The sequence below is a fragment of the Mycobacterium shottsii genome (assembly GCF_010728525.1).
GTDB classification, from domain to species: Bacteria; Actinomycetota; Actinomycetes; order Mycobacteriales; family Mycobacteriaceae; genus Mycobacterium; species Mycobacterium marinum.
This window is the reverse complement of record NZ_AP022572.1, coordinates 1,902,541-2,825,286: the sequence shown is the minus strand read 5'-3', so window position 1 is coordinate 2,825,286 and position 922,746 is coordinate 1,902,541. Positions and strand designations below refer to the sequence as shown.

General features: G+C 65.6%; 760 protein-coding genes, 5 tRNA genes, 1 other RNA gene, 122 pseudogenes and 1 riboswitch (2 of these 889 cut by a window edge). Of the genes and pseudogenes, 410 read left to right on the top strand and 478 right to left on the bottom strand.

Translation table 11 applies throughout. The annotated features are described in order from the left end of the window. The 10 genes from rimI to glmS all read right to left on the bottom strand — a co-directional run. Positions 1-120: the start of a ribosomal protein S18-alanine N-acetyltransferase gene (gene rimI, locus G6N41_RS13280; protein ID WP_011739138.1), read on the bottom strand. The gene continues 357 nt to the left of window position 1, outside the view; 120 of the gene's 477 nt are visible here — the first part of the coding sequence; it begins with the start codon at positions 118-120; its stop codon lies beyond the left edge, outside the window. Beyond that, positions 117-743, bottom strand: coding sequence for a tRNA (adenosine(37)-N6)-threonylcarbamoyltransferase complex dimerization subunit type 1 TsaB (gene tsaB, locus G6N41_RS13275; protein ID WP_198967585.1), 627 nt, complete (start codon positions 741-743; stop codon positions 117-119). The genes rimI and tsaB overlap by 4 nt, the downstream gene beginning before the upstream one ends. Next, positions 740-1,210: a tRNA (adenosine(37)-N6)-threonylcarbamoyltransferase complex ATPase subunit type 1 TsaE gene (gene tsaE / locus G6N41_RS13270; RefSeq protein WP_020732002.1), complete on the bottom strand. Its 471-nt coding sequence runs from the start codon at positions 1,208-1,210 to the stop codon at positions 740-742. The genes tsaB and tsaE overlap by 4 nt, the downstream gene beginning before the upstream one ends. Further along, positions 1,203-2,324 carry an alpha/beta fold hydrolase gene (locus tag G6N41_RS13265; RefSeq protein ID WP_198967584.1) on the bottom strand — a complete coding sequence of 374 codons (1,122 nt, stop codon included), beginning with the start codon at positions 2,322-2,324 and terminating at the stop codon, positions 1,203-1,205. The genes tsaE and G6N41_RS13265 overlap by 8 nt, the downstream gene beginning before the upstream one ends. Continuing rightward, positions 2,314-3,480: an alanine racemase gene (alr, locus tag G6N41_RS13260; protein ID WP_198967583.1), complete on the bottom strand. Its 1,167-nt coding sequence runs from the start codon at positions 3,478-3,480 to the stop codon at positions 2,314-2,316. The genes G6N41_RS13265 and alr overlap by 11 nt, the downstream gene beginning before the upstream one ends. Before the next feature lie 85 nt (positions 3,481-3,565). Then, entirely contained in the window at positions 3,566-4,951 is a 1,386-nt protein-coding gene (locus G6N41_RS13255) for a glutamate decarboxylase (protein WP_198967582.1), read from the bottom strand. 36 nt (positions 4,952-4,987) lie between these two features. Continuing rightward, positions 4,988-6,409, bottom strand: a complete 1,422-nt coding sequence (locus G6N41_RS13250; RefSeq protein WP_198967581.1) for an NAD(P)H-hydrate dehydratase — start codon at positions 6,407-6,409, stop codon at positions 4,988-4,990. A gap of 30 nt (positions 6,410-6,439) precedes the next feature. After that, positions 6,440-7,153: a rhomboid-like protein gene (locus tag G6N41_RS13245; protein ID WP_198967859.1), complete on the bottom strand. Its 714-nt coding sequence runs from the start codon at positions 7,151-7,153 to the stop codon at positions 6,440-6,442. Positions 7,154-7,204: 51 nt separating this feature from the next. Continuing rightward, the gene (locus tag G6N41_RS13240) at positions 7,205-8,047 is read right to left on the bottom strand and encodes a DUF4436 domain-containing protein (protein ID WP_020731997.1); all 843 of its coding nucleotides are present in this window, start codon (positions 8,045-8,047) and stop codon (positions 7,205-7,207) included. Between the two features lie 64 nt (positions 8,048-8,111). Further along, complete coding sequence (glmS, locus tag G6N41_RS13235; protein ID WP_094358756.1) at positions 8,112-9,989, bottom strand: glutamine--fructose-6-phosphate transaminase (isomerizing); 1,878 nt, start codon at positions 9,987-9,989, stop codon at positions 8,112-8,114. A gap of 112 nt (positions 9,990-10,101) precedes the next feature. On the opposite strand from glmS, the gene G6N41_RS13230 reads away from it, so the two are divergent. The 3 genes from G6N41_RS13230 to G6N41_RS13220 are packed head-to-tail and all read left to right on the top strand — an operon-like array spanning position 10,102 to position 12,480. Next, positions 10,102-10,572 carry a DUF2510 domain-containing protein gene (locus tag G6N41_RS13230; RefSeq protein WP_198967580.1) on the top strand — a complete coding sequence of 157 codons (471 nt, stop codon included), beginning with the start codon at positions 10,102-10,104 and terminating at the stop codon, positions 10,570-10,572. A 9-nt stretch (positions 10,573-10,581) separates the two neighbouring features. Then, complete coding sequence (locus G6N41_RS13225) at positions 10,582-11,421, top strand: dienelactone hydrolase family protein (RefSeq protein ID WP_198967579.1); 840 nt, start codon at positions 10,582-10,584, stop codon at positions 11,419-11,421. A gap of 15 nt (positions 11,422-11,436) precedes the next feature. After that, positions 11,437-12,480: an LLM class F420-dependent oxidoreductase gene (locus G6N41_RS13220; RefSeq protein ID WP_198967858.1), complete on the top strand. Its 1,044-nt coding sequence runs from the start codon at positions 11,437-11,439 to the stop codon at positions 12,478-12,480. A 26-nt stretch (positions 12,481-12,506) separates the two neighbouring features. Here G6N41_RS13220 and G6N41_RS13215 read toward each other — a convergent pair whose 3' ends face one another. From G6N41_RS13215 to eccCa, 9 genes and pseudogenes are all read right to left on the bottom strand, one after another. After that, complete coding sequence (locus G6N41_RS13215) at positions 12,507-13,904, bottom strand: hypothetical protein (protein ID WP_198967578.1); 1,398 nt, start codon at positions 13,902-13,904, stop codon at positions 12,507-12,509. A gap of 2 nt (positions 13,905-13,906) precedes the next feature. Beyond that, positions 13,907-14,218, bottom strand: coding sequence for a type VII secretion target (locus G6N41_RS13210; protein WP_011739126.1), 312 nt, complete (start codon positions 14,216-14,218; stop codon positions 13,907-13,909). Between the two features lie 105 nt (positions 14,219-14,323). Then, positions 14,324-15,661: a phosphoglucosamine mutase gene (gene glmM, locus G6N41_RS13205; RefSeq protein ID WP_198967577.1), complete on the bottom strand. Its 1,338-nt coding sequence runs from the start codon at positions 15,659-15,661 to the stop codon at positions 14,324-14,326. A gap of 150 nt (positions 15,662-15,811) precedes the next feature. Next, positions 15,812-16,270, bottom strand: a complete 459-nt coding sequence (rpsI, locus tag G6N41_RS13200) for a 30S ribosomal protein S9 (protein ID WP_020731991.1) — start codon at positions 16,268-16,270, stop codon at positions 15,812-15,814. Beyond that, positions 16,267-16,710 carry a 50S ribosomal protein L13 gene (gene rplM / locus G6N41_RS13195; protein ID WP_020731990.1) on the bottom strand — a complete coding sequence of 148 codons (444 nt, stop codon included), beginning with the start codon at positions 16,708-16,710 and terminating at the stop codon, positions 16,267-16,269. The genes rpsI and rplM overlap by 4 nt, the downstream gene beginning before the upstream one ends. A gap of 238 nt (positions 16,711-16,948) precedes the next feature. Further along, entirely contained in the window at positions 16,949-17,245 is a 297-nt protein-coding gene (locus G6N41_RS13190; protein ID WP_198967576.1) for a WXG100 family type VII secretion target, read from the bottom strand. Between the two features lie 15 nt (positions 17,246-17,260). After that, positions 17,261-17,614: a WXG100 family type VII secretion target gene (locus G6N41_RS13185; protein WP_198967575.1), complete on the bottom strand. Its 354-nt coding sequence runs from the start codon at positions 17,612-17,614 to the stop codon at positions 17,261-17,263. Positions 17,615-17,676: 62 nt separating this feature from the next. After that, entirely contained in the window at positions 17,677-18,921 is a 1,245-nt protein-coding gene (locus tag G6N41_RS13180) for a type VII secretion-associated protein (RefSeq protein ID WP_198967574.1), read from the bottom strand. After that, positions 18,918-22,595 (bottom strand): annotated as a pseudogene (gene eccCa, locus G6N41_RS13175) (type VII secretion protein EccCa). The gene G6N41_RS13180 and the pseudogene eccCa overlap by 4 nt, the downstream one beginning before the upstream one ends. Positions 22,596-22,709: 114 nt before the next feature. On the opposite strand from eccCa, the gene eccD reads away from it, so the two are divergent. Further along, on the top strand, positions 22,710-24,092 hold the full coding sequence (eccD, locus tag G6N41_RS13170; RefSeq protein ID WP_198967857.1) for a type VII secretion integral membrane protein EccD: 1,383 nt from the start codon (positions 22,710-22,712) through the stop codon (positions 24,090-24,092). After that, positions 24,089-25,462 carry a type VII secretion system ESX-4 serine protease mycosin MycP4 gene (gene mycP4 / locus G6N41_RS13165; protein ID WP_198967856.1) on the top strand — a complete coding sequence of 458 codons (1,374 nt, stop codon included), beginning with the start codon at positions 24,089-24,091 and terminating at the stop codon, positions 25,460-25,462. Before eccD ends, mycP4 begins: the two co-directional genes overlap by 4 nt. Here the strand turns inward: mycP4 and G6N41_RS13160 are convergent. From G6N41_RS13160 to G6N41_RS29570, 5 genes and pseudogenes are all read right to left on the bottom strand, one after another. Continuing rightward, a pseudogene (locus G6N41_RS13160) lies at positions 25,352-25,723 on the bottom strand (type VII secretion protein EccB); the annotation flags it as partial. The gene mycP4 and the pseudogene G6N41_RS13160 sit on opposite strands and share 111 nt — an antisense overlap. A 10-nt stretch (positions 25,724-25,733) precedes the next feature. Then, a complete protein-coding gene (locus G6N41_RS13155) occupies positions 25,734-26,603 on the bottom strand; it encodes an IS5 family transposase (protein WP_407663815.1) in 870 nt (289 codons plus the stop codon). Positions 26,604-26,752: 149 nt separating this feature from the next. Then, positions 26,753-27,361 carry a sensor domain-containing protein gene (locus G6N41_RS13150; RefSeq protein WP_198967573.1) on the bottom strand — a complete coding sequence of 203 codons (609 nt, stop codon included), beginning with the start codon at positions 27,359-27,361 and terminating at the stop codon, positions 26,753-26,755. Between the two features lie 324 nt (positions 27,362-27,685). Continuing rightward, positions 27,686-28,411 (bottom strand): hypothetical protein, encoded by a 726-nt coding sequence (locus G6N41_RS13145; RefSeq protein ID WP_231608955.1) that lies wholly within the window; start codon positions 28,409-28,411, stop codon positions 27,686-27,688. A gap of 417 nt (positions 28,412-28,828) precedes the next feature. Further along, the gene (locus G6N41_RS29570; protein WP_259594286.1) at positions 28,829-29,014 is read right to left on the bottom strand and encodes a glycine betaine ABC transporter substrate-binding protein; all 186 of its coding nucleotides are present in this window, start codon (positions 29,012-29,014) and stop codon (positions 28,829-28,831) included. Here G6N41_RS29570 and G6N41_RS13135 point away from each other — a divergent pair. Further along, positions 29,010-29,883 (top strand): annotated as a pseudogene (locus G6N41_RS13135) (IS5 family transposase). The gene G6N41_RS29570 and the pseudogene G6N41_RS13135 overlap by 5 nt on opposite strands. Here G6N41_RS13135 and G6N41_RS13130 read toward each other — a convergent pair. Together G6N41_RS13130 and G6N41_RS13125 are read right to left on the bottom strand one after the other, a co-directional pair. After that, positions 29,880-30,581, bottom strand: a complete 702-nt coding sequence (locus G6N41_RS13130; RefSeq protein WP_231608954.1) for a glycine betaine ABC transporter substrate-binding protein — start codon at positions 30,579-30,581, stop codon at positions 29,880-29,882. The pseudogene G6N41_RS13135 and the gene G6N41_RS13130 overlap by 4 nt on opposite strands. A gap of 74 nt (positions 30,582-30,655) precedes the next feature. Beyond that, positions 30,656-31,441, bottom strand: coding sequence for a VOC family protein (locus tag G6N41_RS13125; protein ID WP_020730398.1), 786 nt, complete (start codon positions 31,439-31,441; stop codon positions 30,656-30,658). A gap of 761 nt (positions 31,442-32,202) precedes the next feature. On the opposite strand from G6N41_RS13125, the gene G6N41_RS13120 reads away from it, so the two are divergent. After that, on the top strand, positions 32,203-32,634 hold the full coding sequence (locus G6N41_RS13120) for a hypothetical protein (RefSeq protein ID WP_198967571.1): 432 nt from the start codon (positions 32,203-32,205) through the stop codon (positions 32,632-32,634). Between the two features lie 239 nt (positions 32,635-32,873). Here the strand turns inward: G6N41_RS13120 and G6N41_RS13115 are convergent, their stop codons facing one another. Then, positions 32,874-33,185 carry a YcaO-like family protein gene (locus G6N41_RS13115; protein ID WP_020730397.1) on the bottom strand — a complete coding sequence of 104 codons (312 nt, stop codon included), beginning with the start codon at positions 33,183-33,185 and terminating at the stop codon, positions 32,874-32,876. A 471-nt stretch (positions 33,186-33,656) separates the two neighbouring features. Between G6N41_RS13115 and G6N41_RS13110 the strand changes: the two genes are divergently transcribed. From G6N41_RS13110 to G6N41_RS29565, 4 genes and pseudogenes are all read left to right on the top strand, one after another. Beyond that, a complete protein-coding gene (locus G6N41_RS13110; RefSeq protein WP_321573810.1) occupies positions 33,657-34,709 on the top strand; it encodes a PPE family protein in 1,053 nt (350 codons plus the stop codon). 107 nt (positions 34,710-34,816) lie between these two features. Continuing rightward, positions 34,817-35,122 (top strand): WXG100 family type VII secretion target, encoded by a 306-nt coding sequence (locus G6N41_RS13105; RefSeq protein ID WP_198967569.1) that lies wholly within the window; start codon positions 34,817-34,819, stop codon positions 35,120-35,122. A 117-nt stretch (positions 35,123-35,239) separates the two neighbouring features. Further along, positions 35,240-35,524, top strand: a pseudogene (locus G6N41_RS13100) (WXG100 family type VII secretion target). A 236-nt stretch (positions 35,525-35,760) separates the two neighbouring features. Beyond that, positions 35,761-36,210 carry a PE family protein gene (locus G6N41_RS29565; RefSeq protein WP_259594168.1) on the top strand — a complete coding sequence of 150 codons (450 nt, stop codon included), beginning with the start codon at positions 35,761-35,763 and terminating at the stop codon, positions 36,208-36,210. On the opposite strand, the pseudogene G6N41_RS13090 reads toward G6N41_RS29565, so the two are convergent. Continuing rightward, positions 36,207-37,080 (bottom strand): annotated as a pseudogene (locus G6N41_RS13090) (IS5 family transposase). The gene G6N41_RS29565 and the pseudogene G6N41_RS13090 sit on opposite strands and share 4 nt — an antisense overlap. Positions 37,081-37,126: 46 nt before the next feature. On the opposite strand from G6N41_RS13090, the pseudogene G6N41_RS30325 reads away from it, so the two are divergent. The 3 genes and pseudogenes from G6N41_RS30325 to G6N41_RS13070 all read left to right on the top strand — a co-directional run. Further along, positions 37,127-38,227: pseudogene (locus G6N41_RS30325) on the top strand (PE family protein); the annotation flags it as partial. Further along, entirely contained in the window at positions 38,224-38,901 is a 678-nt protein-coding gene (locus G6N41_RS13075) for a relaxase domain-containing protein (RefSeq protein WP_198967566.1), read from the top strand. The pseudogene G6N41_RS30325 and the gene G6N41_RS13075, both read left to right, overlap by 4 nt. A gap of 482 nt (positions 38,902-39,383) precedes the next feature. Further along, positions 39,384-40,259, top strand: coding sequence for an IS5 family transposase (locus G6N41_RS13070; RefSeq protein WP_407663813.1), 876 nt, complete (start codon positions 39,384-39,386; stop codon positions 40,257-40,259). Here G6N41_RS13070 and eccB read toward each other — a convergent pair. After that, positions 40,256-41,410, bottom strand: coding sequence for a type VII secretion protein EccB (gene eccB / locus G6N41_RS13065; protein WP_269469286.1), 1,155 nt, complete (start codon positions 41,408-41,410; stop codon positions 40,256-40,258). The two genes, G6N41_RS13070 and eccB, sit on opposite strands and share 4 nt — an antisense overlap. 113 nt (positions 41,411-41,523) lie before the next feature. On the opposite strand from eccB, the gene G6N41_RS13060 reads away from it, so the two are divergent. Further along, the gene (locus G6N41_RS13060) at positions 41,524-42,327 is read left to right on the top strand and encodes a cutinase family protein (protein ID WP_198967565.1); all 804 of its coding nucleotides are present in this window, start codon (positions 41,524-41,526) and stop codon (positions 42,325-42,327) included. 31 nt (positions 42,328-42,358) lie between these two features. Then, the gene (locus G6N41_RS13055) at positions 42,359-43,054 is read left to right on the top strand and encodes a cutinase family protein (protein WP_012392984.1); all 696 of its coding nucleotides are present in this window, start codon (positions 42,359-42,361) and stop codon (positions 43,052-43,054) included. A 36-nt stretch (positions 43,055-43,090) separates the two neighbouring features. On the opposite strand, the pseudogene G6N41_RS30005 reads toward G6N41_RS13055, so the two are convergent. Continuing rightward, a pseudogene (locus G6N41_RS30005) lies at positions 43,091-43,231 on the bottom strand (3-deoxy-7-phosphoheptulonate synthase); the annotation flags it as partial. A gap of 421 nt (positions 43,232-43,652) precedes the next feature. On the opposite strand from G6N41_RS30005, the gene G6N41_RS13045 reads away from it, so the two are divergent. The 5 genes and pseudogenes from G6N41_RS13045 to G6N41_RS13025 all read left to right on the top strand — a co-directional run bounded on the left by G6N41_RS13045 (position 43,653) and on the right by G6N41_RS13025 (position 49,975). After that, a complete protein-coding gene (locus tag G6N41_RS13045; RefSeq protein ID WP_020731982.1) occupies positions 43,653-43,820 on the top strand; it encodes a hypothetical protein in 168 nt (55 codons plus the stop codon). A gap of 212 nt (positions 43,821-44,032) precedes the next feature. Next, positions 44,033-45,691, top strand: coding sequence for a purine-cytosine permease family protein (locus G6N41_RS13040; protein ID WP_020731981.1), 1,659 nt, complete (start codon positions 44,033-44,035; stop codon positions 45,689-45,691). Between the two features lie 170 nt (positions 45,692-45,861). Next, complete coding sequence (locus G6N41_RS13035) at positions 45,862-47,010, top strand: PPE family protein (RefSeq protein ID WP_269469284.1); 1,149 nt, start codon at positions 45,862-45,864, stop codon at positions 47,008-47,010. 65 nt (positions 47,011-47,075) lie between these two features. Then, positions 47,076-48,218 carry a PPE family protein gene (locus G6N41_RS13030; RefSeq protein WP_020731979.1) on the top strand — a complete coding sequence of 381 codons (1,143 nt, stop codon included), beginning with the start codon at positions 47,076-47,078 and terminating at the stop codon, positions 48,216-48,218. A gap of 270 nt (positions 48,219-48,488) precedes the next feature. Beyond that, a pseudogene (locus tag G6N41_RS13025) lies at positions 48,489-49,975 on the top strand (amino acid permease). A 15-nt stretch (positions 49,976-49,990) separates the two neighbouring features. Here the strand turns inward: G6N41_RS13025 and truA are convergent. From truA to infA, 8 genes are all read right to left on the bottom strand, one after another. Next, positions 49,991-50,908, bottom strand: a complete 918-nt coding sequence (truA, locus tag G6N41_RS13020; RefSeq protein WP_407663812.1) for a tRNA pseudouridine(38-40) synthase TruA — start codon at positions 50,906-50,908, stop codon at positions 49,991-49,993. Beyond that, on the bottom strand, positions 50,832-51,404 hold the full coding sequence (gene rplQ, locus G6N41_RS13015) for a 50S ribosomal protein L17 (RefSeq protein WP_198967564.1): 573 nt from the start codon (positions 51,402-51,404) through the stop codon (positions 50,832-50,834). Before rplQ ends, truA begins: the two co-directional genes overlap by 77 nt. Positions 51,405-51,464: 60 nt before the next feature. Continuing rightward, entirely contained in the window at positions 51,465-52,508 is a 1,044-nt protein-coding gene (locus G6N41_RS13010; protein ID WP_198967563.1) for a DNA-directed RNA polymerase subunit alpha, read from the bottom strand. An 85-nt stretch (positions 52,509-52,593) separates the two neighbouring features. Then, entirely contained in the window at positions 52,594-53,199 is a 606-nt protein-coding gene (rpsD, locus tag G6N41_RS13005; RefSeq protein ID WP_012392977.1) for a 30S ribosomal protein S4, read from the bottom strand. A 24-nt stretch (positions 53,200-53,223) separates the two neighbouring features. Then, complete coding sequence (gene rpsK, locus G6N41_RS13000; RefSeq protein WP_011739107.1) at positions 53,224-53,640, bottom strand: 30S ribosomal protein S11; 417 nt, start codon at positions 53,638-53,640, stop codon at positions 53,224-53,226. A gap of 3 nt (positions 53,641-53,643) precedes the next feature. Then, complete coding sequence (gene rpsM / locus G6N41_RS12995; protein WP_198967562.1) at positions 53,644-54,018, bottom strand: 30S ribosomal protein S13; 375 nt, start codon at positions 54,016-54,018, stop codon at positions 53,644-53,646. Positions 54,019-54,208: 190 nt separating this feature from the next. Further along, positions 54,209-54,322 (bottom strand): 50S ribosomal protein L36, encoded by a 114-nt coding sequence (gene rpmJ / locus G6N41_RS12990; protein ID WP_003879483.1) that lies wholly within the window; start codon positions 54,320-54,322, stop codon positions 54,209-54,211. 33 nt (positions 54,323-54,355) lie between these two features. Continuing rightward, positions 54,356-54,577: a translation initiation factor IF-1 gene (gene infA, locus G6N41_RS12985; protein ID WP_003418601.1), complete on the bottom strand. Its 222-nt coding sequence runs from the start codon at positions 54,575-54,577 to the stop codon at positions 54,356-54,358. Between the two features lie 298 nt (positions 54,578-54,875). Between infA and G6N41_RS28555 the strand changes: the two genes are divergently transcribed. The 7 genes and pseudogenes from G6N41_RS28555 (at position 54,876) to rfbC (ending at position 59,679) form a co-directional block, all read left to right on the top strand. Continuing rightward, positions 54,876-55,091: a hypothetical protein gene (locus tag G6N41_RS28555; RefSeq protein WP_198968069.1), complete on the top strand. Its 216-nt coding sequence runs from the start codon at positions 54,876-54,878 to the stop codon at positions 55,089-55,091. A 72-nt stretch (positions 55,092-55,163) separates the two neighbouring features. Beyond that, complete coding sequence (locus tag G6N41_RS28550; protein WP_198965176.1) at positions 55,164-55,445, top strand: hypothetical protein; 282 nt, start codon at positions 55,164-55,166, stop codon at positions 55,443-55,445. Continuing rightward, complete coding sequence (locus G6N41_RS28545; protein ID WP_231608953.1) at positions 55,421-56,137, top strand: hypothetical protein; 717 nt, start codon at positions 55,421-55,423, stop codon at positions 56,135-56,137. The genes G6N41_RS28550 and G6N41_RS28545 overlap by 25 nt, the downstream gene beginning before the upstream one ends. Before the next feature lie 128 nt (positions 56,138-56,265). Next, on the top strand, positions 56,266-57,162 hold the full coding sequence (locus G6N41_RS12975) for an LLM class F420-dependent oxidoreductase (RefSeq protein WP_198967561.1): 897 nt from the start codon (positions 56,266-56,268) through the stop codon (positions 57,160-57,162). A gap of 26 nt (positions 57,163-57,188) precedes the next feature. Further along, positions 57,189-58,067: pseudogene (locus G6N41_RS12970) on the top strand (LLM class F420-dependent oxidoreductase). A 9-nt stretch (positions 58,068-58,076) separates the two neighbouring features. Beyond that, positions 58,077-59,072, top strand: a complete 996-nt coding sequence (gene rfbB / locus G6N41_RS12965; protein ID WP_198967560.1) for a dTDP-glucose 4,6-dehydratase — start codon at positions 58,077-58,079, stop codon at positions 59,070-59,072. A 1-nt stretch (position 59,073) separates the two neighbouring features. After that, positions 59,074-59,679: a dTDP-4-dehydrorhamnose 3,5-epimerase gene (gene rfbC, locus G6N41_RS12960; protein WP_198967559.1), complete on the top strand. Its 606-nt coding sequence runs from the start codon at positions 59,074-59,076 to the stop codon at positions 59,677-59,679. 10 nt (positions 59,680-59,689) lie between these two features. Here the strand turns inward: rfbC and G6N41_RS12955 are convergent. Then, positions 59,690-60,563 (bottom strand): annotated as a pseudogene (locus G6N41_RS12955) (IS5 family transposase). A gap of 224 nt (positions 60,564-60,787) precedes the next feature. Between G6N41_RS12955 and G6N41_RS12950 the strand changes: the two are divergent. The 4 genes from G6N41_RS12950 (at position 60,788) to mmsB (ending at position 66,125) form a co-directional block, all read left to right on the top strand. Beyond that, on the top strand, positions 60,788-62,350 hold the full coding sequence (locus G6N41_RS12950; protein WP_198967558.1) for an MFS transporter: 1,563 nt from the start codon (positions 60,788-60,790) through the stop codon (positions 62,348-62,350). Positions 62,351-62,529: 179 nt separating this feature from the next. Further along, positions 62,530-64,050: a CoA-acylating methylmalonate-semialdehyde dehydrogenase gene (locus G6N41_RS12945; protein ID WP_198967557.1), complete on the top strand. Its 1,521-nt coding sequence runs from the start codon at positions 62,530-62,532 to the stop codon at positions 64,048-64,050. Between the two features lie 5 nt (positions 64,051-64,055). Beyond that, on the top strand, positions 64,056-65,228 hold the full coding sequence (locus G6N41_RS12940) for an acyl-CoA dehydrogenase family protein (protein ID WP_198967556.1): 1,173 nt from the start codon (positions 64,056-64,058) through the stop codon (positions 65,226-65,228). Between the two features lie 12 nt (positions 65,229-65,240). After that, positions 65,241-66,125, top strand: coding sequence for a 3-hydroxyisobutyrate dehydrogenase (gene mmsB / locus G6N41_RS12935; protein ID WP_198967555.1), 885 nt, complete (start codon positions 65,241-65,243; stop codon positions 66,123-66,125). A gap of 12 nt (positions 66,126-66,137) precedes the next feature. Here mmsB and G6N41_RS12930 read toward each other — a convergent pair whose 3' ends face one another. The 7 genes from G6N41_RS12930 to secY all read right to left on the bottom strand — a co-directional run bounded on the left by G6N41_RS12930 (position 66,138) and on the right by secY (position 71,375). Further along, positions 66,138-66,683: a TIGR03086 family metal-binding protein gene (locus tag G6N41_RS12930; RefSeq protein WP_198967554.1), complete on the bottom strand. Its 546-nt coding sequence runs from the start codon at positions 66,681-66,683 to the stop codon at positions 66,138-66,140. 23 nt (positions 66,684-66,706) lie between these two features. After that, entirely contained in the window at positions 66,707-67,207 is a 501-nt protein-coding gene (locus tag G6N41_RS12925) for a MarR family transcriptional regulator (RefSeq protein ID WP_020731968.1), read from the bottom strand. 86 nt (positions 67,208-67,293) lie between these two features. Beyond that, on the bottom strand, positions 67,294-68,040 hold the full coding sequence (locus tag G6N41_RS12920; protein WP_012392968.1) for an anti-sigma factor family protein: 747 nt from the start codon (positions 68,038-68,040) through the stop codon (positions 67,294-67,296). Between the two features lie 78 nt (positions 68,041-68,118). Beyond that, entirely contained in the window at positions 68,119-68,652 is a 534-nt protein-coding gene (locus G6N41_RS12915) for a sigma-70 family RNA polymerase sigma factor (protein ID WP_198967553.1), read from the bottom strand. Positions 68,653-68,704: 52 nt separating this feature from the next. Beyond that, complete coding sequence (gene map / locus G6N41_RS12910) at positions 68,705-69,505, bottom strand: type I methionyl aminopeptidase (RefSeq protein WP_198967552.1); 801 nt, start codon at positions 69,503-69,505, stop codon at positions 68,705-68,707. A gap of 2 nt (positions 69,506-69,507) precedes the next feature. After that, on the bottom strand, positions 69,508-70,053 hold the full coding sequence (locus tag G6N41_RS12905; RefSeq protein ID WP_011739092.1) for an adenylate kinase: 546 nt from the start codon (positions 70,051-70,053) through the stop codon (positions 69,508-69,510). Further along, positions 70,050-71,375, bottom strand: coding sequence for a preprotein translocase subunit SecY (secY, locus tag G6N41_RS12900; RefSeq protein WP_198967551.1), 1,326 nt, complete (start codon positions 71,373-71,375; stop codon positions 70,050-70,052). Before secY ends, G6N41_RS12905 begins: the two co-directional genes overlap by 4 nt. A 266-nt stretch (positions 71,376-71,641) precedes the next feature. On the opposite strand from secY, the gene G6N41_RS12895 reads away from it, so the two are divergent. After that, positions 71,642-72,592 carry an SAM-dependent methyltransferase gene (locus G6N41_RS12895; RefSeq protein WP_020731965.1) on the top strand — a complete coding sequence of 317 codons (951 nt, stop codon included), beginning with the start codon at positions 71,642-71,644 and terminating at the stop codon, positions 72,590-72,592. A 16-nt stretch (positions 72,593-72,608) separates the two neighbouring features. After that, a pseudogene (locus G6N41_RS12890) lies at positions 72,609-73,515 on the top strand (class I SAM-dependent methyltransferase). 55 nt (positions 73,516-73,570) lie between these two features. Here the strand turns inward: G6N41_RS12890 and G6N41_RS12885 are convergent. Beyond that, complete coding sequence (locus tag G6N41_RS12885) at positions 73,571-74,236, bottom strand: GNAT family N-acetyltransferase (protein WP_198967550.1); 666 nt, start codon at positions 74,234-74,236, stop codon at positions 73,571-73,573. A gap of 147 nt (positions 74,237-74,383) precedes the next feature. Beyond that, on the bottom strand, positions 74,384-75,751 hold the full coding sequence (locus G6N41_RS12880; RefSeq protein WP_198967549.1) for a xylulokinase: 1,368 nt from the start codon (positions 75,749-75,751) through the stop codon (positions 74,384-74,386). 21 nt (positions 75,752-75,772) lie between these two features. Between G6N41_RS12880 and G6N41_RS12875 the strand changes: the two genes are divergently transcribed. Then, a complete protein-coding gene (locus G6N41_RS12875) occupies positions 75,773-76,762 on the top strand; it encodes an NAD(P)-dependent oxidoreductase (RefSeq protein WP_198967548.1) in 990 nt (329 codons plus the stop codon). Then, on the top strand, positions 76,759-77,415 hold the full coding sequence (locus G6N41_RS12870) for an L-fuculose-phosphate aldolase (RefSeq protein ID WP_011739087.1): 657 nt from the start codon (positions 76,759-76,761) through the stop codon (positions 77,413-77,415). The genes G6N41_RS12875 and G6N41_RS12870 overlap by 4 nt, the downstream gene beginning before the upstream one ends. A 23-nt stretch (positions 77,416-77,438) precedes the next feature. Here the strand turns inward: G6N41_RS12870 and G6N41_RS12865 are convergent, their stop codons facing one another. Further along, positions 77,439-78,299, bottom strand: a complete 861-nt coding sequence (locus tag G6N41_RS12865) for a helix-turn-helix transcriptional regulator (RefSeq protein WP_198967547.1) — start codon at positions 78,297-78,299, stop codon at positions 77,439-77,441. A 73-nt stretch (positions 78,300-78,372) separates the two neighbouring features. Between G6N41_RS12865 and G6N41_RS12860 the strand changes: the two genes are divergently transcribed. Next, positions 78,373-79,053 (top strand): class I SAM-dependent methyltransferase, encoded by a 681-nt coding sequence (locus G6N41_RS12860; protein ID WP_198967546.1) that lies wholly within the window; start codon positions 78,373-78,375, stop codon positions 79,051-79,053. Between the two features lie 8 nt (positions 79,054-79,061). Here the strand turns inward: G6N41_RS12860 and G6N41_RS12855 are convergent. Further along, positions 79,062-80,294, bottom strand: a pseudogene (locus tag G6N41_RS12855) (zinc-dependent alcohol dehydrogenase). Further along, on the bottom strand, positions 80,291-81,064 hold the full coding sequence (locus tag G6N41_RS12850) for an SDR family NAD(P)-dependent oxidoreductase (RefSeq protein WP_198967851.1): 774 nt from the start codon (positions 81,062-81,064) through the stop codon (positions 80,291-80,293). Before G6N41_RS12850 ends, G6N41_RS12855 begins: the two are co-directional and overlap by 4 nt. A gap of 228 nt (positions 81,065-81,292) precedes the next feature. Between G6N41_RS12850 and G6N41_RS12845 the strand changes: the two genes are divergently transcribed. Genes G6N41_RS12845 through G6N41_RS12835 form a run of 3 tightly spaced genes read left to right on the top strand, consistent with a single transcriptional unit; the run spans position 81,293 to position 84,100 of the window. After that, the gene (locus tag G6N41_RS12845; protein WP_198967545.1) at positions 81,293-82,267 is read left to right on the top strand and encodes a class I SAM-dependent methyltransferase; all 975 of its coding nucleotides are present in this window, start codon (positions 81,293-81,295) and stop codon (positions 82,265-82,267) included. After that, a complete protein-coding gene (locus tag G6N41_RS12840; protein ID WP_198967544.1) occupies positions 82,264-83,166 on the top strand; it encodes a class I SAM-dependent methyltransferase in 903 nt (300 codons plus the stop codon). The genes G6N41_RS12845 and G6N41_RS12840 overlap by 4 nt, the downstream gene beginning before the upstream one ends. A 19-nt stretch (positions 83,167-83,185) precedes the next feature. After that, a complete protein-coding gene (locus G6N41_RS12835) occupies positions 83,186-84,100 on the top strand; it encodes a class I SAM-dependent methyltransferase (RefSeq protein WP_020731955.1) in 915 nt (304 codons plus the stop codon). Here the strand turns inward: G6N41_RS12835 and sppA are convergent. Then, positions 84,097-85,899, bottom strand: a complete 1,803-nt coding sequence (gene sppA, locus G6N41_RS12830; RefSeq protein WP_020731954.1) for a signal peptide peptidase SppA — start codon at positions 85,897-85,899, stop codon at positions 84,097-84,099. The two genes, G6N41_RS12835 and sppA, sit on opposite strands and share 4 nt — an antisense overlap. Positions 85,900-85,986: 87 nt before the next feature. Here sppA and G6N41_RS12825 point away from each other — a divergent pair. After that, positions 85,987-86,913, top strand: a pseudogene (locus G6N41_RS12825) (LLM class flavin-dependent oxidoreductase). Positions 86,914-86,980: 67 nt separating this feature from the next. On the opposite strand, the gene rplO reads toward G6N41_RS12825, so the two are convergent. The 15 genes and pseudogenes from rplO to G6N41_RS12750 all read right to left on the bottom strand — a co-directional run bounded on the left by rplO (position 86,981) and on the right by G6N41_RS12750 (position 97,886). Beyond that, complete coding sequence (rplO, locus tag G6N41_RS12820; RefSeq protein WP_020727412.1) at positions 86,981-87,421, bottom strand: 50S ribosomal protein L15; 441 nt, start codon at positions 87,419-87,421, stop codon at positions 86,981-86,983. Further along, positions 87,418-87,636: a 50S ribosomal protein L30 gene (gene rpmD / locus G6N41_RS12815; RefSeq protein ID WP_011739077.1), complete on the bottom strand. Its 219-nt coding sequence runs from the start codon at positions 87,634-87,636 to the stop codon at positions 87,418-87,420. Before rpmD ends, rplO begins: the two co-directional genes overlap by 4 nt. Continuing rightward, the gene (rpsE, locus tag G6N41_RS12810; protein WP_012392951.1) at positions 87,633-88,307 is read right to left on the bottom strand and encodes a 30S ribosomal protein S5; all 675 of its coding nucleotides are present in this window, start codon (positions 88,305-88,307) and stop codon (positions 87,633-87,635) included. The genes rpmD and rpsE overlap by 4 nt, the downstream gene beginning before the upstream one ends. Positions 88,308-88,344: 37 nt before the next feature. Beyond that, positions 88,345-88,713 (bottom strand): 50S ribosomal protein L18, encoded by a 369-nt coding sequence (gene rplR / locus G6N41_RS12805; protein ID WP_198967850.1) that lies wholly within the window; start codon positions 88,711-88,713, stop codon positions 88,345-88,347. Positions 88,714-88,754: 41 nt separating this feature from the next. Next, complete coding sequence (gene rplF / locus G6N41_RS12800) at positions 88,755-89,294, bottom strand: 50S ribosomal protein L6 (protein WP_011739074.1); 540 nt, start codon at positions 89,292-89,294, stop codon at positions 88,755-88,757. A gap of 10 nt (positions 89,295-89,304) precedes the next feature. After that, positions 89,305-89,703, bottom strand: coding sequence for a 30S ribosomal protein S8 (gene rpsH / locus G6N41_RS12795; protein WP_011739073.1), 399 nt, complete (start codon positions 89,701-89,703; stop codon positions 89,305-89,307). Positions 89,704-89,779: 76 nt separating this feature from the next. Beyond that, entirely contained in the window at positions 89,780-89,965 is a 186-nt protein-coding gene (locus tag G6N41_RS12790) for a type Z 30S ribosomal protein S14 (RefSeq protein ID WP_011739072.1), read from the bottom strand. A 4-nt stretch (positions 89,966-89,969) separates the two neighbouring features. Next, positions 89,970-90,542: a 50S ribosomal protein L5 gene (gene rplE / locus G6N41_RS12785; protein WP_012392949.1), complete on the bottom strand. Its 573-nt coding sequence runs from the start codon at positions 90,540-90,542 to the stop codon at positions 89,970-89,972. Continuing rightward, the gene (gene rplX / locus G6N41_RS12780) at positions 90,539-90,862 is read right to left on the bottom strand and encodes a 50S ribosomal protein L24 (RefSeq protein WP_011739070.1); all 324 of its coding nucleotides are present in this window, start codon (positions 90,860-90,862) and stop codon (positions 90,539-90,541) included. The genes rplE and rplX overlap by 4 nt, the downstream gene beginning before the upstream one ends. Beyond that, positions 90,863-91,231, bottom strand: a complete 369-nt coding sequence (gene rplN / locus G6N41_RS12775; protein WP_012392948.1) for a 50S ribosomal protein L14 — start codon at positions 91,229-91,231, stop codon at positions 90,863-90,865. 250 nt (positions 91,232-91,481) lie between these two features. Further along, a pseudogene (locus G6N41_RS12770) lies at positions 91,482-92,419 on the bottom strand (DUF4436 domain-containing protein). A 129-nt stretch (positions 92,420-92,548) separates the two neighbouring features. Then, complete coding sequence (locus tag G6N41_RS12765; protein WP_198967543.1) at positions 92,549-93,430, bottom strand: formylglycine-generating enzyme family protein; 882 nt, start codon at positions 93,428-93,430, stop codon at positions 92,549-92,551. Positions 93,431-93,434: 4 nt separating this feature from the next. Continuing rightward, the gene (locus tag G6N41_RS28540; protein WP_231608951.1) at positions 93,435-94,139 is read right to left on the bottom strand and encodes a hypothetical protein; all 705 of its coding nucleotides are present in this window, start codon (positions 94,137-94,139) and stop codon (positions 93,435-93,437) included. Continuing rightward, positions 94,093-96,451 (bottom strand): annotated as a pseudogene (locus G6N41_RS12755) (arylsulfatase). Before G6N41_RS12755 ends, G6N41_RS28540 begins: the two are co-directional and overlap by 47 nt. Before the next feature lie 103 nt (positions 96,452-96,554). Beyond that, entirely contained in the window at positions 96,555-97,886 is a 1,332-nt protein-coding gene (locus tag G6N41_RS12750) for an oxygenase MpaB family protein (protein WP_198967542.1), read from the bottom strand. A 102-nt stretch (positions 97,887-97,988) separates the two neighbouring features. Here G6N41_RS12750 and G6N41_RS12745 point away from each other — a divergent pair, with 102 nt between their 5' ends. Beyond that, on the top strand, positions 97,989-98,567 hold the full coding sequence (locus G6N41_RS12745; protein WP_198967848.1) for a TetR/AcrR family transcriptional regulator: 579 nt from the start codon (positions 97,989-97,991) through the stop codon (positions 98,565-98,567). Positions 98,568-98,637: 70 nt separating this feature from the next. Here G6N41_RS12745 and rpsQ read toward each other — a convergent pair whose 3' ends face one another. From rpsQ to G6N41_RS12675, 14 genes are all read right to left on the bottom strand, one after another. Continuing rightward, complete coding sequence (rpsQ, locus tag G6N41_RS12740; RefSeq protein WP_407663753.1) at positions 98,638-99,000, bottom strand: 30S ribosomal protein S17; 363 nt, start codon at positions 98,998-99,000, stop codon at positions 98,638-98,640. Next, positions 98,997-99,239: a 50S ribosomal protein L29 gene (rpmC, locus tag G6N41_RS12735; RefSeq protein ID WP_011739065.1), complete on the bottom strand. Its 243-nt coding sequence runs from the start codon at positions 99,237-99,239 to the stop codon at positions 98,997-98,999. The genes rpsQ and rpmC overlap by 4 nt, the downstream gene beginning before the upstream one ends. Continuing rightward, on the bottom strand, positions 99,239-99,655 hold the full coding sequence (rplP, locus tag G6N41_RS12730; RefSeq protein ID WP_011739064.1) for a 50S ribosomal protein L16: 417 nt from the start codon (positions 99,653-99,655) through the stop codon (positions 99,239-99,241). The genes rpmC and rplP overlap by 1 nt, the downstream gene beginning before the upstream one ends. Before the next feature lie 3 nt (positions 99,656-99,658). After that, the gene (rpsC, locus tag G6N41_RS12725) at positions 99,659-100,486 is read right to left on the bottom strand and encodes a 30S ribosomal protein S3 (protein ID WP_011739063.1); all 828 of its coding nucleotides are present in this window, start codon (positions 100,484-100,486) and stop codon (positions 99,659-99,661) included. Then, positions 100,486-101,043: a 50S ribosomal protein L22 gene (gene rplV, locus G6N41_RS12720; protein ID WP_198967540.1), complete on the bottom strand. Its 558-nt coding sequence runs from the start codon at positions 101,041-101,043 to the stop codon at positions 100,486-100,488. Before rplV ends, rpsC begins: the two co-directional genes overlap by 1 nt. Further along, positions 101,040-101,321 carry a 30S ribosomal protein S19 gene (gene rpsS / locus G6N41_RS12715; protein ID WP_011739061.1) on the bottom strand — a complete coding sequence of 94 codons (282 nt, stop codon included), beginning with the start codon at positions 101,319-101,321 and terminating at the stop codon, positions 101,040-101,042. Before rpsS ends, rplV begins: the two co-directional genes overlap by 4 nt. Positions 101,322-101,342: 21 nt before the next feature. Continuing rightward, the gene (rplB, locus tag G6N41_RS12710; RefSeq protein ID WP_198967539.1) at positions 101,343-102,185 is read right to left on the bottom strand and encodes a 50S ribosomal protein L2; all 843 of its coding nucleotides are present in this window, start codon (positions 102,183-102,185) and stop codon (positions 101,343-101,345) included. Between the two features lie 29 nt (positions 102,186-102,214). Continuing rightward, a complete protein-coding gene (gene rplW / locus G6N41_RS12705) occupies positions 102,215-102,517 on the bottom strand; it encodes a 50S ribosomal protein L23 (RefSeq protein ID WP_012392940.1) in 303 nt (100 codons plus the stop codon). Then, positions 102,517-103,191: a 50S ribosomal protein L4 gene (rplD, locus tag G6N41_RS12700; protein WP_012392939.1), complete on the bottom strand. Its 675-nt coding sequence runs from the start codon at positions 103,189-103,191 to the stop codon at positions 102,517-102,519. Before rplD ends, rplW begins: the two co-directional genes overlap by 1 nt. Next, positions 103,191-103,844 (bottom strand): 50S ribosomal protein L3, encoded by a 654-nt coding sequence (gene rplC, locus G6N41_RS12695; RefSeq protein WP_198967538.1) that lies wholly within the window; start codon positions 103,842-103,844, stop codon positions 103,191-103,193. The genes rplD and rplC overlap by 1 nt, the downstream gene beginning before the upstream one ends. A gap of 14 nt (positions 103,845-103,858) precedes the next feature. Further along, positions 103,859-104,164, bottom strand: a complete 306-nt coding sequence (gene rpsJ / locus G6N41_RS12690; protein ID WP_003403578.1) for a 30S ribosomal protein S10 — start codon at positions 104,162-104,164, stop codon at positions 103,859-103,861. Positions 104,165-104,454: 290 nt separating this feature from the next. Next, a complete protein-coding gene (locus G6N41_RS28535) occupies positions 104,455-104,607 on the bottom strand; it encodes a hypothetical protein (protein WP_231608950.1) in 153 nt (50 codons plus the stop codon). A gap of 100 nt (positions 104,608-104,707) precedes the next feature. Continuing rightward, the gene (locus G6N41_RS12680; RefSeq protein WP_407663810.1) at positions 104,708-105,985 is read right to left on the bottom strand and encodes a lipase family protein; all 1,278 of its coding nucleotides are present in this window, start codon (positions 105,983-105,985) and stop codon (positions 104,708-104,710) included. Positions 105,986-106,593: 608 nt separating this feature from the next. After that, the gene (locus G6N41_RS12675) at positions 106,594-109,914 is read right to left on the bottom strand and encodes a PPE family protein (RefSeq protein WP_198967535.1); all 3,321 of its coding nucleotides are present in this window, start codon (positions 109,912-109,914) and stop codon (positions 106,594-106,596) included. Between the two features lie 743 nt (positions 109,915-110,657). Here G6N41_RS12675 and G6N41_RS12670 point away from each other — a divergent pair. The 3 genes from G6N41_RS12670 to G6N41_RS12665 all read left to right on the top strand — a co-directional run bounded on the left by G6N41_RS12670 (position 110,658) and on the right by G6N41_RS12665 (position 113,414). After that, entirely contained in the window at positions 110,658-112,145 is a 1,488-nt protein-coding gene (locus tag G6N41_RS12670; RefSeq protein WP_456320222.1) for a PPE family protein, read from the top strand. Between the two features lie 115 nt (positions 112,146-112,260). Beyond that, on the top strand, positions 112,261-112,644 hold the full coding sequence (locus tag G6N41_RS30320) for a hypothetical protein (RefSeq protein WP_456320221.1): 384 nt from the start codon (positions 112,261-112,263) through the stop codon (positions 112,642-112,644). Positions 112,645-112,778: 134 nt separating this feature from the next. Beyond that, positions 112,779-113,414, top strand: coding sequence for a TetR/AcrR family transcriptional regulator (locus tag G6N41_RS12665; RefSeq protein ID WP_198967534.1), 636 nt, complete (start codon positions 112,779-112,781; stop codon positions 113,412-113,414). Here G6N41_RS12665 and mftG read toward each other — a convergent pair. From mftG to mftA, 7 genes are all read right to left on the bottom strand, one after another. After that, positions 113,404-114,840 carry a mycofactocin dehydrogenase MftG gene (gene mftG / locus G6N41_RS12660; RefSeq protein WP_198967533.1) on the bottom strand — a complete coding sequence of 479 codons (1,437 nt, stop codon included), beginning with the start codon at positions 114,838-114,840 and terminating at the stop codon, positions 113,404-113,406. The two genes, G6N41_RS12665 and mftG, sit on opposite strands and share 11 nt — an antisense overlap. A gap of 8 nt (positions 114,841-114,848) precedes the next feature. After that, the gene (gene mftF, locus G6N41_RS12655; protein WP_198967532.1) at positions 114,849-116,261 is read right to left on the bottom strand and encodes a mycofactocin biosynthesis glycosyltransferase MftF; all 1,413 of its coding nucleotides are present in this window, start codon (positions 116,259-116,261) and stop codon (positions 114,849-114,851) included. Next, positions 116,258-117,010 (bottom strand): mycofactocin biosynthesis peptidyl-dipeptidase MftE, encoded by a 753-nt coding sequence (gene mftE / locus G6N41_RS12650; protein WP_198967531.1) that lies wholly within the window; start codon positions 117,008-117,010, stop codon positions 116,258-116,260. The genes mftF and mftE overlap by 4 nt, the downstream gene beginning before the upstream one ends. A 155-nt stretch (positions 117,011-117,165) precedes the next feature. Further along, a complete protein-coding gene (mftD, locus tag G6N41_RS12645; protein WP_198967530.1) occupies positions 117,166-118,338 on the bottom strand; it encodes a pre-mycofactocin synthase MftD in 1,173 nt (390 codons plus the stop codon). Positions 118,339-118,340: 2 nt separating this feature from the next. Beyond that, positions 118,341-119,516 carry a mycofactocin radical SAM maturase gene (gene mftC, locus G6N41_RS12640; RefSeq protein WP_198967529.1) on the bottom strand — a complete coding sequence of 392 codons (1,176 nt, stop codon included), beginning with the start codon at positions 119,514-119,516 and terminating at the stop codon, positions 118,341-118,343. Further along, on the bottom strand, positions 119,513-119,842 hold the full coding sequence (gene mftB, locus G6N41_RS12635) for a mycofactocin biosynthesis chaperone MftB (protein ID WP_198967528.1): 330 nt from the start codon (positions 119,840-119,842) through the stop codon (positions 119,513-119,515). The genes mftC and mftB overlap by 4 nt, the downstream gene beginning before the upstream one ends. Further along, positions 119,827-119,919 (bottom strand): mycofactocin precursor MftA, encoded by a 93-nt coding sequence (mftA, locus tag G6N41_RS12630; RefSeq protein WP_068873850.1) that lies wholly within the window; start codon positions 119,917-119,919, stop codon positions 119,827-119,829. Before mftA ends, mftB begins: the two co-directional genes overlap by 16 nt. 121 nt (positions 119,920-120,040) lie before the next feature. Here mftA and mftR point away from each other — a divergent pair, with 121 nt between their 5' ends. Both mftR and G6N41_RS12620 read left to right on the top strand, forming a co-directional pair. After that, positions 120,041-120,634: a mycofactocin system transcriptional regulator gene (mftR, locus tag G6N41_RS12625; protein WP_198967527.1), complete on the top strand. Its 594-nt coding sequence runs from the start codon at positions 120,041-120,043 to the stop codon at positions 120,632-120,634. Then, positions 120,634-121,695 (top strand): annotated as a pseudogene (locus tag G6N41_RS12620) (DUF2332 domain-containing protein). Before mftR ends, G6N41_RS12620 begins: the two are co-directional and overlap by 1 nt. Positions 121,696-121,793: 98 nt before the next feature. On the opposite strand, the gene G6N41_RS12615 reads toward G6N41_RS12620, so the two are convergent. From G6N41_RS12615 to G6N41_RS12565, 11 genes are all read right to left on the bottom strand, one after another. After that, positions 121,794-123,032, bottom strand: a complete 1,239-nt coding sequence (locus G6N41_RS12615) for an NAD(P)/FAD-dependent oxidoreductase (RefSeq protein ID WP_198967526.1) — start codon at positions 123,030-123,032, stop codon at positions 121,794-121,796. Positions 123,033-123,041: 9 nt separating this feature from the next. Beyond that, positions 123,042-123,869, bottom strand: coding sequence for a mycofactocin-coupled SDR family oxidoreductase (locus G6N41_RS12610; RefSeq protein ID WP_198967525.1), 828 nt, complete (start codon positions 123,867-123,869; stop codon positions 123,042-123,044). 133 nt (positions 123,870-124,002) lie between these two features. Further along, entirely contained in the window at positions 124,003-124,812 is an 810-nt protein-coding gene (locus tag G6N41_RS12605) for an SHOCT domain-containing protein (protein ID WP_198967524.1), read from the bottom strand. 170 nt (positions 124,813-124,982) lie between these two features. Further along, a complete protein-coding gene (gene tuf, locus G6N41_RS12600) occupies positions 124,983-126,173 on the bottom strand; it encodes an elongation factor Tu (RefSeq protein WP_011739036.1) in 1,191 nt (396 codons plus the stop codon). Positions 126,174-126,359: 186 nt separating this feature from the next. Further along, a complete protein-coding gene (gene fusA, locus G6N41_RS12595) occupies positions 126,360-128,465 on the bottom strand; it encodes an elongation factor G (protein WP_198967523.1) in 2,106 nt (701 codons plus the stop codon). Between the two features lie 80 nt (positions 128,466-128,545). After that, complete coding sequence (gene rpsG, locus G6N41_RS12590) at positions 128,546-129,016, bottom strand: 30S ribosomal protein S7 (RefSeq protein ID WP_198967522.1); 471 nt, start codon at positions 129,014-129,016, stop codon at positions 128,546-128,548. Further along, entirely contained in the window at positions 129,016-129,390 is a 375-nt protein-coding gene (rpsL, locus tag G6N41_RS12585; RefSeq protein ID WP_007167812.1) for a 30S ribosomal protein S12, read from the bottom strand. Before rpsL ends, rpsG begins: the two co-directional genes overlap by 1 nt. 375 nt (positions 129,391-129,765) lie before the next feature. Next, the gene (locus G6N41_RS12580) at positions 129,766-130,413 is read right to left on the bottom strand and encodes a TetR/AcrR family transcriptional regulator (protein WP_011739032.1); all 648 of its coding nucleotides are present in this window, start codon (positions 130,411-130,413) and stop codon (positions 129,766-129,768) included. A gap of 253 nt (positions 130,414-130,666) precedes the next feature. Beyond that, positions 130,667-131,011: a transposase gene (locus G6N41_RS12575; RefSeq protein WP_231608542.1), complete on the bottom strand. Its 345-nt coding sequence runs from the start codon at positions 131,009-131,011 to the stop codon at positions 130,667-130,669. Between the two features lie 208 nt (positions 131,012-131,219). Further along, complete coding sequence (locus tag G6N41_RS12570; RefSeq protein WP_198913147.1) at positions 131,220-131,639, bottom strand: hypothetical protein; 420 nt, start codon at positions 131,637-131,639, stop codon at positions 131,220-131,222. A gap of 72 nt (positions 131,640-131,711) precedes the next feature. After that, positions 131,712-131,927: a hypothetical protein gene (locus tag G6N41_RS12565; protein ID WP_198968103.1), complete on the bottom strand. Its 216-nt coding sequence runs from the start codon at positions 131,925-131,927 to the stop codon at positions 131,712-131,714. A 189-nt stretch (positions 131,928-132,116) separates the two neighbouring features. On the opposite strand from G6N41_RS12565, the gene G6N41_RS12560 reads away from it, so the two are divergent. Both G6N41_RS12560 and G6N41_RS12555 read left to right on the top strand, forming a co-directional pair. Next, on the top strand, positions 132,117-132,494 hold the full coding sequence (locus tag G6N41_RS12560) for a DUF3060 domain-containing protein (protein WP_020731929.1): 378 nt from the start codon (positions 132,117-132,119) through the stop codon (positions 132,492-132,494). A 49-nt stretch (positions 132,495-132,543) separates the two neighbouring features. Beyond that, positions 132,544-133,020, top strand: a complete 477-nt coding sequence (locus G6N41_RS12555; RefSeq protein WP_198967521.1) for a DUF3060 domain-containing protein — start codon at positions 132,544-132,546, stop codon at positions 133,018-133,020. Positions 133,021-133,069: 49 nt separating this feature from the next. On the opposite strand, the gene G6N41_RS12550 is transcribed toward G6N41_RS12555, so the two are convergent. Further along, the gene (locus tag G6N41_RS12550) at positions 133,070-133,570 is read right to left on the bottom strand and encodes a GbsR/MarR family transcriptional regulator (RefSeq protein WP_020731928.1); all 501 of its coding nucleotides are present in this window, start codon (positions 133,568-133,570) and stop codon (positions 133,070-133,072) included. 183 nt (positions 133,571-133,753) lie between these two features. Between G6N41_RS12550 and G6N41_RS12545 the strand changes: the two genes are divergently transcribed. Together G6N41_RS12545 and G6N41_RS12540 are read left to right on the top strand one after the other, a co-directional pair. Beyond that, entirely contained in the window at positions 133,754-134,182 is a 429-nt protein-coding gene (locus tag G6N41_RS12545; RefSeq protein WP_198967520.1) for an MmpS family protein, read from the top strand. Continuing rightward, positions 134,179-137,049: pseudogene (locus G6N41_RS12540) on the top strand (MMPL/RND family transporter); the annotation flags it as partial. The gene G6N41_RS12545 and the pseudogene G6N41_RS12540, both read left to right, overlap by 4 nt. A gap of 80 nt (positions 137,050-137,129) precedes the next feature. On the opposite strand, the gene G6N41_RS12535 reads toward G6N41_RS12540, so the two are convergent. The 8 genes from G6N41_RS12535 to G6N41_RS28525 form a co-directional block, all read right to left on the bottom strand. After that, entirely contained in the window at positions 137,130-137,903 is a 774-nt protein-coding gene (locus G6N41_RS12535; protein WP_198967519.1) for a crotonase/enoyl-CoA hydratase family protein, read from the bottom strand. Beyond that, positions 137,900-138,631, bottom strand: coding sequence for a PaaX family transcriptional regulator C-terminal domain-containing protein (locus tag G6N41_RS12530; protein ID WP_198967518.1), 732 nt, complete (start codon positions 138,629-138,631; stop codon positions 137,900-137,902). The genes G6N41_RS12535 and G6N41_RS12530 overlap by 4 nt, the downstream gene beginning before the upstream one ends. A gap of 13 nt (positions 138,632-138,644) precedes the next feature. Continuing rightward, positions 138,645-139,583 (bottom strand): crotonase/enoyl-CoA hydratase family protein, encoded by a 939-nt coding sequence (locus tag G6N41_RS12525; protein WP_198967517.1) that lies wholly within the window; start codon positions 139,581-139,583, stop codon positions 138,645-138,647. An 8-nt stretch (positions 139,584-139,591) separates the two neighbouring features. Beyond that, positions 139,592-141,220, bottom strand: a complete 1,629-nt coding sequence (locus G6N41_RS12520) for an acyl-CoA dehydrogenase family protein (RefSeq protein ID WP_198967516.1) — start codon at positions 141,218-141,220, stop codon at positions 139,592-139,594. A gap of 61 nt (positions 141,221-141,281) precedes the next feature. Next, on the bottom strand, positions 141,282-142,130 hold the full coding sequence (locus tag G6N41_RS12515; protein ID WP_198967515.1) for an extracellular catalytic domain type 1 short-chain-length polyhydroxyalkanoate depolymerase: 849 nt from the start codon (positions 142,128-142,130) through the stop codon (positions 141,282-141,284). Positions 142,131-142,194: 64 nt separating this feature from the next. Further along, on the bottom strand, positions 142,195-142,953 hold the full coding sequence (locus tag G6N41_RS12510) for a deoxyribonuclease IV (protein ID WP_198967514.1): 759 nt from the start codon (positions 142,951-142,953) through the stop codon (positions 142,195-142,197). Between the two features lie 80 nt (positions 142,954-143,033). Beyond that, positions 143,034-143,321 (bottom strand): alpha/beta fold hydrolase, encoded by a 288-nt coding sequence (locus G6N41_RS28530; RefSeq protein WP_231608949.1) that lies wholly within the window; start codon positions 143,319-143,321, stop codon positions 143,034-143,036. A gap of 49 nt (positions 143,322-143,370) precedes the next feature. Then, positions 143,371-143,901, bottom strand: a complete 531-nt coding sequence (locus G6N41_RS28525; RefSeq protein ID WP_231608948.1) for an alpha/beta fold hydrolase — start codon at positions 143,899-143,901, stop codon at positions 143,371-143,373. Positions 143,902-144,099: 198 nt separating this feature from the next. Between G6N41_RS28525 and G6N41_RS12500 the strand changes: the two are divergent. After that, positions 144,100-146,012, top strand: a pseudogene (locus G6N41_RS12500) (neutral ceramidase). 50 nt (positions 146,013-146,062) lie between these two features. Here G6N41_RS12500 and G6N41_RS30000 read toward each other — a convergent pair. The 5 genes and pseudogenes from G6N41_RS30000 to G6N41_RS12475 all read right to left on the bottom strand — a co-directional run. Next, positions 146,063-146,147 (bottom strand): annotated as a pseudogene (locus G6N41_RS30000) (PE family protein); the annotation flags it as partial. Between the two features lie 747 nt (positions 146,148-146,894). Continuing rightward, complete coding sequence (locus G6N41_RS12490; protein WP_198967513.1) at positions 146,895-150,845, bottom strand: DNA-directed RNA polymerase subunit beta'; 3,951 nt, start codon at positions 150,843-150,845, stop codon at positions 146,895-146,897. Positions 150,846-150,897: 52 nt separating this feature from the next. Beyond that, positions 150,898-154,410 (bottom strand): DNA-directed RNA polymerase subunit beta, encoded by a 3,513-nt coding sequence (rpoB, locus tag G6N41_RS12485; protein ID WP_407663751.1) that lies wholly within the window; start codon positions 154,408-154,410, stop codon positions 150,898-150,900. Positions 154,411-155,020: 610 nt separating this feature from the next. Further along, on the bottom strand, positions 155,021-156,007 hold the full coding sequence (locus tag G6N41_RS12480; RefSeq protein WP_012392905.1) for an ABC transporter ATP-binding protein: 987 nt from the start codon (positions 156,005-156,007) through the stop codon (positions 155,021-155,023). Between the two features lie 178 nt (positions 156,008-156,185). Further along, a pseudogene (locus tag G6N41_RS12475) lies at positions 156,186-157,682 on the bottom strand (carotenoid oxygenase family protein). Positions 157,683-157,759: 77 nt separating this feature from the next. On the opposite strand from G6N41_RS12475, the gene G6N41_RS12470 reads away from it, so the two are divergent. Then, the gene (locus G6N41_RS12470; RefSeq protein ID WP_038581361.1) at positions 157,760-158,500 is read left to right on the top strand and encodes a TetR/AcrR family transcriptional regulator; all 741 of its coding nucleotides are present in this window, start codon (positions 157,760-157,762) and stop codon (positions 158,498-158,500) included. A 63-nt stretch (positions 158,501-158,563) separates the two neighbouring features. Here the strand turns inward: G6N41_RS12470 and rplL are convergent, their stop codons facing one another. From rplL to G6N41_RS30310, 4 genes are all read right to left on the bottom strand, one after another. Further along, positions 158,564-158,956 carry a 50S ribosomal protein L7/L12 gene (gene rplL, locus G6N41_RS12465; protein WP_020731915.1) on the bottom strand — a complete coding sequence of 131 codons (393 nt, stop codon included), beginning with the start codon at positions 158,954-158,956 and terminating at the stop codon, positions 158,564-158,566. 77 nt (positions 158,957-159,033) lie between these two features. Continuing rightward, complete coding sequence (gene rplJ, locus G6N41_RS12460) at positions 159,034-159,654, bottom strand: 50S ribosomal protein L10 (RefSeq protein ID WP_198967511.1); 621 nt, start codon at positions 159,652-159,654, stop codon at positions 159,034-159,036. Between the two features lie 374 nt (positions 159,655-160,028). Continuing rightward, complete coding sequence (locus G6N41_RS30315) at positions 160,029-161,651, bottom strand: hypothetical protein (RefSeq protein WP_456320220.1); 1,623 nt, start codon at positions 161,649-161,651, stop codon at positions 160,029-160,031. Continuing rightward, positions 161,648-162,985, bottom strand: a complete 1,338-nt coding sequence (locus G6N41_RS30310; protein WP_456320219.1) for a PE family protein — start codon at positions 162,983-162,985, stop codon at positions 161,648-161,650. The genes G6N41_RS30315 and G6N41_RS30310 overlap by 4 nt, the downstream gene beginning before the upstream one ends. 523 nt (positions 162,986-163,508) lie before the next feature. Between G6N41_RS30310 and G6N41_RS12450 the strand changes: the two genes are divergently transcribed. Next, positions 163,509-164,480: an IS481 family transposase gene (locus G6N41_RS12450; RefSeq protein ID WP_198966221.1), complete on the top strand. Its 972-nt coding sequence runs from the start codon at positions 163,509-163,511 to the stop codon at positions 164,478-164,480. A 24-nt stretch (positions 164,481-164,504) separates the two neighbouring features. On the opposite strand, the gene G6N41_RS12445 is transcribed toward G6N41_RS12450, so the two are convergent. Genes G6N41_RS12445 through G6N41_RS12435 form a run of 3 tightly spaced genes read right to left on the bottom strand, consistent with a single transcriptional unit; the run spans position 164,505 to position 170,227 of the window. After that, positions 164,505-165,413, bottom strand: coding sequence for an ROK family protein (locus tag G6N41_RS12445; protein WP_198967510.1), 909 nt, complete (start codon positions 165,411-165,413; stop codon positions 164,505-164,507). 6 nt (positions 165,414-165,419) lie between these two features. Further along, positions 165,420-166,037 carry a DUF7158 domain-containing protein gene (locus G6N41_RS12440; protein ID WP_020731908.1) on the bottom strand — a complete coding sequence of 206 codons (618 nt, stop codon included), beginning with the start codon at positions 166,035-166,037 and terminating at the stop codon, positions 165,420-165,422. Then, on the bottom strand, positions 166,034-170,227 hold the full coding sequence (locus G6N41_RS12435) for a glycoside hydrolase family 38 N-terminal domain-containing protein (RefSeq protein WP_198967509.1): 4,194 nt from the start codon (positions 170,225-170,227) through the stop codon (positions 166,034-166,036). Before G6N41_RS12435 ends, G6N41_RS12440 begins: the two co-directional genes overlap by 4 nt. Before the next feature lie 137 nt (positions 170,228-170,364). On the opposite strand from G6N41_RS12435, the gene G6N41_RS12430 reads away from it, so the two are divergent. The 10 genes and pseudogenes from G6N41_RS12430 (at position 170,365) to G6N41_RS12385 (ending at position 181,281) form a co-directional block, all read left to right on the top strand. Continuing rightward, positions 170,365-171,765 carry an amidase gene (locus tag G6N41_RS12430; protein WP_231608947.1) on the top strand — a complete coding sequence of 467 codons (1,401 nt, stop codon included), beginning with the start codon at positions 170,365-170,367 and terminating at the stop codon, positions 171,763-171,765. Between the two features lie 50 nt (positions 171,766-171,815). Next, on the top strand, positions 171,816-172,745 hold the full coding sequence (locus G6N41_RS12425) for an alpha/beta fold hydrolase (protein ID WP_198967507.1): 930 nt from the start codon (positions 171,816-171,818) through the stop codon (positions 172,743-172,745). 119 nt (positions 172,746-172,864) lie between these two features. Then, positions 172,865-174,250 (top strand): ABC1 kinase family protein, encoded by a 1,386-nt coding sequence (locus G6N41_RS12420; protein WP_198967506.1) that lies wholly within the window; start codon positions 172,865-172,867, stop codon positions 174,248-174,250. Positions 174,251-174,355: 105 nt separating this feature from the next. Then, positions 174,356-175,208 (top strand): annotated as a pseudogene (locus G6N41_RS12415) (alpha/beta fold hydrolase). Positions 175,209-175,304: 96 nt separating this feature from the next. Then, the gene (gene mmaA1 / locus G6N41_RS12410) at positions 175,305-176,165 is read left to right on the top strand and encodes a mycolic acid methyltransferase MmaA1 (protein ID WP_198967505.1); all 861 of its coding nucleotides are present in this window, start codon (positions 175,305-175,307) and stop codon (positions 176,163-176,165) included. Positions 176,166-176,313: 148 nt separating this feature from the next. After that, the gene (mmaA2, locus tag G6N41_RS12405) at positions 176,314-177,180 is read left to right on the top strand and encodes a cyclopropane mycolic acid synthase MmaA2 (RefSeq protein ID WP_198967504.1); all 867 of its coding nucleotides are present in this window, start codon (positions 176,314-176,316) and stop codon (positions 177,178-177,180) included. A gap of 132 nt (positions 177,181-177,312) precedes the next feature. Then, complete coding sequence (gene mmaA3, locus G6N41_RS12400; protein ID WP_038578887.1) at positions 177,313-178,194, top strand: methoxy mycolic acid synthase MmaA3; 882 nt, start codon at positions 177,313-177,315, stop codon at positions 178,192-178,194. A gap of 143 nt (positions 178,195-178,337) precedes the next feature. After that, positions 178,338-179,237 carry a hydroxymycolate synthase MmaA4 gene (mmaA4, locus tag G6N41_RS12395; RefSeq protein WP_198967503.1) on the top strand — a complete coding sequence of 300 codons (900 nt, stop codon included), beginning with the start codon at positions 178,338-178,340 and terminating at the stop codon, positions 179,235-179,237. A gap of 104 nt (positions 179,238-179,341) precedes the next feature. Further along, positions 179,342-180,039, top strand: a pseudogene (locus tag G6N41_RS12390) (YciI family protein). Between the two features lie 15 nt (positions 180,040-180,054). After that, the gene (locus G6N41_RS12385) at positions 180,055-181,281 is read left to right on the top strand and encodes an RNA polymerase sigma factor (protein ID WP_198967502.1); all 1,227 of its coding nucleotides are present in this window, start codon (positions 180,055-180,057) and stop codon (positions 181,279-181,281) included. Between the two features lie 85 nt (positions 181,282-181,366). Here G6N41_RS12385 and rplA read toward each other — a convergent pair whose 3' ends face one another. The 12 genes from rplA to G6N41_RS12325 form a co-directional block, all read right to left on the bottom strand. Further along, a complete protein-coding gene (gene rplA, locus G6N41_RS12380) occupies positions 181,367-182,074 on the bottom strand; it encodes a 50S ribosomal protein L1 (protein WP_198967501.1) in 708 nt (235 codons plus the stop codon). An 87-nt stretch (positions 182,075-182,161) separates the two neighbouring features. Beyond that, on the bottom strand, positions 182,162-182,590 hold the full coding sequence (gene rplK / locus G6N41_RS12375; protein WP_020731895.1) for a 50S ribosomal protein L11: 429 nt from the start codon (positions 182,588-182,590) through the stop codon (positions 182,162-182,164). A gap of 46 nt (positions 182,591-182,636) precedes the next feature. Beyond that, a complete protein-coding gene (gene nusG / locus G6N41_RS12370) occupies positions 182,637-183,350 on the bottom strand; it encodes a transcription termination/antitermination protein NusG (RefSeq protein WP_012392887.1) in 714 nt (237 codons plus the stop codon). Positions 183,351-183,381: 31 nt separating this feature from the next. Next, the gene (secE, locus tag G6N41_RS12365) at positions 183,382-183,870 is read right to left on the bottom strand and encodes a preprotein translocase subunit SecE (protein WP_198967500.1); all 489 of its coding nucleotides are present in this window, start codon (positions 183,868-183,870) and stop codon (positions 183,382-183,384) included. Positions 183,871-184,019: 149 nt separating this feature from the next. After that, positions 184,020-184,092 (bottom strand) — tRNA-Trp (locus G6N41_RS12360). A gap of 147 nt (positions 184,093-184,239) precedes the next feature. Beyond that, complete coding sequence (gene hadC, locus G6N41_RS12355; protein WP_198967499.1) at positions 184,240-184,740, bottom strand: (3R)-hydroxyacyl-ACP dehydratase subunit HadC; 501 nt, start codon at positions 184,738-184,740, stop codon at positions 184,240-184,242. Between the two features lie 11 nt (positions 184,741-184,751). Beyond that, on the bottom strand, positions 184,752-185,180 hold the full coding sequence (gene hadB / locus G6N41_RS12350; RefSeq protein WP_020731892.1) for a (3R)-hydroxyacyl-ACP dehydratase subunit HadB: 429 nt from the start codon (positions 185,178-185,180) through the stop codon (positions 184,752-184,754). Continuing rightward, on the bottom strand, positions 185,167-185,646 hold the full coding sequence (gene hadA / locus G6N41_RS12345; protein WP_198967498.1) for a (3R)-hydroxyacyl-ACP dehydratase subunit HadA: 480 nt from the start codon (positions 185,644-185,646) through the stop codon (positions 185,167-185,169). Before hadA ends, hadB begins: the two co-directional genes overlap by 14 nt. Before the next feature lie 50 nt (positions 185,647-185,696). Continuing rightward, positions 185,697-185,864, bottom strand: coding sequence for a 50S ribosomal protein L33 (gene rpmG / locus G6N41_RS12340; RefSeq protein WP_011738995.1), 168 nt, complete (start codon positions 185,862-185,864; stop codon positions 185,697-185,699). A 47-nt stretch (positions 185,865-185,911) separates the two neighbouring features. Then, positions 185,912-185,985: transfer RNA gene (locus G6N41_RS12335), tRNA-Met, on the bottom strand. 52 nt (positions 185,986-186,037) lie between these two features. Then, positions 186,038-186,110, bottom strand: a tRNA-Thr gene (locus tag G6N41_RS12330). A gap of 141 nt (positions 186,111-186,251) precedes the next feature. Next, positions 186,252-186,461, bottom strand: coding sequence for a type II toxin-antitoxin system VapB family antitoxin (locus G6N41_RS12325; protein ID WP_198967497.1), 210 nt, complete (start codon positions 186,459-186,461; stop codon positions 186,252-186,254). A gap of 110 nt (positions 186,462-186,571) precedes the next feature. On the opposite strand from G6N41_RS12325, the gene G6N41_RS12320 reads away from it, so the two are divergent. The 3 genes and pseudogenes from G6N41_RS12320 (at position 186,572) to G6N41_RS12310 (ending at position 189,082) form a co-directional block, all read left to right on the top strand. Next, on the top strand, positions 186,572-187,288 hold the full coding sequence (locus G6N41_RS12320; RefSeq protein WP_231608946.1) for an MBL fold metallo-hydrolase: 717 nt from the start codon (positions 186,572-186,574) through the stop codon (positions 187,286-187,288). 160 nt (positions 187,289-187,448) lie between these two features. Next, positions 187,449-188,305, top strand: a pseudogene (locus tag G6N41_RS12315) (hypothetical protein). A gap of 81 nt (positions 188,306-188,386) precedes the next feature. Beyond that, positions 188,387-189,082, top strand: coding sequence for a crotonase/enoyl-CoA hydratase family protein (locus tag G6N41_RS12310; protein ID WP_198967496.1), 696 nt, complete (start codon positions 188,387-188,389; stop codon positions 189,080-189,082). A 28-nt stretch (positions 189,083-189,110) separates the two neighbouring features. On the opposite strand, the gene G6N41_RS12305 is transcribed toward G6N41_RS12310, so the two are convergent. The 3 genes from G6N41_RS12305 to G6N41_RS12295 all read right to left on the bottom strand — a co-directional run bounded on the left by G6N41_RS12305 (position 189,111) and on the right by G6N41_RS12295 (position 191,202). Then, entirely contained in the window at positions 189,111-190,115 is a 1,005-nt protein-coding gene (locus G6N41_RS12305) for a patatin-like phospholipase family protein (protein WP_198967495.1), read from the bottom strand. Between the two features lie 22 nt (positions 190,116-190,137). Then, a complete protein-coding gene (gene cynS / locus G6N41_RS12300) occupies positions 190,138-190,602 on the bottom strand; it encodes a cyanase (protein WP_456320218.1) in 465 nt (154 codons plus the stop codon). 84 nt (positions 190,603-190,686) lie between these two features. Next, a complete protein-coding gene (locus G6N41_RS12295) occupies positions 190,687-191,202 on the bottom strand; it encodes a nitroreductase family protein (protein ID WP_198967493.1) in 516 nt (171 codons plus the stop codon). Positions 191,203-191,252: 50 nt separating this feature from the next. Between G6N41_RS12295 and recC the strand changes: the two genes are divergently transcribed. The 9 genes and pseudogenes from recC (at position 191,253) to G6N41_RS28515 (ending at position 204,574) form a co-directional block, all read left to right on the top strand. Beyond that, positions 191,253-194,552, top strand: coding sequence for an exodeoxyribonuclease V subunit gamma (gene recC, locus G6N41_RS12290; RefSeq protein ID WP_198967492.1), 3,300 nt, complete (start codon positions 191,253-191,255; stop codon positions 194,550-194,552). Further along, complete coding sequence (gene recB, locus G6N41_RS12285) at positions 194,552-197,884, top strand: exodeoxyribonuclease V subunit beta (protein ID WP_198967491.1); 3,333 nt, start codon at positions 194,552-194,554, stop codon at positions 197,882-197,884. The genes recC and recB overlap by 1 nt, the downstream gene beginning before the upstream one ends. Further along, positions 197,881-199,644 carry an exodeoxyribonuclease V subunit alpha gene (recD, locus tag G6N41_RS12280; RefSeq protein WP_198967490.1) on the top strand — a complete coding sequence of 588 codons (1,764 nt, stop codon included), beginning with the start codon at positions 197,881-197,883 and terminating at the stop codon, positions 199,642-199,644. The genes recB and recD overlap by 4 nt, the downstream gene beginning before the upstream one ends. Positions 199,645-199,704: 60 nt before the next feature. Beyond that, positions 199,705-200,576: pseudogene (locus G6N41_RS12275) on the top strand (IS5 family transposase). A gap of 95 nt (positions 200,577-200,671) precedes the next feature. Then, a complete protein-coding gene (locus G6N41_RS12270) occupies positions 200,672-203,047 on the top strand; it encodes a lysylphosphatidylglycerol synthase transmembrane domain-containing protein (protein WP_198967489.1) in 2,376 nt (791 codons plus the stop codon). Positions 203,048-203,287: 240 nt separating this feature from the next. Beyond that, positions 203,288-203,503: a hypothetical protein gene (locus tag G6N41_RS12265; protein ID WP_198968102.1), complete on the top strand. Its 216-nt coding sequence runs from the start codon at positions 203,288-203,290 to the stop codon at positions 203,501-203,503. A 72-nt stretch (positions 203,504-203,575) separates the two neighbouring features. Further along, complete coding sequence (locus G6N41_RS12260; RefSeq protein ID WP_198965176.1) at positions 203,576-203,857, top strand: hypothetical protein; 282 nt, start codon at positions 203,576-203,578, stop codon at positions 203,855-203,857. Then, positions 203,833-203,988 carry a hypothetical protein gene (locus tag G6N41_RS12255; protein ID WP_198965232.1) on the top strand — a complete coding sequence of 52 codons (156 nt, stop codon included), beginning with the start codon at positions 203,833-203,835 and terminating at the stop codon, positions 203,986-203,988. The genes G6N41_RS12260 and G6N41_RS12255 overlap by 25 nt, the downstream gene beginning before the upstream one ends. A 10-nt stretch (positions 203,989-203,998) precedes the next feature. Continuing rightward, the gene (locus tag G6N41_RS28515) at positions 203,999-204,574 is read left to right on the top strand and encodes a hypothetical protein (protein ID WP_231608534.1); all 576 of its coding nucleotides are present in this window, start codon (positions 203,999-204,001) and stop codon (positions 204,572-204,574) included. Positions 204,575-204,619: 45 nt separating this feature from the next. Here the strand turns inward: G6N41_RS28515 and G6N41_RS12245 are convergent. Continuing rightward, positions 204,620-206,633: pseudogene (locus tag G6N41_RS12245) on the bottom strand (GH92 family glycosyl hydrolase); the annotation flags it as partial. A gap of 50 nt (positions 206,634-206,683) precedes the next feature. On the opposite strand from G6N41_RS12245, the pseudogene G6N41_RS12240 reads away from it, so the two are divergent. Then, positions 206,684-207,555 (top strand): annotated as a pseudogene (locus tag G6N41_RS12240) (IS5 family transposase). 16 nt (positions 207,556-207,571) lie between these two features. On the opposite strand, the pseudogene G6N41_RS12235 reads toward G6N41_RS12240, so the two are convergent. Beyond that, a pseudogene (locus G6N41_RS12235) lies at positions 207,572-208,081 on the bottom strand (GH92 family glycosyl hydrolase); the annotation flags it as partial. A gap of 250 nt (positions 208,082-208,331) precedes the next feature. On the opposite strand from G6N41_RS12235, the gene lpqN reads away from it, so the two are divergent. The 4 genes from lpqN to G6N41_RS12215 all read left to right on the top strand — a co-directional run bounded on the left by lpqN (position 208,332) and on the right by G6N41_RS12215 (position 212,692). After that, on the top strand, positions 208,332-209,012 hold the full coding sequence (gene lpqN, locus G6N41_RS12230) for an envelope biogenesis lipoprotein LpqN (protein ID WP_198967846.1): 681 nt from the start codon (positions 208,332-208,334) through the stop codon (positions 209,010-209,012). A gap of 203 nt (positions 209,013-209,215) precedes the next feature. After that, positions 209,216-210,511 (top strand): haloacid dehalogenase-like hydrolase, encoded by a 1,296-nt coding sequence (locus G6N41_RS12225; protein ID WP_117422971.1) that lies wholly within the window; start codon positions 209,216-209,218, stop codon positions 210,509-210,511. A gap of 113 nt (positions 210,512-210,624) precedes the next feature. After that, positions 210,625-211,110 (top strand): hypothetical protein, encoded by a 486-nt coding sequence (locus G6N41_RS12220; protein ID WP_198967488.1) that lies wholly within the window; start codon positions 210,625-210,627, stop codon positions 211,108-211,110. Positions 211,111-211,171: 61 nt separating this feature from the next. Beyond that, the gene (locus G6N41_RS12215) at positions 211,172-212,692 is read left to right on the top strand and encodes an alpha/beta fold hydrolase (protein WP_198967487.1); all 1,521 of its coding nucleotides are present in this window, start codon (positions 211,172-211,174) and stop codon (positions 212,690-212,692) included. Here the strand turns inward: G6N41_RS12215 and G6N41_RS12210 are convergent. After that, complete coding sequence (locus G6N41_RS12210) at positions 212,667-213,437, bottom strand: Mut7-C RNAse domain-containing protein (protein WP_198967486.1); 771 nt, start codon at positions 213,435-213,437, stop codon at positions 212,667-212,669. The genes G6N41_RS12215 and G6N41_RS12210 overlap by 26 nt on opposite strands. Positions 213,438-213,605: 168 nt before the next feature. Between G6N41_RS12210 and G6N41_RS12205 the strand changes: the two genes are divergently transcribed. Next, positions 213,606-215,822 (top strand): FUSC family protein, encoded by a 2,217-nt coding sequence (locus G6N41_RS12205; protein ID WP_198967845.1) that lies wholly within the window; start codon positions 213,606-213,608, stop codon positions 215,820-215,822. A gap of 93 nt (positions 215,823-215,915) precedes the next feature. Then, positions 215,916-216,789, top strand: a pseudogene (locus G6N41_RS12200) (IS5 family transposase). Between the two features lie 10 nt (positions 216,790-216,799). Here the strand turns inward: G6N41_RS12200 and G6N41_RS12195 are convergent. Then, positions 216,800-217,603, bottom strand: a complete 804-nt coding sequence (locus G6N41_RS12195) for a sigma 54 modulation/S30EA ribosomal C-terminal domain-containing protein (protein ID WP_012392864.1) — start codon at positions 217,601-217,603, stop codon at positions 216,800-216,802. Positions 217,604-217,902: 299 nt separating this feature from the next. Between G6N41_RS12195 and G6N41_RS12190 the strand changes: the two genes are divergently transcribed. After that, positions 217,903-221,478 (top strand): PE family protein, encoded by a 3,576-nt coding sequence (locus G6N41_RS12190; RefSeq protein WP_198967485.1) that lies wholly within the window; start codon positions 217,903-217,905, stop codon positions 221,476-221,478. Here the strand turns inward: G6N41_RS12190 and G6N41_RS12185 are convergent. From G6N41_RS12185 to galT, 3 genes and pseudogenes are all read right to left on the bottom strand, one after another. Further along, a pseudogene (locus tag G6N41_RS12185) lies at positions 221,475-222,509 on the bottom strand (TIGR03086 family metal-binding protein); the annotation flags it as partial. The gene G6N41_RS12190 and the pseudogene G6N41_RS12185 sit on opposite strands and share 4 nt — an antisense overlap. A gap of 68 nt (positions 222,510-222,577) precedes the next feature. Further along, positions 222,578-223,678 carry a galactokinase gene (locus G6N41_RS12180; RefSeq protein WP_198967484.1) on the bottom strand — a complete coding sequence of 367 codons (1,101 nt, stop codon included), beginning with the start codon at positions 223,676-223,678 and terminating at the stop codon, positions 222,578-222,580. Continuing rightward, positions 223,675-224,793, bottom strand: a complete 1,119-nt coding sequence (galT, locus tag G6N41_RS12175) for a galactose-1-phosphate uridylyltransferase (RefSeq protein WP_036457274.1) — start codon at positions 224,791-224,793, stop codon at positions 223,675-223,677. Before galT ends, G6N41_RS12180 begins: the two co-directional genes overlap by 4 nt. 70 nt (positions 224,794-224,863) lie before the next feature. On the opposite strand from galT, the gene G6N41_RS12170 reads away from it, so the two are divergent. Continuing rightward, positions 224,864-226,033, top strand: coding sequence for an FAD-binding domain (locus G6N41_RS12170; RefSeq protein WP_198967483.1), 1,170 nt, complete (start codon positions 224,864-224,866; stop codon positions 226,031-226,033). On the opposite strand, the gene G6N41_RS12165 is transcribed toward G6N41_RS12170, so the two are convergent. The 8 genes and pseudogenes from G6N41_RS12165 to G6N41_RS30300 all read right to left on the bottom strand — a co-directional run bounded on the left by G6N41_RS12165 (position 226,018) and on the right by G6N41_RS30300 (position 236,941). After that, positions 226,018-227,409 carry a cytochrome P450 gene (locus G6N41_RS12165; protein WP_198967482.1) on the bottom strand — a complete coding sequence of 464 codons (1,392 nt, stop codon included), beginning with the start codon at positions 227,407-227,409 and terminating at the stop codon, positions 226,018-226,020. The genes G6N41_RS12170 and G6N41_RS12165 overlap by 16 nt on opposite strands. Before the next feature lie 200 nt (positions 227,410-227,609). After that, positions 227,610-229,217 (bottom strand): amidase, encoded by a 1,608-nt coding sequence (locus G6N41_RS12160; protein WP_259593952.1) that lies wholly within the window; start codon positions 229,215-229,217, stop codon positions 227,610-227,612. Further along, positions 229,180-231,523: pseudogene (locus tag G6N41_RS12155) on the bottom strand (sulfatase-like hydrolase/transferase). Before G6N41_RS12155 ends, G6N41_RS12160 begins: the two are co-directional and overlap by 38 nt. A gap of 124 nt (positions 231,524-231,647) precedes the next feature. After that, entirely contained in the window at positions 231,648-232,472 is an 825-nt protein-coding gene (locus G6N41_RS12150; RefSeq protein WP_198967480.1) for an adenylate/guanylate cyclase domain-containing protein, read from the bottom strand. A 47-nt stretch (positions 232,473-232,519) separates the two neighbouring features. Then, a complete protein-coding gene (locus tag G6N41_RS12145) occupies positions 232,520-233,542 on the bottom strand; it encodes a methyltransferase (RefSeq protein WP_198967844.1) in 1,023 nt (340 codons plus the stop codon). Positions 233,543-233,645: 103 nt separating this feature from the next. Then, on the bottom strand, positions 233,646-233,825 hold the full coding sequence (locus G6N41_RS12140) for a hypothetical protein (protein WP_198967479.1): 180 nt from the start codon (positions 233,823-233,825) through the stop codon (positions 233,646-233,648). 213 nt (positions 233,826-234,038) lie between these two features. Beyond that, complete coding sequence (locus tag G6N41_RS30305) at positions 234,039-235,406, bottom strand: hypothetical protein (RefSeq protein ID WP_456320217.1); 1,368 nt, start codon at positions 235,404-235,406, stop codon at positions 234,039-234,041. Beyond that, the gene (locus tag G6N41_RS30300; RefSeq protein WP_456320216.1) at positions 235,388-236,941 is read right to left on the bottom strand and encodes a PPE domain-containing protein; all 1,554 of its coding nucleotides are present in this window, start codon (positions 236,939-236,941) and stop codon (positions 235,388-235,390) included. Before G6N41_RS30300 ends, G6N41_RS30305 begins: the two co-directional genes overlap by 19 nt. Before the next feature lie 1,172 nt (positions 236,942-238,113). Here G6N41_RS30300 and G6N41_RS12130 point away from each other — a divergent pair. Next, on the top strand, positions 238,114-239,094 hold the full coding sequence (locus tag G6N41_RS12130; RefSeq protein ID WP_231608945.1) for an AfsR/SARP family transcriptional regulator: 981 nt from the start codon (positions 238,114-238,116) through the stop codon (positions 239,092-239,094). A 70-nt stretch (positions 239,095-239,164) separates the two neighbouring features. Here the strand turns inward: G6N41_RS12130 and G6N41_RS12125 are convergent. Then, a pseudogene (locus G6N41_RS12125) lies at positions 239,165-239,679 on the bottom strand (TetR family transcriptional regulator); the annotation flags it as partial. Here G6N41_RS12125 and G6N41_RS12120 point away from each other — a divergent pair. Next, positions 239,674-240,135, top strand: a pseudogene (locus tag G6N41_RS12120) (cytochrome P450); the annotation flags it as partial. The pseudogenes G6N41_RS12125 and G6N41_RS12120 overlap by 6 nt on opposite strands. A gap of 16 nt (positions 240,136-240,151) precedes the next feature. Here the strand turns inward: G6N41_RS12120 and G6N41_RS12115 are convergent. Continuing rightward, positions 240,152-240,349 (bottom strand): hypothetical protein, encoded by a 198-nt coding sequence (locus tag G6N41_RS12115; protein WP_198967478.1) that lies wholly within the window; start codon positions 240,347-240,349, stop codon positions 240,152-240,154. Positions 240,350-240,717: 368 nt separating this feature from the next. On the opposite strand from G6N41_RS12115, the pseudogene G6N41_RS12110 reads away from it, so the two are divergent. The 8 genes and pseudogenes from G6N41_RS12110 to G6N41_RS12075 all read left to right on the top strand — a co-directional run. Beyond that, positions 240,718-240,948 (top strand): annotated as a pseudogene (locus G6N41_RS12110) (PPE domain-containing protein); the annotation flags it as partial. A gap of 50 nt (positions 240,949-240,998) precedes the next feature. Then, positions 240,999-241,871 carry an IS5 family transposase gene (locus G6N41_RS12105; RefSeq protein WP_407663809.1) on the top strand — a complete coding sequence of 291 codons (873 nt, stop codon included), beginning with the start codon at positions 240,999-241,001 and terminating at the stop codon, positions 241,869-241,871. Then, on the top strand, positions 241,867-243,837 hold the full coding sequence (locus tag G6N41_RS12100; protein WP_456320224.1) for a PPE domain-containing protein: 1,971 nt from the start codon (positions 241,867-241,869) through the stop codon (positions 243,835-243,837). Before G6N41_RS12105 ends, G6N41_RS12100 begins: the two co-directional genes overlap by 5 nt. Positions 243,838-243,994: 157 nt before the next feature. Beyond that, positions 243,995-245,215 (top strand): cation:proton antiporter, encoded by a 1,221-nt coding sequence (locus G6N41_RS12095; RefSeq protein WP_020731851.1) that lies wholly within the window; start codon positions 243,995-243,997, stop codon positions 245,213-245,215. Between the two features lie 121 nt (positions 245,216-245,336). Next, positions 245,337-246,149 carry a mycofactocin-coupled SDR family oxidoreductase gene (locus tag G6N41_RS12090; protein ID WP_198967477.1) on the top strand — a complete coding sequence of 271 codons (813 nt, stop codon included), beginning with the start codon at positions 245,337-245,339 and terminating at the stop codon, positions 246,147-246,149. Positions 246,150-246,271: 122 nt separating this feature from the next. After that, positions 246,272-246,877, top strand: coding sequence for a TetR/AcrR family transcriptional regulator (locus tag G6N41_RS12085; protein WP_198967476.1), 606 nt, complete (start codon positions 246,272-246,274; stop codon positions 246,875-246,877). Next, complete coding sequence (locus tag G6N41_RS12080) at positions 246,874-247,608, top strand: ABC transporter ATP-binding protein (RefSeq protein WP_198967475.1); 735 nt, start codon at positions 246,874-246,876, stop codon at positions 247,606-247,608. Before G6N41_RS12085 ends, G6N41_RS12080 begins: the two co-directional genes overlap by 4 nt. Next, complete coding sequence (locus G6N41_RS12075) at positions 247,602-249,989, top strand: ABC transporter permease (protein WP_198967474.1); 2,388 nt, start codon at positions 247,602-247,604, stop codon at positions 249,987-249,989. The genes G6N41_RS12080 and G6N41_RS12075 overlap by 7 nt, the downstream gene beginning before the upstream one ends. A gap of 40 nt (positions 249,990-250,029) precedes the next feature. Here the strand turns inward: G6N41_RS12075 and G6N41_RS12070 are convergent. Then, positions 250,030-250,115: transfer RNA gene (locus tag G6N41_RS12070), tRNA-Tyr, on the bottom strand. 66 nt (positions 250,116-250,181) lie between these two features. On the opposite strand from G6N41_RS12070, the gene G6N41_RS12065 reads away from it, so the two are divergent. From G6N41_RS12065 to G6N41_RS12055, 3 genes and pseudogenes are all read left to right on the top strand, one after another. After that, positions 250,182-250,673: a YajQ family cyclic di-GMP-binding protein gene (locus G6N41_RS12065; RefSeq protein ID WP_020731845.1), complete on the top strand. Its 492-nt coding sequence runs from the start codon at positions 250,182-250,184 to the stop codon at positions 250,671-250,673. A 100-nt stretch (positions 250,674-250,773) separates the two neighbouring features. Beyond that, entirely contained in the window at positions 250,774-251,310 is a 537-nt protein-coding gene (locus tag G6N41_RS12060; RefSeq protein WP_198967473.1) for a GNAT family N-acetyltransferase, read from the top strand. Between the two features lie 148 nt (positions 251,311-251,458). Then, positions 251,459-254,743: pseudogene (locus G6N41_RS12055) on the top strand (type 2 lanthipeptide synthetase LanM family protein). Between the two features lie 83 nt (positions 254,744-254,826). Here G6N41_RS12055 and G6N41_RS12050 read toward each other — a convergent pair. Next, complete coding sequence (locus tag G6N41_RS12050; protein ID WP_198968101.1) at positions 254,827-254,970, bottom strand: hypothetical protein; 144 nt, start codon at positions 254,968-254,970, stop codon at positions 254,827-254,829. Between the two features lie 223 nt (positions 254,971-255,193). Here G6N41_RS12050 and G6N41_RS12045 point away from each other — a divergent pair, with 223 nt between their 5' ends. Next, the gene (locus G6N41_RS12045; RefSeq protein WP_198967472.1) at positions 255,194-256,702 is read left to right on the top strand and encodes a flavin-containing monooxygenase; all 1,509 of its coding nucleotides are present in this window, start codon (positions 255,194-255,196) and stop codon (positions 256,700-256,702) included. 28 nt (positions 256,703-256,730) lie between these two features. On the opposite strand, the gene G6N41_RS12040 is transcribed toward G6N41_RS12045, so the two are convergent. After that, the gene (locus tag G6N41_RS12040) at positions 256,731-257,921 is read right to left on the bottom strand and encodes a trypsin-like peptidase domain-containing protein (protein ID WP_231608942.1); all 1,191 of its coding nucleotides are present in this window, start codon (positions 257,919-257,921) and stop codon (positions 256,731-256,733) included. Positions 257,922-258,379: 458 nt separating this feature from the next. Between G6N41_RS12040 and G6N41_RS12035 the strand changes: the two genes are divergently transcribed. The 4 genes and pseudogenes from G6N41_RS12035 to G6N41_RS12020 all read left to right on the top strand — a co-directional run bounded on the left by G6N41_RS12035 (position 258,380) and on the right by G6N41_RS12020 (position 264,017). Beyond that, on the top strand, positions 258,380-259,405 hold the full coding sequence (locus G6N41_RS12035; RefSeq protein ID WP_198967471.1) for an NAD(P)H-dependent glycerol-3-phosphate dehydrogenase: 1,026 nt from the start codon (positions 258,380-258,382) through the stop codon (positions 259,403-259,405). Positions 259,406-259,451: 46 nt separating this feature from the next. Beyond that, a pseudogene (locus G6N41_RS12030) lies at positions 259,452-260,323 on the top strand (IS5 family transposase). A gap of 247 nt (positions 260,324-260,570) precedes the next feature. Beyond that, the gene (locus G6N41_RS12025) at positions 260,571-262,124 is read left to right on the top strand and encodes a SulP family inorganic anion transporter (RefSeq protein ID WP_198967470.1); all 1,554 of its coding nucleotides are present in this window, start codon (positions 260,571-260,573) and stop codon (positions 262,122-262,124) included. Between the two features lie 291 nt (positions 262,125-262,415). Then, positions 262,416-264,017 carry a SulP family inorganic anion transporter gene (locus tag G6N41_RS12020; RefSeq protein ID WP_231608941.1) on the top strand — a complete coding sequence of 534 codons (1,602 nt, stop codon included), beginning with the start codon at positions 262,416-262,418 and terminating at the stop codon, positions 264,015-264,017. Positions 264,018-264,038: 21 nt separating this feature from the next. Here the strand turns inward: G6N41_RS12020 and htpX are convergent, their stop codons facing one another. Together htpX and grcC1 are read right to left on the bottom strand one after the other, a co-directional pair. Next, a complete protein-coding gene (gene htpX / locus G6N41_RS12015) occupies positions 264,039-264,899 on the bottom strand; it encodes a zinc metalloprotease HtpX (protein WP_012392834.1) in 861 nt (286 codons plus the stop codon). A gap of 90 nt (positions 264,900-264,989) precedes the next feature. Then, positions 264,990-265,997 carry a nonaprenyl/(2E,6E)-farnesyl/geranylgeranyl diphosphat synthase gene (gene grcC1 / locus G6N41_RS12010; protein WP_011738953.1) on the bottom strand — a complete coding sequence of 336 codons (1,008 nt, stop codon included), beginning with the start codon at positions 265,995-265,997 and terminating at the stop codon, positions 264,990-264,992. A 21-nt stretch (positions 265,998-266,018) separates the two neighbouring features. Here grcC1 and menJ point away from each other — a divergent pair, with 21 nt between their 5' ends. From menJ to G6N41_RS11995, 3 genes are read left to right on the top strand one after another with little or no spacing between them, the layout of a single operon-like run. Beyond that, on the top strand, positions 266,019-267,257 hold the full coding sequence (gene menJ, locus G6N41_RS12005) for a menaquinone reductase (protein WP_198967469.1): 1,239 nt from the start codon (positions 266,019-266,021) through the stop codon (positions 267,255-267,257). 53 nt (positions 267,258-267,310) lie between these two features. Next, entirely contained in the window at positions 267,311-268,000 is a 690-nt protein-coding gene (locus tag G6N41_RS12000; RefSeq protein WP_198967468.1) for a class I SAM-dependent methyltransferase, read from the top strand. A gap of 32 nt (positions 268,001-268,032) precedes the next feature. Further along, positions 268,033-268,368, top strand: a complete 336-nt coding sequence (locus tag G6N41_RS11995; protein WP_198967467.1) for a DUF732 domain-containing protein — start codon at positions 268,033-268,035, stop codon at positions 268,366-268,368. An 18-nt stretch (positions 268,369-268,386) separates the two neighbouring features. Here G6N41_RS11995 and G6N41_RS11990 read toward each other — a convergent pair whose 3' ends face one another. From G6N41_RS11990 to G6N41_RS11980, 3 genes are read right to left on the bottom strand one after another with little or no spacing between them, the layout of a single operon-like run. Further along, positions 268,387-269,082, bottom strand: a complete 696-nt coding sequence (locus G6N41_RS11990; protein ID WP_198967466.1) for a demethylmenaquinone methyltransferase — start codon at positions 269,080-269,082, stop codon at positions 268,387-268,389. 28 nt (positions 269,083-269,110) lie between these two features. Beyond that, the gene (locus G6N41_RS11985) at positions 269,111-270,418 is read right to left on the bottom strand and encodes a hypothetical protein (RefSeq protein ID WP_198967465.1); all 1,308 of its coding nucleotides are present in this window, start codon (positions 270,416-270,418) and stop codon (positions 269,111-269,113) included. Then, positions 270,408-271,583 (bottom strand): sulfotransferase, encoded by a 1,176-nt coding sequence (locus tag G6N41_RS11980; RefSeq protein ID WP_198967464.1) that lies wholly within the window; start codon positions 271,581-271,583, stop codon positions 270,408-270,410. The genes G6N41_RS11985 and G6N41_RS11980 overlap by 11 nt, the downstream gene beginning before the upstream one ends. Before the next feature lie 142 nt (positions 271,584-271,725). On the opposite strand from G6N41_RS11980, the gene G6N41_RS11975 reads away from it, so the two are divergent. After that, positions 271,726-272,205 carry a MarR family winged helix-turn-helix transcriptional regulator gene (locus G6N41_RS11975; protein WP_198967463.1) on the top strand — a complete coding sequence of 160 codons (480 nt, stop codon included), beginning with the start codon at positions 271,726-271,728 and terminating at the stop codon, positions 272,203-272,205. On the opposite strand, the gene G6N41_RS11970 is transcribed toward G6N41_RS11975, so the two are convergent. From G6N41_RS11970 to G6N41_RS11945, 6 genes are all read right to left on the bottom strand, one after another. Beyond that, a complete protein-coding gene (locus tag G6N41_RS11970; RefSeq protein WP_198967462.1) occupies positions 272,202-273,353 on the bottom strand; it encodes a glycosyltransferase family 4 protein in 1,152 nt (383 codons plus the stop codon). The two genes, G6N41_RS11975 and G6N41_RS11970, sit on opposite strands and share 4 nt — an antisense overlap. A gap of 75 nt (positions 273,354-273,428) precedes the next feature. Continuing rightward, positions 273,429-273,953 carry a DUF3592 domain-containing protein gene (locus tag G6N41_RS11965; protein WP_012392826.1) on the bottom strand — a complete coding sequence of 175 codons (525 nt, stop codon included), beginning with the start codon at positions 273,951-273,953 and terminating at the stop codon, positions 273,429-273,431. Next, the gene (menD, locus tag G6N41_RS11960; RefSeq protein WP_198967461.1) at positions 273,950-275,596 is read right to left on the bottom strand and encodes a 2-succinyl-5-enolpyruvyl-6-hydroxy-3-cyclohexene-1-carboxylic-acid synthase; all 1,647 of its coding nucleotides are present in this window, start codon (positions 275,594-275,596) and stop codon (positions 273,950-273,952) included. The genes G6N41_RS11965 and menD overlap by 4 nt, the downstream gene beginning before the upstream one ends. Before the next feature lie 63 nt (positions 275,597-275,659). Next, positions 275,660-276,448, bottom strand: coding sequence for an alpha/beta fold hydrolase (locus tag G6N41_RS11955; RefSeq protein ID WP_020731830.1), 789 nt, complete (start codon positions 276,446-276,448; stop codon positions 275,660-275,662). Next, positions 276,441-277,424: an o-succinylbenzoate synthase gene (locus G6N41_RS11950; protein ID WP_020731829.1), complete on the bottom strand. Its 984-nt coding sequence runs from the start codon at positions 277,422-277,424 to the stop codon at positions 276,441-276,443. The genes G6N41_RS11955 and G6N41_RS11950 overlap by 8 nt, the downstream gene beginning before the upstream one ends. Continuing rightward, entirely contained in the window at positions 277,421-279,028 is a 1,608-nt protein-coding gene (locus G6N41_RS11945; RefSeq protein ID WP_198967460.1) for an amidohydrolase, read from the bottom strand. The genes G6N41_RS11950 and G6N41_RS11945 overlap by 4 nt, the downstream gene beginning before the upstream one ends. 88 nt (positions 279,029-279,116) lie before the next feature. On the opposite strand from G6N41_RS11945, the gene fadD8 reads away from it, so the two are divergent. From fadD8 to G6N41_RS11890, 11 genes are all read left to right on the top strand, one after another. Next, positions 279,117-280,718 (top strand): fatty-acid--CoA ligase FadD8, encoded by a 1,602-nt coding sequence (gene fadD8 / locus G6N41_RS11940; protein WP_198967459.1) that lies wholly within the window; start codon positions 279,117-279,119, stop codon positions 280,716-280,718. Between the two features lie 109 nt (positions 280,719-280,827). Next, a complete protein-coding gene (locus G6N41_RS11935; RefSeq protein WP_012392820.1) occupies positions 280,828-281,529 on the top strand; it encodes a hypothetical protein in 702 nt (233 codons plus the stop codon). Next, positions 281,526-282,428, top strand: coding sequence for a 1,4-dihydroxy-2-naphthoyl-CoA synthase (locus tag G6N41_RS11930; protein ID WP_036457260.1), 903 nt, complete (start codon positions 281,526-281,528; stop codon positions 282,426-282,428). The genes G6N41_RS11935 and G6N41_RS11930 overlap by 4 nt, the downstream gene beginning before the upstream one ends. Positions 282,429-282,471: 43 nt before the next feature. Further along, positions 282,472-283,359: an SDR family oxidoreductase gene (locus tag G6N41_RS11925; RefSeq protein ID WP_020731825.1), complete on the top strand. Its 888-nt coding sequence runs from the start codon at positions 282,472-282,474 to the stop codon at positions 283,357-283,359. An 18-nt stretch (positions 283,360-283,377) separates the two neighbouring features. Continuing rightward, entirely contained in the window at positions 283,378-284,007 is a 630-nt protein-coding gene (locus tag G6N41_RS11920; protein WP_020731824.1) for a maleylpyruvate isomerase family mycothiol-dependent enzyme, read from the top strand. 13 nt (positions 284,008-284,020) lie between these two features. Next, entirely contained in the window at positions 284,021-284,428 is a 408-nt protein-coding gene (locus G6N41_RS11915; protein WP_198967458.1) for a VOC family protein, read from the top strand. A gap of 97 nt (positions 284,429-284,525) precedes the next feature. Further along, on the top strand, positions 284,526-285,800 hold the full coding sequence (locus G6N41_RS11910; protein ID WP_020731822.1) for an inorganic phosphate transporter: 1,275 nt from the start codon (positions 284,526-284,528) through the stop codon (positions 285,798-285,800). Further along, the gene (locus G6N41_RS11905) at positions 285,797-286,081 is read left to right on the top strand and encodes a hypothetical protein (RefSeq protein WP_198967457.1); all 285 of its coding nucleotides are present in this window, start codon (positions 285,797-285,799) and stop codon (positions 286,079-286,081) included. The genes G6N41_RS11910 and G6N41_RS11905 overlap by 4 nt, the downstream gene beginning before the upstream one ends. Before the next feature lie 61 nt (positions 286,082-286,142). Further along, positions 286,143-286,439: a DUF3349 domain-containing protein gene (locus tag G6N41_RS11900; protein WP_198967456.1), complete on the top strand. Its 297-nt coding sequence runs from the start codon at positions 286,143-286,145 to the stop codon at positions 286,437-286,439. 68 nt (positions 286,440-286,507) lie between these two features. Beyond that, positions 286,508-287,593, top strand: a complete 1,086-nt coding sequence (gene menE / locus G6N41_RS11895; protein ID WP_231609003.1) for an o-succinylbenzoate--CoA ligase — start codon at positions 286,508-286,510, stop codon at positions 287,591-287,593. An 11-nt stretch (positions 287,594-287,604) separates the two neighbouring features. Then, on the top strand, positions 287,605-288,957 hold the full coding sequence (locus G6N41_RS11890) for a hypothetical protein (RefSeq protein ID WP_198967455.1): 1,353 nt from the start codon (positions 287,605-287,607) through the stop codon (positions 288,955-288,957). A 31-nt stretch (positions 288,958-288,988) separates the two neighbouring features. Here the strand turns inward: G6N41_RS11890 and G6N41_RS11885 are convergent, their stop codons facing one another. The 3 genes from G6N41_RS11885 to G6N41_RS11875 are packed head-to-tail and all read right to left on the bottom strand — an operon-like array spanning position 288,989 to position 292,277. Beyond that, a complete protein-coding gene (locus G6N41_RS11885; protein WP_198967454.1) occupies positions 288,989-289,651 on the bottom strand; it encodes a TIGR04282 family arsenosugar biosynthesis glycosyltransferase in 663 nt (220 codons plus the stop codon). After that, entirely contained in the window at positions 289,648-290,304 is a 657-nt protein-coding gene (locus G6N41_RS11880) for a glycosyltransferase family 2 protein (protein ID WP_036457257.1), read from the bottom strand. Before G6N41_RS11880 ends, G6N41_RS11885 begins: the two co-directional genes overlap by 4 nt. 29 nt (positions 290,305-290,333) lie before the next feature. Then, positions 290,334-292,277 (bottom strand): hypothetical protein, encoded by a 1,944-nt coding sequence (locus G6N41_RS11875; protein ID WP_198967453.1) that lies wholly within the window; start codon positions 292,275-292,277, stop codon positions 290,334-290,336. A 311-nt stretch (positions 292,278-292,588) separates the two neighbouring features. On the opposite strand from G6N41_RS11875, the gene G6N41_RS11870 reads away from it, so the two are divergent. Continuing rightward, the gene (locus tag G6N41_RS11870; RefSeq protein WP_198967452.1) at positions 292,589-294,244 is read left to right on the top strand and encodes a DUF7937 domain-containing protein; all 1,656 of its coding nucleotides are present in this window, start codon (positions 292,589-292,591) and stop codon (positions 294,242-294,244) included. 7 nt (positions 294,245-294,251) lie between these two features. On the opposite strand, the gene G6N41_RS11865 is transcribed toward G6N41_RS11870, so the two are convergent. After that, positions 294,252-295,292, bottom strand: a complete 1,041-nt coding sequence (locus G6N41_RS11865) for an NAD-dependent epimerase/dehydratase family protein (protein ID WP_198967451.1) — start codon at positions 295,290-295,292, stop codon at positions 294,252-294,254. Continuing rightward, positions 295,289-296,065 (bottom strand): S-methyl-5'-thioadenosine phosphorylase, encoded by a 777-nt coding sequence (locus tag G6N41_RS11860; RefSeq protein WP_231608940.1) that lies wholly within the window; start codon positions 296,063-296,065, stop codon positions 295,289-295,291. Before G6N41_RS11860 ends, G6N41_RS11865 begins: the two co-directional genes overlap by 4 nt. A 61-nt stretch (positions 296,066-296,126) precedes the next feature. Between G6N41_RS11860 and G6N41_RS11855 the strand changes: the two genes are divergently transcribed. Both G6N41_RS11855 and G6N41_RS11850 read left to right on the top strand, forming a co-directional pair. Beyond that, positions 296,127-296,999, top strand: a complete 873-nt coding sequence (locus G6N41_RS11855) for a 1,4-dihydroxy-2-naphthoate polyprenyltransferase (RefSeq protein WP_198967449.1) — start codon at positions 296,127-296,129, stop codon at positions 296,997-296,999. A 98-nt stretch (positions 297,000-297,097) separates the two neighbouring features. Continuing rightward, positions 297,098-298,105, top strand: coding sequence for a beta-ketoacyl-ACP synthase III (locus tag G6N41_RS11850; protein ID WP_198967448.1), 1,008 nt, complete (start codon positions 297,098-297,100; stop codon positions 298,103-298,105). Positions 298,106-298,112: 7 nt separating this feature from the next. On the opposite strand, the gene G6N41_RS11845 is transcribed toward G6N41_RS11850, so the two are convergent. After that, complete coding sequence (locus G6N41_RS11845) at positions 298,113-298,481, bottom strand: DUF4229 domain-containing protein (RefSeq protein ID WP_407663749.1); 369 nt, start codon at positions 298,479-298,481, stop codon at positions 298,113-298,115. 46 nt (positions 298,482-298,527) lie between these two features. Between G6N41_RS11845 and G6N41_RS11840 the strand changes: the two genes are divergently transcribed. Beyond that, on the top strand, positions 298,528-298,680 hold the full coding sequence (locus G6N41_RS11840) for a hypothetical protein (protein ID WP_198967447.1): 153 nt from the start codon (positions 298,528-298,530) through the stop codon (positions 298,678-298,680). A 5-nt stretch (positions 298,681-298,685) separates the two neighbouring features. On the opposite strand, the gene G6N41_RS11835 is transcribed toward G6N41_RS11840, so the two are convergent. The 9 genes from G6N41_RS11835 to G6N41_RS29550 all read right to left on the bottom strand — a co-directional run bounded on the left by G6N41_RS11835 (position 298,686) and on the right by G6N41_RS29550 (position 307,456). After that, positions 298,686-300,002, bottom strand: a complete 1,317-nt coding sequence (locus G6N41_RS11835; RefSeq protein WP_198967446.1) for a MinD/ParA family ATP-binding protein — start codon at positions 300,000-300,002, stop codon at positions 298,686-298,688. Positions 300,003-300,043: 41 nt separating this feature from the next. Then, positions 300,044-301,030, bottom strand: a complete 987-nt coding sequence (gene ccsB, locus G6N41_RS11830; protein WP_198967445.1) for a c-type cytochrome biogenesis protein CcsB — start codon at positions 301,028-301,030, stop codon at positions 300,044-300,046. After that, on the bottom strand, positions 301,027-302,601 hold the full coding sequence (locus G6N41_RS11825) for a cytochrome c biogenesis protein ResB (protein WP_198967838.1): 1,575 nt from the start codon (positions 302,599-302,601) through the stop codon (positions 301,027-301,029). The genes ccsB and G6N41_RS11825 overlap by 4 nt, the downstream gene beginning before the upstream one ends. A gap of 101 nt (positions 302,602-302,702) precedes the next feature. After that, a complete protein-coding gene (locus G6N41_RS11820; protein ID WP_020731808.1) occupies positions 302,703-303,494 on the bottom strand; it encodes a cytochrome c biogenesis CcdA family protein in 792 nt (263 codons plus the stop codon). Next, positions 303,491-304,102: a TlpA disulfide reductase family protein gene (locus G6N41_RS11815; protein WP_012392801.1), complete on the bottom strand. Its 612-nt coding sequence runs from the start codon at positions 304,100-304,102 to the stop codon at positions 303,491-303,493. The genes G6N41_RS11820 and G6N41_RS11815 overlap by 4 nt, the downstream gene beginning before the upstream one ends. A gap of 2 nt (positions 304,103-304,104) precedes the next feature. Continuing rightward, complete coding sequence (locus G6N41_RS11810) at positions 304,105-304,713, bottom strand: histidine phosphatase family protein (RefSeq protein ID WP_011738915.1); 609 nt, start codon at positions 304,711-304,713, stop codon at positions 304,105-304,107. Next, positions 304,713-306,044, bottom strand: a complete 1,332-nt coding sequence (hemL, locus tag G6N41_RS11805) for a glutamate-1-semialdehyde 2,1-aminomutase (RefSeq protein ID WP_198967444.1) — start codon at positions 306,042-306,044, stop codon at positions 304,713-304,715. Before hemL ends, G6N41_RS11810 begins: the two co-directional genes overlap by 1 nt. A gap of 73 nt (positions 306,045-306,117) precedes the next feature. Then, positions 306,118-307,131 (bottom strand): APC family permease, encoded by a 1,014-nt coding sequence (locus tag G6N41_RS11800; RefSeq protein ID WP_336282327.1) that lies wholly within the window; start codon positions 307,129-307,131, stop codon positions 306,118-306,120. Continuing rightward, complete coding sequence (locus G6N41_RS29550; RefSeq protein WP_259593941.1) at positions 307,031-307,456, bottom strand: APC family permease; 426 nt, start codon at positions 307,454-307,456, stop codon at positions 307,031-307,033. The genes G6N41_RS11800 and G6N41_RS29550 overlap by 101 nt, the downstream gene beginning before the upstream one ends. Before the next feature lie 171 nt (positions 307,457-307,627). Here G6N41_RS29550 and G6N41_RS11795 point away from each other — a divergent pair, with 171 nt between their 5' ends. Together G6N41_RS11795 and G6N41_RS11790 are read left to right on the top strand one after the other, a co-directional pair. After that, a complete protein-coding gene (locus tag G6N41_RS11795) occupies positions 307,628-308,971 on the top strand; it encodes an HNH endonuclease signature motif containing protein (protein WP_198967443.1) in 1,344 nt (447 codons plus the stop codon). Between the two features lie 102 nt (positions 308,972-309,073). Continuing rightward, positions 309,074-309,478, top strand: a complete 405-nt coding sequence (locus G6N41_RS11790; RefSeq protein ID WP_407663748.1) for a glutaredoxin domain-containing protein — start codon at positions 309,074-309,076, stop codon at positions 309,476-309,478. Here G6N41_RS11790 and G6N41_RS11785 read toward each other — a convergent pair. Next, positions 309,387-309,716, bottom strand: coding sequence for a DUF427 domain-containing protein (locus G6N41_RS11785; RefSeq protein WP_198967442.1), 330 nt, complete (start codon positions 309,714-309,716; stop codon positions 309,387-309,389). The two genes, G6N41_RS11790 and G6N41_RS11785, sit on opposite strands and share 92 nt — an antisense overlap. A 212-nt stretch (positions 309,717-309,928) precedes the next feature. On the opposite strand from G6N41_RS11785, the gene G6N41_RS11780 reads away from it, so the two are divergent. Next, positions 309,929-311,086, top strand: coding sequence for an enolase C-terminal domain-like protein (locus G6N41_RS11780; protein ID WP_036457252.1), 1,158 nt, complete (start codon positions 309,929-309,931; stop codon positions 311,084-311,086). Between the two features lie 15 nt (positions 311,087-311,101). Further along, a complete protein-coding gene (locus G6N41_RS11775; protein WP_198967441.1) occupies positions 311,102-312,034 on the top strand; it encodes a ketopantoate reductase family protein in 933 nt (310 codons plus the stop codon). Between the two features lie 6 nt (positions 312,035-312,040). Here G6N41_RS11775 and G6N41_RS11770 read toward each other — a convergent pair whose 3' ends face one another. The 4 genes from G6N41_RS11770 to G6N41_RS11755 all read right to left on the bottom strand — a co-directional run bounded on the left by G6N41_RS11770 (position 312,041) and on the right by G6N41_RS11755 (position 319,199). Then, a complete protein-coding gene (locus G6N41_RS11770) occupies positions 312,041-313,366 on the bottom strand; it encodes an amino acid permease (protein ID WP_020731800.1) in 1,326 nt (441 codons plus the stop codon). Positions 313,367-313,536: 170 nt separating this feature from the next. Then, a complete protein-coding gene (locus G6N41_RS30295; RefSeq protein ID WP_456320215.1) occupies positions 313,537-315,111 on the bottom strand; it encodes a glycine/sarcosine N-methyltransferase in 1,575 nt (524 codons plus the stop codon). A gap of 385 nt (positions 315,112-315,496) precedes the next feature. Then, positions 315,497-318,214, bottom strand: coding sequence for a cation-transporting P-type ATPase (locus G6N41_RS11760; RefSeq protein WP_198967440.1), 2,718 nt, complete (start codon positions 318,212-318,214; stop codon positions 315,497-315,499). A gap of 121 nt (positions 318,215-318,335) precedes the next feature. Beyond that, positions 318,336-319,199 carry a universal stress protein gene (locus G6N41_RS11755; RefSeq protein ID WP_020731796.1) on the bottom strand — a complete coding sequence of 288 codons (864 nt, stop codon included), beginning with the start codon at positions 319,197-319,199 and terminating at the stop codon, positions 318,336-318,338. Between the two features lie 224 nt (positions 319,200-319,423). On the opposite strand from G6N41_RS11755, the gene G6N41_RS11750 reads away from it, so the two are divergent. Together G6N41_RS11750 and G6N41_RS11745 are read left to right on the top strand one after the other, a co-directional pair. Beyond that, positions 319,424-320,296: an alpha/beta hydrolase gene (locus tag G6N41_RS11750; RefSeq protein ID WP_020727513.1), complete on the top strand. Its 873-nt coding sequence runs from the start codon at positions 319,424-319,426 to the stop codon at positions 320,294-320,296. A 51-nt stretch (positions 320,297-320,347) separates the two neighbouring features. After that, positions 320,348-322,510 carry an acyltransferase family protein gene (locus G6N41_RS11745; protein ID WP_231608938.1) on the top strand — a complete coding sequence of 721 codons (2,163 nt, stop codon included), beginning with the start codon at positions 320,348-320,350 and terminating at the stop codon, positions 322,508-322,510. A gap of 297 nt (positions 322,511-322,807) precedes the next feature. Here the strand turns inward: G6N41_RS11745 and G6N41_RS11740 are convergent, their stop codons facing one another. After that, positions 322,808-323,512, bottom strand: a complete 705-nt coding sequence (locus tag G6N41_RS11740) for an Rv0518 family GDSL lipase (RefSeq protein WP_407663807.1) — start codon at positions 323,510-323,512, stop codon at positions 322,808-322,810. 132 nt (positions 323,513-323,644) lie between these two features. Further along, positions 323,645-324,865 (bottom strand): acyltransferase family protein, encoded by a 1,221-nt coding sequence (locus tag G6N41_RS11735; protein ID WP_198967836.1) that lies wholly within the window; start codon positions 324,863-324,865, stop codon positions 323,645-323,647. Between the two features lie 324 nt (positions 324,866-325,189). Here G6N41_RS11735 and G6N41_RS11730 point away from each other — a divergent pair, with 324 nt between their 5' ends. Continuing rightward, positions 325,190-325,639 (top strand): STAS domain-containing protein, encoded by a 450-nt coding sequence (locus tag G6N41_RS11730; RefSeq protein WP_198967438.1) that lies wholly within the window; start codon positions 325,190-325,192, stop codon positions 325,637-325,639. Positions 325,640-325,649: 10 nt separating this feature from the next. On the opposite strand, the pseudogene G6N41_RS11725 reads toward G6N41_RS11730, so the two are convergent. Then, positions 325,650-326,523, bottom strand: a pseudogene (locus G6N41_RS11725) (IS5 family transposase). A gap of 1,029 nt (positions 326,524-327,552) precedes the next feature. Between G6N41_RS11725 and G6N41_RS28495 the strand changes: the two are divergent. The 6 genes and pseudogenes from G6N41_RS28495 to G6N41_RS11695 all read left to right on the top strand — a co-directional run. After that, the gene (locus tag G6N41_RS28495; protein WP_231608937.1) at positions 327,553-328,008 is read left to right on the top strand and encodes a cytochrome P450; all 456 of its coding nucleotides are present in this window, start codon (positions 327,553-327,555) and stop codon (positions 328,006-328,008) included. A gap of 429 nt (positions 328,009-328,437) precedes the next feature. Next, positions 328,438-329,700 (top strand): annotated as a pseudogene (gene istA, locus G6N41_RS11715) (IS21 family transposase); the annotation flags it as partial. A gap of 47 nt (positions 329,701-329,747) precedes the next feature. After that, a pseudogene (locus G6N41_RS11710) lies at positions 329,748-330,618 on the top strand (IS5 family transposase). 10 nt (positions 330,619-330,628) lie between these two features. Next, positions 330,629-330,889, top strand: a pseudogene (locus G6N41_RS11705) (IS21 family transposase); the annotation flags it as partial. Continuing rightward, positions 330,886-331,698, top strand: coding sequence for an IS21-like element helper ATPase IstB (istB, locus tag G6N41_RS11700; RefSeq protein WP_198965366.1), 813 nt, complete (start codon positions 330,886-330,888; stop codon positions 331,696-331,698). The pseudogene G6N41_RS11705 and the gene istB, both read left to right, overlap by 4 nt. A 64-nt stretch (positions 331,699-331,762) precedes the next feature. Beyond that, positions 331,763-332,527: pseudogene (locus G6N41_RS11695) on the top strand (cytochrome P450); the annotation flags it as partial. A gap of 169 nt (positions 332,528-332,696) precedes the next feature. Here the strand turns inward: G6N41_RS11695 and G6N41_RS29995 are convergent. Continuing rightward, positions 332,697-332,909, bottom strand: a complete 213-nt coding sequence (locus tag G6N41_RS29995) for an MmpS family transport accessory protein (RefSeq protein WP_242412392.1) — start codon at positions 332,907-332,909, stop codon at positions 332,697-332,699. A gap of 871 nt (positions 332,910-333,780) precedes the next feature. Here G6N41_RS29995 and G6N41_RS29545 point away from each other — a divergent pair. From G6N41_RS29545 to G6N41_RS28485, 4 genes and pseudogenes are all read left to right on the top strand, one after another. Next, positions 333,781-334,746, top strand: a pseudogene (locus G6N41_RS29545) (condensation domain-containing protein); the annotation flags it as partial. A gap of 51 nt (positions 334,747-334,797) precedes the next feature. After that, positions 334,798-338,817 carry an amino acid adenylation domain-containing protein gene (locus G6N41_RS11685; protein WP_259594283.1) on the top strand — a complete coding sequence of 1,340 codons (4,020 nt, stop codon included), beginning with the start codon at positions 334,798-334,800 and terminating at the stop codon, positions 338,815-338,817. After that, on the top strand, positions 338,805-340,067 hold the full coding sequence (locus G6N41_RS29540; protein WP_321573809.1) for a non-ribosomal peptide synthetase: 1,263 nt from the start codon (positions 338,805-338,807) through the stop codon (positions 340,065-340,067). The genes G6N41_RS11685 and G6N41_RS29540 overlap by 13 nt, the downstream gene beginning before the upstream one ends. Further along, positions 340,043-340,346: pseudogene (locus G6N41_RS28485) on the top strand (IS1634 family transposase); the annotation flags it as partial. The gene G6N41_RS29540 and the pseudogene G6N41_RS28485, both read left to right, overlap by 25 nt. 155 nt (positions 340,347-340,501) lie before the next feature. Here G6N41_RS28485 and G6N41_RS11680 read toward each other — a convergent pair. The 10 genes and pseudogenes from G6N41_RS11680 to G6N41_RS11635 all read right to left on the bottom strand — a co-directional run bounded on the left by G6N41_RS11680 (position 340,502) and on the right by G6N41_RS11635 (position 351,175). After that, positions 340,502-340,786 (bottom strand): hypothetical protein, encoded by a 285-nt coding sequence (locus tag G6N41_RS11680; RefSeq protein ID WP_198967436.1) that lies wholly within the window; start codon positions 340,784-340,786, stop codon positions 340,502-340,504. Continuing rightward, positions 340,783-341,319, bottom strand: a complete 537-nt coding sequence (locus G6N41_RS11675; RefSeq protein ID WP_198967435.1) for a DUF3093 domain-containing protein — start codon at positions 341,317-341,319, stop codon at positions 340,783-340,785. Before G6N41_RS11675 ends, G6N41_RS11680 begins: the two co-directional genes overlap by 4 nt. A gap of 11 nt (positions 341,320-341,330) precedes the next feature. Beyond that, on the bottom strand, positions 341,331-342,314 hold the full coding sequence (gene hemB, locus G6N41_RS11670) for a porphobilinogen synthase (protein WP_198967434.1): 984 nt from the start codon (positions 342,312-342,314) through the stop codon (positions 341,331-341,333). Positions 342,315-342,353: 39 nt separating this feature from the next. Then, positions 342,354-344,027 (bottom strand): bifunctional uroporphyrinogen-III C-methyltransferase/uroporphyrinogen-III synthase, encoded by a 1,674-nt coding sequence (locus G6N41_RS11665; RefSeq protein ID WP_198967835.1) that lies wholly within the window; start codon positions 344,025-344,027, stop codon positions 342,354-342,356. 24 nt (positions 344,028-344,051) lie between these two features. Beyond that, positions 344,052-344,996: a hydroxymethylbilane synthase gene (hemC, locus tag G6N41_RS11660; protein ID WP_198967834.1), complete on the bottom strand. Its 945-nt coding sequence runs from the start codon at positions 344,994-344,996 to the stop codon at positions 344,052-344,054. A 13-nt stretch (positions 344,997-345,009) separates the two neighbouring features. Continuing rightward, positions 345,010-346,431, bottom strand: a complete 1,422-nt coding sequence (locus G6N41_RS11655) for a glutamyl-tRNA reductase (RefSeq protein ID WP_012392779.1) — start codon at positions 346,429-346,431, stop codon at positions 345,010-345,012. Between the two features lie 105 nt (positions 346,432-346,536). Then, positions 346,537-347,410, bottom strand: a pseudogene (locus G6N41_RS11650) (IS5 family transposase). Positions 347,411-347,475: 65 nt separating this feature from the next. Continuing rightward, positions 347,476-347,745: a glutaredoxin family protein gene (locus G6N41_RS11645; protein ID WP_198967433.1), complete on the bottom strand. Its 270-nt coding sequence runs from the start codon at positions 347,743-347,745 to the stop codon at positions 347,476-347,478. A gap of 5 nt (positions 347,746-347,750) precedes the next feature. After that, positions 347,751-350,735: an MMPL/RND family transporter gene (locus G6N41_RS11640; protein ID WP_198967833.1), complete on the bottom strand. Its 2,985-nt coding sequence runs from the start codon at positions 350,733-350,735 to the stop codon at positions 347,751-347,753. Next, entirely contained in the window at positions 350,732-351,175 is a 444-nt protein-coding gene (locus G6N41_RS11635; RefSeq protein WP_231609001.1) for an MmpS family transport accessory protein, read from the bottom strand. The genes G6N41_RS11640 and G6N41_RS11635 overlap by 4 nt, the downstream gene beginning before the upstream one ends. A gap of 661 nt (positions 351,176-351,836) precedes the next feature. Between G6N41_RS11635 and G6N41_RS11630 the strand changes: the two genes are divergently transcribed. Both G6N41_RS11630 and G6N41_RS11625 read left to right on the top strand, forming a co-directional pair. Next, positions 351,837-352,631 (top strand): hypothetical protein, encoded by a 795-nt coding sequence (locus tag G6N41_RS11630; protein ID WP_198967432.1) that lies wholly within the window; start codon positions 351,837-351,839, stop codon positions 352,629-352,631. Positions 352,632-353,128: 497 nt separating this feature from the next. Then, entirely contained in the window at positions 353,129-354,862 is a 1,734-nt protein-coding gene (locus tag G6N41_RS11625) for a PE family protein (protein WP_198967431.1), read from the top strand. 39 nt (positions 354,863-354,901) lie between these two features. Here the strand turns inward: G6N41_RS11625 and G6N41_RS11620 are convergent, their stop codons facing one another. From G6N41_RS11620 to G6N41_RS11610, 3 genes and pseudogenes are all read right to left on the bottom strand, one after another. Continuing rightward, on the bottom strand, positions 354,902-357,079 hold the full coding sequence (locus tag G6N41_RS11620; protein WP_198967430.1) for a xanthine dehydrogenase family protein molybdopterin-binding subunit: 2,178 nt from the start codon (positions 357,077-357,079) through the stop codon (positions 354,902-354,904). After that, positions 357,076-358,053, bottom strand: coding sequence for an FAD binding domain-containing protein (locus G6N41_RS11615; RefSeq protein ID WP_198967429.1), 978 nt, complete (start codon positions 358,051-358,053; stop codon positions 357,076-357,078). The genes G6N41_RS11620 and G6N41_RS11615 overlap by 4 nt, the downstream gene beginning before the upstream one ends. A gap of 3 nt (positions 358,054-358,056) precedes the next feature. Then, positions 358,057-358,569, bottom strand: a pseudogene (locus tag G6N41_RS11610) ((2Fe-2S)-binding protein). A 278-nt stretch (positions 358,570-358,847) separates the two neighbouring features. Here G6N41_RS11610 and G6N41_RS11605 point away from each other — a divergent pair. The 3 genes from G6N41_RS11605 to G6N41_RS11595 are packed head-to-tail and all read left to right on the top strand — an operon-like array spanning position 358,848 to position 361,238. Further along, a complete protein-coding gene (locus tag G6N41_RS11605; RefSeq protein ID WP_198967428.1) occupies positions 358,848-359,759 on the top strand; it encodes an HAD family hydrolase in 912 nt (303 codons plus the stop codon). 44 nt (positions 359,760-359,803) lie between these two features. Continuing rightward, positions 359,804-360,304, top strand: a complete 501-nt coding sequence (locus G6N41_RS11600; RefSeq protein WP_020731777.1) for an FAS1-like dehydratase domain-containing protein — start codon at positions 359,804-359,806, stop codon at positions 360,302-360,304. 22 nt (positions 360,305-360,326) lie between these two features. Continuing rightward, on the top strand, positions 360,327-361,238 hold the full coding sequence (locus G6N41_RS11595) for a cyclopropane mycolic acid synthase family methyltransferase (protein ID WP_198967427.1): 912 nt from the start codon (positions 360,327-360,329) through the stop codon (positions 361,236-361,238). Positions 361,239-361,291: 53 nt separating this feature from the next. On the opposite strand, the gene G6N41_RS11590 is transcribed toward G6N41_RS11595, so the two are convergent. From G6N41_RS11590 to G6N41_RS11550, 9 genes are all read right to left on the bottom strand, one after another. Then, on the bottom strand, positions 361,292-362,383 hold the full coding sequence (locus G6N41_RS11590) for a lysophospholipid acyltransferase family protein (RefSeq protein WP_198967426.1): 1,092 nt from the start codon (positions 362,381-362,383) through the stop codon (positions 361,292-361,294). Beyond that, positions 362,365-363,498, bottom strand: coding sequence for an SDR family oxidoreductase (locus G6N41_RS11585; RefSeq protein WP_198967425.1), 1,134 nt, complete (start codon positions 363,496-363,498; stop codon positions 362,365-362,367). The genes G6N41_RS11590 and G6N41_RS11585 overlap by 19 nt, the downstream gene beginning before the upstream one ends. Before the next feature lie 78 nt (positions 363,499-363,576). Beyond that, on the bottom strand, positions 363,577-363,678 hold the full coding sequence (locus tag G6N41_RS11580) for a 30S ribosomal protein bS22 (RefSeq protein ID WP_003402602.1): 102 nt from the start codon (positions 363,676-363,678) through the stop codon (positions 363,577-363,579). 138 nt (positions 363,679-363,816) lie between these two features. Next, a complete protein-coding gene (locus G6N41_RS11575; protein WP_036457029.1) occupies positions 363,817-364,071 on the bottom strand; it encodes a helix-turn-helix domain-containing protein in 255 nt (84 codons plus the stop codon). Between the two features lie 141 nt (positions 364,072-364,212). After that, positions 364,213-365,085, bottom strand: a complete 873-nt coding sequence (proC, locus tag G6N41_RS11570; protein ID WP_172607095.1) for a pyrroline-5-carboxylate reductase — start codon at positions 365,083-365,085, stop codon at positions 364,213-364,215. Positions 365,086-365,121: 36 nt separating this feature from the next. Continuing rightward, positions 365,122-365,967 carry a thioesterase family protein gene (locus G6N41_RS11565; protein ID WP_198967424.1) on the bottom strand — a complete coding sequence of 282 codons (846 nt, stop codon included), beginning with the start codon at positions 365,965-365,967 and terminating at the stop codon, positions 365,122-365,124. Position 365,968: 1 nt separating this feature from the next. Then, entirely contained in the window at positions 365,969-366,811 is an 843-nt protein-coding gene (locus G6N41_RS11560; protein ID WP_020731772.1) for a sugar phosphate isomerase/epimerase family protein, read from the bottom strand. 16 nt (positions 366,812-366,827) lie between these two features. Further along, entirely contained in the window at positions 366,828-367,877 is a 1,050-nt protein-coding gene (locus G6N41_RS11555; RefSeq protein ID WP_198967423.1) for a hypothetical protein, read from the bottom strand. Continuing rightward, complete coding sequence (locus G6N41_RS11550) at positions 367,874-368,908, bottom strand: Ppx/GppA phosphatase family protein (protein ID WP_020731770.1); 1,035 nt, start codon at positions 368,906-368,908, stop codon at positions 367,874-367,876. Before G6N41_RS11550 ends, G6N41_RS11555 begins: the two co-directional genes overlap by 4 nt. 139 nt (positions 368,909-369,047) lie before the next feature. Between G6N41_RS11550 and G6N41_RS11545 the strand changes: the two genes are divergently transcribed. Next, entirely contained in the window at positions 369,048-369,842 is a 795-nt protein-coding gene (locus G6N41_RS11545) for a hypothetical protein (RefSeq protein WP_036457027.1), read from the top strand. A gap of 12 nt (positions 369,843-369,854) precedes the next feature. Here the strand turns inward: G6N41_RS11545 and G6N41_RS11540 are convergent, their stop codons facing one another. Next, on the bottom strand, positions 369,855-370,592 hold the full coding sequence (locus tag G6N41_RS11540) for a FadR/GntR family transcriptional regulator (RefSeq protein ID WP_198967422.1): 738 nt from the start codon (positions 370,590-370,592) through the stop codon (positions 369,855-369,857). Positions 370,593-370,655: 63 nt separating this feature from the next. Here G6N41_RS11540 and G6N41_RS11535 point away from each other — a divergent pair. The 3 pseudogenes from G6N41_RS11535 (at position 370,656) to G6N41_RS11525 (ending at position 373,946) form a co-directional block, all read left to right on the top strand. Beyond that, positions 370,656-371,663 (top strand): annotated as a pseudogene (locus G6N41_RS11535) (hypothetical protein). 32 nt (positions 371,664-371,695) lie between these two features. Then, positions 371,696-372,037 (top strand): annotated as a pseudogene (locus G6N41_RS11530) (hypothetical protein). Continuing rightward, positions 372,034-373,946 (top strand): annotated as a pseudogene (locus G6N41_RS11525) (GMC family oxidoreductase N-terminal domain-containing protein). The pseudogenes G6N41_RS11530 and G6N41_RS11525 overlap by 4 nt, the downstream one beginning before the upstream one ends. Here G6N41_RS11525 and regX read toward each other — a convergent pair. The 6 genes from regX to G6N41_RS11495 form a co-directional block, all read right to left on the bottom strand. Continuing rightward, positions 373,909-374,592, bottom strand: a complete 684-nt coding sequence (gene regX / locus G6N41_RS11520; protein WP_198967421.1) for a two-component sensory transduction protein RegX — start codon at positions 374,590-374,592, stop codon at positions 373,909-373,911. The pseudogene G6N41_RS11525 and the gene regX overlap by 38 nt on opposite strands. 102 nt (positions 374,593-374,694) lie before the next feature. Next, complete coding sequence (locus tag G6N41_RS11515; protein WP_198967420.1) at positions 374,695-375,921, bottom strand: sensor histidine kinase; 1,227 nt, start codon at positions 375,919-375,921, stop codon at positions 374,695-374,697. Between the two features lie 135 nt (positions 375,922-376,056). Next, complete coding sequence (locus G6N41_RS11510; RefSeq protein WP_198967419.1) at positions 376,057-376,812, bottom strand: phosphoglyceromutase; 756 nt, start codon at positions 376,810-376,812, stop codon at positions 376,057-376,059. A 13-nt stretch (positions 376,813-376,825) separates the two neighbouring features. After that, positions 376,826-377,377 (bottom strand): type III secretion system chaperone family protein, encoded by a 552-nt coding sequence (locus G6N41_RS11505; protein ID WP_012392754.1) that lies wholly within the window; start codon positions 377,375-377,377, stop codon positions 376,826-376,828. After that, positions 377,374-378,765, bottom strand: coding sequence for a D-inositol-3-phosphate glycosyltransferase (gene mshA / locus G6N41_RS11500; protein ID WP_407663806.1), 1,392 nt, complete (start codon positions 378,763-378,765; stop codon positions 377,374-377,376). The genes G6N41_RS11505 and mshA overlap by 4 nt, the downstream gene beginning before the upstream one ends. 20 nt (positions 378,766-378,785) lie before the next feature. Next, positions 378,786-380,087 carry an ROK family transcriptional regulator gene (locus G6N41_RS11495; protein WP_198967417.1) on the bottom strand — a complete coding sequence of 434 codons (1,302 nt, stop codon included), beginning with the start codon at positions 380,085-380,087 and terminating at the stop codon, positions 378,786-378,788. 176 nt (positions 380,088-380,263) lie between these two features. On the opposite strand from G6N41_RS11495, the gene G6N41_RS11490 reads away from it, so the two are divergent. Next, complete coding sequence (locus tag G6N41_RS11490) at positions 380,264-381,016, top strand: SDR family NAD(P)-dependent oxidoreductase (protein ID WP_198967416.1); 753 nt, start codon at positions 380,264-380,266, stop codon at positions 381,014-381,016. On the opposite strand, the gene G6N41_RS11485 is transcribed toward G6N41_RS11490, so the two are convergent. Both G6N41_RS11485 and G6N41_RS11480 read right to left on the bottom strand, forming a co-directional pair. Further along, on the bottom strand, positions 381,000-382,271 hold the full coding sequence (locus tag G6N41_RS11485) for a L,D-transpeptidase (RefSeq protein ID WP_231389843.1): 1,272 nt from the start codon (positions 382,269-382,271) through the stop codon (positions 381,000-381,002). The two genes, G6N41_RS11490 and G6N41_RS11485, sit on opposite strands and share 17 nt — an antisense overlap. 152 nt (positions 382,272-382,423) lie before the next feature. Next, positions 382,424-383,524: a UDP-N-acetylmuramate dehydrogenase gene (locus G6N41_RS11480; protein WP_198967415.1), complete on the bottom strand. Its 1,101-nt coding sequence runs from the start codon at positions 383,522-383,524 to the stop codon at positions 382,424-382,426. A gap of 26 nt (positions 383,525-383,550) precedes the next feature. Here G6N41_RS11480 and G6N41_RS11475 point away from each other — a divergent pair, with 26 nt between their 5' ends. The 4 genes and pseudogenes from G6N41_RS11475 to G6N41_RS11460 all read left to right on the top strand — a co-directional run bounded on the left by G6N41_RS11475 (position 383,551) and on the right by G6N41_RS11460 (position 390,234). Next, positions 383,551-384,075: a DUF2505 domain-containing protein gene (locus tag G6N41_RS11475; RefSeq protein ID WP_198967414.1), complete on the top strand. Its 525-nt coding sequence runs from the start codon at positions 383,551-383,553 to the stop codon at positions 384,073-384,075. 420 nt (positions 384,076-384,495) lie between these two features. Beyond that, positions 384,496-388,217: pseudogene (locus G6N41_RS11470) on the top strand (PE family protein). 131 nt (positions 388,218-388,348) lie between these two features. Further along, positions 388,349-389,191 carry a carbon-nitrogen hydrolase family protein gene (locus G6N41_RS11465; protein WP_198967413.1) on the top strand — a complete coding sequence of 281 codons (843 nt, stop codon included), beginning with the start codon at positions 388,349-388,351 and terminating at the stop codon, positions 389,189-389,191. Continuing rightward, positions 389,188-390,234: an LmeA family phospholipid-binding protein gene (locus G6N41_RS11460; RefSeq protein ID WP_198967412.1), complete on the top strand. Its 1,047-nt coding sequence runs from the start codon at positions 389,188-389,190 to the stop codon at positions 390,232-390,234. Before G6N41_RS11465 ends, G6N41_RS11460 begins: the two co-directional genes overlap by 4 nt. Positions 390,235-390,252: 18 nt before the next feature. Here G6N41_RS11460 and deoC read toward each other — a convergent pair whose 3' ends face one another. The 6 genes from deoC to G6N41_RS11430 all read right to left on the bottom strand — a co-directional run bounded on the left by deoC (position 390,253) and on the right by G6N41_RS11430 (position 394,645). Next, on the bottom strand, positions 390,253-390,933 hold the full coding sequence (gene deoC, locus G6N41_RS11455) for a deoxyribose-phosphate aldolase (RefSeq protein WP_198967411.1): 681 nt from the start codon (positions 390,931-390,933) through the stop codon (positions 390,253-390,255). Then, positions 390,933-391,415, bottom strand: coding sequence for a DUF2599 domain-containing protein (locus G6N41_RS11450; RefSeq protein WP_198967410.1), 483 nt, complete (start codon positions 391,413-391,415; stop codon positions 390,933-390,935). The genes deoC and G6N41_RS11450 overlap by 1 nt, the downstream gene beginning before the upstream one ends. A gap of 4 nt (positions 391,416-391,419) precedes the next feature. After that, on the bottom strand, positions 391,420-391,707 hold the full coding sequence (locus G6N41_RS11445) for a DUF2516 family protein (protein WP_012392744.1): 288 nt from the start codon (positions 391,705-391,707) through the stop codon (positions 391,420-391,422). Between the two features lie 152 nt (positions 391,708-391,859). Next, a complete protein-coding gene (gene hbhA, locus G6N41_RS11440; RefSeq protein WP_198967409.1) occupies positions 391,860-392,450 on the bottom strand; it encodes a heparin-binding hemagglutinin HbhA in 591 nt (196 codons plus the stop codon). Between the two features lie 355 nt (positions 392,451-392,805). Further along, entirely contained in the window at positions 392,806-393,222 is a 417-nt protein-coding gene (hbhR, locus tag G6N41_RS11435) for a transcriptional regulator HbhR (RefSeq protein WP_012392742.1), read from the bottom strand. An 85-nt stretch (positions 393,223-393,307) separates the two neighbouring features. Beyond that, positions 393,308-394,645, bottom strand: a complete 1,338-nt coding sequence (locus tag G6N41_RS11430; RefSeq protein WP_198967408.1) for a DUF445 domain-containing protein — start codon at positions 394,643-394,645, stop codon at positions 393,308-393,310. Positions 394,646-394,782: 137 nt separating this feature from the next. Between G6N41_RS11430 and G6N41_RS11425 the strand changes: the two genes are divergently transcribed. Together G6N41_RS11425 and pcaA are read left to right on the top strand one after the other, a co-directional pair. Next, positions 394,783-395,487, top strand: a complete 705-nt coding sequence (locus G6N41_RS11425; protein ID WP_012392740.1) for a TetR/AcrR family transcriptional regulator — start codon at positions 394,783-394,785, stop codon at positions 395,485-395,487. 156 nt (positions 395,488-395,643) lie between these two features. Then, on the top strand, positions 395,644-396,507 hold the full coding sequence (pcaA, locus tag G6N41_RS11420) for a cyclopropane mycolic acid synthase PcaA (protein WP_020731748.1): 864 nt from the start codon (positions 395,644-395,646) through the stop codon (positions 396,505-396,507). Positions 396,508-396,738: 231 nt separating this feature from the next. Here the strand turns inward: pcaA and G6N41_RS11415 are convergent, their stop codons facing one another. The 4 genes from G6N41_RS11415 to G6N41_RS11400 all read right to left on the bottom strand — a co-directional run bounded on the left by G6N41_RS11415 (position 396,739) and on the right by G6N41_RS11400 (position 401,153). Continuing rightward, entirely contained in the window at positions 396,739-397,599 is an 861-nt protein-coding gene (locus tag G6N41_RS11415; RefSeq protein ID WP_198967407.1) for a cyclopropane mycolic acid synthase family methyltransferase, read from the bottom strand. A gap of 135 nt (positions 397,600-397,734) precedes the next feature. Continuing rightward, positions 397,735-398,601: a 3-hydroxybutyryl-CoA dehydrogenase gene (locus G6N41_RS11410; protein WP_020731747.1), complete on the bottom strand. Its 867-nt coding sequence runs from the start codon at positions 398,599-398,601 to the stop codon at positions 397,735-397,737. Between the two features lie 163 nt (positions 398,602-398,764). Then, on the bottom strand, positions 398,765-400,051 hold the full coding sequence (aceA, locus tag G6N41_RS11405; protein ID WP_012392736.1) for an isocitrate lyase: 1,287 nt from the start codon (positions 400,049-400,051) through the stop codon (positions 398,765-398,767). A 307-nt stretch (positions 400,052-400,358) separates the two neighbouring features. Beyond that, positions 400,359-401,153: an acyl-[acyl-carrier-protein] thioesterase gene (locus G6N41_RS11400; RefSeq protein WP_015354445.1), complete on the bottom strand. Its 795-nt coding sequence runs from the start codon at positions 401,151-401,153 to the stop codon at positions 400,359-400,361. A gap of 174 nt (positions 401,154-401,327) precedes the next feature. Between G6N41_RS11400 and ramB the strand changes: the two genes are divergently transcribed. From ramB to G6N41_RS11385, 3 genes and pseudogenes are all read left to right on the top strand, one after another. Next, a complete protein-coding gene (gene ramB, locus G6N41_RS11395) occupies positions 401,328-402,752 on the top strand; it encodes an acetate metabolism transcriptional regulator RamB (RefSeq protein WP_198967406.1) in 1,425 nt (474 codons plus the stop codon). Continuing rightward, positions 402,749-403,315, top strand: coding sequence for a carboxymuconolactone decarboxylase family protein (locus G6N41_RS11390; protein WP_012392733.1), 567 nt, complete (start codon positions 402,749-402,751; stop codon positions 403,313-403,315). Before ramB ends, G6N41_RS11390 begins: the two co-directional genes overlap by 4 nt. A 229-nt stretch (positions 403,316-403,544) precedes the next feature. Further along, positions 403,545-404,735: pseudogene (locus tag G6N41_RS11385) on the top strand (PPE domain-containing protein). Between the two features lie 321 nt (positions 404,736-405,056). On the opposite strand, the gene G6N41_RS11380 reads toward G6N41_RS11385, so the two are convergent. Both G6N41_RS11380 and lpdA read right to left on the bottom strand, forming a co-directional pair. Then, positions 405,057-405,332, bottom strand: a complete 276-nt coding sequence (locus tag G6N41_RS11380; RefSeq protein ID WP_020731745.1) for a hypothetical protein — start codon at positions 405,330-405,332, stop codon at positions 405,057-405,059. Positions 405,333-405,334: 2 nt separating this feature from the next. Further along, complete coding sequence (lpdA, locus tag G6N41_RS11375; protein WP_198967405.1) at positions 405,335-406,729, bottom strand: dihydrolipoyl dehydrogenase; 1,395 nt, start codon at positions 406,727-406,729, stop codon at positions 405,335-405,337. A gap of 378 nt (positions 406,730-407,107) precedes the next feature. Here lpdA and G6N41_RS11370 point away from each other — a divergent pair. Further along, positions 407,108-408,289, top strand: a pseudogene (locus G6N41_RS11370) (aminotransferase class I/II-fold pyridoxal phosphate-dependent enzyme); the annotation flags it as partial. A gap of 129 nt (positions 408,290-408,418) precedes the next feature. Here G6N41_RS11370 and G6N41_RS11365 read toward each other — a convergent pair. The 4 genes from G6N41_RS11365 to exaC are packed head-to-tail and all read right to left on the bottom strand — an operon-like array spanning position 408,419 to position 411,345. Continuing rightward, positions 408,419-409,030 carry a hypothetical protein gene (locus tag G6N41_RS11365; RefSeq protein WP_198967404.1) on the bottom strand — a complete coding sequence of 204 codons (612 nt, stop codon included), beginning with the start codon at positions 409,028-409,030 and terminating at the stop codon, positions 408,419-408,421. Further along, positions 409,023-409,301, bottom strand: coding sequence for a putative holin (locus G6N41_RS11360; protein WP_172607093.1), 279 nt, complete (start codon positions 409,299-409,301; stop codon positions 409,023-409,025). The genes G6N41_RS11365 and G6N41_RS11360 overlap by 8 nt, the downstream gene beginning before the upstream one ends. 20 nt (positions 409,302-409,321) lie before the next feature. Continuing rightward, complete coding sequence (locus tag G6N41_RS11355; protein WP_198967403.1) at positions 409,322-409,822, bottom strand: DUF779 domain-containing protein; 501 nt, start codon at positions 409,820-409,822, stop codon at positions 409,322-409,324. Beyond that, entirely contained in the window at positions 409,822-411,345 is a 1,524-nt protein-coding gene (gene exaC / locus G6N41_RS11350) for an acetaldehyde dehydrogenase ExaC (protein ID WP_198967402.1), read from the bottom strand. The genes G6N41_RS11355 and exaC overlap by 1 nt, the downstream gene beginning before the upstream one ends. 65 nt (positions 411,346-411,410) lie before the next feature. On the opposite strand from exaC, the gene G6N41_RS11345 reads away from it, so the two are divergent. From G6N41_RS11345 to G6N41_RS11330, 4 genes are all read left to right on the top strand, one after another. Further along, positions 411,411-413,507, top strand: coding sequence for a prolyl oligopeptidase family serine peptidase (locus G6N41_RS11345; RefSeq protein ID WP_198967831.1), 2,097 nt, complete (start codon positions 411,411-411,413; stop codon positions 413,505-413,507). A 91-nt stretch (positions 413,508-413,598) separates the two neighbouring features. Beyond that, a complete protein-coding gene (locus G6N41_RS11340) occupies positions 413,599-414,513 on the top strand; it encodes a crotonase/enoyl-CoA hydratase family protein (RefSeq protein ID WP_020731738.1) in 915 nt (304 codons plus the stop codon). 66 nt (positions 414,514-414,579) lie between these two features. Next, positions 414,580-415,029: a DUF5078 domain-containing protein gene (locus G6N41_RS11335; RefSeq protein WP_198967401.1), complete on the top strand. Its 450-nt coding sequence runs from the start codon at positions 414,580-414,582 to the stop codon at positions 415,027-415,029. Between the two features lie 275 nt (positions 415,030-415,304). Beyond that, the gene (locus G6N41_RS11330) at positions 415,305-415,652 is read left to right on the top strand and encodes a hypothetical protein (RefSeq protein ID WP_198967400.1); all 348 of its coding nucleotides are present in this window, start codon (positions 415,305-415,307) and stop codon (positions 415,650-415,652) included. Between the two features lie 31 nt (positions 415,653-415,683). On the opposite strand, the gene G6N41_RS11325 is transcribed toward G6N41_RS11330, so the two are convergent. From G6N41_RS11325 to G6N41_RS11315, 3 genes are all read right to left on the bottom strand, one after another. Further along, positions 415,684-418,587 (bottom strand): MMPL/RND family transporter, encoded by a 2,904-nt coding sequence (locus tag G6N41_RS11325; protein WP_198967830.1) that lies wholly within the window; start codon positions 418,585-418,587, stop codon positions 415,684-415,686. A 95-nt stretch (positions 418,588-418,682) separates the two neighbouring features. Further along, positions 418,683-419,129, bottom strand: coding sequence for an MmpS family protein (locus G6N41_RS11320; protein ID WP_012392720.1), 447 nt, complete (start codon positions 419,127-419,129; stop codon positions 418,683-418,685). 258 nt (positions 419,130-419,387) lie between these two features. Continuing rightward, positions 419,388-420,074, bottom strand: a complete 687-nt coding sequence (locus G6N41_RS11315; protein ID WP_198967399.1) for a TetR family transcriptional regulator — start codon at positions 420,072-420,074, stop codon at positions 419,388-419,390. A 366-nt stretch (positions 420,075-420,440) separates the two neighbouring features. On the opposite strand from G6N41_RS11315, the gene G6N41_RS11310 reads away from it, so the two are divergent. From G6N41_RS11310 to G6N41_RS11275, 8 genes are read left to right on the top strand one after another with little or no spacing between them, the layout of a single operon-like run. Beyond that, positions 420,441-420,860: an MmpS family protein gene (locus G6N41_RS11310; protein WP_198967398.1), complete on the top strand. Its 420-nt coding sequence runs from the start codon at positions 420,441-420,443 to the stop codon at positions 420,858-420,860. After that, the gene (locus tag G6N41_RS11305) at positions 420,857-423,754 is read left to right on the top strand and encodes an MMPL/RND family transporter (protein WP_198967829.1); all 2,898 of its coding nucleotides are present in this window, start codon (positions 420,857-420,859) and stop codon (positions 423,752-423,754) included. Before G6N41_RS11310 ends, G6N41_RS11305 begins: the two co-directional genes overlap by 4 nt. A 58-nt stretch (positions 423,755-423,812) precedes the next feature. Further along, positions 423,813-425,129: an NAD(P)/FAD-dependent oxidoreductase gene (locus G6N41_RS11300; protein WP_198967397.1), complete on the top strand. Its 1,317-nt coding sequence runs from the start codon at positions 423,813-423,815 to the stop codon at positions 425,127-425,129. Next, a complete protein-coding gene (locus tag G6N41_RS11295; protein ID WP_198967396.1) occupies positions 425,123-425,839 on the top strand; it encodes a DUF1365 domain-containing protein in 717 nt (238 codons plus the stop codon). Before G6N41_RS11300 ends, G6N41_RS11295 begins: the two co-directional genes overlap by 7 nt. Next, positions 425,836-427,122, top strand: a complete 1,287-nt coding sequence (locus tag G6N41_RS11290; protein WP_198967395.1) for a class I SAM-dependent methyltransferase — start codon at positions 425,836-425,838, stop codon at positions 427,120-427,122. The genes G6N41_RS11295 and G6N41_RS11290 overlap by 4 nt, the downstream gene beginning before the upstream one ends. Then, on the top strand, positions 427,122-427,913 hold the full coding sequence (locus tag G6N41_RS11285; protein WP_407663746.1) for a DUF1295 domain-containing protein: 792 nt from the start codon (positions 427,122-427,124) through the stop codon (positions 427,911-427,913). The genes G6N41_RS11290 and G6N41_RS11285 overlap by 1 nt, the downstream gene beginning before the upstream one ends. A gap of 45 nt (positions 427,914-427,958) precedes the next feature. Beyond that, positions 427,959-428,522, top strand: a complete 564-nt coding sequence (locus G6N41_RS11280) for a sigma-70 family RNA polymerase sigma factor (RefSeq protein ID WP_198967394.1) — start codon at positions 427,959-427,961, stop codon at positions 428,520-428,522. Continuing rightward, a complete protein-coding gene (locus G6N41_RS11275) occupies positions 428,519-429,217 on the top strand; it encodes an anti-sigma factor (RefSeq protein WP_198967393.1) in 699 nt (232 codons plus the stop codon). The genes G6N41_RS11280 and G6N41_RS11275 overlap by 4 nt, the downstream gene beginning before the upstream one ends. Positions 429,218-429,227: 10 nt before the next feature. Here the strand turns inward: G6N41_RS11275 and G6N41_RS11270 are convergent, their stop codons facing one another. Together G6N41_RS11270 and G6N41_RS11265 are read right to left on the bottom strand one after the other, a co-directional pair. Continuing rightward, on the bottom strand, positions 429,228-430,076 hold the full coding sequence (locus tag G6N41_RS11270; RefSeq protein WP_198967392.1) for a hypothetical protein: 849 nt from the start codon (positions 430,074-430,076) through the stop codon (positions 429,228-429,230). Positions 430,077-430,085: 9 nt separating this feature from the next. Beyond that, positions 430,086-430,601 (bottom strand): mycothiol transferase, encoded by a 516-nt coding sequence (locus G6N41_RS11265; RefSeq protein WP_198967391.1) that lies wholly within the window; start codon positions 430,599-430,601, stop codon positions 430,086-430,088. A 65-nt stretch (positions 430,602-430,666) separates the two neighbouring features. Between G6N41_RS11265 and G6N41_RS11260 the strand changes: the two genes are divergently transcribed. From G6N41_RS11260 to G6N41_RS11250, 3 genes are all read left to right on the top strand, one after another. Then, positions 430,667-432,415 carry an N-acyl-D-amino-acid deacylase family protein gene (locus G6N41_RS11260; RefSeq protein ID WP_198967390.1) on the top strand — a complete coding sequence of 583 codons (1,749 nt, stop codon included), beginning with the start codon at positions 430,667-430,669 and terminating at the stop codon, positions 432,413-432,415. A 95-nt stretch (positions 432,416-432,510) separates the two neighbouring features. Beyond that, the gene (locus G6N41_RS11255; RefSeq protein ID WP_198967389.1) at positions 432,511-433,977 is read left to right on the top strand and encodes a PPE family protein; all 1,467 of its coding nucleotides are present in this window, start codon (positions 432,511-432,513) and stop codon (positions 433,975-433,977) included. 36 nt (positions 433,978-434,013) lie between these two features. After that, complete coding sequence (locus tag G6N41_RS11250) at positions 434,014-434,433, top strand: pyridoxamine 5'-phosphate oxidase family protein (protein ID WP_198967388.1); 420 nt, start codon at positions 434,014-434,016, stop codon at positions 434,431-434,433. An 85-nt stretch (positions 434,434-434,518) separates the two neighbouring features. Here the strand turns inward: G6N41_RS11250 and groL are convergent, their stop codons facing one another. Continuing rightward, positions 434,519-436,144 carry a chaperonin GroEL gene (gene groL, locus G6N41_RS11245; protein WP_012392707.1) on the bottom strand — a complete coding sequence of 542 codons (1,626 nt, stop codon included), beginning with the start codon at positions 436,142-436,144 and terminating at the stop codon, positions 434,519-434,521. 309 nt (positions 436,145-436,453) lie between these two features. Here groL and G6N41_RS11240 point away from each other — a divergent pair, with 309 nt between their 5' ends. The 7 genes and pseudogenes from G6N41_RS11240 (at position 436,454) to G6N41_RS11210 (ending at position 445,774) form a co-directional block, all read left to right on the top strand. Continuing rightward, positions 436,454-436,957: a cupin domain-containing protein gene (locus G6N41_RS11240; protein ID WP_036451831.1), complete on the top strand. Its 504-nt coding sequence runs from the start codon at positions 436,454-436,456 to the stop codon at positions 436,955-436,957. A 46-nt stretch (positions 436,958-437,003) separates the two neighbouring features. Continuing rightward, the gene (locus G6N41_RS11235; protein WP_198967387.1) at positions 437,004-437,942 is read left to right on the top strand and encodes an SDR family NAD(P)-dependent oxidoreductase; all 939 of its coding nucleotides are present in this window, start codon (positions 437,004-437,006) and stop codon (positions 437,940-437,942) included. Between the two features lie 18 nt (positions 437,943-437,960). Continuing rightward, on the top strand, positions 437,961-439,166 hold the full coding sequence (moeA, locus tag G6N41_RS11230; RefSeq protein WP_198967386.1) for a molybdopterin molybdotransferase MoeA: 1,206 nt from the start codon (positions 437,961-437,963) through the stop codon (positions 439,164-439,166). Between the two features lie 313 nt (positions 439,167-439,479). Next, positions 439,480-441,923, top strand: a pseudogene (locus tag G6N41_RS29530) (PE family protein). An 85-nt stretch (positions 441,924-442,008) separates the two neighbouring features. Then, positions 442,009-442,731 carry a phosphatidylserine decarboxylase gene (locus G6N41_RS11220; protein ID WP_198967385.1) on the top strand — a complete coding sequence of 241 codons (723 nt, stop codon included), beginning with the start codon at positions 442,009-442,011 and terminating at the stop codon, positions 442,729-442,731. Further along, positions 442,728-443,603 (top strand): CDP-diacylglycerol--serine O-phosphatidyltransferase, encoded by an 876-nt coding sequence (gene pssA / locus G6N41_RS11215; protein WP_020728031.1) that lies wholly within the window; start codon positions 442,728-442,730, stop codon positions 443,601-443,603. Before G6N41_RS11220 ends, pssA begins: the two co-directional genes overlap by 4 nt. Then, positions 443,600-445,774, top strand: a complete 2,175-nt coding sequence (locus tag G6N41_RS11210; protein ID WP_198967384.1) for an AAA family ATPase — start codon at positions 443,600-443,602, stop codon at positions 445,772-445,774. Before pssA ends, G6N41_RS11210 begins: the two co-directional genes overlap by 4 nt. Positions 445,775-445,794: 20 nt before the next feature. Here G6N41_RS11210 and G6N41_RS11205 read toward each other — a convergent pair. The 3 genes and pseudogenes from G6N41_RS11205 to G6N41_RS11195 all read right to left on the bottom strand — a co-directional run bounded on the left by G6N41_RS11205 (position 445,795) and on the right by G6N41_RS11195 (position 448,816). Beyond that, positions 445,795-446,668, bottom strand: a pseudogene (locus tag G6N41_RS11205) (IS5 family transposase). A 46-nt stretch (positions 446,669-446,714) separates the two neighbouring features. After that, complete coding sequence (locus tag G6N41_RS11200; RefSeq protein ID WP_198967383.1) at positions 446,715-447,371, bottom strand: LON peptidase substrate-binding domain-containing protein; 657 nt, start codon at positions 447,369-447,371, stop codon at positions 446,715-446,717. A 138-nt stretch (positions 447,372-447,509) separates the two neighbouring features. After that, positions 447,510-448,816: pseudogene (locus G6N41_RS11195) on the bottom strand (MFS transporter). Positions 448,817-448,861: 45 nt separating this feature from the next. Between G6N41_RS11195 and G6N41_RS11190 the strand changes: the two are divergent. Beyond that, the gene (locus G6N41_RS11190) at positions 448,862-449,572 is read left to right on the top strand and encodes a FadR/GntR family transcriptional regulator (protein WP_231608933.1); all 711 of its coding nucleotides are present in this window, start codon (positions 448,862-448,864) and stop codon (positions 449,570-449,572) included. A gap of 102 nt (positions 449,573-449,674) precedes the next feature. Here G6N41_RS11190 and G6N41_RS11185 read toward each other — a convergent pair whose 3' ends face one another. The 4 genes from G6N41_RS11185 to G6N41_RS11170 all read right to left on the bottom strand — a co-directional run bounded on the left by G6N41_RS11185 (position 449,675) and on the right by G6N41_RS11170 (position 452,451). After that, complete coding sequence (locus G6N41_RS11185) at positions 449,675-450,850, bottom strand: glutamate--cysteine ligase (protein ID WP_198967382.1); 1,176 nt, start codon at positions 450,848-450,850, stop codon at positions 449,675-449,677. After that, a complete protein-coding gene (gene sodC, locus G6N41_RS11180; protein WP_198967381.1) occupies positions 450,807-451,523 on the bottom strand; it encodes a superoxide dismutase[Cu-Zn] in 717 nt (238 codons plus the stop codon). Before sodC ends, G6N41_RS11185 begins: the two co-directional genes overlap by 44 nt. A 72-nt stretch (positions 451,524-451,595) precedes the next feature. Beyond that, a complete protein-coding gene (locus G6N41_RS11175; RefSeq protein WP_198967380.1) occupies positions 451,596-452,078 on the bottom strand; it encodes a LytR C-terminal domain-containing protein in 483 nt (160 codons plus the stop codon). Positions 452,079-452,142: 64 nt separating this feature from the next. Further along, entirely contained in the window at positions 452,143-452,451 is a 309-nt protein-coding gene (locus G6N41_RS11170) for a DUF3263 domain-containing protein (RefSeq protein ID WP_012392693.1), read from the bottom strand. Between the two features lie 249 nt (positions 452,452-452,700). On the opposite strand from G6N41_RS11170, the gene G6N41_RS11165 reads away from it, so the two are divergent. The 6 genes from G6N41_RS11165 (at position 452,701) to G6N41_RS11140 (ending at position 460,574) form a co-directional block, all read left to right on the top strand. Beyond that, the gene (locus G6N41_RS11165) at positions 452,701-453,294 is read left to right on the top strand and encodes a peptide deformylase (protein ID WP_012392692.1); all 594 of its coding nucleotides are present in this window, start codon (positions 452,701-452,703) and stop codon (positions 453,292-453,294) included. Further along, a complete protein-coding gene (locus tag G6N41_RS11160) occupies positions 453,294-454,190 on the top strand; it encodes an N-acetylglutamate synthase, CG3035 family (RefSeq protein ID WP_198967379.1) in 897 nt (298 codons plus the stop codon). Before G6N41_RS11165 ends, G6N41_RS11160 begins: the two co-directional genes overlap by 1 nt. Positions 454,191-454,207: 17 nt before the next feature. Then, positions 454,208-455,023, top strand: coding sequence for an exodeoxyribonuclease III (locus tag G6N41_RS11155; protein WP_198967826.1), 816 nt, complete (start codon positions 454,208-454,210; stop codon positions 455,021-455,023). Between the two features lie 143 nt (positions 455,024-455,166). Next, entirely contained in the window at positions 455,167-455,613 is a 447-nt protein-coding gene (locus tag G6N41_RS11150; protein WP_198967378.1) for a hypothetical protein, read from the top strand. Positions 455,614-455,662: 49 nt separating this feature from the next. Continuing rightward, the gene (locus G6N41_RS29765) at positions 455,663-460,249 is read left to right on the top strand and encodes a cation-translocating P-type ATPase (RefSeq protein WP_198967377.1); all 4,587 of its coding nucleotides are present in this window, start codon (positions 455,663-455,665) and stop codon (positions 460,247-460,249) included. 49 nt (positions 460,250-460,298) lie between these two features. After that, positions 460,299-460,574 carry a hypothetical protein gene (locus tag G6N41_RS11140; RefSeq protein ID WP_020731710.1) on the top strand — a complete coding sequence of 92 codons (276 nt, stop codon included), beginning with the start codon at positions 460,299-460,301 and terminating at the stop codon, positions 460,572-460,574. A 33-nt stretch (positions 460,575-460,607) separates the two neighbouring features. Here G6N41_RS11140 and G6N41_RS11135 read toward each other — a convergent pair whose 3' ends face one another. The 3 genes from G6N41_RS11135 to G6N41_RS11125 all read right to left on the bottom strand — a co-directional run bounded on the left by G6N41_RS11135 (position 460,608) and on the right by G6N41_RS11125 (position 465,716). Beyond that, on the bottom strand, positions 460,608-464,471 hold the full coding sequence (locus G6N41_RS11135) for an ATP-binding protein (RefSeq protein WP_198967376.1): 3,864 nt from the start codon (positions 464,469-464,471) through the stop codon (positions 460,608-460,610). Next, positions 464,468-464,863 carry an STAS domain-containing protein gene (locus G6N41_RS11130; RefSeq protein WP_198967375.1) on the bottom strand — a complete coding sequence of 132 codons (396 nt, stop codon included), beginning with the start codon at positions 464,861-464,863 and terminating at the stop codon, positions 464,468-464,470. Before G6N41_RS11130 ends, G6N41_RS11135 begins: the two co-directional genes overlap by 4 nt. 130 nt (positions 464,864-464,993) lie before the next feature. Continuing rightward, positions 464,994-465,716 (bottom strand): PAS and ANTAR domain-containing protein, encoded by a 723-nt coding sequence (locus G6N41_RS11125; protein WP_198967374.1) that lies wholly within the window; start codon positions 465,714-465,716, stop codon positions 464,994-464,996. Between the two features lie 85 nt (positions 465,717-465,801). Continuing rightward, positions 465,802-465,913, top strand: a riboswitch (TPP riboswitch). Here G6N41_RS11125 and thiC point away from each other — a divergent pair. The 3 genes from thiC to G6N41_RS11110 are packed head-to-tail and all read left to right on the top strand — an operon-like array spanning position 465,914 to position 469,010. Beyond that, positions 465,914-467,554: a phosphomethylpyrimidine synthase ThiC gene (thiC, locus tag G6N41_RS11120; protein WP_198967373.1), complete on the top strand. Its 1,641-nt coding sequence runs from the start codon at positions 465,914-465,916 to the stop codon at positions 467,552-467,554. After that, positions 467,551-468,378: a bifunctional hydroxymethylpyrimidine kinase/phosphomethylpyrimidine kinase gene (thiD, locus tag G6N41_RS11115; protein WP_198967372.1), complete on the top strand. Its 828-nt coding sequence runs from the start codon at positions 467,551-467,553 to the stop codon at positions 468,376-468,378. Before thiC ends, thiD begins: the two co-directional genes overlap by 4 nt. Next, positions 468,375-469,010: an alpha/beta hydrolase family protein gene (locus G6N41_RS11110; RefSeq protein ID WP_198967371.1), complete on the top strand. Its 636-nt coding sequence runs from the start codon at positions 468,375-468,377 to the stop codon at positions 469,008-469,010. Before thiD ends, G6N41_RS11110 begins: the two co-directional genes overlap by 4 nt. Here G6N41_RS11110 and G6N41_RS11105 read toward each other — a convergent pair. Then, entirely contained in the window at positions 468,919-470,229 is a 1,311-nt protein-coding gene (locus tag G6N41_RS11105; protein ID WP_198967370.1) for a TetR/AcrR family transcriptional regulator, read from the bottom strand. The two genes, G6N41_RS11110 and G6N41_RS11105, sit on opposite strands and share 92 nt — an antisense overlap. Before the next feature lie 134 nt (positions 470,230-470,363). Here G6N41_RS11105 and G6N41_RS11100 point away from each other — a divergent pair, with 134 nt between their 5' ends. Both G6N41_RS11100 and G6N41_RS11095 read left to right on the top strand, forming a co-directional pair. Continuing rightward, positions 470,364-470,588, top strand: coding sequence for a hypothetical protein (locus G6N41_RS11100; protein WP_198967369.1), 225 nt, complete (start codon positions 470,364-470,366; stop codon positions 470,586-470,588). A gap of 47 nt (positions 470,589-470,635) precedes the next feature. After that, the gene (locus G6N41_RS11095; protein ID WP_020728017.1) at positions 470,636-470,950 is read left to right on the top strand and encodes a hypothetical protein; all 315 of its coding nucleotides are present in this window, start codon (positions 470,636-470,638) and stop codon (positions 470,948-470,950) included. Here G6N41_RS11095 and G6N41_RS11090 read toward each other — a convergent pair. Next, positions 470,943-472,469 (bottom strand): adenylate/guanylate cyclase domain-containing protein, encoded by a 1,527-nt coding sequence (locus G6N41_RS11090; RefSeq protein WP_198967368.1) that lies wholly within the window; start codon positions 472,467-472,469, stop codon positions 470,943-470,945. The two genes, G6N41_RS11095 and G6N41_RS11090, sit on opposite strands and share 8 nt — an antisense overlap. Positions 472,470-472,944: 475 nt before the next feature. Between G6N41_RS11090 and G6N41_RS11085 the strand changes: the two genes are divergently transcribed. Beyond that, positions 472,945-476,181 (top strand): DHA2 family efflux MFS transporter permease subunit, encoded by a 3,237-nt coding sequence (locus G6N41_RS11085; RefSeq protein ID WP_198967825.1) that lies wholly within the window; start codon positions 472,945-472,947, stop codon positions 476,179-476,181. 30 nt (positions 476,182-476,211) lie between these two features. Here G6N41_RS11085 and G6N41_RS11080 read toward each other — a convergent pair whose 3' ends face one another. From G6N41_RS11080 to G6N41_RS11045, 8 genes and pseudogenes are all read right to left on the bottom strand, one after another. Further along, entirely contained in the window at positions 476,212-477,705 is a 1,494-nt protein-coding gene (locus tag G6N41_RS11080) for a neutral zinc metallopeptidase (RefSeq protein ID WP_407663745.1), read from the bottom strand. Positions 477,706-477,817: 112 nt separating this feature from the next. Further along, positions 477,818-479,291 (bottom strand): annotated as a pseudogene (locus G6N41_RS11075) (M28 family peptidase). Continuing rightward, positions 479,288-480,799: a M28 family metallopeptidase gene (locus G6N41_RS11070; protein WP_198967367.1), complete on the bottom strand. Its 1,512-nt coding sequence runs from the start codon at positions 480,797-480,799 to the stop codon at positions 479,288-479,290. Before G6N41_RS11070 ends, G6N41_RS11075 begins: the two are co-directional and overlap by 4 nt. Before the next feature lie 132 nt (positions 480,800-480,931). After that, positions 480,932-481,357, bottom strand: a complete 426-nt coding sequence (locus tag G6N41_RS11065) for a DUF2752 domain-containing protein (protein WP_012392673.1) — start codon at positions 481,355-481,357, stop codon at positions 480,932-480,934. 14 nt (positions 481,358-481,371) lie between these two features. Then, the gene (locus tag G6N41_RS11060) at positions 481,372-481,704 is read right to left on the bottom strand and encodes a CD225/dispanin family protein (protein WP_117388847.1); all 333 of its coding nucleotides are present in this window, start codon (positions 481,702-481,704) and stop codon (positions 481,372-481,374) included. A gap of 461 nt (positions 481,705-482,165) precedes the next feature. Beyond that, a complete protein-coding gene (locus G6N41_RS28465) occupies positions 482,166-482,741 on the bottom strand; it encodes a hypothetical protein (RefSeq protein ID WP_231608534.1) in 576 nt (191 codons plus the stop codon). A gap of 10 nt (positions 482,742-482,751) precedes the next feature. After that, positions 482,752-482,907, bottom strand: coding sequence for a hypothetical protein (locus tag G6N41_RS11050; RefSeq protein WP_198965232.1), 156 nt, complete (start codon positions 482,905-482,907; stop codon positions 482,752-482,754). Continuing rightward, positions 482,883-483,122 carry a hypothetical protein gene (locus G6N41_RS11045; protein ID WP_198913343.1) on the bottom strand — a complete coding sequence of 80 codons (240 nt, stop codon included), beginning with the start codon at positions 483,120-483,122 and terminating at the stop codon, positions 482,883-482,885. The genes G6N41_RS11050 and G6N41_RS11045 overlap by 25 nt, the downstream gene beginning before the upstream one ends. A 67-nt stretch (positions 483,123-483,189) precedes the next feature. On the opposite strand from G6N41_RS11045, the pseudogene G6N41_RS11040 reads away from it, so the two are divergent. Next, positions 483,190-484,063 (top strand): annotated as a pseudogene (locus G6N41_RS11040) (IS5 family transposase). 107 nt (positions 484,064-484,170) lie between these two features. Here G6N41_RS11040 and G6N41_RS11035 read toward each other — a convergent pair. Further along, positions 484,171-484,386 carry a hypothetical protein gene (locus G6N41_RS11035; protein WP_198968076.1) on the bottom strand — a complete coding sequence of 72 codons (216 nt, stop codon included), beginning with the start codon at positions 484,384-484,386 and terminating at the stop codon, positions 484,171-484,173. Positions 484,387-484,574: 188 nt separating this feature from the next. Between G6N41_RS11035 and G6N41_RS11030 the strand changes: the two genes are divergently transcribed. Beyond that, the gene (locus G6N41_RS11030; protein WP_198967366.1) at positions 484,575-485,105 is read left to right on the top strand and encodes a serine/threonine protein kinase; all 531 of its coding nucleotides are present in this window, start codon (positions 484,575-484,577) and stop codon (positions 485,103-485,105) included. A gap of 2 nt (positions 485,106-485,107) precedes the next feature. Here G6N41_RS11030 and G6N41_RS11025 read toward each other — a convergent pair whose 3' ends face one another. The 4 genes from G6N41_RS11025 to thiO are packed head-to-tail and all read right to left on the bottom strand — an operon-like array spanning position 485,108 to position 487,905. Next, complete coding sequence (locus tag G6N41_RS11025; protein WP_198967823.1) at positions 485,108-485,890, bottom strand: SGNH/GDSL hydrolase family protein; 783 nt, start codon at positions 485,888-485,890, stop codon at positions 485,108-485,110. Positions 485,891-485,907: 17 nt separating this feature from the next. Then, positions 485,908-486,699 (bottom strand): thiazole synthase, encoded by a 792-nt coding sequence (gene thiG, locus G6N41_RS11020; protein WP_198967365.1) that lies wholly within the window; start codon positions 486,697-486,699, stop codon positions 485,908-485,910. After that, on the bottom strand, positions 486,692-486,889 hold the full coding sequence (gene thiS / locus G6N41_RS11015; protein ID WP_117388845.1) for a sulfur carrier protein ThiS: 198 nt from the start codon (positions 486,887-486,889) through the stop codon (positions 486,692-486,694). The genes thiG and thiS overlap by 8 nt, the downstream gene beginning before the upstream one ends. Next, positions 486,886-487,905: a glycine oxidase ThiO gene (gene thiO, locus G6N41_RS11010; RefSeq protein ID WP_198967364.1), complete on the bottom strand. Its 1,020-nt coding sequence runs from the start codon at positions 487,903-487,905 to the stop codon at positions 486,886-486,888. The genes thiS and thiO overlap by 4 nt, the downstream gene beginning before the upstream one ends. Positions 487,906-488,066: 161 nt before the next feature. On the opposite strand from thiO, the gene thiE reads away from it, so the two are divergent. After that, positions 488,067-488,729, top strand: coding sequence for a thiamine phosphate synthase (gene thiE / locus G6N41_RS11005; RefSeq protein ID WP_198967363.1), 663 nt, complete (start codon positions 488,067-488,069; stop codon positions 488,727-488,729). Here the strand turns inward: thiE and G6N41_RS11000 are convergent. Further along, the gene (locus G6N41_RS11000; protein WP_117388843.1) at positions 488,701-489,324 is read right to left on the bottom strand and encodes an NUDIX hydrolase; all 624 of its coding nucleotides are present in this window, start codon (positions 489,322-489,324) and stop codon (positions 488,701-488,703) included. The two genes, thiE and G6N41_RS11000, sit on opposite strands and share 29 nt — an antisense overlap. Positions 489,325-489,475: 151 nt before the next feature. Between G6N41_RS11000 and glnX the strand changes: the two genes are divergently transcribed. The 3 genes from glnX to G6N41_RS10985 are packed head-to-tail and all read left to right on the top strand — an operon-like array spanning position 489,476 to position 494,084. Continuing rightward, on the top strand, positions 489,476-490,795 hold the full coding sequence (gene glnX, locus G6N41_RS10995) for a protein kinase G-activating protein GlnX (RefSeq protein WP_012392664.1): 1,320 nt from the start codon (positions 489,476-489,478) through the stop codon (positions 490,793-490,795). Beyond that, positions 490,795-491,781 (top strand): glutamate ABC transporter substrate-binding protein, encoded by a 987-nt coding sequence (locus tag G6N41_RS10990; RefSeq protein ID WP_198967362.1) that lies wholly within the window; start codon positions 490,795-490,797, stop codon positions 491,779-491,781. The genes glnX and G6N41_RS10990 overlap by 1 nt, the downstream gene beginning before the upstream one ends. Then, positions 491,781-494,084 (top strand): serine/threonine-protein kinase PknG, encoded by a 2,304-nt coding sequence (locus G6N41_RS10985; protein WP_231608931.1) that lies wholly within the window; start codon positions 491,781-491,783, stop codon positions 494,082-494,084. The genes G6N41_RS10990 and G6N41_RS10985 overlap by 1 nt, the downstream gene beginning before the upstream one ends. A gap of 124 nt (positions 494,085-494,208) precedes the next feature. Here the strand turns inward: G6N41_RS10985 and G6N41_RS10980 are convergent, their stop codons facing one another. From G6N41_RS10980 to fgd, 4 genes and pseudogenes are all read right to left on the bottom strand, one after another. Next, positions 494,209-495,069: an endonuclease domain-containing protein gene (locus G6N41_RS10980; RefSeq protein ID WP_198967361.1), complete on the bottom strand. Its 861-nt coding sequence runs from the start codon at positions 495,067-495,069 to the stop codon at positions 494,209-494,211. A gap of 178 nt (positions 495,070-495,247) precedes the next feature. Continuing rightward, entirely contained in the window at positions 495,248-496,414 is a 1,167-nt protein-coding gene (locus tag G6N41_RS10975; protein WP_198967360.1) for an acetate kinase, read from the bottom strand. After that, positions 496,404-498,488: pseudogene (pta, locus tag G6N41_RS10970) on the bottom strand (phosphate acetyltransferase). Before pta ends, G6N41_RS10975 begins: the two are co-directional and overlap by 11 nt. 7 nt (positions 498,489-498,495) lie before the next feature. After that, positions 498,496-499,506 carry a glucose-6-phosphate dehydrogenase (coenzyme-F420) gene (gene fgd, locus G6N41_RS10965; RefSeq protein WP_198967359.1) on the bottom strand — a complete coding sequence of 337 codons (1,011 nt, stop codon included), beginning with the start codon at positions 499,504-499,506 and terminating at the stop codon, positions 498,496-498,498. A gap of 189 nt (positions 499,507-499,695) precedes the next feature. Here fgd and G6N41_RS10960 point away from each other — a divergent pair, with 189 nt between their 5' ends. Further along, entirely contained in the window at positions 499,696-500,448 is a 753-nt protein-coding gene (locus G6N41_RS10960; protein WP_198967358.1) for an MBL fold metallo-hydrolase, read from the top strand. Between the two features lie 23 nt (positions 500,449-500,471). Here G6N41_RS10960 and G6N41_RS10955 read toward each other — a convergent pair whose 3' ends face one another. Both G6N41_RS10955 and G6N41_RS10950 read right to left on the bottom strand, forming a co-directional pair. Next, on the bottom strand, positions 500,472-504,689 hold the full coding sequence (locus G6N41_RS10955; RefSeq protein WP_198967357.1) for a type I polyketide synthase: 4,218 nt from the start codon (positions 504,687-504,689) through the stop codon (positions 500,472-500,474). Continuing rightward, positions 504,686-506,455: pseudogene (locus G6N41_RS10950) on the bottom strand (AMP-binding protein). The gene G6N41_RS10955 and the pseudogene G6N41_RS10950 overlap by 4 nt, the downstream one beginning before the upstream one ends. A gap of 486 nt (positions 506,456-506,941) precedes the next feature. Here G6N41_RS10950 and G6N41_RS10945 point away from each other — a divergent pair. The 6 genes from G6N41_RS10945 to G6N41_RS10920 all read left to right on the top strand — a co-directional run bounded on the left by G6N41_RS10945 (position 506,942) and on the right by G6N41_RS10920 (position 511,724). Further along, positions 506,942-507,157: a hypothetical protein gene (locus tag G6N41_RS10945; protein ID WP_198968062.1), complete on the top strand. Its 216-nt coding sequence runs from the start codon at positions 506,942-506,944 to the stop codon at positions 507,155-507,157. A 72-nt stretch (positions 507,158-507,229) separates the two neighbouring features. Then, a complete protein-coding gene (locus G6N41_RS10940; protein WP_198966675.1) occupies positions 507,230-507,511 on the top strand; it encodes a hypothetical protein in 282 nt (93 codons plus the stop codon). Beyond that, positions 507,487-507,648: a hypothetical protein gene (locus tag G6N41_RS10935; protein WP_198913342.1), complete on the top strand. Its 162-nt coding sequence runs from the start codon at positions 507,487-507,489 to the stop codon at positions 507,646-507,648. The genes G6N41_RS10940 and G6N41_RS10935 overlap by 25 nt, the downstream gene beginning before the upstream one ends. Before the next feature lie 5 nt (positions 507,649-507,653). Beyond that, positions 507,654-508,202 (top strand): hypothetical protein, encoded by a 549-nt coding sequence (locus G6N41_RS10930; protein ID WP_231608476.1) that lies wholly within the window; start codon positions 507,654-507,656, stop codon positions 508,200-508,202. A gap of 220 nt (positions 508,203-508,422) precedes the next feature. Then, the gene (locus G6N41_RS10925; RefSeq protein WP_198967356.1) at positions 508,423-508,851 is read left to right on the top strand and encodes an MmpS family transport accessory protein; all 429 of its coding nucleotides are present in this window, start codon (positions 508,423-508,425) and stop codon (positions 508,849-508,851) included. Next, positions 508,848-511,724, top strand: coding sequence for an MMPL/RND family transporter (locus G6N41_RS10920; RefSeq protein ID WP_198967355.1), 2,877 nt, complete (start codon positions 508,848-508,850; stop codon positions 511,722-511,724). The genes G6N41_RS10925 and G6N41_RS10920 overlap by 4 nt, the downstream gene beginning before the upstream one ends. On the opposite strand, the gene G6N41_RS10915 is transcribed toward G6N41_RS10920, so the two are convergent. The 6 genes from G6N41_RS10915 to G6N41_RS10890 are packed head-to-tail and all read right to left on the bottom strand — an operon-like array spanning position 511,638 to position 516,243. After that, positions 511,638-512,969: an NtaA/DmoA family FMN-dependent monooxygenase gene (locus G6N41_RS10915; RefSeq protein ID WP_198967354.1), complete on the bottom strand. Its 1,332-nt coding sequence runs from the start codon at positions 512,967-512,969 to the stop codon at positions 511,638-511,640. The two genes, G6N41_RS10920 and G6N41_RS10915, sit on opposite strands and share 87 nt — an antisense overlap. Further along, positions 512,966-514,084, bottom strand: a complete 1,119-nt coding sequence (locus G6N41_RS10910) for an LLM class flavin-dependent oxidoreductase (protein WP_198967353.1) — start codon at positions 514,082-514,084, stop codon at positions 512,966-512,968. The genes G6N41_RS10915 and G6N41_RS10910 overlap by 4 nt, the downstream gene beginning before the upstream one ends. After that, positions 514,081-515,187: an LLM class flavin-dependent oxidoreductase gene (locus G6N41_RS10905; protein WP_198967352.1), complete on the bottom strand. Its 1,107-nt coding sequence runs from the start codon at positions 515,185-515,187 to the stop codon at positions 514,081-514,083. Before G6N41_RS10905 ends, G6N41_RS10910 begins: the two co-directional genes overlap by 4 nt. Next, entirely contained in the window at positions 515,184-515,690 is a 507-nt protein-coding gene (locus G6N41_RS10900; RefSeq protein WP_198967351.1) for a GNAT family N-acetyltransferase, read from the bottom strand. Before G6N41_RS10900 ends, G6N41_RS10905 begins: the two co-directional genes overlap by 4 nt. Before the next feature lie 20 nt (positions 515,691-515,710). Then, the gene (locus G6N41_RS10895) at positions 515,711-515,848 is read right to left on the bottom strand and encodes a hypothetical protein (protein WP_198967350.1); all 138 of its coding nucleotides are present in this window, start codon (positions 515,846-515,848) and stop codon (positions 515,711-515,713) included. A gap of 14 nt (positions 515,849-515,862) precedes the next feature. Continuing rightward, positions 515,863-516,243, bottom strand: coding sequence for a DUF3054 domain-containing protein (locus G6N41_RS10890; RefSeq protein WP_198967349.1), 381 nt, complete (start codon positions 516,241-516,243; stop codon positions 515,863-515,865). A 35-nt stretch (positions 516,244-516,278) separates the two neighbouring features. Here G6N41_RS10890 and G6N41_RS10885 point away from each other — a divergent pair, with 35 nt between their 5' ends. From G6N41_RS10885 to G6N41_RS29990, 9 genes and pseudogenes are all read left to right on the top strand, one after another. After that, positions 516,279-517,466 (top strand): acyl-CoA dehydrogenase family protein, encoded by a 1,188-nt coding sequence (locus tag G6N41_RS10885; RefSeq protein WP_198967348.1) that lies wholly within the window; start codon positions 516,279-516,281, stop codon positions 517,464-517,466. An 11-nt stretch (positions 517,467-517,477) separates the two neighbouring features. Beyond that, entirely contained in the window at positions 517,478-518,626 is a 1,149-nt protein-coding gene (locus tag G6N41_RS10880; RefSeq protein WP_198967347.1) for an acyl-CoA dehydrogenase family protein, read from the top strand. A gap of 49 nt (positions 518,627-518,675) precedes the next feature. Then, a complete protein-coding gene (locus tag G6N41_RS10875; protein WP_198967346.1) occupies positions 518,676-519,917 on the top strand; it encodes a serine hydrolase domain-containing protein in 1,242 nt (413 codons plus the stop codon). 3 nt (positions 519,918-519,920) lie between these two features. Next, on the top strand, positions 519,921-520,571 hold the full coding sequence (locus tag G6N41_RS10870) for a hypothetical protein (protein WP_012392649.1): 651 nt from the start codon (positions 519,921-519,923) through the stop codon (positions 520,569-520,571). 365 nt (positions 520,572-520,936) lie between these two features. Further along, positions 520,937-522,451: a methyltransferase domain-containing protein gene (locus tag G6N41_RS10865; RefSeq protein WP_020731674.1), complete on the top strand. Its 1,515-nt coding sequence runs from the start codon at positions 520,937-520,939 to the stop codon at positions 522,449-522,451. After that, on the top strand, positions 522,448-522,936 hold the full coding sequence (locus tag G6N41_RS10860; protein WP_198967345.1) for an aspartate 1-decarboxylase: 489 nt from the start codon (positions 522,448-522,450) through the stop codon (positions 522,934-522,936). The genes G6N41_RS10865 and G6N41_RS10860 overlap by 4 nt, the downstream gene beginning before the upstream one ends. After that, the gene (locus tag G6N41_RS28460; RefSeq protein ID WP_231608930.1) at positions 522,936-523,313 is read left to right on the top strand and encodes a gamma-butyrobetaine hydroxylase-like domain-containing protein; all 378 of its coding nucleotides are present in this window, start codon (positions 522,936-522,938) and stop codon (positions 523,311-523,313) included. Before G6N41_RS10860 ends, G6N41_RS28460 begins: the two co-directional genes overlap by 1 nt. A gap of 9 nt (positions 523,314-523,322) precedes the next feature. Continuing rightward, entirely contained in the window at positions 523,323-524,069 is a 747-nt protein-coding gene (locus G6N41_RS28455) for a TauD/TfdA family dioxygenase (RefSeq protein ID WP_336282413.1), read from the top strand. Next, positions 524,066-526,149 (top strand): annotated as a pseudogene (locus tag G6N41_RS29990) (choline/carnitine O-acyltransferase). Before G6N41_RS28455 ends, G6N41_RS29990 begins: the two are co-directional and overlap by 4 nt. Here G6N41_RS29990 and G6N41_RS10845 read toward each other — a convergent pair. Beyond that, positions 526,047-527,237 carry an MFS transporter gene (locus G6N41_RS10845; RefSeq protein ID WP_198967344.1) on the bottom strand — a complete coding sequence of 397 codons (1,191 nt, stop codon included), beginning with the start codon at positions 527,235-527,237 and terminating at the stop codon, positions 526,047-526,049. The pseudogene G6N41_RS29990 and the gene G6N41_RS10845 sit on opposite strands and share 103 nt — an antisense overlap. A 329-nt stretch (positions 527,238-527,566) precedes the next feature. Beyond that, complete coding sequence (locus G6N41_RS10840; protein WP_198967343.1) at positions 527,567-527,707, bottom strand: hypothetical protein; 141 nt, start codon at positions 527,705-527,707, stop codon at positions 527,567-527,569. Between the two features lie 173 nt (positions 527,708-527,880). Here G6N41_RS10840 and G6N41_RS10835 point away from each other — a divergent pair. Beyond that, positions 527,881-529,296: pseudogene (locus G6N41_RS10835) on the top strand (NAD(P)/FAD-dependent oxidoreductase). Positions 529,297-529,350: 54 nt separating this feature from the next. Here G6N41_RS10835 and G6N41_RS10830 read toward each other — a convergent pair. From G6N41_RS10830 to G6N41_RS10815, 4 genes and pseudogenes are all read right to left on the bottom strand, one after another. Beyond that, a pseudogene (locus G6N41_RS10830) lies at positions 529,351-530,572 on the bottom strand (O-succinylhomoserine sulfhydrylase). Between the two features lie 105 nt (positions 530,573-530,677). Then, positions 530,678-531,106, bottom strand: a complete 429-nt coding sequence (locus G6N41_RS10825) for a rhodanese-like domain-containing protein (protein WP_198967342.1) — start codon at positions 531,104-531,106, stop codon at positions 530,678-530,680. Continuing rightward, the gene (gene purT / locus G6N41_RS10820) at positions 531,103-532,443 is read right to left on the bottom strand and encodes a formate-dependent phosphoribosylglycinamide formyltransferase (protein WP_198967341.1); all 1,341 of its coding nucleotides are present in this window, start codon (positions 532,441-532,443) and stop codon (positions 531,103-531,105) included. The genes G6N41_RS10825 and purT overlap by 4 nt, the downstream gene beginning before the upstream one ends. Positions 532,444-532,767: 324 nt before the next feature. Next, positions 532,768-533,638: pseudogene (locus tag G6N41_RS10815) on the bottom strand (IS5 family transposase). A gap of 68 nt (positions 533,639-533,706) precedes the next feature. On the opposite strand from G6N41_RS10815, the gene G6N41_RS29515 reads away from it, so the two are divergent. The 3 genes from G6N41_RS29515 to G6N41_RS10805 all read left to right on the top strand — a co-directional run bounded on the left by G6N41_RS29515 (position 533,707) and on the right by G6N41_RS10805 (position 536,141). Beyond that, positions 533,707-533,841, top strand: a complete 135-nt coding sequence (locus G6N41_RS29515; RefSeq protein WP_258035685.1) for a hypothetical protein — start codon at positions 533,707-533,709, stop codon at positions 533,839-533,841. An 8-nt stretch (positions 533,842-533,849) separates the two neighbouring features. Then, complete coding sequence (locus G6N41_RS10810; protein ID WP_198967821.1) at positions 533,850-535,184, top strand: PPE family protein; 1,335 nt, start codon at positions 533,850-533,852, stop codon at positions 535,182-535,184. Between the two features lie 141 nt (positions 535,185-535,325). Beyond that, on the top strand, positions 535,326-536,141 hold the full coding sequence (locus tag G6N41_RS10805) for a TetR/AcrR family transcriptional regulator (RefSeq protein ID WP_259593909.1): 816 nt from the start codon (positions 535,326-535,328) through the stop codon (positions 536,139-536,141). 398 nt (positions 536,142-536,539) lie between these two features. Here G6N41_RS10805 and G6N41_RS10795 read toward each other — a convergent pair whose 3' ends face one another. Next, positions 536,540-537,199: a PaaI family thioesterase gene (locus G6N41_RS10795; RefSeq protein ID WP_198967340.1), complete on the bottom strand. Its 660-nt coding sequence runs from the start codon at positions 537,197-537,199 to the stop codon at positions 536,540-536,542. After that, the gene (locus G6N41_RS10790) at positions 537,196-538,494 is read right to left on the bottom strand and encodes an adenylosuccinate synthase (RefSeq protein WP_198967339.1); all 1,299 of its coding nucleotides are present in this window, start codon (positions 538,492-538,494) and stop codon (positions 537,196-537,198) included. Before G6N41_RS10790 ends, G6N41_RS10795 begins: the two co-directional genes overlap by 4 nt. Positions 538,495-538,584: 90 nt before the next feature. On the opposite strand from G6N41_RS10790, the gene G6N41_RS10785 reads away from it, so the two are divergent. Genes G6N41_RS10785 through G6N41_RS10775 form a run of 3 tightly spaced genes read left to right on the top strand, consistent with a single transcriptional unit; the run spans position 538,585 to position 541,020 of the window. Continuing rightward, a complete protein-coding gene (locus G6N41_RS10785) occupies positions 538,585-539,262 on the top strand; it encodes a peptidase M50 (RefSeq protein ID WP_198967338.1) in 678 nt (225 codons plus the stop codon). A gap of 10 nt (positions 539,263-539,272) precedes the next feature. Further along, the gene (locus tag G6N41_RS10780) at positions 539,273-540,052 is read left to right on the top strand and encodes a site-2 protease family protein (RefSeq protein ID WP_099052611.1); all 780 of its coding nucleotides are present in this window, start codon (positions 539,273-539,275) and stop codon (positions 540,050-540,052) included. A gap of 44 nt (positions 540,053-540,096) precedes the next feature. Beyond that, positions 540,097-541,020 (top strand): cation diffusion facilitator family transporter, encoded by a 924-nt coding sequence (locus G6N41_RS10775; RefSeq protein ID WP_198967337.1) that lies wholly within the window; start codon positions 540,097-540,099, stop codon positions 541,018-541,020. A gap of 28 nt (positions 541,021-541,048) precedes the next feature. On the opposite strand, the gene G6N41_RS10770 is transcribed toward G6N41_RS10775, so the two are convergent. The 3 genes from G6N41_RS10770 to G6N41_RS10760 all read right to left on the bottom strand — a co-directional run bounded on the left by G6N41_RS10770 (position 541,049) and on the right by G6N41_RS10760 (position 543,834). Beyond that, positions 541,049-542,023 carry a sulfotransferase domain-containing protein gene (locus tag G6N41_RS10770; RefSeq protein WP_198967336.1) on the bottom strand — a complete coding sequence of 325 codons (975 nt, stop codon included), beginning with the start codon at positions 542,021-542,023 and terminating at the stop codon, positions 541,049-541,051. Positions 542,024-542,439: 416 nt separating this feature from the next. Further along, on the bottom strand, positions 542,440-543,198 hold the full coding sequence (locus tag G6N41_RS10765; RefSeq protein ID WP_198967335.1) for a class I SAM-dependent methyltransferase: 759 nt from the start codon (positions 543,196-543,198) through the stop codon (positions 542,440-542,442). 222 nt (positions 543,199-543,420) lie between these two features. After that, a complete protein-coding gene (locus G6N41_RS10760) occupies positions 543,421-543,834 on the bottom strand; it encodes a DUF3151 domain-containing protein (protein ID WP_198967334.1) in 414 nt (137 codons plus the stop codon). A 150-nt stretch (positions 543,835-543,984) separates the two neighbouring features. Between G6N41_RS10760 and G6N41_RS10755 the strand changes: the two genes are divergently transcribed. Further along, on the top strand, positions 543,985-544,800 hold the full coding sequence (locus G6N41_RS10755) for an Rv0361 family membrane protein (RefSeq protein WP_198967333.1): 816 nt from the start codon (positions 543,985-543,987) through the stop codon (positions 544,798-544,800). Positions 544,801-545,564: 764 nt separating this feature from the next. Then, the gene (gene mgtE, locus G6N41_RS10750; protein ID WP_198967820.1) at positions 545,565-546,947 is read left to right on the top strand and encodes a magnesium transporter; all 1,383 of its coding nucleotides are present in this window, start codon (positions 545,565-545,567) and stop codon (positions 546,945-546,947) included. Positions 546,948-547,033: 86 nt separating this feature from the next. Here the strand turns inward: mgtE and fbaA are convergent, their stop codons facing one another. Continuing rightward, positions 547,034-548,068, bottom strand: a complete 1,035-nt coding sequence (gene fbaA, locus G6N41_RS10745; protein ID WP_117423702.1) for a class II fructose-bisphosphate aldolase — start codon at positions 548,066-548,068, stop codon at positions 547,034-547,036. Positions 548,069-548,168: 100 nt separating this feature from the next. Here fbaA and G6N41_RS10740 point away from each other — a divergent pair, with 100 nt between their 5' ends. Further along, the gene (locus tag G6N41_RS10740; protein ID WP_012392627.1) at positions 548,169-548,861 is read left to right on the top strand and encodes a DedA family protein; all 693 of its coding nucleotides are present in this window, start codon (positions 548,169-548,171) and stop codon (positions 548,859-548,861) included. On the opposite strand, the gene G6N41_RS10735 is transcribed toward G6N41_RS10740, so the two are convergent. After that, the gene (locus G6N41_RS10735; RefSeq protein WP_198967332.1) at positions 548,850-549,965 is read right to left on the bottom strand and encodes a glycoside hydrolase family 76 protein; all 1,116 of its coding nucleotides are present in this window, start codon (positions 549,963-549,965) and stop codon (positions 548,850-548,852) included. The two genes, G6N41_RS10740 and G6N41_RS10735, sit on opposite strands and share 12 nt — an antisense overlap. 98 nt (positions 549,966-550,063) lie before the next feature. Then, positions 550,064-551,266, bottom strand: coding sequence for an adenylate/guanylate cyclase domain-containing protein (locus tag G6N41_RS10730; RefSeq protein ID WP_336282412.1), 1,203 nt, complete (start codon positions 551,264-551,266; stop codon positions 550,064-550,066). 601 nt (positions 551,267-551,867) lie between these two features. On the opposite strand from G6N41_RS10730, the gene eat reads away from it, so the two are divergent. From eat to eutC, 3 genes are read left to right on the top strand one after another with little or no spacing between them, the layout of a single operon-like run. Continuing rightward, positions 551,868-553,319, top strand: a complete 1,452-nt coding sequence (eat, locus tag G6N41_RS10725; protein ID WP_198967331.1) for an ethanolamine permease — start codon at positions 551,868-551,870, stop codon at positions 553,317-553,319. Beyond that, positions 553,316-554,725 carry an ethanolamine ammonia-lyase subunit EutB gene (locus G6N41_RS10720; protein WP_198967330.1) on the top strand — a complete coding sequence of 470 codons (1,410 nt, stop codon included), beginning with the start codon at positions 553,316-553,318 and terminating at the stop codon, positions 554,723-554,725. Before eat ends, G6N41_RS10720 begins: the two co-directional genes overlap by 4 nt. Further along, entirely contained in the window at positions 554,722-555,495 is a 774-nt protein-coding gene (gene eutC / locus G6N41_RS10715; RefSeq protein ID WP_198967329.1) for an ethanolamine ammonia-lyase subunit EutC, read from the top strand. The genes G6N41_RS10720 and eutC overlap by 4 nt, the downstream gene beginning before the upstream one ends. Positions 555,496-555,497: 2 nt before the next feature. Here eutC and G6N41_RS10710 read toward each other — a convergent pair. The 9 genes and pseudogenes from G6N41_RS10710 to G6N41_RS10670 form a co-directional block, all read right to left on the bottom strand. Further along, positions 555,498-556,692: pseudogene (locus G6N41_RS10710) on the bottom strand (vWA domain-containing protein). 6 nt (positions 556,693-556,698) lie between these two features. Next, the gene (locus G6N41_RS10705; RefSeq protein ID WP_198967328.1) at positions 556,699-557,373 is read right to left on the bottom strand and encodes an SRPBCC family protein; all 675 of its coding nucleotides are present in this window, start codon (positions 557,371-557,373) and stop codon (positions 556,699-556,701) included. A 13-nt stretch (positions 557,374-557,386) separates the two neighbouring features. Then, positions 557,387-558,265, bottom strand: coding sequence for an AAA family ATPase (locus tag G6N41_RS10700; RefSeq protein WP_198967327.1), 879 nt, complete (start codon positions 558,263-558,265; stop codon positions 557,387-557,389). After that, entirely contained in the window at positions 558,266-558,856 is a 591-nt protein-coding gene (locus tag G6N41_RS10695) for a nucleotidyltransferase family protein (RefSeq protein ID WP_198967326.1), read from the bottom strand. Between the two features lie 146 nt (positions 558,857-559,002). Further along, a pseudogene (locus tag G6N41_RS10690) lies at positions 559,003-559,737 on the bottom strand (XdhC family protein); the annotation flags it as partial. Positions 559,738-559,746: 9 nt separating this feature from the next. Continuing rightward, on the bottom strand, positions 559,747-562,137 hold the full coding sequence (locus tag G6N41_RS10685; RefSeq protein WP_198967324.1) for an aerobic carbon-monoxide dehydrogenase large subunit: 2,391 nt from the start codon (positions 562,135-562,137) through the stop codon (positions 559,747-559,749). Next, positions 562,134-562,613 (bottom strand): (2Fe-2S)-binding protein, encoded by a 480-nt coding sequence (locus G6N41_RS10680; protein WP_036426958.1) that lies wholly within the window; start codon positions 562,611-562,613, stop codon positions 562,134-562,136. Before G6N41_RS10680 ends, G6N41_RS10685 begins: the two co-directional genes overlap by 4 nt. Positions 562,614-562,615: 2 nt before the next feature. Beyond that, complete coding sequence (locus G6N41_RS10675; RefSeq protein WP_198967819.1) at positions 562,616-563,506, bottom strand: FAD binding domain-containing protein; 891 nt, start codon at positions 563,504-563,506, stop codon at positions 562,616-562,618. A gap of 75 nt (positions 563,507-563,581) precedes the next feature. Beyond that, positions 563,582-564,729: pseudogene (locus G6N41_RS10670) on the bottom strand (XdhC family protein); the annotation flags it as partial. Between the two features lie 24 nt (positions 564,730-564,753). On the opposite strand from G6N41_RS10670, the gene G6N41_RS10665 reads away from it, so the two are divergent. Beyond that, entirely contained in the window at positions 564,754-565,719 is a 966-nt protein-coding gene (locus tag G6N41_RS10665) for a LysR family transcriptional regulator (protein WP_198967323.1), read from the top strand. A 17-nt stretch (positions 565,720-565,736) separates the two neighbouring features. After that, entirely contained in the window at positions 565,737-565,952 is a 216-nt protein-coding gene (locus G6N41_RS10660) for a dodecin family protein (RefSeq protein ID WP_198967322.1), read from the top strand. Positions 565,953-566,060: 108 nt separating this feature from the next. On the opposite strand, the gene G6N41_RS10655 is transcribed toward G6N41_RS10660, so the two are convergent. Genes G6N41_RS10655 through ttfA form a run of 5 tightly spaced genes read right to left on the bottom strand, consistent with a single transcriptional unit; the run spans position 566,061 to position 569,804 of the window. Continuing rightward, positions 566,061-566,705, bottom strand: coding sequence for a TrmH family RNA methyltransferase (locus tag G6N41_RS10655; protein ID WP_012392610.1), 645 nt, complete (start codon positions 566,703-566,705; stop codon positions 566,061-566,063). Then, on the bottom strand, positions 566,702-567,565 hold the full coding sequence (locus G6N41_RS10650) for a hypothetical protein (protein ID WP_231608996.1): 864 nt from the start codon (positions 567,563-567,565) through the stop codon (positions 566,702-566,704). The genes G6N41_RS10655 and G6N41_RS10650 overlap by 4 nt, the downstream gene beginning before the upstream one ends. A 40-nt stretch (positions 567,566-567,605) precedes the next feature. Beyond that, positions 567,606-568,145 carry an orotate phosphoribosyltransferase gene (gene pyrE, locus G6N41_RS10645; protein ID WP_198967818.1) on the bottom strand — a complete coding sequence of 180 codons (540 nt, stop codon included), beginning with the start codon at positions 568,143-568,145 and terminating at the stop codon, positions 567,606-567,608. Continuing rightward, complete coding sequence (locus tag G6N41_RS10640) at positions 568,132-568,905, bottom strand: SDR family NAD(P)-dependent oxidoreductase (protein WP_198967320.1); 774 nt, start codon at positions 568,903-568,905, stop codon at positions 568,132-568,134. The genes pyrE and G6N41_RS10640 overlap by 14 nt, the downstream gene beginning before the upstream one ends. A 44-nt stretch (positions 568,906-568,949) precedes the next feature. After that, positions 568,950-569,804 carry a trehalose monomycolate transport factor TtfA gene (gene ttfA / locus G6N41_RS10635; protein WP_198967319.1) on the bottom strand — a complete coding sequence of 285 codons (855 nt, stop codon included), beginning with the start codon at positions 569,802-569,804 and terminating at the stop codon, positions 568,950-568,952. A 357-nt stretch (positions 569,805-570,161) separates the two neighbouring features. Here ttfA and G6N41_RS10630 point away from each other — a divergent pair, with 357 nt between their 5' ends. Then, positions 570,162-570,992, top strand: coding sequence for an enoyl-CoA hydratase/isomerase family protein (locus G6N41_RS10630; RefSeq protein ID WP_198967318.1), 831 nt, complete (start codon positions 570,162-570,164; stop codon positions 570,990-570,992). Here G6N41_RS10630 and clpB read toward each other — a convergent pair. Then, on the bottom strand, positions 570,989-573,535 hold the full coding sequence (gene clpB / locus G6N41_RS10625; protein WP_198967317.1) for an ATP-dependent chaperone ClpB: 2,547 nt from the start codon (positions 573,533-573,535) through the stop codon (positions 570,989-570,991). The two genes, G6N41_RS10630 and clpB, sit on opposite strands and share 4 nt — an antisense overlap. A gap of 356 nt (positions 573,536-573,891) precedes the next feature. On the opposite strand from clpB, the gene G6N41_RS29510 reads away from it, so the two are divergent. The 6 genes and pseudogenes from G6N41_RS29510 to G6N41_RS28430 form a co-directional block, all read left to right on the top strand. Continuing rightward, positions 573,892-575,043, top strand: coding sequence for a PE family protein (locus G6N41_RS29510; RefSeq protein WP_198967316.1), 1,152 nt, complete (start codon positions 573,892-573,894; stop codon positions 575,041-575,043). Between the two features lie 125 nt (positions 575,044-575,168). Then, positions 575,169-576,350, top strand: coding sequence for an FAD-binding oxidoreductase (locus G6N41_RS10615; RefSeq protein ID WP_020731639.1), 1,182 nt, complete (start codon positions 575,169-575,171; stop codon positions 576,348-576,350). Between the two features lie 74 nt (positions 576,351-576,424). Further along, positions 576,425-577,315, top strand: coding sequence for an aldose 1-epimerase (locus G6N41_RS10610; protein ID WP_198967315.1), 891 nt, complete (start codon positions 576,425-576,427; stop codon positions 577,313-577,315). Between the two features lie 1,207 nt (positions 577,316-578,522). Then, positions 578,523-589,074, top strand: a pseudogene (locus G6N41_RS10605) (PPE domain-containing protein). Positions 589,075-589,404: 330 nt separating this feature from the next. After that, on the top strand, positions 589,405-595,368 hold the full coding sequence (locus tag G6N41_RS10600; RefSeq protein WP_231608923.1) for a PPE family protein: 5,964 nt from the start codon (positions 589,405-589,407) through the stop codon (positions 595,366-595,368). A 12-nt stretch (positions 595,369-595,380) separates the two neighbouring features. Further along, positions 595,381-596,310, top strand: a pseudogene (locus G6N41_RS28430) (pentapeptide repeat-containing protein); the annotation flags it as partial. Positions 596,311-596,337: 27 nt separating this feature from the next. Here G6N41_RS28430 and G6N41_RS10595 read toward each other — a convergent pair. From G6N41_RS10595 to dnaK, 4 genes are read right to left on the bottom strand one after another with little or no spacing between them, the layout of a single operon-like run. Beyond that, entirely contained in the window at positions 596,338-596,724 is a 387-nt protein-coding gene (locus tag G6N41_RS10595) for a heat shock protein transcriptional repressor HspR (RefSeq protein WP_198967314.1), read from the bottom strand. Continuing rightward, positions 596,725-597,915, bottom strand: a complete 1,191-nt coding sequence (gene dnaJ, locus G6N41_RS10590; protein ID WP_198967313.1) for a molecular chaperone DnaJ — start codon at positions 597,913-597,915, stop codon at positions 596,725-596,727. A 57-nt stretch (positions 597,916-597,972) separates the two neighbouring features. After that, complete coding sequence (gene grpE / locus G6N41_RS10585) at positions 597,973-598,626, bottom strand: nucleotide exchange factor GrpE (RefSeq protein ID WP_198967312.1); 654 nt, start codon at positions 598,624-598,626, stop codon at positions 597,973-597,975. After that, positions 598,623-600,491 carry a molecular chaperone DnaK gene (gene dnaK / locus G6N41_RS10580; protein ID WP_020731635.1) on the bottom strand — a complete coding sequence of 623 codons (1,869 nt, stop codon included), beginning with the start codon at positions 600,489-600,491 and terminating at the stop codon, positions 598,623-598,625. The genes grpE and dnaK overlap by 4 nt, the downstream gene beginning before the upstream one ends. Positions 600,492-600,834: 343 nt before the next feature. On the opposite strand from dnaK, the gene G6N41_RS10575 reads away from it, so the two are divergent. Then, entirely contained in the window at positions 600,835-602,298 is a 1,464-nt protein-coding gene (locus tag G6N41_RS10575) for an amino acid permease (protein WP_198967311.1), read from the top strand. A 204-nt stretch (positions 602,299-602,502) separates the two neighbouring features. After that, a complete protein-coding gene (locus G6N41_RS10570) occupies positions 602,503-602,871 on the top strand; it encodes a PE family protein (protein WP_231608921.1) in 369 nt (122 codons plus the stop codon). A 15-nt stretch (positions 602,872-602,886) separates the two neighbouring features. On the opposite strand, the gene G6N41_RS10565 is transcribed toward G6N41_RS10570, so the two are convergent. Beyond that, positions 602,887-603,435: a nucleotidyltransferase family protein gene (locus G6N41_RS10565; RefSeq protein WP_198967310.1), complete on the bottom strand. Its 549-nt coding sequence runs from the start codon at positions 603,433-603,435 to the stop codon at positions 602,887-602,889. Positions 603,436-603,594: 159 nt separating this feature from the next. On the opposite strand from G6N41_RS10565, the gene G6N41_RS10560 reads away from it, so the two are divergent. From G6N41_RS10560 to G6N41_RS10540, 5 genes and pseudogenes are all read left to right on the top strand, one after another. Further along, positions 603,595-605,925 carry a xanthine dehydrogenase family protein molybdopterin-binding subunit gene (locus tag G6N41_RS10560; protein ID WP_198967309.1) on the top strand — a complete coding sequence of 777 codons (2,331 nt, stop codon included), beginning with the start codon at positions 603,595-603,597 and terminating at the stop codon, positions 605,923-605,925. Continuing rightward, positions 605,922-606,764: an FAD binding domain-containing protein gene (locus G6N41_RS10555; RefSeq protein WP_198967308.1), complete on the top strand. Its 843-nt coding sequence runs from the start codon at positions 605,922-605,924 to the stop codon at positions 606,762-606,764. Before G6N41_RS10560 ends, G6N41_RS10555 begins: the two co-directional genes overlap by 4 nt. A gap of 37 nt (positions 606,765-606,801) precedes the next feature. Further along, positions 606,802-607,278, top strand: a complete 477-nt coding sequence (locus G6N41_RS10550) for a (2Fe-2S)-binding protein (protein WP_198967307.1) — start codon at positions 606,802-606,804, stop codon at positions 607,276-607,278. Positions 607,279-607,369: 91 nt separating this feature from the next. Beyond that, the gene (locus G6N41_RS10545; protein ID WP_011738891.1) at positions 607,370-607,933 is read left to right on the top strand and encodes a hypothetical protein; all 564 of its coding nucleotides are present in this window, start codon (positions 607,370-607,372) and stop codon (positions 607,931-607,933) included. A gap of 36 nt (positions 607,934-607,969) precedes the next feature. Next, positions 607,970-608,518: pseudogene (locus G6N41_RS10540) on the top strand (hypothetical protein). Between the two features lie 190 nt (positions 608,519-608,708). Here G6N41_RS10540 and G6N41_RS10535 read toward each other — a convergent pair. After that, positions 608,709-609,134 (bottom strand): hypothetical protein, encoded by a 426-nt coding sequence (locus tag G6N41_RS10535; protein WP_198967306.1) that lies wholly within the window; start codon positions 609,132-609,134, stop codon positions 608,709-608,711. 119 nt (positions 609,135-609,253) lie between these two features. On the opposite strand from G6N41_RS10535, the gene G6N41_RS10530 reads away from it, so the two are divergent. Then, positions 609,254-611,086: an Hsp70 family protein gene (locus G6N41_RS10530; RefSeq protein ID WP_198967305.1), complete on the top strand. Its 1,833-nt coding sequence runs from the start codon at positions 609,254-609,256 to the stop codon at positions 611,084-611,086. Between the two features lie 46 nt (positions 611,087-611,132). Next, positions 611,133-612,006: pseudogene (locus G6N41_RS10525) on the top strand (IS5 family transposase). Positions 612,007-612,024: 18 nt separating this feature from the next. On the opposite strand, the gene iniC reads toward G6N41_RS10525, so the two are convergent. From iniC to G6N41_RS10505, 5 genes and pseudogenes are all read right to left on the bottom strand, one after another. After that, positions 612,025-613,506 (bottom strand): isoniazid-induced dynamin-like GTPase IniC, encoded by a 1,482-nt coding sequence (iniC, locus tag G6N41_RS10520; protein WP_198967304.1) that lies wholly within the window; start codon positions 613,504-613,506, stop codon positions 612,025-612,027. Continuing rightward, positions 613,503-615,356: a dynamin-like GTPase family protein gene (locus G6N41_RS10515; RefSeq protein WP_198967303.1), complete on the bottom strand. Its 1,854-nt coding sequence runs from the start codon at positions 615,354-615,356 to the stop codon at positions 613,503-613,505. Before G6N41_RS10515 ends, iniC begins: the two co-directional genes overlap by 4 nt. Before the next feature lie 802 nt (positions 615,357-616,158). Then, positions 616,159-616,659, bottom strand: a pseudogene (locus G6N41_RS30290) (IniB N-terminal domain-containing protein); the annotation flags it as partial. 1,608 nt (positions 616,660-618,267) lie between these two features. After that, positions 618,268-618,354: pseudogene (locus G6N41_RS30285) on the bottom strand (hypothetical protein); the annotation flags it as partial. Positions 618,355-618,634: 280 nt separating this feature from the next. Then, the gene (locus tag G6N41_RS10505; RefSeq protein WP_198967302.1) at positions 618,635-619,174 is read right to left on the bottom strand and encodes an Rv0340 family IniB-related protein; all 540 of its coding nucleotides are present in this window, start codon (positions 619,172-619,174) and stop codon (positions 618,635-618,637) included. A gap of 203 nt (positions 619,175-619,377) precedes the next feature. Here G6N41_RS10505 and iniR point away from each other — a divergent pair, with 203 nt between their 5' ends. The 3 genes from iniR (at position 619,378) to G6N41_RS10490 (ending at position 626,220) form a co-directional block, all read left to right on the top strand. Beyond that, the gene (gene iniR, locus G6N41_RS10500; protein WP_198967301.1) at positions 619,378-621,831 is read left to right on the top strand and encodes an isoniazid response ATPase/transcriptional regulator IniR; all 2,454 of its coding nucleotides are present in this window, start codon (positions 619,378-619,380) and stop codon (positions 621,829-621,831) included. A gap of 129 nt (positions 621,832-621,960) precedes the next feature. Further along, the gene (locus G6N41_RS10495) at positions 621,961-624,900 is read left to right on the top strand and encodes a heterodisulfide reductase-related iron-sulfur binding cluster (RefSeq protein ID WP_198967300.1); all 2,940 of its coding nucleotides are present in this window, start codon (positions 621,961-621,963) and stop codon (positions 624,898-624,900) included. Positions 624,901-624,948: 48 nt separating this feature from the next. Continuing rightward, entirely contained in the window at positions 624,949-626,220 is a 1,272-nt protein-coding gene (locus G6N41_RS10490) for a pyridoxal phosphate-dependent aminotransferase (protein WP_198967299.1), read from the top strand. A gap of 97 nt (positions 626,221-626,317) precedes the next feature. Here the strand turns inward: G6N41_RS10490 and G6N41_RS29755 are convergent, their stop codons facing one another. Further along, the gene (locus G6N41_RS29755) at positions 626,318-629,128 is read right to left on the bottom strand and encodes a PE family protein (RefSeq protein WP_407663805.1); all 2,811 of its coding nucleotides are present in this window, start codon (positions 629,126-629,128) and stop codon (positions 626,318-626,320) included. A gap of 432 nt (positions 629,129-629,560) precedes the next feature. Further along, positions 629,561-630,434: pseudogene (locus G6N41_RS10480) on the bottom strand (IS5 family transposase). Between the two features lie 136 nt (positions 630,435-630,570). Between G6N41_RS10480 and G6N41_RS29500 the strand changes: the two are divergent. Together G6N41_RS29500 and G6N41_RS10470 are read left to right on the top strand one after the other, a co-directional pair. Then, positions 630,571-630,699, top strand: coding sequence for a PE-PGRS family protein (locus tag G6N41_RS29500; RefSeq protein WP_263013103.1), 129 nt, complete (start codon positions 630,571-630,573; stop codon positions 630,697-630,699). Between the two features lie 183 nt (positions 630,700-630,882). Continuing rightward, positions 630,883-632,208: a PE family protein gene (locus tag G6N41_RS10470; RefSeq protein ID WP_198967298.1), complete on the top strand. Its 1,326-nt coding sequence runs from the start codon at positions 630,883-630,885 to the stop codon at positions 632,206-632,208. Positions 632,209-632,244: 36 nt separating this feature from the next. Here the strand turns inward: G6N41_RS10470 and rfbA are convergent, their stop codons facing one another. The 11 genes and pseudogenes from rfbA to G6N41_RS10415 all read right to left on the bottom strand — a co-directional run bounded on the left by rfbA (position 632,245) and on the right by G6N41_RS10415 (position 643,235). After that, positions 632,245-633,111: a glucose-1-phosphate thymidylyltransferase RfbA gene (rfbA, locus tag G6N41_RS10465; protein ID WP_012392567.1), complete on the bottom strand. Its 867-nt coding sequence runs from the start codon at positions 633,109-633,111 to the stop codon at positions 632,245-632,247. A 29-nt stretch (positions 633,112-633,140) separates the two neighbouring features. Then, the gene (locus G6N41_RS10460) at positions 633,141-633,515 is read right to left on the bottom strand and encodes a nuclear transport factor 2 family protein (protein WP_198967297.1); all 375 of its coding nucleotides are present in this window, start codon (positions 633,513-633,515) and stop codon (positions 633,141-633,143) included. A 35-nt stretch (positions 633,516-633,550) separates the two neighbouring features. Continuing rightward, entirely contained in the window at positions 633,551-634,306 is a 756-nt protein-coding gene (locus tag G6N41_RS10455) for a maleylpyruvate isomerase family mycothiol-dependent enzyme (protein ID WP_198967296.1), read from the bottom strand. A gap of 60 nt (positions 634,307-634,366) precedes the next feature. Then, positions 634,367-635,701, bottom strand: a complete 1,335-nt coding sequence (locus G6N41_RS10450) for a UDP-glucose dehydrogenase family protein (protein ID WP_198967295.1) — start codon at positions 635,699-635,701, stop codon at positions 634,367-634,369. 76 nt (positions 635,702-635,777) lie between these two features. Next, positions 635,778-637,298, bottom strand: coding sequence for a DUF7159 family protein (locus G6N41_RS10445; protein WP_198967294.1), 1,521 nt, complete (start codon positions 637,296-637,298; stop codon positions 635,778-635,780). Positions 637,299-637,454: 156 nt separating this feature from the next. After that, positions 637,455-639,065 (bottom strand): annotated as a pseudogene (locus G6N41_RS29495) (DUF7159 family protein). Positions 639,066-639,216: 151 nt separating this feature from the next. Beyond that, entirely contained in the window at positions 639,217-639,789 is a 573-nt protein-coding gene (dcd, locus tag G6N41_RS10435; RefSeq protein ID WP_012392561.1) for a dCTP deaminase, read from the bottom strand. Positions 639,790-639,834: 45 nt separating this feature from the next. After that, positions 639,835-640,503 carry a hypothetical protein gene (locus G6N41_RS10430; RefSeq protein ID WP_198967293.1) on the bottom strand — a complete coding sequence of 223 codons (669 nt, stop codon included), beginning with the start codon at positions 640,501-640,503 and terminating at the stop codon, positions 639,835-639,837. Between the two features lie 202 nt (positions 640,504-640,705). After that, a complete protein-coding gene (gene pcp / locus G6N41_RS10425; protein WP_198967292.1) occupies positions 640,706-641,374 on the bottom strand; it encodes a pyroglutamyl-peptidase I in 669 nt (222 codons plus the stop codon). 23 nt (positions 641,375-641,397) lie between these two features. After that, a complete protein-coding gene (locus G6N41_RS10420; RefSeq protein ID WP_231608920.1) occupies positions 641,398-641,778 on the bottom strand; it encodes a DUF1330 domain-containing protein in 381 nt (126 codons plus the stop codon). A 122-nt stretch (positions 641,779-641,900) separates the two neighbouring features. Further along, positions 641,901-643,235 (bottom strand): MFS transporter, encoded by a 1,335-nt coding sequence (locus tag G6N41_RS10415; protein WP_198967291.1) that lies wholly within the window; start codon positions 643,233-643,235, stop codon positions 641,901-641,903. 216 nt (positions 643,236-643,451) lie between these two features. On the opposite strand from G6N41_RS10415, the gene G6N41_RS10410 reads away from it, so the two are divergent. The 3 genes and pseudogenes from G6N41_RS10410 to G6N41_RS10400 all read left to right on the top strand — a co-directional run bounded on the left by G6N41_RS10410 (position 643,452) and on the right by G6N41_RS10400 (position 646,174). Next, positions 643,452-644,231, top strand: a complete 780-nt coding sequence (locus tag G6N41_RS10410; RefSeq protein ID WP_198967290.1) for a ZIP family metal transporter — start codon at positions 643,452-643,454, stop codon at positions 644,229-644,231. A 55-nt stretch (positions 644,232-644,286) separates the two neighbouring features. Continuing rightward, positions 644,287-644,360: transfer RNA gene (locus tag G6N41_RS10405), tRNA-Gly, on the top strand. Between the two features lie 259 nt (positions 644,361-644,619). Then, positions 644,620-646,174: pseudogene (locus tag G6N41_RS10400) on the top strand (IS481-like element ISMyma5 family transposase). 75 nt (positions 646,175-646,249) lie between these two features. On the opposite strand, the gene G6N41_RS10395 reads toward G6N41_RS10400, so the two are convergent. After that, positions 646,250-647,416 (bottom strand): site-specific integrase, encoded by a 1,167-nt coding sequence (locus G6N41_RS10395; protein WP_198967289.1) that lies wholly within the window; start codon positions 647,414-647,416, stop codon positions 646,250-646,252. Next, entirely contained in the window at positions 647,406-647,978 is a 573-nt protein-coding gene (locus tag G6N41_RS10390) for a hypothetical protein (protein WP_198967288.1), read from the bottom strand. Before G6N41_RS10390 ends, G6N41_RS10395 begins: the two co-directional genes overlap by 11 nt. 108 nt (positions 647,979-648,086) lie before the next feature. Between G6N41_RS10390 and G6N41_RS10385 the strand changes: the two genes are divergently transcribed. From G6N41_RS10385 to G6N41_RS10320, 14 genes are all read left to right on the top strand, one after another. Then, on the top strand, positions 648,087-648,275 hold the full coding sequence (locus tag G6N41_RS10385) for a helix-turn-helix transcriptional regulator (protein ID WP_198967287.1): 189 nt from the start codon (positions 648,087-648,089) through the stop codon (positions 648,273-648,275). A 231-nt stretch (positions 648,276-648,506) separates the two neighbouring features. After that, positions 648,507-648,722: a hypothetical protein gene (locus G6N41_RS10380; protein WP_198968062.1), complete on the top strand. Its 216-nt coding sequence runs from the start codon at positions 648,507-648,509 to the stop codon at positions 648,720-648,722. Positions 648,723-648,794: 72 nt separating this feature from the next. After that, positions 648,795-649,082: a hypothetical protein gene (locus tag G6N41_RS10375; protein ID WP_198965628.1), complete on the top strand. Its 288-nt coding sequence runs from the start codon at positions 648,795-648,797 to the stop codon at positions 649,080-649,082. Next, positions 649,051-649,212: a hypothetical protein gene (locus tag G6N41_RS10370; RefSeq protein ID WP_198913342.1), complete on the top strand. Its 162-nt coding sequence runs from the start codon at positions 649,051-649,053 to the stop codon at positions 649,210-649,212. The genes G6N41_RS10375 and G6N41_RS10370 overlap by 32 nt, the downstream gene beginning before the upstream one ends. Before the next feature lie 5 nt (positions 649,213-649,217). Continuing rightward, the gene (locus G6N41_RS28395) at positions 649,218-649,793 is read left to right on the top strand and encodes a hypothetical protein (protein WP_231608534.1); all 576 of its coding nucleotides are present in this window, start codon (positions 649,218-649,220) and stop codon (positions 649,791-649,793) included. A gap of 54 nt (positions 649,794-649,847) precedes the next feature. Further along, on the top strand, positions 649,848-650,249 hold the full coding sequence (locus tag G6N41_RS29985) for a DUF6907 domain-containing protein (RefSeq protein WP_407663804.1): 402 nt from the start codon (positions 649,848-649,850) through the stop codon (positions 650,247-650,249). Further along, positions 650,250-650,459 (top strand): hypothetical protein, encoded by a 210-nt coding sequence (locus G6N41_RS10355; RefSeq protein WP_198967285.1) that lies wholly within the window; start codon positions 650,250-650,252, stop codon positions 650,457-650,459. Beyond that, on the top strand, positions 650,446-651,045 hold the full coding sequence (locus G6N41_RS10350; RefSeq protein ID WP_198967284.1) for a hypothetical protein: 600 nt from the start codon (positions 650,446-650,448) through the stop codon (positions 651,043-651,045). The genes G6N41_RS10355 and G6N41_RS10350 overlap by 14 nt, the downstream gene beginning before the upstream one ends. 787 nt (positions 651,046-651,832) lie before the next feature. Beyond that, positions 651,833-652,081 (top strand): hypothetical protein, encoded by a 249-nt coding sequence (locus G6N41_RS10345; protein ID WP_198967283.1) that lies wholly within the window; start codon positions 651,833-651,835, stop codon positions 652,079-652,081. Then, entirely contained in the window at positions 652,081-652,596 is a 516-nt protein-coding gene (locus tag G6N41_RS10340; protein ID WP_198967282.1) for a hypothetical protein, read from the top strand. Before G6N41_RS10345 ends, G6N41_RS10340 begins: the two co-directional genes overlap by 1 nt. A gap of 163 nt (positions 652,597-652,759) precedes the next feature. Continuing rightward, positions 652,760-653,617, top strand: coding sequence for a phage major capsid protein (locus tag G6N41_RS10335; protein WP_198967281.1), 858 nt, complete (start codon positions 652,760-652,762; stop codon positions 653,615-653,617). Between the two features lie 120 nt (positions 653,618-653,737). Then, entirely contained in the window at positions 653,738-654,073 is a 336-nt protein-coding gene (locus G6N41_RS10330; protein WP_198967280.1) for a hypothetical protein, read from the top strand. Next, on the top strand, positions 654,070-654,381 hold the full coding sequence (locus G6N41_RS10325; protein WP_198967279.1) for a hypothetical protein: 312 nt from the start codon (positions 654,070-654,072) through the stop codon (positions 654,379-654,381). The genes G6N41_RS10330 and G6N41_RS10325 overlap by 4 nt, the downstream gene beginning before the upstream one ends. A 49-nt stretch (positions 654,382-654,430) precedes the next feature. Next, on the top strand, positions 654,431-654,895 hold the full coding sequence (locus G6N41_RS10320; RefSeq protein WP_198967278.1) for a hypothetical protein: 465 nt from the start codon (positions 654,431-654,433) through the stop codon (positions 654,893-654,895). Between the two features lie 263 nt (positions 654,896-655,158). Here the strand turns inward: G6N41_RS10320 and G6N41_RS10315 are convergent, their stop codons facing one another. From G6N41_RS10315 to G6N41_RS10305, 3 genes are read right to left on the bottom strand one after another with little or no spacing between them, the layout of a single operon-like run. Then, on the bottom strand, positions 655,159-655,542 hold the full coding sequence (locus G6N41_RS10315) for a HEPN domain-containing protein (RefSeq protein WP_198967277.1): 384 nt from the start codon (positions 655,540-655,542) through the stop codon (positions 655,159-655,161). A gap of 18 nt (positions 655,543-655,560) precedes the next feature. Beyond that, positions 655,561-655,731, bottom strand: a complete 171-nt coding sequence (locus G6N41_RS10310) for a hypothetical protein (protein WP_198967276.1) — start codon at positions 655,729-655,731, stop codon at positions 655,561-655,563. 9 nt (positions 655,732-655,740) lie between these two features. Continuing rightward, positions 655,741-656,538 carry a hypothetical protein gene (locus G6N41_RS10305; RefSeq protein WP_198967275.1) on the bottom strand — a complete coding sequence of 266 codons (798 nt, stop codon included), beginning with the start codon at positions 656,536-656,538 and terminating at the stop codon, positions 655,741-655,743. A gap of 684 nt (positions 656,539-657,222) precedes the next feature. Here G6N41_RS10305 and G6N41_RS29980 point away from each other — a divergent pair. The 4 genes and pseudogenes from G6N41_RS29980 to G6N41_RS10290 form a co-directional block, all read left to right on the top strand. Next, positions 657,223-657,441 (top strand): DUF6907 domain-containing protein, encoded by a 219-nt coding sequence (locus G6N41_RS29980; RefSeq protein WP_407663803.1) that lies wholly within the window; start codon positions 657,223-657,225, stop codon positions 657,439-657,441. Then, entirely contained in the window at positions 657,438-657,815 is a 378-nt protein-coding gene (locus G6N41_RS10300; RefSeq protein ID WP_231608918.1) for a hypothetical protein, read from the top strand. The genes G6N41_RS29980 and G6N41_RS10300 overlap by 4 nt, the downstream gene beginning before the upstream one ends. Positions 657,816-658,665: 850 nt before the next feature. Next, the gene (locus G6N41_RS10295; RefSeq protein ID WP_198967815.1) at positions 658,666-658,899 is read left to right on the top strand and encodes a hypothetical protein; all 234 of its coding nucleotides are present in this window, start codon (positions 658,666-658,668) and stop codon (positions 658,897-658,899) included. 11 nt (positions 658,900-658,910) lie between these two features. Continuing rightward, positions 658,911-659,156: pseudogene (locus G6N41_RS10290) on the top strand (hypothetical protein); the annotation flags it as partial. Between the two features lie 689 nt (positions 659,157-659,845). Here the strand turns inward: G6N41_RS10290 and G6N41_RS10280 are convergent. From G6N41_RS10280 to G6N41_RS28375, 9 genes and pseudogenes are all read right to left on the bottom strand, one after another. After that, entirely contained in the window at positions 659,846-660,055 is a 210-nt protein-coding gene (locus G6N41_RS10280; protein WP_117423470.1) for a hypothetical protein, read from the bottom strand. Next, the gene (locus G6N41_RS10275; RefSeq protein WP_198967274.1) at positions 660,055-660,390 is read right to left on the bottom strand and encodes a hypothetical protein; all 336 of its coding nucleotides are present in this window, start codon (positions 660,388-660,390) and stop codon (positions 660,055-660,057) included. The genes G6N41_RS10280 and G6N41_RS10275 overlap by 1 nt, the downstream gene beginning before the upstream one ends. 96 nt (positions 660,391-660,486) lie before the next feature. Further along, positions 660,487-661,350 (bottom strand): thioesterase family protein, encoded by an 864-nt coding sequence (locus G6N41_RS10270; protein ID WP_038581768.1) that lies wholly within the window; start codon positions 661,348-661,350, stop codon positions 660,487-660,489. 449 nt (positions 661,351-661,799) lie between these two features. Further along, positions 661,800-665,179 (bottom strand): annotated as a pseudogene (locus G6N41_RS30280) (PE family protein). Next, on the bottom strand, positions 665,167-665,502 hold the full coding sequence (locus G6N41_RS28385; RefSeq protein ID WP_231608917.1) for a hypothetical protein: 336 nt from the start codon (positions 665,500-665,502) through the stop codon (positions 665,167-665,169). Before G6N41_RS28385 ends, G6N41_RS30280 begins: the two are co-directional and overlap by 13 nt. 672 nt (positions 665,503-666,174) lie before the next feature. Next, positions 666,175-666,633: a hypothetical protein gene (locus tag G6N41_RS10240; RefSeq protein WP_231608916.1), complete on the bottom strand. Its 459-nt coding sequence runs from the start codon at positions 666,631-666,633 to the stop codon at positions 666,175-666,177. Between the two features lie 311 nt (positions 666,634-666,944). Next, a pseudogene (locus G6N41_RS10235) lies at positions 666,945-668,208 on the bottom strand (PPE domain-containing protein). Continuing rightward, positions 668,120-668,323: a hypothetical protein gene (locus G6N41_RS28380; protein WP_231609071.1), complete on the bottom strand. Its 204-nt coding sequence runs from the start codon at positions 668,321-668,323 to the stop codon at positions 668,120-668,122. The pseudogene G6N41_RS10235 and the gene G6N41_RS28380 overlap by 89 nt, the downstream one beginning before the upstream one ends. 899 nt (positions 668,324-669,222) lie before the next feature. After that, positions 669,223-669,420, bottom strand: coding sequence for a hypothetical protein (locus G6N41_RS28375; protein ID WP_231608915.1), 198 nt, complete (start codon positions 669,418-669,420; stop codon positions 669,223-669,225). Between G6N41_RS28375 and G6N41_RS10230 the strand changes: the two are divergent. From G6N41_RS10230 to G6N41_RS10220, 3 genes and pseudogenes are all read left to right on the top strand, one after another. Beyond that, positions 669,343-670,061: pseudogene (locus G6N41_RS10230) on the top strand (class I SAM-dependent methyltransferase). The gene G6N41_RS28375 and the pseudogene G6N41_RS10230 sit on opposite strands and share 78 nt — an antisense overlap. 281 nt (positions 670,062-670,342) lie before the next feature. Beyond that, on the top strand, positions 670,343-670,567 hold the full coding sequence (locus G6N41_RS10225) for a hypothetical protein (protein WP_231608913.1): 225 nt from the start codon (positions 670,343-670,345) through the stop codon (positions 670,565-670,567). 265 nt (positions 670,568-670,832) lie between these two features. Then, complete coding sequence (locus tag G6N41_RS10220; RefSeq protein WP_231608912.1) at positions 670,833-671,327, top strand: cupin domain-containing protein; 495 nt, start codon at positions 670,833-670,835, stop codon at positions 671,325-671,327. 667 nt (positions 671,328-671,994) lie between these two features. Here the strand turns inward: G6N41_RS10220 and G6N41_RS10215 are convergent. From G6N41_RS10215 to G6N41_RS10200, 4 genes are read right to left on the bottom strand one after another with little or no spacing between them, the layout of a single operon-like run. Then, positions 671,995-672,540, bottom strand: coding sequence for a hypothetical protein (locus tag G6N41_RS10215; RefSeq protein WP_231608911.1), 546 nt, complete (start codon positions 672,538-672,540; stop codon positions 671,995-671,997). A 10-nt stretch (positions 672,541-672,550) separates the two neighbouring features. Further along, on the bottom strand, positions 672,551-672,706 hold the full coding sequence (locus tag G6N41_RS10210; RefSeq protein WP_198965232.1) for a hypothetical protein: 156 nt from the start codon (positions 672,704-672,706) through the stop codon (positions 672,551-672,553). Then, complete coding sequence (locus tag G6N41_RS10205) at positions 672,682-672,963, bottom strand: hypothetical protein (RefSeq protein ID WP_198965176.1); 282 nt, start codon at positions 672,961-672,963, stop codon at positions 672,682-672,684. Before G6N41_RS10205 ends, G6N41_RS10210 begins: the two co-directional genes overlap by 25 nt. After that, on the bottom strand, positions 672,939-673,250 hold the full coding sequence (locus G6N41_RS10200) for a hypothetical protein (RefSeq protein WP_198968063.1): 312 nt from the start codon (positions 673,248-673,250) through the stop codon (positions 672,939-672,941). Before G6N41_RS10200 ends, G6N41_RS10205 begins: the two co-directional genes overlap by 25 nt. Positions 673,251-673,481: 231 nt before the next feature. Between G6N41_RS10200 and G6N41_RS10195 the strand changes: the two genes are divergently transcribed. The 6 genes from G6N41_RS10195 (at position 673,482) to G6N41_RS10170 (ending at position 679,674) form a co-directional block, all read left to right on the top strand. Then, entirely contained in the window at positions 673,482-674,285 is an 804-nt protein-coding gene (locus G6N41_RS10195) for a DUF3298 domain-containing protein (protein WP_198967269.1), read from the top strand. Between the two features lie 311 nt (positions 674,286-674,596). Beyond that, a complete protein-coding gene (locus G6N41_RS10190) occupies positions 674,597-674,896 on the top strand; it encodes a PE family protein (RefSeq protein ID WP_011742041.1) in 300 nt (99 codons plus the stop codon). 8 nt (positions 674,897-674,904) lie between these two features. After that, entirely contained in the window at positions 674,905-676,173 is a 1,269-nt protein-coding gene (locus G6N41_RS10185) for a PPE family protein (RefSeq protein ID WP_198967812.1), read from the top strand. A 253-nt stretch (positions 676,174-676,426) separates the two neighbouring features. Continuing rightward, entirely contained in the window at positions 676,427-677,662 is a 1,236-nt protein-coding gene (locus G6N41_RS10180) for an acetyl-CoA acetyltransferase (RefSeq protein ID WP_198967268.1), read from the top strand. A gap of 1 nt (position 677,663) precedes the next feature. Next, on the top strand, positions 677,664-679,184 hold the full coding sequence (locus G6N41_RS10175; RefSeq protein WP_198967267.1) for a carotenoid oxygenase family protein: 1,521 nt from the start codon (positions 677,664-677,666) through the stop codon (positions 679,182-679,184). A 16-nt stretch (positions 679,185-679,200) separates the two neighbouring features. Beyond that, a complete protein-coding gene (locus tag G6N41_RS10170; protein ID WP_198967266.1) occupies positions 679,201-679,674 on the top strand; it encodes a VOC family protein in 474 nt (157 codons plus the stop codon). Between the two features lie 5 nt (positions 679,675-679,679). Here the strand turns inward: G6N41_RS10170 and G6N41_RS10165 are convergent, their stop codons facing one another. Both G6N41_RS10165 and G6N41_RS10160 read right to left on the bottom strand, forming a co-directional pair. Further along, a complete protein-coding gene (locus tag G6N41_RS10165) occupies positions 679,680-680,114 on the bottom strand; it encodes a hypothetical protein (RefSeq protein ID WP_012396159.1) in 435 nt (144 codons plus the stop codon). Positions 680,115-680,184: 70 nt separating this feature from the next. Continuing rightward, complete coding sequence (locus tag G6N41_RS10160; RefSeq protein ID WP_198967265.1) at positions 680,185-680,958, bottom strand: VOC family protein; 774 nt, start codon at positions 680,956-680,958, stop codon at positions 680,185-680,187. 264 nt (positions 680,959-681,222) lie between these two features. On the opposite strand from G6N41_RS10160, the gene G6N41_RS10155 reads away from it, so the two are divergent. Next, positions 681,223-682,377: an EspA/EspE family type VII secretion system effector gene (locus tag G6N41_RS10155; RefSeq protein WP_259594279.1), complete on the top strand. Its 1,155-nt coding sequence runs from the start codon at positions 681,223-681,225 to the stop codon at positions 682,375-682,377. A gap of 111 nt (positions 682,378-682,488) precedes the next feature. Here G6N41_RS10155 and G6N41_RS10150 read toward each other — a convergent pair whose 3' ends face one another. The 8 genes and pseudogenes from G6N41_RS10150 to G6N41_RS10120 all read right to left on the bottom strand — a co-directional run bounded on the left by G6N41_RS10150 (position 682,489) and on the right by G6N41_RS10120 (position 690,047). Continuing rightward, a complete protein-coding gene (locus G6N41_RS10150) occupies positions 682,489-682,935 on the bottom strand; it encodes a type II toxin-antitoxin system Rv0910 family toxin (RefSeq protein ID WP_198967264.1) in 447 nt (148 codons plus the stop codon). A 4-nt stretch (positions 682,936-682,939) separates the two neighbouring features. Next, positions 682,940-683,128 (bottom strand): antitoxin, encoded by a 189-nt coding sequence (locus G6N41_RS10145; protein WP_011738542.1) that lies wholly within the window; start codon positions 683,126-683,128, stop codon positions 682,940-682,942. Positions 683,129-683,229: 101 nt separating this feature from the next. After that, positions 683,230-685,026, bottom strand: a pseudogene (locus tag G6N41_RS10140) (beta strand repeat-containing protein); the annotation flags it as partial. Next, positions 685,011-685,445, bottom strand: a complete 435-nt coding sequence (locus G6N41_RS10135) for a pentapeptide repeat-containing protein (RefSeq protein WP_198967262.1) — start codon at positions 685,443-685,445, stop codon at positions 685,011-685,013. The pseudogene G6N41_RS10140 and the gene G6N41_RS10135, both read right to left, overlap by 16 nt. Beyond that, positions 685,442-686,555: pseudogene (locus G6N41_RS10130) on the bottom strand (IS3 family transposase). The gene G6N41_RS10135 and the pseudogene G6N41_RS10130 overlap by 4 nt, the downstream one beginning before the upstream one ends. Before the next feature lie 72 nt (positions 686,556-686,627). Then, a complete protein-coding gene (locus tag G6N41_RS28370) occupies positions 686,628-686,852 on the bottom strand; it encodes a hypothetical protein (protein WP_231608909.1) in 225 nt (74 codons plus the stop codon). Positions 686,853-687,021: 169 nt separating this feature from the next. Continuing rightward, positions 687,022-687,396 (bottom strand): annotated as a pseudogene (locus G6N41_RS28365) (MFS transporter); the annotation flags it as partial. A gap of 1,169 nt (positions 687,397-688,565) precedes the next feature. Then, the gene (locus G6N41_RS10120; RefSeq protein ID WP_198967261.1) at positions 688,566-690,047 is read right to left on the bottom strand and encodes a carboxyl transferase domain-containing protein; all 1,482 of its coding nucleotides are present in this window, start codon (positions 690,045-690,047) and stop codon (positions 688,566-688,568) included. 26 nt (positions 690,048-690,073) lie between these two features. Here G6N41_RS10120 and G6N41_RS10115 point away from each other — a divergent pair, with 26 nt between their 5' ends. The 6 genes and pseudogenes from G6N41_RS10115 to G6N41_RS10090 all read left to right on the top strand — a co-directional run bounded on the left by G6N41_RS10115 (position 690,074) and on the right by G6N41_RS10090 (position 698,380). Continuing rightward, a complete protein-coding gene (locus G6N41_RS10115; RefSeq protein ID WP_198967260.1) occupies positions 690,074-690,805 on the top strand; it encodes an enoyl-CoA hydratase in 732 nt (243 codons plus the stop codon). A 6-nt stretch (positions 690,806-690,811) separates the two neighbouring features. Then, complete coding sequence (locus tag G6N41_RS10110) at positions 690,812-691,930, top strand: MBL fold metallo-hydrolase (protein ID WP_198967259.1); 1,119 nt, start codon at positions 690,812-690,814, stop codon at positions 691,928-691,930. Positions 691,931-692,168: 238 nt separating this feature from the next. Beyond that, positions 692,169-693,752, top strand: a complete 1,584-nt coding sequence (locus G6N41_RS10105; protein WP_198967258.1) for a serine hydrolase — start codon at positions 692,169-692,171, stop codon at positions 693,750-693,752. Then, a pseudogene (locus G6N41_RS10100) lies at positions 693,749-696,124 on the top strand (HAD-IC family P-type ATPase). Before G6N41_RS10105 ends, G6N41_RS10100 begins: the two are co-directional and overlap by 4 nt. A gap of 354 nt (positions 696,125-696,478) precedes the next feature. Next, a pseudogene (locus G6N41_RS10095) lies at positions 696,479-697,228 on the top strand (PPE family protein); the annotation flags it as partial. 79 nt (positions 697,229-697,307) lie between these two features. Beyond that, positions 697,308-698,380, top strand: a pseudogene (locus G6N41_RS10090) (IS3-like element ISMyma1 family transposase). Between the two features lie 68 nt (positions 698,381-698,448). On the opposite strand, the gene G6N41_RS10085 reads toward G6N41_RS10090, so the two are convergent. The 4 genes from G6N41_RS10085 to G6N41_RS10070 are packed head-to-tail and all read right to left on the bottom strand — an operon-like array spanning position 698,449 to position 699,705. Continuing rightward, a complete protein-coding gene (locus G6N41_RS10085; RefSeq protein WP_231608695.1) occupies positions 698,449-698,994 on the bottom strand; it encodes a hypothetical protein in 546 nt (181 codons plus the stop codon). A 5-nt stretch (positions 698,995-698,999) separates the two neighbouring features. Then, positions 699,000-699,161 (bottom strand): hypothetical protein, encoded by a 162-nt coding sequence (locus G6N41_RS10080; protein ID WP_198913342.1) that lies wholly within the window; start codon positions 699,159-699,161, stop codon positions 699,000-699,002. Beyond that, on the bottom strand, positions 699,137-699,418 hold the full coding sequence (locus G6N41_RS10075; RefSeq protein WP_198966675.1) for a hypothetical protein: 282 nt from the start codon (positions 699,416-699,418) through the stop codon (positions 699,137-699,139). The genes G6N41_RS10080 and G6N41_RS10075 overlap by 25 nt, the downstream gene beginning before the upstream one ends. Next, entirely contained in the window at positions 699,394-699,705 is a 312-nt protein-coding gene (locus G6N41_RS10070; protein ID WP_198968100.1) for a hypothetical protein, read from the bottom strand. Before G6N41_RS10070 ends, G6N41_RS10075 begins: the two co-directional genes overlap by 25 nt. 206 nt (positions 699,706-699,911) lie before the next feature. Here G6N41_RS10070 and G6N41_RS10065 point away from each other — a divergent pair, with 206 nt between their 5' ends. The 4 genes from G6N41_RS10065 to G6N41_RS10055 all read left to right on the top strand — a co-directional run bounded on the left by G6N41_RS10065 (position 699,912) and on the right by G6N41_RS10055 (position 702,969). After that, positions 699,912-700,472 carry an MFS transporter gene (locus tag G6N41_RS10065; RefSeq protein ID WP_336282411.1) on the top strand — a complete coding sequence of 187 codons (561 nt, stop codon included), beginning with the start codon at positions 699,912-699,914 and terminating at the stop codon, positions 700,470-700,472. Between the two features lie 74 nt (positions 700,473-700,546). Beyond that, positions 700,547-701,506 (top strand): aminotransferase class I/II-fold pyridoxal phosphate-dependent enzyme, encoded by a 960-nt coding sequence (locus G6N41_RS10060; protein ID WP_231608907.1) that lies wholly within the window; start codon positions 700,547-700,549, stop codon positions 701,504-701,506. Next, positions 701,503-701,724: a hypothetical protein gene (locus tag G6N41_RS28360; protein ID WP_231608906.1), complete on the top strand. Its 222-nt coding sequence runs from the start codon at positions 701,503-701,505 to the stop codon at positions 701,722-701,724. The genes G6N41_RS10060 and G6N41_RS28360 overlap by 4 nt, the downstream gene beginning before the upstream one ends. Positions 701,725-701,982: 258 nt before the next feature. Beyond that, on the top strand, positions 701,983-702,969 hold the full coding sequence (locus G6N41_RS10055) for a PLP-dependent cysteine synthase family protein (RefSeq protein ID WP_231608905.1): 987 nt from the start codon (positions 701,983-701,985) through the stop codon (positions 702,967-702,969). Here G6N41_RS10055 and G6N41_RS10050 read toward each other — a convergent pair. Beyond that, positions 702,928-704,042 (bottom strand): annotated as a pseudogene (locus G6N41_RS10050) (IS3 family transposase). The gene G6N41_RS10055 and the pseudogene G6N41_RS10050 overlap by 42 nt on opposite strands. A 354-nt stretch (positions 704,043-704,396) precedes the next feature. On the opposite strand from G6N41_RS10050, the pseudogene G6N41_RS10045 reads away from it, so the two are divergent. Next, positions 704,397-705,068 (top strand): annotated as a pseudogene (locus G6N41_RS10045) (sterol desaturase family protein); the annotation flags it as partial. 162 nt (positions 705,069-705,230) lie between these two features. Continuing rightward, a pseudogene (istA, locus tag G6N41_RS10040) lies at positions 705,231-706,282 on the top strand (IS21 family transposase); the annotation flags it as partial. 11 nt (positions 706,283-706,293) lie between these two features. Here istA (G6N41_RS10040) and G6N41_RS10035 read toward each other — a convergent pair. After that, positions 706,294-707,164: pseudogene (locus G6N41_RS10035) on the bottom strand (IS5 family transposase). On the opposite strand from G6N41_RS10035, the gene G6N41_RS10030 reads away from it, so the two are divergent. Next, positions 707,121-707,621, top strand: coding sequence for a VOC family protein (locus G6N41_RS10030; RefSeq protein ID WP_321573806.1), 501 nt, complete (start codon positions 707,121-707,123; stop codon positions 707,619-707,621). The pseudogene G6N41_RS10035 and the gene G6N41_RS10030 overlap by 44 nt on opposite strands. Positions 707,622-707,644: 23 nt before the next feature. On the opposite strand, the pseudogene G6N41_RS10025 reads toward G6N41_RS10030, so the two are convergent. Further along, a pseudogene (locus G6N41_RS10025) lies at positions 707,645-708,344 on the bottom strand (MspA family porin). Positions 708,345-708,621: 277 nt separating this feature from the next. Here G6N41_RS10025 and G6N41_RS10020 point away from each other — a divergent pair. Next, positions 708,622-708,858, top strand: a complete 237-nt coding sequence (locus G6N41_RS10020; protein ID WP_198967256.1) for a hypothetical protein — start codon at positions 708,622-708,624, stop codon at positions 708,856-708,858. A gap of 40 nt (positions 708,859-708,898) precedes the next feature. On the opposite strand, the gene G6N41_RS10015 is transcribed toward G6N41_RS10020, so the two are convergent. Further along, a complete protein-coding gene (locus G6N41_RS10015; protein ID WP_231608903.1) occupies positions 708,899-709,165 on the bottom strand; it encodes a hypothetical protein in 267 nt (88 codons plus the stop codon). A 260-nt stretch (positions 709,166-709,425) separates the two neighbouring features. Here G6N41_RS10015 and G6N41_RS10010 point away from each other — a divergent pair, with 260 nt between their 5' ends. Both G6N41_RS10010 and G6N41_RS10005 read left to right on the top strand, forming a co-directional pair. Beyond that, the gene (locus G6N41_RS10010) at positions 709,426-709,578 is read left to right on the top strand and encodes a hypothetical protein (RefSeq protein ID WP_015354987.1); all 153 of its coding nucleotides are present in this window, start codon (positions 709,426-709,428) and stop codon (positions 709,576-709,578) included. A gap of 289 nt (positions 709,579-709,867) precedes the next feature. Next, positions 709,868-711,334, top strand: a pseudogene (locus tag G6N41_RS10005) (PecA family PE domain-processing aspartic protease). A 154-nt stretch (positions 711,335-711,488) separates the two neighbouring features. Here the strand turns inward: G6N41_RS10005 and ssrA are convergent. The 4 genes and pseudogenes from ssrA to G6N41_RS09985 all read right to left on the bottom strand — a co-directional run bounded on the left by ssrA (position 711,489) and on the right by G6N41_RS09985 (position 715,069). Continuing rightward, positions 711,489-711,856, bottom strand: a transfer-messenger RNA (tmRNA) gene (gene ssrA, locus G6N41_RS10000). A gap of 78 nt (positions 711,857-711,934) precedes the next feature. Further along, on the bottom strand, positions 711,935-712,780 hold the full coding sequence (locus G6N41_RS09995; RefSeq protein WP_198967254.1) for a maleylpyruvate isomerase family mycothiol-dependent enzyme: 846 nt from the start codon (positions 712,778-712,780) through the stop codon (positions 711,935-711,937). Between the two features lie 24 nt (positions 712,781-712,804). After that, the gene (locus tag G6N41_RS09990; protein WP_198967253.1) at positions 712,805-713,833 is read right to left on the bottom strand and encodes a tetratricopeptide repeat protein; all 1,029 of its coding nucleotides are present in this window, start codon (positions 713,831-713,833) and stop codon (positions 712,805-712,807) included. A gap of 47 nt (positions 713,834-713,880) precedes the next feature. Next, a pseudogene (locus G6N41_RS09985) lies at positions 713,881-715,069 on the bottom strand (ATP-binding protein). A gap of 344 nt (positions 715,070-715,413) precedes the next feature. Between G6N41_RS09985 and G6N41_RS30275 the strand changes: the two are divergent. Both G6N41_RS30275 and G6N41_RS09975 read left to right on the top strand, forming a co-directional pair. Next, positions 715,414-717,752 (top strand): annotated as a pseudogene (locus G6N41_RS30275) (putative alpha/beta hydrolase). Further along, positions 717,749-718,618 carry a hypothetical protein gene (locus G6N41_RS09975; protein WP_198967252.1) on the top strand — a complete coding sequence of 290 codons (870 nt, stop codon included), beginning with the start codon at positions 717,749-717,751 and terminating at the stop codon, positions 718,616-718,618. The pseudogene G6N41_RS30275 and the gene G6N41_RS09975 overlap by 4 nt, the downstream one beginning before the upstream one ends. A 33-nt stretch (positions 718,619-718,651) precedes the next feature. On the opposite strand, the gene smpB is transcribed toward G6N41_RS09975, so the two are convergent. The 6 genes from smpB to prfB are packed head-to-tail and all read right to left on the bottom strand — an operon-like array spanning position 718,652 to position 723,383. After that, complete coding sequence (smpB, locus tag G6N41_RS09970) at positions 718,652-719,158, bottom strand: SsrA-binding protein SmpB (RefSeq protein WP_012393371.1); 507 nt, start codon at positions 719,156-719,158, stop codon at positions 718,652-718,654. A gap of 2 nt (positions 719,159-719,160) precedes the next feature. Further along, positions 719,161-720,054, bottom strand: a complete 894-nt coding sequence (ftsX, locus tag G6N41_RS09965; RefSeq protein WP_012393370.1) for a permease-like cell division protein FtsX — start codon at positions 720,052-720,054, stop codon at positions 719,161-719,163. Then, positions 720,055-720,744 carry a cell division ATP-binding protein FtsE gene (gene ftsE / locus G6N41_RS09960; protein ID WP_198967251.1) on the bottom strand — a complete coding sequence of 230 codons (690 nt, stop codon included), beginning with the start codon at positions 720,742-720,744 and terminating at the stop codon, positions 720,055-720,057. It lies immediately after the preceding gene. Between the two features lie 44 nt (positions 720,745-720,788). Continuing rightward, positions 720,789-721,289: a hypothetical protein gene (locus tag G6N41_RS28345; RefSeq protein ID WP_081651143.1), complete on the bottom strand. Its 501-nt coding sequence runs from the start codon at positions 721,287-721,289 to the stop codon at positions 720,789-720,791. Between the two features lie 2 nt (positions 721,290-721,291). Continuing rightward, the gene (locus tag G6N41_RS09950) at positions 721,292-722,278 is read right to left on the bottom strand and encodes a mechanosensitive ion channel family protein (RefSeq protein ID WP_198967250.1); all 987 of its coding nucleotides are present in this window, start codon (positions 722,276-722,278) and stop codon (positions 721,292-721,294) included. Continuing rightward, positions 722,268-723,383, bottom strand: a complete 1,116-nt coding sequence (prfB, locus tag G6N41_RS09945; protein WP_020732281.1) for a peptide chain release factor 2 — start codon at positions 723,381-723,383, stop codon at positions 722,268-722,270. The genes G6N41_RS09950 and prfB overlap by 11 nt, the downstream gene beginning before the upstream one ends. Positions 723,384-723,516: 133 nt before the next feature. On the opposite strand from prfB, the gene G6N41_RS09940 reads away from it, so the two are divergent. After that, positions 723,517-724,887, top strand: coding sequence for an FAD-dependent oxidoreductase (locus tag G6N41_RS09940; RefSeq protein WP_198967249.1), 1,371 nt, complete (start codon positions 723,517-723,519; stop codon positions 724,885-724,887). Here the strand turns inward: G6N41_RS09940 and G6N41_RS09935 are convergent. The 3 genes and pseudogenes from G6N41_RS09935 to G6N41_RS09925 form a co-directional block, all read right to left on the bottom strand. Then, positions 724,888-726,480 (bottom strand): annotated as a pseudogene (locus G6N41_RS09935) (FAD-binding oxidoreductase). It lies immediately after the preceding gene. A 10-nt stretch (positions 726,481-726,490) separates the two neighbouring features. Beyond that, positions 726,491-726,694: a hypothetical protein gene (locus G6N41_RS09930; protein WP_198967248.1), complete on the bottom strand. Its 204-nt coding sequence runs from the start codon at positions 726,692-726,694 to the stop codon at positions 726,491-726,493. A gap of 28 nt (positions 726,695-726,722) precedes the next feature. Beyond that, on the bottom strand, positions 726,723-728,096 hold the full coding sequence (locus G6N41_RS09925; protein WP_198967247.1) for an HNH endonuclease signature motif containing protein: 1,374 nt from the start codon (positions 728,094-728,096) through the stop codon (positions 726,723-726,725). Between the two features lie 151 nt (positions 728,097-728,247). Between G6N41_RS09925 and G6N41_RS09920 the strand changes: the two genes are divergently transcribed. Beyond that, positions 728,248-729,222, top strand: coding sequence for an Acg family FMN-binding oxidoreductase (locus G6N41_RS09920; RefSeq protein ID WP_198967246.1), 975 nt, complete (start codon positions 728,248-728,250; stop codon positions 729,220-729,222). Here the strand turns inward: G6N41_RS09920 and G6N41_RS09915 are convergent. Next, a pseudogene (locus G6N41_RS09915) lies at positions 729,219-730,087 on the bottom strand (IS5 family transposase). The gene G6N41_RS09920 and the pseudogene G6N41_RS09915 overlap by 4 nt on opposite strands. Before the next feature lie 95 nt (positions 730,088-730,182). Here G6N41_RS09915 and G6N41_RS09910 point away from each other — a divergent pair. After that, positions 730,183-730,611: pseudogene (locus G6N41_RS09910) on the top strand (pyridoxamine 5'-phosphate oxidase family protein). Between the two features lie 79 nt (positions 730,612-730,690). Here the strand turns inward: G6N41_RS09910 and G6N41_RS09905 are convergent. Next, positions 730,691-731,107 (bottom strand): group III truncated hemoglobin, encoded by a 417-nt coding sequence (locus G6N41_RS09905; protein WP_015354972.1) that lies wholly within the window; start codon positions 731,105-731,107, stop codon positions 730,691-730,693. 2 nt (positions 731,108-731,109) lie between these two features. Next, positions 731,110-732,498, bottom strand: coding sequence for a WS/DGAT/MGAT family O-acyltransferase (locus G6N41_RS09900; RefSeq protein WP_198967245.1), 1,389 nt, complete (start codon positions 732,496-732,498; stop codon positions 731,110-731,112). 191 nt (positions 732,499-732,689) lie between these two features. On the opposite strand from G6N41_RS09900, the gene G6N41_RS09895 reads away from it, so the two are divergent. Further along, on the top strand, positions 732,690-733,688 hold the full coding sequence (locus G6N41_RS09895) for an Acg family FMN-binding oxidoreductase (RefSeq protein ID WP_198967244.1): 999 nt from the start codon (positions 732,690-732,692) through the stop codon (positions 733,686-733,688). Here G6N41_RS09895 and G6N41_RS09890 read toward each other — a convergent pair. The 3 genes and pseudogenes from G6N41_RS09890 to G6N41_RS09880 all read right to left on the bottom strand — a co-directional run bounded on the left by G6N41_RS09890 (position 733,668) and on the right by G6N41_RS09880 (position 736,903). Beyond that, positions 733,668-735,425, bottom strand: coding sequence for a GAF domain-containing sensor histidine kinase (locus G6N41_RS09890; RefSeq protein ID WP_231608900.1), 1,758 nt, complete (start codon positions 735,423-735,425; stop codon positions 733,668-733,670). The genes G6N41_RS09895 and G6N41_RS09890 overlap by 21 nt on opposite strands. 11 nt (positions 735,426-735,436) lie before the next feature. After that, positions 735,437-736,087 (bottom strand): hypoxia response regulator transcription factor DosR/DevR, encoded by a 651-nt coding sequence (gene dosR / locus G6N41_RS09885; RefSeq protein ID WP_198967243.1) that lies wholly within the window; start codon positions 736,085-736,087, stop codon positions 735,437-735,439. A gap of 23 nt (positions 736,088-736,110) precedes the next feature. Beyond that, positions 736,111-736,903, bottom strand: a pseudogene (locus tag G6N41_RS09880) (universal stress protein). A gap of 423 nt (positions 736,904-737,326) precedes the next feature. On the opposite strand from G6N41_RS09880, the gene G6N41_RS09875 reads away from it, so the two are divergent. The 5 genes from G6N41_RS09875 (at position 737,327) to G6N41_RS09855 (ending at position 742,109) form a co-directional block, all read left to right on the top strand. Then, positions 737,327-737,542: a hypothetical protein gene (locus tag G6N41_RS09875; RefSeq protein ID WP_198968083.1), complete on the top strand. Its 216-nt coding sequence runs from the start codon at positions 737,327-737,329 to the stop codon at positions 737,540-737,542. 72 nt (positions 737,543-737,614) lie between these two features. Beyond that, entirely contained in the window at positions 737,615-738,034 is a 420-nt protein-coding gene (locus G6N41_RS09870) for a hypothetical protein (RefSeq protein ID WP_198913147.1), read from the top strand. A 5-nt stretch (positions 738,035-738,039) separates the two neighbouring features. Next, positions 738,040-738,615 (top strand): hypothetical protein, encoded by a 576-nt coding sequence (locus G6N41_RS28340; protein ID WP_231608534.1) that lies wholly within the window; start codon positions 738,040-738,042, stop codon positions 738,613-738,615. Between the two features lie 662 nt (positions 738,616-739,277). Next, complete coding sequence (locus tag G6N41_RS09860; RefSeq protein ID WP_198967242.1) at positions 739,278-740,423, top strand: PPE family protein; 1,146 nt, start codon at positions 739,278-739,280, stop codon at positions 740,421-740,423. Positions 740,424-740,960: 537 nt separating this feature from the next. Continuing rightward, complete coding sequence (locus G6N41_RS09855) at positions 740,961-742,109, top strand: PPE family protein (RefSeq protein ID WP_198967241.1); 1,149 nt, start codon at positions 740,961-740,963, stop codon at positions 742,107-742,109. Positions 742,110-742,127: 18 nt separating this feature from the next. On the opposite strand, the gene G6N41_RS09850 is transcribed toward G6N41_RS09855, so the two are convergent. Then, positions 742,128-742,463 (bottom strand): hypothetical protein, encoded by a 336-nt coding sequence (locus tag G6N41_RS09850; RefSeq protein WP_036457430.1) that lies wholly within the window; start codon positions 742,461-742,463, stop codon positions 742,128-742,130. Positions 742,464-742,486: 23 nt separating this feature from the next. Between G6N41_RS09850 and hisN the strand changes: the two genes are divergently transcribed. From hisN to G6N41_RS09835, 3 genes are all read left to right on the top strand, one after another. Further along, positions 742,487-743,275: a histidinol-phosphatase gene (gene hisN / locus G6N41_RS09845; RefSeq protein WP_020732268.1), complete on the top strand. Its 789-nt coding sequence runs from the start codon at positions 742,487-742,489 to the stop codon at positions 743,273-743,275. An 81-nt stretch (positions 743,276-743,356) separates the two neighbouring features. Then, the gene (locus G6N41_RS09840; protein ID WP_198967240.1) at positions 743,357-744,754 is read left to right on the top strand and encodes an acyl-CoA dehydrogenase family protein; all 1,398 of its coding nucleotides are present in this window, start codon (positions 743,357-743,359) and stop codon (positions 744,752-744,754) included. 54 nt (positions 744,755-744,808) lie between these two features. Beyond that, positions 744,809-746,014, top strand: a complete 1,206-nt coding sequence (locus tag G6N41_RS09835) for an acyl-CoA dehydrogenase family protein (RefSeq protein ID WP_198967239.1) — start codon at positions 744,809-744,811, stop codon at positions 746,012-746,014. 9 nt (positions 746,015-746,023) lie between these two features. Here the strand turns inward: G6N41_RS09835 and G6N41_RS09830 are convergent, their stop codons facing one another. The 3 genes and pseudogenes from G6N41_RS09830 to G6N41_RS09820 all read right to left on the bottom strand — a co-directional run bounded on the left by G6N41_RS09830 (position 746,024) and on the right by G6N41_RS09820 (position 748,505). Next, positions 746,024-746,353 (bottom strand): thiamine pyrophosphate-dependent enzyme, encoded by a 330-nt coding sequence (locus G6N41_RS09830; RefSeq protein WP_259594276.1) that lies wholly within the window; start codon positions 746,351-746,353, stop codon positions 746,024-746,026. Positions 746,354-747,289: 936 nt separating this feature from the next. Then, complete coding sequence (locus G6N41_RS28335; RefSeq protein WP_231608899.1) at positions 747,290-747,454, bottom strand: hypothetical protein; 165 nt, start codon at positions 747,452-747,454, stop codon at positions 747,290-747,292. A gap of 177 nt (positions 747,455-747,631) precedes the next feature. Continuing rightward, positions 747,632-748,505 (bottom strand): annotated as a pseudogene (locus G6N41_RS09820) (IS5 family transposase). Positions 748,506-748,586: 81 nt separating this feature from the next. Between G6N41_RS09820 and G6N41_RS09815 the strand changes: the two are divergent. Next, positions 748,587-749,755 (top strand): IS3 family transposase gene (locus tag G6N41_RS09815; RefSeq protein WP_198965689.1). Its coding sequence is split into 2 segments (ribosomal slippage): positions 748,587-748,871 and positions 748,874-749,755, totalling 1,167 coding nucleotides; the frame shifts between segments, so codons are not numbered across the junction. Positions 749,756-749,839: 84 nt separating this feature from the next. Here G6N41_RS09815 and G6N41_RS09810 read toward each other — a convergent pair. The 9 genes and pseudogenes from G6N41_RS09810 to G6N41_RS09770 all read right to left on the bottom strand — a co-directional run bounded on the left by G6N41_RS09810 (position 749,840) and on the right by G6N41_RS09770 (position 755,019). After that, a complete protein-coding gene (locus G6N41_RS09810) occupies positions 749,840-750,043 on the bottom strand; it encodes a thiamine pyrophosphate-binding protein (protein WP_020732255.1) in 204 nt (67 codons plus the stop codon). Between the two features lie 2 nt (positions 750,044-750,045). Further along, on the bottom strand, positions 750,046-750,822 hold the full coding sequence (gene budA / locus G6N41_RS09805; protein WP_198967238.1) for an acetolactate decarboxylase: 777 nt from the start codon (positions 750,820-750,822) through the stop codon (positions 750,046-750,048). Between the two features lie 48 nt (positions 750,823-750,870). Next, positions 750,871-751,806: pseudogene (dmpG, locus tag G6N41_RS09800) on the bottom strand (4-hydroxy-2-oxovalerate aldolase); the annotation flags it as partial. Positions 751,807-751,881: 75 nt separating this feature from the next. Then, a complete protein-coding gene (locus tag G6N41_RS09795; RefSeq protein WP_231608572.1) occupies positions 751,882-752,430 on the bottom strand; it encodes a hypothetical protein in 549 nt (182 codons plus the stop codon). A 5-nt stretch (positions 752,431-752,435) separates the two neighbouring features. Further along, entirely contained in the window at positions 752,436-752,855 is a 420-nt protein-coding gene (locus G6N41_RS09790) for a hypothetical protein (RefSeq protein ID WP_198913147.1), read from the bottom strand. 72 nt (positions 752,856-752,927) lie between these two features. Beyond that, positions 752,928-753,143 (bottom strand): hypothetical protein, encoded by a 216-nt coding sequence (locus tag G6N41_RS09785; RefSeq protein ID WP_198968066.1) that lies wholly within the window; start codon positions 753,141-753,143, stop codon positions 752,928-752,930. 102 nt (positions 753,144-753,245) lie between these two features. Beyond that, a pseudogene (locus tag G6N41_RS09780) lies at positions 753,246-753,347 on the bottom strand (4-hydroxy-2-oxovalerate aldolase); the annotation flags it as partial. Then, complete coding sequence (locus tag G6N41_RS09775; RefSeq protein WP_198967237.1) at positions 753,344-754,354, bottom strand: acetaldehyde dehydrogenase (acetylating); 1,011 nt, start codon at positions 754,352-754,354, stop codon at positions 753,344-753,346. The pseudogene G6N41_RS09780 and the gene G6N41_RS09775, both read right to left, overlap by 4 nt. Next, positions 754,351-755,019, bottom strand: a complete 669-nt coding sequence (locus tag G6N41_RS09770) for a TetR/AcrR family transcriptional regulator (RefSeq protein WP_198967236.1) — start codon at positions 755,017-755,019, stop codon at positions 754,351-754,353. Before G6N41_RS09770 ends, G6N41_RS09775 begins: the two co-directional genes overlap by 4 nt. A gap of 107 nt (positions 755,020-755,126) precedes the next feature. Here G6N41_RS09770 and G6N41_RS09765 point away from each other — a divergent pair, with 107 nt between their 5' ends. From G6N41_RS09765 to G6N41_RS09740, 6 genes and pseudogenes are all read left to right on the top strand, one after another. Continuing rightward, entirely contained in the window at positions 755,127-756,740 is a 1,614-nt protein-coding gene (locus tag G6N41_RS09765) for a bifunctional 3-(3-hydroxy-phenyl)propionate/3-hydroxycinnamic acid hydroxylase (protein WP_198967235.1), read from the top strand. Beyond that, positions 756,737-757,600, top strand: a pseudogene (locus G6N41_RS09760) (alpha/beta fold hydrolase). Before G6N41_RS09765 ends, G6N41_RS09760 begins: the two are co-directional and overlap by 4 nt. After that, positions 757,597-758,637 (top strand): VOC family protein, encoded by a 1,041-nt coding sequence (locus G6N41_RS09755; RefSeq protein ID WP_020732248.1) that lies wholly within the window; start codon positions 757,597-757,599, stop codon positions 758,635-758,637. Before G6N41_RS09760 ends, G6N41_RS09755 begins: the two are co-directional and overlap by 4 nt. Next, entirely contained in the window at positions 758,607-759,641 is a 1,035-nt protein-coding gene (locus G6N41_RS09750; RefSeq protein WP_198967234.1) for an amidohydrolase family protein, read from the top strand. Before G6N41_RS09755 ends, G6N41_RS09750 begins: the two co-directional genes overlap by 31 nt. Positions 759,642-759,709: 68 nt before the next feature. After that, a complete protein-coding gene (locus tag G6N41_RS09745; RefSeq protein ID WP_020732246.1) occupies positions 759,710-760,708 on the top strand; it encodes an acrylyl-CoA reductase family protein in 999 nt (332 codons plus the stop codon). Between the two features lie 42 nt (positions 760,709-760,750). Then, positions 760,751-761,722: an NADPH:quinone oxidoreductase family protein gene (locus G6N41_RS09740; protein ID WP_198967809.1), complete on the top strand. Its 972-nt coding sequence runs from the start codon at positions 760,751-760,753 to the stop codon at positions 761,720-761,722. Between the two features lie 17 nt (positions 761,723-761,739). Here G6N41_RS09740 and G6N41_RS09735 read toward each other — a convergent pair whose 3' ends face one another. Next, a complete protein-coding gene (locus G6N41_RS09735; protein ID WP_198967233.1) occupies positions 761,740-763,722 on the bottom strand; it encodes a PPE family protein in 1,983 nt (660 codons plus the stop codon). A 315-nt stretch (positions 763,723-764,037) separates the two neighbouring features. On the opposite strand from G6N41_RS09735, the gene G6N41_RS09730 reads away from it, so the two are divergent. The 11 genes and pseudogenes from G6N41_RS09730 to G6N41_RS09680 all read left to right on the top strand — a co-directional run bounded on the left by G6N41_RS09730 (position 764,038) and on the right by G6N41_RS09680 (position 773,106). Beyond that, on the top strand, positions 764,038-765,141 hold the full coding sequence (locus G6N41_RS09730; protein WP_198967808.1) for a homogentisate 1,2-dioxygenase: 1,104 nt from the start codon (positions 764,038-764,040) through the stop codon (positions 765,139-765,141). Positions 765,142-765,143: 2 nt separating this feature from the next. Continuing rightward, positions 765,144-766,334: an alpha/beta hydrolase gene (locus tag G6N41_RS09725; protein WP_198967232.1), complete on the top strand. Its 1,191-nt coding sequence runs from the start codon at positions 765,144-765,146 to the stop codon at positions 766,332-766,334. Beyond that, positions 766,331-767,536 (top strand): CaiB/BaiF CoA transferase family protein, encoded by a 1,206-nt coding sequence (locus G6N41_RS09720; protein ID WP_117432003.1) that lies wholly within the window; start codon positions 766,331-766,333, stop codon positions 767,534-767,536. Before G6N41_RS09725 ends, G6N41_RS09720 begins: the two co-directional genes overlap by 4 nt. Next, positions 767,533-768,429 carry a hydroxymethylglutaryl-CoA lyase gene (locus G6N41_RS09715; protein ID WP_198967231.1) on the top strand — a complete coding sequence of 299 codons (897 nt, stop codon included), beginning with the start codon at positions 767,533-767,535 and terminating at the stop codon, positions 768,427-768,429. Before G6N41_RS09720 ends, G6N41_RS09715 begins: the two co-directional genes overlap by 4 nt. After that, positions 768,429-769,070, top strand: coding sequence for a TetR/AcrR family transcriptional regulator (locus G6N41_RS09710; RefSeq protein ID WP_012393335.1), 642 nt, complete (start codon positions 768,429-768,431; stop codon positions 769,068-769,070). Before G6N41_RS09715 ends, G6N41_RS09710 begins: the two co-directional genes overlap by 1 nt. Before the next feature lie 24 nt (positions 769,071-769,094). Beyond that, a complete protein-coding gene (locus G6N41_RS09705; RefSeq protein WP_198967230.1) occupies positions 769,095-770,333 on the top strand; it encodes an acyl-CoA dehydrogenase family protein in 1,239 nt (412 codons plus the stop codon). A gap of 38 nt (positions 770,334-770,371) precedes the next feature. Further along, positions 770,372-771,292 (top strand): annotated as a pseudogene (locus G6N41_RS09700) (phosphotransferase family protein). After that, positions 771,292-771,633 (top strand): DUF6285 domain-containing protein, encoded by a 342-nt coding sequence (locus G6N41_RS09695; RefSeq protein WP_198967229.1) that lies wholly within the window; start codon positions 771,292-771,294, stop codon positions 771,631-771,633. The pseudogene G6N41_RS09700 and the gene G6N41_RS09695 overlap by 1 nt, the downstream one beginning before the upstream one ends. Before the next feature lie 11 nt (positions 771,634-771,644). Continuing rightward, the gene (locus G6N41_RS09690; protein ID WP_012393331.1) at positions 771,645-772,055 is read left to right on the top strand and encodes a nuclear transport factor 2 family protein; all 411 of its coding nucleotides are present in this window, start codon (positions 771,645-771,647) and stop codon (positions 772,053-772,055) included. A 35-nt stretch (positions 772,056-772,090) separates the two neighbouring features. After that, positions 772,091-772,630: a YceI family protein gene (locus G6N41_RS09685; protein WP_012393330.1), complete on the top strand. Its 540-nt coding sequence runs from the start codon at positions 772,091-772,093 to the stop codon at positions 772,628-772,630. Between the two features lie 74 nt (positions 772,631-772,704). Continuing rightward, entirely contained in the window at positions 772,705-773,106 is a 402-nt protein-coding gene (locus G6N41_RS09680; RefSeq protein WP_011740418.1) for an Rv3143 family two-component system response regulator, read from the top strand. Positions 773,107-773,142: 36 nt separating this feature from the next. Here the strand turns inward: G6N41_RS09680 and G6N41_RS09675 are convergent, their stop codons facing one another. Both G6N41_RS09675 and G6N41_RS09670 read right to left on the bottom strand, forming a co-directional pair. Continuing rightward, positions 773,143-774,729, bottom strand: coding sequence for a phospholipase C (locus G6N41_RS09675; protein ID WP_198967228.1), 1,587 nt, complete (start codon positions 774,727-774,729; stop codon positions 773,143-773,145). A gap of 181 nt (positions 774,730-774,910) precedes the next feature. Further along, positions 774,911-776,263, bottom strand: coding sequence for a PPE family protein (locus G6N41_RS09670; protein ID WP_198967227.1), 1,353 nt, complete (start codon positions 776,261-776,263; stop codon positions 774,911-774,913). A gap of 419 nt (positions 776,264-776,682) precedes the next feature. On the opposite strand from G6N41_RS09670, the gene G6N41_RS09665 reads away from it, so the two are divergent. The 14 genes and pseudogenes from G6N41_RS09665 (at position 776,683) to nuoN (ending at position 792,209) form a co-directional block, all read left to right on the top strand. Continuing rightward, the gene (locus G6N41_RS09665) at positions 776,683-777,066 is read left to right on the top strand and encodes an NADH-quinone oxidoreductase subunit A (protein WP_011740422.1); all 384 of its coding nucleotides are present in this window, start codon (positions 776,683-776,685) and stop codon (positions 777,064-777,066) included. A gap of 8 nt (positions 777,067-777,074) precedes the next feature. Next, entirely contained in the window at positions 777,075-777,629 is a 555-nt protein-coding gene (locus tag G6N41_RS09660; protein ID WP_198967226.1) for a NuoB/complex I 20 kDa subunit family protein, read from the top strand. Next, on the top strand, positions 777,626-778,363 hold the full coding sequence (locus G6N41_RS09655) for an NADH-quinone oxidoreductase subunit C (protein WP_198967225.1): 738 nt from the start codon (positions 777,626-777,628) through the stop codon (positions 778,361-778,363). Before G6N41_RS09660 ends, G6N41_RS09655 begins: the two co-directional genes overlap by 4 nt. Positions 778,364-778,379: 16 nt before the next feature. Continuing rightward, complete coding sequence (nuoD, locus tag G6N41_RS09650) at positions 778,380-779,678, top strand: NADH dehydrogenase (quinone) subunit D (protein ID WP_198967224.1); 1,299 nt, start codon at positions 778,380-778,382, stop codon at positions 779,676-779,678. A gap of 65 nt (positions 779,679-779,743) precedes the next feature. Beyond that, a pseudogene (nuoE, locus tag G6N41_RS28330) lies at positions 779,744-780,428 on the top strand (NADH-quinone oxidoreductase subunit NuoE). Next, positions 780,428-781,774, top strand: a complete 1,347-nt coding sequence (gene nuoF / locus G6N41_RS28325; RefSeq protein WP_231608897.1) for an NADH-quinone oxidoreductase subunit NuoF — start codon at positions 780,428-780,430, stop codon at positions 781,772-781,774. The pseudogene nuoE and the gene nuoF overlap by 1 nt, the downstream one beginning before the upstream one ends. Beyond that, the gene (locus tag G6N41_RS09640) at positions 781,771-784,188 is read left to right on the top strand and encodes an NADH-quinone oxidoreductase subunit G (RefSeq protein WP_198967222.1); all 2,418 of its coding nucleotides are present in this window, start codon (positions 781,771-781,773) and stop codon (positions 784,186-784,188) included. The genes nuoF and G6N41_RS09640 overlap by 4 nt, the downstream gene beginning before the upstream one ends. 49 nt (positions 784,189-784,237) lie before the next feature. Beyond that, positions 784,238-785,512 (top strand): NADH-quinone oxidoreductase subunit NuoH, encoded by a 1,275-nt coding sequence (gene nuoH / locus G6N41_RS09635; protein WP_198967221.1) that lies wholly within the window; start codon positions 784,238-784,240, stop codon positions 785,510-785,512. Beyond that, positions 785,487-786,050: pseudogene (nuoI, locus tag G6N41_RS09630) on the top strand (NADH-quinone oxidoreductase subunit NuoI); the annotation flags it as partial. The gene nuoH and the pseudogene nuoI, both read left to right, overlap by 26 nt. An 8-nt stretch (positions 786,051-786,058) precedes the next feature. Continuing rightward, positions 786,059-786,835 carry an NADH-quinone oxidoreductase subunit J gene (locus G6N41_RS09625; RefSeq protein WP_099052696.1) on the top strand — a complete coding sequence of 259 codons (777 nt, stop codon included), beginning with the start codon at positions 786,059-786,061 and terminating at the stop codon, positions 786,833-786,835. Beyond that, positions 786,832-787,131 carry an NADH-quinone oxidoreductase subunit NuoK gene (gene nuoK / locus G6N41_RS09620; protein WP_020732228.1) on the top strand — a complete coding sequence of 100 codons (300 nt, stop codon included), beginning with the start codon at positions 786,832-786,834 and terminating at the stop codon, positions 787,129-787,131. The genes G6N41_RS09625 and nuoK overlap by 4 nt, the downstream gene beginning before the upstream one ends. Positions 787,132-787,141: 10 nt before the next feature. Beyond that, positions 787,142-789,043: an NADH-quinone oxidoreductase subunit L gene (gene nuoL, locus G6N41_RS09615; RefSeq protein ID WP_198967220.1), complete on the top strand. Its 1,902-nt coding sequence runs from the start codon at positions 787,142-787,144 to the stop codon at positions 789,041-789,043. Continuing rightward, a complete protein-coding gene (locus G6N41_RS09610) occupies positions 789,040-790,626 on the top strand; it encodes an NADH-quinone oxidoreductase subunit M (RefSeq protein WP_407663741.1) in 1,587 nt (528 codons plus the stop codon). The genes nuoL and G6N41_RS09610 overlap by 4 nt, the downstream gene beginning before the upstream one ends. Next, a complete protein-coding gene (nuoN, locus tag G6N41_RS09605) occupies positions 790,623-792,209 on the top strand; it encodes an NADH-quinone oxidoreductase subunit NuoN (RefSeq protein ID WP_198967218.1) in 1,587 nt (528 codons plus the stop codon). The genes G6N41_RS09610 and nuoN overlap by 4 nt, the downstream gene beginning before the upstream one ends. 58 nt (positions 792,210-792,267) lie before the next feature. On the opposite strand, the gene G6N41_RS09600 is transcribed toward nuoN, so the two are convergent. From G6N41_RS09600 to G6N41_RS09550, 12 genes and pseudogenes are all read right to left on the bottom strand, one after another. After that, positions 792,268-793,656: a beta strand repeat-containing protein gene (locus tag G6N41_RS09600; RefSeq protein WP_407663801.1), complete on the bottom strand. Its 1,389-nt coding sequence runs from the start codon at positions 793,654-793,656 to the stop codon at positions 792,268-792,270. Positions 793,657-793,658: 2 nt separating this feature from the next. Continuing rightward, positions 793,659-794,148 (bottom strand): annotated as a pseudogene (locus tag G6N41_RS29965) (PPE family protein); the annotation flags it as partial. Between the two features lie 867 nt (positions 794,149-795,015). Further along, a complete protein-coding gene (locus G6N41_RS09595; RefSeq protein ID WP_198967216.1) occupies positions 795,016-796,794 on the bottom strand; it encodes a PPE family protein in 1,779 nt (592 codons plus the stop codon). Between the two features lie 220 nt (positions 796,795-797,014). Further along, on the bottom strand, positions 797,015-797,464 hold the full coding sequence (locus tag G6N41_RS09590; RefSeq protein WP_198967215.1) for a hypothetical protein: 450 nt from the start codon (positions 797,462-797,464) through the stop codon (positions 797,015-797,017). A 1-nt stretch (position 797,465) separates the two neighbouring features. Continuing rightward, positions 797,466-798,743 (bottom strand): DUF58 domain-containing protein, encoded by a 1,278-nt coding sequence (locus tag G6N41_RS09585; RefSeq protein ID WP_198967807.1) that lies wholly within the window; start codon positions 798,741-798,743, stop codon positions 797,466-797,468. A 13-nt stretch (positions 798,744-798,756) separates the two neighbouring features. Beyond that, complete coding sequence (locus tag G6N41_RS09580; protein ID WP_198967214.1) at positions 798,757-799,725, bottom strand: AAA family ATPase; 969 nt, start codon at positions 799,723-799,725, stop codon at positions 798,757-798,759. Between the two features lie 48 nt (positions 799,726-799,773). Next, complete coding sequence (locus G6N41_RS09575) at positions 799,774-800,256, bottom strand: hypothetical protein (RefSeq protein WP_198967213.1); 483 nt, start codon at positions 800,254-800,256, stop codon at positions 799,774-799,776. After that, positions 800,253-800,987: a DUF4129 domain-containing protein gene (locus G6N41_RS09570; RefSeq protein WP_231608895.1), complete on the bottom strand. Its 735-nt coding sequence runs from the start codon at positions 800,985-800,987 to the stop codon at positions 800,253-800,255. The genes G6N41_RS09575 and G6N41_RS09570 overlap by 4 nt, the downstream gene beginning before the upstream one ends. Further along, positions 800,941-801,812 (bottom strand): annotated as a pseudogene (locus G6N41_RS09565) (IS5 family transposase). Before G6N41_RS09565 ends, G6N41_RS09570 begins: the two are co-directional and overlap by 47 nt. 47 nt (positions 801,813-801,859) lie before the next feature. Next, positions 801,860-802,165, bottom strand: a pseudogene (locus G6N41_RS09560) (DUF4129 domain-containing protein); the annotation flags it as partial. Positions 802,166-802,281: 116 nt separating this feature from the next. Then, a pseudogene (locus tag G6N41_RS09555) lies at positions 802,282-803,149 on the bottom strand (SDR family NAD(P)-dependent oxidoreductase). Next, entirely contained in the window at positions 803,146-803,748 is a 603-nt protein-coding gene (locus G6N41_RS09550; RefSeq protein ID WP_012393258.1) for a TetR/AcrR family transcriptional regulator, read from the bottom strand. The pseudogene G6N41_RS09555 and the gene G6N41_RS09550 overlap by 4 nt, the downstream one beginning before the upstream one ends. 101 nt (positions 803,749-803,849) lie before the next feature. Between G6N41_RS09550 and G6N41_RS09545 the strand changes: the two genes are divergently transcribed. Together G6N41_RS09545 and G6N41_RS09540 are read left to right on the top strand one after the other, a co-directional pair. Further along, complete coding sequence (locus G6N41_RS09545; RefSeq protein ID WP_407663800.1) at positions 803,850-804,929, top strand: phosphotransferase family protein; 1,080 nt, start codon at positions 803,850-803,852, stop codon at positions 804,927-804,929. Further along, entirely contained in the window at positions 804,929-806,053 is a 1,125-nt protein-coding gene (locus tag G6N41_RS09540; protein WP_198967211.1) for a hypothetical protein, read from the top strand. The genes G6N41_RS09545 and G6N41_RS09540 overlap by 1 nt, the downstream gene beginning before the upstream one ends. Before the next feature lie 126 nt (positions 806,054-806,179). Here the strand turns inward: G6N41_RS09540 and G6N41_RS09535 are convergent, their stop codons facing one another. The 4 genes from G6N41_RS09535 to G6N41_RS09520 form a co-directional block, all read right to left on the bottom strand. Beyond that, a complete protein-coding gene (locus G6N41_RS09535; RefSeq protein ID WP_231608476.1) occupies positions 806,180-806,728 on the bottom strand; it encodes a hypothetical protein in 549 nt (182 codons plus the stop codon). 10 nt (positions 806,729-806,738) lie between these two features. Further along, positions 806,739-806,894, bottom strand: a complete 156-nt coding sequence (locus G6N41_RS09530) for a hypothetical protein (RefSeq protein WP_198965232.1) — start codon at positions 806,892-806,894, stop codon at positions 806,739-806,741. Beyond that, the gene (locus tag G6N41_RS09525; protein ID WP_198965176.1) at positions 806,870-807,151 is read right to left on the bottom strand and encodes a hypothetical protein; all 282 of its coding nucleotides are present in this window, start codon (positions 807,149-807,151) and stop codon (positions 806,870-806,872) included. Before G6N41_RS09525 ends, G6N41_RS09530 begins: the two co-directional genes overlap by 25 nt. Positions 807,152-807,223: 72 nt before the next feature. After that, positions 807,224-807,439, bottom strand: a complete 216-nt coding sequence (locus G6N41_RS09520) for a hypothetical protein (RefSeq protein ID WP_198968060.1) — start codon at positions 807,437-807,439, stop codon at positions 807,224-807,226. Between the two features lie 258 nt (positions 807,440-807,697). On the opposite strand from G6N41_RS09520, the gene G6N41_RS09515 reads away from it, so the two are divergent. Beyond that, positions 807,698-810,181, top strand: a complete 2,484-nt coding sequence (locus tag G6N41_RS09515) for a PE family protein (RefSeq protein ID WP_231608991.1) — start codon at positions 807,698-807,700, stop codon at positions 810,179-810,181. 62 nt (positions 810,182-810,243) lie between these two features. Here the strand turns inward: G6N41_RS09515 and G6N41_RS09510 are convergent, their stop codons facing one another. After that, entirely contained in the window at positions 810,244-811,266 is a 1,023-nt protein-coding gene (locus G6N41_RS09510) for a TIGR03617 family F420-dependent LLM class oxidoreductase (protein WP_198967806.1), read from the bottom strand. On the opposite strand from G6N41_RS09510, the pseudogene G6N41_RS09505 reads away from it, so the two are divergent. Both G6N41_RS09505 and G6N41_RS09500 read left to right on the top strand, forming a co-directional pair. After that, positions 811,262-812,133 (top strand): annotated as a pseudogene (locus G6N41_RS09505) (IS5 family transposase). The gene G6N41_RS09510 and the pseudogene G6N41_RS09505 overlap by 5 nt on opposite strands. A 71-nt stretch (positions 812,134-812,204) precedes the next feature. Continuing rightward, entirely contained in the window at positions 812,205-812,576 is a 372-nt protein-coding gene (locus G6N41_RS09500; protein ID WP_011738780.1) for an ArsR/SmtB family transcription factor, read from the top strand. A 150-nt stretch (positions 812,577-812,726) separates the two neighbouring features. Here the strand turns inward: G6N41_RS09500 and G6N41_RS09495 are convergent, their stop codons facing one another. Further along, on the bottom strand, positions 812,727-813,785 hold the full coding sequence (locus G6N41_RS09495; RefSeq protein WP_198967210.1) for an oxygenase MpaB family protein: 1,059 nt from the start codon (positions 813,783-813,785) through the stop codon (positions 812,727-812,729). A 195-nt stretch (positions 813,786-813,980) separates the two neighbouring features. On the opposite strand from G6N41_RS09495, the gene G6N41_RS28320 reads away from it, so the two are divergent. From G6N41_RS28320 to phoU, 7 genes are all read left to right on the top strand, one after another. Then, positions 813,981-814,292, top strand: a complete 312-nt coding sequence (locus G6N41_RS28320; protein WP_198968056.1) for a hypothetical protein — start codon at positions 813,981-813,983, stop codon at positions 814,290-814,292. Next, a complete protein-coding gene (locus tag G6N41_RS28315) occupies positions 814,268-814,549 on the top strand; it encodes a hypothetical protein (protein WP_198965176.1) in 282 nt (93 codons plus the stop codon). Before G6N41_RS28320 ends, G6N41_RS28315 begins: the two co-directional genes overlap by 25 nt. Next, positions 814,525-815,001, top strand: a complete 477-nt coding sequence (locus G6N41_RS28310) for an integrase catalytic domain-containing protein (RefSeq protein WP_231608893.1) — start codon at positions 814,525-814,527, stop codon at positions 814,999-815,001. Before G6N41_RS28315 ends, G6N41_RS28310 begins: the two co-directional genes overlap by 25 nt. Positions 815,002-815,100: 99 nt before the next feature. Further along, positions 815,101-816,117: an acyl-ACP desaturase gene (locus G6N41_RS09485; RefSeq protein ID WP_198967209.1), complete on the top strand. Its 1,017-nt coding sequence runs from the start codon at positions 815,101-815,103 to the stop codon at positions 816,115-816,117. A gap of 56 nt (positions 816,118-816,173) precedes the next feature. Next, a complete protein-coding gene (gene dusB / locus G6N41_RS09480; RefSeq protein ID WP_407663739.1) occupies positions 816,174-817,259 on the top strand; it encodes a tRNA dihydrouridine synthase DusB in 1,086 nt (361 codons plus the stop codon). A gap of 267 nt (positions 817,260-817,526) precedes the next feature. Further along, positions 817,527-819,647 (top strand): LCP family protein, encoded by a 2,121-nt coding sequence (locus tag G6N41_RS09475; RefSeq protein WP_198967805.1) that lies wholly within the window; start codon positions 817,527-817,529, stop codon positions 819,645-819,647. A 57-nt stretch (positions 819,648-819,704) separates the two neighbouring features. After that, the gene (phoU, locus tag G6N41_RS09470; RefSeq protein WP_198967207.1) at positions 819,705-820,373 is read left to right on the top strand and encodes a phosphate signaling complex protein PhoU; all 669 of its coding nucleotides are present in this window, start codon (positions 819,705-819,707) and stop codon (positions 820,371-820,373) included. Between the two features lie 34 nt (positions 820,374-820,407). Here phoU and pstB read toward each other — a convergent pair whose 3' ends face one another. The 6 genes and pseudogenes from pstB to G6N41_RS09440 all read right to left on the bottom strand — a co-directional run bounded on the left by pstB (position 820,408) and on the right by G6N41_RS09440 (position 826,167). After that, positions 820,408-821,184, bottom strand: a complete 777-nt coding sequence (gene pstB / locus G6N41_RS09465) for a phosphate ABC transporter ATP-binding protein PstB (RefSeq protein ID WP_198967206.1) — start codon at positions 821,182-821,184, stop codon at positions 820,408-820,410. Between the two features lie 19 nt (positions 821,185-821,203). Beyond that, positions 821,204-822,112, bottom strand: a complete 909-nt coding sequence (gene pstA, locus G6N41_RS09460) for a phosphate ABC transporter permease PstA (protein ID WP_012396393.1) — start codon at positions 822,110-822,112, stop codon at positions 821,204-821,206. Further along, positions 822,109-823,141: pseudogene (pstC, locus tag G6N41_RS09455) on the bottom strand (phosphate ABC transporter permease subunit PstC). Before pstC (G6N41_RS09455) ends, pstA (G6N41_RS09460) begins: the two are co-directional and overlap by 4 nt. Before the next feature lie 56 nt (positions 823,142-823,197). Next, entirely contained in the window at positions 823,198-824,304 is a 1,107-nt protein-coding gene (gene pstS / locus G6N41_RS09450) for a phosphate ABC transporter substrate-binding protein PstS (RefSeq protein WP_198967804.1), read from the bottom strand. Between the two features lie 136 nt (positions 824,305-824,440). Then, positions 824,441-825,403 (bottom strand): mycothiol synthase, encoded by a 963-nt coding sequence (mshD, locus tag G6N41_RS09445; protein ID WP_198967205.1) that lies wholly within the window; start codon positions 825,401-825,403, stop codon positions 824,441-824,443. Further along, a complete protein-coding gene (locus tag G6N41_RS09440) occupies positions 825,400-826,167 on the bottom strand; it encodes a winged helix-turn-helix transcriptional regulator (protein ID WP_198967204.1) in 768 nt (255 codons plus the stop codon). Before G6N41_RS09440 ends, mshD begins: the two co-directional genes overlap by 4 nt. Positions 826,168-826,570: 403 nt before the next feature. Between G6N41_RS09440 and lmeA the strand changes: the two genes are divergently transcribed. The 7 genes from lmeA (at position 826,571) to G6N41_RS09410 (ending at position 832,653) form a co-directional block, all read left to right on the top strand. Beyond that, positions 826,571-827,383 (top strand): mannan chain length control protein LmeA, encoded by an 813-nt coding sequence (gene lmeA / locus G6N41_RS09435; protein ID WP_198967203.1) that lies wholly within the window; start codon positions 826,571-826,573, stop codon positions 827,381-827,383. Further along, positions 827,380-827,544, top strand: a complete 165-nt coding sequence (locus tag G6N41_RS29960) for an Ms5788A family Cys-rich leader peptide (RefSeq protein WP_369073426.1) — start codon at positions 827,380-827,382, stop codon at positions 827,542-827,544. Before lmeA ends, G6N41_RS29960 begins: the two co-directional genes overlap by 4 nt. Positions 827,545-827,682: 138 nt before the next feature. Next, positions 827,683-828,153, top strand: coding sequence for a DUF4395 domain-containing protein (locus G6N41_RS09430; RefSeq protein ID WP_015357271.1), 471 nt, complete (start codon positions 827,683-827,685; stop codon positions 828,151-828,153). Positions 828,154-828,190: 37 nt separating this feature from the next. Next, a complete protein-coding gene (locus tag G6N41_RS09425) occupies positions 828,191-829,033 on the top strand; it encodes a sulfurtransferase (RefSeq protein WP_198967202.1) in 843 nt (280 codons plus the stop codon). Between the two features lies 1 nt (position 829,034). Beyond that, positions 829,035-829,337 (top strand): DUF1416 domain-containing protein, encoded by a 303-nt coding sequence (locus tag G6N41_RS09420; protein ID WP_011738766.1) that lies wholly within the window; start codon positions 829,035-829,037, stop codon positions 829,335-829,337. A 151-nt stretch (positions 829,338-829,488) separates the two neighbouring features. Continuing rightward, positions 829,489-830,160 (top strand): FABP family protein, encoded by a 672-nt coding sequence (locus G6N41_RS09415; RefSeq protein ID WP_012396402.1) that lies wholly within the window; start codon positions 829,489-829,491, stop codon positions 830,158-830,160. Positions 830,161-830,286: 126 nt separating this feature from the next. Further along, positions 830,287-832,653 carry a RyR domain-containing protein gene (locus G6N41_RS09410; RefSeq protein WP_198967201.1) on the top strand — a complete coding sequence of 789 codons (2,367 nt, stop codon included), beginning with the start codon at positions 830,287-830,289 and terminating at the stop codon, positions 832,651-832,653. Between the two features lie 261 nt (positions 832,654-832,914). Here the strand turns inward: G6N41_RS09410 and G6N41_RS09405 are convergent, their stop codons facing one another. After that, entirely contained in the window at positions 832,915-833,805 is an 891-nt protein-coding gene (locus tag G6N41_RS09405) for an aminodeoxychorismate lyase (RefSeq protein ID WP_012396404.1), read from the bottom strand. A 134-nt stretch (positions 833,806-833,939) separates the two neighbouring features. Here G6N41_RS09405 and csoR point away from each other — a divergent pair, with 134 nt between their 5' ends. The 6 genes and pseudogenes from csoR to G6N41_RS09375 all read left to right on the top strand — a co-directional run bounded on the left by csoR (position 833,940) and on the right by G6N41_RS09375 (position 839,155). Continuing rightward, positions 833,940-834,293: a copper-sensing transcriptional repressor CsoR gene (gene csoR / locus G6N41_RS09400; RefSeq protein WP_020730768.1), complete on the top strand. Its 354-nt coding sequence runs from the start codon at positions 833,940-833,942 to the stop codon at positions 834,291-834,293. Between the two features lie 101 nt (positions 834,294-834,394). Then, positions 834,395-834,703 carry a DUF1490 family protein gene (locus tag G6N41_RS09395; protein WP_198967200.1) on the top strand — a complete coding sequence of 103 codons (309 nt, stop codon included), beginning with the start codon at positions 834,395-834,397 and terminating at the stop codon, positions 834,701-834,703. A gap of 55 nt (positions 834,704-834,758) precedes the next feature. Continuing rightward, positions 834,759-837,092: pseudogene (locus tag G6N41_RS09390) on the top strand (heavy metal translocating P-type ATPase). Positions 837,093-837,128: 36 nt separating this feature from the next. Beyond that, a complete protein-coding gene (locus G6N41_RS09385) occupies positions 837,129-837,704 on the top strand; it encodes a DUF5134 domain-containing protein (protein ID WP_020730766.1) in 576 nt (191 codons plus the stop codon). A 21-nt stretch (positions 837,705-837,725) separates the two neighbouring features. Next, positions 837,726-838,817, top strand: coding sequence for a CAF17-like 4Fe-4S cluster assembly/insertion protein YgfZ (gene ygfZ / locus G6N41_RS09380; protein ID WP_198967199.1), 1,092 nt, complete (start codon positions 837,726-837,728; stop codon positions 838,815-838,817). A 158-nt stretch (positions 838,818-838,975) separates the two neighbouring features. Continuing rightward, a complete protein-coding gene (locus tag G6N41_RS09375; protein ID WP_198967198.1) occupies positions 838,976-839,155 on the top strand; it encodes a DUF3073 domain-containing protein in 180 nt (59 codons plus the stop codon). Positions 839,156-839,248: 93 nt separating this feature from the next. Here the strand turns inward: G6N41_RS09375 and purM are convergent, their stop codons facing one another. From purM to G6N41_RS09360, 3 genes are all read right to left on the bottom strand, one after another. Beyond that, a complete protein-coding gene (gene purM / locus G6N41_RS09370) occupies positions 839,249-840,352 on the bottom strand; it encodes a phosphoribosylformylglycinamidine cyclo-ligase (protein WP_012396410.1) in 1,104 nt (367 codons plus the stop codon). A 63-nt stretch (positions 840,353-840,415) separates the two neighbouring features. Continuing rightward, positions 840,416-841,942, bottom strand: a complete 1,527-nt coding sequence (purF, locus tag G6N41_RS09365) for an amidophosphoribosyltransferase (RefSeq protein ID WP_198967197.1) — start codon at positions 841,940-841,942, stop codon at positions 840,416-840,418. Between the two features lie 138 nt (positions 841,943-842,080). After that, positions 842,081-842,470: a sterol carrier family protein gene (locus G6N41_RS09360; RefSeq protein ID WP_012396412.1), complete on the bottom strand. Its 390-nt coding sequence runs from the start codon at positions 842,468-842,470 to the stop codon at positions 842,081-842,083. 19 nt (positions 842,471-842,489) lie between these two features. Here G6N41_RS09360 and G6N41_RS09355 point away from each other — a divergent pair, with 19 nt between their 5' ends. The 3 genes and pseudogenes from G6N41_RS09355 to G6N41_RS09345 all read left to right on the top strand — a co-directional run bounded on the left by G6N41_RS09355 (position 842,490) and on the right by G6N41_RS09345 (position 846,799). Then, entirely contained in the window at positions 842,490-843,695 is a 1,206-nt protein-coding gene (locus G6N41_RS09355) for an MCE family protein (RefSeq protein ID WP_198967196.1), read from the top strand. 54 nt (positions 843,696-843,749) lie between these two features. Next, positions 843,750-844,978 (top strand): annotated as a pseudogene (locus G6N41_RS09350) (HAD family hydrolase). A 222-nt stretch (positions 844,979-845,200) separates the two neighbouring features. Further along, positions 845,201-846,799, top strand: coding sequence for a stealth family protein (locus G6N41_RS09345; protein WP_117423127.1), 1,599 nt, complete (start codon positions 845,201-845,203; stop codon positions 846,797-846,799). On the opposite strand, the gene G6N41_RS09340 is transcribed toward G6N41_RS09345, so the two are convergent. From G6N41_RS09340 to purL, 3 genes are read right to left on the bottom strand one after another with little or no spacing between them, the layout of a single operon-like run. Next, complete coding sequence (locus G6N41_RS09340; RefSeq protein WP_036456716.1) at positions 846,744-847,700, bottom strand: phosphodiesterase; 957 nt, start codon at positions 847,698-847,700, stop codon at positions 846,744-846,746. The two genes, G6N41_RS09345 and G6N41_RS09340, sit on opposite strands and share 56 nt — an antisense overlap. A 51-nt stretch (positions 847,701-847,751) precedes the next feature. Further along, positions 847,752-848,411 (bottom strand): Rv0804 family intramembrane glutamic endopeptidase, encoded by a 660-nt coding sequence (locus G6N41_RS09335; RefSeq protein ID WP_198967803.1) that lies wholly within the window; start codon positions 848,409-848,411, stop codon positions 847,752-847,754. Then, the gene (gene purL / locus G6N41_RS09330; RefSeq protein ID WP_198967195.1) at positions 848,399-850,696 is read right to left on the bottom strand and encodes a phosphoribosylformylglycinamidine synthase subunit PurL; all 2,298 of its coding nucleotides are present in this window, start codon (positions 850,694-850,696) and stop codon (positions 848,399-848,401) included. The genes G6N41_RS09335 and purL overlap by 13 nt, the downstream gene beginning before the upstream one ends. 97 nt (positions 850,697-850,793) lie before the next feature. On the opposite strand from purL, the gene G6N41_RS09325 reads away from it, so the two are divergent. Further along, on the top strand, positions 850,794-851,444 hold the full coding sequence (locus G6N41_RS09325; protein ID WP_198967194.1) for an acetyl-/succinyl-CoA transferase: 651 nt from the start codon (positions 850,794-850,796) through the stop codon (positions 851,442-851,444). Positions 851,445-851,462: 18 nt separating this feature from the next. Here G6N41_RS09325 and G6N41_RS09320 read toward each other — a convergent pair whose 3' ends face one another. Both G6N41_RS09320 and G6N41_RS09315 read right to left on the bottom strand, forming a co-directional pair. After that, positions 851,463-851,810 carry a VOC family protein gene (locus G6N41_RS09320; protein WP_012396420.1) on the bottom strand — a complete coding sequence of 116 codons (348 nt, stop codon included), beginning with the start codon at positions 851,808-851,810 and terminating at the stop codon, positions 851,463-851,465. Positions 851,811-851,834: 24 nt separating this feature from the next. Then, positions 851,835-853,127 carry a M18 family aminopeptidase gene (locus tag G6N41_RS09315; RefSeq protein WP_198967193.1) on the bottom strand — a complete coding sequence of 431 codons (1,293 nt, stop codon included), beginning with the start codon at positions 853,125-853,127 and terminating at the stop codon, positions 851,835-851,837. Positions 853,128-853,179: 52 nt separating this feature from the next. On the opposite strand from G6N41_RS09315, the gene G6N41_RS09310 reads away from it, so the two are divergent. The 5 genes from G6N41_RS09310 to G6N41_RS09290 all read left to right on the top strand — a co-directional run bounded on the left by G6N41_RS09310 (position 853,180) and on the right by G6N41_RS09290 (position 858,087). After that, positions 853,180-854,187, top strand: coding sequence for a Dyp-type peroxidase (locus G6N41_RS09310; RefSeq protein ID WP_231608892.1), 1,008 nt, complete (start codon positions 853,180-853,182; stop codon positions 854,185-854,187). Beyond that, a complete protein-coding gene (locus G6N41_RS09305) occupies positions 854,184-854,990 on the top strand; it encodes a family 1 encapsulin nanocompartment shell protein (protein ID WP_198967192.1) in 807 nt (268 codons plus the stop codon). Before G6N41_RS09310 ends, G6N41_RS09305 begins: the two co-directional genes overlap by 4 nt. A 581-nt stretch (positions 854,991-855,571) precedes the next feature. Continuing rightward, positions 855,572-857,032, top strand: coding sequence for a dihydrolipoyl dehydrogenase family protein (locus tag G6N41_RS09300; protein ID WP_198967801.1), 1,461 nt, complete (start codon positions 855,572-855,574; stop codon positions 857,030-857,032). A 25-nt stretch (positions 857,033-857,057) separates the two neighbouring features. After that, entirely contained in the window at positions 857,058-857,522 is a 465-nt protein-coding gene (locus G6N41_RS09295; RefSeq protein ID WP_198967191.1) for a cupin domain-containing protein, read from the top strand. A 100-nt stretch (positions 857,523-857,622) separates the two neighbouring features. Further along, on the top strand, positions 857,623-858,087 hold the full coding sequence (locus G6N41_RS09290) for a hypothetical protein (protein WP_198967190.1): 465 nt from the start codon (positions 857,623-857,625) through the stop codon (positions 858,085-858,087). An 11-nt stretch (positions 858,088-858,098) separates the two neighbouring features. Here the strand turns inward: G6N41_RS09290 and purQ are convergent, their stop codons facing one another. Next, a complete protein-coding gene (gene purQ, locus G6N41_RS09285; protein WP_198967189.1) occupies positions 858,099-858,773 on the bottom strand; it encodes a phosphoribosylformylglycinamidine synthase subunit PurQ in 675 nt (224 codons plus the stop codon). Then, a complete protein-coding gene (gene purS, locus G6N41_RS09280) occupies positions 858,770-859,009 on the bottom strand; it encodes a phosphoribosylformylglycinamidine synthase subunit PurS (protein WP_015357291.1) in 240 nt (79 codons plus the stop codon). The genes purQ and purS overlap by 4 nt, the downstream gene beginning before the upstream one ends. Positions 859,010-859,337: 328 nt before the next feature. On the opposite strand from purS, the pseudogene G6N41_RS09275 reads away from it, so the two are divergent. Further along, a pseudogene (locus tag G6N41_RS09275) lies at positions 859,338-860,406 on the top strand (PPE family protein). Positions 860,407-860,432: 26 nt separating this feature from the next. Here G6N41_RS09275 and G6N41_RS09270 read toward each other — a convergent pair. After that, positions 860,433-861,161 (bottom strand): ATPase, encoded by a 729-nt coding sequence (locus G6N41_RS09270; protein WP_198967188.1) that lies wholly within the window; start codon positions 861,159-861,161, stop codon positions 860,433-860,435. Here G6N41_RS09270 and G6N41_RS09265 point away from each other — a divergent pair. Continuing rightward, positions 861,138-861,775: pseudogene (locus tag G6N41_RS09265) on the top strand (MBL fold metallo-hydrolase). The gene G6N41_RS09270 and the pseudogene G6N41_RS09265 sit on opposite strands and share 24 nt — an antisense overlap. Before the next feature lie 80 nt (positions 861,776-861,855). Here the strand turns inward: G6N41_RS09265 and G6N41_RS09260 are convergent. From G6N41_RS09260 to G6N41_RS09240, 5 genes and pseudogenes are all read right to left on the bottom strand, one after another. After that, positions 861,856-862,770 (bottom strand): annotated as a pseudogene (locus G6N41_RS09260) (LysR substrate-binding domain-containing protein). A gap of 121 nt (positions 862,771-862,891) precedes the next feature. After that, a complete protein-coding gene (locus tag G6N41_RS09255) occupies positions 862,892-863,440 on the bottom strand; it encodes a hypothetical protein (protein ID WP_231608891.1) in 549 nt (182 codons plus the stop codon). A 5-nt stretch (positions 863,441-863,445) separates the two neighbouring features. Continuing rightward, positions 863,446-863,901: a hypothetical protein gene (locus G6N41_RS09250; protein WP_198967187.1), complete on the bottom strand. Its 456-nt coding sequence runs from the start codon at positions 863,899-863,901 to the stop codon at positions 863,446-863,448. Then, positions 863,855-864,727, bottom strand: coding sequence for an IS5 family transposase (locus G6N41_RS09245; RefSeq protein WP_407663799.1), 873 nt, complete (start codon positions 864,725-864,727; stop codon positions 863,855-863,857). Before G6N41_RS09245 ends, G6N41_RS09250 begins: the two co-directional genes overlap by 47 nt. 143 nt (positions 864,728-864,870) lie before the next feature. Continuing rightward, a complete protein-coding gene (locus G6N41_RS09240) occupies positions 864,871-865,086 on the bottom strand; it encodes a hypothetical protein (protein ID WP_198968099.1) in 216 nt (71 codons plus the stop codon). A 143-nt stretch (positions 865,087-865,229) separates the two neighbouring features. Between G6N41_RS09240 and G6N41_RS09235 the strand changes: the two genes are divergently transcribed. Then, positions 865,230-866,276, top strand: a complete 1,047-nt coding sequence (locus G6N41_RS09235) for a DMT family transporter (protein WP_198967186.1) — start codon at positions 865,230-865,232, stop codon at positions 866,274-866,276. Here G6N41_RS09235 and G6N41_RS09230 read toward each other — a convergent pair. Further along, on the bottom strand, positions 866,234-866,938 hold the full coding sequence (locus G6N41_RS09230) for a DUF2334 domain-containing protein (protein WP_198967185.1): 705 nt from the start codon (positions 866,936-866,938) through the stop codon (positions 866,234-866,236). The genes G6N41_RS09235 and G6N41_RS09230 overlap by 43 nt on opposite strands. A 168-nt stretch (positions 866,939-867,106) precedes the next feature. On the opposite strand from G6N41_RS09230, the gene G6N41_RS09225 reads away from it, so the two are divergent. After that, on the top strand, positions 867,107-868,726 hold the full coding sequence (locus G6N41_RS09225; protein ID WP_198967184.1) for a DHA2 family efflux MFS transporter permease subunit: 1,620 nt from the start codon (positions 867,107-867,109) through the stop codon (positions 868,724-868,726). Here G6N41_RS09225 and G6N41_RS09220 read toward each other — a convergent pair. Further along, positions 868,716-869,279: a TetR/AcrR family transcriptional regulator gene (locus tag G6N41_RS09220; RefSeq protein ID WP_020730740.1), complete on the bottom strand. Its 564-nt coding sequence runs from the start codon at positions 869,277-869,279 to the stop codon at positions 868,716-868,718. The genes G6N41_RS09225 and G6N41_RS09220 overlap by 11 nt on opposite strands. 94 nt (positions 869,280-869,373) lie before the next feature. Between G6N41_RS09220 and G6N41_RS09215 the strand changes: the two genes are divergently transcribed. Beyond that, entirely contained in the window at positions 869,374-869,823 is a 450-nt protein-coding gene (locus G6N41_RS09215) for a DoxX family protein (RefSeq protein WP_198967183.1), read from the top strand. Here the strand turns inward: G6N41_RS09215 and G6N41_RS09210 are convergent. Then, complete coding sequence (locus tag G6N41_RS09210) at positions 869,782-871,899, bottom strand: S9 family peptidase (protein WP_198967182.1); 2,118 nt, start codon at positions 871,897-871,899, stop codon at positions 869,782-869,784. The genes G6N41_RS09215 and G6N41_RS09210 overlap by 42 nt on opposite strands. Continuing rightward, positions 871,896-872,789: a phosphoribosylaminoimidazolesuccinocarboxamide synthase gene (locus tag G6N41_RS09205; protein ID WP_020730737.1), complete on the bottom strand. Its 894-nt coding sequence runs from the start codon at positions 872,787-872,789 to the stop codon at positions 871,896-871,898. The genes G6N41_RS09210 and G6N41_RS09205 overlap by 4 nt, the downstream gene beginning before the upstream one ends. A gap of 64 nt (positions 872,790-872,853) precedes the next feature. Between G6N41_RS09205 and G6N41_RS09200 the strand changes: the two genes are divergently transcribed. Further along, on the top strand, positions 872,854-873,474 hold the full coding sequence (locus G6N41_RS09200) for a hypothetical protein (RefSeq protein ID WP_198967181.1): 621 nt from the start codon (positions 872,854-872,856) through the stop codon (positions 873,472-873,474). On the opposite strand, the gene G6N41_RS09195 is transcribed toward G6N41_RS09200, so the two are convergent. The 8 genes and pseudogenes from G6N41_RS09195 to G6N41_RS09160 form a co-directional block, all read right to left on the bottom strand. Further along, positions 873,465-874,604 carry a zinc-dependent alcohol dehydrogenase gene (locus tag G6N41_RS09195; protein ID WP_198967180.1) on the bottom strand — a complete coding sequence of 380 codons (1,140 nt, stop codon included), beginning with the start codon at positions 874,602-874,604 and terminating at the stop codon, positions 873,465-873,467. The genes G6N41_RS09200 and G6N41_RS09195 overlap by 10 nt on opposite strands. A 50-nt stretch (positions 874,605-874,654) precedes the next feature. Continuing rightward, positions 874,655-876,177 (bottom strand): annotated as a pseudogene (gene adh / locus G6N41_RS09190) (aldehyde dehydrogenase). Positions 876,178-876,308: 131 nt separating this feature from the next. Beyond that, positions 876,309-877,544, bottom strand: a complete 1,236-nt coding sequence (locus G6N41_RS09185) for a sigma-54-dependent transcriptional regulator family protein (RefSeq protein WP_198967798.1) — start codon at positions 877,542-877,544, stop codon at positions 876,309-876,311. A gap of 257 nt (positions 877,545-877,801) precedes the next feature. Continuing rightward, positions 877,802-879,010 (bottom strand): PPE family protein, encoded by a 1,209-nt coding sequence (locus G6N41_RS09180; protein ID WP_198967179.1) that lies wholly within the window; start codon positions 879,008-879,010, stop codon positions 877,802-877,804. Positions 879,011-879,255: 245 nt separating this feature from the next. Next, positions 879,256-879,804: a hypothetical protein gene (locus G6N41_RS09175; protein ID WP_231608476.1), complete on the bottom strand. Its 549-nt coding sequence runs from the start codon at positions 879,802-879,804 to the stop codon at positions 879,256-879,258. A 5-nt stretch (positions 879,805-879,809) separates the two neighbouring features. After that, positions 879,810-879,971 carry a hypothetical protein gene (locus G6N41_RS09170; RefSeq protein WP_198913342.1) on the bottom strand — a complete coding sequence of 54 codons (162 nt, stop codon included), beginning with the start codon at positions 879,969-879,971 and terminating at the stop codon, positions 879,810-879,812. After that, positions 879,947-880,228, bottom strand: a complete 282-nt coding sequence (locus tag G6N41_RS09165) for a hypothetical protein (protein ID WP_198965176.1) — start codon at positions 880,226-880,228, stop codon at positions 879,947-879,949. Before G6N41_RS09165 ends, G6N41_RS09170 begins: the two co-directional genes overlap by 25 nt. Before the next feature lie 72 nt (positions 880,229-880,300). Beyond that, complete coding sequence (locus tag G6N41_RS09160) at positions 880,301-880,516, bottom strand: hypothetical protein (protein ID WP_198968062.1); 216 nt, start codon at positions 880,514-880,516, stop codon at positions 880,301-880,303. Between the two features lie 273 nt (positions 880,517-880,789). Here G6N41_RS09160 and G6N41_RS09155 point away from each other — a divergent pair, with 273 nt between their 5' ends. Next, positions 880,790-881,104 carry a chorismate mutase gene (locus G6N41_RS09155; protein ID WP_198967178.1) on the top strand — a complete coding sequence of 105 codons (315 nt, stop codon included), beginning with the start codon at positions 880,790-880,792 and terminating at the stop codon, positions 881,102-881,104. Between the two features lie 145 nt (positions 881,105-881,249). On the opposite strand, the gene G6N41_RS09150 is transcribed toward G6N41_RS09155, so the two are convergent. Next, entirely contained in the window at positions 881,250-882,119 is an 870-nt protein-coding gene (locus G6N41_RS09150) for an IS5 family transposase (RefSeq protein ID WP_407663797.1), read from the bottom strand. Here G6N41_RS09150 and G6N41_RS09145 point away from each other — a divergent pair. The 3 genes and pseudogenes from G6N41_RS09145 (at position 882,115) to G6N41_RS09135 (ending at position 885,772) form a co-directional block, all read left to right on the top strand. Beyond that, the gene (locus tag G6N41_RS09145; RefSeq protein WP_198967796.1) at positions 882,115-883,068 is read left to right on the top strand and encodes an esterase family protein; all 954 of its coding nucleotides are present in this window, start codon (positions 882,115-882,117) and stop codon (positions 883,066-883,068) included. The genes G6N41_RS09150 and G6N41_RS09145 overlap by 5 nt on opposite strands. A gap of 42 nt (positions 883,069-883,110) precedes the next feature. Further along, positions 883,111-884,775, top strand: a complete 1,665-nt coding sequence (gene pgi, locus G6N41_RS09140) for a glucose-6-phosphate isomerase (RefSeq protein WP_198967177.1) — start codon at positions 883,111-883,113, stop codon at positions 884,773-884,775. A 123-nt stretch (positions 884,776-884,898) separates the two neighbouring features. Further along, positions 884,899-885,772 (top strand): annotated as a pseudogene (locus tag G6N41_RS09135) (IS5 family transposase). A 29-nt stretch (positions 885,773-885,801) separates the two neighbouring features. Here the strand turns inward: G6N41_RS09135 and G6N41_RS09130 are convergent. The 3 genes and pseudogenes from G6N41_RS09130 to G6N41_RS09120 all read right to left on the bottom strand — a co-directional run. Then, the gene (locus G6N41_RS09130; protein WP_198967176.1) at positions 885,802-886,551 is read right to left on the bottom strand and encodes an SDR family oxidoreductase; all 750 of its coding nucleotides are present in this window, start codon (positions 886,549-886,551) and stop codon (positions 885,802-885,804) included. Positions 886,552-886,639: 88 nt separating this feature from the next. Next, positions 886,640-887,106: pseudogene (locus tag G6N41_RS09125) on the bottom strand (zinc finger domain-containing protein). 154 nt (positions 887,107-887,260) lie between these two features. After that, positions 887,261-887,554, bottom strand: a pseudogene (locus tag G6N41_RS09120) (DNA-formamidopyrimidine glycosylase family protein); the annotation flags it as partial. Positions 887,555-887,646: 92 nt separating this feature from the next. Here G6N41_RS09120 and G6N41_RS09115 point away from each other — a divergent pair. The 4 genes from G6N41_RS09115 to G6N41_RS28305 all read left to right on the top strand — a co-directional run bounded on the left by G6N41_RS09115 (position 887,647) and on the right by G6N41_RS28305 (position 888,933). Next, positions 887,647-887,862 carry a hypothetical protein gene (locus G6N41_RS09115; RefSeq protein WP_198968098.1) on the top strand — a complete coding sequence of 72 codons (216 nt, stop codon included), beginning with the start codon at positions 887,647-887,649 and terminating at the stop codon, positions 887,860-887,862. Positions 887,863-887,934: 72 nt separating this feature from the next. Then, positions 887,935-888,216, top strand: coding sequence for a hypothetical protein (locus G6N41_RS09110; RefSeq protein WP_198965176.1), 282 nt, complete (start codon positions 887,935-887,937; stop codon positions 888,214-888,216). Further along, on the top strand, positions 888,192-888,347 hold the full coding sequence (locus G6N41_RS09105) for a hypothetical protein (protein WP_198965232.1): 156 nt from the start codon (positions 888,192-888,194) through the stop codon (positions 888,345-888,347). Before G6N41_RS09110 ends, G6N41_RS09105 begins: the two co-directional genes overlap by 25 nt. Before the next feature lie 10 nt (positions 888,348-888,357). After that, positions 888,358-888,933, top strand: coding sequence for a hypothetical protein (locus G6N41_RS28305; RefSeq protein ID WP_231608534.1), 576 nt, complete (start codon positions 888,358-888,360; stop codon positions 888,931-888,933). 67 nt (positions 888,934-889,000) lie between these two features. On the opposite strand, the pseudogene G6N41_RS09095 reads toward G6N41_RS28305, so the two are convergent. The 4 genes and pseudogenes from G6N41_RS09095 to cobF form a co-directional block, all read right to left on the bottom strand. After that, positions 889,001-890,049, bottom strand: a pseudogene (locus tag G6N41_RS09095) (PE family protein); the annotation flags it as partial. Positions 890,050-890,167: 118 nt separating this feature from the next. Then, positions 890,168-891,868, bottom strand: a pseudogene (locus G6N41_RS09090) (PE family protein). A gap of 75 nt (positions 891,869-891,943) precedes the next feature. Beyond that, entirely contained in the window at positions 891,944-893,650 is a 1,707-nt protein-coding gene (locus G6N41_RS09085; protein ID WP_198967175.1) for a PE family protein, read from the bottom strand. Between the two features lie 170 nt (positions 893,651-893,820). Beyond that, positions 893,821-894,564: a precorrin-6A synthase (deacetylating) gene (gene cobF, locus G6N41_RS09080; RefSeq protein ID WP_198967174.1), complete on the bottom strand. Its 744-nt coding sequence runs from the start codon at positions 894,562-894,564 to the stop codon at positions 893,821-893,823. Positions 894,565-894,719: 155 nt separating this feature from the next. On the opposite strand from cobF, the gene G6N41_RS09075 reads away from it, so the two are divergent. From G6N41_RS09075 to G6N41_RS09065, 3 genes are all read left to right on the top strand, one after another. Next, a complete protein-coding gene (locus G6N41_RS09075; RefSeq protein ID WP_198967173.1) occupies positions 894,720-895,625 on the top strand; it encodes an AurF N-oxygenase family protein in 906 nt (301 codons plus the stop codon). Between the two features lie 284 nt (positions 895,626-895,909). Beyond that, positions 895,910-896,980, top strand: a complete 1,071-nt coding sequence (locus G6N41_RS09070) for a DUF4873 domain-containing protein (protein ID WP_407663796.1) — start codon at positions 895,910-895,912, stop codon at positions 896,978-896,980. A gap of 495 nt (positions 896,981-897,475) precedes the next feature. Next, positions 897,476-898,240, top strand: a complete 765-nt coding sequence (locus tag G6N41_RS09065; protein ID WP_198967171.1) for an STAS domain-containing protein — start codon at positions 897,476-897,478, stop codon at positions 898,238-898,240. 69 nt (positions 898,241-898,309) lie between these two features. Here the strand turns inward: G6N41_RS09065 and G6N41_RS09060 are convergent. After that, a pseudogene (locus tag G6N41_RS09060) lies at positions 898,310-899,183 on the bottom strand (IS5 family transposase). A gap of 135 nt (positions 899,184-899,318) precedes the next feature. On the opposite strand from G6N41_RS09060, the gene G6N41_RS09055 reads away from it, so the two are divergent. Further along, positions 899,319-900,188, top strand: a complete 870-nt coding sequence (locus tag G6N41_RS09055) for an LLM class flavin-dependent oxidoreductase (protein WP_198967170.1) — start codon at positions 899,319-899,321, stop codon at positions 900,186-900,188. A gap of 3 nt (positions 900,189-900,191) precedes the next feature. Here G6N41_RS09055 and G6N41_RS09050 read toward each other — a convergent pair whose 3' ends face one another. Then, positions 900,192-900,989, bottom strand: coding sequence for an enoyl-CoA hydratase/isomerase family protein (locus tag G6N41_RS09050; RefSeq protein WP_198967795.1), 798 nt, complete (start codon positions 900,987-900,989; stop codon positions 900,192-900,194). A gap of 89 nt (positions 900,990-901,078) precedes the next feature. On the opposite strand from G6N41_RS09050, the gene G6N41_RS09045 reads away from it, so the two are divergent. From G6N41_RS09045 to G6N41_RS09035, 3 genes are all read left to right on the top strand, one after another. Then, a complete protein-coding gene (locus G6N41_RS09045) occupies positions 901,079-902,002 on the top strand; it encodes a class I SAM-dependent methyltransferase (protein ID WP_198967169.1) in 924 nt (307 codons plus the stop codon). 119 nt (positions 902,003-902,121) lie between these two features. Continuing rightward, positions 902,122-903,810: a PE family protein gene (locus tag G6N41_RS30270; RefSeq protein WP_198967168.1), complete on the top strand. Its 1,689-nt coding sequence runs from the start codon at positions 902,122-902,124 to the stop codon at positions 903,808-903,810. A gap of 46 nt (positions 903,811-903,856) precedes the next feature. Continuing rightward, entirely contained in the window at positions 903,857-904,732 is an 876-nt protein-coding gene (locus G6N41_RS09035; RefSeq protein ID WP_407663795.1) for an IS5 family transposase, read from the top strand. Between the two features lie 18 nt (positions 904,733-904,750). Here the strand turns inward: G6N41_RS09035 and G6N41_RS09030 are convergent. Beyond that, positions 904,751-906,682 (bottom strand): annotated as a pseudogene (locus tag G6N41_RS09030) (fumarylacetoacetate hydrolase family protein). Further along, complete coding sequence (locus G6N41_RS09025; RefSeq protein WP_198967167.1) at positions 906,679-908,976, bottom strand: ATP-dependent DNA ligase; 2,298 nt, start codon at positions 908,974-908,976, stop codon at positions 906,679-906,681. The pseudogene G6N41_RS09030 and the gene G6N41_RS09025 overlap by 4 nt, the downstream one beginning before the upstream one ends. A gap of 96 nt (positions 908,977-909,072) precedes the next feature. On the opposite strand from G6N41_RS09025, the gene G6N41_RS09020 reads away from it, so the two are divergent. The 5 genes from G6N41_RS09020 (at position 909,073) to G6N41_RS09000 (ending at position 911,365) form a co-directional block, all read left to right on the top strand. Next, a complete protein-coding gene (locus tag G6N41_RS09020; RefSeq protein ID WP_198968072.1) occupies positions 909,073-909,288 on the top strand; it encodes a hypothetical protein in 216 nt (71 codons plus the stop codon). 72 nt (positions 909,289-909,360) lie between these two features. Beyond that, positions 909,361-909,642 (top strand): hypothetical protein, encoded by a 282-nt coding sequence (locus G6N41_RS09015; RefSeq protein ID WP_198965176.1) that lies wholly within the window; start codon positions 909,361-909,363, stop codon positions 909,640-909,642. After that, positions 909,618-909,773 carry a hypothetical protein gene (locus G6N41_RS09010; RefSeq protein ID WP_198965232.1) on the top strand — a complete coding sequence of 52 codons (156 nt, stop codon included), beginning with the start codon at positions 909,618-909,620 and terminating at the stop codon, positions 909,771-909,773. The genes G6N41_RS09015 and G6N41_RS09010 overlap by 25 nt, the downstream gene beginning before the upstream one ends. 10 nt (positions 909,774-909,783) lie before the next feature. Beyond that, positions 909,784-910,332 (top strand): hypothetical protein, encoded by a 549-nt coding sequence (locus G6N41_RS09005; RefSeq protein ID WP_231608890.1) that lies wholly within the window; start codon positions 909,784-909,786, stop codon positions 910,330-910,332. 121 nt (positions 910,333-910,453) lie between these two features. After that, a complete protein-coding gene (locus G6N41_RS09000) occupies positions 910,454-911,365 on the top strand; it encodes a carbohydrate kinase family protein (protein WP_198967166.1) in 912 nt (303 codons plus the stop codon). A gap of 209 nt (positions 911,366-911,574) precedes the next feature. Here the strand turns inward: G6N41_RS09000 and G6N41_RS08995 are convergent, their stop codons facing one another. From G6N41_RS08995 to G6N41_RS08980, 4 genes are read right to left on the bottom strand one after another with little or no spacing between them, the layout of a single operon-like run. Continuing rightward, complete coding sequence (locus G6N41_RS08995; RefSeq protein ID WP_231608889.1) at positions 911,575-911,922, bottom strand: hypothetical protein; 348 nt, start codon at positions 911,920-911,922, stop codon at positions 911,575-911,577. Beyond that, complete coding sequence (locus tag G6N41_RS08990; RefSeq protein ID WP_198965175.1) at positions 911,888-912,124, bottom strand: hypothetical protein; 237 nt, start codon at positions 912,122-912,124, stop codon at positions 911,888-911,890. The genes G6N41_RS08995 and G6N41_RS08990 overlap by 35 nt, the downstream gene beginning before the upstream one ends. Before the next feature lie 5 nt (positions 912,125-912,129). After that, complete coding sequence (locus G6N41_RS08985) at positions 912,130-912,291, bottom strand: hypothetical protein (protein ID WP_198913342.1); 162 nt, start codon at positions 912,289-912,291, stop codon at positions 912,130-912,132. Next, entirely contained in the window at positions 912,260-912,547 is a 288-nt protein-coding gene (locus G6N41_RS08980) for a hypothetical protein (RefSeq protein WP_198967165.1), read from the bottom strand. Before G6N41_RS08980 ends, G6N41_RS08985 begins: the two co-directional genes overlap by 32 nt. A 428-nt stretch (positions 912,548-912,975) precedes the next feature. On the opposite strand from G6N41_RS08980, the gene ku reads away from it, so the two are divergent. From ku to G6N41_RS08965, 3 genes are all read left to right on the top strand, one after another. After that, the gene (gene ku, locus G6N41_RS08975; RefSeq protein WP_198967792.1) at positions 912,976-913,851 is read left to right on the top strand and encodes a non-homologous end joining protein Ku; all 876 of its coding nucleotides are present in this window, start codon (positions 912,976-912,978) and stop codon (positions 913,849-913,851) included. A 54-nt stretch (positions 913,852-913,905) separates the two neighbouring features. Then, positions 913,906-915,024: a phosphate ABC transporter substrate-binding protein PstS gene (gene pstS, locus G6N41_RS08970; RefSeq protein ID WP_198967164.1), complete on the top strand. Its 1,119-nt coding sequence runs from the start codon at positions 913,906-913,908 to the stop codon at positions 915,022-915,024. A gap of 320 nt (positions 915,025-915,344) precedes the next feature. After that, positions 915,345-917,441, top strand: a complete 2,097-nt coding sequence (locus G6N41_RS08965) for a serine/threonine-protein kinase PknD (RefSeq protein ID WP_198967163.1) — start codon at positions 915,345-915,347, stop codon at positions 917,439-917,441. Positions 917,442-917,448: 7 nt separating this feature from the next. On the opposite strand, the gene pstA (G6N41_RS08960) is transcribed toward G6N41_RS08965, so the two are convergent. The 3 genes from pstA (G6N41_RS08960) to pstS (G6N41_RS08950) are packed head-to-tail and all read right to left on the bottom strand — an operon-like array spanning position 917,449 to position 920,447. Beyond that, on the bottom strand, positions 917,449-918,351 hold the full coding sequence (gene pstA / locus G6N41_RS08960; RefSeq protein WP_012396126.1) for a phosphate ABC transporter permease PstA: 903 nt from the start codon (positions 918,349-918,351) through the stop codon (positions 917,449-917,451). Then, positions 918,348-919,322, bottom strand: coding sequence for a phosphate ABC transporter permease subunit PstC (gene pstC, locus G6N41_RS08955; protein WP_012396127.1), 975 nt, complete (start codon positions 919,320-919,322; stop codon positions 918,348-918,350). The genes pstA (G6N41_RS08960) and pstC (G6N41_RS08955) overlap by 4 nt, the downstream gene beginning before the upstream one ends. A gap of 12 nt (positions 919,323-919,334) precedes the next feature. Next, positions 919,335-920,447 (bottom strand): phosphate ABC transporter substrate-binding protein PstS, encoded by a 1,113-nt coding sequence (pstS, locus tag G6N41_RS08950; protein ID WP_198967162.1) that lies wholly within the window; start codon positions 920,445-920,447, stop codon positions 919,335-919,337. Positions 920,448-920,780: 333 nt separating this feature from the next. On the opposite strand from pstS (G6N41_RS08950), the gene G6N41_RS08945 reads away from it, so the two are divergent. Continuing rightward, on the top strand, positions 920,781-921,572 hold the full coding sequence (locus G6N41_RS08945) for an SDR family oxidoreductase (RefSeq protein ID WP_198967161.1): 792 nt from the start codon (positions 920,781-920,783) through the stop codon (positions 921,570-921,572). Positions 921,573-921,597: 25 nt separating this feature from the next. Then, complete coding sequence (locus G6N41_RS08940) at positions 921,598-922,686, top strand: NAD(P)H-dependent amine dehydrogenase family protein (protein WP_198967160.1); 1,089 nt, start codon at positions 921,598-921,600, stop codon at positions 922,684-922,686. Between the two features lie 10 nt (positions 922,687-922,696). On the opposite strand, the pseudogene G6N41_RS08935 reads toward G6N41_RS08940, so the two are convergent. Next, positions 922,697-922,746 (bottom strand): annotated as a pseudogene (locus G6N41_RS08935) (IS5 family transposase); it runs 822 nt beyond the window's last position.

The following is a 922,746-nucleotide window of genomic DNA, read 5'->3' as shown; positions in this document are numbered from 1 at the left end:
GAAGGCCACCTCCGGCCACGGGTCGTCGCCATCGAAAAGTTGCGCCTCCAGCTCGGCGCAGCGCCGGGCATCGGCGCGGGTCAGCGCGCCGATGGTGACGGGCCCGAGATCGGCGGTCATGGGCGCGCCGCCAGCGGCTTGGCATCGGGCCGGCGCAGATACAACGGCACCAGGGGCGCCGGGCCCTGCGCCCAGTTCACCGCGGCGGCCAGGCCCGCCACGGTGGGGTAGCTGGGCTCGCACCGGGGCAGGTCGAACAACCCGGCGTGCTCCGGTGATCCCGCTACCGCGTGCGCGGTGCCGGGATCGACGTCGCCCGTGGCGTTGACCGCCGGGCCGTGAGTGCGCACTCCATCGCGGTAGCGCGCCCAGTAGACCTCGCGGCGACGGGCGTCGGTGACCACCAGCGTGTCACCGGTGGTGAGTCCACCGATGGCGTCGAGGCTGCACACCCCATACACCGGGATGTCCAGCGCATGCCCGTAGGCGGCGCCGGTAGCCATTCCGGCCCGCAGCCCGGTGAATGGGCCGGGACCGCAGCCCACGACCACCGCATTCAGGTCGGCCATCGTCAGCGCCGCACCGGCCAGCGCCGCCAGCACGTTGGGGGTCAGCCGTTCGGCGTGCGCCCGGGCGTCGACGGTGACCCGCTCGGCCAACGCGACGCACTCGGACCCCGTCAGCTGCACTACCCCCGCGGTCACCGCGGGGGTAGAGGTATCCAAAGCGAGAATGATGGTCATCGGCCGGCCCACGCCCAGGTCGCGATCCGCACGTCGGAGTGACTGACCCGCTCCAGCCGAATGTCGAGATGGCGTTCGGAGAGTCGCTCGGCCAGGCCCTCCCCCCACTCCACCACCACGACCGAGTCCGTCAGATCGGTGTCCAGATCCAGCGAATCGAGCTCACCGAGCAGGTCGGCGCTCCCGTGATCCAACAGCCGATAGACATCAACGTGAATCATCGCCGGGCGGCCCGGCCCACGCGCCGGATGCACCCGCGCCAACACGTAGGTCGGCGAGGTGACCGGGCCATCGACGTCCATCGCCGCGGCAATGCCCTTGGCCAACACCGTTTTTCCAGCACCCAATGGGCCCGAGAGCACCACCACGTCACCGGCGCGCAGCTGCTCGCCCAGCCGGGTTCCCAGCGCCACGGTATCCGCCACGCGTTCCAGCATTGCCGTGCCCGAATCGTGCTGCTCAGCCATGGCGGCGCCACCGATCCCGCAACCGCTCGCCGACCCGGCGGTACCGCAGCGTCAACTTGCCCGGAAGGGCGCGGTCGACGAGCCGGACCAGCCCTTCGTTGATGGCGTCGGGCTTGTCCAACAGGGCCAGATGACTGGCCCCGCCCACGATGACCAGTTCGGATTGTGGCAACGAGGCCGCCATCTTTAGAGAGTATTCGTCGGGGGTCATCAGGTCGTGATCACCACAGGCAATCAAGGTCGGGATCCGCAGCAGCGTCCACAGCCCGGCGGTTTCGTCGTGCACTTCCAGCGCGTGCAGGAAACCCACCAGGGTGGCGATGGGCGTGTCGTTCATCATCTGCTGCGAGAACGCATCCAGGCTGCGGCTCACCTCCAGGTCACTGTAGGACGCGGCCCGCAGGATCGGGCCGATCAGTGACCGGGACGCGGTGCGGCCGCGGTGCATCAGTTTCGGCGCGGACCGGGCGGTGAACCGGACCGCCTCGAGCGCCGGGTTTTTCAGGAACTCGCCCAACGGCGAGCGGGTCACCCCTTCGGCCGCCGAAGAGATGACGGCGGCACCCACAATCCGCCGGCCGTAACGCTGCGGGAACTGACGGGCGTGCGACAACACCGTCATGCCACCCATCGAATGCCCGACCAGCACTATCGGCCCGCGCGGTGCGGTCGCTTGCAGCACCGTTTCCAGGTCTTGTCCGAGTTGGGTCAGTGTGTAGGTCTGCGGATCGGCTTCGCCGGACTGGCCGTGCCCGCGCTGGTCATAGAAGACCATCCGCACCCGCGAGCCCCATTGTTCGCCGAGCCGCATGCGCTGAAAGTGGAAGGCACCCATGCGCAGGCAGAAGCCGTGGGCGAACACCATCGTCAGCGGGGCGTCCACCGGCCCCGCCTCGCGCACGGCCAGCGGCACGCCGTCCGGTGTGGTCACCACCCGGGCGCGATCGCTGTCCAGCCGCTCGAAATCCTCACCCGCGTAGGGGTCATCGCAGACCGAGCCGCGTTCGGCCAACAAGCGCCGGGCCGAGGCGCCGACGATGGTGGCGACCGCGGTCAGCCCGGCACCTCCGGCAAGCCAGGCTCGCTGGCGCCGGCGAGTTTCCTCAGCGCTCAACGGTTTCGGCCTCGCGGTAGACCCTGGTGATGCGCCCGCGCGGGCTGGTGACCACCTCGTAGTGGATGGTGCCGACCAGATCGGCCCAGTCCTGCGCGGTGGGTTCACCGCGGGTACCCGGCCCGAACAGAATCACCTCGTCACCTTCGGCCACATCGAGCGGTCCGGGGCCCAGATCGACGAGGAACTGGTCCATGCAGACCCGGCCGACGCCCGGCCGGCGTTTGCCGTTGATCAAGACCTCCAGGCGCCCGCCCAGCGACCGGAAAACCCCGTCGGCGTAGCCGATCGGCAACAGCGCCACATTCGTGTCGTGGGGCGCAATCCAGGTGTGTCCGTACGACACGCCTTCGCCCGCGTCCACCGATTTCACCAGCGCGACTGCGCATTTCACGGTCATCGCCGGAACCAGTCCCATGTCGCCCAACCTGGGCACCGGGCTCAGCCCGTACACCGCGATACCGGGCCGCACCAGATCCAGCGTCAGATCGGGACGAGCCATGGTTGCCGAGGAGTTCGACAGGTGCGCCACCTCGAATCGCACTCCCTGGTCGCGGGCGTGGTCGAGCATCTGCTTGAACCGCTGGGACTGGATGTCGTTGATCGGTTTTTCCGGTGCGTCCGCGTGCACCATGTGCGTCATCAGCCCGCGTAGCCGAATCGCGTCTTCGGCGACGGCCTGGCGCAGCCTGGTGACCATCTCCGGGTAGAGCGCCGGCGCCACGCCGTTGCGGTTGAGGCCGGTGTCGATCTTGACCGTGACGGTCGCCGTCGTTCCGGTCCGGCGCGCGGCATCGAGCACTTCGTCGAGTTGGCGGATCGAAGAAATGGCGATCTGGACGTCGGCGGCCAGCGCGGGCCCGAAATCCATGCCGGGTGCGTGCAACCAGGCCAGCACCGGAGCGGTGATGCCGTCCGCGCGCAACGTCAGCGCCTCGTCCACCGACGCGACTCCGAGTTCGACCGCACCGGCTGCCAGCGCGGTGCGGGCGACCGCGGTCGCGCCGTGACCATAGCCGTCGGCCTTGACGACCGCCATGACTTGTGCGCTGCCGGCACGTTCGCGCAGCAGCCGCACGTTGTGGGCGATAGCACCCAGGTCCACCACCGCCTCGGCGAGGACCCCGGGCGTCAGAGATATCGGGGTGGTAGTCATCGACTCGATTGTCCCAGAGCCGCGTGAAGGTGCTCGCCCAGTCCGCGTTCACCCCGGCGGCTGGGCCGGCGACCGACCTCCGCGCTTAGTGCGCGAAGTGCTGTCCGTCGTAGTTGCCGCCCGGCTTGACCTTGTCCAGCGTGCGCAGTGAGGTGACGGCATCATCGTGCAGGGCGCGCGCCATGTCGGCGGACAGACCTTCGCGCACCACGATGCGCAGCACCGATACGTCGGTGGCGTTGTCCGGCATGGTGTAGGCGGGCACCTGCCACCCGAAGGTTCGCAGCTCGTGGGAGAGGTCGAACTCGGTGTAGCCGCGGTCGCCGGCCAGCCGGAAGGCGACCACCGGGATCGCCGAACCGTCCGCTATCAGCTCGCAGTGATCTACCTCACGCAGCTGCGCGGAGAGCCAGCGCGCGGTCTCCGACAGGGCCTGCATGACCTTGATGTAGCCCTCCCGGCCCAGCCGCAGGAAGTTGTAGTACTGGCCGACGACTTGGTTGCCGGGCCGGGAGAAGTTGAGTGTGAATGTGGGCATATCCCCGCCCAGGTAGTTGACCCGGAAAACCAGATCCTCCGGCAGGTGTTCGGGGCTGCGCCACACGACGAATCCGACGCCGGGATAGGTCAGCCCGTATTTGTGACCGCTGACATTGATCGAGACCACCCGCGGCAGCCGGAAGTCCCACTTGAGGTCTGGATGCAGGAACGGCACCACGAAGCCCCCGCTGGCGGCGTCCACGTGCACGGGCACATCAACGCCGCCGCCGGCCGCCAATCTGTCCAGCGCCGCGCAGATCTCGTCAACCGGTTCCAGCTCGCCGGTGTAGGTGGTGCCCAGGATCGCGACCACACCGATGGTGTCCTCGTCGACGGCGTCGACGACCTGTTCGGGGGTGATGACGTAGCGCCCCTTCTCCATCGGCAGGTAGCGCGGCTCGACGTCGAAGTAGCGACAGAACTTCTCCCACACCACCTGGACGTTGGAGCCCATCACCAGATTCGGTGTACGGCCTTTCCAGTCCTTGCCGATCTTCTGCCGCCACCGCCACTTCATGGCCAGGCCGCCGAGCATCACCGCCTCGCTGGAGCCGATGGTGGACACCCCGGTGGCGCTGGACGGGTCGTCGTCGCGCAGTCCCTCGGCGTGAAAGAGGTCGGCGACCATCGACACGCAGCGGGTCTCGATCGCAGCGGTCGCCGGGTATTCGTCTTTGTCGATCATGTTCTTGTCGAACATCTCGGCCATCAGCTTGCCGGCCTCGGGATCCATCCAGGTGGTGACGAAGGTGGCCAGGTTCAGCCGCGAACTACCGTCGAGCATCAGCTCGTCGTGGATGAACCGGTAGGCGGCTTCGGGATCCATCGACTCCTCGGGCAGCCGCAACGCCGGTACCGGAGCGGTGAACAGCCGGCCGGTGTAGGCCGGAGCGATCGAATGTGCGGGTACCGACGGGTGGCTACGGGACACGGTGGATCCTTTCATTGCCGAGTCGAGCTACTGACTTCACAGAGCCGCCAGGGCGGCCCGGATGTAGTGGAGAATTCGCGACGCGGACGTCGGTGCGCCATCGGGCCCCGGATCGAGGGCCGATAGCTCGGCGGCACGGGCGTGGACGAACGCCGCGGCCGCGGCGGCCTCGGCCGGTGCCAGCCCCGCCGCCAGCAGGGCCCCGATCATTCCGGACAGCACATCACCCGATCCGGCGGTGGCCGCCCAGGACTGCCCGGCCGGACTCAGGTACACCCGGCCGCCGGGATCGGCGATGACGGTGACATTGCCCTTGAGCAGCACGGTGGCGCCGAACGCATCGGCCAGCTTTCGGGTTGCGCCGACCCGGTCCTCCCCCGGCCCCGAGCCCGCCAACCGAGCGAATTCACCGGCGTGCGGCGTCAGCACCGTCGGGGCGCTGCGATTGACCACCAATTCGGGATACGCCGCCAGCATCGTCAGCCCATCGGCATCCACGATCACCGGGAGATTGGTTTCCAGCGCGAACCATAGTGCGGCCGACCCGGGTTCATCGGTGCCCAGGCCCGGCCCTACCACCCAGGCCTGTACCCGTCCGGTCGTGGAGGGGGTGGGCGAGGCGATGACCTCCGGCCAGCGCGCGAGCACCTCGCCCGCCGCGCTGCCGGCGTAGCGGACCATGCCCGAGGTGGCTGCCACCGCGGCGCCACTACACAACACCGCCGCACCCGGATACGTCGAAGAACCCGCCAGCACACCGGTCACGCCCTGGGTGTACTTGTCATCGCGAGGGCCGGGCACCGGCCAGTGCGCGGCCACGTCGGCGGCCTGCAACCCCAGCACCTCGGTGTCGGACAGGTCCAGTCCGATGTCGATCAGCACGACACGACCGCAATCGGCCAGCACGTGGACGGGTTTGAGTCCGCCGAAGGTAACCGTCAGCGCGGCGCGCACCGCGGGGCCGGTGATCGCCCCGGTCGCCACGTCGATGCCGCTGGGGATGTCCACGGCCACCACCGGGATGCCGGCGGCGTCCACCGCGGCGAACACCTCGGCCGCCGCGGGCCGCAGCGGCCCGGAGCCGGAGATGCCCACCACCCCATCGATAACGAGATCGGTTGCCGCCGAGACGTTTTGTACAACGCGGCCACCAGCCTTGGTGAATGCCGCCAGCGCCTTGGGATGGGTGTGTTGCGGATTGAGCAGTACCGCGTCCGCCGCGGCGCCGCGGCGGCGCAGGAAGGTCGCCGCCCATAGCGCGTCACCACCGTTGTCGCCCGATCCGACCACCGCGCACACCCGGCGACCGAAAATTCCGCCGCTACGGCGGGTCAGTTCACGCCCGATTTCGGTGGCCAGGCCAAAGGCCGCCCGGCTCATCAGCACCCCGTCGGGCAAGCTGGCCAACAGCGGCGCTTCGGCGTCGCGGATCGCGTCTACAGAGTAGTAATGCCGCATCACTGCCAGCATTGCATGTTTGGGACGGGCTCAGGCCGGTGCCTCACGGGAACGGAGTTTTCGCAGAACTTCTCTGATTTTCGCGGGACCCCACGTCGGGCTCCCGCGTTCGCGGGCCATCGGATAGAAGGCCAAACCGATCAGTATCGCGGTGAAATGGCCGATGGCGGTGAAGTCGAGCTCGGTCTTGTCCATGGTGAGCAGCGGAAAGCCGAAGATGACGAGCAACACCGCCAGGTATCCCCATCGCCACGGCTTGACGATGTGATAGGTGAGCACCGCCATCACCCCGACCAAGAAGTAGCTGACCCCGATGTCACGCGAATACACCAGCCGTTCGGCGGCCTCACGCGTCTGGATCGCGTAGTAGAGCAGGCCTTCGCTGATATAGGTGGCGCCGATGTGGGAAGTCAATCCCACCGTCAGCCAGCGCAACTGGCCAAGCCAATGCTCGGCCGGCGCCAGGAACAGCGTGAACAGCACCAGATACGGTTCCAGATTCCGGCCGTCGATCCACAGCAGACTGGAGAACAGGACTTCCAGCGGATCGCGCCCCAGGTGGCTGATGTTGGTGGACCGATGCAGGATCACCGAGTGCAGCTGGCGTCCGGCCAGGCTGTTTTGAATGATCGTGGTGATCGCCAAGACGACCAGCCAGGTATAGGTCAGGGGCGCGCTGCTGACGAAATGCCACACCGCGAGCGCCATGCTTCGCACTCGTGCGGATACCGATGCGCTCGCCACGGCGTCAACTCTTACACGCCCGCCGTTGCCCATGCGACATCGGCAGTGGTCTCAGGCCGGCTTGTCGGAGGCGGGTTTCAAGTGCCGCCACCAGCAGGAAATGTAGATCGCCATCGAAATGACCAACACGACTATCACCCAGACCACGACCCGGACATCGATCCAGGCCCCGAAGGGAGGCGCGTTGGGCAGCGCATTGCGCAGCGGCACCACCGCAAACAGCATCGCCGCGTACCACGTGGTCATGGGCGGCTGGAATGGTCGTCGATCACGTGCGGTCTGCACCGCAACAAAGAGAGCCAGCCCGGCGATCGTGACCAGGACACCGATGATGAGCAGGGCAAACGCGGCGGTGCTCGGTGATCGCTGCAACGTCAACCGGTAGGGCGTAACCCCGGTGCCGTCTCCTGCGGTCGGAATGTCGATCTGCCAGCCGGCGAGGCTATCGACGAATCTCACCTTCGCCCGCTGGGGCACCTTCGCCGCACCGCTGAACAGCTCGACCGTGATCGGCCCGGAACGGTAGTGATCGAAGGGCCAGTCCGCCACGTTGCCGGTGATGGCCAGCGGAACGGGGAAGACACCGGGCAGCATGCCCTTGGACCAGGTGCGCTTGGTCGGCGTCACCGAGGAGGTGACCACGACGCTGAGGTCGTCGGACAGACCCTCGGTTCGCGGATCCAGCAGCCCCGGCCCCGGCGTGACGGCGAGATTGGCCGACAGCACGGTGTTGCTCGACTGAACCTCTTCCAGGCTGATGGTGACCGTGGTCCCATCGGCGGTCGGACGGCCTTGGGTCAGGTCGTGCGGCCCCTTGCCGGCGTTGCCGTAAAGCAGTGTCGAGCCGACATAGGCCACGACGAAAAGCACCAGCCCGACAAATCCCAGCTTCATCGGCCAGGTCCTGACCTACCGCGCTCAACCGCCGACAAGGGTCCCCCTCATTGCCTGCTCCGGACTATTCGACCGTGACCGACTTGGCTAGATTTCGCGGCTTGTCGACGTCGTACCCGCGTGCCTGTGCGACGGCCGCGGCGAACACCTGCAGTGGGATCGTCGACAACAGCGGCTGCAACAGGGTCGACACCGCCGGAATCTCGATCAGGTGATCAGCGAAAGGACGCACGGTGTCGTCGCCCTCTTCGGCGATCACGATGGTGACCGCGCCGCGGGTCTGGATCTCACGAATGTTCGACAACAACTTGGCGTGCAGTGTGGCCGAGCCTTTGGGCGAGGGCATGATGACGATGACCGGCAGCTCGTCTTCGACCAGCGCGATCGGACCATGCTTGAGCTCACCGGCGGCGAAGCCCTCGGCGTGCATGTACGCCAGTTCTTTGAGCTTGAGCGCGCCCTCCAGGGCCACCGGGTAGCCGACGTGGCGCCCCAGGAACAACACGGTCGAGGACTGCGCGAACCGGTAAGCCAGGTCGGCCACCGGCTTGATCGCCGAAATGACCCGGGCCACCAGATCGGGCATCGCTTCCAGCTCGCGGTACTCCCGCTCGACCTCGTCGGGATATTTGGTGCCGCGCGCCTGGGCCAGCGCCAAGCCCAGCAGATAGTTAGCGGTCACCTGGGCCAGGAAGGTCTTGGTGGAGGCCACCCCGATCTCCGGGCCGGCGCGGGTGTAGAGCACCGCGTCGCATTCGCGCGGGATCTGCGAACCGTTGGTGTTGCAGATCGCCAACACCTTGGCCTTCTGCTCCTTGGCGTGGCGGACGGCCTCGAGGGTGTCCGCGGTTTCACCGGACTGCGAGATGGCCACCACCAGGGTGCTGCGGTCCAACACCGGGTCTCGGTAGCGGAACTCGCTGGCGAGCTCCACCTCGACAGGTAGGCGGGTCCAATGCTCGATCGCGTACTTGGCGAGTAGACCCGAGTGATAGGCGGTGCCGCAGGCGACCACGAAGACCTTGTCGATCTCCCGCAGCTCCTGGTCCGATAGCCGCTGTTCGTCGAGGACGATGCGGTTGCCCACGAAGTGGCCGAGCAGAGTCTCGGCGACCGCGGTCGGCTGCTCGGCGATCTCTTTGAGCATGAAGTACTCGTAGCCGCCCTTTTCGGCGGCCGCGAGGTCCCAATCGATGTGAAACTCCCGGTAGTCGGTACCGGCAAGCAGGTCGTCGTTGCCATCGAAGTCGCTGATCCGGTAGCCATCGGCGGTGATCACCACCGCCTGGTCCTGTCCCAGCTCAACGGCGTGCCGAGTGTGCGTGATGAACGCGGCGACGTCGGAGCCGACGAACATCTCGCCGTCACCGATGCCGAGCACCAGTGGTGTGGAGCGGCGGGCCGCCACGATGGTGCCGGGGTCATCGGCGTTGGCGAAAACCAAGGTGAAGTGGCCCTCCAAACGCCGCAGCACCGACAACACCGAGGCCGGGAAGTCGCCGGCCGTCTCGCCGTGGTGAAACGCCTGCGCGACCAGGTGCACCGCAACTTCGGTGTCGGTGTCGCTGGCGAACTCCACGCCGGCGGCTTCCAGCTCCTGGCGCAGGACGGCGAAGTTCTCGATGATGCCGTTGTGGACGACCGCGATTTTTCCGGCGGCATCACGATGGGGGTGGGCATTACGGTCGGTGGGGCGCCCGTGGGTGGCCCACCGGGTATGCCCCAGGCCGGTGGTACCGGTCAGCGACTCCGCCGGCATTTCGGCCACCGCCGTCTCGAGATTGGCGAGCCTGCCGGCGCGGCGACGCACGGTGAGCTTGCCGCTGCCGTCGACCAATGCGATCCCCGAGGAGTCGTAGCCTCGGTACTCCATCCGGCGCAGCGCATCCAGGACGACTTCGCAGGCAGGACGCTGGCCTACGTAGCCGACAATTCCGCACATAGCAGACCAGGGTAGTGCAGCCACCCCCATCCGGACGTCCGCATAACGCTGACCGCTAGCTGACCAGCGACTGACCGGGGGCAGCTCGCGAGCCCCAGATCAATCCGGCGGTATGGTCGAAATGGCCCTACGGCGCGAAAGGCCCGATTTGTCCCACCCTTACCAACCTCCTGTCCAGGCGGATCGGTACTACCTCAAGCTGATCAAGCACACCGGCGCCCTGATCTTCTGGCAGCAGCGCAGTTATTCGGTCTACGGGACGCTGCCGGAGTGTGAGGCGGCCTACCGTTCGGCCCAGACCTACAACCTGCTCGCCGGTTGGTGGAGCCTGCTGTCGCTGCTGCTGTTCAACTGGATCGCCTTGATTTCCAATGCCAACGCGATGCGCCAGCTGCGCAACGCGGTCAATTCGGGTGGCCCGGCACCGCCGGCGCCCATGCCTGCCTCGCGGCCCGCATCGACGCCGGTATCGATGCCGGTATCGATGCCGGCGGGCTGGTATCCCGATCCTCATGGGGCCGGACAGCGCTATTGGGACGGCACAACGTGGACGAACTGGACCCATCCCCCGCGCCACCGCTAACGTCGACGGGTGGCCCGCATCCGCAACCTCGTTGCCGCCCTCAGCCGCCGAGGCCCACACCGCGTTTTGCGCGGTGACCTGGCCTTTGCCGGACTGCCCGGGGTGGTGTACACCCCTGAAGCCGGTATGAACCTGCCGGCGGTCGCCTTCGGGCATAACTGGCTCACCGGCGTAGCCCGCTATTCGGGGCTGCTCGAGCACCTGGCGTCCTGGGGCATCGTCGCCGGGGCGCCCGACACGCAACGCGGCGTGGCGCCGTCGGTGCTCAACCTGGCCTTTGACATGGGCGTTGCCCTCGACATCGTGGCCGGAGTGCGCCTTGGGCCCGGCGATATCAGCGTGCACCCCGCCAAGCTCGGGCTGGTGGGCCACGGTTTCGGCGGCTCGGCCGCGGTCTTCGCGGCGGCCGGCATGCCGACCAAGCCCGCCGGGGTGGTCGCGATCTTCCCGACCGTCACCGCGCCCCCGGCGCAGCAGCCGGCCGCGGGCCTGAAGGCGAAGGGTTTGATCCTGAGCGCACCCGAGGATCCCAAGACGCTCAATTCCAACGCACTCGAGCTGTCGCGCACCTGGGACGCCGCCACGCTGCGCGTTGTCAGCAAGGCCAATCCGGGCGGTCTGATCGAGGGTCGGCGATTGACCAAAGTGGTGGGGCTGGCCGGCTCCGACCGCAAAACCCAGCGTTCGGTCAGGGCGCTGGTGACCGGCTACCTGCTGCACACCCTCGGTGGCGACAAGACCTATCGCGACTTCGCCGATCCGGACGTGCACCTGCCCAAGACCGACCCGGTGGATCCGCACGCCCCGCCGGTTACGCCCGAAGAGAAGCTTGTCGCGCTACTGAAGTGACGAGCGCGGCCCATGATGCGAATCGGTATCGCCCTGGACTACTCGGACGGCTTCCATGAGGGCCTCGACCGCGTCGTGGAACTCGACAAATCCGGAATCGACGTCGCCGTGGTGGCAGAGGCATATGCCTTCGACGCCGTCAGCCAACTCGGCTATCTGGCGGCCAAAACAACCCGCGTTCAGCTGGCCTCCGGGGTGCTGCCCATCTATATCCGCACACCCTCGCTGTTGGAGATGACGGCTGCGGGCCTCGATCATGTGTCCGGCGGCCGGTTCAATCTCGGAATCGGTACGTCCGGACCGCAGGTGATCGAGGGATTCCACGGCGTCGAATTCGATGCGCCCATCGGCCGCACCCGCGAGGTGGTGGAAATCTGCCGGCACGTCTGGCGGCGGGAGACGCTGCGTCATGCGGGCGCCCACTACCAGATCCCGTTGCCCGCTAATCGCGGCACGGGTTTGGGCAAGGCCCTCAAACTCATCAATCACCCACTACGAGAACGCATTCCGATATCCATTGCGGCGCCGGGCCCCCGCAACGTCGAGCTGACCGCCGAGATCGCCGAGGGCTGGCAGCCGGTCTTTTTTTATCCGGAGAAGGCCGCGTCGGCCTGGAGCGAGGCGCTGGCGTCCGGCACCGCGAAACGCGATCCCGCGCTGGGCCCGTTGGATGTCACGGTGCACGCCTCGTTGGCGATCGGGGACGACGTCGAGCAGCGACTGGCCCGGGTGAAGCCTCAACTTGCCCTGTACCTGGGCGGCATGGGCGCCAAGGGCCGCAATTTTTACCACAACCTGTCCACTCGTTACGGGTACGGCGATGTCGCAGACCGAATCCAGGAGCTGTACCTGGCTGGGCGCAAGCACGAGGCCATAGCCGCGGTGCCGGACGAGCTGGCGCGGGGAATCTCGCTGATCGGCCCACGCGGGTTCGTCGCCGAACGGCTGGCCGCCTTCGCCGAAGCGGGTGTGACGACCATGCTGGTGAGCCCGTTGAGCACCGATCGCCGCGAATACGTGCGCCACGTCGAGCAGCTGCTGGGGCTGCGTCGCGCCTGAGTTGGTCTGCGAGCTGTCTCGAGTTGTTACGGCCCGGCCTTGGGCAGCTCGTCTGCGGCTATCTCGCAGGGACTCGACGCCTCGCCGGCCGGCGCCGAACCGCCGTGCGGCGGCGCCTCGGGAACTCGCGGCGGCTGGGCGACCGGCGTGGCGGCCCCCTCGGGCACCGGCGTCCTGGCTTGTTCGCCAATCGGCATCGCGGACCGCTCGGCGCCATCGCCCGCCAGCGCCCCCGGCGGTGAACCGTCGGCGGCTTCCGGTGCCTCGCCGTTATCGGACTTCTCGTCACTCGCGCCGGTTTCGGTTGCCGCGTCGGGCTTTCGCGGTTCGCTAGGGTTCTCATCGCCGACGTCGTCGACCGCCTCCGCACCGGACCGATCTCCCCCATCCGCCGGGTCCACCGACCCGAGCGGATCGGCGATCGGTACCGCCGCCGTACCGAGTAGTTCTGCCAGCGCGTCGACAATGCGCCCGGCAAGCCCCGCGAGCCCACCGAGCCCGCCGGTTCCCGCGGCACCCAAGCCGCCGGGGCCGCCGAAATCACCGAGCGCGCCGAAATCGCCGGCATCTGTGGGTAGTTCGAGGCCAGCTCCCGGCGCCGGCGCGATGCCAGCCGGCACCGCCGGCGACGCGGCGAAGGCCGGTTCCGGATCCGGCGCAGGCGCGGAGGTGGCGGCCGCGGGTGCGATCGCCGCCAGCGCCGATGGGACCGGCGGCGATTGGGGTCCGGATCCGAGGTCGTCTGGGTGGTCGAAAGACACCGGCACCGACGAGGTCAGTCGATCGGCCAACGTGGTGTAGGCCGCGCCGATGCCGGCCGTCGCTGCGCGCATCGCGCCCAGCCAGTCGTCACGAATATCGTTGTCCAGATAGGGATTTATCTGATGGCGAACCAGCTCCGCGGCCGCACTGCCGGGCGCTGCCCCGGCACCGACCTCAGCGCAGGCGGCCAACCACGCCGGCCGCCGCGCCAGTGTGCGGTCGTCGATGGCGATCACGCTTTCCACCTTCATGTCGACCAGACGCCACAGGTCCTCGCGCAACGATTCGCAGCCCAAAGCCGCCGCCCGAACTTCGGCAACAATGCGCTGCCCCGCCTCAACATGGCGTTGCAGAAAGTTGACCGCGGCGTCGGCTCCAGGCCCCGCCCAGGCCATCGCCAGCGCGCCGACCTGGCCGCGCTGCATCCCAAGCGCCTCAGCGACCGTGGCGCCGGCGGCGCGCAATCGCGCGCAGTCACCGTCGAGCAGGTAGAGATCGAGGCCGTCTTCGCTGTCGTAGCGGTCGCCGATCGGATCAAAGCCCTTGGCCAGAACGGGATCTTGGTAGCCGAGCTGTTGGCAGGCGCGTAGGTACCGCCGCGTGTGGTCCACGGCGGGCCGCCCTTCGTCGAGGCGCTGTGCCACCGCTAGCCCGTCGGTCACGATCAGGCGATCCGTGCCGCGGCGCCACGATCGGCATCAACGTAGTGGTTCGCGGCGGCGCGCATGGCGACCGCTATATCGACTGTGGCGCTGGACCATTGGGATAGCTGCGCACCCAAGCGCTCCAATCCGGCGCGCAGTGCATCACCGTGCGAAGGGTAGTCCCGGCCTGCCGCGGCCCCATCAAAAGTGAGCCTTGCCCAATGGTCGGCGATGGCGTTATCGATCAGCTCCGCCGCGGCGCACAGTCGCTCGGCCACCACCTGCACCGCCGCAACATCGATGCGTGAGTTTCTCGCGAGTTCGGGTCTCATGGATAGTCAGACGCCGGTCGGGGCGTCGAGGTTCCCGCTGAGCCGGGATTGGTCACCTCGATGGCGGTGGACGGCAGCGAGCAACGAAATTCAGATGCCTGGTGGCTAGCCCGCGGCACTGACCGCGTCGGCGACGCTGGTGGCCAACCGATGCGCGGCTTCCTCGTCGGCCGCCTCGACCATCACCCGGATCAGCGGCTCGGTTCCAGAGGGCCGAAGCAAGATGCGGCCGGTGTCACCCAGCTCGGTTTCGGCCCGGTCTACCGCCGCCTGAACCGAAGGTGCCGCGGCCGCGGCCGCCTTGTCGGTGACCTGGACGTTGATCAGCACCTGCGGCAACGTTTGCATCCGCGATGCCAGAGCGGCCAGCGAGGCGCCGGTCGCCACCATGCGCGTCATCAAACGCAATCCGGTGACGATGCCGTCGCCGGTCGAACCGAGTCCCGGCATCACGATGTGGCCGGACTGCTCACCACCGAGGCTGTAGTCCCCGGCGCACAATTCCTCGAGCACATAGCGGTCCCCGACGCCGGTGGTGCGCACGTTCACGCCGGCCTCGCGCATGGCCAGGTGCAGACCGAGGTTGCTCATCACCGTGGTCACCAACGTGTCGGAGGCCAATTCGCCCGCCTCCTGCATCGCCAAAGCAAGGACCACCATGATGGCGTCCCCGTCAACGAGGTCACCGTTGGCGTCGACGGCCAGGCAGCGGTCGGCGTCTCCGTCGTGGGCCACACCCAGGTCGGCGCCGTGGGCAAGCACCGCCGCGCGAATCGCCTCCAGGTGGGTCGATCCGCAGTCGCCGTTGATGTTCAACCCGTTGGGGTCGGCGTTGATCTCGATGACCCGGGCTCCGGCGGCCCGATAGGCGCGCGGCCCCACTTCCGAGGCGGCGCCGTGGGCGCAATCGACCACAACGGTCAACCCATCGAGTCGCGTGGTGCAGGCCTTGCTCACATGCCGCAGATAGCGGTCAGCGGCGTCTTCGGCGTCGATCACGCGGCCGATCTCCGAGCCAACCGGTCGCAACCCGGGTCCGGCCGCAACCAGGCTTTCGATCCGGTCCTCGGTAGCGTCGTCGAGTTTGTGTCCGCCCGGACCGAAGATCTTGATGCCGTTGTCGGGCATCGGGTTGTGCGACGCCGAGATCATCACCCCGAAATGGGCGTCATAGGCACCGGTCAGGTAGGCCACGGCGGGAGTGGGAAGCACCCCGACGCGCAGGGCGTCGACACCTTGACTGGTCAAGCCCGCGATGACGGCGGCCTCGAGCATTTCGCCACTTGCTCGCGGATCGCGGCCAACCACGGCGACTCGCCTGCCCGGTCCGGTCGAACTGGCCAGGTGCTGCGCGGTAGCGGCGCCAAGAGCCAGGGCCAACTCGGCGGTCAATTCGCGATTCGCGACCCCGCGCACTCCGTCGGTGCCGAATAGTCGACCCATGCGGACAAACCTCTCACAGTTGACGTTCTCGCGCCTAACGTGCGCTTACCTTTCTGCCCGCAACCGTGCGCGTTGGCGCGACGACACGCCGAAGGCGCACCGAAAACAACGCACAACGTTGCACGGTCGCGGCCAGAAAGTGATCGTTGATCAGCGCTTGCTGTACTGAGGCGCCTTGCGGGCCTTCTTCAGGCCGTACTTCTTCCGCTCGGTAGCACGCGGGTCACGGGTGAGGAAGCCAGCCTTCTTCAGGGCGGGCCGGTCCTCCGGGTTTGCCACGATCAATGCCCGGGCGATGCCCAGCCGCAGCGCGCCGGCCTGGCCCGAGGGGCCGCCGCCGTGCAGCAGCGCAAAGATGTCGTAGCTCTCCAGCCGGTCGACGGTGACCAGCGGAGCCTTGATGAGCTGCTGGTGGACCTTGTTCGGGAAGTAGTCCTCGAGGCTGCGCCCGTTGAGGTCGAACTTGCCGCTTCCGGGCACCAGGCGCACCCGCACCACGGCTTCCTTGCGACGCCCGACGGTCTGGATGGGCCGCTCGAACACGAACGATTCGCTGTAAGTCACTTCAGCTTCGACAGCGACTTCCACTTCTGGGGTGGTTTCGGTCATTGCGCCACCTGCTTGATCTCGAACGGAACCGGCTGCTGCGCGGTGTGTGGGTGCTCCGGACCGGCATAGACGCGAAGCTTGCTCTGAATCTGCCGACTGAGCTTGTTCTTGGGCAGCATGCCGACGATCGCCTTTTCCACGACGCGGTCGGGGTGCTTTTCCATCAGCTCGCCGATCGAACGTTTCCGCAGACCGCCGGGATACCCCGAGTGCCTGTAGGCCATCTTGTTACGCAGCTTCTCGTTGCTGATGGCGACTTTGTCGGCATTGATGACGATGACGAAGTCACCGCCGTCGACATTGGGCGCGAACGTCGGCTTGTGCTTGCCACGCAGCAGGTTGGCTGCTGCGACGGCAAGGCGGCCAAGCACCACGTCCGTGGCGTCGATGACGTACCACGACCTCGTGGTGTCACCCGCCTTGGGCGCGTATGTAGGCACAGCGCTTACCTTCTCTTCTCTCGGGTGGATCCCGGTGTGACCCGGGTGCCGGTCAGGCGTTCACGGAGGGGCTGTCTCGGCGACCGACATTGACCCGAGGCCCCGGCGTACCCGCACGCCAACCGAGCAGCTTACCGACGGGCATCCCCGCAGGTCAAAATGACTGTGTGGTCCCCACGGCTCTCCTCCGTGGGGACCACACAGGGTCTGTCGGGTGCCGCGGGGTCAGATGGCGCGGCTAGCGGGCCCAGCCGCCGGCTGCCCGGCGGTCGGCGCCGGCGACCTCGTCGGCGCCGTCGCGGACGGCGTTACCCAGCTCGAACAGGATCTGGTTGAGCGCAGCGGCCGCTTGATGCCATTTGAACTGCTCGGTTTGATACGCGGCCGCCGCCTCTCGGGACCACAGCTGCTGCAGCGGTGCGATCTGTGACCGCAGCTGCTCGAGTGCGGCGTTGAAACGCATCGAAGTGATGTGAATCTCTTGGCGAACCGTGTGCTCGATTGCGTCAAAGTTGTACGACAGGACAGGTTCCACGGCGAATCCCTCCGATCACAGGTCCGCGCCGGCGGCGCCGATGTGGTGTGCGTGGTTGTGGCCGGCCTCACGCAGCAGGGCCTCGTTGTGCCGAATGGTTTCAGCGATCGTGTGCAGGGCGTGGTAAAGTCGTGTCGACTCTGCACCCCATCGATCCATCGCGTGTTTGAATCGCGCCGCCGCCACCCCACCCCACACTGAGGCGGGCACATCGTTCATGCGGCCGATGAACGGCTGCAGCAGCGCCCGGATTTCTTCGTTGCGGGCGTCGGTGGTGGCGGCGACCGTGCGCATCAGGTCGAAGTCGGCACTCAACGTGTTCGACGTATTAGACGTAGTGAACGGATTGGCACCTGCCGGACTACTCATACCCATTAAGACCGGCGGCAGGCCGATTTGGTTCCACCCGGATGCCGCCCACCGTGCCCGGATCAGTGGACCGCGTGCGCGGATCGCACGGCCCGTTCGCACACCTCGCGAATGGCCTCGACCGCGCCGGTTCGGCTTTGGCATCCAATGCTGATCCGTACCGCCGTGTCCAGCACCACCGACCATCGCACCTCGTGCCCGGCACGCACCTCCCGGTAGGTCACCGCAGGCCGGCCGGCGCTGACACCGGAGGGATCGAAGTCGACGAACACACCGGCGGGTTCGGCGTCGATCGCCCGTCTCAGCCGCTCCGCGGTGCCCGCAAGCGTCTCCCCCGGCACCGGCGATTGGGTCACGTGCAGGGCTACCTCGGGATCTGCCGGCGAGGTGATCTGCACCCGCGCTGACCCGGGTCCCCCAATCACACGCTGCCTCGGCCAGCCCGTGGGAATCGCGACCGCGACGTGGCCCTCCACCAAAACCGTCGTCGGCGTTGCCGCAACCGCGGGCACCGCGCGCCGGTCCGGCCGGGCAAGACCCGCCACCATGAGGACGGCCACAACGGTCGCGCCGATGCCGGCCACCGCCGGGCCCGCCAATCTCGTGATGCTCCGGTGCGGCGGTGCTGCCGCGGACCCCAACACCGGCTCCGTGGTCGCCGACCTCGCCAATCCGATCAGTCGCGGATCGTTGACCTGCGCGACGCGGTGGCCATCGACCAGGGCGGCGCAGATCGATGCCCCAAGCTCGGATGCCCCGGCAACCGCGCCCGGCGCGTCGATGACCACCGCTGTCCGGACGCCCTGCGTCATGGCGTCAACGGCGGCGGCGACCTCTTCGGCGGTGCGTTCGGGCTCGGCGCGACGCGGCACCGCGGTTCGATGCTCGCCGACGACCGCAACCAACCGATCGGCGATCTCGACCACGACGGTGGCCTGGGCTGTGGCCCGCCGCAACAGCCAGGACCGCGGTCGCAGCCAGACCTGGGCTGCGCGGTCAACGTCTGTGTCATCGGCTTCGTCGCCCGCGGCCCGGGCGGCGCGGGTAACCACGGCGACGCGCGCCGCCGACCACCACGACGGATGCACAACGATCATGCCGGCGCGATGGCCTTCGGCCAGGCGACGCAGGGTGGTCGACCAAAGGGACCACACCTGGACCGGCCGGTCACCCACCAACGCCACCGGGTCGTCGATAGCAGCCAGCGCGGCCGCGCACACCTCGATGTCAGCGACAGTCTCGCTGCCACAACACAGTCGGCGGATTGCCTGCGGGCCCGCCTCGATCATGGCGCGGTGCGCGTTCATCCGGGCTCAGTCCAGGCCACTTGGACCAGCCGCTCGTCACCGGCCCGGGTGACCAGGACGGCGCGGCCGGGCGGCAAGGGCATCGGCCGACCGGAGCCGAACAATGGTCCCTCATAGCAACGTCCGCTCATCATCAGCGCCATACAGCCGAAATCTCGCAGCGCGGCGAGCAGCGGCTCGAACAGGGCCCGTGTGGCTCCCCCGCTGCGCCTGGCCACGATCAGATGCAATCCGAGATCGGTTGCGTAAGGCAGGTATTCGAGTAGCGCCAGCAGTGGATTGCCGGCCGATGTGCATACCAGGTCGTAGTCGTCGACCATCAGGTAGATCTCCGGCCCAGACCACCACGACCGGTCGCGCAACCGAGCCTGGCTCAGGTCCGGGGCCGGCATCCGGGCCCGCAGCAATTCGACCAACCCCGGCAGGAATGCACCCAATCCCCCCGCAGCTATCGCATGGCCGCCCAGGTACTCGGACTCGCTGAGACCGAGCAGTTCCCGCCGGAAGTCCACCAGGAAAAGCCGTGCCTGCGCAGCGGTCTTGGTCCGGGTGATCTCGCGGCACAGGGTGCGCAACGCGCTGGATTTTCCGCACGCATTGTCACCGAGTATCAGCAGATGGGCGTGGTGTTCGAAATCGACCGCAACCGGTTGTAGCCGGCGCTGCTGCAGACCCAGGAGGATCCGGCCGGATAGGGCCGCACCCGCGGCCTCGACCACGTCGCGATGCTCAACCTGCTGCGGCAACAGCGGGACCGCAGGCGCCCCCGAACCGGCATGTTGTTGACTCACAACGACTTCGGCGACATTCGGCAACGCGATCATCATGTGCATCCCGTCGTCGCAGAGGCCGCGGCCCGGCCGGTCCCGGGGTACCTGGCGCGCGCCTCGGCGATCCACCTCGGAATCAGCGGGATCCCCCAGGCGCAGCTCGATCCGGGTGCCCAGCTGATCCTTCAGTGACCCCCTGAGGTGAGCCCAGCGCGTCGCGGAGACCACCACGTGCAGGCCGTAGGAAAGTCCTTGCCCCGCCAGCGCAGTGATCGGTTCCTGCAGCTCTTCGAACTCATGGCACAGCGTGGCCCAACCATAGATCACCACAAACAGGTCGGCGAGCCGCTGGGCGCCTGAATCGGCCCGGAGCCGACGATACGCGGCGATCGAGTCGATGCCCTGCTCACCAAAGAGCGACTCGCGGGTCCGCAGGCAAGACTCGAGTTCGGCGACGATGCCCCGGATCAGGTCCGGTTCACCCCGGCCGGCGACCGCACCGACGTGGGGCAGGTCGCGGACCGCGGCCAGAGCGCCGCCGCCGAAGTCCAGACAGTAGAACTGCACCAGGTCCGGGTCGTGGGTGGCCGCCAACGCGGTTATCAGCGTGCTCAGCGTGGTGGACTTTCCCGACTGCGGCGCGCCCACGACCGCGACATTGCCCGCGGCCGCGGTGAGGTCGATGGTCAGGGGTGTGCGGGACTGATCGAACGGCCGGTCCACCACCCCGATCGGCACGGCCAGTTCAGCGCGCTCTGCCACACCGTCGCTCAACAGCGACGCCAGCGCGGGCGCCCGGTCCAACGGTGGCAGCCAGACCTGATGCGCGCGGCCCGTGGCCAGCGATCCGGTCCAGCACGGTCTGCAGGACGGTTGGCCCGGTTGCGGTATCCGCGCCGTCAGCGCCGCCGGTCCTGACTTCTCCGGTGGCTTCGGAGGTGAACGGCCGCACCGCGGCAGGTAGCACCACAGAATCGGCATCGGGCGGGCCCGCCGGAACCGGTCCCGATACAAACGCCGTTTCGAACCGGGTCAGCTCTGCGGTGGGAGAAGACAACAGGCCCGAGCCGGGGGTATTGGGCAGCTCAAAGGCGTCCAGCGTTCCCAGGGCGGTCCGTGACTCGATGGCGGACAGGGTCTTGAGGCACACGCGATAGGACAGGTGGGCTTCGAGTCCACGCAATCGCCCCTCCTCGAGCCGCTGGCTGGCCAGTAACAGGTGCATGCCCAGTGATCGGCCCAGCCGGCCGATGGCGACGAAAACCTCGGCGAAATCGGGATGCTGACTGAGCAGTTCGGCGAACTCGTCGACGATGATGAAAAGCGTCGGCAGCGCGGCCAGGCCGGCGCCACGCGGCGGGCGTCCTCGTAGGCCGCGACGCTGACGAAATTTCCGGCCGTCCGCAACAGGTGTTGGCGCCGGTTCATCTCGCCGGCCAGCGCCTCCCCCATCCTCGCGACCAGCGGCGCTTGGTCGGCGAGATTGGTGATGACGGCGGCCACGTGCGGCGCCTTTTCCAGGTCGAGAAATGTAGCGCCGCCCTTGAAGTCGATCAGCAGAAGATTCAGTACCTCTGGCGAGTTGCGCACCATCATGCCCAGCGCGACGGTGCGCAACAGCTCGGACTTTCCCGATCCGGTGGCCCCGATGCAGAGCCCATGTGGCCCCATCCCCCGCGCCGCGGGCTCCTTGATGTCCAGCAGCACGGGTGATCCGTCCGCGGTCGCGCCGATCGGCACGCAAAGCCGTTCGCGTTGATTCCGCTTGTGCCAGTGGTTTACCGGGTGATAGGTGGCGATTTCGCCGATGCCCAGCATCTTCGCCCAGTCACCGGGGTGACCGCCGGCGCGGTCACCGCAACGGTGCGGCGCCAATAGGCGGGCACATACCAATGCGCTGGCCTGATCCAACTCGTCGGGCCGCGTCAACGTCGTCGCTTCTCCGGCCCGCTTGACCACCACCTGCGTGCCATCGTGTCCGCGCCCCACCTCGAGGACGGTGACACCGGCCGGCAACTGCTTGCCGTGTTCGTCGGTGTCGACGATCACCATGACCGGCAGCGCCACGGCATCGAAGGCGGCGCTGGCTTGCGTGATGTTGGGGTACACCATTCTTTCGGTCCCCGCCTCGTCGTGGTGACTCGGATGCTAGTTGTGCGGCAACCATTTCAGCCACTCCCACCCCGGCCGGTAGCGGTCGCTGACCACCGCGGCGACCAGCAGCTGATCTGGACCGTGCAACACAGCCATTTGGCACACCATCGCCCGAAGCAGCGCCCGTACCCGCGCCGGGTCGCCGCCGATGGTGACCACACCGGCGCCGTGTAGCGCGATGGCGATCGGGACATCGGTAACCCGCGCGTGGGCCTCGAGGAAGCGGCGCAGCGCGCTGACGGTGACCGGATCCGATCGGTGTGGGGGTGGCAGCGGCGCGGCCACCAGGCGAGTGGCCAGCGGCTGGGTTCCAAGGCCAATGCGGATTCGGCAGAAATCGGCATACGCGGGCCGGCGCTCCCACATCCGGGAGCCGCCAATCAACGTCCACACGGTGTCGGGTTCGGGATGGGTTCGGTTCGACGATATTCGCTGGGCTGCCGCGATTTCGGTGACCCGTTGCCGAAACTCGCTCAGATATTGCAGATATCCCACCCGGTCTTGGTCGAGCCCGGCACCCCGGCGCCGACCGCGTGCGCTGACCGCCATCACCATCAGCGACAGCGACATCGTCGCCGGGAGGATCAACATCGTTGGGTTGCGCGCGCTCGGGGCACCCGAGACATAGGTCGCTGCCATGGCAATCAAGGTGGCGATCGACATGGCCAAGGGCACCAGGCGCAGCAGCGGACCAGTCGACGTTGTCTGGGCTAGCTCCGGTGGTGCGGCAACCACGAGGTCCTCGGTCACAGTGCGACGACGCTAAGCAGCGGCCCGAGCGCCGGCAAGTCGCCTGTGCACAACCGGATACGACGGCGCCGGAGGCGAACTAGCGTGCCAGTGATCCACCTGTCAGGGGGCCCGATGTTGTCTGGATCCGAACCGGGATTGTGCCGTGTCGCCGTGCATTCCGGGACTGCCGTCGTCGATCTTTCGCTACCGGCGGCGCTACCCGTCGCCGAGTTGATCCCCGCCATCGTCGAGAGCCTGGGCGGCCGCGATATCGGCGCGGCGCCCACGCGCTATCAGTTGTGGCCGCTGGGCGCGGGGGCGCTCCCGCCGTCAAAGTCTTTGGCGCAAAGTGGTATTCGAGACGGCACCGTCTTGGCGTTGAACCGCTGCAGCGCCGAGCCGGCACCCGGGCCGCATGACGACGACGCTGAGGCGGTACTGGCAACGCTTCGCGGTAGCACCCGGCCGCCGTCGCGGCGCGCCAAGGAACTCACCGGCGCGCTGACCGCGGGTGGGGTTGGCGGGGTCGGCGCCGTGCAGCTGGTTCGCGAGGCGCTGGGCAACACCGACCGCCACGGCGCGGCAACCGCGGTCGTGGCGATCACGTCCGGCGTCCTGGCCTTGCTCGTCGCCGGCATGACGGGACGGACCGGCCGGGAGCCCACGGCGGTGTTCACGCTGAACGTCATCGCCACGACGTTCGTGGCGGTCGGCGCACTGCTGGCGGTTCCAGGTCCGCTGGGTGTGCCGAATCTGATGCTCGCCGCGATAGGAGCGTCGGTCGCCGCGGCGCTGGCGATCCGGCTGACCGGTTGTGGTGGAGTCACCTTCACCGCCGTCATGTGCTGCGCGATCGTCATCGCCGCGGCCGCGCTATGCGGTGTGATCACTGGCGCCGCGTTGTATGTCGTCGGCTCATTGACCACGTTGGCCGCCCTGGTTGCGCTGGAAGTGTCGGCCCGCGTGTCGATGGTCGTGGCAGGTTTGTCCCCAAAGCTTCCCGCAGCGCCCGGGTCCGAGGAAGCACCCGAGTTGGCGGCCCCGGATCTGTTGGCGACCAGGGCCGTCCGGGCCGATCACTGGTTGAACGGCCTGCATGGCGGATTCTCATCGGCTGCGGCCCTGGGCGCCGTCGTCGCCGTGCTTGGCAGTCAGCGCGCCATCGGACTCACCGCGGTCACCGGCGCGGTGTTGCTGCTACGTGCGCGCGCGCAGGTCGACGGGAGGTCCCGGTTGATGTTTTTGATCGCCGGATATGTCGCGGGCACAGCCGCATTCGCTGTCGCGGCCCCCGGCCTCGCCCAGCACGGACCGTGGGTCGCCACCCTGACCGCGGCATTGACCGCCCTGGCGCTGCATCTGGGGTTCATCGCGCCCACCCGGCCGCCTTCGCCCATCGCTTGTCGACTCATCGATGCGCTGGAGTTCAGCGCATCGGCCAGCCTGCTGCCGCTGGCCTGCTGGACCTGCGGTGTCTTCAGCGCCGTTGGTGGCCTGGGACTGACGTGGACATGACCTCGCGATTCGGACACCTGCTGGCGACGTGTGCACTAGCCGCACCGTGCTGGTGCGCCATGCCGGCGGTGCACGCGGTGACACCACCCCCGGTGGACGAAAAGTGGTTGCCGCAACCCGCGCCGCCAGGCCCGCCAAGCCGCACCCGGCAGCGCGAGGTGTGTGCGGCGGCTACCTGGGCACCCGAGCGACCCGAGGCTGCCGCCCAACTCGCCGGCCTCGACTTACCCGAAGCGTGGCGGCTTACTCGCGGATCCGGTCAGCGGGTGGCCGTGATCGACACCGGGGTGGCACACCACCGACGGCTGGCACACCTGGTGGCGGGAGGTGACTATGTCTTCACCGGAGACGGCACCCAGGATTGCGATGCGCACGGCACCATCGTTGCCGGCATCATCGCCGCCGCACCTGACTCCGCGACAGACCAGTTCAGCGGTGTGGCTCCCGATGCCACGGTGATCGGTATCCGCCAGTCCAGCGCCAAGTTCTCCCCCGTCGGCAACCGCTCCAGCACCGGAGTCGGCGACGTCGACACCTTGGCCCGAGCCGTTCGCACGGCCGCCGATCTGGGCGCATCGGTCATCAACATTTCGACGATTGCCTGTGTTGCGGCCGAGAGCCCACCCGATGACCGAGCCCTCGGCGCGGTTTTGGCGTACGCCGTCGATGTGAAGAATGCCGTCATCGTGGCCGCGGCCGGAAACACCGGCGGTGCCGCCCAGTGCCCATCCCAGCGCCCCGAGACATCCCGGGATACCGCGACCGTCGTCGTCAGCCCCGCCTGGTACGACGACTACGTGCTGACCGTCGGTTCGGTCAATGCCAACGGGGAGCCCTCGGCGTTCACCCTGGCCTCACCCTGGGTCGACGTCGCCGCCGGCGGCGAGAACGTGACCTCGCTCAACCCCGTCGGCGACGGAACCGTGAACGGTCTTGACGACCACGGTGGCTTCCGACCGCTGTCGGGCACCAGCTACGCCGCTCCCGTGGTCAGCGGACTGGCCGCGCTGATTCGCGCTCGGTTTCCAGCGTTGACCGCGCGCCAAGTCATGGCGCGGATCATCTCGACCGCCCATCATCCGCCCCATGGCTGGGATCCCTTCGTCGGCAACGGCACCGTCGATGTGCTGGCGGCGGTGAGCAGCGACCCCGCTGTGCAGCCGACTCCGGCCCAGCCCGGTTCGCCGACCCCAGCCGCGCCGGTCACCACGCCGCCCGCCCGTCCGGATCGCCGGGCCCGGATTACCGCATTGAGCGGATCAGCGATCTGCTTGGTGGGGTTGCTGGCGGCATTGGCCTCCCGGGCATTCGGTGGCCGGTCCGGGAGCCGGCACCGGCGGATCCGCCGCGACGACGTCGTAGGCGACTGACGCGTTCGCCCCGCTCAGTTCCGGCCCCTCCGGCAATGTCGCCAGCATCGGCCACGGCGCCGCCGTCGGAGTCAACAGCCCTAGGTGACGCGCCGTGTCCTCGTCGCGAATCAGATACCGCACTCCGGCATCGGTGACGAGGTAGCGCCGGCCCAGGGGGGCACCCGCCCCGGAGAGCCCGCGCGATGTCACGTAGGCGCTGCGGCCCGGCGGCAGGTAGACGGCGTCCAGCGCGGGGCCGCGCCCGTCGGCCTGGACTAGGTCCTGTCTGCTAATTGCGGACGCGGTGGTAGGTGATGATGGCGGCCAGGGTGACATCGCCGAGGTAGGTCAGGGCGTATTTGTCGTAGCGGGTGGCGACCGCGCGCCAGTGTTTGAGCCGGTTGAAGCTTCGCTCGACGGTGTTGCGGTGCTTGTAGATTCGGCCTGAGAACCCCGGAGGCCGTCCTCTGTTGCGGCCTTTGGCTTTGCGGCGGGTGATCTGGTCGCTGCGCTCGGGGATGGTATGGGCGATCTTGAGCCGGCGCAGCTGTGCCCGCGTCGAGTCATGGGAGTACGCCTTGTCCGCCAGCAGGCGAAACGGGGCGTATGAGTTGCTGCACCGGGCGGCCAGCAGTGGCCAAAGCATCGGATTATCACCGGCTTGACCGGCCGACAGTGCCAGGGTGACCGGACTGCACAGCTGGTCGGTCAAGGCGTGGATCTTGGTAGTCAGCCCGCCGCGGGAACGCCCAATGGCGTGGTCATCGGGCTCATCGAGATATTTCTTGTAATTCGACAGATCCCCTGTGCGGCGCCGGGGCGCTCCGGCTGCGTGTTGGTGGGCGCGCACACTGGTCGAATCGACCGACAACAGTGCGCCCAGGTCGGCGTCCTCGGCGTCGAGGTCAGAGGCGATCGCCGCGAAGATCCGCGCGTAGATGCCATCGACCGACCAGCGTAGATGCCTCTCGGCCACCGATTGCCAGGGACCGAAGTGCTCGGGCAGGTCACACCACGGAGATCCCGCACGGTAACGCCAGATAATGCCCTCCAGAGTACGTCGATGATCGTTCCACGGCCGGCCACGCCGCCGCCCCGCAGGCAACACCGCCACGATCAGCGACCACAAATCATCAGAAATCGCATGCGTCCGCATCACCCAAACAGCATCAGCCAAAACACCATTCACATTAAGCAGACACGCCCTAGAAGATCCCAAGGTCCTATTCGCTGGAATTTCTCTAAACCAGAAGCCGAATTGCTCGCTGTCGCCGTTGGCGAGCTGCCGCCCAGAACGGGCCTGAGTAACTACTTCATGCGATCGGTGATCGCATCAACTACAGCATTCGCTGTCTGCTCAGACTGCGGAAGACCCAACACCGCCACATCAATCAGTACCGAAGATTGCAGGCGATACATCACATTCCATCGATCCGACTTAAGGGCCACGGTCGAGGGATTCGGCTGAGCGATTGTGAAATCGTAGTGTTTAGCCTGCATATCGGAACATGCTGTCAGCGCCGGAACAAGTCGATCGAACGCGTCGCGCGCCGCACCATCATCCGGATAGATGCCGATCCCCTGTGTGACAACCGCAGCCATATGAGGTTGCCCCGGCCCGGTGTTGATTGTTCCGTTGTATGTCACCGACCGAAACTGTGCCCAGCCGCTGCCGAACACAACGTTCTGGTCGAAGACCGCACGGCATGGCCCCGGAGCGTCCGAGTCCGTGTGGCGCGGTGAGCGCACGTCTGATCCCTGCTCTGACGTGAGGCCATCGAAGCTAGCGATACGGCGCACGTCATCGATGCCGACGATCAAGGAGTCGGTAGTCACGCCCGGTGCGGCTTCGGCACTTGTGTTGACACATGCGGATATCGCGGCGACACAACAGCCGATGACCGCCGAGTTGCCCACCGCAGCCACCACCGAGCGAATCGCGGACAGAGACCCACCCGCCGATCGCCGTCGCCAAAGGAATTGCGAATTCATCGGATTGAAGATCGCAGAACTCCTATCCCAGGTCAATCTGCTCTTCACAGCCCGAAGCGACTAGCGGCTCGCGCGCCGGAACGCTGGCGAGTCCATTGAGTCGTATGGCACGACACGCGCGCAGTTCTCCGCTGGCGCGCAGAACGACGATTGCCCCGGATTGGCGGCATCGGTAGCCATCGTCTCACCGGTTGCACACTTGGCGGCACCCGGTATCCCCGGGGAGGGATAGGTCGCGGCTTCTGGTAGCTACTCCGGCGGTGCCTCGTTGAGGGTGTCGCTGTCGGCGGTGACGCCCGCGGTGACATCGAGCCGCATGGCTTCCAGTTCCGAGTCCGCTACCAGATCTTCAATGCAGGCTTGCGAGGCGCCGAGGTAGGTGCTGTCAAAGTCGATTTCGGTGGCTAGGCACCAGGTGTGGTCGTCTGGCCAGCACAGGTTGGCGGAGAGGTGCCACGAGTGGCCGCTGTCGGTGCTCAATGACTGGGTGAGTGCGGCGAGGGGGCCGTGAGCAAGATGGTAGTCGCGGTTGGGGAGCGCGAAGGTCGGTCTGTCATGAAAGGCCTGGTAGAGTTCGCCGCGGCCGGCCCACACCGCAAACCAGCAGTGGTCAGCGATCGTGGTGTGGTGCGACAGAACGCGGGCGAGCGAGGCAGCGGTGCCGGGAGGCAGCGTTCCTACCGTTGGTGCTTCGTCGAAGAGACCGGGTTGACTATCGGAGTACCCCGAGACATATCGAGACCGGTAGCCGATCAATCGGGTGAACTGCATCTGCGGATGGACGATTTTTCGGTTAGCTCGGGCGATCTGAGCCCAGCTCACGGCGTCACCGTGGTTGTCGGCGGGGTGGAACACTCGAGCGTAGGCGGCAAAGGTGTCCGGGACTACCGACCCGACGTTCTCAGCAAAGCTGCGCATGCTTTCGGTCAACCACCGCGCCGAGCCGAGATCATCGACAACCTCCAAACCACCCACCGCAACCACGTCATCTACCGTAAAGCGCCCGGTACAAAGTCGCACGTGCTTCGTTTCAGGAAACTCGAGAGTGATCCGATCCCTCTCGCAGAATGTTGTAGACGTGTCTCTTCAGGTTGTGGTCGTCAGGCTCTCGCCAGTGTCAGTGCAACTGGGTACACCGGGAAAGCCCGACGTGCAATGGGCCTTTCTTGATCGGCACCTCATAGACCAGGGCTCCACCTTGACTTCTTACCGGACGAGAATGCGAAATCGGGTTCCTGACTGCGTTCGGGTCGATCAGCCACGTTGTCCAGTGCTGATCGCGCGCCCCCGGTGAATCAGTGGGACCGACTATCGGGGACCTCCCACGCCCAGGCGAGATTGGCTGCGGTGCAGCGCAATCCGTCAGGTGCGGATCGGCAGCAGCCGAGACGGTCAGCCGTTCCCGTCCGGTTCGCCGATCACCCGGCCGAGATCACTGATCTTCGTCAGGCCGTAGTGCGCCGCGGTCGAGGCGGTCACGACGATGCCGTTCTTGTTCTGCGCTGGCGCCGGCTGCAGAGCGACTAGGGCGTGTCTGCTTAATGTGAATGGTGTTTTGGCTGATGCTGTTTGGGTGATGCGGACGCATGCGATTTCTGATGATTTGTGGTCGCTGATCGTGGCGGTGTTGCCTGCGGGGCGGCGGCGTGGCCGGCCGTGGAACGATCATCGACGTACTCTGGAGGGCATTATCTGGCGTTACCGTACGGGATCTCCGTGGTGTGACCTGCCCGAGCACTTCGGTCCCTGGCAATCGGTGGCCGAGAGGCATCTACGCTGGTCGGTCGATGGCATCTACGCGCGGATCTTCGCGGCGATCGCCTCTGACCTCGACGCCGAGGACGCCGACCTGGGCGCACTGTTGTCGGTCGATTCGACCAGTGTGCGCGCCCACCAACACGCAGCCGGAGCGCGCCCCGGGCGCCGCACAGGGGGATCTGTCGAATTACAAGAAATATCTCGATGAGCCCGATGACCACGCCATTGGGCATTCCCGCGGCGGGCTGACTACCAAGATCCACGCCTTGACCGACCAGCTGTGCAGTCCGGTCACCCTGGCACTGTCGGCCGGTCAAGCCGGTGATAATCCGATGCTTTGGCCATTGCTGGCCGCCCGGTGCAGCAACTCATACGCCCCGTTTCGCCTGCTGGCGGACAAGGCGTACTCCCATGACTCGACGCGGGCACAGCTGCGCCGGCTCAAGATCGCCCATACCATCCCCGAGCGCAGCGACCAGATCACCCGCCGCAAAGCCAAAGGCCGCAACAGAGGACGGCCTCCGGGGTTCTCAGGCCGAATCTACAAGCACCGCAACACCGTCGAGCGAAGCTTCAACCGGCTCAAACACTGGCGCGCGGTCGCCACCCGCTACGACAAATACGCCCTGACCTACCTCGGCGGTGTCATCCTGGCCGCCATCATCACCTACCACCGCGTCCGCAATTAGCAGACAGGACCTAGGCCCGTTCCCTGTAGCGCCTGGGCGAGCACGGCATGGGCTTGGGGCGGATCCGAGATCGAGCCCCGGCTACCGTCCAGGTACGCGAGGAGGCTGCCCACGTACTCGGGGACGAGGCCGACTGTGCCGTCGCGAAGCAGCGGAAAGTACGTGTCGCGGTTGCCGATCCCGAGGCGCCGTTCGACCGGGAAGCCGGCGCCCGCCAGCGCATGGGCGTAAAGCTCGGCCACGGTGACGCTCTCGGCGAAGTTGGCCGAGCCGACGACAATGGCCGGTTGGTTTCTGCGCGGTGTGCGCGGAGTCAGGCCGTGACACCGCTCGGTGAGGAATTCCGCCGCCACCGCCGCGGCAGATGCCCCGAGAAGGACGCGGCGATTGAGCTCGGCGAGGCGCTCGGTTGTGAGTTCCGCGCTCAGGGCGTCGATGCTCGCGGCGAGGTGCTCGCCGTGCGCCGCCCGCAACTCGTCGCGCAGGATCGGCGTGACACTCTCGGCTGGCTGGGCATGGCGGTCATCCTCGAGCAGAACGAAGTCGCCGGCGAGCAGACGTGGATCGGTGGTGAAGAGCACGCCGACCTGAATCTCTCCGGTTTCGAGCGCTTCGACGGTGCGCGGGCCGCCCGCATCGGTGACGCGAAATTCCTTGAAGGTCAGGCCGTATCGCGCGCGCGCAGCAGCGGCAGACAAAGCAGTTCGGTTGGGCACTCGGGACCGGAGCCGAACACCAAGTTCTTGGCCGGGATCACGTCCGGCTCCGGGCTTTACGGGTCAAGCTTGTCGCTTTCGAAGACCAGGAGGCTCGCCCCCTGCGGGTCTTGCAGCAAGCTGAAGACGCCCTTCGGCTGCTCGGTCGGCCCCGCGAGAACCGCGCCGCCGGCGGCGACGGCGGCAGCGCCGGTCTCCGCGATGTCGGTCACCACGAAGTAGGGCAGCCAACGCGACGGCACACCGGCGTCCGCCGCTGTCAGAGCGCGCATCCCGCCGTTGTCGCGCCCTCCCACACGAATCACCCAGTAGGGCACGGGCATGCCGGCGAGAAACTCGATGCGCCAACCGAATAGCTGCGAGTAAAAGGCGATCGCGGCATCGACATCCGGGGTGGCCAGCTCATTCCAGGTCAGGCATCCAGGCTCGTTCACGCAAGTCGCGCCGAAGGATCGACCGGGCTGACAGAGGTGGATGACGGACCCGTGCGGATCGCGCACGACCACCATCTTTCCTCGGTCTCCGAGATCCAGTGGCCCGGCGAGGATGACACCTCCCAATGCACGGGCGCGGGCGGCCGCTGCGTCGACGTCGGCGACCGAGATGTGCGAGTTCCAGCGCGTCTGATCACCGGCGGGGTCGGCCGCAGGCAGGGCATAGAGCCCGGCGACCTCCTGGCGGTCTCGGCACAACACCGTGTACGCGCGCCCGTCTGCCGTGCGGCGCTCCTCCGGTGTCCAGCCGAAGAGCTGGCCATAGAACAGTGTGGCCGCCTCTGGCTCGGTCGTGGCAAGGTCGACCCAGCTGAACGTCCCGTCCGCGTACCGGGTCCGCACTCCCATGAGGGGCAGCCTATCGAAGCACCGGCCACCTGCGGGCCCGTCTTGTTGGAGACATCAATAACAGATTTGCGCCCCCTCGTGCGCGTTCGACGAGAGCGATGCCGCCGCTGAACCAACCTTCTGGTATCCCCGCCGGAAGAAGCCGATCGAACGTGTCGCGCGCCGTACCCTCATCCGGATAGATGCCGATCCGCTATGTGACGACTGCAGCCATATGAGGTTGTCCTGAGCCGGTGGCGGTTGTTCCCGTGTGACGCGGTGAGCGCACATCTGTCCCGGGCTCGTCGAAGCTCGCGCGCGACGCACGTCATCGACGCCGACACAACAGCCGTTGACGGCCGAATTGCTCACCGCATCACCACTGCGCGAGCGTTCACTTGCTGGAAACGGCGGACAAGGGATCCGCAAGACACCTGAGCACCCCTGCCCGACTTGAAGAACAAGGCGGCCTAGACCCCACCAATCGCTGTCCACCGCCGAATACAAGGAGATGAACAGAACCGCTTTCCATCAGGTGGAGGCGGCCAAAGAGGTTGTGGCCTCAGCAGGCCCGAAACTTGACATCCGACAAACGCGGTTCCCAGATCGGCGGCCCCTGTGCCACTTCGGGTTACATCATTGGAACAGCGCATGCGCAACGGGGGCATCCGCGAATTCGCCCAACACGTAGTTGCAAGAGCAGAGCTGGCAGGTGCGCGGTCCGCAAGCGCGCTGCGCAGGCAGGAGTTGCCGCCATCGACGTGCGCGGAGGCTGTGTCACCGTGTCGGGAGAACTGCAGGGCAGCGTGATCGTCGAGCGGCGTGGAAATCCTCAGACGTACGGAGAGCTCGTGGACTACCTTCGCTGTGCAATAAGGGTGTTGCAGTCTATGGTCGGCGACCCGGACTCTGGCGTTGGCGAGGTCGCCGAGAAGGCGGCCATACATCCGATCCTCGAAACCGAAGCGGTACGGGACACCCTCTTCGAGGCTCTTGCATCTCTCCCCGATGATGCGCTCCGCAAAGTCCAGACTGAGATCAAGCACCGGTATGCGCTGTTCGCCAATGTTGAGAAGCCGAAATATTGGGGCCGCGACGAAGTCCGAGCCAGACGTCGCTGGCCGTCGAGCCGGACTAGATGCACGGCTTCCAGCGGCCGCACCTGCCGAGGAGCCGGCTTCGCTGACCTATACACGCCAAAGCCCGAACGGTGAGCAGTCCCGACACCGATGCTGTACGACAACAACGTTAGGGTTGGGGCTGATGATTCGAAGCCCTGACGCAACGGCGGCCCGGCACGACGGCCGAGCCCCCGTCGGTGATCATGTAGAAATGCTCCAGGCCTGGCACGTGAGTGTGCACGGTGGCTACGCCGTTGCTCGACGTGTGAACCTCGTTGAGGTAGGCGCTATAGCGATGTTGGGCGAGTTTGGCCGCCAGCTGGCTTAGGTGCTCAGATGGCGATGACGGGGTGCTGGTACCGACATATGGGGGTGCCGCCCGAAGATTTTGTCGGAGTTGTTAATTCGAACGCCGCGCACGCCTGCAGGCTCGGATAGTCGACGAGCAACTCGATAGCGCGCAGACGATCTGCGTCGTCAGCGTGCGTCAACTCGGCTTCGACCAGTTCGGTTAGCGCGCGATAAACGCTGTAATGCCGAGACAGCGAAGCCCCGGAACCGCGCCGTGAGCCGCCGCCCGGCGCGGTGGCGTACGCAAGCGTGACGGGTACGTCTAGGTCGGTGGTGATGTCGACCAGCCACACTTCACGTGAATCCACTGTTCAACAGCGTTTTTCGGTTGCCAACATGCCACGAGCCTAGGGTGTGGTAACGCGGTCTGCGACCGCCACACCCACACAGCGCGATGCCCCGGGCCTGGTGCTTGAATTCGCTGCCGGCCGTCGTGGCCGCACGGTCACAGGTTGCCTTGGTGGCGGTTGGTCGTGGGTGTGTGTTCCCGGACGGGTTGGTGTGTGATAGGGATTACTTGTGGTGCAGGCGCTGCGGGCGGGTAGGTATGAATCAGCTATGAGCGCCAAGGGTTTTCACCGAATCATGATTGACAGGCCGATACCGGATCGGTAGCTTCCCTCCAGGTCGCTGGCCGCGGTCGAGAAACCAGCGGTGTTGGCCGCGAATACGCCGAAGATCGTTTGTCTGTCAGTGTTTCTCAGGTTTTTAGGAGGCGTTGAGTGTTGTATGGGTTGTTGCCGCCGGAGGTGAACTCGACGCGGATGCATACCGGCGCGGGAGTGGCCCCGATGCTGGCCGCTGGTGCAGCCTGGGAAGGGCTAGCTGCAGAACTGAGCACCGCAGCGACCTCATTCGGGTCAGTAACGACAGATTTAGCCGGCGGCCCATGGCAAGGACCCGCGTCGGTAGCCATGACCACAGCCGCAGCTCCCTATATTGCGTGGTTGACCGACGCCGCCGGGCACGCCCACACCGCAGCAACACACGCCATCAGCGCAGCCAACGTTTTCGAAACCGCCCTGGCGACCACGGTGCACCCCGCAGTAGTCACCGCCAACCGGAGCCTGCTCGCCACCCTGGTCGCCACCAACCCGCTAGGACAAAACAGCCCCACGATCGCAGCCACCGAAGCCGCCTATGAACAGATGTGGGCTCAAGACGTCGCAGCAATGACCGCCTACGACAGCGGAGCCCGATCGCTGATCACCGCGTTGAAATCGGAAGAGAAAACACCCCCACCCGGCGATGTCACACTGCCCGAACCAATCCCAACAGCCACACCCAAACAACCCGCTGCTGGTGGTGGGCTGATGTCAGGCCTGGTATCACAACTGGCCAAATCCGCCATGCCACTAGCCATGGGTTTAGCCCCCGTAGCACTATCAGCGGGCATGTCAGCGCTCGGGCCAGCCATGTCAGCAATGGGCCCAGCCATGTCAGCAGCTGCTGGTGGCGCAGGCCCACTGGCCGCTGCCGGTGCCGGTATTGCCGGTATTGCCGGTAGCCAGGCGGGGGCGGTATCTGCAGCCATGGGCCAAGCTCATTCCGTGCGGGCGTTGTCGGTACCACCAACTTGGGGGGTATCACCGACCACCAGCGGGGCCAGTAACGCAATCATGGCTGCGACGCCATCAACGTCGAGCGGTGTTAGTGCTGTTGGTGCGCCAGCCGGTCGTTTGGGGGCACCGATGCCGATGGGCATGCCGATGGGCGCTGCCGGTGCCGCAGCCGCCGGCAGCAGCAGCGGCGGCGGTAGTGGTGGCGGGGTTACGGTGACCTCATCACGACCCAGCATCATCCCCCGCATCGTCTAGAGAAAAGCTGGGTTTGTTGTTTGTGGGTAGGTGATCGCCGAATTAGACAATCAAAGAATCGGATAGATCCGGGAAATCATGGTGTTTATTATTAATGGAGTTAGGTAATGGTTGAGCGTTTTATGACTGACCCGCACGCAATGCGGGACATGGCAGGCCGGTTCGCAAACCATGCACAAGTAGTCGAAGACGAAGCCCGCAAGATGATGTGGGCATCCACCCAAAACATTGCCGGTGCCGGGTGGAGTGGTCTGGCATCGACGACCTCGATGGACAGCATGGCGCAGATGAATACCGGGTTCCGCAACATCGTGAACATGCTCCACGGAGTCCGTGACGGCCTGGTCCGTGACGCGAACCACTACGAACAACAAGAACAAACCTCCCGGACGATCCTGGGCAGCGACACATAAATACCGCGCAACCGTCGGGCCTCGGGGTGTGAACCCGGGGTTTATTCATCACTATTTCCCCGCAGGGCTTCATACACCCACCACGATTGTGTTCAGTAATTAGGGAAAAGGGTTTCCATGACAATTAGTTACCAGTTCGGCCAAGTCGACGCTCACGGCGCAGTCATCCGAGCCCAAGCCGCAGCACTTGAAGCCCACCAGCAAGTAATCGTCAGCGATGTCCTACGCGCCGGCGACTTCTGAGGCGGCGCCGGATCAACCGCCTGCCAAGAATTCATCACCCAACTCGGCCGCAACTTCCAAATGATCTACGAACAAGCGAACACCCACGGCGCCAAAGTCCAAGCCGCGGGAAACAACATGGCCACCACCGACACATCAATCGGATCCAGCTGGGCCTAACCCCCCGGAACCGCACCACCGCAGGGTGTGAACCGCCACCCACCCGGCGCCCACACCACACCCGGCGGTGCGTGCCCCCACCCGCCACCCGGCCCAGTCACAGATGCAGTAACTAGTAGTCAAAACCCAAGAAAACCAAGGCAGTACCCGGCTCAGACGCGAACCCACGACGCCGCGAGCCCACCTTCGACGAGTAAACCATCAAATACCGAGTTCATAGTTTGGGGAGTGTTGTTGTGCCCGTAGACGTTGTCCCACAAGAGGTAATCCTCGCTGCTGGCGATCTAGCCGGTATCGGCTCCACCATCAGTGCAGCCAACAACGCAGCCGCCCCACCCACCACCGTGCTCGCACCCGCCGCCGCTGATGAGGTATCAGCCCAACTCGCAGCTGTATTCAGTGACTACGCCCGGCAATTCCAAGCCCTCAGCGCTCGAGCAGAACAGTTCCACGACCAATTCGTGCATACCCTACGCGCAGCCGGCTACACCTACGAAGACGCGGAATACACCAATGTCTCGCAATGGATCTCGGGAGAGTTCTCCAAACTAGTTCAATTCATCCTCAACCTGATCAACGCGCCCTCGGAATTACTGTTCGGTCGGATGATGATCGGCAACGGCGCAGACGCCACCGAAGCCGGAACCGCCGGCCAAGCCGGCGGCTGGCTAGGTCCTGTCTGCTAATTGCGGACGCGGTGGTAGGTGATGATGGCGGCCAGGGTGGCACCGCTGAGGTAGGTCAGGGCGTATTTGTCGTAGCAGGTGGCGACCGCGCGCCAGTGTTTGAGCCGGTTGAAGCTTCGCTCGACGGTGTTGCGGTGCTTGTAGATTCGGCCTGAGAACCCCGGAGGCCGTCCTCTGTTGCGGCCTTTGGCTTTGCGGCGGGTGATCTGGTCGCTGCGCTCGGGGATGGTATGGGCGATCTTGAGCCGGCGCAGCTGTGCCCGCGTCGAGTCATGGGAGTACGCCTTGTCCGCCAGCAGGTGATACGGGGCGTATGAGTTGCTGCACCGGGCGGCCAGCAGTGGCCAAAGCATCGGATTATCACCGGCTTGACCGGCCGACAGTGCCAGGGTGACCGGACTGCACAGCTGGTCGGTCAAGGCGTGGATCTTGGTAGTCAGCCCGCCGCGGGAACGCCCAATGGCGTGGTCATCGGGCTCATCGAGATATTTCTTGTAATTCGACAGATCCCCCTGTGCGGCGCCCGGGGCGCGCTCCGGCTGCGTGTTGGTGGGCGCGCACACTGGTCGAATCGACCGACAACAGTGCGCCCAGGTCGGCGTCCTCGGCGTCGAGGTCAGAGGCGATCGCCGCGAAGATCCGCGCGTAGATGCCATCGACCGACCAGCGTAGATGCCTCTCGGCCACTGATTGCCAGGGACCGAAGTGCTCGGGCAGGTCACACCACGGAGATCCCGTACGGTAACGCCAGATAATGCCCTCCAGAGTATGTCGATGATCGTTCCACGGCCGGCCACGCCGCCGCCCCGCAGGCAACACCGCCACGATCAGCGACCACAAATCATCAGAAATCGCATGCGTCCGCATCACCCAAACAGCATCAGCCAAAACACCATTCACATTAAGCAGACACGCCCTAATCGGCAACGGCGGCAACGGCGCCGCCGGAGCAATCGAACAACACGGCGCCGGTGCTGTCGGTGGCGCCGGCGGCGCCGCCGGACTATTCGGCAACGGCGGCAACGGCGGCAACGGCGGCTGGTCCGGACACGGTGGTGCCGGCGGCCGTGGTGGATGGCTCATCGGCAACGGAGGCGCCGGCGCCAACGGCGGACTATCCGGCAACGGGGCCGCCGGCGGTACCGGCGGATGGCTAGCCGGTAATGGTGGCAACGGCGGTACCGGTGTAATCGGCGGCAACGGCGGAGAGGCGCGAGGACTGTTCGGACACGGCGGCAGCGCCGGCGGCGCCAACGAATATCGCCTATTCGACACAGGTGGCAATGGCGGCCACGGTGGCCGGCTCTACGGCAACGGCGGCGACGGCGGCGGCGCCGGCGACACCGGCCTCTTCGGACACGGCGGCAACGGCGGCAACACCCGAGGACTGTTCGGACACGGCGGCAACGGCGGCATCGGCGGAGACGGAATCGGCGGAGGTTACGGCGGCGACGGCGGTTTCGGCGGGTTTGCCGCTGGTTCCGGTGGCGCCGGCGGCACCGGCGACATCAATGGTGGCGACGGCGGCACCGGCGGCGACGGCGTGGTGACCGGCGGTGCTGGTGGCGCCGGCGGCAACGGCGACATCAATGGTGGCGACGGCGGCAACGGCGGTACCAGTTTCGGGGTCGGCGGTGCTGGCGGCGCCGGCGGCGAAGGCTCAACGGAAGATGGTGGCGCCGGCGGCAACGGCGGCGACGCGTTGATGATCGGCGGTGCTGGTGGCGCCGGCGGCAACGGCGACTTCAATGGTTCTGGCGGCCACGGCGGTACCGGTGGGTTGGTCACTGGTTCCGACGGTGCCGATGGCACCGAAAGCTTCGACGGCGGCAACGGTGGTTCGGGCGGCTTCGCGACCATCGGTGCTGGCGGCGCCGGAGACACCGGCGGTTCGGGCGGCTCTACCGGTGGTGACGACGGCGCAGACGGCTGGGCATTTGCCGGTGCTGGCGGTGCCGGTGGAGACGGCGGTTTCGTAGCGGTATCGACGGGGACGGCGGCACCGGAGGGTATGTGAATGTCGGATCTGGCGGTGATAGTGGTGCCGGCGGAGCCGGCGCCATCGGCTGCCGCAAGCGCCCAGTTCGCGAAATCGTCGGCATACCAGCCGATCTGTGCAAACTTCTATCCGCACGCCGCAACGCAATCAAACCTCGATACGAAGAATTCGTCGCCGACTTTCAACTCGCACATGATCATGAACCAACAACATCCGAACAATTTTCCCTTTCGCAGCGTGCGGCTTTCGACACCCGCGAAGCTAGACCAGAACCAAGCTCGCCAGCCCAACAACGCGCCCACTGGCGCAATCACGCCGCCACATACCTCGGCGGACAAGCCAAGCTGGACGCAATGCTGGCAGACACACTCACAGCACGCGAACGGCCCGGGGTGGAGATCACACCGGATTGGATCCAGTCACAGGCCGCCGCTGTAATCGAAACTATCTCCAAGTCACGCTCGACCTGGGAACGAAACCACGTGTTCGCCGAAGCTCAACGACGTGTGCGCACAGAAGGAGCAGCCCCCGATCCTCGGGTCGCGGTCGCCATCACCGACACCGCACTTCAAGAACCCCACCGCATTCCACGTCCGAGATCAGCGCATGAACGCTTTTACTCAGCGAAAATGTTCGGCCTGCCCAAAGACCCGTACGCGCTTGCCCAGCAGAGTATCTGGCTCTCCAGCTAGAACGACTGCTTGAAGAGCCAGTGTGCGCAGTAATTTACCGGCAAAGCCCCATATTCGTTTCCGTCGTATTCGTCGCGAGGTGGGATCTCTTAGCCGGCTCGGGCCGCGATTTTGAGCAGTCTGGAAGTGGCAGGCGAAGGCCGATCGGCGCATGGGAGGCGACGGCGAAAATGGACTGTTGACACCGAACGCGTACGACCGCAGCAGCCCCTCAACTACGCTAACCGGCAACTGGCTGGCCGAGAGGACCTCGCGATGCGTTTCAATCCACCACCCGACTGGCCGCCGCCGCAGGACGGCTGGGTTCCTAGCCCCGGTTGGACCCCCGATCCCTCCTGGCCTCCGCCCCCGTCGGGGTGGCAGCTGTGGATCGACGACGAAACACTTCCGGCAGGCCACACAGGGGGTGTAGCTGCACCGCCTCCGGGCCGTCTAGGGCGTGTCTGCTTAATGTGAATGGTGTTTTGGCTGATGCTGTTTGGGTGATGCGGACGCATGCGATTTCTGATGATTTGTGGTCGCTGATCGTGGCGGTGTTGCCTGCGGGGCGGCGGCGTGGCCGGCCGTGGAACGATCATCGACATACTCTGGAGGGCATTATCTGGCGTTACCGTACGGGATCTCCGTGGTGTGACCTGCCCGAGCACTTCGGTCCCTGGCAATCGGTGGCCGAGAGGCATCTACGCTGGTCGGTCGATGGCATCTACGCGCGGATCTTCGCGGCGATCGCCTCTGACCTCGACGCCGAGGACGCCGACCTGGGCGCACTGTTGTCGGTCGATTCGACCAGTGTGCGCGCCTACCAACACGCAGCCGGAGCGCGCCCCCGGGCGCCGCACAGGGGGGATCTGTCGAATTACAAGAAATATCTCGATGAGCCCGATGACCACGCCATCGGGCGTTCCCGCGGCGGGCTGACTACCAAGATCCACGCCTTGACCGACCAGCTGTGCAGTCCGGTCACCCTGGCACTGTCGGCCGGTCAAGCCGGTGATAATCCGATGCTTTGGCCATTGCTGGCCGCCCGGTGCAGCAACTCATACGCCCCGTTTCACCTGCTGGCGGACAAGGCGTACTCCCATGACTCGACGCGGGCACAGCTGCGCCGGCTCAAGATCGCCCATACCATCCCCGAGCGCAGCGACCAGATCACCCGCCGCAAAGCCAAAGGCCGCAACAGAGGACGGCCTCCGGGGTTCTCAGGCCGAATCTACAAGCACCGCAACACCGTCGAGCGAAGCTTCAACCGGCTCAAACACTGGCGCGCGGTCGCCACCTGCTACGACAAATACGCCCTGACCTACCTCAGCGGTGCCACCCTGGCCGCCATCATCACCTACCACCGCGTCCGCAATTAGCAGACAGGACCTAGGGGCAGCGCCCTCGCCCCAGCGGGCACGGGCAGACCGTCGCCGGCCAGAAACGCGACTTCGGGGCGACTTGCGTGCCCGCTCACCCAACTCAGGCACAACGTGGTGGCGCCGGCGTCCAACGGTTCGGACATCGTGTCGGGATACCCGGCGACCGGCAACGTCTCCACGATGGGCGCGGCACGGATCACGTCGGGGGCCACCGCGATCGCGTTGGCGGCCCCCTGCGAGTCGCTGAAACGCAGCAAGTCAGCGGCGACCTGACCGATCCGCTGCACGCCCTGCGCCAACACCACGTAGTACGCAGCGCCACCACCCGCTGTGATACTCAGCACAGTGCCGACCGAGAAACCGAGTTTCCCGGCCAGCGCCGGTTCGCCCGCGTGGCCGATCCGCAACGCGCTGATCGGCGGAACTTCCGGCACAGCGCTCAGCAACGACCGCGAGACGCGGTAGGGGGTCCGGCCTTCCAGCCGCAGCGCCCGCCGAACCGCGGGATCGGCGAGATCGACCACGGCCCGATGCCCGTCGTAGAGCAGATACGCCCGCGAACCCGACTCGGTCGCCACCAGAATGGTCTGCTCGGCGACAAGGCGACGAACCGACTGCTGGGCCGGACGCCCCACCAACAGGGTGGTCGCCGCACCACGGTCGGTATCGCAGATCGTCCACGCCGACTCCTGCACCGGCAGCGACTGGCCAACGAACTGAGGTGCCCCCGGGATGCCCAGCAGCGGGCCACGTTTGGCGCGGATCACCTCCGCCTCGCGCACCGGTTTTGGGTTGGCGTCGGTCCCGGCGATCAAACGGGCCGAGGCCAGGTTGAGCACCGGATGCCAGGTATCGCCCACGCGCACATACAGCGCGCCGGATTCGCGGCCCACCACGATCTGGGCATCGCCCAGCCCGGCCTGCGGCCGCAGCAAAGCGCTGATCACACAGCCCACGAGGACGACGACCGAAAGCACGCAGCCCGCCGCCAATGCCACCGCGGATGCCCGCGGGCGCCCGTCGGCCGGGTCCAGACCCCCGCGCAGCAACGCGCACTCGAGGCGCCGGACCAGAAAGCGGTAGGCGCTGACCTGCAGCCACGTCGTCGGCCGGCCAGGCGGCCAGCCCCGAAAATCCCCCGCATCCACACCGCCACGCTAGGCAGGTGAACGCGACATTCTTTGCGGTTCATCCACAGGCCCGGGCCGGGGCCCGATTCGTTCGAGGTTTTACGAAGTCCGATTGCGGGTAAAATTTCGGCGTGAACAAGCACCCATTGGCCGTGCTGGCCGGCGCTCTGGTCACCGCGACCGGCCTGCTGGCCGCCCCCAGCATCACTGGAACCGCCATCCCGTCGGCGTCCGCAGCGGACTGCCCCGACGCCGAAGTCGTGTTCGCACGCGGAACCAGAGAGCCACCCGGCATCGGCCGGGTGGGTGAGGCCTTCGTGGACTCGTTGCGCCAGCAGACCGGCAAGAACATCGGTGTGTACGCGGTGAACTACCCCGCCAGCCGTTTGCAGCTGCACGGCGGCGACGGAGCCAATGACGTGATTTCACACGTCAAATCGATGGCCTCCTCCTGCCCCAACACCAAGATCGTGCTGGGCGGCTATTCACAGGGCGCCGACGTGATCGACATCGTGGCCGGAGTCCCGTTGGCCGGCATCAGCTTTGGCAACGAGCTGCCCGCCCAGTACGCGGACAACATCGCGGCGGTCGCGGTGTTCGGCAACGTGGCCAACCGCTCCGGCGGATTATTGACCACCGAGAGTTCGTTGCTGGGTTCCAAGTCCATCGACCTGTGCAACCCCAGCGACCCGATCTGTCACTCCGGCCCCGGCAACGATTGGAACGGGCACACCGACGGCTACGTCCCCACCTACACCACCCAAGCGGCGAGTTTCGTTGCGGCCAAGCTGGCCGCGTCGTCGATGGCACCGGTGGCCCAGTTGCCTGGGCCCGTGCCGCGGGCGCCCGGCCCCGCTCCGCAGGCCCCCGGACCCGCTACGGCATCGCCCGGAACCCCAGTCGGGGCGACAGGCACCCTCGTCGGCGCTCACTGACCCACTGTCAGCAAGCCCGTAAAATTGCGCCATGTGGCTATTTCCCCTGGACGCACAGAAGTGGGCGCGCTCGGGTCGCGGCCGAACACGACTCGCACGGCGCTGTGCCGGGTTGGTGGCCACCACGATTGCGGCGTGCGCGGTATTGCTCGCGTTTCCATTGGTGCCTAAAGCAGCCGCGGCCTGCCCCGATGTCCAGGTGGTTTTCGCCAGGGGCACCGGCGAACCACCCGGTCTCGGCCGGGTAGGCAACGCCATGGTTGCCTCGCTACGGCAGAAGACCGACCAGAGCATCGGCGCGTACGCGGTGAACTACCCCGCCAACAAGGACTTCCTTGCGGCCGCGGACGGCGCCAACGACGCCAGCGACCACGTCCAGCAGATGACGAATGAATGCCCCAACACCAAACTGGTGCTCGGTGGTTATTCCCAGGGCGCCGCGGTCATCGACATCGTTACCGCCGCCCCCCTTCCCGGCCTTGGCTTCACCCAGCCGCTGCCGGCCCAAGCCGCCCAGCACGTGGCCGCGGTCACCCTGTTCGGGAATCCATCGGGCCGAGCGGGTGGCTTGATGACGGCGCTGAGCCCGCATTTCGGCGGCAAGATCCTCAACCTGTGCAACACCGGCGACCCGATCTGCTCGGACGGCGACCAGTGGAAGGCCCACACCGGCTACGTTCCGGGCCTGACCAACAAAGCCGCCAGTTTCGTCGCGGGCCGGATCTGAATCAGCCCGCAATTGGCCGCGTCCGCCTGGGTGTGGCATTTCGGCAACGAGGAAGGCCAGCTCTAGCGATTGCTGGGTGTTCAACGTTGGGTCGCAGGCCGTCTCGTAGCACCTGGCTGTGGCGTTCTCGCCCGTGATTTCGACGTGGGCAGGCAATTCGCCGGAATGTCCATGAACGAATATTCCTGGGCGCGACAACATGCCCATCGCACCGCGCCGATCTGGGTCGCGGTGGCGTTGGCAAGTACCGGGATGGTCGCGGTCGCGGCGTGGACGACGAGGTTCCTCACATGAAAATGAGCGCGGAGAAGTGGCAGGTGCCTCACCCGTTTTCGTCGAGGTGAATGAAGTTCAGGCACGGCACCAGCCGCCACAACCGGTCGAGTAGCTCCAGCTCTACTGCACCCGTAGCTCGTCGCCCGCGGCATACCTCATGGCTCCTTCGACATTTCCCAGAGCTTACCCCAACCGCAAGTACCCGACGCCGGTCCAGATACAGGAGCTTGCGCGCACATTCAGCGCGCGCAGGGGGTACGTCGCAGTCGGCGAGAAACCGTGGGTTGTGCGCTCGGCGGCCACCCCCGTGGCGGCCTCGCGCATGAGTCGGTTCATGCACGACCCAGATGTGCAGTTCTATCTGACCCTCAACCCGCGCTTAGCCGAGGGCGAAGCGCTGGTGACCTGCGTCCCTCTGGACCTCGCGAACATCGCCGGCGGACTTCTCCGGTTACTGCGTAAGCGGCTAGCCGATTCGGCGCGCTTGTGAGGCGACTGGGCAAGCCCTTGGGCTTGCCTGTACCGGAACGCTTCCGGTGGCAAACCCCTGCGACCAGGGTTACGATCACGCTGAACCTCAACGAGGCGTACCGAACGCGCCAACGAAGGTTCTCTTTGCCGCTGTACACGAAGGCAAGTGCGCGATGCGGGCAGTGGCGATTCTGATGCGCCATTGTCCGGCGATTGCGCCCAGGAGGATCGATGCAGGATACCGACGTATCGCAGGTATCACCCTCAGCCCCTGTGGATCTCGCTGAAGTCACGGCGGCCAAGGAAACCCTCGAGGACTACACGCTGCGGTTTGCGCCGCGCAGCTACCGCCGGTGGTCGCCGGCGGTCGTCGGGATCTCCGCCTTGGGCGGTATCGCCTACCTGGCCGACTTCGCGATCGGCGCCAATATCGGGATCACGTGGGGAACCACCAATGCCCTCTGGGGCATAGCCATCTTCGCCGCGGTGGTCTTCACCACCGGATTGCCACTGGCGTACTACGCGGCCCGCTACAACATCGATTTGGATCTGATCACCCGTGGCAGCGGTTTCGGCTACTACGGGTCGGTGGTGACCAACGTCATCTTTGCCACGTTCACCTTCATCTTCTTTGCACTTGAAGGTTCGATCATGGCCCAGGGCCTGAACCTGGGTCTGCACATCCCGTTGTGGCTGGGGTATGCCTTCTCGACGTTGCTGATCTTTCCGCTGGTGATATATGGCATGAAAGTTCTTTCACAGCTGCAACTTTGGACCACGCCGCTGTGGCTGATCCTGATGGTGGCCCCGTTCGGCTACCTCTTGATCAGCCATCCCGAGTCGGTCGCGCAGTTCTTCGCCTACGCCGGCAAGGACGGTCGCGCCACGGCCAGCATCGGCTCCGCACTGATGGCGGCGGGCGTATGCCTGGCGCTGATCGCTCAAATCGCGGAGCAGATCGACTATTTGCGGTTCATGCCGCCACGGACGCCCAAGAACTCACGTCGGTGGTGGGCCTGGATGCTGCTGGCCGGGCCCGGCTGGGTCATCTTCGGCGCAGCCAAACAGATCATCGGCCTGTTCCTGGCGGTCTATCTGCTCTCCAACGTCGCCGGTGCGGCCGATTTCGCCAATCAGCCGGTCCACCAATTCATGCAGATCTACCGCAACTTCATGCCGGGTTGGCTGGCGCTGACATTGGCGGTGATCTTGGTGGTGCTCAGCCAGGTAAAGATCAACGTGACGAACGCGTATTCGGGTTCGCTGGCCTGGACGAATTCATTCACCCGCGTCACCAAGCACTACCCCGGGCGAGTGATGTTCCTCGGCGTGAATCTCACGATTGCCCTGATCCTGATGGAAGCCAACATGTTTGACTTCCTCAACACAATCCTCGGCTTCTACGCCAACTGCGGCATGGCCTGGGTGGTGACGGTGGCCTCAGACATCGTCTTCAACAAGTTCCTGCTCGGCCTGTCGCCGAAGACACCGGAGTTCCGTCGCGGCATGTTGTATGCCATCAACCCGGTTGGCTTCGGGTCGATGCTGTTGGCAGCGGGCCTTTCGATCGTCGCGTTCTTCGGCGGCCTGGGTGAGACGCTACGCCCGTACTCGCCGTTGGTGGCGATCAGCGTCGCCGTGGTGATGCCACCAATTCTGGCCATTGCCACCAAGGGCAAGTACTACCTGCGACGCACCCACGACGGCATCGAGCTGCCCATGTACGACGAGCACGGCAACCCGTCCGCCGAGCACCTGAATTGCCATGTCTGCCGGCAGAACTTCGAGCGACCCGATATGGCGGCCTGCCAGACCCACGATGCTCACGTTTGTTCGCTGTGCCTGTCCACCGACAAACAGGCCGAACACGTCTTGTCAGCCCATCCCTAACCCGACGATGTGGAGCCACAAGTAAATCGTGCCGAACCTTTGCCTTTGGCGATTGTTTCTATTGGTCATATAATCGGGGCCTTGTTGCTTGCGGGTGATCAATAGTTCCCGTTGATCCGACGCCGGCGATGTCGCAGTAGGCTGCACTCACCGCTGTTGAGGAGGATCTCGTGGTCGTTGACACCTCGCCAGTCGACGCCGGCGGCTACGTGTCCGTCCCCGTGCTCCTCTCTGATTTCGGCTCACTGTCGCCGGAGATCAACTCCGGGCGCATCTACGCCGGTCCGGGATCTGGACCAGTGCTGGCCGCGGCGGGAGCCTGGGATGCGCTGGCCACCGAGTTGGGCGCCACCGCATGCGGATACAGCTGCGTGATCACCCAATTGACGAGCTTGCCGTGGTCGGGGCCCGCCGCCGCGGCCATGCTTACCGCGGTCACGCCGTACGTCTCCTGGTTGACCACGATGGCCACGCGCGCCGAACAGACCGCCATGCAGGCCAGGGCCGCCGCGGCGGCCTATGAGGCGGCCTTCGCGATGACCGTGCCCCCGCCGGCGATTGCAGTCAACCGAGTCCGGTTGCTGGGGCTGATCGCAACCAATTTCTTCGGGCAGAACACGCCGTCGATCGCGGCCACCGAAGCCGAGTACGCCGAGTTCTGGGCGCAAGACGCCACCGCGATGTACTGCTACGCCAGCACCTCGACGTCGTTTCTGGCACTACCCGCCTTCCCCGGGCCACCACGCACTACCGACCCGGCGGGATTGGCCGGACAGGCCGCCGCGACCAGCCAAACCGCGGCGTCGGCGACCTCCTCGTCGGCCATCCAGGCGCTTACCCAAGTCTCGTCGTCGCTAGCCGCGGCCGGGCATTGGCTACCCATCCTCTCGACCGCGGAGTGGAACACCTTGGTCAACACCTGGGGCCTGGCCTATTTCGGCGCGGGAATCTTCCAGTTGGGCACCCTGTTTGCCCAACAACTCTTGCCAGATGCTGCGGCGGCGCCGTCCGCGGCCGCGGCATCGACCGCCGTGGCCGCACAACTGGCAGCACCCGTTGCCGCCACGCCGGTTTGGGCCGTATTCGCGCGGGCGGACACCATCGGACCGATGTCGGTACCGCCAAGTTGGACCACCGCCGCACCGGCACCCACCGCCGGGGGCGCCGTGATCTCTGGCATCGACGTCGCGGCCGGGCGCCCCCAAGCACCCAACGCCCTGCTTCCCAATCTGCGCGACAACAGCCGAGCAACGACCTTCGCTCGGCGCCGATACGGCATCCGCCTGACGGTGATGTTGCGCCCACCGGAAGCCGGATAGGCACCCAAACTTCGAGGAGAAGAGCAGATGGCACAGGCAGCCACACAGGTAGGGAGTTGATAGCAATGGACTTTGGGATACTGCCGCCAGAGATCAACTCCGCTCGCATGTACTCCGGCCCCGGCTCGTCACCCTTGTTGACGGTGGCCTCGGCGTGGAGCGGCCTGGCCGCCGAGTTGAGCGCTACCGCCAACGACTACGAGACCGTGATCTCCGGGCTGCAAAGCCAGGGTTGGGTCGGGCCTTCGTCGGAAGCGATGGCCAACTCCATCTGGCCCTATGTCGCGTGGCTGCGCGCCACCGCCGCCGCGACCGAGCAGTCGGCAAGCAAGGCTCGCATAGCGGCCAGCGCGTACGAAGCCGCCTTCGCCGCAACGGTGCCGCCGCCACAGATCGCCGCCAATCGCGCCGAGCTCACCGGGTTGATCTCAACCAACGTGGTGGGCCAAAACAGCGCCGCGATAGCCGCTGCGGAAGCCCAATACGGCGAGATGTGGTCCCAGGATGCCGCGACCATGTACGCCTATGCCGCCAGCTGCGCAACCGCCACGTCCGTGACACCGTTTGTGTCGCCGCCACAAACCACCAACCCGACCGCGGCGGCCACCCAAGCCGGCACCCTCGCCCGGGCCGCCGCCACCACCGCCGGTACCGCACAAAGCACGTTGTCACGGCTGATCTCGGAGGTACCGGGTGTGCTGCAAGCCCTTACGTCGCCGTTGGCCTCGGCCGCATCGTCGACGGCCGGCCCCATCGAGCGGTTCTTGGAGTGGTACGCGCCGTTCGCGAATTTCTTCTACGACACCCTCGGCCTGCCGTTCTTCGGCGCCGGCATTACCAGTTTCTTCGCGGCAACGGCCAAGACGGCGGGGGCGATTGGCCCCGCGGCCGCCGCACCGGCGGCCACCGTCGCCACCACGGGTGCGGCCAATTCGGTCGGCGCTGGGCCGGTTTCGGCGAGTCTGGCTCAGGCCAGCACGGTCGGCAAGCTGTCGGTACCCCACACCTGGGAAGGGGCCACCCCGGCGACAAGCCCCACCACCGCATCGAAGTTCATCAGCGACGTGATCGAACCGGAAAGCGTGGAGGCGGGCGGCAACATCGTCGGCGGAGTGCCGATGCCCGGTCCAGGCAAAGGTTCGGCGGGTGCGGGTCCCCGCTACGGGGTACGTCTCACCGTCATGCCTCACCCACCGTCGGCGGGCTGAGTTGAGCACAGATCTCAGGCATGGGGCAGCCGCCACCCGAGCGCCGGGTCTGGGTGGTTGCCCCGGCCATTCCACGTCACTGAGCACCCGCGGATTCCGGCCGCCGCCGCCGATCCGACCCTCGCCCACCCATCCAGCACGCCTCGACGTCCCGCAGTCGGCTGATGCCGTGTCCACCATTCGGGGGATAACGCCTCGGTGCAGCACCGCAACGGGGCTCGTACCTATAAACTCGACCGCTCCGCCCCGATCTGATGAGGACGCTCATTGATGCCTGAAGATGTTGCTACCTGCCAACCCACCGAATCAACGCCGCATCTTCATCGGGGTCTTTCCAACCGACACATTCAGTTGATCGCCATTGGCGGGGCGATCGGCACCGGCCTGTTCATGGGGTCCGGCCGCACCATCTCGCTGGCCGGCCCGGCGGTGATAGTCGTCTACGCGGTCATTGGGTTTTTCGTCTTCTTCGTGCTGCGCGCGATGGGCGAGCTGCTGTTGTCGAACTTGAACTACAAGTCGTTCGTCGACTGTGCCGCCGACCTTCTGGGTCCCGCGGCCGGCTACTTCATGGGCTGGTCGTACTGGTTCGCCTGGATCGTCGCGGGCATCGCCGATCTCGTTGTCATCACCGGCTATAGCAAGTTCTGGTGGCCGGACGTACCCACCTGGGCGCCGGCACTGGTCACTATCGCCGTCATGCTCTCGATCAACATGTTCGGTGTCAGTAAATTCGGCGAGACGGAATTTTGGTTCGCCCTGATCAAGGTTGCGGCGATCCTCTGCCTCATCACCGTGGGCGCGATCTTGGTCATCACCGGCTTCACCTCGCCCGACGGCGACCGGGCGGCCCTGGCGAATCTCTGGAACGACGGCGGGTTCTTCCCAACCGGGTTCGTCGGTTTGGCGAGCGGGTTTCAGATCGCCTTTTTAGCCGATATCGGAGTGGAACTGGTGGGTGCGGCCGCGGCGGAAGCCGCCGATCCCAGCCGCACGCTCCCCCGTGCGATCAACGCCGTCCCGCTGCGGGTGGCGATCTTTTAATCGGGGCCCTGCTGGCGATCCTCTCCGTCGTCCCGTGGCGACGGTTCGCCAGTGGCAAGTCGCCGTTCGTGACCATGTTCGCCTTGGCCGGACTCGCCGCGGCCGCATCCGTCGTCAACTTTGTCGTCATCACCTCGGCCGCGTCCTCGGCGAACTCCGGCGTGTTCTCCACCGGCCGCATGCTCTATGGCCTGGCCGACGAGGGCAGCGCGCCGGGAATCTTCGGTCGACTCAATCGCCGCGGAGTGCCGGCACCGGCCCTAATCCTCACCGCGGCGCTGTTGTTGTCCGCCATCCCGCTGCTCTCCGCCGGCGGTTCGGTGATGGGTGCCTTCACCCTGATCACCACCATCTCGTCGCTGCTGTTCATGTTCGTCTGGACGATGATCGTGATCAGCTACCTCGTCTATCGGTTCCGACACGCACAATGCCACGCCGATTCGGCTTACAAGATGCCCGGTGGCGTGGTGATGTGCTGGGCCATACTCGGCTTCTTCGTATTCGTGATCTGGACGCTCACCACCGAAACCGAAACCGAAACCGAAACCGCGACCGCATTGGTGTGGTTCCCGCTGTGGTTCGTGATCCTCGGGATCGGCTGGGCGCTCGTCCGGCGCCGCCCCGGCCACCTCGAGCAATACCACCGGTTCCAGGCCGAAATGAACGGCACCACCGCGGGAGTACTCCCGCCCGATGCCTCAGCCCGGACCTAGTCGATACGTAATAAGTCAGTCGGTACGCGAGCGCAGATCGCGGGTAATCAAGACCCGCGATGCGAGCTGGTCATCGGGTGGATAGTCCACCTTGGCCAGGACCAGACCGTGCGCCGGTGCGGCCGCGAAGTCACTGGAACGCGCGGTAGCGGTGAGCAACTCGCGACACCAATCTGGCGTACGCCGGTGTTCGCCCACGGCAAGCATTGCGCCCACCAATGAGCGCACCATCGACCAGCAGAACGCGTCGGCGCTGACCTGCGCGGTGACCAGGTGCCCGTTGCGCGACCAGTCCAACCGTTGCAGGTCACGGATGGTGGTAGCCCCCTCGCGACGGCGGCAGAACGCGGCAAAATTGTGCAGTCCCAATAGCTCTCGGGATGCCACCGTCATCGCATCGATGTCCAGCTCCCGCAGCCATACGGTCACATAGCGAGCCTGCTGCGGCTCGACACCGTAGGGGGCCGTCGACAAGCGGTAGACATAATGGCGGCGAAGTGCCGAAAATCGGGCATCGAAAGCCGTTGGCGCACGCGCGATATCGAGGACGCGCAGATCAGACGGCAAGAAGCGGGCCAAACGTCGCACCAACGGCAGGAATTCCGGATCGCCCGCGCGCGCCGAACGCGAATAGGCGTTCGGCAACGCGTCGACTGGAACATCGGCGTGGGCCACCTGGCCGGTGGCGTGCACCCCCGCATCGGTACGCCCGGCGGCACACAGGCGCACCGGTGTGCGCAAGACCGTCGTCAGCGCCTCATCAAGGACGCCAGCGACCGTACGCTGCCCCGTCTGCGTCGCCCAGCCTGCGAAATCCGTACCGTCGTAGGCAATGTCGAAGCGCAGACGAACTGCGTCACTGATTCTGCGGTGCCTCGTCAGCGTCGGTGTCAGCGGAGCCGGCCTCGGCGTCGGTGGCCTCGGCGTCGGCAGGCGCTGCCTCGGCTTCGGTAGCGGCCACCGCCTCCTCGGCCGCCGGCTCCTCGGCTGCCTGCGGCTCCGAAGGCACGTCCTGCGACGCGGCCTGGGAGGCTTTCACCCGTCGTGCCCGGTCGGCCTCAGACGTCACCGTCTTCTCCCGCACCAACTCGATCACCGCCATCGGGGCGTTGTCGCCCTTGCGCGGTTCGACCTTGATGATGCGGGTGTAGCCGCCCTCACGATCGGCAAAGAACGGCCCGATCTCAGCGAACAGGGTGTGCACCACGTCCTTGTCGCGGATCTTCTTGAGCACCTCGCGCCGATTGTGCAGTGCACCCTTCTTCGCGTGGGTGATCAGCTTCTCCGCGTACGGCCGCAACGCCCGCGCCTTGGGCTCGGTGGTCTTGATTCGGCCGTGCTCGAACAGCGAGGTGGCCAGGTTGGCCAGTAGCGCCTTCTGGTGCGAGGACGACCCGCCGAGGCGAGGGCCTTTGGTGGGCTTGGGCATTGCGGCTATCTCCTATTCGGGGCCGGTCCCCGTATCAGGTAGGACCGGGACGGATCTTGGTTAGAGCTGTTCGGTTTCGGCGTAGTCCTGGTCGTCGTAGGCGCCCTCGGTCGACCAGGTACCGGTGGCCACGTCGTAGCCTGCGACCTCAGACGGGTCGAAGCTCGGCGGGCTGTCCTTGAGCGACAGGCCCAGCTGGTGCAGCTTGACCTTGACCTCATCGATCGACTTCTGACCGAAGTTGCGGATGTCGAGCAAATCCGACTCGGTGCGCGACACCAGTTCGCCGACGGTGTGCACGCCCTCGCGCTTGAGGCAGTTGTACGAGCGCACGGTCAGATCCAGGTCGTCGATCGGAAGTGCGAACGAGGCGATGTGGTCGGCCTCGGCCGGCGACGGCCCGATCTCGATACCTTCGGCCTCGACGTTGAGTTCACGTGCCAGACCGAACAATTCGACGAGCGTCTTGCCCGCAGATGCCAGCGCGTCGCGCGGGGTGATCGAATTCTTGGTCTCGACATCGAGGATCAGCTTGTCGAAGTCGGTGCGCTGCTCGACACGAGTCGCGTCCACCTTGTAGGTGACCTTGAGCACCGGCGAGTAGATGGAATCGACCGGGATGCGGCCGATTTCGGCGCCCGAAGCCCGGTTCTGCACTGCCGGGACGTAACCGCGGCCGCGCTCGACGACGAGCTCGACCTCCAGCTTGCCCTTGTCGTTGAGGGTGGCGATGCGCATGTTGGGGTTGTGCACCGTGACACCGGCCGGCGGCACGATGTCGCCCGCGGTGACCTCACCCGGCCCCTGCTTGCGCAGGTACATGGTGAGCGGCTCGTCTTCCTCCGAAGAAACGACCAGGGCCTTGAGGTTCAGGATGATGTCGGTGACATCTTCCTTGACTCCGGGCACCGTCGTGAACTCGTGCAGCACGCCGTCGATGCGGATGCTGGTGACGGCTGCCCCGGGAATCGAGGACAGCAGCGTGCGACGCAACGAGTTGCCAAGGGTGTAGCCGAATCCGGGTTCCAGCGGTTCGATGACGAACTGGGACCGGCTGTCGGTGAGGACTTCCTCGGACAGAGTCGGCCGCTGAGAGATCAGCATGGTGTTCTTGTTCTCCTTCTCGGCACCCGCTATTTGATGCCGTTAGGTGATCCGTCGCTGCGGCCGCAGCGACGGAAGACGGGGCTTACTTCGAGTAGTACTCGACGATCAGCTGCTCGGTGAGCGGGACCTCGATCTGTGCCCGCTCGGGCAGCTGGTGGATCAGGATGCGCTGACGCTCCCCCACGACCTGCAACCAGCTCGGGATCGGACGGTCACCCGCCGTTTCGCGCGCGATCTGGAACGGCACCGTGTTGAGCGAGTTGTCCCGCACATCGATGATGTCGTACTGCGAAACCCGGTAGCTGGGCACATTGACGTGCACGCCGTTGACGCTGAAGTGCCCGTGGCTGACCAGCTGACGAGCCATCCGGCGGGTACGTGCCAACCCGGCCCGGTATACGACGTTGTCGAGCCGGCTCTCCAGGATCTTCAGCAGTTCCTCACCGGTCTTGCCGGAGTGGCGAACGGCCTCTTCGTAGTAGCGGCGGAACTGCTTTTCCATCACGCCGTAGGTGAAGCGGGCCTTCTGCTTTTCCTGCAACTGCTGGCGGTATTCACTGTCCTTGATCCGGGCGCGACCGTGCTGGCCGGGCGGGTAGGGACGCTTTTCGAATGACTGGTCGCCACCAACGAGGTCGGTGCCCAGCCGGCGCGACTTGCGGGTGACGGGTCCGGTGTAACGAGCCATTGGTATGTCCTCCTAGACCTAGACCTAGACGCGCCGACGCTTGGGCGGGCGGACACCGTTGTGCGGCTGCGGGGTGACATCGGAGATCGCACCGACCTCCAGGCCAGCGGCCTGCAGCGACCGGATCGCGGTCTCGCGGCCCGAACCCGGACCCTTCACGAACACGTCGACCTTGCGGACACCGTGCTCCTGGGCCTTGCGCGCAGCGTTCTCGGCGGCCAGCTGCGCTGCGAACGGTGTCGACTTGCGGGATCCCTTGAAGCCGACGTGACCCGACGACGCCCAGGCGATGACGTTGCCCTGCGGGTCGGTGATCGTCACGATCGTGTTGTTGAACGTGCTCTTGATGTGCGCGGCACCGTGCGGGACGTTCTTCTTTTCCCGGCGGCGGGTCTTCTGGCCCTTCTTGGGGCCCGTGCCGCTGGCTTTCTTCGGTGGCATCGGTTACCTGGCCTTCTTCTTGCCTGCGATGGTGCGCTTGGGGCCCTTGCGGGTCCGCGCGTTGGTCTTGGTGCGCTGGCCACGTACCGGCAAACCACGGCGGTGCCGCAGGCCCTGGTAGCAGCCGATCTCGATCTTGCGACGAATATCGGCCTGCACCTCGCGGCGCAGGTCACCCTCGATCTTCAAGTTCGCTTCGATGTAGTCACGCAGGTGCGTCAGCTGGTCGTCAGTGAGATCGCGAGTGCGCAGGTTACGGTCAATGCCCGTAGCTGCCAAGATCTCGTTCGACCGGGTACAGCCGACGCCGTAGATGTAGGTCAGGGCGATCTCCATCCGCTTGTCGCGCGGTAGATCGACGCCGACTAGTCGAGCCATAGGTGGCGTTTCCTCTTTTTCTCAGCGGAGGTCTTATCCCAGTCCGTTCCCGCAAGGTTTGCGGGGCCCGGCCTCCGTCCGGGCGCGGATGAGCTGGCCCATCACTATTGATGCCAGCCGCTCATTGGTGCTGGGAGGTCTGCATTCAGTTGTCTGCGCTTCGCGCTAGCTAGCTGCTGCTAGCCCTGGTCTACCCCTGCCGCTGCTTGTGGCGCGGATCGGAGCAGATCACCATGACCCGCCCATGCCGACGGATCACCCTGCACTTGTCACAGATCGGCTTGACGCTCGGGTTCACCTTCACGGCAGTCTCGGTCCTGTTCTCTGGGTGGTTTGGCTATTTGTACCGGTACACGATGCGGCCCCTGGACAGGTCGTAGGGAGACAACTCCACCACCACGCGATCCTCGGGCAGGATACGGATGTAGTGCTGCCGCATCTTGCCGCTGATGTGGGCGAGCACCTTGTGGCCGTTCTCCAGCTCAATGCGAAACATGGCATTAGGCAGGGGCTCGACCACGCGACCCTCGACCTCTATGGCACCGTCCTTCTTGGCCATTACTTTCCGGCGATCCTCACTTCTTGTTCGTGCACCTGGTTTGGCGCAGGACCCGTCCTGACCGCAAAACGTGAGCCGGTGGTGGAAATTCCGCGAAACGATCCGAGAAATTTCGGGACTGGGCACGCCAGGAGTCGGCACGAGACGTCGCACCGTCGTCCCACGATACCCGCACTGCCGCGCTCGGCGCAAAACGCCGGCAAGCATCACGAAAATGCCCGTGAAGCGCCCTCGGTGCATCACGTAAAAATGCCCGCGAAACGGTCGATCCTCGGCAGGCATGGGAAGTGGGCTGTCGATGTCGTCTCGGGCCGAGATCACCGCGAAGTTCGCCAGGGGGTATGTGGGGGCGCCGAAGGCGGACAAGGGGCAGATTCTGGATCAGGTGGTGGCGGTCACCGGCTGGTCGCGTGACAACGCCCGGCGGCGGTTGAGGGCGGCGGCCGCGCCGCCGGGAGCGGGTCGGCAGGTCGCCAAACGGACTCGCCGGCAACGCAATCCGAAGTACTCCTAGGATGCGCTCAAGGTGTTGCAGAAGGTGTGGGCGGCCTCAGGCGGGCAGTGCGGCCGGTATCTGGCCGCTTCCATGGCACTTCAGTTGGATGCTCTAGAACGCCACGGCGAACTGGTGGACGGCCGTGACCGTTACGGCCCGGCGGTGCGTGCCGAGCTGTTGGCGATGAGCAGCGCCACGATCGACCGCTACCTGCGCGGCGCCAAGGCCCGCGACCAGATCTCGGGTGTGTCGACGACGAAACCCTCCCGCTGCTGCGGTCCTCGATCACCATCTGCAAAGCAGGCGATGAGGCCGAAGAATCTCCGGGGTTCTTCGAAGGCGACACCGTGGCGCACTGCGGCCCGACACTGAAAGGTGAGTTCGCCCGCACGGTCAACCTCACCGACATGCACATCGGCTGGGTGTTCACCCGCACGGTGCGCAACAACGCCCACCCCCACATCCTGGGCGCCCTCAAAACCGGAATTACTAAAATCCCCTATAAGGTAACGGGTTTGGACTTCGACAACGGCACCGAATTCCTCAATAAGGCGGTCATCAAGTGGGCCGCGGACATGGAGATCTTCTTCACCCGCTCACGACCCTACAAGAAGAACGACCAGGCCACCATCGAGTCCAAAAACAACCACCTCGTGCGTCGCTACGGGTTCTACTACCGCTACGACACCGACGAAGAACGCGCCGTGCTCAACCGGCTGTGGCACCTGGTCAACGACCGGCTCAACTACCTGACCCCCACCATCAAACCCATCAGCTACGGCTGCAGCCGCGACGGTCACCGCCGCCGGCTCTACGACAAGCCCCAGACCCCCCTGGACCGGCTGCTGGCCGCCGGAGTCCTCTCAGCGGCCCAACAAACAGAGCTGCTCACCTACCGCAACAGCCTCAACCCCGCCGCGATCGCCCACCAGATCGCCGACCTGCAAGCCGCCCTGCTCAGACTCGCCAAAGACAAGACCGAACAGCTCTACCTCGCCGCCATACCCGCCGCTCTACCCGCCCTCAAAGCCGGCATCCGCATCAAAAGCAAGACCACCACCTGACCCCGATTTCGCGGGCATTCCTTACCTGATGCATGAACCAGGTTTCGCAGGCATCTTGACTTGATGCATCACGAACGCCACAAAGCCGGGCCGGAATAGCCGCCCCGACCCAGCCGGTTGGACCTACCATGCCCGACCCTGAGACCGACTCTGACACCAGATCTTCCGCGAGCCCAGCCGCCGGTAAGCCCAACCTCTGCCGGTTCGGATCCTTCGGCCGCGGTGTCACCCCGGCCCAGGCCAGAGACATCGAAGCGCTGGGCTACGGAGCGGTCTGGGTCGGCGGGTCACCGCCGGCGGAACTGGCCTGGGTGGAACCGATCCTGGCGGCCACCACCACGCTGCAGGTAGCCACCGGCATCGTCAACATCTGGTCGGCACCCGCCAAGCCGGTAGCCGAGTCGTTTCATCGCATCGAGGCCGCCTACCCCGGCCGTTTCCTGCTGGGAATCGGCGTGGGCCACCCGGAAGCGATCACCGAGTACCACAGCACCGGCAACGCGGTGGACGCCCTCATCGAGTACCTCAACAGGCTCGACGACTACGGGGTGCCGGCCAACCGACGGGTGGTGGCGGCGCTGGGCCCGCGGGTGCTGCGGCTCGCGGCGCGACGCAGCGCCGGCGCGCACCCCTACCTGACCACACCGGAGCACACCGCCGCGGCCCGCGAACTCATCGGCCCGTCGGCGTTTCTGGCTCCCGAACACAAAGTGGTGCTGACCACCGACGCGCAACGGGCGCGTGCGGTCGGGCGCAAGGCCCTCGACATCTATCTCAACCTGGCGAACTACCTCAACAGCTGGAAGCGGCTGGGCTTCAGCGAGCGCGACATCGCCCGCCCGGGCAGTGACCGCCTGGTTGACGCCGTGGTCGCCTACGGCACTCCCGCGGCCATCGCGGCGCGCCTCAACGAACACCTGCAAGCCGGCGCCGACCACGTCCCCGTACAAGTCCTGACCAAAAGTGAGAACCTGGTACCAGCGCTCGCCGAGTTGGCCGGGCCGCTCGGGCTGACCGGCGCCTGAGCTTCAAGCAGGCACGGGGGAACCAGATGAACAACGCAGTTTCACTCAAACCCGAGCTGGGCCGGTTCGGCGTATGGCTGGGTAGCCGCTCCATCACCCCCGAACTCGTCGGGCAGATCGAATCACTCGGCTACGGCGCGGCCTGGATCGGCGCATCACCGGACGCCGATCTGGCTTGGGTCGAGCCCGCCTTGGAGCAGACCACATCACTGCAGCTGGCGACCGGGATCGTCAATATCTGGTCGGCGCCGGCCGATGAGGTGGCGGCATCGTATCAGCGGATCGAGAGCGCCCACCCGGGCCGGTTTCTGCTGGGTGTCGGGGTAGGCCATCCCGAGCACACCCAGGAGTATCAGAAACCCTATGACGCGCTGGTGGCCTATCTCGACGACCTGGACAAGGCGATGGTGCCGGACAGCAGGCGGGTATTGGCGGCGCTGGGCCCCAGAATGTTGCGCCTGGCCGCGCAGCGTAGCGCCGGCGCCCACCCGTATCTGACCACGCCCGAGCACACCGGCACCGCCCGCCAGTTGGTCGGCAACACCGTGTTCCTGGCGCCCGAACACAAAGTCGTGCTCACCACCGACGCGGCGCAAGCCCGCGCGGTGGGCCGCAAGTTCATCGATTTCTAACTGGGACTGAGCAACTACCTGGGACTGAGCAACTACGTGAACAACTGGCTGAAGCTGGGCTTCACCAAAGACGACGTGCGCAAGCCCGGTAGCGACAGATTGATCGACGCCCTGGTGGCCTACGGCACCCCTGATCAGATCGCCCGGCGGCTCGGCGAACACCTCGAAGCCGGCGCCGACCATGTGGCGATTCAGGTGCTGCGCCCGTCCCGGGAGGACAATCCGATGGCGGCGCTGACCGAACTGTCAGGGGCGCTCGGGCTCACCCGTTAGGGTTTGACCATGCGACTGCTAGTCACCGGTGGAGCGGGCTTCATCGGCGCGAACTTTGTGCACAGCAGCGTGCGCGAGTACCCCGACGACGCGGTGACCGTGCTCGACTCCCTGACCTATGCCGGCCGGCGCGAATCGTTGGCCGATCTCGAAGACGCCATCAGGCTGGTCGAGGGCGACATCACCGATGCCGAGCTGGTTTCCCAGCTGGTGGCCGAGTCCGACGCGGTGGTGCATTTCGCCGCCGAATCCCACGTCGACAATGCGCTGGACAACCCGGAACCATTCGTGCACACCAACGTGCTCGGGACCTTCACCATCCTGGAGGCGGTGCGGCGGCACGGCGTACGGCTGCACCACATCTCCACCGACGAGGTGTACGGGGACCTCGAACTGCACGACCCCGCGCGATTCACCGAGGCGACCCCGTACAACCCGTCTAGTCCGTATTCGGCAACCAAGGCCGGCGCGGACATGTTGGTCCGGGCCTGGGTTCGGTCCTATGGCGTGGCGGCCACCATCTCCAACTGCTCCAACAACTACGGCCCGTATCAGCACATCGAGAAGTTCATTCCTCGGCAGATCACCAACGTGCTGACCGGGCGGCGCCCCAAGCTGTATGGCACCGGCGCCAATGTCCGGGACTGGATCCACGTCGACGACCACAACAACGCGGTGCGGCGGATCCTGGAGAAGGGGCAGATCGGCAAGACCTATCTGATCAGCTCCGAAGGCGAGCGCGACAACCTGAGCGTGCTGCGCACGCTGCTGCGGATGATGGATCGCGACCCCGACGACTTCGATCACGTCGTCGACCGCGTCGGCCACGATCTGCGCTATGCCATCGACCCATCTTTGCTCTACAACGAGTTGGCGTGGGCGCCCAAGCACACCGACTTCGAGGAAGGCTTGCGCACCACCATCGACTGGTACCGGGCCAACGAATCATGGTGGCGTCAATTGAAAGACGCCGCAGAAGCCCGCTACCAAGAACGCGGTCAGTGACATGCAGGCACGCGAACTCAAGGTTCCAGGCGCGTGGGAGATCACCCCGACCATCCACGGTGATTCCCGCGGCATGTTTTTCGAATGGCTCACCGACAGCGGGTTCACCGCCTTCTGCGGTCATCGCTTCGACGTCCGCCAAGCCAACTACTCGGTGTCGTCAGCCGGCGTGCTGCGGGGTCTGCACTTCGCCGAGCTGCCCCCCAGCCAGGCCAAGTACGTCACCTGCGTATCCGGCGCGGTGTTCGATGTCGTCGTTGACATCCGTTTGGGTTCACCGACATTCGGCCAGTGGGACTCGGTACTGCTCGACGATCGCCACCGATCGATTTACATCTCCGAAGGACTTGCGCACGGTTTCCTTGCGCTGCAAGACAAATCAACGGTGATGTACATGTGTTCGGCCGAGTACAACCCGCAGCGCGAGCACACGATCTGCGCGACCGACCCCGAACTGGCGATCGACTGGCCCCTGGTCGACGGCGCCCCTCCCAGCCTGTCTGAACGCGATGCGGCGGCCGGCAGCCTCGATGAAGTGCGCGCTTCGGGGGTCCTGCCCACCTGGGAAGAGACCCAGAGGTTCATCGACGGCCTGCGGGGTACCTAGGTCCTGTCTGCTAATTGCGGACGCGGTGGTAGGTGATGATGGCGGCCAGGGTGGCACCGCCGAGGTAGGTCAGGGCGTATTTGTCGTAGCGGGTGGCGACCGCGCGCCAGTGTTTGAGCCGGTTGAAGCTTCGCTCGACGGTGTTGCGGTGCTTGTAGATTCGGCCTGAGAACCCCGGAGGCCGTCCTCTGTTGCGGCCTTTGGCTTTGCGGCGGGTGATCTGGTCGCTGCGCTCGGGGATGGTATGGGCGATCTTGAGCCGGCGCAGCTGTGCCCGCGTCGAGTCATGGGAGTTCGCCTTGTCCGCCAGCAGGCGATACGGGGCGTATGAGTTGCTGCACCGGGCGGCCAGCAGTGGCCAAAGCATCGGATTATCACTGGCTTGACCGGCCGACAGTGCCAGGGTGACCGGACTGCACAGCTGGTCGGTCAAGGCGTGGATCTTGGTAGTCAGCCCGCCGCGGGAATGCCCAATGGCGTGGTCATCGGGCTCATGGAGATATTTCTTGTAATTCGACAGATCCCCCTGTGCGGCGCCCGGGGCGCGCTCCGGCTGCGTGTCGGTGGGCGCGCACACTGGTCGAATCGACCGACAACAGTGCGCCCAGGTCGGCGTCCTCGGCGTCGAGGTCAGAGGCGATCGCCGCGAAGATCCGCGCGTAGATGCCATCGACCGACCAGCGTAGATGCCTCTCGGCCACCGATTGCCAGGGACCGAAGTGCTCGGGCAGGTCACACCACGGAGATCCCGTACGGTAACGCCAGATAATGCCCTCCAGAGTACGTCGATGATCGTTCCACGGCCGGCCACGCCGCCGCCCCGCAGGCAACACCGCCACGATCAGCGACCACAAATCATCAGAAATCGCATGCGTCCGCATCACCCAAACAGCATCAGCCAAAACACCATTCACATTAAGCAGACACGCCCTAGCCAACCCCCGGCCAGCCTCCGCGTGCGAACCGCCCCGCCCGAGCCCAATTGTCGCCGTGGCCGGCGGTACCGACAGCATGGCCGCGCCGAATGCCCGGGTGGCTATCGCTAGCCTTCCAGGCATGCCAACCACACAGATCGCCTGGGACGGCGTCGATGACGGCGAGCCCGCAGGTGAATGAGACTGAGGGCAGGCCGGTAGTCAGGCGTCCCGGTGCGGTGCTGTTCACCGTGTGCGCCGCCCTGTTCTTGGTTGTGGTGGATGTCACCGTGCTGCACGTCGCCGCACCAAGAATCGCCGAGGAGCTGAGTCCCTCACCCACCGAATTCCTGTGGATCGTCGACATCTACCCGCTGATCATGGCTTCATTGATGCTGATGGCGGGAGCCGCTTCAGACCGGTTTGGCCGCAAGCGCCTGCTGATGACTGGTCTGGTGATCTTCGCGCTGGTCTCGATTCCGGCGGCCTTCGCGGCTACACCGTTGATGCTGATCCTGGCCCGTTCGGTGATGGCAGTGGGCGCGGCGATGATCCTTCCCGCCACGGTATCGCTGTTGCGGGTCGCGTTCCCGGACCGCGCCGAACGGATGCGCGCGGTGGGGATCTGGTCTGCGGTGTCGGCGGTGGGGGCGGCGATCGGCCCGTTGATGGGCGGGTTGCTGGTCGAGTACTTCTGGTGGGGCGCGATATTCCTGATCAACGTCCCCCTCGCGCTGCTGGTTCTGCTGCTGGTGTGGCGGCTTGTCCCGGAGTCACGCTCGCAGGCCCGGCTGGTGTTGGACGGTCTCAGCGTCAGCCTGTCGATCGTCGCAGTGCTCACGTCGGTGCTGGCGATCAAGCAGGCGACTCACCACGGGATCGATCCTGCGGCAGTTGGTTACGTCGTCATCGCCGGCGTCGGGTTGTGGTGGTTCATCCGCCGCCAGATCAGCAGGCAGCGCCGCGGGATCGAACCGCTGCTCAACGTGCACTTGTTCACCCGAGCGCCGTTTACCATTGCGGTCCTGGCCGTGCTACTGGCGGTGTTTTCCATCGTCGGCCTAGACCTGGTGTTCGCGCAGTATCTGCAGAATTTTCTCGGCTTCACGCCGATCAAGGCCGCGCTCCTGCTCACGCCGATGGCGGCCGCGACGGTCGTCGGTTCTCTGTCCGCGCATCTGATCGTGGGTCGCTGCGGCACCCGTGTCGCGATCGGCGCCGGCCTCGGCCTTACCGCAAGCGCACTGCTCCCGCTGCTGACCCTGGGCCACAATGGGCAGCTTCTGGTGTTCGTGGGTTCGCTGGCGGTGGTCGGGTTCGCCCTCGATGTGGTGCTGGTTTCGGCAAACGACGCGATCATCTCCGCGGTCTCCGAGGATTACGTCGGCCAAGCCGCCGGTGTCGAAGAAGTCGCCTACGACCTCGGGGGTGGGCTGGGCATTGCGGTGCTGGGCTCCGTCCTCACGGCCACCTATACCGCAGCTTTCGACCCAATTTCGGGGCTGACCGACTCGCAGTTGGCAACCGCTCAGGAGTCCATCCGAACCGCCAATGATCTCGCCGACGCGACCACCGCGCCGGCGCTGGCGTCCCAGATCCGTATTGAGGCGCACACCGCTTTTCTGGCCGGCTTTCACACCACCATCGTGGTCGCGATAGCGATCCTCACCGTAGCCGCCGTGGCCGCCGGCGCCCTGCTCTCGACCAAGACCTTGCCCGAACCGGCCGGCCAAGATGCCCCCGATCCGAGCGCATAGCGCCGGGCCGACCGGCCCGCTACCGCGTCGGCACCACACCTTCGGGACCAGCATCGGCACGCTTGCCACGATGATTGGGGCCATGTTCGTCAAGAGTCCGTTGCGTACCACCGACGATATTTACTAGGATGTCCAAGTATCGGGTCTCCCCGCCGCACACGACCGTTATGGAACACGCTATGACCACACAAATTCCGCATTTCATCGATGGACGCCACACCCCCGGGCAATCCACCCGCACCGCCGATGTCCTCGACCCCAATACCGGCCAGGTCCAGGCGACGGTACCGATGGCCGCGCAGGCCGACATCGACGCCGCGGTCGCAGGCGCCGCCGAAGCGCAAATAGGTTGGGCCGCCTGGAATCCTCAGCGGCGGGCGCGGGTGTTGATGCGCTTCATCGAGTTGGTCAACCAGAACACCGACGAGTTGGCCGAGCTGCTATCACGCGAGCACGGCAAGACAGTGCCCGACGCCCGCGGTGACATCCAGCGGGGCATCGAGGTGATCGAGTTCTGTCTCGGCATCCCCCACCTGCTCAAGGGCGAGTACACGGAGGGCGCCGGCCCGGGCATTGACGTCTACTCGCTGCGGCAGCCGCTCGGCGTGGTCGCCGGCATCACCCCGTTCAACTTCCCCGCGATGATCCCGCTGTGGAAGGCCGGCCCCGCCCTGGCATGCGGAAACGCCTTTGTGCTCAAGCCCAGTGAGCGCGACCCGTCGGTTCCGTTGCGACTGGCCGAACTGTTCGTCGAGGCCGGCCTACCCCCCGGCGTCTTCCAGGTCGTCCACGGCGACAAGGAGGCCGTCGACGCCATCCTCAATCACCCCGAGATCAAGGCGGTCGGCTTCGTCGGCAGCTCCGACATTGCCCAGTACATCTACTCCGGGGCGGCGGCCACCGGCAAGCGTTCGCAGTGCTTCGGCGGCGCCAAGAACCACATGATCGTGATGCCCGACGCCGACCTCGACCAAGCCGTCGACGCGCTGATCGGCGCCGGATACGGCAGTGCGGGCGAACGCTGCATGGCGATCAGCGTCGCGGTGCCGGTGGGCGAGCAAACCGCGGATCGGCTGCGCGCCAAGCTGGTTGAACGCATCAACAACCTGCGAGTCGGGCACAGCCTGGACCCGAAAGCCGACTACGGCCCATTGGTCACCGAAGCCGCCCTCACGCGGGTGCGCGACTACATCGGCCAGGGCGTCGCCTCCGGCACCGAATTGGTCGTCGACGGCCGCGAGCGGGCCAGTGACGATCTGTCCTTCGGCGACGCGAACCTGGAAGGCGGCTACTTCATCGGGCCGACCCTGTTCGACCACGTCACCACCGACATGTCCATCTACACCGACGAGATCTTCGGACCGGTGCTGTGCATGGTCCGCGCCCACGACTACGAAGAGGCGCTGCGGTTGCCCTCCGAGCATGAGTACGGCAACGGCGTGGCGGTCTTCACCCGCGACGGCGACACCGCGCGCGACTTCGTGTCCCGGGTGCAGGTGGGCATGGTCGGGGTCAACGTCCCGATCCCGGTTCCGGTCGCCTACCACACCTTCGGCGGTTGGAAGCGTTCCGGATTCGGCGACCTCAACCAACACGGCCCGACGTCGATCCAGTTCTACACCAAGGTCAAGACCGTCACCTCCCGGTGGCCGTCGGGCATCAAAGATGGCGCCGAGTTCGTCATCCCCACGATGAAGTAGCCGCCATGTTTACCCTCAACGACGACGAGCGGGTGATCACCCAGACCGCCGCCGCCTTCGCCGATAAGCGGCTGGCCCCCTACGCGCTGGAATGGGATGGCACCAAGCACTTCCCGGTTGACGTGCTGCGCGAAGCCGCCGAACTAGGAATGGCGGCGATCTACTGCCGAGAAGACGTGGGCGGTAGCGGGCTGCGCCGGCTCGACGGGGTGCGCATCTTCGAACAGCTGGCCATCGCCGACCCGGTCACCGCCGCGTTTCTGTCCATCCACAACATGTGCGCCTGGATGATCGACAGCTTCGGCACCGACGAGCAACGCAAGGACTGGATTCCGCGGCTGGCCACGATGGACGCCATCGCCAGCTACTGCCTGACCGAGCCGGGTGCCGGCTCCGACGCCAGCGCGTTGAGCGCCCGGGCGGTGCGGCAGGGTTCGGACCCGGGGTCGGACTATGTGCTCGACGGCGTCAAGCAGTTCATCTCCGGTGCGGGCGCCTCGGACGTCTACGTGGTGATGGCGCGCACCGGAGCCGAGGGGCCGCGCGGCATCTCGGCGTTCATTGTCGATAAGGGCACGCCGGGGCTGAGTTTCGGGGCGCTCGAAGAGAAGATGGGCTGGCACGCACAGCCCACCGCGCAGGTGGTGCTCGAAGGAGTTCGGGTACCCGCCGACGCGATGCTGGGCGGCGTTGACGGAACGGGCGCCGGATTCGGCATCGCGATGAACGGCCTCAACGGTGGCCGGCTCAACATCGCGGCGTGTTCGCTCGGTGGCGCCCAGTCCGCCTTCGCCAAGGCGGGTGCCTACGTGCGCGAGCGCCAGGCGTTCGGCTCCAGCCTGCTCGACGAGCCCACCGTCCGGTTCACCCTGGCCGATATGGCCACCGGCCTGGAGGCGTCGCGAATGCTGTTGTGGCGGGCGGCAAACGCACTCGACGAGGACGACGCGGACAAGGTCGAGCTGTGCGCGATGGCGAAGCGTTTTGTCACCGACACCTGCTTCGACGTCGCCGACAAGGCTCTGCAACTGCACGGCGGCTACGGCTACTTGCGCGAGTACGGTCTGGAGAAGATCGTCCGTGATCTGCGCGTGCACCGGATCCTGGAGGGGACCAACGAGATCATGCGGGTGGTCGTCGGCCGGGCCGAGGCCGCACGGTTTCGCGCTAGCGCATAGGAAAGGGGCCTCATGACCAAGTCCTGCCAGATCGCGTTCTTGGGGCTCGGCCACATGGGTGCGCCGATGTCGGCAAATCTCATCGGCGCCGGCCACACCGTACGCGGGTTCGACCCGGTGCCCGCGGCCGCATCCGCCGCGGCCGCCAAGGGCGCGACGATGTTTGACAGCGCCGCCGAGGCGGTGGCCGGGGCCGACGTGATCATCACCATGCTGCCCAATGGCGCGGTGGTCAAGCGCTGCTACGCCGAGGTGCTGCCCGCGGCCCGATCGGGTGCGCTGTTCATCGACAGCTCAACGATTTCGTTCAACGATGCGCGCGAGGTACACGCCCTGGCCGAATCGCACGGCATGGCTCAACTCGATGCACCGGTCTCCGGTGGGGTCAAAGGCGCGGTGGCCGGAACACTGGCGTTCATGGTCGGTGGCGACCAGAGCGCGCTGGCGCAGGCGCAGCCGGTCCTGGAGCCGATGGCGGGCAAGATCATTCACTGCGGCGCGGCCGGCGCGGGACAGGCCGCCAAGGTATGCAACAACATGGTGCTGGCAGTGCAGCAGATCGCCATCGGTGAGGCGTTCGTCCTGGCCGAGAACCTCGGGCTGGATGCGCAGTCGCTGTTCGACGTCATCACCGGCGCGACCGGAAATTGCTGGGCCGTGCACACCAACTGCCCAGTCCCCGGCCCGGTGCCGACATCGCCGGCCAACAACGACTTCAAGCCGGGATTTGCCACCGCGCTGATGAACAAGGACCTCGGTCTGGCCATGGACGCGGTGACCTCGACCGGTTCGGCGGCACCGCTGGGCAGCCACGCCGCCGAGATCTACGCCAAGTTCGCCGCCGACCACGCCGACCAGGACTTCAGCGCGGTGATCGAGATGCTGCGCGGCAGCTAGTTCACCGCGGCGTCACTGCACCTTTCGGCCCAGGAATGCCGCCAGCTGATCGGCCGGTGACAGCTCCGCCGAGCAGGGCTGCTCCTCCCCAAAGGGCTTGCCCGGCCCACGGAACTGGGGTCCGACGAACGCGCGCACCGCGGCGAGCTGCTGGGTGGCCAAGTCGGGATCAAGATCGCTGGCCTGACCGGTTGCCACCGCCAGGTCCCAGGCATGGGTCAGCACATCGCTGGTGCGCATCCCGATGAAGACCTGTCCGGGGATCTCACCGAACGGCAGCTTGAACACCGTCGCCATCCCGTTTGGTGCGGCGAAGACCTGTTGGGCGGCGGCGGTGGCCCGGTGCGCCGCAACCATGTCGTCGGGCCGGGCGGCGGGCCTATCGGCGCCGCCCGACCATATCCCGACATGCTCGTTGCCGCCGATCACGTGCTCGATCAGATCGCTGACCGTCCATTCCGAGCACGGCGTCGCGGCCCCAAGCTGATCCGCGCTGACATTGGCAAGGACACTCCCGAACGCGTCCTGGGCACGCTGGTGAGCAGTTAGTGGATCCATCGTCCTGCCTCTCTGTGTTCTTCTCAGAAATCGCCGGCACTGCGCCGCAACGTTTCGATCGACGACACCAGTGCCTCCGACTCCCCGGTGGACATCCCGATGTTGGCGAACACGTGCTCATTGAGCGTGACGGTCGCATCCTCGACGGTGGAGCGCCCCAGATCGGTGATCTGCACCAGGGTGGTCCGGCCGTCGGTGGGATGGGGAACCCGCCGCACCAGCCCATCGGATTCCAGCCGGCGGATCGCGTGAGTAACGCTGGTGACGTGGACCTGCAACCGGTCGGAGGCCTTGGTGATCGGCAATGCGCCGGTGCGGCTGAACGCCAATAGCCGGAGCAGTTCGTAGCGGGAGAAACTCAGGTCATAGGGGCGCAGCGCGGCCTCGACTCGGGCCAGCAGAATCTGATGCGCGCGCATGACCGACGTCACCGCAACCATGCCCTGCGCCACGTCACCCCAACCGCCGGCTTCCCAGTTGGCCCGCGCCGCGGCGATCGGGTCACGTTTGTTGTCCGGGGCCACACCCTTTCTTACCGCACAATCCCCCGGGTCCGGTTATCGCTTGCGATATTGGCGCGAGCACCGCCGTCGGGCGCGGGTCGCCGGCCTCAGAGCGAACGCTGCAGCAGAACCTCGCCGCTATCGGCGGAGACCACCTGCACGGCCGCGATCTGGTCGACCGGCATCGAGATGCTGCCGGCGGGGGTGGCGGTGTGCCCCGGCTCGGCGACCCAGGTCGCCAGCCGGGTTTGGCTGCCGTCACGTCCGACCACGACCATGGCCAGCGTGTCATGGTGGGCATCCGGCGGCGCCAGGCAGACGCATCGCAGATTGATGAACGTCCCCCAGTGCATCCCGTCGACCGAAACCGTCGACTCCAGCAGGTGCGTCCCGACCTGAGCCATCGGCTGGGCGGACGCGGTTTGAACCGGCGCAGAAGCAGAATGGCCTACCACACCAACCAGCACACCGATCCCCAAAAACACCGCGGCCGCAGATGATGCCACCCAGATCGCCAACCGGGTACGGCGGCGGCGCCACCGCACCGTCGCCAGCAACGTCGGCAGCAGCTGCGACGACATCTGCGGTGAGCCCGATGTGGTCCCCGCCGCCACACCGGGCTCACCGATAGCCGCCACCTCGTCGGCGCCCAGCTGCGACAGCAGCGCCGGCACACCACAGAGTTCGGCCACGGCCGCGCGGCACGACGCGCAGCCGGCCAGGTGCGCCTCGAATTCGCGGCGGTCGGCCGCCGATAGCGACCCCAGCACGTAGGCAGCGTCCCACATCAAGTAGGGGTGCTCCCCCTCGGTGGGCGCGCCCAGTCCTGTGACTGGCGTCCTGATGTCATCCATTTCCGGTCACCCTCAAGCATTCCAAGCCAACAGCTGTGCGCATGGATCCCCCGAAAAACCCCGCTATGAGCACGGCCGTCATCGTGTAACTCCAAATTCCTGCAGAGTGAGCCGCAATGCCCGCACGGCATAGTGTAGGCGCGACTTCACCGTTCCTTCGGCGATCTCCAGGTCCTTCGCGATCTGTGCGGTGGTCCAGCCGCGGTAGTAGGACCGCTCGATGACCGCGCGATGCTCGCCGGAGAGCTGTGCCAGCGCGTCGGCGATCAGCAGCCGGTCCAGCGCGGCACCCACTTCGTCGGGCGTGGATTGCTCCGGCGCACCGTCCGCGTCGGTGGAGCTGACAACGTAGCGGTACCGCGCGCTGCGCCGGTCATCGATGATCATGTTGCGGGCCACCGTAAACAGCCATGCGCGTGCAGACCTCCCGCGCTCGTCGATGACTTCCGGATGCTGCCAGACGCGCAATAGCGTCTCCTGGACGATGTCGTCGGCATAGCTGGCATCGCTGGTCAGGCGCATTGCGTAGCGCCACAACACCGCCGCATGCTCGTCGTAGAGCGCCTGCATCAAGGCGGCTTCAGCCGCTCCACCGCCAGCAACGCGAGCCACTCGATCACCTCCCGCTTCTGACACGAGCCGAGTAGGTGTTTGGTTCAGCCGGCTAGCCGAGGGTCAGGATGCGTGGCCCGTTCTCGGTGACCGCCACCGTGTGTTCCCAGTGTGCAGCACGTGACCCGTCGGCGGTGATGACCGTCCATTGGTCATCGAGCACCACCGTCTTGCGGGTGCCCAGAGTCAACATGGGTTCGATGGCCAGCACCGAACCGGCGACCAACGTCGGCCCCCGCCCCGGGGCGCCCTCGTTAGGCAGAAACGGATCCATGTGCATCTCACGGCCGATGCCATGACCGCCGTATCCGTCGACGATTCCGAAGGAACGCTGGTAACGGGCCTCGGCGGCGCGGGTTTCCGTCTCGATGGCATGCGCGACGTCGGTCAACCGGTTGCCGATCACCATCGCCGCAATTCCGGCCTCCAGCGACTCCCTGGTCGCCTCCGATAGCGCTTCGTCGACGGGAATGAGCGTGCCGATCCCAAAGGTTATCGCCGCGTCGCCGTGCCAACCGTCCAGCACCGCGCCGCAGTCGATCGACACCAGGTCGCCCGGCCCGAGGATCTCGGTCGCCGACGGGATGCCGTGCACCACACGATCGTTGACCGAAGCGCAGATCGAGGCCGGATAGCCGTGATAACCCAGGAATGAGGGCGTGGCGCCAGCCTCCCGGATAACCGATTCCGCAATCTCGTCCAGCTGCAGGGTAGATACACCGGCCACCGCGGCCGAGCGGACGGCCTGGTGCGCGGCAGCCACGACGGCGCCCGCCGCAGCCATTGCATCCAACTCACCGGCGGTGCGCTGTGGCACCACTCTGCGACCCCGCAGCCGGGCCAGGGCCCACATGACTACTTCCCCAGTGCTTGCAGGGCGCGAGCGAAAACCTCATCCAGGGTGCCGATGGCGTCGACGGTTTTCACCTCGGTGTCGTAGAACTCCAGCAGCGGCGCGGTCTCGTCGCGGTAGACCTTCATCCGGTTGAGGATGACCTCGTCGGTGTCATCAGCGCGGCCACGGCCCTTCAGCCGCTGCAACAACTCGTCCTGCGATACCCGGAACTCGAGCACCGCGTCGATGTCGGTGTCGCGGCGCCGCAGCATTTCGTGCAGGGCCTTGGCCTGCTCGACCGAGCGGGGGTACCCGTCCAGGATGAAACCGGCAGCCGTGTCCGGCTGATCCAGCCGATCGTCGACGAGCTGGTTGGTCAGGTCGGAGGGCACCAGGTCACCGGCGTCCAGATACCGTTTGGCCTCGACGCCGAGTTTGGTGCCGTCCTGGATGTTTTTCCGGAACAGCTCGCCGGTGGAGATTTGCGGAATCCCAAGCTTCTCGGCCAGCTTCTGAGCCTGCGTACCCTTGCCCGCCCCAGGCGGCCCCAGTAAAACGACTCTCACTTGAGGAACCCTTCGTAGTTGCGCTGCATGAGCTGACTCTCGATTTGTTTGACCGTATCCAAACCGACACCGATCATGATCAGGACCGCGGTACCCCCGAAGGGTAGGTTCTGGACTCCCCCGCTGTTACCGATCTGGAGGAATAAGTTGGGCAGAACCGCGATCACACCAAGGTAAATCGACCCCGGCAAGGTGATCCGGCTCAGCACATAGCGCAGATAGTCGGCGGTCGGGCGCCCCGGGCGAATACCGGGGATGAAGCCGCCGAACTTCTTCATCTCGTCGGCACGCTCGTCGGGATTGAAGGTAATCGACACGTAGAAGTACGTGAAAAAGATGATCAGCCCGAAGTAGATCGCGATGTAACCGAGGTTGCTCGGGTCCGACAGGTAGGTACCGACAAACTTGTCCCACCAGCTGTGTCCGACACCGCCGCTGCCGCTGCGGACCAGCTGGGTGATCAGATGCGGGATGTAGATCAATGACGAGGCGAAGATCACCGGGATGACGCCGGCCTGGTTGACCTTGAGCGGCAGGTAGGTCGACGTTCCGCCGTACATCCGGCGGCCCACCATGCGCTTGGCGTATTGAACCGGGATCCGGCGCTGACCCTGTTCGACGAAGACCACCCCGACGATGATGATCAGCGTGGCCGCGCAGACCGCAGCGAAGATGACCCCGCCACGGCTCTCCATGATCTGGTTTCCCTCGGCGGGGATGCGGGCCGCGATGCCGACGAAGATCAACAGCGACATGCCGTTGCCGATGCCACGTTCGGTGATCAGCTCACCCATCCACATCACCAGGGCGGCGCCGGCGGTCATCACCATCACGATGACCACGAGGGTGAAGATGCTCTGGTCGGCGATGATCTCGAGCGAGCAGCCCTGCAGCAAGCCTCCGTTGGCAGCCAGCGCCACGATGCTGGTCGCCTGCAAGACCGCCAGCGCGATCGCCAGATAACGCGTGTACTGCGTCATCTTCGCCTGGCCCGACTGGCCTTCTTTGCGCAGCTCTTCGAACCGGGGAATGACGACCGTCAGCAGCTGCACGATAATGCTGGCGGTGATGTAGGGCATCACCCCGACCGCGAACACGGTGAGCTTGAGCAGCGCGCCGCCGGAGAACAGATTGATCAGCGAGTAGATCTGTCCGGCTTCGCCACTGCTGGCTTCCTTGATGCACTGCTGGACGTTGGGGAAATCAACGCCGGGCGACGGAAGCGCTGCACCGAGGCGGTACAGAACGACGATGCCCAGCATGAAAAGGATCTTCCGTCTCAAGTCGACTGTACGCAGCGATGAGATGAAAGCCGAAAGCACTCTTCCTCCTGCGCGGCCGAACTCTTGGTCCCGTAATGCCAACCGGGCTTGGTCTGGCCGGCATTTGCTAAATCGTGCGTTTACGCGCCCACACCCGCAGGCCAGGACGTACGGCGTCGCGCGTCAAACCGTGTACGAGACTAACAGCTGGTGCGGGCAGGTCTTTCCAGGGTGGCCGCGGCGGCGCAGAACCGCACAATGAAGCGTACAGTCTCGAATGGTAATTACATTGGCTAAGTATCAAGCGAGGGGCGGTGCAGACGAAGATGAGCAGCGCACGTTTCGACGGTGACACCTGGGATCTGGCCTCGAGCGTCGGGCTGACGGCCACCATGGTCGCGGCGGCACGGGCGGTGGCAGCCAGGGACCCCGAGGGGGCCGGTGCGGTAGCCACCGACCGCTTCGCCGAGCCGCTGGTGCGCGCGGTCGGTGTCGACTTCTTCACCCGGATGGCCACCGGCGAGTTGGATGCCGCCGAACTCGACGAGGAAACGGCAATCGGCATGCGCCACTTCGGCGCCGCGATGGCGATCCGCACCCGGTTCTTCGACGACTTCTTTCTCGACGCCACCGCGTCGGGCATTCGTCAGGCCGTCATCTTGGCTTCCGGCCTGGACTCGCGCGCGTACCGGCTGCCCTGGCCGGCGGGCACCACGTTGTTCGAAGTCGATCAGCCACAGGTGATCGACTTCAAGATCGCGACCCTGTCCGAGTTGGGGGCCCAGCCGACGGCAGATCGGCGCGCGGTGGCGGTCGACCTCCGTGAGGACTGGCCGGCGGCCCTGCGCCAGGCCGGGTTCGACCCCACCGAGCGCACCGCGTGGATCGCCGAGGGCCTGCTGGGTTACCTACCCGCCGAGGCGCAGGACCGACTGCTCGATCAGATCGCCGCCCAAAGCGCTGCGGGCAGCCGGTTTGCCACCGAGGGCCTCCCGGACGTCAACGACGTCAAACAGGAAGAACTGCGGCGACGGATGCAGCGCCAGAACGAGCGATGGAATCGGCATGGTTTCGATCTCGACATGGCGGCTCTGGTGTATTTCGACGACCGCACCGACGCGGGGACCTATCTGGCGGCCCAGGGCTGGCAGGTCACCAGCGCCAGTAACTCCGAGCTGTTCACTCAACACGGTTTGCAGCCGCTCAACGGCGATGACGCGCCGTTCGGCGAGGTGCTGTACCTCAGCGCGGTAAAAGACGCCACACCTGCGCCGTAAGGGAGGGACTACGCACATGACACGCACCGATCAAGACAGCTGGGATCTGGCATCCAGCGTCGGGGCCACCGCCACCATGGTCGCGGCCGCCCGCGCGCTGGCCAGCGCCGAGGCCAATCCCATCATCGACGACCCGTTCGCGGCACCGTTGGTGCGGGCAGTCGGCCTGGACTTCTTCACCCGCCTGGCCGAGGGCGAGATCGACCACGACGAACAGGCCCAGCGCGATCGCCAGCTGGTGGCCGATTCGATCGCCGTACGCACCCGGTTCTTCGACGACTTCTTCCTCGATGCGGCCCGCCGCGGGGTGCGCCAGTCGGTGATTCTGGCCGCCGGACTGGACGCGCGCCTACCGCTTGCCCTGGCCCAGCGGCAGCGTGGTCTACGAAGTCGATCAGCCCGATGTCATCGAGTTCAAAGACACCACCATGTCGGCGTTGGGCGCCGTCCCCACCGCAACGCGGCGAACCGTCCGGGTCGATTTGCGCGACGACTGGCCGGCAGCCTTGCGCCACAACGGATTCGACACGACGCAACCCACCGCATGGAGCGCCGAGGGATTGCTGATGTACCTGCCGCCCGACGCACAGGACCGGCTGTTCGATGCCATCTCCGGGCTGAGTGCCCCCGGGAGCCGGCTGGCCACCGAATACCATCCCGACCCTGGCTCAACCATGGCCGAACGCGCCCAGCAGTTCAACCAGCGCTGGGTCAGATTGGGATGCGACATCGACCTGTCGGGACTGTTCTACAAGGGCGAGCGCAGCAATGTCGTCGACTACCTGACCGAACACGGCTGGCACGTGGCCGCGCGGCCCCGCCAGGACCTGTTTACCGACTACGGCCGCGTTTTCCCGGACGCCGATACGTCGCAACTGCGCAGCATCGTCGCCGTCACCGCCACGTTCGGGGAGGCCGGCTAGACCGCACTGCCGGCGCTCCCCCGCACCCCGCCGGGTGCCGTGGGCCCGCCCCGGATCAGGCCGGGTTGGCAGCGGGTGCGCGCACGACCATCGGCACCGCCGGAAATGCCCATGCCATCTCGGACCGCGACTTGCGCAGCGCCGCGGTGCCGTAGCCCTTCTTGCGGTGCTCGGGGTGGATCCAGATGCGGACGTCGACCTCACCGTGGACCAGCTCGCCTAACACCATGCCGACCTTCTCCCCGGCATCGATGGCGACAAACCAGGCAGCTTCTTCATCATCGACGCGAGCCAACGCCGCCTTGATCTCATCGTCGATAGTGCCGGCCGGCCCCCCGGATCCGTCGCCCGCCGCGCCCATTTCCTCGGTCCGCGCGGCAAAGATGTCGCGGTCCTCGGCGGCGGAGAAGGGGCGCAGCTCCAAGCTCTCACCGGAACTGGCCGGACGTTCGGTCAACGTGAAGCTCAGTTGCTTGTTGAGGTCGTCGAGCTCGGCGATGATCTTCTTGCGCGCGTCCTGGGTGAGTTGCTCGAAGGACATGCTCATCACCGCCTCGGCGGCCAGGTGGGACGTACCCAGCAGTGTCACAATCGCCTCGACCGCAGCGGCCTTGTTCTCGGCTTCCACGATGGCGTCGGCAACCTCATGCCGACGTTCGAGTGCGGCGAGCAGGGCATCTGCGATTTCGCGACGGGCTGCGGTGTGGTCGTGGTCTGTCATGGCATAAGCGTAGAACGACGCCGTGGGAATTGCGCTACCCGCATACCCATCCGGCTGGCCCACCCGCGGCGCGACTCGCCCCGACCCCGGGGCCACCCCCGCACCGTCACCAACCACCTGGGCGGGCACTGGCTTTAACGGGCCGACTCAGGCCAGTGGTGATCCACTGAGCTCGAGAAATCGGCGATAGCGGTCCTTGGTGGGGCCCACCCAGTCGGGGCGCGGTTCCACGATGCGATCGGTGCGGGCCCAGCGATCGGCGTCGGCGATTGACGATTCCAGACCGGCCGCCATCCGCGCGAGGAAGGCCGCCCCCAGCGCGGCCCCCTCGGCCACGGCCGAGACGTGTACCGGCCGCCCGGTGACATCGGCGATGGCCTGCATCCAGGGCTGCACACACGTACCGCCACCGGATGCCACGATGCGCAACACCGGCGCTCCACTGGGCTCGACCAGATGCCGGACGACGAAGCCCGACGCCTCGTAGGCCGCCCGCCGCGCTGCCGCGGCGCCTTGCGTGAGGTCGAGCCCCTCGAGTCTCGCCCGCCGATCGGGATCGTGGAACGGTGTGCGCTCACCACGTATGTAGGGCAACCAGATCGGCACCCGCCGCGGATCGACCCGGTCCTGCTCGCCGTCGCGATCGGCGGGGCCGATAACGCGGTCGACCCAACTCAAGAACAGGCCCCCGGCGTTGCTGGCGCCGCCGATCTGACTTTTCCCGGGGGCGCTGTGGGGAATGGTCCACAGGCCCGGCACCTGACGGGACCAGGAGATGGTCGTCCACACGATCAGGGTGGTGCCGCAGAGCACCAGTACATCGCCGTGGTGGTCGGCTCCGGCCACGATCTGCTCGCACACCGCATCGATGCCGCCGGCCCCCAGCACCGCATCGGTGCCGTGTACCTGGCCGACCGCGGTGCCGAACGTCTCGACCCGCGGCATCCGATCGGCGCTGGCACCACAGTCCGCACACGCCTGGGGATTCCAGCCCGTCCCGTCGAACAGGGGAAGGCTGGTAATCGCGGTGGCGAAGTCGATCACCGGTTCGCCCGACATCGCGTAGTTGGCCACCGCCGCCGCGGGCCAGTATCCCGCCGCCTCCGGTGCTTGTGCGGCGGTCCAACGCAGAAACTGCGCGGCTTCGCCCACCGACGGCAGCGGTTGGGCGCGCTGGTTGGCTGCCCCGGGTACCCAGCCCCTGCTGTCGCCGTAGAGCAGTCCGGGCGTGATGGGGACGCCGCCGGAATCGACCGCGGTCATCGACGGCACCATCGCCGACACGGCCACCGCCCGTATGTCGGGCCCGGCCAGCCGCTCCAGCGCCGTCAGCGGGCCCCGCCGCCACGCCTGGTCGGCGTCGTGCTCGAGTTGGTCGGGCGCACCAACCCGCAACTGGTGTGGAATCCGCAGCCGAGCGGTCACGTTGCCATCGGCGTCGGCAACCACCGCTTTGACCGCGGTGGTGCCGATGTCGATGCCCGTTGTGGCGTCTTCACGTGACGCGGGCGCCACGGTACGCCAGCATGGACACCCGTGAGGTCTCGACCGCGCGCACTGGTGACGGCCCCGCTTCGCGGTTCCGGCTTGGACAAACTCCGGCAACTGGTGGACGTCGTCTATGACCCATGGATAAGCGAGCTCGAAGGGGGCCCGCTGCGCATCTACAGCGCCGAGCAACTGGCCGAGCGGATCACCAGCGAGTCTGTCGACATTGTTGTGGTGGAAGCTGATTCGGTCAGCGGAGCGGTGTTGCAGCTGGGTTTGCGCGCCATCTTCTCCACCCGCGGGGATCCAAACAACGTCGACATCGCCGGGGCCACCGCGGCCGGCATCCCGGTGCTCAACACGCCGGCCCGCAACGCCGATGCGGTCGCCGAGATGACGGTGGCACTGCTGCTGGCCAGCACCCGCCACCTGCTGACCGCGGACGCAGACGTCAGATCCGGCAATATCTTTCGTGACGGAACCATCCCCTATCAGCGATTCCGCGGCTGGGAAATCGCCGGGCGCACCGCCGGGCTGGTGGGCCTGGGGTCGGTAGGCCGTGCCACCGCGTGGCGGCTGACCGGCCTGGGCCTGCGGGTCATCGCGCACGATCCGTACTGCGCGGACGCGCGACACGGTCTGGAGGAGCTGCTGGCCGAGTCCGACATCGTCTCCCTGCATGCGCCGGTCACCGACGACACCGTCGGCATGATCGGCGCGCAACAATTCGCATCGATGCGCGACGGCGCCGTCTTCCTCAATACGGCGCGGGCCCAATTGCACGACACCGACGCTCTGGTGCAGGCGCTGCGCGCCGGCAAGGTCGCCGCCGCCGGCCTGGACCATTTCGTCGGCGAATGGCTGCCGACCGATCACCCACTGGCCAGCACGCCCAATGTCGTGCTGACTCCCCATATCGGCGGGGCCACCTGGAACACCGAGGCGCGACAGGCGCAGATGGTCGCCGACGGTCTGCAAGCATTGCTGTCCGGAACCAGACCCACCCATATCCTCAACCCGGAGGTGCTGGCCCGGTGAAATTCGTTGACAACGCCCAGGTCGCGGTGCTGGCGGCGGCCAAGGACATGCTGCGCCGCGGCCTGGTGGAAGGAACGGCCGGCAACATATCCGCGCGGTGCGCGGACGGCAACCTGGTGATAACGCCCTCCTCGGTCGACTATGCGGACATGACGCTGGACGACCTGGTGCAGGTCGACGCCGACGGCACGGTGCTGCATGCCAAAGCCGGGCGCGCGCCCTCAACCGAGATGCACCTGCACCTGGCGTGTTACCAGGCGTTCGACGACATCGGCAGCGTCATCCACAGCCACCCGGTATGGGCGACCATGTTCGCCATCGCGCACCAACCGATTCCGGCCTGCATCGACGAATTCGCGGTCTACTGCGGCGGAGACGTTCGCTGCGCCGAATACGCCGCATCCGGAACACCCGAGGTCGGCCGCAACGCGGTTGCGGCGTTGCAGGGCCGCGCCGCCGCGTTGATCGCCAACCACGGACTGGTGGCCGTCGGGCCCCGCCCCGACAAGGTGCTGCACGTCACGGCACTGGTTGAGCGCACCGCCCAAATCGTCTGGGGCGCCAGAGCTCTCGGCGGCCCGGTGCCCATTCCCGAAGACGTGAACCGTAACTTCGCCGGCGTGTACGCGTATCTGCGCGCCAATCCGATGTAGCCCGCCGTGGGGCACCGGCGGGATCAGTGCCGGGGCGCCAGCACCCGCCACTGCCGCGGTGAGGTGCCATGCGCTCTGCTGAACAGTCTGCTGAAATAGCCGGGATCGGAGATCCCCACCCGTCTGGCAACCTCGCCAACCGCAAGGTCCGTGGCGACCAATAGCTCGCGCGCCTGGGCCATGCGGCGCTCGATAATCCATTCCTGCACGGTGCGTCCGGTGCGGCGACGCACGATCGTGGTCAGGTGTCCTGGCGTCATGCCGACCTCGACCGCCACGTCGCGCAGCGACAACGGCTCGGCGTGGCGCCGGTCGATCACCTCGAACACCTCGGCCAGTAGCGGTTCGCAGCTGCGGCGCAAGTCCCCGACCACGTCGCGGGCGAGGCGGGCGAGTTCGATGAGCAGCAGCGTGAGGTGCGCCGCAACAGCCTGGCCGTAGCCCTGCTGACGCGTGGTCAACTCCGCTTCGATCGCCGCGATCGCACCATTCCACGTCGATCGTCGGGCCGCGGGCACCTCCGGCTTCAGGATCCCGCCCGAGTGTCCGTGCAGAAACGGGAACAACAACGGATGCGTCCGCCACGACGGCCAGGGCGACCCTCCGTCCCCGCCGAGGGCGGCAGGATCGAAAAACATCGCAGCCCCACCCTCGAGGGACCCGAATTGCGTGGGCTCGAGCACCTGACCGGCAGCGGCGATGTACACCAGCCCGGCTGCGGGTACGTACCACAGCGCAGGGAAGTCGTGGATGTGACGAGCGCGGTCGCCCAGATCCTCAGGCCCGGGCCGCAGCACCGACACCCGTGGAATATCCGGGTCGGTGCGATATCCACAGATGGGTACCCCACTGCGGTGCTGGATCAGCCGTGCGGCCCGGGCCATGCGCCAAAGATAGTCCAAGTTTCAACAAAGATTGCCAAATATTGTTTCCTATCAGGCCTACACAATTGGATGTATGACCAATCATCATCCACGTTTCGGTCTCCACCACAGCGGCGAATCCCGCGACTACCTGCCCGCGGCCGGCCATGATGCGCTGCTTCCCGCGTATGACCTGCTGTCCCGCCTGCTGGGCATGAACAAGATCCATCCGACGCTGATCACCCAGGCCGAACTCGCCGACTGCGGTCGCATCCTGGAAATCGGCTGCGGCACTGGGAACCTCGCCATCAAAGCCAAGCGCGCTCAACCCCGGGCCGAGGTGATCGGATCCGATCCCGACCCGCGCGCGCTGCAGCGCGCGCAACGCAAGACGGGCAATGTCGAGGGAGTTCGTTTCGACCAGGGCTACGCTCAGCGGCTGCCCTATGCCGACGGCGAGTTCGACCGGGTGCTGTCCTCGATGATGCTGCACCATCTGGATGAAGACGCTAAATCCGCTGCGGCGGCGGAAGCATTTCGGGTGCTGCGGCCCGGTGGCCGGCTGCATCTGTTCGATGTCGGCGGCGACATGTCCACCCATGACGGCCTGGCGTCGCGCTTCATCAGGCACAACCTCCATGTCGCGGGCAATCTGGGCGATGGGATTCGACGCCTGCTGGATACCGCCGGGTTCGACGTCGCCGAGGTCGGCGCCCAACGCCACCCGCTGCTCGGCCGGCTCGTCTACTACCGCGCCACCCGCCCGTGCGCCTGAGGCCTCGGTCAACGTTGATCGAAGGCCACCTTCACCGCTCCGCTTTCGCCTTGGTTCGCAATCGCCAGGAAGGCGTCGCGCCATTGCGGTAGTGCGAAGGTATGGGTGAGCATGCTCCGCAAGTCCAGCCGGTCGTCGGCGACCAGGTCGAAATAGTGGGCGATGGCATGCTTGCGCACCCCCTCGACCTCCTCGACGCCGAACGCGTTGGAACCGACCCAGCTGATCTCCTTGAAATACAGCGGACTCCACTCCCACCGCCCCGGCGCGTGAACGCCGGCCTTGACCAGGGTCCCGCGCGAGTTGAGGACCCGCACTCCTACCTCGAACGTCTCTGGCTTGCCCACCGTGTCGTACACGACGTCGACGGCCCCGGGGTGCGCCATCGGCAAGCCCAGCAGAGCCTGCCGTAGCCGGCCACCGCCCCAGGCGACCAACTCCTCGATGATCGCCAGCCGCGGTTCGTGAGCCACGACTTTGGCGGCGCCAAAGCGGCCGGCCAGCTCGCCCTGGGCGGCAAACCCTGCCACCACGGCCACCGCCACGTCCGGGTAGAGCGCCCGCAGGATCGCGATCGCGCACAACCCGAGTGATCCCGCGCCGTAGACCAGCACCCGGCCGGATCGCGGCGGCGGATGGCGGGTGATCGCATGCAGGGACACCGAGAACGGATCGGCGAACACCGCCGCCTCGTCGCTAATTGGCCCTGGAACCGGAAACAGCATGCTGTCGTGGGCGGGCATCAGTTAGGCGTATCCGCCGGTTACGTCCGCCGACACCCCGGTATGGATGCCCGGCTGGATGCCACCGTCGGTGAAGCTCCAGCACAGGCTGTAGTCACCGCTTTGGCAGGCCGGGCACGGTGGTTCGATCCCCCGTGGCCGGCACGACAGCCACGGGTTGAGCACCACCCGCTGACCGACTTCGAGCCCACCCGCCTCGGGCCCCAGCTCCACCACGTCGGCGACCACCTCGTGTCCCATTACTTGCGGGAACGAGCAGAAGGCGGCCAAGGCGTTGTCGGCGTCCTGCTCGCCGAAGTCGAGCAGGATCTGCTTGGAGTCAGACCCGCAGATGCCCGTCAGCCGCGGCCGGGTGATCACCCAATCCGGTCGCAGCGGCCGCGGATCGGCCAGCTCGCGTAGTGCCGTCGGGGTGCGGGCCAGGTTGCACGCCAACGGGTTCGCCGGCTCATCGATCTCGAATGGCTCGGGGGCTACGCCGTAAACCAGGGCTTTCATTGCCAGGTCATGGCCGCCGCGGCGGTCAGAAACGTATCGAGGTCGGCATTCTTGGCATCCACGATGTGCTTCAAGGCCATCATCTCGGGCAGGTAGTGCTCGAAGCGGTCACTGCCGATGGCCGCGATGATGCCCTCGGCCACCAAGTCGGCCGGGACCTTGGGCCCGCGGTAGAGCGGATCCTCATTGTCGGGCCGGTCCCAGATTTCGGTGTCGACGGGACCAGGCTGGATCAGTTTTACCGAGACACCGCTTCCCGCCAGGTCGACCGCGATCGACTCACTCCAGCCGCACAGCGCGAACTTACTTGCGCAATAGGCAGATTCATGAATGATGCCGAGGCGACCGCCGACGCTGGACACGTTGACGATGGTGCCCGATCCGCGCGCCAACATCCGCGGCAACAAAGCCAGGGTCATCCGCATCGGGGCAAAGAAGTTGACCCCCATGACCTGCTCCACCTCGGTCGGCCGCAACGGGCTCACTTCCCGACGTTTCGGGATCGCGGCGTTGTTGATCAGCACGTCGATGCCGCCCATCGCCTGCCAGGCATGCAGAGCCAGCCGGGCGGCCCCGGCGGTGTCGCAGAGATCGGCCACCCACATCACCGATTGCGGCGAGGTCTTGCGGCAATCGGCCAGGACCTCCTCGAGCCGGTCGCGCCGACGGGCGATCAACCCGACCGTCGTGCCGCGGGCGGCCAGCATTCTGGCCAGGGCCGCGCCGACCCCGGACGATGCACCCGTGATCAATACCCGCCGGCCGGCCATCGTGTAAGACATGCCTCCAGGTTGCCGCGTGCGAACGCAGCCCGGGGACGGTTTAGGCAGGAAAGTGGATCCGATCGCGCCACCTGGTTGACCGGTGTCATGGCAGGACCGCGCGGTGCCAGCCACCGGATCTTTGCCCGGTCCAGCGCCAACGCCGACCGCTCGAAAGCTTGTTACACTATCTAAATATTGACGGGGCTGAACCACTAGCTGCGAACGGGGCACCATATGACCTCCACCGGTTCCACCAGGTATGACGGCGACAGCTGGGATTTAGCATCAAGTGTCGGGGTGACCGCGACCATGGTGGCCGCCGCCCGCGCGATGGCTACCCGTGCCGAGAACCCGCTGATCAACGATCCCTACGCCGAACCATTGGTGCGAGCCGTCGGAGTGGACCTCTTGACCCGGCTGGCGACCGGCGAATTCAACGTTGCCGACCTCGATGACGACCCCCAACGCCCGCTTGGCCCCATCGGCGACGTTGCCGACAACATGGCGGTACGCACCAGGTTTTTCGACGACTTCTTCCTGGATGCGACGCGGGCGGGCCTCGAGCAGGTCGTCATCCTCGCCTCGGGACTGGATGCCCGCGCATACCGGTTGCCATGGCCGCCCCAGACCGTGGTCTACGAGATTGATCTGCCGCAGGTGATCGATTTCAAATCCCGCACCCTGGCCGATCTGGGGGCCGCCCCCACCGCAGACCGCCGAGTGGTGGCCGTCGATTTGCGGGAAGACTGGCCCGCGGCGTTGCGCGCCGCCGGTTTCGACCCGAACCAGCCGACCGCATGGAGCGCCGAAGGTCTACTGGGATACCTCCCGCCGGAGGCCCAGGACCGGCTGCTCGACACCGTCACCGAACTCAGCGCCCCCGGCAGCCGGCTGGCCGCCGAATGCCTGAGCAGTGTGGATCCGGGCGAGGAGGAACAGCTCAAAGAGCGCATGCAAGAGGTCTCCGCGCGCTGGCGCGCTCATGGTTTCGACGTCGACATGGTCGGACTCGTCTATTTCGGCGACCGCAACGAGGCGGTGCCCTACCTCTCAGACCGCGGTTGGCTCTTGACCAGCACCCCGTTGCCTGAACTGCGCGCGGCAAACGGACTTGCACCGGCGGCGGTCGACGACGACGGCCCCTCGGTAGACATGCTCTACGTCAGTGGCGCCCTCTACACGACGCCCCGGCCGGACCCGGCGCCATGAACTGGCGGACGGACGCGGACAGCTGGGATCCGGCGTCCAGCGTGGGAGCGACGGCGACGATGGTCGCGGCTTCGCGGGCACGGGCCTCCCGGGGACCCGATGCGCTGCTCGACGACCGGCTCGCCGAGCCGCTCGTCCGTGCGGTGGGGCTGCAGCCGTTGGTTCGCATGATCGATGGTGACACCGCGGTCGACGATCCGCCGTCAAGCCCCCGGTCGCTAAACGAACAGATCGCGGTGCGCACCAGGTATTTCGATGACTTCTTCACTACTGCCTGTGCGGGCGGTATCCGCCAGGCGGTGATCCTGGCGTCAGGAATGGACACCAGGGCTTACCGATTGAACTGGCCATCGGGCATGACGGTCTACGAAATTGACCAACCGCAAGTGATCGAGTTCAAGACGCGCACGCTGGCCGAGTTCGGCGCACTCCCCTGCCCCGACCATCGGCCGATCGGTATCGACCTGCGCGAGGATTGGCCGAGCGCGCTGCGGCAGCGCGGTTTCGACGCCGGGCAACCGACCGCATGGATCGCCGAGGGCCTGCTGGTCTATCTGCCGCCCGAGGCCCAGGATCGGCTGTTCGACAACATCGCCGAGCTCAGCACGCCGGGAAGCCAGGTCGCCACCGAGCACTTCCCCGACCCCAACGGCTTCTCCGGGCCGCGCGCACAGCGGCTTTCCGAACGCTGGCGCCGGATGGGGCTGGATCTGGACATGGCCGAGCTGATTTACCATGGCGACCGCAACACCGTCATCGACTACCTCGCCGACCACGGATGGCGGGTGCGGGCCCGAACGTTTGAAGAGATGCACGCACACAATGGGTTTGAGCCGCCCGACGATGAGATGATGGCGCTGTTCGGCGGGATGAGCTACGTCACCGGGATCCGCAAGTAGAACCTCAGATAGGACCGACATGGCACGCACGCACGATGACAAATGGGATCTGGCCTCCAGCGTCGGCGCCACCGCCACCATGGTCGCCGCGGGCCGGGCGATGGCATCGAGGGATCCCCGTGGTTTGATCGACGATCCGTTCGCCGAACCGCTGGTGCGCGCCGTCGGTGTCGACTTTTTCATCAAGATGATGGACGGCGAGTTCGATCTGAGTGTCCTGCAGAATGTTACGTCGGCAAAGGCCCAGGCGATGGTGGACGGAATGGCGGTACGCACCAAGTACTTCGACGGCTACTTCGGCGACGCCATCAAGAGCGGGATCCGGCAGGCGGTGATCCTCGCGTCGGGGCTGGATGCCCGCGCATACCGGTTGCCGTGGCCGGCCGACACCGTGGTCTACGAACTCGATCAACCTCAGGTGATCGAATTCAAGACCAATGTTCTGGCCGACCTCGGCGCCGAACCCAGGGCAACCCGGCGCGCAATCCCCATCGATCTGCGTGGGGACTGGCCGGCGGCGCTGCGGGCGGCCGGCCTGGACACCACGGCACCCACGGCGTGGCTGGCCGAAGGCCTGCTGATCTACTTGCCGCCCGAGGCCCAAGACCGGTTGTTCGACAACATCACCGCGCTCAGCGCGCCGGGCAGCACCGTGGCTACCGAATTCGTGCCCGGCATTGTGGATTTCGATGTCGACCGGGCGCGGCAGATGTCAGGTCCGTTTCGCGACCATGGTTTGGACATCGACATGTCGTCGCTGGTCTACACCGGCGCGCGCAATCACGTCGTCGACTATCTGCGCGCCAAGGGCTGGGACGCCGAGGGCGTGGCCCGAAGCGAGCTTTTCGAGCGCAACGGCATGGCCGTTCCCGACCCCTCGGACGACGACCCGCTCGGCGAAATCATCTTCATCAGCGCCGCCCTGACCGGCTAGAACCGCGACCGCCCCAGCCACAACACGTTGGCCCCGGTCAACGTCTGCTCGACCTGCCCGACGGCGCCGGCCACCGAGCGGACAACCAGCGCGCCCACGGCTTCGGGCACCGAAGCCGCCACCGGCCGAGACGACCCGCGCGGCCACAGCAGATCCAGCAGCGACGAGCCCGGATAGCCGACCAGGCGAACCTCGGTGTCCTCATCCAGGCCGGCCAGCACCTTGGCGCGCCGGACCGCGGTGCGAAAGCCGCCGAGCTCGTCGATCAAGCCCCGTTCCAGGGCATCGGCACCGGTCCAAACTCGCCCTCGGGCAACCGCATCCACGTCTTCGGTGCGAAGGTTGCGGCCCCGGGCTACGCGTTCCACAAAATCGGTGTAGAACATGTCTGCCTCGGCCTCACGTCGGGCGCGCTGCTCGTCGGTAAATGGTGCGTCTATCGACCAGGCGTCAGCATTGGCGTTGGTGCGCAACGTCTCTGACCCAACACCCAGCCGATCCTTCAGATCACGGACCACCAGCTTCCCGGTGATCACTCCGATTGAACCGGTGATCGTGCCCGGATTCGCGACGATTGCATCCGCACCCATCGATACGTAGTAGCCGCCGGAGGCCGCGATCGAGCCCATCGAGGCCACCACCGGCTTGCCCCGGTCGCGGGCCCGCTGCACCTCGCGCCAGATGGTCTCCGACGCGGTGACCGAGCCGCCGGGACTGTCCACCCGCAACACAATCGCCGACACCTCCTCGTCGGCCGCCACCTCACGCAATGCCGATGCGATGGTGTCGCCACCGGCGCTGGACGGACCCAACGGCAACCCCTGTGGGCCACCCCGGCCGTTGACGATCGGCCCCTCGACGCTGACAACGGCGATCGTGGGCTTGCCCCGGCGCCCCGGGATCGACGGCACGGGCGGCGCCAGACGCGGCCTGGCGGTGCCGGCATAGCGCGCCAGATGCATTCGCGGCAGTTTGTCTGCGGTGTCGATCGATTCCGGCGAAACACCCTCCACGCCAGCCAATTCCGCGATCCTGGCATAGGCCTCGTCGCGGAATCCGATCCGATCGATCAGACCGGAGGACAGCGCCTCATCCCGCAGCAGCGGAGCCTTGTCGGCGAGTTCATCAAGTACACCCGCGTCGATCTGGCGCGATTGGGCGACCGCCTGCCACACCTGGTCCTGCAGGCTTTCCAGCATCCTTGTGACGGCTTCACGGTTGGCGTCGGTGTAACCGTCTTCAGTGAAAAGGTCTGCCGCCGACTTGTATTCGCCTCGCGCCACGAACTGGGCTTCGATGCCCACCTTGTCGAGCGCATCGCGCAGGAACATCGCGTTGCTGGCAAAGCCGATCAGCCCGGCCTCCCCGGAGGGCTGCATCCAGATCTCCCGAAACGCCGTCGCCAGGTAGTAGGACAACGTACCCGGATACGTTTCGGCCCAGGCCACCGACGGTTTCACAGCGCTAAACGCCGCGATCGCCTCGCGAAGTTCCTGAACCGCCCCGATCGGCGCCGGTGGAAGCTGCACCCGGGCAATCAGGCCAGCGACCCGAGGGTCCTCGGCACCGCGGTGCAGCGCCGCAACAGCATCACGCAGCGCCATCGGCCGCCCGCCCCCGGAGATGATCAAAAGCGGGTCGAAACCGTTGCTCTCCGCCGGCATGGTGCGCAGGTTGAATTCCAGGATGCAGCCGTTGGGTACCCCGTGGTGACGGGCGGTGTCGACGCGTTCGGCCAGTGCGCGCACGTCGTCCCCCACACTCGACAAGCTGGGCAGGAAGGGCAGAAAGGCGAACATATTTTGTAGCGTACCGATGGCCAGGCCCCGGCATCGTGGCCCATCGGCCCGGGTACCGGGCCCCTGGGCGCGTCGTACGGTGGCGAGGTGAGGTTTTCGATAGCGATCCCCCAACTCGACACCGACGGCTTTGACGCCGCAGGACTGCGCGCCTATCTCGCTCGCGCCGAGGAACTCGGGTTCGAGGGCGGGTGAGTACTCGAGCAGATCATCGGCAGTTCGCCGCTGCTGGCACCGCTAGAGCTACTGGCATACTGCGCTGCCTGCACCAATCGGCTTCGGCTGGGGGTCGCCGTGTTGGTGACGTCCCTGCACGATCCGCTGCAATTGGCCTCGTCGGTGACCGCCGTGGACCGTCTCAGCAACGGCCGCCTCGACCTCGGCGTCGCGGCCGGCGGCGGTTCGCGCAAGTTCGCGGCTTTAGGGGTGGACCGCGCCACCCATGTCAGCTATTTCACCGAGGGCCTGCAGTTGATGAAGGCGGCCTGGTCCGATGAGCCACGGGTGAGGTTCCATGGCCGCTTCCGCGATGTCGATGACCTGCCCATCCAGCCCAAGCCGGTGCAACGCCCGCACCCCCCGATCTGGTTCGGCGGGCGCGCGCCCAAGGCCCTGGCCAGGGCGGTCCGGCACGGTGACGCGTTCCTGGGCGCGGGCTCCTCGACGACGGCCGACTTCGCCACGGCGGTGACCACACTGCGTCACGAACTGGCCGAACAAGGCCGCGATCCCGCCGGCTTCACCATCGGCAAACGGGTCTATCTGATGGTGGACGACGACCCCGAGCGGGCCCGCGAGCGCGTGCTGGCGGGTTTGCGCAGTATCTACGGAAAGATGGGCGGCCTGGATGCGGTGGCGGTGGCGGGCACTCCCGACGACGTCACCCGCGGTCTGGCTGAGGTGATCGCCGCGGGGGCGCAAACGATGTTGCTCAATCCCGTGGGCCCCGATGTTGGGCAGAACCACGACCAGATGGAGCGCCTCGCCGCTGATGTCATTCCGCGGCTGCGCTAGCTCGCGAGCAGACGCGAAATCGCACAAATCGCCGTGGCGTTGTGCGATTGAGCGTCTGCTCGCGGTACTACAGTTCGGTGACGGATCCGCCGGCGGCGGTGATCTGCTCCCGGGCGCTACCGCTGAACTTGTGCGCGGTGACATCGACCTTGACGGTCAGCTTGCCGTCCCCGAGCACCTTCACCAGCGAGTTCTTGCGAACCGCTCCCTTGGCGACCAGCTCGTCGACACCGATGGTGCCGCCCTCGGGGAACAGCCGAGCGATGTCGCCGACATTGACGATCTCGTACTCGGTGCGGAACCGGTTACGGAAACCCTTGAGTTTAGGCAGCCGCATGTGGATGGGCATCTGCCCACCCTCGAACGTCGTCGGAACCTGTTTGCGCGCCTTGGTGCCCTTGGTACCGCGGCCCGCGGTCTTACCCTTGGAGCCCTCACCGCGACCCACGCGAGTCCGCGGGGTTTTCGATCCGGGCGCCGGGCGCAGATCGTGCAGCTTGATGGTCACTGTGCCTTACCTCCGGTGCCATTCTGGGCGGGCTCCACCTCGACGAGGTGGCGCACCACCGCGATCAGCCCGCGGGTCTGCGCGTTGTCGTCGCGGACCACCGTGTGGCGGATCCGGCGCAAGCCCAGGGTGCGCAGGCTCTCGCGCTGCTTCCAGCGCGCCCCGATGGTGCTGCGCACCTGGGTGATCTTGAGCTGATTGGTTGCTTCACTCATGGTTGTGCCCCCGAAGTTTGGGCCTCGCGTACTGCAGCGGCGGCCAGCGCTTCGCTTTCGCGGCGCGCCTTGAGCATTCCGGCCGGGGCAACGTCCTCGATGGGCAGTCCGCGTCGGGCCGCCACCTCCTCGGGACGCTGCAGCATCTTCAGCGCGGCAACGGTGGCGTGCACCACGTTGATCGCGTTGTCGCTACCCAACGACTTGGCCAGGATGTCGTGCACTCCGGCGCATTCCAGCACGGCGCGCGCAGCGCCACCGGCGATCACACCGGTACCCGGGCTGGCCGGACGCAGCAGCACCACACCGGCGGCCGCCTCGCCCTGCACCGGATGGGTGATGGTGCCGCCGATCAACGGCACCCGGAAGAAGCCCTTGCGAGCCTCCTCGACGCCCTTGGCGATCGCGGCCGGGACCTCTTTGGCCTTGCCGTAGCCGACACCGACCATCCCGTTGCCGTCACCGACGATGACCAGGGCGGTGAAGCTGAATCGCCGACCACCCTTGACCACCTTGGAGACGCGGTTGATCGCAACCACACGCTCCAAGTAGTTGCTCTTGTCGCTGTCGCGGCCACCGCGGCCACCGTCGCGCCGGCCGCGGCCTTCGCGTGAGTCGCGGCTGTCGCGGCCTTCAGGGGCGCCTTGCCCACCGGCCGACTGCTCCGCCATTATGCGGTCCTTCCAGTGTTGTTCAGGTTCCCAGTCATCAGAACTTCAATCCATTCTCGCGCGCGGCATCGGCCAGCGCCGCGATCCGTCCGCCGTAGGTGTACCCGCCGCGGTCGAATACCACGGTGTCGATACCGGCGGCCTTGGCGCGCTCGGCGATCAACTGGCCCACCCGAACACTGCGGGCTTTCTTGTCTCCATCCAGGCCACGCACATCGGTTTCGATCGATGAGGCGGCGGCCACGGTGGTGCAGTTGGCGTCGTTCACCAACTGCACGTGGATGTGCCGAGCGGACCGGTGCACCACCAGGCGCGGACGTTGTTGGGTGCCGGCGATCCTGTTGCGCAGCCGTGCGTGCCTGCGCAGCCGGGAAACCCGGCGGGTAGCGGATACGCTCTGCCCCACCGGCTTCCGCGCGGCGGTGTCAGCCTGTGTTTGCGCCATGACTACTTACCTGTCTTTCCGACCTTGCGGCGGATCTGCTCGCCTTCGTAACGCACGCCCTTGCCCTTGTATGGGTCGGGACGGCGCAACCGGCGGATGTTCGCCGAGATCTGGCCGACCTTCTGCTTGTCAATCCCAGAGACCGTGAATTTCGTCGGCGCCTGGACGGCGAAGGTGATGCCTTCGGGCGCCTCGATCACAACGGGGTGGCTGTATCCGAGTGCGAACTCCAGGTTGGCGCCCTTGAGCTGCACGCGGTAACCCACGCCGTGGATCTCCATTTTGGTGGTGTATCCCTCAGTCACGCCGGTCACCAGGTTGGAGACCAGGGTGCGTGACAACCCGTGCAACGAACGGTTGCGCCGCTCGTCGTTTGGGCGGGAGATCACGATCGCGCCATCATCGTTGCGCGACACCGTGATCGGCTCGGCGACCGTCAGGTCCAGGGCGCCCTTGGGCCCCTTCACCGAGACCTTCTGTCCCTCGATCATTACGTCGACTCCGGTGGGAACCGGAACCGGCTGCTTACCAATACGCGACATGGTTACTCCCTCACCACACGTACGCGAGGACTTCGCCGCCCACGCCCTGTCTGGCTGCCTGGCGGTCGGTCAGCAAGCCTGAGGAGGTCGAAATGATCGCCACACCCAGGCCGCCGAGTACCCGCGGCAGGTTGGTGGACTTGGCGTAGACCCGCAGCCCGGGCTTGGACACCCGCCGCAAACCGGCGATGCTGCGTTCCCGGCTCGGCCCGTACTTGAGTTGAACGATCAACGATTTGCCAACTCGCGCGTCTTCGGTATGGAAGTCGCTGATGTAGCCCTCGTTCTTGAGGATCTGGGCGATGTTGGCCTTGATCTTGGAGTGCGGCAAACTCACCTCGTCGTGGTACGCCGAATTGGCGTTACGCAGACGAGTCAAGAAGTCTGCGATCGGGTCCGTCATGGTCATGACAGCGTCTGTACCCTTCCTCGCGGCGGTTCCCGGTCAGGGCCTACCGCGCACCTGTATCTGGGGGTTGGTCTTTTTACCAGCTGCTCTTCTGCACGCCGGGCAGCTCACCTGCGTGAGCCATCTCGCGCAGGCAGATCCTGCATAGTCCGAACTTGCGAAACACCGCACGGGGGCGGCCGCACTTGCTGCATCGTGTGTAGCCGCGCACCGCGAACTTGGGCTTGCGTGCGGCCTTGTTGACCAGTGCCTTCTTCGCCATCTGCTCAGTTCTCCTTGAACGGAAAGCCGAGGGCCCGCAACAGCGCTCGTCCTTCCTCGTCGGTTGTCGCCGAGGTGACAACGTTGATGTCCATACCGCGGACACGGTCGATCTTGTCCACATCGATCTCGTGGAACACCGACTGCTCAGCCAGCCCGAAGGTGTAGTTACCGACACCGTCGAATTGCTTGGGCGACAAACCGCGGAAGTCACGAATACGCGGCAACGCGATCGAGGTGAGCCGGTCGAGGAACTCCCACATCCGGTCGCCACGCAGCGTCGCCCGCACGCCCACGGGCATGCCCTCACGCAGTTTGAACTGCGCAATGGACTTGCGGGCCTTGCGGATCTCCGGGCGCTGACCGGTGATCAGTGCCAGGTCGCTCACCGCGCCGTTGATCAGCTTGGCGTCCCGCGCGGCCTCGCCGACTCCCATGTTCACCACGACCTTGGTGACGGTCGGGATCTGCATGACGTTGCCGTAGCCGAACTGCTTGTGCAGCACATCGCGGATCTCGCTGCGGTAGCGCTCCTTGAGCCGCGGCGGAATCTTCACTGCGCTATCAGTAGTGCTCATGCCTGAATGTCCTTGCCATTGCGCTTGGAGATACGGACCCGCTTGCCGGTCTCCTCGTCGACTCGGTAGCCGATCCGGGTGGGCTTGCCATCGGAGTCGACGACCATCACGTTGGACACGTGGATCGGCGCTTCCTGGGTAACGATCCCGCCCGACTTTGCACCACGCTGGTTGGTCGAAATCGCGGTGTGCTTCTTGATTCGGTTGACACCCTCGACCAACACCCGGTTGCGTTCCGGGTAGGCCTGCAGGACTTTGCCCTTGGCGCCTTTGTCTTTGCCGGAAACAACCAGCACGGTGTCGCCCTTGTGGACCTTCATCTACAACACCTCCGGGGCGAGCGAAATGATCTTCATGAACCGCTTCTCGCGCAGCTCGCGACCCACCGGGCCGAAGATGCGGGTACCGCGCGGGTCGTTGTCCGGCTTGATGATGACGGCGGCATTCTCGTCGAACTTGATGTAGCTGCCGTCGGGACGCCGGCGCTCCTTGACGGTGCGCACCACAACGGCTTTGACGACATCGCCGCGCTTGACGTTGCCGCCCGGGATGGCGTCTTTGACGGTGGCGACGATGATGTCACCAATCCCGGCGTAGCGTCGCGACGATCCGCCGAGCACGCGGATGCACAAGATTTCCTTGGCGCCGGTGTTGTCGGCGACCTTCAGCCGCGATTCCTGCTGAATCACTAGATCTCCTGACTCGGGTGGACGTGTGCACAGCAGGAATGCAGCCCAAATGAGCCTAAGCGAGCCTCAACGGACAAGGCCCACCACAAACCTGACATGCGCGGTCTTTCGTTACCGAAGGGCACGCGGGGCCAGCCGACAAGCTTTGGGACTTGTACGCACCGGCCGAGGTCTGCCCAAGGCAACCCCTAGAGTTTAGGGGACGAGCTGCTCAGAGCCAAATTTGCACTGTGGCCGGCTTTGCAGCGGCTCATTCAGACACGCGATACCAGGCGACAACGTACACCACCATGGCCGTGGCCAGCGCAATTAGCACCCAGATGACGATGGCTTGGTCGATCCACGCACCCGCGGGCGGAGAACCCGGAAGGATGTTGCGCAACGGCACCACGGCGAACAGCATCGCCGCATACCAGGTGCCGAACGGTGGCTGAAACTTTCTCCGGCGGGTGATCATCTGGATCGCGACGAACAAGGCCAACGTCGGCAGGGTGATCAGGACCAGGCAGATGCCCAGGTCGAAGACCAGCGGCCCCTTGGCCCGCTGGAAGGTCACGATGACGTTGTCGGGGCGGTCGGAGGTCTGACTGGCGTCCCCTACCCGCTCGACGCTGATGTCCCAGCCCTCCAGCGATCCGGTCACTTCCACCCGGGTGGCCTTGTACTGACGGTTCTCACCGGTTCCCACCAGGACATCGGCTTGGATGGTGTCGGTGGTGTACCGGTCGAATGGCCAGTTACCGGGGTCGCCGTGCGCTTCGATGGTGGTGGCTACCTGGGCGGGTGACTTGCCCACCGGGTACTGCAGGTCGCCAGTTCATTTTCCGGGTAGAAGCGCACCGAGGTGTCCACGGTGAGCACGTTGAGCCGATGGTCGATCATCGAATCGTCGGGCATCACCAGAACTTTCACATCGAGGCGATTTGCAACGATATGCAGCGCCTCGAAGCGGACCAGGACCACCGTGTCGTCGGTGGTGCCGACGTCGGGTTTGGGCAGCGGCCCCGGCGTGCTGGCCAGCCAGTGGTAACCGAACAGCGAAAATATGTAGACGACGATGACGCCCACAATGATTGTGGTGTCGAGCACGAGGTGCTTGCGCCGCGACATGTGCTTGGGTTCGGGCCGGGCATTCGCCGGTGGATCCGGGGCGGCGGCCGCACCCGGCGCAGCGTTGTTATCTGCCATCCGCGGTTACCGCCGGAGATGGCACTGATGCAGCCGAGCCCCCGTCACGAGACACGGTGACAGATCGTAGCAACCGGGGTGCCTTGCGGCGGCGTTTCCAAATCAGTTCGCGACCGGTCCGGTTGCCGGCTAGCGATCCGCCACGCAGCGGAATCCGATATGGGTGGTCGCGGTGTCCTGGGACTGCGGCGAACGGGCCGCCGGCCGGTAGCGGTGGCAATACTCGGGCGCGCACAGGTGCGAACCACCCTTGAGGGTCTGGCTGATGGTCGGATCGGCGGGCCCGGTCGGCGCGCAGCACGCCTTGGACGGCTGATCGATGCGGTGATGCGCCGAAAACGGGGTTGTGGTCCACTCCCAGACATTGCCGATCATGTCGAACAGGCCGAACCCATTGGCCGGAAAGGTTCCCACCGGCGAGGTTCCGAACCAGCCGAGCGCTCCGTCGTTGCGATAGGGGAACTTGCCCTGCCAGGTGTTGGCCATCAGTTGTCCGGCGGGTTTCTCTTCGTCGCCCCATGCGTAGGTGGTGGTGGTGGCACCGCGGGCCGCGTACTCCCACTCGGCCTCGGTCGGTAGCCGACGCCCCGCCCACCGCGCGTAGGCCGCGGCGTCCGGATAGGCCACCTGCACCACCGGGTGATCGGCCCGGTCGTCGACGTCGCTGTCCGGCCCCCACGGATGACGCCAGCTCGCGCCGGGCGCCCAATCCCACCACTGACGCCAGTCACGTAGGTCGACCGGTCCCGCGGTGGGACGAAACACCATCGCACCCGGACGTAGGTCATCCGGATTTACCCCCGGATACAACGCGGGTTCAAGGGGCTGCTCTGCAACCGTCATATAGCCCGTCGCCGCCACGAATTCTGCGAACTGGGCGTTGGTTACCGGGTAGCGCTCGATCGCGAATGCGTGCACGGACACGCTATGGATCGGCGCTTCCTCCGGGTAAAAGCTCGTCGACCCCATGCGAAACGATCCGCCCGGCAGGTCGACCAATTCGGTCAGCACAACTTCAGGGTATGAGGACGGCAAAGTTTTGCATCAATGCGGATTTCGCCGCAGTGAAGCCAGCCACCGCGGCCGGGCCCTCCAGATGCACGGCCACCAGGTACATCTTGGTGTTGGTCCAGATGTGGGTGATGCGGTCAGCGAACTGGATTGCGCCCGACGGACCCTGCAGAGTGCCGGTCAGCAACTCGCTGCTGTACCCGCAGAAGGGTGCCCCCGCGACGGCGAAGTTGAGCCGGCGCATCGAACCTCCCAGATGTGCGGTGTACTCCTGGAAGGCACGCTCTGGCAGCGCGTCGGTTGCGGTGATGGTCACCGTCGCCGCCATCCCATCGGGGCCGGTCAGGCTCAGCGCCGTGTCACCGCTTCCACCGCGCGCGGTCCAGCCGTCGGGCACGCTGAGTGTGACTCTGGGGGCGTCCTGGTCCGCCGCCGCGGCCGTGGTGGCCCGGCCCTCCCCGGTCAGCGACGGAGCGCAGCCGATTGTGTGGGGCGGTATTTGTTCCGGCTGGGTCGCTACGACTCCCGGTACTGGTCTAGCGGGGTCGGGATGCAAGCCGGGTGAACCCGACCCGCCGCGCTCCGCGCAGGCGGACAAGACGCCGGACAGGCACACCAGGCTCACCACACCCAGAGCCGCGGACAACGATCGGGCCAGCCGGTCAGTCCCTTGAAAAGGCAAGTGCAAGTTCTTTTTCCACGTCTTCATATGGTCGTCCGGATAGGTCAATGGTCACTCGGGCGATGCTTCCGCCCGTGAAGGCAAAGGGCGCCTTGTAGCGACTCGACACTGCAGAACCGCCGTTGCGGCCGACGGTGATGCCCGCACCAGCAAGTCCAAACGTTCCGGGGTGGGTCGTCACATCTGCAAGCGAGCCCACCTCGTTGTGGTCGAAGTACATCGTAAGGTCGCCCAGCGGCGTATGGCTGTTGGGCACCGTGCCCGTCCGCGCATAGCGCACCCCGAACAAGTGATGGCCCAGCGGAATCGGCCCCACCGAGGACAGCAACTGCTGGCGTTCACCGAGGAAGTTGTAGACGTAGTGCAGGCGACCGTCGGCGATGAACAACACGTGACCGCCGTGCGCCCCACCCTGCTTGAACAGCACGCCCTCGGCGCCGGTGGTATCGACGGTGACCTCGGCCACCAAGGCGAACGAGCGGCCGCGAATCTCGGCCCCGGCACCGATGCCGACCTCAGCACAGCCGGGGGTAGTAGATGTAGCTCGTGCTTTCGCCGACCAGATACGGTCGCGACCGCATCATCGTCTCCATGATGTTCAGATCACCCAGCGGCAGCCCGTTGTACTTGGCGGCCTCGGAGAACCACAGTGCCTTGAGTTCCTCCAGCTTGTCGGGGTGCTCGGCAGCCAGATCATGGCACTGGCTGCGGTCTTGGGCGATGTGGAACAGTTCCCAGCGGTCGGCGTCGAAATGCGACCATCCCGCCGGGGCCGCAGCGTGCACGGTGTTGGCGAACCAGCCCTCATGCCAGATGCCGCGGGTTCCCAGCATGGCGTAGAACTGGGTCTTCTTGCCGGTATCGGCGGCGGGATCGGTAAGGGCCGCTTTGAAACTCACACCGTCCAGCGGCTTTTGCGCGATGCCCTTGACGACCTCCGGCGGCGTCATGTCCAACAGGTCGTAGACGGTCGGCGTGACATCGCAGACGTTGATGTAGTGGTCCCGAACTTCACCGTGCGCCGCGATTCCGTCGGGCCAGGAAATGATTGCCGTGTCGGCGATACCGCCCTCATGCGAGGCGTAGCGCTTGAACAGCTTGTAGGGCGTGTTGAAAGCCATCGCCCAACCGATCGGATAGTGATTGTAGGTCTGGGGCCCGCCGAGGTGGTCAAACAGTTTCATGCTCTCTTCGACGGTATCGATGTAGCCGTTGAAGAACTTGCCTTCGTTCACCGATCCGTTGGGACCGCCCTCGCCGCTGGCGCCATTGTCGGAGATCACCACGATGATCGTGTTGTCCAGCTCGCCGGATTCCTCGAGATAGTCCAGGATCCGCCCGATCTGCGCGTCGGTATAGCTCAGGAAACCGGCGAACACCTCGGCCATCCGGCTGAACAGCTTTTTCTCTTCCTCGTTCAGCGAGCCCCAGGGCCGCACCGTGTCCTGCATCGGCCACGACTCGCCCGAGGGGCCTTTGACGTCGAGATAGGGGTTGATCGGCGACAACTCGGTGTCGGGCGGCACAATGCCCATCGCCTTCTGGTTTTCCAGCACGATCTCGCGGTAGCGCTCATAGCCCATGTCGAACTTGCCGGCGTACTTGTCGGCCCATTCTTTGAAGACGTGATGGGGCGCGTGCCCGGCACCCGGGCACACGTAGCTGAACCAGGGCTTGTCAGGCGCTACCACCTTGGCGTCACGAATGAACTGAATCGTCTTGTCGGCAAGGTCCTTCGACAGGTGGTAGCCATCCTCGGGGGTTGCAGGCGGGTTGACCGGATGGTTGTCGTACACCAGGTCGGGGTACCACTGGTCGGTCTCCCCACCCATGAACCCGTAAAACCGCTCGAAGCCGCGCGAGACCGGCCAATGCCGTCGCGTCGCCGCCATGCTGGACTCTTCCATCGGCGTCAGATGCCACTTCCCGACGCAGTAGGTGTTGTAACCACGTTCGGCCAGTACCTCAGACAGCAGCGCCGTATCGGCGGGGATGCGGCCACTGCAGTTGGGGAACCCGTCGGTGAACTCCTCGATGGTCGCCATCCCCACGGTGGTCGCGTTGCGCCCGGTCAGCAGCGACGCCCGCGTCGGCGAGCACAGCGCGGTGGTGTGGAACTGGGTCAGTCGCACGCCGCGTTCGGCGATTCGTGACATGGTCGGCATCTGCACCAGCCCGCCGAAGCAGTCCCAGGTGGCAATTCCGGTGTCATCCCAGACCAGGTACAAGATGTTGGGCGCATTCTCGGGCGCTGTGGGCGCCGCGTACGGACCCCAATCCGCTTCCGAGTCGCGGATATCCAACTCGATCTTGCCCTGAAAACCATTCGACCCCGTCATCTGCCCCAGCCTCTTCGCCGTAGTGGACCACCCGAACGTCCGTGGACATTACACGCGCCGGATAGCAATCAGCTAAGGATTTCAGTGGGGGCCACCACCACCGTCAGTGCAGGACAGGAGTGTAATGCGCTGCATCGGTTGTGAACTCAGGCCTGCCGTAGGTCGCCAGCCGGAGCTTGAGAAGCCCGATGACGTACGCGTCGGTGATGTCTCGAAGCACCGGGATGCGGCTGGCGTGGCTCACTGCTGTGAAGCGCCCGATGATGAAGGGCGCGGTCAAAGCGACGCGCAAGAGGTCTTCGGGCCCGAGTGTGACGCCCACGGCCGCGGCGAGGTCGCGGTCATTGCCGCAGAAGGTGCGGACGAACGTGAGCTTGCTGAAGCTCTTCTCGACCGCGTCGGCGCAACGGTCGAACAGCGTGGTGTTGGGGCGCAGGTAGGCCGCCATCGTGCCGCTGACGAGTTCGCGGCAGACGTCGTCGAATCCGTGGCGCAACTGAGCCGCCCGCGCGTGCATGACGTGGATGATGTCGGCAGGCTCGGCGGGCAGCTGTTCCTCCGGCAGACCGAGTAGAAAGCAGCGATACCTGGCGAATTCGACGACGGCGCGTTCCTCGGCGGTGAACTCGGTCCGGCCCTGCTGTCGCGCCTTGCGAGCCAGCAGGTACTGGCCGATCATGCCGGCCGGCATCTGGTCGACCTGCGGCACCGGCATGCCGTAGATGGCTGCGTCCCATTTTCGGCCCCACTTGTCGGACTTCTTCAGGGCGTTGTAGCGGACCATCGAGTGCATCAGCCGGACCATGGCGGCGGCTTCGAAACCTGGACCGTAACGGTCCAGCGCACCGGGCAGGGTGGTGACGGCGAAAAAACTGGCTGTCTCGTTGACCCGCCGGGCTGCCCGCTTGCCGGAGAGCGCACCGGTCAGTGCCATCGGCAGCGCGGCGTAGGTGTTGGTGAAGGTCGCGATGAAGGCCCCCCTAGTAATGAAGGGGGCCAGCAGCGCGGCGGGGATGCGCTCGACCCGGGCACCCTCGCGTACCAGCTCGAAGTCGATCCAGTCCGGGGTCACCTCCATGGCGGCGATGAACGACGCCAACTCGGCGGGCGCGTCCGGCACCGCCTCGATTCCCTTCCGGCAGGCCGTCTTGAGCATGTCGATCAGTTGCGTGACGGTGCGTGTGGACATCAGTGCCGCGTAGGGATCGGCGACGACGTCTCCGAGCATGGTGGCAGTGCTGATCAGCTCCAGGACGCGGTCCTCTTCCAGGATCGGTGCGCGATCAGCGACCCAGGTCGGCAGGGCGGAGTCGACGTCGGGCTCGGTGGCCAGCCGTTCCGGCTGATGGTCGAAGTCGAAGCCGCCGTAGAGGTCGGGCTGCAATTCGCGTTGGCTGCGCACCCGCCGCGCGAGTTCGGGGTAGTGGGCGACCATCACGACCTCCTGGATAACTAACACCTTGTGAGTAATACTCACAAGGTGTTAGTTAGGCTGTCAAGTGTGACCGAGGCCGACTCGAGCACGGCGAAGCGGCGAATGACCGCGCAAGGGCGGCGCGAGCAGATCCTCGACGTGACCCATGCCATCATCGACGCCGACGGTTTCCACGCCGCAACGCCGATCCGCATCGCGCGGGAGGCCGGGATCAATCGATCGCTGATCTACCAGCAGTTCAGCGGCCCGGCGGGCCTGTTCGTCGCCCTCATCGACCGTGAAGCCGGCCGGGCAGGCGAACAGTTCGCCGAAGCGATCAGCGACCTGGGCGAGCCCAGCGAAGAGAACCAAACCTTGGTGCGTGCGTTTGACGGTGTGCTAGCGGCTGTGGACGCCCACACGGCAACCTGGCGGCTGTTCTTGTTCCCGCCGCAGGGCGCTCCCCCGCAACTGCATACCCGGCTCGCCCAGTCTCAGACGATCGTGCGTGAGTTCCTACAAGGGGAACTGCAGCGACTCAATCCGCAGCTAGATGATCCCGAGTACACCGCCCGGGTCCTGTACGCCACCGGGCGCGAACTACTGCAGTTGCGCCTCAGTGAACCGCAGACCGCGACGCCGGAGCGACTGCGCGCCTTCGTGCACGGCCTGCGCGCCAATCTCATCGGCCCAAGCCGCTAGACGAAGCAGCCGGCCAGGTGGCGCTTGCCACCGGACCGGCTGCTTCGAAAGCTGGGCTGTCGCCCGATCTTTACTTGGCCTTCTCGAGAATTTCGACGAGCCGCCAGCGCTTGGTGGCCGACAGCGGACGCGTCTCCATCAGGGAAACGCGGTCGCCGATGCCGGCGGCGCTGTGCTCGTCGTGCACCTTGACCTTCTTGGTGGTGCGAATGATCTTGGCGTAGAGCGGGTGACGCACGCGGTCTTCGAGCTCGACCACGATGGTCTTCTGCATCTTGTCGCTCACGACGTAGCCGATGCGCGTCTTGCGACGACCGCTCGGCTTAGGAGTGCTCAGCGTGTGCTTGGGACCCTTTTCCTTGGAAGCGCCATCGACCGCGCCCGCCGCTGCGGACTTGGTGGCCTTAGCGCCAGTCTTCGCCTCTGCCATCACGATTCCTTACCATCGGGTTCGCCGGGTCCAGCCGCCAGACCCAATTCTCGTTCGCGCAACACGGTGTAGACGCGTGCGATTTCCTGACGCACCGTGCGCAGCCGGCGGTTGTTGTTGAGCTGTCCGGTCGCCATCTGGAAACGCAGGTTGAACAGCTCTTCCTTGGATTCGCGCAGACGCTCGGTCAGCTCTTCTTCGGTGAGCTCGCGCAGTTCGCCAGGGGAAATTCCCACTGCCATCAGAACTGCTCCTCTCGGGTGATGATGCGTGCCTTGATCGGCAGCTTGTGGATCGCGCGGGTCAGCGCCGCTCGTGCGATCGCTTCGTTGGGGTAGCTGAGTTCGAACAGCACCCGGCCCGGCTTGACGTTGGCCACCCACCACTCCGGGGAGCCCTTACCCGAACCCATCCGGGTTTCGGCCGGCTTCTTGGTCAGGGGACGGTCCGGGAAGATGTTGATCCACACCTTGCCGCCACGCTTGATGTGCCGGTTGATGGCGATACGAGCGGACTCGATCTGCCGGTTGGTGACGTAGGCGTGCTCGAGGGCCTGGATCCCATAGTCGCCGAAGTTCACCGACGTCCCGCCACTGGCGATGCCACGCTGGCGGGGGTGATGTTGCTTGCGGTGCTTAACCTTACGGGGAATCAACATGATTTAGCTCTCCGTGCTCTGCGCTTCGGGGGTGGTAGCGCTTTCTGCGGCGGCGGGCTCTTCGCTACCCACGGCGCGTCCGGCTTCGGTGCCGGTGGCCGTGGTGCCGGAAGCACCGCTGCGGCGCGGACGGCTGCCCGCCGGCCGCTCGCGGCGCGGACGGTCGGCGCCCGCGGGAACGGCGGCGGCCAATTCGCGCTTGCCGCCGACGATGTCGCCCTTGTAGATCCACACCTTCACACCGATCCGGCCGAAGGTAGTCTTGGCCTCATACAGGCCGTAGTCGATGTCCGCGCGCAGCGTGTGCAGCGGAACCCGGCCCTCGCGGTAGAACTCCGACCGGCTCATCTCCGCGCCACCAAGACGACCCGAGCACTGCACCCGGATGCCCTTGACGTTGGGCTGACGCATCGCGGACTGGATGGCTTTACGCATCGCCCGGCGGAACGCCACCCGGTTGCTCAGCTGCTCAGCGACCCCTTGGGCCACCAGTTGCGCTTGCGACTCAGGGTTTTTGACTTCGAGGATGTTGAGCTGAACCTGCTTGCCGGTCAGCTTCTCCAGATCCGCACGGATGCGGTCGGCCTCGGTGCCACGGCGGCCAATGACGATGCCCGGACGCGCGGTGTGGATGTCGACCCGGACCCGGTCACGAGTGCGCTCGATCTCCACGTCGGCGATTCCGGCGCGCTCAAGGCCGCTGGACAGCAGCCGACGGATGGCGACGTCTTCCTTGACGTAGTCGGCGTACTGCTTGTCGGCATACCAACGCGACTTCCAGTCGGTGGTGATGCCCAAGCGGAAGCCGTGCGGGTTGATCTTCTGGCCCACTAGTCTGAGCCTCCCTTCGCTTCAGAAGTCTCAGAAGTCTTGGACTCGGCTTTGGTGGCCGCCTTTGTCGCCGGTGCCTTGGTGGCGGCCTTCTTCGCCGCCGCCTTGCTGGCCGAGGACTTCTTCGCGGGCGCCGTTGCGGCGGCCTTGCTGCCCTCGGCGCGGCGAGCCCGCGACGACTTCGAAGACCGCTGGTCCTTGCTCGGCCGGCTCTCCACCACCACGGTGATGTGGCTGGTCCGCTTGCGGATCCGGAACGCGCGTCCCTGCGCCCGCGGGCGGATGCGCTTGGCGGTCGGGCCCTCGTCGGCGTAGACCGTGGCCACGACCAAGGTCGCCGGGTCCAAGCCGTTGTTGTTCTGCGCGTTGGCGGCCGCACTGGCAATCACCTTGGCGACCGGCTCGCTGGCGGCCTGCGGCGCCCAACGCAGGATGTCGAGCGCGTCTGAAACCGACCTGCCACGCACCAGGTCAATTACCCGGCGCGCCTTTCTCGGCGACACCCGCACGAACCGCGCCTTGGCGGTCGCCGACGGGAATTCAGTGGTTGTTGTCATCGCCGCTTGCTCTTTCGGTCGTCCTTGATATGTCCCTTGAACGTGCGCGTGGGGGCAAATTCACCGAGCTTGTGACCGACCATCGACTCGGTGACGAACACCGGGACATGCTTGCGGCCATCGTGCACCGCGAAGGTGTGGCCGATGAAGTCCGGGATGATGGTCGAACGCCGCGACCAGGTCTTGATGACCTGCTTGGTGTTCTTCTCGTTCTGCACGTCGACCTTCTTCAGCAGGTGGTCGTCGACGAACGGGCCCTTCTTCAGGCTGCGTGGCATTGTTCGCTACTCCTCGACGTCCTAGCGCCCGTGCTTCTTGCCGGTGCGCCGGCGTCGGACGATAAGCTTGTTGCTCGCTTTGTTCGGGTTGCGGGTACGGCCTTCTGGCTTGCCCCACGGGCTCACCGGGTGACGGCCACCGGAGGTCTTACCCTCACCACCGCCGTGCGGGTGGTCGACCGGGTTCATCACCACACCACGGACGGACGGGCGCTTGCCCTTCCACCGCATACGACCGGCCTTACCCCAGTTGATGTTTGCCTGCTCGGCGTTGCCCACCTCACCGACCGTGGCGCGGCACCGAACGTCGACCCGACGGATCTCGCCGCTGGGCATACGCAGCGAGGCGTAGCTGGCTTCCTTACCGAGCAACTGGATGCTCGATCCCGCCGAGCGGGCAAGCTTGGCGCCACCGCCGGGCCGCAACTCCACGGCGTGCACCAAGGTGCCGGCCGGGATGTTGCGTAGCGGCAGGTTGTTGCCGGGCTTGATGTCGGCGTTGGCACCCGACTCGACGACGTCGCCCTGGGAAAGACCGTTGGGCGCAATGATGTAGCGCTTCTCGCCGTCGAGAAAATTAAGCAGCGCGATGCGGGCGGTGCGGTTGGGGTCGTACTCGATGTGCGCAACCTTGGCGTTGACCCCGTCCTTGTCATTACGACGGAAGTCGATCACCCGGTAGGCACGCTTGTGGCCACCACCCTTGTGGCGAGTGGTGATGCGGCCGTGTGCGTTACGCCCGCCATGACCGTGCAGCGGGCGAACCAGCGACTTCTCCGGAGTCGAGCGAGTGATTTCGGCGAAGTCCGACACGCTCGCGCCGCGCCGACCCGGGGTCGTGGGCTTGTACTTGCGAATTGCCATGTCTAATCAGGTCCTTGTCTCGCGCCCGGCTATGCCGGCGCTCCGAACAGATCGATCGGCTTGCTGCCCGGCGCCAGGGTGACGATGGCGCGCTTGGTGCTCTTGCGCTTGCCGTACCCAGTCCGGGTGCGCTTGCGCTTACCCTGCCGGTTGGCGGTGTTCACCGATGCGACCTTGACCGCAAAGATCTTCTCGATAGCGATCTTGATCTGGGTCTTGTTCGAATCGGGGTGCACCACGAATGTGTACACGTTGTCATCGAGCAGCGCGTAGGACTTCTCCGAAATCACCGGCGCCAGAATGATGTCGCGCGGGTCAACGATGGTCGCCATTAGGCCGAAACCTCCTCGGACGTGTTGGCGGCGATATAGGCGTTGAGCGCCTCAACACTGAAGACCACGTCGTCGGCGCGCAGCACGTCGTAGGTGTTGAGCTGGTCCGGGGACAGAATGTGCACACCGGGCAGGTTGCGCACGCTCTTGACGCCGGTCTGGTCATCGCGTCCGATGACCACCAGCACCTGCTTGCGATCGGTGATGGTGGCCAGGAATGTCTTGGCGCTCTTGGTCGACGGAGTCTGGCCTGCGACCAACTCGGTGACGGCGTGGATACGCCCGTTGCGCGCCCGGTCCGACAACGCCCCGCGCAACGCGGCCGCGATCATCTTCTTGGGGGTGCGCTGGCTGTAGTCGCGCGGTTTCGGACCGTGCACCACACCACCGCCGGTGAACTGCGGGGCCCGCGTCGAACCTTGACGGGCGCGGCCAGTGCCCTTCTGCCGGTATGGCTTACGGCCACCGCCACTGACGTCGCCGCGTGTCTTGGTCGAGTGCGTACCCTGACGGGCCGCTGCACGCTGAGCGGTAACCACCTGGTGCATCAGGGCGATGTTCGCCGGAACATCGAACAGCTCGGCCGGCAGTGCGACGGAACCGTCGACCTTGCCGTCCGGCGTCTTGACCTGAATTTCCAAGTCTTTCTGGGCGCTTTGGTTTTGCGCAGCCATTACTTCTCACCTCGTTTGATCGCGCTGCGGACCATTACGAGCCCACCGGTACGGCCGGGAACCGCGCCCTTGATCAACAACACACCTTGCTCGACATCGACCTTGTGCACCAACAGGTTCTGCACGGTCACCCGGTCGTTACCCATCCGGCCGGCCATCCGCGTGCCCTTGAAGACGCGCGCGGGAGTGGCACAGCCACCGATGGAACCCGGCCGGCGGTGCACCGCCTGGGCACCGTGGCTGGCGCCCTGGCCGCTGAAGCCGTGACGCTTCATGGTGCCGGCGAAGCCCTTGCCCTTGGAGGTACCGGTGACATCGACGTAGCTGCCGTCGGCGAAGATCTCCGCCGTCAGCTCCTGGCCGACTTCGTACTCGGTGACCGCCTCGGCATCGTCGAGCCGCAGCTCAGCCAGGTGACGCCGGGGGTTGACGCCCGCGGCGGTGTACTGGCCGGTGACCGGCTTGTTGACCTTGCGCGGACTGATTTCGCCGTAGGCCAGCTGCACTGCGCTGTACCCGTCGCGCTCCGGTGTGCGGATACGCGTTACAACGTTCGGCCCCGCCTTGACCACCGTCACAGGTACGACTTTGTTGTTCTCGTCGAAGACCTGCGTCATGCCCAGCTTCGTACCGAGAATGCCCATTCGTGCCATGCTCTCAGAACCTCCTACTGGATGTTGACGTCGACACTGGCCGGAAGGTCGATGCGCATGAGTGCGTCAACCGTCTTCGGCGTCGGATCGATGATGTCGATCAACCGCTTGTGCGTACGCATCTCGAAGTGCTCCCGCGAGTCCTTGTACTTGTGCGGTGAGCGAATGACGCAGTACACGTTCTTCTCGGTCGGCAACGGCACCGGACCAACCACGCTGGCGCCGGTACGGACCACCGTCTCGACGATCTTGCGCGCCGAAGCGTCAATAGCCTCGTGGTCGTAGGCCTTGAGCCTGATGCGGATCTTCTGTCCCGCCACGCTTCTCCTACCTCACTCTAAAAACTTGAGGCCCGTGTTCGGACCTGGTGCCCCCAGCCCGCCGATCGGCCCGGTCTCTGCCGGGTCGAACTGCGCGCGCTGGATACTGCGCCGCTGTTTACCTGTCGTGGTACACCGGCCCCCGCGGTCGGGCGTGTCACCCGCACGCAGCCTTGTAGGCGCCAAAATTTGGTCGAACTCCAAGGATGGGACCGGACGCGCCCGTGTGGACGCCGGTCGGATGCCCGGCCAGGCGTGAACCCGGCTGAAGACAACCTGAACAGTATGCCTCAGATCAGCGGTTCGGCCAAATCCCAGGTGACGTCACCGACGAACTGGATCATCGGCGCAGCGCGACCCTCCTCGGGCGGCCGTTTGGCCAGCGCCCGGACCGGACCGAATGACCATTGATCTTGCCAAGACGACCGACCAGGTGCGCTCACCAACGGCAGCGCGATGCAACGCCCCACACCGGTCGGGCCCCGCCTGCCCAACGCCACCCGCCCGTTGCCCAGGGCCGGCGCGGCCGCCGTAGCCGTCTGCTCAGAACTGGCCACAGTTGGACGCGGCGGGAAGGCCGTTGAATCGGTCGGCGAACCACTGTAGGGCACGCTCGCCGTCCACCCAGAAAGTCAGCGCATGGTTGACCGAGGCCTTGTTGAGAAACGGCGGCTCCTCGTTGGTCCAGAACTCGACCTGCGCACCCTGCGCACACCAATCGCGCCCGAGCTGGTTGGCTTGGGTCCAGGGCACCAGCGGGTCGTAGCGGTTGTTGACGATGAGGACCGGCGCCGGTGGCTGGTGCCGTCCGAGTCGCTGGGCTTCGAACAGCGCCTTGAACGGCTCCTCACGGACCAGTTGGTCCAAGTCCTTGGTGAAGTAGCCCCGAAGATGGCGGAACATGAACTTGAACGACGTCTCCTGGACGCACTGGTGACGCGTTTTGGCGAGCAGGTCCTCCCCGCGCGGGGTCATCCGTTCGTGAATCGCATCCGCCAGTTCCGGGTAGGCGTAGATGAATCCGTTGATCAGGTAGCCGGCGGCGCCTACCAGTACGTTGCCATCCATATAGGGCAGCATCTCGACGAGATCGGCGGGCGGCGCACCCGCGTACGTGCCCACCACATCGAGTTCGGGCGCGTAGCTCGACACGAGTTCGGCCGCCGAGGCCGCGGCCCCACCGCCTTGCGAATACCCCCAGAAGGCAACGGGGCCATGTGGGTCCAACGATGTTCCCGGCAGTCGCTGCGCGGCGCGCGCGGCGTCGAGCACCGCGTGCCCCTCGGCCAGCCGATTGACATAGGTATGCGTTCCGGGAGTTCCCAGCCCCTCGTAGTCGGTCATCACGATGGCAAACCCGCGGGCCACCATGGTCGCGACGAACGTCTCTTCGTAGTTGACCATCAGGTCCAGCCACGGCGACCAGTGGATGCCTTGGTTGAAGACCCGCGACAGCGCGCACTGATCCCCCTGCCCGACGGTGCCTGGCGCGTAGCTGAGCAGCGGCCGCGGCCCGCTTCCCGACCAGGGATTATCGGGCTCGAAATACGTGCCGGTGACTGCGATCGGGTTTCCCCGGGTGTCGGTGCTTCGGTACATGATGCGAGTTCCGGTTGCCATGATCGCGCCCAGCTGACCGGATGGTTCCAGCACCAGTCGCGATGGCTCGGTGCGGATCAAGTCGCCCGGCTCGCCGGGCGGCAGCGGGTCTGGCGGAGTGTAGAACTGGTCGTATTGGCTTTGATCGCCTTCGGATTCGAAGCCGCCGTCGGCGCGCGCCGAGTCCGGCGCAACAACGGTGATTGTCGCGCAGTACAACATGGCCACCACCACGACATGCAGCCGCGATTGAAGGCGACCCCTCGCAGCACGCCCACCATGAACAAATAAATCGCGCTTCTCAATTATCATATTTGGCCGATCAATTTTGTGAGCAACAAAAGACATACGGACAGCGCTCACATGAGAAAAATGCATCAACGATCGATCGCGACCAGGTAATTCAGACGAATCGGACAGGACCGGCTCGCCCGTCGGCAGCCGATGCGACAACGGCGTCTCCGGTCACCGCAACGAGTACTGCAGCGCCGACAGAACGCCCATATTCCGCTGTCCAGAAGTACTTTCAGCACTACCCACGCAGGCTGGCCGACCGCCGTCACACCCCCGCTTTTCCAGTCCCGGATCAGCGCAGGGACCGTCATTCAATGCACTCAGAACCGCTGTTTTCGCCGTCCGGAGATTACCCCCGACGACCACAAAATAGCCGCACCGATTGCGCCGCCAGTCCCATATCAAACCCCGACGCGGGGCTATCTGCGGTCTGTCGAATACCGCTTTCATTTCTACCCCAGTCCGGCCCCCTCATTCGATATCAAAACCATGGCCTCGGAGAGGCGGGTGCCGGGCATTCACCACCCCGCCGTGTTTCACGGCAGGTTGCTCCCGAAGAAGCCCGAAAGGTTGCTCCCGATGTTCGCGAAGCCGGAGATCAGGCCCGTCAACGAGAACGGCCGGACACCGGTGTTGGCGAAGCCCGACACCCCGCTGCCCAGATTTGAGAATCCGGAGGAAAGTCCCCCGTAGTTCTGGTACCCCGAGCCCCCCAGTAACCCGACGGGGTTGGTGTTGAACCAGCCGGAAAGCCCGGATCCGTTGTTGCCCAGACCCGAGTTGCCACCGGCACCGGAATTGAAGAAGCCCGATGAGGGGGTAGCGCTCGAGTTCAGGTAGCCGGGCCCCGCTGGGAATGCGAACTCCCCGATGGTGGTGCCGGGCAGATGGATGCTTGGGATGGTGAGTGGCGGTGTGGTGAACGACCCCAAGCCGATCGGCGGGATGGTTATTGGCGCCGTGGTGAACTGCGGGGTACTGATCTGGGGCAACGTGAACCCCGCCACCGCAACCGGATCAACCACCAACGGCGGAGTCGTGAACTCCAGCGTCGTAATCTCCGGCAACGTAAACCCACCCACCGCAACCGGATCAACCACCAACGGCGGAGTCGTGAACTCCAGCGTCGTAATCTCCGGCAACGTAAACCCACCCACCGCAACCGGATCAACCACCAACGGCGGAGTCGTGAACTCCAGCGTCGTAATCTCCGGCAACGTAAACCCACCCACCGCAACCGGATCAACCACCAACGGCGGAGTCGTGAACTCCAGCGTCGTAATCTCCGGCAACGTAAACCCACCCACCGCAACCGGATCAACCACCAACGGCGGAGTCGTGAACTCCAGCGTCGTAATCTCCGGCAACGTAAACCCACCCACCGCAACCGGATCAACCACCAACGGCGGAGTCGTGAACTCCAGCGTCGTAATCTCCGGCAACGTAAACCCACCCACCGCAACCGGATCAACCACCAACGGCGGAGTCGTGAACTCCAGCGTCGTAATCTCCGGCAACGTAAACCCACCCACCGCAACCGGATCAACCACCAACGGCGGAGTCGTGAACTCCAGCGTCGTAATCTCCGGCAACGTAAACCCACCCACCGCAACCGGATCAACCACCAACGGCGGAGTCGTGATCACCGGGGTCGTAATCTCCGGCAAGGTAAACGCGCCCACGATCGTGGGCGGAATGCCGATGGGCGGGATGGTCAACTCGGGCAAGGTGAAGGCTCCAACGTCGATCTGGGGAAGCGAGAAGCCGATGCCGCTGATATTGAACCCTTGGATGACGATGTCACCCGTAGAGATGTATGCCTGGTGCTCGAGGCCTCCGATTTGGGAGATCACTCCGGGTTGGCCCGTTTGCAGGAATTCTATGTTGTTGGGAAGGAAGGCAACAAAGTTGTTGACCCTGATTCCAGGAATTGTCACCGTCGGCAACTCCAGGTAGCCGATGCTGGACACGGTGCTGATGGCGGGGGTCCTAAATCCGCCCGCGTCTATTCCACCGACGGTGATCGATCGCGTCTGTAGGGCAGGTAGGTCAAAGCCGCCGACCGTGGTGCCAGCGGGTATCGTCAAGGACGGTATCGTCAACGACGGAATACCCAGCTGCGGCAGACTAAACGCACCCACCGTCGTACCCTCCGCCAACGTCAAAGGCGGAATCGCCAACGACGGAATACCCAACTCCGGCAGATCGAACCCACCCACCACAATGTCCGCCGGCGTAGTCGCCGCAGGAATCGTCAACGCCGGCAACGTCACCCCCGGCAAATCAAACCCACCCACCACAACATTCGCCGGCGTAGTCGCCGCAGGAATCGTCAACGCCGGCAACGTCACCCCCGGCAAATCAAACCCACCCACCACAACATTCGCCGGCGTAGTCGCCGCAGGAATCGTCAACGCCGACAACGTCACCCCCGGCAAATCAAACCCACCCACCACAACATTCGCCGGCGTAGTCGCCGCAGGAATCGTCAACGCGGGCAAAGTAATCGGCGGCAGGCTCAGATTGGGGATGGTAATTCCGGGGATTTCAAGAGGCGGCAAGGTCAAGTCGGGCGTAGTGATGGAGAAGTAGAAATTGCCCTGGCCAACGCCACGATAGAAGATGCCGTTGTTCATCTCGCCCGTGTTGAACAGGCCGTTGTTCATGTCGCCGATGTTGAATGCGCCGGTGTTGAGACTGCCGGTGTTCGCGTTGCCGACGTCAAGCAGGCCGGTGTTGAACGATCCCGCATTGAGCAAGCCCGTGTTGGCCTGCCCGGAGTTGAAGAGTCCGGTGCCGTAGGCACCAGAGTTTCCGATGCCGAAGTTCCCGGTACCTGAATTGAACAGGCCGACGTTTCCGGTGCCCGAGTTGAACAGGCCGAAGTTGCCGACGCCGGAGTTCAACCCGCCGATACCAACCTGATTGTCGCCGGTCAGCCCGATGCCGATGTTGTTGTTTCCGGTATTGGCAAAGCCAAAGTTGCCGGAACCCGCGTTGGCAAACCCAGTGTTGAGAGCGCCCAGGTTCCCCCAGCCCAGGTTATTGCCGCCACTGTTTGCGCCACCAATGTTGTTGCTACCCAAGTTCGCCCAGCCGGCATTGGAGCTGCCGAGATTTCCGGATCCGAGATTGAAGTTGCCGAGGTTGCCGCTGCCGAGGTTGCCGATGCCGTTGTTCGCGTTACCGACGTTGCCGCTACCGATATTGGCGAGCCCGAAGTTGACAGTGCTGGCGTCCGCCGGTAGCCGCAGCGCCGTGACCGCAGCGGTGACCGTGGTTGCGGGCGCACCATTTCCGAATGCCGCGATCACCCTGCCCGGCAGGTCCGACAGATTCTGCAGAGGCTGTGCCAGCGGTGTCAGCGATGCTGCCGCCGCCGAAGCACCGGCATGGTAGGTCGCCATCGTTGACACATCCAGTGCCCACATCTGCTCATACTCGGCTTCGACGGCCGCGATCGCCGGCGCGTTTTGGCCGAACAGGTTCGACAGCACCAGCGACACCAGGCTGGAACGGTTAGCCGCGAGCAGGAAGGGCTGCACCATCGCTGACTGCGCAGCGGCGAACTCGGCCACCAACGCCTCAGCCTGGGCGGCGGCCTGTTCGGCATGGGCCGCCGCCGCGTTCAGCCACCCGAGGTAGGAAGCCGCAGCGGTCCCCATCGCTACCGACGATGCTCCCTGCCACGCGCCACCGACCAGCCCCGAGGTCACCGAAGCGAAAGAGTCTGCCGCGGACTCCAGTTCCACGGCCATCCCGCCCCAGGCCGTCGCAGCCGTGCGCATCGGCTCCGCTCCGGGCCCCGTGAATATCAGCGCGGAGTTGACCTCCGGCGGCAACACTGAAAAGTTCATCGCCCAACCCTCCCGGTCTGGCTGCGGGCCAGCACTCGCGCCGAGTACCGCGTTGCTTATCGAGTCGACTTCCGAAGCAGCAGCGAAATGACAATGGTCGTCTTCATCACGCTTTCGCTGCATGAATTCCCGCTTGAAAGCGTGATTCGATCCTGGCGCGGGGACCGCCACTAAATTTGGTGTACCAAAAATTCATTCCCCCGACTGCAGATCTAAATATAGCGGCAGCTCACGTCGGGGCGCAAGCGTTTCAGATGATAGGGCGCGTTATGAACCAGCCCCGTCCATTTCGAGACGCCGGTGTTGCAAACGTGACATCGAGGTCTCCAATTGCGGCTGGAATCTTAAATAACGGCGCCGAGTCGCATTGTTTCGGAGTTAGCTTTCCGGCAGGTGTACACCAATTCGCCGCACCGACAAAAGGAGGAATGACTGATGGACGTTACGCGAAATAGGCGACTGTTCACACTCCGCGCGCTGGGCGCCGTGGTAGCCGCCACGCTCGCCGCTGCGGCGTTGTCAAGTTGCAGCAGCTCAGGGGATCCAGGCATCCAGGATCCGACGATACAGGGCGCCGCGAGTTCCGCGGACCTGATCAACGCGGGGTAGCTGCGGGCTAACTCGAGGTCGTTCGCACTCTCATCCGATGCGTTGTTTCTCAGACGCATCGGATGAGAGTTGCGTTTTGAGCCGGTTGGCGGGCTATGGGGTGCTGACCGCTGGACCAAGGAAGGGCCGTGCTGATGTTGGCGAGTTTTTCGGTGTTGCCCCCGGAGATCAATTCGGCTCGGTTGTTTGGTGGCGCGGGATCGGCGCCAATGCTGGCCGCCGCGACGGCCTGGGACGGGCTGTCTGCCGAGCTATCCGGTGCGGCGGGCTCCTTCGGGTCGGTCACGTCGGGGTTAGCAGCCGGGGTGTGGCAGGGTCCGGCGTCGGCGGCCATGACGGTGGCGGCCGGCCACTATGTCGGCTGGTTGCGCACCTCGGCCCTACATGCCGCAGGGGCGGCCGCCGCCGCGCGCGCAGCGGCGGCCGAATTCGAAGCCGCCCTGGCGGCCACGGTGCATCCGGTCGCGGTCGCGGCCAATCGTGCACAACTGGCGTCGCTGGTGATGACCAACCTGTTCGGCCAGAACGCACCGGCGATCGCGGCCGCCGAATCCTGGTACGAGCAGATGTGGGCCCAGGACGTCTCGGCCATGGCCGGCTATTACGGCGGCGCCGCGGCGGTGGCCGCTCAGTTGGCACCCTGGAGCCAGCAATTGGGCACGATCGGAGGCGCTGTGGGCGGCAGTGCCGGCGCCGGGCTTACCCGGGCCTCCGGCCTCAGCGCAACCGGCGCGAACACCAGGTCCATCGGCACGAATGTTGCTGCCGCACAAACGATTGCGGAAGTGATGGGCGGCAGTGGCATTCCGATGCCCTCGCGGCGCTACGTGCAACTCGCCAACTCCCTCTATATCGGCCGCAGTGTTGGGGGCGCGGTCGCGCAGGCGTTGTTCACCCCCGAAGGCCTCTACCCGGTGATCGGGGTCAAGAACCTGACGTTTGACACCTCGGTGGCCCGGGGGGTGGTCATCCTGGAGAGCGCGATCCGCGAGCAGATCACCGCCGGCAACAACGTCACCGTGTTCGGCTACTCCCAGAGCGCCACCATCTCGTCGCTGACGATGACGATGACCAAGCTCGCCGCATCGATCAACCCGCCCACGCCAGATCAGCTCTCGTTCACGCTGGTGGGTGACCCCAACAATCCCAACGGCGGAGTAGCCACCCGGTTCCCGGGACTATCGCTGCCGAGTCTGGGGATCACCGCCAGCGGCGCCACACCGGACAATCTCTACCCGACCAGGATCTACACCCTCGAGTACGACGGCGTCGCCGACTTCCCGCGCTACCCGCTCAACCTGGTATCCACCCTCAACGCGCTGGCGGGTCCCTACTACGTGCACACCGACTACTTATTCCTAACTCCCGCCCAGATCGATGCGGCCGTGCACCTGACCAACACGGTGGGCCCGACCATGACCGACTACTACATGATCCGCACCGAAGACCTCCCCGCTGCTCGAACCACTACGAGCACTGCCCGTACTCGGAAACCCGCTCGCCGACCTGGTCCAGCCCAACCTCGAGGTCATCGTCAATCTGGGCTACGGCGACCCCGCCTACGGATACTCGACCTCACCGCCCAACGTCGCTACCCCCTTCGGGCTCTAGCCCGAGGTTAGCCCGCTGACGATCGCCGACGCACTCGCCGCCGGCACCCAGCAAGGAATTCACGACTTCGGCTACGACATCAGCCATCTGGATCTACCGCAGATCACCAACGGGTCCAGTTCACCGGTGGGCAATCCGCAGGCCGCTCCCACCACCGGACCCGCCGCGCCGATGGTCTCGATCAACACCATCATCGACGACCTACAGGCGGCCAATAGCCAGGTTGCCAACACCATCACCGAGGTGGGTGCCGCCAGCTACGCAGCCCTGCTGCCCACTGCCGACATCGCCAATGCCGCGATCACCAGCGTGCCGTCCTATAACATCAACCTCTTCCTCGACGGCATCCAACAAGTCGCCAACGGCGACCCGATGGGTTTCGTCACCGCCGTCGGATACCCCCTGGCGGCGGACGTAGCCCTGATTACCGTGGCCGGCCTCCTGCAAGCCTTCGTCCTGGTAAACGCGGGCCAGGCAATCGCACATGCGATCACCACGCCCATCGGCTGATCAGTTACGGCCGCAGATCGGGGACCACGCCGCCCACCCAGCGCCCGGAGCCCGCCACCCGCACGAACCCAGCAGATTGAGACAAAATTGCATTCGCTGAAACAATGTTGTCTCAGATGATGTACTATCGTCTCATGGCACTGGATCACGAACGCCTTCTTCGAGCCGCCGCAGAGTTCCTCGGCCGGAGGCCTAACGCAACCCAAGACGAGATCGCCGCGGCAATCGGCGTCAGCCGTGCGACATTGCATCGCTACTTCGCCGGCCGCGCCGCGCTGATCGATGCGCTAGAGCAGCTCGCGTTCGGCCAGATGCGCGAAGCACTGAAAAGCGCTCGCTGGCAAGAGGGATCGGCTACCGAGGCGCTGCGGAGGCTGGTGGCGGCATGCGAATCGGTATCCGGGTACCTGACGTTGCTCTACGCCTACAGCCAGGATTCCTACACCAATGAGCTCAAGCAGGGCTGGCTGGAAATCGACAGCGAGATCAAGGAGCTGTTCCTCCGCGGTCAGCGCCAGGGCGAGTTCCGGCCCGACCTGGCGGCCGGGTGGCTGACCGAAGCGTTCTACAGCCTGGTCTCCGGCGCGGGCTGGTCGATAAACACCGGACGGGCGGCCCCGCGCGACTTTGCGCCCATGATTACCGAACTCCTGCTGCACGGCGTGAGCCACTCCGGTCAGCCGAACACCAACAATCACCACGCCCCGGAGCGCCGCCGGCTCGGTAGCGAGCCGATGCGGCCGATGATCAACTCGCGGGTTACCCGATGAATTCCGCCGCCCGGCGACCCAGCATCACGATTGTTGCGTGCGGACCACGGCTGGGAATCAGCGGCAGGATGGATCCGTCAACCACCCAAAGGTTTTCGATACCACGCACCCGGCACTCGGGATCGACGACGGCCGTCGGGTCGGCATCGACACCCATCGGTGCGCTACCGCACAGATGCTGCGATGTCGACCATCCCGGCTCCCCAGCCACTGCCGACCCCGCTAACTCGCGCGCCAACTCGGTCCCCCGCTGCAGAGCCGCGACATCGGCCGGCTCACTGTCGTAGTGGTGTCCGATCCGGGGAGGCACTGAAGGGTCGGGCGATGCCAAGGTGACCCGGGCGCGAGACCGCGGTCGCATCAGCGCCACTCCGAGGTGCGGCCAGTCCCGATGCCCCTTAGCAGCTGCGCCCGCCATTGCTGCGAATCCTGTTGTGTATGGCCTAATTTCGATGCCGTCGGCGGTATTGAGTACCGCCTCCAACACCGGCCGTCCGGCGGCGACGGTCCATGTGGTCGGCAACGCCCATTCAGGATGGTCGCTGCAATTCATCCCGACGGGCAACGCCTGCACCACCGGGACCCCGGCGGCCCGCAGCATCGCATGGTCGCCAATACCCGAGAGCATCAGCAGGTGTGCGGATCCAATTGCTCCGGCACAAAGCACAATTCGATCCGCCCACAGAGTCATCGGCCCCCTCGGACCGACGGCATCGACGCCCACCGCGGTCGCGGCGGAAAAGCGCACTTGCTGGGCCCGGGTTTCTTCCAGCAGGGTCAGGTTGGGGCGGCCCAGCGCCGGCAGCAGATATGCGGCCCCCGACCCGGTCCGTACCCCGTCAACGATGTTCAGCGGGACCGCGCCCACGCCCGCGGCGATATCCGGACCAACATCGTTGAGATCGGCGATCCAGCCGAACCCGGCACGCTGAGCGGCCGTGACGAATCGCTGCGTGACTCCGGTCTGATCGCGGGTCCGGCGCACCGGAATGGGACCCGTGCGGCCATGCACGGGCGTGTCGAAGTCCAGGTCGGTCTCGATCGCCCGGAAGTGTGGGAGCACCTGCGACCATGACCAGCCCGGTATCGCGGCACCATCGAAATCCCGCGCCAGCCCGCGGCAGAAGTACCCGCCGTTGACCGCCCCTGAGCCGCCAAGCGTCGCCCCGCGCAGGATCGGAATTCGACGAACTGGATGATCCGTGAGCTGGCTCTGATAGCGCTGAACCAACGGACTGTCAGCACTGATCGGTAGCTGCAGCCCGTTGGCAGTTTGAGCCAGCAACCGTGGATCAGCAAGGCCGGGCCCCGCCTCGACCAACGTCACCGCGCAACTCGGATCGGCGGAAAGACGCTCGGCCAGGACCGATCCGGCGCTTCCGGCGCCGACGATCAGGACATCACTGTGGCGCAGCGCCGCGGTCAAGGCCGCCGTTACCGTCGGATCTGCGGCTTGAGCGCGCCCACGTTGCGTTCACGCATCACCCCGTACCACAGGCCGAGCCCGTAGGCGAGGTCATCAATGCGCTTGAGCAGTAGGTAGGTCAGCAACCCAATCGGTTCGGAGTCGCCATCGGGGTCCTCTCTGCGGCGCAGCCAGTCGACCACACCGTCGATGACCGCAGCCACCAGCACGATCCGCCTACAGTGCCGGGACACAATGACTGCGATCAATGTCACCGGCCAGTAATGCCGGCAAATGGCCGACGCCAACTGCATTGCGGCCGAACATAATCCGCGCGCCGCGACCACCACCACATCCCACGATGAAGTTTGGGCACTACGCAGTGCCGTGGCAATCCGCCGGCCCGTCAACACCGCGATGATCAGCGAGGCCAGCTGCGTTGCTCGGGTACCCAGCGACATCAGCACCCAGGCGGTCAAGGCCGAGCCGGAAATCACCAACGGCGCGGTCTTGTCGGGGTGGCGCACCGACAGCGGCGCCGCCGAACCGCCGTAAAACGCCTTGCGCGCGATCCAGGCACGCAATTGGGTCCGATGCTCATGACCAACCAGGGCAATCGGCTCGTAGCGCAGCCGGGCACCGGACTCGATAAGGCGCCAGCACAGATCGACGTCCTCACCGGAGTGCAGGGTTTCGTCGAACCCGCCGACCTGACGGATGGCGGAGCAACGGCAGATGATCGCGGCGCTGGGAACGTAGGACACCGGGCTGTGTGGCAATATCGGCGCTTCCCGCTGACCAAGGTCCAGCGACGAACGCACGGCCTCATAGCGGGCCACCAGGTTCTCGCTCGGCGCCAGGCCCACAATGCGAGGCGCGACCAACGCCACGGTGGGATCGCAGAAGTGCCCGAGCAGGGCCTCGAGCCAGCCGCGGCGTGGCGCCACGTCGGAATCCAGAAATGCCACGAACTCGGTCGTGCAGGCTGCCAACCCGGTGTTGCGAGCGGCGGCCGGCCCCTTGCTGCGCCGGTGGTGCAGCACTTCGATATCGCAGTGCGCCCCCGCGAAGTCCTCCAGCTCGACCGGGCTCGACGACCCGTCATCCACCACGATCACGCGCAGGCCACGCAGTGAGGCAACCAGCCGGCGCACCCCGGATGCATTGTCTCGCACCGGTATCACGACAGTGACATCGCGATGCGATGGCCCGCTCGCCGGCCGGGGATGCGCTAGCGTCGCGTCCAACAGCGTGCGGGCCAGCTCGGCGCTGATGTCGTCGCGAACCTTCAGACGACCGTCACAGAGCATGTCCTGGGCGGCAGGCGCCAGACGTAGCAATCGGGTCGGCGACCCACCGAGCAGGGCCGATCCGCCTCCGAGCACCCGCACGCGACGGTCAACCTGAACCGCGAACCCGTCAGGTAGTCGGGGTTGCGTCATGTCAGCATCCCGTCGGGCCCGGGGGTCCACCGGGCAATTCGAGACACGCAATCATCGACCATCTCTGCGAAGATTCGCCTTCCCTCTACTGCGGTCGCCGTGGTCGGATCGCCCAGCACACCTATCGGGCTGACCGCCGCGACGCCACCGCGGCGCAACGACGGCAGCAATTCGGCCAGCGGCGCCGCGTTCCCCGCACTCAGCCGGTCGGTCAGCACCACCTCCGGTGAAATATGCAGCAACACTGATGTTTCAGTATGGCCGGCATGAGCGTCACCACCCGCCGAGCCGCAGGCAGACCATCCGGCGTCGCGACCTTCGGCGCGCAGCTGCCGAACCGCACCACGCAAGGCCTCGAGATTGCCACCGTGCCCGTTGACGAAAACCAGCCGATCAGCCCAGCAGGCGGCCGACCTCCCGTACTCGAGCAGCAGCACCCTCAGAGCCTCGGTGCCGATCGAGATCGTTCCGGTAAAACTCTGATGCTCACCGCTGGCACCGTATGCGATCGGGGGCGCCAACAGCCAACCGGGTTGACACTGCGTCAGGCGGCCGTGCATACGCGTGGCAACCGCCCGGGCGACCGCGGTCGCGATCCGGGTGTCGGTATCCAGCGGCAGGTGCGGTCCGTGCTGTTCAGTTGACCCCAGCGGGATCAATATTGACGGCGAAGTGCTTGGTAGCTGGCTCGACGTCGAAGTCCCCAATTCGCCGAGTACGGGCACTCGCCGATGGTAGGACGAATTCACCTGGCGTGCACCGATTGTTACCTTTTCTACGGATTTTTTTTCTTCGGGTCGGCGCCTGACCGGCACGAACTCAACTCGCCGGACCGGCGGCAGCGCCCGACCTCACAGATTCTTGATACGGCCGCTCAACTTTGTGGTAAGATAGGCCCGGACTCCTACCCGCCCAGGCGCCGGACGAAATCGGCGGGGATCAGAATGTCGTCTGACCGCAGGTCATGGATCGAACTATGGCCCAGACCCATCAGCGCCGAGTCGATGCCGCCGCGCAGAATGTCCAGGACGTTCTCGACGCCGGCCTGACCGTTGGCGGCCAGTCCCCACAGATAGGCGCGGCCAACCAGCACCGCCCGGGCACCCAGCGCCACCGCCTTGACCACGTCGCTCCCCCGCCGGATGCCGCCATCCAGCAGCACCTCGACCTGGTCGCCGACCGCTGCCGCCACCGCGGGCAGGGCCCGAATCGACGCCGGCGTCCCATCGAGGTTGTTTCCACCGTGGTTGGACACCGAAATCGCCGAAACTCCAGCGTCAACAGCCCGTTTGGCGTCGTCGACCCGCATGACACCCTTGAGCATGAAAGGTCCACCCCATAGCTCACGCAACCAGGCAATGTCATCCCAGGTCGGCGGCGGGGTGCCCATCCATTCTCCGTACGCGGCGAAAAACGCGGGACCGGGTTCGCCGCGCCGCCCCTGATTTGGCACCCGCAGATCCGGTGGCCGCAATGTCTTACCGAACTTCCACAGCCACCTGGGGCGAACAATCGCCTCCGGTGACAGGCGCAGGATGGTCCGCAGGTTCATCTGTTCGGGGATCGTGGGGCTGCCCCAGTCACGCCCGTGGGAGAACGTCCAGTCCGTGGTGACGATCAGGCCCACCGCTCCGGCCTGACGGGCCCGCTCGACACGCTCGGCAATCGCGTCGCGCCCACCGAGCCAGTAGATCTGAAAGAAGATTTTGGGGTTGGCGGCGATGACATCTTCGATCGTCTTGCTGGCAAACGACGACAGGCCCATCGCCGTGCCACGTGCGGCCGCTGCGCGGGCAACGGCCACCTCACCGTCGGGATGCACCGCTTGAACGCCGGTGGGCGAGATGAGAACAGGCATCGAAATATCCTGTCCCATAACGGTGGTCGACATATCGCGCTTTTCAGCTGCGCCGATGACATGCGGTGCGAAGCCGAGTTCGCTAAACGCCGCCACATTGTCGGCCACCGTTATTCCCTTTTCGCTGGCCGAAATCAGGGATGAGTAAACAGATTTCGGGAGAAGCCGTTTCGCCCTCTGCTGGGCGATGGCGACCGTTTCAAACCATTCATCGGCCATGACTACACGGGACTTTCGTTGCACAGGCGCGTGGGCGGACGCGTCGTCAGCGTCAGGGGCACCGGCGCGCTCACTCGGCTGCCCCGCGAGTGATCCACCCGCGGACGCGGCGCATGCCGCTCCTGCGCCAGTGCCGGCGCACCGTACCCCTGGACGCACTCGGGGTCGGGCCCATCGAGCGGAAGACCGGTGAAGAACTTGGCCGCCATGCAACCGCCGCGGCAGCTGTCGTAGTGCCCACAACTGCCGCAGGCGCCCGCCGACTGCGGCTCCCGCAGCTGCCGGAACAACGGCGCGTTCTTCCAGACCTGGTCAAAACCGCCGTCGGTCAAGACGTTTCCAGCTAGGAAGCGGTCGTGGATGGCGAACGGGCAGGCGTATACGTCACCCACCGGATCGATCAGGCACACCACCCGCCCGGCTCCACACATGTTCAGACCGGCCAGCGCACCCGAGGACCCCAGGGGCGCCAGGTGAAAGAACGAATCACCGGTCAGTACCCGTTCGCCCTTGGCGACCAACCAGTCGTAGAGCGCGACCTGCTGGGCCGCGGTGGGGTGCAATTCCTCCCAGACGTCCGCACCGCGCCCCGACGGCCGTAGCCGGGTGATCCGCAGCGTGACACCGTAGCGGTCCGCCAGCGCGGCGAAATCATCGAGTTGGCCGACGTTGTGCCGGGTCACCACCACGGAGATCTTCGCGTCGGCGAAACCCGCGGCCGCCAGGTTCTCGAGCGCGCGCACCGCCATGGCGAACGATCCGGCACCCCGGACCGCGTCATTGACTTCGGCGGTCGCGCCGTCGAGCGAGATCTGGACATCGACGTAGTCGCTGGCAGCTAGCCGCGCGGCGACCTCCGGGTTGATCCGAACCCCGTTGGTAGAGAACTTCACTCCGACGTGGTGCGCGGTGGCGTAGTCCACCAGCTCCCAAAAGTCCGGACGCACCGTGGGTTCGCCACCACCGATGTTCACGTAGAACACCTGCATGCGTTCCAACTCGTCGATGATGTCCTGGCATTGCCGGGTGGACAACTCACCCGGATCCCTCTTGCCTGAGGACGAAAGACAATGCACGCAGGCCAGATTGCAGGCGTAGGTCAGTTCCCACGTCAGACAAATCGGCGCGTCGAGCCCATGCTCGAACTGCTCGATCAGCCGCGGTACGGCGGTCGTCATTGATCAGCCTCCTGGGGAACCAGCATGTGAGAGCCGGCCAGAACCGACAACCCGTGCAAGTAGGGAGCGTGTTCGGAGTCATCAACCCCCGCGGCGCGGCAGGCCGAGCGAACATCGGGATGGTCGGCCAGGGACCGAACGACCGCCAAGATGGTGCGATTTTTCAGAAATGACAGCTTGCGGGTGCCGAAGTGATAAAGCAGCGCTCCAAACGGCTCCGGCCGCACCGCCACTTGCGGGTGCAGCCGCCAGCCCCGATCAGGGTCGAAAGACCCGGCCCCGGCGGCCGCGTGCGCCGGCGCGGGCACGGTCAGTAGACCCCGCACATGCCGTCGATGGAAACCTCTTCGACCAGCGACTCGGTGACCAGCTCGGCAGTCTCGGTTTCAGTTTCGCGGTCCATGTGAGTTGCCTTTCGTCATGGGCGTTAACAATGAGGTGACAATGAGCGGTGGCGCTAGTCACGGTCAGCGTCAGCGATGCCAGAATATGGCATCGAGTGCCTAAATGGAAGGGTGGAACCGATGGCGCATGAGTCGCGGGCCGGTCGGCGCCCCTCGACGACCAAGCGCCACATCGCCGACGTTGCCATCGACTTGTTCGCCGCCCGCACCTTCGCCGAGGTCAACGTCGACGACGTTGCCCAAGCCGCCGGCATCGCCCGACGCACCCTGTTCCGCTACTACGCCTCGAAGAACGCGATCCCCTGGGGCGACTTCGACACCCACCTTGCCCAGCTGCAGGATCTGCTCGAGCGCATCGACGGGCACGTTCGGTTGGGCAAGGCGCTGCGGGAGGCGCTGTTGGCATTCAACACCTACGACGAATCCGAGACCATTCGGCATCGCCAGCGTATGCGCATCATTCTGCAAACCGCTGAGCTGCAGGCGTATTCGATGACGATGTATGCCGGCTGGCGTGCGGTGATCGCCGGTTTCGTGGCCCGACGACTCAGTGCCAAACCCACCGACCTGGTGCCCCAGACGGTTGCCTGGACGATGCTCGGCGTCGCGTTGAGCGCCTACGAACACTGGCTCAGCGACGAATCCGTCTCGTTACCGGAAGCACTCGGGAACGCCTTCGACGTCGTTGGCGCCGGCGTGGAGAAGCTGGACTGATGCAGGAGGCAAAGAGTGGGGGTATCCAGCATCTGCTGCACACCCTGCGGTCACAGGGCCGGTTCTGCGCCCGATCCGGATCGCCGATGTATGGCGAGTTGTTTGAGTTGGTCGCCGCCGATGTCGAAGCGGGCGGTGTATTCGCGCCCATCCTGGGCGGCCACGAGGACGACCCGTCGCGGTATGCCACGCCGCTGCGACTGCTCGGCGGCCTGCACCGAATGGTGCTCGACGGCCGGGCACCCACGTTGCGCCGCTGGTATCCCAGCACTGACGGCACCTGGAACGCCAAGAGCGCCTGGCCCGAAATCGAACTCGTCGCGGCCAACCACACCGAAACCTTGCGCGACGCTCTTGACCAGCCCCCACAGACCAACGAAGTCGGCCGGTCTGCCGCACTGATCGGTGGCCTACTGCACATTCGCCACGAATTCAACCTTCCGGTAAGACTTTTCGAGTTTGGGGCCAGCGCAGGACTGAACCTGCGGGCTGACCGTTACCACTACCGCTACGCCGGAATGACGTGGAGCCCGATCGACTCCCCGGTGACTATCGAAGATGCTTGGCGCGGTGAGCTGCCGCCGGCGCTGGCACTACAGATCGTCGAACGTCACGGCTACGACATCGCACCCATCGATATCTGCGGCACCGACGGCGAAATGATCGTGTTGAGCTATGTCTGGCCCGACCAGCACGCCCGGATGAAGCGGCTGCGCGGCGCGATCGCGGTCGCGCGGGACGTCCCGGCATAGCTCGAACGCAAGACCGCCGCCGACGGCGTCGCCGGGCTGACGCTCCAAGACGAAACACTGACGGTGTTGTGGCATTCGATCACCTGGCAATACCTGGCCGCCCAGGAGCGTGCCGCGATCCGCGACCAGGTCGCGGAGCTGGGCGCACAGGCCGGCCCCCGCTCGCCCTTCGCCCACCTCACCCTCGAGCCCGCACGCGACGAGGGCGGGCGGCTCAAGTTCCTGGTGCGTCTGGCCAGCTGGCCGTCCGGCGAGGCCCGGGTTCTAGGCCAATGTCATCCGCACGGGCCACCGGTGAACTGGCAGTAGCTTTCTCGGCGCGCCATCGCCCAAGTTTCGGTTGGCGTCGGCCACTGCACAAGCGGGCCGCCCGGGCCAGCACCAGGCGCCGGTATCCGCGCAGATGTCTAGCCCTGCGATTCGTCCAGCATCTCGGAGATGGGCGCAGCGGCGGCGATCTTGGCACGTACCTTCATGACCTTGCCCGGCACCCCGCCACCGACCACGCCGACGAGCACACCATCGCGCTCGTAGTAGGCGAGGAACTTTCGTCCGTCGTCCTCGACCAGGTGCATCACATCGGTCGAATGCGGCTCACCAAGGCATTGGATCTTGACGTCGTACTGGTCACTCCAGAAGTAGGGCACCACCACGTTCGAGGACAATTCGCGCCCCAACATCGCCGGCACCACTACCCGTGCCTGATCGGCGACATTGCTCCAATGTTCCACGCGGACTTGCTGTCCCATTTGATCCCGCCAGGATGCAACATCACCGAGCGCCCACACGTTGGGCACGCTGGTACGTCCGGCGGCGTCACAGACCACGCCGTTATCGACCGCGATGCCGCTACCGTCGAGCCACCCGGTCGCCGGGTGCGAACCGATGCCGACAACCACCAGATCAGCGTCGAGTTGCGTGCCGTCGGCCAGCACCACGGTGTCGACATGGCCGTCGCCGCGGACCTCGGCCACCCCAATCCCGGTGCGAACATCGACGCCCTCGCTGCGATGCAGCCGCGCCACCAGCTCGCCGATCTGCTCGCCGAGCACCGCCGCCAGCGGCGTTGGCTGTGGTTCGACCAGGGCCACCTCCACCCCGAGGCCGCGCAGACTGGCCGCCACCTCACACCCGATGAAACCGGCACCAATCACGACCGCGCGCTTGGCGGCCGATGCGTGGCTGCGCAGCGCCATACATTCGTCAAACGAGCGCAGCACCCGAATGCCCTCGAGTTCGGGGAAGGTCGGAATTCGCCTGGGCACCAAGCCGGTTGCGATAACCAGCTCGTCGTAGCCGAGCACCGTCCCATCGGCCAGCGTCACGGTTTGCGCGGCGATGTCCAAGCCGGTTGCCGCCGAGCCCAGCCGCAGGGTGATGCCCTTCTCGTCGTACCACTCGCGTGGCTTGAGCGACACGTCGTCGACCTCGCTGCGCAGCACCTCTTTGGACAGCGGCGGTCGGTCATAGGGCAGGTGCACCTCGTCGCTGACGATCGTGAGCTGACCCTCATAGCCGGCCCGACGCAGCTGCTCGGCGGTGCGGGCGGCCGCCAGCCCGCCGCCGATGACCACAATCCCGTTGGCCGCCGTGGCGCCGGGATCCTGATTCACACCTTCACTACTGGTCACGTGGTGTTCATACACGATGGCGTGTCAGTACTTCAAGGCGCCCTTGTCAACGGGGATCTGTGCCCCGCTCAGCGTGCCAGAGCCGTCGCCGGCCAGCCAGACCACGACATCGGAGACCTCCTCGGAGGTCATTAAACCTTTGTCCTGCAATGGCATTGGCGGGAAGCTATGCAAAAAGCGGGGATGCTCGCCGAATACCTGCATCATCACGTCCGGCTCGATCATCGGCGTCTCGACCGAGTACGGATGAATGGAGTTGACCCGGATGTCGTACTCGCCGAGTTCGATGGCCAGGGTGTTCGTCAGCGCCACGAGCCCGTGCTTGCTCGCCGCATAGTGACCGTTGCCCGGTGTAGCCTTCAAACCTGCCGACGAGCTGACCACGATGATCGACCCGCCATTGCCAGCCTCGATCATCGCGGGCACCGCCGCGCGCAGCGTTCGCCAGGTGCCGCTGAGGTTGACGCCGATCACGGTGTCCCACTGCTCATCGGTGAGTTCCCAGAGCCGGCCCCAGCCCAACACCCCGGCATTGGCTACCACCACGTCAAGCCGACCGAATTCCTCGACCCCATCGGCGACCAGTTGCTGCAACGCCGCACTGTCGCGGACATCTGCCTGGCGCGCCAGTACCTTGCGACCTTCGCTCTCCACCGCGCGGATCGTCTCGCTGAGGTCTGCCGCGGTGGCCGGTGCGTAGGTGATGCTCTCGGATACCGGTCCGCAGATGTCCATGGCGATGATGTCGGCACCCTCGCGCGCCAACCGCACCGCATGCGATCGCCCCTGCGCACGCGCTGCCCCGGTGACAAAGGCCACCCGTCCATCCAGTGATCCAGTCTGTGCAGCCACGTACACCCCTCTCGCCGAGTGTCAGGCTAGCAGCGAAACTGAAACGTGTTCTAACGCGCCCGCCGGCGTTGGCATGTCGTGGCGCCCGGCACGCCACCGGCCCGACCCGCCTGGCGAGGCGCCAGGATTCGGCTCAGATCTCGGAGATGATCTGGGCACGCCTGCTGGCGTACTCCTGCGCGTTCAGCGCCCCACTGGCATGCAGCGATTCCAGCTCTTGGAGGCGCTCGGCGATGGAGGCTTGTGGGGCCGCACTCGGCTGGGCCGCACCCGCGGGCATCTGCTGCTGGGCCGCACGGCGTACCACCGCTTGGATCTGTTGGCGCAGGACCGGATTCGATCGGATGTCCACCATCCGGTTCAGCGGAATCCCGTTGGCCTTGAGGATCTGCAGAATCTCCATCAACGGACCGGCCTGTCCACTGAGGTCGTATGTCCTGTTGTCTTCTGCGACGGTGAACTGTGCCGGGACCAGGCCGTTGACCAGCGCACTGCGCTCCCAGTCGATCAGGTATTCCCGGGTGGCGGGGTTGACCAGCACGACGAGTTTGCGCGCGGTGAGGTTGCCGAGGCGGGTCACGCTGGCAATGACCCGGTCTTCGCTGTCGAACGCCGCGATCCCAGGAACCGAGATATGCAGGTGGACCTTCACCAGGGGGCGGTCGTTGATCCGGGTGCCGGTCTCGGTCAGGCCGGTGATCTGGGCCAGCGCCAACACTCCGCTCTGCTCGAGCTCAGCGGACTTGGCAGCCGATTTCGCGCCGAAATTGGTCAGCGCCAGCGCAATCAACACATCTGCCACGGTGATGAGCAGGCCCACATACAACATCCACGACAACAGGCTGCCCACGCCGAGGGCAAAGTAGACGATCAGGAAAATCGGCCCGACCAGACCGCCGCAAAGCAGCACCAGCAACTGCATCTTCAGGTAGCGCGCCAGCATCTTGTTCCCCTCGGGTCGCCGGGAAATTGATGCCAGATTAGCGCCCTTTGAACTGGGCGAAGACCGGTTCTGGTGCAGGCAATTCGGCGGCGGGCAGACAAACACCAGGCCCGGATAGCCGATCTCGGCTATCCGGGCCTGGTGTTGACTGGTGCTGGATCCGGTTGGATCTACTTGATGATCTTGACGACCCGGCCGGCGCCGACGGTGCGGCCACCTTCACGGATCGCGAAGCGCAGCCCGTCGTCCATGGCGACGGGCTGGATCAGCTTCACCGAGATGTTGGTGTTGTCACCGGGCATCACCATTTCGGTGCCCTCCGGCAGCGTCACCACACCGGTCACGTCGGTGGTGCGAAAGTAGAACTGCGGACGGTAGTTGTTGAAGAACGGCGTGTGCCGACCGCCCTCGTCCTTGGACAGGATGTAGACCTGGCCCTCGAACTCGGTGTGCGGGGTGGTGGTACCGGGCTTGACGACCACCTGACCGCGCTCGACGTCCTCACGCTTGATACCACGCAGCAGCAGACCGACGTTGTCACCGGCCTGGCCCTGGTCCAGCAGCTTGCGGAACATCTCCACACCGGTGACCGTGGTCTTGGTGCTGGTCGGACGGATGCCGACGATCTCGACTTCCTCGTTCACGTTGATGATGCCGCGCTCCACACGACCGGTAACCACGGTGCCGCGGCCGGTGATGGTGAAGACGTCCTCGACGGGCATCAGGAACGGGCGGTCGGTCTCGCGGACCGGGTCCGGGATCGACTCGTCCACCGCGTCCATCAGCTGCTCGACGGACTCGACCCACTTCGGGTCGCCCTCGAGCGCCTTGAGCGCCGATACCCGCACCACCGGTGCGTCCTCGTCGAACTCCTGCGCGGCCAGCAACTCGCGGACCTCCATCTCGACCAGCTCGAGCAGCTCTTCATCGTCGACCGCGTCAGACTTGTTGAGCGCGACCAGGATGTAGGGCACACCCACCTGGCGAGCGAGCAGCACGTGCTCGCGGGTCTGCGGCATCGGACCGTCGGTGGCCGCAACCACCAGAATCGCGCCGTCCATCTGAGCCGCACCGGTGATCATGTTCTTGATGTAGTCGGCGTGACCCGGAGCATCGACGTGGGCGTAGTGCCGCTTCTCTGTCTGGTACTCCACGTGGGAGATGTTGATGGTGATACCACGCTGACGCTCTTCGGGCGCGTTGTCGATCTGATCGAACGCGCGCGACTCGTTCAGCTCCGGGTACTTGTCGTGCAACACCTTGGTGATAGCCGCGGTCAGCGTGGTCTTGCCGTGGTCAACGTGACCGATGGTCCCGATGTTGACGTGGGGCTTGGTCCGCTGGAACTTCGCCTTCGCCACTTCTGTGTCCTCCTGGACTGTTGGTGCTTAAAAAAGCAGTGTGCTGTTGATGTTTTCACTTATGCCGCGGAGTAACCTAATCAGGTTACTCCCTGCCACCCTGGTGCCTTGCTCGGGTTCCAAACTCATACCGTCAGGCTCCCGACTTGCCGGCCTTTACCTACTGCTGGGCTCCGTGCTCGTGGCTCACTCGCCCGTCGCCTTCGCGATGATCTCCTTCGACACGTTCGCCGGAACTTCGGCGTACGAGTCGAACACCATGGAGTAGTTCGCCCGGCCTTGAGTCTTGGACCGCAGGTCGCCGACATAGCCGAACATCTCCGACAGCGGCACGTGCGCCTTGACGACGCGAGCACCACTCCGCTCCTCCATGGCCTGAATCTGACCACGGCGGGAGTTCAGGTCGCCGATCACATCGCCCATGTAGTCCTCGGGCGTGGTGACCTCGACGGCCATGATCGGTTCCAGGATCACCGGATGCGCCGCTGCCGCGGCCTTCTTGAGCACCTGTGAACCAGCGATCTTGAATGCCATTTCCGAGGAGTCGACCTCGTGGAAGGCACCGTCAAGCAGGGTGACCTTCAGGTTCACCAGCGGGTAACCGGCCAGGACGCCGTACTGCATCGCATCCTGCGCACCGGCGTCGACCGACGGAATGTACTCCCGCGGGATACGACCACCGGTGACCTTGCTCTCGAATTCGTAAGTTACACCGTCTTCGCCGGTGAACGGCTCGATGCTGATCAGCACCTTGGCGAACTGACCGGAGCCGCCCGTCTGCTTCTTGTGGGTGAACTCGACCTTTTCCACCAGCCGCTTGATGGTCTCCTTGTAGGCGACCTGCGGCTTGCCGACGTTGGCCTCGACCTTGAATTCCCGGCGCATGCGGTCCACCAGGATATCCAGGTGCAACTCGCCCATACCGCCGATGACGGTTTGGCCGGTCTCTTGATCCAGGTGCACCTTGAAGGTGGGGTCCTCCTCGGCGAGCTTCTGGATCGACAGGCTCAGCTTCTCCTGGTCGCTCTTGGTCTTGGGCTCGATGGCGACCTCGATAACGGGATCGGGGAAGGTCATCGACTCGAGCACGATCTGGTTGTTCGGATCGCTCAGCGTGTCACCGGTGGTGGTGTCTTTGAGGCCGATCACCGCGTAGATGTGACCCGCCGACGCGGTCTCCACCGGGTTCTCCTTGTTGGAGTGCATCTGGAAGAGCTTGCCCAGACGTTCCTTCTTGCCCTTGGTGGAGTTGATGACCTGGCTGCCAGAGTCAACCTTGCCCGAGTACACCCGGACGTAGGTGAGCTTGCCGAAGAAGGGGTGCGTGGCGACCTTGAATGCCAGCGCCGAGAATGGCTCGTCGGTCGAGGGCTTGCGCACGACCTCCTCGTCCTCTTTGCCCGGCACGTGGCCGATCGCGGCCCGCACGTCCAGCGGGGAGGGCAGGTAGTCGATGACGGCGTCCAGCATAGGCTGCACACCCTTGTTCTTGAACGCGCTGCCACACAACACCGGATAGGCCTCCGAGGTGATGGTCAGCTTGCGGATCGCGCCCTTGATCTCGGCTTCGGTGAGCTCTTCGCCACCGAGGTACTTCTCCAGCAGCGCTTCGTCGGTTTCGGCGACGGCCTCCAGCAGCTTGGTGCGGTACTCGTCGGCCTTCTCCTGCAAGTCCGCGGGGATGTCCACGACGTCGTACTTCTCGCCGAGCTTGGCGTCGGCGCTCCACACCTTGGCCTTCATCTCGACCAGGTCCACGACGCCTTCGAAGTCGCCCTCGGAACCGACCGGCAGCTGGATCGGGATGACGTTGGCGCCCAGCCGCTCCTCCATGGTGCGCACGGAGAAGTAGAAGTCGGCGCCGATCTTGTCCATCTTGTTGACGAAGCAGATGCGCGGGACGTCGTACTTGTCGGCCTGGCGCCACACCTGCTCTGACTGCGGCTCGACACCTTCCTTGCCGTCGAACACGGCCACGGCACCATCGAGCACACGCAGGCTGCGCTCCACCTCAACGGTGAAGTCGACGTGGCCCGGGGTGTCGATGATGTTGATCTGGTTGTCGTTCCAGAAACAGGTGGTGGCCGCGGAGGTGATGGTGATCCCGCGTTCCTGCTCCTGTTCCATCCAGTCCATGGTGGCGGCGCCGTCGTGCACCTCACCGATCTTGTAGCTGATACCGGTGTAGTAGAGGATGCGCTCGGTCGTCGTGGTCTTGCCAGCGTCGATGTGCGCCATGATCCCGATGTTGCGGACCTTGGTCAGGTCGGTCAGCACGTCCTTCTGTGCCACAGAAGTCTTCCCACTCTTTCGGTTGCTTAGTTAGCTATCAGTTGCCGCCGGGTTTGCTCCGACAGCTCGCCCCAGGACTCTTACCAGCGGTAGTGCGCAAAGGCGCGGTTCGCCTCGGCCATCTTGTGCGTGTCCTCACGCCGCTTGACGGAGGCACCCAGGCCATTGCTGGCATCCAGGATCTCGTTCGCCAGGCGCTCGATCATGGTCTTCTCCCGGCGTTGCCGCGAGTAGCCGACCAGCCAGCGCAGCGCCAGCGTGGTCGACCGGTCCGGCCGCACCTCGACGGGCACCTGGTAGGTCGCACCACCGACGCGGCGGCTACGAACTTCCAGCGCGGGCTCGACGTTGTCGAGAGCCCGCTTGAGGGTGATGACCGGATCGGTGCCGGTCTTGTCGCGCGCCTGCTCGAGCGCACCATAAACAATGCGCTCAGCGAGCGATTTCTTCCCCTGCAACAGGACTTTGTTCACCAGTTGCGTGACCAGCTGGGACCCGTAGACGGGGTCGTTGACCAGCGGACGCTTGGGCGCGGGCCCTTTGCGCGGCATTAGCTCTTCTCCTTCTTGGCGCCGTAGCGACTGCGAGCCTGCTTGCGGTTCTTGACTCCCTGGGTGTCCAGCGAACCGCGGATGATCTTGTAACGCACACCGGGAAGGTCCTTGACCCGGCCACCACGAACGAGCACCATCGAGTGCTCCTGCAGGTTGTGGCCCTCGCCCGGGATGTAGGCCGTGACCTCAACCTGACTCGTCAGCTTCACACGGGCAACCTTCCGAAGCGCCGAGTTCGGCTTCTTCGGGGTGGTGGTGTACACGCGAGTGCATACGCCACGGCGCTGCGGGCTGCCCTTCAGAGCCGCGGTTTTGACCTTGGCGATCTTGTCCCGACGACCCTTACGGACCAGCTGCTGAATGGTTGGCATCTACCGGCTTTCTTTCTCGCTGTTCACGTTTGCTGCGGGCCCCGTAAAACTGCCCGCGCTATTTTGAAGTTCCTGTACTGCAGTTATGCCCCGCAGCTGCACCCCGCGGCCGGGTGTGTCGCATACGATGGCCCCGAACTCAATCCGCTTGGCCGCCAAAAACATGGACATGCGAATTGGCCCGGCATCCACGCCCTCACGCCAGGCGCTGTAGGCCGCCAGGCACGAGCGACCACAATACCCGCCTGCGGTTAGGCAGGTCAAAGCGGCGGCTGAACTGACCATAGAACAGCCAATCAAGCGCCCTCGACCCGGCCCCACCCCACCCGCGAGACAGTCGAGCCGCGGGCCGGCACCCAAGATCATCGGGCGACGTCAGAGCGACTCCGCGCCGGTATGCGAGATGCGCTTTTCCATCCCCGCCGCCAGGCGCAGCACCATGTCGGAGAAGACCGCGTCGGTGTCGATCTCTTCCATCAAACCGGTCATTTCGAGCAGCACGAACCCGTGCAGTGCCGACCAGAACTCCAGCGCAGCGTGGAAAGCCTGTTCGCCTTCGAGGCCATATGAGGACAACACGGCGATCACCGGCGCGGCGGCGGCCCTGGTCGCGGCGGCGTACTCAGGGTCTTCGCCGCCCGGAGGCATCCGGGTGAATGCCGAGTACCGACCGGGGTGGTGGTGGGCATAGCTGCGATATGCACCGGCCATGACCAGCACCGCGTCATCGCGCGAACGCCCCTCGCCGACCCTGTTCAGCATCATGATGATGTCGTCGATCACCCGGACCCGCACCGCACCACGCAGGTCCTCGAGGCTGACCACGTGGTTGTACAGCGATGGCCCCTTGGTCCCCAGCTGAGTCGCGAGCGCATTGATGGTCAGCGAATCCCAGCCCTCTCGATCCAGGAAGGTCAGGGCACCGTCGACAATGGCATCGCGGCTCAGCTTGGCGGGGCGCGACGTAGATTTCGCGGCCCGCGGGCGCCCAGCCGCAGACGGCCCTTCCGCCGAAGCTGCCATGACTATCGCCCTTCAATTGCACTGGAGCTGGTCGCCGCCGCTGCGCGGCGAACTGCAGTTGAACTAATGACTCTAGTTGACCGGACCCACAACGACCGGCCCGATGAGGCGGTGTCGGAGGTCGCCCGGGCAAAGCCGAGGCCGCACCGATTGAAGCCGGTGCAAAATCCGTTGAAGGGCCGTGATGCATCAAGTCAAGATGCCTGCGAAACCTGGTTCATGCATCACGTAAGGAATGCCCGCGAAATCGGGGTCAGGTGGTGGTCTTGCTTTTGATGCGGATGCCGGCTTTGAGGGCGGGTAGAGCGGCGGGTATGGCGGCGAGGTAGAGCTGTTCGGTCTTGTCTTTGGCGAGTCTGAGCAGGGCGGCTTGCAGGTCGGCGATCTGGTGGGCGATCGCGGCGGGGTTGAGGCTGTTGCGGTAGGTGAGCAGCTCTGTTTGTTGGGCCGCTGAGAGGACTCCGGCGGCCAGCAGCCGGTCCAGGGGGGTCTGGGGCTTGTCGTAGAGCCGGCGGCGGTGACCGTCGCGGCTGCAGCCGTAGCTGATGGGTTTGATGGTGGGGTCAGGTAGTTGAGCCGGTCGTTGACCAGGTGCCACAGCCGGTTGAGCACGGCGCGTTCTTCGTCGGTGTCGTAGCGGTAGTAGAACCCGTAGCGACGCACGAGGTGGTTGTTTTTGGACTCGATGGTGGCCTGGTCGTTCTTCTTGTAGGGTCGTGAGCGGGTGAAGAAGATCTCCATGTCCGCGGCCCACTTGATGACCGCCTTATTGAGGAATTCGGTGCCGTTGTCGAAGTCCAAACCCGTTACCTTATAGGGATTTTAGTAATTCCGGTTTTGAGGGCGCCCAGGATGTGGGGGTGGGCGTTGTTGCGCACCGTGCGGGTGAACACCCAGCCGATGTGCATGTCGGTGAGGTTGACCGTGCGGGCGAACTCACCTTTCAGTGTCGGGCCGCAGTGCGCCACGGTGTCGCCTTCGAAGAACCCCGGAGATTCTTCGGCCTCATCGCCTGCTTTGCAGATGGTGATCGAGGACCGCAGCAGCGGGGAGGGTTTCGTCGTCGACACACCCGAGATCTGGTCGCGGGCCTTGGCGCCGCGCAGGTAGCGGTCGATCGTGGCGCTGCTCATCGCCAACAGCTCGGCACGCACCGCCGGGCCGTAACGGTCACGGCCGTCCACCAGTTCGCCGTGGCGTTCTAGAGCATCCAACTGAAGTGCCATGGAAGCGGCCAGATACCGGCCGCACTGCCCGCCTGAGGCCGCCCACACCTTCTGCAACACCTTGAGCGCATCCTAGGAGTACTTCGGATTGCGTTGCCGGCAAATCCGTTTGGCGACCTGCCGACCCGCTCCCGGCGGCGCGGCCGCCGCCCTCAACCGCCGCCGGGCGTTGTCACGCGACCAGCCGGTGACCGCCACCACCTGATCCAGAATCTGCCCCTTGTCCGCCTTCGGCGCCCCCACATACCCCCTGGCGAACTTCGCGGTGATCTCGGCCCGAGACGACATCGACAGCCCACTTCCCATGCCTGCCAAGGATCGACCGTTTCGCGGGCATTTTTACGTGATCCACCGAGGACGCTTCACGGGCATTTCTCGTGATGCTTGCCGAGGGCTGTCGCCGTGCCGGCCGGTACACCTAGGCTGAGTACACGGCTCAATCAAGTGCGAAGACGCGCCCGACGAAGGGGGCCCGCAGTGAAATGGACAACCGCCGCCGGATCGCTGGCGACCAGCGCGCTCGCCGTGGCTGTCCTGTCAACTGCCCCGCCGCCGGTCGCGAATGCCAAAAACGGTGACACCCATGTCACGGGGGAAGGCATCGTGCGCACGCTGGACTGCAACGACTCCACGTTGTTCGTCAACGGCACGGGGAACATCATCACCGCGAAGGGAACCTGTTGGGCGGTCACGGTTATGGGTTCGTCCAACACGATCGTGGCCGACACCGTGGTCAACGACATCACCGCCTACGGCTGGGACGAAACGGTGTTCTTCCACAACGGCGATCCGTTCATCTGGGATCGTGGCCGTGAGCTGGGCATGGTAAACCGGCTTCAGCGAGTAGGCCCCTGAGGCCACACCAAGTAATCGTCCCCTCCCCCGCCTAGGAATTGAGGAGCCCATGCGCGCCCACCTACCGATGCCCCGACTGGCTGCGATCGCGCTGACGGCGATCGCCGTCCCAACAGTTCTCGGGCTGGCCGGCTGCAGTGAGACCGCCAGTCCCCCCGGGCCCTCCAGCACCTCCGGGTCAGCCACGCCGACGAGCGGCCCAACCGCGGCGCCGACCACCTCCGGCGGCCCGACTACGACCGCGTCGATCGAAATCGGCAACATGCTCGACTACGGATCGATCGGGACCACGGCCACCCTCGACTGCGCCGACGGCAAGTCGTTGAATGTCGCCGGCTCGGAGAACAACCTGACCGTGACCGGCACCTGCGCGACGGTGACCATCGGCGGGACCAACAACAAGATCACCTTCGACAAGATCGATCAGCGACTCACCGTCTTGGGCATCGACAACACGATCACCTACAAGGCAGGCGAACCCAAAGTCGACAACATCGGGTCGGGCAACAACATCGAGAAGGGCTGACGCGGGCCCACCGCGCGACGAGCGGCCCGAGCAGGGCCGAAGTTGGCGCTCAGGCCTCCCCCTCTTCGCCGCACTGGCCGTAACGCCCCAGTGCACCGGCGAGGACTTTCTCCATGTACGCCAACAGGTCCCGCATTTCATGCAGGCGTCGGCTTCGCTCCGGCGGGGCACCACCCAGTGCCTTGAGGCCGGTGTCCGCCAGGTTCTGCAGGTCGGCCATGGTTCGCAGACGCTCACGCTCGCCTGCCGCGAAGGCGTTGGGCCGCAACCGATAAAAGGTGCGCCGATCCCCGGCGACCGCGAGTCGCTCGATGAACCCGAATTGGATCAGCATCCGGGCAGTGGTGCTGATCCCCCCGCTACTGGCCGCCAACGCCGTCGCCAGTTCCTCTGAGGATTGGCGCTCGGGATCACACACCAATAGCCAGCCCAGCAATCGGCCCGCCAACCGAGTCAGACCGCTGGACTCGAAATATCCGCCCATCTGCTCGACGAATTCCATAATGTCAGCCTCGGTGCCGGCACGATCGACACCCTCGTTGACGCTCACAAGTTTCACTGTACTCTGAAACCTTAGTAGATTTCATCTAGACTGCCCGATAGGTCTACAACAACTTCATGCGCAGGAGGGGAAGCCACCGATGAGCGCTCCAGGCTTCACCACCGGGCAAGGCGATCGAAGCGGACCGCTTCGGGTCAGCAAGCCCATCTGCAAGATTCCTCGGGGAAGACGATGATTGGCATTCTCAAGCGTGCGTGGATACCGCTGCTCATTCTGGTTGTGGTCGCGATCGCCGGTTTCACGGTCCAGCGAATCCGGACCTTCTTTGGGGCCGATGGCATCTTGGTGACGCCGAAGGTCTTCGCCAACGACCCCGAACCGTACGACCCCAAGGTGGTGAAGTACGAGATCTCGGGCTCCGGTAGCTACGCCAACATCAACTACCTGGATCTGGACGCGAAGCCGCAGCGCATCGACGGCGCCTCGCTGCCGTGGTCGCTCACCTTACAGACCACGGCACCGTCGGCCGCCCCCAACATCCTGGCCCAAGGCAATGGCAGTTCGATCAGCTGCCGGATCATCGTCGATCACGTGGTGAAGGACGAGCGGACCGCAACCGGCGTGGACGCCCTGACCTACTGCTTTGTGAAGTCCGCATGACCGCGACCACGACCGACACGCCGACCGACGTGGTCCCACCGGCCGAACACCCGCCCCGACCGTTCATCCCGAGGATGATCCGCACCTTCGCGGTGCCGCTCATCCTTGGCTGGGTGTTGCTCATCGCCGTCCTCAATAGCGTTGTACCGCAACTGGAAGTAGTCGGGCAGATGCAGGCGGTGTCGATGAGCCCCGCCGCCGCACCGTCGATGATCTCGATGAAACACATCGGCAAAGTGTTCCGCGAGGGCGACTCCGACAGCGCGGCGATGATCGTGTTGGAAGGCCAGGAGCCGCTCGGCGCCGCCGCCCACAAGTTCTACGACAAGATGATCACCAAGCTTCGCGCCGACACCAAGCACGTCCAGTCGGTGCAGGACTTCTGGGGCGATCCGCTGACCGCGACAGGTGCACAGAGCGGCGACGGCAAGGCCGCCTATGTGCAGGTGAAGCTGGCCGGCAACCAGGGCGAATCCCTGGCCAACGAGTCGGTGGAAGCGGTGAAGACAATCGTCGACAGCCTGCAGGCGCCACCCGGCGTCAAGGTGTATGTCACCGGTTCGGCCGCGCTGGTCGCCGATCAGCAGCTGGCCGGCGACCGCAGCCTGCAGTTGATCGAGATGATCACGTTCACGGTGATCATCGTGATGCTGCTGCTGGTCTACCGGTCGATCATCACGGCGGCGATCATGCTGACCATGGTGGTCCTCGGGTTGCTCGCCACCCGTGGGGGCGTGGCATTCCTTGGTTACCACCGGATCATTGGGCTCTCGACCTTCGCGACCAACCTGCTCGTGGTGTTGGCGATCGCGGCCGCCACCGACTACGCCATCTTCCTGATAGGCCGATATCAGGAAGCGCGCGGGCTCGGTCAGGACCGAGAATCGGCCTACTACACCATGTTCGGCGGCACGGCCCATGTCGTGCTGGGCTCAGGTCTGACGATCGCCGGTGCCACCTTCTGCTTGAGCTTCACCCGACTTCCGTACTTCCAGACCCTCGGTGTCCCACTGGCGATCGGCATGGTCATCGTCGTCGCCACCGCGCTGACCCTGGGTCCGGCGCTGATCGCTGTAATGAGCAGGTTCGGCAAGCTGCTCGAGCCCAAGCGAATGGCCCGGGTCCGGGGCTGGCGCAAGATCGGGGCCGCCATCGTGCGCTGGCCCGGCCCCATCCTGATCGGCGCGGTGGCCCTGGCGCTGGTCGGACTGCTGACCCTGCCCGGATACAAGACCAACTACAACGACCGCAACTACCTACCCGCCGACCTACCCGCCAACGAAGGCTATTCGGCCGCGGAACGCCATTTCTCCCAGGCCCGGATGAACCCCGAAGTCCTGATGGTCGAAAGCGACCATGACATGCGTAATTCGTCTGACTTCCTGGTGATCAACAAGATCGCCAAGGCCATCTTCGGCGTCGAGGGGATATCCCGCGTGCAGGCCATCACGCGGCCGGACGGCAAGCCGATCGAGCACACCTCGATCCCGTTTTTGATCAGCATGCAGGGCACCAGTCAAAAGCTGACCGAGAAGTACAACCAAGACCTGACCACCAGCATGCTGCAGCAGGTCAACGACATTCAGACCAACATCGACCAGATGGAGCGGATGCACGATCTCACCCAGCAGATGGCCGATGTCACCCACCAGATGGTCATCCAGATGAAGGGGATGGTGGTCGACGTCGAGGAGTTGCGTAACCACATCGCGGACTTCGACGATTTCTTCCGCCCGATCCGCAGCTACTTCTACTGGGAGAAGCACTGCTTCGACATCCCGGTTTGCTGGTCGCTGCGGTCTGTGTTCGACACCCTCGATGGCGTCGACCTGATGACCGAAGACATCAACAATCTGCTGCCGCTGATGGAACGCCTGGACACGCTCATGCCCCAGATGACGGCGATGATGCCCGAGATGATCCAGACCATGAAAAGCATGAAGGCCCAGATGCTGAGCATGCACTCCACCCAGCAAGGGCTGCAGGATCAGATGGCCGCGATGCAGGAGGATTCGTCCGCGATGGGCGAGGCCTTCGACTCGTCGCGCAACGACGACTCCTTTTATCTGCCTCCCGAGGTTTTCAACAACCCCGACTTCAAACGGGGGCTGGAACAGTTCCTGTCCCCGGACGGGCACGCCGTGCGGTTCATCATCAGCCATGAGGGCGACCCGATGAGCCAGGCGGGCATCAACCACATCGACAAGATCAAGACCGCCGCCAAGGAAGCCATCAAGGGCACGCCGCTGGAGGGATCCACGATCTACCTCGGCGGTACGGCGGCGATGTTCAAGGACCTGTCCGACGGCAATACCTTCGACTTGATGATCGCCGGCATCTCCGCGCTCTGCCTGATCTTCATCATCATGCTGATCATCACCCGCAGCGTCGTTGCGGCCGCGGTGATCGTCGGCACGGTGGTCTTGTCGCTGGGCGCCTCGTTCGGGCTGTCGGTGCTGATCTGGCAACACATCCTCGGCATCGAACTACATTGGTTGGTGCTGGCGATGGCGGTCATTATCCTGCTGGCCGTCGGCGCGGACTACAACCTGCTGCTGGTTGCCCGGCTCAAGGAGGAGATCCACGCCGGAATCAACACCGGCATCATCCGTGCGATGGGCGGCAGCGGGTCGGTGGTGACCGCGGCCGGGCTGGTGTTCGCCTTCACCATGATGTCGTTTGCGGTCAGTGAACTGACCGTGATGGCTCAGGTCGGCACCACTATCGGCATGGGCCTGCTGTTCGACACGCTGATCGTCAGATCGTTTATGACACCGTCGATTGCGGCCCTGCTGGAAAAGTGGTTCTGGTGGCCCCAGGTTGTCCGCCAACGGCCAGCTCCGCAGCCGTGGCCCACGCCCGGCACCGACACCGGCCACAACCTCCGTCTGAGTTCAACCAGCACGCAACCCGTTGCGGCGCACCCCCGGCGGCTCAACGGTTGCGCTCAGTCGTGGCTCTCCTGGGCGCCATGGCGACCGGCACCCGCGGCGAAGCGCCCGGCCCCCTCCAAGGCCTCGGCGGCCACTCGGGAAATGCTGGCGAATTCCAGATCGAGAGCCGCGGATTCGGGCAAGCCCCATTGCTGAAGCGCTGAGAGGCGATCCGATCGCAGGCATTGCTGCGGCAGCGCCGCCAGCTGAACCGCCAACTCCTCGGCCGCTTGCCGGGCTTGTCCGTTGGGTACGACCCGATTCGCCAACCCGATTGCCAGCGCCTCGTCGGCCTGCACCGCACGACCGGTAAGGATCATGTCCATCGCCCGGCTGTGGCCGATCAGTCGCGGCAGCCGCACCGTGCCGCCGTCGATGAGCGGCACGCCCCACCGCCGACAGAACACGCCGAATACCGCGTCCTGTTCGGCCACCCGCAGATCGCACCACAACGCCAGCTCCAGTCCCCCGGCCACCGCGTAGCCACTGACCGCGGCGATCACCGGCTTGGACAGCACCATTCGCGACGGGCCCATCGGGCCCGGACCCGTCCGGTGCACGGCGTTGGCCTCCGCGGCGCCGAAAGCCTTCAAATCCGCTCCCGCGCAGAAGGTTCCGCCATTTCCGCACAGGACGGCCACCGAAGCGGATTCATCCCGGTCGAATTCGGCGAATGCCGAGTAGAGCGCGGCAGCCGTCGGACCGTTGACCGCGTTGCGCGCGTGCGGCCTGTTGATGATCACGGTGGTTACCGGACCGTTGCGCTCGACCTGTACTAGATCACTCACTTCGCCTCCAGGAGTTGGGTTGTGCCGCGGCGTTTCGCCAGTTCAGTGGCGAAGTCGTGGTAGGCGCTACGAAGCTGAGCCCCCGGCCACTTCGCGGGCAGCAGTTCCTCGGGCAACATCGGATCCGAAAGCAGGTGGCGCACCATCGCCGCGGCCAGGGCGAACTGTCCCGGAATGTCTGCTGCCTCTGCCATTTCGGCCATCTCGCCGAGCAGTCGGTCACCTACCCCGGCCCATTCGGTCAGGTCCCACAGTTGCCCGGCCAACTCGGCCGGTGCGTCGTCACGCGCCGCGAGCACCCGCACCCGCTCGGCGACGTCGGCGGCCAGTTCCAGGTCGAGATTGTCGGGACGCAGCCATACCCCTTCGCGCAGTTCTGCGAAACGCTTGTCGTGCATGGTTGTTCGCAGCGCAGCACGGGTTCTCGCATCCGTGCCGACACTGGTCACAATCACCAGGTGCCAGTTCCCCTGCCAGGGCCGCACCCGCGGGCGCATGGCCTCGTCCTGCCGCGCTTGGCGCGCCAGCAACCGATCCGAGAGGCGATAGCCATCGGCCGAGCGGATCAGGTCGCCGCCGCTGACCATGCGGGTCAGGGCGACCCGCAGAGCCGTCTCCTTGATACCGAAATCGGCGGTGAGCCTGATCAATTCGCTGGCACTGGCCCAAGCGGGATGGGCACCGAGCAAAACGCTGAGCACCACTGATCGCGCTGTCATCGCCGCCACGGTGGCACCCTTCTCAAACCGAGGACGCCCGGCGGCCGTAGTCTCCGAACGGCTCGTCTCGATGCTTCACCGCATCCCGGAAGCCATGCTCGACCGCGTCGGCGACAAAGGCGTGCCCCTCGGGGGTGTGCCGAGCCACGCCGTCGAACACCGTGCTGAGCATCCGGCTGTTGACCACCCCTTGCTGCAGCAGTGCCGAGTTGAGCGCCAGCTTGATCATGATCAGCTGATTGACCGGCAGCGCGGCGATCCGCTCGACCAGGCGCTCCGTGCGCTCATCCAGGTCCTTGGGGTCGGGGGCCTCGACCGCGAGGCCCCACTCGGCGGCCTGCGCACCGGTAATGCAGTCGCCGGTGAACAACAGCCGTTTGGCGCGTTGGTCACCGAGCCGGTGTGCCCATAGGCCCGCCGCGGGAACACCCCATACCCGCGTCGGCGGGTAGCCGATTTTCGCGTCGGCGGCGGCGATCACCTGATCGGCGTGCAACGCAATGTCGGTGCCGCCCGCAACGCAGTAACCGTGGATCTTCACCACGGTCGGCTTGTCGGCATGCATCAGGCTGGAGAACCCGCGCACGAAGCGGCTCATCATCTGATAGTCGATCATCGGGTCCCAGGGCTGATTGGGTAAGTGGTTGACGGCCTGGGCCTTGCCGTCGAGCACCGTTCCGCGATAGCCGCCCTCGGCGCCGGATGAGGACGACCCCTCGGCATAGGCCGACAGGTCAAATCCCGCGCAGAATCCCTCGCCCCGGCCGGACACCAGAATGACGTGCACCGCCGGGTCAAGATCGGCGCGCTCCACCAGCGCCGAGAGCTCCAACGGGGTGTCCGCGACGATCGCATTGCCCTTCTCGGGCCGATTGAAGGTGATCCGGGCAACCCGGTCGGTGACCTCGTAGGTCATCGTTTTCGGGTTGTCGAAGTCGACCGGCCTGATGGCATGTGTCATCTCGGGGCTCAGCCCTTCACCAGGGCACGTTCGAGGATGGGCGCGAGATCCAGGCCGGTGGGCATGGTCCCGAATGCCCCACCCCACTGACCGCCGATCCGGGTGGCCAGGAACGCCTCGGTCACCGCCGGATGCCCGTGCCGGATCAGCAGCGATCCCTGCAACGCCAGGCAGACGTCCTCGGCAATCTTGCGGGCCCGGTAGCCAATGGTTTCCAGGTCACCCAGTTGGCGCCGCAGCCCCTCGACGTGGTTGTCCTGGCGGGCATCCTGGCCCGCGCTGTGCGCCAGTTCATCGAAGAGCACCTCGACGCATTCGGGCTTGGTTGCCATGGCACGCAACGTGTCCAGCGCACTGACGTTGCCCGACCCTTCCCAAATCCCCATCAGAGGCGCTTCGCGGTACAGCCGCGGCATGCCGGAGTCTTCCACATAGCCGTTGCCGCCCAGACATTCCAGCGCTTCGGCGGCGTGCGGCGTGGAGCGCTTGCATACCCAGTACTTGCTGGCCGCCAATCCGATGCGGCGGAACAGCGCCTCGGTCTGGTCACCGCGCACCGCCTTGTCGGTGGCACCGGCCATGCGCATGGCCACGGTCATCGCGGCCTCGGCCTCCACCGCCAAGTCAGCCAGCACATTGCGCATCAGCGGCTGATCGATCAGGTAGGCGCCAAAGGCCTTGCGGTGCTGGGCGTGATGCATCGCCCGGGTCAGACCGGAACGCATGCTGGTGGCGCTGCCCAGGGTGCAGTCCAGCCGGGTGAGGTTGACCATCTCGATGATGGTCGGGACTCCGCGCCCCTCCTCCCCGACCAGCCACGCGGTAGCGCCGTCGTATTCGACCTCGCTGGAGGCGTTGGCATGGTTACCGAGCTTGTCCTTGAGCCGCTGCAGGAACATCCGGTTGCGGGTGCCGTCGGGCAGGATGCGCGGCAGCATGAAACAGGACAGTCCGCCTGGAGCCTGCGCGAGCACCAGGAAGATGTCACACATCGGGGCCGAGGTGAACCACTTGTGCCCGGTGAGCCGGTAGGTGCCGTCGGAGTTCGGGGTTGCCTGGGTGGCGCCGGCGCGCACGTCGGAGCCGCCCTGTTTCTCGGTCATCGACACACCGGCGGTGATGCCGGGCTTGGTGCTGGCCAGCCGCAGTTCCGGGTCGTATTCACGACTGGTCAGCAGGGGTTCGTACACCGCCGCCAGCTCCGGGTTGTAGCGCAGCGCGGGCACCACCGCATAGGTCATCGAGATGGGACAGATGTGGCCCGGCTCGACGGTCCACACCGAGGTTTTGGCGGCCCGCACCACGTGGGCACCCGGCCGATCATCGGCCCACGGCGCAGCGTGCAAGCCGTGGCCGATCGCGGTGCGCATCAGCTCGTGGTACGCCGGATCGAACTCCACCTCGTCGATGCGATGACCGACTCGATCGTGGGTATGCAGGATCGGCCGGTTGCGGTCGGCCAGCTCGCCCCAGCGCTGCGCTTGGGCGCTTCCCGAGATCGCACCGAGTTCACTCACCTCTTCCAGGCCCCACTGTCCGCCCTCCCGGATCAGCGCTTCGACCAGCATCGGCGACGTCGCGGGGTTGTGGTTCTCCAGCAGCGGAACCTGGTTGGTGACGACATGGGTATCTGACATGCGATCAATGTTACATTTTTCCAACAACCGCACAAGAGGTGTAATGCTGGTGATGACCCAGCTACCGGGGATGCAGGGCGAAGAACTCCCACAGCATCTCGGTGGCCGCCAGCGGCCACTGATGGCCGCCATCATCGATGCTGACCAGCACCACACTGCGGTTGTTCGCACAGCTTGCGACGGAGGTGGCAACCAGACCGCTGACCGTGGCGACCGGCGCGTCACACCGATCCACGTCGCGCCAGAACGCATTCAGGTCCGGCACCGGCGGACCCGCGATATGGGAGGCGGCGCCGGCCCCGGCGCCCCCCGCGTAGCGAACCAGCGGATCTCCGGTGCCGTGGATGTGCATCACCGACACCGGATGTGGAGACCGGCACGGGTCTAGCTGCGTCCCCGAGACCGGGCCGATCGCCGCGAAAATTCCGGTGTTACAGGCCATCGTGTAGGCCATCATGGCGCCGTTGCTCATCCCCGCGGCATAGACCCGGTTCGCGTCGATGCCGACGTTGTGGGCGACGTCGGCCACCGCCGCACTGATGAATGCGACGTCGTCCACGCCGGCGCGCGCGGACCGGCCGCAGCAGCCTCCGCCGTTGACGTTCCAGGCCCTGTTGAGTCCATCCGAATAGACGACCACGAACTTCTCCGAGTCGGCCAACTCATCCCAGTCATAGGAGCGTTCGGCCTGGCGAGCATTACCGAACCCGCCGTGCAGCATCACCACCAGCGCAGCACCCGCGGGCAATCCTTCGGGCTGGTAGAGCCGATAGGTGCGATCGACACCGCCAACATTGATCGTGTGGAAACTGGTGCCCTCGGCAAAGCCGGCGGGCGGCGGTGCTCCCCGGTGCCCACAGCCGGCCAGCGCCACCAGAACGGCCAGTAACGTGAACAAATGGCGGCGCACAGATTAACCGTAGGCGCCATTAGCCGTGGTTACGCGCCAACGAAGCCGAAAAAATTGCTGAAAATCAGCTGTTGAGTTTTTCCCGCAGGAACGCGATGTCATCCTTGCGGCCTTCTTCGGCGGTTTCGCAGATGATTGGGGCATCCGCGGCGCGTACCGCCGCCACGAGCAGTTCCGGATCGATTTGCCCGGCGCCCAGATTGGCGTGGCGGTCCCGACCCGATCCCGCGGCATCCCTGGAGTCGTTGCAGTGCACCAGGTCTATCCGGCCGGTGACGGCCTTGATCCGGTCCACACCATGAACCAGCTGTTCACCGGCCGCCCACGCGTGACAGGTGTCCAGGCAGAATCCGATGCCGGTGTCGCCGATGACGTCCCAGAGCCGGGCGATGGTGTCGAAATGACGCGCCATGGCGTGCTCCCCGCCGGCCGTGTTCTCCAGATACACCGGAACATCGGTCTGCAGCTGGTCAAGCGCCTTGCGCCAGCGCTGGAAACCCTCGTCGAGGTCGTTGTCGTCGGCGACGTGGCCGCCGTGCACGATCACCGCCGCCGCGCCGATGTCCGCGGCCGCATCACAGGTCTGCTGCAGGATCTTGCGCGAAGGGATGCGCACATTGTTGTTCGCCGATGCCAGGTTGATCAGGTAGGGCGCGTGCACGTAGATCGGCAGCGCGGCGGCCTTGAGTTGTGCAGCGTCTTCACGGGGTTTGGGCGCTTTCCAGCTCTGCGGATTGCCCAGTAATATCTGAACGACGTCAGCGCCCTCGGCCTGAGCCGCGGCCAACGGATCCTGCGGACTGACATGCGAACCGATAAGCACGACGTCAGTCTAGCTAGGCACTGCGGTCGCCCAACTCGATGACATCGCCGTGGGCGACGGCCCAAGTTGCCATGGCGGTCTTACCGTGCCCGATCGGTAAGCGCGTCCAGATACTCCGACCAGCGGGTGCGGTCGACAAAGCCGTAGTGGCCGGCTCCAGGCCAAATGCCCGCGGTGGCGTCGGGCAGCCGTTCGGCGACGCGTCTTGGCATGCCCGGCGAGATGATGTCGTCCGCGTCTCCGTAGAAGACGTCGAAATGCGCACGCACATCCTCGAGCTCGAAGCCCCAATCCCACAGGGCCAGCGTCATCTCGTAGAGCCCTTCGCCACCCTGCTGCGTCCCGGCGATGAAGTTGGCCTCAAACATTGCCCGCTGCGCCGGGTCGCACAGCAACGTCGGCGCGTCCGAGGCATCCTTAATGGGCCATATTGTCCAGGTAGCCGCCGATGTCGCGCTGGGCCTTCCTGCTTTCGGCGTGGTAGATCCACTTCAGCAGGCGCCGCAGGCGGCGAAGCCTGACAACGTATCTGAGGTCCCGCATGGCCAGCAGCTTGGCGAAACCGTCCTGGTCCAACGGCCCGACCGGTGAAGCCAGGACGCCGTGGGTGACTCGATCTGGCAGCCGCACCGCGATCGAAAGCGCGTGCGGGCTGCCGCCCGAGTGGCCGGCGACGGCAAAGGCGCCAAGACCCAGGTGATCGGCGAGTTGCTCCATGTCCGCCCCCCAATCCACCATCCTGCGGCCGGGCCGGGGCGTGGATCCTCCGACACCGGGCTGGTCGGCGGCAATCATCCACACACCCAGGGATGCGGTCAGATCATCGTCGGGGTTTCGGATCACCGCCGAATCCGCGAAACCATGGCTGAAGATGACGGGCAGACCGCCGGGATCGCCGTAGGTCAGATACGTCAGTGTCCGGCCATCGGCCAGCGTGAGAGATTCCATCGGTCCTTCCCAGAATCGCACCCGGCGTTTCCCATGACGCTAGGCCTACTGCCAACGCCTGGTCACGGGGTCTGCGGCCAGCCAGCACCGGCACACGCTCGGCGCGGGGGGCGTTTGTGGTGGGGATAGGATGCCCGCGGGCCGCACTTTGCCAGTGCCCGTGAATTCGCCGGCGTCGTGGAGGATGAGAATTTGGCAATGCTTTCAGTCGGACGCGGCATCGCTGACATCACCGGTGAGGCGGCCGATTGCGGCATGCTCGGATACGGCAAGTCCGACCAGCGCACCGCCGGCATTCATCTTCGGCTCCGGTCACGGGCGTTTGTCTTCCGCGATGATTCCCAAGACGAGAACCCACGATTGCTGTTGGTGGTGGCCGAGCTGCCGATGCCCATGCAAAACGTGAATGACGAAGTGTTGCGCCGCTTGGCGGAGTCCTATGGCGACACCTACACCGAGCAGAACACCCTGATCACCACGACGCACACGCACGCCGGGCCCGGCGGGTACTGCGGATACCTGATGTACAACTTGACGACGAACGGTTTCCGGCCGGCGACCTTTGCCGCGATCGTCGACGGAATCGTCGAGTCGGTGGCCCACGCCCATGACGACGTGGCCCCCGCCGAGGTGATGCTGTCGCATGGCGAGTTGCACAGCGCGAGCATCAACCGGTCCCCATCGGCGTTCGACCGCAATCCGGAGGCCGACAAGGCTTTCTTCCCCAACCGCATCGACCCCCAAACCACGCTCGTGCGTATCGATCGGGGCGAGCACACCGTGGGCGCCATCCATTTCTTCGCCACCCACGGCACCAGCATGACCAACCGCAACCGCATGATCTCCGGCGACAACAAGGGCTTCGCGGCCTACCACTGGGAACGCACCGTCGGCGGCGCCGATTACCTCGCCGGGCAGCCCGATTTCATCGCCGCTTTCGCCCAGACCAACCCCGGCGACATGAGCCCGAACGTCGACGGGCCGCTGCCGCCCGGCGCCGCACCGCAATGCGCTCTGGAGAACACCCGCCAGATTGGGTTGCGTCAGTTCGAGGATGCCTCCACCCAATTGGGCGCCACCGCATCCATCGGCAGCGGCATCGATGCCCGGTTGACCTATGTCGATCTCAGCTCGGTACGGGTGCGCGGCGAATTCACCCCGGATGGTCAGGAGCATCGCACCCGGTCCCCGACAGTCGGCGCCGGTGGCATGGCCGGAACCGAAGAAGGCAAGGGCTTCCAGGGCTTTCACCAGGGCCAAAACCTGTTCTGGGACAAGCTGTCCGGCGCCATGTACCGATTGGCCGGGGCCCTCGGCGCGACGCAGGCCCCCAAAGGCATCGTGGTACCCGCGGGCCTGCCGAACCGGGTACATCCGTTCGTCCAGGAAATTGCGCCTGTGCAGTTGGTGCGCATCGGGCGGCTCTATCTCATCGGCATCCCGGGCGAGCCGACCGTGGTCGCGGGGCTGCGGCTACGGCGCACCGTGGCCTCGATCGTCGGCGCCGAGCTGGCCGACGTCCTGTGCGTCGGCTACTGCAATGCCTACATCCATTACCTGACCACGCCCGAGGAGTACCTGGAGCAGCGCTATGAGGGCGGCAGCACGCTCTTTGGCCGATGGGAACTGCCCGCCTTCATGCAGATCGTGGCCGGCCTTGCCGAGGCGATGCGAGACGGTCGGCCGATCGCGCCCGGTCCCCGTCCGCGGCTTGCCCGGCCACTGAGCTGGGGACGTACCGCCCCGCCGATACCGGTTCGTTCGGAGCCGTCATCGCCGAACCCGCCGCCAGCTACCGCCCCGGCGAGGCGGTGCAAGCCGCATTCGTCAGCGCGCTGCCCTCCAATGATCTGCGCCGCGGCGACACCTACCTTGAGGTGCAGCGCCGCGAGGGCCAGGACTGGGCGCGAGTCGCCGACGATGGCGACTGGTCGACCAGCTTCCACTGGGAACGGCAAGGGCGAGCCGGCTCACGGGTCAGCATTCGCTGGGAGATCCCCTGCGACACCGCCCCCGGGCAATACCGCATCCTCCACCACGGAGCCGCGCGCAACGGGGTCGGCGCGCTGACACCGTTCACCGCAACGACGCGCGAATTCACCGTCGGGTAGTTAGTCACCGCTGAGGTGGCCGCGGCAAGGCCAGCCACCGGTACCCGCTGTCCCGGCGCCCCGTCGGTGCCGTTGCCGATCAACGGACGGCCCCAGCAACGCCTGGGTGGGTGCGTTGATCACATCCAGCGCTTCGTCGCGCGCAGTCCGCAGGATCGAGTAATTGGCGGCCTCGGCGTCTGCGTCGGCCAATATCTCCGGAACCGCCACGACGTAAGACACCGATGTTTCCCCCCTGCAGGTCATTCGGCGACTATTCGTGCCAATCGATACGAATTGACGTCCGGAGCCCCCGAAGCCCTATTTGCGTATTATCGTTAGCAGGCAAGAAAATTCGCTTTCAAGTTGCATTCTCCGCCATTATTGCGCCCAAAAACCGCTGCTTGGAAAGCAATTGAATGGCACGTTATGACTTCCACTCATATCACCGTCGCGCGAAATCCCAGAGGCCGAAACGCGCCATTGTCCGCGGCCCCGAAAACAATCGTCGCTAGGCTGCGGGCAGGGGCGCGACGGTGGCCGGACTTGCACACCAGGCGGCGCCACCTTGGCCCCCAGGTCGATCCGAGGAGGCCCGAACCACCGAAATGGGTTGTGGTGGAATGCATTTCGATCAATACATGAGGAACTGTAGGGCCGCGTACCTGGAGATGGCGCCCCGGGGCAGATGAGACGGCTCTGCCCATCTCACATCGCTGCAGGCCTCGGACGGGCACGGCCGCAACGTCCACAGCGGTGCGCCGTCGGCTCTGAGCCGAGCGCGGCAAAGGGTGCCACTGCGACGGTGGTGTTACCGAGGCGAGAACTCATCCGCCCTCGGCAACCGACATAAGCAAGGCGACCCGAGGCCTAGGGCCTCGGGTCGCCTTCCCTGACGTCTAGCTACCGGTAGTCGCTGTAGCCGTAGTCGTCCAACGGAACCGCAGCACCGGTGGCCTGGCCGAAGTCCGGGCTGTAGTACTGGTCCTCGTAGGACGGGATCGTGTACGCCGCGGCACGTGCCTCTTCGGTCGGCTGCACCGCGATGTTGCGGTAGCGGTTGATACCGGTACCAGCCGGGATCAGCTTTCCGATGATCACGTTCTCCTTCAGACCGTTGAGCTTGTCGCTGCGGCAGTTGATCGCCGCATCGGTCAGCACTCGCGTGGTCTCCTGGAATGACGCCGCCGACAGCCACGAGTCGGTGGCCAGCGATGCCTTGGTGATACCCATCAGCACCGGACGACCGGCCGCGGGCTCGCCGCTTTCGGCCACCACCCGGCGGTTCTCCGCCTCGAACTCCGCACGGTCGATCAGCGAGCCGGGCAGGAACTCCGTCGCGCCCGAGTCGATGATGGTGACCCGGCGCAGCATCTGGCGCACGATCACCTCGATGTGCTTGTCGTGGATCGACACACCCTGGGCCCGGTAGACCTCCTGGACCTCGCGGACCAAGTGGATCTGCACCTCACGCGGGCCCTGCACACGCAGCACCTCGTGCGGGTCGGCAGAGCCTTCCATCAGCTGCTGGCCCACCTCGACGTGGTCGCCGTCGGAAAGCGCCCGCTCCGAGCCGTCCTCGTGCTTGAACACCCGCAGCCGCTGCCGTTTGGACAGCTTGTCGTAGACGACTTCCTCGCCGCCATCGTCGGGGACGATGGTGATCTTGTAGAAGCGCTCACCGTCCTCGAGCCGGACCCGACCGGTGACATCGGCGATAGGCGCCTTACCACGCGGAACCCGAGCCTCGAAGAGCTCCTGGACACGCGGCAGACCGCCGGTGATGTCCTCACCCACACCACCCTGGTGGAAGGTACGCATCGTCAGCTGCGTGCCGGGTTCACCGATGGATTGGGCGGCGACGATGCCGACTGCCTCACCGATGTCGACCAGCTTGCCGGTCGCCATCGAACGTCCGTAGCAGGTCGCGCACACACCGGTGCCCGTGGTGCAGGTCAACACCGAGCGAACCTTGACCTGGGTGATACCCGCCGCCAGGCAGGCCTCGATCTCCGGGTCGCCCAAGTCCTCACCACGCGCCACAACGACATTGCCGGCCTCATCGACAGCGTCGGCGCCCAGGGTCCGCGCGTACGCCGAGGTCTCGATGTACGGGTCGCGGATCAGCGTGCCGTCGCCCTGACGCTCGGCCAGCTCGACCATGATGCCGCGCTCAGTCTGGCAGTCGTGCTCGCGCACGATCACGTCCTGGCTGACGTCCACCAGACGACGGGTCAGGTAGCCGGAGTCGGCGGTACGCAGTGCGGTGTCCGCCAAGCCCTTTCGGGCACCGTGGGTGTTGATGAAGTACTCCAACACGGTCAGGCCCGCACGGAACGAGGATTTGATCGGGCGTGGGATGAACTCACCCTTGGGGTTGGTCACCAGACCCTTCATGCCGGCCAGCGTTCGAGTCTGGGTGAAGTTACCCGTGGCGCCCGAGTCGACGATCGTGATGATCGGGTTGTCGGCCGGGTAGTGCTCGCGCAGCGCCTGGCCGACCTCGTCGGTGGCTTCCTTCCAGATCTCCACCAGTGCCTCGTTGCGCTCGTCATGGTTCAGAGCACCACGCTGGAACTGCTTCTCGACCTTCTCCGCCCGCTCCTCGTAGGAGTCGAGGATCTCCTTCTTGCGCGGCGGCACCAGCACGTCGGCCATCGAGACCGTGACACCACTGCGGGTCGCCCAGTAGAAACCGGAGTCCTTGAGCTTGTCGACGGTCTGCGCGACCACGATCATCGGGTAGCGCTCGGCCAGGTCGTTGATGATCGCGGCCTGCACCTTCTTGTGCATCTGCTTGTTCACGAAGGCGTAGCCCAGCGGCAGCAGCTCGTTGAACAACACACGACCCAAGGTGGTCTCGGCCGTCCACGCATCGCCCGGCTGCCAGCCGTTGTGGCCGAACAGCGCGTCCTCGATCTCGGCCGGGGGACGCAGTTGCGTCAGCCGCACCTTGATCTTGGCGCGGACCGAGAGCACGCCCCGGTCGGCCGCCATGATGGCTTCCGCCGGTGACGAGTACACACCCGTCTCCGGGCTGTCCTGCCCAGCGGGCTGGTAGGCACCCTTGTCACCCTCGACCTCGGTGGTCAGGTAGTACAACCCGGTCACCATGTCCAGTCGCGGCATGGCCAGCGGGCGACCCGAGGCCGGCGACAGGATGTTGTTACTCGACAGCATCAGAATGCGCGCCTCGGCCTGAGCCTCGGCGCTCAGCGGCAGGTGCACGGCCATCTGGTCACCGTCGAAGTCGGCGTTGAACGCCTCACACACCAACGGGTGCAGCTGAATGGCCTTGCCTTCCACCAGCATCGGTTCGAAGGCCTGGATGCCGAGGCGGTGCAGGGTGGGCGCGCGGTTGAGCAGCACCGGGTGCTCTGCAATGACTTCCTCGAGCACGTCCCACACCTGCGGACGCTGGCGCTCCACCATCCGCTTGGCGCTCTTGATGTTCTGCGCGTGGTTGAGGTCGACCAGTCGCTTCATCACGAACGGCTTGAACAGTTCCAGCGCCATCAGCTTGGGCAGACCACACTGGTGCAGCTTGAGCTGGGGACCGACCACGATCACCGAACGGCCCGAGTAGTCAACACGCTTACCGAGCAGGTTCTGACGGAACCGGCCCTGCTTGCCCTTGAGCAGATCGGACAGCGACTTGAGCGGGCGGTTACCCGGACCGGTAACCGGCCGGCCGCGACGGCCGTTGTCGAACAGCGCGTCCACCGACTCCTGCAGCATCCGCTTCTCGTTGTTGACGATGATCTCGGGTGCGCCGAGGTCGATCAGCCTCTTGAGACGGTTGTTGCGGTTGATCACGCGGCGGTACAGGTCGTTGAGGTCGCTGGTGGCGAAGCGGCCACCGTCGAGCTGCACCATCGGACGCAGCTCCGGCGGAATCACCGGCACCGCATCGAGCACCATTCCCATCGGAGAGTTGCCCGACTGCTGGAAGGCGGCGACCACCTTCAGGCGCTTGAGGGCACGAAGCTTCTTCTGCCCCTTGCCATTGCGAATGACGTCCCGCAGGATCTCGGCTTCGGCGTCGATGTCGAAGGTCTCGATCAGCTTCTGGATCGACTCCGCGCCCATGGCACCGGTGAAGTACTCGCCGTAGCGGTCCTGCAGTTCCCGGTAGAGGTTCTCGTCGACGATCAGCTGCTTGGGGGCCAGCTTGGTGAAGGTGCTCCAGATGTCCTCGAGCCGGTCCAGCTCACGCTGGGCCCGGTCGCGCAGCTGACGCATCTCGCGCTCACCGCTGTCACGGACCTTGCGCCGCGCGTCGGCTTTCGCGCCCTCGGCCTCGAGCTCGGCCAGGTCGGCCTCCAGCTTCTGGGCACGGGCTTCCAGATCGGCATCGCGCTGGTCCTCGACGGCCTTGCGCTCCACCATCATTTCGGCCTCGAGCGTGGACAGCTCGTTGTGGCGCATTTCGTTGTCGACCGAGGTGATCACGTATGCGGCGAAGTAGATGATCTTCTCGAGATCCTTCGGCGCCAGGTCCAACAGGTACCCCAACCGCGACGGGACGCCCTTGAAGTACCAGATGTGGGTGACAGGCGCGGCCAACTCGATGTGGCCCATCCGCTCACGACGCACCTTGGCCCGAGTCACCTCGACGCCACAGCGCTCACAGATGATGCCCTTGAAGCGAACGCGCTTGTACTTGCCGCAGTAGCACTCCCAGTCGCGAGTCGGTCCGAAGATCTTCTCGCAGAACAGGCCGTCCTTCTCGGGCTTCAAGGTCCGGTAGTTGATGGTCTCCGGCTTCTTGACCTCGCCGTAGGACCACTGACGGATGTCCTCCGCGGTAGCCAGGCCGATCCGGAGCTCATCGAAGAAGTTGACGTCTAGCACGTAACTCCCTTTCCCCTTGCGGGTTTAGTAACTACTAGCTGGTTCCAAAAGATCAAGCGAGATCTTCGACAGACGCAGATTCGTTGCGAGACAGGTTGATTCCGAGGTTGGCCGCAGCCCGTTCGAGGTCTTCGTCCTCACCTTCGCGCAGCTCGATCGCTGCACCATCGGACGACAGCACCTCGACGTTGAGGCACAGCGATTGCAGCTCCTTGAGCAGCACCTTGAACGACTCGGGAATACCCGGCTCGGGGATGTTCTCGCCCTTGACGATCGCCTCGTAGACCTTGACGCGTCCGACGGTGTCGTCGGATTTGATGGTCAACAGCTCCTGCAGCGTGTACGCCGCGCCGTAGGCCTGCATGGCCCAACACTCCATCTCACCGAACCGCTGGCCACCGAACTGCGCCTTACCACCCAACGGCTGCTGGGTGATCATCGAGTACGGGCCGGTGGAACGGGCGTGGATCTTGTCGTCCACCAAGTGGTGCAGCTTCATGATGTACATGTAGCCAACCGTCACCGGGTACGGGAACGGCTCGCCGCTGCGGCCATCGAACAGCTTGGCCTTGCCGTCAACGTCGACGAGCACCTCTCCGTCACGGTTGGGCAGCGTGGCCGACAGCAGGCCTTGGAGCTCGGCCTCCTGCGCGCCGTCGAACACCGGGGTGGACACGATGCTGTCCGGTTGAGCCGAGAGCAGGTTTTCGGGCAGCTTGCCCGCCCACTCCGGCACTCCGTTGGCGACGTCGATGTTCCAGCCGGACTTGGCGACCCAACCAAGGTGGGTTTCCAGAATCTGACCGATGTTCATCCGTCGCGGCACACCGTGGGTGTTCAGGATGATGTCGACCGGCGTGCCATCCGGCAGGAACGGCATGTCCTCGGCGGGCAGGATCTTGCCGATGACGCCCTTGTTGCCGTGACGACCGGCCAGCTTGTCACCGTCGGAGATCTTGCGCTTCTGGGCCACGTAGACGCGGACCAGTTCGTTGACACCGGCCGGCAGCTCGTCGTCGTCCTCGCGGGAGAACACCCGAATGCCGATCACCTTGCCGGACTCACCGTGCGGCACCTTCAGCGAGGTGTCGCGGACCTCGCGGGCCTTCTCACCGAAGATCGCCCGCAGCAGCCGCTCCTCCGGGGTCAGCTCGGTCTCACCCTTGGGGGTGACCTTGCCGACCAGGATGTCGCCGTCGCGGACCTCGGCACCGATGCGCACGATACCGCGCTCGTCCAGGTCGGCGAGCACCTCATCGGAGACGTTCGGGATGTCCCGGGTGATCTCCTCGGCGCCCAGCTTGGTGTCGCGCGCGTCGATCTCGTGTTCCTCGATGTGGATCGAGGTCAGCACGTCCTCTTCGACCAGGCGGTTGGACAGGATGATGGCGTCCTCGTAGTTGTGTCCCTCCCACGGCATGATCGCCACCAGCAGGTTCTTACCCAGCGCCATCTCACCGTTTTGAGTACACGGACCGTCCGCGATCACCTGGCCGGCCTCGACGCGCTCACCAGCGTCCACGATGGGGCTCTGGTTGGCGCAGGTGCCGTGGTTGGAGCGGGCGAACTTGCGCATCCGGTAGGTGTGCCGGGTGCCGTCGTCGGCCATCACGGTGATGTAGTCGGCGGACACCTCCTCGATCACCCCGGCCTTGTCGGCAACGACGACGTCGCCGGCGTCGATCGCCGCGCGCAACTCCATACCGGTACCGACCAGCGGTGCCTCGCTGCGCACCAGCGGGACCGCCTGGCGCTGCATGTTGGCACCCATCAGGGCGCGGTTGGCGTCATCGTGCTCGAGGAACGGAATCATCGCGGTGGCCACCGACACCATCTGGCGCGGCGACACGTCCATGTAGTCCACCTCTGACGAGGGCACGTACTCGACCTCGCCCGCCTTCCGACGGACCAGGACGCGCGGCTCGACGAAACGGCCCTGCGCGTCGATCGGCGAATTGGCCTGCGCCACGACGTGGCGGTCCTCCTCGTCGGCGGTCAGGTAGTGGATCTCGTCGGAAACGACCCCGTCGACCACCTTGCGGTAGGGCGTCTCGATGAACCCGAACGGGTTGACCCGGGCGTACACCGACAGTGAACCGATCAGACCGATGTTCGGCCCTTCCGGCGTCTCGATCGGGCACATCCGGCCGTAGTGCGACGGGTGCACGTCACGAACTTCCAGACCGGCGCGCTCACGGGACAGACCGCCCGGCCCCAGCGCCGAGAGGCGGCGCTTGTGGGTGAGACCGGAGAGCGGGTTGTTCTGGTCCATGAACTGCGACAGCTGGCTGGTTCCGAAAAACTCCTTGATCGCCGCAACGACCGGACGGATGTTGATCAGCGTCTGCGGCGTGATCGCCTCGACGTCCTGGGTGGTCATCCGCTCCCGGACCACCCGCTCCATCCGCGACATGCCGACCCGGATCTGATTCTGGATCAGCTCACCCACCGTGCGCAACCGGCGGTTGCCGAAGTGGTCGATGTCGTCGGTCTCGACCGGCACCTCGACACCGCCCGGAGCGGTCATCGCGGTCTGGCCCTCGTGCAAGCGGACCAGGTATTCGATGGTGGCGACGACGTCTTCCTCGGTCAGCGTCGAGCTGGTGATGGGCTGGCCGGCGTTCAGGCCGAGCTTCTTGTTGACCTTGTACCGGCCCACCCGGGCCAGGTCGTAGCGCTTCTCCTTGAAGAACAGGTTCTCCAGCAGGGTCTGCGCGGACTCCTTGGTCGGCGGCTCGCCCGGACGCAGCTTGCGGTAGATGTCCAGCAGCGCCTCATCGGTGCCGGCGGTGTTGTCCTTCTCCAGCGTCCCCATCATGATCTCGGAGAAACCGAACCGCTCGTGGATCTGCTCGTTGGACCAACCCAGGGCCTTGAGCAGCACGGTAACCGGCTGGCGACGCTTGCGGTCGATACGCACGCCCACGGTGTCGCGCTTGTCGACGTCGAATTCCAGCCAAGCACCACGGCTGGGAATCACCTTGACGCTGTGCAGCAGCTTGTCGGTGGACTTGTCGATGGTCTCGTCGAAGTAGACACCCGGCGACCGGACGAGCTGGCTGACCACCACACGCTCGGTCCCGTTGATGATGAAGGTGCCCTTCTCGGTCATCATCGGGAAGTCACCCATGAACACCGTCTGGCTCTTGATCTCACCGGTGTTGTTGTTGATGAACTCGGCCGTGACGAACAGCGGGGCCGCGTACGTCATGTCCTTGTCTTTGCACTCATCGACCGGCGCCTTGACTTCGTCGAAGCGGGGGTCGGAGAACGACAGCGACATCGATCCGGAGAAGTCCTCGATCGGCGAGAGCTCGTAGAGCACCTCTTCAAGCCCACCTACCGGGGTGGCGTCACCGCGCTGGGCAACCGATTCGCGCCAGCGCTGCGAGCCGATCAGCCACTCGAACGAATCGGTCTGAACGTCCAGCAACCCGGGCACTTCAAGCGGTTCGCGAAGCTTGGCAAACGAAACCCGGTTGGGCGCCCCCGGTACGGAGCTGTTTGAAGAACTTTGCGGGCGACCCTGATGGAGACTAGCGTCTGTCTGGCGGAAATCAGCCAAGATGCGTCCTTCCAGCACCTCGTGCGACTAACGAGGACCAAGAAGAGTCCGGTGCGAGCCGGTGCCCACCAAGCCTGTTCGCCGCAGATAATTGTGTCGGTTTTGGCCGGCGAACGAACTACCCGGATCTCACGCACGCAACCGAACGGCTGAGCCGCAAGCGGCTCAGGCTAGGACCACAGCGTCAAGTGGCGGGTGAGGTGGGCAGGAAGTAGCCAGCGCAACGTCCAACAATAGCGCAGGACGGCGCATTCCTCAAATGCCCATGACAATTACCTATCCGCGGGCATCGGCGCTGGCTGGCGATCTCGACTTCCCTCGGACACATAGGACACATGCTGACCAACAGATTGACCCGTTTGCGCCCCGCCGTCAAGGGGGACGGGCCGCAAGTTACGCCGAGTTATCCGGAATTTCGGCAACGTCGACTCGCTGAACCGGTTCAGCCCACATGCGCCGGACGACACGTCGGGCAGCGTCTGCCAACACGGGCTTGCGCCGCCCCGGATACCGACGATTTGGCCCACCCAAACCCCGATGTAGGTTCCCCGGAAACGTAATTCGGATTTGCCGCCCGCGGCCGCGCGACGCGCTAGACCCTGGACGGCGGTCAGCGGTGGGTGCCCTCGAGGTCCTCGAGGATTGCCGCCTGGGCGTCCTTGGGCAGCGTGTGCAGCATCTCGCGAACCCGCGCCTGGCGGCGGGCGACGGCCTTACGTTCCGGCATGCCCGGAGTCGCTTGGATCTGCGGTGGCACACCCTCGATGTCCTCGGTGCCGCCGGCGTGCTGTCCGGCGTCGATCATGGCCTGCTCTTCGGCCATGGTTGCCTCGTCCTTTTCCTCGGACATGCCGATCGGGCCGATGCGGCGGCCGTTGAGGAACTGCCGAACCACGGGCTCATCGCTGGTGAGCAGCACCTCGCGGGGGCCGAACATGACCAGGTGCTTACGGAACAACATGCCCATGTTGTCCGGCACGGTGCGCGCGATGTTGATGTTGTGCGTCACGATCAGGATGGTGGCATCGATCTGGGCGTTGATGTCCATGATCAACTGGCTCAGATAGGCGGTACGGACGGGGTCCAGACCCGAGTCGGGCTCGTCGCAGAGAATGATCTGCGGGTCGAGAACCAGCGCCCTGGCCAGGCCGGCGCGCTTGCGCATACCACCGGAGATCTCACCGGGGAACTTCTTCTCATCACCGGTGAGACCGACCATGGCCAGCTTCTCCATGACGATGTCACGGATTTCGCTTTCCTTCTTCTTGGTGTGCTCACGCAGCGGGAAGGCGGTGTTGTCATAGAGGTTCATCGACCCGAACAGCGCACCGTCCTGGAACAGCACACCGAACAACGTCCGGATCTCGTAGAGCTCCTTGGCCGAACATTCGATGATGTCGGTGCCATCGATGAGGATCGAGCCGCGCTCTGGGCGCAGCAGACCGATCAGGGACTTCAGGAACACCGACTTGCCAGTACCGGAGGGACCAAGCAACACGCTGACCTCCCCGGCCGGGATCGTCAGCGTGACGTCTTCCCAAATCCTCGAGGATCCGAAGGACTTTGTCAGTCCGTTGACCTCGATAGCGACGCCCATGGGAAATCCTTCCAATGCCGATGGCCGTGACCTGCCCCGTTGATGTGGCTTGAGTCACTGTAGCGCACGTCATGGGCGGGATATCAGGGTTGGATAGATAACAAATCTCCCGCAGGCCACGCCAGCCACCCGCAAGCACCGGTCACACGCCCGTTACGCGCCCGTCATTGGGCGCCGGTCATGTCGAGGCCGACCAATTGCCATGGAAGCCTAGCGGCACCCGCTGCGGAAGATGCACGCACGCCGCCAGCTCCAGCGTCTGGGCGTCCAGCAGCACCAGCTGACCCTCGTCGGAGCCACGGTGATAGCCGTATCCCATCAGGACCCCGTCATCCTCGGCGGCGGCCGTCGGGCTCGGCACGAAGGCCATCTCACCAAGCAGCAGGTCCGGATCGAGCGGGGCGACTTGGCTGGACCCGGTCGCATAGTCCTGCTTGTACAGCGAGGTCGACATGTCCGAGGTGCCACCCGTGAGGTAACCGCCGTCCACGCCCAGGGTGTAGCCAAACCGGTGCCGCTTGCCCAACAACGTCTCATTGATCCGGGGAAACTCCTGGGACCGGTCGTCACGGCACTCGGTGCTGACCGCGCCGGTGGTCAAGTTGATCACCCAGCGATCCAGCGAGGGAGTGGTATCTCCGGGGCCACGACGGTCACGGTCGAACATCCGCCGGTAGCGGACCACGTCGAGTATCAACACCTCGGCCCCATCGCGGTGCTCCGAATACGCGTTGAGCGGGTGGTAGACGTAGCAGGGCTCGGTATCAAACCATCTGACATCCCGGTTACCACCCTCCCGGGGCATGACCCCGATCCGGGCCGGGTAGGCGGGGTTCCATGCGTAGGGCAGCCGGTTGGACGGCTTGGGATTGCGGTTCATCATTGCCGCGATCGGGCTGGGCACCCGGACATTTCCGATCAACGAGGCCATCACCAGCCGGGCCGGCACCCCGAGCCAGCTGGGCATTTTCACCGGCATCACCTGCGCCGAGTCGAAGGTGACCGGCAGGTCGTAGATCACGACGTACTTATCGGTCAGCGAGAAGTCGTGCATCATCGGCGACCCGGTGACCTCGATGTCAACGGTGCGACGCGCCCGCCCCTGGGTGTCGATCACCGAGTACTGCACCGTGTGCCCGCGGGTAAACGAGTAGGACACCGCGTGCAGCTCGCCGGTCTGGGGGTCACGGTGCGGATGGGCGGTGTAACCGCCGGGCAGGGTGCCGTCGAAGTCGCAGGTGCCCACGGTGTCGAGGTCGTCGGTGAGCTCATAGTTTGCGACGCCCCCCCCTCCACCAGGGCGAGGGTGCGCCCAGCGTGACTGAGCACGTTGGTGTTGGCCCCCAGCCCCAGCATGCCCGCCCGGGGGTCAAGCCTGGCGGGCGGCGACTCCCCCAGCGCAGCACATACCGGCATGCTGCGCACCCAACGGTTGCGGTACCAACTGGCCCGCCCGTCGCGCAGCGCGACCCCGTGCACCATCCCGTCGCCGGTGAACCAGTGGTAGGTGGCGGGGTTGACCTCCGCCACCGGGTTGGGCCCATTGCGCAGATAGCGCCCGTCGAGGTGGTCGGGGATGCGCCCGGTGACCTCCAGGTCGGTTGCGGTCACTTCGGCGCGCACGGGGGGCCAGAAAGCCCTCGAGATAGGGATTCCGGGGTTGGGCGCTGCGCATGGTCGTCACGTCTGAGCTAAAATAACATTGTTATTTCGCTGTTATTGAGACGGTACGCTCCCAATGAGAAGATGGCAATGATGATTGGGGAAACAACGTCACCGACCCAACGCAGCGGCGTTCGCGACGAGATGCTGCGTGCCGCCGTCGCGCTGCTCGACGCGCACGGACCCGATGCACTGCAAACCCGCAAGGTGGCGGGGGCCGCGGGTACCTCCACAATGGCGGTCTATACGCATTTCGGCGGAATGCCCGAACTGATCGCCGAAGTCGCCGAGGAGGGTTTGCGACAGTTCGACACCGCGCTTGCGGTGCCACCATCCGATGACCCAGTGGCCGATCTGGTGGCCACCGGCGCCGCCTATCGCCGGTACGCCATCGAGCGCCCGCACATGTATCGGCTGATGTTCGGCAGCACCAGCGCGCACGGCATCAACGCGCCCACACAAAACGTCCTGACCCTGACGATCTCGCAGATCGAGCAGCGCCATCCCAGCTTTGCGCACGTGGTGCGGGGTGTCCGGCGGTCGATGCTGGCCGGGCGAATCACCGTGAACGGCGGGGCCGACCGCAATCGGGCGTCGGCAACCGATGGTCTGGCCACGGACGTTCCCGACGCGGAGATCGTCGCGACCGCTGCCCAGTTCTGGGCACTGATCCATGGGTTCGTGATGCTCGAACTAGCCGGCTTCTTCGGCGATGAGGGAGCGGCCATCGAGCCGGTACTCGCGTCGATGACAACGAACTTGCTTGTCGCCTTGGGAGATTCGCCCGAGCTGGCAACGCGGTCGCAGCGCCTGGCGACCGGCGCGGGCTGAATACAGCAAACCCCCGGAAACCAGGAACGGCTCCGGGGGTTTGCGTGGGTTCTGCGTGTAGACCTACTTGACGGTGACGCTGGCGCCTGCGGCCTCGAGCTTGGCCTTGGCTTCCTCGGCGGCCTCCTTGGCGACCTTCTCCAGCAGCGGCTTGGGTGCGCCGTCGACCAGGTCCTTGGCTTCCTTGAGACCCAGGCCGGAGACGATCTCACGGACCACCTTGATGACGCCGATCTTCTTGTCACCGGCGGCCTCGAGGATGACGTCGAATTCGGACTGCTCCTCGGCGGCCTCAGCGGCACCGCCGGCCGGGACGGCACCAGCGGCCGCGACGGCGACCGGGGCGGCCGCGGTGACCTCGAAGGTGTCCTCGAACTTCTTCACGAAGTCGGAGAGCTCCAGCAGGGTCATTTCCTTGAAAGCGTCGAGCAGCTCGTCGGTCGAGAGCTTTGACATGGTTTGGGTCCCTTCCTAGTTTCTTGGGGGTTTCTTGGGGCTTCTTGGGTTATTTGGTGGTCTCTCGATACAGGTGGCTATTCGGCGTCGGTCGCCGTGTCAGTCGCCTCGGGGGCTTCGGAGGCTTCAGCGGCCCCCGCGGCTTCAGGAGTCTCGGTAGCTGCGGCCGGCGCCGAGCCGGGCTCCGCTGCCTTCTTCTCCTGCAGCGCCGACGCCAACCGGGCGAACTGCGAGGCCGGCGCATTGAACAGCCCGGCAGCCTTGGCGAGGTTGCCCTTCATCGCGCCGGCCAGCTTGGCCAGCAACACCTCGCGGGTCTCCAGATCGGCGATCCGCTCAACTTCGGCGACGGTCAACGCGTGACCGTCCATGTAGCCGCCCTTGATGACCAGCGCCTTGTGTTCCTTGGCGAAGGTCTTGAGGGCCTTGGCCGCGTCGACCGGCTCGCCCTTGACGAACGCGATCGCGGTGGGGCCCGCGAACAGCTCGTCGAGGCCTTCGACACCGGCCTCCGAAGCTGCGCGCTTGATGAGGGTGTTCTTGGCTACGGCGTAGGTGGCCGACTCGCCCAACGACCGGCGCAATTCGGCCAGGTTGGAGACCGTCAAACCACGGTATTCGGTAATGACAGTTGCGGTCGACGCCTTGAAGTGCTCTGCGATGTCCGCAACGGCAGTGGCCTTGTCAGCCCTGGCCATGCATGCCTCCTGAAGTCGAAGTCCGGTGGAAGTTTCCGGTATTAGCTGGTGCGACGTGTCGTCTGTGATCGCCGCAAAACGTCGAACGCCCCGGCGCAGGATGCGGCCGGGGCGTGAATGCGCGCCAGCACACGGGCCGGCGATACTTGCCTCGTCCTCCTGCGTGGGCCGCCGGGATTACTCCCGGACCTTCAACCGATTTCTCGGTGACCGACGGTCTTCGGTGGATCGGACACCACAATAGCGCGGCCCGCCCGATCAGCCAAAACGGGCGAGTATGCCACCCGCAGCGCCGCACGGGAAGTTGGGCCCGAACCGCCACGCGCGGTCACCCAAGCCACTTCAGCTACTCCAGCCACTTGAGCAACGCGGATCTATGGGGCGTGGCCGCCGGCCCCGCCGGTGCCTCCTCCACCGCCGGTGCCGTCCTGGTAACCCACATCGCCGGGCAGGCCGGGCCAGCCGGGATAGTCCGAACCGTCAGTATGTGCCACACCACCGTGACCGCCTTGACCGCCGTGGCCACCCGGCTGCCCATGCAGGGCGTGGCCGCCGTCGCCGCCGTTACCGCCGTTACCCGACACCCCGCCAAAACTGTTACCACCGGTGCCGCCGAAGCCGCCGTTGCCGGCCTTGCCGACCAGCGAGGCGTGGGCGCTGCCGCCTCGGCCACCGTTGCCGCCGTTGCCGGCGTTGAAACCGGATCCGCCGTTGCCGCCGTAGCCACCGTCGCCGGGATGGCCGCCGCCGCCGGGATTGTCTGGCCCACCGGCGCCACCATTACCGCCATGGCCGCCATTGCCCATGAGTCCGTCATCGCCCGGGGCGGCGTGGGTGGAGCCGTCACCACCGATTCCGCCGTCGCCACCGAGACCGCCCGCCGCGCCGTAGCCGCCGGTGCCCCCGTTGCCCCCGTTGTGCCCGTTGTGCCCGTTCTCGAACCCCATGGGCGATGGACCAGAACCGCCGTGACCACCGTTAGCGCCATTGCCGCCGGTGCCACCGTTACCCGCGTGGCCGCCTCTGCCGCCCGATTCGCCGTCCGTGCCGGTACCAGCCTTCCCCGACAACCCGGCGGCACCGTCACCGCCGACGCCGCCTAACCCGCCAGCACCGCCGGTGCCGCCCTTTTCACCACCGCCGCCGCCGGCTCCGCCAGCACCACCGTGCCCGCCATCACCGGCATTGAACCCGTCTTCACCCGCGGTTCCGCCATGGGCGCCCGGACTACCTGCCCCGCCCGCACCGCCGTTACCGCCGACTCCTCCGTTGCCGTAGGCACCGCCGTCGCCGCCCCGGCCGCCGGCGCCGCCAGCACTACCGGCCCCGCCTTCGACGCCGACGGCGCCGCTGCCGCCGTGACCGCCGTTGCCCCCGTTGCCGCCACTGGTCGGGCCAATCCCGTCAAGGCCGGCGGTACCTGCAACAGAGCCGCCCCCAGCGGCGCCACCCTCGCCCCCAGCACCCGGATCGCCACCTCGCCCACCATCGCCGCCAGCCAACCCCGAGCCCGCCGCGGCATCGGCACCACGGCCGCCATCACCGGCCACGCCCCCGCTCCCGCCGTGGCCTCCGTCATTACCGGCGCCCTGGAGGCCATCGGAGTAGCCGCCCGCCTGCGCATGACCTGCGTCGCCACCGGCGCCGCCGGCCCCACCGTTGCCGCCGGCACCGCCAACCCCGCCGGCACCGCCGTTCATGTCTATGCCGATGTGCCCGGCCAGGCCGGTGGTGCCGGCACCACCATTCCCGCCGGCACCGCCGGCCTCGCCCGCGAAGCCAGCCTCACCGGGGAGCAAACCTGAGGCCCCCGCTTCACCGGCCTTGCCCACACCGCCGTCACCACCGTCTCCGCCGTGGCCGAACAGCCCGCCGTTACCACCAGCCCCGCCGGCCCCACCCGATTTGCCAGCCGCTATCGCGTCGGCGCCGCGACCCCCTGCGCCGCCATTACCACTGATCGGACGCGCCCCCTCCGCGCCGTGGGCACCCGTCACGGAGCCGGCCCCACCGGCTCCCCGACCCCGCCGACACCCGCGTTGCCGCCGTCGCCCCCTGCGCCTCCGATACCGGTACCGCCGGCAAATGTGCCCGCCGCGCCTCGGCCACCGTCGCCAGCCAATCCACCGGCACCGCCGGCCCCGCCGGCACCGCCAGCACCCCGCTGGCCCAGAAAGCCGCCCTCGCCGCCGGTCCCGCCAACTCCGCCGGTCCCGCCGGCACCACCGTCGCCGCCAGTTCCGCCGGCGCTGCCCAGGACAACCCCGTCCCCGCCGGCGCCACCCGCACCGCCGGTGCCCCCGACACCGCCGAGCCCCCCGACGCCCCCGTTGCCGACCAACCAGCCACCGCGACCACCGTCACCACCGTTGCCCGCGTGGCCGCCCGCGCCACCGGCGTCACCAGCCCCGCCGGAAATGCCAGCACCACCATCGCCGCCGGCACCACCGGCGCCACCGAGGCCGTACAACCCCGCGGCTCCCCCGGCACCACCATCACCACCGTTGGTACCGTTCGCGCCGCCGGGGCCACCGGCGCCACCGGCACCACCGGGGCCGAACAGCGCTCCGGCGTTTCCGCCGATTCCGCCGATTCCGCCGGTGTCGCCCAGTCCCAACCCGCCAGCTCCGCCGGTCCCGCCAGCACCGAAGAATCTCGCGGGCCCACCAACCCCGCCATTGCCCCCGGTGAGCACGCCTTGGCCGCCAAGGCCGCCGGCGCCTCCATTGCCGTACAGCCATCCGCCGTTGCCGCCCGCACCGCCGGTCGCACCCACGGCCGAGACTCCACTGACTCCGCCGGCGCCGCCGGCACCGCCATGGCCGAGTAGACCCGCGGACCCTCCGGCCCCGCCGACCTGACCTACTCCGCCCGAGCCACCGTTACCACCGTCGCCCCACAACAACCCCCCGTTGCCGCCCGCCTGCCCGCTACCGGGTGCGCCGTCGGTGCCGTTGCCGATCAACGACCACCCGAACAACGCTTGAGTGGGCGCATTGATCACGTCCAAGACGCACTGCTCGACGGTCTCCAAACCGGCTACCGCCGAAATGTTGGCAGCTTCAGCTTCCGCATAGCCCCCCGAGGCGGCGGCCAGCATCTGCACAAACCGCCGGTGAAACAGCGCCACCTGAGCGCTGAGCGACTCGTACTCGCGCCCATGAGCGACGAACAATGACGCCAGCGCCACGGAGACCTCATCGACCCCGGGAGGCAGCACGGCCGTCACCGCACCAGCCGCCGCATTGGCCTCATCGATCGATGACCCAATCTGCGTCAAGGCCGCCGCACCATCAGTCACCAGCTCCGGCGAAACACTCACAAACGACATGACCCCACCCCCATCAGCCCAGCCAAGATGCCGCCCCAAGCGACTGACAACACGCTATACACACAGGTCAACGGCGTACCACTCGAATCGACGGCACCGTCAAAAAATTGAACAATGCCCGGCGCAGCGCCCGGCCGGCACGCGTCTCACCGCGGCAACTCAACCGGCAACAACGACGGCCAAAGCCCGGGGTTGCGTCTCACCGCCAAGACGCATCAATGAGCTCGAGCGCGGGAACCGCGTCTAGCCAGGGGCCACTAATTGCCGGCTCGTCGGCCAAGAAAAACCGCCGTCGGGATTGCGCGACACCGGCGTGAAATCAGCACGACACGAGTACGAGAAACCCCCGTAACATCGGGGCCCCCAACGCGTCTGTGCAAGGGGCCGGCCGGGATGCGGACGTCGTTCGCTGCAGCCGGCTAGCTGTCGTGACCTGGGAGGTTGTTAACGGCGTGCCTGCTTGAAAGTGGGAGGACCTCCTGACGGAGTGGATGTGTCTGGCATTCACCCGTAGGAGGTCCTTGTGTCTCACGCTAACGCCCGTACCAATGTGTTCGCTCGTCAGTTGATCGTTGAGCGCGTCGCCGCCGGGTGGCCGGCCGCGCATGTGGCTGAGCAACTGGGGATTTCGCGGGCAACGGTGTACAAGTGGCTGCGCCGGTATGCCGAGGGCGGTGATGCCGCGCTGGCCGACCGCTCGTCGCGGCCGATCCGGATGCCCAACCGTACGAGCCATCGGGTCGAACAGAAGGTACTCGCCGCCCGCCAACGCCGTAAGCGCGGCGCTGTTGTGCTCGCCGCCGAACTCGAACTGAATCCCTCGACAGTCGGACGGATCCTGGCACGCCACCAGGTGCCACATCTGAGTGCAATCGACCCGATCACCGGCGAGGTGGTGCGCTCATCGCGGCGCAGCCCCAACCGCTACGAATACCCCACCCCGGGAGCCGGGGTTCATGTCGACGTCAAGAAGCTTGGCGCCATTCCCCCAGGCGGTGGATGGCGCCTGCACGGCCGCGACGCCGCAGTCTCAGTTGCCCACCGGCACAAGAAGACCAAGATCGGCTACGACTACGTGCACACCGCCATCGATGACTACACTCGGCTGGCCTACAGCGAAGTGCTCCCCGACGAGAAGGACCCGACGTGCGCTGGGTTTCTTCACCGGGCACTGGCCTGGTTCGCCGCCCACAGTGTGCGTGTGCGTCGGCTACTGACCGACAACGCGTTGGTCTACCGACACGGCACCGACTGGGGCTGGGTTTGTTCGGCCTGGCAGCTTAAACGCCGATTCAGTAAGCCCGGCTGTCCCTGGACCAACGGCAAAGCAGAACGTTTCAACCGGACCTTGATCAACGAATGGGCCTACGCCCGCCCCTGGACCAACAACACCCTACGTAGCCGCGGCCTTGACCAATTCCTTCGCCGCTACAACACTCGACGAGGCCACTCCGCCCTCGGCGGACGACCACCAATCAGCCGACTCGCTGTCTGACAACAACGTGTCAGGTCACAACAACTAGCCGAGCCCGGCAAGGCGGGCGGCACCGACCAGACCGGCCTGTCCGCCTAGCTCGGCGGGCACAACGCGCAGGCCGGCCAAGAAGTCCAGCCCAAGATAGTCGGCCAATGCCGCGCGCAGCGGGTCGAACAACAGGCGCCCGGCTCTGGCGACCCCTCCCCCGATGACAACCCGGTCGAGGTCGCACACCGCGCCCACCGAGGCGATCATGGCGGCCAGGCCACGGGTGCCCCGGCGAAAGGCCGCCAGCGCCACGGCATCTCCGGCGGCGGCCGCGGCCGCCAATTCCCTGGCTCCCGCTTCGGGCCGCGCCGACCAACCGTTGGCCAGAGCCCATCGAACCATCGACGGGCCAGCGGCGATCGTCTCGACACAGCCACGGCCACCGCAGGAACACCGCAGGCCATCCTGATCGACCACGACATGCCCCACGTGTCCCGTGTTGCCGGTGCGGCCCGGATACGGGACACCGCCCAGCACCAGCCCCCCGCCGACACCGGTGGACACCACCATGCCCAACAGGAACCGTGCGCCCCGTCCCGCACCCAGCCAGTGCTCGCCGAGCGCCATGCAGACCCCATCGCCGCCCAGCCGCACCGGCACATCGGGCACCATGGCCGCAACCCGGTCTCGCAGGGGGAAGCCGCGCCAGGAGCCGATATTGATCGGGCTGACCGTCCCGCTATCCAGGTCGACCGGCCCGGCCGAGGCGATGCCCACCGCAGCCACCGTGTCGTCGGCCACCCGCAATGCCTCGGCGATCGCCTCGGCGACCGCGGCCCAGACCTGCTCGGCCGCGCAGCGCGCCGGGGTCGGCACTTGGGCGGTGTGCACCAGCGCGCCGTCGGCGTCGGCCAGCCCGACGGCGACCTTGGTGCCGCCGATGTCCAGACAGAGGGTCAACATGAGCGCTCAGTGCCGGTGGGTGTTGTCGGGTTGGCGCGGATCGCCGGGATGCTCATAACCCGGGGCCAGTTGGACCAGCGCGGCACGGCGCCCGTCCAGCCACACCCGGAACGCGCGTCGGCGCGCTGCCCCCAACAGGTGCTCGGTGATCGCGTCGCGCACCCGCTCCAACGGCGGGGCGGCCACCGGCGGGACATGCCAGCCGTGCCGCCCCGGCACCGGAGCCGCAAACCGCAGCGGGTTGCGGGCGTGGTAGGCGGCCACCTCGTCGTCACCGACCCGGACGTCCGCCGTGACCTCGGCGAACAGCGCCCGCACCCGCGGATCGGCAAGCACCGCAGCGGCCACACTGCCGATCTCCAGGCGCGCGGTGACATCGGGCAGCAGTTCGGCCTCCGACGGCGCCGGATGCCCGGTGATGCCGCGCGCTGTGGCTTCGTCGGCAAGCACCCGCTCGGTCGCGATCAATTGCGCTAGCCAGCGCCGCAGCTGCCGCCCCTCGCTGGTGCCGCTGACCGGCAGCGCGGCCGCCCGCGGGCCGTTGCGCAGCCGCGCTTCGCGCACGTCGACCTCACCGACGGCAATGGGTGCGCCCGCGACGGTCGCGACCAGGGAACCGGTCATGTCACCGTCACCCGTACCGCTGGGGAGTAGACCAGTCGGCCGGCGCAGCCGACCCGCACCAGCGCCCACCACTGTCCCGGGGCCAGCCAGCCCGGCGGGGCCACATCGAAGACGAGTTCGGCGCTGCCGCAAGCAGGCAGCACGGCCCCGGCCGCGGCCGGGGCCATCCACTCCCAGGTACCCCAGGGGCTGATGAGGTGCGCCTCGAGCGTCAGGTCGGTTTGGGCGCGGCTGCCGACGGTCACCGAAAGCCGGGCCGAACTTCCGGCGGCCAGGTCCAGGTCGACAGGTTCCTCGGCGAGATAGACGAGCTGGCTGAGATCGGTCCCGACGGCCACCACACAGACATCCTCGACCATCTGCCGCCACGCCGCCGGGACTTCCGGCTCGGTAATGCTCAACTGGGCGCGCACCGGATACAGCCCGGGTCCGGCGGTAGCCGGAATCCTCACCATGACGTTGGTCTCCACATACTCACCGGCGCCCAAGTCGAACGGCAACCGGTGGGGTGCGACCGACCAGCCGTCGGGAAACCGCAGCTCGACCAGGCCACGCAGCGAGGAATCGGCGCAGTCGCTGGCGGTGGTCAAACGCAACGTCACCTGGCTTCCCGGCTCGGCCGTCACCTGCTCGGGGTGCAGGTAGGCGACGGCGGGTAGCCCGCCCAGTGGTGCGGGGCCCCGATTGTGCAGCCAATACCGCGCGTAGAGCGGTTGGGCCGCCTCGTGCTGCGGCGCAAGCGCGTCAGAACACGACAGCACCCCGCGCATCTCGAGCCGGGCCAGCGTGGTGGCGACATGAAAGCCATGCAGATTGACCCCCGGGGTAGCTCGCTGCGGATGCTCGAGCAGGTCAGCCATCCGAAGCTCGCTCAGCTCGCCCAATTCGCAGCGCAGCGTCACCGGCGCCGCCGCCCCGTTGGTTTCCACCAGACGCAGCGTCACCGCGGCGGGGTCGACGGACCGGGCACTGCCGGCGGTCAGCGGGTTACCCGCCGCCTTGAGCGCGCCCAGCTGCACCGATCCGGCCGGCTCGATCTCTAGCAGCGATCCGACCTGCGCCAGCTTGCCCGCGCGGTGGCGCGCAGTCACGGCCAGCAATGGTTGGGAGAATTCAGCGCTGCGGGCCGGGATGTCGGCGCGCCGCCAATCGCCGTCGGCGCAGACCAGGGCGTAGTCGAAATCGTGGGTCCAGTGTTGCAGCTGGAAGTTGGAGCCGTCGGGCGCGGTGCGGCGGGGCTCGTCGATCCAGACCCCGGACGGCCAGCCGGTGCAGGACCGCATCAGCGCGGTATGCAGGGTGCCCTCGGCGTCGACGGCAAAGCTGGGCATTCCGCGGTTGAACAACGCGATCGTGCGGGCCTCGAACGGTTCCATGTCTGCCGGCGCCTGCTGCCGGACGGAGATCTCGGCGTCGGCCAGATCGTCGACCAGCGCGGCGATCGCCGCGGCGAGATCCGTGTCGTCGCGACCGTCGATCACCAGCACCGGCAGCGCGCGCGGCGCGCGCAGGTCCGCCCCGGGCACCCAGACCGACGCCAACGAGGTCGCGGCCGGCACCCACACCCGGGCCCGCCCGCCGCTGGCCAACTGGCGCTCCAATTCGGCCGTGTAGACCGGATCCGCGTCCGCCAGCACGGCCTTGGTGAACACGTTGCGCGCGGGCCCGCCCAGCGCGATCCGGACGTCGGGCAAATTGGAGTCCACGTCGAGGTTTCCGTAGCGCGGTTTGTCGGCGCCACTGCAGGTGGCCGTCACACCGGCGCGCACCAGCGCGACCATCAGCTCGCGCGCCAGCGGGCCCGATGTCGCCTCCGAGGGGGACACTACCTCGGCGACCGATACCGCGCGCACCGCGTCGCTGCCGGCGCGGACCCGCACCGCCGAGGACAATCCGAACCAGCCGTAGGCCGGGTTGTCCAATGTCCACAGGTGTTGAGCCGTGTCCACCGACCGAGCTCCCGATTCACCGGCCGGGTGCAGCAGCGCGAAACCTCGCCCGACGACGGCATCGCCCACCTCGCTGACCGCCATCGCACCCGGCACCGGGCAGGGCCACCGCAAGCGCACCAGCTGGTCGTTGCCGCCGAAGTCATCGATGGTGGTGCGGCAGTCCACCCGCGCCACGCCCCGCCACAAGGTCAGGGTCTGGGTATAACGCAGCAGCGTGCCGATCCGGCCTCGCACCACCAGCCGCTGCCCAAGCGGGCAGCGGTAGCCGCGCACTTCGGCGGCCGATTCCGACGAGCACACCACCGGCCCGTTGGGCAGCAGATGCCACGGGCCCTCGCCCTGCGTCGGGTGCGATGGATATTCCTGGTAAACCGCAAGCTCGTTGCCCACCCGCCCGTCCGCGATGAGCTGGCGGTGGTCCCGCACCAGCGATTCCACGCCGCCACCGCGCTCGGGATCCACGCGCAGGCGGTAGTGCTCGTTGGCGATCTCGGTCCCGGTTACCGGTTCCCAGCCTGTAGCCGCGTCGGTCGGGATCAACTGGTAGGTCTTCCAACCCAGCGAAGGGACATCGCTGGCCAGCCAGCTGACGGTCCGCCCGTGGGCACCGACGTGCGCCGGGGTGTGTGCACCGTCGGGTCCGCGCACCGCCACGCCGGCGCCCAACGGCCGCTGCAGCTCAATCGTGACGATGTCGGTGCGCCGCCGGGTCAACGGGTTCCACACCACGACCGCCTCCCCCAGACCCGCCACCGCGCGCGAGAGCAGCTGCAGCGAGTTGTCCCGGACGGTGCGGCCGATCTCCCACGCGTCGCGCCATCCGTTGACTAGATCCAGATAGACCTGGTCGGACTCGGAGCCGGTGATGGCGTCGTGATGTGCCCCGTAGGCCAGTTGCACCCACGCTTTGGCCAACGCCGCCTGCGGATACGGGGCACCGCAGAGGACCCCGGCAAACACGGCGAAGCGCTCGGCCTGCAGGACCGCGTTCTCGGCGGCCCGGTTGGCTTGTTTGGTGTCGATGTAGGACACGTCTTTGCCCGTATAGATCGGGTTCATGTCGCGCGTCTGCGGCGACGCGACCGCACCACGGTCGGCCAGTTCGGCACGCACCGCGGCAAAAAACTCCCTCGGCAGGCCGCAGACAAATCGCGGCCAGGTGTAGCGGGCGGCCCAGTCGCGGTGGATCTCGCTAACCCACTTGTTCGGCGGGGTGTAGTCGGTTCCGACCGGCAGCAGCACGTTACGGGTCAAGGCGACCCTTTTCAGCTCGTCGAAAAGCGCATAGGTGGCCGCCGTCGCCTCACCCAGCGAGCTCGACGAGTCCATCCACCAGCCCGCCGAATAATGCGCCGGCATGTAGTGGGTGAGCAGGCCCCGACCCGATGGCGAAATCCACTCGAACTCGCTGCAAAACTTCATCCGCTCGACACCCTCGCCCCGGCCGCCCTGCGCGGGACCCCATTGGTGGTGCGGTCCACGCGCCCACGAGCTCGACGTCAAGCCGGCGTCGGCGGCCATCCCCGGGAACTGTGGGTCGTGGCCGAACACGTCGAGCTGCCACGCGGTGGCCGGGTCGGCGCCCAGCACGTCACGCTGAAAACCGATGCCGTGCACCAAATTACGAATGGTCGTCTCTGGGCTGGTGAGATTTGTGTTGGGTTCGTTATAGGTTCCGCCCATCACTTCCACCCGGCCCTGCGCCAGAAACCGGCGCAGGTAGGCACGGTCCTGCGGATGGGTGTCCCAGTAGGGCTTGAGGTAGTCGACTTCGGCCAGCACGAACTTGTAGTCGGGATCGCGGCGCGCCATCTCGAGATGGGCGTGCACCAGCTCGAACCCATTGGTCTGACGGGCGCGCCCGGGAGGTTCTTCGTGCCACTGGCTGGTGTAGGCCCCCTGGGTGTTCCACCGCACCGGGTCGTAGTGGAAGTGGCTGACCATGAACATCGTCCAGCCCGGCTCGGCCACGGTGAACGTGAATGTGCAGGCTGGGCCGGCGGGATCCGCCCAGACCCGCGCATCCCGCCGTTGTCCCACGACGGGGTCCTCGAGCACAACCGACACCTCGAGGATTTCGGCCCCCACCGCGGCGAGGGCCTGTCCGCTCAGGCCGGCACCGTCGACACGGATTGATGTCGGCTCGGTGCACTCGGCGATCGTGACGCGGACCAGCTGCAGTGGGGCATCCGGCGGGCCCACGAAAAGTTCGGTCGATTCCGCCGAAACCACCTGCATGACCGCACCCTACGGCGCCGTGGCGACTCGACAAAGCTATTTGGCAACCCTTTGGCGGCCCTTGAGCGGCCCTTTGGCACAGCATGTCGGCCGTCGAATGCTGCCCGTGTTCGCTACGTTGATCAACCGTGGCGGATGTGAGCGACATCGATCCGTGCTACGCAACGATCTCTGAGCTTTCGCATGCCTTCGCGACTCGGGCGCTCTCTCCGGTGGAGGTCACCAGAGCGCACCTGCAACGCATCGACCGGCTCAATCCCGTGCTGCACCCATATATGACGGTGCTGGCCGACAGCGCACTCGATGAGGCGAGACAAGCCGAGGAACAGATCGCACGCGGCAACCACCGCGGCCGGCTGCATGGTGTTCCGATTGCCGTGAAGGATCTCTGTTTTACCCAGGGGATCCCAACCACCGCGGGCATGGCGATCCATCGGGATTTCAGACCCAGCTACGACGCAACGGTGGTTTCCCGTTTGCGGCGGGCCGGAGCGGTGCTGCTGGGGAAGCTGCATTTGTGCGAGGCCGCCGGCGCCGAGTACCACCCGGATTTCCCGGCGGTGGTGAACCCGTGGAGCGCCGAGCGCTGGGCCGGAGCGTCGTCCAGCGGCTCGGCCGTGGCCACCGTCACCGGGTTGTGCACGGCCAGCCTCGGCAGCGACACCGGCGGGTCGATTCGCAATCCGTGCACGATGACCGGAGCCACCGGCCTCAAGCCGACCTGGGGACGCGTCAGCGTCCACGGTGTGTTCGCGATGGCGCCGTCACTGGACACCATCGGACCGATGGCGCGAAACGCCGAGGACACCGGCCATTTGTTGCGGGCGATCGCCGGTGCCGACCCGCAGGATCCAACCGCCGCCAGAGTTGGGGTGCCCGAGTACGTGACGGGTTCACCCGAGGTTCGCACCGTGCGGATCGGGTTCGATCCGGAGTACGCGCTCGGCGGGGTCGAGCCCGATGTGGCGCGGGTCCTCCGCACCGCGCTGCGCGTGCTGGCGGACCTCGGCGCGGACATTCGCGAGGTGTCGCTGCCGTCGACCGCGGCGCTGGCGGCCGGGTGGGGGGCCTATGTGGGAGCCCAAATCGCCGTCGTGCACGAACGGACCTATCCGTCCCGATCCGCGGAGTACGGCCCATTCGCAAGCCAGCTCCTGGACGCCGGTCACGCGGTGTCCGGCATGGAGATCGCCCGCATCCAGCGCGAGCGAAACCTGTTCGCCGGGAGACTGGCGACGCTGTTCGAGGATGTCGACTTGCTCGTCGCGCCCGTCTTGCCGCTGGCGAACCTGACCCTCGATCGGTTCAGGGAGCTGTTGTTCAATCCCGAGACTATGCCGGACTTGCTGCGCTTCACCGGACCGTTCAACTTCTCCGGCAGCCCGACGATCACCCTGCCGGGCGGCTTCGATTCCCACGGCGGACCGATCGGTTTCCAATTCGTGGCTCGACACTTCGATGAACCGCTGCTGATCCGGGCCGGGCGAGCCTTTCAAAGCGCCACCGACTGGCATCTTCGCCGCCCACCCGTGCAATGAGCCTCGTGCCGCCGCGACGCGGGCGTCGCGGCGGTGGGTAGAAATGAGGCGTGCGCACCAGCAGCGGCGTTGCGCGCCGCGAGACGACTACCGGCGACGTCGAACTGTTCTACGAAGAACTGGGCGACCCGAGCGGTCAGCCGGTGCTGCTCATCATGGGTTTGGGCGCCCAGCTGCCGATGTGGCCGGACGAATTCTGCGCCCGCCTCGTCGCGGCCGGTTACCGCGTCATCCGATTCGATCATCGCGACACCGGCCTGTCGGCCAAGATGCGCGGGATGCGCGCATCGGGCTCGGTCTACCGGCGGATAGGGCGCTACCTGCTGGGCCGGCCCAGCCCGGTTCCCTACACCCTGCTCGACATGACCGAGGACGTTGCGGCCCTGCTGGACCACTTGTCCATCGCCCGGGCACACGTGGTGGGGGCGTCACTGGGCGGCATGATCGCCCAGATCCTGGCCGCCGATCAGCCTCAGCGAGTGGCGTCGTTGGGAATCATCATGTCGACCACCGGAAAGGCGTTCTCGGCGCCACCGGCGTGGCGGGTCATCAAGCTGGCGTTCGGCCAGCCGGGCCCGAACGCGTCTGCCGAAGAGAAGCTGGCTTTCGAGTTGCGTAACGTCGCCGTGTTCAACGGGCCCAACTTTTTGCCGCCTCAAAGCGACCTGCGCCAGCGCGTGCGGCTACTCGCCAACCGCTGCGACTACCCGCCAGGCATACTGCGCCAGTTTGATGCCGTGCTGGGCACCGGCAGCCTGCTCGGGTACAGCAAGGCGATCACTGCACCGACGGTGGTGCTGCATGGTTCGGCAGACCCGATGGTGCGGCTGCGCAACGGGCGGGCGGTCGCCGCGGCGATCCCGGACGCACGCTTCGTCGTGGTCGACGGAATGGGCCATGATCTCCCCCATCCGGTATGGCGCCCAATATTGGAAACCCTTACCGAAAACTTCTCGCGAGCCGTGCCGCCGCACGTGTAATGATTGCGAAATACCGGGCGGATTTTCGCAATGGAGGCACGCTCGGTGAGCATTACCCAACGCGTGAATGGACTCACAACAATTGTGACTTGACACTGTCGATTTGGCACACTGCTCAAATGACTACTACCAAACACCGTGAGGTGGCCAAGCTGGACCGGGTGCCGTTGCCGGTCGAAGCGGCCCGGGTAGCCGTCACTGGTTGGCAGGTCACCCGCACCGCGGCTCGCTTCGTCACGAAGCTGCCGGGCAAGGGATCCGCCTCGTCCTGGCAGCAGAAGATCATCAAGGAGATCCCGCAGACGTTCGCCGACCTGGGCCCGACCTACGTCAAGTTCGGTCAGATCATCGCGTCCAGCCCGGGAGCGTTCGGGGAGTCACTGTCGCGGGAATTCCGCGGACTGCTGGACCGGGTGCCACCGGCCGATACCGACCAGGTGCACAAGCTGTTCGTCGAGGAGCTCGGCGCCGAACCGGCCGAACTGTTCGCCGCTTTCGAAGAAGAGCCCTTCGCGTCGGCCTCCATCGCGCAGGTCCACTACGCGACGCTCAAGACCGGCGAGAAGGTGGTGGTCAAGATCCAGCGCCCGGGCATCCGCCGCCGGGTGGCCGCCGATCTGCAAATCCTGCAGCGCTTTGCTCAGGCCGTCGAACTGGCGAAATTGGGCCGTCGGCTCTCGGCTCAGGATGTTGTCGCCGACTTCTCCGACAACCTCGCCGAGGAGCTGGATTTTCGTCTCGAGGCGCAGTCGATGGATGCCTGGGTCGCACACCTGCACGCGTCCCCGCTGAGCCGCAACATCCGGGTGCCACAGGTGCACTGGAACTTCACCAGCGAACGGGTACTGACGATGGAGCGGGTGCACGGCATCCGCATCGACAATGTCGCCGCCATCCGCAAGGCCGGCTTCGACGGCACCGAGTTGGTCAAAGCGCTGCTGTTCAGCGTGTTCGAGGGCGGGCTGCGACACGGCCTGTTCCACGGCGACCTGCACGCGGGCAACCTCTACGTGGACGAGGAAGGCCGCATCGTCTTCTTCGATTTCGGCATCATGGGCCGCATCGATCCGCGCACCCGATGGCTGCTGCGTGAGCTGGTGTACGCGCTGCTGGTGAAGAAGGACCACGCCGCGGCCGGCAAGATCGTGGTGCTGATGGGCGCCGTCGGGACGATGAAGCCCGAGGCGCAGGCCGCCAAGGATCTGGAGAAATTCGCCACGCCGCTGACGATGCAGTCGCTGGGAGACATGTCCTACGCCGACATCGGTCGTCAGCTCTCGGTGCTGGCCGACGCCTACGACGTCAAGCTGCCTCGCGAGCTGGTGCTGATCGGCAAGCAGTTCCTCTACGTCGAGCGGTACATGAAGCTGCTGGCTCCGAAGTGGCAGATGATGTCCGATCCGCAGCTGACCGGTTACTTCGCCAATTTCATGGTCGAGGTGAGCCGCGAGCATCAGGGCGGCTCCAGCGACGCCAGCGGCGATGCCAGCGACGTCGAGGCGTAGCGAATCGCGATGCAGATCCGCACCGGCTATGCCCAATCAGGGGTCGGATCGGGGGCCACGTCCGAGCGGCGCCCCGCCGGTGATCCGAAGCTGTACTACGAGGACATGGGCGACATCAACGCACCGCCCGTCCTGCTGATCATGGGCCTCGGCGCCCAGCTGTTGCTGTGGCGCACCGGGTTTTGCCAGAAGCTGGTCGACCAGGGCCTGCGTGTCATCCGCTACGACAACCGCGATGTCGGCCTGTCCACCAAGATGGAGCAGCCCGGCGCCAGGCAACCCCTGATGCCGCAGTTGATCCGGTCCTGGCTGGGCCGGCGCAGCCAAACGCCGTACACGCCGGAAGACATGGCCGAGGATGCGGCGGCGCTGCTGGACCACCTCGACATCGAGGGGGCCCAAATTGTCGGGGCCTCGATGGGCGGCATGATCGCCCAGATCTTCGCCGCGCGATTTGCCGAGCGGACCAACTCGCTGGCGGTCATCTTCTCCAGCAACAATCGCCCGTTTCTGCCGCCGCCGGCACCCCGGGCCTTGCTCGCGGTGCTCAAGGGCCCGCCCCCGGGCTCGCCGCGCGACGTGATCATCGACAACGTCGTGCGGGTCACCAGGATCACCGGCAGTCCGGGTTACCAACCGACCGAGGAGTGGATTCGCGCTGACGCCGCGGAGAACTACGACCGCAGCTACTACCCGTGGGGCATCCCCCGACAGTTCAGCGCGGTCCTGGGCAGTGGCAGCCTGTTGGGCTACAACCGCCGGACCGTGGCACCCACCGTGGTGATCCACGGACGCGCCGACAAGCTGATGCGCCCCTTCGGCGGGCGGGCGGGCGGTCGCCAAAGCCATCAACGGCGCCCGGATGGTGGAATTCGACGGGATGGGCCATGACCTGCCACGGCAACTGTGGGACCAGGTGATCGGCGTCCTCACGAGCAACTTCGAGCAGGCCAAATAGCCCGTAATAGGGCGCCCGGTATCTGATAGGGCTTTCTCGCGACCGGTTTCGGTGATTGCCGCCGAGCGGTACCGTTGGCGCAGGAGGTTGCGCCAAATGGCCGAACTGAAACCGTATTTTGAAGACTCCCAAGCGACATACGACATTTCAGACGAATTCTTCGGCCTGTTCTTGGACCCCACCTGGGTATATACCTGCGCCTACTTCGAGCGCGACGACATGACCCTCGAAGAAGCTCAATTGGCGAAACTCGATTTGGCGTTGGACAAGCTGCACCTCGAGCCCGGGATGACCCTGCTCGACGTCGGCTGCGGCTGGGGCGGTGCGCTGGTCCGGGCGGTCGAGAAATATGACGTCAACGTCATCGGTCTTACCCTCAGCCGCAACCACTGCCAGCGCAGCCAGGACCGGCTGGCCGCGCTGGGCACGCACCGGCGGGCCGAGGCGCGGCTGCACGGCTGGGAAGAGTTCGACGAGAAGGTGGACCGGATCGTCTCATTCGAGGCGTTCGATGCCTTCCGAAAAGAACGCTATGGCGCATTTTTCCAGCGCTCCTACGACATTCTCCCCGCCGGCGGCAGCCTGCTGTTGCACAGCCTGTTCACCTACGACCGCAGGTGGCTACACGAACAGGGCATAGCCCTGACCATGAGCGATCTGCGGTTCCTCAAGTTCCTCCGGGAGTCGATCTTCCCGGGCGGCGAGGTGCCGTCCGAATCCGACATCGTCGACAATGCCCAGGCCACCGGTTTCGCCGTCGAACAGATCCAACTCATGCAGCAGCACTATGCGCACACTCTGGACATCTGGGCCGCCAACCTGGCCGCCACCCGCGATCGGGCCATCGCCGTGCAGTCCGAACAGGTCTATGACAACTTCATGCACTACCTCACCGGATGCGCCGAGCGATTCCGTCGCGGCCTCGTCAACGTGGGCCAGTTCACCCTGACGAAATAGCGGCGAAGGAGGCGCTTAGCACACTGGTTCGCGGTTTCGTGTGTCACCCCCGAATCGGATAACATGCCCCCAGAACGTTAGGGGGGACATTTCCGGTGCCAATGCGCGCACCGCAGGGTCGGTTTCGCCCCGGAAAGGCATCAGGGTCATGGCCAAAGAGCTAAAGCCGCATTTCGATGACGTACAGGCGCATTACGACCTATCCGACGATTTCTTCCGGCTTTTTCTGGACCCCACCCAGACCTACAGCTGCGCCTACTTCGAGCGCGACGACATGACGCTGGAAGAGGCGCAGATCGCCAAGATCGACCTGGCGCTGGGCAAGCTGGGTTTGGAGCCCGGCATGACACTGCTGGACGTCGGCTGCGGCTGGGGCGCCACCATGCGCCGCGCGATCGAGAAATACGACGTCAACGTCGTCGGCCTGACCCTGTCCAAGAACCAGGCCGCCCACGTGCAGAAATCGTTCGACCAGCTGGACACCGCACGCACCCGGCGGGTGCTACTGGAGGGCTGGGAGCAGTTCGACGAGCCCGTCGACCGCATCGTCTCGATCGGCGCGTTCGAACACTTCGGTCACGACCGCTACGACGACTTCTTTACCCTGGCCCACAACATCCTGCCCAGCGACGGGGTGATGCTGCTGCACACGATCACGGGGCTGACCTTCCAGCAAGCCACCGACCGCGGCATGCCATTGACGTTCGAGATAGCCCGGTTCATCAAGTTCATCGTGACCGAGATCTTCCCGGGCGGGCGGTTGCCGTCGATCGAGAAGGTGGCCGACCACTCGTCGAAGGCGGGCTTCACGCTGACCCGCCGCCAGTCGCTGCAGCCGCACTACGCCAGGACCCTGGATCTGTGGGCCCAAGCCCTGCAAGCCCACCGGGACGAGGCCATCGAGGTTCAGTCCGAAGAAGTCTATGAGCGCTACATGAAATACCTGACCGACTGCGCCGACGGCTTCCGCGTCGGTTACATCGACGTCAACCAGTTCACCCTGGAGAAGTCGTGAATCGTCGCGGTCCGATTCGGATCGACGCGGACCAGCGGGAACGCCGTCAGATGCATAGGAAACGCGTCGCCGCGTGTAGGGTGCCGAGGAATGGCCACCTCGTGAGGGTCTCGGTCCCGATCGGGAGGACAAATGTCTGGTAAAGCAGTAGCCGCTTCGCGTAAGCGGTCCAATCTCGACGATGTTCAGGCTCATTACGACCTGTCCAACGAGTTTTTTGCGCTGTTCGTGGACCCCACCAGGACCTACAGCTGCGCCTACTTCCCGCGCGAGGGCATGACCTTGCAGGAAGCACAGATCGCCAAGATCGATCTGACGCTGGACAAGCTGGGACTGAAGCCCGGGATGACGTTGCTCGACATCGGTTGCGGCTGGGGTTCGGTGCTCAAGCGGGCCGTCGAGAAGTACGACGTCAACGTCGTCGGGCTGACCCTGTCCAAGAACCAGCACGCGTACTGCCAGCAGGTACTCGACGAGGTCGACACCAATCGCTCCCACCGGGTCCTGCTGCGCGACTGGGCGGAATTCGATGAGCCGGTTGACCGCATCGTCACCATCGAAGCGTTGGAGCACTTCGGCTTCCACCGCTACGACGACTTCTTCAAGTTCAGCTACCAGGCCCTGCCCGCCGACGGTGTGATGCTGCTGCACGCGATCACCGGGTTGCACCCCAAGCAGGTCATGGAGCGCGGCATCCCGTTGACCATGGAGATGGCCAAGTTCATCCGGTTCATCGTGACCGACATCTTCCCGGGTGGACGGTTGCCGATGATCGAGACCGTCGAGGAACACGCGGACAAGGTGGGATTCAAGGTGACCCGCCGGCAGTCGCTGCAACTCGACTTCGCCAAGACACTGGACTTCTGGTCCGAAGCCTTGGAGGCGCGCAGGGACGAAGCGATCAAGATCCAGTCAGAAGAGGTCTACGAGAGGTACATGAAGTACCTGACCGGCTGCGCCCGCGCATTCCGGATCGGCTACATCGACTGCAACCAGTTCACTCTGGCCAAGTAGACTTTCCTGCCACAGTAAGGGGTACGGGCGCGGGCTAACCTTCCGCGCCGCCAGTTAATGCGAGAATCCCGTACGGGCGCATAGTCAGGGCGAGGCTTCGCGGGTGCGTCGGAGCTGCGAAACATCAGGAGAACAGGACGACAATGGCTGAAAATCCGCCGACACCAACGAAGACGCGGACGCGCTCGGAAGACATCCAGGCGCACTACGACGTCTCCGATGATTTCTTCGCCCTGTTCCAGGACCCCACCCGGATCTACAGCTGCGCCTACTTCGAGCCGCCGGAGCTCAACCTCGAAGAAGCCCAGTACGCCAAGATCGACCTCAACCTTGACAAGCTGGACCTCAAGCCGGGCATGACCCTGCTGGACATCGGCTGCGGCTGGGGCACCACCATGAAGCGCGCGGTCGAGCGGTTCGATGTCAACGTGATCGGCCTGACGCTGTCCAAGAATCAGCACGCCCGCTGCGAGAGTGTGCTGGGCGAGATCGACACCAACCGCTCACGGCAGGTGCGGCTGCACGGCTGGGAAGACTTCAACGAGCCAGTCGACCGTATCGTCTCGATCGAGGCCTTCGAGCACTTCGGCCACGAGAACTACGACGACTTCTTCAAACGATGCTTCGACATCATGCCCGAGGAAGGCCGGATGACCGTCCAGAGCAGCGTCAGCTACCACCCCTTCGAGATGGCCGCCCGCGGCAAGAAGCTGACCTTCGAGACGGCGCGCTTCATCAAGTTCATCGTGACCGAGATCTTTCCGGGCGGTCGGTTGCCGTCGACGGGGATGATGGTCGAACACGGCGAGAAGGCCGGTTTCATCGTCCCCGAGCCGCTTTCGCTGCGCCCCCACTACATCAAGACGCTGCGGATCTGGGGCGACAACCTCGAGGCCAACAAGGAAAGGGCCATCGAGGTCACCTCCGAAGAGGTTTACAACCGCTACATCAAGTATCTGCGCGGCTGCGAACACTACTTCACCGACGAGATGCTGGACTGCAGCCTGGTGACCTACCTCAAACCGGGTGCGGTTAGCGCCTAATTTCTGCGTACCCGGGCGCGGGTGTCGGATTGCCGCCACCTTGTTCGTCAAAAGGGTAGAGAGTGAGACAACGGGTTTCGCTCGCTATCCGGAGGTGACCGCAAATGCACTACTTCGCCTTGTTGATCAGCAAGGAGCGCGACCGCACGCCCAGCGAGGGGGCGGCCGAGATGGCGGCCTACGAAGCGTTCCATGTCCAGGCCGCCTCGGCGATCCGCGGCGGCGACGCACTACTGCCCGCCGCTGATGCCGCGCAGATCACCGGGGCCCGAATGCGCCGGTCATTACCGACGGCCCGTTCGCCGAAGGCGCCGAGGTCGCGGGCGGATACTACGTATTCGAAGCCGAGAACCTCGATGAGGTACTCGAACTGGCCCGTGCTATCCCGGCCGCCAAGTACGGTGCGGTTGAGGTGTGGCCGATGGCCGGGCCGGGTCTGCCCACACAGCCACTGCAGGGCAGCAATTGGATTGCGCTGTTGCTCGAGCCGCCCGAGCGAGCGGTCGCGCCCGGCACCCCGGAGTGGGAGGCAATGGCCGCACAGCACCAGCAGTTCGGCGCGGCGGCCAGCGAGCACATCAAGGCCGGCGCCGGCCTGCATCCGCCGTCCACCGCGACCACGGTGCGGGTGCGCGATGGCCAGGTTCTCATCACCGACGGCCCGCATGTCGAAGGTGCCGAGGTCGCCAATGGCTACTACGTGCTCAGCGCCGCCGACCGGGACGAGGCCGTCAAGTTGGCCTCGATGATCCCCGCCTCGACCGTGCTGGTGCGAGAACTGGCCGGCGTTTCGGGCCTCTAGCCTCAGACGTCACGAATGGCCAACCTGGACGGCGTCTTCCGCCGGGAGTGGGGATCTGCCGTCGCCGCGCTGGCGCGGTGGTCCGGCGACCTCACCATCGCTGAGGACGCCGTCCAGGAAGCCTGTGCCGAGGCGCTGCGCGCCTGGCCCCGGGACGGCGTACCCGACAGTCCCGGCGGCTGGCTGGTCACGGTGGCGCGCAACCGCGCGCGAGACCGGCTCCGACGCGAATCCGCTCGTCCCGCGAAAGAATTGGCCTACGTCGTGAACGACATCGGTGCTATCCGGGCGCGAACCGAACACAGCGACCCACATCCGGTTCGCGACGATGAGCTGCTCATGATGTTCACCTGCGCGCACCCGGCACTGGACCGCCAATCGCAACTGGCACTGACGCTGCGGTTGGTGTCCGGGTTGACCGTCACCGAGATCGCCCGGGCACTATTGCAGACCGATGCGGCCATCGGTCAGCGCATCACCCGCGCCAAGAACAAGATCCGCCATGCCAACATCCCGCTGCGGGTGCCGCCCGCGGAACTGTTGCCCGAACGCACACCTCACGTACTGGGCTGCATCTACTCGGTGTTCACCGAGGGGTATTGGGCGACGGCAGGCCCGTCGGCGATTCGCGACGAGGTCTGCGATGAGGGGGTCCGGCTGACGCAAGAGCTGTGCGCGCTGATGCCGCAGGAGCCGGAGACGCATGCCCTGGCGGCGCTGGTGTTGCTGCATGATTCACGACGGGCGACGCGGGTGGACGAGGCCGGGGCCCTGGTGCCCCTCGACGAGCAAGACCGGTCCCGATGGGATCACGGCCGCATCGCCCGTGGACTGGACCGGCTGCGGTGGGCCAGCGGATCCAGGGGACCCTATCTACCGCAAGCGGTGATCGCCGCATTGCATGCGACCGCGCCGTCCTGGGAGCACACCGACTGGACCACCATCTGCGCGGCATATGACCGGCTGTTGCAGCTGACGGACTCGCCGGTGGTGCTAGCCAACCGCGCGCTGGCGGTGGGTTTCCGCGATGGTCCCGACGCCGGCCTGGCCGCGCTGGAAGAAGTGGCCCACGACCCGCGGCTGAGCCACTCGAACCTGGTTGCGTCGGCGCGGGCCGACCTGTTGCGACGCGCCGGACGAGGCGCCGAGGCGCTCCGGTGGTATCGAGTTGCGCTGGACTCCAACGGCTCCGAACCGAGCCGCGGGTTCCTGCAACGGCGCATCGCCGAATGTCAGGGGTAGACCTACCCGCCGAGCAGACACATAATCGCATCGCCTCGGCGATTTGGGTGCGATTTTGTGTCTGCTCGCGAGGAGGCGCGAGGGGTTAGGCCTCGGTGAAGTTCCGGGTGACCGACGGGTCGACCGGGATGCCCGGCCCCGTGGTCGTCGACACGGTGATCTTCTTCAGGTAGCAGCCCTTGGACGCCGACGGCTTGAGCCGCAGCACCTCATCGATAGCGGCGCCGTAGTTCTCCGCCAGCTTGTTCTCTTCGAAGGACGCCTTGCCAATGACGAAGTGCAGGTTGGCCTGCTTGTCCACCCGGAAGTTGATCTTGCCGCCCTTGATGTCGGCGACGGCCTTGGCGACGTCGGGAGTGACGGTGCCGGTCTTGGGGTTGGGCATCAGACCGCGCGGGCCCAGCACGCGGGCAATGCGCCCAACTTTCGCCATCTGGTCAGGCGTCGCGATCGCGGCGTCGAAGTCCAGGAAGCCGCCCTGGATCTTCTCGATCAGGTCGTCGCTGCCGACGACGTCGGCTCCAGCGGCGACGGCAGCGTCAGCCTTCTCACCCACCGCGAACACCGCGACACGGGCCGTCTTACCGGTGCCGTGCGGCAGGTTGACGGTGCCACGCACCATCTGGTCGGCCTTACGCGGGTCGACACCAAGCCGGATGGCCACCTCGACGGTCGCATCCTGCTTGGTCGATGAGGTCTCCTTGGCCAGCTTGGCGGCCTGCAGGGGGGTGTAGAGGTTGCTGCGGTCCACCTTCTCGGCTGCGGCGCGGTATGCCTTGCTGTTCTTGCTCATGTGTTATCCAATCCGATGTTGGGTCGTGGTTATCAAGCAGGCCGAAGCTGGCCCTCCCACGGGTCTTGATTTGTCGGTGCTGCAAACCTATTCGACGGTGATGCCCATCGACCGGGCGGTGCCGGCGATGATCTTGGCAGCGGCGTCGATGTCGTTGGCGTTGAGGTCCGTCTTCTTGGTCTCGGCGATTTCGCGAACCTGATCCCAGGTGACCTTGGCGACCTTGGTCTTGTGCGGCTCCGCGGAGCCCTTGGCCACGCCCGCGGCCTTGAGCAGCAGCTTGGCGGCCGGCGGCGTCTTCAGCGCGAACGTGAAGCTACGGTCCTCATAGACCGTGATCTCCACCGGAATAACGTTGCCACGCTGGCTTTCCGTCGCGGCGTTGTACGCCTTGCAGAACTCCATGATGTTGACGCCGTGCTGGCCCAACGCGGGGCCGACTGGCGGTGCCGGGTTGGCCTGCCCAGCTACGATCTGCAGCTTGATCAGACCGGCGACTTTCTTCTTCGGGGCCATGACGTCTCGATTGTTCCTTCCCTGATTAAAGACCTGGTTTGCCCAGTTAGATCTTGGAGACCTGGTTAAAGGTCAATTCCACCGGTGTTTCCCGGCCGAAGATGGAGACCAGCACCTTGAGCTTCTGCTGCTCCGCGTTGACCTCGTTGATTGTCGCCGGCAGGGTGGCAAACGGTCCGTCCATGACGGTGACCGATTCGCCGACTTCGTAGTCGACCTCGAGCACCGGGCGTTCCAAGCCGCCCGCTTCGGCGACGGCGGCGGTGCTGGCGGCCTTGGCGGTCTTCTTCGCGGCACCCCGCGGCAAGAGGAACTTCACCACGTCGTCAAGGGTGAGCGCCGACGGACGCGAGGTCGCACCGACGAACCCGGTGACTCCGGGCGTGTTGCGTACCGCGGCCCAGGAATCATCGGTCAGGTCCATGCGCACCAGGATGTAGCCGGGCAGCACCTTGCGGTTGACCTGCTTGCGCTGGCCGTTCTTGATCTCGGTCACCTCTTCGGTGGGCACTTCCACCTGGAAGATGTAGTCGCCGACGTCAAGGTTCTGCACACGGGTTTCGAGGTTGGCTTTGACCTTGTTCTCGTAGCCCGCGTAGGAGTGCACGACGTACCACTCGCCGGGCTTACTGCGCAGCTCCGCTTTGAGCGCAACGGCCGGGTCGACCTCTTCAGCCGGGACCTCTACGTCCGCAGGGATACCGGGCTCTTGCAGGTCGACCGCCTCACCCGCGGACGTGTCACCGTCGAAGGTAGTCACGGTCTTCAGTCCTCTCTATCACTTCGAAGTCTCAGCCGAACACCAACAGCATGAGCTTGCTCAAGCCCAAATCGGCGCTGCCGACCAGCGCCACCATGAAGGCCAGAAACACCAGCACCACTGACGTGTAGGTGAGCATCTGCTTGCGGTTGGGCCAGATCACCTTCCGCATCTCGGCTACAACCTGCTTCAGGTAGTTGTAGACGAATACGAACGGGCTAGCGGCCCGCGCCGCCGGCTTGCTGGCCGTCTTCGGCTTCTTGGCCTTGGCAGCCTTCGACGTTTCCTTTTTGGCGTCCTTTTTGGCACCTTCCTCGGACGCCTGGGCCTCGGTCGATGACTGCTCGTCGTCGACGTCTTCGGCTGCCGTCGCGCGCTGCCTGGACCGCTTGCCGGTCGGGCGTTGGGGCCGCACCGCCGATTTGGTTACCAGCGCAGTCCGGCCACCGCTGGCGCGGTCGTCCTCAGTTGCGCCGCCGTCACTCGTGGCGTCGTTGGCAGCGTCGCCCTCGTCGCTCACCGCGTGCTCCTTTGTTCGCTAACTGTCCCGCCGGCCGTCCCGCCGGCACCGTGGGGACCTTCCCAGTGTCCAGCATGGCACGTTACCTATGGTCCGTCTCCTACTCAGGCCATCGGGACCTGCATCGTCGTCGGACGTCTTGCCTTCAGCAGGGGCGACAGGACTTGAACCTGCAACCTGCGGTTTTGGAGACCGCTGCTCTGCCAGTTGAGCTACGCCCCTTCGCGGTTGGCGGGCCAACCAGCTTGTGCTCGGGGCTTACATGACACGCGCGCCCTCCGGTCGGCGATCGCGAACCGACGGACAGCGCGCTGATGTTGGGAAAACCCCGAGGTCCAAGTGTACATCGGCACAGGAGTCAGATACTAATTACGCGGTTCTGATGACCTGCCCGGATTCTTTGTCCCATTTGAGCTGGACGGAGTTGTCACCCTCGTGCCCCATCAGCGTGGTGTATGCCTCCAGAACAAGCTCACCATCGTGGTTGATACACGTGTTCTTGGTGACGACGATGTCGGCGCCAAAACGCTCGTCCACCGAATGCACGTCCATGCGGGCAAAGAGCTTGTCGCCCGCACACACCGGTTTGACGAAGATGAACTTCTGGTCGACCTGGACGATCTGCATCGTCTCCATACCCACGTCGACATTCCTGAAGAAATCGTTCTGGACAAGTTTGGCAAAGATCGACACGAAGGTTATCGGTGCAACGATGCCCCGGTAGCCCAGTTCGGCTGCCGCGGCCTCATCGAAACTGACCGGATCATCGCACTTGATCGATAACGCGAATTGGCGAACTTGCTCGCGGCCCACCTCGAAGTAGTCCGGATATTGCCAAGTCATGCCGCGGATGTCAGTCTTCAGAGCCATGAACTGCCTGCCTACGCCAGCTTCGCCGACGCGATGGCCCGACCGAAGATTTTCTTGCCATTAGCCATTGCCGTCAGGGCAATCGTCACCGACTTGGTTTCCGGATCCACCGACTTGACCCGGCCGCTGAAGACCAGTTCGGCACCCTTGCCGTCGTTGGGTACGGGCGCCACGGCCGTGAAACGCACGTTGTATTCGGTCACCGCGCCCGGGTCCCCGACCCAGGACGTGACATAGCCGCCGCCGATACCCATCGTCAGCATGCCGTGGGCGATCGCGGTGTCCAAGCCCACTACCTTGGCGATCTCGTCGTCCCAGTGGATCGGGTTCAGGTCGCCCGAAACACCGGCATAGTTCACCAGATCCTGACGGGTGAGCGGATAGGTCTTCTCCGGAAGCTGGTCTCCGACCTTGACCGAGTTGAACTCACGCAGTGGCATCAGAAAATCCTTCTTCCCCATCCTCGCCGGCACGGCCCGCGAGGGTCGTGTAGGTCTCTTGTACGACGTCACCGGCTTCGTTGGTGATGATGTTCTTGGTCACGATGATCTCAGTGCCATGAGCCCGCCGCATCGAATCCACGTATACGTCGCAGTAGAGCTTGGCGCCGGCGACGATTGGCTTGGCGAACTTCAACACTTGGTCGACCTGGACGATCTGCTGGTCGCTGACCTCGATGTTCGCATACTTCAAAAACTCCGACTGCGCCTTGTACCCAAACACGCTGATGAACGTCAACGGAGCCAACAAACCCTTATATCCGAGGTCCGCGGCCGCCCCTTCCTCAAAGAACGACGCGTCGTCGTTCAGGACAGCCTCGGCATACTCGCGGATCTTTTCCCGCTCCACCACATAATGGTCGGGATACCGGAAATGCATCCCGACGATGTCTTCGGTCAAGGCCACGGCTCTAAAACCTACCTAATCACCGCAAACGACTCGTCCAGCACGGCCGGTTAACGCGTTTCGCGGTGCGCCTGGTGCGAACCGCAGTTACGGCAGAACTTCTTCAGTTCCAGCCGGTCCGGGTCGTTACGACGGTTCTTCTTGGTGATGTAGTTGCGGTGCTTGCACACCTCGCATGCCAAGGTGATCTTCGGCCGGACATCGGTACTTGAAGCCATGGCGGTTTCTCTCTCAAATCTCTGTCAAAAATCTCGTTGTTGTGTTGTAGCGATGGCCGGACTCGAACCGGCGACCTAACGATTATGAGTCGTTCGCTCTAACCGACTGAGCTACATCGCCTCTGACCCAACCCGACTTGGGTCGGGGCCGCCCGCCTGCTCGGCGTCCGCCGAGCCCCCTAACGGAATCGAACCGTTGACCTTTTCCTTACCATGGAAACGCTCTACCGACTGAGCTAAGGGGGCCGTGCACCCGAGGCGACCGGTCGTGCCACGGGCAAAAAAGAGGGTACAACCTGCCCCGTGGCCTAAACAAACCACGAGCAAGATCGCGTGCGTCGCCCACCGATCTTCCCATCATCGCCGGAGGGTCGCGCACCACTGGGATCAGCAGCTACGGCCGCCTTTGTGCGGATCCCAGACGCTGAGATCGCTGAACTCGTCGTACTCGTCGTCGCCACCACCGTTCTCGCCGGCCTCGGCGAGAAGGGTTCGTAGTGCGAGGTGGACGACCTCTCGCGGACCCGCCAGACGGTAGCGACGGATCGCTTCTTGGACCAGATCGTCGTCAATCTCGATCTCGACCTTCTTCAGCATGGGCCAACGATACCCACCGGGATGTGATGAGGAGCGACCAGTAGAACCCAGAGAAGCCAAAGGGCCCCGCCGGAATTGGACCTGTAACCGCGCGGATCTAGGCTGAAGGCGTGTCAGATTCGGATCGGTTGTACTTCCGGCAGCTGCTTTCCGGCCGCGACTTCGCCGTCAACGACATGATCGCCGCGCAAATGCGCAACTTCGCCTACCTGATCGGCGACCGCGAGACCGGGGACTGCGTGGTGGTCGACCCCGCCTACGCCGCCGGAGATCTCGTCAACGCGCTGGAAGCCGATGACATGCATTTATCCGGGGTTTTGGTGACCCACCATCATCCCGACCACGTCGGCGGCTCGATGATGGGTTTCGAGCTCAAGGGCCTGGCCGAGCTGCTGGAGCGGCTTAGCGTGCCGGTGCACGTGAACACCCATGAAGCGTTGTGGGTTTCGCGCGTCACCGGCATCCCGATGAGCGACCTGACCACCCACGAGCACCGCGACAAGGTCAGCGTCGGCGATATCGAAATTGAGCTCCTGCACACGCCGGGCCACACCCCGGGCAGTCAGTGTTTCCTGCTCGACGGACGGTTGGTGGCCGGCGACACGCTATTCCTGGAAGGCTGTGGACGGACCGATTTTCCGGGCGGCGACTCCGATGAGATATTCCGCAGCCTGCAACAGCTTGCCGCGCTTCCGGGCGATCCGACGGTGTTCCCCGGGCATTGGTATTCGGCGGAACCGAGCGCGTCGCTGTCGGAGGTCAAGCGTTCCAATTTCGTCTACCGCGCCGCCGATCTGGCCCAGTGGCGCATGCTGATGGGTGGCTGACGGGCCCGCTCGCGTCCGGTTGCCGGGCACCCGCGAGGCGGCCATCGCTCACGTCGCCGCCGATTACACCCACGACAATGCGTGGGACGGCCGTCTACGATCAGGTCAGTTGGAGTTCGCCGCGTAATCGCTGTGGTGGTACAAGCGAAAGGTGCAGTCCATGGGGTGGGGGCAAAGTAATAGCTGGCAAGTGATGGCTGGGAAAGCCGGGTTAGGCAACGTCGAGTCCAGCACCTGGTTGGCCATTGCCGCCTGGGCAGCGCTGGCGGTTGTCGCCGTGGCGCTGATCGTGATGTATCGCCAGATCCAGCGCAACCAGCAGCTGACCTCCGAGCAGGCCAGACCCTACGTATCGATGCTGATGGAGCCGCACATCACGGACTGGCATGTGATCGAGCTGGTGGTCAGGAACTTCGGCCGCACCGCCGCCTAGAACGTTCAGTTCTCCTTCCCCCGTCCTCCCACAGTGGCCGAATACGAGAATGCGTCCGACGGCTACGCCGATGTCGTGGAACTGCAGCTGCCCCGCGAGTTGCCGACGCTGGCACCCGGTCAGGAATGGCGGATGGTGTGGGACTCCGCGCTGGACCGCGCCGAAATCGGTCAGGGGGTTGAATCCCGCTTCGAGGGGACGGTGACACCTACTACGACCGTCCCGACCAGCCGCGCGGGTGGCGATTCTGGCACCGGCCGCGACGCCAACTGCAAACGCAGGTGGTGCTCGACTGGGAGGCGCTGCCGCCCGTCCAGCGGATCGAGCTGATGACGACCCACGATCTGGCAAAGCGGGAGAAGCAGAAGCTGGAGCTGCTGCGCAGCGTGCTGACGTATTTCCACTACGCGAGCAAGGAGAAGCGCCCCGACGTCTTCCGCAGCGAGATCGAGCGGATCAATCGCGCCGTGGCGGAAACCCAGGACCGGTGGCGCACCCGGCAGGTCGACCAGCCCACCGACGTGAGCCTGCGCTGGGGCGATGTCGAAAACGAGCTGGGCAAACACCGCAACCAACAGGTCTGACGGTCCACAACATCCGGTCGCGCGGCACGCCGCCATGGTGATCTGATTCAATCGACGGGCTGCCGTATCGAAGGAGTAACCATGAGCGGGCCGGTCACCTACACCCACGACGACGCCATCGGCGTCATCCGAATGGATGACGGCAAAGTCAACGTGCTGGGCCCGACCATGCAGCAGGCACTCAACGAAGCGATTGACGCCGCCGACCGCGACAACGTCGGGGCGCTGGTGATCGCGGGCAACCATCGAGTGTTCAGCGGCGGCTTCGACCTCAAGGTGCTGACTTCGGGGGAGGCCAAGCCCGCGATCGACATGCTCCGCGGCGGATTCGAGCTGTCCTACCGGCTGTTGTCCTATCCCAAGCCGGTGGTGATCGCCTGCACCGGCCACGCGATCGCGATGGGCGCATTCCTGTTGTGCTCCGGCGACCACCGGGTGGCCGCCCACGCCTACAACATCCAGGCCAACGAGGTCGCGATCGGTATGACGATCCCCTACGCGGCGATGGAGGTGTTGAAGCTGCGGCTGACCCCGTCGGCATACCAGCAAGCCGCCGGGCTAGCCAAGACCTTCTTCGGCGAAACCGCGCTGGCTGGCGGATTCATCGATGAGATCTCGCTTCCCGAGGTGGTGTTCAGCCGCGCTGAAGAAGCCGCGCACGAATTCGCCGGGCTCAATCAGCAGGCCCACAACGCCACCAAGTTGCGGGCCCGCGCTGAGGCACTCAAGGCCATCCGCGCCGGCATCGACGGGATCGAAGCAGAGTTCGGACTGTAGAAGTCTCCGTCGCCGGCCACCGCGCCGGTTAGCCAAACCGCCGGAACCGGTGCAGGTAGTCGGCCCAGTCCCAGGTCGACAGAAACGCCTCCGCCGCCGCATAGCCCCGCTGGTATAGCTCGTCCAGGCGGGCTCTGCCGATACCGAAATCGAGCACGCCGACGTCGGTCGATGCCACCGCGATCGTGCGGGCGCTGACCCACGGCTGGCTGAGATGGGCTTGATCGTGACCGACCAGCATGGTGGTGAACAGGCTTTCCAGCAGTGCCGACTGCTGCAGGAATCGCAACGGCCGCAATGCGGGAAACGCCTGTTCGATGCCCTCCGCCAGTTTGGGTGTCACCGTGATCCCGAAGGTGGGCCAGCGCGGCGGCTTGGTGTCGGTGCGGTCCAGTGAGTCGACCGGAAAGTTCGACAGCACACCGCCGTCGACGAGGGTGGAGCGCAGCCCATCGCTACTGTTCAGCGCGACCGGTGGATAGATGAACGGAATCGCCATCGATGCGCGAACTGCCGATGCCACCGACTGTTCGTCCGGGTCCACCCCGTAGACCCGGCGATAGTCCCACCGCAGCCGCACCAGCTGCGCCCTGGTCACATCCGCCACCGTGATGGCCACCCGGTAGCGCTCTTCGGCCGGCAGCTCGTCGTCATCGAGGGCTAGATCACCAAATGTCGTCACACCGAGGTTCTCGAGTTCGCCGCGGATCCAGTCATATGCGGCGTCGCCGCGGTACATTGCCGAATCTCGCACCAACCCCCACGCGGAACCGAGGATCGGAACCGGTGCCGCGTCACGCCATTTGCTCAGCGGCACCGACAATGCGAGTTCGCGGATCTGGTCGCTGGAGAGCTGGTTACCCTGCGTCCCGGCGGCCGCGATCACCGCCACCACCGATCCGGCCGAGACGCCCGACACCCGATAGGTCTGATAGCCGTCGTCCATGAGCCGGGCGATCGCTCCGACCAGACCCATGAACTTGACGCCGCCCCCGGACAAGACCAGGTCCACGGGCTTGGAACCGTGCTTCATCGACTGACCGCCCGCAGCACCGTTAGCCGCGGTTGTCTTCTGCCGAAACCCACTGGTAGGGAACGAACTTTCCGTCCAGGGTCAACACCACCCGGTCCCCGGTCGGATGGGATTTCTTGTGCATGTCAACGCTGAAGTTGATCGCGCTCATGATGCCGTCGCCGAACTGCTCGTGGATCAGCTCCTTGATGGCACCGCCATAGACCTGAAGCGCCTCGTACAAGCGGTAGATGGTGGGGTCGGTCGGAACCGCGTCGGGCAGCCCGCCACGCATGGGCGGCGCCGCGAGCACCGCAACCACGGACTCGTCCAGGCCCAGCATCTCGACCAGAACCTTGCCCAGCTCGACGGGAATGGGGTGCTGGCCGAGCAACGCCGAGGTGGTCCACAGCACCGGCCGGTCGATGGCATCGGCAAGTTGTTGCCACGTCAACCCGCGCACCAACCGGGCGACGACGATCTCTTCGGTGATCGGGTTTCTGTTCATGGCCCCCAGCATGCCGGTCGGCGACGCCGCCGCCTGCCTCAGGTGCTACCGGCAGGACCGCCGCCGCCGGCCCGCCCGGGTGGATCACCAGCGTCCGTAGTGCACGACCTCGGCGAAGGTCCGCCGATTCGGCTTACGGATAAGAACGAGCGGGCGGTCAGCGGGATATCCGACGCCAAGCAGGTAGGCGACCAGGTGGTCATCGGGGACACCGAGGATCGCGCGCGCCTTGTCCTGGTCGCCCACCGAGGAATGACCGGTGCCGATCCCCAAGTCGGTGGCCGCGATCATCATCGCCATCGTCGCCTGACCGACGTCGTACTGGTCTATCACCTTCCTGCGCTCATCCGGCGGGACCGGAATCACCAGGGCGATCGCGGCCGCGGCCGCGGCAATATGGCCGGCGCCCATCCAGACCGTCGAGAGTTCCTGCAGCGCAGACCGTTCGGTGACGATGACAAAGTCCCACGGTTGGCGGTTCTTGGCCGATGGGGCCCGCCACCCGGCCTCGGCGATCCGGTTCAGATCATCCTCTGACACCGGCTCCGGCAGGTACTGACGCACATTGCGCCGCGCGCAGATCGCATCCCAGGCTTGCATGCAACCCATGCTGCCATCGCCGTGGTCGGGCCGGTCTATCGTGGCGGCCGATGCCCCTTCACCTCCACCGCGCCGAGCGCACCGATCTACTTGCCGATGGCCTCGGCGCGCTCCTGGCTCAACCGCTGGCGGATCCGTTCGCCGAAGAGTTGGTATTGGTTCCGGCACGCGGCGTAGAACGCTGGCTCAGTCAGCGTCTCTCGCACCTGTTGGGACATGCGCCCGGCGGCGGCGACGGGGTGTGTGCGGGTGTGTCCTTCCGTAATCCGCGATCGTTGATCGCCGAGATCACCGGCACCGCCACCGACGATCCCTGGTCACCGGAAGCAATGACCTGGCCCCTGCTGGAAGTCATCGACGGCTCACTGGAAGAACCCTGGTGCGCGACGCTGGCAAGACATCTGGGCCACTTCGACGTCGGGCCTGAGGCCGAGTTACGTCGGGGACGCCGGTATTCGGTGGCGCGCCGCCTGGCCGGACTGTTCGCCTCCTACGCCCGGCAGCGTCCCCGGGTGCTGTCCGATTGGCTCGATGGCGGGCGGGGCGACCTGCATCCCGATCTGAGCTGGCAGGCCGAACTGTGGTGCGCGCTGGTCGCGGTCGTGGGCGCCGATCCCCCACACCTCCGCCACGAAAAGACCCTCACCGCGCTGCGTGCCCGACCGGCCGGCCTGCCGCCGCGGCTGTCGCTATTCGGTCACACCCGGATGGCGGTCACCGACATCGAGCTGCTGGGCGCGCTGGCCACCCATCACGAACTGCACCTGTGGCTGCCCCACCCCAGTGCGGCCTTGTGGCGCTCGCTGGCCGACCTTCACGGTGTGGTGCCGCGGCGCGCCGACGCCAGCCATCGCCGCGTCGTCCATCCGCTGCTGGCGACCCTCGGGCGGGACCTGCGCGAGCTGCAACGCGGCCTCCCCGCCGATCCAGCGACCGACGAGGCACTCGGCGCCACTACCCGACCGGATACCCTGCTCGGCTGGCTGCAGTCCGACTTGGCCGCCAACCAGGTCCGGCCGGGAAACCGAACGTTGGTCGCCGGCGATCGGTCCATCCAGGTGCACAGCTGCCACGGGCCCGCCCGTGAGATCGACGTGCTGCGTGAGGTCCTGCTCGGCCTGCTCGCCGATGACCCGACGCTGGAACCTCGCGACATCCTGGTGATGTGCCCCGACATCGAAACGTATGCGCCGTTGATCGTCGCGGATTTCGGGCTCGGTGACGTGATGCACGGCGTGCACCCCGCGCATCGGCTTCGGGTACGGCTCGCCGACCGCTCACTGCTGCAAACCAATCAGCTGCTCGGCGTGGCGTCGCAGCTGCTGATGCTGGCCGGTAGCAGGGTCACCGCCAGCGAGGTGCTCAACCTCGCCCAGGCCGCCCCGGTGCGGGCCCGGTTCGGCTTCGCCGACGACCACCTCGAGGACATCACCAGATGGGTCCGGCAGTCGAATATCCGGTGGGGTTTCGACCAGGAGCACCGCAAGCCCTACGGGGTCGACTTCGTACACAACACTTGGCGTTTCGGCATCGACCGGGTGCTGGCCGGCGTCGCCATGTCGGAAGCGTCGCACGCCTGGATCGACGCGACGCTGCCGCTCGACGATGTCGGCAGCAACCGGGTGGAATTGGCCGGTCGATTCGCCGAATACATCGACCGGCTGCGACAGGCGGTCGATTCGCTCACCGGTACCCGACCGCTGCGGGAGTGGCTGGCCGCGTTGACCGACGGCATCGCCCTGCTGACCCGCGTCGACGAGGGCGACGCCTGGCAGTCCGATCAGATGCAACGCGAGTTCGCCGAGTTATCGCGCACGGCCGGACGGTGGGTCGAGACGATGTTGCGGCTGCCCGACATCCGCGCGCTGCTGCAACGACACCTCGCCGGACGGCCCACCCGCGCCAACTTCCGCACCGGCACCCTGACCGTCTGCACCATGGTTCCGATGCGCTCGGTCCCCCACCGGGTGGTCTGCCTGGTCGGCCTCGACGACGGCGTGTTTCCACGCCAAGGTGTCGTCGACGGCGACGACGTGCTGGCCCGCAGCCCGATGACCGGCGAGCGTGACATCCGTTCGGAGGATCGCCAATTGCTGCTCGACGCGATCGGTGCGGCCACCGAGAACCTGGTCATCACCTATACCGGCGCCAATGAGTATTCGGGTCAGCGCAAGCCACCGGCGGTACCGCTGGCCGAGCTACTCGACACCCTGGACATGACCACAACAGAGCAGGTCCGCGGCCGCGTCGTGGTCGAGCACCCGTTGCAGCCGTTCGACGTTCGCAACGTGACGCGCGGGGCGCTGATGCCCGGCGTGCCGTTCAGCTTCGATCCGACCGTGCTGCGGGCGGCGCGGGCGGCCGCCGGCGAACGCGCACAGCAGCCGAGGTTCATCGGCGCGCCCTTGGCCCCCCCAGCCGCCGATGACGTGGCGCTCGCCGACCTGGTCGCCTTCTTCAAGGACCCGGTGAAGGGTTTCTTCCGGGCCCTCGATTACACGCTGCCGTGGGATGTCGACGGTGTCGAAGACGCCATGCCGGTCGACATCAACGCGCTCGAGGAATGGACGGTCGGCGATCGGATGCTGGCCGACATCCTCAGCGGCATGGCACCGGATGAGGCCCGACAGGCGGAATGGCGGCGCGGCACGTTGCCGCCCGGCCAGCTCGGCTGGCGCAAAGTGACCGAAATCCGTGACCAAGCGGCCTTGCTGGCCGCCGCGGCGCTACGGCACCGCCGAGCCGACGCGGCGGCATATGACGTTGACATCGACCTGGGTTCGCGAAGGTTGACCGGCACGGTGGCGCAAGTGTTCGGCGATCGTCTGGTGTCGGTGACCTATTCCAAGCTCGACGGCAAACATCTACTCGAATCCTGGATACCGTTGTTGGCGTTGTTCGCTCACGCTGGGGCCCACGACTGGTCGGCCGTCTGCATCGGCCGGCAGAAACGGGGTACCGTGCCCCGCCAGGCGGGGCTGGGGCGCCCCCGCGAACAGCCGGTGGAGCTGCTTCGAGATTTGGTGGCGATCTATGACGCTGGACGCCGTGAGCCAATTCCGTTGCCGATCAAGACATCCTATGCCTGGGCGGCCGCCCGGCACTGCGGCGACGATCCGGTGCGGGAGGCGTCATTTCGGTGGAAGTCCAGCGACCGCTACCCGGCTGAGGACCAGGCACCGGCTCACGTTCGGACCTGGGGAAGGAACGCGAGACTGACCGATCTGATGCAACCGGTGCGTGCCGAATCCGAGCGTGCAGCCTGCCCCAACGGTGAAGACAACCGGCTCGGGGCCTTCGCCGCGCGGCTCTGGCTGCCGATGCTGCGCGCCGAGCGGGACCCCGGCTGATGCGCCCCTTCGATCTGCTCGGCCCACTGCCCGCCGAGAATTCCACCACGGTGCTCGAGGCCAGCGCCGGCACGGGCAAGACATTCGCGTTGGCCGCGCTGGTGACCCGCTACGTCGCGGAGGGACGGGCCCGGCTCGACGAGATGCTGCTCATCACCTTCGGGCGGGCGGCCAGTCAGGAACTTCGTGGGCGGGTCCGATGCCAAATGGTCGATGCGGTGCGGGTTTTCCACGACTCCCGCAACGGCTCCGATGACGCGGACCCCGCCGGCGACAACCAACTGCTGGCTCACCTGCTCGACGGCAGCGCCGCCGAGCGCGACGCGCGTCAGCAGCGCCTGCGCGACGCGCTGGCCGGATTCGATGCGGCAACCATTGCCACCACACACCAGTTCTGCCAGCTGGTGCTCAAGTCTTTGGGCGTCGCGGGTGACACCGACGCGGGTGTGACGCTGGTCGAAGACCTCGACGAGCTGGTCACCGAGATTGTCGACGATCTCTACCTGGTGCACTTCGGCCGTGACCGCGATGACCCCCCGCTGACCTACCGCGACGCACTGCGGATCGCCAGGGCGGTGGTCGCCAACCCGTCCACCCAGCTGCGGCCGCTGGATGCGCCGCCCGGATCCCGGGCCGCGGTCTGTGTCGGTTTCGCCCATCACGTTCTCGAAGAGCTGGAAACCCGCAAGCGGCGTCGGGGCATCCTCGGCTACGACGACCTGCTGCTGCGGCTGGCCGATGCCCTCGCTAGCGAGGACTCTGCGGCCCGGGCGCGAATGCAGCAGCGCTGGCCGGTGGTCATGGTCGATGAGTTCCAGGACACCGACGCGGTGCAGTGGCAGGTGATCGACAGCGCGTTCAGTGGGCGCTGCACACTGATTCTCATCGGCGACCCCAAGCAGGCCATCTACGCATTCCGCGGTGGCGACATCGTCACCTACCTGCACGCGGCGCAAACCGCCGGGGACAAGCGGACGCTGGCCACCAACTGGCGCAGCGACAGCGCGCTGGTCGATCGGTTGCAGGTGGTGTTGCGCGGCGCTGAACTCGGCGATCCCGCAATCGTGGTGCGCGATGTCAAGGCCCACCACCAGGGGCACCGGCTCGCGGGCGCGCCGCACAACGACGCCCTGCGGCTGCGGGTAGTACGCCGGGCCACGTTGGGCCGCAGGGGAATCCAGAACCTGCCCATCGACATTCTGCGCGATCACATCGGCCGTGATCTCGCCTCTGACATCGGTGCGTTGCTGGCCTCCGGGGCGACATTTGCCGGCAGAGCACTGAACGCCAATGACATCGCCGTGATTGTCGAGAAGCACAAGGACGCGCGGGCCTGCCATCGCGCGCTCACCGACGCCGGGATTCACGCGGTCTACACCGGCGACACCGATGTGTTCAGCTCCGAAGCCGCCGACGACTGGCTAGCGCTGCTGGAGGCGTTCGACCAGCCGCATCGCCCCGGGATCGTGCGCGCCGCCGCCGCGACGATGTTTTTCGGCAAGACCGCCAACGATCTTGCCCGTGGCGGCGATGCGCTCACCGATCGCGTCGCAGAGACCCTGCGGGAGTGGGCGGACTACGCCCGCGAGCGGGGGGTGGCCGCCATCTTCGAGGCCGCGCAGTTGGGCGGTATGAGCGACCGCGTGCTGTCGTGGCAGGAGGGCCAGCGGCACATGACCGACCTGGCCCACGTGACGCAGCTGCTGCAGGAGGTCTCCCACCGGGAGCGCTATACCCTTCCGGCTCTGCGAGACTGGCTGCGCGGCCAGCGCGAGGATCGCGGTGGCGCTACCGAACGCAACCGCCGGATCGATAGCGACGCCGCGGCCGTCCAGATCATGACGGTATGGGTGAGCAAGGGTCTGCAGTATCCGGTGGTGTACCTGCCATTCGCCTTCAACCGCAACATTCAGGAACGCGAACTGGTGCTGTTTCACGACCGGGGCACGCGCTGCCTGCATATCGGCGGCAAGGACTCCCCCGATTTCGGCACGGTCGAGAGGCTGGGCGCCAAAGAGGCTGCCAACGACGACAGCCGATTGACCTACGTTGCGATGACGCGGGCCCAGTCGCAAGTGGTGGCTTGGTGGTCACCGGCCTATGACGAACCCAACGGCGGGCTGTCACGGCTGCTGCGGGGCCGGCGTCCCGGCGACTTGGTGGTACCTGACCGCGCCACCCCTGCCAAGATCACCGACGAGGATGCCTGGGACCGGTTTCAGCAATGGGCGGCCGCCGGAGGGCCGACGGTGGAAGAGTCCGTCATCGCCCCGGCACCGGAGATTGCCGGCCAGCCGGCGCCGTCCGAGCTAGCCACCCGCCGGTTTGACCGCGGCATCGACATCAGGTGGCGGCGCACGTCGTATTCGGGATTGATCAGGATGGCCGAGGCGACCGGCGTCAGCAGTGAGCCGGAGGTGACCGAACGCGATGATGAAGTCGCCGAGGTTCCGTTGACCGAGGTGGTGATGTCCGGGACCGAGCAGCCTTCTCCCATGGCGGATCTCCCATCCGGCGCGAAGTTCGGCTCACTGGTGCACGCCGTGCTGGAGACCAGCGATCCCTTCGCCATCGATCTCGCCGCCGAGCTGGAATCCCAGATCCGGGTGCAATCCGCGTGGTGGCCGGTGCAGGTGCCCGCAGCCCAGCTTGCCGCGGCGATGGTCCCGATGCACGACACCCCGCTGGGCCCGCTGGCCGGCGGATTGACGCTGCGCCAAATCGGGCTACCGGACCGATTGCGGGAGATGGACTTCGAGTTTCCGTTGGCCGGAGGCGATGAGGCTGATGCCGGGGGCCACGCACCCGATCTCCGGCTGGCCGACGTCGGGGCGCTGTTGCGGGCGCACCTGGACGCATCCGACCCGCTGGCGCCATATGCCGATCGGTTGAGCGGGGGCGCGCTTGGCGGTCAGTCGCTGCGCGGGTATCTCAGCGGTTCGGTCGACGCGGTGTTACGGATTCCCGACGGGCCGGGCCAGCGGTATCTGGTCGTCGACTACAAGACCAACTGGCTGGGTGACCCCGACCGCCCGTTGACCGCCGCCGACTACCACCGTCCCCGGCTGATCGAGGCGATGCTGCACTCCGACTATCCGTTGCAGGCGTTGCTGTACACCGTTGTGCTGCACCGTTTTCTGCGCTGGCGCCAGCCAGGATACGATCCGGCCCGACACCTGGGCGGCGTGCTGTACCTGTTCGTCCGCGGGATGTGTGGTCCCGACACTCCCATGCTGGACGGACACCCCGCCGGGGTGTTCAGCTGGTCGCCTCCGGCCGCTCTGGTGGCGGCGTTGTCCGATCTGCTTGATGCGGGCAGGGCCCTCGCATGACCATCGAGGTTGTCGACCCGGCGGACTGGCGGCAGGCCGCGAGCGCGTCCGGACCGCTGCGGACGTTCAATGAAGCCGGTGTCATCGATGCGGCCGATGTCCATGTCGCGCAACGCCTTGCGGCCATGTCTGGCGAGTCCGACCCGGTGGTGTTGCTGGCCATCGCGTTCGTGGTGCGCGCGCTGCGGGGCGGTTCGGTGTGTGTCGACCTGTCCACCATCGAGGCACAAGTCGGGATCGCCGAACTCCCCTGGCCGGCGGCCGGCGAATGGCTGGCCGCGGTTCGGGCCAGCCCGCTGGTCGGGTCACCGACGGTGCTGCGCCTGCACGAGGACAATCTGGTCTATCTGGACCGGTACTGGCGCGAAGAACAGCAGGTCGCCGACGACATCGCGGCCCTGCTGGCCGCCCGGGCCAGCGCATCGAGCCCGGCTATCGAGGTCAACCGGCTGTTTCCACCCGGCTACGAAGAGCAGCGCGCGGCCGCGAAGATTGCGCTGGCGCAGGGCTTGACGGTGCTGACCGGTGGACCGGGGACCGGTAAAACCACCACGGTGGCGCGGCTGTTGGCCCTGTTCGCCGAGCAGGCACAGCTCGCCGGCAAGGCGCGACTGCGCATTGCACTGGCCGCACCGACCGGCAAGGCCGCGGCCAGACTGCACGAGGCGGTGCAGTCGCAGATCGACAAACTCGATGCCGTAGATCAGCAACGGGTTCGTGGGCTACAGGCGACCACATTGCACCGGCTGCTGGGCAGCCGGCCCGACACCTCATCACGGTTTCGCCATCATCGCGGCAATCGGCTGCCGCATGACGTGATCGTCATCGATGAGACGTCGATGGTATCGCTGACCATGATGGCTCGCCTGCTCGAAGCGGTGCGTCCGCAGACGCGGCTGCTTCTTGTCGGCGATCCCGACCAACTGGCGTCGGTGGAGGCGGGCGCGGTGTTGGCCGACCTGGTGGACGGACTGGGCGCGCGCCACGACACCCACGTCGCGGCACTGCGCAGACTGCATCGGTTCGGCGAGTCGATCGGCCAGTTGGCGGCGGCCATCCGCGGCGGCGACGCCGACCGGGTTGTCGAGATCTTGCGGGCGGGCGACGACCACATCGAGTGGATCAACGCCGCCGACCCGACCCCGCAGCTGCGCAATGTGCTGCTGCCACAAGCCCTCGAGCTTCGACACGCCGGCGCGCTCGGTGATACCGCGGCCGCGCTGGCAACACTCGACGAGCAACGGCTGTTGTGCGCGCACCGGCGTGGACCGTATGGAATCGCGCACTGGAACCACCAGGTGCAGAGATGGCTCACCGAAGCAACGGGCGAGCCGATCTGGTCGAGCTGGTATGCCGGACGGCCGGTGTTGGTGACCGCCAACGACTATGGGCTCGGCGTGTACAACGGCGACACCGGGGTGGCCGTCCTGGATGGCACGAACCGCGCCGCGACTCCGGGCGCGCTGCGGGTCGTCATCGCCGGCGCGCAGGAGCCGCTGAAGTTCGCGACCAGCCGACTATCTGATGTGGAAACCATGCATGCCATGACGATCCACAAGAGCCAGGGCAGTCAAGCCGACGACGTGACCGTGCTGCTGCCGCCGGCGGATTCCCGGTTACTGACCCGCGAACTGTTCTACACGGCGGTCACCCGGGCCGCCCGCAAGGTGCGCATCGTCGGGCCGGAATGCGACGTACGGGCCGCGATCGCGCGCCGGGCGATCCGGGCGACCGGGTTGCGTTCCCGATTGCAGCCGTGACGGCGCCCGCCTAGGGCGTGTCTGCTTAATGTGAATGGTGTTTTGGCTGATGCTGTTTGGGTGATGCGGACGCATGCGATTTCTGATGATTTGTGGTCGCTGATCGTGGCGGTGTTGCCTGCGGGGCGGCGGCGTGGCCGGCCGTGGAACGATCATCGACGTACTCTGGAGGGCATTATCTGGCGTTACCGTACGGGATCTCCGTGGTGTGACCTGCCCGAGCACTTCGGTCCCTGGCAATCGGTGGCCGAGAGGCATCTACGCTGGTCGGTCGATGGCATCTACGCGCGGATCTTCGCGGCGATCGCCTCTGACCTCGACGCCGAGGACGCCGACCTGGGCGCACTGTTGTCGGTCGATTCGACCAGTGTGCGCGCCCACCAACACGCAGCCGGAGCGCCCCGGGCGCCGCACAGGGGGATCTGTCGAATTACAAGAAATATCTCCATGAGCCCGATGACCACGCCATTGGGCATTCCCGCGGCGGGCTGACTACCAAGATCCACGCCTTGACCGACCAGCTGTGCAGTCCGGTCACCCTGGCACTGTCGGCCGGTCAAGCCGGTGATAATCCGATGCTTTGGCCACTGCTGGCCGCCCGGCGCAGCAACTCATACGCCCCGTATCGCCTGCTGGCGGACAAGGCGTACTCCCATGACTCGACGCGGGCACAGCTGCGCCGGCTCAAGATCGCCCACACCATCCCCGAGCGCAGCGACCAGATCACCCGCCGCAAAGCCAAAGGCCGCAACAGAGGACGGCCTCCGGGGTTCTCAGGCCGAATCTACAAGCACCGCAACACCGTCGAGCGAAGCTTCAACCGGCTCAAACACTGGCGCGCGGTCGCCACCTGCTACGACAAATACGCCCTGACCTACCTCAGCGGTGCCACCCTGGCCGCCATCATCACCTACCACCGCGTCCGCAATTAGCAGACAGGACCTAGGCCCACCTGTAATCCTGTTCCCACAGGTAAGTTGTCGGCGAGCCGTGGAGAGGGGAATCGGTCCACCGGACCGTTGGGCATATGCGAGTTGACGGACGCGAGATCACCGTTTCCGGTAGCTTGCTGCCTCCGATAACCAGACGCACCAACGACATCATCTGGCTGGTCGTAGCGGTGGTCTTCCTCGTGGTCGTGGTGACGAGTTCGGTGATCACCCGCCCGCGGTGGGTGGCATTGGAGAAATCGATCTCCGAAATTGTCGGCGTTCTTACCCCCACCCAATCCGATCTGGTTTACCTGGCTTACGGTGCGGCGATTCTGGCGTTGCCATTCGTGATTCTGATCGGGCTGATCGTGAGCCGACAATGGAAACTGCTCGGCGCCTACGCGGCCGCGGCAATCATGGCCGTTCTGCCGTTGTCGATCAGCAGCAACCGAATTTCGGCCCCCCGGTGGCATTTCGACCTGTCCGAGAAGCTCACCACCCTGCCGGCCCAGTTTCTGGATGACCCGCGGTGGATAGCGATGGTCGCGGCGGTACTCACCGTGTCAGGCCCCTGGCTGCCCGCCCGCTGGCGACATTGGTGGTGGGGATTGTTGTTGGCCTTCGTGCCGATCCACCTGGTCATCAGCGCCATCGTGCCGGCCCGTTCGTTGCTGGGACTGGCCGTGGGGTGGTTCGTCGGCGCGCTGGTGGTCCTAGTCGTTGGCACGCCCGCTCTCGAGGTGCCCTTGGAAGGTGCGGTCCGTGCCATGGCCAAGCGTGGATTCGCGGTATCGATGCTCACGGTGGTGCGGCCGGGCGGCGCCGGTCCACTAGTGCTGGCGGCCACCTCCCCCGACCCCGAATGCCGGGCGGCTATCGAGTTGTACGGCCCGCATCAGCGCAGCGGCGGCGCACTGCGGCAACTTTGGTGGAAGCTGCGACTGCGCGGCTCCGAAACCGCACCGCTGCAGGCCTCCATGCGCCGCGCGGTCGAGCACCGCGCCCTGATGGCCATCGCGATCGGGGAAGCGGGCGTCGCCAATACCTCGACCATCGCGCTGGCCGCGCTCGACCGCGAATGGACGCTGTACGCGCACAACCCGGTACGCGGGACACCGCTGGATGAATGCACCGCCCAGACACCGGTTAGCCGGGTGTGGGAATCGTTGCGAACGCTCAACGACTACCAGATCTCGCACGGGGACTTGCGCTGCCACGCGATCACAGTCGATGAGGACAAGGTCCTGTTCGGGGGGTTCGGCAACGCCGAATATGGGGCCACCGACGCCCAACTCCAATCGGATATCGCCCAACTCCTGGTGACCACCTCGGCACTGTACGGCGCGCAGCCCGCGGTGAGCGCCGCGATCGAAGCATTCGGCAAAGACACCATCCTGATGGCCTCGCGCCGGCTCACCAAATCCGCCGTGCCCAAGCGCATCCGCGAATCTGTGGCCAACGCCAAGACCGTCATCGCCGGCGCCCGCACCGAGGTCAAGTGCCAGACCGGTGCCCATCAGATCGAGAGCCAGACGATCACCCGGTTCAGTCGCAGCCAGTTCATCCAACTGGTGCTGATCGGCGCGCTGGTGTACGTCGCGTATCCGTTCATCAGCACCGTGCCGACCTTTTTCTCCCAGCTCAGAACCGCCAACTGGACGTGGGCACTGCTCGGGTTGGCGGTGTCGGCACTGACCTATGTCGGCGCTGCGGCGGCATTGTGGACCTGCGCCGACGGGCAGGTCAGCTTCTGGAGGCTATCGATCGTGCAGGTGGCCAATACCTTTGCGGCAACAACCACCCCGGCCGGCGTCGGTGGCCTCGCACTGAGCACCCGGTTCCTGCAGAAGAGCGGTCTGAGCGCGTTACGGGCCACCGCAGCCGTAGCGCTGCAGCAGTCGGTCCAGGTGATTGTTCACCTGGCGTTGCTGATCCTGTTCAGCACCGTCGCGGGAACCTCAACCGATCTATCGCATTTCGTGCCCACCGGCACCGTGGTGTACCTGATCGCGGGTGTGGCGCTGGGCATCATCGGAACGTTCTTGTTCGTACCCAACTTGCGGCGCTGGCTGTCGACGGAAGTGCGTCCCAAGCTCAAAGAGGTCACCAGCGACCTGATTGTGCTGGGCCGGGAGCCCAAGCGATTGGCCATCATCCTGCTGGGTTGCGCGGGAACGACTCTCGGCGCCGCGCTGGCGCTATGGGCCAGCATCGAAGCCTTCGGCGGCGGAACGACATTTGTCACCGTCACGGTGGTGACGATGGTCGGCGGGACGCTGGCCTCGGCCGCGCCGACACCCGGCGGTGTCGGCGCCGTCGAGGCGGCACTGATCGGTGGGCTGGCCGCGTTCGGGGTGCCCGCGGCGATCGGCGTTCCCTCGGTACTGCTGTACCGCGTGCTCACCTGCTGGCTACCGGTGTTTCTGGGCTGGCCGATAATGCGGTGTCGGACCAAGAGCGAAATGATCTAGCGCTGGCCGCGGCGCGCGCGGGTCACTCGTCATAACCGAGTGACCACAACCAGCACGGTCGATGTCCGGCTGGTTGCACCGGCGGTGGTGGTCAGATACGTCAGATAGTACTCGTTGTCGACCGACTTGTCCACCGTGCGGCAAGCATCACGAGAAATGCCCGTGAAGCGTCCTCGGTGCATCACGTAAAAATGCCCGCGAAACGGTCGATCCTTGGCAGGCATGGGAAGTGGGCTGTCGATGTCGTCTCGGGCCGAGATCACCGCGAAGTTCGCCAGGGCGTATGTGGGGGCGCCGAAGGCGGACAAGGGGCAGATTCTGGATCAGGTGGTGGCGGTCACCGGCTGGTCGCGTGACAACGCCCGGCGGCGGTTGAGGGCGGCGGCCGCGCCGGCGGGAGCGGGTCGGCAGGTCGCCAAACGGATTTGCCGGCAACGTAATCCGAAGTACTCCTAGGATGCGCTCAAGGTGTTGCAGAAGGTGTGGGCGGCCTCAGGCGGGCAGTGCGGCCGGTACCTGGCCGCTTCCATGGCACTTCAGTTGGATGCTCTAGAACGCCACGGCGAACTGGTGGACGGCCGTGACCGTTACGGCCCGGCGGTGCGTGCCGAGCTGTTGGCGATGAGCAGCGCCACGATCGACCGCTACCTGCGCGGCGCCAAGGCCCGCGACCAGATCTCGGGTGTGTCGACGACGAAACCCTCCCGCTGCTGCGGTCCTCGATCACCATCTGCAAAGCAGGCGATGAGGCCGAAGAATCTCCGGGGTTCTTCGAAGGCGACACCGTGGCGCACTGCGGCCCGACACTGAAAGGTGAGTTCGCCCGCACGGTCAACCTCACCGACATGCACATCGGCTGGGTGTTCACCCGCACGGTGCGCAACAACGCCCACCCCACATCCTGGGCGCCCTCAAAACCGGAATTACTAAAATCCCTATAAGGTAACGGGTTTGGACTTCGACAACGGCACCGAATTCCTCAATAAGGCGGTCATCAAGTGGGCCGCGGACATGGAGATCTTCTTCACCCGCTCACGACCCTACAAGAAGAACGACCAGGCCACCATCGAGTCCAAAAACAACCACCTCGTGCGTCGCTACGGGTTCTACTACCGCTACGACACCGACGAAGAACGCGCCGTGCTCAACCGGCTGTGGCACCTGGTCAACGACCGGCTCAACTACCTGACCCCCACCATCAAACCCATCAGCTACGGCTGCAGCCGCGACGGTCACCGCCGCCGGCTCTACGACAAGCCCCAGACCCCTGGACCGGCTGCTGGCCGCCGGAGTCCTCTCAGCGGCCCAACAAACAGAGCTGCTCACCTACCGCAACAGCCTCAACCCCGCCGCGATCGCCCACCAGATCGCCGACCTGCAAGCCGCCCTGCTCAGACTCGCCAAAGACAAGACCGAACAGCTCTACCCCGCCGCCATACCCGCCGCTCTACCCGCCCTCAAAGCCGGCATCCGCATCAAAAGCAAGACCACCACCTGACCCCGATTTCGCGGGCATTCCTTACCTGATGCATGAACCAGGTTTCGCAGGCATCTTGACTTGATGCATCACGCCGTGATTCCGACCCGGGTCGTGGCCGATCCATTCTCGGCGAATCGTCCAGAGGTGGGTACCACCGTGCTCCCGCCGGTCGAGGACTCTCCGGTGATGGTGAACTCGTCGATGCCGGTGATCATCCGTTGTAGGTCGACCCTGACGGTTCGCGTCGTTCCGGGCGTAATCCTGATGATGGGCCGCGGGACATTGACCGTCACCGCCGAGCCGCCCGCGCCGAACGACGGTGGCGCCGATGACGGTCCGCTACCCCACTGCTTGTTGGGAACGGCGGCAAGCTCAAAGGCGACGTCGCCGCCTGTCGTGATGATCGACTCCGGAAGATAGGTCTGGTCTAGTGGCCGCACCGTTGATGCGCAGCCCACTGATGTACCTCATGTGGCTGGGCGCGGACGCGCCGGGCGCGGAAAGCTGGATGAATTTGTCTGCGGGGAGTCTGATTACGGCCCGGTCGAACAAGGGGGTATTCACCGTCAGGATCGGAGTCCCCGCCGTGATCGGATACAGACCGAGAGCCGCCCAGACATACCAGCTGGACAGCGCGCCCAGATCGTCGTTGCCGGGCGCGCCGTCGGGCGTGGCCGCGAACAGGCCGCGCACTCGGTTGACCGTCCGCTGCGTCTTCCACGGCGCTCCCAGGTAGTTGTAGATCCACGGCACCCCGAAACCCGGCTCATTGCCGGCCCACAGGTAGGGCTGGTTTGGACCCATGTTGAGCTTCTTGGTGAAGCGATCCAGCCGGTTTTCCGCCGCCGCACAGCCGCCCAGCGCTGTCACCAGGCCGGCGATGTTTTGTGGCACCATCCACAGATATTGCTCGGCGTTGCCCTCGTCGAATCCGTCTTGACCAAACCCCTCCGGGATCTCGGTGAATCCCGGGCCGTCGGGGAAGAATCCCATCCGATCCCGTGGCGAGATGAAACCGGTGCTGGGGTTGAACAGGTTCTGCCAGTACTGCGACCGGTGCTGGAATTCGGCGGCGGTCTTGTCATCGCCCAACGCCTGCGCGAATCGGGAGATGGTGAAGTCGTCGATGGCCCATTCCAGGGTGATCGATGCGCCCGCGATGCGCCCGCCGGTAGCGAATTCGCTCACCTGCGGCCCGAAACCCAACTCTTGGTAGGTGGTGATTCCCGGCCGCTCGACATAACCGTTGAGGCCGACGCCGCCCCGCGTCGCCGCGTTCACCATGTAACGCAGCGCGGTGTGAACGTCGAAGTCCTTGGCGCCGAAGGTATAGAGATTTACGATCAGCGGCACCGCATTGTCCCCGGTCATCATGCCCGTCGACGAATTCGCAAGGGGCCAGCGCGGAAAAGCACCGCTCTGCTCTGCGTCGTTGACCAGTGACTGGGCCATGTCGCTGGCCTGGCTGGGGAAGAGCAGCCCTTGCAGAGCGGCCAGGCTGCGATAGGTGTCCCAGTCGGAGAAATTGGCATATTGGGTATGTCCCTGGGGCACCGTGTGAATGGCACCGTCAAACCCGAGGTATCGACCGTCGGCATCGTTGAAGGTGTTGGGGTGCAACAGTGAACGGTAGAGGCAGCTGTAGAAGGTCACCAGCTCGTCGGGGTCACGGCCGGCCACCGCGATCCGCAACAACGCCGCGTTCCACTCCCTCGCGGCGGCGGTGCGAACGTCGTCGAAACTCGCCGCCCCCTCGGCCGCGAGGTTCGCTCGTGCGCCGTCGATGCCCACGTAGGAGATCGCGGTTTGCACCTCGAGTGCGGCGCCGGACGGAAACTCCACATAAGCCCCGCTGCGCCGGGAATGCGCGCCGCGGACCCCGGCGTAGACCGCGTAGCCGTCCCACGCGCCGTAGGAGATGAACGGCTGGTTGAACTTCATCGCGAAGTACACGGTGTAGGTGTTGTTCTTGCCGCAGAATCCGCCGCTGGTCGCCCAACCGGTGATCGTGGTGTTGTCCGCCCCGAGCTGGATTGTCGAGCGCGAGTTGCCCGCCAGCGACGCCCCGGACTGCACCCGCAGCAAGGCCGGCCGGCCATCGCGCGGCTAGGGCGTGTCTGCTTAATGTGAATGGTGTTTTGGCTGATGCTGTTTGGGTGATGCGGACGCATGCGATTTCTGATGATTTGTGGTCGCTGATCGTGGCGGTGTTGCCTGCGGGGCGGCGGCGTGGCCGGCCGTGGAACGATCATCGACGTACTCTGGAGGGCATTATCTGGCGTTACCGTACGGGATCTCCGTGGCGTGACCTGCCCGAGCACTTCGGTCCCTGGCAATCGGTGGCCGAGAGGCATCTACGCTGGTCGGTCGATGGCATCTACGCGCGGATCTTCGCGGCGATCGCCTCTGACCTCGACGCCGAGGACGCCGACCTGGGCGCACTGTTGTCGGTCGATTCGACCAGTGTGCGCGCCCACCGACACGCAGCCGGAGCGCCCCGGGCGCCGCACAGGGGGATCTGTCGAATTACAAGAAATATCTCGATGAGCCCGATGACCACGCCATTGGGCGTTCCCGCGGCGGGCTGACTACCAAGATCCACGCCTTGACCGACCAGCTGTGCAGTCCGGTCACCCTGGCACTGTCGGCCGGTCAAGCCGGTGATAATCCGATGCTTTGGCCATTGCTGGCCGCCCGGTGCAGCAACTCAGACGCCCCGTTTCACCTGCTGGCGGACAAGGCGTACTCCCATGACTCGACGCGGGCACAGCTGCGCCGGCTCAAGATCGCCCATACCATCCCCGAGCGCAGCGACCAGATCACCCGCCGCAAAGCCAAAGGCCGCAACAGAGGACGGCCTCCGGGGTTCTCAGGCCGAATCTACAAGCACCGTAACACCGTCGAGCGAAGCTTCAACCGGCTCAAACACTGGCGCGCGGTCGCCACCCGCTACGACAAATACGCCCTGACCTACCTCGGCGGTGTCACCCTGGCCGCCATCATCACCTACCACCGCGTCCGCAATTAGCAGACAGGACCTAGCTGAACCGGCCGAAGCCGGTGCGGGTGGTGGCAGTGAGCTCCGCGGTCACCCCGGTGGCCGGAAAGTGCACCGAGTAATAGCCGGGGACCCCCACTTCGCTGTCGTCGTGGGCAATCCGCTCGGCCCCGCGCCAAGGTTGCGCACTGATCGCGGTGGTGGTGGGCAACACCGAAATGTCGCCGAAGGCAGCGCAGCCCACCGAGGCGTGCGTCATGCTGAACCCGGTGGAACGGGGATTCTGGTAGTCGTAGCCGGCATAGTTGTCGGTGGTGTCCGGCGAGTACTGCACCATGCCGAACGGCACCGCTGCGCCGGGGAAATTGTTGATCTCCCCGACGATCTCGCCCCCGGTCCCGGTGCCGACCAGCGTGTCGACGTAGTCGACGGGGTTAGCCACCAACGACGGTTCGCCGTCGTAGGCACGCGGCGGCGCGGCCGCAATCAACGGCAGCAACAGGCCCAGCACCGCGAGGAGCGCGGCAAGGCCCCGCAGCAACCTCGGTGACCGCATACGTGTCTCATTACTGCACGCCGAGCCTTCCCGTGGGGATTTCGGCATTAATCCAGGCCGATGACAGGACAATGCGCGCCATCACATTTTCGGCGATCGGGGCCAGGGCAACCGCCGGCATCCGCCGGCTCGACACCGTTAGCACCGGTAGTTGGGGCATTGCCGCAACGCTGCGCACCGGTTGGGCTAATGTCGGTCCGGATGTCGCCGGAGCAGATACCGGGGCCCCAAAATTCAGGAGATGCAAGACATAAAGGACCTCACCGCGGTGCTGGCAACAGCGGCGCTAAGCCTGACGCTGGTTGCCTGCGGGTCTGGCACGACGAGTGACACCAAGACCTCCACATCGACGTCCACGTCCACGTCGACGTCCACCACGACGTCGGCGACCAGCCCAACACCGGGCACCCAAGCCAACTACACGATCGCTGACTACATCCGGGACAACGACATCCAGGAAACCCCCGTGCACCACGGCGACCCCGGATCCCCGAACATCGATCTGCCGGTGCCCGACGGCTGGCAACTGCTACCCGAAGGCTCGGGCGCACCCTACGGTGGCATCGCCTACACCCAACCCGCTGATCCCAGCGACCCGCCCACCATCGTGGCGATCTTGTCCAAACTCACCGGCAACGTCGAGGCCGCCAAGATTCTCGAATTCGCCCCGGGCGAGCTGAAAAACCTGCCCGGGTACGAGGGCAGCAACAACGGCAGTGCCTCCACACTCAGCGGCTTCCAGGCATGGCAGCTCGGCGGTTCCTACACCAAGAACGGCAAGCAGCGGGCGGTCGCGCAGAAGACGGTGGTGATCCCCAGCCAGGAAGGCCTGTTCGTGCTTCAGCTCGACGCCGATGCCCTCGACAGCGAGCAAGACGTGTTGATGGATGCCACCGGCGTGATCGACGACCAGACCAAGATCACCCCCTAGCCGGGCGCGCCAACCAAAACGCACCGCGGAGCTGCACGCACTCCGCGGTGCGTTTTTCCGATCCCGTCCGCCAGGCCGGCGTGGCGCCGTCGACTTGCGGGGCAGCCCGACCCGCAATCAGTCACAATCGTCAGGTCGGACAAGCGACTCAGCTTCCGATCAAGCCGCTGGCCGGTGTTCGTTGACATGACGAAGGGCGCCCATTGATACCACCGACCCGACTCATCGTTGCGCTGTTGGCAGTGGCGACTCTGCTTGGCGGCGTCAGCGGTTGCTCGACCGATCGACCCACCAGCCCAGCATCCGGCGATTACGGGTCCGGCTGTCGTGAGCTCGACGCGTCTCTTGAATGGCATGACGGCGTACGCGAGTTTCTGCAATCCGCCATCAATGCCAACAGCAAGTGCACCGGCACCGCCGACGGCGCTGCACACAAGGTCGCGATCTTCGACTGGGACAACACCGTCGTCAAGAACGACATCGGTTATGCGACCAATTACTACATGCTGACGCACGATTTGGTGCTGCAGCCCGCCAACCAGGATTGGCACAACACGGGGCGCTACCTGACCGATGCGGCCGCCGACGCGCTGAGTGCGGCTTGCGGCAAGGATGTGCCCGCCGGCGAGCCGCTTCCGACCAGCAGCAATGCGTTGTGCGCGGACGAGATCCTGTCGCTTCTTGGGGGCCAAACGACGACGGGACGGCCCGCTTTTGCCGGCAGTGACGCGCGTCGCCTGGAGGGTTCCTACGCCTGGGGCAACGCGCTGTCGGCCGGCTACAGCGCCGAGGAACTCGCCCAATTCGCCGCCGCGGCAAAGCAACAGAATCTCGCCGCCGATGTCGGCGCCACCCAGAAGGTGGGCACTGAGGATGTCGACGGTTACATTCGCGTCTATCCCCAGATCAAAGACCTCATCGCGACTCTGCAGGCCCATGGCATCGACGCCTGGGTGGTGTCGGCATCTCCCGAACCGGTCATCAAGGTGTGGGCGGGCGAAGTGGGCATCGATGACCAGCACGTCGTGGGTGTCCGCAGCGTTGCCGACCAATCCGGGAAACTGACCGCTCATCTCCTCGGCTGCGGCGGGGTTCGCGACGGCGAGGATTCGGTGATGCCGTTTGCCGACGGCAAGCGTTGTTGGGCCAATCAAGTCATCTTCGGCGTTGACGGCCCGCAAGCCTTCGACCAACTCCCGCAGGACCGTCGCCAGGTGCTTGCTGCGGGTGACTCGAACAGCGACGCCACGTTCGTGGGCGACGCGACCGCGGTGTCACTGGCCATCAACCGCAACAAAGCCGAGCTCATGTGCCGGGCCTACGACGGCCTGTACACCAAAGGCGGCAAGTGGGCCGTCAACCCGATGTTCATGGACCCGCTCCCCCAGCACCCGCCGTATCCGTGTGGGCAGGCGTTCGTCAACTCCGACGGGTCGAAGGGACCGGTCCGCGACGCCGCCGGCAACCCCATCGCGGACCAGGTCGACTCGATCTTCTGATCGCTGGGTGCCTGCCACTGCGACGCTGCTGGGCGGGGCCGGCGTGATCGCCGAACGGAGCTGTACTCGCGGCGGCACTGCCGCACACCATCGTGTTGTCCTACGGTGTTTGCATGACAGAGCAGTCGTATCCGGTGGAGGTGGGGCATCCACCGTCAGCACTACTTCGTGCCATCAACCCGGTGCTCGGTTTTCTCTTGCGCACACCGCTCGCCGGCTCACTGGGCAACCAGCTGATGGTGCTCGACTTCACCGGCCGCAAGTCGGGACGGCACTTCTCACTTCCGTTGAGCGCCCATGTCATCGACAACGTGCTGTACGCCCTGACCGGCGCCGCATGGAAGTACAACTTCAGCGGTGGTGCCACCGCCCAGGTAGTGCACAACGGGAAGACGACAGCCATGCGCGGCGACCTCATCCGGGACCCGGACGTGGTCGCCGACCTGTGTCTGCGATGTGCCCAGTCTTACGGCCCGCGCCGCGCGCAGCGGATGATGGGTTTGAAGTTTCGCGACCGGCGGATCCCCACGCTCGAGGAGTTCACCGAGGCCGTCGACCGGCTGCAGTTTGCCGCGATCAAGTTGACTCCGGCCGGGTGACAATTCAGAAACCGTGCGAAATACATTGCGAAATAACGCTTCCCATGTTCTACGCGGGACCATGGCCTGGCTGTTGTGTGTGGTGATAGCGGTGAGCCTGGTCGCGTGTGGCGGTGGGCGCCAAAAGACTCACTACGACGCGGCGCCATGTCCGGAGCCGAATTTTCCCGGCGTGCCCCAGGCGGAGCTGGGAGCCAACTACAGCTGCGGTTATCTCACCGTCCCGGAGAATCGCCTCGATCCGCAGAGTCGCACCATCCGACTCCTGGTGGCACGGGTAAAAGCGGTCAGCGACAAGCCCAAGGCCGACCCCATCGTCTACCTCGCGGGTGGACCCGGGGGCGCGGCAACACTGAACGCACCCCGGGTTGTCGCCAGCGGTTTGAACGCCGACCGCGACGTCATCTTCGTCAACCAGCGCGGCACCCTACACAGCGATCCACACCTGAGCTGTCCGGAAATGGATGACTTCGCGGTGCGGGCCCTCGATTTGGACTTCGAGGCCCCGGCTACCGCGGATCTGGACGCGGCGGCCGTCACCGCATGCCGAAACAGGCTGGTGGCTGAGGGCTTTCATCTGGCGTCCTACAGCTCACGGGAGAACGCGGCGGACATCGCTGCGCTACGCAAGCAACTGGGCATCGAGAAGTGGAACGTCTACGGGGTCTCATACGGCAGCGACCTGGCGCAGCAGCTGCTGCGTACCCACCGCGAAGGCATCCGGTCGATGGTGTTGGACTCGGTGGTCCCGACGTCGTTCAACCTGATCGACCGCTGGTGGCAAGCCCCCGCAAGCGGCCTGGCCGCGATCATTGGAGCGTGCAATGACCAACCCGGGTGCGCGCAAGCCTATCCGGATCTGGCAACGGTGTTCGTCAACGTGGTCAGCACGCTGAGCCGGAAACCCTTGAAGGTCAGCACCTCTGATGCCAACGGCGACCCGGTGCAGGTCACTATCGATGGGTTCAAGGTGGTGCCCCTGGTGCTCGGCTGGAGCGCCGACCCAGCCAAGGTGACCGACATTCCGCGGATGATATTCGCGCTGGCCAGGGGGGAGGGCAGGCTGGCCGCCGCCGGGATTGCCGAGACTGTCCCGCCACCCGAGCACCGCGGCCTGCTGGGCGCCGGTCTGGCGCTGGGCACCTACTGCCAGGAGATGGCCAACTGGACCACGCCGGAGCAGGCGCTGTCGCGGGCACGAACAGCGATCCCCGGCCTGCCCGATTCGGTGCTGCGCATCACCCCGACCGGCAGTTGGATCTTCCGCGAGTGCGCCGCCTGGGGGTCGGGTAGATCCGAGACTGCCGATCGTCTGTCGGTGTCCAGCGGGGTGCCCACCCTCATCCTGTCGGGCACGTTCGACTCCAGCACCGCGCCACAGTGGGCCGAGGAGATCACCCCCGGGCTGGGCAACTCGCAGCTGGTGCGGTTTCCCGGGGTGGGCCATGGTGTCCTGCCGAATTCGGCGTGCGCCCAGTCGATCGTGACGGCATTCGTCGACGATCCGAGCCGCGACATCGACAAATCCTGTGTCTGGAAAATGACGATGCCCACCTTCAGTCTGCCCGAGCCGGCCCGCTAGCCAGCTGGCCCAGGATTGCCTGCACCAGCCCGGCCAGCCGGGCATGATGGGAGCCGGCCCAATAGATCCGTCCGCAGTCCGAGCAACGGCTGAAATCGTCGTAGTGCTGGCGAGTCAGCGGCTCCAGGCGATCGATGACCTCTTCCTTGGCAACCGGGATCAAGCGGCCGTTGCACCGCACGCAGCGCGACAGGGGCGCCAACCGCTGCCGCAGGTCCAGTCGCCGTATCACTTCGAGCAGCTGTTCCTGGGGTTGCTGGGAGTGCACGAACAGGCCATGGGTGACCGCACGACGCTTCAGCAGCCCGCGGTCGCGGGTGAGCAGGATCCGCTGCTCGGCCAGGCTGATGTCGACCAGCGCCGGGTCATCGGCCACGCTGGACCACCAAACATCGAGTCCGAGTAGTCGCATCAGCCGGGCGAGCCGACCGAGATTGACGTCGACCACAAACCGTGGATGACGCAGCGGCACCGGCCGCAGCCCGCTGGTCAGCCCGATGTCGAGCGCCTCGAACATCGGGTACACGGCGATCCGGTCGCAGGCCGCCGGCCGGTGGCCGAACTCTGCGGGTTCTCCGTTCACCAGGATGAGATCGATCTCGGTGTGCGGGATGCCCATCGCCTCCAGCACATCCTTGACCGTCTGATGGCTGCGGAACGGCCGGCGCACGGTCGCGCCGCGTGCCTGGGGCTCCAGGAAGTCGCCGAGTTCGGCGTAGGCCCGGACGTCCAGATGGCCGTCCATCATTCATATGTACCGCGCGGGACGCCCGGCGAGCCCGTCCACCCGATCCGCGGCATGCTTTCCGTAACGTCGTGAGCAGCGACTAGATCACAAGAAGGATGGTTCGGGGTGTCCCGTCGAGATGACGTGCAGGACCGGCCGGCCGTTGACACCCGGATACCGGAGTCGATGGCGGCACGTTTGCAGCGGGCACAGAGCTGGGCAATTGGTTCCGACCCCGGACTGCTGCGGCTACGGATGGCCACTCGGACCACCGCGGCGCTGGGCTGTTCGCTGCTGGTGTTGTACCTGCTGACGATGGCGACCGGGCAGCCGTTGACCGTCGCTCTGATCGGTGTCGTCATCACCATGATCGCGGCCCGTTCCGTCGACCATCCCGACTCCCGACAACAGCAGATCACCATGGCGCTGCTGCCGGTACCCGCGGCGCTGTCGATCAGCGTGGCCGCGCTGCTCGCGCCGCACCTGATCGCCGCCGAGGTGGCGTTCGTGGTGATCGTGTTCGCCGCGGTCTATGTCCGCCGCTTCGGGCCGCGTGGACGGGCGCTGGGCATGGTCGCATTCATGGCCTACTTCTTCAGCCTGTATCTGCGGGCCGGGGTGGCCCAGTTGCCCTGGATGATCGGCGCCGTGCTGGTTGGCACCCTGTGCACGTTTGTGATGAGCACCTATGTGCTGCCCGACCGCCCAGAAAGTGTGCTGCGCGCCACGATTCGCTCGCTGCGAGCGCGGATGGCGATCGTGGTGGACACCGCCGCCGACACCGTGCGAGCGGGTCGGCTCGATGAGCGGCGCCGCCGCCGCATGCGGGCCCGGATTGCCCGGCTCAACGAGACCGCTTTGCTGGTGCAGAGCCAGATCGAGGACAAGACCCATCCCGCCACGCTGTGGCCGGGGATCAGCGCAGAGCAACTCGCACCGTGGCTGTTCGACGCCGAACTCTCCGTCGAATGGGTCGCCATCGCGGGCCACCGCGCCATGGCCATCGCCGAGGAGATTCCGGCCGCCACCCGTATCGAGCTGGCTGACACGCTTACCCAACTCGCGTGGGCCATCCGGGGGCCGCGAACCGAGGGCCTGCACCAGGCCGCCAGCCGGGCTCAGCGGCTCCTGGACGGTCAGCCCCCTCCGGCCCCGACCGACGACCCGAGCCAGGGCGCCGTGCGCCGCCTCGGCCTGGCCATCGTCGCCGCGGCGACGGCGACCACGGAGGTCCGCGAGCTCATCGGTGATGCCACCGCGGCCCCGCCCGATCCGGACAACAACGACGTGGTGCAGCCGGTACCCGAGGACACTGCGGCAGATGGTGGGCCCGGCGAAGCCGGGCTGGCGCCCACCACACGACAAGCCATCCAGGTCAGCATCGCGGCGTCACTGGCGATCGTCACCGGTGAGTTGGTTTCGCCGCTGCACTGGTATTGGGCGGTGATTGCGGCATTCGTGGTCTTTGCCGGCACCAATTCGTGGGGCGAAACCCTCACCAAGGGTTGGCAGCGGTTACTGGGCACCGTGCTCGGCGTGCCCTGCGGCGTGCTGGTCGCCACGGTGGTCGCCGGCGACAGAGTCCTCTCGGTCGTCATGATCTTCGCGTGCCTGTTCTTCGCCGTCTATTTCATGCAGGTCACCTACAGCCTGATGACGTTCTGGATCACCACGATGCTGGCGCTGCTGTACGGGCTGCTCGGCAAGTTCACCTTCGGTGTGCTGATGCTGCGGATCGAGGAGACCGCGATCGGCGCCGTTATTGGCGTTGCCGTCGCAATCCTGGTGCTGCCGACCACCATTGGGACGGTGGTACGCCGCGATACCCGGGCCTTCTTGACAACGCTGTCCGAATTGATCGAGATCTCCATCGCGACCATGTTCGACGACGACGTGACCGACAGCCCCACCGAGCGGGCGCGTGAACTCGATCGAGACCTGCAGCAGTTCCGGGTCACGGCCAAACCGATGCTCGCTGGTGTCGCCGGATTCGCCGGCCGAAGAAGCATCCAGCACTCGGTGCGGTTGCTCACCATCTGTGACCGCTACGCACGGATTCTGGCCCGCCGAAGCGAGCAATACCTGGATCCGGGATGTCCCCACGGACTTTCCGATGCCATCACGACCGCGGCGGCCCAGATCCGGCGCAAGATCGACGCGCTGGTCACTGCCCTCGACGGGACCCAGGACGTGGCCATCACGCCCGCCGCCGACTCCCTCGATGCGGCCGAGGCGGTGGTCAGGCAGCACGCCGACGCGATCAATCGGGCCGCCCCCGGGACCAATCCGCGTCACCTGCTGGCCGCGGTGAACTCGCTGCGCCGGATCGAAGGTGCTGTCGTCAACGCGGCCGTCCATTTCGGCGCCGACGCAGACCTGATGGCGCACGATCAGCCAGGGTGAATCGCGCCGGCGCGGCTGCCGAGTCGGTCCGCAATTCCGCGGGCTAGGGCGTGTCTGCTTAATGTGAATGGTGTTTTGGCTGATGCTGTTTGGGTGATGCGGACGCATGCGATTTCTGATGATTTGTGGTCGCTGATCGTGGCGGTGTTGCCTGCGGGGCGGCGGCGTGGCCGGCCGTGGAACGATCATCGACATACTCTGGAGGGCATTATCTGGCGTTACCGTACGGGATCTCCGTGGCGTGACCTGCCCGAGCACTTCGGTCCCTGGCAATCAGTGGCCGAGAGGCATCTACGCTGGTCGGTCGATGGCATCTACGCGCGGATCTTCGCGGCGATCGCCTCTGACCTCGACGCCGAGGACGCCGACCTGGGCGCACTGTTGTCGGTCGATTCGACCAGTGTGCGCGCCCACCAACACGCAGCCGGAGCGCGCCCCGGGCGCCGCACAGGGGGATCTGTCGAATTACAAGAAATATCTCGATGAGCCCGATGACCACGCCATTGGGCGTTCCCGCGGCGGGCTGACTACCAAGATCCACGCCTTGACCGACCAGCTGTGCAGTCCGGTCACCCTGGCACTGTCGGCCGGTCAAGCCGGTGATAATCCGATGCTTTGGCCACTGCTGGCCGCCCGGTGCAGCAACTCATACGCCCCGTATCGCCTGCTGGCGGACAAGGCGTACTCCCATGACTCGACGCGGGCACAGCTGCGCCGGCTCAAGATCGCCCACACCATCCCCGAGCGCAGCGACCAGATCACCCGCCGCAAAGCCAAAGGCCGCAACAGAGGACGGCCTCCGGGGTTCTCAGGCCGAATCTACAAGCACCGCAACACCGTCGAGCGAAGCTTCAACCGGCTCAAACACTGGCGCGCGGTCGCCACCCGCTACGACAAATACGCCCTGACCTACCTCAGCGGTGCCACCCTGGCCGCCATCATCACCTACCACCGCGTCCGCAATTAGCAGACAGGACCTAGCCGGCCGGCGTAATCAACCCGTAGTGCCCGTCATAGCGGTGGTACAGCACCCCGGCGCGGCCCTGGGCGGCATCGATGAAGAACAGAAACGGTAGACCAAGGACGCCGAGTCGCTCGGCCGCCTCCGCCTCGGTCAGAATTGGCGCCGGATGCGGGCTGATGGACAGCGGCAGCTCGAACGGGCTGAGCTGATCGGCGGTAGCGGGTGCAACCAGCGCCAACCGATAGCCGGTCGGACCGCCGCGGTAGAGGACGCCGGCCATGCCCGTGCCCTGCTCGGTGAAAAGGTGGAAATCGTAGTCGAGCAAACCCATTTCGGTGGCGGCGTCATCGACCGTGCACGGCGCCATCGTAAACGACTTGCGGCGGATGACCTCGCGTTCCTCGGGCGGACGCGGAAAGTAGGTGTCGCGTTGCCGGGGCTCGGATTCGTGCCGCCATTCGGCGCGACCGGCGTCGGGCTGCTGGCCGCGTCGGGCCTCCCAGTGCTCGGCCACCCGCTCCAGCCGGCGCCGCAGTCGCGCATCGAGCCGATCGATCGCCTCCTGCGCGGTAGCGCCATGAACCTGGGCGCGGACCAACCGCCCGTCGACGTTGAAATTGGCCTGCGCGACCACGGGTCGCGACACCGCCGGATCGGGATGCTGGGAGATTCGAACGCGGGCAGAAAGCACAGGCCGGTGCGCCAAGCGGCCGAGTTGGCCGATCTTGGTGCGCGCGTATTCGGCCGCACCGGGCAAGTCGCCGCGGGCGCTCACCTCGACATCGATAACGGGTGGCAAATCTGCTTTGTGCCGCATGACTCATTCCTACGCGGCGAATCTGGATGCGGGGCAGGGCCAAAGGTCCTCGTGCCAGGGACGGAAAGTCACCCCCGGCAAGTCCGGGCCTTGACGATCGGCCCATCCACCGCACGTCCGAGCACTGTGCAATTTGCCCTTTCGCCGCCTACCTGTGAGTGGGACTCTTCGAGCAGAAACATCGCGACCGGGATGCATTCGGCTGCAGCGTCGCATCTGACTGCAATACGCCTTGCTGGCATTGACTGGCATCGAACCTAAGCCGATAAGCGGGTTACCATGATCTCTCGGAGGGTCACATGTCGTTCACGGTCGTGGAGCCGCAGATGTTGACGGCGGCCGCCGCGGATCTAGCGAAGATCGGTACGGCGATCGATGCGGTCAGCACCGCGGCAGCCAACTCGACCACCAACGTGCTGCCCGCGGCCGCTGATGAGGTGTCGGCGGCCATCGCCTCGCTGTTCGGCACCCACGCCCTGGCGTATCAAGCCATTGGCGCGCAGGCGGCGACGTTTCATGACGGGTTTGTGCAGGCGCTGTCGCGGGCGGCGAGTCGGTATGCGGCCACCGAAGTGGCCAACGTCGAGCAGAACCTGCTGGGGCTGATCAACGCGCCGACGCAGGCGCTGTTTGGTCGCCCACTGATCGGCAACGGCGCCGATGGCGCACCCGGCACCGGACAGACCGGACAGGCGGGCGGGCTCTTGTGGGGCAATGGCGGCGCCGGCGGATCTGGAGCGCCCGGCCAGTCCGGCGGCACCGGCGGGGCCGCCGGACTCATTGGCTCCGGCGGCAGCGGAGGAACCGGCGGCCTCGGTGCTGCCGGCGGCGCCGGCGGCTCGGCGTGGCTGCTCGGGACCGGCGGAACCGGCGGGGCAGGCGGTTGGGCCGCCGCGGGCGCAACCGGTGGCATCGGCGGGCAGGGCGGCGCCGGCGGATGGCTTTACGGAAATGGTGGAATCGGTGGGCAGGGTGGAGCCGGTGCGCTGGGCGGGGCGGGCGGTAGCGGCGGGGCCGCCCGGCTCTTCGGCATCGGCGGGGCCGGCGGCGCCGGCGGCCACGGAATGGCCGGCACCGCGGGAACCACGGCCAGCAGCGCGGGTGTTTCCGGCACCGATGGCGGAGCCGGCGGCACCGGCGGGCTGTTGATCGGTAATGGCGGGGCCGGCGGCCTCGGCGGATTGGGTGGGGTCGGCGGAGATGGCGGCGGCGGGGGCAAGAGCGGCTGGCTCGGCCTCGCGGGTGCGCACGGCGGCGGTGGGACGGGCGGATCCGGCGGCGCGGGTGGGGCTGCCGGTGACGGCGGCGGTGGCGCCACCGGCGTCAGCGGGGGTGACGGGAGTTCCGGCGGCAACGGGGGCAATCCGGGCGTCGGCGGGGCCGGCGGAGCCGGCGGCACCGGTGCCGGCGGAGCGCGCGCCGCAGACGGCGCCACCGGCAACAGTCCCACCAGCGGCGGCAACGGCGGCAACGGCGGGGCCGGCGGCAACGGTGGGGCCGGCGGTAATGGCTTCCTGGGGGCACCCGCATTTTCCAGCAATCCCGGCGGCAACGGCGGCAACGGTGGGGCCGGCGGAGCCGGCGGAAACGGTGGCATCCAGGCCGGTAACGGCGGTGATGGTGGCGCGGGCGGACACGGTGGTGCCGGGGCGACCGGCGGCAGCGGCACCAACGGTTTTGACGGGGCTTTCTCAGGCGCCGAGGGCTCGCCCGGCGGTAACGGGGGCAAGGGCGGCACGGGTGGAGCCGGCGGCAACGGTGGGGCCGCCGGTCTGGCGCTGGCGGCCACGGGGCACGACGGCGGCCACGGTACGGGTGGGGCCGGGGGCAACGGCGGGGCGGGCGGCTCCGCGGGTAACGGCGGCGACGGCGCCAAGGGAGTCAGCGGCGTCAACAACGGCGCCGGGGGCAACGGCGGCGACGGCGGTACCCCCGGCATCGGCGGGGCTGGTGGGGCCGGCGGCGACAGCGGCGGCGGCAGCCATGGGGCCACCGGCTCCGACGGCGCCACCCCCCACAGCGGCGGCAACGGCGGAAAGGGTGGCGACGGCGCTGATGCAACCGGTTTCGGCCAAACCGGCGGTAATGGCGGTCGTGGTGGCAATGGTGGCCTGGTCGGCAAAGGCGGCAACGGCGGCACGGGCGGGGCCGGCGGCACCGGCTTGGGGGGCCTGACCAACAGCTTCCCCGGCTCGTCGGGCACCGGCGGTGATCCCGGTGGCACCGGCGGCAACGGTGGCGCTGGCGGCTCCGGCGGCTTTTTTGCCGGTGACGGCGGCAACGGCGGCACCGGTGGGGTCGGGGGCACCGGCGGAGACGGTGGCAACGGCGCTACCGGCGGCACCGGCGCCACCGCGGGTGCCAACGGTCAAGACGGCGGCAACGGCGGGACCGGAGGAACCGGTGGACAGGGCGGGGCGGGCGGGGCCGGCGGGTCCACCTTCACTGGCAAGGCGGGGACCCAAGGCGCCGGTGGGGCCGGCGGCAACGGCGGGGCCGGCGGCAACGCGGGCAACGGCGGCAACGGCGGAGCAGGCGGGACTGGCGGGCAGGGCGGCGCTGGCGGCGACGGCGGAGCGGGCAGCACCACCGGCAACCAAGGCGGCGGCGGCGCGGGCGGTAACGGCGGAGGCGGCGGTGCGGGCGGTGACGGCGGCAGTGGTGCCAACGGCGCGAACGGCAGCATTTCGGGCCTCGGCGGCCAGGCCGGCGGCAACGGCGGCGATGGTGGCGACGCGGGAGTCGGCGGTTCCGGCGGGGATGGTGGCGCCGGGCTGACCATGGGCGCACACGGTGCCACCGGCAACGTCGTCGCAAACGGCGGCAATGGCGGCCAGGGCGGCAACGGCGGCAACGCCCTGATCGGAACCAACGACGGCGGAGCGGGCGGGGCCGGCGGGGCCGGCGGTAAGGCTTGGCTGACGGGCGACGGCGGATCCGGCGGCAACGGCGGCAACGGAGCCGAGGGCGGCGCCGGCGGCAGCGGGGGCAGCATTTCGGGCAACGGCGGCGCCGGCGGCAAGGGCGGGTCCGGTGGCACTGGAGGTACCGGGCAGTTCGGTAACACCGGCGGCACCGGCGCCAGCGGCACATTCGACAATGGCGGGGATGGTCACGGCGGCACCGGCGGCGCCGGGGGCGGCGGCGGAAATGGCGGGGCGGGCGGCAAAGCGATCTCGCCGACGGGCCACGATGGCGCCCAGGGCGCCGGCGGAAATGGCGGAGCCGGGGGCACCGGCGGAAATGGCGGCTTCGGCGGTTCCGGAGGCAGCGGCGCAGACGGCACGCTGTTCAGCAGCCTGGCCGGGACCGGCGGCACCGGTGGTAGCGGTGGCACTGGCGGCGACGGCGGAGCCGGTGGTGCGGGCGGCGACGGCGGAGCCGGTGGTGCGGGCGGCGCTCCCGGCACCGGTTCGATCCCGGGTACCACTGGCGCGGGTGGTGCAGCCGGCCGCGCCGGATCGGGCGGATTCGGTGGGAATGGGGGCTTGGGCTCGGCCTTCGGCCCCGGCGGCAACGGCGGCTCCAGCAGCAACAGCGCCGGCGGTGGCGGCGGGACCGGCGGCGTCGGCGGGACCGGGTTCGACGGCAGTGCTGGTGGAGCCGGCGGAAACGGGGGCCAGGGTGGCGACGGCCTCGAGACGGCCGGAGACGGCGGCGCCGGCGGCAAGGGTTCCAACGCCCCCATCGGCTTCTCCTTCGGCGGCGCGGGCGGCAAAGGCGGAACCGGTGGCACCGGCGGAACCGCGCACCTGGGCCCGTTGGCCATCCACGGCCAATCCGGCGACCCCGGCCAGTCGGGGCCCCCCGTGGTTGACGGCAACGGAGGAGCCGGCGGCCAGGGTGGGCCTGGCGGCTCTGGCGGCAGCTTCTAGCTCCCCGCGTCTGCCCGCATCGGGCTGGTCAAGCCCGTTGGGTGCGCCGGCCGGCGGCCGGTGAAAGCGATCAGTCGATCAAGCACCGGGGCAAAGGCACCGACCGCCACCGGCGCGGCGAAGCCCGCGGAATTACGTGCTGCCGGGGTGATCACCTTGCTGGCGACCGTGAGCACATACTCGGTCACCGCGTCGGAGACCACCACCCGCCGATCGGTTGCAAACGCGAAATCCCAAGCATGAACCAGCAATTCCAGACAAAGAATGCCTACCGGCACCGCCGCAGGAACTTGGTTCGCGTTCAGTTCGACGGTGCCGTCCAAGCCCCGGCGCCGCCACGCTTCGAGCACGGCCTGCCCCGCATCCGCCACTTGGGTTTCCAGGGGCGCATCCAGATCGCGCGGCGGCAACTGCGCGCCAGCAGCGCTGCCGATGATCGTCAGAGAACGCATCAGGTGGTCGGCAAGCTGCACGACATCATATTGGCTACACGGCGTCTGGCGCGCCAGGTCGGCGGGCTCGACCGCGCGCAGCACGTGCTGGACCACCGCCAATGTCGCTTCAGCGCAGGACAATTCGTCAAGCGGCTCGGGAACGGCCGCCCATTCATCGGGGCCGGCGTCACCCCGCTGGGCGGCGGCGACCAGCCGATCCAGATAGTGGCTCCAGACCTCGGCGTGGCGAGCGGCCTGTTGCTCGGTCAGCCCCTCGTGGACCAACCGGATCTCGGTGCCGTCGGCGACCGGCGCCAGCGTGACGGTCACCGTCGACTCCCCCGGCGCGGGATCGCCGTGACCTTCCCAACCCCAGGACAAGACCAGTCGCTGGCCCGGGTCCGCTTCGACAACGGCTCCCGCCGCGGTGTGTCCCGGAGTCACCGTCCAGCGATACACACCTGCGTTGTACGGCTACATGCGAGCCGCGGTGGCCATCCAGCGGCGCAGGCCCTCGGGTCGGGTGAACAGCGCGAAGCTCTGGGCTGGATCCACCGGCAGAACGACTGCTTTTTCCAACGGCATGGCGCGCTCTCCTCAGACGGTTTCCGCCGGTCGAGCAGGCGGGGCTGGCTCACAACCCGAGTCTAGGCTCTCTGGCGAGATCAACTCCGCGCGTTGCCGCGCAGCGGGCCGGCTCCCGCCGCGGCATGGGCTCGAGAGATCGTCGGCGGTGGGTAGCCGGCATCACGCACCTCGCGGTGCACCGCTGCGATGACGGCTTCCACCCCGGCTTCGGCCACCAAGGCGATCACGCAGCCGCCGAACCCCCCGCCGGTCATTCGGGCGCCCAGGGCACCCGCGCGGACCGCGGCATCGGCGATCAGGTCGATGTGTTCGGTGGTGATTTCGAAGTCGTCGCGCATCGACGCGTGCGAGGCGGTGAAGATGCGGCCGGCGGCGGTGAAGTCGCAATCACGCAGCGCGGCAAAGAATTCATGCACGCGCCGGTTTTCGGTCAGCACGTGGCGGGCGCGACGAGCATCGATGAGGTCGCCGATCGCGGTCAGCGACGAGAGCTCCGCGACGTCGCGCAAGGACGGCGCGTGCAGCGCCTTGGCCGCCCGCTCACACGAGGCGCGCCGTGCCGCGTATTCGCCGCCGGCGTGCCGATGCCGGGCCCGGGAATCGATGAGCAGTAGGGCAACCCCGTGGGCATCCGGATCAAACTGGACCGCACGCACGCTCAGTTCCCGGAAGTCGATCAGCAGCGCGGTCGCCGGCGCCCCGAAAAGCGCAGCCAGTTGGTCGAGTAAACCCGTTGGGGCCCCGACGTATTCGTTTTCGGCCCGCTGCGCGAGCCGGGCCTGCTCGATCCGGTCGATCTCGACACCGGCCGCCGACGTGATCGCCCCCAGCACCGCACACTCGAGCGCGGCCGAGGATGAGAGCCCCGAGCCGATCTCGACGCCGCTGCTGATCGACATCGCGCCACCGGGCACCGGATGACCCGCGCAGCGCAGCGCCCAGATCACCCCGGCCACGTATCCGGCCCAGCCGCTCACCCCACCGGGCACGGTGTCCAGCGGAATCCACACCGCGCCGTCCATCAGGTCGCTGCTGGCGGTGAGCGCATCGCCGTGGTCGGGCACAAACGTCGCCACCGCGCGCTGCGGCAGCGCGATCGGCAGCGCCCAGCCCAGGTTGTAGTCGGTGTGCTCCCCGATCAGATTGATCCGCCCCGGTGCGGCGTAGCGGATGGTCACCCGAGTTCCCGCAGCCGCTCGGCCACCGTTTCCGGTGTCACGTCACTGATGAACGCGCCCATCGCCGACTCGGAGGCGGCGAGGTATTTCAGCGCCGTCGCGCTGCGGCGGATAGACATCAGCTCCACATGAAAATAGCCCTCTCGCTGGGCTTCGGTGTCGCGGTATTGATGCAGCGCGGAAATGTAGGGCAGCGGGCCCGAATACATCCGATCGAACCGGCGCAACACGTCGAGATAGATCTCGGTGAACTCGTTGCACTCAGCGGCATCGAGATCAACAAGGTTGCGCACGAACCTATTCGGGTAGATGTGCACCTCGACCGGCCAGCGCGCGGCGAACGGAACGAACGCGGTGAACCGGTCACCGCGGGCGACGATGCGGCTACCGTCGGCAACCTCGCGTGCCAGCAGATCTTCGAACAGATTGCAGCCGTGCCGCATTCGATGCCGGCCGGCTTGCTCGAGCATGACCGAGGTGCGGGGGGTGAGGAACGGGTAGCCGTAGATCTGACCGTGCGGATGGGTGAGGGTTACGCCGATTTCCTCACCACGGTTCTCGAAGCAGAACACCTGCTCGATACCCGGCTGACCGATGAGGTCGCCGGTGCGATGCCGCCACGCCTCGATGACCAGGCGGGCATGCGCAGCCGGCAGATCGGCGAACGAGCCGCCGTGGTCGCTGGAGAAGCAGATCACCTCGCAGCGGCCATCGCCCGGCGCCGACACAAAGCCGTCGCCAACCGGTGGCGGCCCACCACTGCCCGACAGGCTCGGAAATCGGTTCTCGAAGACCACGACGTCATAGTCGCGCGCCGGCACCTCGCTGGTCAGCCCGGTCGGGCTCGGACACAGCGGACACTGATCCGGCGGCGGTTTGTAGGTGCGGTCCTGACGCAGGGCCGCGACGATCACCCACTGCCCCGTTGATCGGTCGAAACGCAGCTCCGATTGATGCGGATGCCGTGGCGGCAACGGGCGGCGGTCGGCCACCGGCGCCGGAACGTTCCCGGGCAACGCGAAAAAGAGCACCTCACGGCCATCGGCCAGCTTCGCCCGGGTCGGCGCCGTCACGATATCGAACACTAACCGAACCGAGGCGAGGGCAGCGGCCATCCCCGCCGTTGCTGGCGTGCGGTGTGATCCCCGCCGCACACAAAATCATGCCTCGGGGCACAATTGCAGTGTGAAAGTAGCGATCAGCGGCGCCGGCGTAGCGGGAGCGGCACTTGCCCACTGGCTGCATCGAACCGGCCACACCCCGACATTGATCGAGCGGGCACCGAAATTCCGTACCGGCGGCTACATGATCGACTTTTGGGGCGTTGGCTATCAGGCGGCCAAGCGAATGGGCATCGAGGACCCGGTGCGCGCCGCGGGATACCAGATTGAGCGATTGCGTTCGGTCGGCTCCCGCGGCGAAGTCAAGGCCGACCTGAACGTGGACGTCTTTCGCCGGATGATCGGCGAGGATTTCACCAGCCTGCCCCGCGGTGACCTGGCCGCCGCGATCTATGCCACGGTCGAGGACAAGGTCGAAAAGATTTTCGGCGACTCCATCACCGCCATCGACCAGCACAGCGACGGCGTCCATCTCACCTTCGAGAAAAATGCGCCGCGCGATTTCGATCTACTCATCGGCGCCGACGGATTGCACTCCAACGTGCGCCGTCTGGTTTTCGGACCGGAGCACGACTATGAGCACTACCTTGGCTGCAAGGTCGCGGCCTGCGTGGTTGACGATTACTGGCCGCGCGACGAGCTGACGTACGTCCTCTACAACATTCCCGGAAAGCAAGTGGGGCGCGTTTCACTGCGCGGCGCGCGCACCATGTTTCTGTTCATCTTTCGCGATGAGCACGACGGCGCCGAACTCACGCCAAAAGAGCAGTTGCGCAACCAATTCGGTGATGCCGGCTGGGAGTGTAATGAAATATTGGCCGCACTGGATAACGTTGATGACCTCTACTTCGATGTGGTGAGCCAGATCAAGATGGACCGCTGGTCACGCGATCGGGTGCTGCTGATCGGAGACGCGGCCGGGTGCATCTCACTGCTCGGCGGCGAGGGCACCGGTCTGGCCATGACCGAGGCGTATGTGCTGGCCGGGGAACTCGAGCGCGCCGGCGGCGACCACCGCCGCGCTTTCGATGCCTACGAGGCGCAGTTGCGCCCCTTCACCGCGGACAAGCAGGCCGGAGCGGCCAGATTCATCGGGTTTTTCGCCACCCGCACCCGATTTGGTTTGTGGTTCCGCAACATTGCGATGCGCACGATGAACATCGGCCCGCTGGCAACGCTTTTCGCCGGCAGCGTGCGCGACGACTTCGAACTGCCCGACTACGACTTGGCGTGAGCGACCGGGCAGCCCGGCGCCTCCGGCACCGCCGGTGAAACCGCGGTGATCGCGCGGACACGGATGCGCGCGTCCCGGTGCGGCACCAAGATGACGTGTTTGAGCTTGTAGCGCTCGTCGGGTGCTGTGGTGGTGGCCAAGTCAACCCGGCGCAGAATCTCGCGCAGCACGACCCGCATCTCGACCATGGCGAAGGTCGCCCCGAGGCAGCGTCGATTTCCGCCGCCGAACGGCAGCCACGTGGTCGGGGTCAGGGTCGCGTCGATCATCCGATCGGGGTCGAACCGGTCCGGGTCCGGATACACCTCGGCATTGGCATGCACCAGACCGATACCGGCCACCACCATGGTTCCGGCCGGCAGTTGATAGCCGGCCAACTCGGTAGGTTCGGTCAGGATGCGGCCCACGTCGAACACCACCGGGCGGATGCGCAGCGTCTCTTTTGCCAGGGCGTCGAGATACTCGTCGCCGGATGGATCACCCGCCGCGCTGGCCTCGGCCGCCCGCACCGCCTTGGCCAGTATCGCCGGGTGGCGGGTCAGCCGCTCCAGCACCCAGGCCAAGCCGGTGGCCGTGGTGTCGTGCCCGGCTACCAGCAGGGTCATCAGTTGATCGCGCAGTTCCTCGTCGGTCATCCGGCCCGACGGTTTGGCGGTGTCCCCGTCGACGGCCCGGACCAGCGTGGCCAGCACGTCGGTGCGTTCGGCGAGATTCGGGTCGGCGCGCCGCTCGGCAATCTCGGCGTAAAGCAGCTCGTTGGCCTCGTCGATAGCGCGGCGCAACCGGCGCCAGGCACGGCGACTCAACAGGTCCGGCTTGGCAAGCGCCAGCGTTTCCCACGGCCCCACGTTGAGTAGCCGCGGCATGACCTTGCGCAGGGCGGCCAGCCGGTCCGGGTCGGTGGCACCGATCACGGTGCGCAGGATCACCTCGAGGGTGATTTCAGCCATCTTGGGAGCGACCGCAAAGGTCCGGCCCACCGGCCACCCGGCGATGTTATCCGCTGCGATCTCGGACATCAGCTGAGCCTGGTGCGCAACGGCTTCACGTTGGAAGGGCGGCAGCATCATGCGACGCCGGTCGCGGTGCACATCGTCGTCGACTACCAACAACGAACTCTCTCCGAGCAGTCCGGCCAGCATCGTGTTGGCTTCGCCGGCATGAAAGACGCGCGGGTCTCCGGCGAACACCTTCTTGATCACCGCCGGATCGGTCACATTGACCATGGTGCCCAGCCCCGCCACACGCAGCGTGAAAACGCTGCCGTAGCGACGTTTGCAGGCGGTGAGGAATCTCGGGGCGTGCCGCAACATGAGCGCAGCCTGCACCGCGCGGGGAAGACGAGGCCCGGGTGGCAGGGTGGCGGTTTTCGTCATGACGGTGATTTTACGGGCGTTGTCGAGAACAAAGATCGGGTTTCACAGAGAGCAAAATTGTTGTGCTAGCGGCAACTACTCGCTACCCGATCCAAATATAAATTACACCAACATATTTCACGCTGTTCAATTTCCAGATTCGGTGAATGATCTTGAAAGACAGTCCCGATCTATATCAGCTCTCGGCGATTTAGGGTGACTTAGGTTGACAGCGTCGGCACAAACCGAGGCGGCCGCCGAACCCCGGTGGCCTGTTCGAAGGCGTAGGCATACCCGATGAGTTTGGGTTCCTGGAATGCGCCAGCGAACAACGACAGGCCGATCGGCAGACCACAGAAATAACCGGCAGGAACGCAGATGTGGGGGTAGCCGGCGACCGCCGGTGGCGTCGAGCAACCACCGGGCAGGATGTTGTCACCGACGACCGGGTCGATGGCAAACGCCGGTGAACCCTCGGTGGGTGCGACGATCGCATCCAGCCGGTGCTCGCGCAGCGCCTTGTCGATGCCGTCGGCACCTGCGAGACGTCGCAGTTCGGCGCGCACCCGCAGGTACTGCGGGTCGGTGAGATCGCCCTTGGCTTGCGCCTGCTCGAGAAACTCCTGCCCGAAGTACGGCATCACCTGGCCGGCGTGGGCTCTGTTGAACGCGATGAGTTCGTCGAGGCTGCCGACCGCGGCGCCAGGATGGGCGCCGAGATAGCCATTCAAACTCGCCTTGAGCCCATAGCGGAACAGTTCGAGTTCGAGATCGCCAAAGAAGGGCAACGAACTGGCCTGGATCGGATCGACGATCTCGGCGCCCAGCGCCGCCAGCTGAGCGAGCGCACCCTCGATCAGTGCATCCGTCGCCTCGTGCGCACCGAAGCGCTCCCGGGCCACACCGAGTCGGGCGCCCTGCAGGGCTGCCGGGTCAAGAAATCGGCGATAGTCGGTTGCCGTGTGCGCGCCGCCCGCTCGCGTTGTCGGGTCACTGTCATCGACACCCGTCATCACCGTCAACAGCGTCGCAACGTCGGTGACGGTGCGCGCCATCGGGCCCACCATGTCCTGTGGCGATGCCACACCGATGACTCCGGAACGGCTTAGCAGGCCCACCGTTGGCTTCAGACCGACGATCGAGTTGCTCGATGCCGGCCGCACGATGGAACCGTCGACCTCTGCGCCGAGGGCGGCCACACACAGGTTGGCCGCCACCGCGACCGCCGAACCCGAGCTGGAGCCCAGCGGACTTCGGTCCAGCACGTAGGGGTTTCGCACCTGTCCGCCGCGACTGCTCCAGCCACTGCACGGCCGCGTGGAGCGCATATATCCCCACTCGCTCATGTTCGCTTTTCCGAGGATCACTGCGCCAGCATCGCGTAATTGCTTGACCACAAATGCATCTCGAGTTGCGATGTTGCCCTCTAGGGCCAGCGAACCGGCCGTTGTGGCCATCTTGTCACCGGTGTCGATGCTGTCCTTGATGACGACGGGGACACCATGCAACGCCCCACGAATCCGTCCGCCGCTTCGCTCGGCGTCGAGCGACTCGGCGATCGCGAGGGCGTCGGGGTTGACCTCGATGATCGACCGCAGCATCGGACCGGATTGGTCGATCTCGCGGATCCGTCTCGAGTAGCAGTCGGTGAGACCGGCGGCGGTCCACTCCCCCCGCTCGAAGGCCGTCTGGGTTTCGGCGATGGTGAACTCGGGCAACTCCATGCGATCCCTCCGGAAGCGGTGACGCCCGGCGGCGGGTCCAGATCGTTCAGATCGGCCCGCTGCCGCGTCAGTCGCGGGCGATATAGGCGAGGACTTGCTTCTCATGGTCGACGTAGTGATCACCGCTGACATCGACAATGACCCGATCAATGGTGCCGCCGACGAACGGGAATGGTGCCGGGTAATCAGCGACCGCCGAGCCGCTGTCGCGCCCGACGCACAGTCCATCTCCGGTCAGCGAAAACGTGCCCGGTTGGGTGGTTATTTGGGCCTCGCCCACGGCTTCGGTATCGATGTAGAGCGTCAGCGTGCCGAGGGCGCTGAACGTGTCCGGGTCGTCGGCGGTCTTGCGGAACTCGGCGGTGAGCACATGCGTCCCGGTGGAAACGGGATCGAGTGCGCTGATGGTCTGGATTCGCTCGCCGAGCCAGTTGTAGACATAGTGCAGCCGACCGTCTTTGAGGAATAGGCTGTGCCCGCCGGCCACCCCGCCGTGCGCGAACAGCACGCCCTCGGCCTCCGGGGTGTCGATGGTGACGGCGGCGGCGATGGTGAAGGAGCGGCGCCGGACATTCACCGCGACCGCCTCGGGAACGTCGGCGGAGTCCGGGTAGTAGACGTAGTGGGACCGCGGCTCGCCGGGCTCCGGCCGCGGTGAGGCCATGATCTCGAGCGCGGTGCGGTCATCGAGCGGCAGACCCTTGTACACACCCGCGTAGTAGAACCACAGCCCCTTGAGTTCTTCGAGCAGCGCCAGCCTTTCGTCGGCCAGGTCGTGCAATTGGGTGCGGTCGGTACGCAGGTCGTAGAGCTCCCAGCGGTCCTTGTCGAAATTCCTCCAGCCCGACAGCGGCGGGTGCAGGGTGGTGGCCAGCCAGCCCTGGTGATACAGCGCCCGCATGCCCAGCATGGAGTAGAACTGGGTGGCCCGGCCGGGCAGCTGCGGATCGCTGATCGAAGCGGCGAAGCTGTGGCCCTCGATCTGACTTTGGGTCCAGCCGTTGAGAACCGCGGGCGGGTCGAAGTCAAGCAGTTCATAAAGCGTCGGCACGATGTCGACGGCGTGCACGTATTGGTCGCGAACCTCGCCGCGCGCGGCGATGCCGGCCGGCCACGAGACAATGAGCGGATCGGCCACCCCGCCCTCGTAGCCGGCGAACCGCTTCCAGTACGGAAACGGTGTGTCGAACGCCCACGCCCACCCGGTGTTGTAGTGGTTATAGGCGGACGGACCACCCAGGTCGTCGATCCGGGGCAGATTCGCCTCGATGGTGTCGGGCACGTTGTTGAAGAACTTGTTCTCGTTGAACGAACCGTTGGGCCCGCCCTCACCGCTGGCACCGTTGTCGGAGACGACCACGATGATGGTGTTGTCCAACTGCCCGGATTCGGCCAGGTAGTCCAGGAGCCTGCCGATCTGCTCGTCGGTTTAGGACACGAAGCCCGCATACACTTCGGCCATTCGCGCGAACAGCCGTCGTTCGTCGTCGGTCAGTGAGTCCCACGGCCGCACGAAATCGAATGCGGGCCAGGCCCCGCCGTCTGGACCGGTGACATCGGGTTCACCGTGTGGGTTCATCGGCGACAGTTCGAGGTCCTGGGGCAGCAATCCCATTCGCTTCTGGTTGGCCAGGATCCCCACCCGAATCGCCTCGTAGCCTTCGTCGAACCGGCCGCGGTAGCGATCTGCCCAGTCCTTGAACACGTGGTGGGGCGCGTGGCCGCAGCCCGGACAGAAGTACATGAACCACGGCTTCTGGGGGGGCAACGGCCTTGGCGTCGCGGACGAACCGGATCGCCTTCTCCGCCAGATCGGCCGACAGGTGATACCCCTGCTCCGGCGTCGCCGGCGGTTCGACGGTGTGGTTGTCATAGACCAGGTCCGTATACCACTGGTTGGTCTCACCACCCAGGAATCCGTAGAAGCGCTCGAATCCGCGTCCCAGCGGCCACCGGCCCTTCCATGACGACGCATCGCTCTCGTCGCTGGGCGTCAGATGCCACTTGCCCACCGCGTAGGTATTCAAGCCGCGCGCGTTGAGCACCTCCGAGATCATCCCGTTCTCGAACGGAACCCGACCCGAGAATCCTGGGAACCCCGCCGAGGCCTCGGTGATGCAGGCCATGTTGTTCGATGTCGCATTGCGCCCGTTGAGCAGGCTCGAGCGCGTCGGCGAGCACAACGCGGTGGTGTGGAAGTTGGAGTAGCGCACGCCGCTGTCGGCGATTCGGCGCATCGCCGGGGTTTCGATCGGCCCGCCGAACGGTTCCAGCGCGCCGTAGCCGACGTCATCCCAGACGATCATCAGCACGTTGGGAGCGCCGGCGGGTGCGGCCGGCTGCAAGAACGGCCCCCAGTCCGGCTCGGAATCGCGGATATCGGTCGCCACTCGCCCAGACCACTGCGCCACTTCGCGTCACCACCCGTCCAGAAATCGCGTCAACAGCAGCTTAGGTCGGTTGGGACTTTCGGAGGCCAAGTTGACGACAGTGGCTTCGGGCGGCCGCGCCGCACGACAACGCCCGATGGCTGTATCACGGCGTCGGAGGGGCCGCACCGTCGACCGTAATCCGGCGCGCCACAACGGGTTCCGCCTTGCCCTTGAGGGTCAGCGTGACGACCTCGCCGTCCTGCACGCCCGCAAGACCAGCCACCCGCTCAGACATCACGATCTCCCCGCCCCCGGCCACGGCCTGTAGTCGCGCCGCCGTATTGACGACATCCCCGATCGCGGTGAAGTCACGGATCTCGCCCTCACCCACGATGCCGACGTATGCCGGGCCGACGTCCAGACCGATGCCGACCTTCAACTGCGGTCCCTCGGCAGTGCCGTAGCCCTGCGCCCGCAGGATGGTGCGGGCGTCACTCACCATGGAATTGACGTAGCGGCCGTCCCGGGTGAGCGGTGCAAAGTAAAGACCCATGACTTCGTCACCGATGAGCTTGTCGACAATCCCGTGCCGAACAATCACCTGCGTCAGTTTCGAGTAGAAGCGATTGAGGGCGGCGACCATTTCTTCCGGCGGCACGGTCTCCGCCAGCGCGGTGGAGCCGCGGACGTCGGCGAATAGAACCCCGATCGGCAGCGTGACCCCACCGCCGGGCGCCTTCTCAAAACAGAGTTGGCACCAGCGCGGGTTTTTTCGCGATGGGCTCTTGCCCACGCGACGCATCAGCCAGCCGCCGAATCCCGCGAACGGATTGCCGCAGGCTTCGCACCGCGGGGCCGCGGGAAGGCTGGAGATGAGTCGAATTCCCCGACGCACCGCGGCGTGGCCAAAGTACTCGAAGAAACGCTCCCATTCCTCCGCGTTGGCCTGCGCCCCGTCCGGGCGCGGTGGGGTGCGTCCGCGCGCCATCAGTCGATTCTTACACCACTGGCCCTGCCGACGCAGCCATCGGACATCTACTTGTAGGCAACGGCGGCGCTCGAGCCGGCGGCCAGTGCGATCACCTCGAAGGAACGGAATCCGGCTGCACTGCACCATTTTCGGAAGTCGGCGCCCGTGTAGTCGAATGCGTCACCGAACTCGATCAGCATATTCAGCGACATCATCAGCCCTGCGGTGTTTTTCTGGCGGGCGTCGTCGATCAGCGTCTCGATCGCGATGAACGCCCCGCCCTCGGGCAGGGCCTCGTAGGCTTTCGCGATCAACCGTTGCTTGCCGTCGAGGTTCCAGTCATGCAGGATCTGGCCCATCGTGATGACATCGGCGCTCGGCAGCGGATCGGCAAAGAAGTCGCCGGACACCGCACGCACCCGGTCACCGAGTCCCTGCTCACTGAGCTTGCGCCGCGTGATCTCGGTTACCGCGGGCAGATCAAAGCTGATGCATTGCAGGTGGGGATGGGCGGCGGCGGCCGTCCTTGACGGCAGCCCGTTGGCGCCGCCGACATCGCAGAGGCTGCCATAGCGCTGGAACGGAAAGCGTTTCACCAGCAGCTCGCAGTTGCGCCGCGATGCGGAATCCATGGCACCCAGGAAGACCTCGAGACGTCGCGGATCGGCATAGACCGTCTCGAAGAACGGCCGGCCCGTCTGCTTGATCTCGTTCTGCGGCTTGCCCGTCTGCAGCGCGTCGGTGAGGTCCGCCCAGAACCGATAGTTGCGTTGGTCCCAAATCTTGAGCAGACCGCCCTGGTACTCGGGGCTGGCTTCATCCAGGTATCGCGCGGTCTCCGCCGTGTTGCGGTAGTGAGCGTCTGGTCCGTCGCCGTCGCGCGCCAGCAGGTCCAGCGATACCAAGGCATCGAGGAAGTCCGTCGCCGGCCGCGGCACCAGCCCGAGAAGTTCGGCAATGGCCTGCGCCGTCATCGCCCGGTCGCCCAATTCGGTGAACAACCCAAGTCCGACCGCGGTGAGCAGCACTTTCGACGGGCCGTATCCGGCGCCGATTGCCATGATCCGATCGGGGCTCGACTGATCCATTACGCGCCCCGCCGAGCCCAGTCCATCAACCTCATCAAGCAAGCAGTCTATGGCCGTCACCGAGCCGTGCCGGGCCGGTCTGCGCCGAACGGTCGGGAACAGACTATCCAGCGGCGCAGTCAACGGCGGCCGCCGGCGCTTGCGGAGCCACACCGTGAGCTGGCACCGCGTTGTCTTGCCAGGTGTCAACCGTGCAGCCGGCGAGCCCGAATGCCCCGAACACCGCGGCCAGCACCACCAACCCGCGCGCCACCGGCCGGCGGTTCTTGCTGATACCAATCATCGTTGTTTTCTCCCCGATCGTTGGAACCCAACTGAACGGCCTTGATAACCAAGGCTTGATGCCGCCAACGCTGTTCCCCATGTCTTTTTCGCGAAGGACTCTGGCGCACCACATGCTCAACAACGCAACGCGGGCCCGAGTCGCCGCCACCCTGAGCACATCCGGTTGGGTGCAATCCCACGCCACTGACCTCAGTGCCGATGCAACCAGCCATTACCAGATGCCCCGGAAGAAGCCCGAGAGATTGTTGCCGATGTTGGAAATGCCCGACACGAGGCTGGTGACGGAGAAGGGCAGGACGCCTGTGTTGGCGATCCCCGACACGCCGCTGCCCAGGTTGTAGAAGCCCGAGGACAGGCCACCGTAGTTCTGGTAGCCCGAGCCGCCCAGCAGCCCCGCCGGGTTGGTGTTGAACCAACCCGACAAACCCGAGCCGTTGTTGGCGTAACCCGAGTTCCCGCCGGCGCCGGTGTTGAAGAAGCCCGACGAAGGTGTGGCGCTTGTGTTGAGGTAGCCCGGCCCACCCGGGATGGCGAATTCGGCAAGAGTGGTGCTGGGCAGGTGGATGCTGGGGATGGTGATCGGGGGCGTCGTGAACCCACCGATTCCGATTGGCGCAATGGTGAACTCGTTCGTGGTGAATGCCGGGATGTTGATTTGCGGCAGGGTGAACCCGGCAACCGCGATTGGATCAATCGTGAACGGATCCGTACTGAACGGCGGAGTCGAAATCTGCGGCAACGTGAACCCACCCAACCCAATCGAATCAATCGTGAACGGATCCGTACTGAACGGCGGAGTCGAAATCTGCGGCAACGTGAACTCGTCCACCCCGATCGATGGAATGGTGATCGCCGTGGTGGTGATCTCGGGTGTCGTGATGTCCGGAAGCAGGAAGGCGGCGACGTTGATCGGATCGAAGGTGGTCGAGGGAATCGTGAAGCCGGAAAGACCGATGGAGGGGATTGTCCAATTTCCACCGTTGGGGTCATCGATCGTGAAGTAAGGCAATGTGAAGCTACCGAAGGTTACGCCAGGAATGGACAACTCTCCGATAACTCCATTCTCACCTCCCGGCAATCCGGGGTAGGCGCCAAAGACGATGCGCGGAATGAACGTCGGTAGCTGGAGTTTGGTGACGACACTGTTTGTAAACACGTCGTGCACTAATAGCAGATCGACCGGATTCCCATTAAATGGCGGAATGGGAGAGATTGTCGGCGTGATAATGGTGGGCAGAAACCACCCGGGCGCGGAAATGGAAGGGCCAGTGAACCCACTCACGGTTACGCGGGGTGTGGTGATCGGCGGGATGGAGATCTCAGGCAGTGCTACCGGCGGCACGCTGATGGGAGGAGTAGTTATCTGAGGCAGATCGAAACCGCCCACCGCAATGTTGCTGAGCGCCTGCGACGGGATGGTCAGAGACGGAATCGTGAACTCAGGCAGACCGAAGCCGCCAAGGGTGATGTTGGATGGAGTCGTCACCGCCGGAATGTCCAACCCCGGCAACGTAATACCCGGCAGACCAAATCCACCCACCACAATATCCGCAGGAGTCGTCACCGCCGGAATGTCCAACCCCGGCAACGTAATACCCGGCAGATCAAACCCACCCACCGTGATGTTGCTCGGTGTGGATATGGCAGGAATCGACATCGAGGGCAGGGTGATGGGGGGGGCAGGCTGAACGCCGGAATAGATATTCCGGCCAGCTCGAGAGGCGGCAGAGTCAGATCGGGCGTGGTGATCGCGAAGTGCAGGCTGCCTTGTCCAACACCGCGGTAGAAGAAGCCGTTATTGAGATCACCGGTGTTGAGCAGCCCGTTGTTCATGTCGCCGAAGTTCAGAGCACCGGTGTTGAGATCGCCGTTGTTGAACCAACCGGTATTTCCGTCACCGATGTTGAAGGCACCGGTGTTGGACGCCCCCGGGTTGAAGCTCCCCATGTTGTAGCTGCCGATGTTCAGATACCCTGTGTTGGCGTTGCCGACATCAAGAACACCCGTGTTGAACATGCCGGGATTGAAGAAGCCGGTGTTCCCCGAACCGGAGTTCCAAACTCCGGTATTGAAGTCTCCGGTGTTTCCGATGCCAAAGTTCCCGTTACCGGAGTTGAAGAACCCGACGTTTCCGGTGCCCGAGTTGAACAAGCCGAAGTTCCCGACTCCGGAGTTCAGGCCTCCGATGCCGATCTGATTGTCACCGCTCAAAGCGATGCCAATGTTGTTGTTGCCGGTATTGGCTAACCCGAAGTTTCCGATGCCGGTATTGCCGAAGCCAGTGTTGACGTTACCGTTGTTCCCGAAGCCCTGGTTACCGCCGCCGGCATTCGCAACTCCGATGTTGTTGCTGCCTAGATTGGCCCAGCCGAAGTTTGAGCTGCCAAGATTTCCGGATCCGAAATTACCGTTGCCTAGGTTTCCGCTACCGATATTGCCCAGCCCGTTGTTGGCATTACCAACATTTCCACTGCCAACGTTGGCCAGTCCCAGGTTGACCCCTATCAGCTGAGCGGTTGCCGCGGGGGCGGCAGCCATCGGGGCTGCCGAGTTCATCAGCGCGGCCGCGGCTTGGGCAGGCACGCCCGCCACATTCGCCAGTGGCGCGGTGAACGGTGTCAACGCTGAGACGACCGTCAACGCGCCGGAATGATAGGCGGCCATCACCGCCACATCCAGTGCCCACATTTCCTCATACGCGGACTCGGTAGCCGCAATCGCCGGAGCGTTCTGGCCAAACAAGTTGGACAGCACCAGCGACACGAGATCAGAACGATTCGCCGCCACCAACGCGGGTCGCACCATCGCAGACTGGACCGCCTCGAACTCGGACACGAAGGCCCCGGCCTGCGCCGCCGCCTGTTGCGCCTGCGCCGCCACGGCGCCAAGCCAGCCAGCGTAGGGAGCCGCGACCGCGGTCATCGCCGCGGCCGACGCCCCCTGCCAAGAGCCATCGACCAATGCAGACGTCACCGAGCCGAAAGAGTCTGCAGCAGAAGCTAGTTCTTTGGCCAGCCACTGCCATGCCGCCACGGCATCCAGCATTGGGCTTGATCCCGCACCAGCGAATATCCGCGCCGAGTTGATCTCTGGTGGCAACACCGAAAAATTCATCGTCCCAACCTTTCCCGGGTATCGGGTATCAAACGCAACTCAGCACAATCGCTGGTCAGCCAGCCGTGTATCCCGTTGAACACGAACCGCATGCGCGAGTCTTCATAGCGGTGTCCATCAAGCAGTCGCTGTGGCCGCGGCAACGTCTGGCTGCCGGAGACCATCTCCGCACCCGGGCCGCCAATTCCCGCGTTGCCATCCGACTCAACCCGGGCAGAAGCAGTGCGGCTCACTGAATTGGTCCGTTCAGTTGTCGGAGTATGCGACGTTCGGTTGATTAAACTGACCAGCCCTCAACGGATTCTCAACGAACCCTCAATCGAACCGATTGCGGCGCGAGTTGCTACTGGTAGCCGACGATCGTCCCGAGGCGTGCAATGCGCGGTCCTGTGAGCTACGCGGTTGATGGCTTCGCTGCTAAACGAACTCGACCGCTGACCAACCAATTGGTCGAGGCCGTCGACATTATCCGCTCGCGGAACATTTGAAGCTCGGAAATTGCCGCTTAGCCATCTTGCCAGATCTGGGATCAGGCCAGCGCCAATAGGTACATCGTGGGCCCAGATCGTCGCGCTCCGCGGGAAACGGGGGCGCGAGGAAAAGCAATGCGTCCGGGGCCAGGACCATGAGCAATCGATATCCAGCACGAATACAAAGCGCTGATAGCACTCGCTCTCGAATCAACCGGCCGTAGGTCAGCTGGCCATACGACGCGATGCCAACGTGGCCGTTAGCGGAGCCGTTTGTCAAAAGATTGGACATGCCGGGATCGATCCACGACCGCCGCGCCAATAACAGCCCAGCCATGCTATCTAACTCGTATGTAGCTGGTTGAGACACGTTCGTCCGCTATGAAACCCGGGCGCCTCTAGTAACGCCGCTAGCCCCCGCCCGGTGCGAATGGGCGCCTACACCGGCCATCGCCAGAGGCTGGAACCGATTCCGTGAACAGGGCGTGGTTGACAACAAGCAGGCTTGACACGGAGCGAATATTTTCGTTGATCGAAGTTCAAAATAAAGGAATATTCAGGACTCTCGATGATGAGAGCATTCACTTCTGATCACTTGTTGGGGTTTAAGTTGAGAAGACTTCGGGGCTGTGGTTCACTGCCGATCCGCTTTAGCTGGTCACTAGCAGCAAGCCCTGAGCGAGGGTGCGAAAACGGGGAATAGTGACGGAGGACACCGGCATGCTAACTACCAGGGACCGAAGCTCAGTTATTCACGCACGGCAGCAGGCAAATGAAAGCCCTGAGCCGTCTAACTCTGCCCGCCGCGGGAAACACCGCTGTTCCGAGAACGCCAATGATGGAGGGAATACGATGCCGGAGGGCTGTCTGCAATTCGGCATTTTGGGACCTCTCGAGCTGTATTCCGCCGATATCGTTATGCCGTTGGGCACACCGAAACAGCGTGCCGTTCTAGCAATGCTGGTGATTCATCGCAATCGCACCGTCGGGGTCGATAGATTGATCGACGCAGCGTGGGAGAAGCGCCCACCCGAGCGAGCCCGCGCCACTTTGCACACCTACGTATCGAACCTGCGCCGTCTGATCGATACTTGTCTTTGCATAGACGCACGCGCCGTCTTGAGTAGTGCGCCGCCCGGTTATCGACTGTCCGTGGCCGATAACGACTGCGATCTGGGACGTTTCACCGTCGAGCGGTCCAATGGATTTCGAGCCGCTACCCTCGGCCGCTTTGAGCAGGCCAGCGACCACTTTTCAGCGGCCCTGGCACAGTGGCGTGGCCCCATCCTCGAGGATCTTCCCGAATTCACCTTCTTCGATGAGTTCGCGACCAGGCTCGAAGAAGACAAGCTGTTGACTCAGATCGCCTATGCCGCAACGGAGATAGCCTGCGGACGACCGTACTCGGCCATCAACGAACTCAAGGAGCTGGCAACCGAACATCCTTATCACGAGCCGTTGTGGGTGCCGCTGATCACGGCCTACTACGTCGCCGAACGCCAATTCGACGCGCTCAACGCCTGCCGTCAACTGACCAGGTCGCTGGCCGAGGATCTCGGCATCGCTCCGGGCCCGACCATCCGCGCGCTGCAAGAGCAGATCCTGCGCCAAGAGCCACCCAATGTCACCGAAGCCGCGCAGCTGCACGCTCACCGAACGATCGCCGCCCTGCAGAAGCTGTGACCAGATGGCGGCTCGACCGCGCCGAACAAGCCGACGATGAGGCACGCGATGATCCTCGGGTTTGCCTGCCCTAGCCAGCGCGGCGGGAGGCCTCGTATCCGCGGATCAGCCAGAAGACGGTGCGATCGATGCTGGGCAGGATCTCGGTGATCGCTATTTCGCCGGCGCTGAAGCGCCCCAGCAGCCCATAGACCAGGCTGGAGATGACGGTGTCCAAGTCGTGGATGAAATTCTCGTCGACCCCGGCGAGCACTTCCATGGCCGCCGGAACAACCATGTCCAAGCCGCGATGGACCAGCCGCTGCCCTCCGGGTGCGGCCCTGGCCCGAAAGTAGGCCTTCACGATGTCGGGATGGGTCTCCCAGGGTTGGAAAATCGTCCGGAGCACCCGCATCATGCCGGCGTACAAAGACTCCCCGGGGCGGGGGTCTGCTCTGCCAGACCGGCGTAGTGGTGCTCGTCCATCCAGAATTCGAGGGCGGCCAGGATCAACTCGTCCCGGTTCGAGTAGCGCTGGTAGATGGTTGCCAGCGAGGTGCGGGCACGACGAGCGACCTCGCGTAGCTGAACCGCGTCGTAGTCATCGGCTGGCTAGCAAAAGTGCTCGCCGAGCACCCCGACCAGCGCCGGCAAGTCCACCAGGACCGGTCACTGCTCACCCGCACCGTCGACGAGACGCTGCGCTTCGAGCCGACGGGACCCCATGTCGGGCGCTTCACGTTGCGCGACTACCACTGTTACGACACTACGGTCCCCGCCGGTAGCGCCATCCTGATGTTGTTCGGAGCCGCCAACCGCGACCCCCGGCGCTACCACGACCCCGATACGTTCGACATCCGGCGCGACCACATCTCCCACCTCACCTTCGGCAAGGGCGTGCACTGTTGCCTGGGCGCCAACCTGGCCCGGCTGGAGGGCCGCGTCGCACTCGACGAACTGCTCAACCGCTGGCCGCAGTGGGACATCGACTACGACAGCCTGCAACTCGCACCGACCTCAACCGTGCGCGGCTGGGAGCGACTACGCGTCCTGGTTTCGTGAGCAACGCGATCGGCAGCTACTTGTCTTCGCCCGCGGCGGTGAGCACCAACGCGATCATCACGTCGGCGTAGGTGATGAAAAGCCCGATCCAAAATCCCCATTTGGCGCTCGGATCAGACGGTGAGGCAAAGAACACGATCAAAAAGATCGGGCCGACGATGCCGAGCGCGAACACCATCAACTGAATAACGATGTAGCGGCGCAAGGTCGCCAAGACAATCTCCTCTCACCCAGCCAGGTCGACCAGCACCACAACCACGGTCATCGGCGGCCCCCACCGGCGTCCGTACCAGTGCCACGCGTTCATTTAACGAGTTCGAGTTCGGCTCCGGCAAGGGGTGGCTTCTCCCCTTAGCCAACAACACGATTCGGGGTGGCCGGTGCGCGCGCGGTCAACCCTGGCCGGCGCACCGGGACGGGTAGCGCGCCCGCGCCGGGTTACCGGCTGTCGATCGGTCTCAAAACGTTGCGTCAGAAGCCAGATGCGCGCCGGGCCGCCGCTGTACATTCAGTTTTCCCGTCGGCACATGGGCTCAGATCGTGCCCCGGCTCGAAACATGCAGCTAGGCAGGGCGCTCGGCGATGATTTTTTCGGTGTTGGCACCAGAAATCAATTCCGCGCGGATGTATTCGGGTGCTGGGTCCGGACCGCTGCTGGCCGCCGCGGCGGCCTGGGATGCGTTGGCCGGCGAGCTGGGTTCGGCAGTGGCCTCGTTTGGATCGGTGACCTCGAGCCTGGCCGAGGGGGCGTGGCAGGGCGCGGCGTCGCAGGCCATGGCAAGCGCGGCAGCACCGTATGCGGGCTGGTTGGGCTTAGGGCGTGTCTGCTTAATGTGAATGGTGTTTTGGCTGATGCTGTTTGGGTGATGCGGACGCATGCGATTTCTGATGATTTGTGGTCGCTGATCGTGGCGGTGTTGCCTGCGGGGCGGCGGCGTGGCCGGCCGTGGAACGATCATCGACGTACTCTGGAGGGCATTATCTGGCGTTACCGTACGGGATCTCCGTGGCGTGACCTGCCCGAGCACTTCGGTCCCTGGCAATCGGTGGCCGAGAGGCATCTACGCTGGTCGGTCGATGGCATCTACGCGCGGATCTTCGCGGCGATCGCCTCTGACCTCGACGCCGAGGACGCCGACCTGGGCGCACTGTTGTCGGTCGATTCGACCAGTGTGCGCGCCCACCAACACGCAGCCGGAGCGCGCCCGGGCGCCGCACAGGGGGATCTGTCGAATTACAAGAAATATCTCGATGAGCCCGATGACCACGCCATTGGGCGTTCCCGCGGCGGGCTGACTACCAAGATCCACGCCTTGACCGACCAGCTGTGCAGTCCGGTCACCCTGGCACTGTCGGCCGGTCAAGCCGGTGATAATCCGATGCTTTGGCCACTGCTGGCCGCCCGGTGCAGCAACTCATACGCCCCGTTTCGCCTGCTGGCGGACAAGGCGTACTCCCATGACTCAACGCGGGCACAGCTGCGCCGGCTCAAGATCGCCCATACCATCCCCGAGCGCAGCGACCAGATCACCCGCCGCAAAGCCAAAGGCCGCAACAGAGGACGGCCTCCGGGGTTCTCAGGCCGAATCTACAAGCACCGCAACACCGTCGAGCGAAGCTTCAACCGGCTCAAACACTGGCGCGCGGTCGCCACCTGCTACGACAAATACGCCCTGACCTACCTCAGCGGTGCCACCCTGGCCGCCATCATCACCTACCACCGCGTCCGCAATTAGCAGACAGGACCTAGCCGCGGCCCGCGCCACCACGGCGGCGGCCCAAGCCAAGGTAGCGGCCAGTGCATTTGAAGCGGCGCGGGCAGCCACGGTGCACCCGGCGCTGGTGGCGATCAACCGGACCCGGCTGGTCTCGCTGGTGACCTCGAACCTGTTGGGGCTCAACGCGCCGGCGATTGCGGCCGTCGAGGCCGACTATGAGCAGATGTGGGCCCAAGACGTGACCGCGATGTCGGGCTATCACGGCGGGGTGTCGGCGGCAGCCGCACAACTGACGTCATGGCAGCAGGCGCTGCAAAGTCTGCCGGGTCTGTCCGGCTTCAACTTGGGCATCGGAAACATCGGCACCGGAAACATTGGCAGCGGCAACACCGGTAACGACAACTTGGGCGGCGGCAACAACGGTCCGAGCTCCGCGGGCGGCGGCAACGGCAACGTAGGCTTGGGCAACTACGGCTCCTTCAACATCGGCGCCGGCAACGGAAGCGCCGCGCTGGACACCGCCGGTCTGCAATATCCCGGCGCCTCATACCACAACGTGGGCACCGGCAACATCGGCATCGGGAACATCGGCCTGGGCAACATCGGCTTCGGCAACGGCGATCTGGCCAACGCCGTGCTCGACGGCACCCAGTCGACGTACAACGTGGGCGGCGCAAATGTCGGCAATCACAACGTCGGACTTGGAAACGTCGGCAACAACAACGTGGGCATCGGCAACCTCGGCAACAACAACATCGGCATCGGGCTCACCGGCGACAACCAGATCGGTATCGGCGGACTCAATGCCAACGGCGCCGGCTGGAACTTCGGCTTTGGCAACTCCGGCAGCTTCAACCTCGGCTTCGGCAATACCGGCGACGGCAACATCGGGTTGGCCAACACCGGCAACGGAAACATCGGAATCGGGCTTACCGGCGCCGATCAAATCGGCTTCGGCGGGTGGAACTCGGGTAGCGGAAACAGCGGCCTGTTCAACTCGGGCAGTGACAACTCCGGATTCTTCAACTCGGGCAGTCACAACTGGGGGGTGGCGAACACGGGCAGCACCAACTGGGGCATGGTGAACTCCGGCAGCGTCAACACCGGGATCGGCAATACCGGCGGCACCAACACCGGCCTGTGGAACGCGGGCACCGCCAACACCGGGTCCCTCAACGCGGGCATGAACAACGTCGGTTTGGGGAACTCGGGCGTCGCTGACCTCGGCGCATTCAACTCTGGCGGCAACACCAAGCATTCCCATGACATCGGCATTTTCAACGCGGGCCAGCACAACGTCGGCATGTTCAATGCCGGGTCGGGAAACCTGGGCCTGTCCAACGCGGGAATCGACAACACGGGGGCCTTCAACTCCGGCGGTAACGGCGTCAGTCCCATCTTCCCGGGGGCACCCGGGCAGGCCGGCAACACGGGCTTCTTCAACTCCGGCTTCACGAATACCGGTTTGTTCAATTCGGGCAACACCAATACCGGTTTGTGGAATTCCGGCAACGTCAACACCGACTTCGGGGGCATCGGCACCTACAGCGGCAACTCGGGCTTCTTCAACTCCGGCACCGGCAACTCCGGATTCTTCAATTCCAGCGATGACAATTCGGGCTTCGGCAACTCGTCAAGCAGCGGCCACAACTCCGGCGCCACCAATTCCGGTAGCGGCGCATACAACGCGGGCTTCGGCAACTCCAACACCGGCGGCGGGAGCACCGGCTATTTCAACTACGGCGGCGGCTCCTTGAGCGCGGGCATCTTCAACACCGGCACCCACAACGCCGGCTTGTTGAATTCCGGCCTGGAAAACATCGGATTCTTCAACTCGGGTGCCTACGACAGCGGCTGGGACAACTCGGGCAACTCGGGCCAGGTCAAGGGCTTGGGCAACGCTGGCTTCGGAAACTCCGGCACCTCGAGTTCGGGTGGATTCAACGCCGGCAGCGGGCAATCGGGGTTCTTCAACCAGGCGTGAACGGCGGCGCTACTCACAAACTCACCCTGGGTCGCCTTGCCCGCGCTCACGCCCGCTGACCGGAGTGGCTGACACTCGGGTGATCAAGGAAGCTGTTAGCGGCTGCGTTTTCGCGCAGCAGCCACAGCCGGCTACCGACGACTGAAGCGGAGTAACTGTGAGCCTTGTCCTGGCGTTCGGCGTGGTACTGCTCATCAGCGTGTCCCTGTCGGGGGTCGCCGCCCGGACGGTGCTGTCCAGCGCGCTGCTGTTCCTGGTCGCCGGCGCCCTGCTGGGCCCCGGGATTCTCGGGTTGGACAACATCGGCCCAAACGACCCGATCGTCGTCGCGCTCGCAGACGTGGCGCTGTTTACCGTCCTGTTCACCGACGGCCAGCGGGCCAATGTCCGCGAATTGCGTGAGACCTGGACGCTGTCCGGGCGCGCCCTGGGCGTCGGGATGCCGTTGACCATGATCGGGATCGCGGTGCCGGCCCACTTCCTCACCGGCCTGAATTGGCCGACCGCATTCCTGGTCGGCGCCATCCTGTCCCCCACCGATCCGGTCTTTGCGGCGGCCATCGTCGGGCGCTCGGACATCCCGGAACGGTTGCGCCGACTGCTCAATGTCGAGTCCGGCCTCAATGACGGATTGGCGCTGCCGTTCGTGATGATCTTCCTGGCCACCGCCCAGGGCGCCGGCTCCGACGTGCTGTGGGTCGGGGTGGAGCTCGTTCTCGGGCTGGCGCTCGGGGTCGGCGTGGCCGCGGCCGTGGCGTTCGCGTGGCGGGCAAAGATCCTGACGGCCGAAACGCACCTGCAGCCGTTGGGCCCGTTGGCGATCGCGGTGGTGGTGTACTCGGCTTGTCACCTCACCCACGCCAACCCATACCTGGCCGCCTTTGCCGCAGGCTCCACGCTGGCCACATTGGACCATGTCGCGGCCGAGCAGTTTCAACCGTTCGGTGATCTTCTCTCCGAAGTCACCAAGTTCGCCGCGCTGATCGTGTTCGGCGCGTTGATCACCCCCGATCGGTTGTCCGGGCTCGGTTGGCGCGATTGGCTGTTGGCCGTGGTCGTGATCGCGGTGATCCGGCCGGCCGCGATGTTGCTGTCGCTGGTGCGGACCCAGCTCAGCCGTCAGGAGCGGTTGACTGCCGCATGGTTCGGACCAAAGGGTTTTGCCTCGGTGGTCTACGGCCTGCTGGCATTGCAGTCGGGATTGGCCAGCAAGGAGCTGGTGTTCGATATCGTCGCCGTCACCATTGCGCTCTCGATCGTGCTGCATTCGTCAACCGACGTACCGATAGCCAAGGTGCTGCAGGTCGAACCTCCCGACGACCTGCCGGGCTGCCGCGAGCCCGCCGATGCCGACGAAGAGGCAACCGCAGAAGTCTGATCCCGCCGGAAATGTCGGCCGCAGCGACACTAAATCGACTCCCCCACAGCATATTTCGCAGCCACAACTGGTCGGCCTGGGCCGCCGTCGCCGGCCCGCCAGGCTGCTAACCTAACCCGCTATGGGTGCCTTGGACGGACGTGTCACCTTGATCACCGGCGGAGCCCGCGGGCAGGGCCGCGCACACGCGCTGGCACTGGCGGGCCAGGGGGCCGATATCGCCCTCGCCGACGCGCCGGGCCCGATGGCGGAGCTGACCTACCCCCTGGGTAGCGAGGAAGACCTGCTCGCCACCGCCGAACTCGTCGGCCAGCTGGGCCGGCGTTGCCTACCGATGGTGGTCGACGTGCGCGACCCGGCCCAGGTGAACACCGCGGTTGAGCGGACGGTGCGCGAGCTGGGCAGCCTCGATATCGTGCTAGCCAATGCCGGCATCGTCAGCACCGGGCGCCTCGAAGAGGTAAGTGACCAGGTTTGGCAGCAGCTGATGGACACCAACCTGACCGGCGTGTTCCACACCCTGCGCGCGGCCATTCCGGTGATGCGCCAACAACGCTTCGGCAGGATCGTGGCGACATCGTCGATGGGCGGCCGAATGGGCATCCCGGAGTTGGCGGCCTACAACGCCACCAAGTGGGGGATCATCGGCCTGATCAAGTCCGTCGCCCTCGAGGTCGCCAAGGAAGGCATCACGGCCAACGTCATCTGTCCGACCACGACGCAGACACCGATGGTGCAGCCCGCCGGGATCGGAGATGATCAGGAAGTTCCCGACGAGCTGGTGCGGCGCATGATGAAGGCCAACCCCATCCCGCAACCGTGGCTGCAACCGGAGGACGTCAGCCGCGGGGTGGTCTATCTGGTCACCGACCCGGGTGTCATCACCGGCAACGTGCTGGAAGTCGGGCTCGGCGGCAGCGCTCGCATGCATTGACTCGGCGGCGCCCGAAGCGGCGCCGAACGACGTTCAAGCCACTTTGACCCTCGCGACCCGCTTCCGCGCGGCGTACAATTTGGTCAAACGCCCAATGTGATCGTCCAAATTGAGGTAGTCGCATGCCAACATCGGCCGAGCAAGGTGCACAAACCCGGGCCGCGCTGATGGCCGCCGCGGTAGCGGTGATCGCCGAGCGAGGCTGGGGGGCGGCCACCACCCGGATGGTGGCCGAACGGGCCGGACTTCCGCCGGGGTTGGTGCACTATCATTTCGCATCGGTGAACGACCTGCTGATCGATGCGGCACTGCAGGCAGCGCGCGAGGAAGCCGCTCAGGTGATGGACGGACTGGCCGGCGATTCACCGTCGCAGGGAATAGACCGATTGATCGACGCGGTCTCGTCCTACGACGTCGATGATCGAAACCAAAACCCGGCGATCCTGGTGTTTGGCGAAATGCTCTTGGCAGCAACACGATACGAGCGGCTGCGAATGGGCTTGGCGGAGATCCTCGGCGACTACCGATCCGCACTGCGTCAGTGGCTCGCAGATCAGGGCGGCGCCATCGATCCCGAGGCGACCGCGGCATTGATGTTCGCGGCCATCGACGGATTGGTGCTGCATCGGGTGATCGACCCGCGATTGCGCACCCTGGCCATCCGGCCGGCGTTGCGCCGGCTGGCGGGACTGCCGACGGCCCAGACCGACGAGAGGACGCCACCATGACACGAGCGCAAGCGCCTACCTCACCGCGCGGTGGGGTTTCTCTGCACGGCGTCGACAAGACCTTCGGAACCGCAGCAGCGTCGGTACACGCGCTGCGCGGCATCGACCTGGACATCGAACCCGGTGAACTGGTGGCGATAGTCGGGGAAAGCGGGTCGGGCAAGACCACCCTGCTCAACGTCATCGGCGGCATCGAGGAGGCCAACAGTGGTTCTATTAGCGTTGCTGGACAAGATATTTCGGGGTGCCGGCCGCGCGCACTGAGCAAGTTCCGCCGCGACCACGTGGGGTTCATCTTCCAGTTCTTCAATCTGATCCCGACGCTGACCGCCAAGGAAAACGTCGAAGTGATCGTCGAGCTGACCGGCCGAGGTGATCGGCGCCGCGCGACCGAATTGCTGGATGCGGTCGGGCTGGCCGATCGGGCCGGCAGTTTTCCCGGCCAGCTCTCCGGCGGCCAGCAACAGCGGGTGGCCATCGCGCGTGCGCTGATCACCGACCCGGACCTGCTGCTGGCCGACAAGCCGATGGGGGCTCTCGACGTGGCCACCGGCCGACGCGTGCTCGAACTGCTGCAGCAGACCAACAGGTCGGGTCTAGGCGTCATCATGGTGACCCACAACCGGGCGGCCGCCGATGTCGCTGACCGCATCATTGAGATGCGCGACGGAGCGATCGTCGAGCAGCGTCGCAACTCAGCACCGGCCGAGGCAAGCAGCGTGCGGTGGTGACTGAGGTGCCAACCGAACCGCCCCGAGCCCGGCCGAACTGGACCCTGCTCCGCAAGACCGTCCGTGATCTGCAGCGGCGCCCCGCTCAATCGGTGGCCATCGCGGTCATCGTGATGCTCGGGGTGCTGCTCTTCATCGCCAGTTATGACTCGTTCCGCAACCTCACGGCGTCCTACAACCGCACCTATGACCGGCTGCATTTCGCCGACCTCACCGCCTACGGAGACGACCCCACCCAGCTGGCCTCCACCGCGCGGGAGCTCGCCGGCGTCGAGAACGTCGCGACCCGCGTGGTGCGGGACCGCCCGGTGAACATCGACAGCACCAAGCTGATCGGTCGGGTGGTCGGGTTGACCGGCGGCGGCCACGGGGTCGACGACGTGGAGATCGTCGACGGACGCGCGCCCGATCCCGGTGCCCCCGCACAGGTCGCGATCGAAAAACACGCAGCCGAGTCATTTCACCTGAGCCCGGGCGATCGCGTCGATGTCTACAACGGCTCCGGTTGGCGCACCGTCGAGATCACCGGGGTGGCCCGCTCGCCCGAGTACTTGTGGCCGGCGCGTAGTCGTCAAGACATCCTGCCCGACCCACATTCCTTCGCCGTACTGTTCTCGCCACCGCGGCTCGCCGCACAGCTCACCGGGCAGCCAGGGCCCAATCAGACCCTGGTCCAGATGGCCGCCGGCGCGACCACGGCCGATCGGGACCGGGTGGCCGGGCTACTGCTGTCCCGCGGCGCCTTGGACGTGCAGACCCGTCACGAGCAACCTTCCAACGCGGCGCTGCACGAAGACCTCAATGGCTTCTCCGAACTCGCGGTGGGATTCCCGGTGCTCTTCCTGACCGCCGCCGCGATCGCCGAGTACGTCGTCGTCACCAGGGTCGTGCAGGCCGAGCGGCGCATCATGGGCGCGATGCTGGCCATGGGGGCCCGGCCGGCCACGGTCATCCGGCACTACCTGGGATACGGCGTCGCGGTGGCCACCATGGGCGCGCTGCTCGGCGTCGTTCTCGGTGCGGGCGTCACCTCGCTGGTCACCGGCCTGTGCACCGCGGCCATCGGGGTCCCCGACACGGTGGTCCGACACCACGTGTCCACCGCGGTCCTGGGCTTCGCCCTCGGCCTGGCAACCGGCCTGGTCGCCGTGCTGGTGCCGGCCATCACCGCGGCGCGCACCGCGCCGGCTGACGCCATGCGCGGCCAACGAGTGCTCGCCACCGCGATGGGGCCACTCACCCGGCTGACCGCGCGGTGGCGGCTGCCCGCGGTGATCCAACTCGCCGTGCGGTCGTTGACCCGCAGCCGCGGGCGCACCGTCGCGACCATGGTGGGCGGGGTGCTGGCGTTGATCCTGGTGTTGGCCTCGGTCGGGATGATGACCAGCATGCGCGCCATGCTCGACGTCCAGTTCGGTGAGGTGCAGCGGCAGGACGCTTCGGTGCTCGTTGCGCCCAGCGCGGCGGACCCCGGCGGCTTGGCGAGCCAATTGGCGGCCCTACCCGGGGTGTCGGCGGTCGAGCCCAGCACCACCGTCGCGGTGACCGTACGCGCCGGCGGCCGCACCTATGCGACGACGCTGACCGGTTTCGTGCCACACAGCTCCATGCACGGATTCCGGGGCACCGACGGGCGCACGTTGGCCCTGTCCGAAAACGGTGTGCTGGCCGGGGCAGAACTGGCCGACAAACTCGACGTGCGGGTCGGCTCCGATCTGATCGTCATCCCCGCGGGGGGATCGCCACAGCATGCCAAGTTGGCCGGCCTGGTCGACGAACCGCTGGGAACGGTGCTCTATGCCACCAACTCGACGGTTGCCGCGATCACCGGCAGCGAGGTCAACGGGTACCTGTTGCGCTTCGGCGCCGATGTCGACCGCGCCGGGTTGCGCGCGGACATCACGTCGCTGCCCGGTGTGCTCGCCTACACCGACACCCACGCACTCGAGAACACGGTCAACCGCTACCTCGGGTTGTTCTGGGCGTTCGTCGGGGTCATGCTGGCGCTGGGCGGGGCACTGGCCTTCGTGGTGATCTACGTAACGATGACGGTGAACATGGCCGAACGCACCACGGAGTTGGCCACCCTACGCGCGGCCGGCGTGTCAACACCGCGGCTCACCGCGACGCTGACCCTGGAGAACCTGCTTGCCACCGCGGCAGCACTTCCCTTCGGGCTGGCCGCGGGCGCGGGGGCGGCGTGGCTGTTCCTGCAGTCCTTCAACAGTGATCTGTTCAACATGCAGCTGGCCCTCGGGTGGTCGACGTTGGCGCTGGCGGCGGTCGCCGTGCTCGCCGCCGCCGCGATTTCGCAGCTACCCGCCATGCGGATGGTGCGCGATGTCGACATCGCGCGCGTGGTGCGCGAACGGGCCCAATAACATCCACCGGGGGCAGCGGGCACGCGCGCAGTGCTCAAGTTGGTGGCAGGTACAGGATTCGAACCTGTGTAGGCGTAAGCCGACGGATTTACAGTCCGCTCCCATTGGCCGCTCGGGCAACCTGCCGCATAGCAGGGTACAACGACCGGGTAGACAGAGCACAAACGGCTCTCCAAAGAAGGGACTTATCGCATGGCCGACTCATCGTTCGACATCGTCAGCAAGGTCGACCACCAGGAAGTCGACAACGCGCTCAACCAGGCCGCCAAGGAGCTGGCCACGCGATTCGACTTCCGCGGCACCGACACCAAGATCGCGTGGAAGGGCGACGAAGCCGTGGAACTGACCTCGTCCACCGAGGAGCGGGTCAAGGCCGCGGTGGACGTCTTCAAGGAAAAGCTCATCCGCCGCGACATCTCGATGAAGGCCTTTGACGCCGGCGAGCCCCAGGCATCCGGCAAGACCTACAAGGTCACCGGCGCCATCAAGCAGGGCATCAGCGGTGACGACGCCAAGAAGATCACCAAGCTCGTCCGCGACGAGGGCCCCAAGGGCGTCAAGACCCAGATCCAGGGCGAGGAGATTCGCGTCACCAGCAAGAAGCGCGACGACCTACAGACCGTCATCGCCATGCTCAAGCAGGCCGACCTGGACGTTGCGCTGCAGTTCGTCAACTACCGATAGAACTCCCTGCGGGCGCCCGAAGCGGTCATGGTCGTCCGGGTCGTAGAAGTGCTGACTGGCTGGCCACGTAGGCTATGAAGGTCCGCATTAGGGGGCCCCTATGACGACTGCCGACGATGAAATCCTCACCGGCCCGCGGCTGATCCTGCGCCCCTTGCGGCCCACCGACGCCGATGTCGTGTTCTTCGAGGTCACCTCGGATGACGAAGTGATGCGCTACCTTTCGTGCAACACGCATTCCGACGTCGAGCAGACCAGGCACTTCATCACCGAGCTGTGCATGGACGACAACAATCGCGGTTGGATCATCAACTGGCGCAGCACCGGCGATCCGGTCAGGTTCTGCACCTGGATCCGGCCGGAGGGCCCCGAGGTTCAGCTGGGCATCTCCCTCGGCCGCCGCTGGTGGGGGCAACATGTCACGTCCGAGGTGCTGGGCTTGCTCATCGAACAGGCACAGCGGGATCCGAGCGTGCATCGCGTGTGGGCCGCATGCCACGTTGACAACATCGGAGCGGCACGAGCGCTGGAGCGCAACGGTTTGTCCATGCAGGACCGGCTAGAGCGTTACTGCGTGTTCCCCAACCTCGGCGCGGAGCCGCAGGACGCCTTTCGGTTCGCAAGGACGCTCAGATAGCTTCATCACCGCATCTCAACCCTTAGCCACCCCGCGAAAACGGCTCGCCCGCAACAGGTTGCGCGATTCGGCATTACCACGGGCAGCGAAGTCGTAGCTTGGGTACTGCGAATGCGGGGCGCGGGTCCGATGGTTGGACAGATGGGTGATGGGTGACGGTGTCGGGGATGAGTGGGTCGACGGCTCGGTAGCCGCGCGACATGATCGCCACGCGCTGCGCGAGTGGCTGGTTGTCCATGCCGCGACGATCGATGAACTGTTGTCTACGCGTTTCGAGACGCTGCCCGGCCGGAAGGCAGACACCGATGCCGCCGCGCGCCGCCTCGCCGCGTGGTGTCGTTCCAGCACAAGCGGTGACTGGGCGCAGTTCGAGTCGCGATTGGCTCGCGACGGTTGGGACTTCGCAAGCGTGCTGGCACGTTTCGCCAATGCCCGGCACACTCGGTCCTTGCCGCTGCCGGCGTGGGTGGATGACGCAATGTGGTCCCGCGCGTCGTTGTGCGACTCCCCCGGCCAAGCCACCACAACCGGTTCGCACGAGTCCACGACCCCCTGCCAATTCGACACCCTGCTGTTGCCGCTGGTCGACGAGGCGCAGGCCCGACTCTGGTCGACCACGGACGCCGCCGCCACGGCCCAACTGAGCGATTCTGCACGCGCAGGCATTCGGCGATCGTTGTTGCAACAACTGTCCGACCTGTGCGCGCCGGCGCTCTATGCGCTCTTTGACTCGGTGCGCGAGCTCGCGACCCCAGACGATGCTCACGCGCAGCCAAGACCGGACTCGGGAGTCGCGCTCTATCAGCGGTTTGTCGCCGAGATGAAAGCAGCGGGCCTTGCGCGGCTGCTGGAAGCCAAACCGGTGCTGTGGCGGCTGATCGCCACGATCACCCGCCAATGGATTGACACCACGCGCGAGCTGATCGAACGCCTGGCCGCCGATCTGCCGTCCATCCGCGCTGACCTGCTCGCGGGCGCCCCCGAAACCGAGGTGGCCGGAATCGACGGCGGGCTCTCCGATCCCCACAATGGCGGCCGCTCGGTACGGATCGTCGTGTTCGAGAACGGCGCGCGGGTGGTCTACAAGCCGAAGGACTTGCGGGTGGATGGCGCCCTGCACGCCCTGGTCGGCAGGCTCAACCGGGCCGCTCCCCCGCTGGCGTTGCGTGCGGTCCGCACGATCGGACGCGAAGGCTAAGGCTGGTGCGAGTTCATCGAGCATGCATCGTGCCCAGACGAAGAAGGCCTCGAGTTGTACTTCCGGCGCGCCGGAGCATGGCTGGCACTGCTGCACTGCCTGGCCGCCACCGACATGCACCACGAAAACTTCATCGCACACGGCGACTACCCGATGCCGCTGGACATCGAGACGATCCTGCAGGCGAGCACGAAGGACCCCGACGACCGTGACCGGGAAAGCCGCGCCCACCAAGCCGCATGCAACCTCATCGCCGATTCGGTGATGGCGGTGGGCTTGATCCCGTCCTATCGGCGCTCCGGCGCCAACGGGCGTTCCGCGGTCGGTGGGTTGATCGCGAATAAAAACACCACGCCGACGATCCGATGGGATCACGTCAACACTGACGCGATGCGGCCGAACAAATCGGCACAGCCCGCCACGAGCATGCCGAACTTACCCCACGTCAACGGGCACTACGCCAAGTTCAGCGACTACGTCGACGCCTTCATTGCCGGTTTCGTGGCCTACGCCAATTTCCTGGTTCGACAACGCGCCGATGCCGGGGCCGGCGGTTTGTTCCAGGAGTTTGCCGGCTTGCCGGTGCGCAAGGTGCCGCGTCCGACCACGTTCTACACCATGTTGCTGCAGCAGCTCACCGATCATCGCACCATGCATGATGGTGTTGTCTGGTCGGCGCAAGCGGACTTCGTCGCCAGACTGGCTGATTGGAACCAAGACAGCGATCCACATTGGCCGCTCCTACAGGCGGAGAGATCGGCACTGTTGTCGTTGAACGTCCCCAATTTTGTGATGGCCAGCGACGGCATCGAAGCGCATGATTTTGCTGGAGTCTCGTTCCCCTCCGAGGGGGTGTCAGGCCTGGAACGCGCGTCTGCGCGGATTCACAACCTCGACGATCGACAGATCGACTGGCAAGTCACGGTCATCCGGCACAATACGGAAACCTATGCGGGACAAGCGCGGTCACCGGGCACGGCGGGACCAGAACACCAGCCGTCCGGGCCCGACCGTGGCGCCGGGCCACCTGCCGAAGATGGCTTTTCCGCCGAGGCCGACAGAATCGCCGGGGAATTGGCGCTTCATGCGATTCGCCGAGATGCGGGCGCAGCCTGGATCGGGTTGGACTGGTCCGGCGATTCGGAGGCTGCCCAGCTCGTCTGCCTGGGCGCCGGCCTGTACAACGGCGTGTCCGGCATCGGTCTCTTCTTGGCCGCACACGCGGCCAGCTCGGGCTGCGAGCGGTCAGCCGAGCTGGCCCGGGCCGGGGTCGCTCACGTGCGCACCGAACTGACCGGCCGCAACGCGCCACGTGTGGCCCGCTCGCTGGGGATCAGCGGCGGCTCCGGTTTGGGGTCGATCGCCTACGCATTGGCGGTCATGGCGGAGTGCCTCGAGGACGACGAATTGCTCGCCCATGCGCACACGGCGGCGCTGCTGATCACCGACGATCTGATCGAGACCGACCGGCAACTCGACGTCGTCGGGGGTAGCGCCGGCGCGATCCTTGGGCTGCTCCGAGTCTATCGAGACACCGGATCCGGGGACGTGCTCGCGCGTGCGATCAGGTGTGGCGAGCACCTGTTGCGCCAACCCCGCGTCGGCTCACAAAGAAGGCGCACCTGGCAGCGACAGGTACCCGGCTCTTGCGATCTGAACGGCATGGCGCACGGTGCAGCGGGCTACGCGTACGCCCTGGCGTCATTGGCCACAACGACCGGTCACGAGGAGTTCGCCCGATACGCAGCGGAATGCCTGGCATTTGAAAACGCCAGCTACGACCCACAGCGCGGCAGCTGGCCCGCACTGGATGTGGGCGGAAGGAAAGGCTGGCCCTCGCAGTGGTGCCACGGCGCACCCGGAATCGGCCTGGGGCGCATCGGCTTGGCACGACTCGGCTGGGCGCAGCCGCTGTCGACCGATATCGCCAACGCCGTGACTTCGGTCCGCCAAAGCTGAGCTGAGCAACAATTGGACACGCTCTGTGGTGGCGCTCTAGGCAGCGTCGAATTACTCAGTGAAGCCGCGACGACCTTGGACCAACGCGATCTTCGGGGTCTTGCGGCACGATACCTGAGCGACATCGTGTCCGCGGCGACCCAACGCGGCGACTATCGATGGAACAGCGGCGACCAAGCATTCAACCCGGGACTGTTTCGCGGAATCGCCGGCATAGGCTATACCACCCTACGTCGCATCGACGCGGCCCTGCCCAATGTGCCGCTCTGGGAATAGACACCGGCAACCAGCATTGCGACGGGCCATTCATCAAGGCCCTCAACAATATTCAGGCGATCGCAGCCAAGGCGCCCGACAGCTCAGGAGAGGCGTTCAAAACCCAGGCAGGGAGCGGTCAAAGCTTGATCCACACAAGGTCCCAGGCCGTTCATTCCCGCGGCGGCCTCGATCATGTCGTCGGTGAAGCGGCAGTCAAGGATGTTGTCAACGGCCGGCAGTTCCATGGCAAGAGTGGTCATCATGGTTTCGCATTGTTTCCCGATCTAAACGTTTCTGTCAAGTCTGGTTGCGCAATGCGTCAAACCGCGGCGCCCTGGCCGGATGCCACGCTCGGCGCCGGTTTCACCGTCCAACAACCGCCGCAGCACTAGTGCCGAACTGCCCTGGCTCGACCAACCGGTGGGTGTCTACTCTGATGACGCATCCCAGAAACAAGCGAGGTCCACGATGAGCGTGACCCCCCAAGAAGCCCAACGCAATCCGGTCGAGCGGAGCTTGCTCGACGTCGTCATCGTCGGCGCCGGCATCTCCGGCCTCGGAGCGGCCTACCGGCTGCTCGAGAGCAACCCCGGACTGACCTACACCATCCTGGAACGCCGTGAGCGAATCGGCGGCACCTGGGACCTGTTTCGCTATCCGGGCGTGCGCTCCGACAGCAGCATCTTCACGTTGAGCTTTCCGTTCGAAACATGGACCCGCAGGGAAGGCGTGGCCGACGGCGAGCACATCCGGGAGTACCTGGCCAACACCGCTCACAAGTACGGCATCGACGGCCATATCCAGTTCAACAGCTATGTCCGGGCGGCCGACTGGGATTCGGGTACCGACAGCTGGACGGTCAGCTTCGAGCAGGACGGCGTGCAGAGGCAATGCCGCAGCCGGTTCGTGTTCTTCGCCAGCGGCTACTACAACTACGACCAGGGCTACACGCCCGATTTCCCCGGCATCGAGGGGTTCACCGGCACCGTGGTGCACCCACAGCACTGGCCGGCCGGCCTAGATTACACCGGCAAGAAGGTCGTGGTGATCGGCAGCGGCGCTACCGCGGTCACGCTGATCCCGTCAATGGCGGAGCAGGCCGCCAAGGTGACCATGCTGCAGCGCTCACCGACCTACCTCATCTCGTCTTCCAGGTACAGCAAATTCGCTGCCATCGCGCGTAAAATATTACCCCGCAAGGCCTCTCATTTGACGATCCGAACATACAACGCCTTGCTGGAAGCGGTGCTCTGGTTCTTGGCCCGCAAGCTTCCGGGCTTCATCAAATGGCTGCTGCGGCGCATTGCGATCAAGAACCTGCCCGCCGGCTATGACGTCGACACCCACTTCAAGCCGAACTACAACCCGTGGGATCAGCGCCTGTGCCTGATCCCCGATGCCGATCTGCACAACGCCGTGGCCGGCGGGCGCGCCGAAGTGGTCACCGACCACATCGACCATTTCGACGCCACCGGCATCGCACTCGAGTCCGGCCGACATCTTGATGCCGACATCATCGTCACCGCCACCGGCCTGCAGTTGCAGGCACTTGGCGGGGTGCAGATCAGTCTGGACGCCACCGAGATCAACCCCTGTGACCGGTTCGTCTACAAAGCGCACATGCTCGAAGGGGTGCCCAACCTGTTCTGGTGTGTGGGCTACACCAACGCATCGTGGACGCTGCGCGCCGACATGACCGCGCGGGCCACGGCGAAGTTGCTGGCGCACATGGCCGCCAACGGCTATACGCACGCCTACCCGGACCGCGGCAACGAGGCGATGCCGGAAAAACCGTCCTGGGACATTCAGGCCGGCTATGTGTTGCGGTCGCTGCACGCGCTGCCCAAATCGGGGACCAAGCGGCCCTGGAACGTGCGGCAAAACTATTTCGCCGACGCCATCGACTACCGGTTCGACCGCATCGACGAGGCCATGGTGTTCGGCCGCGCCGCCGACCGCGCGCCCCTGGCGGGCTGAACGCCGGTAGCCGATAGTCGCGGCGACGTCAGGGCTTCTCGTGCTTTCCGTGCGCGGATGCGTCAATGACGATCGGCTCACCGCAGTTGGGGCAGAACTTTTCGGTGCGATGATGCTGCGCCCCGCAGTTCGCACAGAAGTGGGGTTCACCGGCCGTCAGATGCTCGGCGGGAGCCCCGGCATCGGCCGCGTGCTCACCGGCGACTTCGGTACCGCCGCCAACCGGTGACCACCCATGCGGGATCGGCTGAAAGTCGGGCACCGGAGAGACCGCCGAGCGCTGCCGGCGACTTCTCAACACCGTGAAAGTCACGCCACCGCCGACCGCCAGCACCACGACGAGGCCGATGTACCACATCAGATTCGAGCCACGTAGCACCGAAACGTCGCCGTACTGCTGACGCAGGTTGACAGCGCTGGTGCGCAGGTCGACCAACCCGGGAAAATCCGGTGACAGCGACAACGCCGTGTCGAATTCTTTGATCGCCGCGGTGTAGTGGCCCGAGTAGTACAGGTCGAGCCCCTTTCGATAGGACAGATCGGCCGGGCCCAGGGTGGGGACGACCCCCTTGGCGGCCAGCAATGCGGCCAGCCCGGCCACCGGCGCGACAAAGTTGAACGGCTGCGATTCGCTGGCCGGGCGGAAGCTGTTCAGCCCGATCACCTTGCCGTTGAGTTCGATGGTCGGCCCGCCGCTCATGCCGTCCGAGATCGGCGCATCGATCTCGTATTCGGGAATGGTCTGGCGAAGTGATTTCTTGCTGACCGTGCCGCTCTTGTAGGTGGGGTCAAGCGAGGGATCGGTGATGTCCTGGGTGCTCTTCGGATATCCCACCGCCAGAATCCGGGTGCCGATGCTGACGTCGGCGTCGGTGGTCAGCTCCGAGGAGGGCATGTTGCGCCGGTCCACCCGCAGCAGCGCAACGTCACCCTTGTCGATCGGCCGGAAGTCCACGACGTCGGCGTTCATCGTCGCGGCCACCTTTGCCCCGCTTCCGTACAGCACCGTGATGCTGACTTCTGGCCCCTGCTCGGCGGTTTCACCCTCGACCCTGGCGTTCTTGCGAAGCCACTGCACCGCGCCAACCGGATTCAGCGCCTCGGGCGAGTCCGGGAATTGCCTCACGTAGTCGCTCGCCGCGTGCTCGAAAATCAGGTCCCTGGCACTTTGCGGATCAACGCAGTGCCCGGCGGTCGCCAGCCAGCCGTCGGGGTTCACGGCGAACGCGGTGCAACCCCAGCCCGCGGTGAACGGCTTGGTCGGGTTGTCGCCGTAGTGGGAGAGCCGCTGGCGGTGGGCAGCCGCACCCAGCCATAGGCTCCGATCACGATGTACATGACCGCCGGCCGGATCAGCGCCGCGGCCCTTTCCTCCGGGTTGGCCTGTGGCCGACCGTCATCGGCGTACGCGCTGCCCGGCGAGCCGGCCACGAGCAGCGCGGTCACCGCCAGCAGCGCAAATATCCGGCCGCCAACAGGCCCGGACCCAAACCTTGCCGGGCGCGCGCGGCTGACCATGACTCCTCCTGGTAGGCATCCTTTGATCTCCACCATCGGGCCTCGACGGTGTCAGACGGTAGGGACCGAAGTCCCATGCTGGGTGGTCATTGGTTTCGACTTTGGCGACCTGACACTGGCTGCTTCTCAATGTCGAGCCTCGGCAATACGCTGGGTGCCATGGCACCTGCTACGCGCGAACCCAACGTCGTTGTCCTCGGTGGCGGTTCCTGGGGAACCACGGTTGCATCGATCTGCGCACGGCGGGGGCCGACGCTGCAATGGGTGCGTTCGGAAGCGACCGCAAAGGACATCAACGACAACCACCGCAACAGCCGCTACCTCGGAAACGACGTCGTGCTCAGCGAAACGCTGCGCGCGACCACCGACTTCTCCGAGGCCGCCAACTGTGCCGACGTCGTCGTCATGGGCGTGCCCTCGCACGGCTTCCGGGGTGTACTGACCGAGCTGAGCAAGGAATTGCGCCCGTGGGTGCCGGTGGTATCGCTGGTCAAAGGGCTCGAACAGGGCACCAACAAGCGGATGTCGCAGATTATCGAGGAGATCTTGCCCGGCCATCCGGCAGGCATCCTGGCCGGGCCGAACATCGCACGCGAGGTGGCCGAAGGGTACGCGGCCGCCGCGGTGCTGGCCATGCCCGACCAGCATCTGGCCACCCAACTGTCCGCGCTGTTTCGCACCCGACGGTTCCGCGTCTACACCACCGATGACGTCATCGGAGTCGAGATGGCGGGTGCGCTCAAGAACGTGTTCGCCATCGCCGTCGGCATGGGCTACTCGCTGGGCATCGGCGAGAACACCCGCGCCCTGGTCATCGCCCGCTCACTGCGCGAGATGACCAAGCTCGGTGTGGCGATGGGCGGTGACACCGAAACCTTCCCCGGACTGGCCGGCCTGGGCGACCTCATCGTCACCTGCACCAGCCAGCGCAGCCGCAACCACCACGTTGGTGAACAATTGGGCGCCGGCAAACCGATCGATGAGATCATCGCCTCGATGAACCAGGTCGCCGAGGGGGTCAAGGCGGCCAGCGTCATCATGGAATTCGCCAATGAGTTCGGGCTGCCCATGCCGATCGCCCGCGAGGTCGACGCCGTGATCAATCACGGATCGACCGTCGAACAGGCCTACCACGGGCTGGCCGCCGAAGTACCCGGACATGAGGTGTACGGGGCCGGGTTCTAGGGCGTGTCTGCTTAATGTGAATGGTGTTTTGGCTGATGCTGTTTGGGTGATGCGGACGCATGCGATTTCTGATGATTTGTGGTCGCTGATCGTGGCGGTGTTGCCTGCGGGGCGGCGGCGTGGCCGGCCGTGGAACGATCATCGACGTACTCTGGAGGGCATTATCTGGCGTGACCGTACGGGATCTCCGTGGTGTGACCTGCCCGAGCACTTCGGTCCCTGGCAATCGGTGGCCGAGAGGCATCTACGCTGGTCGGTCGATGGCATCTACGCGCGGATCTTCGCGGCGATCGCCTCTGACCTCGACGCCGAGGACGCCGACCTGGGCGCACTGTTGTCGGTCGATTCGACCAGTGTGCGCGCCCACCAACACGCAGCCGGAGCGCCCCGGGCGCCGCACAGGGGGATCTGTCGAATTACAAGAAATATCTCGATGAGCCCGATGACCACGCCATTGGGCGTTCCCGCGGCGGGCTGACTACCAAGATCCACGCCTTGACCGACCAGCTGTGCAGTCCGGTCACCCTGGCACTGTCGGCCGGTCAAGCCGGTGATAATCCGATGCTTTGGCCATTGCTGGCCGCCCGGTGCAGCAACTCATACGCCCCGTTTCGCCTGCTGGCGGACAAGGCGTACTCCCATGACTCGACGCGGGCACAGCTGCGCCGGCTCAAGATCGCCCATACCATCCCCGAGCGCAGCGACCAGATCACCCGCCGCAAAGCCAAAGGCCGCAACAGAGGACGGCCTCCGGGGTTCTCAGGCCGAATCTACAAGCACCGCAACACCGTCGAGCGAAGCTTCAACCGGCTCAAACACTGGCGCGCGGTCGCCACCCGCTACGACAAATACGCCCTGACCTACCTCGGCGGTGTCACCCTGGCCGCCATCATCACCTACCACCGCGTCCGCAATTAGCAGACAGGACCTAGCCCGGTTGGGGTTTCCGCACAGCCGGCTAGCCGGCGCGCTGGGAGATCTGCGTTTGGTATGCGCGCCGCATGTGAGGTTGACCCTGGTTTGGCCGCTTGCATACTGCCGATACGAAAGCAGTGCCAACTAACGACGCTCCCGTTTCGTCGGAGGCCCTACGGGTGGGTGACCCGGATGACGCGGAGCTGACTGTCCAACCGTCCCCCCGCACTGACCGACGAGGGAATGATTGATGCCGTCCATCAAACGACTTGGCAAGCAAGCCCAAGACGACGGCGCGCCGGTGTCGCGAACTCAGCAACTGCGCTCGGTCCTCCGGTACGACGTGCCCGCGTCGATTGTGGTTTTTCTGATCGCGCTACCGCTATCGGTGGGAATCGCCATCGCTTCGGGCGCACCGGTGCTCTCCGGCCTGATCTCGGCGGTGATCGGGGGGATCGTGGTTGGACTCATAGGCGGAGCACCACTGGCGGTCAGCGGTCCCGCGAATGGGATGATGGTGGTCACGGTCGGCCTCGTCGCCCAATTTGGTTGGCGGGAAACGTGTTTCATCACGGTCGTCGCAGGTGTCCTGCAGCTCGCTTTCCGACTCATCCGCATTGCGCGAGCGGTACTGGCGATCTCGCCTGTCGTCGTACACGCGATGCTGGCCGGCATCGGAATCACGATCGCACTTCAGCAAACGCACGTGTTGCTGGGCGGGGAGTCCCACACCACATCCTGGGAAAACGTTGTTGAGCTACCGGAACAAATCGTCGAGGCGCATAAACCGGGAGTGTTCCTGGGCGTGTTGGTAATCGGCATCATGGTCGCGTGGCGCTGGGCCCCGGCCAAAGTGGCTGCCGTTCCGGGGCCGCTGGTGGCCATCGTGACCGAAACCGTCATCTCGTTGGTGTTCCCGTTCGACCTGAGCCGGATCACGCTCACGGGATCGCCCCTGGATGCGTTGCAGCTGCCGGCCCTACCCGATGGCAAGTGGAGCGCCATCGCGATGAGCGTGGTCACCGTCCCTTTCATTGCCAGCATCGAGAGCCTGCTGGCAGCCGTGTCGATTGACAGATTGCACCCCGGCACACCCACCAACTTCAACCGCGAACTGGCCGGACAAGGTGTGGCAAACATAATATCCGGTATGGTCGGTGGTCTCCCCATCGCCGCCGCAATCGTCCGTAGTTCGGCCAATGTCCAGGCGGGCGCCAAGAGCCGCGCCTCGACAGTCATGCACAGTGTGTGGATCCTCGTCTTCACGCTGTTCTTCCCGGGGTTGATCCAACAGATCCCCACCGCCGCACTTGCCGGCATGCTGGTTTTCGTCGGCATCAGGCTGCTGCAGCCTGCCCATATCGAAACCGCCATGCGCAATGGTGATCTGGCCGTCTATGTGGTGACCATCGTCGGCGTCGTGTTCCTCAATCTCATGCAGGGCGTGCTGATCGGACTCGCCTTGGCCATCGCGCTGACCGCGTGGCGGGTGATGTGGTTCAGGATCCACGCCGAGCCCTCGGGCGACGAATGGCACGTGATCGTCGCTGGGACATGCACCTTCCTGTCCGTGCCCCGGCTGACCCACGTACTCGCGTCCATCCCCGCGGGCAAGACGGTTACCGTGACAATGTCGGTCATCTACCTCGATCATGCCGCGCATCAAGCGATTGCCGACTGGCAGCAGCGACAACTTTCGACTGGAGGGTCGGTTCACATCCACGGTGGCGTCCATACCGGACACCGCGCTCGCCGGGCGATGGACGACTTGGTCGAGAATGCAGGCACTGAGACTCCCGCTTAGCGAAGGATTCGCCGGACCATCGCCGGCCGGTCTGGTTCGCATCACACTTGGACTTGGCGCCCGGTCACGCTGAACATTTGTATTCGCTATGCAGCGGGCGAACCAGGTTGCCGTCGCTTGGCCCGCTCAATAGCCTCGGATGATCGGACGCGTAGCAGACTGACACAATGAAGTTCGGCGGAGTTCGGCCATTCGTATTTGCTAGTGCGCGAACACGTTACGAGTCCGTTACAGCACGTGGGGCGGGATATCGCAACATCCCCCGCTAAGGCCCAACGAGGGGATCGGCCGATGCCACACATCGAACAGCTCGATAAACAAGGTCTTGATCACGCCCAGCACCCGGGCACCCCGGAACCCCAAACAACATCGCGTTTGTCGCGGGTATCGCAGATATCGCGCCCCGACCGGGTGCGATCAGTCATCAGGCACAACTTGCCAGCCTCGCTGGTTGTTTTCCTGGTAGCACTGCCGTTGTCGTTGGGCATCGCCATTGCCTCGGATGCTCCGGTGCTCGCCGGGTTGATCGCGGCCGTGGTGGGAGGGATCATCGGTGGCGCACTGGGGGGATCTCCGCTGCAGGTCAGCGGGCCCGCCGCCGGCCTTACAGTCGTGGTCGCCGACCTCATCGCCGAATTCGGATGGGGAATCACTTGTTTCATCACGGCGGTCGCCGGGCTGATGCAGATCGCACTGGGATTCAGCCGCGTCGCGCGAGCCGCCCTTGCGATCTCGCCAGTGGTGGTGCACGCCATGCTGGCCGGTATCGGGATCACCATCGCGCTGCAACAGACGCACGTGTTGCTCGGTGGCGAATCACATAGCACGGCCTGGGCCAACGTGGTCGAGCTGCCCGCACAGATTGTCGGCGCGCACCGGCCCGGAGTGATCCTGGGGCTGCTGGTCATCGCGATCATGGTCGCTTGGCGCTGGGCTCCGGCCAAGGTGGCTCCCGTTCCCGGCCCGCTGGTCGCCATCGTGGTGGTAACCGTTGTCTCGGTGGTGTTTCCGTTCCATGTGTCCCGCATCACTCTCGAGGGCTCGGTCGTGGATGCACTGCAGCTGCCCGCAATTCCACACGGAAACTGGGGCGCCATCGTGATCGGCATCATCACCGTCACGCTCATCACCAGCGTCCAGAGCCTGTTGACAGCGGTGGCAACCGACAGAATGCACAGCGGCCCAACCACCGAACTCAACCGTGAATTGATCGGTCAGGGCGCATCCAACGTCGTGTCGGGGGCAATCGGCGGCCTCCCCATCGCCGGTGTCATCGTCCGCAGCGCGGCAAACATCAAGGCGGGTGCCAAAACTCGGGCGTCGACAATCTTGCATGGGTTCTGGATCCTGCTGTTCGCACTCCCCTTTGCGGGTTTGATCGAACGAATCCCCAGCGCTGCGCTCGCGGGGCTGCTGATCGTCATCGGTATTCAGCTACTGCAGCCCGCACACATCGAAACCGCGGTCAAGACCGGCGACTTCGCCATCTACCTGGTGACGATTGTCGCAGTGGTCTTCCTGAATCTGCTGCACGGCGTGATGATCGGGCTGGCCCTGGCCATCGCGATGACGGGATGGCGAGTGCTGCGCGCCAAGGTCGAAGCGCACCAAATCGACGGCGAATGGCGGGTGGTCGTCGAGGGCGCCTGCACCTTCCTGTCCTTACCCCGACTGACCCGGGTGCTGGCCTCGGTGCCTGGCAGCGCGACGGTCACTCTTCATATCGCGGTCAACTACCTCGACCACGCCGCGCACCAGGCGATCACCGACTGGCAGCGGCGCCATCACGCCACCGGCGGGAAGGTTCGCATCGATGGCGCCCTGCGCAGGGGTCATTTCGCTAACGATGGCACGCAGTTGGTCCACGACGAAAAGTCCGAAGCCGCCGCCTGACGGCCGTCCGGCCGAAGACCACTATCCGCGGGCCATTTGCTCCAAACGCCGGATCCGGTCCTCGATCGGCGGGTGCGTCGAGAACAGCGATCCGATCCGCTCCCCGGCACGGAACGGATTGGCGATCATCAAGTGCGCCTGGCTGGCCAGCTGCGGCTCGGGCGGCAATGGAGCCAGTTGCACGCCACCGGAGATCTTGCGCAGTGCCGACGCCAACGCCAACGGGTCACCGGTCAAGACCGCACCCGATTCGTCGGCCTGATATTCGCGCGAACGCGACACCGCCATCCGCACCACCGTCGCCGCGATCGGGCCCAGCAACGAAACCAGCAGCAGGGCGAACGGGTTCTGGCCGTCTCGGTTACCACCGAACATGCCGGCCCACATGGCCATGTTGGCCAGCGCGGTGATCACCGACGCGAGCGCTCCGGCGATACAGGAAATCAGGATGTCGCGGTTGTAGACGTGTGACAGCTCGTGGCCCAGCACGGCACGCAATTCCCGCTCGTTGAGCAGCGCCAGGATGCCCGTGGTGCAGCACACCGCGGCGTTGCGCGGGTTGCGGCCGGTGGCGAAGGCGTTGGGTGCGGCGGTGTCACTGATGTATAGCCGCGGCATCGGCTGGTGGGCGCTGGTGGCCAGCTCACGCACTATCCGGTACATCGCCGGAGCCTGCAGCTCCGAAACCGGCTGCGCATGCATGGCCCGCAGGGCCAGCTTGTCGCTGTTGAAGTAGACATAGACGTTCATCCCGACGGCGAACAGCACCGCCAGGATCAGGGCCGTCCTGCCGAACAGCGCACCAAAGAACACGATCATGGCGGACATGCCGACCAGCAGCAGGAAAGTCTTCAGCCTGTTGGCATGCGGATGCCAGGTCATAGGTGTGTGTCCTCCCACGAACACGGCAACTTGGTTATTACAGCTGATTTAACGCCCGAAACGGCCCTCGGGGTTCCGAAACGCCGCCCTCTACCCGTGCCGGTTGACCGTGTAGTCGACCAACGCGGCCAGCGCCTGGCGGCCCGGGACGTCGGGCAGCAGATCCAACTCGTGACGTGCCCGAGCGGCATATTGCCCCAGGACCTCTTTGGCCTGGTCCATACCCGGCGACGCCCGCAACAGCGCGAGAGCCTCGAACACCTCGGCATCGTCGCGGATCGGGCCCGCCAGCAATGTGCGCAGCCGGGCGCCGTCGGAGCCGGTCTGGCGCAGGGCGTAGAGCATGGGCAGCGTGCGCACCCCCTCACGCAGGTCGGTGCCCGGTAGCTTCCCCGACTGTTCGGTATCGCTGTCGATGTCGATGATGTCGTCGGCGATCTGGAACGCGGTGCCGACGATGCCGCCGAGACGGTTCAGTCGCTCCACTTGTTCGCCGTCGGCGCCAGAAAACATGCCACCGAACCGGCCGGCGGCCCCGATCAGGCAGCCGGTCTTTTCGTGAACCACCTTCAGGTATTGCTCGATCATGTCCACGCCCTCGGGCGCACCCCGGGTCTCACGCATCTGACCGGTCACCAGCTGGGCGAACGTGTCGGCAACGATCCGCACGGCATCCGGCCCCAGCCGCGACACCAACCGCGACGCCGTCGCCAGCAGATAGTCACCGGCCAGGATGGCGACGTTGTTGCCCCAGCGCGCATTGGCGCTGGGCGCTCCGCGACGTACTTGCGCCTCGTCCATCACGTCGTCGTGGTAGAGCGTCGCGAGATGAATCATCTCGATGACGGCTCCGGCGATCACGACTTCGTCGGCACCCGGGTTCGGCCCGACCTGGGCCGACAAGACGGTAAACAGTGGACGGAACCGCTTACCACCGGCCAGGAACAGGTGTAGCAGCGAATCGGTCATCACCTCGTCGGCACCGCGCAACTCAGCGTCCATCAGCCGCTCGATGCTGGCGACACCATCTCGCACCGTCGTGGCGAATTCAGCATCGCCGACGTCAACGCCCGCCACCACCGTCGCCGAGGTTCTCATCCGACCAACATACTGGGGAGCGTGGAAACCAGAGTTCCCAGAGCCCTTGGCGCCGACCTGGTGGTCGTGGGCGCCGGACCGGCCGGGTCGGCGGCGGCCGCCTGGGCCGCCCGAGCGGGCCGGGATGTACTTGTCATCGACTCCGCCGGTTTCCCCCGCGACAAGGCCTGCGGCGACGGGCTGACCCCGCGCGCGATCGCCGAGCTACAGCAGCTGGGCCTCGGCGAATGGCTGGCCGGCCGTATTCAGCACCGGGGTCTGCGCATGAGCGGATTCGGCGGCGAGGTGGAAATCGGCTGGCCTGGCCCGTCTTTTCCGGCGTACAGCAGCGCGGTGGCCCGGCTCGAACTCGACGATCGGATCCGCAAGGTCGCCGAGGAGTCCGGGGCCCGCATGCTGCTCGGCACAAAAGCCGTCGCGGCCCATCATGACTCGTCAAGGCGAGTGGTATCGCTGACGCTGGCCGATCGGACCGAGGTGGCCTGCCGACAATTGATCGTCGCCGACGGCGCACGGTCGTCCCTGGGGCGCAAGCTGGGCCGCCGCTGGCATCAGGAGACCGTCTACGGCGTCGCCGCACGGGGATACCTGACCACTGCCCGCAGCGAGGATCCGTGGCTGACCTCCCATCTGGAACTGCGCTCGCCAGACGGAGCGGTGCTGCCCGGCTACGGCTGGATCTTCCCGCTGGGCAACGGCGAGGTGAACATCGGGGTGGGAGCGCTGTCGACCACCAAACGGCCGGCTTACCTGGCGTTACGACCGCTGATGTCGTACTACACCGACCTGCGCCGGGACGAATGGGGCTTTACCGGCCAGCCCCGTGCGGTCGCCTCGGCGTTGCTGCCCATGGGCGGCGCGGTGTCGGGGGTGGCCGGGCCGAACTGGGTGCTCATCGGTGACGCCGCAGCGTGCGTCAACCCACTCAACGGGGAGGGCATCGACTACGGCCTCGAGACCGGGCGGCTTGCCGCCGAACTCCTGGATTCCCCCGACCTGTCGCAGCTGTGGCCGTCGCTACTGCAGGCGCACTACGGTCGTGGGTTCTCAGTCGCACGCAGGCTGGCGCTGCTGCTGACCTACCAACGGTTCCTGCCCACCACCGGACCGGTGGCGATGCGCTCGACGGCACTGATGAAGGTCGCCGTGCGGGTGATGGCCAACCTGGTCACCGAGGAGGACAGCGATTGGGTGGCACGGCTGTGGCGCGGCGGCGGACGGGCATCGCGGCTGATCGATCGTCGCCCGCCGTTCCACTGAGGCCCTATATCAATTTCATTGACATATATCAGGCACATTGATACATAAGAGGCATGACTGAATCATTGGATTTGCAATTCGAAACCGCCTATCGCGGCGAATCCGCAGAGTTCGGCGCGGGCATCAGGCCCCCGTGGAGCCTGGGCGAACCCCAGCCGGAACTCGCCACCCTGATCGAGCAGAGCAAGGTCCATGGCGAGGTGCTCGACGCGGGTTGCGGGGAGGCCGCCCTCGCATTGGCGCTGGCAGGACGGGGCCACCCGGTGGTCGGCTTGGACATGTCCCCCACCGCCGTCGAGCTGGCCGGGCGCGAGGCCGCGCGCCGCGGCCTGACCAACGCCAGCTTCGCGCTGGCCGACATCACCGATTTCGCCAGCTATCCGCCGGAGTCGGCGGGGCGGTTCAACACCATCATGGACAGCACGCTGTTTCACTCCATGCCGGTCGAACTCCGCGAGGGTTACCAGCGTTCGATCGTACGGGCGGCCGCCCCGGGCGCGTCCTACTTTGTGCTGGTCTTCGACAAGGCCGCGCTTTCCGGCGACGGCCCGATCAATGGCGTCACCGAAGCAGAGTTGCGTGACGCGGTGTCCAAGCACTGGGTGATCGACGAGATCCGGCCGGCCCGCATTCACGCCAATCTACCGGCGGAAGTATCCGGGATGCCCGCCTTCGACGCTCGCGACGAACCCGAGGGCCGCAAGTCCGTCGGTGCGTGGTTGCTCTCAGCCCATTTGGGCTGATGGCACACCCCATGCGGTGTATAGTCCAGCTAATGAAGGGTAGAAGGCTGGCCACAATCGCCGCGACTGCGGTAGCTGCCGTCGGACTGGCGGCGCCGGCGCAGGCCGACGACTACGACGCCCCTTTCAACAACACGCTGCACAGCTTCGGGATTTACGGCCCGCAGGACTACAACGCCTGGCTGGCCAAGATCAGCTGCGAGCGAATGGACCGGGGCGTTGACCGCGACGCGTACAAGTCGGCGACTTTCCTGCAGCGCAACCTGCCCCGTGGCACCACCCAGGGCCAGGCGTTTCAGTTCCTGGGCGCGGCGATCGACCACTACTGCCCCGCGCATGTCGGGGTCCTGCAGCGGGTCGGCGCTTAGGTCTTTTGGCCGGGTCGTTTAGACCGGCTGGGGCTTGTACCCGGCGTGCAATGCCACGATTCCGCCGGTGAGGTTGCGCCAGCGCACCGCCGACCAGCCGGCCCGCGACATCTGCTGGGCCAACGCCGCCTGGTCCGGCCACGCCCGGATCGACTCGGCCAGGTATACGTAGGCCTCGGGATTGCTGGACACCGCGCGCGCCACCCGCGGCAGCGCCCGCATCAGATACTCCTTGTAGACCGTGGCGAACAACGCACTGACGGGCGTGGAGAATTCACACACCACCAGCCGTCCCCCGGGCCGGGTCACGCGCGCCATCTCGCGCAGTGCGGCGGAGAAATCGACCACGTTGCGCAGCCCGAAGCTGATGGTCACCGCGTCGAAGACATCGTCGGCAAACGGCAGCCGGGTGGCATCACCGGCAACCTTGCACACCTTGCGTTCATGGCCCGCGGCGAGCATCCCAACCGAGAAGTCAGCCGCCACGCACCAGGCCCCGGACTTCGCCAGCTCCACCGTGGATACCGCAGTCCCCGCGGCCAGATCCAGCACCTTGTCACCCGGACCGATGCGCAACGCCGATCGGGTGGCCCGCCGCCAATATCGGTCCTGCCCCAGCGACAGCACGGTGTTGGTCAGGTCGTAACGACGAGCGACGCCGTCGAACATCGACGCGACTTCTCGGGGGTCTTTGTCCAGGGCCGCGCGACTCACCTCGGAGACGCTACCCGACAGCGTCGCGTCAATACTGGCGGTATCGGCGCTGGACGTGCTCCTGGCGGACGCTGATCTGCCGGCGCCTTTCCTCGACGGACACGGTGCGGGTGTCCGCGGGCAGGTGCTGACGCACGCTGGCCAGGGGCACCTTTACGGCGCTGGCCTTGGGCAATTCGGACGGCGGATCGCAGTACGTCCACCGCAGGGTCAGGAATCCGCCCAGGCGCCCGGCGGTGTCGAGCCAGTTGGGCACGCCGGGGTCAGTGTCGGCGATGACGTAGCGGATCCTCGCGTCGGCATCGGGTTCGGACTGAAATACGTTGAGACTGCACGCGTGGTTGGCGTAATCCAGGGATTCGCCCCACAGGTTGGACAGATGAAATCCCATGTAGGCCGGCGGTACCGGAACGACGACCTCGACCAGCAGCGCTTCGTCGGCGCGCAGGTCATAGACCCCGCCGCAGTAGACGTTGGTGCTCTGGCCGCCACCCATGGCAAGGTTGGCCAGCGCAGGCTCATTGAGTGAGTTACGGGGCATCAGCGTGAACCCATCGCCGTTCTTGTCACCGTGCGCCTCGAGGACCACGTCGTAAAACTCGTTCCAGAACCGCATCTGGTTCTCGACGATCGTGCCGAGGCGACGCATGCTCTGGGCCACGACGGCGGGATCGGCCGGCTCGGGCTGGGCTCCCTGCTTGCCGATCTGGACGATGTGCAGACCGGGCGACATCTCGTGTTCCCAGTCGTGAAACAGTATGCGGGCGATCAAAAAACGCGCGGTGGCGGTCCCGTCTGGGGTGCGGGTGGCAATGAAGTTGCCGGTGTGCTCGCCGGGCCGGCGCGGGCCCAGCAGGATCTCGAATCGGCCATCCTCGCCGACGGCGAGATCGGCGGTGTCCAGCACCCCGGTTACCACGCGTCCGCCCGGCATGAGCTCGGCAAGGCCGCCGGTGTCTCCGGCATAGTCGGTGTGTGCCTCAAAGATGAGGTATTGCGGAGGCTTTGGGCCGACGAACCGGCCGGTTACCCGATAACTCTGCGCGCCGTCAATCGGCGCCGACAGGTATAGGGCGTCGGCGTTGTCGATGGTCGCCTTGTCCAGCGGTTGGATGGCACGCCGAAAATACGGGAAGTCGGGATTCTCGCCGAAGGCGCGTTCGATGCCACTGAAAACAAATCCCAGCAGGTATCCGTATCCGTCCGCGAGGCCGGCGGCGGTGACCGGAGGAGCATGCAATTCGGCGGAGTCCACGGCATCGCGCGCCCGAGTCAGCGCGTCGATCATGTCGGTCCAGGCCGCGTGCAGGCTCGCTTGGCTTGTTTCAGCGGACATGCGCGTCTGTTCCTTCTGTTCTTGCCGCTGCCTCTGTGTCCCAGTGGTATTCATCGAACAAGTCGGCCAGCCGAGTGTGAATCTCGCGGGAGTCCAGTCCGAATTCCTCCAGGCTGTAGCGGTGGGTTGATTCGTGCCCGCTGCCCGAGGCGGCCGCCGCGAACGCCTCGGCGGCCGCCGGCCCCACGTCGAGTTCCAACTGCCGGTAGATCCGGCGCATGGTGACCTCGGGTTGGGCGACCAGTTCGCGGTAATCCACCAGGACCGAACGAACCTCGCGATGTCGGGCCAAGACGTCGAGCGGATGCTGGTAGGAATCCAACGATTGCTCGGCCAGCACCCGCAGCGAGTTCTCGACCAAGCGCTGATCGCGGCCGCGCAGGCCCCACTCGGTCTGCAACAACTTCAGCAGGCTCGGAATCGTCTCATCCGGATTACGCAGGGGCACAATAAACCTGGCGTCCGGAAAGGTCTCGATCAGCGCTTCGACCCGACCGCAGAAGGTGGGGTTCTTACTCAAGTGCGTACCGCCACCATTGACCGCGATCTGGCGCCGGACGCACCCCTTGTAGAAGGCCATCGCCCGTCGCCGCTTGCGTTGCGGCCAGCGATCGACATGGTAGAAATCGAGTTCGCCCATGAACGGGAACATCAGGATCCAGAACCCTGAGCAAAGTGACCAAGTCAAAAACGCGTCGTCCTCTTCCGGAACGAAGAACCCGGTCTTGTGCATGTCGTCGGTCGGGGCGAAGCGACGCTTTTCGATCTCGTCGAGCCGGTGCCGCAGACACTTTCCGAATACCGCGGCATCGACCCGAAAAAGCAGCCGCAGCATGCGTTTCTCCAACAGCGACGGAAAGAACAGCTCGTACATCATGGCGTAGCTGAACTGGGGGTCGTTGGCCATCAGCCGATGCAGATAGGTGGTGCCGCTGCGGGCGTGCCCGATACAGAACACCGGTGCCACCACCTGGGTGCGGCGCAATGACCCGAACAGGATGGGATCGAGCGCGAAGCACACCGCGTGGATCGCGGCGATGGCCGGCACCGAGACCGCGAACCCGAAGAAGCGCCGCCAACGCGCCGCGCCGGGCGGGTCGCGGCGCAGCAGCCGCAGCATCGTGCGGTAGTTGGGCCAGTCGAAGTAGAAACCCGTTGCCAGCATGAACACTCCTGCGCGCAAGCCAATTTCGGTAACCGGATGTCGCGGTCCAGCTATCTATACTTTATTGACTATGTCAAGTAGTTGCCGATACTGTCGCCTTCATGCGGGTCTTCAATACCGGCGGGTGCGGACCGGGGCGAATGTGGCGTCTGCACGCAAGCTGACGGCGGTTGCCGCCATCAGCGCCACCCTCGCCCAAATCGTCCGGCTCAGCATCAGTCGATCGGCGTTCGCCGGTCAGGCATCGGCGGCCAACACCGAGCTGTCGCAGCCTTCCTATGTTCTGCTTCGCGTCCTGATCGACGAGGGCCCATTGCCGTTGAGTCGACTGGCCAGGTTGGCGCACATGGATGCCGGGATGGCCACCCGCCGGGTGCGAGCCCTGGTCGAGGCCGGGCTGGTCACCCGGCACACCGATCCCAACGACGGGCGGGTGTCGGTGATCGAGGAGACGCCGCAGGGCCGGCGTGCCGCGGGGGCACTGCACGAGGTGCGAAGGGATCACTTGGCGCGAGCGCTCTCGGGCTGGTCGGCGGCCGAACTCCACGAGTTCAACCGACTCCTGTCGAAGTTCCTCACCGACATCAAGAAGACGCCGATCGTCGATACTGCAACGCGCTAGGCGCGCCGCCTTCGCCACAACCAGTCTTGGGCCCGCCCGGTCGGTGCGAGCACCTCCGCATAGTGGTCGAGCAACTCGTCACAGATCACCGACCAGCTGCGGCCCAACACGCTGCGCCGGGCCGCCTGCGAATAGCGCTGACGTTCGTGGACCAAGTGCGCGACCGCGGCCGGCAACTGCGTCTCGAACTCGTCGACGGGAAGCAGCAGGCCGGTCCGTTGTGGGGTAACCAGGTCGCGGGGTCCGCCGGCGTCGGGGGCGATCACCGGCAGCCCCGACGCCAGCGCTTCCTGCACGACCTGACAGAACGTCTCGTGTTCACCGGCGTGCACAAAGACGTCCATGCTGGCGTACGCCGCAGCGAGCTCGTCACCGTACAGTGCGCCGGTGAAAACCGCTGTGGGCATAGCCGATTCGAGTTTGCGCCGCTCGACTCCGTCGCCGACGATCACAAGCGTGACCGCGCCCGATGCCGCCAGCCCAGCGAGCCGTTCGGCATGCTTCTCGGGCGCCAGCCGACCCACGAATCCGACGATCGGCCGCCCGTCCGGCGACCATCGCCGGCGCAGCGACTCGTCTCGCGCCGACGGCGCGAACCTGATCAGATCGACGCCCCGCGCCCATCGGTGCACCCGCGGGAAGCCCTGGTCGAGCAGGGTTTGCATGGTCGGAGTGGACGGCGCCAGGGTGCGGTCGGCAAGGCCATGCAGGTGGCGAAACCAGGCCCAGGCCGCCCGTGAGGTTGCCGCGATGCCGTAGCTGGCCGCGAAGCCCGGCACATCGGTTTGGTACACCGCCACCGTGGGCACGCCAAGACGTCGCGCCGCCCGCAGCGCACCGTAGCCGAGCAGCGCCGGTGAGGCCAGGTGCACCACGTCAGGTTCGAATCCCCGCAAGACCCGCAGGATTCGCGGGGTTGGCACCCCCAGCGGCAGGGTGGTCACTTTCGGGAACATCCGCGCCGGCGTCCGGTGCACTCGGACGCCGTCATGCAGCCGGTCGGCCCGGGGCTCAGCGGGAGGATTGTCGGGCGCGATGACCAAGGCTTCGTGGCCGGTCCGGCGCAGATGCTCGAGTACCCGAACCACCGAGTTGCTGACACCATTGACGTTAGGCAAGAACGACTCGGCGACGATCGCAACGCGCACGCCACCACCGTGTCAGCGTCGACTGTCGGCAAGGTTGCCGCCGGGCATACGGGGCGCGAAATCTGCCGGCACGCCCTATGGCGTGGACATCGTGTCCGCCCGCTGGTCCGGCCGTTTGTCCAGCCGCCTATCCAGGAGGGCCAGACCGACGAGCGCAACAGTCGCCACCAACCAGGCCACCACCGCGATGGAGCCGGCGGGGATGATCGCCAGCCCGGCATTGCGGTGCTGCACGCGCACCAGATTGGGATCCCTCTTGTTGTACTCGACGTAGATCCGCATGCCGGTGGCCAGCTCAGACGGGTACAGCACACCCAATTCGGGCCGGTAGGTCACGCGGTCGGGGGTGACGAATTCGATGGTTGAGCGCCGTGGCCCGGCGCTGAGCACCTCGGCCTGTGCGACCCCCATGTTGCGATCGATGGCCAGGTCATTGCGCCACGCGCCGGCCACCAGCAATATCGACTGCAGCGTGACCAACCCGGTGAGGATCAACACCGAGATCCGGATCCAGCGCACCACTGTCCTGGCCGGCGTGTCCGGCATCTCTTCGGTGGTGCCGTGGATCAGGATGCGCAGCAACTTTTTGGGCGAGGTCATAGCGCGGCCTTGATGGCGGCGTGCAGTTGCCGCAGCGAGGAGCGGTCCGCCTTGACCTCGAGCACCCGCAGGCCGCTACCCGGCTCGTCCAGCGCGGCCGGCAACTGGTCCACCTCGATCTGCCTGTTCTCCACGTGGTAGGCCCGGCACAGTGCGCCCACGTCGACGTCGTGGGGGGTGCCGAAGATGCGCGAGGAGACATCGGAGAACCGCGGATCCCCCTGCTCGAGCAGCTCAAAAATGCCGCCGCCATTGTCGTTGGACACCACGATCGTCAGCTGCCGCGGTGTCGGTTCGGTAGGGCCGATCAACAAGCCGGAGCTGTCGTGGACGAACGTCAAGTCACCGATCAGCGCGACGGTGCGCCCGTGCTGATCACGTTCGTAGCCCAGCGCAGCCCCGATGGCCGTGGACACCGTGCCGTCGATACCGGCGACCCCTCGATTGGATCGCACCCGCAGGCCCGCAGTGTCCAGGCCGACCAGGGCCGCATCGCGCACCGGGTTGGACGCGCCCAGCACCAGCTGGTCGCCGGGGCGCAGCGCGCCGGCAACGGCCGCCGCGACGTGCAGGCCGGTGGTCAGCGGGTGTGCGGCAAGCTGCTCGCGTACCGCCGCAACCGCGTGGCGGTTCATCTGCGCGCAGCGGTCCAGCCACGACGGGTTCGAGGTGCCGCTGACGATCGCCCGGGTTCCGGTGGCCTGCGAGTTTCCCGACACATCCGGCCAGCGGGGCCCGGTCGTCAACGCAAAGACCGGCACTTCGGGATCGGCCAGCAAGGCCGATACCGGCCGGTGCAGCGTCGGGCGCCCCAGCATGATCACCTGCCGGGGCCGCAGCAGCGGCAGTGCCAACGGGTGTAGAGGGTTGCCAACGGACGGCGCAGCCGGTGCTGTCGGCTCGGCGATGGTGGGTAGCGCCACCAGGTTGGGGTGCACACCGGCGCCGTGCCCGGCGATGACGACGGTGTCGGCGGACAGGTCGATTTCCAGCGGTTGGTCGAAGGTGACCGGTGGGGTGTAGGTCCACGGCCGGCCCTCCGGGCGTCCCGGCGGAGTCACCGCACCGTGGGGTTGCGGGTCGGGCACCAGCGGTTCCCGCAACGGAATGTCAAAGTGCACCGGGCCGGCGTTGGCGGTACGCGAACCCATGGCGGCCGCCAGCACCCGGCACGTGGCCGATCGCCACGACGCGTTGAGGGAGTCCAGGCGTTCGTGCGCATCCTCGGCCAGACCCAGGCTGATCGTGGCACGCACTTGAGTGCCGAAGTAGCCCATTTGCTCCATGGTCTGGTTGGCCCCGGTGCCCAGCAGTTCGTAGGGCCGGTTCGCCGAGAGCACGATGAGCGGCACCCGGGCGTAATTGGCCTCCACCACCGCCGGGCCGAGATTGGCCACCGCGGTACCGGAGGTCATCGCCACACACGCCGGCGCACCCGCCCCGACGGCCAGCCCGATGGCCAAGAAGCCGGCGGTGCGTTCGTCGATGCGAACGTGCAGCCGAATGCGACCGGACCGATCGGCGTCCTGCAACGCGAAGGCCAGCGGCGCGTTGCGCGAGCCGGGGCACAGCACCACATCGCGAACCCCACCGCGGATCAACTCGTCAACGACGACGCGGGCCTGTGTCGTCGAAGGGTTCACCAGTACAGGGTGTCACAGCCGAACGCTGCGCCGGGTATCAAGCCGCACCGGCTACCGCGGCGCTCAGCCCCTGGTGCCGGCAAAGAATTTCAGCGCGGCCGTGTTGACGGCTTCGGGGCGTTCGAAGAACCCGAGATGCCCGGCGTCGGGTATCTGCAGATAGCGACCGTTCGGCAGGCTGTCGGCGACCTCGCGCCCCAGGTACGGCGGGGTGACGATGTCGTCGGAAAAGCCGATTACCAGCACCGGCGCGGCGATGTTGCGGTAGGCGGGCAACCGGTTGGTCAGCGGCGCGGCGTCGAGTTGACAGCGCAGGCCCGGGGTCTGCTTGATCGGCCACATGGAGAACATCGCGAGCCAGTCGCCAACGGCCGCATCGTCATTGAGCGTCTTGCGGGAAAAGTTCTCCAGCAGGCGATCTTTCACATCGTAGGTCGACGGCATCCTGGCACCGGAGTCGTACAACTCCGCCTCGGCGTCGTGGAAGAACTTGCGGGCACGGTCCAGGCGGCCGCGGGTGGCCATCAATACGGCGGAGTTGACCAGCTCGGGACGCAGCACCATCAGCTCCTGGGCGATGAATGAGCCCATCGACACCGCGACGATGCGCACCGGGCCGATGCCCAGGGATTCGATCAACGCTGCGGTGTCGTTGACCATCGTCTGCGTGGTAAAGCCCTCGGCGTTCTCGGTAGCACCGATGCCACGGTTGTCGAAGGTGATGCATCGGTATCCCGCCGCCAGGAACGCCGGAACTTGGTGGGGCTGCCAGGTGCGTCCGGCACCGCCGCGACCGGCGATAAAAAGGACCGGCTCACCGGTCCCTTTGTCGTCGTAAGCGAGGTTAATCACCCGATCGACGGTACAGCAGCGGGTAGCAGGCCTTGATCCGGTCGATCCACCACTGCCGCCGATCCGGCCCGGCGCCCAACGCCCGCAGCCGGGCCGGGTCCGGCGCCACCCGCTGCGGGGCCAGTGTGCCGTCGACCGGGATGGCGGGCTCGGCCACGTCCTCGACGAAAAGCCCGCCCGTGCCCAATCCGCAGGCGTGCTGCAGTTGCGGTAGGGCCGCGGCGGCGCTCAACCCGGCGGCTATTCCGACGGCCGAGTCCAGCGCGCTGGAGATCACCACCGGGATGTCGATTTGCGCCGCGATGTCCAGCAGCGCCCAGGCCCCGCCCAGTGGGGCAACCTTGAGCACCGCGACATCAGCAGCCCCCGCGCGCACCACCGCCAGCGGGTCCTCGGCCTTGCGGATGGCCTCATCGGCGGCGATGGGCACTTCGATGCGCCGGCGCAGCTCGGCGAGTTCACCGACGGTGGCGCAGGGTTGTTCGAGGTACTCGAGCGGGCCGTCGGCCGTCAGGGCAACGGCGGCCTGCACCGCTTGGTCGACGCTCCAGCCACCGTTGGCGTCCACCCGAACGGTCGGGACCAGAGCGCGCACGGCATTGACCCGCTCGACATCGCTGGCGAGCGTCTGTCCGGGCTCGGCGACCTTCACCTTGGCGGTGCGGGCGCCGGGGAACCGGGCCAAAAGCTCGGGGACTTGGGCGGGGGCCACCGCCGGCACCGTCGCGTTGATGGGGATGCGCCCGCGTCGCACCGGTGGCGGCTGGCCGTAGGCGGCGTCGATGGCCGATGCCAGCCACGCGGCCGCTTCCGGGGGCCGATATTCGAGGAACGCCCCGAATTCACCCCACCCCGAGGGCCCCTCGATCAATGCCACTTCCCGGGTGGTGATGCCGCGAAAACGAACCCGCATCGGTAGTGCCACGACGTGCAGTCGGTCCAGTAGATCCGGCAGGGTGGCCAGCCCGGGTATCACTTCCGATAGACCTGGCGGCCCGCCAGGAAGGTGGCCCGCACCTCCAAGTCGGCGATCTCCTCCGGCGGCACCGTCCGCGGATCCGCCGAGAGCATCACCATGTCCGCGTACTTGCCGACTTCCAGCGAGCCGATGATGTCGTCGGCGAACATCTGCCAGGCGGCATCGATGGTCTGCGCCCGGATCGCCTGCTCCACCGTCAAACGCTCCTCGGGAGCCAGCACCCTGCCGCTGGGTGCGACCCGGGTGGCGGCCACGCTGATGTTGCGCAGCGGCTCCTCGGGTGTCACCGGCGGGTCGTTGTGCAAGGAGATGCGCATGCCGGTGGCCACCGCGGAACCCGCGGGCATCCACCGCGACCCCCGTTCGGGGCCGAACAGCCCATCGACGATGACGTCACCCCAGTAGTGGATCTGGTCGACGAAAATGCTGCAGGTGACACCGAGGTCGGCGGCCCGGCGAAGTTGTTCGGGCCGGATGGCACCGACATGCTCTAGCCGCAATCGGTGGTCCGGACGCGGGTTGCTCCGCAGCGCCTCTTCTTCATAGACATCCAGAATGGTGTCGACCCCGGCGTCGCCCTCCACGTGGCAGGCGATCGGCCAACCGAGGGGAAAGTAGGCACCCACGATTTCGGCCAGCTGTTCGCGGGTGTAGTTGGCGCATCCGCAGGAACCAGGTGCCACACCGATGGTGCGGGTGGCGGCGGTGTCCAGGTAGGGAAAGCTCAGATCGATGTTGCCGATCCAGGGCGAGCCATCCACCCAGATCTTGATACCCACTTGCCGGAGCATGTCGTCGCCGTCTCCCGGCGAGGCCTCGGTGGACAGCTGCGCGTTGGAAATCTCGTAAGTGCGCAGCCGGACCGTCAACTCATCGCGGAGCTGCTCGACCAGCGGCCGAAACCCCGGATCGAACGCCATCTCCGAAAACGTGGTCAGCCCGGCCAGGTTGAGCCGGGCGCACTCGGCGCGCAGCATCGCCGGATAGTTGCTGGGATCGGTCACACCGGCCAGCAGCGGCAGCACCGCACCGGTTTCCTCGGCGGTGCCGTCGAGTTCGCCGTTGGCGTCGCGGCCGTATTTCGCTCCCTTGGCATCGGGGGTGTCGCGAGTCAGGCCGTTGAGCCAGGCGGCGTGCGTATTGAAGTAGGCCTTGTGAGCCGGGTTGTGGATGATCACCAGCGGCCCGTTCGGCGCGATGTCGTCGAGCCAGGCCAGCGTCGGTTCCGGCAGCCCCGGCTGCAGCAACGGATCCCAGCCGATCAGGTAGGCACCAGCCGACCCGCGCTCGCCGGCTTCGCGGCAGATCTCGGCCACCACGCGTTCGGAGTCGCGGACGGTGACCGGCCGGATATCGACGATCCGGCCCGAGAGCACAATCGCTTCCATCAGCGGATGGCCGTGTGCCTCGACAAACCCCGGCATGAGACAACCCGAACCCAAGTCGATGGTGCGGGTGCCCTCCCCGATCAGGCCCGCGACCTCGGATCGGTCCCCGACGGCGACGATCCTGCCGTCGGTGACGGCGATCGCCTCGGCGGTGGGCCTGGTGTCGTCGACGGTGAGCACGGTTCCGGTAATGACGACATCTGCATCGGCCATGAACAGCGATCCTAGTGATTCGGGCCCGGAAAAGGTCAGGCCCGAGGGCGCAGCTGAGCAGAATTGCAACACGTTCTAGTCTGGCCATATGAGTGACGATCTGTTGCGCAATCCAACTCACAACGGCCACCTGCTGGTGGGCGCGCTCAAGCGGCACAAGAACCGGCCGGTGCTGTTCCTGGGCGACACCACGCTCACCGGTGGCCAGCTGGCCGAGCGGATCAGCCAGTACATCCAGGCGTTCGAGGCACTGGGCGCCGGCACCGGGGTCACCGTCGGCCTGTTGTCACTCAACCGCCCCGAGGTGCTGATGATCCTCGGCGCCAGCCAGGCTCGCGGCTATCGCCGTACCGCGCTGCATCCGCTGGGTTCGCTCGACGATCACGCCTACGTGCTCTCCGACGCGGGGGCCACCGCGCTGATCATCGACCCCAACCCGATGTTCGTCGAGCGGGCGCTGGGACTGCTGGAAAAGGTGGACTCGCTCAAGCAGGTCCTGCCCATCGGACCGGTACCCGAAGCCCTCGAGGACCGAGCGGTCGACCTGTCCGCGGAAGCGGCCAAATACCAGCCGAAGCCGCTGGTCGTCGCCGACCTGCCGCCGAACCACATCGGCGGCCTGACCTACACCGGCGGCACCACCGGCAAGCCCAAGGGAGTGATTGGCACTGCCGGCAACATCACCGCCATGACCTCGATCCAGCTCGCCGAATGGGAATGGCCCGAGCACCCGCGGTTCCTGATGTGCACACCGCTGTCGCATGCCGGGGCCGCTTTTTTCACCCCCACCCTGGTCAAGGGCGGCGAGATGATCGTGCTCGCCATGTTCGACCCGGGTGAAGTGTTGAGGGTCATCGAAGAACAGCGCATCACCGCAACCATGCTGGTGCCGTCGATGCTGTACGCGTTGATGTACCACCCGGATTCACACACCCGCGATCTGTCCTCGCTGGAGACCGTCTACTACGGCGCTTCTGCCATCAACCCGGTGCGGCTGGCCGAGGCGATCGACCGGTTCGGCCCCATCTTTGCACAGTACTACGGGCAATCCGAGGCGCCAATGGTGATCACCTACCTGCCCAAGGCCGATCACGACGAGAAGCGGCTGACCTCCTGTGGACGCCCGACGCTGTTCGCCCGGGTGGCATTGCTGGGTGAGGACGGCCAGCCGGTACCGCAGGGTGAGCCGGGTGAGATCTGTGTCAGCGGGCCGCTACTGGCCGGCGGTTACTGGAACAAACCGGACGACACCGCGCAGACTTTCCGAGACGGCTGGCTGCACACCGGCGACATGGCCCGCGAAGACGAGGACGGCTTCTATTTCATCGTCGACCGGGTCAAGGACATGATCGTCACCGGCGGCTTCAATGTGTTTCCCCGTGAGGTCGAAGACGTGGTGGCCGAGCACTCGGCGGTCGCGCAGGTGTGCGTGGTCGGGGCACCGGATGAGAAGTGGGGCGAGGCCGTCACCGCGGTGGTGGTGTTGCGTGCCGACGCGGCCCGCGATGACGCCGCGATCGAGACCATGACCGCCGAGATCCAGGCCGCGGTCAAGCAGCGCAAGGGCTCGGTGCAATCGCCCAAGCAGGTGGTGGTCGTCGACTCGTTGCCATTGACCGGGCTGGGCAAGCCGGACAAGAAGGCCGTCCGGGCACGGTTCTGGGAGGGCGCCGGCCGCGCTGTGGGCTGAATGGCCGGTTCGGGCCGATTCGGGTCTGGCTACTGTGGCTTGCATGAGCGAGCGAATCAAGCCGCCGTGGTGGTCGACGCCGTGGCACTGACGGTGCCGGTGTAGGCCGATGGGTCGCGCGTTACTGCTGGCGGCGATGCTGCTGGCGGCCAGCCCGATCGGGTTGTCCGCACCGCGGGCGGTGGCCGCACCGGGATGCCCGCCGGGCGGCACCCCCGCCCCGGCCGACGTGAACGAACGGCGGGTCGGTGACCTGGACGGCGACGGTCGGCCGGATACGTTGTGGGTCGGGGATTTTCAAAGCGGAACCGGAGACACCATCCGAATCGTTGGCATCACCACCGCCGGCGGCGCCAGCACCGATGTCCACATCGCCTCGGCCAGCCCGATCCCCCTGCGCGCGTTAGCCATCGATGCGCAGGAAAACGGCAGTCACCAGGTGATCGTCAGCGACGGCCGGGCCGCGCACCTGTATGTGTACGCCGCCTGCCGGCTACAAGCCGCCGTCGACAGCCGGGGCCACCCCTTCCTTTTCGATCTGCAGAATCTGCGCGGCCACGGCACCGGTGTCGGCTGCAGCAACATGGGCGACGGTCGCCGGCTGGTCGGACTGCAGGCACTGCCGGACCCGGACAACACCGGGCGATGGACGGTGCGGCGCACCGAGGTCGATCTGGACGGGACGCTGGCCACCATCGGGCCCTCGGACACGCTGACGGCCGACTCCGCTAGAGACTCAATAGTCACGTCGGCACAGACGATCAGCTGCGGCAACCTCACGATCGACCAGGATGGAGTGCAAGAGCCTTGAGCGACAACCCCTTTGATACTGGCGTGTGGAGACTCGTCGACGGTTTCGACGAGCTGACCGACATCACCTATCACCGCCACGTCCAAGACGCCACCGTCCGGGTGGCGTTCAATCGTCCCGAAGTGCGCAACGCGTTCCGGCCGCACACCGTCGACGAGCTATATCGCGTGCTGGACCACGCGCGAATGTCTCCCGACGTCGGCGTGGTGCTGTTGACCGGCAACGGGCCGTCCCCCAAGGACGGTGGCTGGGCCTTCTGCTCCGGTGGGGACCAACGCATCCGGGGACGCAGTGGCTATCAGTACGCAAGCGGAGACACCGCAGACACCGTTGACATCGCGCGGGCGGGCCGGCTGCACATCCTCGAGGTGCAACGGCTGATCAGGTTCATGCCCAAGGTCGTTATCTGTCTGGTCAACGGCTGGGCGGCCGGCGGCGGGCACAGCCTGCACGTGGTCTGCGACCTAACCCTGGCCAGCCGCCAGCATGCCCGTTTCAAGCAGACCGACGCCGACGTGGGCAGCTTCGACGGCGGCTACGGCAGCGCGTATCTGGCCCGCCAGGTCGGCCAGAAATTCGCCCGGGAGATCTTCTTTCTGGGCCGGCCGTACACGGCGGAGCAGATGCATCACATGGGCGCGGTGAACGAGGTCGTCGACCATGCCGAGCTGGAGCGGGTGGGGGTGCAATGGGCGGCGGACATCAACGCGAAGTCGCCGCAGGCGCAACGAATGCTCAAGTACGCGTTCAACCTGCTCGATGATGGGCTGGTGGGTCAGCAGCTGTTCGCCGGGGAGGCCACCCGGCTGGCCTACATGACCGACGAGGCCGTGGAGGGCCGCGACGCCTTCCTGGAAAAGCGCGCACCGGATTGGAGCGGCTTTCCGCGGTACTTCTAGTGCCCGCCGCGGCGCATAGGTCTTCGTCCTAGACTCCCCACCCGTGAGCAAGAGCCCGTTGCGCCGGTTGACCGAGCAGATCACGCTGGCCGGCATGCGGCCGCCGATCGCACCACAACTGCTGGTCAACCGGCCACCGATCAAACCGGTTGCCCTCGACGGCAAGCGCGTCATGATCACCGGCGCCTCCTCGGGTATCGGCGAAGCCGCCGCCGAGCAGTTCGCCCGCCAGGGCGCCACCGTGATCGCCGTCGCCCGCCGCAAGGACTTGCTGGACGCGGTGGCCGACCGCATCACCGCCTCGGGTGGGGTGGCCAGGTCGGCGCCCTGCGACATCTCCGACCTCGACGCCGTCGACGCATTGGTCGCCGACATCGACAACCGTCTTGGCGGGGTCGACATCCTGATCAACAACGCCGGCCGCTCCATCCGCCGGCCGCTGGCCGAATCGCTGCAGCGCTGGCACGACGTGGAGCGGACCATGGTGCTCAACTATTACGGCCCGCTGCGGCTGATCCGCGGGCTGGCACCGGGGATGCTCGAACGCGGCGACGGGCACATCATCAACGTCACGACCTGGGGCGTGCTGTCGGAGGCCTCGCCACTGTTCTCGGTATACAACGCATCCAAGGCCGCACTGTCGGCGGTCAGCCGGACGATCGAAACGGAGTGGGGCCGCGGCGGCGTCCATTCCACCACGCTCTACTACCCGCTGGTGGCCACACCGATGATCGCGCCGACCAAGGCCTACTCCGGGATGCCCGCACTGACCCCACAGGAGGCCGCGGAGTGGATGATCACCGCCGCGCGCACCCGTCCGGTGCGGATCGCGCCCAGGATCGCCCTGATGGCCAAGGCGCTGAACACCCTGGGTCCCCGGTGGGTCAATACACTTATGCAACAGCGTGACGACCAGCTCAACGATCGCTGACTGAACCGGGAGTTCGCCATGGCTGACATCTGGACCACGATCGCGGCCGAGCGCGGCGCACTCGCCGACGACCTGGCCACACTGCCGGCAGATCGATGGGAAACCCCGTCGCTGTGCGCCGGGTGGAGGGTGCGCGACGTGGTGGCGCACCTATGCGCGACCGCATCGCTGAATCCGGCCCGGTTCTTTCTCGGGATGGCGGCCGCCGGGTTCAGCTTCGACAGGTTCACCAACGGGCAACTGGCCAAGCACCTAGGCCCCGATCCGGCCGCCACCCTCGACGAATTCCGCGGCCTGCAGCACGCGACGTCGGCGCCACCGGGCCCCAAGGTGTCGTGGCTGGGCGAGATCGTGTTGCATGGCGCCGACATCCGGCAGCCGCTGGGCATCCCGCATACGTACTCGCCGGGGGCGCTTCGCCAGACCATCGACTTCTATCGGGGCTCCAACCTGCTCAGCGGCGCCAAGAAGCGAATTTCAGGACTCCAGCTATGCGCCACCGATGACGATTGGCGACACGGCCAGGGCGAGCGCGTCGAGGGACCACTGTTGTCGCTGCTGCTCGCCATGACCGGGCGGGCCGCGGGCTGCGTCGATCTCACCGGCCCGGGAGCCCAACTCCTGCGCAGCAGGTGCTCCGGAACGTGATAGACACGACAGCATGGAGATTCTGGCCAGCCGGATACTGCTCCGGCCGGTCGATTATCAGGCCTCACTAACCTTCTACCGCGATCAGATCGGTCTGGCGATCGCACGCGAATACCCCTCCGGAACAGTCTTTTTCGCCGGGCAGTCGCTGCTCGAGCTGGCCGGGTACGGCGAGCCGGAGCACGGTCTGGGACCATTTCCCGGTGCGTTGTGGCTGCAGGTGCGTGACATCGCGGCAACCCAGGCCGAGTTGGAGAGCCGCCAGGTGCCGATCGCCCGTGAGGCGCGTCGCGAACCCTGGGGTCTGCATGAGATGCACGTCACAGATCCGGATGGAATCACGCTGATTTTTCTGGAGGTGCCCGGCAACCACCCGTTGCGCAGGGACACCCGAAGTGAACGACAACGAACGCAAGGTTAACTGCTAGGTAACATCTGGCGACGAGTCGCAGCCCACCTGGGTTTCACACATTTCCCCGTTCGACAATGGATTACCCCGACCCGCAGAATCAGGCACTGTGAACATCGATTTGTTCCTCTTGATCATCGTCGTTATCACGGCTTTGGCATTCGACTTCACCAACGGCTTTCACGACACCGGCAACGCCATGGCGACCTCCATCGCCAGCGGCGCCCTGGCGCCCAGAACAGCCGTCATACTTTCGGCCGCGTTGAACCTGCTAGGCGCCTTTTTGTCCACCGCTGTCGCGGCGACCATCGCCAAAGGTCTGATCGATGCAAACCTGGTGACCTTGGAGTTGGTATTCGCCGGACTGGTCGGTGGCATCGTGTGGAACCTGCTGACCTGGCTGCTGGGCATCCCCTCGAGCTCGTCGCACGCGTTGATCGGGGGCATCGTCGGAGCGACGATCGCCGCCGTCGGCGGCCGCGGCGTCATCTGGAGCGGGGTGGTGTCCAAGGTCATCGTGCCCGCGGTGGTGGCCGCGCTGCTGGCCACCCTGGTCGGGGCGATCGGCACCTGGCTGGTTTACCGGATCACCGCGGCCGTCTCGGAGAAGGACACCGAGCGCGGGTTCCGTCGCGGTCAGATCGGCTCCGCGTCGCTGGTCTCCCTGGCGCACGGCACCAACGACGCACAGAAGACGATGGGCGTGATTTTCCTGGCCCTGATGTCCTACGGCGCGGTCAGCACCTCTGCCACCATGCCTCCGTTGTGGGTGATTGTGTCCTGCGCCTTGGCGATGGCCGGCGGCACTTACCTCGGTGGCTGGCGCATCATCCGGACGCTGGGCAAGGGTCTGGTCGAAATCAAGCCGCCCCAGGGCATGGCCGCCGAGGCATCATCGGCCGCGGTCATCCTGTTGTCGGCGCACTTCGGCTACGCACTGTCGACCACCCAGGTCGCCACCGGCTCGGTGCTGGGCAGTGGCGTCGGCAAGCCCGGCGCCGAGGTCCGCTGGGGCGTGGCCACCCGGATGGTGGCAGCGTGGGTGATCACACTTCCGCTGGCCGGCCTGGTCGGAGCGATCACCTACTGGCTGGTCCACATGATCGGCGGGTACCCCGGCGCCATCATCGGTTTCGCCCTGCTGTGTCTGGTCGCCGCCACCATCTGGCTCCGCTCGCGCAAGGCGCGGGTCGACCACACCAACGTGAACGCGGAGTGGGAAGGCAGCCTCACTGCCGGGCTGGACGGGGCACCGGGACCGACCGCGCCATCGCCGCCGGATCGAAAGCGACCGCCGCCACCACCACCGCCGAGTCCCCACTCCAACGGTCACACGCCGAAGTACGGCACTGACGACGCGCTCACGGCTGGTAACCCCTCATGAATCACTGGTTCAACTACGAGGCCACCAGCAAGATCCTGATTTTCAGCGTGCTGGCCGGGGCCGGGCTGCCCGCACTGTTTGCCGTCGGGGTACGGCTGCAGGCCGACAGCGGCCAGATCACCGGCACACATACCCCGCTGCGGCGCACCGTGTTGACCGCTCTCGGTTGGGTGATCTTTGCGATCATCCTGGCGGTGGTGGTCATCGGTGTGCTCTACATCGCCCGCGACTTCATCGTACATCACATCGGTTGGCACATCCTGGGGGCGAAAACCAAGTAACGTCAAGGGGGGGCCTTGACACAGTGTTTGTCCACTGACTCAACGGGAAAGTTATGGAGGCGTGAATCGATTTCTTACCTCGATCGTGTCGTGGCTGAGTGCGGGCTATCCCGACGGAGTTCCACCGACCGACTCCTTTGCGTTACTTGCACTGCTTTGCCGGCGGCTGTCCAACGAGGACGTCACAACCGTCGCCACCGAACTGATGCGACGCGGTGAGTTCGACCAGATCGACATCGGGGTGGCCATCACCCAGATCACCGACGATTTGCCATCTCCGGAGGACATCGAGCGAGTCCGGGCCCGGCTGGCCGCCACGGGCTGGCCATTGGACGACGCCCGCGAGGACCGCGCATAACCATCCTGCGGGCGCTGACCGTCCTCGACGGCAGCGCGGTCCCGGTGCTGTTGCCCGCCCTGGAGCGGATTCTTGCCGGCCGGGCTCCGGCAACGGTCGCGGTGGGGGCAAGACCTGACCCCGCGGTGGTGAGCGCGTTGCGGGTCGGCGACCAGATCGATGACGATGTGGCGCTGGTCGTCACGACGTCGGGAACCACCGGGGCGCCCAAGGGGGCGCTGCTGAACGCGGCCGCGTTGATCGCCAGCGCGTCGGCGACCCATCACCGCCTGGGCGGAGCCGGCAACTGGCTACTGGCCGTGCCCGCGATTCACATCGCCGGCCTGCAGGTCCTGGTGCGCAGCGCGCTCACCGGTACCGTCCCGGTCGAACTCGATGTGTCCGCCGGGTTCGACATCACCGAACTCCCTCGTGCTGTCGACAAGTTGGGTTCCGGCCGGCGATACACCTCGCTGGTCGCCGCTCAGCTGGCCAAGGTGCTGGGCGACCCCGCCGCCACCGCCGCCCTGGCCGAACTGGACGCGGTGCTGATCGGGGGTGGACCGGCTCCGCGTCCGGTGCTCGACGCCGCTGCCGCCGCCGGCATCCGGATCGTTCGCACCTACGGGATGAGCGAAACCTGCGGAGGCTGCGTGTACGACGGTGTTGCCCTCGACGGCGTGCAACTGCGCGTGGCCGCGGACGGCCGCATCATGATCGGCGGCGCAACGCTGGCCAAGGGGTACCGCAACCCGGTACAACCCGACCCGTTCGCCGAGCCCGGCTGGTTTCGTACCGACGACCTCGGGGCGCTCGATGATTCGGGCGTGCTCAGCGTGCTGGGCCGCGCCGACGACGCGATCAGCACGGGCGGGCTCACCGTGCTGCCGCAGCTGGTGGAATCCGCGCTGGCCACCCACGCCGCGGTGAGCGACTGCGCGGTGTTCGGACTCGACGATGACCGGCTGGGTCAGCGGGTCGCCGCGGCGATCGTGGTCCGCGCCCACTGCCCCACCCCGACGCTGGATCAACTTCGGGCACACGTCGCCGGCACGCTGGCCATCACCGCCGCACCCCGAGAACTGCACGTCGTCGACGAGCTGCCGCGGCGCGGCATCGGCAAGATCGATCGACGGGCGTTGGTGCGTCGATTCGCCGCCGCAACCGACCAATAGGCTGAGCGATCGTGAGGATCGCCCGCAGGGAAACAGCAGCCGTCACCGTGGGTGTCGTCCTGGTTGCCGCCGCGTTCGTGCTGCCGCGGTTGGACTTGGGCGTCAAACCACGCCGTGACATCGGCCTGGAGCGCTTCGCGTCGCGAGCCGGCGCGGCACCGATCTTCGGTTACTGGGACATCCACGCCAGTTGGGGCACCATTGCCGCGATCCTGCTAGCGCTGGCCGTCCTGGTTTGGGGTCCGCGGGTGGCACGAAAGCTCTCCTGGCGGGTGCTACCGCTGGCCACCTGGGCGACCGCGTGCGGATGGGCTTTTTCGCTGGCCATGATCGACGGGTTTGAGCGCGGTTTCGCCGGCCGGCTGACCACCAAGGACGAGTACCTCTCGGAGGTCGGCGGCGTCACCGACATCCCCGTCATGCTGCGCACGTTCGCCAGCCGGATTGTTGACTACCAGCCGAACTCCTGGACCATCCATGTTTCCGGACATCCGCCGGGCGCACTATTGACGTTCGTCTGGCTGGATCGGATCGGTCTGGGCGGCGGCGCCTGGGCCGGATTTCTGTGCCTGCTGGTCGGCTCCAGCGCGGCGGCGGCGATGGTGATCGCCGTGGGCGCATTGGCCGGCGCGCACGTCGCGCGCCGGGCCGCACCGTTTGTGGCGATCGCGCCGACGGCGATCTGGATCGCGGTCTCGGCCGACGGATACTTCGCCGGGGTCACGGCCTGGGGTATCACGCTGCTGGCCATTGCGGTGCACGGCGGATCCCGGTTCAGGGCGCTGTGGGCCGCCGGAGCGGGTCTGGTGCTGGGCTGGGCCATCTTCCTCAGCTATGGCCTGGCGCTGATGGGACTGCCCGCCTTGGCGGTGCTGGCGTCCGCGAACCACTGGCGCACCGCCCTGAAGGCGTTGTGGCCGGCCGTGTTGGCGGCGTTGGGGGTGGTGCTGGCCTTCGCCGTCGCGGGGTTCTGGTGGTTCGACGGGTACACGCTGGTGCAGCAGCGCTACTGGCAGGGCATCGCCCACGACCGACCGTTTCAGTATTGGTCCTGGGCCAATCTCGCGTGCGTGGTCTGCGCGATCGGATTGGGCAGCGTCGCCGGGATCAGCCGGGTGGTCGATGCCGCCGCGATCCGCCGCCGCTCCGGTTTGCACCTGCTGCTGCTGGGCATGGTGGCCGCCATCCTCGTTGCCGATTTGAGCATGCTCAGCAAGGCCGAGACCGAGCGAATCTGGCTGCCGTTCACCGTTTGGCTGACCACCGCCCCGGCGTTGCTCAGGCCCCGGTCGGATCGGCTGTGGCTGGCGGTCAACGCGGCCGGGGCGTTGGCGGTAAACAGCATCATCTTCACCAACTGGTAGGGATCGCTCGCCGATCGATTCGTGGGCGAGCTCAGATTCCGGCCAGGCGGGTGACGCGTGCGAAACGACTGTCCGGACCGCAGGCGCCGCGCACCACCGCGACGTCGGCAACTACGTCGACGTCAGCCAGTGGCTGCACGGTAGCCACGTCAATGCCGCCCTCACGCAGGGCCTTCAGCGTGAGCTCACCGGTGTTGGGCTGGGACATGGGCACACCGCGCAAGCATTCGGCCGCGGCCGGAGTGTGCACCCCCAGCACCCACCAGCCACCGTCGACGGCAAACCCGAGTACCGCTGAAGTCTCGAGCAACCGGCGGGCGCACTCGGCGAGCAGGGCGGCGCTGATCTGCGGGGTGTCCATGCCCACCTGCAGCACCGGGTATCCGTCGGCCGCATCGGCGTGCGCGTTGGCGAGGCGGTCGGCGAAGTCGTCACCGCGCTGACCGATCACGGTGAACGATTCGAGCCGTTGGCGAATCTCGGTGCCGCGGGCCGCGTTCGCCAAATCGCCGGTCAGCGCCACCACGCGGCTGGCCGCTGGCGTCGCGGCCACCGCATCCAGCGTGTCCAGCAGCGCCGCCGCGGCGATGTCGGCGGCGATCTGATCACCGACCGTCGCGGCGAGGCGGGTCTTTGCGAGGCCGGGCTCCGGAGCCTTGGCGACCACCAGCAGAGTCACCGGTGCGTGGCTCACGAGATGACCTTCCAGAAGTCCAGGATCGCGATCATGCTGCCCCGCAACGAACCGCTGACCTTGGACTTCCCGCCGGTCCGGGGACCGTAGGAGACGTCGAACTCCACCACGCGCCAGCCCGCCGCGGCGGCGCGCACCAGCAGCTCCAACGGATAGCCCGACCGCCGGTCGACCACCCCCAGGGCGAGCAAGGCATCCCGGCGCGCCACCCGCATGGGCGCGATGTCATGCACCGGCAGACCGTGGCGGGTACGCAGCCGCCAGCTCATCACCACCGTGCCGATGCGGGCGACCCACGGCCAGTGCAGGCCGGGTACCGGACGCCGGCGACCGGTCACCAGGTCCGCGCCCCGGTCGAGTTCGGCGACCAACCGGGGAAGGTCGGCGGGATCCATCGAGCCGTCCGCGTCGATCACCGCCACAATCGGGGTCTTCGCCGCCACCACACCCGCGTGCACGGCCGCGCCGTAGCCGGGCTGCGACTCGGCAACCACCTCCGCGCCATGCCGGGCAGCCACCGCCGCGGTGTCGTCGGTGCTGTTGTTGTCGACCACCAGCGCCCGGTAGGAAGCCGGAATGGCGGCCAGCACCCCGGGTAGCGACTCTGCCTCGTTGAGACAGGGCAAGACCACTGTCACCGTTTCGCCTGGCATGCACCGACCTTAGGGGTTGATCAGCGCCGCTAGGAGCCCCCACCTGAGGAGTGCCCGCCCGAGGAACCACCACCGGAGGACGAGCCACCACCAGAAGACGAACCACCACCAGAAGACGAACCACCACCAGAAGACGAACCACCACCAGAAGACGAACCACCACCAGAAGACGAACCACCACCAGAAGACGAACCACCACCAGAAGACGAACCACCACCAGAAGACGAACCACCACCAGAAGACGAACCACCACCAGAAGACGAACCACCACCAGAAGACGAACCACCACCAGAAGACGAACCACCACCAGAAGACGAACCACCACCAGAAGACGAGCCCCCACCAGAAGACGAGCCCCCACTGCTGCCCCCGGACGGCGGCTCGGGAGCCTGCTGCGTGGGCGGCGGCGCGATGGTCGGCTGCGGGGCGACCGTCTCCTGGGGCGGCTGCGGGACCACGGTCTGCTGTGTCGTCGGGGCGACGGTCGTCGGGTTAACCGTCGTCGGGGCGATCGTTGTCGGCGTGATCGGCGCGGTCGTCGTCGGGGTGATCACCGTCGACGGCGCGGTGGTAGTCGGCGTGGTCGGGGTGACCATCGACGGCGCGGTGGTAGTCGGCGTGGTCGGGGTCACCGTCGACGGCGCGGTAGTAGTCGGGGTGGTCGGGGTCACCGTCGACGGCGCGGTAGTAGTCGGCGTGGTTGGAGTCACCGTCACGGTCGACGGGGTAGGCATCCCCGGCGACCAATTCGGCCAGGGCGAAATGATGATCGGGATCGGCAGCGGGATCGGAGCGGGCACCACACCCGGGGCCGGCGCCGGCACGGTCGGTGTCGCCTGCCTGGGAACTACGCCCTGCACGGTCGGAATCGTGCCGCCCTGGAACCCGGCGGTGGGCGCGTCTGGCGGTGGCGGCGGGACCGGCGCCTGCTGTTGAGTCGGCAACAGCGGCATGAACTTGCCCGGCTGCGCGTTTTGATGCCCCTCGACCGGCTCTGACGCCGCGGTCGGCCGGATCGCGACCGCCACCGCAACCGCCAGCGACGCGAACCCGATCACAGCGAACGCCACCACAGCGTTGCTGATCAGCAAAGACCGTGAACTGAGCCGCGTACCCGCGGGCGCTTCGTTGTCGTAGTCATCGGCGAATTCGTCATCGTCGGGGCCATAGTCGCCGTACTCATCCGCGCCCGTGACCGGCAGCAACTCGTTCTCGCCGGCTTGCGAATAGGCCAGCTGTTCGTCCTCGTCCTGGCCCGACGCCGTCGCGGCCAGCTCCGGGGGCAGATAGGTGGTTGCTTCGCCGGCATCGCCGCCCAAGACCTGCTGAGCCATCGTCGAACCGGCCCCGGCGGCAGCCATCGCCGCGCCGCGGGCTAGCGCGAACGTCGGGTCCTCGGGAACCTCCACACGCATGGTCGAGGCGTCACGAAACTGGTCGGCAATCACCGTGGTGTGTTCTGAGGAGCCCACCAGCAGCACCTCACCGGGCGCACCGCCCTGGTCATCGAGGTGGGCCATCAGCGTGTCGAAAGTGAATGTCGCGTCGCCTTCAACCGGCGCGGCGGCCAGCATCGTCGGCGGCGCGTCCCCTCCCCCCAGCACCGACAGGCTGGCGGTCTCCTCGCCGACCAGCAACACGGCGGAGCCGGCGTGCGCCGGGCCGAGCAGCGCGGTGACGGCCTCGGACTCCGACAGCACGGCGACATCGCGGACGCCGGAATCGTCGAGCGCCCGGCGCAGGTCCTCAGCCCTGTCCTGATCCGACCAGCACAACCGAGTGGCGACCAGGTGGTGTCCCTCGTCGGCCAGCAACTGGTTCGTGCCGACTATGGTTTCGGTCAGCACCGCGACAGGGCCTTCGGCCAGATCTACCGAGGATTGGTCGATCACGGCACTGCCTTCGGCGGCCGCCCCGACGAGCGCCAAGCGTGCGATCGGACCTGCGATCGCAACCCCCAACACGACGTCCATTTGCGGTTCTCCTTCGGCTGGCCACCCCGCAACCAGCAATGTCCGGCATCATTACACTGCGATACCGTCGGCCGTATTCGTCATTCGAGCGACAAGGTTGCCCCTGAGCGCCGCGTAACCGGATTCCCGAACGGTTCGGGAACGCTCACCACGGAACCCGTCCGCGGATCACTCGATCTCAGCCACTGCCGCGTCGTCCGAATGGAGAATATGTTCGCAATCGAACAACGCAGCGGGTCCGTCAGGGGGTTCCCCCACCGCCGGACCAAGCCGGAGCAATACGTAACCTACCTCGATCCCTGGGGGACACCGTGAGTCTGGGCAGCGACGACACGCCTACCGGCCCCATTGCGGGTGCGCAACCGCAACAAGGGCAGTCCGGACAGTTGACACCCGACCTGGCATACCGGCGAAACATGGTCCGGGACCTGACCGGTGGAGCACTGCTGGTACTGGCGGTGTTCTTCCCGTGGAACCTCTACTTCGGCTTTCGCATCCCGGGCAGCAGCAACTACGTGCTGGCGGTCACGCTGCTGTCCCTGATCGCCATCGCGGTGCCCTATGTGGGGCCCTGGCGGCTGTCTGGTACCCGATTTGCTCCCACCGCGACCAACCGGCTGCGTCTCGGGCTCAACATCCCCTATCTGCTGCTGCTGTTGGCGTTCGTCGTCTACGACATCTTCCAGACGATCCGATCCGGTGGCACCGTCAACGTGCCCGGCGGTGTCGGGCCGGGCGGCTGGCTGGGAATCGCCGGCGCGATGCTGTGCGCACAGCCGGTGAGCACCGGCCAGCCCGGCGACAACGAGAACTACGACAACTGGCTGTTCACCGCCCGAATCCTGGGCTACGCATCGATGTTCGGTGGGGCGCTCAGCTCCGGCTTCAACCTGGCCTGGCGGGTGCGGTACGCGCTGCAACCGACGAACTCGGCATCGGGCTTCGGCAGGCAGAACATCGCGGTGATCGACACGGCGCTGGTCTACGGAGTGGTCGCGCTCGTCGCGGTCCTCGTCGCATCCCGGTGGCTGCTCAAGGGCACCAGGGAATACCAGCTGCCCACCATCGCGCTCGGCGCATCGGCCATGATCGCGGGAATCATCGTGTGGGTCCTTCCCGTCGGCCGCGAGATCGACGCATTTCACGGCATCGCGCAGAACACGTCGACGGCCGGGGTCGGATACGAGGGCTACCTGGTCTGGGCGGCGGGCGCAGCGATTTTTGCGCCAATGGCGCTGGTGCGCTCCCACACTCATCCGATCGGTAGGGACATTTGGCGGGCAGCGGCCCGAAACGGGCTGCTGCTCATCGCCGTATGGTGCCTGGGGTCGGTGGTGATGAGGCTCACCGATCTGAGCACCGCGGTGATGTTGAACTTCCCCTACTCGCGATACGACACCATGACGTTGGCCGCGTTCGATCTGGTTACCGCGGTGCTGGCGTTCTGGCTTCGGATCAACCTGGTCAATCAGGCGCTACCGGCCCGGCTGATCTCGTCGCTATGCGGATTTCTGCTCACCCTGACCGTTTCTCGCGTCATCGTGGGCGTAGTGCTCGCCCCCCGGTTCGCGGCGTCACCGGACGCGCGGCCCAACCCGGTCTACGGAAACAATCTCGCCCAGCAGATCACCAGCACCTTCGACGTGACCCTGTGCGGCCTGGCGCTGGGCATCGTCGTCGCGGTCATCATCAGCGGGCGACGCTCAGCAACGCAGACCAAACAACCGGGGCGCCCGCGGCGGCGCCAGCGCGGTACCGGCCAACCCGGGCCGGCCCTCGGCGGGGCCGCCGTCCCATCGGAGGCCCAGACAACCCAATTTCGCAGCCCGGCCGAGCTCGATGCCCACGACGACGCGCCCACCACCGTTTTGTCCGGGCCGGGTCGGGCGCCGCGGATCTTCCGCTCCGGGGAATCCACCGGCCCCTTGCCACCAAAGATCTACCGGCGACCCGACGACCCGTCCTAGACCGCCGCTAACGAAGCGGCGCGAAAGCGAAGCCGCGCAAACCCTCGAGTGGCTCCACGGCGGCACGGAAACCCAGCACCTCGGCGGCTCGCGACGGATCGGCCACGATGTGTCGCACGTCGCCGCTGCGGTACTGCCCGGTGATGACCGGCGACAGTGCGTCGCCGCGCGCCTGGCACAGCGCGCTGGCCACCTGCAGGATCGAGATGGGGCGCCCGGAACAGACGTTCGCCGCCACAAAGCCGTGTCGATCCACCTCACCCAGCTGCGCCGCGGCCAGGTTCGCGGCGGCGATATCGTCGACGTGCACGAAGTCACGCATCTGACCGCCGTCCTCGAAGACCTTCGGCGGTTCGCCCTTTTCCAGTGACGAACGAAATATCGCCGCCACCCCCGAATAGGGGGTGTCGCGCGGCATCCCGGGGCCGTAGACGTTGTGATAGCGCAGCGCCACCACCGAACCCCCGGTCGACTCCGACCACGCCAGCGCGTAGTGCTCTTGTGCCGTCTTGCTGGCCGCATAGAGGCTGCGCGGCCGCAGATCGGCCTCCTCACCCACCAGCCGCCACCTGACCGGCTCCGCACACAGTGGGCAGCGGTGCTCAAACACGCCGGCATCAAGATCGCTGTGCCGCCGTGGCAACGGGTCGATCCGGCCGTGCTCGGGACAGTCGTAACGTCCCTGTCCGTACACCACCATCGAGGATGCGAGGACAAGACGACGTACGCCGGCGGCGAACATCTGTGCCAGCAATACCGTGGTGGCCAGGTCGTTGTGGCCACCGTATGCGGGCGCGTCGGCCGCATCGACCCCCGCGCCCACCATCGCCGCCTGATGACACACCAGGTCCACACCGGCCAGCAGGGGCGCCATCGCATCGGCATCCCGGACATCGACCCGATGGCACCCGGGCGGTAACACCGGATTCGGTCCGTGGGCGGCGGGCAACAATACGTCGACGCCGACAACCTCGTGGCCCGCGGCACTGAGTGCGGCGCCGACCCGGGATCCGATGAAACCGGCCGCGCCGGTCAGCAGCACCTTCATGGCAACTCGAACGGCAGCGTGACACCGGCGTGCATCAGACAGTGCGTGCACGCGCGTTCGGCGGCCACCCGCCCGATCCCGGCACGGACCAGCTTTTTGAGCATCTCGATGTTCTCCCCGAATTCGGCGAAAACGTCGGCGGCCTTGACACCCTCACCGACCGCAACGCCAGCATCCACGTCAGTCACCAAAGCGACTGCCGCGTAGCACAGTTCAAGTTCACGGGCGAGCACCGCCTCCGGGTAGCCGGTCATATTGACCAGGCTGAACCCGGCGCCGGCAAACCATCGGCTTTCCGCGCGGGTGGAAAACCGGGGGCCCTGGATCACCACCATGGTGGCGCCGTCGACCACGTCGGGCAGGTCGGTGACCGCGCTGCGCAGCGTCGGGCAGTAGGGATCGGCGAAGGCGGCATGCACACCGCCGGAGTCGAAGTACGTGTCGGCCCGCCCGCGGGTTCGATCGACCAGCTGGTCAGGCACGACGACCGTGCCCGGCCCGAGCCGAGGCTTCAGGCTGCCGACGGCGCATGGGGCGAACACTCGCCGCGCACCGAGCGCTCGCAGCGCCCACATGTTGGCCCGGTACGGCACGGTGTGCGCCGAGTACTGGTGGCTTGCTCCGTGGCGGGGCAGAAACGCGACTTCGTGCTCCCCCACCGCGCCGATCGTGATCGGGGCGCTGGGCCGGCCGTACGGGGTGTCTGGATTGACGGTTCGTATATCGGACTCAAAGAAGCTATAGAAGCCGCTACCGCCGATCACTGCGAGCATCGGCTCATTGTTGTGCATGCCCCCATGCGATCGTCAGCGCGGGCCGCGGCAGGATGCCATGGTGGCCAATATTGCGCAGTGGATCTCCGGTGCGCGTCCCCGTACCCTGCCCAACGCCGTGGCTCCGGTGGTCGCCGGCACCGGCGCCGCAGCCTGGCTGCACGCCGCCGTGTGGTGGAAAGCCCTGTTGGCACTGGTTGTCGCGGTCGCATTGACCGTTGGCGTCAACTACGCCAACGACTACTCCGACGGCATTCGCGGCACCGACGACGACCGGACCGGGCCGATGCGGTTGGTCGGCTCGCGACTGGCGACCCCGCGCTCGGTGCTGATCGCGGCCATTGTGAGCCTGATGATCGGCGCGGCCGCCGGGCTGGCCCTGGCGGTGGCCAGCGCACCGTGGCTGATTGCGGTCGGCGCCGGCTGTATCGCCGGAGCCTGGCTGTACACCGGCGGCTCCAGGCCCTACGGCTATTCGGGCCTCGGCGAGGTCGCGGTGTTCGTGTTTTTCGGCCTGGTAGCCGTGCTGGGCACCCAGTACACGCAAGCGCTGCGGGTTAATTGGGTGGGGTTGGCGCTGGCGGTGGCCACGGGCGCGCTGTCGTCAGCGGTACTGGTCGCCAACAACCTGCGCGACATTCCCACCGATGCGCAGTCGCACAAGATCACCCTGGCCGTGCGGCTGGGCGACGCGCGTACCCGCGTGCTGTATCAGGCGCTGCTGGTCACCGCCGCGGTGCTGACCCTGGCGCTGATGTTGGCGACACCGTGGTGCGCCGTGGGCCTGCTGGCGACACCGCTGGCCCTGCGTGCCGCGGCCCCGGTGCGAGCGGGCCGCGGCGGCGCCGCGCTGATCCCGGTGCTTCGCGATACCGGGCTGGCGATGATGGTGTGGGCGATCGCGATGTGGGCGGCGCTAGCGTTGGCCGCGTGACCGTGCTGCAGCGGCTTCGACTGCGCGCCGACGACGGGCGTTTTGGGCGAGTCGCCGCCATGGGAGCACACTGTGCATAACACCAACCGAGGACGGGTATGACGGAGATCGCCACCACCAGTGGGATTAGCAGCGTCGGATTGCTCAGTGTGGGGGCCTACCGGCCCACGCGTGTGGTCACCAACGACGAAATTTGCGAGAACATCGACTCTTCCGATGAATGGATCTACTCCCGTGCCGGAATCAAAACGCGCCGGTTCGCCGCTCCCGAGGAGTCGGCGGCTTCGATGGCCATTGAGGCGAGCCGGGAGGCGATTGCCAAAGCCGCGCTCACCGGGTCTGACATCGACGGTGTGATCGTCGCTACCAGCACGCACTTTCTGCAGACACCCGCCTGCGCCCCGATCGTCGCGGCAGCGTTGGGCTGCCAGAACGTTCCAGCATTCGACATCTCGGCGGGCTGTTCGGGCTTCGGGCATGCGCTCGGCATTGCGGCCGACATGATCCGGGGCGGCAGCGCCGCCACAATACTGGTGATCGGCACCGAGAAACTGTCCCCCACGGTGGACATGACCGACCGGAGCAACTGCTTCATCTTCGCCGACGGCGCCGCCTCAGTGCTGTTGGGCCACAGCCCGATTCAGGGGATTGGTCCCACAGTGTGGGGTAGTGACGGCGAACAGGCCGCGGCCATCCGGCAGGACATCGACTGGATCAGCCACGCCGAGAACCCGGCCGGTCCGCGCCCGTTCCTGCGCATGGAGGGCACCGCCGTTTTTCGCTGGGCAGCGTTCGAGATGGGCAAGGTCGGACAACAGGCGATGGACGCGGCCGGGGTCAAGCCCGACGAGATCGACGTGTTCATCCCGCACCAGGCCAACAGCCGCATCAACGAGCTGCTGACCAAGAACCTGCAGCTGCGCCCGGATGCGGTTATCGCCAATGACATCGAGCACACCGGAAATACCTCGGCGGCTTCCATACCGTTGGCAATGGCCGAGTTACTGGCCACCGGTGCGGCCAAGCCGGGCGATCTGGCGCTGCTGATCGGCTACGGCGCCGGGTTGAGCTATGCGGCGCAAGTGGTGCGCATGCCCAACAGCTAGGGGCGATTTAGCCTGCGCCGGTTTCGGAGCCCGCGCCCTCGTCCGGCGCCGCCTCACCACGCAGTCGGGCACGCAACTTCTCTCGCTCGGCGCGCCGGCGGGCACCGACCGTCGCGAGCGCGGCGGTGGCGCGCCGGCGCAGCGGAGCGAACACCCAGATGCCCAACGGCATCGCGATGATCAGACCGAATAATGCCGCCACCACGAGCGGAAATTGGCCCACCCCGGCCAGTCGGGCCACCCCATAGATGGTCGCGCTGACCACCACCGCCAGCAGCAACCGCGCGACGACGTAGACCGCTACGTCGACGACACCGCGGGTGGTCAAGGTCTGCGGACGGCCAGTGCTATTGCCGCCATCGGGTGCTTCTGACACAGCCCGAGCCTACGGCGCGGGTATATTCGCTCAAAGGAGGTGTCGAGTGCTTTACCTGCTCGTCGTCCTGGTATCGGGGACGTTGATCTACATCGGCTGGCGTGCGGCACGTTCGCAGGCGAGCCGACCGAAGACGCGCGTCATCGGGCCCGACGACGATCCGGAGTTCCTGCGAAAGCTGGGGCAAGGGGGGCAGTAGCCCGGTCAGCCGAAGCTCGGGCTGGATCGTCGCTGTTCCGGACCGAATCCCTCGGCAACCACCGCCGCCAGTTCGGCGAGGGCCTCACGGGTCTCCCGCTTCATCCGGTCCAGGACGATTTCGGCGCCCTCCTCGAGATGCGGGTCGAACGGCACCAGCCGCACCGCACGGCAACGCCGCGCGAAATGATCGATCACCTTTTGCATGTCGACCTTGCTCGAACGGGGCCGAACGGCGTTGATCACCGCAATCGAGTTGCGCACCAACTCCTCGTAGCCGTGCGCCTCGAGCCAGTCCAACGTCGCCGAGGCGCTCCGAGCCCCATCGATGGAACCCGAGCTCACCACGATCAAGATGTCGGACTTGGCCAATATCGCCGACATCGCCGAGTGCAGCAGTCCCGTGCCGCAGTCGGTGAGCACCAAGCCGTAGAACCGTTCCAAAATGTCCAGGGTGCGGGTGTAGTCGTCGGCGCTGAACGCTTCGGATGCGGCCGGATCGGTGTCCGACGCGAGGACCTCGAACCCGTTCTTGGCCTGCGATGTGTAGCCACGCACGTCGCTATAGCGCTCGATGCCTTCGGCGTCCCGGATCAGATGGCGCACCGTGGCCGGGGTCTCCAGCGGTACTTTCTGGCTCAGCGTGCCGCGGTCGGGGTTGGCGTCCACCGCCACCACACGGTCACCGCGAACCGAGGCGAAGGTGGAACCCAACGTCGCGGTGATGGTGGTCTTGCCGACACCACCCTTGAGCGAAACCAGCGCAATTCGGTAGCAGCCGCGCATGGGCCGGTTGATCTGGGCAACCAGGTTGTTGTAGCGGGTGGCCCGCGGGCTCTCCCCCAGGTTGATCAACTGACCAGAGAGCACATAGACCAGCCGGCGCCAGCCTTCGGTCGGCGGAGACTTGACCGGCCGCAGCAGCATGCTGGTGGACAACTCCGGATACGGGGTTTGCGGCACCGATTCGGGACGGTATTGGGGCTCGGCGGGGGGCTCGGGCGGACCATTGTAGTAGGCGCCGTACGCGGTCGGGTCCACCCGCGGGAGACCGGCGACCGGTCCGGTATCCGGTCCGGATTCCCACTGCGCGACGTCGGGGGCCTCTGCGCCCTCCCCGCGTGCGACCGACCGGCGCTCAGTGCGAAATCCGGCGAAGGCTCTGGTCGGGGCGTCGCTGCCGCCCGCAACCGGCGGTTCACCCAGCTGAGGCGGCTGGTGCGGCACCGGCGGCAGCTGAATGGTCGGATGGTCCTTGCCGCCTTCGCCCTGGTAGGCATTGGACGCCCCCACGCCCGCGCTCGGATGGTCTGACACGTCCACTCCCCCTTGCTTGCCGTCGCGGGTCGGTTGGGCTCGAACGTCTAGCCCACGCCCGCGTAGGAATGCAGGCCGATCGTCACCAGGTTAACGAAGAACAGGTTGAAGACCATCGCGACAAATCCGGCGACATTGATCCAGGCCGCTTTGCGATCCCGCCAGCCGGCCGTCGACCTGGCGTGCAGGTAGGCCGCGTACACCACCCAGGCGACGAACGACACCGTCTCCTTGGGGTCCCAGCCCCAGTACCGGCCCCAGGCTTGTTCGGCCCAGATGGCACCGAAGATCACCCCGAACCCGAACACTGGGAAAGCGAAGATCGTGGTTCGGTAGGCGATCCGGTCCAGGGTCTGGGCGTCGGGGAGTCGTTGCACCAGGCGGGCCAACGCGCTCTCGGCGGGTTGACTGTCCGGTGCGCCGAGTCGCGAGGTGCGCAGCAAAAACAGGATGCTGGAGATCCCGGCGACCAGGAAAACCCCGGAGCCCAGGCTGACCACCGACACGTGGATCGGCAGCCAGTAGGACTGCAGCGCGGGCATCACCGGGGCGGCATTCGTATAGAGCCAGCGCCCGGACACCGTGAGCAGGATGAGCACCGGCAGCAGCAGAAAGACCCACAGTGATCGGTATTGCGGACGGCGCAACACGACCGCGCCGGCGATCAGCCCGGACATGCAGGTCAAGTTGATGAACTCGTACATGTTGCCCCAGGGCACCCGCATGGTGGCCAGGCCGCGCAACACGATGCAGGCCAGCAACAGCCCGATGCCCAGGTAGACCACGGCCAGTCCGGCCCGCCCGACGCGCTCGTCCAACGGCCGTCGTGGGCCGTCCAGCACGATTCCGGGCGTCGTGGCGTCGCTGGCAACCGATCCGGCCAGCACCAGTTCTCGTTCGTCGACTTTGCGGCCGCGGACGTAGGCCAGTTCGAAGGCGAGCAGCAGCAGTGCGACCACCAGCGCGACCACCGCTGAGGTGAATGCCCAGTCCGAATACCTGGCCAGGTCGATGTTGATGTTCGCGGTGTTCATGTGACGTCCACCTGGGAGCTCCTTATGGCGGCCGCTGCGGCCGAATCGGGCGTGCCGGGCTCGCCGAGCCCGGCCAACAATCTCTCGGTCAGCCGCTCGAACTCGTCACCCCATCCGGAGTTATCGGTGCGCGCCAGGCCGCCCAGCTCGACGTTCACCGTACCTGGCGCGTCGTTTTCCGGCGTAAGTCGAGCCCACACCCGGCGGCGGCGAACCAGCAGCGACACCACCAGGCCGGCCATCATCGTGATGGCGAAAACCAGCACCCAGGTTTGACCGGGGTCATGGGATACCTGCAGGTTGACGAACGGCACCGCGCCGTCGAAGCGGACGATGGTGCCCGCGGCCGGACCCGCATCGATGCGGACCTGCTGGCCGACGCGCAGGTTGACTCGTTTTTCCTTCACCAGCCTGCCCTGCTCGATGAGCCGGGGATCGAGGCTGAACAACGACTGTGGCCGTCCGGTGTCCAGCCCGGTGTCGCCGCGGTAGACGTCGATGGCCACCGCGGGGGCATTCAGCGCCGGGAATCGTGACGACAACAACGTCCCATCGAGCTGTTCGGTCGGGGCAAGCAGACCCTGGATGGCGATTTCGTGCTGCCGACGCTCGGCGGCGGTGGGATAGCTGCCCGCCGGTGGGTCGATGCGCGCCACCCCCGAGGAGAGCAGCGTCTGCGGGTTGTCGGGCCGCCATTGCACGGTCGTCGTGCGGGTCTGTCCGTCCGGGAACGTCACCGTGAAGGTGGGGGCGTAGCCGTGGCCCTGCAGGTACACCCGGTCACCGCCGGCCCGCAGCGGGTGGTTGACCGCCAGCCGGTAGGGCCGCCAGGTGTTTGCGCTCAGGTCATTGCCGGTTTGATAGGCGATGTCCGCGGCGAACGAGGTGGCTTGCCCGGAAGCCAGGTAGTGGGCCGCGAAATCGTTGACCCTGATGCAGATCGGGTGCAGCGACGTGCCGTCGACGGTATTGCCGGCGCGGAACGAGTCGAAGGCGGCCGGGGATGCCGAGCAGAAGCCCGGTCCGCCGTCGGCGATCACGATCACGTTGCCCTCGTAGCCGAACAGCTTGCCGACGGCGACGGCGACCAGCAGACCCAGCAGGGAGAAGTGGAAGACCAGGTTGCCGAATTCGCGCAGGTAACCCTTTTCGGCGGACACCTCGACGGTGGTGCCGGAGCGGCGGATGGCGATGCGCCAGCCCCGTAACCGGCCGACGATGGTGGCGGCCAGCGGCTCGGGCTCCCCCGCGACCTGGGAGCCGGCGTGTTTGGGCAGCCGCGCCAGGTTGCGCGGTGCGGCCAACGGGGTGGCTCGCAGGCTACGCGCGTGCTCAATCATCCGCGGGGTCAGACAGCCGACCAGGGAGACGAACAGCAACACGTAGATGGCGGTGAACCAGAAGCTGGAGAACACGTCGAAGGCCTGCAGCTTGTTCAACCACGGGCCGATCAGCGGATGGGCTTTGAGGTAGTCGTCGACCTTGCCGGCGTTGAGGCTGCGCTGCGGCACCAGCGCCCCGGGTATCGCGCCCAATGCGAGCAGGAACAACAGCACCAGCGCGGTGCCCATCGAGGTCAGGGACCGCCAGGTGTTGCGTGCCTTCTGGCCGAGCAGACGCAGAATCGCACCAAAACGTGCCGTTTTGGGTGATTCTGCGTCTGCTCGCGCGCTCAAATCGGCAACCTCACGTCGGACACGAAGGCGTCGCGCAGCCAGGAGACCACGTCGTTCCACACCCCGGTGACCAGCGCCAGGCCGACGGCGATCAACAACACGCCGCCGAAGATCTGGATGGCCCTGGTGTGGCGGCGCAGCCAGCCCAGGCCCGCAACCGCCCCCGCCGAACCCCACGCCAGCAGCACAAACGGAATGCCCAACCCCAGGCAGTAGGCGATCACCAGAACGATTCCGCGGGCCACGCTGGCGCCGTCGGTCGCGGAAGCAACCGTGATCACCCCGGTCAGCGTCGGCCCCAGACAAGGCGTCCACCCCAGCGCGAACACCGCGCCGAGCAGCGGCGCTCCCGCCACCGTCGTCACCTGACGCGGACTGAACCGCGCCTGGCGCTGCAGCGCGGGGATCAGTCCCACGAACACCAGTCCCATGATGATGGTCAGCACGCCACCGGTCCGCTGCAGCACCAGCTGGTTGCTGATCAGGGTGGTGGTCATGCCCAACACCGCAACGGTGCCCAGCACGAAAACGGTGGTGAACCCGGCCACGAACAGCAAGGCCGAGCCGGCCACCCGCCACCGGACCCCGGCGGGCGCCTTGACCCCGACGCCGGCGGCCCGACCATCGCCGGACCCATCCACACCGACCACCGCGGCCAGATACGACAGGTAGCCCGGCACCAGCGGCACCACGCACGGGGAAGCGAACGAAACCAGTCCGGCCAGCACACACAACCCGAGGGCCACCAGCAGCGGGCCCGCGGCGGCAACCTCAGCGAACCCGGTCATTGCGGTCCGGGCGGCGTCGAACCCGCCGCCGGTTCTTGGGCCAACCGTTGCACCACCGGCTGCAGATCCTCGGCCAGCAGTTCACGCAGGAAGACCGCCGCGACCCGGTGCTGGCGGTCCAGCACCAAGGTGGACGGGATGACGGTGGTGGGGTACTTGCCGCCGAAGGCGATAAGCGTGCGCATGGCCGGATCGTAGATCGACGGGAACGTCACATGACGGTCGCGGACGAAGTCTTGGGCCGCGGCCCGGCTGTTGTCGCGCACGTCGATGCCCAGGAATGACACCCCGGCGGCCCGGGTGGCGTCATAGACCTGCTGCAGCTGGGTGATCTCGGCCCGGCACGGCCCACACCATTGGCCCCACACGTTGACCACCACGACCCGACCGGCGAAATCGTCGAGGGAGAGCGTGCGATCCGGGTCGATCAGGTCCGGCCCCGACAGCGGCCCGGGGTGGCCTCGACTGGCCGGCGGGTCGTAGAAGATGTCGGTCTTGCCGCCGGGGGAAACGAATTCGAATGTGCCGCCCTGCACCACCGCGTCCCGGCCGGAACAACCGGTCAGCAGTGCCGCCAGCACCGCCGCGGCAATCACCAGCCGGCGCATCGTCAAGCGCCTGCCGGCTCGGAGTACACCACGTCGACCAGCCGGTCACCGTCATAAACCAGGGAGGTCACCGATGCCAGCGAACAGTCTCGGCGCCTCGGGTCATGCCACAGTCGCCTACCGGTCAGATGCAACCGCAGCGTCCAGACCGGCAGCTGGTGGCTGACGCAGACCGCCTCGTGCCCGGCGGCACGAGCGCGCACCTTGTCCACCGCGGTCGCCATCCGCTGCGCGATCTCGAGGTAGGGCTCGCCCCAGGACGGGGTGAACGGGTTGCGCAGCTGCCACCACACCCGCGGGTCACGCCAGGCGCCGTCCCCGGGGCCGACACGGCGGCCCTCGAAAAAGTTCGCCGATTCGATCAGGTCGGGATCGGTGTCGATCGCCAGTTCGTGCGCGGCGGCTATCGGCGCGGCGGTCTCCTGCGCACGCTGCAGTGGAGATGCGACAACGGCGACAACATCGCGGTCAGCCAGGTATTCGGCCACCGCGGCCGCCTGCGCCGCGCCGGTCTCGGACAGGCGGTACCCAGGCAGCCGACCGTAGAGAACCCCGGTGGGGTTGTGCACCTCACCATGGCGCACGACGTGGACTCGAGTCTGTTCAGCCATCAGGGTCTGCTCTCCGGGGTGGCGTTGGCGGCCGCCCGCGCTGCGGCGGGCAACGCGTCAGCGATCCGCTCGAACGCGGTGTCATCAAGGGCGGCCGAGACGAACCACGCCTCTAATGCACTGCACGGCGGGTAGACGCCCGCATCCAGCAGGGCATGAAAGAACGGAGCGAAACGCCACGTCTGACTATTGCGCGCGGAGGCGAAATCGGTGACCGGCGTCTCGCTGAAGAACACGCTGAGCATGTTGCCCGCGCGCGGAATCTGATGCGCCACAACGGCATCTGTCAACGCCCCGGCCAGCAGCCGGGCCAGCCGATCGGCGTTGGTATCCAGTGCGGCATAGACACCGTCATCGGCCGCGCGCAGGGTCGCCAGTCCGGCCGCCATCGCCACCGGATTGCCCGACAAGGTGCCGGCTTGGTAAACGGGCCCCAATGGCGCCAAGCGCTCCATGACCTCGGCCCGTCCGCCGAATGCGGCCGCGGGCAGCCCGCCGCTCATCACCTTGCCGAAGGTGAACAGGTCGGCGTCGACCGAATCGATTCCATACCAACCGCTGCGGCTGACCCGGAATCCGGTCATCACCTCGTCGACGATCAGCAGCGCACCGTGTTCGGCGGTGACCGCACGCAACGCCGCGTTATAGCCGCGCCCGGGTGGGACCACCCCCATGTTGCCCGGGCTGGCCTCGGTGATCACCGCGGCGATCTGTTCCCCGTGCTGTGCGAACGTCTGCCGCACGGCCTCGATGTCGTTGTAGGGCAACACGATGGTGTCGGCCGCCGCGGCGCCGGTGACCCCCGGCGACGACGGCAGGCCCAGGGTGGCCACGCCCGAACCCGCGTCGGCCAGCAGCGCGTCCACGTGCCCGTGGTAGCAGCCGGAGAACTTGATGATCTTGGACCTGCCGGTGAACCCACGCGCCAGCCGCACGGCGCTCATGGTGGCCTCGGTACCGGAGTTGACCAGGCGCAGCCGCTCGACCGGTGCCACCCGCCCGATCATTTCGGCGGCCAGCTCGGTCTCAGTGGGCGTCGGCGCCCCGAACGACAATCCGTTGGTGGCGGCCCGGGAAACCGCCTCGACCACGGCGGGGTGCGCATGACCGAGAATCATCGGGCCCCACGAGCACACCAGGTCTGCGTAGCGATTCCCATCCGCGTCGGTAAGCCAACAGCCGTGCGCTTCGGTGATGAACCGCGGGGTGCCGCCGACGGCGGTAAACGCCCGCACCGGGGAGTTCACCCCACCCGGGATAACCGCGCACGCGTCGGTAAACAGCTGCGCCGACCTGCGCACGCTGGTGACCGCCTGGTCAGTGCTGCCCATGGCAACCAGTGTCCCAGCCTCGCCGACCGGTTCAACTACAGGGTGTAAGATTTGCCGCTGCCTCGTAAGCTCGCTACCCGCGCTCGGCCGCGCCCGCCAGGTCCGGTGGCTGCCTGGTCAAGCCGCGGGTGAGCCACAGCAGATAGAGAAAGCCGATGGCGGCCCAGGATAATCCGACGATCAACGCGTCGGATGCCAGGTGGGCAAGCAGGTAGATATCGACGGCGGCGCCGATCACCGGGAGCACCAGATAGCGCCATCGGGGCAACCCGGCCCCGCGCTCCCGCACGAAGTACACCACCACCGACACGTTGACCAGCGTGAAGGCCGTGAACGCACCAAAGTTGATGAATGACGTCGACGTTGCGACGCTGAGCAGGATCGCGGCCATGCCCACCGCGCCAGTCAGCACGATGTTGAACATCGGGGTGTGAAACTTCGCGGAGACCACGCCGAACACCCGCCTGGGCAGGACGCCGTCGCGACCCATCGCATAGAGCAGGCGCGAGACCGCCGCCTGCGCGGCAAGCCCGGAGGTGAATTGGCCGATGATCAAGGCGGCCAGGAAGACCGCCGCGAACAGATTGCCGCCGATGGTCCTGGCGACACCCTCGGAAAGCGAATCGGCATCGGGAAACGAACTGCCCGGGGCCACCAGGCTGACAACGTAGGCGACGGTGACGAAGATGGCCCCGCCGATCAGCGCGATCAGCACAATGGCCCGCGGGATGGTGCGCTCGGCATCGTGGGTCTCCTCGGTCAGCGTGCTGACAGCGTCGAAACCCAGAAATGAGTAGGCGGCCACCGCCGCTCCCGCGGTGATCGCCGTAAACCCTCCGTTGCCGGTGAACGGGGTCAGTGAAAGCAGTGACCGCGAGTCACCAACCAGATACCCAATCGTCAGCGCCACGAAGAAGGCCAGGATCAGCAGTTGAAACGTCATCAGGATGAAGTTCGCCCGGTCGGCGACTTTGAGCCCGATGAGGTTAAGCACGGTGGTCAGGGCGGCAAAGCCCACGATCCATGTCCAAAACGGCACGGCGGGAAACCGGTCTTGCAAATAGGAGCCGCCGATCAGCCAGATCACCAACGGCCAAAAACAGGTAGTCCAACAGGACCGTCCAGCCGACCATGAAGCCCACCCGGGCGTCCAGCACCTTGCGCACGTAGGTGTAGGCCGAGCCGGCGACCGGAAAGTGCCGTGCCATCACCCCGTAGCTCTGCGCGGTGAACAGCATCGCGACGGTGGCCAGCAGGTAGGACCCGGCGCTGGCGCCCTTCGATCGTTCGGCGATCACCCCGAAGATGCCCAGCACGATGATCGGCGTCATATACGCGAGACCGAACAGCACGGCCGACCGCTGCCCCAGCGCCTTCTGCAGCTCGGAGCGAGCCCCGGTGGTCACCGCCATCCCCACGCCGCCGTGTGCGCCTCGTCGATCCGACTCACACGGCCCACCTGCACCAAGCCAGGCTAATCGCGATCTCATCCGGGCGACTGAATCTATCCACACCCGGACGTTCATCCACAACCGGCCGCTTTGGCGTGGTGGCTACCAGTGCGGACGATCTAGCATTCGAATATGTGTTCGATTACCGGACTTCTGGACGCCCTCGATGCCGCCGTGGCGGCGATCGGCGAAGCCAACCTCGAGGGTCTGCAGCCTGTCGAGCGGCTGCGCATGCTGGCGCGGCTGGAAACCGCTCGACGGCTGCAGGCGGTGATCAGCCACGACGTGATCGCCGGCCTATACACCGAGGATCCCGCCGCCATCGGTGGGCCGGTGACCAAGGTCGTCGCCGACTGGCTACGCATCACCCCCGCTGACGCCCGTGGCCGGCTGCGTGATGCTCAACAACTGTCTGCCCGGACCACCCTGACCGGGCAGGTGCTGCCCCCGAAACTGCCCGCCACCGCGCGGGCCTGGCGCGACGGTCAGCTCGATGGCCAGCACCTGCACGTCATTGCGACCTTCGTGCGCGATCTACCGCAGGACACCGCGCCGCAAATCGTTGCGGGCGCCGAGAAGCTGCTGGCCCACCAGGCCCTGCAACTGCGTCCCGACCAACTGGAAAAGGCGGCACACCGCTGCGCCCTGCTGATCAACCCAGACGGCAGGTTCTCCGATGCCGACCGGGCACGTCAGCGTGGCTTCACCTGGTGCGCCCAACGCCGCGACGGCATGAGCATCGGGAAACTGATCGCCACCCCGGAACTGCGCGCCAACCTCGACGCCTGGCTGGCGCGCTTCGCCGCTCCCGGCATGTGCAACCCCGACAACCAAAACCCCTGTATCACTGGCGAACCCACCGAAGACGCCACCACCACCGACGCCCGCCGCCCCGCCCAACGCCAACACGACGCCCTCAACGCGCTGGTGCGCGGCCAACTCGGTGACCCGGCCCTGGGCACTCACAACGGGCTGCCGGTGACCGTCATCGTCTCCACCACCCTGCAAGAACTCACCGCGGCCACCGGCCGCGCCGTCACCGGCGGAGGGACCCTGCTACCCATGCGCGATGTCATCCGCATGGCCCGGCACGCCTACCACTATCTGGCCGTTTTCGACGAGCACTCCAACCGGCCCCTCTATCTGGGGCGCACCCGGCGCGTCGCCTCGCCCGACCAGCGCGTGGTCCTCTACGCCGCCGAGCGCGGCTGCACCCACCCCGGCTGCGACGCACCGGGCTACTGGTGCGAAGTCCACCACCTCACCGACTGGGCCGCCGGGGGCCCGACCGACGTCGACAACCTCACCTTCGCCTGCACGCCGCACCACAGGCTTGCCGGAAAGAGCTGGCAGACAACAAAGCTCCCCAACAGCCGCACCGCATGGCTCCCGCCACCCCAACTTCGTCGCGGCGCCCGCACCAACGTCTACCACCATCCCGAACGCCTCTTGGACGACCGGGCGGCACCGGATTGACGGCCGCGATCACTTCTGGGATTGGCCGGCGCGGCCGTTGCCTGCGTGCAGTATGGGTATCACGCTGGCCATCAGTGGTCCATTGGGCGAGGACGTGAGGTTATGAGCGAGCAGGAAGTGGTGGTTTATTGGCGGCCTGGCTGTCCGTTCTGTTGGCGCCTGCGCCGCGGGCTCCGCCGGCGCGGGCTACCGACCCGAGAGATCAACATCTGGACGGATCCGATGCGGCCGCGGCGGTTCGCTCAGTCGCAGACGGCAACGAGACGGTGCCGACCGTGGTGGTCGGCGACGTGGCGATGGTCAACCCGACGGCCGGCCAAGTCATCGACGCGGTGCGCACCCAGGCACCGGAACTCCTGGAACAACGCAACACCAGCAGGGGCTGGTTTTCCCGACGCTAACGCTTGCCGCCAAGCTAGCCGGCCACCCGAGACACCAGGCCGGTCGCCTCACCCTCGGGTTCACCTTCGACATCCACGCCGTTCCAGAACGCGACATGATTCTTGATGCGACGGGCCAGCGGGCTGGGACGCGGATAGAACCAGGCGGCGTCGGGATTCGTACGGCCGTCGACCACGACGGTGTAGTAGTGGGCCACGCCCTTCCAGGGGCACAGCGAAGTGGTCGAGCTTTCCCGCAAGTACTCCCGATGCACCGATTCGGGCGGGAAATAGTGATTGCCCTCCACCCTTGCCGTCCGGGGCGTTTCTGCCAGCACGGTTCCGTTCCACACGGCGCGGATCATTGGCCCACCTCCTCGACACTTCTGTCTGATCGATAGTCCACCCGTTCGCGTGCGCAGTGGGCGAATTGCCGCGAGTAATGCCCATGACCTTGAGATCAGCCCTGCGCAACGAGTTGGATGGTGACATGCAATTCCCCGAACGCCTCGCGCGATTCGACCCAGGGCAAATGAGAGCGCCGTGCTACTGACCCGGACTCCTTGAGACCCGGGTGATGAGGATCGTCGCGATCCTGGAGCGGCCGGTCCGGTTACTCGGTGGACCCGCCAACGCGGTCGTCAACTTCAGCCAGCACACGGTCTCGCTCGTCGCCGTGGTCAGCGACGTGATCCGGCACGGAAAACCGTTGACGGGGGTGGCTTTCAACTCGATTGGGCGATTCGCCCAAAGCGGGATCCTGCGCGACCGAATGATCCCCCGCGTGCTCGCGGCGCCCGAAGATGCACTGCTGGACCAGCGCGGACACCTCGACCCGGCCGCTGTGCTGCGGCATGCGCTTTGCGACGAGAAGCCCGGCGGACATGGGGACCGGGCCGGCGCGGCCGCCGCCGTGGAACTGGCGTGCTGGGATCTGGCCGCCAAGCTCAATGACGAGCCCGCATACGCGACCATCGCGCGCCACTTCGGACGGGATCCAGCCCCGCTGGTCTCGGTGTATGCCGCCGGCGGCTACTACTACCCGGGCGGCGGCCTGGACGCCCTGCGCGATGAGATGCGCCGCTATCTGGATCTGGGCTATGACGCGGTCAAGATGAAGATTGGCGGCGTGGCGCAGCGCGACGACCTGGCGCGCATCGAGGCGGTCATCGACGTCGTGGGCGCAGATCGGGTGGCGGTGGACGCGAACGGCAGGTTCGACCGGGCCGCCGCGACGCGCTGGGCCGCGACGTTGGCCCCCTACGGACTGCGCTGGTACGAAGAGCCCGGTGACCCATTGGATTTCGAGCTGAACCGTGCGGTGATCGGCTGCTACGCGGGCACCGTTGCCACCGGCGAAAACCTGTTCTCGGTACCCGACGTAACCAATCTGGTCCGCTATGGCGGCATGCGCGCGGGCCGTGACATCTTTCAGATGGACGCCGGCCTGAGCTACGGGTTGGGCGAGTACGTGCGGATGCTCGAGTTGATCGAGGCGCACGGGTTCGACCGCCGCTGCGCATACCCGCACGGCGGACACATGATTAACCTGCACATCGCCGCGGGCCTCGGATTGGGCGGATGCGAGTCCTATCCGGGGGTGTTCCAGCCCTTCGGCGGCTATTGCGATGGCTGCGTGTTGCGCGACGGGCAGATCGTGCCCACGGATGCGCCGGGGTTCGGGCTCGAACGCAAACCCGGCCTTGGCGAGCTGATCAGCGAACTGACGAGGTAGCCCCGGGAGAGTGCGTTGAAGATTGCGATAATCGGCTGCGGTGCAATGGGTTCCATCTACGCCGCCAGACTCGCCGGAGCGGGCAACGACGTCGCGGTGATCGACCGTCACCAACCCAACGTCGACCAGATCACCCGAACCGGTCTGCTGGTCAGCGGCCCCGCCACTGACCAGCTGGTGTCGCTGCGAGCAGCCACTACTGCGCCCACCGAGGTGATGGACCTGGTGGTGCTTGCCGTCAAGGCCGCGGACGTGGCGACGGGCGCACGGCAAGCGCTGTGCATGCTTGGCGCCGACACACCAGTGTTGACCATTCAAAACGGTCTCGGTTCGGCCGAGACGGTCGCCGACATCGTCGGCGAGCGGCGGGTCGCGGTTGGGATCGCAAGCGGATTCGGCGCGGCCCGGCTCGCGCCCGGGCACGTGCACCATAACGCGATGAAAGCGATGCGCTTCGGCGCCTATTCGTCGCTGCCGCACGAGACCGTCGAGCGCATTGCCCACGCCTGGACCGAGGCGGGCTTCGACGCCGCGGCCGTCACCGATATCGCCGCGATGCAGTGGGAAAAGCTGATCTGCAATGCCGCCTACAGCGCGCCATGCGCATTGACCGGGATGACCGTGGGCCAGGTGCTCGATGACCTGGAGATGGGCCCGGTCAGCCGTGCGGCGGCAAGGGAAGCGTGGGCAGTGGCGCGGGCATCAGGGATCGCGGTTGCCTTCACCGACCCCGTCGCACACGCGCGCGCCTTCGGCGCCGCAATGCCCAACGCAAAACCGTCGGCGCTGCTCGACCACGAGGCGCGCCGGGCCAGCGAGATAAACGTGATCAACGGCGCGGTCGGTCGCCACGGCGCCCGGGTCGGGGTGCCGACACCGGTGAACACGACACTGACAGCGTTGGTCAAGTCGATCGAACGACAATGGAGCGCAGTGAATTCGGATTAGGGGTTGTCACACTTCGCTGGTTTGGCCCCGGGGCCGCATCCGGCTGTTGCGGTTGATCAGCCTGGTTACCCCGTAGATCCCGAGCACGGCAACCCAGGACAACATGCTGAGCCAGAACTGGCTGTGCGCGGCGTCGTCGAAAGCCATGCGGACGAGCACAACGACGATGCCGACCACCGTGAGAATCGGCAGCCAGGGGAAAAACCACATCCGCACCCGCAGCTTCTCCGGTGGGGTTCGGCCGCGCAAGACGATCTGGGAGAAAGCGATCAGCAGGTAGACGAAAAGCAGAACCGCACCAGACGAATTGAGCAGGAAGATGAATACCGTGGTGGGCGCGACCCAGGCCATGATCACGCACAAAAAGCCCACCGCCGACGAGGCCAGGATGGCCACGTAGGGCACCCCCCGACGGCTGACTTTCACCAGCGAGGCGGGCGCCTCCCGTCGCCCGGCAAGCACGAACATCATTCGCGACGCGGTGTAGAGGCCCGAGTTCAGACAGGACAGCACCGCGGTGACCACCACCGCGTTCATGATCTGGTCCGCGCCGGGAATCCCCATGCGCTGGAAGGCCGCAACATAGGGCGAGGCGCCGGGGTCGATCGTGTCCCACGGCAGAATCACGACGAGCAGAAAGACCGACCCGACGAAAAACACCGCAATGCGGGCCATCACCGTGCTCATCGCTCGCTGCACCGCATATTCCGGGTCAGGCGTTTCGGCGGCCGCGATGGTGATGATTTCGGTTCCGGTCATGGAGAAGATCGCGATCACAACGGTGGCGAAGACCGGCTCCACGCCCTTGGGGAAAAGTCCGCCGTGTGAGGTGAGGTTGCCGAAATCCATATGATGACCCGGCAGCAAACCAAAGGCGAACGCGGCGCCGAGGGCCAGGAACACCACGATGACCGCCACCTTGATGCCCGCAAACCAGAACTCGAACTCACCGAAGGACGACACCGAGAACAGGTTCGTCGCCGTCATCATGATCATCAGACACAACGAGAGCAGCCACAACGGCGCATGAATCCAGTACATCAGGACTTTTGCTCCGGCGACGGCCTCGAAGCCGACCACGATCACCCAGAAGTACCAGTACAGCCAGCCGACCGAGAACCCGGCCCAGCCGCCGAGGGCGTCGGCAGCAAAGTCGGCGAACGACCCGGTGGACGGATTGGCGGCGGCCATCTCGGCGAGCATCCGCATCACCAGAAGGATCAGCAGACCGCACAGCGCGTAGGTCAGGAAGGCGGCGGGACCGGTAGCGCGGATGACCACACCGGACCCGACGAAAAGGCCGGCCCCGATGACACCGCCGATCGCAATCATGTTGAGCTGACGCTGCGTTAACCCTTGCCGCAGTCCTAATCGGTTATCTATTGACGGCTGCCTTCCAGGAGGTCGGGGCGGTCCAGCCCGCGCATCGACCGATTGACTCACGAAACGGGCCACCCCGGCAAATCGGTGTGCGACCGAGTTGCCGGGGTGGCTCGGGTACGTCAGTCGGGCTTGCGGAAGTGCTGGATGCCCCAGGCCAGGTGCCCCTCACGCGCGGAGTCCACCCAGTTCCGCAGGCCGACCCGCATCTTGTCCAGGTACTCGGTGGACGAATGCTCCTCGAGTTCACGACGGCGGGTCTCGAGTTCCTCGAGCACCCGCTGGTAGTGGACCCCCAGGTTGTGCACCAGGTCGATCTGATCAACCACTTCGAAACCCACCGCCAGCGCGGTTTCGCGATAAAAACGCATCGAGCCGAGGTAGGCCAGGTTCAGCCGGTCATACACCGGCGTCAGCACACCGTCGGGCACCTCGTCGGCCTGCATCGGATCGGTGAAGATCAACTCGCCACCGGCTTTGAGCACCCGGAACGCCTCCTCGATCACCTTTCGGCGGTCGGCGGCATGCAAGATGGCGTCCTGCGACCAGACGACGTCGTAGCTGCCGTCGGGCTCGGGAATCGCTTCAAAGCTGCCGTGCACCACCCGGATCTTGGCGTCCAGGCCCGCATTGCGGTTGCGCTCACGGTTCGTCTCGTTCTGCGCTTCGGAGATGTTCAGACAGGTCACCGAACTGCCGTAGTCGCTGGCGAGGTGCCGGGCGCAGCCGCCGTAGCCGGCACCCAGGTCCAAGACCCGGGTATCGCCGTCGAACCGGGTCAACTGGCGCACCATGCGGTCCACGGTCTCTCTCGCGGCCGCCCCGATATCGCGGGTGTCCTCGTAGCAGCCGACGTGAATGTCCTCGCCGCCCCAGATCATCGAGTAGAAGGCGTTGGCGTCATCGCTGTCGTAGTAGGCCTCGGGTTCGGCCCGGGTGCCGGTCAACGCCGCATCGATATCGGGCTCGGCCAGCGCCTCACTGGCCAACGACTTCTCCGCGACATGGATGAAGAAATCGGGTTCGGTCTCCTCGTAGGATTCCTGGAAATCCCCGTAGGTGCGCACCGTCGTAAAGCCCGCTTCGCGCATCAGGCGACGAACATAGGACTTCCGCAGCGGAAACATGTTCAGCGTGTATTCCGAGCCGTCCGGGAAATCGTAATTGAAACGAGCAAGGCCCTCATCGACATATTCCGGCTCCGCCGTCACCTGATCACCAAAGTAGTAATATTTGTGCTTTGACTTGAACCCGTGATCGAGTATCTCATCATAATTTCGCTGGTCGAGGATGAGAATTCCATCATGGCGTAATGCCGCATAAAATTCGGCCAGGGCCCGACGACGATCGTGCTCGTCGTGCAGGTGAGTGAACGAGTTGCCAAGACAAATGATGGCGTCGTACTTGCCCTGGATGTCGCGGTTCAGCTCCCGCCAATCGGCTTGCACGGTTCGCAGGATGAGGCCCCGCTTGCGACCATTCTCAAATGCCTTGGCCAGCATCGCCGCCGAACCGTCGGCACTGGTCACATTGAATCCCGCCTCGGTGAGACGCACCGAGTGAAACCCGGTGCCCGTCGCGACGTCGAGAATGTTCTGCTTGTCACGGGCGCGCAGCACGTCGACAAAGAACCGCCCCTCGGACTCGGAGCGAGCATCCCAGTCGATCAGCTCGTCCCATTTCTCCACAAAACTCATCACGTATTAAGCGCGATAAATTCCCGTTTCACGGTCGGACAACGGATCGTCGCCGTAGATTTGATCATTCAATTGCAGTTCAGCGTTTTCTCGATGGATAGATAAACTAGTCATCTAGCCTTTCTTCTCCGCTAGCCCGCACGCAAATACCGCGACCCGATCGCGCGCGGTGTACTTGTGGCCATGGAATGCCTCGATACCCACCCACGGGCCCGAGGGCGAGTTCAATCCTGCGATGCATTCCGCCGAGCGAAAACGACGCCATCCCGACAGCACCTATGTGCCACTTCTGGGAAGCGGACCAAAAACCGCACCAGCCCATCGCTCCCGCACCGCACCGTTGAGTCTAGTGATATCCGTGAGCAACAGTGCACGTAGGTCAGAATTACCTGCGACGTGCTGGGGCTATCCTGCGCACCAACTTGTCGGCGGCCACAACCAAGCTGACCACGGTGGCGACGCCGAAGATGCGCAGCCATACCGGGGCGCCGATCGGCGCCGTCGCAAAGACCGCGTTCATCGCGGGAAGGTAGGTGATGGCAAGTTGGGCGATCGCTTGAGCAGCGACCCCAAAAATGATCCAGCGGTTGGACCAGAAGCCGATCCGCCAGGCCGAGCGGGTCAGCGACCGACAACTGAAGAGGTAGAACGCCTCAACGACAACAAAGAGGTTCAGCGCCGCGGTTCGGGCCGCTTCGACACTGGCGCCCTTGCCGACCTCCCATTCGAACAGCCACCAGGCGGAGGCCACGAGCAGCGTGGAGACCAGCAGAATGCGCCCCACCAGCGTGCGCGTCAACAACGGCTGGTCCGGGCCGCGCGGCGGACGGGACATGATGGCCGCCTCTCTGGGCTCGAATGCCAGCATCAGTCCGAGCGCGATCGCGGTGGTCATATTGATCCACAAGATCTGAGTCGGCAAGATCGGCAGGGCGGCGCCTAATGCGATGGCGGCCAGGATCACCAACCCTTCACCGATGTTGGTGGGCAGTGTCCAGGTGATGAACTTCGTCAGATTGTCGAATACCCCGCGTCCCTCTTCGACCGCAGCTTCGATGGTGGCGAAGTCGTCATCCGTCAGCACCATGTCAGCCGCGTCCTTGGCGACCTCGGTGCCGCTTCGGCCCATCGCGACACCAACGCTGGCCTGCCGCAGCGCCGGCGCATCGTTGACGCCGTCGCCGGTCATCGCGACCACGTGCCCTCTGGCCTGTAGGGCCTGGACCAGTCTCAGCTTCTGCTCGGGCGAGACCCGGGCGAACAGGATGGCCTGGTCCACGGCGTCGGAATAGTCTTCGGCGTCCAGCGCGGCGAGGTCAGGGCCGGTAAGAACGGCACCCGGGCCGGGTCCGCCATCGTCGAGCAACCCCACCTGCGCCGCGATCGCCGTGGCGGTGCCGGCGTGATCACCGGTGATCATCTTCACGTCGATGCCGGCGGTGTGACAGGCCGCCACCGCACGCCGCGCGGCCCCCCGGGGCGGATCGAGCATCGCGTACAACCCGGTGAACGCCAGGTCGCCCGGCAGCGTGTCTTCGTTGAGCTCCAGGGGACTGCCGCCAACTCGCACCGCGGTGGCCAGGACCCGCAAACCTCGGGCGGTGAGCATTTCGGCAGCGTCCACGACAGCGCCAGGCTCCAGCGGGCGCAATGCGCCGTCGGCACCCATCTGCGAGCTGCACAGCTCGAGCACTCGCTCCACCGCGCCCTTGGCCAGCACCACACGATCGGCACCGTCGCGATGCAACGTGGCCATGTACTGGCGCTCGGAGCTGAACGAGATGGCCGCCTCTCGTGGCATTCCGGACGCGAGCCGCCCGAGGTCGAGCCCGGCCTTTGACGCAACGACGAGCATCGCCCCCTCAGTGGGATCGCCGACGATGTCCCAGCGCGCGTCGTCATGGGTGAGCGCGGCATCGTTGCAGCTCGCCCCGGCGATCAGGGACCAGCGCAACGCCGCGTTCGCGTCCATCGACATCGGTGCGCCATCGCAGTCCTGCAGAATGCCGTCGGGTGCGTAGCCGGTACCGGTCACCTCAACGACGTCGTCGGGGGTCCAGATCACCTGAACGGTCATCTGGTTTTCGGTCAGCGTTCCGGTCTTGTCGGTACAGATCACCGTGGTGCTGCCCAGCGTCTCCACCGTCGGCAGGCGCCGGACGACGGCGCGGCACCTGGCCATGCGGGCCACCCCAATCGCCAAGGTGATCGTCACCGCGGCCGGCAGACCTTCGGGAATCGCACCGACCGCCAGCGCGATCGCGGCGGTAAAGGTCTCGACGGCGTCCTGCTGCCGAAGCAGCCCAACGGCGAAGGTGACCGCCGCCAGACCCAGGATGGCGATGGTCAGGACCTTGCTGAACCAGGCGAGTTTGGCGGTCAGCGGCGTCATGAGCGTTTCCGCGGCCCCGACGAGGCGATGAATTTCGCCCAGTTCCGTCTCGGCGCCGGTCGCGACCGCAATGCCCGCGCCCCGGCCCGTGGTAACCAAGGTGCCCGAATAGACCATGTTGAGTCGGTCCGCTACCGGAGTTGCCTCCGGCAGTACGGCCACGGATTTATGGACCGCCGCCGACTCCCCGGTCAGCGCCGACTCGTTGAGGTGCAGTTCCGTTGCTCGCACCAGTCGCAGATCGGCCGACACCTTGTCGCCGCTCTCGAGCAGCACCAAATCTCCGGGAACGAGATCTTCGGAAGCCACGGTGTGCTCGTGGCCGTCCCGAATCACCGTGGCCTGGGTGCGCACCATGGACCGCAGCCCCTCCAGCGCCGACTCGGCCCTGGACTCCTGAATGAAACCCACGATTGCGTTGAGGACGACCACCCCGAAGATCACGGAGGAGTCGATGTACTCCTGCAAGCCCGCGGTGATCGCCCCGGCAACCAGCATCACATAGATCAGCGGGTGGTGAAACTGCCGCAGAATGCGCAGCAGCAAGCCACCACGTTTGGCCAGCGGCAGGGCGTTGGGCCCGAATCGCTGCAGTCGCTCGGCCGCCTCGTCATCGGACAATCCGAGGTGCGGATCGGTCTCCAGCAACAGCACCACTTCGTGGGCCGGCAGACCGTGATGGGCCGCGGTGGCGGTCACCGATACCGACAATCACCTCATCTCGCCAGGAAACCGACACGTCATGGCTCCCACCCTGCCTGATCAAACCCGTGCGGGTCAGAGCCGGAAGTCACCCACCGCGCGGACCTAGGTCCAAGCGCCCCGTCCGCGCTCAGGAGTCCGCGGGAACCTGCCACCCGCTCGGCACCACCAGGACCGGCCGATGGGAGTGGTGCACGGTGCCCATTGCGACGCTGCCGAGCAACGTCTCGCGCGCGCCGGAATGTCCCCGCGAGCCGACCACCAGCAGGGCCGCGCCGTTGTCCTGGCCGGCCGCTACGAGCGCTTCGGAGACGGCTCGAGCGTGGAAACCCCGACCACGTTCGACACTCAGCTGCCGAAGCTCTCCCACGCCCGCCGCGGGCAGAGGCGCACTACCGTCGCCGACGAACACCAACACCACCTCCCGGTCCGGGCACAGGCGTCTGGCCGCCGCCAACGCCGTTTCCGAGCCGGCCGAGCCGTCCCATCCCACCACCATCGGCCCCTTCGGCAGGGCGTCGTATTCGGCAGCCAGCATCGGATTCGGCACCACGACCACCGGTCGCGGGCAGCGGTGCAGCACCATGTCAGCCACGCTGCCCAGTACCGCTTGCGTCCCGCCGAGGCCCCGGGTGCCGACGAGTACCAGGTCAGCCTGAACTTCGTCGGCCTCCTCGGCCATGCGCAGTCCTTCGGGCCCCCAAGTGCGCTTGAGCACCGGCTCGGCATCCCATCCGGCGGCACGGGCCAGGGTCGCGCCCATCGCGACCACTCGCCGGGCCTCGAGCTCCCCCTCGCGCTCCACCATCTCGACCAACTCGTTGGTGTTGCTGGCCATGGGCCGCAGACGCCGGCGCACCTTTTCGCTGGCGAACGGCGGAACCCAGAGATAGGTGATCCATCCGCGCGCTCCTGGGAACAACAACGCACCGGCTTCTATCGCCGTGCTCGCCCCCGGCGAGCCGTCGTATCCCACAACCGCGTTCACCGGCACGGTGCACCTCCTGGATAGGTCCCGGGCAACAAGGCCCGCCATCTCTGGTCACATCGCATTGCTCCACAACGGAATCTACGCGCCGCACTTTTCGGCAACATCGCTACACAACGGCTCGCTGTGGGTTAGCCGCGCTCACCGGGCACGCCGGGATGTCACGCGACAATTACGTTGCCCGGTTGTCCGGCGTGCCTCGGCCGGAAACCCGGTGTCGGCACGGCATCATGGCGCTCGTGGCTGACCTGACCCGCCGCGCGGTGCTGCGCATGGGAGCCGGCACCAGCGCAGGAGCCGCCGGGATGTGGGCGCTGAGCGCATGGCTGAATCCCCTCGAACCCAAGGCGGCCCCACCGCAGGCACCCGCTCCGTTTGAGCCCCCGGCGGCCGGGAGCAGCCTGCCGACCAGGTTGTCCGGCTCGTTCATCTCGGCTGCTCGCGGCGGCATCAAGACGAATTGGGTGATCGCCCTTCCGCCCGGCCAGACCGGCTTGCTGCGTCCGGTTATCGCCCTGCACGGCAAGGACGGCAACGCGGGCATGATGCTCGACCTCGGTGTCGAAGAAGGCCTCGCACAGCTGGTGAAGTCCGGCAAGCCGCCCTTCGCCGTGGTGGGCGTGGACGGCGGCAAGACCTCCTACTGGCACCGCAGGGCCTCCGGCGGGGACTCCGGCGCGATGGTGCTCGAGGAGCTGTTGCCGATGTTGGCCGCGATGGGGATGGACACCTCCCGGGTAGGTTTTCTGGGCTGGTCGATGGGCGGATACGGGGCGCTGCTGCTGGGGGCCCGGCTGGGCCCGGCACGGACCGCGGGGATCTGTGCGATAAGCCCGGCCCTGTTCAGCTCCTTCACCGGCAGCGCACCGGGAGCCTTCGACAGCTACGACGATTGGATGGCGCACCGCGTGGTGGGTCTGCCGGCGCTCAACCAGATTCCACTGCGCGTGGATTGCGGCACCAGCGACCGCTTTTACTTCGCCACCCGCCAATTCGTGAACCAGCTGAAGAATCCACCGGCGGGCAGTTTCTCCCCCGGCGGGCATGACGCGGAGTACTGGCGCGAGCACCTTCCCGGTGAACTCGCCTGGATGGCGTCCTAGCCATGCGTGCGGCCCCCACGAACCGACCAAATTGATGACAAGACGACGTTGATGACAATCCGGCAGGATCGGTCCGCCAGCCAGCTCCGCGCAGCGCAGCGGCCCGGTCCGCGAATCGCGTTTCGCCCCGACATCGAGGGCCTGCGCGCGATCGCAGTGGTGGCGGTTGTCCTGTACCACGCGGGTATTCCGGGGATCTCCGGCGGCTATATCGGCGTGGACGTGTTCTTCGTCATCTCCGGTTTCCTGATCACCGGGCTGCTTTGGCGCGAAGTGACCACCACGAATACGGTCGCGCTGGGCCGCTTCTATGGTGCGCGCGCTCGCCGGCTGCTGCCGGCCGCGGCAACCGTGGGCGTCGCCACGGCGATCGTCTCAGCCATTGTGCTGCCGCCGCTACAAGCACGGCGGGTCTTCGTGGACGGCATCGCCAGCGCCCTCTACGTCGGCAACTACCGGTTCGCCGTGCAAGGCACCGACTACATGGCCTCCGATCTGCCGCCGTCGCCGTTCCAGCACTACTGGTCGCTCGGGGTGGAGGAACAGTTCTATCTGGTCTGGCCGGCGCTGATCATCGCAACCGCGTGGTTGCTACGACGTATCGGGAAGAACAACCGCGGCGCCACCCCGTACGCGGTGGTCCTGGTGCTGGTGACGGCGGCATCGCTGGCAGCCGCGGCAATCTGGACCCGCACCTCGCCGCCATGGGCGTTCTTCTCGCTGCCGACCCGGGCCTGGGAGCTGGCCGTCGGTGGCCTGGTTGCCCTCACAATGCAGCAGTGGCGCCGGCTTCCGTTGGTCCCGGCGACCATCGTCGGATGGGGCGGTTTGGCGCTGCTGCTACTCACCTGCACCCAACTGGGCCCGAACACCCCGTATCCCGGCACGGCGGCGCTGCTGCCGGTACTGGGCACCGCACTGGTGATCGGCAGTGGCTGCGTCACCGGTGCAATGGGGGTCGGCCGGGTGCTGTGCCGGCCCGTCATGCGCGCCATCGGCCGGGTGTCCTACTCGTGGTACCTCTGGCACTGGCCGGTGCTGCTGCTCCTGCCGCCGCTGCTCGGCGACCCCGCGGGCCTGCCGGCCCGGCTGGCCGCTACGACCGTCTCCGCCGGCCTGGCGGTGATCACGATGTATCTGGTCGAGAATCCAGGCCGGTTCACCGCGGCATTGCGATCGGTCCGAGCCAGCCTGACACTGGCGGCGGCGGCCACCGCGGCCGCGGCGTGCGCGTGCGCGCTGCTGCTCACCGCCATACCGGTACCGGTCGGCCATGGAACCGCGGCCCCGGAAGCCAAGATCATTGCGCTGCCCCCGGCCGCGCTACCCCCGCAAGCACTCAGCCCACAGGAGGCGGCGGTCCAGCAGGCGTTCGCCACGGTGCGCGCGGCGCTCGCGGCCTCCGCCAGCCTGGGCGCGGTCCCGTCCAACCTGAATCCACCGCTGGCCGCCGCGCCCGGCGACAAGGCGGCGGTGTTCGTCAACGGGTGCCTGCGCTCCTGGCGCGACCTCGGTCAAAGCGAGTGCGCAACGGCCGACACCGGCTCGCCGACAACGGTGACCCTGGTCGGCGACTCGCACGCCGCGATGTGGGACCCGGCGCTGCAATTGGTTGCCGAACAGCGCCACTGGCGCCTTGAAACGCTGGCCAAAGTGACCTGCCCGATGCAGGATCTACCAATCCTCAGCCCGTATCTGGGCCGCGAGTACACCGAGTGTGAACAGTGGCGCGGCGAGATCATGGGGCGGCTACAGAGCGAACGGCCACGGTTGGTGGTGCTGTGCATGAGCCGGCGCTATCAACCGGACTTCAGCTTCGCCTCGTATGACCCCGCATGGATCGACACCTTGAACCGGACCGTGGCGCAGCTGCGTCGCAATGGTTCGAGCGTCCTGGTCCTGGGGCCCGTCGCGGATCCGCAGTCGTCGGTGCCCACCTGCCTTTCCGCCCATCTCGACGACGCCGGCGCATGCGCACCGTCGCGCTCCGCTGCTACCAACGCCGGCGGCGTCGCCGCCGAACAGACTGCCACCGAAGCCGGCGGGGGCCACTACGCGGACCTGACCGACCTGTTCTGCACCCTGGATCGCTGCCCCACGATCATCGGAAACACCCTGGTGTTCCGCGACGACAATCACCTGACGACCGAATACGCGCAGTTGCTGGCACCCGTCATCGGCGCGCTCGCCGATCGTGCCCTGGCCGCGGGCTGACCCGGGCGATTGCCGGTCATCACGGCCAAATTCCTCGGCGAGTTTTCTGGCGAATGAACCACGCGGGGGCGCCGAACGTGCTAGGAATAAAAGAGCTTTGGAGGTTCAGATATGAGTCCGATGCTGTTGGTATTCGCCACGGTCGTCACGCCGCTCGCGGGACTCGGCCTCATGCAATTGCAAGCGCGCCTTGAGCGTTGGGACTACGAACGGCACGCCGAAGACTGAGAAGTCAGCCGCATGCTCGCTAAACACCCATCGCAACTTCGCGTTTGGAGCTAATCAAGTTACCTGGAATTAACCGGCCAGCCGCGCGCCGATCAGCGGCGCAATCTTATCCGCCAAATATGCATGTCCGGCGTCGTTGGGGTGCACACCGTCCGCGCCGATCAGGTCGGGGCGGTCAAAGAACCAGCCTTCGGCGATCGGATCGACGAACTCGGCTTGTGCGAAACCGGCGGCCGCGCGGACGACGTCGCGAATCTGCAACACCGGAATGGGTACGTCAGGGGTCGGCCATGGCGGTCCGATCACCAGTAGCCGCGCCGAGGGCGCGACGCGGTGCGCCAGGTCGAATGCATTGCGCGCCCGGTCGCCGAGCAGCCCTAGGTCCACCCCTTGGTCGTTGCGCGAGCCGAAGAACACGACCAGTGCATCGTCGGGTTTGACCGCACCGGCGGTCAGATCCTCGAACACACTGCCGTGGTCGCCGGGCATGCCGTAACCGGCCCTGCCCTCCGCGGCGACGTCGGCGTTGATCCGCATGCCTCGCTGGGCCAGCTCCCGCCAGGCAAGAGAAGTCCACGCATTCAGTCCCCGGCCGCCCTCATCGGTGCCGGTGGTGTAGGAATCACCGATCACCGCGATATGGCTGAGCCGATAGTCCACGGTCAGGGCGTCGTATGCGCGCGCCCGCGCCGGGTGCAGCGGGCGCAGCGGAAATCCAACGACCACACCGACGAGCAGGGTGAGACCGATCACGACCATGACCAGACGACTCACCACCACCTCCACCACAGACCGAATCATTTTGTGCCGCACGCAAATCAAATCATACGGGGAACCCGTCGCTACCTCGCAAATGACGCATCCCACGTGTCACGCCCGATGAATCACGGCCAAGCGCGCCACTGTTCAAACCGCGCGAGCCGAAAACCCTTCCAGCGCACCATCGGCCTGATTGCGCTTACCGTTCACCGGCTCGCTGGGCTCGATTCTGGCCGTCACGGCTCTGACATCGACCATCCTACGCATCCAGCGCCGGGCCGGCTCTTCGATGAAGTGGTACAGCAGTACCGAGGCCGCCACGGCGATCACGAGCAGGCCGATGACATTCCATTTCCACGGATTGTCCTGCGGCGTGAGCTCGAATTGCAGCACCGCCCAACCCCATGCCGTGTGCACCAGCTCGTGAACCATGTACAAGCAGAACGAGATCTCACCGCCGTAAACCATGACCCGAGTCGACAGCAACCTCGGCAGACTACCGACGCCGACCGCGAGGGTGACTATCAACGGCACAAACAGCACGTCGACCACCCCGCCGCTGTCCACGACTCCGCTTATCGGGTGCGCGTCAACCAGGTAGAGGATGCCCACGATGGCAGCGATCAGCAGGACCGACAGGTAGCCGGAGGCACGCCGGGCCCGGTCGGTCAGCCGCAATCGGCGCACGGCGGCGGCGGCCAGCGCACCCGCAACGAATTGGGTGACAATTCGGGGCAACCAGCTCCAGGGCGTGTAGAACTGGCCGCTGGCCAGCAACAGGATCACCGGGGGCAACGACGCCGCGAACGCCAACCACATCAGGTTGCGCGCCCGGGTGGCATGCGTCATCCGGAAGATGACCAAAACTAGTGCGCCGAACAGCAGGTAGGCCAGCCATTCCGCGCTGATCGACCAGGCCGGACCATCCCAGCTGGAGTCGTCGAAGAAGGGCTGAAACCACAATTGCACCATCAGCACCTGGCGTATGTAGCTGACCGCGGTGAGCTGACCGAACTCGGGCAGCGGCACATGCCCCACGTGCAGGGTCATGATCACCATCAGCGCGGCAAGGTGCATGGTGACCAGGTACACCGGCCACACCCTAGCCAGCCGCAGCCACAGAAAGTGCAGGGTCGCCCGCGTCGACCACGAATGGCCCATGCGATCGAGATAGTTCCAGGTCAGCACGAACCCACTGAGGATGAAGAACAGGTCGACGCCCTGTGCGCCGCAGTTGAGCACCGGAGCGAGGTTCTCCCGAAAATCCGGCGATGCATCGGCCAGCATGGGGCGGAAGTGAAACAGCACCACCCACACCGCGGCGACGATGCGGAGTCCCGTCAGGGCTTTGATCTCACCCTGAAGCATTGGGCTGCGCACGATGGTCTTTCCGCGCTCTTTCCATCTAGAAATCCGCTGTCTGGTTCGCCTGCTAGTGCGGCTGACCCGGGGATCCAGCCACCTCACGAGCCCCCCGACGGGCAATCGGCAGCCTAGCAGCTCCGCTCGCCCGAAATGCCGCACGAAGCCTGTGCACCGGTTGGGAAGCGCGCGGCGGGTCGCCGGCCTCACATCTTTAGCAAAGAGGAGTTAGACGCAACTGTTGGTCTCCTTAGTTTTGACGTGCAGCGTTAGGAGACAGAATTTGGTCGGGTCCGAGCTACGCAACGCCAACGGGAATGGGGGCCGCTGATGGGTATCGCGATCACCGCGTCGAGCTTCGCCGATCGACAGAAAAATGGCACCTTCGAGTGCAGCGGCGCGGTGGTCCGCGCGCACTGCCGCCACCTGGCCACCATCGTGACCATCCGGGGCGAGATCGATGCCGTCAATGTCGATCAGGTCACCAAGCGCATCCAGCACTTCATCCACGGGACGAACCCGGTGGTCCTCGATGTCGGCGACGTCAGTCACTTTTCTCCGGCCGGGATCTCGCTGCTGGCCGCCATCGATGAGGAGTGCCACGCCGCGGGAACGGAATGGACCTTGGTCGCAGGCCCGGCCGTGGTTGAGCTACTGGGTGAGGACATGGCAACGATGTTTCCGGTCGCGCATTCGGTGCACGAGGCGCTGCGCAACCTGGCTGAGGCCAACAGCAGTCGCCGTCAGCTGATGTTGTCGCTGGTCCGAAAAACCGCTTAGGTCCTGTCTGCTAATTGCGGACGCGGTGGTAGGTGATGATGGCGGCCAGGGTGACACCGCCGAGGTAGGTCAGGGCGTATTCGTCGTAGCAGGTGGCGACCGCGCGCCAGTGTTTGAGCCGGTTGAAGCTTCGCTCGACGGTGTTGCGGTGCTTGTAGATTCGGCCTGAGAACCCCGGAGGCCGTCCTCTGTTGCGGCCTTTGGCTTTGCGGCGGGTGATCTGGTCGCTGCGCTCGGGGATGGTATGGGCGATCTTGAGCCGGCGCAGCTGTGCCCGCGTCGAGTCATAGGAGTACGCCTTGTCCGCCAGCAGGTGAAACGGGGCGTATGAGTTGCTGCACCGGGCGGCCAGCAATGGCCAAAGCATCGGATTATCACCGGCTTGACCGGCCGACAGTGCCAGGGTGACCGGACTGCACAGCTGGTCGGTCAAGGCGTGGATCTTGGTAGTCAGCCCGCCGCGGGAACGCCCAATGGCGTGGTCATCGGGCTCATCGAGATATTTCTTGTAATTCGACAGATCCCCCTGTGCGGCGCCCGGAGCGCGCTCCGGCTGCGTGTCGGTGGGCGCGCACACTGGTCGAATCGACCGACAACAGTGCGCCCAGGTCGGCGTCCTCGGCGTCGAGGTCAGAGGCGATCGCCGCGAAGATCCGCGCGTAGATGCCATCGACCGACCAGCGTAGATGCCTCTCGGCCACCGATTGCCAGGGACCGAAGTGCTCGGGCAGGTCACACCACGGAGATCCCGTACGGTAACGCCAGATAATGCCCTCCAGAGTACGTCGATGATCGTTCCACGGCCGGCCACGCCGCCGCCCCGCAGGCAACACCGCCACGATCAGCGACCACAAATCATCAGAAATCGCATGCGTCCGCATCACCCAAACAGCATCAGCCAAAACACCATTCACATTAAGCAGACACGCCCTAGCGCGCGAGATCCGAGCTGTTGTCGGCAGGCGCACTGGGCGATTGTCGCGCCCGCCGCAACCGGCAGACTCCCACGACCGCGAGCACCCCCGTAAAGGTCGCCAGGGTCAGGGTCAGCACCCATTTTGCTGTGGGTGATAGATCACCGACGCCGTGACGGATTGACCTGCGGTAACGGGCGCGCCGGCCACCGTTGAGGTGGCCTGTCCTTGATTTGGCTCACGATTGGCGGTTCGCGCTAGCTGTGGCGCCTTGAACTTTGGGAATGGTTTAGCCGAGGCTTGCGCACTAATACGGCGCCTCGCCGGCGGATTCCGAGCCGCTGCCGATCACGTCCTCGCAGATGACGCATCCGTGGAACGGCCTGTCTGCGACGAGCCCGGTGTCCGTCGTGCCGGGTTGGAACCCGCACGGTCAAGACCAAAATCCGCGCTGACGAGGCGCACTAAAGTGAGCCAACTCGGGCCAACAGCTACACCGCATCGTTGCATCTGGCCCTCGCGACGCCGCTAGGGACCTGTCACAACAGCAAATTGCGATACTAATTTACGGATCAGGTCGTCTAGCAGAACTATTCGCAAGACCCGACACTCCCGGCCATCAGCAACATCGCCCCACCGACCAGCACCGTGCAGCACGGGCAACGCGAATCCCGCTGAGCTATAAGCACTATCGCAGACCGCGCAACCTCACGCTACCCACCAACGGCAACCACCACAGCCTCCCGACGAAACCTCCCGCCCGGTCCGATCAACAGCGATCTCCGAACACGAACGCATGTACGGCGCAGCCTGACGTGAGCAGATCGTCGATATCGCGGCCCGGCAGGGACGGTCGGGGAAGAAACCAACGCGACCATGCTGGGTCATCCAGATTCATTGATAATCCATTGAGGCCAAAGCTCTTTGATTGGTGTCGAAATCTCAGCAGCCTCTCGCCCTGTCGGCAGTACAGCGACCGAAAGGCTTCGGGCTGGCCAAATGGAGTTCAGTGCCTTTGATCGAACTCAACGTCCGACGAGATATTTGGTTGAAAGGGTTGTCTTGGTGGCTGTTTCGCCCGATGTCCGTTCTTTGCGATTGGCGCCGAGAAACCCACTGCCTTACTGGCAACAGCTGAAGGCGCTCAAGACGCTTCATGTTGGCAGTGAGGCCCTGCGTGACACGGGTGGGTCGGTGACTCGTATCTGGTTGGGCCCCAAACGGCTCGTACCACCAATGGTCATGGTCACTTCACCCCAAGGGGCTCGCGACGTCTTGGGGCGCTCAGGTGCGTTGTCGGACCGAGGAACGCTGCCACTCCTGAAGGATCTGCGTCGCGCCATCGGCGAGAGCATGCTGAACCTCCCGCACGACACCTGGCTTCCACGAAGGCGCACACTGCAGCCGATATTCACCAAGCAGCGCGTCGCCGGATTTGCTGGACAAATGTCCTAGGCAGCCAATCACATACTCCTGGGATGGCCTGACGGCGCGGAGGTCGATCTGAACGCGGCTTCTCACGCGCTGGTTCTTCGCGTGGTGGGGCACTCGGTTTTTGGGCTGGACCTACAGGACAAGGCTGACGTGATAACCACTGGCGTGACATTGGCGGCGAAATGGGCGGCTGATCGTTCCGCACGACCTGTGCGCGCGCCGCACTGGCTACCGACCCCAGCGCGACGAAGGGCTCGGGGCGCCTACGACGCTATGTACAAGATCGTGTCCGTGGCCATGAAAAAGTAGCCACTGGTGGCCAAGTCGAGGTATCCAGTTTTGGCCAGATAAAAGTATCCACCCCGTGTTCGTCGTGTCGATCAGGAACTGTGGGCCCCGATGGTGACGGTGAAGGCGCCAACCAATGGCCATCACCACCGGGGAGTTCCATTGAAGTCTGTGAAGGACCGCATGGACATCATTTCTGCCGATCAACAGCTCGGGTCGTACCGGGCCGCCGCCGACGCGTGCGGCACCACGCATCGCACCGTCAAGAAGATCATCGACAAATTCGAGGCCGACCAGGCCGGCATACCGCCGGCACGGCGGGCCGAACGAGGGCACAACTACGATTCGGTGGCCGAGCTGGTCGCCGAACGTGTCGAGAAATCTGGAGGCCGGATCTCGGCCAAGCGGCTGCTGCCGATCGCCCGCACCGCAGGCTACCAAGGCTCGGATCGCAACTTCCGGCGTCTTGTTGCCGAGGCGAAGACGTTGTGGCGCAGCGCCAATCACTGCGGGCGCCGTCCAGCGGTATGGTCACCAGGGCAGTACCTGGTGATCGACTGGGCCCAAGCGGCACCGGGATTGTTCCTGTTCTGCGCGGTGCTGGCATTCTCCCGGTGGCGATTCGTGCGTTTCGCCGCCGACCAGAAGGCCTCGACCACGCTGGCGTTGATCGCCGAAACCCTGTCGGCGATCGGCGGGGTCCCGGCGTGGGTGCTGGCTGATCGGATGGCCTGCCTCAAAGGCGGGGTAGTCGCCAATGTGGTCGTCCCGACCCCGGATTACATCCGACTGGCCACCCATTACGGGTTCGCCCCGGACTTCTGTCACGCCAACGACCCACAATCCAAGGGCATCGTGGAGAACCTGTGCGGCTATGCCCAACGCGACCTGGCGGTGCCGCTGCTGACCCAGTCCGCTGTCGACGGCGTGCCGATCGACATCCGGGCCGCCAACGCCGCTGCGGCGGCGTGGTGCGACGAGGTCAATGCCCTGGCGCACTCGGAGATTCAGGCGATTCCCGACGAACGGTTGGTCTCCGAACGCCAAGTACTGCAACCACTTCCATCGTTGCGCTTACAGATCGGGGCGCCCACGGTGCTGCGCAAGGTCGACCGACTCTCCTGTGTGCGCTACGGCTCGGCCCGCTACTCGGTACCCACCCGGCTGATCGGCACCACCGTGGCAGTGGTGGTCGATCACGGCGCGGTCTGCCTGGTCGAACCGGCTACCGGGATGATCGTGGCCGAACACGAACTGGTCGCCCCAGACTCAGCGTCGATCCTCGATGAGCACTACGACGGGCCAAGGCTGGCACCGAGTCGGGGCCCGCGGCCCAAGACCAGCGTGGAGAAGCAGTTCTGCGCCCTCGGCGCGGACGCCGAGGCATTCCTCGTCGGCGCCGCGGCGATCGGCAACACCCGCCTAGGGCGTGTCTGCTTAATGTGAATGGTGTTTTGGCTGATGCTGTTTGGGTGATGCGGACGCATGCGATTTCTGATGATTTGTGGTCGCTGATCGTGGCGGTGTTGCCTGCGGGGCGGCGGCGTGGCCGGCCGTGGAACGATCATCGACATACTCTGGAGGGCATTATCTGGCGTTACCGTACGGGATCTCCGTGGTGTGACCTGCCCGAGCACTTCGGTCCCTGGCAATCGGTGGCCGAGAGGCATCTACGCTGGTCGGTCGATGGCATCTACGCGCGGATCTTCGCGGCGATCGCCTCTGACCTCGACGCCGAGGACGCCGACCTGGGCGCACTGTTGTCGGTCGATTCGACCAGTGTGCGCGCCCACCAACACGCAGCCGGAGCGCCCCGGGCGCCGCACAGGGGATCTGTCGAATTACAAGAAATATCTCGATGAGCCCGATGACCACGCCATTGGGCGTTCCCGCGGCGGGCTGACTACCAAGATCCACGCCTTGACCGACCAGCTGTGCAGTCCGGTCACCCTGGCACTGTCGGCCGGTCAAGCCGGTGATAATCCGATGCTTTGGCCATTGCTGGCCGCCCGGTGCAGCAACTCATACGCCCCGTTTCACCTGCTGGCGGACAAGGCGTACTCCCATGACTCGACGCGGGCACAGCTGCGCCGGCTCAAGATCGCCCATACCATCCCCGAGCGCAGCGACCAGATCACCCGCCGCAAAGCCAAAGGCCGCAACAGAGGACGGCCTCCGGGGTTCTCAGGCCGAATCTACAAGCACCGTAACACCGTCGAGCGAAGCTTCAACCGGCTCAAACACTGGCGCGCGGTCGCCACCTGCTACGACAAATACGCCCTGACCTACCTCAGCGGTGCCACCCTGGCCGCCATCATCACCTACCACCGCGTCCGCAATTAGCAGACAGGACCTAGCCGCAGAGCTGGAGATCCTGCTCGCCCTGGGGGCCGCCCACGGCACCGACGCGCTGATCGCGGCGCTGCACCGGGCGGTAGCGTTTCGCCGGTTCCGGGCCGCCGACGTGCGCTCCATCCTGGCCGCCGGCACCGGAACCCCACAACCCCGCCCTGCCGGGGATGCGCTGATTCTGGACCTACCGGTCGCCCCGATGCGTTCCCTGGACGCCTACAAGATCGGACCCGTCGGAGCCGATGACGAGGTGATCTCATGACCACGACATCACCAACGACTGCCGTCGAACCCGTGGCGCCGCCGTCGTTGCCGCCGCTGGCCGCTGATCTGGATGCCGGGCTGCGGCGGTTGAAGTTGGCCGCGGTGCGGCGCAGCGCACCCGAGGTCTTGCTGACCGCCAAGACCCAACGCTGGACTCCTGAGGAAGTGCTGCGCACGCTCGTCGAGACCGAACTGGCCGCCCGGGATGCCTCCAACATCGTCAACCGGCTCAAGGCCGCCGCGTTCCCCGTCTCGAAAACGTTGGAGTCCTTCGACGTGGCCGCCTCGTCGATCCCGCCGAAGGTTTTCGACTACCTGTCAAGTCTGGAATGGATACGGGCCCAACAGAACCTGGCGATCATCGGCCCGGCCGGCACCGGCAAATCCCACACCCTGATCGGGTTGGGGACCGCGGCGATCCACGCCGGGCTCAGGGTCCGCTACTTCACCGCCGCTGATCTCGTCGAGACCCTCTACCGCGGCCTGGCCGACAACACCGTCGGCAAGATCATCGAATCGCTGCTGCGGGTCGACCTGATCATCTTGGACGAACTCGGCTTCGCCCCACTCGATGACACCGGTACCCAACTGCTGTTCCGCTTGGTCGCCGGCGCCTACGAACGCCGCAGCCTGGCCATCGGGTCACACTGGCCCTTCGAACAATGGGGCCGGTTCCTGCCCGAGCAGACCACCGCAGTCAGCATCCTCAACCGCCTGCTACACCACGCCACCCTCGTCATCACCGACGGCGACTCCTACCGCATGAAGGACGCCCAGCACCGGAAGGAGCAACCCACACCAACCTAGGAACTACCGCCCGGGGTGGATACTTCTATCTGGCCACCAGCGGATACTTCAACTTGGCCATTGACAGATCGCGGCCGACATGCGGGCGGCGTGCCGGGCTGATCCGAGTCGAGAAGCGCCGCTGATTAGGGCCCTGATTGATGCGACTGACCCCAACACCGGAGAGTCCTTGTCTGACCAGCAGATCTGTGACGAGATGGTCTATTTCATGATCCTCGGCGAAGACACCACCTCGACGGTGCTGACCTACGCACTGTGGGCGCTAGGCCGACATTCCCAGCTAAAGGATCGAGTCGCCGGTGAGGCCGCTGAGCTGGGCGATCGTCCGTTAACGCCTGCCGATGTCCCTCGCCTCGGATACACGATCCAAGTGCTGCAAGAAGCTATGCGGCTGCGCCCGCCGGGCCCCACGGTGGCGCGAAGAGCCATGCAAGATATCGAGGTGGATGGGTATCGCGTGCAAGCTGGCACCTACTGTCTTGTCGGTGTGTACGCCATGCACCGCGACCCCGCACTCTGGGACGATCCGCTAGCGTTCGATCCCGATCGGTTCGCTCCGAAGAAATCCAAAGGCCGCGACCGCTGGCAGTATCTGCCATTCGGAGGCGGCGGGCGTTCCTGCCTCGGGGATCATTTCGCCATGCTCGAAGCGAGCCTAGCGCTAGCCACGATCATCCGCGAGGCTGAAATCCACTCACTCGATGAGGATTTCCCCGTTGCCATTCCACTACCCATCGTCCCTGCCGGACCTATCCGTGCCCGGGTAAACCAACGCAGGCCAAGCCAAGAGGTGTGTACGACGACGTTGTCTGATTCTTCAGCATCGTGATTTTGCCAGGATCGTGGATCGACTCGCTGCGGTGTCTGGGGACTGATTTTTGCCGCGCTTCGCGTCGTAGGCAGCGTGCATCTGCTGGCCTACCCGGCTTCTCCTGCGATTTTGGCCTAGCCCCTCCACCGGACAAAAGGTCTGCGCATTCACACTGTTCGAAGTACGTTCACCCCTTAACCTCGCCATCAACGCTAATACGACCACGTATCGTCGAACCATCACCCTGGGCTACCAATATGGGGGCGACCGATGCTGCTGTCGACCTGACAGTGATAGGCCACGGCAATTCCATTTTGTTGAGGTCACGCGGTATGACTTCCGGGTCGAGGTGGTCAATATCCGCATAGGTTCCAGAATCAAACACCTCATAGGTCACCATTTTCGGGTTGCATCCGCGCTACCACCAGTGCCGAACTGACAATCATCAAGACAGCGATAATGGGGATCTACCGCCGCCCCAACACCGAAACTATATTATGCCTAGGGATAAGCAGGCTGTCATTGATCAGATTGCCTCGATCATACGAAGCATGCCAGAGGCTAAATACACCTATGCGCCCTGGCAACAAATTGTATGCAACCTAGTATTTTTTCAAAACCAATCTCAGTTCCGCCCGTAGTTGCGCTGCCCGCCGAACTATCAGAGGCACATCTTCGGGGCACGGACCGGAGGCTCTGTGGACCACAGAGCAGCGGAAAATCCCCGCGTTTGGAAAGCCCATTCAACCCATCCCCGGTGGGCACCTCTCCGCGTGACCACAACCAGTGGTGACGCAACCCAAACCGTGCGACGGGTGCACCCAGGCACGGAATTTCAGCATAAATTTTCTGTTCAGAGCGCCCTTTGACATCACACCGGAGCCGGCAGACGGAGCAACGCAACCACCGGGTATCGACAACCCGCCTAACCCCGAGACTGGCTTCCCCGCCCGATGGGCGGCCATGCGCGCCCATCAATGAGACATTCATGTCTTATATTAAACAGTTTCAACCCCGGCCGCGACAATTTTTGTTCACATTTTGAATTCGAGTCGACCTCTAGAGAATCGCGACATATGCTCTGGGTCGTCCACAGAAGTTTTCCGCAGATGCTCGAAAGCCAGGGCGGCCCCGGCCGCCCAGGCAAAGGTCGATGAGATCTTTGCCTGCTATTGCCGGTGAGGCTGGTTACGGAAAGTCTGGACGCATAGCTTTCCAGCTTGCATGGGTGTCATTTCCCGCTTGCTATAGGTAATATCGGAGGTTGATCAGTGGGGCCACGGCAGGGCGGATTGCCTTTAACCCGCGGCCAGCTGGGCATCTGGCTTGACCTGCAGATCAACGGTGCTGGGCCGCGATGGAACATCGCGAATTTTGTCGTGATCGATGGCCCGATAATTCCGCACATTCTCGAAACGGCCATACAGCAAGCGTTGCAGGAAAGCGATTCACTCAGAGCTGTTTTCTTCGAAAAAGATGGCGAAGTTCTTCAGCACATTGACCCCGGCGATGACGTTGAAATGCCGTTTTATGATCTTCGCTCATATGGCGACCCGGTCCTAGAGGCCTACCGGCGTGCATTACTGAGCCGAAATCAGCCCATGGCACTCGACGAACGCTTGCACAGATACGCTCTATACCGGGTCGGTACCGACAAATTCTATTTCTATTCCTGTTTCCATCATCTCGTCAGTGACGGATTCGGCTTGATGGTTCACTGCAACCGGATCGCTATGATCTACTCAGCCCTGGTCGCTGATGCTCCGGTTCCTCCGAGCTTTGTCGGTTCCTTGCAGGACCTCATCGCCCTCGAGACCACCTACGAGAGCTCGCCCGACTACGACAGCGATCACAACTATTAGGCGGATCATTTGCCCGCAAAAGATGTTGATTACCGCTTCATCAACCCCCTAGACGACAACACCGAAAGCGACGGCGTTTCCGCGCCGGTGCAGCTGAATCCCGCGATCGTCACCGGGGTGCAGAAACTTTGCCGGGCGCTAGGAGTGCGCCGATCTGCGATATTAACCGCGGCGTGCGCGCTGCTGGTCGGAAAGTGGTGCGATCACCACTCTGAGGTTGTCATCGATTTCCCGGTGAGCCGCCGTGTCGAACCTGAGTCAATGACCTTCACCGGGTTGATGGTGGGCACTGTCCCGTTAACGTTGACCTCCACACCGGGATCCAGCATCGCCCAGTTCTGCAGACACACCCATGCCCGGATCGAAAAAGCGGTGCAACATCAGCGATTCCCCGTAGAAACCCTGCAAAACCAAGACCACAGGCGCATGCGCGCGCAAGCCAACGCCGGCCTGGCAGTCAATTTCATCCCCAGCACCGCGACCCACCCGTTCGGGCAAGCCCCGGCAACAGCCATCTGTATTGCCTTCGGCGGTGTCGCCGGTTTCGGAATCTACTTCCAAAACAACGGTCACGAACTACTGGTGAGTACCCAAGGAACCGGTGACCCCGCGTCAGACTTTGCGACTACCGAAGTCTTGGCACAACGCCTAGAACAAATCTTGACGGCGATGATCGACGATACCGACCGGTCGGTCTCCGCAATCGATCTACTCACCGACACCGAACACACCCAACTGCGCACCTGGGGCAACCACCCCACCCTCACCGCTCCCACCACCACGGCGGTGTCGATTCCGGCCGCCTTCACCAGCGTGGTCGCCGCTCACCCCCACGCCCCGGCCCTGACGTTTGAGGGCCACACCTGGACCTACCACGACCTCGATGCGGCCAGCACCCAACTCGCCCACCACCTACTCGACTACGGTGCTGGGCCGGGTGCGGTCGTTGCGCTGCTGCTACCGCGCAGCGACCACGCCATCCTCGCCATCCTGGCCATCCTCAAAACCGGGGCCGCCTACCTCCCCATCGACCCCCACCACCCCCACGCCCGTATCGCGTTCATGCTCACCGACACCACCCCCGCCGCCGTGTTGACCACCACCGAACTGACCACCCACCTCCCCACCAGCAGTGGTGTTCCGGTGATCACCCTCGACACCCTCACCAACCTCGATGACTACCCCACCACAGCGCTGCCCCCACCCAACCCCCACGACCTGGCGTATCTGATCTACACCTCCGGCACCACCGGAACCCCCAAAGGTGTGGCCATCACCCACCACAACGTCACCACCCTGCTCACCGACCTGCAGCTGGACATCGCTGTAGACGGTGTCTGGTCGCAATGGCACTCCTACAGCTTCGATGTCGCGGTCCTGGAAGTCTTCGGGGCCCTGCTCCATGGTGGGCGGCTGGTCGTGGTGCCCGAACAGGTCGTTCATAGCCCCCCAGACCTGCACCAACTACTCACCGACGAACACGTCAGTGTGCTCAACCACACCCCTTCGGGGTTGGGGGCGCTGAGCCCCCAAGGCCTCGACGAAGTCAGCGCTGTCATCTTGATCGGTGAGGCCTGCCCAGCAGAGCTGGTCGATCAGTGGGCCCCGGGGCGAACCCTGCTCAACGCCTACGGCCCCACCGAAGCCACCATCTACCTCACCGCCGCACCCCCGCTGCACGCCGGCGAGACGGTGGTGCCCATCGGCGCCCCGGTACCTGCTGCGGGGTTGTTTGTGCTCGATGGGTGGTTGCGTCCGGTGCCGCCGGGGACCGTGGGTGAGTTGTATGTGGCCGGTGCCGGGGTGGGTGTCGGCTATTGGCGCCGGGGTGGGTTGAGTGCGGCCCGGTTTGTGGCGTGTCCGTTCGGGGCGGCGGGGTCGCGGATGTATCGCACCGGTGACCTGGTGTGTTGGGGCCCTGATGGGCAACTGCAGTATGTGGGCCGCGCTGATGAGCAAGTCAAAATCCGTGGTTACCGCATCGAATGCGGCGAGGTCGCCGCCGCCTTGGCCGCCCTCGATGGGGTGCAGCAGGCGGTGGTGATCGCCCACACCGACACCGGCCAGCCCCGGCTGGTGGCCTACTACACCACCACCATCGGTGGCGGTGGGATCGATACGGCTTGGCTGCGTGACCGGTTAAGTGAGGTGTTGCCGGCGTATATGGTTCCGGCCGCGTTCATGGTGATCGACGCGTTGCCGTTGACGGTCAACGGCAAACTCGACCGCCGCGCTTTGCCCGCCCCCGACTACACCACTAGCGCGCAGGCTTATGTTGCGCCGCAGGGACCGGTGGAAGAAACCCTGGCCAGCCTCTACACCCAAATCCTCGGTAGTGACCGGGTCAGCGCCGCCGACTCGTTCTTCGAACTCGGCGGAGACTCTCTGTCGGCGATGCGTTTGATCTCCGCCGCCAACACCACCCTGCACGCCGGTCTGCGCGTTGCTGATGTGTTCGAAGCCCCCACCATCACCGGGCTAGCACAACGTGTCGGGGCCGACCCGGTCGCTCAGCTGCCGTTGGTCGCCGGCCCCCGCCCGCCTCGGGTGCCGTTGTCGTTTGCCCAGTCCCGATTGTGGTTTCTTGAGCAGCTTCAAGGCCCCTCGGCGGTCTACAACATCCCGGTCGTCCTGCACCTGCACGGGCCCCTGGACACCGAAGCACTCCGATCCGCACTCACCGATCTGATCACCCGCCACGAAACCCTGCGCACCCGCTTCAGCACCACGAGCGAGGGGATCGGCTACCAAGACATCCTCACCCCCGACCAAGCCGAAATCTTCTGGCAGGTCGTGGATGCCCAGGGTTGGACACCCCAACACCTGCACACCGCCATCAACGAAGCCACCAACTACCACTTCGACCTAGCCGCCGAGATCCCGATCCGCGCCACCGTCTTGCACACCGCCGACCACCAGCACGTGCTGGTACTGCTGATCCACCACATCGCCGCCGACGGCTGGTCGCTGGGCCCGCTCGCCCGCGACCTCGACACCGCCTACACCGCCCGCACCGCCGGACACCCACCGGCCTGGGTGCCATTGCCGGTGCACTACACCGACTACGCCCTGCGGCACCACCAACTCCTCGGCGACCCCCACGACCCGGCCAGCGTGCTGGCCACCGACCTGCACTACTGGCGCCACACCCTGGCCGGACTCCCCGAACACCTGCCCCTGCCCACCGACCGCCCCTACCCCCCGATCGCCGACTACCGCGGCGCCAGCCACCAATTCAGCTGGCCCCCCGAACTAACCACCGCAATCCACACCCTGGCCCACACCCACCACGTCTCGGTCTTCATGGTCATCCACGCCGCCCTGACCGTGGTCCTAGCCACCCTCGCCGACACCAACGATGTGGCCATCGGCGTCCCGATCGCCGCACGCACCCACCCCCACCTCGACGAACTGATCGGCTTCTTCGTCAACACCCTGGTCCTGCGCACCCACACCCACCCCGCAGACACCCCCACCGACCTACTCGCCCACATCCGCGAGGACAGCCTGACCGCCTACCAACACCAACACGTCCCCTTCGAACTATTGGTCGAACACCTCCACCCGACCCGCTCCCGCACCCACCACCCCCTCATCCAGGTCATGCTCGCCTTCCAAAACCACCCCTGGACCCAACACGACACCACCGGCGCCGAAATGCGCCTGGGTGAGGCCCGGATCAGCCCCTACCCCGTCAGCACCCACACCGCCCGCATGGACCTGGTCATCTCCCTGACCGAACACCCCACCAGCCCCGACACAGCACCGGCCCTGAACGGCACCATCGAATACCGCACCGACGTCTACAACCCCACCACCATCAACACCCTGGCCACCCGCCTGCACCACACCCTGCACACCTTCACCACCCACCCCAACCAACCCCTGCACCACCTCGACCTCCTCACCGACACCGAACACACCCAACTACGCACCTGGGGCAACCACCCCACCCTCACCGCTCCCACCACCACGGCGGTGTCGATTCCGGCCGCCTTCACCAACGTGGTCGCCACCCACCCCCACACCCCGGCCCTCACCTTCGAGAACCACACCTGGACCTACCACGACCTCGATACCGCCAGCACCCAACTCGCCCACCACCTCACCACCACCCACGGGGCTCGAGCGGGTGCAGTCGTCGCGCTGCTACTACCGCGCAGCGACCACGCCATCCTCACCATCCTGGCCATCCTCAAAACCGGGGCCGCCTACCTCCCCATCGACCCCCACCACCCCCACGCCCGTATCGCGTTCATGCTCACCGACACCACCCCCACCGCGGTACTGACCACCACCGAACTCGCCCAACACCTCCCCCACACCCCAGCCATCACCACCCTCACCCTCGACACCCTCACCAACCTCGATGACCACCCCACCACCCCACTACCCCCACCCAACCCCCACGACCCCCACCCAACCCCCACGACCTGGCGTACCTGATCTACACCTCCGGCACCACCGGAACCCCCAAAGGCGTGGCCATCACCCACCACAACGCCACCACCCTGACCACCCAACTCGATCTCGACATCCCCACCGCCGCAGTCTGGTCGCAATGGCACTCCTACGCCTTCGACGTCTCCGTCTGGGAAATCCTCGGCGCCCTCCTCAGCGGCGGACGGGTCGTGGTCGTACCCGAAAACATCGTCACCTCACCCGAGGACTTCCACGCCCTGCTCATCGACGAACACGTCAGTGTGCTCACCCACACCCCCTCAGCATTAGCCCAACTCCCCGATCACGGGTTAGAGGCAACCACCGTCATCACCGTGGGAGAGTCCTGCCCGATCGACCTCGCCCACCACTTGGCCACCGGGCACACCCTGCTCAACGCCTACGGCCCCACCGAAACCACCATGTGCACCACGATCAGCAACCCCCTACACCCCGCGAAGACAGTGGTGCCCATCGGCGCACCCGTGCCCGGGGCCGGGGTGTTCGTCCTCGACAGCTGGCTGCGCCCAGTCCCCCCCATCCAAACCCTGCGCACCGGCACCGGCACACCCCTGTTCTGCATCCACGCCACCAGCGGCATCAGCTGGCCCTACCAAACCCTCGCCAACCACCTCACCAACCCCCTCATCGGCATCAACCAAACCCTCAACACCGACGAAACCCCACCCCACACCCTCCAAGCCATGGCCCGCAACTACGCCACCCGCATCCAAAACACCCACCCCACCGGCCCCTACCACCTCCTCGACTGGTCCTACGGCGGCGTCCTCGCCCACCAAATCGCCATCGAACTACACCACCGCGGCCACACCGACACCCGACTCATCCTGCTCGACTCACTACCCACCCTCGACACCAACACCAACCCAACAACCACCCCCCGAAACGACCGCCAAACCCTGCAAACACTGCTCGGCCACCACCACACCACCATCCCCGACGACCAGCTACACCACCTCACCACCAACCACAACAACAACATCACCCTCTACCAACACCACCAACCCCACACCTACAGCGGCCCCACCCTGCTCATCGCCGCCGAACACACCCCACCCCCCAACCACCCCACCTACGAAAGCACCCACACCAAAGCCGCATACCTCCTCCACGCCTGGCAACCACACCTCACCGGCCCCACCACAACCCACTCAACCAACTGCACACACCACCAACTCCTCCACCCCAACCACACCCCCACCTACACCAACCACCTCAAAAACCTCCTCCAATGACACACACAAATCACCCAAGAAGACATCTGCGAAACGGCGTGTGCGCGTCTTACCGGATCCTAGGGTTCGGCTCAACCATCTATAGCGACAACGTGTTTCGTGATGGCGCGGATCATTGGGCCCAGCACCATGATCGACACCGAACGAGTGCTCACCGAGATCGGGGTCCAGCCGATCTCCTATGCCACCGTCAAGCGGCGGATGCCGATCTAGGCCCAACGCCGGTGGCGGCAAACCTTGGCTACGGCCAGCGTCCGTCGTGGCGGGTGGGGACCCGCACGGTCAAGATCAAGGCCGGCGACCACACCCTCACTGCTGCCGACCCGTCCTCCAATTGAGCCAACTCGGAGCTCGGTGCACGAGGCGCTGCGCGACCTGGCTCAGGCCAACAGCATTCACCGTCAGCTGATGTTGTCGCTGGTCCGAAAAACCGCTTAGCGCGCGAGATCCGAGCTGTTGTCGGCAGGCGCACTGGGCGATTGTCGCGCCCGCCGCAACCGGCAGACTCCCACGACCGCGAGCACCCCCGCCAGGGTCGCCAGGGCCAGGGTCAGCACCAATTGCTGCGGGTGATAGATCACCGACGTCGTGACGGATTGACCTGCGGTAACGGGAGCGACCGCCACCGTTGAGGTGGTCTGTAGCCAGCTCGCCGCGGTGGCCCACACCGCGACGAGGGCCAGAGCCAGCTCAATCACGGCCCGGTTGCGGGGGTTCACAGTGCCGTCTCGGCGTCGTCGCCAGTGTCGCGGTCGACCTGGGTAGGCCCGACTCGTTCCTGCACCAATGGAGTCAGCGCCGCACGCAGATGGCGATGCCGACGCGCCCAGGCCTGCGCGGTGCGTCCGCCGGTGAGCTTGATGCCGATGCCGACCCGGCCGCGTGGTACCCCGACCAACTCACCAAGCGCCCGCCCCGACTGCCACTTGGCCAGCGACTTTCCAGATGCGACGGAGTTCTCGGGTTCGGGGAACACCCTCACGATTTCGGACACCAGGATGGTCTCGGTGCCCTGACGTAGGGATTCTTCGGTCAGCTCCACCGAGGTGTGGATTCGCGCCGCCTTCACCTGAATGCCGACGAATACCGACACCAGGACCAGGAAGATCACTGGGGTGATCAACTGGATGCCGGCACCGGTGGACTTCTCGATCAAGATCAACGACAGCGCCGAGAACGGGCCGGCCAGCAGCCAATACCAAGAGGCGCCGGATTCGTAGAACAACGTCTTGGGTTCCCCCGCTGATGTCATGTGAGCCTCCGTCACGACAGCCAACTCGCTGCATCGGCGGCCCAATAGGTGAGCACGATATCGGCCCCGGCACGCCGGATGCTGGTCAGCGACTCCAGGGCCGCGGCCCGCTGGTCGATCCAGCTGTTGGCCGCCGCCGCACAAATCATCGCGTACTCCCCCGAGACCTGATAGGCGGCCACCGGCACCGGGGAAATGTCTGCGGCCGCGGCGACGACGTCCAGATACCCCAAAGCGGGTTTGATCATCACGATGTCGGCACCTTCGTCCAGATCCAGCTCGAACTCGCGCAGCGCCTCCCGCATGTTGCCCGGTTCCTGCTGGTAGGTGCGCCGATCCCCGGACAGGCTGCAGCTCACCGCTTCTCGGAAGGGGCCATAGAACGCCGAGGCGAACTTGGCCGCGTAGGCCAAAATCACCACGTCGGCGTAGCCGGCCTCGTCCAGCCCGTCGCGGATCGCACCCACCTGGCCGTCCATCATCCCGCTCGGTCCCACCACATGGGCGCCGGCCTGCGCCTGCGCGACCGCCAATTCAACGTAGCGGGCCACGGTCGCGTCGTTGTCGACACGGCCCCGGTCATCGAGCACCCCGCAGTGCCCGTGGTCGGTGAACTCGTCCAGGCAGGTTTCGGCCATCAGCACCGTCGCGTCCCCGAGATCCTTGGCCAAGTCGCGCAGGGCCGCGTTGAGAATGCCGTCAGGATCGGTACCGGCCGAGCCGACTGGGTCCTTCGACGTGTCACGGGGCACCCCGAACAACATCAGGCCGCCCACTCCGGCGGAAACGGCGTCCGCGGCGGCGCTGCGCAGCGAATCGCGGGTGTGTTGCATCACCCCCGGCATCGACGCGATCGGGCGCGGTTCTTCGATACCGTCGGCGACGAACATCGGCAGCACCAAATGCCTTGGCTCCAAGGAGGTTTGCGCTACCAAGCGGCGCATCGCCGCGGTCGAACGGAGCCGGCGCGGCCGCTGCCGCGGGTAGGCGCCCATCAGTGGCGGCCCGCCACTAGCATCCCTCCGCGTGCACCACTAGCGCCGGCGACTCTTCTTGCGAGGCGGGGGCAGGGCTCCTTCGGCGCGCAGCCGGGCGGCGTGCTCGGCCAGCGCGTCCACCAGCGGGCCCACCGCGGCGGTCTCGGGTTGGACATCCACCCGGAGCCCGAACTCGGCGGCCGTTTCGGCGGTCTTGGGTCCGATGCAGGCGATGATGGTCCGCGCGTGCGGCTTACCGGCGATACCGACCAGATTGCGCACCGTAGAACTCGAGGTGAAGCAGACCGCGTCGAAACCGCCCGTCTTGATCATCTCGCGGGTGGCCGCCGGCGGCGGAGCGGCCCGCACCGTGCGGTAGGCCGTCACGTCCTCGATCTCCCAGCCACGCTCGCGCAGCCCCTCGGCCAGCGTCTCGGTGGCGATGTCAGCGCGCGGCAGCAACACCCGGTTGACCGGATCGAAAATGCTGTCGTAGGGCGGGAATTCGTCCAGCAGGCCCAGCGAGGACTGTTCCCCGGCCGGGACCAGCTCCGGGCTGATCCCGAAAGCGCGAACCCGATCGGCAGTCGACTCGCCCACACAGGCGATCTTCACTCCGGAGAACGCCCGGGCGTCCAGGCCGAACTCGCCGAACTTCTCCCACACCGCGCGCACGGCGTTGGTGGAGGTGAACACGACCCATTGGAACCGGCCGTCGACGAGGCCTTTAACCGCGCGTTCCATCTGCGCCGGGCTGCGCGGCGGTTCGACGGCGATCGTCGGCACCTCGACCGGCAGGGCACCGTAGGACGTCAGCCGCTCGCTCATTTCGCCGGCCTGGTCTTTGGTTCGGGGTACCAACACGGTCCAGCCGTACAGTGCCCGGCTCTCCCACCAGTTCAGCTTGGCGCGATTGCTCACGGTCTTGCCGATGGTCACCACCAGCGGCCCGGTCAGCGGGCCGGCAGGGTCAGTTCCGCCCAGGATGGCCGGATCGGTCAGCCCCTGCAGGGTGGTTTCCACCGAGCGCTGTTGGCAGGTGGTTCCGTGCGCGGTCACCACGCACGGCGTTGTGTCCGCCAGCTCGTGCTCAACCAGCGTGCGGGCCGCGTCAGCCAGATGTGACGCGGTGGCCTGCAGGATCAGCGGACCCGGTGCGGCGGCCAGCGCCTCCCAGTCCACGTCGCCACGCACGTCGGCAACCGTGTGCGCGGAGCCCAGGGGCAGTCCCGCATAGGTCGGGACCGCGCTGGTTGCCGCCAGACCGGGCAGGATCTCGATCTGCAGGTGGCTGCGGGTAATGGCGTTGAACTCGGCGATCACCGCGTCCACCGACATCGGGTCACCGGCCACCAAACGCACCACGTCGGCGCCCGAACGGGCTTCGGCGGTCAGCGTTTTGGCAACTTCGGTGGGATCACCCAGCGCCGGGCGGATGTCCGGACCACTAGAGACCACCGCCGAGACCGCCTGGTCGGACTCACCCTCCGCGGGGCCGCCGGACGCAGCGTCAGCATTGTCGGCCACTGCAGTCGCGGGCGCCGGCCCGGAGACGGGCGGCAGATCGTTACCGATCAGTGCCAGCACCGATTCAGGCACATCGGGGTCCGTGAACACCAGGGCGGCGTTCGCCAGTACCGCGGCGGCCCGTGTGGTCAACAGACCCGGGTCACCTGGGCCAGAGCCCACATAAGTAATGCGGCCCGGCCTCGGCTTGCGCCCTCGCGTCATCATTGTCGCTCCCAAGTCACTCACTCAACTTCCTTGCGGGGAATTGCCCTCTCCCCACATCAGCTCTCGAGCGCCCAGCTCGAACAGCTCCGCGGCAACGGCGAGCCCAAGCTCCCGTGCCCGACCGGAAGTGCCGATTCCGGACGCGCGGATCACGTCGGATCCGTCCAGTGCCGCCACGCAGCCGCGTAGCGACAGCTCTTCGAAAACCCGTCCCTCCTCGTCGATGGACTCGACCACCTCAGCGATCGCACCCACCGGCGCGGAGCAACCAGCCTCCAGTTCGGCGAGCAGGGCTCGCTCGGCGGTGACCGCTGCCCGCGTGTCGGCGTCGTCCAACTCCGCCAACACTGTTGTCAGCCGACTATCGCCGGCTCGACATTCGATCGCGAGCGCACCTTGAGCAGGCGCTGGCAACATCTGTACCGGCTCCAGCGTCTCGGTGACGTCGTCGAGACGGCCCAGCCGGGCCAGCCCGGCCCGAGCCACCACGATGGCGTCAAGATCACCATTACTTACCCTGTTCAACCTGGTATCTAGGTTGCCTCTTAGGGGGCGGATTTCCAAACCGAGACCCAATGCTCTAAGCTGCGCGGCCCGCCGCGGCGACGAGGTTCCCACCAGCGAACCGACCGGCAATCCCCCGAGCACCAGCCCGTCGCGGGCGACAACTGCGTCGCGGGGGTCCTGTCGTGGCGGAATGGCCGCAATGGTGAACCTGGGGTCCTGGGCGGTTGGCAAATCTTTGTGCGAGTGCACAGCGGCGTCGACGCGGCCGTCCTCGATAGCCTCGCGCAGCGCGGTGGTGAAAACCCCCACACCGAGAGTTTCGATCGGCGCCGAGGATCGATCGCCGAGCGTGCTTATGGTGACCAGCTCGGCGGCATGGCCATTGGCGATGAGAGCGTCTCTAACGGTCGCAGCCTGGGTGGTGGCCAGCAGGCTGCCCCGGGTGCCTATCCGGATCACGTGCGCCAATCAGCTACTCGGCGGAAGGGTTGGGGGCAGACGGGGTCGGGCCGGCCGACGGGCCATCAGCGCCCTGCGGGCCGGCTCCGGCATCCAATCCGCTTGAAAAGACGGGCAATTCGCCGGCGGTCGCTACGGCGTCGACAGCGGTCTGGTCCAGTTGGAACAGCTCGCGCAATGCCTCGGCATAGCTGTCGCCACCAGGGGCACTGGCCAGTTGTTTGATCCGCACCGTCGGCGCGTGCAGCAGCTTGTCGACCACCCGTCGCACCGTGCGGGCCACCTCGTCGCGTTCGGCGCTGTCCAGCCCCGGCAGCCGGTTGTCCAGGCGCAACAATTCCGCCTCGACCACGTCCGCGGCACGCTGGCGCAGCGCCGTAACGGTCGGAGTGACTTCGGCCATCCGCTGCCCCGCCAGATAGCCGGCGACTTCGGCCGCGACAATGTGGCGGGCCGCAGCAACGTCGGCGGAAGCGGCATGGGCCGACGGTTCGCGTTGCACCCGCTCCACGTCGATCAGCCAGACACCGGGCAGCCCGGCCACGGCCGGGTCGACATCGCGGGGCATCCCCAGATCACAGATGACCAGGGGCCGGGTCGTCTCGTCGCGGCGTGCGGTGGCCAGCGCGTGGTGCACGTCGGCCAGGGAAACCACCGGAGCCACCGCCCCGGTGCAACTGACCACCACATCTGCGTCGGTCAGCACTTCGGCCAGCCGGTCCAGTGTCCGGGCTTCGGCGAGCACGCCCGACTGCCTGATCTTGCCGGCCAGCCGCTGTGCACGGGCCAGCGAACGGTTCAGCACGTGGACTTTGCCGATGCCGGCCCGGGTCAGATGTGCGCTGGAGAGCGCCCCCATCGACCCCGCTCCGATGACCACGGCGGTCTTGGCGCCCAAACCGCCCAGCTTGCGTTCGGCTATGCCCAGCGCGACCGACACCACCGAGGCACCCGCGGCGTCGATCGAGGTCTCCGAGTGCACCCGTTTGCCCACCGACAGCGCGCGCTGGGCCAGCTCGTGCAGCACCCGGCCGACGGTGCGGTTGGCCTCGGCGGCGGAGTACGAACGGCGCACCTGGCCGAGCACCTGCTGCTCGCCGACCACCGCCGAATCCAGTCCGCTGGCCACCGCGAACAGGTGCTCGACGGCCGCCTCGCTATAGCGCACGTAAGCGTGTTTGGTCAGCTCCCCCATCGACATACCGGAGTGATCGGAGAGCACCTGTCCAATCGCCGACAAACCGCCGTGGAACGCCTCGACAACGGCGTATACCTCGACGCGGTTGCACGTCGACAGCACCATGGCCTCGGTGACCAGCGGCGACTGCAGCACCCGGTCGACGATTTTGACTTGCTCGGACTCGTCGATGCTGAGTTGTTCCAGGACGGAGACCGGCGCACTACGGTGCGAAACCCCGAAGAGCAAGATGCTCACGGCAGCATCACCTGGCCCGCTCCCTTGCGTCTCGAGAAAGTGAACTGCTCTCTACGGTAGACGCTTGGTAGTTGGGCTACCAAATAATCGACTAGGTCCTGTCTGCTAATTGCGGACGCGGTGGTAGGTGATGATGGCGGCCAGGGTGACACCGCCGAGGTAGGTCAGGGCGTATTTGTCGTAGCAGGTGGCGACCGCGCGCCAGTGTTTGAGCCGGTTGAAGCTTCGCTCGACGGTGTTACGGTGCTTGTAGATTCGGCCTGAGAACCCCGGAGGCCGTCCTCTGTTGCGGCCTTTGGCTTTGCGGCGGGTGATCTGGTCGCTGCGCTCGGGGATGGTATGGGCGATCTTGAGCCGGCGCAGCTGTGCCCGCGTCGAGTCATAGGAGTACGCCTTGTCCGCCAGCAGGCGAAACGGGGCGTATGAGTTGCTGCACCGGGCGGCCAGCAATGGCCAAAGCATCGGATTATCACCGGCTTGACCGGCCGACAGTGCCAGGGTGACCGGACTGCACAGCTGGTCGGTCAAGGCGTGGATCTTGGTAGTCAGCCCGCCGCGGGAACGCCCAATGGCGTGGTCATCGGGCTCATCGAGATATTTCTTGTAATTCGACAGATCCCCCTGTGCGGCGCCCGGAGCGCGCTCCGGCTGCGTGTCGGTGGGCGCGCACACTGGTCGAATCGACCGACAACAGTGCGCCCAGGTCGGCGTCCTCGGCGTCGAGGTCAGAGGCGATCGCCGCGAAGATCCGCGCGTAGATGCCATCGACCGACCAGCGTAGATGCCTCTCGGCCACCGATTGCCAGGGACCGAAGTGCTCGGGCAGGTCACACCACGGAGATCCCGTACGGTAACGCCAGATAATGCCCTCCAGAGTACGTCGATGATCGTTCCACGGCCGGCCACGCCGCCGCCCCGCAGGCAACACCGCCACGATCAGCGACCACAAATCATCAGAAATCGCATGCATCCGCATCACCCAAACAGCATCAGCCAAAACACCATTCACATTAAGCAGACACGCCCTAGACGGGTATGGGCTCCTCAGCTGGCCAGGTCAGCCCGCAGCCGGGGTTCGTCGACTTCCCAGTAGCTGTGCTCGCGCCCATCCAGCAGAATCACCGGCAGCCGGTCGCCGAACTCGGCCCGCAATTGTGCGTTGCCGGCCGACGCGGCGACGTCGACATCGGTGCTGACCAGGCCAAAGTCGAGCTCACCGGCCAACTCGGCCAACTGCGCGTGCACTCGCAAGCAGATCGCGCAACCATCGCGGGTCAATAGCTCCACCTGCCGGCGATGTGTTGGCTGTGTCATGGGTATCAGTGTGGCAGCTCACCTGACGGCTGAATTGGCGCACGTCCGGCGACGGTGACATCGCTGCTGTTCGGCGTGCCCGGGGCACCAGGTTCGGGAAGGCGATGGCCCTCTGGCGACTTGTTCTCCGGCGACAGCAAGAGCGCACGAACCAGACTGCGGGGTCCCGACGGCCGCAGCATTTGGCTGGCCGGGCGCGGGCGAACGAGTTGCGGCCACCAGAACCAACGGCCCAGCAACGCCGCGATGGACGGCGTCATGAACGAGCGCACGATCAGCGTGTCGAACAGCAGGCCCAATCCGATGGTGGTGCCGATCTGCCCGATGATCCGCAAGTCACTGAACACGAACAGCGACATCGTCACAGCAAACACCATTCCGGCGGCTGTCACCACGCCTCCGGTACCGGCCATGGCACGAATGATCCCGGTATTGAGGCCGGCGCCGATCTCCTCTTTGAGCCGGGAGATCAGCAGCAGGTTGTAGTCCGATCCCACCGCCAGCAGCAGGATCACCGACATCGCCAGCACCATCCAGTACAGCTCAATGCCGAGGATGTCCTCCCAGACCAGCACGGATAGGCCGAACGAAGACCCCATGGAAAGCAGCACGGTCCCGACGATCACCGCGGCGGCCACCACGCTTCGGGTGATCAGCATCATGATGATCACGATCAAGCTGATCGCGGCCACGCCGGCAATCAGCAAATCGAAGGTCGCACCCTCGCTGATGTCCTTGAACGTCGCCGCGGTGCCGCCCAAATAGATCGCCGCACCCTGCAACGGGGTGCCCTTGATCGCCTCGCGCGCCTCCTGGTTGATCGACGCGACGCGCGAGATGCCCGCTGACGTCGCGGGGTCGCCGTCGAGCGCGATGATGAACCGCGCCGCCTTGCCGTCCTTGGACAGGAACATCTTCAGACCACGTTGGAAATCCGGATTCTTGAAAGCCGACTCCGGCAGATAGAACGAATCATCGATTTCGGCCGCGTCGAACACCCGCCCCATTGCGCCGGGATCCTTGCTGCCCGAGTCCTGTTGCTCGTAGAACGACTGCAGTGTGCCGTGCCAGACGAGCAGCATGTCGCGCATGATCGTCATGGTGTTGATCATCGGCGGAATCTGCGCACGCATCTTGGGTAGCAGCGTGATCAGCATGTCCATGTCTTTGACCAGATATTCCAGCTTTTCACTCAGCTGATCGACGCTGTCGAACATGTCGAATATCTGCCTTATCGACCAGCACAACGGGACATCGAAGCAATGCTTTTCCCAGTAGAAGTAGCTGCGAATAGGACGGAAGAAATCTTCGAAATTCGCTAGGCGATCCCGTAAACCGTCGGTGATATTCGACATGTCATGCGTGAGATGATCCATGTCGACGGTGTTGTCGATAACCTCGCCCATGAGCTGATACATGGTGTCGATGGTGACGTTCATCGCCTGCACCTGGATCAACATGTCATCCATTCGCGCTTTCATGAACTGCATGTTCTCGGTGCTGGAAACGCCCTGCATGCTGATGATGAACGGTATCGAAGTGTGCTTGATGGTCGTACCCAATGGCCGGGTGATCGATTTGACTTGTTCGATTCCTGGACTGTGGTAGATGTTCTTGGCAACTTTGTCCAACACCAGCATGTCGACCGGATTACGCATGTCGTGATTGGTTTCGACCATCAGCACCTCGGGGTTCAGCCGAGCCCGTGAAAAGTGCCGGCCGGCGGCCGCGGCCCCGACATTGGACGGCATGCTTGATGGCATGAATTTGCGCAGGTCATACGTTGTCTTGTAACTGGGCAGGGCAAGCAGGCCGATAGAGGCGACCAGGCAGGTTGCCGCCAGAACCGGTCCAGGCCAGCGCACAATCGCGGTTCCGACCCGGCGCCAGCGCCGCGTGTTGACGCGGCGTTTGGGGTCGAAAAGCTTGAAGGCGCTACCGACCGCCATCACGGCGGGTCCCAGCGTGAGCGCCGCAAAGACGGCGACGAGCATGCCGATAGCGCATGGCGCGGCGAGCGTTTGAAAATATGGGAGCCGGGCGAAGCTGAGGCAGTACATCGCGCCGGCAATGGTCAAACCGGAGCCCAGGATCACGTGCACGGTCCCGTGGAACATCGTGTAGAAGGCGGTTTCTCGGTCCTCGCCGGCATAGCGCGCTTCGTGATAGCGCCCGAGCATGAATATCGCGTAGTCGGTGCTGGCCGCGATGGCCAGGAGCACCAGCAGATTGGTCGCAAAGGTGGAGAGATTGAAAATGTTGTGGTTGGCGAGAAAAGCGATGGTTCCGCGAATTGCACCGAGGTCAATTCCCACCATGATCAGCACGAGAAATGCGGTGACCACGGAACGGTAGATAAAAAGCAGCATCACCGCGATCACCACGCTGGTTATCGCGGTCACTTTGGCGATACTTTTGTCCCCAGCCTCGGCCTGATCTGCATTGAGGGCCGACGGCCCGGTCACATAGGCCTTGAGGCCCGGTGGCGCCGGAGTGTTGTCCACGATATGGCGCACCGCATGGACCGAGGCGTAGGCCTCCGTCTCGTTCTTGCCGACGATGTACACCACGACATAGGCCGCTTTGTCGTCCGCGCTTTGCGATCCGGCCGCCGTCAACGGGTCGCCCCAAAAATCTTGGATGTGCGCGACGTGGCGGGGATCGGCCTTGAGCCTCTTCATCAGCTCGCTATAAAAATGGTGCGCCTCGTCGCCGAGTTTCTGGTCGCTTTCCAGCACGATCGTGACCGCATTGTCGGAGTCAAACTCACCAAACACCTGACCGACATGTCTGATCGCCTGAATGGACTCGGCGTCGCTGGGACTCATCGATACCGAATGCGCCTTCCCCACCACCTCCAACTGCGGAACGGCGAGGTTGACGATGGCGGTGTAGGCCAGCCACAACAACAGCACCAGCACCGCAAACCGGCGGATTGTCCGTGGCACAAACGGAGGCTTTGACGCCGGTGCGGTGTGCCCGTCGCTCATGCGGATGTCACCTGACAGAAGGTGAGGGCTTTGGGTCTGTTCACCGATCGCTGGTCCTTGACGGCTCCGTTGACCAGAATTCGGCAGCTGAGTTCTTCGGCATTGCTCTGCGCCAAGAGGTTCACGCTGACCGCGGGCAGCGAGGTCGAGACGGTTTGCGACCACGGCAGGGGCACGTCTGACAGTTGGCGCACGTGGGCGTCGGGGTCAAGGTAAGCGATCCGTGCGCTCGGGGCGGGGCCGTAGACCTCGTAGGTGACGTACTTCGGATTGAACTGCGGAACATCGGTATCCGCTGCCGCCTGGACAACGGGTTGCTCATGAACACCGAAAACGCGATGGAGCCGGTAAATACCAAGCCCGGCGACAAGGGCCACGCCCATGACAGCAAGCAGCAGCCACATTCGTCTCACAACGCTGGTAACCGGAATCATCCTCACCCTCGTGTTCCGCCACCGGGTCACAAAATCGCCCGCGCGACCAAAAACACCGGCCACGGCTGGACCCTTAAAAAGGGGCTCGGCTGAGACCGCCCATCACGCGGGCCTGTACCGCCCAATATTCTCCATATGCGTCGCTATCAGATATCTCGTTGCGCTAACTAGCGTAGACGCTAATGGCGACCTGCTGAAGCATTTCGGATTTCCGCACGCGGCACCTCGCGCGCGGGATTTAGGTGCAACCCAACGGCTTGCCCGATGGCAACCGCTGTCTGCCGGCCCGGCTTGCGGCGGCCGTCACGTCCAGGTGGCACTTCCCCAGCCATCGGCGCTTCGCGCTAGGCCCCAAAATGCCTCGACGGGGCTATCAACCGTCGCTCCAAGCACTGCGCCGGAAGCGGCATCGGATTCGCAGCAGCCCCAGCCGCTATCGATGGCCCGCACTGCCCCACAACGCGTTCCACGCGTATTTCAGCGGTCCGTGAATTAGCCATCGGATGTCACCGCCGGATGAATTAGGGAGCGCAATGATTCGGGGGCAAGGTTGACGATTCAACGCTTGTAGAACACACTGTTCAGCGTCTGCGACAGGGCGCTCGGCCAACCCTAAAAAATCCGGGGTCATCGGTCGCAACTCAATTGGGCGAAAGGCACAACAGCGATGCGTGTATCGACCGACCATCGAGTAATCACCAGGTGGGCACCAAAGTCATGCTACCGCGCGGCGGCCGACGATTTCTTGGCAGCGGCAATTAGCCTCGGTTTTCTGGACTCCATTGCCATCTGTGGCTCACTGGCTAAAGACGATGTAATACCCGGATGGAGCGACCTGAATATCGTGTGCCTCGCCCGAGACGATGCGCCACGCGGGGAGACGCTGGGGGAACTCAACCGCATCGTCAAAGACCTCACCGAGCGCACCGCCATCGGAATTGGGTTTGACCTCGTGTGGCGCACAGAATTCGACCGGTCATCAAAAATCGGCGGTCGACCACTGGCGATAACGTACGAAGTCGCTCAATGCGGAGAGTTCCATATCAACCCGGCACCGTTTGCTGCCGCCGCGCCGATGCAAACCGTCGTCGAACAACTTCGACAGGAACGCGCTGTACTGCTGCTCGCGGAGATGCATAACTGGCGGCGGGCATGCTTTGCGGACGACGAGCCCGAAACCAACAATCTCGCCGTGAAGACGCTTCTGAAGATGCTCAAGCAATGCGTCAGCCCCTACCCCGGGAGTTGCTTCACCCATGCCGCGGACCTCACCCGGCTGCCGCGAGACATCCCTGACATCGCTCGCGAAGCATTCATGATGGCGGTGGAGACACGCGCCACGTGGGGGCAGAATCGCGACAACGACCATGCCCGATCCGCAATCCTGAGCCTGCTGTTGACCGAAATCGATGCGCTCGATCTCATCGGGTCTTTTTATTCGCCTCAGTCATCAGAAAATTGATGCCGATCTATTTCTATCGGCGATACGAAAGTGCATGATAGAACGACCACCCGCCAGCGAGCGAGCGACGGAGCCCATCGGACTCCTATCGGTGCCGCAAAAATATGCCGGACCAAAAAGCAGTTTCCCGTCGGCCGACCTCTTCCACTGAATGGCAGGTCCCGAAGTTTTTTCGGCACCGAAGTTCTGGAATCACGCTTTCACGTCTTGGCATGATCGTCTCGGACATACGGAATCGAGACATATCAGGGAAAGCGATCTTCGCATCGCGCATTTTGCGTGAGCCTCTACCGGCACAGCCATATCGGTGACGACGCCGACGGGCGCCAGGACACTCCCCGGTGTCCAGACCGGGCGACCCGCCACCTACGGTCACGCGGCTAGTGGAATCGGCCGAACGCCGAAAATTCGCGACCAGCACCGATAGGTTATTGCCATCTACCACTATTAATCAGCGATACAGTGCCCATCCGATATTGACGGGCCCGAAGGAAACGATGTCATATCTGATCGCGGCCCCGGAATTGCTGGCGGGCGCAGCTACGGACTTGGCGGATCTCGGCTCGACGCTGCAGATCGCCAACCGGGCCGCCGCCGCCACGATCACCGGCGTGCCGGCCGCCGGCGCGGACGACGTCTCAGCCGCACTGGCGGCGGTGTTTTCCGGCCACGCCCTGGATTATCAAGCCCTGAGCGCCCAGATGGCCGGGGCGCACCAACGGTTCGTGCAGGCGTTGACCGCCAGTGGGAGCTCCTATGCGGCCGCCGAGGCCGCCAACACCAACCAGCTACAGGGCATCGAAGAACAACTGCTCGGCGTGCTCAACTCCCCCACCCAAGCCCTGTTGGGCCGCCCCCTGATCGGTGACGGCGCCGCCGGTGCCCCTGGACAGGACGGCGGCGACGGTGGACTGCTGTTGGGCAACGGCGGCGCCGCCGGAACCGGCACCGCGGCGAACCCCGACGGTGGCAACGGCGGGGCGGCCGGACTCATCGGCAACGGCGGCGCCGGCGGAACCGGCTACAGCCCGACCACCGGTTCCGGCGCGGTCGGAGGCGATGGCGGGGCCGGCGGAACCGGAGGCTGGCTATACGGCTCCGGCGGCTCCGGTGGAATCGGCGGCGTCGGTGGCAGCGGCACCATCGGCGCTCCCAGCGGTCACGGGGGTAGCGGTGGTCTCGGCGGTGGCACTGGGCTATTTGGCCAAGGCGGCGCCGGCGGCAACGGCGGGCAGGGCGGAGGGGAAAACTTCGCCTCGACCGCTGGGGCAGGAGGGCCCGCCGGCGCCGGCGGGCACGGTGGCTGGCTCTACGGAAACGGTGGAGCCGGCGGTATCGGCGGGGCCGGCGGGGTCGTTGGTAGCTCCGAGGGCGGCGTGGACGGCGGAGTCGGCGGTAGCGGCGGCAGCGGCGGCGCTACCGGGCTGCTCGGCAACGTCGGGGCCGGAGGAGCCGGCGGACAGGGCGGCGACGGTGACCGCGGGTTTGACGGCTCCCTCAGTGCTGGTGGCGCCGGGGGCACCGGCGCCGTCGGCGGGTCCGGAGGGTGGCTCGTGGGCGACGGCGGGACCGGCGGCGACGGCGGGCAAGGTGGCGGCGGCCACCTCGGCGGCGCGTTCGGGAGCGGGGGCGGCGACGGCGGCGCGGGCGCTGTCGGCGGGACCGGCGGGTGGCTGTTGGGTGACGGCGGGGCGGGCGGCGACGGCGGCAACGGCGGTGACGGCGGCGCAGCAGACGGATTCGCCGGTGTCGGCGGACGAGGCGGCCAGGGCGCCGTTGGCGGGGCCAGCGGGTGGCTGTTGGGCAACGGCGGCGCAGGCGGCGACGGCGGTGCAGGCGGTGAAGGTGGCGACAGCTCCGGTGGGGCCGCCAGCGCTGGCGGGGACGGCGGGGCAGGCGGGGCCGGCGGCGCCGGCGCGAACGGCGGCCTGCTGATCGGCCACGGCGGCGCTGGCGGCGGCGGGACCGGCGGGAATGGTCACGGTCGCCCCATAGGCAGCGGTGGGGCCGGCGGCGATGGCGGCAGCGGCGGGACCGGCGGGTGGCTATACGGCAACGGCGGGCACGGCGGCACCGGTGGTAGTGGCAGGCACTCCGGCGCCAGCGGCGGTGGCGGCGACGGTGGTGATGCCCAGGTGATTGGCGACGGCGGGACCGGCGGGTCCGGTGGCACCGGCGGCGCCGGCGGCTCCGGCGGGCTGCTGTTCGGTGCGCCCGGCGCGCACGGGTAGCGCTCGGTAACCAATCGCGCGCGGGCTCGCCCGCCCGGATCAGAGCAGCTGCTCGACCCTGATCGGCAAGTCGGTGACCCGTTTTCCGGTGGCATTGAATACCGCATTGGCGATCGCCGCGGGCACCGCGATGATCACCAACTCGCCGAGTCCCTTCACCCCGATCGGGTCGGCGATGCTGTCCTGTGCGGGCAGAAAACTTGCGTCCAGCGCCGCAACGTCGGCGTTGACCGGGACCAGGTAATCCGAGATGTTCGCGTTGACGACGCGACCGTCTCGGTAATCCAACTCGGTCCCTTCCAACAGAGCCATGCCTATTCCGCCGATCATGCCTCCGATTGCCTGGCTGTGCGCGAGTTTGGGATTGATCACCCGGCCCGCGTCGTAGCAGGCGTAGATGCGGCGGATCCGCACCGTGGGCAGCAACGCATCGATGGCGACTTCGGCGAATACGGCTCCGTAGGCGTAGGTGGAGTATCGCTTGTCGGCATCATCGGGTGTCCACGTCTGTTCGGATTCCAGGGCTGGCCAGCCACGCCTGCGCAGCAGATCCTGATACGACTCGCCCCGCGCCGGCCCGTCCGTGGCGACCGTGGAAAACATGTGGTCGTTGGTTACCAGCACGTCTTCCGGGCGCAGGCCTGCCAGCGGCGATTGCGGGTCAGTCACGGCCGCACGAATGAACTTGTCGCGCAGCATATTTGCGCCAGTGAACACAGCCGAGCCCACGCTTGCCGTAGTCCGCGAGGCCGAGTGCGCCGGCGCCGGCGGGAAGCGGCTGTCGCCAAGCGAGAATCGCACCCGCTGCAACGGCAGGCCCAGCGCATCCGCGGCAATCTGGGTCATCGAGGTGTAGGTCCCCGGTCCCATGTCGCTGGCGGCGCTGCACACCTCGGCAGTGCCGTCCGCCGAGATCCTTGCGATTGCCGCGCACTTACTGCGATAGGTGAAATACGCCGCGGTCGCCATCCCGATACCGACAAAGGAATCGCCGTCGCGGTTGGCTCCGGGGGTGCTGTTTCGGCGGTGCCAGCCGAAGTCGGTGGAGCCCTGCTTGATGCAATCGACCAGCCGCCTGGTGGAAAAGGGCAAGCCGTTGATCTGGTCGATTCGAGGTTCGTTGCGCAAGCGCAACTCGATGGGGTCGATGCCCAGGCGGTGCGCGAGATCGTCCATGGTGGACTCGAGCGCATACGTTCCGGTGACCGCACCGGGTCCCCGCATGAACCACGGCAGGTTGATATCGAGTGGCACCACGCGGTATGTCGAACTCATGTTGGGGACCTGGTACATCAGCTGCGGGCTGCGTACGATTCCGTCTTCATAGATGCCGTACTGCGCGGTTTCCGTGCGCCCTTCGTGGATCATCGCCATCAGGCGCCCGGAGTGGTCTGCGCCGATCGCCATGCGTTGGCGGCTGGTGGGCCGGAAACCGACCGAGCTGTACATCTGTTTTCGCGTCAGCACCAGCTTGACCGGCAGCTGCATTCGGCGCGCGGCGAACGCGGTCAGCAGTTGATGCGGCCACATGCGGCCGGCGCTACCGAACGCGCCACCAACAAATGGCGAGATCAGCCGCACCCGCTCTTCGGAGATCCCGAATGCCAGGGCATAGGACCGCCGCGCTCCGTTGATGTGTTGGACCTTGTCCCAGAGTGTGAGCCGGTCGCCATCCCATTTGGCGACGGTGGCGGGCAATTCCACCGCGTTGTGGTTGTTGCGGGCGATGCTGAAATTGAGGTCGCTGATCACCGCAGCGCGGACCATCACCTGATCGGGGGTGCCGCGAACGTAGTCGGCGATGAGTCGGCCTGGATAGCTGACTGCCTGCGGCGCATCGATGTCGGTTAGCTGCGGCCACGTTGAGTAGCTGACGTCGACCAGCGATACCGCGTGCGCCGCAGCCTCATGGGTGGTGGCGACCACCACGGCGATCGGCTGTCCAAAGAAGAAGACCTGGCCGGTGTTGAAGGGCAGACGCACCCCGGTGAAATCGGTGAGCACCGCAAGCACGCAAGGCTGGCGCAGGGCAGCTCCGGTGGCGATGTGGTCGACGGCACCGCGCGCCACCGTGCTGCAGACCAACGCCGCATACACCAACCCGGGAATCGGGTGGTCGGCCGCGTAGCGGGCTTTTCCGGTCACCTTCAGCGGGCCGTCCACCCGGTTGATCGGCTGGCCACTGATGCCTCCGGCGGCGGAGAAGGCGTGGGTCATGGCATTGCCGCCACGACCGCCAGCTGCTTTTCGACGACACGCTTGAGCAGCTCTACCTTGAAGCGGTTCTCGCTCAAGGGTTTTGCCCCAATGGCCGAGAGCGCGGCGGCGCGGCGGAACAGATCCGCATCCGGTGGGCGGCCCCGAAGCGCGGCTTCGACCGCCGGCAGGCGCCACGGCACGGTGCCCACCCCGCCGGCGGCTACCCTCGCGGTGCGTATGGTGCCGGCGGCGATGTCGAGTGCCACGGCTGCAGACACCAGTGCGAACTGGTACGACTCACGGTCGCGTACCTTGAGATATCCGGACCGGTGCAGCTGGGGCCCGACCGGAATCTCGATGGCGACCAGCAGCTCACCCGGGTGCAGGTTGTGTTCCCGGTACGGAGAGTCACCCGGTTGGCGATATAACTCCGCGAGCCCAAACCTCCGATGTCCAGCGATCTGGCGAGTCAGCACAACGGCGTCTAGTGCCACCAATGCCACCGCGAGTTCGGAGGGATGGGTTGCGCAACAGTGTTGGCTGGTGCCGAAGATTGCGTGCGTTCGGTTGCGGCCCTCGATGGCCGCACAGCCGGCATCGGGACCACATCGGTTACATGCGGCCGAGACGTCGCGGAAATACAGGCACCTCGGGCGCTGCAACAGATTGCCGCCGATCGATGCCATATTGCGCAACTGCGCCGAAGCGCTGAGCTCCATGGCTTGGCTGACCATCGGAACTTGTTGCCGGACAACGGGATGAGCCGCCAGATCCGACATTCGCACCAGGGATCCAACACGGATCACTCCGGGCGCCACGTCGATCGACTGGTAGGGCAGCGCATTGATATCCACCAACGAATCGGGACGTTCGACCGTCTCACGCATCAGGTCGACCAGAGTGGTACCGCCGGCTATGTAGCGGCCACCGGCCGCGGCTGCCCGCAACGCGGACTGCTCGTCGGAGGCCTTGCTGTAGCGAAACGGAAACACGGATTAGTCGTCTCGAGCCACCGATGCGACGGCTTTGACGATGTTCGGGTAGGCACCGCACCGACAGAGATTGCCACTCATCCACTCGCGTATTTCCGCGGGTGAACCCACGTGACCTTCGGCGATACACGCGACGCCGGACATGATCTGCCCGGGGGTGCAGTACCCGCACTGCAACGCGTCCTCATCGATGAAGGCTTGCTGCAGCGGATGCAGCCGGCCGTCCGGGCCGGCCGAACCGGTTAGCCCCTCGATCGTGGTGATCTATGCGCCGTCGTGCATGACCGCCAGAGCCAGGCAGGAGTTGATGCGGCGACCGTCAACCAGCACCGTGCACGACCCGCATGCGCCCTGATCGCAGCCCTTCTTCGTTCCCAGCAGCCCCGCTCGCTCCCGCAGCATGTCCAGCAAGCTGGTGCGGTTATCGACGGCGATCTCCCGATGCTCACCATTGATCTGAAGGCGCACCACAGCGGTGTGGCCATCGCCCTGGTGGACGCGTTCGGATCCGGGGATGGCAGTGACAGCCGCGACGGCGCCCCCCACCGCAACGGAGGTACCCACGAACGTCCGGCGGTTGACTCGTAACCCGAGTCCGTCATCCACGGATTTACTCTAGAACGGGTAGATCGGTGCGCATCGCCAGATCGAAATCTCGGCTATCCGCCGCACTGTTTACCGGCCAGCGTTAGCTGTCCCCCAGGTAGCTCGGACGGTTGCCAACCGTTGCCGGATAGGGTTGAGATCGGCCGCAGCAAGTCATCGGCCGGTACCGCGATTCCGGGAGGTTTCTGATGGCTTCCTCTGACCTGGGCAGCTCGAGCGGCGGCAGTCATTTTGACCTGGAGTCGCTGGCCGAGAATGCCAGCGCCACCCGAGCGCTAGCGGATATGCCGATCCCCACCGAAGGCTCGGCCGCTGACCCGCAGCCGCCGGTCGATCTGACCGCCGCCGCATTCTTCGACGTGGACAACACCCTGGTGCAGGGCTCGTCTGCGGTGCACTTCGGCCGGGGCCTGGCCGCCCGACACTACTTCACCTACCGCGACGTGCTGGGCTTCGCCTATGCCCAGGCCAAGTTCCAGCTGATCGGCACCGAAAACAGCGAAGACGTCGCCGCCGGCCGCCGCAAAGCACTCGCCTTCATCGAAGGCCGCTCGGTCGAGGAACTGCTGAACCTCGGCGAGGAGATCTATGACGAGATCATCGCGGACAAGATCTGGCCTGGCACCCGTGAGCTTGCCCAGATGCATCTTGATGCCGGCCAGCAGGTGTGGCTGATCACGGCCACGCCCTACGAGCTCGCCGCGACCATCGCCCGCCGGCTGGGGCTGACCGGCGCACTGGGAACCGTTGCGGAGTCCGTCGACGGGGTGTTCACCGGACGGCTGGTCGGTGAGATCCTGCACGGCACCGGCAAGGCTCATGCGGTGCGCTCGCTGGCGATCCGGGAGGGTCTGAACCTCAAACGCTGCACCGCATATTCGGATAGCTACAACGACGTGCCAATGCTGTCGCTGGTGGGCACCGCAGTCGCCATCAACCCCGAAGCCCGGTTACGTAGCTTGGCCCGCGAACGAGGATGGGAAATCCGGGACTTCCGCACCGCTCGTAAAGCCGCCCGGATTGGGGTGCCTTCGGCCCTTGCGCTGGGCGCGGCGGGCGGCGCGTTGGCAGCTCTGGCGTCTCGACGGCAATCACGCTGATAGGCTGCGCCGCTGAGCATATATTCGAGCAGAGAGCAAAGGGCATGACAGTCCCCCCAGAAGCCGCAGGACTCATCGGCAAGCACTACCAGGCACCGGACTACTTCGTGGTCGGCCGCGAGAAGATCCGGGAATTCGCAACCGCGATCCAAGACGAGCACCCATCGCACTCCGATGAGGCAGCCGCAGCCGAGTTGGGTTACCCCGAGCTGGTCGCCCCGTTGACCTTCCTGGCAATTGCAGGGCGTCGGGTGCAGCTGGAGATCTTCAATAAATTCGATATTCCGATCAACATCGCCCGGGTCTTCCATCGGGACCAGAAGTTCCGCTTCTACCGGCCCATCGTGACCGGCGACAAGCTGTACTTCCACACCTATCTCGACTCTGTCCTGGAGTCTCACGGGACGGTGATAGCCGAAATCCGCAGCGAGGTCACCGACGACGAGGGCAAGCCGGTGGTGACGAGTGTGGTCACGATGTTGGGCGAAGCGGCCCATCACGAGGCCGAAGCGGATGCCGCTGTGGCGGCGATTGCATCCATCTAGGAGGGCCAGTAGGGTCCGGTTGATGGGGAAAAGGGGCGACCAACCTTCTCTTCCGGACCAGCTCTCGCCACCCGTCGAGGCGGTCCAATCGCACTACGACCGCTCAAACGAGTTCTTCAAGCTTTTCCTCGATTCATCGATGACCTACAGCTGTGCCTACTTCGAGCGTCCCGACATGACGCTGGAACAGGCTCAGTACGCCAAGCGCAAACTTTCACTGGACAAGCTCAACCTCGAGCCCGGCATGACGCTGCTCGACATCGGCTGCGGCTGGGGCTCGACCATGCGCCACGCGATCGAGGAGTACGACGTCAACGTCATCGGCTTGACGCTCAGTGAGAATCAACTTGCCAACGACGAGCGCAAGTTCGCTGACATGGACAGCCCTCGGCGCAAAGAGGTGCGGCTGCAGGGCTGGGAACAATTCGACGAACCGGTCGACCGCATCGTGTCGCTGGGTGCCTTCGAACACTTTGCCGACGGCGCCGGTGACGCTAGCTGGGAGCGGTATGACCGCTTCTTCAAGATGTGCTACAACGTGCTGCCCGATGACGGCAGGATGCTGCTGCACACGATCATCGTGCCCGACGCCAAAGAAGCCAAGGAACTTGGTTTGACGGCGCCGATGAGCCTGATGCGCTTCATCAAGTTCATCCTGACCGAGATCTTCCCCGGCGGGCGGCTACCCCAGATTCCGCAGATCGATGAGTATTCGTCGAGGGCGGGTTCCAAGGTTGAGCGGTATCACCGGATTGGGTCGAATTACGTTCCGACACTGAACTCTTGGGCCCAGGCGCTGCAGGCCAACCAGGAAAAGGCCATTGAACTGCAGGGCCAAGAGATCTACGACATCTATATGCGCTACCTGACGGGCTGCTCGGACCTGTTCCGCGACCACTACACCGACGTTTGCCAGTTCACGATGGTCAAGTAGCTGGCCCGCCCACCAAGGTAGCGGTGCAGCGTCGGTGACGTTGCCGCGCGAGGTCAGCCGAAGAAGACGTTGCGCCGCCCGGCCAGCAACCGGTACAACGTTTGCTGGATCGTCTCACGGACCTGGGCGGTCAACTCGAAGGTGACCATCGGATCCTCGGCGTCACCGGACCCGTAGTCGGCGGTGTAGATCGGTTCGCCGAATGCGATGCGCCACTTCGACGGCAGCGGCACCAGCCCGGCCGGACCCGCCAACGGGAACAACGGGGTGACCGGGAAGTACGGCAAGCCGAACAGCCGCGCCAGCAACTTGACGTCGGTGAGCATCGGGTAGATCTCTTCGGAGCCGATGATCGAACACGGAACAATCGGCGCCTTGGTTCGCAACGCTGCCGATACGAAGCCGCCGCGGCCGAACCTCTGCAACCGGTAGCGATCAGAGAAATGCTTGCCCAGTCCCTTGTAACCCTCGGGAAAAACGGCAGTCAGTTCGCCGGAGGCCAGCAGGCGGTGCGCGTCGGTCGTGCAGGCCATCGTGTGCCCCGCTTTACGGGCGGCTTCACCGACCACTGGCAGATCGAACACCATGTCGGCGGCCAGCAACCGCAGATCCCGCTGCGCCGGATGCTCATCGTGCACCGCCACCGACAGCATCAACCCGTCGAACGGCAGCACCCCTGCGTGGTTGGCCACCAACAGTGCGGCGCCTTCGCTGGGGATGTTCTCCACACCGCTGACTTCAACCCGGAACCAAGACTTGAAAAAGAACCTCAGCAAAGGCCGAACGATCGCGTCGTTGAAGTGTGGGTCAAAACCGAATTCATCAACGCTGTAGTCACCGATCAGGCGCTGACGGAGAAAACCCGCGACCGCGGCGACGCGCTGCGCAAGCTCGTTCAGCGGCGGTTCGGCAGTCGAACTCCCACCCGCGACACGCCGGTGTTCGTCGATTTCGCGGACGACAGCGGCGATCTGCTCGGCCGATGCGCGGCCGCCCGGATCGGACAGCAATGAGGGATGTTGACGAGACGCGTCTGCCCGTTGATCGGCGCGACGACGCGCCGCCACACGACCCCGATTGGCTTTCAGGGGAATGACATTCGCTCTGGTATTACCCGCCACGATATCTACCTGACCCCACCCCATGGAATTGGATTTCGGCTACCCCAGCGCTGCGCTACCGCTATGGCGCGACCCTCCCAGAAGCGTACCCGATGCGGGTCGATTATGGGAGTCAAGCCGCGGCCGCGAACGTAGTCGTCAAAGGCCTCCGCCGTCGACCACTTGGGCTGGTAGCCGAGTTCGGAACGCATCCTGGTGGTGTCCATCACGCGGCCATAACTCAAGTACGCGAACTGCTCGCGGTTGATTTCGGTGTAACGATTAGCTCGTCGCAGCGAATCGAGAGCCCACACCCCAAAGCCCGGAACCGGCAGCGGGATTCGGCCGGCCCGACGGATAGCCTGGGACAGCATGATGATGCCGTCGGCACCGATGTTGTAGGTCCCGCCCTTGCCCGCCAGAGCCGCGCGTTCCAACGCGCCCAAGGCGTCCTGCTCATGCAGCAGCTGCAACCTCGCGTCGCGGCCAAACATGGTGGGCACCCCTGGCCCGGCCAGATACCGCGACAGCGTGGTGTCCATCGCCGGGCCGATCATGTTGGCCAACCGCAGGATCGTCACTCCGATGTCGGGGCGACGCCGGCCCAGGCCGCGCGCATAACCCTCGATGTCGAGGCTGTCCTTGGCAAAGCCCTCGCGAAATGGACGACGGCTACTGCTGTCCTCGGTGAATACCACCGGATCGTGCGGGCTGGACCCGTACACCTCGGAAGTCGACTTGAGCACAACCCGACGCACCGACGGTGCCTTCTGACACGCCGCGAACAGCTGCATGGCGCCCATCACGTTGAGTTCCTTCAACGCCGCGCTACCACCGGAGCGCGGAGCGTAGGACGCCGCCGCAGCGTGCACCACCGTGTCGACATCGCCGTTGCGAATCACCTTCGCGATGAAGGGATTACGGATGTCGGCACGCACAAACTCCGCTCGGCCCATGCGCCGCAGCATGTTCTTGCTCGGCGCGATCGCATCCACCGCGATGACCGAACTGATCAACGGGTTTTGCGCGAGTCGCGCGGTCAAGTAGCCGCCGAGAAATCGGCAGGCACCGGTAACCAGCACCACCTTGGGATGGTGGACGCTGTCACCGCCGCCACCGATTCCTCCGGCGCCGCCCCCTTGACCGTTCGACGAATTCACCCCGACAGCCTAGCCGCGGTTGGAGGCATGGGCGTTACAGCCTGGTGACAGCAGCCGCCAACCCGAACCAGTCGGGGCCTACTTGCCAAGTTTTCTGCGCTGCACCCGGGTGCGGCGCAGCAGCTTGCGGTGCTTCTTCTTGGACATGCGCTTGCGCCGCTTCTTGATTACTGAACCCATGAACTCCGCTATCTGACCTGTGACCGGCTTGCTTCAACAAATGACCCGGTCACTTTACCCAGCCCGCCGTACCCAACACCAAACCGGCGCCACCTGACCAACCGAAGCCAAGCCTGGTGGCGTGCGGCCGGTATTCGGCTAACCGGCGAAATACGAGGTCTGCAGCATGTCGTGGACGGCCTTGGCGTGCACCCGAAATGACCGCCCGACCCGAACCGCTGGCAACTCTCCGTTGTGCACAAGCCGGTAGACGGTCATTTTGGACACCCGCATGAGCGAAGCCACCTCGGCCACCGTGAGGAACTGGCTGCCGGCCTGCTGGCCTTCGCCTGAACTATCACGTACCGATTTACCAGCAGAATCGCGCGCCGATGGCCCGTTCGTAGACGTCATCGCTAACCCAATCGTGTCAGGCACACGCAATCCCAGCGGCTTCCCCTCCGCTGGCACCCACGCGTGCATACAAAGAGGAGAATAGCGGGACTAGTGGGGTTACTGGTACTGGTGGGGGACAATCAGTTCAAATTTTTTGAATTATTCCGATGTAATTCTTAGCTGCTCAGAGCGGCTTTTGGCGGCCTGCACGGCGGCATCGACGGCCCCCCGGAACCCTTCGCGCTCGAGTTCGCGCAGCGCAGCGGCGGTCGTCCCGCCGGGTGAGGTGACCGACGCCCGCAGCTGCGCCGGCGAGGTGTCCACCCGCAAACCCAACGGCTCGGCAGCGCCGCGTCGGTCTTGATCCATCCGCTCCAGCAGCATCGCCGCCGAACCGGCCATCGTCTGGGCCGTCAGGTCGGTTGCCACCTGCCGACTCAAGCCCGCCGCCACACCCGCGTCCACCAAGGCCTCGACCATCAGCAGGAAATATGCCGGCCCGGACCCCGACAACGCGGTCACAGCATCAAGTTGCTGCTCGGGAACGGTGAGCACGACGCCGACCGAATCGAACAGGGCTGAGACTTCCTCGAGCTGTTCGGGCGTGACGAAGCGGCCTTTGGCCAGCGCGGTAACCCCCGCACTCACCAGTGCGGCCGCGTTTGGCATCGCTCGAACCACCGGGGTGCCCGCGGGCAACTTGGATTCGAAATATGAGGTGGTGACCCCTGCCGCGACGGTGACGAACACCTGCTCGCCGCTGTAGCTTTCGGCCGCGGCCACCACCGCGCTCAGGTCGCCCATCACCGAGTCGACGTCGCCGGGCTTGACCGCGACGACGACCAGCGACGCGCTCTCCGCCGCATCCTTGGCCGAGGTCACCAATACCGAATAGGTACTGGCCAGGTATTTGGCGCGCTCTGGTACCCGCTCAGCCACCACCAGATCTTTGACTTGCCGCCCGGCCCGCAACAGTCCGGACAACAATGCTTCACCGATGCTGCCGCCGCCGATGATCGCGATTCTTGGCATGCCCGACAGCATCGCAGACGGTCCGCAGTGGCGCCGCTACCGGGCAAGCACCATCGCCAGCTGGCGCGTCTGCACCACGATGCGGCCCGCCTGATCGACGACGACGTGGTCCTCGTCGAACCAGCCCTGCCCGATCTCAACGCAGGTGGCGACGATCCGCAGCCACCCATCGGTGGGCAGGGCGCGCAGGATGGCGGTCAGCTGGACGGTGGGCGCCCAACCGGTGCGTCCGACGGCAAAGGTGACCGGGACCGACAGATCGCCGCACATGAGGGCGAACAGTGCGTCCGGGGCGACGCCACGTGGCCGGGCCCACATCTGAAAGGTCGGCGCCCGTCCGCCCCACCCGCTCGCCGGGGTCTGCAGCGTCGATGCCAGGGGCCGCACATCGCAGCCGGCACCCAGGTGGGCCAGACCGGCCAGCGCATGACCGGGGCCGATCGGTGTGGCATCGTCTGGCGGTTCGGGGGCCATCATTTCCAGCACCGGGTTGGCCGATAGCAGCGGTGTGGCCGGGCCGGACTCGTAATGCTCGGGTTCACCCAGCGTGACGACGGCGTGCACCGCGGTGCGCTCGCCCTGCATGAACTCCACGTCGACCACGCTGATCCGGCGGCCACGCTTGCGGATCGATGTCACCAGTCGCATCGGCCCCGGATCGGGGGCCCACAGGAAGTTGGTCGACACCGCGACCGGTTGCAGTGCGTCACCGCCATGGGCGGCGCGCGCCGCCTTGGCGCACAAGGCCAGCATCACGCCGCCATGCACCTTGGGGCCGATGGTCCAGTGCTCGTCGAGCTCACCGTCGAATATCCGGCATTGGCCGCCCGCGGGTGCTTCGACCTCGCGCAGCGCCATCGCCGTCGTGAATAACGCGTTCATATCACCGCATCAGGTGGGTACGGGCAAACTGCAAGGACTCCGACAGCATCGCTTCGCGCTCCGCCGCCGAACGGGCTGAGGAGGTGGATACCTCCAAGACCACCTGCCCGGCGAAGCCCCCACCGGCCAGCATCTGGCATACCTCGGCGGTGGGCTCCGTTCCGCGGCCAGGAACCAGGTGCTCGTCGGCGGGCAGCCCGCTGCCGTCGCACAGGTGCAGATGCATCAGACCCGGGCCCATCCGCCGGGCCATGCTCAGCGCGTCGGTTCCGGCTGTCGAGGTGTGCGAGAGGTCCAGCGTGTAATGCGCGTGATCGCCGTCCAGCGGGTCATAGGACGGCGCGAACGCCGAAATCGCCGCACCCGGGCCACCACCGCGCTTGCGCATCCGTTCTCGTGACTGGCCGGCCCCGAAGAACCGGTCCGCCCGGAACGGAAACATGTTCTCGACGGCCACCACCACGTCGCTGGACGCTTCCAAGGCCGCAACCTGGTCGCTGAATCCCTCGGCGTAGCGCCGTTGCCAGCGGAAGGGCGGATGCACGACGACGGTCTGCGCGCCCAGCTCTTCGGCAGCCCGAACGCTGCGGTCCAGCTTCACGATCGGGTTGGCCCCCCACACCCGCTGCGAAATCAGCAGACACGGGGCATGCACGGACAGCACCGGAACGCGGTAGCGCCGGGACAGCTTTCGGACGGCATCGATGTCCTGGCTGATCGACTCGCTCCAGACCATCAGCTCCACGCCGTCGTAACCGAGCCTGGCGGCATACTCGAACGCGGCCTCGGCCCGCAAGGGGTACACCGAGGCCGTCGACAGACCGACTTTGATTGCTGGGCGCACTGTGAGTGGGGGCCGCCTAGCCCGATTGCAACAAGGCCAACGGACCCAGGGTGATCAACGCACCCACGGCAACCGCTATCAATGTGCTTCCGATGTCCTCCGTCTTGCGAACCACCCGAACCCCGACCACCAGGCCGAGGATGACCAGTACCGAGAGCACCAGCGCGACGATGCTGTTCCAGCGCCACAGCTGGTCAAACGCGATGAACAGACCCGCACCGAACACCACGGCCAAGATCGACTGCAGCACTACCAGCGTGCCGCGCCACAGAGCCGCGAGCTTGCCCGACAACGGGCGCGCGCCCTGTTCCTCGTCGGCTTCGGCCTCTTCCTCTTCCTCGTCGAACGTCGACGGGAACGACTCCCCGCGCCGCCGCGCCACCTCATCGGCCAGGGACTGCCCGCCATAGAGAGCCTGATCGGAGATCCCCTCCGACGCCTGCAGAAAAGAACGCACGTAGGCGGAATCCTCGACCTCGGCTTCCGCTTCGGAGTCGGAGACATCCACCGATGTATCGCCGTAATGGCCCACCGGGTCGGGGCTCATGTCCTCAGCCCCGGGCCCTTGCCCCGCGGCATCGCCATCCCCGGTGTGGCGCAGGGGTCTGGGGTACTCACTGCGCTCAGGACCCGCCGTGGTCCGGGTGATCGGCTCCGATTTCGGCCAGCGCGGCTCGGGCTCCGACCAATACGCCCCCCTGCCGGCCTGGCCGGCCGCCGATTCCTCGGCGGCTTCGGCCGGTGCTACGACCGATTCGGGCTGCACGCGCGATGCGGGTGCAGGCTCGTCGACCTCGACTCGGCCGTTGCCGGGCGTGGCTTGGCTTGTCGGTGCGACAGTCTCGGTGGTTTCGGCGGGCGCACTGGGCGCGCTTCGCTCATCGTGATGATCGTCCCGGATGATCGGAATTTCACCAGTGAGCTCGGCGACCGTGATCGAGTCGGTGTCACCGCGGCGGCGGCGGCGCCGGGTGACCGCCGGGGCACCGACGTTGCCATTGCGGGCCAGCAGTTCGGCCACCGAGATCTGCTTGGTGTCCTCCGTCTCGGAGTGTGGTCCAGTCATGGTTTGTTGCCTCTCGATCGGCCTGCAGCGTTCCGATCTACTACCTGACCTCTAGCATCGCGCACCGAAGTCAACACCGGCGAAGTTTCCATGAAGGCGGTTCCATCGGCCTCACTGTCGAGTCGGCGCAAAATAACACCTTCTCGTAGCGCCCACGGGCAGATATCCAACGCTTCTATCGAGAGCGCTCGCATGCTTGCCTCCGCCACCAGAGCCCCCGCCACGATTTGCGGCGCCCGCTCGGCGCTGACTCCTTCCAGTTCTGCACGGTCAGCGGTGGTCATCCTAGAGATGAAAGATATGAGTTGTCTGAGGCCATTGGCCGTCAGGGTCCTCTTCACCCGTGGTCCGGCGGCCGACGGCGCTGCGCCGGTGAGTCGCGCCAGCGAGCGAAATGTCTTGGACGTAGCCACCGCGAGGTCCGGGATGCCCGCGTCCAGCATCGTCACGCCGGCATCCGATAACTCAGCATCCAGCCAATCCCGAAGCATCGCCACCCGGCGCCGGCCGGGCGGATCGTCGGGCAGCCATTCCCGCGTCAACCGTCCCGCGCCTAGCGGGAGCGACAGCGCCACCTCGGGCTCTTCGTCCACGCCGCTGGACAACTCCAGCGAGCCGCCGCCGATGTCGAGGTTGATGATGCGCCCCGCGCTCCAGCCGAACCAGCGGCGCACCGCCAGGAAGGTTAGTCGCGACTCGTCGACACCGCTGAGAACCTGCAATTCGACATCGGTTTCGTTGCGCACCCGCGACAACACGTCATCGGAGTTCTCCGCCTCTCGGACCGCAGATGTCGCGAAGGCCATCAGCTCCGCGCAGCCCGAGCTGGCGGCGATCTTGGCGAACTCGTCGATCGTGGACACCAGCTTGTCGGCGCCGCGCTTGGTGATGTTGCCCGAGCTATCGGTGGCCTCGGCCAGCCGCAAAGTCGCCTTCGTCGAACTCATCGGGGTCGGATGGCCACCACGGTGAGCATCAACCACCAGTAGGTGGACCGTGTTGCTGCCCACGTCGAGCACGCCCAATCGCACGAAATCAACCTAGTCGTGCGGCAATGCGGCCCGCCGTGCGACCCGCTGAGTTGCCCGGCAATACCGGCCGGCAAGCTCGCCGACGCGCGCGCAACCGCAGCAGCGCCGCGAAGCATAACTGTGGACTAACGTTGTAACCGTGGCAAACTCGTGCCTGAAGACGGTGCAGCCGGGACAAGAGGTCAAACTCGATTTCCCCCGCGAGTGGGTGGAATTCTACGACCCCGACAATCCCGAGCATCTGATCGCGGCCGACCTAACCTGGTTGCTGTCGCACTGGAGCTGTGTCTTCGGCACCCCGGCCTGCCAGGGCACCGTGGCCGGCCGGCCGCACGACGGATGTTGTTCACACGGCGCATTCCTGTCCGACGATGACGACCGCGCCCGGTTGGATGACGCGGTCAAGAAGCTGACCGACGACGATTGGCAATATCGGGACAAAGGCCTGGGCCGCAAGGGCTACCTGGAGCTCGATGAGCACGATGACCAGCCTCAGTACCGCACCCGCAAGCACAAGGACGCCTGCATCTTCTTGAACCGTCCCGGATTTGCCGGCGGCACCGGCTGTGCGCTGCACAGCAAAGCCCTCAAACTCGGTGTTGCTCCGCTGACCATGAAACCCGATGTCTGCTGGCAATTGCCGATCCGGCGCAGCCAGGAATGGGTGACCCGGCCAGACGGCTCCGAAATCCTCAAAACCACACTCACCGAATACGACCGACGCGGCTGGGGCTCCGGCGGCGCCGACCTGCACTGGTATTGCACCGGCGATCCGGCCGCCCATGTCGGAAGCAAGCAGGTGTGGGAGAGCCTGGCCGATGAGCTCACCGAATTGCTCGGCGCCAAGGCGTACGCCGAACTGGCCGCCGTGTGCAAACGCCGAAGCCAACTGGGTCTGGTCGCCGTACATCCGGCGACGCGGGCGGCCGAGTAACGGCGCGCGACGCTACCGCCCGGGCTCCTCGCCGGCATAGGCGCCGCGGTAGCACATGATCATGCGCAATGCGCTCGCGTTCAGGTATCCCTCAACCGCCGCGGCGGCCGTCTCAGGGTCACCCGCCAGCACAGCGTCATTGATGGCCGCCAGATCGGCGATCACCAGGTCCGCATCCTCATAGGCGCCGTTCAGCTCGTGCTCGCGGCCACCGAAGGCCTGCTCGACCCAGCGATACAGCAAACCCAAAGCGCGGTTGCGGATGCCGTGGATGAGTACCCGAAAATAGGCGAGATCGGCGGCCTGGCGCGCCGGCGCAGTGTCGGCGTCGGCCACCGCCGCCAGCGCAGCGCGTAGCGCCTCAGCGTCCTCAGAGCTGTTCCGTTCGGCAGCCAGGCGGCCGATCAGCGGCCCCAGAGCCGCCCGAATTTCAAGCACTTCGACCAGGAAGTCGGGACCGAGCTTGCGCACCAGCGCCTCGACCACCGCGGGATGGGTAAGGCTCTGCGGGTCGCGCACTACGTTGCCACTCCCCTGCCGGGTTTGGATCAGGCCCATCTGCTGCAACCTGGCCAAACCCTGGCGCAGCGACGTCCGGTTGACGCCGAGCCGCTCGGCCAGCTCCCGCTCGGGCGGCAGCGCGGAGCCAGGCGGAAAAACGCCGTCGAGGATCGCGTCGGCGATCGAGGTGGCGATCTGCTCGTCGACCCGTTGACGATCCGGCGGCTGCAAAATACTTGACTGATTCATTGGCTCAACCAATATAGTGGATGGACCGACGGCACAACCACAACCAAGAGCGTGTCGCGCCGCATGGCAACACCGGAGGTGAAGCGGGTAGACGAGGAAATGCGATCGGCGGTAGCCCCGCGCTGGCAGGGCAAACCAGGGCGCCTGGAAGTCTGGTATGCGACCCTGTCGGATCCCTCAACCCAGGCCGGACTATGGGTCCACTACGAAACCGTGGCACCCACCACCGGTGACGCGCCCTACGCGCACGGATGGGCAACGTGGTTCCCGCCGGACGGCCCGCCCCGCACCGGACGTTTCGGCCCCGCGCCGGTCGGGCCGGCGACGGGAGCCGCCTGGTTCGAGGCGGCAGGCGCGCGGGCGGCTCACGAATCGCTCACCGGCCGAGCGGGTTCACTGAGTTGGGACTTGTCATGGAAGGACGCCGCCGCGCCGCTGTGGACGTTCCCGCGGGTCGCATGGGAGCGCGAGTTGTTGCCAGGCGCCCAGGTGGTGCTCGCCCCCACCGCTGAATTCAGCGGCTCGCTGACGGTGGGCGATACCAGCCACCCGATCGGCGGCTGGCGCGGCGGGGTCGCCCACATCTACGGGCACGGCAACGCCAAACGCTGGGGATGGATCCACGCCGACCTCGGTCACGGTGACGTGCTGGAGGTCGTCACCGCGGTGTCGCACAAACCCGGACTGCGCCGGCTCGCACCGTTGGCGTTCGTCCGCTTCCGCATCGATGGAAAAGATTGGCCCGCAAGCCCGTTGCCGTCCCTGCGGATGCGCACCACCCTCGGCATTGCACATTGGCAGCTGGAGGGCCGCATCGATGGCCGTGACGTGCTGATCCGGGTCGACTAACCGGCCGAGAGGTGCGTGAGCCTGCAATACACCGATCCCGATGGGGGAAAAGCGGTGTGCACCAACACCGAACGGGCCGACGTCCACGTCGAAATCAGCCGCACCCGGGGCGGCAACCGGGTCATCGAACGCAGCTGTTCGGTGTTGGGAACCGGGCACGCCGAAGTCGGCCTGCGCGATACCCGCGATGCCAAGGCGCCGGCCGTCAATGAACGTCGATGAACGCCGATGAACATGAATGAAAGGACGTACCGATGAGTTTTCTGCTGGACCCACCGCTGTTGTTCGCCTGCGGAGTGCTCATCGAGCGCCACCTCGACGAAGACCGCCGCGACCTCGCCGAAGCCGCCGCCCTCGGGGTCTTCTTCGCGGGTTCGTTCGGTCTGTACAACAACGTGCCCGGGCTGGGCTTGCTGTGACGGCCGTTCCGCGCCCGCAACGGCCGCGACTTCATGTGGAACAGCGGGGTGTTCAACGTGGATACCGACCAGGCACAGTGGCCGCTACACGCGGCGGCCGGAGGCATCTTCGCGACGTATCCGTTCTTCATCAAGCTCGGCCGACGGCTCGGTAGCCGGCTGGCAACCCGGATATGAGCCGCACCCAGGCCGCACTGGCCTCGTTCGGCGCCGCGTTGTTGCCCGAGGAACGCGGTGGCCCGACGTCGGCCGAATTCGCCGAGCGCGTCGACCGGTACCTGTCGCAGCTGCCGACCACCTCACGGCTGGCCGTGCGCGCCGGGCTGGTGTCGCTGGCGGCCGCGAGCTACCTGACCACCGGCCGATCCCTGGCCCGGCTTGAACCCGCCCAACGCGAACAGGTGTTGCGCCGAGTCGCGGCGATCAATCCCGACACCAGCGCCGCGCTGGAAGGGCTCAAAGCGGTCGCGCTGCTGGCCAACGGTGCCGACACCTACGCACCGGACTTGCTTGCCCGCGCCCAGGCACACGACGCCGCGCGTTCCGATGCGGCGCTGGACATCACCGCTTCCCCGGATAGCCCTTCGGTGGTCACCGCCGACGTGGTGATCGTCGGGTCCGGCGCCGGTGGCGCCATGACGGCCCGCACCCTGGCCCGTGCCGGCTTGCGCACCGTCGTGCTGGAGGAGGGCCGCCGCTGGACGGTGCGGGAGTTCCGCACCACCCACCCGATAGACCGCTACGCCGGCCTGTATCGCGGCGGCGGGACCACCATCGCGCTGGGACGTCCGGCCGTAATACTGCCGATGGGCCGAGCGGTCGGTGGCACCACCGTAGTCAACTCGGGCACCTGTTTCCGGCCGCCGTTGGCCGTGCAACAACGCTGGCGCGATGAGTTCGGGCTCGATCTGGCCGATCCGAACCGACTGGCCGGCCGCCTCGACGACGTGGAACACACCTTGCAGGTCGCACCCGCGCCGCGCGACATCATGGGCCGCAACGGAAACCTGCTACTGGATGCCGCCGCATCGCTGGGCTGGCAGGCCGCACCTATCCCCCGCAATGCTCCGGGATGCGCCGGCTGTTGCCAATGCGCGATCGGTTGCCCCAGCAACGCCAAGTTCGGCGTGCATCTCAACGCACTTCCCCAGGCCTGCGCGGCCGGCGCCCGGATCATCTCCGACGCGCGGGTACAGCGGGTGCTGCATCAGGGGGAACGGGCCCGCGGCGTGCGCGCCCGCCGCCCGGACGGCACCGCGATCGACGTGCTCGCCGACATCGTCATCATCGCCGCCGGGGCCACCGAAACACCGACGCTGTTGCGACGCAGCGGCCTTGGCAGCCACCCTCGACTCGGCCGCAACCTCGCGCTGCATCCGGCCACCATGCTGGCCGGCCGCTTCGACGACGATGTCTACGCTTGGCGCGGCGTCCTGCAGAGCGCGGCGGTCCACGAGTTCCACGAGTCAGACGGCGTCCTGATCGAAGCGACCGCCACACCACCGGGGATGGGTTCGATGGTTTTCCCGGCTACGGCACCGAGCTGCTCGACTGGCTGGATCGGGCGCTTCAGGTCGCGACTTTCGGTGCGATGGTCGCCGATCGTGGTGCCGGTTCGGTGCGGTCGGTACGCGGCGAAACCGTTGTGCACTATCAAGCGGCCCCGGACGACATCGCCAAACTACGGGTGGCGGTACAAGCCATCGGCCGGCTGCTCTTTGCCGCGGGTGCGGTCGAGGTGCTCACCGGACTGCCCGGTGCCCCCACGGTGACATCACCGGCAGCACTTCAGGATGCGCTGCAGCGCAGCGACCCGAGAAATCTGCACCTGGCCGCCTTCCACCCGACCGGAACCGCCGCCGCCGGCGCCGACGCGCAAATCTGCCCCGTCGACGCAACCGGCCGGCTGCGCGGGGTCCACGGAGTATGGGTCGCCGACGCGTCGATCCTGCCCAGCTGCCCGGAGGTGAACCCGCAGATATCGATCATGGCGCTGGCGCTGGCGGTCGCCGACGAGGTGGTCGCCGACCGCTCGGGCTCGATCTATATCAGCCCTCCAGCTTGTAGCCCAGGCCCCGCACCGTGACCAGATGCACCGGATTGGCCGGGTCCGCTTCGATCTTGGAGCGCAAGCGCTTGACGTGGACATCGAGCGTCTTGGTGTCGCCAACGTAGTCCGCGCCCCAGACCCGGTCGATCAGCTGGCCGCGGGTCAGCACCCGCCCACTATTGCGCATCAGGTATTCCAGGAGATCAAATTCCTTGAGCGGCAATGTGATCGCGTCACCGTTCACCGACACCACATGGCGCTCGACGTCCATGCGCACCGGTCCGGACTCCAGCACGCCATCGCTGACTTCGGAATCGTCGTCGCCGCCCCGGCGCAGCACCGCCCGGATTCGGGCGATCAGTTCGCGCGCCGAATACGGCTTGGTCACATAGTCGTCGGCGCCCAACTCGAGACCAACCACCTTGTCGATCTCGCTGTCGCGGGCGGTCACCATGATGACCGGCACGCTGGAGCCGGCACGCAGCTGCTTGCACACGTCGGTGCCCGACATGCCCGGCAGCATCAAGTCGAGCAGCACGATGTCAGCACCCGAGCGATCGAACTCCGCCAGCGCGGCCGGGCCATCGGTGACCACGGTGGCTTCAAAGCCCTCCTTGCGCAGCAGAAACGCAAGCGGATCGGCCAATGACTCCTCGTCCTCAACGATCAGCACGCTAGTCATCGGCGCCACTCCTCTTCATCGCTTCGCTCTGCATCGTCGTAAGCGCGGGTCATCGGCGCCACTCCTCTTCATCGCTTCGCTCTGCATGGTCATTAGCGCGGGTCATCGACTTAGCTCTTCCTCTCGTTGTGACCGATTGGGCCGCGCGTCGCGGGCCCGCGGCTGGTCAGGTTGATCGCTGTCGTCGGGCGCCGAACTGGCAGGGATGGACAGGGTGAACGTGGACCCCGTTCCCGGCTTGCTCCACACGCCGATGCTGCCGTTGTGGTTGGCGGCGACGTGCTTGACGATGGCTAGCCCCAGTCCGCTCCCACCAGTAGCCCGCGAACGAGCCTTGTCGCCCCGGAAGAACCGCTCGAAGACTCGCTCCTGGTCTTCCAGCGCGATCCCGATACCCCGGTCGGTGACGGCGATCTCGACGTTGTCGCCGCGCTTACGGCGGCTGATCGACACCGGTGAGCCCGGTGACGAGTAGGCGATTGCGTTGGAGACCAGATTGGCCAACGCGGTCACCAGCAGGGTCTGGTCCCCCAGCACATGCAGCCCGGAAGACGAATCGGTGCGCACCTCGATCTCGGCGTTGTCGGCGGCCACCTTGTGGCGAGAAATCGCCTCCGAGACAATGGTGTCGACGTCAACGTCGGTGACGTTGTGTAACCGCTCGGCCCCCTGCAGGCGCGATAGTTCGATCAATTCCGCGACCATGTCGCCCAGCCGATTGGCTTCGATCAGCACCTTCTCGGCGAACCGCCGAACCGTGTCGGAGTCATCGGCAGATGCCAGCAGGGCCTCGGCGAGCAGGGCCATCGCACCGACCGGGGTCTTGAGTTCGTGGCTGACGTTGGCCACGAACTCACGTCTGGTTGCCTCCATGCGGGCATAGTCAGACTGGTCGTAAGCGAAGACCACGGTGAAGCGCCGGTCTTCCTCGCTGAGCAACCGGGCTTGCCCGTGCACCGATAGTCCGGACCGGCCGCCCGGACGCTTTCCAGGTGACAGATCGAACTCGACGTCGCTGCCCCGCAACGCCTGCTGTGCGGCCTCCCACGCCTGGTCGTCGAGCTGCCGGTCCCGCACCAGGCCCAGCTCTTTGGCACGGTCGTTGAGGTAGACGACGTCCCGATGGCTATCGACCACCGCGACACCCATCGGCATCAGCGCGACGATGCGTTGCAGCATCTGCGCGACGGTGATGCCAGTCCACTCGGTGGACGCTTGTTGGCGGCGCCGCACCAGCCGCTGTGACAGCCGGGCCCCGACCGCGACACCTGCGGCCAGCGCCAGCGCGGACAAGACCCCGGCCAGCAACAGTGCCGAGAACACAGTCACAAACAAAATCCTACAAATCTGGTGAACGCAGCCCTAGCGCTGCGCGGCCAAATCAGGACAAGTCACATCCTCGGCCGCATGTGTTCTGCTGCCGTTCACGCATTGTTTAGCGACTGGCCCTATCGGCGCCAGAAATCAGGCTTTTGCCGCGCCTTGACTCGCCACCGCGGCAGCCCCCGCCGCGGCCGCCTCCGGGTCCAGATAGGTACCCCCGGGCACCAACGGTTGCAGCCGTTCGTCCAGGTCGTAGCGCAGCGGAATGCCCGTCGGGATGTTGAGTCCGACGATGTCCTCATCGGACATATGGTCCAGATGCTTGACCAACGCGCGCAGCGAGTTGCCGTGCGCGACGATCAACACCGTCTTGCCGGCCCGCAGGTCACCGACGATGACGTCGGTGAAGTAGGGCAGAAACCGGGCCACCACGTCAGCCAGGCATTCGGTCAGCGGCCCGCCGTCGATGTTGGCGTAGCGGGGGTCAGCGTCCTGGCTGAACTCACTGCCCTTCTCGATTAGTGGCGGTGGAGTGTCATAGCTGCGCCGCCAGGCCATGAACTGCTCTTCGCCGTAGCGGGCCTTGGTCTCGGCCTTGTCCAGCCCCTGTAGCGCCCCGTAGTGACGTTCGTTGAGCCGCCAGCTGCGGCGCACCGGAATCCACAGCCGGTCGGCGCTGTCCAGCGCCAGATGCGCAGTGGTGATCGCGCGCCGCAACAGCGAGGTGTAGAGCACATCGGGCAGCAGATCCTGTTCGGCCAGCAATTCGCCGCTTCGTACCGCCTCGGCCCGGCCCTTCTCGGTCAGGCCGACGTCGACCCAGCCGGTGAACAGGTTGCGAGCGTTCCAGTCGCTTTCGCCATGGCGAAGCAGCACCAACGTCCCGGTGTCTCCCATGCCGGCAAGTCTCTCACGTCGCCGGAGCCCGGTCCTCTCGGTCATCCTCGTCGTCGATCAGATGCGCGAACGCCTCCAGGTTCTTCAACGACTCGCCCCGGGAAATCCGCCATTCCCATTCTTTTTGAATCGAAGACCGAAAACCCAACTCCAGCAACGTGTTGAAATCCGAGTCCACCGCCTCGAGCACCTGCCCGAGCACTCGGTCGATCTCGTCGGCGTCGACGGAGGCCAAGGACATGCGCCCAACCAGGTAGATATCGCCGACGTTGTCCAGCGTGTATGCCACCCCGTAAAGGCGGCGGTTGCGTTTGAGTAAGAACCGGTAGACACCTTCATGGTTTTCGTCCGGCTTTCGACAGACGAAAGCCTCCACGCGTACCGAGTGCTCACCGATGCTCAGGATGGTGTTGGTCTTGAGCTTGCGTTCCCCCGGCAGTTCGACGATCAGGCCGGCCAGCCCGCCGTGGGCGCCCTGATGTCGGGTGTAGCTCAGCTCGTTGACCTTAAGCGTGTCCTCGATCACCGCTTGCACGGACTGGCTCTGCGGCGTGGTGGGGGTCACGCGCCGACTCCGCGCCGAGCCGTCCAGCGACGCGGTTTGCGAGCCACCACCGGGTCGCGAACCTTGCGGCGGCGCCCGGCGGTGAAGTCGCCGATCGCGCGGCGGTAACTGGCCAGCAGCGCGTCTGTGGTGTTCTCCCAAGAGAACGTGGCCGCATGCTCGGCCCCAGCCCGACTCATCAGCGCGCCCTGCGCGCCGGCATTGCTTCGCAGCAGCCCGTCGATCGCCGCCGCCCATTGGTCGACGTCATGTCCGGAGACCAGAGTCCCGCTGACCCCGTCACGAACCGCCACCGGCAACCCGCCGACCGCGGCCGCCACCACCGGCGTTCCGCACGCCTGGGCCTCCACAGCGACCAGGCCAAACGACTCGGAATAGCTCGGTATCGCGACCAGATCAACAGCGTGGAACACGCGAGCCAAATCCGTGCGGGACTGCGGCGGCAGGAATGTCACCCGCTCGGCGATGCCGAGTTCGTCGGCGAGTTGAGCCAAACCGTCCGGGGATGCCAGTCCACTGCCCGAGGGGCCCCCGGCAACGATGATCCGCACCCCGGGCAGTTTGGCCACAGCACGCAGCACGATGTCGGGCGCCTTCAGCGGCTGGATCCGCCCGACGAAGGCCACCACCTTCTCCTCGGGCCGTAGCCCCAGCGCGGTTCGCGCCTGCTGACGGTCGCCGGGGCGGAACACCTCCAGGTCGACACCGGGATGCACGACGTCGATCCGGGCCGGATCCGCACGGTGAATCGAGATCAATTGCTTGGCCTCATCGTCGGTGTTGACGATGAGCCGATCAGCCTCGTCGACCACCTGCTGCTCGCCAACGGTGCGCAGCGGCGGCTCCGGTGCATCACCGTTGGCCAGCGCCGCGTTCTTCACCGCCGCCAGCGTATGGGCGGTATGCACCAAAGGGACCGCCCAGCGGTCGCGGGCCAGCCAGCCGACCTGGCCGGACAGCCAATAGTGCGAGTGCACGATGTCGTAGTGCCCGGGTTCGTGGGCGGCTTCCGCGCGCAGCACCCCGGCCGCGAACGCACACAACTGGGTGGGCAGGTCGTATTTGTCCAGACCCTCGAATGGTCCCGCCACCACATTGCGCACCAGCACACCGGGCGCCACCCGCACGACCGGCGGGTCCGCCGAAGCGGTGGCCCGGGTGAAAATCTCGACCTCGATCCCCCGCTTGGCCAGGTGTAGCGCACTTTGCAGCACGTAGACGTTCATGCCCCCGGCGTCACCGGCGCCCGGCTGCGCCAGCGGCGAGGTGTGCACAGCCAGCAGGGCAATCCTGCGCACGACGGCGTCGGCGGTTAGCCGGGAGACATCATCGGGCCGCACACCATCATCTTTACAGGACTCGCCCGCGGAACCGGCCCCCGCACGCATGGGGCGCACGTCAGGCCCTCCTACGCCGAGGCTTCGGGTTCGGCCTGCCGCAGCCGGGTGTTCAGTGCCCCAGAACGACGCATCGCCCCGCGCGGATCGGCATACAGCCCGCCTAGGGACACAATGCCCGCTCCCGCTTCCTGCACCCGGTTTCCGAATGACGTGACGCGGATGTCGCGCGGGGCCAGCACCGATCGAGCGGTGAACGCCTCTTCCACCTGGCGCATCCCCTCCGGGTACTCGGTGAATGCCTGGCCACCCACCACGAGTTCATCGGGGTTGAGCACGTCGCGCAGCAACGCAACCGTCTCGCCGAGCACTCGAGCCCGCTCCGCGAGCAGCTCCCTGGCCTGTTGATTTCCCGCCCGCGCCACGCGCAGCAAGTCGGTCATCGCGGTGACCGAGCCGTTCGTACGGGCCTGCGGGGTGGCCGCGATGATGCGCAGACGGCGGGCAGCGGCCAGCACCGCCTCGTCGCTCACCGTCGACTCGAGCTGGCCGGTACCGCCGAGCAGTTCGGAGTGGGCCGGCAAACCCGCGATCGTGCCCGGGCCGCTGGCCGGACAGTGCACCCGCCCGTCGATCACCAGCGCATAACCCACGGTTTCGCGAGCGTAGACATACAGGCTGGTCGATGACCCCCCCGCGAGGCGCCGGGTACCGAGCAGAAGTTCGGCTCCGGCCATCGCGTCGACGTGGGATGCCACCGAGACCGGAAGCCCCAAGGCGTCTGCCAGCGCGGGCCCCACCGGTGCCTGCCGCCAGCCGAGTCGTTGGTGCTCGACGTGGCCGCTGGCGTCATCCACCGTGCCACCGATCGCGACCCCCACCCACAGGGCACGACGACGATGCCAGCGCCGCAGATACCGGCCCGCACTGTCGGCCAGGGACGCCAGCGCACTGCTGGCCGAACTGCGCGGTGTCGCGGTTTCAACGGTGTCGAGGGTGCGCCCCAACAGGTCGGTGGCCACGATGCTGGTGGTACGCGCACCGATGTGCAGACCCAGCGTCACGAACGGCTCGTGGTTCACCTCGACCGGCACTCGCGGACGCCCGATGGCCCCCGAAACCGCCAAGTCGGCGCGCTCCCGCAGCAGGCCCGCATCGAGTAGCGCGATGACCTGGCGGTTCACCGTCGCGATGCTCAGCGAGGTGGTGGTGGCGATGACGTCGCGGCCAACCGGTCCGCGCAATCGCACGGCCCGAAACACGGAGGCCGCCGCGGAATCCGCGAGGTGCAATGACGGGGCCACCACCTGACGGTAGGAACGTGGCTGGCCGTTATGACCAGAATGATGGGCGGTGAGGGTAGTCGAGTGCACAGGCGTCCTTGTTCTGAGTCAACTGGCCGGGTCCCTGGCCGCACATGCTGAGCTGAGTCAGGCGCGGCAAAGTCAGCGGCAACAACAGGCGCCCGCGAAGCGACGCGGGGCGGTGCTGCTGAACATGGCACTGTGGTACACACCGCGAATTTAGCACGTTTACTAGAGTGTGCCCGATGACAACTACTGACGCTGGAAACCGAGTCGCAGTGGTCACCGGCGCCAGTTCCGGGATCGGCGAAGCAACCGCCAGAACTCTTGCCGCGCAAGGGTTTCACGTGGTCGCGGTGGCTCGTCGCGCGGACCGGATAACTGCGCTGACCGATCAGATCGGGGGCACCCCAATTGTGGCGGATGTCACTGACGGTGCGGCAGTGGCGGCCTTGGCGGACGGACTGAGCCGCGTTGACGTCCTGGTCAACAACGCCGGTGGCGCCAAAGGGCTGCAACCGGTGGCCGACGCCGATCTCGAGCATTGGCGCTGGATGTGGGAGACGAATGTGCTGGGCACGCTGCGGGTAACCCGCGCGCTGCTACCCAAGCTGATCGCCTCCGGCGACGGGCTGATCGTGACCGTCACCTCCATTGCGGCGCTGGAGATCTACGACGGCGGCGCCGGATACACCGCCGCCAAACACGCCCAGGGCGCGCTACACCGCACCCTGCGGGGCGAACTCCTGGGCCTGCCGGTGCGACTCACCGAGATTGCACCCGGCGCGGTCGAAACGGAGTTCTCGTTGGTCCGGTTCGACGGCGACGAGCAACGCGCGGACGCGGTCTACTCCGGGATGACTCCGCTGGTGGCCGCCGACATCGCCGAAGTGATCGGGTTCGTGGCCTCACGCCCCCCGCACGTCAACCTGGATCAGATCATCATCCGGCCACGTGACCAGGCCTCAGCGACCCGACGGGCTAACCACCAGGTGTAGTAGTGCTCGGTGTGGTCGGTGTACCCGACAGGCTGGGGGCAGTCGACGGGGTGGCCGGCGCCGTGATCGGGATCTGCGTACCAGGCGTACGCGCCGACGGAGCCGGCAGCGCGGACATCGACAACCAGGTGTCCCAGTCCACCGCCCAGTCCCAGATGTCGCCGTCTGAGTATGACAGCTCGATCGTGCTGCCGGTGACCTCAACCGGGTCGCCGTATATCGCCGAGTGGAAGTACTCCTCAGCGTTGGACGTCGACAGATTGATGCAACCGTTGGTGACGTTGCTGTTGCCTTGCGCGCCCGCGCTTTGCGGGTTGGCGTGGATGAACTCACCGTTGTTGGAGATCCGCACCGCCCAGCGCTCGTGCACGTTGCTGTATCCGGCGGCCGGGTTGGACATGTAGAAGTCCGAGTACTTCTCGGTCACCACATGGACACCGTTTCGGGTGACGTTGCGCGCCAGGTCGGCCTCGCCATAGCTGCACGGGAAGTCCATGATGACTCCCTCATCGGTGACGACCTGAATGCGGTGGGAGGGGACCTCGGCCTTCACGATCTGGCGGCGCCCGATCTGAAAGTTCAACGTCATGTCTTGGGCACCGTAGGCGCCGTCGCCGAACGGCAGCCCATAGAGCTTGGCGTCGACGCTGACCGTGGTGCCCGCGGGGTAGTACTCGCGCGGGCGCCAGTGCACCCGGGCGCCCTTGGCCTCATCGGGCAACCAGGCCCAACTCCCCTCCACCGGCGGGTTGGCGGTGACGTGGAGCGCGCGTTCCACGGTCGCCTTATCGGTGATCGGTGCATCGAATTGAATGATGACCGGCGCCGCGATCCCGACAGTTTGCCCGTCGGCTAACTGGAAGCCCCCATCGATCTGCTTGTCCGGCGTCACGGTGGTGAACTTGCCCCCCACCGGAATCGCCTTGCCGTCGTGGCCGACAGCCGCACCACTCCAGGTGTAGGTGGTGTCGTAGCCCAGTGGTTCGGTGACCGTGTAGACGGTGCGTTCCTGGTTGTAGGCACCGGCGATGACCTTGCCGGACGGATTCTTCAGCACGACCCGCTGGAACCAGCCGTTGCCGACCTCGACACTGACCGGATCGATCGGCAGCACGTCGCCAGCGGCATCGGTCGGCCGAAAGATCAGCCGCGGCGCCTCGGGCGCCTTCTGCTCGGCCTGCTTGGCGACCTTGCCCGAACAGGCGGCCAAAACATTTGGCGCCAACACACCGGCCCCAAGGGCCATCAAAGCCATGCGCCTATTGATCGGCGCCTGACTCTTGGGTGCGCTGGATGTGTTCACGGGATTCCAAGATACCGGGCGCAATAGCGCGCAAACGGTCCTCAAGCGGCCCCGTACCCGTCGCAACACGATGCTCCAGACGGGCTCCGGGCCAAAAGTAGCAGCTACAACGCGCAACCAACCAGAACGGGCTCCGGTTTCAGTGTGATACCAAACACATCACGAACTCCGTCACGCACTGTCCTGGCCAATACCATAACGTCCGCTGCCGTCGCGCCACCGCGATTGGTCAAAGCCAGTGCGTGCTTGCTGGACAGTCGGCATCGGGCGTGCGGGTCGCCGGGATAACCCTTGCCGAACCCGGCCCGCTCCAGCAGCCAGCCGGCAGCCAGCTTGACGCCGTCCGGCGCCGGGTAGTGCGGGACCGACTCCCCGGTCTGGGCCGCCAGCCGTTCGTAGATCTCGGGCGCGACCACGGGATTGGTGAAAAACGACCCCACGCTCCAGGTGTCATGGTCCGCGGCGTCGAGCACCATGCCCTTTCTCGCCCGCAGCGCCAGCACCGCATCGCGGACCGCCCGCGGCTCGCCACGCTCGCCGCTATTCATGCCCAGCGCAGCCGTCAGCTCGCCGTAGCGCAGAGGGGCGCTGCGGCCCGAGGCATCCAGCGCGAACTCCACCTCTAGGACCACCGCCGGCAGCGCCAGCCCGTCGGCTTGCTTGAGCACGCTGGTTCGGTAGCCGAAAGACAGGTCGGCGGCGGGCACCCAGCTCACCTCGCCGGTGCTGCGGTCCAATAGCCGGACCCGGGTGATGACGTCGGACACCTCCACGCCGTAGGCGCCAACGTTTTGTACCGGCGTCGCCCCGGCCGATCCGGGAATGCCCGACAGGCATTCCAGACCGCCCAGACCGCGTTCGATCGCCGCGACCACCACTTCGTCCCACACCGCGCCGGCCTCCGCGCGCACCAGGTTTCCGTCGATGGTGACCCGGTCGTTGGCCACCCGCACCACGGTCAGGTCGGCAAGGGCGTCGCCGATCACCACATTGGAGCCGCCCGCGAACACCAACACCGGCCCGCAGTCTCCGTTTCGGGCACGGTCATCGAGCTCCCGGAGCACGCCAACCACCTGATCGGTGGTGTCGCAGGTGACCAGCGTCCGCGCGACCGGCCCCACCCGCAACGTGGTCAATAGCGCCAGCGGCACCGACTCGGCGACGCGCGCACCGGCGAATAGCGAACCGACATCGCGCCGTTTCATGGCCCGTAACGGTAGCCTGGCCAGCTATGCCGCGTTCATTCGACGTGTCAGCCGACTACGAAGGCAGCGTCACCGAAGTCCTCCAGGCTTTCTACGAGGAGCAATACTGGCGGGCCCGGCTGGCAGAAACTCCAGTGGACGTCGCAACCCTGGAGTCGATGCGGGTGGACGGCACGCCCGGACACGACGGGACCATCGAAGTGGTCACCTTGCAGACCGTCTTCAGCCACAACTTGCCGGGCCTGGTCACCCAGTTGCACCGCGGAGATCTGTGCATCCGGCGTGAGGAAACCTGGGGGCCGGTCAACGATGGAACCGCAACGGCGTCCATCGCAGGGTCGATCGTGGATGCACCGGTGAATCTGTGGGGCACCGGAGTCCTTACGCCCAACCCCAAGTCGGGCGGCTCCCGACTGTCGCTGCAACTCACCGTCCAGGTACGCATCCCTTTGGTCGGCGGCAAGCTGGAACGGATGATCGGCACCGAGCTGAGCCAGCTGGTGACCGTAGAACAGAAGTTCACTACCGAGTGGATCGCGGACAACGCCTAAGTAGCCCCAACTAGGCGCGCTAACACGTGCCGCCACCGATCCCGGTTCCGATCGCCGGGAGGTGCGCCCGCAAGCCGGCTCTCAACGCCTTCGCCGCAACATGCATCGACCGGAATTGGTCACCTCAGCCGGCGATGATGCGAGCGCCACCGTCCCTGAGCTCCGCGTAGTCCCAACTGCAGGGCGTGTCCGTCCGTCTCGGTGTTGAGACGGGTTTGGTGGTTGCCGGTGGTTGTTTGTGCAGTTCGGGTTGGGGTGGCTAAGACGCTGGTGGGCGGCGTGCGGGAGCGGTGCTGCTCAACTTTTGACGATCTGATTTTTCTACGGATGCATCGCTGAACTGCGGATATAGCGTGTTTGGACCGGTTAGGTCCGGGTCGGGTCTTTTGTTGGCCTTTGGGTGGATGGGCGGTGGGTGTTGTGTCGTTTGTGAGTGTGGTTCCGGAGTGGGTGGCGGCCGCGGCAACCGATGCGGCCCGGATTGGGTCGGTGGTGGGTGCGGCTAATGCGGCGGCGGCGGGGGCGACGACGTCGGTGACGGCGGCTGCCGGTGATGAGGTGTCGGTGGCGATTGCGGCGGTGTTTGGGGGGTTTGGTCGCGAGTATCAGGCGGTGTGTGGGCAGTGGGCGGAGTTTGAGCAACGGTTCGCGCGGGCGTTAGGGGCCGGGGCGGGGGCGTATGCGTAGGCTGAGGCGGCCGCGTTGGGGACGTTGTCGCCGCTAGGGGTGATTGAGCAGGGCGTGTGGGGGGCGGTGAACGGGCCGGCGGTGGCGTTGTGGGGGCGGCCGTTGATCGGTGATGGCGCTGATGGGGCGGCCGGGACCGGTCAAGCCGGTGGGGCGGGGGGCTTGTTGTGGGGTAACGGGGGTAATGGGGGTTCGGGCGGGGTGGGTCAAAACGGTGGGGCGGGTGGTGCGGGCGGGCTCAGCGGCGGCTCGGGGGCTGGCGGTGCGGGTGGGGTGGGCGGCAATGGTGGCTGGTTGTGGGGTGCCGGCGGGGATGGTGGTGCCGGTGGGGTGGGTGCGGTTAGTGGTGGTGTTGGTGGTGGGGCGGGTCGGGCGTGGTTGTGGGGTGCGGGCGGGGCCGGCGGTGCTGGTGGGCAGGGCATGGGTCTAGATGGCGGTGCTGGTGGTGGTGGGCAGGGCGGGTTGGTTTATGGCGGCGGCGGGGCTGGTGGTGCCGGTGGGGTGGGTGGTGAGGTCGGTGGTGGTGGTGTCGGCGGTACCGGCGGGCTGGTGGTGCGGCGGGGCTGATCGGCCACGGTGGGGCAGGGGGTGGCGGTGGTGCCGGTGATGGCGGTAGCACCGGGGGTGCGGGCCAGACCGGTGGTGATGGCGGCCGTGCCGGTGATGGGGGCGTTGGGGGGCGGGGCGGCTGGCTGGCCGGTGCCGGCGGCGACGGGGGTGCTGGCGGTGTCGGGGGTTTCGGCGGTGCCGGTGGTGGCGGCGCGGACGGGCTGGTGTTGGGCAGTGACGACGGAGATGGCGGTGATGGCGGTACCGGCGGCGCCGGGGGTGCGGGCGGGTTGATCAGTTTGTTCGGCGGCCAGGGTGCCGGCGGGGCCGGCGGTGCCGGTGGGCTGGCCGGTGATGGTGGTACCGGGGCCACGGGCACGTTTGCCGGTGGTGGCAGCGGTACCGGTGGTGCCGGCGGTGATGGCGGCACCCCCGGTGTGGGTGGTGCTGGCGGCGCCGGCGGGGCCGGCTCGATCGCGGGCGCTCATGGCAGCGAAGGTGCCCGCCCACTGAGCGGTAATGGCGGTAGCGGGGGGCGCGGGGCCGATAGCACCGTGGCCGGCGGGATCGCCGGTGATGGTGGGGTCGGTGGCAACGGCGGGGTATTCGGCAACGGCGGTACCGGCGGTGCCGGCGGTACGGGCAACGGCGGTACCGGCGGTGCCGGCGGTACGGGCAACGGCGGTACCGGCGGTGCCGGCGGTACGGGCATCGCCGGGCAGCGGGGGGTGAGCGCGGACACCCCGGACGGCTCGGGCACCGCCGGTGAGGATGGCGGGATCGGCGGCAATGGCGGGGCCGGCGGCCTGAGTGGTGCCCTGGCCGGCCACGGGGGCGACGGCGGAGCCGGTGGCACCGGCGGCGACGGTGGGGCCGGCGGCTCGGGTGCGGCCGGCGCGGCCGGAGACCGGGGCACCATCGCCCACCTTGATGGTGGCCGCGGGGGTGACGGTGGGTCCGGTGCCGGCGGTGGGGCCGGCGGTAGTGGTGGTAGCGGTGGGACCGGTGGTCAGGCATTGGCGGCCGGCTACAGCGACGGCGTTCGCGGCGCCGGCGGATCTGGCGGCGCCGGCGGGGCCGGCGGGCTGGCCGGGGCTGGCGGCGCGGGTGGTGACGCATACACGACCGGCGGCGGGGCCGGCGGGGACGGCGGCCATGGCGGTGACACCGGGACCGGTGGGGCCGGCGGGTCCGGCGGCGCCGGCTCGAGCACCGGCGTTACCGGCTTGTCCGGGCATAGCCCGACCAGCGGCGGTGACGGCGGCGCCGGTGGCGACGGCGGTGACAGTCCCGCTACCGGCGGGCGTGGCGGGGCCGGCGGTAACGGCGGCAAGTATGGCAATGGCGGCGCCGGTGGGGCCGGTGGTGACGGGATCGCGCGGGGCGACGCGGCCGGCGGGGCCGGCGGTAACGGCGGCAAGGGCGGGTTCTACGGCGACGGCGGGGACGGTGGGGCCGGCGGCGCGGGCGGTTCGGGCACCAGCGGTGTGGGTTTTGAGGGTGGCCGTGGCGGGGCCGGCGGGGATGGCGGGGCCTGCGGGGCCTACGGCGACGGCGGGGACGGCGGGGCCGGCGGAGCCGGCGGCGACGGACGCAATGGGGTCGACGCCACCACCGCGGGCGCTTCCGGCACGCAGGGATTCGCCGGCGACGGTGGTGACGGCGGTAACGGCGGCAGCGGTGGCAACGGCGGCAAGGGCGGCAACGCCGGCAACGGCACCTTGGCCACCGGCTTGGGGGGCAACGGCGGCAACGGCGGCGATGGCGGGCACGGCAACGGGTCAAATAACGCTGGCGGCAGCGGCGGCAGCGGCGGCAGCGGCGGCAGCGGCGGCAGCGGTGCCACCGGTGGCGCCGGCGGGCGCGGCGGCGCCGGTGGTAACGGTTTCAACAACGGCGACAACGGCGACAACGGCGACAACGGCGTCAACGGCGGCAGCGGTGGCAACGGCACCTTAGCCACCGGCTTGGGGGGCAACGGCGGCAACGGCGGCGATGGCGGGCACGGCAACGGGTCAAATATCGCTGGCGGCAGCGGCGGCAGCGGCGGCAGCGGTGGTACCGGTGCCACCGGTGGCGCCGGCGGGCGCGGCGGCGCCGGTGGTAACGGTTTCAACAACGGCGGCGACGGCGGCAACGGCGGCAACGGCGTTAACGGCTTCTTCACGAATCGCGACGGCGGCAACGGCGGCAACGGCGGCGACGGCGCGATCAGAGGTGATGGTGGCGACGGCGGCAACGGCGGCAACGGCATCGGGACCTTTAACACTGTCAACCCCAACGGCGGCGACGGCGGCAACGGCGGCAACGGCAACACCGGTGGCGCAGGCGGGCGCGGCGGCAACGGCGGCGCGAACGGCGCCATCCACGGCGGCGACGGCGGCAACGGCGGCAAGGGCGGCAACGGGGTGATCGCCGGTGCTGGGGGTGCCGGCGGCACCGGCGGCTCAGGTGGCGGTTTCCAAGCCACCGGCGGCAGCGGCGGCGACGGCGGCGCTGGCGGCTCTGGCACCACCGGAGGCACCGGGGGCCGCGGCGGCGCCGGCGGCGCAGCTGACGGTTTCCGAGCCACTGGCGGCGACGGCGGCACCGGCGGCGGCGGTAACGGCACCTCCACTGGTGGCGTGGGGGGCAACGGCGGCAAAGGCGGTGGCACCACCGAATTCGAAAGCGTTGCCGGTAGGGGGGCAACGGCGGTAACGGCGCCACGGGAGGCAATGCTGGTCGCGGCGGCGACGCGGGTTCCAGCACCGGCTAAAGCGGTGTTGGCGGTATGGGGGGCAACGGCGGCACCGGCGGCCTTGGTAACGCCGGATACGGCGGCGACGGCGGCAAGGGCGGTGACACCGGCGGCGGCGTCGGCCGCAGCGGCGGCACCGGCGGCAAAGGCGGCGCCAGCACCTTGAACGGCCAACAGGTTGCGGGCGGCAGCGGCGGGTCCAGTAAGGCGCCAGTAGGCAATAGAGGCAGCTCCGGCGGCACGGGCGGCCACCCTGGCGGCCTCTGATCCGCTTCCGGGGGCCCTAAACTGGCTGCTATGCGAATCGCGCTGGCACAGATTCTCAGTGGCACTGACCCAACAGCAAACCTTGAGCTGGTGCGTGACTATGCCGCGCGGGCGGCGGATGCCGGCGCCAGGCTGGTGGTGTTCCCCGAAGCGACCATGTGCCGGTTCGGCGTCCCGTTGGGACCCGTCGCACAGCCCCTGGACGGCCCCTGGGCCAACGGGGTGCGCCGGATCGCCGCCCAGACCGGAATAACGGTGGTGGCGGGGATGTTTGCCCCCGCCAATGCCGGACGGGTATCAAACACACTGCTCGCAGCGGGTCCGGACACGCCGAATCAGCCAGATGACCACTACCACAAGATCCACCTCTACGACGCCTTCGGCTTTGCCGAGTCGCGTACCGTCGCGCCCGGACACGAGCCGGTAGTGATCACGGTCGACGACGTCCAGGTCGGTTTGACAGTTTGCTACGACATCCGCTTTCCGGCCCTCTACACCGAGCTGGCTCGGCGCGGCGCCGAACTGATCGTGGTCAGCGCCTCCTGGGGCTCAGGCCCTGGCAAACTCGACCAGTGGACGCTACTGGCCCGCGCCAGGGCCCTGGATTCGGCCAGTTATGTGGCCGCGGCGGGTCAGGCCGACCCGGGAGACACCTCGTCGGATCCGGGCGGAGGCTCCGGTGCACCGCGAGGAGTGGGCGGCAGCCTGGTCGTCTCCCCGCTGGGTGAAGTGGTGGCGTCAGCGGGGTCGGACCCGCAACTCGTTGTCGCCGACATCGACCTCGCCAAGGTAGGTGCGGCACGCGACAACATAGGAGTGCTGCGCAACCAATCGCGCTTCACTCAGACTGATAAGGCACAATCGCGTAGGTGACGAACCCGCAAGGCCCACCCAACGAGGGCCCGTCGACTTGGTCGCGTCCCAGCAATCAAGGCCCCCTTGGCCGGCCCCCGTCCCCGGTTGACCCGTCTGGCGGGCCATTCCGTTCGGGCGAGCCCGCTAACCCCCAGCAAGAGCCGCCGACGATGGCCGGCATCGGCCCGCAGCAGACGGAGCCCATCGCCGCCAGCAACGCCGATTCACGGCGGCCGGAATCCACTTCTCCACCCGCCTCGAGCGCAAGTAAGACGACTTCGGTTGCCACGCCAGAGGAAGAGCCGCTGGCGGGAACGCGCAAACGACGCTCACGTCGGGACCCACTATCCATCTTTTTGATCCTGATCATCGTGTTCTCGCTGGTCCTTGCCGGCGTGATCGCCAGCGAGCTCTACGCTCGCCATGTCACCAACGGCAAGGTTGCCGCCGCGGTGGCATGCGAGGTCAAAGACAAGGCCACCGCGTCGTTCAGCGTGGCACCCTTGTTGTTGTGGCAGTTGGCAACTCGCCACTTCACCAACATCACGGTCGAAACCGCGGGCAACCAGGTGCGTGACGCCAAGGGCATGAAACTGCGAATCAGCATTCAAGATGTCCATCTCAAGAGCACGCCGAACTCCGCGGGGACGCTCGGAGCACTGGATGCCACCATTTCCTGGACATCGGATGGCATCAAGGAATCGGTGCAGAACGCGATCCCGATACTCGGCGCGTTCGTCACCAACAGCGTGGTGACCCACCCCGCCGACGGCACCATCGAACTCAAGGGCATGCTCAACGACATCATCGCCAGGCCGGTGGTGTCCGGCAAGGGGTTGGAGCTGCAGATCGTGAGCTTCAATACGCTGGGCTTCTCACTGCCGAAGGAAGCGGTGCAGTCGACACTGAACGACTTCACCGCAGACTTGACCAGGAACTATCCGCTGGGGATCCACGCGGACAGCGTTCAAGTCACCACGACCGGTGTGGTCAGCCACTTCTCCACTCGCAACGCCACCATCCCGACCGGCAGCCAGAATCCCTGTTTCGCCAACCTCTGAGCGCGGTGTAACCGCAGATCAGTTCTGGCCGAGCCCCTCGAGGACCGCCCGGGTGCCGGACAGGCCCAGCCTGGTTGCGCCGGCACTGAGCATCGCGACCGCGTCGGCGGCGGTCCGGATGCCGCCGCTGGCCTTGACCCCGAGTCGTCCGCCGACGACGCTGGCCATCACTTCGACGGCTCGCGTCGAGGCGCCGCCTGCGGGATGAAAGCCGGTAGACGTCTTGACGAAGTCCGCTCCGGCGTCCTCGGCGGCCCGGCACACGCCGACCAGCGTGGACTCGTCGGAAAGACCCAATAGCGCCGCCGACTCAACGATCACCTTCAGCACCGCCCCGGAGGTCGCGCAACGCACCGCCTCGATGTCGGACCGCACCGCGTCGAGGTGCCCGGCCAGCGCGGCACCGACATCAATGACCATGTCGACCTCAACGGCACCGCAGGCAACGGCAAGCGCCGCCTCATGCGCCTTGATCGCCGAGGCATGCTTGCCCGACGGGAAACCCGCCACCGTGGCTACCCGCACGCCGCCGGCCGACACCGCGGTGGGCACCATCGACGGCGAAACGCATACCGCGTAAACGCCGAGTTCGGCGGCTTCTGCCACCAGGGCCACCACATCGGCGGCAGTAGCCTCGGGCTTGAGCAGGGTGTGATCCACCAACGCCGCCACCTGGTCTCGGGTTGGTTGGCCCGGCATCAAGACTGACCCCCGTCTGCAGACGACACAACCGCCCGTGAAAGTTCGGCCTCTTCAGGGCCGCCCGGATTGCAGCCTGAGGCAATCATCTCGGCGTCGTCGACCACCGGGCGCCACGGCTCGAGATTCCAGCTGCTCTTGCCGGGTGCTGCGACCTCGGCGAAATCCCAGTGACAGACGAACTGTGCAAGCATGCCGGGGGTGTCGGCCTCCGGAGCCAACGCCAGTACCTCCGCCCACGCCTCCGCCGCGGCCGCGGCGGTCATGCCGAACTGGCTGGCGGCCGCGCGCCCGGCGGACGTCGGGAACACGCGCAGGCCGCGCAATGACCCCCACTGCGCCCATTCGGCGTGATCCACGAACGGCGGCGAAGGAACTGGTCGCGCGGCGCCGACATCTCCGGCACCAGTGTCGGCCGCAGCATCAGGCGCGCTCAGCAAGGCGATAAGCACCGCGACTGGCGCGGCCAACAGGCCTTTCATCCGGCTAGCGGGATTTGCCCTGAATCTCGAGCAGCTTGGGCCGCACGTCGACCAGATAGACCCCGGCCGCACACGCGGCTATCGCCATCCCGAGCACGCCGAAGACGAAGCCCAGGATGGATGTCAGTGCCACAGCCGCGCCGAGAATCACCAACCACACCGGCTTGGTCAGCTTGTCAGCGGCGGTATAGGCGTCAGGCCGCTGCAGCGCTGCATGCACAAACGCGTACACGGCCGTTACCAGGACGGCGATCTGCAGGACCAACAGGACGGTACCTACGAGTTGGCTCACCTCTAAAGACTATGCGGGCATTGGCCAAAACGTCGACTCCGAGCCGCCTTACCGGCGACTCGCGGTCCAAAAACGCCGACTCCGAGCCGCCCGACTGGGCGACTCGGAGTCGAATCGTGAATGTTATCGGTCCGAGCTGAGCTCGGGCCGAATCACTTCTGGGTGACCTTCTTGACCGGAGCCTTCTTGGCCGGAGCCTTCTTGGCGGCCGGAGCCTTCTTGGCGGGAGCCTTCTTGGCGGGAGCCTCGAGTTCTTCCTTCTTCGGCAGCTCGATGCCGACCAGCTTGGCGGCGCGCTCACCGACGGCGCGGGTCTGCGTCGCGACGGTGCCCAGCGCCTCCTGGGTCAGCTCCACAGCCTGGTCCACGTACCCCTCGGCGCGAGCCGACGCGTCCTCGAAGGCCGGCTGGCTACGCAACCGCTCCAGGGCGGCCTCGCCGCGCTGAACCAAGTCGTTGTACCGGCCGGTGGCAGCCTCCAGGTAACCCTCGGCAGCCTTGCGGAGCTCGTCGGAGGTGAAACGCTCACGCAGTTCGGTGAACTGCTCCGGCAGGTCCTCCTGCAGCTTGGTCAGGCGAGCGCGGCTCTCCTCGACCCGGCTACGGGTGTCGGTGCGGGTCTCTTCGGCGCGGTCACGCAGGTTGGCGATCAGGTCGTTGACGGTGGCCAGAGCCAGGTCGGCGGCACCGAGCGCGGCAAGCAGCGGCGCCCGCAGGTCCTCGATGTTCGTGTTTTCAGCCATGTTGTTTCCTTTCATGGATTGTTTGTCGTTATTGGCGCTATCGAGACTTGAAATGGAAGTTGGGGCAAGCGTCGGCTCCTCAGGGGGAATAGTCAAGACCCACGGATTGCCGTAACGCGCGGATTGCGGGGAACATCCTGAGTCGTCGGATCGGTGGACGGTCCAGTTTCCAGTTGCCAATACAGGCCTGATTTTTCGCTGTTCAGAACCCGTTCCCGCGGTTCGCGATTGCCGGTCACACAAACCCGCAGACGCGTACTCAACGGCGCATTAGCAACGTCTATCCCTATTGAGTTACCCGACGGCCGGCGCTCTAGACGTCGCCAATCTCACATCTGGCGGCCGACCACTTTAATCAATCGTCAATTTCAGATGGGCTCGAACACTCCTCACGGACGGCTTCGTTCTGCTGGGTAAACGACGCATAGATATCCAACAGAATTTGCTTTTGACGCTCGGTGATGGCCGTGTCGGTGATGATGACGTCACGCACCTGGCTGGTCTCGCTCGGTTCGAGAATCCCGGCACGCACATAAAGGACCTCGGCGGATACCCGCAGCGCCTTCGCAATCTGGGCCAAGACATCAGCGGACGGCTTGCGCAGCCCACGCTCGACTTGGCTCAGGTAAGGATTGCTGACACCGGAGCGCTCCGCAAGCTGCCGCATCGAGACGTGCGCATTCTCGCGTTGCGTCCTGATGAAGCTGCCAATATCGGAGGCCTTAGAGGACACCGCAGACACCTTGGCGCCCAGCTTTTCCTCCCCCGGCATCGGTGCACTCCTTCGCTAGTAGTAGTCGTTTACGCACCCAAGGGTACGGAGAGGTGCTTGCTTTTGCAAGCGCTTGTTAGCACCCTCAGAACAGCAAGTGCGCGATAGCGAAGATCACCAAACCGGCCAGCGCCCCCACAACCGTGCCGTTGATCCGAATAAACTGCAGGTCACGGCCGACATGTAGTTCGATGCGCCGACTGGCTTCCTCGGCGTCCCAACGCTCGATCGTCTCGGTGATGATTGCCGTGATCTCGACCCCATACTGCGAGACCAAGTGCTGCGCCGCCCGCACCATCCAGTCGTCCACCTTGTCGCGCAGCTCGCCGTCGTCGCGCAGTGATTCGCCGATTCGGACCACCGTTTCGGCGATCCGGCTGCGCAAGACGCTGGACGGGTCGTCAACGCCCTCGAGCACCAGCCGCATGATGGTTTTCCATGCGGTCGCCGCGGCATTGGCGACCTCGTCGCGGGCCATCAACTGGTCTTTGATGGTGTCGGCGCGCGCAATGGTGCTCGGATCGTGCTGGAGATCGTCAGCGAACTCGAACAGGAAGCGGGTCGCCGAACGGCGCAGTTCGTGATCGGGGTTGCGCCGAACTTTGTCGGTGAAATCCATCAACTCGCGGTGGATGCGGTCGCCAACCATGTGGTCAACGAATCGCGGCGACCAAGTTGGCGAGTCGCGCTCGACCACCCGCTGAATGATCACCCCCGCGTTCAGTGACCACTGAAAGGCACGGTCGGCCAGCAGCTGGATCAGGGCTTCCTGCCGGTTCTCGGCCAGGACGGTCTGCAGCAACCGCCCCACCGGCGGACCCCACTGCGGCTCGGCGATACGACGCACGATCATCCGGTCGATCACGTGCTGGACGTCATCGTCGCGCAGTAGCTCCACCAGCACCCGCAGCACCGTGGCGGCCTCGGCCGCCACCCGTTGGGCATGCCCGGAATCCGCGAGCCATTTCCCCAGCCGGCTGGGGACCTGCGCATCGCGCAACTTGGTTTCCACCACCGGGGCCGACAGGAAGTTCTCCCGGACAAACGTGCCCAGCCCCTCGCCCAGCTGGTCTTTCTTGCGTTTGATGATCGCGGTGTGCGGGATCGGGATCCCCAGTGGATGCTTGAAGAGCGCGGTCACGGCGAACCAGTCGGCCAGCGCACCGACCATGCCAGCCTCCGCGGCGGCACCGAGGTACCCGACCCACAGCGGCGCCCCACCTTGAGCCTGCACCCACCGACATGCCAGGAACACGATGGTGGCGCCGACGAGGAACCCCAGCGCCACCAGTTTCATCCGCCGCAGGCCCACCCGCCGGACCGCATCTGCCTGCGGATCGGCGCCGGCGAACGACTCAGCAAAAGACATCCGGTGTAGCGATGCCGGCGGCGAACTCGAAGGCTCGGCTCTGTGTGCCACCACACCATCATCCGCTATAACTGCCACGGGTTAGTGTGACTGCACTGTTGTGGGGCCTCGCGCACGCACCGCCGATGCGCCATATGTAACTGCACAAGCCGTAGTATCAAGGGCGTCTAGTAAGTGGAAACCAGCAGAAAGTGGTAGAGCGTATCCCGGCTATGACGGGGAAAACAGATGGTCGCAAGCGGCGCTGGCACCAACACAAGGTGGAGCGGCGCAACGAGCTTGTCGACGGCACGATCGTCGCGATCCGCCGACACGGCCGCTTCCTGAGCATGGATGAGATCGCGGCCGAGATCGGGGTCTCCAAGACGGTCCTCTACCGCTACTTCGTCGACAAGAACGATCTGACGACCGCGGTGATGATGCGCTTTGCGCAAACCACCTTGATCCCCAACATGGCGGCAGCGCTGTCCTCCAACCTGGACGGCTTCGACCTGGCCCGCGAGATCATCCGGGTCTATGTCGAAACCGTCGCCGCCGAACCGGAACCGTATCGGTTCGTGATGGCCAACAGCTCGGCCAGCAAGAGCAAAGTCATCGCCGACTCGGAGCGCATCATCGCCCGCATGCTCGCGGTGATGCTGCGCCGGCGCATGGCCGAGGCCGGGATGGACACCGGCGGCGTGGAACCGTGGGCATACCTGATCGTCGGCGGTGTGCAGCTGGCTACCCACTCCTGGATGTCGGACCCGCGGATGACCAGCGACGAACTCATCGACTACCTGACAATGCTGAGCTGGAGCGCACTGTGCGGCATCGTGGAGGCCGGCGGCTCTCTGGAGAAGTTCCGTGACCAGCCGCACCCGTCGCCGATCGTGCCCCCACGGGTGGACGACTAGGCAACTGCCTAGCCTCCTACCAGGCACCCGCGATATCCACCGGATACCGGCGTGGGTTCTGTACCGCTGTAAAGCAGCTACCATTCATGGGGGCAACCGGGGGGCACGCCAGGGTGCGCTGAGCTAAGCCCAGTGGAACAGAAAGGCTCCATCACTATGTCCGTCCAGCTCACGCCGCATTTTGGCAATGTGCAAGCCCATTACGATTTGTCTGACGACTTCTTCCGGCTATTTCTCGACCCGAGCCAGACCTATAGCTGCGCATATTTCGAGCGTGACGACATGACCCTCGAGCAGGCGCAGGTCGCCAAGATCGATCTGGCGCTGGGCAAACTGAACCTCGAGCCCGGGATGACTTTGCTGGACATCGGCTGCGGCTGGGGCGCCACGATGCGGCGTGCCATTGAGAAGTACGACGTCAATGTTGTCGGCCTGACGTTGTCGGAGAACCAGGCCGCCCACGTTCAGCAGATGTTCGACCAGATCGACACCTCCCGCAGCCGTCGGGTGCTGCTGGAAGGGTGGGAGAAGTTCGACGAGCCCGTCGACCGCATCGTCTCGATCGGCGCCTTCGAACACTTCGGCCGCCTGCGCTACGCGCACTTTTTCAAGATGGCCTACCAAGCGCTGCCAGCCGACGGAATCATGTTGCTGCACACCATCGCCCGCCCCACCTTCAAGGAGGCCCGGGCGAAGGGGCTGACGCTGACCCACGAAATCGTGCACTTCTCACAATTCATCCTCGCCGAGATCTTCCCCGGCGGCTGGCTGCCAACAATCCCGACGGTCGAAGAGCACGCGACCGCGGCGGGCTTCAAGGTGACTCGGGTGCAGTCGCTGCAACTGCACTACGCACGGACGCTGGAAATCTGGGCCGCCGCGCTGGAAGCCAAGAAGGAAGAGGCCATCGCCATCCAGTCGCAGAAGGTCTACGACCGCTACATGAAGTACCTCACGGGTTGCGCGAAGCTGTTCCGCCAGGGCTACACGGACATCGATCAGTTCACTTTGGAGAAGTAGCCACACCGGCTAGCCGCCCGGTCGCGTTCCGCGGGACGCGACCGGCGGCTTGGTGTTGGCCTTTTCGGGAACGGGCCGTGCGCCGGCCACATGAGCGCTTGCGAGTGTCTTGGTGTATCGCGCCGCGGCCCCGCCGCCCCAGCTTGACCCGTCTGACACCCCCCAATTGACGCAGAAACGCCCGACGGAATCATCCGCCGGGCGTACCGCGTACTTCCAGGTCTGGGTGACCTACTTGACCAAGGTGAACTGCCCCACGTTGCTGATGCCCTTGCGGAAGAAGTTCTCGCACCCCGTCAGGTAGTGCATGTACTTGTCGTAGATCTCCTGGGACTGCATGGCGATGGCCTCTTCCTTCCTGGCCTCCAGATTCGCCGCCCAGATGTTTAGCGTCCGCGCGTAATGCTGCTGCAGCAATTGCGCTCTTTCAACGGAAAATCCGGCCGCCTGCGCAAAATTGAAAATATCTTCCTGCGCCGTCAACTGTCCGCCGGGAAATATCTCTTGGCCGATGAATCGCATGAATCGGACGTCGCTCATCGTCACCTTGACGCCCATCTCATGAAACTGTTTCTGCGTATAGGTGAGAATCGTGTGCAGCAGCACCCGGCCGTCGTCGGGGAGAATGTCGTACGAGCGCTCGAAGAAGGCCGCGTAGCGCTCCATCTTGAACGCTTCGAAAGCGCCGATGGTGACGATGCGGTCGACCTTGTCCTCAAATTCTTCCCATCCCTGCAGCCGCACCTCGACGGTGCGCTCGGTGGGGATCTTGGCCATCTTGGCCTTGCTGTACTCGAATTGATTGCGACTCAGCGTGATACCGATGACGTTGACGTCATACTTCTCTACCGCCCGCTGCAGCGCGCCGCCCCAGCCGCAGCCGATGTCGAGCAAAGTCATCCCGGGCTCGAGGTTCAGCTTGCCCAGCGCCAAGTCAAACTTCGCGTTGGACGCCTCCTCCAGCGTCATGTCGTCCCGCTCGAAGTACGCACAGCTGTACGTCATCGTCGGGTCTAGAAATAGCGCGAAGAACTCATCCGAAACGTCGTAGATTGATTGCGATTCTTCGTAAAACGGCCTCAGCTCGGTCATTCCGGAAAACTACCTCTCATCTGTCGATCCGGGGCAAATACTACCCGATGTTCAAAACGCCTGTCACACGATTGCAACGACGCCACCTCAGGGCTGTGACCTTCACGTGAGCCGCATGTGAGGCAGCTGAAAATTTCAGTAGGTATAAAAGCCTTGGCCCGACTTCTTACCCAACTGACCCGCCTCTACCATGCGTAACAACAGTGGCGGCGGACCATAATGCGGTTCCTTGAATTCTTCAAACATCTTGTCGGCAATCAACTTCAGGGTATCCAAGCCGACAAGATCGGAAAGCCGCAGCGGGCCCATTGGATGAGACAGCCCGGCAACAACCGCTTTGTCGACGTCTTCGACGGTAGCGAATCCGGCCTCCACCATGCGGATCGCCGACAACAGATACGGCACCAGGAGTGCGTTCACCACAAAGCCGGAGCGATCCGAACAGCGCACCACCTGTTTCCCGAGCACCGCGCTAGCAAACTCCTCGGTGCGAGCCACGGCGGCGTCGTCGGTGACCAGCGTGCTGACCAACTCGACCAGCGGAAGCACCGGTACCGGATTGAAGAAGTGCAGCCCCAGCACTCGCCGCGGATTCTTGGTGGCCGCGGCAACCTTCATGATCGGGATGCTCGACGTGTTCGACGCCAGCACCGCGTCAGGATCGGTGACCACGCGGTCGAGGTCGGCAAAGACCTTCGTCTTGACGGCCTCGTCCTCGATGATGGCCTCGATCACCAGCTGCCGGTCGGCCAGGTCATTCAGGTCGGTGGTGAACGTCAGCCGGCTCAGGGCGCGGTCACGCTCACGCTCGGTGACCTTGCCTGAGCTGACGCCACGCTCCAGCGACTTGACGATGCGGTTGCGGCCCGCGGTGATCAACGCCTCGGTGGTCTCGAACACCGTGACTTCGACGCCGGCACGCACCGAGACCTCCGCAATGCCGGATCCCATCTGTCCGGCACCGACAACCCCTACTCGCTGGATTGCTGCATCGCTGCCCATCTATTTTCTCTCCCGCGAATCGATTTTGTGACGCATTGCAATAGGCCCCGCCCAGGTTGGCTGGGCGGGGCCTACGCTGTCAACTTCCCTGGCGAGCAGACACAAACTCACATCAACTGCGCTGCAGAAGTGCGAGTCTGCGTCTGCTCGGCAATCAGTCAGCTCAGTGGAACTGGCCCTCTTCGGTCGAACCGGCAAGCGCGGTGGTCGACGAGGTCGGGTCCACCGTGGTGGCGATGCGGTCGAAGTAACCGGCACCCACCTCACGCTGGTGCTTGGTTGCGGTGTAGCCGCGCTCCTCGGCGGCGAACTCCCGCTCCTGCAGCTCGACGTAGGCCGACATCTGGTTGCGGGCGTAGCCGTAGGCCAGATCGAACATCGAGTAGTTCAGGGCGTGGAAGCCGGCCAGGGTGATGAACTGGAACTTGAAGCCCATCGCACCCAGCTCCTTCTGGAACTTGGCGATGGTCTCGTCGTCGAGGTGCTTCTTCCAGTTGAAGGACGGCGAGCAGTTGTAGGCGAGCATCTGGTCGGGGAACTCCGCCTTGACGCCCTCGGCGAACTGCTTGGCCAGCTTCAGGTCCGGGGTGCCGGTCTCCATCCAGATCAGGTCGGAGAAGGGCGCGTAGGCCTTGGCGCGGGCGATGCAGGGCTCCAGACCGTTCTTGATCCGGTAGAAGCCTTCCTTGGTGCGCTCGCCGGTGATGAACGGGCGGTCCCGCTCGTCAACGTCGGAGGTGATCAGGGTGGCCGCTTCGGCGTCGGTCCGGGCGATGACCACGGTCGGGACATCGGCAACGTCGGCAGCCAAACGGGCCGAGGTCAGGGTCCGGATGTGCTGCTGGGTGGGGATCAGCACCTTGCCGCCCAGGTGGCCACACTTCTTCTCCGAGGCCAGCTGGTCCTCCCAGTGCGAACCGGCGACACCGGCGGCGATCATGGCCTTCTGCAGCTCGTAGACGTTGAGCGCACCACCGAAACCGGCCTCACCGTCGGCGACGATCGGCACCAGCCAGTTGTCGACCGAGCGGTCGTTCTCGACCTTGGCGATCTCGTCAGCGCGCAGCAGCGCGTTGTTGATACGACGGACGACCTGCGGCACCGAGTTGGCGGGGTACAGGCTCTGGTCCGGGTAGGTGTGGCCGGAAAGGTTGGCGTCACCGGCGACCTGCCAGCCCGACAGGTAGATGGCCTTCAGGCCGGCACGCACCTGCTGGACGGCCATGTTGCCGGTCAGCGCGCCCAGCGCGTTGACGAAGTCCATGTCATGCAGCTGCTCCCAGAGCACCTCGGAGCCGCGACGGGCCAGGGTGTGCTCCTCGACGACGTGGCCCTGCAGGGCGACGACGTCTTGCGGGGTGTAGGTGCGGGTGATGCCCTTCCACCGGGGGTTGTGGTCCCAGTCGTGCTGGATCTGCTCAGCGCTCTTCGGGGTGCCAACGACAGACATTGGACGGCTCCTTTTACGGTCACTACATTGCTGAATTTCTGAGACCACCACCGCCGGGCGGCGGCCTAGAGAGCTTCTAGAAGACGTCTAGAAAGTTCTCCGTGGACTCAACTTCACTCGTGTGCTAACACGACCATGACATAGCCCATTCCCCCTGGTCCACCCATTTCACTTGCAAATTTCGGCTACGACTTCCAGCCATTTTGCAAAGCTTGCGAAGCCGGGAGATTACTGAACCGTTACAGAAGCTACCCGCCGGTAACTAAAATTCGCAGGTCAAGGGGGATTTACCCGTACGCTTGTCCGGTTAAAGCGAGAAGAGTCCGGCGACGGCTTTCGTCTCGTCGCCAACCGCATATGTGAGAGTTGTAACAGTGCGGTCGGTCAGACCCGGGCCGAACTTATCGGTGGAGCCGGCCGGGTGAACGTGCGAAATGATCTCGAGCTTGTCGCCCAGCGCGACCGGCGCCTCGTGCTCGATGGTGACGCGCAGCGGCGCCTGCAGCAACTCGCTGTGGCAGGCCAGGTAGTCCTCGATCACGCTCCAGTACACGGAGTTGTTCATGTGGTCGAACAGGTCGATGTCGGTGACCCGGACCGGGAACTCGTGTATCTCGGTTGCATCGTCGCGGCTACCCGGCTTGAGGTAGCCCTTCCAGCGAAGCCGCTCCACGGCGGTGGTCTTGTGCAGACTCGCCAGGAAGTCGTCGGCGATGCGCGCCGGCATCTCGGTTTCCTTATTAACGTGGATCCAGAACGCCTCCGACTCGATCAGCCCGCCTTTGCGACCATCGATGCGAACGCGCATCTCACACCACCGGTTGGAGGTTCCCGAACACCAACGCCGACACCGCAGCATGTCCTGGAATTCGATGGGGCGGATCAGGTCGACCATGGTGCGCCGAACGATCCAGAGTGGATGGGTTTCCTCGAAACCCATCTCCCGCAGCTGGTCTTGACCGATGTCCTGGATGTGCCGGCATGCCGCGTCCAACCGCAACCTTCCGGTGCGGTTGATATCGCCGACGCGCAGCGGCCACTCACGATCGAACACCGAGGGGTGACCGTCCGGCACCGGCATCATTTCTTTGTCCAGGCTCACGGCTTAACTCCCCGTTTCCTCCTAGCGTGAACCCCAGCTAATCCCTGGGAGTCTCGTTGCGAATCATGCCAACGACGCACCGGAAACACCAATCGACTACCTATCCCCGTCGGCGTGCCAACTCTGCTAACCAGGCCTTCACATGACCCGACCTGTCTCACTAGGCTCGCTTGCGTGTCCAAGACGTTCGTCGGCTCGCGGGTCCGCCAGCTCCGTAACGAGCGGGGCTTCAGCCAGGCCGCGCTCGCCCAGCTACTGGAAATCTCGCCGAGCTACCTCAACCAGATCGAGCACGACGTTCGCCCACTGACGGTGGCGGTGCTGCTGCGCATTACTGAGGTATTCGGAGTCGACGCCACCTTCTTCTCCTCGCAAGACGACACTCGGCTGGTCGCCGAGCTACGCGAGGTGACGATGGACCGGGATCTGGACATCAGCGTCGACCCGACCGAAGTCGCCGAAATGGTCAGCGCGCATCCCAGCCTGGCCCGCGCAATGGTCAACCTGCACCGCCGCTACCGAATCACCACCGCACAGCTGGCCGCCGCTACCGAGGAGCGCTACTCCGACGGCAGCGGTACCGGGTCGATCACCATGCCCCACGAAGAGGTGCGCGACTACTTCTACCAACGCCAGAACTATCTGCACGAGCTCGACGCCGCGGCCGAGGACCTGACAATCCAGATGCGGTTGCACCATGGCGATCTGCACAGCGAGCTGACGCGCCGCCTCACCGAGGTGCACGGCGTGCGAATCACCAGACGGATCGATCTGGGTGACACGGTGCTGCATCGCTTCGACCCCGCGACCAAGACGCTGGAAATCAGCAATCACCTCGCCTCGGGCCAGCAGGTGTTCAAGATGGCCGCCGAGCTCGCCTATCTCGAGTTCGGCGATCTGATCGATGCCATGGTGACCGACGGCAAGTTCACCAGTGATGAGTCACGCACGCTGGCGCGCCTCGGACTGGCCAACTACTTCGCCGCGGCCGCGGTACTGCCCTACCGCCAGTTTCATGACGTCGCCGAGAATTTCCGCTACGACGTCGAGCGGCTGTCGGCGTTCTACTCGGTGAGCTATGAAACCATCGCGCACCGGCTCTCGACGCTGCAGCGACCGTCGATGCGCGGCGTCGCGTTTTCGTTCATCCGGGTCGACCGTGCCGGCAACATGTCAAAACGGCAGTCCGCCACGGGTTTTCACTTCTCTTCCAGCGGCGGAACCTGCCCGCTGTGGAACGTCTATGAGACCTTCGCCAACCCGGGCAAGATCCTGGTGCAGATCGCGCAGATGCCCGATGGCCGTAACTACATGTGGGTGGCCCGGACCGTCGAGCGTCGTGCAGCCCGGTATGCTCAGCCGGGTAAAACGTTCGCGATCGGGTTGGGTTGCGAACTTCGCCACGCGCACCGGCTCGTCTACTCGGAAGGACTCGATTTGTCCGGCGATCCGAATATCGCGGCCACGCCGATCGGCGCCGGTTGCAGAGTCTGCGAACGCGACAACTGTCCCCAACGGGCATTCCCCGCCCTCGGGCGCGCACTCGATCTCGACGAGCATCGCAGCACCGTGTCCCCCTACCTGGTGAAGCAGCCATGACTGGGGACCAGGTGGCACGCATCCCGTCGGGCGGCATCCGCCAGCTCGGGCCCGTCAACTGGGCGCTGGCCAAGCTGGCCGCCCGTTCGGTCCGGGCGCCGGAAATGCACTTGTTCACCGCGCTGGGCTACCGGCAGTACCTGTTCTGGACCTGGGCGATCTACTCGGGGCGTCTGCTGCACGGACGGCTACCGAGGATCGATACCGAGTTGGTGATCCTGCGGGTAGCGCACCTGCGGTCCTGCGAGTACGAGCTGCAGCATCACCGCCGGATGGCGCGCGCCGCCGGGCTGGACGCCCAGGCGCAGGCCACGATCTTCGCGTGGCCTGACGCTCCACAGGGAGACGGCCCCCGAAGGGTCCTCAGCTCCCGGCAACAGGCGCTGCTCACTGCCACCGATGAACTGATCAAAAACCGATCGGTCACACCCGCCACCTGGGAGCAGCTCGAGATTCACCTCAACCGCCGCCGGTTGATCGAGTTCTGCCTGCTGGCAACCCAATACGATGCGTTGGCGGCGACAATCACCGCGCTTGGCGTACCGCTGGACAACCCCCGCTAGGCCGTCGCGCACAGCGGCAGCAGGCGCCACGAGATGGGACCTGCGTGCCCACGGGACTCGGTTAACGGTCTCATCTACGCCCTGGTAAATTTCAGCACCCCACGACAGTGCTGACGCTGCGGCGCGAGGGAGACCCGTTCTCGCACTACGCCGTTGCCTGTAGGCGTCGCTTGATCTTGCGTTGTTCGTGGAGATGTTCAGTGGCGGATCAAATTTCGGGAGGAATACTGTGACAGCATCCGTCTGGATGGCTTCGCCGCCGGAGGTACATTCAGCGTTGCTCAGCGCGGGACCGGGCCCCGGGCCCCTGCACGAGGCCGCGACGGCATGGACGGCACTTTGCGCCGAACACACCTCGGCGGCAGAAGAACTCACCACCTTGCTGGGCGGGGTACAAGCCGCAGCATGGCAGGGGACCAGCGCGCAGAGCTATGTCGACGCGCACGCGCCGTACTTGGCGTGGTTGACCACGACCAGCGCCGACTACGCGGCGACTCCGGCCGAGCACGAGGTGGCGGCCGGGGCCTACACCAGCGCGCTGGCTGCGATGCCGACACTGGCGGAGCTGGCCGCCAACCACACCACCCACACGGCGCAGGTCGCGACCAATTTCTTTGGGCTCAACACCATCCCCATCACGCTCAACGAAGTCGACTACGCGCGGATGTGGGTCCAAGCGGCCACCACCATGAGCGCCTAGCAAGTCGTCTCGGGCACGACGCTGGCCTCGATGCCCCACACCACACCAGCCCCGCCCATACTCAACACCCCGATCGGCACAGCCACCAACGTCGCGGCCCCCCTACTGGCACAACCGTTGGATATTATCGAAATCATTCTTGCGATATTGATCAACCTCATTGCGATAACATTCTTCTTGGTTTTCGCAATCATCGCGTACGCAATAATTTTTGCAATTTTACTCATCCCGATTCTTATTGCCCTCGCGTTTTCTGTGGTCGTCTTCGCGTTTTACATCGCTATCGCGATAATTATCGTGACGCCTCCGCTTTTGGCGGCCCTGTTGCCAGTTGCGCTCGTCACCTCGCTGATCGGAATACCGATTGCGCTTGCGACGACGTTGCCGATCGCCTTGCCGGTCGGCATCGGCCAGTACCTTGCTGACCAGACACGTTTGGAGACGGAGTCCGTCGACCAACGCCAAGAAACCGCAGGTAACGAGCTTGCGGAAGCGGAAGATAATTGGCAGCCAGGTGGCATGCCCGACGCCGGGCTGGCGTCAACTACAACGCCTGGCCCGACCATCGGCAAGGTTCCGGAAGTGGCTTCCGAGCAAAATGCAATGGGCTTTGCCGGTACCGCTGTCAACCGACCCGTTCAATCGCCCGCGGGGCTTACGATTCTGGGCAATGGCGAGTCCGGCCATGGTTCACGAATGCCGATGTTGCCGGCCGCCTAGGAACACGGCTTGACCGAAGCGACCAGCGGTAGGGCATTACCCACATAAATAATCTGGATTCCGACGCCCCGGACCGGTAGTTCAACCCCATCGCGGCGAGGATAGCTACCGGTCCAGTGGGTGCGGATCGGCCCGCCGGACTCCGGGCTGGTCTACCTGGACGGTGATCAGCGGCCGCTGGGGCGGCACGAAGGCCGCAGCGGCGCGGCGGTGGCATGGCTCAATACGCGCACACCCCAACCCGCCGCGCGGGTCCTGTCCACGTGGATCGCCAAATGGGCTCGACAACCCACTCTTGACCAGCACCAACAGCTGAAAGCCTCAGAAGTAGATGTCGGCCAGCACGGCCAGGGTCAGCACCACCGGCAGCACGGGCAGGCCGAACACGAACGCCGACCAGCCGTACCTGCTACGCCAGCGCATCAGCAAACCCACCAGCGCCGCACCAACCGCGAGCAGACCCGACAGCAGCAATATGACCAGGCTCCACTGACCTACCGTCGTGAGATCATCACCGATCGATATGGCCACCAGCCACAGCAGGTAGCCGGCGGTCACACCGCCGGCCCCGCCCAACACCGCTTCGGTGCGAATCATGCTCAGAAGTTGATCATGTGCCCGGCCAAGCCGTGGAAGCACTCCTGCAGCGCCTCGGACATCGTCGGGTGAGTGTGCACGTTGCGCGCCAACTCTGTTGCCGTGAGGTCCCACTTCTGCGCCAAGGTCAGCTCCGGCAACAGCTCCGACACGTCGTGTCCGACCAGGTGCCCGCCCAACAGCTCGCCGTGCTTGCCGTCGGCCACCAGTTTGACGAAGCCACTGGGGTCGCCCAGACCATGGGCTTTTCCGTTTGCCGTGAATGGGAACTTGGCAACCTTGACGTCGTAGCCCTCATCACGCGCCTGCTGTTCGGTGAGCCCGAAGCTGGCTACCTGCGGCTGGCAGAACGTGGCGCGCGGCAGCATGCGGTAGTCGCCCAGGGACAGGGTCTCAGCGCCGGCGATGGTCTCGGCCGCCACGACCCCCATGGCCTCAGCCACGTGCGCCAGCATCAGCTGCCCGGTGACATCACCGATCGCATAGATGTGCCCGACGCTGGTCTGCATGTACTCGCCGATACCGATGGCCTTGCGGTCGGTCAACGCGACGCCGGCCTTGTCCAGCCCGTAGCCCTCGACATTCGGGGCGAACCCAATGGCCTGCAATACCTTGTCGGCCTTGAGTTCCTCGGACTTGCCGTCCTTGCTGACGACCACCGTGACCGCAGAGCCATCGTCGGAGATGGACTCGACCTTGGTTCCGGTCCGGATCTTGACGCCCAGCTTCTTGAATTGTCTCTCGATCTCCTTGGACACCTCGGCGTCCTCGTTGGGCAGTGCGCGCGGCAGGAACTCCACGATGGTGACGTCAACGCCGTAGTTCTTCAGCACGTAACCGAACTCCATGCCAATGGCACCGGCTCCGGCGATGATGATCGACTTGGGCAATTCGCGGGTCAGGATCTGTTCTTCGTAGGTCACCACGTTGGTCGACAGCGAGGTGCCGGGCACCAGCCGGGTACTACTGCCGCTGGCGATGATGGCGTTGTCGAACGTCACCTTCTCGGTACCGCCGTCATTGAGATCCACCGAGAGCGTGTTGGCGTCGGTGAATTTCCCGTAGCCGTGGATCTCGGTGATCTTGTTCTTCTTCATCAGGAAGTGCACACCGGCTACGCGGCCCTCGGCCACTTTCCGGCTGCGGTCGAACGCCACACCATAATCGAAGGTGGCCTCGCCGCTGATGCCAAAAGCCTTGGCGTCCTTGGTGAAGATGTGCGCAAGTTCGGCGTTGCGCAGCAGCGCCTTGGACGGGATGCAGCCAACGTTGAGGCAGACTCCGCCCCAGTACTTCGGTTCGACGATTGCGGTGTTCAGGCCAAGTTGTGCGGCACGGATGGCCGCCACGTATCCGCCTGGACCGGCTCCGAGGACGACGACGTCATAGTGGGTCACGGCACCCACCCTAACGGCCGGGTACGGCGTTGGACCGACCTACCGGGTCAACACCGCGGCCCGGTCGGCCCGCCCGTACCGCAGCGGCATCGGGTGAGGCCGGGCGCGGGCCGGTGACACCGGCCCCATCACCCAATCAGCTGCCCGCCATTGCGCGCGTCCGGAGTGAAGTCAGATCCCGCGACGCGAATGATTTCTAATAATCGAAACTAATTCGAATTTGCACATTCACATGGTCGGATCTTGCGGAAACGTATATCGATGTAGACAATTCAACTTAAGCTCAACCACGCCATTACCCGCACCGAAAATTTTAGTCTCGCTAACATACACGTGTCGGCCCGCCTGCTGGTTTCCAGAATTCGGCAACCGCCGCCGATGAACTGCGCCTCGATCCAGAAATATTCCGCAACCCCCGCCCCAAGCCGAGCGACCCAAGGAATCACAATGCCAGTGTCAACATGGAAATCGCGAAACTACTACGAGCTCAGGGAGTTGCTGGAGCGCATCGACGACATTACCGACGAATACCCGTATTTTCAAAGCCTGTCACACGGCAACATCGCAAAATATGAGGGAAGCAACGGACCGGTCCTCAATTTTGCCTGCTATGACTATTTAGGACTGTGCGCGGATCCCCGCGTTAAAGAGGGCGCTACCGCGGCGGTGCAAAGATATGGCTGCTCCGCGGGCGCTTCCCGACTTGTCGCCGGCGAGTTCGACATTCACAGCGCCCTGGAAAATGCCCTGGCCGAATTGCTGGGACAGGAGAAAGCGCTCGCCTTAGTCAGCGGATACAACAGGAACGTCTCCACCCTCGGCTTCCTGCTCTCCGAGGAAGATGTGATCATCTGCGACCACTGGGTCCACAACAGCATCGCCGGCGGCGTGAAGCTGGCACGGGCCAGGTCGCTGCACTTCCCGCACAACGATGTCGGCGCCCTCGCATCCCTACTCGAGCAGCACAAGGACCATCCCGGACGAGTGGCGGTATGCATCGAGGGCCTTTACAGCATGGACGGCGACCTGCCACCGCTCGCCGAGATCGCGGAGCTGAAAGAGAAGTACGGGTTTCTGCTGTTCGTTGACGAGGCACACGCCATCGGCACGGTCGGAAAGACCGGCCGCGGCATCACCGAACACTTCGGGCTGCCACCCCAAGTAGTCGATATTCAGATGGGCACGCTGAGCAAGACTTTCGGCAGCTGCGGAGGATACATCGCCGGGACGGCCGACTTAATTATGTACCTTAAATACAATTGCCCTGGATTCGTGTTCAGCACCGGACTACCCGGCCCGCTCGCCGCGGCCGCACTGCGCGCGGTAGAGCTACTCAGAGATCGACCGGAACTAGTTTCGGAACTACAGATGAAAAGCGAGTCTTTTCGGTGCGCCTTAGGACAGGACACGCCCAACCAGACCACCCCCATTGTTCCCGTGATCGCCGATTTCAACCGCGTCTATGCATTTTATGACGAACTCATGCGCAATGGCATACGAGTATTTCCGATCACGTATCCCGCGGTATCCAAGGATGCGACCCGCCTTCGGTTCTTCATCAATGTGAACCATTCGGTGTCCGATTTGGTTGCGACCGCCGGGCTGGTCCGGGAAACGATAAACAGACCATGCCCGACAAGCCCCCGATATTCCGGAAGGCGCAGGCGCGGCGCTTCAGCAGCCCGTGGCCTAATAGGGAATGACGCCGACCAGGCAGCGACTCGCATGCTCGCAGAAGTAGGAGCCATACAGCGGCGCCGCGGCCGCGACCGAGGCAAACGGTGCCGACATCAACGCGAGCGACAACGCCGTGATCAGCGGCCTGCCCTGAACCATTGACAGCAGCAAGCTGGCCACCGCGCACAGCACCAGGTAGACCAGCACCACGAAGACTGGCAGCGTCTTGTCAATGGTGTGAAACCACCAGTAGAACAGGCTGAGCCCGACCTGGGCCGCGCCGAACCACACGCCTAGCACGACCAGCACGAACTTCCACCACTTCAGGTAGACGTACCGACTCGGCACGGTAACCGATGGCGCCGGGGTAGCGGTGCCATCGGCCTGCGAATCCCCATCCAGAGAGTGCCTATCCAGAGTTGTCAGCGGCGCCGACGCCTCGGACAGGTCCACCAGCTCGACCGACGACTTCTTCGGCTCCGTCACCACCGCGGCGGCCAAACCGGCAAACGGCTTGGAGTCCGTATCGAAATCCGGCACGAACGGCACCGAGCGTTCAACGGTATCGAACTCCGGCACGAACGGCTCGGTTCCCGGGTTCGAATCGAGATCGTCTTTAGCCATGAGAGGCCACCTGAATCGCAACGAGCACACCCAACCAACCCGGAGCCAACGCGAGGATGAACGCGCCCAACACCGTCACCCAGCGGCGCCCCGAGAACAAGATCACCAACATGCCAATCAGACTGGGAATCCCAACCACCAGCGCAATAACGAGGTCCGGCCGGACCCGGGTGTGAACCAGAATGCTGGATCCCACCCCGGCCAATTGCCCGACCGCGCCACCGACCAGCATGGCGCTTGTCAGCAGCCACGCACGTGGAAGGGGTATCACGCCTTACGACCTTACTGCGGCTAGGGCCGACTGGCCGGGCACGCTCCCGGCGCGTTGTCGGCCACCACCTCACCTGGCACCGCCGGACGCTCACCACGCTCATAGGCGGCACCGGTTATCACCGGCGTCTCTTCCAGCAGCGCCTGCTCCTCGTCGGTGAAGACTCGGCCGCGGCTGAGGAACCGCATACCCTCCGGCGCTTCCAGGCTGAACCCGCCACCACGGCCCGGCACCACATCGATGACCAGTTGAGTGTGCTTCCACGCCTGATATTGCGGACCGGAGATCCACACCGCGACGCCTTCTGCTCCGGTCTGCTTGCCGATATCAAGCGTCCCGAGCAATACGTCGCGATCACCGACGAGGAAGTCGCCGCTCGGGTAACACATCGGCGAGGACCCGTCGCAGCAGCCGCCCGACTGATGGAACATCACCGGACCGTGCCGGTCCTGCAATCGGGTGAGCAATTCAGCGGCGCCCGCGGTGATCACCACCCCCGACGGCCCCGACGGCTCCGGCATCAGAACAACCCCAAAGCCTTATCCGAGTAGGACACCAACAGGTTCTTGGTCTGCTGATAGTGGCCCAGCATCATCTGATGGCCTTCCCGGCCAATGCCGGACTGCTTGTAGCCACCGAACGCCGAGTGCGCCGGGTAGACGTGATAGCAGTTGACCCACACCCGGCCCGCCTGGATGTCCCGGCCGGCCCGGTAGGCCGTGTTGCCGTCGCGGCTCCACACCCCCGCACCCAAACCGTAGAGGGTGTCGTTGGCGATATCCATCGCGTCGTCGTAATCGGTGAACGGCGTGACCGCCACCACCGGACCGAATATCTCCTCCTGGAAGATCCGCATCTTGTTGGTGCCGCTGAAGATCGTCGGCTGCATGTAAAAGCCGCCGGACAGGTCACCGCCGAGTTCGGCGCGCTCGCCGCCGGTAATGACCTTGGCACCCTCTTCCTTGCCGATTTCGATGTAGGACAACACCTTTTCCAGCTGGTCGTTGGAGGCCTGTGACCCCAGCATCGTCTCGATGTTCAAGGGATCGCCCTGCCGAACCGCCTTGGTCCGGATCGCCGCCAGTTCCAGGAACTCGTCATAGATGTCGGCCTGGATCAGGCTGCGCGACGGACAGGTACACACCTCGCCCTGGTTGAGGGCGAACATCGTGAAACCCTCCAGCGCCTTGTCCTGGAAGTCGTCGGGCTTGGCCATCACATCAGAAAAGAAGATGTTGGGGCTCTTGCCGCCGAGTTCCAGAGTTACCGGGATCAGGTTTTGTGAGGCGTACTGCATGATCAGGCGCCCGGTGGTGGTCTCTCCGGTGAACGCGACCTTGGCAATTCGGTTGCTGGACGCCAGCGGCTTGCCCGCTTCGGCGCCGAAACCATTGACGACGTTGACCACCCCGGGCGGCAACAGGTCACCGATCAGCGACATCAGGTACAACACCGACGCGGGCGTCTGCTCCGCGGGCTTGAGCACCACCGCGTTACCGGCCGCCAGCGCCGGCGCCAGCTTCCAAGCACCCATCAGGATCGGGAAATTCCACGGAATGATCTGCCCCACCACCCCGAGCGGCTCGTGAAAGTGGTAGGCGACCGTGTCCTGATCGATCTGCGACAGCGAACCTTCCTGGGCCCGGATCGCCGCTGCGAAGTAGCGGAAGTGATCCGCCGCCAGCGGGATGTCAGCGGCTATTGCCTCTCGGACCGGTTTGCCGTTGTCCCAGACTTCGGCCACCGCCAGCGCGGCCCTGTTTTCATCGATCCGGTCGGCGATCTTGTTCAGGATCGCGGCTCGCTCGGCCGGGGCCATCTTGCCCCAGGCCGGGGCCGCCGCATGTGCGGCGTCGAGCGCCATCTCGACATCGGCCTCATCAGAGCGAGGTATCTCGCAAAATGGCTGGCCGGTCACCGGGGTCAGGTCTTCGAAGTAACGGCCCCGCGCCGGGGCGACCCACTCACCCCCGATGAAATTTCCGTACCGGGACTCAAACGACATCAGCGCCCCGGCCGAACCCGGACGTGCAATCACGGCCATCTGATCGGCTCCTCGTTAGTTCATGTAATACAGCTCACACTACCGCCGGGGCCACAATGGCTTCCATGGCTCCCAAGGCTCCTGAGGCTCCCCAAGCTCCCGACGCGGCAGACACCACCACCGATCCGTATCTGTGGCTCGAAGACGTCACCGGCGAAGAGGCACTGGATTGGGTTCGCGCACGCAACGAACCGACCAAGGCGCAGTTCTGGGGCGGTGAGTCCGAGGACGAATTCGAGCGGATGCGCACCGAGGCACTCGAGGTGCTCGACACCGACGCCCGGATCCCATACGTGCGTCGGCGCGGGGACTACCTCTACGACTTCTGGCGCGACGCGAACAACCCCCGCGGGCTGTGGCGGCGAACCACGCTGGAGAGCTACCGCACCGACGCACCGGAGTGGGACGTGCTCATCGACGTGGACGAACTAGGGCGCACGGACGACAAGAAATGGGTGTGGGCCGGCGCCGACGTGATCGAACCCGAGTTCACCCGCGCACTGATCAGCCTGTCCCCCGGTGGTTCGGATGCCGTCGTCGTGCGCGAATTCGACATGGTGACGCGCGAATTCGTCGCCGATGGATTCGAGCTGCCCGAGGCCAAGTCGCAAGTCGGCTGGGACGATCCGGACACCATCCTGGTGGGTACCGACTTCGGCCCCGACTCGATGACCGAATCCGGATACCCACGCATCGTGAAGCGGTGGCGGCGAGGCACACCACTGAGCGACTCGGAAATGATTTTCCAGGGTGCACGCACCGATGTCAGCGCGGGCGGTTCCACCGATCGCACACCCGGTTTTGAACGCACTTTCGTATCGCGGTCCCTGGACTTCTGGAACAGACAACGCTACGAATTGCGGGGGACAAAACTGATCCCCCTCGACATGCCGACCGATGCCAGCAGCATGTCGGTTCACCGCGAGTGGCTGCTGATCGAGCTACGCACCGACTGGTCCCCCAAAGCCGGCGCGGACGATGCCGCCAAGACCTACCACGCCGGCTCGCTGCTTGCCGCGAACTACGATGATTTCCTCGGCGGTACAAGGGATTTGCACGTCGTGTTCGAGCCCGACGAACACACCTGCCTGTACCACTACGCCTGGGTTCGGGACCGACTGTTGATGGTTTCACTCGCTGATGTGGCCAGCCAGGTCGAAATCGTCACGCCGGGAAGTTGGCGCCGCGAACCCATCGCCGGCATCCCCGCATCGACCAACACCGTGATCGTCGCCGCCGACGACACCGGCGACGAGTTCTTCCTGGACTCCAGCGGATTCGATGCACCGTCGCGGTTGCTGCGCGGCACCGCCGGATCCGCGACGACGCAGTTGGAGCAGATCAAGTCCGCACCCACATTCTTCGATTCTCAAAACATCGCGGTATCACAGCATTTCGCGACATCCGAAGACGGAACGTCGATCCCGTACTTCCTGGTTCGCCCCACCGGCTCCGATGGACCCGGCCCGACTTTGCTCTACGGCTACGGGGGCTTCGAGACATCCAATACCCCGGGCTACAGCGGCGTGATGGGCCGGCTATGGCTGGCCCGCGGCGGCACCTACGTCCTGGCCAATATCCGCGGCGGCGGTGAATACGGGCCCGGCTGGCACACCCAGGCGATGCGTGAGGGCCGGCACAAGGTCGCCGAAGACTTCGTGGCCGTAGCCGACGACCTCGTGCGGCGCGGCATCACCACGGTCGACCAGCTCGGCGCGCAGGGCGGCAGCAACGGCGGACTGCTGATGGGCATCATGGTGACCAAGTACCCGGACAAATTTGGCGCGCTGGTCTGCAACGTGCCGCTGCTGGACATGAAGCGCTACCACTTGCTGTTGGCGGGCGCCTCATGGGTCGCCGAATACGGCGACCCCGACAACCCCGACGACTGGGCGTTCATCTCCGAATACTCCCCCTACCAAAACATCTCAGCGGACCGGACCTATCCCCCGATCCTGATCACCACATCCACCCGAGACGACCGGGTGCATCCCGGCCACGCCCGCAAAATGACCGCCGCGCTGCAGGCCAGCGGGCACCGGGTCTGGTACTACGAGAACATCGAGGGCGGGCACGGGGGTGCGGCCGACAACGAGCAACTCGCGTTCAAATCGGCGCTGAGCTACTCGTTCCTGTGGCGAATGCTGGGCAGCCGGAAATAGTTTCCCACTTGGCCACTGCGCCGGCACGGCGCCAGTTGACACGGCATGTCGATGCTTGACACTGGCGCCCTGCAGCGGCTTCGCTTCGGCTATGCCAACTCCTGAGTTCCAGACGCTGCTGTACTCGACAGCGGGCCCGGTGGCGACCATCACGCTCAATCGCCCGGAGCACCTCAACACGATCGTTCCGCCCATGCCCGATGAGATCGAGGCAGCCGTGGGGCTGGCCGAACGGGACCAGGGCATCAAAGTCATCGTGTTACGCGGTGCCGGCCGCGCCTTCTCGGGGGGTTACGACTTTGGCGGGGGTTTCCAGCATTGGGGCGAAACCATGATGACCGACGGGCAATGGGATCCGGGCAAAGACTTCGCCATGGTCACCGCCCGCGAGACCGCCCCGACACAGAAATTCATGGCCATCTGGCGGGCGTCGAAACCGGTGATCGCGCAGATCCACGGCTGGTGTGTCGGCGGAGCCAGCGACTACGCGTTGTGCGCCGACATCGTCATTGCCAGCGATGACGCCGTGATCGGAACCCCGTACAGCCGAATGTGGGGCGCGTACCTGTCCGGGATGTGGCTCTACCGGTTGAGCTTTGCCAAGGCCAAATGGCATTCCTTGACCGGTCGGCCGCTGTCCGGCGTCCAGGCCGCGCAGATCGAGCTGATCAACGAGGCGGTGCCGTTCGAACGGCTCGAAGCCCGGGTCGCCGAGGTCGCCGCCGAGCTGGCGCAGATTCCGTTGTCCCAGCTACAGGCGCAGAAACTGATCGTCAATCAAGCCTACGAAAATATGGGGCTGGCATCCACCCAGACCCTGGGCGGCATTCTCGACGGCCTGATGCGCAATACGCCGGACGCGTTGGACTTCATCAAAACCGCCGAAAGCCAGGGAGTGCGGGCCGCGGTCGAGCGTCGAGATGGACCGTTCGGTGATTACAGCCAGGCCCCACCGGAGCTGCGGCCCAACCCCAATCACGTGATAGTCCCTGATCGCGACCGATAGTGAGATGGACTACGAATGTGACCTTGGCCCCTACGCCCCAGCACTGGAAGTGCTAACGTTGCAACTATGTCTCGGCTGAGTTCTAGCCTGCGAGCAGGCGCCATTTTCCTCGCTATCGGGATCGCTGCGGCGGTGTTTCCGAAGACCGCCGCAGCCGACTCAACAGACGACTTCCCGATACCTCGCCGGATAATCGCGACCAGCTGCGACGCCGAGCAGGTGCTCGCGGCCACCAGGGACACCAGCCCGGTGTACTACCAGCGGTACATGATCGACTACAACAACCACCCGGAGTTTCAGCAGGCAACCCAAGACAAGGCCCACTGGTTCTTCTCGCTGAGCCCCGCGGATCGCCGGGACTATTCCGAGCACTTCTACGACTCCATCGATCCGCTGTGGTGGGGCTGGCGCAACCACATGAAGATCTTCTTCAACAACAAGGGTGTTGTCGCCAAGTCGACCGAGGTCTGCAACCAATACCCCGCGGGCGACATGTCGGTGTGGAACTGGGCATAACCAACACCCTCCCGTCCGGGTCGGTTCGCCGGGGTTTTCGTCCGCTGTTTGGGGGATGGGTGATTCAGCCTTGCATTGGCCGTTCGGCGGACAGCTAGTGCGCTCACGCGGTGGCCATACTGGCATCCGTAGCCAAATTCGGACGGTATCTCTACCGAACCGAGCCCCCCGGGATGCAGATCATTGCCGACATGGCCGCGCGGTACTCCGGCCAGCCGATTGTTCCCTGACCTTGTCAAGTAGCGAATGCAGTCCGGAAAGTCGGAGGTATTCGCATGAATCAGGCAACTGGCAATGAGGTCCCCGGCGTTCTGGTCGCGCTCGACTGGCAGACGCTGACCTGCCGGTCCGACGCGGGTTGCACAAATCGCGCGACGCATGTCGTCCACACCCACGCATTGGACCACTGCAACCGGCCCAATCTTGATCCGTTCGGGAACGTCATCGACATCCTGTGCGGCGACTGCCTCGGGCGCGCCCGGGCCGCAGCGCTGGTGCGAGTGAACCGTCTGGGCCGCTCGTCGGGCGCATACTGCCTGACCTGCGGGGCCCCGCTGTCCGACCCCGGCGACATCATCCGCGACGTGCGCCGGTGCAGATTCAACGACCAGCCCGGAGTCTAGCCCGGGCCGACGGCGGCTGTCACCGACCGCGTCAGTAGTGCGGCGAACTCACCGCCAACCGCTCGGTATTGGTGTCTTCAGGTCCGTCGGCGGAATCACCGTTGCGGGGAAGCAGCAACGCCCGCACCAACGGGCGCGGTCCGTACGGACGGAGCAACTGACTGGCGGGTCGAGTACGGACTTGTTGCGGCCACCAGAACCAGCGGCCCATCAGCGCCGCGATGGATGGGGTCATGAACGAACGCACAATCAGCGTGTCGAACAACAGCCCCAGCCCGATGGTGGTACCCACCTGCCCGATTACCCGCAAATCGCTGAAAATGAACGAAGCCATGGTGGCGGCAAACACCAGACCGGCAGTGGTCACCACCCCACCGGTGCCGGCCATCGCGCGGATGATGCCGGTCTTCAATCCGGCACCGATTTCCTCCTTCAAGCGCGAAACCAGCAACAAGTTGTAGTCCGAACCCACCGCCAACAACAGAATCACTGACATCGCCAACACCATCCAGTGCAGTTCGACGCCGAAGATGTCCTGCCATACCAGGACGGAAAGCCCGAACGAGGCACCCAGCGACAGCAATACGGTGCCCACAATGACCACCGCGGCGACCAGGCTTCGGGTAATGATCAGCATGATGATCAGGATCAGACTGACCGCAGCAACTCCCGCGATCAGCAGGTCCCACCGCGACCCGTCCCGCATCTCCTTGTAGACCGAGGCGGTACCCGCCAGATAGATCTCGGCGCCCTCGAGTGGGGTGCCCTTGATGGCCTGTTTGGCCTCGTCCATGATCGGCTTGACGTGCGAGATGCCCTCGGTACTGGCGGGGTCACCTTCGTGCGAGATGATGAAGCGGACCGCGTGCCCGTCGGGTGACAGGAACATTTTCAGACCACGCTTGAAATCGGCATTGTCGAACACCTCCGGCGGAATGTAGAACGAATCGTCATTCCTGGCGGCGTCGAAAGCCTTCCCCATCGCGGTGGAATTCTTGGACATCTCGTCCATCTGGTCATACAGCGAGGACATCGAGCTGTGCATGGTCAGCATCATCGTCTTCATGGTTTTCATCGACGCGATCTGGAAGGGGATCTGAGCCCGCATCTGCGGCATCAAGATATCGAGCCGATCTATGTCACGGGAGAGCGCGGCCAGTTTCTCGGTGATCTTGTCAACGCCGTCAAGGGCATCGAATATGGACCGCAGCGACCAGCAGATGGGAACGTCGTAGCAGTGCTTCTCCCAGTAGAAGTAGCTGCGAATGGGACGCCAAAAGTCATCGAAATCGGCGATGTGGTCCCGCAACTCGTCGGTGATCTCGACCATGTCATGGGTCAGACCGTCCATATCGTGGGTGGTTTCGACCATCTTGCCCATGATGTCGTACATGCGGTCCAGGGTGTCGATGGAATCCTGCATGGCGGCGGCCTGGATCAACATGTCTGCCATCCGCTGTTTCATGTACTGCATGTTTTCCACCTGGACGGTGTTTTGCATGCTGATCTGAAACGGAATCGACGAGTGCTCGATGGGCTTCCCGAGGGGCCTGGTTACCGCCTGCACCCGGGCGACTCCGGGCAGATGGAACACCCCTTTGGCAATGCGGTCGATTACCAGCATGTCGGCCGGATTCCGCATGTCATGGTCGGTCTCGACCATCAACAATTCGGGGTTCATCCTGGCCTGCGAGAAATGTCGGTCGGCTGCCGTATAGCCGACGTTCGTCGGGGTCGAGGCCGGTAGATACTTCTTGCTGTCGTAGTTGGTCCGGTATCCGGGCAGGGCCAGCAACCCGATCAGGGCGATCGCGATGGAAACCGCCAGAATCGGCCCGGGCCAGCGGACGATTGCCGTTCCCACCCGCCGCCATCCCCGGGTTCGCATCTTGCGTTTTGGGTCGAAGAGTTTGAAGAAACTCCCGACTACCAAGACCGCTGGCCCCAGGGTGAGCGCGGCCAGCACCGCAACCAACATTCCGACCGCACAAGGAGCGCCCAGCGTCTGGAAGTAGGGAAGGCGGGTGAAGCTCAGGCAATACATTGCACCCGCGATGGTGAGGCCCGAGCCCAGGACAACGTGCGCCGTCCCGTGAAACATCGTGTAGAAAGCCTTCTCTCGGCTCTCCTCCTCGCCGCGCGCCTCTTGATATCGGCCCAGGACGAAGATCGCGTAGTCGGTTCCGGCGGCGATGGCCATCAGCACCAGGAGATTGACCGCGAAGGTCGACAGACCGATGACGTTGTTATCCGCTAGGAAGGCGACCACTCCGCGTGCCGCCATCAGCTCGATCCCGACCATCACGAGAACCGAGATCACGGTGATCAATGATCGGTAGACAGAAAGCAGCATCACAAAGATCACCCCAATGGTGATGAAGGTGACCCGCTGGATACTCGCATCGCCCGCCGTGGATTGATCGGCGATGAGCGCGGCCGGGCCGGTGACATACGCCTTGACCCCCGGCGGGGCCGGGGTGTCGTTGACCAGCTCGCGTACCGCGTCGACGGACTCATTGGCCTTGGCTTCCCCTTGATTGCCAACGAGGTATGCCTGGACGTAGGCCGCCTTGCCGTCCGGGCTCTGTGATCCCGCGGCCGTCAGCGGGTCACCCCAGAAGTCCTGGACGTGCTGCACATGGTCTGTGTCCGCCTTGAGCTTGCGGACCAGCTCGTCGTAGTAATGGTGTGCCTCATCACCCAGTGGGTGATCGCCCTCCAGCACAATCATGATCGCGCTGTCGGTGTCGAATTCTTTGAACACCTTGCCGACACGCTTCATCGCGATCATCGACTCTGCGTCACTCGGGCTCAGCGAAACTGTGTGTTGCTTGCCGACTTCCTCGAGCGACGGAACGAACATCACGAGGACGGCGACCAGTCCCACCCAGAACACAACGATGGGCACCGCCAACCGGTGGATCAGCCGGGCCATCGAGAGGCGGCTCCGGTTCCCGTTCCCGTTCTCGGCTCCGGCCCCGTTCGAGGCCCCGTTCGAGGCCGCACGTTCGCTTACCGCCTGGTCGTCGCTCATGCCGATTTCACCAGGCAGAAGGTCTGGGCGTTCACTTCGTTCTCGGACCTTTCGTCCTTGACTTCGCCGTTCACGATGATCCGGCACCCGATCTGGTCGGTGTCACCCTGAGCGACGACATTGACGCTGACCGACGGGAGCGTGGTCGTCACCGCCAGCGTCCAGGGCAACGTCACGCCGCTGACCCGCTGAGGCTGGGCTTCAATGTCCAGATAGTTGATGTTGGCGACGGTCCCCGGCGGACCAAAGACTTCATAGACCACGTGCTTGGGGTTGAACGGCTTGATGTCATCGGAGACGCCGCTGGTAAGGGGACGGTCGTCATGGACACCGAAGTAGCTGCGAAGCCGATTGACGCTGAACGCCGCGATCACGACTACGGCCAGGATGACCAGCGCGATCCACGTTCGCTTCAGCGCGTTGAGAACCGAGATATTGGGCACCCAATCACCTTCCGCTAGCAGGGGGCAGGTCCGTTCCAATCAAGTACTGCAGCCGTGGCGCGCAGGCGTCAGGTTGGACAACGGTGTCCACGCCGCAACTCCAACGGTGTTGGAACAAAAGCTGACTTACTTAGCCATACCATCCATTTGTTTGTTGCGCTAAGCATCTTAAACACACCATGGGGTAGGCCGCAGAATTTCCGCTCCACGGATGGCGCCGGAACCGATGCCCGCTCAAATGGCCCATTCTCCGGTGACTTACGACGATTTGGCGGTCAAGCCGCAACAGGTAGCGGTCAGCATACGAGTGAGAGCGGCCGCGAAGTCAAGATTCCACTCCGGCGGAAGCACGTCGGGCTCCTCGGCATAGACGTCGGTGAGCCGCTGCGGCGGATTCGCGATCTGCCAAAGCGTGGCCCCCAGCGAGTAGGCCGCCAGCAGAACGTCGAACGCCCCCGCACGCCCAAGCGCGGGCAGTGCGTTCTCGATCGCATCAGCAAGCGCAATCACGGCGGCGGTGCTGGTGCGCTTGACCTCCACAACCCTGTCCACCTCCACTTCGTGCTCGAGGTGCAGGTGAAGGTTGGCCAGCAGGTCACAGAACAACGGGTCCGCGACCAGGCCGTCAGCCAACGCCGCGGCCACCCGCGATTCGGTCATGGGACCGGGCTGGCTCAGCTCCCCACAGACCGTGTTCGACCACCGCTGCCAGCCCTCGGCAGCAAGGTGCAGCAATACCTCTTTATGCGAAGTGAAATAGCGACGCACCGCCGAGTAGTGGATTCCGGCGCCGCTGGCAACCGCAGTCAGCGTGACCGACGCAACACCGGTCTCGGATGCCAACGAGCGCGCGGCCTCCACCAAAGCGGCCGCACGCTGGCGCTTGTTCTCCTCGGTGCGCGCGCGCCGGAAGGTTAGTTGCGCCACCGCCAGAGGATAACGCACACTGCGTGATTTGCGAGGGTAATGCCGACCGGGTACCGTACCTTTACGCACGTGATATGCGTTACATCCCCAAGATGACGGAAGGGGTCGACAATTCCGCCCATCGCCATGGTTTACTTAGGCCAGGCTTGGTTGCGCGTCTCAGCGCGATGCAGCCAGCCCGAGGTGAGACGGGGTGACAACCCGTAAATCGGCCGATAGATCCGCCGAGGTTGCGACAGCCACCATATCTACTGGATCTACCTGCGGGCACTCCCACCCCTCACCGCGATCCAAAGATTGAACATGGTCGAACGGCGTTGAACATACGGGTATCGTGCGCCCCGTAGCTTCGCCAACCGGTAAAGGGGACTTGAGATTTTCAAGGTGCTGTCGCGAACGTGGATCGTGCTGGTGATCGTGGCGGTGATCATCGTCGGGGGATTTTCCGTGCACCGAATCCGCGGCTTCTTTGCCTCGGAAAAACGCGAATCGTATTCCGACAGCAATCTCGACAACAAGCCTTTCAACCCCAAAGAGATCACCTACGAAGTCTTTGGCCCTCCGGGCACGGTCGCCGATATCAGCTATTTTGATTTCAATTCCGACCCGCAGCAGGTAGAGGGTGCGGTGTTGCCCTGGACGTTGCATTTCACCACGAATTTGGCGGCCGTGATGGGTAACCTTGTCGCACAAGGAAATACCAACAGCATTGGCTGCCGAATCACGGTAGACGGCAAGGTCAAGGCCGAGCGGGTGTCCAACGAGGTCAATGCTTACACCTATTGCCTGGTGAAATCAGCGTGACCGTCAAATACGCGAACGACCCGGACACCCGCACTCACACCGAAAAGCCGTTTCTGGCGCGAATGATTCACGCGTTCGCGGTGCCCATCATTCTCGCCTGGGTCGCGGTCTGCGTTGCGCTCAGCGTATTCATCCCATCGCTGGAAGTAGTCGGCCAAGAGCGTTCGGTGTCACTGAGCCCAAAAGACGCGCCCTCCTACGAAGCGATGAAGCGCATCGGCACCGCCTTCGACGAAGGCAACTCCGACAGTCAGGCGATGATCGTCCTGGAGGGCAAGGACGCTCTCGGCGATGACGCGCACAAGTACTACGACGTTCTGACCCGCAAACTGAGGGCCGATCCCCGACACGTGCAGAGCGTCCAGGACTTCTGGGGCGATCCCCTCACGGCGGCCGGAGCGCAGAGTAACGACGGCAAGGCCGCCTACGTACAGCTCAATCTCGCCGGCAATCAGGGCGAGCCGCTGGCCAATGAGTCCGTCGAAGCGGTGCGCAAGATCGTCAAGGAAACCCCCGCACCCCCCGGGGTCACGACTTATGTCACCGGTGCGGCAGCGCTGGTTTCGGACATGCACAGCAGCGGCGACAGGTCCATGATCAAGATCACCGTGACGACGGTGGCGGTGATCTTCATCATGTTGCTGCTGGTCTACCGATCGGTGATCACCGTTGTCGTGCTGCTGCTCACGGTGGGAGTCGAATTAACCGCCGCGCGTGGGGTGGTCGCGCTGCTCGGGCACAGCGGGGCCATCGGGCTATCCACCTTCGCGGTAAGCCTGCTCACCTCGCTGGCGATTGCGGCCGGCACGGACTACGGAATCTTCATCTTCGGGCGCTACCAGGAAGCGCGTCAGGCCGGCGAAGACAAAGAGACGGCCTTCTACACGATGTATCGAGGCACCGCCCACGTCATCCTGGGTTCTGGACTGACGATCGCCGGCGCGACCTTCTGCCTCAAATTCGCCCGGATGCCCTACTTCGAAACCTTGGGCATCCCCTGCGCGGTGGGGATGCTCGTCGCGGTGATGGTGGCGTTGACCCTGGGTCCGGCCGTGCTGACCGTGGGCAGCCGCTTCGGACTGTTCGACCCCAAGCGCCTGATCAAGGTTCGGGGCTGGCGACGCGTCGGCACCGTGGTGGTGCGCTGGCCGCTGCCGGTTCTGGCCGCAACGCTGGCCGTCGCCCTGGTGGGTCTGCTCGCGTTGCCCGGCTACCGCACCAACTACAACGACCGTGACTATCTGCCCAACTTCATCCCGGCCAATCAAGGGTTCACGGCCGCGGAACGGCATTTCTCCCAGGCCCGGATGAAGCCCGACATCCTCATGATCCAGTCAGATCATGACATGCGGAATCCCGCGGACTTTCTCGTCCTCGACAGACTCGCCAAGGGAATTTTCCACGTCCCAGGAATATCCCGGGTGCAAGCGATAACCCGGCCCGACGGAACGGCAATGGACCACACGTCGATACCGTTTCAGATCAGCATGCAAAATGCCGGGCAGATCCAGACGCTGAAGTACCAGCGCGACCGCATGAACGACATGCTCACGCAGGCCGAGGAAATGGCCAAGACCATCGCGTTGATGCGACGCATGTACGGCCTCATGACACAGCTGGCCAACAACACCCACAAGATGGTCGGCGACACGATCGAGATGCAGCAGATAACCAAAGATTTGCGCGACCATATCGCTAATTTGGATGACTTTTTCCGTCCGATCCGCAGCTACTTCTACTGGGAAAAGCACTGCTACGACATTCCCATCTGTTCGTCGTTCCGGTCGATATTCGACGCACTCGACGGAATCGATCAGATCGACGAAAAGCTGGACAACCTGGTCGTCGACATCAAAGAGCTCGATCGGCTGATGCCCCAGATGATCGAGACGTTCCCGCCGATGATCGAAACCATGGAGAGCATGCGCCTGATGATGCTCACCATGCACAGCACCATGTCTGGTCTCTATGACCAGATGAGCGAGATGAGCGAAAACGCCAACGCCATGGGCAAGGCTTTCGACGCCGCCAAGAACGACGATTCGTTCTACCTTCCGCCCGAGGTCTTCAAGAACGAAGACTTCAAGCGCGCGATGAAATCGTTCCTGTCCCCCGACGGGCATGCCGCCCGCTTCATCATCTTGCACCGCGGAGATCCCCAATCAGCCCAGGGAATCGCGAGCATCGACCAAATTCGAACCGCGGCCGAGGAATCACTCAAGGGGACCCCCTTGGAGGACGCCAAGATCTATGTGGCCGGCACGGCATCGGTCTTCAAGGACATCTCCGAAGGCGCCGACTGGGACCTGTTGATCGCAGGGATATCGTCGCTGTGCCTGATCTTCATCATCATGTTGATCCTCACCCGTGCCTTCGTCGCGGCCGCGGTCATCGTCGGTACCGTGGCGCTTTCACTGGGCGCCTCATTCGGCATGTCGGTGCTGTTGTGGCAGCACATCCTCAACATCGATTTGCATTACATGGTGCTCGCGATGTCGGTCATCGTGTTGTTGGCGGTGGGGTCCGACTACAACCTGCTGCTGGTGTCCCGGTTCAAAGAGGAGATACCGGCCGGGTTGAAGACGGGCATCATTCGCGCGATGGGCGGTACCGGCAAGGTCGTGACGAACGCGGGCCTGGTGTTTGCGTTCACCATGGCTTCCATGGCCGTCAGCGATCTGCGGGTGATCGGCCAGGTCGGCACCACCATCGGCCTGGGCCTGCTGTTCGACACCTTGATCGTTCGGGCCTTCATGACCCCGTCCATCGCGGCATTGCTGGGCCGCTGGTTCTGGTGGCCGATGAGGGTGCGCACCCGACCCGCTCGAACCCCGTCGTCGCCGACGGCAGACCCCGAGCCCGACCGGGCCTTGGCCATGAGCGGCGAACGCTAACGATGTTGCGCATTTCCGGAGCGGCCAACCAAGCGGCCGGCGGCTCCGAATACCTCATGTGCAGCAGAAAACTCTCACCCAGCGTTCGATAGCCGTCATCGGCAGCGGCGTCGCCGGACTGACCGCCGCCTACCTGCTGTCCGGACATGACCGGGTCACCCTCTACGAGGCGGACACCCGACTCGGAGGACACGCCCATACGCACTGCCTAGACGCCGGCGACGGCACGTTCGTGGGCGTCGATTCGGCGTTTCTGGTCCATAACGACCGGACCTACCCGACGCTGTGCCGATTGTTCGCCGAGCTCGACGTAGCCACCCAAGAGTCAGAGATGTCGATGTCGGTGCGCTCCGACGACATCGGGCTCGAATATGCCGGAGCGCTGGGACCACGCGGCCTGTTTGCCTGCTCGGCAGCACTGCGGCCGCGCTACCTGGTGATGCTGGCCGAGATCCTGCGCTTCCACCGGGCCGCCTCCAGATTGCTGCGCGAGGACACAGCCGGCAACGCTGGGGACAATCCGGAGACGCTGGAGGCGTTTCTCAAACGGCACCGCTTCTCGTCGTTCTTCGTCGACTACTTCATCACGCCGTTGGTGGCCGCCGTGTGGTCGTGCGCCGCCGGCGATGCGCTGCGCTACCCGGCCCGGTATCTGTTGGTCTTTCTCGATCATCACGGCATGCTGTCGGTTTTCGGATCACCGAGGTGGCGCACTGTCACCGGTGGCAGTGTCAACTATGTGCGCGCCATCGCCTCGAGTCTGGACGAGGTTCGCACCGGCGCCGCGGTGCATTCGCTGCGCCGGACGGCCGACGGGGTCGTGATACGGGCCGGTGGCGACGCGCCCCGCTGTTTCGATGCCGCTGTCGTCGCCGTCCACCCCGATCAGGCCCTGCTGTTGCTCGATGATCCGACGACCTGGGAGCGCAACGTCTTGGGGGCAATCCCCTACTCGACCAATCGCGCCCTGCTGCACACCGACGAATCGGTGCTGCCACGGCACCACCGAGCCCGGGCATCGTGGAACTACCTGGTGGCCCCCGGACAGGACCATGTGGTGGTCAGCTACGACGTCAGCAGGTTGATGCGCATCGGCGGCAACCGCCGTTTCGTGGTCACCCTCGGTGGCCACGACCGGGTGGATCCCCGATCGGTGATCGCCGAGATGACCTATAGCCATCCCCTCTACACGCCGGAATCGGTTGCCGCCCAGCGTGTCTTGCCGACGCTCGACGACGATCGGGTGGTGTTCGCCGGGGCCTACCACGGCTGGGGATTCCACGAGGACGGTGCCGCATCGGGACTACGCGCGGCGCGGCGGCTCGGAGCCGACTGGCCGGCCCGAACCCGACCGGAGGCGATGTTGTCATGCTGACTCAAACCCGGGTAATGACACCGGCGATCTACCGCACCACCATCACCCATGCGCGGCGGGTCCCGGTGCACCACTCGTTCGGATACCGCAGCTACAGCTGGTATGTCGACATTGACGACTTACCCCGGCTGCCGTGGTGGCTACGGCCGATGGCCCGGTTCCACGCCGATGACCACTTCATGTCCCCGCCGCAGGGATCCCTTCGGGACCGCCTGGAGGCTTTCTTCGCCGAACAGGGCGCCGAAATCCCTGACGGCCGCGTCACCGCGCTGCTGCAGGCGCGCGTATTCGGATACGTCTTCAATCCGTTGAGCGTCTTTTGGTGCCACGCCCGCGACGGCAGGCTGCGCCACGTGGTGGCAGAGGTGCACAACACCTACGGGGGACGCCATGCCTACCTGCTACCGCCGGCCGAGCTGCCGGTGGCCACCGCCAAGAACTTCTACGTCTCACCGTTCAACCAGGTCGACGGGTACTACCTGATACAAGCGCCACGGCCCGAAGCCGAGGTGGACGTCACGGTTTCGCTGCACCGCGAGAACCGGCAGAGCTTCACCGCCAACCTGCACGGGAAACGACTACCAGCGACAACCAAACAAGTCGCGATCATGCAAATCATTGCGCCGTTGGCCCCGTTGGTGGTGGCCGCCCGCATCCGGATACAGGGGATCAAATTGTGGTTGCGTCGAGTTCCGGTGGTACCGCGATGAGTGTCGACACCGTCCGCGAGCCCCTCCAAGAACGCTCCGAAGTCATCGATTCGCGGCGCTGGCCGGCGGTGGCGAAGCCGCCGTCGGGCCCGCTTGCCGCGGTAGCTGCCGCAATCGCACACCGGCTGCTGCGCCGCGCGGTTGCCCGGCTGCCACTACGACTGGTCTACCCGGACGGCACCTCAATCGGTGCCGCCGATGGGCCCACCATCGTGGTGCACCAGCCGGCCGCGCTGGCCCGGCGGATCGGGCGAAGCGGCCTGATCGGCTTCGGCGAGTCCTACATGGCCGCGGAGTGGTCATCAAACGATCTCGCCGCGGCGCTGACGGTGTTCGCCGAGTCGGTGGCCGAGCTGATACCACCCTCGCTCCAGCGGCTGCGACCCATCGCACCGGCTTTTCGGCCGCGCTGGCGAGACCCCAGTCGCGATGAAGCCCGACGCAACATCGCCGAACACTACGACCTGTCGAATGAGCTGTTCGCGCAGTTCCTCGACGACACCATGACGTATTCGTCGGCGCTCTTCGACCAGCTACCCGCCGCCTGGCCGGATCTGGCTGCGGCCCAACGGCGCAAGATCGATCGGTTACTCGATATGGCCCAGGTTCGCGACGGTAGCCGGGTGCTCGAGATCGGCACCGGCTGGGGCGAGCTGTGCATCCGGGCGGCGTCGCGGGGCGCGCAGGTCCGATCGATAACCCTCTCGGTCGAACAGCAGCGGCTGGCACGCAGGCGGGTCGCCGAGGCGGGTCTATCCCATCTGGTCCAGATCGACCTGTGCGACTACCGCGATGTCGGCAGCGAGGGCGCAGCCTATGACAGCGTGCTCTCCGTCGAGATGATCGAGGCGATCGGATACCACTCGTGGCCAAAGTATTTCGCCGCGCTGCAGCGGCTAGTGCGGCCGGGCGGGAAGGTGGCGATCCAGGCGATCACCATGCCCCATGACCGGATGCTGGCCAGCCGCAATACCTTGACCTGGGTGCAGAAGTACATCTTTCCGGGCGGACTGCTGCCGTCCACCCAGGCGATCGCAGACATCACCGAGCGCCACACCGCCTTGCGCACCATCGACAAGGCCTCACTGCGACCGCACTACGCGCAGACCTTGCGGCTGTGGCGGGAGCGGTTTCTGCAGCGCCAGGGTGAGCTCGCACAGTTGGGCTTCGACGAGGTGTTCAAACGGATGTGGGAGCTGTACTTGGCCTACTCGGAGGCCGGATTCCGGTCGGGTTACCTCGACGTCTACCAGTGGACGTTCGAACGTGAGGATGGCCGGTGATGGGAGACGGAATTCTGCTGATCTCCGGCGCATCTGCCGCGGCGCTGATCGTCGTGCATTCGGTGACATTTGCGATCGGCCACCGCATCGGCCGCTACAACGTCGTCGACGTGGCCTGGGGGCTGGGGTTCGTCGCCGTTGCCGCCGTTTCGGCGGTACTGGGCAGCGGCGACCCGACCCGCCGGTGGCTACTGCTGGCGCTGGTGGCTATCTGGGGTTTGCGGCTGAGCTGGCACATCCACCGCAAGACGGCCGGCAAGGGAGAAGATCCGCGCTACACGGATCTGCTCCGCGGCGCCATGCAGGGGCAGGTGGTGCGCAAAGTGTTCGTGCTGCAAGCATTCTTGACGCTGTTCATCTCCTTCCCGTTGCAGCTGTCTGCCTTCACCGGGCCGACGCCGAAGCCGCTGCTGGCCGTCGGGGCGCTGGGCGTGGGGGTGTGGCTGCTCGGCGTCGTCTTCGAGGCCCTGGGCGACCACCAGTTGCGGGCGTTCAAGGCCGACCCCGCCAACCGGGGCGCCATCATGGATCGCGGCCTGTGGGCCTGGACGCGCCACCCCAACTACTTCGGCGACGCCTGCGTCTGGTGGGGATTGTGGCTGGTCACCATCACCGGCTGGGTCCCGCTGATCACCGTGGGCTCACCGCTGCTGATGACGTACTTCCTGGTCGACGTCAGCGGCGCGCGACTGACCGAGAAGCACATGAAGGATCGTCCCGGGTTCGGCGAATATCAACGGCGGACGGCGTATTTCGTGCCCCGGCCGCCTCGATCGGCGCGTCATCAATGACCGGTCCGGCGATCTTGGCGCCAACTGGCGATAGGCTACCGATCGATGACCGGACCGCCGGGGCGCAGCGACGACCTCAACACCCTATTGCGCCAGATCGCGCGGGGCGAGCGCGACGCGTTCGCCATGTTCTACGACCACACCTGTACGCGGGTGTATGGACTGGTGGCACGGGTGTTGCGTGATGCCGGCTACAGCGAGGAAACCACCCAGGAGATCTATCTCGAGGTGTGGCGGACGGCATCGGATTACGACGCCACCAAGGGCTCTCCCCTGGCCTGGTTGCTGACCATGGCGCATCGGCGCGCGGTGGACCGGGTGCGCGCCGAGCAGGCCGGCAGCCAGCGGGAGTCGCGCTATGGCGCGGCCAATGTCGATCTGGCCAGTGACGTGGTCGCCGATTCGGCGATCGCCGGTGATGAACGTCGCCGGGTGTTGGAGTGCCTGGATGGGCTGACCGACACCCAGCGGCAGTGCATCGAGCTGGCCTACTACGGCGGGCTGACCTATGCCGAAGTGTCGCAACGGTTGGCCACCAATCTTTCGACGATCAAATCACGCATGCGCGACGCGCTGCGCGGTCTGCGTAACTGCCTGGATGCGTCATGACCGAGCCGACCGACTTCCAACTGCTCGAGCTGGCGACACCGTATGCCCTGGATGCGGTCTCCGACGAGGAGAGACTCGACATCGAGCGCCGGCTTGGCGCAGCACCGGCGCCGGTGGCCGCCGCATTCGACGAAGAAGTTCGGTCGGTGCGCGAAACGATGTCGGTGGTATCGGCCGCCACGGCCGCGCAGCCACCACCAGAGCTGCGCCAGGCGCTGCTCGCAGCCGCGGAGCCCGCTCAGAGCCGCCGTCAACCACGTTGGCGCACTGCAGTTTTCGCTTCCGCCGCGGCGATCTCGGTGGGGCTGGGCGCGTTCGGCCTGGGCGTCCTGACCCGACCGTCGGCATCGCCGACGGTCGCCGAACAGGTGCTGGCCGCGCCGGATGTGCAGACGGTCTCCGGCCGGCTCGGCGGCGGAACGGCCACCGTGATGTTCTCCCGCGATCGCAACGCGGGTGTGTTGGTGATGAACAATGTGCCGCCGCCGTCTCCGGGCACCGTCTATCAGATGTGGCTGGTCGACGCCAAGGGGCCGACATCGGCGGGAACCATGCGCCCCACGGCGGTCACGCCGTCGACAAAAGCGACGCTGACCGATCTCGGCGACTCGACGACGCTGGCGTTCACCGTCGAGCCCGGCACGGGTTCGACCAAGCCGACCGGCACGGTGCTGGCCGAGCTGCCGCTACGCTGACCGTCCGGCGCTAGTTCCACAGGCTCCTGATCATCGCGGCCACGGCACCCACCACCACCAGCGCGACGCCGGCAAGCAGCGTCAAATTCAGCCACAGATGCAGGCTGCCCTCCGCGGTATTGACCATGACATCGGCAATGCGGCGGATGTCACCCGTGGTGCGGTTGAGTGCTTCGTTGACGTATCGACCGCCGACTTCGATGCCCGCCCAGCCGGCAGCGCCGACCATTAGCGCCGAGACACCCAGACTGCTCAGCGCCTTGCCGCGGCGGCGGGCGGTGATCAGCGTCAGCAGCCCGCAGACCACCGCGAGGGCCGCCGCCCCGATGCTGACCCAGGGACCCCAGACCGCGGCTCGGCGCAATTGGCCCTGATGCAGGGGCTGGGGAGTCGACACCGTCAACGGAACTCGCAAGGTGTCGGGCACCGTCACGTGATAGCTGCTCAAGACCTGCTGGATGGAACTGTCGTTGAGCATCGGCGCCAGGTCGACCACCCAGCGCTCGCCTTCGGCCGCGGACTGCGGTTCGTTGAACAACCAGTCGTGTGCCACCCGATTCGCCTGAGCGAACAACGGCGGAAATGCCGCGCTGGTGGTAAACGACATGGCCGCCTCTTGCACCGCCGACCCGTCGATCGGGTCGTGCTGGCCGCCGCGCTTGGCGATGAGCGCCATGGCACGGGTGCTGAGTTCAGCGGCCATCGCCGACTGCAGCACCGGATCATCGGCGACCCAGCCGGCCAGCGCGGTGTAGCCGTCACGATCGATGATGTGTGTCTGCGCCCACGCGGCCGGGACCGCCACCGCCAGCGCGACCGTGGTGGCCAGCCATAAGACCACCGTCGCAAGCAATCGCACGCCTAGAACCTACTGGGCGATCCCGCGCAGGTAGACAGCCTGTCCCAGGTGTTGGGCGCAGTCGTCGACCACGCTGATCAATCGGACGCTCGCGGTGACCGGCGGATCCCAATGGGTGTCCACCACGCGGGACAGTTCCTCGGCGGTCACACCCGCGACGTACTGCAGCGTCAGGGCGTGCACCGCGTGGTAGTAGCCGGCCAGCAGCTCGGCCGGCGCACGCACTTTGGCCACATCCTGCGCGCCGTGCCCGTAGCCGGTGTCGCCGCGGGGCAGGTCCAGCCCGAACCGGTCCACCCAGCCATCACGCGTCCACGCCTGTTCGACCCCGGCGATGTCGGCCACCTGGACGTCCTGGACCCGCGCGCTGTGCCAGATCAGCCAGGCGATGCTGTTGGCGGCCGGTGTTGGCCGGTAGTTGGCCACTTGCTCGGTCAGACCGTCGGTGAGTTCATCGACGTGTTCGATCACTCGGGTGAACGCGTCGCGCAGCAGCTCGCGGGCCGCGGCATCGGAGGCAGCCATACGGCCGACTCTACGAGCGCCATCGGACCTGGCACCACCGACCGCCGCGGTCGTAAATTGATTAGATGAGCTACGACCTCCTCATCCGTAACGGAACCATCGTTGACGGGCTGGGGGGTGAGCCGTACGTCGGCGACGTCGCGGTACGCGACGGCATCATCGTGGCCGTCGGGCCACCTGACGACTCGGTCAACGGCGACGCCGCCGGGCGGGTGATCGACGCCAGCGGCCTGCTGGTCACCCCGGGGTTCGTCGACCTGCACACCCACTACGACGGTCAGTCAATCTGGTCAGACCGGCTGACACCATCATCGGCGCACGGCGTGACGACCGTGCTGATGGGCAATTGTGGGGTGGGTTTTGCGCCGTGCCGCCAGCAGGACCACGACGTGCTCGTCGACGTGATGGCCGGTGTCGAGGACATCCCCGGCGTTGTCATGACCGATGGCCTGCCCTGGACCTGGGAGACGTTCCCCGAATTCATGGACGCGTTGGAGGCGCGAGCACGCGACATCGATGTGGCCGCCTTTCTGCCGCACTCCCCGCTGCGGGTCTATGTCATGGGTCAGCGCGGCGCCGACTGCGAGCCGGCCACCCCCGAAGACCTGGCCACCATGCGGGCACTGGCCAAGCAGGCAATCGAGATCGGTGCGCTGGGGTTCGCGTCGTCGCGGCTGACCATCCACAAGACCGAGAGCGGATCGCCGATTCCGAGCTACGACGCCGCCCGTGCGGAGATCGAAGAGATCGCCAAGGGCGTCGTCGACGGCGGCGGTGGCCTGTTGCAGTTTGTGCCCGACATCCCAGCCGGCGGCTACCAGCCGGTGTTGCAGACCGTGTTCGATGTAGCCGAGGAGGTCGGGCTGCCAGTCACGTTCTCGTTGGTGGTCGGCAACGTTGGCGAACCCAGCTGGCCCGATGCCATCACAATGGTCGAGAACGCGAACAAGAACGCGGGCGAGGGAACCCGCTGCACCGCGCAGCTACTTCCCCGTCCGATCGGGCTGATCATCGGACTGCAGCTGTCGGCAAACCCATTTGTGCTCTATCCCAGCTACCGCGAAATCGCGCATCTGCCGTTGGCCGAGCGCGTCGCCGAAATGCGCGAACCCGACGTCCGGGCCCGCATCCTGGCCGATAAGCCCGGCGTCGGGCATCCGATTCTGAACGTGGCGCAGGCCTGGGACTGGATTTTTCCGCTGGCTGAGGACCCCAACTACGAGCCGGCGGCAGCCGACAGCATCGGGGCTCGGGCTCGCGCCCGCGGCGTCAGCCCGATGGAGGAGGCCTACGACCGGCTGCTCGACGACGACGGGCACGCCATGTTGCTGGTCGCGACCAGCAACATGGAGAACAACTCGCTGGACACTGTCGGCAAACTATTGCATCGCGAAGACGTGGTGCTCGGTCTCGGCGACGGGGGCGCCCACTACGGGATGATCTGCGACGCCAGCTACTCGACCTACTTTCTGACGCACTGGGCTCGCGATCGGGCATCCGGGCAATTCAGCGTGGCCGAAGCCGTCCGCGAACTCACATCCGTGCCGGCCCGGGTGGCCGGCCTGGGCGACCGCGGACGCATCGCGGTCGGCTACAAGGCCGACCTCAACGTAATCGACCACGCCGCACTCCGACTGCACAAGCCGGTCATCAGGTATGACCTGCCCGCGGGCGGGCGGCGCTTGGATCAGACCGCCGAGGGCTATGTTGCGACCGTGGTATCGGGTCAGGTGATCGCCGAGAACGGGGTGCCGACCGCTGCCCGGCCCGGCAAGCTGGTCCGCGGACGGCAGTCAGCCCCGGTCCCGGCGTGAGGGAACTTGGGGGTTCCTGTAAACCCCCTATGGATCGACATTTTTCCGATGCCGATACGGCCACGGTAGCGGCCGTCGCCATGTAGTTTGGGCTGGTGACAAACCCGCATTTTGCGTGGTTGCCGCCAGAGATTAATTCGGCACTAATGTTCGCCGGTCCCGGAGCGGGGCCGCTGCTCGCCGCTGCCGCGGCTTGGGGCGGTTTGGTCGAGGAATTGGCGTCAGCGGTGTCGTCATTCAGCTCGGTCACCTCCGAGTTGACCAGTGGCTCATGGCTGGGCCCCTCGGCGGCAGCCATGATGGCTGTCGCCACCCAATACATGGCGTGGCTCGGTGCGGCTGCGGCACAGGCGGAGCAGGCGGCCGCACAGGCCGCTGTCACGGCAGGCGCGTTCGAATCGGCGCTGGCGGCGACGGTGCAGCCCGCGGTGGTCACGGCCAACCGCGGGCTGATGCAGGTGCTGGCGGCCACGAACTGGCTGGGTTTCAACACCCCCGCGATCATGGACATCGAGGCCGCCTACGAGCAGATGTGGGCGCTCGACGTGGCGGCGATGGCCGCCTACCACGCCGAAGCGTCGGCGGCCGCTTCGGCGCTGGCGCCCTGGAAGCAGGTGCTGCGCAACCTCGGTATCGACATCGGCAAGAACGGCCAGATCAACCTGGGCTTCGGCAACAGCGGCACCGGCAATGTCGGCAACAACAACGTCGGCAACAACAACTGGGGCAGCGGCAACACCGGAAGCAGCAACAGCGGCACCGGCAACACCGGAAGCAGCAACATCGGTAGCGGCAACACCGGTAACAGCAACGTCGGGTTGGGCAACCTGGGCAGCGGGAACGTCGGCTTCGGCAACACCGGCAACGGCGACTTCGGGTTCGGCCTGACCGGCGATCATCAGTTCGGCTTCGGCGGCTTCAACTCGGGTAGCGGCAACGTCGGAATCGGAAACTCGGGCACCGGCAACGTCGGCTTCTTCAATTCCGGCAACGGAAACATGGGTATCGGCAACTCAGGCACCCTCAATTCGGGCCTGGGCAACTCCGGGAGCATGAGCACCGGTTTCGGCACTGCCAGCATGAGCAGCGGCATGTGGCAATCGATGCACGGCAGCGACATGGCAAGCTCTACCAGCTTGGCCAGCTCGGCCACCTACGCAACGGGCGGCACGGCAACCTTGAGCTCGGGGATCCTGAGTTCGGCGCTGGCACACACCGGCGGCCTGAATCCGGCGCTGGCCGGCGGATTGACCCCCACCGCAGCCACCCCGGCTGCCGCCGCTCCCGCGGCCGCGGCGCCGGTAGCGGCGGCGGCTGCCGACGCCGGCCCCGTCTCTGCGGGTGCAAACAGTGGCTCCACCGCGGGCGCGGGCCTGCGCAGCCCGGCTGCCGGATACTCCGGCCTGTACAACTCGGCTAACAGCGATGCGGGTGCGCGAAGCGTCGCCACCCGTGAAGCGCCGGTAAACGCCGGTGCGGGCATCCCCAGGTCCAGCTTCTATCCGAACCGCGAGACGGCTGACAGCGAAGCCGACATCCAGCTGCCGCTGCGCACGGAGTAGTCACACCCCATCCGGCCGGCATCTATCCTCGATTGCATGGCTGCCAAGAAGGTGGACCTCAAGCGGTTGGCCGACGCCTTGACCGACTACCCGTTCGCCTACCTGATCACCGTTGACGACGACCACCACGTGCACACGGTGACCGTGGAACCGGTGCTGCGAGGCCTGCGCGACGGCCCGGACGGACCGCGCGCGGTCATCGAGGTCGGGCTGATCGGCGGCCGCACCCGCGCCAACCTGGCCAGCCATGGTGATGCCACGCTCCTGTGGCCGCCACCCGAGCCCGGCGGCTATTCGCTGATCGTTGATGGGCGCGCCGAGGTATCCGACGCCGGCGCCGAAACGGCCCAGTGCGCTGTGCTGCCCACCAAGGCGTTGCTGCACCGCAACGCCGACTCTGCCGCCACAGCCAGCGGCTTCCTGCATGACTGCGTCGTGTTCTCCGAGCCTTCCTAGCGCGCGCCCGTACACACACGAAAAGCCCGGCCCCCCGAAGGGAACCGGGCTTTTTCGTGCTTGCGAACTTGCGCGCCTTGCGGACTTAGAAGTCCATGCCGCCCATGCCGCCGGTCGGGTCGCCCGCGGGAGCGGCCGCCTTCTCCGGCTTGTCGGCGACAACGGCCTCGGTCGTCAGGAACAGACCCGCGATGGACGCCGCGTTCTGCAGCGCCGAACGGGTCACCTTGACCGGGTCGGCAACGCCGGCCTTGAGCAGGTCCTCGTACACACCGGTGGCGGCATTCAAGCCGGTACCGGCGGGCGAGTTACGGACCTTCTCGGCCACCACACCGGGCTCCAAGCCACCGTTGAAAGCGATCTGCTTCAGCGGAGCCTCGAGAGCCACCCGGACGATGTTGGCGCCGGTGGCCTCGTCACCGGACAGCTTCAGCTCGTCCAGCGACGGGACCGCGTGCAGCAGGGCGACGCCACCACCGGCGACGATGCCCTCCTCAACGGCAGCCTTGGCGTTACGGACCGCGTCCTCGATGCGGTGCTTGCGCTCCTTGAGCTCCACCTCGGTGGCAGCCCCGGCCTTGATCACCGCAACACCGCCGGCCAGCTTGGCCAGGCGCTCCTGCAGCTTCTCACGGTCGTAGTCGGAGTCGCTGTTCTCGATCTCGGCGCGGATCTGGGCCACCCGTCCAGCGATGGCGTCGGAGTCACCGGCGCCCTCGACGATGGTGGTCTCGTCCTTGGTGATGACGACCTTGCGGGCCTTACCCAGCAGCGAGATGTCGGCGGTCTCGAGGGAGAGGCCAACCTCTTCGCTGATGACCTGACCACCGGTGAGGATGGCCATGTCCTGCAGCATCGCCTTGCGGCGGTCACCGAAGCCGGGGGCCTTGACCGCCACCGACTTGAAGGTGCCACGGATCTTGTTGACGACCAGGGTGGACAGCGCCTCGCCCTCGACGTCCTCGGCGATGATCAGCAGCGGCTTGCCGCCCTGAATGACCTTCTCCAGCAGCGGCAGCAGGTCCTTCACGGTGGACACCTTGGAGCTGACCAGCAGGATGTAGGGGTCCTCCAGGACCGCTTCCTGACGCTCGGCGTCGGTGACGAAGTAGCCCGAGATGTAGCCCTTGTCGAACCGCATCCCCTCGGTGAGCTCGAGCTGCAGGCCGAAGGTGTTGGACTCCTCGACGGTGATGACGCCCTCGTTGCCCACCTTGTCCATCGCCTCGGCGATCAGGTCGCCGATCGACTGGTCGCCGGCGGAGATGGCTGCGGTCGCCGCGATCTGCTCCTTGGTCTCGACCTCTTTAGCCGACTTGAGCAAGGTCTCGGTGACCTTCTCGACTGCCTTCTCGATGCCGCGCTTCAGACCGAGCGGGTTGGCACCGGCCGCAACGTTGCGCAGGCCTTCCTTGACCAGCGCCTGGGCCAGCACGGTGGCCGTCGTCGTGCCGTCACCGGCCACGTCGTCGGTCTTCTTGGCAACTTCCTTGACCAGCTCAGCGCCGATCTTCTCGTACGGGTCCTCCAGCTCGATCTCCTTGGCGATGGACACACCATCGTTGGTGATCGTGGGGGCACCCCACTTCTTCTCCAGGACGACGTTGCGACCCTTGGGGCCCAACGTCACCTTTACCGCGTCGGCGAGGGCGTTGAGGCCCCGCTCGAGGCCGCGACGGGCCTCTTCGTCGTACGCAATTGTCTTGGCCATTGCGAAGTGATTCCTCCGGATTGGGAATGAAACGGGGGTCACCGGGTAATGGCAACCCCGTTACTTACGCTGGCCGGGCGCAGTGCCCGCGACGGACGACCGAAGCCAGGTCGCAGATCACGACCAGGCCCGTTCTCACCGTCCCGACCTAGCACTCGCGGGTCGCGAGTGCCAACGTCATTTTTAGCACTCGCCTATGTCGAGTGCAAGGACGCCCCCACCCGCCGACGTTACGGCGCGCGCCGCGGCGGGCGGGCGCTCGGCCCGAACAACGGCCTGTCGCGTGAAGCGTTGGGCCACACTGGGGTGATGTCGCTCGTCATGCCTGCCTACCCGCCCTATCCTCCAGCGCGCTACACCGGCGACAAGGGAGAGGTCAGTGCTCGGCTGAAACGTCGGGACGAACCTCCCAACCTGGAGTTGGGCGGCACCAAGTACCACTACCTGGCCACCCAGAAAACCACCGATGGCGATTTTGGGCTCTACCGCGTCGATATCGCCCCGGCCGGAGGTGGGCCGGGTCCGCATTTCCACAAGACGATGTCGGAGTCCTTCTTCGTCCTGTCCGGGTCGATGCGCATGCACGACGGGCGAGACTGGGTCGACGCATCCGCCGGCGATTACCTCTATGTACCGCCCGGCGGAGTGCACGGCTTTCGCAACGAGTCCGACCAGCCGGCATCGATCCTGATCCTGTTCGCCCCCGGCGCCCCGCGCGAGGACTACTTCGAGGGGTTCCCGGGCCTGGCCGACATGACCGACGACCAACGCCGGGAGTTCTTCGTCGCGCACGACAACTTCTGGGTCCAATAGTTCTGGCGCCGGGGCCGCCCGGGCCGGAAGTGAGTATGTTCTGGCCATGAGTGCTAACGGGAAAGCCAAGAGTCATTGGTCGTCCTCCGACATCCCGGATCAAAGCGGCCGGGTGGTGGTGGTCACCGGCGCCAATACCGGGCTCGGCTACCACACGGCCGAGGCGTTGGCCGGCCGCGGCGCGCACGTCGTGCTGGCGGTACGCAACCCGGAGAAGGGCAATGCCGCCGTGGCAGAAATCGTTGCGGCCAAGCCCCAGGCCGACGTCACGTTGCAGGCCCTGGACCTGAGCTCGCTGGACTCGGTGCGCAGCGCCGCCGATGCACTGCGTTCGGCCTACCCACGCATCGACCTGCTGATCAACAACGCCGGCGTGATGTGGACACCGAAGCAGGTGACCAAGGACGGCTTCGAGATGCAGTTCGGCACCAACCACCTGGGCCACTTCGCGCTGACCGGGTTGTTGCTGGATCACTTGCTGCCGGTACCCGGCTCGCGGGTGATCACGGTCAGCAGCCTGGGCCACCGCATTCGGGCCGCGATCCACTTCGACGATCTGCAGTGGGAACGCAGCTACAACCGAGTCGCGGCATATGGACAGTCCAAGCTGGCCAACCTGCTGTTCACCTACGAGCTGCAGCGCAGGCTCGCGGCGGACTCCCAGGCCGCGACGATCGCCGTCGCGGCCCACCCCAGCGGCTCCAATACCGAACTGGCCCGAAACCTGCCACGGATGTTGGTTCCGCTAGCCAACATTCTCGGCCCGGCGCTGTTCCAGAACGCGCAGATGGGTGCTCTGCCGACGCTGCGCGCCGCCACCGATCCCTCGGTGGCCAGCGGCCAGTACTACGGTCCGGACGGTTTCGCCGAGCAGCGCGGCCACCCGAAAATCGTCCAGTCCAGCGCTCAATCTCACGACGAGGACCTGCAACGTCGGCTTTGGACGGTCTCCGAGGAGCTCACCGGGGTCAGCTTCCCGGTCTAGCGGGCCGATAATGGCCGCATGCGGTCGGTCGAGGAGCATCAGCGGGTCGTCACCAACATGGTCCGGGCCCGTCCCGTCGCCAAGGTCCCATTGCAGCAAGCGCAGGGCCTGGTGCTCGCCGACGACGTGGTCGCCCCGCTGCCGCTACCGGTGTTCGACAACTCCGCGATGGACGGCTACGCGGTGCGGGCCGAGGACACCGTGGGCGCGAGTGCGCAGCACCCGGTGGTGTTGCCAGTGGCCGAGGACATTCCGGCGGGGCGCGTCGACCAACTGAGGCTGCACCCTGGGACGGCGCACCGGATCATGACCGGGGCGCCGGTACCCACCGGCGCGACGGCGATCGTGCCGGTGGAAGCCACCGACGGGGGCCTCGAAACGGTACAGATCAGCCAGCCCGCTGTCGCGGGCAAGCACGTCCGGCGCGCGGGTGAAGATGTCGCCGCCGGTACCACCGTCCTGCAAGCCGGCCAGCTGGTGACACCGGCAGCGCTGGGCTTGGCCGCCGCGCTGGGGCTGGCCGAGCTGAGCGTGATCCCCCGCCAGCGCGTGCTGGTGGTCTCCACCGGCACGGAGCTGGTACCGCCGGGCACGCCACTGCAACCCGGACAGATCTACGAGTCCAACGCGGTCATGCTGGCTGCCGCGGCCCGCGACGCCGGTGCGGTCGTGGTGGCCACCGACACCGCTGGGGACGATGTCGCGCAGTTCGTCGCGATTCTCGACCGACACGCGGGTGCCGCGGACCTGATCATCACCAGCGGGGGGGTCAGTGCCGGAGCCTATGAGGTTGTCAAAGACGCCTTCGGCCGCGAAGGCGATCAGGGCGTCGAGTTCGTCAAGGTGGCGATGCAACCGGGAATGCCCCAGGGCGTCGGCCTGGTGGTCGGCACGCCGATCGTGACCCTGCCCGGCAACCCGGTCAGCGCGCTGGTGTCCTTTGAGGTGTTCATCCGTCCCGCGCTGCGCCTGGCCATGGGTCTGCCGGATCCGCGGCGACCACAGCGGACCGCGGTACTGACCGAGACGGTCACCTCACCGCGCGGCAAGCGGCAGTTCCGGCGCGCGATCCTCGACATCGGCACCGGACAGGTCACCAGCTACGGGCCGCCGGCCTCGCACCACTTGCGCTGGCTGGCCTCGGCCAACGCCTTGCTGGAGATTCCGCAGGATGACGTGGAGGTGTCCGCCGGAACCCAGGTGCAAGTCTGGGATTTGACCTAAACCGCGGCGACCGCGCCCGATATCGGTCCAATGCCCGACTGATCGCACCCCGGATCCAGGCCGGGAGCCCGCGGATCGACTATCCCCAGAAAATGAGATACCGAACGCAAAAATGAGACGATATTGTCTCGTCAATTACATTTATGGATCTGGCGTAAACCCGCCTTTGTAAAAAGGCTTTATATTTAGCTTACTAAATAGACCGTTTTGATAAATCTTTGCAGATCTCCAGAGTGATCAAGAATGCGAAACAAATACGATCCGTTCGACTGCTGCTTAATCGCCAAAAGCCAGGGAAACGGACGGGATACGCATGTCTTATGTGATAGCGACACCAGATTTATTGAGCGCGGCCGCAACGGATTGGGCCGGCATTGGCAACACCATCGGCCAGGCCAGCTATGCGGCGGCCGCCCCGACGACCGCGGTGATATCCGCCGCCGCCGATGAGATATCAATGCAGATCGCAGCGCTTTTCGGCGCGCACGGCCAAGCTTTCCAGGCGGTCAGCTCACAAGCGGCACTATTTCATGATCAATTCGTGCAGGCCTTGACCACCGGCGCGAGCTCATACGCGAGCGCCGAGGCGGCGTCGCAAAATCTGCTCAACTTGGTGAACGCCCCCACCCAGGCGTTGCTGAATCGCCCGTTGATCGGCAATGGAGCCAACGGGGCCGCGGGAACCGGCGCGAGCGGTGGCGACGGCGGAATACTGATCGGCAATGGCGGGGCCGGCGGATCGGGCGCGAGCGGCGTCACCGGCGGGGCCGGCGGGGCCGGTGGCGCCGCCGGGCTGCTGGCCGGCACGGCCGGCGCGGGAGGCTCGGGTGGGCTCGGAGCGGGCGGCGCCGGCGGAGCCGGCGGCCAAGGCGGAACCGGTGGGCTATTCAGCGCGGGCGGGGCCGGCGGCATCGGTGGGGTGGGCGCCAGCGGTGGCACCGGCGGTGCGGGCGGCCTCGGGCTGTTCGGCGCCGGCGGGGCCGGCGGACTAGCCAACAGCGCGGTCGGCGGTGCCGGCGGGGCCGGCGGGGCCAGTCTGCTGTTCGGCAACGGTGGCGCGGGCGGGCTCGGCGGCGGCGGAGCGACTGCCGGGGGCGCGGGCGGGCAGGGCGGCGACGCCGGCACCCTCTACGGCGACGGCGGCGTCGGCGGGGCCGGCGGGGCCGGCGGCAACATTCCCGGCAGCAGCGGCGGGGCCGGTGGGGCCGGCGGCAACGCCGGCCTGTTCCACGGCGACGGCGGGGCCGGCGGCACCGGCGGAGTCGCGACCAGCGCCGGCGGTGCAGGTGGGGCCGGCGGGGCCGGCGCCATCGGCGGCGCTGCTGCCGGCGGCAAGGGGGCGACGGCGGGGATGCCGCAACGCTCTTCGGCTCCGGCGGGACCGGCGGCCACGGCGCTGCGGGCCCTGCCGCCGGCGGCGATGGCGGCCGCGGAGGCACCGGTGGCGGGCTCGCCGGATCCGGCGGAGCGGGCGGCAACGGCGCCGTGGGCACCGTCAGCGGTGTCGGCGGCGACGGCGGCAACGCCGCCGGCCTATTCGGCGACGGCGGGACCGGCGGCAACGGCGGCCTGGCCACTGCGGGTGGGGCCGGCGGCGACGGTGGGGCCGCGGGGCTGCTGTCGGGCGGCGCAGGGGTCGGTGGCACCGGCGGAATCGGGGCCGTTCTCGGTGGGGCCGGGGGCACGGGCGGCATGGCAGGTCTATTCGGGGCCGGCGGTAATGGCGGCACCGGCGGGTTCAGCCTGGCGAATGGCGGGGCCGGCGGAGCCGGCGGGGCAAGCCTGCTGTCCGGCAACGGCGGCGCCGGCGGGACCGGGGCCGGTGGAGCCGGCGGCGACGGCGGTGCCGCCGGGGCGTTCTCCGGCAACGGCGGGGCCGGCGGCGCCGGTGGCATCGCTCCCGCAGGCACCGAAGGCGGGGCCGGCGGAGCCGGCGGCAACGCCGGCGTGTTCTCCGGCACCGGTGGCGCCGGCGGGGCCGGCGGAGCCGGCCAGACTGTCGGTGGCGCCGGCGGCACCGGGGGCGGCGCCGCCACTCTCTTCGGCGCCGGCGGTGCTGGCGGAGCCGGCGCGATCGGCCTCGACACCGGCGGGGCCGGCGGAGCCGGCGGCTCGGCTGGCGCCCTCTCCGGTACCGGAGGGGCCGGCGGGATCGGCGTCGGCGGCGGCGGAGGCGGCGGTGGTGTCGGCGGGGCCGGCGGCAACGCCGGCGTGGTCTATGGCGACGGCGGCGCAGGAGGCGGCGGCACGGTCGCTGCCGGTGCGGCCGGCGGATCCGGCGGCAACGCCGCCATGCTCTTCGGCAACGGCGGGGCCGGCGGGACCGGCGCGGTCGGCGCGGCAGTCGGCGGGAACGGCGGAACCGTAGGCGACGGCGGCGGGCTCAGCGGGTCCGGCGGGGCAGGCGGAAACGGCGCAGGTGGCGGCACCGGCGGGACCGGCGGCGACGGCGGCAGGGCTCGCGGGCTCCTTGGCGACGGCGGGACCGGCGGCGACGGAGGCTTTGGCGGTATCACTTCCGGAGACGGCGGCAACGGCGGCACCGGCGCCCTGATCGGAGACGGCGGCAACGGCGGCGCGGGCGGGATCGGCCTCGGGGCTGCGCCGGGTGGTGACGGCGGCAAGGGCGGCGACGCCCAGCTGGTCGGCACAGGCGGCAATGGAGGCATTCTCGGTCTTGGTTTGCCACCGGGCACCGCCGGAACGGGCGGCACTGGCGGGACACTGATCGGCGAGAACGGGCACGACGGCGCATGACGTTGTTGACGGCGCCCCGGTGTGCTCAGGCACATCGGGGCGCCGTCCGTACACTGACCGCCACGGCGCTCCGTAAGATGGCCGCGTGGCACGACGTCCCCGCCGTTCCGACTCATCCTCCGCGGAACCGACTCTGAGCCCGCAGCATCTGCTGGCGTTGGTGCGATCCACCATCCCGCCGATACACCCGGCCGGGCGCCCCTTCATCGCTGCGGGCCTAGCCGTGGCCGGTGTCGGATACCGGCACCGCTGGGCGCGCCGGACGGGGCTGCTGGCCGCCGGCGCCTGCGCCGGCTTCTTCCGTCACCCGCCCCGGGTACCACCGAGCCGGGCCGGCGCCATCGTGGCACCCGCCGACGGCGTGATCTGCGTGATCGACACCGCGGCACCACCGGCCGAACTCAGCATGGGCGACGCGCCGCTCCCCAGGGTCAGCATCTTCTTGTCGGTATTCGACGCCCACGTGCAGCGGGCCCCGGTCAGCGGCGAGGTCGTCGCCGTCCAGCACCGGCCCGGCCGCTTCGGGTCGGCCGACCTGCCCGCGGCGAGCGACGACAACGAACGCAACAGCGTGCGCATCCGCACCGCCAACGGTGCTGAAGTGGTCGCGGTGCAGGTTGCCGGGCTGGTAGCGCGCCGCATCGTGTGCGACGCACACGTCGGAGACAAATTGGCGATCGGCGACACTTACGGCCTGATCCATTTCGGCTCTCGGCTGGATACCTACCTGCCACCGGGCACCGAGCCGGTGGTCAGAGTTGGCCAGCGCACGATTGCCGGCGAGACCATATTGGCTGACCTGCCATGACGACCAAGCCTCGGAGCAGGCGCGCGGTAAACCTGCAGATCTTGCCCAGCGCAATGACGGTGCTGTCCATCTGTGCCGGGCTGACCTCGATCAAATTCGCCCTCGAACACCAGCCGGTGCCGGCGATGGCGCTGATCGCGGCGGCGGCCATTCTGGACGGACTCGACGGCCGGGTGGCCCGCATTCTGGACGCCCAGTCGCGCATGGGCGCTGAAATCGACTCCCTGGCCGATGCGGTGAATTTCGGCGTGACGCCCGCGCTGGTGCTCTATGTCACGATGCTGTCGAAGTGGCAGGTCGGTTGGGTTGTGGTGCTGCTCTACGCGGTGTGCGTCGTGCTTCGGCTGGCGCGCTTCAACGCGCTGCTGGATGACGGCACCCAGCCCGCGTACGCACACGAATTCTTCGTCGGAATGCCCGCACCGGCGGGCGCGGTTTCCATGATCGGTCTGCTGGCCTTGAAGATGCAGTTCGGTGAGGGCTGGTGGACCTCGGTGTGGTTCCTGGCGTTCTGGATCACCGGCACTTCGATGCTGATGGTCAGCGGGATCCCCATGAAGAAGATGCATGCCGTGGCGGTGCCGCCCAACCTGGCCGCGGTGCTGCTGGCGGTGCTGGCCATCATGGCGGCCGCCGCGGTGCTGGCTCCCTACATCTTGATCTGGGTGATCATCATCGCCTACGTGTGTCACATTCCGTTCGCGGTGCGCAGCAAGCGCTGGCTGGCCGAGCATCCCGAGGTGTGGGGCGACAAGCCCAAGCAACGACGCGCCGCGCGGCGCGCGATTCGCAGAGCGCAGCCGCATCGCCGGTCGGTGGCGCGCCGTTCGGTGGCGCGGCTGGGGCTGCGCAAGCCGGGCGGGCGGTTGTGACCAGCCCCTATGGGGCTCCACAGCTGACGCTGACCGCCCGGCTGAACACGTCGGCGGTGGACTCACGTCGAGGCGTGGTGCGGTTGCACCCGAGCGCCATTGCCGCCCTCGGGATCCGGGAGTGGGATGCGGTTTCGTTGACCGGGTCCCGAACGACCGCGGCGGTGGCCGGCATGGCTGATGACCAGGTCCCGGTCGGCACCATATTGCTGGACGACGTGACCCTGTCCAACGCCGGACTACGCGAAGGCACTGCGGTGCTGGTCAACTCGGTCACCGTCTACGGTGCACGGACCGTGACGCTGAGCGGCTCGTCGCTTGCCACCCAATCGCTTTCGCCGATCACCTTGCGCCAGGCGCTGCTGGGCAAGGTGATGACCGTCGGCGACGCGGTGTCGCTGTTGCCCCGCGACCTGGGCCCGGGCACCTCGACTTCGGCCGCCAGCCAGGCGTTGGCGTCGGCGGTCGGCATCAGCTGGACATCGGAGCTGTTGACCGTCACCGGCGTCGATCCCGATACGCCGGTCAGTGTGCAGCCGAACACGTTGGTCACCTGGGGCACCGGGGTACCCCACACCGCGCAGTCATCCCAGGCCGAGCGGTTCAGCGTGGCCACCCCGGAGATCCAGGTCGAGGAGCTCAAGGGTGCCCAGCCGCAGGCGGCCAAGCTCACCGAATGGCTCAAGCTCGCCCTCGATGAACCTCACCTACTGCAGTCTTTGGGTGCGGGCACCAACCTGGGCGTGCTGGTGTCCGGTCCGGCCGGAGTCGGCAAGGTGACGCTGGTGCGTGCGGTGTGTGCCGGACGCCGGCTGGTCGAACTCGACGGTCCCGAGGTTGGTGCGCTGGCCCCGGAAAATCGGCTCAAGGCCGTGGCCTCAGCCGTCGCGACGGTTCGCGACGGCGGCGGGGTGCTGTTGATCACCGACGTGGACGCGCTGCCGCCGGCCACCGCGGAACCGGTAGCCGCGCTGATCCTCGGCGAGCTGCGCACCGCGGTCGCCACCGATGGCGTGGTGCTGATCGCCACTACCGCCGCGCCCGACCAGCTCGACGCCCGGTTACGCGCGCCCGACCTGTGCGACCGGGAATTGGGGTTGCCGCTGCCCGACGCGGCCACCCGCAAAGCCCTGCTGGAAGCCCTGCTGCGGCACGTACCTACCGGCGACTTGGATATTGACGAAATAGCCAGCCGCACACCGGGGTTCGTAGTTGCCGACCTGGCCGCGCTGCTGCGCGAGGCGGCGCTGCGGGCCGCTTCGCGAGCTAGTACCGATGGCCAGCCACCAGAGCTCAACCAGGAAGACCTGCTTGGCGCGCTGACCGTCATCCGCCCCCTGTCGCGCTCGGCGAGCTCGGAGGTCGCGGTGGGAAGCATCACCCTCGACGATGTCGGGGACATGGCCCAGGCCAAGCAGGCCCTGACCGAGGCGGTGCTGTGGCCCTTGCAGCATCCGGACACGTTCGCCCGGTTTGGGGTGGAGCCGCCGCGGGGGGTACTGCTCTACGGCCCACCCGGGTGCGGCAAGACCTTCGTGGTCCGGGCATTGGCCAGCACCGGGCAGTTGAGCGTGCACGCGGTCAAGGGCTCCGAGCTGATGGACAAATGGGTTGGCTCCTCGGAGAAAGCCGTCCGTGAGCTTTTTCGTCGGGCCCGCGATTCGGCGCCGTCGTTGGTGTTTCTCGACGAGGTGGATGCCCTGGCGCCCCGACGCGGGCAAAGCTTCGATTCGGGTGTTGGGGATCGGGTGGTCGCCGCCCTGCTGACCGAGCTCGACGGCATCGAGCCGCTGCGTGACGTGGTGGTGCTGGGGGCGACCAACCGCCCCGATCTGATCGATCCGGCGCTGCTGCGCCCGGGCCGGCTGGAACGGCTGGTGTTCGTCGAGCCGCCCGATGCCGAGGCGCGCCTCGAAATCCTGCGCACCGCAGGCAAATCCATCCCGCTCAGCGCCGACGTCGACCTGGACGAGGTGGCCGCGGGTCTCGACGGCTACAGCGCCGCCGACTGCGTGGCATTGCTGCGCGAGGCGGCTCTGACCGCGATGCGCCGTTCCATCGACGCGGCCGACGTCACCGCCGCGGACCTCGCCGCCGCGTGCCAGACCGTCCGCCCGTCATTGGATCCGCTGCAGGTGGATGCGTTGCGCGCGTTCGGCGAAGAGCTCTGAGCCGGACTAGGTCCTGTCTGCTAATTGCGGACGCGGTGGTAGGTGATGATGGCGGCCAGGGTGACACCGCCGAGGTAGGTCAGGGCGTATTTGTCGTAGCAGGTGGCGACCGCGCGCCAGTGTTTGAGCCGGTTGAAGCTTCGCTCGACGGTGTTACGGTGCTTGTAGATTCGGCCTGAGAACCCCGGAGGCCGTCCTCCGTTGCGGCCTTTGGCTTTGCGGCGGGTGATCTGGTCGCTGCGCTCGGGGATGGTATGGGCGATCTTGAGCCGGCGCAGCTGTGCCCGCGTCGAGTCATGGGAGTACGCCTTGTCCGCCAGCAGGCGAAACGGGGCGTATGAGTTGCTGCACCGGGCGGCCAGCAATGGCCAAAGCATCGGATTATCACCGGCTTGACCGGCCGACAGTGCCAGGGTGACCGGACTGCACAGCTGGTCGGTCAAGGCGTGGATCTTGGTAGTCAGCCCGCCGCGGGAACGCCCAATGGCGTGGTCATCGGGCTCATCGAGATATTTCTTGTAATTCGACAGATCCCCCTGTGCGGCGCCCGGAGCGCGCTCCGGCTGCGTGTTGGTGGGCGCGCACACTGGTCGAATCGACCGACAACAGTGCGCCCAGGTCGGCGTCCTCGGCGTCGAGGTCAGAGGCGATCGCCGCGAAGATCCGCGCGTAGATGCCATCGACCGACCAGCGTAGATGCCTCTCGGCCACCGATTGCCAGGGACCGAAGTGCTCGGGCAGGTCACACCACGGAGATCCCGTACGGTAACGCCAGATAATGCCCTCCAGAGTACGTCGATGATCGTTCCACGGCCGGCCACGCCGCCGCCCCGCAGGCAACACCGCCACGATCAGCGACCACAAATCATCAGAAATCGCATGCGTCCGCATCACCCAAACAGCATCAGCCAAAACACCATTCACATTAAGCAGACACGCCCTAGTCGGACAGCTGGAAATCGACCATCGCCTCGACCGAATCCACCGCCTCGGCGAGCGCGGCCAGCCGTTCACCGGCCGACGGCGCCGACAACACCGCGTAGCCGTCGGCCGGGCCCATCGGAACCCGAGACGCCAACTCGTACAACAACGTTCCCGCGTCAGCGGCGATGTCGTCGGACTGGTAGTCGAACACCACATCGCGATCCGGCAACTCGATGCCACGGGCGGTGGCGATCCTTTCGAACAACGCCATCACCCGGTCTTCGGTGGCGCGAAACTGGGCCGCACTCACCGCTGCGCCCGGCTCATCTGGCCAGATCTGTACCGTCGCGCGCGGATAGGGCTCGTCCGGGAGCCAGTCGCACACCCGAATCCGTTCCCCAGTGCGGCACAACAACTGATAACGACCCGCGTCCTCGTCGACGTATTCGGTGATCCGGGCCAGCGTCCCGACGTCGTATCGCGACTCACCGCCACCCACCTCGCGCCCACCGGCGATCAGGACCACACCGAACGGATCACCAGTATCGAGGCAGTGTCGCACCAGCGCGCTGTAGCGAGGCTCAAAGATGCGCAATGGCAGATCCTGGCCGGGCAGCATCGCCGCCTCCAGCGGAAACATCGGTGATTCGAAGGGCTTCGGAACGGCCACCATGCCCCCTCAATCCGGGTCTGCCACACCTGCCAGACAACAGTCGCGGTCCACACCACGATCGCAGCGCTGTGCAGAAACGCAGCGTATCGCGCAAGGCGGTGTGATCACCAAGGCCCGGCTCACCGGCCGGTCGCGCGGTCACGAGCAGCTCGTCGAACACTCCGGCAGCAGTTCTCCCTCGACAACGTCCTCGACAGCGTCCGACCCCGACTTCCGGGAAGGGGTCAACGTGTCTTCCAGATAGCGGGGCTTGCAGGCATGATACCCACCGGCCAGCAGTGCGATCAGCGGGACCAGGAGAAATCCAAACGACAGTTCCCACCGTCCAGTGGCGTTGTAAAGGATTCCGAAGATCAGTGGTCCTGGGCTGGCCAACAAATAGCCCATGCCCTGGGTGAAACCGGACAGCGCCGCGGAACCGGTTTCGGTGCGCGACCGCAGATTGATGAGGGTGATTGCGGCCGGGAAGGTGCTTGGGCCGAGCCCGAGAAATATCGCCCAGACGATGGGTGCGGTCAGCGGAGCCCACAGCAATCCCGCGAAACCGACGAGAAAACACAACGCAGAAGCGGCGACAATGGGGAACGGGTTGGCAGCCCTAGCGCACAGCCTGGGTGTCACCAGCGTTGCAAGGAACCCGACGCCGGAGAACGTCGCAACCATGGCGCCTCCGAGCGCTTCGCTGCCTCCGGCAGATGTCACGATCACGGGAAGCCAGGCAAACATCGCATAGGTGATCAGCGACGTCATGCTGAACATGAAGGTCAGGCCCCAGGAGATCGGCGAGCGCCAGATCGGCCCGATCGTTTTCCCGTCCGGGCAGCGCGATCGGTGCCATTGGTGCCACGGCGGACGAGGACGAGTATCCACGGTAGAACCGCAACCGCGGGAATCAGCGCCCAGATTGCGAGCGAGGCCCGCCATCCATAGGACTCGGCCAGTGGCACCGCGGCCACGGCCGGCATGATGGTGCCCAGCTGCAGGCAGGCGAGGTAGACCGCGCTCATCAAGGCGACGCGATCGTTGAAGTACTTCTTGACCAGCGGCGGGATCACAATGTTTGCGATGCCCATGCCGACGAGGGCAAGCGTGGTGAACGCCATCAGCTCGGACGTGTCGGACGCCATCGAGCGGCCGGCAGTCCCCGCCGCTGTGGCCAAGACACTGAGCAGCGCCAGACGTTCCGGGCCGAACCGGCGGCTCAGGGGCGCGGCGAACCCGGCCAAGGCGAACATGGCGGTGGGGAGCATCCCGAAGACGCCGATGACGGTACCGCCGAAGCCCATCGTGTCTGCGACCCTCGCCAGCAGGGGCGCCATCGAGGTGACGGCGGACCGCATGGTGAAGGCGGACAGTGCGATCGCCAGCAAGACCGTCACCCTGCTGGCAAACAACGACCGGCTGGCGGTTGGGTCGTGGATCGCCGGTGCCGCCACAGCAGTCATCGGAATTCCCCCAATCCAGTGTTGGACAACGGTAGGAATCACAGAATGAATGGACGTATTGGGCAAACTGCCTATGCTGGTGGCATGCAGACAGTGCGCCGACGGACACTCATCGCCCAGGTAAGCGATCAGCTGCGCGATGAGATCACGTCAGGGCGCTGGAGAGTCGGTGATCGCATTCCCACCGAACCCGAACTCTGCGAGATGACCGGAACCGCCCGCAACACGGTGCGCGAAGCCGTGCAGGCCCTGGTACACGTGGGGATACTCGAACGACGACAAGGGTCGGGCACCTACGTCATTGCCGACGTAGAACAAGGCAGCGCCCTCGCCGAATATTTCGCGGCCGCCCGCGAACGTGATCTCTGGGAACTGCGCGAGGCGGTAGAGGTCACCGCCGCCGTCCTGTCCGCGCGCCGGCGTGATGCCGCCGATATCGAGGACCTTCGGGTCCTGCTCGCCCGGCGCAACGAACTGTGGAGCCGAGAGCCGGCGAACGACAAAGAACGTACCGAGATGACTTCGGCCGACACGGCGTTGCACCGCGCCATCGTCGCGGCCAGCCACAACGAGATATATCTACAGTTCTATGACCTGCTGTTGCCAACCATCCATCGGGCGGTGGAAGCGGGCCCGGTGGGGACATGCACCTCATACGAGCGCGAACACACCGATCTGGTCGAGGCCATCATCGCCGGTGACCCACAGCGGGCAGAGGCGGCAGCACAGGTTTTCATCGCGCGACTGCGCCCCTAAATCCGGCGGCAGCCCGGATCCGGTCGTGCCCCGACCGCATTGCGGTGGCGACCGTCGTGGTCGAACTACCGCGCGAGTCCATCCGACGGCGTGCCCGGCACCTCAGATATCCAGCTCGGCGATCAGTGCGTCGACCACCGCCCGCAAGTCTCCGTCGTGTTCCTCGGCCACCCGCCGCTGGCGCTGGTAAGAGGCGCCGACTCGCGGGATCTCTGCGACCGCGGCCAGCTCGTCCGCGCAACTCAACGACCGCGCAACCGGCTCCAACCGCGTCAGCACATCGTCGAGGTCGTCGGTGACCAGCCGTTCGTTGCTTTCGGCGTCCAAGATGATCACCGCGTCCAGGCCGTAGCGCGCCGCGCGCCACTTGTTCTCCTGGACGTGCCAGGGCGGCATCGTCGGCAGCGTCTCGCCGGCGTCAAGCCCGCGATCCAGGTCCACCACGAGACAATGCATCAAGGCCACCAGCGCACCGAGTTCGCGCAGATTGGAAACGCCGTCACAAATCCGCAGCTCGATGGTGCCCAGGTGCGGCGAAGGCCTTATATCCCAACGTATTTCGTTGATGTGGTCGATGATGCCGGTTTTCTTCTGGTCATACACGAAGCCTTCGAACTCCGACCAGGTCTGGAACTGGAACGGCAGCCCGGCGGTAGGCAACTGTTGAAACATCATCGCCCGGTTGCTGGCGTAACCGGTGTCTTCGCCGCCCCACCAGGGCGAGGAGGCGGACAACGCCAACAGGTGGGGGTAGTAGTTGAGCAGCGCAGAGATGATCGGCATCACCTTGTTCGCCGAGGAGACGCCGACGTGGACATGGACGCCCCAGATCAGCATCTGGCGGCCCCACCACTGGGTGCGCTTGATCAGCTCGGCGTAACGCGGTGCGTCGGTGAGCTTCTGGGTGGACCATTGCGCGAACGGATGGGTGCCCGCACAGAACAGCTCCATGCCACGGGCATGCACGATCCGGCGGGCCGGGCCCAGGGTGGTGCGCAGGTCCTCGATCGCCTCGCCGGCAGAGCCGCACACACCGCTGACCACCTCGACGGTGTTGCGCAGCAGCTCCTTGTGCACCCGGGGGTTTTCGCCGATCTCGGCGATGACCGCGGTGGCTTCATTGCTCAGATCCCGGGTCTCGGCGTCGACCAGGGCGAACTCCCACTCCACTCCTACGGTCGGCCGCGGCGAACGCGCGAAATCTATCCGGTTTGCGGTCCGACCCGCCGACGAGCTAGCCGGAGCCGATGACACCGCACGCCACCCGCTTACCGGCATCACCGGTGGCGAGCGTGGTCTGATCGGGACCCGCGGTCCCGTTGGTCTGGCTATAGCGATCGGCCGGAATGTTGGCGAAGTTGTCGGCGCCGGCGTGAATGATGATCGCGGTTTTCTGCCCGCTCGTCAGGTCATCCATGGTGAATGCATCGGTCGTGGTCACCAGCGTCCCGCTGCCGTCACTACGCACCTGCAGCGACGTCAGGTCACCACTGGACTGCCCGGGTACGGGGCGCCCGGACACCTGCAAGTGTCCTCCCGCAGACAGAAAGTCACCCACCGGGCCGCCGGTCGGACCGGCCGAATTGGCCTCGCACTTGCCCACCTTGTGGATGTGCACTCCATGAAAGCCAGGGGCCAGGTAGCCGGTGCCGGTAGTCACGATGGTGACGGTGGCAAATCCGTCCGCGAAATCGAACTTGGCCGTGGCAACCTCGGTGCCATCCGGTGCCCGCAGCTGAGTCGCCAGACCCTCCGATTCGGACGCCCCCTCGCGGTGCTCGTTGGTGCCGGCCGGCGCGGGTGAACCGGTCCACACCGAGGGTGTGGTGCCCGGAACCGTCGACGCATGTTGAGGCGACGAACACCCGCTCAACAACGCGACACAAGCGGTCGCGGACAGAGCGGACATGGTGACAACTGCGACATTGCGATGACCGGCTGGCTTAGGCATAGCGAGAGCCTAACCTGGCGACCCTCGAGTCATCGAGCGGGCCGAAACGACCCGGGCTGGTGTCGCGCCGGCTCACTCCGTGACCAGGACAATGACGCCGGGGGGCTGGTCGGAAATTTCGGCTATCCGCCGTTCGACGGGCGCGCCCAGCTTCTCACCCACCGCTTCGGCGGTGGCCTGTTCGCCTTCGGCATCGCCGAAATAGACGGTGGTGACCGGCACGTCCGATACCGAAAGATTGGTGACCTCAGTCACATTGAAGCCGGCCTCTTTGAGTTGGTCGGCGGTGCGCCCAGCGACACCCTCGAGACCAGAGACGTTGTAGACCCGCACCTCCGCCTGGGGGGCAGCGGGTTTGGCACTCGTCGAGGTCGGCGACTTCGTGGCGCTGGACGACGTCGGCATCGTGGTTAGCGACGATGAGTCATCCACCGCCTTCCCGGACGAGTCCAGGGCCTGCCAACCCAGCAGCAAGAAGATGACGCCCAGGAACAGCAGCACCATCACCATGGCCCGCAGAGGAAGCCCCGAAGAGTCGGGTACGCGCTCGTTCATCGAGCCCACTGTAGCCAGGAGACGCCCAGAACTTGAAAAAGCACGGACAAAACCGGGACCGGTGTCAGGTCACCTCGAAGCCGAGCCGCCGGGCGGCGCGCGCCTTCTGACGACTGGCCCGCAGCCGGCGCAACCGCTTCACCAGCATCGGATCCGCCGCCAGCGCCTCCGGCCGATCAACCAGCGCATTGAGCACCTGGTAGTAGCGCGTCGCCGACATCGAGAACAACTCCTTGATGGCGTCTTCCTTGACACCCGCGAACTTCCACCACTGGCGTTCGAACGCCAGGATGTCATGTTCCCGACGGGTCAAACCGTCGGCGATTTCAGAGTCGTCCCCCGCTCGATTTGCCCGCGCCATAGCGCCGTCCATATCGCTTCCCCTGGACCCTTCCGGCGAATGCTTATTTGCTTTATTTGCTCGAATGACTTGACCTACAAAGGGGCATGTTCCGACGTATTCAACCACGCCGGGAACTGTTGCCCCGTAACCGCGACCCGCGAGTCGGCAGATTGGGCGGATTGCCTCCGACCCGGCGTCGCGCCCAACCACCCGACTCCTCCGCCGCCGAGCGGCGGGCGTCGTCACCGGGCCCAGTCGCCCCGCATAAGCTAGCCGACCATGGCAGTGGTTCCTATTCGGATCGTGGGCGATCCAGTCCTGCACACTCCGACTTCTCCCGTCCCGGTCGGAGCCGACGGTTCGCTACCTGCCGATCTGCCCGAGTTGATCGCCACCATGTACGAGACCATGGATGCCGCGCACGGCGTCGGCTTGGCCGCCAACCAGATCGGATACGGCCTGCGGTTGTTTGTCTATGACTGTGCCGACGATCGCGGAAAAGCCGCGCACCGCCGGGGCGTGGTCATCAACCCGGTGCTCGAGACGTCCGAGATTCCCGAGAACATGCCCGACCCGGACAACGACGACGAAGGGTGCCTGTCGGTTCCCGGCGAGTCGTTTCCTACCGGCCGCGCCACCTGGGCCCGCGTTACCGGGCTCGATGCCGAGGGGAACCCCGTCGAGCTCGAAGGCTCCGGCCTGTTCGCGCGTATGCTGCAGCACGAAACCGGGCACCTGGACGGCTATCTATACCTGGACTGCCTCATCGGCCGGCATGCCCGCAGCGCAAAGCGTGCGGTCAAGTCACACGGCTGGGGGGTTCCCGGCCTGTCGTGGTTGCCGGGCGAGGGGCCCGATCCGTTCGGTCACTGATGACGGCGCCATGGCCGGACCTCGGAACGCGAGTCACGATTCGCTACCGCCGACCCGCCGGGTCCGTCCCGCCGCTGACCGATGCGGTGGGACATCTGCTCACGATTGCCCCGACGGTGCGCGTGCAAACGAAGACCGGAGCGATCGCCGAGTTCGCGCCGGCCGACGTGGTGGCACTGCGGGTGCTCACCGATGCGCCCATCCGCACCGCCGATATCAGGGCCCTGGAACATGCGGCGGCCGCGGCGTGGCCCGGCACCGACCGGAGCTGGCTGGACGGCTGGCTGCTACGCGCCTGCCACGGAGCCCCGCTATGCGCTAATTCGGCGGTCCCGCTGGATATTTCGGCCCGCCCCGACGCGATACCCGCGATCCTCGACTGGTACACGCAGCGCGGCCGCACGCCTCGGCTGGCCATTCCCGACCGGCTCATGCCGGATCCGGCCGGCCTGACCGGTGAGCACACCGAACGTGTCCTGGTCGGCGAGGTCGCGGCCCGCCAAGCCGACCCGTCGATCACGGTGTCGCCCCGGCCCGACGATGTGTGGCGAGGCCACTGCGACCGCGAGATCGCCGGGCATGCCCTCACCGCGGTCATCGACGGCGAGCTTGCATTCGGTTCCGGCCCGCAAGCGGTGGTCGCACGCGCGGCGGTAACCGACGCACCGGACGGCACCCGCTGGGTTGGGGTGTCGGCCGCCTGCACCATCGATGACCAGTCCCCGACCGGTCCGGCCGCCCTGCTCTACACGACGTTGCTGGCCTGGGGCGCCGGCCGAGGTGCGACCCGTGGCTACACCTGCGTGCCCGGCACCGCCACGCCCGGCTGGGCCGAGTCGCTGGGGTTGCGGCTGCACCATCGTCGTCGCTATCTGCGGACACCCGCTAGCCTCTAGCCATGCCCGATGGCACCCTGCGGCTTGCCACCTGGAACGTGAACTCCATTCGCACCCGCCTACCCCGCGTCCTGGACTGGCTGGAGCGCGCCGACGTCGATGTCTTGGCCATTCAAGAGACCAAGTGTTCGGACACCCAGTTTCCGACCCTGCCGCTGTTCGAACTCGGCTACGAGGTCGCCCATGTTGGTTTCAATCAATGGAACGGCGTGGCCATCGCTTCACGCGTCGGCATCGACGACGTCCAGATCGGCTTCGATGGCCAGCCCGCCTGGAGCCGCAGGCCAGAGGTCGCCGCGGCCGCCGAAGCTCGCGCGGTGGGCGCAACCTGTGGCGGCGTTCGGGTGTGGAGCCTGTACGTGCCGAACGGCCGCACGCTGGAGGATCCGCACTACACGTACAAGTTGGATTGGCTTGCTGCGCTGCGGGATACGGCCCAATGTTGGCTGAAATACGATCCCGGCGCGCCGATAGCGCTGGCCGGCGACTTCAACATCGCCCCCACCGATGAGGACGTCTGGAGCACCGAGTTCTTCACCGGGGCTACCCACGTCTCCGAGCCAGAACGCAAGGCGTTCAACGCCATTGTCGATGCACAGTTCACCGATCTGGTACGGCCCTTCACCCCTGGTCCGGGTGTCTACACCTACTGGGACTACGCGCAGCTGCGGTTCCCCAAAAAGCAGGGAATGCGCATCGATTTCATCCTGGGCTCGCCGGCATTGGCCGGCCGCGTGGTCGACGCGCAGATCGTTCGGGGCGAGCGCAAAGGCAAAGCCCCCAGCGACCACGCACCGGTTTTCGTCGACCTGCGCCCCGGCCCAGCCGCGTAGCCGCTGGACACTCCCTAACAATGTTCGTTGTCTGCGCGTTTGTAACGTGGCAGGCTTCTAATAGATGCATGCTGAAGACAGCGCTGTCGATGCTGTGCAGCGTGGGACGCAACGATAGATCGGTGAGAAGTCAGGGAGCAATTATGGGAGTCGTCGGCGGAGCAGTCCGCAACGTTGGTCAAACGGTGAATCGGGCCGCGACGGCGACCACGGCGGCCGCGGGTGCGGTGGGCGGCGCGGCGGTCAGCGGCGTCGTCGGTGGCGTCAAGGGAGCCGCCGAAGGCATCCAGCGCGGGCTCAGCACCGGCAGCAAGTCGACACCGGCCGCCGCCTTGGCCATGGGCGCGCTGGGCGTCGCGGGCATCGCGGAATGGCCGATCCTGCTCGCCGTCGGCGGCAGCGCGCTGCTGTTGCGCCGGATGAGTCAGCAGCCCGAGGCCTCCGCACCCGCGGCAAAGGCGAAACTCGCGCCGGTACCCGACCAGGAGGAGCCGGCCAAGGCCGCCCCGCAAAAGGCGCCGGCCAAGACCGCGGCCAAGAAGTCAACCGGCCGTCGAGCGGGCGCCGCCGAACTGCGCAGCACCAATTGATGGCGGCGCTGAGCACCCATTGAGCATTGCTACATCCATAAAAGGGGCTTTGCCGCTGCGCGCGCTCGCCACGGGCATCCAGGCAACCAGCGCGATGGCCACCGCGTCGGTGATGGCCACCGCAGCCGTCGCCGCAACCCTGGGCAGGACGACCGGTTCGGTAACCAGGGCGTGTTTGGAGTTCGGTGCCGCGCCGCTACGCGAGGGCGCCAAGGCGCTCTCCGGTGAGCTGTCCCCCGAGACACTCACCCGGCACTGCTGGCGCGGTGCGGGCCGCGCCTGGATCGAGGTTCGGGGCCTCAATGACACACCCGACGATGAACTCGCACGCATGGTGCGCGAGGCCATGCGCACCCACCCGGGCATCGCGTCAGTTCGGATCAACTATCCGCTATCGCGGGTTGTCGTGGACATCGATGCGGCTACCTCGTTGCCGCAGCTGTGCCGCCTAGTCGAAGACACCGAAAAGCGTTATCGTGCAACGCAAGAAAATTGCCGGGCAACGCCCGCGATCAGTCTGCCGGGCGACAGCGTGGTACTGGTGAACCGGGCCGTGACCGTCGCCACCAACGCCGCCGGGCTCGGGCTGGCACTCACCGGCCGGGCGCTGCGCTGGCCGCGGGTGCCAATCGCCTTGCTGGCCGGCGTGGTGGCGGTCGACTACCAGCCCCGGCTGCGCAGCCTGCTCGAGGACCGCATCGGCGGGCCGGCGACGGACACGGTCATGACATTGGCCGTAGCCGCGGCAGAAACGCTCACCCAGGCACCGGCATCGTTGTCGGTGGGGCTGGCGATGCAGACCCTCAAAGCCGCCGAAGCCCGGGCGGGGGCACTGGCCTGGCAGCACCATGAACCGGAGTTGGCCCGGTACGCGGAGCAACCGGCGACCAGCGCGCCCTACACCGCGCCCCGGCCGGCACCGGCGCGTGCCGCCGAACGAAATGCCGATCGCTTTGCGCACATTCAGACGATCAGCGCGGGGCTGGTCGGGCTGGCCACCCGCAACATGGACATGGCGGCGACCGCCGCGCTGGTGGCGACCCCGAAGGCCAGCCGAACGACCCCGGAGGCGTTTGCCGCTGCGCTTGGTCAGGGTCTGGCACAGCGGCACGGGGTCTTGCCCATGCGGCCGGATTGCCTGCGCCGCCTCGACGAGGTCGACGCGGTCGTCATCGACCCGCGAGTGCTGTGCACCGCCAAGCTACGGGTCGCCCGGATTCGCGGCGCGGATGAGGACCAACTGTCGGCGGCGTGGAACCGGGCCCAGTTGCTGCTGGAGCGCGGCGATCTGAGCCCGGGGTGGCATGCGGTCCCGGAAAATCCGGGTAGCACCGGGGTTTTCGAAGCCGAAGCGCTCTTTTTACCCGCGCATGATCCGCTCGCCTCGGCCGTGGTCGCCGAGGCGCATCGCACCGGAGCGGATCTGGTGTCGGTCGATGACGACTCGCTGGGCGAGCTGCGGCCGGCATTCGACGACATCCGGCCGCTGCGACACGGATCCATCGATGACGCCCTGACCGACGCGGTGGTCGCACTCAGGCAGGCGGGGCGCACCGTTGCGCTGTTGTCGTCGCGGAGCCGGGCCATTTCGTTGGCCGACGTGGCACTTGGTGTACTGCCGCAGACCGCCGACGCCGTCCCACCCTGGTACGCCGATGTGCTGCTGCCCGATCTTGGTGGCGCCTGGCGGATCATGCATGCGATTCCGGCCGCCAAGGCGGCGCGCCGGCGGGGTATCGAAATATCCGGTGGTGCATCGGCTTTGGGCGCCCTGCTGATGGTGCCGGGCGTTCGCGGACTCGGCCCGGGACCGGTGACCACCGGCGCGGGCGCCGGACTGCTGTCGGGGTATCTGCTGGCGCGAAAGGTTGTCGGCGCGCGCCCGCCTCGACCCGCCGCGTTCCACGAATGGCATGCCATGTCCGTTGAGCAGGTCCAGAAACTGTTGCCGCCAACCGGCACCTCGCCTCAACCGGGCGCACCCCATTCGACGTTGGCGACCCGCGCCCTCAGCAGCGGCGCGCACGCGGCAAAGCGTGGTACACAACTCGGCACCGAGCCCATGCAGGCGATCGGACAGTTCCTCGGCGCGGTCCGCGCAGAACTTTCCGACCCATTGACACCGATGCTGGCTCTGGGAGCAACGGCGAGCGCGGTATTGGGCTCACCCGTTGACGCGGTAATGGTGGGGTCAGTGCTGACCGGTAACTCGATACTGGCCGCAACGCAGCGACTCCGCGCCGAGAGCCGGCTCAACCGCCTACTGGCGCTGCAAATTCCGCCCGCGCGAAAGGTGGTCACCGGCCAGGACGGACAGCCTGGCTACGTCGACGTCGTCGCCGAACAACTGCGGCCCGGCGACGTTATCGAGGTCCGGACCCACGAGGTGGTTCCCGCCGACGCCCGGGTGATCGACGAAACCGATGTCGAAGTCGACGAGTCCGCGCTCACCGGCGAATCGCTGTCGGTGACCAAACAGGTCGAGCCCACACCCGGAGCCGATCTGGCGGACCGTAGCTGCATGCTCTATGCCGGCACCACCGTGGTAGCCGGGACCGCAGTTGCGGTGGTGACCGCGGTCGGGGCGGACACCCAGGAGCGGCGGGCCGCCGACCTGGTGTCCGGCGACCTGTCCAACGTCGGTCTGCAACACCAGCTCAGCCAGCTCACCAACCGGGCCTGGCCGGTCAGCATGACCGGCGGCGCCGTGGTCACCGGACTCGGTCTGCTGCGTCGCCAAGGCCTGCGCCAAGCGGTGGCCAGCGGCATTGCCGTCACCGTGGCCGCGGTGCCCGAAGGCATGCCGCTGGTGGCGACTTTGGCGCAACAAGCCTCGGCGCGCCGGCTCACCCACTTCGGCGCCCTGGTCCGCATCCCGCGATCGGTGGAGGCGCTCGGTCGCGTCGACATGGTTTGCTTCGACAAGACCGGAACGCTCAGCGAGAACCGGCTGCGCGTGGCGCAAGTACATCCCGGCCCCGGCTTTTCGGATCACGATGTGCTGCGCTGCGCGGTCCATGCCGCGCCGGCCACCAACGGTGGACCGCAGGTACACGCCACCGATGTCGCGATCGTGGCAGCGGCACCACCGGAATTGGCCGCCGAACTCGACCGGTCCGACGCTCACCTGCCGTTCCGCTCCGGCAGGTCGTTTTCCGCCTCGGTGTCAGACACCGAACTGAGCATCAAAGGCGCCCCCGAGGTGGTGTTGGCCGCCTGCGGAGCCAACGGCCCGAGCATTGACCGCCAGGTCGCTGAACTGGCCGCCGACGGGCTGCGGGTGATCGCGGTGGCGCGGCGCGAGCTGAGCCCACAGCAGGCTCGGACCGTTCTCGACGACCCGGACGCCATCGCTGACTTCTGCCACGACGGCTTGTCCCTGGTGGGCTTTCTAGGGCTGTCCGACACGCCGCGCCCCACGGCAGCGGGTCTGCTCGCCGAGTTGAGCGGACACGGACTGGACGTGCGGCTGATCACCGGTGATCACCCCATCACCGCCGCGGCCATCGCCGAAGAGCTGGGCCTGCGGGTGAGCGCCAAACAGATCATCAGCGGCGCGCAGTGGGATGCCCTGTCGCGCATGGACCAGGAGCGTGCGGTCGCCGAGCGCGTGATCTTTGCCCGGATGACACCCGAGAACAAGGTGCAGATCGTGCAGACGCTAGAGCGCGTCGGACGGGTGTGCGCGATGGTCGGCGACGGCTCCAACGACGCCGCCGCGATCAGGGCGGCCACCGTGGGCATCGGTGTCGTCGCGCATGGCAGTGACCCCGCCAGCGTGGCCGCCGACATGGTGTTGCTCGACGGTCGCATCGAATCACTGCTCCCATCGATCCTGGAAGGGCGTGAACTGTGGCAGCGGGTGCAGGCGGCCGTTTCAGTGTTGTTGGGCGGCAACGCCGGTGAAGTGGCATTCGCCATCATCGGCAGCGCCATCACGGGAACCTCGCCGTTGAACACCCGGCAACTGCTGCTGGTGAACATGCTCACCGATGCGCTGCCCGCCGCGGCGCTGGCGGTCAGCAAGCCGCGCGGCCAGACCGACCCCAACGCGCGCGGACCGGATCAGCAGGCGCTGTGGCGAGCGGTCGGCGTCCGCGGAACCACCACCGCTGCGGCCGCCACCGCCGCCGCCTGGATGATGGCCGGGGTGACCGGATTGCCGCGTCGGGCATCCACGGTGGGATTGGTCGCCCTGGTGAGCGCGCAGCTGGGTCAAACCCTGCTGGACTCACACGACTGGCTGGTGGTTCTCACCGCGCTGGGCTCACTGGCCGCGATGGGTACCCTGATCAGTATTCCTATCGTCAGCCAACTGCTCGGTTGTACCCCGCTCGACCCAGTCGGGTGGGCGCAGGCCCTGGGAGCCGCCGCTGCTGCGACCGCCGCGATGGCCGTTGTGGACCGTGTTCTGGATGGTCGTGCTCAGCAGCCGGATCCTCCAGCCCCTCCTGCACCCAACACGAGCACGTCACCGACACCCGAACCCGCGACGGCTCCCGCTGGACGATCTCCACGAGCCCGACGCGCCACAACAGCGCATAAATCTCCCGCAACGGCACAGTCAGCACCGCAGCAAACGACGAAACTAGCGGATCGGCCAGGGCGTCGGTCCTCGACATACTTCAGACGGTGACCGCACGACCCTGCTCGGCGGCAAACCCTTCGTTACTGAAAGGCAAATGATGGTGGAAAAGCAGGCGCGCAGAGCGGTTTCACAGCGCGATGCCGTGAAGAAAATCAGGGAAGGCGAGACTTTCGTGGTGAATCTGCCATTCGTCGGCCAGGTTGAGGTCCCCCGGCCTGAGCAGCTGGCCTACTACGGCGGTCTGGCCGCACTGGCCGCACTCGAACTGATCGAATGGCCGGTAGCGGTGGTCATCGCCGCCGGTCACGTCATGGCGAGCAATCACCACAACCGGCTCCTCGAGGAGCTCGGCGAGGCGATGGAGGAGGCCTAGCTAGTTCACGGCCAGTTCACGGCCAGTCCACGATCAGTCCACGGTGGCGGCGTCGAACTGCAACACGACTCGTGTGCCCTGCGGGGTACGGACGGTTTCGACCTGGTTCGCGAGCCCGCTCATCAGGGTGAGACCGCGCCCGCGCCGCTGGCTGCGCAGGCTGGCCGACGAGTCTCCGGTCCACCGGCCCTGGTCACTGACGGTGACCGCAATCGCATCCTGATCCAGGAATGCCTCGACGGACACCGTCTTGCCGGCGTCACAGCCGCTGCCGTGCTCGATCGCATTGGTGACCGCCTCGCCCGTCGCGAGCAGGATGGCACCCTTGCGCACGAGGTCGACCCCGATCGCGGTCAGCCACTGCGCCATCCGCCGGCGCGCCACCGGGATCTCGGCCGGGACGGCGGTCAACACGGTGGCGAAGCTGCGCGGACCGGCATGGCTGGGACGCAGCGCCAGCACCACGACATCATCGCGGTAGCCCTCGGCCGGGCACATCCGGTGCAGGAGTTCGGCGCACACCGCCGCCACCGGCATGGCGGAGCAGTCCGCCGCCGCATCCGCCAGCCGGGCAAAGCCGTCGTCGAGAGTCTCCCCCGCCCGCTCCATCAACCCGTCGGTATAGAAGATGATCAAACTTCCCGCGGGCAGGTCCGCACGCGCGGTGACGTCGGCCGAGTCGGTCCCACGGGTGGCCACCGGCGGACGCCGTCCCGACTTGAGGAAGACCGGGCCGGCATTTGGGGAGACCACCAACGGATACGGATGTCCCGCGCAGATGTAGCTCATGGCGCCGGCACCCGCCGGTGTGGTGTCGATCAGGGCGTAGGCGACCGTGGCGCAGCTGGCGCCGGGAACGGTTGCCGCATATTTGTCCAGCGCTCCCAGAACATCGGCGGGTTCGGCGGTGTTCAGCGCGGAGACGGCCACGGCGGCACGAAGTCTGCTCATCACGATGGCCGCTGCCAGGCCGTGACCGACGACGTCACCAACGGATATCGCGATCCTGCCCGGATGCCGCAGCGGCGTCACCGAATACCAGTCACCGCCCACGCGCATCGCTTCGCCGGCCGGTTGGTACACCGCCGATACCACCGCGCTGGTCGATCCCCGGTCCAGGTCCAGGAGGTGCTCCTGGAAGTCGACGGCAATGCGATGTTCGCGGGTCATGACGCGCACCCGATCCAGTGCGATCTGGGTAATCTCGGCGGTCCGGGTGAACATCTCGAGTTCGGACGCGTCGAATTGGCGTGGCGTGGGCCACAGCAGGGTCAGCACCCCGATCACACGTCCGTCGGCGTTGCGCAACGGTTGGGCGACACAGGCCCGAACAATTTCGGCGGTGTCCTGCACCGCGTGCTGATAGCGCGGGGGCAGGTCCAGCGTGTCGGTGATCAGCATCGGCTCTCCGCGGTGAATGACGTCGGTTCCCACCAGCGGGCTGTCCAGCCTGGCCACGTGGTAGCGATCGCGCAATTCCGCGGGGATTGCGCCGGCATATTCGAACCGGACATAGTCCCCGTCGACAACTCCGATTGCCGCCGCGGCCGCGTCACCCGACGCCAGGCGGTAGTGCAGGACGGCCGCGAGGATTCCGGCCACCGAGTCGGTGGCCTGTAGGGCGGCGTCGAGCTGCATGAGCCTGGCGGCGAGTCCCTGACGGGTGCGCTCGCGGGCAACGGCGGCCAGCCGCGAGGTCACCCGCTCCACCAGCTCTTGGGAACGGAAGGGCTTCAACAGATAATCGTCGGCGCCACCGGCGAAGCCGTTGCTGACGGCCTCCGCTCCGGCCCTGGCCGACAGCATCAGGACTGGCGTGGCCGCCAGCACCGGATCCGCGCGGATGGCGGCGATGAACTCGAAACCGTCCAGACCGGGCATCATCACATCGGTCACCACCAGGTCGGGGTGCAGGCTGCGGGTTGCGTTGAGCGCGGACTCACCATCGGCGACCAGAACGGTCTCCCAATGCGGCGATAGCACTCGATGCAGATGGGCCCGCATGTCCGCGTTGTCGTCGGCGATCAGCACCAGCTGGCGGGGCTGTTCCGGTGCCGCCTGTACCTGCGCGGGCGATGAGACCAACCACTGGCTGGCCTCCTCCACGTACGGGTTGGTCTCATCGAGCAAGGCGGCCGGCGACTGATCGGCGGCCGCGCCGGTCGGCGACCGCGGCAGCCGGATGGTCACCGCGGTGCCGCGCCCCGGTTCGCTGTCGATGTGCACGGTTCCGCGTTGCAGCTCAACCAGACCGCGTACCAGGGACAGCCCGATCCCGCTGCCCTCGGCACTGCGGCCGCCGGCATTCTCGGCGCGATAGAACCGCTCGAACAGACGCTGCAGGTCGGCCGGCGCAATCCCGGTTCCGGTGTCACGCACCACGAATCGGCAGTGCGCGGCCTCGCTGCGCACCTCGACGACGATCGATCCTTTCATTGTGTATTTGACCGCGTTGGACAGCAGATTGAGCACGATGGTTTCCCACATGCCCGGATCGACATCGGCCAGCGCTGGAGCGCAGTCCAGCGCAAGGTCGAGCCCGGCGCGGGCGCAGAGTTCGGTGAACGACGACGCGATATGCGACGTCAGCGTGCCCACGTCGGTGCACACGAGCCGCGCGGTTGCGCGACCGGCTTCGATCCGCGAGAACGCGAGCAGCGAGTCGACCATCCGTTGCAGACGCCGCGCATTGCGTCGTGCGGTATCGAGCCGATCGGCCAAGACGGTGTCGCCGCCGCCGTCGGCGAGCGCATCCTCGACCGGACCGAGCAACAGGGTTAGCGGAGTGCGGAACTCGTGGCTGACGTTGGTCAAAAACGCGGTCTTGGCGCGATCGAGCTCCGCTAGCGCATCGGCTCGCTGCCGTTGCCGTTCGTAGGAGACCACCGATGCCAGCGCCGCCGACAGCTGATCGACGAGCAGCTGGCAGAAACCGCGATACAGCGCATCCAATGGGCGCCGCGGGCTGATGCCGATCACCACCGCCCCGGGGGTCGAGCCCTCACTCAACGGCAACACCAGCGCCTGGGTCGGGCAGTCGTCGGTGAAAACCTCGCAGATGCCGGGAATCACCCGGGCAAGCTCACCGACCACATGCGCCGACTCCCGTGACCGCGAAGCCATGTCCCAGTCCGTCAGCTCGGCGAGCAGCTGGGGCAAGACGGGCAACACCGACGGCGTGGCTCCCCGAAGCGTGATCCGATGCTGGCCGGCGCCGGCATCGGCACCATCGGCGGCCACATACACCGCGATGAACGGAAGGTCCGCGGGCTGCGCGGCACACGCGGTGACGGCCGCACCGATCGCGTCATCGATGGTGTGGGTCTCCAGCACGGCCGACGCCACCGCATTGAGCAGATGCAGACGCCGATCGCTCAACACCCGTTGCGTCGTTTCGATGACCGCACAGAAGATGGCCGGGACGGCCCCGCCACTGATGATCGGGCTGTAGGTGAAGGTGAAGTAGCGCTCTTGCGGAACGCCTGCCGTCATCAACAGCAGCATCAGATCGGTCGACCAGGTGGCCTTGCCGGTCGCAACGACGCCGGCGAGCATCGGCCCGATCGCCGTCCAAATCTCGGGCCACACCACCTTTCCGGCACTGCCCAGCGCCGCCGGGTGCTTGTCGCCCAAGATCTGGGCATAGGCGTCGTTGTACATCAGGAACAGGTCGGTCGGGCTCAGCCACAACACGATGGGAAACCGCGAAGTCAGGGTCATCGCCACCGCCGCACGCACTTCGGGTGCCCAGTCCCCGGGCGGGCCCAACCGATGGTGTGCCCAGTCGAACTCGGCGAAGCGGCGCCCCATCTCGCCGCCCAGGGCGACCGCGGCCTGCAGGTCCTCGGGCAACGGTTGCCCGTTGGGCGTCCCCGGGGCCGCAGCGTTGGCGTTCATCGTGGCCGCTCGACATCCTCGGGGTCGTGCTCACCGGGTTTGCCGGGCCGCAATGCCCCGGCCAGCGTCGGGTAAATCTCGAAGATGCGATCCAGCTCGGTAACTTGGATCGGCGCAAGCACCTGCCCGTGGTCGGCCACCAGCCGCACCGATGTGCCCGCCGCCTTCCCCTGTTCATGACACTCCAGCACCGCGTTCAATCCCGCGCTGCCGAAGAAGGTCACCGGCCGCACATCGATGACGACCAGGCGCGCAGGGTGGGTCGCCGCCAATTGCATGGCAGCCGCCAGATGGACGACGAGCTGCTCGACGGTGCTCGAATCGACATCACCCTTGGCCCGCAGCACGACGGTGTCTTGGCGAACCTCATGCTCGACCGCCAGCAGGTCCATGGCCTTCACCGCCCGCGAATGTGTCAAACGTTAGGCGGCCGAGACGTGGAGCCCGATCCACCGTCTGCACCGTCCAGGATTAGCTAGAGCCTAACCCGATCCCCACCGCGCGGGCCGCAACCCGCGACGATCAGCTCGCGGACTCGGCGGGAATACGCTCGTGCACTGTTAAGAGCAAGTGGTCGAACTGGCTTTGGACCAACGCCGACACCGGCGGCAAGGACGCGACTTCGGCGACCACTTGTTTGGCCAGCGCACGGAGCTTGGTGTTTGTCTCCTGCGACCGCCACTGCAGCACCCGGAAGGCCTGCTCGGCGCTGACCCGGTAGACGGCCATCAGCACACCTTTGGCTTGCTCGATCGCGGCGCGGTTCTCGAACAGGTCGGGCAGCGCCTCGTCGAGCACCTCCTGACGCGTTTCGTCGAAGGTGTTGGTGAGGTCGATGTAATAGCCGGATGTTCCCTGGACCACGCCGGATTCGTTCACCATGCGGTCAGCCACCACGATTGCGTCGTGCACCACGCCCGCCGTGTCGACAAAGCGATGGCGACCGGAAAACGACTCCCCCGACCGCAACGCATAGTCGAGCAAGTCCTGGATGTGGGCACGGTCGTCGGGATGCTTATGCGACAACAACAGTTTCGTCGTCGGCACCACGGCGCCGGGCTCATATCCGTGCATCCTGGCCACCTCGTCGGACCAATCCCAGCGCTGGCCGATGAACCAGAAACGGAAACTGCCGATGCTCAGATGGTTATCGACCGCCCCCGATATCGGGGTGGCAAACGGCGACGTACCGCGGTCAGGGTGTTCCTCGCCGGTGTGGGCGGTCTGCTGCACGTCTGAAATCATCGCACCCGACCCGCCTGGCAGCCACCACGATCCGAGACGCACCTGCACACCGGCGCCGCACTGCGCTAGCGTGGAGGCCGACCCAATTAACGCACGCGGGAGCGCACACCAACTGCGCTGAGAGGACGGCAGGAGGCCGTCGACCGTAGGAACCTGACCGGGTAATGCCGGCGTAGGGAGATGACAGGGAGATGACAATGACCGTTACTGTTGAGCCGTCCATCACGACTGGCCCCATCGCGGGCAGCAGCAAGGCCTATCGCGAGGTGGCCGGCCCCGACGGGGTTACGCTGCGCGTCCCGTTGCGGCGGGTGCACCTGTCCACCGGCGCCGACTTCGACTTGTACGACACCTCCGGGCCGTACACGGACCCGAATGCCGTGATCGACCTTGCCGTCGGCCTGCCGGCCCGGCCGGGGCTGATCCGCGACCGTGGCACCCAGTTGCAGCGCGCCCGCGCCGGCGAAATCACCGCCGAGATGGCCTTCATCGCCGCCCGTGAGGGCATGTCCGCCGAGCTGGTGCGCGACGAGGTGGCCCTCGGCCGTGCGGTGATCCCGGCCAACCACAACCACCCCGAGAGTGAGCCGATGGTGATCGGCAAAGCCTTCGCGGTGAAAGTCAACGCGAACATCGGCAACTCCGCGGTGACGTCCTCGATCGCCGAGGAGGTCGACAAGATGGTGTGGGCCACCCGCTGGGGGGCCGACACCATCATGGACCTGTCCACCGGCAAGAACATTCACGAGACGCGGGAATGGATCCTGCGCAACTCGCCGGTGCCGGTTGGCACGGTGCCCATCTATCAGGCGCTGGAGAAGGTCAAGGGCGACCCGACCGAGTTGACCTGGGAGCTCTACCGCGACACCGTGATCGAGCAGTGCGAGCAGGGTGTGGACTACATGACCGTGCACGCCGGGGTGCTGCTGCGCTACGTGCCGCTGACCGCCAAGCGGGTCACCGGCATTGTTTCGCGCGGCGGGTCGATCATGGCGGCATGGTGCCTGGCACACCACCGGGAATCGTTCCTGTACACCAATTTCGAGGAACTCTGCGACATTCTCGCGCGCTACGACGTGACCTTCTCGCTTGGTGACGGGCTGCGGCCGGGCTCCATCGCCGATGCCAACGACGCCGCGCAGTTCGCCGAGTTGCGCACCCTGGGCGAGCTGACCAAGATCGCCAAAGCCCATGGGGTGCAGGTGATGATCGAGGGGCCCGGGCATGTTCCGATGCACAAGATCGTCGAGAACGTGCGGCTGGAAGAAGAGCTGTGCGAGGAGGCTCCCTTCTACACGCTGGGCCCGCTGGCCACCGATATCGCCCCGGCATACGACCACATCACGTCGGCGATCGGCGCGGCGATCATCGCGCAGGCCGGCACCGCGATGCTCTGCTACGTCACTCCCAAGGAACACCTCGGACTGCCCGACCGCAAAGACGTCAAGGACGGGGTCATCGCCTACAAGATCGCCGCGCACGCCGGCGACCTGGCCAAGTGCCACCCGCATGCGCAGGAGCGCGACAACGCCTTGTCGCAGGCGCGTTTCGAGTTCCGGTGGAACGATCAGTTCGCACTGTCGCTGGATCCCGACACCGCGCGCGAGTACCACGACGAGACACTGCCGGCCGAGCCCGCCAAGACCGCCCACTTCTGCTCGATGTGCGGGCCGAAGTTCTGCTCCATGCGCATCACCCAGGATGTCCGCGACTACGCGGCCAAGCACGGGCTGGACAGTGAGGAAGCCATTGAGGCGGCCCTGGAAGCGGGGATGGCTGAGAAGTCAGCCGAGTTCGCCGACCACGGCAACCGGGTGTACCTGCCGATCACCCAGTGAGTTGGTTGCCGTTGGCGCCGCCCGGGGCGACGCCGTTGCGCGCGCTGACAATCGCCGGCTCTGATTCCGGTGGCGGTGCCGGCATCCAGGCCGACATGCGGACCATGGCACTGCTGGGCGTCCACGCCTGTGTTGCGGTGACCGCGGTGACCGTGCAGAACACGTTGGGCGTCAAAGGTTTTCACGAAACACCCGAGGACGTGGTGGCCGGCCAGATCACCGCGGTGGTCGAGGATATCGGCATCCAGGCAGCCAAGACCGGGATGCTGGCCTCGCCCCGCATCATCGATGCGGTCGCGGCCACTTGGCGTCAGCTCGAAGTGGCGGTTCCGCTCGTCGTGGACCCGGTCTGCGCATCCATGCACGGCGACGCGCTGTTGGCCGCGTCCGGGCTGGAATCGCTGCGGGAACAACTCTTTCCGCTGGCCACCTTGGTGACACCGAACCTCGATGAGGTGCGCCTGCTGGTCGGTATCGACGTGATCGACACCCAGTCGCAGCACGCGGCCGCGCGGGCCTTGCACGGGCTGGGCCCGCAGTGGGTACTGGTCAAGGGCGGACACCTGCGATCCTCGACGCGCAGTTGCGACCTGCTCTTTGACGGCACCGACTTCTTCGAGTTCGACGCGCCGCGAGTGGCCACCGGCAACGACCACGGCGGTGGCGACACCCTGGCGGCCGCGACCGCGTGCGCACTGGCACACGGGTTCACCGTGCCCGACGCGGTCAGCTTTGCCAAAAAGTGGGTGACCGAATGCATTCGCGCCGCCTATCCGCTGGGCCGCGGCCATGGCCCGGTCTCACCCCTGTTCAGGCTGTCATGAACCTCGATCAGATCGCCGGCATCGCACACGAACCCGTGACCGGCCCCGGCCAACCACCGAACGGCATAGTCGTACTCACCCACGGCGCCGGAGGAAACCGGGATTCACTACTGCTGCAACAGTTTTGTGATGAATGGGCACAACGCGGCTGGCTTGCGGTCAGATACAACCTGCCCTACCGACGCCGGCGCCCCAAGGGGCCGCCATCGGGGTCAGCGGCCACCGACCGGGCCGGCATCGCCGAAGCGATCGAGTTGTGCCGCGGCCTGGCCGAGGGCCCGTTGATCGCCGGCGGGCACTCCTATGGCGGTCGGCAGACATCCATGGTGGTGGCCGCCGCACAGGCCCCGGTGGATGTGCTGACGCTGTTCTCCTACCCCGTCCATCCGCCCGGCAAGCCGGAGCGGGCCCGCACCGAACACCTGCCGGACATCACCGTGCCCACCGTCTTCGCCCACGGCACGTCGGATCCGTTCGGCACGCCCGCCGAGGTCCGCGCCGCCGCGGCGCTGATCGCCGCACCTACCGAGATCGTCGAGATCACCGGCGCGCGACATGACCTGGGTTCGAAGACCCTCGACGTCGCCGGCCTGGCGGTGGCGGCGGCGCTGCGTCTGCTTGGGCCGGCGTAGGGCCAAACAAGGTGAGCTCCATCAGCTCCCGCACACATGCTTGCACGTAGGCGGACTGTCCCGCCGAGTCTTGCGGGTCAACCATCCGGCCCAAGTCGACCACCAACGCCATGGCGGCATGCACCAGGAAGCGCGCCCGCGTCGCCGACAGCGACGGGCGCACCGAAGTCAGCAGCCGCACCCACGAATCGATGGTCGACAGCTGAATATTGTGCAGCAGCATCTGGTCAGCAGGTGTCAGGTTGGCCCGCTCGGTGTAGTAGACGGCCGCCAGTTCCGGGTTGGCGAACGATGTCGCCACATAGGCGTCGATCAGCAGCGTCAAAGCCTGGCGCGGTTCGGTGAGCGCGCCCACGATCGGCGAGAGCTGGCCGGACACCCGATCGGCCGCCCGGCGCAGTCCGGTCGCCAAGATCTCGCACTTTCCGGAGAAATACCGATAGATCCCCGACACCGGCACCCCCGCCGCCGACGCGATCTGCGCCATGCTGGTCTGGGCGTAGCCACGGTCTTTGAACAAGACCATCGAGGCGTGCAGCAACGTTTCATAGACGCTGGCATCCTCGGCGAAGATCCGCCAACTGGCTCTGCGCACCGCGACGTCTCCTGGCTCCGGAAGCTCGGCGCAGACAATCGCCGACGCCGCCTCGCCCAGCAATGCCCGGATCTCGTCGGCCGCCAGCCGCGCCGGATGATCGACAATGCTGCCGATCACGCTCAGCACGCCCGCCGACAGCATCCACCGCTGGGCGGGCCGCAATGACGGACGAATCACCGTGAGCGGCTTTTGGATTCTGCGGTTGACAACCTTGAGCACATCGGCCACCGCGGCCTGATCCTCGGCCCGCAGATACCGGGACTGCCAGCGGTACAAGCCGCCGGACAGGCGGTTGTCCAGCGTCACCTCGATCAGCGACGCGATCAACCGGTCCAGCAGCTGCGCCGGATCGTCGGAGTCATCCAGTTGCGTGCAGTCGACCAGTTGTTGACTCAGCGCCAGCACGGCACCGCGGAACAGCTCGTACTTGCCGGCGTAGTGCCGGTACAGCGCCGGCGCCGAGACGCCGACCTTCGCCGCGATGGTCTCCATGCTCACCGCGTGATAGCCCTGCGCGCTGAACGACTCAGCTGCCGCACGGGCGATCTGCGCCTTGCGGTCCTTGGGCCGCCGGCGAATACCGTCTGCGGCCGCGCCGGGCGAGACGCTGGCAGCGGACATCACCTCACCATAACCCGAATCCGTCCCGGCCAAACCCTCCAACGACCTATCGCGGTTGCGGAATCTCCATTAACATAATTCCCCACCCGGGGGCCGCAGGCGGTTTCCTGGACCTATCGCCGGAGGGACCAAGCGTGTTGGAGAACGTACGCCGAGTGCTGGCCTACCAGCTCTCCATCGGCCAACTTCTCGGCATTGCACTGGCCTTCGGCACGCCATATCTGCTGTTGGGTGTCATATGGTCAACCACACACGCCGAGCATTTACACCAGATGCACGGAATGGATCTGGTGGTGTCGTTCTTGGGGTCGATCGTGTCGTGGCCGGTTCTGCTGTTCTCGAATGTGTGCATGACATGACCCCAACGGCAGGATCAGACATTCACATAGAGAGCCGTGGAGAAGCTGTGAGTCATCGCCAGTTGTACCTGGGAATCGCCGGCGTTGTAGTGGGGATCATCGGTCTGTTCGCGCTATGGCTGCCGGTCTATCTCGATCACTACGACCTGTATGGCATGAAGGTCAGCTGCGGCCGGGGCTTCACCTCAGACCTCACCCAGGCGACCCAAGGTGGCGGTGGCGCCCTGGTGGATCAGTGCGACAGTGCGTTGTTGTTCCGCCGTGCCTGGGCGATTCCGGCCGTTGCCATTGGATGGCTGCTGGTCACGGCGTTCCTGGTGAGCTGGGTGCACCACGGTCAGCGCGAAGAACAGCTCAGCTGAGCGAGTTGGCGGTGCTGGGGGCTGCCAGCGCCCGGCGGACATCGTCGGAGACCGACGTGAACACCGCCATCAGTTCGCAAATCCCGCCATCGACGCCGCAGTCGACGACCTTGGCAAATACCTGCGCGCCGGCCACATCGAGCACCAGGTCGCAAAACGGCGCGACCTGCAGGCCGGTGCGCACCCGAACCGCGCCGTCGCCGCTGCCGACCACTTCCGCCGGATGCGCGGCGCCGATGATCTTGTTCTCGATGACCGCGATACCGATCGGCTTGGGCACCACAAGCGGAGTTACCTTCCGGTCGATGCTGGGAAGCCGAAGGTTGTACCTGCCCGCCAGCCCGGTGATGTCGTGCACGGTGATGGGTTCGGTGAGCCCCTTGACCCGCACTCGAGTTGAGCCCCAAGTGTCGGCGATCGCGCAGATCTCGTGATAGGTCGACTCGGAAACCAGCACCTGCCCGCCGACGGTATTCGACTCGATCCGGGCTACCAGATTGACGTTCTTGCCGATCGCCGTGTACTTCTGCCGGCGCGGTGAGCCAATGGTGCCGACCACGGCCTCGCCGGTGTGAACACCGATCCCGATCCCCAGCTCGGGAAGCCCTTGTTCGCGGTGGCTGACGTTGAGCTCGCCCATCGCCAGCTGTAGCTCCAGAGCGGCCGCTACCGCATGCTCCGCCGCTTCGCCGTCCGTATTGGGCACACCGAAGAAGACGAGCAGACCATCGCCGAGGATTTCGTTGATCGTCCCGTTCCAGCGGATGACGACATCGGTCGCGCGTTCCAGGTATGCGTTGAGCACCTGCAGCGCTCGTTCGGGCGAGAGTATCTCCGACAGTCGGGTGAAACCTCCGATGTCGGCCATCAGCATCGTCAACGTGCGCCGTTCGCTGTTCTGGTGTCCTTCCGGGCACGCCAACAGGTGCGTCTTCACCTCCTCGCTCACATAGCGGCCGAAGATGTTTTCCACCCGGCGATTTTGGTCGGCGAGTTCGACGGCGCGCTGGCGTGCCGCTTCACCGGCCTGCAGTTCCCGCACAATCGTGACCGCCTTGGAGATCGTGACCCGCAGATCTTCCAGATCCAGCGGTGTCAGCTGAAAGTCGAAGGCGCCGCGCATCATTGCCGCTCGGATGTTTGCCAGGTCATTGCAGGCGGTGAGCACGATGGTCTTCAGCGGGCGCCCGAGTTTGGCGACCTCCGTCAGCAGGTCGAGTCCGTTCATCTGCGGCATGTTGAGATTGGTGACCAGGACCTCGATGTCGGGGCTGTCCCCGACCATCTTGAGCGCCTGAACCGGGTCGTTGGAGAAGCTCAAGTCATATTCGTCGCAGCGCAGCTCAGTGCGAAAGCGGGCCCCGAACAGCGTCTCCACACCGTCGGCATCATCGACCACGAGAAGTCGCACCGGCGGCTGGGGACCCGGTATCGCGGATCGCTCGTCCAGGGGCGCACAGCAGATCGGCGATGCGGCCACCTGCTGCGCCGCGAGGCCTCCAAAACCGTTCACGTGCATCACACGCCCCCTACGGCGACTGGGTTCTCCGCGTGGTCGCAGCAACCCTGATTTGGTTGTTGCGCAGAATACGTTCAACCTAGCCCAAATTCCACTCGAAATATTGCTTTTTTATTCCCAGTACGATGAATTCTAATTCCAGCTACGATGAATTATTACTGGGCCGAAACGCGGCGTATATGCACTGTTCACCGGCCGATCTGGACGTCGGAAATTCACCAGAAAAAGAATTATGAAAATGATTTAAAGGGGTTTACTTACGCGCTGTCAATCGTAGACTACCGGCCACCCAGTCCGATTCACGATAGACACGAGGTGAATGGAGACAATGGTGAATTTGTTTAGCTTAGGCACCGATCTCGCATCGTCAAAAAGAGAAGTAAAAATGGCAACAACACCAACATCAATGACCATCAAGACCGCAGATAGGATGGCGCCCCGTCACCGCACGAGCGCGGGCGGAACACCGGCGCGAGTGCACCTATCGGCACCAGCGGAACGCAGCGCGCTCACCAGCCGCCGCCAACCTTCGGCCACCGCCGTGCTGCTGGTGGCATCGTTCGGGGCATTCCTGGCGTTTCTCGACTCCACCATCGTCAACATCGCCTTCCCCGACATCCAGAGATCGTTCCCGTCCTACGACATCAGCAGCCTGTCCTGGATCCTCAACGGCTACAACATCGTCTTCGCGGCCTTCCTGGTCACGTCGGGTCGGCTGGCCGATGTGCTGGGCCGCAAACGAATGTTCGTGTTCGGAGTGGTGCTCTTCACGATCGCATCCGGGCTATGCGCAGTCGCCGGTGACGTCGAACAGTTGGTGGGCTTCCGGGTGCTGCAGGGCATCGGCGCGGCGGTGCTGGTACCGGCCTCGCTGGCTCTGGTAGTCGAGGGATTCGATGCCTCGCACCGTGCGCATGCGGTTGGGCTGTGGGGAGCGGCGGCGGCCGTCGCATCCGGCTTGGGCCCGCCGGTCGGCGGGATGCTGGTCGAGGCATCCAGCTGGCGATTGGTGTTTCTGGTCAACATTCCCCTCGGCATCGTCGCGGTGTTGGTGGCCGGTCGTGTGCTTACCGAATGTCGCGCGTCGGGACGGCGGCGGGTACCCGACTTGCGGGGTGCGATGCTGCTCGGTGTCGCCCTGGGCCTGATGACCCTCGGATTGGTCAAAGGCCCCGAGTGGGGCTGGATCAGCATCGCAACCATCGGGTCGTTTGTCGCCAGCTCCGTCGCCCTGGTCGCATTCGTCGCGAGTTCGCGGTCTCATCCCACGCCGCTGATCGACCCGGCATTCCTGCGGGTCCGCTCGTTTGTGGCAGGCAACCTACTGACCCTGGTCGCGGCGGCCGGCTTCTACTGCTACGTCCTGACCCACGTGCTCTACCTCACCTATGTATGGCACTATTCGCTGCTCAAGGCGGGTTTCGCGATCGCACCGGCGGCGCTGATCGCCGCGGTGGTCGCGGCCGTGCTGGGGCGCATCGCCGACCAGCGCGGGCACCGGCTGGTCGTCATGGCCGGCGCGATCATCTGGGCCGGCAGCCTGGTGTGGTACCTGCAACGGGTCGGGACCGAACCCGATTTTCTGCGGGAATGGCTGCCGGGCCAGCTGTTGCAGGGGATCGGAGTCGGCGCGACCCTGCCGGTGCTGGGCAGTGCCGCGTTGGCAGGTCTGACCAAGGGAGGCAGCTACGCCACGGCGTCGGCTGTGGTCAGCACCACCCGCCAGCTCGGTGCCGTGATAGGCGTGGCGCTGCTGGTCATCCTGATCGGCAAACCGGCTCCTGGCACCGGCGTCGACGCGCTGCGACACGGTTGGGCGCTGGCGGCGGTGTGCTTCGCCGCGGTGGCGGTCTTGGCCGGTTTTCTGGGCCGCACCCAACAGGGCGCCGACATCGCCGGTGCGCCCGAGTCCGGCGTCGCCCGTGCGCCGGCCCGGCCGCAGCCGGTTACCCCACGGCCCGCCGCCGCGCCAGCGCGGCCGCCTCAGACCACGGCCGACGGCGACCTCCTCAGGCAATTGACGCTGTTTGCCGGACTGCCCGCGGCCACCATGGCCGAACTCAGGCACCACACCGATGAGATTGAGCTGCAAGCGGGTTCGTACCTGTTTCACGAGGCCGACCCATCCGATGCTCTTTACGTGGTGCGCAGTGGCCGCCTACGGGTGGTGCAGCGCGACTTGGTGCTTCGCGAACTGGGCCGTGGCGAAGTCGTCGGCGAACTCGGGCTGCTCATCGATGCGCCGCGCTCGGCGTCGGTTCAGGCGATGCGTGACACCGTGCTGATACGGCTGAGCAAGGCGCAGTTCAATCGGATTGCCGACCGGGGCGTATTGGCGGCACTGGTCGGCACGCTGGCCACTCGGCTGCACACCGCGCCACCACCCACCGTTGGCCGCCCGGCGTCGCCGGAAGCGGTCATCGCGGTAATCGGTCTCGGCGCCGCGGTGCCGGTACGACCAGTGGCCCTGGCGCTGTTCAATGCGCTCTCAGCGCGGGTCACCGCGGTCGATCCCGGTCGGGTCGACCGCGCCGGCCTGGAGCGCGCGGAAGCCTCCGCGGACAAGGTGGTGCTGCATGCCAGTGCCAATGACACCGGCTGGCGCGACTTCTGCTTGCGCGCAGCGGATCGAATCGTGCTGGTGTCGGAGGGGCCGGCGCCGCGGGGCACGCAGCTGCCCGCGCGTGCCGTGGGCGCTGACCTGGTTTTGATCGGTGCCCCCGCCAGCCAGGAGGATCGCAGCCGGTGGGAAGAGCTGATCTCACCGCGCTCGGTCCATTCGGTCAGCTACCGCAGCCTCAAGGACGACGTGCGCCCGCTCGCCGCACGCATCACCGGCGGCTCGATCGGGCTGGTGCTCGGCGGCGGCGGCACGCGGGCCTTCGCCCACCTGGGTGTTCTCGACGAACTGGAGGCCGCCGGAATCGTCGTCGACCGCTTCGCCGGCACCAGCATGGGGGCGGTGATCGCCGCGCTGGCCGCCAGTGGCCTCGACGCGGCCGGAGTGGACGCGCACGTATTCGAATACCTGGTGCGGCACAACCCACTCGGCGACTACACGCTGCCGAGCAAGGGGTTGGTTCGTGGCCGGCGCACGATGGCCCTGCTGCGCGAAGCCTATTCGGGACGGATGGTCGAGGAGCTACCCACGGAGTTCCGTTGCGTCAGTGTCGATTTGCTCGCCCGGCAGGCCGTCGTGCACCGGCGTGGGCCGGTCGCCGAGGTGGTCGGGTGTTCCCTGCGGGTGCCGGGACTCTACCCACCCCAGATCTACAACGGCCAGCTACACGTGGACGGCGGAGTGCTCAACAACCTGCCGGTCACGGCGCTCACCCGCGCCGAAGGCCCGATGATCGCGGTGAGCGTGGGGTATGGCGGAAACCCGTCCGGTGGCCAGCCCCGACGCAGCGGCCCGATACAGGTGCCCGGCATTGGCGACACCCTGATGCGCACGATGATGATGGGCAGCCGCACGGTGGCCGACGCCGCACAAGCGGAGGCTCTGGTCGTCATCCGGCCGGACACCCGTGCGGTTGGACTGCTGGAATTCCACCAGATCGACGCCGCCCGCGAGGCCGGGCGCGCCGCGGCCCGCGCGGCACTGCCACAGATCATTCCGTTGCTGCGATCGGGGCCGGCCGGTCAGACCACCGGCCGCGCCATTGACCGCAGCGCCCGCGTGCTCCGCACCGATGCGCGGCGGCCGGCCTGATATCGTCCCCGTTGATCGCGCGCCGAAGCGTTATCCCGGATACCGCGAGTAGCACGCCTCCATGTCGCCACTGACTCCGGCACGGAACGCGGCGATCCGGGTGAACCCGGCCGGCACGCTGATTCCGTCGGCATCACTGGCGACCATGCGGTTGGTAAGCAGCCCTGAAACCGCTTCGTCGAGGTCCCCGGCGGTGAGGACGAGTTGCTGCCCGGACGGCAACTCGATGGGCTCGGCCATCTCGCGGTGCACGACTCCGGTCAGGCACGCGGTCCGCAGCGCAGTCCACGGGCTCTGCATCGGCAAATCACGTTGATGCTGCACTGACAGCGCGTATCGCGACATCACGATGGACAATGCGGTGTCGTCGCCTTGCGGCAGGCTGTGCTGTTTGGAGTCGGCGACCTTGCCGATCGCGGCCAGGGCGGGCAGGTCGACCGTAATGGTGTTGGTAGCCGGGCAATAGGACGCCGGTGGGCTGGGTTTCGCATCCGGACAACCGGCCTGCTGATAGGACAACGTCGGCGGATCCGTCGGCGAGAATATCTTGCCCAGCAGCTCCATCAGCGTGGTCAAGGTGTCCTGATTGATCGGTACCTCACCGGTCTCCGGGTTCCCGCTGCTGTCCACCCGCAAGCCGGTCGGCAGATCTCCGCGGCGTCGCACGATCTCCGACTCGTTGATCGCCGCACAGGCGGGGGTGCCGCTGAGAAAGCCCATCTGAAACGCGCTGACCCGGTCCAGCGCCGACCCATGCTCGTCGTCGTTTTGCTCATCGGTATCCATAACCGGGTCCCGCGTCGTGATGATCCCGGCGAGCACGTGGTCAAGCCCGTCCGCGGAGCTCAACCGGAACCGGGGCGACTTACCTTCGGCCACCCAGTACAGATAGATGCCCGCGAAGCAGTCCGCCTGCTGCTCACGGACGATGGTGGGGTCGCGCCTGGTGACCAGCTTGGCCATCACCTGCAGAGCATGCCCAAACTCATGCGCCAGCACGCCAGTCACCGAGATCTCACCGAAATACTCCTGCGCCACCGGCATGAAGACGCCGCGGTCCCAGGCGATCATGTTGCAGCGGGAGGTGAAGAAGGCGTTGACCAGCTCGTAGGTGTCGTTGTGGCAGACAATCGGGCTGTTGGGGTCGTTGGAGTCGTAGGATACCAGTTTGCTGACCGGCCTGAACGTGCCCTGCAGGGGCTCGTAGTTGGCTTTCCAGTAGTCCTGGATGTCGTTGACCGACAGTAGCGAGAGCTTGTCGATCGGGCCGTTGTTGGTATTGATCACCGTGCCGGTAGGCGGGGGTCCATCCGGCCGAGGGCCGCTAGGCCCGTTGGTCGCGGGTAGACCCCCGACCCGGAACGGATCGTTGAGGATCGACAGCGCACGTCCGTCGACGATCGTGGTACAGCCAGCCACCACCAACAGTGCTGTCAGGAAGGCGGTGGCCGCCCACAGCGAGGCGATCAGCCCGCTGTGGCGCGACCGACGCACACCAAGCCATTTCCGCCCGCGATCATCCATTCGACCAACCCCGTCCCACACTGGTCTGCACGGCAGCAACAAAGGAGATTATCCTAGTTCGGTTGCCCTGCGGTTACCGTCGGAATGCGCCGACGAGCGATGTCGGCCATCATCACGACACTCGCGCGCGGTGGCGCTTGTCGTGCGGGGTGACGCCGTTGACACCCCTGATGGACTCCGCATAAGCCCCCACCGCGAACGCCACTCCCGAGCCCATGACCTCCAATGCCTGTTTGTTGATGTTGTCGATGGTGTCGCCGACGCTCAGATACTGGGGATCGAACGCGACGCCGGCCTGTCCATCCCAAAGCCTGGCCTGCACAGTAGTTTTCGTCTGCGAGGCACCGGTGGTCACGCCCCCGATCGGCACCCCCGCCACCAGAAACGGGTGGTAGTCGGACCTGATACTCAACGGCATGTCCGCTGGGCGCTTTCCCGCCAGGTTCAAATACCCGGCCAACGTCCGCTCAATGGCCGCTGAGCCTTCCGGCACATCCGCCGATCTCACGCCGGTCCCGGGCAGACCTGACTGATCACCGTCATCGGTGAAATAGCCGGCGTTGGGGGATCCAAGCATGTCGAAGTTCAAATATAACGCGATGCTGTTGAGCCCTTCGCTATCCATTCCGAAGACGTAGTCCATGGCGCCATTGATCCCGTCCCCCCCAGAAAGCGAACCGCACCGCATTGGTCACCGGCGGCAGCGGACCCAACTGCAACGCCGTTTCCAGCACAGCGGCCACCCCGGAACCCGCGGAGTTGATCCCTGGACTTCCCGGCGGGCTGTCCAGGCGCGCGCCGACCATGACCACCTCATCCGGCGTGCCGGTTTTGGTTTTTGCCAGCACATTCCGGGACTTGATCTGGATGTTCTCGGTATCGAGCACCAGCCGGATCGGCGCGTTGGTGCGGGCCAGGGCGGCGGCGCCGCTGGCGCCGACCACCGCGACCGGCACCTTGAGTTGGTTGTAGTAACCGGGACCGAACAGGTTGGCCGAGCTTCCCCGATCCTGTGCCGCACTGATCACGATCAGCCCGACAGCGCCCTTGGCCACCGCACTGTTGTGCTTATCGACCACCGAACACCCCGTATCGTCGACCACGGCGATCGCATTGTCGGGCAGCGCTGGCGGGTAGTCGGCTACGGCGCAACCGTCTGACCGGCTGGGCCGGACCGGCGCTCCGGCCAGCCCGCCCGGTGGCGTCTGGACCAGCAGCGAGGCCTGGTCCACCGAATAGCTGCGGCCGGCGACCGTCAGTGTCGGTTTCCCCTCCGACACGGTGTACAACCGTTGGAATTCCGGGGTGGTTACCTCAAATCCTTTGACCTTTAACGCTTTCACCACATAGTCGACGCTTGCGTCGTAACCCGGTGTCCCCGTTGCCCGATTTCCGCCGTTTGAGTCGGCGACTGTCTGCAGCGCCCGCAGGTGCGCAAACATGCCGTCGCCGGTGACCTTTGCCTCCAGGTCACGACTGAGGTCCGGCGCCGCGGTCGGGGGTAGTGATTTAGGCGCCGCGCATCCCGCCAACGCACAAGCCAGTGCCAGTGTCGCGCCGAAACGCAGCACCGTTGCCCGGATCATGGTTTGGCGAGCACGTGGCGGGTACGGTCCCCGATGACTGGAACGCCGTTTCGGCCGGTCAGGTCTTGCGCGTACAAGCCCACCGCGTAGGCCACACCGCCTCCCTGGATGCCCAGCGACGTGCGGTCGATGTGGTCGATGGTGTCGGATTTCTGGTGATAGTTGGGATCGAAGGGTTCGTCGGCGGTGCCGCCCCACAGCTTTGCCTGTTCCTCGGTCATTTTGACCTCAGCACCGGAAAACAGGCCACCCGACGGGATCCCCGCCAAGGTGAATCCGTCGTAGTCGGAACGACCGTCAAACGAGGTGTCCTGCGCGATCTTGCCGGACAACCTGAGATAGGAGACCAGAGTGCGCTCGATTCCCGCCGAGCCTTCGGGCACCACCGGCTGGCCGCGCTCATCCAGCGGTAGCGACTGATCACCGTCATAGGTGAAATATCCGGGATTGGGCGAGGCCAGCATGTCGAAGTTCAGATAAAGCGCAATGTTCTTGAGCTCATCGAGGTCCAGCGACTGGACGTAGTTGCGCGCTCCAATCAGGCCCAGCTCTTCGGCGCCCCAGAACGCAACGCGAACGGCGTTGTGCACGTGTGGCGAATTGCCCAGCTGTACCGCGGTTTCCAATACCGCAGCCACGCCCGAACCGTTGTCGTTGATGCCTGGCCCCTGCGGCACGCTGTCCAGATGCGCACCCGCCATCACGACATCTCTGGTAGACCCCGTCTTGGTCTGAGCAATGACGTTGCGGGCCTTGAAGCTCTGACTGCTCGCCGTGAGCTTGATCGTCGCGGGCCCGGACTTGCCGCGCAGCTGCAGCCCCACCGACTTGGTGACACTCACTATCGGGATCTTGACGTCGGTGTTCACCCCCAAGGTGCCGCCCATCATCTGCTCGTCGACATTGTCGGCGATGATCAGTGCAACGGCGCCGCGCTGCGCGGCGGCGTCTTCTTTCTGAGCGAACTGACACTCGCCGCGGTCCACCAGTACCACCGCGCCTTTGACCGGCAGGTTGTCGTAGTCGGAGGGAGTGCAACCGGGGCTGTCATCCGACGGCGCGAGCAGCAACGGCCCGGTTACCCCGTCCGGCGGGGTGCCGAGGCTGTACTCCAGCGCGTGCGCCTCCGCGGTCATCCCGCCGACGTCCACCGATCCCTTTTCGGAATGGAACACCCGGGCCGAAAACTCGGGCGTCTGCACGTCAAAACCACTGTTGCGCAGGATGTTGACCACATAGTCGACGCTGGCCTCATAGCCAGGCGTGCCCACCGCCCGCGTGCCGTTGTTCGCGTCGGCGATCTCCTGCAACTTGGTCAGGTGCCCCATCATGGCCTCGGTAGTCACCCGATTGCGTAACGCCTCGGCGAATTCGGCTGCGGCGGGGTTGCTGGTAGCAGGCTGCGGTTGGGTCTGCGTCTGCGTCGACCAGCGAACGCAACCCACCACAAGGAAAGCAACAACAGCCACGGCAACCATCGCCGGCATGGTCCGTGATTTTTTCACCATCGCGCCCAGATTAGACCTCATCGGATACGCTTCGCCGCTTGACCGGCCGCCGGACCGGGGCGTGAATCCTTCCCTATTGCGAAAGCCGCACCCGCATAAGCGGATACGGCTTTCGTAGCGTACCAAATCAAATCAGACGAACAGCGCGTTGAACGGCGCAACCGGAATGTTGCGCACCACGAACCAGACCAGCACCAGCGACAACGTCACTGGTGCCGCCCAGCGACTGCGTTGCCAACCGCCTATGCGCCGGCCAACCAAACGACCGTAAGTCCAAACCAGGTAGGCCCACACCAAGAGCGCTGTGGCCGCCAGACCAAGCGCGTTGAATCTGGCTGCGGCCAACAGATCGCCGTGCATCAGGCTGTACAGCATTCTCAGGCTGCCGCAGCCCGGGCAGTCAATTCCCAGTAGTGCCTTGGTGGGACACACCGGTAGTGGACCGTGCGGAGTGGTCGGATCCCCCACCCAGATGGCGGCGCACACCAATGTCGTAGACGCCGCCACCAACAGCGGCGCGCCCAGACTCAGCCGGACCGCCCCTTGGTGGGTCACCATGAACTCAACCCTGCTTAGAACATCCCCGCCGCGAACATCGCAGCGTTCGACGTCCCCGCGTTCAGCGCGCCCACAGCCATCAGGATGCCGTAGATGACGAACACGATGATCCCGGCGATGGCCGACCACATGGTGAACTTCTTGGCAGAGTCAGCAGCAGCTTGGGCCTCCGCGTAACGCCCTTGCGCCCACAAGCCACTCACCTGCGTGGACTTGACGATCGCAACGATCCCGAGGGGAAGACAGCAGAACAACGTCACCAGAATCGACCAGACCAAATAGTTGTCGGGTTGCTGCCCGGCAGGCGGCTGCTGCGGCGGGTATCCGGGCGGTGGTGGCTGTGTCATGGATTCTCCAGATCAAGAGAAGTTAGCTGACGTAAAGCGGTGCTTACCATACCGGAGTGACCGTCTCGATGGCAGCATCTACGAGCAAATTGTGCGGCCACGGATCTGCGGTCCGGGCACCCATGCACTCGCCGAAATTTTCGGCCCCGCCGCGCCGCCGCGCCGACGCCCGAACCAGGCACGTTCGGCCGGGCATCGGCGCCGGTTTCAGCGCCCCGGAGCATCCACTAAATAGACTGTCCCCCTTATCATTTCAGCGATACATCAGCTCACGTCGAGGCTCGCCCGGAGGTGCCTCGAAACAGTCGCGAATACGAACGCGTCCACCGCGTATCACTATCGATTCCAAGACAGACAATTGCTATCGGAACATGTTGCATGGTCACATCCTCATGCCGCCAATTGCCGGAAGGGGTCCGTGATGCATCAAGTCAAGATGCCTGCGAAACCTGGTTCATGCATCAGGTAAGGAATGCCCGCGAAATCGGGGTCAGGTGGTGGTCTTGCTTTTGATGCGGATGCCGGCTTTGAGGGCGGGTAGAGCGGCGGGTATGGCGGCGAGGTAGAGCTGTTCGGTCTTGTCTTTGGCGAGTCTGAGCAGGGCGGCTTGCAGGTCGGCGATCTGGTGGGCGATCGCGGCGGGGTTGAGGCTGTTGCGGTAGGTGAGCAGCTCTGTTTGTTGGGCCGCTGAGAGGACTCCGGCGGCCAGCAGCCGGTCCAGGGGTCTGGGGCTTGTCGTAGAGCCGGCGGCGGTGACCGTCGCGGCTGCAGCCGTAGCTGATGGGTTTGATGGTGGGGGTCAGGTAGTTGAGCCGGTCGTTGACCAGGTGCCACAGCCGGTTGAGCACGGCGCGTTCTTCGTCGGTGTCGTAGCGGTAGTAGAACCCGTAGCGACGCACGAGGTGGTTGTTTTTGGACTCGATGGTGGCCTGGTCGTTCTTCTTGTAGGGTCGTGAGCGGGTGAAGAAGATCTCCATGTCCGCGGCCCACTTGATGACCGCCTTATTGAGGAATTCGGTGCCGTTGTCGAAGTCCAAACCCGTTACCTTATAGGGATTTTAGTAATTCCGGTTTTGAGGGCGCCCAGGATGTGGGGTGGGCGTTGTTGCGCACCGTGCGGGTGAACACCCAGCCGATGTGCATGTCGGTGAGGTTGACCGTGCGGGCGAACTCACCTTTCAGTGTCGGGCCGCAGTGCGCCACGGTGTCGCCTTCGAAGAACCCCGGAGATTCTTCGGCCTCATCGCCTGCTTTGCAGATGGTGATCGAGGACCGCAGCAGCGGGAGGGTTTCGTCGTCGACACACCCGAGATCTGGTCGCGGGCCTTGGCGCCGCGCAGGTAGCGGTCGATCGTGGCGCTGCTCATCGCCAACAGCTCGGCACGCACCGCCGGGCCGTAACGGTCACGGCCGTCCACCAGTTCGCCGTGGCGTTCTAGGGCGTGTCTGCTTAATGTGAATGGTGTTTTGGCTGATGCTGTTTGGGTGATGCGGACGCATGCGATTTCTGATGATTTGTGGTCGCTGATCGTGGCGGTGTTGCCTGCGGGGCGGCGGCGTGGCCGGCCGTGGAACGATCATCGACGTACTCTGGAGGGCATTATCTGGCGTTACCGTACGGGATCTCCGTGGCGTGACCTGCCCGAGCACTTCGGTCCCTGGCAATCGGTGGCCGAGAGGCATCTACGCTGGTCGGTCGATGGCATCTACGCGCGGATCTTCGCGGCGATCGCCTCTGACCTCGACGCCGAGGACGCCGACCTGGGCGCACTGTTGTCGGTCGATTCGACCAGTGTGCGCGCCCACCAACACGCAGCCGGAGCGCGCCCCGGGCGCCGCACAGGGGGATCTGTCGAATTACAAGAAATATCTCGATGAGCCCGATGACCACGCCATTGGGCGTTCCCGCGGCGGGCTGACTACCAAGATCCACGCCTTGACCGACCAGCTGTGCAGTCCGGTCACCCTGGCACTGTCGGCCGGTCAAGCCGGTGATAATCCGATGCTTTGGCCACTGCTGGCCGCCCGGCGCAGCAACTCATACGCCCCGTATCGCCTGCTGGCAGACAAGGCGTACTCCCATGACTCAACGCGGGCACAGCTGCGCCGGCTCAAGATCGCCCATACCATCCCCGAGCGCAGCGACCAGATCACCCGCCGCAAAGCCAAAGGCCGCAACAGAGGACGGCCTCCGGGGTTCTCAGGCCGAATCTACAAGCACCGCAACACCGTCGAGCGAAGCTTCAACCGGCTCAAACACTGGCGCGCGGTCGCCACCCGCTACGACAAATACGCCCTGACCTACCTCGGCGGTGCCACCCTGGCCGCCATCATCACCTACCACCGCGTCCGCAATTAGCAGACAGGACCTAGAGCATCCAACTGAAGTGCCATGGAAGCGGCCAGGTACCGGCCGCACTGCCCGCCTGAGGCCGCCCACACCTTCTGCAACACCTTGAGCGCATCCTAGGAGTACTTCGGATTGCGTTGCCGGCGAATCCGTTTGGCGACCTGCCGACCCGCTCCCGGCGGCGCGGCCGCCGCCCTCAACCGCCGCCGGGCGTTGTCACGCGACCAGCCGGTGACCGCCACCACCTGATCCAGAATCTGCCCCTTGCCCGCCTTCGGCGCCCCCACATACGCCCTGGCGAACTTCGCGGTGATCTCGGCCCGAGACGACATCGACAGCCCACTTCCCATGCCTGCCAAGGATCGACCGTTTCGCGGGCATTTTTACGTGATGCACCGAGGGCGCTTCACGGGCATTTTTCGTGATGCTTGCCGGGGTCTGTTTTCCCATGTGCAACACAAATAAACTCCTAAGTGCCAGCGCGAATCCGCCTCGCCCCGACGACCCGAAGGAGTCATGGATGACTCACCTCACCACCGTGCTGCGCGCCGCCACGGCTGCCGCACTGATGGGAAGCTTCGCCTACCTAGGTATTGGTATCGGTATCGGTACCGCAAGCGCAGAACCCGACAACGGCAACCCGGCCGATGTGGACACGCTTGCCGAGTCATTGTCGAAGGGCTACGACCTCACCAATTGCGCCCCCCAACCCATCAACCCAGGCGAGCTGGCCGAACTCGTGTGCGACCAGAGCGCCGACTCCGCCGGACCCGCGGAGCCCAGGTACGTCCTGTTTGCCAACACCGACGCCATGAACGGCAAGTTCAAAGCGGGTCTCAACGACGAGACACTGACCTCCTGCGGGGAGAGCCAGTCACCCACCACCTGGCACCAGGGCACCTCCGGGACAGCTGGACAGGTGGCCTGCGGCACCCACGACGGTGCGGCCGAGATCATCTGGACCACCGATGCCAAAAACGTTCTCAGCGACATACGTGGCGCCAATACCGACGTGCCCTCGCTCTACCGGTGGTGGCAGAACAACGGCTGACCTCACCGCCCCCACTGCGCTGTGATTGCCCGCGCCACCGCGTGCATCCCGGCCTCCTTAGGGTGAAGTGGCGCAGGCCGACCCGGCAGCGGGACAACGTATCTCGCGAGTCTCCCGGTTTTTTCCGCCCAGGGTTGCACCGACCACGCGTGATGGTCGCGGCTGGCCGCCGCGGCACGCACGATCTCGCAACCCGTCTCGACGGCGGCCTCGGCGGTGAGTCGCTCCAGCGTCTCGGCGACATGGCGGCCAAGCGCCGCGTCGTCCTCGGACAACGGCGGGGCGCCAACTCCCGCCGGCGGCAACAGCGTCAGGTAGTCGACAAACAGAACCCGGGCGTTTGGAGATCGCTTACGTATCGAACGCCCAACCTCACACAGTGAATCGAATACCGTTGCCAGGGCACGATCCCGGGCGTCACGGTCAAGCAGATCTGCTACCCACCCGCGAAGCATCGGTAGTCGCCGCGCGAAGTTGGGCAGCGAGGCGACTACCAGCAACGGGATGTAGCCGACGTCGTTGCCCCCGATGGTGACTGTCACCAGGGCTTCCGATCCGTCCAATGCGCAGATCTGGGGCGGCGCCCCCCGCTGGTAGTCGGTCAGCACGGCAGCGGTGGTCGCACCCGAGTAGGTGACGTCGACCAGATCCAGATTCAGTCGTTCGGCCACCAGGTGCGGGTAGTTGCGTGCCGATCGACCCGATCCCCGAGGCGCGCCCGGTGCACGCGGGGAGATGCCTGGACCTGCCGCCATCGAACTACCTAGGGCGACATAACGTTTCATCGCCGTGGGGATGGAACTCAATTGTCCAACTCCGCACCGGGCGACTGCGTTGCCAGGGTGGGGCTCGACGCCTGGGCCCAGAAGCGCTTCGGTATCCGGCCGGCACGACGCGCCAGGTAGCCGGCGGTGACGGCGGCCGACATCGCCGCGGCCATCGCCGCCGGGTCCGCCGCCCGCGTCACCGCGGTGGCTAACAGCACAGCGTCACAACCCAACTCCATCGCCAGCGCCGCATCACTGGCGGTGCCGATACCCGCATCCAGAACCACGGGAACACCCGCGCTGGCAACGATCATCTCGATGTTGTGCGGGTTGGTGATCCCCAGGCCGGTCCCGATCGGCGATCCCAGCGGCATCACTGCCGCGCAACCGGTGTCTTCCAGGCGGCGGGCCAGCACCGGGTCGTCATTGGTGTAGGGCAGCACGACGAAGCCGTCGTCGACCAACTGTTCTGCCGCTCTGACCAATTCAATCGCATCGGGCAACAGGGTGCGTTCGTCGGCGATCACCTCGAGCTTTACCCAATTGGTGTCGAGCGCCTCGCGAGCCAATTGCGCGGTCAGCACCGCCTCGGCCGCGCTGCGGCACCCGGCGGTGTTGGGTAACGGCGTGATCCCGAGCCGGTTGAGCAGGTCGAGCAGTCCGGTGCCGCCCTCGGCGTCAACCCGGCGGATCGCGACGGTGGTGAGTTCGGTACACGAAGCCACCAGCGCCTCTTGCAGCACCGCCAGATTGCTCGCTCCCCCGGTGCCCATGATGAGCCGCGAAGCAAAGCTGCGGTCGGCGATCGTCAGCTTGGACTCAACCACCTTGCACCGCCGTTACCACCTCGAGTCGATCACCTTCGGAAAGCTCTGTCGCCCAGTCAGATCGTGGCAGTACCGCCAAGTCCAATGCCACCGCGACGCCCCGATCGGGGAAACCCAACGACTGCAACAACGCGGCCACGGTGGTCTGCTCCTCGACCTCGACATGGCGCTCGTTGACAACGACGATCATGAGTGCGCTCCAATCGGAACAAGCTCGGACACGATCTGCTCAGCGGTCCACGGTGCCAACAGGAATCCCGATCGGCCTAGGCCCGCGGCCACCAGCGTGCGTGCGTCCAGACGGCCCACGATGGGCAGGTTGTCCGGTGTCATCGGACGCAATCCGGCCGTGCACTCAGCCAACTCGTACTCGCCGAGTGCCGGCATTACCGCACAAGCATCCTCGAGCAGATCACGCACGCCCGACACCACCGGGGCCAAGTCACGTCCGTGCTCATACTGGGTCGCCCCCACTACGACCCCATCCGCGCGCGGCACCAAATACACCTGGCGCCCGTGTACGCGGGCGCGTACCACCCGCTGCAGCAAAGGCATACAACCCTTTCTCCAACGCAACCGCAGCACCTCACCCTTCACCGGACGAACCGGCAGGCCCGGCCACAAGGCGGGAGCGTCGATGCCGTTGGCAATCACCACCACGTCACCGGTGGCATCGGACAAATCGGCGACCGGCCCCGCCCAGGTGACGCCACGTCGCTCACAGTCGACGGCCAGTGCGTCGAGCAAGGCGCGATTGTCCACCGCCAGCTCGGTCGTGGCACGGAAGCCGTGCCGGATGCCCTGGGCCAGCAGGGGTTCGACATCGCGGGCGGCCGATTCCCAACTCACCGGGTGCCCCTGCTCGGACAACCAATCCACGACGGTGCGCAGGTCAGCGACGTCGGCTCGGTCCACCGCCACCACCAGCGACTCCCGCGCGGTAACCACCTGCGGTGGCAGCCCGTCCAGAAAGCCGCTCTCGTGCCACAGCCGCAGCGACTCCAGCCCGAGCCGCAGCAACCGTTCTTCACCGGGCCAACCCTCGCTGTGCGGGGCAAGCATTCCACCGGCGGCCCAGGAGGCGCCCGGTTCGGCACGGCGATGTACCCGCACCGCCCATCCGCCCTGTGCTGCCCGCCGTGCCACCGACAGGCCAATAACGCCGCCACCAATGACAGCCAGCGACCCCATGGATGGGGATGACATTTACTGCTCCCTTCGCCGGCATGACCCGGATCAGGTGTGACGGTCAGGACAGGCCCGGTTGTGCACCGGCTGTGCCCACTCTCAGCCCCGCTGGTTACCCGGGACTCCCGTGTTCTTCAGGGTTGCGCTCCGGTTCTAAGCTAGCGCGCTAACGTCTCGGTGTGCACTCCCGACTGGCTACCGCAAGGCTTTATCTGTGCACCGATGCCCGCCGTGAGCGCGGTGACCTGGCTGATTTCGCTGACGCCGCCCTGGCCGGCGGCGTCGACATCATCCAGCTGCGCGACAAAGGTTCGGCCGGTGAGCAGCGGTTTGGCCCCCTCGAAGCGCGTGACGAGCTCACCGCCTGCGAGATCCTGGCCGACGCGGCCGCTCGACACGCAGCCATGTTCGCGGTCAACGACCGCGCCGATATCGCCCGCGCCGCGCGCGCCGACGTGCTGCACCTGGGTCAGCGCGACCTTCCGGTCGACGTGGTACGCGCAATCACCGGACCGGCCACGCTGATCGGCCAATCCACTCACGACCGCGACCAGGTTTCCGCGGCGGCGATCGGGGCGGTCGACTACTTCTGCGTCGGGCCCTGCTGGCCCACCCCGACCAAGCCGGGCCGCACGGCCCCGGGCCTAGGCTTGGTCCGTTTCGCCGCCGACGTCGCCGGCGCCAAACCGTGGTTTGCCATCGGCGGCATCGACGGGGTGCGCCTGCCCGAGGTTCTCGCCGCCGGCGCCCGACGGATCGTGGTGGTGCGGGCGATTACCGCGGCCGACGACCCGCGAGAGGCCGCGGCAAAGCTCAAGTCAGAGCTTCTAGCAGCGATATGACCCGCGGACTCAGCTGCGAGGGCACCTGATCGGCGTCCCCGGGCATGCACCAGACGAACACGCCCGGCTCAACCTCCACAGTGCGCGGCAGGAGTTCACGACGTTGATCGCCCCGCTCCAGCGGCACGGTCACCGGGGCGCAGCGCAGCCCCTGCCAACTGGCGGCAAATCCGGGATGCAACGGAAAGTCCACCACTTCGCCCTCGGCAACCCAGCGCAGCTCCGCGCTCTCCCGATCGGGGACCGCGTGCAGCAACTCCCGGGTGTCGGCGATCACCGTCGTGTAGGTCCATGCGGTGCCGCTGGGCCTGGCCGTCACCGTCACCGCCCGCACGGTCAGCCGCTCGGCCGGCAGTCGCGCCTCTTCGTGGGCTTCGCGCAGCGCCGTCTGTTCCGGAGTCTCGTGGCTGTCGCGGGCGCCCCCCGGCAAGCCCCAGGTGCCGCCTTGATGGCTCCAGAACGCTCGATGCTGCAACAACACGGCTGGGGTGCCGTCGGGTCGCGGCGCCCGAAGCAGCAGCCCGGCCGAGCCAAATCGGCCCCAGTAGTGCACACCGCTCTCGGAGATGACCCAACCGTCGCCGTCGCCCCGCACGGATCAAGGATAGGTAGGCGGAGGTTCAACGAAGTTCCGGGGAATTTGGGGGCCAAATTTGGTCCGCCGCCACCGGCATCTGTCGGAACATTCTCTTAGAATCCGCTTATACGGTTTCCTGACACGGCCGAAAGACGAGGTCCAAGCAGACGTGACGGTTGAGTTGGCGCACCCGTCGACCGAACCGCTGGGATCGCGGTCACCGGCCGAGCCGGCCCATCCCCGCTGGTGGTTCGTCTCGACGACGCCCGGGCGCATTCTGACGATCGGCATCGTGTTGGCGGCGCTCGGCGTTGCCAGCGCGTTTGCCACCTCGACGACCATCAACCACCGCCAGCAGGTGCTGACCACCGTGCTCGACCACACCGAGCCGCTCTCGTTCGCGGCCGGACGGCTCTACACCACGCTGTCGGTGGCTGACGCCGCGGCGGCCACCGCATTCATCGCACAGGCCGAACCCCGCGCCGTCCGGCTCCGCTACGAACAGGCCATCACCGACGCGTCGGTGGCGGTGACCCGCGCGTCCAGCGGCCTCACCGATGAATCGCTGGTGCAGCTGCTGGGCCGAATCAACGCCGAGTTGTCCGTCTATACCGGTCTCGTCGAGATCGCGCGCACCAACAACCGAGCGGGTAACCCGGTCGGGTCCTCATATCTGTCCGAGGCATCGGGACTGATGCAGTCGACGATCCTGCCCGACGCGCAACAGCTCTACGAGGCGACATCGACGCGAGTGGACAGCGAGACCACCGCGTCCACCCAGATCCCGGCTCCGGTGATCCTCGTCGTTGCCACCACGGTGGCGTTCGGCGCGTTCGCGCACCGCTGGCTGGCCCGCCGGACCAGGCGACGAATCAACCCCGGCCTTGTGGTCGGAGCGCTCGGTATTCTCGTCATGGTGGTGTGGGTAGGAACTGCGCTGACACTCTCAACGGCCGCGAGCCGTATCGCTAAAGACACCGCGGCCGAGTCCCTCAAGACGGTCACAAACTTGGCCATCACCGCCCAGCAGGCACGAGCCGATGAGACGCTGTCGCTGATCCGGCGCGGTGATCAAGAGGTCCGCAAGCAATCCTTCTACCAGCGCATCGAGGACATGCATCGCCAGCTCGACGAGTACATGGCCCGCCCCGATGCGGTCGACAAGCCCGACTTACAGGGCGCCGAACAGCTGTTGGTGCGCTGGCAACAGGCCAACGACCGGATCAACTCCTACATCTCGGTCGGCAACTATCGTGCCGCTACCCAGGTGGCACTGGGCGAGAGTGAGGACGATTCCACCCCGGCTTTCGACAAGCTCGACGAAGCGCTGACCAGGGCCATGGATCAAAGCCGCAATCACCTGCGTACCGATGTCCGCAACGCGCGCCGAGGATTGGCCGGTGCCCAAATGGGTGGTGTCGTGCTGAGTTTGAGCGCCGCGATCGCGGTGGCCCTCGGTCTGTGGCCCAGGCTGAAAGAATATCGCTGATGAGGCGCCTGCCCGGACTCCCGAGGGCGGCATCTGCGCTCGCAGTGCTCGCCCTGGTCATCACGCTGGACGGGTGTGGTCACTCCGAGCCGCTGAAAGTCGAGTCGACGCCCACCCTGCCGCTGCCCACCCCGGTCGGCATGGAAGTCATGCCGCCGGAGCCTCCGCTTCCAGCGGACAGCTCCAGCCAGGACTGCGATCCCACCGCCAGCCTGCGTCCGTTTCCCACCAAAGCCGAGGCCGACGCCGCGGTGGCCGACATCCGCGCGCGGGGACGGCTGATCGTCGGACTCGACATCGGCAGCAACCTGTTCAGTTTCCGCGACCCGATCACCGGCGAGATCACCGGCTTCGACGTCGACATCGCCAGCGAAGTGGCACGCGACATCTTCGGCGGCCCCACCCATGTCGAGTACCGGATCTTGTCGGCGGCCGAACGCATCACCGCGCTGCAGAGCTCCCAGGTCGACGTGGTGGTCAAGACCATGACGATCACTTGCGAGCGGCGCAAGCTGGTGAACTTTTCCACCGTCTACCTCGACGCCAACCAGCGGATTCTGACCTCACGCGACTCGCCGATTTTCAAGGTGTCCGATCTGTCCGGCAAGCGAGTCTGCGTGGCCCGCGGCACCACGTCGTTGCGCCGCATCCGCGAGATCGCACCGCCGCCGGTCATCGTGTCGGTGGTGAACTGGGCTGACTGCCTGGTGGCACTGCAGCAACGCGAGATCGACGCCGTCAGTACCGATGACACGATCCTGGCCGGGCTGGTGGAAGAGGACCCCTACCTGCATATCGTCGGGCCAAACATGGCCAATCAACCTTACGGCATCGGGATCAATCTGGACAACACCGGACTCGTCCGATTCGTCAATGGCACGCTGGAACGCATCCGCAATGACGGGACCTGGAACACGCTCTACCGCAAATGGTTGTCGGTGCTCGGGCCGGCGCCCGCACCGCCCCGGCCTAGGTACGTGGACTGATGGCCGAGGCGGTCAAGAAGGGCCTGCAAGAAACGTCGGGAACCGAAAATCCGCGGCCCGACGAAGACGAACAGGAAGCGGGCCCCGGAACGCAGCCGGCCGACGTGCAGACCGGCGCGGCCGCCTGGAGCCGGCCGGTCGGCACCCAGGCACTGTTCCGGCCGAATTTCGACGATGACGACGAAGACGACATCACGCTGGGCACCCTCGATATGCAGCCGCAGGGACCGCGGGCGGCCGCGACGCGAGCGCGGCTACCGGTCCGACGACTCGGCGGCGGCCTGGTGGAGATCCCGAGGGTGCCCGATACCGATCCGCTCAAAGCGCTGATGACCGATCCGGTAGTCCCGGAAGCCAAGCGGTTCTGCTGGAACTGCGGGCGTCCGGTCGGCCGCAGCGACTCGGAGACCAAGGGGGCATCGGAAGGCTGGTGCCCGTATTGCGGCAGCCCGTATTCCTTCTTGCCCCAGCTCAGCCCCGGTGACACCATTGCCGGCCAGTACGAGGTCAAGGGCTGCATCGCGCACGGCGGAATGGGCTGGATATACCTGGCCCTGGACCGCAACGTCAACGACCGGCCAGTCGTACTCAAAGGCCTGGTGCATTCGGGCGATGCCGAGGCCCAGGCCATCGCAATGGCGGAGCGACAGTTCCTCGCCGAGGTGGTCCACCCGTCGATCGTGCAGATCTTCAACTTCGTCGAGCACACCGACAAGCACGGGGATCCGGTCGGCTACATCGTCATGGAGTACGTCGGCGGGCGGTCGCTCAAGCGGCGCAAGGGCGAGAAGCTTCCGGTCTCCGAGGCGATCGCCTATCTCCTGGAAATCCTTCCGGCATTGGCCTACCTGCATGCTCTCGGCCTGGTCTACAACGACTTGAAGCCGGAGAACATCATGCTCACCGAAGAGCAGCTCAAGCTGATCGACCTGGGTGCGGTGTCGCGGATCAACTCCTTCGGTTACCTCTATGGCACTCCCGGCTTCCAGGCGCCAGAGATCGTGCGGACCGGCCCCACCGTGGCCACCGACATCTACACGGTGGGGCGCACGCTGGCCGCGCTCACCTTGAACCTGCCTACCCGCAATGGCCGCTACCTCGATGGATTGCCCGACGACGATCCGGTGCTGGCCAGCTACGACTCGTTCGGCCGCCTGCTGCGCCGCGCCATCGACCCGGACCCACGGCGGCGGTTCGCCAGCGCCGAGGAGATGTCCGGGCAGCTGATGGGTGTCTTGCGCGAGGTGGTTGCCCAAGACACCGGGGTCCCCCGCCCCGGCCTGTCGACAATGTTCAGCCCCAGCCGCTCGACGTTTGGGGTTGACCTGCTGGTCGCGCACACTGACGTATATCAAGACGGTCAGGTGCATTCGGAAAAGCTGACCGCCAAGGAGATCGTGACGGCACTGCAGGTACCGCTGGTCGATCGGACCGACGTCGCGGCCTCCGTCCTGCAGGCGACGGTGCTCTCCCAGCCCGTCCAGACCCTGGACTCACTGCGCGCCGCCCGGCACGGCGCGCTGGACTCCGACGGCGCCGACCTCTCCGAATCGGTGGAACTGCCGTTGATGGAGGTTCGTGCCCTGCTGGATCTCGGCGACGTCGCCAAGGCCACCCGCAAACTCGACGACCTGTCCGAGCGGGTGGGCTGGCGCTGGCGGCTGGTCTGGTATCGGGCCGTCTCGGAGTTACTCACTGGCGCCTATGACGCCGCGATCAAACACTTCACCGAAGTTCTGGACACCTTCCCGGGCGAACTTGCGCCCAAACTGGCGCTGGCCGCGACCGCCGAACTGGCCGGATACACCGACGGGACCAACTTTTACCAGACCGTGTGGAGCACCAACGACGGCGTCATCTCGGCGGCATTCGGACTGGCCAGAGCCCTTTCCGCGCAAGGCGAACGAGCCGGTGCGGTACGCACCCTCGATGAAGTCCCTCCTAGCTCGAGGCATTTCACCACGGCGCGGTTGACCAGTGCGGTGACCCTGCTCTCGGGACGGTCGCACGGCGAGATCACCGAAGACCAGATCCGCGACGCCGCACGCAGAGTCGATGCACTGCCACCCACCGAACCGCGTGTGCTCCAGATCCGCGCCCTGGTGCTGGGCGGCGCGATGGACTGGTTGCAGGACAACGAGGCCAGCACCAACCACATCCTTGGCTTTCCCTTCACCGATCACGGGCTCCGGCTGGGCGTGGAGGCCTCGCTGCGCAGCCTGGCCCGCGTCGCCCCCACCCAGCGGCACCGCTACACCCTGGTCGACATGGCCAACAAGGTGCGGCCCACCAGCACGTTCTAGGGTGCGCTCACGCTCTTTGCATCGGGTGTGTGTCGGTGGACTCGGGTGTGCGATCCTGGCGTAAAAATCCGGGAACCGGATCCCTGCCGGCACCTTCGAAGCCGCACACGCGCAGTCAAACTCGCTACGGCACGGCCGATCTGCGTTCATCCAGGGCAGCGGTGACCCGGCGCAGGATATCGACGCGGCGGTCCTCGGCCACCACCCGAATGACGATCCACCCCATCCGCTCGAGCATTTCACCGCGCCGAATGTCTTTGACGTACTGCTGGCGGTCGCTGCGATGGTGATCGCCGTCGTATTCGACGGCCACCATGTACCGCTCCCACCCCATGTCGAGATACGCGACGGGCACACCGTTGACGCCCAGCACGGGCAGCTGGGTCTGAGGGCGAGGGAGTCCGGCGTCGATCAGGAACAGCCTCAGATAGCTCTCTCGCGGCGACTGTGCTCCCGGGTCGACCAATTCCAGCGCGGTCTCCAGTTGCCGCAATCCACGAGTTCCGCGGTGGTTTCTGGCGACCTGCAGCACATCGGCCACCGTGAACCCGGTTGCGCGCGCCAGCGCGTCCAGCCGTACCACCGCCGAGCGCATGGCTCCGCGGCGGCCGATGTCGAAAGCGGTGCGCTCGGCCGTGGTGACCGAGTACCCGCCCAGGAACTGAGTTTCGCCATCGATCAGCACGTCGCGGCGGGTCAGCACGCCAGGAGGTGGGCGGGAGCGAGCGCAGATCAGCTCAACCGGGACGTCCTCGGGAATCCACTTCGCGCCGTGCAACGCCGCTGCCGCCGCACCGCCGACCGTCGCCGAACCGCGCGACCACAGCCAGGCGGCGGCAATCCTGCTCTGCAGACACGGGTGCACCCCGGCGGACAGATAAACGTTCGGCAGGACCGGCCGGTACCGGGTCCGCAATTGATGGCGCGTAACCGCTCCACACGCCAGTGCCTTACTGCCGATAAACGGGGCTCTCAAATCACACATGACGCGAAGACTCGCACGCCAACCGCGTTCGGCGTCTTCGTCTTTGCACAGGTTCGGCATCGAGTGTGTGCTGTGGGCTTCGGGCGTGCGCCGACGGCGCCATGGCTGGGCAGATTCCGCCCGACAGGCACGCTCAAAGCCCTGGGCGCAAGCTCACAGTTCTCCCGCGCTCGGCTTCCTATACGGCGACCAACACCGAGCAGCAATGCCGGGCAATAGCCAGTTCTTCGTTGGTCGGTATCACCAAAACGGTGACCGGCGAGTCGTCGGCGGAGATCCGGCGCGCGCCACCGGACGGGCAGGCGTTGCGCCCCTCATCCAGGCTGATCCCTAGTTCGGCCATCCCGGCCAGGGCGTCTCGGCGCACCGCCGCGTCGTGCTCGCCGATCCCGGCGGTAAAGCTCACCACGTCGGTGTGGCCCAGCACCGCCAGGTAAGCGCCAACGTACTTGCGCAGCCGGTGAATGAAGACGTCGTAAGCCAATTCGGCCGCCGGGTCGCCGGCGTCGATCATTGCCCTAAGCCGGCGAAAGTCCCGCTCGCCTGCCAACCCCAACATCCCGGACCGGTGGTTGAGCATTGATTCGATCTCATCAACACCCAACTTTGCGGTGCGCCAAAGGTATCCAATAACCCCGGGGTCCAAGTCACCGCTGCGGGTGCCCATCACCAAACCCTCAAGCGGCGTCAGACCCATCGACGTCTCCACCGGCCGTCCTCCCGCAACCGCTGAAGCCGACGCGCCGTTACCCAGATGCAGCACAATCTGATTCAGATCACCAATAGGCTTGCCCAGGAATTCCGCGGCCTGTTGGCTGACGTACTCATGGGATGTCCCGTGGAAGCCATAGCGGCGAATTTTCCAGACGTCCGCCAACTCGCGATCGATGGCGTAGGTGGCCGCCGCGGGCGGGAGCTGGTGAAAGAAGGCGGTGTCGAAGACCGCGATGTGCGGGACGTCGGGCAACAACGCACGCGCCACCCTGATGCACAACACCGCGGGCGGATTGTGCAGCGGGGCCAGCGGCGATAGCTCATCGAGCTTGCCGATCACCGCATCGTTGAGCAGCGTCGGTTCGTAAAAGTCCTTGCCGCCGTGCACTACCCGATGACCCACCGCGACCAGGCCGCAGGACTGAAGGTCGATGTCGTCTTCGGCCAAGATCTCGAACACTCGGCGCAGGGCCGCGTCGTGGTCGGGCACCGATGACGATTCTTCGCCGATGCGCTCGATGTTTCCGGTCGCCCGTGACATACCGGAATCGGGTTCGACGAGCTGAAACTTCAGGGATGAGGATCCAGAGTTGAGGACCAGCACAACACGATTCGGACGGCTAGCGCTCATGAACACCCTGAGCTTGAATTGCGGTGATGGCGACGGTGTTGACAATGTCCTCCACCAGAGCACCCCGGGACAAGTCGTTGACCGGCTTGCGCAGGCCCTGCAGTACCGGGCCGATCGCCACCGCACCGGCGCTGCGCTGCACCGCCTTATAGGTGTTGCTGCCGGTGTTGAGATCCGGGAAGATCAGCACCGTCGCCCGGCCGGCAACCGCAGAATCGCGCATTTTGGTAGCCGCGACCGACAGGTCCACCGCGGCGTCGTACTGTATGGGGCCTTCCACCATTAGCTGCGGATCCCTTTCGCGCACTAGTTCGGTTGCCGCTCTTACCTTGTCGACGTCCACCCCGGATCCTGATGCGCCGGTGGAGTAGGAGACCATGGCCACTCGCGGCTCGACGCCGAACTGCGCGGCGGTGCGCGCCGAACAGATAGCGATATCGGCCAGCTCCTCGACGGTCGGGTTCGGGATGATCGCGCAGTCACCGCACGCCAGCACCCGATCGGGCAGGCACATCAAGAAGATGCTGGAGACGGTGGACACGCCCGGAACGGTTCTGATGATCTGCAGCGCGGGGCGAACCGTGTGGGCCATGGTATGTGCGGCGCCGGAGACCATGCCGTCGGCCATGCCGTTGTATACCAGCATGGTACCGAAATAGGTTGCGTCGTTCATGATCTCGCGGGCCTGCTCGTGGGTGACCCCCTTGGCCTTACGCAGCTGCGCATACTGATCGGCGAACTCGTTGCACAAGCTACTGGCACGCGGGTCGATCACCGTGGCGCTATCCAGGCTGACTCCGAGTTCAGCTGCACGCAAACGGATTTCGGCCTCGTCACCGAGAATTGTCAAATCGGCGACGTTGCGCTGCAATAGCCGACCAGCGGATTTGAGAATCCGGTCGTCTTCACCTTCGGGCAAGACGATGCGCTGGCGATCCGAACGCGCCTGCTGCTGCACGCGGTACATGAACATCTGCGGTGTGGTGACCGTCGGGATCGGGATCGCAAGCTTCGCCAATAGATCCTCGATGTCAACGTAGCGGTCCATCAATCCCAGCGCGGTGTCGATCTTGCGCTGCGACGTCGCCTTGACCCGGCCGCGAGCCGTCGCGGCAGCGCTGGCGGTGTCAAAGGTACCCAGATCGGTTCCGATGATGGGCAGTCGCAGCCGCAGTCCGGCAACCAGCGAGGCGATCGACGGGTGCAACTCGAACCCGCCGTTGAGGACGATGCAGGAAAGCGATGGAAAGCCCTCGGCCGCATGGGCACTGGCCACGGCGAGCACCACATCGGAGCGGTCACCGGGAGTTATCACGGCCATGCCGTCGCGCAATCGCTCCAGTACATGATCTGCGGTCATCCCGGCGACCAGCAGGCTGGTGATCTCCCGGCCCCACAGCGAGGTATCGCCACTGATCGGTGTTCCGTTGACGGACTTCTCCAACTCAGACACCGTCGGCGCGGACAACAACTGTTCTTCGGGCAGCACATAGCTGGGCGGGGCGAAGGCCCGCAACGCATCACCGACGGCCGCCAACTGCGCGGGCTCACATCGGTTGGCCACCACGGCCGCGGTGTGGGCGTGCTGTGCGGCCAGCTCGGCCAGGCACACCGCGACGACTCCGGAGACCTGATCCGCGTCACGGCCTTTTGCCCTCACGGCCAGCAGCACCGGGGCTCCGAGGTTGACCGCGATGCGCGCGTTGACCGACAGATCGGTGGGCGTGGTGACGTCGGTGTAGTCGCTGCCGACGATCACCACCGCGTCGCACGCATCGGCCATCGCGTGGTAGGCGGCGACGATGTCCGCTATCGCGGCCTCGAGGTCGTCGTGCAGCTGTTGGTAGGTGACGCCGACGCATTGCTCGTAGGACAGTCCGGCAGTGGTCTACTCCAGCAGCAATTCGAGAATGTAGTCACGACGCTCGCCGCGGCGGGTGATCGGCCGGAACACGCCGACCTTGGCCACGGTGGCGGCCAATCTGTGCAGGATCCCCAGGGCGATCGTTGACTTGCCGCTCTCCGGTTCCGGGGCGGCGATGTATATGCCGGTGGCGCCCGAGCCGGTCGACACCTGTTGGTCAGCCAAGTCGCCGCAGCCTGGGGGCCAGGTCCTTTTCGAACAGTTCCAGGAACCGAAGCTGGTCGTGGCCGGGCGCGTGCAACACCAGATGGTTCAGACCCCAGACCACGTACTGGCCGACCTTCTCGACGGCTTCGTCGGGGTCCGAGGCCACGATCCAGCGCTTGGCGATCTGCTCGATGGGCAGCGCTTCGGCGGCCGCCTCCATCTCGATCGGGTCCCCGATGCTGCGCTTCTGCTCGGCGCTCAGCGACAGCGGCGCCCAGAACCGAGTGTTGTTCAAGGCCAGCTCGGGATCGGGATCGTAGGAGATCTTGATTTCGATCATCTTGTCGATGTCGTCGATATTGCGGTTGTTGATCGCGGCGCCTTCGCGGACCGCTGGCATCAGCTTCTCGCTGTAGAGCTCCTCGCCCTTGCCGGAGGTGCAGATAAAACCGTCGCCGGCACGGCCCGCATACTTGGCCACCGCCGGACCGCCCGCGGCGATGTAGATCGGCACTCCCCCTTCCGGCACGTCGTAGATCGAAGCCCATCGGAGCCGGTAGTACTCGCCGTCGAAGTCGACGCGGTCGCCGCGCCACAGTTCGCGCATCAACCGCACCGATTCGCGTAGCCGGGCGAATCGCTCCTTGAATTCGGGCCAGACGCCCTGGTAGCCGGTGGCAACCTCGTTCAGCGCCTCACCGGTACCCACTCCGAGAAAGATCCGGTCCGGGTAGAGACAGCCCATGGTGGCAAACGCCTGGGCGATGACGGCGGGGTTGTAGCGGAAGGTGGGGGTCAAAACCGAGGTCCCCAGCTGCAGCCGTTTGGTCCGCTCGCCCACCGCGGTCATCCAGGCCAGCGAGAACGGCGCGTGCCCACCTTCGTGACGCCACGGCTGAAAGTGGTCGCTGACGGTGGCGCTGTCCATGCCGTGCGCTTCGGCGGCCACGGCAAGCTCGACGAGCTCACGCGGCGCAAATTGTTCGGCCGATGCCTTGTATCCGAGTTTCAGTTCAGCCACTAGTTCTTTCTACTCCTAGGCCCTCGGCCTAGGAGTAGGCCCTCGGTCGCAACCCGCCGCGCCCGGCTCCGCCGCGCTCGCGATCGCTCCACGCCCTCGGTCGCGACCCGCCGCGCCCGGCTCCGCCGCGCTCGCGATCGCTCCACGCCCTCGGTCGAGACCCGCCGCGCCCGTCCTACACTCGCGGGCATGCCCCACCAGCGCACGGAGCTCGTCCAGGTCACCGACAAGGTCCATCTCGCCCAAGGACCCGCGGTCAACTGGGTGCTGGTCACCGACGAGACCGGTGTGATGCTGATCGATGCCGGCTATCCCGGCGACCGCAACAACGTGCTGACGTCGCTGCGCACGCTGGGCTACGGCCCCGGCGACGTACGCGCGATCCTGCTGACTCACGCCCACATCGATCACCTGGGCACCGCGATCTGGTTCGCCGCCCAGCACGGCACCCCGGTGTACTGCGATGCCAACGAAGTCGGTCACGCCAAGCGTGAGTACCACGAGAGCGCCTCACCGCTCGACGTCGTGTTGCGCAGTTGGCGCCCGCGCACCGCGTTGTGGGGCATTCATCTGGTGTTTAGGGGCGGCCTACGCCGCGCCGGCGTTCCGAGCACGCAGGCCCTGAGCGCCGAAGTGGCTGCGGCCCTGCCAGGTCACCCGATACCCATTCCCACTCCGGGTCACACCAGCGGACATTGCTCATATCTGGTCGACGGCGTCCTAGCCAGCGGCGACGCACTGATCACCGGTCATCCCATGCTGAGCCATCGGGGGCCCCAACTGCTACCGGCGGTGTTCAGCAAGGTCCAGGAAAGGTGCATCCGCAGCCTGTCCACGCTGGCCCAGTTGGAAGCAGACACCTTGGCGCCCGGCCATGGGAGCCTCTGGCGCGGGCCAATTCGGTTGGCCACAGAGGAGGCCCGGGCTCGCGCCCAGCGCTGAGCCAGCATCTGCGATCACGCCCTTTACCCGGCGCGGATCAACCCAGAAATCCACCCGTGAAGCGCCGTCGTTGTCGCATCACTGGATGTGGTGATCATGTCGAAATGATCACCGGGGACTTCAACCACAGAGTAGGAAGCCTCTGCGGTGGCGACTCGCCAGCGATTGATCCGTTCTTCGCGCACCCGCTCGCAGGCAGCTGTTTCGTCCATCGCGATCATGTTGAGCAGCGGAACAGCCGACACGACGGGTTCCCAGGTACCAAAGAGCGCGGCGTAGCTTGCGGCAGCGGTCAACCGGGTCGCATTCAGTTGATCCAGCTCGCGGGCCATGCTGGTCACCCGCCGGGAAAAGAGGGCTCCTGTTTCGTTGACGCCGACCTGATCGGGGTTGTCGGCGTTCACGATCTGGCTCGGCAAATAGGTGTCGATGAGGGCGACTCCCAGCGGTTTCCGTTGGTGTCGCTCGGCCAGATAGGAAGCGAGGGCATGGGCCAACACCCCACCCGAGGAATAGCCGGCCAGCACCAAATGCGGATGGTCGCCCACGGCATGAAGGATTGCCTGGGCGGCGCCTTCGAGAACCACCTCTCGGTCTTGGGGCAACGCGTCGTCGGGGTCGAAACCAGGTAGCGAAAGAGCGTGGAATGAATGGCGGCCCGCCATCGCACGCGCAACATCGAGATACGCATGCGGACTGGACAGGACTGTCAAGGTGGGCAGGCACACCACGGCCACATCCGATCGGCCGCCCGCTAGCAGGACGACCTCTTTCCACTCCCGCTTTGGGACCGGCGTGGTCATCCGCTCGCGGCCGTTGGCCGCCAGCGCGACGATCTTCCAGCCGTCGTCATCCCGACCCGCGTCGCACGTTTGAAGAAACAGGTCGGTGAGCGCATCGACTCGATCGAGTTCTGGCGTTGCACCGGTGGGGTTTTGGTGGTGTAGGTGCGATAGCAGGTGATCGGCTAGTTGGGTTGGGGTGGGGTAGTCGAAGGCGGTGGTGGCTGAAAGTGTTACCCCGGTGAGGGTCTTGAGCCGGTTACGTAACTCGACCGCGCTCAGCGAGGTGAGCCCGGCGTCGCTAAACGCCTGCCCGGCATCGAGCTGGGCTGCCCCGTCACGACCCAACACCGCCGCGGTGTGTTCACACACCATCGCCAGCACCGCCGCCTGCTGCTCGGCATCGGACAAACCCTGCAACCGGGCGGCAAACCCCTGGCCCACCGCCGCGCCCGCAGCCTCGTGGGCGCCCGGACCGGCCTCATCGGCGAGCACCTGCCCAACACAAACCTGCTGACCCACCCCGAACCGATCGGCCAGCCAAAACCGTTCATGGGCAAAGGCATAGGTCGGCAACCCCACCCGCTGCCCCCCACACCCGGCCAACACCGAAGCCCAATCCACACCCGCACCCCGGACAAACGCCTGCGCCACCGCGCCCACCACAGCGAAAGGCTCGGGCCGATCCTTACGCAACGTCGGCACCGCCACCACCGGCGCCTGCGCCAACGACTCCTCGATCAATGACGTCAAACCACCGGCCGGCCCCACCTCCACAAACCGGGTAGCCCCCGCCGAATGCGCGAAAGCCACACTGTCGGCAAAACGCACCGCCTCCCGAATGTGGCGCACCCAATAATCAGCCGACCCGTAATCCTCAGCCACCAACTGACCGGTCACATTCGAGATCACCGGAATAGCCGGCCGCCCCGCATACACCTCATCAGCCACCGCCCGGAACTGCTCGAGCATCGGCTCCATCAACGCCGAATGAAAAGCATGCGACACCGCAAGCTGGCGCACCCGCCGCCCCTGAGCCGCCAACCGATCCGCGATCACACTGACCGCCTCCCGGGCACCGGAAAGCACCACCGACCCCGGACCATTGACCGCGGCCACACTGACCTGCTCACCCAGCAACGGCCGCAGCTCCTGCTCGCCAGCCTGCACCGCATACATCGCCCCACCACCGGGCAACGCCTGCATCAACCGCCCCCGCATCACCACCAACAACGCCGCATCCGCTAAATCCAGCACCCCACTGACATGAGCAGCACTCAACTCCCCCACCGAATGGCCCATCACCAAACCCGGCCGCATCCCCCACGATTCCAACAACCGATACAGCGCCACCTCCACGGCAAACAACGCCGGCTGCGCGAACTCGGTGGTGTTCAACAGCTCCGCGTCAGCACCCCACACCACCTCACGCAACGGACGAGCCAAATGCCGATCCAACTCAGCAACCACCGCATCAAAAGCCGCAGCGAAAACCGGATACCCCGCACACAACTCCCGACCCATACCCAGCCACTGCGCACCCTGACCGGGAAACACGAAAACCGTCTTGCCACCCGGCATCGCCACACCACTAGCCACCCCAACACCCGGACGGCCCTCAACCACCTCAGCCAACCCCGCCAACAACTCATCACGGTCCGCACCGACCACCACCGCCCGATGCTCAAACAACGACCGCGTCGTCACCAACGAATACCCGACATCCCCCGCATCAAGCTCCCGACCAGCCCGCACAAACTCCAACAACCGCCCCGCCTGAGCACCCACCCCCGCCGCCGTCCGCGCCGACACCACCCACGCCAACACACCCGCACCCGAGGACACACCCCCGCCAACAACACCCCCACCCACCTCAACAGCCTGCTCAACAATCACATGCGCATTCGTGCCACCAAAACCGAATGAGGACACCCCCGCCCGCCGCGGCCGCCCTACCACCGCCGGCCACTCCTGAAACTCTTCGACGACCGCAAGTCCCAATTCTGCGAACGGAATATTGGGGTTCGGAACCTCAAACGCGCCGCTGGGCAACAACTGTCCGCGCTCCAGCATCAAGACGGTCTTTATCAGGCCGGCGATTCCGGCTGCGCCTTCCAGATGCCCGATATTGGGCTTGATGCTGCCAATCATCAGGGGCTTGGCCGCCTGTCGCCCGCGCCCAAAGACTTGGCCTAGCGCGTGCGCCTCGATCCTGTCGCCCACCGATGTTCCGGTGCCGTGGGCTTCGACATAGTCGATTTCCGCGGGATCGATGTCGGCACACTTGCAGGCGCTATCAAGAACAGAAATCTGCGCTCTGGGATTGGGGGCCATGATCCCGTTGGACCGGCCATCCTGATTGACTGCCGAACCGGTCAGGACCGCCAGCACGGTTCGCCCGGCACGTCGCGCATCACTGAGACGTTCCAGGACGACAACGCCACACCCCTCACCGCGCACCATTCCGTCGGCTCGCGCGTCGAAAGCGCGGCAGGATCCGGTGGGCGACACCACGCCGGCTTCTTGAAATCCGCGCCATACTTCCGGCGAGATAAGAACGTTTGTTCCCGCCACGACGGCCAGGTCGCATTCCCCCGAAGCCAGGCTCTTGCGGGCCAGGTGTGCGGCGACCAGCGACGATGAGCAAGCCGTGTCGATAACGAGGGACGGCCCGTTCACGTCCAGGAAGTACGAAAGCCTGTTGGCGATGATGCTTGACGATCCACCCGTGTTGTCCCAAATGGTGGGCTTTCGCCCGCCGGGGAACAAGAGCCGCACATAGTCGGTCGACGAGACCCCGACAAATACCCCGGTGTGAGAAAGCTTCAATGTCTTGGGAAGAATCCCCGCGTGCTCCAGCGCGGCCCATGACGTCTCCAGCAGCAAACGCTGTTGCGGATCCATCAGCGCGGCTTCATCCGGCGGAATGTCAAAGAACTTGTTGTCGAATCCTTCGACGTCTTCCAAGAAACAGCCGTAGATCGTCTCTTGTTCGTCGCCGAGCCAGTCCGCCGCCGCCGCACCCAACCTGCGAGCTGGATATTCGGTGATTGCCGATTTCTTCTCGGCGAGAAAGTCCCATAGCGGCTCTACGCCGTGGACTTGTCCGGAGAACCTGCATGCCACACCGATCACGGCGATCGGCTCGTTTGTTGGTCCATTGCCCAGCACAGCGCAACCGGTATCGCTGTCTGCAGATCGTTGCGAGCCGTCGCCGCCCAGGACGCTCTTGATCACGTCATGCGCACTCGGATTGTCCCAAACAGCCAAATCGGGCACGCAAATTCCAAGGACGTCGGAGAGTTCACCGGGGATCGCCAGGACATCAATTGATCCCAGACCCAGATCCCTGAGCGGCAGATCGAGATTGACCTCGGCGGAGTCGCAGCCCGTTCGTGCCGCTATGTAGTGGGTAAACCATTCTTGAAGGGCTTCTGCAGAGTGCAGGCCGTCCGTCACTGCGGCACCTCGAGCTGCTCAAACCCAGCGGACAGATAGCGTTTGGCGCAAGCCGATCGACTGATCTTTCCACTGGTTGTCTTCGGAAGCGCTTGCGGTGGAACAAATAGGAAATCCGCTACGTGTAGACCATGCAGCCGCGACAATGCCGCCATCGCACGTTTCTTGACCAGCGGCAGCTCCACGCCGGATGAACCGGATGCGGGGCCGGTCGGTTTTACCTCGGCGACAATCACCAGCCGCTCGCTGCGCTCATCAGCTATCGAAAACGCCGCGACGCGACCTCGGGTAAATTCCTTGACGGTGTTTTCAATATCGTCTGGATAGTGATTGACACCATCCTGAATTATCAAATCTTTGCTGCGGCCGACTATGTAAAATCCTCCATCCCATTCGAACCCCAAGTCCCCGGTACGAAGCCACGGAGACCGGGGAGTTCCCGGCGACTTGTCACGTATCGTCGCATGAAACTTCTCTTTATTGAGGGCGTTGTCCACGTTGTGATATCCGCTGGATAGGTTGCCGCCATGGACCCAAATCTCTCCGATGCCCCCGGGGCTCAGTTCGACACAAGACTCGGGATCCACAATCCGCACCAATGGGTCCGCATCGAGCTTGTGATACCGAACTAATCGCGTCGTGTGTTCGGCGTCTGGGCCTTTTAGCTCAGCATGGCCGTTGGCCAGGCTTTGAGCATCGAATTCAGTCGATACCGGCGGGGTCCCAACCTCCGAGATCGCCACGTACACCACCGCTTCAGCCATTCCATAGGACGGCCTTACGGCCTCAGGCCGTAGGCCATACCGGCTAAACCGCTCCAGAAAGCTGTCAACAGTATTGGGCTGCACCCTTTCGCCACCGTTGAAAATGGCACTCAGATGCGCCAGGTCTAAGCCCGACATATCCGCGTCGGAAATTCTACTGGTCGCCAAGTCGAACGCAAAATTCGGCGCTGCAGTGGAAGGCTGATCCTGCTCGGCGAGCATCCGCATCCATCGAATCGGCTTGCGAACAAATGCCGCCGGACTCATAAAAAAAGATGGACAAGCACAATAAACCGGAGTGAGTAGGCCAATCATCAGCCCCATGTCATGGTAGAGCGGCAGCCAGGAAACTGTAGAACGCGGAAGACTCACCTCAGTTCCCTTGAACGGGAAAGCCGCTTTCGCGAACTGCCGGAAGTTTATCTCAACGTTTTCCAGAGATATTCGCGCGCCGCGGGGATTTCCAGTGGAACCGGAGGTTTACTGCAGATACATCCCGCCTTCAGGGGGCCGAAAGTCGTAAACGTCACTGGCGCCGGACGGCGAGAAATCCGCCACCTCAAAGGCATCCAGCGCTATCACAGGAGTGGTCACTGCCAGGCTATATGCGGCCAGCGTGGCCCTAACGGCGTCCTCGCCTTTGACAGTAGTGAGAACCACGGCGGCCGAGCAGTCGAGCAGGGCGAGGCCGGTGCGCTTGTCCTGCAGACCGCCCTGCGGTTCCGGCAGCGGAACGGGGCACCAGCCAGCGAAAAGTGCGCCGAGGAATCCGACAATATACTCAATCCCCTGCGGAGCGCAGATTGCCGCGAATTTCTGCCGTTCAAGATCGTCGTTGAGGCTGTTCAAGTATCTAGCTAGATTGGAGGCACGCACATAGATCTGTCGCCAGGTCAGCGCGCTGGTCCGGTCACCACTTCTCGTGTCGTATTCTGTGAACACAAAGCCTTCATGGTCGGGCTTGGCTTCCGCGAGTTCGCGCAGCTTGGAAATAAGAGACATATGAGTAAAATCCTCCAACTTCTTTTGCCCACGTTCTGATACTAAAATGCCCCGAACTACCCCCCGGCGAAATGCGCAGAAAGACCACCAACACGATCGCGTCGGCAGGCCCGGAGGCGCTGGCAACACCGCGGTGGCCGACGTGGATCTAGGCGATTGCGGTAGGTCATCATCGCGGCACACCTCATAAATTCATCGCGACATGCATAAACAGAAAATTCGTCGCCGAGTGTATATCACACACTCCGGTGCATCCACAATCCCCCCCTCGCCCCAAAACCACCACCACTAAGCGCCGCTCGTACCACGCCGCCCGGCGCGATGCCCCTACCGCCCCTGCGCCAATCAACTCTTACACCGCCCTTGGCGCTCGCGGCAAGTCACCGGCAAGCATCACGAAAAATGCCCGCGAAGCGCCCTCGGTGGATCACGTAAAAATGCCCGCGAAACGGTCGATCCTTGGCAGGCATGGGAAGTGGGCTGTCGATGTCGTCTCGGGCCGAGATCACCGCGAAGTTCGCCAGGGCGTATGTGGGGGCGCCGAAGGCGGACAAGGGGCAGATTCTGGATCAGGTGGTGGCGGTCACCGGCTGGTCGCGTGACAACGCCCGGCGGCGGTTGAGGGCGGCGGCCGCGCCGCCGGGAGCGGGTCGGCAGGTCGCCAAACGGACTCGCCGGCAACGCAATCCGAAGTACTCCTAGGATGCGCTCAAGGTGTTGCAGAAGGTGTGGGCGGCCTCAGGCGGGCAGTGCGGCCGGTACCTGGCCGCTTCCATGGCACTTCAGTTGGATGCTCTAGAACGCCACGGCGAACTGGTGGACGGCCGTGACCGTTACGGCCCGGCGGTGCGTGCCGAGCTGTTGGCGATGAGCAGCGCCACGATCGACCGCTACCTGCGCGGCGCCAAGGCCCGCGACCAGATCTCGGGTGTGTCGACGACGAAACCCTCCCCGCTGCTGCGGTCCTCGATCACCATCTGCAAAGCAGGCGATGAGGCCGAAGAATCTCCGGGTTCTTCGAAGGCGACACCGTGGCGCACTGCGGCCCGACACTGAAAGGTGAGTTCGCCCGCACGGTCAACCTCACCGACATGCACATCGGCTGGGTGTTCACCCGCACGGTGCGCAACAACGCCCACCCCCACATCCTGGGCGCCCTCAAAACCGGAATTACTAAAATCCCTATAAGGTAACGGGTTTGGACTTCGACAACGGCACCGAATTCCTCAATAAGGCGGTCATCAAGTGGGCCGCGGACATGGAGATCTTCTTCACCCGCTCACGACCCTACAAGAAGAACGACCAGGCCACCATCGAGTCCAAAAACAACCACCTCGTGCGTCGCTACGGGTTCTACTACCGCTACGACACCGACGAAGAACGCGCCGTGCTCAACCGGCTGTGGCACCTGGTCAACGACCGGCTCAACTACCTGACCCCCACCATCAAACCCATCAGCTACGGCTGCAGCCGCGACGGTCACCGCCGCCGGCTCTACGACAAGCCCCAGACCCCCCTGGACCGGCTGCTGGCCGCCGGAGTCCTCTCAGCGGCCCAACAAACAGAGCTGCTCACCTACCGCAACAGCCTCAACCCCGCCGCGATCGCCCACCAGATCGCCGACCTGCAAGCCGCCCTGCTCAGACTCGCCAAAGACAAGACCGAACAGCTCTACCTCGCCGCCATACCCGCCGCTCTACCCGCCCTCAAAGCCGGCATCCGCATCAAAAGCAAGACCACCACCTGACCCCGATTTCGCGGGCATTCCTTACCTGATGCATGAACCAGGTTTCGCAGGCATCTTGACTTGATGCATCACGGTCACCACACAATTCGTAGGGGTAGCATAATTGCAGAGCCAGCGCACTGCAGCATGAATGGCGAAGTACCGAACACGTTGACTCCCCCGCGGTAGGGTAATCTCTCGTATCGCGATGCTGGCTAATGTGGCGTGACCAGGGAGTGCAATGATCGGCGTTATCAGGCGCATGTGGATACCGACCGTGATGATCATCGTTGTCGCGGTTGGGGCCGCCGTCGTTGTGCGACTACACGGAGCATTCGGCTCGCCTCGGAATCGGCCGGGCTCCAGCAATGCCGATTCGATTGTTGCATTTAATCCGAAACGCGTCCTATACGAAGTCACCGGCCCGCCAGGATCGTTGGCCACCATCAACTACCTGGACGCCGAGGCCCAACCACACGAAGTCACCAATGCGGCGATACCGTGGTCGCTTACCGTCGTGACCACACTTTCAGCCGTCATCGCAAATGTGGTGGCGCGAAGCGACAGTACATCTTTGGGTTGTCGCATCACCGTCAATGGCGTGGTCCGCGCCGAACGGGAAGTCGAGTCATACAACGCTCATACAAGCTGCCTGGTGAAATCGGCATGAGTTCCTTGAATTCAACCGGGTACCTACTTGGCGCCGCCCGGTGGGTGCGGAGATTGTCGCTGCCGATCGTCTTGTTCTGGGTGGGACTCGCCGTCCTCGTGAATGTCATCGCACCGCAACTGCAAGCGGTCGTCAAGGCGCATTCGGTGGCGCTGGGGCCACACGACGCTCCGTCGCTACTCGCAATGAAGCGCATCGGCAAGAACTTTCAGCAATTCGAGTCCGACACCATAGCGATGGTGGTGTTGGAAGTGCAGCACGAATTGGGCGAGGACGCGCACAGCTACTACGACAGGCTCGTCGGCAAGCTGGCACAAGACAAGATTCATGTCGAACATATCGATAACTTCTGGGGCGATACGCTCACCGCGGCCAGCTCGCAGAGCGCCGACGGCAAAGCCGCCTACGTCCAGCTCTATCTCGCCGGGGATCAGGGCGGCTCGCAAGCCAACGAGTCGGTCACCGCTGTGCAACGCATCATCGGCGACATGCCGCCGCCGCCCGGTATCAAGGCATATCTAACCGGCCCGGGCCCGCTAGGCGCCGATCGCGTCATCTACGGCGACCGAAGCCTGCAAGTGATTACCGGTATCAGCATCGCGGTGATCGCACTGATGTTGGCAATTACCTACCGCTCACTTTGGACGGTTCTTTTCACCCTACTGACGGTCGGGATTGAACTCATCACGGTCCGGGGCGTCATCGCGATGCTTGCCACCAACGGCTTGATGGACCTGTCGACGTTTACCGTCAATGTCCTAGTGGCACTGGCGATAGCCGCATCAACGGACTACATCATCTTTCTGGTCGGACGCTACCAGGAGGCGGTAACTGCTGGCCAGGATCGAGAACTGGCCTACTACACCATGTTTCGCGGCACTGGTCACGTGGTCCTGGCCTCGGGGCTGACCGTCGCCGGCGCGATGTACTGCCTGAGTTTCACCCGGCTTCCCTACTTTCAAACCCTCGCACTGCCGTGCTCGATAGGTCTGTTCGTGGTAGTCCTGGCCTCACTGACCTTCGCGCCCGCCGTGATCGTGCTCACCAGCCGCTTCGGTGCGTTCGACCCCAAGCGCGCGACCACCACCCGCCGCTGGCGACGCATCGGAACCATCGTGGTCCGCTGGCCCGGCCCGGTGCTGGTGGCCACCCTGCTGATATCGCTGATCGGGTTGCTCGCCTTGCCCAAGTACGAGACCAATTACGACGAGCGCCATTACATCCCCGCCGACGCACCCTCCAACATCGGCTACCGAGCGTCGGACCGGCATTTTCCACCAGCCCGCATGGAGCCAGAGCTTCTGATGGTCGAGGCGGACCACGACCTGCGCAACCCCACAGACATGCTGATCCTGGACAGAATCGCCAGAGGCATCTTCCACACCCCCGGCATCGCCCGAGTACAGGGCATCACCAGGCCGTTGGGTTCCCCCATCGAGCACAGTTCGATCCCGTTCCAGCTCAACATGCAAAGCGCGGTGACACTCGAGAACCTCAGCGACCTCAAAGAACGCGTCACCGATCTGTCCACGCTGACCGATCAGATTCAACGCATCATCGACATCACCCAGCGTCAGGAATACCTAACCCGACAGCTCACCAAGGCAAACCACGACATCACCGCTCATACCCGGCAGATGGAGCAGAACACCAACGAGTTCCGTGACCAACTCGCGGACTTCGACGACACGTGGCGGCCGATTCGAAACTATCTGCACTGGCAACGCCATTGCTTCGATATCCCGATCTGCGCGTCGCTGCGGTCCCTGTTCGACGCCATCGACGGTGTCGACAAGCTCAGCGAGGACGTCGGCGGTATGGCTCGTGCCACGGATCGAATCGACATGATCCAGCCACAGCTGCTCGCGCAACTACCCCAGTTGATCGCCACGATGCAGACCGTCAAAACGCTTGCCCAAACCCTGGCCAGCACCTTCTCGGCACTGGTCACTCAAATGGAGGACATGACCCGCAACTCGACCCAGATGGGCCAGGCACTGGACGGGTCAAAAAACGACGACTCCTTCTACCTGCCACCGGAAGCCTTCCAGAACCCAGACTTTCAGCGCGGACTGACGCTGTTCCTGTCCCCCGACGGCGCCTCGGCCAGATTCGTCATCACCCACATGGGTGATCCCGCTACCGCCGAAGGCATCTCACATATCGACAAGATCATGCTGGCCGCCGACGAGGCCGTGAAGGGAACGCCGCTGCAGGCGGCTCACATCTACCTGGCCGGCACCGCGGCGACATTCAAGGACATCCACGACGGCACCACGTATGACCTGATGATCGTGGTCGTTGCCGCGCTCTGCCTGATCTTCATCATCATGCTGGGCATCACCCGAAGCCCGGTCGCCTCCGCGGTCATCGTCGGCACAGTCGCCCTCTCGCTGGGCTCAGCGTTTGGGCTGTCCGTGCTCATCTGGCAACACATCCTGCATATGCCCTTGCACTGGCTCGTGCTACCGATGGCCATCATCGTCATGCTGGCCGTCGGTTCGGATTACAACCTGCTATTGGTCGCCCGGTTTCGGGAGGAAATCGGTGCCGGCCTCAAAACCGGCATGATTCGATCGATGGCCAGCACCGGGCGCGTCGTCACCACCGCCGGCCTGGTGTTCGCTTTCACCATGGGCTCGATGCTGTTCAGCGATCTGCGCGTGGTGGGCCAGATCGGCACCACGATCATGATCGGGCTGCTGTTCGACACCCTCGTCGTGCGATCGTTCATGATGCCCGCCGTCGCAACGCTATTGGGCCGCTGGTTCTGGTGGCCACGCCCACTAGCTTGGCAAACCCGCAAGCCCCAGATGGTCTCGCAGCGTCTGACCGGTGTAGGCAGTGCGAAAGGCGCCGCGCTCCTGCAGTAGCGGCACCACCCGGTCGACGAATTCATCCAGACCGTGCGGTGTCAGATGTGGCACCAGGATGAACCCGTCACAGGCATCGGCCTGGACGTAGCGGTCGATCTCGTCGGCGATGTGCGAGGGGGTACCGACGAACTGCTGACGGCTGGTCACCGCGATGACCAGCTCACGGATCGAGAGGTTCTCGGCCTGGGAGCGCTCGCGGTACCGGCGGGCGACGGCGACCGGATCGGCATGGCGGACCCGCCCCTGACTGATGGCGGCATCGGCGGTCGGGTCGATGTCGGGTAGTGAACCGTCCGGATCATGATCTGAGAGATCACGACCCCATACCTGCTCGAGCATCGCGATCGCGGTCGCGCCACTGACCTGCTGGTAACTGATCTGGCGGGCCTTTTCCCCCGCCTGGTCCGGGGTATCGCCGATGACAAAGGTTGCCGCCGGAAAAACCTTGAGCTGGTCGGGATCTCGCCCGTAGGACCGCGCCCGCCCTTTGACGTCGGCGTAGTAGCGTTGGCCGTCCTGCAATGACGGGTGCAGGGTGAACATGGCATCGGCATGCCTGGCGCCGAAAGCACGCCCCTGCTCGGAATCGCCGGCTTGCAACAACACCGGGTGCCCCTGCGGTCCCGCCGGCAGGGTGGCGAATCCACGCACCTCGAACTGCGGGCCCGAGTGTTCGACGCTGCGTATCCGCTCCGGATCAACGTAGTCGCCGTTCTCGATGTCGGCCAGCACCGCGCCGGGCGCCCAGCTGTCCCAGAACTTTCGGGCTACGGTCAAAAACTCCTCGGCCCGCTGGTAGCGGTCAGCATGATCGAGATAGCCGCCGCGCCGGAAGTTAGCCCCGGTGAAGGCGTCCGACGAGGTGACGATGTTCCAGCCGGCGCGCCCCTCGGACAAGTGATCCAGCGTCGCGAATTGCCTTGCCAATTCGAATGGTTCGTTGAAGGTCGTGTTGATCGTACCGGTCAGACCGATCCGGTCGGTGACCCCCGCCAGAGCTGCTAGCAGGGTAAAAGTATCGGGGCGTCCCACCACATCCAGGTCGTGCATTCGGCCACGGTGCTCACGCAGCCGCAGGCCCTCGGCCAAAAAGAAGAAGTCGAACAACCCGCGTTCGGCGGTACGGGCAAGGTGCACAAACGATTCGAACTCGATCTGGCTGCCCGCGCCGGGATCGGCCCACACGGTGGTGTTATTGACGCCCGGGAAGTGGGCGGCCAGGTGAACCGGTTTGCGGATCATGACCACAGCCCCCAACGCCGTGCAATCAGCTCATGGGAACGAAGTCGGTCTTGGTGCCCGTGCGTTACCGAGGTCACGACGAGTTCGTCCGCGCCGGCGACCCGCTGTAAGGCCAGCATCCGCTCGGTAACCTCGTCCGGGTTACCGACGAATTGCGTCGCCAGTCGATCGGACACCTCCGCAAGCTGGTCATCGGTCAGCGCGGCGCAGTCGTCGGGATCCGGGTAGGGGGCGGCGCTGCCAACAGCCCGAATCGAATACACCCAGTGGCCGTAGCTGGATGCCAACCGCCGCGCGGTCGCCGAGTCTTGGGCAACAACGATGTCGGCCGACACGACGACGTATGGGCGCTGCAGCGCCGCCGACGGAACAAACGCATCGCGATAGGTCTCGATGGCTTCCAGCGCGGTGGCCGGGGTGAGGTGATAGCTGGCCACGAAGGGCAGCCCCAGCGCGCCGGCGAACTGGGCGCTTCGCCCCTTGCTGCTGCCGAAGATCCACGGAGTAAGTGCCGCATTCTCACCCGGCACCGCATGTACGTCAAAACCCTCCGCCCGGTAGGTGCCGGCCAGCAGCGCGAGGATGTCGCCGACCTGCTCAGCGAAGTCGGGCGCGACGGCCTCGGGTTGCTGCAGGATCGCCATGGTGGCTTGGACCCGGCCGCCCGATATCAACGTACGCAGGTCGAACGGCGGCGGGATCACCACGCCATCGATTTCCCGCCACTCCCAAGCAGGTTGTGGGGCAAGGGATTTGGCTGGGTCTCTCGGCTTCACACCGCGTCGCTGCGCCGATCGGCCGACGCCCAGGTCGATCCGTCCGGGATGGAAAGCATCAAGCATGCCGAAGCTCTCGACGACCGCGGCCGCAGTGGTGTGGCTGAGTTGAACGGCCGCCGATCCCACCCGGATTCGATTGGTGGCCGCGGCGATTTGTCCGATCAGTACGGCCGGTGACGCACTGGCGACAGCCACAAAGTGGTGCTCGGCGACCCAAAAGCGGCGATAGCCCCACCGCTCGGCGTGCTGAGCCAGCTCGATGGTGTTGCGCAGCGCGGTCGCGGCAGTGCTGCCGGAGCTGATCGGCGACAGATCCAGGATGGACAGCGGGATCATCGGCTCACCGCCGCATAGCGGTTGGGCGCCGGGGGCAGGCCAAGTCGCTCCCGCAGTGTTTCGCTGTCCCGATAGCCGGTGCGGAAGCACCCCGCGCGCTGCAACAGCGGCACCACCTCGTCGACAATGCCGGCCAGGTCGGTGGCGTTGACGGCGGGCCGCAATCGGGCTCCGTCGATGCCGAGGCGTTGCCAATCCAGCAGCATCTCGACCAACTCGGTGGGGCTGCCCGCCCAGACCAGCGCATCAGATCTGAAGTCGGCGCCATCATGCAACGAAACCACCACGTCAGCAAACACTTTCAGCGCCGCACCGGTTGCCCGCACTTCGGCGAGGATGCTGCGCAGCGAGTCTTCGTCGGTGGGCGTCATGAACACGACGTCGGCGTTGGCCGCGGCAAATTCATAGATGGGCCCCGCATGCGCCAGGGCAGCCACCACCGGCTGGCCTTGCGGCGGGCGCGGGGTTATCGAGGGGCCCTTGACCGAGAAGTATGTTCCGACGAAATCGATGTAGTGCACCTTGTCCCGGTCGATGTATCGACCGGTGGTCACATCGCGGATGACCGCGTCATCCTCCCAGCTGTCCCAGAGCTTGCGCACCACTTCGACAAAGTCGCGGGCCTCGCCGAAAGCCTCGGCGGATGACTCGCCGCGGTGCACAATACGACGGCCGAACAGGGCCGCTTCGTGCGTCGTTGCGCTGACCCGAGCCTGCCAGCCCGCCCGGCCGTGCGAGACATAGTCAAGAGTGGCAATGGCTTTGGAGATATGGAAGGGCTCGGTATGGGTTACCGTGGCCACCGGAATCAGCCCGATGTGCCGCGTCAGCGGGGCAATGCGGGCGGCCACCAGCACCGCGTCGGCGCGCCCCGCCAGCCGCTTGGGGTCGATCCGCTCGCGGCGGCCCGGCTGCGGCATCAAGGTGTCGTCGATGGTGAGGAAGTCGAGCAGCCCGCGTTCGCCTGTGATCGCCAGATCGGCCCAGTAGTCACCGCTAAGCACCGACCGGGTCTGTGCGTCGGCGGCCAAAGTCGTTTGCCATGCCTGCGGGTGCCACCCGTACCCGTCCAGCGCCACGCCCAGATGCAGCGGGCGCGTCATGGCAGCACCTTGCCGAACGCGATGGGCAGAACCGGGCCCTCCGAAGGCAGCGGTGCAGGCAGCCGGGTGTATCCGCAAGCCCGGTAAAGCTCTTCGGCCTCCGGCTGACGATTGCCGGTCACCAAATAGACCTTCCGATAGCCGCGATCGGCGATCTCGCCCTCCAACCTGGCCAGCAATGCTCGAGCGTGTCCGCGGCGGCGATGTTCGCGGTGCGTCCAGATGCGCTTGAGTTCGGCCGTGTCAGGGTCAAGTCGGCAAAATGCTCCGCCGGTGACCGGGCGCCCATCCTGCAGCCCGATCAGCATGCCGCCATCGGGCGGGGCGAACTCGAGCGCCGCGCCGTCCTGCAGCCAGGCCAGCACGGCGGGCGGCTCGACACCGTATCGCTGCGCGTATTCGGCGGCCAGTTCCGTCAGCAACGGCCGAGCCAGCGGATCCCCCAGGGCCACCGGGACAAATCGCAGCTCGACGGCTCCGGTTGGCTGGGTGGCTTCGGGCATCGGTTATAGCTCCAACGCTTTCACTCGCCGCTAGTCCAAGAGCCGAGTGGGGGTGCGATCAGGTCCATGGGTGGGCGCACCGCCCTGGCGGTAGCGCCGAAGATCGCGGTGATCCCGGCACCGGTGGCCGCACCCCGCTCCTCGCCCGTCCGAACCATCAGACTCGGCTTCGTCAGGCATTCGGGCGGTGTCGCAGACTGAGCCCGGCGACCGCCCGCCAGCCGAGCAACAGCACCGCGGTGACCGACGATGCCACTATGACGAAGCTGGTAGCCACACCCGCCGAACTGGCCTTGCGCAACGCCATCCCGACGGTGACGGTGGATACCCACACGATCACCCCGGTTGGAGCCACGCTGGTAGGTCGGCGCCAGCCGCGCGCCACCAGCCAACCCAGGATGGTCCCGGTGAGAAACGGCCAAGCCGTGCTGGCAACGCCTCCGATGGTGACGCCTTCGGCATGACTGCGGCGACCGACGGCACAAGAAACCAGTACCCCGACGATGTCGGCGGCCAGCCAACCCAGCCAGGAGAGCCCGCGGCGTGGTTGCATGCAGCGAGACTACCGGGCCCAGGCAGGATTGAGTCATGAGCACCGAGACATCGCCCACCTTCGACCCGCACGACCCGCTCGGACTGGATGCTTCGCTATCCGACGACGAGATCGCGGTCCGCGACACCGTAAGAAAGTTCTGCGCCGAGCACATCACTGCCCATGTCGCCGAATGGTTCGAGAACGGGGACTTGCCCGCCGCGCGCGACCTGGCCAAGCAGCTGGGCGGACTGGGCCTGCTCGGAATGCATCTGCAGGGCTACGGCTGCGGCGGCGCGTCGGCCGTCCACTACGGCTTGGCGTGCCTGGAATTGGAAGCCGCCGATTCCGGGATCCGGTCGCTGGTATCGGTGCAGGGATCGCTGGCAATGTTCGCGATCGCGCACTTCGGCTCCGAGGAGCACAAGCAGCGGTGGTTGCCGCCCATGGCCGCCGGTGAGCTGATTGGCTGCTTCGGCTTGACCGAACCCGACGTCGGTTCCGACCCGGCCGCGATGAAAACCCGGGCGCGCCGCGATGGTTCGGATTGGGTGCTCAACGGCCGCAAGATGTGGATCACCAACGGCTCGATCGCCGACGTGGCGATCGTGTGGGCCGCCACCGAGGGGGGAATCCGCGGCTTCGTCGTGCCCACCGAAACGGCCGGCTTCGCCGCCAACACCATCCACCACAAACTGTCCCTGCGGGCATCGATCACCAGCGAGTTGGTCCTCGACGATGTGCGGTTGCCGGCCGAGGCGATGTTGCCCGGCGCGAGCGGCATCAGGGGACCGTTGACCTGCTTGTCGGAAGCTCGCTACGGAATCGTCTGGGGAGCGATGGGCGCGGCGCGTTCGGCCTGGCAATGCGCGTTGGACTACGCCAAAGAACGCACCCAATTCGGCCGTCCCATCGCCGGGTTTCAATTGACCCAGGCCAAGCTGGTCGACATGGCGGTCGAACTGCACAAGGGGCAGCTCCTAGCGCTACAGCTCGGCCGCTTCAAAGACAGTGTCGGCCTGCGGCCCGAGCAGGTCAGCTTCGGCAAGCTCAACAACACCCGGGAGGCGATCAAGATCTGCCGGACCGCCCGAACCATACTGGGCGGCAACGGAATTTCGCTCGAATACCCGGTAATTCGGCACATGGTCAACCTGGAATCGGTATTGACCTACGAGGGCACACCCGAGATGCATCAGCTGGTGCTAGGGCAGGCTTTCACCGGTCTGGCCGCCTTCCGCTGAGCCGGTCCGCGATGACCTCCCGGCCCGAGTACACACCCGAGCATCACCAGTTCCGGCAATTGGTCCGCGATTTCGTCCACCGCATCGTCGTCCCGGCCCACGAAACCGGGGAACGCCGGGGGCAGTGGGATCGGGCACTGTTCACCGAAGCCGCGAGGCTGGGGCTGCTGGGGTTCTCGGTTCCGGAACGGTTCGGCGGACCGGGAGTGAACGACTTCCGCTACAACGCGATCGTCATCGACGAACTGCAGCAAGCCGGCGCCGCATCCGAAGCCATCGCCTTCACCCTGCAAAACGATGTCGTGCTGCCCTATCTCACCGACCTGACCACACTCGAACAGCAACAACGCTGGCTACCCGCCGTGGTGACCGGTGACACCGTGCTCGGCATCGCGATGACCGAACCCGGCGCCGGCAGCGACCTGGCCGGCATCCACACGACAGCGGTACGAGACGGTTCGCAGTACGTTGTCAACGGCGCCAAGACATTCATCTCCAACGGTCAAAGCGGCGACCTGTTCGTCATCGCGGTGCGCACCTCACCGGAACGCCACCAGGGGCTCTCGCTGCTGGTGGTGGACGCGACCACACCGGGCTTTCACCGCGGCCGCAGTCTGGAGAAGATCGGCCTGCACGCCCAGGACACCAGCGAACTCAGTTTCACCGATATGCGGGTTCCCGTGGAGAACCTGTTGCAGAACGAGGGCATGGGGTTCTACCAGCTCATGCGGAACCTGCCGCAGGAGCGACTGGCCTTGGCAGTGGGCGCGGTCGCCGCCGCCGAAGGCATCTTGGCCGAGACTCTGGACTACGTGCGGCAGCGCAAAGCCTTCGGTTCGCCGATCGCCAGCTTTCAGCACAGCCAGTTCCTGCTGGCCGAACTAGCCACTGAGATCGACATCGCCCGAACCTATCTCGACGACTGCCTGGCCCAACACCTCGCCGGCGAGCTGACCGCCGCCCGCGCGGCACGGCTGAAATGGTGGACCACCGAACTTCAGGTGCGTACCGCAGACCGCTGCCTACAACTGCATGGCGGCTACGGCTATATGCGGGAATACCGGGTGTCGCAAGCATTTGTCGATGCCCGCATCCAGACCATCTACGGCGGCACCAACGAAATCATGAAGACCATCATCGCCAAGGACTTGGGTATCTGAAATACCCCGAAATCGGTGTGGTCGGGTGGGTTGCGGTAGAACAAAGCACATGCTAATTCTGCGGCGAGTTGCTGGTGTGGTGTTCGGCGTCTGTCTTTTGGCAGGGTGCGCGGCGCTGCACCCACCGCAACAATCCTCCGCACCGACCGGACCGGACGGCAAGGGCACCAAGGCAGATGCGGTGATGAAGGTCGTCCGTGGCTTCATGGGGCCAGCTCACCTGCGGTCGGTGATCGTTCGAGTCAGCGTGGACGGCAAGGAGATCGTCACCGAGGCCGTGGGCGATTCGATGACCGGTGTACCGGCCAGCACCGACATGCACTTCCGCAATGGCGCGGTCGCCATTTCCTACGTGGCGACGCTGTTGCTCGAGCTGGTCGACGAACACAAACTGAGCCTCGACGACAAATTGTCGAAGTGGTTGCCCGATTTTCCGCACGCCGACCGGGTCACTTTGGGCCAACTCGCCCAGATGACGTCGGGGTATCCGGACTACGTCCTGGGTAACGATGAATTCGGCGACGCGCTTTACGCCGACCCGTTCCGGCAGTGGACACCCCAGGAGCTCCTTGCACAGATATCCTCGCGGCCATTGCTCTACGAACACGGCACGAACTGGAATTATGCGCACACCAACAACGTGCTGTTGGGGCTGGCACTGGAGAAGGCCACCGGCCAACACATGGCGACGCTGCTGAAACAGAAGGTGCTTGCGCCACTAGGGCTGACTGCCACCGCCAACTCCGAAACACCCAGCATCCCCGACCCGGCCCTGCACGCGTTCAGCGCGGAGCGTCGCGCGTTCTTGAAAATCCCGGCGGATACCCCATTTTCCGAGGAGTCGACGTTCTGGAATCCGTCCTGGACCATCACCCACGGAGCCATCCAAACCACCACTATCTACGACATGGAGGCCACGGCGGTAGGCATCGGTTCAGGCAAGCTGCTCTCGGCGGACTCCTACCAGAAGATGGTGTCCACTGCGCTGCGTGGCAAGACCCGCGCCCAGCCCGACTGCCCCACCTGTTTCGAGCAAAGCGAGGGTTACACCTACGGCCTGGGGATCGTCATCTCCGGCCACTGGTTGCTGCAGAACCCCTTGTTCTCCGGGTACGCGGCCGCCGAGGCGTACCTGCCATCGCAACGAGTCGCGATCGCCGTCGCCCTCACCTACACCCCCGAGGCCTTCGACGACGAGGGCAACTACCCCAACCAAGCGGATATCTTGTTTCGCAAGATCGCCGCGGCACTAGTCCCCGATGACGCCCCACCGATGCCGCCAGGGAGATAGCCAATGAAAGTTGTCGCACCTCGGATCAGATGCATTGCCACCGTCGCCACCTGCGTCCTGTCGCTAGCCACGTTGGCGGTGCCGGCCACAGCGGCGGCCGATCCGACCGTGACGCTGCCGCCGATGACTTCAACCGGCAGCGGACCGATCATCGGCGGCGGCAGTACATCGCTTGGGCAGCTGATCTCGCAGCAACTGATCAGCTTCGACAAACCTGACATCCAGGAGGTCGACGGCTCCGATGCCGCGCAATTCGTTGCGGCCGCGGCCGGGGTGGACGACCGTGAACTTGCCTCCGTTTTCCTGCTGCTGCAACGGGCGTTGGGATGCCAGCCGGACCCAGCAGGATCTGGTACCGGATTCGGGGCCCGCGCCTACCGTCGCAGCGACGGGCAGTGGGGTGGAGCGATGCTGGTCATCGCCAAGAGCACCGTCACCGACGTCGACGCCCTCAAGGCCTGTATCAAGTCCGGTTGGCGCCGGGCCACCGCGGGCGGACCAGATTCGATGTGCAACAGCGGTTGGACCTATCCCCCCTTCACCGGCCGCCGCGGCGGCGAAGGCTACTTCGTCTTGTTGGCTGGAACGGCCTCGGACTTCTGCAGCGTGCCCAACGCCAAATACCGAACCACGGCCAGCTCCTGGCCGATGTGACGCCGAACTGAGGGGATCGGCCACCGCCGGGCGGTCCGGTACCCCATACCCGTACTAGGAATTTGGCGGCTACGACGCCCGCCCGCCACACTCATCGCGGCAGGTGGCCCGAGGGCACACCCTCAGACCGGCGCTCGACAACCGGTGCCGAGGCCAGGAGAACCTGCCCGCACGTTTCTTGAGACATTCGGCTATAAAAATTGACATTGTCGTATCAAATTAGACATTCTCGTTTCGAGATTTTCGATATGACTTCAATGTCTAATCATTTGACTAATAGTATGAATTCCCTATTCGTGATGTCAGCGAAACCATTCATTGAAATACTGCTGCCCAAGTCAGCGAAACACGGAGGGTACTGTCAAATGTTGAATGCATTATCGCCAGACGCGCAACAGGAATCGGGTGCCGCCTGCGCCATCCCCTCCAGCGGCGGAGCCCAACCCCAGTCCAGCACGGAGTCGGGCGGGCCCGCGAGTCACGACTACACCGACGCCATGACCCGTGACTTCTACGACCACGAGGACTCGACCTACCGCGGATTCTGGGATCCAGACGGCAGCCTGCACTGGGGTGTCTTCGAGGACGACGACACCGGGTTCATCGCCGGCTGCCAGCACTGGAACGAACAGATGCTGCGCGCCGCACGCATCGGGCCGCAGTCGCGAGTACTCGACCTTGGCTGCGGCAATGGGACCGTCTCCGCATGGCTGGCGCGACAAACGGGTGCACAGGTCACGGGAATCGACCTGAGCGCCGTGCGGATCGCCAACGCGCAACGGCTGGCGGCGGACAATCCGCAGTTGCAGCTCGAATTCATGGCCAGCTCGGCGTCGGCGCTGCCATTCGCCGACGGCACGTTCACCCACGTCTTCAGCCAGGCCGTCCTCTACCACGTGCACGACCGCGAGCGGGCGCTTGCCGAGGTCGCGCGGGTACTGCAACCCCAGGGCCTGTTCGTGTTCGACGATCTGGTGACACCGCAGCGCCCGGTGAGCGCGCTCGCCCGCGAGGTGGTCTACGACCGGCTGCTATTCGAGCCAACGTTCTCGGCCGACGACTACCGCAAGGCCCTCGCCCGGCACGGCTTCGTCGTCTACGAGACCCGCGACCTGAGCCCACACCTGGCGCAAAGCTACAAACTGCTGGCGGATCTGGCCGAGCCATCGTGTCCACGGCTGGCCACGGCCTACCGACAGATCCCGGAAGTCATCCAGGACGCGGAGGTCGGCTGGAGCTTCTTCCTCGGCAAGAAAGTCGTCGACCGGCTGGAGTGGATCTACAACAGCGATCCTGACCTCAGCCTCGAACAGAAATATGACGCCTGGGCCGAAAGCTACGACTCCGACCTGCGCGGTAACTATCAGGCGAATCCCCGTCGGGCGGCGGCGTTGTTGGCGGCGCACCTGCCCGAGCGCAGCGGACCCGTGCTCGATGCGGGTGCGGGCACCGGGTTGGTGGGCGAGGAACTGCACAAGCTCGGCTATGACAACCTGACCGCGCTGGATCGCTCACTCGGCATGCTTTCCCACGCGCGCGCCAAAAATGTCTACTGCCACGTGGTTCACGGCGCGCTGGCGGCAGCGCCAACCCTGTTTCCGGATCAACGTTTCGCGGCGATCGTCGCTGTTGGCGTCTTCACGTTCGCCCACGCCGGGCCGGAGGACCTCGCGGCACTGGACCGGGTCCTCGAGCCCGGCGGCTGGCTGGTCATCGCGGTGCGCGCCGACTACCTAGACCAACATCGCACGCTAGAAGAAACGCTCGCCAAACTCGGCTACCGGATCGAGGCACGCGACGAATACGAGATCTTTGACGCCGAGCCAATGGTCGCGCTCGGCTGCCGCAAGCCCATCGACGACGACGGCGCATCGCGATGAGCCGGATCAGACTGTTGCGCGCCAAGCTCCATCAGGTGCGGGTGACGCACCGCGAACGCGACTACGTCGGCAGTATCGCCGTCGACGTCGACCTGATGGAACAAGTCGGGATGCTGCCGTTGGAGGAAGTCGAAGTCGTCAACCTCGAGAACGGCAATCGGTGGTCGACCTACCTCATCCCGGCCGACCGTGGATCTTCGCGGATCTGCCCGAACGGGGGCGGGGCGCTGCTGTGCGAGCCGGGCGAGCGGTTGATCATCTTCAGCTACGCAACCATGCGCAGCGGCGCGCTACGTCGCCGCCCGCACGTCGCGCGGGTATTGCTCAGCGACGCCGATAACCGCGTTGAGAGCTTGTTCGAACAAGTCCTCGAGCAGGACGACGACCGTCTTCGATACAGCGTGCGCGGCTGTTATGGGGACATCCCGGCCCAGCCCGATCTGCTACTGCGCGCCGAAACACAGCTGCTCGACGGGCCGCACTGATGGACAGCGACGTGGTCCTCGAGGTCTCCCCGCTCGGATCGGTTCGCTTGGACTTCGATGGGCGATCAACCGAACTGAGCCCGTGGTGGCTGCGAAGCCAATGCCCCTGCCGGCATTGCCGAACCGAAAGCGGACAGCGCACCACGGCAGCGGCGGCGCAGGACACCCGGCTGGCCGAGCTGCGGCGTGGTCGAGGCCGGGTAGTCGAGGTCCTGTTCCGGGACGGACACCGCAGCACCTTTGCCGAAGAGGAGCTGATACGGCACGCGAACTGGCGCGAGCAACCACTGCCGTTCGGATTCGCCAGCAGATCCGCGCTTGGGCTCGAGCGGCGGCGCTGGGAACCCGACCCCGATGCGGCCACCATCGGTGACTAGCTCGGCGCCCTGGCGGACAACCGGGTTCTGGTGCTCGAGGGAGCCCCTACCCGGGTCGGAGTGGTAGGCCCGACGGCGGCCCGGATCGCGCCCGTCATGCCGACCATCTATGGCGACACCTGGCTGGTGCGGGTCGAAGACAGGCCGGTCAACATCGCCTATACCGCCTGCGCGCTGCCATTTCACCAGGACTTGTGCGCCTACGAGACGCCCCCCGGCCTGCAGCTGCTGCACTGCATCGAGTTCGACGCCGCGGTAACCGGCGGGCAGACCTGGTTCTGCGACGGACTGGCCGCCGCCGAGCGGGTGCGGGTCCAAGCACCCGACAACTTCGAGACGCTGTGTCAGGTATGGGCGACGTTTGCGACCGTGAATCGCCAACAGCACATGGTGGTCCGAAAGCCCCACCTGGTGGTCGACGATCGCGCCAATCTGGTCGGCATCAACTGGGCGCCCCCGTTCGAGGGGGCGTTCGCCGGCGACCCGGCCGACGAGGAGCGCTACCGCCGCGCCTACCAGACCTTCACCAGCGCCGTCGAGGACGGACCACGGCTGGCACTGCGGCTGCAGCCGGGCGAGATCGTGGTGTTCCAGAACCGTCGCACGCTGCACGCACGCCAGGCATACACCCAGCCGACCGCATCGGCCCGACGCGTGCTGGAGGGCTGCTACCTGTCGGCGGACGACGTCGCAAACCGATCTCAGATGCTGGCGCGGACCCGTCCGGCACCGGTGGGGACGGGGCCGACGACATGACCTACCTGGGTCTACGCATGGAACTACTGCGTCGGCTGCTCACCTGGCAGGGCTGGATGGACGCTCCGTCATCGCGGCGCACCAAAGCATGGGGGGCGGCGGTGCGCGCCCTGAGTCCGAACCAAAGCGGGCCAGGCGCACTCGACCGGTTCGAGCAGGTACTTCCGCGGCTGCCACTTCCGTCGATCGAGGAGACGCTGCAGACGTTCATCGCCTCGGTGGACCCACTGCTGGACGCCACCGGACGGGCCGAAGTGCGCGCCGCCGCGGACCAATTTCGCGGCAGTGACACCGCCGCATACCTGCAGGCCCGCCTCGAGACACGGCGAGCCCTGCACGAAAACTGGCTGGCGGAGTACTGGGAGCACTACGCCTACCTCATCGACCGCCGCTCGATGCTCTACAGCACCGGCTACACGGTCGACTCCCCGACGATGGCTCGCCTCGGCGTCTCCCAGCTACAGCAGGCCGCCATGACAACGGTGGCCTTACTCGACATTCGCCGCCGCCTCGCTGCGGGGCAGGTCGCGCCCCAGCGAATTCAGGGCGTGGTGCCGCTGTGCATGAAACAGCTCCGCAACTGCTATTCGACCGTTCGACTGCCCGGCATCGACGTCGACACCATCGAGCGCTTCGACGACCAACGCGCCATCGTGGTGCTGATCAACGGACACTTCTTCGAGGTCGGGGTGATCTTTGACGAGGGCCGACGCGACATCTCCTACCCGCAGCTGTTGGCGGCCCTAGAAGAGATCCAGCAGGTGGCCACCGCGCTGCCGCCCGGTCCATCGATTCCCGCCCTGACTCTGGAACAACGCGATGTCTGGTCCCGGGTGCGGGCGGGGCTGATCCGGGACGGCGGGGTCAACGCCGACAGTCTCGACCGCATCGAGCGGGCTCTGCTGGTCGTCATCCTCGATGACGCCGAGCCCGAGGGGCTGACCGAGCTGGGGCGCACGTCGCTGTGCGGTACCGGCGCCAACCGCTGGCTGGACAAGTCGATGAACCTTGTTGTGTTCACCAATGGGCGAACCGGCGGCATCATGGAGCACAGCAGAGGCGACGGCGAAGCGATGATGCTGCTGTGGGAGGAACGGCTGCTCTATGAGCGCCGCTTTGCCTCCGCGTTCGACCAGAAGCCGACGCCACCGCCATCGCCCCCGCGCCGCCTGGTGTTCGAGGTGACCCCACCCTGGACCGGGCCATCAGCGCTGCCGTCGCCAATGCCCGCACCCTGATCGACGACGTCGACGTCTACGCCGATGATCTCGGCGCCGCCGGGGCCGCGGCGATCAAGGCGGCGCGCTGCTCCCCCGATGCCTTCATACAGCTGGCGCTGCAGCTCGCTTATGGCCGCCTGCATCCCGACCGGGGACCGTGCCTTACCTATGAGACGGCCACCACGCGGCTGTTCGCGGCGGGACGAACGGAATGCTTGCGCTCGGCAACCGCCCAAAGTCGGGCCTTCGTGCTGGCGATGATGGACCCCACCTGCACCGGGGCCCGCCGCGCCCGCCTGCTCCGGGCCGCCGCCAGCGCCCACCGCGCCAATCGGCTGCAGGCGATGCGTGGACGAGGCTGCGATCGCCACCTCCTCGGACTTTTCATCGAAGCACTGCGCGAGGGCAAGGATGTTGCGCTGTTCGGCACGGACGCGTGGAGCCTGCCGTTCGAGCTCGCGACGTCACAATCACCCGTGCGCCAGACGGCCGCCTGGCGCCCGGAGAGCTCTTCGCGCGGGGTCGGGTTCCTGCCCATAACGCAAACGGGCTACGGCGTCTCATACGCCTTTGTCGGCGACGACGACGTGTACCTGTTCGTGAGTGCGTCCAACGGCTGCGACCAGACCTCCGCTCAGCGGTTCTGCGACGCCGTCGGGGCAGCCATGCGTGACATGCTGCGCGTCTTGAGCGGCCACGCCGAGCTGGCGACCCCCCGGCGCCCGCACCGGAATTACAGCTGCAGTGACCGACGCCCTCAGACATCGCTGACGGCTCGCCGGACCACTGCGGCGTGGACGAGTGCCGCCAGCACACCGCAGGTCAACGTCACAACGGCGATCAGCATCGCGGCATCTTGAAATGAGCGAAGGTCGGCCATCCAGCCGGCAAGCGGGCCACCTGCCACCGTGCCGGCACTGAAGGCGAGGTTGTAGGCGGCCGCGGCCGTCCCGGGCCGCTGGGCTCCCCCCGCCGACTCCATGGCATCGGCAAGGGCGGGCATGATCGTCGCGATCATCGCCCCGAGGCCGGCCCCCAGCAAGACCAACGCGGCCGCTTGGACGCCCACCGCCGACGGCACACCCATGACGGCCAAGGCGACACCGAGGGTGACCCAGCCCGCCGCCAGGACCGGCGCCCGGCGCCCGGCGTCTGATAGTCGGCCGGCGTACTGCCAGGTGACGATGAAGGCCACCGTGGTCAGCGCGAACAGCAACCCAACGGTTACCCCCGAGGCGTCGAAGCGGGCGACCAGGTCGATCGGCAGTGTTGCCTCGACGGCGCCCAGCGCGAGCCCCACCGCCAGGCCCGCCACCAACCACGGGACCGCCAGGCCCGGAAACGCCCGCTCACCGGACCACATGGCCGGCCCCGACGCCTGGCCGCCCGGTGCCTGCGGTAGCGACGCGGCCAGCGCGGCCACCGCCAGCGCGGACAACCCGGCCGCGCCTAGAAAGGGCGCGTGGGGTCCGCTGGCTTCATAGGCCAGGCCGCCCAACGCGGGTCCGAGAAGCGCGCCCAGCGCGGTACCGATGCTCGCCAGCCCCACCGCGCGACCGCGCTGCTCACGCGGGAATATCTCGACCAGGGTCGCGTAGCCCGCCACCCAGGTTGCCGCCGCCGCACCACCCTGCAGTACCCGGCAGGTCACGAGTCCGACGGGGCTGCTGGCGTAACCGAACGCGAGCGTCGCCAGCATCAGGATGATGGCCCCGGACAGGAACACCGACCTGCTTCCGCGACGATCGATCAGCCATCCGGCCACGGGGGTCAGGACGAAATACGCCAACCCGTAGCACGCGAAGACCACACCCACACCCAAGAACTCGAGCCAGGCGGGTTGGGCCAACCTCGGTAGTACCGGCACGACGATGCCATACACCAGCGTGTCGATGAAGAACGTGAAGCCGACGGCGGCTAGGACCACCAGCCGCGAGGAGTCGGTCATCGTCGCGGTGACCGGCTCAATCCGCCCGATCTGGTGGCACCACCCGGAACTTCGCGACTGCTGCCCCCGGCCTTCCGGCCCGGAAAGTGTCGGGCACCCGACCCGTGGTCGAGGCGAAGCCGCTTTTGAGCCGACCCGCTCGCTGTAGCGGTGACGCTGCTTTGATAACCGAGCAAGGAGCGTCACCACCATAAGAGAATATTGTCGTGGAGCGTCGGCATGGAAGTGGGGTTATCACCGAAAAGGATGCCCGAATGATGGGACAACGACCCGATCCGGAAATCCATTTCGTAAGCACTCCGTAAATTGCGTGTGACGCCATACCGCCGTCAGCCCAAATATCGGCACCACTCACCGGCCGGCAGCTGTCCGAGCATCTCCCCGAGCATCGATGAGCTGTCCTGGCCAGCAAGCCGCCGCAGTTTGTTGGACAGTCCCAGCTCGGTGCGGTGATGCCGGATTTCGGACATACCGCATACCCGTATGTGGGTGCGGCCAAAGGTCTCGGGCAGGCATGGGCGCGACTATCGCGCCCAGCATCGGCGGACGCCGCGGCCAAACGATCGACGTGGCCACGGCGGAGTCGTACGGTGTACATGCGCCGCAGTGATCACCACGGCTGACGGAGAACTGAAGGAGGACCATGACGCCCCCATCCAGCGAATCCTCGGCCGCAGGCAGGCGCCATCACGTCGTCATCATCGGAAGCGGATTCGCCGGACTGAGCGCGGCCAGGGCGCTCAAGCGGGCCGACGTCGACACCACCCTCATCTCGAAGACGACCACTCATCTGTTCCAGCCGCTGCTATATCAAGTGGCCACCGGGATCTTGTCCGAAGGTGACATCGCCCCGACCACGCGGCTGATCCTGCGCAGGCAAAAAAACGTGCGGGTCTTGCTGGGTGAGGTCATGGCCATCGACCTGAACGCGCAGACGGTCACCTCGAAGTTGATGGACATGACGACCGTGTCGCCCTATGACAGCCTCATCGTGGCGGCCGGCGCGCAGCAGTCCTACTTCGGCAATGACGATTTCGCCATCTTCGCCCCCGGCATGAAAACCATCGATGACGCGCTGGAGCTGCGCGGCCGCATCCTCGGCGCGTTCGAAGCCGCCGAAGTCGCCACCGATCACGACGAGCGCGAGCGGCGCCTGACCTTCGTCGTGGTCGGGGCCGGGCCCACCGGTGTCGAACTCGCCGGAGAGATCGTGCAACTCGCCGAGCGCACCCTGGCCGGGGCATTTCGGACCATTACCCCCAGCGAATGCCGCGTCATCCTGCTGGATGCCGCGCCAGTGGTGTTGCCGCCCATTGGCCCGAAGTTGGGCCTCAAGGCGCAGAAAAAGCTGGAAAAGATGGACGTCGAAATTCAGCTCAACGCGATGGTGACCGCCGTCGACTACAAAGGCATCACCGTCAAGGACAAGGACGGAACCGAGCGCCGCATCGACTGTGCGTGCAAGGTGTGGGCGGCGGGGGTGCAGGCCAGTCCGCTGGGCAAGATGATCGCCGAGCAGTCCGATGGAACCGAGACGGACCGCGCCGGACGCGTGATCGTGGAACCCGACCTCACCGTCAAGGGGCACCCGCACGTCTTCGTGATCGGCGACTTGATGTCGGTACCCGGCGTACCCGGGATGGCCCAGGGCGCGATCCAGGGAGCGCACTACGCCACCAAGACCATCAAGCAAGCGGTGAAAGGTCACGACGACCCGGCCAACCGCAAGCCATTCCAGTATTTCAACAAGGGCAGCATGGCACTTATCTCCCACTACAGTGCCGTCGCCAAAGTCGGCAAGGTGGAGTTCGCCGGCTTCATCGCCTGGCTGGCATGGCTGTTCCTGCATCTGCTGTAACTGGTGGGCCACCGCAATCGCGTCGCCGCCGCGTTCTCTTGGGGGCTGGCCTTTTTGGGCCGCACTCGCGGTCAGATGGCGATCACCAGCCAGATGGTCTACGCCAGATTGGCGATGCGCTATCTTCAGGCGCGGGCCGAAGAAGACGCGCTGTCGGCGGCCGAACACGCCGAACAGGCCGAGCAACGGGCGACCGGTTGATGCGGCGAAATTCGCCCTAGCACAACGGCTTTAGCGGGTGCATCCGCGTTGCCACTAGCCGAGTGCCTGATCAATATCGGCGATCAGATCCTCGGCGCCCTCCAGCCCGACCGAAATGCGCACCACTGCGTCACCGAGCCCGATCGCGGCGCGGCCCTCCGGGCCCATCGCCCGGTGCGTCGTGGTTGCCGGGTGGGTGATCAACGATTTAGTGTCGCCGAGGTTATTGGAGATGTCAATCAATCTCAGCTTGTCGAGCACTTCGAAAGCGCGCCGCTTGGCCGCACTTTCCGGGGCGTCGAGTGCAAACGTCACCACGGTTCCGCCGCCAGACATCTGACGCTTGGCCAGGTCGTACTGCGGATGTGAGGGCAGATACGGATACCGCACCCATCGCACCGCGGGGTGGCCCTGCAGAAACTCGGCGATGCGCAGCGCCGAGGAATTACTATGCTGAACCCGAACCGCAAGCGTCTCGAGACCTTTGAGCAGAATCCAGGCGTTGAAAGCGCTGAGCGCCGGACCGGTGTGGCGCATCAGCTTCTGCACCGGCCCGTCGATGTAGGCCTGGTCGCCAAGAATGGCACCGCCCAGCACCCTGCCCTGACCGTCGATGTGCTTGGTACCCGAGTACACAACCACATCGACCCCGAGCGGAATTCCCTGCTGCAGCAGCGGAGTAGCAAAAAACGTTGTCCAGCACAACTTTTGCGCCCGCGGCATGCGCCAACTCGGTCACCGCGGCGATATCGACCAGCGATTGCATCGGGTTGGACGGCGTTTCGAAGAACACCGCCTCGGTGGGCACCGATAACGCTTGCTCCCACTGCTCGAGGTCGTCACCGTCAACGAACACCGTTTCCACGCCCCAGCGCGGCAGGATCTCGTTGCACACCACAAAGCACGACCCGAACAGACTGCGAGACGCCACCAGCCGGTCGCCCGCACCCAGCAGCGCACCCAGCGCGGTGAATACCGCTGCCATGCCGCTGGCGGTGGCGAACACGGCCGGAGCTGCTTCGATCAGCCGAAGGCGTTCTTCGAACATGGCCACGGTCGGATTGCCGTAGCGCGAGTACAAAAAGTGGTCGAGTTCGCCGGCGAACGACTGCTCGGCCATCGCGGCCGACTCGTATACGTAGCCCGAGGTCAGATACAGCGCTTCGGCGGTCTCGTCGAATCCAGACCGCAACATGCCCCCGCGCACGCCGATGGTGGCCTGGCTGACGCCATCGGGCAACTTCCGGGGATTCTTGGGCTGCTCGGCCTCTGGCACCGATCGATCGTCGGTCACCCGCGCAGTCCTGCGACACAAGCCGTCGTCGGCATCGCCAGCATCGGCAGCGCCCCCACGTGCTTGTCGACGCAGGTCATCGCGGCTTCATCCCTGCCGCCAGGGCAAGCCGAACGCCCGCCAGCCCACCACACCTCGATGCCCCTGGGCGTCAAGGTGTCCTTCGAACCCGTCCAGCACGTTGTAGGCCGGCGTGATCCCCGCCGCGGTCGCGGCTGCTGCGGCGCCGATCGAGCGGGCGCCGGAACGACACAGGAAAACGACGGGCCGCTCCCCCTCCGCGGTGGAACCCGCTGCCGCGACGGCATCCTGCAGTTCGGTGAGGAAGTCCGCGTTGGGCCTACCGTCGAGAGTGCTCCATTGGATGTAGATCGCGTCCCGGCCAAGGCTCGACAGGTCCGGTACGCCGACGAAATGCCACTCGGCGGTGGTGCGCACGTCGACCAGCACCGCCGCAGCGTTGTCGCGCAGCATCGTCCAGGCCTCGAGCGGCGTGATATCTCCCGCGTAGCTCACCCGCGTGAGTCTCGCACATTCAGCCGGTCCACGACCTCGCGCGCGCGATCGCGAGCGACAGCGACATCGGGTGCGGTGGCCAGTGCAACGCCGAGGCCGGAGGAACGGGCACGCGGACGCCCGAACACCCGGACATCACTTTCGGGCACGGCGAGCGCAGCGGCCAGCGCATCGGCGCCCAATACCGGATCGACGGTCGCCACACCGATCAACCGAGCGGCACCGGGTGACACCATCAACGTGTCCACCGCAAAGCCCAAAATCGCCCTTGCTTGCAACTCGAATACAGAAAGACGCTGGCTACGCAGGGTAACCCATGCGGCATCTCCCGGGAATGGTTGGACGTCGCCAAAGTAGACCTCGTCGCCGTTGACCATTAACTCGACACCGAAAACCCCACATCCCCCCAGCGCCTTGACGATGCGGGCGGCGATCGACTTCGCCGCATCGAGCGCGGCCACACTCACCTTCTGCGGCTGCCAGGATTCCTGGTCACCACCGTCGGCAGCGTGGCCGATGGGTGCACAGAAGTCGATGCGCGGACCTTGCGGCCCCTGGCTGCACACCGCGATCAAAGTGACCAAAAACTCGACCTCGACCTGGGTCTCGACCCACACCCGGGGTGGGGCTCCCGCAGGCCCGCCCGCGACGGCCCGCTTCCAGGCGGCCTCCACTTCGTCGGGCCCACGGACCAAAGACCGCCGCGGACCGTCAGCGCCGGCTACCGGTTTGACGAGCAGCGGGTAACCCACGTGTGCGGCGACCGCCTCGAGCTCACCAAGGGATCCGACGAACCAGAACGGCGCGGTGGGCAGGCCGAGCTGGTCGGCGGCCAGCTTGCGCAAGGCCTCACGATCGCCGGCAAGCCGGACACACCGGGCGCTGGGCGCAAGCCCGATTGACCCACCTTCGGAGGGCGCGCGGTCAGCCAGGGCGTCGAGGGCAGCGACGCTGACGGCGTCGGTGAGCGTCACCACAAAATCCGGCCGTAGCCGCGTGAAGACCACCTTCAGCTCGTCGGCATCGGGCATCGCCACCACCAGCGCCTGATCGGCGACGCGGTGCGCGGGCGCATCGGCGTCTGCGTCAACGGCGATCACCTCGGCTCCAAGGTCCTGCAGCGCGATCGCCAGCTCGCGGCCCTGCGCGCCACCTCCCAAGAGCACGACCCGAGGCCTGACATGGGCGTCGGCTTCGGCCGGCGGCGCCGTCACAACGGGCGGAACCGCCATGGTGGTCGTCTTGTCGCCCTCGGGACCGTTGTCGTCGCGTTCAGTCGCCGGGCGTTGATGCTTGCCGATGGCCTCGTCGTGTCCTTCGGTCAAGCCGTCAGTCACCAGCTCACCCTCTCGCTCGGAATTTCATCCCTGCCGCTCAAGGATAGGGGCGCGAGATGGAGCAGCGAACGGCGCTAGGACTCCCCTACCAGAGGGCTCTATAAGAGAACGCCGCTTCCGTGCTCATTTCTTGACAAATTGTGTAACTCTGCAAACAACTCGCTGTGTAACTTGGCCATAAGGAGGTGGGGGCGAGTGAGCGACGAGCGATGGTCCGAGGTACCCGAAATCTGACCGCCGCAGGCGCGGCCTGAACCGGTCAGCGCGGTCCGATCCGATTCAGCGGCAACGGGGGCCTTCGCGGTCCCGCCTAGGTCCTGTCTGCTAATTGCGGACGCGGTGGTAGGTGATGATGGCGGCCAGGGTGACACCGCCGAGGTAGGTCAGGGCGTATTTGTCGTAGCAGGTGGCGACCGCGCGCCAGTGTTTGAGCCCGTTGAAGCTTCGCTCGACGGTGTTACGGTGCTTGTAGATTCGGCCTGAGAACCCCGGAGGCCGTCCTCCGTTGCGGCCTTTGGCTTTGCGGCGGGTGATCTGGTCGCTGCGCTCGGGGATGGTATGGGCGATCTTGAGCCGGCGCAGCTGTGCCCGCGTCGAGTCATGGGAGTACGCCTTGTCCGCCAGCAGGTGAAACGGGGCGTATGAGTTGCTGCACCGGGCGGCCAGCAGTGGCCAAAGCATCGGATTATCACCGGCTTGACCGGCCGACAGTGCCAGGGTGACCGGACTGCACAGCTGGTCGGTCAAGGCGTGGATCTTGGTAGTCAGCCCGCCGCGGGAACGCCCAATGGCGTGGTCATCGGGCTCATCGAGATATTTCTTGTAATTCGACAGATCCCCTGTGCGGCGCCCGGGCGCGCTCCGGCTGCGTGTTGGTGGCGCGCACACTGGTCGAATCGACCGACAACAGTGCGCCCAGGTCGGCGTCCTCGGCGTCGAGGTCAGAGGCGATCGCCGCGAAGATCCGCGCGTAGATGCCATCGACCGACCAGCGTAGATGCCTCTCGGCCACCGATTGCCAGGGACCGAAGTGCTCGGGCAGGTCACACCACGGAGATCCCGTACGGTAACGCCAGATAATGCCCTCCAGAGTACGTCGATGATCGTTCCACGGCCGGCCACGCCGCCGCCCCGCAGGCAACACCGCCACGATCAGCGACCACAAATCATCAGAAATCGCATGCGTCCGCATCACCCAAACAGCATCAGCCAAAACACCATTCACATTAAGCAGACACGCCCTAATCCGTCGAGGAGAAGTCGATGTCTTTCCTGACGACGCAGCCTGAGACGCTGGCCGTGGCCAACGTCGCTCGGGTCGTCACTGACACGGCTTCCCACGCCCAAGACACCGTCGCCGGCGCCGCCGCGGCCAGCCGGGGAGGTAGGCCGCAATGACCATGGGGATGGACTTCGGGGCGCTGCCCCCGGAGATCAATTCCGCCCGGATGTATGTCGGTCCGGGCTCGGCTCCGCTGGTGCAGGCGGCCCGGGCCTGGGGGCGGTTGGCAAACGAACTGAACGCCACAGCCGCCTCGTATTCCTCGGTGATCGCCGGGCTTGCCGCCGCTGACTGGCAAGGCCCCTCGGCACTGTCGATGGCGGCCGCGGCGGCCCCCTATGTGGCGTGGATGCGGTCCACCGCCGCGCAGGCCGAGCAGGCCGCGGCCCAAGCCCTCAGCGCCGCCAACGCCTACGAGTCCGCGCACGCGGCGATCGTTCCTCCTGGCCAGATCGCGGCCAATCGCAGCACCATGCTTTCGTTGGTGCGGAGCAACATTTTCGGGCAGAACACCCCGGCGATCGCAACCAGCGAAGCCGACTACAGCGAGATGTGGGCCCAGGACATCGTCGCGATGGACGGCTACGCTGGCACCTCGGCGGCCGCGACGGACTTGGCGCCATTCACCTCGCCACCTGCAACAACGACGGGGACCCAAGCGCTCAGCGCGGCCACGGTGCCAGCGGCCGCCGCCGCTGCCACACCGGCGGAAACCAGCATTTTGCCCCTCCTTCAGTCGTTTCTGCCCGCCCCGTTCAACGCCATACCGAACCCGTTCGAGGACCTCGACCTGCTGGTCCTCGCAGCCGTGGTGGTCTCCCTGGGCGCCCTGGGCGTCTCCGCGATTCAGCTGGGCGAGGTGTACCGCCACGACGTCGTCGACGAAGACGAGAACGCCCCGGTCTGTGGCGGGGAGTACGACGAGCTACCGGCGGCGGGCCTGAGCAACCCTGATCGAGACACCATCACCACTCCGGGCGGGCAACGGCTGGCGAGCCCGCCGTCGCCGCCGATCGCTGCACTTTCGGGCTACTCGGCCAACATCGGCGGACTCTCGGTACCACCGGCCTGGAATCTTCCTCCGACGGTGCGGCAGGTGGCGGCGATGTTCCCCGGCGCAACCCCGATGTATTTGACCGGCGGGTCCGATGGCCAATACACCGGTATCGCGGCGGCGGGGATAGCCGGGGCCAGCCTGGCCGGTTTTGCCGCCCGGGGCAGCGGCTCGGCCCCCACCCCAACCACCGGAGCCCCATCAGCCGGCGGCGGCGGGGCCGCGGCGGCCGCCAGACCGGCCGCGAACACCCCATCGGTTCCGGCCGCCGCAGCCGCGGCAAACATTCCGGGGTTGCCCTCTGGTCTACCGCCGGGGATGGTCGCCAACCTGGCGGCCACCCTGGCGGCAATTCCCGGAGCGACCATCATCGTGGTTCCGCCCGATCCGAACGCCGCCCAATAACCCCACCGCAATGGCTGGCGATCGCCCGAGCTGCTGCACACCCGCCTGCAACTCGGTTGCCGGCCTCTAGATAGTTTGTCAATTACGGTTGCCTACTCCAACGACTGCCGTTACCATGCATAGTCGGATGCGCATGTATCCATGCGTAACCGTCCCTATAAAATAGCTTCGCTATGCATTTATGTGCCCGAGGCATGGTTGGCGGACATTGATTCAGGTCGTCGGAGCCAGCCGAGTGCACGGTCTAGCGTGCGAACGACCGCGTCCAATGGACCGCAGCGTGGAGATTCGAAGGAGTACCGAAGTACCAATGCCCCGAAAAGCGCAACGTTTCGCAAAGTACCCACCCAGGATCGGTCGAAAGATACCGTCAAACGGATCCTCGACGCGGCCAGAATGCTTCTCGAAGAACGCGGCTACGACGGCACGTCCACGAATCGCATCGCTGCAGCGGCAGGCATTAGTCCGGGCTCGCTGTATCAGTACTTCGCCAACAAGGACGCCATCTTGCACGCGGTGGTAGCCGAATACACCCAGCAGCTGCTGGACCAAGTCACGGGGAACCTGGCCTCGCTAGTCCGGTCCGAACACGATGTTCCGCTGTCCGCCGCCATTGAGGCGCAGGTCGATGCCATGCTGGAACGGCCTCAGATTCTCCGGGTGATCTCCGGTCAGTTGCCCGGACGCACCAGCGCGGACGTGCTCAGGCCCCTCAGAGAACTGATGACGGAGACCATCAAGGGATACGCGATTGCGCCGCCGGACCAATCCATCGACATGGACGTGGATGCCGCGACATGGATCATCGTGCAGCTTCTTGGCTCGATAATTCGCTACGTCGTCGAAGAACCACCCATCGCCAAGGATGTATTCGTCGCCGAGATGACCCGATTCGTGCTGAGCAGTCCCGTCGCCTGGCGCTGCTCGGCACGTCCCGCAGCAGTTCCGACTGCCTAACCGCCCGTAACCGATTGCGTCACGCAAGCTTTCAACGTCAAGGGAAGTCTGAAGGCGCGCACTGGCGTATGGGCGGCCGGGCGGCCGAGTTCGCCAATCCGACCATGAACAGCGCGGCGCTCAGGCCCAACAGCGCCACCGATGCTGGCAGCATTATCGACTGTGACATAGCGGCCGCGAACGGCTCCCACAAGATCTGGGGCAGTTGGCAATGCGGTCCAAAGAAGGCCCATCCCAACATCAAGTCAGACGCGATGTTTCCCGCCAGGGCCCCGTACCCTCATCCACGCCTCTGGGGCCGAAGCACTCTTGCACGACTTCCAGGTGGCCGCGCCGATGCTGCCCGAGGCGACGTACAGCCTGCGCCAGATCGGCGAGTACATCCGCCAGGCGACGGGCTAGGGCTGGTCCGGTAGCAGTCGCACCATCAGACCGTTGGCTTCGGCCAACAACACCTCGTCGGCGTCGACCAGTTCCGCGGCCACGAACGCCTTGCGGCCCTCGATGCGGGTGACCCGCCCACCCACCAGCAACGGGGTATCGATCGGGGTGATCTTGCGGTAGTCGACGTGCAGGAAGGCGGTTCGGCTAATGGGCCGCGCCGCCGCGTGCGAGATCATGCCGAACATGTGGTCAAACAACAGCGGCAGCACGCCACCGTGCACCGCCGAGTTGCCGCCGACATGGAATCGGCTGAATGATCCCCGCATTTCCACACCGTCGGGGGCGTAGCGGGTCAATGTCCACGGCGGCAGCAGCAGGCTGCCCATGCCGGGCAGATCGGGTGTTCGCCCGGCGGGCCCTTGTCCCTCATCGGCCTGGAACGGGCCGAGCAGGCTTGCCAGTGCGTCGGCCTGCTCGGCGGCTTGGTCCCACACGCCGTCACCGGGATCGGCAGACACGGCCAGATCCTGCAATCGGCGCATCGCTGCCATGAATCGGCCAAAGCCAGGACCGGGGCTGGCGGGTCCGTACTCCGGGAACCCGCCGTGATGCTCGTATTCGGGATCGACTTCTTCCCCGGACCCTTCCGATCCGAGCGAAGAATAATGGGTCACGCGCGTTCCTGCAGGATGTCCCGTCGAACGATGGTCTGGTCCCGTCCGGGACCGACACCGATGCACGAAACCGGCGCTCCGGCAATCTCTTCGAGCCGCAGCACATAGTCGCGGGCCTTGGCCGGCAGGTCGTCGAATTCCCGTGCCGCCGAGATGTCCTCCCACCAGCCCGGTAGCTCCTCGTAGACCGGTTTGGCACGGCACAGATCGCTTTGGGTCATCGGCATCTCACTGGTGCATTTGCCGTCGATCTCATATCCGACGCACACCGGCACCGTTTCCAGGCTGGAGAGCACGTCGAGTTTGGTCAAGAAGTAGTCGGTGATGCCGTTGACCCGGGTGGCGTAGCGCGCGATGACGGCGTCGAACCAGCCACAGCGGCGGCGCCGGCCGGTGGTGACGCCGAATTCGCCACCGGTCTTGGACAGGTATTCGCCGCTCTCGTCGAACAGCTCGGTGGGGAACGGGCCGGAGCCCACCCGGGTGGTGTACGCCTTGAGAATCCCCAGCACCGTGCGAATCCGGGTGGGTCCGATGCCGGAACCAACGGCAGCCCCGCCGGCTGTCGGATTGGAAGACGTCACGTACGGGTAGGTGCCGTGGTCGACGTCGAGCAGGGTGCCCTGGGAACCTTCCAGCAACACCGTCTCGCCGGCCTCCAGCGCGTTGTTGAGCAGCAAGCGAGCGTCGGCGATGCGATGGCGGAAACCCTCGGCCTGCTCCAATAGCGACTCGACCACCTGGTCCGGATCCAGCGCCTTGCGGTTGTAGATCTTGACCAGCACCTGGTTCTTGAATTCGAGGGCCGCCTCGACCTTGTGCGCGAGTTGGTCGGTGTCGAGCACGTCAGCCACCCGAATGCCCATTCGGGCGACCTTGTCCTGGTAGCACGGGCCGATACCGCGACCGGTGGTCCCGATCTTCTTGCTACCCATGTAGCGCTCGGTCACCTTGTCGATGGCCACGTGGTAGGGCATCAGCAGATGCGCGTCCGCGGAGATCAACAGCTTGGAGGTGTCGACCCCGCGATCTTCCAGCCCTTTCAGCTCGCTGAGCAGGACCCCTGGGTCTATCACGACTCCGTTGCCGATCACGTTGGTGACCCCCGGCGTCAGCACGCCGGACGGAATGAGGTGCAACGCGAAGTTCTCGCCGGAGGGCAAGACCACGGTGTGCCCGGCGTTGTTACCGCCCTGGTAGCGCACCACCCACTGCACCCGTCCACCGAGTAGATCGGTGGCTTTACCTTTGCCCTCGTCGCCCCACTGGGCTCCGATGAGGACGATTGCCGGCATGACGCGCTCCCTGGTCTCACGGGTTAAGCCCGCTTATTGTGTTCCAGCCGGTGACCTACCCTACCCAGGAGGTCAGGAGGAGCTTCAAGAATGGGCAGCAATATGGGGGTGAAATCGGCCGCGAACACGCCAAGCATGGCGGTACTGGTGTTCGATGGTCAAGCCGTGCCCGCCCCACTGACCGGCCTGCCGACCCATCAAGTCGGCGATTCCGCGTCCATCGACGCCGCGCTGGCCGCCTACCAACGGCTCGCTGTGATCGGCGGTGATGCCGACCTGGCCGCGGTGCTGACCCGGCTACTGCGGACCGACCGACTCGACATCGAGGTGGCCTACGTGCCGCGCCGGCGCACCACAGCGACCCGGGTGTACCGGTTGGCCGCGGGACGCCGCGGCGCATGGCGCGCCCGGCGCGGCAGCGCGGGGCGGGTGCCGCTGATTCGCGACGAAACCGCGACGGTGATCGTCGGGCGCGCCCGCTGGCTACCCGCCGATGACCAGCAGACGATCCACGGCGAGGCGGTCGTCGACGACAACACGCTGTTCAACGGCGACATTGCCGGTGTCTACATCCAGCCGACGCTGGAGCTTCCCGGCCTGCGGGCCGCCCGGCACGACCGCAGACCATGGCGACGCTGGATTGGCGGACGCGCCGCCCAGCTGGGCACCAGCGGCGCCCGAGTGATCCGCGACGGTATCCCGGCACCCCGGGCCGTGCGGCGCTCCACGTTCTACCGCAACGTCGAAGGCTGGCTGCTGGTCCGGTAGCTTTCGACCGGTGAGCGAAATGGGCCTGCACGAGTCGGTGCGACCCAGCCCGATCTTTCTGGGCCTGGTCGGGCTGACGACAGTTGGAGCGGCGCTGGCCTGGCTGGCGGGATCCAGCGTCCGTCCCTTGGCGTATGCCGGGGTGTTCGTCTTCGTCATCGCCGGCTGGCTGGTCTCGCTATGCCTGCACGAGTTCGGGCATGCGTTCACCGCCTGGCGATTCGGCGATCACGACGTCGCGGTGCGCGGTTACCTGACCCTGGACCCGCGGCGCTACAGCCACCCCGCGCTGTCGCTGCTGTTGCCGATGGTTTTCATCGCGTTGGGCGGAATCGGACTACCGGGTGCCGCGGTGTACGTGCGGACGTGGTTCATGACGCCGACCCGACGCACCTTGGTCAGTCTGGCGGGGCCGGCCGCCAACGTGGTGCTGGCGGTGTTGCTGCTTACCGCAACCAGATTGTTCTATGACCAGGACCACTGGGTGTTGTGGGCCGGAGCGGCGTTCCTGGGTTTTCTGCAGATCATGGCGGTGGTGCTGAACCTGCTGCCGATCCCCGGTCTGGACGGCTACGACGCATTGGAGCCCCATCTGAGCCCACAGACTCAGCGCGCGCTGGCACCCGCCAAGCAATTTGGCATCTTCATCCTGCTGTTCTTGCTCTTGGCGCCGGTGCTCAACCAGTGGCTGTTCGAGTTTGTCGGCTGGGTCTTCGACTTTTCCGGGGTACCCCACCTACTGGCGATGGTCGGCAACTCGCTGACCCGCTTCTGGAGTCAGTGGATCTGACCACGGTTGCAATATATGCATAAATACGCATATATGGCTCTGCCGTGGGCGCTGGACACAATCACACCCCCGTTACGGCCTACGCCTCACGGATGATTCCCCGGATGGTCTGTGCGTCGACGATCCTGGCGATGTTTTTCGTGGTGGAACTGACCACCGCATGGCTGATCAATTCGATCGCGCTGCTCGCCGATGCGGGCCACATGCTCACCGACGTGGTCGCGGTGTTCATGGGACTGGCCGCCGTCATCCTGGGCAGGCGGGGCAGCTCGTCGCCAAACCGCACCTACGGCTGGCATCGCGCCGAGGTGTTCACCGCGGTCGCCAACGCGGCGCTGCTCATCGGGGTCGCGCTGTTCATCGTCTATGAAGCGATCGATCGCCTGCGCGAGGCGCCCTCGGTGCCCGGCCTGCCGATGATCGTGGTGGCACTCGCCGGCCTGTCCGCCAACATCGTGGTTGCGCTGCTGCTGCGTTCGCACGCCGACAGCAGCCTGGCGGTCAAGGGCGCCTACATGGAAGTCGTCGCCGACACCGTCGGCAGCCTCGGCGTGCTGGCCGCGGGCGTGGTTACCGTCACGACCAGCTGGCCTTACGCGGACGTTGTGGTCGCCGTGCTGGTCGCGCTGTGGGTGGCGCCGCGGGCGGTCTCGTTGGCCCGCGCCGCGCTACGAATCCTTTCCGAATCCTCGCCGAGACATATCGACGTCGACGAGCTTCGTTCGGCGCTGCGCGCCATGGACGGCGTGACCGAGGTGCACGACCCGCACGTGTGGACGCTGGCCCCCGGCAAGGACATGGCTACCGCCCAACTGACCAGCAGCGCGGACTCCGCGCGGGTGCTGTACGACGCGCGCGCCGTGCTCTCCGACCGTGGGCTGCACCATGCCACGGTCCAGATCGAGCACACCGCGGGCATCCAGGAATGTCCCGATAGCTGTTCGGACGCGGTGCCCGCGATCGGCTGATCCAAGCGGCCCGCTTCGGCCACCCTGCCTACCCGACGGCGGGGTCGCGGGCCTGCCGACCGCCGTGCGCCCAGGCGGCCAAATCCGGCGGAGCCAGTGCGGCGACACGCTCCTCGTATCGCTGTTGCTCAGCCCCACAAAGGATCTCCCGCCACTCACCCCGACCCCCCGCCCGAAAGAAGCGCTCGTTGCTACGCCACACACCGTCTGTGACGTTGGGAGCGAAGTCGAAAGCGCGCTCCCGCATAGCATCCAGCGTGGCGTAGGCGGCCAGCTCCCGGGCGCGAGCACACCCCAGCTCAATACCGAGCACCTCGGCCAGCCGGATCAGCTCACCCACCAAATCCGCTTGATAGTCGGCAAAGTGGAACATGGCGACGTTGGGCAGGTGGCGCCGCTGCCAGAGCGAGCCGAAGTGATGCAGGATGGCGGCCAGGGATCCGATCTCGGTCGGCGGCTGAAACCGCATCTCCGACGACGGCACGGCCGCCGCGTCCATCCAGCTTCGGAACGCCTCAATCCGGTCATGGGCGCAATCGAAGGTGAGCCGGAAGTCGGCGTCTGACTGAACAAATCGCTGGTGCGGCATCGCCGTCACTTCGGGGGTCCGCAATGCGCTGGCTTCCACGTTGGCCCACTGGAACAGCTCCGATACCGCGGCGTCACGCGGATCGCGGCCCACCCCGATGTAGGTAACCCGATCGTCGAGCACCAGACCATCCAACGGCGTGTGAGTCTTGATGAACCGGCGATGCCGCTGCGCATCCAGGGCCCTCACCACATCCTCGATCGGGCGAATCGTCTGGTCGAGCCACGGTGACACCCTCGACATTGGCGCCGGCAGCTGCGGGCCCTCGAAGACGAGCAGTGAGACCAACCGCTGGGTCCAAGTCACGCCGCATTTCCACGGCGCGGAAATGACGATGTCGCCCTCGCGCAGTTCAAGCGCGTACCAACGCAGGTTGTCGCTCATCAATGAGCGGTACAGGACAGGTCCGGCCATCTAGGGCAACTTCTCTCGATCGTGGCCCCACTCGCCACGAAGCATTTGCACTGACTTGTTGCCGATACCGACGGGATGTGAGCCCAACTTGCCCACATCCCGTCGGATCGGCGTCTCACTGTGCCGGTCAGAAGCCAACTCTCACTCGGTGAGTTCGTTGGCGCTGAACACGTAGCACGAGTGGGTGCTCTCTTTCTCGCAGAACAACACTTCGTGGGACATACCCTCACCTCCTGTCGGTGCTCGACGATGCACGTCGGCGCAGCCTATATACAAAAACGTATGGTTCTCCATACGAAATTGTTTGGGCCAGGGCAGTGGAGGCAGCACCCGACGGGCGACGATGCCGCAGGATGGGCCGAGATGGGCTTGCAACCTGAGTGATTCAGTTTCCGTCGGCAACCCGCCGACCGGCCTTAGAGTGGCTTGCGGGCCTCAATGAGTACCCGGGTCAAGTGTGTGACAAACGAGCCTTCGGACTGGATATGGTTGTGCAGCGCCCGCAGCTGATCGTGGTAGCACTCGACGGTGAAGTCCGGCAGAAACCAGATCACCTTTCGCAGAAAATAGATGACGGCCCCGACGTCGAAGAACTCCACCCGAAGCCGCTCGATCCGCATATCGACGATCTCGAGGCCGGCGCCGGTGATTTCCGTGCGCATCCGGTCGGCGTACTGATCGGGCCCGCCGTGCTGTCGCGGCCCGAGGAAATGCTCGCGCAGGCTCCACAATGTCGCAGGCCCGACGTGCTGGGCAAAATACGTGCCACCCGCCTGCAGCACCCGGGCGACCTCTCCCCAGCACAGGTTGGACGGGTGACGGCTGGTCACCAAACCGAACGCGGCGTCCGTGAACGGCAATGGCGGCTTGTCACCGGTGGCGACCACCACCACACCCAACGGATGCAGCAGCTTGGTGGCCAGAGCCGCGTTGGGCGGCCATGATTCGGTGGCGGCCATGGTGGTCGGGAAGTTGCCCGCGCCGGCTAACATCTCGCCGGCGCCGGTTTCCAGGTCCAAGGCGGCCGTCGCGTTCGCCAGACGCTGACCTAGCAATCGTTGATAGCCCCATGACGGGCGCTCTTCGGTCGCGCGGCCATCCAACCAAGAGAAGTCCCAGCCGGCCACGGGCGCTGACGTAGATTCGGCCACCAGATCGTCGAACGTTCTTGCCACGCCTCACGTTATCAAGGCCTCTCAGGGCTTCGGGGCTCCTTATTGGATGGCGAACCGCACGAAGGGTGCCGCGAAGTGGCTTCGGTGCATGACGCACGGATGCCCGCGAAGCGGCTAGCGTCGCCAGGCTCGGAAGTGTCGGGACAACGCCTGGCCCGGTTCGCAGCCTCGACGGCCGGTGCCAGTTGGCCAGCAAGCCGCCCAGCAAGAAGAGTTGCTCGCCTAGAACCCAAGCACCGAACGGGCCGTCGGGTCGCAATCGTCGAGCAGGTCCAAACACCGCCGGTACTCGTCGGTCTCGCCGATGGAGTCAGCGGCACGCGCCAGAGCGGCCACGCACCGCAGGAAGCCTTGGTTGGATTCGTGCGCGTAGGGCACCGACCCGAAGCCTTTCCAGCCGTTGCGGCGCAACTTGTCCAGGCCACGGTGATAACCGGTGCGCGCGTACGCGTAGGCAGTGATGACCTTGTCGTCGTCGAGCGCCTCCTCGGCAAGCGCCGCCCAGGCCACCGACGCCGACGGATGGGCGGCGGCGACGGTGGCGGGACTTTCGTCTGCCAGCAACTTCTGCTCAGCCTCACTGTCGGGGGGCAGCAGAATAGGATCGGGCCCCAGAAGATCACCCATCGACGTCATGGGCGTCATTTTGCCAACCGCTCTGGGCGTAGCCAAACTCGCCTGCCTGGCCGCCACTCAAACGGTTCCTAGCTCGGCAATCACCCCAAGCGGGGGTATGGTCGCTAAGCTCCAACCTACCCGCTCAATAGCGGGAGGAAAGCAGCACTCATGCCCAACGCACCCGAGCCCGACCGCGACGGGACCGAAACCAGGGACGCAGCGGCCGGGGAAGAAGGCACCGAGAGCTTTCCCCTGATCCCCGATGACACTGAAACCGAGACTGTGGTCATCTCCAAGGCCGATCCCGTTACCGATCCCGAACCGTCAGGCGCGGACGCGCAACCTGAGCGGCGCTTCACCGCGCCAGGCTTCGACGCCAAGGAGACTCAGGTCATTGCGACCGCACCCGAGCCGGCCACCGAGGTGTTCCAAACCCACCAAGCGCCGCCCGCTGGCCCACCACCGATCGGCATGCCGCCGAAAACTGCGGTGCCGCAATCGATCCCGCCGCGCGATAGCGGCAGACCGGTTGCCCTGAAACAGCGCAACTGGGGCTGGGTACTGGCAATTGTCGTGATCGTGTTGGCGTTGGCGGCGATCGCCATCCTGGGCACCGTCCTACTGACCCGCAACAAGCACCCGAACGTGTCCCAGGAAGACCGGGTGCGCCAAACCATCCAGCACTTCGACGCCGCGGTGCAGACCGGCGATCTAACCGCTCTGCGCAGCATCACCTGCGGCACCACCCGCGACGGCTATGTGGACTACGACGAACGCTCGTGGGACGAAACCTACCGCCGGGTCTCAGCGGCCAAGCAATATCCGGTCATCGCCAGCATCGACCAGGTCGTGGTCAACGGCCAGCACGCCGAGGCCAACATCACCACCTTCATGGCCTACGACCCGCAGGTTCGTTCGACGCGCAGCCTTGATCTGCAGTTCCGCTATGATCAGTGGAAGATCTGCCAGTCACCGAGCAGCTAGTAGCGCACGCCGCAGCTTCCACCGGGCAACAATTCTCCCGCTCGACCCGCCCGCACTTCGCGCAAAATCTGTTGCACTGCAATAACTTTCAAATATGACCGCGGTTAGCACTGGCCCCGGGTCCGCCAGCGCGCATTTTCCAGGTCCAACCATTTGTGGCCAATTCCCGGACTCGATCAAGAACAGATTCGCCGCGGGGGCTTTCGGCGGCGACCGGTTGCGCTGTTCGTCGAGGGAACCACGACTCCCCCGAGACATTCCCCATCCAGCCCCATCCAGCGGGACCCAAGTCGCACCGGCCGCGCCGGGTAAGCTGCGTCCCGCCAGGATTGAGGCAGGCTTCACGACGGTAAAAGGCGCGCAGTGATCCGCTCGCAATGACCTCGACTATTCGTTTACCACCGCCGGGGGTCTACCCTGTGAGTCGCGGCGGCTACTGCATATTCGGATGTCTCCACAAACACCGAAGAATGCCGCGGTCACCGCCCCCCCCATTAGTGCAGACATGCCAGAACACGCGAACCACGGTTGCGGAACTAGCCGAACAATTGGCCCATTCGTTACCTGTAGTTTCGGGCTAGTTCCGGCCCGCACCACCCGTTCGTCAAATTGACGGAGTAGCTCGGTTTCCAGCGTGGGAGATCGACTGCTGCCGAAATGCGCCGACATGCATTCTGTGGCAGGGTGTTGGCGAATTGCCTGCTCCTGCGGGGATTTCGACCCGATTCGCTGTTCCAGGAGAGGCAGGTGAGTTTCACGTGAGCATCCACTACCCGACCGTCGAGCAATCGACTATTGATATCCGACAAGTCGTCGGCATCGGGACGCCCAAAGCCGTCGATTTGTGGCTCGATGTGGTCACCGACGCGCCGGATCGCGTCCGTGAACTTGCCTCCTTGTCCAAAGCCGAATTGGCCAAGCTCGGTGACCTGCTCGACACCACCAGCGGCGTTGAGTTGTTCGAATCGGTTGACGACATGCTGGCTGCCGAGGCGCTGCAAGCGATGGACTCGGCGGTGGCGGCCAGCCTGCTGGATGCGCTGGACTCCGATCACGCCGCCAACATTCTGCGCGAGTTCAAGACCGCCAAGCGCGATGCCCTGCTGGCCTCGCTGCCGCTGAAGCGCGCGGTTGTCCTGCGTGGCCTGCTGAGCTGGCCCGAGGACTCCGCCGCGGCGCACATGGTGCCCGAAACGCTGACCATTGGCGCCAACATGACTGTGCTGGATGCCATCGCTACCGTGCGCGAGCACGCCGCAGGATTGCGCAGCGACTCCCGGACCACCGCCTACGTCTACGTGATCGACGCCGACTCGCATCTGTTGGGCGTCGTCGCCTTTCGGGCCCTGGTTCTGGCCGACCCCGAGCGCCTGGTATCCGAATTGATGACCGAGGATCTCATCGTCGTCTCACCGCTGACCGACAAGGAATTGGCGGCACAGACGCTGATGACCCACAACCTCATGGCGGTCCCCGTCGTCGATGGGGAAAATCGCCTGCTGGGCATCATCGCCGAGGACGAAGCCCTCGACATCACTCAGGAGGAAGCGACCGAAGACGCCGAGCGTCAGGGCGGGTCGGCCCCGCTGGAGGTGCCGTATCTGCGTGCGTCGCCATGGCTGCTGTGGCGCAAGCGCGTGGTGTGGCTACTCGTGCTCTTTGTCGCCGAGGCCTACACCGGCAGCGTGTTGCGGGCGTTCTCCGACGAGATGGAGGCGGTGATCGCGCTCGCCTTCTTCATCCCGTTGCTGATCGGCACCGGCGGCAATACCGGCACCCAGATCGCAACCACGCTGGTGCGCGCGATGGCCACCGGTCAGGTCAGGTTCCGCGATGTCCCCGCGGTGCTGGTCAAGGAACTGTCCACGGGGGCACTGGTCGGCTTCACCATGGCGGTGGCCGCGGTGATCCGCGCTTGGACGCTGAACGTGGGCACGCAGGTCACGGTGACGGTGGCCGTCACGGTGGCCGCCATCGTGGTGTGGTCATCGCTGGTGGCGGCGATCCTGCCGCCGCTGCTCAAGAAGTTGTGCATCGACCCCGCGATCGTTTCGGGGCCGCTGATCGCCACCATCGTCGACGGCACGGAGCTGATCATCTACTTCATAATCGCGCACCTGACCCTGACGCAGCTGCAGGGCCTCTGACCGGCTCCGCTCAGCCGGCTCCGGCTCAATTCGCCGACTTCGCTCGCCGGCCAGCCGGCTCCGCTCAGCCGGCCAGCCGGCTCCGCTCAGCCGGCTAGCGACTTCCCAGCGCAGTGCAAGTCGTTGCAGGCCTCGATCACCCGTTCGGTCATCCCGGCCTCGGCCTTCTTGAGGTAGCTGCGCGGGTCGTAGACCTTCTTGTTGCCGACCTCGCCGTCTACCTTGAGAACGCCGTCGTAGTTGGTGAACATGTGCCCGACGATGGGTCGGCTGAACGCGTACTGGGTGTCGGTGTCGACATTCATCTTCACCACGCCGTACCGAAGTGCCTCCTCGATCTCGGACTTCAGGGAGCCCGAGCCGCCGTGGAAGACGAAGTCGAACGGCTTGGCGCTGTCGGGCAGCCCGAGCTTGGCGGCGGCCACCTTTTGCCCCTGGTCGAGAATGTCGGGGCGCAGTTTGACGTTGCCCGGCTTGTAGACGCCGTGCACGTTGCCGAAGGTCGCCGCCAGCAGGTAGGCGCCCTGCTCACCGGCGCCCAGCGCGTCAACCGTCTTCTCGAAATCCTCGGGTGTGGTGTAGAGCTTCTCGTTGATCTCGGCCTCGACGCCGTCCTCTTCGCCGCCGACCACGCCGATTTCGATCTCGAGAATGATCTTGGCGGCCACGGCCGCCTTGAGCAGCTCCTGCGCGATGACCAGGTTCTCATCGATCGGGACCGCCGAACCGTCCCACATGTGCGACTGGAACAACGGGTCTTTTCCGGCCGACACCCGTTCGGCGGAGATCGCCAGCAGCGGCCGTACGTAGGTGTCGAGCTTGTCCTTGGGGCAGTGGTCGGTGTGCAGCGCCACGTTGATCGGGTACTTGGCCGCGACGATGTGAGTGAATTCGGCCAGCGCGACGGCGCCGGTCACCATGTTCTTGATACCTAAGCCGGAACCGAACTCCGCACCACCGGTGGAGAACTGGATGATCCCGTCACTGCCGGCGTCGGCGAAGCCTTTGAGCGCGGCGTTGACTGTTTCCGAAGATGTGCAGTTGATGGCCGGGAAGGCGTACGAATTCTCTTTGGCACGTCCCAGCATCTCGGCATAGACCTCGGGCGTTGCGATGGGCATGAAAGACTCCTCCTGAAGGCTGGGTGTACCCAGTATTGCAAGACCGGGGAATGTGTCCACTCCGGTGCGCCACCTGTTCAAGCCGGTATGTTGAGACACCATGAACACCGCCGAGATGGCCTTGCCGGACATCCTCGACCCGATGTATTGGCTGGGCGCCGACGGAATTTTCGGGTCCGCCGTGCTTCCCGGCATATTGCTCATCGTCTTTATCGAGACCGGTTTGCTGTTTCCGCTGCTGCCGGGCGAATCGCTGCTGTTTACCGGGGGTCTGTTGGCCGCCAGTGCGCATCCGCCGGTCACGATCGGTGTGCTCGCCCCGGCCGTGGCTGTGGTGGCGGTCCTGGGCGACCAGACCGCATATTTCATCGGGCGCCGGATCGGACCCGCGCTGTTCAAGAAGGAAGATTCGCGGTTCTTCAAGAAGCACTATGTGACCGAATCGCACGCCTTCTTCGAGAAGTACGGGCCCTGGACCGTCATCCTGGCCCGCTTCGTGCCGTTCGCGCGAACCTTCGTGCCGGTGATCGCCGGCGTGTCCTACATGCGCTATCCGGTCTTTCTGGCATTCGACATCGTCGGCGGGATCAGCTGGGGTGCCGGAGTCACGCTGGCCGGCTACTTTCTGGGCAATGTGCCATTTGTGCACCACAACCTGGAAAAGATCATCCTGGGCATTCTGATCGTGTCCCTGATCCCGGCCATGACTGCGGCCTGGCGGGGCTACCGGTCGCGGCGGCGCTCCCCCAACAACGAGTCCGACTCCTCCGACCCGGTAGTGCTACCCGAGTGAGCTGACCGCCGCGACACTGTGGGCCGCCTCCATCAGCATCCAGCCCGACAGTTGCACCGACAGGTCTCGCTCGGCGATCTCCGAGCCCTGCACCGCGCCCTCGACAAACTGTGCCTGCTGCCCCTCGGCGGTGGGCAACTCGGCGTCGCGGTCCCAGAACGCCCCGAACACCGGCAGCCCGTCCGCTGTTTGCCGGCAATCCCACGCTGATTTCGCCGACGCGAGGACTATCGCTCGGGCGGTGTCGCGCGCTTGCGCGTCGTCGGCGGAATCACCCGGCAGGGTGGTGGCCACCAGAGCCAGATACCGGGCGGTGATTCCCGCGAAGAGGCCGCCTTCTCCACCGCCCGCCCCCTTCAACACGCCTGCGGAAGCCATGTGTTCGGCAACGGCGGCGACCAGTCGATGGACGTGAGGCGCGTGCCGATCGTTTCCGGTCCGCGCCGCCAGCTCCGTCTCCAAGCCGAGCACCACCCCCTGGCAATAGGTGTACTGAGCGCGGACCAGCGACCCGCCCTTGATGCCGTCGAAGACCAGGTGCGTCTCCGGGTCGATCAGCGTGCGGTCGATCCAGTCACCCATCTGCTCAGCGCGAGCAAGCCGGTCGTCATAGCGGGCCAGAAATATCCCCGCCGGACCATTGGCAGGAGCATTGAAGAACTGATCCTGCTTGCGCCACGGGATGCCGCCACCGTCCTCGGGCACCCAGGCCTTGACGAACTGGTCGGCGAGCTTGGGCAGCGCCCGGCGCCGCTGCACACCTGCTATCCGCGCCGCCCGTTCCAGTGCCAGCGCCAGCCAGGCCATGTCGTCGTAATAGCTGTTGGTCCAGGAGAAATTGTTGCGCAACCGGTGTGAGCGAACCTGCCGATTGATCCTGCTGCGCCGCTCGGCCTGCGGGTCGCGCAACTCCGCGTCGATCAGGCAGTCCAGCAGATGCGCCTGCCACCAGTAATGCCAGGTGCCGAACATGCGATCTTTGCGTTCCGACGGCCATGACACCACGCCCAACTGGGTTCCCGGTAGCCCCCACAGCCGCTTGAAGTGACGCCCGGTGATGGCGGCTTCAGAACTCGCGGCCCGGTTCGCCCATAGCTGGTCCATAGCCCCCGATCCTGCCTCAGACATTCCGGGCCCACGCCGCCAGTGCGGCACCAGCCGGCTTGGCATCCAAGAACCAGAGTCGCAGACGTGGACGCTCGTCAATCACCGGCGGCCACTACGGACCCACCCACCGGCGATGACTTGGAGGTGCGCTCGCCGACCAGAAACCAGGTGTGCAGCATCCCCTTGCCCTTCACCGCCACGGTGCCGCGCTCCTCGAAGACAAAACGCTCCCTGAGGCGCTCGTACACATCCTGCGGAACCTGAATGCGTCCCGGGAAACCCGTGGACTCCATGCGGGCAGCGACGTTGACGGGATCGCCCCAGACGTCATAGAAGAACCGGCTGGTGCCGACCACGCCGGCCACCACCGGACCGGCCGCCAGGCCGATGCGGATCGATACCGTCTCACCGGTGTGATCGGTAAGGTGACCCACCGAATCCGAGAGGCTGAGCGCAAACCGGGCCAGCGCCTCCAGGTGGTCCGACTTGGGCTGCGGCACACCGCTCACCACGATGTAGCAGTCTCCGGAGGTCTTGACCTTCTCGAGCCCGTGGCGCTCGACCAGGTCGTCGCATTCGCCATAGAAGCGGTTCAGAAACTTCACCAGCTCCTCCGCAGTGGCGCGACTGGCGCGGTCGGTGTAGCCGGCAATATCGGCGAACAGTATCGAGACGTCGTCGTAGTTGTCGGCGATGATCTTGGTCGCCGGGTCCTTGAGCCGGGCCGCCACACTCGCCGGCAAGATGTTGGTGAGCAACGACTCCGCACGTTCGTACTCGAGCTCGATGGCCTCCTTGGCCCGCTCAATCTCATTGAGCGCGTACCAGATCGTCGCCATGACTACCACCGATGCCGAAATCGTGGTGACCGCAAAGCCCGCATCGGTGGCCCAGACCGGCATCTTTCTGGCATGGAACGGGGCCACGACTCCCGCCGCGATGTTGATCACGACCCCGAAGGTCACCACCGCCGCCGCCAACATGAGGTGATCGATGCCCAGCACGAGCGCCGCAACCAACACCGACATCAGGAAGTAGAACGCGATCCCGACGTGCGAGTCGATCATCCAACTGACCACGACCAGTGACACGTTGGCGGCAATCACCAACGCCAGCGCCGGAACCAGCTCGCCGAGCCGGTGTAGCAGCGGTATCACCGCAAACACCACGGCCATTACGGCGTTGAGCGAGACCACGTACCACTGACTGGTGGCCAGCACCTCGATCACCGCGAAACTCGCGCTGACCAGCGAAGCGGTGCACGCAACGATGGCAACGACGCGACGACGCCTGGTCAGGCTATCGGCGTATTGGCGGTCGCGATCGACAATACGCCGACTTCAGCCACAGCAACGGCCCGCTGAACGACCAACCGGCCGGCTCCGCTGTCAGCTCCGTGGATTCGACATCGACGTGAGCCACACCGGAAGCCTATCGGAAAAGGCCCCGAATTAACCGGCTTCACCTCGACAATTCGCAGTTCGGCCACTACCCGCGCACGATCGACGCCAATCGCCGATCCGATTTATCAAGCCCGACACGCACCCTCGCCGCGGCCGCCAAATACCGAGACCGCTGGTCCCAGAATGGATCCGGACCGCCCGCCGCGCACCGCCTCGATCCGCCACTCCCCGAAGGGTTCCCAGCGGCACCCACCGTCGTCTAAGGTGGCGCGCAGCCGATGGCGGACTGGGGCTCACGACCCCGGTTTGCCCGTGCCCGGTCACCACCAACCGGGCCGGCTGCACCGTTGACCCAGGCGTCCCAGGCTCACTCGTAGGACCGACCGCCAACCCTTGTCGGCCCGGCGCAAAAAGTTAAGTCTGTATTGCACCGGTTGGCTTTCCCACGGGCCGGAACAGATGCTGAAGGCCCATCGATTGAACGGAGGTCGACGAGGTGGCAGGCGATCACGAGGTTGCACACCTCGCGGGGGGACACTTGGCTGGCACCGACAGCCACCTGGAGTCACCGACCTACCTGCAGAAACGACAGTTGCGGACCGGCAGTGCCGGCTGGCTGCTGCTGGCGGGGCTGGGCGTGAGCTACGTGATCTCGGGGGACTATTCGGGTTGGAACTTCGGGCTGGCGCGCGGCGGCTTCGGCGGATTGGCGATCGCGGCCGTGGTGATCGCCGCGATGTATCTGGCCTTGGTGCTCAGCATGGCCAAATTGTCCTCGGCACTGCCGGCCGCGGGCGGCGGGTACACCTTCGCCCGGCGCGCGCTGGGGCCGTGGGGCGGATTCGCAACGGGCACCGCCGTCCTGATCGAGTATTCGATCGCACCGGCGGCGATCGCCACCTTCATCGGCGCATACGTGCAATCGCTGGGCCTGTTCGGCATTCGCAATGGATGGTGGGTTTACCTGACCATTTATGCACTCTTTATCGGCATTCAGCTGTCGGGTGTGGGTGAAGCGCTGAAGGTAATGTTCATCATCACCGGTGTGGCACTGGTAGGCCTCGTCGTTTTCGCAATCGCCGCGGTTGGCCACTTTCGACTGGCAAATCTGGTGGATATCACCCCGTCCGACGCGGTCGGCGCATCCGCTTTTCTGCCGCACGGCTATCTGGGTGTGTGGTCGGCGCTGCCCTTTGCGATTTGGTTCTTTCTCGCCGTTGAGGGGGTGCCGCTGGCCGCCGAGGAGACGGCAGATCCGGCCCGCAACGTTCCGCGCGGCATCACCGCCGCGTTCAGCGTCTTGGTGTTGACGTGTGCGGCCGTGCTGCTGTTGGCCACCGGCGCGGGCGGAGCCGCGGCCATGTCGTCTTCGGGCAATCCACTGGTAGCGGCGCTGGGGCCGACCGTCGCGGCCACCGTCGTCAACTACATCGGTCTGGCCGGTCTGGTCGCCAGCTTCTTTTCCATCATCTATGCCTACTCGCGGCAACTGTTTGCGCTGTCGCGGGCGGGTTACCTGCCGACCGCGCTGTCGATCACCAACTCCCGCAAGGCGCCGACGCTGGCCCTGATCGTTCCCGGCGTCATCGGTTTCGCGCTGTCGGTCACCGGTGAAGGTGATCTTCTGCTGAACATGGCGGTCTTCGGAGCCACTCTCAGCTACGTGTTGATGATGATCAGCCATATCGTATTGCGGCGGCGGGCAGCCGATATGGCCCGCCCGTACCGCACCCCGGGCGGTATTGCCACGTCCGGCTTCGCATTGCTGGTCGCCGCGACCGCGCTCATTGCCACATTCCTGGTGGACACCGTGGCCGCTTTGTGCTGCCTGGGCGTATTCTGTGCGTTCATACTGTATTTCGCCTTATATAGTCGGCATCAACTGGTCGCCAATTCTCCGGACGAAGAATTGGCGGGCTCGCAAGATTTCGAAAGCGAACTGCAATGAGCTACCGGCAGACTATTTCGGGTACCACGTATGCCTTCGACGGGCTGGTCGACGTGTTGGCCAAGGCAACGCCGCTGCGCTCTGGTGACCAGCTCGCCGGCTGTGCCGCCGAACATGACGCCGAACGCGCCGCCGCCGCTTGGGTACTCGCCGACATGCCGCTGACAACGTTTCTCAGCGACGTGGTCGTGCCCTACGAAACCGACGAGGTCACCCGGCTCATCATCGACAGCCATGACCGCCAGGCATTCGCTCCGATCTCCCATCTGACGGTCGGCGGCCTTCGCGATTGGTTGTTGGACACCGCGGCTCACGACGACAGTGCGGCACGCATCGCGGCGATCGCGCCGGGCCTGACCCCGGAGATGGTTGCCGCGGTCTGCAAGATCATGCGCAATCAGGATCTGATTCTGGTCGCCGCGGCCACGACCGCCACCGCCGCCTTCCGCACCACCATCGGATTACCGGGCCGGCTCGCCACCCGGCTGCAGCCCAACCATCCCACCGACGACCCGCGTGGAATTGCGGCCGGGATGCTCGACGGCTTGCTGATGGGCTGCGGCGACGCCGTGGTCGGCATCAATCCGGCGACCGACTCGCCTCAGGCAACCGCGGACCTGCTCCACCTTCTCGATGACATCCGGCAACGTTTCGAGATCCCCATGCAATCGTGCGTGCTGTGCCACGTCACCACCACCACGGAGTTGATCGACAAGGGTGTGCCCGTTGACCTGGTGTTCCAGTCCATCGCCGGCACCGAGGGCGCCAATTCCAGTTTCGGTGTGAACATCCCAATGTTGTTGGAAGCCAACGAAGCCGAGCGGTCGCTGCGCCGCGGCACCGTTGGCGACAACGTCATGTACCTGGAGACGGGACAGGGTTCGGCCCTGTCTGCCGGTGCGCACCTGGGCACCGGCGGCAAGCCCGTCGATCAGCAGACATTGGAGGCGCGGGCCTATGCGGTGGCCCGGACGCTGCAGCCGCTGTTGATCAATACCGTGGTCGGATTCATCGGTCCGGAATACCTCTACGACGGCAAACAGATCATCCGGGCGGGGCTCGAAGACCACTCCTGCGGGAAACTACTGGGCCTGCCGATGGGCGTCGACGTCTGCTACACCAACCACGCCGAAGCCGACCAGGACGATATGGATACGCTGCTCACCCTGCTGGGCGTGGCGGGCGCGGCCTTTGTGATCGCCGTCCCCGGCGCCGATGACATCATGCTGGGCTATCAAAGCCTGTCGTTTCACGATCCGTTGTACGTGCGACAGGTGCTGCGGCTGCGCCCCGCACCCGAATTCGAAGCCTGGCTAACCGGTCTGGGCATGGCCGACGCCAACGGACGGATTCTGCCCATCGATCTGGCGACCTCGCCGCTGCGGGCATTGGCAACCGGTGCATGAACGCACCGGACGCACGGGCCGCCGATGAGGTGTGGGCATTGCTGCGCGACGTCACCCAAGCGCGCATCGGACTCGGCAGCGCCGGCAACTCATTGCCCACCCGGCGGGTCCTGGAGTTCCAGGCCGCCCACGCCGCCGCGCGGGACGCCGTGCACGACCCGCTCGACGTCGCAGGGCTCACCGAACAGATCCGCGACCTGGGCCTCGGCGCACCGCTGGTGGTGCGCAGTCAGGCCAGCTCACGTAGCGAGTACCTGCGCCGGCCTGATCTAGGCCGCGCTCCGGCGGACCTGTCCATCCTGCCCAACGCCGGCGCCGACATCGGCATCGTGCTCGCCGACGGCCTATCGCCTCGCGCCCTCACCGATCACGGCGCCGGCCTGCTGGGTGCGCTGGTGCGCGAGTTCCATGACCGCTATCGCATTGCCCCGCCAGTGATCGCGACCCAGGCGCGCGTTGCCCTCGGCGACCACATCGGTCAGGCGCTGGGAGTGCGCACGCTGCTGGTGATCATCGGCGAACGCCCCGGGCTATCGGTTGCGGACAGCTTGGGCATCTACCTGACGCACCTGCCGAGACCGGGTTTGACCGATGCGGATCGAAACTGCATCTCCAACATCCACCCGCCCGACGGCCTCGACTACCAGACCGCCACCGGCATCGCCGCTGCCCTGGTCACCGGGGCCCGTAAACTCGGCCGCTCAGGGGTAGCCCTCAAAGACACCTCGCGCACCGAACTCACCGCCGACGACACGCTCGGCATCGGCTGACGTCACCGCAGATCGCCGCCCAGCGCCCGGAGCAACTGCTGTACCCCGGTCAACGAATGCGCCGGCAAGAACAAGTCACAGTAGGGCAGCGCCGCGGCCATCGAGCCGGTCAGCGGCTCGAAATCGCTCTGTGCCGCACGCGGATTGAGCCAGACCAGCAACTGGGCGCGCCTGCGCACGCGAGCCAGCGCGTGACACAGGACCTCAGGTGCTTCGCTGTCCCAACCGTCGGAGGCAATGATCACCACCGCGCCGCGTAACGCGTTGCCGTGCGGCGGTTCCAGCAGCGCACCGACACTACGACCGATAAAGGTGCCGCCATACCGGTCGGCTACCTTCGCATTGGCCCGGTCCAGGGCCACCTCCGCCGAACGATGAGCCAGCACCGGGGTGAGCCGGGTCAGCGAGGTCGAAAACGCGAAGACCTCCGGGCGAATGCCGGGTTGGCGCGCCACCAGCGCCCGCATGAGATGCAGATAGATCGCCGCATAGGGCTGCATCGAGCGGCTTACGTCGCAGAGCAACACCACCCTCCTGGGCCGTCGGCGCGGCCGGATCCGCGCCAGGCGCACCGCTTCCCAGCCGGTGGCGCGCGAAGCGTTCATCGTGGCTCGCAAGTCGATGCGCTTGCCGTGCGGGCTGGACTCGAAGCGCAGGCTGCGCCGGCGCGGCCAGCGCGCCACCGTCGACTCCAGCCAGCCACCAATACGCCGCAAGTCTTCGGCGTCGAATTGGTCGAACGGTTCCTCGGCGAGTGCGGCGATCCGGCTGGGCAGCAAGTCGGGCAACTGGACGCTGGGTCGAACACTTCCGTCCTGATCCCCGACCCGGCTGGCCCAGGGCAGCGGTTGGCCGCCGGCGGCACCGGAGGGCCCGCCGTTGCGATGCACGATGCCGGCCGCCGGTGTCTTGGGGCCGGGCAGCATCGGCCGCCTCAGGCCCGGTCGCATCGAGCGCGCCGAACACGGCGGCAAAGGCGAGGTCAAAGGCAACCAGATCCTCCATCCGATTGACCAGGGTCAACCTCGCGGCCCAATACAGCGCGGACCGGGTGTCGGGCACCAATTGCCGCATTGCCTGCACAAAATTCGCCTGACCGCTGGCCGACACCAGCACCCCGACCCCGCGCAGCCGTGCCACTAGCGCGGCGGCGAACGCCGCCAGGTCGACGCCGCGCAGCAGCAACGGAGCGGTCATCGGCGTTCAGCGCCGTCTGCGCAGCACCCAGATCAGCACCAGCACGGCCAGCACAGCCAGCACGGCGGGGCCGTACTTCTTGAGCTGGTCACCGCCCGCGAACTCGAGCAGATCGATCGGCTCGGGCTCCGCAGACGTGGTGGGCTTGCTGGCCTCGACGGGCCGCGGCTGCGGGCTGGCCGGGCTTTCCGGACTTCCGGGGCTTTCCGGGCTTTCGGGAGCCGCCGTCGCGGCATTGCGGGAGGCCAGTTCGGCTTCCAGCGAGCCCACGAATTGACCGAGCAACTTCTCCGACACCTGCTGCAGCATTCCGCTGCCGAACTGCGCCAGCTTGCCGACGATCTTGAGGTCGGTGTCGACGGTGACCTGGGTGCGCTCGCCCGCCTCCGCCAACTGAGCGGTCACCGTCGCGGCCGCGTTGCCGGTGCCGCGCGACTCCTTGCCCTTGGCGTCGATGACCGCGCGATGCTGATCGCGATCCCGCTCAACGAAATGCACCTTGCCGCTGAACTCACTGGTCACCGGCCCCACCTTGACCTTGACCTTGCCGAGGTAGTCGTCGTCCTGGTGACCGGTCAGCTGCGCGCCGGGCATCAGCGGGATCACCTGCTCCAGGTCGCACAGCACATCCCAGGCCTGCTCGATCGGCGCGCTGACGGTGAACTGGTTGGCGATCTTCATTCGATGAGTCCTCTCATGTTCGGCTGTATTCGGTCAACGCGTCGCATACCAGGGTTCGGTCATCAGGAGTCTTGGCCAATGCCCCGAGACTGGCCAATGCCGATGCGTCAACGAGGTCCGCGACACCCAGCGAGACCAGTGCGGCGACCCAGTCGATAGTCTCGGCCACGCCCGGCGGCTTGTCCAGATCGAGATCTCTGGCGCTGCCGACGAATTGAGTGGCATGCTCGATCAGTGCGGCGCTGGCCCCGGGAACCGTCCGCCGCACGATAGCGGCCGCCCGCGCCGGCTCCGGGTAGTCGATCCAGTGGTACAGACAACGCCGGCGCAACGCGTCATGCAGATCGCGGCTGCGGTTGGAGGTCAGCACCGCGATCGGCGGCAGCGGCGCGACGAAGGTGCCCAATTCGGGAACCGTCACCGCCGCCTCACCGAGGAACTCCAGTAGCAGCGCCTCGAATTCATCGTCGGCCCGGTCAATTTCGTCGATCAGCAGCACCGGCGGTGTCGAGCCGCGATGCCGCACGCACTGCAGGATGGGCCGATCCACCAGATACGCCTCGCTGTACAGATCGGCCTCGGAGATATCGGCGCCACGCGCCTCGGCGAGCCGGATGGACAACAGCTGGTGCTGGTAGTTCCAGTCGTAGAGCGCCTCGTTGGCGGTCAGCCCTTCATAGCACTGCAGCCGGATCAACGAGGTATCCAAAACCGCGGCAAGGGCTTTCGCAGCGGTCGTCTTACCCACACCGGGCTCACCCTCGAGCAGTAGCGGGCGCCCGAGGGTGACCGCGAGATAGATGGCCGATGCGGTCCCGGTGTCCAGCAGATAGTTCTGCGCGTCGAACCGGCGAACCACATCTTGGGGGTCTGCAAAGGTCGTCACGCTCATTCAAGGCACCGATTCGACGAGCCGCCGATAGTCGTCCCAGGTATCCACGTCCAACGGTACCGAATCGTCCACCACCAGTTCCCGCACCGGGTGGCGACCGGATTGGATGAGCTTCCACACTCCCTTATCGCCATGTAACTGTGTTAATTCACCGAATAGTCTGCGGCTAAACCAGAATGGATGCCCGATTCCATCGTTGTAACGGCACACCATGAGGTCGCAGCCCGGCCCCCGGCCGACCAGGCGGACGACGGTGGCCGGGTCGACGCCCGGCTGATCCCCAAGCATCAGCACAATGCCGGCGGATTGCGGATCCACCCGTCCCAGCGCAACGCGCAACGAAGCCGAACACCCGGTACCAAAGTCCTCGACCGTCACCACCTCGGCCTCATCCAGCGGCACCAGCGCGCGGACCCGTTGGGCGGCCCCGCCCAGGGTCACTATCAGCTGATCGAATCCGGCGCCCCGCGCTACCCGCAGAGTCGCCCCGAGCAGCGTCGTATCGCGATAAGCCAGCAGCTGTTTCGGCGTGCTCAGACGACGGGATCCGCCGGCCGCCAGCACCACACCGGTGATGCTAGGCGCCCTCACGCGCCGCCGTTTCTGTCGCTGAACGCCGTTCGGCATGCGGGGCAGCAGAACCAGTAGTCGGCACCCGCCAGCCGCAGGTGTTCGGTAGCCGGCCCGATCAGGACCGTCATCCCGCACACCGGATCCACCGCCTCGGCGGCAGTCGCATCCACCGGCGCGGACCGGCCCCCGCCGCCGGCGCGCACCGCCGCAATGATTTCGGCGGCGATGGCCACAGCGATCTCGGCGGGCGTCTTGGCACCGATAGCCAATCCGACCGGGGTGCGGATGCGCGCCCGCTCGGTCGCCGAGAGGCCCAGCGAGTCCAGGACCGCGGCGCCACGGACCTTGCTGGCCACCAGACCGATGTAACCAACGCCGTTATCCAATGCCGCGCGGATGTTTTCGGCTTCCGGACCGCCATGGCTGGCGATCACGACGGCAGTCGGCAAGGCGGCAGCGCCGACCGGGTCGCTGTCGCGGCGGGCGTCGTAGCCCAGCACCCCGCAGACCTCGATCAACGCCTCGGCGATAGGCGTGGCACCGTAGATTCGGACCAGCGGCGCCGGCAGCTGCGGGGTCAAGAAGATCTCCAGCGACCCGCCCGACAGGCACGGATTGACCACCACGCATGCGCCGGGGGCTTCGGGGAAGTGCACGTCCCCATCGGGAAGCACGCGCAGCAGCACACTTTCGCCCGCCTGAAGCACCCCCAACGCCGCCTTGCGAACGGAGTTCTGCGCGCACTGCCCGCCGACGAAGCCCTCGATAGTGCCATCCGCCAACAGGATCGCCTCGTCACCGGGGTAAGCCGAGGTCGGCGGCTGGGCTCGGACCACCGTGGCATGCACAAACGGTGTCCGCGCAGCCAGCAGCTGCGCGGCCCGCTCACTGATGGTCATCTGCAACCCCTAGATCGGAGGTGTGGCCCGGCCCTGCATGGCCTCCCAGACTCGGGACGGCGTCAGCGGCATGTCGGCATGGCGAACCCCGCATGGCGCCAACGCATCCACCACCGCGCTCACCACCGCCGGGGGCGAACCCACGGTGGCCGATTCACCGATTCCCTTGGCCCCGATCGGGTGATGCGGCGAGGGCGTCACCGTATGCCCGGTTTCCAGGTGCGGCACCTCGAGTGCGGTCGGGATCAGATAGTCCATCAGCGAGCCGCCCAGACAGTTACCGTCCTCATCGAAGGCGATCATCTCCATCAACGCCATGCCGATGCCGTCGACGATGCCGCCATGCACCTGGCCCTCGATGATCATCGGGTTGATGCGGGTGCCGCAGTCGTCGACGGCCAGGAAGCGCCGCACCTTGACCACCCCGGTGCCCGGATCGACGTCGACCACACAGAAGTACGCACCGTACGGGTAGGTCAGGTTCGACGGGTTGTAACACACCTCGGCGTCCAGGCCGCCCTCGATGCCCTCCGGCAGATCGCCGGCTCCATGGGCCCGCATCGCGATGTCGGCGATGGTGACCGAAGCCGACGGATCTCCCTTGACGTGGAATGAGCCCTTCTCCCATTCCAAGTCGGCAACCGATACCTCGAGCATGCCCGAAGCGATTATCTTGGCCTTGTCGCGCACCTTGCGGGCCACCAACGCCGCTGCGGCACCCGAGACCGGGGTCGAGCGGCTGCCGTAGGTACCCAACCCGAACGGGGTCTGATCGGTGTCACCGTGCACCACGTCGATGTCGTCGGGCGGGATCCCCGGCTCCTCGGCGACGATCTGGGCGAACGTCGTCTCATGGCCCTGGCCCTGGGTCTGCACCGACAGTCGCACCACGGCTTTGCCCGTCGGGTGCACCCGGAGCTCGCATCCGTCGGCCATGCCCAGCCCGAGGATGTCCATGTCCTTGCGCGGGCCGGCGCCGACGGCCTCGGTGAAGAAGGAGATGCCGATGCCCATCAGCTCACCGCGATCGCGCTTTTCTTTTTGTTCGGCGCGCAGGGCGTCATAGCCGATCATGTCCATGGCCTGGCGCATGGTGGACTCGTAGTCGCCCGAGTCATAGACCCATCCCGTTTTGGTGGTGTACGGGAACTGCTCGGGCTTCAGCAGGTTGCGCAGCCGCACTTCGGCGGGGTCCATCTTGAGCTCGAAGGCCAAGCAATCCACTAGCCGCTCAACGAAATACACCGCCTCGGTGATGCGGAACGAACACGCGTAGGCCACCCCGCCGGGCGCCTTGTTGGTGTACACCGCGGTCATGTGGCAGTAGGCGGCTTCCAGGTCGTAGCTGCCGGTGAACACGCCGTAGAAACCGGCCGGGTATTTCGTCGGTGCCGCCTGGCCGTTGAAGGCACCATGATCGGCCAGCACGTGAGAGCGCAGCGCCAGAATCTTGCCCTCGTTGGTCGCGGCGATCTCACCGACCATGATGTAGTCGCGCGCGAAGCTGGTCGAGGTCAGGTTCTCGCTACGGTCCTCCATCCATTTGACCGGTTTGCCGAGCACCAACGAACCGACGATGGCACACACATAGCCGGGATAGATCGGCACCTTGTTGCCGAAGCCGCCGCCGATGTCGGGCGAGATGACCCGGATCTTGTGTTCGGGCAGCCCGGCGACCAACGCATACAGCGTGCGGTGGGCATGCGGCGCCTGCGAGGTGGTCCACAGCGTGAGTTTGCCGGTGACCGGGTCCAAATCGGCTACCGCTCCGCAGGTTTCCATCGGCGCCGGGTGCACGCGCGGATAGACCATCTCCTGTTTGATCACCACGTCAGCCTTGGCGAACACGGCGTCGGTGGCTGCCGCGTCACCGGTCTCCCAGTCGAAGATGTGATTGTCCTGCTTGCCGTCGAGGTCGGTGCGGATCACCGGCGCCGACGGGTCCAAGGCCTTGCGCACGTCGACAACCGGGTCCAGCGGGTCGTACTCGACGTCGATCAACTCGAGCGCGTCGCGGGCCGAATAACGGTCCTCGGCAACGACGAAAGCCACCTCCTGACCCTGGAAGCGCACCTTGTCGGTGGCCAGCACGGCCTGCACGTCGTTGGACAGCGTGGGCATCCAGGCCAAGCCATTCTCGGCCAGATCCGCGCCCGTCACCACCGCCTTGACCTTCGGATGGGCAAGGGCCGCAGTCACATCAATGCTGACGATGCGGGCGTGCGCATACGGTGAGCGCAAGATCGCCAGGTGCAACATGCCCGGCAACGCGACGTCATCAACATAGTTGCCGCGGCCGCGGATGAAGCGAGGATCCTCTTTGCGCAGCATCCGGCCGTGTCCGCAGGGCTTTTCGTCGTTGTCGGCCAGGTCTTCTGGCCGTGATTCGATGGTGGTCACGAGCTGGCCACCTCCTTGGCGTTCTTGGCGGCCCACTGGATGGACCGCACGATGGTGGTATAGCCGGTGCACCGGCAGATCTGCCCGGAGATCGCCTCGCGAATGGTCTCTTCATCGGGGTCCGGATTGCGGTCGAGCAGGGCGCGGGCGGTGATCATCATTCCCGGCGTGCAAAAACCACACTGCAGTCCGTGACAACGCATGAACCCTTCCTGCACCGGGTCGAGTGAGCCATCGGCCGCCGCTAGCCCTTCCACGGTGCGAATGCTGCGCCCGGAGGCCATGACGGCCAGCATGGTGCAGGACTTCACCGGCACACCGTCGACATCAACCACGCAGGTCCCGCAATTGCTGGTGTCACAACCCCAGTGGGTTCCGGTGAGCCGCAGCTGATCCCGCAGGAAGTGGACCAGAAGCATTCGGGGTTCGACTTCGGCGCTGACCGGTTCGCCATTGACGGTCATGTTCACCTGCATCATTAGTTCCCTTCCGGTGCGGGCTGGTTGCGCACTCGCCCGACGGCGCTGCGCAAGGTTCGTATGGTCAGTTCCGCGGCCAGATGCCGCTTGTAATCGGCGGTGCCACGGATGTCGGTGACCGGCTCGCATGCCTGCCCGGCACGGCGGCCCGCCTCGGCGAACGTGTCTTCATTGGCCGGCCGACCAACCAGCGCCGCCGCGAGTTCGGCCAGCGCGGCCGGGTCCGGATTGACCGCGGTCAATCCCACCCGGGCGGCGGTAATGGTGTCGTTGTCCAGCGTGACGGCCGCCCCGGCCGCCGTCACCGCCCAATCACCGACCCGCCGCTCCACCTTCGCGTAGGCGCTGGACGTGTTGTGCCGGACCGGGATGCGAACCTCAACCAGCATCTCGCTCGGAGCCAGGGTGGTCTCGTAGGGCCCGGCCTGGAATTCGTCGATGGCGATCTCACGCTCCCCCGAGGACCCGCGGGCCAGACACACCGCGTCCAGCACGGTGCAGACCGTCGACAGGTCCTCGGCCGGGTCGGCCTGACACAGCGAACCCCCCAGGGTGCCGCGATTACGCACCACCGGGTCGGCGATCACCAGCTCGGCGTCGCGGAAGATCGGGCACACCGCCGCCAGCGCCTCGGACTCGAGGATCTCGCGATGACGGGCCATCGCCCCGATGCGCACCAGCGTCGGATCGGTGATCACATACCCCAGCTCGGGCGCCAGGTCATTGATATCGACCAGGTACTCGGGGTTTGCGATCCGCAGCTTCATCATCGGCAGCAGGCTGTGGCCGCCGGCGACGAGGCGCGCCCCCTCCCCCAACCGGTCCAATAGTCCGATGGCGTGATCGACGCTGGTCGCACGCTCGTATTCGAAGGACCCAGGTACTTGCATGTCGAAAGTGTCGGCCCCGCCCGAAACGGCCGTCAATATCGAATTAAGTAATCGTTGAACTTGGCCAGCACTTGCTTCGAAATCGTCTGCGACCTGCAGATCTCGGTGGATGCGCCCCGATGTCTCGGCCAACGGGCGGCCACCGCCGCCCCAACGCCGGGCGATGATGTCGGCCGCGATCGAGACCGCGGTCTCCTCTGGGGTGCGGGCTCCCAGATCCAGGCCGATCGGGCTGGACAACTGGCTCAGCTCGGCGTCGGTCAGCCCCGCCGCGCACAGTCGGCTCATCCGATCGTCATGGGTTTGGCGTGATCCCATGGCCCCGATGTAGCCGATCCGGGGCAGGCGCAGCGCTACCTCGAGCACCGGGACATCGAACTTCGGATCATGGGTGAGCACGCAAATCACCGTGCGTTCGTCGATGGCACCCGCCTGCACCTCGGCGGCGAGATACCGGCTGGGCCATTCGACGACAACCTCGTCGGCCGTCGGGAAGCGCGCCCGCGTCGCGAACACCGCGCGGGCATCGCAGACGGTAACCCGGTAGCCAAGAAACGAACCCTGCCGGGCCAGCGCCGCGGCGAAGTCGATGGCACCGAACACCAGCATCCGCGGGCGCGGCGCGAAGCTGGATACGAAGATCTCCATCCCTTCGCCGCGCCGCTGCCCATCGGGCCCGTACTCGAGGATTTCGCTACGCCCCAGGGCGAGCAGACCCCGCGCATCATCGGTGACCGCAGCGTCGGCACGCACCGAACCCAGCGATCCCGCCGTCGGCCTGCTGGGGTCGGTCCGGACCACCAGCCGGCGGCCTACCCACTGCGGGTCCGGGTGCGCGATGACGGTGGCGACAGCGACCGGCACATTGGCCGCGATATCCTCGGCCACCGCGACCAGCTCGGGAAACGTCGCCGGCGAGACGGCTTCGATGAAGATGTCGATGATGCCGCCGCACGTCAGGCCCACCGCGAACGCGTCGTCGTCGCTGACACCGTAGCGCTCCAGCCTCGGTACACCGGTGCGCGTCACCTCGCCGGCGCTCTCGTATACCGCGCGCTCCACACAGCCACCCGACACCGAGCCGCTCACCGAACCATCCGGCGCCACCACCATCGACGCGCCCGGAGGCCGGGCGCCGAGCGCAATGTGCGAACCACCGTGGCCAGGCCGGCCGTGTCACCCGCGCGCCAGATCGTTATCAGGTCGGTAAGCACATCCCGCACACATCCCAAAGTAAGCTCAAACTCGTGACCACGGCTCAACTTCGGGCCTATTCGGCGGTGGTGCGCTTGGGCTCGGTGCGGGCTGCCGCCACCGAACTCGGCCTCTCGGATGCCGGCGTCTCGATGCACGTCGCGGCATTGCGCAAAGAACTCGACGACCCGCTGTTCACCAGGACCGGCGCGGGGCTGGCGTTGACTCCTGGCGGCCTGCGGCTGGCCAGTCGCGCGGTGGAGATCCTGGGGCTGCAGCAGCAAACGGCGATCGAAGTCACCGAGGCGGCTCATGGCCGCCGGTTGTTGCGCATCGCGGCGTCCAGCACTTTCGCCGAGCACGCGGCTCCGGGGCTGATCGAGCTGTTCTCGTCGCGAGCCGACGACCTCTCCGTCGAGTTGAGCGTGCATCCCACCAGCCAATTCCGCGATCTGATCTGCTCGCGGGCGGTGGACATCGCGATCGGCCCGGCCAGCGAGAGTTCGATCGGTTCGGACACCTCGTTGTTCGTGCGGCCCTTCCTGAAGTACCAGATCATCACCGTCGTGGCACCCAACAGCCCACTGGCCGTGGGGATTCCAACGCCCTCCCTGCTGCGCCAGCAACAGTGGATGCTTGGCCCACCGGCGGGAAGCGTGGCCGGTGAGATCGCAACCATGTTGCGCGACTTGGCGATTCCGGAGTCACAGCAGCGCGTCTTCCAGAGCGACGCCGCCGCGCTGGAAGAGGTGATGCGCGTTGGTGGCGCGACGCTGACCATCGGATTTGCGGTCGCCAAGGACCTTGCCGCGGGGCGACTGGTGCACGTGACGAGTCCGGGGCTGGACAAGGCGGGTGAGTGGTGCGTGGCGACCCTGCCGCCGGCCGCACGTCAACCCGCGGTGTCTGAGCTGGTCCGCTTCATCACCACGCCGAGGTGCATTCAAGCCATGATCCGGGGCAGCGGGGTCGGTGTGATGCGGTTCCGGCCGAAGGTGCACGTCACGCTGTGGAGTTAGCTATACGCTTTACCCCCATGAGCGTGTACAAGGTGATCGACATCATCGGGACCAGCCCCTCGTCATGGGAGCAGGCCGCGGCCGAAGCGGTGCAGCGAGCGCGGGAAAGCGTCGATGACATCCGCGTAGCCCGGGTCATCGAGCAGGACATGGCGGTGGATTCCAGCGGGAAGATCACTTATCGCATCAAGCTCGAGATCTCGTTCAAGATGAGGCCTTCGCAACCGCGCTGATCCCGCCGAATGCGCGTCCTGGGCCTTGAGGGTGCGCCGGGGGCGGTGGAATCACGAAATGCCCGCCGCCGGCGCACACTCGAAGCCGTCAGCGCAGAGTCGAGTCACTCACCAGGCGTGTGAGAGGTCTCCGTGCTGGCGGATCCAGGCGTGCATCGCGATCCCGGCCGCAACTCCGGCGTTGATGCTGCGTGTTGAGCCAAACTGGGCGATCGACACGGTGACCACGGCCCCGACCCGGGTGTCGTCGGTGATGCCGGGCCCTTCCTGACCGAACACCAACAGGCAATCCCGAGGCAGCGTGGTCTCTTCGAGTCGCGCCGCTCCGGGCACGTTGTCGACCGCCACCACGGTCAACCCGGCCCCCACGGCGAACTCCAGCAACTCGGCAGTGCTGTCATGGTGGCGCAACCGCTGGTAGCGATCGGTCACCATGGCGCCGCGCCGGTTCCAGCGCCGACGCCCCACGATGTGCACGGTGTCCACCGCGAACGCGTTGGCGGTACGCACCACCGAGCCGATGTTGGCATCGTGGCCGAAGTTCTCAATCGCGATGTGTAGCGGGTGCCGCCGCTTGTCGATGTCGGCAACGATCGCCTCGCGCGTCCAATACCGGTAGGCATCGACGACATTGCGGGCATCGCCGTCACGCAGCAGGTCCGGGTCGTATCTCGGGTCGTCCGGGTGCTCACCCGGCCACGGGCCGACACCGGCGGCCGACGCCCCCCACTCGGTGGGCCCAGGTTCGCTCATCGCGACGTCCACACCGCGGCATGCGTGCCCACCACCGCCACCGTGGCATACAGCAGCGCGTCGTTGATTTCGCCTTGCGTGCACAGCGACGCGTTGACCTGCACGGCGTCCATCGATGCGTCCGGCAGGATCAGCACCGAGGAACCGTAGACCGCACAGGACGGGCTGAGCCCCCGGCCGGGCAGCGTCGGCGAGGTGAGCAACATCATCGGACCGCCGCGGGCAGCGGAGTCGTCGCGATAGCGGGCCGCCAGGGCGTCCACCTGCAAGCCGAGCAGCATGAACCCGTTGCCGGTGAAGGCCGCCGGGTCACCGAGCTGCGCCTTGGTCAGCGGCGTACCGTCCGCACGCCATGCCGACAGGCTGGTGGTCTTGACCGTAAGACCGGTGTCGTTTTGGTTGGTCGGCAGCATTCCCACCGGAAAGGCAGCCGGATAGGCAGCCGCGGTCTTGGCGATCCGGTCATGAGGTGAATACGCGTAGACACCGCGGACCGCGCTGCGATCGGTGAGCGGGCCCAGACACACCGTCCCAAGGAGCCGATCCTGTGCCCCCGAGAGCGGCGAGCCAATGTCGCGCACCTTGGTCATCGCGTCGTCACAGCTGCCCAGGCCGTTGACCTCCATCGGGTGCGATAGCGCTCCGTAGAGGCCGTAGCGAACATCCTCGGGTTTGGCGTGGGGTGTGTCCTGCTGGGTCGGCGATGCGTCGACATTGACCAGTACGTAGTCCCCCGACCAGCGCAAATTTGACACCCGCATGTTCCAGCCCAGCACCGGCAGCCCCTGGCCGAACCGCGCGCGCTGGGCGCCGTAGACCAGATCGGACTCCGATCGCGAGCAGGCCACCAAGCAGGACATAGCGATGGCCAGCGCAATCAGGAAACGCACGGCAGGCGGCCTAGCCCAGCCCCAGATCAGCAAGGCCCAGCACACTGCGGTACGGCAGTCCTTCTACTTGGATCGCCTCGGCCGCGCCGGTGGCCCGGTCCACCACGGTGGCGACGCCGATGACCTCGCCTCCGGCATCTTGAACGGCATGCACCGCCGTCAGCGCCGAATTGCCGGTGGTGCTGGTGTCTTCGACCACCAGCACTTGCTTGCCCGATACCTCGGACCCTTCGATAAGTCGTTGCATGCCATGCACTTTCGCGGCCCTACGGACCACGAAGGCGTCGATCGGGCGGCCCGGTGCGTGCATCATTGCGGTCGCCACCGGATCGGCCCCCAGGGTCAGACCCCCGACGACCGCATAGTCCCAGTCCTGGGTCAGTTCGCGCATCAGGCTGCCGACCAGCGCCGCCGCCCGATGGTGCAGCGTCGCGCGGCGAAGGTCGACGTAGTAGTCGGCTTCCTTCCCCGACGACAGCGTGACACGGCCGTGCACGACCGCCAGCTGGCGCACCAGCTCGGCAAGCTCTTCACGCTCACGTACGGCCACGACCACCACCTACTCGTTTCATCACGGCCCGTAGCAGGCCTCGGGGAATCATTCGTCCGGCACCGACCAGCGCCTTGTACTGCACACCCGGAATGCTGATCACCTTGCCGTCGGCGATGTCGGCCAGGCTTTCCTGGATCACATCGTCAACGTCGAGCCACATGAACGACGGCAACTTGGTCATGTCGATACCGGCCCGGGCGTGAAATTCGGTATGGACATAGCCCGGGCAGACGGCGTGCAGGCCCACGCCGGTGCCCTCCAGCCCGGTGGAGAGCCCTTCGCTGAACGAGATGACCCAGGCCTTGGACGCGGAATAGGTAGACCCCCGCCCGGAGAGCAGCCCGGCAACGCTGGCGATGTTGATCACCGTGCCCGCACCGGCGGCCAGCATGGGCGGCAGCGCCGCCCGGGTCAGCTGCATCACCGCGGTCACGTTGACATCGAGCTGTGCCTGTAAAGCGGCGGGCTCGGTTTCCCAGAACTCCCCGGAGGTGGCGAACCCGGCATTGTTCACCAACACCCGGACTCCACGGGAGAGCCGCTCGGCGACTTTGTCGCGACCGGCCGCGTCGGCGAGATCGGCAGGCAGTATCTCCACGTTGCCGGCATCGTCCTCGAGCTCGACCGCTAATTGCTTCAACCGGTCGACGTCGCGGGCAACCAGTATCAGGTCGTAACCGTCTTGGGCATAGCGGCGCGCATAGCCGGCGCCTATCCCGGACGTCGGCCCGGTGATCAACGCAACGGGGCGTGACATGAGCGTCAGTCTACTGACCGGGTGCTGGCGTCCCCGGCGCGCTATCAGCGCTGGTACTTCGTGGCCTGCTGGCCGTTACGGCCCCCCAGCGGTGGCCGCCGGGAGCCCTCGGAACGGCCCTCCTCGCGACGCATCGGCTCGGGGGCGCGGCGCGACGCGTCGGGCAACAAGCCGGCCGCGGGATCGACCTGAGCACGCCGCGGCGGCAGCTCGGGGCGACGGGACGGAGTCAACGAGCGGTTCCCACTTTGGGCCGGCTCGGATTCCTCGGCCTCCTGAGGGCTCTCCTGCGGCAGCGGCGGCAATACCCGCAACAGGTCGTTGAACTGGCGCACGGTGCGCAGGCCCTCGTCCCACTGCGCGCGCGAGCTGGCGATCGGCATGCTGACCAGCGTCCAGTTCTGCTCGTTCCACATGATTTCGGCACAGTCCGGAGCGGTGTGCGCGAAGGTCACCATGCGCCGGTCGCAGGCCCGCCGGGCGGCATCGAGATTGGTGGAATACACCATCCGCGGCCCGATCGCGCCGAGCAGCCAGATGTCGCTCTCGCGCGGCTCCTTCAGGCCCTTGAGCCGCAGGTCAACCACGACGTTGGTGCCCACCTTGCGGTGCAGCGCGATCACCGTGGCGACTTCCTCGAGATCGAAGATGTACACGGCCTCGCCCCGAATCTGACCAAGCACCATGTTCTTGGCCGGGACTTCGCCGACCGTGGACATCACGCCGCGCGTCCAGCGCTGCAGGATGTCGGTCGACTCGCGCTCGTAGTCAAATCCGTGCGACCGCGCCCAAGACTTGCGACGTCTGCTGCGCCCGCGGCGTCGATCGATGTCGACGTATAACAGCACCAGCGCACTGACGAAGCACAGTGCGGAGAGCGTGAACCAAAGCGGGACCATTCCGCACAGCCTATCTGCTCTGCGGACCCAGTAAATAATCCGAGCAGGTCACAACCCAATAACAGGACTTTATACCCCGGCCTGCCCCCACCCGGTAACCCGCCTTTTCGGGTTTGATGTGCCGGGTTGGACACCCGTTGCGGTGCGCTGATGTGAGCCTTGGGTGAGCCGATGTGAGGTTTGTCGCCTTGCAACAAATCGCAATGCTGTGCGCGCGGCGACGGGAGTTTGGCCTGGTGAGCGACGCCGGCAGGGGCTCCCCGGGTGACGCAATGGGCGAACTCTTTGCCGCAGTAATGGCCAGACACCACGGCGATGGCAATATCGGCGGTACGTGAATTTCTCGGAGGCCTAGGGATGCACCAGGATTTCCGGCTCTTACGAGTCGTCAGCGCCGACGGGATTTGCCGGGCCACCATCGACCACCCGCCGGTCAACCTCTTAGACGTTGACCTGCTGACCGAAATCGAACTCCTCACCAACCAAGTCGCGGCCGACAACGAGGTGCGGGTGTTGATCGTCGACTCGGCCGATCCGGAATTCTTCATCGCGCACGCCGATGTCTCGCTAACCATTGACTTGCCGGCCGACGACACCGCCCGCCATGACGAGCTGTCGCGATTCAATGCCGCCATGCAAGCGTTGCGCGGCCTGCCCAAGGCCACGATCGCCGTCATCGAGGGCGCGTGCCGCGGCGGCGGCTGCGAGTTCGCGATGGCGTTCGACATGCGCTACGCCGCGCTGGGCACGACGGTGCTGGGCCACCCCGAGGTGTCGGTGGGCATAATCCCCGGGGGCGGCGGCACCCAACGGCTACCGCACCTGGTCGGCCGTGCACGGGCGCTCGAGGTGATCCTCGGATGCCGGGATATCGACGCTGCGACGGCCCAGGCCTGGGGGTATGTCAATCGGGCGCTACCGGGCGAGGAGCTGTGGCGATTCGTCGACAAGCTCGCCGGGCGCATCGCGTCGTATCCCAAAGAGGCCATCGCGGCGGCCAAACGCGCCGTGGACGTCGCGCTGGACCAGCGAACAGATCTGACTACCGGTCTGCGCATGGAGGATCAGCTCTTACGCGAAACGCTCGCGCTGCCCGACACCCGCCGGCGATTGCAGGCGGTCATCGAGGCCGGCGCCCAGACCCGAGAATTCGAGCTGGGCGCCGCCCCGAAACCTCCTGCGACTTAACCGAGGACCAGCGATTCGCCGTCGGCGCTGACATTGACCGGCACCGTGTCGCCGTCGTGCACCTGACCGGCCAGCAGCATCTTGGCCAACTGGTCGCCGATCGCCTGTTGCACCAACCGGCGCAACGGGCGGGCGCCGTACACGGGGTCGAATCCGCGCTGCGCCAGCCATTCCTTGGCCGGCAGCGACACCTCGAGTTGCAGACGACGCTGGGCCAGCCGCTTGTCCAGCTGTTGGAGCTGGATGTCGACGATCTGCACCAGTTCGTCGGGGTTGAGGGCGTCGAAGATCAGCACATCGTCGAGCCGGTTGATGAACTCCGGCTTGAAGGCCGCCCGCACCGCCGCCATCACCTGGTCCGGGGTGCCGCCCGACCCGAGGTTGGACGTCAAGATCAGGATGGTGTTGCGGAAGTCGACCGTACGGCCCTGCCCGTCGGTCAGCCGGCCCTCGTCGAGAACCTGCAGCAGCACGTCGAACACGTCCGGGTGGGCCTTCTCGATCTCGTCGAACAGGATCACCGTGTAGGGACGCCGCCGCACCGCCTCGGTCAGCTGACCGCCCTGGTCGTAACCGATGTAGCCGGGAGGGGCACCGACGAGGCGGGCCACCGAGTGCTTCTCGCCGTACTCGCTCATGTCGATGCGCACCATCGCGCGCTCGTCGTCGAACAAGAACTCCGCCAGCGCCTTGGCCAGCTCGGTCTTGCCGACACCGGTGGGGCCGAGGAACATGAACGAGCCGGTCGGCCGGTTGGGGTCGGCGACCCCGGCCCGAGAACGCCGCACGGCGTCAGAGACGGCCTGCACCGCCTTCTTCTGCCCAATGACGCGGTGGCCCAGCTCGTCTTCCATTCGCAGCAGCTTGGCCGTCTCGCCTTCGAGCATGCGTCCGGCGGGAATGCCGGTCCATGCCGACACCACCTCGGCGATGTCGTCGGGACCGACCTCTTCCTTGAGCATCACCTGCTCGCGGGCTTGCGCGTGCGGCACGGCAGCGTCGAGCTTCTTCTCCATCTCCGGTATGCGCCCGTAGCGCAGCTCGGCTGCCTTGGCCAGGTCACCATCGCGCTCAGCGCGCTCGGATTCCCCACGCAGGGCGTCCAACTGCTCTTTGAGCTCGCGGACGATCTCGATGGAGTTCTTCTCGTTCTGCCATCTGGTCGTGAGTTCTGCCAGCTCTTCTTTCTTGTCGGCCAGCTCGGCGCGCAGCTTTTCCAGCCGATCTTTGGAGGCGTCGTCCTCTTCCTTGGACAGCGCCATTTCTTCGATCTCCAGCCGGCGCACCAGCCGCTCGACCTCGTCGATCTCGACGGGGCGCGAATCGATTTCCATCCGCAGCCGGCTAGCGGCCTCGTCAACGAGGTCGATGGCCTTGTCCGGCAGGAACCGCGCGGTGATGTAGCGGTCGGACAGCGTCGCGGCGGCCACCAGCGCGGAGTCGGTAATCCGGACGCCATGGTGCACCTCGTAGCGGTCCTTGAGTCCGCGCAGAATGCCGATGGTGTCCTCCGCCGAGGGCTCACCGACGTACACCTGCTGGAAGCGGCGTTCCAGTGCGGCGTCCTTCTCGATGTGCTTGCGGTACTCGTCGAGCGTGGTGGCACCGACCAACCGGAGCTCGCCGCGGGCCAGCATGGGCTTGATCATGTTGCCGGCATCCATCGCGCCTTCACCGGTCGCGCCGGCACCGACGATGGTGTGCAGTTCGTCGATGAAGGTGATGATCTGCCCGGCCGAGTTCTTGATGTCGTCGAGGACGGCCTTGAGCCGCTCCTCGAATTCACCCCGGTACTTCGAGCCGGCCACCATCGAGCCGAGGTCCAGCGCGACGATCGTCTTGTCGCGCAGACTCTCTGGGACGTCGCCGGCCACGATGCGCTGGGCCAGACCCTCCACGATCGCGGTCTTGCCGACGCCGGGTTCACCGATGAGCACCGGGTTGTTCTTGGTGCGCCGCGACAGGACCTGCACCACGCGGCGAATCTCGTTGTCTCGCCCGATCACCGGGTCGAGCTTTCCTTCGCGGGCCCGCGCGGTCAGGTCGGTCGAGTATTTCTCCAGCGCCTGGTACGTCGCTTCCGGTTCGGGGCTGGTCACCCGGGCGCTACCGCGTACCTTGACGAAGGCCTCGCGCAGCGCCTGCGGCGAGGCCCCATGCCCGGTCAATAGCTTGGCGACCTCGGAGTCGCCGGTGGCCAGCCCGACCAGCACGTGCTCGGTGGAGACGTACTCGTCGTCCATCTCGGTAGCCAGTTGCTGGGCGGTGGTGATGGCGGCCAGTGACTCGCGGGATAACCGCGACTGCGTGCTGGCCCCAATGGCCTGCGGCAACCGGTCAACTAGGCGCTGCGCCTCGGTGCGGATGGTGGCGGGGTCGACGCCAACGGCCTCGAGCAGCGGCGCGGCGATGCCATCGGCCTGCGTCAACAGGGCCATCAGCAGATGCGCCGGCCGAATTTCGGGATTGCCGGCGGCCGAAGCCGCCTGCAGAGCCGACGTCAGGGCCGCCTGCGTCTTGGTGGTCGGGTTGAAAGAATCCACGACAGCTCCGTTCGGGGTAAGTATCTGAAAAAATGGTTCTCGGGTTGTGTAACGCCGTCAAGGTTGAGTCTGTTCCGCTCAACTCTAGCTTTTTTGTCCGCCGGTAATCCAGGGGCGGGTCCGACCTACCGGCCAGCGCGCGCCAAATAGCTCGGCAACCCTGCCCGCCACCGACCGTCGGCGCGAGAGGCCACGTTGGCGCCAAGTTAGCTAGGCCACACCGCGACCCAAAGTCGTTGGCCAGCAACCCGTTCGGGCAAACCCCACGTTGCACAGCGAAACCCCAGATAGCTTGTTAGGAAGCATAAGTATCTCACTGCACGAAGTCCGGTTTGCTGGACTTAGGGGGGTTCGCGATGTCTTTTTTGGTTGCGCCGGAGGCCTTGGCGGCTACGGCGGCGGACGTGGCTGGAATCGGTTCGGCCCTGCGCTCGGCCACCAGCTGGGCCGCCCTGCCGACCACCGAGTTAACGGCCGCCGGCCTCGATGAAGTGTCATCGGCAGTCACATCGGTGTTCACCGCCTACGGCGAGCAGTACCAACTGCTCAGCGCGCGAGCCGCGGTATTCCACGACGAATTTGTCCGAGCACTCAGCGATGCGGGGGCGGCCTACCTGGGTAGCGAGGCGGCCAACACCGCGCCATTGAGGGCCGCCGGACAGGCGCTATTGCGCGAAGTCAATGCCCGTAGCCAAGAGCTACTGGCGCGTCCGATGATCGGCGACGGCGCTGCCGGCACAGCGGCCAATCCCAACGGCGGGGCGGGCGGTTTGCTGTACGGCAATGGCGGCGCGGGCTACTCGCAGCCGACCCCGGGACTGGCCGGTGGTGCCGGCGGAGCGGCCGGCCTGATCGGCAACGGCGGGGCCGGGGGAACCGGTGGTGCCGGGGCGGCCGGCGGGGTCGGCGGAAACAGCGGATGGCTCTACGGCAACGCCGGTAACGGCGGTCTCGGCGGAGCGGGCGCGGCCGGCGGGGCCGGCGGAAGGGCCTGGCTGATCGGTAACGGCGGCGCCGGCGGCGACAGTGGCGCCGGCGCGGCCGGCGGGGTCGGCGGAAACAGCGGATGGCTCTACGGCAACGCCGGCAACGGCGGTCTCGGCGGAGCGGGCGCGGCCGGCGGTGCCGGCGGCAACGGCGGAACCGGTGGAGCCGGTGGAGCCGGTGGAACCCACAGCGGAAGCGGCGGTGAGGGCGGAAGCGCCGGCACCGGCGGCGGCGGCACGGGCGGCACCGGAGCTGGCGGAGCAAACGCCACCGGCCCGGCCGGCACCGGTGGCGACGGCGGCGACGCTGGCGCCGGCGGCAACGGCGTGGGTGGCGACGGCGGGGACGGCGGGGCCGGCGGCTACGGGCTCACCGGCGGAGGAGAAGGAGGCGCCGGCGGGCATGGCGGCGCGGGGTCGGGTGGGCCCGGCACAGGCGGCCTGCCGGGGACGGCGAGCACCAGCCAGAACGGCGGCCCAGGCGGCCCCGGCGGCCCCGGCGGCCCCGGCGGCGTCGCATGACCATCTCTGGTCGGCGACTAGCTGCGAGTTCCAGCGGCACCGCGGACCACCTTGGGCCGTGCACCGCGCGCCAGTAGCCCAATCGCGATCCCCGGTGCGTCCCGGCAAGCCTAGAATCGTGGTCCGTGGGCCTTGAGGACCGAGACGCGCTGCGGGTGCTGCGGGACGCCTTCGCACCGCAACCCGACTTAGACCACAAAACGCAATCCAGCGAACTCGTCCGCAGCTTCTACACCAACTGGTTCTCCCTGGACAGTTCGGTGCGCGACTTGTTCCCACCCGAAATGAGCGGCCAGCGCGCAGCTTTCACACGTGCACTGCACTGGGTGTACAGCGAGCTCGTCGCACAGCGCGCCGAGGAGCCGATTGCCTTCCTGGCACAGCTCGGCCGGGATCACCGCAAATACGGTGTGCAGCCAACCCAATACGAGACGTTGCGGCGCGCCCTGCAGACCACGTTGCGCAGTCATCTCGGCAGTTCCTGGACCGATTCGGTCGCGCGCGCCGCTGAGCAATCTCTCAATCTGATCGTCGGGGTGATGAGCGGCGCGGCCGATTCCGAGGACGGACCCGCGTGGTGGGACGCAACGGTAATCGAGCACATCCCGGTGTCGCGCGATCTGGCGGTGATCAGGCTGCAACTGGACCGCCCAATGCCCTACCACCCCGGCCAATACGTCAATGTCCAAGTCCCGCAGTGTCCGCGCCGCTGGCGTTACCTCAGCCCCGCCATTCCGGCCGACCTCGAAGGGCGGATCGAATTCCATGTCCGCGTGGTGCCCGGCGGGCTGGTCAGCACCGCGATGGTCAACGAAACTCGGACCGGCGACCGGTGGCGCTTGGCGAGCCCGCACGGCGGCTTGCACGTCGACCGCACCGGCGGTGACGTGCTCATGGTCGCCGGCAGCACCGGTCTGGCCCCGTTGCGGGCGCTGATTTTGGATATGGGCCGCTTTGTCGACAATCCACGAGTGCACCTGTTTTTCGGCGCGCGCTACTTCTGCGAACTCTATGACCTGCGCACGCTTTGGCAGGTTGCGGCGCACAACCCGTGGCTTTCGGTTTCTCCGGTCGCCGAATACAAGCTCGACCCGTCCTGGGCCACCGACTATCCCGATGTATCACCGCCGCGCGGCCTGCACGTGCGCCAGACCGGCCGGCTGGCCGAAGTGGTCACCAACTACGGCAACTGGGGCGATCGGCAAATCCTGATCTGCGGCGGGCCGGCCATGGTTCGCACCACCAAGGCCGCACTGATCGCCAAAGGCGCTCCGCTGGAACGCATCCAGCATGATCCACTGCCCTAGCGGCAAGCCACGACTACCAGGAAAGGCCCCGCACTCAGCCACCGCAGCGGGGCACGCAGGCTAGTCTGGCCGGCGTGCATGCCGTAACTCTGCGCGACCCGTTGTCATCGGTGGAAGCACAGTTCGTGCCCGCGGCTGGAATGATCGGCACCTCGCTGACCGACGCCGGAGTGCAACTGCTCGGCCAACGGCGCGGCCTGGACGGCTACCTTGCCGCGGGCAAGACAATGGGAATACCGATTCTGTACCCCTGGGCAAATCGACTGGGCAAGAACACATATCACGCCGAAGGCAAGGAGGTAACACTGAACCCCGGCGCAAACGGGGTTCGGGTGGACCCCGCCGGCTTGCCGATCCATGGGGTCCTGGCCGCCTATGCCGGCTGGCGGGTCACGGCTCAATCGGGCAACGAGCTCACCGCAGAGCTGGACTTCGGGGCCGACCCGGTGCTGCTGGCCAGCTTTCCGTATCCGCACGTGCTGTCGTTGACGGCGCGGCTGACCGAACGGGTGCTGACACTGCGCACCACGGTGACCCCAACCGGTGACACGGCCGTGCCGTTGTGCTTCGGCTTCCACCCGTATCTGCAGTTGCCGGGTGTGCCCCGCACCGAGTGGGTCATCGAGACACCCCCGCTGCGGCAGCTCTGCCTCGACCAGCGCGGACTGCCCACCGGCGAGTCGGAGCACCGGCCGGCGAAGACAGCGCCCCTGGGCGACAGCACCTTTGACGACGGTTATGACCAGGTGACCGAGGGAGCGGTGTTCGCCGTGTCCGGTGGCGGCCGCCGCCTGGAGGTGCACTTCGAACAGGGGTATCCCGCGGCGCAGATCTTCGCGCCGATCGCCGAAGACGTGATCTGCTTCGAACCGATGGCCGCACCGACCGACGCGCTCCGGCGCGGCGGCTACCGTTGTGCGCCGATTGGCGAGTCGGCGGTCGCGGTGTTCTCAATCCACGTCTAGCCAGAACAAGTCGCCTAGTGTGGTTTCGCCTCGCGGCGGCGGATATCGAGAGCGCGGCCGAAATTGAGCGCTGGGCGCAACAACCGATCACCGCGGCTCGCATACTTCGGCGTCCATCAATATCTGCCAAACCCAGGTTATTTTCACAAAGGCTGCAATACCGGGTTGATGTTTCCGTTTCCTGCCGCACAGCCCATTTAGTATCACTCCGGATATCTATGCGCATCACCGTTGACCGCTCGGATACGGCGCGTTTGCCGATATTGACCAAAGCCAACGGCGCCGAAATGAACAGGGCAGCCGCGCAGAATTCGGACCCCTCGATTCGGGCTGGCTGCACCGCACTCCCCATCCGCTGCGCTCGGCGGGCGGCCCGATCTCAGACATTTCCGAGCCCTGACAATGCGCGTGATGGGACCGATGCAGGCGCCGTCGACAGCGGCCAGATCACCTAGCCCCGCGATACCTGCGACCACACGGCACGAACCGTCACGCGGGGGTGCGCGAACCGCCTAAGGTCGCGTGGCACAGTGCGCCCAACACCTACCGATTAGAGCATTGTTCTAGAACTAGCTTCGAGTACTGGCGCCCTGGAGCCATGGGGCACTGCACCATTCGGCGCCGACACTGATGAATATTTTGGCTGATCCAGTCGCTTGAATGACGCGGCTACCTCAACCCGCACGACCGACCGGGAGCATCCCCATCGCCGACGCAATGGCGGTCCCTTCGCCGGCCTGGGGCGACTTGGCGCACAACGCGCCCTCGTTCGAGCCCGCGCGGTGCCGCTGGTTGCTGGGGCCTGAACCTCACGCGCAACGATGGCGGGCCCGCGCGCGCCAGGCCCGTAGCCAACACCGAAAGCCGTTCACACTTGCGGTGCTCGAATTTGCCTCGTTCGACGACATTTTTGACAGTTTTATTTATACCTGGATGAATTTCGCGGGGCGATAGATGCGCACAACGCGCATGTCAACGTCGCGTGTTTGCCCCAAACCCTGGAGCATGCCGACGGCACTCAGAGTCGAATCCGGCGGGATTAAGAAACCCAGATTTTTTTGAGCAAATCAGTGGCTTTTTCGCCGTGCGCAACTGAATAATCTTGCTGCTGTCGGCACCGGACTCAGGGAGGTCGTGCGGATGCCGTAGCGCGACTGCGCGTACCGGTCAAACGGTTCGAGTTAAGGATCTGAGTTAGGGACGGGTGATGAATTTCGCGGTGCTGCCGCCGGAGATCAACTCGGCGCGCTTGACCATCGGCGCCGGGCTGGGACCGATGCTGGAGGCGGCCAATGCCTGGCAGGGTCTGGCTGGTGAGCTGGGCTCGGCCGCCTCGGCGTTCTCGTCGGTAACCACCGATCTGGTGAGCGGCGGCTGGCAGGGTGCGGCGTCGGCAGCGATGGCTAGTGCGGCGGCGCCGTACCTGAAGTGGCTGACTACCGCGGCAGCTCAGGCCGGGCAAGCCGCGACGCAAGTCCGATTGGCTGCGGCAGCATTCGAGGCGGCGCTGGCCGCGACGGTGCACCCAGCCGCGATCTCCGCCAACCGCTCCCAATTCGTATCCCTGGTGGTCTCTAACCTATTGGGGCAGAATGCCCCCGCGATCGCCGCCGCTGAGGCCGCCTATGAGCAGATGTGGGCCCAAGACGTTGCCGCGATGTTTGGCTACCGTTCCGGAGCGGAATCGATCGCCGCGGCGTTGACACCATTCCCGCTGCAGGCCGCCGGGTCGGTCGTCACCGCCAACCTGGGCTTTGCAAACGTCGGCTTCCGCAACTTCGGTAATGGAAATGTCGGCGACTACAACCTCGGCTCGGGAAACCTCGGCTCGGAAAATGTCGGCAGCTCCAACATCGGCAGCGGCAACATTGGTTTCGGAAACTCGGGGCCCGCACTGACAGCGGCCCTCAACAACATCGGCTTCGGGAATACCAGTAGCAACAATATTGGCTTCGGCAACACCGGCGACAACAACCGCGGCATCGGACTCACCGGCACCGGCCAATTCGGGTTCGGCGGCCTGAACTCGGGCAGCGGCAACATCGGGTTGTTCAACTCGGGCACCGGCAATTTCGGTATTGGGAACTCGGGAACCGGCAACTGGGGAATCGGGAACTCCGGCAACAGCTACAACACCGGCATCGGCAACTCGGGTGACGCCAACACCGGCATCGGCAACGTGGGCAGCTACAACACCGGTGGCTTCAACCCTGGCGATGCCAACACCGGCGGTTTCAACACGGGTAGCTACAACACGGGTTACCTGAATCGCGGCGACTACAACACCGGCGTTGCGAACTTCGGCAATGTCAACACCGGCGCCCTGAACACCGGCGACTACAACAACGGCTTCCTCTGGCGCGGCGACAACCAGGGTCTGATCTTCGGAGAGCCTGGTTTTGGGAACTCGACCACCGTCCCCTCCTCGGGTTTCTTCAACAGTGGCGACGGTAGCGCCTCAGGGTTCTTCAACTCCGGCGCCAACAACTCTGGCTTCTTCAACGATTCCTCGGGGCCCGTCGGCAACTCGGGTTTCGCCAACACCGGCGTGCTGCAGTCAGGTCTGGTGAACTCGGGCAACACCATATCCGGTTTGCTCAACTCGAGCCTGGTGCCCATAACGACGCCGGCCTACATCTCCGGTGTCTTGAACACCGGTAGCAAGCTAGCCGGATTCCTGCTTGGCCCAACACTGTTCAACATCGGCTTCGCCAACGACGGCGTCGGAAACATACTGGCCAATGCCAACGTTGGCAACTACAACATCGGCGGAAACGGCAACGTCGGCGACTACAACATCATCGGCAGCGGCAATGCCGGCAGTTACAACATCTTCGGCAGCGGCAACATCGGCAGCCTCAACTTGGACAGCGGAAACTTCGGCGGAACGAATTTCGGCAGCGGCAACATCGGCAGCCTCAACCTCGGCTCGGCCAATATCGGCAGTTACAACATCGGTTCGGCAAGCCTCGGTAGCTACAACGTCGGATTCGGAAACCTCGGTGACTACAACACCGGCTTCGGCAACGCCGGCAGCTACAACCAAGGTCTGGCCAACACCGGCAGCAACAACACCGGGTTCGCCAACACCGGCAACGGGAACATCGGCATCGGACTGACCGGTGACGGCCAGATCGGAATCGGCGCACTGAACTCCGGCATCGGCAACGCGGGCTTGTTCAACTCGGGAACCGACAACGTCGGCCTGTTCAACTCGGGCAGCGGAAACATCGGGATCGGAAATTCGGGCAGCGGGAACACGGGCCTGCTCAATGCGGGCGTTGCGAACTGGGGCCTGGAGAATCCCGGCACCGCGAACACCGGTATCGGCAACGCCGGCCAGTACAACACGGGCCTGCACAACGTCGGAGCGGCCAACACCGGCTTCTACAACAACGGTGGCTTCAACGTGGGCAACACCAACACCGGCAGCTTCGATGCGGGTAGTGCGAACACGGGCAACTTCAACCCCGGTGACACCAACACGGGCTCCTACAACCCCGGGAACGTCAACACCGGCTTCTTCGACACCGGGAACTACAACAACGGCTTCTTCGTGACCAGCGACAACCAAGGTCAGGTCGCGATCAACCTATCGGTCACCACTCCGCACATTCCCATCGATGTGCAGTCGATCGTGCCGGTGAATCAGGTATACACGCTGGGCGGCAACACGATACAAGTCAGCGAGGCTGGAGCGGTCTTCCCCAGGACCTACTATCTGGGCGGCCTGTTCTTCCTGGGACCGATCAACCTCGGCGCCTCCACCCTGACGATTCCCACCGTGACAATCGCCCTCGGTGGACCGAGCACGAACATACCGATCAGTATCGTCGGCGCCGTCGAAAGCCGCACGATCACCTTCCTGGACATCCCGGCAGCGCCCGGCTTCGGAAACACCACCGCCGGCCCGTCGTCAGGCTTTTTCAACGCCGGCACCGGAGGCAACTCCGGCTTCGCCAACTTTGGCGCCGGCAGTTCGGGCCTGTGGAACAGCGGGGTGGCGGCGGTCGGAAACTCGGGCGTGCAAAACTTCGGCTCGCTGGCATCAGGCTGGGCGAACCTGGGCAACACGCTGTCGGGCTTCTACAACACCAGTACGGCGAACCTCGCTGCACCAGCCAATCTTTCGGGTCTATTCAACGTCGGCACCGACCTGGCGGGTGTGCTTCGCGACGCCAACGGAACAATCTTGAATCTGGGCCTTGCCGACCTGGGCCACCTCAACGTGGGCAGCGGAAACGTCGGCGACTTCAATGTGGGCAGCGCAAACATCGGTAGCGCGAACTTCGGATTCGGCAACGTCGGCTCCGACAACCTCGGCAGCGGGAACATCGGCAGCGGCAACATCGGGTTCGGAAACGCCGGAGCGCGGCTGACGGACGCGTTCAACAACATCGGCTTCGGCAACACCGGCGACAACAACATCGGCTTCGGCAACACCGGCGACAACAACATCGGCTTCGGCAACACCGGCAACGGCAACTTCGGCGTCGGCAACACCGGCAACGGCAACATCGGCATCGGCCTTACCGGTGCTGGCCAGCGGGGCGTGAATTTCGCCGGCGGGCTGAACTCGGGCAGCGGCAACATCGGGTTGTTCAACTCGGGCACGAACAACGTCGGGATCGGAAACTCCGGCACCGGAAACTGGGGCATCGGCAACAGCGGCAGCCTCAACACCGGATTCGGCAACGCCGGCAGCACCAATACGGGCCTGTTCAACACCGGGATGGTCAACACCGGTATCGCCAATGTGGGTGACTACAACACCGGCTGGTTCAACACGGGTGACGTCAACACCGGCGCCGCCAACCGGGGCGACTACAACACGGGCTGGTACAACACGGGCAACTACAGCACCGGCTTTGCCAACGCGGGCAACATCGATACCGGCCTTCTGATCAGTGGTGACATGGGCAACGGCTTCGCCTGGCGCGGCGACCAGCAGGGCCAGGTGAGCGCCAGCTATGTCATCCACGTTCCGGAGATTCCAGCGCATGTCGACGCCAGCGCCCCCATCAACATCCCGCTCACCGCCAACTTCACCAACACGCTGTACAGCGGAATAACGATGGAGGACATCAACTTCGGTTTTACCGTCGCGATTAGGCCGCTACCTGTCTTGACCGGAACGATCGACTCCGTCACCCTTGCCCCGATCACGGCCACCGGTCCGGCGATTTCGTTCAACATCGGCGACCCCAAGGGGACGACGGTGGTGTCGATCCCCGCCACGGCCAGTCTCGGCCCCGTCGACTGGACCATCTTCGACATCCCGGCGGTCACCGGCTTGTTCAACTCCACCAGCAGCCCGTCATCGGGTTTCTTCAACGGCGGCACCGGAACGGTATCGGGGATCGCGAATTTCGGCGGCGACATCTCCGGCTTCCAGAACTTCGGGACCTCGGCAGTATCGGGCTTCAAGAACGTCGGCTCGCTGCAATCGGGTCTGCTGAACATCGGCGACACCGTCTCCGGCCTGTTCAATACCGGCATCGGGACACCCGCCAATGTCTCGGGCGTGTCGAACATCGGCACCACCCTCGCGGGCATCTTCGCCGACCAGGCGTCTGGAATGTCAACCTTCAGTTTGGGACTGGCCGACATCGGCCAGGCCAACGTGGGCTTCGGCAACACCGGCGACTTCAATCTCGGCTTTGCCAACCTTGGTGACGAGAACCTGGGCCTTGGCAACAGCGGATTCAACAGTCTCGGCTTGGCCAACCTCGGCAACTTCAACGTCGGCTCGGCGAACCTGGGCGGCTACAACATCGGCTCGTCCAACCTCGGCGACTACAACGTCGGATTCGGCAACGCGGGCGGCTTCAACCAGGGCCTTGCCAACAGCGGCAACAACAACATCGGCCTGTTCAACACCGGCAACAACAACATCGGTATCGGGCTCACCGGCGACAACCAGCAGGGCTTCAATTTTGGTGGCGGCCTGAACTCCGGCACCGGCAACACCGGACTGTTCAACTCCGGCACCAACAACACCGGAATCTTCAACTCCGGCACCAACAACACCGGAATCTTCAACTCCGGCAACGCAAACTGGGGCATCGGCAACACCGGCATCACCAATACGGGCGTCTTCAACTCGGGTCAGATCAACACCGGATTGTGGAATGCGGGCAACGTCAACACCGGAATCGGCAACCCGGGCAACTACAACACCGGAAGCTTCAACACCGGAAGCTTCAACACGGCCGGTCTCAACCCGGGCGACTACAACACCGGCTACCTCAACAGCGGCAACTACAACACCGGTTTTACCAACTCCGGCGACGTCAACACCGGCGCATTCATCTCGGGCAACTACAGCAACGGCTTGTTGTGGCGGGGCGACTATCAGGGCCTGTGGGGCATCGATTACGCGATCACCATTCCCGACACCGCCATCCCACTGAACCTGGATGTGCCAGTCTACCTCGACATCCCCATCACCGGCACACTCGGGGTCTTCACCGTCGACGGATTCACCATCCCGGCGTCCACCGTCGAATTGGACATCGTCGGCATCGGGTTCAAGGCCGTCCATGTCAGCGCGATCAAGTTCCCCAACCTCGAGCTGGGCCTACCCGCAATTGACATCAACATCGGTACCGGACCGGAACCGTTGATCCACATCGTCGGCACCGGCGGCCTGCTGCCGATCAAGATCCCGATCATCGACATTGCGGCCGCCCCCGGTTTCGGTAACTCCACGACAACTGCGTCCTCGGGCTTCTTCAATACCGGCAGCGGCACCGCCTCCGGGTTCGGTAACACAGGCGGCAACAATTCCGGGTTCTTCAACCTCGCTTCGGGCAGCTCCGGAATATCGGGCTACCAGAACCTCGGCGATCTGGTGTCGGGCATGTCCAACCTAGGCAACAGCGTCTCGGGCTTTTTCAACACGAGCTCGCTGGGCGTATCGATACCGGCCGACATCTCCGGCGCCGCCAACATCGGCACCAACATCGCAGGGTTCTTCAATGACAACCCAATCGGCAACCTGGGCATCGCCAACCTCGGCAACGGAAACATCGGCGACGGAAACATCGGCAGCAACAACGCCGGTTTCGGCAATGTCGGTGCCAACAACTTCGGCAGCGGCAATATCGGGAGCTTCAACTTCCTCTCCGGTAACCACGGGACATACAACTTCGGGCTGGGAAACCTGGGCGACTACAACGTCGGCCTGGCAAACCTGGGCGACTACAACGTCGGCTTCGGGAACGCGGGCAGTCTCAACCAGGGCTTTGCCAACACCGGCGACCACAACATCGGCATCGGCAACACTGGCAACAACAACATCGGCATCGGGCTCACCGGCGACAACCAGGTAGGTATCAACCTCGCCGGCGGGCTGAACTCCGGCACCGGAAATGCCGGCCTGTTCAACTCGGGCACCAACAACACCGGCATCTTCAACTCGGGCACCGGCAACACCGGCATCTTCAACTCCGGCAACGCAAACTGGGGCATCGGCAACTCCGGGACCGCCAATTCCGGCATCGCCAACTCGGGCAGCACGAACTGGGGCCTGTGGAACCCGGGCACCGGCAACACCGGCATCGCAAACGCAGGCGACTACAACACGGTTCTGTACAACGCCGGCCACACCAACACCGGCCTGGCCAACCCCACCGACTACAACACCGGCTTTTTCAACACCGGCGACTACAACACCGGCCTGGCGAACGCAGGCAACTACAACACCGGTTTCTTCAACACCGGTGACTACAACACCGGCCTGGCGAACACGGGCGACGTCAACACCGGCGCATTCATCTCCGGCAACTACAGCAACGGCATGTTCTGGCGCGGAGACTACCAAGGGCTAGTGGGCGCCCACTACGAGATCTTCATTCCCGAATTCCCGGTGCTCAACTTCGATTTGAACATCCCGGTCGACATCCCGATCTACCTCGATCTCGGCAGCCTGGCCCTCAACGGCTTCACGATTCCCACCATCACGATCGACGCCCTGTCGATCACCGATTTCAAGATCGGGCCGATCACCATCCCGACCATCAAGGGCATTCTGCCGGTCATCGATATCAACATCGGCAACCCCGACGGTTCCAGCTCGATCCCCGTCGCGATTCGCAGCGGCTTGGGACCCATCAGCATTGTCTTGCTCGACATCCCCGCGGCGCCCGGGTTCGGAAACTCGACCTCGGCCCCGTCGTCGGGCTTCTTCAACTCCGGCACCGGAACCGCCTCGGGCTTCAGAAACGTCGGCGCAAACAATTCGGGCTTCTGGAACACCGGCTTCGGCGACATCGGCAGTTCCGGCTTGCAGAACTACGGCCAACAACTCTCCGGCTGGGCGAACCTGGGCAACACCGTCTCGGGCTGGTACGACACCAGCACGGCGGATCTTCCGACCGCGGCCAACCTCTCGGGCTTCTTCAACATCGGCACGGAGCTATCGGGGGTGCTGCGCGACTCGGCCGGCACGATCTTCAACGGCGGGCCTGGGCGATTTGGGCCAGCTGAACCTGGGCAGCGGAAACGTCGGCGACTTCAACGTGGGCAGCGCAAACATCGGCAGCTTCAATGTCGGATTCGGAAACGTCGGCGCCGACAACCTCGGCAGCGGGAACATCGGCAGCGGCAATATCGGGTTCGGAAACGCCGGAGCGGGGTTGACGGAGGCGTTCAACAACATCGGCTTCGGCAACGTCGGCGACACCAACATCGGGTTCGGCAACACCGGCAACGGCAACATCGGCTTCGGCAACACCCGCAACGGCAACATCGGCATCGGGCTCAGCGGCGACGGCCAGATCGGGTTCGGCCCGCTCAATGACGGCGTCGGCAACGCGGGCCTGTTCAACCTGGGCGACTTCAACACGGGACTGGCCAACGCCGGCAACGACAACCAGGGCTGGTCGAATACCGGAGACAACAACATCGGGCTGTTCAACACCGGGGACAACAACGTCGGCATCGGGCTCACCGGCGACGGCCGAGTCGGGTTCGGGTCGCTGAGTTCGGGCGCCGGCAACACCGGCTTCTTCAACTCCGGGACCTCGAATGTCGGCATGTTCAACTCCGGCACCGACAACGTCGGCTTCTTCAACTCCGGCACCGGCAACGTCGGCATCGGGAACATGGGTACCGGCGGCATCGGCATCGGTCTGCAGGGTGACAACCTGATGGGCATCGGCGGCCTGAACTCGGGCAGCTTCAACGTCGGCCTCTTCAACTCCGGAACCGGCAACGTCGGCATCGGCAACTCCGGAACCGGCAACGTCGGCATCGGCAACTCCGGCACCGGCAACTGGGGCATCGGAAACTCCGGCAGCCACAACACCGGCATCGGCAACACGGGTAGCTACAACACCGGCCTGTTCAACTCCGGTTCCTTCAACACCGGCATCGCCAACCCCGGCAATTTCAACACCGGCTTGTTCAACATCGGCGTCTTCAACACCGGCATCGCCAACCCCGGCGATTACAACACCGGCTTTTACAACACCGGCGACTACAACACCGGCCTGGCGAACATCGGCAACTTCGACACCGGCGCGTTCATCACCGGCGACATGGCCAACGGCGTTTTCTGGCGGGCTGACAGCATCGGGCAGCTGTCCGCCCACTACGCCATCACGGTCAACAGGATTCCGGCATTCCTGACCATCGATGCCCCGGTCAACATCCCTATCACCGGCACCATCACCGACATCTCGATCCCGGCCGTGACCTTCCCGAAAGTGCCCGCCACGGGCAAGGTCGACCTCGCCATCATCAGTGGCACGGTCATCGCACCGATCGGCCCCATCACCATCCACGGTGGCGACGCGTCGGCCCCGTTGAACACACCCATCGTCATCGACTTCGGCACCCAACCGGCGTTGCAGCTCAATCTCGGTAATCCCGATGGTTCCACCGTCGTTCACGTCGGGGGCTACTTCAACTTCGGCCCCGGCCAGATTCCGCTCATCGACATCAAACCGGCCGCCGGCTTCTTCAACGCGACCACCGGCCCGTCGTCGGGCTTCTTCAACCTGGGCGACGGAAGCGCGTCCGGCTTCGCCAACGTGGGTGCCAACAACTCGGGCATCTGGAACGTCGCCACCGCCGCCCTGGGCAACTCCGGCTTCCAAAACATCGGGTCGCAGCAATCCGGCCTGGCCAACCTCGGCAACGCCATCTCCGGTTTCCTCAACACCGGTGGCGCAACGCCGGCCAACCTCTCCGGATTCCAAAACATCGGCACCGACCTGGCCGGCTGGTACCGCAATGGGCCGGACGCAACGACCTTCAGCTTCGGCATCGCAAACCCCGGATTCTGGAACGTGGGCAGCGCCAACATCGGCAGCTACAACCTCGGAAACGCCAACATCGGCGATTCCAACTTCGGCTTCGGCAACATCGGCAGCGCCAACCTCGGCAGCGCCAATCTCGGCGGCTTCAACCTCGGCAGCGCCAACCTCGGCAGCTACAACTTCGGCTTCGCCAACACCGGCCCGGCGCTGTCGGACGCCATCGGCAACATCGGGTTCGGCAACACCGGAAGCTACAACATCGGGTTCGGCAACACCGGCAACGGCAACCTCGGCTTCGCCAACACCGGCGACGGAAACATCGGGATCGGACTCACCGGCGACACCACGACCCGATTCGGGGGCTGGAACTCGGGCAGCGGCAACATCGGCTTGTTCAACTCCGGCACCAACAACATCGGCTTCGGAAACTCCGGCACCGGCAACTGGGGCATCGGCAACTCCGGCAGCTACAACACCGGCATCGGCAACACCGGCACAACCAACACCGGGTTCTTCAACTCCGGCATGGTCAACACCGGCATCGGCAACGCGGGCAACTACAACACCGGCTGCTACAACACCGGCTGCTACAACACCGGCGACTTCAACACCGGCAGTTTCAATCCGGGCGACTACAACACCGGCGGGTTCAATCCGGGCAACTACAACACCGGCTACTTCAACGAGGGCAATTCCAACACCGGCCTGGCCAACTCCGGCAACGTCAACACCGGCGCGTTCATCTCGGGCAATTACAGCAATGGGTTGCTGTGGCGCGGCGATTACCAGGGCCTGCTCGGCTTCACCTACGAGTCCACCGTTCCAGCGATCCCGTGGAATATCGGGGTGCACTCCGACATCGACATACCGATTACCGGCGCGATCAACACCATCACCCAGGACATGTTCACCATCGCCGAATTCGAGATACCAATCAGTCTGGAGACCACGATCTTCCTGATCTATGTCCCCTTCGTCGGCTGTGTGTTGCACGTGTCGGTCACCGTTCCGATTACCACCGAACACGTCGGGCCGTTCGTCATCGATCCCAGTGTGATCAACCCACAAAGCCCGATAAAGACGGCCATCACGGACACCATCGACTTCTCCGACGCGGGCACCGTCGGCCCCGCCACCTTCGGCTTCAACTGGCAGCAGAGCCCTGGATTCTTCAACTCGTCGGACACGCCGTCGTCGGGCTTCTTCAATTCCGGAGCCGGAGGCGCGTCGGGCTTGCTCAACGACGCCCAAGGGGCCGTTTCGGGGATCGGAAACGCCTTTTTGGAGAGTTCGGGATTCTTCAACGCGGGCGGCCCGGGACTGTCCGGCCTCCAAAACGTCGGCACGCTCGAATCAGGCTGGGCGAACTTCGGCAACTCGCTGTCGGGCATCTACAACACCAGCATTCTGAACCTGATGGCCCAGGCCTTTGTCTCCGGCTTGGGCAACACCGGCCATGAGCTTTCCGGCTTCTTGAACGACGCGATGGCGTAGCGGCACCCGGATGCGCGATCGGGGACGTTGCTCAATCCACCTGCGGCACCGCCTGATCGGCCCCGCCTCCCGCACGTCGGCCCAGCGGGCAATTCGAGGTGCGGCAGCGGACAAAGCCGAACCGAATATCCCGCCGATTCCTGCCGAACCAATCCAAATCCAAAACGGACAAGACAAATCGGGCTAGCCTGGCCAGCAGAGAGTGGCCATTGGAAATTGTGAATAGGCTTCACATTTTGCTATGCGAATGTTTTTCGCATTTGCAGTGTTCGCGGGGAGTGTTATGAGACAGCTCGCCATCCGCTTAGTAGCGGCGAGTAGGCGTTTCCGATGAGTTTTGTGTTGTTGCCGCCGGAGATCAATTCGGCCCGGATGCACCTCGGTGCTGGGCCGGGGCCCATGCTGGCGGCAGCGACGGCCTGGGATGGGCTGGCGGCCGAGTTGTTCGCCGCGGCAAGCGCGTTCGGGGCGGTGACCTCCGGCCTGGCGGGCGGGACTTGGCAAGGTCCGGCGTCGACCGCGATGGCCAGCGCCGCGCAGCCCTATCTGGCGTGGCTGACCACGGCAAGCGCCCAGGCCGAGCAGGCCGCCAGTCAGGTCCGGGCGGCGTTGGCTTCTTTCGAAGCGGCGCTGGTGGCCACGGTCAGTCCGCCGGCTATCGACGCAAACCGCACCGTCCTGACCGCACTGGTGAATGCGAACGTGCTGGGCCTGTCCGCGCCGGCGATCGCGGCCGTCGAAGCACAGTACGAGCAGATGTGGGCCCAGGACGTCGCCGCCATGCTGGATTACCACGCCGGCGCCTCGGCGGCCGCCTCAGCATTGACGCCCTTTGCCGTCAGCGGATTGGTGCGCCAGCTTGGCAACGCCGCCGCCGCAAGCTTGGCCAGCGCGGCCCCGGCCAGCGCGGCGGTGGCCGCTGCCGCCGAGGCCGCGGTCACCGACCCGGTGAGCGCGCTGGGGCTGCCCAGCTTGGGCCTAGCCGCGGCGAGCCCGTTGAACCTGGGGGCGGCCAACGTCGGCACATCCAACCTGGGCTTCGGGAACATCGGAAACGGCAATAACGGCGATGGCAACCTCGGTGGCGGCAACCTCGGCAGCCATAACCTCGGCTGGGGCAACCTAGGCGGCGCCAACCAGGGCTTTGGCAACGCGGGCAGCAACAACCAGGGCTTCGCCAACACCCGCAGCAACAACCAGGGCTTCGCCAACACCGGCAGCTTCAACGTCGGCTTCGGCAACACCGGCAGCAACAACATCGGCATCGGGCTCAGCGGTGACGGCAAGATCGGGTTCGGCTCCCTCAATTCCGGGAGCGGCAACATCGGGCTGTTCAACTCGGGCACCAACAACATCGGCTTCTTCAATTCGGGCACCGGTAATTTCGGTGTGTTGGACTCGGGGAGCTACAACACGGGCTTCGGCAACTCGGGTGAGGCCAGTACCGGGGTGTTCAACCCGGGCAACGCCAACACCGGCTGGGCAAACACCGGCAACCACAACACGGGCGGCTTCAACGCGGGGAACACCAACACCGGCGGCTTCAATCCGGGCAACCTGAACACCGGCTGGGCCAACACCGGCGATGTTGATACCGGCGCATTTATCTCGGGCAGCTATAGCAACGGCCTTTTCTGGCAGGACGATTACCGGCTGCTCGGCATCGATCTCAGGATTAACTTCGGCGGAACCAGCGGCGACTACGCCGTCAGCATCCCCCTGGACAACACGTTCGGCGCCACCGTGCCCACCATCACCACCCCGGGCACCACCATTCCCAAGCAGACCTTCCTCAACGGGGGGTACATCGGCCCCATCACCATCCCATCGATCACGATTGTCGGTCCCCCGATCAATGCCACCGTGGGCCCCGCAACGCTGGATCTGTCCCTTTCCTATGACGTCAGCCCCATCCAGCTGCAACTTCTCTACATCCCGCCGACCACGGGGCTTGGGAATACGAGCTCGAGCCCGTCGTCGGGATTCCTCAACCAGGGCGACGGCGGCTCGTCGGGCTTGTTCAACACGACCTCCGGCCCGTTCGGCGTCTCCGGGCTGCTCAATTACGGCGATCTGGAATCGGGCGCGCTGAACTTCGGCAACACGATCTCGGGCATTCACAACACCAGTGGGCTCGAACTCGCGACCCTGGAGCCGGCCCGGATATCGGGAGTCGGCAACATCGGCAGCGATCTGGCCGGTGTGTTTCGGGACGGCCCGGACGCGACCACCTTCAACGTGGGCGTCGGCAACGACGGCGGGCTGAACTTTGGCAGCGCAAACATCGGCGACTACAACTTCGGCAACGCGAACATCGGCAACCTCAACCTCGGCAGCGCCAACATCGGATTCGGCAACATCGGCGGCGGCAACGTCGGCGACTATAACCTCGGTAGCGGAAACCTCGGCAGCGCCAACATCGGATTCGGCAACGCGGGTCCCGGGTTGACGGCCGCCTTCAACAACATCGGATTCGGCAACACCGGCAACGGCAACATCGGCTTCGGCAACACCGGCAACGGCAACACCGGCATCGGGCTCAACGGAGACGGCCTGCAGGGCTTCGGCGGCTGGAACTCGGGCAGCGGCAACATCGGCGTGTTCAACTCCGGCACCGACAACGTCGGCATCGGCAACTCGGGCACCGGAAACTCCGGCAGCTACAACACCGGCAGCTACAACACCGGCATCGGCAACGTGGGCCTGGCCAACACGGGCCTGTTCAACGTCGGCAACCTCAACACCGGCATCGGCAACCCGGGCAACTACAACTCGGGTGCGCACAATGTGGGCAGCACCAACACCGGCGGCGCCAAACAGGGTGACTACAACACCGGCTGGTTGAACCTGGGCGATTACAACACCGGACTGGCAAACGTCGGCAACGTCAACACCGGCGCCCTGATCAGCGGCAACTACGACAACGGCATCTTGTGGAGATCCGACTACCGGGCGCAAGGCGGATTGAGCTACGCGATTGGCCTGGTGCCCATCACCACCAGCCTCAACCTCAGCGTCCCGATAGACATACCCATCAGCGCCACCGTCGGCAACACCGTGATCGAGGGCTTCACCATTCCGGAGATCCCGATCGGCGCGTACGGCGTGGTCAGCGGCAACATCGGGCCGGAAACCTTCCCGACCATCACGATTGTCGGTCCAACGATAGACATCGGCGTGGGCGGGACACAGTCCGTGTTCACGCCGAGGTTTGTTGTCGACACGGGGCTGGTCCAGGCGATCGTCCTCGACCTCCCCTCTGGCCCGGGAGTCGGCAATTCGACCAGCGTCGAGTCGTCGGGTTTCTTCAACTCGGGTGACGGTAGCGCGTCGGGCTTCGGGAACGGGGGCGGCAGCAACTCCGGCTTCCTGAACTTTGCCACCGACAGTCTCGGAAACTTCGGTTTCAAGAACTACGGGATGCTGGAGTCCGGCATCGCGAACCTGGGCAACAGCGTTTCCGGTGTGTTCAACACGAGCGCGCTGGACCTGCTGACGGCGGCCAATGTGTCGGGTGTTTCAAACTTCGGCAGCAACCTTTCGGGCTTCTTCCTCGCCGGCGACTCCGCGGATCGAATCTTCAACGTGGGCGTGGCCAATGACGGCAGTTTCAACATCGGCAGCGCCAACCTCGGCGACTACAACTTCGGTCTGGGCAACGTCGGTAACACCAACTTCGGCCCCGGGAACCTCGGCAGCGCCAACTTCGGCTTCGGCAACATCGGCGACACCAACTTCGGCTTCAGCAACACCGGCAACGGCAACACCGGCATCGGGCTCAACGGAGACGGTCTGCAGGGTTTCGGCGGCTGGAACTCGGGCAGCGGCAACATCGGCGTGTTCAACTCCGGCACCGACAACGTCGGCATCGGCAACTCCGGCACCGGAAACTCCGGCAGCTACAACACCGGCATCGGCAACTCGGGCCTGGCCAACACGGGGTTGTTCAACTCCGGTTCCTTCAACACCGGCATCGGCAACGTGGGCAGCTACAACACCGGGACCTTCAACGTCGGCGACCACAACACCGGCAATTTCAACACAGGCCAAAGCAACACGGGGTCGCTGAATGTGGGCGACCTCAACACGGGTTGGGCCAACACCGGCAACGTCAACACCGGCGCCCTCATCTCCGGCGACTACAACAACGGCCTGTTGTGGCGCGGCGACTACCAGGGCAATCTGGGTGCTTTCAATTACACGGTCACGGTTCCGACCACCACCGCGGACTTGAATCTGAGCTTCCCGATCAGCCTGCCGATCAGCATCGACATCGGAAAGATCGTCATCGAGAGCTTTACCCTGCCCAAAATCACAGCCAACCTCGACGGAAAAATAGAGTACAAGATCCCGGGTGTCGGCAAGGTAAATGTCAAGCTCTATTGGGACCTGAAAATCAGTCCCATCACGTTCTCCGACATCACGATTTCCGGGCCCACGCTGACCAGCACCATCGGAAACACCGACGGTTCCACCGTGTTGGGGGTAGACACCGACGGCACCATCGGCCCCTTGACGATCCCACTCATCGATATTCCAGCGGGTCCCGGCTTCGGCAACTCGAGCACCAGCCCCTCGTCGGGATTCTTCAACTCGGGCGATGGCAGCTCGTCGGGCTTCGGAAACGTCGGCATCAATAACTCGGGCTTTTTCAATGTCAGCTTCATCGACGGAAATTCGGGCCTGAGAAACTACGGAAACCTCGAATCCGGGCTGGGAAACCTCGGCAACAGCATCTCGGAATTGCTCAATACCAGCACGTTGGACATCGATACGCCGGCCGCCGTCTCAGGTATTGGAAACATCGGCACCAACCTGTCCGGCTTCTACAACGACGCCTCGGGCAATGCGCCCGATTCGACGTTCAACTTGGGCTTCGCCGACGTCGGCATCTTCAATGCGGGTGCGGCCAACACCGGCAACTACAACCTGGGCTTCGGCAACATCGGAGACGGGAACGTCGGCGCCGCCAACGTCGGCAACTTCAACTTTGGCGGCGCAAACATCGGCGACACCAACTTCGGCTTCGGCAACATCGGCAACAACAACTTCGGCTTCGGCAACTCCGGCGCCTCGTTGACCAACGGCAACCACAACATCGGCTTCGGCAACACCGGCAGCAACAACTTCGGCTTCGGCAACACCGGTGACGGCAACATCGGCTTCGGCAACACCGGCGACGGCAACATCGGAATCGGGCTCAGCGGCGACGGTTTGCGCGGGTTCGGCGCCCTGAACACCGGCAGCGGCAACATCGGCCTGTTCAACTCCGGCACCAACAACATCGGCCTGTTCAACTCGGGCAGCGACAACATCGGCATCGGGAACTCGGGCATCGGCAACGCCGGGCTGTTCAATTCGGGCAACTACGACACCGGCGTGTTCAACGCGGGCATCGTCAACACGGGCATCGGCAACGCCGGAGACTTCAACACCGGAACCTTCAACGCCGGCGACGCCAACACCGGCAACGCGAATTCGGGCACCTACAACACCGGTGGCTTCAACTCGGGTAACTACGACACCGGTTGGGCCAACACGGGCGATGTCGACACCGGCATCTTCATCTCCGGCAACTACAGCAACGGCATCCTGGCAAGGGGCGACTACCAGGGCTTGGTCGGCGTCCCACTGTTCGACATCGCCGCCGCGCCGGGCTTCGGAAACACGACCACCAGCTACTCGTCGGGCTTCTTCAACAACGGTGCTGGCAGCGGATCGGGCTTCTTCAACTCCGGCACCGACGTATCGGGCTACGGAAACCTGGGCGCGGTGCAATACGGCCTGGCCAACTACGGCAACAGCGTCTCGGGCCTGTTCAACACCAGCAGCCTGAACACCGCGACGGCGGCCTACGTCTCCGGCGTCGGAAATGCCGGCGCCAACCTTGCCGGGTTGTTCCGGGACTCCGCGGGCGGCACCACCCTGAACGTGGGCTTCGCCAACCTGGGCGTCCTGAACCTCGGTGCCGCCAACGTCGGCGACTACAACGTGGGCACCGCAAACGTCGGCGGCATCAACTTCGGTGGCGCAAACATCGGCGACCTCAACTTCGGCGCCGGAAACCTCGGCAGCACCAACTTCGGCTTCGGGAACCTGGGCAGCAATAACTTCGGCTTCGGCAACACCGGCGACGGCAACATCGGAATCGGGCTCAACGGTGACGGGTTGCGCGGTTTCGAAGCCCTCAACAGCGGCACCGACAATGTCGGCTTGTTCAACTCCGGCACCGGCAACGTCGGCATCGGCAACTCGGGCACCGGAAACTGGGGCATCGGAAACTCGGGCAACTAAAACACCGGCGTCGGGAACACCGGCGCCGCCAACACGGGCATGTTCAACTCCGGCATCGCCAACACCGGCGTAGCCAACGCGGGCAGCTACAACACCGGCAACCTCAACGCCGGCGACATCAACACCGGCTCGTTCAACACCGGTGTCGGCAACACCGGCTACTTCAATGTGGGCGACACCAACACCGGAATTGCGAACCTCGGCGATATCAACACCGGTGGTTTCAACTCCGGCAGCATGAACAACGGGTTCTTGTTGAGGGGCGACGAGCTAGGCCAACTGGGCTTCAACTACACGCTCAATATCCCGACGCTGCCCGTGGAACTGGATATTTATGCCAACTTCCAGACACCGATCAGCCTCGACGTCGGCGGAACGACCATCCACAGCTTCGACATTTCCTCGTTCACCATCTCCGGAAAGTACGGCTACTCGTACAAGATCCTCGGAATCAAGTTCAACTACCCGTTCCCGTATTCCTTCGACATCCCCCCGATCACGATCCCGAGCATCCAGATCGGCGGGTCCAGCCAGAACTTCACCGTGGGTCCCCCGGCTCTCAATACCACCATCAATTTCGATGGCAGGCCACTGAATATCGCGGTCGACATGGACCCGGCGCCGGGCTTCTTCAACTTCACCAACAACGACTCGTCGGGATTCTTCAACTCCGGTAAAGGCTTCACGTCAGGGCTTGGCAACATCGGCGCCTACGACTCGGGTTTCCTCAACGGCAGCATGGATCCGTTCGGCTCCGGAAGCAGCCAGACCTCGGGCGTCTACAACTTCGGCGACCTGCAATCGGGCCTGGTGAACGTGGGCAACACCGTCTCGGGTTTCTTCAACACCAGCAAGGTCAAAGACGCCGCAGCCTACATCTCGGGCTTCTTCAATACCGGATCCAACCTCTCCGGGTTCTTCAATACCGGCACCGGGCCGTAACCCGCCGGGGTGTGGCGGGCGGCCGGCTCAGCGGGGCCGGCGCGGCTGCCACACGACCAGCGCCGTGCTCTTGGGCACCAGCGCCACCTCGCGGCGCTGCTTTGCCCGCATCGTCTCGAGCTCGTCGGCCATTTCCTGCAACCTCGACTGCAGCGCCTCGACCTGGTTGGTCAGCTCGATGATGCGCTTGATGCCAGCGAGGTTGACCCCCTCTTCCTGAGAGAGCTGCTGAACCTGACGCAGCAGATTGACGTCATGTTCCGAATAGCGGCGCCCGCCACCGGTTGTCCGGCGCGGGCTGACCAGACCGAGCCTGTCATAGGTGCGCAGCGTCTGCGCGTGCATTCCGGCCAGCTCCGCCGCCACCGAAATCAGAAACGTTCGGGCTTCCCCTTCTCTCGAGTTCTTAGCCATCTAGCGATTACCTGCCCAACCGGCCCTGGGATCGAACCCACTGGACCGCTCAGCCGCCGCGTAGGCTTCCAGCGCCTCCTTGGCGGCCCCTTCCAAATTCGGCGGGACGGCCACCTTGACCGTGACGAGCAGGTCGCCGCTACCGCCGCTGCGTTTGGGCACACCACGCCCGCGAACCCGCAGGATGCGCCCGTCCGCGGTGCCCTGCGGCACCTTGACACCGACGCTACCGTCCAGCGTTGGCACTGAAAGCGTTGAGCCCAAAGCTAATTCGGTGAAGCTGACCGGAACCGTGACGGTGAGGTCATCGCCGTCACGGCCGAAGACCTTGTGCGGCCGCACGTGCACGGTGACATAGAGATCTCCCGACGGTGCACCGCGCAACCCGGCCTCGCCCTGCCCGGCCAACCTGATCCGCTGCCCGTCCTCCACGCCGGGTGGAATCCGCACATTGATGGTGCGGGTGCGGGTCGTGACGCCGGTGCCTTTGCACTCGTCGCAGGGGTGCTCGATGATCGAGCCGCTTCCCCGGCAATCGGTGCAAGGTTCAGAGAAACCGAACGCGCCCTGGTTGCGGTTGACCACACCGGCACCGTTGCAGTTGGGACACACCTTCGGGCTGGTACCCGGCCGCGCGCCACTGCCGTGGCAGTTCGTACACGGCGCCGGACTGGTCAGCCGCAGTGGCATCGCCACGCCTTTGGCTGCCTCCACGAAGTCCAGTTCGGTCTCGGTCTCCAGGTCGTTGCCGCGGCGAGGCCGGCTCGGACGAGCGCTGCCGCCGCGTCCGAACAGGCCGCCGAACAAGTCGCCGATGTTGGTGCCCCCGGACCGGCCGGCGGCGTCGAACAAGTCATTGAGGTTGAACTCGGCGCCGTCGGAGCCATATGCGGGCCCCCCTGTGAAGCCGCCAAAGCCACCCGTGTCGAAGCGGCGGCCCCCGAATCCGCCTCCCGCAAAAAGCCGACGAGTCTCGTCGTACTCCTTGCGTTTGGCCGGATCCGTGAGCACCTCTTTGGCCTCGGATACCGCCTTGTAGCGGTCCTCGGCCGACTTGTTCCCCGGGTTGCGGTCGGGATGATTCTCGGCGAGCAGCTTGCGAGCCGCCCGCTTGATCTCTTCAGGTGCGGCGTCGGAGGAGACGCCCAACTCCTTGTAGAAGTCCTTCTCGACCCATTCACGCTGGGCCATGCCGCGTCACCTCCTTACCTTCATGTCCATTTTTTGTTGTCGTCCTGATTCTGGGCCCTATTCAGCTGGGGCGTCGGCGTTATCGGCGGTGTCGGGTCGCCCGGCTTCGCCGCTATCGGCCGGCTGCTGAGTGGATCCCGCCTCGGAGGTGTAGTCGGCAATCGTTTCGACGACCGCGACCAGCGCGTTTCGCAACACGTGCTCACCGAGCTGGTAGCCCTGACGCATGACGGTGCCGATCACCGGTTTGGCATCCTGCCCGCCGTCGCCCTCGTGTTGCACGGCCTCGTGGAGCACGGGGTCGAAGTCCTCGCCCTCGGCGCCAAACGACTTGAGCCCCAGCCCGGTCAACACACTCATCATCTTGTCGGCGACCGCCTTGAGCGGACCGGAATCCAGGTCTCCGTGTTTGCGCGCCCGTTCGATGTCGTCAACGGCATGCAGCAATTCGCTGACCACCGACGCCTTGGCCCGATCCGCGGCGGCCTGCTGATCGCGCAACGCCCGCTTGCGGTAGTTGGCGAAGTCAGCCTGCACGCGTTGCAGATCGGCGGTCAGCTCGGCGACTTTGGCGGCCGAACTGTCCGCGCCCGCCGGAGGCGTCCCTCCCGGCGTATCGCCGGGAGGGACGTGCCGGACTTCACCCGTCTCGGGATCGACCCGCCGCTTGTCGGTAACAGTTACCTGTTCCTGTGGATTACCCTCGCTCACTTGGACTCCTGGTCGTCGTCGACCACCTCCGCGTCCACCACGTCGTCGGCGCCGGGCTCGGCACCGCCGGGTTGGCCGCCGGGTGCGCCTGCAGCCGCCGCGTCAGCCTGGGTGGCTTCGTAGATGGCCTGCCCCAGCGCCTGCGACTCCTGGCCGAGCTTCTCCATCGCCGACTTGATTGCGGAAATGTCGGTGCCGGCCAGCGCCGACTTGGCTTCCGCCACGGCTGCATCCACCTTGTTGAGCGTGTCCTCGGGAACCTTGGACCCGCCCTCGGCTTCGCGCTGTTCCTTGACGAACTTCTCCGTCTGGTAGACCAGCGTCTCGGCCTGGTTGCGGACGTCGGCTTCCTCGCGACGCTTGTGGTCCTCGGCGGCGTGCGCCTCGGCGTCCTTGATCATCCGGTCGATCTCGTCCTTGGACAAGCCCGAGCCTTCCTGGATTCGGATGGTGTTCTCTTTGCCGGTGCCCTTGTCCTTGGCCGTGACGTGCACGATGCCGTTGGCGTCGATGTCGAAGGTGACCTCGATCTGGGGCACACCGCGCGGGGCCGGCGGGATGCCGGTCAGCTCGAAGGACCCGAGCAGCTTGTTGTGCGCGGCGATCTCGCGTTCACCCTGATACACCTGGATCTGCACCGAAGGCTGATTGTCATCGGCGGTGGTGAAGGTCTCCGACCGCTTGGTCGGGATCGTGGTGTTGCGCTCGATCAGCTTGGTCATCACGCCACCCTTGGTCTCGATACCGAGCGACAACGGCGTGACGTCCAGCAGCAGAACGTCTTTCACCTCACCCTTGAGCACACCCGCCTGCAGCGCGGCGCCCACGGCAACCACCTCATCGGGGTTGACGCCCTTGTTGGGTTCCTTGCCGCCGGTGAGCTCCTTGACCAGTTCGGTGACCGCCGGCATACGGGTCGAGCCGCCGACGAGCACCACGTGGTCGATGTCGGACACCGAGATGCCGGTGTCGGCGATGACCGACTGGAACGGCTTGCGGGTGCGGTCAAGCAGGTCTTGCGTGATGCGCTGGAACTCGGCGCGGGTCAGCTGCTCGTCGAGGAACAGCGGGTTCTTGTCCGCGTCAACGGTGATGTAGGGCAGGTTGATCGAGGTGCTCTGCGAGCTCGAGAGCTCGATCTTGGCCTTCTCGGCGGCTTCCCGAAGCCGCTGCATGGCCATCTTGTCCTTGGTCAGGTCGATGCCGCTGGTGCCCTTGAACTTGTCGACGAGCCACTCGACAACGCGGTCGTCCCAGTCGTCGCCGCCCAGGTGGTTGTCACCCGAGGTGGCGCGCACCTCAACCACACCCTCGCCGATCTCCAGCAGGGAGACGTCGAAGGTGCCGCCGCCGAGGTCGAAGACCAGGATGGTCTGTTCCTTCTCGCCCTTGTCCAGGCCGTAGGCCAGCGCGGCCGCGGTCGGCTCGTTGACGATCCGCAGCACATTGAGGCCGGCGATCTGACCGGCATCCTTGGTGGCCTGACGCTGGGCGTCGTTGAAGTACGCCGGGACGGTGATCACCGCGTCGGCGATGTCCTCACCGAGGTAGGCCTCGGCGTCGCGCTTCAACTTCATCAGCACGCGGGCACTGATCTCCGGCGCGGTGTACTTCTTGTCATCGATCTCGATGGACCAGTCGCCACCCATGTGGCGCTTGACCGAGCGAATAGTCCGGTCGACGTTGGTCACCGCCTGGTTCTTGGCGGGCTGGCCGACCAGCACTTCCCCGTTACGAGCGAACGCCACGACGGACGGAGTCGTCCTAGAGCCCTCGGAGTTGGCGACGACGACAGGGTCGCCACCTTCTAGAACCGCGACGACGGAGTTGGTGGTCCCGAGGTCGATACCGACCGCACGAGCCATAGTGATTCCTCCTGAGTAGGTAGATCTTGTTACTGCACTATGCTGAGTGAACCCCGCTCAAGCCTGCTCCGGCCGCAGCAAGGCTGTCAACCTCAAGGTTGAGTATGGTTCGCTCAACTTGTCGAACATGTTAACGCCGGTCCTTCGCGTCTTGTTCCCGGGGGTACGTACTCCCCCATCCGGCCCGCCGCAGCGCATGGGTCGGAGTGAGCCCAGATGGCGAAATGTTCCGCGCTGGTTAACGCTGGGCCATCAGCGCAATCGTGCGCTAGCCTGACACCCATCCGTTGCTTGGGGGTGTTCGCGTCGACGCGTTCCGGGGAGCCATGACAGCAGGAGCTTGATGCCACCGCTAGACACCGCCGCGACCGCGAGACTCACCCGCGAAGACAGGGGCTATCACAAGTCCCTCAAGAACCGCCAGCTGCAGATGATCGCGCTCGGCGGGGCGATCGGGACCGGGCTCTTCCTCGGCGCGGGCGGTCGGCTCGCATCCGCAGAGCCCAGCTTGTTCCTGGTCTACGGGATCTGCGGCTTCTTTGTCTTCTTGATCCTGCGAGCGCTGGGCGAACTCGTCTTGCACCGCCCCTCGTCAGGATCTTTCGTGTCCTATGCCCGCGAATTCTTCGGCGAGAAGGTGGCCTTCGTCGCGGGCTGGATGTACTTCCTGAACTGGGCCATGACGGGGGTCGTGGACACCACCGCGATCGCCCACTACTGCCACTACTGGAAAGCGCTGCAATTCGTCCCGCAGTGGACATTGGCGCTGGTCGCGCTGGTGAGCGTGTTGTTGATGAACCTAATCTCGGTCAAGCTCTTCGGCGAGCTGGAATTCTGGGCCGCCTTGATCAAGGTGATCGCGCTGGTGATATTCGTGATCATCGGGTCGATCTTCCTGGCGGGGCGCTACCACGTCGACGGTCAGGAGACCGGGCTAGGGCTGTGGCGCAGCCACGGCGGATTCTTGCCGACCGGCCTGGTGCCGCTGGTGCTGGTCACTTCGGGGGTGGTGTTCGCCTATGCCGCCATCGAATTGGTCGGCACCGCCGCCGGAGAGGCGGCCGACCCCGAGAAGATCATGCCGCGTGCGATCAACTCGGTGGTGTTCCGCATCGGGCTGTTCTATATAGGGTCGACCGTTCTGCTGGCCCTGCTGCTGCCCTACACCGCCTACCGTGAACACGTCAGCCCGTTCGTGACGTTCTTTTCCAAGGTCGGAATTGAGGGTGCGGGCAGCGTGATGAACCTCGTCGTGCTCACCGCGGCCCTCTCGAGCCTGAACGCCGGCTTGTATTCGACGGGCCGGATCCTGCGATCGATGGCCATCAACGGCAGTGGCCCTAAATTCACCGCGCCGATGTCGAAGAATGGGGTGCCATACGGCGGAATCCTGCTGACCGCCGGGATCGGCACGTTGGGCATCGTGCTCAACGCCGTCAAACCCAGTCAGGCCTTCGAGATCGTGCTGCACATCGCTGCGACGGGGGTGATCGCGGCCTGGGCCACCATCGTTGCCTGCCAGCTGCGCTTCCACCGGTTGACCACCAGCGGCGTGCTGCAGCGGCCGAGTTTCCGGATGCCGTGGTCTCCCTACAGCGGCTGGATCACGCTGGCTTTCCTCGCCAGCGTGCTGATCCTGATGCTGTTCGACGAGGTCTACGGTCGCTGGATGCTGGCCGCCATCTTGGTGGGTGTCCCCGCGCTGATCGGCGGTTGGTATCTGGTTCGAAACCGGGTAAAAGTGGCCGCCCGCGATACCCTCGAACCGGCCCAGCCGGAGAGTGGTCACACCGGTTTACCCATGTGATGCCCGCTGGGCTCCACCAGCCGCACGTCCGTCGTGGCCACCGCCGGTAGACCCGGGCATCCCCGCAACGCCGAAGCCGCGCCCACCGACGGCGCGGGGAATATTTGACCTTGGCAAGAACGCGAGCGCCCGCGGCGCCATCGGCTAACTGGCGACCTATCGTGATTTCTTCGACATGATCGACGGGAGATCGTTACGTCGTTTGTGGTTGCCACGCCGGAGATGTTGGTGGGGGCGGCGACGCAGATGGAGCGCATCGGCTCGGCGCTGGGCGCGGCCAATGTGGTGGCGGCGCCAGCGATCACGAGCGTGGTCGCCGCCGCCGAAGATGAGGTTTCGGCAGCCATTGCGTCGTTGTTTTCCGAGTGCGCCCAGGCTTACCGGGTGCTCAGCATCCATGCCGCGGAGTTTCATGGCTCGTTCGTGCAGGCCGTGAAGTGCGCAGCGGAACGGTATCAAGCCGCTGAGGCCGAGTTCTACGCCCTGCTTGCGGCCCGGCAAGCCGAGCGCGCGTCCCTTCCGAGCCCGCAACCAGACCCCAATCACGCCAGCCCCGCCGGTGGCGGCGGCTAGCGCCCACGAACCAGGTCAGACGGGTCGGTCAATGTCGCTGCCGCTGGCCAGATCAAGACAGTCAACGTTTTCGACGTCTCGCCGGGCAGCCAGGTAGGCGGCCGCGCCATGGTCGCCGGTCATGCGGGCCAGTATCTCCGGCCAGTGACGGCGGGCGATAACGACGGGGCGGCCGGGGCTATCCCCGAAGTACGCCCGCGCCAGACCGCTACTTGATCCCAACGCACGACCAACAACTCGTGCTACTACCGCCGCATCGACATCGGGTGTATCGATCACGTGCAATACGGCGTAATCGGCCTTCATCCGGTCGGCCTGCACCAAGCCGGCGCGAACCGACGCACTCAGGCCCTGCTGCCAATCCGGGGCGGTGACGGCGGTGACGCCCGATGGAACGGCCGCCGGGGCCGCGCCCAGCACCACCACCACATCGGCACAACCGCCGCCGCGCAGCGCGGCCACCGCGGTCTCCAGCCAACCCTCAACCAGAACTTTCGGCTTCCCGTAGCGCCGGCCGGCCCCCGCGGCCAGCAACACCGCTACGACGCGGGTCAGCTCGCACATCGCCGGCGACTATCAACTCCGATCACCACCACACCGCCCATGATGTCATCGCGCCCCCAACCTGCGACGGCACGCGCAATGGCGACTATCGACTAAGATAACGGTACTCTCCTATGACGACATTGAGCTTCTCGTTGGGCGACAATCGGACGGAGCGGCATGACCCAGGACATGCAAGAGGCCCCCGCACCCCGGTACGCGGGGACCCGCGTACCGCGCGTTGAAGACGGCCGGCTGCTGACCGGTCACGGCAGCTTCGTCGACGACATCTCGCGGCCCGGCATGCTGCACGCCTGCTTCGTCCGCAGCCCCTTCGCCCACGCCCGGATCAACGGCATCGACACCACCGCGGCACTGGCCCTACCCGGCGTGCACGCGGTATTCACCGCGGCCGACCTCAACGCAGACGTCAAGGAGGCCTGGCACGCCGTCGCGGGCAGGGATGTTGCGGACACACCCCGACCGCCGCTGGCCGAGCGGGACGCGAAATTCGCCGGGGACCCAATTGCCCTGGTCGTCGCCGAGAGCCGCTATGTCGCCGAGGATGCGATCGAGCTCGTCGACATCGACTACGAACCGCTGCCCGCGATCACCGATTTCACCCGAGCCCAATCGTCGGATGTGCTGGTGCACGAGAGCTACCCCGACAATGTCGCGGGTGGCCTGGCCGGGGCGCCGCCCGACGAGCAGACCTTCGCCACATCGCCGTGCGTCGTGACCGAGAACATCTACCAGCAGATGTACGCGCCGGTGCCGATCGAGACCCGCGGGCTGGTCGCCGAATGGGCGCCCGCCTCCGAAGAACTCACCCTCTGGGCTTCCACCCAGACGCCCCATGAGCTCCGGGCATTCTGCGCACGCCTGTTAGGCATGGCCGCACAACGGGTTCGAGTCATCATGCGCGATACCGGCGGCGGCTTTGGCCAGAAGGTCGTCCCGATGCGCGAGGACATGTGCATCATGCTGGCGGCCCGCAAGGTACCCGGGGCGCTGAAGTGGATCGAGGATCGGCGCGAAAACCTGATGTCGGCCGGGCAAGCCCGCCACGTTGACGGCACCGCACGGATGGCCTTCGACAGCGACGGCAACATCCAGGCGGCCGATGTCGACTTCATCATGGACATCGGCGCGTATCCGACGCCGTACCCGGTGTTGACCACCGCCGCCATCGGCATGTTCTTCCCTGGGCCATACCGGATACCCAAAGCCAGCTTCAGCTACAAGACGGTCTTCTCCAACACCAGCGGGTTGGCCGCTTACCGAGGTCCCTGGCAATACGAAACGCTGGCGCGCGAGATCCTTCTCGACATCGCGGCCCGCAAGATGGGTATCGATCCGATCGAACTGCGCCGGCGCAATCTGCTGCGGCGCGAAGAAATGCCCTACGTCAACCCCAACGGCATGACCTACGACCACGTCGCCCCGATCGAGACGTTCGAACAGGCCGTGAAAATCCTTGACTACGAAGGCTTTCGTCGCGAACAGCGAGAGGCGCTGGCACACGGCCGCTACCTCGGTCTCGGGCTTTCGGCCTACATCGAGCCAACCGGCGCCGCCACCGGCCATCTGGCCACCGAAGGGGCCACAATTCGCATGGAACCGACCGGCAAGGTCAACGTCTACGTCAACGGCGGGTCAAGCGGAAACAGCCTGGAAAACACCGTCATTCAGTTGACCGCCGACGCGCTCGGCGCCGAAATCGATGACGTGGCCACGATCCAGGGCGATACCGCGATCACGCCCTACGGCGCCGGGACCCAAGGCTCCCGTAGCGGCCCGATGACCGCCGGAGCCGTCAACGAAGCGGGAAAGATCCTGCGCGAGAAGATCGTGGCGCTGGCCGCGCACCACCTCGAGGTGGCCGAATCCGAAGTGGAGTTGGCGCATTCGAAAGCAGCGGTGCGCGGCGATCCGGCAAGGCAGGTGACCTTTGGCGAGCTGGCCTATACCGCCTACTACTCGCCGCAGCAGTTGCCGTCAACGATATCGACCGAGTTGGAGGGGACCGCTCGGTTCAAGTCGCCCAATCCCATTCACTGGGCCAACGCAACACACGCCTGCACCTGCGAAGTCGATACCCAGACAGGCAAAGTCACGTTGCAGCGCTACGTGGTCAGCGAAGACGTGGGACCGATGATCAACCCCGCGGTGGTAGAGGGCCAGATCGCCGGCGGCACGGTGCAGGGCATCGGTGGCGCGTTGATGGAAAACCTCGCCTACGACGACGACGGAAACCCCCTGGCCACCACGTTTGTCGACTACCTGCTGCCGACCGCCACCGAGGTCCCACCGATCGAGTACGGCCACGTCGAAATACCCGGCCCGGGGCCGGGCGGCTACAAGGGCGCCGGCGAAGGCGGGGCGATCGGTTCCGCGCCTGCGGTCATCAACGCCATCAACGACGCCCTGGCACCGTTGGGGGTGACCGTCACCCGGTTGCCGGCCAGCCCCGCATCGGTGGCCTCGCTGCTGGCCGGAGCGTCCCGATGAAGCCGGCGTCGTTCGACTATCACCGCCCCGATACGGCCGAGGAAGCCGTGGGCCTCCTGGCCGAATTGGGTGAGGACGCCAAGATTCTGGCGGGCGGGCAGAGCCTGGTGCCAATGCTGTCGATGCGCCTGGCCTTCTTCGACCATCTCATCGACATTTCCCGGTTAGGGGAACTGCAGGGGATCCAGCTCCGTGACGATCAACTGTGGATCGGCGCGGGGACGCCAGACAGCAAGGTGGGGACTAATTCCCAAGTGCACCAGTCGGTTCCGCTACTAACCCGGGCAACCCCCTACATCGGGCACTTTCAGATCCGCAACCGAGGCACGTTGGGTGGTTCGATCGCGCATGCCGATGCCGCGGGCGAATACCCGACGGTGGCGCTCACCCTGGATGCGGTCATGGAGGTGCTGTCACCGCGCGGACACCGCGACATCCCCGCAGCGGAGTTCTTCACCGGGCTCTGGGAGACCGCGATGGAGCCCGATGAGGTGCTCACCGGGGTCCGCTTTCCCACCTGGACGGGCAAGTCCGGCTTCGCGATGCGGGAATTCTCGCGCCGGCACGGCGACTTTGCGATCGCCGGCGCGGCGGTCGCCGTCCAACTCGACGACGAGCACCGGGTATCGCGCTGCGCGATAGGGCTACTCGGCCTGGGCCCTACCCCTCGGCGGGCGACGGCGGCGGAGGCGGCCGTACTCGGCAAGCCGATCGACGAGCTGGTACCCGAGCAGATCGGCCAGAGCGCCATGTCCGGCCTGGATGACATTGCGTCCGATCTGCAGGGGTCAGCGTCCTACCGCGCCCAGGTGGGTGCGGTCTGGACGGCCCGCGCCTGATCGCGGGCCGTCCAGGAAGCGAACGCGGAGACCGCCCATGCATGAACGATCAGTCCAGTTGTCAGTCAACGGCAGTCGCGTTGCCGCCAGGGTCGAACCGCGGATGACATTGGCCGACTTTCTGCGGGAGAAGTGCGGACTCACCGGTACCCATCTGGGCTGCGAGCACGGGGCGTGCGGCGCCTGCACGGTGTTGGTGGGTGGCGAAGCCGTGCGCTCGTGCCTGCTGTTCGCGGTGCAGGCGGACGGAGCCGAGGTGACGACGGTGGAGGGTATCGGGTCAGCTGACGGCGAGCTCTCGCCGGTGCAGTCGGCTTTGCGGGAGTGCCATGGACTTCAGTGCGGCTTTTGCACCCCTGGTTTCGTCGTGTCGATAACCGCCCTGTTGCGCGCAATTCCCAATCCCACCGACGAGCAGATACGTGAAGGCCTGTCCGGGAATTTCTGTCGTTGCACCGGCTACCAGGGTATTGTCGCGGCTACCCGACGGGCCTCGGAGCTGATGTCGCAATGATGGGCTGGTCCCAAGGTGCGTCACTGCGGTGGCTTGCGTTCGCTCGTGCGTAATCTGAATTCTGATATCTGGATTTCTCGGGGAGTAACGCGTGCGTTTACCGCAAAAAACACGGTGGGGCCTGCTGGCCCTGTCGGCTGCTGCTGTGCTGGCGGCCGGGTGCGACGCCACCATCGACGGCAAGCCGATCGCTACTCCGGGAGCGGGGCCAACCGAGCCGTCTTTTCCGACGCGCCGACCAACGACGTCGCCGCCGACCAGCACGTCACCCAGCCAGCCCACGTCTCCGGCCAGCCCGACCTCGCCCGCCGGCGCCATCCCGTTGCCGCCCGACGACAACGGTTATGTCTTCATCGAGACCAAATCCGGCCAGACACGCTGCCAGATCAACCACGACAGCGTGGGCTGCGAAGCGCCGTTCACCAATTCCCCTATCAAGGACGGGGAGCACGCCAACGGTGTGCACATCACCTCGGCCGGCAACGTGCAGTGGGTGCTGGGCAACCTCGGCGCGATCCCGACCGTCACCATCGACTACAAGACCTATGACGCGCAGGGCTGGATCATCACCGCCACCACCGACGGCACCCGCTTCCAGAACAACGGCACCGGGCACGGCATGTTCGTCAGCATCGACAAGGTAGAGACGTTCTGACCTGACTGGCGCCGCGGCGTCAGTACCATCGGTTCCGTGGCACGCTACGGCCCACCTGACGACTTCCACAGCCAACCGACCCAATACGGCGGCTACCCAGCGGGCGGAAGGCCGCCGGCCGGCCCCCCACCCCCGCAGGCCCCGCCAGGCCCCGATTCCCCCAATCCGTCCGAGCAGTTCGCATCCGCTGAGGGCTACGACCAGGAGAAGCCGGAGTCCGAGCCCAAGCCGTGGTATCGCAATCCGGTGACGCTGACCGGCTGGGCACTGCTGGTCATGATCCTGATCGCGCTGATCGTCTAAGGCATCATCGAGCTGATCAGCGACCGGCAGGGCACCGGCAACCCGAGCACGACGACGCCTTCCACCACCACGTCGACCACCACCGCCGAGACGACCACCACAACCCCGCCGACCACCACGACGACGACGGTCGCGCCGGCCACCACCCCCCGGGTCCAGCCTCCACCCCAACAACCCACGCATCCCCCGACGCATCGCTTCCCGCATCTGCCGCCGCTGCCGTCTGTGATCACCATCCCGGGAGTGCCGACGACGATCACCCTGCCGCCCCACCTGCCCTAGCCATCAATGCCCAGGCCGACCGGCTAGAGACGCAATTGGGCTACCGTCCGGTAACGAACCGCGTTGCTGCGGGGTCGGGCTGACCGCAGCGGCTACCATCAGCGGCCGTGACAAGGCACGATCCGCCGGACTACGGCGCCGGTGATCCAACCGCGTACGGCAACTACGGCTACGGCGACCAAGGTGGCGGCTACGGCCAACAGCCACCGCCCGAACCCACCCCGGGGTGGCGCAAGCCCCTGGCGTTGGCGGGTTGGGGCGTGTTGATCGCGGTCCTGATCGGGCTGATCATTTTCGGCATCATCCAGCTTGCCCATGGTCGCCCCACCCCCGCGTCGGTGACCAAGACGGTGACCGCCACCATGACCACCACGACGCCGACCACCACCACCACGGCGCCGACCAAGACGACCACCACAACCACCACCACGACGACAACCACCACGACCACAACGACCACCACGACGCCGACCACCACCACGACGACCACCACGACGCCGACCACCACCACGACGACCACCACGGCGCCGACCACCACGACGACGACCACGACAAACCCGATGTCCCCCGGAGCGATCCCAACTTTTCCTTCGCAGCTCAGGCCGTCGATACCCACCGTGATCAATTTGCCGCCGGGCCTGTGAGCCGATTTCGCCGCATCGGCGGCGGCTATGGTGGGGAACGGCCAGCGGCCAGCGATCGCTGGCAAAGACAAGGGACACAGGGGTGTGGGATATGAGCGAGTCGCTCGGGCTGTCGATCGGGGTGGCCAACCTGGTCGCTACCCGGGCAGGCGGCGCCCCGCTGCGACGTGCTTCGGTGTTGCATCTGTTTCAGCACCAAGCGGCCGAAGTCGGTCTGCCAGAGGAAAACCCCGGTCTCGCCGGCGCTGGCCTGGTGCTACGGGGATTCGTCGAACGAGTTGGGGATCAGTCGCCGCTGATAGCGGCCGACGGCACCAAATACCTCGGCGAGGCGCTGGCCGTGCAAGCCCTGAGCGCGTTGGCGCGCACGGTCGGCTATGGTTCGCCGGTCACAATCGCCGCACCCGCGTATTGGTCAGGGGCTCAACTTGGCGCGTTGCGCGGGGCGTTGCTGACCGAGCCGGCCTTGGCACCCAACGGTGTTGCTGCGGCGGTGGTCTCGGATGCGGCGGCCGCACTGGCAGCGCTGCGGCCCACACCGGGATTCCCGGCCAGCGGCGTGGCGGCGCTGTGCGATTTCGGAGCCGGCGGCACCAGCGTAACGCTGGCCCAAGTTGGTTCGAGTCTTCAGCAGATCGGCCCGACCTTCCGGTACCGGGAGTTCTCCGGCGACGAGATCGACCAACTCATCTTGAGTCATCTCCTGACGGTCACCCCCGGTATCGACAGCGCCGAGGTTTCCGGTACGGCGACCAGCATGGGGTCGGTCACGCTTCTGCTCTGCGGGTGCCGGTTCGCCAAAGAACACCTGTCGGCGGCGCCGGTGGCCACCATCGCAACGGGCGCGGCGGGGCAGCCGGGTGCCGATATCAGGTTTTCCCGCAACGAGCTTGAACAGCTCATCACCCAACCCCTGGACCGATTCATCGGCTCGGTCGAAGACATGCTGCAGCGCAGCGGAGTGCCACGGCCCAGCCTGGCCGCGGTGGCGGCCGTGGGCGGAGGCGCTGCCATCCCGCTGATCGGCAACCGGCTGTCGGAACGCCTGCAGGTACCCGTATTCACCACGGCACAGCCGATATTCAGCGCGGCCATCGGCGCGGCGATGCTCGGCCAAAATCAATCGTCGGCCGGTGCTCCCACCGGCGCCGGGCCCGCGGTCGACATGCCAACCAACATTGTCGGCGCCGCCGGCACGATCGGCGCCATGACCGAGGTCTCGCCCACAGCGTGGGCGAACCAGGCCGGCAGTGCGGCGGCCTCCGAATCCGCCTCTGACAACGCCAAATCGGCGACATACCGAGCCCTCGCCTGGTCCCAGGACGCGGACACCGGCAACGAACCGGTGCCCTACACCGGCCCCAACGCCACCGGCGAATACGGCCGGGAGCCAGCCACCGACTACGCGCCCCGCTACGACTACCCCGATCAGGACCGCTACGCCGAGGCCGCCCCCTTGCCGTGGTACAAACGCGCGGCGGTGGTGTTCAGCCTGGCCGCGGCCGGGCTAGCCATCTTGGTCGCGGTGGTGTTGGGGCTGACGCTGGGCACGTCCAACAACAAGCCGGTCAACACCACGGTTCCGGCGCCCCCACCGGAACCCATCACGACGACGATCTTGGGGCCCAACAGCAGCCCCACCGTGACCGTGATAACCCCGACGCCGCCCTCCACGACCACCAGGTCGCCGTCGGCGACCACCACGACCACCCAGCCCACCACTACGACCACGACCACGACCACGCCGACCACCACGACGACGACTACGACCACTCCCCCGACCACCACCACGACCACCCAACCGACCACCACCCGAACCACGACCACGCAGGCAACGACCACCGCCCCGCCGACCACCACCCAACAACCGTCGACGACGACGGCCGCGCCCATCACGCCGACCACCGAGGCGCCAGGGGCCTAGGGCGTGTCTGCTTAATGTGAATGGTGTTTTGGCTGATGCTGTTTGGGTGATGCGGACGCATGCGATTTCTGATGATTTGTGGTCGCTGATCGTGGCGGTGTTGCCTGCGGGGCGGCGGCGTGGCCGGCCGTGGAACGATCATCGACGTACTCTGGAGGGCATTATCTGGCGTTACCGTACGGGATCTCCGTGGCGTGACCTGCCCGAGCACTTCGGTCCCTGGCAATCGGTGGCCGAGAGGCATCTACGCTGGTCGGTCGATGGCATCTACGCGCGGATCTTCGCGGCGATCGCCTCTGACCTCGACGCCGAGGACGCCGACCTGGGCGCACTGTTGTCGGTCGATTCGACCAGTGTGCGCGCCCACCGACACGCAGCCGGAGCGCGCTCCGGGCGCCGCACAGGGGGATCTGTCGAATTACAAGAAATATCTCGATGAGCCCGATGACCACGCCATTGGGCGTTCCCGCGGCGGGCTGACTACCAAGATCCACGCCTTGACCGACCAGCTGTGCAGTCCGGTCACCCTGGCACTGTCGGCCGGTCAAGCCGGTGATAATCCGATGCTTTGGCCATTGCTGGCCGCCCGGTGCAGCAACTCATACGCCCCGTTTCGCCTGCTGGCGGACAAGGCGTACTCCCATGACTCGACGCGGGCACAGCTGCGCCGGCTCAAGATCGCCCACACCATCCCCGAGCGCAGCGACCAGATCACCCGCCGCAAAGCCAAAGGCCGCAACAGAGGACGGCCTCCGGGGTTCTCAGGCCGAATCTACAAGCACCGCAACACCGTCGAGCGAAGCTTCAACCGGCTCAAACACTGGCGCGCGGCCGCCACCCGCTACGACAAATACGCCCTGACCTACCTCGGCGGTGCCACCCTGGCCGCCATCATCACCTACCACCGCGTCCGCAATTAGCAGACAGGACCTAGCCGGTCAGCGGCGTGCGGCGAACTCCGCCACCATCGCCTCGGCGCTGCGCACCGCGGCGCGGCAGGCTCTGGTGGTGAAAGGGTCGTTGAGCGGATGATCCGCACGTCGGCGCCAGCGCCGCGCCGCGGCGAAAGCGGCCCGTGGACCGTCGTGCCGGTGCTGCGGATCCAACCCCAACCGGGCGGCGGGACTGGTGCCTGAGCCGCCAATGATGCGCCGCAGCGAGACGAGTTCTTCGTCATTCAATATCGTTGCCTGCGAGGGCAACAGGCTCAGAACACGCAGTTCCTCAAAGGCGTGTGTGTCGGCCAGCAGTGGATCGATATCGGCGATCACGTACGGCGTCGCCATGACCGGGTGCGCCTGCACGAACCGGCGCAGCGAGACCAGCGCCGTATGTGCCTTGAGCATGTCTGAGCGCTGCGCGAACTGCTGATCGATCACCTCCCGCAGGGCCACCAGCCCACTGCGTTCGAGCAGTTCGGCGGCCAGCCCAGCCGAATCCGCGATCCCCGCCGCCAGGCCAGCGATCGAGATACGGATTCCGAACATGCCAAACCGCTCCAGCAGCTGCGCGCGGGTGCCCGCGTCCACCGGCAACGGACTATCCGGCCGGACAAAGCGATCCACGCTGAGCAGTGCCTTGTTGAGTTCGGTGCTGTCGGCGCCGGCCAGCTTCTTCAGCGCGGCGAATTCACTCTGGCGCAGCGTGCGTGCGGTGAGCGCGAGCAGTCCGGATACCGGCACCACGGCCTGACAGATGCCCGTCTGACTCAGCTCGGCGGTGAATCGCTTCGCCACGTCTTGGGCCGAGGACATGGCATCGATCCGGCCCGCACCGATCTCATCGGCCCGCGACGCGACCCCGATGATGCCCAGCGCTCCCGCCGAGTCCCCCACCAAGCCGCCAATCTGTTTGAGCAGCGCGATATCCGCGGCGTTGAGGGTTCGCAGCAGGAAGACCACGGCATCCACCCTGGGCACCCCGTCCGCGGGCACCAATAGCCGCAACGTGCGTTCGGAGGTATCCCGGTTCAACGACGATGTTCCGGGAGTGTCGATGATCGTGGTGTTGACGAGTTCTTCTGCTGGCCATTCGACGTCCAAATCCGCGATCTCGGCCGGGTTAAGCCGGCGCAGATCGAAGCTGAGGCCATCCCGGTGGGTGATGGGCACGTTGACGCGGCGCCCGCCACGGTGGTTGGCCGTCACCCTGGGAGTCGGGCCGTGCCGGAACCCGGTGACGATACGGGTGGCCTCGGTGGCGTCGGTCGGCGCGATATCGTCGCCGACCAACGCGTTGACGAGCGTGGATTTGCCCGCCTTGAGGGTGCCGGCCAGGGCGATGCGGATCGGTTCGCTCAGCCGGGCACCAATGCGGTCGAGTTCATAGAAAACGTCCGCGCGCTGGCGGTAGGCCGGCTCACCACGGTAGGCCTGAATGGTTCCGCCCAGAATTGCGCGGACCCGATCGCTGGTGCTCACGCTCGTCCTAGGTTCGCCCGGGGGCTCACGCCAGGGCCCAATTTCAGCAGGTTGTCGGTGACCTGGCCGAGGATGTTGCGCTGTCGCTCGAGTTCGCGAACCCTGTTGTCGCGCTTGGCTTCTTCCAAGTGCGAGGCGGTGACCGTGGCCTGCAGCGATTCGTTCAACGACCGAGTGATCTCGTTCTCGATTTCGCGGTAGTGGTCACGCAGGGTCCGCTGGATCATCTTGAGACGGTCGCGCGATTCCTTGCCAACCACGAACGAGACATCGTCGACGAAGCGCCGCACGTTGGTCTTGGCCTCAGCACGCGCGCGCAGCAGCCGATTTTCACGGTCTTCCTTGTAGGCCATCCGGCCGAGTATCAACCCGGCCCCCAATGACACGGGATTGAACAGACCCAGCCCAGCCACCGAGGACAACATGCCGATCATCACGACGCCGCCGTAGGAACCCCGCAAGCCGGTCACCACTTTCTGGGCCTTGCCGGCCGGCTTGGCTTCCAGTTGGGCGGGGGCCTTGAGCTGACCGAACTCGGCACCCATGGCCCGCTTGCTCAGTTCCGGGGACAGCACCGAGTCCAGACCGGCGACGGCGAAAGACCTGGCAACGTCGTCGGCCAATGCCTCGCCGCGCTGATATGCCCAGACGACGTTGTCGCCGACGGCGGTGGCGATCGCGTTCTCCACGTCGGTGCCGATCTCCGCCCAGTGCAGGGTCGGATCGCAGGAATCTATCTGGCGCTCAGCGTCTTCGGTAACGGCACGGAACCGGGCCCGCAGATCATGATCCACATCGGTACTCAGGTCGGTGAATCCGTCGTTGAGCACCTGCTGCCACAGTGCGGTCTGCTGCAAGGCATCGTTGGCTTCGCGCTTGCGGCGCTCCAGGTCGCCCGCCAACCTGTCGCGCAGTGCGGGATCGTTGATGACCGCTAGCTCGGAGTCCACGGAGATCGTTAATTGCTCTGCAGCCAAACGCATTTCGCGCAGCACCTCATCGCGCACCCGGTCGGTTTCACGGGAGAGCACCTTTTCGCTGAGGAATTTGACGATCGCCGGGAAGTTGGATTCCTCGTTGAGTTCCTTGTCGTTGAGCGTGACCGCATGACTGCGCAATAGCGACGAGACGGGAATGATCGGCATTGGCACCCGAGCGCGCTGCAGGTGCGCGGCATTGGTGTTGACGATCTCGCGCCAGTGCGGATAGAGGTCGGTCTTGGTCGCAACCACCACCCCGGCCGGACAGAGCTGATGCGCCTTTCGCAGAAACCACACCTCCGGTTCGGTGAATTCTTGGCTGGCGTCACTGACCATCAACATGGCGTCAGCGTCTGGCAACAGCCCCAGAGTCGCAGACAGATGGGGCTGCCCGTGGCCGCCGACGCCAGGGGTATCGATGAAAGCCAACCCGCCTTGCAGCAGCGGGCTGGGTGCGCCGATCTCGACCCGCAGGACTTCGCGGCCGCCCGCCTGCGGCGCCCGGCGCAAGTCGGTGTTGATGTCGTCGACTGGGACGTCGATCGAGGTGGTTTCGCCGTTGGGCCCGGCGGCCACGATGATCCGGGCCGATGGCTGCGGGCTGTAACTGACCACCGTGACCACCACGGTGGCCTCGTCATCTCCCACTCGCGCCACGGGCAGGTTGAGCAGAGCGTTGAGCAGTTGGCTCTTGCCCTGTTTGAGCTGCCCAGCGATCACCACGCGGATCTGTGGATCGGTGATCCGCTGGCGAGCACGGCGCAAGCGCCCCACCAGGTCATTGCGCTCGTTGAGTTCTGCGATCGCGATGGTGTGGTCGATGAGTTCGACAATCACGCCGACCCGACGCGGGTCATCGGGTTGGGTCACCGCATTGCCCCACTTTCTCGGTCGCTGTGTATTTCAGATCACGGTATGCGCATAAACCGGCGGGGACCACGAAGGTCCCCGCCGGTTTCGCGATTACGGCTCAGAACCCGTGCGGGTCAACCGGACCGTGTGACGGCGGATCGACATGCACCGGCGGTGTGTGGGTCACCGGAGGCTCGTGACCGAACACCGAGGGGCTCGGCGGCTCGTGATGCGCCGGCTGTTCGGCCGGCACGTGCGGTTGCGGCGTCACCACCGGCGCGTGCTCAACCGGCGGAGTGTGCGCCGGCGTCGGCGTCGCGACGTGCGGCGCGGGCGCATTGATCACCGGCGGGTTCGCGCCACCGTGGCCGGCACCGGCGCCCGGGCTCTAGATGACGGGACCGTTGCCCGACGGTGGGCTCACCTGACCGCCGGCCCCGGCTCCGGCACCCCCGCCGCCCTGGATGACGGGCCCTTGACCGGTAGGGATGGTCGGCCCGTGCTCTACCGGCGGGATCCCGCCGGTGACGCCGCCGTTGCCCCCGAGGGTGGTGCCTTCCTGGCCAAGGATGTCTCCGTGGCCCATCGATCCACCCGAGGTGCTCCCGCCACCGAGGCCGGCCTGGCCGCCAGCGGTGCTCCCGCCGCCGACGCCTACCTGGCCGCCAGCGTGTGTGCCACCGCCAACTCCGGCGCCCATTCCGGCTCCCGGGCTACCCGCCGTGCCACCCAGCTCCGTTCCCGCGCCGCCCGCCGCGCTGCCGCCCAGCCCGGCCTGGCCGCCAATGTGGGTACCGCCACCAAATCCGCCAGCCGCCTCGGCGCCTGCACCGCCCGCGGCGCTGCCGCCAAGTCCCACACCAGCGCCGCCGGCGGCGCTGCCGCCCAGCCCGGCGGCCATTCCGCCGCCTGCACCGGAATGGGCCCCTATGCCCGTACCACCGGCTGCCCCCAGGGCGGCGGGCTGCGGATTGGGATGCCCGCCCAAGGTGGTGCTGTCACCACTCAGGATGCTGCCCCGGCTGCCAGCCCCGAGGCCCAAGCCCGCACCGCCGGCTGCACCGGCCTGACCGCCAACTCCCACACCGCCCAACGGGCCTGAAACATGTGGGTTGGCAGCACCATTGAGCGCGGCGCCTTCGCTGGCAATCAATCCGGCTTGACCGGTGGCTCCCAGCGATGCGTTGCCACCGATGCCGGTCAGGCCGCTGACGTTGCCGACGCCGGCAAGCCCGCCACCGACCGCGGCACCCGCTTGACCGCCCAGCGCCGCCTGGCCACCAATACCCAGACCGGCTTGGCTAGCGATACCTGCCGAACCACCGGCAGCAAGACCGGCCTGGCTGGCGATACCGGCCTGGCTAGCGATGCCCGCTTGACCGGCAAGACCGGCCTGACTGGCTATGCCCGCCTGACCAGCAAGACCGGCTTGACCAGCAAGTCCGGCCTGACTGGCGATACCCGCTTGACCGGCAAGACCCGCCTGACTGGCGATACCCGCCTGACCAGCAAGACCGGCCTGACCAGCAATGCCGCCACCTGCCTGGCCAGCGATGCCGCCGCCCGCTTGGCCCGCGATGCCACCGCCTACCTGGCCACCGGCGCCAACCTGGCCATTGCCAACGACGCGGCTTCCAAAGCCCGCACCTGCGCCAACCGCACCGCCGGCGCTACCGCCGATCGCACCACCAGCACTACCGCCAGCCTGACCACCCACGCCAGCCCCACCACCGAAGCCACCGCCAATCGCACCACCAGCACTACCGCCAGCCTGACCACCCACGCCAGCCCCACCACCGAAGCCACCACCGATCGCACCACCAGCACTACCGCCGACCGCACCACCGGCCTGGCCACCAACACCGGCACCAACACCGACGCCAGCCTGACCACCCAGCTGCCCCTCAAACCCAGCCTGGCTCACAAACCCACCCCCCAAACCAAGCCCGGCCTGACCACCCACGCCAGCCCCACCACCGAAGCCACCGCCGATCGCACCACCAGCACTACCGCCGACCGCACCACCGGCCTGGCCACCAACACCGGCACCAACACCGACGCCAGCCTGACCACCCAGCTGCCCGTCAAACCCAGCCTGGCTCACAAACCCACCCCCCAAACCAAGCCCGGCCTGACCGCCGAGCGCGCCACCAACATCAAGACCAACATTGCCGCCGAGGCCAAGCCCGGCCTGACCCCCCAACCCGCCGCCGAGTCCAAGTCCGAGCCCACCACCGACAGCGGTCTGACCGCCAAGGCCCACTCCCAGACCCGTTTGCGCGCCGATCCCAAGGCCCAAACCGGCGCCAGCCTGACCGGCAAATCCCCCCTCAAAACCGGCTCCGATGCCCAGGCCGGTTTGTGCGCCCAGGCCGGTCTGGGCGCCGAACCCGAGCCCGAGACCGGCACTGGCTTGCGCACCGAACCCGGCCTGAATACCGGCCCCGAAGCCCAGGCCGACCTGGCTGGCAAGCCCAACCTGGCCGCCGAAGTCTCCGGTTGCCTGCGTGTAGGCAAGGCCCGGAACAACTCCGCCGACACCGGTCTGCCACCCGAGGCCACTCTGGTTCCACAACCCAGCTCCCAGACCGCTTGTCAGCCCGCTGGCCAGGCCTGCCCCAATGTCGGCCGCAACGACATTCGCCACCGAGGCACCGATGTCTGCACCGGCAAAGCCCGCATCAGCCGCAACGACTCCCGCGTCACTCACGACCGCGGCAGCGTCTTGAGCAACGACAGCACCCGCATCTTGAGCAACGTAGCTCGACGCGGCGCCCACCTCCGAGGCCGGCGCAAGCCCGTATTGGTCCGCCACCGCTTGCTGCAATCCCCCAATCGGGTCCCCAGCACCAAGGTTGAGAAATGCCAGCGCATTGGCCGCGGCCGACGAGATCTCCACCGGAGACACGTTGACCAGTCCGGCGTTGGTCATGGCCTGCCCGGGAGATGCGACGAACGACCGTGCCGCGTCTTCGCTGCGAAACAGGCTCAGGATGTAGTCGACAAGCGAGTTCATCTTCATTGTCCCTTCAATCGAATGTGTGTAGTTGTTCGCCGAAACGACCGGCGCTCTGCCATAAACGCTATGGATTTGGCCCTTCCTCGAAATCGGGGCCAGATCCCCCAGACCAACGAGTACCCACCGGGATCAACCGGGTCACCCCATTAGGGGATTAGGGGAAATCGAGCACCCTCAACGCACATGCGGGAACCGCCTCAAAAACCAGCATTTCTGCACGTCACATTCCAATGAAGGGCCGCCAGAGGCGGCCAGCTAGATCACTAGCGAACGGAGTTCACCCGTGGATACCGAAGCCGTGGTGATCGGGCTCGGTGACATGCGGGTGATCGACTGGGTGATCCCAGATAGCCGGATCAGCCGCCGGCAGGACGCCGTGGTCAAAGGTCGGGTCGGGCGTCTCGGCACCCGTGAACAGCACTGGTGGCTGATGGGGTTCGAACCCTACGGGATGCGGATCGGCGGTTACCTCACCGGAGGCGACGGGTGTTGGTTCGTTGATCACACCGCCCGACGGTTGGTGCTGTGGGACGACCGCCCCGGCAACCTGCGGTGAGAACGAGTCCAGCGCGGCCGCCGCCGCACCGCTCGCCCAAACGTTGCCGTGATCGGCAGGTTGTGCACCGGCAATCGCCCCGCTCGGGCTGTCCATGGACAGTGAATCCGACACCATCGGGATCAGATTGTTGACGTCGGCGCTGGTCACGTCCGTAAGGTGGGCATCGGCGATAGCCTGCGCGGGGTTGGCCGCATACCGTGCGGCCGCCGCGGGGTCACGCACCAGCGCGATGACGAAATCGAGCAACGAGTTAGCCATCTCGCGCCTCCAAATCGCACATTTTCCGCGTCGGGGACGATGCTATCCGGTGATGCCACCAATGTGTTCGGTGTCCAACCCGCGTATCCCACGACCCCATTAGGGGGTGGCGCGTTAGGGGATTTTGGGGTTCCGGGGTAAGAAACAGTATGGCCAGAAATCCGCTGCCACCCGCAGATCATGCACGGGGAGAGCGAGATGGGGTGTCCAAAGGCCACGCTTCACGCGACGACACGTCGGCGCCCCCTAACTCGGCCGCGGTTCCCGCTCCCGCACGCGGGCTGATCGATGAACTCGCAAGCGGCGGCGCAACCCCGGTGAAGGCGTTGATCGGCGGCGGCATCGGGACCGGCAAGACAACCGTGCTGGGCACCGTCCGCGACGCCCTGCGCCGCGCCGGGGTTACCGTCCGTACCCATCCCACCGGGGACTGCGAACCCTCCGAGGTGGCGCTCGTGGTCGACGACGCCCACCTACTCGCCGAGGACGAACTACTGCTCCTGGCCGAGTGGGTCGCAGATCCCCAGGCCACCGTGGTGGTGGGCACACAGCTTTATCAGCAACACCACGCGCTGCGTGCGCTCGCGACGACCATCGAACGCGAACGACCTCAGATATCGCTGGGTCCGTTGCCGCTCGCCGACCAACTTCGGGATAGCACCACGGGTATGCCGTTCTTGGTCGAGGCGGTATCCCGCGAGACCGACTCCCCGGTCCCGGCGGCCAGGTTTGCCCTCATCGAGCGGTTGCGCCGACTCGACGAACCCACCCTGGATGCGCTGCTCATCATGTCGTTGACCCAGCAATCGGGAGCCACTGACGTGGCCGCCGCACTTGATGTGTCCACCTCGGACGCGCGTCAGCTCGTCGATCGTGTGCACGCCAGCGGACTGGTCGAGCCGTCACATCCGCCCGCCTTCCTGCGGCTGGTACATGAGGCGGTCGTACACATCGTCGGCAACACACACCACCATGAGGTCGAGACATCCCTGCTGCGATCACAACTCGACATCTCGCCGATGTCGCAAGATCTCGCGCTGCGACTGGCCGAGCACGGGCTGCACGGTGAGCGATTGGCGACCGCCCTCGCCGGATACGCCTCGGCCGCGCGCGGTGACCCCGCGCAGACGGCGCGGCTCTACCGGGCGGCCGTCAGTGCCGGCGCAACAGAACTGAAATCCCAATTGGCCGATGCGCTGGCCCGAAACGGCGACTGTGCGGGCGCGGCGGCGTTGGCCGACGAGCTGCTCGGCTCCGCGGATTCCGCGCAACGCGCCGCGGCGGTGCGGATCACGGCCAGCGTGGCGACCCATGAGGGCAACACGGGTCAAGCGGCCGAGCTGTTCGGGTGGTTGGGCCCCTACCCGGATGCGGTCGTTGGTTCGTCAGCGGCGATCGTGCTCGCTGCGGTGGGCGATCTGCAGACCGCCCGCGCAGCGCTGGACGTGAAGGACACCGGCCCGCCGACCATGGCGGCGCGGGCCGCGCGCGGTCTTGCCGACGGACTGCTGCTGACCATGGGTCAGCCGTATCCGGTGGCCATGGCGAAGCTGGGGCAGGCCATCGCGGCGGACCAACCGATCACCGAGGCAATCCCCGACAGCCCGGCCGCGCTGGTGACGTTGGCCGCGATTCATGGCGGTGATCCGGTCCGCGCACGCAGCGTGATCGGGCGTGCGGTGCGCTCCGGAACCGACCAGGTGTTCCATCAGCGCCACCTGCTGCTATCCGGCTGGATCAAGATGCAAGAGGGGCAACTCCCGTCGGCCAGTGCTGATGTCGCCGCGGCTTGCTCCGGTGCACCAATGCATCGACGCGACGCACTGTGGGCCGCGGCACTTGAAACCGCGATCGCACGCCGCAGTGGCGATGCCGGTGCACTGCAAAAGCATTGGAATGCGGCCATGGAGGTGCTCGGCGAGTATTCCCTCGACCTGTTCGCATTGCTGCCGTTGGGCGAATTGTGGGTAGCGGCCGCCCGTAATCGCCAGGTGGACCAGCTTCAACACACTTTGGATCAGGCCTTTTCGCTGCTGAATTCACTTGGCAACCCGGTCTTGTGGTCAAACTCACTTCATTGGGCCGGGGTGCATGCGGGAATCCTGGCCAACTCGCCAGGTGCTGTTGCACCACACGGACAGGCGCTTGGCGCGGCCGCTGCCGGGAACGCTCTGGCGCATGCCCTGTCGGTCGCCGGACGGACGTGGCTGCGGGTGCTGGCCGACCAGGTGGATGTCGAGGAGGTCACCGTCGCCGCCCGGTCATTGTCGGGGGTGGGACTGACGTCTGACGCGACCAGGCTGGCCGGTCAAGCCGCCCTGCAGACGCCCGATGCCCGGGTCTCTGGAGCCATGTTGCAACTGGCTCGAGACCTGAAGCTGGCCAGCGGCTTTGACGATCCCACCGATGCGGAACCGGTCGCCGGTGCGGCGCCCGCACCCCGCCGGCCAGCGGCCGGATCCCCCATATCCGATCGGGAACGCGAAGTCGCCGAGCTACTGCTGTTGGGCATGCCTTACCGCGACATCGGCGCCCAGCTGTTCATCTCCGCGAAGACGGTTGAACACCACGTCGCGCGGATCCGTCGTCGCCTCGGCGCGGGCTCTCGCTCGGAGATGTTGTCGATGCTGCGGGCGATGTTGACGGCACCGGGCTGAGACAAAAATGTCCTAAAGCGAGCGAGCCTAGGTTAGGACAGCCTTTCTCGCGGCGAATTAGGCAAAGATGTCAGTATGAGCAGGTTGAGCTGCCAGTAAGCACACTGAAATGCATTGGAGAGTACTTCGGTGACCACGCAGATGCTCATCAGACTGACAGTTGGAATGGGCATGACCGCGGTCGTGGTCGTGCTCGCTTTGCGTCGGGTCTGGTGGCTGTACAAGCTGATCATGTCTGGGCAACCAGCCTCGGGACGTACCGATGACATCGGCGCCCGGATCTGGACGCAGATCGCCGAGGTGTTCGGTCAGCGGCGGCTTCTGAGATGGTCGATCCCCGGCATCGCGCACTTCTTCACCATGTGGGGCTTCTTCATCCTGCTCACGGTCTACATCGAGGCCTACGGGTTCCTGTTCGTGGAGAACTTCTCCATCCCGGTGATCGGCCACTGGGACGCGCTGGGCTTCCTGCAGGACTTCTTCGCCACCGCGGTGTTCCTGGGCATCGCTACCTTCGCCATCATCCGGATCAAGCGGAACCCGCGCGAGATCGGTAGGGCGTCGCGGTTCTATGGCTCGCACAACAGCGGTGCGTGGCTCGTTCTGTTCATGATCTTCAACGTCATCTGGACTTACGTCTTGGTCCGGGGCTCAGCGGTCAACAACGAAACGCTTCCTTACGGCAAGGGCGCATTCCTGTCCCAGCTGTTCGGGGCGATCCTGCGCCCGCTTGGTCAGCCCGCCAACGAGATCATCGAAACCACGGCGCTGTTGGCGCACATCGCGGTCATGCTCGCGTTCTTGATCATCGTGCTGCACTCCAAGCACCTGCACATCTTCTTGGCTCCGATCAACGTCACCTTCAAGCGGCTGCCCGACGGGCTGGGTCCGCTGCTGCCGGTGGAAGCCGACGGCAAGCCGGTCGACTTCGAGAACCCGCCCGACGACGCCATTTTCGGCCGCGGCAAGATCGAGGACTTCACCTGGAAGGGCATGCTCGACTTCGCGACCTGCACCGAGTGCGGGCGCTGCCAGTCGCAGTGTCCGGCCTGGAATACCGGCAAGCCGTTGTCGCCCAAGCTGGTCATCATGGACCTGCGCGACCACTGGATGGCCAAGGCGCCTTACATCCTGGGTGAGAAGACCGCGGATCCGCTCGAGGGTCTTGACCTCGAGACCGCCGCCGAAGAAGGCCACCACGTGCCCGAATCCGGCTTCGGCCGGGTGCCCGGAGACGGTCCCGAGCAGGCCGCGCGCCCGCTGGTCGGTACCGCCGAACAGGGTGGTGTCATCGATCCCGACGTGTTGTGGTCCTGCGTGAGCTGCGGCGCCTGCGTCGAACAATGCCCGGTGGACATCGAGCACATCGATCACATCGTCGATATGCGCCGCTACCAGGTGATGATGGAGTCGGAGTTCCCCTCCGAGCTGTCGGTGCTGTTCAAGAACCTGGAGAACAAGGGCAATCCGTGGGGCCAGAACGCTTCGGACCGGACCAACTGGATCGACGAAGTCGACTTCGATGTCCCGGTCTACGGCGAGGACGTGGATAGCTTCGACGGCTACGAGTACCTGTTTTGGGTGGGTTGCGCCGGCGCCTACGACGACAAGGCCAAGAAGACCACCAAGGCCGTCGCCGAGTTGCTCGCCACCGCGGGTGTGAAGTTCATGGTGCTGGGCGCCGGGGAGACCTGCAACGGTGACTCCGCCCGCCGGTCCGGCAACGAGTTCCTGTTCCAGCAGCTGGCCCAGCAAGCCATCGAGACCCTAGACGGCGTCTTCGAAGGCGTGGAGACCGTCGACCGCAAGGTCGTCGTCACCTGCCCGCACTGCTTCAACACCCTGGGCAAGGAATACCGGCAGCTGGGCAGCAACTACAGCGTGCTGCACCACACCCAGCTGCTCAACCGGCTGATCCGCGACAAGAAGTTGGTCCCGGTCACCCCGGTTTCCCAAGATGTCACCTATCACGACCCGTGCTACCTGGGTCGGCACAACAAGGTCTACGAGGCGCCGCGTGAGCTGATCGGCGCCGCCGGGGCCAACCTTGCCGAGATGCCACGCCACGCCGAGCGCAGCTTCTGCTGTGGCGCCGGCGGGGCCCGCATGTGGATGGAAGAACACATCGGCAAGCGGATCAACCACGAACGCGTCGACGAGGCGCTGGCCACCAACGCTTCCACCATCGCCACCGCGTGCCCGTTCTGCCGGGTGATGGTGACCGACGGTGTCAACGACCGGCAGGAAGAAGCGGGCCGTTCCGGTGTCGAGGTACTCGACGTGGCCCAGGTGCTGCTCGGCTCGCTCGACCGCGAAAAGGCAACGCTGCCGGAGAAAGGCACGGCCGCAAAGGAAGCCGAAAAGCGGGCGAAAGCTGCGCCTAAGGCCGCCGCCCCGGCCGCGCCCGCCCCGGCGCCAGCCGAGGCACCCGCGAAAGCTGCGGAGGCCCCGGCCGCCGCCACAGCGGCCAGCCCGGCCGCACCGGCCAAGGGGCTGGGCATGGCGGGTGGCGCGAAACGACCGGACGCCAAGAAGGCGGCTCCGGCGCCAGCAGCCGAAACCGCGGCAGCTGAGGCCCCGGCCGCACCGGCCAAGGGCCTTGGTATGGCCGCGGGCGCCAAGAAACCCGGCGCCAAGAAGGCGGCCGCGCCCACCGGCGAAACCAAGCCGGCCGAGGCGGCCGCACCGGTCAAGGGGTTGGGTATGGCCTCGGGCGCGAAGCGACCTGGGGCCAAGAAGGCAGCGCCACCAGCTGCTGCGGCACCGGAAGCGGCCGCGACGGCACCGGCTCCCGAGGCCGCGGCCGCGCCCGCGGAACCTGCCGCACCCGCCGCCCCGGTCAAAGGCCTGGGAATCGCCACCGGCGCCAAGCGTCCGGGGGCGAAGAAGGCACCCGCGCAGGCGGAAGCGCCCGCCGCGGCGGCCCCCGCCCAGCCGGAGCCCGAGGCAACACCGGAACCCGAGCCGGCCAGCAAGCAGGATGGGGAACCGACTCCAGCTGCGGCGCCGGCCGCCCCGGTCAAGGGTCTGGGCATGGCACGGGGCGCGCGTCCGCCGGGCAAGCGCTGACCGTGGCTTGACACCTGTCAGCAAATATCAGTAGACAGCGATGAGACCATGGTTGACGTGACCACTCACCAGCTGCCCTGGCACGCCTCCAGCAACCAGCGCCAGCGTTCCTTCGCGCAGTCGTCCAAGCTTCAGGACGTCCTGTACGAAATCCGCGGTCCGGTGCACCAGCAGGCCGCGCGGCTGGAGACCGAAGGGCATCGGATCCTCAAGCTCAACATCGGCAACCCCGCGCCGTTTGGCTTCGAGGCGCCGGACGTGATCATGCGCGACATGATCCAGGCGCTGCCCTATGCGCAGGGGTACTCCGACTCGCAAGGGATCCTGCCGGCCCGACGTGCCGTGGTCACCCGCTACGAGCTCGTCGACGACTTTCCCCGATTCGACGTCGACGATGTCTACCTGGGCAACGGTGTCTCCGAGCTGATCACCATGACGCTGCAGGCCTTGCTCGACAACGGCGATCAGGTGCTGATTCCCGCACCCGACTATCCCCTGTGGACGGCGTCGACCTCGTTGGCCGGCGGCACTCCGGTGCATTACCTATGCGACGAGACACAGGACTGGCAGCCCGACATCGCCGATCTGGAGTCCAAGATCACCGAGCGCACCAAGGCGCTGGTGATCATCAACCCCAACAACCCCACCGGCGCGGTCTATAGCCACGAAATCCTCACCCAGATGGTGGAGCTGGCCCGCAAGCATGAACTGTTGCTGCTCGCCGACGAGATCTACGACAAGATCCTCTACGACGACGCCAAGCACATCAGCGTGGCCACGCTCGCCCCGGACATGCTGTGCCTGACCTTCAATGGCCTGTCCAAGGCCTACCGCGTTGCCGGATACCGGGCGGGCTGGCTGGCGATCACCGGTCCCAAGGAGCACGCCAGCAGCTTCATCGAGGGAATCAGCCTGTTGGCCAACATGCGCTTGTGCCCGAACGTCCCGGCCCAGCATGCGATCCAGGTCGCCCTGGGCGGCCACCAAAGCATCGATGATCTGGTGCTCCCCGGCGGTCGTCTGCTCGAACAGCGTGACGTCGCCTGGTCCAAGCTCAACGGAATTCCCGGGGTGTCCTGCGTCAAGCCCAAGGGTGCGCTGTATGCGTTTCCCCGGCTGGACCCGGAGGTCTACGACATCGCCGACGACGAACAACTCGTGCTCGATCTCCTGCTGTCCGAGAAGATCCTGGTCACCCAGGGGACCGGGTTCAATTGGCCGGAGCCGGATCACCTGCGCCTGGTGACCTTGCCGTGGTCGCGTGATCTGGCAGCGGCCATCGAGCGCCTGGGCAACTTCCTGGTCAGCTACCGGCAGTAGCACCGAATCCGGAGTTGCGGCACCCCCCCGCTCGTCGTCGATTCGGCCCATCCGCCGGTGTCGACCCCGTCTTGCACCGCCGGTGGCGCACTGCCGGCTATACGACGGTGCCGTCCGCGCCGTTCGGGCCGAGCTTACCCCCGGGTCCGGGGTCACCGCCTTTGCCACCGACGCCGGGGATGGGACTGCCCACGGGCGCGTGGGCATTACCGCCAACCCCGCCGGTGCCGCCGGTGGCGAAGGTTGCCGTACCGTCGCCCCCGCGACCACCATTGCCGGCACTAGCGGTTCCGGTTCCCGTGGTCGAGGCATAACCGCCGGCGCCGCCGTTTCCGCCGTTGGAACCGTTGGCTGTGCCACCGTCGCCGCCGTTCCCGCCGACGCCGCCGGTGGCCGTGGCAGTTGAGGCGCCATTAAGGGTGTATGCGGCACCGCCGGCACCGCCGCTCCCCCCGACGCCGGTGGCGGCGAGCACTGAGGCGCTGCTGTCGATTTCCGTGAATCCACCGGCACCGCCGGCACCGCCATCGGTGGCGCCATCGCCGCCGTGACCGCCGGCACCGCCCTGCGGGATAACCGTGGAGGCGCCGTTGTTGATGTCCGCGCCGCCACCCGAACCGCCGATCCCACCGACTCCGGTGCTGCCGGTGCCACCATCACCGCCAACGCCGGCGATGATCTTTCCGGTCCCGAAGGTGAAGGCAAAACCGCCCGACCCCCCGTTTCCGCCGTCGGTACCGTCGCCACCGGCACCGCCGCTGCTGCTGGTGGCAGTGGCGGTCGAGGCGCTGTTGAGGACGCTTGCAGCGCCGCCGGACCCGCCGGACCCGCCGGCTCCGGTAGTGCCGTCGGTGCCGGCCGCGCCGTCGGCTCCGGTGGCGTTTCCGGTTCCGTAGTTGTACGCAGCACCGCCCGAGCCGCCGTTGCCGCCGACGACACCGGTGCCGCCCTTCCCGGCGGCGCCACCGAAGGCGTCGCCGGCTCCGTAGTTGATAGCGGTGCCGCCGGAACCGCCACCCCCACCGTGGCCGGTACCGCCGTTGCCGCCGTCCCCTCCTGTGCCGCCGGTGGCGGTGGCCCTGGAGCCAGCGCCATCGATAGTGGTCCTGCCGCCATCCCCACCGGCGCCGCCGTCCGTGGCGCCGTCCCCACCGTGGCCACCGGCGCCGCCGACAAAGGAAACCGTAGAAGCGTCGTTATTGACTTCGACGTTCCCGCCGTCACCGCCGGAACCGCCGCTGCCGGTGCTGCCAGTGCCGCCATCGCCGCCGGTGCCGCCGGTGACGCCGGTGACGTTTCCAGTCCCCCTAGTCGACGCAGCACCGCCCACACCGGCGTTGCCGCCATCGTTCCCGTCGCCACCGGCACCCCCGGCACCGCCCGTGGCAGTAGCGGCCGAGGCGCCATTGAGGATCTGCGCGGCGCCGCCCCCACCCCCGGCACCGCCAGTGCCCCCGGTACCCCTGCTACCGGCGCCGCCATCGCCACCCGCGCCACCGGTGGCGTTTGCGGTTCCGTAGCTAATTGCGTTGCCGCCGCCGCCACCGGCCCCGCCGTTGGTGCCGACGCCGCGATCGCCGCCCCGACCGCCGCTGCTGCCCATCGCACCACTGTCACCGCCGGTGCCGCCATTGCCGCCGTTCCCGCCGCCGGGTGCGGAGTTACCACCGGCCCCGCCAGCACCACCGTTGCCGTAGAAGCCGCCCGCGCCACCGTGCCCGCCGTCGCCACCGTTGCCGATGGCGGGGCCGGCAGGACCATCGGCGGCATAGCCGGCCCCGCCGGCACCGCCATTTCCTCCGTTGCCGGCGATGATGGTGCCGGCGGCACCGCTGGCACCGGCGACCGCACCCGCGCCACCGGCCGCGCCGCCGTTGCCGCCACCGCCGACCGCGCCGGGGTCACCACCGGTGCCGCCCATGCCCCCGGAGGTGGCCGCGTCGGGGCCGACCCCACCGGTACCACCGTTGCCGGGCGCCCCCGGGTTTCCGCCGGCGCCACCGGCCCCGCCGTTGCCGTTCGCGCCGGCCGCGCCAAACAAGGCCGACCCATGCCCGCCGGCCCCGCCCGCGCCCCCGTTACCGCCAGCGCCCCCGCCACCGCTGTCGCCGCCGTCGCCTCCGGTGGCCGCAAGCACTCCGGCGGCGGTGGCGTCCCAGCCTGCGCCGCCAGCCCCGCCGGTCCCACCGGCCCCGCCAGCGCCGCCGTTGCCGCCGGCCCCGCCGTTGCCGGCATTGCCCCCGTCACCACCGACACCACCAACACCGCCCGCCGAAGTCGAGGTCCCCGCGGTACCGGCGGCGCCCACGGCGCCGTCCGCGCCGGCCCCACCCATGCCCCCTGCCCCGCCGTTGCCGAACAGCACCGCGTTGCCACCGGTTCCGCCGACTCCACCGCTCACACCTGCGCCGCCGACTCCACCGGCCCCGCAGGCCCCGCCGTTGCCCAACAACCAGCCGCCGCTGCCGCCCATCCCGCCGGCCCCGCTGCCGGCCCCACCCATACCCCCAGCACCCCCGGTGCCGATCAGGCCGGCCGCTCCCCCGGCCCCGCCGGCCTGGCCAGCCGCGCCGGATCCGCCGTTGCCGCCGTTGCCCCACAAGAGCCCCCCGGCACCACCGGCGGCTCCGGTTCCCGCCAGTCCATCGGTGCCATTGCCGATCAACGGACGCCCCAACAACGCGTTGGTGGGTGCGTTGATCACCGCCAGCACCTGCTGCTCCGCGGCCTGCAACGGTGAAGCATTGGCCGCTTCGGCGGCCGCGTAGGCGCCGCCCGCTCCGGTCAAGGCCCGCAGAAACTGGTCGTGAAACGCCGCCGCCTGGGCACTGATCGCCTGGTAAGCCTGGCCATGGCCGGAAAACAACGCCGCAATCGCGACCGACACCTCATCATCGGCAGCGGCCATCACCCCGGTCGTCGCCCCCACGGCCGCGGCGTTGGCCGCGCCGACCGATCAGCCGATGCCCGCCACATCGGCGGCCGCCGATGCCAGCATGTCCAGTATTGCCACCACATACGACATCGCAAGTCTCCCAACCGATTAGCCGTCGACTACTGGTGAATCGCGCTCGGAATCAGCAGAGGGTAACCCCGGCAAACTCAGAGTTTTGACCACACAGGTTCTTTTGCGAAATGACACAGCAAACTCGCAGCAGAAACCTCGCGGCGCAGGTCAGAACCGAGGACACGACCGGCTTGAATCCGCTCCCGACACGGCCCTCGCATTCCTCGGCCGGGGCGGCGCGATCGCGAGGAATCTTGTGCGTGCCGCATTAATACTTGCGAATTTGCCCAATCGGCCGCGCCCAGCAGCAACGATGGGTCTAGGTCCTGTCTGCTAATTGCGGACGCGGTGGTAGGTGATGATGGCGGCCAGGGTGACACCGCCGAGGTAGGTCAGGGCGTATTTGTCGTAGCGGGTGGCGGCCGCGCGCCAGTGTTTAAGCCGGTTGAAGCTTCGCTCGACGGTGTTACGGTGCTTGTAGATTCGGCCTGAGAACCCCGGAGGCCGTCCTCTGTTGCGGCCTTTGGCTTTGCGGCGGGTGATCTGGTCGCTGCGCTCGGGGATGGTATGGGCGATCTTGAGCCGGCGCAGCTGTGCCCGCGTCGAGTCATGGGAGTACGCCTTGTCCGCCAGCAGGTGAAACGGGGCGTATGAGTTGCTGCACCGGGCGGCCAGCAATGGCCAAAGCATCGGATTATCACCGGCTTGACCGGCCGACAGTGCCAGGGTGACCGGACTGCACAGCTGGTCGGTCAAGGCGTGGATCTTGGTAGTCAGCCCGCCGCGGGAATGCCCAATGGCGTGGTCATCGGGCTCATCGAGATATTTCTTGTAATTCGACAGATCCCCCTGTGCGGCGCCCGGGGCGCGCTCCGGCTGCGTGTTGGTGGGCGCGCACACTGGTCGAATCGACCGACAACAGTGCGCCCAGGTCGGCGTCCTCGGCGTCGAGGTCAGAGGCGATCGCCGCGAAGATCCGCGCGTAGATGCCATCGACCGACCAGCGTAGATGCCTCTCGGCCACCGATTGCCAGGGACCGAAGTGCTCGGGCAGGTCACGCCACGGAGATCCCGTACGGTAACGCCAGATAATGCCCTCCAGAGTATGTCGATGATCGTTCCACGGCCGGCCACGCCGCCGCCCCGCAGGCAACACCGCCACGATCAGCGACCACAAATCATCAGAAATCGCATGCGTCCGCATCACCCAAACAGCATCAGCCAAAACACCATTCACATTAAGCAGACACGCCCTAGTTGGTCAGGGCGGTGACGGCGGCGCCGGCGGAAACAACAACTCGGGATTCGGCACCGGGGGTTCCGGCGGTAAGGGCGGTGACGCCGTGCTGATCGGCAATGGCGGCAACGGCGGCAACGCCGGTTCCGGCGGGGTGGGCCCGGGTATCGCCGGCGCCGCCGGCATCGGCGGACTGCTCATCGGCGAGGACGGAATGGCGGGGCTGACACCCTGATCGCCCGCATTCAGCGGCAGCAAAATGTCGCCACGAGTGGTCGCGTTACGCGCTTGAATAATGTTCGCGAAAGACCACTACGTGGTGCCGCTGCCAGCATACGATGCGCTTCTATCCAGTCGTTAGTGACCGGGCGGTCCCCCCGCTGTGTGTCACGCACTGAGCTGAAATGGGAGGGATCACATGGCGTTTCTGTTCGTGGCACCGGAGACATTGACGGCGGCAGCAGCGGACATCGCCGGGATCGGGTCGACGCTCGGCGAGGCCGGCGCGGCCGCGGCCACCCCGACCACCGCGGTACTGGCGGCCGGCGCCGACGATGTGTCGGCGGCCGTTGCGACGTTGTTCAGCTCCTACGGACAGGCCTATCAGTCGCTCAGCGCCCAGGCCGCCCAGTTTCATTCCCAATTTGTGCAGGCAATGCAGGCCGGCGCCGGCTCGTACGCGACAGCTGAAGCAAGCAACGTCGCGCAGACCGCGCTGGACCTCATCAACCAGCCCGTCCTGACGCTGACCGGGCGCCCACTGATCGGCAACGGCGCCAACGGGGCGGCAGGCACCGGCGCCAACGGAGGCGCCGCCGGCTGGTTACTCGGCGACGGCGGGGCGGGCGGGTCCGGAGGGTTGGAACAGCAGGGCGGCACCGGCGGCGCGGCCGGACTGTTCGGTAATGGCGGCGCGGGCGGTGCCGGCGGGGCTTCAACGGTGGGCACCGGTGCGGCCGGCGGCGCGGGTGGGGCCGGCGGACTCTTGTGGGGCCAGGGCGGCATCGGCGGTACCGGTGGATCCGGAATCGACGGAGGGGCCGGCGGCGCCGGGGGTGCCGGCGGCGCACTATTCGGCATCGGCGGCGCCGGGGGCCAGGGCGGCATCGCCAGCACCGGATTGACCGGGGGTGGCGCCGGCGGAGACGGTGGCGCCGGCGGCCTCTTCGGCAACGGCGGGATCGGCGGTACCGGCGGTCTGGCCAGCGTCGGGCCTGGCGGGGTCGGCGGCAACGGCGGCGCGGCCGGCACCCTGCTCGGCAACGGCGGTGGTGGCGGCGTCGGCGGGTTCGGCGCTACCCAGGGCGGCGACGGCGGCGACGGCGGCACCACCGGCATCTTCGGGGGTACCGGCGGCGTCGGCGGGGCCGCCTACACCAGCAACATCCTCATGAACGCCACCGGCGGCAATGGCGGCCAGGGCGGTACCGGCGGCACGCTATTCGGTAACGGTGGTGGCGGCGGCACCGGCGGAGCCGGCTTCGTCGGCCCCAGTTCCGCCGGTGACGGCGGCAACGGCGGTGGCGGTGGTAGGGCCGGGCTGATCGGAAACGGCGGGGCCGGCGGCGCGGGCGGGGCGCCCGGCCCGAACGGCGGCTTCTCCGGCGGAAACGGCGGAAACGGCGGCGATGCCGTGCTGATCGGAAATGGCGGAAACAGCGGCGACGTCGGGCTATCGGGCGCCGGCACCCCGGGCCTTCCGGGCAACGGCGGGCTGTTGATCGGCACGATCGGGAATACCTGATAGTACGAGCCTTCGAGCACCAGATTGGCGCTGAAATCAGTTCCTTTCCAACAACTCCAGCAAGTAGCTGCCGTACCCGGACTTGACCAGGCTGCGTGCGCGCCGCATCAGTTGTTCGTCGTCAATCCAGCCCAACCGCCACGCCACTTCCTCGGGAACACTCACTTTGAGTCCCTGCCGCCGCTCCAGCGTCCGGACGAAATCGGCGGCGTCTAGCAACGAGTCGAACGTGCCGGTATCCAGCCAAGCCGTTCCGCGGGCCAGCATCTCGACGTTGAGCCGGCCGTGGTTCAGATAGGCCTGGTTCACCTCGGTGATCTCATACTCGCCGCGCGCGGATTTCTTCAAGCCCCGCGCGATCTCGATCACGTCGTTGTCGTAGAAATACAAGCCTGGCACCGCATAGTGCGACTTCGGGGTGGCCGGTTTTTCCTCCAGGGAGAGCGCGGTCCCGTCGGCGCTGAACTCGACAACACCGTAGGCAGTTGGGTTTGCCACCCAGTACGCGAAAATCGTTCCGCCACTGATGTCTTGGAATCGGCGCAGGCTGGTGCCCAAACCCGGGCCATAAAAGATGTTGTCCCCCAACACCAATGCCACCGAGTCGGTGCCGATGTGGTCAGCGCCGATGACGAATGCCTGGGCCAGACCATCGGGCTGATCCTGGGTTGCATAGGTGATGTTCACGCCGAAATGCGTTCCGTCGCCCAGTAGGCGGTGAAACCCGGCAGCGTCATGGGGGGTGGTGATCAGCTGGATGTCGCGGATTCCGGCCATCATCAGGGTGGTCAGCGGGTAGTAGATCATTGGCTTGTCATAGACCGGCAACAGCTGCTTGCTGATGCCCATGGTGATCGGGTACAGGCGGGTGCCCGAACCGCCGGCCAAGATGATCCCGCGCATGAGTGGCTCCTAGTTGCCTTTCGTCGAACTCAATCGACCAGGTCAGCCTCGGTGAGTTCGGTGGCCGCCAGCGCCGACACCAAGTCGTCATGGCGGAAAACCGAGGTGACGTGATCGCGGACCACCCGGAATGCCGAGGCGGCGTTCACGACGCTGTCGGGGTCGTCGCGGCCGATGATCCGTTGCTCGACCACCACAACACCGTCGTGCACGTACATGCGGCCCATCTCGGCGGTCGTCTGCAGCGAGCTGGCCCAGCGCCGCAGCGCCTCGTGGCCCTGGGCTGCTCCGTGCACGTCGCCGATGTCGATATCGTCGCTGGACAGGGCCACCAGGGTGTCAATGTCAGCGGCGTTGAGTGCGTCGCTCCAGGCCAGCACGGAGGCAATCTCCGATGTGGTCATGGCCTGCAAATTACCGTGTTCGCCTAGCCCGCACGCTAAAGAGGCGTGCGCTCCAGCCATTTCTGCCATACGGCCTGGTCTCCGAACACCTCGATCCCGGTGTCGGGCACCGAGACCCGCCGCGTCGTCGCCAGCAGAAGCTCCGCGGCGCCGCCGCGCACGGCCACGGTGCCTTTGCCGTGCTCATGCGACCAGGTGATGTGGCCGTCCTCGACGGCGGCGGTCCATTCCCCGACGTCACCGAGACCGGGATCGGTGGCGTGCAGATGCACGGTGTCGCCGTCCTCGATCGGCAGCGGCGCGCCGTCGCGTCCCGCCTGGACCGCAATGCGTTCCAGAAACTCGCTGATGCCGTCGGCCGCGATCTCGGGTTCCAGGACGAATTGCTGGCCGAGCGCGATGGCGGCGTCAGCCCGATGCACCACCACCTCGTGCAGCCGGCGCCTAACCCACCAGTGCGCCGGGCGCGGCCCAAGAAATGTCCACACCGGCGTTTCCGCGCCCGCCTGCTCGACGGCGTCGACCATCAGCTGCGCGCCGTCTTGCAGCCAGGCGATCGCGTCGTCCACAGCTGCCGGCGGCTTTCCGCCTGCCACACTGCGGGGATCCAGAAAACTGTCCAGCCGGTCGCGCACGATCTGGGCCGCCCACCGGTCGCCGCGTCCGACATGACGGAACAGCTGCCCGAGGTTCCATCCCGGGCAGCTGGGCACTGGCGTGGATTGGTCATTGTTGCCGATGAGTTCGCCGAAAGCACGAGTCTGGTCAAGGTATGCCGCCACCTGGTCCACCCCGGTAACGCTACTCGTGCCGGTTGCCCGCAGCCCGCATTCGCCGACGGACGCGGCCGACTAGGACGCCGCCCGAATCCGCGCCCCCAGCCGGAACACCCGCCAGCCGGCCCGCTCCCAGCGGGAGACATCAAGGCAGTTGCGGCCGTCGACAATGACGCGGGCCCGCACCCGGTCGGCCAGATCGTCGGGGTCGAGGTCGACGAACTCCTGCCATTCGGTGAGTATCAACACGGCGTCGGCTCGCTCGCAGGCCTCGGCAACCGAGACCGCGTAGTTCAGCGTGGGAAACAGTCGGTTCGCGTTATCCAGGGCCTTGGGGTCATAGACATTGACCGCCGCACCGTTGAGCTGTAGCTGTCCGGCGACGTTGAGCGCGGGAGAATCTCGAACGTCGTCGGATTCGGGTTTGAACGCCGCGCCAAGCACCGCGAGGTTGGCTCCCAGCAGCGAACCGCCACACGCGGTGGTGGCCAGTTCCACCATCCGGGTACGCCGCCGCATGTTGATGCTGTCGACCTCACGCAGGAAGGTCAGCGCCTGGTTGGCACCGAGCTCACCGGCGCGGGCCATGAACGCGCGGATATCTTTGGGCAAGCAGCCGCCACCGAATCCCAAACCCGCATTGAGACATTGGCGGCCGATGCGGGTGTCATAGCCGAGGGCGTCGGCCAGCAGACTGACGTCGGCACCGGCGGCCTCGCATACCTCCGAGATCGCGTTGATGAACGAAATCTTGGTAGCCAGAAAGGCATTGGCGGAGACCTTGACCAACTCCGCGGTCTGCAGATCGGTCAACAAGAAGGGCACCCCGGCCTCCAGCAACGGTCCGTACAGTTCTCGGACGAACTGCTCGGCCAGGATCGAATCCTCCTGCACACCAAGCACAATCCGATCCGGAAGCAGCGTATCGCGGACCGCGAAACCTTCGCGCAGAAACTCCGGGTTCCAGGCGATCTCCACGCCAACGCCGGCCACTGCCAGCCCGGCCGCCCGCCGGGCCAACTCGGCCGCCGTTCCCACCGGAACCGTCGATTTGCCAATGAGCACCGACGTTCTGGTCAGCAGCGGCACCAGGGTATCGATGACGGCGTGAATGTGCCGCAAGTCGGCGCCGTATTCCCCCCTTTTCTGGGGTGTGCCAACACCCAGAAAGTGCACATCGGCGAACTCGGCGGCCATGTCGTAGTCGGTCGTGAAGTGCAGACGTCCAGCAGCAAGGTTGTCCCTCAACAGCTTTCGCAGACCCGGCTCGTAGAAGGGGATATCGCCCCCGGCCAGCTTGGCCACCTTGCCCGGATCAATGTCGACCCCGACAACCTCGTGCCCAAGTTGCGCCATTCCAACGGCGTGGGTGGCGCCTAGATAGCCGGTGCCAAAGACGGTGCATCGCATAACACCGTGTGTAGGCGACTGCGATGAGCGAACTGCATCGCGACGCTGAACGGCAGATGACAGCTACCCGGCAAGATCAGATACCCGGGATAAACGGGATGTTGAACCCGCCGCGCCCGTGCCCACCGCCGTGACCGCCGCCGTGCCGGCCGCCGCGTCCACCACCACGTCCGCCCCGGTCATCGTCACCGCCGGGGAACCCGCCGCCGCCACCGGGACCAAAGATCTGGGGAAGCGGGATCTGAATGGGCACCGGAATGGGCACCGGAGCCTCCGGCGCGGGTGCGGGAGCCTGAGGCACCGGAACCGGAATCGGCGCGGGAGCCTGCGGCACGGGCACTGGCGCTTGGGCAACCGGTACCGGCACCGGCGCCGGGGCCTTAGGAGCCGGAGCCGGAACCTGCGCCTGGGGGGCCGGGGCTTGCGGCGCCGGCGCCCGCGGGGCGGGGGCTTGGGGCGCCGGGGCTGGGGCTGGAACCTGGGCCTGGGGCGCCGGAGCTTGGGCTTGGGGCGCCGGAGCCTGCGGTGCCGGGGCCCGGGGCTGAGGGGCCGGGGCCGCGTGCGCCGGCGCGGGCAGGTGTGTGACGACGCTCTGGCCGGGATCGGGGCGGGTGCCGGGTTCGGAGCGGATGCTGACCGCCAACGACACGGCCAAGGCACCCACACCGATGATGAAGATTGACCCCATGATGCTGGCCAGCAGCGCGAACGGCCTTCGCTCATGCTGCTCTTCGGGCACCGCGCTGTAGGCCAGAGCCTGCTGGCCCGTCCCCAACTGGTCCGACACATCGTCGAAGTAGGCGGCATCGAGCCCGTACGGCGCGTGAGAGTAGAGCACCCCGCTGCCGGGATCCTGGGCCCACGCCTGCGCCGCCGTGGATGACGCGAACAGGGGGCTGCTCGCCGCCGCGAGCGCGGCACCGCGGGCAAGCGCGGTATCCGGTTCCTCGGCCGCGGTAACCGGCAATGTGGTCGACGCCTCGAGCGTCGGCTTGATCAATGGCAGATCGATACCCGAGCCCACCAGAAACACCGCGTCGGGACGGGTCGGCAGGCTCTCGGCCTGCGAAATCAACTCCGTCAACTGGCCCACGGCCGTGTCATCGTCGTCTAACAGTGAGAGTCGATGAATGTCGGTAACCGAGCCGTCCGCGCTGTCGACAACCGCCAGCGTGGCGGCCTCGGGTTCGATGAACAGCAACGCGGTCTGCGCATAGTTGGTTTCGCTGCCCACCGCGTGAGCCAGCGCGGCGGCGGCCAGGAACGCCGAGACCAGCACGACGTTTTCGATCTTGCGCCGGGCCATGACGTCGCGCAGGGCGGCGGCTTGGGCCGGGTCTCTCCAGGTCACCCCGGTTGAGGTCAGCTGGTAGCCGCCCTCGGAGGCGCCTTCCCTGGTTCCCAGGATCGCCGAGATCACCTGTTCGGCGGCCCCGATGGTTGCCGCGTCGCCATCACCGCTGACATCGAACGCGTCTTCATCGACCAGCGCGCCATCGCAGTTTTCGCCCTCGACCAGCACCAACCGCACTGCCGTCGGTGCCACAGATACTCCGAGCACGGTGTCCAAGAGCTCCCCCAATACCTGTTCGACCATCGCATACAGCGGGCCTACGCGGGTCCCCCAACCCTGTAGCCGCCGATTTTACGCGCCTCCCGAGGTGCATACCGGAGCCTTGGTTGCCGGATCGGCGTGGGTCAGCACATTTCAGCAGTAAAAGGATTGCCTAACCGTCGAACAGACAATTAGCTGTCAACGTCCCCCGTGCCCGCCACCGAAACCACCACCGTGGCCCCCACCGAAACCTCCACCGTGGCCGCCACCACCGTGGCCGCCACCGAATCCTCCGAACCCGCCACCATGGCCACCGCCACCGCGGCCACCGCCGAACCCACCGCCGTGACCGCCGCCGCCGAACTGGCCCCCATGGCCGCCGCCGCCGGACGGACCGCTACGGCCGGGAGCGCCGCCGCCGAAGTGCCCGCGCCGGCCAGGACCGAGGCTGCCGCCAGCGGGCCCACGACCGGGGTTGGGGATCCGGCCCAGCCCGGGCAGCCTCAGACCGCCGCGCCCGCGCGGATTCGGACTCACCACCGGCGGGGGCGAGGCTGGAACTTCAACACGGGGGGCGGGCACCTTGGGCTGCTGACGTGGCACCGGCGCTTGGATATTGGGGACAGAGGGGCGCAGGAAGGTGTCGACCCCGCTGGGTACCCGCACGGGCGGCACGACGATGGGCACCAGCGGCGGCACGGCCACCACCGGTTCGGGAGCGGTGGGGGCGGGCAACACCGGCACCTCCGGCGCCCTCTGCACCGGCGCGGCCGGGGCCGGTAGTTGCGGGCTGGCCGCGCGCGGCGCCACCCGGGGGCGCGGCAGCTCGATCTTCGGCTCGGGAGCGGCCACTTGCGGCGGCGGGGCCGCCTGCGGAGGCGGGGCGACCAGGTGATTCTCGTTGGGTCTGGGCTATAGGGCGACCGTCGGGCGGATGTCGATCGCCAGCGCGACTTCCAGGGCCACCACCGCCGCGGTGGCGACCACGGCCAGGCCGCTACCGATCAAGAGCCCGGATCGGCGCCCGGCGGGTTCCTGATCGGTCGAGAGCTCGTCGCCCAGTTCGCTCTACCCCAGCGGGTCAGGATCATTGAGGTCTTGCGCATATGCCAGGGCGGCGGTGGTGGCGGCAAACAGGGGCGCATTGCCGCAAGCCAGCGCCGCGCCCCGGGCGAGCGCCATTTCCTGTTCCTCGGACACGCTCACCGTCAGCGACGTCGCCGCATCCAGTGCCGGCTTGATCATAGCGACGTCCACACCCGTGCCGACCACATAGACACCGTCCGGACGCGCCGGCAGAGACTCGGCCGCGGCCACCATGGCGACCACCTCGGCCACCGCCGCGTCGTCGTCTTCGGCCAATAATTGCTGGCACACCTCGCTGACCGAGCCGTCCGCAGTGTCGACGACTGCCAGGGTCGCCGTATCGGGCTCGATGAACAACACCGCGGTCCGCGCATAGCTGAGGGCGCCGCCGACCGCCTGCCCCAGGGCGGCCGCAGCCAGAAAACCCGAGACCAGCATGACGTTTTCGAGCTTGTGCCAGGCCAGCGCATCGCGCAGGGCGGCGGCCTGAACCGGGTCGGTCCATGTCACGCCGATAGAGGACAACCGCAAGCCGGCATCGGCCGCGCCCTCCCGGGTGCCCAGAATCGCCGCGACCACCTGATCGGATGCGCTCGACGTGACCGGATTGCGGTCGAGGTCGAAACTGTCTTCCTCGACGATCAAGCCGTCGCCGTCTTCGCCTTCGACCAACGCCATCCGGACGTCAGCCGCTGCCATCGATACCCCAAGTACAACGTCCAAAACCCCTCCCAAGGTCTTGCAACCCACCACGGTCGCTGCGGAGGAGAACACGGCGCGGATGGCTCCGGATGGCCCGGCAATGGCTCTTGGATAGCCAAGCCAACGGTCTACTAAACCTTATCGCGCAAGCTATGCGGCAGTACTGCCGCAGCTATGTAGACCTTATGAAGTTCTGGTACGAACGAGACGGCGTGGGCCCCCGCTGACCCTGGTATTTCGACCCTACTCCGGAACTCCCGTAGGGATGCTCGGACGGACTGGTCAATTTCAAGATGCACAGCTGGCCGATTTTCATGCCGGGCCACAACGTGATCGGGAGGTTGGCGACGTTGGACAGCTCCAGCGTGATGTGCCCACTGAAGCCGGGATCGATGAAGCCGGCAGTGGAATGGGTGAGCAAGCCCAGCCGGCCCAGCGACGACTTGCCCTCCAGCCGCCCGGCCAGGTCACCGGGCAGGGAGAAGATCTCCAGCGTGGAACCCAGCACGAACTCGCCCGGGTGCAGCACGAACGGATCCCCCTTGGTCGGCTCCACCACGCTGGTCAACTCGTCCTGGCGCTGCGCCGGGTCAATGTGGGTGTACCGGGTGTTGTTGAACACCCGGAACATGCAGTCGAGCCGGACGTCGACGCTGGACGGCTGAACCAGGCTGTCATCGAACGGGTCGATACCCAACCGCCCGGCGGAAATTTCGGCTCTGAGGTCTCGATCAGAGAGCAGCACGCGATGAGCGTATCTGCTCTCGGATCGCTGCCGCCGCGCGACGAGTCAGCGGAGGTAGATTTCCTTGCCAGTGGGGTATCCGCCACCAGTGGTGGTGACGTGGACGTGGTCATAGTGACCGAGGCGGCTTCTGGTTGCACCGGTGGGCGTGTAGTAGACGCCACGCCAAATCGCATCCTGCATCCCGAAGCGCTCGGCGTTGGCCAAGACGTAGGCGACGATCTCGTTGCCCAGCGCTATCCCCTCAGAGCTGCCGGGGTTGGGGATCATCACGTCGAGCGCCAATCCGTTCGGATGCCAGCGCAACGCATCGGGGCGCACCCCACCGATTTCGTGAATCTCCGGGAAAACCGCGCTGATGCTGCGCGCCGCCAGGATGGTCTTGACCTGTAGCCCGCGTTCCGGTGCCACCCCGACCGGCAGCAGGCGCGCTGACCTGTCCACCCGCAATCTCGATGCCGCGGCAAACTGGCCAGCCGCAAAACCCATCCCCACCGCACCGCTGGATATTTTCGACGACAACTCGATGGGCGTTGCCGCGACAATCTCCACACAACACGCTCCATCACCGACGGCCATTTGGCCGATGCGATCACGCGCGGACGATGGAGCGATATCCCCTGCCACCGCGAAGAAGGCGGCCGCGGGCGCTACCACTGCAGCCAGCAGAAAAGACGGCTTGCGCCGCTTCCTGGCTAACTCGTGCCGACCCACGGAAGCAGATTACGACACGATAACGAAATAATAAACACCGGATTGGCTAATAATCCTGTGGCATAGATCGCAGTTTGCCAATTGTCAAGACGATAATGGCACACGACTTGACGCGGGGCCATTTATCCTGCTCAGCGCGGCATTTCTTGAGTCACAAGACACAGCCGAACAGGATTGTCTGCCCGCCAAGAGATTAGTGCCCTCAGATCTGCAAACGTGACGGGACGGGTTCGCGGGTATCGGCCGAATGGTGCACGGCCGCCTCGATGCCGGCGACCAGTCCGGCGACCGCGGTCTCCACCGACATGCTCGGGACACCGAGGTTGCGATCCAGGGCGGCGACCATCGGCAGGCAGGGCAAATGGACACAGCCGGCGCGGATGGGCAGGTTCTGCGTGGCGATGTGGTGCAGCACGCCGTACATGAGGTGGTTGCACACGAAGGTGCCCGCCGCGTCGGAGACATCGGCCGGGAACCCGGCCGCGCGCATCGCCAGCACCATCTCGTGGACCGGGACGGTGGCGTGGTAGGCGACCGGGCCGTCCGGATCGGTCGGCTCGCCCACCAACACCTTGCCGGCGGTGTCGGCGAGGCCATAGCGCCCGCAATCGTTGATGTTCTGGGCCAACCGCTCGACGGTCAGCATGGCGCGCCCCGGGTATTCGCCCAGCATGATCACCAGCTGCGGATCCACCTCGGCGATGGCCTGCTCAGCCGCCGCGATCGAGTCGAAATAGGCGCCGGGCACAATCCGCGAGACCACCGTCGCCCCGGCGATGGTGCGTCCGTCCAGCGCCTCGGCGGTGAACTGGGCCGGATTGTCCGGCGTCACGCCATACGGTCCGAACCCGGTAACCAGCACTTTGGTCATGTGGTGTTCCTTCCTGGTCGAAACTAAGCGAGCGGACGTTCGGCCATGGGTATCACCCTGGAATCCTCCAGCATCGCGAACCGATGCGGAAGATCGGCCTGCACCTGTTCGCTGGACATCAGCGCAATGAAGGCTTCCAGGGATGGATACCGCACAAATTGAATGACGTCCCAGCGCTCCTCGGGCGGGCCGATGAAGCAGCCGCCGGCGTCGGCCACAAAGACCCGCTCGGCGCCGACCTTCGCCAGCGCCGACTCCATCCCGGCGGCGTAGCGCTCGAACAGTTCACGACCGCTGACCGGCGCCGGGGGCGCAAGCTCGGGGTTCGCCGAGTAATCGGCGACCTCGCGGATGCGGTAGAGGTTGAGCATGACGAAGGGGCCGGGCGGCATTGCGGTCACCATCGCCTCAGCCGCTTGCGGTGTCGGAACGATGTGCACGATCGACCTCCCTCGTCGCCTCTATTTGTACGTGGTGTTGGCGATTCCCGTTGGTCGCGTTGCGGCCAGCGCTCGGCGCCACGGCATCAATTCGGGCGCTCGGCAGCCGTCGGGGAGCCCGGCACGGCGCGCAGCAGGACCACCACAAAGGCTGACATCAGCATCATGGCGCCCACCGCCCACATGCCCGCCTTGTCGGTCCCGGTCACCTGCTCGAGCGCCCCGGTCAGATCGGGCGCGGCGAACCCGCCCAGGTTGCCCACCGAATTGATCAGCCCGATGGCGCCTGCCGCCGCGGTGCCGGTCAGGAAGTTTGACGGCAACGCCCAGAAGCTGGGGATGGCAGCGAACACCCCCATCGCGGTGATCGCCACGGCCACCATCACCAGCACCGGGGTGTGCAGGTGCAGCGCGACGGGAATGGCCAGCCCACCAAGCAACATCGGGACGGCGACATGCCACACGTGCTCACCGGTGGCGTCCGCGTGCCGCGACCACAGGTACATGGCCACGGCCGCACAGGTGTACGGGACCGCCGCGATGAGTCCTACTTGCACGATCGAGAAGTCGATCCCGAAGCTCTTCTTGAAGCCCGAGATGATGCTCGGCAAGAAGAACGTCAGCGCGTAGAGGCCGTAGGCGATGCCGAAGTAGACCAGGGCCAGCGCCCAGATCCGTGGGCTGGTCAGCGCGCGGCGCAGCGGAAAGTGAAAGTCGCCGGCAACCTGGCGCGCCTCCTCGGCCAGCGTGTCGACGAGCCATTGCCGTTCGTCGGGCTCTAGCCATGCGGCGTCACCGGGCCGGTCGACCAGGTAGTACCAACAGGCGAACCCCAACACGATCGCCGGGACACCGACGGCGATCATCATGAACTGCCAGCCCGCCAGTCCGAACACCCCGTTGCCGAGGTGGATCAGCAACGCCGCCAACGGGGTTCCGAGCGCTGCCGCGATCGGGCTGGCCATCATGAACAGCGCGACGACCCGGGCCCGGTAGTCGCGCGGGAACCAGCGACTCAGGTAGTAGATGACCCCCGGGAACAGGCCCGCCTCGGCCACCCCCAACAGGAACCGCAACACCAGCAGCGTCGTCGCGTTGGGTGCAAAGCCGGTGGCCACCACCACGATTCCCCACGACACCGCGATCCGCGCCAGCCAGCGTCGGGCGCCGTAGCGATCCAGCGCGAGATTGGACGGAACCTCGACCAGCACATAGCCGATGAAAAAGATGCCCGAGGCCAGGCCGAACATCGTCGCTGTGAGCTGTAGGTGCGCGCTGATGTCGGCGCGGGCGATGCCGAGGTTGGTGCGGTCCAGGTAGTTGACGAAATACAGGGCCATCAGGAACGGCACGATGCGAATGCCCAGTTTGCGGATCGTGCGCGCTTCCAGCGAGCGTTCACCGGTGTCTAAAACGGCCATCGTGTCTCCTGCGTGAGGGACCCGATGCCGTCGAGTTCCGCAACGCTCGTGTCTGCTGGATATCGGGGTCGTCACGGTGGCCCGCGAGGCCAGCGTGCGTCACGTCGGAAACGTACGAGCCGAGGCGCCGGTGCCGTCGGCCGGTCCGCCGAGCACTGTATACGCCGGCGCGCCATCCGGCCTCCGCCGGTACCGGCCGATCGAGCGCAGCCGAGTATGTTCGTCTCAATCGGCCCCGGGAGGTTTGGCGTGAGCACCCTGACAACGGCGGCGGCTTTGGTCGCCTTCCCGGTGATCGCCGGAATTATCGGTGGCGCTGTGGCAGTCGTGCGCACGCCTTCGGCGGCGCTGGTCAGCGGTGTGCAGCATTTCGCGGCCGGTGTGGTCATGGCCGCCGTGGCCACCGAGGTGCTGCCGGACCTGCGGGCGCGGGGGCCGCCGTGGCTGATCATCCTCGGGTTCAGTGCGGGTGTCGCGCTGCTGGTCGGATTCCGCCAGTTCGAAGACCACGGACCACACGGCGAGGACGAGGACGGCCACGACGACGACCGCGCGGGCGGTCAAGTGCCGGTGGGTTTTCTCGCCGTGGTCGCCGTCGACCTGTTCATCGACGGGCTGCTGGTGGCGACGGGTGCGACCGTCTCCCGGCGCACCGCAATCATCATCACCATCGCGCTGACCGTCGAGGTGCTGTTTTTGGGGGTGTCGGTGGCGCTGCGGCTGACCCGCTCCGGAGTACCCAAGGCCCGCGCCGCCGCACTCACCGGCGGGGTCAGCCTGGCGACCGCCGTGGGCGGCGTGCTGGGTGCGCTGGTGCTCGCCAACGCCGGAAGTACCGTGCTGACCCTCGTGCTGGCGTTTGCGGCGGCGGCGCTGTTGTGGCTGGTCGTGGAAGAACTGCTCGTCGAAGCCCATGAAGGCGAGGAGCGGGCGTGGATGGCGATCATGTTCTTCGCAGGCTTCCTGATCCTCTACAGCCTGGGAGTGATGGAGTGAGGCGGATCCCGCACACCGCGCCCGGTGCTGAGTGCTAGCCTTTCGGGGCAACAGCGCCGATGTAGTTCAATGGCAGAACATCAGCTTCCCAAGCTGAATACGCGGGTTCGATTCCCGTCATCGGCTCCACCTTGACCAGCAAGGACGTCGTTCGAAGGTGTTCGAAAGCCCGTTCCGGTGTCACAGAATGTCACAAGTCCGGGATAACTCGGTTGTGCGATTCCGGTTCATGCTTGACGTTTGGGTTGCGGTTGCTGTTTGACGGTTTGGGGACGCGGTTTCGGTAGGTGTGCGACAGTAGTTCCGGTAGGTGGTTTACACCCGGCGTGTTGCCGCTGGTGGCGGTGAGTTCTTTCGTGGTCGTGGGTGGACTGCGGAAGGGGCCGGCATGTTGCAGGAGCTGCGGATGTCCGAAATGCGGTATCGGGCGGTGCTGGAGGTGTTGGACGGAGCGCCGGTGACCGCGGTTGCCCGTCGGTTCGGGGTGTCGCGCCAGACGGTGCATGCCTGGTTGCGCCGGTACGCCGAGGAGGGTGCGGCGCTGAATTTGGAGGACCGGTCTTCGCGTCCACATCGGTGTCCGCATCAGATGCCAGTCGAGGTGGAGGCGCGGGTGTTGACGTTGCGTGATGCCCATCCGCGGTGGGGCCCGACCCGCATCGTCTACGAGCTGCAGCGCGACGGTGTGCCGGTGGTGCCGGGTCGTTCCAGTGTGTATCGGGCTTTGGTGCGCAACGGTCGTATCGATCCGGCCAAGCGTCGCCGGCGGCGCAGCGATTACAAGCGCTGGGAGCGGGGCCAGCCGATGGAGTTGTGGCAGATGGACGTGGTCGGCGGGCTGCATCTGCGCGATGGCATCGAGGTCAAGGTGGTGACCGGCATCGACGACAATTCCCGGTTCGTGGTGTCGGCGAAGGTGGTCGCGCGGGCGACGGCACGGCCGGTCTGTGCGGCGCTGTTGGAGGCGCTGCGCCGCCACGGGGTGCCCGAGCAGATCCTGACTGACAACGGCAAGGTGTTCACCGGCCGGTTCGGCCCAGGTGGCTCCAGTGCGGAGGTGCTCTTTGACCGGGTGTGTGGAGAACGGCATCGGGCATTTGTTGACCGCTCCGCGCTCACCCACGACGACGGGAAAGGTTGAGCGCCTTCACAAGACGATGCGGGCGGAGATTTTCGCCGAGGTGGACGGGGTGTTCGACGCCATCGCCGATTTGCAGGCCGCGATAGACCGGTGGGTGCAGTACTACAACACCGCGCGCCCGCATCAATCGTTGGGGATGGTGGCGCCGGCGGCCCGGTTCGCGTTGGCGGCCGGTCCGGATCTCAGCGTCGTCGAGCCGGTCGCGGCAGTCCCAGCCGAGGGGCAGCACCCGGGGGCGCCGGTGGATCTGCGCGATGCCGGCGTGCGCCGCTGGGTGAATCGGCATGGGTCGATCAGTGTGGCGGGTTTTCGGTACCGGGTACCAATCGTGCTGGCCGGAGAGCCGGTGTCGGTGGTGGTGGCCGACAACCTGGTGTCGATCTATCACCATGACGTGCTGGTGGCCTCGCACGTGCAGCACCGCAAGACCGACAACACGACGGGAGTGGTCCGGCAGGGCCGGCGGACGGCGCGGCCGGTCACCAGCGGGATCGTGGTGACCCGGGTGGTCGACAGCAACGGTGATGTCTCGTTCGCGGGGACGATGTATCGGGCCGGAAGGGTGTGGCGGGGAAAGCAAGTCGAGGTGTCGATCGTGGCGGAGTCAGTGCAGATCGCGTGCGCGGGAGCGATCGTGCGGACCCATGCCATCCGCCATGACCGGGCCAAGGAACACGGCGCCTTCGCCACCCCGCATGGCCGTCCCCGCAAGCCGCGCCAGGATGCACCGGAGGGTCCCGGGGTCAAGGCCACGCCGCTGCGCGGTCGGCCCGAGGGCCGAGCCTTGACCCCGGCCCCTTGACCGGCACCCACCACACCGACGCGGGAAACGCCCTTAACCACCAAGGCCCACGCCCTGTAACGCACCTACCGGAACTCATCCGTCAAGCGGGTACCGAAACTTGACAAACATGTCCGCCACGGCTGTATGGACTCGCCCGCGGGCCATGTAGCGGTCCTGGGTCATCGAGATCCGGGTGTGGCCCAGGTGGTCGGCGCCGATCCTGGCCGACAACCCGGCGTCGTCGATCAGAGTGGCCACCGTCTTGCGGAAGCTGTGACTGGTCGCATCGGGCACACCGAGCGCTTCCCGGACCTCGCGCCAGCGCGCCCGGAAGTTGTCCGGGTCGCGCCACGTGCCGGCGGTCGACGGGAACACCATCGGCTGCTGCCCGAGGAACCCCACCCCGCGGCGCGCGGATAACACCGTCACCGCGAAGCCCGGCAGCGGCAGCGTGCGCCGGCCCGCCGCAGTCTTGGTCTCGTCTATGCGCATCAAGCCCTTACCGGCCGCCCTGATCACCTTGCCTGTGACGGTCAGCGTCGCGGCCATCTCGTCGAAGTCGGCCCAGCGCAACCCGAGCAGCTCCGATATCCGCAGCCCCGTGGCCACGAACAGGCTGATCGGGTCCACCAGGTCGTGACGCTGACACGCCTCAGACACCCGTAGCTTCGCCAATAGGCCGCGCAGGTCGTCGGCAGTCAACGCGCTGGCGCCCTTTGGACGCGCCTTGCCTCGCATCGGCGACACGTCGCGCACCGGATTCGACCCGATCACGTTCGCCATCACCGCGAGGTGTAGACCACCCTTCAGGATCGTCTTGGACTGCACTGCCATCACATCGCCGTGTGCTCGGCGCATCGAACGGATCGCAGCGTCGATCCTGGCCGGCGTCGCCTCCCCCACTCGAACCCCGGCAATCACCTTTCCCAACAGCTTCGCGCAATACCGGTAGGTGTCGATCGTCCTGACCGCCCGGCCATCCTCTTCCAGGAGATCAATGTGCTGATCCACCAAAGCCATAATCTTCGTGTCGAGAGTGACCTCGTTCGCCCCAGCCGCGCGCCGCTGGGCAAGAGCCTCAATCAGCACGTCTTCGGCCAGTTTGCCGTACTGATCCTCAGCGGGACCGCGTCGCTCGACAATGCGCGTAACCCCATCCGGGTCACGAAAACGGCACCGCGCCAACCACACTCCCCCACTAAGAGAAGTCCGACTGATCTTCCCATGTTCACCGATCCGCAACGGCGGCCTACCCGCCATCGTCGACGCCTTCCAGGCCAAGCTGGCCACGCAATAAGTGAACCTGGTCGTTGTAAGCGTCCAACCGAGCCTCTATCGCCTTGCGTGCATCAGCGGAGGCATTCCGTGGTATCACCACCGAAGAGATTTTCTTGTAGACGTCGAAAAGTTCTCGCCACAAACGCAATTCGCGGATGTTCTCGCGGTACTCATTACGCAACCCCGCGGATTGGGAACCATCTGCTGAGTCGGTGAAGCCATGGTCTCGAATGCCTGAAAACCATTGCACCGCCTCGATTTGGCGTTCCTGGACGCCCGGCAAAACCTCGATAGGCGCGTTGTAGTCCGGACCCGGATAGATCAGCCTGATTGGCGCCACGTTCAACGCGGCCGCCAACACCGCCAGCTCAGCGGTAGTCACATACCTCCGCCGGCCGTTTTCGAGGTCGGTAATCGTCTGCCGCGTCATCTTCATGCCCAACTCGGCCGTGCGATCAGCGAGCCACTGCCCCGTCTTCTTGCCTCGAAGATCCTTGATCTCCGTACCAATCCGGGCGGCCTGCTCCACTTCCCATGTGTCCACAAAACATATACTTGCACGACTTGTGTTTCTATGCGGCCTAGGTTACAAAGAACACAGAACACTTCGGATTATGTTCAGTAAACACAGCAGGAACGGGAAGGAATCGCCATGAACGACAGGTGGCTCACCAGGCCACAACTCGCTGAACGACTGCAGGTGAGCGTCAAGACGCTCGCGATGTGGGCATCTGCCAACAAGGGTCCTCGGTACGCGCGACCGGGCGGAGGACAAGCCCGCTATCGGTTGAGTGACGTCGAGGCCTGGGAAGCAACGCAATTCGGCGGGGACGCCGCGTAGTGAACACCACCAACAAGGGCGAAGGCCCCTCGGCGGCAACCGGGGGCCTTCCGAACCAACTACTCACCCGTGCAGGAGAGAGAGGAACGACAACGATGTTACAACCACCCCCCGACGACGACCAGAGCACGGCAAGCATCACGAAAAATGCCCGTGAAGCGTCCTCGGTGCATCACGTAAAAATGCCCGCGAAACGGTCGATCCTTGGCAGGCATGGGAAGTGGGCTGTCGATGTCGTCTCGGGCCGAGATCACCGCGAAGTTCGCCAGGGCGTATGTGGGGGCGCCGAAGGCGGACAAGGGGCAGATTCTGGATCAGGTGGTGGCGGTCACCGGCTGGTCGCGTGACAACGCCCGGCGGCGGTTGAGGGCGGCGGCCGCGCCGCCGGGAGCGGGTCGGCAGGTCGCCAAACGGACTCGCCGGCAACGCAATCCGAAGTACTCCTAGGATGCGCTCAAGGTGTTGCAGAAGGTGTGGGCGGCCTCAGGCGGGCAGTGCGGCCGGTACCTGGCCGCTTCCATGGCACTTCAGTTGGATGCTCTAGAACGCCACGGCGAACTGGTGGACGGCCGTGACCGTTACGGCCCGGCGGTGCGTGCCGAGCTGTTGGCGATGAGCAGCGCCACGATCGACCGCTACCTGCGCGGCGCCAAGGCCCGCGACCAGATCTCGGGTGTGTCGACGACGAAACCCTCCCGCTGCTGCGGTCCTCGATCACCATCTGCAAAGCAGGCGATGAGGCCGAAGAATCTCCGGGTTCTTCGAAGGCGACACCGTGGCGCACTGCGGCCCGACACTGAAAGGTGAGTTCGCCCGCACGGTCAACCTCACCGACATGCACATCGGCTGGGTGTTCACCCGCACGGTGCGCAACAACGCCCACCCCCACATCCTGGGCGCCCTCAAAACCGGAATTACTAAAATCCCTATAAGGTAACGGGTTTGGACTTCGACAACGGCACCGAATTCCTCAATAAGGCGGTCATCAAGTGGGCCGCGGACATGGAGATCTTCTTCACCCGCTCACGGCCCTACAAGAAGAACGACCAGGCCACCATCGAGTCCAAAAACAACCACCTCGTGCGTCGCTACGGGTTCTACTACCGCTACGACACCGACGAAGAACGCGCCGTGCTCAACCGGCTGTGGCACCTGGTCAACGACCGGCTCAACTACCTGACCCCCACCATCAAACCCATCAGCTACGGCTGCAGCCGCGACGGTCACCGCCGCCGGCTCTACGACAAGCCCCAGACCCCTGGACCGGCTGCTGGCCGCCGGAGTCCTCTCAGCGGCCCAACAAACAGAGCTGCTCACCTACCGCAACAGCCTCAACCCCGCCGCGATCGCCCGCCAGATCGCCGACCTGCAAGCCGCCCTGCTCAGACTCGCCAAAGACAAGACCGAACAGCTCTACCTCGCCGCCATACCCGCCGCTCTACCCGCCCTCAAAGCCGGCATCCGCATCAAAAGCAAGACCACCACCTGACCCCGATTTCGCGGGCATTCCTTACGTGATGCATGAACCAGGTTTCGCAGGCATCTTGACTTGATGCATCACGGAGCACCAAGCTGGTCCGCTGCGAGCGCTGCGGGAAGTTCGGCTGGCACACAACGGATCGGTGCCCCGACGCCGACCGCTACACCTGCACTTCATGGTGCACGGACGGCGGCGGGCACACGAGTGACATATTCCTCGACGACCAGGAATGCACAGGCACCCAGCACAAGGTCGTGCTCAGCCTGGAAGAAGGCGCGCCGGCCATGCCCATCAACCCCGCTGAGTTGCACTCAGCGCCAGGAATCACCGTCTACGCATCCCAGAGGTGGTACCACCTGCCCACCGTCACCGCCAACGTCTACGCGATGAGGGGCCATCTCGACTACGACCTGAACCTCACCCCATCGGAGGCTGTCAAGCTGGCGCGCGCGTTGGTCGCAGCAGTCGAACTGATCGCCGGAGGTCAACGGTAAATGACCGAGCAGAAACCCGACGAGTGGCGGCCATACACACCCGGCCGCCGCTGGCGGCCACCGCATCTCGGCATCAAAGCCGAGGGTTTCCAGTGGGGCCAGCGCATGGGCCGAACTGATGCGTGCCGCCGCTTGTGGCAGCACCTTGACGAGAAAGGCCGCCAGCTCGCCGCCGCAATCGCGACCGAGGGAGACGATGCCGATGACTGACGCCTTCTGGGCGGCCCGGCCGGCCCTGCAGCACGCGCTTACGTTGGCGCGTGCCCGCGGGGTCGGCCCCTGGGCCACACTTGGCAACGTCTTGAACCGCGCCGCCGCCACCATCCCCTGCGAAGTCAAATTGCCGGGCATCGTCGGAGACCGCATGTCCTGCAACCTGTTCGTCGCCCTAATCGGCCCGAGCGGAGCAGGCAAAGGCGCATCCGAAGCCGCTGCTGCCGCCGGATTCACCTTCGGCGGCCCCATCGTCCAAACAGTGCTCTTGGGCAGCGGCGAAGGCGTCGCGAGGACCTTCCGCCCAGTCGGCACCAAACCCGACTCACCCAACCCGGTCACGACTGCGATCTTCTCAGCCGCCGAAATCGACACCCTCGCGGCGATCGCCAGCCGCCAAGGCAGCACCCTGTCCGCCGAGCTACGCAAGGTCTACTCCGGCGAACAGCTCGGATTCGGAAACGCCGGGAAAGACACCCGCAACATCGTGGCCGCCGGCAGCTACCGAGCGTGCCTGACCATCGGCCTCCAGCCCCTACGGTCACACGCGCTCCTCGGCGCCGCCGACGGAGGACTACCCTAGAGATTCGTCTGGCTACCAGTCTCCGACCCCGACGCCCCCGACGAACCACCACAAGACCCTGGCATCTGGAAAGTCAGCCGCCCCGCATGGCTCCGCGCCGTCGGCAGCACCGTCGACCTGATCGTTCCCGAAGCAGCCAGCAAAGCCATCCGTGCCCACCGGCTAGCGGTCCTCCGGGAAGACCCAAGCGTCGACCCGCTCGACGGCCACGCCCTACTAACCCGCCTGAAAGTCGCCGCGGCACTCATGGCATTAGACGGCAGAACCGTCGTCAGCGCCGAAGACTGGAACCTTGCCGGATACGTCATGGACGTGTCCACCTACACCCGCGAACGCTGCCAACGCGCCCTGATCGAGCAGTCCCGAAGCGCCAACACAGCCCGAGCACTCGCCACCGCAGACCGCGAAGAAATCATCTCCGACCGCAAGCTCCAGCGGTGCAAGGAAAGCATACTCCGCGCACTGTCGCGGGTACCGGACAGTCGTCCCGTGCCACACAACCAGCTAAGGCGCAGCCTCAAGTCAGATGTACGTGACTACTTGGACGCAGCCACCACGGACCTGACAGCCGAACAACGCATATTCCCAGTTCGCACCCCCAAGGGCATCGCTTATCTAGGTCCACCCGTGGACCGCACGTCCACCTCACCTGACCAGCACAAACAAGGGGTGGACCACAGGTCCACGGGTGGACCACAGGTCCACGGGTGGACCCAAACCCAACCACCGACGCCAACGCACACGCGGCAAGAACCGCCCCCCCTCAGCAAAAAGGAGAAGCAAGCGCATGAGCACCGAGATTTACACCGCCCGGCCGCCAGACGACACGATCGTCGTCATCCCGACATCGCTCGAATTCGTTTACGAGCACGCCAACGGCAACGACGTTCTGTGTCTGCTGATGGACACCAAGCGACACGGCCCGATGCTTGTCGCGCTGACGCCCGATAGCGCCCGGCATGTCGCCGCGCACCTTCACGGCATGCTCGGCCAGCTCGACGAACTCCGCCACGAACACAACGAGAGGAACAAGTGATGAGCGACGAAACCACCCGCCAAGAACAACCCGATACCGACACTCAGGCCGACACCAACACGGACGAGACCCAGCAAACCGAGGCCACGGACAAAGAGCACACGCTGAGTTGGCTTCTCGCCGAAGCACACCACCGACTCGACAACCCCGACGTCAACCGTGAAGCCGCACGGCACCGGGCCGCCCGCCGCGAAGCCGAAGCCCAAACCACAGCCGTCACGGCACAACTGGAAGCAATGCAGCGCTCGGTTGTCGATGACCAGGTGAAGCGGCTCGACATGAAGCCCGAAGCCTTCTGGGCCGTCAACACGCTGGCCGACGTGCTTGGCGAGACCGGCCTACCCGACCCGGCCAAGGTGGAGCAGGCCGCCGCGTCTGCGCGCGAGAAGCTCGGCATCATCAAACTCACGGCCGAACAGCGATTCGCCGGCCTGCGTTCCGGTGCTATGGCGGTCAGCCCACCCCGTAAGACGGGCTTCGCCGAGGCATTCAGCCCAAAGGATCGCGAGCGCTAGAATCGACATACGTCCGCGATAGGGCCAGGAGCCCCGAGCGCACGCAACGTGACTCCCCAGCGGGGAGCACGGCAGAGCCCAGGTCGGCAGCCGCGAAATCCTAAAGCCCTTGCGCAGCATGGCCCTTTTCGCGATTGCTGCGCTGACCTGAAAGCGAGAAACCGTGACCACCCAGACGACCACCACCGCCGAATACGCCTGGCGCCCCGACGCAACGACCTTCGCGGCCGCCGACGTCGTACCCGAAGCCCTGATCATGCAAACCAGCACCGTCGCCGGCTCCATCGAGGGCGACAAGCCTTCGCTGCATGTCGCCTATGTCGACGACGCCGACGCCGAATTCGTGGCCGAGGCAGTAGAGATCGACGAATCCGATCCCGACATGTCCGAAGTATTGGTGCACACCGGCAAGATCAGCCAGCTGATCAAGTTGTCCACCGAGCAGTACAACCAGGAAGGCACCGCCGGCCAGCTAGCAATGTCGGTATCGCGGGCCATCATCAAACGCGCCGACCAGGCCTACATCTCCCAAGTCGCACCGACCCCGCCCGCGGTACACCCGCCGGCCGGCCTGCTCAACATCGACAACATCGTCGAAGGCCAAGAAATCTTGGGCGACCTCGACGCGCTGGTCGACCTGATCGCCGAACTCGAGGCCGAAGGCTCCATGCCCTCACACATCGTCGTCGACCCGCGAGGTTGGGCTGCGCTGCGGAAGCTCAAGACGGGCATCGAGTTCAACAGCTCACTGTTGGGCGCCGGAACCACCGACGCCGTACCGATGCTGCTGTCCCTGCCCGTCCTGGTCAACCGCTGGGTACCGGCCTACTCCGGTCTGCTCCTCGATCGGACGGCAGTCGTCTCCGCAGTCGGCCCCGTCCGCATCGCCAGCAGCGAGCACCAGTTCTTCAGCAGCGACAGCGTGGCTCTGCGTGCAACCTGGCGCATCGGCTGGAACGTCGTACGCCCGAATCGCATCGGGAAATTCGTGATCAACGACGGCGAGCCCGGCGGCTCCTAGATCGTGGGCCAGGCCGGCCGCCGACCACAACGTCTGCTGGCCGGTCCCCGACGCGGCGAAACGGGACCGGCCAGCAGACACCCAACCGAAATACACTGGACCAGCAGGAGGTGAGCAAGGTTGGCCAACGTCGATTGGGTGATTGTCGGGGCCGGCCCGTCGCTCACCGACATCACGGCCGCGGTCCAGGCCGCCACCGGCAGCGAGCTGGTCGACGGCGTGCTCCGCATCGCCGATGATGAGCGGGCCAGCTTGCGCGTCTACCCAGGCCCGGCCATCGACGGCGGCGGTCACGTGGTGCGTATCCGATACGCCGGCGGGCCATACCAGTTGCAGCACGACCTCGCCCGCACCGTCTACGACGCGCTGGTTGAAGGAACCGACTGGGACCTCGTGCTCGACAGTGACGAACTCGAAGACATCGTGGCCACGCGAATCAGATCGACACCGCGATGACACCGGTGCGCGTCACCCACATGCTCAACACCGGATACCGCGCCGCCGAGCTGGCCCCCGCCGTATTCGGAATCGAATCAGTCAACCAAGACGGCACCGTCGGCGGCGTGCGATCCGGTGCATCGATGGCCCGCTGGAACGTGTCAGTCGACCCCATCGACGCCGGCCACGCCACCCTCGAAGCCACCACCGAACAGATCACCCGCGCACACGAGATCGCCGACAACGCACGCGACGTGAACGACTTCATCGCAGCCGCCACGCGCGACAGCCGCAACCACCCCTGGGGGGAGACCCCCTCCGGGTAAGGGAGCAGCGCCGGTGGGCATAGCGTCTGCCTGTCTGTACGAAACTCGAATGTTTTTTCGCCCGGAGTTTCATACACCTCAGCAAAGCCGGACGGGACTGTCGGCAAAGTTCACGGCGGCCTGGAAGCCCCCAAAATTGGGCCGATTTGAGGCCAAAGTGCCCCCCTTTATTGCGTGTTTCGCCTCGGTTTTCAGCACTGTGCTGACAATGAGTCCCATGACGACGCACGATGGCTGTTCTTGGGACTACCCGCGTGAAGTGGTGTTGGCGTTCGGCGAGGTACGCGGTCTCAAGTTGGCATTGGCAAGTGTGCAGGACGACGACGCGGCTTCAAGCGCTGTGCTCGATGAGATCGGGGACTGCGTCGAATGTCTCCGGTGTATGGCGCGTTTCTTAGCGGGGATGGCTGGTTCAATCGGCGTTGCCCTAGCCGAGAACGCGGGTGCAGACGAACAGGCCGTCGTTCGGCAGTTGGAAATGCAGCTGGCGGAAGCGATCGCGAAGCTGCCCTGACGCCCGACGCAATCTGGCGCGGGGCCGTCAGCGCGCTTCGCGTGGTGTCTACGCGCACGTGCGGCAGGAACGGCGCGGTGGTTGCCGCCCGGGACGCACCCCAACACCGAAGTCGTGGTCGTGCATCCCAACGACCGCGTACAGGAGACCGACGACAATTGGGCGCGACTCTGGCTCGAAGAGAGCGGGCTGTAGGGCCGCGACCCGGAGGGAGTTGGGCTACTTTCCGCGCCCCAGCTCGTTGATCTTGGTTGGCGTTGTATTCAGCTGGGCGGCAGTTCCCACCCCAATTCGCTGACAAACTGGGCGACATTGGCGCAGGTGGAGGGGTAGCGGTTGCTTCTCTGGTGTCCAAGGTGAAGGACGCCCGGCAGGATACCGGCCTCCAAGAGAAGCAGGGCCCGCAGGAGCCATGGTGTGATGTGGGTGACGACCAGCCATCGGAGTTGCCGGGCGCCCAGGGGCTCTTTTTCCTCGTCGAGCAGCAGTTGGTGGGCCATTTCGTTGCGTGAGTTCTTGAGGTGCTCCGCGAGGTCAGCGACCGACACCGATTCGAGGAGCTCCGGTATTGCGGCTGAGACTCTGGTTATTACATCGGTGGCCCGCTCGGTGTACTCGACGTCTGCGAAACGGCTGACAGATTTCATCACAGCGTCGTGAACCTTCTACGGGTCCAGATTCGAGTCGCCTCTGGATGCCGCCTTGTCTTTTGCAGCGCCCCGAGCAGCTTTCTTGATGCTGTCTAGAGCGGAGTTGGATGCGTCCGGGAACTTGGACTGCTTGAAAGTCGTATGCAGCCGGCGGTGCAAGCCCTCGAGCAACGCAGTGACCACCATTGCCTGTATCTACAGAAATCCATCGATGGAGCGGGCCGCCGCCCGGCCGATTCCGTCCAGAGTGTCGTTGATCGGGATCCAGTTGGCGAACCGCTCAAGTGTGAGTTCCTCGCGAGGCAGAAGCGTGCGGTACTCGAATTCCTTTGGGGGCGTGTTGGCACCGGGCCCGTGGACAGTAAGCCAGGCATCCCCGTCGTTGATCCGCACCTGAGTGTCCCGGGCGTGGAAATCCTGGTCTAGCGCCAATTCGGCTAGCGTCAGGCAGCCAGATATGACCACCGTGTGAAGTCGTTGCTGTGTCACCGGGCTCGCTGAGGTGTAAAGCAGCCAGTTGCCGTCGTCGGCGGCATCGACGCTAAGTGTGGACCCGTCCAGACCTACGGCGGCGGTTTCGCCGTCCTGCAGGAGGCCTAGCCAATAGGGGTCCCCGAAGCGAAAACGCGTGCAGCTGAATAGCTGACCGGGACCGCTTATGTTGCGGTCGCCCACGATCGCGTAGTGCGCTAGGTACTCGGGAAGACCGAACGGGGGGCCGGGATGGCCCCAGTTCTGCGCGTTGATCATGGTGACGGAAGCACCGGAATCGAGTCGGCCTTGTATCGTGATCGGCAGCGATGCCTTTACGCCTCCGGCGTCCCCCCTCGTGTACACACTGCTGGTACCCGAACGGGTCACCCGTGGATCTTCGACCAAGGCGCCGTCGAGCACTGCCTCAGGTTTCTCTCCGACATCCGCCCTGAATGCGCCGCGCACCGTAACGCCGGGCCTCATCGGTAACCAAAACTCGCCGCTTGAGGCAATATTCATCGTCTTCCGCCCTGTTTTGCAGGAAACGTTCGCGCAACCGGCGGATACCGGCCATACGTACCGCGGGGATCACCGTCGAGGTACCAGCGGTGCTATAACTCGGCGCGCGCCGCGATCTCTGCCCGGCGGTGACCGAGTTCATCGACTCGCGCGCAGTGCTCGCGCCACAGCCAGCGCCCCAGGTAGCAGATCCCAGATACAACTCCAACGACGACAAGGAGCCATAGCACCGTCGCCGCGACACCGATTATCACCGCGGCGGTGATCAATGCAGCTGCAAGACGGACCATCATGTCTCCCAGGCTAGGACGCACCACTGACAACAATCCATCGCTTATTCAACGTTTATAAGGCGGAATCGGCGAGACTACGCGAGAACGCAACGGCCGCAATAGATGTCGAATCGCCAGGTAAAGGCGTGTAACTGGGCATCATCGAGAACCCGCAGGATTTGCTGGTTGCAAAAGCCGGTGTCGCAGGTTAGAATCCTGCCGGTAGCACCATCTGACCAGCGCAGATACGTGTCCGCACAAGATTCGCGCAACAAGGGCAATCGGCGTGGCTCCAACCGAATGGAGCCCACAATGCCCGCCACAACCGCCCCCAACGTGCCCCTACCCCCCCGGCGCCGAATACGCCGATCCATGGGGCGCCGTCGACAGCGACCCCCGCTAGTACCGCGTCATCAACGGCGCGACCCGCAGCGTCGAGGGCAACTCCGACGTCGAGGTGTGGACCGCAGCCGTCCAATACGACGACGGCACCCTTGAACAGGATGCGCTGGACCGGCCGAACGTCTGGATACAAGCACACCAGGAAGGCTTGAGTAGTGCGCAGGCGGGCGAGCTGGCTGCCGCGTTACTCTCGGCTGCCGACGAGCTGGACGGGTGGACACGGCGATGACCACCAACGACAACGACCAACTCTCTGCCGCCGGCCAGAGCTGGCTTGACCGCCCGACCACCGACATGGGCCCGGCCACCCCGGCACCGGAATGGTGCCTGCCCGGCACCGAGCCGGAATGGGAGCAATTGACCGAGCAGTACGGCGGCGGCCAAGAATGCGGGTGGTATCGCTACTTCCCGAACAACGATGACGGCATCGGAGCCGACGTGTGGATACGCGCCTATGACCGCATCACTGACGGCCGGGTGCTGCGCACGCCACCGGAGATCTGCTACGTGGAGCCGCCGGCGCTGGGCATCACCCCGGAACAGGCACGCAAGCTCGCGGCCGAGTTGCTCAACGCAGCCGACACCCTCGACCCCACTGAATAACCCAACTACCCCGCGTTCGGCCCGTCATCCTGATTGGGGTGGCGGGCCGGCTTTCAAATCGTTGGCAACACAGGGACGTGGCTGCTGGCTACCAATGCGTACCCAGCGCCGCCCACGAACGTCCGTGTAGACGAAAGTTAGCGACTCTGCCATCTGCTGGGGGTCGCCCACGGCCACCGCCTTGGTGTGCTCATGCGGCGGGAGCACTTGTTGACGAATCGAGGATTCGCCTTTGGTATTTGCCCAAGCGGCCTCGACGTCGAACACCGGCGACTCACTGCGGTTGCTTATTCGTATGGCGCCGGATTGCCATATCACGCCGTCTTCTGGCCGCGGGCCAGCGTCAAGCGGCACGAGAAAAACGAGCCTCGCCTGGTCCGCTTCTTGGTCTCGCCTCTCAGACTGCCCTCGCCGCCACTCCATAACGGCGACCAGCAACGCACCAAACGCTGCGATAGAGCCGACACTTGCGACCCATCCGGCCATGTTGCCTCACTCCACCCCAAGATGTCCTTGTTGTAACTCGACGCGCTGAATGCCAGCCACGACCGCGAACGTCCCGGCGAGACACCACCCCAAGAGTGCAACTACTGGCAAGTGAATCCGTCTCATCGTGGTTGTGAGATTATCGGTCTCCGCGCCCGGTCAGAACCCCTAGGCGCAGGTAGAACCTAAGCGGCGCGCGCCTACCGCGCCTCGTCTGAACGGCGGGGGAAGCCGGGGCCGGGCGGCGCGCAACCCTTCGGGCCGGGCAAACGCTGACGACCAGATTCACGTGGCGGCGGCCTACGCGCGTGGTCGTAAAGGCATCCTTTACGCGACCACCCTGGCGAAGGTAACGTTTACACGTGTGGAGATAAGGGCTAGCGCCCGCAAACACGGCATCAGCGACGAAGCCATGCTCCACGCCTACCGCAATGCCCTCCGTTATGTCGAATTGGAGTACAACGGTGAGGTTCAACTGCTGGTGATCGGCACAGACCAGACCGGGCGCCTGATCGAGCTGGTCATACCGGCAGACCAACCACCAAGGATTATTCACGCGGACGAGCTGCGGCAGAAGTTCTACAGCTACCTGAGGTGATGACTATGAATGTGAAGCACAAGACCGACATCGATGAATGGCTCGACACCATCGTGCCCAACCCGGCCGATGCGCGCGATGCTGGCCACATGCGACGCATCATCGCCGCGAAGGACAGGGTTGGAGCGGCAGAGTCTGAACTGCGGGCCGCAGTGGATGCCGCCCGCGCCGCCGGTGACACTTGGGCAGCAATCGGTGTTGCCTTAGGTATCACCCGTCAGGCCGCGTTCCAGCGATTCGGACAAAACGTCACATCGTTCAAACGAGGCCAGAAGATTGTGGCCGCTTCGTCAATCGTGGTTGGCGACCAGATTTTTCGAACAACCAAGGAACACGGTGACCTGATGATGGTTGTGAAATCCGTGAACCGAAGTACCACCCCCAACGGTATCGAAGTAATTATTTGTCGCGGTGACGTTTTCAAACTCATGGGTGATGGCGCAGGCGAAGACGCCAAGTTCCTCGGAGACATAACCGGCCGGCGCGGGGGACGCGGTGAGTGGAAGATACCGGTCGACGGACAGGTAACTAAGGCAGTCCCAGCCGAAGAGGCTGATTACAGCTATAAGGCCGAGCTAGCGGGGACCGGAGAAGCATCAATGATGACCCCCGACGACGCCCGCACCGGAATCCAAGCCATGCTCAACCAAATCCCGCCGACGATGGAAGCGAGCCATGCAGTCCTCAACAACCTTGGTTCCCTCGGCTCTGTTGTCGAGGAGGATCAGGGCATATCCATAGAGAAGCTGCAGCAGGTCGTTTCGAAATGGATCGCCACCACCATCGCCTGCATCATCAGCCTTGAGAACCGCATCGAACGCGCCGCCGGACGCCCGGGCGTCCCCGAGGACACGCTGGACGCCATCATCACCGAGTTCACCGGCGTAGACCGCTAACTCCTCGCGCACAATCTCACGTACACGGGCCTCGTCGACCCCAGCGGCGTTCATATCAGGTCCGGATCCCAAGGCTCGTCACCGATCTTCGCCGGCAGATCAGCTTCGTCGACACCGTGTGCCTTCGCCCACTGCCGCCGGGCGGCTTCCCACTCCTCAAGTCCCACCTGCCAGGCCGCCGGGGTCGTCAGTCCGTCGCGGATGCCGTCATACTCCAACAGCTCGGGCGGCGGCTGCATGTTGTCGTCGCGGCGCCACATCACGCCTCCCTTTCAGCGTCGTCGCGGCTGACCAGCGCCAGCAACCGGCGCCGACGCTCCCGCCACGCATCTACAGACCGCTGATATTCAGCCTCGGTGGCGTAACGCTTGCCGTTGAACAGGAACCCGGCCAGGTCTATAGGTCGGCGCCGCATCAGACCGAATCCCGAATCGAGTACACGCCCCTGGCAGCTCCCCGGCGCTGCGGACGACGCGACGCCGTCACCGTTGGCGAGCTGCTGCGCTCTCTTCATCGGCGGGTGGCTTGCCGCCGCAGCAACTTGCTCGCGGAATCGGCAAGGCGCCGACGCAGCGGAATCGCTGGCACCCAGCATCCGGTTGACGTCAAACGGCCACGCGCACGGTGGCATGGCAACTGCTGATTTGAATCAGGCGCACGTGTCGGGGAGGCCCGCGCCTCTCGGGCGTGATCAGCCGTCAACAGCGGTTCGTCGCGAGGCCCCGGCGGCCTCCAGAAGCATGGCTAGTTGGCGGCTTTGGACCACGACCTGACCGGTGGCGTCGAGGATGACGTGGTCCTGCTCGAACCAGCTATCACCGATGACGGTCGAGCTGGCCATGACGCGCATCCAGCCGGGGGCGGGGCGGCGCCGCAGGTAGGTGGTGAGTTGGACGGTGGGGGTCCAGCCGAAGATGCCGCAGTTCACGGTGACGCGCGGGGCGATATCGCCGGCCATGATCGCAAACAGCGTTGCGGCGGCGGGGTCGGCTTCGTCAGAGGCGAACGGGCGGACCCACATCCGGCTGATCGGTGCTCCGCGTTGCCCGACGAGGAAACCGGTGGTGGCGGAATCCATCGCAAGCTCGCATCCTTGGCTCACATGGAGGATCTGGGCCAGGGGATGCTCGGCTGAGACGGGTATGGCATCAGCGGAGGGCTGGACCGGCATCTCCGACACGGGCAGTGGTTCGCTGTGTCGTGGTGGGTTTGTATCGGCGGGACCCAGGGTGACCGAGCAGGTTACCGCGGTGCGGCTGTTCTGCGACAGTTCCACATCGACGAGACATACCTGCCGTCCGCGCCGGCGGACCTTCGTGGTGAGCTGCACCTCGCCCGGGTTTGGAGCGCTGATGTAGTTGGCGCTCAGGGCGACTGGCGCCAGGTCGACCGCATCGCCGATCGTCCGATGCGCGGTCGCTGCGCAGACCGCCATCATGCAGCCACCGTGCACCTTAGGTCCGATAGTCCACATGGGATCGATGGTGGCGCTATACGCTCCGTCACCGAGGTCATGGACGGTGGTGAGGTCGGTGAAGGGTCGGCTACTGCTCATGGTTTCGGCTGCATTCCGATTCTGGGTGAGTGGGTCTGTGCTGGCGGGCATGATCGGTCATCTGTTTTCCTGCGCGGTATCGAATCCTACGAAGGCCATCCGCCGGTGGCCGGCTGGCGACGGGACAGATTCTGGTGCAGGCGATTTGGGCCGCCAGGACCACCGGCCACGCGGTAGGGGTGTTCAGCAGATCGATCCGATCGTGACTCCAATTTCACCGTGTTACCTCCGCGCCGTCCAGACTAAGCCGCCCGATCCCTCAGCACCTACGCAGCGTGTTGCCTTCGCTTCCGCCCAGCCAGCGTCACAACTACGTCGCGGATGACCAGCGCGTCCCGGACGCTTACCCGCCGGCATCGCGGTTTCACCGACACCCGGTTGCCGTTGTGGGCGCCACCGTTCCGCGGATATCGACCACCCCACGGGCGCAGCGGCGGAGTGGCTCGGCGCTAACCGGACTGGCCCTGGCCGCCTTGTGCGGTGGCGCTGAATTCGTAGGCAGTGGCGCCATGCCCACCCACGCCGGCGGCATCGCCGCCTGGGCCGCCGTTCGCCCCTAATCCGAAGTCGCCGCCGAGTCCGCCGTGGCCGCCTTTGAAGCCATCTTCACCGGGAGTTCCATCGTTCGAGAGATTTGGTTGTGCAAATCCGCCGCCACCACCACCGACGCCCCCGGGCGCCCCGGACCCGACCCCGGCGGCACCGCCGGTCCCGCTGAAGCCCGCGGCGAAGGCGTTACCGCCAACCCCGCCGTTTCCGGCCGTACCGCCTGGGCCGCCGGCGGCACCACCGCCACCACCACCGCCGCCTACTGCAAAACTAGCGGTGGCGCCGCCGGCACCACCACCACCGCCACCGCCGCCGGTGCCGCCCGCCGCACCGGTGGCGTTGCCACCACCGCCACCGCCACCGCCGGTGCCGCCACCGCCAATGCTTCCGGTGGTGGGACTTACCGCGGTTCCTCCGAACCCGCCGTCGCCTCCGGTGCCACCCTGGCCACCGGAGGCACCGCCACCGCCGCCGTTGCCGCCGTGGCCCCCGGCACCACCACCCCCACCGCCACCGCCGAATCCGGGTGACGTGCTGGTGCCGGAGTTGTTCGTGCCGCCAGAGCCGCCTTTGCCACCCTTGCCGCCATTACCTCCCATGCCACCCGTGGTGCTGCCGGCACCGGGTGTCCCACCGTCGCCGCCAGCTCCGCCGGTACCGCCGAGGCCACCGGCCGCGCTGCTCCCGGGTCCGGTACCGGTGTAGGCGCCGCCTATGCCTCCGTTGCCGCCAGCACCACCCTGGCCGCCCTGGCCGCCGGCACCACCACCAACCCCACCAATGCCGGCACCACCGTCGCCACCGGTGCCGCCCGCACCACCCTGGCCGCCTGGTCCACCAACGGCAGGCGTTATCCCGGATGCGCCGGCAACGCCGGTGCCGCCGGACCCACCCTCGCCTCCGGTGCCGCCAACCCCGCCGGTGCCGATACTGCCCGCCGCGCCACCATCGACCCCCACACCGGCCGCACCCGCGGTGCCACCCGTGCCACCCTTACCTCCGTCAGCGCCGACCCCGCCGGTGCTGGCGGTATTGCTACCACCGGTGCCACCGGTGCCACCGGATCCGCCGACGCCGCCGTGGCCTCCGGCACCACCGCCGACCCCGCCGATGCCGGACCCGCCGTCGCCGCCCTGACCGCCCTGGCCGCCTCGGCCACCGCCGGTCGGGTTGGTGCCGTCGGTGCCGAGGGTGCCGGTGCCGCCGGACCCACCGTCGCCGCCCTGGCCGCCGACGCCGCCGGTGCCGATGCTGCCCGCAGCGCCGCCGTCGACCCCCACACCGGCCGCACCCGCGGTGCCACCCGTGCCACCCTTACCTCCGTCAGCACCGACCCCGCCGGTGCTACCGGTGTTGTTACCGCCGTTGCTACCGGCGCCACCGGATCCGCCGATACCGCCGTGGCCGCAGGCACCACCGCCGACCCCGCCGATGCCGGACCCGCCGTCACCGCCCTGACCGCCTTGCCCGCCCTGGCCGCCTTGGCCACCCGCGGTGGGCGCAATACCCGAAGTGCCATTGACGTCATTGTCGGCGCCGGCGCCGACATTGCCGCCTTGGCCGCCAACCCCGCCGGTGCCGATGCTGCCCGCAGCGCCGCCGTCGACCCCCACACCGGCCGCGCCCGCGGTGCCCCCCGTGCCCCCCTTACCTCCGTCCGCACCGGGCACCCCGGTGGTGCCGGAAATCGCGCCGCCCTGAGCGCCGGCGCCGCTGTCTAGCGCACTGGCGATACCGCCCGTGCCGCCCGGACCACCGCCCTGACCGCCGGTGCCGCCGGCACCGCCGACACCGCCCTTGCCGCCGGCACCACCACCGACCCGCCGATGCCCGCCCCGCCGTCACCGCCCTTGCCGCCCATACCGCCCTGCCCACCCTGATGACCCGCGGTCGGACTGACCAGGTCGTCGGTGCCCGCGATGCCGGTTCCGCCGGCACCGCCGACACCGCCCTCGCCGCCGGCACCACCACCAACCCCGCCGATGCCCGCCCCGCCGTCACCGCCCTTGCCGCCCATACCGCCCTGCCCACCCTGATAGCCCGCGGTCGGACTGACCAGGTCGTCGGTGCCCGCGATGCCGGTTCCGCCGGCACCGCCGACACCGCCCCGCCGGCACCACCACCAACCCCGCCCACCGCCCTTGCCGCCCATACCGCCCTGCCCACCCTGATAGCCCGCGGTCGGACTGACCAGGTCGTCGGTGCCCGCGATGCCGGTTCCGCCGGCACCGCCGACACCGCCCTCGCCGCCGGCACCACCACCGACCCCGCCGATGCCATTGGCCCCGTGCGCGCCGGCATTCCCCAAAGGATTGATTGAGCCAGTCACCGCCCCACCCGCGCCGCCGGCTCCCGCCTGACCGCCGACCCGCCGGCCCCGCCGTCACCGCCGGTCGCGCCCAGGCCTGCGCCAGCGCTGCCGGTGCCGCCCAGACCGCCAGCCCCGCCGGATCCACCGACCCCGCCCGCCCCACCTGACCAACCGATCAGCGCCCGGTCGACCCCGCCGACCCCGCCGGTCCCGCCGGTCCCGCCGTCACCGCCGACCCCGCCGACCCCGCCGACCCCGCCGGTGGTGCCGGTCGCACCGTCACCGCCGACCCCGCCGTCACCACCGGCGCCGCCGTTACCGCCTCCGACAAGCCCATTGGCGCCGCCGGCTCCACCGGCACCGCCTGCCCCACCCGGGGTAGCGCCGGCCCCACCGGCGCCCCCCCGCCCCACCGGCACCCCAGAGGCCCGCCGAGCCGCCAGCCCCACCGTTCGCCCCGGCTCCTCCGGCCCCGCCGGTGCCGCCGTTGCCCAACAGACCAGCGGCGCCACCAGCCCCGCCCGCTTGGCCGACGGCATCTGGCGCCCCGTTGCCGCCGTTGCCGATTAGCAGCCCGGGCGCAGTGCCGTTGGCACCATCGCCGATCAACCCGCGTCCGAACAACACCTGTGTCGGTGCATTCACCGCGCCGAGCAGGTCTTGCTCGATGGTCTGCAGTGGCGTGGCGTTGGCGGCCTCGGCACTCGCATACGACCCGCCGGCGCCCGCCAGGGCGTTCATGAACCGATCGTGAAATGCCGCCATCTGTGCGCTGAGTGCCTGATAGCTCTGCGCATGTTCCGAGAACAATGTCGCGATGGCGGTGGACACCTCGTCACCGGCCGCCGCAACAAGGCTCGTTGTCGAGGGCGCCGCCGCCGCGGTGGCCGCCCGCAGCGCTTCCCCGATCCCCGTCAAATCTCCCGCCGCGGCGGCCAACGCCTCAGGCGCTGCGGTCACGTAAGACAACATCTGGGACCCCTTAACTCGTAAACGATTTCTTCTCTGAGACCAAGCGGGTGCTCGCAGACGCGGCGCGCGGCCGAGCAAAACGCCCGCACAAACTCTTCGTGGAACACCGGCACCCGCGCACTGAGCGCCGGATATTCAGCCCGTAGCTCCCGAAGGTCCCGGTGATCGCCACGTTGCAGTACAACGACTTTCGCGACTTTTGCGGCTTTCGCGTCATGAACGACGCCCCTTGCCATCGGCGCCTCAGGTCGCCAGTGGCCATCGCGGTGTTTGTCGCCCATCAGCGCCCCAAAGCCCGGCGTTGCGATGAGAAACGACATGCGCTGTCCCCAATTGGCCATCGAATAGCAGACAGCCCGAGCAGCTTGAAGCAGCTCGCGCCGACGGTATGCAAAGTCTCGTCGCCGAAACTCCTGCTGGGATGAGTCATATGACCTAACCGGTCCGGCGAGCTCGCGCCAGCTCCCCATCTGCACCAACTGGCCGCCGACAGCACCCACGGCCACGGCGATCATCGCGTTGCTGGCAAATCTGAACGCGATCTAGGAAGCGGCCGCGGCGCGCGGCACGTGAATTCGGCTAGCGCACCGGATGCGCTACCAATCGAAAACATGGCGATTGGGCAATTGATTGCATCCGTTAAGCCGCGCGAAGTGGTGTCATTTTCTATCCCACTTCGGCGGATCGGGCCACTCGCAGGTGGCGAGAACACCATGGGGCAGGTCTGCGCCGAGCTCGGTACCGAGTTGATCGAGTTCGACGGCGAAGCCGACCACATGGGCTGCTCGTCGCCTACCCACCCACTTTGGCGATCTCCACACCGGTCCAGCGACTCGAAGGCCACACCGCCCACGCCGTGCACCGCGAATACACCGAAGCCTGTGTGCCCGCCGCTCGGACACCTCTGGTCGCCGTCCCACTTCGCCGGCTGCTACGGAGGCGCACCACTGCACACAGCTGAGCCCAACAATGTGTCGCGTCTGCTCCGCCCGCTATCGTGTATCGAATATCTCTGCCGGTGCCGCGTACCGCACGGCCCAATCGCTCCAGGCCAAATCAGTCGGCCCAATGGCGCTATCGACACGAGTCCAGCGTTGATTAGCATCACCGCCGCTGGCCTGGAATAGGCCCGCATAGGTATCGGTCTTGAGCCCGTTGGCGGCCGCATCCGCGAATGGGGTAGCGCTGTAGTCCAGTTTGCCCCCATCGCCAGCGACAATCTGGCCATACAGGAACACCCACGTTCCCGAAGCGTTCAGGCGCCTGACGTTGAGACCGACTGGAATGCCAAGCTGCGTTGAGATGTCCGAAATTGCAAGGTCTACGATTCGGCGCTCCAGGGTGGAGGAAACATCTTGCGCTGGAGAGGTGCTGATTGGTTTGGTGGCGTGTTCATGTCGATCGCAGGCTGCCGTGCCAATAGCTAGCGACAGTGAGACTGCGACGATCAAGCGAGGTACCCACACATTTGCGTCACGCACCTCCTCACCGTACCCGCAACTATGGTCGCATCAGACAAGGGGATTGACCGAAAGATGCTACACGGCAAAGAGTTCCAGCAGTCCCTCTCGCAGGATGGCCGAGCGATGATGGCTACTGGTTGGCCCCTGCCCGAGGTTGTACCACCGGTGAGTCACTACCAGGTCCGGGGCAAGTAGGCGGGTGGGTGCTGGATGGGTCGGCGTTGTGGCCGCGCCAGCCACACTGAGAGGGTGACGATGCACTGGCCGTAGCACGGCCAACAAACCACCATCAAAGCCGATCACTTCGACCAACTCAGATCCCACGACGACGGCAACACCGGCACCCGCAGGCCCCCCGACTCAGCACCCAACACCGACAAGCCCGATGGCTCCCCTCTCGCTGAACCCGACGTCCCGACAAACCCCCACGACTGCACATCCCCCGCACCCGCCGATCCTGCCAACCCATGCCTCACAGAATCTTGATCGATACCCGCCGCGGCATCATTCGGCCCAGGCACCGACTGAACACCGGCAAGACCTCCCAGTTGCGTTGGAGTGTGAATGTTTTGCGTCAGCGACGACACACTCACACTCCGCAAACCAGCGTCTGCCACGCCCACACCGAGGTCCGATGAACCCCGGACATACGCATCAATGCCCAACGGCAATGCGATCGGCAATGCGATTGGCACAGCGATCGCGGCGGCAAGTGGCACGGCAACGGCGCTGAGCACCATCGCGGTCACTGCAAAATCGAGCGCAAGCACGCTGGCGAAAGCGAGCAAGATCGCCATGGCCTCGGACACGCTGTGCGCCAACAGAAGCCCAGCCACCGCTTCATACACAGCTCCATACGCGAAGCCCCCAAAAAAAGCCGATGACCGCCGCTATCAAGAAGCCGATGGGATCACCCAGGTACTCGCCGATATCCATGCCGAGCACCACCATGGAATCCCAGGCATAAGAGAAGATCTCGCCGAGGTTGTATAAGAATTCTTCCCAAAACTCCGACCAGCTGCCCAGCACGCTTGCAGCCTGCGGCAACACATTCGGGGCGTTATCGCTAAGGGAGTGGATTAGTCGTGGTGCAGGGGTCGTTTGTGGCGCTCGCGCCGAAAACACGGTTGAGGCCGCGTCATAGGCGGACATGGTAGTTGCGGCTTGGACCCACATGCGCGCGTAGTCAGCCTCGTTGACGGCGATCGGAACGGTGTTGATGCCAAAGAAGTTAGTCCCGAGCAACACACCGTGAACGAGATGATTCTCGGCCAACTCGCCCATCGTGGGCATCGCCGCCAGCGCGGCGCAATACGCGGCGGCCATCGCCTCATGCTCGGCCGCCATCGCCTCGGCTTCGGCTCCGTTCCTCATCAACCACGCTACACACGGCTGGTGCGCAGCCGCATAACTCGCGGCACCCATCCCCTCCCACACCTCGGTTTCACCAACGACCACCACGGCGGTGAGTTCGTCAGCCGCCGAGGAATACACGGCGCCGAGCGACGTCCACGCCGACGCCGACACCTGCAACGACGCCGCACCCGGACCCGAACTCAGCAACGTCGAATGCACCTCGGGCGGTGAACCCATCCATACTGGCGATGTCATGATCGATCACCTGCGAGCTGGACGTCGCGGCCACGATGAAGGACGCCTGCCGATCGCAGGCGACCACGTAGACCCGCCAGCCGCTGACCAGTCACAACGTCGACCGTTACTCGGCTGGATGTGCGCGCGGGTGGTATGTGATGAAAACTGTTACACAACAGACGCTTACCTTTCTCTCAAGGAAGTCGCGGGCTGCCGAGGCGTCCCACTCGGGAGCTTCGGCGGTGTCGCGGGCGACCATGGTCATGGCGTTCGATTCATGGATGTCGACCGCCGACTGAAAAGCCCAGGTGAAACGGGTGCGTCAACCCGGGATCACCCTTGTCCAACTATTGGACAAGCACGGCCTATGCGCTACAAGCTATCATCCACCAACACACTTAGGTGTTTCACCATGCCCGGGACTGGCTGTGCGGCAACCATTGTGCGGCGCGTTCACAGCCCTCGGCCGCAGCCGGGGCCACGCTCGTTGCGGAGCCCGAAATCGAACGCCGATCTGCGCTCGGTGCTCGGTCGGTGAACCTGCAAACCGGCATGGTTTCACGCGGTACCGATTGGCGCATATCGCCGGTTCAGGACCTCATTCGCGACCAATACCAGGTGAGCTTGCAGGCTCCCCCAAAGCCGGTGTCGCAGGATTGATCTTTGACACTCCTTGGATGAGGGGGTATGCATGGCCGCGCGGCGGTATCAGTCCGTTATTGCCGGTGGTTTGTCGATTCGTTCGAGTCGACCTGAAAAGCTCGACCGTCGGATGCCGGGCACGGGCCCGGCCGGAGACGGACGTGACCCGCTTGTCCGCGGGCAGGCTGGCGTTCTGGTCTGCGATGCTGTCGCCGATACGGGGCAGGCCACGACAGCAAACCAATCATCCACTGCATCCACGCCTGGCGAGAGGAACTTGCGGCTGGGTGCGAGTCGGGGAGCGGCTTCCGCGCATGCAATCCTGTCGGCATGGATGACGTGTCACAACGTCCGATGGCTGCCAGTTGGCGCAGCCTGAATCTGGCGAATTGGGAGTCGCGCGTGCCGCTGCACACCGGGCCCAATGGATACGACCTCGACAGCTTCGACGATCCCGATTTTCTGTCTGCAGAAGTTCGATATGAACTGCCGAGGCTCGGACAACTCGATGGCCTCGATATCGCCCATCTGCAGTGTCACATTGGCACCGATACGGTCTCGTTGTCTCGGCTGGGGCCACGATCAACGGTGGGCTTGGACTTCTCCCCGCCGCGCTGCAAGCCGCCCGGGACCTGGCGATGCGCGCCCGAGCCGATGTCGGTTTCGTAGGGGCCAACGTCTATGACGCGGTGCAAGCACTCGGTGTTGAGCGTTTCGATCTCGTCTACACCGGCCTCGGGGCATTGTGCTGGATTCCTAGCATCAGCCGCTGGGCCGATGTTGTCGCAAGCCTGCTCCGGACCGGTGGAAGGCTGTTCATGCGCGAGGGCCATCCGTTCTTGTGGGCGCTGAGCGATCCGCGACCCGACAGGCTTGTCGTCGTTGAATACCCATACTTTGAAACTAGTGGCATCCCGTTCGTCGAGCATGAAACCTATGCCGGTAACGGAACTGTCGCCTCACCCCAGATCATCCATTTCAATCATGGGCTCGGCGAGATCTTCACCGCGCTCAACGACGTCGGACTGATGGTTACCGGCCTCGAAGAGCATCGCGAAGTCCCATGGAATCCGTTGGTAGATGCCATGATCCCCAGCCCGGATTACGACGGCGAATTCATCCTCGCCGAAGATCGCGACCGGATTCCGATGACCTACACCGTTCAAGCAATCAAGCGTTAACCACTTCGACGCAAGACCCGCCGCTTCGCGACCACCTGTCTCAACACCTGCACAATGGGTCATGCACTGCTGCCAGCCGGTTCGCCTTGGCGCTATGTCGACGCCTACGACTGTACTCAAGCTTCCAGCGTCGGGGTCGTGACCACAACCCGTATCGGTGGAACCCGCGCCGAAACCGCCGCGATCGGTCAAATCACCGCTGGCCCGACTGCGGTCGCTGCCGGGCTGGACGCAACCGACCATGCCGAGAGCGCGCGGACTCGCATGCAACGATGACTGGCGTGCCCAATCCCAGCCGCGCCAACGACGACCAGGATGCGCGCGGGACGAGGAAACCCCAGTACAGCGCGACGTTCTACGCAGCGATGTCCGGGCTAGCGCTGGTCCTGTTCGCGATCAATGTGTGCAGTCACGGCTCGGCCCTGGGCCTGATCAGCACCGGAGGACTCGCGGTGTTGATGTTCTACCGAGCCTGGTCCGCCAAGCGCCACAGGAACTACCAATAGGGCCGGCATTGCAGTCTGGCGCCCGCCTTACCCCGCCCGCGTGACCAACGAACCGTCGACACCCACTCGAACAACCCGCGATAGCCCACCCCTTCAGCGCCGCCCCGGCGGACAGCCCAGCGATTCTCCCCCGCGCTCTCATAACGATTTCGACAATGTCTTGGCGCACTGCCTTTTCGGAGTCCGCGACCTCCAGCCTGTGATCTAACGCACAGTTCGTGCCCGTTAGTGGCCAGATCAATGCGGCATACCTAGCTTCGAAGGCATGAGGAGCCCACAAACCTTCGACATAATTGACGACCGCGACGATTCGACGGCGGCGCAGACACTGCCGGACTGGGCTCGAAGTCTGGACTTATCCCCCCATCCCGAGGTCGGCTGGTTCCGCGAAACTTGGCGTAGTGCACTGACACTCGGTCAGTCCTCGTTGCCAGCCGAATACGACGGCCCACGCAGCGCCGGCACCGCGATCCTGTTCCTGCTCATGCCAAACCAGCACTCCGCTTGGCACCGCGTGACCAGCGCCGAGCTGTGGTTCTTCCATCGCGGCAGCCCACTGGCGGTGGACGTCGGAGACGAAAAATCAACTGCGACAAGACATGTAATTGGCCAAGACGTCGGAGCCGGACAACGTCCGCAGCTTCTCATTCCACCCGGACATTGGCAACGCGCCTGGCCCCTCGGCGACGAACCCACCCTGGTCAGTTGTGTGGTGGTGCCGGGCTTTGACTTTGCCGACTTCACGCTGGACCCATCGTGATACGCACCAGCCAGTCCGATCACGACCACTAGAGGACGGAGCCACTGCGAGCGTCCGGCTCGATGCCCCGCTCCGCCAGGGGCACCTCCAGTAGGTCGATGAGCTGGACCGACTGGCGGTGGAAAATCTTCGGATGCGGTCGAATACAGGCCACGGCGCCCGTCCACGGCGTGGTCCTGCAATGTTGCCGATAGCGAAAATGCCCACCGACAACTGTCATTCATCCCCATCGATGCCGGATACGAAACGTCGGTGGCGTGCCCGATCCTCTGCGCCGCCCAGCTTCCCGTTCCACGCTTGTCGTCCCAGCTGCCGCACAAGAGCACTGAGCAGCATGATCCACATCGAGAAAGGCAGCCTTTCAACAGTGCGCGACGCAGGGCACGAATTAGGTTACAAGCCAGTCAAGTTCAGCCATCAAGCACTCCATGTGCGCGCAACCTCCCCGGACCGTTCTCGCTTCGCGCTCACGGTACCCGGATTGGTCGCGCTTTGCGGACGCAAGGTCCTCCACGTCGCGGCGCTGTTGCCGAAGGAGCATCAGAGCAGGAGCTAGCCATCGCGGCCGCCCGGTCCGGCTCGTCACCCGGAGATCGTGATGCATCGAGTCAAGATGCCTGCGAAACCTGGTTCATGCATCAGGTAAGGAATGCCCGCGAAATCGGGGTCAGGTGGTGGTCTTGCTTTTGATGCGGATGCCGGCTTTGAGGGCGGGTAGAGCGGCGGGTATGGCGGTGAGGTAGAGCTGTTCGGTCTTGTCTTTGGCGAGTCTGAGCAGGGCGGCTTGCAGGTCGGCGATCTGGTGGGCGATCGCGGCGGGGTTGAGGCTTTTGCGGTAGGTGAGCAGCTCTGTTTGTTGGGCCGCTGAGAGGACTCCGGCGGCCAGCAGCCGGTCCAGGGGTCTGGGGCTTGTCGTAGAGCCGGCGGCGGTGACCGTCGCGGCTGCAGCCGTAGCTGATGGGTTTGATGGTGGGGTCAGGTAGTTGAGCCGGTCGTTGACCAGGTGCCACAGCCGGTTGAGCACGGCGCGTTCTTCGTCGGTGTCGTAGCGGTAGTAGAACCCGTAGCGACGCACGAGGTGGTTGTTTTTGGACTCGATGGTGGCCTGGTCGTTCTTCTTGTAGGGTCGTGAGCGGGTGAAGAAGATCTCCATGTCCGCGGCCCACTTGATGACCGCCTTATTGAGGAATTCGGTGCCGTTGTCGAAGTCCAAACCCGTTACCTTATAGGGATTTTAGTAATTCCGGTTTTGAGGGCGCCCAGGATGTGGGGTGGGCGTTGTTGCGCACCGTGCGGGTGAACACCCAGCCGATGTGCATGTCGGTGAGGTTGACCGTGCGGGCGAACTCACCTTTCAGTGTCGGGCCGCAGTGCGCCACGGTGTCGCCTTCGAAGAACCCCGGAGATTCTTCGGCCTCATCGCCTGCTTTGCAGATGGTGATCGAGGACCGCAGCAGCGGGAGGGTTTCGTCGTCGACACACCCGAGATCTGGTCGCGGGCCTTGGCGCCGCGCAGGTAGCGGTCGATCGTGGCGCTGCTCATCGCCAACAGCTCGGCACGCACCGCCGGGCCGTAACGGTCACGGCCGTCCACCAGTTCGCCGTGGCGTTCTAGAGCATCCAACTGAAGTGCCATGGAAGCGGCCAGGTACCGGCCGCACTGCCCGCCTGAGGCCGCCCACACCTTCTGCAACACCTTGAGCGCATCCTAGAGTACTTCGGATTGCGTTGCCGGCGAGTCCGTTTGGCGACCTGCCGACCCGCTCCCGGCGGCGCGGCCGCCGCCCTCAACCGCCGCCGGGCGTTGTCACGCGACCAGCCGGTGACCGCCACCACCTGATCCAGAATCTGCCCCTTGTCCGCCTTCGGCGCCCCCACATACGCCCTGGCGAACTTCGCGGTGATCTCGGCCCGAGACGACATCGACAGCCCACTTCCCATGCCTGCTGAGGATCGACCGTTTCGCGGGCATTTTTACGTGATCCACCGAGGACGCTTCACGGGCATTTCTCGTGATGCTTGCCGGAGATTTGCTTGGTCGACGGCGTTGCGTACGATCCAAATGTCGAGTGCCCACACGCTAGCGATAACGAATCATTGAATCCTTTTGCAGCGCTTCCGATCCCAGCACGCCTTGCATCCCGGGCTGCCCAAGTGTCGCGAATGTTGAGCGCCGCAATCGCGATCGCGCTGCCCGCTGCGGGCCTGGTTGGGTGCGCGCCCCAGACCGCCTCACCGCCGACGACAGCCGCCTCCTCCTCGACGAGCGAGACGGCGACGACGTCGCCAACCACCGCCGCGGCCGCCGGCGCGAAGTCCGGGGTGTCCAACGGCGACACCTACGAGGTGACAATGGTCTCGGTTACCGGCGCCACCCCCGACAATCTGGGCCGATGGGATGTGAACATCGGTCAGCTCGCCGGCGGCGATGCCGGCGTCAGAGACGCCTTCAACCAGGCCAGCGACGCGTCGGGGCATCAGCAACTCGATCAGATGCGCGCCGAGACGGGCCCCGATACCCAGTGGGACTTCGAATCACATTCAGCGGTCACATTCCGCCCCGTCGCCATCGCAGAAGTCATCACCGGCGTTCACTCGGCCAAAGAGGCCGCGCACCCGAACAACTACGTCAGCACCATCGTTATCGATAGCCGAAGCGCCAAGCCCATCACCCTTGCCGACCTGTTCGCAAACGAACAGGCGGGATTGGAGCGGCTTTCCGAGCAAACCAAGCTGATCTTTCCGAAGGTGTGGGGCGGCGGCCCGAGCCCAATGCTCGACGAGCCTGGCAACAGGCCCATCGCGGAGAACTTCGCCAACTGGATTCCGACATCGCAGGGCATCGAGCTGCATTTCTTCGACTACCAGTTTGGCCACGGGCTTCCGGTGATCACGGTGCCCTGGTCGGCGCTCACCGATGTGCTGGCGCCCGACATGGTGGCACTGGCGCACGACTAGGGGCCCAATCCACCGCCGCGGGGGCTTTGCTGTGGACGCACCTCGCGAGCCCAACCCAGCGTGCGACGACGCCACATCGACCTGTGCCGGACGCACCGAGAGCAGAATTCTTCAAATCCAATAACGATCGAGGCCAAACCCGGGCCCGTCGCGCACCAGAGCAAGTACCCTGCAGCCAGGGAGTTGCTTTGCTGTCCGGGTTCTCAACCATGCCGATCGCGTGGCTTCAGACCAGCGGCTTGGCGCTTCTGATGGGACCGGTGGGAACTGGCGGCTGGTCGGTGATGGGCGATGGGAGTTGGGAGGATCTGGTGAGCTTTGTGGTCACCCAACCGGAGCGGCTGGCGGCGGCGGCCGGGAGTTTGCAGGAGGTCGGTTCGGCGGTCAGCGCGCAGAGCGCGGCCGCCGTTGCTCCCACCACCAGCGTGGCGCCAGCGGCGGCCGACCAGGTGTCCGCGTTGACCGCCGCGCGGTTCAGCGCACATGCCCAGCTCTATCAAATGGTGAGCGCCCAGGCCGTGGCGATTCACGACAGGTTTGTCGCCGCGCTGGCCGCCGGTGCGCAGTCCTACGAGGCCGCCGAGGCCGCGAACGTGATTGCGGCTGGCTAAGGAAGGTGTTGGCAACGGACTTCGGGGCTTTACCACCTGAGGTTAACTCGGGCCTGTTGTATACGGGCCCGGGGGCAGCGCCCATGCTGACCGCGGCCACCGCCTGGGATGGGCTTGCCACGGTATTGAATTCCGCCGCCGCGTCCTATGCCTCGGTGGTCTCGGGCCTCACGCTCGAATCGTGGATGGGTCCGGCATCGGCGTCGATGGCGGCCGCGGCCGCGCCGTATGCGACCTGGTTGGCCGTTGCCAACGAGCAGGCTCGGCAAACCGCCGCACAGGCCCGGGCGGCGGCGACGGCATTTGAGACGGCGTTTGCGGTCGTTGTGCCACCGCCGCTGATCGCGGCCAATCGCAGCCAGGTGGCGTCATTGGTGGTTGCCAACGTCCTCGGACAGAACACTCCGGCAATCGAGACGCTGCAGGCCGAGTACGCCGAGATGTGGGCCCAGGACGCCGCGGTCATGTACCAGTACTCGGCGGCATCGGAGGCCGCGTCGACGTTGGCCGCGTTCACCTCGCCCATGCAGTCGACCGACCCAAGCGGCGCGCAGGCGAGCACGGCAGCGGGCGCCGCGGCCGCCGGCACAACCGCGCAAACCACCGCGAGCCAGCCGACGACCACGGCTACCGATACGGCCCAGGGACTCGCGGCGGAGGTACCCACAATCCCGGCCGGTTCGGACCTGGCGGCACCGGCCGCGATCTCCATCCCCACCCCGGTCGGCGAACTGGACCTGTTGGCCGCCTACATCGCGGTCGCCGCGACAGCCAGCTTGAGCCTTTCCGCCGTGAACACCGCCAGGCCCTGGAGCTACAGCACCAACAATGACCACGCCCAACCGAACGGCGGTGGGGTGGCACCGACACAGGGCAACACCCTGGGTACGGAGCGGCCCGACGCCGAGGTGTTGGTGTCCGCGCCCAACGTCGTGCCCACCTCGGCGTTTGTGGGACATGCGGCATTGGTCGGCGCCCTGTCGGTGCCGCACAGCTGGGCCATGGCCGCCCCCGAGATCAGGTTGGCCGTCGAATCGCTGCCCAGCGCGGGCGGGCTGAGCGCGCCTGCCGGTCCCGACATCGGCGGCGTGGCTCCGACCGGCCTGCTCAGCGGGATGGCGTTGGCGAGTCTGGCCGGACGCGGCGCAACCGGCGCGGGCAGTCGTAGCCCCAGCGAGTCGGCGACCAACGAAGACGAACAGCCACAGCGCAAGCCGACGGTGGTGGTTATCCAGAAACCGCCGCCGGCCGGCGGGCCACCGGCCGCCCGCCCCTGACCAATCCCAGCCATCGATTCCCCCCAATCCTAGCCGGGTTCGCCGAACATGTTTGTCATCGGCCGCGGATGGCAATGTTTCCCCGAAGGGGGGCGTATCGGCCGGCCTATACGCCTACCTAGGTCCCGTCGGTTCAGCCCGAGAGCCGACGGGACCGACTTTTTCCGGCCTATTCCCGACGCTTTTGCGGTCCTCGACACGGCTCTCGGGATATGAAGGAGCACGCACGCCGACCAGGAGTACCGTGCCGCTTATGGACGGCACAACGGGTGTGTGGATTCTGGGCGGCTATCAAAGCGACTTCGCCCGCAACCTCATCAAGGAAAACCGCGACTTTGCGGACCTAACCGCTGAGGTGGTCCCGAGCACGCTGGCCGCGGCCCAGATTGATGCCGCCGACATCCGGGTCGTACATGTCGCCAATGCCTTCGGCGAGATGTTTGCTGGGCAGGGCCATCTGGGTGCGATGCCCGCGACGGTGTCCGATGGCCTCTGGGATACCCCGGCCTCCCGTCATGAAGCGGCGTGCGCGTCGGGCAGCGTGGCAACGTTGGCCGCGATCGCCGATCTGCGATCGGGTTTCTACAACAGCGCGCTCGTTGTCGGGCTCGAGCTGGAGAAGACGGTGCCCGGCGACACCGCGGCACAGTATCTGGGCGCGGCGGGCTGGACCGGACACGAGGGTGCCGAAGCGCGTTACCTGTGGCCGTCGGTGTTCACGCAGGTTGCCGACGAATATGACCGACGCTACGGCCTGGACGACACGCACCTGCGCAGCATCGCCCAACTCAACTACGCCAACGCGCGCCGCAACCCCAACGCCCAAACTCGGGGATGGACGATCCCGGATCCAATCACCGACGACGATGCCACCAATCCCATCACCGAAGGCCGGCTGCGGCGGTTGGATTGCAGTCAAATGACCGACGGTGGCGCGGGATTGGTCCTGGTCAACGATGCCTATCTGCGCGACCATCCGGGTGCGCGCCCGATCGGCCGCATCGACGGCTGGGGGCATTGCACCGTGGGGCTGGGTCTGCAACAGAAACTCGACCGCCCGGCCCAAGGTGAGTCGGGTCAATACGTGCTGCCGCATGTGCGGAAAGCGGCGCTCGACGCCTTGCGCCGCGCACACGTGAGCCTCGATGACCTCAACGGGTTCGAGGTCCATGACTGCTTTACCCCCAGCGAGTACCTGGCCATCGACCACATCGGGCTGACCGGCCCGGGGGAATCGTGGAAGGCCATCGAAAACGGTGAGATCGAGATCGGCGGACGTCTGCCCATCAACCCGAGCGGAGGACTGATCGGTGGCGGCCACCCGGTCGGAGCTTCCGGCGTACGAATGCTGCTCGATGCGGCCAAGCAGGTCAGCGGCGCGGCCGGCGACTATCAGGTTGAGAACGCGACCAAGTTCGGCACGCTGAACTTCGGCGGCAGCACCGCCACCACCGTCAGTTTCGTTGTCAGCACAACCAAGGACGCATGACATGGATGTCGAGATCGTCGGTAAGTATCTGTCCACTCTTCCCGAAGACGACGACCACCCATATCGCACCGGGCCGTGGCGGCCGCAAACCACCGAATGGAACGCTGACGACCTGACCGTGGTCGAGGGCGAGATCCCCCATGACCTCGACGGCATCTACCTGCGCAACACCGAGAATCCACTGCATCCGGCATTCAAGACCTATCACCCGTTTGACGGAGACGGCATGCTGCACGTGGTCGGCTTTCGTGACGGAAAGGCCTTCTACCGCAACCGTTTTATCCAGACGGATGGTTTCCAGGCGGAAAACGAGGCGGGCGAACCGCTGTGGCCCGGACTGGCCGAGCCAATACAACTGGCCAAGCGTGACCAGGGCTGGGGTGCTCGCACGCTGATGAAGGACGCGTCCAGTACCGACGTCATCGTGCACCGGGGCATCGCACTAACCAGCTTCTACCAGTGCGGGGACCTCTACCGGGTGGATCCGTCGTCGGCCACCACGCTGGGCAAAGAGACCTGGAGCGGACACTTCCCGTTCGACTGGGGCGTATCCGCGCATCCCAAGGTCGACGGCAAGACCGGCGAGCTGCTCTTCTTCAACTACAGCAAGCAAGAACCGTATATGCGCTACGGCGTTGTCGACCAGGACAACGAACTGGCGCACTACGTCGACATCCCGCTGCCCGGGCCCAGGCTGCCGCATGACATGGCCTTCACCGAGAACTACGCCATCCTCAACGACTTCCCCCTTTTCTGGGATCCGCAGCTGCTCGAACACAACCTTCATCTGCCGCGCTTCTACCCGGACATGCCGTCGCGCTTCGCGGTGATTCCCCGCCGGGGCAGCACTGCCGACATCCGGTGGTTCGAGGCGGATCCGACCTTCGTCCTGCATTTCACCAACGCTTACGAGGAAGGCGACGAGATCGTGCTCGACGGCTTCTTCGAGGGCGCGCCCCACCCCCTCGAAACCAGCGCCAGCAGCACCAAGTGGGAAAAGCTGTTCCGCTTCCTGGCGCTGGATCGCCTGCAGACCCGATTGCACCGATGGCGGCTCAACCTGGTCACCGGCGCGGTCAAGGAAGAACGGCTGTCCGAGTCCATCACCGAGTTCGGGACCATCAATTCCGACTATGCCGCCCGCCAATATCGCTACGCCTACGCGGCGACCGGTAAACCGGGCTGGTTCCTGTTCGACGGTTTGGTCAAACATGATCTGTTGACCGGCAATCAGGAAAGCATTTCGTTTGGGGAAGGTGTCTATGGCAGTGAGACCCAAATGGCTCCACGGGTGGGCAGTTCGGCCGAAGATGACGGCTACCTGGTAACCCTGACCACCGACATGAACGACGACGCCTCGTATTGCCTGGTCTTCGACGCCGCCCGAATCGCCGACGGCCCGGTGTGCAAACTGGAACTGCAGGAACGCATTTCCAGCGGAACCCATTCAACATGGGTGCCGGGTAATGAATTGCGCCGCTGGCACCATGCCGACTCGGCGCCCAGCGCTATCGGGCTCTAACCGCCAAGGAACGGACATGAAGCGACGCCGGCACACCCATTGGCCCCATGAACTTGCCTCGATCGGCGCCATGCGGTTTGCTCGCCGCTCGTCGAACTTCGAAGAAACCGTCCGGTTTTACCGCGAACTGGTGGGCCTTCCGCTCTTCGAGACGTTCGGGGACAGTTTCGGCAGCAACGGCGCGATATTCGGGCTACCCAGCTGGAATCTGACGCTCGAGATCGTCGAGTCGGTCGACACCGTCGCGGTCGATCACCACGAACAGCTATGCCTTTACTTCCCCGACCAGCCCGCACAGCAAGCGGCTATCGCACGCCTCAGGGAGGCGGCGATCGAACCAGTCCAGCAGCACCCGTACTGGGAAGCCTTGGGAGCGGTCACCTTCCGTGATCCGGATGGACGCGAGGTGGTGTTCGCACCCTTCGTGTGCGGAGTCAACGAACCCGGTGAAAGCGCCGCGTCGGGAATTCGCGAATTCCCTTCCGGCTGAGGACTTTAGCGCGTCGATCGACCGCCGAACGCGGCGGCGGCCACCGCCCACAGCGAGCATGCCACCGCGCACACCGCACTGCCGATACCAACATAGAGCCCGTACTCCGCCGACACCGGTGGATTGACGTTGAGTTTGTAGTACCACGCCGCGAGCGCCACGATGAGCAAGGAAATAACCAGGGCAGCAATCGAAGAGAGCCTGACCGACAGACCGCGGCCCACCATGGCGCCAGCCACCAGTAGCGTCGAGGACAGCAACACGATCAGCTGGCCGGCGCCGAAGCCGGTCGGTAGTTCCAGGTTGCCGTGCGCAACGCCGATGGCATTCGCCCAACCCCCGCCACCAACCGCCGTGGTTAGCCACGGCATCCAGGCGCTGGCTCCCATGACCGCGGCAAACAGGGCGACCAGCCAACCAGGGCGCAACCGGCGAGTCATGATTGCGAGATTAGTCGAATGCCACCTAGGCCCGGGCAACCGACCGCCGGGCCAGCGTGGTGTCGTCGGGCTAGGCCCGCAGTGACGAGAGGTTGAAGTTCGCCCCGGTCGGATCGCTGGCCGCGGCCAGCCGGCCGTAGGGCGTGTCTTCGGCGCCGCGCACCACCGCTCCACCGTTGCCGGCGATCATCCGCAGCGTTTTGTCGACATCCTCGGCACCGAAGAAGATGCTCCACTGCGATGGCACCCCCTCGGGCAGCAGCCTAGCGCCGTCCATCACCCCGAGGAGCTGTTCACCGTCGAAGGACGCGGTGGTGTAGCGGAATTCGTCGGTGTCACCGACTTGTTCGTTTTGCCACCCGAAAAGTCGGCGGTAAAAGTCGATCGCGGGGTGGTAGTCACGGGTCGTCAATTGGTGCCAGACCGCAGCGCCCGCCTCACCGATGATCTCGAATCCACGGTGCCCAAGCGGCTGCCACAGCCCAAAGAACGCGCCGGCCGGGTCGGTCGCCATGCTCATGAAGCCCTTGGCGGGTATCTCCATGGGGTCCACGCACCTGGAGCCGCCCGCTGCGGTCACCGCGGCGGCCGCCGCGGTGATGTCAGCGGTGTGGAAGTAGGTGGTCCAATTGTCCGGCGCCTGCCACTCGGGATTGTTGGCCATCAGGCCGGCGACCGGATGGCCGTTACGGGCGGCATTGACGTAGCCCCCGTATTCGGGTCCCGCCGACTCGAACGTCCAGCCGAAAACCGTGCCGTAGAAGTCTTGGGTGCGGTCGATGTCTGATGTCGTCAGGTCGATCCAGCAGGGGGCGCCTAGCGGCGCGGCGTTACGGATGGGCACGATGACCTCCCTAGTGTGTGGGCCCGGATGCGGGTTCACAGATATGGACCACGACCGATCCAGAAACTCATCGGCAGTCGCGAAGTTTAACCCGATCCGCCATCGATGAGGGGCCGTCATCACCCACCCCTGATCACCGAATGACGTTCTAGTACTTACGCATCCGCGCTGACCAGCTTGACCCAGGCCACCCTGACGAGCATTCTCTTCGATAACGCACCGCGGTGGTCCTATCCCCCTGGCAGGCGACCGGAAAGGCAACCCGTGGACATTTGGCAGATCTTTTGCGATCTGGCGCAGGAAACGTGGCTGGAGCATTCGCGGGAGTTGGCTGAGTGGCTACTCGAACGAGAAAGGTCGGTAGCAAGCTCCGCGGAGGGCCGGCGCGGATCCAGCGTTTGCGGTTGGACTATGCGATTTATGACCGCTCTGGAGCTATCGCTTGGCGACGGGCCCCCGGACAACGGCGATCGCTTGGCGGCCAGCGGCGCCAAGTTCGATGAACTCAGTGCCCAAATCGCCGCTCTTGGCCCCGACGACGGCTGGCAGGGCCTGGCGGCGCAGGCCTACCTAGCCCAAAACCTCGCACAGTCACAGCGCGTGAAGCTGATGGGCGATCTCGACCATGAAACCAGCAAGCTGGTTTCCGCCCAAGCCAAAGCGATTGAAAGGGTTCGCGATGTCTTGATCGTAGAGAGGATCGCGCTCATCGGTACCTTCGCGCTTTGCCTTTGGTATGAACTGGCAGATGGCCCCGAAGGCCAAGCTCTTTCGATGGAAGTCGCGATAGCCGCATGCGCGGTTGCGTTGATCGTCCTGAGCGGCTTCCTGGTCGATCTGTGCAACACCATATCCCAGGACCACAGTGAATTGCATTCCGCGACAAAAAAATTGACCGACATGCTGGCGACCCTGCCAACTCTGTCCGACCCGGTTCCCGGGCTGGCGGGTGCGCCCCTGCCGCCGTCACATTCCGATCCGGAATTCGATGTCGCCGGTCTGTTTGACCGCACCGGGCAGCTCCCCGAGACAGCTGAGATCTCGGTCGCTTTGGCCGACTTACCCGGCTCTGTTGAATTCAGCGTGCCCACGCTGCCGGGCCCCGGCTTTCCCGATTTCGGTGCACCCGACTTGCCCGTCCCCGGCTTGGCCGGATTGCCGACACTGCCCGAACCGGCCGCCTTGGCCACGCCACCCGCGATGGCTCAGCTAGCCGCACCCTTGCGCCGGCTCACCGGGCTCTCGGGGACAACCGGAGCGCTCGCCAAACTCACCAACACAGCCAGCCAACAGGCACAGTTAATCGCCGCACTGACCCACGACAGACCCGGCACCGCGGAGGGCCCCACCGGCGCACCGCGCGCTCCGGTGGGCGCCAGGACCGGGCACCCAGGAGGGCCCCAGCAGCGCGTCCAATAACGCACCTGAGCACTCGAAGTTGCCTTCCGCGGGCCCCGACGGAACGGATTTCGGCCTCCGCGTCAACAAGGTGGCTACGCGCCCGCGACGTGCGCCCGGAGCCGCCTCGGGTTAGCCGGCGGCCGACGGGGCGAATACGGTGACGAAGTTCCGCAGCGATGCGTTGATATCGGTGCGCAGCGCCGCGGCGACGACCATACCGATCGGACCGAACAGAGCCGGCCCACCAAGGTGCACGTCGAAGCTGACGACCGAGCCTTCTTCTCCGGCTGCAACCTTGGCCATCAGCTTGACCTTGACGCCGCCGACCCCGTCACCGTTGAGGGTCATGCCTTCCGGCGGCTGGTAGCGCACGATGGTCCATTTGATGCGGTTGTGCATGCCCTTGACCTGCACGATTGATTCGACGACCGCACCCTTTTCGAGGGTTTCGGACAACGTGCTGCGCCACACTCGGTGGATCGTCAGCCACTCCTTGAAGCGGGAGAGATCGGATGCGTGCATCCATGCCTCGTCCGGAGACAGCGGCACGTCGATCGACCCGGAAAGTTTCGCCATGTGATCAGTTCTGCTGCTCGCCCGCGGCGCCGGGACCAGCGACTTTCTTGGCCCCCTCTTGCACCTTGTGGATGGTGTCGGAGTACTTCCCCTCGGTCTTCTCGTCGACGAATTCGCCGGCCTTGTCGATGACCGTCTCGACCTTGTCGGCGTTCTGCGCCAGCAGGTCTTTCGCCTTGTCCAGGATTCCCATGTGCAACCGTCCGTTTCGCTCGGGGATGGTCAGCGTCTGCCCGGAAACCCTACTTGTCAGCGTCAGTGATGTGACCGGTGACTACCGCATTCGACAGCCGGTTAGGGCACCGAGCCCTCGAGGAAAAGACCGGACAGTTGACTGCCGACATTCCCGATACCGGAGATAACGCCTGCTATCGCCAGGCCAAGGTCGCTGGTGTTGCCGAGGCCAGAGGTTGCGCCACCCAGGTTGGTGATACCCGAGAGGAGGCTGCCGCCATAGTTCTGCAGTCCGGAGGCATAGGAGCCGAAGTTCCACACTCCGGAGAGGGTGTCGCCGACGTTGCCGAAGCCCGATACACCCCCGGGAGCCGAGTTGAAGAATCCCGACGAAGGGCTACCGGTCGCGTTGCCGAAGCCAGGTGCCGTCGGCAGATCGAGAATCGGAATGGAGATGGGGCCGATGCCCGCGCCGATCGCGGTATTGAGCAAGGTGGAGTCGCTGCCCAGCGAAAGAACGATGGGGATTCTGCTGATGGGGATGTCCGGAACCACGATGGGACGCACCTCGGAGTCAAGCGGCAGATCCAACGTGATCGGTAGCCCGTCCACGTGGACGTCGAAGCTGACATCCGTATTCGGGATGTGGACGCTGACCGTCGCCCCTCCGGACTCTCCATCGACATTGAGGTGCAAATTCACCGGTATCGGTGTGGCGGCGCTCCCGACCCCGTGCACTGTGAAGGACTGCACGGTGAGGCCGGTGATGGGGATGTTGAGAATTCCGCCTCCACCGATGGTCAGCGGGATCTGCGGGATGGTGATGGTGTAGTCGGCGCCGATCAGGCCTTGGCCGGTGCCGCGCCAGAAGAAGCCGTTGTTCATGTCCCCGGAGACAAACGCCCCGGTATTGATGTTGCCGCTGTTGCCCAGCCCGGTGTTGGTGTCCCCGGTGTTAAACCAGCCGGTGTTCACATGACCCGGGTTAAACGAACCCGTGTTGTAGGCACCGGCGTTGAACCCACCAGAGTTGTAGGCACCCGCATTACCCCACCCCGTGTTGGCCAGCCCCGAGTTGAACCAGCCCGTGTTGGTCAAACCCGCATTCGCGATCCCGGTGTTGAAACTGCCCGAGTTAGCAATCCCGAAGTTGCCCGACCCAGAGTTGAAGAACCCGATATTGCCGTCACCGGAGTTGAACAACCCCACATTCCCGCTCCCGGAGTTCCACCCACCAAACCCAACCTGATGATCCCCGCTCAGCCCAATCCCAATGTTGCCCGACCCCTGATTCCCAAACCCGAAATTACCCACACCCGTGTTACCCCAACCGATGTTCCCCCCACCGGTATTCCCCCACCCCCAGTTACCATCCCCGGTATTCGCCCCACCCACATTGGCCCCACCTACATTGGCGCCACCCACATTGCCATCACCCACATTGGCCACACCCACATTGCCATCACCCACATTGCCGCCACCCACATTGGCGCTACCCACATTCGCACTACCCAGGTTCGCATCACCCACATTGGCGCTACCCACATTCAGCCCACCATGGTTAGCCACACCGAGACCAAACACACTGATCTTGTCGGCCCCCTGCGAGAACAACCCCGCCAAACCATCACCCACATTGCCCACACCCGAACCCATGCTCGGAATCGTGTTCACCCACCCCGACACCCCATCACCAAGGTTGAACACACCCGAACCCAACGCCCCCACATTGCCCACACCCGAATACCCCACACCCCCAGACGCAAAGTTCCACCACCCCGAACCACCACCCACATTCCCAAAACCAGACGAACTAACCGTACCGCTATTGAAGAACCCCGACGACGGCGCACTAGTCGTATTCCCAAACCCCGCCACCGCCGGCACATGCGCCACCGGAATCACCACCGGATCCACACCCGGACCCGACAACGCCAACTGCAACGACTCCCCCAGACCCCCACCATCAAATCCACCTGCGGACCCGTAATCGTGATCGGATCCACCACAATCGGCCCAATCGTCCCGGTCAGGCTGTTTCCGTCGACCGGATTGAGGTGTATCGGGGGCAGCATGAATTCGCTCAGTCTGATCTCGCCAAGATCGCCGGATAGCGGGATGTCCAGCGGCACTTGGACGTTAAAGCCCACTGCGATCTCGGGGATGGTGATGGTGTAGTCGAAGCCGATTTGGCCTTGAGCGTCCCCGCGCCAGAAGAACCCGTTGTTCTGACTGCCCTGGTTGAACCCGCCGGTATTGAGGTGACCGCTATTGCCGAACCCGGTGTTGATGGCCTGACCCCGTGAACTGGTCCGCGGCGAACGAGAGTCATTCATCGGTGGGTACAGGCGGCAGCATAGCGGGCAGGCGGTAGGTAGCCCAGCGATGAATGCCGCCGATGATGGTTGTACTCGTGCTTCCAGTCGCCGATGACGACACGGGCCTGGGCCAGTGACCAGAAGCTATTGATGTTGAGGCACTCGTCGCGGATGCGGGAGTTGAACGACTCGACATAGCCGTTGCGCCATGGCTCGCCGGGCGGGATGAAGTGGAGTCCGACCTGGCCCTCGGCCCAGTCTGCCATTGCGCTGCAAAATTCGGGTCCGTTGTCACACCGCAGCACCGCGGGTAAGGCCCCGCGCCCGGCGGCTATGCGGCCCAACTCCTCGGTGAGGTGATCACCGGTGATGCTGCGCTCGACCATACCGCCGAGGCATTGGCGGGTGTGCTCGTCGATGATCGACACGATCTTGATCGGCCGCCCATCGGTGGTCACGTCGAACTGGAAGTCCACCGCCCACACCCGATCGGGTGCATCGGCGACTACCTCTGGCGGGGCGGTGGAGGTGCCGTGCCGTTTGCACTTGCGACGCTGCGGGACCCGCAGTCCTTCCTCACGCCAAAGCCGTTGCACCTTCTTATGGTTCACTTCCCAGCCTTCGCCGCGGGCATCGTGGTAGGCCGGTCGGAACCCGCGACGAGGATGCTTGTTGGCGTAGTCGCGTAGCCACTCCCTCAGAGCGGCGTCCGGATCGGCCGGCGTGCCCGCAACCGGTTCGTGGCGTTGGGTGGCGCGGTGCTGCCCGGTGACGCGGCAGGCAAACCGCTCGCTGACCCCAGCACGCGCTGGAGATGACGAACGGCCGCCCGCCGGCGCTCCGGGCCTAAAAGTTTCCCCGGGCGATCTCCCACAGCGCGTCCTTCTCCAACTAGGCATCGGCCAACAACCTTTTGAGTGCGGCGTTCTCGCGTTCGAGGTCCTTGAGCCGTTTAGCGTCCTCGGCCTTCAGGCCGCCGAACTGGTTGCGCCACCGGTGGTAGGTAGCCTCAGAGACCCCCAGCTCGCGGCAGACCGCCGCGGTGTCCTTGCACTCGGCCAACAGCCCGTCCGCGGTCATCAGCTTGCGCACAATCTGCTCCGGACTGTGCCGTTTCCTCGTCGCCATGATCTTGTCGAGCCTTCCTGCCCACAACGTGGGCCACAAGACTCTCACAAGCCGTGGATCAACCGATCGGGGTCAGGCCAAGAACACGACGGCAAGTAACAACCCATAGAAGCCGGCCCCGAAGATCGCGGTCGCCGCATTGGCGGCGAAGAAACGGCCCTTGTCGAAATCGTGTATCGGCTCCGCGCGGCGGTGGTGGCGTGCCACCCCCACCATCGCCGCGGCCAGCAGGATGGCACCCGCAATCAGCAACAGCAGTGTCCTGGGGCTGGCCCCAGCCCCAGGACGGGCCTTCAAGGATGCCTGCCGTCAGCGCCCCCACACCCGAAGCGATCAGGACGATCGCGCTCGTGTTCACCAGCTGCCCCGCCACGGCATCGCCGCGGTTGTCGACATTGCGCAACCCGGCAAGCACGGCCAACCCGATCGGCACGTTGATGAGGAAAATCCCGCGCCAGCCCACGGTATCGGCGAGAAACCCCCCGAGGGGTGGCCCCAGTGCCGCCGCCAACGCCGCCGAGGTACCCCATAGCGACACCGCAGTGGCCCGAGAACCCCGACCAAAATAAGGAAGAATCAGCGCAAGCGAAGCCGGCCCCATCAGCGCGGCACCCACCGCTTGTGCCGCTCGAGCCGCAACCAGCGCGCCCAACGTGGGCGCGACCGCGCAACCCACAGACGACTGAATGAACGTGCTGACACCGATGGCGAAGACGTTGCGGCTACCGAACTGATCTGCCCAACGCCCGCCCGGCACCATCAACGCGGCAAACACAATGAAATACGCGTCAAGCACCCACGACCGGGCGGATGAGGATGCCTCCGGAAAACTTGCCGAAATAGCACCGAAAGCTACAAGTAATACCGTTGTATCCAGGTAAACAATAAATCCCGCGGTAAGCCCCCCGCCAACGCCCGCCCTCTACCCGTAACCAATACCACTCCCCGCGCCCGCGCGCCCATTCAACCCGAACCAACGATCCTCAACCGCACCCGCCGGCTGAAGCCATCACAGACCCCTGCGTAGTTGATCTATCTACAAACTCGCAAAAATTTCTCGGGATCGAGCGCGTTGCCGCTTCCATGGGCCGCGGCGCCGACTTTCGTCTCGAGACGGTCGCAATAGCGCGATTTGATGTATGGGATAGCCATCGAACTGCATGAACCACCAGCTCAGGATGGGTGCGGGCGCCAATGGGTTTGCCGGAGATGGCGGTGTGGAGGTGAACGGTGTTGCCGCACCATGCCATCCGCAAGGGCCGGTGTGCGCAATGTTGCCGGCGCGCCGTCATGACATCCGGTCGTTGTGGGGAATCCGATGGTGGCCAGCTGCGCAGCTTGCAGTGAACGCGGCGCCGTTCGGGGTGGCGGCCCCGATTAGCAACGGCAGCAACCGATCCTGCTTCGGCAAGCCGATGCGAGAGCGGGCTCGCTGGATGGTCGTGGGGCACGTAGCTGACCGTACTGCTGAAACTTGACGGTGTCCATATTAGGCGTTCGCTTCTTATTCAAAAGGGGAATTTTCCTTACGATCCTCAGTGTGAGATTTAACATGCATGTCTCAAAAGAGATGTAAAGGAACAGGATTGGACAAGTTTGTCTCATGGAGCCGGTCTCTCGCCGGGTGGCGGCGATGCGGCTGCGCCTCCGTAGTGACCTGCGCACGTTGGCGGAATGGTGCAATCTCTGCGGTAACGGCCGTGGGTCTAAAAATCGATCACCGAGCTCTCTCACGGGTGCTAGCCAGATCCTGGTCGGTAAAAAGAGGCTGTTGTAAGAGAAATTGAATTCGAATTGGACTCTCGCGGCAGCTTAGAATGATTCCTGCCGTGCGGGGTAGGCGGTGCTGACGGGAGAATCGAGCGAGCTGCGCAGACCCAGCATCACATTACCGAACCGGCCTTGCTGATTCTCCCGTGCCTCCGCCACGCATTCGATCCTGGCTAACCTGCCACACCAAAATCGCCGCAGCGGGGCCGAAGCCCGACCGCTAAACGGCACCGCCGCAGGTCAGCGGTCGCGCTGGAGCCCGATGCTGCGGTACCGCGCGAGTCGAGCCGTCATGCGCTGGGCGTCGGGTATCTCACGCAGCGCGGCAACCTCGGTCGCGATGGCGATCGAAAGTCGTTGGGCGAACTCGACTGGCTCAGCTGCGGCGTCGGGGAGTTCGGGAACTATGACGTCGACGATCCCGGCGGCCAGCAGGTCCGCCGATCGAATGCCTTGCGCTGCGGCGAGCTCGGCGGCGTGGGTGGTGTCGCGGAAGACGATCGCGCTGGCGCCCGCCGGCGGAAGTGGAGCTAGCCAGCCGTGTTGGGCGGCCAATAACCGGTCTGCGGGCACCATCGCCAGCGCCGGCCCGCCGCTGCCCTGCCCCAACAGCACCGACACCGTCGGGGTGCCCAGCGTCACCAACTCGGCCAGACATTGGGCGATCTGGCCGGCCAGCCCACCCTGCTCGGCATCGGCGGACAATGCGGGGCCGGCGGTGTCGATGACCAGGACCAGCGGCAGCCGCAGCTCGGCGGCCAGTGCCATGCCGCGGCGAGCCTCGCGCAGCGACGCCGGTCCGATGATCCCGCCACCGATCCCTTGCTGGCCAAGCACCACCATTGGCTGACCGGCCATGCGGGCCAGCGCGAGCAGCGTGGTCGCCGCGTCGCCGTAACCGGTCCCGGAGAGCAGCACTCGGTCGGTGGCCCCGTAACGCAGCAGGTGTTCCACCCCCGGCCGGTCGGGTCGTCGCGATGCCAGCACCGAAGTCCACGCCGGAACATCCGGTATCGCAGTGGGAGCTGGCGCCGCTGGCGCTGGCGCTGGCGCGTCGGTGAGTACCGTCAATGCGCGATCCAGTGTGCGTCGTAGCTCGTCTAGCGTGACCACGCCGTCGATGACACCATGGCGCTGCAGGTTCTCCGCGGTCTGGACGCCAGCGGGAAACGGTTCGTCGTAGAGCAGCTCGTAGACCCGGGGACCCAGGAAGCCGATCAGGGCCCCCGGTTCGGCCACCGTCACGTGGCCCAGCGAACCCCATGACGCGAACACCCCGCCCGTGGTCGGATGGCGCAAATAGACCAGGTAGGGAAGGTGGGCCTGCTTGTGCAGCCGGACGGCCGCGGCGATCTTCACCATCTGCAGGAACGCGACCGTGCCCTCCTGCATGCGCGTGCCCCCGGAGCTGGGCGAGGCCAGCAGCGGCAACCGTTGGCTGGTGGCGCATTCCACGGCCGCGGTGATTCGCTCCGCGGCCGCCACGCCGATCGAGCCGGCGAGAAAGTCGAATTCGCACACCACCACCGCGACCCGGCGCCCCAACACGCGGCCCTCGCCGGTCAGCACCGATTCGTCACGGCCGGTGGCGGCTCGGGCGTCGGCCAGATCGCGCGCGTAGGACTCCGATATCGGGACCTCTAGCGGGGGCGTATCCCAGCTGATGAAAGAGCCCTCGTCCAGTACGGCGTCGCGCAGTTGGTCGGTGGTGATACGACTCACTCGATGAGGCTATATAGGCTTGCCCCATGATCGGTATCTCCCAGGTCGAAGCCGTTATGACCATCGAGTTGCAGCGCCCGGAGCGTCGCAACGCCCTGAACTCGCAGCTGGTCGAGGAGCTGCGGGAGGCCATCCAAAAAGCCGGCGACGGGTCGGTTCGCGCGGTCGTACTCACTGGCCAGGGCACCGCGTTCTGCGCGGGAGCGGATCTATCCGGTGATGCGTTTGCCGCTGACTATCCCGATCGGCTCATCGAGCTGCACCGCGTGATGGACGCAGCCCCGATGCCGGTTATCGGTGCCGTGAATGGGCCTGCCATCGGCGCCGGTTTGCAGCTGGCCATGCAGTGTGACCTGCGGGCCGTGGCTCCCGAAGCGTTTTTCCAGTTCCCTACGTCTAAATATGGCCTGGCCCTGGATAACTGGAGCATCCGCCGACTGTCGTCGCTGGTAGGGCACGGACGGGCGCGCGCGATGCTGCTGACCGCGGAGAAGTTGACCGCCGAGACGGCGCTGCACACCGGGATGGCCAACCGCATCGGCACGTTGGCCGATGCACAGTCCTGGGCCGCCGAGATCGCCGGTCTGGCGCCGTTGGCGATCCAGCATGCCAAGCGAGTGCTCAATGACGACGGTTCCATCGAGCAACCGTGGCCGGAGCACAAGGAGCTGTTCGACAAGGCCTGGGGAAGCCAGGACGTCATCGAGGCGCAGGTCGCTCGGGTGGAGAAGCGGCCGCCGAAGTTCCAGGGGGCGTAATCCAACATGGTCGGCCGGGCACTAAGACTGGCCGCCGGCACCGCTTCGCTAGCGGCCGGCGGATGGCTGATGCGGGCGCTGCACGGAGCGCCAGCTGCGTTGGGTGCCGATCCTGCGGCGATCGAGGCCGCCTCGGATGGATCGCCGAACTATCGCGACGGTGTATTCGTCAACCTCGACCCCGCCTCGGTGTTCACTCTGAATCGTGAAGAAATGCGGCTCCTTGCTTGGGAGCTACTCGCGAATCGAGGTGGGAGCCGCCCGGCCAAGCCGATCCCGCTGGCTGCTCCGCAGGTGTACCAGGGCGACGCGAGCCGGCTGGCCGTGAGCTGGTTCGGCCACTCCACGGCGATGGTCGAGATCGACGGCTACCGGGTGTTGACCGACCCGGTGTGGAGCGACCGGTGCTCGCCCTCGGATCTGGTCGGCCCACAGCGGCTGCATCCGCCGCCGGTCCAGCTCGACGGGTTGCCCGCCGTAGACGCGGTGGTGATCAGCCATGACCACTACGACCATCTCGACATCGACACCGTGATCGCGCTGGTCCGTAGTCAGCGGGCGCCGTTTTTTGTGCCGTTGGGGGTGGGGGCACATCTGCGGTCGTGGGGCGTCCCCGAGGATCGCATCATCGAACTCGACTGGCACCAGAGCGCCCAGGTCGGCGAGCCCAGCATGATCTGCATGCCGGCACGGCACTTTTCCGGGTGCTTCATGAGCCGCAACAACACCCTGTGGGCGTCGTGGGCCTTCGTAGGACCGACGCATCGCGCCTACTTCGGCGGGAACACCGGCTACACCAAGAGTTTTGCCGAGATCGGGGCCGATCATGGTCCGTTCGACCTGACCTTGATGCCCATCGGCGCCTACAACACTGGGTGGCCGGACATCCATATGAATCCCGAGGAGGCGGTCCGGGCGCACCTGGATGTCAGTGACACGGGTTCGGGGCTGTTGGTGCCGATTCACTGGGGGACTTTCCGGTTGGCGCCGCACCCGTGGGCGGAACCGGTAGAGCGACTGCTCAAAGCCGCTGAATCAGACCAGGTCCAGGTGGCCGTGCCACTGCCCGGTCAGCGCATCGATCCTGCCGGGCCGTTGCGATTCAACCCCTGGTGGCGGCTCTGATCGAGGCGATGCCGAAATCGGCTTCATGCCAGCGGTATCGGCGCCGCAACCTTGGCGGTGGTGATGTTTGCGTCCCACCGCAGTAAGGGACGGCAAGGGGATATCCTCGGCGGACATCGGGGACATGAACGCCGCAGCGAACTGTCATGACCGCATGCCCGCTGGTCACCAGCGGTGCTGGCGGCACGTGGCATGGGGCCTACCCGGGAGGGCGACGTTGCCCGGCTAGAGTGCGGCAATGACCAAACGCGCGGCGACGACAGCAGTGGTGATGATGTTCCTGGCGTTGGTGGGATGTGCTCCCAAACAATCAATTTCCAACCCGCCATCGACGCCGTCGCAGCTCCCGCCCAATGAGGTCTCCGGTATCGACATTCCCCCGGGCCGGATCGACGAAGCGGTCGCAAAGGTTGACGGCTTAGTGGCCGAGCTGATGAAAAGCACTGGTATACCCGGCATGGCGGTGGCGATTGTCCACGGTGGAAAGACGCTGTATGCCAAGGGATTCGGGGTGCGGGACGTCAGCAAGGGCGACGGTCAGGACAACAAGGTCGACACTGACACGGTCTTCCAGCTGGCCTCGATGTCCAAGCCCATCGGGGCGACCGTGGTCGCGCACGAGGTCAGCACCAATGTCGTTTCTTGGGACACGCCCGTCGTTTCGAAGCTACCGGAGTTTGCCCTCAGCGATCCGTACGTCACCGACCACGCCACGATCGCTGACCTGTATTCGCACCGGTCCGGGTTGCCCGACCACGCCGGGTATGCGCTCGAAGATCTGGGCTACGACACAACGCAGGTGCTCGAACGGTTGAAGTACCTGCCGTTGGACCCCTTTCGAATCAGCTATGCATACACCAACTTCGGTGTGACCGCCGCCGCCGATGCGGTCGCGGCAGCAGCCGGCAAGGCCTGGCCGGACCTGTCCGAGGAGGTGCTCTATCGCCCGCTGGGGATGACCTCTACGAGTTCCCGATTCGCCGACTTCCTGGCCCGGCCCAATCACGCGGTCAACCACATCAAGGTGGGGGACCGGTGGGAGGCCCGGTTCCAACGGGACCCGGATGCTCAAACGCCGGCGGGCGGGGTGAGTTCGTCGCTCAATGACATGGCCCACTGGCTGACCATGGTGCTGGCCAACGGCGAGTACAACGGCCAGCAAATCGTGTCACGGGAGGCGTTGCTCCCCGCCATCACACCGCAGGTCATCTCGTCGGCGGCGCGCTCACCGAAAGCTCGCGCCGGTTTCTACGGCCATGGGTTCACCGTGTCGGTGAGTTCCGCGGGCCGCACCCAGTACGGCCATTCCGGGGCGTTCGGGCTGGGGGCCGCTACCAACTTTGTGGTCCTACCCTCCGAAGACATCGCCATCGTCGCGCTGACCAATGCCGCGCCCTACGGCATACCCGAAGCGCTCACCGCCCAATTCATGGATCTGGTGCAATACGGCGAAGTCCGCGAAGACTGGACGAACCTATACCGACAGCAAATGGGCCCCATCAATACCCCGGAAGGATCTCTGGTCGGCAAGCAGCCCCCGGTCAACCCTGAACCGGCCCGGCCGCCAATCGACTACATCGGGGTATACGCCAACGACTATTGGGGCCCCGCCACCGTGACGGAGCGCGATGGCCAGCTGCAGTTGTCTATGGGGCCAAAGAACCAGACGTTTGACCTGACGCATTGGGACGGCGACACTTTCACGTTCGCACTGTCGACGGAGAACGCTTTGCCCGGTTCGATTTCGAAGGCGACCTTCGCCGGTGACACGCTCAATCTCGAGTATTTCGATTCGAACAAGCTCGGAACGTTCACGCGATGACGGCCATCGGCTTGACCGATGCCGAAGAGGCGGCACGCTTAGCCGAAGGTAAGAGCAATGACATTCCCGAGCGGGCGACTCGCAGTGTGGCCCAAATCGTTCGGGCCAACGTATTCACCAGGATCAATGCGATTCTGGGCGTGCTGCTGCTGATCGTCCTGGCGACCGGTTCGGTGATCAACGGGATGTTCGGCCTGCTGATCATCGCCAACAGCATCATCGGAATGATCCAGGAGCTGCGGGCAAAACAGACACTGGACAACCTGGCAATCCTCGGCCAGGCGAAACCGTTGGTTCGGCGGCAATCCGGCACCCGCACAATGTCGCCCACCGAGGTGGTGCTCGACGACGTCATCGAACTCGGACCTGGCGATCAGGTCGTCGTTGATGGCGAAGTCCTCGAGCAGGACAACCTCGAGATCGACGAATCCCTGCTCACCGGTGAGGCCGATTCGATCGCCAAACACGTGGGCGAACAAGTCATGTCAGGCAGCTTCGTGGTTGCAGGTAGCGGGGCATACCGTGCGATCGAGGTGGGGCACGAGGCATACGCTGCCAAGCTTGCCGCAGAGGCGAGCAAGTTCACCCTGGTGAAATCCGAATTGCGCAGCGGCATCAACAAGATTCTGCAATTCATCACCTATCTGTTGATACCTGCCGGGTTGCTGACCATCTATACCCAGCTGTTCACCACCCACGCGGGTTGGCGAGACTCGGTGCTGCGAACGGTGGGTGCGTTGGTGCCGATGGTCCCAGAGGGCCTGGTGCTGATGACCTCGACAGCGTTCGCTGTCGGCGTCGTCAGGTTGGGGCAACCCCAGTGCCTGGTACAGGAATTGCCCGCCATCGAAGGACTGGCCCGGGTCGACGTGGTGTGCGCCGACAAGACGGGCACGCTGACCGAAACCGGTATGCGAGTGTCCGATGTCGACGAACTCATCGCCGATCAGCATGGGGCCGTCGCCGACGTGCTGGCCTTCCTGGCTGCCGCCGATGCTCGGCCCAACGCCAGCATGCAGGCCATTGCTCAGGCCTTTCCGTTACCACCGGACTGGACCCCCACCGCAACGGCGCCGTTCAAATCGGCAACCAAGTGGAGCGGCATATCATTTCGCGACCACGGAAATTGGGTGATCGGTGCACCCGATGTGCTGCTGGATTCGGCGTCCGAGGCCGCCCGGGAGGTGGAACGGATTGGGGCACAGGGGCTGCGAATCCTGCTTCTGGGGGTCGCAGACGTGGCGGTGGACGATCCCTGCGCACCGGGCCAGGTAACTCCGGCCGCCTTGGTGATTCGGGAGTAGAAAGTACGGCCCGATGCGCGCGAAACGATGGAGTACTTTGCCGCTCAGAATGTTTCGGTGAAGGTCATCTCTGGGGACAACGCGGTATCGGTCGGCGCGGTCGCCGCCAAGCTCGGGTTGCAGGGCCAAACCATGGATGCGCGACAGCTGCCATCGGAGCAGCCCGAGTTGGCCGACGTCCTGGATACCTACACCATTTTTGGGCGGGTGCGGCCGGACCAGAAGCGCGCCATAGTGCATGCGCTGCAGTCCCATGGGCACACGGTGGCGATGACCGGCGACGGGGTCAACGACGTACTGGCCCTCAAGGATGCCGATATCGGCGTGGCGATGGGAACCGGCAGTCCCGCGTCGCGCGCGGTGGCGCAGATAGTCCTGCTTGACAACAGGTTTGCCACGTTGCCCTACGTCGTCGGCGAGGGTCGGCGGGTGATCGGCAATATTGAGTGCGTCGCTAATCTATTTCTGACCAAGACCGTGTATTCGGCGTTGCTGGCGTTGCTGGTGGGTATCGAATGCTTGTTCGCCAAGCCATTGGGCGCAGATCCATTGCTGTATCCGTTTCAGCCAATACACGTCACGATCGCGGCGTGGTTCACGATCGGAATTCCGTCCTTTATTTTGTCGCTGGCGCCCAACGACGAGCGGGCCTATCCAGGCTTGGTACGGCGGGTCCTCACCTCTGCGCTGCCATCTGGACTGGTGGTCGGCGTCGCGACCTTCGTCTCCTACCTGACCGCCTATCCTGGGCGACATTCGACGTGGCAGGAGCAGACGCAAGCCTCAACCGCCGCCCTGATAACTCTGCTGGTAACCGCGTTGTGGGTACTGGCGGTGGTGGCCCGGCCCTATCGCTGGTGGCGACTGGGTCTCGTAATCGCTTGTGGCCTAGCCTATGTGGCGATCTTCAGCCTCCCGCTGGCGCAGCGGAAGTTCTTTCTGGATCCCTCCAATCTGGCCACGACTTCGATCGCTTTGGGGATCGGTCTGCTCGGGGCCGCGCTGATCGAGGCCATTTGGTGGCTGCGGGCCAGAGCCCTGGGGTTGCGTCCGCGGGTATGGCGATAGCTGGCTAGGGCGACGCCGGCCTCGATTCGCTGGTAGCTGCGAATCTGATTCTTCTTCTCGACTCGCGCTAGCTCGAGTCGCGCGGCCGCGCGACAAATTGGTGATGTGGACAAAATGGTGTCCGGGCGGCCAAAGCGACGATTTTGTACAAAGAGTTTACATTGCGAGTGAATAACCCGGTTTATGACCACTGGTCACAGTTTTTTGTTAAAGTTCCCGTGTCCCCGTGGTAACCGCCGTATGCTGATGCGATACCAGTCAATGGGCGACGACCGGGTGGATCCCGTGGATCGTCGGGTTGTCGGGGGGGCAGGTGGCCTCCGGCTTGGCGGCCGCCTGAGAAGGGCTGCGGCGATGAGTTTTTCGGTGTCGCCACCAGAAATAAACTCGGCTCGGATATTCAGCGGTGCCGGGTCGGGCCCGCTGTTGTCCGCGGCAGCGGCCTGGGATGGACTGGCTGGCGAGTTGGGATCGGCGGCTGCCGCTTTCCCCTCGGTGACCTCCGCGCTCACCGGTTCTTCCTGGCAGGGGCCGGCCTCTGCCGCGATGGCAAACGTCGCCAGCGGCTATCTGGGTTGGCTGGCATCGACCGGAGTGCAAGCAGGGCAGGCGGCCAGCCAGGCCCGGATCGCGACGGCGGCCTTTGAGGCCACCGTAGCGGCGACGGTGCATCCGGTGGTGGTGTTGGCCAACCGGACGCAGTTGGTCTCATTGGTGACATCCAACCTGCTGGGCTTCAACGCTCCCGCGATCGCGACGGTCGAGGCCGAATACGAACAGATGTGGGCCCAGGATGTGGCCGCCATGTTCGGCTACCACACCGGGGCGTCAGCGGCAGTGGCGGCGCTGACACCGTTCACCCAGGTGCTGCAGAGCCCCGCAGCGGCGGCGGCGGGAGCGGTGCAGACGGCCATCATCGATTTCCCCGGGCGGACCAACATTTTTAATGCTGGGTTGGGGAATTTGGGTGTGGGGAATGTTGGGTTTGCGAGTGTGGGTGATGGGAATGTTGGTGGGGGCAACCTCGGTGATGGGAATGTTGGGTTTGGGAATGTTGGTGGCCTGAACTTTGGTTCTGGGAACTGGGGTGGTTTCAACCTGGGTGGCCTGACCCCGATCGGTTGATCCACGGCTTGTGAGAGTCTTGTGGCCCACGTTGTGGGCAGGAAGGCTCGACAAGATCATGGCGACGAGGAAACGGCACAGTCCGGAGCAGATTGTGCGCAAGCTGATGACCGCGGACGGGCTGTTGGCCGAGTGCAAGGACACCGCGGCGGTCTGCCGCGAGCTGGGGGTCTCTGAGGCTACCTACCACCGGTGGCGCAACCAGTTCGGCGGCCTGAAGGCCGAGGACGCTAAACGGCTCAAGGACCTCGAACGCGAGAACGCCGCACTCAAAAGGTTGTTGGCCGATGCCTAGTTGGAGAAGGACGCGCTGTGGGAGATCGCCCGGGGAAACTTTTAGGCCCGGAGCGCCGGCGGGCGGCCGTTCGTCATCTCCAGCGCGTGCTGGGGGTCAGCGAGCGGTTTGCCTGCCGCGTCACCGGGCAGCACCGCGCCACCCAACGCCACGAACCGGTTGCGGGCACGCCGGCCGATCCGGACGCCGCTCTGAGGGAGTGGCTACGCGACTACGCCAACAAGCATCCTCGTCGCGGGTTCCGACCGGCCTACCACGATGCCCGCGGCGAAGGCTGGGAAGTGAACCATAAGAAGGTGCAACGGCTTTGGCGTGAGGAAGGACTGCGGGTCCCGCAGCGTCGCAAGTGCAAACGGCACGGCACCTCCACCGCCCCGCCAGAGGTAGTCGCCGATGCACCCGATCGGGTGTGGGCGGTGGACTTCCAGTTCGACGTGACCACCGATGGGCGGCCGATCAAGATCGTGTCGATCATCGACGAGCACACCCGCCAATGCCTCGGCGGTATGGTCGAGCGCAGCATCACCGGTGATCACCTCACCGAGGAGTTGGGCCGCATAGCCGCCGGGCGCGGGGCCTTACCCGCGGTGCTGCGGTGTGACAACGGACCCGAATTGGCTTGCAGCGCGATGGCAGACTGGGCCGAGGGCCAGGTCGGACTCCACTTCATCCCGCCCGGCGAGCCGTGGCGCAACGGCTATGTTGAGTCGTTCAACTCCCGCATCCGCGACGAGTGCCTCAACATCAATAGCTTCTGGTCGCTGGCCCAGGCCCGTGTCGTCATCGGCGACTGGAAGCACGAGTACAACCATCATCGGCGGCATTCATCGCCGTGATGCATCAAGTCAAGATGCCTGCGAAACCTGGTTCATGCATCAGGTAAGGAATGCCCGCGAAATCGGGGTCAGGTGGTGGTCTTGCTTTTGATGCGGATGCCGGCTTTGAGGGCGGGTAGAGCGGCGGGTATGGCGGCGAGGTAGAGCTGTTCGGTCTTGTCTTTGGCGAGTCTGAGCAGGGCGGCTTGCAGGTCGGCGATCTGGCGGGCGATCGCGGCGGGGTTGAGGCTGTTGCGGTAGGTGAGCAGCTCTGTTTGTTGGGCCGCTGAGAGGACTCCGGCGGCCAGCAGCCGGTCCAGGGGTCTGGGGCTTGTCGTAGAGCCGGCGGCGGTGACCGTCGCGGCTGCAGCCGTAGCCGATGGGTTTGATGGTGGGGTCAGGTAGTTGAGCCGGTCGTTGACCAGGTGCCACAGCCGGTTGAGCACGGCGCGTTCTTCGTCGGTGTCGTAGCGGTAGTAGAACCCGTAGCGACGCACGAGGTGGTTGTTTTTGGACTCGATGGTGGCCTGGTCGTTCTTCTTGTAGGGTCGTGAGCGGGTGAAGAAGATCTCCATGTCCGCGGCCCACTTGATGACCGCCTTATTGAGGAATTCGGTGCCGTTGTCGAAGTCCAAACCCGTTACCTTATAGGGATTTTAGTAATTCCGGTTTTGAGGGCGCCCAGGATGTGGGGGTGGGCGTTGTTGCGCACCGTGCGGGTGAACACCCAGCCGATGTGCATGTCGGTGAGGTTGACCGTGCGGGCGAACTCACCTTTCAGTGTCGGGCCGCAGTGCGCCACGGTGTCGCCTTCGAAGAACCCGGAGATTCTTCGGCCTCATCGCCTGCTTTGCAGATGGTGATCGAGGACCGCAGCAGCGGGGAGGGTTTCGTCGTCGACACACCCGAGATCTGGTCGCGGGCCTTGGCGCCGCGCAGGTAGCGGTCGATCGTGGCGCTGCTCATCGCCAACAGCTCGGCACGCACCGCCGGGCCGTAACGGTCACGGCCGTCCACCAGTTCGCCGTGGCGTTCTAGAGCATCCAACTGAAGTGCCATGGAAGCGGCCAGATACCGGCCGCACTGCCCGCCTGAGGCCGCCCACACCTTCTGCAACACCTTGAGCGCATCCTAGAGTACTTCGGATTGCGTTGCCGGCAAATCCGTTTGGCGACCTGCCGACCCGCTCCCGGCGGCGCGGCCGCCGCCCTCAACCGCCGCCGGGCGTTGTCACGCGACCAGCCGGTGACCGCCACCACCTGATCCAGAATCTGCCCCTTGTCCGCCTTCGGCGCCCCCACATACGCCCTGGCGAACTTCGCGGTGATCTCGGCCCGAGACGACATCGACAGCCCACTTCCCATGCCTGCCAAGGATCGACCGTTTCGCGGGCATTTTTACGTGATCCACCGAGGACGCTTCACGGGCATTTCTCGTGATGCTTGCCGATCGCTGGGCTACCTACCGCCTGCCCGCTATGCTGCCGCCTGTACCCACCGATGAATGACTCTCGTTCGCCGCGAACCAGTTCACGGGGTCCGGCCATTCTTTTCTGACGTCGCACTGGCACTATTCCACTTTCGAGGCGGGACTGGCCATGATGCCGATCTTTGTTGCGGCCGCGCTTGCGGCTATCCCGGCCGGAAGGATCGCAGATGCGCGGGGACACCGATGGGCGGTGATCCCCGGTTGCTGGGTTTTCGCTCTCGGCGTTTTGCTGTTCTGGTTACTGACAACGAGCCGAGCCGACTATGCGTCACGGTGGCTGCCCGGATCGATCCTCTGCGGGATTGGCATCGGGTGTGTCATGCCGGTTCTCGCAAGCGCTGCGATCGATGCGATGCCCGGCCAGCTCCTCGGCACCGCCAATGCACTCAATTCCATGTTGCGGCAATTCGGCGCGGCCCTGGGCACCGCCGCGGTGGGCACGTTGCTTGTTGAGCGTTCCGGGCACTCACCCATCGACGTGGGCAGCTTCCGGGTCGTATGGGCATTTCTGGGGACTTTGGCCATCGCCACGATTCCGTTTGCGCTGCGCCTGATACGACCGGCGTGGCAACGACCGGTCGAGGAGCCTCAACCGGCAGCCGCCGAATGCGCATCGCCACCCTAGCCGTCTCACGGAGCACTTTCAGGAAGAAACACCTCAGGGCAAACGATCAATGACAGGGATTAGGGGCACAAATCATGGATCTCTTCGATAAATTTGTTGCGGTAGACGAGCCGCTGCTACACATTTCTCGTGCCACACATGGCATAGCGACATATCCCAAGCTGGATGGGCCCGTCGGCGCCCACATGAGGTGGCAAGACCGCGAGCAGATCGTATGGAGCATCAACAACTATCTCGGAATCGCCAATCTTCCTGAAGTACGGGAAGCCGATGTCGAGTTCGCTCGACTCTACGGATTCGCAAGACCCATGGGCTCACGAATGATGCGCGGCGAGAGGGACATCCTCGAGCAGTTGGAAGAGGAGCTGGCCAATTATGTGAAGAAGCCGGCGGCGCTCTTTCTCAACTATGGGTATCAAGGCATGGCCTCACTCATCGACTCACTCACCACCTCCTCAGACTGGATCGTCCTGGACTCGCAATGCCACGCGTGCATCATCGACGGGGTCCGGCTGAAGAAGAAGGGCGGCCTCGACCAGACACGTACGTTCTCGCACAACAATATTGACGAACTCCAAGCATGCCTGGCCGAGATCGATCGGGTGCGCAGTGCCGACGCCGGCGTGTTGGTGATCACCGAAGGGGTTTTCGGCATGTCCGGCGACCAGGGTGCACTATGTGAGATCGTCGAACTCAAGAAGACCTACGATTTCCGATTGCTCGTTGACGACGCACACGGGTTCGGCGCCCTGGGCGCAACCGGCAGCGGAGCCGGGGAAGAACAGGGCGTCCAAGATGGTATCGACCTATATTTCAGCACCTTCGCCAAAGCGGCCGCCGGCACTGGGGCATTCGTCGCATCAGAGGCCAACGTAATTTGGAAACTGCGCTACACAATGCGCTCGCAGATCTTCAGCAGAGGCCTACCCCTGCCGATCATCGCCGGAAACATGTTCCGCTTCGAGTTGCTGCGCACCCGCACGATCTGCGCCAGCGAGCCCATGCCATCGCACATGAGCTTCAAACATCGTTGACCGACAAGGGATTTGACATCGGCAACACCCAGAGTCTGGTCACACCGGTATTCCTGCAGATGGACCCGTTGCTAACCCTCGAATTTCTGAACCGAATGCGCCACGAGCACAACGTATTCTGCTCGGGCGTGATGTACCCGGTGGTCCCCCCGGGGTTGTCCAGCTACGACTGGTGTCCACCGCATCACACGACACCGCCGACGTGGAACCGACAGTAAACGCCATCGCGTCGCTCTACGACGAGCTAGTCCCCAACCGGGATCGTGACCTATCACCGGCACCTGAGCTCGGCGCGGTCTAACACCAGAATCCTATTGGGCGGACACGATGACAACTCACAGCCTCGCCGAATCACCATCTCGCCATCACAACCACTGGCCCCCAACCACACGATGTAGTAACGGGCCAGCTGTGATCGTCGACCTTCGCACCCGAAGAAGACCCGCACCCGCAGCGCCGACCAGCGAGCGCACCCCATGACCCGCTACGACTCACTGCTGGCCACCTTGCGCGATACGCCCCTGGTTGGCTTACCACGACTCTCACCAGGCTGGGACAACAGTCCGCACGTGCGGTTGTGGGCCAAACTCGAAGACCGCAACCCCACCGGGTCGATCAAAGATCGCCCAGCTCTGCGGATGATCGAGCAAGCCGAGGCCGACGGTTGGCTGCGGCCGGGCGCGACGATCCTGGAGGCCACCAGCGGCAACACCGGCATCTCCCTGGCGATGGCCGCCAAAATGAAGGGGTATCGGCTCATCTGCGTGATACCGGAAAACACCTCGATCGAGCGCCGTCGGTTGCTCGAGCTCTACGGGACCGAGATCATATTTTCCCCCGCCGAGGGCGGATCCAACACCGCGGTAGCGCTCGCCAAACAACTGGCCGCCGAACACCCCGAATGGGTCCTGCTCTACCAGTACGGCAACCCCGCCAACTCCGACTCCCACTACCGCGGCACCGGCCCGGAACTGCTCGCCGACCTGCCCGAGATCACCCACTTCGTCGCCGGCCTAGGCTCCTCGGGCACTCTGATGGGCGCCGGCCGATTCCTGCGCGAACACGTCGCCAACATCAAGATCGTGGCCGTCGAACCCCGCCACAACGAAAAACTCTGTGGGATGCGCAATCTCGACGAAGGATTTGTGCCCGAACTGTATGACCCCACGCTGGGGGCCGTGCGCTACCCGGTCGCCACCGCCGATGCCGAGCACCGCATCCGCGAACTCGCACACACCGAGGGCGTCCTGGCAGGCCTGTCCACGGGCGCGGCCCTACAAGCCGCATTGGAGATCGGCACTCAAGCTCTGCGAGCAGGCGAGCGTGCCGATATCGCGTTCGTCGTCGCCGACGCCGCGTGGAAATACCTCTCCTCCGGCTGGCCTGACCCCGTGAACTGGTCCGCGGCGAACGAGAGTCATTCATCGGTGGGTACAGGCGGCAGCATAGCGGGCAGGCGGTAGGTAGCCCAGCGATGAATGCCGCCGATGATGGTTGTACTCGTGCTTCCAGTCGCCGATGACGACACGGGCCTGGGCCAGTGACCAGAAGCTATTGATGTTGAGGCACTCGTCGCGGATGCGGGAGTTGAACGACTCAACATAGCCGTTGCGCCATGGCTCGCCGGGCGGGATGAAGTGGAGTCCGACCTGGCCCTCGGCCCAGTCTGCCATTGCGCTGCAAGCCAATTCGGGTCCGTTGTCACACCGCAGCACCGCGGGTAAGGCCCGCGCCCGGCGGCTATGCGGCCCAACTCCTCGGTGAGGTGATCACCGGTGATGCTGCGCTCGACCATACCGCCGAGGCATTGGCGGGTGTGCTCGTCGATGATCGACACGATCTTGATCGGCCGCCCATCGGTGGTCACGTCGAACTGGAAGTCCACCGCCCACACCCGATCGGGTGCATCGGCGACTACCCTGGCGGGGCGGTGGAGGTGCCGTGCCGTTTGCACTTGCGACGCTGCGGGACCCGCAGTCCTTCCTCACGCCAAAGCCGTTGCACCTTCTTATGGTTCACTTCCCAGCCTTCGCCGCGGGCATCGTGGTAGGCCGGTCGGAACCCGCGACGAGGATGCTTGTTGGCGTAGTCGCGTAGCCACTCCCTCAGAGCGGCGTCCGGATCGGCCGGCGTGCCCGCAACCGGTTCGTGGCGTTGGGTGGCGCGGTGCTGCCCGGTGACGCGGCAGGCAAACCGCTCGCTGACCCCAGCACGCGCTGGAGATGACGAACGGCCGCCCGCCGGCGCTCCGGGCCTAAAAGTTTCCCCGGGCGATCTCCCACAGCGCGTCCTTCTCCAACTAGGCATCGGCCAACAACCTTTTGAGTGCGGCGTTCTCGCGTTCGAGGTCCTTGAGCCGTTTAGCGTCCTCGGCCTTCAGGCCGCCGAACTGGTTGCGCCACCGGTGGTAGGTAGCCTCAGAGACCCCCAGCTCGCGGCAGACCGCCGCGGTGTCCTTGCACTCGGCCAACAGCCCGTCCGCGGTCATCAGCTTGCGCACAATCTGCTCCGGACTGTGCCGTTTCCTCGTCGCCATGATCTTGTCGAGCCTTCCTGCCCACAACGTGGGCCACAAGACTCTCACAAGCCGTGGATCAACCGATCGGGGTCAGGCCACCGGCACCTAGCAAGTTACTGGCCCCATCACGCCACGATGCGAGCCCGCAAGTACGACGCGAACACCCAGAACCGGACCATCGGATTTCTTCCTCATATCGAATCAAACGAAATTCGGCAGGAGGGTGAACCCGTCTCCCAAATACTAAAAACAACGCCACGGCTCGCACCGGCCACGATCGGCACAACCCCGGCCGCACAGCATGAACACCGCGAATTAATCCGGAAGTCCGCCAACCCCCGACACCACGCCTACAGCTAAGGCATCACTGACATGACTACTGCGATGAGCGTCTTCGACGCACTGCCAGACAGACTGCAGGACCCGGTGGTACTGACCGCCCCATTCCTGATACTCCTGATCGTTCTCGAATGGATAGCCGCACGCAAACTGCTAACCACCAGCGCGCCCGCTGCCGACGACTCGAGAAACGCGCCCGGGGCCCACTTCGGCCCCGACACCATCGCAAGCCTGTCCACCGGGTTGGTCTCACTGGTCACCGGCGCCACCTGGAAGACCATCGCCGCAATCGGCTACGCCGCCATCTACACCTACGTCGCGCCCTGGCATCTTTCCCCACACCAGTGGTACACGTGGGTTATCGCGGTCCTGGGCCTAGACCTCATCTACTGCGTCGATCACCGCATCGCCCACAGAGTCCGGCTGATCTGGGCCGCACATCAGCCACACCACTCCAGCGAATACTTCAACCTGGCCACCGCGGTACGCGTGGAATGGAACAAGAGTGGCGAGATCATCATGTTCGCCATACTGCCGCTGTTGGGAGTTCCTCCGTGGGTGGTGTTCTTCAGCTGGTCAATAAATCTGACCTACCAGTTCTGGGTCCACACCGAACGGATCGGCAAACTACCGCGCTGGTACGAATACCTCTTCAACACACCGTCACACCACCGGGTGCACCACGGTATGGATCAAATGTATCTGTCCGTGGCCATGAAAAAGTAGCCACTGGTGGCCAAGTCGAGGTATCCAGTTTTGGCCAGATAAAAGTATCCACCCCGTGTTCGTCGTGTCGATCAGGAACTGTGGGCCCCGATGGTGACGGTGAAGGCGCCAACCAATGGCCATCACCACCGGGGAGTTCCATTGAAGTCTGTGAAGGACCGCATGGACATCATTTCTGCCGATCAACAGCTCGGGTCGTACCGGGCCGCCGCCGACGCGTGCGGCACCACGCATCGCACCGTCAAGAAGATCATCGACAAATTCGAGGCCGACCAGGCCGGCATACCGCCGGCACGGCGGGCCGAACGAGGGCACAACTACGATTCGGTGGCCGAGCTGGTCGCCGAACGTGTCGAGAAATCTGGAGGCCGGATCTCGGCCAAGCGGCTGCTGCCGATCGCCCGCACCGCAGGCTACCAAGGCTCGGATCGCAACTTCCGGCGTCTTGTTGCCGAGGCGAAGACGTTGTGGCGCAGCGCCAATCACTGCGGGCGCCGTCCAGCGGTATGGTCACCAGGGCAGTACCTGGTGATCGACTGGGCCCAAGCGGCACCGGGATTGTTCCTGTTCTGCGCGGTGCTGGCATTCTCCCGGTGGCGATTCGTGCGTTTCGCCGCCGACCAGAAGGCCTCGACCACGCTGGCGTTGATCGCCGAAACCCTGTCGGCGATCGGCGGGGTCCCGGCGTGGGTGCTGGCTGATCGGATGGCCTGCCTCAAAGGCGGGTAGTCGCCAATGTGGTCGTCCCGACCCCGGATTACATCCGACTGGCCACCCATTACGGGTTCGCCCCGGACTTCTGTCACGCCAACGACCCACAATCCAAGGGCATCGTGGAGAACCCGTGCGGCTATGCCCAACGCGACCTGGCGGTGCCGCTGCTGACCCAGTCCGCCGTCGACGGCGTGCCGATCGACATCCGGGCCGCCAACGCCGCTGCGGCGGCGTGGTGCGACGAGGTCAATGCCCTGGCGCACTCGGAGATTCAGGCGATTCCCGACGAACGGTTGGTCTCCGAACGCCAAGTACTGCAACCACTTCCATCGTTGCGCTTACAGATCGGGGCGCCCACGGTGCTGCACAAGGTCGACCGACTCTCCTGTGTGCGCTACGGCTCGGCCCGCTACTCGGTACCCACCCGGCTGATCGGCACCACCGTGGCAGTGGTGGTCGATCACGGCGCGGTCTGCCTAGGTCCTGTCTGCTAATTGCGGACGCGGTGGTAGGTGATGATGGCGGCCAGGGTGACACCGCCGAGGTAGGTCAGGGCGTATTTGTCGTAGCAGGTGGCGACCGCGCGCCAGTGTTTGAGCCGGTTGAAGCTTCGCTCGACGGTGTTGCGGTGCTTGTAGATTCGGCCTGAGAACCCCGGAGGCCGTCCTCTGTTGCGGCCTTTGGCTTTGCGGCGGGTGATCTGGTCGCTGCGCTCGGGGATGGTGTGGGCGATCTTGAGCCGGCGCAGCTGTGCCCGCGTCGAGTCATGGGAGTACGCCTTGTCCGCCAGCAGGCGAAACGGGGCGTATGAGTTGCTGCACCGGGCGGCCAGCAATGGCCAAAGCATCGGATTATCACCGGCTTGACCGGCCGACAGTGCCAGGGTGACCGGACTGCACAGCTGGTCGGTCAAGGCGTGGATCTTGGTAGTCAGCCCGCCGCGGGAACGCCCAATGGCGTGGTCATCGGGCTCATCGAGATATTTCTTGTAATTCGACAGATCCCCCTGTGCGGCGCCCGGAGCGCGCTCCGGCTGCGTGTCGGTGGGCGCGCACACTGGTCGAATCGACCGACAACAGTGCGCCCAGGTCGGCGTCCTCGGCGTCGAGGTCAGAGGCGATCGCCACGAAGATCCGCGCGTAGATGCCATCGACCGACCAGCGTAGATGCCTCTCGGCCACCGATTGCCAGGGACCGAAGTGCTCGGGCAGGTCACACCACGGAGATCCCGTACGGTAACGCCAGATAATGCCCTCCAGAGTACGTCGATGATCGTTCCACGGCCGGCCACGCCGCCCCGCAGGCAACACCGCCACGATCAGCGACCACAAATCATCAGAAATCGCATGCGTCCGCATCACCCAAACAGCATCAGCCAAAACACCATTCACATTAAGCAGACACGCCCTAGACGGGTCCCCGGAGGCGGCGGTCACCGGGATCGATCACGTCGTGGTCAAGACGTCCGACGCCGATGCCGCAATCACGCTCTACCGCGACCAGCTCGGCCTGCGCCTCGCGCTGGACCGCAGCTTTGCCGACTGGGGCATGCGGCTGGTGTTCCTGCGCGTGGGCGGAGTCACCGTCGAGATCGCGCAGTCACTGAGCGACGCGCGGCTTCCAGCCCGAACCGATCAGGTGTGGGGGCTGTCCTGGCGCGTCCCCGACGCCGATGCCGCGCGCAGGCGCCTCGCCGAAGCCGGGTTCGACGTCTCCGAGGTTCGGGTCGGACGCAAGCCGGGCACCCGCGTGGTCAGCGTGAAGGACGGTACGTGCGGCGTGCCGACACTTCTGATCGAGCCCGCCGCACCGGCGTAGCAGGGGCTCCGAGGACAGCGCAATCAGACAGCCTTGGTGGAGCCGACGTAGGACAGCACCACGTCGGATTCATCGGTAATCCGGGTTAGGGTCGCGTACGAGCGGACGAACGATTGACCAACGCACCCATCGATCTTGAGATGGAAGGCGCTGATCATGATCCAGGGATTTGCCCCCTTGAACTCTTTTCTGACCACTGGCACCACGACGACGAACCCGGGCTTGAGCCCCACACTGACCACGTTGTTGTATTGCCCGGTTATCAGCGGAATGAGAATCGGCGGCTGGCCGGGCCCCAGGGGTAGTTCGGCGCCGATCGAGGGGGCGACACCGCCGCTATTGGCCATGACGAAGCCGTTGGAGGTGCTCATGTCGATGCCGCAGCCGATCTCGTAGCCGACCTCGAGGATGCCCCGCGGGGTTTCCGGCCCGGTTAGCGAAGCGCCGAAGATCCCGCTGGAGAGGTACTCCCGAGACGAGATCGCGGTGGTTCATCGGCGCCACCGGAACGTGTTTCTCGTCTTTCGCGCCGAGGGCCAGGACCCAGCCGTCAGGGGTGGTGATCTTGGCGGGTGTGCAAGGCGGCACCGCCCCGTCATCCGGTGGCACGGCACCGGGCGGGGGTTGGGCGTCCGGCTCCGCACCTGCCGACGGCGCGGAAATCGATGCGACGAGGCACACAGCGAGAACCACGGCACGACGAATCACCGCGGAAATCGGCATCACAGCCGATACGCTAGGCACCGCCCGATTAGCCCTACGGCTTTGCTGGTTGAAGAAATCAGAGTTGTTTCCCGTTTGTAGCTGGTTCGCGACGCAGACACGTCACTCTGGACACGACCCGGTCGGTTTGTGGCCGGTGGTTGTGCAATTCGTGTACTTACTTCGTTTGCCGTATCGCTTATGGCTGCGCTTGGCGACTAAACTTCAAACTTAGCCAGAAATTCGTGGCAGGCGGCAGAGAGGTTGATCAAGGCCCCTTCGGAGAATCGCTCACGCAGTGTCGGCAATCCTGATTGCGCTGACGGCTCTGGTGGGTAGCAGCGAGATCGCCAACGCGGACCCAGAAGATGCGACTCCCCCGATAATCGACGATTTGCTCATCCTCACCCAGCCACCCGCCCAGGATCCACGCGCGTTGCATCAGAGCCATCCGGAGGGCGCCCTGGAAGGCCAGGGCCGGATCGGAATGGTCTGTCAGAATCACAATGTGAGATGCCAAAAAATGGGCTTCTAGGCTTCACTGCCGGCGTTCAAACGCGTCGACCACGCCCCGATCAGGGGCACAAGAACGAAATGGGCGGGCACCGCACCGCGTCCGGCGGAAGTGGCCCCTCCGCGTACACCCCACCGGATACCTGGTGAAAGTCATGGCAGACGTTCATGCCCCAGGTTTGGGCCAGCTCCTGCACCGCCCACGGCACCGGTTCGCCTGGGCACCAAGTGCCGTGACAGATCGGGTCACATCTCGAATCGGCCTGGGCCGTCCCCGCGCCCAGCACCAGACCGGCAAGCCCCAGGCCCAGATAGACGAACACAGTCATGGCCGAGCCCACGGCTAGTGGTCTCAGCCGCGACACCGCACCCACCAGGGCCGTCGTGGGCTTGCTGGAACTCGAAGATCCGCACATCATGGAACCTCTTTCGCTCAAGTCCCCTGACGCCATTGTCCGGCGTCGTCACGCGAAAAGTAGCGGCGCGGAGCCGCTACCGATCCCAATCAGCGGGATTGTTCGCCTTAGCTGTCCGGGGTGCAGCGACCGCGAATCCCAACCGGACGTTCAAATCAGAGACAATCACTGTCATGGACTCCGAAACCCCACCGCCTGCCCCGGCAAAACCTCCTCGGGTGCGCGTCACACCCGAGGACCTGGACAGGTTCGGCGATGAGGATCTGATCCGGCGGGCGTCAAACGACGAATGGCTGCGCAACGAGGCACCACCGCACCACGGTTGAGGCGCGCGCCGATCAAACCGTCCGCCAAAGAAGATGCCGTCAGCGTAGCATCACCCCCACCTGGGAGGTGCGGCATGGCCAACACCTGCGTGTGTGCGCGGTGCGCAATCGCGCCGGATCCCAATGCCGGCCGTCGTCTACGCCGCACAACACCACCTTTGCCCGGACACACCGCATTGAAATTGGGGCACTCGGAAACGACGAAAAGCGCCGACTGTCTCGGAATCACTGGGGATACCTCGACGAGACAGCCGGGGACGTGGACAACCATGACAGGACGGGGGTCGGCGTGGCGCAACTGAGCGTGGCCCCACCGTGGTTGGTATCGGCAGCGCAGGATCTACAAAGCATCGGTTCGACTCTTGCAGCGGCCAATGGGGCCGCTGCCGGCCCAACCACCGTTCTCGCAACCGCTGCCGCCGACGAAGTATCAACGGCAATTGCAGCGCTATTTGCGGGGCACGCGCGCGAATATCATTCCCTGAGTGGGTATTTCGGCGCTTTTAACCAGCAGTTCGTGCAAGCGCTGAACTCGGCGTCCGGCGCATATGCCTCCGCTGAGGCACAGAGCGCGTCGCTGTTGCAGACGGTCGGACGCGACGTGCTGGGAGCCATCAATGCACCCACTGAATTCCTGCTCGGGCGCCCGCTTATCGGCAACGGCGCCGACGGCACCGCGGCCAACCCCAATGGCGGCGCCGGCGGCCTGCTCATCGGCAACGGCGGCAACGGCTACTCGCAAACCACTCCTGGCCTCACCGGCGGCACCGCCGGACTCATCGGCAACGGCGGATCCGGGGGTGCCGGAAGTTCCAACGCGGCGGGCGGACCAGGAGGCCTCGGCGGCTGGCTATACGGCAACAACGGGCCCGCTGGCACCGGGTCACCGGTCAACGCATCTGTCCCACTATACCTCGACAACAACTTTCCGGCGGTAAATGTCTCCATAAACGGCGGGCCCAGTGTGCCTGTGCTGCTTGACACCGGATCTGCTGGTCTTGTCGTCCCCATCTGGGACATCGGATTACAAAACCTCGGACTGCCCACCGGATTCGATGTGATTCGGTACGGCAACGGGGTCAACATCCTCTACGCCGATTTCAACACAACAGTGGACTTCGGCAGTGGGGCTGTGACTGCCCCGACCAGCGTTCAGGTCGGCATCCTCCCGTTCCCGACATCTCTGCAAGGCCTGACCCTGATTGCGATGGGGAACGGCTTCGGCCCGACGGGGCACGGCGTACTGGGCATCGGACCGAATATCAACGCCGCCACAGGAGGGCACGGCAACGTCGTGACCACGGCGCTGCCGGGTCAACTCAATGAGGGCGAACTGATTAACAGTCCTCAGGGATACATGCAGTTCGGGCCCAACACAGGCACACCCATAACCTCGGTGAGCGGAATACCGATCACCACCCTGGATGTCCAGTTCGGCGGTTATGACCCACTCGGCACCTACTATCCGGTCACCTCGATTGTTGATTCCGGCGGAAACCACGGGACGATTCCCGGGATCATTCTCGGGACCGGACAGACATCCGGAGTCGTCCCTCCGGGAACGGTTATCTCCATCTCCACGAACGACAATCAAACGCTGCTGTAATCCTACACCACGACCGGCACCGACAGCCCAGTAGTCACCGGAAACATTCCAATGAATACCGGGCTTCTGCCCTTCGCATTGGGCCCGGTGTACATCTCGAACAGTCCGAGCGGTGTTGGGACGGTGGTATTCAACTACCCACCGCCGTGACCGAGTGCTTGCGCAGGTTCAGTTGCCACGAGAATGCGCGGGTGGCGTCGACACCAACTACCCTGCGGGTCCGGCCACAGCCGTGACCGGCAACCGATTAGCGAATCAGGCATGGTTCGTACGCGATAGTTGTGGCGTACGACCCGCCATTCAGTTGTGGAGCTGCCGGGAATCGAACCCGGGTCCTACGGCATTCCCTCAAGGCTTCTCCGTGCGCAGTCCGCTATGTCTCTGCTCGGATCTCCTGGTCACGCGAACTAGCCAGGATGACGATCCCAGTCGCTGTTGATGTCCCGATGAGCCCCGCGACCGATATCATCGGTTGATCCCTCTAGCTGATGCCGGGGTCCGGGGCGAGGACGTTCCCGGTCCGACAGACTAGCCGTCGCTTAGGCAGCGAGAGCGTAGTCGCGCTGATGTGAATCGGCGCTTATCTAGTTGCATCGACGCTTACGGTGGTCTCTTGCCTGCACCGGCACGCTTCCCTTGATTCGATGCGCGAAGTCGAAACCGTTCAGCCCCTCGCATCCCTGCCGATCTTCGGCAGGACAACCCATGGTACGCTCTGAAAAACCAGCGGCAACCGAATTATGTTCCCGATCAGATCACGAAGTTGAGACGCTCGACGATGTGGGCGGCCAGGTCCTTGTCGCCGCCGAATTCGATGTCCTGGCTGCGCGCCGGACTCTTCGGGCGACCACGGGCAAGCCGAGTGAACTGCAGGCCGTCCATCCGGATCGTCGCGGTCGGTTCTTGTCCCCCAAAGTCGTCGACAACCTGCGCACGACCCTCGACGTTGACGCGGATCTCGCGGGTCAGCGGTCCGGTCAGCTCGAATAGGACGCGTGAGCCCTCGGGAGCTTTGGCCAGCTTGCCGACCACAAACCCCATCGAGGTCGAGATCTCGTCGAGGGACAGGCGCGAAGCCGGCCCCGCAAGCTGCTCGTCGGACGATTCCTGCTGCAGCGCGTGGCGGATGTCCTGCTCGTGCATCCAGCAGTCGAAGGCACGGATCCGCATGAACCGCCCGTAGCTGTCGGGTCCGGCCGGCGTGGTGGTCGCGGCATTCCATTCTTCGTTGGAAAGGTCGGTGAGAGCCTTGCGCCGTTTCTCGGTCACGTTGCGGAAACGTTCCAGCAGGCTGGCGCCGGACTCCCCGCAAAGGTGGCGCACCCAGAACTCGTTCATCACCCCGATGGGGTTGCGCACGTGCCCCAGCGCGGAAACGTCGACGTCGGGCTCGGGCGCGGCGACGCCCATCAGGAAAGACTCGGTCCCGATCAGGTGCGCCACGACGGCCTTGACATCCCAACCCGGCAGCGGGCTCTTGGCCTGCCAGTCGGCCTCGGGCAGCCCGTCCAGCAGCGCGTCGATGGAGTCCCACACGGCGAACAGCCCAGCCAATACGTCGGATTTATCGAGTTCGGTAAGGGGTCGGGAGGCCATGGTCGGATACTAGGCCGGTCAGCTTCAGTAGCTGAGGCCGACCCAGAACAACAGCAGCCCGCTCAATATCAGCAGGCCGCACACCGCGATGATGCCGGCGGGCCAGGCCAAGATGGTGGCAATCGCCCCGACCAGCACCGCCAGTAGCGCGTGCAGCACCCGGAGATAGGTCAGGCGCTGTTCGCGCAACGCCGAAGCCAGTACCCGACGGGGCGCCGAGCGCAGCATCCAGATGAACCCGACGATCAGCACCCCGGTGAGAATTCCGGTGACCACCCGCAGCCCCGCCGTCGACTGCGCCTTGGCGTTCAGCTTCAGCACCATGGCGGCGAAGAACGCGAGCACCCCGGCAACCACCGTCACCCCGCGAAACACCCGCTCCAGGACCACACCGATGTTACGGCGGGCCACCGCACCGATGGTCGGGTCGGTGCCTGCCGCATCGAGAAACCCGCGCAGCGCGTGCGCAAATTTGCGCCGACGAAGCCGGTTGATCGCCAGGTTGTTGAGCGCCTCGGCGTTGCCTGGGTCCAGCGCCAACGCGGCTCGATAGGCCTCGGTGGATTCCTCGATTCGGCGCACGTCGTGCAAGATCGAGCCGCGCAGAATGTGTGCGTCAACATTGCCGGGATCGAGCCGTAACGCTTGGTCGATGGCATAGAGCGCGTTGGGCAATTGCCAGGCCTTCTGTAACAAGCTCGCGTAAGTCCGATGCACCAGTGGCTCATTGGGATGAGCCAGCACCGCCCGCCACGCCATGCACAGGGCGTCCCAGCTGCGCCCCAGCTGATCGAGGGATACCGCGTAGAGCCGCATGGCGAATTCCGATTCGGGCGCGGCCGCCAACGCGCTGTATGCGCTCCACGGGGCATTGTCGTAGTTACCCAGCAGGTATTCAGCCCGAGACAGATGCGCCAACAGGTTCGGGTCATTGGGATTTTGCGCCAACGAACTGCGCAAGACCTCTCGGGCGCGTTCGTAATTCCAAGTGTCGCAGTGGATGCTGGCGATGTGGATGGCTTCGTCGCGCTGATCGGCGGCGGGGCCTGGCATCACCGAATCTTTCTGCGGCGCAGATACTTTGCCAGGTCGTCGTAGGTTCAGTCGTTGTTGGCGAACTCGACGACATTGCGCGCGGTCTCGAACCAGGGTCCAGTGCTGAGGCGGATCTGTGCGGCGGCCGCGTCGATGTCTGCCATCATCACCGGACGAACCTGTCCGGCACGCATCGATTCGGCCATCGCTATCTGGGTTGCGCTGTCACAGATGTGCGCCAGGTCTGCGCCGGAAAACCCTTCGGTGCGGTTGGCGATCGCCCGGGGGTCGATCCCCGCGACCGGCCGATCCCGCAGATGAACGCGGACGATCCCCGCCCTGGCTTCGGCGTCGGGCAACCCGACAAAGATCATCCGATCGAAACGGCCGGGCCGACGCAGCGCCGGGTCGACGTCCCAGGGCGCATTGGTCGCTCCGAGCACATAGACGCCATCGTTGGAGGACGCCGCCGAGTCGAGTTCTTCGAGAATGGAATTGACCACCGTGCGCAACCCCGCACTGCCGCTGAGCGCGGAACGCCGATGCCCCAACGCGTCCACTTCGTCGAAGAACAGCACACACGGAGCGTTGCGGCGGGCATTGTCGAAGACCGCGCGGATGCTGCACTCACTATCCCCGAACCAGCGATGCAGCACATCTGCGATTCCCACCTGGTAGAAGCTGGCGCCTAGCTCCCCCGAAACCGCCTTGGCCAGATAGCTTTTCCCACAACCGGGCGGGCCGTATAACAACAGGCCACCGCGTGCGGAGACCTTGTACGCCTTCATCAGCTCGGGGTTGCGTAGCGGCCCAAGCAGCGAAAGCTCCAGTTGCTGTTTGGCATCGGCCATACCGGCGATATCGGCCAACCGGACCTGGCTGCGCTGCACCACGTCGAAATCGCCCTCGCCGGCAACGTCCGGGGGCGCCTCCACGAATGCGGGCTCGATGATGTCGGCGACCTGTTTTTCCCGCCTTGGACCAGTCAAAGCCGGCAGTGTCGGGAGCGTGCTGTTGCTGTTGCGCCGGCACCACCTCGGCAGGCGCTGCCAACGCCGCGCTGCAACGCTGCAACAGACTCAGCGCCTCGGCATTGGCGGCATCCTTGGCAAGTACCGCACTGCAATGCCCCAGCGCCTCCGCGTGGCGTCCCCTGTCAGCCAACAACGCGGCCAGATGCAGCCGAAGTTCGACAACCTCGGGGCTGCGCTCCACCGCCGCGGACAACTCCCGAATCACAGGGTCTTCAGTCACCGCCATCTCCCGTACGTACCGCAGCTTGCGCGTGCGCGCCAGTCAGCCCATGCCTTGTCCATGTTCGCCCACCTCGATAGCGACCGACAACGAGATCCAGGTCTCTGTGTTGTCTATTGGGGTTGTCTCTTGGGCCGATGGTGTCAGGTCGACCCGGCCGGAGCGAAATGCGCCCGTAGCGCCGCACCGACCGGCCATCGCCAAGCGAATTGACCACCCGGCTCGCGACAGTATCCTGTGTCCCCGGGCCGAGAAGGGACGACGATGCTGATCAATTCGGGTTTGTTCCATTCGAGCGCACGAACCAATCCCAGCGCATGGACAACCACGCTCGAGGTGAGGCAATGCAGCTTAGGTACAGAAGCGTCCCGGCGCTAGTCGCCTATGCCGGAGGTGATCCCTGGGCGATCAACCAAAGCCTCCAGGCTGGTCGCCCAGCTCAGATTTCCGACTTGGCAACCGCGTTTCACGCTGCGGGACGCAGCACTGCCGAGTCGAACATTACGTTTGAGCAAGCCCGCCGACGCTTTGAAGCGGCCTGGAATCACCAGAACGGCGAGAACCCCATCAACGATTCCGCCGAGGTGCAGGGCACAGCCCAGGCGCTGGGCGCTCAATCCGAGCAGTTGCCCCAGATCGGAGTCCATCTGGAGGAGGTCACCGCAGCGCTGGCTGAGGCGCAAAAAGGCGCTGCCGGAAGAATCGCCACCCTCGAAATTCAGTTGCAGGACCTTGATGACCTGATCGCGCAGGCGATGGAGATGGAAAAGGACCCCCACCTCAGCGCGGCGGATAGAAACGCACTCGATGCCATCATCACGGCATGTGAAGACGATGCAATCCGCGACACAGAGGACGCCCTGAGACGACTGCACTCAATCCGAAACTGCTACTCAGACATTCTGCAAAAAGGACAGACCAGCCTCGCCACCGATGGATACGACCCGGCTCGGGTTCGGGGGGCCGACGGCCATGAGGCAGAGACACCCCGCCAGGCCGAGCGAGACGTACATGACGCGCTTGCCGGTGACCTGGGAGCGGCCGCTCGCGTCAGCGGGGTGCTGGGTTCCATCACCCCGGATCAGCTGGCCGGAAAGACGCCACTAAACGCGGAGCAGGCATCGGTGTTGAGCCAACTACAAGCTCAAGAGCATGGCATGTCTGTCGATGCGCTCAAGACCGCCGAACAACGCCTGGGAGTCGAGCGAGGCATCATCGGCGACTCGTGGCAGTTGATGAGCAACCCGAACCTCAATTTCCCCAAGACCGATACCAAAGTAGGAGCCCAAGAGGGTTCGGAAACGATGCAGGGCGGATTTGATCAACTGCCGCAAAGTTTGCAGAACGCACTCACATTCAACGAACCCTCGCACTCGAATTCGGCCAACGACATCCCGGAGATCGCCAAGGTCGCCGGTGATGGCAGCCCAAGGCTGCAGCACGGCACGGAGCTGGACAAGGCCATGCTTGACTGGGGCACGCGAGAACTCCACGAAGAAATGCCGCACGGGCAAATCGTGGACCATAGTTTGCTCCATGGCGCCCAGCGGAACATCCTCGACGATGTGTTCCGGGTGGCCGGGCGCGATCACGTGAGGGTGACCGACCTGCTCACCAGCAGTGGCCACGATCAGTTCTTGTTCGATGTGACCCACAATCGGTGGGACGACGGCGGCAAGGGCATCGGCTCATTGTTCAGCTGGACGCAAAACCCTGGGGGGCTGAAGCCGAGCTCGCGGGTAAAACCGCACATGCATACGCAAGCTACTTGGGCCAACACCCCGGTGACTTACTGAACTTGCCGAACGGATTCAGCACCACCACGCTGGGCGAAGCAAATCCCGAGCTGGTCCAATCTTTCGCACACGGTCTGGCGCCATACATACCCAACATCGCAGGCGAGCACAATGAATTTTCCCAGTTTTTTGCCACCCCAGATTCGGCCGAGAACCAAGAAAACGAATCCTGGCCGGCAGCGAAAGGGATCTTCTCGGTTCTGAGTACCGATAAGTCGGCTTCGGATTATTTCAATGGCGCGGCCGACCGCAATATCATCCAGGCTGAAAAGCATTTCGCTCAATCCGCGGCCAACCAGGTTCCCGACCTGATCAATCACGACGAAGATCTCAAGTACGCGGCCAGATTGAAGGGGCTCATCGACGTCGGCACCTACAACGCTTCCAACGCCGATCTGACGGCCGCATACAACCTGAAGAAATCAGCTTACGAAAGTCTCCTCAAGGGCGGCACCTTCGGCGTCGACACTCTGCCGATCCCCGGAGCGGGAATCGTAGGCGGCGGAACAAATCTCATCGGCTCGGCCATAGAGCACGACATCGTCGGTCCCGCGCCGACCACGACGTCGATTCCGGACATGCCCCACACCACCCCACCGCGGCTGGTGCTCGACGGATTTCTGGCGTCCGGCCAACCGCTGTCTGGATTGGAACCGGAGCTATATCGCCCAGTCGATCCGCAGCATCCTGACGGCCCGATGCGAATTGCCACCTCTGCCGAGATGAACGAGGATTGGCGCAAGAGGAATACTCCGCAAGCCTACGACAGCGTGCTTTCAAGCGCGCTAAGCCAGACACTCGGCAACGACACGGTGACACGGATCGACTCCGATATTTCGACCTACTACAACAATGTTGTGCACAACCCAAAACCATGGAAAAAATGAGCGCAACACGTCGCGTATCCCGGGCGCTGGCCGCGCTACCCGTTGTCATGATGGCAGCCATCGGCTGCAGTCACTCGGAACCCGCGCCGCCGCTATCAAAGGTCCCCTGGACCGGACTGCTGGCACAAGAACGAGAAGTGTGGAGCGCGGAACCGGGAATCGACCTTGTGACCGGACCTGCGGTAGTCATCCGCGCGTACCTGGAGTCGCGCTCACTTGCCAGTCAGATGGGCGACATCGACTATGTCTACCCCGGGTTCAAACACGCGGTCGCACCCAACGACCCAGCCGAGCCCGACTATTCGCTGAACCCACCCCCCATCACCCAAGACCTCTGGCCTGAGCCACGCCCCGACAGCAGTCCGCTCCCGTATCCAGCCGTAGGTACGGGCCGCTCCCACATCCTGCGTATTGACACCTCCGGCCGCCAGGTCACCGCCGTGGTCTGCGGATGGGACTACGGGACCGCCTACGACATCGGAGATGGCCGATACAGCAACGATCCGACCAACCCTCTGGGCACTCACAATCCCGACGGCGGCATTTTCGCGCAATGGGTCGCAATGACCGCCCCCGCACCCGACACAAGCCCGCCGTTGCCACCTCAGCGGGGGCCGGCCCCCGCACCGACAACAGATGTGTTCGACGGCTGGCGGATCGTCGGCTACGCCATCCACGGATCGACCGACACCCTGCGGCTTGCCCCGCCGCAATGGCCAACCAGGCAAGCCGACACCAACGCGTGCGTCACCAAAGCACCCGACCCACCCCAGCGGCGCGTGTTTCTAGCCGATGGAGTCCACCCGCGCTCCGATTTCCCGACGCAGCACCCCTACCCCGGCTGGCCAATCGCAAGCCCGGCGTGAGCCCAAACGCGACGCCTACCGTCGCACCGCCAGTCAGCCCATGCCCTTGGCCCGGCGACCCAGTTCGCGAATCACCTCACGCTGGGCATCACGCCGGGCCAGGTCCTGACGCTTGTCGTGGGCGTGCTTACCGCGCGCCAACGCGAGTTCGACCTTGACCTTGCCGTCCAGGAAATACATCGACAGCGGAACCAGCGCGAAATTGCCTTCGCGAATCTTGCCGAACAGGGTGTCGATCTGGCGGCGATGCAACAGCAGCTTGCGGTTGCGCCGCGGTTCGTGGTTGGTCCAGGTGCCGTGCAGGTACTCCGGGATGTGCAGGTTGCGCAGCCAGACTTCGCCGTCGTCGACGGTGGCGAAGGCGTCGACCAGCGACGCGTGCCCCTCCCGCAGGCTCTTCACCTCGGTCCCCTGCAGTGCGACGCCGGCCTCGAACACCTCGATGATCGAGTAGTTGTGCCGAGCCTTGCGATTGGTGGCGATGATCTTCTTGCCACCCTGCTTGCCGGACGGTTTCGCCTGCTTCGACTGCGCTGCCATCGCTACCGCCGCACGTATAGCCGTAACGTCACGTACGCCGTGGCCCCGGCCATCGCAACGCCCAGCGCCAATAGGGCCGGGGAGATGAAGAAGATGTCGGCATAGTCGATACGGGCGATCAAATTGGCCTGGTAGAACTGGTTCAACGCGTTTTCCAGGAACATCGCCCGCACGAATATCAGGCCGCCGATGGCGATGACGACCCCGAGCGTCGCGGCCAGCATCGCCTCCATCAGGAACGGCAGCTGGGTATACCAGCGGCTGGCCCCCACCAATCGCATGATGCCGATTTCGGTGCGCCGCGTATACGCGGCGACTTGGACCATGTTGGCGATCAGCAAGATCGCACCGACGGCCTGGACCAATGCCACGGCAAACGCGGCGTTACTCAAGCCATCCAGCACCGCGAACAACCGGTCGATCAGATCCTTCTGGTTGAGCACCGAGAGCACCCCGGGCTGGCCCTGCATGGCGGAGTCGAAGTCCTTGTGCTGCTCCGGGTTCTCCAGCTTCACGATGAACGATGCCGGGAATGAATCCTTGCCCGCAACGTCCTTGTACTGCGGAAACTTGCGGATGGCATCGTCGTAGGCCTGCGCGCGGTTGAGGAATCGCACCGCTTTGACGTCTTTGCGCTTTTCGATCTTCTCGCGCAACGCCTTGCACGGGTCGGAATCGCAGTTGGGATCGTTGGCCGATACGTCGTCGGTGAGGAACACCTGGGTTTCGACGCGGTCCAGATAGATGGCACGCGAGTTCTCCGCCAGGCGGACCACCAGCAGACCACCGCCGAACAGGCCGATCGAGATGGCGGTCGTCAAGATCATGGCGACCGTCATGGTGACATTGCGACGAAGTCCGGTCAGGACCTCGTTGAGCAGGAAGCCGAAGCGCACTTAGCGATCCATCCCGTAGACACCGCGCTGTTCATCACGAACCAGCCTGCCCAGCGACAACTCGACCACCCGCTGCCGCATCGAGTCAACGATGTAGTGGTCGTGCGTTGCCATCAGCACCGTCGTCCCGGTGCGGTTGATTCGCTCCAACAAATCCATGATGTCCTTACTGGTATCTGGGTCCAGGTTGCCGGTGGGCTCGTCGGCCAGCAGCACCAGCGGCCGGTTGACAAAGGCGCGGGCGATCGCGACCCGCTGTTGCTCGCCGCCGGACAGCTCGTGCGGCAGGCGGTTGGCTTTGCCCGACAAGCCGACCGTCTCGAGCACATCGGGCACCACCCGATTGATCGCGTCCGCACGCTTGCCGATCACCTCTAGGGCGAACGCGACGTTTTCGTACACCGTCTTTTGCTGCAGCAACCGAAAGTCCTGGAAAACGCAACCGATCACCTGCCGCAGTTTGGGCACATTGCGACCACGCAGCTTGTTGACGTGGAACTTCGACACCCGTACATCTCCGGATGTCGGCGTCTCCGCCGCCAGCAACAACCGCATGAACGTCGACTTGCCCGAACCCGACGGACCGATCAGGAAGACGAACTCACCCTTGTCGATCTTGACATTGATGTCATCCAACGCCGGGCGCGCCGACGATTTGTACTGCTTGCTGACATGGTCCAGGGTGATCATCACGGCACGCCAGTGTAGCGGTGCGCTTCGCCTACAGGAGAAAATTAGCTGGCCGGTGGTGTCGGAGTCGGCCCCGACGATACCGGCCCCGGCTCCGGCTCAGGGGTCTGTGACGGTGACGGAACCGGTGTTGGCGGGGTCGTGGTGGCGGGACAGAACGGCGGCGGCAGCAGACACGGCGGCGCCGAGGGGCCGGGCACCGGAGTTGACGTGGTCGGCGTCGGAGTCGGCGTCGGCGATGTGGTGGTGGGCGTGGGCCGGGTGGCCGTGGTCGGTGGCTGCACCCTGGTGCGCGGCACCCAGGTGTAGTTCGGATCGGGCACAAAGCCGGGCGGTACCACCTGGCTGGGGGGTGTGGTCTTTCCAGCCGAGTGCTGCGGGTTGTAGGTGTCATAGAGCCACCACACCGCCAGGAAAGCCACCATCAGTACCACCGTTGACAGACGGATCCGGCCGCCGAACAACTGACGGGGCGTACCGCGCTTGCGGTTGCCGTTCGACTGACCGTTGCGCCGCAAGCGGGTCGGAACAAATGTGATTTTCATCGCTACCGCTGCTGCTCCGCTCCCGCAGGTGCGTCCGCTGCCCCACTGACGGTGGCCGGGTGAGCCATGACCCCCACCGCGGCCTGGGCGTCGACCGGGGTGATGATCCCGGCGCCGGTGAGCGCGCGGATCACCAACACCCGCAACTGCCGACCCGCCGCGAACTGCTTTCCGGGCAGCGTGCGCGCCGCCAGCCGCAGCGTGACGGTGTCCATTTCGAGTTTCTCCACGCCCATTACCGTGGGCTCATCCAGCAACAGGTCGCCGAGGATGGCGTCTTCGCGCGCATGTTGGCATTCCCGGTGCAAGACCTCGTTGACGCGGTTTAGGTCAGCGCCGGTCGGGACCGGGATGTCGATGACCGCGCGCGCCCAGTCCTTGGACAGGTTGATCGACTTGACGATGTTGCCGTTGGGAACGGTGTACACCTCACCGTCGCTGGATCGCAGCTTGGTCACACGCAGCGTGACCTCCTCCACCGTGCCGGCCGCATTCTCCGGCGACCCGACCATGCTGAGCTCCACCAGGTCACCGAACCCGTATTGCTTCTCGACGATGATGAAGAACCCCGCGAGCAGGTCCTGGACCAGGCGCTGGGCGCCGAAGCCCAGCGCCGCGCCCAGCACCGCGGCCGGCCCTACCAACGACCCGACCGGAAACGGCAGAATGTCGACGATCTCGTACAGGACGATGACGTAAATCAGGACGATCGAGACCCAGGAGATCACCGACGCCACCGCCTGGCGGTGCTTGGAGACCTCCGATCGCACGAGCGCGTCGCTTTCGGTGAACCCCAGGTCGAGGCGCTGAGTCACTCGCTTGGCAACCCAGGTCACGAAGCGCGCGGCCAGTACCGCCGCGATCAGCACCATGACGATGCGCAGACCGCGGGTGATGATCCATTCGCCGATTTGCCCGCGCCAGAAGTCGTGCCAATACTGGGCCGGCGAGAATGTTGCCAGGGCAAAAGCTGTGGTGTTAGTCGTCATCTTTTCGGTTGCGCCACCGGATCCCCGCTTCCAGGAATCCATCAATGTCTCCATCTAGCACGGTCGCCGGATTACCAACCTCGTACTCGGTTCGCAGATCCTTGACCATCTGGTAGGGGTGCAGCACGTAGGAGCGCATTTGGTTGCCCCACGAGCTACCGCCGTCGCCTTTCAATGCGTCGAGCTCAGCGCGTTCTTCTATACGCTTGCGCTCCAACAACTTTGCCTGAAGAACCCGCATCGCCGCCACCTTGTTCTGCAGCTGCGACTTCTCGTTCTGGCAGGTGACCACGATGCCGGTCGGGATGTGGGTCAGTCGAACCGCCGAGTCGGTGGTGTTCACCGACTGCCCGCCCGGCCCGCTGGACCGGTAGACATCGACCCGCACATCGCCTTCGGGGATGTCGATGTGATCGGTGGTCTCCACCACCGGCAGCACTTCGACCTCGGCGAACGACGTCTGTCTGCGGCTCTGATTGTCGAACGGGCTGATCCGCACCAGCCGGTGGGTGCCCTGCTCGACCGACAGCGTGCCGTAGGCAAACGGCGCGTGCACGGCGAACGTGGCGCTTTTGATCCCGGCTTCCTCGGCGTAGGAGGTGTCGAACACCTCAACGGGGTACTTGTGCTGCTCGGCCCACCGGACATACATCCGCATCAACATTTCGGCCCAGTCCGCGGCGTCGACTCCCCCTGCGCCAGAGCGAATGGTGAGCAGCGCCTCACGCTCGTCGTACTCGCCGGAAAGCAGCGTGCGCACCTCGGTGGCCTCGATGTCGGCACGCAACGCCTTGAATTCGGCGTCCGCCTCGGCCAGCGCTTCTCCGGCCGCGGCACCCTCTTCCTCGGCGGCGAGCTCGTAGAGCACCGGCAGGTCCTCGAGACGCCTTCGCAGCTCCTCGACCCGCCGCAACTCCCCCTGGGTGTGAGACAACTCACTGGTCACACGCTGGGCTCGGGTTTGGTCGTCCCAGAGCTTCGGGTCGGACGCCTCGTGCTCGAGCTTCTCGATGCGACTGCGCAGACCTTCGACGTCGAGCACCCGCTCCACCGTGGTCAGGGCGGAGTCAAGGGCAGCGATCTCGGCTTGACGGTCGGGTTCCACAGCCGACAAGGCTACCGGTAGTCGCTGGCATCAGCGTCTAGCATCAGGAGACGAACATGTGCACCGCGCGACTGCGACGCTGTCAGCCCATGTACCCCCTGCGCGCAGCCGGGCACGAACAGAGGGCAGAACCATGCCGCAAAACCAACGTCCGTACCACGTCGCCGTCGTCGGTTCCGGGCCATCGGGGTTCTTCGCCGCAGCGTCACTGCTGAAGGCAGCCGACTCCTCCGACGAGATCGAGGTGGCCGTCGACATACTCGAGATGCTGCCGACCCCGTGGGGACTGGTGCGTTCCGGCGTCGCCCCCGACCACCCCAAGATCAAGTCGATCAGCAAACAGTTCGAGAAGACCGCCGAAGACCCTCGCGTCCGATTTTTCGGCAACGTGGTGGTGGGCGAACACGTCACCACCGCCGAGCTGACCGAACGCTATGACGCCGTCATCTACGCCATCGGGGCCCAATCCGACAAGCCGCTCAACATCCCCGGGGAGAACCTGCGCGGCAGCGTGGCCGCCGTCGATTTCGTCGGCTGGTACAACGCGCATCCGAACTTCGAACACTCGACACCGGATCTGTCGGGCCGTCGCGCCGTCGTCATCGGCAACGGCAACGTCGCGATCGACGTAGCCAGGATCCTGGTCACCGATCCCGAAGTGTTGGCGCTCACCGACATCGCCGACCACGCACTGGACTCACTGCGCCCGCGCGGGGTCGAGGAAGTGGTGATCATCGGTCGGCGCGGGCCGCTGCAGGCCGCATTCACGACTCTGGAGTTGCGCGAGCTCGGTGAGCTCGAAGGGGTCGACGTGGTGGTTGACCCGGCCCAGCTGGAGGGCATCAGCGACGCGGATGCGAAGGCGGCCGGCAAGGGGATCAAGCAGAACATCAAGGTGTTGCGCGGCTATACCGAGCGCGCACCACGTCCGGGCCACCGCCGAATCGTGTTCAAGTTCATGACTTCGCCGGTCGAAATCAAAGGCACCGACCGGGTGGAGCAGATCGTGCTCGGTCACAACGAACTCGTTACCGATGAGGACGGGTGGGTGTCGGCCAAGGACACCGGAGAGCGAGAGGAACTGCCGGTTCAGCTGGTCGTGCGATCGGTTGGCTACCGTGGGGTCCCCACTCCCGGGCTGCCGTTTGACCAGAAACGCGGGATCATCCCCAACACCGCCGGCCGGGTGCAAGGCAGCAGCAACGAGTACGTCGTGGGCTGGATCAAGCGCGGACCGACCGGGGTGATCGGGACCAACAAGAAAGATTCCCAGGACACCGTCGACACCTTGATGGCCGACCTGACGGCCGCCGAGCTCAACACGTTCCCCAGCAGCCACACCGCCGACCTTGCCGACTGGCTGAGTTCACGCCAGCCGGAGCTGGTCACCGCCGAGCACTGGAAATCCATTGACCACTTCGAACGGGCCGCCGGCGAGGCCCTCGGACGTCCGCGCGTGAAACTGCCGAACGTGACCGAGATGCTGCGCATCGGGCACGCCTGATCAACGGTCGAGAAGCACCCCGGGGTTGAGAATCCCGGCCGGGTCCAGTGCGGTCTTGGCCGCGCGCAACGCCGCCATAAAGGGATCGGGGCGCTGCCGGTCATACCAGGGCCGGTGATCGCGGCCGACGGCGTGGTGGTGGGTGATGGTGCCGCCGGTCGTGCTGATCGCTTCCGAAACGGCCGCCTTGATCTCGTCCCATTGCGCATCCAGGGATCCCCAGCGCCCCGCCGCGTAGACGCCGTAATAGGGGGCCGGACCATCCGGATAGACGTGGGTGAAGCGGCAGGTCACCAACCCGACGCCACAGACCCGCTCGATCGCCGCGCCGGCCGCGTCGGTGATGGCGGCGTGCAGGGTGTCGAATCCGTCCCAGGTGCATGCGGTTTCGAAGGTTTCCGCGATCACACTGCGCCGGGCCAGAGCGTCGCGCTGGTAGGGCATCCGCAGGAACGCCGAACGCCATGCCTGAGAGACGTCAGAGCCACTCTGCGCCGCGGCGGCTTGGCGGGTTTCGCGTCCACGCCGTGCGGTCACGGTGCCGCCGTAGCCGGCGGCTATCTCCACCGCCCGGTCCAGCCACGGGTCGATGGGATGATCGGCCGATTCAAAAGCCAGCACCAGCAGGCCGCCGCTGACCGCGGTACCGGTGTTGAGGAACGCCTCGGCAGGATCCAGCAGCCGGCAGTTCGCCGGATAGAGGCCCGCTTGCGCGATGGCGCGGGTCGCGGTGACCGCCCCCGCCCAATCGTCGAACTCCACCGATGCGGTGAGCTGCCATCGCGGGCGGTCCTGCAACCGCATCCACGCCTCGGTGATGATGCCCAGGGTGCCCTCGGAACCGAGGAACATCCGGTCCGGAGAGGGCCACGCACCCGAGCCCGGCAGCCGCCGCGACTCGCCGACTCCCGCCGGACTGACCACCCGCATGGATTCGGTCAAGTCGTCGATGTGGGTGTAGAGCGTCGCGAAGTGCCCGCCCGCGCGAGTGGCAAGCCAGCCGCCCAGGCTGGAGAATCCGAAGGACTGCGGGAAATGGCGCAACGTGAGACCGTGCGGGCGGAGCTGATCTTCGATCGAGGGCCCCAGCGCGCCCGCCTGGATCCGTGCCGCCCGACTCACCTTGTCGATCTCGAGCATCACACCCAGCGCACCGATGTCCACCGTGACCGCGGGCTGGTCGAAGCGCGGCTCGACACCGCCGACCACCGAGCTGCCACCACCGTATGGGATCGCCGGAATCTGTTCTCGGGTACACTAATCCAGCACATCGACAACGTCGCGTTCGCTGCGCGGCCGCGCGATCAGGTCGGGAACATGGTCGAGGTGGCCCAGCAGGTTGCGGGTGACGTCACGAAAAGCCTTGCCGCGCGCATGACCCGCACGGTCTATCGGATCGGACGAGCAGATACCCGCCAGCGATTCCGGCGGACTGACCCGGGCCGCGGGCAGCGCGAGCGCGGCCGGGTCCGGCGGCTGATGATCGGAAAGGTCATGGCCGGGAAGCAACGCCGATACGCGCGATACCAACGCGTGCGTCTCCGCCTCGGTCAGAGCATCCTCGACGTTGCCCCAACCCCACCATGACCGCATCGTGGCGCGATCAGCGTTTGCGGACCACGACGGCAACACCGACGACCAACACCACCAGGGCCGCGGCGATTGCCCAACCGGCACCAGCCAGCCACCAGATGACAGCCAACAGCGCCAGCGCCGGCGACAACACGAACAGCACCATCGCGGGGTGCTGCTTGATCACCGCCAGCGCGCTCGTCACGCGGACCCGATCGATTTCCTTGCCTGCCATGGGTTCAGCATGCCAGACAACGGCGCAATCAACCCCCCTCTTCGCCTTCGTCGTCTGCGCTGTCGCGGAGCAGCTTTTCGGGGTGGTGGTAGGTGTTGGTTCTTGGCTGTCCATGGTCGAAGTGCGGCGGTGGCAGCCATTCGGTATCACCGTGGGCGTTCTTGCGAGTGCGCCAGCCCTGCTCGAGCAGTTTGTGGTCAGGCCCGCAGGCCAGAGTGAGTTGATCGATGTCGGTGCGCCCGCTGGTGGCCCACGCGGCGACATGATGCACCTCGCATTGATAGCCCGGCACATCACAGCCCGGACGGGTGCAACCACGGTCTTTGGCGTACAACACCAGGCGCTGCCCCGCAGTGGCCAGCCGTTTGGCGTGATACAGCCCCACCGCCTTGCCCCGATCAACCGCCGCCAGATAGTGATGCGCGTGACGGGCCAACCGGATCACATCCGATATCGGCAACACGGTGCCGCCCCCGGTCAGCCCCCGACCGCAGGCCCTTTGCAGCTCACCAAGGGTGGTCGTCACGATGATGGAGGCCGGTAACCCGTTGTGCTGGCCCAAGTCTCCTGAGGCCAACAACGCCCGCACCGCAGCGTTGAGCCCATCATGGTGACGCTGCCCAACCGAACGCCGATCACGACTCACGGCGTCCGCACCGGCCGGGGCTTGCACCACCGGACTCTCGTCATCGGGGTTGCACATCCCCGGGGCCGCCAGCTTGGCCAGCACCGCATCCAACCCCGCCCGCGCTTCCGGGGTCAGCCAGCCGCTGATCCGCGACATCCCGTCGCGTCCCTGCCGCCCCAGCGTCAAGCCGCGTCGCCGGGCCCGATCCTCATCGCTATAGCGACCATCGGGATTCACACAATCCATCAACCGCTGCGCCAATTTGGCCAACTGATCGGGGCGGAACTGCCCCGCCAACCGCGCCAGATGCGATTCGGCGCGCTCGCGGGTCTCTAGGTCCACCTCGGCGGGCACCTGGCCACAGAACTCCCGGATCACCCGCACATGACCCGCACCGATACGCCCTTGACGCACCGCGGCCGCGGTCGCACTCAATAACGGCGCCAGCTGTTCGCCCGTCAACGCCCGGCGCGGACCCAGATCAGCGGCCTCCCCCAGCCGCCGAATGGCGTCCCCGCGACTGACCCGTAACCGACCGGCCAACACCGCCGCCAGTTTCCCACCCAACTCCTGCTCACCGGCCTGCTCCACCAGCTGATTGATCAGCGGATGCTCGATGCTGGGCAACCGACGCCGCGCAACCTCACAACGCTGCAACAACGCCAACCGCTCCGGCGTCGTCAACCCGTCAAAACACAAGTCCTGCAGCCGCGCCATCACCGCATCGAGCACGTCGAAAGCCGCAACAACCTCTTCCCGACTCATCGAACTCATGTTCGAATAATATGAGCGACCACCGACAGAATCAGAGCCCGAACGAGCAGCAACTCCACCCTGAACGCACAGTGGCACAAGGTATTTGCGCTGGATGACGAATGACCCTAGCCAGCCACTTCAGGCCGTCCGTAGCCTCGAGGGTGTGGACATGGAGGTGCTCAAAACCGCAGTGCTGCTGGCCTGCCGGGCGCCATCCGTACACAACAGCCAACCGTGGCGGTGGGTGGCCGACCGCGACCGCGATTCCGGTTCCGAGGTCGTGGCTGTTCACTTGTTCGCCGATCGCGGCCGAACCGTTCCCGCCACAGACCATTCCGGCCGGGAAACCCTCATCAGCTGCGGGGCGGTGCTCGACCATCTGGGCGTAGCCATGACGGCGGCGGGCTGGCAACCCAGCATCACCCGCTTCCCCACCCCCGATGACCCCAACCATCTGGCCACGGTCGACTTCAGCCCCATCGAGGAAGTCACCGAGACCGAACTCAAACGGGCCGAGTCGATCCTGCAACGGCGCACCGATCGACTTGCGTTTGACCGTCCTCGCTACTGGGACCTGTTTGAAGGGGTGCTGAGGAACACCATCGACAACGACATCGCGATGCTCGACGTGCTCACCGACGAACAACGGCCACAACTGGTGCAAGCGTCGCACCTCTGCGCGGCGCTGCGGCGCGATGACTTGTCCTATCATGCCGAACTGGATTGGTGGACTTCACCGTTCGTGCTGACCGATGGCGTGCCACCGCTGGCGCTCGCTTCCGACACCGAGCGCCAGCGGGTAGACCTGAGCCGCGATTTTCCGGTTCGCAGTCACCAGGACCGCCGGCCCGAAATCACCTCGGACTGGTCGAAAATCCTTGTTCTATCCACCCTCGGCGACACTCGGGCCGACGTATTGCGGTGCGGTGAGGTGTTGTCCAGCGCTCTGCTCGAATGCACCATGGCCGGAATGGCAACGTGCACCTTGACGCATCTGATCGAGTCGAACGAAAGTCGCGACATCGTCGCCGACCTGATCGGCCGACGCGGTCAACCGCAAGTCATGATCCGCGCTGGTATCACTCCGCTGATCGAAGAAATTCCCGCTCCGACGCCGCGGCGAGGACTAGGTCCTGTCTGCTAATTGCGGACGCGGTGGTAGGTGATGATGGCGGCCAGGGTGGCACCGCCGAGGTAGGTCAGGGCGTATTTGTCGTAGCAGGTGGCGACCGCGCGCCAGTGTTTGAGCCGGTTGAAGCTTCGCTCGACGGTGTTGCGGTGCTTGTAGATTCGGCCTGAGAACCCCGGAGGCCGTCCTCCGTTGCGGCCTTTGGCTTTGCGGCGGGTGATCTGGTCGCTGCGCTCGGGGATGGTATGGGCGATCTTGAGCCGGCGCAGCTGTGCCCGCGTCGAGTCATAGGAGTACGCCTTGTCCGCCAGCAGGCGAAACGGGGCGTATGAGTTGCTGCACCGGGCGGCCAGCAATGGCCAAAGCATCGGATTATCACCGGCTTGACCGGCCGACAGTGCCAGGGTGACCGGACTGCACAGCTGGTCGGTCAAGGCGTGGATCTTGGTAGTCAGCCCGCCGCGGGAACGCCCAATGGCGTGGTCATCGGGCTCATCGAGATATTTCTTGTAATTCGACAGATCCCCCTGGCGCCCGGGCGCGCTCCGGCTGCGTGTTGGTGGGCGCGCACACTGGTCGAATCGACCGACAACAGTGCGCCCAGGTCGGCGTCCTCGGCGTCGAGGTCAGAGGCGATCGCCGCGAAGATCCGCGCGTAGATGCCATCGACCGACCAGCGTAGATGCCTCTCGGCCACCGATTGCCAGGGACCGAAGTGCTCGGGCAGGTCACACCACGGAGATCACGTACGGTAACGCCAGATAATGCCCTCCAGAGTATGTCGATGATCGTTCCACGGCCGGCCACGCCGCCGCCCCGCAGGCAACACCGCCACGATCAGCGACCACAAATCATCAGAAATCGCATGCGTCCGCATCACCCAAACAGCATCAGCCAAAACACCATTCACATTAAGCAGACACGCCCTAGACAGTATTTTTGAAGTTCGCCAGAAGCCCGAGAAAGGTTGAAACGATGCCCGACCGACCAGTCACGTTTCTGTCTGACGATCAAAGCTGGAAGCTGCTGAGCAGCGCGGCGCTGGGGCGGTTGGTCACCAGCATCGCCGGCGAGCCGGAGATCTTCCCGGTCAACTACGTGGTGCAGGATCGCACCGTGCTGTTCCGCACCGCCGAGGGCACCAAACTGTTTCTCGCCGTGACGAGTAGCCCGGTCGCCTTTGAAGCTGACGATCACAGCGATACCGAAGGCTGGAGTGTGATCGTCAAGGGTCGCGCTCAGGTACTGAGAACCGACGCGGAGGTGCAACGAGCAGAGCGCGCCAAACTGTCACCGTGGATCCCGACCTTGAAGTTGCACTAAGTGCGGGTGATCCCGACCGGAATCACCGGACGGCACTTCAAGTTCGTCCCGGAGCCAGACCGCAACGACACCTTCGCCTGACCCCCTTCTGCGCCGAGCGTCACGCCAGCGTGGCGTTCGGCATGGAGCGTCACTCTGGCGTGACGCTCGGGGCGTTACCTCAGCGGCCGACGAGTGCGTCGAGTTCGAGGGCATCCACTCCGTTGAGCCGGCGATGCATCGCCCAGGCGATCCTGGCGGCCTGAACTTTCGCATGCTCGGCCACCGGCCCGCGATACATCGCATCAACGGTGTCATTCCAAATGGTCAGCCAGCGGACGAAATGGCGGGCGCGCAGCGGGGTCTGCCGGTGTAGATCCCGGTGGGCTGTCAGCGCGCTACCACGATAGCGACCGGCACGGAACAACACCGTCTCCCAGAAGTCGCACATGACCGGAAGGTGCGAGTCCAGCCCGCTCGACCGCAGTTCGGTAAACGGCTCCGCCAACACCTCGTCGTCCAAGGCTCGACCGTAGAACCGGCGCAACAGTGCCGCGACATCGGTGCGGTTTGCCAGGTCGCTAGCAGAATCGCCCATCCTCACACCACCAGTGACAACGGTCCGCGAGCGCGACGGGCCTTGCGCCGCTTGCTGATCGCCACCAGCCGGGCCACCGCGGCTTCGATCCCCCGCGCCAGCTGATCCGCGTCTGCGACCGCGTTGTAGTCGGTGAGTATGCCGAAGTACAGGTCGTTGGCGTAGCTGAGCATCGCGACGCCGGTGCGCAGGTGCATCGCCAGCGGCGGCACCGGGAATACCGCGGCCACTGGCCGACCCATGATCTGCAGTGGTTCGCGTGGACCGGGCACATTCGTCGCCACCGATGCGACTCCGCGTTGCGGTAGCCGCATCAAGACGCCAACGGTCCAGGCGGTCAGTGCGAACGGGATGCGATTGGCCAGAGATAGGAACAGGTTTCCGGCTTGGGGCTGGCCGCTGGCCTTGGTTTGCCCCAACCGGGCATGCACCTTGCGCAACCGCTGAACCGGATCCTCCTCGTCCACGGGCAAGTTCGGCAGCATCGCCGAGACCCGATTGTCGGTCTTGTCGAAGGCGTTGTCGGCCCGCACCGAAACCGGCACCAGTGTTCGCAACGAACCCTGCTGCGGTTGCTGGCCCCGCGCCAGCAGCACGTTGCGGTAGCTCTCGGTAATGGCAGCCAGCGCGACGTCGTTGATGGTGACGTCGAATGTCTCACAAACCAGTTCGAGGTCGGCCATCGGCACCCGAGCCCCGCTGAACCGGCGCAGGTCGCTGAGCGGCCCGGTCAGCGCCGACGCCGCCGGGGTCAGCACGCCGGTGACAAGTTCGCCCGCCCCTTGGGCCAGGCGGACCACCCCTGAAGCGATCGCGGCGGGCGCATTCCACAGCCCACTTAGCCCGCTGCGGGGGCGGGCGGCGGCCGCTTTCAGCCGCTGCTCGGCGCGGCAGCGGGCCGAACCGTCGGCCGCGCCGCCACCATCGCGGTCGCATAGCCCGGTAAGTATGTGGGTTGCCGCGATCCCGTCGGCCATGCAGTGGTGCACCTTTGTCAGCATCGCCCACCGCTCTCCGGCGAGGCCCTCGATAGCCCAGAGTTGCCACAGCGGCCGATCGCGGTCCAGGCGCCGCGCCATCACGTCGGCAACCAGCCGGTACAGCGCACCATCATCGCCGGGATGGGGCAGCGCCACGCGCCGCACGTGCCGGGCGATGTCGAAGTCGGGGTCATCCACCCACTGTGGTGCGCCGAGGTCGAACGGGTACCGACGCAGTCGTTGGGCAAACCGCGGACAAGCGCGGATCCGCTCGGAGAACACCGACACCAGGTCATGCTGCTCGGGTGCCGGCCCCTCGATGACAGCCAGGCCACCGATCGCCAGACTCACCCGCGGGTCCGCATCTTCGGCCTTGAGGAACCCGCTATCGAGCGTCGTCAGATGGTTCATGAGCGCTTTTCCCAACCTCCCGCGGTTTATCTGCAACCCGCAGTACCACTATTCCGGTGCGGCCACGGCTCGGAGCAGGGCCAAAGGTCCCTCGTTGCCGGTGGCTTCATCCTCTGCCACGATCAGAGATCGCACACCGATCCTTGACGTATGACAGCGATGGGACGGCTTGTCTGACCGGAAAGGCAGCGATGAACGCCCAATTCCCAGACTTGGGCACCCTGCGAACGGTCCTCACGCTGGCCACCCGCGCACCGTCCATTCACAACACGCAGCCGTGGCGCTGGCAGGTCACCTCGAGAAGTTTGGAGCTCTTCTCCGAGCCGGATATGCAGCTGCACAGCACCGACCCGGACGGCCGCGACCTGATCATCAGCTGCGGCGTCGCACTGCATCACTGTGTCGTCGCCCTGGCGTCGATGGGCTGGCAAGCCACGGTGACCCGCATTCCCGACCCGGACAACTCCCGTCATCTGGCGAGCCTCGAGCTGCAGGCGAAGCCACCGGATCAGGGCGACATCGCGCTTGCGGCGGCCATCCCGCGGCGGCGAACGGACCGGCGGGCCTACAGTTCCTGGCCAGTGGCCGCCGGCGACATCGCCCAGATGGCGGCCCGGGTAGCCCGCTGCGACGTGGCGCTGCGCCAGGTCGCAGCGCTGGACAAGATGCGCGAAGTTGTGGCGCAGGCGGTCTGGGACCACGCCACCAATGACGAGTACATGCGCGAACTCACCAAGTGGAGTGGACGATACGGCGCGGTAGCCGGAGTTCCGGCCCGCAATACACCCCCGTCGGATCAGGACGCCCCGATTCCCGGACGCCTTTTCGCTGGGCCTGGGCTGGCCCAGCCGTCGGGGGTCTCACCGGCCGCCGACAGCGCCGTGATCCTGGCGCTAGGCACCGAGGAAGATGACCGGGCATCAAGACTTCGCGCGGGCGAGGCGACCAGCGCTGTCCTGTTGACCGCGACGGCGATGGGGTTGGCCTCCTGTCCCATCACCGAACCGCTGGAGGTCCACAAGACCCGCCAAGCGATTCGCAAGGATGTATTCGGTGGCAGTGCCCATCCGCAAATGCTGCTGCGTGTTGGTTGGGCACCGATCAATGCCGATCCGCTGCCGGCAACGCCGCGTCGCAACCTTTCCCGGGTGGTCGAATGGCCCGAACAACTATTGGATGAGCGGGGCTGACCAGCGCAACAACGTTCCGCCGCCAGCGGCCGGGCTTTCGATGGTGAACTGGCCGCCAGCCTCCTGGGCGCGCCGCCGCAGATTCGTCAGCCCGCTACTGGTGTACGTCTTGGGCATCCCGCGCCCGTTGTCACTGACCTCAATGCACAAGTCGTCGTCGACCTTGACCCGAACGGTCAGGGTGGTGGCCTGCGCGTGCCGGACCGCGTTGCTGACCGCTTCCCTGACCACCGCCTCGGCGTGGTCGGCGAGCACGTTGTCAACCACCGACAGCGGCCCGATGAATTGGACGGTGGTGCGCAATCCCGAGCTGCCGAACGCAGCGACGGCGGCATCGATTCGCTGCCGTAACCGAGTGACGCCCTGCGATGACCCATGCAGGTCGAAGATGGTCGTTCTGATTTCCTGGATCACCCCCTGCAGGTCATCGATCACTTCTGAAAGCCGTTGCTGCACTTTGGGTTCACGCGTTCGCGGCACACTGCCCTGCAACGCCAGACCGATGGCGAACAACCGCTGGATCACGTGATCGTGGAGATCGCGTGCGATGCGATCGCGCTCGGTCATCACGTCAAGTTCGCGCATTCGACGCTGCGAGGTGGCCAGCTGCAGAGCCAGCGCGGCCTGGTCGGCAAAGGCGGCCATCATCTCGAGCTGCTCTTCGGTGACCGACTCCGGACTGCTGGGATGCAGCAGCACCACGACACCTGCCACGGCATCGGTGGCGCGCAGCGGCAAGACCAGCGCCGGACCCGTGTCGCCCAGTTCGTCCACACCCTCGACAGCGATCTTGTCGACTTGCCGTGGAGCGCTGTCGGGCAAGACCTCTGCCAGGGCGGTACCCGCTACCGCGATGGTGCACCCCTCGGCCGCAGCCACCGCATTGCCGACCGTTTCAATCACCAGTAGCTGTGCCACCTCGGAAGCAGGCACGTCCTCGTCGACGGGAACGGCCACCAGCGCGGCGTCGGCCGACGTGAGCTTGAGCGCCTCCTCGGCGACGAGCCGAAACACACTCGCCGGTTCGGTGCAGGACAACAGTTCGGTGGCGATGTCACGGGTGGCCCCGATCCACGCCTGTCGCGCTTTGGCCTGTTCGTAGAGGCGCGCGTTGGCGATTGCGATACCGGCCGCCGCCGCCAGTGCCTGTACCAGCAATTCGTCGTCGTCGCTGAACGGTTGCCCGTTGGTCTTGTCGGTCAGGTACAGAGTGCCCAGCGACACGTCGCGCACCCGAACCGGAACCCCGAGGAAGGTCCGCATCGGCGGGTGATGCGACGGAAAGCCGATCGAGGCAGGGTGCTGGGAAATATCTTCCAGCCGTACGGGTTTGGGCTCATCGATGAGAAGACCGATGACGCCCAGGCCCTCGGGCAGGTGCCCGATACGGGCAACCGTGTCCTCGTCGATGCCCTCATAGACGAACTGCAACACGCGCTTATCCCGATCGTGCACCTCCAGGGCGCAATATCGAGCGTCGACAAGATTGGTGGCCGAGTGAACGATCGTGCGCAAGGTGGCGTCCAACTCCAGGCCCGACGTGACCACCAGCATGGCCTCCACCAGTCCGTCCAGACGGTCGCGGCCCTCGACGATCTGCTCGACCCGTTCCTGCACCTCGACCAGCAGCTCACGCAGCCGCAGCTGAGACAGCTTGAGGCGCAACGGACGTAGACCGTCACCTGAGGGCACGCCCAGGGATGGACCCGCATCCTGCGGATGTGGTTCGTCGGTCATGGCCGCGCCGCCTATCGATGGCCTGCCGAGCGCGCGCGCTTCAACTCCGCGGCGAACACCGCGGCCTGCGTCAGGCGCTCCATCCCCAGTTTGGCCAGCAGCCGCGAAACGTAGTTCTTCACCGTCTTCTCGGCCAGGAACATCCGGTCGGCGATCTGCTTGTTGGTGAGCCCCTCGCTGAGCAACCCCAGCAACGTCCGCTCCTGATCGGTAAGGCCGGACAGCGGGTCCGGCCTCTCGACAACGCCGCGCAATCGGGACATCAGTGCGGCCGCGGCACGGTTGTCCAACAGCGAGCGCCCCGCACCGACCTCCTTGATGGCTCGAGCCAATTCCATCCCCTTGATGTCCTTGACAACATATCCGCTGGCTCCCGCCAGGATGGCATCCAGCATCGCCTCATCGGACGTGTAGGACGTGAGGATCAGACAGCGCAGATTCAGCACGCGAGACAACAGGTCCCGGCACAGTTCGATGCCGTCTCCGTCGGGCAACCTGACGTCGAGCACCGCGACGTCGGGATTGGCCGCGGGAATCCTGGCCATCGCCTCCGATACCGAACCCGCCTCACCGACAACGTCAAGTTGGGGATCGGCGTCGAGCAGGTCAATCAGGCCGCGCCGCACCACCTCATGATCGTCGACCAAGAAGACCGTTACCAACGGACCACTCCCCGCTCTGCTGCCTACAGGTTGCCGCTACGGACCGTCAGGACCGAGCATCCAGCGCCGTACACGCTGCACACCTGGGCTGCGTGCGAATCCGTGACGTACAGTTCGTCCGGCTTGGCATTGGCAGCCATGTAGCGGCAGGCATGTCCGGCGATGATCGCCGACTCCACCCGAACATCGGGGTATAGCCGTGTCCATCGGGTCAGCCGCCGGGTCAGTTGCGCTGTCGCCAAACGGTTTCCGTCCTCGTTCCGGTGACCTGTGGCAACGCGTGAGGAGATGGCCCGTAATGGGACATTGCGCAGCCTGGCCTCCTCGAATGCATGCCGCAGCACCGAGCCGTTGTCCACTTCCGCGACGACTTCGCCGACCTTGGGCGCCCCCGCAGCACCCGCGGGTGACTGAATGACGGCCACCGGGCACAACGCCGAACCGGCCAGAGTTCCCGCCACCGAGCCCTCCCCCCGGCGTGCGTGGTTGAGTCCGATCGACCCGACACAGACCATTACCGCCGTGCGAGACTCCTCCAGCAGCTTGGTAAGCGGCCGTCCCCACAGAATCTCGGTTTCGATCTTGACCGGTTGTCCGGTTGCCTCGACGGCGCGCTGAGCGTCGAACAGCGCCGCGCGCGGCGCTTTGCCGGCCATCTCGATCACCGGCAGGAGCCTGCGCGGGATCGATGATGTACACCAAGCGCACGGGGATATCGCGGCTGACCGCCTCATCGACTGCCCACACAGCCGCATGGGTGGACGCCCGCGATCCATCGATACCGACGACGATTGCCGGGGCTGCCTGGTTGCTAATCGTGGCCTCCTCTACTGGGCCGCTCGGCTAGTCAATACGTTATCGGCGGCGAGCCAGAGTTCCCAGAGGCGTTGGTCCCGATTCCAGTGCCATTGGTCCCTACGAATCCGGCCGTAGTGAGAACACAGCTACTAAAGCGACAACAGACGAATTGGGGGTTCCCGTGTCTCATCCACGCATGAGCGCTCCACAGGAACCAGAGAATTACGTTCATCGCCAACTGGCGGAACGTAATGACGGTGCAATCACGCGGTAATAAACATCGCCTGGCGACTCCCGGTGCACAAGCATGCATCACGGCCCGGTAGGTTGGCAATGGGTCGGCAAGCATCACGAGAAATGCCCGTGAAGCGCCCTCGGTGGATCACGTAAAAATGCCCGCGAAACGGTCGATCCTTGGCAGGCATGGGAAGTGGGCTGTCGATGTCGTCTCGGGCCGAGATCACCGCGAAGTTCGACAGGGCGTATGTGGGGGCGCCGAAGGCGGGCAAGGGGCAGATTCTGGATCAGGTGGTGGCGGTCACCGGCTGGTCGCGTGACAACGCCCGGCGGCGGTTGAGGGCGGCGGCCGCGCCGCCGGGAGCGGGTCGGCAGGTCGCCAAACGGACTCGCCGGCAACGCAATCCGAAGTACTCCTAGGATGCGCTCAAGGTGTTGCAGAAGGTGTGGGCGGCCTCAGGCGGGCAGTGCGGCCGGTACCTGGCCGCTTCCATGGCACTTCAGTTGGATGCTCTAGAACGCCACGGCGAACTGGTGGACGGCCGTGACCGTTACGGCCCGGCGGTGCGTGCCGAGCTGTTGGCGATGAGCAGCGCCACGATCGACCGCTACCTGCGCGGCGCCAAGGCCCGCGACCAGATCTCGGGTGTGTCGACGACGAAACCCTCCCCGCTGCTGCGGTCCTCGATCACCATCTGCAAAGCAGGCGATGAGGCCGAAGAATCTCCGGGGTTCTTCGAAGGCGACACCGTGGCGCACTGCGGCCCGACACTGAAAGGTGAGTTCGCCCGCACGGTCAACCTCACCGACATGCACATCGGCTGGGTGTTCACCCGCACGGTGCGCAACAACGCCCACCCCCACATCCTGGGCGCCCTCAAAACCGGAATTACTAAAATCCCTATAAGGTAACGGGTTTGGACTTCGACAACGGCACCGAATTCCTCAATAAGGCGGTCATCAAGTGGGCCGCGGACATGGAGATCTTCTTCACCCGCTCACGACCCTACAAGAAGAACGACCAGGCCACCATCGAGTCCAAAAACAACCACCTCGTGCGTCGCTACGGGTTCTACTACCGCTACGACACCGACGAAGAACGCGCCGTGCTCAACCGGCTGTGGCACCTGGTCAACGACCGGCTCAACTACCTGACCCCCACCATCAAACCCATCAGCTACGGCTGCAGCCGCGACGGTCACCGCCGCCGGCTCTACGACAAGCCCCAGACCCCTGGACCGGCTGCTGGCCGCCGGAGTCCTCTCAGCGGCCCAACAAACAGAGCTGCTCACCTACCGCAACAGCCTCAACCCCGCCGCGATCGCCCACCAGATCGCCGACCTGCAAGCCGCCCTGCTCAGACTCGCCAAAGACAAGACCGAACAGCTCTACCTCGCCGCCATACCCGCCGCTCTACCCGCCCTCAAAGCCGGCATCCGCATCAAAAGCAAGACCACCACCTGACCCCGATTTCGCGGGCATTCCTTACGTGATGCATGAACCAGGTTTCGCGGGCATTTGACTTGATGCATCACGCGTCAGTTCCCAACACCGGCCCAACCGCGATGGCGGGGCACGCCCGGGGGCGGCGCGTGCCCGCTGCGAGTTCGACATCCGCTGGGCCCGCCCGGCCCATTGGAGCTGGGCTTTCCACCTCCCCGTTCGTCGATGCGGCCCGACTCGGCCAAGCGCGCGACATCGGGCAGCAAACAGCCCTGAGCCCCAGCTAGCCGGCACGGCAAACCGGAACCATGCGCCGGAGACAAGCCGGCCGGCAAACGTCGCATCATCGTTTAAATTCATCGTGACCAAAAGTCAACAAACGACTCAGGGCCAACGCAGCGAATGCCCAATAGCGCCCTTTAATAGCCGCTATACAGCTATCCCACAGTGCAATTTCAGGTGCAAGCGGCGCCTGTCCCGCAAATTGCCGCGCACTGGCGCGACCGCCGGCCGGTTGTAAACTGGGCGCGACGCTAGCCAGCTCCCACTCGGACGCGAATTCAGCGTTTCGCACCCCGGCAGTTGCTTAGCGCTTGTGACCCTCCCGAGAGCCAGTGTCGGCTCGGAACGCCCACCCACGTCCAACGCACGTACAACCCACGCACACATACCGCCACATACGGCCACAACCAGTCAAAGGGGCTGTGGAGCAATGAACTACGGATTCTTGCCGCCCGAAGTTAACTCAGCGCGGATGTACAGCGGCCCCGGTTCTGCGTCGCTACTGGCCGCCGCGGCAAGCTGGGACATGGTCGCGATCGAGTTGGCATCGGCGGCCGAGGGCTACCGCTCGGTGATCTCAACCCTCAGCGGTATGTACTGGTGGGGCCCCGCCTCTGCGGCAATGCTGGCCGCGACCGGTCCGTTTATCGACTGGCTCGAGATAACCGGCGCGCTGGCCAGCGAAACCGCCAACCGGGCCGCCGCGGCGGCCGCGGCCTACGAACAGGCCTATGCGATGACGGTTCCGCCGATCGTTGTCGCGGCAAATCGCGCCCTGCTGGTAGCGCTGGTCGCTTCAAACTTCTTCGGGCAGAACACCGCAGCGATCGAGGCTACCGAGTCAGAGTATGCCGAGATGTGGGCCCAGGACGCCGGAGCAATGTACGACTATGCCGCCACCTCGGCCATGGCTACCGCGTTGGTGCCGTTCTCCGCTCCCGGGCAGGAAACCAACCCCGCCGGGTTGGCCGCCCAAAGCGCCGCGGTCAGCCAAGCCGCCGGCAACGCCCCGGCCAGCGCCCAGTCCGTGTGGTCGCAGTTGACCTCGCTGGTGCCCGACGCGCTGCCGTCATTGAGCAACTGGCCAAACATCCTGCCCGCCGACTTCAGCATTCTCGACGGCATCTTCGCGATGTATGCGACGGTCGGCGTCACCCAGGATGTCGAATCGTTCTGCGCCGGAATCATCGGCGCCGAGAACAATCTGGGTCTAATCGGCGCCGCTTCGGAGAACCCCGCCGAAGTGACTCCTGGTGCCCTCGGACTCGGCGCGATGTTCTCCTCCGCAGAGCGCAGCGCCGTCGGGGGCGCGACCAATGCGGTGACCGTCAGCATGAGCCGGGCGGGTTCCATCGGTCAGTTGTCGGTGCCCCCGTCTTGGGCCGCCCCTTCGTCGGGCCCCGCCTCGGCGTTGTCGGTCAGCGGATTGACCACGATCCCGGGCACCGAGGTGGCCGAGCAGGGCGCACCGGGCATGCCGGGTATGCCGGTGGGAACTGGAAAGCGAGCCACCAGCGTCATACCCCGATACGGGGTCCGGCTCACGGTCATGGCACGCCCGCCCGCGGCCGGCTGACACCCCGCGGGCACTCGAACCCGAATAGCCGGATTACGCTGAGCCACTCCGGCTGGTGAGACGGCCAGTAGCAGAAAGCAATTCCGCCTTTCGACGATTGTTGAACGGCTGGCTGGATCGCCGGACTTTTGTCTATCGCCGGCAGCGGCGCGGAATTCACTGGACTATTACCAGGAATTTACTCAAACGGTATGCGCCGTCACCCGCACCTTTGCGACTTTTAGGGCAAGCCTGAACCGAAGGTCGCCCGCATGCCACGCGCAAGAGGCCCGCCAACGATTGGCGGACGTCACCTGCCCCTGGCGGCGACTGGCGCCTGATTGCGCCTGGTTACGCCCATCACGACGCCCACTGCCGTGGGCGCGCCAACCCACCGCGGGTGGCATTTCACGTGATTCGCACATTTTGCGTCAATCCCCCACCGCAAATGCGGAAATTCTAGATATTTGAGTAACCCTCGCCCACCACAACGGCCGCCGACGACGCCGCCGATCGCGAAGGGTTCAACACTCACATCAACTAAGGAGCTGTGTACCAATGGATTTCTCGCTATTACCGCCGGAAGTAAACTCCGCCCGCATGTACACCGGCCCTGGTTCGGGCTCCCTGCTGGCGGCCGCGGCCAGCTGGGATGCGCTGGCAGCCGAGCTGGGTACCACGGCCGAAACGTGTGGGTCGATCCTGACGGGTCTGACCGACTTGAGTTGGCGTGGCCCGGCATCGGAATCGATGGCGGCCAGCGCCGCCCCCTATGTCGGCTGGCTGTATCGGACGGCCGAGCAGACGCAGCAGGCCGCAATCCAGGCCAGGACGGCAGCGTTGGCCTTCGAGCAGGCATACGCCATGACCGTGCCGCCACCCCTGGTCGCGGCCAACCGCGCGCAGCTGCTGGTGCTGATCGCGACGAACTTCTTCGGACAGAACACCTCGGCGATCGCGGCCAACGAGGCGCAGTACGCGGAGATGTGGGCCCAGGACGCCGCGGCGATGTACGGCTATGCCACCACCTCGGCGGCAGCGGGCATGCTGACGCCGTTCTCTTCTCCGAACCAGGCAACCAGCCCGGCTGGGCTTGCCGCGCAAAGCACCGCGGTCACCCAAGCCAATGCCACCGCCGCTGCCACAGATCCGATTACCCAACTGGTTTCGTCGCTGACTCAGTCGCTGGGGACAATACAGGCGATACCGAGCATCCTCCCCGATGACTTCACGATCCTCGACGGCGTCTTCAGCGCCTATGCGACGGTCGGCGTCACGCAGGACATCGAGTCGTTCTGCGCCGGGGTCATCGGCGCCGAGAACAACTTGGGCTTGATCGGCTCATCAGAAAATCCCGCCGAGGTAACGCCCAGCGATTTTGGGCTCGGCTCGCTGATTTCGTCAACCGCTCCCGCCAGCGCCGCGTCCGGCGGCGGGCTGGGCAGTGCGGTGGCCGCCAGCGTCGGACGGTCGGGCTCGATCGGCCAATTGTCGGTTCCGCCCAGCTGGTCCGCGCCGTCGGCGCGGATGGTCTCGGCGCTGTCGCCGTCCGGGCTGACCACCATCCCGGGGACCGAGGAGGCTGCCGCCGCGGGTTCACCGGGCTTTCCGGGCATGGTCGCGCCGCCCGCAACGCGGGCCTCGGGCGTGCTGCCCCGCTACGGCGTCCGGCTCACCGTGATGGCACACCCCCCGGCGGCCGGGTGAGATCGCGTGCCAAGCCCGCTAGTCCTCGGGCGGTTCTTCAAGCGCGAAGTTCCAATTGTCGGGGTTCTTGGGGGAATACACGACCGGCAGCACCTGCCCGGTGGACGGCCACTGATCTACGTCAACGGCCATCCGCCCATACACCGTGTATTCGTTGACGGTTGGCCCGTTGATGACGCCGGTGATGGTCACGTACTGCTCGCCGACGGCGTCGTCTGGCCGCGGGCTGACTCCGGTGACCAACAAGGTGCCGCTGGCCAGGGCACCGCGGGGACCACGAGGAATGAACCGCGGGGCAAGAAACGCCAAGAGCACCGCGACCAATATGAGCAACACGCCGAATTCCCATCCCACGCTGCCATGGTAGGACTGCTGGCATGAGTGAGCAGGATCTGCACCTTGCGCTGGCACTCGCCGACCGTGCCGACGCAGTGACGCGCGCCCGATTCCAGGCGCTCGACCTGCGGGTGGACACCAAACCGGACCTGACCCCGGTCACCGACGCAGACCGGGCGGTCGAGACTGAAATACGTGCGGCGCTGCAACGTGAGCGCCCCGGCGACAGCGTCTTGGGCGAGGAATACGGCGGTACCACGACCCTGCGCGGACGCCAGTGGATCATCGACCCGATAGACGGCACCAAGAACTTCGTCCGCGGGGTGCCGGTGTGGGCCAGCCTGATCGCGTTGCTCGAAGACGGCGTCCCATCCATCGGGGTGGTCAGCGCTCCCGCATTGCAGCGACGATGGTGGGCCGGACGGGGTCAGGGCGCATTCACCGCGGTCCAGGGTGGACCGCCGCGCCGGATAGCGGTTTCTTCTGTGGCAGAACTGAATTCGGCCAGTCTCTCCTTCTCCAGCCTGTCCGGGTGGGCCCAACTCGGATTGCGCGGACAATTCGTCGACCTGACCGATGCGGTATGGCGGGTGCGCGCCTACGGCGACTTCTTCTCTTACTGCCTGCTCGCCGAAGGGGCCATCGACATCGCCGCCGAACCGGAGGTGTCGGTGTGGGATCTGGCCCCGCTGGACATTTTGGTGCGTGAAGCCGGCGGGCAATTCACCAGCCTGGACGGCACCCCCGGCCCGCACGGCGGCAGCGCCGTGGCGACCAACGGCCTGCTGCACGAACAGGTCCTCAACCGGCTTCGCAGCAACCGGGTGTGAATTAACTAACAGACCCCTATCTATCTTACTCAGGAGTAAGATACGGTTATCGCACTGCCCCAACGACAGAGGCTTGCTGACATGACCGAAACACTTCCCGCCCCTTCCGCCAAGCGCTCTCGCTCACGCGACGACCGCCAAACCTCGCTGGGGGTGCAACCCCACAAACGAACCGGAATCGACGTGGCACTGGCATTCCTTACCCCGATCATCGGCCAGGAATTTCTGGACAAGTACAACCTGCGCGATCCGCTGAACCGGGGCCTGCGCTACGGGGTGAAGACCATGTTCTCCACCTCCGGCAAGGCGAACCGTCAATTCCAGCGGGTACAGAACCTGCGCGGCGGCGGCCCGGTCCGGCTCAAGTCCAGCGGCAAGGACTACTTCGACCTCACGCCCGACGACGACCAGAAGATGATCGTCGAGACGGTGCAGGAGTTCGCCGCTGAGATCCTGCGTCCGGCCGCTCACGACGCCGACGAAGCCATCAGCTATCCCGCCGATCTCATCGCCAAGGCCGCCGAACTGGGCATCACCGCGATCAACATTCCCGAGGACTTCGACGGGATCGCCGAGCAGCGCTCCACGGTGACCAACGCATTGGTGGCCGAGGCCCTGGCCTACGGCGACATGGGGCTAGCGCTGCCGATCCTGGCGCCCGGCGGCGTAGCATCGGCACTGACCCACTGGGGCAGCGCCGACCAGCAGGCCACCTACCTCAGCGAGTTCGCCAGCGAGAATGTCCCGCAGGCCTGCGTGACCATCGCCGAGCCGCAACCGCTGTTCGATCCCACCCGGCTGAAGACCACCGCGGTGCGCACCCCGTCCGGCTACCGACTCGACGGCGTGAAGTCCTTGGTCCCCGCTGCGGCCGACGCCGAATTGTTCATCGTCGCCGCCCAGCTCGACGGCAAGCCGGCACTGTTCATCGTGGAGTCCTCGGCCGCCGGACTCACCGTCAAGGCGGACCCGAGCATGGGCATCCGCGCCGCCGCCTTGGGCCAGATCGAACTCTCCAAGGTTTCGGTACCGCTGAGCGCCCGGCTGGGTGAGGATCAGGCCACCGACGCCGACTACTCGGAGGCCATCGCCCTGGCCAGGCTGGGCTGGGCCGCGCTGGCCGTCGGCACCTCGCACGCGGTGCTCGACTACGTCATCCCCTACGTCAAGGAGCGCGAAGCCTTCGGCGAGCCGATCGCGCATCGTCAAGCCGTTGCGTTCATGTGCGCCAACATCGCCATCGAGCTCGACGGTCTGCGGTTGATCACCTGGCGCGGCGCGTCACGGGCCGAGCAGGGTCTGCCGTTCGCCCGCGAGGCCGCACTGGCCAAGCGGCTCGGTTCCGACAAGGGCATGCAGATCGGCCTGGACGGCGTGCAGCTGCTGGGCGGGCACGGCTACACCAAGGAGCACCCGGTCGAGCGCTGGTACCGCGACCTGCGGGCCATCGGCGTCGCCGAGGGCGTAGTCGTCATCTAGTCCGCAACCAGTCGTCAACCAAGACTTTCCGGCCTTTCAAGCGAAAGATCAATCATGGCAATCAATTTAGAAATCCCGCGCAAGCTACAAGCGATCATCACCAAGACCCACCAGGGCACGGCGGAGCTGATTCGGCCGATCGCGCGCAAGTACGACCTCAAGGAACACGCGTACCCGGTCGAGCTGGACACCCTCATCACGTTGTTTGAGGGAGCCTCGGAGTCCTACAACTTCGCCGGAGCCGACGCGCTGCGCGGCTCCGAAGACAGCAAGGACGAGAACCACAACGGCGCCAACATGGCGGCCCTGGTGCAGACCATGGAAGCCAGCTGGGCCGACGTCGCGATGATGCTCTCGATTCCCTACCAGGGCCTGGGCAATGCCGCGATCTCGGCGGTGGCCACCGACGAGCAACTGGAGCGCCTCGGCAAGGTGTGGGCGGCGATGGCCATCACCGAGCCGGCCTTCGGCTCCGACTCGGCCGCCGTGTCGACCACGGCCACCCTCGACGGCGACGAGTACGTGATCAACGGCGAGAAGATCTTTGTCACCGCGGGATCGCGCGCCACTCACATCGTGGTCTGGGCCACCCTGGACAAGTCGAAGGGCCGGGCGGCGATCAAGTCGTTCATCGTGCCACGCGAACATCCCGGCGTCATCGTCGAACGGCTCGAGCACAAACTCGGCATCAAGGGTTCCGACACCGCCGTAATCCGCTTTGACAACGCGCGCATCCCCAAAGACAACCTGTTGGGCAAGCCGGAAATCGAAGTGGGCAAGGGTTTCTCCGGGGTCATGGAAACCTTTGACAACACTCGCCCGATCGTGGCCGCCATGGCTGTCGGCATTGGCCGCGCCGCCTTGGAGGAGATCCGCAAGATCCTCACCGATGCCGGCATCGACATCGACTACGACCGGCCCGCGTACACCCAGAGTGCCGCCGCGGCCGAGTTCCAGCGGATGGAAGCCGATTGGGAAGCCAGCTACCTGCTTTCGCTGCGCGCGGCATGGCAGGCGGACAACAAGATCCCCAACTCCAAGGAAGCCTCGATCAGTAAGGCCAAGGCTGGCCGGATGGCCAGTGACGTCACCCTCAAGGTGGTCGAGCTGGCCGGCACCACTGGCTATTCCGAGCAGCTGCTGTTGGAGAAGTGGGGCCGCGACTCCAAGATCCTGGACATCTTCGAGGGCACCCAACAGATCCAGCAGCTGGTTGTCGCTCGTCGACTGCTGGGCATGTCGTCCGCCGAGCTCAAGTAGCCCGGGGATTCAGTCGAGCACCCCGTCATGCAGTTCGGCAAACAGTTCGATGTTGCGGCTGTAGTCGACGGGCACATCGATGAGCGTGACGCCGGGTTCGGCCAGCGACATCCGGAACACTTCGGCGAACTGGTCCATGCTGTGGATCCGGATTCCCTTGGCTCCAAAGGCTTTGGCGTAGTGGACCACGTCGTAGTCGGCTAGCTCGATACCCGATGTGCGGCCGTATTTGAGCACTTCCTGGAAACCAACCATGTCGTAGCTGTTGTCGCGCATGATGACGTGGGTGAGATCCAGCCCCAGCCGGGTTGCGGTCTCTAGCTCCTGCGCGCTGAACAGGAAGCCGTTGAGGGATTCGCGGCCGGCTGGAACCGGCGGAGGCTCTGGCCCAAGGCCTACATCGGCGACAACCCACTGGCCGAGGTATCTATGTGTACGGCATGGCGGCGTTTCCCGTTGGCCCAGTATCCCTTACGAGCTGTTTGCGAAAGTGCCCATCCGGCAACTGTCCGCCCCTGATGTGCGCCGCTAGCAACGGAGGGGCGCAAAGATCAGGGGAAACCACACGTGTTCGCGGAATCGCGGTGCACCGATCTTCGTCATCCGTGCGCAGCTCTTTCGGTCCAGTGTCATCACGGGCGGGAGGACCCCGCCCGCGGCGGGCAAAGTCGGGTTCGGCGCTTGGCGGAGCCTGGGTTCGGCAATGAACAATCTTTTTATACAACGGTTTTCGGGTCACCGGATTGTCCTGGATGGACTGCGGCCATCACGGTCAGTCTATTGTCGTGGTACTGCAGACGTTGCGGTGTACCTGGTGTTGGCATGACTTCGCCATGAGTCGCAGTTTAATAATGCTGCATTGCAGTGCATTTCATTTGCCCCGCCCTCGACCTCGTCTCGTTCCGGGCAGGCGTCCGCCCTCTTCCAGTCGCTGGCCCCGCCCGAGGATCCTTGCCTGGCATAGCTGTTCGACTGCGCAACCGGGCTACGCCCCGTCTGATCTATGCCACTGACTATCAACACTATTCATACAAGCGCAACTGCGCGCCTACGGCGCATCGAGTCCGCCTCTCACTCGCCTCACCTACCGTGACACCCCAGGCCCCCGCCCCCCGTTGCTCGACCAACTATCGTTCTCACTACCTGAGGGTCCGCCCAGCGACCGCGCGCCCCCACAGCTTCCGCCACAAGTCCCCAATAGGTTGAAACACACCCAACCTCTGCAGCCGCTGCGGGTCCCGATTGGCACCGCATGCCCCCCATGCAGGCCAACCATTAGTGCCGCGGATCCCTGGCCATAGCGTCCGACAGCGTTGTGATCGCGTCATACCAGAGCACAGCCATCTCCAGAGCCTCTTCATCGGTGGTCAGCCGGTCGCTCCAGCGCCAGTAGGTCACAATCTGCGGACCCGCTGCGCTGCCCTGCACCAATGCGCTCACGTCGAACACATGGCGCAGCGGTAGGTCCGATTCAGGCGCCGCTGGCGAGCTTGCGTTGAGCGCACTGCCGGTACCCAGACTCCACGGTGACACATAGGACTGATCTCGCCCACTCGAAGGCCATTGGTGGGTCTGCTGCATGAATAGGTGACATCTGATGTGTCTAGGTCCTGTCTGCTAATTGCGGACGCGGTGGTAGGTGATGATGGCGGCCAGGGTGACACCGCCGAGGTAGGTCAGGGCGTATTTGTCGTAGCAGGTGGCGACCGCGCGCCAGTGTTTGAGCCGGTTGAAGCTTCGCTCGACGGTGTTACGGTGCTTGTAGATTCGGCCTGAGAACCCCGGAGGCCGTCCTCTGTTGCGGCCTTTGGCTTTGCGGCGGGTGATCTGGTCGCTGCGCTCGGGGATGGTATGGGCGATCTTGAGCCGGCGCAGCTGTGCCCGCGTCGAGTCATAGGAGTACGCCTTGTCCGCCAGCAGGCGAAACGGGGCGTATGAGTTGCTGCACCGGGCGGCCAGCAATGGCCAAAGCATCGGATTATCACCGGCTTGACCGGCCGACAGTGCCAGGGTGACCGGACTGCACAGCTGGTCGGTCAAGGCGTGGATCTTGGTAGTCAGCCCGCCGCGGGAACGCCCAATGGCGTGGTCATCGGGCTCATCGAGATATTTCTTGTAATTCGACAGATCCCCCTGTGCGGCGCCCGGAGCGCGCTCCGGCTGCGTGTTGGTGGGCGCGCACACTGGTCGAATCGACCGACAACAGTGCGCCCAGGTCGGCGTCCTCGGCGTCGAGGTCAGAGGCGATCGCCGCGAAGATCCGCGCGTAGATGCCATCGACCGACCAGCGTAGATGCCTCTCGGCCACCGATTGCCAGGGACCGAAGTGCTCGGGCAGGTCACACCACGGAGATCACGTACGGTAACGCCAGATAATGCCCTCCAGAGTACGTCGATGATCGTTCCACGGCCGGCCACGCCGCCGCCCCGCAGGCAACACCGCCACGATCAGCGACCACAAATCATCAGAAATCGCATGCGTCCGCATCACCCAAACAGCATCAGCCAAAACACCATTCACATTAAGCAGACACGCCCTAGTCCTGCGGGGCTGGGCTGGAAGGATGTCACTGTGTCTAAGCCGTACCCTCAGGAGTTCCGCGACGACGTTGTCCGGGTCGCCCGCAACCGTGATCCCGAGGTTCCGTTGGAGCAGATTGCCTCGGATTTCGGGATCCACTACACGACGCTGTACGGGTGGCTGAAGAAGGCCGATGTCGACGACGGTAAGCGGGCCGGGACGACCACCAGCGAATCAGCCGAACTGAGGGAAGCGCGTAAGCGAATTCGTTTGCTAGAGCATGAAAATGAAGTGCTGCGTCGGGCGGCGGCCTATCTCTCGCAGGCGCATCTTCCGGGAAAATGATCTACCCGTTCGTCCGTGAGTTGGCCGCCGACGGTATCCCCGTCACGGTGACGTGCCGGGTCCTCAACATCGCTCGCGCGCCCTACTACCGCTGGCTCGACCAACCCGTGACCGACACCGAGTGGAACCGGGCGCATCTGGCCAACGCCCTGTTCGACGCCCACCGCGACGACCCGGAATTCGGCTACCGGTTTCTGGCCGATGAAGCCAAGGCCGCCGGGTTCTGTGTAGCGGAGCGCACGGTGTGGCGGATCTGCAGCGCCAACGGCTGGTTCAGCGTCTTCGGCAAGAAGAAACGCGGGAAGAAGGCCAAAGTGGGGGCTCCGGCGCATGACGATCTCGTGCGCCGGGACTTCACCGCCGCGGGCCCCAACCAGCTGTGGCTGTCCGACATCACCGAGCACCCGACCCGGGAAGGCAAGCTCTACCTGTGCGCGATCAAGGACGTGTGGTCCAACCGCATCGTCGGCTATTCGATGGCTGAGCGGATGGAATCCTCCATCGCTGTTGCCGCAATCGATTCCGCGGTTGCTCGCCGCGCCGCGAAGGTGGCCGGCTGTGTGCTACACAGCGACAGCGGTAGTCAATTTCGGTCAAGGAAGTTGCAGCAGAGCCTGTTTCGTCACCGCATGCTTGGCTCGATGGGCCAAGTGGGCTCGGCCGGCGACAACGCCGCCATGGAGTCCTTCTTCTCGCTGCTGCAGAAAAACGTCCTGAACCGCCGAACCTGGGACACCCGCGAACAGCTGAGGATCGCGATCATCACCTGGATCGAACGCACCTACCATCGTCGTCGCCGTCAGACAGCACTCGGCCGATTGACGCCCATCGAATTCGAGACCATCATGACCCAGACCGCCGAACAGGCGGCCTAACCGCTGTCACCTATCTGTGCAGCAGACCCACCGGTTGTCAGCGGCGCCTATGTTGCTTGGCTCGAGTGGTCCTGTGCGTCTCCCCTAACGCGGCTTTGGTCGGCCCGGAGTCGGCTGAAGACGACTCTGGCCAGACGGCGTTTGAGTGACCACCTCGAGTTCGCTGTCGCGCAACGCATCGAATACCGAGTCGATCTTGGCCCCGGGCACACCGAAGAGGTATCGAACCCCGTAGGCGCTCAATGTCTCGACCACCCGTTGCGCCGAACGCACGCCGCCGTCGCTCATGCTCAATCGCCCTCCGTCCGCCGAATCTGGCCATCCAGATCGTCCTGGTCGAGTTCGGCGTTGAGAAAAGCCGGGGTGTGCTGCAAGCTCAGATGCAGTTCGGATCGGATCCCGATTTCCACGGTCCCGGCCATCAGCCGATAGTCGAGGGTATGCCCGCCGCGGCGACGCTCGCTGTCGATGAAGTGGGAATGGTAACCGGCCACCGAAATGCCTTGTTCGTAGTCCGGCATCCGGAATCCCGCCAGCGTGCCACTGACGTCGGTGAACGTCACCTCCCGCTGGTCTTGGGTGGCTTCGGTGAAGGGGCGAAAAGGTGGCCGCTGCTCGCTGACGGTGCGGGTGCGGATGGAGCTGAACTGGCCGCTAACCCGCACGGCCACCATCAGATTCGCGCTCTCTAGGGCCGCGTCGATGAACGACTTCAGGTCGGCGCGATCACATGGAGCCGAAACGTCGATCGTACGGTCGGGGCGAAACCAGGTCACCGCGGCAAACGGCGTGCGTTCGTCCAGATCGGCTACGGTGGCGCTGCCGCCGCTGCGGAGCTGGTAGCAGACGCCGTCGAGGACCAGCATCTCCCCGTCCAGCCGGTTGAAAGTGCCCAGACCGAAGTCACCGTGGCGCAATAGCTCACCGATGGTGACATCACCCTCGTAAACCCCGTTGAGCAACGCTCCCATGGTCGATGTCTGGTAGATCTCACCGTCGCGACGCCGGTTCAGGATCGCCTGGACCCAACGGCGCAAGGCGCCAAGCTCGCTGTCAAAGGCCGGCATCTTTTCGGGTCTCCTTCCAGACGAGCAGGCAGCGGCTCCCCTAACCCATCATGGCGCACCGTGGGCCAACGGCTCGGCCGGCCCGACCAGATCCAGAGCGATATCGACGAGCAAGTCCTCTTGACCGCCGATCAGGCCGCGGCGACCGGCCTCCTCGAGCAGACTGCGCGCGTCCACCCCGTAACGCCCGGCGGTGATTTCGGCGTGCCGCAGGAAGCTCGAATACACCCCGGCGTAGCCCAGCGTCAGCGTCTCGCGGTCGATGCGCACCGGCCGATCCTGCAGCGGCCGGACCAGGTCGTCGGCGGCGTCTTCCAGGGCGTTCAGCTCGCATCCGTGCGTCCAGCCCAGCCGGTTCACCACGGCGATGAGCACTTCCAGGGGCGCGTTTCCCGCCCCGGCACCCATGCCCGCCAGCGAGGCGTCGATGCGGCGCGCACCATGCTCGACGGCCACCACCGAGTTCGCCACGCCCAGCGACAGATTGTGGTGCGCATGGATTCCCAATTCCGTCGCCGGATAAAGATTCTGGCGCAGCGCGTCAAATCGCTGCGCAACGGCGGCACCGGTCAGCGCACCTCCGGAGTCGACGACGTACACGCAGGACGCCCCGTAGCCCTCCAGCAGTTTGGCCTGTTCGGCCAACCGTTTCGGGGTGGTCAGGTGGCTCATCATCAAGAATCCGACCGCGTCCATACCGAGGTCACGGGCGGCCCCGAGGTAGCGCGCGGCCAGATCGGCTTCGGTGCAGTGGGTACCCACCCGCACCACGCTCGCGCCGGCGCGGCGCGCGTCCTCGAGGTTGGCGACGCTGCCAATCCCGGGCAGCAGCAATGTCGCCACCCTGGCGCGATCGACAGCGCCGGCGACAGCTTCGATCCATTCCAGGTCGGTGTGCGCGCCAAAGCCGTAACAACAGCTCGACCCGCCCAGGCCGTCACCGTGGGCGACCTCGATGGAGTCGACCCCCGCATCGTCGAGCGCCCCGTGATGCATCAAGTCAAGATGCCTGCGAAACCTGGTTCATGCATCAGGTAAGGAATGCCCGCGAAATCGGGGTCAGGTGGTGGTCTTGCTTTTGATGCGGATGCCGGCTTTGAGGGCGGGTAGAGCGGCGGGTATGGCGGTGAGGTAGAGCTGTTCGGTCTTGTCTTTGGCGAGTCTGAGCAGGGCGGCTTGCAGGTCGGCGATCTGGTGGGCGATCGCGGCGGGGTTGAGGCTGTTGCGGTAGGTGAGCAGCTCTGTTTGTTGGGCCGCTGAGAGGACTCCGGCGGCCAGCAGCCGGTCCAGGGGGGTCTGGGGCTTGTCGTAGAGCCGGCGGCGGTGACCGTCGCGGCTGCAGCCGTAGCTGATGGGTTTGATGGTGGGGGTCAGGTAGTTGAGCCGGTCGTTGACCAGGTGCCACAGCCGGTTGAGCACGGCGCGTTCTTCGTCGGTGTCGTAGCGGTAGTAGAACCCGTAGCGACGCACGAGGTGGTTGTTTTTGGACTCGATGGTGGCCTGGTCGTTCTTCTTGTAGGGTCGTGAGCGGGTGAAGAAGATCTCCATGTCCGCGGCCCACTTGATGACCGCCTTATTGAGGAATTCGGTGCCGTTGTCGAAGTCCAAACCCGTTACCTTATAGGGATTTTAGTAATTCCGGTTTTGAGGGCGCCCAGGATGTGGGGGTGGGCGTTGTTGCGCACCGTGCGGGTGAACACCCAGCCGATGTGCATGTCGGTGAGGTTGACCGTGCGGGCGAACTCACCTTTCAGTGTCGGGCCGCAGTGCGCCACGGTGTCGCCTTCGAAGAACCCCGGAGATTCTTCGGCCTCATCGCCTGCTTTGCAGATGGTGATCGAGGACCGCAGCAGCGGGGAGGGTTTCGTCGTCGACACACCCGAGATCTGGTCGCGGGCCTTGGCGCCGCGCAGGTAGCGGTCGATCGTGGCGCTGCTCATCGCCAACAGCTCGGCACGCACCGCCGGGCCGTAACGGTCACGGCCGTCCACCAGTTCGCCGTGGCGTTCTAGAGCATCCAACTGAAGTGCCATGGAAGCGGCCAGATACCGGCCGCACTGCCCGCCTGAGGCCGCCCACACCTTCTGCAACACCTTGAGCGCATCCTAGGAGTACTTCGGATTGCGTTGCCGGCGAGTCCGTTTGGCGACCTGCCGACCCGCTCCCGGCGGCGCGGCCGCCGCCCTCAACCGCCGCCGGGCGTTGTCACGCGACCAGCCGGTGACCGCCACCACCTGATCCAGAATCTGCCCCTTGCCCGCCTTCGGCGCCCCCACATACCCCCTGGCGAACTTCGCGGTGATCTCGGCCCGAGACGACATCGACAGCCCACTTCCCATGCCTGCCAAGGATCGACCGTTTCGCGGGCATTTTTACGTGATCCACCGAAGACGCTTCACGGGCATTTCTCGTGATGCTTGCCGCGCCCTGGCAATCGCCACGGCTTCGGCGATACTGTACTGGTGACGCACCGCGTGCATGCCGTCGCGCAAGGTGACGTCGCTGATGTACAGATCGCGATTCATAGTTCCGCCTTTACCGTTTGGGCGTGGCGTTCGACGATCGCCTCGGCGGTGGCCTTGGCCGCCGACGTCACGATGGCGACGTTTCCGGCACAGGCTGGCAGGTAGCCCCCGGCGGCGGTGATCTCGAGCAGAACGGTGACCCGAGTGCCACCGAACTCCCCCGTCCCCGGAATGTAGAGCGTGTTGCCGCTGCCCAACCGCTCGAATTGCACGCGATGCTTGAGCCGATAGCCGGGCAGCAAGGCTTGGACTCTGTCGACCATGGCCAGTACATCCGCCTCGACCCGAGCCACCTCGTCAGCCTGGTCAACCAGGCAGAAGACGATGGTGCGCATCGGCATCGGTGGATCGGCGGGGTTGACGATCGTGAGCGTCTTGGCCCGGCACGCGCCGCCCAGCTCTTGGACCGCGTTCGTGGTCAGTTCGGCGAATTCATCGAGGTTCACCCGCTCACCCGGCCCCAGGGCCCGCGAGGCGATGGCAGAAACCACTTCGGCGTAGCGAACCACTGAATGCCGGCGCACCGCGGCGACGATGGGCACCGCCGCCTGTGCGCTGCAGGTCGCCATGCGCAGGTGCGGCGCGTCGAGTTGGGCATCGAGATTGACTGACGGCACGCAGCATGGGCCGATCGCGGACGCGGTGAGGTCGAGCATCCGTACGCCGGTATCGGCCAGCCGCGCCCAATTGCGCTGGTGTGCGCCGGGGTTAGTGGTGTCGAAAACCAGGCGGATGTGCGCAAATTCGGGCATCCTCAGCAGCCCGTCAACCCCACCTGGGCTGGTCGAGATCCCTGCGGCGGCCGCCCGGGCCAGGCCGTCACAGTGCGGGTTGGTGCCAACCATCGCGCTCACCCGCAGCCGTCGGTCGCCATTGCCGATCCTGCTCATCAGATCGGTGCCGACAACACCGGAGCCGATGATCGCCACCGGCCAGTTGTCCACTGCGCCCGGATGCTGGCCGGGCGGACCCGCGCCAGCACCGTCGTCGGCGGCGCCCAGGCTCATCGTGTTGCCCCGTCTTCGATGAACCGGCGGGCCATGTCGTAGAGCGCGCGGCCGTGCAACTCGAACATCTCGATGAGATTGACCGCGTCGCCGTCGATTGCCTTGGCGATGAACAAGCCGTCGGCACCCGCCATTGCGTAGGTCGCGAGCTGGTAGATCTGCGCTTCGGTCAACCCCGGCATGAACCTGCCGAAGTTTCCGATGAGCTGCCCGAACGCCTGGGCACGGACTTCCAGGAACATGGTTCGGGCCCGCGGCTCGGCCGGCCGACGCTCCAGCGCCAGCATCAGGCCCAGCCGGATGAAGTCCGGTGAATCCAACAAGGCCTTGGCGGTCTGTGTTGCCAGGCCCACGAATTGCTCAGTTCCCTGGATGGTTTCGTCTCCGCTTTGCCCCTCGGGAAGCTGCCACGCCGCCAACCAGGCACCGAAGCTACGCTCGATCACGGCAGCGATCAGATCGTCCTTGTCCTTGAAGTGCCAGTAGATGGAACTGGCCGGCAGCCCGCATTTCGCGCTCACCAACGCAATACTGGTGCCTTCATAACCGCGCTCGGCCGCAATCTCGATGGCCGCGTCCAGAATCCGGGCCCGCGACAGTTCCCCGTCGGCGCGGCCCCGGCGCGGTGCGCGCTTGAGGGGCCGGGATTCGGTTTCCTTGGCCATGAAGCCTCCTTCGTCGATCACCCCTTGACTCTGTAGTGATCACTACGCTAGCGTAGCGATCACAACAGTACAAGCTCCGGCGGAGCCCAGGCGGATGTGAGACGGCAATGACAACAGCGGCAATGACCGAAGCGACGTCTGAGGCAGCGACCTACGACGTGGCGATCATCGGCTACGGACCGACCGGCGCCACCGCGGCCAACCTATTGGGTCAGCTTGGCATGAAAGTGGTAGTCATAGAACGTGATCCGGACATCTATGGGAGGGCCCGGGCCATCTCCACCGACGAAGAGGTGATGCGCATCTGGCAGTCCGTCGGCCTGGCCGAGCGCCTGCAGTCCGACATGCTGCCGGACCGGCCAATCGCGTTTGTCGACGCCCACGGCGTGCCCTTCATCGAGATCAAGATCAAGCCGCGCGGCAGTGGCCATCCACCCCAGCAGTTCCTGTATCAGCCCGCGGTCGACCAGGTACTGCGCGCGGGCGTGGCCCGGTTCGCCAATGTCGAGGTGCTGGTCGAGCACGAATGCCTGCGGGTGCTGAACAACGACGCGGCGGCCGAACTGCTGCTGGCCGACCTGCGTACCGATACATTCAAGCGGCTCCGCGCCCGCTACGTCATCGCGGCCGACGGCGGCTCCTCACCCACCCGGGGTCAGCTCGGCGTCGGCTACACCGGCCGCACCTACGCCGAACGATGGGTGGTCATCGACACCAAGGTGCGGCGCGCCTGGGATGCACACGACCGCTTGCGATTCCACTGTGACCCGGCCCGCCCCACCGTAGAGTGCCCGACCCCACTTGGCCATCACCGCTGGGAGTATCCGGCCAGTGCCGATGAGGCCGATCAGAAGCTAGTCCGCGAGGAAGCGATCTGGCGAGTCCTCAACGCACAAGGCATCACCGAGAACGAGGTCGAGATCCTGCGCGCGGTGATCTATTGCCACCACGTCCGCGTCGCCGACCGCTGGCGCATCGGACGCGTCTTCCTGGCCGGCGACGCCGCCCACGCCATGCCGCCGTGGATCGGCCAGGGCATGTCCGCAGGGGTGCGGGACGCGGCCAACTTGTGCTGGAAGCTTGCCGCCGTGTTGAACGGAAACGCACCGGACTCGCTGCTGGACTCCTACCAGCACGAGCGCAAGCCGCACGTCACCGAGGTCACCCGGCGCGCGGTCTTCACCGGACGCCTCATCACCGAGCGCCGCCAGGCAGTTGCCGCCGTTCGAAATGGCCTGGGGCGCGCCCTGACCCGGTTCCCGTCGGCGATGGCCCGGCTGCAGCGGGCCATGTGGATCCCACCCGCCCGGTATCAGGAAGGCTTCCTGGCCAGCGGACATCGCGCGGTCGGCTGGCAGATTCCGCAGCCATGGGTCATCGATGGCAATGGTGCGAACGCGCGCCTGGACGACATTCTCGGCAGCCAGTGGGTGCTGCTGCATACCGGAGACGCCCCAACGGGTAGCCAGGCCTGGACCCAACGCGGTGTGCCCGCGGTGCGATTGGGCACGCCCGAATCGGGTGCGCGCCCGGACGGCATTCGCGATTCCGGTGGCACGCTGTTGCGCTGGCTGGCGCGCAAGCACGCGAGCGCCGTGGTGTTACGCCCGGACGGATTCATCTATGCCGCGGCCGAATCCGGGAGTCCACTGCCACCACCTCCGGCCGGCCACTTCGGCAACACCCTCCCCACCTCCATGAAGATCGGGGCACTGGCATGACCACCACGACGCTGGCCGAACGCACCGTCACCGTCGATGGAAAGCCGATCTTCTTCGCCGAGGCCGGCGGCGGGCCCACCGTGGTGCTACTACACGGCGGAGGTCCCGGCGCAACCGGCCTTTCCAACTACGCGCGCAACATCGACCGACTCGCGCAGCGGTTCCGACTGATCATTCCCGATATGCCCGGCTACGGCCGCTCCGGCAAAGGCGTGGATCAGTCCGACCCGTTCGGCTATCTGGCCAGCGCAATCCGCGGACTGCTCGACGAACTGAGGATCCCGTCGGCACATCTGGTCGGCAATTCCTAAGGCGGTGCCGCCGCACTGCGGTTGGCCCTCGACACCCCGCACCGGGTCGACCGGCTGGTGCTGATGGGACCCGGTGGGATCGGCACCACGCGCAGCGCGCCCACGGCGGGACTCAAGACCCTGCTGTCCTACTACGCCGGCGACGGGCCGAGCCGGGCCAAATTGGCGCACCTGATCCGCAATTACCTGGTATACGAGGGAGATTCGGTGCCCGACGAGTTGATCGACCTGCGTTACCAGGCCTCCATCGACTCGGCCGTGATCGCCGACCCGCCGCTACGGCGCCCGAACGGGCTTCGCACCCTGTGGCGCATGGACCTCACCCGCGACCGCAGACTCCGGCAGTTACCCACGCCAACCCTGGTGTTATGGGGCCGCGACGACAAGATCAACCGCCCGGCCGGCGGTCCGATGCTGCTGAACCTGATGCCCAACGCCGAGTTGGTCATGACCTCGCGCACCGGTCACTGGATGCAGTGGGAGCGCGCCGAACTGTCCAATCAGCTGGTTGCCGAATTCCTCTCGCAAAGATCGGCTTTCGCATCATGAGCACCGCGGGACGCTCGGTGTTCGGCAACGTGCAGCTCGGCTACATAGTCATCGAGACCAACCGGTTCTCCGATTGGCGCAGGTTCGGCCGAGACGCGATCGGCCTGCACGTCGACGACTCACTCGCCGATACCATGCGGTTTCGCCTCGACGGCAACGAATGCCGCTTCTTGCTACAGCACGGACCGGCGGAGGACGTCACGGCCCTGGGCTGGCAACTCGACGACCACAACACATTCGAGGAAATCATCAATCGGGTTCGGCGCCAAGGCGTCCCGATCATCGAAGGTTCGGCCGAACAAGCCGCCCTGCGCGGGGTGGCGCGGCTCGCGCGATTCCCCGGGCCCAACGGCCTGACCCAGGAGATCTACGCCGAGCCGCGCCCATGCCCAGCGCCATTGAACATCGGCGCGCGAGGCGGCTTCGTCACCGGCGCCGGCGGCATCGGACACGTGGCCATCACGTCGAAGAGGCCAGACCAAGTCCGCGGCTACTTTGACACCGTGTTCGACGCGCGACTGAGCGACTTCATCGATGAGACGATCAGCGGCATCAAGTTCAAGATCCGATTCCTGCGGGTCAACCAGCGACATCACTCGGTAGCCATCGCCGCAGCAAACCGCCTGCCGATCAACCCGATCCGCACCCGAGTGCAACACGTCAACGTGCAGGCCGCCGACCTCGACGATCTCACCGCGTCCTATCAGCGCATCAGGGAACTTGGGTTTGGGCTGGCGCTCAGCGTCGGACAGCACACCAACGACCGGGAACTGTCCTACTACGCGGTGACACCGTCAGGATTCGAATGGGAACTCGGCTGGAACCCCATCGTGGTCGACGAGTCCACCTGGGAGCCGACGACTTACCAGGGAATCAGCATTTGGGGCCATACTCCAGAGGGACAGCACATCATCGACAAGTTGGCCCAGTTCAAGACGGCGGGGCGTTCGTTGCTGCGGCGCGAGGACAACGTGGCGCCGCTCTGCGGCCCGGCAAGGAGTTCGCGATGTGGCGAATCGATACTCACCACCACATGATTCCGCCCGACTATCGTCGCGCGCTGCGCAATGCGGGCATCGATGGTGCGGGCGGGCGAGCGCTGCCGGACTGGAGTCCAGCGGGGTCGCTGCAGGCAATGGCCGAACTCACCGTCGGTGCAGCGATCTTGTCGGTATCCGCACCCGCAACCGTCTTCCTACCCCAGGCCAGCGATGCCGCGGCGCTAGCGCGCGACATCAACGACTACGCGGCCGATGTCGTCGCCGGCCGGCCGGCGCAGTTCGGGTTCTTCGCTACCGTACCGATGCCCCATCTCGACCAGAGCGTGGCCGAAACCGTTCGTGCACTTGATGATCTGAAGGCTGACGGTATCGTGCTGCTGGCCAACCACGCTGGCATCTATCTCGGCGAAGACGGCCAGGACGACCTGTTCACCGCGTTGAATTCGCGCGCCGCGGTGGTGTTCGTCCATCCCGCCGAACTGCCCGGCCCGGCGGTTCCCGGAGTTGCCCCATGGGCCGGCGACTTCTTGCTCGACACCACCCGGGCGGCCCATCTGTTGGTGCGCAATTGCATCCGTCAGCGGTATCCGGATATCAAGTTCGTGCTCAGCCATGCCGGCGGGTTTGTCCCCTATGCCAGTCATCGCCTGGCGTTGGCGATCACCGCCCACACCGGCCGCAGCCCCGCCGATGTACTAGAGGAGTTCTCCAGCTTCTATTTCGACACTGCCCTATCGTCGAGCGCGGCGGCGCTGCCGACGCTGATTGCCTTCGCCAAGCCGGGGCACATCACGTTTGGATCGGACTGGCCGTTCGCGCCCACGGCGGCGGGAAAGCTCTTCGCCGCCGGTCTGGAAACCTACCCCGCACTCGACGCCGCTGCCCGCGGCGCAATAGACCGCGGTAACGCGCTGAGTTTGTTCCCCCGGTTCGGCGTCGCGGCGCCGCCCCCGCAACCATCGGCCGCCCAACGGATCCGGCACACGCTGAGCCGCACTGCGATGCGTGGCGTTGCGCGGCTGATGAATTCGGGCGGCTAGTTCCGCACGCCGGACGTGTCGCCACCGCGCGTTCGCACCGGCGCCCGGTGAGGTTAGCGTAGGGCGCTATGGACACGTTTCATGCGCTGGTCGCACATCAGGACGGGGATCGGATCACCGCGTCGATCCGGACGCTGACACCTAACGATCTGCCCCCTGGCGACGTGACGATCCGGGTGCATTTCTCGAGTGTCAACTTCAAGGACGCGCTGGCGTTGACGCCCGGGGGCGGTGTGGTGCGTAAGTACCCCGTAGTTCCGGGCATCGACCTGACCGGAGAAGTCGTCGAATCCCACTCGCCCGAGTTCAGCGTTGGCGACCTGGTGCTGGCGCACGGCTATGAAATCGGCACCGGCCGCCACGGTGGCTACGCCGAATACGTTCGGCTGCCCGCAGATCAGGTGGTGGCACTGGGCACATTGAGTCCGCGTGCGGGCGCGGCCATCGGCACCGCCGGTTTCACCGCGGCGATGAGTGTTCAGGCGCTGATCAACTGGGGCGTGGCGCCCGACGCCGGGCCGGTCGTCGTCACCGGCGCCTCGGGCGGGGTCGGCTCGATCAGCGTCGACCTGCTGGCGGCCGCCGGCTACCAGGTGGTGGCCTCCACCGGCAAACCTCAGGCCGCCGAGCTACTGAAATCGTTGGGGGCCGCCGAGGTCATCGGCCGGCTGCCGGCCGATCCCGATGCCAAACCGCGACCGTTGGCCAAGGCCCGCTGGGCCGCGGCGGTGGACTGCGTGGGCGGCGCAACGCTGGCCGACGTTCTGAGCACCATCGACTACGGAGGCGCGGTGGCCGCCAGCGGCCTCACCGGCGGGGCGGCGCTGCACACCACGGTCATGCCGTTCATCCTGCGCGGCATCGCGCTGCTCGGTATGGACTCGGTGTTGATGCCCATAGGCCCGCGCCGGCAGCTGTGGTCACTTCTCGGCGATTCGTTACGGCCGCGCCGTCTGGACGATCTCACCACCGATATCGACATCAAAGACGTGGTCGGTGTGCTCGATCAACTGCGCGCGGGCGAATTCACCGGCCGGGCTGTGGTGCGGGTGGCCGGCGCGTTCTAGATTGGGGCCTCATTGGGGGTCGAAGCTGACAACGGAGGTGGCATGCGCGCGATACGGGTGACTCGGCTCGATGGTCCGGACGCGGTCGAGGTGGCCGAGGTCGACGAACCAACCGGCGACGGGGTGGTCGTCGACGTGCATGCCGCCGGGGTGGCATTCCCCGATGCGTTGCTCACTCGCGGCCTCTATCAATACCGACCGCAGCTTCCCTTCGTGCTCGGGGCCGAGATCGCCGGCGTGGTTCGGCGCGCCCCACCGGACTGCCACGTGTGCACCGGCGACCGGGTCGTCGGCTTGACCATGCTTTCCGGCGGCATGGCCGAGGTCGCGGTGCTCGCGCCCGACCGGGTGTTCCGGCTACCCGACAACGTCAGCTTCGAAGCCGGAGCGGGCTTGCTGTTAAACGATCTGACCGTGTACTTCGCCCTGGCCGTCCGGGGCCGCCTACAGCGCGGCGAGACGGTCCTGGTGCACGGCGCGGCCGGCGGCATCGGCACCTCGGCGCTGCGGCTGGCCCCGGTGCTGGGCGCGTCTCGCACCATCGCGGTGGTCAGCAGTGAGGAGAAGTCCGCAATCGCGACGGCCGCCGGTGCCACCGACGTGGTGCTCGCCGACGGGTTCAAGGACACGGTCAAAGAACTCACCAACGGCCGCGGCGTCGACGTGGTTGTCGACCCGGTCGGCGGTGACCGGTTTACCGATTCACTTCGCTCACTGGCTCCGCCCGGGCGGTTGCTGGTGATCGGCTTCACCGGTGGGGAGATACCGACGGTAAAGGTAAATCGGTTGCTACTGAACAACATTGATGTGGTCGGCGTCGGTTGGGGCGCCTGGGCCGGAACCCACCCCGGCGCGCTGGCCGAGCAGTGGGCCGCCCTCGAGAGTCTGCTGAGTTCGGGCGCGTTACCCCCTCCCGAGCCGGCGGTCTATCCGCTCGAGCAGGCCGGCGCGGCGGTGGCGTCGCTGGAGAATCGCACCGCCCGCGGCAAAGTGGTGCTGCGGGTACGGGGCTGAGTGTCATCGCGAGCGACTCAGAGGACCCCCGGCAAGATCTTGTTGAACGCGTACAAGTAGGCGTAGAGGTTGAAGCCGGCCAGCAGTGTCACCAGCGCGGTGTCGGCGGCGATTGGCGCCCCGAGTGCATAGATCAATCCGGCAGGATCACCATCGAGGACCTGCAGAATTCCGTCCAGGAATAGCTTGAGGTTGTAAGCCGGAAGCGTCGTAACCATCGCGTTCACCACATCCGCGGTTGGCAGCAAGGTTGCGTACGCCGTGGTGGCATCGAATGAGATAGTATTGGCGATATCGGTAGTCGCGGTCTGGACGCCCTTGACGGCGTTCTCGATCGTCGATACCGAAAGCATGCGCAAGGTCGCGTTGCTCAGCGCCGACCATGGATCCGAGCCAAGGGCGTTGGAGATGCCCGAGAGCGAAATGTCGGGCAACGACGGCAACTGCCACGCACCGATATCGGCCGCCGCATCGCTGATGCCCTGCTGGGTGCCGGCGACCAATGCGTCGAACACCGTGGCTGGGGCGACATCCGGGAACAAACCAAACGGCGTCGGCACATTGGCCGGTCCGGTCGAATAGCCATAGTTGGGGTCGCCATAGCCTAGGTTGACCAGCACCTTCAGGTCCGGTTGCACCAGATCTGCCAGGGTATTCCCGATAAACGGAACCCCACGTAGCGGTTCCAGCAGCGGCAGGTTCTCGGTCGGAATCATGTGGTATGTGGTCATCGCTGCCCCCTCCGTCGGCAAGGTGAATGCGGTAGCAACTTGCGCGGCGGTGAGAGTCGGATATTGGGTGTGCACGTAGTAAATGCCCATAATGGCGTTCAGGTCGGACACGAAGTTGAGCGGGTACCGGGGGAAGTCCGCGAAGCCGTCGTATTCGAGCGTGTAGACGTCCGTCGTGTAGTAGTTGTCAGGCGTTACGCCCCAGAATGTTTTGCCCAGACTTGGTGAAACCAGGCCGGCGAAACGCTCATATAGCCCCCCGTTGGGGTTCATGGCGTTACCGATCAGCGAGAAACTCACCGACCCGGTCGGCACCCCCGCCGCTTTGAGGTTGGACATCTCCAGCGACGCGATCCCGGCGCCCTGCGAGTAGCCCTGGACGACAACGTTGTTGCCGGCGGCGAGCTGCGCTTTGATCGCGGTATCGAGGATGGTGAGACCCTCGGCCCGCGACGCGTCCTCGGTCATGGTCTTGATGCCGGTAATCCAATACGACTCAGCGGGAGTAAACAGGGAGATCGCGTTGCTCACCGTGAAACTCGGGAAATTGGGGGTAACGAAATTGTTCACCACATTGTCCACATAGCTCTGTGATGGAATCGGGAAGCCGCTGCCGCCAATCACCAAAGTGACGTCGGTCGCGGCGGCCGGTAGCGCGCTGCCCGCCGCCGTCAGCGCGGTGGGGCCAAGCGCCGCCACGGCGGCCGCGGAGGTCCCTTCCAGCGCGCTCGCCACTCGACCCGACACACCCGACAGCACCTCCTGCCACGGCGCGAGCCCAGAGAGCGCCTCCGAGACTCCGACGTGGTAGCCGAACATCGCACCCACATTTTGAGTCCACATCTGCTCGTACTGCGCCTCGATCGCCGCGATTGCCGGTGCATTCAGCCCAAACACGTTGGCGGCCACCATCGACATCAACGCAGATCGGTTCGCCGCCACCAGCTCCAGCGGAACCGTGGCCGTGCGCGCTGCCTCGAACACCGCAGCCGACGTCGCGGCTTGACGCGCAGTCTGCACCGCGCCGGACGCCGCGGATCCCAGCCACCGGACATACGACGTCCCGACGCTGGCCATCGCCGCCGCCGACGGGCCCTGCCACGCCGCCCCGGCCAGGTCGGAGGTCAGCGAAGAAAACGCGCTTGCCGCCGCGGCCAGCTCTTGGCCGATCCCATCCCAAGCTGCCGCCGCAGCCAACAACGGTCCCGGCCCCGGACCGGAAAGGATTCGAGCCGAATTTGCCTCCGGCGATAGCACGGCGAAACTCACCTAACCCACCTCGTTCATCCGGATCGAGCAGGACCAGCAATACGCAAGCGTATGGCGCGAACGTTAGCCCAGGCGGCCGAATGACGTTCACGTTTCAGCCCAATGTCGCCGGCGCAATTGCGGTCGCACAGACATCGAAATGCGCAGGCATTTCGAAATTGAACGTTTTCAGCCGATCGACCGGCGCCCTGATGGTGCGGCGTTGCCGAGGCCGGCCCCCGACTCGCGCGAAGCTGCGCGCAGGGCCCTTGTTCACCACCAAAAGAGAAAATAATGTCACTTTTAGTTTTGTATCCGACGAGTCCCGGAGCACCCATGGAATCGTTCGTTCACCTGCGCAAAGGCAGGACACCGCGGCGCCTGCACGCCGACCTCGACGGGCTCAAGGACGACGAGCTCGGCCGCGGCGGGTTCACCGGCCGCACCGCGAACCTCTACCGTCGCCATGCCCCCACCGCCTACCGCGCGGTGGGACCGTTGCGCCCCGTCGACGTGCTGGCCGACCAGCTCGAGCCCAGCGATGCCACCGACGCCAACGGCGGCCCGCTGCTGATGTTCAGCAACGCCGACTGCCGCATCCTGCTCAGTCGCCGCCACCAAGTGATGCCGTTCTACAACCGCCATATCGACGGCGACCTGCTGTGCTTCGTGCACGACGGCGCCGGGCTGCTGGAAACCGAGTTCGGGCCGTTGCGTTACCGCACCGGCGACTGGGTGTATATCCCGAAGGCGACCGCCTGGCGCCAGCTGCCGGACACCGAGACGACGCTGCTCATGGTGGAGGCCACCGACGAGTTCCGCGTCCCCGCCCCGGGCGCGCTCGGCCGGCACTTCCCCTTCGACCCATCCCAAGCCGTGATCCCCGAACCGGCCCCCGTCGAGAACCCGCCGGGGTTGGCGGCGCGCGACGAATACCAAGTCCGGCTGGTACATGAGGGTGGCCCGACAACGCTTTTCTACCAACATAATCCGATTGACGTCGAAGGCTGGCGGGGCGACAACTTCGCCTTCACCTTCAACATCGCCGACTACAACGTGATCACCTCCGACAGTGTGCACCTGCCCCCGACGGTGCACCTGTTCATGCAGGCCACCGGCGTATGCGTGATGAACTTCCTGCCCAAACCCGCCGAAGGAGTTCCGGGGACCGAGCGCACACCCTGGTATCACCGCAACGTCGACTATGACGAGATCGCGTTTTTCCATGGCGGCTCGCTCTACGGCATCCCGATGCCGCCGGGGCTGATTTCCCATACACCGCAAGGGGTTCATCACGGCGCACCCGAACGTGCCCGGGAACGGGCCCGGCGCAAGTTCGCCGAATATTCCCGCGTCGACTGGCAGGTCATGGCCGTCGACACCCGCCGGCGCCTGACACCCTCGCCCGCGGTGCTGGCCCACGACCTGGGGCAACACTGACCATGGCGACCCGACACGAATACGATCGAATCCCCTATCTCGTTGCCTTCCAGAACACTTCCGGGGTCCGCGATGTTTATGGCGGACTCGCCGAGATCACCGTCCTGGAGAGCAATCTGCTCAAGCCGAAGGACAAACCGTCGGACACCGTGCTGGTGTTCATGCACCCGATCGGCGGCGGCGCATATCTGCCGATGATCAACGCACTGGCCCGCGCCGGCCACCACGTCATCTACTGCAACAGCCGGTTCCGCGGCACCGACTCGGCGCTGCTGATGGAGAAGGTGGTCGAAGATCTCGGCGAATGCATCAAGGACGCAAAGAAGCGGCTGGGCTACTCCAAGGTGGTACTGGCCGGATGGAGCGGCGGCGGCTCGCTGTCGGTGCTCTACCAGCAGCAGGCCCAGCGGCCGACACTGACGGCCAGCCCCTCCGGCGACGGCCCCGACCTGACCCAACTGGACCTGCCCGCCGCCGACGCCATCATGTTGCTCGCCGCGCACATCAGCCGCCACGGCACGCTCACCGAACGGCTGGACGCCTCGATCATCGACGAATCCGATCCGAGCAAACGCGATCCCGACCTGGATCTCTACGACCCGAACAACCCCAACCAACCGCCCTACAGCGCGCAGTTTCTCACCCGCTACCGGCAGGCCCAGATCGACCGCAACCGGCGCATCACCGCCTGGGTGAAAGACAAGCTGGCCGAACTCGAGGCCAGCGGGCGACCCGACTCCGATGTTGCGGAGTTCTGCTTCGTGGTGCACAGCACCATGGCCGACCCGCGCTGGCTCGATCCCAGCGTCGACCCCAACGAGCGCACGCCCGGCACCTGTTATCTGGGTGATCCGCAGGTGGTGAACATGAGCCCGGTCGGGCTTGCGCGCTTCTGCACGCTGCGCAGCTGGTTGTCGCAATGGAGCTACGACGATGCGCGGGGCGACGGCGTGGTGTGCGGCCGGGATCTTGCCGTCCCGGCACTGGTCATCGGTAATCTGGCCGATGACGCTTGCACGCCCAGCCACACCCGACGACTCTTCGAGGCCATCGGGCATGCCGACAAGGAGATGTACGAAATCCCTGGTGCTACTCACTATTACGCGGGCCCCGACCAGCGCGACAAGCTAGGTCAGGCCGTCGACATTGCCACCGACTGGCTGCTGCGACACGACTTTGCGAGCAGGCAATGACCGCACCCGGGGCACTGGACGGTGTCCGGGTGCTCGAACTGGGCACCCTGATCGCCGGCCCCTTCGCCGGCCGGCTCCTCGGCGACATGGGTGCCGACGTCATCAAGGTGGAACCACCCGGCGCCCCCGACCCGCTGCGGACCTGGGGCCAGGCCGAAGTCGACGGACACCACGTGTTCTGGACGGTGCATGCCCGCAACAAACGGGCCATCACGCTCGACCTGCGCCGGCCGCAGGGCCGGGAGCTGTTCCTGGAGCTGGTCGACAAGTCCGACATCGTGGTGGAGAACTTCCGGCCGGGCACGCTGGAGAAGTGGGACCTGGGCTACGACGTACTGCGCGAACGCAACCCCGGCATCATCCTGGTGCGGGTATCGGGTTACGGACAGACCGGCCCGGATGCCCACAAGGCCGGTTACGCGTCGGTGGCCGAGGCGGCCAGCGGGTTGCGCCATCTCAACGGCTTCCCCGGCGGCCCCCCGCCCCGGCTGGCCCTGTCCCTGGGCGACAGCCTGGCCGGGATGTTCGGCGCCCAGGGTGCGTTGGCCGCCCTGTATCGCCGCAGTGTCACCGGGACCGGCCAGGTGGTCGATGTCGCGCTGACCGAATCCTGTTTGGCTCTGCAGGAGTCCACCATTTCGGACTACGACGTGGGCGGGGTGGTGCGTGGGCCGTCCGGTACCAGGCTGGAAGGTATCGCGCCGTCCAATATCTATCGCAGTGCCGACGAATCGTGGGTGGTGATCGCGGCGAACCAGGACACCGTGTTCGCGCGGCTATGCCAGGCGATGGGATGTCCGGAGTTGGCCACCGATGACCGCTTCGCCACCCACCGCGCCCGGGGCCGCAACCAGGACGAACTGGACAAGATCATCGGCGCGTGGGCCGCGCAGCGCCAACCCGATGAGATCATCGAAACGCTCTCGGCCGCGGGGGTGATCGCCGGGCCGATCAATACCGTCGCCGAAGTGGTCAAGGATCGGCAACTACGCGCCCGCGGCATGCTGGTCGAGCACTACGACGAACGAATCGGGCGTAACGTGCTGGGCCCCGGGATTGTGCCGGCGCTGTCCGAATCCCCCGGCCAGGTGCGTAGCGCCGGGCCGGCGCGGCCGGGACAGCACAATGACGACGTCTACATCGGCTTGCTGGGCAAGAGCAGCGCAGAGCTCGAGCAGCTGCGCGCCGAGGAGGTGCTATGACCGCCCACGTCACCATTCGCGAGGTAGCGCTACGCGACGGATTGCAGATCGAGAAGCCGGTGCCGTTGTCCGCCAAGCTGGAGCTGCTGGCAGCGGTGGCCGCAACCGGAGTCCGTGAAGTCGAGGCGACGGCGTTCGTGTCGCCGTCGAAAGTGCCGTCGATGGCCGACGCCGCCGAACTCGCCGCGGAGCTGCACAGCTACCCCGACATCGAGTTCTCCGCGCTGGTAGCCAGTCCCAACGGGGCCAGGCGGGCGATTGCCGCGGGCTTGCACGCGATCGAATACGTGGTGGCGGCCAGCAATTCGTTCAGCATGGCCAATGTCGGACGGAGCACCGCCGACGCGACCGATCAGATCAGCGAGATCATCGCCATCGGCCGCGACGGCGAGGTCACCGTCGAGGTGATCGTGGCCACCGCTTGGGACTGTCCGTTCGACGGGGCCATCGCGCCACAGCAAGTTCTCGACATCGCGGCCACCGCTGTTGACCAAGGGGTGGACCGGTTCTCGATCGCCGACACCATCGGCACCGCCACGCCCGGCCGGGTCAGTGCGCTCATCGCGCAGCTGGGGCCGGTGCTCGGCGACATGCCGCTGGGCGCGCACTTCCACAACACCCGCGGCTCCGGGCTGGCCAGTGCCTATGCGGCGGTGTGCTCCGGTGTCACCCGGCTGGACGCCTCGGTCGGCGGGCTCGGCGGTTGCCCCTTTGCACCCGGAGCCACCGGAAACATCGCCACCGAGGACCTGGTGTACCTGCTGGCCGACAGCGGCTTTGCCGTCGACGTCGACTTGGCCGCCGCCATCGCCGCGGCCGAGGTGGCCAAGGCGGTTGTTGGCCATGACCTGCCAGGCGCACTCTTGCGCGCAGGAGACCGGATTCGCAGCTGATGCCCGCCCGGCAAGAGTCACGAGAACTCAGCTCCAAAGGCCGCCAGACCCGGCAGGCCATCGAGCAGGCCGCGCGCAAGCTGTTCGCCGAGCGAGGATTCCACGGAACCACGCTGGCCGACATCACCTCCGCCGCGGGCAAGTCCTCAGCGGTGTTCTACCGATACTTCACCGACAAGGAAGACCTACTGGCCGCCCTGGCACAGTCGTTCTTACACGATGTGGTGACTCCCTCCGGGGTCAGCCTGCAACTGCCGGACTCTCCCGACGATGACACGTTCTTCACCGCGGTGGTGACCGGCTACTGGAACATCTTCAAACAGAACATCGGCATCATGATCGCCGTCGACCAACTGGCCGCCACCCAGCAGCGCTTTGCCGCGGTGCAGAACCAATTCCGGCGCTTCGGCATGGACATCATCGCCGCCTCGGTACGGCACGCGCAGGATCAGGGCTACGGAACCGAACTCAACCCGGACCACACCGCGGTGGCCATCGCGTTGTTGTTCGAGAACTTCACCTCGGTCCTGGTCGGCACCTCGGGATCCTCGGGACCCGGCGGCCTGGGTGTCACCATCACCGACGAGGACGCCATCACCACGCTGTCGCGGATCTGGAAGAAGACCCTATACGGTTTCTAGCGGCACGACAGGAGGAGATTCAACGTGGAATTCACTCTGCCGGAACATCTTCAGAGCCTACTCGCCCAGATGGACGAGTTCATCGAGGCCGAGATCAAACCGCTGGAACACGAACACATTCAATACTTCGACCATCGTCGCGAGCACGCCCGCACCGACTGGGACAACGATGGTGTCCCGCGCCGGGAATGGGAAGAACTGCTAGCCGAGATGCGCAGGCGCGCCGACCAGGCGGGCTGGCTGCGCTACGGGCTGCCGGCCCGGTTCGGCGGTCGCGACGGGACCAACCTGGACATGGCCGTCATCCGCGAACATCTGGCGCACAAAGGCCTTGGCCTGCACAACGACCTGCAAAACGAGTCCTCCATCGTCGGCAACTTCCCGCAGGTCATCATGATGGATCGCTTTGGCACCGACGCTCAAAAAAGCGAATGGACCGAGGTGCTCATCACCGGCGAGCGGTCGATGGCGTTCGGGCTGACCGAGCCGCTGCACGGGTCGGATGCCACCTGGATGCAGACCCGGGCCGAGCACGCCGGTGACGGCTGGATCATCAACGGCGCCAAGCGGTTCAACACCGGTGTGCATCGCGCGACCCACGACCTGGTGTTCGCCCGAACCTCGGGTGAGCCGGAGCAGGCCCGGGGCATCACCGCGTTCCTGGTCCCAACCGACACCGCGGGATTCAACGTCCCGTACTACTGGTGGACGCTGAACATGCCCACCGATCACGGCGAGGTCGAGCTCACCAACGTGCGCGTCCCCGATGACGCGGTGCTGGGCGAGGTCGATCGGGGCCTCGAGGTGGGCCAGACTTTTCTACACGAGAACAGGATTCGCCAGGCGGCCAGCAGCCTGGGCGCGGCCCAGTACTGTATCGACCGGGCAGTCGGCTACGCCGGCGAACGCCGCGTGTTCGGCAAGCCGCTGTCGGTGAACCAGGCCATCCAGTGGCCGCTTGTCGAACTGCAGACCGAGGCGCAGATGGTGCGGCTGCTGGTGTACTACGCGGCCTGGCATCTGGACCGAAATCACCATATGGAGGTGTCCGACAAGGTCTCGATGGCCAACTACCGCACAAACCGACTGGTGTGCGAGGCCGCCGACCGGGCCATGCAGGTGTTCGGCGGCGTCGGCTACAGCCGGCACGAACCATTCGAGCACATCTATCGCCACCACCGCCGATACCGGATCACCGAGGGCGCCGAGGAAATTCAGATTCGCCGGGTCGCGCAGCGGCTGTTCAAGTTTGGCCAGAAGTGACCGAGTTGGCCGACCGCCTGGCCACCGTGTTGCGCCCGATGCTGGGCACCGAGGTGGCCATCGACAAGCTGCGCGCACTGACCGGCGGAGCCAGCAGGACCACCTGGGCATTCGACGCCGTTACCGGCCACCGACGCCGATCGCTGATCCTGCGCACCGGGCCGCCCGACGATGTGCACGCCGGCATGGAGCTCGAAGCCCGCGTTCAGGCCGCCGCCGCGGCCGCCGGTGCACCGGTCCCCCACGTGCTGGTCGCCGACGACTCCCCCGCGGCACTGGGCAATCCGTTCCTGATCTGCGACGAGGTCGGCGGCGAAACCATCGCCCGGCGCATCCAACGCCAGCTCGACGACGCGGGCCGGCAGCGGCTACTGGGTGAATGCGCGCAGGCGCTGGCCGCGATTCACCGCGCCGACGCCGGCGACGCCGGCCTTGTCCACGAAGACCCGGTGGCGCACTGGCGTGAACGGCTCGACGCGATGGGTGAGTCCACCGCCACCTTCGAATGGGCGTTCCGCTGGCTCGATGCCCATCGGCCGGCCGAGTCGGCACCGGTTCTGGTGCACGGCGACTACCGGATGGGGAATCTGATCGTCGAGGGATCCGGGCTTGCCGCCGTGCTGGATTGGGAGCTGGTGCACGTCGGTGCGGGATACGAGGACCTGGCCTGGTTCTGCGTGCGGGCCTGGCGGTTCGGGGCTCCGGCCAGCTACGGCGCCGGCGGGATGGGCAGCATCGAGGACTTCCTGCGGGCCTACGAGCGGGCCGGCGGCACCGCCGTCGACCGAGGCGCTTTTCACTGGTGGCTGGTGTTGGCCACGCTGCGTTGGGGTGTGATCTGCCAATACCAGGCATGACGCCACTTGAGCGGGCAGGCCCGCTCGGTGGAGTTGGCGACGATCGGCCGACGGGTATGCGAGAACGAATGGGATCTGCTGGACCTATTGGAGGTGCCCTGATGCGCACCGGCGACTACGGGCGTCCAACCGCGGCCGAGCTCGTGGCCGCCGTCGCCGAGTTCCTGGAGGGCGATGTCCGGGCGGCGACCGACGGGCAGGTCAACTTTCATGCCAGGGTGGCCACCAATGCCCTGCGCATCGTCGAGCGAGGGCTGCTCGGGCCCGGTGACGCCGAGGTGCGGACCGCGCTGGGCGAGTTGGGCTTCGCCGACGAGGCCGCTCTGGCCGCGGCCATCCGGGCCGGCGAACTCGACGGTCGCGCCGAGGTGGTCATCGGGTGCCTGCGCACACTGGTGCGACATCGATTGGCAGTTGCCCACCCCGGATACGACAGCGAATAGGAGCCCGGCGCATGCCCCCACCGCCCCTATCCAGCACCGAGGCGATCACTGAGGTAGCCGACCGATTGTTCACCGCGATCGAGAACGGCGACCGGGCCGAAGTCGACCGGATGTGGAGCCCCGACATTGCGGTCTGGCGGGTCGGCGCGCGCCGGGACAACGACAAGGCCCGCGCGCTGCGGGTGATCGATTGGTTCCTCTCGGCGACCACCGAGCGCCGCTATGAAATCCTGGACCGTCGGGTGTTCAGCGACGAATCAGCCAGCGGCTTCGTCCAACAACACACGTTGCACGCGACCGGCCGAGCCGGCCAGGTGATCGCGATGCGGGTCTGCATCGTGATCAAGCTGGACAGAGATGGTGTGATCAACCGTATCGACGAATACTTCGACCCCTCCGAACTCGCGCCCCTGCTCGACTAGGGCGCCGACGAGCTCGACAACCGTGAGGAGCGATGATGACGACCCTGGAAGCTCTGCTGAGCGATCCCGACGCCCAAGGCCCATGGCATCTCGTCGCCGATCGCTCGACCATCACCTTCAAGATCAAGAACATGTGGGGTCTGCTGACCGTCAAGGGCGAATTCACCAACTTCGGCGGCTACGGCGAGTTGGCCGACCACGGCGCGGTCTCCGGTCATCTGGAGATCGAAACGGCCTCGGTGCGCACCGGCATCGGCAGCCGGGACAAGCATCTGCGCTCAGCTGACTTCTTCGATGTCGAGCGTTTCCCGCAGATCCGCGTGGTGGTCACCGGACTGCAGCCGACCAAGGGCCGCGGGGCCGACCTGCGAGCGAACTTCACCATCAAAGGCGTCGGCGACCCGGTACCGCTGCCGGTGACAATCACCGAGTTCGGCGACGGCTCGGTGCGGATCTGCGGCGAGGCCGAAATCGATCGCGCGCAGTTTGGCCTGGACTGGAACAAGTTCGGGGTGATGGCCAGGACGGCGACCGTGTCGGCGGTGTTGGTCTTCGCCCCGGCGCGGGTCGTCTGATTCAACGCGGGTCCAGCGCACTTGCCGTGGTGCCACCCGGCGCCGGGCAACCGGAGACCAGTAGCATCTGCACCGTGGCCGACTCCAGCGAAGACCTGCGGATCCTCGTCTACAGCGACAATGTCCAGACCCGCGAACAGGTAGTGCGGGCGCTGGGCAAACGGCTACATCCGGACTTGCCCGCGCTGACCTACGTCGAGGTGGCGACGGGCCCCATGGTTTTGCGGCGAATGGACGAAGGCGGCATCGACCTGGCCATTCTCGATGGTGAGGCGACACCCACCGGGGGCATGGGAATCGCCAAGCAGCTCAAGGACGAACTGGATAACTGCCCGCCGCTGGTGGTGCTCACCGGCCGCCCCGACGACGCCTGGCTGGCCAGCTGGTCGCGGGCCGAGGCCGCGGTGCCTCACCCCATCGACCCGATTGTGCTGGGCCGAACGGTGCTGGGTCTGCTCCGCGCGCCCGCGCTGTAGCCCAAGCGCTTGGTCCGGCCCGGTGTGGCCGGCCGGTCAGCAAGGCCCGCTGGGGATCCCGCGGGCGGGGGTGGTTTCCTGCGACGGCAGGGACTGTGGGAACGGCACCCGATAGGGAATTCCCTGCGGGGAGCCGGTGTAGGGATTCGGGTTCACCCCCACCGTGCCCAACCACACGTTGGGAATGCACTGCGGCAGCTTGGGCAGGGCGGCCAATCCCGGATGACTCAGGCTGGGCCGCGACGGGTTGGGCGGGACGGCGAAGTTGAATGCCGAGGTCATGTCGCCCACCGTGCTGTCGCGCCAGGGGGTGAGATTGGGGACCGGTACCGAAAACCGCTTGCTGATCAACTTCAGCTGCGAGGTGTGGTCGAACACGTCGTGGACCATCAAGCCGCCGCGGCTAAACGGCGAGATGACAATGCCGGGGACGCGATAACCCAAGCCGATCGGCCCGCGTATGCCACCGGCCCCCGAGACCGAATTGATGTCCGGCACGGTGAGGTATTCGCCGGGAGTTCCCTCCGGCGCGGTAGGCGGAACGACGTGATCGAAAAAGCCGCCATTTTCGTCGTAACCGACGATCAGCGCCGTCTTCTCCCATACCGCCGGATTGGATAGCAAGATCCTGAGCAGGTTCACGATGGCGACGGCTCCGACGGCCGGCGGGAAGGCGGGGTGTTCGGATTGAGGGGTGTTGGGGACCACCCAGGAAACCAGCGGCAGCCTATTGGCCTTGACGTCGGCCATGAATTCGAAGGGATAGGTGGGGGCCATTCCGAAGCGAGCCAACTCTGAGCGCGGGTCCTGCGCTTGCTTGAAGAACATCACTATGTCGTCGTAGGTGTAGTTGAAGTACTGGTTGAGGACCGGCCCCAGGGTCTTGTTTCGATACAGCTTCCAGCTGATGCCCGCGGCGCTGAGATTCTCCGGCATCGTGGTCCAACTGAACCGGCCGATCGGGTCGGTCGGAGGGCTGGTCAGCTGCGGGCCGCCCTGGGTGCCGTCGGCACCGAGGCTGGCGCTCAACCAGTACAGCCGGTTGGGCAGGGTGGGACCGAGCACCGAGGAAAAGTACCGATCGCACACCGTGAACGTGTCCGCGAGCAGGTAGTGGATCGGTATGTCTTTGCGGGTGAGATAGCCCATCGTCACCGGGACGTTGCCGCCGTTGGGCAGCGGACTGTGGCCGACCTGCGCCGGCAACCAGTTGTCGTTGGCCCCGCCGTTCCAGGACTTGTGCATCGCTTCCCAGGAATGATCGGGGTCGCTGAGGCATTCGCCGTCGACGAACGGTCCCCGCGTGGTATCGAAGCGGTAGGGCATCGTGATGCCCGCGGGGTCAATTGTCTGGGTCTGCGGGTTCCAGCCTTTCTGCTGGAAAAGTGGTGAACCGCTGTCGAAACCGTCGGTGGCCGAAAGTGTGCCGAAATAATGATCGAAGGACCGGTTTTCCATTAGGAAAAACACAAAGTGTTCTATGTCGTTCAAGTGACCGGAGCAGGGCCCGGCTCCGTAAGCCTTTTCTATCACCGGTCCAGCGAAGGACATTAGCGCTCCAGTGCCGCCAGCAGATGCTTTGGCCAAAAACTTGCGACGCGACATACCGCTGAGTTTGTTCATCTCCCCTCCCACGTATTTCACGTCAAGTTAGGGGAACGCGGGCATAAAGCGCCGCAGCGACATAGTCACGTGTCGCAGTGCACGAATTTGTTTACCGAGTAGCTACCCGGCCGACAGTTAAAGTTTGCGCAAAGCCCGGAGGACGGGCTTTCGCGGGTGAGCGCGCTTGGGCGCCGGTTGTTCAGCCACCCCGCATTTGAATGCCGGACGGTTCCTGCACGCGAGAGCGCAATTCCCCGGCCACCGCCTCCGGCCGCAACGGCACCACGGTGTCCTCGGCAGCTGTCTGTTCGGCACCATCTTGTTGATCCTGCGTTGGCGCCGACCGCTTCGATTCCGTTCCGGCCGGCGAATAACGCAGCGGCGACGCGGGAATTCCGGTAGTACCGGTGGCCCGCGCTGCCTGAGGCTTTGATCCCGGTGCGGCCGCCGCGGCAATGCCGGGATCCGCCGTCGGCAAGACCGCCATTTGCGGTACCGGCGCTTCGACTTCCTCTGGCGCCGGAGCCGCTGCTTCGGGTTCTGGAGCCGCGGGGGCGGTCTCTCGGACCGGCGGGCCGGCATTCACCGGCCCGGATTGACCACCACTGGCCGCCATCGCGGCGCGGGCGGCAGCCATGCCAGCGATCGGCATGGCCATGGCTCCCATCCCGGGAGTCGCCGCGCCGGCACTGGCGGCCATCCCGCCACCGCCGCCGCCGACACCGCTACTCGCCCCATCGACGGTGCCATTGGCCGCACCGCCCGGGGCCACCATGGCACCGGAATCTGCGCCGCCCCCACCACTGGCGTAACCGCCCGCACCAACCAAACCGGCACCTCCGGCACCGCCACCAGCAACAACGCTGGAGCTGGCGTCACCACCAGCATTGGCGCCGGCGGTGTCGCTGCCCGCACCCGCGCCACCTTGGCTCCCAGGGCTCCCCGCGGCGCCGCCCACCATGCCGGACCCGCCGGCAAAACCACTACCGGCACCGGCGCCGCCCGCCAGGCCGGAGGCAAGCCCCGGCAAGCCCTTCAGCACGGATTGCCACGGCACCACTTGCGCCGCCACCGCCGACACCCCGGAGTAGTACCCGGACATCGCCGCAACGTCGGCGGCCCACATCTCTTCGTAGATGGACTCGGCAGCCGCTATCGCCGGTGCGTTCTGACCGAACAGATTCGACATCACCAGCTGCACGAATGCATTGCGGTTGGCCGATATCGATGTCGGAAGCACCGTTGCGGCCTGCGCCGCCTCGAACATGCTTGCCACGGCCCGGGCGTTGCCCGCCGCTCCTGCCGATTGCGCCACGGCCGCGGCCAACCAGCCCGCGTACGGCGCCGCCGCCGAGGCCATCGCCATCGCCGCCGAACCCTGCCAGGCCTGACCCGCCAACCCGGCGGTCACCGAAGCAAACGATTGCGCCGCGGTTCTCAGCTCCTCGGCAAGCCCCTGCCAGGCCGCGGCCGCCTCCAGCATCGGCGCTGTGCCAGCACCAATAAACATTCGCAGAGAATTGATCTCCGGTGGCAGCACAAAGAAACTCACGGCATCAATCCTCCCAGATCGCGGGGCAGTATTGCACTGCCTTTCGCGAACTCCCCAGCGACAACCCGCCAGCAGCAAACATTAGCAACAAGTGGTGCCAGTTATCCGACGGTTTACCTGACTTTCATAGGAATCCGCACCGGCACTCGACGGCAACCAGCTACGTCAATCGGCGGCAATCGCCGATGACGCGACCCCGCGCTGACCCTGGCCGCTCATCACCGTGACCAGCAAGCCAGGCGCGACGCGGCCGCGCATCCTGGGGATGTCCACCAGGTTGACCCCCCGGCATGTAGCCCCGCCGAAGCGCGACTATGTTGAAGGTCACTGTGACGGTCCACACGCCCGGTCCGTCACAGCAGCCCAGTCAGCCGCCCGGCCGCCGTGCTGGCGGCCCGTACGACGGATCATGGAGCGACTTGAACGCTTACATACCCATCTTGGTACTGGCGACGCTCGCCGCCGGCTTCGCCGTGGTCTCGGTTGTGATCGCAAGCCTGGTCGGACCGACCCGCTTCAACCGGTCGAAACTTGCCGCCTACGAATGCGGAATCGAACCCACCGAGGCGCAAGCCGGGGCCAGCGGCCGCGAAACGGCGAGCGGGCAGCGGTTCCCGGTGAAGTATTACCTGACCGCAATGTTGTTTATCGTCTTCGACATCGAAATCGTGTTCCTCTATCCATGGGCGGTCAGCTTCGATGCACTGGGGACGTTTGCTCTAGTTGAGATGGCGATATTCATGCTCACGGTGTTCGTGGCGTACGCATACGTGTGGCGCCGCGGGGGCCTGACGTGGGATTGAGGTAGGTCGTGGGACTGGAAGAACAACTACCCGGCGGAATCCTGTTGTCGACAGTCGAGAAGGTAGCGGGCTATGTCCGCAAGAACTCACTGTGGCCGGCGACGTTCGGGCTGGCATGCTGCGCAATCGAGATGATGGCAACCGCGGGGCCGAGGTTCGACATCGCCCGGTTTGGGATGGAGCGGTTTTCGGCGACGCCACGCCAAGCGGACCTGATGATTGTGGCGGGGCGGGTCAGCCAGAAGATGGCGCCGGCGCTGCGCCAGATCTACGACCAGATGGCCGAGCCGAAATGGGTTCTGGCCATGGGCGTGTGCGCATCGTCGGGCGGGATGTTCAACAACTACGCGATCGTGCAAGGCGTGGACCACGTTGTTCCGGTCGACATCTACCTGCCCGGCTGTCCACCCCGTCCGGAAATGCTGTTGCACGCAATCCTCAAGCTGCACGAGAAGATTCAGGAAATGCCGCTTGGCGTCAACCGGGAACGCGCCATCGCCGAAGCCGAAGAGGCGGCGATGTTGGCCAGGCCCACTATCGAGATGCGTGGATTGCTGCGATGAGCTCGCCAGACCAGAACCCATCAGACGCAGCGGGCCAAACCGGCTCCTCCAATGAAGAAGTGGTCGACGTGCGTCGCGGCATGTTCGGCGTCAAAGGCACCGGCGACACCTCCGGATACGGGCGATTGGTGCGCGAGATCGTGCTGCCGGGCAGTAGCCCCCGCCCGTACGGCTTCTACTTCGACGAGATCGCCGATCGCCTGGCCGAGGCGCTGAACCGCGACGGCGTCGAATTCGAGGATGCCATAGAGTTCGAGGATGCCATAGAGAAAGTCGTGGTCTATCGCAACGAGTTGACCCTGCACGTTCGCCGCGAGGCCCTACTGCGAGTCGCACAGTCCCTCCGCGACGAGCCAGAATTGCGCTTTGAGCTGTGCCTGGGAGTCAACGGGGTGCACTACCCGCATGAGACCGGCCGCGAACTACACGCGGTTTACCCGCTGCAATCGATCACCCACAACCGTCGCCTGCGGCTGGAAGTGTCTGCCCCCGACAGCGATCCGCATATCCCGTCGCTATACGCCGTCTACCCGACCAACGATTGGCATGAGCGCGAGACATACGACTTCTTCGGCATCATCTTCGACGGGCATCCCTCGCTGACGCGAATCGAGATGCCTGATGACTGGCAGGGGCACCCACAGCGCAAGGACTATCCACTCGGCGGCATCCCGGTCGAATACAAGGGAGCGCAGATACCCCCGCCCGACGAGCGAAGGGGTTACAACTCATGACGAAACAAGAAGAGAAATGACCGACACCGAAACCGTGCTGGTCGCGGGCGGACAGGACTGGAACGAGATCGTCGAGGCCGCCCGCGGCGCCGACCCCGGGGAACGCATCGTCGTCAACATGGGGCCCCAGCACCCTTCCACCCATGGGGTGCTTCGGCTGATCCTCGAGATCGAGGGTGAAACCGTCACCGAGGCCCGGTGCGGAATCGGCTACCTGCACACCGGAATCGAGAAGAACCTCGAATACCGGTACTGGACTCAGGGCGTCACCTTCGTGACCCGGATGGACTACCTGTCGCCGTTCTTCAACGAGACCGCCTACTGTCTGGGTGTCGAGAAACTCCTGGGCATCACCGACGAGATTCCCGAGCGGGTCAACGTCATCCGGGTGATGATGATGGAGCTCAACCGGATCTCCTCGCACTTGGTCGCTTTGGCCACCGGCGGCATGGAATTGGGTGCCATGACACCGATGTTCGTCGGTTTCCGGGCCCGCGAGATCATTCTCAGCCTGTTCGAGTCGATCACCGGCCTGCGGATGAACAGCGCCTACATCCGGCCCGGCGGTGTGGCACAGGACCTGCCACCGGATGGGCCTACCGAGATCGCCAAAGCCATTGCGGATCTTCGCCAGCCGCTGCGCGAGATGGGGGATCTGCTCAACGAAAACGCTATCTGGAAGGCGCGCACCCAGGACGTCGGCTACCTGGATCTGGCCGGATGCATGGCCCTGGGCATCACCGGCCCGATCCTGCGATCCACGGGGCTGCCCCACGATCTGCGCATGAGCGAGCCCTATTGCGGCTATGAGAACTACGAGTTCGACGTGATCACCGCTGACGGTTGCGATGCCTACGGCCGCTACATGATTCGTGTCAAAGAGATGTGGGAATCGATCAAGATCGTCGAGCAGTGTCTGGACAGGCTGCGACCCGGGCCGACCATGATCGAGGACCGCAAACTGGCGTGGCCGGCCGATTTGAAGGTGGGGCCCGACGGCATGGGCAACTCACCCGAACACATCGCCAAGATCATGGGTAGTTCGATGGAAGCCCTGATCCACCACTTCAAGCTGGTCACCGAAGGGATCCGGGTGCCGGCCGGTCAGGTGTACGTGGCTGTGGAATCACCGCGCGGCGAGCTCGGCGTGCACATGGTCAGCGATGGCGGCACCCGCCCATACCGCGTGCACTACCGCGACCCCTCGTTCACCAACCTGCAAGCGGTTGCAGCAATGTCCGAAGGCGGGATGGTTGCCGACTTGATTACCGCGGTCGCCAGCATCGATCCCGTGATGGGAGGGGTGGATCGGTGAACGCGCCACAAAGTCAGCCGGTATTCGTCCGGCTCGGACCGCCGCCCGAGGAGCCCAACCAATTCATGGTTGAGGGTGCCCCGAAGTCCTACCCGCCGGATGCGCTGGCACGGCTGGAGATCGAAGCCAAGGAGATCATCGGCCGCTATCCCGACCAGCGCTCCGCGCTGCTGCCGTTGCTGCACCTGGTGCAGGGCGAGGACTCCTACCTGACCCCCGCGGGCCTGCCGTTCTGCGCAAATCAGTTGGGCCTGACCGGAGCCGAGGTTTCGGCGGTGGCCAGCTTCTACACCATGTATCGCCGTGGGCCGACCGGCGAATACCTGGTCGGCGTCTGCACCAACACCCTGTGCGCGGTGATGGGCGGCGACGCAATCTTTGAGACCCTCAAAGACCACCTCGGCGTCGGCAACGACGAGACCACCTCCGATGGCTCGGTCACCTTGCAACACATCGAATGCAACGCGGCGTGCGACTACGCGCCAGTAGTGATGGTCAACTGGGAATTCTTTGACAACCAGACACCGGAATCGGCGCGCGAACTCGTTGACTCGCTGCGCTCGGGCGAACCGATCGCGCCTACCCGGGGCGCTCCACTGTGCGGCTTCCGCCAGACATCGCGCATTCTGGCCGGCTTGCCCGACCCGACCCGACCAGGGCCAGGGCGGTGCGGGTGCCGCGACATTGGCCGGACTGCGGGTGGCGCAAGACAACGACATGCAGGCACCGCCGGCACCTGGAGGGCAGTGATGACTTCCCAGGCAACACCTTTGACGCCGGTCATCAGTCGTTACTGGGACGACCCCGAGTCGTGGACGCTGGCCACCTACCGTCGTCACGACGGGTACCGGGCGCTGGAGAAGGCCCTGGCCATGGGGCCCGACGCGGTGATCGGAACGGTGAAGGATTCGGGTCTGCGCGGACGCGGCGGCGCCGGCTTCTCCACCGGCACCAAGTGGTCGTTCATTCCGCAGGGCGATGCCGGTCCCGCGGCCAAGCCCCACTATTTGGTGGTCAACGCCGACGAGTCCGAACCCGGCACGTGCAAAGACATTCCGCTGATGCTGGCCACACCGCACGTGCTCGTCGAGGGCGTCATCATCGCCGCCTACGCGATCCGGGCCAGCCACGCGTTCATCTACGTGCGCGGCGAGGTGCTGCCGGTGTTGCGCCGCCTGCAGAACGCGGTGACCGAGGCATACGCCGCGGGATTGTTGGGCCGCAACATCAATGGCTCCGGATTCGATCTGGAACTGGTGGTCCACGCCGGCGCGGGCGCCTACATCTGCGGCGAGGAGACCGCGCTGCTGGATTCGCTCGAGGGCCGGCGCGGTCAGCCACGCCTGCGGCCCCCCTTCCCCGCGGTTGCCGGGCTCTACGGCTGCCCGACGGTGATCAACAACGTCGAAACGATCGCCAGCGTCCCGTCCATCATCCTCAACGGAGTCGACTGGTTCCGCTCGATGGGCAGCGAGAAGTCGCCCGGCTTCACCCTGTATTCGCTGTCCGGCCACGTCACCCGGCCCGGCCAGTACGAGGCCCCACTGGGGATTACCCTGCGCGAATTGCTCGACTACGCCGGCGGGATACGGGCCGGGCACCAACTGAAGTTCTGGACGCCGGGCGGATCGTCGACCCCATTGCTCACCGACGAGCGCCTCGATGTGCCGCTGGACTACGAGGGCGTCGGCGGCGTGGGGTCCATGCTGGGCACCAAAGCGCTGGAGATCTTCGACGAGACCACCTGTGTGGTCCGTGCGGTGCGGCGCTGGACCGAGTTCTACAAGCACGAATCATGCGGCAAATGCACCCCGTGCCGAGAAGGCACGTTCTGGCTGGACAAGATCTACGCGCGCCTCGAAACGGGCAAGGGCACCCGCGAGGATATCGACAAGTTGCTCGACATCTCGGATTCCATTTTGGGAAAGTCGTTCTGCGCCCTGGGTGACGGAGCTGCCAGCCCGGTGATGTCCTCGATCAAGCACTTCCAAGACGAGTACATCGCCCACGTCGAACAGGGCGGTTGCCCCTTCGATCCCCGGGACTCCATGCTCACAGCAGGCCGGAACACCGCGAAAGGGACTGGGCCACAATGACAAGTGCGGCCAATACCAAGACCGGCGACGGAGTGAGCCAGCCGGAGCTGGTAACGCTGACTATCGACGGTGCCGAAATCAGCGTTCCCAAAGGGACTTTGGTTATTCGGGCCGCCGAGCTCATGGGTATACAGATCCCACGGTTCTGTGATCACCCGCTGCTCGAGCCGGTCGGCGCGTGTCGGCAATGTCTGGTCGAGGTGGAGGGGCAGCGCAAGCCGTTGGCGTCGTGCACCACCGTGGCCACCGACGACATGGTGGTTCGCACCCAGCTCACGTCCGAGGCCGCCGACAAGGCGCAGCACGGTGTGATGGAATTGCTGCTGATCAACCACCCCTTGGACTGCCCGATGTGCGACAAGGGTGGTGAATGCCCGCTGCAGAACCAGGCCATGTCCAACGGGCAGCCCGAGTCGCGGTTCACCGACGTCAAGCGCACCTTCGCCAAGCCGATCAACATCTCCGCGCAAGTGTTGCTGGACCGCGAACGCTGCATCCTGTGCGCCCGGTGCACCCGGTTCTCCAACCAGATTGCCGGGGACCCGTTCATCGACATGCAGGAGCGCGGCGCCCTGCAGCAAGTCGGCATCTATGCCGACGAACCGTTCGACTCCTACTTCTCGGGCAACACCGTGCAGATCTGCCCGGTGGGTGCGCTGACCGGGACCGCCTACCGGTTCCGGGCGCGCCCATTCGATCTGGTCTCGAGCCCCAGCGTCTGCGAGCACTGCGCATCGGGGTGTGCGCAACGCACCGACCATCGCCGCGGCAAAGTGCTGCGCCGGCTCGCCGGTGATGACCCTGAAGTCAACGAAGAGTGGAACTGTGACAAGGGCCGCTGGGCGTTCACCTACGCGACCCAGCCGGACGTCATCACCACTCCCCTGATCCGCGATACCGACGGCAACCTGGTCCCGGCATCGTGGTCGCACGCCATCGTGGCAGCGGCCCGGGGCCTGCAGGAAGCCCGCGGCCGCACCGGTGTGCTGGTCGGCGGCCGGGCCACCTGGGAGGACGCCTACGCCTACGCCAAGTTCGCGCGAATCACCCTGGATAGCAATGACATCGACTTCCGGGCCCGGCCGCACTCGGCCGAGGAGGCCGACTTCCTGGCCGCACGTATCGCGGGACGGCCGGTAACCGTCAGCTACGCCGACCTGGAATCCGCGCCGGTGGTGCTGCTGGTCGGGTTCGAGCCGGAAGACGAGTCGCCGATCGTGTTCTTGCGACTGCGTAAGGCGGCGCGCAAAAACGGTCTTCCCGTTTACGCTCTCGCCCCGTTCGCCACCCGCGGCCTGCAGAAGATGTCGGGCCGGCTGATCAAGACCGCTCCCGGCGCCGAGCCCGCGGCGCTGGACGCCCTGGCCACCGGCGAGCTAGGTGACCTGCTGGCGACGCCGGGCGCGGTCATCATGGTCGGCGAGCGCATGGCCACGGTGCCCGGTGGATTGTCCGCCGCGGCACGGTTGGCCGACAGCACCGGCGCCCGGCTGGCCTGGGTACCACGGCGGGCCGGGGAACGTGGCGCACTGGAGGCCGGCGCGCTGCCCACGCTGCTGCCCGGCGGCCGTCCGCTGGCCGATGACACCGCCCGCTCGCAGGTTCGTGCGGCATGGCACGTTTCCGACTTGCCGACCGCCCCTGGACGTGACGCGGCCGGCATCCTGGCCGCCGCCACCGACGGGGACCTGGACGCCCTCCTGGTGGGAGGCTTGGAGCCCGACGACTTCGCGGACCCTGACGTGGTGCTGGCCGCGCTGGAAGCCGCCGGGTTCGTGGTCAGCCTGGAACTGCGGCACAGCCCCGTCACCGAGCGGGCCGACGTGGTGTTCCCGGTCGCGCCGACCACGCAGAAGTCCGGAGCGTTCGTCAACTGGGAGGGCCGCTACCGCGAATTCGAACCGTCGCTGCGGGGCAGCACCCAGCAAGCCGGCCAGTCAGATCACCGGGTCCTCGACGCGCTGGCCGATGAGATGGGCGTCTATCTAGGGATGTCGTCGGTCGAGTCGGCGCGCGAAGAGCTCGCGGCGCTGGGCAACTGGGATGGCAAGCACGCCGCCAGCCCCCATATCACTGCCGCCGGTGCGGCCCAACCCGCGGCGGGTGAGGCCATCCTGACGGGCTGGCGGATGCTGCTCGACGCGGGGCGGTTGCAGGACGGCGAGCCCCATCTGTCCGGCACCGCACGGCCACCGGTGGTGCGTCTGGCGGCAGAAACTGCCGCCGAGATCGGCGCCGCCGACGGCGACGCGGTGACCGTCAGCTCGTCACGCGGCTCGATCACCTTGCCGCTGAACATCACTGACATGCCCGAACGGGTGGTGTGGCTGCCCCTCAACTCGCCTGGTTCGGCGGTGTATCGCCAGCTGGGCGCGGGGATCGGCAGCGTCGTACGAATCGGCGCCGGCTCATGACCCGCGCCGGCGACGATGCAGAGCGAAGCGATGAACAGGAGTGGCGCCGATGACCGATTTCGGACATGACGTCTGGTGGCTGGTCGTCGCCAAGGCGATCGCCATCTTCGTTTTTCTCATGCTGACGGTGCTGGTGGCGATCCTGGCCGAACGCAAGTTGCTGGGCCGGATGCAATTGCGCCCCGGCCCAAACCGGGTGGGGCCCAAGGGCTCGCTGCAAAGCCTGGCCGACGGAATCAAGCTGGCGCTCAAAGAGAGCATCACCCCCGGCGGCATCGATCGATTCGTTTATTTTGTCGCCCCGATCATCTCGGTGATTCCCGCGTTCACCGCGTTCGCATTCATCCCGTTCGGTCCGGTGGTGTCGGTGTTCGGGCATCGCACGCCGCTGCAGTTGACCGATCTGCCGGTGGCGGTGCTGTTCATCCTGGGCCTGTCAGCGATCGGGGTGTACGGCATCGTGCTCGGCGGCTGGGCATCCGGATCAACCTACCCGCTGCTGGGTGGGGTGCGTTCGACCGCACAGGTCATCTCCTATGAGGTGGCCATGGGGCTGTCGTTCGCGGGCGTGTTCCTCTATGCCGGCAGCATGTCGACCTCGCAGATCATCGCCGCGCAGGATCGCGTCTGGTACGTCTTCCTGCTGCTGCCGTCGTTCGTGATCTACCTCATCTCGATGGTGGGTGAGACCAACCGGGCCCCCTTCGACCTGCCCGAGGCCGAGGGTGAGCTGGTGGCCGGTTTCCACACCGAGTACTCGTCGCTGAAGTTCGCGATGTTCATGCTCGCCGAGTACGTCAACATGACCACGGTTTCGGCGCTGGCGGCCACGTTGTTCCTGGGCGGCTGGCACGCGCCATGGCCGTTGAACATGTGGCACGGAGCCAACGCGGGCTGGTGGCCGGTGCTGTGGTTCACCGCCAAGGTGTGGGGATTTTTGTTCATGTACTTCTGGCTGCGCGCCACGCTCCCTCGGCTGCGCTACGACCAGTTCATGGCGCTGGGCTGGAAGCTGCTGATTCCCGTCTCGCTGGTGTGGGTGCTGATCGCGGCGGTGATCCGGTCCCTGCGCAACCAGGGCTACCAATACTGGACACCGGCGCTGGTGGTCAGCAGCATCGTCGTGGCAGCAATCCTGGTGATGTCGCTACGAAAACCGTTCAGCACGCCCAACTCCGTGACAAAGGCCCGGCGGCGCGGCAAGCAGCCCGCCGCCAGCCCCGACGAGCAAGGCGCCATGGAGCCGCTGTTCCCGACGCCGCCGCTGCCCATGAAGCCGCTGGCTCAGCCAGTTGGTGCGAGCAAGGAGAACGCCCGTGGCTAAATTCTTGGACTCCATTGCCGGATTCGGCGTGACCTTCGGGTCAATGTTCAAAAAGACGGTCACCGAGGAGTATCCGGAGAAGCCGGGTCCGGTAGCGCCCCGGTATCACGGCCGCCATCAGCTCAACCGCTACCCCGACGGCCTGGAGAAATGCATCGGTTGCGAGTTGTGCGCTTGGGCCTGCCCGGCTGACGCGATCTACGTCGAGGGCGCCGACAACACCGACGAGCAACGGTTTTCCCCGGGTGAACGCTACGGCCGGGTGTACCAGATCAACTACCTGCGCTGCATCGGTTGCGGTCTGTGCATCGAGGCTTGTCCGACCCGGGCGCTGACCATGACCAATGACTACGAGTTGGCCGACGACAACCGTGCCGACCTGATCTATGAGAAGGACCGGCTGCTGGCCCCGCTGCAGCCCGAGATGACCGCGCCGCCGCATCCCAGGGCTGCCGGCGCCACCGACAAGGACTACTACCTGGGCAACGTGACCGCCGAAGGCTTGCGCGAAACACAGAAAACCGGAGAGTCGCGGTGACTTCGACCCTGGCTTCCAGTCTGGCCGCGGACACCATCACCGTTACCTCGACCGGTGAGGCGGTGACCTTCTGGATCCTGGGTGCGCTGGCGCTGGTCGGCGCGCTCGGGGTGGTGATGGCCGTCAATGCCGTATACTCGGCGATGTTCTTGGCGATGACGATGATCATTCTGGCCGTGTTCTACATGATCCAGGACGCGCTGTTCCTGGGGGTGGTCCAGGTCGTCGTCTACACCGGCGCGGTGATGATGCTGTTCTTGTTCGTGCTAATGCTCATCGGTGTGGACTCCGCGGAGTCGCTCAAAGAGACGCTGCGCGGGCAGCGGGTCGCCGCGGTGGTGATCGGGGTCGGATTCGGCGTCCTGTTGATCGCCGCTATCGGCAATGTGGCGGCCGGAGGCTTCGCGGGGTTGACGGCCGCCAACGCCAACGGCAACGTCGAGGGCTTGGCGGCGCTGATCTTCTCGCGCTATCTGTGGGCCTTCGAGTTGACCAGCGCACTGCTGATCACCGCGGCCATCGGCGCGATGGTGCTAGCCCACCGGGAGCGCTTCGAGCGCCGCAAGTCCCAACGCGAACTCTCCCAGGAGCGCTTCCGCCCCGGCGGTCACCCCACGCCGCTGCCGAACCCCGGCGTCTACGCACGCCACAATGCGGTCGATGTCGCCGCGCTGCTGCCCGACGGCTCCTACTCCGAGTTGTCGGTCCCGGGGATCCTGCAGACCCGCGGGGCGGATGGACTCCAGACGCCTTCGCCCGAGGCCATCACAGGTGGTGCGTCATGAATCCCGCCAACTATCTGTATCTTTCGGCGCTACTGTTCACCATTGGCGCCTCCGGGGTGTTGTTGCGCCGCAATGCGATAGTCATGTTCATGTGTGTCGAGCTAATGCTCAACGCCGTCAACCTCGCGTTTGTCACGTTCGCGCGAATGCACGGGCATCTGGACGGACAAATGGTCGCGTTCTTCACGATGGTGGTCGCAGCCTGCGAAGTCGTCGTCGGTCTGGCCATCATCATGACGATTTTCCGTACCCGCAAATCGGCGTCGGTCGACGACGCGAACCTACTCAAAGGCTGATAGCGCCACAGTGACGAACTTTCTGGGGACTCAACACACCTGGCTGCTGGTGGCGCTGCCGCTGGCGGGTGCCGCGATCTTGCTGTTCGGCGGTAGGCGGACCGACGCGTGGGGACACTGGTTGGGTTGTGCGGCGGCCCTTGCCTCATTCGGCGTTGGCGCGACCATGCTCGCCGACCTCGTGGGGCGCTCCGCCGACGATCGGCTCATCCACCAAACGGTCTTCACCTGGATGCCGGTGAGCCAGCTGCAGGTGGACTTCGGACTGCAAATCGATCAGCTGTCCATTTGCTTCGTGCTGCTGATCACCGGAGTCGGATCGCTGATCCACATCTACTCGGTCGCCTACATGGCCGAAGACCCCGATCGCCGTAGGTTCTTCGGCTACCTCAATTTGTTCTTGGCCTCGATGCTGCTGCTGGTGGTCGCCGACAACTACGTGTTGCTCTACGTCGGGTGGGAAGGCGTGGGCCTGGCGTCCTACCTGCTGATCGGCTTCTGGTATCACAAGCCGTCGGCCGCCACGGCGGCCAAGAAGGCGTTCGTGATGAACCGGGTTGGCGACGCCGGGCTGGCTTTGGGCATGTTCGTCATGTTCAGCACCTTCGGCACGCTGTCCTACGCCGGGGTCTTTGCCAGTGCGCCGGCCGCCAGCCGGGTAGCGCTGACCGCGATGGGTTTGCTGCTGCTGCTGGGGGCGTGCGCCAAGTCCGCCCAGGTGCCGCTGCAGGCCTGGTTGGGCGACGCGATGGAGGGCCCCACCCCGGTGTCCGCCCTGATCCACGCCGCCACCATGGTGACCGCCGGGGTGTACCTGATCGTGCGGTCCAACCCGCTCTACAACCTGGCGCCGGACGCACAGCTGGCCGTGGTCGTGGTGGGCACCGTCACGCTGCTGCTGGGGGCGGTCATCGGGTGCGCCAAGGACGACATCAAACGCGCGCTGGCCGCCTCGACGATGAGCCAGATCGGCTACATGGTGCTGGCCGCCGGCCTGGGCCCGGCCGGTTACGCGTTCGCGATCATGCACCTGCTCACCCACGGTTTCTTCAAGGCCGGACTGTTCCTGGGATCCGGATCGGTCATCCACGCGATGCATGAGGAACAGGACATGCGCCGGTACGGGGGGCTGCGCGCCGCCCTGCCCGTCACCTTCGTCACCTTCGGGCTGGGCTACCTGGCGATCATCGGTGTGCCACCCTTCGCGGGCTTCTTCTCCAAGGACGCGATCATCGAGGCAGCGCTGGGCGCCGGCGACACCCGCGGCTATGTGCTCGGCGGTGCGGCCCTGCTGGGAGCAGGGGTCACCGCGTTCTACATGACCCGGGTGATGCTGATGACCTTCTTCGGTGAGAAGCGGTGGGCGCCGGGAGCCCACCCGCACGAGGCTCCGGCCCTGATGACCTGGCCGATGATCCTGCTGGCCTTCGGCTCCGTCTTCTCCGGTGGTCTGCTGGCGATGGGCGGCACGCTGCAGCGTTGGCTCGAGCCCGTCGTCGGAGCCCATGAGGAAGCCACCCATGCGCTCCCGAACTGGGTCAGCACCACGGTGGCGCTCGGTGTCGTCGCCGTCGGTATCGCGGTCGCCTACCGGATGTACGGCACCGCTGCCATCCCCCGGGTGGCCCCCGTCCGGGTTTCGGTGCTGACGACGGCCGCGCGCGCCGACATGTATGCCGATGCCTTCAACGAGGAGGTGTTCATGCGCCCTGGCGCGCAACTGACCGACGCGGTGGTCGAGGTCGACAACGCGGGTGTGGACGGCTCGGTCAACGCTTTGGCCGGATTGGTGAGCATGACGTCGAATCGGTTACGACGAATGCAAACCGGCTTCGCCCGCAACTACGCGTTGTCGATGCTGGCCGGTGCGGTCCTGGTGGCCGCGGTGCTCTTGGCGGTGCAGCTGTGGTGAACTCACACGTACCGTGGCTGACGCTGCTGTGGCTGGTCCCGCTGGCCGCTTCGGTGCTCATCATCTTGTTGCCCCCGGGGCTGCGCCAGCTCGCCAAGTGGACCGGCCTGATCGCCAGCGTCGTGACGCTGGCGGTGTCGGTTGTCGTCGCTACCGGGTTCAAGCCGAGCGGCGAGCACTACCAGTTCGTCGAAAACCGTTCCTGGATACCGGCGTTCGGCGCCAGCTACACGCTCGGGGTGGATGGCATCGCGGTGGTGCTGGTGCTGCTGACCACGGTGCTGATCCCGCTGCTGCAGATTGCCGGCTGGAATGACGGCGGCGAACGCACCAGGGGTGTGCACGCCTACGTCGCGTTGACGCTGGCCATCGAGTCGATGGTGCTGATCTCGGTGGTCGCGCTGGACGTCTTGCTGTTCTACGTGTTCTTCGAGGCCATGCTCATTCCGATGTACTTCCTCATCGGGGGTTTCGGGCAGGGCCGCACGCGCTCCGCGGCCGCGGTAAAGTTCCTGCTGTACAACCTGTTCGGCGGGCTGATCATGCTGGCAGCGGTTATCGGGCTCTATGTGGTGACCGCCCAAAACGGGTCTGGAACTTTCGACTTCCGCGACATCGTGGCCGGCGTGCAGGGCGGACATTACGGCGAACATCCGGCGGTCTTCAAAGCCTTGTTCCTCGGATTCATGTTTGCGTTCGCCATCAAGGCCCCGCTGTGGCCCTTCCACCGCTGGTTGCCCGATGCGGCGGTGGAGTCCACGCCGGCGACCGCGGTGCTGATGATGGCGGTGATGGACAAGGTCGGCACGTTCGGCATGCTGCGCTATTGCCTGCAGCTGTTCCCGGACGCCTCAACCTATTTCCGTCCGTTGGTCGTGACGCTGGCCATCATCGGCGTGATCTACGGCGCAGTCGTGGCGATCGGTCAGACCGACATCATGCGACTGATCGCCTACACGTCGATCTCGCACTTCGGGTTCATCATCGCGGGGATCTTCGTGATGACCACCCAGGGCCAGAGCGGTTCGACGCTGTACATGCTCAACCACGGACTGTCGACGGCCGCGGTCTTCCTGATCGCCGGCTTCCTGATCTCGCGCCACGGCAGCCGGGCGATCGCCGACTACGGCGGTGTGCAGAAGGTGGCTCCGGTGCTGGCCGGCACCTTCCTGGTTTCGGCCATGGCCACCCTTTCCTTGCCCGGCTTGGCCCCATTCATCAGTGAATTTCTGTTGCTGCTTGGCACTTTCAACCGCTACTGGCTGGCCGCGGCCTTTGGCGTCACCGCGCTGGTGCTTTCCGCCATCTACATGCTGTGGCTGTACCAACGCGTGATGACCGGACCGGTGGCCAAGGGCAACGAGCGCATCGGTGACCTGGTGCCACGCGAAATGATCGTGGTCGCGCCGCTGATCGCGATGTTGCTGATCCTCGGGGTCTATCCCAAACCCGTGCTCGATGTCATCAACCCGGCGGTCGAGCACACCATGAGCACCATCGGCCAGCACGATCCCGCGCCCAAGGTGCCACACCCGGTTTCGGGTGTGGGCGCCCCCCGGACAGCCGAAGGACCACACGAATGATCTTGCCCAGCCCAAGCATCGAATACTTCCTGCTGTGTCCGATGCTCATCGTTTTCGGCATCGCCGTCGTCGGCGTGCTGGCCGAGGCGTTCCTGCCGCGCCGGCTGCGATACGGCGCGCAGGTGACGCTGGCCCTGAGCGGGTTGGTGGCCGCATTCATCGCGCTCATCGTGGTGGCCCGGTCGATTCCGGTGACTGGCCGCCGCGCCGTGCTCGGGTCGATGGCAGTGGATCGACCAACGCTGTTCTTACAGGGCACGGTGTTGCTGGTGGCGGTGATGGCGGTCATCTTCATCGCTGAACGCAGTACCCACCGGGTGGCCGCCCAGACCAAGACGGCGGTCGCCGCGGGCAGCGGCGGACTCGACTCCTTCACGCCGCAGGCTTCGGCCGTGACCGGCAGCGACGCCGAACGCGAGGCGCAACGTGCGGGGGCAGCGCAAACCGAAATCTTCCCGCTGCTCACGCTTTCCGTCGGCGGCATGATGGTATTTCCCGCGGCCAACGACCTGTTGACCATGTTTGTCGCGCTCGAAGTGCTCTCCCTGCCGCTGTATCTGATGTGCGGACTAGCGCGACACCGCCGGTTGCTGTCGCAGGAATCGGCGCTGAAGTACTTCCTGCTGGGCGCGTTCTCTTCGGCGTTCTTTCTCTATGGTGTCGCGTTGCTCTACGGCGCTACCGGCTCGCTGACGCTGACCGGTATCCGGGATTCGCTGGCGGCACGCAGCGATATGTCCATGGCGTTGGTGGGCGTCGGTCTGCTGTCGGTCGGTCTGCTGTTCAAGGTTGGCGCTGTCCCCTTCCACTCGTGGATTCCCGATGTGTACCAAGGCGCACCCACGCCGATCACCGGGTTCATGGCGGCGGCCACCAAGGTTGCGGCTTTCGGCGCCCTACTTCGGGTGGTCTACGTGGCGCTGCCTCCGCTGCACGATCAGTGGCGGCCGGTGCTGTGGGCGATTTCGATATTGACCATGGCGGTTGGCACCATCACCGCGGTGAACCAGACCAACGTCAAACGGATGCTTGCCTATTCGTCGGTCGCACACGTCGGCTTCATCCTGACCGGCGTGATCGCCGACAACTCGGCGGGTCTGTCGGCGACGCTGTTCTACCTGGTCGCCTACAGCTTCAGCACGGTGGGCGCATTCGCCATCGTCGGCTTGGTCCGCGACGCGAAAGGGGTCGAGGACGCCAACCTGTCCCATTGGGCCGGGCTGGGTCAGCGCTCCCCGATTGTGGGCGTGATGCTGTCGATGTTCCTGCTGGCGTTAGCCGGCATCCCGCTGACGAGCGGGTTCATCAGCAAGTTCTCCGTGTTCAAGGCCGCCGCCGAGGGCGGTGCGGCGCCGTTGGTGGTCATCGGTGTCATCTCCAGCGGAGTGGCCGCCTACTTCTACGTCCGGGTGATCGTGTTGATGTTCTTCACCGAAGAGTCCAGCGACACACCGCAAGTGATGGCGCCCGGCATCTTGAGCAAGGCGGCGATCGCGGTTTGTGCGGCGGTCACTGTGCTGCTGGGGATCCTGCCGCAACCGGTGCTCGACCTCGCCAACCAGGCCGCCCACTTGCTGCACTGAACCAGCTGTGGGGTGACCCGGCTGGCGACTCACGGGGGTAATCGCCCCTACCAGCGGGCTAGAGGTGGAAGAACCCCGACTGGTTGTCCATGGTGTTGAAGAAGCCCGAAGTGAAGGCTCCTGAGCTGAAGACGCCCGAGGTGAACGAAATGGCGAATAACGGCGCCACGTACACAAAACCGTTGTCACCGGAGTTTGCGATACCGATGTTCAGAAAGCCGTTGTTGAACAGCCCCCTGTTGAGGCCGCCCCCGGAGTTACCGATGCCCGCGGTGCCGGGGCCCATGTTGAAAAAGCCCGATGTCCCCTGGTTGAAATGAATGGGGAACGGCGGCGCCGGCGGCGGAAGCGTCTTGGTGGTTTCGTACTGGGCGTTTTGGATACCGGAGGTATCGACACCGGAGTTGTTGAAGCCGGAGAGTCCGGTACCGGTATTGCCGAAGCCCGAGTTCGGGCCAGCCTGGGTGGCGGAACTCGCGATGGACGTGTTCAGGTTGCCCGAATTGAGCAGACCGGTATTGATGTCCCCCGAATTCCCCCATCCGGTGTTGGTGCTGCCCGAGTTGAAGTCACCGGTGTTGACGTCGCCAGCGTTGAAGCTGCCGGTGTTCGACAGGCCCGAGTTTCCGAAGCCGAAGTTGCCGCCGCCAACGTTGCCGAAACCGAAATTGCCGCCTCCCGCGTTCCAGGCGCCGAAGTTGGCGGCACCAGCGTTCTGAACGCCCGTATTGACGCTGCCGGAATTTTCGAATCCCGTGTTGGTATCACCGGAGTTCAAGAAGCCGTAGTTACCGTTGCCCGAGTTGAAGAAGCCCACGTTGTGATCACCAGAGTTGAAGAACCCGATGTTGTTGCTTCCCGAGTTGCCAAAACCCGTGTTGGCGAGTCCGGTGTTCAACGCGCCAATGCCCATCTGGTTGTCGCCGGTGAGCCCAAAGCCAATGTTGTTGTTACCGGTGTTGGCAAACCCCACGTTGCCATCTCCGAGATTGGCGAAGCCAAAGTTGTTGCTGCCAAGGTTGGCAAAGCCGCGGTTGGTGTCGCCGATATTTCCGCTGCCGATGTTACTGCTGCCGGTATTACCGTTGCCGAAGTTGTGACTGCCGAGGTTGCCACTGCCGACATTACTGTCACTGCCGACCGATGAGAGCACCCCGTTTCCGCTACCCAGATTCGAATTGCCGTAGTTGCCGCTGCCCAGGTTTCCGTCGCCGTAGTTGCCACTGCCGACGTTGGAGCCGCCGGTGTTTCCGCTCCCAAGGTTGAGGTTGCCGATGTTGCCGCTGCCCAGGTTGTTATCCCCGGTGTTGCCGTTGCCCAGGTTGAAGTCGCCAATATTGCCCAGCCCCAGGTTGAAAGCGGGAATTGCCGATGCGGCGGCCTGTAGCTCACCTACCCCCGGTAGGCCCGAGATCCATTGCTGTAGCCCCGCCTCCCAGGACGGCAATGCTGCCGCTGCCGCCGACGCCCCACCGTGATAGCCCACCATCGCCGCCACATCCGCGGCCCACATCTGCTCATAGGCGCCTTCGGTCGCAGCGATCGCCGGCGCATTCTGCCCAAACAGATTCGACATCACCAACTGCACAAACACATTGCGATTGGCCGACACCGCCACCGGATGCACCATCGCCGAGCGCGCCGCCTCAAAAACCTCGGCAACCGCCCTGGCCTGGGCCGAAGCCCCCACCGCACGCGCCGCAGCCGCGCTCAACCAACCCGTATAGGGCGCCGCCGCAGCTGCCATCGCCGCGGCCGCCGCACCCTGCCAGACCTGACCCGCCAGCCCCGAAGTCACCGACTCAAACGACCGCGCCGCGGTCCCCAATTCCTCAGCCAGCCCACCCCAGGCCACCGCGGCATCCAACATCGGCGCAGCCCCAGCACCGGCAAACATCCGCACCGAATTGATCTCCGGCGGCAGCAGCAAGAAGCTCATCACTCAGTCCTTCCGTGAACCACACCAAGCGTCTGTCCGCGGCGGTTTGCCATGACGCGTGGCCATGCGCTCCGCTCGACCAGTAGCAATAGACTGTAGGCAAAACTTGCCGCTTTGCCAGCGGTTCTGTCAAATTCCGTCGGTTTCTGGGCAATTGCACGAGAAATTGCTGGAATCCGGCTGCCGATCGTGCACACAATTCCAGAATGCCATTTCAATTTCTCGCGTGCATTGGCGCGGCCACCGAAATATCCCAGCCCGCATGGCCGGCCCGACGTTGTGGCGGTGGCCGTCGGTGCACCGGCTCCTACCAAACCGCCCCGCCACCCTCACCGCGGCACCAAGCGACATGGGCATGGGCATGGGCATGGGCATGGGCACTGCAGCTTCACCAGTGCGGGCTTCCCGAGACCCACGCTAGCTGAGTGGAAATCCCCGACATTGCGGTTGCCTGCGCTTTTAGAACCCGCGTTGTAATCGCCGGAATTGTCATGGCCCGCATTCTCCGCGCCACCGTTGCGGCAAACCGGGTGGCCATCTCCCGGATTGGAAAAGCCCACATTTGGTCTCCGGAGTTGAAACTCAAATATTGCTGTTCCCAGGGTTGCCGAACCCATATTTCTGCCGCCGGTTTTCAGTGAACCAATAAAATTCAAGGGCCGATGCTTTCGCCGCCAAAGTTCCATTCGCCAGCGTTTGCCCGAGCCGGCGTTGACGGTGGGCGACGTGAACAGCGCCCGCTTCGACCGTGTGCACGGGCACGCGCCTCATGAGCAACCGACTAGGCAGCGCAGATTGCTGGGCGCCACCGGGCGTGACCAATGGCTGGCGCGGAGACGCCGGACGGATCTTCCGATACGGGAGCCCCTAGGACTGCCCGAAGAAGCCCGCCGTGTTGTCGGTTTCGTTGAACGCTCCTGATGAGCTATCACCCGAGTTGGCAAGACCGGAGCTGCCGTCGCCGGAGTGCCCGAAGCCCGAACTACCCGAACCCGTCACATTGAAGCCCGTGTTGAACGAGCCGGTATTCCCGACTCCGGTGTTGAATCCGGTCCCGGCATTGTTGAAGCCGACCTGATACTCACCCGTGTTCCCGAAGCCCGAGCCGACGCTGAAGAAGCCCGTGTTCATGTTCTGGAAGCCGGATACGCCGCCGCCGAACGTCGCATCGTTGGTGTTGTTGAAGCCGGACTGGGTGGCACCGGCTGGGGTGTCGGCGCTGCCCACGGTGGTGTTGAAGTCACCCGAGTTGAGGAAGCCGGTGTTGACGCTGCCGGCGTTGCCGCCGCCAGTGTTGAGGTCACCCGAGTTGAAGAATCCCGTGTTCCCACCGATGAACGTGGCTGAGCCCCCGGAATTGAAGAAACCGGTGTTGCTGTAGCCGGCGTTACCGGAGCCCATGTTTGAACCACCGGCATTGCTATCACCCACATTGCTGGAGCCCGCGTTGCTGAAACCGAGGTTGTTGGCGCCCGCGTTACCGAAACCGGTGTTGAGCCCGCCTGAATTCCAGAAGCCGGAGTTCACGCCGCCGGAGTTGCCAAAACCGGCGTTGCCGTCCCCGGAGTTGAACACCCCGACGTTGCCGCTGCCGGAGTTGAAGAATCCGATGTTGTTGTCACCGGAGTTGCCGAAACCGAAATTCCCGGTGCCCGCGTTCAACGAACCGATGCCGACCTGGTTATCTCCGGTGAGACCGAAACCGATGTTGTTGTTACCCACGTTGCCGAATCCGAAGTTGTTATTTCCGATATTCGCCAACCCGATGTTGGACAAACCGATGTTGGCGCTGCCGAGGTTGAAGGCACCGAGGTTTGCGTCACCGATGTTGTTCCCGGTGCTGAACGACACGGGGTCCATGCCGTTGGCGTTGCCGAAGTTTCCGCTCCCAAAGTTGCCGAGACCGAAGTTTCCGTTCCCCAAGTTTCCGCCGCCGAAGTTGAGGTTGCCGTTGTTGCCGCTACCGAAGTTGGTATTGCCGATGTTGCCATTGCCCAGGTTGAACGAGCCGTTGTTTCCGCCGCCGAGATTCCACTGGCCCGAGTTGCCCAGGCCAGTGTTGACGGTAGGCAAGTTGAACAACGCTGCCGCGGGCGCCGCCGCCGCTTGACCTATGCCGGGCAACCCCGACAACGCCTGCTGCCACGACGGCAGCCCCGCCGCGGCAGCCGAGGCGCCACCGTGATACCCGACCATCGCGGCCACGTCCGCGGCCCACATCTCCTCATACGTGCCTTCGGTCGCCGCGATCGCCGGCGCGTTCTGACCGAACAGATTCGACATCACCAACTGCACAAACACGTTGCGATTGGCCGCCACCGCCAGCGGATGCACCATCGCCGACCGCGCCGCCTCAAACGCAGACGCCACCATCTTGGCCTGCCCGGCCGCCCCCACCGCCCGCGCCGCCGCCGCACTCAACCAACTCGAGTAGGGCGCCGCGACCGCCGCCATCACCTTCGCCGCCGCGCCCTGCCACGCCTGACCCGTCAATCCCGAGGTCACCGATGCGAACGACTCCGCCGCCGTCCCCAACTCTGCCGACAGCCCATCCCAGGCCACCGCTGCCTCCAACATCGGCGCGGACCCCGCGCCAGCGAAGATTCGCAATGAATTGATCTCCGGAGGCAACACCGCAAAGCTCATCAGCCCATCCCTTTCTCGAAGTCGCTACAGACCGCGGCCCCGCACCCGGACACGTCCATATCTGGCCCTGCTCAGACGGTCGGCCCCTGGACCCAGCCTGTAGAACAGGACTCTAGGAAAATCGGAGTCCGATATCCGGGGTTTCGCGAAATTTCTTTTACGTGCCGGAAATACGCCGGTCCGCGCCGGCCCGCAATCCTCGCCGGCGCCGCAAAAACGTTCAGTGCAGAAACGGACGGGTGGCCAATACATAGATTGCCAGCACCGCCAACGGCGCCGCCAATGGCAACCACGGCACCTGCAGCGGAAATGCGGTGGCCGCCAGGCCTGCGAACGCAAATCCAAGGGCGGCAACGATAGTCGGCCAGGTAGCCATCGCGACGCCGGCGGGATCCCCGGCCGCGTGCCGGCTCACCAGGTAGGCCACGGCGCAAAGGCCACACAGTGCGGCAAGCAATTGCGACGGCGCCGACAACACCAGCGCCAGCACCGTCAGCAATACCGCAACCGTTGCCGCCGCACGCACCAAGATTCCCGCTACCAAGGCAATGACGGCTCCGGCCAGAGCGACGATTACCGGCCCGCGAGCTCCGGCACCGGCGGCGCCCACCATCAGCAGCCCGAATACCGGGGAAAGGACTCGACTGCCGGTTCCGGCCACCGATCCCATGTCAGGCGCTCCCCCGCAGCCGTCCGCGGATCCGACGGCGGCGATCGGGCAAGGCCGCCATCGACTGCTCGAGTGCGCGGTTTCCCGGCCAGTCGAGTACGTCGACGCCCACCGTTGCGATGTCCCGATACATCCCGGCACGCTGCAGCGCCCACATCCGGACCACGAGCGGGTCCTGCTCCCCCTCGAAAGGAGCGCTGTCGAGTACGTCCACGGCAACCACGACATGGCCCCGCTTACGCAAGTCGATCAGCGCCAGCGCGAATTCGGTGTCCAGCAACGTGGAGAACGCGATGACAATGGCCCCGGCCGGAACGGCGGCACGCGGAGCGAGTGTCCCGGTCGTCTTCTCGAACCGGTCGCCGCTACCGAGCACGGTGTCGAGCACCCGATAGAACTGGCGTTGGCCGATGTCGGCTCCCATCCACCGCGGGCGATTGCCGCCCAGCGCGATGATCCCGGCCCGATCACCATTGCGCAGGGCGGTCTGAACCACCTGAGCCGCCCCGCGCGCTACTCGCTCGGTGGCTTCGCTGGCCGGGCCCGGCGGCTGCCGGTAAGTGTCGATCAGCACGATGACGTCGGCGGCACGGTCGGTCAACCGTTGCGTCACATGCAAACGTCCGCGCCGCGCGCTGACCGCCCAGTTCACCGCCCGCAGCTGGTCCCCCGGAACGTAGGGGCGAATGTCGGCGTATTCGACGCCTGGGCCGATGTACCGGGTGAGGTGGGCACCCAACCGGTCCAGCAGCTCGGTCTGTGGAATGGCCGTCGGCTGCGGCGGTGTGAGCGGAAAGACGACCACCTGGGCGGCCTCGACCGTCCCATCGACCATCAACAGCCCGCCGCGCGCGACGACATCGACGCGCGCCTCGATAGGATAGCGGCCCCACCGCTGTGTCACCACCTCAACGCTTTTTGCCTGGCGTGAACTCGACTCGTCGATGTCGAGCTGCATGCCGGCCGGCGCCCGGACGGTGACCAGGACCGCCTCGCTCCCCTCCCCGGCCGCCGAATCCACTGTTGCCCAAACCTTCACGCTCACCCGCTCGTCTTCAAAGCAACGCTGCAGATCGGGCTCGGCGTGCACATGAACGGTCGGGACCGGCCGCTCCCAGTAGATCGAGCACAGCACGCCGAGCAGTGGCGCCGCGAACGCGATCAGTTGCCACCGGCCGGCAATGACGGCGGCGGCCAGGGCCACTCCGGCGCACGTGGCGACGGACAGCGTCAGTGGCGAAGCACGCCAGCGCAACTCGACATCACGAGTTTGGATCACATCGCGCCGTCGCTCATCGGCTTCCCGCATTGGTGCGCGGAACGGGCAAGCGCCGCAACAGTTCTGCGATGATATCGGCTCCCTGGATCTTGCGCACCCACATCTCCGGACGCAAGGTGATCCGGTGCGCGATTGACGCGGTAGCCAGCGCTTTGACGTCTTCGGGGATCACATAGTCGCGCCCGAGTAGCAGCGCCCGGGCACGGGAGAGCTGGACCAGGTCGAGTTCGGCCCGAGGGCTGGCACCGACGGCGACCTGCGGATGGTTGCGGGTCGCGGTGGCCAGCGACACCACGTAGTGCAAGACATCGTCGTGAACGGTCACCTGCTCGACCGATTCCCGCATGGCCAACAGGTCGTGCAGGTCCACCACCTGGTTCACCGTCGCCTCGGCTGACCCGCGTTCGAGCCGGCGCCGCAGCATCGCCGTCTCATCCTGTTCGGAGAGGTAGCGCAGTTCGAGCCGGATGGCGAACCGGTCCAGCTGCGCCTCCGGCAGTGGATAGGTGCCCTCGTACTCGATCGGGTTGTCCGTGGCCAACACGATGAACGGCATGGGCAACTTGTGCGTTTGGCCGTCGATACTGACCTGTCCTTCGGCCATCGCCTCCAGCAGCGCTGCCTGGGTCTTGGGCGGCGTGCGATTGATCTCGTCGGCCATCAGCAGGTTGGTGAAGATCGGCCCCGCCCGAAACTCGAAGCGACCCGATTGCATGTCGTAGATGGTGGAGCCGAGCAGGTCTGCCGGCAGCAGATCGGGAGTGAACTGCACCCGTTTGAACTCCACCCCCAACGCGGCGGCAAACGAGCGCGCGATCAACGTCTTACCCAGGCCGGGGAGGTCTTCGATGAGAACGTGGCCCCGAGCCAGTACCGCGGTGAGTATCAGGGTCAGTGCCGCGCGTTTGCCGACCACGACGCGTTCGATCTCGTCGATCACCGCCTCGCAGGCAGCGGTCGTCAGCGCGGCCGGCATGGTCATGTTCGGCTCACATCCGCTCCCGCTTCAACTCCCGATGCCAAGGGCCTGTCACACCTGCTCCAACCGCTGCAGTATCGCTTCGAGGGTCGCACGGCCGGGACCGGGCTGGCGATCCCCGGTGCGCGCGACATTGTTCGGATTGACCCACTCCCACAGGTCCTCCCCGAACAGCATGCTCCCGGTGGCGTGAAATGCCGCCGGATCTTTGGCTTGCCGCTGCCCGGTCGCGATTTCGTATCGTCGCGCCAGCATCGGACGCAAATGCCGGTCCCAGTCCGCCCGGGTGGATTCCGACCTACGGATCGTGGTCTCGGTACCCGACAGCCAGCGACGCAGTCCGTCGCCCACATCATCGGGGTCCGTCTCGGCCGGCGGCGCCATTGCGTGCCCTACCACTCGACGAATGTTGAGCAGCACAAGGGCGACGGCCACCCCCGATGCCGCCAGGACCAGTCGGTGGTCACGCACGGCCAGCGTCAGCAACTCCACCGCGACAATGAGCAAAACGCCCAGCACAATAAGCCTTTTCACATTTCATCGCCTCGGCCGGTCGAGGCACCCACGGGCGCCGCGAGTTCGTCGAGCACTAGCCGCAGAACGCGCACCGCCATCTCGCGGTGGCCCTCGTTCATGACATGCGTGCTGAACCGCGCTTCAGCGAACAGGTTCACCAGCTGTACGGCGTTATCGGCCTGCAGCGCATGATGTTGCACTGCGCGCGCTAACACCTCGGTTGGGGTGTCGAAGTCCTGCGGCGCGGCCGCGGGGACATTGGCCAGTTCGCGTTCCATGGCCGCATAGCAGGCGATGATCGCCTCGCGTGGATCGCGCTCGAGGTCGGCCATCTCGGCCAGTCCGACTTTGGCCGCCCGCACCAGCAGCTGCGAACGTTGCGGCGGGTCCGGGGATTCGCCGGCAACGTCGGTGTGGGTATTGGAGGTCTCGGCACGCCATCGGCGCCGCCACAGAACCGCCACCGCAGCCAGGATGGTCATGAGCAACGGGGCTGTTGCTGCGAGCAGAATTTCGAGGGTATTGATGTTGTCGTCGGAAGGCTGTTGTGGGTGTTGCGGCCTGGGCGCACCGTCGCCGGTCGGCGCCGGCACGCCGGGATCGGAAGCGGGCGCCGACTGCACGACTTCGTCCGGGGTAAACAGGCGCGACAGCAGCAGCGTGAGCAGTAGATAGGCGGCAATCACCGCTAGGTCCTGTCTGCTAATTGCGGACGCGGTGGTAGGTGATGATGGCGGCCAGGGTGGCACCGCCGAGGTAGGTCAGGGCGTATTTGTCGTAGCGGGTGGCGACCGCGCGCCAGTGTTTGAGCCGGTTGAAGCTTCGCTCGACGGTGTTGCGGTGCTTGTAGATTCGGCCTGAGAACCCCGGAGGCCGTCCTCTGTTGCGGCCTTTGGCTTTGCGGCGGGTGATCTGGTCGCTGCGCTCGGGGATGGTATGGGCGATCTTGAGCCGGCGCAGCTGTGCCCGCGTCGAGTCATGGGAGTACGCCTTGTCCGCCAGCAGGTGAAACGGGGCGTATGAGTTGCTGCGCCGGGCGGCCAGCAGTGGCCAAAGCATCGGATTATCACCGGCTTGACCGGCCGACAGTGCCAGGGTGACCGGACTGCACAGCTGGTCGGTCAAGGCGTGGATCTTGGTAGTCAGCCCGCCGCGGGAACGCCCAATGGCGTGGTCATCGGGCTCATCGAGATATTTCTTGTAATTCGACAGATCCCCTGTGCGGCGCCCGGGCGCGCTCCGGCTGCGTGTCGGTGGGCGCGCACACTGGTCGAATCGACCGACAACAGTGCGCCCAGGTCGGCGTCCTCGGCGTCGAGGTCAGAGGCGATCGCCGCGAAGATCCGCGCGTAGATGCCATCGACCGACCAGCGTAGATGCCTCTCGGCCACCGATTGCCAGGGACCGAAGTGCTCGGGCAGGTCACACCACGGAGATCCCGTACGGTAACGCCAGATAATGCCCTCCAGAGTACGTCGATGATCGTTCCACGGCCGGCCACGCCGCCGCCCCGCAGGCAACACCGCCACGATCAGCGACCACAAATCATCAGAAATCGCATGCGTCCGCATCACCCAAACAGCATCAGCCAAAACACCATTCACATTAAGCAGACACGCCCTAGTCCGATCGGCAACACCCGCCAACTGGTTCGTCGGTGTCCGCCGCCAAGCATTTGGGCGAGGTCCCCCGCGCTGGGCACCACTGCCCGCGGATCCCGCAGCCGCGCAATGATGGCGAATGCCATCAAGTCGACACTGCCGCTCAAGACCGCTATGACGAATACCAGCGCCGGACGGCTGTTGGCCGGTTCGGTGTGCGAGGTGCCATCGTCGTCCGGGAGATAGCCGCGCAGGGCAGCGGCAACCAGAATCAGCAACACGATCAGCGCAACAACGCGTCCCGTCGGCTTGTCAATTCCGGGCATCGGCACACACCTGCCTGCCGCCATCTGCGGCATGGTCTTTGTTCATAGTTGCACGTCAGGAGTCCCCGCCGCCAGGAACACGCACAATATCGCTGGCCGCCTCGGCGCCCTGGGCGCTAGTCGCGCCCGAACGCCCGAAAGCTACCGTCGAGGACTTCGTGATGGCCGATGGTGCGCCCGGTGACCAGGTCGGCATCCACCGACGCCAGCACCACGGCCGCTCGCGCGAATTCCTCCGCCGAAGCGGTGTCATCGAATTCGCGTGCGTAATAGGACAGCCCCGGGGGTCGGAATCGGCTTCGAAGGCGCCAGCGCGTTCACCGCGATGTGGTGGTCGGCGAGATCGAAAGCCGCACATTGGGTCAGGTGTTCGAGCGCGGCTTTGGAGCCGCCGTATCCGGGCAGGACGCCGCCGCTGCGGTCGGGATAGGGCCCGTCGCCGGGTAGCCGGGATGCCACCGAAGTGATGTTGATGATCGAGCCGGCCCCGGCCGCGATCATGTCGGGGCAGCTCAGTTGCATCAACTCGTATGCGGCAAAAACCGAAGTCTCGAAGTGCCGGCGGTACGCCGCCAACGGGACGCTGACGGATCCGGGCCAGCCCGGCTTGGCGACCGCGGCTCTGCTGGATTTGGCGCGCGGTGCCGCACCGGGCACCGGTGGCCGTCCGGGGGCGGTGAACGCGGCGTTGTTCACCAGAATTGTGATGGGGCCCAGGCTGTCCCGCGCCGCCGTCACCAGCGCCGCGACATCGTCGCGGTCGGTCAGATCGGCGCGCACCGCCACCGCACGTCCCCCTGCCGCCTCGATCTGGGCGACGGTGTCACCGATGGTTCCGGGCAAGCGGCTGTCCCACACCTGCTCGGTACGCCCGGCCACGACAACGGCGGCCTCTTCGGCGGCCAAGGCAAGCGCAATGGCGCGCCCCAGCCCACGGCTGGCGCCGGTGACGATGGCCGCCCGCCCGGCGAGCGCACCCGTCACCGGGTCACACCATGCACGAGTATCGCGGTGGTCTGATCCACCCACGCCTCGTCGAGCATCTGGTCCGGGTACAGCAGCACCCGCAGCATCGTGGCTCCCCCGATCAATTCGATCATCCGGTTCGGATCCACGTCGGGATGCGCCTCGCCACGGTCGACGGCCTCCTGCAGCCGGATACGCACCGTGGCGAACAACTCGGTGAAACGCGACAGCACCCGGGCGTTGAGGTCGGCGTCCGCGGTCATGTCGGCGACCAGCCCCGGCAATGCGGCTCGAACCACCGGGGTGGTGAAGACATCGCGCGTCGCCGCGACCATCATCCTGATATCCCCGGCGAAGTCGCCGGCCGGAGCCGACAGCGCGCTGGGCGTCACCGGAAACGCGGCCTCATGGACCAGCTCGGCCTTGCTCGACCACCGCCGGTACAACGCAGACTTGGTGGTGCCCGCCCGCTCCGCGACAGCAGCCAGGCTGAGGTTGGAATAGCCGATTTGCACAAGCAGTTCCATGGTCGCGCTCAAAATGGCAAAGTCGATGCGGGGATCCCGCGGCCGCCCGGCGCCGGGGGCCTTGTCAAGGGAAGAGGGGTCCGCTTTCATAACGCTACCTACCGTATCGTAATTGCATCTTGAAGGAAGCAGCTGTGGCCAACGAAACGCCGGTCGAAGATGTAGCCCACCTACAGCGCTCCAGCCGCGACATGACGACTTTGCCGGCAGTGATGGCACGGTGGCTGGCGGGCGTGCTGCCCGGCAACGCGGCACCCGAGGTGACCGTGGAAAGCGGTGTCGACTCGACGGGGATGTGTTCGGAAACGATCATCCTGACCGCACGTTGGCACGAGGATCACCGGCCGGTGCAGCAGAAGCTGGTGGCCCGGGTGGCGCCGGCCGCCGGCGACGTGCCCGTGTTCCCCAGCTATCGACTCGACCACCAATTCGAAGTCATCAAGCTGGTGGGTGAACTCAGCGACGTCCCGGTGCCCCGAGTGCGCTGGATGGAACCCACCGGAGAAGTGCTGGGGACGCCGTTTTTTCTGATGGACTACGTCGAGGGCCTGGTACCGCCCGACGTGATGCCCTACACGTTCGGCAACAACTGGTTCGCCGATGCGCCGGCCGAACGGCAGCGTGAGCTACAGGACGCCACCGTCGGACTGTTGGCCATGCTGCATTCAATACCGAACCCGCAAGACATATTTGGATTCCTGTCCGACGGTCCGTCCGGTGACACCGCGCTGCGCAGGCATTTCGACTGGGTGCGCTCGTGGTACGACTTCGCGGTACCTGGCATCGGCAAATCCGCGCTGATAAAGCGGACCTTCCAGTGGCTGCAAGAGCACTGGCCCAGCGAGGTGGCCGCACGCGAACCGGTGCTGCTTTGGGGCGACGCCCGGGTGGGCAACGTCTTGTACCGCGACTTTCGGCCCGTGGCGGTACTGGACTGGGAGATGGTCACGTTGGGACCCCGTGAACTCGATGTCGCGTGGATGATATTTGCGCACATGGTTTTTGAAGAACTTGCCGGATTGGCGACGTTGCCCGGGCTGCCCACGGTGATGCGCGAGGACGACGTACGCCGCACCTACCAGCGACTCACCGGTACCCAACTTGGTGACCTGCACTGGTTTTACGTCTATTCCGGAGTCATGTGGGCCTGCGTCTTCATGCGCACCGGGGCGCGTCGGGTGCATTTCGGTGAAGTGGAAAAGCCCGACGATGTCGAATCACTTTTCTACCACGCTGGATTGATGAAACGTCTGATCGGAGATGAGCGCTGATGCCGCAACCACTTGGCCCCCTCGACGAGTACCCGGTACATCAACTTCCCCAACCGATCGCCTGGCCCGGCTCCTCCGACCGCCATTTCTACGACCGCTCCTACTTCAACGCCCATGACCGCACCGGAAACATCTTTGTGATCAGCGGTATCGGCTACTACCCCAACCTCGGCGTCAAGGAAGCGTTCCTGCTGATCAGGCGCGGGGATACCCAAACCGCGGTGCACCTTTCGGACGCGATCGATCAGGACCGGCTGCACCAGCATGTCAACGGCTACCGGATCGACGTGATAGAGCCGCTGCGCAAGCTGCGCCTGGTGCTGGACGAAACCGAAGGCGTGTCAGCCGATCTCACCTGGGAGGGGTTGTTCGACGTCGTTGCGGAGCAGCCGCATCTGCTGCGGTCCGGCAACCGGGTGACCCTGGATGCGCAGCGCTTCGCCCAGCTGGGCACCTGGAGCGGCCAAATCCAGGTCGAGGGGCAGCAGATCGACGTCGACCCGGCGACCTGGATCGGTAGTCGGGACCGATCGTGGGGCATCCGGCCGGTCGGCGAGCCCGAGCCGGCTGGGCGACCCGCTGACCCGCCGTTTGAGGGCATGTGGTGGCTGTATGTCCCCATGGCGTTCGACGACTTCGCGATCGTGCTGATCATTCAAGAGGAGCCCAGCGGATTCCGCTCGCTCAATGACTGCACCCGGATCTGGCGTGATGGCCGCGTCGAACAGCTGGGCTGGCCGCGGGTAAAGATTCACTACCGCTCGGGCACCCGCATCCCGACCGGGGCAACCATCGACGCCACCAGACCCGATGGCACGCCGGTGCACTTCGATGTGGAATCCAAGCTGGCGGTTCCGATTCATGTCGGCGGTGGCTACGGCGGCGATTCGGACTGGCTGCACGGCATGTGGAAGGGCGAGAAGTTCGTCGAGCGGCTGACCTACGGCATGACCGATCCGGCGATCATCGCGCGGTCCGGCTTCGGCGTCATCGACCACGTGGGCCGCGCGGTATGCCGTGACGGCGACACGGATCCGGTGGAAGGCTGGGGCCTCTACGAGCACGGGGCGCTGGGACGCCACGACCCGTCGGGTTTCTCCGACTGGCTCACGGTTGCGCCCTGACCGCACCGCGCGTTGCTCGACGCCCGGCGTACGCGATCAGAGCGCCAAGAACCCGTGATGCATCGAGTCAAGATGCCTGCGAAACCTGGTTCATGCATCAGGTAAGGAATGCCCGCGAAATCGGGGTCAGGTGGTGGTCTTGCTTTTGATGCGGATGCCGGCTTTGAGGGCGGGTAGAGCGGCGGGTATGGCGGCGAGGTAGAGCTGTTCGGTCTTGTCTTTGGCGAGTCTGAGCAGGGCGGCTTGCAGGTCGGCGATCTGGTGGGCGATCGCGGCGGGGTTGAGGCTGTTGCGGTAGGTGAGCAGCTCTGTTTGTTGGGCCGCTGAGAGGACTCCGGCGGCCAGCAGCCGGTCCAGGGGGGTCTGGGGCTTGTCGTAGAGCCGGCGGCGGTGACCGTCGCGGCTGCAGCCGTAGCTGATGGGTTTGATGGTGGGGGTCAGGTAGTTGAGCCGGTCGTTGACCAGGTGCCACAGCCGGTTGAGCACGGCGCGTTCTTCGTCGGTGTCGTAGCGGTAGTAGAACCCGTAGCGACGCACGAGGTGGTTGTTTTTGGACTCGATGGTGGCCTGGTCGTTCTTCTTGTAGGGCCGTGAGCGGGTGAAGAAGATCTCCATGTCCGCGGCCCACTTGATGACCGCCTTATTGAGGAATTCGGTGCCGTTGTCGAAGTCCAAACCCGTTACCTTATAGGGATTTTAGTAATTCCGGTTTTGAGGGCGCCCAGGATGTGGGGTGGGCGTTGTTGCGCACCGTGCGGGTGAACACCCAGCCGATGTGCATGTCGGTGAGGTTGACCGTGCGGGCGAACTCACCTTTCAGTGTCGGGCCGCAGTGCGCCACGGTGTCGCCTTCGAAGAACCCCGGAGATTCTTCGGCCTCATCGCCTGCTTTGCAGATGGTGATCGAGGACCGCAGCAGCGGGAGGGTTTCGTCGTCGACACACCCGAGATCTGGTCGCGGGCCTTGGCGCCGCGCAGGTAGCGGTCGATCGTGGCGCTGCTCATCGCCAACAGCTCGGCACGCACCGCCGGGCCGTAACGGTCACGGCCGTCCACCAGTTCGCCGTGGCGTTCTAGAGCATCCAACTGAAGTGCCATGGAAGCGGCCAGATACCGGCCGCACTGCCCGCCTGAGGCCGCCCACACCTTCTGCAACACCTTGAGCGCATCCTAGGAGTACTTCGGATTGCGTTGCCGGCGAGTCCGTTTGGCGACCTGCCGACCCGCTCCCGGCGGCGCGGCCGCCGCCCTCAACCGCCGCCGGGCGTTGTCACGCGACCAGCCGGTGACCGCCACCACCTGATCCAGAATCTGCCCCTTGCCCGCCTTCGGCGCCCCCACATACGCCCTGGCGAACTTCGCGGTGATCTCGGCCCGAGACGACATCGACAGCCCACTTCCCATGCCTGCTGAGGATCGACCGTTTCGCGGGCATTTTTACGTGATGCACCGAGGACGCTTCACGGGCATTTTTCGTGATGCTTGCCGGAACCTGGTATTTCACACCGCATCCGCAGTAGGCTCCAGTTTGTCGAGCGTATCGATGGAGATCCGAGCCGCAGCCCGGGTGTAACGACCCAGCGGAGGTGTGACATGACGCTTGTTGACGTGGTGCCCGGCATGGTGTAGGCCGCGGCAAACGATCTGGCAGGCCTGAATTCGACCCTCAATGCGGCCAATTCGGCCGCCGCTACCCGGATAACAACGGTCGTGGCCGCGGCCCAAGACGAGGTGTCGGCGGCGATCGCGGCGCAGTTTTCCGGCCATGGCCTGGCCTATCAGCAGCTCAGTACCCAGGTGGGGGTCTTTTCTGACCAGTTCGTGGCGGCCCTGAGCGCCAGCGCCAGCGGCTATTCCGCCGCGGAAGCGGCCAACACCGGCCCGCTGCAGCAGCTGTTGACCATCGTCAACGCGCCGTTGCTGGCGGCCACGGGGCGCCCGCTGATCGGCAACGGCGCCAACGGGGCCCCGGGGACCGGAGCCAACGGTGGCGATGGCGGCTGGTTGCTCGGTGACGGCGGGATCGGCGGCTCGGGCACACCGGGCACCGTCGCCAACCCGACCGGCGGGGTCGGCGGGGCTGGCGGGGCGGCGGGACTCTTGGGCTCGGGAGGCGCCGGCCGGGCCGGCGGGAGCTCGCCGTTGGGCGACGGAGGTGCCGGCGGGGTCGGCGGAGCCGGCGGATCGTTGTCGGGTAACGCCGGGGCCGGCGGGGCCGGCGGGCCCGGCTTGTTCGGCTTCACCGGCGGCGCCGGTGGGGCCGGCGGGGCCGGCGGACTGTTGGGTGCCGGGGGCCTCGGGGGTGCCGGCGGGTACGGCCCCGGCGGGGTCGGCGGGACCGGTGGGGCCGGTGGCGCCGGCGGGCTGCTGGCCGGGCTGGTCCGTGCCGGCGGCGGCCATGGCGGGACCGGCGGGTTCGGTGCCGGTGGGACCGGGGGCGATGGCGGGGCGGGCGGCAACGCCGGACTGTTCGGTGGCCCGGGTGGGGCCGGCGGCACGGGCGGAGTCGGTACCGGCGGGGACGGGGGCAATGGTGGGGCCGGCGGCAACGCCGGCGCGCTGTTCGGCACGGGCGGGGCCGGTGGGGCCGGTGGCAGCGGAGTTGCCGGCGCCGGCGGGGTCGGCGGGGCCGGTGGCAACGCCGGGTTGCTGTTCTCGGCCGGCGGCGTCGGCGGTGCCGGCGGGTACGGCTCCTCCGACGGCGGCGCGGGCGGGGCCGGCGGCAACGGCGGGCTGCTGTACTCCAACGGCGGGGTCGGCGGGACCGGCGGGTACGGCGCTGCCGCCGCCGGTGGTGCCGGCGGGGCCGGCGGCAGGGCCGGCCTGGCGATCGGCGGCGGTGGGGCCGGCGGTGCCGGCGGCGAGGGCGCCACCACCGGCGGGGACGGTGGTGCGGGGGGCACTGGGGTGCTCATCGGCAACGGCGGCAATGCCGGTGTCGGCGGGACCGGCCCGGCGGCCGGCGCGACGGGGGTCGGCGGGACCAGCGGGCTGTTGCTGGGGCTGGACGGATTCAACGCGCCAGCCAGCACCTCGCCACTGCATACCTTCCAGCAACAGGCACTGGGCGCGGTCAACGCGCCCGTCCAGACCCTCACCGGGCGCCCGCTGATCAGCAACGGCACCCCCGGGGCCGCGGGCAGCGGCGCCGCCGGGACCGCGGGCGGATGGGTGTTCGGTGACGGCGGGGCCGGCGGGTCCGGCGCGATGAGCACCGGTGCCGATGGCGGGGCCGGCGGTGTGGCCGGGATGTGGGGCACCGGCGGGTCCGGCGGGAACGGCTCCGCCGGGATCGGCGGTGGTCTTACCGGCGGCGCCGGCGGGGCTGGCGGCGCCGGCGGATGGCTGACCGGCACCGGCGGGGCCGGCGGTTCCGGCGGCTACTCATCGACCGCGGATGGCGGCGTCGGCGGGGCCGGCGGCGCCGGCGGGCTGTGGGGCGGCGGAGGGATCGGCGGGACTGGCGGCTTCGGCGCGTTGGACGGCGCGGCCGGTGGTGTTGGCGGAGCCGGCGGGCTGCTGGGCGGGCTGGTCGGAGCCGGCGGCGGAGACGGTGGGGCCGGCGGTTACGGCCTTACCGGTGCTGGTGGCGCCGCCGGGGCCGGCGGCAATTCCGGGCTGCTCGGCGGCCCGGGTGGATCCGGCGGAGCGGGTGGGGGCGGCGCCTTCTCCGACGGCGGTGTCGGTGGGGCCGGCGGCAGCGCCGGGTTGCTGTTCGGCAGCGGCGGGATCGGCGGCGACGGCGGGTTCGGCAGCAACACTGGCGGTGCCGGCGGGGCCGGCGGGAATGCCGGGTTGTTGTTCTCCAGCGCCGGGGCCGGTGGCTTCGGCGGATTCGGTGTCGCTAACGGCGGCGGCTCCGGCGGTGCCGGCGGCAATGCCGGCTTGCTGGGCTGCGGCGGGGCCGGCGGCACTGGCGGAATACTGCTGGGTACCGGCCGGGCCGGCGGGTCCGGCGCAGAATCGTTGAGCGTCGGCGATAGCGGCGGGGCCGGTGGCATGGGCGGCAACGCCGTGCTGATCGGCACCGGCGGCAACGGCGGCGTGGGCACCAGCACCGGCACTCGCGGCGCCGGCGGCTCCGGTGGGCTGCTGCTCGGCCAAGACGGAAGCGACGGCCTGCCCTAGCCGATGCGCCCGCCCCCGAATCCATCAGGGCCCTGAAGCGCGTGACAGACAACCCAATTGGTTCAGCGCAGCTCATCGATGATCGCAGCGAGCGTGCAAAGCCCAATGGGTGCGGCCTGATACAGGCACACGGTGTCAGAGATCCCATCCACCCGATCGCGGATGTGCGCCGCAACGTCGGCGGGTGTGCCGCAGGCCGCCAAGGTGTGCATCATGGTGTCGTCGATCAGCGCGCCCATTTCCTGCCAGCGCCCCCGCTTGGACAGCGCGTTGAGTTCGGGCTGCAGGTCTTCCCAGCCGTGCGCCGCCAGCACCGGCCGGTACGCGGGGGTAGACCCGTAGAAGGCCAGCAGCCGTCGGGTGCCCGCGGCGGCCTGTTCCCGGTCGGCCTCGGTGTCGCCGGCCGACACGATGATCTCCGGAATAATCGTGAATTCGTCGGCCTGACGCCCGCCGGCGCGCAGCCCCTCGTGCACCGCCGGCATTGTGTTGGCATGCAGAAAACGCTTGGAGCCAAACGGCATTACCAGCAGACCGTCGGCATGCTGGGCGACGGCCCGGGTCAGCCTGGGCCCGAGCGCACCGACGTATATCGGGGGCGGGCCAAAGGGAATTGGGCCGGGGTTGAAAGTCGGTGTCATCAGCGTGTGCCGGTAGAACTGTCCGCGAAATTTCAAGCGGTCACCGCAATTCCAAGCAGCAAAGATTGCCCGCAAGGCAGCGATCAGCTCGGTCATCCGGGCGACCGGGTGGTCGAACGCGGCGCCGAACCGATTCTCGATCTGGGCGCGCACCTGGGTGCCAAGGCCCAGGATGAATCGGCCGCCGCTGAGCAGCTGGTGGTCATAGGCCTGGTGGGCCAGGTGTATCGGATTGCGCGGAAAAGCGATCGCCACGTTGGTCATCAGATCCAGGCCGCCTACCGTGGCGGCGAGGGTCAGTGGAGCGAATACGTCGTGTGGGCCCTCAAAGGTGGCCACGCCAGTCGCACCTGCGTCCCGCAGCTCCCGGGCCCGCTCGGCCGCATCGGCTAGGGCGTGTCTGCTTAATGTGAATGGTGTTTTGGCTGATGCTGTTTGGGTGATGCGGACGCATGCGATTTCTGATGATTTGTGGTCGCTGATCGTGGCGGTGTTGCCTGCGGGGCGGCGGCGTGGCCGGCCGTGGAACGATCATCGACGTACTCTGGAGGGCATTATCTGGCGTTACCGTACGGGATCTCCGTGGCGTGACCTGCCCGAGCACTTCGGTCCCTGGCAATCGGTGGCCGAGAGGCATCTACGCTGGTCGGTCGATGGCATCTACGCGCGGATCTTCGCGGCGATCGCCTCTGACCTCGACGCCGAGGACGCCGACCTGGGCGCACTGTTGTCGGTCGATTCGACCAGTGTGCGCGCCCACCAACACGCAGCCGGAGCGCCCCGGGCGCCGCACAGGGGGATCTGTCGAATTACAAGAAATATCTCGATGAGCCCGATGACCACGCCATTGGGCGTTCCCGCGGCGGGCTGACTACCAAGATCCACGCCTTGACCGACCAGCTGTGCAGTCCGGTCACCCTGGCACTGTCGGCCGGTCAAGCCGGTGATAATCCGATGCTTTGGCCACTGCTGGCCGCCCGGTGCAGCAACTCATACGCCCCGTTTCACCTGCTGGCGGACAAGGCGTACTCCCATGACTCGACGCGGGCACAGCTGCGCCGGCTCAAGATCGCCCATACCATCCCCGAGCGCAGCGACCAGATCACCCGCCGCAAAACCAAAGGCCGCAACAGAGGACGGCCTCCGGGGTTCTCAGGCCGAATCTACAAGCACCGCAACACCGTCGAGCGAAGCTTCAACCGGCTCAAACACTGGCGCGCGGTCGCCACCCGCTACGACAAATACGCCCTGACCTACCTCGGCGGTGTCACCCTGGCCGCCATCATCACCTACCACCGCGTCCGCAATTAGCAGACAGGACCTAGACGCCCAACAACCGGTGATCTTGACACCACACCAACAATCTGAACTATTATCTGCGTATACATGCAGATAACAGATCACAGCCCTTGCCGGACGATCAGGTGGGCTTGGTGGTCGAGGTGTTTCGGATGCTTGCCGACGCCACTCGCGTGCAGGTCCTATGGTCGCTGGCCGATCGCGAGATGTCGGTCAATGAACTCGCCGAACACATCCACAAGCCCGCACCGTCGGTCTCCCAGCACCTGGCGAAGCTGCGGATGGCGCGGCTGGTGCGCACCCGCCGGGACAAGACGACGATTTTCTACAGCCTGGAAAACGAGCACGTGCGGCAGTTGGTGATCGATGCGGTCTTCAACGCCGAGCACGCCGGCCCCGGCGTCCCCCGCCATCACCGATCCGACGGTGGGCTGCAGGCCGTAACCGACGCCTAACCGAGCCCCTCAGAACCACAACATGTTTCACACAAAAAGAAAGGAGATGAATCCATGTCCGATGAGCACACCCACCACGGGCCGCATGCGCACGAACACCGGCACGGCGAGGTGACCCACAGCCACGCGCACAGCTGACACCGCGCCGGATCAGACCTCAGGGCAGTAGTGCATGGGGTTGTCACGCTCGTCCAGCGGCGGCAGGTTGCGCGCCGGAGTCTGCACCAATGGCGCGTCGGCTGGGATACGCCCCATGGCCCGATCCCAGCCGGCGCGCCCCCGCGGATGCTTGCGCATTCGACGCGGCACCAGCGCAAAGATCAGGCGCACGAGGTCCCCGAAGCGCCGGTGTAGCCACTCATCGCGCCGCGACCACTGATAACCCATCAGGGTTCGTACCGGTGGGTCATAAAGACCGACGGTCACCCAGACAAAAAACGGGGCCAACAACTTTCGCTGCAACGCCCACAGCCGGTCCGGAACCCGTTGCGCAAATGGCGGTTTGGGCAGTTCGGTCAGATCGAGCACGGCGCGCGCGGCGAAGTTGTTCTCCAGCACTTTGCAGCACATGTGGTCCCAGTAGACCTGGAATTCCTCCCAGGACGCCGGAACGGGCCGCATGCTCATGCCATACATCCGGTACCACTGCACGTGTTCGTCGAACAGCTGGCGCTTCTGCGCTTCGGTCAACCCCCCACAGAACCGTTCGGCCACGTGAATTGTGCCGACAAAGAACGTGGCGTGCGCCCAGTAGAAGACGTCCGGGTTCAGGGCGTGGTATCGGCGGCCCGCCGCGTCCACCCCTTTGATGTTGACGTGATAGTCACGGACTTCGGCGCCGGTGACCGGGGCGCGGTCGCCGTCGAACACCACGCCGCCGATCGGATAGAGCGACCGCAACAGCCTGGGCCAGCGCTCACGAAAAAACGTCGAGTGATCCTCGACGGCTGCGCCCAGTTGAGGGTGCATGTTCTGCATGGATCCCGCCCATGGCCCCTGCAACATGCCGCGCCAGTCGCCGAAATACCGCCACGTCAACGAGTCCGGCCCCAGCGGGATCGGCGGCGCCTGATAGCCCAGCGGCGAAACCGGACAACCGGTTGCTGCGGGTTGCGAATCGCCGGGCGCGGCAACCTGGCCGGCGGAGTTCGTCGACGACTTCGGCTCGGCGCTGGTCAGCGGGCAGGCCGCGGACGTATCTTGGGTCACTGGTGTCCCCCGGGCGGTTGGGTGATGTCAGCAATTTTGACTACACGCGTTGTCACTTGATTCTAGGAGGGATGTGCAGGCGGGTCAAAGACGCGGCAAGCATCACGAGAAATGCCCGTGAAGCGTCCTCGGTGCATCACGTAAAAATGCCCGCGAAACGGTCGATCCTCAGCAGGCATGGGAAGTGGGCTGTCGATGTCGTCTCGGGCCGAGATCACCGCGAAGTTCGCCAGGGCGTATGTGGGGGCGCCGAAGGCGGACAAGGGGCAGATTCTGGATCAGGTGGTGGCGGTCACCGGCTGGTCGCGTGACAACGCCCGGCGGCGGTTGAGGGCGGCGGCCGCGCCGCCGGGAGCGGGTCGGCAGGTCGCCAAACGGACTCGCCGGCAACGCAATCCGAAGTACTCTAGGATGCGCTCAAGGTGTTGCAGAAGGTGTGGGCGGCCTCAGGCGGGCAGTGCGGCCGGTATCTGGCCGCTTCCATGGCACTTCAGTTGGATGCTCTAGAACGCCACGGCGAACTGGTGGACGGCCGTGACCGTTACGGCCCGGCGGTGCGTGCCGAGCTGTTGGCGATGAGCAGCGCCACGATCGACCGCTACCTGCGCGGCGCCAAGGCCCGCGACCAGATCTCGGGTGTGTCGACGACGAAACCCTCCCGCTGCTGCGGTCCTCGATCACCATCTGCAAAGCAGGCGATGAGGCCGAAGAATCTCCGGGGTTCTTCGAAGGCGACACCGTGGCGCACTGCGGCCCGACACTGAAAGGTGAGTTCGCCCGCACGGTCAACCTCACCGACATGCACATCGGCTGGGTGTTCACCCGCACGGTGCGCAACAACGCCCACGCCCACATCCTGGGCGCCCTCAAAACCGGAATTACTAAAATCCCCTATAAGGTAACGGGTTTGGACTTCGACAACGGCACCGAATTCCTCAATAAGGCGGTCATCAAGTGGGCCGCGGACATGGAGATCTTCTTCACCCGCTCACGACCCTACAAGAAGAACGACCAGGCCACCATCGAGTCCAAAAACAACCACCTCGTGCGTCGCTACGGGTTCTACTACCGCTACGACACCGACGAAGAACGCGCCGTGCTCAACCGGCTGTGGCACCTGGTCAACGACCGGCTCAACTACCTGACCCCCACCACGGCAAGCATCACGAAAAATGCCCGCGAAGCGCCCTCGGTGCATCACGGGCATTTTTCGTGATGCTTGCCGCAAACTTGATGCTACCGATCGACACAGATATATTGACTGCAACCCACAGACACAGATAAATCCGCAAAACCACAGATACTGGAGGGCGCCATGTCGGCCCCGCTGACCGACCTACACCTGCTGCACGAGCTTGAACCGGTCGTTGAGAAGTACCTCAACCGGCACCTCAGCATGCACAAGAACTGGAACCCGCACGACTACATCCCGTGGTCGGACGGCAAGAACTACTACGCTCTGGGCGGCCAGGACTGGGACCCCGAGCAGAGCAAACTTTCCGATGTCGCCCAGATCGCGATGGTGCAGAACCTGGTCACCGAGGACAACCTGCCCTCCTATCACCGCGAGATCGCGATGAACATGGGCATGGACGGCGCCTGGGGCCAGTGGGTCAACCGGTGGACCGCCGAGGAGAACCGACACGGCATCGCGCTGCGCGACTACCTGGTGGTGACCCGCTCCGTCGACCCGTTCGAGCTGGAAAAGCTGCGGCTCGAGGTGGTCAACCGCGGCTTCAGCCCGGGCCAGAACCACCAGGGCAACTATTTCGCCGAGAGCGTCACCGACTCGGTCATCTACGTGAGCTTCCAGGAACTGGCCACCCGCGTTTCGCACCGCAACACCGGCAAGGCCTGCAACGATCCCATCGCCGACCAGCTGATGGCCAAGATCTCGGCCGACGAGAACCTGCACATGATCTTCTACCGCGATGTCAGCGAGGCCGCGTTCGATCTGGCGCCCAACCAAGCGATGAAGTCGCTGCACCTGATCCTGCACAACTTCAAGATGCCCGGGTTCCAGGTGCCCGAGTTCCGGCGCAAAGCGGTGATCATCGCCGTCGGCGGCGTCTACGACCCGCGCATCCACCTCGAAGAGGTCGTCATGCCGGTGCTGAAGAAGTGGCGCATCTTCGAGCGCGAGGACTTCACCGGCGAGGGCGCCAAGATGCGCGACGAACTTGCCCTGCTGGTCAAGGAACTCGAGATGTCCTGCGACAAGTTCGAGGAGTCCAAGCAGCGCCAACTCGATCGGGAAGCCCGTACCGGCAAGCGGGTGTCGGCCTTCAAACTGCACAAGACAGCCGGCAAGCTGCCGATGAGCCGGCGGTAGTTCCGGCTTTGCGCATCGGCCCGATCGAGCTGGCCAGCCCGGTTGTATTGGCGCCGATGGCTGGTGTGACCAATGTCGCATTCCGCACGCTGTGTCGTGAACTAGAGCAGGCCAAGGTCGGCACGGTCAGTGGACTGTATGTCTGTGAGATGGTGACCGCGCGCGCGCTGGTCGAGCGCCATCCGGTCACCATGCACATGACCACGTTCGCCCCGGACGAGTCGCCCCGGTCGCTGCAGCTCTACACCGTCGACCCCGACACCACATACGCTGCGGCCCGCATGATCGCCGAGGAGGGCTTGGCCGATCACATCGACATGAACTTCGGCTGCCCGGTCCCCAAGGTGACCAAGCGTGGCGGCGGGGCCGCCCTGCCGTACAAGCGGCGGCTGTTCGGCCAGATCGTCGCCGCCGCGGTGCGCGGGGTCGAGGGCACCGGCATACCGGTGACGGTCAAGTTCCGCATCGGCATCGACGACGCGCACCAAACGCACCTCGATGCCGGCCGCATCGCCGAGGCCGAAGGCGCCGCCGCGGTCGCACTGCACGCCCGGACCGCGGCACAGCGCTACTCGGGCACGGCCGATTGGGAGCAGATCGCGCTGCTCAAGCAACACGTGCGAACGGTCCCGGTGCTCGGCAACGGAGACATCTACGACGCCAGCGACGCGCTGGCGATGATGGCCGCCACCGGATGCGACGGCGTTGTCATCGGTCGCGGCTGCCTGGGCCGGCCGTGGCTGTTCGCCGAATTGTCGGCGGCTTTCACCGGCAACCCGGCACCCACGCCCCCCACCCTGGGCGAGGTGACCGACATCATCCGCCGGCACGGCGAACTACTGGCCGCGCACTTCGGCGAGGACAAGGGCATGCGCGATATCCGCAAGCATGTCGCCTGGTACCTGCACGGATTTCCGGCCGGATCCGACCTGCGCCGCGCGTTGGCGCTGGTCAAGACCTCCGACGAACTCGACTCCCTGCTGGCGCGGCTCGACCCCGACGTCCCCTTCCCCGAAGCCGCCAACGGCCCCAGGGGCCGGCAGGGTTCACCCTCCCGAGTCGCCCTTCCCGAGGGGTGGCTGGACGACCCCGATGACTGCCGGGTGCCCGACGGCGCGGACGTCATGCACTCCGGTGGCTAGCCCCCACGACGTCCGGCAGTCGAACTGAGACGCTCTCGAAATCGCGTGTGCGCCGATAAGTCAGTACGATGTGGGCTTTATTGCATTGCGAGGCGCCATCACCTTGGCGCTGCGCTGTGGTATTCGCACGGACAACACTGATGTCTTCATCAGACTTTCGGAGGCCGGTAGGACATGGGTGATGGCAAAAGGGACGCCACTCCTGGCCATCGGCGCGCCTCCGGCACCCACCGGGGTGATGAATTGATTACCCCAAACCGAGAGGAAATGCGAGGCGCCGCGCCGTGGGAACGGTTCTCGGCCGCACCTGTCGATGACGACCTCGTTCGATGGTCGAGTGCACGATCCGCCGACCTGGCGCAGGCCGCCGCGGCGGTCGACACCCGGGGTGGCGCGCAACCGCGCCAAGCCCACGACGACGTCGAGCGCACCCCGAAGGTTGGCTCTCACATCGACGGCGGTGTCAGCGTCGCCGAGTTGATCGCCAAACTCGGGGCCCCCGTTCCCGCCCATCCGGCCCACCACCACAGCGCACCGGAATCCGGGCCCGACCCAACCCCCGCGGATGCCGCCCCCGACATCGCGGACCAGGTCCACGAGCCTGACGAGCAGCTGGACACCGAGGTCATCGCTATCCCGGCCTACACGCTGCAACTGCTCTCCGAACTCCCCGACCTCGGGTCTGCCAACTATCCGCACGACGAGTCCGACCCCGAATCGCCCGGCGAGCAGCCAGCCGCACCGGCGCGGGCCCGGCGGCCGCGGTTGCGTCGCAGGTCGACCGCAAAGGCTCCCCGGCCCGGTAAGGACGCGCCGAAATCGCGCCGGCTCCCGATACTGCTGGCCGGGCGGTCGCTGGCGGCGCTGTTCGCCGTGCTGGCGCTGGTGCTCACCGGCGGGGCGTGGGAATGGAGTTCGTCGAAAAACAACCGGCTCAACACGGTGAGCGCGCTCGACCCGCACTCGGGCGACATCGTCAACCCCAGCGGGCAATACGGCGACGAGAATTTCCTGATCGTCGGCATGGATACCCGTGCCGGCGCCAATTCCAATGTGGGCGCCGGTGACACCGAGGACGCCGGCGGGGCGCGGTCGGACACCGTGATGCTGGTCAACATCCCGGCGAACCGCAAGCGAGTGGTGGCGGTCTCGTTCCCCCGCGACCTGGCGATCACCCCCGTCAAGTGCGAGGCCTGGAACCCCGACACCGGCAAGTACGGGCCGATCTATGACGAGACGACGGGACAGATGGGTCCCCGGATGGTCTACACCGAGACCAAACTGAACTCGTCGTTCTCCTTCGGCGGGCCCAAGTGTCTGGTGAAGGTGATCCAAAAACTGTCCGGGTTGAGCATCAACCGGTTCATCGCCATCGACTTCGTCGGCTTCGCCAAGATGGTCCAAGCGCTCGGTGGTGTCGAGGTGTGCAGCACCACGCCGCTGCGTGACTACGAAATCGGCACGGTGCTCGAACACGCTGGGCGCCAGGTGATCGACGGGACGACCGCCCTGAACTATGTGCGAGCCCGCCAGGTGACCACCGAGAGCAACGGCGACTACGGCCGCATCAAACGTCAGCAGCTGTTCTTGTCGTCGTTGCTGCGTTCGCTGATTTCCGAAGACACCCTGTTCAACCTCAACAAGCTCAACAACGTGGTCGACATGTTCATCGGCGACAGCTACGTCGACAACGTCAAGACCAAGGATCTGGTTGAGCTGGGTCAGTCGCTGCAGGGCATGGCAGCCGGACACATCACGTTCGTCACCGTGCCCACCGGTATCACCGATGAGAACGGCGACGAGCCCCCGCGAACGGCCGACATGAAGGCGCTGTTCAGCGCCATCATCGACGATGAGCCGCTGCCGCTGGAAAACGATCACAACGCCCAGACGTTGGGAAACCGGCCGACCACGACGGCACCGACCACGGCCCCCAAAGCGCCGCCGGCAAGTCCTGCCGACGAGGTTCAGCGCCAACAGGTGACAACCACCTCGCCGCAAGAAGTCACCGTGCAGGTCTCCAACGGAACCGGGACCACGGGTCTGGCCGCCACCGCCGCCAGCCAGCTCGAGCGCAACGGCTTCAACGTGATGGCACCCGACGACTACCCGAATTCGTTGCAGACCACGACGGTGCTTTTTGCCTCCGGCAACGAGCAAGCCGCCGCGACGGTGGCCGCCGCGTTCGGCAACAGCAAGGTTGAGCGGGTCACCGGGATCGGCGAGATGGTGCAGGTGGTGCTCGGCGCCGACTTCAAGGCGGTGACCGCTCCCCCGCCGAGCGGCTCGTCGGTCAGCGTGCAGATCAGCCGCAATTCCACCAGCCCACCGATTAAGCTGCCGGAAGACCTAACGGTGACCAACGCCGCCGACACCACCTGCGAGTAGGCGCCCTTCGGGTCGCCCTTCGCGGCGTTTAGGCGGTCGAGAACGTAGGCTTACCACATGCGGACGGCCTACCATGAGCAGCTCTCGGAGCTATCCGAGCGGCTCGGTGAGATGTGTGGGCTGGCAGGTATCGCGATGGAGCGGGCGACTCAGGCCCTGCTACAAGCCGATCTGCTGCTGGCCGAACAGGTGATCTCTGACCACGAGAAGATCGCGACGCTGAGTGCCAGGGCCGAGGAGAGCGCCTTCGTGGTGCTGGCCTTGCAGGCACCGGTTGCCGGTGACCTCCGGGCGATCGTGAGCGCAATCCAGATGGTGGCAGACATCGACCGGATGGGGGCCCTGGCCCTGCACGTGGCCAAGATCGCCCGCCGGCGTCATCCCCAACACGCGCTACCCGAAGAGGTCAACGGCTACTTCGCCGAAATGGGCAGGGTTGCAGTTGAATTGGGGAGCAGTGCGCAAGAAGTGGTGTTGTCCCGCGACCCGGAGAAGGCGGCCCGGATCCGCGAAGAAGACGACGCGATGGACGATCTGCACCGGCATCTGTTCACCGTACTGATGGACCGGGAATGGAAGTACGGCGTGGCGGCCGCCGTCGACGTGACGCTGCTGGGCCGCTTCTACGAACGTTTCGCCGACCACGCCGTGGAAGTGGCGCGGCGGGTGATCTTTCAGGCCACCGGGAGATTCCCCGAGGACGAATCGCCAACGTACTCACGCTGACCAGCGATCGGCCGTGGCGGCCGGGCCACCCGGGTCAGCCGAAACGGCCCGAGATGTAGTCCTCGGTGGACTTCTCCCGCGGGTTCGAGAAGATCTTTTCGGTGTCGTCGATTTCGATCAGGCGGCCCGGTTTGCCCACGGCTTCCAGGTTGAAAAACGCTGTCTGATCGCTCACCCGGGCGGCCTGTTGCATGTTGTGGGTGACGATCACGATGGTGTATTCCTGTTTCAATTCGCTGATCAGATCCTCGATCGCCATCGTGGAGATGGGATCCAGCGCCGAACACGGCTCGTCCATCAGCAACACGTCGGGTTGTACCGCGATGGCCCGCGCGATACACAACCGCTGCTGCTGCCCACCGGAAAGCCCGCCGCCGGGCCTATCCATCCTGTCTTTGACCTCATCCCACAAGTTGGCCCCACGCAGGGAATACTCGGCCGTTTCGTCGAGCACCTTTCGATTGCGCATGCCCTGCAGCTTGAGGCCGGCAACCACGTTGTCGCGAATCGACATCGCGGGAAAAGGGTTGGGGCGCTGAAAGACCATCCCGATCGCCCGGCGCACCCCCACCGGGTCGATACCGGGACCGTAGATGTTTTCGTCGTCGAGCAGCACGGAGCCCTCGACGCGGGCACCCGGGATGACCTCATGCATCCGGTTCAGCGTGCGCAGCACCGTCGTCTTGCCGCAGCCGGAGGGGCCGATGAACGCCGTCACACTGCGGGGAAGAATCGACAGCGACACCTCAGCGACGGCGTGAAACGACCCGTAGTAGATGTTGACGTCCTTGAGGTCTAGCCTCTTGGCCACTTAGCGCTCCTGCCCTTGACTACTTGGCGACGAGGATTCTTGTGAGCACCCTGGCCCCGATATTGATGATGGCAATCACCAAGATCAGCGTCAGCGCGGCGCCCCACAACCGGTCCGTGGGTACCGGGTTCATTCCGGCACCCATCGTGGTCTGGTCATACATCATGCCGGGCAACGAGCCCATGTACCCGCTGAAGATGTCAAAGTTCATCGTCCGTGCATATCCGACCAGGATCAGCAACGGCGCCGTCTCACCCATCACCCTGGCCAATGCCAACAGGATCCCGGTGATGATGCCGGACAACCCGGTGGGAATGACGATCCGGACGATGGTCTTCCACTTCGGTAGCCCCAGCGCATAGCCGGCTTCGCGCAGATCCACCGGAACGATACGCAGCATCTCCTCGGTCGCCCGCACGATCACCGGAAGCATCAACAAGACCAGCGCCAAGGACACCGCGAACTCGGAACGGGGAAACCCCAACACCCCGACCCACAATGCGTAGAGGAACAGCGCGGCCACGATTGACGGCACGCCCGTCAGGATGTCGACGGTGAAGGACACCAGCCTGCCCATCAGCCCGCCACCGTCGTATTCGACCAGGTAGATCGCCACCATAATGCCGATCGGAATGGACAGCGCCGCACACACCAAGCCCTGCAGCACGGTGCCGACGATCGCGTGATAGGCGCCACCGCCGGCCACGAATGCCGTCATCCCCGCCTGCGAATGAGTCCACCACGCGCTGGAAGACACCGCTTTGAAGCCTTTGGCGATCACCGAACCCAGTACCCAGATCAACGGCGTCAGGGCCACCAGCATCGACAGTGTCACCAGCACGGTCGCCAGGCTGTTCACCAGCCGACGGCGGCGCGCCAGTCCCGAGAACGTGCGCGCCTTGACCGGCCGGTCCAACATCGAGGTCATCGGTGCACCCTTCTGGTACCGATGAGCGCGGTGCGGGCGATGGCGTTGACCACGAGGGTGAGCAGAAAAAGCATCAGTCCCGCGGCCAGGTAGGCCCCGGCCTGATATTGGTCGTCGAGATCCGAGGCCGCGCCGGCAATCTTGGTGGCGAAGGTGGAGCCACCGTCGAACAACGACCATCCGAACGCCTGCTCGGTGCCGCGCAGGATGATCAGCAGCGCGACCGTCTCGCCCAAGGCCCGGCCCAGACCCAAGATCGCGCCGCTGACGTATCCCGAGCGCCCGAACGGCAGCACGGTGGTCTTGACCGCTTCCCACCGGGTGGCGCCGAGCGCCAGCGCGGCCTCGATCTGGTCCTGGGGAGTTTGAGCGAAGACTTCCCGGGTGACGGCGGTGATCATCGGCAAGATCATCACCGCCAACACGATCCCCCCCGGTGAAGACGGTGCCGCCCTCGTCGACCGGGCCATCACCGCTGGCGAACAGGAAACACCAGCCCAGGGTGCGATTGAGCCAGGCAGCGGCCGGTTGCAGTTGCGGCGCCAGCACGTATAGACCCCATACGCCATAGACGATCGACGGCACCGCGGCCAGCAGATCCACCAGGTAGGCCAGCGAGCCGGCAACCCGCCGCGGCGCGTACTGAGTCAGGAAGATCGCCACGCCCAGCGCGACCGGCATCGCCAACATCAGCGCAAACAGCGAGATGAAGACCGTGACCTCGAGCAGGTCGAGGATTCCGAAGTGCATCGCCGACGTATCGGAGGTCACCCAATTCCCGCCGTAGGTCAAGAAGTTTTCTTTGTTGCGGGCCAGTGCGGGAATCGCGCGCCACGCCAGGAAGACGCCGATCGCGATGATCAGGGCGACGACCAGGACTCCGGCGCCCTGCGCCAGCCAACGAAATATCCGGTCCACCAAACCCGGTTTGCCGTTGCCCCACGGATTGATGGAGATGATCGGCGATTCCGGCAGGGGTGCCGCAATGCCCTTCCCCGCACCCACGTCGGCCGGGTCAGGTGCTATCACTGCTGTCCCATCGATGCCATCACCCTTGTGCCTACCGAGCGCTGATCCTCAGGCGGTCATTGCAGAGCGTTGATCGCGGTCACTAGGCGCTGTTTGACATTATCGGGCACCGGAACGTAACCGGCCGCAGCAAGGCCGCTCTGACCGCTGTTGACGGCGGTCGCGAGGAACGCCTTGACCGCGGCCCCGGTTTCCGCGTCATATCCGTTCGAGCACACGATCTCGTAGCTGGCCAGCATGATTGGGTAGGCGCCCGGGTCGCGCAGCCCGTAGATCGAATTCAGCTCCAGCACCAGGTCATTGCCGCTGGAGGCAAACGTCACCGCATCGACGGCACTGCGGGCCGTTTCGTTGGTCAGCGGTACGACGCTGATGCCGTTGTTGATTTGGGCGAACGGCAGGCCGGCGCTGTCGGCGAAACCCTTCTCGACATATCCGATCGAGTTCGGGGTGGACTGCACCGCGGTGATCACCCCCGCCGAGCCGCGTGCACCCTGGCCGACACCACCGCGAAACTCCCCACCGACCCCGTTGGTCCAGCTCTGCGGCGCCGCGGCGGTCAGATATTTCTGAAAGTTGTCGGTGGTCCCCGACGATTCCTGTCGATGGATCGGTGCGATCGGGGCGTTGGGCAGCGCCACACCGGGGTTGAGCCCAAGCAGGATCGGATCATCCCAGGTCCGAATCAGACCGCTGAAGATCTTGGCCAGTGCATTGGCATCCACGATCAACGCCTTGACGCCAGGCAGGTTGTACACCAACGCGATGGGACCGAAAACCAGTGGCAGGTCCCAGGCCGGATTGCCGCCGCAACGGTCGGCGGCCGGCCCAATCTGGTCGGCGACCAGCGGTGAGTCCGATCCCGCGAAATCGACACGCCCCGCGATGAACTGTTCGCGGCCGGCACCGGACCCGGTGGCCTTGTAGGACACGCTCTTGCCCTGACAAAGCTCGCCCCACACCTGGTTGAACAGCGCCATGGCGTCTTCCTGGGCGGTGGACCCCTCGGCGGTCAAGGTACTCCTGCCGCCGCACTCCACCCGTCGCGAAACCGCTCCGGAGTTCGCCGACGAGCCCCGGCGGTCATCGCCACCGCACGCGGTCAACACCCCGGCGCAAAACGTCGTTGCGGCCATCACCGTCGCCAAGGCTCTGCCCACCATGCCGAGTCTCACAAATCTCGCTTCCTGCACGCGTTCTCGACGGTTTCCGGCGGCGCTCGCCGTCTCCCAGACGGATTGCCGACCCACCCGGCCAGTATGCCCTTCGGCGCACACGCAACCGGGCCGACCACCGACGCTAGGCCAACGCCGCGTCCGGTGCCGCCAGGGCGTAGGCCGTATCGACGCTATGGGTGGAAAAGCCCAACCCCTGATAGGTCCGCACGGCGGCGATATTGTCCGACTCCACGTAGAGCATGACCGTGGATTCGTGGCCGAGATCGCGATCCCCCAGCCGCTGAGCCAACGAGCGAAGACCAATCATCGTCAACGTGCGGCCCAGCCCGCGCCCCTGTGCGGCTGGATCGACAGCCAGGACATAGACCTCGCCGAGGCCGGGATCATCGAGGTGAATCTTGGTCCAGTGAAAGCCGAGCAGCCTGGACTGGCCGCGTGAGGAGTCCTCGGCGCCTTCGGATCCTTCCAAGGCCAGAAACAGGCCAGCGGGATCGAACCATGGCTCACCTCGGCGCTCGGCCAAGTCTGCTTCGGTCCATCCGCCCTGTTCGGGGTGATAGGCGAAGGCGGCGTTGTTGACCCGCAACAGCTCGGCGTCGTCTTCCGTTCCGGCATACGTGCGGATCTGCAGTCCGTTCGGGATCACCGGTTCGGGAAGCTGGCGCAGCGACCGCCGCATCTGCACCAGTTCGCGGACCGGGGTCAGCCCCAGCGCGGACGCCGTGGCCTGAGCGGGCGCCAGGGTTCCGTGCGCCCAGAACTGGTTTCGTCCGCCCGTCTTCGCCAAGGCCGCACGCACCATTGCGGTCGCGATCCCGCGCCGCCGCGCCTGCGGATGCACCACCAGCTCGGCCATCGCGGCATCGGCCCCATGGGCGGGGCTGAGATTCAGATAGCCGATGGCGGATTTCCCTGGTGATTGATCCTCGACTAACAGGTGCTCGGTGCGCTGCTGGGCCAATTCCCGCAGCACCTGCTCGCCCACGGGAGCCACCCCGTCGACTTGTGTTGCCGCCGTGACGAGATCACGCACCTGCCGCTGTTGATCGTCGGTCAGATGCGAGCGCCATTGCACCGCCGTCACGGACTGCGCAACGGGTCAACCAGTGGCTCTTCATAACCGTCGTGATCCGACTCGGCCTCTTCGTCGTCGGCCTCGACGGCCACTGACCGTCCGCGCGCCGGTCGAACCGCTTTGTAACCCACGTTACGTACCGTGCCGATCAACGCCTCGTGCTCGGGGCCGAGTTTGGCCCGCAAGCGCCGCACGTGCACATCGACGGTGCGGGTGCCACCGAAGAAGTCGTACCCCCACACCTCGTGTAGCAGCTGCGCGCGGGTGAACACGCGACCGGCATGTTGCGCGAGGTATTTCAGTAGTTCGAACTCCTTATAGGTGAGGTCGAGGGGCCGGCCGCGCAGCCGGGCGGTGTAGGTGCCTTCGTCGATGACCAGCTCGCCCAGGCTGACCTTGCCGACGCTCTCCTGATCGGCCTGACCTCCGCGACGGCCGACCACCAACCGCAGTCGGGCGTCGATCTCAGCGGGTCCGGTGCTGGGCAGCAGGATCTCGTCCAAACCCCAGTCGGCGCTAACCGCCACCAGGCCGCCCTCGTTCACCACCGCCAACACCGGCACCGACCTGCCGGCCGTGCTCAATAGACGACAAAGGCCACGAGCCGCCGATAGATCGTTGCGAGCGTCAACAAGCACCGCATCCGCGTTGCCCGCTTCCAGTAGCGAAGAAGCCTCCGCTGGGGCCGTCCGTAAATTGTGAGGAAGCAACGACAGTGCCGGCAACACAGGGTCGGGATACAGCTCCGAGGTTAGTAGTAATAACTCCAACAAGCCCCTCCAGCGTCGTGGGAAAGGCATCCCCCAGATTCATCGCGACATGTGACGTTAGCGCCCAGCACATCTAACGATAACTTGCCACCTGGTCTTTGGCCCGACGATAAGGCGTTGCGCAAGGCAGAAACGGGTGGCCGGAGGGCCCCGCGGCGCCTCGCGCCGGCCGCCCGGGGCTGCGCCGCCCAGGATCTGCCCAGGGCGCGCTCTTTGCCCGCCGTGCAGCGACAACCGCCAGGTAGCGGTCGTGCTAGCGCCCTGGCGGTTCGGCTGACCGGCGGGCGCATCCTGGGCCGACCCACCCAGGTCTGTTCCGGTAACTGTGACCAAGCTTACAGTTCATGACCGGGGCGCGGCCCAGCACGACGATCCGATCGGATCAATCCAGCCGGTAGGCCACAATATGCGGATGCGCATGGTGCTGGTCGGACTCACTGCAACCGCGATCGTCCTGGGCATCGTCATCCTCGGTGCCGTCGGCGTCGACTTCGGGGCCAGCATCTACGCCGAATACCGGCTGTCGACCAGCGTACGCAAGGCGGCGCACCTAGGGTCGGACCCGTTTGTCGCCATCCTCGGCTTCCCGTTCATTCCGCAAGCGATGAGGCATCGGTACTTCGAGCTGGAGATCAAGGCCATTGCCGTCGAGCACGCCGTGGTCGGCGTGGCCACGCTCGAAGCCACCATGCATTCGATCGACCTCTCCCAGGCTTCCTGGCTGATCGAGCCGAATTCGCGGATGACGGTGCACAAGCTGGAAAGCCGCATCATCATCGACTCGATGCACCTGGGCCGCCACCTCGGCATCAGCGATCTGATGGTGCAGGCGCCCCCGCACGAGAGCAACGACGCCACCGGAGGCACGACCGAGTCAGGGATATCGGACGGTCACGGGTTGGTGCTCAGCGGAACGCCGACATCGGCCGACTTTGATCATCGGGTCAGCGTCTCGGTGGACGTGTCCATCGCCCCCGAGGACCAATCGACCCTGGTGATCACCCCAACCCGCGTCGTCACCGGCCCCGATACCGCCGACCAAACCGTTCCGGACGACAAACTCGGTGCGGTGCTGCGCGCCTTCAGCAGCCGGCTGCCGAACCAGAAGCTGCCGTTCGCCGTGGCCCCCAACACGGTAGGGGCCCGGGGTTCGGACATCATCATCGAAGGCATCACCAACGACGTGACGATTTCCCTCGAGGGGTTCAAGCAGTCGTGACCCCGGCGGCGTGCGCGCCGCGCTGGTGGCTCGATCACGATGTCGTTGGGTTATTGGGTAAGCTGACCGGCGTGTCAGCCCGCCTTGAGCCTCTGCTCACCAAGCGTCGCGCAGTAGATCTGTGCCGCATCGCGGGTTGTTGCTGTTGCTGTAGCTGCTGAGTAGCTGCGTCGTCTACGCAGTTCACTCGGGGCAGCTGCGGAATCTGACCGTGGCCTATCTCCCCACTTCGCCCTATATCGCCATATCGCCCGAAGTGCCCTGCATCGCCGCGCAACAGCCATTTCCAGGAGCAATCCGTGTCCAGCACCAACACCCGCACCGCAGTCGAGCTGGTAGACGTTCGAGGACCCCGGTTCGCCGCATGGGTCACCACCGCGGTTCTGCTGGTGGTCCTGATCATCTCGGCACTCAACCCCGCCGCCGCCGCGGTTGTGTTGGGCCTGCAGGCCACCGCGTTCGCCGTCGGTGCCTTCGCCGGACCGCGCCGGCACCCATATGGAGTGCTGTTTTCGGCGTTCGTCGCACCTCGCATCGCGGCGGTTCGGGAGCGTGAGCCGGTCCCCCCGCTGAAGTTCGCCCAGCTCGTCGGGCTGGTGTTCGCGGTCTGCGGCGTCGCCGGCTTTGCCCTCGGCCCGTTCCTGGTCGGCGCGGTCGCGACCGCACTGGCACTGGTGGCCGCCTTCCTGAATGCGGCCTTCGGCATCTGTCTGGGCTGTGAGCTCTACCCGCTGGCCGCACGCCTGCGACGCGATCCCCACCCCGCCTAACTGCTGTTCACCTGAAGAACCTGAAAGGACCGACACCATGGCACGCACCGACGTCCTGGTCTCCGCCGACTGGGCTGAAAGCAATCTCGGAAACTCCGGGGCCGCCAACGTCGTCTTCGTCGAAGTCGACGAGGACGCCAGCGCATACGATTACGGCCACATCGCCGGTGCCATCAAGCTGGACTGGCGCACCGACCTGCAGGATCCGATCAAGCGCGACTTCGTCGACGCCCAGCAGTTCTCCAAACTGCTCTCCGACCGCGGCATCTCCAACGACGACACCGTGGTCCTCTACGGCGGCAACAACAACTGGTTCGCCGCGTACGCCTACTGGTACTTCAAGCTGTACCGACACCAGAACGTCAAGCTTCTCGACGGCGGCCGCAAGAAGTGGGAGCTCGACGGGCGCCCGTTGTCCACCGACGCCGTGAGCCGGCCGGCAACCTCCTACACCGCGGTGGCACCGGACAATTCGATCCGGGCATTCCGCGACGAGGTGATCGCGGCCATCCACGTCAAGAACCTGGTGGACGTGCGATCCCCCGACGAATTCTCCGGCAAGATTCTCGCGCCCGCGCACCTGCCCCAGGAGCAGAGTCAGCGGCCCGGCCACGTTCCCGGCGCCATCAACGTGCCCTGGAGCAGGACCGCCAACGAGGACGGCACCTTCAAAACCGATGAGCAGCTGGCCAAGCTCTACGCCGATGCCGGTCTCGACGGTGCCAAGGAAACCATTGCGTACTGCCGCATCGGGGAACGGTCCTCACACACCTGGTTCGTCTTACACGAACTGCTCGGGCACAAGAACGTGAAGAACTACGACGGCAGTTGGACGGAATACGGCTCCCTGGTGGGCGCCCCGATCGAGTTGGGAAATTGATATGTGCACTGCGCCCAAGCAAGGACTGACGTTGCCCGCCAGCGTCGACCTGGAAAAGGAAACGGTGATCACCGGTCGCGTCGTGGACCGAGACGGGCAGACCATTGGCGGCGCGTTCGTGCGGCTGCTGGACTCCTCCGACGAGTTCACCGCCGAGGTCGTGGCATCGGCGACCGGCGACTTCCGGTTTTTCGCCGCGCCGGGATCGTGGACCGTGCGCGCCCTGTCCAAGGCCGGAAACGGTGACGCCGTGGTCAGACCGTCGGGGGCGGGCATCCACGAGGTAGATGTCAAGATCGCCTGAGGGTCCCCGGACCCTCCGACACTCGCCGACCCGCATGGCCGAATAGAATCATCGGCGTGGTGCTGTTCTACGAGATCTTGCTGGTCCTTGCGACCGTGGTCATCTCCTGGTTCGCGCTTTATGCGCTGTATCGGCTTATCACTGACGAGTCGTGACGTCTGACGCGAGCCAGGACGGACCGGATGCAGTAGCGGGCTCGGGTGATCGCGCCGTCGCCGCTGCGGCCGAACGCGCCAAGTTGACCGCCGCCCGCAATATCCCTACGTTCGACGACCTACCGCTACCCGCCGACACCGCAAACCTGCGGCACGGCGCCAACCTGCACGACGCGCTGCTGGCGCTGCTGCCGCTGGTCGGAGTGTGGCGTGGTGAGGGCGAGGGCCGCGGACCCCACGGCGACTACCGGTTCGGCCAGCAGATCGTGGTTTCCCACGATGGTGGCGACTATCTGAATTGGGAAGCCCGGTCATGGCGCCTCGACGAGGACGGGCAGTACGAGGAGCCGGGCCTGCGTGAGACCGGCTTCTGGCGCTTCGTCAGCGACCCCGAGGACGATCCGAGCGAATCGCAGGCCATCGAGCTGCTGTTGGCGCATTCGGCCGGTTACGTGGAACTGTTCTACGGCCGCCCGCTCACCCAGTCATCTTGGGAGCTGGTCACCGACGCGCTCGCCCGAAGCCGGTCCGGCGTGCTGGTCGGCGGCGCCAAGCGGCTCTACGGCATCATCGAAGGCGGCGACCTCGCCTATGTCGAGGAACGAGTGGACGCCGACGGCGGCTTGGTGCCGCACCTTTCGGCCCGCCTGTCGCGCTACGCCGGCTAGTAGCGCCCGGCGCCGGCCCGGCAAAACCAACCCCCACCTCTAGTTTCTTATTGCCTTTCGCCGACGGTTCTGCGTGTACTTGTTCCACGTTTCAAGCAGCCGCTCAGCCGCGAAGGGAGCCGGCCGATGTTGCGCAGCAGGAAGGCCGCGCCGCTGGCACGTTGGGTCCTCTCGCTGGTCGGTCTGCTCCTGATCGGCTATCTGGCCGCTGTCGCGTTACAGCCCGCCATCCTGGACCAGGTGCCGAGTCCGGTGAGCTGGTTCGGCCGGCCGGGATCGATGGCGACCATCGCAATCGTGGTGGGTGTGCTGGGAGCGGTCAGCGTGCTGACCTTCCGGTCCAGTCCCAGCCACCGGCTGGTGGGGGTGTCGTTCACCGTCATCGCGCTGCTCGTTTCGGCAAGCGCCGTGCTGGGACTCAGCGCGTATTGGAGCTGCCACGACGACAACCATCCGGCCGTCTTCACCCCGCTAATGTGGACCGCCCAATTGGTCAAAGGCGGTGTCGGTGATACCTCGCTGAGCGGACGCACCTGCCCCAATCCCACCCCGGTCGCACTCGAATTGGCCCGGTTCGCCGCACTCTCGGCGATCTTTACTGGCCTGGGCGGTGTGGTGGTCGGCATCTTCCGTTCCCAGGTGGACCGGTTGCGGGCCAACCTCGCCGATTCGGTCACCGTGATCGTGGGGGGCGACGACGACACCCAACCCATGCTCAGCGGTGTGGCGCGGGCGCTGGACCGTCACGGCACCCTGGTGCTGATCACCGACGCCGACAACGAACACGTGCAACGGGCTCGCCGGCAGGGCGCCCGCGTCGTGCTGGTGGACTTCAACGCGCCGTCCTCGCTGGCTTCGTTGCGCCTGTGGCGCCACCTGGGGCGGCTTTGTCTGATGTCGCCCGACCCGTCGACCAACCTGCTCTGGCTCGATGTGATCGGTCGCCGAGTCTCCCAGCTTGGCAACAAGCAACGGTTGCCGCTCATCGTGCGTATCGATGACCCATGGCTGGCCGAATCCTGGCGCGCCAAGCAATTCGGCGGATCCGATACCCGATGGGCGGCCGATGTGGTCGGCAAGTACGAGGTGACGGCCATCCGGCTGCTCGACGGGGTCATGGCGACCGGCCGGATCACGCGCGTATTCGTCTGCGGCTCTTCACAGTTGACCCTGGCGCTGTGCGCCGAGCTGACCCGCCGCGCCCTGGAGCGTGACTTCTACACCGCACCCGGCGCGCCCCCGCTGCCAGCTCTTACCCTGGTCGAGACGGACGCCGAGGATTACGTGCGCGATCACGAGTTTTACCGTCAACAAGCCGGATTCGCATCATCGACCGGACCGGCAGTCACTGCGGTTTCGGCGGCGCCCACGGTGCCGACCATGTGGCGGTTGATCTCCGACGCCGACCCCACCAACTGCGGGGTGATTCTGGCCGGTCCCGACGCCGCGACCCGCGGGACCAGGCTGGCCGCCCGCTTTCCCGAGATGCCCGTGTACGCCTCGGACCTCGGCACCAACATCACCGACGACTCGATCCAGGTCGTCGGATTGCTACAGTCCTACTCCCTGGTGCTCGACACCCGGGAGGGAAGGATCCAAGACGTTTGGGACCGGGCGGCACGGCTGATCCATGAACACAAGGTCGCGGGGATCGGCCCGACGAAATCGCGCTCACCCGCCACGGTGCCGTGGGCCGAGCTCAACGAGTTCTATCGTGAGTCCACCCGGCGCCGGGTACGCAATGCGTTGTGGATGGTCAAACAGATCGCCGGACATACCTGGAACACCTGGGGCAACCCGGCCAAACCACTGTCCAGCCAAGAGATGGCCGAATCACCGCTACTGGAACAGCTTTCGCTGATGGGCTTTGACCGCCATGCGGCGCTGAGCATGGCGCGGGCAGAACACGAAGACTGGTGTCGTTACTACCGGCGCAACGGCTGGAGCTACGGCGCAGCCCGCGACGACGCCCGCAAGCTCCACGACAGGCTCGTCGACTGGGCGGTCGTCGAAAGCGATCCGGATCTGCTCAACGCCGCGTTGGCCAGCTTGGCGGACACCCTGTGGAGCCTGCGCCGGCTCGGCTACCGGTCACGTCCGTTGTGGCGACCGTTCACCCGGGTCGGAACCGTCAGCGCGCAACAACGAAACGCGCCCTGGGCATGGACGTCGGATTCGGGGCGCACCAGGCACGCCGACGCCGGCGACTGGGCCGTTGCGGCGGATGGGAAGACGTGGTCGGTGCGCGACGATGTTTTCCGGGCCAGCTACGAACAAAATGGCGACGGACAGTGGCGTCGCAAGGGGCCGGTGCAAGCCCGCCCGGCGCACGCCGGGGAGGCGATCAGCACCCCGGAAGGTCCGGCTACCGCGGCCGACGGCGACTGGGTGGTGCGCGACGGCGACGGCGAACAGTGGCCGGTTCCCCGCGACGAGTTCGCACGTCGGTACCGCGAGTTCGATCCGGCGGCGCGGACCAGCGAGCGCGGATAGCCCGGCAGCTCGAGCGGTTGGGTTTCTGCGGAAATGGAGCGGCCCCCGAGCGAAGTTCCGGTTGGACAGACCGAAAGCTCGGGGGCCGGGTGGCTACGGGGGGATTCGCCAGCGCGCGTAACGCCAGCTCTTCCGAGCCAATGCAGCTAGCGCGTAGCCACCTCACATGTCCATGAAGTACTCAATTCGCGGACCACCTCCTTCCCTGTGTACGGCCGACCGTACCCCCGCATCGGCGTGCCCACAACAGATTTTCTGGCTTCAGCGGTCGCTGACGACGGCGGCGTCAACCAGTTCGGAGAATGCCTCGGAGATCGGGGAACGGGGCAACCGCCGACCGTTGAGGGTGTGCACGCGGGCGGCCAGGGTCATGCTCGACACCAACCAAATTCCGTGTGCGTCAGCGAGATCGTTGACGCGCAGTGCCCGATAGTCGCAGTCGTAGCCCTTGGCGCGGGCGACTTCAAACAGAGCCTGTTGCGTGGTGCCGCGCAGGATCGGGTACCACGGCGGGGGTGTGAGCAGGCACGGATTTGCGCCGGCCCCGCCGTCGCAGTCGGTGGCGATGACCACCGTCGAGCGCGGCCCCTCCAGGACGTAACCGTCCGAACTGACGAAGATGACGTCTCCGGCGCCCTGGTTGGCCGCATGACGCAGGGCAGCCATGTTGACCGCGTAGGACAGCGTCTTCGCCCCGGCCAGCAGCCAGGGCATCGCGTCGGCGCCGACGGCCGGCAATCCGCGGTCCAGCGTGATCGCGGCGACGCCGTCGCGCCGGACCGCCGCAACGCGCTCGGGTACGGGGTTGACCATCACGTACGCGGTGGGCGCCGAACCGCTCTCCCGGCCGCGGCTGTAGATCAGGCGCAGCGATCCCTCGGCACCGGTGGATGCCACCCAGCGCCGGGCCGCCACGTCGATCGCGTGCCGCCAGCGCGCGAGATCGGGTGCGGGCAGATCCATCAATCGAGCGGAGGTGGTCAGGCGTTGTAGATGCGGCTCGACCAGACACGGCGCACCGTCGCGCACCAGCAGGGTCTCGAACACGCCGTCGCCCCGGACCGCCGCAAGATCATCGGCGTGCAGTAACGGGGTCCCGGGCTCGGGAATCTCCCCATCAAGCGTGACGACAACACCCGTCTGCCCTGTCATGTCCCAGCAGCCTAGTGGCCCGCGGCGGGCGTACTCGCGGCAGTGCCTGACGCCAGCGGACGGCCCACCAATCGCGCCTAATCCACCCCGGGTGGGGTGGAGTATGCTGGAATCGTGCGGAACTGGTACCGGCCATGAGCCACGAGCTGACCGACAAGAAACGTGCGGCGCTGAACCGGCTGAAGACGGCTCGAGGGCACCTCGACGGGATCATTCGGATGCTGGAATCCGATGCCTACTGCGTGGACGTCATGAAGCAGCTCTCCGCGGTTCAGTCCTCGCTGGAACGGGCAAATCGGGTGATGCTGCACAACCACCTGGAGACCTGCTTTTCCGCGGCGGTGCTTGATGGGCGCGGCCAGGCAGCCATTGACGAGCTGATCGACGCGGTGAAGTTCACGCCCGCTCTGACGGGCCCACAGGCGCAGCTGGGCGGCGGCGTCGTCTGCGAACCCCGCGACGACCAACCGGTGCAGAGCCGGCCATGACGGTCCCCGGAGGGATCGCCGCGGTTCGCACCTAGCTGTGGCTGCCAGGCCCGGCGCCTGTCCGCAACTTGTGACGAGGCAAGAAGGGAAGGGAGCGCGAGATGACGCTGTGGCATGGACTGTGGACGAAGGCGGTGCACTCGGTGGTGACCGGCGTGGTGGGTGTCGCGACCTACGAAGCGCTGGCGAAAGCTCCGTGGCGGTCGGCAACGGTGACGGCGACGGCCTGGGGCCTGCGGACCGCGCGTACCACCGAACGCAGGACCAAACAGGCAACCGAGCGGGATCGCCTGGCGGCTGCCGATGTGCTGGCCGAAGCGGTCGAGCGGGTGGGCGCCGAAGTTGCGCCACCACCGGCCAAGGACACGCCGCCGAGCATCGTCACCAAGGCCAACAATGCTTGCCACTGAGCTGGCCTGCACCGCCGATGCCACGGTCACCGTGGTGTCCGCGGCGGCCGGACGGATGCGGGTGCATGCCAATGGGTTTGCGATCGACGCCACCCGGGCTGCCGCGATCGAGGAGTCGGTGGGCAGGGTCGGCGGTGTGCGTGCGGTCCGCGCCTATCCGCGAACGGCATCGGTGGTGATCTGGTACTCACCCGCCCACTGCGACACCGCCGCCATCGTGTCGGCGATCGCCGAGGCCGAGCACGCGGGTGACGCATCGGCGCCCGCGCCCACCGCCCGTGCGGCCAGCGTCGCCGACGGCGGCGTCGTGGGCAGGGTCATCGGCGGGCTGGCACGAGCGCTGCTGGGTATGCGCACCGACGACAACGACGACGATCCCCCGCCGGAGATCGCGCGACTGCGCGCGGCGTTGGATCGCATCGGCTACTCGCCGGAGCAGGACACCGCGACTCAGCTGTCGCCGAGTGAGCAGGCCCGGAGCGAAATTCGCTTCTGGTCGCGGCGGGCCTGGTTGGCGTGGCCGTTGGGTCTGCTGGCCTCTGGCTTGACGATGTTCTTCGGCGCATACCCGTGGGCGGGATGGCTGGCGTTCGCCGCGACCATACCCGTGCAATTCATCGCCGGGTGGCCGTTCCTGGTGGGGACGGTGCAGCAAGCGCGGGCCCGCTCGGCGAACATGAACACGCTGATTTCGTTGGGCACGCTGACCGCGTTCATCTACTCCACCTATCAGCTGTTCGCCGGTGGCCCGCTGTTCTTTGACACCGCGGCGCTGATCATCGCGTTCGTCGTGTTGGGCCGCTATTTCGAGGCCACCGCCCACGGCAAGACCCGGGAGGCGATCAGCAAGCTGCTCGAGATGGGCGCCAAAGAGGCCCGGCTGATCGTGGACAGCGAGGAACACCTCGTGCCGGTTGACCGGGTGCAAGTCGGAGACCTGGTGCGGGTCCGGCCCGGGGAGAAGATCCCGGTCGACGGAGAGGTGATCGACGGGCGGGCAGCCGTCGACGAGTCGATGCTGACCGGCGAATCCGTTCCGGTCGAAAAGGGAGTCGGCGACCGGGTTGCCGGCGCCACCGTCAACACCGATGGGCTGCTGACCGTGCGCGCCACCGCTGTCGGCGCCGATACCGCGCTCGCGCAGATTGTGCGCTTGGTCGAGGAGGCGCAAAACGGCAAGGCCCCCGTGCAGCGGTTGGCCGATCGGGTCTCGGCGGTATTCGTGCCGGTGGTCGTCGGCATTGCCGCCGCAACCTTTGCCGGGTGGACGCTGCTCGCCGCCAACCCGGTGGCCGGCATGACCGCGGCCGTCTCGGTGCTGATCATCGCCTGTCCGTGCGCGCTGGGCCTGGCCACGCCCACGGCGATCATTGTCGGCACCGGCCGGGGTGCGGACATGGGGATCCTGGTCAAAGGCGGCGAGGTCCTGGAGGCTTCGAAAAAGATCGACACCGTCGTGTTCGACAAGACCGGAACCCTCACCCGGGCCCAGATGGAGCTCACCGATGTCATCGCCGGAAAGCGGCGCCAACCGGATGCGGTGTTGCGCATCGCCGCCGCGGTGGAGTCGGGTTCCGAACACCCCATCGGGGCCGCGATCGTCGCCGGCGCACGTGAGCGGGAGTTGGAGGTTCCGCCCGCCACCGAGTTCACCAACCTGGCCGGGCATGGGGTCCGAGGCGAGGTTGGCGGTAAGTCCGTGCTGTTCGGGCGGCGCAAGCTGGTCGACGAGCAACACCTGCGGCTGCCCGAGCAGCTGGCCGTGGCGGCCGCGGACCTGGAAGAGCGCGGCCGCACCGCGGTGTATGTCGGCCAAGATGGCCAGGTTGTGGGTGTGCTCGCGGTGGCCGACACCGTCAAGGACGACGCCGCCGACATGGTCCGCCAGCTGCACGCCATGTGCCTGCAGGTTGCGCTGATCACCGGCGACAACGCCCGCACGGCCGCCGCGATCGCGGCTCAGGTGGGCATCGACCGGGTGCTCGCCGAGGTGTTGCCGGCGGACAAAGTCAACGAGGTTCGGCGACTGCAGGACGAGGGCCGCATCGTCGCGATGGTCGGTGACGGCGTCAACGACGCCCCCGCCCTGGTGCAGGCCGATCTGGGCATTGCCATCGGCACCGGCACCGATGTGGCCATTGAAGCCTCCGACATCACCCTGATGTCGGGGCGCCTCGACGGTGTCGTATGAGCGATTGAGCTGTCGCGGCGCACACTGCGCACGATCTACCAGAACCTGGGCTGGGCTTTCGGCTACAACACCGCCGCGATCCCACTTGCCGCACTCGGCGTACTGAATCCCGTCGTGGCCGGCGCCGCAATGGGGTTGTCCTCGGTCAGCGTGGTGACCAATTCGCTGCGGTTGCGCCGCTTCGGCCGCGACGTGTGACGGCGACTTGCATCCCCACCGATCCCGAATCACCGCATGATTCACGACCTGACGCTGCGTTGGGTGGTGACCGCGTTGTTCGCGCTGTCCGCGGCCGAATGCGGCCTGCCGATCATCACCGTGCGCCGGCCGTGGACGCTGGTCGTCGGTCATGGGCTGCACTTCGCGATGGCCGTTGCGATGGCAACCATGGCCTGGCCCTGGGCCACCCGGCTGCCGACCACGGGGCCTGTCACGTTTTTCCTGCTGGCGACCGTGTGGTTCGCGGTGATGGCACTGCGCGCAGCCCCAACGACCGCGGTACGGGTGCGGTATGGCTATCACGCGATCATGATGCTGGCGACAGCCTGGATGTACGCCGTCATGTCAATGCCGGGCACAGCCATGACCGCGATGAACATGCCGGCTACCAGCGGGGCACCGATCTGGTTCAGCGCGGCCAATTGGCTGGGTACCGTCGGCTTCGCGGGCGCGGGGGCGTTCTGGATATTGCGGCGCCTGTCCGACCGGCGGCGGGGCGCGCCACGGTACAGCTGGCTGGGCGACTCGGTTCAGGCGATGATGGCCGGCGGGATGGCTGTCTTGTTCTTGGCCATGCTTTTTCCGATCTAGGCCGCTCCGTAGAGTTGTGGTGTGTCCGCAGTTCCCGCTCCTGATCCTGGTCCCGACGCCGGCGCAATCTGGCACTACGGCGATCCGCTCGGCGAACAGCGCGCCGCCGAAACCGGCGCCGTGCTGGTGGACCGCTCGCATCGAGCCGTGCTCATCCTCACCGGAAAAGACCGCCAGAGCTGGCTGCACAACATCTCCACGCAGCACGTCAGCGAGCTACCCGAGGGGGCCAGCACCCAGAATATGAGCCTGGACGGACAGGGCCGAGTCGAAGACCACTGGATCCAGACCGAGTTGGGCGCAACCACCTATCTGGATACCGAACCCTGGCGCGGCGAACCGCTGTTGAACTACCTGCGCAAAATGGTGTTCTGGGCGGAGGTGACCCCCGACACCGCAGACCTGGCGGTGCTGTCGTTGATCGGGCCGCAGTTGTCCGACCAAGCGGTGCTCGACGCACTCGGTCTCGATGCGCTGCCCGCGGACCTGATGGCGGTCCCGTTGCCAGGCCGCGGCTTCGCCCGCCGGATGCCGTCGAGCGCCGGCCAGATCGAACTGGATCTGCTGGTGCCGAGTGGCGACACCGCCGACTGGAAGCACCGCCTGACGCAGGCGGGGGTCCGACCGGCCGGCATCTGGACCTACGAGGCGCATCGGGTGGCGGCCAAGCGCCCGCGGCTGGGCGTCGACACCGATGAACGCACGATTCCCCATGAGGTCGGCTGGATCGGCGGCCCCGGCATCGGAGCCGTGCACCTGGACAAGGGCTGCTATCGGGGCCAGGAGACGGTCGCGCGGGTACACAACCTGGGTAAACCGCCCAGGATGCTGGTCCTGCTCCATCTGGACGGTTCCACGGACCGACCGTCCACCGGCGACTCGGTGTTAGCCGGCGGGCGTTCGGTAGGACGGGTAGGAACGGTGGTCGATCACGTGGACCTCGGACCGGTTGCCTTGGCCTTGGTCAAGCGGGGGCTGCCCGCCGACACCGCGCTGATGACCGGCGCCGAAGCCACCATCCCGGCATTGATCGATGCGCAGTCTCTGCCACCGGCGGACGAAGTGGGCGCCGGAAGGCTGGCTCTGGACCGATTACGGGGCAGTGCGCGATGATTCCCTGTGACGTCCGCCATTCTGGCCGGGCCCGCTGGCAGGGTGCCCCACGCGCGCTCGCGCGGCACGGTAAGCTGTCCGCAGGACAATAACGACACTAAGAGATCGGAGCCGCCTACTTGTTAGGCCGCTCCGTTATTTCGCGAGGGGGTTCCCCCATGGGCCGCGGCCGGGCTAAGGCAAAGCAGACCAAGGTTGCTCGAGAACTGAAATACAGCTCCCCGCAGACCGACTTCCAGCGCCTTCAGCGCGAGCTGTCGGGTGCAAGTCCCGACACATCCGACCAAGTGGACGACACCGAAGACTCGGGGGACGACGAGGAGAGCTGGCGCCGCTAGGCGCACAGGTCGCTTTCCCGCTGACATTCCAACCCTAGGGTTCGGTCGCCACCGGCTACGCCGGTGGCGACCGAACCCTAGGGCTTGTGGTTTCTAGAATCGCGGGTGCTGGCCCACCAGCGTGGCACGTGGACCCTCTTTGCCACCCTTGCAGACGGTGCCCAGCACCCAGCAGTCCAGGTGGCGCGCGGTCAGTATGGCCAGCGCCCGGTCGGTGTCTTCAGGGGCTACGACGGCGATCATGCCGACGCCCATGTTGAAGGTCTTTTCCATCTCCTCGCGCACCACCCGGCCGCGCTGGGCAATCATCGCGAACACCGGCGCGGGTGTCCAGGTGCCGCGGTCGATCTCGGCGACCAGCCCATGCGGGATTACCCGCTCCAGGTTGCCGGCCAACCCGCCACCCGTGACGTGACAGAACGTTCGGACATGCGTCTCAGCGGTGAGCGCCAGACAGTCCTTGGCATAGATCCGGGTGGGCTCCAATAGCTCTTCACCCAACGTGCGGCCGAACTCCTCCACATAACCGGCCAGATTCATCCGGTCGATCTCCAGCAGGACGTTGCGGGCCAGCGAGTAACCGTTGGAATGCAGCCCCGACGAGCCCATCGCGATGATGACGTCGCCGGGTTTGACGCGTTCCGGCCCCAGCACGTCGTCGGCTTCGACCACACCCACCCCGGTGGCCGAGATGTCGTAATGGTCGGGTGCCATCAGCCCGGGATGTTCAGCGGTCTCACCCCCCAGCAGGGCGCAGCCAGCGCGGACACAACCCTCAGCGATGCCGCTGACGATCGCGCTGACCCGTTCCGGCACGGTCCGGCCGACCGCGATGTAGTCCTGCAGGAACAGTGGCTCCGCGCCACACACCACCAGGTCATCGACCACCATCGCGACCAGGTCAAGACCGACAGTGTCGTGCTTGTCCATCGCCTGCGCGACCGCCAGCTTGGTGCCGACCCCGTCGGTGGAGGCGGCCAGCACCGGTTCGCGGTAGTCGTTGCGCAGGGCGAACAATCCGGCAAATCCGCCGAGCCCGCCGCGCACCTCGGGTCTGGTGGCCCGGGTTGCCAACGGCTTGAACAACTCCACGGCTCGGTCGCCGGCTTCGATGTCCACACCTGCCGCCGCGTACGTGACGCCTTGGCTGGCTGGGCCTCTTCCGGAGCTTTCTGGACTTTTTTCGGGATCCGTCATCGCGATAAAGGCTACCGGGCGGCGCTCACCGCCGGTATCGGCAACTCTCGCGCCGCGCACATCTCAGTGCCCGATGGGTACTTCGTCGGTCGCAACGTCGCCCAGCTCGGCTCCGCGCGCCGCGTTGGCGAGCATGTGCTCGATGACGTTCTTGCCCAGGGCGGTCTCGCCGGGCAGCTCGATCGGGTACTTGCCATCGAAACAGGCGGTGCACAGCCGGGAGATCGGTTGCTCGGTGGCCGCTACCAATCCCCGCAGCGAGATGTAGCCCAGCGTGTCGGCGTTGATCACGTGACGCACGGCTTCGAGCATCTCGTTTTCGTCCTCGACGGCGTTGGCGATCAGTTCGGCCGGCGAGGGAAAGTCGATACCGTAAAAACAGGGCCACTTCACCGGCGGCGAGGCGATTCGCACATGCACTTCGACGGCACCGGCCTCACGCAACATCCGCACCAGGGCCCGCTGCGTGTTTCCCCGCACGATGGAGTCGTCGACGACGATCAGGCGCTTGCCGCGGATCACCTCTTTGAGCGGGTTGAGCTTCAACCGGATACCGAGCTGGCGGATCGTCTGTGACGGCTGGATGAACGTCCGCCCGACATAGGCGTTCTTCATCAGCCCTTGTCCATAGGGGATGCCGGATTCCTGCGCATAACCAACCGCGGCAGGGGTACCCGACTCCGGCACGCCGATCACCAAATCGGCCTCGACCCCGCGCTCCTGGGCCAGCCGACGACCGATCGCCGCCCGGGCGGCGTGCACGGACCGGCCGTTGAGCATGCTGTCCGGGCGTGCCAGGTAGACGTACTCGAAGACGCAACCCTTGGGGGTGGGGTTAGCGAAGCGGGTGGACCGCACCCCGTCGGCATCGATTGCCAGCAGCTCGCCCGGTTCAATGTCACGCACGAACGACGCACCGACGATGTCGAGCGCGGCCGTTTCCGATGCCACCACCCAGCCACGATCGAGCCGGCCCAGCGACAACGGCCGCACCCCGTGCGGGTCGCGGCAGGCATACAGCGTGTTTTCGTCCATGAAGGTCAGACAAAAGGCACCAAGCACCGTCGGCAACAGCTCCAGGGCGGCCTGCTCCAGACTGGAATCGGCGGCGCCGTGGGCCAGCAGTGCGCCCAGGATGTCCGAGTCCGTCGTGGCGGACGCCGAGGATCGGTTTCCGATCAGTCCCTCGTCCCGGGCGCGCGCCGCAAGGGCGGCCGCGTTGACGAGATTGCCGTTGTGACCCAATGCAACTCCGGTGCCCGCAGCGGTATTGCGGAAGACGGGCTGGGCGTTTTCCCAGGTCGTGTCGCCGGTGGTCGAATAGCGGCAGTGCCCGATGGCGACATGCCCCTGCATGGCTGCCAGCGTCTGCTCGTCGAATACCTGACTGACCAGGCCGAGGTCCTTGAAGACCAGCACTTGCGAGCCGTCGGCGACGGCAATGCCTGCCGCCTCCTGGCCGCGATGCTGCAGCGCGTAAAGGCCGTAGTAGCTGAGTTTGGCAACATCTTCGCCCGGGGCCCAGACCCCGAATACACCGCATTCTTCACGAGGCGCGTTGAAGTCTTCTTCGGACTGCTGTGCGGTCACGGTTTGGCGACTCCCTGGGGCGCGGTTGGTGACGAGTAAGAGTCTACGGCCACCATGGCCGTGGGGCCGAATCAAACCTGCGTTTTCCTTTTGGCCATCTTCCGCGTTGAACAATAATCACAGGCCAGGACATAAAATTCAGCCGAGATCAATCAGCGGCAGCCAGTGTCCGATTTCATCTGCCCGCGAACCGGACAAAGTCAACGCGCCGGTCGCCGTCGCCTCGGACAACCTCAACAGCCCCGTGGCCACCAACAACCACGTGCGCGGATCGGTTTCGACGACATTGGGCGGAGTGCCGCGGGTGTGTCTGGGCCCGGGAATGCACTGCACGGCGACAAATGGTGGGATCCGGACTTCGACGGCCGCGCCGGGTGCCACCGCACCCAGCGTGCGCGCGGTGAGCCGAACCGCCGTTGCCAGCGCGGTGCGGCCCGGCGCTGGATGGGATTCGTCGCGCAGCCAGTCCGCAATCTCCAAGACAATCTGGCGGGTCTTTGCCGGATCGGTTCTATCGCGGGCGGCCATACCTTAGGGTCTCAGAATCATGGACCCGCGATCGCGGCCGCCCTACAAGATCATCGGTCTAGCGGCCCTGACGGTCTTGGTGTTCTTCGGTGCGATGCTGTACTGGCAGTTTCGTGGGACGTTCATCCCCAAGACTCGATTGACCATGATTGCTCCGCGGGCCGGTTTGGTAACCGATCCGGGCGCGATGGTCACGTTCAACGGTGTGCAGATCGGCCGGGTGTCCAGCATCACCGAGGTCACCCATGACGGCGCGCCAGCGGCCAGATTCGCGTTAGACGTCACGCCGAAGTACATCGGGTCAATTCCGGCGAATGTGTCGGCAACCATCAAGGCGACGACCGTTTTCGGCAACAAATATGTGTCCCTGACCTCGCCAACAGACCCGGCACCGCAACACATCACGCCGGCCCGTGTGATCTACGCGACCTCGGTGACCACGGAATTCAACACGCTGTTCGAGAATGTGACGGCGATCAGCGAGAAAGTCGATCCGGTCAAGCTCAACCTGACGCTGAGCGCGGCCGCGCAGGCCCTGAGCGGCCTGGGCGATCGGTTGGGCACCGCACTGGTCAACGGCAACGCCATCCTCGATGACGTGAACCCCCTGATGCCGCAGGCGCACCGCGACATCAGGGGGCTGGCGGCGCTGGGTGACATTTATGCCGACGCCTCAGCGGACCTTTGGTATGCCGTCGACTCCGCGGTGACCGTCGCGCGCACGGTCAACCAACGACGTAGCGATTTGGATGCGGCGTTACTGGCATCGGTCGGTTTGGCCAACAACGGCTCGGAGGTGTTCGAGCGGGGCGGCCCCTACCTGACCCGCGGCGCCGCCGATCTGGTGCCCACCGGCCAGCTGCTCGACGAGTACAGCCCGGAGATCTTCTGCACCATCCGCAACTACGACGAGGTCGCCCCCCGGATCCGCAACGCGCTGGGCTTCAACGGCTACTCGCTGGGAGCAGCCTCATCGGGCGCCATATCGGGTGCGCCGAATCCGTATATCTATCCGGAGAATCTGCCGCGGGTGAATGCGCGGGGCGGCCCCGGCGGGCGACCCGGGTGCTGGCAGACGATCACCCGCGACTTGTGGCCCGCTCCGTATCTGGTGATGGACGTCGGCGCGAACATGGCGCCCTACAACCATCTCGAGATCGGACAGCCCCTGCTCAACGAATATGTCTGGGGACGTCAGTTCGGTGAGAACACCATTAACCCCTAATGTTGCGATCACCGAAACCCACCGTGCGAGAGACGAGCGATGAGACTTTGGCCTGTGCGGGTACTTGCTGCTGCGGCGATGCTGGGGCTGGCCGGTTGTAGCGGCGGCGGCGATCATTCGGGCACCGCTTCGACCAGCTCGACCGGGACTGCCTGCCGGACGCTGGCCGCCGATCCCGGATGGTACGGCGACAATCGGGACCGGATCAACGAGATGATCGGCCGGCTCGGCAGCTGCGGCAAGTCCGGTTCGGTGGCCGACGGGGCTCCGGTGGCGTTGTTCGACTGGGACAACACCATGGTGCGAAACGACATCGGCAACGCGACATTGTTCTGGATGATCCGCAATTCCAAGGTGCGTCAACCCGCGGCCGGCGACTGGACCAGCACCAGCCCTTATCTGACCCCGCCGGCGGCCTCGCGGCGCCCGGCCAGCCCTTGCCGACCGGCTCCGAAACCGGATGCGCCAACGAGCTGATTTCGGTGTACACGAGCGAAAAAACCCGATCCGGGGCGGCCGCATTCGCCGGGTTCAACCATCGGCGCATGCAACCCGCCGATGCCTGGGCCGCGCAGTCATTGGCTGGCTGGACCGAGGCAGAGATCACCGGATTTGTCACCGCGGCCCGGCAGGAGAACCTGGACGCGGCCGAGAATGCCGAACAGACGGTGGGCAGCACTCAACAGATCGCCTGGGTGCGTTACTACTCGCAGATGCGGGACCTGGTGGCAACCTTGCAGGCCAACGGATTCGATGTGCGGATCATCTCCGCATCGGCCGAGCCGGTGGTGCGGGTGTGGGCGGCGGACGTGGGTATCGCCGCCGACCACGTGATGGGTGTTCGCACCGAACACGACGGCGAGGTGCTCACGGCGCGCCTGGCCCAGTGCGGCGGTGAGCCGTCGATCCCCTTCAACGAAGGCAAACGGTGCCGGGTCAACGAGCAGGTTTTCGGGGTTGCGGGGCCGGCCGCGTTCGACCAACTCCCCGAACAGCGCCGCCAATCGTTCGCGGCCGGAGACTCCAACGGGGACGCCACGTTCCTCACCGACGCCACCGCGTTGCGCCTGGTGATCAACCGCAACAAGATCGAGCTGATGTGTCGCGCCTACGCGGACGCCGACGGGCGCTGGCTGGTCAATCCGATGTTCATCGACCCGCTCCCGGCACACCCGCCGTATCCCTGTGCGACCCAGGGTTTCGACGATCCGGATGGCAGCCGGGCTCCGCTGCGGCAACCCGACGGCAGCGTCGTCGCCGACCAGCCGGATCGGGCGCACTGAAACAACGCCTCAACGAACCCAACATCATAGGTCATGCCGGAAACGGTGAGGTGTCCGGCGGATGTCGGCAAAGTGCTAAATCGTCTGCGGCGCAGTATTTGTCGACGCAGCTAAAGGTACCCGGAGCTGCTCGGTGCCGCCGGGCTCTCTCGCACTGCGGGGGCGCCGGAAGTGTGAGATCCTCGCGGTGCCGAAATCACTCTTACCTAAGGCGGTGTTCCGATGCCCAAGATCCCTTCACGTGACGGCAGTCGGCCCGCCGCGCGCGGCCTGGCGCCCATCATCGTTACCCGGGGCGGCAAGATTGCCCGCCTGGAATCGAGCCTCACTCCCCAAGAGGCACAGATCGAGGACCTCGTCTTCCTGCGAAAGGCGTTGAACCGGGCCGGCATTCCATTCCTGCTGATTCGCAATCACAGCGGCCGTCCGATTCTTGCGGTCGACATACAGTTGCGTCCCGCCCTCGAACGCGCTCTCGCCGCGGCGTGTGCCACCGAACCGATGTACGCCAAAACGATTGATGAGAAAGGAATTTCTCCCGTCTTGCTGGCTAATGGCCATCTTTCCAGGGTGGCCGATCCGCAAATTCTGCGTTTGTATCGCCGGCGGATTGCGCCGGGCGGATTTCGTTATGGCGCAATGTTTGGTGTCGAGATCCAATTCTGGGTCTTCGAGGAAACGCTCATCCGGTGCCCGATAGAAAACTCCCTCACCCGCAAGATACTGCCGCGCGACGAACTTTCGCCTTCGTCGGTCAAACTATATGGATACAAGTGGCCAACGCTGGATGGGATGTTCACACCTCATGCCAGCGATGTGACGTTCGACATCGATCTGGTGTTTTCCTGGGTGGACGGCAGCGACCCGGAATTCCGGGCCCGACGCGCCGCACAGATGTCGCAGCATGTGGTGGGAGAAGGCGACGACGCCGAGGCGCGGATCCGTCAGGTCGACGAGCTGAAATACGCGCTGCGATCAGTGAACATGTTCGCGCCGTGGATCCGTCGCATTTTCATCGCGACGGATTCAACCCCACCCCCGTGGTTGGCTGAGCACCCGAACGTCACGGTGGTGCGCGCCGAGGACCACTTTTCCGACCGGGCCGCATTGCCGACCTACAACTCGCACGCGGTGGAGAGTCAGCTGCACCATATCCCCGATCTCAGCGAGCACTTTCTGTATTCCAATGACGACATGTTCTTTGGCCGGCCACTCAACGCCAGCATGTTCTTCTCCCCTGGCGGCGTCACCCGGTTCATCGAGGCCAACACACGGATCGGGCTCGGGGCAAACGATCCGACTCGCAGCGGCTTTGAAAACGCGGCCCGGGTGAACCGCCAGCTGCTGTTCGCCCGATTCGGTCAGGTGATCACCCGTCACCTCGAGCACACCGCCGTGCCACTGCGCAAGAGCGTGCTCGTCGAGTTGGAGCGGGAGTTTCCGGAGGAATTCGCGCGCACCCAGGCCAGCGCCTTCAGGTCCGGCACCGACATCTCGGTGACGAATTCGCTGTACCACTACTACGCACTGATGACCGGCAAGGCCGTCCAGCAAGAGAAGGCCAAAGTCCTCTATGTGGACACCACCACCCGCGCCGGGCTCGGCCTACTTCCCGAATTGCGCAGGCGCCGCAACTATGACTTCTTCTGCCTCAATGATGGCAGCTTCCCCGAAGTCAGCGGCACCGAGCGGGCGGAGCGCGTGGTCGATTTCCTGGAGCGCTACTTCCCCATCCCCGCGCCATGGGAAAAGGTTGCCGCAGATATCAATCCGCAGGACTTGGCCGAACCGATGGCGTCAGCACCATCGGAGGGTGGCTGAACAGCGAATCCCGCCGTGACGGCTCGATGAACATCCCGCTTTCGGCAATCTGCCGTTTCGCCTGCGCGGGCGAGACGAAGGTGCCCACGGTTTTGCCGGTACCGATCGGAATCACCGAGTGCACCACGGTGTCGGGGTACACGTGCACCAGGTTGCAGGCCTGCGCCGCGTCTCGGCCCCGGGTTCCCCCGACCTCAACGGTAAGATCCTGGGTGTAGCAGGTGGCCGAGGCCACCGAGACCGGGATCCCCACGAAGGTGGCGTTGGTCGAGTAATGCAGGTGGCCGGCCAGAATGGCCCGGACATCGCTGCCCTCGAGCACCCGTCCCAGCCGGGCTTGGTCGCGCAGTTCCACCGTTACGGCCAGGTCCAGGACGCTGGGAATCGGCGGATGATGCAGCGCCAGGATGGTGCCGTGCGGTGCGGGGGTCTTCAGCTCTTCAGCGAGCCATCTCAATTGGGAATCCCGGACCTCGCCGTAGTGATGCCCGGGCACCGAGGTGTCCAGCGTGATGATCCGCAGGCCGTCGATCATGGTTACCCGGTCCAGCGGCGCCATCGACGGGGCCTCGTCCAGCAGGAACCTGCGCAGGGCGGCCCTGTCGTCGTGGTTGCCCATCACCCAGATCAGTTCGGCGTCCAACTCGGCGGCGAAAGGTTCGACCACCGCGCGCAGCTTGCGATAAGCCGCCGCTTCACCGGTATCGGCCAAGTCGCCGGTGAAAATGACCGCATCAGGGCTCGCCCCTGAGTGCTTGAGCTGTTCAAGTAGTTCAGCCAGCCTGCTGTCGGCGTCTACCGCGCCATAGAGAGGGTCATCCCCTCCGACAAGATGGGTGTCGCTGATATGCAGAAGAACGTAGTCCGGCCGCGGATGCTCCGCGGCCCTAAGTCTGTGCACCTGGGGTGCCAAGCCTCTCGGTCGAGTCGTTTGCTGCGAAAAGCCAGCGTGTCAAGTATAGCGGCGCCGCGGCGTGATTTCGGCACCGTTGATCCAGCGACGCTGGACCGTCAGCGCCGCAACCGCCCCGGCCTCGTTGATCGCCAGGTGCAGCACCATCGGTGCCGCCAGGCTGCCGCTGCGCTCTGCCAGCCGCCCGAATAGCCAGCCGGCCAGGCCGGTGACCAGCACCGTAGGCACCGGCGGCGCACCGGTCGCGCGCGCATCGGCGACGTGGGACAGACCGAAGGTGGCCGCCTGTAGCAACCGCCCACCGACGTGACCAAAACCTCTGGTGCCCATGGTGGCCAATGCCGCACGAAACGCCGCCTCCTCGGCCCAGACCGTCCCGAACGGAATCTGCAGCCCGAGCCAGCCCGGCACCGATGCGGGCAGGTCGCGTTCGGACATCGACAGGCGCACCATCGACACCGGAGTCGTCGCCGCGATCGCGGTGGCCACCGGGGCGGCGGCCACCGCGCCCAGTCGCAGCCCGGCCCACAACCGGGGCGGCGCAAGCCCCAGTGGTGCACGGGTCACCAGCACAAGTACGCCACCCAAAACGGCCTGCAGCGCCACCCGCCACCGCGCCGGCAGCCGCGGACTGGCCAGGCTCCAGCCGACCAAGCCGGCGGCCAGAGCCAGCGCGCGCAGCCGACTTACCCGAAAAATCTCGGCAGCACCGCCTCAGACGTCGCGCGCAGTTCGGCCAGCGAGACCGTGAACAAGCCCTGCACCTCGATGTCATCGGATGCCTGGTCGACGACCCCGATACGCACCGCGGGCAATCCTCGCGCTGCACACATGGCCCGTAGCCGGCTCTCTTCGGTGCGCGGCACCGCCACCAGCACCCGGCCGGCCGATTCGGAAAAGAGCATGACAAACGGGTCGGCGTCGTCGGGAAGCACAATGCGGCAGCCGGTTTCACCCGCCAATGCCGATTCGACGATGGCTTGGGCCAGTCCGCCCTCGGACAGGTCGTGCGCCGCGGAGACCAGCCCGTCCCGCGATGCCGCGCGCAGCACGTCAGCCAGCAGCTTCTCCCGCGCCAGATCGACCGCGGGGGGCGTGCCGCCCAGGTGCTCGCCGGTGACTTGCGCCCAGATCGAGCCGTCCAGCTCGTCTCGGGTATCGCCCAGCAGCATCAGGGTTTCGCTGGGCTCAGCGCCCATCGCGGTGGGGATGCGACGAGTGACATCGTCGATCACGCCGAGCACCCCGACCACCGGGGTGGGCATGATCGCCGTCGACCCGGTTTGGTTATAGAAACTGACGTTGCCGCCGGTCACCGGAATTCCCAGCGCCACACAACCATCGGCCAAGCCGCGCACCGCCTGGGCAAACTGCCACATCACGCCGGGATCCTCGGGCGAGCCGAAGTTGAGGCAGTTGGTCACCGCCACCGGGGTCGCGCCGGTCGCGGCGACGTTGCGGTAGGCCTCGGCCAGTGCCAGCTGGGCACCGGTGTAGGGGTCAAGCAGGGTGTAGCGCCCCGAAGCATCGGTCGACAACGCGATACCGCGACCGGTGGCCTCGTCGATACGCAGCACGCCGCCGTCCGCATGTTCGGCGAGCACCGTGTTGCCGCGCACGTAGCGGTCGTACTGCTCGGTGATGAACGCGCGACTGCACAGGTGCGGACTGCCAAGCAGCGCAAGCAGAGTCGCGCGCAGCTCGTCGCCGGTAGCCGGGCGGGGCAGGCTCTTCGACGAATCGGCGTTGAGCGCATCCTGGGTGTCGGGGCGGGCGACCGGACGCTGGTACACCGGGCCCTCGTGGGCCACCGTGCGCGGTGGCACGTCCACGACCTTCTCGCCGTGCCAGGTGATGCGCAACCGGTCGCCCTCGGTGACCTCACCGATAACCGTGGCCAGCACGTCCCACTTGCGGCACACCGCCATGAACGCGTCCACGTTCTCCGGCGACACCACCGCGCACATCCGTTCCTGCGACTCGCTGCAGAGTACCTCGGCGGGCGTCATTTCCTTGGCGCGCAGCGGGACGGTTTCCAGGTTGATCGCCATGCCGCCATCCCCGGCGGAGGCCAACTCCGATGTGGCGCAAGACAACCCTGCGCCGCCGAGGTCCTGGATGCCGATCACCAGTCCGTCCGAGTAGAGCTCGAGACAGCACTCGATGAGCACCTTTTCCATGAACGGGTCGCCCACCTGGACCGACGGCAACTTCTTGCGCGCGCCCTCGCCCTCGCCATCGGAGCTGAAGGTGTCCGAGGCCAGCACCGACACCCCGCCGATGCCGTCCAGGCCGGTCCTCGCGCCGAACAGGATGATCTTGTTTCCGGCGCCGGAGGCGAACGCCAGGTGCAAGTCCTCTTGACGCAAGACGCCCACGCACAGCGCATTGACCAAGGGGTTACCGGCATAGCACGCGTCGAAGACCGTCTCGCCGCCGATGTTCGGCAACCCCAGCGAGTTGCCGTAACCGCCGACACCGCGGACCACACCGTCGAGCACCCGGCGAGTGTCGGGGGCATCGGCGGCGCCGAAGCGCAGTTGGTCCATCACCGCGATCGGCCGCGCACCCATCGCCATGATGTCGCGGACGATGCCGCCGACACCCGTGGCCGCACCCTGGTAGGGCTCGACGTAGGAGGGGTGGTTGTGCGATTCCACCTTGAACGTGACGGCCCACCCGTCACCGATGTCGACGACGCCGGCGTTCTCGCCGATCCCGGCCAGCATCCCGGCGCGCATTTCATCGGTGGTGGTCTCGCCGAAATAGCGCAAATGGACTTTGGAGGACTTGTAGGAGCAGTGCTCGCTCCACATCACCGAGTACATGGCGAGCTCGGTGTCGGTGGGCCGACGGCCCAGGATGTCACGAATCCGCTGATACTCGTCGTCTTTGAGGCCCAGCTCGTGAAACGGTTGCGGCTGGTCGGGGGTGGTGGCGGCATGTGCGACTGTGTCAGTCTGGTGGCTGCGAGCGCTCGTCACGCAGACAGTCTAGAGTCCCGGGCCGCATCGCTCCCGCCGGAGACCCGCGGCAGGAAAACCGGCTGACAGCGGTCGGCCTGGTCAACATAATGGGGCTATGTCTCGTCACTGGCCGCTGTTCGATCTGCGAATCACGACCTCGCGCCTACAGCTGCGACTGCCCACCGAAGAGCTGTGCGACCAGCTGATCGACACAATTCTGGACGGCGTGCACGAGCCGGACCGGATGCCGTTTTCCGTCCCCTGGACCCGAGCCCCTCAGGCGGAGCTGCCGTACAACACCTTGTCCTTCCTGTGGCGGGAGCTGGCGGGATTCAGCCGCAATGACTGGGCCCTGCCTCTGGCCGTCGTGGTCGAGGGTCGGGCCGTCGGTGTGCAGGGCTTGCGCGCCAGCAACTTCCCGATCGCCGGCGAAGTCGAATCCGGATCCTGGCTGGGACTGTGTCACCAAGGAAACGGCCTTGGCACCGAGATGCGGGCGGCAGCATTGCATTTCGTGTTCTGTGAGCTTGGAGCCCAGGCCGCTACCTCGGCAGCGTTCGCCGACAATCCGGCCTCGATCGCGATATCCCGACGTCAGGGCTACCGGGAAAACGGCGTCGACCGAGTGGCGCGAGAGGGCGCCGCGGCACAGCGGGTGCGCTTCCGGTTGACTCGTGACGACTGGCTGCGCCAGCGCCATGTCGAGGTTCAGGTTGAGGGGTTTGACCGCTGTCGAGAGCTGTTCGGCGTTTCGCGCGCAGCCTGACCGTCGATGGGCGGTGCGCTACTGGCCGACGACGCAGAAGACGTTGCCCTCGGGATCGGCCATCACCACCCACCGGAAGTTCTCCCCGAATTGGTGCCGCTGCACCTCGGTCGCTCCGGCGGCCGCCAGCCGTGACACTTCACCGTCCACGTCGGCGGCCGAAAAGTCCAGGTGCACCCGGTTTTTTCCGGGTGTTGGATCGGGCACCTTCTGAAATCCGAGCCGCGGCCCCGCCGGACGCGTCACCGCGATGAACTCGCCGGGCAGCAATTCGTGCGCCGTCCCGCCGAAGTGCTCGGCCCACCAGCCGGCCAGCCGGGCGGGATCACTGCAGTCGAAGGTGACCATCTCGACACTGAGCGTCATGCCAACCGAGTCTATTGCCGCCCACTATTCGGGCACGTAGAACGCCCATAGCGCTGCCGAATACGCCGCCACGTCGGCGGCGCCCATCAGCTCGCGCGCGGAGTGCATCGCCAGCTGCGCGGCACCCACGTCCACGGTGGGGATACCGGTGCGGGCCGAGGTCATCGGCCCGATCGTCGACCCGCACGGCAGGTCGGCCCGATGCTCGTAACGTTGCAGATTGACACCGGCCTGCTGACAGGCCAGCGCAAAGGCCGCGGCTGTCCGCCCCTCGGTGGCGTAGCGCAGATTGGGGTGCACCTTGAGCACCGGCCCCGCGTTGACCGCGATCTGGTGGCTGGGCTCATGGCGCTCGGGGTAGTTGGGATGAGTGGCGTGCGCCATGTCCGCGGACGCCAGCAGTGAAGCCGGCAACAGCCGCAACAGGTCTTCCCGGACCCCGCCACCGGCCAGCACGATCCTTTCCAGCACCGTGTTCAGCAGGTTGGACTGCGCGCCGTGGTCCGAGGTCGAGCCGACCTCCTCGTGGTCGAAGATCGCCAGCACGGGCAGCACCTGGTCCGATTCGGCGGCCAGTAGCGCTTCCAGTCCCGCGTAGCAACTGGCCTGGTTGTCCAGCCGCGGCGCGCTGAGCAGGTCGGCGTTGGCACCGATGACCGCGGCCGGGATCAGGTCATGGGTCATCAGATCGGCCGCCAGCACATCACCCTCCGCCAGGCCGGCGCGCTGGGCGACGTAGCCGAAAAAGGAACCCCGCTGCGCACCGACGCCCCATACCGCGTTGACGTGCCGCTGGGGATCCAGCGTGAGCGACTTGCGATCCTCGGCCAGGTGGATGGCCAGCTGAGGTACCCGCAGGATCGGCTCATCGATCCGGACCAGCCGGTGACTGATGCCGCCGCGAACACCGGGCGCCCGCACCGAGAGCCGCCCGCTGACGCCCAGGTCGCGGTCCAGCCAGGAGTTCAGCCACGCTCCCCCGTACGGTTCGAGCGCCACCACCTGCCAGCCGGCGACCAACCGATCCGGGTGCTGTTTGACCCGCAGGTTCGGGCTGTCCGAGTGCGCCCCGACAATCCGAAACGGTGCCTGCGCGGTCCCGACGCCGCCGCTGTCCCAGGCGACCAGCGAACCGGCTCGAACGGTGAAGTAGCGGCCCGGTTGCTGCGGCCAGCGGTCTATCTCACTCAGTTCGGTGTACCCGGCATCCAGCAGACGCCGGGCCACCGTGGCGCACAGATGAAACGGGGAGGGCGACGCGTCGATGAACTCGCCGAGGCCTCGAGCGGTGGCTGAAGTTGTGGGCGCATCGGACATGCTCAACATCATGGCTGTTGGGGACTGCGGGATTCACGCTAGGGTCGGCAGGGTGCCTTCGGTTCAGCCGCAACCCATCCTCGCGCCCCTGACGCCAGCCGCAATCTTTTTGGTGGCCACCATCGACGCCGGCGGCGAGCAGACCGTGCATGACGCGCTGACCGAGATATCCGGATTGGTGCGGGCCATCGGATTCCGCGACCCCACCAAGCACCTGGCGGTGGTGGCCTCGATCGGCTCCGACGCGTGGGATCGGTTGTTCTCCGGCCCAAAGCCGGCCGAACTGCATCCGTTCGTCCCGTTGACGGGACCACGCCACAACGCGCCGGCCACACCGGGGGACCTGCTGTTGCACATCCGGGCCGAAACTATGGACGTGTGCTTCGAGCTGGCCGGCCGAATCCTCAAGGCGATGGCCCCAGCGGTCACCGTCGTCGACGAGGTGCACGGCTTCCGCTTTTTCGACAATCGCGATCTGCTGGGCTTCGTCGACGGCACCGAAAACCCCGGTGGCGCAATCGCGATCGGCGCGACCACCGTCGGCGACGAGGATCCCGACTTTGCCGGCTCCTGCTATGTGCACGTACAGAAATATGTGCATGACATGGGGTCATGGGACTCGCTGTCGGTCACCGAGCAGGAGCGGGTGATCGGCCGGACCAAGCTGGAAGACATCGAACTCGACGAGAGCACCAAGCCGGCCAACTCGCACATCGCGCTCAACGTCATCACCGACGAGGACGGAGTCGAACTGAAGATCGTTCGGCACAACATGCCGTTCGGCGAGGTCGGCAAGGGCGAATACGGCACCTATTTCATCGGATATTCGCGCACTCCCACCGTCACCGAACGGCTGCTGCGCAACATGTTTCTCGGCGATCCGCCCGGAAATACCGATCGCGTGCTCGACTTTTCCACGGCGACAACCGGCGGGTTGTTCTTCTCGCCGACCATCGATTTCCTCGACGATCCACCGCCCTTGCCGCTGGCACCGGCGGCCGTCCCAACCGCGGACGACGGCTCACTCTCGATCGGCAGCCTGAAAGGAACCTCCGAATGAACAACCTCTACCGCGATCTGGCACCGGTCACCGAAGCCGCTTGGGCCGAAATCGAATTGGAGGCCACCCGGACATTCAAGCGCCACATCGCGGGCCGTCGGGTGGTCGACGTGAGCGACCCCGGAGGTCCGGTCACCGCGGCAGTGAGCACGGGCCGGCTGATCGATGTGAAGGCTCCTACCGACGGGGTCATCGCCCATCTGCGGGCGAGCAAGCCCCTGGTGCGACTGCGGGTCCCGTTCACCTTGTCACGCAACGAGATCGATGATGTCGAACGCGGTTCCCAGGACTCGGATTGGGACCCGGTCAAGGCGGCCGCCAAGCAGCTGGCGTTCGTGGAGGACCGCACCATCTTCGAGGGTTACGGCGCCGCATCGATCGAGGGCATCCGCAGCTCCAGCTCCAACCCGCCGCTCACGCTGCCCGAGGACCCGCGCGAAATCCCGGACGTCATCACCCAGGCACTGTCGGAACTGCGGCTGGCCGGCGTCGACGGACCCTACTCGGTGCTGCTGGCCGCCGACGTCTACACCAAGATCAGCGAGACCACCGAGCACGGCTATCCCATTCGTGAGCATCTGAACCGGCTGGTCGACGGTGACATCATCTGGGCGCCGGCCATCGACGGTGCGTTCGTGCTGACCACTCGCGGCGGGGACTTCGACCTGCAGTTGGGCACCGATGTCGCGATCGGGTACACCAGCCACGACGCCGACACCGTGCAGTTGTACCTGCAGGAGACGCTGACCTTCCTGTGCTACACCGCCGAAGCCTCGGTCGCGCTCAGTCCGCACTCGGGATAGCTGACGGACCGACGGCGGACCACGAGCCCGGCGCCGCCTGGGGTTTCCCAGCTAACTTGCAGCCGGCGAACAGCGCCAGCTGCGACTGACTGACTATCACTGGATACAACCGCGCGGCCCGAAACCTCCGTGGCCGGGCGCCACACCCACTACGGCTCGCCACCGATCTAGCACGACGCTGGAAGGTAGCCAAACAGTCGTGCACCGCCAACGAGAGGTACGAAGCTGACGTGCTAGGCCCGGACCAAATACCTTCGGAGAAATGGGACTTGCCGCCGACCGTCACACCCAGCGGCGAGCGCTTCGGCCCGAGACGCCGCCCGCGGCCCGGTCGTATGGACCCCGCGGGCTGGCACCCCGGCATGCCCTACGGCCGCCAGGCGTGGGATCAGTACCGGCTGGAGTCCCACCGCACCAGGGCATTGGTGGGAGCGGGCCAGTAACAACGCGGCTGAGTCGTCGAGAAGAACAGGACGAACTCAGCCCACACTCGCCGGTAGCGCACCAGAGTGCGGGGCGTAGCGTCGCAGAGAGAGTCGACGGAAGGATCTGCGACCGTGACCGAAGACGAACGCGCCCGGATGCCGGCCGGCGAACCCGATCTTTCGTTCGACGTGATAGTGCTCGGGGCCGGACCGGTCGGGCAGAATGCCGCTGACCGCTGCCAGGCTGCGGGGCTGCACGTTGCGGTGATCGAGCGTGACCTCGTCGGCGGTGAATGCTCGTACTGGGCATGTGTACCGAGTAAGGCGCTGCTACGTCCGGTGATCGCCGTTGCCGATGCCCGCCGGGTGGACGGTGCGCGCGAGGCAATCAGCGACTCAATCAGCGCGGCAGCAGTTTTCGATCGCCGGGACCGGTACGTGAGTAACTGGGATGACGGCGGCCAGGCCGACTGGGTCAGTGGTATCGGCGCGACGCTGATCCGCGGCCATGGGCGGCTGGCGGGTCCGCGTCGAGTCAGTGTGTCCGATCACGACGGCCAGACGCTGATGGTCGCGGCGCGGCATGCGGTTGTCGTCTGCACCGGAAGTCGCCCCACCTTGCCCGACCTGCCTGGGATCACCGAGGCCTGGCCGTGGACCAATCGCCAAGCCACCGAGGCCAGTTCGGTGCCCCGCCGGCTCGCGATCGTCGGCGCGGGCGGTGTGGGTGTCGAAATGGCTACCGCCTGGCAAGGATTGGGGTCGTCGGTGATCCTGCTGGCGCGATCCCGATTGCTGAGCCGGATGGAACCGTTTGTCGGCGACTTCGTCGGCCGCGGCCTCACCCGCGCGGGCGTCGATGTGCGCGTGGGGATCTCAGTGCGCGCACTGCACCGGCCGCATCCCGATGCACCGGTTACCCTCGAACTCGATGACGATACGGGGCTCGAGGTCGACGAGGTGTTGTTCGCTACCGGCCGCGCACCACGCACCGACGACATCGGCCTGCAGACGGTCGGGCTGGCGCCGGGCAACTGGCTCGATGTCGACGACACCTGCCGAGTGAACGCCGTCGATCGCGGTTGGCTTTATGCGGCCGGCGACGTCAATCACCGCGCACTGCTCACCCATCAGGGCAAGTACCAAGCCCGCATCGCCGGTAGCGCTATCGGTGCCCGCGCCGCCGGAGACTCGCTGGACACCGCACCGTGGGGTGCGCATGCGACCACCGCCGATCATCACGCGGTGCCACAGGCTTTCTTCACCGACCCCGAAGCCGCCGCGGTGGGACTGACGGCCGAGCAGGCGGCGCGGGCCGGTCATCGGATCAAGACGATCGACGTCGAAATCGGCGATGTCGTCACCGGGGCCAAGCTCTTCGCCGACGGCTACGCCGGCCGGGCCCGCATGGTCGTCGACGTCGACCGAGGTTGCCTCCTCGGTGTCACCATCGTCGGCCCGGGCGCCGCGGAGTTGCTGCACGCCGCCACCATCGCCATCGCCGGCCAAGTGCCCATCGACCGGCTGTGGCACGCCGTACCATGCTTTCCAACGATCAGCGAACTGTGGCTGCGACTTCTCGAGGCCTACCGCGATTCGTTTTTCGTCCTTGTCTAGCACTCACCCAACAATCGGAGCAGCCATGGCAACCTCGGACGGATTCCATCCCGACTTCCCAGCCGAAACAGCCGCCCCGGACCGCCGTCGCGCGCAGGTACACCACATCAAGGCCTCCGAAATCAGTTCCGATACCGCGCAATCGGAGGGATTGCGCCGGTTTGCCGCGCTTAGCGGAAGGTCGGTGGGCGCGGAGAAGATCTGGATGGGTGAGACGCATGTCCTGCCCCGGACGGTCTCGGCCAACCATCACCACGGAGACTCCGAAACCGCAATCTATGTGCGAAGCGGACGCCCGGAGTTTGTGTTTCACGACGGCGAGCAGGAGGTGCGTATCGCTACCGAACCCGGCGACTACATCTTCGTTCCGCCCTATCTGCCACACCGGGAAGAAAATCCCGACCCGACCATACCCGCCGAAGTGGTCATCGCGCGCAGCACCCAGGAGGCGATCGTGGTCAACCTGCCGGGGCTGTATCCGCTCTCGTAACCGACAAGCAGCAGCCACTCAGGAAATTCTCAACTGATTCTTTGGATCCGCTTTCCTTGGCTCCAAGGATCTGCATAGCCGCAGCGCGGAGCATGGATTCATGACCGAGCCACTGTGCGCAACCCTGATCGAACGCTACTTGTGCACCCGTGGAAGGCGGTATTTCCGCGGCCAGCACGACGGCGAGTTCTTCTTCGTCACCGACGCCCATCCCCAGCGGCTGCACGTCCACCTGGAGATCTCACCGGCGCATCCGGAAGTGTTCGCGATTCGGGTCGCTCCCGCATGCTTTTTCCCCGCGCGCGACCGTGCGCTGCTGGCGCGGTTCGCCGACCGCTGGAACACCCAGCGTCGCGGAGTCACCGCGATAGTGCACAACTCGTCTGACCCACAGCGCATCGGCGTCACCGCCTACAAGTCCCAATGGATCGCCGGTCCGGTGGACTTCAGCGAATTCGCCGTATTAGTGGACCGCGCCATCGGCGCATCGATCGAGCTGTTTGGCGAGTTGAACCGGGTCGCCGAGCTGCCGCAGACGCCGCCGCTGATGCGCGACGCCGGCTGATCCGGCCGACCTCAGGCGGCCAGCACCGCGTCCAGCGCCGAATAGAACAGTCCGAGCCCGTCATCGGAGGGGCCGGTCAGCGCCTCTATCGCGTGTTCGGGGTGGGGCATGAGCCCGACCGCCCGGCCATTGGCGGAGCTGATCCCGGCGATGTCACGCAGCGAGCCGTTGACATTGTCGTGGTAGCGGAACACCACCCGGTCTTCGGCTTCCAGCTCGTCGAGCACCTGTTCTGAGGCCACATAGCGGCCCGCCCCGGACTTGAGCGGCACCAGCAAGTCCGCCGCCGGTTCGAAACGCGATGTCCAGGCGGTCGACGTCGACGCCACCCGTAACCATGCGTCGCGGCAGACGAAGTGCAGCCCCACATTGCGGGTCAGCGCGCCGGGCAGCAGGCCAGCTTCGCACAACACCTGGAAACCATTGCATATCCCCAGGACCGGCATGCCTCGCTGCGCGGCGCTCACCACTTCGCCCATCACCGGGGCTAACCTGGCGATCGCACCCGCCCGCAGGTAGTCGCCGTAGGAGAAGCCGCCGGGCACCACCACGGCCTCGACGCCTTTCAGATCCGCGTCGGCATGCCAGAGATTCACCGCCTCGGCGCCCACCAGCCGGATCGCGCGGGCGGCGTCCACGTCGTCCAGCGTTCCGGGAAATGTGATAACCCCGATCCGAGCTGTCACTGCGGGTCCCGGCTTATCGTCCAATCCTCGATCACCGTGTTCGCCAACAGCGACTCCGCGATTTCGGCCAGCGTGGCATCGTCCACGCTGTCGTCGATCTCTAGCTCAAATCTCTTGCCCTGGCGGACATCCGAGATTCCGGGATGCCCGAGACGCCCCAGGGCGCCGACGATTGCCTGGCCCTGCGGGTCCAGAATCTCCGCTTTGGGCATCACATTGACGACCACCCGGGCCACCGGCATTCCTCCTCAGCTCCGATTGCTCGGCGCCAACTCTACCGGCGATGGCCTCCGGGGCGCGTCACGGGCGCGAGTCCGCTGCTGCCGGCCCGTGAGAACAACCGACCGAAGACGCGCTGTTCGCCGATCCGGTGACGGCATAGCCATCGAGATCGGTGTGCGATCGCACCGGAGCCACCCGACGGTTTCGCTGCGTTGTGTCGCTTCGCCGGCCCCGGTTCACCGACGCGACGCCCGCACCCCGATGCCGGCAACCAGCTAACCCCGTTTGTTCACCAAGCGTCCGTACTGTGGCGGCGACTTGTCGGATTTCGGGAGGACTTTTATGACGGCGTCTGTTTGGATGGCCTCGCCGCCGGAAGGGCATTCGGCTTTGCTGAGCGCGGGCCCGGGCCCGGGTCCACTGCACGAGGCCGCCGCGGCATGGACGTCGCTGGCCGCCGAACACGCCTCGGCCGCAGATGAACTCACCACCATGCTGGGTGAGTCGGCCGTGGCGTGGGAGGGGCCGAGCGCGCAGAGTTATGTCGATGCCCATGTGCCGTATCTGACGTGGTTGACCAAGACCAGCGCCGACTACGCGGCGACGGCGGCCGAGCACGAGGCGGCGGCGGGGGCCTACGCCAGTGCGCTGGCAGCAATGCCGACACTGGCGGAGTTGACCACCAACCGCACCACCCACGCGGCGCTCGTCGCGACCAATTTTTTTTGGACTCAACACCATCCCCATCACGCTCAACCAAGTCGACTACGCGCGGATGTGGATTCAAGCGGCCACCACCATGAGCGCATATCAGGCGGTCTCGGGCACGACGCTGGCCTCGATGCCCCACACCACACCGGCCCCGCTCATACTCAAGGCCGAAATCAGCACGCCCGCCACCGCCCAGAAAATCGACATCATCGATTTAATCATGTGGCTAATCATGAATATTCTGTACTATTCGATCATCTTGGGCGTGTATTTATATGTAATCGTCTATTTGTCGATGATCATTCTGCTGGCGTTCTGGCACACATTTCTCATGGTGTATTTGTACGAAATTGCCTTGGCGGTGGGCGTCCTGGCGGCACCGGCCTTGGCCCTGGCCGGCCCAACGCTGCTGCTCATCGCAACGGCATGCGCGTTGTCCGGGACTTTGCGCGGGTTATCGGACGCGTTCAATATTGATATTGGCCCGAACCTCCCGTTCTTGCTGAGCTTGTACGCACCGCCCGCCGAGGCTGAATCTGAAATTGCGGGCGCTAAACCTGTTGCCGCGCCTTCCGCAATAGCGTCGGCGATAGCGCCCGAAGCGGAGCTGGTGTCGCCTGCGGCTTCTGTTTCCGCAAGGGCGGCCGCCTTGGCGGCGGCGCGTGCACAGCATGTGGAAGCACTTGGCATGACCGCCTAGATCCCCGGTGAAACGGCGCGGTCAGCTCAGCTGCACGAGGCGATATAGGCCTCACACAGCGGCGCAACCATGGCGTCCAGGACGGTGGAATCGTTGATCACCGGCCATTCCACCTGCGCCGGTCCGGAAGTCCACAGCGTGAGCTCGCTGACGGTGCTACTCGCCGGGTGCGCAATCAGGTAGGTATGCATGATGACCGGACCGCTGATCACCGCGGACATCCGGGTGGGTTCGTCGTCGGTCACCGACGGGGATTGCTTGGGCGCCCCCAGCTGACACGCGCGCAGCGCGGTGACCGCGGCGCCGAACACGGTCGCGGCGATGGCTCCACCGCGGGCCGTGTCGCCCCGCCAGTGCAGTATTTGGGCCTGCAATTGCCACTGACTGTCCGGGTGAGTCACCGACGCGCGGCCCGCAACGGCCGATTTGCGGATGTCGTCCGGAAAGGCCGGTGTGGCACAGATTTCCTCGAACCGGAACCGGGGTGTCGTCCTGGTCAGGGCCGTCGCCACCGCGCCCAGCGCGGGCCAGCGATAGACCGCGTTCATGGGCACGGCGCGTCGCTGGATCCACGCGGCACCGGGAATCTGGTCGCATACCGGTGGGCAGGTTTCGGGCTCCGCCGCTGCCGGCGTGGCCACCCCTACCGTGATCACCAAGCTGCCGGCGACCAGCATTGTCGCCAGCAACAGTCGCATCGGCAGGGCTGCCATCAGGGCACAATCGTAGACATGCAACTGACGCATTTTGGGCATTCCTGTCTCTCGCGGATTTCGGTCAAACCCGAGTGCTGTTTGATCCCGGGACCTTTGCGCACGGGTTCGAGGGGATCACTGGCCTGGCGGCGATCCTGATCACCCACCAGCACCCCGATCACGTCGACGTGAGCCGGCTGCCCGCGCTGCTAGCGGCCAACCCCGATGCCGCCCTGTATGCCGACGCGCACACCGCAGCCGTACTTGGCACCGAATGCCGGGAGGTCCACGTCGGCGACGAACTGGCGGTCGGCGAGCTGGCGATCCGGGCCGTCGGCGGACGTCACGCGGTGATTCATCCGGAAATCCCAGTCATAGAAAATATTTCGTACCTGGTCGGCGACGGCGACCATAGCGCCAGGCTGATGCATCCCGGCGACGCCCTGTTCGTCCCGGACGAACCGGTGGACGTCTTGGCCACGCCGGCGGCCGCCCCGTGGATGAAGATCTCCGAGGCCGTCGACTACCTGCGATCGGTCGCGCCGGCCCGCGCCGTACCCATCCATCAGGGGATCATCGCCACCGAGGCACGTGGCATTTACTACGGCCGGCTCGCCGAGATGACCGATACCGACTTTCAGGTGTTGCTCGAAGAAAGCGCGGTCACCTTCTAGCCTCGAGACACCTTGCAGCCATATCATTTTCGACTTCACCCAAGGGTCTTTCGGGTCAAGATGTGCGACCCAAGCCCAGATCAGGCCAGTGCCCCCACCGCCGGTCCGTGCGTCCGCACCGCCTGTTGATGGATGAGTTCGAGCACCCGGCCGGCGACCACATTGTTACGTGCGCGTTGGTGCCGGCGAACCACAATGGTGCGCCGTGCCGTCGGTTCGGAGATGGCGACGGTGCGTACTCCGGCAGGTAGGTCGACGAGGGCAAGCCTGGGTACCACGGTGAGACCGACACCGGCGGCAACGAATCGCACCGCGGTCACGTAGTCGTGTGTTTCGACACGAAAGCACGGCGTGAATCCCGCGGCAGTGCAGGCACGCAGGAGATTCTCCCGACAGTTGCCGCGCGCAACGTCGTTGTCGATCCACGGTTCGCCTGCGAACTCACGCAGGGTCACCGAATCCCGTTCAGCGAGAGAGTCTCCGGCGCCGACCACGACCACGTAATCCTCGGTGACCAGGGCAGCGGTGTCGTAGTTCGATAGCTCGGTGCCGGGCATGCCGGCGACATTGATCTCGACGTCGGGCGCCGCGTCGTCGGCGTCGGCGAGTTCGACCAACCGTAGATCCAGCCGGACAGCGGGATATTCCGAGCTGATGGTCGCGATGACCGCCGGCATCCAGGCCGCTCCCGCCGACGCGAAGTAGCCCACCCGCAGGGTGCCGGCGCGGCTATGCCGAAGATCAGCGACCAGACCGTCGAGACGCGACAGCCCATCGAAGACCGCCGCCGACTCCGCCGCGAGGGTTGCGCCCGCATCCGTGGGGGCGATTCCACGCCCGACCTTCTCCACCAGGCTGAGTCCGATCTCACGTTGCAGCACAGCGATGTGCTGACTCACCGCGGACGGTGTTCACCCCAGCGCGGCGGCAGCACCACCGATGGATCCCTCCGCGACGACGGCACGCAGGATGCGCAGGCGATGAGGATCGATCACGCGCAACGACTATACGGTACTGCTAATCATTAGTTTAGAAATATTCAACGTGATGCATCGAGTCAAGATGCCTGCGAAACCTGGTTCATGCATCAGGTAAGGAATGCCCGCGAAATCGGGGTCAGGTGGTGGTCTTGCTTTTGATGCGGATGCCGGCTTTGAGGGCGGGTAGAGCGGCGGGTATGGCGGCGAGGTAGAGCTGTTCGGTCTTGTCTTTGGCGAGTCTGAGCAGGGCGGCTTGCAGGTCGGCGATCTGGCGGGCGATCGCGGCGGGGTTGAGGCTGTTGCGGTAGGTGAGCAGCTCTGTTTGTTGGGCCGCTGAGAGGACTCCGGCGGCCAGCAGCCGGTCCAGGGGGGTCTGGGGCTTGTCGTAGAGCCGGCGGCGGTGACCGTCGCGGCTGCAGCCGTAGCTGATGGGTTTGATGGTGGGGGTCAGGTAGTTGAGCCGGTCGTTGACCAGGTGCCACAGCCGGTTGAGCACGGCGCGTTCTTCGTCGGTGTCGTAGCGGTAGTAGAACCCGTAGCGACGCACGAGGTGGTTGTTTTTGGACTCGATGGTGGCCTGGTCGTTCTTCTTGTAGGGCCGTGAGCGGGTGAAGAAGATCTCCATGTCCGCGGCCCACTTGATGACCGCCTTATTGAGGAATTCGGTGCCGTTGTCGAAGTCCAAACCCGTTACCTTATAGGGATTTTAGTAATTCCGGTTTTGAGGGCGCCCAGGATGTGGGGGTGGGCGTTGTTGCGCACCGTGCGGGTGAACACCCAGCCGATGTGCATGTCGGTGAGGTTGACCGTGCGGGCGAACTCACCTTTCAGTGTCGGGCCGCAGTGCGCCACGGTGTCGCCTTCGAAGAACCCCGGAGATTCTTCGGCCTCATCGCCTGCTTTGCAGATGGTGATCGAGGACCGCAGCAGCGGGGAGGGTTTCGTCGTCGACACACCCGAGATCTGGTCGCGGGCCTTGGCGCCGCGCAGGTAGCGGTCGATCGTGGCGCTGCTCATCGCCAACAGCTCGGCACGCACCGCCGGGCCGTAACGGTCACGGCCGTCCACCAGTTCGCCGTGGCGTTCTAGGTCCTGTCTGCTAATTGCGGACGCGGTGGTAGGTGATGATGGCGGCCAGGGTGACACCGCCGAGGTAGGTCAGGGCGTATTTGTCGTAGCAGGTGGCGACCGCGCGCCAGTGTTTGAGCCGGTTGAAGCTTCGCTCGACGGTGTTGCGGTGCTTGTAGATTCGGCCTGAGAACCCCGGAGGCCGTCCTCTGTTGCGGCCTTTGGCTTTGCGGCGGGTGATCTGGTCGCTGCGCTCGGGGATGGTATGGGCGATCTTGAGCCGGCGCAGCTGTGCCCGCGTCGAGTCATAGGAGTACGCCTTGTCCGCCAGCAGGCGAAACGGGGCGTATGAGTTGCTGCACCGGGCGGCCAGCAGTGGCCAAAGCATCGGATTATCACCGGCTTGACCGGCCGACAGTGCCAGGGTGACCGGACTGCACAGCTGGTCGGTCAAGGCGTGGATCTTGGTAGTCAGCCCGTCGCGGGAACGCCCAATGGCGTGGTCATCGGGCTCATCGAGATATTTCTTGTAATTCGACAGATCCCCCTGTGCGGCGCCCGGGCGCGCTCCGGCTGCGTGTTGGTGGGCGCGCACACTGGTCGAATCGACCGACAACAGTGCGCCCAGGTCGGCGTCCTCGGCGTCGAGGTCAGAGGCGATCGCCGCGAAGATCCGCGCGTAGATGCCATCGACCGACCAGCGTAGATGCCTCTCGGCCACCGATTGCCAGGGACCGAAGTGCTCGGGCAGGTCACACCACGGAGATCCCGTACGGTAACGCCAGATAATGCCCTCCAGAGTACGTCGATGATCGTTCCACGGCCGGCCACGCCGCCGCCCCGCAGGCAACACCGCCACGATCAGCGACCACAAATCATCAGAAATCGCATGCGTCCGCATCACCCAAACAGCATCAGCCAAAACACCATTCACATTAAGCAGACACGCCCTAGAGCATCCAACTGAAGTGCCATGGAAGCGGCCAGGTACCGGCCGCACTGCCCGCCTGAGGCCGCCCACACCTTCTGCAACACCTTGAGCGCATCCTAGGAGTACTTCGGATTGCGTTGCCGGCGAGTCTGTTTGGCGACCTGCCGACCCGCTCCCGGCGGCGCGGCCGCCGCCCTCAACCGCCGCCGGGCGTTGTCACGCGACCAGCCGGTGACCGCCACCACCTGATCCAGAATCTGCCCCTTGTCCGCCTTCGGCGCCCCCACATACGCCCTGGCGAACTTCGCGGTGATCTCGGCCCGAGACGACATCGACAGCCCACTTCCCATGCCTGCCGAGGATCGACCGTTTCGCGGGCATTTTTACGTGATCCACCGAGTACGCTTCACGGGCATTTCTCGTGATGCTTGCCGTTCAATTGTGCTGAAGTGTTTTTCCGGGGACGATATCCGCCATGACCTCCTCGACGACCTCCTCGCAACGCACCGTGAACATGCCCGCGTTGGCCATGGGGGTCACGGTCACGTTGTGGGCGTTCGCGTTTGTCGGGGTTCGGTCGGCCGGGCGCGTGTTTTCCCCCGGCGTCCTGGCGCTGAGCCGGCTCTTCATCGCGGTGATGGTGATGGCGGTGATCGCTACCATCGCGGCGACGTACACCGCCTGCGCCGGTCGCGCCACGACCAGGCGTCTGCGTCCGCCGTCGGCCGCCGCGCTCACCCTTGTGATCGCCTACGGCGTGGCATGGTTCGGCGCCTATTCGATTGTGATCAGCTGGGCCGAGCAACACATCGATGCCGGAACAACGGCACTGCTGGTCAACTTGGCCCCGATTCTGGTGGCCGTCTTCGCGGGTTTCTTTCTCGGCGAGGGCTACTCGGCGCGGCTGTTGACTGGCATTGCCATCGCCTTCGCTGGCGTTGTGCTCATCAGCGCTGGCGGGGGCGGGTCGCAGACCGACTGGCTGGGCGTCGGTCTCGGGTTGCTCGCCGCGGAGCTGTACGCCGCTGGGGTGCTGTTGCAGAAGGTGGCACTGCGGACCGTCGACGCGCTGAGTGCCACCCTCTGGGGAACGCTGGTGGGCTTCATCGTGACGCTGCCATTTCTGCCGGCAGCGGCCCGGGAACTGAGCCTGGCCTCCGCCGCCGATCTCTGGTGGCTTGTGTTCCTCGGGGCGGGCCCCAGCGCCATCGCGTTCACCACATGGGCGTATGCCTTGGCGCGCACCAACGCGGGAGTGACGGCCGCGACCACGCTCATGGTTCCCGCGTTGGTGATCGCGTTGTCGGGACTGTTGCTCGCCGAGGTTCCCAACCCGCTAGGGCTCGCTGGCGGGGGAGCATGTTTGATCGGGGTCGCGTTGGCTCGCGGACTGCTGCGGCTCCCAGCGCGTAGTCGGCGGCGCACCGGCAGAGGTGATCAATTGCAGGGCGTTGAGAGCTTGCCGGTGGGCCTGAGCGACTATGCGGCGTCGAGCACCGCACCATCTGGGCGCCAGTTGTAAACCGTCGGTGCGCAGCGGTACATCAGCGCCAGATCGATGGCATCCAACATGGCTTGGCGCGGTCCCGGCTTGCGCAGCTGACGGGCTGACACCGCGATGCGAACGACACCGCCCCGCCGGGCGACTCGGTCGGCTGACAACACCACCATCCGGCACCACCACGGTTCGGAGAGGAAGCCCTCCCCGATGCCCAGTACGCGGGTCCGCACAGTCGTCTTGCGGACCAGGTCCGAAATCCCGTGACAATCGGCGAGCAAGCGGAATCCGTTGCCCGGCAATGCCTTGACCACACCCGGCGAGACAACCCAGCCCGGCGCCGCGAACAAGCGGGTACGTAGCCCGAGATGTTCGAGCACCCGGTCGGCGGCCATCACCCGCAGGTTGGCCTCATGGGCATGAAGTGTCGCGAACTCGCCCCGGCGCTTCTTGGTCGCCGCTTCGTCATACCCGTGCAGCACCAGGGCATCGCCACCATTGCGCCGTCCGGCCAGCCAGTCGACGGTGTGCGGATCGCGATCGAGCCGGTAGCCCCCCTTGAGCCGCGGCGCGACCAACAGCGACAACGGCACCGAGCGTTCGTCCATCTGCGCGCAGAACGACTCGACGCCGGCCAGGGTGCGCTCGCCTATCCCCGAAACCGAGACGATCAGTTTTCCAGCCACGCTTGCAGTTTGCCGAATGCAGGTTTCGAGACGGTGAAGGACATGCAGACTTAAAACGTCCAACCAGCATGCCTGACGTGCGGATATTCCGATTACGGCCGAGTTAACCGGCAAGCCGGCGGGCCACCGGCGCGTCACCGCCGATGACATGGCGAGATATGCCTAGATATGCTCAGTAACGCCATGGACGAGGCGCATTGCACACCGGCGGAGGCAGCACCGCCCGATACCCGCACGGGGACAAGCAGCCCCGGCGAACACGTCTACCCCGACCGGCTCGACGCGGCACTGCTGCGCATTGCCGGCGTTTGCGTACTCGCCTCGTTGATGTCGGTACTGGACGCCACCGTCGTCGGCGTCGCACAGCGCACGTTCATCATCGAATTCGACTCCACCCAGGCTGTCGTGGCATGGACCATGACCGGCTACACACTGGCACTGGCGACCGTGATCCCGGTGGCCGGGTGGGCTGCCGACAGGTTCGGCACCAAGCGACTGTGGATGGGCTCGGTCCTGGCCTTCGCCCTGGGGTCGCTGCTATGCGCGCTTGCACCGAACATCCTGTCGCTCATCTTTTTTCGGGTGCTTCAGGGTGTCGGCGGTGGCATGTTGATGCCGCTGGGGTTCATCATCCTGACTCGGGCCGCGGGCCCAAAACGGCTGGGTCGCTTGATGGCAGCGACCGGCATACCGATGTTGCTAGGCCCGATCGGTGGCCCCATCCTGGGCGGCTGGTTGATCAGTTCCTTCGGCTGGCACTGGATATTCTTGGTGAACCTGCCCATCGGGCTGGCAGCGTTCGCCCTGGCGGCAATCACCTTTCCGGCGGGTCGTCCGGCACCCTCGGAAAGTTTCGATGTCATCGGTGTGCTGCTGCTCTCGCCAGGCCTGGCGGCATTTCTGTTGGGCCTGTCATTGATTCCCGACCGGGGCACCGTGGCCGATCGCTACGTGTTGATACCGGTCATTGCCGGCTTGTCACTGCTCGGCGGGTTCGGTTGGCATGCGTGGCACCGTGCCGATCACCCGCTCATCGACCTGCATCTGTTCAACAACAGCGTGGTCACCCAGGCCAATCTGACGCTGCTGGCCTTCGCTGCGGCGTATTTCGGCTCTTCGCTGTTGATCCCCACCTACCTGCAACAAGTGCTGCACCAGACGCCGATGCAATCGGGGCTCTATCTGATCCCCCAGGGCCTGGGCGCCATGCTGACCATGCCCATCGCCAGTGCCTTCATGGACCGGCGCGGGCCGGGAAAGAGCGTGCTGCTCGGCATCGTCCTGATCGCCGTGGGCCTGGCCATGTTCACCTTCGGAGTCGCCACCCGGGCGCAGTACCTACCCACGCTGCTGGTCGGGCTCGCGATCATGGGCATGGGCACGGGATGCACGATGATGCCGCTCGCCGGAGCAGCGGTGCTGACCCTGAAGCCGCGAGAGATCGCGCGTGGTTCGACCCTGATCAGCGTGACCCAGCAAGTGGGCGGATCGATCGGCACCGCACTGCTGGCGACGATACTGACCAACCAGTTCAATCGCAGCGATAACATCTGGGTCGCAAACAAGGTGGCCACTTTGGAACAGAACGCGGCCGCACGGGGAGTCACGGTTGACCCCTCCGGGTTACCGCCCCAGGCCCTCACCCCCGACTTCGCCGACAACGTGATGCATGATCTCTCCCACGCCTACACGGTGGTTTTCGGGGTTGCCGTGGTGCTGGTGGTGTCGACCCTCATCCCGGCGGCATTCCTGCCCAAAACGCCGGCAGCCGCTCCGGCTAGCTTTTGAACAGCATCATTGCGATACGCAATACGGTGTCCGTCGGGTCTAGCGCTCGCACTTGCGCATCGAGTGCGTCGTTGAGCCACAAGGTCGAGAAGCCGTGCACCAAGGACCAGGCGGCCAACTGCGCGCCCTCCGGATCGGACCGCGCGCCCGGGTCACGCAAGGTCGCTACCCCGGCGGCCAATTCGGCAGCGGCAGCGGCCTGCGCCGCGGCCAGGTCGGCGTCATCGGCGTCATGCAACGACCGGTTGAACATGACCTGGTAGTGGCCGGGATGCTCGATCGCGAAGCGTACGTAGGCCAGGGCAGCATCGGCGAAGCGACCACGGGCCGCCACGAGGGCGGCCGCCAGCAGTTGAAATCCCTGCGTTGCCAGCGCGGTGAACAGGCCTCGCCGATCGGTGAAGTGGTGCGCGGGGGCCGCATGTGACACGCCAGCGTCGCGCGCCAGCTCCCGCATCGACACCCGGTCCGCGCCCCGCTGCGCCACCAATCGCGCCGCCTCGTCCAGGATTACGGCCCGCAGGTCACCGTGGTGATACGCCGGACGATTCATCCCACCAGCATACAAGCCAATCTTGACAGTGGATAGTTTCGCGAGTTAGCCTGACGGTCAATCTTGTCATCGACTAGATTGTTGGGAGGCTCAGATGGCACCGATGATCACCCTGGTGCTGGGCAGCATCGTGGCCCGCATCATCGGCCAGCTCGGCGTCGCTTACCTGGACAGCTGGTCCGCCGCGATCGCGGTCGGACTGGCGGCAATGTTCACCCTGACCGGCATCGCGCATTTCGCGCCGCCGCTACGCGGCGACCTCGTCGCGATCGTGCCGCCCCGGCTGCCGGCGCCCGGGCTATTGGTCTCCATCACCCGAGCGCTGGAACTGCTGGGCGCCGCCGGCCTGCTGCTGCCGGCCACCCGGGTGGCAGCGGCGCTGTGCTTGCTGATCCTGATGCTGGCGATGTTCCCCGCCAACATCTATGCCGCTCGGATGCCCAGCCCACCCAAGTCGATGACGACGCGGTTATCTGTGCGCAGCGCCGAGGAGCTCGTATTCCTAGCCGCCGCCGCTATCGTCGCAACCGGCGGCTGCCAGTAACCACGCGTATTGGAAGGCGGTTTCCTTCCAGCGTTCGTATCGCCCGCTGATACCGCCGTGCCCGGCGTTCATCTGCGTCTTCAGCAGCACCTGATTGCCGTCACCGTTGGCATGACGAAGCGCGGCAACCCATTTAGCCGGCTCCACGAAGTACACCCGGGTATCGTTGAGCGAAGTCATCGCCAAGATGGCCGGATACCGCCGGGCCGCGACATTCTCATACGGCGAGTATGACTTCATGTAGGCATAGACTTCGCTGTCGCTCAGCGGGTTTCCCCACTCGTCCCATTCGGTGACGGTAAGCGGTAGCGACGGATCCAGAATCGTGGTCAGCGGATCCACGAAGGGCACCTGGGCAAGAATTCCGGCGAAGAGTTCCGGAGCCATGTTGGCCACCGCACCCATCAGCAGCCCTCCCGCGCTGCCCCCCAATGCCACCAGACGTTCCGGCTGGGTCAGGCCCGATTCCACCAGATGCTCCGCCACCGCGATGAAGTCGGTAAAGGTGTTCTTCTTCTGCAACAACTTTCCGTGTTCGTACCACAACCGACCCATCTCGCCACCGCCACGAACGTGGGCGATGACGAACACCATTCCCCGATCCAGCAGTGACAATCGCGCGATGGAAAAGCTTGGGTCTTCACATATCTCGTAGGCGCCGTAGCCGTAGATCATTGCCGGCGCCGGAAGCTGGATGCCGCCGCGATACACGATCGAGATCGGGATACGGGTGCCGTCTTCGGCATGAGCCCAGTCACGGCGCTCGACATAGTCTTCGCGACGATAGCCACCCAGCACCGGCTGCTCTCGCAGCAAGGCGCGCTCACCACTGCGAAGGTCGATGTCGTAGATGCGCACCGGGGTGATGAAAGATCCTGCGCCTAACCGCAATTTGGGGGAATCCCAGTTGGGATTGGCGCCCAGGCCGGCCGACACTAGCTCGGAGTCGAACATGACGTCTTCGACCTCGCCGTAATCACCGTCGGCGGTCAGCGGCCACAGCTGGATACGGGGCAACGCCTCGATCCGGTAGCTGACCACCAGGTGGGCGGCAAAGGCGTCCACGCCGTCCAGGCGCACGTCCTCGCGATGCGGGATGAGGGTGCGTTGCCGGGTCGGGTCGTCGACGGGTGCCTCCACCAGGGTGGAGTTCACCGCGCCGTCGTTGTGCAGGATGAGGAACCGGTCCTGCCCACCGATCACGGCGTGTTCCACCGAATACTCGACGCCCTCGCGGCGCGGCAGCACGATGGTGAATTGGGCGCTGGGGTCGGCCGAATCCGCGTAGCGCATCTCGGAGGTCACCGAGGAGCCCGCCGCGATGAAAATGTACTTGTTGCTGCGGGTACGTCCGACGCCCAGCCAGAATCGTTCGTCGGGCTCGTGGTAGACCCGTTCCGACGATCCGGGTGAGCCGAGCCGGTAGCGCCACACCGTGTCCGGGCGCCAGGCGGCGTCAACGGTGATGTAGTAGACGGTGCGGTGGTCGGCGGCCCATGTCGCGCCCGCGCCGATGTCTGCGATTTCATCCGGGTAGCGCTGACCGGTACGTAAGTCCTTGAACCGCAAGGTGTAACGCTCGTCGCCGACCACATCTACCGAATAGGCCAGCACGTTGTCGTCCAGGCTGACACTGGCCGCGCCCAAGGCGAAGAAATCATGGCCTTCGGCTTCCTCGTTCTCGTCGAGCAGAACCTGTTCGCCCGGTATCTCGGTGTGCTCGTCGAATTGCGGCGGATTCCAGTCGTCCGGGTCTGCGGCCGGGCAACGACAGTGCACGCCGTACTGTCTTCCCTCGAACGTGCGGGCGTAGTACCACCAGTTGCCGCGCCGCGTCGGAACCGAGAGATCCGTTTCCTTGGTGCGGGCTTTGATCTCATCGAAGATCTTCTGCCGCAACGGCTCGAGATGCGCAGTGGTCTGATCGGTATAGGTGTTTTCGGCCTCGAGATGTGCGATGACTTCGACGCTGTCCTTGTCGCGCAGCCACTCGTAGGGGTCCACAAAGACGTCGCCGTGGTGCTCCCGGCGAGTCTCGACGCGCTTGGCGACGGGGGGAAGGGTGTGATCGGTCATGCGCCCGGCCCGATCCATTCGCCGAAACTGAGACCCGAAATTCGTTCGTAGGCTTCGATGTAGCGCTCCCGTGTGGCTTCGATGATGTGATCCGGCAACGGGGGTGGCGGCTGATCACCGCCGCGGTCCCAACCGGATTCCGCACTGGTGAGCCAGTTGCGGACGAATTGCTTGTCGAAGCTGTTCTGGACCACCCCGGCCCGGTACTCATCGGCGGGCCAGTACCGCGACGAATCGGGGGTGAAGATCTCATCGGCCAGCAGCAGGTTACCGTCGCGGTCGGCGCCGAATTCGAACTTGGTGTCGGCGATGATGATTCCTCTGGTCAGGGCGTGGTCGGCGGCCTTGACGTAGATCTGCAGGGTGCGGTCGCGCAGCTGGTTGGCGCGTACCCCACCAACCGTCTCGATCACTTGGGCGAAGGAAATGTTTTCATCGTGGTCACCCAGCTCGGCCTTGGTGGCCGGGGTGAACAGTGGCTCGGCGAACTTGCTGGCCTCGACCAGGCCAGGCGGCAGGGCGATACCGCAGACCTTCCCACTCGCCTGGTAGTCCAGCAGCCCTGACCCGGTCAGGTAGCCGCGGGCCACGCATTCCACCGGAAGCATCTCCAGCTGGCGCACCACCAGCGCGCGACCAAGCACCTCGTCGGGGATCCGCGGGTCGTCCGGGGGGCCGGCCAGGTGGTTGGGGGCGTCGACCAGGCCGAAGAAAAACACGCTCATCGCGGTCAGGATGCGGCCCTTGTCCGGGATCATGCTGTCGAGCACGTAGTCGTAGGCCGAGATCCGGTCGGAAGCGACCAGCAGCAGATGCTCGTCGTCCACGCGGTAAAGCTCGCGAACCTTGCCGCTGGCCAGGTGCTGGTAGTCGGACAATTGGGGGCGCATCGGGCCAGCCTATCGGGCAACCAGACCGCCCCATTCTGCCGGGAGCTGTGCTGGTATCAGTGGTATGAAATCGCGGTTCTTGCCCTACTCCACCAGGCCGCTCCGGTTGGCGATCCAATTGTTCAGCGATATCACCGTGGCCGTCTGGACCACGTTGTGGGTATTCGTCGGCATCGCCGTGCACCGCGCCATCTCGGCGATCGCCGAAGCGGGGCACCAGATCGAGACCGGCTCGCAAGGGGTCGCGGGCAACTTGGCCTCGGCGGGGCACGGCGCCCAGCACATCCCGTTGGTGGGCGATGCGGTCAGCAAGCCGATTGCCGCCGCGGCCGACGCCGCACTCGGCATCGCCGAGGCCGGACACAATCTGGATTCCACGGCGAGCTGGCTGGCGATCGTGCTCGCACTCGCGGAGGCCGCCACGCCGATCCTGGCCGTGGCCATGCCGTGGTTGTTCCTACGGTTGCGGTTCTTCCGGCGCAAGTGGACCGTGACGGCCCTGGCCGCCACGGCGGCGGGTCAGCAGCTGCTGGCCCTTCGGGCGTTGACCAACCGTCCAGCGGCCAAACTGGCGGCCGTCAGCGCGGATCCGGTTGGTGGCTGGCACCGCGAGGATCCGGCCATCATCCGCGGCCTGGCCGCACTTGAATTGCGGGCGGCCGGGGTCAGGCTTCGCTACCGGTAGTCGATGACGACGCGGCCGTCGATCTGGCCGCGCTCCATGCGCTCGAAGACGTGGTTGATGTCTTCGAGCAGGGCGCCTTCCACCGTGGGGTGAATCAAACCGCGGGCGTAGAAGTCCAGCGCCTCGGCCATGTCCTGGCGGGTGCCGACAATCGAACCGCGAATCGTCAGGCCCTTGAGCACGATGTCGAAGATCGGCGCCGGGAAGTCCCCCGGGGGTAGCCCGTTGAACACGATCGTTCCGCCGCGCCGCGCCAGCCCGATGGCCTGCCCAAACGCCTGCGGATGCACGGCGGTGACCAGGACGCCGTGCACCCCGCCGGTGGCTTCTTGCACCTGCGCGACGACATCGCTGGTACAGGCATTGACCACCAGTTCGGCGCCCAGCCGGGCGGCCAGCGCGAGCTTGTCGTCATCGATGTCGATGGCCACCACCCGCAACCCCATCGCGCGGGCGTACTGCACGGCAACATGGCCGAGCCCGCCGATTCCTGAAATGGCGACCCACTGGCCCGGCCGGGTGTCGGTCACCTTGAGCCCCTTGTAGACGGTGACACCGGCGCACAGGATCGGCGCGACCTCGAGCGGGTCGGCACCGTCGGGGATGCGTGCCGCGTAGTCGTAGACGGTGACACCGGCGCACAGGATCGGCGCGACCTCGAGCGGGTCGGCACCGTCGGGGATGCGTGCCGCGTAGTCGGCGTTGACCAGCATGTGGGTGCCGAAGCTGCCGTTGACGGTGTAGCCGCCGTTGCGCTGGTTTTCGCACAGCGTTTCCCATCCGGTACGGCACTGTTCGCAGCTGCCGCACGCCGACCACAGCCAGGCATTGCCCACCTTGTCGCCGACCTTCAGGTCGGTGACGCCGTCCCCGAGCGCGACCACGGTGCCGCAGCCTTCATGCCCGGGAACGAACGGCGGGGCCGGCTTGACCGGCCAATCTCCATGTGCCGCATGCAGATCGGTGTGGCACACACCCGAGGTCTCGAGTTTGACAAGTGCCTCACCGTAGCCCGGGGTGGGCAACGCGAGTTCCTTGATCTGCAACGGCTCGCCGAATCCGGTAACGACCGCCGCGCGCAGGGTTTCGGTCGCCTGCGTTGCACCTGGGTTAGCCAGTGTCTGGGTCATGACGGTTCCAATCGTTGACGGTCTTGTTGGTGGGTCTTTTTAGAACGCGATCAGAAGAAGCCCTGGGCCTTGCTGCCGTAGGACACCAGCAGGTTCTTGGTCTGCTGGTAGTGGTCGAGCATCATCTTGTGGTTCTCGCGTCCGATGCCGGACTGCTTGTAGCCGCCGAACGCCGCGTGGGCGGGATAGGCGTGGTAGCAGTTCGTCCAGACGCGGCCGGCCTTGATGTCACGCCCGGCCCGATAGGCGGTGTTGCCGTCACGGCTCCACACACACGCGCCCAGCCCGTAGAGGGTGTCGTTGGCGATGCGGATCGCGTCGTCGTAATCGGTGAACGAGGTGACCGAGACCACCGGGCCGAAGATCTCCTCCTGGAAGATGCGCATGTTGTTGGTGCCCTCGAAGATGGTGGCTGCACGTAGTAGCCGCCGTTGAGGTCGCCGCCCAGTTCGCAGCGCTCACCCCCGGTGACTACCCGCGCACCCTCCTCTTTGCCGATCTCGATGTAGGACAAGATCTTTTGCAGCTGGTCGTTGGAGGCCTGCGCGCCGATCATGGTCTCGGTGTCGAGTGGATCCCCCTGGCGCACGGCCTTGGTGCGGATCGCCGCCAGTTCCAGGAACCGGTCGTAGATGTCGGCCTGAATCAGGCCGTGGGACGGGCAGGTGCACACCTCGCCCTGGTTGAGGGCGAACATGGTGAAGCCCTCCAGCGCCTTGTCCTGGTAGTCGTCGTGGGCGGCCAGCACGTCGGAGAAGAAGATGTTGGCGCTCTTGCCGCCCAGCTCCAGCGTCACCGGGATCAGGTTCTGGCTGGCATATTGCATGATCAGCCGTCCGGTGGTGGTCTCGCCGGTGAAGGCGATCTTGGCGATTCGGTTGCTCGATGCCAGCGGCTTGCCGGCCTCGACCCCAAATCCGTTGACCACGTTGACCACACCGGCGGGTAGCAGGTCACCGATCAGACTCATCAGATACAGGATCGAGGCCGGGGTCTGCTCGGCGGGCTTGAGCACAACGGCGTTGCCGGCGGCCAGGGCGGGGGCCAGCTTCCAGGTGGCCATCAACAGCGGGAAGTTCCACGGGATGATCTGGCCCACCACGCCCAGCGGTTCATGGAAGTGATAGGCCACGGTGTCGGAGTCGATTTGGCTCAGCGAGCCTTCCTGGGCGCGGATGGCCCCGGCGAAGTACCGGAAGTGGTCGATCGCCAGCGGAATGTCGGCGTTGAGCGTCTCGCGGATCGGCTTGCCGTTGTCCCAGGACTCGGCCAGCGCGAGCGCTTCGAGGTTCGCCTCCATCCGATCGGCGATCTTGTGCAGAATCGCTGCCCGCTCAGCGGGTGCGGCCTTGCCCCAGGCGGGCGCCGCGGCGTGGGCCGCGTCGAGTGCTTTTTCGACATCGACATCGGCGGAGCGGGGAACCTCGCAGAATGGAGCGCCGGTTACCGGGGTTAGGTCCTCGAAGTACTCGCCTGCGGCCGGCGCGACTCACTCGCCGCCGATGAAGTTGCCGTAGCGGGACTCGAAAGTCATCAATGAACTGTGTGCGCCCGGACGTGCGAACACGGTCATGGTTTCACCTGCCTTAACCTGGCTTGATGGGGCTGTATGGAGTTTGTGCCACCCCGAAAATGTGTCGGTCGTCATAAATCTAGGAACGCGAGGGTTGCAGCACCGTTGCACGCCCCCGCAACGGCGAAACCTCAGGCCAGATCGAAGTCCAGGCCAGCCAGGTGGCCCTGGGCCTGCGCCCGCCGTGGCGAGCCGGCCGGCGAGCGGTCGTAGAGCATTCGCCAGCCTTGCCGGTCATCGCGCGCCTCCGGCAGTCTGAGCCAATTCGCCAGGAGATCGGCATCGTTGGATGCGACAACGGCGGCCCGCAAGGTGTTGCTGAGCTCGGTGCGCACCCGCGCGATGCCCGGGGACACCGATTGCGGCAGCAACGCACTGGCGTAGTGGCGCAGCGCCTGCGCCAGGTCGCCGCGACGCACGGCGTCGAAGACATCGCCGACATCGGTGGCGATGGGTTGGGTGAGCCGGTAGGGACGCGAGGCGATCAGATGCTCCCCCACCACGCGACGCAGCCGTGACATCTCCGCGCGAATAGTCACGACATCGAGTTCGCGGTCATCGAGCAGCACGGCGAGGTGATCGGCGCTGAGCCCCTCGGGGTGCCGGTCGAGCAGGACCAGGATGTCGGCGTCACGACCGGTCAACATCGTCGGGCCCATCCCCGCGACCCGCCAGGTGGGTCGCTGCGCACCCAGCACCGACAGTTGCGCCTGTCGCGCCAGCTGCGGCTGCACAGCGCCGCTGCGCAGCAGGGCCAGCTGGCTTTCCACGGCGACGCCGGTGGCCCGCAACAACGCCAACGTCTGGGGTGAGGCGACGCTTTCGCCGCCGGTGAGGTCGATGGCCCTGATCAGCGCACCGGTCGACGGGTCGTGTACCGGCACCGCGATGCAGTTCCACGGTTGCACCAAGCGGGAGAAGTGTTCTGATCCGCGAATCTGAAGCTCTCGATCCAGCGCCAGCGCGGTTCCGGGTGCGTTTGTGCCGGAGCCGCGCTCACTCCAGTCGGCCCCGGGCACGAAGTCCATCGACTCGGCTTTTCGACAGGCGCGGCGGTCACCGTTCACCCACAGCAGGGTGCCGTCGGCGGACGTCACCGCGACAATAACGCCCGAGTCGGCAGCATCATCGATCAGCAGGCGACGAATGAGGGGAAGCACGGGCGCCAGTGAGTGCGCACTGCGCAGCCGCTCCACGGTGTCGGAGAGCTGCGCGATCTGCCCACCACCGCGGTCCGGGTCCACGCCGGTGGCCAGGCTGCGCCGCCAGCTGTCGGCGACGATACGCCGCACCGGAGTGGAATCCAGATATGTCGAATCGACCCGACCGGCAACGAACCGGTCCCGCAGGGCACGCAGCGCCGGCATCGAAAGCCGTGCTGCGGCTATCTCATTCGCAGTCCTCATCGTTGCCACCAGCAATACCTTCGCGGTGCGCTCACCTGCGACTCAGTGAGCGCGCATGACTCACGATAACTGAATCCGCGCCCACCAGGCAGGGGCCTTTGGCCCCGCCACCGAAGGCGCCGACCAGCAACGCCGACCGCCCGGCCGCGCCGCGTCGTCCCTACCGGGATGCGACCCTGGCTAACCCAAGTCGCGAGCGCCCTCGCACCCGCCGCGCCTCAGCCCGCGACGGTAGCCAATGCCGGCCCCCAAGTGGCCGGCAGCATCGGCATTGCCGGGCCATCGCCAACCTCGGCGCCAGCCAACGTGGTAAGTCCGCTCGGCTGCGCCACGATCCCCTTGCTGGCGGTGCTGACAAATCCCCACGGGGCGGCACCCTGATCACTTGCCGCCACCGCCGGCACATCCACCGAAGCCACCGTCGATGCCGAATCGGACAGCGGTTGGGGCGCTATCGCGTGATGCGCGCTGACCAGCACCTCCCTGGATCTCTCCGCAACCCGTTCGCCCTCGGCGAGGTCGGCATTCGCCATCTGCACGTCATAGAGGTGGCGCCCCACACCGAGCGGCACGCTCACCGGCACCGCAATCTCGGCGCCAGAAGTGAGCACCGGAGCTGCCGCGAGAAATCCGACAAAGTACCCGATGATGATTTGGGCATACGACAACGAAATTACGGGAATCCACGAAAAGAATTGACCGAGAAGAGTGCTGAAGAAAAATACGACCGCTTGCACTGGAAATGCAACTATGGCCACCAGCGCCGCAAGGACGGTGGCAATGCTGGGAGTCTCTATCGCAGCAAGGATCAATGCGATCAGCGCCGCAAGCGGTGGTGTCGCGGCAGCTGCCGAGGCCGCGGGGCCGACGACCGCGGCTGCTTCACCGCCGGGTACAAGTATCCACGGGGCTGGGGCAATGTTTGGCGCCGCTAGCAACTCCCCCTGCGTAATCATTTGGTAGGTGCCCATCACGGCGGCCGCTTGGACCCACATCCGCACATAGTCCATCTCGTTCACGGCAATCGGGATCGTATTGACCCCGAAGAAATTCGTCGCCGACAGCACCGCGTGAACGGTGTGGTTTGCCGCCAGTTCGACCAAACTCGGCATGGCCGCCACCGCAGCGCCGTACGCAGCCACCACCACGTCGACCAGGGCGGCCTGGCGCGCGTAATCCGCGCTGACCTGGGTCAACCACGCAAGATAGCGCTCATTGGCAGCAGCATAACTCTGCTCGGCCGGGCCCCACCACACCTGGGGAACCGCACCCACCATGCCAGCGAGCTCCGCTGCGGCAGAGGCGTACTCGCCGCTCAACGACTTCCATGCGGCAGCAGACGCCAGCATCGGACCGGCGCCCGGGCCACTGCTGAGCAAGCCCGAGTGCACCTCCGGCGGCGAGGCCATCCAGATAATCGCCGTCATCGAGTCCTCTCCCCTCAGCGGCCCATCCCAAGAGCCGCGTCGCACACTACCTACCGCGAACTATAGGTACCCAAAGCAACCTTAGGTACCCGAAGCGACTTGTCTCACTTGGGGTTTGACCTGTGACGGTGGACACCCGGCAGATGAGAATAGTAGCCGATATCGGACACTACGTGATGCATCAAGTCAAGATGCCTGCGAAACCTGGTTCATGCATCAGGTAAGGAATGCCCGCGAAATCGGGGTCAGGTGGTGGTCTTGCTTTTGATGCGGATGCCGGCTTTGAGGGCGGGTAGAGCGGCGGGTATGGCGGCGAGGTAGAGCTGTTCGGTCTTGTCTTTGGCGAGTCTGAGCAGGGCGGCTTGCAGGTCGGCGATCTGGTGGGCGATCGCGGCGGGGTTGAGGCTGTTGCGGTAGGTGAGCAGCTCTGTTTGTTGGGCCGCTGAGAGGACTCCGGCGGCCAGCAGCCGGTCCAGGGGGGTCTGGGGCTTGTCGTAGAGCCGGCGGCGGTGACCGTCGCGGCTGCAGCCGTAGCTGATGGGTTTGATGGTGGGGGTCAGGTAGTTGAGCCGGTCGTTGACCAGGTGCCACAGCCGGTTGAGCACGGCGCGTTCTTCGTCGGTGTCGTAGCGGTAGTAGAACCCGTAGCGACGCACGAGGTGGTTGTTTTTGGACTCGATGGTGGCCTGGTCGTTCTTCTTGTAGGGCCGTGAGCGGGTGAAGAAGATCTCCATGTCCGCGGCCCACTTGATGACCGCCTTATTGAGGAATTCGGTGCCGTTGTCGAAGTCCAAACCCGTTACCTTATAGGGATTTTAGTAATTCCGGTTTTGAGGGCGCCCAGGATGTGGGGGTGGGCGTTGTTGCGCACCGTGCGGGTGAACACCCAGCCGATGTGCATGTCGGTGAGGTTGACCGTGCGGGCGAACTCACCTTTCAGTGTCGGGCCGCAGTGCGCCACGGTGTCGCCTTCGAAGAACCCCGGAGATTCTTCGGCCTCATCGCCTGCTTTGCAGATGGTGATCGAGGACCGCAGCAGCGGGAGGGTTTCGTCGTCGACACACCCGAGATCTGGTCGCGGGCCTTGGCGCCGCGCAGGTAGCGGTCGATCGTGGCGCTGCTCATCGCCAACAGCTCGGCACGCACCGCCGGGCCGTAACGGTCACGGCCGTCCACCAGTTCGCCGTGGCGTTCTAGAGCATCCAACTGAAGTGCCATGGAAGCGGCCAGATACCGGCCGCACTGCCCGCCTGAGGCCGCCCACACCTTCTGCAACACCTTGAGCGCATCCTAGGAGTACTTCGGATTGCGTTGCCGGCGAGTCCGTTTGGCGACCTGCCGACCCGCTCCCGGCGGCGCGGCCGCCGCCCTCAACCGCCGCCGGGCGTTGTCACGCGACCAGCCGGTGACCGCCACCACCTGATCCAGAATCTGCCCCTTGTCCGCCTTCGGCGCCCCCACATACGCCCTGGCGAACTTCGCGGTGATCTCGGCCCGAGACGACATCGACAGCCCACTTCCCATGCCTGCTGAGGATCGACCGTTTCGCGGGCATTTTTACGTGATCCACCGAGGACGCTTCACGGGCATTTCTCGTGATGCTTGCCGCCCTTTTGCGCAGGTGCGGCCGTTAATGGCACACTCTTCTGGTGCTCAACACGCAGCGTCGATTTTTCTACGGGTACCCGCCAGCGGTACCCGAGGCGTAGCTGCTTTCGCAGAGCCCCGTGGTCCGCTTCGGCGATCGGGGCTCGTCTCTCGCGTGAGGCCTGATGCCGGATGAGACCAGAACCCCCACCTCACGAGAACGCGGAGTTAGAAATGAACACCGAAACAATCGACACTGAAAATCGCCCCAGCATTGACGAGCTGCGCGAAGAGATCGACCGGTTGGACCGCGAGATCCTGGCCGCGGTCAGGCGGCGCGCCGAGGTGTCTCAGGCGATCGGCAAGGCCCGGATGGCCTCCGGCGGAACCCGACTGGTGCACAACCGCGAGATGAAGGTCATCGAGCGCTACAGCGAGCTGGGACCCGAGGGTAAAGACCTGGCAATTCTGCTTTTGCGGTTGGGTAGAGGTCGACTCGGCCACTAAACGGTCACTAACGCGGCTCATTGCCGCGGATTGCGGCAATGCTGCGGTACATTTCCGCCGAAATGGATGTAGCAAAGCCGGCTGGGATTTCACGGGCGCGCCGTCTGACGTGGATGTCCGCGGCCGCCCTGCTAGGTCCTGTCTGCTAATTGCGGACGCGGTGGTAGGTGATGATGGCGGCCAGGGTGACACCGCCGAGGTAGGTCAGGGCGTATTTGTCGTAGCAGGTGGCGACCGCGCGCCAGTGTTTGAGCCGGTTGAAGCTTCGCTCGACGGTGTTACGGTGCTTGTAAATTCGGCCTGAGAACCCCGGAGGCCGTCCTCTGTTGCGGCCTTTGGCTTTGCGGCGGGTGATCTGGTCGCTGCGCTCGGGGATGGTATGGGCGATCTTGAGCCGGCGCAGCTGTGCCCGCGTCGAGTCATAGGAGTACGCCTTGTCCGCCAGCAGGCGATACGGGGCGTATGAGTTGCTGCACCGGGCGGCCAGCAATGGCCAAAGCATCGGATTATCACCGGCTTGACCGGCCGACAGTGCCAGGGTGACCGGACTGCACAGCTGGTCGGTCAAGGCGTGGATCTTGGTAGTCAGCCCGCCGCGGGAACGCCCAATGGCGTGGTCATCGGGCTCATCGAGATATTTCTTGTAATTCGACAGATCCCCTGTGCGGCGCCCGGAGCGCGCGGCTGCGTGTCGGTGGGCGCGCACACTGGTCGAATCGACCGACAACAGTGCGCCCAGGTCGGCGTCCTCGGCGTCGAGGTCAGAGGCGATCGCCGCGAAGATCCGCGCGTAGATGCCATCGACCGACCAGCGTAGATGCCTCTCGGCCACCGATTGCCAGGGACCGAAGTGCTCGGGCAGGTCACACCACGGAGATCCCGTACGGTAACGCCAGATAATGCCCTCCAGAGTACGTCGATGATCGTTCCACGGCCGGCCACGCCGCCGCCCCGCAGGCAACACCGCCACGATCAGCGACCACAAATCATCAGAAATCGCATGCGTCCGCATCACCCAAACAGCATCAGCCAAAACACCATTCACATTAAGCAGACACGCCCTAGTCCTGCTCGTCGCGCTGTCCTCGACTTCGGCAACCTCTTCCGCGTGGTCGCGTCACGGTCAACCCATCGAGTATCTGACCGTCCCGTCGCCGGCGATGCACCGCCAGGTGAAGGTGGAGTTCCAGCGCGGCGGCCCACACGCGGTGTACTTGCTCGACGGCATGCTCGCCCACGACGACTACAACGGCTGGGACATCAACACCCCGGTGTTCGACTGGTTCGATCAGTCGGGATTGTCCGTCGTGATGCCCACGGGTGGAATGGCCAGCTTCTACTCCAACTGGTACCGGCCTGCGGTCGGCAACGGCGGCACCTGGACCTACAAGTGGGAAACGTTCCTCACCGAGGAACTGCCCGCCTGGCTGGAGAACAACAAAGGCGTCAGCCAGATGGCCAACGCGGTGGTGGGCGCGTCGATGGCCGGATCCGCGTCGCTGATCCTGGCGGCCCGCCACCCCAGCAACTTCGTCTACGCCTCGTCCATGTCGGGCTTTCTGAACTTGTCCGCGGGCAAGTGGCCGTCGCTGGTCAGTGTCGCGCAACTGGGTGCGGGTGGCTTTCACTCCGATGCTAGGTGGGGCCCTGCGGAGGATCCCGCATGGGCGCAAAACGATCCGACGGTCAATGCCGCAAAGCTGGTCGCCAACAACACCCGCATCTGGGTCTATTCCGGCAACGGCACCCCCTCGGCAGAACTGGGCGGGGACAAGCCCGGGGCCAGCCTGCTGGAAAACGCGACCCGAGTGAGCAACAAGGCATTCCAGAGCAAATACAAAGCGGCCGGCGGCTACAACGGCGTATTCAATTTTCCCGACAACGGGCTACACACGTGGCAGTACTGGGGCGCGCAGTTGCAGGCCATGCTGCCGGATCTGCGACGTGTGCTGGGCGCGGGCTAGACGCCCCTACTAGCACGAACCCGACCGCATTAGGGTCGAACCATGACCTCCGAGCAATCAATCCCTGACATCACCGCCACCCCGGCGTGGGAAGCCCTGCGCAAGCATCACGATCAGATCGGAGAAACCCACCTTCGGCAGATCTTCGCCGACGATCCCAATCGCGGCCACGATCTCACGGTCACCGTCGGCGACCTCTACATCGACTACAGCAAGCACCGGATCACTCGCGACACAATAAGTTTGCTGGTCAATCTGGCGCGTACGGCGAATCTGGAAGCACACCGTGACCAGATGTTCGCGGGTTCCCACATCAACACCTCAGAGGACCGGGCGGTTCTGCATACGGCGCTGCGGCTGCCCCGTGACGCCGAGTTGATCGTCGATGGCCGCAACGTGGTCGAGGACGTGCACGCGGTGCTGGACGCGATGGGCGACTTCACCGACCGGTTGCGCAGTGGGGAGTGGACCGGCGCCACCGGGAAGCGGATCAGCACCGTCGTCAACATCGGCATCGGCGGATCAGATCTGGGCCCGGTCATGGTCTACCAAGCGCTGCGCCACTACGCCGACGCCGGGATTTCAGCCCGTTTCGTCTCCAACGTAGACCCGGCCGACCTCATCGCCACGCTGGCCAACTTGGACCCGGCCACAACACTTTTCATTGTCGCGTCGAAGACGTTTTCCACCCTCGAGACGCTGACCAACGCGACCGCCGCACGGCGTTGGCTAACCGACGCACTCGGCGATGCGGCGGTGTCGCAACACTTCGTTGCGGTCTCCACCAACCGGCGTCTGGTCGACGACTTCGGGATCAACACCGACAACATGTTCCGATTCTGGGACTGGGTCGGTGGACGCTATTCGGTCGACTCCGCGATCGGACTCTCGGTGATGGCCGCGATCGGCCGGGAGGCCTTCGCCGACTTCCTATCCGGATTCCACATCGTCGACGAGCATTTCAGGACCGCTCCGCTAGAGTCCAACGCGCCCGCGCTGCTTGGGCTTATCGGGCTTTGGTACTCCAACTTCCTGGGCGCGCAGTCGCGCGCCGTGTTGCCCTACTCCAATGACCTGGCGCGATTCGCCGCCTATCTGCAGCAGTTGACCATGGAGTCCAACGGAAAATCGACCCGCGCCGACGGTACAGCGGTCACCGCCGATACTGGTGAAATCTATTGGGGCGAGCCAGGGACCAACGGTCAACACGCCTTTTACCAGTTGCTGCATCAAGGCACCCGGCTGGTACCGGCTGACTTCATCGGTTTCAGCCAGCCCATCGATGACCTGCCGACCGTCGAGGGCACCGGCAGCATGCACGACCTGTTGATGAGCAACTTCTTCGCCCAGACCCAGGTGCTGGCGTTCGGCAAGACCGCCGAGGAGATCGCCGCCGAGGGCACCCCCGCCGCGGTGGTGCCGCACAAGGTGATGCCCGGCAACCGGCCGTCGACTTCCATTCTGGCCAAACGGCTTACGCCGTCGGTGTTGGGACAGCTGATCGCCCTCTACGAACATCAGGTGTTCATCGAAGGCGTGGTGTGGGGTATCGATTCGTTCGATCAGTGGGGCGTGGAACTGGGCAAGACTCAGGCAAAGGCGTTGCTTCCGGTGATCACCAGCGATGGCTCACCGCAGCGGCAGTCGGACAGCTCCACCGACGCGTTGGTACGTCGATACCGAACCCAACGCGGACGCACCGGCTAGAGCGGTGGCGCGAGCGTGCGCAATTGTGCACAAGCGAACGGCGTGTCGCGCACAGGCACGCACGCTCGCGCACCTAGGGCGTGTCTGCTTAATGTGAATGGTGTTTTGGCTGATGCTGTTTGGGTGATGCGGACGCATGCGATTTCTGATGATTTGTGGTCGCTGATCGTGGCGGTGTTGCCTGCGGGGCGGCGGCGTGGCCGGCCGTGGAACGATCATCGACGTACTCTGGAGGGCATTATCTGGCGTTACCGTGCGGGATCTCCGTGGCGTGACCTGCCCGAGCACTTCGGTCCCTGGCAATCGGTGGCCGAGAGGCATCTACGCTGGTCGGTCGATGGCATCTACGCGCGGATCTTCGCGGCGATCGCCTCTGACCTCGACGCCGAGGACGCCGACCTGGGCGCACTGTTGTCGGTCGATTCGACCAGTGTGCGCGCCCACCAACACGCAGCCGGAGCGCGCTCCGGGCGCCGCACAGGGGGATCTGTCGAATTACAAGAAATATCTCGATGAGCCCGATGACCACGCCATTGGGCGTTCCCGCGGCGGGCTGACTACCAAGATCCACGCCTTGACCGACCAGCTGTGCAGTCCGGTCACCCTGGCACTGTCGGCCGGTCAAGCCGGTGATAATCCGATGCTTTGGCCATTGCTGGCCGCCCGGTGCAGCAACTCATACGCCCCGTATCGCCTGCTGGCGGACAAGGCGTACTCCTATGACTCGACGCGGGCACAGCTGCGCCGGCTCAAGATCGCCCATACCATCCCCGAGCGCAGCGACCAGATCACCCGCCGCAAAGCCAAAGGCCGCAACAGAGGACGGCCTCCGGGGTTCTCAGGCCGAATCTACAAGCACCGCAACACCGTCGAGCGAAGCTTCAACCGGCTCAAACACTGGCGCGCGGTCGCCACCTGCTACGACAAATACGCCCTGACCTACCTCGGCGGTGCCACCCTGGCCGCCATCATCACCTACCACCGCGTCCGCAATTAGCAGACAGGACCTAGGGGCGCGAGCAGGCGCTAGGCGAACTTCTTGGCCAGCGGCGGCGGCAGCACCCGCATCAACTGCACCAGCGGCGCCCACGGCCACCAGGGCACCGCGGCCCGGCCAGGTTCGCGTTCAATGGCGGAGACCAGCGCGTTGACACCGGTTTCGTTGTCCACCATCAACATTGTGCTGCCCGATTTCGCCGTCATCTCGGACTCGATGTAGCCCGGTTCCATCACCGAGACGGTGATCGGGCCCTTGTCGTACTCGGCGCGCAAGGACTCGCCCAACGAGCTCAGGCCGGCTTTGCTCGCTGCGTAGGCGGCTTTCACGCCCGGCACTCCCTTGCTGGCGAGCACCGAGGAGATGAGCACCAGGTGGCCAGAACCGCTCTTGTGAAACATCTCCAGCGCCGTTTCGATCTGCACCAGCGCCGCCACCAGGTTGGTCTCGATCGTCGCCTTGTTCGCCCACAGTTTGCCCGAGCCCAACGGTGCACCCTTGCCGATGCCGGCGTTGACGATGACGCGATCGATGCCGCCCAGTTCATCGCGCAACTCGGCAAATACCTTGGGCACTTGGTCGTGGTCGTTGACGTCCAGCTCGGCTATCGCGATCGTGATTTCTGGATGCTTTTGGGCGAGTCCGCTTTTCAATTCTTCGAGACGATCGGTGCGTCGCGCGCACAACGCTAGGTCGCGGCCTCGGGCAGCGAAAGCGCGGGCCATGCCCGCACCCAGCCCGGAACTGGCGCCGGTGATGAGAATTTTCTGGCGGGTCATTCGCGCAGCATATCGGCTGCCCGCCCAGCGTCGAGTTGTCGGGCCGACGGGCGGTTACCCCGCGCAGCGTCGCGATGCTCGAGCGCCACTACTTGAGCAGCCGCGACATGCGCCGGTCGGCCAGCACTTTGCCGCCGGTCTGGCAGGTCGCGCAATATTGAAATGACTTGTCCGCAAACGAAACCTCTCGCACGGTGTCCCCGCACACCGGGCACGGCAGGCCGGTGCGCGCGTGTACCCGCAGGCCGGAACGCTTCTCCCCTTTGAGCGTGGCGGCGCCCTGGCCGACGGAACGGCTGACCGCGTCGGTGAGAACGGAAACCACCGCGTCGTGCAAGGCGGCAAGTTGTTCTTCGGACAGTTTTGCGGCCGCGGCGAACGGCGAGATCTTCGCGACGTGCAGGATTTCGTCGCTGTAGGCGTTGCCGATGCCCGCGATCACCTTCTGATCGGTGATGACCGTCTTGATCCGGCCGGTGTGGGGCCCAAGACGCCGGCCAGCGCCTCGGGCCCGAGTTCGAGCGCATCCGGTCCGAGCGTGGCGATGCCGGGCACCTGCCGCGGATCCTCGACCAGCCAGACTGCCAGGCGCTTCTGGGTCCCGGCTTCGGTGAGATCGAAGCCGGGTGCCACCCCGGGGGGTGCCGAGATGGACGCGCAACGCGATCGGGCCTTTGCCTGGGCGCAGTGGGGCCGCCACCAGCTTGTCCGACCAGCGCAACCAGCCCGCCCGCGAGAGGTGCGCGATCAACCACAGCGGCCCCGCCTGCACCCCCAGGTATTTTCCCCACCGGCCCGCACCGGTCACGGTCTGGCCGTGCAGGGCATTGATCGGCGGGTCGAAGGTTTTCAGCACCAACAGCGCGGCCACATCGACGCGGCCGATGGTGGTCCCGACGGCGTGCCGGCGCAGGTGGTCGACCAGCGCTTCGATCTCCGGGAGTTCGGGCACCTGTTCAGTGTGCCGATGGTCGCAACGGGGTGTCCATCCGCCGGCAAGCATCACGAGAAATGCCCGTGAAGCGTCCTCGGTGGATCACGTAAAAATGCCCGCGAAACGGTCGATCCTCAGCAGGCATGGGAAGTGGGCTGTCGATGTCGTCTCGGGCCGAGATCACCGCGAAGTTCGACAGGGCGTATGTGGGGGCGCCGAAGGCGGACAAGGGGCAGATTCTGGATCAGGTGGTGGCGGTCACCGGCTGGTCGCGTGACAACGCCCGGCGGCGGTTGAGGGCGGCGGCCGCGCCGCCGGGAGCGGGTCGGCAGGTCGCCAAACGGACTCGCCGGCAACGCAATCCGAAGTACTCCTAGGATGCGCTCAAGGTGTTGCAGAAGGTGTGGGCGGCCTCAGGCGGGCAGTGCGGCCGGTACCTGGCCGCTTCCATGGCACTTCAGTTGGATGCTCTAGAACGCCACGGCGAACTGGTGGACGGCCGTGACCGTTACGGCCCGGCGGTGCGTGCCGAGCTGTTGGCGATGAGCAGCGCCACGATCGACCGCTACCTGCGCGGCGCCAAGGCCCGCGACCAGATCTCGGGTGTGTCGACGACGAAACCCTCCCGCTGCTGCGGTCCTCGATCACCATCTGCAAAGCAGGCGATGAGGCCGAAGAATCTCCGGGGTTCTTCGAAGGCGACACCGTGGCGCACTGCGGCCCGACACTGAAAGGTGAGTTCGCCCGCACGGTCAACCTCACCGACATGCACATCGGCTGGGTGTTCACCCGCACGGTGCGCAACAACGCCCACCCCACATCCTGGGCGCCCTCAAAACCGGAATTACTAAAATCCCTATAAGGTAACGGGTTTGGACTTCGACAACGGCACCGAATTCCTCAATAAGGCGGTCATCAAGTGGGCCGCGGACATGGAGATCTTCTTCACCCGCTCACGACCCTACAAGAAGAACGACCAGGCCACCATCGAGTCCAAAAACAACCACCTCGTGCGTCGCTACGGGTTCTACTACCGCTACGACACCGACGAAGAACGCGCCGTGCTCAACCGGCTGTGGCACCTGGTCAACGACCGGCTCAACTACCTGACCCCCACCATCAAACCCATCAGCTACGGCTGCAGCCGCGACGGTCACCGCCGCCGGCTCTACGACAAGCCCCAGACCCCTGGACCGGCTGCTGGCCGCCGGAGTCCTCTCAGCGGCCCAACAAACAGAGCTGCTCACCTACCGCAACAGCCTCAACCCCGCCGCGATCGCCCACCAGATCGCCGACCTGCAAGCCGCCCTGCTCAGACTCGCCAAAGACAAGACCGAACAGCTCTACCTCGCCGCCATACCCGCCGCTCTACCCGCCCTCAAAGCCGGCATCCGCATCAAAAGCAAGACCACCACCTGACCCCGATTTCGCGGGCATTCCTTACCTGATGCATGAACCAGGTTTCGCAGGCATCTTGACTTGATGCATCACGTCCGCGCCAGGTTACCTACCCGGACCGTCGGCCCCGGCCTTGCCGAACAGCAATCCACCGTTGCCGCCAAAACCAGGGAAGCCGAATGCGGCCGCGGCACCACCGTTGCCCCGTCGCCGATCAGAAACGCATTCCCGCCATCGCCGCCATCACCCTCGCCCGCGATGCCGAGTGAGCCGAATGGCGACTGACCGGCGCCGGGGCTGCCGGCGTCGGCACCGTTGCCACCGTCGCCGTAGAAAAATCCTCCGTTGCCGCCGTCGCCACCGCTACCGGCGCCGCCACCGTGACCGTCGCTACCCACACCATTTCCGCCGTCGCCACCGAGCGCCCCAGCACCGCCGCCGCCGAACAGCCCCGCGGAGCCGCCGGAGCCGCCATCGCCCCCGGCCCCGCCGTTGGTGCTCTGACCCGTACCCACCGTGCCGCCGTTGCCGCCCAAACCTCCAGCCGCGCCGTTTCCGGCAACCCCTTGCAGCAAGCCGGCGTTGCCACCGTTACCGCCGTTACCGCCGGCCTGGCCGGGGTGGCCCGGTCCGCCTTGGACACCTTCACCACCGAGGCCTCCGTTACCGCCGTTGCCCCAGAGGCCGGCGGAGCCGCCATTGCCGCCCTTCTGGCCGACGCCGCCGGAACCGCCCCTGCCGCCGCTGCCGATCAACCAGCCGCCGTCGCCGCCGTTCTGCCCGGTTCCTGCCGCGCCGTCGGCGCCGTTGCCGATCAGCGGACGCCCGGTCAGCGCCTGCGACGGCGCATTCACCGCGTCCAGTACCGGTTGCAGCGGGGAAGCATTTGCCGCCTCGGCGCCGGTGTAGGCGCTAGCGCCGGAGTTCAGCAGCTGCACGAACTGTGCGTGAAACAGTTCCGCCTGGGTGCTCAGCGCCTGATATGCCTGAGCGTGTGCGGCGAACATTCCGGCAATGGCCGTAGACACCTCGTCGCTGCCGGCGGCCATTATCCCGGTCGTCGGCGCGGCGGCGGCAAAGCTGGCCGCATTGATCGACGAACCGATACTGGCCAAATCGGTGGCCGCAGCGGCCACGAAATCGGGTGCGGCGTAGAGAAACGACACTTAACGACCTCCTGTGAGATCCCGACATATCCGCGGGATTTTTCGCATTGCAGCCCGAGTCAGACGCTACGGGCTGGGCCCGACATCGGGCTCGGCAAATACTCGTGTGTGTGGCGGGCTATGCGGGCCCCTCCAACCCGGGCAGGCCCAAGAGCAATCCGCCCGTTCCACCGGTGCCGCCGGTGCCCCCCTGGTCGCTAACGGCACCGGCACCGCCGTTGCCACCGTTGCCGATCAGGAAGGCGTCGCCGCCGTCACCACCGATACCGTTGAGCGAAGGCGCCATGAAGCCGGCGGGCACATTGCCGGCCGCACCACCGTTGGCGCCGTTGCCCAAGAAGATGCCTCCCTGACCGCCGTCGCCGCCATTGCTGGTCAGGTACACGGTCCCGGTGCCGCCGCCGCTGAGCGTCCCGGGGGCACCGGTGTTTCCGCCGTTGGCGCCGTTGCCGCCGTTCCCGAACAGCAGCGCGTCGCCGCCACGGCCGCCGAACCCGCCGGGACCGGCGTCGCCGTTTTCGGTGCCGCCGCTCCCGCCGGCTCCCCCGGTGCCGCCGTTGCCGATCAGACCCGCCTGGCCGCCGGCGCCGCCCCAGCCGCCCATGCCGCCGGCACCGTTGACGGCAGATGACGTGCCGGAGTTGTCTCCGCCATTGGCGCCGTTTCCGCCGAAGCCGCCATTGCCGCCGTTGCCGTAGAAGAAGCCCGCCTTGCCACCGTTGCCGCCCTGCGCGCCATCGCCACCTACGCCGCCCTGGCTATCGTCGCCGCTCGCGGCCTAGCCGAGTCCGCCGTTGCCGCCGTTGCCGCCGTTGCCGCCACTGCCACCGTTACCGAACAGCCCGGAATTGCCGCCGTTACCGGCAGAGGCGGCGAAACCACCGCCTTGCGCGCCGCTGAGGACGGAGCCCCCGGCGGTCTCGAAGGTGCCACCGCTACCGCTGTTTCCGCCGTTGCCACCGTTGCCGTACAGCCACCCGCTCTGACCGCCATTGCCGCCGTTGCCACCCGAGCCCGCGAGGCCGCCACTGAATGTGGCGGTGCCGCCGGTGGCGTCGCCGCCGTCGCCTCCCTGACCACCAACTCCACCGTTGCCGAAGAGCAGTCCGCCCGCGCCGGCCAGGCCGCCGTTACCACCATTGCCGCCGTCGGTGCCGGTTCCGATGGCCGCGCCGCCGTCGCCGCCGTGGCCACCGATCCCGCCATTGCCGCCGAGGCCGTACAGAAATCCTCCCGCGACCCCGATTCCCCCGTTGCCGCCGGTCAGGCCACTGTCGCCGGCGGCCCCGGACGCACCGGCGCCACCGGCACCGCCGGCACCGCCGTTGCCCAACAGCCCGGCCGACCCGCCGTTCCCGCCGGCCTGACCCGCCGCGCCGGACCCGCCGTTACCGCCGTTACCGAGTAGCCAGCCGCCATCACCGCCGCTTTGCCCCGTCCCGTTGATCCCGTCGGCGCCGTTGCCAATCAGGGGCCGGCCGGTCAGCTGTTGTACCGGCGCATTAACGGCTTCAAGGGCTTGTTGCAGCGGCGACACATTAGCCGCCTCGGCGCCGGTGTAGGCGCTAGCACCGGAGTACAGCAGCTGCACGAACTGTGCGTGAAATGTGTCCGCCTGCTGGCTGAGGGCCTGATAGGCCTGCGCGTGTGCGGCGAACATGCCCGCAACGGCTGCAGAAATCTCATCCGCCCCGGCGGCCAGTACCCCCGTCGTCGGTGCCGCCGCGGCAACGCTGGCCGCGTTGATCGACGATCCGATGTCCGCCAAATCCGTTGCTGCAGAAGCAACTAACTCGGGCGCAGCGAAGAGGTAAGACATCGATGGCTCCTCTGACGGCTACCAAGGGTTTCAATCGCGATCCGGATGGGGCGGCACCTGCCTGGCAATCGGCGGCTACGCCGGTCCGGGCGCCCCAGCCGTGCCGAACAGCTTTCCGCCGGAACCGCCCAAGCCACCGATACCGCCCTGGGCGGCGGGGGCACCGGCCCCTCCGTCCCCACCGTTGCCGATCAGCCCGGCGTCACCTCCAGTACCGCCGATTCCGTTCTCGCTGGGAGCCGTGAAGCCCGCCGGGATGCTGCCCGCCGCGCCACCCTTGCCTCCGTTACCGAAGAAGAAGCCGCCGTCGCCGCCACCACCGCCGTCACTGGTCTGGTAGACGCTGCCGGTACCGGTGCCATCGCTGTAGGTGCCGGGCGTCCCGGTAGCACCGCCATCTCCGCCAGCGCCGCCGTTGCCGAACAGCAGCGCGCTGCCACCTTGGCCGCCGAGCGCGCCCGGACCGGCATCTGCACCGTTGCGCGCACCCGCGCCGCCGTCGCCGCCGTTACCGCCGCTGCCACCGTTACCGCCGTTACCGAACAGACCGCCTTGGCCGCCGACACCGCCGAAGCCGCCACCGCCGGCATACGATTGGAAGTTGTTGGTGCCCGCTCCGCCGGCCGCACCGTCCCCGGCGTCGCCGCCGACGCCCCCGTTGCCCCAGATGAACCCGCCGTTGCCGCCGTTACCCCCGAACGCGCCGTCGCCACCAGCACCGGCAAAGGTAAAGTCGCCGGCGGCGGCCTTGCCCGCCCCACCGTTGCCGCCGTTACCACCGGCGCCGCCCATGCCGAACAGCCCGGAGTCGCCGCCATTACCGCCGGTTACCGCAAAGTTTCCACCTCCGGCACCGGACACGATGGTGTCGGCGCTGGCCTGGAATGTCCCCCCGTTGCCGGTATTGCCGCCGTTACCGCCGTTGCCGTACAACCATCCGCTGTGGCCGCCGTCGCCGCCGTTGCCGGCGGAGCCCGCGGTGCCGCCGGTACCTGCTGCGTTGCTGGAACCGGTGGCATCGCCACCGTCGCCGCCCCGACCCCCTACCCCACCATCACCAAATAAGAATCCGCCGCGCCCGCCCAGGCCGCCGTCGCCGCCGGCACCACCATTGGTGCCGGCCGTGGTGGCGGCGCCACCGTTGCCGCCAAGGCCACCCAGACCGCCGGTGCCGCCCAGGCCGTACAGCAACCCACCGCTGCCACCCATACCGCCGCTACCACCGGCCTGGCCGGATACCCCCGAGGCACCGGCGGCGCCCGCTCCGCCGGCGCCGCCGTTTCCGCCATTGCCCAACAGCCCGGCCGACCCACCGTTACCACCGGCCTGGCCCGCCGTACCCGAGCCGCCGTTGCCGCCGTTGCCGTACAGCCAGCCGCCATCACCCCCGGCCGCCCCGGTGCCCGCGGCTCCGTTGGCACCATTGCCGATCAACGGACGCCCGGTCAGACCCAGCACCGGTGCATTTACCAGGTTCTCGACCTGTTGCATCGGCGTCACGTTGGCCGCCTCGGCGGCGGCATACTCCGTGGCACCGCCACTCATCAGCTGGACGAACTGCTGGTGGAACGACGCAGCCTGCGCACTGAGCGCCTGGTACGCCTGGGCGTGCGCACCGAACAAGAACGAAATCGCAGCAGACACCTCGTCGGCGCCCGCGGGCAACACCGTGGTGATCGGTGCCAACGCGGCCGCGTTGGCCTGAGCAAGAGTCGAACCGATACCCCCGAGATCGTTGGCCGCTGCTGCCACATACTCGGGCGCTGCGATCACCCACGACATTGAAAAACCTCCCGACCCCACGACAGCGCAATCGCCAAAACGTGATCTTTGACACAAGTTGAGTAGGACGCCGCTGCTAGCGCGATCCAGCGCCCGATACTGGCGCTTAAACCAAATCCTTAATTCATCATCGAGCCAGTGCAGTTCAGCGCGCTCGCCTACGCAAGCCCTTAATAAGTTCGAATTAGATAGGTATCCATGATCCAGCCGTGCCGCGCTCGAGCCTCGGCACGCAATGCCGCGATGCGCTCGCCAACTTCGCCGACCGTGCCCGCAACGAGCAGTTCGTCTTCGGTGCCCAGATAGGCGCCCCACCAAATGCGAGTCTGCGGCGGGCAGGCCCGAAACGAGCAATCGGCGTCGAGCATGACTACCGCCGTGCCGGCGACTTGGCGGGCGCGCAATTGCCGGCCCGTGGTGATGACGACGGGCGCGCCCACATCGTTGAGGGGAATTCGATGCCGGGCCGTTAACGCCTGAACTGCCGTGATGCCCGGGATGACGTCATAGCTGAAGTCCACCTCGGCGGACACCGCATCCAGGATGCGCAGGGTGCTGTCATAGAGCGAGGGGTCGCCCCAGGCCAGAAAAGCCCCCACCCCACCGGGCCCCAGTTCGGTGCTGATGGCCCTCGCCCAGATCCGTGCCCGCTGCGCGTGCCACTCCGAAACCGCCTCCTCGTAATGGGCATCCACCGCACGCTTGGGGTCGGGCAACTCGACGAAGCGATATCGCGGCTCGCGGATAAATCGTGCGCATATCGCCCGGCGCAACTCCACTAGCTCACTTTTGGCCTCGCCTTTGTCCATCGCGAAAAACACTTGCGTGTCATTGAGCGCGTTGATCGCCTGGACGGTCACATAGTCGGGATCACCGGCGCCGATACCGATGACGTGAATATGCCGACTCACCATGGCGTCCTTCCGGGAGGTCGTCCGGGTCTTGCAACACAACGTAATTGAGATCCCGAAATACCTATCCGTTACCCGCGGTACCCAGTACCATGGGTATTGACTATCGAGTGTGATCTCCCTAACGTCTGAAGCACCTGATGAAGGGACGCCAAGCGATGACCACTGCGGTGAAACCAAGTGGGCCGGGTCGTGAAGAGTTCTCCGAACGCCTACTCAGAGGCTCGGTCAAAAAGTCCTACGAACCCATCGTCGACATCGACTGGGATGCCCTGCTGGACCCGGACAAGTTGTACCTGCCCCCCAGGCTGGTGTCGCTGTACGGCACCGAGATGTGGGACGAAATGACCCGCGAGCAGCAGATCGAGCTGTCCCGCCAAGAGCTGGTCAATACGCTCTCGGCCGGGATCTGGTTCGAGAACATGCTCAACCAGTCGCTGTTGCGCACCATCCTGCACGAGGACCCGACCAGCCGCTCGACGCATTACAAGCTGACCGAGCTGGGCGACGAGACCCGCCACATGGTCATGTTCGGCAAAGCCATCGAGCGCATCGGCGCCAAGCCGGTACGCCCACGGCGATTGCATCGGATGGTCATCAACACCCTTCCGCTGGCCTTTCAGCGGGGTTCGATGCTGTGGGTGGCCGCGCTGATCGACGAGGAGATCTTCGATTCGCTGCAGCGCCAGATGATGGACGATCCGGAACTGCAGCCAATCATCCAGCGGCTCATGCGGATTCACGTGACCGAGGAGGCGCGCCACATCCAGTTCGCGCGGGATGGCGCACGCAAGCGGGTGGGCGAGATGCCTCGGGTCAACCGGTGGTTCATGGCCAACATCAACGGGCCCGGCGGGTACTTCTTCAACTATCTGTTCAGCAATCCGATCCCGTACACACGAGCGGGCCTGGACCCCAAGCGGGCCCGCCGGATCGCGCGCAGCAGCCCACATCGGCGCGAAATACAGATCGCCGGCTTCGCACCGCTGGCCACTTTTCTGACCGAGGTGGGCCTGCTGGGACCGATCGCGCGGCGCGGCTGGAAGCGCAACAGGTTCTTGTGACCCACACCCCCGGTGTCGCGCGGGCCCCCCGCGACTGCCACGACGTCGTCATCATCGGGGCGGGGTCCCGCGGCCGGAGTGTGCATGCGGCACTGCTGGCGGCCGGCGTCTGCGACGTCGTCATCCTCGACCATGCCCCCGGCCTGCCCGCCAACTCGCAGCTGCGGCCTGGCCAGGTCATCGGCGCGGCCTTCGACGACGACACCGACACCTGGGCGGTGCGCACCGCCGATGGCGCCACCGTGTGCGGGCGCGTGATCGTGGCGGCCTGTCGGCCGGTGTACGTGCCCTGGACACCCGACCTTGCCGGGCGTAACGATTTCCGGGGCGAGTCATTTCACGCGGGCGCACCCGACCCGGCTTTCCGTCCGGCGGGCAAGCGCATTGCGGTGGTGGGCACCGACTCCAACGTCGCTCATTGGATCGATGAGTGGGCGGACTCCGCGGCATCGGTCACCGTGTTCGCCCAGGGACCACGGCGCGTGGTCACTGACCTTGCACGCCGCCCAACCCAGGCCAAGCGATGGCTGCTCGGCCGCATCGGCGCCAAGCAACCGCGGCGGGCGCCCACGATCGCAGCATCAGCCATCGAAGCGCTCACCTCGTCGGGCATCCGGACCAACGATGGCATCGAGCACCCCGTCGACGCCGTCATCTACGGCACCGGATTCACCATCCCTGAGCAGACCGTTGAACCGACACTGGTAGGCACGCGCGGACTGACCATCCAACAGGCCTGGTACCCGGGCATGGAGGCCTTCCTGGGTGTTGCCGTGCACGGGTTTCCCAACTATTTCTTCATCTGCGGTCCCGACGTCGCCGCGCGGATCAGCTACGTCGCCGAGTGCGTGGAACTGCTGCAACGCACCGCCAGCACCCGCATCGAGGTGCTGCGCAGCAGCCAGCAAGTGTTCAACGAGCGCGCCCAGCTAAGGCCGGTGCAGCCATACCAGCCGCTTCGGGCGTTCGACCTGTCCGCCGGGGCGCCCGAAGACACTGGCATTCCCAATATCCCCAACATTTATGACGGGGCGGCCACGTTGGAGATTGGCGGCGTCCGCCATGCGGTGCATGTGCGCCTTGCCGGCCACCTTGACCCGATCGACGGCAATTACCACTGGCAGGGAACGGTCCTTGATCCGCTTCCGCAGGACACGCTCAAGCAGGCCAGGGCGGGCACCCTAACCGTAGGTGAACGAAGCGCCGCGGTACGTGTCATCGAGCAAACGCCGTGGGGCACCCATTCGGTCGCGGGACTGGGTGCACCCCCCCCTATGCGGACAGCGGCCGGTAGGCGTCGCTGCGTCGGCCGTTGGGCGCGTAGTCGTCGCGCTTGTCCGATCCAAGCCCGATAGGCTTGACCCATCCCAGACTTGGGTTGGCCGCGCACGTGTGTGGGTAACCATCCTGGGTGGCTCGTGCGGTGGCGGACGACGACACAAGCGAGAACGGCATGGTCTGCGATAGCGGTCGGCAGTTCGGGCGGGCGCGGTGGCAGGATCCGCCCGGCCCGCCCTTGGCATGCTGCACTGATTTGCCGGCCGCGCCGATCTACCCGGTCCGGGTACGAACCATCGATAGCCGACGAAATTTCCCGTCTCTTGGCCATGGGCAGGACAGATGGCACCCGATGTACCCAAAGCGTCCGCATTGGCCGAAAATGGAAGTTTGCGCCACCGATGTAGGCGGTGTCCTCTAACGATTCACGGGCGGGAGTTCGAGGAGCACGACATGGAACCGGAGGACAGGATGCAGCTGGCATACCGGTTCGGGATGTCTGCAGATCGGCTAGCCAGGCACCGGCCGCCGGTCGGGGCGATGATCAGCTCGCGGAAGCGGGAGCGGGTCCAGTGAACGCGACGGCGAAGTCTCCCAACGCCTTGGCCATCGAGACGCGCAGCGAAGACTCGCTGGTGGTCCTTTCGGTCGAGGGCGCCATCGACTCCACCAACTGCGCGGCGCTGCGCGATGCCATCATCAAGGCCACGCTCGACGAGCCGTCCGCCGTCGTCGTCAACGTCAGCGCCCTGCAGGTACCCGACGAAGCGTCCTGGTCCATCTTTGTCAGCGTACGCTGGCAGGTCGATACCCCGCAGCATGTCCCCATCTTGCTGGTGTGCGCGAGTCGCGCCGGCCGGGAACTGATCACCCGAACCGGAGTTACCCGTTTCATGCCGGTGTACCCCACCGAGAAAGGCGCCATCAAGGCCGTCGGCCGGCTCGCGCGACGCAAGGTGCGGTATGCCCAGGTGCAATTGCCCGCCAACCTGGGCAGCCTTCGCGAGTCCCGCAAGCTGGTCCGCGAGTGGCTCACGTCGTGGTCGAAACCCGGACTGATACCGGTCGCCTTGGTGATCGTCAACGTGTTCGTCGAGAACGTGCTGGAGCACACCGGAATCGACCCAGTGATCAAGGTCCAGTGCGACGGCACCGCGGCCACCATCGCCGTCTCCGACGGCAGCAATGCCCCGGCTATCCGGTTGCAGACTCCGCCAAAGGGCATCGACGTGTCCGGCCTGGCCATCGTGGAAGCGCTGTGCCGCGCGTGGGACAGCACTCCCACCGCGACCGGCAAGACGGTGTGGGCGATCATCGGCCCGGAGAACCAGCTCTAGCCGACGACGGTGTGAGCCGGGCCCTCATCCCGCGTGCTTGCTGGGCGCCGGCCGACTAGGTCCTGTCTGCTAATTGCGGACGCGGTGGTAGGTGATGATGGCGGCCAGGGTGGCACCGCCGAGGTAGGTCAGGGCGTATTTGTCGTAGCAGGTGGCGACCGCGCGCCAGTGTTTGAGCCGGTTGAAGCTTCGCTCGACGGTGTTACGGTGCTTGTAAATTCGGCCTGAGAACCCCGGAGGCCGTCCTCTGTTGCGGCCTTTGGCTTTGCGGCGGGTGATCTGGTCGCTGCGCTCGGGGATGGTATGGGCGATCTTGAGCCGGCGCAGCTGTGTCCGCGTCGAGTCATAGGAGTACGCCTTGTCCGCCAGCAGGCGAAACGGGGCGTATGAGTTGCTGCACCGGGCGGCCAGCAATGGCCAAAGCATCGGATTATCACCGGCTTGACCGGCCGACAGTGCCAGGGTGACCGGACTGCACAGCTGGTCGGTCAAGGCGTGGATCTTGGTAGTCAGCCCGCCGCGGGAACGCCCAATGGCGTGGTCATCGGGCTCATCGAGATATTTCTTGTAATTCGACAGATCCCCCTGTGCGGCGCCCGGAGCGCGCTCCGGCTGCGTGTTGGTGGGCGCGCACACTGGTCGAATCGACCGACAACAGTGCGCCCAGGTCGGCGTCCTCGGCGTCGAGGTCAGAGGCGATCGCCGCGAAGATCCGCGCGTAGATGCCATCGACCGACCAGCGTAGATGCCTCTCGGCCACCGATTGCCAGGGACCGAAGTGCTCGGGCAGGTCACGCCACGGAGATCCCGTACGGTAACGCCAGATAATGCCCTCCAGAGTACGTCGATGATCGTTCCACGGCCGGCCACGCCGCCGCCCCGCAGGCAACACCGCCACGATCAGCGACCACAAATCATCAGAAATCGCATGCGTCCGCATCACCCAAACAGCATCAGCCAAAACACCATTCACATTAAGCAGACACACCCTAGCCGCGGTTGTCCAGACTCGCCGCGATTGCACTAGAACACGTTCTAGTATCGATCTGGATGCCCGCTCACAGAAGGGAGGGATGACGTGCGGCTCAGCTACGCCGAGGCGATGACCGACCCGTCGTTTTATGTCCCGCTGGCACAGGCCGCCGAGGCGGCCGGCTACCACAGCATGACGATCGCCGACAGCCTCGCCTATCCCTACGAGTCCGACTCTAAGTATCCGTACACACCCGACGGCAATCGCGAGTTTCTCGACGGAAAGGAGATCATTGAAACCTTCGTCCTGACCGCGGCATTGGGCGCGGTCACAAAGACACTGCGGTTCAACTTCTTCGTCCTCAAACTCCCCGTCCGGCCCCCCGCCCTGGTCGCCAAACAAGCCGGTTCACTGGCCGCGCTGATCGGCAATCGGGTAGGGCTGGGCGTGGGCACCAGTCCATGGCCGGAAGACTACGAGCTGATGGGTGTGCCCTTTGCCAAGCGCGGCAGAAGGATTGACGAATGCATCGAAATCGTCAAAGGTCTCACCACCGGTGAATACTTCGAGTTCCACGGCGAGTTCTACGACATTCCCAAGACGAAGATGAGCCCGGCCCCGACTGCGCCGATCCCGATCCTGGTCGGCGGCCATGCCGATGCCGCACTTCGGCGCGCGGCGCGCCTGGATGGCTGGATGCATGGCGGCGGTACCGATCCCGACGAACTCGACCGCCTGATCAGCAAACTTCAGCACTTTCGCGAGAAAGAGGGTCACACCCGCCCGTTCGAAATCCATGTGATCTCAATGGATGCCTACACCGTCGACGGCATCAAGCGGCTGCAGGACAAAGGAGTCACCGACGTCATCGTGGGCTTCCGGATGCCCTACATCAAGGGTCCCGACACCGAGCCGCTACAGACCAAGATCGCCTACCTGGAAAAGTTCGCCGAGAAGATTATCTCGAAAGTTTAGACGCTACAGCGAATCCCATGCCGGCGGACGCTTCTCCTGATGCGCGCGGGCGGCCTCGGCCGGGTTGTTGGTGAAGCCGCTGATGATCTGGGTACGGTTCTCGATTTCCTTGGCATGCCGCAGGCTGGGGGCATCCAGCGCCGCGTTGAGCCCAATCTTGTTCTGCCACACGCCATACGCATTGTTCTCGGCGATCGACCCGGCCAGCTTCTGCGCCGCAGTCAACAACTCGCCCGCTACCACCACCTCGTGCACCAGCCTGATCCGATAGGCCTCCGCAGCGTCGATGATGCGGCCGGTCAGCATGAGTTCGCGCGCCACCCCGGCACCGACGATTCTGGGCAGCAGATAACTGGTGCCCATGTCCATCGACGAGAACCCGGCCTTGATGAACACCGATCCGAACCTGGCGTCCTTGGTAGCGATCCGGATATCGCAATGCAGCGCAAAGGCCAGCCCACCACCGACCGCGACGCCGTTGACCGCCGCGATCACGGGAATGGGCAGCTCGTAGAGCCGGGTCAGTTGGTCGGCCAGTCTGACCTGGGCATCGTAGGTGGCCTTGAACGGCGGGGTGGTGGGTGTGGCCTTCGTCCAAGGCTCTCCGGTGCCGCTCAAATCCGCTCCGGCACAAAATCCGCGCCCGGCGCCGGTCAGGATCGCGGCCCGAAACTCGCCCCCACTCAGCGCGTCGAGGGCGTCGTCCATCGCCTCGAGCAGCGATCCGTCGATGGCGTTCAACCGGGTCGGCCGGTTCAAGGTGACGCAAGCAATGTTGTGCTGAAGAGTTTGCAATTCCACTGCAGCCATACCCGAACGGTAGGCGACGTGATCGTTTACCGACACGGCCTACGGTGGATTGACGCCTGCCCAAGCCGAAGGAGAAGAAGATGGCACGAACCGAGGGCGATAGCTGGGACCTGGCCAACAGCGTGGGCGCCACCGCCACCATGGTCGCCGCGGCGCGGGCCGCCGCAACCCGGCGGTCACGGCCGATCATCGCCGACCCGTTTGCCGAGCCGCTGCTCCGCGCCGTGGAGCTGGACTTGTTCACCCGGGCGGCCTCCGGCGAGGTTGATCTCGACGAGGTTGCAGCCGGTCTCGGATTTGCGCGCATGGTGGACACGTTCGCCGCCCGCGCACTGTTTTTCGACAAGTTCTTTGCCGATGCGATCGCCGCGGGACTGCGCCAGGTGGTGATCGTGGCCTCCGGCCTTGACGCGCGCCCCTACCGGCTGCCCTGGCCGACCGGAACGAGGGTGTACGAAATCGACCAGCCGGAGGTGATCGAGTTCAAGACCACCACGCTGGCTCGACTCGGTGCATCCCCAACCGCCGACCACCATCCGGTGGGCATCGATCTGCGCGACGACTGGCCGTCCGCGCTGCGTGCAGCGGGTTTCGACGCCGCCCGCCCGACCGCCTGGCTGGCCGAAGGAGTTCTCATCGGTTTCCTTCCGCCGGAGGCCGAAACTCGATTGCTGGACAATGTCATTGAGCTCAGCGCCGTCGGCAGCCGGCTAGCCGCCGACTACGGAACTATCAATGGGTCATCGGCGGAGTCCCAGCAACTGGCGCAGCAGATGAGCGAGGGATGGCGAGCCCATGGACTCGACATGGATATCGCCGGCTTGACCTATCCCGGTGAGCACACCGACGTCGCGGCCTATCTGCAATCACACGGCTGGGAGACAGCCACCGCCGACCATGGCGATCTGGTCCTGGCCGCCGGGCTTGCGGAACTGACCGCAGCCGACCGGCAGAGCCCGGCCAGCACGATCGGCTTCGTGACCGCGGTCCGCTCCACCGACTAGCAACAGCACGGCATCCAGAAAGCAAGTCCGACAACGATACTCGCAGAACACGACGACGCAGTTCGGTATCGCGATACGCTGCACTTTCCCGCCTACTCACCAGAACACAAGGGACAAACATGTCGTATGTGATGGCAGTGCCGGAACTGTTGGCTTCCGCGGCGGCTGACCTGGAAGGAATTGGCTCGGCCCTGAGCACCGCCAATGCTTTGGCACTGCCCTCGACCAGCGAGATCCTGGCCGCGGGTACCGACGTGATATCGACCGCGGTGGCGTCGCTATTTGCCGACCATGCCCAGGCCTATCGAACAATCAGTTTAGAGGCCAACGCATTTCACCAACAGTTCTGGCGATCGTTGAGCGGTGCGGCGGACTCCTATTCCGCCGCCGAAGCCGCCAACGCATCCCCGCTGCAGGAACTGCTGAACGTGATCAACCAGCAGAGCACGGCCTTGCTGGGGCGCCCGCTGATCGATAACGGTGCTGACGGTGCCGCGCCTGGGCAAAGCGGCGACGACGGCGGGCTGCTGTTCGGCAACGGCGGCAACGGTGCGCCCGGCACGAACCAGGGTGTGGCCGGCGGTAACGGCGGAAGCGCCGGGCTGATCGGCAACGGCGGGGCCGGCGGGATTGGCGGGCCGGGCGGCGCCGGCGGGGCCGGTGGGCACGGCGGAATGCTGTTCGGCGACGGCGGCGCCGGTGGAAGCGGCGGGGACAGCCCGTCGTTCGTGATCGGCGGCGGTGCCGGCGGCAACGGCGGTAACGCGGGGTTGTTCGGCAATGCCGGCGCGGGTGGTGCCGGCGGCGCGGGACAGCAGTTCTTTTTCAATGGTGGGGCCGGCGGAGACGGCGGGAGCGTGGGTCTGATCGGCAATGGCGGTGCCGGTGGCGAAGGCGCCAATGGCGCGGCCGGCGGTGCCGGCGGTGACGGCGGCATGCTGAGCGGCAATGGCGGTAACGGTGGGGCTGGCGGCAACCTCAACGACCCCGCAGTACCCACAGGCAGCCAGGTCGGCGGTCGTGGCGGAAACGCCGGACTGATCGGCAACGGCGGTATCGGCGGCGACGGCGGTGTGGCCGCAAACGGGGGCGCCGGCGGGCAGGGCGGTCTGCTACGCGGCGACGGCGGTGATGGCGGAGCCGGCGGTGCCGGTCGGCCGGCAAGTTTCAACAGTAATGGCGGGCCGGGCGGCAACGGCGGCAACGGGGGCTCCGCCGGGCTCTGGGGCAACGGCGGCACCGGCGGGGCCGGCGGTGGTCCTGGAACCCAAGGCTCTGATAATTCCGCCTCGGGAGGCAACGGCGGTAACGGCGGCAACGCCGGATTGTTTTCCGGTATCGCCGGCAACGGCGGCGATGGCGGACAGGGCGGCGAGGCCAACCGGACTGGCGGAGTCGGCGGCATCGGTGGGGCCGGCGGGGCGGCCGGGTTGTTCGGCAGTGGCGGCACCGGCGGCACCGGCGGCACCGCCAGCGGCGGGAGCCCCGCTGGCGCCGGAGGCACCGGAGGTACCGGGGGCGCCGCCGGGTTGATCGGCGTCGGCGGCTCCGGGGGCGCCGGGGGCGATGGCCTGCTGTTCTCCGACGCGGGAGTGGGCGGCAGCGGTGGCACCGGCGGAGCCGGCGGATGGTTCTACGGTACGGGCGGTGGAGGGGGCGCGGGCGGCGTCAGTGCCACCACGGGCAATGGCGGCAACGGCGGCAAAGCCGGTCTGATCGGGGACGGCGGTGCCGGCGGCGCCGGCGCGATCCCCGGTGCCGGTGGCGCCGGCGGCCGGATATTCGGCGCACTCGGGTTACCCGGCTAGGGCGTGTCTGCTTAATGTGAATGGTGTTTTGGCTGATGCTGTTTGGGTGATGCGGACGCATGCGATTTCTGATGATTTGTGGTCGCTGATCGTGGCGGTGTTGCCTGCGGGGCGGCGGCGTGGCCGGCCGTGGAACGATCATCGACGTACTCTGGAGGGCATTATCTGGCGTTACCGTACGGGATCTCCGTGGTGTGACCTGCCCGAGCACTTCGGTCCCTGGCAATCGGTGGCCGAGAGGCATCTACGCTGGTCGGTCGATGGCATCTACGCGCGGATCTTCGCGGCGATCGCCTCTGACCTCGACGCCGAGGACGCCGACCTGGGCGCACTGTTGTCGGTCGATTCGACCAGTGTGCGCGCCCACCAACACGCAGCCGGAGCGCGCCCCCGGGCGCCGCACAGGGGGGATCTGTCGAATTACAAGAAATATCTCCATGAGCCCGATGACCACGCCATTGGGCATTCCCGCGGCGGGCTGACTACCAAGATCCACGCCTTGACCGACCAGCTGTGCAGTCCGGTCACCCTGGCACTGTCGGCCGGTCAAGCCGGTGATAATCCGATGCTTTGGCCACTGCTGGCCGCCCGGCGCAGCAACTCAGACGCCCCGTTTCACCTGCTGGCAGACAAGGCGAACTCCCATGACTCGACGCGGGCACAGCTGCGCCGGCTCAAGATCGCCCACACCATCCCCGAGCGCAGCGACCAGATCACCCGCCGCAAAACCAAAGGCCGCAACAGAGGACGGCCTCCGGGGTTCTCAGGCCGAATCTACAAGCACCGCAACACCGTCGAGCGAAGCTTCAACCGGCTCAAACACTGGCGCGCGGTCGCCACCCGCTACGACAAATACGCCCTGACCTACCTCAGCGGTGCCACCCTGGCCGCCATCATCACCTACCACCGCGTCCGCAATTAGCAGACAGGACCTAGCCCGCTAGACGCCCTTGGCCGCCCACTCGGCCTGCATGACCAGCAGCGCCAATCGCTCTACCTCCGGGGTGTGGGGATCGAGTTCGCGGTAGCGCTGATAGATGTTGACCACGATCCGCTCTGAGTCCAGCCACGCCGCATACTCTCCAAGCTCGACGGTCTCGATTGCCTCGGCGAAGGACAGACCCTTGCGGTAGGCAGCCTCGGCCTGTTCGTTGACATGCTCGAAATAGCCTCGGAAGGACCGGATTCCATCCGGGTCGGTGACTGGACCATGGCCGGGGACCACGATGGGCGCGTCCAGCGCGATCATCGTGTCGCAGGCCGCTATCCAGTTCGCGATCGGCCCGTTCCAGACGATCGGTGTGCAGCCGATGAACAGCAGATCCCCGGCGAACAGCACGCCGGCATCGGGCACATGCACCACCGAGTCCGCGGCGGTGTGCGCGGGACCGAGGTTGATCAGATCGACCCGCCTACCACCAACATCGATCGTCAGCTCGTGGTCGAATGTCTGATCCGCGTTGCGCAGCCTTATGCCGCTGAAATCGAAGTGCCCGAAACGATCCCGCATGAATCTCGTCGCGACCGGACCGAGGTCGATGGTCTGCATCACCGTCAGCAAGGTGGGACCGGTGTCTTCGGCAATCTCCTCGGCGGTGCCTTTGGCCGCGATGATGCGCACCGCAGGATCCAGCAATTGGTTGCCGTGGGTGTGATCGCCGTTGGAATGGGTGATCAGCGCATCGGTGATGGGCGCCGCATCGGTGATCGGCCGCATCGCGTCCAGCATCTCGCGCGTGAGCGCCAGATCGAACAGCGTGTCCAACAACAGCGAGGCACCGTCTCCGGCGACCAGCCCGGCGTTGCTCCAGCCGAATCCGCCGTCCGGCAATGTCCACGCCCATACCCGATCGGCGACCTGGTGCAGCCCACGGGTATAGGGCACCAGCGGCGGCGCCGGGTTGACCCGGGCGGCCTCGGGCGCTGCATCCGGATTGACGCGGGCAGCCAAAGGCTGCGGTGGCGGGGTCGCGCATACCCGCTGCCGCGTCTGCCCCAAACCCTCGACCTCGAGGGTGACGACGTCGCCGTCATGTAGCCAGCCGGGAAACGAGTCGGGGTGGGTCAGGTGCTCGACGAGGGTGCAGGTGGGCACGGTGCCGGAGCCGGTCACATCGCCCGGTGCCAGCATCACCCCGCGCGAGACATAGGAGATGACTTCCCCGAAGGTCCAATCCATCGCCGCGGTGGATCCGGAGCCGATGACCGTGTCATTGACCAGCGCGCTCACCTGCAGACTCAGCTTGCCGTCGCGGCGATAGGCCTGCAGCTCGTCGGCGGTAACCAGATACGGGCCCAAGGTGACTCCGCTGTCTTTGCCCTTGGCCTGCCCGATGCGCAGCTAGCCTTCCAGTTGCTGCAAGTCACGTGCGGACCAGTCGTTGAAGATCGTGTAGCCGATGATGGCCTGCTCGGCCTGCTCGACGGACAGATCCTGGCCGCCGGTTCCGATCACCGCCGCGATCTCTAATTCGAAGTCCTGCCAGGCGCTTCCGGGGGCCATGGGCGCATCGTCGTAGGGCCCGAGCACGGTGGCCGGACAGGCAAAGTAGAACGCCGGGATGCGATACCAGGTATCCATCAGTACCCGGCCGCCTCCCACCGCTTCCTGACAGTTGCGCATGTGGTCCAAGAAGCACAGTGAGTCGCGGATCGATGGCGGGCGCGGTATCGGCGCCGCCAGCGTCACCTCGTCGAGAGCCACCACCTCACTCGGTGAGCGCAAGGCGTTTTGACCGGCTTCGCGTAATCCGTCGGCGCCGCGTGCGATCAGGTCGAGCAGGGCGACTCCCGGCGCCATGGCGTAGATCGAACCGTCGGACAACACCCCGACACGCTCACCGTCCGCACTTCGATAGGTCACCCATTTCATTCACGCACCACCTCACTCGGGTTTTTGTCCGGGCGCAACCCACGCCAGCTGGATTGCCGCAATCGGTCATCGGGGGTCCACTCGCTATAGCGCACCTCCCCGACCAGCGTCGGCGCGACGAACGTAACACCCTTGGCCTCGCGTGCCGGAAGCACAGCGTCGAATGGGGATTCGTCGGTATGCAGCGGCGCCAGCGTCTTCTTGAGGTTGGCCAGGTCACGTTCGGTGAAGCCGGTTCCAACACGGCCGGCGAAGTGCAAACCGCTCGGGCCGGGAATGCCCATGAGCAACGATCCAATCCCGCTGCTGCGCCCACCCTCCCCAACTCGCCAACCGCCGATGACGACTTCCTGGGTGTTCCAGTGTTTGTCCTTGATCCACGCCGACGAGCGCCGCCCGGGTTGATAGCCGGAGTCGCGGCGCTTGGCAATGACTCCCTCCCAACCGCGCTTGTGCGAGTAGGCCAGCGCCTCGGCGCCGTCACCGGGCAACGACTCCGGAACAATCAGATTGCCCGCACTGCCCAGGGTTTCCAGTAGCTTGCGCCGGTCGCGGTATCTGGCCCGCAATAGCGAGCGACCGTCCAGAAAGAGCAAGTCGAACGCCCAGAACTCGATGCGGGTGGCGCGCACCCGGTTCTGCATCTCGTTGAAGCTGGGCACTCCGGAGGAGTCGAGGGCCACCAATTCACCGTCGAGCACCACGTGGTGATCAGCGAGATCGGTTGCCATTGAACTTAATTGGGCGTATTCCGCGGTGACGTCACGTCCGCTGCGGGAGCGCAGTCGCAGTGCGCCATGGTCGGCTTCGACCAGCAGCCGGTAGCCGTCCCACTTGCCTTCGAACGCCCACTGACCCGACTCGAGACCTGCCACCGAACCGTGGGTGGTGAGCATGGGCGCGAGGGTGTCGAAATCGAAGACCGTCTGGTCCTTCATGCGATGCGCCAGCCATTGGTCCCCGTTGGTCTGAATCAGCCTGTACCGCGCCGAGATTCGACTGCCGTGCAGGTTGACAATCACCTCCCCCTTTTCCGCACCGTTTCTCGAGTCGTCGCAGAACTTCTCGGTGCCATAGGTGCCGGAGTCCCAGATGATCACCTTGCCGGCGCCGTACTCCCCTTTCGGGATGTTGCCCTCGAACGTCGCGTATTCCAGCGGATGATCTTCGGTGTGCACGGCCAGGTGGTTCACCGACGTGGTTTCCGGCAGGTTTTTCGGCACCGCCCATGACACCAGTACCCCATCACGCTCCAGCCTGAAGTCGTAATGCAGACGGCGCGCGTGATGCTCTTGGATCACGAAGGTATTACCCCGCCCGACAACGGGTCTGGCTCGGGGCACGGGCTCCGGCGTTTTCGACGCGTTGCGCATGCTTCGATATTTGAGCAGCCGGTCGTCACCGGGGAGGTCCGCGTCCAGCGCCGCAATCAGATCCCCATCGCGGGTGAGGCGGGCAAGCACCTCGTCGTAGGTCAGCTGGCGCAGCCCCGGGTCGTCGAGCTCCTCCCAGCTGCGTGGTGCGGCGACGGTCGGTTGTTCGCGCCCACGCAGCGAATACGGCGCGATGGTGGTCTTCGAACCACTGTTTTGGCTCCAGTCCAGGAACACTTTCCCGGCCCGCAGACTCTTGGTCATGGTCGCGGTGACCAACGCCGGCATCACCGTTTCCAGTTGCTGCGCGACCCGTTTGGCCAACACCGTGGCGCCCTTGCTGCTCACCGGCTCGTCGAGCGGGGTGTAGAGGTGCAGGCCCTTGCTACCGCTGGTGAGCGGGAGGGTACTCAGGCCGATGTCGGCGAGCAGATCGCGCACCGCCCGCGCCACCTGCGCGAGTTGGGCCATCGTCACGCCCTCGCCCGGGTCCAGGTCGAACACCAATCGGGTGGCCGGCCCGGGCGTGAGGATTTCACCTTTCGACGTCCACTCGGCAACGAACCGCCACTGCGGGACGTGCACCTCGAGGGCGGCCTGTTGTGCGATCCAGGCCAGCCCGGTGGCGCTGTCGATGATCGGATAGGTCGTCGTTCCCGACCGGTGCACCACGCTGGCACGCGGCAGCCAGTCCGGCGCCGACGACGCCAGCTGCTTTTCGGAAAAGGACGCCTGATCGACGCCGTTGGGCCAGCGTTTGCGAGTCGCCGGGCGCCCGGCGATATGCGGGATCATCACCTCGGCGATGCCGGTGTAGTAACCGAAGACGTCAGACTTGGTGGTTCCGGTAGCCGGGTACAGCACCTTGTCCGCGTTGGTCAGTGTCACCTGCGGACCATTCGCCTGTCCAGGGTGCGGCAAGCATCACGAGAAATGCCCGTGAAGCGTCCTCGGTGGATCACGTAAAAATGCCCGCGAAACGGTCGATCCTCAGCAGGCATGGGAAGTGGGCTGTCGATGTCGTCTCGGGCCGAGATCACCGCGAAGTTCGCCAGGGCGTATGTGGGGGCGCCGAAGGCGGACAAGGGGCAGATTCTGGATCAGGTGGTGGCGGTCACCGGCTGGTCGCGTGACAACGCCCGGCGGCGGTTGAGGGCGGCGGCCGCGCCGCCGGGAGCGGGTCGGCAGGTCGCCAAACGGATTTGCCGGCAACGCAATCCGAAGTACTCCTAGGATGCGCTCAAGGTGTTGCAGAAGGTGTGGGCGGCCTCAGGCGGGCAGTGCGGCCGGTACCTGGCCGCTTCCATGGCACTTCAGTTGGATGCTCTAGAACGCCACGGCGAACTGGTGGACGGCCGTGACCGTTACGGCCCGGCGGTGCGTGCCGAGCTGTTGGCGATGAGCAGCGCCACGATCGACCGCTACCTGCGCGGCGCCAAGGCCCGCGACCAGATCTCGGGTGTGTCGACGACGAAACCCTCCCGCTGCTGCGGTCCTCGATCACCATCTGCAAAGCAGGCGATGAGGCCGAAGAATCTCCGGGGTTCTTCGAAGGCGACACCGTGGCGCACTGCGGCCCGACACTGAAAGGTGAGTTCGCCCGCACGGTCAACCTCACCGACATGCACATCGGCTGGGTGTTCACCCGCACGGTGCGCAACAACGCCCACCCCACATCCTGGGCGCCCTCAAAACCGGAATTACTAAAATCCCTATAAGGTAACGGGTTTGGACTTCGACAACGGCACCGAATTCCTCAATAAGGCGGTCATCAAGTGGGCCGCGGACATGGAGATCTTCTTCACCCGCTCACGGCCCTACAAGAAGAACGACCAGGCCACCATCGAGTCCAAAAACAACCACCTCGTGCGTCGCTACGGGTTCTACTACCGCTACGACACCGACGAAGAACGCGCCGTGCTCAACCGGCTGTGGCACCTGGTCAACGACCGGCTCAACTACCTGACCCCCACCATCAAACCCATCAGCTACGGCTGCAGCCGCGACGGTCACCGCCGCCGGCTCTACGACAAGCCCCAGACCCCCCTGGACCGGCTGCTGGCCGCCGGAGTCCTCCCAGCGGCCCAACAAACAGAGCTGCTCACCTACCGCAACAGCCTCAACCCCGCCGCGATCGCCCACCAGATCGCCGACCTGCAAGCCGCCCTGCTCAGACTCGCCAAAGACAAGACCGAACAGCTCTACCCCGCCGCCATACCCGCCGCTCTACCCGCCCTCAAAGCCGGCATCCGCATCAAAAGCAAGACCACCACCTGACCCCGATTTCGCGGGCATTCCTTACCTGATGCATGAACCAGGTTTCGCAGGCATCTTGACTCGATGCATCACGGGAGGCCAGGCCTGCGCCGAACCCATATGGCCAACGTAACCTGTCGCCATGGCACGTGGGCTGGTGATCGGTGAAGCCCTGATCGACATCGTCGATGGGCCGGACCCGGCCGAGTATGTCGGGGGCAGCCCCCTCAACGTCGCGGTCGGACTAGCCAGATTGGGCCGCGACGTCGATCTGCTGACCCAAATCGGCCGCGACGCCCGCGGACGACGGATCGCCGAGTACATTGAATCCTCAGGTGTACAACTTGTTTCGGGAAGCCAGACGGCTGATCGGACGCCCACCGCGACGGCCAGGATCGGCCCCGACGGCTCGGCCACCTACGCGTTCGACCTGGAATGGCAGATACCCGACACGCCCCCCGTGGCGCCGCCGCTTCTCGTGCACACCGGTTCCATCGCCGCCGTGCGGGAACCAGGATGCTTGGCGGTCGCGGCACTGCTCGACGCCTATCGGGCCGCGGCCACGGTGGGCTTCGATCCCAATGTGCGTCCGTCGCTGAGCGCCGACCCGGACCTGACCCGGGAACGCATCCAACGCCTCGTCGAGCGCAGCGACATCATCAAGGCCAGTGCCGAAGACTTGCACTGGATTGACCCCACCCAGCCACCGGAGCAGACCGCGCGGGCCTGGCTGGCCTGCGGCCCCGCGATTGTCGCGCTGACGTTGGGCGATCAGGGTGCACTGGCGTCCTGCGCGGCCGGCCCGGCAAGTGTGCCCGCCCAGCCGGTTCGCGTGGTCGATACCGTCGGGGCCGGAGACGCGTTCATGGCCGGTCTGCTCGACACGCTCTGGGAGCAGGGCTTGCTAGGTGCCGACCGGCGCACCCAGTTGCGCAAGATCGGGGTGTCGGCGCTGACCTCTGCCCTCGAAATCGCGGCCCTGACCTCGGCGTTGACCGTTGCCCGTGCCGGCGCCGATCTGCCCTATCGGGCCGACCTGCGGCAGTCGCGATGACCACCGCACGCCCACAATCGGGCCCGGCGAGGGTGCACGAAATGCCGCGTGACGCGGCGTGTCGCCGTACCGACACGCACGCTCGCGAGCTGACCGGGGCTGGGACAGGCAGCAGGACTCCGGTGCCGCGGCACACCGTGATGCATCAAGTCAAGATGCCCGCGAAACCTGGTTCATGCATCACGTAAGGAATGCCCGCGAAATCGGGGTCAGCTGGTGGTCTTGCTTTTGATGCGGATGCCGGCTTTGAGGGCGGGTAGAGCGGCGGGTATGGCGGCGAGGTAGAGCTGTTCGGTCTTGTCTTTGGCGAGTCTGAGCAGGGCGGCTTGCAGGTCGGCGATCTGGTGGGCGATCGCGGCGGGGTTGAGGCTGTTGCGGTAGGTGAGCAGCTCTGTTTGTTGGGCCGCTGGGAGGACTCCGGCGGCCAGCAGCCGGTCCAGGGGGGGGTCTGGGGCTTGTCGTAGAGCCGGCGGCGGTGACCGTCGCGGCTGCAGCCGTAGCCGATGGGTTTGATGGTGGGGGTCAGGTAGTTGAGCCGGTCGTTGACCAGGTGCCACAGCCGGTTGAGCACGGCGCGTTCTTCGTCGGTGTCGTAGCGGTAGTAGACCCGTAGCGACGCACGAGGTGGTTGTTTTTGGACTCGATGGTGGCCTGGTCGTTCTTCTTGTAGGGCCGTGAGCGGGTGAAGAAGATCTCCATGTCCGCGGCCCACTTGATGACCGCCTTATTGAGGAATTCGGTGCCGTTGTCGAAGTCCAAACCCGTTACCTTATAGGGATTTTAGTAATTCCGGTTTTGAGGGCGCCCAGGATGTGGGGGTGGGCGTTGTTGCGCACCGTGCGGGTGAACACCCAGCCGATGTGCATGTCGGTGAGGTTGACCGTGCGGGCGAACTCACCTTTCAGTGTCGGGCCGCAGTGCGCCACGGTGTCGCCTTCGAAGAACCCGGAGATTCTTCGGCCTCATCGCCTGCTTTGCAGATGGTGATCGAGGACCGCAGCAGCGGGGAGAGTTTCGTCGTCGACACACCGAGATCTGGTCGCGGGCCTTGGCGCCGCGCAGGTAGCGGTCGATCGTGGCGCTGCTCATCGCCAACAGCTCGGCACGCACCGCCGGGCCGTAACGGTCACGGCCGTCCACCAGTTCGCCGTGGCGTTCTAGAGCATCCAACTGAAGTGCCATGGAAGCGGCCAGATACCGGCCGCACTGCCCGCCTGAGGCCGCCCACACCTTCTGCAACACCTTGAGCGCATCCTAGAGTACTTCGGATTGCGTTGCCGGCAAATCCGTTTGGCGACCTGCCGACCCGCTCCGCCGGCGCGGCCGCCGCCCTCAACCGCCGCCGGGCGTTGTCACGCGACCAGCCGGTGACCGCCACCACCTGATCCAGAATCTGCCCCTTGCCCGCCTTCGGCACCCCCACATACCCCCTGGCGAACTTCGCGGTGATCTCGGCCCGAGACGACATCGACAGCCCACTTCCCATGCCTGCCAAGGATCGACCGTTTCGCGGGCATTTTTACGTGATCCACCGAGGACGCTTCACGGGCATTTCTCGTGATGCTTGCCGCACACTGTTAACCGACCCGGGTTCTGGGCATACTGACTCCATGCGCTCCATCTGGAAGGGTTCAATCGCTTTCGGGCTGGTGAATGTGCCGGTCAAGGTGTACAGCGCCACTCAGGACCACGACATCAAGTTCCATCAGGTGCACGCCAAGGACAACGGACGCATCCGGTACAAGCGGGTATGCGAAGTCTGTGGCGAGGTGGTCGAATACTCCGACCTGGCCCGCGCCTTCGAATCCGACGATGGCCAGATGGTGATCATCAACGACGACGACCTCGCCACGTTGCCCGAAGATCGCAGCCGCGAAATCGAGGTGCTGGAATTCGTCCCAGCCGAAGAAGTCGATCCGATGATGATTGACCGCAGCTACTTCCTGGAGCCCGACTCGAAGTCCTCTAAATCGTATGTGCTGCTGGCCAAGACGTTCGCCGAGACGGAGCGGATGGCGATCGTGCATTTCACGCTGCGCAGCAAGACGCGGCTGGCGGCGTTGCGGGTCAAGGACTTCGGCAAGCGCGAGGTCATGGTGGTGCATACCCTGTTGTGGCCAGACGAGATCCGCGACCCGGATTTCCCGGTGCTGGACAAGGAGGTGGAGATCAAACCCGCAGAGCTCAAGATGGCCGGCCAAGTGGTGGAGTCGATGGCAGAAGACTTCAACCCGGACCGCTACCGCGAGACCTATCAGGAGCAACTGCAGGAGCTGATCGACGCCAAACTCGAAGGCGCGGAAGCATTTACCGCCGAAGAACAACCCGCAGAGCTGGACGAGACCGAAGATGTCTCCGACCTGCTGGCCAAGCTGGAGGCGAGCGTGAAAGCGCGTTCGGGCGAAGGGAAGTCAGCGGCGAAGAAGAGCACCGCCGAAAAGGCGCCGGCCAAGAAAGCCCGGGCCAAACGAGCTGCCAAGTCCTGACCAGCGCCCGACTTGTTCACATATGCTCGTCGTGCCGCCGAGAGGAGTTTTTGCGTGAAGTCCAACCGATCTGGCGTCGTGCTCAGCCTGCTGCTCGCCAGCACATTGGCGTTGTCGGCATGCGGAGGCCATTCCAGCAATACCTCGTCGTCGACCGGATCCAGCACGCCATTGGTGCCGGTGGATTGCGGCGGTAAGAAGAAGCTGCTGGCTGCGGGCTCCACCGCACAAAAGAATGCAATGGAACAGTTCGTCTACGCCTACATCCATGCCTGCCCGGGCCACACGCTGGACTACAACGCAAATGGATCCGGCGCCGGAATGAAGCTGTTCCTGGGGAATCAGACCGACTTCGCGGGGTCGGACACGCCGATGAACCCGGCGAAGAACGAGCCCCAGAAGGCCTCCGAGCGTTGCGGATCGGAAGCCTGGGACCTGCCGGTCGTGTTCGGTCCGATTGCGGTCACCTACAACCTCAAAGGCGTGAGCGCACTGAGCCTGGACGGCCCGACGCTGGCCAAGATCTTCAACGGCACCATCGCCAAGTGGGACGATCCGGCGATCAAGGCGCTCAACACCAGCATCAACCTGCCGCCGACGCCCATCCACGTGGTCTTTCGCAGCGACCAGTCCGGAACCACGGCCAACTTCCAGCAGTATCTCGACGCGGCGTCGGACGGAGCGTGGGGCAAGGGGGCCGGCCAGACCTTCAACGGTGGCGTCGGCGAGGGTGCTGCCGGCAATGACGGCACGTCGCAGGCGCTGAAGCGAACCGACGGATCGATCACCTACAACGAATGGTCGCACGCGGTGGGCCATCAATTGAACATGGCCCAGATCATCACGTCAGCGGGCCCGGAGCCGGTGACCATCACCGCCGAGTCGGTGGGCAAGACGATCGCCGGAGCCACCTTCAAGGGGAAGGGCAACGACCTGGTGGTGGACACCTCGTCGTTCTACCGGCCCACCCAGGACGGCGCCTATCCGATAGTGCTGGTGACCTACGAGATCGTCTGCTCGAAGTACCCGGACGCGCCGACCGGCACCGCCGTTAAAGCCTTCATGCAAGCGACAATTGGTGACGGCCAGGTTGGTTTGGATGAGTACGGATACATCCCGCTTCCGGAGTCGTTTCGCTCGAAATTGATCCCGGTGGTCAACGCCATCGCGTAACCGTCTCCTGCGCCGCGGACCATTCGAATCCTCAAGAGTCCGATCTAGTTTCACCGGCCTCAGCGCTACTGGCTCAGCCCCCTTCGGGCCGTTTCGGGCCCGTTGCGGGGCTCTCTCGCGCACGAATCGGTCCGCTCACATCTTCGTCTCAGGATACAGAAATCGCTGTGAGTAACCGGTTTTTGTTGTCTGCTCACTCTCCGACGATTTACCGTGTGTTAACCACCGGTTTCGGCGCACCAGCATCACGGGCGTCGGTAGCGTGAATATGTAGGGTCGGCCCCGGTGGAATGGGCGCCCACGCGAAGGGAGCGTTGACCGTGAGCGAGACCGGGCCGGGTTCACGGGTTGGGTCGCGCTTTGGGCCCTACGAGTTGGTGCGGTTGATCGGCCGTGGCGGCATGGGCGAGGTCTACGAAGCCGAAGACACCCGCAAACGCCGGGTGGTGGCGCTCAAGCTGATTTCGACGCAGTACTCCGGCAATCCCACGTTTCGCGCGCGGATGCAACGCGAAGCCGACACCGCGGGACGGCTGACCGAGCCCCACATCGTGCCGATCCACGACTACGGCGAGATCGACGACCAGTTCTTCGTGGAGATGAGACTGATCGACGGTGTCTCGCTGCGCGCCATGCTGACGCAGTTCGGCCCACTGACCCCGGCCCGGGCGGTGGCCATTGTGCGCCAGATCGCCGCGGCGCTGGACGCCGCGCATTCCAACGGCGTCACCCACCGCGACGTGAAGCCGGAGAACATTCTGGTCGCCGACAATGACTTCGCGTATCTGGTGGATTTCGGTATCGCCAGGGCCGCCGCCGATCCCGGACTGACCCAGGGCGGGATGGCCGTGGGGACCTACAACTACATGGCCCCGGAACGATTCACCGGCAACGACGTCACCTACCGTGCCGACATCTATGCGCTGGCGTGCGTGCTGGGGGAATGTTTGACCGGTGCACCGCCCTATCGCGCAGACAGCGTGGAGCGATTGATTGCCGCGCACCTGATGGAACCTCCCCCGCGGCCCAGTCAGCTCCGTCCCGGACGGGTTCCAGCCGCGTTGGATGAGGTGATCGCCAAAGGCATGGCCAAGAATCCCGACGAGCGCTACATGAGCGCCGGGGACCTGGCCATCGCTGCGCACGAGGCGCTCACCACCCCCGAACAGCGCCAGGAAGCAACCATCCTGCGTCAGGGCGACAACATGGCCCTCATGACTCCAGCCGTTGACCCTGGCGCGGGAGGAAGCTGGACCAACTACAGCGGATCGGGCGCCCAGCCACCGGCGCCGCAGCCCGTTGCGCCGCCGCCGCAATATCCGACGGGCGATGAGACGGTGGCTCGGCCGGTGCCGGCAAGCACCACCGGATGGCGCTCCCGCCCAGACGTATCCGACCAGCGCACGCAGGCCGCGCCCGTCATCACCGGCACAAGCTGGCCCAGCCAGTCCGGGATCCGGCCCGCCGTCGGCACCGGATCCAGTCCGAGCGCGACACCGCCGGCCAGTCAGCCGGCCACCGCGCCGCCGGCAAGCCCGAAAAAGAGCCGGAAGAACTGGATAATCGGCGCCGCCGTGGTGGCGGTGCTGCTCGTCGTCGCCGGCGCCACCGCATTCGTGCTCGCCAAACCCAAAGGCTCAACCGAGCCGCGAGGGCAAGTAGTGCTGCCGTTTACCGGTCTCAACTTCCGCTTCGCCCCCGGCGGGGTTGCCGTGGACGCCAACGGCACCGTGTATGTCACCAACCAGACCATGTACGGCCGGGTGGTGGCCTTGCCCGCGGGATCCAGCACGCCGACGGTGAAGCCGTTCAACGGACTCTACGAACCCCAGGGCGTGGCCGTGGACACCTCCGGCAAGATCTACGTCACCGACTTCAACAACCGGGTGGTGGCCCTGGCCGCCGGGTCGAACAACCAGGTTGAACTGCCGTTCAACGGCCTCAATTACCCCGAGGGAATCGCCGTGGACGCCCAGGGCAATGTGTACGTCGCTGACCGGGGCAACAACCGGGTGGTGAAGATGCCGGCCGGCTCCACCAGCCAGGTCGTGCTGCCGTTCAACGGGCTCAAGAACCCCGACGGGGTGGCAGTGGACAGCGACGGCAACGTCTACGTCACCGACACCGACAACAACCGGGTGCTGCAGCTCGACGCCGGCACCAGCAACCAGTCGGTGTTGCCGTTCTCCAACCTGACCGCGCCGTGGGGAATCACCGTGGACAGCGCCGCCAATGTCTACGTCACCGAACACGACAACAATGCGGTGGCCAAGCTGGCGGCAGGGGCCACCACCTCCACCGAGTTACCCTTCACCGGCCTCAACACCCCCCTGTCGGTCGCGGTGGACAAGAAGGGCAACGTCTACGTCGCCGATCGCGGTAACGGCAGGGTGCTGAAACTGGCCCAAGGATCCTGAGCGGGGGCTATCGCCTTCGGGTGGCCAGGAACCGGATCCCCCCGGCGATGAGGTTGATCGCGGCCACGATGATGATCAACGTCAGCGCCGCTCCCCACACGCGCAAGAAACCGGCATGCTCGGGGTTGGTGAGCTCGGTGTAGATCAGCAGCGGCAAGGACGCCATGTTGCCGTGCAGCACGTCGAAGTTGATCGAACGGCTGTAGCCGACCAACACCAGCACCGGTGCGGTTTCGCCGATGACACGCGCCACCGACAACAGCACACCGGACACGATGCCGGGCATGGCGATCGGGACGACGATGCGCACGATCGTCTTCCACTTGGGTACGCCCAACGCGAAGCTGGCCTCGCGCAGTTCGTCGGGCACCAGCCTGAGCATCTCCTCGGTGGAGCGCACCACTACCGGCAGCATCAGCAGAACCAATGCCAACGACACCGCCAGGGCGCTCTGCTGGAATCCCAGGGTGGCGATCCACAGGCTGAAGATGAACAGCGCCGCCACGATGGAGGGCACCCCGGCGAGCACGTCGACCATGAACGTGGTCAGCCGGGCCAATCGTCCCGAGCCGTATTCGACCAGATAGATCGCTGTCATCAAGCCCAGCGGTACGGCCAGCAGGGCCGCGATTCCGGCCTGCACCAATGTTCCGTACAACGCGTGATAGACGCCGCCGGCAAACTCCTCGGGCAACACCCCGCGAAGGGAGTGCGTCCACCAGTCCGGCTGGACGACGGCGTACCAGCCGCGTTCGATCACCACCCACAGCAGCCACACCAGCGGCACCAACGCGACGGCGAACGAGGCGAAAAACAGCACCGTCGCCACGCTGTTCTTGATCCGCCGCACCAGGCTCAGTGGCCGAAACACCACCACTTTGACCGGCTGATCGAGCGCGTTGGTGGTCATCCGTTGACCTTCCCGCCGGCGACGGCGCGGGCGAGGGCGTTGACCACGAAGGTCAGGACGAACAACGCGAACCCCGCGGAAATATAGGCACCGGTCGGCAGCGGTTCGCTGAACTCGGAAGCCGCAGAGGCAATTTTGGAGGCGAACGTGTACCCGCCGTCGAACAGTGACCAGTTCCCCGGTTTGGCCGCCGAACGCAGGATGATCAACACCGCCACGGTTTCACCCAGGGCACGCCCCAGGCCCAGCATCGACGCCGCAATGACACCGCTGCGACCGAAGGGCAGCACGGTCATCCGCACCACTTCCCATTTCGTCGCCCCGAGCGCTTGGGCTGCTTCGATCTGAATCTGTGGGGTCTGGCGGAACACCTCGCGCGATACCGAGGTGATGATCGGCAGGATCATCACCGAGAGCACGATGCCCGCGGTGAAGATCGTGCCGCCGCCGGCTAACGAGACATTGCCCTTCTTGAACAAGAACAGCCATCCCAGGTTGCGATTGAGGAATTCGGCGATGGGCTCGAGCTTGGGGGCCAGCACGAAGATGCCCCACAAGCCGAAAATGATCGACGGCACCGCGGCCAGCAGGTCCACGATCGCGCCGAACGGACGCGAGAGCCGCTTGGGCGCGTACTGGGTGAGAAACACCGCGATTCCCACGGCAATCGGCACCGCTAGTGCCAGTGCGCAGATCGAACTCAGCATCGTGACCATGAATAGATCGCGGATGCCGAACGCCAACTTCTCGTCGTCGGAGGTGTCGAACACCGAACTGGTGAAGAAATTGGCGTGATTCGCGCGCAACGACGGGATGGCGCGGATCAACAGGAATACCGCGATCAGCGCGATGGAGACGACGATGGTCATCCCCGCCGTGGACGCGAAGAGCTTGAACAGCCGGTCGGCTCGTCGCGATGAACTCGCGTCGACCGCCGCTAGCTCAGGCTTGGCCGGCCGGCCTTGGACCACGTCGACCTCAGATCAGGCGATGGCGTTGACTGCGGTCGACAACCTTGACTTGAACTCGTCCGGAATCGGGATATACCCGTTGTCCGCCAAGCCATTCTGCCCAGCACCGATGGTGGACTGCAGGAACGCCCGCACCGCGGTACCCACTTGAGAATCGGGATACTTCGAGCACACGATCTCATAGGTCGCGAGCACGATGGGGTAGGAACCGGGCTTGGTGGGCTTGTAGAACGAAACCGTGTCCAGCACCAGGTCGTTGCCCTGGCCCAAGATCGCAGCGCCGGCGATCGTCTTTCCGACCGATTCGGTGCTGATCGCCACGGGTTCCGGGCCGGCAGAGGTGATGACCTTCGCCATGTTCAGGTGCTGCGCCTGCGCGAACGACCATTCGTTGTAGGTGATCGCCCCCTCGGTGTTCTTGATCGCCGCCGACGTGCCGTCGTTGCCCTTCGCGCCCTCACCGACACCGCCCTTGAACGACTTGCCGGCGCCCTTGCCCCAGGCGCCGTCCGAAGCCGCGTCAAGGTAACGCTGGAAGTTGTCGGTGGTTCCGGACTCGTCGCTGCGGAACACCACGTGAATCGGGGTGTCGGGCAGGCTGGTACCCGAGTTGAGCGCGGCGACCGCGGGATCGTTCCACGTGGCGATGGTGCCGTTGAAGATCTTGGCCAGCGTGGTGCCGTCCAGGTTGAGCGGACTGACGCCGCTGATGTTGTAGGTGACGGCGATCGGGCCGAACACCACCGGCAGGTTCCACGCCGGCGAACCGCCGCAGCGCTGCTCGGCCGTCGCCGCCTCATCATTGCTAAGCGGTGAATCGGAACCACCGAAATCGGTTTGGTTGCCCTTGAATTCGCTAATACCGGCGCCGGAGCCGTTGCCCGTGTAGTTGAGGGTCTGTCCTGGGCAGGCTTCCTCGAAGGCTTTGACGAAGCGGGTCATGGCATTGGCCTGGGCGGTCGATCCGCTGGCCTTGAGGGTCTTCTTCCCCCCGCAGCTCACGTTGCTCGATTGGCCGGCCGGCGAACTTCCCCCGCTTGCGTTGTTGTCGCTACCGCACGCCGATAAAACCAAAGCGCCCGAGGCCAGGACACTCAGCGCGGCGCCAACTCGGTTGAGTTTCAATTCAGTTCCTAACGGTAGAGATGAAACACACTCCCGCCGCAACCCTCGGGCGCGACACGTCAACCAGCTTTCTTCGCAGCCTGCAGGCTACATTAGCAACAGGGAACCTTCGATTACAGGACGTTGAACACTCGCCCCTGGGCAGGCAGCATTTCGTCGCGATTTCAGCCACGGCCGGGGCTGCGGTAGGCGAGGTTGTCGCGGAGGTTCCACTTCGCGGGGGTCGTTACAATTCGACGCCGCTATGCCAAACTAGAACCTGTTCCAGAAACTGCCCCACCCGAGACGGCGAGGGTTGCTGCCGTCTCGGTCGACAATTGAAGCGAGGCCGCAGTGATCCTCGACAGGTTCCGTCTCGACGACCAAGTTGCCGTTATCACCGGGGGTGGCCGCGGCCTCGGTGCGGCTATTGCGCTGGCCTTTGCCGAGGCTGGTGCGGATGTGGTGATCGCCTCCCGAACGCAGTCCCAACTGGACGAGGTCGCCGACACGGTCCGCTCAATCGGGCGTCGCGCGCACGTCGTCGCCGCCGATCTGGCCCATCCGGAGGCCACCGCGGAGCTGGCCGGGCAGGCCGTCGAGGCGTTCGGAAGACTAGACATCGTTGTCAACAACGTCGGCAGAACGATGCCCAATACGCTGCTGACCACCTCGACGAAGGACCTCAAGGACGCATTCACCTTCAACGTGGCAACCGCCCACGCGTTGACCGTCGCGGCGGTTCCGTTGATGCTCGAGCACTCCGGCGGCGGCAGCATCATCAACATCACCTCGACCATGGGCCGGGTGGCGGGACGAGGGTTCGCCGCCTACGGCACCGCAAAAGCCGCCCTGGCGCACTACACGCGGCTGGCCGCACTGGACTTGTGCCCACGGATCCGGGTCAATGCGATCGCTCCCGGATCCATCCTCACCTCCGCACTGGAAGTGGTGGCCGCCAACGACGAACTGCGCGCACCGATGGAGCAGGCGACACCGCTGCGCCGCCTCGGCGATCCCGTCGACATCGCCTCCGCCGCAGTGTATTTGGCGTCCCCGGCGGGCAGTTTCCTGACCGGCAAGACATTGGAGGTCGACGGCGGCCTCACCCATCCGAACCTCGACATACCAGTCCCCGACCTGTGAATCCGCACTCCTTAAGGAACCAGCCATGGCAATACCCGTCGTTCAGCTCGGCACCGGCAACGTCGGCCTTCACTCGCTGCGTGCGCTCATCACCAACCCCGAGTTCGAGCTCACCGGAGTGTGGGTGTCATCGGACGCCAAAGCCGGCAAAGACGCCGCCGAGCTGGCCGGCTTCGCCGAATCCACCGGAGTGAAGGCCAGCACCGATCTGGATTCCGTACTGGCCAGCGGGCCGCAGTGCGCCGTCTACAACGCGATGGCCGACAACCGGCTGCCCGAGGCACTCGATGACTATCGGCGCGTCTTGGCGGCCGGCGTCAATATCGTCGGCAGCGGCCCGGTCTTTCTGCAGTATCCGTGGCAGGTACTGCCCGACGAACTCGTCAAGCCGCTCAAAGATGCTGCCCGCGAAGGCAACTCGAGCCTCTATGTCAGCGGTATCGATCCGGGCTTCGCCAACGACCTGCTTCCGATGGCACTCGCGGGTACCTGTCAGAGCATCGAGCAGATCCGCTGCATGGAGATCGTCGACTACGCCACCTACGACAGCGCCGTCGTCATGTTCGACGTCATGGGATTCGGCAAGCCGCTCGACGAGATCCCCATGCTGCTACAGCCCGGGGTGCTCAGTTTGGCCTGGGGTTCGGTGGTCCGCCAGCTTGCGGCGGGTCTTGGCCTTTCCCTCGACGTGGTCGATGAGATGTACGTGCGCGAACCCGCCCCGCATGCCTTCGACATCGCCTCCGGTCACATTCCCCAGGGCAGCGCCGCCGCGCTGCGCTTCGAAGTCCTCGGATTGGTCGACGGAGCTCCTGTCGTGGTGCTCGAACACGTCACCCGGCTACGCGAGGATCTGTGCCCCGATTGGCCCCAGCCCGCCCAGCCCGGCGGCTCCTACCGGATCGAGATCACCGGCGAACCGTCCTACGCCATGGACCTCTGCCTGAGCAGCCGCCGCGGCGACCACAACCATGCCGGATTGGTCGCCACCGCGATGCGGGTGGTCAACGCGATCCCTGCGGTGGTGGCCGCCCCGCCCGGCATCCGCACGACCCTCGAGCTGCCGCTGGTTACCGGCAAGGGCCTGTACCCACCGCCGGCAGGGGCCGCCTAGGTCCTGTCTGCTAATTGCGGACGCGGTGGTAGGTGATGATGGCGGCCAGGGTGACACCGC

Bases quoted from the DNA above. Each gene is read 5' to 3' on its own strand.
- tsaB (WP_198967585.1), bottom strand. From the start codon at position 743: ATGACCATCATTCTCGCTTTGGATACCTCTACCCCCGCGGTGACCGCG.
- tsaE (WP_020732002.1), bottom strand. From the start codon at position 1,210: ATGGCTGAGCAGCACGATTCGGGCACGGCAATGCTGGAACGCGTGGCG.
- alr (WP_198967583.1), bottom strand. From the start codon at position 3,480: ATGACTACCACCCCGATATCTCTGACGCCCGGGGTCCTCGCCGAGGCG.
- G6N41_RS13250 (WP_198967581.1), bottom strand. From the start codon at position 6,409: ATGCGGCATTACTACTCTGTAGACGCGATCCGCGACGCCGAAGCGCCG.
- G6N41_RS13240 (WP_020731997.1), bottom strand. From the start codon at position 8,047: ATGAAGCTGGGATTTGTCGGGCTGGTGCTTTTCGTCGTGGCCTATGTC.
- glmS (WP_094358756.1), bottom strand. From the start codon at position 9,989: ATGTGCGGAATTGTCGGCTACGTAGGCCAGCGTCCTGCCTGCGAAGTC.
- G6N41_RS13230 (WP_198967580.1), top strand. From the start codon at position 10,102: ATGGTCGAAATGGCCCTACGGCGCGAAAGGCCCGATTTGTCCCACCCT.
- G6N41_RS13220 (WP_198967858.1), top strand. From the start codon at position 11,437: ATGCGAATCGGTATCGCCCTGGACTACTCGGACGGCTTCCATGAGGGC.
- G6N41_RS13210 (WP_011739126.1), bottom strand. From the start codon at position 14,218: ATGAGACCCGAACTCGCGAGAAACTCACGCATCGATGTTGCGGCGGTG.
- glmM (WP_198967577.1), bottom strand. From the start codon at position 15,661: ATGGGTCGACTATTCGGCACCGACGGAGTGCGCGGGGTCGCGAATCGC.
- rpsI (WP_020731991.1), bottom strand. From the start codon at position 16,270: ATGACCGAAACCACCCCAGAAGTGGAAGTCGCTGTCGAAGCTGAAGTG.
- G6N41_RS13185 (WP_198967575.1), bottom strand. From the start codon at position 17,614: ATGAGTAGTCCGGCAGGTGCCAATCCGTTCACTACGTCTAATACGTCG.
- G6N41_RS13180 (WP_198967574.1), bottom strand. From the start codon at position 18,921: ATGAACGCGCACCGCGCCATGATCGAGGCGGGCCCGCAGGCAATCCGC.
- eccD (WP_198967857.1), top strand. From the start codon at position 22,710: ATGTTGTCTGGATCCGAACCGGGATTGTGCCGTGTCGCCGTGCATTCC.
- mycP4 (WP_198967856.1), top strand. From the start codon at position 24,089: ATGACCTCGCGATTCGGACACCTGCTGGCGACGTGTGCACTAGCCGCA.
- G6N41_RS13125 (WP_020730398.1), bottom strand. From the start codon at position 31,441: ATGGGAGTGCGGACCCGGTACGCGGACGGGACGTTCAGCTGGGTCGAC.
- G6N41_RS13110 (WP_321573810.1), top strand. From the start codon at position 33,657: ATGCATACCGGCGCGGGAGTGGCCCCGATGCTGGCCGCTGGTGCAGCC.
- G6N41_RS13105 (WP_198967569.1), top strand. From the start codon at position 34,817: ATGGTTGAGCGTTTTATGACTGACCCGCACGCAATGCGGGACATGGCA.
- G6N41_RS13055 (WP_012392984.1), top strand. From the start codon at position 42,359: ATGTGGCTATTTCCCCTGGACGCACAGAAGTGGGCGCGCTCGGGTCGC.
- G6N41_RS13045 (WP_020731982.1), top strand. From the start codon at position 43,653: ATGAGTCGGTTCATGCACGACCCAGATGTGCAGTTCTATCTGACCCTC.
- G6N41_RS13040 (WP_020731981.1), top strand. From the start codon at position 44,033: ATGCAGGATACCGACGTATCGCAGGTATCACCCTCAGCCCCTGTGGAT.
- G6N41_RS13030 (WP_020731979.1), top strand. From the start codon at position 47,076: ATGGACTTTGGGATACTGCCGCCAGAGATCAACTCCGCTCGCATGTAC.
- rplQ (WP_198967564.1), bottom strand. From the start codon at position 51,404: ATGCCCAAGCCCACCAAAGGCCCTCGCCTCGGCGGGTCGTCCTCGCAC.
- G6N41_RS13010 (WP_198967563.1), bottom strand. From the start codon at position 52,508: ATGCTGATCTCTCAGCGGCCGACTCTGTCCGAGGAAGTCCTCACCGAC.
- rpsD (WP_012392977.1), bottom strand. From the start codon at position 53,199: ATGGCTCGTTACACCGGACCCGTCACCCGCAAGTCGCGCCGGCTGGGC.
- rpsK (WP_011739107.1), bottom strand. From the start codon at position 53,640: ATGCCACCGAAGAAAGCCAGCGGCACGGGCCCCAAGAAGGGCCAGAAG.
- rpsM (WP_198967562.1), bottom strand. From the start codon at position 54,018: ATGGCTCGACTAGTCGGCGTCGATCTACCGCGCGACAAGCGGATGGAG.
- infA (WP_003418601.1), bottom strand. From the start codon at position 54,577: ATGGCCAAGAAGGACGGTGCCATAGAGGTCGAGGGTCGCGTGGTCGAG.
- G6N41_RS28555 (WP_198968069.1), top strand. From the start codon at position 54,876: ATGTCGTCTCGGGCCGAGATCACCGCGAAGTTCGCCAGGGGGTATGTG.
- G6N41_RS28550 (WP_198965176.1), top strand. From the start codon at position 55,164: ATGGCACTTCAGTTGGATGCTCTAGAACGCCACGGCGAACTGGTGGAC.
- G6N41_RS12975 (WP_198967561.1), top strand. From the start codon at position 56,266: ATGCCCGACCCTGAGACCGACTCTGACACCAGATCTTCCGCGAGCCCA.
- rfbB (WP_198967560.1), top strand. From the start codon at position 58,077: ATGCGACTGCTAGTCACCGGTGGAGCGGGCTTCATCGGCGCGAACTTT.
- rfbC (WP_198967559.1), top strand. From the start codon at position 59,074: ATGCAGGCACGCGAACTCAAGGTTCCAGGCGCGTGGGAGATCACCCCG.
- G6N41_RS12945 (WP_198967557.1), top strand. From the start codon at position 62,530: ATGACCACACAAATTCCGCATTTCATCGATGGACGCCACACCCCCGGG.
- G6N41_RS12940 (WP_198967556.1), top strand. From the start codon at position 64,056: ATGTTTACCCTCAACGACGACGAGCGGGTGATCACCCAGACCGCCGCC.
- mmsB (WP_198967555.1), top strand. From the start codon at position 65,241: ATGACCAAGTCCTGCCAGATCGCGTTCTTGGGGCTCGGCCACATGGGT.
- G6N41_RS12930 (WP_198967554.1), bottom strand. From the start codon at position 66,683: ATGGATCCACTAACTGCTCACCAGCGTGCCCAGGACGCGTTCGGGAGT.
- G6N41_RS12920 (WP_012392968.1), bottom strand. From the start codon at position 68,040: ATGGATGACATCAGGACGCCAGTCACAGGACTGGGCGCGCCCACCGAG.
- map (WP_198967552.1), bottom strand. From the start codon at position 69,505: ATGTGGGCCCTGGCCCGGCTGCGGGGTCGCAGAGTGGTGCCACAGCGC.
- G6N41_RS12895 (WP_020731965.1), top strand. From the start codon at position 71,642: ATGAGCAGCGCACGTTTCGACGGTGACACCTGGGATCTGGCCTCGAGC.
- G6N41_RS12885 (WP_198967550.1), bottom strand. From the start codon at position 74,236: ATGACAGACCACGACCACACCGCAGCCCGTCGCGAAATCGCAGATGCC.
- G6N41_RS12865 (WP_198967547.1), bottom strand. From the start codon at position 78,299: ATGGCCCGGGCCGCACGGCTGATCCAGCACCGCAGTGGGGTACCCATC.
- G6N41_RS12860 (WP_198967546.1), top strand. From the start codon at position 78,373: ATGACCAATCATCATCCACGTTTCGGTCTCCACCACAGCGGCGAATCC.
- G6N41_RS12850 (WP_198967851.1), bottom strand. From the start codon at position 81,064: ATGGCCGGCCGGCGGGTATTGATCACGGGTGCATCGTCCGGGGTCGGC.
- G6N41_RS12845 (WP_198967545.1), top strand. From the start codon at position 81,293: ATGACCTCCACCGGTTCCACCAGGTATGACGGCGACAGCTGGGATTTA.
- G6N41_RS12840 (WP_198967544.1), top strand. From the start codon at position 82,264: ATGAACTGGCGGACGGACGCGGACAGCTGGGATCCGGCGTCCAGCGTG.
- G6N41_RS12835 (WP_020731955.1), top strand. From the start codon at position 83,186: ATGGCACGCACGCACGATGACAAATGGGATCTGGCCTCCAGCGTCGGC.
- sppA (WP_020731954.1), bottom strand. From the start codon at position 85,899: ATGTTCGCCTTTCTGCCCTTCCTGCCCAGCTTGTCGAGTGTGGGGGAC.
- rpmD (WP_011739077.1), bottom strand. From the start codon at position 87,636: ATGAGTGAAGCAACCAATCAGCTCAAGATCACCCAGGTGCGCAGCACC.
- rpsE (WP_012392951.1), bottom strand. From the start codon at position 88,307: ATGGCGGAGCAGTCGGCCGGTGGGCAAGGCGCCCCTGAAGGCCGCGAC.
- rplF (WP_011739074.1), bottom strand. From the start codon at position 89,294: ATGTCGCGTATTGGTAAGCAGCCGGTTCCGGTTCCCACCGGAGTCGAC.
- rpsH (WP_011739073.1), bottom strand. From the start codon at position 89,703: ATGACCATGACGGACCCGATCGCAGACTTCTTGACTCGTCTGCGTAAC.
- G6N41_RS12790 (WP_011739072.1), bottom strand. From the start codon at position 89,965: ATGGCGAAGAAGGCACTGGTCAACAAGGCCGCACGCAAGCCCAAGTTC.
- rplE (WP_012392949.1), bottom strand. From the start codon at position 90,542: ATGAGCACTACTGATAGCGCAGTGAAGATTCCGCCGCGGCTCAAGGAG.
- rplX (WP_011739070.1), bottom strand. From the start codon at position 90,862: ATGAAGGTCCACAAGGGCGACACCGTGCTGGTTGTTTCCGGCAAAGAC.
- G6N41_RS28540 (WP_231608951.1), bottom strand. From the start codon at position 94,139: ATGAAGACGTGGAAAAAGAACTTGCACTTGCCTTTTCAAGGGACTGAC.
- G6N41_RS12750 (WP_198967542.1), bottom strand. From the start codon at position 97,886: ATGGTCGCCCACTACCCCGAACTCGCGCGGCGGGTGCGCAGCCAACGC.
- G6N41_RS12745 (WP_198967848.1), top strand. From the start codon at position 97,989: ATGACCGCGCAAGGGCGGCGCGAGCAGATCCTCGACGTGACCCATGCC.
- rpmC (WP_011739065.1), bottom strand. From the start codon at position 99,239: ATGGCAGTGGGAATTTCCCCTGGCGAACTGCGCGAGCTCACCGAAGAA.
- rplP (WP_011739064.1), bottom strand. From the start codon at position 99,655: ATGTTGATTCCCCGTAAGGTTAAGCACCGCAAGCAACATCACCCCCGC.
- rplV (WP_198967540.1), bottom strand. From the start codon at position 101,043: ATGACAACAACCACTGAATTCCCGTCGGCGACCGCCAAGGCGCGGTTC.
- rpsS (WP_011739061.1), bottom strand. From the start codon at position 101,321: ATGCCACGCAGCCTGAAGAAGGGCCCGTTCGTCGACGACCACCTGCTG.
- rplB (WP_198967539.1), bottom strand. From the start codon at position 102,185: ATGGCAATTCGCAAGTACAAGCCCACGACCCCGGGTCGGCGCGGCGCG.
- rplW (WP_012392940.1), bottom strand. From the start codon at position 102,517: ATGGCGACCATCGTTGACCCGCGCGACATCATTCTGGCGCCGGTGATT.
- rplD (WP_012392939.1), bottom strand. From the start codon at position 103,191: ATGGCTGCGCAAAACCAAAGCGCCCAGAAAGACTTGGAAATTCAGGTC.
- rplC (WP_198967538.1), bottom strand. From the start codon at position 103,844: ATGGCACGAATGGGCATTCTCGGTACGAAGCTGGGCATGACGCAGGTC.
- G6N41_RS12680 (WP_407663810.1), bottom strand. From the start codon at position 105,985: ATGTTGTACTGCGCGACAATCACCGTTGTTGCGCCGGACTCGGCGCGC.
- G6N41_RS12675 (WP_198967535.1), bottom strand. From the start codon at position 109,914: ATGAACTTTTCAGTGTTGCCGCCGGAGGTCAACTCCGCGCTGATATTC.
- G6N41_RS12670 (WP_456320222.1), top strand. From the start codon at position 110,658: ATGTTGGCGAGTTTTTCGGTGTTGCCCCCGGAGATCAATTCGGCTCGG.
- G6N41_RS12665 (WP_198967534.1), top strand. From the start codon at position 112,779: ATGGCACTGGATCACGAACGCCTTCTTCGAGCCGCCGCAGAGTTCCTC.
- mftF (WP_198967532.1), bottom strand. From the start codon at position 116,261: ATGACGCAACCCCGACTACCTGACGGGTTCGCGGTTCAGGTTGACCGT.
- mftD (WP_198967530.1), bottom strand. From the start codon at position 118,338: ATGGCCGATGAATGGTTTGAAACGGTCGCCATCGCCCAGCAGAGGGCG.
- mftC (WP_198967529.1), bottom strand. From the start codon at position 119,516: ATGACGACCGCCGTACCGCGGCTGATCGAGCAGTTCGAGCATGGGCTC.
- mftA (WP_068873850.1), bottom strand. From the start codon at position 119,919: ATGGACCGCGAAACTGAAACCGAGACTGCCGAGCTGGTCACCGAGTCG.
- mftR (WP_198967527.1), top strand. From the start codon at position 120,041: ATGGCGCATGAGTCGCGGGCCGGTCGGCGCCCCTCGACGACCAAGCGC.
- G6N41_RS12605 (WP_198967524.1), bottom strand. From the start codon at position 124,812: ATGCTGGCGCGCTACCTGAAGATGCAGTTGCTGGTGCTGCTTTGCGGC.
- rpsG (WP_198967522.1), bottom strand. From the start codon at position 129,016: ATGCCGCGCAAAGGGCCCGCGCCCAAGCGTCCGCTGGTCAACGACCCC.
- rpsL (WP_007167812.1), bottom strand. From the start codon at position 129,390: ATGCCAACCATTCAGCAGCTGGTCCGTAAGGGTCGTCGGGACAAGATC.
- G6N41_RS12580 (WP_011739032.1), bottom strand. From the start codon at position 130,413: ATGGCAGCTTCGGCGGAAGGGCCGTCTGCGGCTGGGCGCCCGCGGGCC.
- G6N41_RS12570 (WP_198913147.1), bottom strand. From the start codon at position 131,639: ATGGCACTTCAGTTGGATGCTCTAGAACGCCACGGCGAACTGGTGGAC.
- G6N41_RS12565 (WP_198968103.1), bottom strand. From the start codon at position 131,927: ATGTCGTCTCGGGCCGAGATCACCGCGAAGTTCGCCAGGGGGTATGTG.
- G6N41_RS12555 (WP_198967521.1), top strand. From the start codon at position 132,544: ATGCGCGCCCACCTACCGATGCCCCGACTGGCTGCGATCGCGCTGACG.
- G6N41_RS12545 (WP_198967520.1), top strand. From the start codon at position 133,754: ATGATTGGCATTCTCAAGCGTGCGTGGATACCGCTGCTCATTCTGGTT.
- G6N41_RS12525 (WP_198967517.1), bottom strand. From the start codon at position 139,583: ATGACACATGCCATCAGGCCGGTCGACTTCGACAACCCGAAAACGATG.
- G6N41_RS12520 (WP_198967516.1), bottom strand. From the start codon at position 141,220: ATGTCAGATACCCATGTCGTCACCAACCAGGTTCCGCTGCTGGAGAAC.
- G6N41_RS28530 (WP_231608949.1), bottom strand. From the start codon at position 143,321: ATGTTTGAGGCCAACTTCATCGCCGGGACGCAGCAGGGTGGCGAAGGG.
- G6N41_RS28525 (WP_231608948.1), bottom strand. From the start codon at position 143,901: ATGGAATCTCTCACGCTGGCCGATGGCCGGACACTGACGTATCTGACC.
- G6N41_RS12480 (WP_012392905.1), bottom strand. From the start codon at position 156,007: ATGGGCGTCGCTATCGAGGTCAACGGACTGACAAAGTCCTTCGGATCC.
- G6N41_RS12470 (WP_038581361.1), top strand. From the start codon at position 157,760: ATGATGATTGGGGAAACAACGTCACCGACCCAACGCAGCGGCGTTCGC.
- rplL (WP_020731915.1), bottom strand. From the start codon at position 158,956: ATGTCAAAGCTCTCGACCGACGAGCTGCTCGACGCTTTCAAGGAAATG.
- rplJ (WP_198967511.1), bottom strand. From the start codon at position 159,654: ATGGCCAGGGCTGACAAGGCCACTGCCGTTGCGGACATCGCAGAGCAC.
- G6N41_RS30310 (WP_456320219.1), bottom strand. From the start codon at position 162,985: ATGTCGTTTGTGAGTGTTTCGCCGGAGCTGGTGACTGATGGTGCGGCG.
- G6N41_RS12445 (WP_198967510.1), bottom strand. From the start codon at position 165,413: ATGTTGACCCTCTGTCTGGACATCGGCGGCACCAAGGTCGCCGTCGGG.
- G6N41_RS12440 (WP_020731908.1), bottom strand. From the start codon at position 166,037: ATGACCGGTTCCCTGGTCGCGACCGTCGCGGGCGCACCCATTGCCGTC.
- G6N41_RS12435 (WP_198967509.1), bottom strand. From the start codon at position 170,227: ATGCAGGTGGTTTCGGCGGAATCGACCGAACTTTTCGTGGGCCCGCCG.
- G6N41_RS12420 (WP_198967506.1), top strand. From the start codon at position 172,865: ATGACTACTACCAAACACCGTGAGGTGGCCAAGCTGGACCGGGTGCCG.
- mmaA1 (WP_198967505.1), top strand. From the start codon at position 175,305: ATGGCCGAACTGAAACCGTATTTTGAAGACTCCCAAGCGACATACGAC.
- mmaA2 (WP_198967504.1), top strand. From the start codon at position 176,314: ATGGCCAAAGAGCTAAAGCCGCATTTCGATGACGTACAGGCGCATTAC.
- mmaA3 (WP_038578887.1), top strand. From the start codon at position 177,313: ATGTCTGGTAAAGCAGTAGCCGCTTCGCGTAAGCGGTCCAATCTCGAC.
- mmaA4 (WP_198967503.1), top strand. From the start codon at position 178,338: ATGGCTGAAAATCCGCCGACACCAACGAAGACGCGGACGCGCTCGGAA.
- G6N41_RS12385 (WP_198967502.1), top strand. From the start codon at position 180,055: ATGGCCAACCTGGACGGCGTCTTCCGCCGGGAGTGGGGATCTGCCGTC.
- rplA (WP_198967501.1), bottom strand. From the start codon at position 182,074: ATGAGCAAGAACAGCAAGGCATACCGCGCCGCAGCCGAGAAGGTGGAC.
- rplK (WP_020731895.1), bottom strand. From the start codon at position 182,590: ATGGCCCCGAAGAAGAAAGTCGCCGGTCTGATCAAGCTGCAGATCGTA.
- hadC (WP_198967499.1), bottom strand. From the start codon at position 184,740: ATGGCTCTGAAGACTGACATCCGCGGCATGACTTGGCAATATCCGGAC.
- hadB (WP_020731892.1), bottom strand. From the start codon at position 185,180: ATGCCACTGCGTGAGTTCAACTCGGTCAAGGTCGGAGACCAGCTTCCG.
- rpmG (WP_011738995.1), bottom strand. From the start codon at position 185,864: ATGGCTTCAAGTACCGATGTCCGGCCGAAGATCACCTTGGCATGCGAG.
- G6N41_RS12325 (WP_198967497.1), bottom strand. From the start codon at position 186,461: ATGCTGAAGAAGGTCGAGATCGAGATTGACGACGATCTGGTCCAAGAA.
- G6N41_RS12310 (WP_198967496.1), top strand. From the start codon at position 188,387: ATGAGCGGGCCGGTCACCTACACCCACGACGACGCCATCGGCGTCATC.
- G6N41_RS12305 (WP_198967495.1), bottom strand. From the start codon at position 190,115: ATGAAGCACGGTTCCAAGCCCGTGGACCTGGTCTTGTCCGGGGGCGGC.
- cynS (WP_456320218.1), bottom strand. From the start codon at position 190,602: ATGAACAGAAACCCGATCACCGAAGAGATCGTCGTCGCCCGGTTGGTG.
- G6N41_RS12295 (WP_198967493.1), bottom strand. From the start codon at position 191,202: ATGCAAGCCTGGGATGCGATCTGCGCGCGGCGCAATGTGCGTCAGTAC.
- recC (WP_198967492.1), top strand. From the start codon at position 191,253: ATGCCCCTTCACCTCCACCGCGCCGAGCGCACCGATCTACTTGCCGAT.
- recB (WP_198967491.1), top strand. From the start codon at position 194,552: ATGCGCCCCTTCGATCTGCTCGGCCCACTGCCCGCCGAGAATTCCACC.
- recD (WP_198967490.1), top strand. From the start codon at position 197,881: ATGACCATCGAGGTTGTCGACCCGGCGGACTGGCGGCAGGCCGCGAGC.
- G6N41_RS12270 (WP_198967489.1), top strand. From the start codon at position 200,672: ATGCGAGTTGACGGACGCGAGATCACCGTTTCCGGTAGCTTGCTGCCT.
- G6N41_RS12265 (WP_198968102.1), top strand. From the start codon at position 203,288: ATGTCGTCTCGGGCCGAGATCACCGCGAAGTTCGCCAGGGCGTATGTG.
- G6N41_RS12260 (WP_198965176.1), top strand. From the start codon at position 203,576: ATGGCACTTCAGTTGGATGCTCTAGAACGCCACGGCGAACTGGTGGAC.
- G6N41_RS12220 (WP_198967488.1), top strand. From the start codon at position 210,625: ATGACAGAGCAGTCGTATCCGGTGGAGGTGGGGCATCCACCGTCAGCA.
- G6N41_RS12215 (WP_198967487.1), top strand. From the start codon at position 211,172: ATGGCCTGGCTGTTGTGTGTGGTGATAGCGGTGAGCCTGGTCGCGTGT.
- G6N41_RS12210 (WP_198967486.1), bottom strand. From the start codon at position 213,437: ATGGACGGCCATCTGGACGTCCGGGCCTACGCCGAACTCGGCGACTTC.
- G6N41_RS12205 (WP_198967845.1), top strand. From the start codon at position 213,606: ATGGCGGCACGTTTGCAGCGGGCACAGAGCTGGGCAATTGGTTCCGAC.
- G6N41_RS12195 (WP_012392864.1), bottom strand. From the start codon at position 217,603: ATGCGGCACAAAGCAGATTTGCCACCCGTTATCGATGTCGAGGTGAGC.
- G6N41_RS12190 (WP_198967485.1), top strand. From the start codon at position 217,903: ATGTCGTTCACGGTCGTGGAGCCGCAGATGTTGACGGCGGCCGCCGCG.
- galT (WP_036457274.1), bottom strand. From the start codon at position 224,793: ATGGCCGCTGCCCTCGCCTCGGTTCGGTTAGTGTTCGATATCGTGACG.
- G6N41_RS12165 (WP_198967482.1), bottom strand. From the start codon at position 227,409: ATGACGAAAACCGCCACCCTGCCACCCGGGCCTCGTCTTCCCCGCGCG.
- G6N41_RS12160 (WP_259593952.1), bottom strand. From the start codon at position 229,217: ATGAGAAGCAAGTCCTCGCCTATATCGCCCGCGACTGACGCGGCAGCG.
- G6N41_RS12150 (WP_198967480.1), bottom strand. From the start codon at position 232,472: ATGGCGCGCGGACGCACCCCACCGCGCCCGGACGGGGCGCAGGCCAAC.
- G6N41_RS12145 (WP_198967844.1), bottom strand. From the start codon at position 233,542: ATGGATCAGTCGAGCCCCGATCGGATCATGGCAATCGGCGCCGGATAC.
- G6N41_RS12140 (WP_198967479.1), bottom strand. From the start codon at position 233,825: ATGATTGGTATCAGCAAGAACCGCCGGCCGGTGGCGCGCGGGTTGGTG.
- G6N41_RS30300 (WP_456320216.1), bottom strand. From the start codon at position 236,941: ATGAATTTTTCGGTGTTGCCACCAGAGATCAACTCGGCGCGGATATTC.
- G6N41_RS12090 (WP_198967477.1), top strand. From the start codon at position 245,337: ATGGGTGCCTTGGACGGACGTGTCACCTTGATCACCGGCGGAGCCCGC.
- G6N41_RS12085 (WP_198967476.1), top strand. From the start codon at position 246,272: ATGCCAACATCGGCCGAGCAAGGTGCACAAACCCGGGCCGCGCTGATG.
- G6N41_RS12080 (WP_198967475.1), top strand. From the start codon at position 246,874: ATGACACGAGCGCAAGCGCCTACCTCACCGCGCGGTGGGGTTTCTCTG.
- G6N41_RS12065 (WP_020731845.1), top strand. From the start codon at position 250,182: ATGGCCGACTCATCGTTCGACATCGTCAGCAAGGTCGACCACCAGGAA.
- G6N41_RS12060 (WP_198967473.1), top strand. From the start codon at position 250,774: ATGACGACTGCCGACGATGAAATCCTCACCGGCCCGCGGCTGATCCTG.
- G6N41_RS12050 (WP_198968101.1), bottom strand. From the start codon at position 254,970: ATGGAACTGCCGGCCGTTGACAACATCCTTGACTGCCGCTTCACCGAC.
- G6N41_RS12045 (WP_198967472.1), top strand. From the start codon at position 255,194: ATGAGCGTGACCCCCCAAGAAGCCCAACGCAATCCGGTCGAGCGGAGC.
- G6N41_RS12035 (WP_198967471.1), top strand. From the start codon at position 258,380: ATGGCACCTGCTACGCGCGAACCCAACGTCGTTGTCCTCGGTGGCGGT.
- G6N41_RS12025 (WP_198967470.1), top strand. From the start codon at position 260,571: ATGCCGTCCATCAAACGACTTGGCAAGCAAGCCCAAGACGACGGCGCG.
- G6N41_RS12020 (WP_231608941.1), top strand. From the start codon at position 262,416: ATGCCACACATCGAACAGCTCGATAAACAAGGTCTTGATCACGCCCAG.
- htpX (WP_012392834.1), bottom strand. From the start codon at position 264,899: ATGACCTGGCATCCGCATGCCAACAGGCTGAAGACTTTCCTGCTGCTG.
- grcC1 (WP_011738953.1), bottom strand. From the start codon at position 265,997: ATGAGAACCTCGGCGACGGTGGTGGCGGGCGTTGACGTCGGCGATGCT.
- G6N41_RS12000 (WP_198967468.1), top strand. From the start codon at position 267,311: ATGACTGAATCATTGGATTTGCAATTCGAAACCGCCTATCGCGGCGAA.
- G6N41_RS11995 (WP_198967467.1), top strand. From the start codon at position 268,033: ATGAAGGGTAGAAGGCTGGCCACAATCGCCGCGACTGCGGTAGCTGCC.
- G6N41_RS11985 (WP_198967465.1), bottom strand. From the start codon at position 270,418: ATGTCCGCTGAAACAAGCCAAGCGAGCCTGCACGCGGCCTGGACCGAC.
- G6N41_RS11980 (WP_198967464.1), bottom strand. From the start codon at position 271,583: ATGCTGGCAACGGGTTTCTACTTCGACTGGCCCAACTACCGCACGATG.
- G6N41_RS11965 (WP_012392826.1), bottom strand. From the start codon at position 273,953: ATGACCTCGCCCAAAAAGTTGCTGCGCATCCTGATCCACGGCACCACC.
- G6N41_RS11945 (WP_198967460.1), bottom strand. From the start codon at position 279,028: ATGGCCGATGCAGATGTCGTCATTACCGGAACCGTGCTCACCGTCGAC.
- fadD8 (WP_198967459.1), top strand. From the start codon at position 279,117: ATGAGTGACGATCTGTTGCGCAATCCAACTCACAACGGCCACCTGCTG.
- G6N41_RS11935 (WP_012392820.1), top strand. From the start codon at position 280,828: ATGGGTCGCGCGTTACTGCTGGCGGCGATGCTGCTGGCGGCCAGCCCG.
- G6N41_RS11920 (WP_020731824.1), top strand. From the start codon at position 283,378: ATGGCTGACATCTGGACCACGATCGCGGCCGAGCGCGGCGCACTCGCC.
- G6N41_RS11915 (WP_198967458.1), top strand. From the start codon at position 284,021: ATGGAGATTCTGGCCAGCCGGATACTGCTCCGGCCGGTCGATTATCAG.
- G6N41_RS11905 (WP_198967457.1), top strand. From the start codon at position 285,797: ATGAATCACTGGTTCAACTACGAGGCCACCAGCAAGATCCTGATTTTC.
- G6N41_RS11880 (WP_036457257.1), bottom strand. From the start codon at position 290,304: ATGCCAGGCGAAACGGTGACAGTGGTCTTGCCCTGTCTCAACGAGGCA.
- G6N41_RS11875 (WP_198967453.1), bottom strand. From the start codon at position 292,277: ATGGACGTCGTGTTGGGGGTTGCGATCGCAGGTCCGATCGCACGCTTG.
- G6N41_RS11865 (WP_198967451.1), bottom strand. From the start codon at position 295,292: ATGAAGGTGCTGCTGACCGGCGCGGCCGGTTTCATCGGATCCCGGGTC.
- G6N41_RS11860 (WP_231608940.1), bottom strand. From the start codon at position 296,065: ATGCTCGCAGTGATCGGCGGTAGCGGCTTCTATAGCTTCTTTGAGTCC.
- G6N41_RS11850 (WP_198967448.1), top strand. From the start codon at position 297,098: ATGACGGAGATCGCCACCACCAGTGGGATTAGCAGCGTCGGATTGCTC.
- ccsB (WP_198967445.1), bottom strand. From the start codon at position 301,030: ATGAACACCGCGAACATCAACATCGACCTGGCCAGGTATTCGGACTGG.
- G6N41_RS11825 (WP_198967838.1), bottom strand. From the start codon at position 302,601: ATGGGCACCGCGCTGGTGCTGTTGTTCCTGCTCGCATTGGGCGCGATA.
- G6N41_RS11820 (WP_020731808.1), bottom strand. From the start codon at position 303,494: ATGACCGGGTTCGCTGAGGTTGCCGCCGCGGGCCCGCTGCTGGTGGCC.
- G6N41_RS11815 (WP_012392801.1), bottom strand. From the start codon at position 304,102: ATGCGCCGGCTGGTGATTGCCGCGGCGGTGCTGGCGGCACTGCTGACC.
- G6N41_RS11810 (WP_011738915.1), bottom strand. From the start codon at position 304,713: ATGGCTGAACAGACTCGAGTCCACGTCGTGCGCCATGGTGAGGTGCAC.
- hemL (WP_198967444.1), bottom strand. From the start codon at position 306,044: ATGGGCAGCACTGACCAGGCGGTCACCAGCGTGCGCAGGTCGGCGCAG.
- G6N41_RS29550 (WP_259593941.1), bottom strand. From the start codon at position 307,456: ATGGCGGTGACCACCGGGGCTCGCTCCGAGCTGCAGAAGGCGCTGGGG.
- G6N41_RS11795 (WP_198967443.1), top strand. From the start codon at position 307,628: ATGTGTTCGATTACCGGACTTCTGGACGCCCTCGATGCCGCCGTGGCG.
- G6N41_RS11790 (WP_407663748.1), top strand. From the start codon at position 309,074: ATGAGCGAGCAGGAAGTGGTGGTTTATTGGCGGCCTGGCTGTCCGTTC.
- G6N41_RS11785 (WP_198967442.1), bottom strand. From the start codon at position 309,716: ATGATCCGCGCCGTGTGGAACGGAACCGTGCTGGCAGAAACGCCCCGG.
- G6N41_RS11780 (WP_036457252.1), top strand. From the start codon at position 309,929: ATGAGGATCGTCGCGATCCTGGAGCGGCCGGTCCGGTTACTCGGTGGA.
- G6N41_RS11770 (WP_020731800.1), bottom strand. From the start codon at position 313,366: ATGATTGCGATCGGCGGTGTCATCGGGGCCGGCCTTTTCGTCGGGTCC.
- G6N41_RS30295 (WP_456320215.1), bottom strand. From the start codon at position 315,111: ATGAGTTTTGTGGAGAAATGGGACGAGCTGATCGACTGGGATGCTCGC.
- G6N41_RS11750 (WP_020727513.1), top strand. From the start codon at position 319,424: ATGGCGCTCGTGGCTGACCTGACCCGCCGCGCGGTGCTGCGCATGGGA.
- G6N41_RS11745 (WP_231608938.1), top strand. From the start codon at position 320,348: ATGACAATCCGGCAGGATCGGTCCGCCAGCCAGCTCCGCGCAGCGCAG.
- G6N41_RS11735 (WP_198967836.1), bottom strand. From the start codon at position 324,865: ATGCTTCAGGGTGAGATCAAAGCCCTGACGGGACTCCGCATCGTCGCC.
- G6N41_RS11730 (WP_198967438.1), top strand. From the start codon at position 325,190: ATGGGTATCGCGATCACCGCGTCGAGCTTCGCCGATCGACAGAAAAAT.
- G6N41_RS28495 (WP_231608937.1), top strand. From the start codon at position 327,553: ATGGAGTTCAGTGCCTTTGATCGAACTCAACGTCCGACGAGATATTTG.
- istB (WP_198965366.1), top strand. From the start codon at position 330,886: ATGACCACGACATCACCAACGACTGCCGTCGAACCCGTGGCGCCGCCG.
- G6N41_RS29995 (WP_242412392.1), bottom strand. From the start codon at position 332,909: ATGGTGACCTATGAGGTGTTTGATTCTGGAACCTATGCGGATATTGAC.
- G6N41_RS11685 (WP_259594283.1), top strand. From the start codon at position 334,798: ATGCGCGCGCAAGCCAACGCCGGCCTGGCAGTCAATTTCATCCCCAGC.
- G6N41_RS11675 (WP_198967435.1), bottom strand. From the start codon at position 341,319: ATGACATCAGCGGGGGAACCCAAGACGTTGTTCTACGAATCCGGCGCC.
- hemB (WP_198967434.1), bottom strand. From the start codon at position 342,314: ATGGGCGCCTACCCGCGGCAGCGGCCGCGCCGGCTCCGTTCGACCGCG.
- G6N41_RS11665 (WP_198967835.1), bottom strand. From the start codon at position 344,027: ATGACGCGAGGGCGCAAGCCGAGGCCGGGCCGCATTACTTATGTGGGC.
- G6N41_RS11645 (WP_198967433.1), bottom strand. From the start codon at position 347,745: ATGACACAGCCAACACATCGCCGGCAGGTGGAGCTATTGACCCGCGAT.
- G6N41_RS11640 (WP_198967833.1), bottom strand. From the start codon at position 350,735: ATGAGCGACGGGCACACCGCACCGGCGTCAAAGCCTCCGTTTGTGCCA.
- G6N41_RS11630 (WP_198967432.1), top strand. From the start codon at position 351,837: ATGCGTGTATCGACCGACCATCGAGTAATCACCAGGTGGGCACCAAAG.
- G6N41_RS11625 (WP_198967431.1), top strand. From the start codon at position 353,129: ATGTCATATCTGATCGCGGCCCCGGAATTGCTGGCGGGCGCAGCTACG.
- G6N41_RS11620 (WP_198967430.1), bottom strand. From the start codon at position 357,079: ATGACCCACGCCTTCTCCGCCGCCGGAGGCATCAGTGGCCAGCCGATC.
- G6N41_RS11605 (WP_198967428.1), top strand. From the start codon at position 358,848: ATGGCTTCCTCTGACCTGGGCAGCTCGAGCGGCGGCAGTCATTTTGAC.
- G6N41_RS11600 (WP_020731777.1), top strand. From the start codon at position 359,804: ATGACAGTCCCCCCAGAAGCCGCAGGACTCATCGGCAAGCACTACCAG.
- G6N41_RS11595 (WP_198967427.1), top strand. From the start codon at position 360,327: ATGGGGAAAAGGGGCGACCAACCTTCTCTTCCGGACCAGCTCTCGCCA.
- G6N41_RS11590 (WP_198967426.1), bottom strand. From the start codon at position 362,383: ATGGGGTGGGGTCAGGTAGATATCGTGGCGGGTAATACCAGAGCGAAT.
- G6N41_RS11580 (WP_003402602.1), bottom strand. From the start codon at position 363,678: ATGGGTTCAGTAATCAAGAAGCGGCGCAAGCGCATGTCCAAGAAGAAG.
- G6N41_RS11575 (WP_036457029.1), bottom strand. From the start codon at position 364,071: ATGACGTCTACGAACGGGCCATCGGCGCGCGATTCTGCTGGTAAATCG.
- proC (WP_172607095.1), bottom strand. From the start codon at position 365,085: ATGCCAAGAATCGCGATCATCGGCGGCGGCAGCATCGGTGAAGCATTG.
- G6N41_RS11565 (WP_198967424.1), bottom strand. From the start codon at position 365,967: ATGAACGCGTTATTCACGACGGCGATGGCGCTGCGCGAGGTCGAAGCA.
- G6N41_RS11555 (WP_198967423.1), bottom strand. From the start codon at position 367,877: ATGACTGGACCACACTCCGAGACGGAGGACACCAAGCAGATCTCGGTG.
- G6N41_RS11540 (WP_198967422.1), bottom strand. From the start codon at position 370,592: ATGAATCAGTCAAGTATTTTGCAGCCGCCGGATCGTCAACGGGTCGAC.
- regX (WP_198967421.1), bottom strand. From the start codon at position 374,592: ATGACTAGCGTGCTGATCGTTGAGGACGAGGAGTCATTGGCCGATCCG.
- G6N41_RS11510 (WP_198967419.1), bottom strand. From the start codon at position 376,812: ATGGGAGACACCGGGACGTTGGTGCTGCTTCGCCATGGCGAAAGCGAC.
- mshA (WP_407663806.1), bottom strand. From the start codon at position 378,765: ATGCGTGCGGGGGCCGGTTCCGCGGGCGAGTCCTGTAAAGATGATGGT.
- G6N41_RS11490 (WP_198967416.1), top strand. From the start codon at position 380,264: ATGACAACTACTGACGCTGGAAACCGAGTCGCAGTGGTCACCGGCGCC.
- G6N41_RS11485 (WP_231389843.1), bottom strand. From the start codon at position 382,271: ATGGCTTTGATGGCCCTTGGGGCCGGTGTGTTGGCGCCAAATGTTTTG.
- G6N41_RS11480 (WP_198967415.1), bottom strand. From the start codon at position 383,524: ATGAAACGGCGCGATGTCGGTTCGCTATTCGCCGGTGCGCGCGTCGCC.
- G6N41_RS11475 (WP_198967414.1), top strand. From the start codon at position 383,551: ATGCCGCGTTCATTCGACGTGTCAGCCGACTACGAAGGCAGCGTCACC.
- G6N41_RS11465 (WP_198967413.1), top strand. From the start codon at position 388,349: ATGCGAATCGCGCTGGCACAGATTCTCAGTGGCACTGACCCAACAGCA.
- deoC (WP_198967411.1), bottom strand. From the start codon at position 390,933: ATGCCGGGCCAACCAACCCGAGACCAGGTGGCGGCGTTGGTGGATCAC.
- G6N41_RS11450 (WP_198967410.1), bottom strand. From the start codon at position 391,415: ATGAAAGGCCTGTTGGCCGCGCCAGTCGCGGTGCTTATCGCCTTGCTG.
- hbhA (WP_198967409.1), bottom strand. From the start codon at position 392,450: ATGGCTGAAAACACGAACATCGAGGACCTGCGGGCGCCGCTGCTTGCC.
- hbhR (WP_012392742.1), bottom strand. From the start codon at position 393,222: ATGCCGGGGGAGGAAAAGCTGGGCGCCAAGGTGTCTGCGGTGTCCTCT.
- pcaA (WP_020731748.1), top strand. From the start codon at position 395,644: ATGTCCGTCCAGCTCACGCCGCATTTTGGCAATGTGCAAGCCCATTAC.
- G6N41_RS11415 (WP_198967407.1), bottom strand. From the start codon at position 397,599: ATGACCGAGCTGAGGCCGTTTTACGAAGAATCGCAATCAATCTACGAC.
- G6N41_RS11410 (WP_020731747.1), bottom strand. From the start codon at position 398,601: ATGGGCAGCGATGCAGCAATCCAGCGAGTAGGGGTTGTCGGTGCCGGA.
- aceA (WP_012392736.1), bottom strand. From the start codon at position 400,051: ATGTCTGTCGTTGGCACCCCGAAGAGCGCTGAGCAGATCCAGCACGAC.
- G6N41_RS11390 (WP_012392733.1), top strand. From the start codon at position 402,749: ATGACTGGGGACCAGGTGGCACGCATCCCGTCGGGCGGCATCCGCCAG.
- G6N41_RS11380 (WP_020731745.1), bottom strand. From the start codon at position 405,332: ATGATTCGCACCGAAGCGGTGTTGGGCGGGGCCGGCGGTGTGACCGCC.
- G6N41_RS11365 (WP_198967404.1), bottom strand. From the start codon at position 409,030: ATGGCTAAAGACGATCTCGATTCGAACCCGGGAACCGAGCCGTTCGTG.
- G6N41_RS11355 (WP_198967403.1), bottom strand. From the start codon at position 409,822: ATGCCGGAGCCGTCGGGGCCGTCGGGGGTGGTGATCACCGCGGGCGCC.
- exaC (WP_198967402.1), bottom strand. From the start codon at position 411,345: ATGGCCGTGATTGCACGTCCGGGTTCGGCCGGGGCGCTGATGTCGTTT.
- G6N41_RS11345 (WP_198967831.1), top strand. From the start codon at position 411,411: ATGGCTCCCAAGGCTCCTGAGGCTCCCCAAGCTCCCGACGCGGCAGAC.
- G6N41_RS11340 (WP_020731738.1), top strand. From the start codon at position 413,599: ATGCCAACTCCTGAGTTCCAGACGCTGCTGTACTCGACAGCGGGCCCG.
- G6N41_RS11335 (WP_198967401.1), top strand. From the start codon at position 414,580: ATGTCTCGGCTGAGTTCTAGCCTGCGAGCAGGCGCCATTTTCCTCGCT.
- G6N41_RS11330 (WP_198967400.1), top strand. From the start codon at position 415,305: ATGAATCAGGCAACTGGCAATGAGGTCCCCGGCGTTCTGGTCGCGCTC.
- G6N41_RS11325 (WP_198967830.1), bottom strand. From the start codon at position 418,587: ATGGCCCGGCTGATCCACCGGTTGGCGGTGCCCATCGTTGTGTTCTGG.
- G6N41_RS11295 (WP_198967396.1), top strand. From the start codon at position 425,123: ATGCTGACTCAAACCCGGGTAATGACACCGGCGATCTACCGCACCACC.
- G6N41_RS11290 (WP_198967395.1), top strand. From the start codon at position 425,836: ATGAGTGTCGACACCGTCCGCGAGCCCCTCCAAGAACGCTCCGAAGTC.
- G6N41_RS11285 (WP_407663746.1), top strand. From the start codon at position 427,122: ATGGGAGACGGAATTCTGCTGATCTCCGGCGCATCTGCCGCGGCGCTG.
- G6N41_RS11280 (WP_198967394.1), top strand. From the start codon at position 427,959: ATGACCGGACCGCCGGGGCGCAGCGACGACCTCAACACCCTATTGCGC.
- G6N41_RS11275 (WP_198967393.1), top strand. From the start codon at position 428,519: ATGACCGAGCCGACCGACTTCCAACTGCTCGAGCTGGCGACACCGTAT.
- G6N41_RS11265 (WP_198967391.1), bottom strand. From the start codon at position 430,601: ATGGCTGCCTCCGATGCCGCGGCCCGCGAGCTGCTGCGCGACGCGTTC.
- G6N41_RS11260 (WP_198967390.1), top strand. From the start codon at position 430,667: ATGAGCTACGACCTCCTCATCCGTAACGGAACCATCGTTGACGGGCTG.
- G6N41_RS11250 (WP_198967388.1), top strand. From the start codon at position 434,014: ATGGCTGCCAAGAAGGTGGACCTCAAGCGGTTGGCCGACGCCTTGACC.
- groL (WP_012392707.1), bottom strand. From the start codon at position 436,144: ATGGCCAAGACAATTGCGTACGACGAAGAGGCCCGTCGCGGCCTCGAG.
- G6N41_RS11240 (WP_036451831.1), top strand. From the start codon at position 436,454: ATGTCGCTCGTCATGCCTGCCTACCCGCCCTATCCTCCAGCGCGCTAC.
- G6N41_RS11235 (WP_198967387.1), top strand. From the start codon at position 437,004: ATGAGTGCTAACGGGAAAGCCAAGAGTCATTGGTCGTCCTCCGACATC.
- moeA (WP_198967386.1), top strand. From the start codon at position 437,961: ATGCGGTCGGTCGAGGAGCATCAGCGGGTCGTCACCAACATGGTCCGG.
- pssA (WP_020728031.1), top strand. From the start codon at position 442,728: ATGACGACCAAGCCTCGGAGCAGGCGCGCGGTAAACCTGCAGATCTTG.
- G6N41_RS11200 (WP_198967383.1), bottom strand. From the start codon at position 447,371: ATGGTGGCCGTTCCGAAGCCCTTCGAATCACCGATGTTTCCGCTGGAG.
- G6N41_RS11190 (WP_231608933.1), top strand. From the start codon at position 448,862: ATGAATGGACGTATTGGGCAAACTGCCTATGCTGGTGGCATGCAGACA.
- G6N41_RS11185 (WP_198967382.1), bottom strand. From the start codon at position 450,850: ATGCCGGTAAGCGGGTGGCGTGCGGTGTCATCGGCTCCGGCTAGCTCG.
- sodC (WP_198967381.1), bottom strand. From the start codon at position 451,523: ATGCCTAAGCCAGCCGGTCATCGCAATGTCGCAGTTGTCACCATGTCC.
- G6N41_RS11175 (WP_198967380.1), bottom strand. From the start codon at position 452,078: ATGAACGAGCGCGTACCCGACTCTTCGGGGCTTCCTCTGCGGGCCATG.
- G6N41_RS11170 (WP_012392693.1), bottom strand. From the start codon at position 452,451: ATGGACGGCGCTATGGCGCGGGCAAATCGAGCGGGGGACGACTCTGAA.
- G6N41_RS11165 (WP_012392692.1), top strand. From the start codon at position 452,701: ATGGCAGTGGTTCCTATTCGGATCGTGGGCGATCCAGTCCTGCACACT.
- G6N41_RS11160 (WP_198967379.1), top strand. From the start codon at position 453,294: ATGACGGCGCCATGGCCGGACCTCGGAACGCGAGTCACGATTCGCTAC.
- G6N41_RS11150 (WP_198967378.1), top strand. From the start codon at position 455,167: ATGGGAGTCGTCGGCGGAGCAGTCCGCAACGTTGGTCAAACGGTGAAT.
- G6N41_RS11140 (WP_020731710.1), top strand. From the start codon at position 460,299: ATGGTGGAAAAGCAGGCGCGCAGAGCGGTTTCACAGCGCGATGCCGTG.
- G6N41_RS11135 (WP_198967376.1), bottom strand. From the start codon at position 464,471: ATGAACGCCAACGCTGCGGCCCCGGGGACGCCCAACGGGCAACCGTTG.
- G6N41_RS11130 (WP_198967375.1), bottom strand. From the start codon at position 464,863: ATGGACCTGCTGGCGGTCGAGCATGAGGTTCGCCAAGACACCGTCGTG.
- G6N41_RS11125 (WP_198967374.1), bottom strand. From the start codon at position 465,716: ATGATTTCAGACGTGCAGCAGACCGCCCACACCGGCGAGGAACACCCT.
- thiC (WP_198967373.1), top strand. From the start codon at position 465,914: ATGACCGTTACTGTTGAGCCGTCCATCACGACTGGCCCCATCGCGGGC.
- G6N41_RS11110 (WP_198967371.1), top strand. From the start codon at position 468,375: ATGAACCTCGATCAGATCGCCGGCATCGCACACGAACCCGTGACCGGC.
- G6N41_RS11105 (WP_198967370.1), bottom strand. From the start codon at position 470,229: ATGTCCGCTGCCAGCGTCTCGCCCGGCGCGGCCGCAGACGGTATTCGC.
- G6N41_RS11090 (WP_198967368.1), bottom strand. From the start codon at position 472,469: ATGCACGTGAACGGTTTTGGAGGCCTCGCGGCGCAGCAGGTGGCCGCA.
- G6N41_RS11080 (WP_407663745.1), bottom strand. From the start codon at position 477,705: ATGGATGATCGCGGGCGGAAATGGCTTGGTGTGCGTCGGTCGCGCCAC.
- G6N41_RS11070 (WP_198967367.1), bottom strand. From the start codon at position 480,799: ATGGTGAAAAAATCACGGACCATGCCGGCGATGGTTGCCGTGGCTGTT.
- G6N41_RS11065 (WP_012392673.1), bottom strand. From the start codon at position 481,357: ATGGTGACCCACCAAGGGGCGGTCCGGCTGAGTCTGGGCGCGCCGCTG.
- G6N41_RS11060 (WP_117388847.1), bottom strand. From the start codon at position 481,704: ATGACACAGCCACCACCGCCCGGATACCCGCCGCAGCAGCCGCCTGCC.
- G6N41_RS11035 (WP_198968076.1), bottom strand. From the start codon at position 484,386: ATGTCGTCTCGGGCCGAGATCACCGCGAAGTTCGCCAGGGCGTATGTG.
- G6N41_RS11030 (WP_198967366.1), top strand. From the start codon at position 484,575: ATGACTCACCTCACCACCGTGCTGCGCGCCGCCACGGCTGCCGCACTG.
- G6N41_RS11025 (WP_198967823.1), bottom strand. From the start codon at position 485,890: ATGAAACGTTATGTCGCCCTAGGTAGTTCGATGGCGGCAGGTCCAGGC.
- thiS (WP_117388845.1), bottom strand. From the start codon at position 486,889: ATGATCGTCGTTGTCAACGAGCGCCATGTCGAGGTCGAGGAGCAGACC.
- thiO (WP_198967364.1), bottom strand. From the start codon at position 487,905: ATGTCATCCCCATCCATGGGGTCGCTGGCTGTCATTGGTGGCGGCGTT.
- G6N41_RS10990 (WP_198967362.1), top strand. From the start codon at position 490,795: ATGAGGCGCCTGCCCGGACTCCCGAGGGCGGCATCTGCGCTCGCAGTG.
- G6N41_RS10985 (WP_231608931.1), top strand. From the start codon at position 491,781: ATGGCCGAGGCGGTCAAGAAGGGCCTGCAAGAAACGTCGGGAACCGAA.
- G6N41_RS10980 (WP_198967361.1), bottom strand. From the start codon at position 495,069: ATGTGTGATTTGAGAGCCCCGTTTATCGGCAGTAAGGCACTGGCGTGT.
- G6N41_RS10975 (WP_198967360.1), bottom strand. From the start codon at position 496,414: ATGAGCGCTAGCCGTCCGAATCGTGTTGTGCTGGTCCTCAACTCTGGA.
- G6N41_RS10960 (WP_198967358.1), top strand. From the start codon at position 499,696: ATGCCCCACCAGCGCACGGAGCTCGTCCAGGTCACCGACAAGGTCCAT.
- G6N41_RS10945 (WP_198968062.1), top strand. From the start codon at position 506,942: ATGTCGTCTCGGGCCGAGATCACCGCGAAGTTCGCCAGGGCGTATGTG.
- G6N41_RS10940 (WP_198966675.1), top strand. From the start codon at position 507,230: ATGGCACTTCAGTTGGATGCTCTAGAACGCCACGGCGAACTGGTGGAC.
- G6N41_RS10925 (WP_198967356.1), top strand. From the start codon at position 508,423: ATGATCGGCGTTATCAGGCGCATGTGGATACCGACCGTGATGATCATC.
- G6N41_RS10920 (WP_198967355.1), top strand. From the start codon at position 508,848: ATGAGTTCCTTGAATTCAACCGGGTACCTACTTGGCGCCGCCCGGTGG.
- G6N41_RS10915 (WP_198967354.1), bottom strand. From the start codon at position 512,969: ATGATCCGCAAACCGGTTCACCTGGCCGCCCACTTCCCGGGCGTCAAT.
- G6N41_RS10910 (WP_198967353.1), bottom strand. From the start codon at position 514,084: ATGATCCCGCTGTCCATCCTGGATCTGTCGCCGATCAGCTCCGGCAGC.
- G6N41_RS10905 (WP_198967352.1), bottom strand. From the start codon at position 515,187: ATGACGCGCCCGCTGCATCTGGGCGTGGCGCTGGACGGGTACGGGTGG.
- G6N41_RS10900 (WP_198967351.1), bottom strand. From the start codon at position 515,690: ATGCCCGAAGCCACCCAGCCAACCGGAGCCGTCGAGCTGCGATTTGTC.
- G6N41_RS10895 (WP_198967350.1), bottom strand. From the start codon at position 515,848: ATGGTTCGGACGGGCGAGGAGCGGGGTGCGGCCACCGGTGCCGGGATC.
- G6N41_RS10890 (WP_198967349.1), bottom strand. From the start codon at position 516,243: ATGCAACCACGCCGCGGGCTCTCCTGGCTGGGTTGGCTGGCCGCCGAC.
- G6N41_RS10885 (WP_198967348.1), top strand. From the start codon at position 516,279: ATGAGCACCGAGACATCGCCCACCTTCGACCCGCACGACCCGCTCGGA.
- G6N41_RS10880 (WP_198967347.1), top strand. From the start codon at position 517,478: ATGACCTCCCGGCCCGAGTACACACCCGAGCATCACCAGTTCCGGCAA.
- G6N41_RS10875 (WP_198967346.1), top strand. From the start codon at position 518,676: ATGCTAATTCTGCGGCGAGTTGCTGGTGTGGTGTTCGGCGTCTGTCTT.
- G6N41_RS10870 (WP_012392649.1), top strand. From the start codon at position 519,921: ATGAAAGTTGTCGCACCTCGGATCAGATGCATTGCCACCGTCGCCACC.
- G6N41_RS10865 (WP_020731674.1), top strand. From the start codon at position 520,937: ATGTTGAATGCATTATCGCCAGACGCGCAACAGGAATCGGGTGCCGCC.
- G6N41_RS10860 (WP_198967345.1), top strand. From the start codon at position 522,448: ATGAGCCGGATCAGACTGTTGCGCGCCAAGCTCCATCAGGTGCGGGTG.
- G6N41_RS28460 (WP_231608930.1), top strand. From the start codon at position 522,936: ATGGACAGCGACGTGGTCCTCGAGGTCTCCCCGCTCGGATCGGTTCGC.
- G6N41_RS10845 (WP_198967344.1), bottom strand. From the start codon at position 527,237: ATGACCGACTCCTCGCGGCTGGTGGTCCTAGCCGCCGTCGGCTTCACG.
- G6N41_RS10840 (WP_198967343.1), bottom strand. From the start codon at position 527,707: ATGTCCGAAATCCGGCATCACCGCACCGAGCTGGGACTGTCCAACAAA.
- G6N41_RS29515 (WP_258035685.1), top strand. From the start codon at position 533,707: ATGTCTTTCCTGACGACGCAGCCTGAGACGCTGGCCGTGGCCAACGTC.
- G6N41_RS10810 (WP_198967821.1), top strand. From the start codon at position 533,850: ATGGACTTCGGGGCGCTGCCCCCGGAGATCAATTCCGCCCGGATGTAT.
- G6N41_RS10805 (WP_259593909.1), top strand. From the start codon at position 535,326: ATGCGTAACCGTCCCTATAAAATAGCTTCGCTATGCATTTATGTGCCC.
- G6N41_RS10790 (WP_198967339.1), bottom strand. From the start codon at position 538,494: ATGCCGGCAATCGTCCTCATCGGAGCCCAGTGGGGCGACGAGGGCAAA.
- G6N41_RS10785 (WP_198967338.1), top strand. From the start codon at position 538,585: ATGGGCAGCAATATGGGGGTGAAATCGGCCGCGAACACGCCAAGCATG.
- G6N41_RS10770 (WP_198967336.1), bottom strand. From the start codon at position 542,023: ATGGCCGGACCTGTCCTGTACCGCTCATTGATGAGCGACAACCTGCGT.
- G6N41_RS10760 (WP_198967334.1), bottom strand. From the start codon at position 543,834: ATGACGTCGATGGGTGATCTTCTGGGGCCCGATCCTATTCTGCTGCCC.
- G6N41_RS10755 (WP_198967333.1), top strand. From the start codon at position 543,985: ATGCCCAACGCACCCGAGCCCGACCGCGACGGGACCGAAACCAGGGAC.
- fbaA (WP_117423702.1), bottom strand. From the start codon at position 548,068: ATGCCCATCGCAACGCCCGAGGTCTATGCCGAGATGCTGGGACGTGCC.
- G6N41_RS10740 (WP_012392627.1), top strand. From the start codon at position 548,169: ATGAACACCGCCGAGATGGCCTTGCCGGACATCCTCGACCCGATGTAT.
- G6N41_RS10735 (WP_198967332.1), bottom strand. From the start codon at position 549,965: ATGGACCAGCTATGGGCGAACCGGGCCGCGAGTTCTGAAGCCGCCATC.
- G6N41_RS10720 (WP_198967330.1), top strand. From the start codon at position 553,316: ATGAGCTACCGGCAGACTATTTCGGGTACCACGTATGCCTTCGACGGG.
- eutC (WP_198967329.1), top strand. From the start codon at position 554,722: ATGAACGCACCGGACGCACGGGCCGCCGATGAGGTGTGGGCATTGCTG.
- G6N41_RS10705 (WP_198967328.1), bottom strand. From the start codon at position 557,373: ATGAAGATCGCCAACCAGTTCACCGTCAGCGCGCCGATCGAGCAGGCC.
- G6N41_RS10700 (WP_198967327.1), bottom strand. From the start codon at position 558,265: ATGAGCGTGACGACCTTTGCAGACCCCCAAGATGTGGTTCGCCGGTTC.
- G6N41_RS10680 (WP_036426958.1), bottom strand. From the start codon at position 562,613: ATGCAGGTGAACATGACCGTCAATGGCGAACCGGTCAGCGCCGAAGTC.
- G6N41_RS10675 (WP_198967819.1), bottom strand. From the start codon at position 563,506: ATGCAAGTACCTGGGTCCTTCGAATACGAGCGTGCGACCAGCGTCGAT.
- G6N41_RS10660 (WP_198967322.1), top strand. From the start codon at position 565,737: ATGAGCGTGTACAAGGTGATCGACATCATCGGGACCAGCCCCTCGTCA.
- G6N41_RS10655 (WP_012392610.1), bottom strand. From the start codon at position 566,705: ATGAGCGAACCTGGGCCCACCGAGTGGGGGGCGTCGGCCGCCGGTGTC.
- G6N41_RS10650 (WP_231608996.1), bottom strand. From the start codon at position 567,565: ATGTCCTGCTTGGTGGCCTGCTCGCGATCGGAGTCCGATCTGGTCTAC.
- G6N41_RS10640 (WP_198967320.1), bottom strand. From the start codon at position 568,905: ATGTCACGCCCCGTTGCGTTGATCACCGGGCCGACGTCCGGGATAGGC.
- ttfA (WP_198967319.1), bottom strand. From the start codon at position 569,804: ATGGTCCCGCTTTGGTTCACGCTCTCCGCACTGTGCTTCGTCAGTGCG.
- G6N41_RS10630 (WP_198967318.1), top strand. From the start codon at position 570,162: ATGCACCAGGATTTCCGGCTCTTACGAGTCGTCAGCGCCGACGGGATT.
- G6N41_RS29510 (WP_198967316.1), top strand. From the start codon at position 573,892: ATGTCTTTTTTGGTTGCGCCGGAGGCCTTGGCGGCTACGGCGGCGGAC.
- G6N41_RS10600 (WP_231608923.1), top strand. From the start codon at position 589,405: ATGAGTTTTGTGTTGTTGCCGCCGGAGATCAATTCGGCCCGGATGCAC.
- G6N41_RS10595 (WP_198967314.1), bottom strand. From the start codon at position 596,724: ATGGCTAAGAACTCGAGAGAAGGGGAAGCCCGAACGTTTCTGATTTCG.
- dnaJ (WP_198967313.1), bottom strand. From the start codon at position 597,915: ATGGCCCAGCGTGAATGGGTCGAGAAGGACTTCTACAAGGAGTTGGGC.
- dnaK (WP_020731635.1), bottom strand. From the start codon at position 600,491: ATGGCTCGTGCGGTCGGTATCGACCTCGGGACCACCAACTCCGTCGTC.
- G6N41_RS10575 (WP_198967311.1), top strand. From the start codon at position 600,835: ATGCCACCGCTAGACACCGCCGCGACCGCGAGACTCACCCGCGAAGAC.
- G6N41_RS10565 (WP_198967310.1), bottom strand. From the start codon at position 603,435: ATGTGCGAGCTGACCCGCGTCGTAGCGGTGTTGCTGGCCGCGGGGGCC.
- G6N41_RS10560 (WP_198967309.1), top strand. From the start codon at position 603,595: ATGACCCAGGACATGCAAGAGGCCCCCGCACCCCGGTACGCGGGGACC.
- G6N41_RS10555 (WP_198967308.1), top strand. From the start codon at position 605,922: ATGAAGCCGGCGTCGTTCGACTATCACCGCCCCGATACGGCCGAGGAA.
- G6N41_RS10550 (WP_198967307.1), top strand. From the start codon at position 606,802: ATGCATGAACGATCAGTCCAGTTGTCAGTCAACGGCAGTCGCGTTGCC.
- G6N41_RS10530 (WP_198967305.1), top strand. From the start codon at position 609,254: ATGAGCGAGTCGCTCGGGCTGTCGATCGGGGTGGCCAACCTGGTCGCT.
- G6N41_RS10505 (WP_198967302.1), bottom strand. From the start codon at position 619,174: ATGGCTAACTCGTTGCTCGATTTCGTCATCGCGCTGGTGCGTGACCCC.
- G6N41_RS10490 (WP_198967299.1), top strand. From the start codon at position 624,949: ATGGTTGACGTGACCACTCACCAGCTGCCCTGGCACGCCTCCAGCAAC.
- G6N41_RS29755 (WP_407663805.1), bottom strand. From the start codon at position 629,128: ATGGCCGCTGCCGATGATGAGGTGTCGGTCGCGATTGCGGCGTTGTTT.
- G6N41_RS10470 (WP_198967298.1), top strand. From the start codon at position 630,883: ATGGCGTTTCTGTTCGTGGCACCGGAGACATTGACGGCGGCAGCAGCG.
- rfbA (WP_012392567.1), bottom strand. From the start codon at position 633,111: ATGCGCGGGATCATCTTGGCCGGCGGTTCGGGCACCCGCCTGTACCCG.
- G6N41_RS10460 (WP_198967297.1), bottom strand. From the start codon at position 633,515: ATGACCACATCGGAGATTGCCTCCGTGCTGGCCTGGAGCGACGCACTC.
- G6N41_RS10450 (WP_198967295.1), bottom strand. From the start codon at position 635,701: ATGCGATGCACCGTCTTTGGCACCGGCTATCTAGGCGCCACCCACGCC.
- G6N41_RS10445 (WP_198967294.1), bottom strand. From the start codon at position 637,298: ATGGTCGAACAGGTATTGGGGGAGCTCTTGGACACCGTGCTCGGAGTA.
- pcp (WP_198967292.1), bottom strand. From the start codon at position 641,374: ATGACCAAAGTGCTGGTTACCGGGTTCGGACCGTATGGCGTGACGCCG.
- G6N41_RS10420 (WP_231608920.1), bottom strand. From the start codon at position 641,778: ATGGTGACCGCAATGCCGCCCGGCCCCTTCGTCATGCTCAACCTCTAC.
- G6N41_RS10415 (WP_198967291.1), bottom strand. From the start codon at position 643,235: ATGGCCGTTTTAGACACCGGTGAACGCTCGCTGGAAGCGCGCACGATC.
- G6N41_RS10410 (WP_198967290.1), top strand. From the start codon at position 643,452: ATGTTCGTCTCAATCGGCCCCGGGAGGTTTGGCGTGAGCACCCTGACA.
- G6N41_RS10395 (WP_198967289.1), bottom strand. From the start codon at position 647,416: ATGGCGGGTAGGCCGCCGTTGCGGATCGGTGAACATGGGAAGATCAGT.
- G6N41_RS10385 (WP_198967287.1), top strand. From the start codon at position 648,087: ATGAACGACAGGTGGCTCACCAGGCCACAACTCGCTGAACGACTGCAG.
- G6N41_RS10380 (WP_198968062.1), top strand. From the start codon at position 648,507: ATGTCGTCTCGGGCCGAGATCACCGCGAAGTTCGCCAGGGCGTATGTG.
- G6N41_RS10375 (WP_198965628.1), top strand. From the start codon at position 648,795: ATGGCACTTCAGTTGGATGCTCTAGAACGCCACGGCGAACTGGTGGAC.
- G6N41_RS10355 (WP_198967285.1), top strand. From the start codon at position 650,250: ATGACCGAGCAGAAACCCGACGAGTGGCGGCCATACACACCCGGCCGC.
- G6N41_RS10350 (WP_198967284.1), top strand. From the start codon at position 650,446: ATGCCGATGACTGACGCCTTCTGGGCGGCCCGGCCGGCCCTGCAGCAC.
- G6N41_RS10345 (WP_198967283.1), top strand. From the start codon at position 651,833: ATGAGCACCGAGATTTACACCGCCCGGCCGCCAGACGACACGATCGTC.
- G6N41_RS10340 (WP_198967282.1), top strand. From the start codon at position 652,081: ATGAGCGACGAAACCACCCGCCAAGAACAACCCGATACCGACACTCAG.
- G6N41_RS10325 (WP_198967279.1), top strand. From the start codon at position 654,070: ATGACACCGGTGCGCGTCACCCACATGCTCAACACCGGATACCGCGCC.
- G6N41_RS10320 (WP_198967278.1), top strand. From the start codon at position 654,431: ATGTTTTTTCGCCCGGAGTTTCATACACCTCAGCAAAGCCGGACGGGA.
- G6N41_RS10315 (WP_198967277.1), bottom strand. From the start codon at position 655,542: ATGAAATCTGTCAGCCGTTTCGCAGACGTCGAGTACACCGAGCGGGCC.
- G6N41_RS10310 (WP_198967276.1), bottom strand. From the start codon at position 655,731: ATGGTGGTCACTGCGTTGCTCGAGGGCTTGCACCGCCGGCTGCATACG.
- G6N41_RS10305 (WP_198967275.1), bottom strand. From the start codon at position 656,538: ATGAATATTGCCTCAAGCGGCGAGTTTTGGTTACCGATGAGGCCCGGC.
- G6N41_RS10300 (WP_231608918.1), top strand. From the start codon at position 657,438: ATGACCACCAACGACAACGACCAACTCTCTGCCGCCGGCCAGAGCTGG.
- G6N41_RS10280 (WP_117423470.1), bottom strand. From the start codon at position 660,055: ATGTGGCGCCGCGACGACAACATGCAGCCGCCGCCCGAGCTGTTGGAG.
- G6N41_RS10275 (WP_198967274.1), bottom strand. From the start codon at position 660,390: ATGCTGGGTGCCAGCGATTCCGCTGCGTCGGCGCCTTGCCGATTCCGC.
- G6N41_RS10270 (WP_038581768.1), bottom strand. From the start codon at position 661,350: ATGAGCAGTAGCCGACCCTTCACCGACCTCACCACCGTCCATGACCTC.
- G6N41_RS28385 (WP_231608917.1), bottom strand. From the start codon at position 665,502: ATGTCGTTTCTCATCGCAACGCCGGGCTTTGGGGCGCTGATGGGCGAC.
- G6N41_RS10220 (WP_231608912.1), top strand. From the start codon at position 670,833: ATGAGGAGCCCACAAACCTTCGACATAATTGACGACCGCGACGATTCG.
- G6N41_RS10205 (WP_198965176.1), bottom strand. From the start codon at position 672,963: ATGGCACTTCAGTTGGATGCTCTAGAACGCCACGGCGAACTGGTGGAC.
- G6N41_RS10200 (WP_198968063.1), bottom strand. From the start codon at position 673,250: ATGTCGTCTCGGGCCGAGATCACCGCGAAGTTCGCCAGGGCGTATGTG.
- G6N41_RS10180 (WP_198967268.1), top strand. From the start codon at position 676,427: ATGGACGGCACAACGGGTGTGTGGATTCTGGGCGGCTATCAAAGCGAC.
- G6N41_RS10175 (WP_198967267.1), top strand. From the start codon at position 677,664: ATGGATGTCGAGATCGTCGGTAAGTATCTGTCCACTCTTCCCGAAGAC.
- G6N41_RS10170 (WP_198967266.1), top strand. From the start codon at position 679,201: ATGAAGCGACGCCGGCACACCCATTGGCCCCATGAACTTGCCTCGATC.
- G6N41_RS10165 (WP_012396159.1), bottom strand. From the start codon at position 680,114: ATGACTCGCCGGTTGCGCCCTGGTTGGCTGGTCGCCCTGTTTGCCGCG.
- G6N41_RS10150 (WP_198967264.1), bottom strand. From the start codon at position 682,935: ATGGCGAAACTTTCCGGGTCGATCGACGTGCCGCTGTCTCCGGACGAG.
- G6N41_RS10145 (WP_011738542.1), bottom strand. From the start codon at position 683,128: ATGGGAATCCTGGACAAGGCGAAAGACCTGCTGGCGCAGAACGCCGAC.
- G6N41_RS10135 (WP_198967262.1), bottom strand. From the start codon at position 685,445: ATGAATGACTCTCGTTCGCCGCGGACCAGTTCACGGGGTCAGGCCATC.
- G6N41_RS10115 (WP_198967260.1), top strand. From the start codon at position 690,074: ATGATCGGTATCTCCCAGGTCGAAGCCGTTATGACCATCGAGTTGCAG.
- G6N41_RS10110 (WP_198967259.1), top strand. From the start codon at position 690,812: ATGGTCGGCCGGGCACTAAGACTGGCCGCCGGCACCGCTTCGCTAGCG.
- G6N41_RS10105 (WP_198967258.1), top strand. From the start codon at position 692,169: ATGACCAAACGCGCGGCGACGACAGCAGTGGTGATGATGTTCCTGGCG.
- G6N41_RS10075 (WP_198966675.1), bottom strand. From the start codon at position 699,418: ATGGCACTTCAGTTGGATGCTCTAGAACGCCACGGCGAACTGGTGGAC.
- G6N41_RS10070 (WP_198968100.1), bottom strand. From the start codon at position 699,705: ATGTCGTCTCGGGCCGAGATCACCGCGAAGTTCGCCAGGGCGTATGTG.
- G6N41_RS10060 (WP_231608907.1), top strand. From the start codon at position 700,547: ATGGATCTCTTCGATAAATTTGTTGCGGTAGACGAGCCGCTGCTACAC.
- G6N41_RS10055 (WP_231608905.1), top strand. From the start codon at position 701,983: ATGACCCGCTACGACTCACTGCTGGCCACCTTGCGCGATACGCCCCTG.
- G6N41_RS10015 (WP_231608903.1), bottom strand. From the start codon at position 709,165: ATGACTGTGTTCGTCTATCTGGGCCTGGGGCTTGCCGGTCTGGTGCTG.
- G6N41_RS10010 (WP_015354987.1), top strand. From the start codon at position 709,426: ATGGACTCCGAAACCCCACCGCCTGCCCCGGCAAAACCTCCTCGGGTG.
- G6N41_RS09995 (WP_198967254.1), bottom strand. From the start codon at position 712,780: ATGGCCTCCCGACCCCTTACCGAACTCGATAAATCCGACGTATTGGCT.
- G6N41_RS09990 (WP_198967253.1), bottom strand. From the start codon at position 713,833: ATGCCAGGCCCCGCCGCCGATCAGCGCGACGAAGCCATCCACATCGCC.
- G6N41_RS09975 (WP_198967252.1), top strand. From the start codon at position 717,749: ATGAGCGCAACACGTCGCGTATCCCGGGCGCTGGCCGCGCTACCCGTT.
- smpB (WP_012393371.1), bottom strand. From the start codon at position 719,158: ATGGCAGCGCAGTCGAAGCAGGCGAAACCGTCCGGCAAGCAGGGTGGC.
- ftsE (WP_198967251.1), bottom strand. From the start codon at position 720,744: ATGATCACCCTGGACCATGTCAGCAAGCAGTACAAATCGTCGGCGCGC.
- G6N41_RS28345 (WP_081651143.1), bottom strand. From the start codon at position 721,289: ATGAAAATCACATTTGTTCCGACCCGCTTGCGGCGCAACGGTCAGTCG.
- G6N41_RS09950 (WP_198967250.1), bottom strand. From the start codon at position 722,278: ATGACGACTAACACCACAGCTTTTGCCCTGGCAACATTCTCGCCGGCC.
- G6N41_RS09940 (WP_198967249.1), top strand. From the start codon at position 723,517: ATGCCGCAAAACCAACGTCCGTACCACGTCGCCGTCGTCGGTTCCGGG.
- G6N41_RS09930 (WP_198967248.1), bottom strand. From the start codon at position 726,694: ATGGCAGGCAAGGAAATCGATCGGGTCCGCGTGACGAGCGCGCTGGCG.
- G6N41_RS09925 (WP_198967247.1), bottom strand. From the start codon at position 728,096: ATGAGTTCGATGAGTCGGGAAGAGGTTGTTGCGGCTTTCGACGTGCTC.
- G6N41_RS09920 (WP_198967246.1), top strand. From the start codon at position 728,248: ATGGAGGTGCTCAAAACCGCAGTGCTGCTGGCCTGCCGGGCGCCATCC.
- G6N41_RS09905 (WP_015354972.1), bottom strand. From the start codon at position 731,107: ATGGGCGATTCTGCTAGCGACCTGGCAAACCGCACCGATGTCGCGGCA.
- G6N41_RS09900 (WP_198967245.1), bottom strand. From the start codon at position 732,498: ATGAACCATCTGACGACGCTCGATAGCGGGTTCCTCAAGGCCGAAGAT.
- G6N41_RS09895 (WP_198967244.1), top strand. From the start codon at position 732,690: ATGAACGCCCAATTCCCAGACTTGGGCACCCTGCGAACGGTCCTCACG.
- G6N41_RS09890 (WP_231608900.1), bottom strand. From the start codon at position 735,425: ATGACCGACGAACCACATCCGCAGGATGCGGGTCCATCCCTGGGCGTG.
- G6N41_RS09875 (WP_198968083.1), top strand. From the start codon at position 737,327: ATGTCGTCTCGGGCCGAGATCACCGCGAAGTTCGACAGGGCGTATGTG.
- G6N41_RS09870 (WP_198913147.1), top strand. From the start codon at position 737,615: ATGGCACTTCAGTTGGATGCTCTAGAACGCCACGGCGAACTGGTGGAC.
- G6N41_RS09860 (WP_198967242.1), top strand. From the start codon at position 739,278: ATGAACTACGGATTCTTGCCGCCCGAAGTTAACTCAGCGCGGATGTAC.
- G6N41_RS09855 (WP_198967241.1), top strand. From the start codon at position 740,961: ATGGATTTCTCGCTATTACCGCCGGAAGTAAACTCCGCCCGCATGTAC.
- hisN (WP_020732268.1), top strand. From the start codon at position 742,487: ATGAGTGAGCAGGATCTGCACCTTGCGCTGGCACTCGCCGACCGTGCC.
- G6N41_RS09840 (WP_198967240.1), top strand. From the start codon at position 743,357: ATGACCGAAACACTTCCCGCCCCTTCCGCCAAGCGCTCTCGCTCACGC.
- G6N41_RS09835 (WP_198967239.1), top strand. From the start codon at position 744,809: ATGGCAATCAATTTAGAAATCCCGCGCAAGCTACAAGCGATCATCACC.
- G6N41_RS09810 (WP_020732255.1), bottom strand. From the start codon at position 750,043: ATGAGCGACGGCGGCGTGCGTTCGGCGCAACGGGTGGTCGAGACATTG.
- budA (WP_198967238.1), bottom strand. From the start codon at position 750,822: ATGCCGGCCTTTGACAGCGAGCTTGGCGCCTTGCGCCGTTGGGTCCAG.
- G6N41_RS09790 (WP_198913147.1), bottom strand. From the start codon at position 752,855: ATGGCACTTCAGTTGGATGCTCTAGAACGCCACGGCGAACTGGTGGAC.
- G6N41_RS09785 (WP_198968066.1), bottom strand. From the start codon at position 753,143: ATGTCGTCTCGGGCCGAGATCACCGCGAAGTTCGCCAGGGGGTATGTG.
- G6N41_RS09775 (WP_198967237.1), bottom strand. From the start codon at position 754,354: ATGAGCCTGGGCGCCGCCGACGACGGTGCTGGCGCGGGTCCGCCCGGC.
- G6N41_RS09770 (WP_198967236.1), bottom strand. From the start codon at position 755,019: ATGGCCAAGGAAACCGAATCCCGGCCCCTCAAGCGCGCACCGCGCCGG.
- G6N41_RS09765 (WP_198967235.1), top strand. From the start codon at position 755,127: ATGACAACAGCGGCAATGACCGAAGCGACGTCTGAGGCAGCGACCTAC.
- G6N41_RS09755 (WP_020732248.1), top strand. From the start codon at position 757,597: ATGAGCACCGCGGGACGCTCGGTGTTCGGCAACGTGCAGCTCGGCTAC.
- G6N41_RS09750 (WP_198967234.1), top strand. From the start codon at position 758,607: ATGTGGCGAATCGATACTCACCACCACATGATTCCGCCCGACTATCGT.
- G6N41_RS09745 (WP_020732246.1), top strand. From the start codon at position 759,710: ATGGACACGTTTCATGCGCTGGTCGCACATCAGGACGGGGATCGGATC.
- G6N41_RS09740 (WP_198967809.1), top strand. From the start codon at position 760,751: ATGCGCGCGATACGGGTGACTCGGCTCGATGGTCCGGACGCGGTCGAG.
- G6N41_RS09730 (WP_198967808.1), top strand. From the start codon at position 764,038: ATGGAATCGTTCGTTCACCTGCGCAAAGGCAGGACACCGCGGCGCCTG.
- G6N41_RS09725 (WP_198967232.1), top strand. From the start codon at position 765,144: ATGGCGACCCGACACGAATACGATCGAATCCCCTATCTCGTTGCCTTC.
- G6N41_RS09720 (WP_117432003.1), top strand. From the start codon at position 766,331: ATGACCGCACCCGGGGCACTGGACGGTGTCCGGGTGCTCGAACTGGGC.
- G6N41_RS09715 (WP_198967231.1), top strand. From the start codon at position 767,533: ATGACCGCCCACGTCACCATTCGCGAGGTAGCGCTACGCGACGGATTG.
- G6N41_RS09710 (WP_012393335.1), top strand. From the start codon at position 768,429: ATGCCCGCCCGGCAAGAGTCACGAGAACTCAGCTCCAAAGGCCGCCAG.
- G6N41_RS09695 (WP_198967229.1), top strand. From the start codon at position 771,292: ATGCGCACCGGCGACTACGGGCGTCCAACCGCGGCCGAGCTCGTGGCC.
- G6N41_RS09690 (WP_012393331.1), top strand. From the start codon at position 771,645: ATGCCCCCACCGCCCCTATCCAGCACCGAGGCGATCACTGAGGTAGCC.
- G6N41_RS09685 (WP_012393330.1), top strand. From the start codon at position 772,091: ATGACGACCCTGGAAGCTCTGCTGAGCGATCCCGACGCCCAAGGCCCA.
- G6N41_RS09675 (WP_198967228.1), bottom strand. From the start codon at position 774,729: ATGAACAAACTCAGCGGTATGTCGCGTCGCAAGTTTTTGGCCAAAGCA.
- G6N41_RS09655 (WP_198967225.1), top strand. From the start codon at position 777,626: ATGAGCTCGCCAGACCAGAACCCATCAGACGCAGCGGGCCAAACCGGC.
- nuoD (WP_198967224.1), top strand. From the start codon at position 778,380: ATGACCGACACCGAAACCGTGCTGGTCGCGGGCGGACAGGACTGGAAC.
- nuoF (WP_231608897.1), top strand. From the start codon at position 780,428: ATGACTTCCCAGGCAACACCTTTGACGCCGGTCATCAGTCGTTACTGG.
- G6N41_RS09640 (WP_198967222.1), top strand. From the start codon at position 781,771: ATGACAAGTGCGGCCAATACCAAGACCGGCGACGGAGTGAGCCAGCCG.
- nuoH (WP_198967221.1), top strand. From the start codon at position 784,238: ATGACCGATTTCGGACATGACGTCTGGTGGCTGGTCGTCGCCAAGGCG.
- nuoK (WP_020732228.1), top strand. From the start codon at position 786,832: ATGAATCCCGCCAACTATCTGTATCTTTCGGCGCTACTGTTCACCATT.
- nuoN (WP_198967218.1), top strand. From the start codon at position 790,623: ATGATCTTGCCCAGCCCAAGCATCGAATACTTCCTGCTGTGTCCGATG.
- G6N41_RS09595 (WP_198967216.1), bottom strand. From the start codon at position 796,794: ATGAGCTTTGCGGTGTTGCCTCCGGAGATCAATTCATTGCGAATCTTC.
- G6N41_RS09590 (WP_198967215.1), bottom strand. From the start codon at position 797,464: ATGGGATCGGTGGCCGGAACCGGCAGTCGAGTCCTTTCCCCGGTATTC.
- G6N41_RS09580 (WP_198967214.1), bottom strand. From the start codon at position 799,725: ATGACCATGCCGGCCGCGCTGACGACCGCTGCCTGCGAGGCGGTGATC.
- G6N41_RS09550 (WP_012393258.1), bottom strand. From the start codon at position 803,748: ATGAAAGCGGACCCCTCTTCCCTTGACAAGGCCCCCGGCGCCGGGCGG.
- G6N41_RS09545 (WP_407663800.1), top strand. From the start codon at position 803,850: ATGACGACTTTGCCGGCAGTGATGGCACGGTGGCTGGCGGGCGTGCTG.
- G6N41_RS09540 (WP_198967211.1), top strand. From the start codon at position 804,929: ATGCCGCAACCACTTGGCCCCCTCGACGAGTACCCGGTACATCAACTT.
- G6N41_RS09525 (WP_198965176.1), bottom strand. From the start codon at position 807,151: ATGGCACTTCAGTTGGATGCTCTAGAACGCCACGGCGAACTGGTGGAC.
- G6N41_RS09520 (WP_198968060.1), bottom strand. From the start codon at position 807,439: ATGTCGTCTCGGGCCGAGATCACCGCGAAGTTCGCCAGGGCGTATGTG.
- G6N41_RS28320 (WP_198968056.1), top strand. From the start codon at position 813,981: ATGTCGTCTCGGGCCGAGATCACCGCGAAGTTCGCCAGGGCGTATGTG.
- G6N41_RS28315 (WP_198965176.1), top strand. From the start codon at position 814,268: ATGGCACTTCAGTTGGATGCTCTAGAACGCCACGGCGAACTGGTGGAC.
- G6N41_RS09485 (WP_198967209.1), top strand. From the start codon at position 815,101: ATGTCGGCCCCGCTGACCGACCTACACCTGCTGCACGAGCTTGAACCG.
- dusB (WP_407663739.1), top strand. From the start codon at position 816,174: ATGGCTGGTGTGACCAATGTCGCATTCCGCACGCTGTGTCGTGAACTA.
- G6N41_RS09475 (WP_198967805.1), top strand. From the start codon at position 817,527: ATGCGAGGCGCCGCGCCGTGGGAACGGTTCTCGGCCGCACCTGTCGAT.
- phoU (WP_198967207.1), top strand. From the start codon at position 819,705: ATGCGGACGGCCTACCATGAGCAGCTCTCGGAGCTATCCGAGCGGCTC.
- pstA (WP_012396393.1), bottom strand. From the start codon at position 822,112: ATGACCTCGATGTTGGACCGGCCGGTCAAGGCGCGCACGTTCTCGGGA.
- pstS (WP_198967804.1), bottom strand. From the start codon at position 824,304: ATGGTGGGCAGAGCCTTGGCGACGGTGATGGCCGCAACGACGTTTTGC.
- lmeA (WP_198967203.1), top strand. From the start codon at position 826,571: ATGCGGATGCGCATGGTGCTGGTCGGACTCACTGCAACCGCGATCGTC.
- G6N41_RS09425 (WP_198967202.1), top strand. From the start codon at position 828,191: ATGGCACGCACCGACGTCCTGGTCTCCGCCGACTGGGCTGAAAGCAAT.
- G6N41_RS09420 (WP_011738766.1), top strand. From the start codon at position 829,035: ATGTGCACTGCGCCCAAGCAAGGACTGACGTTGCCCGCCAGCGTCGAC.
- G6N41_RS09410 (WP_198967201.1), top strand. From the start codon at position 830,287: ATGTTGCGCAGCAGGAAGGCCGCGCCGCTGGCACGTTGGGTCCTCTCG.
- G6N41_RS09405 (WP_012396404.1), bottom strand. From the start codon at position 833,805: ATGACAGGGCAGACGGGTGTTGTCGTCACGCTTGATGGGGAGATTCCC.
- csoR (WP_020730768.1), top strand. From the start codon at position 833,940: ATGAGCCACGAGCTGACCGACAAGAAACGTGCGGCGCTGAACCGGCTG.
- G6N41_RS09395 (WP_198967200.1), top strand. From the start codon at position 834,395: ATGACGCTGTGGCATGGACTGTGGACGAAGGCGGTGCACTCGGTGGTG.
- G6N41_RS09385 (WP_020730766.1), top strand. From the start codon at position 837,129: ATGATTCACGACCTGACGCTGCGTTGGGTGGTGACCGCGTTGTTCGCG.
- G6N41_RS09375 (WP_198967198.1), top strand. From the start codon at position 838,976: ATGGGCCGCGGCCGGGCTAAGGCAAAGCAGACCAAGGTTGCTCGAGAA.
- purM (WP_012396410.1), bottom strand. From the start codon at position 840,352: ATGACGGATCCCGAAAAAAGTCCAGAAAGCTCCGGAAGAGGCCCAGCC.
- G6N41_RS09360 (WP_012396412.1), bottom strand. From the start codon at position 842,470: ATGGCCGCCCGCGATAGAACCGATCCGGCAAAGACCCGCCAGATTGTC.
- G6N41_RS09355 (WP_198967196.1), top strand. From the start codon at position 842,490: ATGGACCCGCGATCGCGGCCGCCCTACAAGATCATCGGTCTAGCGGCC.
- G6N41_RS09345 (WP_117423127.1), top strand. From the start codon at position 845,201: ATGCCCAAGATCCCTTCACGTGACGGCAGTCGGCCCGCCGCGCGCGGC.
- G6N41_RS09325 (WP_198967194.1), top strand. From the start codon at position 850,794: ATGTCTCGTCACTGGCCGCTGTTCGATCTGCGAATCACGACCTCGCGC.
- G6N41_RS09320 (WP_012396420.1), bottom strand. From the start codon at position 851,810: ATGACGCTCAGTGTCGAGATGGTCACCTTCGACTGCAGTGATCCCGCC.
- G6N41_RS09315 (WP_198967193.1), bottom strand. From the start codon at position 853,127: ATGTCCGATGCGCCCACAACTTCAGCCACCGCTCGAGGCCTCGGCGAG.
- G6N41_RS09305 (WP_198967192.1), top strand. From the start codon at position 854,184: ATGAACAACCTCTACCGCGATCTGGCACCGGTCACCGAAGCCGCTTGG.
- G6N41_RS09300 (WP_198967801.1), top strand. From the start codon at position 855,572: ATGCCGGCCGGCGAACCCGATCTTTCGTTCGACGTGATAGTGCTCGGG.
- G6N41_RS09295 (WP_198967191.1), top strand. From the start codon at position 857,058: ATGGCAACCTCGGACGGATTCCATCCCGACTTCCCAGCCGAAACAGCC.
- G6N41_RS09290 (WP_198967190.1), top strand. From the start codon at position 857,623: ATGACCGAGCCACTGTGCGCAACCCTGATCGAACGCTACTTGTGCACC.
- G6N41_RS09270 (WP_198967188.1), bottom strand. From the start codon at position 861,161: ATGCCCAAAATGCGTCAGTTGCATGTCTACGATTGTGCCCTGATGGCA.
- G6N41_RS09240 (WP_198968099.1), bottom strand. From the start codon at position 865,086: ATGTCGTCTCGGGCCGAGATCACCGCGAAGTTCGCCAGGGCGTATGTG.
- G6N41_RS09235 (WP_198967186.1), top strand. From the start codon at position 865,230: ATGACCTCCTCGACGACCTCCTCGCAACGCACCGTGAACATGCCCGCG.
- G6N41_RS09225 (WP_198967184.1), top strand. From the start codon at position 867,107: ATGCTCAGTAACGCCATGGACGAGGCGCATTGCACACCGGCGGAGGCA.
- G6N41_RS09220 (WP_020730740.1), bottom strand. From the start codon at position 869,279: ATGAATCGTCCGGCGTATCACCACGGTGACCTGCGGGCCGTAATCCTG.
- G6N41_RS09215 (WP_198967183.1), top strand. From the start codon at position 869,374: ATGGCACCGATGATCACCCTGGTGCTGGGCAGCATCGTGGCCCGCATC.
- G6N41_RS09210 (WP_198967182.1), bottom strand. From the start codon at position 871,899: ATGACCGATCACACCCTTCCCCCCGTCGCCAAGCGCGTCGAGACTCGC.
- G6N41_RS09205 (WP_020730737.1), bottom strand. From the start codon at position 872,789: ATGCGCCCCCAATTGTCCGACTACCAGCACCTGGCCAGCGGCAAGGTT.
- G6N41_RS09200 (WP_198967181.1), top strand. From the start codon at position 872,854: ATGAAATCGCGGTTCTTGCCCTACTCCACCAGGCCGCTCCGGTTGGCG.
- G6N41_RS09195 (WP_198967180.1), bottom strand. From the start codon at position 874,604: ATGACCCAGACACTGGCTAACCCAGGTGCAACGCAGGCGACCGAAACC.
- G6N41_RS09185 (WP_198967798.1), bottom strand. From the start codon at position 877,544: ATGCCGGCGCTGCGTGCCCTGCGGGACCGGTTCGTTGCCGGTCGGGTC.
- G6N41_RS09180 (WP_198967179.1), bottom strand. From the start codon at position 879,010: ATGACGGCGATTATCTGGATGGCCTCGCCGCCGGAGGTGCACTCGGGC.
- G6N41_RS09165 (WP_198965176.1), bottom strand. From the start codon at position 880,228: ATGGCACTTCAGTTGGATGCTCTAGAACGCCACGGCGAACTGGTGGAC.
- G6N41_RS09160 (WP_198968062.1), bottom strand. From the start codon at position 880,516: ATGTCGTCTCGGGCCGAGATCACCGCGAAGTTCGCCAGGGCGTATGTG.
- G6N41_RS09155 (WP_198967178.1), top strand. From the start codon at position 880,790: ATGAGACCAGAACCCCCACCTCACGAGAACGCGGAGTTAGAAATGAAC.
- pgi (WP_198967177.1), top strand. From the start codon at position 883,111: ATGACCTCCGAGCAATCAATCCCTGACATCACCGCCACCCCGGCGTGG.
- G6N41_RS09130 (WP_198967176.1), bottom strand. From the start codon at position 886,551: ATGACCCGCCAGAAAATTCTCATCACCGGCGCCAGTTCCGGGCTGGGT.
- G6N41_RS09115 (WP_198968098.1), top strand. From the start codon at position 887,647: ATGTCGTCTCGGGCCGAGATCACCGCGAAGTTCGACAGGGCGTATGTG.
- G6N41_RS09110 (WP_198965176.1), top strand. From the start codon at position 887,935: ATGGCACTTCAGTTGGATGCTCTAGAACGCCACGGCGAACTGGTGGAC.
- G6N41_RS09085 (WP_198967175.1), bottom strand. From the start codon at position 893,650: ATGTCGTGGGTGATCGCAGCGCCCGAGTATGTGGCAGCAGCGGCCAAC.
- cobF (WP_198967174.1), bottom strand. From the start codon at position 894,564: ATGGTGAGTCGGCATATTCACGTCATCGGTATCGGCGCCGGTGATCCC.
- G6N41_RS09075 (WP_198967173.1), top strand. From the start codon at position 894,720: ATGACCACTGCGGTGAAACCAAGTGGGCCGGGTCGTGAAGAGTTCTCC.
- G6N41_RS09045 (WP_198967169.1), top strand. From the start codon at position 901,079: ATGGCACGAACCGAGGGCGATAGCTGGGACCTGGCCAACAGCGTGGGC.
- G6N41_RS30270 (WP_198967168.1), top strand. From the start codon at position 902,122: ATGTCGTATGTGATGGCAGTGCCGGAACTGTTGGCTTCCGCGGCGGCT.
- G6N41_RS09020 (WP_198968072.1), top strand. From the start codon at position 909,073: ATGTCGTCTCGGGCCGAGATCACCGCGAAGTTCGCCAGGGCGTATGTG.
- G6N41_RS09015 (WP_198965176.1), top strand. From the start codon at position 909,361: ATGGCACTTCAGTTGGATGCTCTAGAACGCCACGGCGAACTGGTGGAC.
- G6N41_RS09000 (WP_198967166.1), top strand. From the start codon at position 910,454: ATGGCACGTGGGCTGGTGATCGGTGAAGCCCTGATCGACATCGTCGAT.
- G6N41_RS08980 (WP_198967165.1), bottom strand. From the start codon at position 912,547: ATGGCACTTCAGTTGGATGCTCTAGAACGCCACGGCGAACTGGTGGAC.
- ku (WP_198967792.1), top strand. From the start codon at position 912,976: ATGCGCTCCATCTGGAAGGGTTCAATCGCTTTCGGGCTGGTGAATGTG.
- pstA (WP_012396126.1), bottom strand. From the start codon at position 918,351: ATGACCACCAACGCGCTCGATCAGCCGGTCAAAGTGGTGGTGTTTCGG.
- G6N41_RS08940 (WP_198967160.1), top strand. From the start codon at position 921,598: ATGGCAATACCCGTCGTTCAGCTCGGCACCGGCAACGTCGGCCTTCAC.